The organism is Micromonospora sp. NBC_00330 (genome assembly GCF_036136635.1).
Taxonomy (GTDB): domain Bacteria; phylum Actinomycetota; class Actinomycetes; order Mycobacteriales; family Micromonosporaceae; genus Micromonospora; species Micromonospora salmantinae.
The window spans coordinates 4,060,664-4,983,409 of the sequence record NZ_CP108012.1 but is presented as its reverse complement, the minus strand read 5'-3'; the positions used below and the strand labels follow the sequence as shown (position 1 = coordinate 4,983,409).

833 protein-coding genes, 14 tRNA genes, 1 other RNA gene, 3 pseudogenes and 2 riboswitches (1 of these 853 running past the window's edge) are annotated in these 922,746 nt (G+C 71.5%); of the genes and pseudogenes, 513 read left to right on the top strand and 338 right to left on the bottom strand.

Annotated elements, in window-relative coordinates; translation table 11 throughout:
• The 12 genes from OG598_RS22470 to OG598_RS22415 all read left to right on the top strand — a co-directional run.
• Positions 1-6 carry the final stretch of a Ppx/GppA phosphatase family protein gene (locus OG598_RS22470; protein WP_328655406.1) on the top strand. 924 nt of this gene lie to the left of the window's left edge, so 6 of the gene's 930 nt are visible here — the last part of the coding sequence; its start codon lies beyond the left edge, outside the window; its stop codon occupies positions 4-6.
• A gap of 177 nt (positions 7-183) precedes the next feature.
• Positions 184-516 (top strand): PadR family transcriptional regulator, encoded by a 333-nt coding sequence (locus OG598_RS22465; RefSeq protein WP_074316865.1) that lies wholly within the window; start codon positions 184-186, stop codon positions 514-516.
• Positions 513-1,556 carry an HAAS signaling domain-containing protein gene (locus tag OG598_RS22460; RefSeq protein ID WP_328650947.1) on the top strand — a complete coding sequence of 348 codons (1,044 nt, stop codon included), beginning with the start codon at positions 513-515 and terminating at the stop codon, positions 1,554-1,556. Before OG598_RS22465 ends, OG598_RS22460 begins: the two co-directional genes overlap by 4 nt.
• A 130-nt stretch (positions 1,557-1,686) precedes the next feature.
• Complete coding sequence (locus OG598_RS22455; protein WP_328650946.1) at positions 1,687-2,280, top strand: LppU/SCO3897 family protein; 594 nt, start codon at positions 1,687-1,689, stop codon at positions 2,278-2,280.
• Between the two features lie 199 nt (positions 2,281-2,479).
• Complete coding sequence (locus OG598_RS22450) at positions 2,480-3,166, top strand: dienelactone hydrolase family protein (RefSeq protein ID WP_328650945.1); 687 nt, start codon at positions 2,480-2,482, stop codon at positions 3,164-3,166.
• Positions 3,167-3,185: 19 nt separating this feature from the next.
• Positions 3,186-3,899: a uracil-DNA glycosylase gene (locus OG598_RS22445; RefSeq protein ID WP_328650944.1), complete on the top strand. Its 714-nt coding sequence runs from the start codon at positions 3,186-3,188 to the stop codon at positions 3,897-3,899.
• A gap of 22 nt (positions 3,900-3,921) precedes the next feature.
• A complete protein-coding gene (locus OG598_RS22440; RefSeq protein ID WP_328650943.1) occupies positions 3,922-4,707 on the top strand; it encodes a DUF4129 domain-containing protein in 786 nt (261 codons plus the stop codon).
• A complete protein-coding gene (locus OG598_RS22435; protein ID WP_328650942.1) occupies positions 4,704-5,288 on the top strand; it encodes a hypothetical protein in 585 nt (194 codons plus the stop codon). Before OG598_RS22440 ends, OG598_RS22435 begins: the two co-directional genes overlap by 4 nt.
• Entirely contained in the window at positions 5,288-6,295 is a 1,008-nt protein-coding gene (locus OG598_RS22430; RefSeq protein WP_091394243.1) for an AAA family ATPase, read from the top strand. The genes OG598_RS22435 and OG598_RS22430 overlap by 1 nt, the downstream gene beginning before the upstream one ends.
• Positions 6,295-7,737, top strand: coding sequence for a DUF58 domain-containing protein (locus OG598_RS22425; protein WP_328650941.1), 1,443 nt, complete (start codon positions 6,295-6,297; stop codon positions 7,735-7,737). The genes OG598_RS22430 and OG598_RS22425 overlap by 1 nt, the downstream gene beginning before the upstream one ends.
• Positions 7,738-7,789: 52 nt before the next feature.
• Positions 7,790-8,350: a hypothetical protein gene (locus OG598_RS22420; protein WP_328650940.1), complete on the top strand. Its 561-nt coding sequence runs from the start codon at positions 7,790-7,792 to the stop codon at positions 8,348-8,350.
• Positions 8,351-8,452: 102 nt separating this feature from the next.
• Entirely contained in the window at positions 8,453-9,784 is a 1,332-nt protein-coding gene (locus OG598_RS22415) for an NAD(P)/FAD-dependent oxidoreductase (protein WP_328650939.1), read from the top strand.
• A gap of 110 nt (positions 9,785-9,894) precedes the next feature.
• Here OG598_RS22415 and OG598_RS22410 read toward each other — a convergent pair whose 3' ends face one another.
• Complete coding sequence (locus tag OG598_RS22410) at positions 9,895-11,757, bottom strand: hypothetical protein (protein WP_328650938.1); 1,863 nt, start codon at positions 11,755-11,757, stop codon at positions 9,895-9,897.
• A gap of 101 nt (positions 11,758-11,858) precedes the next feature.
• Between OG598_RS22410 and OG598_RS22405 the strand changes: the two genes are divergently transcribed.
• The 4 genes from OG598_RS22405 (at position 11,859) to OG598_RS22390 (ending at position 14,123) form a co-directional block, all read left to right on the top strand.
• Positions 11,859-11,939 (top strand) — tRNA-Leu (locus tag OG598_RS22405).
• A gap of 106 nt (positions 11,940-12,045) precedes the next feature.
• Complete coding sequence (locus OG598_RS22400; RefSeq protein WP_328650937.1) at positions 12,046-12,861, top strand: Bax inhibitor-1/YccA family protein; 816 nt, start codon at positions 12,046-12,048, stop codon at positions 12,859-12,861.
• 136 nt (positions 12,862-12,997) lie between these two features.
• Positions 12,998-13,756, top strand: coding sequence for a Bax inhibitor-1/YccA family protein (locus tag OG598_RS22395; RefSeq protein ID WP_328650936.1), 759 nt, complete (start codon positions 12,998-13,000; stop codon positions 13,754-13,756).
• A 46-nt stretch (positions 13,757-13,802) separates the two neighbouring features.
• Positions 13,803-14,123 (top strand): hypothetical protein, encoded by a 321-nt coding sequence (locus OG598_RS22390; protein ID WP_328650935.1) that lies wholly within the window; start codon positions 13,803-13,805, stop codon positions 14,121-14,123.
• 12 nt (positions 14,124-14,135) lie between these two features.
• On the opposite strand, the gene OG598_RS22385 is transcribed toward OG598_RS22390, so the two are convergent.
• The 3 genes and pseudogenes from OG598_RS22385 to OG598_RS22375 form a co-directional block, all read right to left on the bottom strand.
• Positions 14,136-15,398 carry an acetyl-CoA C-acetyltransferase gene (locus OG598_RS22385; RefSeq protein WP_328650934.1) on the bottom strand — a complete coding sequence of 421 codons (1,263 nt, stop codon included), beginning with the start codon at positions 15,396-15,398 and terminating at the stop codon, positions 14,136-14,138.
• A gap of 78 nt (positions 15,399-15,476) precedes the next feature.
• Entirely contained in the window at positions 15,477-16,289 is an 813-nt protein-coding gene (locus OG598_RS22380; protein ID WP_328650933.1) for an SGNH/GDSL hydrolase family protein, read from the bottom strand.
• Positions 16,275-17,338: pseudogene (locus OG598_RS22375) on the bottom strand (SGNH/GDSL hydrolase family protein); the annotation flags it as partial. The pseudogene OG598_RS22375 and the gene OG598_RS22380, both read right to left, overlap by 15 nt.
• Positions 17,339-17,489: 151 nt before the next feature.
• Here OG598_RS22375 and OG598_RS22370 point away from each other — a divergent pair.
• Together OG598_RS22370 and OG598_RS22365 are read left to right on the top strand one after the other, a co-directional pair.
• A complete protein-coding gene (locus OG598_RS22370; protein ID WP_112582466.1) occupies positions 17,490-17,846 on the top strand; it encodes a YkvA family protein in 357 nt (118 codons plus the stop codon).
• A 73-nt stretch (positions 17,847-17,919) separates the two neighbouring features.
• The gene (locus OG598_RS22365) at positions 17,920-19,290 is read left to right on the top strand and encodes a cystathionine beta-synthase (protein ID WP_328650931.1); all 1,371 of its coding nucleotides are present in this window, start codon (positions 17,920-17,922) and stop codon (positions 19,288-19,290) included.
• Between the two features lie 165 nt (positions 19,291-19,455).
• Here the strand turns inward: OG598_RS22365 and OG598_RS22360 are convergent, their stop codons facing one another.
• From OG598_RS22360 to OG598_RS22345, 4 genes are all read right to left on the bottom strand, one after another.
• On the bottom strand, positions 19,456-19,965 hold the full coding sequence (locus OG598_RS22360; protein ID WP_328650930.1) for a GNAT family N-acetyltransferase: 510 nt from the start codon (positions 19,963-19,965) through the stop codon (positions 19,456-19,458).
• Positions 19,962-20,891, bottom strand: a complete 930-nt coding sequence (locus OG598_RS22355; RefSeq protein ID WP_328650929.1) for a ribonuclease Z — start codon at positions 20,889-20,891, stop codon at positions 19,962-19,964. The genes OG598_RS22360 and OG598_RS22355 overlap by 4 nt, the downstream gene beginning before the upstream one ends.
• A 366-nt stretch (positions 20,892-21,257) precedes the next feature.
• On the bottom strand, positions 21,258-21,920 hold the full coding sequence (gene msrA / locus OG598_RS22350; RefSeq protein WP_328650928.1) for a peptide-methionine (S)-S-oxide reductase MsrA: 663 nt from the start codon (positions 21,918-21,920) through the stop codon (positions 21,258-21,260).
• A 76-nt stretch (positions 21,921-21,996) separates the two neighbouring features.
• On the bottom strand, positions 21,997-22,419 hold the full coding sequence (locus tag OG598_RS22345; protein WP_328650927.1) for an HIT family protein: 423 nt from the start codon (positions 22,417-22,419) through the stop codon (positions 21,997-21,999).
• A gap of 141 nt (positions 22,420-22,560) precedes the next feature.
• Between OG598_RS22345 and OG598_RS22340 the strand changes: the two genes are divergently transcribed.
• The 4 genes from OG598_RS22340 to ilvA all read left to right on the top strand — a co-directional run bounded on the left by OG598_RS22340 (position 22,561) and on the right by ilvA (position 27,568).
• Positions 22,561-23,604: a hypothetical protein gene (locus OG598_RS22340; protein ID WP_328650926.1), complete on the top strand. Its 1,044-nt coding sequence runs from the start codon at positions 22,561-22,563 to the stop codon at positions 23,602-23,604.
• Positions 23,605-23,704: 100 nt separating this feature from the next.
• Positions 23,705-24,847 carry a cystathionine gamma-synthase gene (locus tag OG598_RS22335; protein WP_328650925.1) on the top strand — a complete coding sequence of 381 codons (1,143 nt, stop codon included), beginning with the start codon at positions 23,705-23,707 and terminating at the stop codon, positions 24,845-24,847.
• 13 nt (positions 24,848-24,860) lie between these two features.
• Positions 24,861-26,270 (top strand): amidase, encoded by a 1,410-nt coding sequence (locus tag OG598_RS22330; protein ID WP_328650924.1) that lies wholly within the window; start codon positions 24,861-24,863, stop codon positions 26,268-26,270.
• Between the two features lie 77 nt (positions 26,271-26,347).
• Positions 26,348-27,568: a threonine ammonia-lyase gene (gene ilvA, locus OG598_RS22325; protein WP_328650923.1), complete on the top strand. Its 1,221-nt coding sequence runs from the start codon at positions 26,348-26,350 to the stop codon at positions 27,566-27,568.
• Positions 27,569-27,664: 96 nt separating this feature from the next.
• Here the strand turns inward: ilvA and greA are convergent, their stop codons facing one another.
• Both greA and OG598_RS22315 read right to left on the bottom strand, forming a co-directional pair.
• The gene (gene greA, locus OG598_RS22320; RefSeq protein WP_328650922.1) at positions 27,665-28,162 is read right to left on the bottom strand and encodes a transcription elongation factor GreA; all 498 of its coding nucleotides are present in this window, start codon (positions 28,160-28,162) and stop codon (positions 27,665-27,667) included.
• A 156-nt stretch (positions 28,163-28,318) separates the two neighbouring features.
• Complete coding sequence (locus OG598_RS22315; protein WP_238683186.1) at positions 28,319-28,759, bottom strand: DUF4307 domain-containing protein; 441 nt, start codon at positions 28,757-28,759, stop codon at positions 28,319-28,321.
• A gap of 203 nt (positions 28,760-28,962) precedes the next feature.
• Between OG598_RS22315 and mca the strand changes: the two genes are divergently transcribed.
• The 6 genes from mca to purE all read left to right on the top strand — a co-directional run bounded on the left by mca (position 28,963) and on the right by purE (position 36,805).
• Positions 28,963-29,844, top strand: coding sequence for a mycothiol conjugate amidase Mca (gene mca / locus OG598_RS22310; RefSeq protein WP_124854725.1), 882 nt, complete (start codon positions 28,963-28,965; stop codon positions 29,842-29,844).
• A 48-nt stretch (positions 29,845-29,892) separates the two neighbouring features.
• Positions 29,893-30,186: a hypothetical protein gene (locus tag OG598_RS22305; protein ID WP_328650921.1), complete on the top strand. Its 294-nt coding sequence runs from the start codon at positions 29,893-29,895 to the stop codon at positions 30,184-30,186.
• Positions 30,187-30,365: 179 nt separating this feature from the next.
• On the top strand, positions 30,366-32,897 hold the full coding sequence (locus OG598_RS22300; RefSeq protein WP_328650920.1) for a putative bifunctional diguanylate cyclase/phosphodiesterase: 2,532 nt from the start codon (positions 30,366-30,368) through the stop codon (positions 32,895-32,897).
• 52 nt (positions 32,898-32,949) lie between these two features.
• Entirely contained in the window at positions 32,950-34,986 is a 2,037-nt protein-coding gene (locus tag OG598_RS22295; RefSeq protein WP_328650919.1) for a thioredoxin domain-containing protein, read from the top strand.
• Positions 34,987-35,105: 119 nt separating this feature from the next.
• Complete coding sequence (locus tag OG598_RS22290; RefSeq protein WP_328650918.1) at positions 35,106-36,281, top strand: 5-(carboxyamino)imidazole ribonucleotide synthase; 1,176 nt, start codon at positions 35,106-35,108, stop codon at positions 36,279-36,281.
• A 32-nt stretch (positions 36,282-36,313) separates the two neighbouring features.
• Positions 36,314-36,805, top strand: a complete 492-nt coding sequence (gene purE / locus OG598_RS22285) for a 5-(carboxyamino)imidazole ribonucleotide mutase (protein WP_328650917.1) — start codon at positions 36,314-36,316, stop codon at positions 36,803-36,805.
• 218 nt (positions 36,806-37,023) lie between these two features.
• On the opposite strand, the gene OG598_RS22280 is transcribed toward purE, so the two are convergent.
• Positions 37,024-41,919: an SCO7613 C-terminal domain-containing membrane protein gene (locus tag OG598_RS22280; RefSeq protein ID WP_328650916.1), complete on the bottom strand. Its 4,896-nt coding sequence runs from the start codon at positions 41,917-41,919 to the stop codon at positions 37,024-37,026.
• Positions 41,920-42,070: 151 nt separating this feature from the next.
• Positions 42,071-43,498 (bottom strand): UDP-glucose dehydrogenase family protein, encoded by a 1,428-nt coding sequence (locus OG598_RS22275; RefSeq protein ID WP_328650915.1) that lies wholly within the window; start codon positions 43,496-43,498, stop codon positions 42,071-42,073.
• Between the two features lie 250 nt (positions 43,499-43,748).
• Here OG598_RS22275 and OG598_RS22270 point away from each other — a divergent pair, with 250 nt between their 5' ends.
• Positions 43,749-44,915 (top strand): acyl-CoA dehydrogenase family protein, encoded by a 1,167-nt coding sequence (locus OG598_RS22270; RefSeq protein WP_328650914.1) that lies wholly within the window; start codon positions 43,749-43,751, stop codon positions 44,913-44,915.
• A gap of 288 nt (positions 44,916-45,203) precedes the next feature.
• Positions 45,204-46,193: an Acg family FMN-binding oxidoreductase gene (locus OG598_RS22265; protein ID WP_328655405.1), complete on the top strand. Its 990-nt coding sequence runs from the start codon at positions 45,204-45,206 to the stop codon at positions 46,191-46,193.
• Between the two features lie 227 nt (positions 46,194-46,420).
• Here the strand turns inward: OG598_RS22265 and OG598_RS22260 are convergent, their stop codons facing one another.
• Both OG598_RS22260 and OG598_RS22255 read right to left on the bottom strand, forming a co-directional pair.
• Positions 46,421-46,996, bottom strand: coding sequence for a hypothetical protein (locus OG598_RS22260; RefSeq protein WP_328650913.1), 576 nt, complete (start codon positions 46,994-46,996; stop codon positions 46,421-46,423).
• A 175-nt stretch (positions 46,997-47,171) separates the two neighbouring features.
• Complete coding sequence (locus OG598_RS22255) at positions 47,172-48,137, bottom strand: Acg family FMN-binding oxidoreductase (protein ID WP_442931345.1); 966 nt, start codon at positions 48,135-48,137, stop codon at positions 47,172-47,174.
• Positions 48,138-48,346: 209 nt separating this feature from the next.
• Here OG598_RS22255 and OG598_RS22250 point away from each other — a divergent pair, with 209 nt between their 5' ends.
• On the top strand, positions 48,347-48,985 hold the full coding sequence (locus OG598_RS22250; protein WP_328650912.1) for a response regulator transcription factor: 639 nt from the start codon (positions 48,347-48,349) through the stop codon (positions 48,983-48,985).
• Positions 48,986-48,988: 3 nt separating this feature from the next.
• On the opposite strand, the gene OG598_RS22245 is transcribed toward OG598_RS22250, so the two are convergent.
• The 6 genes from OG598_RS22245 to OG598_RS22220 all read right to left on the bottom strand — a co-directional run bounded on the left by OG598_RS22245 (position 48,989) and on the right by OG598_RS22220 (position 55,039).
• On the bottom strand, positions 48,989-50,617 hold the full coding sequence (locus OG598_RS22245) for a GAF domain-containing sensor histidine kinase (protein ID WP_328655403.1): 1,629 nt from the start codon (positions 50,615-50,617) through the stop codon (positions 48,989-48,991).
• Positions 50,618-50,856: 239 nt separating this feature from the next.
• A complete protein-coding gene (locus OG598_RS22240; RefSeq protein WP_328650911.1) occupies positions 50,857-51,471 on the bottom strand; it encodes a hypothetical protein in 615 nt (204 codons plus the stop codon).
• A complete protein-coding gene (locus OG598_RS22235) occupies positions 51,468-52,856 on the bottom strand; it encodes a hypothetical protein (protein WP_328650910.1) in 1,389 nt (462 codons plus the stop codon). The genes OG598_RS22240 and OG598_RS22235 overlap by 4 nt, the downstream gene beginning before the upstream one ends.
• A complete protein-coding gene (locus tag OG598_RS22230; RefSeq protein WP_328655402.1) occupies positions 52,853-53,653 on the bottom strand; it encodes an ABC transporter ATP-binding protein in 801 nt (266 codons plus the stop codon). Before OG598_RS22230 ends, OG598_RS22235 begins: the two co-directional genes overlap by 4 nt.
• 34 nt (positions 53,654-53,687) lie before the next feature.
• Complete coding sequence (locus tag OG598_RS22225) at positions 53,688-54,491, bottom strand: zf-HC2 domain-containing protein (protein ID WP_328650909.1); 804 nt, start codon at positions 54,489-54,491, stop codon at positions 53,688-53,690.
• A complete protein-coding gene (locus OG598_RS22220) occupies positions 54,488-55,039 on the bottom strand; it encodes an RNA polymerase sigma factor (RefSeq protein ID WP_328650908.1) in 552 nt (183 codons plus the stop codon). Before OG598_RS22220 ends, OG598_RS22225 begins: the two co-directional genes overlap by 4 nt.
• 308 nt (positions 55,040-55,347) lie before the next feature.
• Between OG598_RS22220 and OG598_RS22215 the strand changes: the two genes are divergently transcribed.
• A complete protein-coding gene (locus tag OG598_RS22215) occupies positions 55,348-56,640 on the top strand; it encodes a multidrug effflux MFS transporter (protein ID WP_328650907.1) in 1,293 nt (430 codons plus the stop codon).
• Between the two features lie 49 nt (positions 56,641-56,689).
• Here the strand turns inward: OG598_RS22215 and OG598_RS22210 are convergent, their stop codons facing one another.
• Complete coding sequence (locus tag OG598_RS22210; protein ID WP_328650906.1) at positions 56,690-57,361, bottom strand: hypothetical protein; 672 nt, start codon at positions 57,359-57,361, stop codon at positions 56,690-56,692.
• A gap of 23 nt (positions 57,362-57,384) precedes the next feature.
• Between OG598_RS22210 and OG598_RS22205 the strand changes: the two genes are divergently transcribed.
• Both OG598_RS22205 and OG598_RS22200 read left to right on the top strand, forming a co-directional pair.
• Positions 57,385-57,903: an acyl-CoA thioesterase gene (locus tag OG598_RS22205; protein WP_091394150.1), complete on the top strand. Its 519-nt coding sequence runs from the start codon at positions 57,385-57,387 to the stop codon at positions 57,901-57,903.
• 143 nt (positions 57,904-58,046) lie between these two features.
• Positions 58,047-60,056, top strand: a complete 2,010-nt coding sequence (locus OG598_RS22200; protein WP_328650905.1) for an acetoacetate--CoA ligase — start codon at positions 58,047-58,049, stop codon at positions 60,054-60,056.
• A 79-nt stretch (positions 60,057-60,135) separates the two neighbouring features.
• Here the strand turns inward: OG598_RS22200 and OG598_RS22195 are convergent, their stop codons facing one another.
• On the bottom strand, positions 60,136-60,825 hold the full coding sequence (locus tag OG598_RS22195) for a TIGR03089 family protein (protein WP_328650904.1): 690 nt from the start codon (positions 60,823-60,825) through the stop codon (positions 60,136-60,138).
• Positions 60,826-60,978: 153 nt separating this feature from the next.
• Here OG598_RS22195 and OG598_RS22190 point away from each other — a divergent pair, with 153 nt between their 5' ends.
• Both OG598_RS22190 and OG598_RS22185 read left to right on the top strand, forming a co-directional pair.
• Positions 60,979-62,124, top strand: coding sequence for a glycosyltransferase family 4 protein (locus OG598_RS22190; RefSeq protein ID WP_328650903.1), 1,146 nt, complete (start codon positions 60,979-60,981; stop codon positions 62,122-62,124).
• A 63-nt stretch (positions 62,125-62,187) separates the two neighbouring features.
• Positions 62,188-63,279, top strand: a complete 1,092-nt coding sequence (locus OG598_RS22185) for a mannose-1-phosphate guanylyltransferase (protein WP_328650902.1) — start codon at positions 62,188-62,190, stop codon at positions 63,277-63,279.
• Here the strand turns inward: OG598_RS22185 and OG598_RS22180 are convergent.
• Positions 63,248-63,865 (bottom strand): NUDIX hydrolase, encoded by a 618-nt coding sequence (locus OG598_RS22180; RefSeq protein WP_328650901.1) that lies wholly within the window; start codon positions 63,863-63,865, stop codon positions 63,248-63,250. The genes OG598_RS22185 and OG598_RS22180 overlap by 32 nt on opposite strands.
• A 39-nt stretch (positions 63,866-63,904) precedes the next feature.
• Here OG598_RS22180 and OG598_RS22175 point away from each other — a divergent pair, with 39 nt between their 5' ends.
• Both OG598_RS22175 and OG598_RS22170 read left to right on the top strand, forming a co-directional pair.
• Complete coding sequence (locus OG598_RS22175) at positions 63,905-64,951, top strand: hypothetical protein (protein ID WP_328650900.1); 1,047 nt, start codon at positions 63,905-63,907, stop codon at positions 64,949-64,951.
• A gap of 278 nt (positions 64,952-65,229) precedes the next feature.
• On the top strand, positions 65,230-66,222 hold the full coding sequence (locus OG598_RS22170; RefSeq protein WP_328650899.1) for an ArsR/SmtB family transcription factor: 993 nt from the start codon (positions 65,230-65,232) through the stop codon (positions 66,220-66,222).
• A 30-nt stretch (positions 66,223-66,252) separates the two neighbouring features.
• Here OG598_RS22170 and OG598_RS22165 read toward each other — a convergent pair whose 3' ends face one another.
• Together OG598_RS22165 and cofD are read right to left on the bottom strand one after the other, a co-directional pair.
• The gene (locus OG598_RS22165) at positions 66,253-67,338 is read right to left on the bottom strand and encodes a coenzyme F420-0:L-glutamate ligase (RefSeq protein WP_328650898.1); all 1,086 of its coding nucleotides are present in this window, start codon (positions 67,336-67,338) and stop codon (positions 66,253-66,255) included.
• Positions 67,335-68,282, bottom strand: coding sequence for a 2-phospho-L-lactate transferase (gene cofD, locus OG598_RS22160; protein WP_328650897.1), 948 nt, complete (start codon positions 68,280-68,282; stop codon positions 67,335-67,337). Before cofD ends, OG598_RS22165 begins: the two co-directional genes overlap by 4 nt.
• Positions 68,283-68,380: 98 nt before the next feature.
• Between cofD and OG598_RS22155 the strand changes: the two genes are divergently transcribed.
• From OG598_RS22155 to OG598_RS22130, 6 genes are all read left to right on the top strand, one after another.
• Positions 68,381-69,379 carry a hypothetical protein gene (locus tag OG598_RS22155; protein ID WP_328650896.1) on the top strand — a complete coding sequence of 333 codons (999 nt, stop codon included), beginning with the start codon at positions 68,381-68,383 and terminating at the stop codon, positions 69,377-69,379.
• 255 nt (positions 69,380-69,634) lie between these two features.
• Entirely contained in the window at positions 69,635-72,178 is a 2,544-nt protein-coding gene (locus tag OG598_RS22150) for a bifunctional FO biosynthesis protein CofGH (protein WP_328650895.1), read from the top strand.
• Between the two features lie 162 nt (positions 72,179-72,340).
• On the top strand, positions 72,341-72,619 hold the full coding sequence (locus OG598_RS22145; RefSeq protein ID WP_328650894.1) for a hypothetical protein: 279 nt from the start codon (positions 72,341-72,343) through the stop codon (positions 72,617-72,619).
• A gap of 51 nt (positions 72,620-72,670) precedes the next feature.
• Entirely contained in the window at positions 72,671-74,065 is a 1,395-nt protein-coding gene (locus OG598_RS22140) for a DUF4331 domain-containing protein (protein WP_328650893.1), read from the top strand.
• A gap of 15 nt (positions 74,066-74,080) precedes the next feature.
• Positions 74,081-74,410 (top strand): phospholipase, encoded by a 330-nt coding sequence (locus OG598_RS22135; protein WP_328650892.1) that lies wholly within the window; start codon positions 74,081-74,083, stop codon positions 74,408-74,410.
• A 458-nt stretch (positions 74,411-74,868) separates the two neighbouring features.
• Positions 74,869-75,126 carry a WhiB family transcriptional regulator gene (locus OG598_RS22130; protein ID WP_007455784.1) on the top strand — a complete coding sequence of 86 codons (258 nt, stop codon included), beginning with the start codon at positions 74,869-74,871 and terminating at the stop codon, positions 75,124-75,126.
• Positions 75,127-75,243: 117 nt separating this feature from the next.
• Here the strand turns inward: OG598_RS22130 and OG598_RS22125 are convergent, their stop codons facing one another.
• A complete protein-coding gene (locus OG598_RS22125; protein WP_074316962.1) occupies positions 75,244-75,693 on the bottom strand; it encodes a metallopeptidase family protein in 450 nt (149 codons plus the stop codon).
• Between the two features lie 153 nt (positions 75,694-75,846).
• Between OG598_RS22125 and OG598_RS22120 the strand changes: the two genes are divergently transcribed.
• Positions 75,847-76,215 (top strand): DUF3499 domain-containing protein, encoded by a 369-nt coding sequence (locus OG598_RS22120; protein WP_091394110.1) that lies wholly within the window; start codon positions 75,847-75,849, stop codon positions 76,213-76,215.
• A 138-nt stretch (positions 76,216-76,353) separates the two neighbouring features.
• Here OG598_RS22120 and OG598_RS22115 read toward each other — a convergent pair whose 3' ends face one another.
• The gene (locus tag OG598_RS22115; RefSeq protein ID WP_112601888.1) at positions 76,354-77,700 is read right to left on the bottom strand and encodes an aspartate aminotransferase family protein; all 1,347 of its coding nucleotides are present in this window, start codon (positions 77,698-77,700) and stop codon (positions 76,354-76,356) included.
• A gap of 712 nt (positions 77,701-78,412) precedes the next feature.
• Here OG598_RS22115 and OG598_RS22110 point away from each other — a divergent pair.
• Positions 78,413-78,532 carry a DUF397 domain-containing protein gene (locus OG598_RS22110; RefSeq protein WP_328650891.1) on the top strand — a complete coding sequence of 40 codons (120 nt, stop codon included), beginning with the start codon at positions 78,413-78,415 and terminating at the stop codon, positions 78,530-78,532.
• A gap of 84 nt (positions 78,533-78,616) precedes the next feature.
• Here the strand turns inward: OG598_RS22110 and OG598_RS22105 are convergent, their stop codons facing one another.
• Positions 78,617-79,129 (bottom strand): Lrp/AsnC family transcriptional regulator, encoded by a 513-nt coding sequence (locus tag OG598_RS22105; protein ID WP_091394101.1) that lies wholly within the window; start codon positions 79,127-79,129, stop codon positions 78,617-78,619.
• Between the two features lie 214 nt (positions 79,130-79,343).
• Between OG598_RS22105 and OG598_RS22100 the strand changes: the two genes are divergently transcribed.
• The 14 genes from OG598_RS22100 (at position 79,344) to OG598_RS22035 (ending at position 94,019) form a co-directional block, all read left to right on the top strand.
• Complete coding sequence (locus tag OG598_RS22100) at positions 79,344-80,528, top strand: polyamine ABC transporter substrate-binding protein (RefSeq protein ID WP_328650890.1); 1,185 nt, start codon at positions 79,344-79,346, stop codon at positions 80,526-80,528.
• A 5-nt stretch (positions 80,529-80,533) separates the two neighbouring features.
• Positions 80,534-81,685 (top strand): ABC transporter ATP-binding protein, encoded by a 1,152-nt coding sequence (locus OG598_RS22095; RefSeq protein ID WP_328655401.1) that lies wholly within the window; start codon positions 80,534-80,536, stop codon positions 81,683-81,685.
• On the top strand, positions 81,682-82,590 hold the full coding sequence (locus OG598_RS22090; protein ID WP_328650889.1) for an ABC transporter permease: 909 nt from the start codon (positions 81,682-81,684) through the stop codon (positions 82,588-82,590). Before OG598_RS22095 ends, OG598_RS22090 begins: the two co-directional genes overlap by 4 nt.
• 55 nt (positions 82,591-82,645) lie before the next feature.
• Positions 82,646-83,482, top strand: coding sequence for an ABC transporter permease (locus OG598_RS22085; protein ID WP_186718014.1), 837 nt, complete (start codon positions 82,646-82,648; stop codon positions 83,480-83,482).
• A gap of 37 nt (positions 83,483-83,519) precedes the next feature.
• Positions 83,520-84,986, top strand: a complete 1,467-nt coding sequence (locus OG598_RS22080; RefSeq protein WP_328650888.1) for an NAD(P)/FAD-dependent oxidoreductase — start codon at positions 83,520-83,522, stop codon at positions 84,984-84,986.
• Positions 84,986-86,167: a saccharopine dehydrogenase family protein gene (locus OG598_RS22075; protein ID WP_328650887.1), complete on the top strand. Its 1,182-nt coding sequence runs from the start codon at positions 84,986-84,988 to the stop codon at positions 86,165-86,167. Before OG598_RS22080 ends, OG598_RS22075 begins: the two co-directional genes overlap by 1 nt.
• A 271-nt stretch (positions 86,168-86,438) precedes the next feature.
• On the top strand, positions 86,439-87,194 hold the full coding sequence (locus OG598_RS22070; protein WP_328655400.1) for a G5 domain-containing protein: 756 nt from the start codon (positions 86,439-86,441) through the stop codon (positions 87,192-87,194).
• 279 nt (positions 87,195-87,473) lie between these two features.
• Positions 87,474-88,319 (top strand): DUF559 domain-containing protein, encoded by an 846-nt coding sequence (locus OG598_RS22065; protein WP_328650886.1) that lies wholly within the window; start codon positions 87,474-87,476, stop codon positions 88,317-88,319.
• 362 nt (positions 88,320-88,681) lie between these two features.
• Entirely contained in the window at positions 88,682-89,347 is a 666-nt protein-coding gene (locus OG598_RS22060) for a response regulator transcription factor (protein ID WP_091394074.1), read from the top strand.
• Positions 89,344-90,408 (top strand): sensor histidine kinase, encoded by a 1,065-nt coding sequence (locus OG598_RS22055; RefSeq protein ID WP_328650885.1) that lies wholly within the window; start codon positions 89,344-89,346, stop codon positions 90,406-90,408. The genes OG598_RS22060 and OG598_RS22055 overlap by 4 nt, the downstream gene beginning before the upstream one ends.
• A 73-nt stretch (positions 90,409-90,481) precedes the next feature.
• Entirely contained in the window at positions 90,482-91,492 is a 1,011-nt protein-coding gene (locus OG598_RS22050; protein WP_328650884.1) for a threonine ammonia-lyase, read from the top strand.
• Positions 91,489-92,613, top strand: a complete 1,125-nt coding sequence (locus OG598_RS22045) for a D-alanine--D-alanine ligase family protein (protein ID WP_328650883.1) — start codon at positions 91,489-91,491, stop codon at positions 92,611-92,613. The genes OG598_RS22050 and OG598_RS22045 overlap by 4 nt, the downstream gene beginning before the upstream one ends.
• The gene (locus OG598_RS22040; RefSeq protein WP_328650882.1) at positions 92,610-93,287 is read left to right on the top strand and encodes a M15 family metallopeptidase; all 678 of its coding nucleotides are present in this window, start codon (positions 92,610-92,612) and stop codon (positions 93,285-93,287) included. The genes OG598_RS22045 and OG598_RS22040 overlap by 4 nt, the downstream gene beginning before the upstream one ends.
• 57 nt (positions 93,288-93,344) lie before the next feature.
• Positions 93,345-94,019, top strand: a complete 675-nt coding sequence (locus OG598_RS22035) for a hypothetical protein (RefSeq protein ID WP_328650881.1) — start codon at positions 93,345-93,347, stop codon at positions 94,017-94,019.
• A 56-nt stretch (positions 94,020-94,075) separates the two neighbouring features.
• Here the strand turns inward: OG598_RS22035 and gabT are convergent, their stop codons facing one another.
• Both gabT and OG598_RS22025 read right to left on the bottom strand, forming a co-directional pair.
• Positions 94,076-95,347 (bottom strand): 4-aminobutyrate--2-oxoglutarate transaminase, encoded by a 1,272-nt coding sequence (gene gabT, locus OG598_RS22030; RefSeq protein WP_328650880.1) that lies wholly within the window; start codon positions 95,345-95,347, stop codon positions 94,076-94,078.
• Between the two features lie 3 nt (positions 95,348-95,350).
• The gene (locus tag OG598_RS22025; protein WP_328650879.1) at positions 95,351-96,787 is read right to left on the bottom strand and encodes a gamma-aminobutyraldehyde dehydrogenase; all 1,437 of its coding nucleotides are present in this window, start codon (positions 96,785-96,787) and stop codon (positions 95,351-95,353) included.
• Positions 96,788-96,929: 142 nt separating this feature from the next.
• Here OG598_RS22025 and OG598_RS22020 point away from each other — a divergent pair, with 142 nt between their 5' ends.
• Positions 96,930-98,369, top strand: coding sequence for an aldehyde dehydrogenase family protein (locus OG598_RS22020; RefSeq protein WP_328650878.1), 1,440 nt, complete (start codon positions 96,930-96,932; stop codon positions 98,367-98,369).
• A gap of 18 nt (positions 98,370-98,387) precedes the next feature.
• Here the strand turns inward: OG598_RS22020 and OG598_RS22015 are convergent, their stop codons facing one another.
• Entirely contained in the window at positions 98,388-99,629 is a 1,242-nt protein-coding gene (locus OG598_RS22015) for an SUKH-3 domain-containing protein (RefSeq protein ID WP_328650877.1), read from the bottom strand.
• A gap of 78 nt (positions 99,630-99,707) precedes the next feature.
• Between OG598_RS22015 and OG598_RS22010 the strand changes: the two genes are divergently transcribed.
• The 14 genes from OG598_RS22010 to ahcY all read left to right on the top strand — a co-directional run bounded on the left by OG598_RS22010 (position 99,708) and on the right by ahcY (position 115,261).
• Entirely contained in the window at positions 99,708-100,130 is a 423-nt protein-coding gene (locus OG598_RS22010; RefSeq protein ID WP_328650876.1) for a YbaB/EbfC family nucleoid-associated protein, read from the top strand.
• Entirely contained in the window at positions 100,127-100,459 is a 333-nt protein-coding gene (locus OG598_RS22005) for a hypothetical protein (protein WP_328650875.1), read from the top strand. Before OG598_RS22010 ends, OG598_RS22005 begins: the two co-directional genes overlap by 4 nt.
• Positions 100,460-100,474: 15 nt before the next feature.
• On the top strand, positions 100,475-104,890 hold the full coding sequence (locus OG598_RS22000; protein WP_328650874.1) for a toxin glutamine deamidase domain-containing protein: 4,416 nt from the start codon (positions 100,475-100,477) through the stop codon (positions 104,888-104,890).
• Positions 104,890-105,330 (top strand): hypothetical protein, encoded by a 441-nt coding sequence (locus OG598_RS21995; protein ID WP_328650873.1) that lies wholly within the window; start codon positions 104,890-104,892, stop codon positions 105,328-105,330. Before OG598_RS22000 ends, OG598_RS21995 begins: the two co-directional genes overlap by 1 nt.
• Before the next feature lie 37 nt (positions 105,331-105,367).
• Entirely contained in the window at positions 105,368-106,027 is a 660-nt protein-coding gene (locus tag OG598_RS21990) for a tetratricopeptide repeat protein (protein WP_328650872.1), read from the top strand.
• 56 nt (positions 106,028-106,083) lie between these two features.
• On the top strand, positions 106,084-106,332 hold the full coding sequence (locus OG598_RS21985) for a hypothetical protein (protein ID WP_328650871.1): 249 nt from the start codon (positions 106,084-106,086) through the stop codon (positions 106,330-106,332).
• A 161-nt stretch (positions 106,333-106,493) separates the two neighbouring features.
• Positions 106,494-107,135, top strand: a complete 642-nt coding sequence (locus OG598_RS21980; protein ID WP_328655399.1) for an endonuclease V — start codon at positions 106,494-106,496, stop codon at positions 107,133-107,135.
• A gap of 151 nt (positions 107,136-107,286) precedes the next feature.
• Positions 107,287-108,345, top strand: coding sequence for a hypothetical protein (locus OG598_RS21975; protein WP_328650870.1), 1,059 nt, complete (start codon positions 107,287-107,289; stop codon positions 108,343-108,345).
• A 69-nt stretch (positions 108,346-108,414) separates the two neighbouring features.
• Positions 108,415-109,800, top strand: a complete 1,386-nt coding sequence (locus OG598_RS21970; protein ID WP_266303618.1) for a phosphomannomutase/phosphoglucomutase — start codon at positions 108,415-108,417, stop codon at positions 109,798-109,800.
• Positions 109,801-109,861: 61 nt separating this feature from the next.
• On the top strand, positions 109,862-110,047 hold the full coding sequence (locus tag OG598_RS21965; protein WP_091394023.1) for a Trm112 family protein: 186 nt from the start codon (positions 109,862-109,864) through the stop codon (positions 110,045-110,047).
• Entirely contained in the window at positions 110,044-111,240 is a 1,197-nt protein-coding gene (locus OG598_RS21960) for an SIS domain-containing protein (protein ID WP_091394020.1), read from the top strand. Before OG598_RS21965 ends, OG598_RS21960 begins: the two co-directional genes overlap by 4 nt.
• A 67-nt stretch (positions 111,241-111,307) precedes the next feature.
• Positions 111,308-112,315: a cation diffusion facilitator family transporter gene (locus OG598_RS21955; RefSeq protein ID WP_328650869.1), complete on the top strand. Its 1,008-nt coding sequence runs from the start codon at positions 111,308-111,310 to the stop codon at positions 112,313-112,315.
• A gap of 3 nt (positions 112,316-112,318) precedes the next feature.
• Positions 112,319-113,482 (top strand): mannose-6-phosphate isomerase, class I, encoded by a 1,164-nt coding sequence (gene manA, locus OG598_RS21950; protein WP_328650868.1) that lies wholly within the window; start codon positions 112,319-112,321, stop codon positions 113,480-113,482.
• A gap of 279 nt (positions 113,483-113,761) precedes the next feature.
• A complete protein-coding gene (ahcY, locus tag OG598_RS21945) occupies positions 113,762-115,261 on the top strand; it encodes an adenosylhomocysteinase (protein WP_328650867.1) in 1,500 nt (499 codons plus the stop codon).
• A 94-nt stretch (positions 115,262-115,355) separates the two neighbouring features.
• Here ahcY and OG598_RS21940 read toward each other — a convergent pair whose 3' ends face one another.
• On the bottom strand, positions 115,356-115,514 hold the full coding sequence (locus OG598_RS21940) for a hypothetical protein (RefSeq protein WP_328650866.1): 159 nt from the start codon (positions 115,512-115,514) through the stop codon (positions 115,356-115,358).
• A gap of 172 nt (positions 115,515-115,686) precedes the next feature.
• Here OG598_RS21940 and efeU point away from each other — a divergent pair, with 172 nt between their 5' ends.
• From efeU to hpf, 8 genes are all read left to right on the top strand, one after another.
• Positions 115,687-116,592, top strand: coding sequence for an iron uptake transporter permease EfeU (gene efeU, locus OG598_RS21935; RefSeq protein WP_328650865.1), 906 nt, complete (start codon positions 115,687-115,689; stop codon positions 116,590-116,592).
• 22 nt (positions 116,593-116,614) lie between these two features.
• Positions 116,615-117,748 carry an iron uptake system protein EfeO gene (efeO, locus tag OG598_RS21930; RefSeq protein ID WP_328650864.1) on the top strand — a complete coding sequence of 378 codons (1,134 nt, stop codon included), beginning with the start codon at positions 116,615-116,617 and terminating at the stop codon, positions 117,746-117,748.
• A 25-nt stretch (positions 117,749-117,773) separates the two neighbouring features.
• The gene (gene efeB, locus OG598_RS21925) at positions 117,774-119,051 is read left to right on the top strand and encodes an iron uptake transporter deferrochelatase/peroxidase subunit (protein ID WP_328650863.1); all 1,278 of its coding nucleotides are present in this window, start codon (positions 117,774-117,776) and stop codon (positions 119,049-119,051) included.
• A gap of 224 nt (positions 119,052-119,275) precedes the next feature.
• On the top strand, positions 119,276-119,965 hold the full coding sequence (gene mtrA / locus OG598_RS21920; protein WP_030331519.1) for an MtrAB system response regulator MtrA: 690 nt from the start codon (positions 119,276-119,278) through the stop codon (positions 119,963-119,965).
• A gap of 12 nt (positions 119,966-119,977) precedes the next feature.
• Complete coding sequence (gene mtrB, locus OG598_RS21915; RefSeq protein ID WP_328650862.1) at positions 119,978-121,735, top strand: MtrAB system histidine kinase MtrB; 1,758 nt, start codon at positions 119,978-119,980, stop codon at positions 121,733-121,735.
• A gap of 32 nt (positions 121,736-121,767) precedes the next feature.
• Complete coding sequence (locus OG598_RS21910) at positions 121,768-123,543, top strand: LpqB family beta-propeller domain-containing protein (protein WP_442931527.1); 1,776 nt, start codon at positions 121,768-121,770, stop codon at positions 123,541-123,543.
• 4 nt (positions 123,544-123,547) lie between these two features.
• Complete coding sequence (locus tag OG598_RS21905; protein ID WP_328650860.1) at positions 123,548-124,255, top strand: ComF family protein; 708 nt, start codon at positions 123,548-123,550, stop codon at positions 124,253-124,255.
• Between the two features lie 244 nt (positions 124,256-124,499).
• On the top strand, positions 124,500-125,141 hold the full coding sequence (gene hpf, locus OG598_RS21900; RefSeq protein ID WP_328650859.1) for a ribosome hibernation-promoting factor, HPF/YfiA family: 642 nt from the start codon (positions 124,500-124,502) through the stop codon (positions 125,139-125,141).
• Positions 125,142-125,201: 60 nt separating this feature from the next.
• Here the strand turns inward: hpf and OG598_RS21895 are convergent, their stop codons facing one another.
• Entirely contained in the window at positions 125,202-126,314 is a 1,113-nt protein-coding gene (locus OG598_RS21895; protein WP_328650858.1) for a GNAT family N-acetyltransferase, read from the bottom strand.
• The gene (locus OG598_RS21890; protein ID WP_328650857.1) at positions 126,311-127,462 is read right to left on the bottom strand and encodes a GNAT family N-acetyltransferase; all 1,152 of its coding nucleotides are present in this window, start codon (positions 127,460-127,462) and stop codon (positions 126,311-126,313) included. Before OG598_RS21890 ends, OG598_RS21895 begins: the two co-directional genes overlap by 4 nt.
• Positions 127,463-127,630: 168 nt before the next feature.
• Here OG598_RS21890 and secA point away from each other — a divergent pair, with 168 nt between their 5' ends.
• Complete coding sequence (gene secA, locus OG598_RS21885) at positions 127,631-130,558, top strand: preprotein translocase subunit SecA (protein ID WP_328650856.1); 2,928 nt, start codon at positions 127,631-127,633, stop codon at positions 130,556-130,558.
• A gap of 152 nt (positions 130,559-130,710) precedes the next feature.
• Here secA and OG598_RS21880 read toward each other — a convergent pair whose 3' ends face one another.
• Both OG598_RS21880 and OG598_RS21875 read right to left on the bottom strand, forming a co-directional pair.
• A complete protein-coding gene (locus tag OG598_RS21880) occupies positions 130,711-131,307 on the bottom strand; it encodes an Rv3235 family protein (RefSeq protein ID WP_328650855.1) in 597 nt (198 codons plus the stop codon).
• A gap of 397 nt (positions 131,308-131,704) precedes the next feature.
• Positions 131,705-131,932, bottom strand: a complete 228-nt coding sequence (locus tag OG598_RS21875) for a helix-turn-helix domain-containing protein (RefSeq protein WP_030490852.1) — start codon at positions 131,930-131,932, stop codon at positions 131,705-131,707.
• A gap of 215 nt (positions 131,933-132,147) precedes the next feature.
• On the opposite strand from OG598_RS21875, the gene OG598_RS21870 reads away from it, so the two are divergent.
• Positions 132,148-132,657: a DUF6912 family protein gene (locus OG598_RS21870; protein ID WP_328650854.1), complete on the top strand. Its 510-nt coding sequence runs from the start codon at positions 132,148-132,150 to the stop codon at positions 132,655-132,657.
• A gap of 142 nt (positions 132,658-132,799) precedes the next feature.
• Here OG598_RS21870 and OG598_RS21865 read toward each other — a convergent pair whose 3' ends face one another.
• Complete coding sequence (locus tag OG598_RS21865) at positions 132,800-133,933, bottom strand: hypothetical protein (RefSeq protein ID WP_328650853.1); 1,134 nt, start codon at positions 133,931-133,933, stop codon at positions 132,800-132,802.
• A 291-nt stretch (positions 133,934-134,224) separates the two neighbouring features.
• On the opposite strand from OG598_RS21865, the gene pruA reads away from it, so the two are divergent.
• From pruA to OG598_RS21815, 10 genes are all read left to right on the top strand, one after another.
• Complete coding sequence (gene pruA, locus OG598_RS21860) at positions 134,225-135,853, top strand: L-glutamate gamma-semialdehyde dehydrogenase (RefSeq protein ID WP_328650852.1); 1,629 nt, start codon at positions 134,225-134,227, stop codon at positions 135,851-135,853.
• A 177-nt stretch (positions 135,854-136,030) separates the two neighbouring features.
• Positions 136,031-136,546: a PadR family transcriptional regulator gene (locus OG598_RS21855; protein WP_091393967.1), complete on the top strand. Its 516-nt coding sequence runs from the start codon at positions 136,031-136,033 to the stop codon at positions 136,544-136,546.
• Positions 136,547-136,610: 64 nt separating this feature from the next.
• Entirely contained in the window at positions 136,611-137,732 is a 1,122-nt protein-coding gene (gene prfB / locus OG598_RS21850) for a peptide chain release factor 2 (RefSeq protein WP_328650851.1), read from the top strand.
• A gap of 118 nt (positions 137,733-137,850) precedes the next feature.
• On the top strand, positions 137,851-138,531 hold the full coding sequence (gene ftsE, locus OG598_RS21845; RefSeq protein WP_030331491.1) for a cell division ATP-binding protein FtsE: 681 nt from the start codon (positions 137,851-137,853) through the stop codon (positions 138,529-138,531).
• Between the two features lie 67 nt (positions 138,532-138,598).
• The gene (ftsX, locus tag OG598_RS21840; RefSeq protein ID WP_112582377.1) at positions 138,599-139,474 is read left to right on the top strand and encodes a permease-like cell division protein FtsX; all 876 of its coding nucleotides are present in this window, start codon (positions 138,599-138,601) and stop codon (positions 139,472-139,474) included.
• A gap of 149 nt (positions 139,475-139,623) precedes the next feature.
• Positions 139,624-140,103 carry an SsrA-binding protein SmpB gene (smpB, locus tag OG598_RS21835; protein WP_124854050.1) on the top strand — a complete coding sequence of 160 codons (480 nt, stop codon included), beginning with the start codon at positions 139,624-139,626 and terminating at the stop codon, positions 140,101-140,103.
• A 104-nt stretch (positions 140,104-140,207) separates the two neighbouring features.
• Positions 140,208-140,583, top strand: a transfer-messenger RNA (tmRNA) gene (gene ssrA, locus OG598_RS21830).
• Positions 140,584-140,652: 69 nt separating this feature from the next.
• Complete coding sequence (locus OG598_RS21825; RefSeq protein ID WP_328650850.1) at positions 140,653-141,330, top strand: hypothetical protein; 678 nt, start codon at positions 140,653-140,655, stop codon at positions 141,328-141,330.
• 172 nt (positions 141,331-141,502) lie between these two features.
• Positions 141,503-142,012 carry a hypothetical protein gene (locus OG598_RS21820; protein WP_328650849.1) on the top strand — a complete coding sequence of 170 codons (510 nt, stop codon included), beginning with the start codon at positions 141,503-141,505 and terminating at the stop codon, positions 142,010-142,012.
• 45 nt (positions 142,013-142,057) lie between these two features.
• Positions 142,058-143,011 (top strand): hypothetical protein, encoded by a 954-nt coding sequence (locus tag OG598_RS21815; RefSeq protein ID WP_328650848.1) that lies wholly within the window; start codon positions 142,058-142,060, stop codon positions 143,009-143,011.
• A 6-nt stretch (positions 143,012-143,017) separates the two neighbouring features.
• On the opposite strand, the gene mdlC is transcribed toward OG598_RS21815, so the two are convergent.
• Entirely contained in the window at positions 143,018-144,613 is a 1,596-nt protein-coding gene (gene mdlC / locus OG598_RS21810; protein WP_328650847.1) for a benzoylformate decarboxylase, read from the bottom strand.
• Positions 144,614-144,934: 321 nt separating this feature from the next.
• Between mdlC and OG598_RS21805 the strand changes: the two genes are divergently transcribed.
• From OG598_RS21805 to OG598_RS21795, 3 genes are all read left to right on the top strand, one after another.
• Positions 144,935-145,525 carry a YqgE/AlgH family protein gene (locus OG598_RS21805; RefSeq protein WP_112582369.1) on the top strand — a complete coding sequence of 197 codons (591 nt, stop codon included), beginning with the start codon at positions 144,935-144,937 and terminating at the stop codon, positions 145,523-145,525.
• Positions 145,526-145,613: 88 nt separating this feature from the next.
• Positions 145,614-145,686: transfer RNA gene (locus OG598_RS21800), tRNA-Ala, on the top strand.
• Complete coding sequence (locus OG598_RS21795) at positions 145,653-146,114, top strand: SdpI family protein (RefSeq protein ID WP_328650846.1); 462 nt, start codon at positions 145,653-145,655, stop codon at positions 146,112-146,114. The genes OG598_RS21800 and OG598_RS21795 overlap by 34 nt, the downstream gene beginning before the upstream one ends.
• A gap of 50 nt (positions 146,115-146,164) precedes the next feature.
• Here OG598_RS21795 and OG598_RS21790 read toward each other — a convergent pair whose 3' ends face one another.
• Together OG598_RS21790 and OG598_RS21785 are read right to left on the bottom strand one after the other, a co-directional pair.
• The gene (locus OG598_RS21790; protein WP_328650845.1) at positions 146,165-146,425 is read right to left on the bottom strand and encodes a YciI family protein; all 261 of its coding nucleotides are present in this window, start codon (positions 146,423-146,425) and stop codon (positions 146,165-146,167) included.
• A gap of 130 nt (positions 146,426-146,555) precedes the next feature.
• Complete coding sequence (locus OG598_RS21785) at positions 146,556-146,678, bottom strand: 50S ribosomal protein L36 (protein ID WP_030490864.1); 123 nt, start codon at positions 146,676-146,678, stop codon at positions 146,556-146,558.
• Between the two features lie 124 nt (positions 146,679-146,802).
• Here OG598_RS21785 and OG598_RS21780 point away from each other — a divergent pair, with 124 nt between their 5' ends.
• Positions 146,803-147,741, top strand: coding sequence for a lytic polysaccharide monooxygenase auxiliary activity family 9 protein (locus tag OG598_RS21780; protein ID WP_328650844.1), 939 nt, complete (start codon positions 146,803-146,805; stop codon positions 147,739-147,741).
• A 27-nt stretch (positions 147,742-147,768) separates the two neighbouring features.
• Here the strand turns inward: OG598_RS21780 and mgrA are convergent, their stop codons facing one another.
• Positions 147,769-148,764, bottom strand: coding sequence for an L-glyceraldehyde 3-phosphate reductase (mgrA, locus tag OG598_RS21775; RefSeq protein ID WP_328650843.1), 996 nt, complete (start codon positions 148,762-148,764; stop codon positions 147,769-147,771).
• Positions 148,765-148,834: 70 nt separating this feature from the next.
• Between mgrA and OG598_RS21770 the strand changes: the two genes are divergently transcribed.
• From OG598_RS21770 to OG598_RS21735, 8 genes are all read left to right on the top strand, one after another.
• Positions 148,835-149,815, top strand: coding sequence for an aldo/keto reductase (locus tag OG598_RS21770; RefSeq protein ID WP_328650842.1), 981 nt, complete (start codon positions 148,835-148,837; stop codon positions 149,813-149,815).
• On the top strand, positions 149,812-150,318 hold the full coding sequence (locus OG598_RS21765; RefSeq protein WP_238683507.1) for a hemerythrin domain-containing protein: 507 nt from the start codon (positions 149,812-149,814) through the stop codon (positions 150,316-150,318). Before OG598_RS21770 ends, OG598_RS21765 begins: the two co-directional genes overlap by 4 nt.
• 55 nt (positions 150,319-150,373) lie before the next feature.
• Positions 150,374-151,618 carry a sensor histidine kinase gene (locus OG598_RS21760; protein ID WP_328650841.1) on the top strand — a complete coding sequence of 415 codons (1,245 nt, stop codon included), beginning with the start codon at positions 150,374-150,376 and terminating at the stop codon, positions 151,616-151,618.
• Entirely contained in the window at positions 151,615-152,265 is a 651-nt protein-coding gene (locus OG598_RS21755) for a response regulator transcription factor (protein ID WP_328650840.1), read from the top strand. The genes OG598_RS21760 and OG598_RS21755 overlap by 4 nt, the downstream gene beginning before the upstream one ends.
• Before the next feature lie 76 nt (positions 152,266-152,341).
• Positions 152,342-153,418: a hypothetical protein gene (locus OG598_RS21750; RefSeq protein ID WP_328650839.1), complete on the top strand. Its 1,077-nt coding sequence runs from the start codon at positions 152,342-152,344 to the stop codon at positions 153,416-153,418.
• A 57-nt stretch (positions 153,419-153,475) separates the two neighbouring features.
• Positions 153,476-154,936, top strand: a complete 1,461-nt coding sequence (locus tag OG598_RS21745; protein WP_328650838.1) for a sigma 54-interacting transcriptional regulator — start codon at positions 153,476-153,478, stop codon at positions 154,934-154,936.
• Positions 154,937-154,938: 2 nt separating this feature from the next.
• The gene (locus OG598_RS21740; RefSeq protein ID WP_328650837.1) at positions 154,939-156,891 is read left to right on the top strand and encodes a vWA domain-containing protein; all 1,953 of its coding nucleotides are present in this window, start codon (positions 154,939-154,941) and stop codon (positions 156,889-156,891) included.
• A 28-nt stretch (positions 156,892-156,919) separates the two neighbouring features.
• On the top strand, positions 156,920-157,384 hold the full coding sequence (locus tag OG598_RS21735) for a hypothetical protein (RefSeq protein ID WP_328650836.1): 465 nt from the start codon (positions 156,920-156,922) through the stop codon (positions 157,382-157,384).
• 227 nt (positions 157,385-157,611) lie between these two features.
• On the opposite strand, the gene OG598_RS21730 is transcribed toward OG598_RS21735, so the two are convergent.
• Entirely contained in the window at positions 157,612-158,601 is a 990-nt protein-coding gene (locus tag OG598_RS21730) for a GlxA family transcriptional regulator (RefSeq protein WP_442931344.1), read from the bottom strand.
• 19 nt (positions 158,602-158,620) lie between these two features.
• On the opposite strand from OG598_RS21730, the gene OG598_RS21725 reads away from it, so the two are divergent.
• Complete coding sequence (locus OG598_RS21725) at positions 158,621-159,976, top strand: MFS transporter (RefSeq protein WP_442931526.1); 1,356 nt, start codon at positions 158,621-158,623, stop codon at positions 159,974-159,976.
• Positions 159,977-159,995: 19 nt separating this feature from the next.
• Here OG598_RS21725 and OG598_RS21720 read toward each other — a convergent pair whose 3' ends face one another.
• Positions 159,996-160,709, bottom strand: coding sequence for an RICIN domain-containing protein (locus OG598_RS21720; RefSeq protein WP_328650833.1), 714 nt, complete (start codon positions 160,707-160,709; stop codon positions 159,996-159,998).
• Positions 160,710-160,772: 63 nt separating this feature from the next.
• A complete protein-coding gene (locus OG598_RS21715) occupies positions 160,773-161,243 on the bottom strand; it encodes an aminoacyl-tRNA deacylase (protein WP_328650832.1) in 471 nt (156 codons plus the stop codon).
• Positions 161,244-161,336: 93 nt separating this feature from the next.
• Here OG598_RS21715 and OG598_RS21710 point away from each other — a divergent pair, with 93 nt between their 5' ends.
• The 8 genes from OG598_RS21710 to OG598_RS21675 all read left to right on the top strand — a co-directional run bounded on the left by OG598_RS21710 (position 161,337) and on the right by OG598_RS21675 (position 170,209).
• Positions 161,337-162,734 carry an FAD-binding oxidoreductase gene (locus tag OG598_RS21710; RefSeq protein ID WP_328650831.1) on the top strand — a complete coding sequence of 466 codons (1,398 nt, stop codon included), beginning with the start codon at positions 161,337-161,339 and terminating at the stop codon, positions 162,732-162,734.
• A complete protein-coding gene (locus OG598_RS21705) occupies positions 162,731-164,074 on the top strand; it encodes a class I SAM-dependent methyltransferase (RefSeq protein ID WP_328650830.1) in 1,344 nt (447 codons plus the stop codon). Before OG598_RS21710 ends, OG598_RS21705 begins: the two co-directional genes overlap by 4 nt.
• 101 nt (positions 164,075-164,175) lie before the next feature.
• Positions 164,176-164,733, top strand: a complete 558-nt coding sequence (locus tag OG598_RS21700) for a winged helix-turn-helix domain-containing protein (protein WP_030490876.1) — start codon at positions 164,176-164,178, stop codon at positions 164,731-164,733.
• Positions 164,726-165,595, top strand: coding sequence for an SRPBCC family protein (locus OG598_RS21695; protein WP_328650829.1), 870 nt, complete (start codon positions 164,726-164,728; stop codon positions 165,593-165,595). Before OG598_RS21700 ends, OG598_RS21695 begins: the two co-directional genes overlap by 8 nt.
• A 173-nt stretch (positions 165,596-165,768) precedes the next feature.
• Positions 165,769-166,002, top strand: coding sequence for a zinc-ribbon domain-containing protein (locus tag OG598_RS21690; protein ID WP_328650828.1), 234 nt, complete (start codon positions 165,769-165,771; stop codon positions 166,000-166,002).
• A gap of 315 nt (positions 166,003-166,317) precedes the next feature.
• Positions 166,318-168,573, top strand: coding sequence for a putative bifunctional diguanylate cyclase/phosphodiesterase (locus OG598_RS21685; protein ID WP_328650827.1), 2,256 nt, complete (start codon positions 166,318-166,320; stop codon positions 168,571-168,573).
• Positions 168,574-168,623: 50 nt separating this feature from the next.
• Positions 168,624-169,382 carry a MerR family transcriptional regulator gene (locus OG598_RS21680; RefSeq protein ID WP_328650826.1) on the top strand — a complete coding sequence of 253 codons (759 nt, stop codon included), beginning with the start codon at positions 168,624-168,626 and terminating at the stop codon, positions 169,380-169,382.
• Between the two features lie 53 nt (positions 169,383-169,435).
• Positions 169,436-170,209 carry a hypothetical protein gene (locus OG598_RS21675; RefSeq protein WP_328650825.1) on the top strand — a complete coding sequence of 258 codons (774 nt, stop codon included), beginning with the start codon at positions 169,436-169,438 and terminating at the stop codon, positions 170,207-170,209.
• A 7-nt stretch (positions 170,210-170,216) separates the two neighbouring features.
• Here the strand turns inward: OG598_RS21675 and OG598_RS21670 are convergent, their stop codons facing one another.
• Positions 170,217-171,533: a serine hydrolase gene (locus tag OG598_RS21670; RefSeq protein ID WP_328650824.1), complete on the bottom strand. Its 1,317-nt coding sequence runs from the start codon at positions 171,531-171,533 to the stop codon at positions 170,217-170,219.
• A 156-nt stretch (positions 171,534-171,689) separates the two neighbouring features.
• On the opposite strand from OG598_RS21670, the gene OG598_RS21665 reads away from it, so the two are divergent.
• Positions 171,690-171,974, top strand: a complete 285-nt coding sequence (locus tag OG598_RS21665; protein WP_328650823.1) for a putative quinol monooxygenase — start codon at positions 171,690-171,692, stop codon at positions 171,972-171,974.
• A gap of 49 nt (positions 171,975-172,023) precedes the next feature.
• On the opposite strand, the gene OG598_RS21660 is transcribed toward OG598_RS21665, so the two are convergent.
• Positions 172,024-173,565 (bottom strand): gluconokinase, encoded by a 1,542-nt coding sequence (locus OG598_RS21660; RefSeq protein ID WP_328650822.1) that lies wholly within the window; start codon positions 173,563-173,565, stop codon positions 172,024-172,026.
• A gap of 170 nt (positions 173,566-173,735) precedes the next feature.
• On the opposite strand from OG598_RS21660, the gene OG598_RS21655 reads away from it, so the two are divergent.
• From OG598_RS21655 to OG598_RS21635, 5 genes are all read left to right on the top strand, one after another.
• Positions 173,736-174,887 carry a hypothetical protein gene (locus tag OG598_RS21655; RefSeq protein ID WP_328650821.1) on the top strand — a complete coding sequence of 384 codons (1,152 nt, stop codon included), beginning with the start codon at positions 173,736-173,738 and terminating at the stop codon, positions 174,885-174,887.
• Positions 174,888-174,932: 45 nt separating this feature from the next.
• A complete protein-coding gene (locus tag OG598_RS21650) occupies positions 174,933-175,466 on the top strand; it encodes a WapI family immunity protein (protein WP_328650820.1) in 534 nt (177 codons plus the stop codon).
• 59 nt (positions 175,467-175,525) lie between these two features.
• Complete coding sequence (locus OG598_RS21645; RefSeq protein WP_328650819.1) at positions 175,526-176,800, top strand: RNA polymerase sigma factor; 1,275 nt, start codon at positions 175,526-175,528, stop codon at positions 176,798-176,800.
• A gap of 115 nt (positions 176,801-176,915) precedes the next feature.
• A complete protein-coding gene (locus OG598_RS21640; RefSeq protein ID WP_328650818.1) occupies positions 176,916-177,587 on the top strand; it encodes a DUF998 domain-containing protein in 672 nt (223 codons plus the stop codon).
• Positions 177,588-177,619: 32 nt separating this feature from the next.
• The gene (locus OG598_RS21635; RefSeq protein WP_328650817.1) at positions 177,620-178,000 is read left to right on the top strand and encodes a YciI family protein; all 381 of its coding nucleotides are present in this window, start codon (positions 177,620-177,622) and stop codon (positions 177,998-178,000) included.
• A 60-nt stretch (positions 178,001-178,060) separates the two neighbouring features.
• Here the strand turns inward: OG598_RS21635 and OG598_RS21630 are convergent, their stop codons facing one another.
• Positions 178,061-178,768: a hypothetical protein gene (locus OG598_RS21630; protein WP_328650816.1), complete on the bottom strand. Its 708-nt coding sequence runs from the start codon at positions 178,766-178,768 to the stop codon at positions 178,061-178,063.
• Between the two features lie 147 nt (positions 178,769-178,915).
• Here OG598_RS21630 and OG598_RS21625 point away from each other — a divergent pair, with 147 nt between their 5' ends.
• A complete protein-coding gene (locus tag OG598_RS21625) occupies positions 178,916-180,130 on the top strand; it encodes a hypothetical protein (RefSeq protein ID WP_328650815.1) in 1,215 nt (404 codons plus the stop codon).
• 24 nt (positions 180,131-180,154) lie between these two features.
• On the opposite strand, the gene OG598_RS21620 is transcribed toward OG598_RS21625, so the two are convergent.
• Positions 180,155-180,583, bottom strand: a complete 429-nt coding sequence (locus OG598_RS21620) for a VOC family protein (protein WP_328650814.1) — start codon at positions 180,581-180,583, stop codon at positions 180,155-180,157.
• 71 nt (positions 180,584-180,654) lie between these two features.
• Here OG598_RS21620 and OG598_RS21615 point away from each other — a divergent pair, with 71 nt between their 5' ends.
• Entirely contained in the window at positions 180,655-180,954 is a 300-nt protein-coding gene (locus OG598_RS21615; RefSeq protein ID WP_328650813.1) for a helix-turn-helix domain-containing protein, read from the top strand.
• Positions 180,955-181,267: 313 nt separating this feature from the next.
• Positions 181,268-182,857 carry a hypothetical protein gene (locus tag OG598_RS21610; RefSeq protein WP_328650812.1) on the top strand — a complete coding sequence of 530 codons (1,590 nt, stop codon included), beginning with the start codon at positions 181,268-181,270 and terminating at the stop codon, positions 182,855-182,857.
• Between the two features lie 145 nt (positions 182,858-183,002).
• Here OG598_RS21610 and OG598_RS21605 read toward each other — a convergent pair whose 3' ends face one another.
• Positions 183,003-183,401 carry a hypothetical protein gene (locus tag OG598_RS21605; RefSeq protein WP_328650811.1) on the bottom strand — a complete coding sequence of 133 codons (399 nt, stop codon included), beginning with the start codon at positions 183,399-183,401 and terminating at the stop codon, positions 183,003-183,005.
• Between the two features lie 161 nt (positions 183,402-183,562).
• Positions 183,563-186,646: a DUF3427 domain-containing protein gene (locus tag OG598_RS21600; RefSeq protein WP_328650810.1), complete on the bottom strand. Its 3,084-nt coding sequence runs from the start codon at positions 186,644-186,646 to the stop codon at positions 183,563-183,565.
• Between the two features lie 326 nt (positions 186,647-186,972).
• On the opposite strand from OG598_RS21600, the gene OG598_RS33575 reads away from it, so the two are divergent.
• On the top strand, positions 186,973-187,377 hold the full coding sequence (locus OG598_RS33575) for a cell division protein SepF (RefSeq protein ID WP_442931525.1): 405 nt from the start codon (positions 186,973-186,975) through the stop codon (positions 187,375-187,377).
• A 29-nt stretch (positions 187,378-187,406) separates the two neighbouring features.
• Complete coding sequence (locus tag OG598_RS21595) at positions 187,407-188,300, top strand: SLATT domain-containing protein (RefSeq protein WP_328650809.1); 894 nt, start codon at positions 187,407-187,409, stop codon at positions 188,298-188,300.
• 84 nt (positions 188,301-188,384) lie between these two features.
• Here OG598_RS21595 and OG598_RS21590 read toward each other — a convergent pair whose 3' ends face one another.
• The 3 genes from OG598_RS21590 to OG598_RS21580 all read right to left on the bottom strand — a co-directional run bounded on the left by OG598_RS21590 (position 188,385) and on the right by OG598_RS21580 (position 191,075).
• Positions 188,385-188,921 (bottom strand): GNAT family N-acetyltransferase, encoded by a 537-nt coding sequence (locus OG598_RS21590; RefSeq protein ID WP_328650808.1) that lies wholly within the window; start codon positions 188,919-188,921, stop codon positions 188,385-188,387.
• Positions 188,918-190,435, bottom strand: a complete 1,518-nt coding sequence (locus OG598_RS21585) for a hypothetical protein (protein WP_328650807.1) — start codon at positions 190,433-190,435, stop codon at positions 188,918-188,920. Before OG598_RS21585 ends, OG598_RS21590 begins: the two co-directional genes overlap by 4 nt.
• Before the next feature lie 121 nt (positions 190,436-190,556).
• On the bottom strand, positions 190,557-191,075 hold the full coding sequence (locus tag OG598_RS21580; protein WP_328650806.1) for a flavoprotein: 519 nt from the start codon (positions 191,073-191,075) through the stop codon (positions 190,557-190,559).
• A gap of 220 nt (positions 191,076-191,295) precedes the next feature.
• Between OG598_RS21580 and OG598_RS21575 the strand changes: the two genes are divergently transcribed.
• Complete coding sequence (locus OG598_RS21575; RefSeq protein ID WP_328650805.1) at positions 191,296-192,258, top strand: FAD-binding oxidoreductase; 963 nt, start codon at positions 191,296-191,298, stop codon at positions 192,256-192,258.
• 209 nt (positions 192,259-192,467) lie between these two features.
• On the opposite strand, the gene OG598_RS21570 is transcribed toward OG598_RS21575, so the two are convergent.
• On the bottom strand, positions 192,468-193,943 hold the full coding sequence (locus OG598_RS21570; protein ID WP_328650804.1) for a hypothetical protein: 1,476 nt from the start codon (positions 193,941-193,943) through the stop codon (positions 192,468-192,470).
• Positions 193,944-194,019: 76 nt separating this feature from the next.
• Positions 194,020-194,904: a fibronectin type III domain-containing protein gene (locus OG598_RS21565; RefSeq protein ID WP_328650803.1), complete on the bottom strand. Its 885-nt coding sequence runs from the start codon at positions 194,902-194,904 to the stop codon at positions 194,020-194,022.
• Between the two features lie 206 nt (positions 194,905-195,110).
• Here OG598_RS21565 and OG598_RS21560 point away from each other — a divergent pair, with 206 nt between their 5' ends.
• Positions 195,111-196,016, top strand: a complete 906-nt coding sequence (locus tag OG598_RS21560) for a hypothetical protein (RefSeq protein ID WP_328650802.1) — start codon at positions 195,111-195,113, stop codon at positions 196,014-196,016.
• Positions 196,017-196,081: 65 nt separating this feature from the next.
• Here OG598_RS21560 and OG598_RS21555 read toward each other — a convergent pair whose 3' ends face one another.
• Positions 196,082-196,303 (bottom strand): hypothetical protein, encoded by a 222-nt coding sequence (locus tag OG598_RS21555; RefSeq protein ID WP_285793279.1) that lies wholly within the window; start codon positions 196,301-196,303, stop codon positions 196,082-196,084.
• Positions 196,304-196,379: 76 nt separating this feature from the next.
• Positions 196,380-197,213 (bottom strand): hypothetical protein, encoded by an 834-nt coding sequence (locus OG598_RS21550; RefSeq protein WP_328650801.1) that lies wholly within the window; start codon positions 197,211-197,213, stop codon positions 196,380-196,382.
• Positions 197,214-197,393: 180 nt separating this feature from the next.
• On the opposite strand from OG598_RS21550, the gene OG598_RS21545 reads away from it, so the two are divergent.
• Positions 197,394-198,029, top strand: coding sequence for an 8-oxoguanine DNA glycosylase OGG fold protein (locus tag OG598_RS21545; RefSeq protein ID WP_328650800.1), 636 nt, complete (start codon positions 197,394-197,396; stop codon positions 198,027-198,029).
• Between the two features lie 5 nt (positions 198,030-198,034).
• Here OG598_RS21545 and OG598_RS21540 read toward each other — a convergent pair whose 3' ends face one another.
• Both OG598_RS21540 and OG598_RS21535 read right to left on the bottom strand, forming a co-directional pair.
• Positions 198,035-198,403, bottom strand: coding sequence for a DUF4180 domain-containing protein (locus OG598_RS21540; protein ID WP_328650799.1), 369 nt, complete (start codon positions 198,401-198,403; stop codon positions 198,035-198,037).
• Complete coding sequence (locus tag OG598_RS21535) at positions 198,396-198,848, bottom strand: helix-turn-helix domain-containing protein (RefSeq protein WP_328650798.1); 453 nt, start codon at positions 198,846-198,848, stop codon at positions 198,396-198,398. The genes OG598_RS21540 and OG598_RS21535 overlap by 8 nt, the downstream gene beginning before the upstream one ends.
• 168 nt (positions 198,849-199,016) lie before the next feature.
• On the opposite strand from OG598_RS21535, the gene OG598_RS21530 reads away from it, so the two are divergent.
• Positions 199,017-202,292, top strand: a complete 3,276-nt coding sequence (locus OG598_RS21530; protein WP_328650797.1) for an ATP-binding protein — start codon at positions 199,017-199,019, stop codon at positions 202,290-202,292.
• 118 nt (positions 202,293-202,410) lie between these two features.
• Here the strand turns inward: OG598_RS21530 and OG598_RS21525 are convergent, their stop codons facing one another.
• The 3 genes from OG598_RS21525 to OG598_RS21515 are packed head-to-tail and all read right to left on the bottom strand — an operon-like array spanning position 202,411 to position 204,860.
• Positions 202,411-203,268 carry an ABC transporter permease gene (locus OG598_RS21525; protein ID WP_328650796.1) on the bottom strand — a complete coding sequence of 286 codons (858 nt, stop codon included), beginning with the start codon at positions 203,266-203,268 and terminating at the stop codon, positions 202,411-202,413.
• Positions 203,265-204,278, bottom strand: a complete 1,014-nt coding sequence (locus tag OG598_RS21520) for an ATP-binding cassette domain-containing protein (RefSeq protein ID WP_328650795.1) — start codon at positions 204,276-204,278, stop codon at positions 203,265-203,267. The genes OG598_RS21525 and OG598_RS21520 overlap by 4 nt, the downstream gene beginning before the upstream one ends.
• Before the next feature lie 27 nt (positions 204,279-204,305).
• On the bottom strand, positions 204,306-204,860 hold the full coding sequence (locus OG598_RS21515) for an NADPH-dependent FMN reductase (protein ID WP_328650794.1): 555 nt from the start codon (positions 204,858-204,860) through the stop codon (positions 204,306-204,308).
• A gap of 130 nt (positions 204,861-204,990) precedes the next feature.
• Here OG598_RS21515 and OG598_RS21510 point away from each other — a divergent pair, with 130 nt between their 5' ends.
• Complete coding sequence (locus OG598_RS21510) at positions 204,991-205,506, top strand: GNAT family N-acetyltransferase (protein ID WP_328650793.1); 516 nt, start codon at positions 204,991-204,993, stop codon at positions 205,504-205,506.
• A 25-nt stretch (positions 205,507-205,531) separates the two neighbouring features.
• On the opposite strand, the gene OG598_RS21505 is transcribed toward OG598_RS21510, so the two are convergent.
• Positions 205,532-206,518 (bottom strand): aldo/keto reductase, encoded by a 987-nt coding sequence (locus OG598_RS21505; RefSeq protein ID WP_328650792.1) that lies wholly within the window; start codon positions 206,516-206,518, stop codon positions 205,532-205,534.
• Between the two features lie 81 nt (positions 206,519-206,599).
• Entirely contained in the window at positions 206,600-207,352 is a 753-nt protein-coding gene (locus tag OG598_RS21500; protein WP_328650791.1) for an SDR family oxidoreductase, read from the bottom strand.
• A 102-nt stretch (positions 207,353-207,454) separates the two neighbouring features.
• Between OG598_RS21500 and OG598_RS21495 the strand changes: the two genes are divergently transcribed.
• A complete protein-coding gene (locus tag OG598_RS21495; protein ID WP_328650790.1) occupies positions 207,455-208,297 on the top strand; it encodes a helix-turn-helix transcriptional regulator in 843 nt (280 codons plus the stop codon).
• A 91-nt stretch (positions 208,298-208,388) separates the two neighbouring features.
• Here the strand turns inward: OG598_RS21495 and OG598_RS21490 are convergent, their stop codons facing one another.
• Positions 208,389-209,240, bottom strand: a complete 852-nt coding sequence (locus tag OG598_RS21490) for an aldo/keto reductase (protein WP_328650789.1) — start codon at positions 209,238-209,240, stop codon at positions 208,389-208,391.
• 97 nt (positions 209,241-209,337) lie between these two features.
• Positions 209,338-210,303: a LysR family transcriptional regulator gene (locus OG598_RS21485; protein WP_328650788.1), complete on the bottom strand. Its 966-nt coding sequence runs from the start codon at positions 210,301-210,303 to the stop codon at positions 209,338-209,340.
• A gap of 52 nt (positions 210,304-210,355) precedes the next feature.
• Between OG598_RS21485 and OG598_RS21480 the strand changes: the two genes are divergently transcribed.
• Positions 210,356-211,279, top strand: a complete 924-nt coding sequence (locus OG598_RS21480; RefSeq protein ID WP_328650787.1) for a serine hydrolase — start codon at positions 210,356-210,358, stop codon at positions 211,277-211,279.
• A 154-nt stretch (positions 211,280-211,433) separates the two neighbouring features.
• Positions 211,434-212,426: an MBL fold metallo-hydrolase gene (locus OG598_RS21475; RefSeq protein ID WP_328650786.1), complete on the top strand. Its 993-nt coding sequence runs from the start codon at positions 211,434-211,436 to the stop codon at positions 212,424-212,426.
• Positions 212,427-212,468: 42 nt separating this feature from the next.
• Here OG598_RS21475 and OG598_RS21470 read toward each other — a convergent pair whose 3' ends face one another.
• From OG598_RS21470 to OG598_RS21460, 3 genes are read right to left on the bottom strand one after another with little or no spacing between them, the layout of a single operon-like run.
• Positions 212,469-213,008: a DUF1697 domain-containing protein gene (locus OG598_RS21470; RefSeq protein ID WP_328650785.1), complete on the bottom strand. Its 540-nt coding sequence runs from the start codon at positions 213,006-213,008 to the stop codon at positions 212,469-212,471.
• A 29-nt stretch (positions 213,009-213,037) separates the two neighbouring features.
• Positions 213,038-213,706 carry a response regulator transcription factor gene (locus OG598_RS21465; RefSeq protein WP_328650784.1) on the bottom strand — a complete coding sequence of 223 codons (669 nt, stop codon included), beginning with the start codon at positions 213,704-213,706 and terminating at the stop codon, positions 213,038-213,040.
• Positions 213,703-214,860 carry a sensor histidine kinase gene (locus tag OG598_RS21460; protein ID WP_328650783.1) on the bottom strand — a complete coding sequence of 386 codons (1,158 nt, stop codon included), beginning with the start codon at positions 214,858-214,860 and terminating at the stop codon, positions 213,703-213,705. Before OG598_RS21460 ends, OG598_RS21465 begins: the two co-directional genes overlap by 4 nt.
• Positions 214,861-215,029: 169 nt before the next feature.
• Here OG598_RS21460 and OG598_RS21455 point away from each other — a divergent pair, with 169 nt between their 5' ends.
• Genes OG598_RS21455 through OG598_RS21445 form a run of 3 tightly spaced genes read left to right on the top strand, consistent with a single transcriptional unit; the run spans position 215,030 to position 219,273 of the window.
• The gene (locus OG598_RS21455; RefSeq protein ID WP_328650782.1) at positions 215,030-215,779 is read left to right on the top strand and encodes an ABC transporter ATP-binding protein; all 750 of its coding nucleotides are present in this window, start codon (positions 215,030-215,032) and stop codon (positions 215,777-215,779) included.
• Entirely contained in the window at positions 215,773-218,196 is a 2,424-nt protein-coding gene (locus OG598_RS21450; protein WP_328650781.1) for an ABC transporter permease, read from the top strand. Before OG598_RS21455 ends, OG598_RS21450 begins: the two co-directional genes overlap by 7 nt.
• A gap of 42 nt (positions 218,197-218,238) precedes the next feature.
• A complete protein-coding gene (locus tag OG598_RS21445) occupies positions 218,239-219,273 on the top strand; it encodes a hypothetical protein (RefSeq protein ID WP_328650780.1) in 1,035 nt (344 codons plus the stop codon).
• A 1-nt stretch (position 219,274) separates the two neighbouring features.
• On the opposite strand, the gene OG598_RS21440 is transcribed toward OG598_RS21445, so the two are convergent.
• Genes OG598_RS21440 through OG598_RS21425 form a run of 4 tightly spaced genes read right to left on the bottom strand, consistent with a single transcriptional unit; the run spans position 219,275 to position 222,313 of the window.
• On the bottom strand, positions 219,275-219,838 hold the full coding sequence (locus OG598_RS21440) for an SOUL family heme-binding protein (RefSeq protein WP_328650779.1): 564 nt from the start codon (positions 219,836-219,838) through the stop codon (positions 219,275-219,277).
• 32 nt (positions 219,839-219,870) lie between these two features.
• Complete coding sequence (locus tag OG598_RS21435; protein ID WP_328650778.1) at positions 219,871-220,620, bottom strand: YqeB family protein; 750 nt, start codon at positions 220,618-220,620, stop codon at positions 219,871-219,873.
• A gap of 2 nt (positions 220,621-220,622) precedes the next feature.
• Positions 220,623-221,420: an ABC transporter permease gene (locus OG598_RS21430; protein ID WP_328650777.1), complete on the bottom strand. Its 798-nt coding sequence runs from the start codon at positions 221,418-221,420 to the stop codon at positions 220,623-220,625.
• Complete coding sequence (locus OG598_RS21425; RefSeq protein ID WP_328650776.1) at positions 221,417-222,313, bottom strand: ABC transporter ATP-binding protein; 897 nt, start codon at positions 222,311-222,313, stop codon at positions 221,417-221,419. Before OG598_RS21425 ends, OG598_RS21430 begins: the two co-directional genes overlap by 4 nt.
• A gap of 132 nt (positions 222,314-222,445) precedes the next feature.
• On the opposite strand from OG598_RS21425, the gene OG598_RS21420 reads away from it, so the two are divergent.
• The 4 genes from OG598_RS21420 to OG598_RS21405 all read left to right on the top strand — a co-directional run bounded on the left by OG598_RS21420 (position 222,446) and on the right by OG598_RS21405 (position 226,438).
• Entirely contained in the window at positions 222,446-223,699 is a 1,254-nt protein-coding gene (locus OG598_RS21420; protein WP_328650775.1) for a sensor histidine kinase, read from the top strand.
• Positions 223,678-224,418 (top strand): response regulator transcription factor, encoded by a 741-nt coding sequence (locus tag OG598_RS21415; protein WP_328655398.1) that lies wholly within the window; start codon positions 223,678-223,680, stop codon positions 224,416-224,418. The genes OG598_RS21420 and OG598_RS21415 overlap by 22 nt, the downstream gene beginning before the upstream one ends.
• A 219-nt stretch (positions 224,419-224,637) precedes the next feature.
• Positions 224,638-225,939, top strand: coding sequence for an ATP-binding protein (locus OG598_RS21410; RefSeq protein WP_328650774.1), 1,302 nt, complete (start codon positions 224,638-224,640; stop codon positions 225,937-225,939).
• 145 nt (positions 225,940-226,084) lie between these two features.
• A complete protein-coding gene (locus tag OG598_RS21405; protein ID WP_328650773.1) occupies positions 226,085-226,438 on the top strand; it encodes a hypothetical protein in 354 nt (117 codons plus the stop codon).
• A gap of 102 nt (positions 226,439-226,540) precedes the next feature.
• Here OG598_RS21405 and OG598_RS21400 read toward each other — a convergent pair whose 3' ends face one another.
• Positions 226,541-227,320, bottom strand: a complete 780-nt coding sequence (locus OG598_RS21400; protein ID WP_328650772.1) for a D-Ala-D-Ala carboxypeptidase family metallohydrolase — start codon at positions 227,318-227,320, stop codon at positions 226,541-226,543.
• A gap of 305 nt (positions 227,321-227,625) precedes the next feature.
• On the opposite strand from OG598_RS21400, the gene OG598_RS21395 reads away from it, so the two are divergent.
• From OG598_RS21395 to OG598_RS21385, 3 genes are all read left to right on the top strand, one after another.
• Entirely contained in the window at positions 227,626-228,264 is a 639-nt protein-coding gene (locus tag OG598_RS21395) for a DUF6642 family protein (RefSeq protein WP_328650771.1), read from the top strand.
• Between the two features lie 42 nt (positions 228,265-228,306).
• Complete coding sequence (locus OG598_RS21390) at positions 228,307-228,771, top strand: PPOX class F420-dependent oxidoreductase (RefSeq protein ID WP_328650770.1); 465 nt, start codon at positions 228,307-228,309, stop codon at positions 228,769-228,771.
• Positions 228,772-228,852: 81 nt separating this feature from the next.
• Entirely contained in the window at positions 228,853-229,908 is a 1,056-nt protein-coding gene (locus OG598_RS21385; RefSeq protein ID WP_328650769.1) for a hypothetical protein, read from the top strand.
• Between the two features lie 47 nt (positions 229,909-229,955).
• Here OG598_RS21385 and OG598_RS21380 read toward each other — a convergent pair whose 3' ends face one another.
• Positions 229,956-231,188 (bottom strand): serine hydrolase domain-containing protein, encoded by a 1,233-nt coding sequence (locus OG598_RS21380; RefSeq protein WP_328650768.1) that lies wholly within the window; start codon positions 231,186-231,188, stop codon positions 229,956-229,958.
• A 96-nt stretch (positions 231,189-231,284) separates the two neighbouring features.
• On the opposite strand from OG598_RS21380, the gene OG598_RS21375 reads away from it, so the two are divergent.
• The 3 genes from OG598_RS21375 to OG598_RS21365 all read left to right on the top strand — a co-directional run bounded on the left by OG598_RS21375 (position 231,285) and on the right by OG598_RS21365 (position 233,456).
• A complete protein-coding gene (locus tag OG598_RS21375) occupies positions 231,285-231,878 on the top strand; it encodes a pentapeptide repeat-containing protein (RefSeq protein WP_112582257.1) in 594 nt (197 codons plus the stop codon).
• 282 nt (positions 231,879-232,160) lie between these two features.
• On the top strand, positions 232,161-233,009 hold the full coding sequence (locus tag OG598_RS21370; protein WP_328650767.1) for a hypothetical protein: 849 nt from the start codon (positions 232,161-232,163) through the stop codon (positions 233,007-233,009).
• Between the two features lie 117 nt (positions 233,010-233,126).
• The gene (locus OG598_RS21365; RefSeq protein WP_328650766.1) at positions 233,127-233,456 is read left to right on the top strand and encodes a hypothetical protein; all 330 of its coding nucleotides are present in this window, start codon (positions 233,127-233,129) and stop codon (positions 233,454-233,456) included.
• A gap of 45 nt (positions 233,457-233,501) precedes the next feature.
• Here the strand turns inward: OG598_RS21365 and dacB are convergent, their stop codons facing one another.
• Complete coding sequence (gene dacB, locus OG598_RS21360) at positions 233,502-235,085, bottom strand: D-alanyl-D-alanine carboxypeptidase/D-alanyl-D-alanine endopeptidase (protein WP_328650765.1); 1,584 nt, start codon at positions 235,083-235,085, stop codon at positions 233,502-233,504.
• Positions 235,086-235,151: 66 nt separating this feature from the next.
• A complete protein-coding gene (locus OG598_RS21355) occupies positions 235,152-235,868 on the bottom strand; it encodes an MIP/aquaporin family protein (RefSeq protein WP_328650764.1) in 717 nt (238 codons plus the stop codon).
• 109 nt (positions 235,869-235,977) lie between these two features.
• Between OG598_RS21355 and OG598_RS21350 the strand changes: the two genes are divergently transcribed.
• Both OG598_RS21350 and OG598_RS21345 read left to right on the top strand, forming a co-directional pair.
• Positions 235,978-237,051, top strand: coding sequence for an NAD(P)-binding domain-containing protein (locus tag OG598_RS21350; protein WP_328650763.1), 1,074 nt, complete (start codon positions 235,978-235,980; stop codon positions 237,049-237,051).
• 192 nt (positions 237,052-237,243) lie between these two features.
• Entirely contained in the window at positions 237,244-237,525 is a 282-nt protein-coding gene (locus OG598_RS21345; protein ID WP_091393621.1) for an adhesin, read from the top strand.
• 8 nt (positions 237,526-237,533) lie between these two features.
• On the opposite strand, the gene OG598_RS21340 is transcribed toward OG598_RS21345, so the two are convergent.
• Entirely contained in the window at positions 237,534-238,628 is a 1,095-nt protein-coding gene (locus tag OG598_RS21340; protein ID WP_328650762.1) for a beta family protein, read from the bottom strand.
• 91 nt (positions 238,629-238,719) lie between these two features.
• On the opposite strand from OG598_RS21340, the gene OG598_RS21335 reads away from it, so the two are divergent.
• The 4 genes from OG598_RS21335 (at position 238,720) to OG598_RS21320 (ending at position 243,702) form a co-directional block, all read left to right on the top strand.
• Positions 238,720-239,598 carry a sulfotransferase domain-containing protein gene (locus OG598_RS21335; RefSeq protein ID WP_328650761.1) on the top strand — a complete coding sequence of 293 codons (879 nt, stop codon included), beginning with the start codon at positions 238,720-238,722 and terminating at the stop codon, positions 239,596-239,598.
• A gap of 243 nt (positions 239,599-239,841) precedes the next feature.
• Positions 239,842-240,234: a cupin domain-containing protein gene (locus OG598_RS21330; protein ID WP_091397116.1), complete on the top strand. Its 393-nt coding sequence runs from the start codon at positions 239,842-239,844 to the stop codon at positions 240,232-240,234.
• Between the two features lie 42 nt (positions 240,235-240,276).
• The gene (locus OG598_RS21325) at positions 240,277-242,076 is read left to right on the top strand and encodes a glycoside hydrolase family 15 protein (RefSeq protein ID WP_328650760.1); all 1,800 of its coding nucleotides are present in this window, start codon (positions 240,277-240,279) and stop codon (positions 242,074-242,076) included.
• 267 nt (positions 242,077-242,343) lie between these two features.
• On the top strand, positions 242,344-243,702 hold the full coding sequence (locus OG598_RS21320) for a pectate lyase (RefSeq protein ID WP_328655397.1): 1,359 nt from the start codon (positions 242,344-242,346) through the stop codon (positions 243,700-243,702).
• Positions 243,703-243,753: 51 nt separating this feature from the next.
• Here the strand turns inward: OG598_RS21320 and OG598_RS21315 are convergent, their stop codons facing one another.
• On the bottom strand, positions 243,754-244,944 hold the full coding sequence (locus OG598_RS21315) for a threonine synthase (protein ID WP_328650759.1): 1,191 nt from the start codon (positions 244,942-244,944) through the stop codon (positions 243,754-243,756).
• Between the two features lie 14 nt (positions 244,945-244,958).
• The gene (locus OG598_RS21310; protein ID WP_328650758.1) at positions 244,959-246,008 is read right to left on the bottom strand and encodes a DNA polymerase ligase N-terminal domain-containing protein; all 1,050 of its coding nucleotides are present in this window, start codon (positions 246,006-246,008) and stop codon (positions 244,959-244,961) included.
• A 94-nt stretch (positions 246,009-246,102) separates the two neighbouring features.
• Here OG598_RS21310 and OG598_RS21305 point away from each other — a divergent pair, with 94 nt between their 5' ends.
• From OG598_RS21305 to OG598_RS21295, 3 genes are all read left to right on the top strand, one after another.
• Entirely contained in the window at positions 246,103-246,891 is a 789-nt protein-coding gene (locus OG598_RS21305) for an aldo/keto reductase (protein ID WP_203120964.1), read from the top strand.
• Between the two features lie 125 nt (positions 246,892-247,016).
• Positions 247,017-247,169 carry a hypothetical protein gene (locus OG598_RS21300; protein WP_238666485.1) on the top strand — a complete coding sequence of 51 codons (153 nt, stop codon included), beginning with the start codon at positions 247,017-247,019 and terminating at the stop codon, positions 247,167-247,169.
• Positions 247,169-248,134, top strand: a complete 966-nt coding sequence (locus tag OG598_RS21295) for a golvesin C-terminal-like domain-containing protein (protein WP_328650757.1) — start codon at positions 247,169-247,171, stop codon at positions 248,132-248,134. The genes OG598_RS21300 and OG598_RS21295 overlap by 1 nt, the downstream gene beginning before the upstream one ends.
• Positions 248,135-248,296: 162 nt before the next feature.
• Here the strand turns inward: OG598_RS21295 and OG598_RS21290 are convergent, their stop codons facing one another.
• Complete coding sequence (locus OG598_RS21290) at positions 248,297-249,418, bottom strand: GH12 family glycosyl hydrolase domain-containing protein (RefSeq protein ID WP_328650756.1); 1,122 nt, start codon at positions 249,416-249,418, stop codon at positions 248,297-248,299.
• A 300-nt stretch (positions 249,419-249,718) separates the two neighbouring features.
• Here OG598_RS21290 and OG598_RS21285 point away from each other — a divergent pair, with 300 nt between their 5' ends.
• A complete protein-coding gene (locus tag OG598_RS21285) occupies positions 249,719-250,825 on the top strand; it encodes an FAD-dependent monooxygenase (protein ID WP_328650755.1) in 1,107 nt (368 codons plus the stop codon).
• A gap of 130 nt (positions 250,826-250,955) precedes the next feature.
• Positions 250,956-252,716 carry an aa3-type cytochrome oxidase subunit I gene (gene ctaD, locus OG598_RS21280; RefSeq protein ID WP_210780947.1) on the top strand — a complete coding sequence of 587 codons (1,761 nt, stop codon included), beginning with the start codon at positions 250,956-250,958 and terminating at the stop codon, positions 252,714-252,716.
• Positions 252,717-253,186: 470 nt separating this feature from the next.
• Here ctaD and OG598_RS21275 read toward each other — a convergent pair whose 3' ends face one another.
• Genes OG598_RS21275 through OG598_RS21260 form a run of 4 tightly spaced genes read right to left on the bottom strand, consistent with a single transcriptional unit; the run spans position 253,187 to position 259,089 of the window.
• Positions 253,187-254,437, bottom strand: coding sequence for an MFS transporter (locus OG598_RS21275; protein ID WP_328650754.1), 1,251 nt, complete (start codon positions 254,435-254,437; stop codon positions 253,187-253,189).
• A gap of 40 nt (positions 254,438-254,477) precedes the next feature.
• Complete coding sequence (locus tag OG598_RS21270; protein WP_328650753.1) at positions 254,478-255,059, bottom strand: isochorismatase family protein; 582 nt, start codon at positions 255,057-255,059, stop codon at positions 254,478-254,480.
• Positions 255,060-255,107: 48 nt separating this feature from the next.
• Complete coding sequence (locus OG598_RS21265) at positions 255,108-256,394, bottom strand: nicotinate phosphoribosyltransferase (RefSeq protein WP_328650752.1); 1,287 nt, start codon at positions 256,392-256,394, stop codon at positions 255,108-255,110.
• 16 nt (positions 256,395-256,410) lie between these two features.
• Positions 256,411-259,089 carry a LuxR C-terminal-related transcriptional regulator gene (locus OG598_RS21260; RefSeq protein WP_328650751.1) on the bottom strand — a complete coding sequence of 893 codons (2,679 nt, stop codon included), beginning with the start codon at positions 259,087-259,089 and terminating at the stop codon, positions 256,411-256,413.
• 193 nt (positions 259,090-259,282) lie between these two features.
• On the opposite strand from OG598_RS21260, the gene OG598_RS21255 reads away from it, so the two are divergent.
• From OG598_RS21255 to rdgB, 11 genes are all read left to right on the top strand, one after another.
• Entirely contained in the window at positions 259,283-260,833 is a 1,551-nt protein-coding gene (locus OG598_RS21255) for a hypothetical protein (RefSeq protein WP_328650750.1), read from the top strand.
• Positions 260,834-260,981: 148 nt separating this feature from the next.
• Positions 260,982-261,272, top strand: coding sequence for an ATP-dependent Clp protease adapter ClpS (gene clpS / locus OG598_RS21250; RefSeq protein ID WP_088946433.1), 291 nt, complete (start codon positions 260,982-260,984; stop codon positions 261,270-261,272).
• Positions 261,269-261,769, top strand: a complete 501-nt coding sequence (locus tag OG598_RS21245; protein ID WP_328650749.1) for a DUF2017 domain-containing protein — start codon at positions 261,269-261,271, stop codon at positions 261,767-261,769. Before clpS ends, OG598_RS21245 begins: the two co-directional genes overlap by 4 nt.
• Before the next feature lie 52 nt (positions 261,770-261,821).
• Positions 261,822-262,310, top strand: a complete 489-nt coding sequence (locus tag OG598_RS21240) for a Mov34/MPN/PAD-1 family protein (RefSeq protein ID WP_030487200.1) — start codon at positions 261,822-261,824, stop codon at positions 262,308-262,310.
• 66 nt (positions 262,311-262,376) lie between these two features.
• Positions 262,377-262,748, top strand: coding sequence for a MoaD/ThiS family protein (locus OG598_RS21235; protein ID WP_328650748.1), 372 nt, complete (start codon positions 262,377-262,379; stop codon positions 262,746-262,748).
• A gap of 11 nt (positions 262,749-262,759) precedes the next feature.
• A complete protein-coding gene (locus OG598_RS21230; protein WP_328650747.1) occupies positions 262,760-263,725 on the top strand; it encodes a PLP-dependent cysteine synthase family protein in 966 nt (321 codons plus the stop codon).
• A gap of 223 nt (positions 263,726-263,948) precedes the next feature.
• Complete coding sequence (locus OG598_RS21225; RefSeq protein WP_030331266.1) at positions 263,949-264,692, top strand: MBL fold metallo-hydrolase; 744 nt, start codon at positions 263,949-263,951, stop codon at positions 264,690-264,692.
• A 110-nt stretch (positions 264,693-264,802) separates the two neighbouring features.
• A complete protein-coding gene (locus OG598_RS21220) occupies positions 264,803-265,945 on the top strand; it encodes a glycosyltransferase family 4 protein (protein ID WP_328650746.1) in 1,143 nt (380 codons plus the stop codon).
• Entirely contained in the window at positions 265,942-267,111 is a 1,170-nt protein-coding gene (locus OG598_RS21215) for a glycosyltransferase (protein ID WP_328650745.1), read from the top strand. Before OG598_RS21220 ends, OG598_RS21215 begins: the two co-directional genes overlap by 4 nt.
• Positions 267,112-267,120: 9 nt before the next feature.
• Entirely contained in the window at positions 267,121-267,846 is a 726-nt protein-coding gene (gene rph, locus OG598_RS21210) for a ribonuclease PH (RefSeq protein ID WP_328650744.1), read from the top strand.
• Positions 267,843-268,457, top strand: coding sequence for an RdgB/HAM1 family non-canonical purine NTP pyrophosphatase (gene rdgB, locus OG598_RS21205; protein ID WP_328650743.1), 615 nt, complete (start codon positions 267,843-267,845; stop codon positions 268,455-268,457). The genes rph and rdgB overlap by 4 nt, the downstream gene beginning before the upstream one ends.
• A 62-nt stretch (positions 268,458-268,519) precedes the next feature.
• Here the strand turns inward: rdgB and hutH are convergent, their stop codons facing one another.
• The 6 genes from hutH to OG598_RS21175 all read right to left on the bottom strand — a co-directional run bounded on the left by hutH (position 268,520) and on the right by OG598_RS21175 (position 276,619).
• Positions 268,520-270,058 carry a histidine ammonia-lyase gene (gene hutH / locus OG598_RS21200; protein ID WP_328650742.1) on the bottom strand — a complete coding sequence of 513 codons (1,539 nt, stop codon included), beginning with the start codon at positions 270,056-270,058 and terminating at the stop codon, positions 268,520-268,522.
• A complete protein-coding gene (gene hutI / locus OG598_RS21195) occupies positions 270,055-271,242 on the bottom strand; it encodes an imidazolonepropionase (RefSeq protein ID WP_328650741.1) in 1,188 nt (395 codons plus the stop codon). Before hutI ends, hutH begins: the two co-directional genes overlap by 4 nt.
• The gene (locus tag OG598_RS21190; protein WP_328650740.1) at positions 271,239-272,600 is read right to left on the bottom strand and encodes a formimidoylglutamate deiminase; all 1,362 of its coding nucleotides are present in this window, start codon (positions 272,598-272,600) and stop codon (positions 271,239-271,241) included. The genes hutI and OG598_RS21190 overlap by 4 nt, the downstream gene beginning before the upstream one ends.
• A gap of 292 nt (positions 272,601-272,892) precedes the next feature.
• Entirely contained in the window at positions 272,893-274,095 is a 1,203-nt protein-coding gene (locus tag OG598_RS21185) for an allantoate amidohydrolase (RefSeq protein ID WP_328650739.1), read from the bottom strand.
• Positions 274,092-275,750, bottom strand: coding sequence for a urocanate hydratase (gene hutU, locus OG598_RS21180; RefSeq protein WP_328650738.1), 1,659 nt, complete (start codon positions 275,748-275,750; stop codon positions 274,092-274,094). The genes OG598_RS21185 and hutU overlap by 4 nt, the downstream gene beginning before the upstream one ends.
• Before the next feature lie 17 nt (positions 275,751-275,767).
• A complete protein-coding gene (locus OG598_RS21175) occupies positions 275,768-276,619 on the bottom strand; it encodes a MurR/RpiR family transcriptional regulator (protein ID WP_112582219.1) in 852 nt (283 codons plus the stop codon).
• A gap of 132 nt (positions 276,620-276,751) precedes the next feature.
• Here OG598_RS21175 and OG598_RS21170 point away from each other — a divergent pair, with 132 nt between their 5' ends.
• Positions 276,752-278,356: a DUF6541 family protein gene (locus tag OG598_RS21170; RefSeq protein ID WP_328650737.1), complete on the top strand. Its 1,605-nt coding sequence runs from the start codon at positions 276,752-276,754 to the stop codon at positions 278,354-278,356.
• Positions 278,357-278,497: 141 nt separating this feature from the next.
• Positions 278,498-280,417: a trypsin-like peptidase domain-containing protein gene (locus OG598_RS21165; protein WP_328650736.1), complete on the top strand. Its 1,920-nt coding sequence runs from the start codon at positions 278,498-278,500 to the stop codon at positions 280,415-280,417.
• Here OG598_RS21165 and OG598_RS21160 read toward each other — a convergent pair.
• Positions 280,414-281,442, bottom strand: a complete 1,029-nt coding sequence (locus OG598_RS21160) for an acyltransferase family protein (RefSeq protein WP_328650735.1) — start codon at positions 281,440-281,442, stop codon at positions 280,414-280,416. The two genes, OG598_RS21165 and OG598_RS21160, sit on opposite strands and share 4 nt — an antisense overlap.
• A 141-nt stretch (positions 281,443-281,583) precedes the next feature.
• On the opposite strand from OG598_RS21160, the gene OG598_RS21155 reads away from it, so the two are divergent.
• The gene (locus OG598_RS21155) at positions 281,584-283,761 is read left to right on the top strand and encodes a sialate O-acetylesterase (protein WP_328650734.1); all 2,178 of its coding nucleotides are present in this window, start codon (positions 281,584-281,586) and stop codon (positions 283,759-283,761) included.
• A 66-nt stretch (positions 283,762-283,827) separates the two neighbouring features.
• Here the strand turns inward: OG598_RS21155 and OG598_RS21150 are convergent, their stop codons facing one another.
• The 6 genes from OG598_RS21150 to OG598_RS21125 all read right to left on the bottom strand — a co-directional run bounded on the left by OG598_RS21150 (position 283,828) and on the right by OG598_RS21125 (position 291,583).
• Entirely contained in the window at positions 283,828-285,171 is a 1,344-nt protein-coding gene (locus tag OG598_RS21150) for an O-antigen ligase family protein (RefSeq protein ID WP_328650733.1), read from the bottom strand.
• A gap of 1 nt (position 285,172) precedes the next feature.
• A complete protein-coding gene (locus OG598_RS21145; RefSeq protein WP_328650732.1) occupies positions 285,173-286,504 on the bottom strand; it encodes a lipopolysaccharide biosynthesis protein in 1,332 nt (443 codons plus the stop codon).
• 26 nt (positions 286,505-286,530) lie between these two features.
• Positions 286,531-287,598, bottom strand: coding sequence for a glycosyltransferase (locus OG598_RS21140; protein WP_328650731.1), 1,068 nt, complete (start codon positions 287,596-287,598; stop codon positions 286,531-286,533).
• Positions 287,598-288,563, bottom strand: coding sequence for a glycosyltransferase family 2 protein (locus OG598_RS21135; RefSeq protein ID WP_328650730.1), 966 nt, complete (start codon positions 288,561-288,563; stop codon positions 287,598-287,600). The genes OG598_RS21140 and OG598_RS21135 overlap by 1 nt, the downstream gene beginning before the upstream one ends.
• A 90-nt stretch (positions 288,564-288,653) precedes the next feature.
• Positions 288,654-290,267: a sugar transferase gene (locus OG598_RS21130; protein WP_328650729.1), complete on the bottom strand. Its 1,614-nt coding sequence runs from the start codon at positions 290,265-290,267 to the stop codon at positions 288,654-288,656.
• Between the two features lie 104 nt (positions 290,268-290,371).
• A complete protein-coding gene (locus OG598_RS21125; RefSeq protein WP_442931341.1) occupies positions 290,372-291,583 on the bottom strand; it encodes an LCP family protein in 1,212 nt (403 codons plus the stop codon).
• Positions 291,584-291,684: 101 nt separating this feature from the next.
• Here OG598_RS21125 and OG598_RS21120 point away from each other — a divergent pair, with 101 nt between their 5' ends.
• From OG598_RS21120 to OG598_RS21110, 3 genes are all read left to right on the top strand, one after another.
• Positions 291,685-292,518 carry an O-methyltransferase gene (locus OG598_RS21120; RefSeq protein WP_145786967.1) on the top strand — a complete coding sequence of 278 codons (834 nt, stop codon included), beginning with the start codon at positions 291,685-291,687 and terminating at the stop codon, positions 292,516-292,518.
• A 4-nt stretch (positions 292,519-292,522) separates the two neighbouring features.
• Positions 292,523-293,341 carry an MOSC domain-containing protein gene (locus OG598_RS21115; protein WP_328650728.1) on the top strand — a complete coding sequence of 273 codons (819 nt, stop codon included), beginning with the start codon at positions 292,523-292,525 and terminating at the stop codon, positions 293,339-293,341.
• A gap of 111 nt (positions 293,342-293,452) precedes the next feature.
• Positions 293,453-294,442 carry an expansin EXLX1 family cellulose-binding protein gene (locus tag OG598_RS21110; protein ID WP_328650727.1) on the top strand — a complete coding sequence of 330 codons (990 nt, stop codon included), beginning with the start codon at positions 293,453-293,455 and terminating at the stop codon, positions 294,440-294,442.
• A 4-nt stretch (positions 294,443-294,446) separates the two neighbouring features.
• On the opposite strand, the gene OG598_RS21105 is transcribed toward OG598_RS21110, so the two are convergent.
• The 4 genes from OG598_RS21105 to bcp all read right to left on the bottom strand — a co-directional run bounded on the left by OG598_RS21105 (position 294,447) and on the right by bcp (position 296,251).
• Positions 294,447-294,974 carry a GNAT family N-acetyltransferase gene (locus OG598_RS21105; RefSeq protein WP_328650726.1) on the bottom strand — a complete coding sequence of 176 codons (528 nt, stop codon included), beginning with the start codon at positions 294,972-294,974 and terminating at the stop codon, positions 294,447-294,449.
• 109 nt (positions 294,975-295,083) lie between these two features.
• A tRNA-Leu gene (locus OG598_RS21100) sits at positions 295,084-295,157 on the bottom strand.
• Positions 295,148-295,744, bottom strand: coding sequence for an HNH endonuclease signature motif containing protein (locus tag OG598_RS21095; protein WP_328650725.1), 597 nt, complete (start codon positions 295,742-295,744; stop codon positions 295,148-295,150). Before OG598_RS21095 ends, OG598_RS21100 begins: the two co-directional genes overlap by 10 nt.
• Before the next feature lie 30 nt (positions 295,745-295,774).
• Entirely contained in the window at positions 295,775-296,251 is a 477-nt protein-coding gene (gene bcp / locus OG598_RS21090) for a thioredoxin-dependent thiol peroxidase (RefSeq protein ID WP_091393498.1), read from the bottom strand.
• Between the two features lie 289 nt (positions 296,252-296,540).
• Here bcp and OG598_RS21085 point away from each other — a divergent pair, with 289 nt between their 5' ends.
• From OG598_RS21085 to OG598_RS21070, 4 genes are read left to right on the top strand one after another with little or no spacing between them, the layout of a single operon-like run.
• On the top strand, positions 296,541-297,257 hold the full coding sequence (locus OG598_RS21085; RefSeq protein WP_328650724.1) for an energy-coupling factor ABC transporter permease: 717 nt from the start codon (positions 296,541-296,543) through the stop codon (positions 297,255-297,257).
• Entirely contained in the window at positions 297,254-297,679 is a 426-nt protein-coding gene (locus OG598_RS21080) for a PDGLE domain-containing protein (RefSeq protein WP_328650723.1), read from the top strand. The genes OG598_RS21085 and OG598_RS21080 overlap by 4 nt, the downstream gene beginning before the upstream one ends.
• 14 nt (positions 297,680-297,693) lie before the next feature.
• Positions 297,694-298,464, top strand: a complete 771-nt coding sequence (cbiQ, locus tag OG598_RS21075) for a cobalt ECF transporter T component CbiQ (protein WP_328650722.1) — start codon at positions 297,694-297,696, stop codon at positions 298,462-298,464.
• A complete protein-coding gene (locus tag OG598_RS21070) occupies positions 298,461-299,219 on the top strand; it encodes an energy-coupling factor ABC transporter ATP-binding protein (protein ID WP_328650721.1) in 759 nt (252 codons plus the stop codon). Before cbiQ ends, OG598_RS21070 begins: the two co-directional genes overlap by 4 nt.
• Positions 299,220-299,413: 194 nt before the next feature.
• Here OG598_RS21070 and OG598_RS21065 read toward each other — a convergent pair whose 3' ends face one another.
• Genes OG598_RS21065 through OG598_RS21050 form a run of 4 tightly spaced genes read right to left on the bottom strand, consistent with a single transcriptional unit; the run spans position 299,414 to position 302,355 of the window.
• Positions 299,414-300,502, bottom strand: a complete 1,089-nt coding sequence (locus OG598_RS21065; protein ID WP_328650720.1) for a hypothetical protein — start codon at positions 300,500-300,502, stop codon at positions 299,414-299,416.
• Positions 300,499-301,215, bottom strand: a complete 717-nt coding sequence (locus OG598_RS21060) for a DsbA family protein (protein ID WP_328650719.1) — start codon at positions 301,213-301,215, stop codon at positions 300,499-300,501. Before OG598_RS21060 ends, OG598_RS21065 begins: the two co-directional genes overlap by 4 nt.
• The gene (locus OG598_RS21055) at positions 301,208-301,732 is read right to left on the bottom strand and encodes a MauE/DoxX family redox-associated membrane protein (protein WP_328650718.1); all 525 of its coding nucleotides are present in this window, start codon (positions 301,730-301,732) and stop codon (positions 301,208-301,210) included. The genes OG598_RS21060 and OG598_RS21055 overlap by 8 nt, the downstream gene beginning before the upstream one ends.
• A gap of 32 nt (positions 301,733-301,764) precedes the next feature.
• Entirely contained in the window at positions 301,765-302,355 is a 591-nt protein-coding gene (locus OG598_RS21050; RefSeq protein ID WP_328650717.1) for a sigma-70 family RNA polymerase sigma factor, read from the bottom strand.
• Between the two features lie 172 nt (positions 302,356-302,527).
• Here OG598_RS21050 and OG598_RS21045 point away from each other — a divergent pair, with 172 nt between their 5' ends.
• The 3 genes from OG598_RS21045 to OG598_RS33570 all read left to right on the top strand — a co-directional run bounded on the left by OG598_RS21045 (position 302,528) and on the right by OG598_RS33570 (position 306,116).
• Positions 302,528-304,195, top strand: a complete 1,668-nt coding sequence (locus OG598_RS21045) for a copper resistance CopC/CopD family protein (protein ID WP_328655395.1) — start codon at positions 302,528-302,530, stop codon at positions 304,193-304,195.
• Between the two features lie 17 nt (positions 304,196-304,212).
• Complete coding sequence (locus OG598_RS21040) at positions 304,213-304,947, top strand: YcnI family copper-binding membrane protein (protein ID WP_328650716.1); 735 nt, start codon at positions 304,213-304,215, stop codon at positions 304,945-304,947.
• Positions 304,948-305,096: 149 nt separating this feature from the next.
• Positions 305,097-306,116, top strand: a complete 1,020-nt coding sequence (locus OG598_RS33570) for a hypothetical protein (protein ID WP_442931337.1) — start codon at positions 305,097-305,099, stop codon at positions 306,114-306,116.
• Between the two features lie 119 nt (positions 306,117-306,235).
• On the opposite strand, the gene OG598_RS21030 is transcribed toward OG598_RS33570, so the two are convergent.
• Positions 306,236-307,519, bottom strand: coding sequence for a glycosyltransferase 87 family protein (locus OG598_RS21030; RefSeq protein ID WP_328650715.1), 1,284 nt, complete (start codon positions 307,517-307,519; stop codon positions 306,236-306,238).
• Between the two features lie 72 nt (positions 307,520-307,591).
• Here OG598_RS21030 and orn point away from each other — a divergent pair, with 72 nt between their 5' ends.
• On the top strand, positions 307,592-308,182 hold the full coding sequence (gene orn, locus OG598_RS21025; protein WP_091393455.1) for an oligoribonuclease: 591 nt from the start codon (positions 307,592-307,594) through the stop codon (positions 308,180-308,182).
• A gap of 112 nt (positions 308,183-308,294) precedes the next feature.
• Positions 308,295-308,367 (top strand) — tRNA-His (locus tag OG598_RS21020).
• Positions 308,368-308,480: 113 nt separating this feature from the next.
• On the opposite strand, the gene OG598_RS21015 is transcribed toward OG598_RS21020, so the two are convergent.
• Together OG598_RS21015 and OG598_RS21010 are read right to left on the bottom strand one after the other, a co-directional pair.
• Positions 308,481-309,776: a L,D-transpeptidase gene (locus tag OG598_RS21015; RefSeq protein ID WP_328650714.1), complete on the bottom strand. Its 1,296-nt coding sequence runs from the start codon at positions 309,774-309,776 to the stop codon at positions 308,481-308,483.
• 249 nt (positions 309,777-310,025) lie between these two features.
• On the bottom strand, positions 310,026-311,288 hold the full coding sequence (locus tag OG598_RS21010) for a L,D-transpeptidase (RefSeq protein WP_328650713.1): 1,263 nt from the start codon (positions 311,286-311,288) through the stop codon (positions 310,026-310,028).
• A 187-nt stretch (positions 311,289-311,475) separates the two neighbouring features.
• On the opposite strand from OG598_RS21010, the gene OG598_RS21005 reads away from it, so the two are divergent.
• A tRNA-Lys gene (locus OG598_RS21005) sits at positions 311,476-311,551 on the top strand.
• Between the two features lie 105 nt (positions 311,552-311,656).
• Here OG598_RS21005 and OG598_RS21000 read toward each other — a convergent pair.
• Entirely contained in the window at positions 311,657-313,321 is a 1,665-nt protein-coding gene (locus tag OG598_RS21000; protein WP_328655394.1) for a Na+/H+ antiporter, read from the bottom strand.
• 346 nt (positions 313,322-313,667) lie between these two features.
• Here OG598_RS21000 and OG598_RS20995 point away from each other — a divergent pair.
• Positions 313,668-313,743 (top strand) — tRNA-Lys (locus OG598_RS20995).
• A gap of 147 nt (positions 313,744-313,890) precedes the next feature.
• Here the strand turns inward: OG598_RS20995 and OG598_RS20990 are convergent.
• The gene (locus tag OG598_RS20990; RefSeq protein ID WP_328650712.1) at positions 313,891-314,412 is read right to left on the bottom strand and encodes a topology modulation protein; all 522 of its coding nucleotides are present in this window, start codon (positions 314,410-314,412) and stop codon (positions 313,891-313,893) included.
• A gap of 231 nt (positions 314,413-314,643) precedes the next feature.
• On the opposite strand from OG598_RS20990, the gene OG598_RS20985 reads away from it, so the two are divergent.
• From OG598_RS20985 to OG598_RS20955, 7 genes are all read left to right on the top strand, one after another.
• Positions 314,644-315,999 (top strand): hypothetical protein, encoded by a 1,356-nt coding sequence (locus tag OG598_RS20985; protein WP_328650711.1) that lies wholly within the window; start codon positions 314,644-314,646, stop codon positions 315,997-315,999.
• Positions 316,000-316,006: 7 nt separating this feature from the next.
• Positions 316,007-316,891 carry a phosphotransferase gene (locus OG598_RS20980; RefSeq protein WP_328650710.1) on the top strand — a complete coding sequence of 295 codons (885 nt, stop codon included), beginning with the start codon at positions 316,007-316,009 and terminating at the stop codon, positions 316,889-316,891.
• Between the two features lie 447 nt (positions 316,892-317,338).
• Positions 317,339-317,503 (top strand): multiple cyclophane-containing RiPP AmcA, encoded by a 165-nt coding sequence (amcA, locus tag OG598_RS20975; protein ID WP_328650709.1) that lies wholly within the window; start codon positions 317,339-317,341, stop codon positions 317,501-317,503.
• Positions 317,500-317,835 carry a hypothetical protein gene (locus OG598_RS20970; protein ID WP_442931336.1) on the top strand — a complete coding sequence of 112 codons (336 nt, stop codon included), beginning with the start codon at positions 317,500-317,502 and terminating at the stop codon, positions 317,833-317,835. The genes amcA (OG598_RS20975) and OG598_RS20970 overlap by 4 nt, the downstream gene beginning before the upstream one ends.
• Positions 317,832-318,974 carry a cyclophane-forming radical SAM peptide maturase AmcB gene (gene amcB, locus OG598_RS20965; protein WP_328650707.1) on the top strand — a complete coding sequence of 381 codons (1,143 nt, stop codon included), beginning with the start codon at positions 317,832-317,834 and terminating at the stop codon, positions 318,972-318,974. Before OG598_RS20970 ends, amcB begins: the two co-directional genes overlap by 4 nt.
• Complete coding sequence (gene amcA, locus OG598_RS20960) at positions 318,971-319,153, top strand: multiple cyclophane-containing RiPP AmcA (RefSeq protein WP_322442471.1); 183 nt, start codon at positions 318,971-318,973, stop codon at positions 319,151-319,153. Before amcB ends, amcA (OG598_RS20960) begins: the two co-directional genes overlap by 4 nt.
• A 72-nt stretch (positions 319,154-319,225) precedes the next feature.
• Positions 319,226-319,912 (top strand): pentapeptide repeat-containing protein, encoded by a 687-nt coding sequence (locus OG598_RS20955; protein WP_328655393.1) that lies wholly within the window; start codon positions 319,226-319,228, stop codon positions 319,910-319,912.
• A 24-nt stretch (positions 319,913-319,936) separates the two neighbouring features.
• Here the strand turns inward: OG598_RS20955 and OG598_RS20950 are convergent, their stop codons facing one another.
• Both OG598_RS20950 and OG598_RS20945 read right to left on the bottom strand, forming a co-directional pair.
• The gene (locus tag OG598_RS20950) at positions 319,937-323,095 is read right to left on the bottom strand and encodes an AAA domain-containing protein (RefSeq protein ID WP_328650706.1); all 3,159 of its coding nucleotides are present in this window, start codon (positions 323,093-323,095) and stop codon (positions 319,937-319,939) included.
• Between the two features lie 242 nt (positions 323,096-323,337).
• The gene (locus OG598_RS20945) at positions 323,338-325,293 is read right to left on the bottom strand and encodes a DEAD/DEAH box helicase (protein ID WP_328655392.1); all 1,956 of its coding nucleotides are present in this window, start codon (positions 325,291-325,293) and stop codon (positions 323,338-323,340) included.
• Positions 325,294-326,031: 738 nt separating this feature from the next.
• Here OG598_RS20945 and OG598_RS20940 point away from each other — a divergent pair.
• A complete protein-coding gene (locus OG598_RS20940) occupies positions 326,032-326,658 on the top strand; it encodes a hypothetical protein (RefSeq protein WP_328650705.1) in 627 nt (208 codons plus the stop codon).
• A gap of 731 nt (positions 326,659-327,389) precedes the next feature.
• Positions 327,390-328,079 (top strand): hypothetical protein, encoded by a 690-nt coding sequence (locus tag OG598_RS20935; RefSeq protein WP_328650704.1) that lies wholly within the window; start codon positions 327,390-327,392, stop codon positions 328,077-328,079.
• A gap of 367 nt (positions 328,080-328,446) precedes the next feature.
• Here OG598_RS20935 and OG598_RS20930 read toward each other — a convergent pair whose 3' ends face one another.
• The 4 genes from OG598_RS20930 to OG598_RS20915 all read right to left on the bottom strand — a co-directional run bounded on the left by OG598_RS20930 (position 328,447) and on the right by OG598_RS20915 (position 330,917).
• A complete protein-coding gene (locus OG598_RS20930) occupies positions 328,447-329,697 on the bottom strand; it encodes an MFS transporter (protein WP_328650703.1) in 1,251 nt (416 codons plus the stop codon).
• Between the two features lie 65 nt (positions 329,698-329,762).
• The gene (locus OG598_RS20925; RefSeq protein WP_328650702.1) at positions 329,763-330,107 is read right to left on the bottom strand and encodes a YnfA family protein; all 345 of its coding nucleotides are present in this window, start codon (positions 330,105-330,107) and stop codon (positions 329,763-329,765) included.
• Between the two features lie 34 nt (positions 330,108-330,141).
• Positions 330,142-330,591 (bottom strand): MerR family transcriptional regulator, encoded by a 450-nt coding sequence (locus OG598_RS20920; RefSeq protein WP_328650701.1) that lies wholly within the window; start codon positions 330,589-330,591, stop codon positions 330,142-330,144.
• On the bottom strand, positions 330,588-330,917 hold the full coding sequence (locus OG598_RS20915; RefSeq protein WP_328650700.1) for a hypothetical protein: 330 nt from the start codon (positions 330,915-330,917) through the stop codon (positions 330,588-330,590). The genes OG598_RS20920 and OG598_RS20915 overlap by 4 nt, the downstream gene beginning before the upstream one ends.
• 95 nt (positions 330,918-331,012) lie before the next feature.
• On the opposite strand from OG598_RS20915, the gene OG598_RS20910 reads away from it, so the two are divergent.
• Positions 331,013-332,305 (top strand): MFS transporter, encoded by a 1,293-nt coding sequence (locus OG598_RS20910; RefSeq protein ID WP_328650699.1) that lies wholly within the window; start codon positions 331,013-331,015, stop codon positions 332,303-332,305.
• An 82-nt stretch (positions 332,306-332,387) separates the two neighbouring features.
• Here the strand turns inward: OG598_RS20910 and OG598_RS20905 are convergent, their stop codons facing one another.
• From OG598_RS20905 to OG598_RS20890, 4 genes are all read right to left on the bottom strand, one after another.
• Positions 332,388-333,098, bottom strand: coding sequence for a cation transporter (locus OG598_RS20905; protein WP_328650698.1), 711 nt, complete (start codon positions 333,096-333,098; stop codon positions 332,388-332,390).
• Positions 333,089-333,418 (bottom strand): ArsR/SmtB family transcription factor, encoded by a 330-nt coding sequence (locus tag OG598_RS20900; RefSeq protein ID WP_328650697.1) that lies wholly within the window; start codon positions 333,416-333,418, stop codon positions 333,089-333,091. The genes OG598_RS20905 and OG598_RS20900 overlap by 10 nt, the downstream gene beginning before the upstream one ends.
• A gap of 170 nt (positions 333,419-333,588) precedes the next feature.
• Positions 333,589-336,711 carry a hypothetical protein gene (locus OG598_RS20895; RefSeq protein WP_328650696.1) on the bottom strand — a complete coding sequence of 1,041 codons (3,123 nt, stop codon included), beginning with the start codon at positions 336,709-336,711 and terminating at the stop codon, positions 333,589-333,591.
• Between the two features lie 54 nt (positions 336,712-336,765).
• Positions 336,766-337,401 (bottom strand): acyl-CoA-like ligand-binding transcription factor, encoded by a 636-nt coding sequence (locus OG598_RS20890; RefSeq protein ID WP_328650695.1) that lies wholly within the window; start codon positions 337,399-337,401, stop codon positions 336,766-336,768.
• Between the two features lie 95 nt (positions 337,402-337,496).
• On the opposite strand from OG598_RS20890, the gene OG598_RS20885 reads away from it, so the two are divergent.
• Entirely contained in the window at positions 337,497-338,435 is a 939-nt protein-coding gene (locus OG598_RS20885) for an oxidoreductase (protein ID WP_328650694.1), read from the top strand.
• A 76-nt stretch (positions 338,436-338,511) separates the two neighbouring features.
• The gene (locus OG598_RS20880; protein WP_328650693.1) at positions 338,512-338,862 is read left to right on the top strand and encodes a DoxX family protein; all 351 of its coding nucleotides are present in this window, start codon (positions 338,512-338,514) and stop codon (positions 338,860-338,862) included.
• 77 nt (positions 338,863-338,939) lie between these two features.
• Here OG598_RS20880 and OG598_RS20875 read toward each other — a convergent pair whose 3' ends face one another.
• Positions 338,940-339,770, bottom strand: coding sequence for an AfsR/SARP family transcriptional regulator (locus OG598_RS20875; RefSeq protein WP_328650692.1), 831 nt, complete (start codon positions 339,768-339,770; stop codon positions 338,940-338,942).
• Positions 339,771-339,917: 147 nt separating this feature from the next.
• Here OG598_RS20875 and OG598_RS20870 point away from each other — a divergent pair, with 147 nt between their 5' ends.
• Positions 339,918-340,289 (top strand): hypothetical protein, encoded by a 372-nt coding sequence (locus OG598_RS20870; RefSeq protein WP_328650691.1) that lies wholly within the window; start codon positions 339,918-339,920, stop codon positions 340,287-340,289.
• A gap of 97 nt (positions 340,290-340,386) precedes the next feature.
• Here the strand turns inward: OG598_RS20870 and OG598_RS20865 are convergent, their stop codons facing one another.
• Together OG598_RS20865 and OG598_RS20860 are read right to left on the bottom strand one after the other, a co-directional pair.
• On the bottom strand, positions 340,387-344,406 hold the full coding sequence (locus tag OG598_RS20865; RefSeq protein WP_328650690.1) for an SGNH/GDSL hydrolase family protein: 4,020 nt from the start codon (positions 344,404-344,406) through the stop codon (positions 340,387-340,389).
• A 124-nt stretch (positions 344,407-344,530) separates the two neighbouring features.
• Complete coding sequence (locus OG598_RS20860) at positions 344,531-347,776, bottom strand: AfsR/SARP family transcriptional regulator (RefSeq protein ID WP_328650689.1); 3,246 nt, start codon at positions 347,774-347,776, stop codon at positions 344,531-344,533.
• 248 nt (positions 347,777-348,024) lie between these two features.
• Between OG598_RS20860 and OG598_RS20855 the strand changes: the two genes are divergently transcribed.
• Together OG598_RS20855 and OG598_RS20850 are read left to right on the top strand one after the other, a co-directional pair.
• Positions 348,025-349,074, top strand: coding sequence for a glycoside hydrolase family 3 protein (locus tag OG598_RS20855; protein ID WP_328650688.1), 1,050 nt, complete (start codon positions 348,025-348,027; stop codon positions 349,072-349,074).
• A 6-nt stretch (positions 349,075-349,080) separates the two neighbouring features.
• Positions 349,081-351,009: a glycoside hydrolase family 3 protein gene (locus OG598_RS20850; RefSeq protein ID WP_328650687.1), complete on the top strand. Its 1,929-nt coding sequence runs from the start codon at positions 349,081-349,083 to the stop codon at positions 351,007-351,009.
• 51 nt (positions 351,010-351,060) lie between these two features.
• Here OG598_RS20850 and OG598_RS20845 read toward each other — a convergent pair whose 3' ends face one another.
• The 3 genes from OG598_RS20845 to OG598_RS20830 are packed head-to-tail and all read right to left on the bottom strand — an operon-like array spanning position 351,061 to position 354,574.
• Positions 351,061-353,157 (bottom strand): CotH kinase family protein, encoded by a 2,097-nt coding sequence (locus OG598_RS20845; protein ID WP_442931524.1) that lies wholly within the window; start codon positions 353,155-353,157, stop codon positions 351,061-351,063.
• Positions 353,154-353,975: a polyphosphate polymerase domain-containing protein gene (locus tag OG598_RS20835; RefSeq protein WP_328650686.1), complete on the bottom strand. Its 822-nt coding sequence runs from the start codon at positions 353,973-353,975 to the stop codon at positions 353,154-353,156. The genes OG598_RS20845 and OG598_RS20835 overlap by 4 nt, the downstream gene beginning before the upstream one ends.
• Entirely contained in the window at positions 353,972-354,574 is a 603-nt protein-coding gene (locus tag OG598_RS20830) for a DUF4956 domain-containing protein (RefSeq protein WP_328650685.1), read from the bottom strand. The genes OG598_RS20835 and OG598_RS20830 overlap by 4 nt, the downstream gene beginning before the upstream one ends.
• Positions 354,575-355,072: 498 nt before the next feature.
• Here OG598_RS20830 and OG598_RS33565 point away from each other — a divergent pair.
• Together OG598_RS33565 and OG598_RS20825 are read left to right on the top strand one after the other, a co-directional pair.
• Positions 355,073-355,438, top strand: a pseudogene (locus OG598_RS33565) (histone H1-like repetitive region-containing protein); the annotation flags it as partial.
• Between the two features lie 325 nt (positions 355,439-355,763).
• Positions 355,764-358,439 (top strand): ricin-type beta-trefoil lectin domain protein, encoded by a 2,676-nt coding sequence (locus OG598_RS20825; protein WP_442931523.1) that lies wholly within the window; start codon positions 355,764-355,766, stop codon positions 358,437-358,439.
• 43 nt (positions 358,440-358,482) lie between these two features.
• Here the strand turns inward: OG598_RS20825 and OG598_RS20820 are convergent, their stop codons facing one another.
• Positions 358,483-359,673 (bottom strand): DUF1996 domain-containing protein, encoded by a 1,191-nt coding sequence (locus tag OG598_RS20820; RefSeq protein ID WP_328650683.1) that lies wholly within the window; start codon positions 359,671-359,673, stop codon positions 358,483-358,485.
• Positions 359,674-359,849: 176 nt separating this feature from the next.
• Between OG598_RS20820 and OG598_RS20815 the strand changes: the two genes are divergently transcribed.
• Both OG598_RS20815 and OG598_RS20810 read left to right on the top strand, forming a co-directional pair.
• Complete coding sequence (locus tag OG598_RS20815; RefSeq protein ID WP_196921397.1) at positions 359,850-360,146, top strand: DUF6582 domain-containing protein; 297 nt, start codon at positions 359,850-359,852, stop codon at positions 360,144-360,146.
• A 64-nt stretch (positions 360,147-360,210) separates the two neighbouring features.
• Entirely contained in the window at positions 360,211-361,425 is a 1,215-nt protein-coding gene (locus OG598_RS20810; RefSeq protein WP_328650682.1) for an FUSC family protein, read from the top strand.
• Between the two features lie 67 nt (positions 361,426-361,492).
• On the opposite strand, the gene OG598_RS20805 is transcribed toward OG598_RS20810, so the two are convergent.
• On the bottom strand, positions 361,493-361,918 hold the full coding sequence (locus OG598_RS20805) for a VOC family protein (protein WP_328650681.1): 426 nt from the start codon (positions 361,916-361,918) through the stop codon (positions 361,493-361,495).
• Between the two features lie 166 nt (positions 361,919-362,084).
• Here OG598_RS20805 and OG598_RS20800 point away from each other — a divergent pair, with 166 nt between their 5' ends.
• The gene (locus OG598_RS20800; protein WP_328655390.1) at positions 362,085-363,914 is read left to right on the top strand and encodes a glycoside hydrolase family 15 protein; all 1,830 of its coding nucleotides are present in this window, start codon (positions 362,085-362,087) and stop codon (positions 363,912-363,914) included.
• Positions 363,915-363,923: 9 nt separating this feature from the next.
• Here the strand turns inward: OG598_RS20800 and OG598_RS20795 are convergent, their stop codons facing one another.
• Positions 363,924-364,739, bottom strand: coding sequence for a DUF72 domain-containing protein (locus OG598_RS20795; protein ID WP_328655389.1), 816 nt, complete (start codon positions 364,737-364,739; stop codon positions 363,924-363,926).
• Between the two features lie 124 nt (positions 364,740-364,863).
• Here OG598_RS20795 and OG598_RS20790 point away from each other — a divergent pair, with 124 nt between their 5' ends.
• Both OG598_RS20790 and OG598_RS20785 read left to right on the top strand, forming a co-directional pair.
• Positions 364,864-365,874 carry a glycosyltransferase gene (locus OG598_RS20790; protein WP_328650680.1) on the top strand — a complete coding sequence of 337 codons (1,011 nt, stop codon included), beginning with the start codon at positions 364,864-364,866 and terminating at the stop codon, positions 365,872-365,874.
• A 61-nt stretch (positions 365,875-365,935) separates the two neighbouring features.
• Entirely contained in the window at positions 365,936-366,664 is a 729-nt protein-coding gene (locus OG598_RS20785; protein ID WP_328650679.1) for a Clp protease N-terminal domain-containing protein, read from the top strand.
• Between the two features lie 10 nt (positions 366,665-366,674).
• On the opposite strand, the gene OG598_RS20780 is transcribed toward OG598_RS20785, so the two are convergent.
• Together OG598_RS20780 and OG598_RS20775 are read right to left on the bottom strand one after the other, a co-directional pair.
• Complete coding sequence (locus OG598_RS20780) at positions 366,675-367,193, bottom strand: hypothetical protein (protein ID WP_203122260.1); 519 nt, start codon at positions 367,191-367,193, stop codon at positions 366,675-366,677.
• Between the two features lie 148 nt (positions 367,194-367,341).
• Complete coding sequence (locus tag OG598_RS20775; protein WP_328650678.1) at positions 367,342-367,536, bottom strand: DNA repair protein; 195 nt, start codon at positions 367,534-367,536, stop codon at positions 367,342-367,344.
• A 169-nt stretch (positions 367,537-367,705) separates the two neighbouring features.
• Between OG598_RS20775 and OG598_RS20770 the strand changes: the two genes are divergently transcribed.
• Positions 367,706-368,368 carry a GNAT family N-acetyltransferase gene (locus tag OG598_RS20770; RefSeq protein WP_328650677.1) on the top strand — a complete coding sequence of 221 codons (663 nt, stop codon included), beginning with the start codon at positions 367,706-367,708 and terminating at the stop codon, positions 368,366-368,368.
• A gap of 221 nt (positions 368,369-368,589) precedes the next feature.
• Here the strand turns inward: OG598_RS20770 and OG598_RS20765 are convergent, their stop codons facing one another.
• The 4 genes from OG598_RS20765 to OG598_RS20750 form a co-directional block, all read right to left on the bottom strand.
• Positions 368,590-369,288 carry a TetR/AcrR family transcriptional regulator gene (locus OG598_RS20765; protein ID WP_112582130.1) on the bottom strand — a complete coding sequence of 233 codons (699 nt, stop codon included), beginning with the start codon at positions 369,286-369,288 and terminating at the stop codon, positions 368,590-368,592.
• The gene (locus tag OG598_RS20760; protein ID WP_328650676.1) at positions 369,251-369,745 is read right to left on the bottom strand and encodes a thiol-disulfide oxidoreductase DCC family protein; all 495 of its coding nucleotides are present in this window, start codon (positions 369,743-369,745) and stop codon (positions 369,251-369,253) included. Before OG598_RS20760 ends, OG598_RS20765 begins: the two co-directional genes overlap by 38 nt.
• The gene (locus OG598_RS20755) at positions 369,742-370,311 is read right to left on the bottom strand and encodes a hypothetical protein (protein ID WP_328650675.1); all 570 of its coding nucleotides are present in this window, start codon (positions 370,309-370,311) and stop codon (positions 369,742-369,744) included. Before OG598_RS20755 ends, OG598_RS20760 begins: the two co-directional genes overlap by 4 nt.
• A 135-nt stretch (positions 370,312-370,446) precedes the next feature.
• On the bottom strand, positions 370,447-371,901 hold the full coding sequence (locus OG598_RS20750) for a glycoside hydrolase family 3 N-terminal domain-containing protein (RefSeq protein WP_328650674.1): 1,455 nt from the start codon (positions 371,899-371,901) through the stop codon (positions 370,447-370,449).
• Between the two features lie 168 nt (positions 371,902-372,069).
• Between OG598_RS20750 and OG598_RS20745 the strand changes: the two genes are divergently transcribed.
• Positions 372,070-373,245 (top strand): ROK family transcriptional regulator, encoded by a 1,176-nt coding sequence (locus OG598_RS20745; RefSeq protein WP_238670961.1) that lies wholly within the window; start codon positions 372,070-372,072, stop codon positions 373,243-373,245.
• 127 nt (positions 373,246-373,372) lie between these two features.
• Here the strand turns inward: OG598_RS20745 and OG598_RS20740 are convergent, their stop codons facing one another.
• Both OG598_RS20740 and OG598_RS20735 read right to left on the bottom strand, forming a co-directional pair.
• Positions 373,373-374,383, bottom strand: coding sequence for an ABC transporter permease subunit (locus OG598_RS20740; protein WP_328650673.1), 1,011 nt, complete (start codon positions 374,381-374,383; stop codon positions 373,373-373,375).
• The gene (locus OG598_RS20735; RefSeq protein WP_328650672.1) at positions 374,380-375,378 is read right to left on the bottom strand and encodes an ABC transporter ATP-binding protein; all 999 of its coding nucleotides are present in this window, start codon (positions 375,376-375,378) and stop codon (positions 374,380-374,382) included. The genes OG598_RS20740 and OG598_RS20735 overlap by 4 nt, the downstream gene beginning before the upstream one ends.
• A gap of 131 nt (positions 375,379-375,509) precedes the next feature.
• On the opposite strand from OG598_RS20735, the gene OG598_RS20730 reads away from it, so the two are divergent.
• Positions 375,510-376,352: an ABC transporter ATP-binding protein gene (locus OG598_RS20730; protein WP_091397101.1), complete on the top strand. Its 843-nt coding sequence runs from the start codon at positions 375,510-375,512 to the stop codon at positions 376,350-376,352.
• A gap of 23 nt (positions 376,353-376,375) precedes the next feature.
• Positions 376,376-377,272 (top strand): ribokinase, encoded by an 897-nt coding sequence (locus tag OG598_RS20725; protein WP_328650671.1) that lies wholly within the window; start codon positions 376,376-376,378, stop codon positions 377,270-377,272.
• Positions 377,273-377,317: 45 nt separating this feature from the next.
• Here OG598_RS20725 and OG598_RS20720 read toward each other — a convergent pair whose 3' ends face one another.
• The 4 genes from OG598_RS20720 to OG598_RS20705 form a co-directional block, all read right to left on the bottom strand.
• Positions 377,318-378,046 (bottom strand): hypothetical protein, encoded by a 729-nt coding sequence (locus tag OG598_RS20720; RefSeq protein WP_328650670.1) that lies wholly within the window; start codon positions 378,044-378,046, stop codon positions 377,318-377,320.
• A 47-nt stretch (positions 378,047-378,093) separates the two neighbouring features.
• Positions 378,094-378,483: a hypothetical protein gene (locus tag OG598_RS20715; protein WP_328650669.1), complete on the bottom strand. Its 390-nt coding sequence runs from the start codon at positions 378,481-378,483 to the stop codon at positions 378,094-378,096.
• Positions 378,480-378,962, bottom strand: coding sequence for a DUF6232 family protein (locus OG598_RS20710; protein ID WP_091393319.1), 483 nt, complete (start codon positions 378,960-378,962; stop codon positions 378,480-378,482). Before OG598_RS20710 ends, OG598_RS20715 begins: the two co-directional genes overlap by 4 nt.
• A 387-nt stretch (positions 378,963-379,349) precedes the next feature.
• The gene (locus tag OG598_RS20705) at positions 379,350-379,829 is read right to left on the bottom strand and encodes a DUF6232 family protein (RefSeq protein WP_328650668.1); all 480 of its coding nucleotides are present in this window, start codon (positions 379,827-379,829) and stop codon (positions 379,350-379,352) included.
• Between the two features lie 98 nt (positions 379,830-379,927).
• On the opposite strand from OG598_RS20705, the gene OG598_RS20700 reads away from it, so the two are divergent.
• Entirely contained in the window at positions 379,928-380,701 is a 774-nt protein-coding gene (locus tag OG598_RS20700; RefSeq protein WP_210781058.1) for an enoyl-CoA hydratase/isomerase family protein, read from the top strand.
• Between the two features lie 122 nt (positions 380,702-380,823).
• Positions 380,824-382,446 carry an acetolactate synthase gene (locus OG598_RS20695; RefSeq protein ID WP_328650667.1) on the top strand — a complete coding sequence of 541 codons (1,623 nt, stop codon included), beginning with the start codon at positions 380,824-380,826 and terminating at the stop codon, positions 382,444-382,446.
• Positions 382,447-382,497: 51 nt separating this feature from the next.
• On the opposite strand, the gene OG598_RS20690 is transcribed toward OG598_RS20695, so the two are convergent.
• The 3 genes from OG598_RS20690 to OG598_RS20680 are packed head-to-tail and all read right to left on the bottom strand — an operon-like array spanning position 382,498 to position 383,636.
• Positions 382,498-382,914 (bottom strand): PLD nuclease N-terminal domain-containing protein, encoded by a 417-nt coding sequence (locus OG598_RS20690; RefSeq protein ID WP_328650666.1) that lies wholly within the window; start codon positions 382,912-382,914, stop codon positions 382,498-382,500.
• Between the two features lie 27 nt (positions 382,915-382,941).
• On the bottom strand, positions 382,942-383,247 hold the full coding sequence (locus OG598_RS20685; RefSeq protein ID WP_328650665.1) for a DUF202 domain-containing protein: 306 nt from the start codon (positions 383,245-383,247) through the stop codon (positions 382,942-382,944).
• Entirely contained in the window at positions 383,244-383,636 is a 393-nt protein-coding gene (locus OG598_RS20680; RefSeq protein ID WP_328650664.1) for a YidH family protein, read from the bottom strand. The genes OG598_RS20685 and OG598_RS20680 overlap by 4 nt, the downstream gene beginning before the upstream one ends.
• 42 nt (positions 383,637-383,678) lie before the next feature.
• Between OG598_RS20680 and OG598_RS20675 the strand changes: the two genes are divergently transcribed.
• The 4 genes from OG598_RS20675 to OG598_RS20660 all read left to right on the top strand — a co-directional run bounded on the left by OG598_RS20675 (position 383,679) and on the right by OG598_RS20660 (position 386,828).
• Positions 383,679-384,476 (top strand): GNAT family N-acetyltransferase, encoded by a 798-nt coding sequence (locus tag OG598_RS20675; protein ID WP_328650663.1) that lies wholly within the window; start codon positions 383,679-383,681, stop codon positions 384,474-384,476.
• The gene (locus OG598_RS20670) at positions 384,473-384,886 is read left to right on the top strand and encodes a hypothetical protein (RefSeq protein WP_328650662.1); all 414 of its coding nucleotides are present in this window, start codon (positions 384,473-384,475) and stop codon (positions 384,884-384,886) included. Before OG598_RS20675 ends, OG598_RS20670 begins: the two co-directional genes overlap by 4 nt.
• A 187-nt stretch (positions 384,887-385,073) precedes the next feature.
• Positions 385,074-385,853 carry an electron transfer flavoprotein subunit beta/FixA family protein gene (locus OG598_RS20665; protein WP_328650661.1) on the top strand — a complete coding sequence of 260 codons (780 nt, stop codon included), beginning with the start codon at positions 385,074-385,076 and terminating at the stop codon, positions 385,851-385,853.
• A 15-nt stretch (positions 385,854-385,868) separates the two neighbouring features.
• Positions 385,869-386,828 (top strand): electron transfer flavoprotein subunit alpha/FixB family protein, encoded by a 960-nt coding sequence (locus OG598_RS20660; protein ID WP_091393283.1) that lies wholly within the window; start codon positions 385,869-385,871, stop codon positions 386,826-386,828.
• A 93-nt stretch (positions 386,829-386,921) separates the two neighbouring features.
• Here OG598_RS20660 and OG598_RS20655 read toward each other — a convergent pair whose 3' ends face one another.
• Together OG598_RS20655 and OG598_RS20650 are read right to left on the bottom strand one after the other, a co-directional pair.
• Positions 386,922-387,758 (bottom strand): anti-sigma factor, encoded by an 837-nt coding sequence (locus tag OG598_RS20655; RefSeq protein ID WP_328650660.1) that lies wholly within the window; start codon positions 387,756-387,758, stop codon positions 386,922-386,924.
• Entirely contained in the window at positions 387,712-388,314 is a 603-nt protein-coding gene (locus OG598_RS20650; protein WP_328650659.1) for an RNA polymerase sigma factor, read from the bottom strand. Before OG598_RS20650 ends, OG598_RS20655 begins: the two co-directional genes overlap by 47 nt.
• 230 nt (positions 388,315-388,544) lie before the next feature.
• On the opposite strand from OG598_RS20650, the gene OG598_RS20645 reads away from it, so the two are divergent.
• The 7 genes from OG598_RS20645 (at position 388,545) to OG598_RS20615 (ending at position 395,062) form a co-directional block, all read left to right on the top strand.
• Positions 388,545-389,375, top strand: coding sequence for a DUF4397 domain-containing protein (locus OG598_RS20645; protein WP_328650658.1), 831 nt, complete (start codon positions 388,545-388,547; stop codon positions 389,373-389,375).
• Positions 389,372-390,025, top strand: coding sequence for a class F sortase (locus OG598_RS20640; protein ID WP_328650657.1), 654 nt, complete (start codon positions 389,372-389,374; stop codon positions 390,023-390,025). The genes OG598_RS20645 and OG598_RS20640 overlap by 4 nt, the downstream gene beginning before the upstream one ends.
• A gap of 105 nt (positions 390,026-390,130) precedes the next feature.
• Positions 390,131-391,306: a cysteine desulfurase family protein gene (locus tag OG598_RS20635; protein WP_328650656.1), complete on the top strand. Its 1,176-nt coding sequence runs from the start codon at positions 390,131-390,133 to the stop codon at positions 391,304-391,306.
• Positions 391,307-391,503: 197 nt separating this feature from the next.
• Positions 391,504-392,577, top strand: coding sequence for a tRNA 2-thiouridine(34) synthase MnmA (gene mnmA, locus OG598_RS20630; protein WP_328650655.1), 1,074 nt, complete (start codon positions 391,504-391,506; stop codon positions 392,575-392,577).
• A 37-nt stretch (positions 392,578-392,614) separates the two neighbouring features.
• The gene (locus OG598_RS20625; RefSeq protein ID WP_328650654.1) at positions 392,615-393,619 is read left to right on the top strand and encodes a methionine synthase; all 1,005 of its coding nucleotides are present in this window, start codon (positions 392,615-392,617) and stop codon (positions 393,617-393,619) included.
• A 36-nt stretch (positions 393,620-393,655) separates the two neighbouring features.
• The gene (locus tag OG598_RS20620) at positions 393,656-394,021 is read left to right on the top strand and encodes a VOC family protein (RefSeq protein ID WP_181539234.1); all 366 of its coding nucleotides are present in this window, start codon (positions 393,656-393,658) and stop codon (positions 394,019-394,021) included.
• Between the two features lie 30 nt (positions 394,022-394,051).
• Complete coding sequence (locus OG598_RS20615) at positions 394,052-395,062, top strand: ADP-ribosylglycohydrolase family protein (protein WP_328650653.1); 1,011 nt, start codon at positions 394,052-394,054, stop codon at positions 395,060-395,062.
• A 230-nt stretch (positions 395,063-395,292) separates the two neighbouring features.
• Here OG598_RS20615 and OG598_RS20610 read toward each other — a convergent pair whose 3' ends face one another.
• Positions 395,293-395,829: a type II toxin-antitoxin system PemK/MazF family toxin gene (locus OG598_RS20610; protein ID WP_328650652.1), complete on the bottom strand. Its 537-nt coding sequence runs from the start codon at positions 395,827-395,829 to the stop codon at positions 395,293-395,295.
• 65 nt (positions 395,830-395,894) lie between these two features.
• Between OG598_RS20610 and OG598_RS20605 the strand changes: the two genes are divergently transcribed.
• From OG598_RS20605 to gatA, 5 genes are all read left to right on the top strand, one after another.
• Complete coding sequence (locus OG598_RS20605; protein ID WP_328650651.1) at positions 395,895-396,107, top strand: hypothetical protein; 213 nt, start codon at positions 395,895-395,897, stop codon at positions 396,105-396,107.
• A 181-nt stretch (positions 396,108-396,288) separates the two neighbouring features.
• A complete protein-coding gene (gene ligA, locus OG598_RS20600) occupies positions 396,289-398,424 on the top strand; it encodes an NAD-dependent DNA ligase LigA (RefSeq protein ID WP_328650650.1) in 2,136 nt (711 codons plus the stop codon).
• Positions 398,425-398,581: 157 nt separating this feature from the next.
• On the top strand, positions 398,582-401,266 hold the full coding sequence (locus tag OG598_RS20595; protein ID WP_328650649.1) for an EAL domain-containing protein: 2,685 nt from the start codon (positions 398,582-398,584) through the stop codon (positions 401,264-401,266).
• Positions 401,267-401,411: 145 nt separating this feature from the next.
• On the top strand, positions 401,412-401,717 hold the full coding sequence (gene gatC / locus OG598_RS20590; protein ID WP_091393256.1) for an Asp-tRNA(Asn)/Glu-tRNA(Gln) amidotransferase subunit GatC: 306 nt from the start codon (positions 401,412-401,414) through the stop codon (positions 401,715-401,717).
• Complete coding sequence (gene gatA / locus OG598_RS20585; protein ID WP_328650648.1) at positions 401,714-403,207, top strand: Asp-tRNA(Asn)/Glu-tRNA(Gln) amidotransferase subunit GatA; 1,494 nt, start codon at positions 401,714-401,716, stop codon at positions 403,205-403,207. Before gatC ends, gatA begins: the two co-directional genes overlap by 4 nt.
• Positions 403,208-403,283: 76 nt before the next feature.
• On the opposite strand, the gene OG598_RS20580 is transcribed toward gatA, so the two are convergent.
• On the bottom strand, positions 403,284-403,928 hold the full coding sequence (locus OG598_RS20580) for a hypothetical protein (protein WP_328650647.1): 645 nt from the start codon (positions 403,926-403,928) through the stop codon (positions 403,284-403,286).
• Positions 403,925-404,125, bottom strand: coding sequence for a hypothetical protein (locus OG598_RS20575; RefSeq protein WP_328650646.1), 201 nt, complete (start codon positions 404,123-404,125; stop codon positions 403,925-403,927). Before OG598_RS20575 ends, OG598_RS20580 begins: the two co-directional genes overlap by 4 nt.
• 213 nt (positions 404,126-404,338) lie before the next feature.
• On the opposite strand from OG598_RS20575, the gene gatB reads away from it, so the two are divergent.
• Positions 404,339-405,838, top strand: coding sequence for an Asp-tRNA(Asn)/Glu-tRNA(Gln) amidotransferase subunit GatB (gene gatB / locus OG598_RS20570; RefSeq protein WP_328650645.1), 1,500 nt, complete (start codon positions 404,339-404,341; stop codon positions 405,836-405,838).
• A 124-nt stretch (positions 405,839-405,962) separates the two neighbouring features.
• Positions 405,963-408,320, top strand: a complete 2,358-nt coding sequence (locus OG598_RS20565; protein WP_328650644.1) for a transketolase-like TK C-terminal-containing protein — start codon at positions 405,963-405,965, stop codon at positions 408,318-408,320.
• A 44-nt stretch (positions 408,321-408,364) separates the two neighbouring features.
• Here the strand turns inward: OG598_RS20565 and OG598_RS20560 are convergent, their stop codons facing one another.
• The 3 genes from OG598_RS20560 to OG598_RS20550 all read right to left on the bottom strand — a co-directional run bounded on the left by OG598_RS20560 (position 408,365) and on the right by OG598_RS20550 (position 413,112).
• Entirely contained in the window at positions 408,365-409,969 is a 1,605-nt protein-coding gene (locus OG598_RS20560) for a metallophosphoesterase (protein WP_328650643.1), read from the bottom strand.
• 60 nt (positions 409,970-410,029) lie between these two features.
• Positions 410,030-411,202: a PQQ-dependent sugar dehydrogenase gene (locus tag OG598_RS20555; protein WP_328650642.1), complete on the bottom strand. Its 1,173-nt coding sequence runs from the start codon at positions 411,200-411,202 to the stop codon at positions 410,030-410,032.
• 92 nt (positions 411,203-411,294) lie between these two features.
• Complete coding sequence (locus OG598_RS20550) at positions 411,295-413,112, bottom strand: GAF domain-containing SpoIIE family protein phosphatase (protein ID WP_328650641.1); 1,818 nt, start codon at positions 413,110-413,112, stop codon at positions 411,295-411,297.
• A 186-nt stretch (positions 413,113-413,298) separates the two neighbouring features.
• On the opposite strand from OG598_RS20550, the gene OG598_RS20545 reads away from it, so the two are divergent.
• Positions 413,299-414,225, top strand: a complete 927-nt coding sequence (locus tag OG598_RS20545; protein WP_328650640.1) for a 2-hydroxyacid dehydrogenase — start codon at positions 413,299-413,301, stop codon at positions 414,223-414,225.
• Here OG598_RS20545 and OG598_RS20540 read toward each other — a convergent pair.
• Positions 414,219-414,611 carry a PH domain-containing protein gene (locus tag OG598_RS20540; RefSeq protein ID WP_328650639.1) on the bottom strand — a complete coding sequence of 131 codons (393 nt, stop codon included), beginning with the start codon at positions 414,609-414,611 and terminating at the stop codon, positions 414,219-414,221. The two genes, OG598_RS20545 and OG598_RS20540, sit on opposite strands and share 7 nt — an antisense overlap.
• 217 nt (positions 414,612-414,828) lie before the next feature.
• Here OG598_RS20540 and OG598_RS20535 point away from each other — a divergent pair, with 217 nt between their 5' ends.
• Positions 414,829-417,201 carry a GGDEF domain-containing phosphodiesterase gene (locus OG598_RS20535; protein ID WP_328650638.1) on the top strand — a complete coding sequence of 791 codons (2,373 nt, stop codon included), beginning with the start codon at positions 414,829-414,831 and terminating at the stop codon, positions 417,199-417,201.
• Positions 417,202-417,207: 6 nt separating this feature from the next.
• On the opposite strand, the gene OG598_RS20530 is transcribed toward OG598_RS20535, so the two are convergent.
• The gene (locus OG598_RS20530; protein WP_328650637.1) at positions 417,208-418,227 is read right to left on the bottom strand and encodes a LacI family DNA-binding transcriptional regulator; all 1,020 of its coding nucleotides are present in this window, start codon (positions 418,225-418,227) and stop codon (positions 417,208-417,210) included.
• A gap of 90 nt (positions 418,228-418,317) precedes the next feature.
• Here OG598_RS20530 and OG598_RS20525 point away from each other — a divergent pair, with 90 nt between their 5' ends.
• The gene (locus tag OG598_RS20525; protein WP_328650636.1) at positions 418,318-420,792 is read left to right on the top strand and encodes a glycoside hydrolase family 2 protein; all 2,475 of its coding nucleotides are present in this window, start codon (positions 418,318-418,320) and stop codon (positions 420,790-420,792) included.
• Between the two features lie 158 nt (positions 420,793-420,950).
• Here the strand turns inward: OG598_RS20525 and OG598_RS20520 are convergent, their stop codons facing one another.
• Genes OG598_RS20520 through OG598_RS20495 form a run of 6 tightly spaced genes read right to left on the bottom strand, consistent with a single transcriptional unit; the run spans position 420,951 to position 425,950 of the window.
• Positions 420,951-421,694: a copper homeostasis protein CutC gene (locus OG598_RS20520; RefSeq protein ID WP_196921448.1), complete on the bottom strand. Its 744-nt coding sequence runs from the start codon at positions 421,692-421,694 to the stop codon at positions 420,951-420,953.
• Positions 421,691-422,710 (bottom strand): asparaginase, encoded by a 1,020-nt coding sequence (locus OG598_RS20515; protein ID WP_328650635.1) that lies wholly within the window; start codon positions 422,708-422,710, stop codon positions 421,691-421,693. Before OG598_RS20515 ends, OG598_RS20520 begins: the two co-directional genes overlap by 4 nt.
• Positions 422,707-423,576, bottom strand: coding sequence for an amino acid ABC transporter permease (locus tag OG598_RS20510; protein ID WP_328650634.1), 870 nt, complete (start codon positions 423,574-423,576; stop codon positions 422,707-422,709). Before OG598_RS20510 ends, OG598_RS20515 begins: the two co-directional genes overlap by 4 nt.
• Positions 423,573-424,217 (bottom strand): amino acid ABC transporter permease, encoded by a 645-nt coding sequence (locus tag OG598_RS20505; protein WP_112582064.1) that lies wholly within the window; start codon positions 424,215-424,217, stop codon positions 423,573-423,575. The genes OG598_RS20510 and OG598_RS20505 overlap by 4 nt, the downstream gene beginning before the upstream one ends.
• A 16-nt stretch (positions 424,218-424,233) precedes the next feature.
• Positions 424,234-425,202 carry a glutamate ABC transporter substrate-binding protein gene (locus OG598_RS20500; protein ID WP_328650633.1) on the bottom strand — a complete coding sequence of 323 codons (969 nt, stop codon included), beginning with the start codon at positions 425,200-425,202 and terminating at the stop codon, positions 424,234-424,236.
• A gap of 19 nt (positions 425,203-425,221) precedes the next feature.
• On the bottom strand, positions 425,222-425,950 hold the full coding sequence (locus OG598_RS20495) for an amino acid ABC transporter ATP-binding protein (RefSeq protein ID WP_210817559.1): 729 nt from the start codon (positions 425,948-425,950) through the stop codon (positions 425,222-425,224).
• Positions 425,951-426,113: 163 nt separating this feature from the next.
• On the opposite strand from OG598_RS20495, the gene OG598_RS20490 reads away from it, so the two are divergent.
• From OG598_RS20490 to OG598_RS20460, 7 genes are all read left to right on the top strand, one after another.
• Positions 426,114-427,286, top strand: coding sequence for an ROK family transcriptional regulator (locus tag OG598_RS20490; protein WP_328650632.1), 1,173 nt, complete (start codon positions 426,114-426,116; stop codon positions 427,284-427,286).
• Between the two features lie 176 nt (positions 427,287-427,462).
• The gene (locus tag OG598_RS20485; protein WP_328650631.1) at positions 427,463-428,290 is read left to right on the top strand and encodes a DUF3152 domain-containing protein; all 828 of its coding nucleotides are present in this window, start codon (positions 427,463-427,465) and stop codon (positions 428,288-428,290) included.
• A 232-nt stretch (positions 428,291-428,522) separates the two neighbouring features.
• Positions 428,523-428,906: a nucleotide pyrophosphohydrolase gene (locus OG598_RS20480; protein WP_328650630.1), complete on the top strand. Its 384-nt coding sequence runs from the start codon at positions 428,523-428,525 to the stop codon at positions 428,904-428,906.
• A gap of 182 nt (positions 428,907-429,088) precedes the next feature.
• The gene (locus OG598_RS20475) at positions 429,089-430,927 is read left to right on the top strand and encodes a DUF2075 domain-containing protein (RefSeq protein ID WP_328650629.1); all 1,839 of its coding nucleotides are present in this window, start codon (positions 429,089-429,091) and stop codon (positions 430,925-430,927) included.
• A gap of 110 nt (positions 430,928-431,037) precedes the next feature.
• Complete coding sequence (locus tag OG598_RS20470; RefSeq protein ID WP_328650628.1) at positions 431,038-432,918, top strand: DUF2075 domain-containing protein; 1,881 nt, start codon at positions 431,038-431,040, stop codon at positions 432,916-432,918.
• 673 nt (positions 432,919-433,591) lie between these two features.
• Positions 433,592-433,894, top strand: coding sequence for a DUF7008 domain-containing protein (locus OG598_RS20465; protein ID WP_328650627.1), 303 nt, complete (start codon positions 433,592-433,594; stop codon positions 433,892-433,894).
• A gap of 74 nt (positions 433,895-433,968) precedes the next feature.
• Positions 433,969-435,486 (top strand): HNH endonuclease, encoded by a 1,518-nt coding sequence (locus OG598_RS20460; RefSeq protein ID WP_328650626.1) that lies wholly within the window; start codon positions 433,969-433,971, stop codon positions 435,484-435,486.
• A 45-nt stretch (positions 435,487-435,531) separates the two neighbouring features.
• Here the strand turns inward: OG598_RS20460 and OG598_RS20455 are convergent, their stop codons facing one another.
• From OG598_RS20455 to OG598_RS20440, 4 genes are all read right to left on the bottom strand, one after another.
• The gene (locus tag OG598_RS20455) at positions 435,532-435,795 is read right to left on the bottom strand and encodes a hypothetical protein (protein WP_328650625.1); all 264 of its coding nucleotides are present in this window, start codon (positions 435,793-435,795) and stop codon (positions 435,532-435,534) included.
• On the bottom strand, positions 435,762-436,319 hold the full coding sequence (locus OG598_RS20450) for a hypothetical protein (protein WP_328650624.1): 558 nt from the start codon (positions 436,317-436,319) through the stop codon (positions 435,762-435,764). Before OG598_RS20450 ends, OG598_RS20455 begins: the two co-directional genes overlap by 34 nt.
• Before the next feature lie 107 nt (positions 436,320-436,426).
• Positions 436,427-436,621 carry a DUF397 domain-containing protein gene (locus OG598_RS20445; protein ID WP_328650623.1) on the bottom strand — a complete coding sequence of 65 codons (195 nt, stop codon included), beginning with the start codon at positions 436,619-436,621 and terminating at the stop codon, positions 436,427-436,429.
• On the bottom strand, positions 436,614-437,495 hold the full coding sequence (locus OG598_RS20440; protein WP_328650622.1) for a helix-turn-helix domain-containing protein: 882 nt from the start codon (positions 437,493-437,495) through the stop codon (positions 436,614-436,616). Before OG598_RS20440 ends, OG598_RS20445 begins: the two co-directional genes overlap by 8 nt.
• Positions 437,496-437,699: 204 nt before the next feature.
• Between OG598_RS20440 and OG598_RS20435 the strand changes: the two genes are divergently transcribed.
• The 3 genes from OG598_RS20435 to OG598_RS20425 are packed head-to-tail and all read left to right on the top strand — an operon-like array spanning position 437,700 to position 440,256.
• Positions 437,700-437,993, top strand: a complete 294-nt coding sequence (locus OG598_RS20435; protein WP_328650621.1) for a DivIVA domain-containing protein — start codon at positions 437,700-437,702, stop codon at positions 437,991-437,993.
• Positions 437,990-438,241, top strand: a complete 252-nt coding sequence (locus tag OG598_RS20430; protein WP_327649380.1) for a hypothetical protein — start codon at positions 437,990-437,992, stop codon at positions 438,239-438,241. The genes OG598_RS20435 and OG598_RS20430 overlap by 4 nt, the downstream gene beginning before the upstream one ends.
• A complete protein-coding gene (locus OG598_RS20425; protein WP_328650620.1) occupies positions 438,238-440,256 on the top strand; it encodes a hypothetical protein in 2,019 nt (672 codons plus the stop codon). Before OG598_RS20430 ends, OG598_RS20425 begins: the two co-directional genes overlap by 4 nt.
• Before the next feature lie 96 nt (positions 440,257-440,352).
• Here OG598_RS20425 and OG598_RS20420 read toward each other — a convergent pair whose 3' ends face one another.
• Complete coding sequence (locus tag OG598_RS20420; RefSeq protein WP_328655388.1) at positions 440,353-441,186, bottom strand: hypothetical protein; 834 nt, start codon at positions 441,184-441,186, stop codon at positions 440,353-440,355.
• A 198-nt stretch (positions 441,187-441,384) separates the two neighbouring features.
• Positions 441,385-443,232 carry a dihydroxy-acid dehydratase gene (gene ilvD, locus OG598_RS20415; RefSeq protein ID WP_328650619.1) on the bottom strand — a complete coding sequence of 616 codons (1,848 nt, stop codon included), beginning with the start codon at positions 443,230-443,232 and terminating at the stop codon, positions 441,385-441,387.
• Between the two features lie 129 nt (positions 443,233-443,361).
• On the opposite strand from ilvD, the gene OG598_RS20410 reads away from it, so the two are divergent.
• From OG598_RS20410 to serA, 5 genes are all read left to right on the top strand, one after another.
• Positions 443,362-445,716: a putative bifunctional diguanylate cyclase/phosphodiesterase gene (locus tag OG598_RS20410; RefSeq protein WP_442931522.1), complete on the top strand. Its 2,355-nt coding sequence runs from the start codon at positions 443,362-443,364 to the stop codon at positions 445,714-445,716.
• Between the two features lie 188 nt (positions 445,717-445,904).
• A complete protein-coding gene (locus OG598_RS20405) occupies positions 445,905-447,785 on the top strand; it encodes an acetolactate synthase large subunit (protein WP_328650617.1) in 1,881 nt (626 codons plus the stop codon).
• Positions 447,785-448,300 carry an acetolactate synthase small subunit gene (gene ilvN / locus OG598_RS20400; protein ID WP_088946549.1) on the top strand — a complete coding sequence of 172 codons (516 nt, stop codon included), beginning with the start codon at positions 447,785-447,787 and terminating at the stop codon, positions 448,298-448,300. Before OG598_RS20405 ends, ilvN begins: the two co-directional genes overlap by 1 nt.
• Before the next feature lie 95 nt (positions 448,301-448,395).
• Positions 448,396-449,409 (top strand): ketol-acid reductoisomerase, encoded by a 1,014-nt coding sequence (gene ilvC, locus OG598_RS20395; RefSeq protein WP_112625850.1) that lies wholly within the window; start codon positions 448,396-448,398, stop codon positions 449,407-449,409.
• Positions 449,410-449,800: 391 nt separating this feature from the next.
• Complete coding sequence (gene serA, locus OG598_RS20390; RefSeq protein WP_328650616.1) at positions 449,801-451,399, top strand: phosphoglycerate dehydrogenase; 1,599 nt, start codon at positions 449,801-449,803, stop codon at positions 451,397-451,399.
• A gap of 75 nt (positions 451,400-451,474) precedes the next feature.
• On the opposite strand, the gene OG598_RS20385 is transcribed toward serA, so the two are convergent.
• Together OG598_RS20385 and OG598_RS20380 are read right to left on the bottom strand one after the other, a co-directional pair.
• Positions 451,475-451,831 carry a hypothetical protein gene (locus OG598_RS20385; protein WP_091393184.1) on the bottom strand — a complete coding sequence of 119 codons (357 nt, stop codon included), beginning with the start codon at positions 451,829-451,831 and terminating at the stop codon, positions 451,475-451,477.
• Positions 451,832-452,139: 308 nt separating this feature from the next.
• Positions 452,140-452,982 carry an FAD:protein FMN transferase gene (locus tag OG598_RS20380; RefSeq protein WP_328650615.1) on the bottom strand — a complete coding sequence of 281 codons (843 nt, stop codon included), beginning with the start codon at positions 452,980-452,982 and terminating at the stop codon, positions 452,140-452,142.
• A 228-nt stretch (positions 452,983-453,210) separates the two neighbouring features.
• Here OG598_RS20380 and OG598_RS20375 point away from each other — a divergent pair, with 228 nt between their 5' ends.
• Together OG598_RS20375 and OG598_RS20370 are read left to right on the top strand one after the other, a co-directional pair.
• Positions 453,211-454,242 (top strand): 3-isopropylmalate dehydrogenase, encoded by a 1,032-nt coding sequence (locus tag OG598_RS20375; RefSeq protein WP_328650614.1) that lies wholly within the window; start codon positions 453,211-453,213, stop codon positions 454,240-454,242.
• 155 nt (positions 454,243-454,397) lie between these two features.
• Positions 454,398-455,495, top strand: coding sequence for a branched-chain amino acid aminotransferase (locus OG598_RS20370; protein WP_328650613.1), 1,098 nt, complete (start codon positions 454,398-454,400; stop codon positions 455,493-455,495).
• Positions 455,496-455,548: 53 nt separating this feature from the next.
• Here OG598_RS20370 and OG598_RS20365 read toward each other — a convergent pair whose 3' ends face one another.
• The 4 genes from OG598_RS20365 to OG598_RS20350 all read right to left on the bottom strand — a co-directional run bounded on the left by OG598_RS20365 (position 455,549) and on the right by OG598_RS20350 (position 457,644).
• Positions 455,549-456,355 carry a tyrosine-protein phosphatase gene (locus tag OG598_RS20365; RefSeq protein WP_328655387.1) on the bottom strand — a complete coding sequence of 269 codons (807 nt, stop codon included), beginning with the start codon at positions 456,353-456,355 and terminating at the stop codon, positions 455,549-455,551.
• A 19-nt stretch (positions 456,356-456,374) separates the two neighbouring features.
• Positions 456,375-456,833 (bottom strand): PRC-barrel domain containing protein, encoded by a 459-nt coding sequence (locus OG598_RS20360; protein ID WP_328650612.1) that lies wholly within the window; start codon positions 456,831-456,833, stop codon positions 456,375-456,377.
• A gap of 83 nt (positions 456,834-456,916) precedes the next feature.
• Entirely contained in the window at positions 456,917-457,447 is a 531-nt protein-coding gene (locus OG598_RS20355; protein ID WP_328650611.1) for a carboxymuconolactone decarboxylase family protein, read from the bottom strand.
• A gap of 2 nt (positions 457,448-457,449) precedes the next feature.
• Positions 457,450-457,644, bottom strand: coding sequence for a hypothetical protein (locus tag OG598_RS20350; protein ID WP_328650610.1), 195 nt, complete (start codon positions 457,642-457,644; stop codon positions 457,450-457,452).
• Between the two features lie 317 nt (positions 457,645-457,961).
• On the opposite strand from OG598_RS20350, the gene cimA reads away from it, so the two are divergent.
• Positions 457,962-459,545 (top strand): citramalate synthase, encoded by a 1,584-nt coding sequence (gene cimA / locus OG598_RS20345; protein WP_328650609.1) that lies wholly within the window; start codon positions 457,962-457,964, stop codon positions 459,543-459,545.
• Positions 459,546-459,688: 143 nt separating this feature from the next.
• Here the strand turns inward: cimA and OG598_RS20340 are convergent, their stop codons facing one another.
• Positions 459,689-460,672: an endonuclease/exonuclease/phosphatase family protein gene (locus OG598_RS20340; RefSeq protein ID WP_442931521.1), complete on the bottom strand. Its 984-nt coding sequence runs from the start codon at positions 460,670-460,672 to the stop codon at positions 459,689-459,691.
• 341 nt (positions 460,673-461,013) lie between these two features.
• Here OG598_RS20340 and OG598_RS20335 point away from each other — a divergent pair, with 341 nt between their 5' ends.
• From OG598_RS20335 to arfB, 7 genes are all read left to right on the top strand, one after another.
• The gene (locus OG598_RS20335) at positions 461,014-461,520 is read left to right on the top strand and encodes a hypothetical protein (protein ID WP_328650608.1); all 507 of its coding nucleotides are present in this window, start codon (positions 461,014-461,016) and stop codon (positions 461,518-461,520) included.
• Positions 461,521-461,926: 406 nt separating this feature from the next.
• Entirely contained in the window at positions 461,927-462,976 is a 1,050-nt protein-coding gene (locus OG598_RS20330) for an AAA family ATPase (RefSeq protein ID WP_328650607.1), read from the top strand.
• Positions 462,973-463,986, top strand: coding sequence for a DUF58 domain-containing protein (locus OG598_RS20325; protein WP_328650606.1), 1,014 nt, complete (start codon positions 462,973-462,975; stop codon positions 463,984-463,986). Before OG598_RS20330 ends, OG598_RS20325 begins: the two co-directional genes overlap by 4 nt.
• Positions 463,983-464,942: a VWA domain-containing protein gene (locus OG598_RS20320; protein WP_328650605.1), complete on the top strand. Its 960-nt coding sequence runs from the start codon at positions 463,983-463,985 to the stop codon at positions 464,940-464,942. The genes OG598_RS20325 and OG598_RS20320 overlap by 4 nt, the downstream gene beginning before the upstream one ends.
• A 38-nt stretch (positions 464,943-464,980) precedes the next feature.
• Positions 464,981-465,835: a S1C family serine protease gene (locus OG598_RS20315; RefSeq protein WP_328650604.1), complete on the top strand. Its 855-nt coding sequence runs from the start codon at positions 464,981-464,983 to the stop codon at positions 465,833-465,835.
• Between the two features lie 98 nt (positions 465,836-465,933).
• Positions 465,934-466,230: a hypothetical protein gene (locus OG598_RS20310; RefSeq protein ID WP_238659950.1), complete on the top strand. Its 297-nt coding sequence runs from the start codon at positions 465,934-465,936 to the stop codon at positions 466,228-466,230.
• Positions 466,231-466,264: 34 nt separating this feature from the next.
• Positions 466,265-466,690, top strand: coding sequence for an alternative ribosome rescue aminoacyl-tRNA hydrolase ArfB (gene arfB, locus OG598_RS20305; RefSeq protein ID WP_210786405.1), 426 nt, complete (start codon positions 466,265-466,267; stop codon positions 466,688-466,690).
• Positions 466,691-466,770: 80 nt separating this feature from the next.
• On the opposite strand, the gene OG598_RS20300 is transcribed toward arfB, so the two are convergent.
• Positions 466,771-467,637: a 3-methyladenine DNA glycosylase gene (locus OG598_RS20300; protein WP_328650603.1), complete on the bottom strand. Its 867-nt coding sequence runs from the start codon at positions 467,635-467,637 to the stop codon at positions 466,771-466,773.
• A gap of 34 nt (positions 467,638-467,671) precedes the next feature.
• A complete protein-coding gene (locus tag OG598_RS20295) occupies positions 467,672-469,135 on the bottom strand; it encodes a hypothetical protein (protein ID WP_328650602.1) in 1,464 nt (487 codons plus the stop codon).
• Between the two features lie 174 nt (positions 469,136-469,309).
• Between OG598_RS20295 and OG598_RS20290 the strand changes: the two genes are divergently transcribed.
• From OG598_RS20290 to OG598_RS20275, 4 genes are all read left to right on the top strand, one after another.
• On the top strand, positions 469,310-470,113 hold the full coding sequence (locus OG598_RS20290) for a fumarylacetoacetate hydrolase family protein (RefSeq protein WP_328650601.1): 804 nt from the start codon (positions 469,310-469,312) through the stop codon (positions 470,111-470,113).
• 108 nt (positions 470,114-470,221) lie between these two features.
• Positions 470,222-470,293: transfer RNA gene (locus OG598_RS20285), tRNA-Gln, on the top strand.
• A 134-nt stretch (positions 470,294-470,427) separates the two neighbouring features.
• Positions 470,428-470,500 (top strand) — tRNA-Glu (locus tag OG598_RS20280).
• Between the two features lie 174 nt (positions 470,501-470,674).
• Positions 470,675-470,747: transfer RNA gene (locus OG598_RS20275), tRNA-Glu, on the top strand.
• A 186-nt stretch (positions 470,748-470,933) separates the two neighbouring features.
• On the opposite strand, the gene OG598_RS20270 is transcribed toward OG598_RS20275, so the two are convergent.
• Positions 470,934-471,620 (bottom strand): IclR family transcriptional regulator, encoded by a 687-nt coding sequence (locus OG598_RS20270; RefSeq protein ID WP_007456408.1) that lies wholly within the window; start codon positions 471,618-471,620, stop codon positions 470,934-470,936.
• A gap of 49 nt (positions 471,621-471,669) precedes the next feature.
• On the opposite strand from OG598_RS20270, the gene leuC reads away from it, so the two are divergent.
• From leuC to OG598_RS20250, 4 genes are all read left to right on the top strand, one after another.
• Positions 471,670-473,115: a 3-isopropylmalate dehydratase large subunit gene (gene leuC, locus OG598_RS20265; RefSeq protein WP_328650600.1), complete on the top strand. Its 1,446-nt coding sequence runs from the start codon at positions 471,670-471,672 to the stop codon at positions 473,113-473,115.
• A gap of 14 nt (positions 473,116-473,129) precedes the next feature.
• On the top strand, positions 473,130-473,717 hold the full coding sequence (leuD, locus tag OG598_RS20260; protein ID WP_145786804.1) for a 3-isopropylmalate dehydratase small subunit: 588 nt from the start codon (positions 473,130-473,132) through the stop codon (positions 473,715-473,717).
• Positions 473,718-473,889: 172 nt separating this feature from the next.
• Positions 473,890-474,573 carry an HU family DNA-binding protein gene (locus OG598_RS20255; protein ID WP_328650599.1) on the top strand — a complete coding sequence of 228 codons (684 nt, stop codon included), beginning with the start codon at positions 473,890-473,892 and terminating at the stop codon, positions 474,571-474,573.
• Positions 474,574-474,735: 162 nt separating this feature from the next.
• Positions 474,736-476,748 (top strand): endonuclease/exonuclease/phosphatase family protein, encoded by a 2,013-nt coding sequence (locus tag OG598_RS20250; protein ID WP_328650598.1) that lies wholly within the window; start codon positions 474,736-474,738, stop codon positions 476,746-476,748.
• 28 nt (positions 476,749-476,776) lie between these two features.
• Here OG598_RS20250 and OG598_RS20245 read toward each other — a convergent pair whose 3' ends face one another.
• From OG598_RS20245 to cofC, 5 genes are all read right to left on the bottom strand, one after another.
• Positions 476,777-477,655: an NUDIX hydrolase gene (locus OG598_RS20245; RefSeq protein ID WP_328650597.1), complete on the bottom strand. Its 879-nt coding sequence runs from the start codon at positions 477,653-477,655 to the stop codon at positions 476,777-476,779.
• Positions 477,643-479,163: a CYTH and CHAD domain-containing protein gene (locus OG598_RS20240; protein ID WP_328650596.1), complete on the bottom strand. Its 1,521-nt coding sequence runs from the start codon at positions 479,161-479,163 to the stop codon at positions 477,643-477,645. Before OG598_RS20240 ends, OG598_RS20245 begins: the two co-directional genes overlap by 13 nt.
• A gap of 24 nt (positions 479,164-479,187) precedes the next feature.
• Positions 479,188-481,314 (bottom strand): RNA degradosome polyphosphate kinase, encoded by a 2,127-nt coding sequence (locus OG598_RS20235; protein ID WP_442931520.1) that lies wholly within the window; start codon positions 481,312-481,314, stop codon positions 479,188-479,190.
• A 291-nt stretch (positions 481,315-481,605) separates the two neighbouring features.
• Positions 481,606-481,803 carry a cold-shock protein gene (locus OG598_RS20230; RefSeq protein WP_030335323.1) on the bottom strand — a complete coding sequence of 66 codons (198 nt, stop codon included), beginning with the start codon at positions 481,801-481,803 and terminating at the stop codon, positions 481,606-481,608.
• Positions 481,804-481,861: 58 nt separating this feature from the next.
• Positions 481,862-482,509: a 2-phospho-L-lactate guanylyltransferase gene (gene cofC, locus OG598_RS20225; protein ID WP_328650595.1), complete on the bottom strand. Its 648-nt coding sequence runs from the start codon at positions 482,507-482,509 to the stop codon at positions 481,862-481,864.
• Between the two features lie 128 nt (positions 482,510-482,637).
• Here cofC and OG598_RS20220 point away from each other — a divergent pair, with 128 nt between their 5' ends.
• The 5 genes from OG598_RS20220 to OG598_RS20200 all read left to right on the top strand — a co-directional run bounded on the left by OG598_RS20220 (position 482,638) and on the right by OG598_RS20200 (position 487,624).
• The gene (locus OG598_RS20220; protein WP_328650594.1) at positions 482,638-483,375 is read left to right on the top strand and encodes a lysophospholipid acyltransferase family protein; all 738 of its coding nucleotides are present in this window, start codon (positions 482,638-482,640) and stop codon (positions 483,373-483,375) included.
• Positions 483,376-483,451: 76 nt separating this feature from the next.
• Entirely contained in the window at positions 483,452-484,459 is a 1,008-nt protein-coding gene (locus OG598_RS20215; RefSeq protein ID WP_328650593.1) for an NAD(P)H-dependent glycerol-3-phosphate dehydrogenase, read from the top strand.
• An 8-nt stretch (positions 484,460-484,467) separates the two neighbouring features.
• On the top strand, positions 484,468-485,586 hold the full coding sequence (locus tag OG598_RS20210; protein WP_328650592.1) for a cystathionine gamma-lyase: 1,119 nt from the start codon (positions 484,468-484,470) through the stop codon (positions 485,584-485,586).
• An 8-nt stretch (positions 485,587-485,594) separates the two neighbouring features.
• Positions 485,595-486,380, top strand: a complete 786-nt coding sequence (locus OG598_RS20205; RefSeq protein ID WP_328650591.1) for a putative protein N(5)-glutamine methyltransferase — start codon at positions 485,595-485,597, stop codon at positions 486,378-486,380.
• A gap of 194 nt (positions 486,381-486,574) precedes the next feature.
• The gene (locus tag OG598_RS20200) at positions 486,575-487,624 is read left to right on the top strand and encodes an ROK family protein (RefSeq protein ID WP_328650590.1); all 1,050 of its coding nucleotides are present in this window, start codon (positions 486,575-486,577) and stop codon (positions 487,622-487,624) included.
• A 41-nt stretch (positions 487,625-487,665) separates the two neighbouring features.
• Here the strand turns inward: OG598_RS20200 and OG598_RS20195 are convergent, their stop codons facing one another.
• Entirely contained in the window at positions 487,666-487,866 is a 201-nt protein-coding gene (locus tag OG598_RS20195) for a DUF397 domain-containing protein (protein ID WP_112582016.1), read from the bottom strand.
• A 5-nt stretch (positions 487,867-487,871) separates the two neighbouring features.
• Positions 487,872-488,717, bottom strand: coding sequence for a helix-turn-helix domain-containing protein (locus OG598_RS20190; RefSeq protein WP_328650589.1), 846 nt, complete (start codon positions 488,715-488,717; stop codon positions 487,872-487,874).
• A gap of 279 nt (positions 488,718-488,996) precedes the next feature.
• Here OG598_RS20190 and OG598_RS20185 point away from each other — a divergent pair, with 279 nt between their 5' ends.
• Both OG598_RS20185 and OG598_RS20180 read left to right on the top strand, forming a co-directional pair.
• Positions 488,997-489,215, top strand: a complete 219-nt coding sequence (locus OG598_RS20185; RefSeq protein WP_238657534.1) for a hypothetical protein — start codon at positions 488,997-488,999, stop codon at positions 489,213-489,215.
• A gap of 194 nt (positions 489,216-489,409) precedes the next feature.
• On the top strand, positions 489,410-490,510 hold the full coding sequence (locus tag OG598_RS20180; protein ID WP_328650588.1) for a D-alanine--D-alanine ligase family protein: 1,101 nt from the start codon (positions 489,410-489,412) through the stop codon (positions 490,508-490,510).
• Between the two features lie 55 nt (positions 490,511-490,565).
• Here the strand turns inward: OG598_RS20180 and OG598_RS20175 are convergent, their stop codons facing one another.
• Positions 490,566-491,249 (bottom strand): DUF3515 family protein, encoded by a 684-nt coding sequence (locus OG598_RS20175; protein WP_328650587.1) that lies wholly within the window; start codon positions 491,247-491,249, stop codon positions 490,566-490,568.
• Positions 491,250-491,258: 9 nt separating this feature from the next.
• Positions 491,259-491,492, bottom strand: coding sequence for an Lrp/AsnC ligand binding domain-containing protein (locus OG598_RS20170; protein ID WP_030487446.1), 234 nt, complete (start codon positions 491,490-491,492; stop codon positions 491,259-491,261).
• Positions 491,493-491,588: 96 nt separating this feature from the next.
• Here OG598_RS20170 and OG598_RS20165 point away from each other — a divergent pair, with 96 nt between their 5' ends.
• A complete protein-coding gene (locus OG598_RS20165) occupies positions 491,589-492,578 on the top strand; it encodes a thiamine-phosphate kinase (protein WP_328650586.1) in 990 nt (329 codons plus the stop codon).
• Complete coding sequence (locus tag OG598_RS20160) at positions 492,575-493,069, top strand: GNAT family N-acetyltransferase (protein WP_442931329.1); 495 nt, start codon at positions 492,575-492,577, stop codon at positions 493,067-493,069. Before OG598_RS20165 ends, OG598_RS20160 begins: the two co-directional genes overlap by 4 nt.
• A gap of 147 nt (positions 493,070-493,216) precedes the next feature.
• Here the strand turns inward: OG598_RS20160 and rpmB are convergent, their stop codons facing one another.
• A complete protein-coding gene (rpmB, locus tag OG598_RS20155) occupies positions 493,217-493,408 on the bottom strand; it encodes a 50S ribosomal protein L28 (RefSeq protein WP_011905179.1) in 192 nt (63 codons plus the stop codon).
• Positions 493,409-493,695: 287 nt separating this feature from the next.
• Here rpmB and OG598_RS20150 point away from each other — a divergent pair, with 287 nt between their 5' ends.
• Both OG598_RS20150 and recG read left to right on the top strand, forming a co-directional pair.
• Positions 493,696-495,309 (top strand): DAK2 domain-containing protein, encoded by a 1,614-nt coding sequence (locus OG598_RS20150; RefSeq protein ID WP_328650584.1) that lies wholly within the window; start codon positions 493,696-493,698, stop codon positions 495,307-495,309.
• Entirely contained in the window at positions 495,306-497,504 is a 2,199-nt protein-coding gene (gene recG, locus OG598_RS20145) for an ATP-dependent DNA helicase RecG (RefSeq protein ID WP_328650583.1), read from the top strand. The genes OG598_RS20150 and recG overlap by 4 nt, the downstream gene beginning before the upstream one ends.
• 186 nt (positions 497,505-497,690) lie before the next feature.
• On the opposite strand, the gene OG598_RS20140 is transcribed toward recG, so the two are convergent.
• Positions 497,691-498,653, bottom strand: coding sequence for an LPXTG cell wall anchor domain-containing protein (locus tag OG598_RS20140; RefSeq protein WP_328650582.1), 963 nt, complete (start codon positions 498,651-498,653; stop codon positions 497,691-497,693).
• 398 nt (positions 498,654-499,051) lie between these two features.
• Here OG598_RS20140 and rsmD point away from each other — a divergent pair, with 398 nt between their 5' ends.
• From rsmD to OG598_RS20095, 9 genes and pseudogenes are all read left to right on the top strand, one after another.
• On the top strand, positions 499,052-499,615 hold the full coding sequence (gene rsmD / locus OG598_RS20135) for a 16S rRNA (guanine(966)-N(2))-methyltransferase RsmD (RefSeq protein WP_328650581.1): 564 nt from the start codon (positions 499,052-499,054) through the stop codon (positions 499,613-499,615).
• Positions 499,612-500,094, top strand: coding sequence for a pantetheine-phosphate adenylyltransferase (gene coaD, locus OG598_RS20130; RefSeq protein WP_030335289.1), 483 nt, complete (start codon positions 499,612-499,614; stop codon positions 500,092-500,094). The genes rsmD and coaD overlap by 4 nt, the downstream gene beginning before the upstream one ends.
• Positions 500,095-500,345: 251 nt before the next feature.
• Positions 500,346-500,843, top strand: coding sequence for a hypothetical protein (locus OG598_RS20125; protein WP_030335287.1), 498 nt, complete (start codon positions 500,346-500,348; stop codon positions 500,841-500,843).
• 109 nt (positions 500,844-500,952) lie between these two features.
• Complete coding sequence (locus OG598_RS20120; RefSeq protein WP_238684615.1) at positions 500,953-501,516, top strand: YceD family protein; 564 nt, start codon at positions 500,953-500,955, stop codon at positions 501,514-501,516.
• Between the two features lie 5 nt (positions 501,517-501,521).
• Positions 501,522-501,695, top strand: a complete 174-nt coding sequence (gene rpmF / locus OG598_RS20115) for a 50S ribosomal protein L32 (RefSeq protein WP_030335284.1) — start codon at positions 501,522-501,524, stop codon at positions 501,693-501,695.
• Positions 501,696-501,809: 114 nt separating this feature from the next.
• Positions 501,810-502,793, top strand: coding sequence for a phosphate acyltransferase (locus tag OG598_RS20110; RefSeq protein ID WP_112678695.1), 984 nt, complete (start codon positions 501,810-501,812; stop codon positions 502,791-502,793).
• Positions 502,790-503,506 (top strand): annotated as a pseudogene (gene rnc, locus OG598_RS20105) (ribonuclease III); the annotation flags it as partial. The gene OG598_RS20110 and the pseudogene rnc, both read left to right, overlap by 4 nt.
• A 226-nt stretch (positions 503,507-503,732) precedes the next feature.
• Entirely contained in the window at positions 503,733-504,590 is an 858-nt protein-coding gene (mutM, locus tag OG598_RS20100; protein ID WP_112582008.1) for a bifunctional DNA-formamidopyrimidine glycosylase/DNA-(apurinic or apyrimidinic site) lyase, read from the top strand.
• 220 nt (positions 504,591-504,810) lie between these two features.
• Complete coding sequence (locus OG598_RS20095) at positions 504,811-507,030, top strand: MMPL family transporter (RefSeq protein ID WP_328650580.1); 2,220 nt, start codon at positions 504,811-504,813, stop codon at positions 507,028-507,030.
• Between the two features lie 185 nt (positions 507,031-507,215).
• Here OG598_RS20095 and OG598_RS20090 read toward each other — a convergent pair whose 3' ends face one another.
• Positions 507,216-508,058, bottom strand: a complete 843-nt coding sequence (locus OG598_RS20090) for an endo alpha-1,4 polygalactosaminidase (RefSeq protein WP_328650579.1) — start codon at positions 508,056-508,058, stop codon at positions 507,216-507,218.
• A gap of 116 nt (positions 508,059-508,174) precedes the next feature.
• A complete protein-coding gene (locus OG598_RS20085) occupies positions 508,175-509,332 on the bottom strand; it encodes a CAP domain-containing protein (protein ID WP_328650578.1) in 1,158 nt (385 codons plus the stop codon).
• A 372-nt stretch (positions 509,333-509,704) separates the two neighbouring features.
• On the opposite strand from OG598_RS20085, the gene OG598_RS20080 reads away from it, so the two are divergent.
• The 3 genes from OG598_RS20080 to OG598_RS20070 all read left to right on the top strand — a co-directional run bounded on the left by OG598_RS20080 (position 509,705) and on the right by OG598_RS20070 (position 514,482).
• A complete protein-coding gene (locus OG598_RS20080) occupies positions 509,705-509,899 on the top strand; it encodes a hypothetical protein (protein WP_030487463.1) in 195 nt (64 codons plus the stop codon).
• A 348-nt stretch (positions 509,900-510,247) separates the two neighbouring features.
• Complete coding sequence (smc, locus tag OG598_RS20075) at positions 510,248-513,862, top strand: chromosome segregation protein SMC (RefSeq protein ID WP_328650577.1); 3,615 nt, start codon at positions 510,248-510,250, stop codon at positions 513,860-513,862.
• On the top strand, positions 513,862-514,482 hold the full coding sequence (locus OG598_RS20070; protein WP_112736212.1) for an HAD family hydrolase: 621 nt from the start codon (positions 513,862-513,864) through the stop codon (positions 514,480-514,482). Before smc ends, OG598_RS20070 begins: the two co-directional genes overlap by 1 nt.
• 7 nt (positions 514,483-514,489) lie before the next feature.
• Here the strand turns inward: OG598_RS20070 and OG598_RS20065 are convergent, their stop codons facing one another.
• The 5 genes from OG598_RS20065 to OG598_RS20045 all read right to left on the bottom strand — a co-directional run bounded on the left by OG598_RS20065 (position 514,490) and on the right by OG598_RS20045 (position 519,503).
• Positions 514,490-515,011: a DinB family protein gene (locus tag OG598_RS20065; protein WP_328650576.1), complete on the bottom strand. Its 522-nt coding sequence runs from the start codon at positions 515,009-515,011 to the stop codon at positions 514,490-514,492.
• A 44-nt stretch (positions 515,012-515,055) separates the two neighbouring features.
• Positions 515,056-515,550: a universal stress protein gene (locus OG598_RS20060; RefSeq protein WP_442931328.1), complete on the bottom strand. Its 495-nt coding sequence runs from the start codon at positions 515,548-515,550 to the stop codon at positions 515,056-515,058.
• Positions 515,551-515,559: 9 nt separating this feature from the next.
• Positions 515,560-517,179, bottom strand: coding sequence for an MDR family MFS transporter (locus OG598_RS20055; RefSeq protein WP_328650575.1), 1,620 nt, complete (start codon positions 517,177-517,179; stop codon positions 515,560-515,562).
• 145 nt (positions 517,180-517,324) lie between these two features.
• Positions 517,325-517,765 carry a MarR family winged helix-turn-helix transcriptional regulator gene (locus tag OG598_RS20050; RefSeq protein ID WP_238681244.1) on the bottom strand — a complete coding sequence of 147 codons (441 nt, stop codon included), beginning with the start codon at positions 517,763-517,765 and terminating at the stop codon, positions 517,325-517,327.
• 10 nt (positions 517,766-517,775) lie between these two features.
• Positions 517,776-519,503, bottom strand: a complete 1,728-nt coding sequence (locus OG598_RS20045) for an alkaline phosphatase D family protein (protein ID WP_328650574.1) — start codon at positions 519,501-519,503, stop codon at positions 517,776-517,778.
• Between the two features lie 128 nt (positions 519,504-519,631).
• Between OG598_RS20045 and ftsY the strand changes: the two genes are divergently transcribed.
• From ftsY to OG598_RS20000, 9 genes are all read left to right on the top strand, one after another.
• Positions 519,632-520,813: a signal recognition particle-docking protein FtsY gene (gene ftsY / locus OG598_RS20040; protein ID WP_112603473.1), complete on the top strand. Its 1,182-nt coding sequence runs from the start codon at positions 519,632-519,634 to the stop codon at positions 520,811-520,813.
• Positions 520,814-520,819: 6 nt separating this feature from the next.
• Complete coding sequence (locus OG598_RS20035; protein WP_181539524.1) at positions 520,820-521,683, top strand: phosphotransferase; 864 nt, start codon at positions 520,820-520,822, stop codon at positions 521,681-521,683.
• Positions 521,684-521,958: 275 nt separating this feature from the next.
• Positions 521,959-523,371, top strand: coding sequence for an ammonium transporter (locus OG598_RS20030; protein WP_328650573.1), 1,413 nt, complete (start codon positions 521,959-521,961; stop codon positions 523,369-523,371).
• Positions 523,372-523,396: 25 nt separating this feature from the next.
• Positions 523,397-523,735 carry a P-II family nitrogen regulator gene (locus OG598_RS20025; RefSeq protein WP_172862163.1) on the top strand — a complete coding sequence of 113 codons (339 nt, stop codon included), beginning with the start codon at positions 523,397-523,399 and terminating at the stop codon, positions 523,733-523,735.
• 16 nt (positions 523,736-523,751) lie between these two features.
• Positions 523,752-526,082 (top strand): [protein-PII] uridylyltransferase, encoded by a 2,331-nt coding sequence (locus tag OG598_RS20020; RefSeq protein WP_328650572.1) that lies wholly within the window; start codon positions 523,752-523,754, stop codon positions 526,080-526,082.
• Positions 526,083-526,340: 258 nt separating this feature from the next.
• The gene (locus OG598_RS20015; RefSeq protein ID WP_328650571.1) at positions 526,341-527,504 is read left to right on the top strand and encodes a sensor histidine kinase; all 1,164 of its coding nucleotides are present in this window, start codon (positions 526,341-526,343) and stop codon (positions 527,502-527,504) included.
• The gene (locus OG598_RS20010) at positions 527,501-528,157 is read left to right on the top strand and encodes a response regulator transcription factor (RefSeq protein WP_112623831.1); all 657 of its coding nucleotides are present in this window, start codon (positions 527,501-527,503) and stop codon (positions 528,155-528,157) included. Before OG598_RS20015 ends, OG598_RS20010 begins: the two co-directional genes overlap by 4 nt.
• A 114-nt stretch (positions 528,158-528,271) precedes the next feature.
• The gene (gene ffh / locus OG598_RS20005; RefSeq protein WP_328650570.1) at positions 528,272-529,831 is read left to right on the top strand and encodes a signal recognition particle protein; all 1,560 of its coding nucleotides are present in this window, start codon (positions 528,272-528,274) and stop codon (positions 529,829-529,831) included.
• A 65-nt stretch (positions 529,832-529,896) separates the two neighbouring features.
• Complete coding sequence (locus tag OG598_RS20000; RefSeq protein ID WP_328650569.1) at positions 529,897-530,976, top strand: amidohydrolase family protein; 1,080 nt, start codon at positions 529,897-529,899, stop codon at positions 530,974-530,976.
• 316 nt (positions 530,977-531,292) lie between these two features.
• Here OG598_RS20000 and OG598_RS19995 read toward each other — a convergent pair whose 3' ends face one another.
• Positions 531,293-531,889, bottom strand: coding sequence for a TetR family transcriptional regulator (locus tag OG598_RS19995; protein ID WP_328650568.1), 597 nt, complete (start codon positions 531,887-531,889; stop codon positions 531,293-531,295).
• Between the two features lie 228 nt (positions 531,890-532,117).
• Between OG598_RS19995 and proS the strand changes: the two genes are divergently transcribed.
• From proS to OG598_RS19935, 12 genes are all read left to right on the top strand, one after another.
• Positions 532,118-533,524 (top strand): proline--tRNA ligase, encoded by a 1,407-nt coding sequence (proS, locus tag OG598_RS19990; protein ID WP_328650567.1) that lies wholly within the window; start codon positions 532,118-532,120, stop codon positions 533,522-533,524.
• A 49-nt stretch (positions 533,525-533,573) separates the two neighbouring features.
• Positions 533,574-534,194 carry a DUF402 domain-containing protein gene (locus OG598_RS19985; protein WP_328650566.1) on the top strand — a complete coding sequence of 207 codons (621 nt, stop codon included), beginning with the start codon at positions 533,574-533,576 and terminating at the stop codon, positions 534,192-534,194.
• A gap of 229 nt (positions 534,195-534,423) precedes the next feature.
• Positions 534,424-534,924, top strand: a complete 501-nt coding sequence (gene rpsP / locus OG598_RS19980; protein ID WP_091400275.1) for a 30S ribosomal protein S16 — start codon at positions 534,424-534,426, stop codon at positions 534,922-534,924.
• Positions 534,899-535,159: an RNA-binding protein gene (locus tag OG598_RS19975; RefSeq protein ID WP_186718042.1), complete on the top strand. Its 261-nt coding sequence runs from the start codon at positions 534,899-534,901 to the stop codon at positions 535,157-535,159. The genes rpsP and OG598_RS19975 overlap by 26 nt, the downstream gene beginning before the upstream one ends.
• Positions 535,159-535,740, top strand: a complete 582-nt coding sequence (rimM, locus tag OG598_RS19970) for a ribosome maturation factor RimM (protein ID WP_328650565.1) — start codon at positions 535,159-535,161, stop codon at positions 535,738-535,740. The genes OG598_RS19975 and rimM overlap by 1 nt, the downstream gene beginning before the upstream one ends.
• 11 nt (positions 535,741-535,751) lie before the next feature.
• Entirely contained in the window at positions 535,752-536,525 is a 774-nt protein-coding gene (trmD, locus tag OG598_RS19965; RefSeq protein WP_124817732.1) for a tRNA (guanosine(37)-N1)-methyltransferase TrmD, read from the top strand.
• Between the two features lie 144 nt (positions 536,526-536,669).
• The gene (rplS, locus tag OG598_RS19960; protein WP_007456548.1) at positions 536,670-537,026 is read left to right on the top strand and encodes a 50S ribosomal protein L19; all 357 of its coding nucleotides are present in this window, start codon (positions 536,670-536,672) and stop codon (positions 537,024-537,026) included.
• Between the two features lie 183 nt (positions 537,027-537,209).
• Complete coding sequence (gene lepB / locus OG598_RS19955) at positions 537,210-538,079, top strand: signal peptidase I (protein WP_328650564.1); 870 nt, start codon at positions 537,210-537,212, stop codon at positions 538,077-538,079.
• A 10-nt stretch (positions 538,080-538,089) separates the two neighbouring features.
• Positions 538,090-538,725, top strand: coding sequence for a signal peptidase I (lepB, locus tag OG598_RS19950; RefSeq protein WP_210784367.1), 636 nt, complete (start codon positions 538,090-538,092; stop codon positions 538,723-538,725).
• Between the two features lie 47 nt (positions 538,726-538,772).
• The gene (locus OG598_RS19945) at positions 538,773-539,258 is read left to right on the top strand and encodes an NUDIX hydrolase (protein WP_328650563.1); all 486 of its coding nucleotides are present in this window, start codon (positions 538,773-538,775) and stop codon (positions 539,256-539,258) included.
• On the top strand, positions 539,252-540,064 hold the full coding sequence (locus OG598_RS19940; protein WP_328650562.1) for a ribonuclease HII: 813 nt from the start codon (positions 539,252-539,254) through the stop codon (positions 540,062-540,064). Before OG598_RS19945 ends, OG598_RS19940 begins: the two co-directional genes overlap by 7 nt.
• A complete protein-coding gene (locus OG598_RS19935) occupies positions 540,061-540,384 on the top strand; it encodes a DUF2469 domain-containing protein (RefSeq protein WP_007075222.1) in 324 nt (107 codons plus the stop codon). The genes OG598_RS19940 and OG598_RS19935 overlap by 4 nt, the downstream gene beginning before the upstream one ends.
• Positions 540,385-540,446: 62 nt before the next feature.
• Here OG598_RS19935 and OG598_RS19930 read toward each other — a convergent pair whose 3' ends face one another.
• Positions 540,447-541,589 carry a sulfite oxidase gene (locus OG598_RS19930; protein WP_328650561.1) on the bottom strand — a complete coding sequence of 381 codons (1,143 nt, stop codon included), beginning with the start codon at positions 541,587-541,589 and terminating at the stop codon, positions 540,447-540,449.
• A 145-nt stretch (positions 541,590-541,734) separates the two neighbouring features.
• On the opposite strand from OG598_RS19930, the gene OG598_RS19925 reads away from it, so the two are divergent.
• Complete coding sequence (locus OG598_RS19925; RefSeq protein ID WP_328650560.1) at positions 541,735-542,181, top strand: DUF4240 domain-containing protein; 447 nt, start codon at positions 541,735-541,737, stop codon at positions 542,179-542,181.
• Between the two features lie 141 nt (positions 542,182-542,322).
• Positions 542,323-543,045 (top strand): murein hydrolase activator EnvC family protein, encoded by a 723-nt coding sequence (locus tag OG598_RS19920; protein ID WP_328650559.1) that lies wholly within the window; start codon positions 542,323-542,325, stop codon positions 543,043-543,045.
• Here OG598_RS19920 and OG598_RS19915 read toward each other — a convergent pair.
• The 5 genes from OG598_RS19915 to OG598_RS19895 all read right to left on the bottom strand — a co-directional run bounded on the left by OG598_RS19915 (position 542,966) and on the right by OG598_RS19895 (position 548,770).
• Positions 542,966-544,147, bottom strand: a complete 1,182-nt coding sequence (locus tag OG598_RS19915; protein ID WP_328650558.1) for an aminotransferase class V-fold PLP-dependent enzyme — start codon at positions 544,145-544,147, stop codon at positions 542,966-542,968. The genes OG598_RS19920 and OG598_RS19915 overlap by 80 nt on opposite strands.
• A gap of 106 nt (positions 544,148-544,253) precedes the next feature.
• Positions 544,254-545,306: a tyrosine recombinase XerC gene (locus tag OG598_RS19910; RefSeq protein ID WP_328650557.1), complete on the bottom strand. Its 1,053-nt coding sequence runs from the start codon at positions 545,304-545,306 to the stop codon at positions 544,254-544,256.
• Positions 545,307-545,645: 339 nt separating this feature from the next.
• Complete coding sequence (gene dprA / locus OG598_RS19905) at positions 545,646-546,863, bottom strand: DNA-processing protein DprA (RefSeq protein ID WP_328650556.1); 1,218 nt, start codon at positions 546,861-546,863, stop codon at positions 545,646-545,648.
• A complete protein-coding gene (locus tag OG598_RS19900; RefSeq protein WP_328650555.1) occupies positions 546,860-548,380 on the bottom strand; it encodes a YifB family Mg chelatase-like AAA ATPase in 1,521 nt (506 codons plus the stop codon). The genes dprA and OG598_RS19900 overlap by 4 nt, the downstream gene beginning before the upstream one ends.
• A 30-nt stretch (positions 548,381-548,410) precedes the next feature.
• Positions 548,411-548,770, bottom strand: a complete 360-nt coding sequence (locus OG598_RS19895; RefSeq protein WP_328650554.1) for a YraN family protein — start codon at positions 548,768-548,770, stop codon at positions 548,411-548,413.
• Between the two features lie 203 nt (positions 548,771-548,973).
• On the opposite strand from OG598_RS19895, the gene OG598_RS19890 reads away from it, so the two are divergent.
• The 5 genes from OG598_RS19890 (at position 548,974) to frr (ending at position 553,864) form a co-directional block, all read left to right on the top strand.
• Positions 548,974-549,984, top strand: coding sequence for a hypothetical protein (locus OG598_RS19890; protein WP_442931327.1), 1,011 nt, complete (start codon positions 548,974-548,976; stop codon positions 549,982-549,984).
• Between the two features lie 417 nt (positions 549,985-550,401).
• Positions 550,402-551,331 (top strand): 30S ribosomal protein S2, encoded by a 930-nt coding sequence (rpsB, locus tag OG598_RS19885; protein ID WP_238645818.1) that lies wholly within the window; start codon positions 550,402-550,404, stop codon positions 551,329-551,331.
• Positions 551,332-551,465: 134 nt separating this feature from the next.
• Complete coding sequence (gene tsf / locus OG598_RS19880) at positions 551,466-552,293, top strand: translation elongation factor Ts (RefSeq protein ID WP_091400300.1); 828 nt, start codon at positions 551,466-551,468, stop codon at positions 552,291-552,293.
• Positions 552,294-552,454: 161 nt separating this feature from the next.
• Positions 552,455-553,222, top strand: coding sequence for a UMP kinase (gene pyrH, locus OG598_RS19875; protein WP_030487501.1), 768 nt, complete (start codon positions 552,455-552,457; stop codon positions 553,220-553,222).
• 84 nt (positions 553,223-553,306) lie between these two features.
• Positions 553,307-553,864, top strand: a complete 558-nt coding sequence (gene frr / locus OG598_RS19870) for a ribosome recycling factor (RefSeq protein ID WP_088946658.1) — start codon at positions 553,307-553,309, stop codon at positions 553,862-553,864.
• A gap of 52 nt (positions 553,865-553,916) precedes the next feature.
• On the opposite strand, the gene OG598_RS19865 is transcribed toward frr, so the two are convergent.
• Entirely contained in the window at positions 553,917-554,360 is a 444-nt protein-coding gene (locus OG598_RS19865; protein WP_328650553.1) for a hypothetical protein, read from the bottom strand.
• 381 nt (positions 554,361-554,741) lie between these two features.
• On the opposite strand from OG598_RS19865, the gene OG598_RS19860 reads away from it, so the two are divergent.
• From OG598_RS19860 to OG598_RS19850, 3 genes are all read left to right on the top strand, one after another.
• A complete protein-coding gene (locus OG598_RS19860) occupies positions 554,742-556,130 on the top strand; it encodes a phosphatidate cytidylyltransferase (RefSeq protein ID WP_328650552.1) in 1,389 nt (462 codons plus the stop codon).
• 104 nt (positions 556,131-556,234) lie between these two features.
• Positions 556,235-557,392 (top strand): 23S rRNA (adenine(2503)-C(2))-methyltransferase RlmN, encoded by a 1,158-nt coding sequence (gene rlmN / locus OG598_RS19855; RefSeq protein WP_328650551.1) that lies wholly within the window; start codon positions 556,235-556,237, stop codon positions 557,390-557,392.
• Positions 557,393-557,423: 31 nt separating this feature from the next.
• Positions 557,424-558,584, top strand: coding sequence for a DivIVA domain-containing protein (locus tag OG598_RS19850; protein ID WP_328650550.1), 1,161 nt, complete (start codon positions 557,424-557,426; stop codon positions 558,582-558,584).
• 87 nt (positions 558,585-558,671) lie between these two features.
• Here OG598_RS19850 and OG598_RS19845 read toward each other — a convergent pair whose 3' ends face one another.
• Complete coding sequence (locus OG598_RS19845) at positions 558,672-558,893, bottom strand: DUF2631 domain-containing protein (RefSeq protein ID WP_091400308.1); 222 nt, start codon at positions 558,891-558,893, stop codon at positions 558,672-558,674.
• Positions 558,894-559,091: 198 nt separating this feature from the next.
• Here OG598_RS19845 and OG598_RS19840 point away from each other — a divergent pair, with 198 nt between their 5' ends.
• Complete coding sequence (locus OG598_RS19840) at positions 559,092-560,672, top strand: Rieske 2Fe-2S domain-containing protein (protein WP_328650549.1); 1,581 nt, start codon at positions 559,092-559,094, stop codon at positions 560,670-560,672.
• Positions 560,673-560,858: 186 nt separating this feature from the next.
• Entirely contained in the window at positions 560,859-561,503 is a 645-nt protein-coding gene (locus OG598_RS19835) for a TMEM175 family protein (RefSeq protein ID WP_328655384.1), read from the top strand.
• Here the strand turns inward: OG598_RS19835 and OG598_RS19830 are convergent.
• From OG598_RS19830 to OG598_RS19820, 3 genes are all read right to left on the bottom strand, one after another.
• Positions 561,492-563,087 (bottom strand): phytoene desaturase family protein, encoded by a 1,596-nt coding sequence (locus tag OG598_RS19830; protein WP_328650548.1) that lies wholly within the window; start codon positions 563,085-563,087, stop codon positions 561,492-561,494. The genes OG598_RS19835 and OG598_RS19830 overlap by 12 nt on opposite strands.
• A 162-nt stretch (positions 563,088-563,249) precedes the next feature.
• Positions 563,250-565,139, bottom strand: coding sequence for a HAMP domain-containing sensor histidine kinase (locus OG598_RS19825; RefSeq protein ID WP_328650547.1), 1,890 nt, complete (start codon positions 565,137-565,139; stop codon positions 563,250-563,252).
• Positions 565,129-565,824, bottom strand: coding sequence for a response regulator transcription factor (locus OG598_RS19820; RefSeq protein WP_328650546.1), 696 nt, complete (start codon positions 565,822-565,824; stop codon positions 565,129-565,131). The genes OG598_RS19825 and OG598_RS19820 overlap by 11 nt, the downstream gene beginning before the upstream one ends.
• 113 nt (positions 565,825-565,937) lie before the next feature.
• On the opposite strand from OG598_RS19820, the gene OG598_RS19815 reads away from it, so the two are divergent.
• From OG598_RS19815 to OG598_RS19800, 4 genes are all read left to right on the top strand, one after another.
• A complete protein-coding gene (locus OG598_RS19815; protein ID WP_328650545.1) occupies positions 565,938-566,552 on the top strand; it encodes a hypothetical protein in 615 nt (204 codons plus the stop codon).
• Positions 566,539-567,672 carry an efflux RND transporter periplasmic adaptor subunit gene (locus tag OG598_RS19810; protein ID WP_328650544.1) on the top strand — a complete coding sequence of 378 codons (1,134 nt, stop codon included), beginning with the start codon at positions 566,539-566,541 and terminating at the stop codon, positions 567,670-567,672. The genes OG598_RS19815 and OG598_RS19810 overlap by 14 nt, the downstream gene beginning before the upstream one ends.
• Complete coding sequence (locus OG598_RS19805) at positions 567,672-568,361, top strand: ABC transporter ATP-binding protein (RefSeq protein ID WP_328655383.1); 690 nt, start codon at positions 567,672-567,674, stop codon at positions 568,359-568,361. The genes OG598_RS19810 and OG598_RS19805 overlap by 1 nt, the downstream gene beginning before the upstream one ends.
• Before the next feature lie 65 nt (positions 568,362-568,426).
• Positions 568,427-569,548, top strand: a complete 1,122-nt coding sequence (locus OG598_RS19800; protein WP_328655382.1) for an ABC transporter permease — start codon at positions 568,427-568,429, stop codon at positions 569,546-569,548.
• A 97-nt stretch (positions 569,549-569,645) separates the two neighbouring features.
• Here the strand turns inward: OG598_RS19800 and OG598_RS19795 are convergent, their stop codons facing one another.
• Positions 569,646-570,518, bottom strand: coding sequence for a YhjD/YihY/BrkB family envelope integrity protein (locus OG598_RS19795; RefSeq protein WP_328650543.1), 873 nt, complete (start codon positions 570,516-570,518; stop codon positions 569,646-569,648).
• Positions 570,519-570,569: 51 nt separating this feature from the next.
• On the opposite strand from OG598_RS19795, the gene OG598_RS19790 reads away from it, so the two are divergent.
• From OG598_RS19790 to ispG, 8 genes are all read left to right on the top strand, one after another.
• Entirely contained in the window at positions 570,570-571,121 is a 552-nt protein-coding gene (locus OG598_RS19790) for a GNAT family N-acetyltransferase (RefSeq protein WP_328650542.1), read from the top strand.
• A gap of 450 nt (positions 571,122-571,571) precedes the next feature.
• On the top strand, positions 571,572-575,573 hold the full coding sequence (locus tag OG598_RS19785; protein ID WP_328650541.1) for a CARDB domain-containing protein: 4,002 nt from the start codon (positions 571,572-571,574) through the stop codon (positions 575,571-575,573).
• Between the two features lie 56 nt (positions 575,574-575,629).
• On the top strand, positions 575,630-575,794 hold the full coding sequence (locus OG598_RS19780; RefSeq protein ID WP_328655511.1) for a hypothetical protein: 165 nt from the start codon (positions 575,630-575,632) through the stop codon (positions 575,792-575,794).
• Between the two features lie 85 nt (positions 575,795-575,879).
• Positions 575,880-577,868 (top strand): hypothetical protein, encoded by a 1,989-nt coding sequence (locus OG598_RS19775; protein ID WP_328650540.1) that lies wholly within the window; start codon positions 575,880-575,882, stop codon positions 577,866-577,868.
• A gap of 360 nt (positions 577,869-578,228) precedes the next feature.
• Complete coding sequence (locus OG598_RS19770; protein ID WP_328650539.1) at positions 578,229-578,876, top strand: Uma2 family endonuclease; 648 nt, start codon at positions 578,229-578,231, stop codon at positions 578,874-578,876.
• 43 nt (positions 578,877-578,919) lie between these two features.
• Positions 578,920-580,131, top strand: a complete 1,212-nt coding sequence (dxr, locus tag OG598_RS19765) for a 1-deoxy-D-xylulose-5-phosphate reductoisomerase (RefSeq protein WP_328650538.1) — start codon at positions 578,920-578,922, stop codon at positions 580,129-580,131.
• Positions 580,131-581,381, top strand: a complete 1,251-nt coding sequence (locus OG598_RS19760) for a M50 family metallopeptidase (RefSeq protein ID WP_328650537.1) — start codon at positions 580,131-580,133, stop codon at positions 581,379-581,381. The genes dxr and OG598_RS19760 overlap by 1 nt, the downstream gene beginning before the upstream one ends.
• A gap of 9 nt (positions 581,382-581,390) precedes the next feature.
• Entirely contained in the window at positions 581,391-582,563 is a 1,173-nt protein-coding gene (gene ispG / locus OG598_RS19755) for a flavodoxin-dependent (E)-4-hydroxy-3-methylbut-2-enyl-diphosphate synthase (RefSeq protein ID WP_210787026.1), read from the top strand.
• Positions 582,564-582,751: 188 nt separating this feature from the next.
• On the opposite strand, the gene OG598_RS19750 is transcribed toward ispG, so the two are convergent.
• Positions 582,752-583,345: a PadR family transcriptional regulator gene (locus tag OG598_RS19750; RefSeq protein WP_327032438.1), complete on the bottom strand. Its 594-nt coding sequence runs from the start codon at positions 583,343-583,345 to the stop codon at positions 582,752-582,754.
• Between the two features lie 112 nt (positions 583,346-583,457).
• On the opposite strand from OG598_RS19750, the gene OG598_RS19745 reads away from it, so the two are divergent.
• On the top strand, positions 583,458-584,798 hold the full coding sequence (locus OG598_RS19745) for an MFS transporter (RefSeq protein WP_328650536.1): 1,341 nt from the start codon (positions 583,458-583,460) through the stop codon (positions 584,796-584,798).
• Positions 584,728-585,567, top strand: a complete 840-nt coding sequence (locus OG598_RS19740) for a GNAT family N-acetyltransferase (RefSeq protein WP_328650535.1) — start codon at positions 584,728-584,730, stop codon at positions 585,565-585,567. Before OG598_RS19745 ends, OG598_RS19740 begins: the two co-directional genes overlap by 71 nt.
• 483 nt (positions 585,568-586,050) lie before the next feature.
• On the opposite strand, the gene OG598_RS19735 is transcribed toward OG598_RS19740, so the two are convergent.
• Positions 586,051-586,611 (bottom strand): hypothetical protein, encoded by a 561-nt coding sequence (locus OG598_RS19735; RefSeq protein WP_328650534.1) that lies wholly within the window; start codon positions 586,609-586,611, stop codon positions 586,051-586,053.
• A gap of 1,310 nt (positions 586,612-587,921) precedes the next feature.
• Between OG598_RS19735 and OG598_RS19730 the strand changes: the two genes are divergently transcribed.
• Entirely contained in the window at positions 587,922-591,515 is a 3,594-nt protein-coding gene (locus tag OG598_RS19730) for an ABC transporter ATP-binding protein (protein WP_328650533.1), read from the top strand.
• Positions 591,516-591,563: 48 nt separating this feature from the next.
• Here OG598_RS19730 and OG598_RS19725 read toward each other — a convergent pair whose 3' ends face one another.
• The 4 genes from OG598_RS19725 to OG598_RS19710 form a co-directional block, all read right to left on the bottom strand.
• A complete protein-coding gene (locus OG598_RS19725) occupies positions 591,564-592,631 on the bottom strand; it encodes an NADH:flavin oxidoreductase/NADH oxidase (RefSeq protein ID WP_328650532.1) in 1,068 nt (355 codons plus the stop codon).
• A gap of 69 nt (positions 592,632-592,700) precedes the next feature.
• The gene (locus OG598_RS19720) at positions 592,701-593,993 is read right to left on the bottom strand and encodes a dicarboxylate/amino acid:cation symporter (protein WP_328655381.1); all 1,293 of its coding nucleotides are present in this window, start codon (positions 593,991-593,993) and stop codon (positions 592,701-592,703) included.
• A gap of 168 nt (positions 593,994-594,161) precedes the next feature.
• Complete coding sequence (locus tag OG598_RS19715; protein WP_328650531.1) at positions 594,162-594,845, bottom strand: DUF998 domain-containing protein; 684 nt, start codon at positions 594,843-594,845, stop codon at positions 594,162-594,164.
• A complete protein-coding gene (locus OG598_RS19710) occupies positions 594,838-595,803 on the bottom strand; it encodes a glutathione S-transferase family protein (protein ID WP_328650530.1) in 966 nt (321 codons plus the stop codon). Before OG598_RS19710 ends, OG598_RS19715 begins: the two co-directional genes overlap by 8 nt.
• A gap of 106 nt (positions 595,804-595,909) precedes the next feature.
• On the opposite strand from OG598_RS19710, the gene pcaF reads away from it, so the two are divergent.
• The 11 genes from pcaF to OG598_RS19655 all read left to right on the top strand — a co-directional run bounded on the left by pcaF (position 595,910) and on the right by OG598_RS19655 (position 611,608).
• Entirely contained in the window at positions 595,910-597,115 is a 1,206-nt protein-coding gene (pcaF, locus tag OG598_RS19705) for a 3-oxoadipyl-CoA thiolase (RefSeq protein ID WP_328650529.1), read from the top strand.
• A 110-nt stretch (positions 597,116-597,225) separates the two neighbouring features.
• Positions 597,226-598,038 (top strand): SAM-dependent methyltransferase, encoded by an 813-nt coding sequence (locus OG598_RS19700; RefSeq protein WP_328650528.1) that lies wholly within the window; start codon positions 597,226-597,228, stop codon positions 598,036-598,038.
• Positions 598,039-598,042: 4 nt separating this feature from the next.
• Complete coding sequence (locus OG598_RS19695; protein ID WP_328650527.1) at positions 598,043-600,232, top strand: putative bifunctional diguanylate cyclase/phosphodiesterase; 2,190 nt, start codon at positions 598,043-598,045, stop codon at positions 600,230-600,232.
• A gap of 90 nt (positions 600,233-600,322) precedes the next feature.
• Positions 600,323-600,823, top strand: coding sequence for a DUF456 domain-containing protein (locus OG598_RS19690; RefSeq protein ID WP_328650526.1), 501 nt, complete (start codon positions 600,323-600,325; stop codon positions 600,821-600,823).
• A gap of 353 nt (positions 600,824-601,176) precedes the next feature.
• Positions 601,177-602,763 carry an amino acid permease gene (locus OG598_RS19685; RefSeq protein ID WP_328650525.1) on the top strand — a complete coding sequence of 529 codons (1,587 nt, stop codon included), beginning with the start codon at positions 601,177-601,179 and terminating at the stop codon, positions 602,761-602,763.
• A gap of 126 nt (positions 602,764-602,889) precedes the next feature.
• A complete protein-coding gene (locus OG598_RS19680; protein ID WP_328650524.1) occupies positions 602,890-604,254 on the top strand; it encodes a glutamine synthetase family protein in 1,365 nt (454 codons plus the stop codon).
• Positions 604,255-604,287: 33 nt separating this feature from the next.
• Entirely contained in the window at positions 604,288-605,634 is a 1,347-nt protein-coding gene (locus OG598_RS19675; RefSeq protein ID WP_442931517.1) for an aldehyde dehydrogenase family protein, read from the top strand.
• Positions 605,635-605,639: 5 nt separating this feature from the next.
• Entirely contained in the window at positions 605,640-606,407 is a 768-nt protein-coding gene (locus OG598_RS19670; protein WP_030489498.1) for a 3-oxoacyl-ACP reductase, read from the top strand.
• A gap of 53 nt (positions 606,408-606,460) precedes the next feature.
• On the top strand, positions 606,461-607,156 hold the full coding sequence (locus tag OG598_RS19665) for a gamma-glutamyl-gamma-aminobutyrate hydrolase family protein (RefSeq protein ID WP_328650522.1): 696 nt from the start codon (positions 606,461-606,463) through the stop codon (positions 607,154-607,156).
• 47 nt (positions 607,157-607,203) lie between these two features.
• Positions 607,204-607,755, top strand: a complete 552-nt coding sequence (locus OG598_RS19660; RefSeq protein ID WP_328650521.1) for a pyridoxamine 5'-phosphate oxidase family protein — start codon at positions 607,204-607,206, stop codon at positions 607,753-607,755.
• A 193-nt stretch (positions 607,756-607,948) separates the two neighbouring features.
• Positions 607,949-611,608 carry a SpoIIE family protein phosphatase gene (locus OG598_RS19655; protein WP_328650520.1) on the top strand — a complete coding sequence of 1,220 codons (3,660 nt, stop codon included), beginning with the start codon at positions 607,949-607,951 and terminating at the stop codon, positions 611,606-611,608.
• A gap of 26 nt (positions 611,609-611,634) precedes the next feature.
• Here OG598_RS19655 and OG598_RS19650 read toward each other — a convergent pair whose 3' ends face one another.
• Entirely contained in the window at positions 611,635-611,949 is a 315-nt protein-coding gene (locus OG598_RS19650; RefSeq protein WP_328650519.1) for an STAS domain-containing protein, read from the bottom strand.
• Between the two features lie 95 nt (positions 611,950-612,044).
• Between OG598_RS19650 and map the strand changes: the two genes are divergently transcribed.
• Together map and OG598_RS19640 are read left to right on the top strand one after the other, a co-directional pair.
• A complete protein-coding gene (map, locus tag OG598_RS19645; protein WP_328650518.1) occupies positions 612,045-612,902 on the top strand; it encodes a type I methionyl aminopeptidase in 858 nt (285 codons plus the stop codon).
• 55 nt (positions 612,903-612,957) lie between these two features.
• Positions 612,958-613,671, top strand: a complete 714-nt coding sequence (locus OG598_RS19640; RefSeq protein WP_328650517.1) for a VIT1/CCC1 transporter family protein — start codon at positions 612,958-612,960, stop codon at positions 613,669-613,671.
• 6 nt (positions 613,672-613,677) lie between these two features.
• Here the strand turns inward: OG598_RS19640 and OG598_RS19635 are convergent, their stop codons facing one another.
• The 7 genes from OG598_RS19635 to OG598_RS19605 all read right to left on the bottom strand — a co-directional run bounded on the left by OG598_RS19635 (position 613,678) and on the right by OG598_RS19605 (position 620,180).
• Positions 613,678-614,406, bottom strand: a complete 729-nt coding sequence (locus OG598_RS19635) for a nucleotidyltransferase domain-containing protein (RefSeq protein WP_328650516.1) — start codon at positions 614,404-614,406, stop codon at positions 613,678-613,680.
• A 151-nt stretch (positions 614,407-614,557) separates the two neighbouring features.
• Positions 614,558-615,058: a nitroreductase family deazaflavin-dependent oxidoreductase gene (locus tag OG598_RS19630; protein ID WP_328650515.1), complete on the bottom strand. Its 501-nt coding sequence runs from the start codon at positions 615,056-615,058 to the stop codon at positions 614,558-614,560.
• 74 nt (positions 615,059-615,132) lie between these two features.
• Positions 615,133-617,910 (bottom strand): FtsX-like permease family protein, encoded by a 2,778-nt coding sequence (locus OG598_RS19625; RefSeq protein WP_328650514.1) that lies wholly within the window; start codon positions 617,908-617,910, stop codon positions 615,133-615,135.
• On the bottom strand, positions 617,907-618,665 hold the full coding sequence (locus OG598_RS19620; protein ID WP_328650513.1) for an ABC transporter ATP-binding protein: 759 nt from the start codon (positions 618,663-618,665) through the stop codon (positions 617,907-617,909). The genes OG598_RS19625 and OG598_RS19620 overlap by 4 nt, the downstream gene beginning before the upstream one ends.
• Complete coding sequence (locus tag OG598_RS19615) at positions 618,638-619,240, bottom strand: PadR family transcriptional regulator (protein WP_328650512.1); 603 nt, start codon at positions 619,238-619,240, stop codon at positions 618,638-618,640. Before OG598_RS19615 ends, OG598_RS19620 begins: the two co-directional genes overlap by 28 nt.
• Before the next feature lie 53 nt (positions 619,241-619,293).
• Positions 619,294-619,731 carry a ferritin-like domain-containing protein gene (locus tag OG598_RS19610; protein WP_328650511.1) on the bottom strand — a complete coding sequence of 146 codons (438 nt, stop codon included), beginning with the start codon at positions 619,729-619,731 and terminating at the stop codon, positions 619,294-619,296.
• A complete protein-coding gene (locus tag OG598_RS19605) occupies positions 619,728-620,180 on the bottom strand; it encodes a hypothetical protein (RefSeq protein ID WP_328655380.1) in 453 nt (150 codons plus the stop codon). The genes OG598_RS19610 and OG598_RS19605 overlap by 4 nt, the downstream gene beginning before the upstream one ends.
• Positions 620,181-620,410: 230 nt before the next feature.
• On the opposite strand from OG598_RS19605, the gene rimP reads away from it, so the two are divergent.
• The 9 genes from rimP (at position 620,411) to OG598_RS19560 (ending at position 628,383) form a co-directional block, all read left to right on the top strand.
• Entirely contained in the window at positions 620,411-621,100 is a 690-nt protein-coding gene (rimP, locus tag OG598_RS19600; RefSeq protein WP_328650510.1) for a ribosome maturation factor RimP, read from the top strand.
• Positions 621,097-622,140, top strand: coding sequence for a transcription termination factor NusA (nusA, locus tag OG598_RS19595; RefSeq protein WP_238671748.1), 1,044 nt, complete (start codon positions 621,097-621,099; stop codon positions 622,138-622,140). Before rimP ends, nusA begins: the two co-directional genes overlap by 4 nt.
• A 16-nt stretch (positions 622,141-622,156) precedes the next feature.
• Positions 622,157-622,489 carry a YlxR family protein gene (locus OG598_RS19590; protein WP_328650509.1) on the top strand — a complete coding sequence of 111 codons (333 nt, stop codon included), beginning with the start codon at positions 622,157-622,159 and terminating at the stop codon, positions 622,487-622,489.
• 93 nt (positions 622,490-622,582) lie between these two features.
• Positions 622,583-625,603 (top strand): translation initiation factor IF-2, encoded by a 3,021-nt coding sequence (gene infB, locus OG598_RS19585; RefSeq protein ID WP_328650508.1) that lies wholly within the window; start codon positions 622,583-622,585, stop codon positions 625,601-625,603.
• 90 nt (positions 625,604-625,693) lie between these two features.
• A complete protein-coding gene (locus OG598_RS19580; RefSeq protein WP_091400377.1) occupies positions 625,694-625,990 on the top strand; it encodes a DUF503 domain-containing protein in 297 nt (98 codons plus the stop codon).
• 126 nt (positions 625,991-626,116) lie between these two features.
• Positions 626,117-626,617, top strand: a complete 501-nt coding sequence (gene rbfA, locus OG598_RS19575; protein ID WP_112624086.1) for a 30S ribosome-binding factor RbfA — start codon at positions 626,117-626,119, stop codon at positions 626,615-626,617.
• Positions 626,614-627,663 carry a DHH family phosphoesterase gene (locus OG598_RS19570; RefSeq protein ID WP_328650507.1) on the top strand — a complete coding sequence of 350 codons (1,050 nt, stop codon included), beginning with the start codon at positions 626,614-626,616 and terminating at the stop codon, positions 627,661-627,663. The genes rbfA and OG598_RS19570 overlap by 4 nt, the downstream gene beginning before the upstream one ends.
• A 103-nt stretch (positions 627,664-627,766) precedes the next feature.
• The gene (locus OG598_RS19565) at positions 627,767-628,174 is read left to right on the top strand and encodes a hypothetical protein (protein WP_091400383.1); all 408 of its coding nucleotides are present in this window, start codon (positions 627,767-627,769) and stop codon (positions 628,172-628,174) included.
• A complete protein-coding gene (locus tag OG598_RS19560) occupies positions 628,174-628,383 on the top strand; it encodes a DUF6186 family protein (protein ID WP_238686867.1) in 210 nt (69 codons plus the stop codon). Before OG598_RS19565 ends, OG598_RS19560 begins: the two co-directional genes overlap by 1 nt.
• A gap of 445 nt (positions 628,384-628,828) precedes the next feature.
• Here OG598_RS19560 and OG598_RS19555 read toward each other — a convergent pair whose 3' ends face one another.
• Positions 628,829-629,662: a hypothetical protein gene (locus OG598_RS19555; RefSeq protein WP_328650506.1), complete on the bottom strand. Its 834-nt coding sequence runs from the start codon at positions 629,660-629,662 to the stop codon at positions 628,829-628,831.
• Between the two features lie 203 nt (positions 629,663-629,865).
• On the opposite strand from OG598_RS19555, the gene OG598_RS19550 reads away from it, so the two are divergent.
• Positions 629,866-631,188 (top strand): MATE family efflux transporter, encoded by a 1,323-nt coding sequence (locus tag OG598_RS19550; RefSeq protein ID WP_328650505.1) that lies wholly within the window; start codon positions 629,866-629,868, stop codon positions 631,186-631,188.
• Between the two features lie 21 nt (positions 631,189-631,209).
• Here OG598_RS19550 and OG598_RS19545 read toward each other — a convergent pair whose 3' ends face one another.
• The gene (locus OG598_RS19545; RefSeq protein ID WP_328650504.1) at positions 631,210-632,205 is read right to left on the bottom strand and encodes a hypothetical protein; all 996 of its coding nucleotides are present in this window, start codon (positions 632,203-632,205) and stop codon (positions 631,210-631,212) included.
• Between the two features lie 10 nt (positions 632,206-632,215).
• Positions 632,216-632,518: a hypothetical protein gene (locus OG598_RS19540; protein WP_328650503.1), complete on the bottom strand. Its 303-nt coding sequence runs from the start codon at positions 632,516-632,518 to the stop codon at positions 632,216-632,218.
• A 191-nt stretch (positions 632,519-632,709) separates the two neighbouring features.
• On the opposite strand from OG598_RS19540, the gene truB reads away from it, so the two are divergent.
• The 7 genes from truB (at position 632,710) to OG598_RS19505 (ending at position 640,609) form a co-directional block, all read left to right on the top strand.
• The gene (gene truB / locus OG598_RS19535) at positions 632,710-633,594 is read left to right on the top strand and encodes a tRNA pseudouridine(55) synthase TruB (RefSeq protein ID WP_328650502.1); all 885 of its coding nucleotides are present in this window, start codon (positions 632,710-632,712) and stop codon (positions 633,592-633,594) included.
• Positions 633,595-633,670: 76 nt separating this feature from the next.
• Complete coding sequence (locus OG598_RS19530; RefSeq protein WP_196921595.1) at positions 633,671-634,600, top strand: bifunctional riboflavin kinase/FAD synthetase; 930 nt, start codon at positions 633,671-633,673, stop codon at positions 634,598-634,600.
• A gap of 199 nt (positions 634,601-634,799) precedes the next feature.
• Positions 634,800-635,069 (top strand): 30S ribosomal protein S15, encoded by a 270-nt coding sequence (rpsO, locus tag OG598_RS19525; protein WP_030337594.1) that lies wholly within the window; start codon positions 634,800-634,802, stop codon positions 635,067-635,069.
• Positions 635,070-635,296: 227 nt separating this feature from the next.
• Positions 635,297-637,687 (top strand): polyribonucleotide nucleotidyltransferase, encoded by a 2,391-nt coding sequence (locus OG598_RS19520; protein ID WP_328650501.1) that lies wholly within the window; start codon positions 635,297-635,299, stop codon positions 637,685-637,687.
• Between the two features lie 47 nt (positions 637,688-637,734).
• On the top strand, positions 637,735-639,132 hold the full coding sequence (locus OG598_RS19515; protein ID WP_328650500.1) for a M16 family metallopeptidase: 1,398 nt from the start codon (positions 637,735-637,737) through the stop codon (positions 639,130-639,132).
• A 119-nt stretch (positions 639,133-639,251) separates the two neighbouring features.
• Entirely contained in the window at positions 639,252-640,019 is a 768-nt protein-coding gene (gene dapB, locus OG598_RS19510) for a 4-hydroxy-tetrahydrodipicolinate reductase (RefSeq protein ID WP_328650499.1), read from the top strand.
• Positions 640,020-640,138: 119 nt separating this feature from the next.
• Positions 640,139-640,609, top strand: coding sequence for a GNAT family N-acetyltransferase (locus OG598_RS19505; RefSeq protein WP_328650498.1), 471 nt, complete (start codon positions 640,139-640,141; stop codon positions 640,607-640,609).
• A gap of 210 nt (positions 640,610-640,819) precedes the next feature.
• Here the strand turns inward: OG598_RS19505 and OG598_RS19500 are convergent, their stop codons facing one another.
• Positions 640,820-642,928 (bottom strand): glycogen debranching N-terminal domain-containing protein, encoded by a 2,109-nt coding sequence (locus tag OG598_RS19500; protein WP_328650497.1) that lies wholly within the window; start codon positions 642,926-642,928, stop codon positions 640,820-640,822.
• A 145-nt stretch (positions 642,929-643,073) separates the two neighbouring features.
• Here OG598_RS19500 and OG598_RS19495 point away from each other — a divergent pair, with 145 nt between their 5' ends.
• From OG598_RS19495 to OG598_RS19480, 4 genes are all read left to right on the top strand, one after another.
• Positions 643,074-644,063, top strand: coding sequence for a LacI family DNA-binding transcriptional regulator (locus tag OG598_RS19495; protein ID WP_328650496.1), 990 nt, complete (start codon positions 643,074-643,076; stop codon positions 644,061-644,063).
• A 24-nt stretch (positions 644,064-644,087) separates the two neighbouring features.
• The gene (locus tag OG598_RS19490; RefSeq protein ID WP_328650495.1) at positions 644,088-645,338 is read left to right on the top strand and encodes a sugar ABC transporter substrate-binding protein; all 1,251 of its coding nucleotides are present in this window, start codon (positions 644,088-644,090) and stop codon (positions 645,336-645,338) included.
• 72 nt (positions 645,339-645,410) lie between these two features.
• The gene (locus OG598_RS19485) at positions 645,411-646,532 is read left to right on the top strand and encodes a carbohydrate ABC transporter permease (protein ID WP_328650494.1); all 1,122 of its coding nucleotides are present in this window, start codon (positions 645,411-645,413) and stop codon (positions 646,530-646,532) included.
• A 1-nt stretch (position 646,533) separates the two neighbouring features.
• Positions 646,534-647,421 (top strand): carbohydrate ABC transporter permease, encoded by an 888-nt coding sequence (locus OG598_RS19480; RefSeq protein ID WP_328650493.1) that lies wholly within the window; start codon positions 646,534-646,536, stop codon positions 647,419-647,421.
• A 53-nt stretch (positions 647,422-647,474) separates the two neighbouring features.
• On the opposite strand, the gene OG598_RS19475 is transcribed toward OG598_RS19480, so the two are convergent.
• From OG598_RS19475 to OG598_RS19465, 3 genes are all read right to left on the bottom strand, one after another.
• Positions 647,475-649,049 carry an MFS transporter gene (locus OG598_RS19475; RefSeq protein WP_328650492.1) on the bottom strand — a complete coding sequence of 525 codons (1,575 nt, stop codon included), beginning with the start codon at positions 649,047-649,049 and terminating at the stop codon, positions 647,475-647,477.
• Between the two features lie 74 nt (positions 649,050-649,123).
• Positions 649,124-650,095, bottom strand: coding sequence for a sigma-70 family RNA polymerase sigma factor (locus OG598_RS19470; RefSeq protein ID WP_328650491.1), 972 nt, complete (start codon positions 650,093-650,095; stop codon positions 649,124-649,126).
• Positions 650,096-650,189: 94 nt separating this feature from the next.
• Positions 650,190-650,786 carry a GNAT family N-acetyltransferase gene (locus OG598_RS19465; protein WP_328650490.1) on the bottom strand — a complete coding sequence of 199 codons (597 nt, stop codon included), beginning with the start codon at positions 650,784-650,786 and terminating at the stop codon, positions 650,190-650,192.
• Positions 650,787-650,821: 35 nt separating this feature from the next.
• Here OG598_RS19465 and OG598_RS19460 point away from each other — a divergent pair, with 35 nt between their 5' ends.
• Positions 650,822-652,096 carry a glycosyltransferase 87 family protein gene (locus OG598_RS19460; protein ID WP_328650489.1) on the top strand — a complete coding sequence of 425 codons (1,275 nt, stop codon included), beginning with the start codon at positions 650,822-650,824 and terminating at the stop codon, positions 652,094-652,096.
• Here OG598_RS19460 and OG598_RS19455 read toward each other — a convergent pair.
• Positions 651,995-652,546 (bottom strand): GNAT family N-acetyltransferase, encoded by a 552-nt coding sequence (locus OG598_RS19455; protein ID WP_328650488.1) that lies wholly within the window; start codon positions 652,544-652,546, stop codon positions 651,995-651,997. The two genes, OG598_RS19460 and OG598_RS19455, sit on opposite strands and share 102 nt — an antisense overlap.
• Before the next feature lie 79 nt (positions 652,547-652,625).
• Here OG598_RS19455 and OG598_RS19450 point away from each other — a divergent pair, with 79 nt between their 5' ends.
• The 5 genes from OG598_RS19450 (at position 652,626) to OG598_RS19430 (ending at position 659,115) form a co-directional block, all read left to right on the top strand.
• A complete protein-coding gene (locus OG598_RS19450; RefSeq protein WP_328650487.1) occupies positions 652,626-653,855 on the top strand; it encodes a winged helix-turn-helix domain-containing protein in 1,230 nt (409 codons plus the stop codon).
• Positions 653,856-653,859: 4 nt separating this feature from the next.
• The gene (locus tag OG598_RS19445; protein ID WP_328650486.1) at positions 653,860-654,558 is read left to right on the top strand and encodes a DUF2752 domain-containing protein; all 699 of its coding nucleotides are present in this window, start codon (positions 653,860-653,862) and stop codon (positions 654,556-654,558) included.
• Positions 654,559-655,659: 1,101 nt separating this feature from the next.
• Positions 655,660-656,400, top strand: a complete 741-nt coding sequence (gene thyX, locus OG598_RS19440) for an FAD-dependent thymidylate synthase (RefSeq protein WP_328655379.1) — start codon at positions 655,660-655,662, stop codon at positions 656,398-656,400.
• A gap of 47 nt (positions 656,401-656,447) precedes the next feature.
• Entirely contained in the window at positions 656,448-657,374 is a 927-nt protein-coding gene (gene dapA, locus OG598_RS19435) for a 4-hydroxy-tetrahydrodipicolinate synthase (protein ID WP_328650485.1), read from the top strand.
• Between the two features lie 52 nt (positions 657,375-657,426).
• Positions 657,427-659,115, top strand: a complete 1,689-nt coding sequence (locus OG598_RS19430; protein ID WP_091400429.1) for a ribonuclease J — start codon at positions 657,427-657,429, stop codon at positions 659,113-659,115.
• Positions 659,116-659,194: 79 nt separating this feature from the next.
• Here OG598_RS19430 and OG598_RS19425 read toward each other — a convergent pair whose 3' ends face one another.
• The 3 genes from OG598_RS19425 to OG598_RS19415 form a co-directional block, all read right to left on the bottom strand.
• Complete coding sequence (locus OG598_RS19425) at positions 659,195-660,247, bottom strand: LPXTG cell wall anchor domain-containing protein (RefSeq protein WP_328650484.1); 1,053 nt, start codon at positions 660,245-660,247, stop codon at positions 659,195-659,197.
• 124 nt (positions 660,248-660,371) lie between these two features.
• A complete protein-coding gene (locus OG598_RS19420) occupies positions 660,372-661,919 on the bottom strand; it encodes a YbjN domain-containing protein (protein WP_328655378.1) in 1,548 nt (515 codons plus the stop codon).
• Between the two features lie 86 nt (positions 661,920-662,005).
• Positions 662,006-662,485 (bottom strand): YbjN domain-containing protein, encoded by a 480-nt coding sequence (locus OG598_RS19415; protein ID WP_328650483.1) that lies wholly within the window; start codon positions 662,483-662,485, stop codon positions 662,006-662,008.
• Between the two features lie 113 nt (positions 662,486-662,598).
• On the opposite strand from OG598_RS19415, the gene OG598_RS19410 reads away from it, so the two are divergent.
• Positions 662,599-665,058 carry an FtsK/SpoIIIE family DNA translocase gene (locus OG598_RS19410; protein WP_328650482.1) on the top strand — a complete coding sequence of 820 codons (2,460 nt, stop codon included), beginning with the start codon at positions 662,599-662,601 and terminating at the stop codon, positions 665,056-665,058.
• A 66-nt stretch (positions 665,059-665,124) separates the two neighbouring features.
• Here OG598_RS19410 and OG598_RS19405 read toward each other — a convergent pair whose 3' ends face one another.
• The gene (locus OG598_RS19405) at positions 665,125-665,370 is read right to left on the bottom strand and encodes a hypothetical protein (RefSeq protein ID WP_238659633.1); all 246 of its coding nucleotides are present in this window, start codon (positions 665,368-665,370) and stop codon (positions 665,125-665,127) included.
• 82 nt (positions 665,371-665,452) lie between these two features.
• Positions 665,453-665,767, bottom strand: coding sequence for a quaternary ammonium compound efflux SMR transporter SugE (gene sugE / locus OG598_RS19400; RefSeq protein WP_112586602.1), 315 nt, complete (start codon positions 665,765-665,767; stop codon positions 665,453-665,455).
• 60 nt (positions 665,768-665,827) lie between these two features.
• Positions 665,828-665,898: riboswitch (guanidine-III (ykkC-III) riboswitch) on the bottom strand.
• A 92-nt stretch (positions 665,899-665,990) separates the two neighbouring features.
• Here sugE and OG598_RS19395 point away from each other — a divergent pair.
• The 7 genes from OG598_RS19395 (at position 665,991) to pspM (ending at position 672,512) form a co-directional block, all read left to right on the top strand.
• Positions 665,991-666,914 (top strand): ornithine cyclodeaminase family protein, encoded by a 924-nt coding sequence (locus OG598_RS19395; RefSeq protein WP_328650481.1) that lies wholly within the window; start codon positions 665,991-665,993, stop codon positions 666,912-666,914.
• 79 nt (positions 666,915-666,993) lie between these two features.
• Positions 666,994-668,502 carry a 30S ribosomal protein S12 methylthiotransferase RimO gene (gene rimO / locus OG598_RS19390; protein ID WP_328650480.1) on the top strand — a complete coding sequence of 503 codons (1,509 nt, stop codon included), beginning with the start codon at positions 666,994-666,996 and terminating at the stop codon, positions 668,500-668,502.
• 77 nt (positions 668,503-668,579) lie between these two features.
• On the top strand, positions 668,580-669,170 hold the full coding sequence (gene pgsA / locus OG598_RS19385) for a CDP-diacylglycerol--glycerol-3-phosphate 3-phosphatidyltransferase (RefSeq protein ID WP_328650479.1): 591 nt from the start codon (positions 668,580-668,582) through the stop codon (positions 669,168-669,170).
• Positions 669,171-669,406: 236 nt separating this feature from the next.
• The gene (locus OG598_RS19380; protein ID WP_328655377.1) at positions 669,407-669,916 is read left to right on the top strand and encodes a CinA family protein; all 510 of its coding nucleotides are present in this window, start codon (positions 669,407-669,409) and stop codon (positions 669,914-669,916) included.
• A gap of 281 nt (positions 669,917-670,197) precedes the next feature.
• Positions 670,198-670,632, top strand: a complete 435-nt coding sequence (locus OG598_RS19375; RefSeq protein ID WP_328650478.1) for a helix-turn-helix domain-containing protein — start codon at positions 670,198-670,200, stop codon at positions 670,630-670,632.
• A gap of 199 nt (positions 670,633-670,831) precedes the next feature.
• Positions 670,832-671,704, top strand: a complete 873-nt coding sequence (locus OG598_RS19370; RefSeq protein ID WP_328650477.1) for a PspA/IM30 family protein — start codon at positions 670,832-670,834, stop codon at positions 671,702-671,704.
• 22 nt (positions 671,705-671,726) lie between these two features.
• The gene (gene pspM, locus OG598_RS19365; RefSeq protein ID WP_328650476.1) at positions 671,727-672,512 is read left to right on the top strand and encodes a phage shock envelope stress response protein PspM; all 786 of its coding nucleotides are present in this window, start codon (positions 671,727-671,729) and stop codon (positions 672,510-672,512) included.
• 67 nt (positions 672,513-672,579) lie between these two features.
• Here pspM and OG598_RS19360 read toward each other — a convergent pair whose 3' ends face one another.
• Entirely contained in the window at positions 672,580-676,191 is a 3,612-nt protein-coding gene (locus OG598_RS19360; protein WP_328650475.1) for a hypothetical protein, read from the bottom strand.
• Positions 676,192-676,355: 164 nt separating this feature from the next.
• Entirely contained in the window at positions 676,356-677,165 is an 810-nt protein-coding gene (locus OG598_RS19355) for a DNA-formamidopyrimidine glycosylase family protein (protein WP_328650474.1), read from the bottom strand.
• Between the two features lie 109 nt (positions 677,166-677,274).
• On the opposite strand from OG598_RS19355, the gene OG598_RS19350 reads away from it, so the two are divergent.
• Positions 677,275-678,537: a hypothetical protein gene (locus tag OG598_RS19350; RefSeq protein ID WP_328650473.1), complete on the top strand. Its 1,263-nt coding sequence runs from the start codon at positions 677,275-677,277 to the stop codon at positions 678,535-678,537.
• Positions 678,538-678,570: 33 nt separating this feature from the next.
• Here OG598_RS19350 and OG598_RS19345 read toward each other — a convergent pair whose 3' ends face one another.
• The gene (locus OG598_RS19345; protein ID WP_238671784.1) at positions 678,571-678,813 is read right to left on the bottom strand and encodes a CPCC family cysteine-rich protein; all 243 of its coding nucleotides are present in this window, start codon (positions 678,811-678,813) and stop codon (positions 678,571-678,573) included.
• Positions 678,814-678,838: 25 nt separating this feature from the next.
• Entirely contained in the window at positions 678,839-679,429 is a 591-nt protein-coding gene (locus OG598_RS19340; protein WP_328650472.1) for an SAM hydrolase/SAM-dependent halogenase family protein, read from the bottom strand.
• 101 nt (positions 679,430-679,530) lie between these two features.
• Between OG598_RS19340 and OG598_RS19335 the strand changes: the two genes are divergently transcribed.
• Positions 679,531-680,088: a hypothetical protein gene (locus OG598_RS19335; protein ID WP_328650471.1), complete on the top strand. Its 558-nt coding sequence runs from the start codon at positions 679,531-679,533 to the stop codon at positions 680,086-680,088.
• Between the two features lie 113 nt (positions 680,089-680,201).
• Here OG598_RS19335 and OG598_RS19330 read toward each other — a convergent pair whose 3' ends face one another.
• The gene (locus tag OG598_RS19330; protein WP_328650470.1) at positions 680,202-684,872 is read right to left on the bottom strand and encodes an Lhr family helicase; all 4,671 of its coding nucleotides are present in this window, start codon (positions 684,870-684,872) and stop codon (positions 680,202-680,204) included.
• Positions 684,873-685,050: 178 nt separating this feature from the next.
• Between OG598_RS19330 and OG598_RS19325 the strand changes: the two genes are divergently transcribed.
• The 10 genes from OG598_RS19325 (at position 685,051) to OG598_RS19280 (ending at position 695,397) form a co-directional block, all read left to right on the top strand.
• A complete protein-coding gene (locus OG598_RS19325) occupies positions 685,051-685,437 on the top strand; it encodes a hypothetical protein (RefSeq protein WP_328650469.1) in 387 nt (128 codons plus the stop codon).
• Between the two features lie 131 nt (positions 685,438-685,568).
• Positions 685,569-688,403 carry a Na+/H+ antiporter subunit A gene (locus tag OG598_RS19320; RefSeq protein WP_328650468.1) on the top strand — a complete coding sequence of 945 codons (2,835 nt, stop codon included), beginning with the start codon at positions 685,569-685,571 and terminating at the stop codon, positions 688,401-688,403.
• Positions 688,404-688,458: 55 nt separating this feature from the next.
• Positions 688,459-688,938 (top strand): Na(+)/H(+) antiporter subunit C, encoded by a 480-nt coding sequence (locus OG598_RS19315; RefSeq protein WP_328650467.1) that lies wholly within the window; start codon positions 688,459-688,461, stop codon positions 688,936-688,938.
• A complete protein-coding gene (locus tag OG598_RS19310; protein WP_328650466.1) occupies positions 688,935-690,443 on the top strand; it encodes a Na+/H+ antiporter subunit D in 1,509 nt (502 codons plus the stop codon). Before OG598_RS19315 ends, OG598_RS19310 begins: the two co-directional genes overlap by 4 nt.
• A complete protein-coding gene (locus OG598_RS19305; RefSeq protein WP_328650465.1) occupies positions 690,440-691,051 on the top strand; it encodes a Na+/H+ antiporter subunit E in 612 nt (203 codons plus the stop codon). Before OG598_RS19310 ends, OG598_RS19305 begins: the two co-directional genes overlap by 4 nt.
• Positions 691,048-691,311 (top strand): monovalent cation/H+ antiporter complex subunit F, encoded by a 264-nt coding sequence (locus tag OG598_RS19300; RefSeq protein ID WP_030489433.1) that lies wholly within the window; start codon positions 691,048-691,050, stop codon positions 691,309-691,311. Before OG598_RS19305 ends, OG598_RS19300 begins: the two co-directional genes overlap by 4 nt.
• Positions 691,311-691,688, top strand: a complete 378-nt coding sequence (gene mnhG, locus OG598_RS19295) for a monovalent cation/H(+) antiporter subunit G (protein ID WP_328655376.1) — start codon at positions 691,311-691,313, stop codon at positions 691,686-691,688. Before OG598_RS19300 ends, mnhG begins: the two co-directional genes overlap by 1 nt.
• A 209-nt stretch (positions 691,689-691,897) precedes the next feature.
• Positions 691,898-693,253 carry a hemolysin family protein gene (locus OG598_RS19290; RefSeq protein ID WP_328650464.1) on the top strand — a complete coding sequence of 452 codons (1,356 nt, stop codon included), beginning with the start codon at positions 691,898-691,900 and terminating at the stop codon, positions 693,251-693,253.
• Positions 693,250-694,314 (top strand): hemolysin family protein, encoded by a 1,065-nt coding sequence (locus tag OG598_RS19285; RefSeq protein WP_328650463.1) that lies wholly within the window; start codon positions 693,250-693,252, stop codon positions 694,312-694,314. The genes OG598_RS19290 and OG598_RS19285 overlap by 4 nt, the downstream gene beginning before the upstream one ends.
• A gap of 153 nt (positions 694,315-694,467) precedes the next feature.
• Positions 694,468-695,397, top strand: a complete 930-nt coding sequence (locus OG598_RS19280; RefSeq protein WP_328650462.1) for a sporulation protein — start codon at positions 694,468-694,470, stop codon at positions 695,395-695,397.
• A 105-nt stretch (positions 695,398-695,502) separates the two neighbouring features.
• Here OG598_RS19280 and leuE read toward each other — a convergent pair whose 3' ends face one another.
• Together leuE and OG598_RS19270 are read right to left on the bottom strand one after the other, a co-directional pair.
• Positions 695,503-696,174 carry a leucine efflux protein LeuE gene (gene leuE / locus OG598_RS19275; protein WP_328650461.1) on the bottom strand — a complete coding sequence of 224 codons (672 nt, stop codon included), beginning with the start codon at positions 696,172-696,174 and terminating at the stop codon, positions 695,503-695,505.
• Positions 696,174-697,418 (bottom strand): bifunctional pyridoxamine 5'-phosphate oxidase family protein/GNAT family N-acetyltransferase, encoded by a 1,245-nt coding sequence (locus OG598_RS19270; protein WP_328650460.1) that lies wholly within the window; start codon positions 697,416-697,418, stop codon positions 696,174-696,176. The genes leuE and OG598_RS19270 overlap by 1 nt, the downstream gene beginning before the upstream one ends.
• Positions 697,419-697,454: 36 nt before the next feature.
• Here OG598_RS19270 and OG598_RS19265 point away from each other — a divergent pair, with 36 nt between their 5' ends.
• The 4 genes from OG598_RS19265 (at position 697,455) to OG598_RS19250 (ending at position 702,342) form a co-directional block, all read left to right on the top strand.
• Positions 697,455-698,795: an aminotransferase class I/II-fold pyridoxal phosphate-dependent enzyme gene (locus tag OG598_RS19265; RefSeq protein ID WP_328650459.1), complete on the top strand. Its 1,341-nt coding sequence runs from the start codon at positions 697,455-697,457 to the stop codon at positions 698,793-698,795.
• Between the two features lie 327 nt (positions 698,796-699,122).
• Positions 699,123-699,818, top strand: a complete 696-nt coding sequence (locus tag OG598_RS19260) for a UdgX family uracil-DNA binding protein (protein WP_328650458.1) — start codon at positions 699,123-699,125, stop codon at positions 699,816-699,818.
• A gap of 208 nt (positions 699,819-700,026) precedes the next feature.
• A complete protein-coding gene (locus OG598_RS19255; protein ID WP_328650457.1) occupies positions 700,027-701,631 on the top strand; it encodes a flavin monoamine oxidase family protein in 1,605 nt (534 codons plus the stop codon).
• Between the two features lie 111 nt (positions 701,632-701,742).
• Positions 701,743-702,342, top strand: a complete 600-nt coding sequence (locus OG598_RS19250; protein ID WP_328650456.1) for a hypothetical protein — start codon at positions 701,743-701,745, stop codon at positions 702,340-702,342.
• A gap of 6 nt (positions 702,343-702,348) precedes the next feature.
• Here the strand turns inward: OG598_RS19250 and OG598_RS19245 are convergent, their stop codons facing one another.
• On the bottom strand, positions 702,349-702,702 hold the full coding sequence (locus OG598_RS19245; RefSeq protein WP_328650455.1) for a nuclear transport factor 2 family protein: 354 nt from the start codon (positions 702,700-702,702) through the stop codon (positions 702,349-702,351).
• A 154-nt stretch (positions 702,703-702,856) separates the two neighbouring features.
• Here OG598_RS19245 and OG598_RS19240 point away from each other — a divergent pair, with 154 nt between their 5' ends.
• From OG598_RS19240 to OG598_RS19205, 8 genes are all read left to right on the top strand, one after another.
• On the top strand, positions 702,857-704,248 hold the full coding sequence (locus OG598_RS19240) for an MFS transporter (RefSeq protein WP_328650454.1): 1,392 nt from the start codon (positions 702,857-702,859) through the stop codon (positions 704,246-704,248).
• 5 nt (positions 704,249-704,253) lie between these two features.
• Positions 704,254-704,454 carry a DUF3046 domain-containing protein gene (locus OG598_RS19235; RefSeq protein ID WP_030489422.1) on the top strand — a complete coding sequence of 67 codons (201 nt, stop codon included), beginning with the start codon at positions 704,254-704,256 and terminating at the stop codon, positions 704,452-704,454.
• Between the two features lie 184 nt (positions 704,455-704,638).
• Positions 704,639-705,685 (top strand): recombinase RecA, encoded by a 1,047-nt coding sequence (recA, locus tag OG598_RS19230; protein WP_053656326.1) that lies wholly within the window; start codon positions 704,639-704,641, stop codon positions 705,683-705,685.
• A 14-nt stretch (positions 705,686-705,699) separates the two neighbouring features.
• The gene (locus OG598_RS19225; protein ID WP_210786003.1) at positions 705,700-706,398 is read left to right on the top strand and encodes a regulatory protein RecX; all 699 of its coding nucleotides are present in this window, start codon (positions 705,700-705,702) and stop codon (positions 706,396-706,398) included.
• A gap of 37 nt (positions 706,399-706,435) precedes the next feature.
• Positions 706,436-707,140 carry a 3-keto-5-aminohexanoate cleavage protein gene (locus OG598_RS19220; protein WP_328650453.1) on the top strand — a complete coding sequence of 235 codons (705 nt, stop codon included), beginning with the start codon at positions 706,436-706,438 and terminating at the stop codon, positions 707,138-707,140.
• Positions 707,141-707,695: 555 nt separating this feature from the next.
• Positions 707,696-709,462, top strand: coding sequence for a ribonuclease Y (rny, locus tag OG598_RS19215; RefSeq protein ID WP_266303357.1), 1,767 nt, complete (start codon positions 707,696-707,698; stop codon positions 709,460-709,462).
• Between the two features lie 757 nt (positions 709,463-710,219).
• A complete protein-coding gene (locus OG598_RS19210) occupies positions 710,220-712,502 on the top strand; it encodes a glycoside hydrolase domain-containing protein (RefSeq protein ID WP_328650452.1) in 2,283 nt (760 codons plus the stop codon).
• A gap of 114 nt (positions 712,503-712,616) precedes the next feature.
• Positions 712,617-712,991 carry a hypothetical protein gene (locus tag OG598_RS19205; RefSeq protein ID WP_328650451.1) on the top strand — a complete coding sequence of 125 codons (375 nt, stop codon included), beginning with the start codon at positions 712,617-712,619 and terminating at the stop codon, positions 712,989-712,991.
• 100 nt (positions 712,992-713,091) lie between these two features.
• Here the strand turns inward: OG598_RS19205 and OG598_RS19200 are convergent, their stop codons facing one another.
• From OG598_RS19200 to OG598_RS19160, 9 genes are all read right to left on the bottom strand, one after another.
• The gene (locus OG598_RS19200; RefSeq protein WP_328650450.1) at positions 713,092-714,330 is read right to left on the bottom strand and encodes an ABC transporter permease; all 1,239 of its coding nucleotides are present in this window, start codon (positions 714,328-714,330) and stop codon (positions 713,092-713,094) included.
• The gene (locus OG598_RS19195; RefSeq protein ID WP_328650449.1) at positions 714,327-714,941 is read right to left on the bottom strand and encodes an ABC transporter ATP-binding protein; all 615 of its coding nucleotides are present in this window, start codon (positions 714,939-714,941) and stop codon (positions 714,327-714,329) included. The genes OG598_RS19200 and OG598_RS19195 overlap by 4 nt, the downstream gene beginning before the upstream one ends.
• Positions 714,942-714,992: 51 nt before the next feature.
• On the bottom strand, positions 714,993-716,150 hold the full coding sequence (locus tag OG598_RS19190) for a hypothetical protein (protein ID WP_328650448.1): 1,158 nt from the start codon (positions 716,148-716,150) through the stop codon (positions 714,993-714,995).
• The gene (locus OG598_RS19185) at positions 716,147-717,052 is read right to left on the bottom strand and encodes a hypothetical protein (RefSeq protein ID WP_328650447.1); all 906 of its coding nucleotides are present in this window, start codon (positions 717,050-717,052) and stop codon (positions 716,147-716,149) included. The genes OG598_RS19190 and OG598_RS19185 overlap by 4 nt, the downstream gene beginning before the upstream one ends.
• A 96-nt stretch (positions 717,053-717,148) precedes the next feature.
• The gene (locus OG598_RS19180; RefSeq protein WP_328650446.1) at positions 717,149-717,550 is read right to left on the bottom strand and encodes a hypothetical protein; all 402 of its coding nucleotides are present in this window, start codon (positions 717,548-717,550) and stop codon (positions 717,149-717,151) included.
• Positions 717,551-718,017: 467 nt separating this feature from the next.
• Complete coding sequence (locus OG598_RS19175) at positions 718,018-718,986, bottom strand: amino acid ABC transporter permease (protein ID WP_328650445.1); 969 nt, start codon at positions 718,984-718,986, stop codon at positions 718,018-718,020.
• Positions 718,983-719,690, bottom strand: a complete 708-nt coding sequence (locus OG598_RS19170) for an amino acid ABC transporter permease (RefSeq protein WP_328650444.1) — start codon at positions 719,688-719,690, stop codon at positions 718,983-718,985. The genes OG598_RS19175 and OG598_RS19170 overlap by 4 nt, the downstream gene beginning before the upstream one ends.
• 41 nt (positions 719,691-719,731) lie before the next feature.
• A complete protein-coding gene (locus OG598_RS19165; RefSeq protein WP_328650443.1) occupies positions 719,732-720,610 on the bottom strand; it encodes a glutamate ABC transporter substrate-binding protein in 879 nt (292 codons plus the stop codon).
• A gap of 56 nt (positions 720,611-720,666) precedes the next feature.
• Entirely contained in the window at positions 720,667-721,422 is a 756-nt protein-coding gene (locus OG598_RS19160) for an amino acid ABC transporter ATP-binding protein (protein WP_088946762.1), read from the bottom strand.
• 195 nt (positions 721,423-721,617) lie between these two features.
• Between OG598_RS19160 and selD the strand changes: the two genes are divergently transcribed.
• Together selD and OG598_RS19150 are read left to right on the top strand one after the other, a co-directional pair.
• Entirely contained in the window at positions 721,618-722,607 is a 990-nt protein-coding gene (selD, locus tag OG598_RS19155; RefSeq protein WP_328650442.1) for a selenide, water dikinase SelD, read from the top strand.
• A 229-nt stretch (positions 722,608-722,836) separates the two neighbouring features.
• Positions 722,837-723,316, top strand: coding sequence for a hypothetical protein (locus tag OG598_RS19150; RefSeq protein WP_091400520.1), 480 nt, complete (start codon positions 722,837-722,839; stop codon positions 723,314-723,316).
• Positions 723,317-723,365: 49 nt separating this feature from the next.
• On the opposite strand, the gene OG598_RS19145 is transcribed toward OG598_RS19150, so the two are convergent.
• Positions 723,366-723,614 carry a DUF2277 family protein gene (locus tag OG598_RS19145; protein ID WP_328650441.1) on the bottom strand — a complete coding sequence of 83 codons (249 nt, stop codon included), beginning with the start codon at positions 723,612-723,614 and terminating at the stop codon, positions 723,366-723,368.
• Between the two features lie 163 nt (positions 723,615-723,777).
• Between OG598_RS19145 and OG598_RS19140 the strand changes: the two genes are divergently transcribed.
• The 6 genes from OG598_RS19140 (at position 723,778) to fxsT (ending at position 732,960) form a co-directional block, all read left to right on the top strand.
• The gene (locus OG598_RS19140) at positions 723,778-723,966 is read left to right on the top strand and encodes a hypothetical protein (protein ID WP_328650440.1); all 189 of its coding nucleotides are present in this window, start codon (positions 723,778-723,780) and stop codon (positions 723,964-723,966) included.
• 63 nt (positions 723,967-724,029) lie between these two features.
• Positions 724,030-726,306, top strand: coding sequence for an FxsB family cyclophane-forming radical SAM/SPASM peptide maturase (locus OG598_RS19135; protein WP_328650439.1), 2,277 nt, complete (start codon positions 724,030-724,032; stop codon positions 726,304-726,306).
• Positions 726,290-727,114, top strand: a complete 825-nt coding sequence (locus OG598_RS19130; RefSeq protein ID WP_328650438.1) for an aminoglycoside N(3)-acetyltransferase — start codon at positions 726,290-726,292, stop codon at positions 727,112-727,114. Before OG598_RS19135 ends, OG598_RS19130 begins: the two co-directional genes overlap by 17 nt.
• A 61-nt stretch (positions 727,115-727,175) precedes the next feature.
• Positions 727,176-727,826, top strand: coding sequence for a TIR-like protein FxsC (locus OG598_RS19125; protein ID WP_328650437.1), 651 nt, complete (start codon positions 727,176-727,178; stop codon positions 727,824-727,826).
• Complete coding sequence (locus OG598_RS19120; RefSeq protein WP_328650436.1) at positions 727,823-729,094, top strand: TIR-like protein FxsC; 1,272 nt, start codon at positions 727,823-727,825, stop codon at positions 729,092-729,094. Before OG598_RS19125 ends, OG598_RS19120 begins: the two co-directional genes overlap by 4 nt.
• Positions 729,091-732,960 (top strand): FxSxx-COOH system tetratricopeptide repeat protein, encoded by a 3,870-nt coding sequence (fxsT, locus tag OG598_RS19115; protein WP_328650435.1) that lies wholly within the window; start codon positions 729,091-729,093, stop codon positions 732,958-732,960. Before OG598_RS19120 ends, fxsT begins: the two co-directional genes overlap by 4 nt.
• Before the next feature lie 63 nt (positions 732,961-733,023).
• Here fxsT and OG598_RS19110 read toward each other — a convergent pair whose 3' ends face one another.
• Positions 733,024-733,926 carry an alpha/beta fold hydrolase gene (locus OG598_RS19110; protein WP_328650434.1) on the bottom strand — a complete coding sequence of 301 codons (903 nt, stop codon included), beginning with the start codon at positions 733,924-733,926 and terminating at the stop codon, positions 733,024-733,026.
• Between the two features lie 238 nt (positions 733,927-734,164).
• Between OG598_RS19110 and miaB the strand changes: the two genes are divergently transcribed.
• Positions 734,165-735,658, top strand: a complete 1,494-nt coding sequence (gene miaB / locus OG598_RS19105; protein ID WP_328650433.1) for a tRNA (N6-isopentenyl adenosine(37)-C2)-methylthiotransferase MiaB — start codon at positions 734,165-734,167, stop codon at positions 735,656-735,658.
• A 48-nt stretch (positions 735,659-735,706) separates the two neighbouring features.
• On the opposite strand, the gene OG598_RS19100 is transcribed toward miaB, so the two are convergent.
• The 3 genes from OG598_RS19100 to OG598_RS19090 form a co-directional block, all read right to left on the bottom strand.
• Positions 735,707-737,056 carry a pectate lyase family protein gene (locus OG598_RS19100; protein WP_328650432.1) on the bottom strand — a complete coding sequence of 450 codons (1,350 nt, stop codon included), beginning with the start codon at positions 737,054-737,056 and terminating at the stop codon, positions 735,707-735,709.
• A 259-nt stretch (positions 737,057-737,315) separates the two neighbouring features.
• A complete protein-coding gene (locus tag OG598_RS19095; RefSeq protein WP_328650431.1) occupies positions 737,316-738,902 on the bottom strand; it encodes a cellulase family glycosylhydrolase in 1,587 nt (528 codons plus the stop codon).
• A 448-nt stretch (positions 738,903-739,350) separates the two neighbouring features.
• Positions 739,351-740,559: a DUF349 domain-containing protein gene (locus tag OG598_RS19090; RefSeq protein ID WP_328650430.1), complete on the bottom strand. Its 1,209-nt coding sequence runs from the start codon at positions 740,557-740,559 to the stop codon at positions 739,351-739,353.
• 150 nt (positions 740,560-740,709) lie between these two features.
• Here OG598_RS19090 and OG598_RS19085 point away from each other — a divergent pair, with 150 nt between their 5' ends.
• The 3 genes from OG598_RS19085 to dapF are packed head-to-tail and all read left to right on the top strand — an operon-like array spanning position 740,710 to position 743,238.
• Positions 740,710-741,477 (top strand): hypothetical protein, encoded by a 768-nt coding sequence (locus OG598_RS19085; protein WP_328650429.1) that lies wholly within the window; start codon positions 740,710-740,712, stop codon positions 741,475-741,477.
• A complete protein-coding gene (gene miaA / locus OG598_RS19080) occupies positions 741,462-742,385 on the top strand; it encodes a tRNA (adenosine(37)-N6)-dimethylallyltransferase MiaA (RefSeq protein WP_442931516.1) in 924 nt (307 codons plus the stop codon). The genes OG598_RS19085 and miaA overlap by 16 nt, the downstream gene beginning before the upstream one ends.
• Before the next feature lie 7 nt (positions 742,386-742,392).
• Complete coding sequence (gene dapF, locus OG598_RS19075; RefSeq protein ID WP_328650428.1) at positions 742,393-743,238, top strand: diaminopimelate epimerase; 846 nt, start codon at positions 742,393-742,395, stop codon at positions 743,236-743,238.
• A 138-nt stretch (positions 743,239-743,376) separates the two neighbouring features.
• Here dapF and OG598_RS19070 read toward each other — a convergent pair whose 3' ends face one another.
• Complete coding sequence (locus tag OG598_RS19070; protein WP_328650427.1) at positions 743,377-744,843, bottom strand: NAD-dependent malic enzyme; 1,467 nt, start codon at positions 744,841-744,843, stop codon at positions 743,377-743,379.
• 183 nt (positions 744,844-745,026) lie between these two features.
• Between OG598_RS19070 and hflX the strand changes: the two genes are divergently transcribed.
• On the top strand, positions 745,027-746,481 hold the full coding sequence (gene hflX / locus OG598_RS19065) for a GTPase HflX (protein WP_328650426.1): 1,455 nt from the start codon (positions 745,027-745,029) through the stop codon (positions 746,479-746,481).
• 50 nt (positions 746,482-746,531) lie between these two features.
• Positions 746,532-748,319 (top strand): hypothetical protein, encoded by a 1,788-nt coding sequence (locus OG598_RS19060; RefSeq protein WP_328650425.1) that lies wholly within the window; start codon positions 746,532-746,534, stop codon positions 748,317-748,319.
• 92 nt (positions 748,320-748,411) lie between these two features.
• Here OG598_RS19060 and lexA read toward each other — a convergent pair whose 3' ends face one another.
• Entirely contained in the window at positions 748,412-749,197 is a 786-nt protein-coding gene (lexA, locus tag OG598_RS19055) for a transcriptional repressor LexA (RefSeq protein WP_030489395.1), read from the bottom strand.
• A gap of 539 nt (positions 749,198-749,736) precedes the next feature.
• Between lexA and nrdR the strand changes: the two genes are divergently transcribed.
• Together nrdR and OG598_RS19045 are read left to right on the top strand one after the other, a co-directional pair.
• Positions 749,737-750,237: a transcriptional regulator NrdR gene (nrdR, locus tag OG598_RS19050; protein ID WP_091400542.1), complete on the top strand. Its 501-nt coding sequence runs from the start codon at positions 749,737-749,739 to the stop codon at positions 750,235-750,237.
• 67 nt (positions 750,238-750,304) lie between these two features.
• Complete coding sequence (locus OG598_RS19045; RefSeq protein ID WP_442931322.1) at positions 750,305-753,178, top strand: vitamin B12-dependent ribonucleotide reductase; 2,874 nt, start codon at positions 750,305-750,307, stop codon at positions 753,176-753,178.
• A 260-nt stretch (positions 753,179-753,438) separates the two neighbouring features.
• Here the strand turns inward: OG598_RS19045 and OG598_RS19040 are convergent, their stop codons facing one another.
• Positions 753,439-754,338, bottom strand: a complete 900-nt coding sequence (locus OG598_RS19040) for a bifunctional 5,10-methylenetetrahydrofolate dehydrogenase/5,10-methenyltetrahydrofolate cyclohydrolase (protein WP_328650423.1) — start codon at positions 754,336-754,338, stop codon at positions 753,439-753,441.
• 13 nt (positions 754,339-754,351) lie between these two features.
• A riboswitch (ZMP/ZTP riboswitch) is annotated at positions 754,352-754,433 on the bottom strand.
• Between the two features lie 117 nt (positions 754,434-754,550).
• Between OG598_RS19040 and OG598_RS19035 the strand changes: the two genes are divergently transcribed.
• Both OG598_RS19035 and OG598_RS19030 read left to right on the top strand, forming a co-directional pair.
• Entirely contained in the window at positions 754,551-755,120 is a 570-nt protein-coding gene (locus OG598_RS19035) for an RNA polymerase sigma factor (RefSeq protein WP_328650422.1), read from the top strand.
• A 10-nt stretch (positions 755,121-755,130) separates the two neighbouring features.
• The gene (locus OG598_RS19030) at positions 755,131-756,105 is read left to right on the top strand and encodes a CU044_5270 family protein (RefSeq protein WP_328650421.1); all 975 of its coding nucleotides are present in this window, start codon (positions 755,131-755,133) and stop codon (positions 756,103-756,105) included.
• A 34-nt stretch (positions 756,106-756,139) separates the two neighbouring features.
• Here the strand turns inward: OG598_RS19030 and OG598_RS19025 are convergent, their stop codons facing one another.
• Positions 756,140-757,252 (bottom strand): FAD-dependent monooxygenase, encoded by a 1,113-nt coding sequence (locus OG598_RS19025; protein WP_328650420.1) that lies wholly within the window; start codon positions 757,250-757,252, stop codon positions 756,140-756,142.
• A gap of 143 nt (positions 757,253-757,395) precedes the next feature.
• Between OG598_RS19025 and OG598_RS19020 the strand changes: the two genes are divergently transcribed.
• Positions 757,396-758,331, top strand: a complete 936-nt coding sequence (locus OG598_RS19020; RefSeq protein WP_328650419.1) for a DUF2332 domain-containing protein — start codon at positions 757,396-757,398, stop codon at positions 758,329-758,331.
• A gap of 44 nt (positions 758,332-758,375) precedes the next feature.
• Here OG598_RS19020 and OG598_RS19015 read toward each other — a convergent pair whose 3' ends face one another.
• The 3 genes from OG598_RS19015 to OG598_RS19005 are packed head-to-tail and all read right to left on the bottom strand — an operon-like array spanning position 758,376 to position 760,775.
• Positions 758,376-759,317, bottom strand: coding sequence for a MerR family transcriptional regulator (locus tag OG598_RS19015; RefSeq protein WP_328650418.1), 942 nt, complete (start codon positions 759,315-759,317; stop codon positions 758,376-758,378).
• Positions 759,318-759,350: 33 nt separating this feature from the next.
• The gene (locus tag OG598_RS19010) at positions 759,351-760,208 is read right to left on the bottom strand and encodes an alpha/beta fold hydrolase (RefSeq protein ID WP_328650417.1); all 858 of its coding nucleotides are present in this window, start codon (positions 760,206-760,208) and stop codon (positions 759,351-759,353) included.
• Between the two features lie 3 nt (positions 760,209-760,211).
• Positions 760,212-760,775, bottom strand: a complete 564-nt coding sequence (locus OG598_RS19005) for a dihydrofolate reductase family protein (protein ID WP_328650416.1) — start codon at positions 760,773-760,775, stop codon at positions 760,212-760,214.
• A gap of 150 nt (positions 760,776-760,925) precedes the next feature.
• Here OG598_RS19005 and OG598_RS19000 point away from each other — a divergent pair, with 150 nt between their 5' ends.
• On the top strand, positions 760,926-761,186 hold the full coding sequence (locus tag OG598_RS19000) for a DUF5522 domain-containing protein (protein ID WP_328650415.1): 261 nt from the start codon (positions 760,926-760,928) through the stop codon (positions 761,184-761,186).
• Positions 761,187-761,279: 93 nt separating this feature from the next.
• Positions 761,280-761,828 (top strand): hypothetical protein, encoded by a 549-nt coding sequence (locus OG598_RS18995; protein WP_328650414.1) that lies wholly within the window; start codon positions 761,280-761,282, stop codon positions 761,826-761,828.
• Positions 761,829-761,872: 44 nt separating this feature from the next.
• Here the strand turns inward: OG598_RS18995 and OG598_RS18990 are convergent, their stop codons facing one another.
• Positions 761,873-762,562, bottom strand: a complete 690-nt coding sequence (locus OG598_RS18990) for a metal-dependent transcriptional regulator (RefSeq protein WP_328650413.1) — start codon at positions 762,560-762,562, stop codon at positions 761,873-761,875.
• 100 nt (positions 762,563-762,662) lie between these two features.
• Here OG598_RS18990 and OG598_RS18985 point away from each other — a divergent pair, with 100 nt between their 5' ends.
• The 3 genes from OG598_RS18985 to OG598_RS18975 are packed head-to-tail and all read left to right on the top strand — an operon-like array spanning position 762,663 to position 767,332.
• Complete coding sequence (locus OG598_RS18985; RefSeq protein ID WP_328650412.1) at positions 762,663-763,523, top strand: sulfurtransferase; 861 nt, start codon at positions 762,663-762,665, stop codon at positions 763,521-763,523.
• A 48-nt stretch (positions 763,524-763,571) separates the two neighbouring features.
• Positions 763,572-764,753 carry an acetoin utilization protein AcuC gene (locus tag OG598_RS18980; RefSeq protein WP_328650411.1) on the top strand — a complete coding sequence of 394 codons (1,182 nt, stop codon included), beginning with the start codon at positions 763,572-763,574 and terminating at the stop codon, positions 764,751-764,753.
• Between the two features lie 23 nt (positions 764,754-764,776).
• Positions 764,777-767,332, top strand: a complete 2,556-nt coding sequence (locus OG598_RS18975; protein WP_328650410.1) for a bifunctional acetate--CoA ligase family protein/GNAT family N-acetyltransferase — start codon at positions 764,777-764,779, stop codon at positions 767,330-767,332.
• A gap of 10 nt (positions 767,333-767,342) precedes the next feature.
• Here the strand turns inward: OG598_RS18975 and OG598_RS18970 are convergent, their stop codons facing one another.
• From OG598_RS18970 to sigB, 4 genes are all read right to left on the bottom strand, one after another.
• Positions 767,343-767,750, bottom strand: coding sequence for a VOC family protein (locus tag OG598_RS18970; RefSeq protein WP_328650409.1), 408 nt, complete (start codon positions 767,748-767,750; stop codon positions 767,343-767,345).
• Complete coding sequence (locus tag OG598_RS18965; protein WP_328650408.1) at positions 767,747-768,253, bottom strand: SRPBCC family protein; 507 nt, start codon at positions 768,251-768,253, stop codon at positions 767,747-767,749. The genes OG598_RS18970 and OG598_RS18965 overlap by 4 nt, the downstream gene beginning before the upstream one ends.
• On the bottom strand, positions 768,250-768,627 hold the full coding sequence (locus OG598_RS18960) for an ArsR/SmtB family transcription factor (RefSeq protein ID WP_328650407.1): 378 nt from the start codon (positions 768,625-768,627) through the stop codon (positions 768,250-768,252). Before OG598_RS18960 ends, OG598_RS18965 begins: the two co-directional genes overlap by 4 nt.
• 124 nt (positions 768,628-768,751) lie before the next feature.
• Positions 768,752-769,768 (bottom strand): RNA polymerase sigma factor SigB, encoded by a 1,017-nt coding sequence (gene sigB, locus OG598_RS18955; RefSeq protein WP_442931321.1) that lies wholly within the window; start codon positions 769,766-769,768, stop codon positions 768,752-768,754.
• A gap of 233 nt (positions 769,769-770,001) precedes the next feature.
• Between sigB and OG598_RS18950 the strand changes: the two genes are divergently transcribed.
• Positions 770,002-770,790 carry a sporulation protein gene (locus OG598_RS18950; RefSeq protein WP_328655374.1) on the top strand — a complete coding sequence of 263 codons (789 nt, stop codon included), beginning with the start codon at positions 770,002-770,004 and terminating at the stop codon, positions 770,788-770,790.
• 95 nt (positions 770,791-770,885) lie between these two features.
• Here OG598_RS18950 and dtd read toward each other — a convergent pair whose 3' ends face one another.
• Together dtd and OG598_RS18940 are read right to left on the bottom strand one after the other, a co-directional pair.
• A complete protein-coding gene (gene dtd, locus OG598_RS18945) occupies positions 770,886-771,308 on the bottom strand; it encodes a D-aminoacyl-tRNA deacylase (RefSeq protein ID WP_328650405.1) in 423 nt (140 codons plus the stop codon).
• Complete coding sequence (locus OG598_RS18940) at positions 771,308-772,792, bottom strand: DUF7782 domain-containing protein (RefSeq protein WP_328650404.1); 1,485 nt, start codon at positions 772,790-772,792, stop codon at positions 771,308-771,310. The genes dtd and OG598_RS18940 overlap by 1 nt, the downstream gene beginning before the upstream one ends.
• 95 nt (positions 772,793-772,887) lie before the next feature.
• Here OG598_RS18940 and OG598_RS18935 point away from each other — a divergent pair, with 95 nt between their 5' ends.
• Positions 772,888-773,478, top strand: coding sequence for an HhH-GPD-type base excision DNA repair protein (locus OG598_RS18935; protein WP_328650403.1), 591 nt, complete (start codon positions 772,888-772,890; stop codon positions 773,476-773,478).
• 9 nt (positions 773,479-773,487) lie between these two features.
• On the opposite strand, the gene OG598_RS18930 is transcribed toward OG598_RS18935, so the two are convergent.
• Together OG598_RS18930 and OG598_RS18925 are read right to left on the bottom strand one after the other, a co-directional pair.
• Positions 773,488-773,799 carry a hypothetical protein gene (locus tag OG598_RS18930; RefSeq protein ID WP_124858894.1) on the bottom strand — a complete coding sequence of 104 codons (312 nt, stop codon included), beginning with the start codon at positions 773,797-773,799 and terminating at the stop codon, positions 773,488-773,490.
• A 17-nt stretch (positions 773,800-773,816) separates the two neighbouring features.
• A complete protein-coding gene (locus OG598_RS18925) occupies positions 773,817-774,101 on the bottom strand; it encodes a hypothetical protein (protein ID WP_030489374.1) in 285 nt (94 codons plus the stop codon).
• 104 nt (positions 774,102-774,205) lie between these two features.
• Between OG598_RS18925 and OG598_RS18920 the strand changes: the two genes are divergently transcribed.
• Positions 774,206-774,565 carry a DUF3099 domain-containing protein gene (locus OG598_RS18920; protein ID WP_181518647.1) on the top strand — a complete coding sequence of 120 codons (360 nt, stop codon included), beginning with the start codon at positions 774,206-774,208 and terminating at the stop codon, positions 774,563-774,565.
• A gap of 65 nt (positions 774,566-774,630) precedes the next feature.
• Here OG598_RS18920 and OG598_RS18915 read toward each other — a convergent pair whose 3' ends face one another.
• Entirely contained in the window at positions 774,631-775,530 is a 900-nt protein-coding gene (locus OG598_RS18915) for a carbohydrate kinase family protein (protein ID WP_328650402.1), read from the bottom strand.
• Complete coding sequence (locus OG598_RS18910; RefSeq protein WP_328650401.1) at positions 775,527-776,462, bottom strand: pseudouridine-5'-phosphate glycosidase; 936 nt, start codon at positions 776,460-776,462, stop codon at positions 775,527-775,529. The genes OG598_RS18915 and OG598_RS18910 overlap by 4 nt, the downstream gene beginning before the upstream one ends.
• Before the next feature lie 88 nt (positions 776,463-776,550).
• On the opposite strand from OG598_RS18910, the gene OG598_RS18905 reads away from it, so the two are divergent.
• The 3 genes from OG598_RS18905 to OG598_RS18895 all read left to right on the top strand — a co-directional run bounded on the left by OG598_RS18905 (position 776,551) and on the right by OG598_RS18895 (position 779,396).
• On the top strand, positions 776,551-776,769 hold the full coding sequence (locus OG598_RS18905; protein WP_007456912.1) for a DUF3039 domain-containing protein: 219 nt from the start codon (positions 776,551-776,553) through the stop codon (positions 776,767-776,769).
• A 40-nt stretch (positions 776,770-776,809) separates the two neighbouring features.
• On the top strand, positions 776,810-777,472 hold the full coding sequence (locus OG598_RS18900) for a trimeric intracellular cation channel family protein (protein ID WP_328650400.1): 663 nt from the start codon (positions 776,810-776,812) through the stop codon (positions 777,470-777,472).
• Between the two features lie 190 nt (positions 777,473-777,662).
• The gene (locus tag OG598_RS18895) at positions 777,663-779,396 is read left to right on the top strand and encodes a DEAD/DEAH box helicase (protein ID WP_328650399.1); all 1,734 of its coding nucleotides are present in this window, start codon (positions 777,663-777,665) and stop codon (positions 779,394-779,396) included.
• A 573-nt stretch (positions 779,397-779,969) separates the two neighbouring features.
• Here OG598_RS18895 and OG598_RS18890 read toward each other — a convergent pair.
• Together OG598_RS18890 and OG598_RS18885 are read right to left on the bottom strand one after the other, a co-directional pair.
• On the bottom strand, positions 779,970-780,203 hold the full coding sequence (locus tag OG598_RS18890; RefSeq protein WP_091402071.1) for a DUF7455 domain-containing protein: 234 nt from the start codon (positions 780,201-780,203) through the stop codon (positions 779,970-779,972).
• 245 nt (positions 780,204-780,448) lie between these two features.
• Complete coding sequence (locus OG598_RS18885; RefSeq protein ID WP_328650398.1) at positions 780,449-782,044, bottom strand: RNA polymerase sigma factor; 1,596 nt, start codon at positions 782,042-782,044, stop codon at positions 780,449-780,451.
• Positions 782,045-782,710: 666 nt separating this feature from the next.
• Here OG598_RS18885 and OG598_RS18880 point away from each other — a divergent pair.
• The gene (locus OG598_RS18880) at positions 782,711-783,529 is read left to right on the top strand and encodes an inositol monophosphatase family protein (RefSeq protein ID WP_328650397.1); all 819 of its coding nucleotides are present in this window, start codon (positions 782,711-782,713) and stop codon (positions 783,527-783,529) included.
• 129 nt (positions 783,530-783,658) lie between these two features.
• Here OG598_RS18880 and OG598_RS18875 read toward each other — a convergent pair whose 3' ends face one another.
• A complete protein-coding gene (locus tag OG598_RS18875; protein WP_328655373.1) occupies positions 783,659-784,171 on the bottom strand; it encodes a LytR C-terminal domain-containing protein in 513 nt (170 codons plus the stop codon).
• 432 nt (positions 784,172-784,603) lie between these two features.
• Here OG598_RS18875 and OG598_RS18870 point away from each other — a divergent pair, with 432 nt between their 5' ends.
• Both OG598_RS18870 and OG598_RS18865 read left to right on the top strand, forming a co-directional pair.
• On the top strand, positions 784,604-784,900 hold the full coding sequence (locus OG598_RS18870) for a DUF4193 domain-containing protein (protein ID WP_007075406.1): 297 nt from the start codon (positions 784,604-784,606) through the stop codon (positions 784,898-784,900).
• Between the two features lie 119 nt (positions 784,901-785,019).
• Positions 785,020-785,871: a hypothetical protein gene (locus OG598_RS18865; protein WP_328650396.1), complete on the top strand. Its 852-nt coding sequence runs from the start codon at positions 785,020-785,022 to the stop codon at positions 785,869-785,871.
• A 116-nt stretch (positions 785,872-785,987) separates the two neighbouring features.
• Here OG598_RS18865 and OG598_RS18860 read toward each other — a convergent pair whose 3' ends face one another.
• Positions 785,988-786,521 carry a DUF3093 domain-containing protein gene (locus tag OG598_RS18860; RefSeq protein ID WP_442931320.1) on the bottom strand — a complete coding sequence of 178 codons (534 nt, stop codon included), beginning with the start codon at positions 786,519-786,521 and terminating at the stop codon, positions 785,988-785,990.
• An 84-nt stretch (positions 786,522-786,605) separates the two neighbouring features.
• Here OG598_RS18860 and dut point away from each other — a divergent pair, with 84 nt between their 5' ends.
• From dut to OG598_RS18840, 4 genes are all read left to right on the top strand, one after another.
• Positions 786,606-787,142, top strand: coding sequence for a dUTP diphosphatase (gene dut, locus OG598_RS18855; protein ID WP_328650395.1), 537 nt, complete (start codon positions 786,606-786,608; stop codon positions 787,140-787,142).
• A gap of 25 nt (positions 787,143-787,167) precedes the next feature.
• Complete coding sequence (locus OG598_RS18850; protein ID WP_328650394.1) at positions 787,168-787,830, top strand: DUF3710 domain-containing protein; 663 nt, start codon at positions 787,168-787,170, stop codon at positions 787,828-787,830.
• 114 nt (positions 787,831-787,944) lie between these two features.
• Positions 787,945-788,325 carry an OB-fold nucleic acid binding domain-containing protein gene (locus OG598_RS18845; RefSeq protein WP_124816055.1) on the top strand — a complete coding sequence of 127 codons (381 nt, stop codon included), beginning with the start codon at positions 787,945-787,947 and terminating at the stop codon, positions 788,323-788,325.
• Between the two features lie 25 nt (positions 788,326-788,350).
• Positions 788,351-789,034 (top strand): DUF3159 domain-containing protein, encoded by a 684-nt coding sequence (locus OG598_RS18840; RefSeq protein WP_328650393.1) that lies wholly within the window; start codon positions 788,351-788,353, stop codon positions 789,032-789,034.
• Positions 789,035-789,076: 42 nt separating this feature from the next.
• Here OG598_RS18840 and OG598_RS18835 read toward each other — a convergent pair whose 3' ends face one another.
• The gene (locus tag OG598_RS18835; protein WP_328650392.1) at positions 789,077-789,766 is read right to left on the bottom strand and encodes a potassium channel family protein; all 690 of its coding nucleotides are present in this window, start codon (positions 789,764-789,766) and stop codon (positions 789,077-789,079) included.
• A 3-nt stretch (positions 789,767-789,769) separates the two neighbouring features.
• A complete protein-coding gene (locus tag OG598_RS18830) occupies positions 789,770-790,435 on the bottom strand; it encodes a potassium channel family protein (protein WP_328650391.1) in 666 nt (221 codons plus the stop codon).
• A 163-nt stretch (positions 790,436-790,598) separates the two neighbouring features.
• Here OG598_RS18830 and OG598_RS18825 point away from each other — a divergent pair, with 163 nt between their 5' ends.
• From OG598_RS18825 to dxs, 3 genes are all read left to right on the top strand, one after another.
• Positions 790,599-792,683 (top strand): APC family permease, encoded by a 2,085-nt coding sequence (locus OG598_RS18825; RefSeq protein WP_328650390.1) that lies wholly within the window; start codon positions 790,599-790,601, stop codon positions 792,681-792,683.
• Between the two features lie 73 nt (positions 792,684-792,756).
• Entirely contained in the window at positions 792,757-793,977 is a 1,221-nt protein-coding gene (locus OG598_RS18820) for a class I SAM-dependent RNA methyltransferase (RefSeq protein WP_328655371.1), read from the top strand.
• A gap of 115 nt (positions 793,978-794,092) precedes the next feature.
• On the top strand, positions 794,093-796,039 hold the full coding sequence (gene dxs, locus OG598_RS18815; RefSeq protein ID WP_328650389.1) for a 1-deoxy-D-xylulose-5-phosphate synthase: 1,947 nt from the start codon (positions 794,093-794,095) through the stop codon (positions 796,037-796,039).
• Between the two features lie 284 nt (positions 796,040-796,323).
• Here dxs and OG598_RS18810 read toward each other — a convergent pair whose 3' ends face one another.
• On the bottom strand, positions 796,324-797,517 hold the full coding sequence (locus tag OG598_RS18810; protein WP_442931319.1) for a hypothetical protein: 1,194 nt from the start codon (positions 797,515-797,517) through the stop codon (positions 796,324-796,326).
• Positions 797,518-797,912: 395 nt separating this feature from the next.
• On the opposite strand from OG598_RS18810, the gene OG598_RS18805 reads away from it, so the two are divergent.
• Entirely contained in the window at positions 797,913-799,676 is a 1,764-nt protein-coding gene (locus OG598_RS18805) for a hypothetical protein (RefSeq protein WP_328655369.1), read from the top strand.
• Positions 799,676-801,472 carry a hypothetical protein gene (locus OG598_RS18800; RefSeq protein WP_328650388.1) on the top strand — a complete coding sequence of 599 codons (1,797 nt, stop codon included), beginning with the start codon at positions 799,676-799,678 and terminating at the stop codon, positions 801,470-801,472. The genes OG598_RS18805 and OG598_RS18800 overlap by 1 nt, the downstream gene beginning before the upstream one ends.
• Here the strand turns inward: OG598_RS18800 and OG598_RS18795 are convergent, their stop codons facing one another.
• On the bottom strand, positions 801,473-803,344 hold the full coding sequence (locus OG598_RS18795; RefSeq protein WP_442931514.1) for a hypothetical protein: 1,872 nt from the start codon (positions 803,342-803,344) through the stop codon (positions 801,473-801,475).
• Positions 803,345-803,486: 142 nt separating this feature from the next.
• Here OG598_RS18795 and OG598_RS18790 point away from each other — a divergent pair, with 142 nt between their 5' ends.
• Both OG598_RS18790 and OG598_RS18785 read left to right on the top strand, forming a co-directional pair.
• Positions 803,487-804,767 carry an outer membrane protein assembly factor BamB family protein gene (locus OG598_RS18790; protein WP_328650386.1) on the top strand — a complete coding sequence of 427 codons (1,281 nt, stop codon included), beginning with the start codon at positions 803,487-803,489 and terminating at the stop codon, positions 804,765-804,767.
• Positions 804,764-806,047 (top strand): outer membrane protein assembly factor BamB family protein, encoded by a 1,284-nt coding sequence (locus tag OG598_RS18785; RefSeq protein ID WP_328650385.1) that lies wholly within the window; start codon positions 804,764-804,766, stop codon positions 806,045-806,047. Before OG598_RS18790 ends, OG598_RS18785 begins: the two co-directional genes overlap by 4 nt.
• Here OG598_RS18785 and OG598_RS18780 read toward each other — a convergent pair whose 3' ends face one another.
• Positions 806,048-807,199 carry a peptidase C39 family protein gene (locus OG598_RS18780; protein WP_328650384.1) on the bottom strand — a complete coding sequence of 384 codons (1,152 nt, stop codon included), beginning with the start codon at positions 807,197-807,199 and terminating at the stop codon, positions 806,048-806,050.
• A 142-nt stretch (positions 807,200-807,341) separates the two neighbouring features.
• Between OG598_RS18780 and OG598_RS18775 the strand changes: the two genes are divergently transcribed.
• The 4 genes from OG598_RS18775 (at position 807,342) to OG598_RS18760 (ending at position 810,166) form a co-directional block, all read left to right on the top strand.
• Complete coding sequence (locus OG598_RS18775) at positions 807,342-808,010, top strand: response regulator transcription factor (protein ID WP_210785180.1); 669 nt, start codon at positions 807,342-807,344, stop codon at positions 808,008-808,010.
• Entirely contained in the window at positions 808,007-809,182 is a 1,176-nt protein-coding gene (locus OG598_RS18770) for a sensor histidine kinase (protein ID WP_328650383.1), read from the top strand. The genes OG598_RS18775 and OG598_RS18770 overlap by 4 nt, the downstream gene beginning before the upstream one ends.
• Positions 809,183-809,345: 163 nt before the next feature.
• Entirely contained in the window at positions 809,346-809,750 is a 405-nt protein-coding gene (locus tag OG598_RS18765) for a VOC family protein (RefSeq protein WP_328650382.1), read from the top strand.
• Complete coding sequence (locus OG598_RS18760; RefSeq protein WP_328650381.1) at positions 809,747-810,166, top strand: VOC family protein; 420 nt, start codon at positions 809,747-809,749, stop codon at positions 810,164-810,166. The genes OG598_RS18765 and OG598_RS18760 overlap by 4 nt, the downstream gene beginning before the upstream one ends.
• 123 nt (positions 810,167-810,289) lie before the next feature.
• Here the strand turns inward: OG598_RS18760 and OG598_RS18755 are convergent, their stop codons facing one another.
• From OG598_RS18755 to OG598_RS18720, 8 genes are all read right to left on the bottom strand, one after another.
• Positions 810,290-810,916, bottom strand: a complete 627-nt coding sequence (locus OG598_RS18755) for a dihydrofolate reductase family protein (protein WP_328650380.1) — start codon at positions 810,914-810,916, stop codon at positions 810,290-810,292.
• Entirely contained in the window at positions 810,913-811,389 is a 477-nt protein-coding gene (locus OG598_RS18750) for an SRPBCC domain-containing protein (protein WP_238683340.1), read from the bottom strand. The genes OG598_RS18755 and OG598_RS18750 overlap by 4 nt, the downstream gene beginning before the upstream one ends.
• Positions 811,386-811,724, bottom strand: a complete 339-nt coding sequence (locus OG598_RS18745; RefSeq protein WP_328650379.1) for an ArsR/SmtB family transcription factor — start codon at positions 811,722-811,724, stop codon at positions 811,386-811,388. Before OG598_RS18745 ends, OG598_RS18750 begins: the two co-directional genes overlap by 4 nt.
• 160 nt (positions 811,725-811,884) lie before the next feature.
• The gene (locus OG598_RS18740; protein ID WP_328650378.1) at positions 811,885-812,742 is read right to left on the bottom strand and encodes a hypothetical protein; all 858 of its coding nucleotides are present in this window, start codon (positions 812,740-812,742) and stop codon (positions 811,885-811,887) included.
• A gap of 171 nt (positions 812,743-812,913) precedes the next feature.
• Complete coding sequence (locus tag OG598_RS18735; protein ID WP_328650377.1) at positions 812,914-814,974, bottom strand: 3-hydroxyacyl-CoA dehydrogenase NAD-binding domain-containing protein; 2,061 nt, start codon at positions 814,972-814,974, stop codon at positions 812,914-812,916.
• Positions 814,971-816,167 (bottom strand): thiolase family protein, encoded by a 1,197-nt coding sequence (locus OG598_RS18730; RefSeq protein WP_328650376.1) that lies wholly within the window; start codon positions 816,165-816,167, stop codon positions 814,971-814,973. Before OG598_RS18730 ends, OG598_RS18735 begins: the two co-directional genes overlap by 4 nt.
• Before the next feature lie 234 nt (positions 816,168-816,401).
• Positions 816,402-817,733 carry a ribonuclease D gene (locus OG598_RS18725; protein WP_328650375.1) on the bottom strand — a complete coding sequence of 444 codons (1,332 nt, stop codon included), beginning with the start codon at positions 817,731-817,733 and terminating at the stop codon, positions 816,402-816,404.
• A gap of 95 nt (positions 817,734-817,828) precedes the next feature.
• Positions 817,829-818,401 (bottom strand): DUF3000 domain-containing protein, encoded by a 573-nt coding sequence (locus OG598_RS18720; protein WP_196927813.1) that lies wholly within the window; start codon positions 818,399-818,401, stop codon positions 817,829-817,831.
• 137 nt (positions 818,402-818,538) lie between these two features.
• Here OG598_RS18720 and hemE point away from each other — a divergent pair, with 137 nt between their 5' ends.
• The 3 genes from hemE to hemQ are packed head-to-tail and all read left to right on the top strand — an operon-like array spanning position 818,539 to position 821,749.
• Complete coding sequence (gene hemE, locus OG598_RS18715) at positions 818,539-819,636, top strand: uroporphyrinogen decarboxylase (protein ID WP_328650374.1); 1,098 nt, start codon at positions 818,539-818,541, stop codon at positions 819,634-819,636.
• Positions 819,637-819,641: 5 nt separating this feature from the next.
• Positions 819,642-821,051 (top strand): protoporphyrinogen oxidase, encoded by a 1,410-nt coding sequence (gene hemG / locus OG598_RS18710; protein ID WP_328650373.1) that lies wholly within the window; start codon positions 819,642-819,644, stop codon positions 821,049-821,051.
• Positions 821,048-821,749, top strand: coding sequence for a hydrogen peroxide-dependent heme synthase (gene hemQ, locus OG598_RS18705; protein WP_328650372.1), 702 nt, complete (start codon positions 821,048-821,050; stop codon positions 821,747-821,749). Before hemG ends, hemQ begins: the two co-directional genes overlap by 4 nt.
• A gap of 51 nt (positions 821,750-821,800) precedes the next feature.
• Here hemQ and OG598_RS18700 read toward each other — a convergent pair whose 3' ends face one another.
• From OG598_RS18700 to OG598_RS18690, 3 genes are all read right to left on the bottom strand, one after another.
• Positions 821,801-822,883 carry a lytic polysaccharide monooxygenase auxiliary activity family 9 protein gene (locus OG598_RS18700; protein WP_442931318.1) on the bottom strand — a complete coding sequence of 361 codons (1,083 nt, stop codon included), beginning with the start codon at positions 822,881-822,883 and terminating at the stop codon, positions 821,801-821,803.
• A gap of 118 nt (positions 822,884-823,001) precedes the next feature.
• Complete coding sequence (locus tag OG598_RS18695) at positions 823,002-823,457, bottom strand: GNAT family N-acetyltransferase (protein ID WP_328650371.1); 456 nt, start codon at positions 823,455-823,457, stop codon at positions 823,002-823,004.
• A gap of 74 nt (positions 823,458-823,531) precedes the next feature.
• A complete protein-coding gene (locus OG598_RS18690) occupies positions 823,532-823,792 on the bottom strand; it encodes a Prokaryotic metallothionein (protein WP_124815255.1) in 261 nt (86 codons plus the stop codon).
• 156 nt (positions 823,793-823,948) lie between these two features.
• Here OG598_RS18690 and OG598_RS18685 point away from each other — a divergent pair, with 156 nt between their 5' ends.
• From OG598_RS18685 to OG598_RS18675, 3 genes are all read left to right on the top strand, one after another.
• Positions 823,949-824,224: an isoamylase early set domain-containing protein gene (locus tag OG598_RS18685; RefSeq protein WP_328650370.1), complete on the top strand. Its 276-nt coding sequence runs from the start codon at positions 823,949-823,951 to the stop codon at positions 824,222-824,224.
• 108 nt (positions 824,225-824,332) lie between these two features.
• On the top strand, positions 824,333-825,073 hold the full coding sequence (locus tag OG598_RS18680) for a lytic polysaccharide monooxygenase (RefSeq protein WP_328650369.1): 741 nt from the start codon (positions 824,333-824,335) through the stop codon (positions 825,071-825,073).
• 237 nt (positions 825,074-825,310) lie between these two features.
• Complete coding sequence (locus tag OG598_RS18675; RefSeq protein ID WP_328650368.1) at positions 825,311-825,751, top strand: DUF305 domain-containing protein; 441 nt, start codon at positions 825,311-825,313, stop codon at positions 825,749-825,751.
• A gap of 34 nt (positions 825,752-825,785) precedes the next feature.
• Here OG598_RS18675 and msrB read toward each other — a convergent pair whose 3' ends face one another.
• A complete protein-coding gene (gene msrB / locus OG598_RS18670) occupies positions 825,786-826,190 on the bottom strand; it encodes a peptide-methionine (R)-S-oxide reductase MsrB (RefSeq protein WP_091400676.1) in 405 nt (134 codons plus the stop codon).
• Positions 826,191-826,237: 47 nt separating this feature from the next.
• On the opposite strand from msrB, the gene ligD reads away from it, so the two are divergent.
• Positions 826,238-827,275, top strand: coding sequence for a non-homologous end-joining DNA ligase (gene ligD, locus OG598_RS18665; protein WP_328650367.1), 1,038 nt, complete (start codon positions 826,238-826,240; stop codon positions 827,273-827,275).
• Positions 827,276-827,303: 28 nt separating this feature from the next.
• Here ligD and OG598_RS18660 read toward each other — a convergent pair whose 3' ends face one another.
• From OG598_RS18660 to OG598_RS18650, 3 genes are all read right to left on the bottom strand, one after another.
• Positions 827,304-827,759: a MarR family winged helix-turn-helix transcriptional regulator gene (locus OG598_RS18660; RefSeq protein ID WP_328650366.1), complete on the bottom strand. Its 456-nt coding sequence runs from the start codon at positions 827,757-827,759 to the stop codon at positions 827,304-827,306.
• Positions 827,756-828,604, bottom strand: a complete 849-nt coding sequence (locus OG598_RS18655; protein WP_328650365.1) for an MBL fold metallo-hydrolase — start codon at positions 828,602-828,604, stop codon at positions 827,756-827,758. Before OG598_RS18655 ends, OG598_RS18660 begins: the two co-directional genes overlap by 4 nt.
• Before the next feature lie 108 nt (positions 828,605-828,712).
• Entirely contained in the window at positions 828,713-830,110 is a 1,398-nt protein-coding gene (locus tag OG598_RS18650; protein WP_328650364.1) for a hypothetical protein, read from the bottom strand.
• A gap of 124 nt (positions 830,111-830,234) precedes the next feature.
• On the opposite strand from OG598_RS18650, the gene OG598_RS18645 reads away from it, so the two are divergent.
• From OG598_RS18645 to OG598_RS18610, 8 genes are all read left to right on the top strand, one after another.
• Complete coding sequence (locus tag OG598_RS18645; RefSeq protein ID WP_328650363.1) at positions 830,235-830,849, top strand: YdeI/OmpD-associated family protein; 615 nt, start codon at positions 830,235-830,237, stop codon at positions 830,847-830,849.
• 106 nt (positions 830,850-830,955) lie between these two features.
• The gene (locus OG598_RS18640) at positions 830,956-831,390 is read left to right on the top strand and encodes a DUF2975 domain-containing protein (RefSeq protein ID WP_328650362.1); all 435 of its coding nucleotides are present in this window, start codon (positions 830,956-830,958) and stop codon (positions 831,388-831,390) included.
• Complete coding sequence (locus tag OG598_RS18635) at positions 831,390-831,605, top strand: helix-turn-helix domain-containing protein (protein WP_030336216.1); 216 nt, start codon at positions 831,390-831,392, stop codon at positions 831,603-831,605. Before OG598_RS18640 ends, OG598_RS18635 begins: the two co-directional genes overlap by 1 nt.
• Positions 831,602-831,766, top strand: coding sequence for a hypothetical protein (locus OG598_RS18630; RefSeq protein ID WP_328650361.1), 165 nt, complete (start codon positions 831,602-831,604; stop codon positions 831,764-831,766). Before OG598_RS18635 ends, OG598_RS18630 begins: the two co-directional genes overlap by 4 nt.
• Before the next feature lie 130 nt (positions 831,767-831,896).
• A complete protein-coding gene (locus OG598_RS18625) occupies positions 831,897-835,082 on the top strand; it encodes an ABC transporter permease (RefSeq protein ID WP_328650360.1) in 3,186 nt (1,061 codons plus the stop codon).
• Complete coding sequence (locus tag OG598_RS18620; RefSeq protein WP_328650359.1) at positions 835,079-837,787, top strand: FtsX-like permease family protein; 2,709 nt, start codon at positions 835,079-835,081, stop codon at positions 837,785-837,787. The genes OG598_RS18625 and OG598_RS18620 overlap by 4 nt, the downstream gene beginning before the upstream one ends.
• Before the next feature lies 1 nt (position 837,788).
• The gene (locus tag OG598_RS18615) at positions 837,789-838,784 is read left to right on the top strand and encodes an ABC transporter ATP-binding protein (protein ID WP_328650358.1); all 996 of its coding nucleotides are present in this window, start codon (positions 837,789-837,791) and stop codon (positions 838,782-838,784) included.
• 11 nt (positions 838,785-838,795) lie between these two features.
• Positions 838,796-839,521, top strand: coding sequence for an ABC transporter ATP-binding protein (locus OG598_RS18610; RefSeq protein ID WP_328655367.1), 726 nt, complete (start codon positions 838,796-838,798; stop codon positions 839,519-839,521).
• Positions 839,522-839,748: 227 nt separating this feature from the next.
• On the opposite strand, the gene OG598_RS18605 is transcribed toward OG598_RS18610, so the two are convergent.
• Entirely contained in the window at positions 839,749-840,201 is a 453-nt protein-coding gene (locus OG598_RS18605; RefSeq protein ID WP_328650357.1) for a GNAT family N-acetyltransferase, read from the bottom strand.
• A 74-nt stretch (positions 840,202-840,275) separates the two neighbouring features.
• Here OG598_RS18605 and OG598_RS18600 point away from each other — a divergent pair, with 74 nt between their 5' ends.
• The gene (locus OG598_RS18600) at positions 840,276-840,788 is read left to right on the top strand and encodes an ion channel (protein WP_328650356.1); all 513 of its coding nucleotides are present in this window, start codon (positions 840,276-840,278) and stop codon (positions 840,786-840,788) included.
• On the opposite strand, the gene OG598_RS18595 is transcribed toward OG598_RS18600, so the two are convergent.
• Positions 840,715-842,286: an alpha/beta hydrolase gene (locus tag OG598_RS18595; protein ID WP_328655366.1), complete on the bottom strand. Its 1,572-nt coding sequence runs from the start codon at positions 842,284-842,286 to the stop codon at positions 840,715-840,717. The two genes, OG598_RS18600 and OG598_RS18595, sit on opposite strands and share 74 nt — an antisense overlap.
• A gap of 58 nt (positions 842,287-842,344) precedes the next feature.
• A complete protein-coding gene (locus OG598_RS18590) occupies positions 842,345-843,460 on the bottom strand; it encodes an ATP-dependent DNA ligase (protein WP_328650355.1) in 1,116 nt (371 codons plus the stop codon).
• Positions 843,461-843,595: 135 nt separating this feature from the next.
• On the opposite strand from OG598_RS18590, the gene OG598_RS18585 reads away from it, so the two are divergent.
• The gene (locus OG598_RS18585) at positions 843,596-843,808 is read left to right on the top strand and encodes a hypothetical protein (RefSeq protein ID WP_328650354.1); all 213 of its coding nucleotides are present in this window, start codon (positions 843,596-843,598) and stop codon (positions 843,806-843,808) included.
• A gap of 170 nt (positions 843,809-843,978) precedes the next feature.
• Positions 843,979-844,401, top strand: a complete 423-nt coding sequence (locus OG598_RS18580) for an SRPBCC family protein (RefSeq protein WP_328650353.1) — start codon at positions 843,979-843,981, stop codon at positions 844,399-844,401.
• On the opposite strand, the gene OG598_RS18575 is transcribed toward OG598_RS18580, so the two are convergent.
• On the bottom strand, positions 844,376-844,870 hold the full coding sequence (locus OG598_RS18575) for a GNAT family N-acetyltransferase (RefSeq protein ID WP_328650352.1): 495 nt from the start codon (positions 844,868-844,870) through the stop codon (positions 844,376-844,378). The genes OG598_RS18580 and OG598_RS18575 overlap by 26 nt on opposite strands.
• 97 nt (positions 844,871-844,967) lie before the next feature.
• Here OG598_RS18575 and OG598_RS18570 point away from each other — a divergent pair, with 97 nt between their 5' ends.
• Positions 844,968-845,471, top strand: coding sequence for a DUF1990 family protein (locus tag OG598_RS18570; protein WP_328650351.1), 504 nt, complete (start codon positions 844,968-844,970; stop codon positions 845,469-845,471).
• Between the two features lie 44 nt (positions 845,472-845,515).
• On the opposite strand, the gene OG598_RS18565 is transcribed toward OG598_RS18570, so the two are convergent.
• The 10 genes from OG598_RS18565 to OG598_RS18520 all read right to left on the bottom strand — a co-directional run bounded on the left by OG598_RS18565 (position 845,516) and on the right by OG598_RS18520 (position 857,264).
• Positions 845,516-846,436, bottom strand: a complete 921-nt coding sequence (locus OG598_RS18565) for a DNA-3-methyladenine glycosylase family protein (RefSeq protein WP_328650350.1) — start codon at positions 846,434-846,436, stop codon at positions 845,516-845,518.
• Positions 846,437-846,575: 139 nt separating this feature from the next.
• Positions 846,576-847,223 (bottom strand): hypothetical protein, encoded by a 648-nt coding sequence (locus tag OG598_RS18560; RefSeq protein WP_238678867.1) that lies wholly within the window; start codon positions 847,221-847,223, stop codon positions 846,576-846,578.
• Between the two features lie 203 nt (positions 847,224-847,426).
• Positions 847,427-848,209: an anti-sigma factor family protein gene (locus OG598_RS18555; protein WP_328650349.1), complete on the bottom strand. Its 783-nt coding sequence runs from the start codon at positions 848,207-848,209 to the stop codon at positions 847,427-847,429.
• Complete coding sequence (locus tag OG598_RS18550) at positions 848,206-848,898, bottom strand: sigma-70 family RNA polymerase sigma factor (protein WP_091400696.1); 693 nt, start codon at positions 848,896-848,898, stop codon at positions 848,206-848,208. The genes OG598_RS18555 and OG598_RS18550 overlap by 4 nt, the downstream gene beginning before the upstream one ends.
• A 125-nt stretch (positions 848,899-849,023) precedes the next feature.
• On the bottom strand, positions 849,024-849,881 hold the full coding sequence (locus OG598_RS18545; protein ID WP_328650348.1) for a spermidine synthase: 858 nt from the start codon (positions 849,879-849,881) through the stop codon (positions 849,024-849,026).
• Between the two features lie 18 nt (positions 849,882-849,899).
• Positions 849,900-850,865, bottom strand: a complete 966-nt coding sequence (locus OG598_RS18540) for a hypothetical protein (RefSeq protein WP_328650347.1) — start codon at positions 850,863-850,865, stop codon at positions 849,900-849,902.
• 55 nt (positions 850,866-850,920) lie between these two features.
• Positions 850,921-853,395 carry an SMC family ATPase gene (locus tag OG598_RS18535; RefSeq protein ID WP_328650346.1) on the bottom strand — a complete coding sequence of 825 codons (2,475 nt, stop codon included), beginning with the start codon at positions 853,393-853,395 and terminating at the stop codon, positions 850,921-850,923.
• Entirely contained in the window at positions 853,395-854,543 is a 1,149-nt protein-coding gene (locus tag OG598_RS18530) for an exonuclease SbcCD subunit D (RefSeq protein ID WP_328650345.1), read from the bottom strand. The genes OG598_RS18535 and OG598_RS18530 overlap by 1 nt, the downstream gene beginning before the upstream one ends.
• Positions 854,544-854,617: 74 nt before the next feature.
• Positions 854,618-856,369 carry an ATP-binding protein gene (locus tag OG598_RS18525; RefSeq protein WP_112584990.1) on the bottom strand — a complete coding sequence of 584 codons (1,752 nt, stop codon included), beginning with the start codon at positions 856,367-856,369 and terminating at the stop codon, positions 854,618-854,620.
• A gap of 148 nt (positions 856,370-856,517) precedes the next feature.
• Positions 856,518-857,264 (bottom strand): pyrimidine reductase family protein, encoded by a 747-nt coding sequence (locus OG598_RS18520; protein WP_328650344.1) that lies wholly within the window; start codon positions 857,262-857,264, stop codon positions 856,518-856,520.
• A gap of 150 nt (positions 857,265-857,414) precedes the next feature.
• Here OG598_RS18520 and OG598_RS18515 point away from each other — a divergent pair, with 150 nt between their 5' ends.
• The 6 genes from OG598_RS18515 (at position 857,415) to OG598_RS18490 (ending at position 864,090) form a co-directional block, all read left to right on the top strand.
• The gene (locus OG598_RS18515) at positions 857,415-857,978 is read left to right on the top strand and encodes a plasmid pRiA4b ORF-3 family protein (protein WP_328650343.1); all 564 of its coding nucleotides are present in this window, start codon (positions 857,415-857,417) and stop codon (positions 857,976-857,978) included.
• A gap of 341 nt (positions 857,979-858,319) precedes the next feature.
• Entirely contained in the window at positions 858,320-859,609 is a 1,290-nt protein-coding gene (locus OG598_RS18510; RefSeq protein WP_328650342.1) for an ABC transporter substrate-binding protein, read from the top strand.
• A 109-nt stretch (positions 859,610-859,718) separates the two neighbouring features.
• Positions 859,719-860,690: a carbohydrate ABC transporter permease gene (locus OG598_RS18505; RefSeq protein ID WP_328650341.1), complete on the top strand. Its 972-nt coding sequence runs from the start codon at positions 859,719-859,721 to the stop codon at positions 860,688-860,690.
• A gap of 10 nt (positions 860,691-860,700) precedes the next feature.
• The gene (locus OG598_RS18500; RefSeq protein WP_328650340.1) at positions 860,701-861,543 is read left to right on the top strand and encodes a carbohydrate ABC transporter permease; all 843 of its coding nucleotides are present in this window, start codon (positions 860,701-860,703) and stop codon (positions 861,541-861,543) included.
• Complete coding sequence (locus OG598_RS18495) at positions 861,540-862,961, top strand: GH1 family beta-glucosidase (protein WP_328650339.1); 1,422 nt, start codon at positions 861,540-861,542, stop codon at positions 862,959-862,961. Before OG598_RS18500 ends, OG598_RS18495 begins: the two co-directional genes overlap by 4 nt.
• Before the next feature lie 82 nt (positions 862,962-863,043).
• Positions 863,044-864,090, top strand: coding sequence for a LacI family DNA-binding transcriptional regulator (locus OG598_RS18490; RefSeq protein WP_328650338.1), 1,047 nt, complete (start codon positions 863,044-863,046; stop codon positions 864,088-864,090).
• Positions 864,091-864,321: 231 nt separating this feature from the next.
• Here the strand turns inward: OG598_RS18490 and OG598_RS18485 are convergent, their stop codons facing one another.
• Together OG598_RS18485 and OG598_RS18480 are read right to left on the bottom strand one after the other, a co-directional pair.
• Positions 864,322-865,536, bottom strand: coding sequence for an acyl-CoA dehydrogenase family protein (locus OG598_RS18485; RefSeq protein WP_328650337.1), 1,215 nt, complete (start codon positions 865,534-865,536; stop codon positions 864,322-864,324).
• On the bottom strand, positions 865,536-866,615 hold the full coding sequence (locus OG598_RS18480; RefSeq protein WP_328650336.1) for a phosphotransferase family protein: 1,080 nt from the start codon (positions 866,613-866,615) through the stop codon (positions 865,536-865,538). Before OG598_RS18480 ends, OG598_RS18485 begins: the two co-directional genes overlap by 1 nt.
• Before the next feature lie 150 nt (positions 866,616-866,765).
• Here OG598_RS18480 and OG598_RS18475 point away from each other — a divergent pair, with 150 nt between their 5' ends.
• Positions 866,766-867,467: an amino acid-binding protein gene (locus tag OG598_RS18475; protein ID WP_328650335.1), complete on the top strand. Its 702-nt coding sequence runs from the start codon at positions 866,766-866,768 to the stop codon at positions 867,465-867,467.
• A gap of 89 nt (positions 867,468-867,556) precedes the next feature.
• Positions 867,557-868,633, top strand: coding sequence for a GNAT family N-acetyltransferase (locus OG598_RS18470; RefSeq protein ID WP_328650334.1), 1,077 nt, complete (start codon positions 867,557-867,559; stop codon positions 868,631-868,633).
• Positions 868,634-868,696: 63 nt separating this feature from the next.
• On the opposite strand, the gene OG598_RS18465 is transcribed toward OG598_RS18470, so the two are convergent.
• Positions 868,697-870,262 carry an aldehyde dehydrogenase family protein gene (locus OG598_RS18465; RefSeq protein WP_328650333.1) on the bottom strand — a complete coding sequence of 522 codons (1,566 nt, stop codon included), beginning with the start codon at positions 870,260-870,262 and terminating at the stop codon, positions 868,697-868,699.
• A 433-nt stretch (positions 870,263-870,695) separates the two neighbouring features.
• Here OG598_RS18465 and OG598_RS18460 point away from each other — a divergent pair, with 433 nt between their 5' ends.
• The 6 genes from OG598_RS18460 to OG598_RS18435 all read left to right on the top strand — a co-directional run bounded on the left by OG598_RS18460 (position 870,696) and on the right by OG598_RS18435 (position 882,489).
• Positions 870,696-873,599 carry a glycoside hydrolase family 9 protein gene (locus OG598_RS18460; protein WP_328650332.1) on the top strand — a complete coding sequence of 968 codons (2,904 nt, stop codon included), beginning with the start codon at positions 870,696-870,698 and terminating at the stop codon, positions 873,597-873,599.
• A 620-nt stretch (positions 873,600-874,219) separates the two neighbouring features.
• Entirely contained in the window at positions 874,220-880,630 is a 6,411-nt protein-coding gene (locus OG598_RS18455) for an RHS repeat-associated core domain-containing protein (RefSeq protein ID WP_328650331.1), read from the top strand.
• Between the two features lie 30 nt (positions 880,631-880,660).
• Positions 880,661-880,939 (top strand): hypothetical protein, encoded by a 279-nt coding sequence (locus OG598_RS18450; RefSeq protein WP_328650330.1) that lies wholly within the window; start codon positions 880,661-880,663, stop codon positions 880,937-880,939.
• An 87-nt stretch (positions 880,940-881,026) separates the two neighbouring features.
• Positions 881,027-881,431, top strand: coding sequence for a barstar family protein (locus tag OG598_RS18445; protein ID WP_328650329.1), 405 nt, complete (start codon positions 881,027-881,029; stop codon positions 881,429-881,431).
• Between the two features lie 398 nt (positions 881,432-881,829).
• Positions 881,830-882,150: an Imm32 family immunity protein gene (locus tag OG598_RS18440; protein WP_328650328.1), complete on the top strand. Its 321-nt coding sequence runs from the start codon at positions 881,830-881,832 to the stop codon at positions 882,148-882,150.
• A gap of 63 nt (positions 882,151-882,213) precedes the next feature.
• Positions 882,214-882,489 (top strand): hypothetical protein, encoded by a 276-nt coding sequence (locus tag OG598_RS18435; protein ID WP_328650327.1) that lies wholly within the window; start codon positions 882,214-882,216, stop codon positions 882,487-882,489.
• A gap of 153 nt (positions 882,490-882,642) precedes the next feature.
• Here OG598_RS18435 and OG598_RS18430 read toward each other — a convergent pair whose 3' ends face one another.
• Positions 882,643-883,131, bottom strand: coding sequence for an SGNH hydrolase domain-containing protein (locus OG598_RS18430; RefSeq protein WP_328650326.1), 489 nt, complete (start codon positions 883,129-883,131; stop codon positions 882,643-882,645).
• 71 nt (positions 883,132-883,202) lie between these two features.
• Here OG598_RS18430 and OG598_RS18425 point away from each other — a divergent pair, with 71 nt between their 5' ends.
• A complete protein-coding gene (locus OG598_RS18425) occupies positions 883,203-883,727 on the top strand; it encodes a DUF488 domain-containing protein (protein WP_328650325.1) in 525 nt (174 codons plus the stop codon).
• 1 nt (position 883,728) lies between these two features.
• Here the strand turns inward: OG598_RS18425 and OG598_RS18420 are convergent, their stop codons facing one another.
• From OG598_RS18420 to bioB, 3 genes are read right to left on the bottom strand one after another with little or no spacing between them, the layout of a single operon-like run.
• A complete protein-coding gene (locus OG598_RS18420; protein WP_091400729.1) occupies positions 883,729-884,235 on the bottom strand; it encodes a GNAT family N-acetyltransferase in 507 nt (168 codons plus the stop codon).
• Positions 884,236-884,239: 4 nt separating this feature from the next.
• Complete coding sequence (gene bsaP, locus OG598_RS18415) at positions 884,240-884,428, bottom strand: biotin synthase auxiliary protein BsaP (protein WP_328650324.1); 189 nt, start codon at positions 884,426-884,428, stop codon at positions 884,240-884,242.
• A 5-nt stretch (positions 884,429-884,433) separates the two neighbouring features.
• The gene (gene bioB / locus OG598_RS18410) at positions 884,434-885,429 is read right to left on the bottom strand and encodes a biotin synthase BioB (protein ID WP_328650323.1); all 996 of its coding nucleotides are present in this window, start codon (positions 885,427-885,429) and stop codon (positions 884,434-884,436) included.
• Between the two features lie 156 nt (positions 885,430-885,585).
• On the opposite strand from bioB, the gene OG598_RS18405 reads away from it, so the two are divergent.
• From OG598_RS18405 to OG598_RS18390, 4 genes are read left to right on the top strand one after another with little or no spacing between them, the layout of a single operon-like run.
• Positions 885,586-886,722, top strand: coding sequence for an 8-amino-7-oxononanoate synthase (locus tag OG598_RS18405; RefSeq protein WP_328650322.1), 1,137 nt, complete (start codon positions 885,586-885,588; stop codon positions 886,720-886,722).
• Complete coding sequence (gene bioD, locus OG598_RS18400) at positions 886,719-887,444, top strand: dethiobiotin synthase (RefSeq protein ID WP_091400737.1); 726 nt, start codon at positions 886,719-886,721, stop codon at positions 887,442-887,444. Before OG598_RS18405 ends, bioD begins: the two co-directional genes overlap by 4 nt.
• A gap of 54 nt (positions 887,445-887,498) precedes the next feature.
• Positions 887,499-889,070 (top strand): sensor histidine kinase, encoded by a 1,572-nt coding sequence (locus tag OG598_RS18395; RefSeq protein WP_328650321.1) that lies wholly within the window; start codon positions 887,499-887,501, stop codon positions 889,068-889,070.
• Positions 889,070-889,747, top strand: a complete 678-nt coding sequence (locus OG598_RS18390) for a response regulator transcription factor (RefSeq protein ID WP_112585029.1) — start codon at positions 889,070-889,072, stop codon at positions 889,745-889,747. Before OG598_RS18395 ends, OG598_RS18390 begins: the two co-directional genes overlap by 1 nt.
• 36 nt (positions 889,748-889,783) lie before the next feature.
• Here OG598_RS18390 and OG598_RS18385 read toward each other — a convergent pair whose 3' ends face one another.
• The 5 genes from OG598_RS18385 to OG598_RS18365 form a co-directional block, all read right to left on the bottom strand.
• The gene (locus OG598_RS18385; protein WP_328650320.1) at positions 889,784-890,605 is read right to left on the bottom strand and encodes an ABC transporter permease subunit; all 822 of its coding nucleotides are present in this window, start codon (positions 890,603-890,605) and stop codon (positions 889,784-889,786) included.
• Positions 890,602-891,534 (bottom strand): ABC transporter ATP-binding protein, encoded by a 933-nt coding sequence (locus tag OG598_RS18380; protein WP_328650319.1) that lies wholly within the window; start codon positions 891,532-891,534, stop codon positions 890,602-890,604. The genes OG598_RS18385 and OG598_RS18380 overlap by 4 nt, the downstream gene beginning before the upstream one ends.
• 89 nt (positions 891,535-891,623) lie before the next feature.
• Positions 891,624-892,472, bottom strand: a complete 849-nt coding sequence (locus OG598_RS18375) for a polysaccharide deacetylase family protein (RefSeq protein WP_328650318.1) — start codon at positions 892,470-892,472, stop codon at positions 891,624-891,626.
• 35 nt (positions 892,473-892,507) lie between these two features.
• Positions 892,508-893,686 (bottom strand): cytochrome P450, encoded by a 1,179-nt coding sequence (locus OG598_RS18370; RefSeq protein WP_328650317.1) that lies wholly within the window; start codon positions 893,684-893,686, stop codon positions 892,508-892,510.
• A 9-nt stretch (positions 893,687-893,695) separates the two neighbouring features.
• Complete coding sequence (locus OG598_RS18365) at positions 893,696-894,364, bottom strand: class I SAM-dependent methyltransferase (RefSeq protein WP_328650316.1); 669 nt, start codon at positions 894,362-894,364, stop codon at positions 893,696-893,698.
• A 150-nt stretch (positions 894,365-894,514) separates the two neighbouring features.
• Here OG598_RS18365 and OG598_RS18360 point away from each other — a divergent pair, with 150 nt between their 5' ends.
• The gene (locus OG598_RS18360) at positions 894,515-895,408 is read left to right on the top strand and encodes a hypothetical protein (RefSeq protein ID WP_328650315.1); all 894 of its coding nucleotides are present in this window, start codon (positions 894,515-894,517) and stop codon (positions 895,406-895,408) included.
• A gap of 106 nt (positions 895,409-895,514) precedes the next feature.
• Here the strand turns inward: OG598_RS18360 and OG598_RS18355 are convergent, their stop codons facing one another.
• From OG598_RS18355 to OG598_RS18345, 3 genes are all read right to left on the bottom strand, one after another.
• On the bottom strand, positions 895,515-898,445 hold the full coding sequence (locus OG598_RS18355; protein ID WP_328650314.1) for a M36 family metallopeptidase: 2,931 nt from the start codon (positions 898,443-898,445) through the stop codon (positions 895,515-895,517).
• Positions 898,446-898,586: 141 nt separating this feature from the next.
• Positions 898,587-899,168, bottom strand: coding sequence for a TIGR03086 family metal-binding protein (locus OG598_RS18350; RefSeq protein WP_328650313.1), 582 nt, complete (start codon positions 899,166-899,168; stop codon positions 898,587-898,589).
• An 85-nt stretch (positions 899,169-899,253) separates the two neighbouring features.
• Complete coding sequence (locus tag OG598_RS18345; RefSeq protein WP_210783237.1) at positions 899,254-899,856, bottom strand: TetR/AcrR family transcriptional regulator; 603 nt, start codon at positions 899,854-899,856, stop codon at positions 899,254-899,256.
• Between the two features lie 387 nt (positions 899,857-900,243).
• Between OG598_RS18345 and OG598_RS18340 the strand changes: the two genes are divergently transcribed.
• The 3 genes from OG598_RS18340 (at position 900,244) to OG598_RS18330 (ending at position 900,509) form a co-directional block, all read left to right on the top strand.
• A tRNA-Gly gene (locus tag OG598_RS18340) sits at positions 900,244-900,316 on the top strand.
• Positions 900,317-900,350: 34 nt separating this feature from the next.
• Positions 900,351-900,421: transfer RNA gene (locus OG598_RS18335), tRNA-Cys, on the top strand.
• A gap of 13 nt (positions 900,422-900,434) precedes the next feature.
• Positions 900,435-900,509: transfer RNA gene (locus OG598_RS18330), tRNA-Val, on the top strand.
• Between the two features lie 63 nt (positions 900,510-900,572).
• Here the strand turns inward: OG598_RS18330 and OG598_RS18325 are convergent.
• Both OG598_RS18325 and OG598_RS18320 read right to left on the bottom strand, forming a co-directional pair.
• Complete coding sequence (locus OG598_RS18325; RefSeq protein ID WP_442931513.1) at positions 900,573-901,034, bottom strand: winged helix-turn-helix domain-containing protein; 462 nt, start codon at positions 901,032-901,034, stop codon at positions 900,573-900,575.
• Between the two features lie 177 nt (positions 901,035-901,211).
• Positions 901,212-901,946 carry a GNAT family N-acetyltransferase gene (locus OG598_RS18320; protein ID WP_328650312.1) on the bottom strand — a complete coding sequence of 245 codons (735 nt, stop codon included), beginning with the start codon at positions 901,944-901,946 and terminating at the stop codon, positions 901,212-901,214.
• A gap of 118 nt (positions 901,947-902,064) precedes the next feature.
• Here OG598_RS18320 and OG598_RS18315 point away from each other — a divergent pair, with 118 nt between their 5' ends.
• Positions 902,065-902,646, top strand: a complete 582-nt coding sequence (locus OG598_RS18315; RefSeq protein ID WP_328650311.1) for a TetR/AcrR family transcriptional regulator — start codon at positions 902,065-902,067, stop codon at positions 902,644-902,646.
• A gap of 165 nt (positions 902,647-902,811) precedes the next feature.
• On the opposite strand, the gene OG598_RS18310 is transcribed toward OG598_RS18315, so the two are convergent.
• Entirely contained in the window at positions 902,812-903,054 is a 243-nt protein-coding gene (locus OG598_RS18310; RefSeq protein WP_091400768.1) for a DUF6458 family protein, read from the bottom strand.
• A gap of 148 nt (positions 903,055-903,202) precedes the next feature.
• On the opposite strand from OG598_RS18310, the gene OG598_RS18305 reads away from it, so the two are divergent.
• Together OG598_RS18305 and OG598_RS18300 are read left to right on the top strand one after the other, a co-directional pair.
• A tRNA-Gly gene (locus tag OG598_RS18305) sits at positions 903,203-903,275 on the top strand.
• A 26-nt stretch (positions 903,276-903,301) separates the two neighbouring features.
• A tRNA-Val gene (locus OG598_RS18300) sits at positions 903,302-903,376 on the top strand.
• Between the two features lie 81 nt (positions 903,377-903,457).
• On the opposite strand, the gene OG598_RS18295 is transcribed toward OG598_RS18300, so the two are convergent.
• The 4 genes from OG598_RS18295 to OG598_RS18280 are packed head-to-tail and all read right to left on the bottom strand — an operon-like array spanning position 903,458 to position 911,037.
• Complete coding sequence (locus OG598_RS18295) at positions 903,458-906,217, bottom strand: FtsX-like permease family protein (protein WP_328650310.1); 2,760 nt, start codon at positions 906,215-906,217, stop codon at positions 903,458-903,460.
• Positions 906,214-909,378, bottom strand: a complete 3,165-nt coding sequence (locus OG598_RS18290) for a permease (protein WP_328650309.1) — start codon at positions 909,376-909,378, stop codon at positions 906,214-906,216. The genes OG598_RS18295 and OG598_RS18290 overlap by 4 nt, the downstream gene beginning before the upstream one ends.
• 7 nt (positions 909,379-909,385) lie before the next feature.
• Positions 909,386-910,108 (bottom strand): ABC transporter ATP-binding protein, encoded by a 723-nt coding sequence (locus tag OG598_RS18285; protein ID WP_328650308.1) that lies wholly within the window; start codon positions 910,106-910,108, stop codon positions 909,386-909,388.
• Complete coding sequence (locus OG598_RS18280) at positions 910,105-911,037, bottom strand: ABC transporter ATP-binding protein (protein ID WP_328650307.1); 933 nt, start codon at positions 911,035-911,037, stop codon at positions 910,105-910,107. Before OG598_RS18280 ends, OG598_RS18285 begins: the two co-directional genes overlap by 4 nt.
• Positions 911,038-911,222: 185 nt before the next feature.
• Between OG598_RS18280 and OG598_RS18275 the strand changes: the two genes are divergently transcribed.
• Entirely contained in the window at positions 911,223-912,215 is a 993-nt protein-coding gene (locus tag OG598_RS18275) for an NAD-dependent epimerase/dehydratase family protein (protein ID WP_328650306.1), read from the top strand.
• Between the two features lie 35 nt (positions 912,216-912,250).
• On the opposite strand, the gene OG598_RS18270 is transcribed toward OG598_RS18275, so the two are convergent.
• The 3 genes from OG598_RS18270 to OG598_RS18260 form a co-directional block, all read right to left on the bottom strand.
• Positions 912,251-913,144, bottom strand: a complete 894-nt coding sequence (locus OG598_RS18270; protein ID WP_442931314.1) for a universal stress protein — start codon at positions 913,142-913,144, stop codon at positions 912,251-912,253.
• Positions 913,105-915,498 carry a phosphoketolase family protein gene (locus OG598_RS18265; RefSeq protein WP_328655364.1) on the bottom strand — a complete coding sequence of 798 codons (2,394 nt, stop codon included), beginning with the start codon at positions 915,496-915,498 and terminating at the stop codon, positions 913,105-913,107. Before OG598_RS18265 ends, OG598_RS18270 begins: the two co-directional genes overlap by 40 nt.
• A gap of 67 nt (positions 915,499-915,565) precedes the next feature.
• Positions 915,566-916,426, bottom strand: a complete 861-nt coding sequence (locus OG598_RS18260; protein ID WP_328650304.1) for a universal stress protein — start codon at positions 916,424-916,426, stop codon at positions 915,566-915,568.
• A 152-nt stretch (positions 916,427-916,578) separates the two neighbouring features.
• On the opposite strand from OG598_RS18260, the gene OG598_RS18255 reads away from it, so the two are divergent.
• The 7 genes from OG598_RS18255 to OG598_RS18225 all read left to right on the top strand — a co-directional run bounded on the left by OG598_RS18255 (position 916,579) and on the right by OG598_RS18225 (position 922,671).
• Positions 916,579-916,815, top strand: coding sequence for an HTH domain-containing protein (locus OG598_RS18255; protein WP_030336062.1), 237 nt, complete (start codon positions 916,579-916,581; stop codon positions 916,813-916,815).
• Positions 916,815-917,393, top strand: a complete 579-nt coding sequence (locus OG598_RS18250; protein WP_328650303.1) for a Clp protease N-terminal domain-containing protein — start codon at positions 916,815-916,817, stop codon at positions 917,391-917,393. The genes OG598_RS18255 and OG598_RS18250 overlap by 1 nt, the downstream gene beginning before the upstream one ends.
• Before the next feature lie 93 nt (positions 917,394-917,486).
• Complete coding sequence (locus OG598_RS18245; RefSeq protein WP_328650302.1) at positions 917,487-918,491, top strand: diacylglycerol/lipid kinase family protein; 1,005 nt, start codon at positions 917,487-917,489, stop codon at positions 918,489-918,491.
• Positions 918,484-919,485, top strand: coding sequence for a YihY/virulence factor BrkB family protein (locus tag OG598_RS18240; RefSeq protein WP_328650301.1), 1,002 nt, complete (start codon positions 918,484-918,486; stop codon positions 919,483-919,485). Before OG598_RS18245 ends, OG598_RS18240 begins: the two co-directional genes overlap by 8 nt.
• A 70-nt stretch (positions 919,486-919,555) precedes the next feature.
• A complete protein-coding gene (locus tag OG598_RS18235) occupies positions 919,556-921,046 on the top strand; it encodes a phosphatase PAP2 family protein (protein WP_328650300.1) in 1,491 nt (496 codons plus the stop codon).
• A gap of 11 nt (positions 921,047-921,057) precedes the next feature.
• Positions 921,058-921,867 carry an endonuclease/exonuclease/phosphatase family protein gene (locus tag OG598_RS18230; protein ID WP_328650299.1) on the top strand — a complete coding sequence of 270 codons (810 nt, stop codon included), beginning with the start codon at positions 921,058-921,060 and terminating at the stop codon, positions 921,865-921,867.
• Between the two features lie 66 nt (positions 921,868-921,933).
• A complete protein-coding gene (locus tag OG598_RS18225) occupies positions 921,934-922,671 on the top strand; it encodes a hypothetical protein (RefSeq protein WP_328650298.1) in 738 nt (245 codons plus the stop codon).
• The last annotated feature ends 75 nt before the right edge of the window (positions 922,672-922,746 follow it).

Below are 922,746 nucleotides of genomic sequence, written 5' to 3'. Positions count from 1 at the left end.
CAGTAAGCCACAGCGCGCCAGCGAGCTTGATCAACTCGCCTTCATTGACGTCGCGGTGTCCGGGCAGCGTGGATGCCCCGACTTCCTGAAAACCGAGTCGATCGCCATGCCGAGCGCCGTGTGCCGTGCGTGTCGCGGCGAATCCGTTGACGCTACTTCGCATTACGCAGTAGTGTGCAGTGCGTGGACACCACACAGTTGTTGAAGGGCGTGCTTGATCTGGCCGTCCTGGCCGTGCTCCGAGAGGAGGACGGTTACGGTTACGACATCCTGCGCCGGCTGCGCGAGGCCGGCCTGGAGGAGGTCGGTGACGCCTCGGTCTACGGGACGCTGCGCCGCCTCTTCGCCGCCGGCCTGCTCACCACCTACGTCGTGCCGAGCGAATCCGGGCCGCACCGCAAGTACTACTCACTCAACGCCGCGGGGCGTGACCAACTGACCCGCTCCGGCAAGCTCTGGCGCTCGTTCGCCACCACAATGGACAGTCTGCTCGACGATCGGGGGATGGCGGCATGACCGTCGCGGAGCAGGAGATCACCGACTATGTGGCGCGGGTCCGGGCCGCTCTGGCCGACCTGCCGCCCGGGCAGCGCGACGAGCTGACCGAGGATCTCGCCGACCATCTCACCGAGGTCGCCGCCGAGGCCGAGGGCACCCTGGTCGAGCGGTTGGGCGAGCCCGAGACCTACGCCGCCGAGCTGCGCGCCGCAGCGGGCGCCGCGCCGGGCAGCGGGCGCAACCTCGACCAGCGGGTGGCGAGCGCGATGGCCCGGGTGCGCGGCCGGCTGCGCACCCTGGACACCCGTCTCGGCCCACCCCTGGGGTACGAGACGGCCAGCGATTTCCTCCGACTGCTGCGCCCGGCCTGGTGGGTGCTGCGCGGTTATCTGGCGGCGATGCTGGTCACGGTGATCACCACCGGGGGCGAGTTCGGGCTACTGCCGAGGTTCGGCGGTGAGCTGCTCGCCGGGCTGATCATGCTGATCGGCTTCGTGCTCGGCTCCATCTGGATCGGTCGCCGTTCGGCCCAGTTGACCCGCTGGCCGCGCTCTGTGGTGCAGGTCGCCAGCGTGGTGCTTGTGGTCTTCGCGTTCGCCGCGCTGATCCAGGCCGAGGACCGGATGCGCTACGGCGACTACGGCTACGACCAGACCGCTGTCGACAGCCAGTACGACCGGGTCCGGGACGTCTTCGTCTACGACAGCGAGGGTCGCCTGGTGGAGAACGCCCGGCTCTTCGACCAGAACGGCAACCCGATCCGGCTCGGCTACCCGGACTGCTTGGACGGGGCCTATGAAAAGCAGGTGCTTCAGGCGTACCCGTACTGCCCGGAGCAGGCGCCCTTCGTGCCGCGCGCACCGGGCGCGCCCCTCCCGCCCGCGTCACCGACCAGTACGTCGGACCCGACCAGCACGCCGGACCCGACCAGTACACCCGATCCGAGCGGCACACCGGATCCGAGCGGCACACCCGGGGAGACCGGGACCCCGCTGCCGACCGGTACGGCCACCGGCCTGCCGCCGAGCGGAACGCCAACCCCCACCCCGACGCGCTGAACCACGGTGTGAACTGGATCATGCTGATGAAGCTGGGAAATAGCTGAACGGACGAGGCGAGCGGGACGGCACCGGAAATCAATGATCGTTACGGTGTCGTCTGCTCATCAACCCCTCGGAAGGAACCACCGTGCCAGAGCAGGTCGCACCGCCCCCCGCGCCCGACGCCGCAACCCCTGAGCCGGCCGTCGAGACGCCGCAAGCGGCCGCGCCGCAGCAGGCCAAGCCGGAGTCGGCCGTCGAGACGCCGCAGCAGCAGCCGGCCGAGTCGGAGCCGGCCGCCGAGCAGCAGCCGGCCACCGAGACGCCGCCGGCGACCGAGCCGAAGGCGGAGAAGTCCGGTGCGAAGAAGGCCATCGGCATCGTCGGTGCGATCCTCGCCGTCGTCGTCATCGCCGGCCTGAAGTTCGGCGTCGCCTCGGCGATCGGCAACTACTTCAACAAGGACGAGACGGCAGCCGCCAAGACCGGCGACTGCATCGCCGAGCTGCCCGAGGTCACCGGCACCGAGCAGGAGGAGGTCGACGGCGCCAAGGTCGTCGAGTGCACCTCCACCGACGCGGCGTACAACGTGGTCGGTCGGGTGGACGGCCAGAGCGAGGCGCAGGCCAAGGCCGACACCACCTGCACCCAGTTCTTCAAGGAGGGCCAGGAGGGGTACATCTTCTCCAGCATCGAGCCGGGCAAGACGGGCTACGTGCTCTGCCTGACCAAGAAGGTCTGACCACAGCGGCAGCTCGGCATCGACGGCGGCGGGAACAGACCCCGCCGCCGTCGGCGTACCCGGAGTCACCGGGGGGCGAACAGGAGGTGAATGCCACTGTTCCGGCGTCTTCCCGACGGCCGCGTGGCGTGGCAGGCTACCGGCACGTAGGACCACTGGGCGACCAGCCAACGATGACTGACCGCTAGGAGGACGGCCCATGGGCGAAATGGTGAGCTACCGCAGCAACGGGGGCACGAGCGAGGGGTATCTCGCGATACCCGCCAGCGGCACGGCCAGCCCCGCCGTCATCGTCATCCAGGAATGGTGGGGCCTGGTCCCGCACATCCGGTCGGTGGCGGACCGGTTCGCCGAGGCCGGTTTCGTCGCCCTCGCCCCGGACTTCTACCACGGTGAGACGACCAGCGAGCCGGACGAGGCGCAGCGGCTCCTGCTGGCGATGCGGATGGACGAGGCGGCGAAGGACATCGCCGGAGCGGCCGACTATCTCGCCGGGCGGCCCGAGGTCACCGGTAAGGTCGGTGCCGTGGGCTTCTGCGCCGGTGGCAGCCTGGCCCTCTGGTCGGCCACCATCTCCGAGCGGATCGTCGCGACCGCCGGCTTCTATCCCGTGCTGCCCTGGGAGTCGATGCGCCCCGACTGGGCCGACTACGCCGGCAAGGCAGCGGTCATCCACTGCTCCGAAGAGGACGGCACCTCGGCCACCGACGGCGTACAGACCGCCCGGCGGGCCATCGAGGAGGCCGGCGGCGACTGCCACCTCTACGACTACCCGGGCACCTCGCACGCCTTCTTCAACGACGACCGGCCGGAGGCGTTCGACCAGCGCGCCGCCGCCAGCGCCTGGGCCCGCACCCTGGAACTCTTCCGGGCCAAGCTTGGCTGAGACTCGTACCCCCGCACAGGTGGTCGCCCGCGCAGCGCGGGCGACCGACCTGCCCGACCTCGACGCGGCGGTGAGCGACTGTTTCGCCTGCCCGCGGCTGGTCCAGTGGCGGGAGGAGGTCGCCCGCACCCGCCGGGCCGCCTTCCGCGACCAGGAGTACTGGGGTCGGCCGGTGCCGGGCCTCGGCACCGGTGACGCCCGGATCGCGATCCTCGGGCTGGCGCCCGCCGCGCACGGCGGCAACCGCACCGGCCGGATCTTCACCGGTGACCGGTCGGGTGACGTGCTGTTCGCCGCGCTGCACCGGGCCGGGCTGGCCAACCAGCCGACCAGCGTCGCCGCCGACGACGGGCTCACGGTGCGCGACCTGCGGATCTTCTCGGCCGTCCGGTGTGCGCCTCCGGACAACAAGCCGACCCCGGTGGAACGGGACACCTGCGCACCCTGGCTGCACCGCGAGGTCACGCTGATCCGGCCCACGCTGCGGGTCGTGGTCGCGCTGGGCGCGTTCGCCTGGGCCGCGTGGTGGCCGGTGCTCCGCGCGGTGTACGGGCAGCCCCCGCCCAGCCCGCGACCGGCGTTCGGGCATGGGGCACACTGGTCCGGCACGAACGCCCCGGACCTGCTCGGCTGTTACCACGTCAGTCAGCAGAACACCTTCACCGGGCGGTTGACACCAGGGATGTTGGACGACGTCTTCGGCCAGGCTAAACAGCTGGCCGGAGTGGACTGAGACGACGCGTGGGGTGGTGGCGATGACAGACGGAACACGCCCGCCCACACCGGCACCGTCCGCCGATCCCGGTGTGCTGCGGCCGGTGCTCGGCCTGCTCCGCCGGTGGTGGCCGGTCGGCGCGGTCGCCGCCCTGCTCGCCGGTGCCGCGCTGGCGTCCGCTCACTCGTCGATCGGGGCCAGTCGCATCCCGCCGGCAGCGGACAACGTGCCCTGGGTTCCCGAGTACCCGACAGTTGAGCCATCGCCGTCCATCCCGATCGAGCCCCGCGACACCGGCGAGGCCACCCAGGCGCACATCCCGCAGTGGGTCGGCACCGTGGCGGTGGTCCTGCTCGGGCTGGCCATCCTCGCCGCGCTCGGTTACCTCGGCTGGGTCCTGATCCGGGGCGCGCTGCGCCGCACCACCCGGGCACTACCCGCGCAGCGGGCCCGCCGTACCGCCGAGGGCACCGCCCGCGAGGTGGTCGCCGCCCTCGACGCCGGCCTGGTGGAGCTCGACGACCGGGACACCGACCCCCGGGTGGCGGTGATCGCCTGCTGGGTGCGCCTGGAGGAGACCGCCGCCGCAGCCGGTGTGCCGAGGCTCGCCGGAGACACCCCCACCGACCTGGTCAGCCGACTGTTGCAGGGTGACCCGGCGGCGGGCGTGCCGGCCATCGCCAGCACCGACGTGCTGGCCGAGTTCGCGCACGTCTACCGGGAGGCCCGGTACGCCACCCACCCGGTCGGCGAACGCACCCGGGACCAGGCCCGCGCCGCGCTCGGCCGGCTGCGCGGAGAGCTCACCGCGGTGGTGACCTCATGAGCAGCACCAGCATCGACGATCTGCTCGCGTTCGAGGAGGAGGCCGCGCCGGCCGGTCCGCGGGCGCGCCCGTCGCGATGGCGTCCGGTGCTGCGCTCACTCGCGTGGGCCGCCGCGTTGGTAGCGGTCCTGCTGGTCGGCCTCCGCGCGGTGGGCCTCCAGGTCTCGCTGCCCGTACTGATCGCCGGGGTGCTCGCCGTGCTGGCGGTCCGCCGGGTCACCGCCATGCTGGCGCCGCCACCCCCGCCGCCGCCGGCTCGCCAGGCCGGCGCGGGCGAAGAGGACGGCAGCTACAACTGGGGCGCCCGGGACGCGCTGAGTGGCGCGATCAACCAGTGGGAACGGCCCCTGGACTGGTCCTCGAACCGAACCGAACGCTTCACCGAGGTGGTCCTGCCCCGGATCGGTGAACTGGCCGACGAGCGGATGCGGCTGAAACACGGTGTCACCCGTGAGTCGGATCCCGCCCGCGCTCGCGCCCTGCTGGGTGACCGCCTGTGGACGTTCCTGGAGACCCCGCCTCGCCGCACCCCGTCGCCGCGCGACCTCGCGGCGATCGTCGCCGAACTGGAGAGCATCTGATGAACGACGTGGACCGGAGCATTGCCCCCGCCGAGGTCGGGCACCTGGCTCGGGCGGTCCTGGACGCGGTCGGCACCGTCGTGGTCGGCAAACGGGACGCGTTGGAGCTGGTCCTCGCCGGCATCCTCGCGGGCGGGCACGTGCTCCTGGAGGACCTGCCGGGGCTCGGTAAGACACTCACCGCCCGTTCGTTCGCCCAGGCCCTCGGGTTGGACTTCCGTCGGTTGCAGTTCACTCCCGACCTGCTTCCCGCCGACGTCACCGGCTCCTTCCTGTACGACCAGCGCAACGGCGACTTCACCTTCCGGGCCGGCCCGGTCTTCACCAACCTGCTCCTCGCCGACGAGATCAACCGGACGCCGCCGAAGACCCAGTCCGCGCTGCTGGAGGCGATGCAGGAGAAGCAGGTGTCGGTCGAGGGTGTGACCTACAAGCTCGACGAGCCGTTCCACGTGCTGGCTACCGCGAACCCCATCGAGTACGAGGGCACCTACCCGCTGCCGGAGGCGCAGCTGGACCGGTTCCTGCTGCGGGTCTCGTTCGGTTACCCGCAGCACGAAGAGGAGTGGGAGGTGCTGCGCCGTCGGATGAGCCGTCGCCGGGAGGAGGCGGACATCAAGGCGGTGGTCGACGCGGCGACGCTGCGTGCCATGCAGGCCGCCCTGGAGGACGTGGTGGTGGAGGACTCCATCGGCCGATACATCGTGTCGCTCACCGCGGCCACCCGGGAGCACCCGTCGGTGCTGGTCGGCGCCTCACCTCGCGGTTCGCTGGCGCTGCTGCTGCTGGCCCGGGTCCGCGCGGTGTTCGGCGGACGGGACTACGTGGTGCCGGAGGACGTCAAGTCGGTGGCGGCGCCCGCCCTGGCCCACCGGATCACCCTGCGTCCGGAGATGTGGTTGCGCCGGGTCGACCCGGCGTTCGTGGTGGGCGAGGTGCTGGAGGCGACTCCCGCCCCGGCCAGTGGCGCGCTGCCCAGCTACGCCGCCGGCGGGCCCCGGCACTGATGACCGGACCGACAGTGCCGACGGCCACCGAAGCGGAACCGGCTGCCGGCTGGGCACCCACCCCGGCGCTCGGCCGCGCGGTGCTGCTCGCCGGCCTGCTGCTGGTGGCCGGGGTGCTGCTGGGTCGGGTGGACCTCATCGTGCTCGCCGCCCCGTTCGCGTTGGGCACCGCGTACGCGTTGCGTCGACGGCCCACGGCGCTGCCACAGGTGTGGATCACCCGGGGTGACGGTGGGCCGCTGGTCGAGGGCGGTGACGTGGCGGCGGCGGTGAGCGTCGGCAACCCGGACACTGTCGACTACGACCTGGTGGTGATGCGTACCCGCGTGTCGCCGTGGCTGCGGATCGACCGGGCCGGCTTCACCGGTGACGGGGCCGTCGACGGCGGGGAGCCGAGCGCCACAACGGAAACCGCTGCGACGGCGCAGGACAACGGCCGGCGTCGTTCCGTGGCGGACCGGCCGTTCGTGACGTCGGTGCCGATCGGCGCCGCGGTGGACCTGGAGCTGGCCGGCAAGGCCCTGCGCTGGGGCCGGCACCCGGTCGGCCCCGCCGGTGCCCGGGTCGCCACGGCCGGGGGTCTGCTGGTCTCCCGGGCGGTGATCATCGAGCCGGAGCGGGTGCGGGTGTACCCCCGCACCGAGCCGTTCGAGGCGGTCGAGGCGATGCCCCGCGCCGCCGGCCTGGTCGGGGCGCACCACTCTCGCCGACCCGGAGAGGGCGGCGAGCTTGCCGGCGTACGCGTCTTCGCACCCGGGGACCGGCTGCGCCGGATCGACTGGCGGGTTTCGTTGCGGGCCCGGCAGCTGCACGTGGCCGCCACACTTTCCGACCGGGACGCGGAGGTGGTGGTGCTGCTCGACGTGCTCGCCGAGGCGGGCCGCTCCGGTGGGGTGGCCGGAGCAGCCTCGGTGCTCGACACCACGGTCCGGGCCACCGCCGCGATCGCCGAGCACTACCTGCACCGCGGTGACCGTGTCTCGCTGCTGGAGTACGGGCCGGCCGCCCGCCGGCTCCGACCGGCCGCCGGGCGGCGGCAGTACCTGACCGTCCTGGAGTGGTTGCTCGACGTCCGGGTCCACGCGTCCGCGCACGAACCGTACGACCAGGTCTTCGGCCCGCAGTTGCTCTCCTCGGACGCGTTGGTGGTGGTGCTCACCCCGCTGCTGGACGAACGGTCGGCGCAGATGCTCGCCCGGTTGGCCCGTGGTGGGCGGTTCGTGGTGGCGGTCGACACGCTGCCGACCGACCTGACGTCGCCGAAGGACCGGGGTTGGGCCGAGGTGGCGTACCGGCTGTGGCGCCTGGATCGGGAGATCATGATCGGGCAGCTCCGGGAGCACGGCGTACCGGTGGTGCGCTGGGCCGGTGCCGGCAGCCTGGACCAGGTGTTGCGGGACGTGGCGCGGTTGGCCACGGCCCCAAGGGTGGGTGGCCGGTGAGCGCGAGGAGTGAGCTTGCGAGCCCCGCTGTCGCGAACGGGAGGCGGACGCGGTGAACGCTCTGGTGGAGCGGGTTCGGGCGGCGCAGTACGCGGTCGCTCGCGTCAGCCTGGCCCCGCTGCTGGTCCGGGCCGGGATCTTCGTCATCGTGTTTGCCGGGTTCGTCCTGGCGTTTCCCGCGGAGGTGCTTTCCGGTCGGCCGATCTTCTTCCTGGCGGTGGCCGCCCTGTTGCCCGCGTTCGGGCCGCGCAAGGTCTGGACGACCTTCACGGCGTTGGTCACTGTCGGCGGCTGGCTGCTCGCCACCGACGGGTACGGCCGTCCGGTAGCCCTCTGGCGGCTGCTCGCCGTCGCTGCCCTGCTCTACCTGGGTCACACCCTCTGCGCGCTGGCCGCGCTGTTGCCCTATGACGCGATGGTGGACCCCGAGTTGATCACCCGGTGGTTGGTGCGGTCGGCCGCCGTGCTGTTGGGTTCCGCGGTGCTCGGCGTGCTGTTGTTGCAGGCGACGGGGACGGGTGGGGGCGCCGGCCACCAGTGGGTGACGGTGCTGGGGCTGCTGCTGGCGGTGGGGTTGGCAGTGTTGCTGGGCTGGCTTCTGCGGCGTCGGTGACCACTGCGACCTGAGGGTTACGCAGGTCACATGGGTTGTGCTCCGTCACAGATGGGGGGCGCGAGCGGGATTACCTGAGCCGGCCGGGGAAAGATAGACAACGTGAATCCGAAGCGGATCCTTGTGGTTGGTGCCGGGCACGTCGGTCTGTACGCGGCCCTGCGCCTGTCGAAGAAGCTCAGCTCCCGTGAGGCTGAGGTCATGGTGGTTGACCCCCAACCCCACATGACCTATCAGCCGTTCCTGCCGGAGGCGGCGGCGGGCAACATCTCCCCGCGGCACTCCGTGGTGCCGCTGCGGCGGGAGTTGCGCAAGTGCAAGATGGTGGCCGGCACGGTCACGCGGATCGAGCACGACCGCAAGGTGGCCACCGTGCAGCCGATCAGCGGCCCGGCCCGGGAGATCACCTACGACCACGTGATCGTGGCTCCGGGTTCGGTCTCCCGCACCCTGCCGATCCCCGGCCTGCACGAGCAGGGCATCGGGTTCAAGACCATTGGCGAGGCGATCTACCTGCGCAACCACGTGCTGGATCGGCTCGACGTGGCGGCCGCCACGCCGGATCCGGACGTCCGCCGTTCGGCGCTGACCTTCACCTTCGTCGGCGGTGGGTACGCCGGCATCGAGGCGCTCGCCGAGATGGAGGACATGGCTCGCGACGCCCTGCGGTACTACCCGGAGCTCAAGCAGGACGAGGTCCGTTGGGTGCTGGTCGAGGCCACCCAGCGGGTGTTGCCCGAGGTCGACCGGGACATGGGCGCCTACACCGTCCAGCAGTTGATGAAGCGCAACATGGACATCCGGCTGGACACCCGCCTCGAGTCCTGCGTCGACGGGGTGGTCAAGCTTTCCGACGGTGACAGCTTCCGCTCCGACACGATCGTCTGGACCGCCGGTGTGAAGCCGTCGCCGATGCTGGACTCGACCGACTTCCCGCGCGACGACCGTCGACGGATCACCTGCCTGCCCACGCTCCAGGTGGTCGACGGTGACCAGGTGCTCGAGGGTGCCTGGAGCGCCGGGGACTGCGCCGCCGTGCCGGACCTGACCAAGGAGCCGGGCAACTTCTGCTCGCCGAGCGCCCAGCACGCGGTGCGCCAGGCCGCCCGGATGGCCGACAACATCACGGCCGTGATCCGGGGCCGCGAGCCGGTCAACTACAAGCACAAGCACGTCGGCAGCGTCGCGAGCCTCGGCCTGCACAAGGGCGTCGCCCAAGTGTACGGGATCAAGATGACCGGTTGGCCGGCCTGGGTGATGCACCGGACGTACCACATGAGCCGGATCCCGTCGTTCAACCGGAAGGTCCGCGTGGTGGTGGACTGGTCGTTGGCGTTCTTCCTCAAGCGCGAGGTGGTCGCCCTGGGCCAGCTGCACGACCCGCGCGAGGAGTTCGTCGAGGCCTCCCAGCCGGTCGGCGCGCCCCGCGTCTGACAACAGACCGACGCTGACCCCGTCGATCTTGCACTTCCGGATGCCGTAATGCGCCTTCTGGCGCGTCTTGTCCGGGCAGAAAGTGCAAGATCGGCGGGGTTTCTGTCTGTCTAGACCCGCCACGTCCACGCGTCGGCGATGCGGGTGGGTGGGCCGTAGAGCTGCTCCAGGGTGGCGCGCAGGCTTTCCGCGTGGGGGGCGTCGTCGGTGAGCGCCACGCAGGAGGCGCCCCAGAAGTCGGCGTCGCGGGCCGCCTGTCGGCGCTGCTCGTCGCCGATGGCCGGTTGGTCGCCGCGGCGGGCGACATCCGCCAGCAGCGCGGAGGTGGGCTGCTTGAAGGTGCCCATCGCCGCGGTGCCACCCCTCCCGTACGGGCCGATGAAGAAGCCTTCCGGCAGCCCGAAACCGGCGTCGGCGGCGGTCGCCCAGCGCATCGGCCAGGGCTCCTTCGGGGTAGGCAGTGGCACCGGAACCAGCACACCGCCCGGCGGTACGCACTGCCGCCAGTGGCCGCCGGTGATGAATTCCGGCACGGCGGGTCGTCCGGCGGTCGGCAGGGGGGTCGGGAAGATCGGTAGCAGCGCCACTCCGACGGCCAGGGGCACCAGCCGCCGTGCCCGACCGGAGCTGCGCAGGGCCCTGTCGACAGCGAGCACCAGCAGTGTCGCGACGATCGGCAGCAACGCCAGCGCGAACCGCATCGGCAACGCCCCGTCCACCACCGGCAGCCCTCCGATCACCGCGTACGGGCCGGGGATCGCCGTCCTGGTGCCGCCGAGCACCACCTCCGGGCCGAGCGAGAGCGCCCCCATCACCAGGCCAGCCGCGACGCAGGCGAAGACCACCCGGCGTCGCCCGGCCCAGATCGCGCAGACCGCGGCGACCAGCAGCAGTGGCCAGCCGAGGAACGTGTTGTACTCGGCGGGGCCGGTGGTCAACCGGGCGGATGCGTCGCTGCCGGCCACCGACAGTGGGGAGAGCGTCCACCAACTGCTCAGGTCGGCAGAGAAGTAGGCCGGGGTGAACATCCCGTCGGCGACTCCCTGAGGCCCGGCGAACTGGAACCACAGCGGATAGCCGAGCACCAGCAGGGCGAGCCCGGCGGCGATCGCCAACCCGCCGGCGAACCCGGGGAGCGCCCGGCGGGCCAGGTCCCGGTCCGCCACGGCGTAGCTGATCGCCATCACCAGCAGCGTGATCGCGGCGAGGAAGAGCACCTCCTCGCCGATGAAGACCTGCGCGCTGACCGCGCCGGCAAGCCCCGCCGCGGAGGTGAACAGCCGACGACGGTCCGGCCCGGTGGTTCGGGTACGGCCGGCCTCGTCGGGGGTGGTGGCAGGCCCCGGGTCGGCCGCACGCAGCAGTCGGACCACCAGCCAGACGATCACCGGCACCAGCCACTGGGCGGTCATGTGCAGGTGGCTGTTGCTCTGCGACACCATGCCGGGCCCGAATCCGCACAGCCCGCCCCCGAGTGCGGCGGCCACCCGGCGGACGCGCAGCGTCCGGTGGAACAGCAGGTACCAGGCGAGTGCGGTGCCGGCGAGGTTGCCGGCGGCGAGCAGCGCGAAGGTGACCGGTGCGCCCAGCAGCAGGGTGACCGGCGCGAAGAGGACGCCGAGGGCGATCACAGTGGTGTTGGTCATCAGGTTCACGCCGTCGGGGGCGTTGAGCCGGTCGGTGAGCAGGTCGAAGTCGCCGAGCAGCGCGCGGGCGTCCACCGCCAGGAACCACTCGTAGAGGGTCTGGTCCTCCGGGTTGAGCGCCAGGATGCGGCTGCCCGGGTCGGGCCACAGCCCGTGGGTGAGCCAGCCGGCCAGCACCGCGAAGATCAGAGCGGCCAGCAGGTCCGCCCGGTGGCGGCGGACGGCAGCCAGCAGCCGGGTGGCCCGGGGTCGGCGGTTGACCTGATCGGCGAGGCGGAATGCCTGCTCAGGGGCGGCGTCGGGGGCCGTGGGGGCTGCGCTGCTCACGGCATCGACCCTAATGTGGCCGGACCGGCGGGGTACGCCGGGTCGCCGCAGACCGGCTACGGTGACATTGCACCAGGCGTGTCGGCGCGCCGGTGCCACTCGCCCGGGTGGTGGAAAGGCAGACACGGCCGCCTTAAAAGCGGCTGCCGAAAGGCGTGCGGGTTCGACCCCCGCCCCGGGCACCGGTCGACTCACACATTCTCATTCGTGATCTCCAGGACTTGGCTGTGCCGTCTACTCTTGGAGGGCACGTTCACGTGCAAACGACCCCCTGAGGGAGGCCAGACAGTGAAGACCTCGAACCCGGTGCTCGCCCGGCTCGGCCAGGCGGCCGAGCGGGAGCGCTCCGCCGGGTACGCCCCGGCCGGGCCGTACGGACAGCCCGGCATTCCCCAGCAGTACCCGTCCCAGGCCGGTTACCCGGCCGCGCCGCCGACCGTGGCGCCGATGACCGTCGACGACGTGGTCGTCAAGACGGTCGCTCTCCTCGGCATCCTCGGCATCACCGCCGCGGCCGCCTGGGTGCTCGTGCCCGACGCGCTGGTCGGTACCGCCTGGATCGGCGCGGCGGTGGTCGGCCTGGTCCTCGGCTTGATCATTTCGTTCTCCCGGATGGCCAACCCGGCGCTCGTGATCGCGTACGCGGTCGTCGAGGGTGTCTTCGTCGGCATGGTCAGCAAGGCGTTCGAGACGCGTTACGACGGCATCGTGCTCCAGGCCGCCGTGGCCAGCTTCGGCATCTTCTTCCTGATGGCGATGCTCTACAAGGCGAAGGTCATCCGGGCCACCCCGGCCTTCGTCAAGGGCATGATCGCCGTGATGGTCGGCCTCTTCGCGGTCATGATGATCAACCTGGTGCTGGCGCTGTTCGGCGTCAACACCGGGCTGCGCGACGGGAGCAAGCTGGCCATCGGCTTCAGCCTCGTTTGCATCGTGGTCGCCTCGCTGAGCTTCGTGCTCAGCTTCAAGGAGATCGAGGACGGCGTCCGGATGGGCCTGCCGCAGCGCTACTCCTGGGTGGCCGCGTTCGGCATCCTGGTCAGCCTGGTCTGGCTCTACATCGAGATCCTGCGCCTGCTGAGCTACTTCCAGGGCGACGACTGACCTCGTCCGCACTGTCGACCGGCGCCCGTCCCCACTCCGGTGGGGGCGGGCGCCGTCGTCCGCGCCGTTTGCCCGCCGCCGCCGGTCCGCCCGGGGCAGAGTGACTTCGGGGGGTACGCGGGCGAAGGAGGCGGCGGTGCGCAGCAACAACCCGGTGCTCAACCGGCTGGACGAAACCGGCCGGGTGGAGGCCCGGGTGCTCGGCGCCCGCGACGTCGAGCCGATGACAGTCGACGACGTGGTGGTCCGTACCGTCGGGTTGCTGCTGGTGACCGGCGCGGCCGCGGCGGTGTCCTGGGCGGTGATCCCCGACGCGGTGTGGCTGGGCGCCGCGCTGGCCGGCAGCGCGCTCGCCTCGATCGCGCTGGTCCTGGTCATCTCGTTGCGAGCGATCACCAACCCGGTGCCGATCGTCGGCTACGCCATCCTCCAGGGCCTGCTGCTGGGGGTGGCGAGCCGCACCTTCGAGCAGGTCTACCCGGGCATCGTGGTGCAGGCGGTGGCCGGCACCTTCGGCGTCTTCCTCGGCATGGCGGCGCTGTACCGGGCCCGGGTGATCCGGGCGACGCCCCGCCTGGCCCGCCTGGTGATCGGCACCCTGCTCGGCATCGCCGTGCTCAGCGTGGTCAACCTGGTGTCGTACCTGATCACCGGGCGGCCGGGCCTGGCGGTCTACAGCGTCAGCGGGGAGGTCGGCTGGCTGCCGTACGCCTTCTCGGTGGTGGCCATCATCGCCGGGGCGTTCAGCTTCATCCTCGACTTCGATCTCGTCGAGCGCTCGGTGCGGGACGGCCGAGCCCGTCGGTACGCGTGGCTGAGCGCGTTCGGCCTGCTCACCGGGTTGGTCTTCCTCTACTGGCAGTTGCTGCGGCTGCTCAGTTACCTGCGCCGCTGACCGGCCCGACCAGGCGCGATCGGTGTCGGCCGTAGACTCGGCGGCGATGAGCGCAGCGGAGTTGGACAAGGCCGTGCAGTTGCTGGTCCGTCAGATCGCGCACTGGCAGCAGCCCAGGTGGGCGGCGGTCGCGACCACCGGCAACGTGTCCCGCGCCGACCTGGTGCACCGCCTGGTGCAGGAGGTCGCCAACCTGGCCGCCGACGCCGAGGGGGAGCCCCGTCGGGTGGTGCCCCGGCTCGACAACGACCTGGCCCTACCCGATCAGTTGCGGGTGGTCACGGCGGACCTGCTGGCCGCCGACCCGGGGGCCGAGGCGCTGGCCCGGGCCGCCGCCGAGGTGACGGCGACCCGCAGCGCGCTCTGAGGGCGGCTCGGCTCAGTTGAGCCGTTCCAGCACCATGGCCATGCCCTGGCCACCGCCCACGCACATGGTCTCCAGACCGATGGTCTTGTCGTGCCACTCCAGCGCGTTGAGCAGGGTGCCGGTGATCCGCGCGCCGGTCATGCCGAACGGGTGGCCGACCGCGATGGCCCCGCCCATCACGTTCAGCTTCTCCTCCGGGATGCCCAGCTCGCGGTAGGAGGGAATGACCTGCGCGGCGAACGCCTCGTTGATCTCGACGAGGTCGACGTCGTCGATGGTCATGCCGGCTCGGCGCAGCGCCTGCCGGGACGCCTCGACCGGCCCGAGACCCATGATCTCCGGCGACAGGGCTGTCACACCGGTCGAGACGATCCGGGCCAGCGGGGTGAGCCCGAGTTCCTCTGCCCGCTGGGCGCTCATCACCACCACGGCGGCGGCGCCGTCGTTGAGTGGGCAGCAGTTGCCGGCGGTGATTCGACCGTCCGGGCGGAACACCGGCTTCAGGCCGGAGACCGCGTCGAGGGTGACACCGGCCCGGGGCCCGTCGTCGGTGCTCACCACGGTGCCGTTCGGCGTGGTGACCGGGGTGATCTCCCGGGCCCAGAAACCGTCGGCGATGGCCTTCTCGGCGAGGTTCTGGCTGCGTACGCCGAACTCGTCCATGTCGGCGCGGGTGACGTCGTGAACCTGGGCCAGGTTCTCGGCGGTCTGCCCCATGGTCAGGTAGATGTCGGGCAGCTCGCCGGCCTCACGCGGGTCGGTCCACACCTCGGCGTCGCCCTGCGCGCGGCGCTTCGAGCGCTCACCGGCCGGCCCGAAGCGGGGGTTCTCCCAGCCGCCGCCGACCAGGGCCTGCGCCTCTGGCGGCAGCCCGTCGGAGCTGCCCCGGGCGTAGCGGGAAACCATCTCCACGCCGGCCGAGACGAACACGTCGCCCTCGCCGGCCCGGATCGCGTGCATCGCCATCCGGGTGGTCTGCAACGAGGAGGCGCAGTAGCGGGTCAGCGTGGCGCCGGGGACAGTGTCCAGACCGAGGAGGGTGGACACCACCCGGGCCATGTTGAAGCCCTGCTCGCCGCCGGGCAGGCCGCACCCGAGGTAGAGGTCGTCGATAGTGGTCGGATCGAGCGCGGGGACCTTGTCCAGTGCGGCCTGGACGATGGTCGCGGCGAGGTCGTCGGAGCGGACGTCGCGCAGGGACCCCTTGTGCGCCCGGCCGATGGGGGAGCGGGCGGTGGCGACGATGACGGCGTCGCGGGACGACTCAATCGGCATGGACCAACGTTAACCCGCCGGTAACATGGCGCGGAAGAAGCCGGCGCGGCGGGAAATGTCACCCTGGCCGGGGACGATCTAGCGCCGGGTCGTGGCCGCCGCCGCAGCGACGATGGCGGGCAGCAGCGCGTGCGCCCACACCCGGTAGCCGTCGGCGGAGGGGTGGAAGCCGTCCTGGCAGAGCGTCCCGGCGTCGGCCCGGAACACCGGCCCGGTCTCGGTGGCCAGGTCGACCACCGAGCCGCCCGCCTCCAGCACGGCAGCGGTCTGCGCGCGGGCCACCCGACGCCCGGACCAGCCGACCACCTGGCGCAGTGGAGGCGCGATGGCACGCACCGCCCCGAGGTCGGGGCAGGTGCCCACCACCACCTCGACACGCGCCTCACGCAGGCGGTGCACCGCCGCGCCGAGATAGGCCGCCGCGTCGGAGGGCCGACGCAGCCCGGTGGCGTCGTTCGCGCCGATCAGGATCAACGCCACGTCGGGCCGCTCACCGAGCAGGGCCCGGGCCACCTGGGTGGCGAGGTCCGTCGAGCGGGACCCGGAGACGCCGACGCTGGACAGGTGCACCCGGCGCCCGGTCGGGCCCTCGGCGAGCAGGTTGGCCAACTGCCCGCCGATGGTGTCCTCCAGACGGTCGACACCGACGCCCAGCGCCGACGAGTCGCCCAGCAACACCAGTCGCAGCGGGGAAGCGCCCGCCCGGCCGATCGTCGCGCGCAGGGCGAGGCCGAGCTCCGGTTCGGCGTAGCGTCGGTGCCGGGCGATGAACGCCTCACCTGCGAGGACGGCGGCGCCCCCGACGGTGCCGGCGAACAGCGAGATCGCCGCCGCCCGACCCAGTCGGCCGGCGAGGCCGGAGGTCACGCTCCGCGCGCTGCGCTCGTTCATGCCAGTCCCTCCACTGTCGAGGTGTCCGAGGCGGACCCGTGCTGCGGCACCGCGCCGACACCGAAGAACGCCCGTCGGCGCAGCTGCGCCCACCGGCCGGCCGGCCCTCGGTCGCGGCCCCGCACCTGGACGCCGCTGACCTCCGTGCCGGCGTGTCGAGCCGCCTCCTGCGCGGCCTCCGGCAGCGACCGTACGCCGTCGCGGCGCGTCGGTGTAGCCCGTCGTTCCGGGGTCGCGCCGAGGGCGGAGAGCATCGTCGGCAGGAGCGCGGCGGCGGCCATCGCGTACCCCTCGGCGGAGGGATGGAACCGGTCCCAGGCGAACATCCGGGTCGGCTCGGCCGCGAACCGGGGGCCGAGCAGGTCACCGAGGGAGACCGTCCACCCGCCCGCCTCGACCACGGCCACCGTCTGTGCGGCGGCGAGCTGGCGGCTCCAGCGGTGCGCCAGCCAGCGCAGAGGCGGCTGGATCGGACGGATCGCGCCCAGGTCGGGGCAGGTGCCGACGACCACCTCGCACCCCGCGTCGCGCAGGGTGTGCACCGCCTCGACCAGGTAGCGCACCGCCAGGCCGCGCGGGGTGCGGTTGGTGATGTCGTTGCCGCCGATGAGGATCACCGCGATGTCGGGTCGGCACTCCAGCGCCGCCTCCACCTGGTGGCGCAGCGCCGCCGAGATGGCGCCGACCACCGCGAAGCGGTGCAACTGCACCGGCCGGTGCAGTCGGCGGGACAGGCCGGTGGCGAGCAGCGCACCGGGCGTCTCCCGACGGCGGTGCACCCCGTAGCCGGCAGCCGACGAGTCACCGAGCACGACCATGGTGAGCGCCGGACCGGGGAACTTCGCGCCGTACATCCCGTCGCAGCGGGGCGGCGGCGCCTCGGCCATCGGGATGGTCCGTCGAGCCTGGCGGGCCTGGCCGACCAGCACCCCGCCGGTGGCCACCGCGGCCGCCGCTGTGGCGCCGGTGCCGATGGCAGCCACGAGGGCGAAGCGCCGGGCCTGCCGCCAGCGCTCACCACCGGGTACGACGGAATGTGCCACCCCCATACCGCGACATTATCGCGCTGGCCCGACACACCGCTGTCGTCGTGACGGCACCCGGGTGCCTGGAAACCGACGCGACGGGGTACTGAGGTTCCAGAGGCCGGCCGGACTTGCGCCGACCCGCCACGCTGATCCGGCGGAGAGGAGCGCGACGATGGGTAAGACACTGAAGCGCAGCGCGGCGTTTACGGCCCTGGCGCGGGCCCTGGCGGCCGGGGCGCGCAACGGGCCGTCGATCGGCACGCGGTTGGCCGCGCTGCCCCGGATGATCAGGGCTACCACCAAGGGGGAGTACGACGGCGGCCTTCGGCTGGCCCTGATGACCGCGGCGACGGCGTACATCGTCTCGCCGATCGACCTGCTCCCGGAGATCCCGCTGGCGATCTTCGGGCTGGCCGACGACGCGGTCATGGTCACCTGGTTGGCGGGCAGCGTGCTCGCCGAGACCGACCGGTTCCTGGAGTGGGAGGCCCGCCGCAGCTCGGTCATCCCCGGGGGGCTGGTGCCCTGACGGCACGTACGCTGGGCGGTGAGCAAACGTCTTCCCGGCCGCCCACCGCCGGCGCCGCAACGAAGGGCACACCGTGCAGTACTACGACAACGTCGTCGACATGATCGGAAACACCCCGCTGGTGCGTCTGCGTAACGTCACCGAGGGCATCCAGGCCACAGTCCTGGCCAAGGTGGAGTACGTCAACCCGGGCGGCTCGGTGAAGGACCGGATCGCGCTGCGGATGGTGGAGGACGCCGAGGCCGCCGGCCTGCTCAAGCCCGGCGGCACCATCGTCGAGCCGACCAGCGGCAACACCGGCGTCGGGTTGGCCCTGGTGGCCCAGCTCAAGGGCTACAAGTGCGTCTTCGTCTGCCCCGACAAGGTCAGCCAGGACAAGCAGGACGTGCTCCGGGCGTACGGCGCCGAGGTGGTGGTCTGCCCGACCGCCGTCGCGCCGGAGGACCCGCGCTCGTACTACAACGTCTCCGACCGGCTGACCCGGGAGATCCCCGGCGCCTGGAAGCCCAACCAGTACAGCAACCCGGCCAACCCGCGCTCGCACTACGAGACGACAGGCCCGGAGCTGTGGAAGCAGACCGACGGCGGGCTCACCCACTTCGTGACCGGCGTCGGCACCGGCGGCACCATCTCCGGCATCGGCCGGTACCTCAAGGAGGCGTCCGAGGGGCGGGTGCGCGTCGTCGGGGCCGACCCGGAGGGCTCGGTCTACTCCGGCGGCACCGGCCGCCCGTACCTGGTGGAGGGCGTCGGCGAGGACTTCTGGCCGGAGACGTACGACAGGAGTGTCGCCGACGAGATCGTGGAGGTCTCCGACAAGGCGTCCTTCGAGATGACCCGGCGACTGGCCCGCGAGGAGGGGCTGCTGGTCGGCGGTTCCTGCGGCATGGCGGTGGTCGCCGCCCTGGAGGTCGCCCGCCGGGCCGGCCCGGACGACGTGGTGGTGGTGCTGCTGCCCGACGGCGGCCGTGGCTACCTCTCCAAGATCTTCAACGACTCGTGGATGGCCCGGTACGGCTTCCTCGACAACTCCGGCGCGGAGCCGACGGTGGCCGACGCGCTGGCCAGCAAGCCGGGAGGGCTGCCCGAGCTGGTGCACGTGCACCCGACCGAGACCGTCCGCGACGCGATCGACTACATGCGCGAGTACGGCGTCTCGCAGCTACCGGTTCTGAAGGCCGAGCCGCCGGTGGTGACCGGTGAGGTCGCCGGCTCGATCGCCGAGCGGGACCTGCTCGACGCGCTGTTCACCGGCCAGGCCCACCTGCACGACACGATCGAGCGGCACATGGGCGACCCGCTGCCGATGATCGGTGGTGGTCAGCCGGTGAGCGAGGCGGTGGGCATGCTGGAGAAGTCCGACGCCGCCCTGGTGCTTGTCGACGGCAAGCCCAAGGGCGTCCTGACCCGCCAGGACCTCCTGTCCCACCTGGGCGCCCACTAGTACCCCCACCCGCCCCGCCCCTTCCGGCCCCGCCCCTGACCGCGTCGATCATGGAGTTGTGGTGGTGCGCAAAGCAGGCACCCGTGCCCAAAGCGCCCACCAAAGGTCCTTGATCGACCGGGTCAGGGGCGGGACGGGACGGTCCGCGGGGCTGGGGTGGGGCGCTTAGAGGGGGCGGGTGTAGCGGAGTTGTCGGGTCGGGGCCGACCCGATTGCCTCGTCTCGTTCGTCGCCGGTGGGGGTCCAGCCGCCGCGCTCGTAGAACGAGCGGGCGTGGGCGTTGTCCCGCAGCACCCAGAGCACGGCACGCCGCCAGCCCTGCGCCCGCATGGCGTCCAGCGCGTCCACCATCAGGGCGCGGCCCACGCCGCGGCCCTGCTCGGCCGGGTCGAGGTGGATCGCGTTGAGCAGCCCGGTGGCCGGGTCGTCCTCGTCGTCCGGGCCCAGGTGGCTGAACCCGACCAACGCCCCGGCCCGCTCGGCCACTGTCATCCGGTGGGTTTCCCGCTCCCAGATCCACCGCTCGACCCAGTACCGCCCCATCGCCTCCGGTGTCGGGTCGGCCAGCGCCTCGGCCGGCAGGAAGGCGGAGTACGCGGCGACCCGGGAGCGCTGGTGCAGGGCACCCACCGCCATCAGGTCGCCTTCGGTCGCGGGGCGGAGCGTGACGGTCATCCGGCCGAATCTACCCGGCGGGGCGGAAGCTGCACCGTGGTCAGATCCTCGGCGATGATCAGATCACCGTCGAAGTGCGCCCGCGCCTCGTCGTGGAACCGGCGCGGGTCGGGGTAGCGCTGGGAGAAGTGGGTCAGCACGAGTCGGCGTACCCCGGACTCGGTCGCCACCCGGGCGGCCTGCGCCGCGGTCAGGTGGCCGACCTCGGCGGCGAGAGCGGCCTCCGACTCCAGGAACGTCGACTCGATGACCAGCAGGTCGGCGTGCTCGGCGAGTGCGTACACCCCGTCGCAGAGGCCGGTGTCCATCACGAACGCGAACCGCTGCCCCGGCCGGGGCACGCTCACCTCGGCCCGGGTGACGCGGCGTCCGTCGAGATCCAGGTGCCCGACGCGGATCAGCTCGCCGACAGCCGGCCCGGCGATGCCGTACGCGGCCAGCTTCTCCGGCAGCATCCGGTGCCCGTCCGGCTCGACCAGCCGGTAGCCGTACGTCTCGATGGGGTGCCGGAGCCGGCGTGCCTCCAGCGTGCCGCAGCGCAGGTCGATCCGCTGCCCGTCGGCCTCGATGGGCTCGACCCGCAGCTCGGCGGTCTCGTAGAACGAGGTGGCGTACCGCAGCCGGGCGAAGTATTCGGCGCCGCCGGCGGGAAAGTGCACGGCGACCGGGTGGGCCACCCGGTCCAGGGAGAGTCGCTGGATGGTGCCGGGCAGGCCCAGGCAGTGGTCGCCGTGGAAGTGGGTGACGCAGATGCGGGTCAGGTCGGTGGCGGTGACAGTGGTGTGCAGGAGCTGACGCTGGCTGCCCTCACCCGGGTCGAAGAGGATCACCTCGTCGTCCCAGCGCAACACGTACCCGTTGTGGTTGCGCTGACGGGTCGGCGCCTGGCTGGCCGTCCCCAGCACCACCAGCTCGCGCATGGACATCGCCACTCCCGCGGATATGGAGCGACCCCCGGGGCGCTCCGCGCATGTGCGCGGGCCGGCTGGACTTGGCCGGCACCCCGGGGGTCGGGTGGCTGTCGTGGATTCGCCGCACCGCTGCCACACGGTCTCGACGATGGTGCTGCTGCCCGCCTTACGGCGAGCCGTTCACTGTCGAGGACAGCGGCTAGCTGACAGCCACCTCACGAGTCCGATTGCTATACAAGTCTGGACCACCTCCTTTCACGTGTACGGCCACGTTATCGAGTTCTCGTCGGGCTCGGCAACGGATTTCGATCACAGGGTCAGATGGGAATGCCCGGCCACCTCCTGGGCGGCCGGGCATCACACGTGTGCGGGTGGCGGTGGTCAGCCGCCGACTCGGGCGACTCCGACCGGGCAGCTCAGCCCGTTCGGGCCGTGGTTGCAGTACCCGTTCGGGTTCTTCGTCGGCGCGAGGTACTGCTGGTGGTAGTCCTCGGCGAAGTAGTAGCTGCCGAGCGGGGCGATCTCGGTGGTGATCTCACCCTTGCCGGCCCGCGTCACGATCGGCTGGAACGCGTCCCTGGACGACTCCGCGATGGTCCGCTGCTCGTCGGTGGTCGTGTAGATCGCCGAGCGGTACTGGGTGCCCACGTCGTTGCCCTGGCGCATGCCCTGGGTCGGGTCGTGGTTCTCCCAGAAGACCTTCAGCAGATCCTCGTAGTTGATCTTGCTGGGGTCGTACACCACCTGGACGACCTCGGCGTGCCCGGTCCGGCCGGAGCACGTCTCCTCGTACGTCGGGTTCTTGGTGATGCCACCCGCGTAGCCGGCGGAGGTGGTGTAGACGCCGGGCAGCGTCCAGAACAGCCGCTCGGCACCCCAGAAACAGCCCATGCCGAAGACCGCGACCTGGAGGCCCTCAGGGAACGGACCCTTCAACGGGGTGCCCAGCACCTCGTGGCGGTCGGCGACCGGCATGGCGATCGGACGGCCCGGCAGGGCCTGGTCGGGCGAGACCATCTCGGCCTTCATACGGCGCAGAAACACGGTGGGGATCTCCTCTCGTACCACTCCCAGCGTGTAACACCGGAGGGTCAACCTTCCTTACCCGCGTGAGGGTCGGTCAGGCCCCGCCGGGCAGCGCCGTCGCGATCCGGTCCGCGTACGTCTGGGCCTCGGTGTCGTCGTCGTACCGCGTGCGCGGCCAGAAGAAGCCGCGCAACCCGTCGCCCTTGGTGCGGGGGACCACGTGGGTGTGCAGGTGGGGCACCGATTGGGACACCTTGTTGTTCATGGCCACGAACGTCCCACCGGCACCCAGAGCGGTCTCCACCGCCACCGCCAGCCGCTGAACCATGGCGAAGTAGTCGGGCAGCAGGTCGACCGGCAACTCCGCCAGGGTCACCAGGTGCGCCCGGGGCACCACCAGGACATGCCCCTTGAACACCGGCCGGGTGTCCAGGAACGCCACCCCGTCCGGGGTGTCGGCCACCCGGAACGCCGGCACCTCGCCCGTCACGATCCCGCAGAACACGCAACCGCTCATCGGGCCAGGCTATGCCGGCGGCCTCCCGGGTGACGGCGCCCCCTACACGCGAACCGACTGTGGTAATCATCTACGTGAATGGATGAACACGGGGTGATCCCGGCCATCGGCGTGCGCGTCGATGCTCCGAAAGGACAAAGCTTGCAGATCAGAAGAGGCTTCACCCTGGCGCTGGCGGCGCTGACCGCCGGGCTGCTCACCGGCGCGGCCCCGGGCCACGCCCAGGCGGCCGCCGCGCCGACCGCCACCCCACTGCCGCTGAGCACTGTGGCCGACGTGGTGTCGGCCGGTGACCGGGTCTTCGTCAGCGGTGGCAGCTCCGCAACCGATGTCGTGGTGACCAGCGCGACCGGCACTGTGATCGGCACGCTGTCGGGCCTGCCCGGCCCCACCGACCTGCTGCTCAGCGCCGACCGGCGGACCCTCTACGTGGCGCTGTCCAACGCCATCGCCGCCTTCGACACCGGCTCGCTGATCGAGTCGGCCCGGTACGACACCGGCGCGGGCGAGTGCCCGTCGTCGCTGGCGTTGACCGGCCGGTATCTGTGGTTCGGCTACGGCTGTGGCCAGGGGGACGGCAACATCGGTCGGATCGACCTGGGACGCCAGCCGGCCCGGGTGGACACGGGGGTGGCCGTCGGCCAGTACTTCTACGGCTCTCCGCTACTCGCTGCCGCCAGCCAGAACCGCTCGGTGCTGCTGGTCGGGCAGCCGTGGTTGAGCCCCGCGTCGGTGTACGCGTACGACATCGGTGCCGGGGGCGCACTGAGCGCACCCAGGACCAACGCCTTCAGCGCGGTCGGCAGCAACCTCCGTGACGTCGCCCTCGACCCGACCGGCACCACCCTCTACACGGCCGCGGGTTCACCGCCCCTGGTGCAGGCGTTCCCGTTCGCCGAGATCGCCACGCCCAGCGCGACGTACGCCACCGGCCCGTACCCGCGCGCCGTCGAGCTGTCGCGTACCGGCACCATGATCGCCGCCGGCGCCCACGCCTACTACGCCCCGGACGTCTTCGTCTTCGCCCTGGACGGCACCGAACTGGCCCGCTACGAGCTGGGTGACGAGCTCCCCGCCGGAGGGTTGGCCTGGTCGCCGAACGGCGCCCGGGTCTACGCGGTCAGCTGGGACTGGACCGGAGCCCGTCCGGCGATGCTGCACGTGCTGCCGGTCCCGGCCGGCTGACGGGATCGCCCTGGTGCGGGGCCGGGCCACCCGGCCCGGCTCCGCCCGGGAGCACGGGTTCCGTTCCAGTCTGCGGGACGGGGGCACTAGCCTCACCAGAATGAGTCACGGCTTCGAGACGCTCGCCATCCACGCCGGTCAGGACCCCGAGGCCCGCACCGGCGCGGTGATCCCACCGATCTACCAGACCAGCACGTACGCCCAGGACGCCGTCGGCGCGCCCCGTCTCGGCTACGAGTACAGCCGCTCCGGCAACCCGACCCGCGACGCGCTTCAGGAGTGCCTGGCGGCGCTGGAGGGCGGGCCGGTGGGGCTCGCCTTCGCCAGCGGCCTTGCCGCGGAGGACACCCTGCTGCGGGCCGTGTGCCAGCCCGGCGACCACGTGGTGATCCCGGACGACGCGTACGGCGGCACGTACCGGCTCTTCGCCCGGGTCGCGCAGCGCTGGGGCCTGGAGTTCAGCCCGGCCAAGGTCTCCGACCCGGACGCGGTCCGGGCGGCCGTGCGGCCCGGCCGGACGAAGATCGTCTGGGTGGAGACGCCGACCAACCCGCTGCTCGGCATCGCCGACATCTCCGCCCTGGCCGCCGTGGCACATGACGCGGGCGCCCTGCTGGTGGTGGACAACACCTTCGCCTCGCCGTACCTCCAGCAGCCGATCGCCTTCGGCGCGGACGTGGTGGTGCACTCCACCACCAAGTACGTCGGCGGGCACTCCGACGTGGTCGGTGGCGCCCTCGTCGTCGCCGACGCCGGGCTCGGCGAGGAGTTGCGCTACCACCAGAACGCGATGGGCGCGATCAACGGCCCGTTCGACGCCTGGCTCACCCTGCGGGGCATCAAGACCCTCGGGGTACGCATGGACCGGCACTGCGACAACGCCGAGCGGCTCGCCGCGTACCTCGACGGTCACGCCAAGGTCGCCCAGGTGCTCTATCCGGGGCTGCCCTCGCACCCCGGTCACGAGGTGGCCGCCAAGCAGATGCGCCGGTTCGGTGGCATGATCTCGTTCCGCGCCGCCGGTGGTGAGGACCACGCCGTGGACATCTGCAACCGGGCCAAGCTCTTCGTGCTCGCCGAGTCGTTGGGTGGTGTGGAATCCCTGATCGAGCACCCGGGTCGGATGACACACGCAAGTGCTGCCGGCTCGCCGCTTGAAGTTCCCGGCGATCTCGTGCGACTGTCTGTCGGCATCGAGACGGTCGACGACCTACTCGCCGATCTGGAGCAGGCGCTGGGCTGACCGCTGGGGGAGGATGGCCGTGCAGGACATCATGGCGACCTGGGTCGGAGCGACCGCCAAGCAGATCGCCCGGGGCGTACGCCGAGGTGACGTCTCGGCGACCCAGGTCGTCGCCGACCACCTCGAGTACATCTCCCGAGCCGACCGTGAGCTGGCCGCGTTCCGCGCCGTTCGCGGCGGTGAGGCGATCACCGAGGCGGAGAAGGTCGACGAGCAGGAGGACCTGGCCAACCTGCCGCTGGCCGGGGTTCCGGTGGCGGTCAAGGAGAACACCCCGGTCGCCGGCCTGCCCACCTGGAACGGGTCGGCTGCCGCCCGCACCGACGTGGCGGAGGCCGACCACGAGGTGGTGCGTCGGCTGCGCGGCGCCGGCGCGGTGATCGTCGGCGTGACCCGGATGCCCGAACTGGGGCTGTGGGCGCTGACCGACGACGACAGCGCGGTGACCCGTAACCCGTGGGACAGCACGCGTACCCCCGGTGGGTCTTCCGGTGGTGCCGCCGCCGCGGTCGCCGCCGGGCTGGTGCCGATCGCGCACGCCAACGACGGTCTCGGCTCGATCCGGATTCCCGCGGCCTGCTGCGGACTCGTCGGGCTCAAGCCCGGTCGGGGCGTGGTCCCGTGCCAGCTCGGGGCGGACGACTGGTTCGGCCTCACCGAGCACGGCATGTTGACCAGCACTGTCGCCGACGCGGCGGTCGGCTTCTCGGTGCTCGCCGGCCGGCGTCCCGAGAAGCTGGTCCCCCCGCAGCGGCTGCGGGTGGGCGTCTCGTTGCGCTCGCCGGTGCGCGGTGTCGCACCGGACGCGCCCAACCGGGACGCTGTCGCCGCCGCCGGTCGGCTCCTCGCCGCCGCCGGGCACGACACGGTGCCGGCCGATCCGGTCTATCCGACCGCCCTCGGCCTGCAGGGCATCGCCACCTGGTTCGCCGCAGCCGCCACCGACGTCCGGGCCTCCGGTCTGGACCGGCGTGGGCTGCAACGGCGTACCCGGCGACACGTCGCGCTGGGCGAGTGGGCGCAGCGTCGCGGCTACGTGCGGGAGGCGGACCGGGCCGCCTGGCGGCAACGGTCTGTCGACTTCTTCACCGACCACTCGGTCGACCTGCTGCTCACCCCGGCACTGGCCAGCGCGCCACCGGAGGCGGCCCGCTGGTCGGAGCGGTCCTGGCGGGCGAACATGACAGCCAACATCCGGTACGCCCCATACGCCGCACCCTGGAACATTGCCGGCCTGCCGGCGGTCGTCGTACCGGTCGGACGCCGCCCGGACGGCCTGCCGGTCGCCGTGCAGCTGGTCGGTCCGCCCGGCTCGGAGCTGCTGCTGCTCGGTGTGGCCGGTCAGTTCGAGATGGCCGCCCCGTGGACGCGTCACGCCCCCGGCTACCCCCGGGTCGGCACGGAGTCGCCGGCGACCGCCTGAGGTCCGACGGTGTGCGCGCTGTCGGGCACTCCGGTGTCGCCGCCGAGGGCTCCGGAGTCGGGTGGCACGATCGGGGCATGACGGAACTGGTCGGTCTCGACGACGTGCGGGCCGCACGGGAGTTGCTCGCTGGCGTCATCCGCACCACCCCACTGGAGCCCTCCCGGCCGCTCAGCGCGGCACTGGGCGGGCCGACGTGGCTCAAGTGCGAGAACGTGCAGCGCGCCGGCTCGTACAAGGTGCGGGGCGCGTACGTGCGGATCTCCCGGTTGTCGGCGGCGGAGCGGGAGCGCGGCGTGGTCGCGGCGAGCGCGGGCAACCACGCGCAGGGCGTGGCTCTCGCCGCCGGCCTGGTCGGCACGCACGCCACGGTCTTCATGCCGGTCAACGCGCCGCTGCCGAAGGTGGCCGCCACCAAGGGGTACGGCGCGCAGGTCGAGTTGGCCGGGAACACCGTCGACGAGTCGCTGGTCGCGGCGCACACGTACGCCGAGCGCACCGGCGCGGTGCTGATCCACCCGTTCGACCATCCCGATGTGATCGCCGGGCAGGGCACCGTGGCGCTGGAGATCCTCGAACAGTGCCCGGACGTCAAGACGATCATCACCGGGGTGGGTGGCGGCGGTCTGATCTCGGGCATGGCGGTGGCCGCGAAGGCGTTGCGCCCGGACGTCCGGATCATCGGCGTGCAGGCGGCCGGGGCGGCGGCGTTCCCGCCCTCGCTGGTGGCCGGGGAACCGGTCCGGTTGCCCATCTTCTCCACCATCGCCGACGGCATCGCGGTCGGCCGGCCGGGCGAGATCACCTTCAACCACGTACGCAAGCTTGTCGACGAGATCGTCACGGTCTCCGAGGAGGACATCTCCCGGGCCCTGCTGATGCTGCTGGAGCGGGGCAAGCAGGTGGTCGAGCCGGCCGGGGCGGTCGGTGTGGCCGCGCTGCTGGCCGGCGTGGTCGAGGTGGAGACCCCGGTGGTGGCGGTGCTCTCCGGCGGCAACATCGACCCGTTGCTGATGCTGCGGGTGATCGAGCACGGGTTGGCGGCGGCGGGTCGCTACCTGCGGGTGACCGTCCGCTGTTCGGACCGGCCGGGGCAGCTCGCGTCGCTGCTCACCCAGATCGCCGAGCACCGGGCCAACGTGGTGGACGTGGAGCACCAGCGGGCCAACCCGCACCTCGGCCTCGGCGAGGTGGAGGTGGCGTTGTCGGTGGAGACCCGGGGCGTCGAGCACTCGGACACCCTGATCAGCGCCCTACGGGCCAGCGGCTACCAGGTGGTCTTCGCGGCCGAGGCGTGACACCAGTGGGTGCCACGCCTCGGATGCGCGGTGTTTCGACAGGTGGTGCCGGTGTCGGTCGAGCCGGCCGGCAGCGGGTGGCGCGACCGGCGACTGTCAGCCGGAGAACGGCTCGAAGCTGACCACTGTCACCTTGATGTCGGCGCCGCTGGGCGCCGTGTAGGTGCAGGTCTGCCCGGCTCGACCGCCGAGGATCGCCTTGCCCAGCGCGGACTCGGGGCTGTAGACGGTCAGGTCGGTAGTGGCCGCGATCTCCCGGGAACCGAGCAGGAAGGTCTCGGTGTCGTTGGCGTCGTCGTCGAAGTAGATCGTCACCACCATGCCCGGCGACACCGCGTCGGCGGTGGGGGCCTCGCCGACCTTCGCGGTGCGCAGCAGCTCCTGCAGGTAGCGGATGCGACCCTCGGCCTTGCCCTGCTCCTCGCGGGCGGCGTGGTAGCCGCCGTTCTCCCGCAGGTCGCCCTCCTCGCGCCGAGCGTTGATCTCGGCTGCGATCGCCGGACGGTTGGCGATGTGCTCGTCGAGCTCGGCCTGGAGGCGGTCGTACGCGTCCTGCGACAGCCAGGTGGCGGGCGCCTCGTTGCCAGTGGACACAGGCGTTCTCCTCAGTTGTGCGTGGCTGGCTGACAGGTGAACTACCAAGTTACCAGTGCGGTACGACACAGCGTGTCGGCCATCACCGCCGGTGTCCGGATCCCACACCGCCCGTAGGCGCCCCGTCGGCCCCGCTTTCGGTGCTGTTCGAGCAGCTCAGGACGGTGCTCGGCAGCGCAGTACCTCACCGATGAACGGCCGCGCGGTGGTGGCCAGGCGGTGTTGGGTCGTGACGTGCCGATCCCCGGGATCGGCGGTCACCGTGACCTGTTCGCGGCCGACCTCGGCGCCGGCGCGGTCCCGGGCGCGCAGCACGCAGACCGCTGATCCACCGGGCGGAACGGTCACCCGAAAGTCGACAAGCACCTGCTTGTCCGTGATGTCGGTGTACGTGATCACCTGGGCGTCGTAGACCGGGTCGCCGTACTGGCGGTAGAGCCGGACCGAGATCACGGTCAGCGTCGCGACGAGGGCCAACAGTGCCAGCGCGGCAAGCAGCGTACGGCGGCGCTTTCCGCCCGGTGCCCGACGGCGGCCGTAGCGCCCGGCCGGAAATACCGGAGCGCCTGGTGAAATTGTGGCGTGCGTCTCGGTCACCGGCGGGTATCTCCTGGCGTTGTTGTCGGCGGCATCGGCAAGAATGACAGAGCCCCATCCTCCCACCCGGTCCAGCGGCAGGAATGGCAGGTCATGCCCGGCGCTGGCGGCCGGTGACAGGGTGCGGTGAGGAAAGATCCCGGCAGGTCAGCCGGTCGAGCCCGGTCGGGTCCACCGTCCGGCACAGACGAGGAGCGCCGAAGTTGGCAGAGCAACTGCGTCTCATGGCCGTGCACGCGCACCCGGACGACGAGTCGAGCAAGGGCGCGGCGACGACGGCGAAATATGTCGCCCAGGGGGTGGACGTCCTGGTCGTGACGTGCACCGGTGGCGAGCGCGGGAGCGTGCTCAACCCCAAGCTCGACCGACCCGATGTGTGGGCCAACATCGGTGAGATCCGGCGTGCCGAGATGGACGCCGCGCGGGCGATCCTCGGCGTAGACCAGGCCTGGCTGGGCTTCGTCGACTCGGGCCTGCCCGAGGGCGATCCGCTGCCGCCGCTGCCCGAGGGCTGTTTCGCCCTCCAGGACGTCGAGGTCGCCGCGGGCCCGCTGGTGCGGCTGATGCGTGAGTTCCGTCCGCACGTGGTGACCACGTACGACGAGGAGGGTGGCTACCCGCACCCGGACCACATCATGTGCCACAAGGTGAGCGTGGCCGCGTTCGAGGCCGCCGGTGACCCGGAGCGCTACCCGGAGCTGGGCGCGCCCTGGCAGCCGCTGAAGCTCTACTACGACATCGGCTTCTCCAAGGGCAAGATCATGGCCCTGCACGAGGGCATGCTGGCCGCCGGTCTGGAGTCGCCCTACGAGGAGTGGCTCAAGCGGTGGGAGGACCGCCCCGACAAGGGCCCGCGGATCACCACCCGGGTCGAATGCGCCGAATACTTCCCGGTCCGTGATGACGCGCTGCGCGCCCACGCCACCCAGGTCGACCCGGACGGCTTCTGGTTCCACGTGCCGATGGAGCTTCAGAAGCGGGCCTGGCCGACCGAGGATTACGAGCTGGCCCGCTCGATGGTCGACAGCCCGCTGCCCGAGTCCGATCTCTTCGCGGGAGTGCGGGAGACGGCGCACGCGCGCTGATTCCCGGCGGGGCTACCCTGGTTACCAACCGCACATCGGAGGAACGCCATGCTGACCACTGCCCAGGTGCTCGCGGAGAACAACTTCGGGGACACCCGCACGGGTGGTCTGGCCGGGCCGATGGGCCTCTTCCTCATCCTGCTGCTGGCCACCGCGACCATCCTGCTGATCCGCAACATGAACGCTCGGCTGCGCCGTCTGCCGGACCGGTTCCCTCAGCAGTCCGGGCCGACCGACCCGACCAGGGCCGATGCGGCAGTCGTCGATCCGACAGACGGGACCGGCGGGCGTGATTCATCCACGCCCGCTCCCAACGGGCACCAGCAGCACCTGAACGGGTAGTCCGCGCGTGAATCACGCCGAACCGGGTGGTCGCCCCCTGTTGCGGCCACCCGGTTTGGCTTAGCCTTCCGCCGGGGGGACCAAAAGTCTCCGAGCCGTGTGCGGGAGGGGGCGCCGATGACCAGCACAGCACCGGCCGCCCACCGCGACGTCGGTCGGTCGGCTGACGGGGGAGGTCGATGACCTCCGGTCCGGCCGACGACCCGTTCGATCGGCTCGGGGTGCGTGGCACACCGGGCCGGCTGCTCGTGCTCACCGCCGCCGTCACGCTGACCGCCCTGGCCGCCGCCGCTGTCGGGTTGACCCTCCCGGTCCGGCTGCCGGCCGACGACCCCCTCGGCGGTCCGGCCCGCTTCGGCATCGCCGTCGCCGTCCTGGCCCTCGCCCAGCTCGCCCGGCTGCGATTCCGCTCGGCCGCGGGCATGGTCAGCATCACCTGGGGCGAGGCGGCCCTGATCGTCTGCCTCTACCTGACTCCGGCCGGCTGGCTCCCGTCCGCCACGCTGCTCGGCACCGGGCTGGCCTGGACGTTGCTGTCACTGCACAACGACCGCCGTCCGGCCCTGGAGATCCTCCGGATCGCCGCGTCGCTGGCCGCCGCGTCGGCACTGGCCGTCTCCGTGACCACCGCGCTCGGGCGGCCCCTGCTCTCGCCACCCACCCCCATCCTGGCGCTGGCCGTGATCGCCGGTTCGGTGACGTACCTCCTGGTGACCGCCTGGCTCGGCGGCGTGACGCTGGGCCTGCGGCACGGGCTGCCGATCGGGCCGCCGCTGCTCGCCGCGCTGCGCGGCAAGCTGCTGATGTTCGTCGGCAACGTGGCGGTCGGCCTCGTGGTGGTCGCCCTGCTGGAACTCGACCCACGCTGGTTGCTGTTGCTGCCGCCGCTGCTGTGGCTGTTGCAGCAGACCTACCGTTACCGGCTGCGCTCCGATCAGGAGCGCCGCACCTGGCGTGCCTTCGCCGAGGCCACCGCGGCCCTCAACCAGCTCGACGAGCGGGGCGTGGCCAGCGCGGCGGTCACCGGGGCGCTGACGCTGTTCAACGCCGAGCTGGTGGACGTCGACGTGGCCCGGGCCGACGGGCGGTGGCACCGCTACCGAGGCGACGCCGGCGGTCAGCTGGTCGACCGGGAGACCGGCCCACCGGACCAGTCGGAGCCGGACGAGCACGAGCTGAGCCGGGCGCTGTCGGTCGGCGCCACGCCGGTCGGTCGACTGCGGGTGCGGTTCCCCCGCTCGGCCCCGCCCACGGCCCGGGAACGTGACGCGGTGGCCGCGTTCGGCGACGCCCTCGCCGCCGCGCTGCACGACGCCGCGACCCACCACGAGCTGCGGCTGGTGACCGCCCGTTCGTCGTACGAGGCGGTGCACGACCCGCTGACCGGGCTCGCCAATCGGGCGGCGATGCTGAGCAAGGGCGACCAGTCGCTGCGACAGCTCAGCCACGACCACCCGGTGGCGTTGCTTCTGCTGGACATCAACCAGTTCAAGGAAGTCAACGACACCCTCGGCCACGCGGCCGGTGACCAGCTGCTGCGACTGACCGCGAACCGACTCAACGCGCTGGTCCGCGCCGGTGACCTGCTCGGTCGACTGGGCGGCGACGAGTTCGCCCTGCTGCTCACGGCGGTGCCGGTGCTCGGCGACCGGGCCGCCCCGATGGCCCACGCGTTGCGCCAGGCCCGCGAGATCGCCGAACGGCTGGCCGCACCGACCGAGGTGGCCGGCGTACGGATGTCCATCGAGGTCTCGGTCGGGGTGGTGGTGGCCGCCGCGGGCACCGCGGACCTGACCGAGCTGCTGCGTCGGGCCGACATCGCGATGTACCAGGCCAAGGAGGGCGGCGGCAACGTCGCCGCGTACGACGGCGCACGCGACGCGGCCAGCACCGACCAGCTCGCCCTGCTGGCCGAGCTGCGTGAGGCGTTGAAGGTCGACGATCAGCTGGTGCTGGCGTTGCAGCCGGCGGTGGACCTGGCCACGGGTGCGCCCACCGGGGTGGAGGCGCTGATCCGTTGGCAGCACCCCCGGCGTGGGTGGCTGAACCCGGCCGACTTCATCCGACCTGTGGAAAACAGCGAGCAGCTCGGCGCCTTCACCCGCTACGTGCTGAACAAGGCGCTCAGCGTGGCCGCCAGTTGGGCCCGGGAGGGGTTGGACGTCCCGATCTCGGTCAACCTCTCGGCGCGCAGCCTGCTCGACCCCCGGTTGCCGGCGGAGATCGCCGAGGCGTTGCGCCGCCACCAGGTGCCGCCGCGCCGGCTCGTTCTGGAGATCACCGAGACGGTGGTGATGAGCGAGCTGGAGGTCATCGACGAGGTGCTGGCGACGCTCCGGTCGATGGGCGTGCAACTCGCTGTCGACGACTTCGGCACCGGCTTCTCGTCGCTGACCTTCCTCACCCGGATCGCTGTGGACGAGTTGAAGGTGGACCGTTCCTTCGTCATCCGGATGGCCGACTCGCCGGAGGCCGCCGCGATCGTCCGGACGACGGTCGGCCTCGCTCACGAGTTGGGGCTGCGGGTGGTCGCCGAAGGGGTGGAGACCGCCGAGCAGCGAATGGCCCTGGCCGAGTTGGGTTGCACGTCCGCGCAGGGCTACCACTTCTTCAAGCCGATGCCGGCCGACAAGATCGGCGCGGTGCTGGGGTCGCTGCGCGACTCGGCGGAGTCGAACGTGTTCCGGCTCCGCGCCGACGGCGCGTCCTGACCGTCCGGGTGGAGCCCGCGCGGTCCGCGCCAGGGCTGGCTATGGTCGTCAGGTGAACCGACTCGTCGACGCCACCAGCCCGTACCTGCTTCAGCACGCCGACAACCCGGTCGACTGGTGGCCGTGGTCGGACGAGGCGTTCGCCGAGGCGAAGCGGCGGGACGTTCCGGTGCTCATCTCGGTGGGCTACGCGGCCTGCCACTGGTGCCATGTCATGGCGCACGAGTCGTTCGAGAACGAGCAGGTCGGCGCCCTGATGAACGACAACTTCGTGTCGATCAAGGTGGATCGTGAGGAACGTCCGGACGTGGACGCGATCTACATGACCGCCACCCAGGCGATGACCGGCCAGGGCGGTTGGCCGATGACCGTCTTCGCCACCCCGGACGGCACCCCGTTCTTCTGCGGCACCTACTTCCCGCGACCCAACTTCGTCCAGTTGCTCCAGTCGGTCGCCACCGCCTGGCGGGAGCAGCGCGAGGCGGTGCTGGGCCAGGGCGCCGCAGTGGTCGAGGCGATCGGCGGCGCGCAGGCCGTGGGCGGCCCCACCGCGCCGTTGGACGCCCCGCTGCTCGACGCGGCGGCCGCGAAGCTGGCCGGCGAGTACGACGCCACCAACGGCGGTTTCGGTGGCGCCCCGAAGTTTCCGCCGCACATGAACCTGCTCTTCCTGCTGCGCCACCACCAGCGCACCGGTGACCCGGGCAGCCTGGAGATCACCCGGCACACGGCCGAGGCGATGGCCCGGGGCGGCATCTACGACCAGCTCGCGGGCGGCTTCGCCCGCTATTCGGTGGACGCGCACTGGACGGTGCCGCACTTCGAGAAGATGCTCTACGACAACGCGCTGCTGCTGCGGGTCTACACCCAGCTGTGGCGACTCACCGGTGACCCGCTGGCCCGCCGGGTGGCCCGGGACACCGCCCGGTTCCTCGCCGACGAGCTGCACCGGCCGGGGCAGGGGTTCGCGTCCGCGTTGGACGCCGACACCGAGGGCGTCGAGGGGCTCACCTACGCCTGGACGCCCGCCCAACTCGTGGAGGCGTTGGGCGAGGAGGACGGCCGGTTCGCCGCCGACCTGTTCACCGTCACGGAAGAAGGCACCTTTGAACACGGCATGAGCGTGCTCAAGCTGGCCAGGGACGTGGACGATGCCGCGCCCGAGGTGCGTGCCCGCTGGCAGCAGGTGGTCGGGCGGCTGCTCGCCGCCCGGGACACCCGCCCCCAGCCGGCCCTCGACGACAAGGTGGTGGCCGCCTGGAACGGTCTGGCGATCACCGCCATTGCCGAGTTCCAGCAGGTCGCCGCCGTGTACGCGTCCCCGAAGGACGAGGACGCCAATCTGATGGACGGCGTCACCATCGTCGCCGACGGGGCGATGCGCCAGGCCGCCGAGCACCTGGCCACCGTGCACCTGGTGGACGGCCGGCTGCGTCGGGTCTCCCGGGACGGCAAGGTCGGCGAGCCGGCCGGTGTCCTGGAGGACTACGGCTGTGTGGCCGAGGCCTTCTGCGCGATGCACCAGCTCACCGGCGAAGGCCGCTGGCTCACACTGGCCGGCGAGTTGCTGGACACCGCCCTGGCGCACTTCGCCGCGCCCGGTGGCGCCTTCTACGACACCGCCGACGACGCGGAACGGCTGGTCGCCCGGCCGGCCGACCCGACCGACAACGCCACCCCGTCCGGCCGGTCGGCGTTGATCGCCGGGCTGGTGGCGTACTCGGCGCTGACCGGGGAGACGCGCTACCGGGAGGCCGCCGAGGCTGCCCTCGGCACTGTCGCGCCGATCGTCGGTAAGCACCCCCGGTTCACCGGGTACGCGGCCACCGTCGGCGAGGCGTTGCTGTCCGGGCCGTACGAGATCGCCGTGGTCACCGACGACCCGGCCGGCGACCCCCTGGTGGCCGCCGCCCGCCGGCACGCGCCGCCCGGAGCGGTGGTCGTCGCCGGGCGTCCGGACCAGCCGGGTGTGCCGCTGCTCGCCGACCGTCCGCTGGTCGAGGGACGCTCCGCCGCGTACGTCTGCCGGGGTTTCGTCTGCCAGCGGCCGGTCACCTCGGTCGAGGAGCTGGTAGCCGAGCTGGGCTGAGTACGGCCACGCCCGGTAGTCGCCCGCGCCGCCCACCGGGTGCTCCCGCCAGCACTTCCGAGCCGCGTCGCCAGCCCTCCCGGTGGGCCCGTCGGCGGCCCGGATAGGCTGGCCGCGCTATGGATTCCCGTACCGGTCTGCCAGTTGTCGGCATGGTGGGTGGCGGCCAGTTGGCCCGGATGACCCACCAGGCCGCGATCGCCCTCGGCCAGTCACTGCGTGTGCTCGCGACCGCCCCCGACGACGGCGCGGCGCTGGTCGCCGCCGACGTCCAGTACGGCGACCACACCGACCTGGCCGCGCTGCGCACCTTCGCCAAGGGCTGCGACGTCGTCACCTTCGACCACGAGCACGTACCTTCCGAGCACATCCGCACGCTGGCGGCCGAAGGGGTGCCCCTCTACCCGCCGGCGGACGCGTTGCTGCACGCCCAGGACAAGCAGGTCATGCGGGAACGCCTGACCCAGCTGGGTGCGCCCAACCCGGCCTGGCGGCCGGTCGGGGAGCCCGCCGACCTGGTCGGCTTCGGCGAGCAGGTCGGCTGGCCGGTGGTGCTCAAGGCGGCCCGGGGTGGGTACGACGGCCGGGGCGTCTGGATGGTCGACGACGCCGCCCAGGCCACCGAGTTGGCGACCACGCTGCTCGCCGGCGGCACCCGGCTGATCGTCGAGGAGCGGGTGCCGCTGCGGCGAGAGTTGGCAGTGCAGGTGGCCCGTTCGCCGTTCGGTCAGGTGGCCGCGTACCCGGTGGTCGAGACCGTGCAGCGCGACGGCATCAACGTGGAGGTGCTGGCCCCGGCGCCCGGCCTGGACGAGGAGCTGGCGGTCTCCGCTCAGCAGCTCGCCATCGACCTGGCCACAGCGCTCGGTGTGATCGGCCTGCTGGCGGTGGAGCTGTTCGAGGTGCGCGACGACGCCGGCCGACCCGCGATCGTGGTCAACGAACTGGCGATGCGTCCGCACAACTCCGGGCACTGGACCATCGAGGGTGCCCGGACCTCCCAGTTCGAGCAGCACCTGCGGGCCGTGCTGGACTACCCGATGGGTGACACGGCGCTGACCGCACCGGTGGTGGTGTCGGCGAACGTGCTCGGCGGTGAGCCGGGCGGGATGTCGATCGACGAGCGGTTGCACCACCTCTTCGCCGCCGAGCCGGGTGCCAAGGTGCACCTGTACGGCAAGCAGGTGCGACCTGGCCGCAAGATCGGGCACGTCACGGTGCTCGGTGACGACCTGGACGACCTGCGGGCGAGGGCCGCACGGGCCGCGCGCTGGCTGCGCGAGGGCCACGAGTGAGTCACGGTTTCGGGAACGAGGAGAGGGCCGCAGTGAGCACGGTTGGCTTGATCATGGGCAGCGACTCGGACTGGCCGACAATGCGGGCCGCGGCCGAGGTGCTGGACGACTTCGGCGTGGCGTACGAGGTCCGGGTGATCTCGGCGCACCGGACTCCGGTCGCGATGATCGAGTACGGGCGAGACGCCGCCGACCGGGGCCTCAAGGTGATCATCGCGGGGGCGGGAGGCGCCGCCGCGCTGCCCGGCATGGTGGCCTCGGTGACGCCGCTGCCGGTGATCGGTGTGCCGGTGCCGCTGAAGCACCTCGACGGCATGGACTCGCTGCTGTCCATCGTGCAGATGCCGGCCGGGATCCCGGTCGCCACAGTGTCGATCGGCAACGCCCGCAACGCCGGCCTGCTCGCCGTACGGATCCTCGGTGCCGCCGACGAGGGCCTGCGCGCCAAGATGACGACCTACCAGCAGGACCTGGAGAAGCTGGTAGCAACAAAGGAAGCCGCCCTCCAGGCAACCCTGCGCTAGCCTCCGCGAGCCCCACCCCGCCCCACCCCACCCCACCCGCGATCTTGCACTTTCGGTCGTTGCTTCGCGGCTTTTGCCCCCTATGCCGCAACAGAAAGTGCAAGATCGAGCGCGGCGACGCGGGCCAGCCCACGAACCCGGCCCACTCACCGCCCCCACTCACGCACGCCGCAGGGACCCTCCGATTAGTCTCACGCACGCCGCAGGGACCCTCCGATTTATCTCATGCCGCGCAGGGCGGTCTGGAGGCGTTCCTGGGCGCGGCGGCGGCGCTCGTTGCTCGCGCCGAGCACCAGCAGCAGGATGCCCACCGGGATTAGCGCCAGCCACGGGCCCAGGCTGAACAGGGCGTGGATCGCCGCGATCGCGGTGACCGACGCGCCGACGATCACCGGGGCCTGCTGCCGACTGGACGAGCCGAAGATCAGCACCGCGACCGCGCCGAGCAGCAGCAGCATCTGCCGCACCGTGCTCGACTCGGTGGCCAGCACGATCGCCAGCGTCGGCACGAAGGCCGCGACCAGCGCCGGCCCGTACGCCACCCAACTGCTCATGTCGGGTCGGTGGCGCAGCTCCAGGACTCCGACGAGGAGGGCCAGCACGGCGAACGGCAGCGTGTACGCCTCGGGCAACGCCACGTCGGCGACCCGCATCAGGATCCACCAGGCGGTGATCTCACACACCACCACCGCCCAGAACAGGATCCGGCGTTCCACCGGCCGGCGACCGGGTCGGGTCGCCGCCACCCCGAGGACAGCGCCCCAGGCGGCCAGCAGGGCGGCGATGTGGCGGGGCGAGTCGAAGGCGAGGGCCAACGCGATCAGCGCGGCAGCGTACCCGGTCCACTCCACTGTGGAGGCCTCCCGCTGCGCCTCCGGGCGGCGCAGCCGGGGCAGGGTCGCGGCGAGCACCTGGAGGACCGCGCCGACGGCGAGCACCCCGAACGCGGACCAGACCGCCGCCAGCCCGGCGACCAGGCCGGCGGTGAGCACGAAGAGCTGCGCCATGAGTGAGGCGAAGAGCCAGCCGAGGATGCGCGCCCGCTGGGTGGTGCCGAACAGCGCCGCCACCGCGCCCACCCCGACCGCGCTGCCGAGGGTGAACAGGGTCATCTGCCGGTCGGCGAGGCTGCCGGCGAGCCCGGCGCTGCCACCGGCCAGACCGATGGCGAACACCAGCACCCGGGCCAGCCGCAGCGAGCGGGCCCGCTCGACCAGCGCCGGCGGTGGGGTCAGTGCGAGACCGAGCATCGCGATGGTGAAGACGGAGAGCGCGGCGACGGTGCTGGCGGGCCAGCCCTGGCCCAGCGCGATGGGTGCGATCAGCAGCGTGACGGCCGCCCCGGGCAGCACCACCGGCACGGCCCGCGACCGTCGCCCGCCGCTGAACCCGGTGGCGGCCAGCGCGGCCGTCGCGGTGAGCAGCAACGCCGTCAGCACGTGGGTCGGGTTGACCACGTCCGGTGGTGGGGTGAGCAGCTCCGGGGGCGGGCCCTGCCAGATTCGGGTCAGTGTGCGGTGCGGCTCGACCAGGGCGGTGACCAGCGCGGGTGCGATCGAGGCGAGTGCCAGGGCGGTCGGCAGCGCCGCCGCGGCCAACGCACCCGCTGCCGGGTTGACCCGCCACCGCCGTCGCTCCGGGTCGTCCGGCAGCCGCCGTAGGGCGCCGTCGAGTCGTACCGCCCAGCGCCGGACCGGCTGGGCCGCGCCGGTGGGAGGCACGGTGGCCGCGCGGATCAGCTCGGCCAGTACGCCGAGCAGGGCGGCGGCGGCCGCGTAGACACCGGCGGCGAGGCCGGTGGGGATGGCGGCGAGGGCGCTGATGGTGGCCCCGCCGACCACCGCCACGCTGACCCAGGGCAGATATTGCGGCACCAGCCGACGGACCGCGGCCACGGCGGCCAGGCCGAGACTGGTCGCGGCCAGCGCGGCGGTCAGCACCACCTGCGCCGAGTGTTCGAACTCGGCGGACAGTGCCGCCACCGCACCGGGGAGGGCCAGCAGGGCGGCACCGATCGCCGCGCCGCCGATCTGCGCCAGGTGCGGCGGCATGCCCTCGGTTTCGATGTCGGCGACCTGTGGGCCGGCGAGGACGCGGGCCAGCGTGGCCACCACCACGCCGATCAGCGCGATGCTGCCCAGCGCCAGGGCCGTGGTCCACGGGCGGACCAGTCCGGCTCCGGCGGCGTGCAGCGCGACGACCCCGGCCACTGTGGCCCGGGACAGCCCGGCGCGCGCCTCCTCAGTGGCCACCGCGGCCATGCCGAACACGGTGGCGACCATTCCGCCGACGAGGACCGGCGACCACCAGGCCAGGTCGAATGCGGCCGGCGCGCCGATGGTCGCGAGCACCACCGCCACGCCGGACACGTCCCAGCGCCACGGCGGCGGGAGCAGGATGCCGGCGGCGAGGGCCAGCAGCGCCAGCGCGACCGGCGCCTGCCAGGTGGAACCGCCGACGGGGGCGGCCGGCCAGTCGCTCAGGTCGCCCCTCCAGATCGGGCCGGGGGTGGCCAGCACACCGACCCCGCCGCGCACCGCCGACCAGCCGGCAAGGACGCCGATCAGGGCACCGCCGACGGTGAGGCCGAGGATCGGACCGCGTCGCCACTCCTCCGGCATGCTGCGGGCGCCCACGGCGACCACCAGGAGCAGGGCGGCGGCCACCGCCAGTTGCCCACCCGGGGCGAGCACCGCACCGATCCGTACCAGCGTGGCGATCAGGGCTGTGGTGACCGCCGCGGCGGCCAGGTCCGAGCCGTCGAGGGTGAGGTCGGCTCGACGGCCGGCGTCGATGGAGGGGGCCAGGAAGAGCAGCACCGCCGCGACCAGCAGCAGTGCGCCCACCCAGGCGTCGGCGACTGTCGCGCCGGGTGCCCCGAACGCGGCGGCGGTGACCATCAGCGCGCCCAGCCCGGTGCCGACCGACAGCGGCGCGGGGATGTGGCGCTGGGAGACCTGCACGACGGCGGCGTAGCCCAGGGTCACGCAGACCGCCAGGAAGCTGGCCGCCAGGATCGGGACGGTCACCTCGCGCAGGCTCGCCGGGGTGGGGGTCGGATCGCTCGGCATGGTCGCGGCCACGAACGCCGCCACCGCCCCGGGCAACGCGAACGCGGCGCCACCGGCGGCCCAGGCGGTGACCGTGTCGGAGGCGGCCGAGGCGATCCGGATCCGGGGCGCCAGCGTGACCAGCGTGCCGGCCACGAACAGGGTGATCAGGACCGCGGCGGTGAGGGTGGGGCTGACCAGGCCGGCACCCGCGCCGAACAGGCCGACCACGGCCGCCCCGATGGCATGCGCCACCGCGGCCCGGTCGGTGCGGGCGGACAGCCCGATGACCCCGATGCCGATCGCGGTGATCACCATTGGCCAGGGTGCCGTCGCCCAGCCGAGACCGAACGACGCCGGGACGGCCAGCGCGGTCAGCGCCGCGCCGGCGACGGCGAACTCCCGGCGGATCTCGGTGGGCAGGGCCAGCACCGCCGCGATGGTGAGCAGGAACGCCGCACCCGCGAGCTGCCAGGTGGTCGGCCCGACCGCGGCGGCCAGCTCGTCCTGGTACCGGCTGAGGTCGGGGTTCCAGGCGGGCAGTGCGGCCCGGACCGGTGCCACCCCGGCGCGTAGCGCGCCGCCGGCGACCACCAGACCGCTGACGGTCAGCGCCACCGCGGAGGCCAACTGTGGGCCACGTCGGGCCGCCTCCGGGACAGCGCGCACCGCCAGCCCGGTCACCGTGATGACCGCCGCGATCAGCAGCAGCGACCGGCCGGGGAGTGCCACCGAGGCGATTCGGCTGAGCGAGCCGATCACCGCCAGGGTGACGATGCCGGCCGCGACGTCCGGCAGCGGCGGGCGACGCAGCACCAGCGCGCCGGCCAGCCCGATCACGGCGGCCAGCAGCAGCACCACCCCGGCGCCGGTCGCGGTCGGCACGGTCTGTGCCCGCAGCAGGGCGGTGACCGCGTACGCCAGCGAGACGGCGACCGCCAGGGCGTGCAGCAACCAGGTCAGTTCACGCAGGCCGGGCACCGGCCGGGCCGGCCGCGGGTCGGTGGTGCCGCCGCTGGCGTCGATCAGCTCGGCGGCCTCCTCCGGGTCGCCCTCCGGCCGGCTCTCGGCGTCGCGTTGGCGGGGCGCGGACGGCGTGCCCGGCGACGGCAGGTCCTGCCGGACGGGCCGTTCGACTGTCACGCCGGAGCGGGCCAGGCCGAGGTTGACGAGGGCGACCACTGCCAGCACCAGGGCCCAGCCGCCCGGGCCGGTGATCTGGTCGTACGCCAGCAGGGGCAGCACCGGTTGGGCGGCGAGCACTGTGGCGAAGCGGGGCGCGCGCAGACCGGTCCAACCGGCGTACCCGAAGGCGACGGCTGCGGTGACCGCGAAGATCACCCCGGCGAAGACGGTGCCGGAGCCGCCGCCGACGCCGATCCGGTCCACCGCCCAGAGGGCGTTGCCGGCGAGCGGCACCAGCAGCAGGCCGACCGCGGCGATGGTCTCGGCGGTCGAGGTGAGGCCGCGCCGGGCCAGTGCCGGTGGGGCGAGCAGCATCAGTGCGGTGGCCAGGAGCAGGATGCCGAGCCGGGCCAGCGCGTCCATCGAGCTGGTGGCCACCGCGGCGAAGACCACAGCGGCCACGCCGAGCAGCAGCGCGCCCAGCCCGAGCGGGATGTTCTGCACCTCGCGCGAGGACGCCTCCGGCGGGTGCTCCGGGTCGTCCACGTCCAGCCAGGCGGCCCGGGGCGGGGGCGGCGGCGGATCCTCCGGGGCGGGCGGAGTGCCCTGGCGGGGCACCCGGGGTGGCGGTCCCATGGTGGCCGTCGGTGGCCGCCGCCCGGGGCGGCGGCGCAGCACCCGGCGCGGCCGGGTGGCCTGCTTGATCCGTTCCTCGCCGGCGTGGGCGAGGATGTCCCGCTGGAAGAGCGCGGCCTGCATCTTGGCGGCAATCTGCCGCTGCTCGCGGGCGATGGCGGCGTCGCGCGCCTTCATCTCCGCTATCGAACGCTCAATGTCGGCCAGGTGCTCGACCCACTGTGGTTGATCTGCCCCACAGTGCGGGCATCGGACGGCCGGCTTGATCTCCCGGCCGCACGAGGAGCATTGAAAGGTCGCCACGACACCCCTCCACCCGCACTGTGGACTCCCACTGTCGCAGCATGCCCAATGCTGGCGCGGATTTCGACTCTTGTCGGCGGGTCCGGGGCAAACAACGACACCGGCCGGCCACCGAGATGCTCGATGGCCGGCCGGTGGTGCGTCGATCGGATCAGGGGCGACCCATGCCCCGGTACTCCCAGCCCGCCTGGGCCCACAGTGCCGAGTCGAGGCAGTTGCGGCCGTCGACGACCTTGCGACCCTTGACCAGGTCGCCGAGAACGACCGGGTCGGCGTTGCGGAAGTCGGCCCACTCGGTGAGGACGCAGACCAGGTCGGCGTCGCTGACCGCCTCGTTGATGCTGCTCTCGTAGGTCAACTCGGGGACCGCGCGGCGGGCGTTCTCGGTGCCCTGCGGGTCGTACACGTGCACGTCGGCGCCGGCCTTGTGCAGCAGCGCGGCGACGGCGAGCGCCGGGGCGTCGCGGACGTCGTCGGTGTTGGGCTTGAAGGTGGCGCCGAGCACGGCGATCCGGGTGCCGGAGAAGTCCGGGCCGGCCGGGCCGGAGCGGCGGCCGAGCAGGTCCGCGGCGAGCTGGAGCACCCGGGTACGCCGGCGCAGGTTGATCAGGTCGACCTCGTGGAGGAAACGCAGCGCCTCGCCGGCGCCCAGCTCCTGGGCGCGGGCCTGGAAGGCCCGGATGTCCTTGGGCAGGCAGGCGCCTCCGAAGCCGAGGCCGGCCTGGAGGAACCGGTTGCCGATCCGCGGGTCGTAGCCGATCGCGCGGGCCAACTGGGTGACGTCGCCACCGGAGGCCTCGCAGACCTCGGCCATCGCGTTGATGAAGGAGATCTTGGTGGCCAGGAAGGCGTTCGCGGCGACCTTGACCAGCTCGGCGGTGGAGAAGTCGGTGACCACCAGGGGCACCTCGCGGTCCTCCGTGGCGGCCAGGTCGAACACGCCCTTGTGCGCGGCGTAGAGCATGCCGTTGGCCCACTCGCTCTTGACGCCGACCACGATCCGGTTGGGCCGCAGGACGTCGTCGACGGCGAAGCCCTCCTGGAGGAACTCGGGGCTCCACGCGACCTCGACGTCCAGGTTGTTCGGGGTGTGCTTGCCGACGAGCTGCTCGACCCACTCGGCGGTGCCGACCGGCACGGTGGACTTGCCGACGATCAACGCCTTGCGGGTCAGGTGCTGCGCGAGGCTGGTGACCGACGCCTCGACGTACGACAGGTCGGCGCCCATGCCGTCGGCCCGCTGGGGGGTGCCGACGCAGATGAAGTGCACGTCACCGAAGTCGGCGGTCTCGGCGATGTCGGTGCTGAACCGGAGGCGGCCGGCGGCGAGGTTGCGCCGGAGCAGCTCGTCCAGGCCGGGCTCGTGGATCGGCACCTGACCGGCGTTCAGCATCGCGATCTTGTCGGCGTCGACGTCGAACCCGAGAACCTCGTAGCCCAGTTCGGCGTAGCAGATGGCGTACGTCGCACCGAGGTAACCAGTCCCAAGGAACGTCACCCGCGGCCGGGGTGCGCCCGAGGGCGGGGTCACCGCGGCGATGGCGGGGGTCGGCTGGATGGTGGGGTAGGGGATCGTCACGCCTGTCTTCTCCGCTCGCGCTGGCGTCGCGTCGCCGCGTCGCATTCTGCTGCGGCGCCTGGGCGGGGCACCGGAGGGTGGCTCACTGTCTCAATCTCCATCATCGCTGAGCGCGTTAGGTGCACCGTCCTGCCCATACCTACGCGCCGGTAACATCACCTGAACTGCAGTCGCTAGTCTTCAGTCTGCGCGGTCGGCGGTCAGGAGTCGTCACAGACTGCGCATGATAGTGGTGAAGGGGAGGGCCGAGATGGCCGCAGGGGAGTCGTTCGACGTCTACCGGTTGCCCGAGGAGCACCAGGCGATCCGGGAAGCCGTGCGAGAGGTCTGCGCCGCGAAGGTGGCTCCGCACGCCGCGGAGGCCGACGAGATGGGGGAGTTCCCCAAGGCGTCCTACGACGCGCTGCGAGCGGCCGACTTCCACGCCCCGCACATTCCCGAGGAGTACGGCGGCGCGGGCGCGGACGCGCTGGCCACCGCCATCGTCATCGAGGAGGTGGCACGCGCCTGCGCGTCCTCCTCGCTGATCCCGGCGGTGAACAAACTCGGCACCATGCCGCTGTTGTTGTCCGGTTCCGCCGATCTCAAGACTCGTTACCTGACGCCGGTCGCGGCCGGTGACGCGATGTTCTCGTACTGCCTCTCCGAGCCAGAGGCGGGCAGCGACGCGGCGTCCATGACCACCAGGGCGGTACGTGACGGGGATCACTGGGTGCTCAACGGTGTGAAGCGCTGGATCACCAACGCCGGGGTGTCCGAGTTCTACACCGTCTTCGCCGTCACCGACCCGTCCGCCCGGTCCCGGGGCATCTCGGCCTTCGTGGTCGAGAAGTCCGATGCCGGGGTGAGCTTCGGCGCGCCGGAGAAGAAGCTCGGCATCAAGGGCTCGCCCACCCGCGAGGTCTACCTCGACAACGTGCGGATCCCGGCCGACCGGATGATCGGCGCGGAGGGCACCGGCTTCGCGACCGCGATGAAGACCCTGGACCACACCCGGGTCACCATCGCCGCGCAGGCCGTCGGGATCGCGCAGGGCGCGCTCGACTACGCGAAGGGGTACGTGGCCGAGCGTCGCCAGTTCGGCAAGGCGGTCGCCGAGTTCCAGGGGATCCAGTTCATGCTGGCCGACATGGGCATGAAGCTCGAGGCGGCCCGGCAGCTCACGTACGCGGCTGCCGGAAAGTCGGAGCGTGGCGACGCCGATCTCACCTACTTCGGCGCGGCGGCGAAGTGCTTCGCCTCCGACGCCGCCATGGAGATCACCACCGACGCTGTGCAGTTGCTCGGTGGCTACGGCTACACGCGGGACTACCCGGTCGAGCGGATGATGCGGGACGCCAAGATCACTCAGATCTACGAGGGCACCAACCAGGTCCAGCGGATCGTCATGGCTCGGCAACTGCTGGCCGACGTCTAGGTTCCGATCCTTCCGAGCGGCCGGCGCGGCGCGGCGGTCGTACCACGGTCAGGGCGTCCCGGGTCAGCCGGGACGCCCTCCCTGGCCTCCCCGACGACCGGTCGGTGTGCGGTGAAGGGACCTATGGCACTGGTACGTGGGCCTACGGTCCCTGTCCCCGGCATGGTCGGATGGCGTTGGGTTGGCGTGACGCGGGGAGTCACGATGACGACCAGACCGATCATCGTCGGCTACGACGGGTTCCGGGGTGCCCGCACCGCACGCAGGTTGACCCAGAGGATGAGAACGATGAATCAGGACACCGGTAGGCGACAGAGTGCGACCGCCCTCGCGAGTGCCGCAGCGGCCGCCGGGTACGCACCCTCGGTGCACAACACCCAGCCGTGGCGGTGGCGGATCGTCGCCAACGGGCTCGAACTGTTCGCTGAACGCAGCAGGCAACTGAACGCGACCGATGCCCCGGGGCAGCTCCTACTGGTCAGCTGCGGAGCCGCGTTGGACCATGCCCGGGTCGCCCTCGCTGCGGAGGGCTGGACCGCCGAGGTCGAGCGGCTACCCGACGGCACGCAGCCTGATCTTCTGGCCCGGCTGAGGCTGACCGGCAGGACGCCGGTTACAGCCGAGGCAGTTCGCCTGGCGCAGACGATGCGGTTCCGGCACACCGACCGCCGACCCGTCAGCGATGAGCCACTGCCGGCGGACGCGCTGCGAGCCATCAAGGACGCGGTGTCGCCCGAAGCGCGAATCCACACCCTGTCGTCGGACCAGATCCTCGAACTGGCAGCTGCGGCTTCCAGGGCCGCCGCCGTCGAGGCCGCCGAACCCGAGATCCGGGAAGAAATCGAGTATTGGACCGGACGGGCCCGACCTGCGGGTACCGGCTTGCCGGCCGACGTGCTTCCCGAGCGGGAGCAGCAGACCACAGTCCCCGGACGCGACTTCGGTAGAGCGGGAACGCTGCCGATCGGCCCAGGACATGATCGAGTGGCCGTCTACGCCGTGCTGTACGGCGACGAGGACGATCCGTGCGACTGGCTACGCGCTGGCGAGGCACTGTCGGCCGGCTGGCTACGGGCCACCGAACTCGGCGTGTCCGTCGTACCCCTCAGCGGTGTCATCGAGGTGGCGAGCACGCGACAGACTCTGCGGGCTCTGTTGGCCGGTCTCGGCCACCCGTACCTGGTGCTTCGGCTCGGGATCGCCGACTCGGAACACGCCGGCCCGCCATACACCCCACGGTTGCCGGTCGCACAGATCGTTGACACGTCCGGCGCGTGAGTCCCGCCCAGGCTGTGATTTGGAGTAGACGCCTCCGGTCGGCACTCACCTGGACCAGCTCCCGTCCTCCAACCCTTCCGGAGCGCGCCGGCCGGCCCGCCCGGTGACAATGGGTCGGCCTGACAACGTCAGGGGTTTCAGGAAGCGCTCGGCCACCCGGATCCGCCCGCTGCGACCTGACGAGGGCCGGCTCCGCCAAGGCGGAGCCGGCCCTCGTGCACGGCGACCTACGTGAGCCAGGGCAGCTTCTTGACCAGGGGAGTGGTGGCCCACCAGCCGCCGAGGCCGAGGGTCGTGCCAGCTCCAGCGGCGGCGATTCCGATGAGCAGCACAGCCAGGATGAGATGGTCGTCGATGACGGGATTCGTCGTGGGGGGCAGGACGACGGTGTACATCATGGTGAGCATCAGCGCCCCGGCGCCAGCGGCGATCCGCATCCCGATTCCCAGCAGCAGGGCGACGCCGACGGCGGCCAGACCAACCATGAACGCCGTGTCGGCGAACGCGGTACCGGCCAGGTTGTGGTAAGCGCCAGCGAAAGGCCCTTCCGCTCCGGCGAGGAACCCCTTCGTGGGGTGGCCGCCGTCGATCCAGCCCTTACCGGCCGGGGTTGCGTAGCCCAGGCCGAACAGCTTGTCCACGAACGCCCAGAGGAAGATGAATCCCATCCCGATCCGGGCGGCGAACCAGGCGTACCTGGCCACTGCCCGGGCGGTGGCGCCGCCACCGGTGGTCCGTGCCGCCTCCGTCCCCGACGCGATGTGGGGGGTCCTGTCGTGACGCGGGGGGACGATGGTGGTCATTGCATCCTCCAGGTTCGCCGCCAGCTCGGTCGTCCGGCGCTCAACTACAGTTCACGGCATTCCGGGTGGTGCCAGTAGGACCACTGGGCATCGATGCCGCAGGACCAAATCCCTTGCTCGCCGGGACCTCGGTCCCGCTCGGAGGAGAAGGCACTCGTGCCGGCGCGGCCCACGGTCAGGCGAACTCGATCATCTCGTCGACGTCCCGGCGCGGGGACGGCCTACCTGACTGTCCGTAGCCGATCCGCATGACCATCTGAGGCGTGCCGTACTTGCCGAGCGCCAGTCGCAGTTGCTCGCGGGCCCGGGGGACCTCGATGGGTTGGGACAGCATCGAGACGGCGAGGCGGCTGTCGGTGGCGGTGAGGAGCACTCGTTGCAGTGCCTGGCCAGCGGCGATCTGGTCGGTGGCGCTGTCGCCGTACGAACCGAGCACAGCGACGAGTGGTTCGGGTTCGAAGTTCCGGCCGGGCGCGCGAGCGCGTACCCCGAAAGCCCGTTGGGGAAGCAGGTCCTGTGGTTCCGGGACCGGGCCGCCCGCCTCGATCGGGACACCGTCACCGGCGGGTGATTCCCGGACCCACCGCGTCAGCTCAGCCTGGTAGTCGGAGTCGCGTTCCAGAAACCGGTTGGCGCTGTGAGCGATTTCGGCGACCGCCTGGACCGCGCCAGCTCCGATGACCATCTCCAGCCATGCGCCCTCGGCGCGGGCGGCCTCGATCAGACGCCACCGGGCGTCCGCCGGGACCGGGTTGGGCGAGAACGGCCTGCGGTTGCTGTGCCGTCGGAAGATGGCGGCGTACAGGTCCCGCTCGGCGGGTGTGGCGGGCCGTGGGCGGCCGGGGACCAGCCGGGCCATGGCATCCAGGTCATGTGGGCACGGGCGGAGGTGGACGTCCGGCGGTGTGCCGGTGACCGCAAGCGCCAGGCGTAGGTTGAACACGGCGGCACCACAACCGAGCCGTGCCGCCCAGCGGGTGGGGTCGCTGGCCGGCAGTAGCCGGTCCGGATCGATCCGCACCTCGATCCCACCGGCGGAGAGCCGGAACCGCCAGGGCTGGCTGTTGTGCAGTGACGGTGCGCGAATTGCCGCGGACACCGCAGGACGCAGCTCGGCAGGGGTGAACGCGGTGCTGATCATGGTGACACATCCTCGGAGTCGCGGAGTCGCGGAGTCGCAGGTCAGCCAGGTCAGGTTCTGGTCTGAGCCCTGCCCCCACGATCGCCTCGGCCCAGGCCGGGCCGGCAGGGCCGGACGTCCCAAGGGGCCGGGCCCCAGTCCCTGTACGTCCGTGCGCAACGGGACCTTCGGCCCTGTGTCCGCCGGAGCGGCACCGGTAGAAAAGGGAGATGATCCGTGTCTTCCTCCTCGACGACCACGAGGTCGTACGCCGTGGTCTGGCCGACCTGCTCCACTCCGCCGGCGACATCGAAGTGGTGGGTGAGTCGGGGTCGGCACGGGAAGCCACCGCGCGCATCCCCGCCCTGAGGCCGGACGTGGCTATCCTCGACGCCCGGTTGCCCGACGGCAGTGGCATCGACGTGTGTCGAGACGTTCGGACTGTGGACTCGTCGATCCGAGGTTTGATTCTCACCTCCTACGAGGACGACGAGGCGCTGTTCGCGGCGATCATGGCGGGTGCCGACGGATATGTGCTCAAGCAGATCCGCGGCACCGACCTCGTCGACGGGGTCCGCCGGGTGGCCGCGGGCCAGTCGTTGCTCGACCCGGCCGTGACCCAGCGGGTGTTGGAGCGCATCCGCAACGGCGTCGAGCAGCCGCGCGAGCTGGAGATGTTGACCGAGCAGGAGCGCCGGATCCTGGGGTACGTAGCCGAAGGGCTGACCAACCGCGAGATTGCCGGAAAGATGTTCCTCGCCGAGAAGACCGTCAAGAACTACGTGTCGAGCCTGCTGGCAAAGCTGGGGCTGGAACGGCGTACTCAGGCTGCGGTGTTGGCCACCCGGCTGCTCCGTCAGCACCCGTGAACCTCACTCGCCCAGCGGAACGCTCCAGCACAGGCGCGTGCCGCGCGGTTGGGCTGGTTGCACCGCGAAATCACCACCCAGGCCCAGGGCGCGCTCGCGCAGGTTGACCAGGCCGCTGCGGGCAGCGTCGGGGCTCGTGCCCACCCCGTCGTCGTCGACCGTGAGGGTGAGCCGTGGCCCGTCGACCTGGACCAGCACCCTGACCTGGCTGGCGCGCGCGTGCCGGATCGTGTTCGACAGCGCTTCCCGCAGCACCGCGAGGAGGTCGGGACGTACGGCGTCCGGCACCGCGCTGTCGATCGGCCCGGACATCTCCAGCGCCGGCCGGAACCTGAGCGACCTGGCGGCGTCGTCAACCGCATCGCGGATCTCGGTCCGCAGGACGGCACTCATGGGAGTCCGTAGTTCGAAGATGGCCCGCCGGATGTCCCGGATCGTGGAGTCGAGCTCGTCGACTGCCGCGTTGACCCGTTGGCCGACCTCGGGCCGGGCGATCAGCGGTGCGGTGCTCTGTAACTGCAACCCGGTGGCGAACAGTCGCTGGATCACCACATCGTGCAGGTCACGGGCGATCCGCTCACGGTCCTCGAGGACGACGAGGAGTTCCCGCTCCTCCTGCGCACGGGCGCGCTCCATCGCCAGCGCCGCCTGCGCGGCAAAGCTGGCCAGCAGTGGCACGTCGTCGTCACTCTGCCGCACCCGACCGGCCGGGTATGCCACGACCAACACGCCGTACAGGGTCTCGCCCGCCGACAGCGGGGACACCACCGCCGGCCCTTCGGTGACCGGAGCGGGCCAGGGCGCAGCCTTGGCCAGGCTCTCGATGGCTGTGTGTCGTCGGCCCGTCACCGAAGCGGCGAAGGTGGTCTCGGCGGCCGGCAGGACCGCACCAACCAGCGGGGGAGCGGTTCCCTCGGTCGAGTCGACGACCTCGATGGTGAACTGTCCAGCCTCCTCGTCGTAGAGCAGGACCAGAACCAGTTCGGCATCTGCGACCTCGCGAGCGTGGCGGGCGACGAGGCCCAGCGCGTCCGTGCGGCGGACCTCACCCAGCAACACGGTCGTGATCTCGGCGGTGGCCGCCAACCACCGCTCGCGACGGTGGGCGACGGCGTACAGCCGAGCGTTCTCGATCGCGACGCCGGCAGCGGCAGCCAACGCGACGGCGATCTCTTCGTCATCCTCGGTGAACTCGACCGCGCCCCGCTTCTCCGCCAGGTAGAGGTTGCCGAAGACCTGATCCCGGATGCGGATCGGAACGCCGAGGAAGCTGTGCATCGGGGGATGATTCGCCGGAAAACCGTAGGACTGTGGATGCTTGGTAATGTCCGGCATTCGTACCGGACGGGGGTCGGCGATCAGCAGGCCCAGCACACCCCGGCCATGCGGTAGGTCGCCAATCCGGGCATGTGACTCGGCGTCGATACCGTGCGTGATGAACTCCGTCAGAAGCCGGTCCGGGCCGATCACACCCAGCGCGCCGTAGCGGGCGCCGAGCAGCTCACACGCGGCTTCGACGATGCGTCGCAACGTGCTGCGCAGATCGAGATCGGAGCCGATCGCCACCACCGCGTCGAGCAGAGCACGTAGTCGCTCACGACTGGTGACCACCTCACCGACCCGATCGAGCATCTCCTGCAGCAACTCGTCCAGACGCACCCGGGACAGCGGGCTCAGCCCCAACAGAGGGACGTCCCGCTGGTCGTCGTCGGACCTGCGGTGCCCGTCATCAGCAAAGTGCGACGCATCCATTCCCTGATGCTACGAGCAGCCAACGGAATCGATGTGCCGCGCCATCCGGGATTCCCGTCTCCTCGCCGGCCGGCCCAAGCGGTCGATGGTCCGCGCTCTGCCGACCACCGACGGATCCGTCACCGGTCGGGGGCCGTCTCGCTCACCGGTCGCACGGGGCAACCGCGCAGCGCGTACGCCAGGAGACCGGTCACGGCCAGGACCATGGCGCAGACGGTGGCGGCGGTGGTCCCGGCGGGTTGGATCAACCAGCCGGCGAGCTGCATCTTCAGATCCTGGCTGGGCCCCATCATCGGCAGCACCGCGATGAGGGTCCAGGTCAGCGGGGCGGTCCAGGCCACTGCGGCACCCAGCACCGTGGCGCCGAGCGCGGTGAGGCCGAGCAGCCCCGCGGTGTTGCGCAGCATGAGGGCGAACGGTTCGTAGCGCGTGTCGGTGATCATGCTGAGGGACAGCAGCGCGGTAATCGCGGTGGCGGCGAGCAGCAGGTGCCCGGCGCGGCGTACCGGCCAGTTGACGGCCATGGTGTGGTCGAGGGCACCGTCGGCGCCGCTGAGGGTGGTGCCGACCGCGACCACCGCCAGCATGATGGCGAGGCTGGCCGTCCGGGCGCTGATGGTCGTCGAGTCGGTGTAGGCCAGCGACAGCGCCCAGGTCAGCGCGATCAACGAGGTCGCTGTGGTCAGGGCGACGGGCACCCGGCGGGAGCGCAGGTGCAGCCGGAGCCACCTCACTGCTGATCCCCCGGCAGGATCGCCACCAGCTCGTCGTCCCGGCAGGCCAGTACGCCCTCGCGTACCGCTGCCATCCGACGTCGTTGCTCGGCCTCCGGCAGGCTCACCAGCGCCTGGTACGCGCTGTTCAGCAGCGCCATCTCCTCGGGTGCCCATCCGGTCTGCGGGGCCGGTGGTCGACCGGTCAGCCAGGCGGCGGCGACCATCCGGGCCCGGTACACGTCGCCACGAACCGACTGGTCGCCGCACTCCTGCTGCCAGGCGGCCTCCAGCAGCGACGGCAGGAAGTAGTCGCCGGACAGGTCGGCGCGGCCGACCCGGTTGATGGTGGGGGTGTCGAAGACGATCGTGTCGGCGGAGTGCCGGGCCGGCGCGGTGTCCGGGTCCAGCCGCGCCCAGTAGGTGACCTGTTGGGTCTCCACCGCCCGGACCGGTGCGTCGGGCAGCTTCGCCGCCATCATGTCGAGCGCCTGGCGGGCGGGGCCGACGACGGCGGGCAGCAGCCCGGCGTGTGCCCGCGTTACGCAGACCTGCGGGCCGTCGTTGTCGCAGACCAGCTCGATGGCGACCGGGTCGACGACCGCCGCCCCGCGGGCGCCGCCGACGGGCAGGAGCGGTAGGGCGACCGCGACGCCGAGCAGCGCCGGGAGCACGGCGAACGCGATCGCGCGACGACGGACCGCGCCGAGCAGCAGCAGGCCGGTCGCGGCGAGGGACACCAGCCACAGCGCCTGGAGCAGGCTGACCCGCGTGGCGATCGTCTGGAAGTCGTCCAGGCCGGTGATCGCCGGCACGAGCAGCACCGCCGCCGGTTCCGGGCGGAACTGCGTGACGTCCGTGCTCATGGCGGGCGACATGGCCAGTTCCGGCACCAACCCCACCAGGACGAACCCGACCACGGCGAGGACCGGCGCGGTGATCACCCGGGGCACGGCCCGGCCGGCGGCCATGCCCAGCCACCCCGCGGCGATCAGCGCCGGAACGCCGACCGCGAGGACGACGATCGTCGCGCTCGGGAAGTAGTTCGACGTCGGCACCACCCATCCGGCGGCGACGAGAAACACCAGGAGGTACGCGGTCACCACCGAGACCGCGAGAGCGCCGGCGGTCGGGACGACGCGCTGCCACCGGGGCCGGACCGTGCTGGCGAACAACTCGTTGACCCGGTGGCGGGCGTCGCGCCGGCCCATCCACGCCCCACCGGCCAGCGCGAGCGGCAGCAGCACCATCAGCAGCGACCGGGCCATCACCGCCAGCTGCATCCACCGCCCCGCGAAGAACTGGGTGGACGACAGCAGCAATGCCGCGCCGCTCACCAGTATCAACAGGGCGGTGCCCAGCGCCGCCGAGCGGCGCAGTTCGATGCGGAGAATGCGTCCCGTCATGCCGACACCCGCCCCCGGTAGGCGCGCAGCACCGACGAGTAGCCACGTTCGGTGGCGCTGTCACCGGCGTCGCCGGCCGCACCCTGTTCGATCAGCTGCCCGGTGGTGCCCTGCCACACCAACCGGCCCTCACTGATCAGCACCACGTCGGAGCAGGCCACCGCGACGTCCTCGACCAGGTGGGTGGAGACGAGTACGCAACTGTCCAGGCCGATCTCCCGCAGCAGCTCGCGGAAGTCGAGGCGCTGTTCCGGGTCCAGGCCGACAGTCGGCTCGTCGAGCAGCAGCACCGCCGGGTCGTTGACGATCGCCTGGGCGATGCCGGCGCGGCGCAGCATCCCGCCGGACAGCGTCTTCATCCGGGAGTCGGCGCGGTCCGCCAGACCCACCCGTTCGACGGCCCGCTGCACCGCGCCAGGGATGACCGCCTTCGGCATCTCCTTGAGCCAGGCGATGTACTCGACGAACTCCCGGACCGTGAAGCGCGGGTAGAAGCCGAAGTGCTGCGGCAGGTAGCCCAGGCCACGGCGTACCTGGCGGAGGTCGGCGTTACCGGTGACCTCGCCGCCGAGCACCGTCAGCCGCCCACCGGCCGGCTTCACCACTGTGGCCAGGGCTCGCATCAACGTCGTCTTTCCGGCACCGTTCGGGCCGAGCAGCCCGTGCACACCGGTGCCCAACCTCAGGTCGAGCTCGTTGACCGCGAGGTGTCGGCCGGCCCGGACCTGCAACTTCTCGGCGTGCACCGCCCACGCGTAGGTGGGCGGGGCGGTCTCGGCCACGCTGACCGTACGCATCATGATCTCTCCATTCGGCAGTGGCTCGATGTCGTCATCGGTGCAGAGGGTTCTGGTGCGGTTCGTGCGGCCGTCGCCACGCTCGAACGAGGACGACGGCCGTCGACGCCACAGTGGCGAGCGCCCACCCCGGCAGGCTGCGGCCGGTGAGGATCGTCGGAAGGTGCCCGTCGGCGAGGCTCGGCCCGACCACACCGGCGGACCAGGCGACGGTCAACGCGAGTGCGGCGCGGTCGACCCCCACCACGGTGCCCAGCGCCAACGCGCCGGCGGTGAACCCCAGGGCGGGCAGCAACCAGAGGCCGGGGGAGTGCCCGGTGACGAGGCCCGCCACCGCCAGCACCGGTATGACCGCCGACAGCACCCCCAACGTGCGGCGCATCAGCAGCGGCAGGCCGGTGCGGGGCATGGTGGCAGTCAGTTCCCAGGCCGGGTCGAGGCGCCGGCTCCAGACCGCGGCGACCGGCAGCAGCGGCGCCACCGGCGCGATCAGCAGCACCAGCGACGGCAGACTGTTGAACGTCCACTCGAACAGGGCCGCGGCCAGCATCAACCCGGTGGCGGTGGCCAGCCAGGGCAGCACCCGGGCGGCGACCCCGGTACGCAGCAGCCGGCGGCGGCGTACCGGAGGCGGGCCGGTGGCGATTCCGGTGGCGATCCCGTCGGCCACCCGGTCCAGCAGGTCCCGGGTGCCCGGGTCGACGGCGTCCGTGAGCACCGCTCGGCAGCCGGCGCAGGTCTCCAGGTGCGCCTCGACCGCCCAGATGGTCGTGTCGTCGACGCCGGCAGCACCGGAGGCGTACTGGGAGATGACTGTGGGCGTCGGGTGAGTGGTCATGACAGCGCCTCCCGGAGGGCGATTCGGGCCCGCCGGGCCCTTGTCTTCACGGTCCCCTCCGGCATGCCGAGCAGCAGAGCGGTCTCCCGCGCGGTCAACCCGTCGAGGACCATCGAACGCAGCACCTGACGGAGTTCCGGCGGTAGCTCGTGCAGGGCACGCTCCAGGTTGGCGTCCATCCCGCCGGCCAGCGCCTCGTCCTCGGCCGCCGGTGCCACTGCCTCGAAGGTCTGCACCGACGGGACCCGTTCCCGTCGGGCGCGGTGGCGGAACGCGTCGATCAGCCGGTGCGCGGCGATCGTCCACAACCAGCCCACCGCGCTGCCGGAGGTGGAGGACTGCGCCTGGCTGCCGGCCGACCGCCAGACCGCCAGGTACGTCTCCTGCAACACCTCGGCCACCACGTCCTCGTCGGCGCAGCGCCGGCGCAGTCGCGCTGTCAACCACGGGGCGGTGCGCCGGTACAGCGCGTCGAACGCGCGCCGGTCGCCCCGGGCGACGCGGCGAAGAAGTTCGCCCTCGTCGAGCCCGTCCAGACTTCGTTTCACACCAGGCAAGACGACGCGTACCCCGGCCCCGGTTCTGATTCTGCTGTGACCCCTGTCACATTGGACCCGGCGGGCGTGGCGGGGGTGACTCCCCACACACCGGGAACGTCAACCGTCGCCGCGGTGTTGCCGAGCGAGAGGATCACCCTCGGATCATCGCTCCATCCGGCCGCCCCCGCCACGACCCCTGCCTCGTCACGTCCACGCTGCCCACCGTCGGGCATCCCACACCGTGCCGCCACGTCCACGCGGTCCCGGTGACGCCCCGCGCCGCCGCTCGTGACGACGCGCCCCGCAGAGAGATCGAGATGATGAAGCAGTTGGTGGAGAAGACCGGACGCGATTCCGCCGTCGCGCAAGAAGTGCTGCCCGGCGACCTGATGACCAACCGTCAGCGGGCGCAACTCGTCCTCGTGCTGGGCGCGTTGATCGCGATCGGGCCGTTGACCATCGACATGTACCTGCCCGCGCTACCCGCCATCACGGCGGGCCTGGAGACCACCGAGACCGCCGTGCAGTTGACGCTGACCGGCACGCTGGTCGGCCTCGCGCTGGGCCAGTTGCTGATCGGGCCGCTCTCCGACGTGGTCGGGCGGCGGGTGCCGCTGCTGGCCGGGCTGGCCGCGCACATCGTGGCCTCCGTGCTGTGCGTCTTCGCACCCAACATCGCGGTGCTCGGTGGGCTGCGCGTACTCCAGGGTCTCGGTGTCGCCGCCGCCACAGTGGTCGCGACGGCAGTGGTCCGCGACCTGTTCAGCGGCGCCTCGTTCGCCCGGATCTTCTCCCGGCTGATGCTCGTCATGGGCCTGGCGCCCATCCTCGCGCCGACCTTGGGCAGCGGCCTGCTGAGCTGGACCGACTGGCGGGGCGTCTTCGCGGCGCTGGCGGTGCTGGGCGCGCTGCTGATCGTCGTGGCCGCTCTCCGGCTGCCGGAGACCCTTCCGGTGGCGCGTCGGCGGCACGGCGGGGTGCGCGCCACCCTGCGCGACTACCGGGGCTTGGTCCACGACCGGGCGTTCGTCGGCCTGGTGCTGGTCGCCGGGCTGGCGATGGCGGCCCTGTTCGCGTACGTCTCGGGTTCGTCGTTCGTGCTCCAGCAGGAGTACGGCCTCGACGAGCAGCAGTTCGGCATCGCCTTCGGGGCCGGCGCGGTGGGCCTCATCGGGGCCACCCAGTTCAACGTTCGGCTGCTGCGCCGCTACACCCCGCAGCAGATCCTGGTCAGCGCCCTGATCGCCGGAACGGCGGCCGGCCTGCTGCTGGTCATGTTCGCGGCGACCGGCATCGGTGGCCTGGGCGCCCTGCTCGCGTCACTGTGGCTGGTCCTGGCCGCCGCCGGCCTGGCCCTGCCGAACGCGCCGGCGCTGGCCATGAGCCGGCACAGCGAGGCCGCTGGCACCGCCGCGGCGCTGCTCGGCGCGGTGCAGTTCGGCATCGGCGCGGTGTCGGCGCCACTGGCCGGTCTGTTCGGCACCGGGAGCGTACCGATGGCGATCGTCATCGCGGGCGGCATGGCCGCCGCGCTGATCGTCATGCTCCTCGTGGTGCCCCGCGCCAGCCTCGGCACCGTCGACAGGGATCTGGCGGTCGCGCTTCACTAGGCCGGAAGAGACGAAAGGGGCGGGCCGGTTCACCGGCCCGCCCCGATGATCAGCGGATCTCGGTGGTGTCCTCGGGGCGCGGTTGGCCGCGCGGTGGGGCGGACCAGGGTGATTCGCCACCCACCCGGCGGGGCAGCGGGTCGGTCGGTGTCGAGTCCGCCGGGTAACCCAGAGTGAGGGGCGCGGTGTCGCGCTCCGCAGGTGCGGGGGCCGGCCAGTCGGTCAACGTGAAGTCGTCGCTGCGGGGGCCGCCGTCCGACGCGGGGGTGGGCGTTACGGCCGGTTCGGTCGCCGGGCTCGGCCACTGCCGCCAACGCTGCTGGCTGAAGGTCGCCATCAGCAGCAGCAGGCCGAGCAGGAAGAGCGTGCCGTTCTCCACTGGCAGTCGCAGCGGCAGAGGATCGCCGAACACCTTCCACTCGTGCGGGATCGCGTTCCGCACCGAGAAGGGCGCCACGAACATCCCGACGTACGGGGTGACCAGCAGCGCACCGGCCACCAACGGGCCCAGCGGCGAGAAGCGCAGCGTGCCGAGCAGGCCCAGCAGGACACCGCCGACACCGAGGTACACGGCCGGCTCGATCAGGTTGGCGGTGTTGAACGTGCCGATCTCCACCCAGCGGTCGACCGTCCGGCTCGACCCGTCCTGCCCCAGTGTGACCAGCACCCAGGTGATGGGCGCCACCACCAGCCCGGCGAGGAAGCTCCAGAGATGTCGCATCCGCGCACCGTACCGTTTTCGACATGACTGAGCACCTCTCCGCCGCTCCAACCGGCAAGCCGACGTCGTACTCACGCGTCACTCTCAGCAAGATCATGACCGCGGTGGACGTCAACCTCTACGGCACCGTGCACGGCGGGGTTCTGATGAAGTTCGTCGACGACGTGGCCGGGGCCGCTGCCGCCCGACACAGCGGAGGGACCGCGGTGACCGCGGCGATCGACGAGATCGTCTTCTCGGAGGCGGTCCGGGTCGGTGACCTGGTGCACGCGCACGCCCAGGTGAACTGGACCGGCCAGACCTCCATGGAGGTGGGCGTGCGGGTGGTCGCCGAACGGTGGGACTCGGCCGAGGACGCGCCGGTCCGGGTGGCCACCGCGTACCTGGTGTTCGTCGGCGTGGACGTGGGTGGGGCGCCGCGCGCGGTCCGCCCGGTGCTGCCGGAGACGGCGGAGGACGAGCGCCGGTACAAGGAGGCGGAGATCCGCCGCGCGCACCGCCTCGCCCGCCGCCGTGCCATCCAGGCTCACCGCGCCGGCTGACCCACATGAGGTGGCGGGTTGGAGTGTGGGACGGGCACGCGTCGGTCGGCCTACCCGGTGCGCAGAATGGCGCTTCGAGGTAGGGCAAGATGGCGCCACGGCCCAGTCACAGTGTCGTGTCGGGCCAGGGGGAGGGTGGAGCAGTGGGTGACATGCTGTGGGCGCCGCCGGCGGACGTACGTGAGCGGTCCCGGATCGGTGCCTACCTGCGCTGGCTGCGGGAGCACCGCGGGTTGGACTTCGCCGACTACGACGCGCTGTGGCGCTGGTCCACCACCGATCTGGACGGGTTCTGGCGCTCGATCTGGGACCACTTCGAGGTGATCGCGCACACCCCGCCGACCGCCACGCTGGCCGAGCGGGGCATGCCCGGCGCCCGTTGGTTCCCCGACGCCACGCTCAACTACGCGGAGAACGTGCTGCGGATGCCGGGGCGGGCCGACGACGACCCGGTGGTGATCTCCCACGGGCAGACCCGTCCGCCGGTCACGTTGACAGCCGCTGAGCTGCGCGAGCAGGTCCGCCGGGTGTCGGCCGGGCTGCGTCGGCTCGGCGTCACCGCCGGTGACCGGGTGGCGGCGTACGCCCCGAACATCGCCGAGACGTACGTCCTGCTGCTGGCCACCGCCAGCCTGGGCGCGATCTTCTCGTCCTGCGCGCCCGAGTTCGGCACCCGTAGCGTCACCGACCGTTGGCAGCAGATCGAACCGACGGTGCTGGTCGCCGTGGACGGCTACCGGTACGGCGACAAGCCGGTGGACCGGCGTGCCGAGGTCGCCGCGATCCGGGCCGCCCTGCCGTCGCTGCGCCACACCGTCAGCATCGGCTACCTCGACCCGACGGGCCCCGCGCCCGAGGGCGCGCTGGGCTGGGCCGAGCTGGCCGCGCCCACCGACGAGCCGTTGACGTTCACGCCGGTGCCGTTCGACCACCCGCTCTACGTGCTGTACTCGTCGGGCACCACCGGGCTGCCGAAGCCGATCGTGCACGGCCACGGCGGCATCCTGCTGGAGCACCTGAAGATGCTCGCCCTGCACCACGATCTGGGCCCGGCCGACCGGTTCTTCTGGTTCACCACCACCGGCTGGATGATGTGGAACTTCCTGGTCTCCGGCCCGGCGGTGGGGGCGGCCATCGTGCTCTTCGACGGCAACCCGGGGGTCCGGGCGGAGCCGGGCCGGCCGGCCGAGCCCGACCTTGGCGGGCTGTGGCGGCTGGCTGCGGAGACCGGGACGACGTACTTCGGCACCTCCGCGCCGTACCTGCTGGCCTGCCGTAAGGCCGGGTTGGTCCCCCGCGAGGTCGCCGATCTGTCGGCGCTGCGCGGCGTAGGTTCCACAGGTGCGCCGCTGCCCGCCGAGGGCTTCCGCTGGGTGTACGAGACCGTCGGCGACCACGTCCAGCTCCAGTCGCTCTCCGGTGGCACCGACGTGTGCACAGGTTTCGTCGGCGGGGTGCCGCTGCTGCCGGTGTACGCCGGTGAGATCGCCTGCCGGGCGTTGGGCGCCAAGGTGGAGGCCCGTTCCGCCGACGGCACGCCGGTCATCGGCGAGCTCGGCGAGCTGGTGATCACCGAACCGATGCCGAGCATGCCGGTGGGCTTCTGGAACGACCCCGACGGCACCCGTTACTCGGAGGCGTACTTCGGCGTCTACCCGGGCGTCTGGCGGCACGGTGACTGGATCACCATCAACGAGCGGGGTGGCTGCGTGATCACCGGCCGCTCCGACGCCACCCTCAACCGTGGTGGCGTGCGACTCGGCACCGCCGAGTTCTACTCGGTCGTGGAAGGGCTCGACGAGGTGATCGACTCGGTCGTCGTGCACCTGGAGGACGACGAGGGCGGCGCCGGTGAGCTGCTGCTCTTCGTGGTGTTGGCCGAGAGTCTGGAGTTGGACGACCCGATGCGCGCGAAGATCTGCCGTGAACTGCGCACGGCGCTCTCACCTCGGCACGTGCCCGACGAGATCCACCAGGTGCGTTCGGTGCCCCGCACCCTCTCGGCGAAGAAGCTGGAGGTGCCGGTCAAGAAGATCCTTACCGGCACCCCGGTGGACCAGGCGGCGGCCAAGGGTGCCCTGGTGAACCCCGAATCCCTCACCGCCTTCGCCGCCCTGGCCCAACGCCGAGCCACCGACAGCACCCCCGCCTGACAGTCCCCCCGGCCGTCAGGCCCCGGCCCCCGCCCCCGGCTCGACCGACCCCAAGGCCAACCGGGGCGCGGCGGGCGGGTCACGGGAGGGTGTGGGTGACCTTTTCGGTGGCTTGGCGGCTGGTCAGGCGGGCGGGGTCCTGGTTGGCGCAGAGGACGACTGTGGCGGCCCGGGTCAGCGGGGCCAGCAGCCAGTCGACCGGGTCGGGGTAGCGGGTGGCGTCGACCAGGACCCGCGCGCCGGGCTCGATGCCCAATTCGGTGGCGCGGGCCTCGGCACGACTCAGCAGGTGCGCGTCGGTGGGCCCACTGCCGGATTGCGGCGTGAAGTGGTCACCGTGTCCGCGTACCTCGACGACGTAGTCGGCGAACCCGGGCGGCACCTGCCGAAGCGGGGCGGCGAGCGTGGCCAACCCGAGGGCGTACCGCTCGTCGGCGGACCAGGACTGCGCCTCGTCGAACTGGTCGGCGGCGGCGAAGAGCACCCCCACGTCGCCCGGCGTGTCGACGACGCTCAGCTTGGCCGACCAGCAGGCCAGCAGCACCGCCGCGGTCTGCCAGTGTGGCGGCAGCAGCACGCCGGCCGGGGTGCCCGGCGCGAGGCCGACCTCGTCGACGAGGAGGTTGGCGGTCTTCGCCACCCAGTTCGCCAATGTGACGCCGGAGAGTTCGGTGCGGTCGCCGGTGGCGTCGTCGTACCAGGTCAGCAGCGGTCGGGTCGGGTCGGTCGCGATCGCGTCGGCGAACACCCGGGCAATGTTGTCGGCCATCGGCGCGAACGATACGCCAGTGCGGGCCGTACTCGATGACGATGACAAGTCGGCGTACCGTCGGGTCGCAGTCAGCGTCGGCCCCGCGCCCCGGCGTAGGCTTTACCCCCGGAGTGTTGTTCCCCACAGGCCCGCCATACAAGGAGTCGCCCCGTGACCGCCGGTCGCCCGCCCCGCGTGCTCATCGACGCCACGAGTGTCCCCACCGACCGTGGTGGTGTCGGTCGATACGTCGACGGTCTGCTCGGTGCCCTCGGCAAGGTGTGCGGGTCGGGGGTGGAGCTGGCGGTGGTCAGTCTCCGCACCGATCTGGAGCGGTACACCCGCATGCTGCCGGGCGCGGAGATCATCCCGGCCCCGGCCGCCGTGGCACACCGTCCGGCCCGGCTCGCCTGGGAGCAGACCGGCCTGCCGCTGCTCGCCCAGCAGGTGGGCGCAGAGGTGCTGCACTCGCCCTTCTACACCTGCCCGCTGCGGGCCGGGTGTCCGGTCACGGTCACCGTGCACGATGCGACGTTCTTCACCGAGCCGGAGCATTACGACAAGTCGCGCCGCACGTTCTTCCGCAGCGCCATCAAGACCTCGTTGCGCCGCGCCAACCGGGTGATCGTGCCCAGCAAGGCCACCCGGGACGAGCTGATCCGGCTGCTCGACGCCGACCCGACGCGGATCGACGTGGCGTACCACGGCGTCGACCAGGCTGCCTTCCACGCTCCCACCGAGGAGGAGAAGGCTCGGGTACGTGCGCGTCTGGGGCTGGGCAACAGCAGCTACGTCGCCTTCCTCGGCGCCAAGGAGCCTCGGAAGAACGTGCCCAACCTGATCCGTGGGTGGGCGCGGGCGGTGGCTGACCGGGTCGACCCGCCGGCCCTGGTGATCGCCGGTGGGCAGGGGCACGACGAAGACATCGACCGGGCGGTCGCCGAGGTGCCCTCGCACCTGCGTCTGCTGCGCCCCGGCTACCTGCGCTACGCCGACCTGCCGGGTTTCCTCGGCGGAGCCCTGGTCGCCGCGTACCCGTCCTACGGCGAGGGGTTCGGGCTGCCGATCCTGGAGGCGATGGCGTGCGCCGCCCCGGTGCTGACCACACCCCGGCTCTCGCTGCCCGAGGTGGGCGGCGACGCGGTCGCGTACACCTCGGAGGACCCGGAGCAGATCGGCATCGACCTGGCCGCCCTGCTCGACGACGAGCAGCGGCGGTTGTCGCTGGCGAAGGCGGGGTTCGACCGGGCCAAGGAGTTCACCTGGGAGTCCAGCGCCGAGGTGCACATCGCGGCGTGGAGTCGCGCCCGTTCCTGATCCTTCGCGCCGCTGCGGGTGACCCGTGCCACTTTGGGCAGGTACGTCGGGCATGATGTGCGGATGCTCTATGCGGTCATTCCGGCAGGTGGCAGTGGCACGAGGTTGTGGCCGTTGTCCCGCGCCGGCCATCCCAAGTTCCTCCACCCGCTGACCGGCACCAGCGCCTCGCTACTCCAGGCGACAGTCGAACGGCTCGCGCCGCTGACCACACCGGATCGGACCCTTGTGGTCACCGGTGCGGCGCACGTCGCGGCGGTGGCACGGCAGCTGACAGTGCTGCCGGAGGAGAACATCCTGGTCGAGCCCTCCCCCCGGGATTCCTGCGCGGCGATCGCGTTGGCCGCCGCGGTGATCGCGACGCGTGACCCGAACGCGGTGATGGGCAGCTTCGCGGCCGACCACCTCATCCGCGACCCGGACAGCTGGGTCTGCACGGTCCAGGAGGCGGTCCGCGGGGCCGAGCAGGGCATGCTGATGACCGTCGGTATCACTCCGACCCGTGCGGAGACCGGCTACGGCTACCTGGAGACCGGCGATCCGACCGAGGGTGTGCCGTGGCGGCCGGTGGCCGAGTTCAAGGAGAAGCCCGCCGCCGAGGTCGCCGAGGCGTACGTCCGTTCGGGCCGGCACCTGTGGAACGCCAGCATGTTCGTGTGGCGGGTGGACGTCTTCCTCGCCGAGCTGGCCCGCCAGCAGCCGGCGCTGCACGCCGGCGTCGCCGCGATCGCCGCCGCCTGGGGCACCCCGGAGCAGGACGACGTCCTGGGCGCGATCTGGCCGACCCTGCCGAAGATCTCCGTCGACTACGCGGTGATGGAGGGCGCGGCCACTGCGGGTCGAGTCGCGACGGTGCCGGGTGACTTCGGTTGGAACGACGTCGGTGACTTCCACACCCTGGGCGACGTGCTGCCGGCCGACGACTCGGGCAACGTGGTGCTCGGCACGGAGGCCAAGCCGGGTGTGCTGCTGCGCGACAGCAGCAACCTCGTGGTCGTCCCGCAGTCGGGTCGGTTGGTGGCAGTGCTCGGTCTGCGCGACCTGATCGTGGTGGACACCCCGGACGCGGTGCTGGTCTGCCCGCGCGACCGGGCGCAGGACGTCAAATCCCTGGTCGACGAGCTCAAGGAGCGAGGCGAAGAGGGCTACGTCTGAGGGCGGCGAGGCCCGGTGCGATCAGTTGGACGGTCCCGCCGGCCAGCGGCTCGGGCAGCTGGTCCGGTGGGAACCAGCCCAGCTCCTCGGCCTCGTCGCTGACCTGCTCCACAGCCGAGGGCGGGGCGATCACCGCGAATCGGACGTCGTAGTGCGCCGAGCCGCCCTGACACTGCACCTGGTGCACGTCCACGTCGATCGGCACCGGGTCGATGCGCAGGCCGGCGATCCCCGACTCCTCGGTGGCCTCGCGGAGCGCGGCGGCGACCAGGGTCCGGTCGACCGGCTCGCAGTGCCCGCCGAGCTGCACCCAACGCCCGAACTTGACGTGCAGGCAGAGCAGCACCCGGGAGCCGGTGGAGTCCAACACCAACGCGCTGGCGGTGACGTGCCCGGGCCGGTGCTGCCGGCTCATCGCGACCGGGCCGGCGGCGAGCAGCGCGAGGGTCCGGTCCCGCGCGCTGGCCGCGTCCGGGCTGGTGGGCTGCCAGCCTTCCAGCAACGCGGTGGCGTCGGCGTGCAGCGCCTTGTACGCCTCGGGGTCGGTCGTCTGGGCGGTCGGGCCGGTAATCACGGTGTCGGGCACCCCGCCACTGTACGAGCGCGTGCTCCGTACGCTGGCTCGGTGACAATGCGACTCGTCGAATTCGTGGTGGCCGGCAACGAGGCCAGCGATCTGCTGCCGGTGCGGTCGGCGGCGCTGCTGCACGCGTACGCCGCCCGGCGGGGCTTCTGGACGGTCCTGGACGAGGGGCCGGTGGAGCGCTGCCTCGCGCTGCTGCTGGAGCGCGACGACGGGGAGTGGACGGCAGTGCACGTGCGGGCGGATGCCGGTGCGGAGAACGGGCGGACCGAGGACGGTGAGGCGCTCGCCCACCACGACGGCTGGGTGTACGTCTTCGGCTCCCACTTCGGCTCGAAGGCCGGCCCGCTGCGACCTCGGCGCGCCTTCGTGGCCCGGTTCCGCGAGGACGACGCGGCGGCCGGGCCGGTGCCCGTGCACGTGGTGCGCAACTCGTTTCGACTGCACCGGGCGGTGAACGACGCTCTCGCCGCAGCCCCGCTGACCCTCCTGCCGGCGGGGGAGCGGGTGCGGGAGCGGTTCATCGTGGAGACGCTAGCGCGGGGGACCGTCCGGGAGAAGAGCTGGGTGAGCCGGTTGGCCCCGGGCGACCTGCCGTTGAACGTGGAGGCCGCGGCGTTCACCCCGGCCGGGACGGTGCTGCTTGGGCTGCGTTTTCCGGTCACCGACGCCGGTGAGCCGATCCTGGTCGAGGTGGCCGGTGTGCCGGGCATGTTCACGGCCGAGCGGACATGGCCGCGGGCGTTGGGCGCGTACGTGCTGACGGCTGTCACTCCACCGGGGCAGCTGACCGGCTTCCGCGCGATCACCCCGACGGTGGACGGTGGGTACGCGGCCGTGATCGGCTCGATCGACGCGTTGGGCAAGGGGTCGGTCCTGCTCGACGACCATCCGGGTGGGGGTGCTGTCACCTCCCGGCACGTCCGCTTTCGGCTCACCGGTGGCGAGGCGGGCGACGGGCGGCGGCTCGTCGGGGAGCAGGTGGCGGACCTGGCCCCGTTTCACCACGTCGAGGGAGTGGCGGAGCTGGACGGGGTGTCGTTCTACGTCACGGACGAGGACCATCGGGTCGCGCTCTGGGTCGGCTGAGCCGGCGCGGGGGTGGGATGACCGGACGGCACCTCTGCGGAGCAAGGGCCGCAGACCCTCGTGGTGCCGTCCGATCACCGGGGCCTCCCCGGTCCCGGTGCCCCGGCAGCACGGGCGTCGAGGACGCGCGGCGCCGTGTTCGGGCATGGGAAGCATGCCCAACCGGCCCCGGAGGCGTCGAGGTTTTTCAGTCCAGGCTTAAAGATGGAGATTACTGCCGGCCAGGTAGAGTCGAACGGTCATCCGGCATCCCCCTGTCGGCGACACAGGAGCGCTCCATGCTGAAGATCCACTTTTCTGGGGAGGACATCCTCCGAACCCGGGTGGCGCCGGCGGCGGACCCGGTCTGGGAGCTGGTCCTCAGCCTGCACGTGCTGCGCGGCCGCACCCGCGATCCGCTGACCGCCAACTGGCGGCGCAGCGTGGCCCGGGATCTGCGCCAGGACTCCGCCTCCGAGCAGCTCCGCCTGCTCTTCGCGTTGAACCCGCCGCGTGGCTACTTCCCCGACTTCCTCACCCCGTACGCCAGCGTCGAGGGCTTCGAGGCCGGGCTGGACGCGCTGCGCCGTACCCCCACCGAGTTGCTGCACCGGGACCTGAGCGTGCTGGCCGCCGAGAATCAGCTTCCCTCCTCGGCGGCCGCGCTCGCTCGCGGTGAGGTGTCGGCACTGCACCACCTGGCCGAGTCGATGGAGCAGTACCGGTCGTTGGCGATCGGCCCGTACTGGAGCCGGATCCAGGCCGCGGTTGCGGCGGACCGCACGCGGCGGGCGCGGGCGCTGCTCGACGGCGGCGTCGAGGGCCTGCTCACCAGCCTCCGGCCGGCGATGCGCTGGGAGAGCGGGGTGCTGGAGGTCCGCAGCTACCCGCACAGCCGGGAGCTGCACCTGGACGGCCGTGGGCTGCTGCTGGTGCCGTCGTTCTTCTGCGCGGCCACCCCTGTCGCACTGCTCGACCCAGCGCTGCCACCGGTGCTGGTCTACCCGGTGGACCGGCTGGGCGCGCTGGTCCCCGCCGACGCCGGTGCCGCGTCCGGTGCTGCCCGCGAATCACTCGCCGCGCTGCTGGGCCGCACCAGGGCGGCGGTGTTGCAGGCCAGCGACGAGGGCTGCACCACAGGGGAAGTCGCCCGCCAGCTCAGCATCTCACCGGCGGCGGCGAGCCAGCACGCCACGGTGCTGCGCAACGCTGGTCTGCTGGTCAGCCACCGCGAACGCAACAGCGTGCTGCACACGTTGACCCCGCTGGGCCGGGCCATGCTGGACGCGTGACCCGGCCGTTCACACCGGCCGAGAGCGGTTCTACAGGGCGAGCGCGGCGCTCGCCGGGCTGCCGGGCGGTGGCGGCAACAGTGTCGACCCGACGCCCTGGGCGGCCAGGGCGACGCGCAGCCGGTGCAGGTCGGCGCCGAAACGGACCAGACCGAACGGCTCGACGGGCGTCGGTGCCGAGCCGAGCAGCAGGTCGGCGCCGTCCGGCCACCCGGGCATCTCGGCGACCAGACCGGCGCGTACCTCGGCCTCGTCGACCAGCGTGAAGACCGTGCCGGGGGCGACCAGCCCGGCGACCTCGTCGATCGCCCGTCGCACCGCGGTCAGGTCGGCCGGCGTCGGGCCGGGACCGTCGGTCAGGGTTGCGGCGTCGGAGAGCCCGGCGGCGCGTGCCTCGGCGGTACCGAGCGAGAACAGGTCCTGTGTCGCGTCGCGGATCAGCGCCCGCGCGCCACCGGCGTCGTCCGGGCTGGTGGCCGGCAGGTAGCCCCGCACCACAGCGACGGGCACCTGATCGCACTTGCCCTTGATCAGTTCGCCGGCACCCGCCAGCTCGTCCACAACTGCCATCTGGGTCAACTGCAACTCGTTGCCGTACGGGTCGACCTCGCCCCGGTGGTCGCGGATGGCCGGCATTCCGGCCACCCCGAGCGCCACGTCGGTGAGCCCGTTGCGCCAGGGCCGACCCATCGTGTCGCTGATGATCACGGCCAGGTCCAGGTCGTAGCGCTCCCGCAGGGTGTCCCGCAGAGCCCGCGCCGAGGCGTCCGGGTCGACCGGCAGCAGCACCAGTTGGGTCTTGTCCACGTTCGACGCGTCGATCCCCGCCGAGGCCATGACGAAACCGTGGTGGGTCTGCACGATCCGGGTCGCCCCCCGGCTGGCGACCACCCGGGCGGTCTCACCGGCCAGGACCTCGTCCCGGGCGGCCAGCCGTTCCGGCCCGTCCGCCGGCACGTTGACGAGCCGCCCCTCCGCCTTGGAAACGATCTTGCTGGTCACCACCAGCACGTCGCCGTTGCGCAGCCACGGCGCGGCGGTCGCGATCACCGCGGCCAGGTCGTCACCCTCGGTCACGTGGCCGATGCCGAGCACCGGCAGAATCTCCAACCTCACGTCAACTCCACCGCGGCGCGGACCATGGCCGCCGTCGCCGCCTCGTCGGTCATCCGCAGCGGCACCGCGCGGACCGTCACCTCGGGCACCACAGTGCCCGCGTCCTCCTCGGCCACCAGCCAACCGTCGAGCAGGCCGCCGCTCGCCCGGCCGCCGTAGAGCCGACCCACCCCCGCCGCGCTGCACTCCGTACCGAGCACGGCCAGGCAGCGGTCGGCCATGCCCCGGACCGGCGCGCCACCGATGATCGGGGAGACACCCACCACCGGCGCCGGGCCGTCCGCCACCGCCGCACGCAGCCCCGGTACGGCCAGCACCGGCGCGACGCTCACCACCGGATTGCTCGGCGCGATCAGCACCAGGTCGGCCGAGGCGATCGCGTCCAGCACCCCCGGGGCCGGCTTCGCCGTCTCCGCGCCGACGAACACGAAACGGTGCGTGGGGATGTCGGCCCGGTACCGCACCCACCACTCCTGGAAGTGGATCGCCCGCTGACCCTGGTCGTCCTCCACCACGGCATGGGTCTCCAGGCGGTCGTCAGTCGCCGGTAACAGGCGTACGCCCGGCTCCCAGCGGCTGGACAGCGCCTCGGTGACCGCGCTCAACGGGTAACCGCCGTTGAGCATGGTGCTGCGGACCAGGTGGGTGGCGATGTCCTTGTCGCCGAGGCCGAACCAGGTCGGCTCCGCCCCGTACGCGGCCAACTCCTGTTTGACAGTCCAGCTCTCGCCGACCCGACCCCAGCCCCGTTCCGGGTCGGCGCCCCCGCCGAGGGTGTACATGACGCTGTCCAAGTCTGGGCAGATCTTCAACCCGTGCAACCACAGGTCGTCGCCGACGTTGACAACGGCGGTCACCTCCGCGCCGACGTCACGGGCGTACGCCCGGACCCCGAGCAGGAACCGGGCGCCGCCGATGCCGCCGGCCAGAACCACGATGCGCATGTCGACCATCCTCGCGCACGTGACGCCTCCGATCCCTGGGTGGCCCGGGAGACTAGGCTCACGTGCACCCTGTCCGTTGATGCCCCGAGGGGGAGCTCGTGACCAGCCCCGCCGAGCCCGCGTCCGCCGACGCGACGCAGGCCCGCCAGCTGACCAAGCCACTACGGGAGCTCGCCGCGCTCGCGCTGCTTGGCGCCAACGCCGTGTTCCTCTTCGTGGGCCTGCTCCGGCTCATCGCCCCGAACGACTACAGCTCCTTCACCGACCGCGCGGGTAGCGCCTTCTACGCGTTCATCGGCGTGGAGGCGGTAGGCCTCCCACTGCTGGCGGTGCTGCTGGCCACGCACATCTCGCCGGTGTTGGCGAAGGCGAAGCTGATCACGCAGGCAGCTGTCGTCGAGTACGCGGTCAGCGCCCTGTTCGGCACGCTGACCATGCTGATCTGGACGGTGGGCCGGCTGGCCGAGGCCGAGGTGCTCGACGCGCTGCTCGGTGTGCTCACCCGGTTCGCCTGGATGGTGATCTTCGCGATCGCCGCCTGGGTGGTCTACACGATCTGGCGCGCCCACTACTACGTGCCGCGAGCCAAGCCGCAGCCGGGCGTATACGGCCAGCCCCAGCCGGGCTGGCCGCAGCAGCAGGGCGGTTGGCCGGCTCCGGGTCAGCCCGGCGGCCAGCCGCAGGGCGGATGGCCCGCTCCCGGCCAGCCTGGTGGTTACCCGCAGGCCGGTCAGCCGGGTGGTTACCCGCAGGCCGGGCAGTACGGCCAGCAGTCGCCGCCGTTCCAGCCCCCGCAGTCGGCCCCGCCGTTCCCGCAGTCCGCGCCGCCGCACCCGCAGTCGGCCCCGCCGTTCCCGCAGTCCACGCCGCCGTTCCAGGCGCCGCAGTCCGCGCCGCCGGCGAACCCCGCCTCCCAGTCGACGCAGCCGTCCCCGGCCGCGCCGCCGCCGTTTGGGCAGCCGCCGTCGGCCGACCCCACTCAGGCGATCCCGCGCCAGTCCGCCGACCCGACCGAGGTCATTTCCCACCCGGCCGACCCGGACGCCGACCGCACCCAGCACATCAAGCCCAACGACCACCCCGACCAGCCCCGCTGAGTCCGCCCCGATCAGCAGCCCAACCATGCGTCTGCTGGCTCCTGCCCGCGTCGGCGACGCGGGCAGGAGCCGACGCAGGGTAGATCTTGGACACTTTCCGTTCCGCGCTGACGGAAAGTGTCCAAGATTGCCAGCTTCGGGGTGTGAACGGCCTGAGTTCGTCGTGTGAGGCGCTGCCGTGATCGCTGAGTGCCGTTTCCCACGGTGCGGGCCGGGACTGGTTGGGTCGCGTCGGGCTGCGCATAGGGTGAGTGGATGGTTGATCGCACCCACTCCGGCCCGACCGATGCGAGCGTGCGGCGAGCCCTGGGCCGGGCCGCGAACGGGCGGGCGCTCGATGTCGACGAGGCGACCGCGCTGTTGTCCGCTCGCGGCGACGCGCTCGACGAGCTGCTCCGGCTCGCCGGGGGAATCCGCGACGCCGGGCTGCGCGACGCCGGGCGGCCGGGTGTGGTCACGTACTCCAAGAAGGTCTTCATTCCGCTGACCCGGCTCTGCCGGGACCGCTGCCACTACTGCACCTTCGCGACAGTGCCGCACCGGCTGCCGGCGCCGTTCCTGGACCGCGACGAGGTCCTCGCGATCGCTCGGGCCGGTGCCGCGCAGGGCTGCAAGGAGGCACTGTTCACCCTGGGCGACCGGCCGGAGGAACGCTGGCCGGCGGCCCGGACCTGGTTGGACGAACGCGGTTACGACTCGACCCTTGACTACCTGCGCGCCTGTGCGGTGGCGGTGCTGGAGGAAACCGGCCTGCTGCCGCACCTCAACCCCGGGGTGCTGTCCTGGTCGGAGCTGCAACGGCTCAAGCCGGTAGCGCCGAGCATGGGCATGATGCTGGAGACGACAGCTACCCGGCTCTGGTCCGAGCCGGGTGGCCCGCACTTCGGCTCACCGGACAAGGAGCCGGCGGTCCGGTTGCGGGTGCTCGAGGACGCGGGCCGGGTCGGGGTGCCGTTCACCACCGGCATCCTGATCGGCATCGGGGAGACCCCGGCGGAACGGGTGGACGCGCTCTTCGCGATCCGCCGCGCCCACCGGGAGTACGGGCACCTCCAGGAAGTGATCGTGCAGAACTTCCGCGCCAAGCCGGACACGGCGATGCGCGGCATGCCCGACGCGGAGCTGCACGACCTGGCCGCCACTGTGGCGGTGGCCCGGCTGCTGCTCGGCCCGAAGGCCCGGATCCAGGCCCCGCCGAACCTCATCGCCGGCGAGTACGACCTGCTGCTGCGCGCCGGCATCGACGACTGGGGTGGCGTCTCCCCGCTCACCCCCGACCACGTCAACCCGGAGCGCCCCTGGCCGCAGATCGACGAGTTGGCCCGGCACACCGAGCTGGCCGGGTTCACGCTGCGGGAGCGGTTGACGATCTACCCCGAGTACGTGCGCGCTGGTGACCCGTGGCTCGACCCACGGTTGCTGCCGCACGTCGGCGCCCTGGCCGATCCGTCGACGGGCATGGCGGTCGAGTCGGCGATGCCGCAGGGACGACCGTGGCAGGAGCCGGAGGAGGTGTTCGGCGGGCGGGTCGACCTGCACGCCACCATCGACACCACCGGCCGCACCGACGACCGGCGCGGCGACTTCGACAGCGTCTACGGCGACTGGTCCGAGGTCGCTGGCAAGGTCACCCCGGAGGCGACAGCCCGCCGGACGGGCGTACCCGTGGCACCGGCCGGGATTGGCGCGGACCGTGACCTGGCGGCCGGGCTGCGGCTCGCCGCCGACGACCCGGCGGCGCTGCTCGATCCCGCGCACACCGATGCCGCGCTGGCGCTGTTCGGCGCGGACGGGCCGGCGCTCGACGAGCTGTGCCGCCTCGCCGACGACGTGCGCCGTGCGGCGGTCGGCGACGACGTCACCTACGTGGTCAACCGCAACATCAACTTCAGCAACGTCTGCTACGTGGGCTGCCGATTCTGCGCGTTCGCGCAGCGTGAGCGGGACGCCGACGCGTACCGGCTCTCCGTCGAGCAGGTCGCGGACCGAGCCGAGCAGGCGTGGGCCCTCGGCGCCAGCGAGGTGTGCCTCCAGGGCGGCATCGACCCGAAGATGCCGGTCACCGGGTACGCCGACATCGTGCGCGCGATCAAGGCTCGGGTGCCCGAGATGCACGTGCACGCGTTCTCGCCCATGGAGATCGTCACCGCCGCAGCGAAGGCCGGAGTGCCGGTCCGTGAGTGGCTGCTCCAGCTCCGCGAGGCCGGGCTGGACACCATTCCGGGCACCGCCGCGGAGATCCTCGACGACGACGTGCGCTGGGTGCTGACCAAGGGCAAGCTCCCGGCCGCCGCCTGGGTCGAGGTGGTCAGCACCGCCCACGAGCTGGGCATCCGGTCCAGCTCCACGATGATGTACGGCCACGTCGACCACCCCGGGCAGTGGCTGGCGCACTTCCGGGTGCTGGCCGGGGTGCAGGACCGCACCGGCGGGTTCACCGAGTTCGTGGCGCTGCCGTTCGTGCACACGAATGCTCCGATCTATCTGGCGGGTATCGCCCGACCCGGCCCGACCTGGCGGGAGAACCGGGTGGTGCACGCCATGTCCCGGCTGCTGCTGCATGGCCGGATCGACAACATTCAGTGCTCCTGGGTGAAGCTGGGTGACGAGGGCACCGTCGCGATGCTCCAGGGCGGCTGCAACGACCTCGGCGGCACCCTGATGGAGGAGACCATCTCCCGAATGGCCGGCTCCGACAACGGTTCGGCGCGTACCGAGGAGCAGTTGCGGGCCATCGCGAAGGCCGCCGGTCGTCCGGCGCGCAAGCGGTCGACTGCGTACGGTCACGCCCGGCCCTGACGTCGAACCTTTCTCCGCCACCGGCCGTACCACGCGATGCCGGTGGCGGTCGCGGCGAGGACCGCCGCCGGTGTCCCCTCAGGGGCCCGGCGGCGTCGCGAGACGGCACCGGACCCGTCCGTCTCCGCGGGCGCGCTCGCGCCACCGCCGGAAAGGTTGCCCATGACCAGTGATCAGCGGAAGCGGCAGTGGCCGCGACTGACCCGCCGGCAGACGTTGACCGCCGCGGCCAGCGCCACCCTCGGCGCCGCCGCGCTCACAGTGCCGGGCCTGTCGGCCGCGCAGAACGCCCCCGGCGCGGCCGGACGAGCCGACGAACCGATCATCGTGCACCTGCGTGACGCCGCCTCCGGAACGATGGACGTCTTCGTCGGTGAGACGCGCATCGAGGTACGCGACCGCGGCCTGGCGGACCGGCTGCGGCGCGCCGCCCGGCGCTGACCCGTCCCTCCGTCCCGCCATCCTGTCCCCGCCCAGTGAGGTTGGTCCGTCATGTCTTCCCACCGCGAGGCCCCGGAGATAGCCAAGGATCCGGTCGCCGACAGCTCCGACCTGTACGCGTTCGTCAGCCCCGACAAACGCGACACGGTCACGTTGATCGCCAACTACGTGCCGTTGCAGCTCCCCTCCGGGGGCCCGAACTTCTTCGAGTTCGGTGACGACGTGCGGTACGAGATCCATATCGACAACGACGGCGACGGTCGTCCGGATGTCACCTACCGGTTCGAATTCACCACCGAGATCACCAACCCGAACAGTTTTCTCTACAACACCGGTCCGATCGATTCGCTGGACAGCAAGAACTGGAACCGGCGGCAGTTCTACAGCCTGACCCGGGTGGCCGACGGCCGCGAGCACCGGCTGGCGCACAAGCTGCAGTGCCCGCCGTGCAACGTCGGCCCGCTGTCCACCCCGAAGTACGCCGACCTGGTGCGGCAGGCCACCTACTCGCTCTCCACAGGAGAGCGGGTCTTCGCCGGGCAGCGCGCCGACGGGTTCTTCGTCGACCTCGGGGCGATCTTCGACCTCGGCACGCTGCGGCCGTTCCAGCAACTGCACGTCGCCGGGAAGAAGATCTTCAAGGCCGAGGGGGAGCCGGTCAACGCCACCGACCGGATGAACGTGCACAGCATCGCGGTGCAGGTGCCGCTGGAGCGGGTACGTCGGCGCGCCAACCGGTACGGTGCCGCCGATCGGGCGTCGGTGATCGGGGTGTGGACGTCGGCGTCACGTCGGCAGGTGCGGGTGCTCGGCGACCGGGGTGGGGCGGACACCAGCACCGGCCCGTTCACCCAGGTCTCGCGGCTGGGCAATCCACTGTTCAACGAGGTCATCGTGCCGATGTCCAAGAAGGACCTGTGGAACTCGCTGCCGCCGACGGAGGACAAGCGGTTCGCCCAGTTCGTCGAGCAACCGGAGCTGGCCGCGTTGCTGCCGGCGCTCTACCCGGACGTCTTCCCCAACCTGGACAAGCTCACCAAGGCGAAGAAGGCCCGAGCCGACCTGGTGGCGATCCTGCTCACCGGCGTGCCGGCCGGGCTGATCGACGGCTTCACCAACACCACCGGTGAGGTGCAGGCCGACATGCTGCGACTGAACACCGCGATCCCGCCGACCAGACGTCCGGACCGGTTCGGGGTGCTCGGTGGCGACCTGGCCGGGTTCCCGAACGGGCGGCGGGTCGGCGACGACGTGGTCAGCATCGCGTTGCGCGCCATCGCCGGGGTCACCGTCCCGCTGGTGGACAAGACGTTCCAACCGGACGCCGCGGCCGCCGCTGTCACCCCGGGGCTGAGCGCCGCCGACGTGACAGCGCCGTTCCTCGGAAACTTCCCCTACCTGGGTACGCCCTACGACGGGTTCAACAACCCGCCGGCGGCGACCTGATCGGGGGGCGAGCGGATGCACGAGCACGCGTACGGGCCGTCGGAGACCGGGACAGTCGTCCTCGATCTGGGCGGCGACACCGGTGCCCTGATCGTCTACACGGGTCCGGATCTGCACGGCCGGGAGATCGAGATCAGTCGCGACGACGACCGGCGGGTCCACTCGGCGGTGCGTGAGCGTCGGGTGCGGGACGGCTCGTTCCACAGTGCGGTCTATCCCGATCTGCCGAGCGGAATTTATACCGTCTGGTGGGACGACCGTACGCCCGCCGGCACGATTTCTGTCCATGGTGGAGCGATAGCCGAGTTTGCCTGGCCCAGCAGCGGTTTCGGGGCCGCCGGCTGACCTCGACGCATCGGTTTTACCACCGCGCCCCGTCCACAATGTGGACGGGGCGCGAGTGCTGTCCGCAGCTCGACGGGCAGTCTGCGCCGCACCGCGTTAACCTGTCCCCCACCAAGATCAGCTTAGGGGTGGAGGTCTCTGGTGCCGTCCGTTCGACGACTGGTCGGAGAAGCGCCACGGCAGAAAAGTCGGGCAACTCGCCGGAGAGGGCGTTACTCGGCCGGGGTCTGAATCGATAGGGCAGGTTGCGAGGCTGGACGGCCCGAGTGGCCGCCCGGGGGTGTCGGGAGGGCGACTCCATTATCAAGTTTGGCTTGACGGCGCACGCATTACACGCGTGTAATTTGAATGGGGTTGTTCGCACGGAACGCAACAAAACGGGACCGGACGGACAAGCACGCCTTTCGCGTGGGGGGTTGCAGCGGCGATGACGCCGGTGCGCGACAAGGAGGCATTTGATGGACGGCCAGCTTGAGGTGGCCGACCTGCTCGGAAACGCGCCGGAGTGGCAGGAGCGGGCGTTGTGCTCGCAGACCGACCCCGAGGCGTTCTTTCCCGAGAAGGGCGGCTCGACCCGCGAGGCGAAGCGAATCTGCTCGCGTTGCGAGGTCAAGACCGAGTGCCTCGAATACGCACTGGGTCACGACGAGCGGTTCGGCATCTGGGGTGGGCTCTCCGAGCGGGAGCGGCGCAAGTTGAAGCGGCGGGCCGCCTGAGCGGTGCGAGGCCGAGGCAGTGGCCGCCTGGGCGGTGCAGGTCTGGGCGGGGGGCCGCCTGAGCGGTGTGAGGTCGAGGCGGTGGGGGCCGCCCGACTCTCCGCTCGGGGGGTTGGCTCAGGCGAGCTCGTCCGGGTCTACCCCGAGAAGATTCGCCACCTGTTCGATGATCACGTCATGGACGAGATCGGCGAGGTCCTCACGGTCCATCGCCCGGAACTCCAGGGGCCGCCGGTACAGCACGATCCGCGGCGGCACCTCCTGCCGGCCCGGGCGGCCGGGCAGCAGCCGGGCCAACGGGACCTCGCCGTCCTCCAGCACGTCCGAGTCGTAGACGTTCAGGTCCGGCGGAACGTCCTCGACCGCGAACTCGACCCCGGCCAGCTCCTTGGCGAACCGACGCTCCAGCGTCTCGACGGTGTCCAGGACCAGGTCGTCGAAGACCTCGGCCTTGGTCCGCGCCAGCGGCACGGTGGCCGGAACGAGCCGCCCCCGCAGGCCGCGCCCGTGCCGGTCACGATGCGCACGCCGGCCGGAGCCGGGGCGGCGGTGTTCCGGGCTCGTCATGAGGCAAAGGGTAGCGCCCGCGTCGGGCTGGTCAGCGGCAGCGCCGCTCCCGTGGCGCGGCGCGCCCAGAACGGTCGACTGTGATCACCATGACGGGCGTGTCGCAACGCGAAGCGATGCGCCGGACCCGGTAATGGAGATACCCTGCCGCACGTGAGGTCACCACGGCGCTGCTCCCGTAACGGCTGCCCCCGGCAAGCGGTCGCCACATTGACCTATGTCTACAACGAGTCGACAGCGGTGGTGGGGCCGCTGGCGGCGTTCGCCGAGCCGCACACGTACGACCTGTGTGAGCCGCACGCCCGCAGCCTGACCGCGCCGCGGGGCTGGGACGTCGTCCGACACGAGGGCGAGTTCGAGCCGCCGCCGCCCACCACTGACGACCTGGTCGCGCTGGCCGAAGCGGTCCGCGAAGCCGCCCGCCCGGCCCCCCGCCCCCCGGAGCCGGACCAGAACCGTCCCGAGAACCCGCACCAAACCGGCCGCCGAGGCCACCTCCGAGTAATCCCCCCCAACCACTAACCCCGCTCCCGCCTCGGCCCCCGGCCCCCGGCCCTCCCGGCCCGGCCCCCTTCGCGGGGTTGATCAAGAGGTTTCGGTCATCAGCCGGCGCGTTTTTGACGCAAACCTCTTGATCAACAGCGGTGGGGTGGGTGGGGGTTAGAGCTTGGTCCAGGCTTCGGTTAGGACTGTGCGGAGGATCTGCTCGATCTCGTCGAAGTGCTGCTGCTCGGCGATCAGGGGTGGGGCCAGCTGGATGACCGGGTCGCCCCGGTCGTCGGCCCGGCAGTAGAGGCCCGCCTGGAACAGGGCGGTCGAGAGGAAGCCGCGCAGAAGGCGCTCCGACTCGGCCTCGGTGAAGGTCTCCCGGGTGGTCTTGTCCTTGACCAGTTCAATGCCGTAGAAGTAGCCGTCGCCGCGGACGTCGCCGACGATCGGTAGGTCGTACAGCTTCTCCAGGGTGGCCCGAAAGGCGTCCTCGTTGGCGCGTACGTGCCCGACCAGGTCCTCGCGGGCGAACACCTCCAGGTTGGCCAGGGCCACCGCGCAGGAGACCGGGTGGCCACCGAAGGTCACGCCGTGGGCGAACATGCCGGTCTCGGTGAGGAACGGTTCCATCAGCCGGTCGCTGGCGATCATCGCGCCGAGCGGGGCGTAGCCGGAGGTGATGCCCTTGGCAGTGGTGATGATGTCCGGCTGGTAGCCGTAGCGCACCGCGCCGAAGTACTCGCCCAGCCGCCCCCACGAGCAGATCACCTCGTCCGAGACGAGCAGCACGTCGTACGCGTCGCAGATCTCCCGTACCCGCTCGAAGTAGCCGGGCGGTGGTGGGAAGCACCCGCCGGAGTTCTGGACCGGCTCGAGGAAGACCGCGGCGACCGTGTCCGGTCCCTCCCGCTCGATGGCCCGACCGATCTCGTCGGCGGCCCAGCGGCCGAACGCCTCGGGATCGTCGCCGTGCTCGGGCGCCCGGTAGAAGTTCGTGTTCGGCACCTTGATCGCGCCCGGTACCAGTGGCTCGAAGTCGCTCTTGATGCCGGGCAGGCCGGTGATCGACAGGGCGCCCATTGAGGTGCCGTGGTAGGCGATGTACCGGCTGATCACCTTGTACTTGTTGGGCTTTCCGGTGCGCTTGAAGTACGCGCGGGCCAGCTTCCACGCCGCCTCGACGGCCTCGGAGCCGCCGGTGGTGAAGAAGATCCGGTTGAGGTCGCCGGGGGTGAGGGCGGCGATCCGCTCGGCAAGCTCGATGGCCTTCGGGTGCGCGTAGGACCAGAGCGGGAAGTAGGCCAGCTCGCCGGCCTGCTTGGCGGCGGCCTCGGCCAGTTCGGTGCGGCCGTGGCCGGCGTTGACAACGAAGAGCCCGGCGAGCCCGTCCAGGTAGCGGCGACCCTGCGCGTCCCACACGTACGCTCCCTCGCCGCGCACGATGGTCGGCACCTCACCGGCGGAGTAGCTCGCCATCCGGGTGAAGTGCATCCAGAGGTGGTCGGTGGCGTTGGCCATGTCAGCCCCATCGGTCGTCGGGCCGGTCAAAGGGGTGAGGCCGGCCGCTCTGCCAACGGTTATCGCACAGTCTCAACCTCCGAAGCAAGTGTTATCGGCGGTATCACGGTCGGTTGGCGACGGATTTAGCGCAGAGGTGTCACGGAGGCAACGGAATCCGCACCGCTGTTGGCCCGGTTGATCGGCGGTCGGCAGGAGTCGAAGGTGTGCTGGTGGCTGCCTTTGGAGCTGAATCGTTTGCGACATCACGGCCGCCGGTCGGGATGGCAGGAGCAGGCCGAGCGTCCGTCGGACGCGGCTTCGGCTGCCCGGGTCGCGCCTGCCAACCGCCGAATCGTTTGCGACATCAGCTCCAAAGGGCCCGTCCGGTGGTAGCGCCTCCATCGGCCGCCGGCTCGATCCACTCCGGTTCGCTGAAATCGCGGTGTCCGGACGCGGTTGATACCGCGACTTTGGTGAAGTCGAGTGGATCAAGCGCGGGGGCGGGACGCGGGGGATAGGGAGCCGGGGGCCGCAGGCCGGGGCCGGGGACCGGGGCCGGGGACCGGGAGGGCGGGCCGGGGACCGGGAGGGCGGGCTGGGGACCGGGAGGGCGGGCTGGGGACCGGGAGGGCGGGCTGGGGACCGGGAGGGCGGGCTGGGGACCGGGAGGGCGGGCTGGGGACCGGGAGGGCGGGCCGGGGGGCGGGAGGGCGGGCCGGGGACCGGCCGGGTGCTGGTGCGCGACAGCAGGGACCGCGACGGCGGCACGCTGACCTTCGCGCCGACCGTCTGGACGTCGTTCGTCGAAGCGGTCCCTGCTGCCGACTCGGTCCGCACCACGCGCCGCTGATCCACTCGGGATCACGGAAGTCGGGGCATCAGGGCGGCCCGGACACCCCGACTTCCGGAAAGCCGAGTGGATCAAGAGCGGGCGTCAGGCCGTACCCCAGGTGTAGGTCTGCTTGCGCAGCTTGAGATAGACGAACGCCTCGGTGGAGAGCACCCCGGGCACCGCGCGTAGCCGTTGCAGGATCTCCAGCAGGTGGTCGTCGTTGCGGCAGACCACCTCGGTGAGCAGGTCGAACGACCCGGCGGTGATCACCACGTAGTCGACCTCGTCCAACTCGGCCAGCCGGTCGGCGACCGCTTCCAGGTCGCCGTCGGTACGGAGGCCGATCATCGCCTGCCGGTTGAAGCCGAGCTGGAGCGGATCGGTCACCGCCACGATCTGCATCACGCCGGAGTCGAGCAGCCGCTGCACCCGCTGCCGGACCGCCGCCTCGGACAGCCCCACCGCCTTGCCGATCGTCGCGTACGGGCGACGGCCGTCCTCCTGGAGTTGCTCGATGATCTGCTTGGCCACGTCATCCAGCAGAGCGTGATTGGCACCGTCACGGACAGCGACGCGTCGACCGCCATTGCTGTTCTCGTGCTGCCGGTTTGTCATTGCCCGCTCCCCATGTCCCGAATCGTGATGTCGCGCGTGTATCCCCGCGTAGTCTGGCGTATTTCGTCGTGCATCGCTATTCCCGCAACGGAATCCCTTGTAAGGGAGGTCACCTCATGTCAGGATCAGTCGTCCATGGCACTTGACCCTCCCGACATTCCCGCCGGCGCGCCTCCCCGTCCCGCCCGCCGACGATGACCCCCTAGGAGTCGTCATGCGTACTCCCCTCCGGCCCCTCTCCCGGCGTGGACTGCTCACCGGCACTCTCGGTTCGGCCGCCCTGCTCACCATGGGTGGCAGCCTCGCGGGCTGCGGCACCAAGGGCGCGCAACAGACCGAAGCTGGCTGCGTCAGCGAGGACCTCTCCGGCACCGAGAAGAAACTCGCCTTCGCGAACTGGCCGCAGTACATGGACGTGGACGACAAAGACGAGTCCAAGCGGCCGAGCCTCGACGAGTTCATCACGAAGACCGGCATTCAGGTGACCTACACCGAGGACATCAACGACAACAACGAGTTCTTCGGCAAGGTGCAGAACCAGCTCGCCGCCTGCCAGAGCACCGACCGGGACATCATCGTGCTGACCGACTGGATGGCGGCCCGGATGATCCGGCTCGGCTGGATCCAGAAGCTGGACCCGGCGAAGATCCCGAACGTGCAGGCCAACCTGCTTCCGTCGCTGCTCAACCGCCCCTTCGACGCCGAGAACCGGATCTCCATTCCATGGCAGTCCGGCCTCGCCGGCCTTGCCTACAACGGCAACGTCACAAAGGAACTGCGGACTGTCGACGAACTGCTCACCCGCCCCGACCTCAAGGGCAAGGTGACAGCGCTCAGCGAGATGCGCGACACCATGGGTCTGCTGCTCGGCTCGAACGGGCACGACCCGGCGAACTTCACCGCCGCCCAGTTCGACGACGCCCTCAACAAGCTCAAGAAGGCAGTCGACTCCGGGCAGATCCGCAAGTTCACCGGCAACGACTACGCGCCCGACCTGGCCAAGGGCGACATCGCCGCGTGCATCGGCTGGTCCGGTGACGTCATCCAACTGTCCGGTGAGGACGAGAAGGTGCGGTTCGTGGCGCCGGAATCCGGCGTGATGCTCTACAGCGACAACATGATGGTCCCCAACAAGGCCACTCACAGGGGCAACGCCGAAGCGCTGATCAACTACTACTACGAGCCGGCGGTCGCGGCGAAGCTCGCCGCCTACGTCAACTACATCTGCCCGGTCACTGGCGCTCAGGCCGAGATGGAGAAGATCGACCCCGAGCTGGCCGCCAACCCGCTGATCTTCCCCGACGACGCGCTGCTGTCGAAGTCCAAGGTGTTCATGGCCCTGGACGAGAAGCAGGAGAAGGAGTACGAGGGCAAGTTCCAACAGGTCATCGGGGCGTGACGAGGATGGCGCGCGAGACACCCGCCGGCGACCTGCGCCTGGCCAACCTCACCAAGCGGTTCGGCGTCTTCACGGCTGTCGACGACCTGAGCCTGACCATCGAGCAGGGCTCGTTCTTCGCCCTGCTCGGCGCGTCCGGCTGCGGCAAGACCACCACGTTGCGGATGATCGCCGGCCTGGAGGAGCCGACCAGCGGCCAGGTGCTGCTCGGTGACCGGGACATCGCCCGGCTGCGGCCGTACAAGCGGCCGGTCAACACCGTCTTCCAGAGCTACGCGCTCTTCCCGCACCTCACCATCTTCGAGAACGTCGCCTTCGGGCTGCGCCGACGCGGCATCCGCTCGGTCGACGACGAGGTCACCCGGATGCTGTCGCTGGTGCAACTCGACGGGTACGGCAACCGCCGCCCCGCCCAGCTCTCCGGCGGCCAGCAGCAGCGGGTCGCGCTGGCCCGCGCCCTGATCAACCGGCCGCAGGTGCTGCTGCTCGACGAACCGCTGGGCGCACTCGACCTCAAGCTGCGCCGACAGATGCAGATCGAGCTGAAGCGCATCCAGACCGAGGTCGGCATCACCTTCGTGCACGTCACCCACGACCAGGAGGAGGCCATGACCATGGCCGACACCGTCGCGGTGATGAACGCCGGCCGGATCGAGCAGTTGGGCGCGCCGGCCGACCTCTACGAGTTTCCCGCCACCGCCTTCGTGGCGAACTTCCTCGGCCAGTCCAACCTGCTCGCCGGCGAGGCCACCGGCGCCGGTGGCGGCGACGTCGCGGTGACGGCGCACGGCACGCGCTTCTCGGTGCCCGCCGGCCGGTCGCGGGCCGACCACGGCCCGGTCCACCTGGGGGTACGCCCCGAGAAGCTGATTCTGGTCGGCTCCGCCGACCAGGTGCCCGCCGGGCATCAGCACGTCACCGGAGTCGTCACCGACGCCTCCTACGTGGGAGTCAGCACGCAGTACCTGCTGCGCACCGGCTGGGGCACCGAGTTGTCGGTCTTCGCCGCAAACAGCGGGACGTCGACGCCGGTGGCGGTCGGCAGCGAGGCCGTCGCGTACTGGGATCCGCAGCACGCGTTCCTGCTGCCCCGTGACGCCGCCGACGCCGATCGGACGTCGCCGGTGCTGGACGAGCCGGTGGGTGCGTCGTCGTGACCCTGCTGGCCCCCACCAGGGCGGGGCACCCGCCACCCGCGCCACCGGCCGCCAGGTCCGGGCGACGCCGACTCCTGCCGTACCTCCTGTTGTTGCCCGGTGCGGCCTGGCTGCTCGTCTTCTTCGGTGTGCCGCTGGCGCAGTTGGCGGCGGCCAGCCTGTACGACCCCAGCGGCTCGCTCTCCACCGGGTACGCGATGACCTGGGCGGTTGGCAACTACCCGGACGTGCTGCAGGCGTACTGGCCGCAGTTCCTGCGTTCGTTCGGCTACGCCGGGTTGGCCCTGGTGTTGGCGTTGCTGCTGGGCTACCCACTGGCGTACGCCATCGCGCAGAAGGCCGGCCGCTGGAAGAACCTGCTGCTGGTGTGCGTCGTCGCGCCGATGTTCACCAGCTTCCTGGTTCGCACGCTGGCCTGGAAGACGATCCTCTCGGACAACGGCGCGCTCGTCGGCCTGCTGCGCGACGTGCACCTGCTCGCCCCGGACGGTCGACTGCTGGCCACCCCGTTCGCTGTGGTGCTCGGCCTGACGTACAACTTCCTGCCGTTCCTGGTGCTGCCGCTGTACGCGAGCCTGGAGCGGCTGGACCCCCGGTTGCTGGAGGCGGCCACCGACCTGTACGCGAGCCCGGTGCAGGCGTTCCGTCGGGTGACGCTGCCGCTGTCCATGCCCGGTCTGGTCGCCGGCACGCTGCTGTTCTTCATCCCGGCCAGCGGCGACTACATCAACGCCGAGCTGCTCGGCACCCCGAACGAATACATGATCGGCAACGTCATCGACTCGGCGTTCCTGGTCCGACTGGACTACCCGCAGGGCGCCGCGCTGTCGTTCCTGCTGATGGCGGCGATCCTCGCGGTGGTCTTCGGCTACCTCCGTCGAGCCGGCACGGAGGAGGTCCTGTGAGCGCGAGGAGCGCAGCGCAGCGGAGCCCCGCAGTCGCGAACGAGAGGCGGCTCTGATGAGGGTTTCCCGTTGGCTCGCGGACCGCTGGGTGATGATCGTGGCGTTGCTGGTGCTCGGCTACCTGGCGCTGCCGATCCTGGTGGTGGCCGCGTTGTCGTTCAACAGGCCGTCGAGCCGGCTGTCGTACGACTTCAACGAGTTCACGCTGGACAACTGGCGGCAGCCGTGCGCCACCTCGGACATGTGCGACGCGGTGGTCCGCAGCGTGCAGATCGGCTTCCTCGCCACTGTGGTCGCCACGGTGCTCGGGACCCTGATGGCGTTCGCGCTGGTCCGACACCGCTTCCGTGGCCGATCCGGGATCAACGTGCTGATCTTCCTGCCGATGGCCACCCCGGAGCTGGTGATGGGCACGTCGTTGCTGGCCCTGTTCGTGTCGGCGGGCGTACCGCAGGGTTTCTGGACCATCGTGATCGCGCACGTGATGTTCTGCGTGTCGTTCGTGGTGGTCACAGTGAAGGCGCGGCTTGCCGGGATGGACCGGCGGCTGGAGGAGGCCGCCATGGACCTCTACGCCAACGAGTGGCAGACCTTCCGGCGGATCACCCTGCCGCTGGTGCTGCCCGGCATCGTGGCCGCCGCGTTGCTGGCCTTCTCGCTGAGCTTCGACGACTTCATCATCACGAACTTCAACGCCGGCACCACAGTCACGTTCCCGATGTACGTCTGGGGCGCTGCCCAGCGTGGCATCCCACCCCAGGTCAACGTGATCGGTACCGCGATGTTCGCTGTCGCGCTGCTGCTCGTCGGGCTCAGTTCGCTGCGCGGTCGACGGGCCCGCCGCGCCAACCTGCTGGCCGGGCCGTCAGGTCACCTGCGTCGGTCGTCATGACCCTCCCGGATGCGGGTCTTCCGACCGGTGTGGCGTCATGACGCTCCCGCATACCGGCCGGGCGTTGGCCGACGCGGCACCCGTGCCGTACTGGCTCGATCGCCCGGACCGCCCCGACCCGCTACCGCCACTGAGCGGCCGGCACTCCGCGGACCTGCTGGTGATCGGCGGCGGTTACGGCGGACTGTGGGCCGCGCTGTTGGCGAAGCAGGCGGACCCGGACCGGGACGTGCTGCTCGTCGACGCCGGGACCTGCGGTTGGGCGGCGTCCGGGCGCAACGGCGGGTTCTGCGCCGCCTCGCTCACCCACGGCCTCGCCAACGGCGTCGACCGGTTTCCCGACGAGGTCGGCGAGCTGGAACGCCTCGGCCGGGACAACCTGGACGCCATCGCCGCCACCGTTGCGACGTTCGACATCGACTGCGACTTCGAGCGCACCGGTGAGCTGGCCGTCGCCGTCGAGCCGTACCAACTCGACGGGCTGGCCGCCGACGCGGACCTGGCCCGCCGGTACGGCCACCGGGTGCGGCTGCTCGACCGGGACGAGGTGCGCGCCGAGGTGCACTCACCGACGTACCTGGGTGGGATGTTCGACGCCGACCGGGTGGCCATGGTGGACCCCGCGAAGCTGGCCTGGGGTCTGCGCCGCGCCTGTCTCGACCTCGGAGTACGCGTACACGAGCACACCCGGGTCACCGGACTGCGTGCCGACGACGCCGCTGTGCACGCCAGCACCCTGGGCACCGATCCCACCGCCCAGCCGGCCGACGCTGACCGGGCCGGCACCCGGGCCGCCGGCCTGCCCGGCTCGATCCGGGCGCGCCGGGTCGTGCTGGCCACCAACGCGTTCCCGCCGCTGCTACGCCGGCTGCGGGCGTACCTGGTGCCGGTCTACGACCACGTGCTGATGACCGAACCGCTCACCCCGGCCCAGCGAGACGCCATCGGTTGGCGCCACCGGCAGGGGCTCGCCGACACCGCCAACCAGTTCCACTACTACCGGATCACCACCGACGGGCGGATCCTCTTCGGCGGCTACGACGCCGTCTACCACTACGGCAACCGGGTCGCGCCCGAGCTGGAGCAACGCCCGGCCACCTTCACCACCCTCGCCCGCCACTTCTTCACCACGTTCCCGCAGCTCGCCGACGTGCGGTTCAGCCACCGCTGGGGCGGGGTCATCGACACCTGCACCCGGTTCTGCCCGTTCTTCGGCACCGCCTACGGCGGTCGGCTGGCGTACGCGGCCGGCTACACCGGCCTCGGCGTCGGGGCCACCCGCTTCGGGGCCCGGGTGCTGCTCGACCTGCTCGACGGCGGGAACACCCCGCTGACCCGACTCGACCTGGTTCGCCGCAAGCCACTGCCGTTCCCGCCGGAACCCGTCCGCGCGGTCGGCATCAATCTCACCCGCTGGTCACTGGCCCGCGCCGACGCGCGTGAGGGCCGGCGCGACCTCTGGCTCCGTACTCTCGATCGTTTCGGTTTGGGGTTTGATTCCTGATGCGTGTCCTCCTCGTCGGCGCCGGTGGCGTCGGCTCCGCCGCCGTAGCCATCGCCGCCCGACGGAACTTCTTCGAGACCATGGTTGTCGCCGACCACGACCCCGTTCGAGCCCAGCGGGCGGTCGCCGGGCACGGTGACCGTTTCGTCGCCGCCCAGGTGGACGCCTCCTCGGCCGACGAGGTCACCGCACTGTGCCGGGAGCACCGGATCACGCACGTGCTGAACGCCGTCGACCCGCGGTTCGTCATGCCGATCTTCGACGGCGCGTTCGCTGCTGGCGCGGACTACCTGGACCTGGCGATGTCGCTGTCGCACGTCGAGACCGGCGTGAAGCTCGGCGACGAACAGTTCGCGCTGGCCGACACCTGGTCGGCGGCCGGTCGGCTGGCGCTGTGCGGCATCGGGGTCGAGCCGGGCCTCTCCGACGTGTTCGCCCGTTACGCCGCCGACGAACTGTTCAGTGAGATCGACGAGATCGGTGTCCGGGACGGGGCGAACCTCACAGTCGACGGGTACGACTTCGCGCCCTCGTTCTCCATCTGGACCACCATCGAGGAGTGCCTCAACCCGCCGGTCATCTGGGAGAGGGACCGGGGCTGGTTCACCACCGAACCGTTCTCCGAGCCGGAGGTCTTCCACTTTCCGGAGGGGATCGGGCCGGTCGAGTGCGTCAACGTCGAGCACGAGGAGGTGCTGCTCATCCCGCGCTGGGTCAAGGCCCGGCGGGTCACCTTCAAGTACGGCCTCGGCGACGAGTTCATCGAGGTGCTCAAGACGCTGCACAAGCTCGGCCTGGACGCTGTCTCCCCGGTGCGGGTACGCGGCGTCGACGTCTCCCCGCGCGACGTGGTGGCCGCGAGCCTGCCCGACCCGGCCACGCTCGGTGCCCGGATGCGCGGCAAGACCTGCGCCGGCACCTGGGTACGCGGCCTCGGCCCGGACGGGCAACCCCGCGAGGTCTACCTGTACCACGTGGTCGACAACGAGTGGTCGATGCGGGAGTACGGGCACCAGGCGGTGGTCTGGCAGACCGCCGTCAACCCGGTCGTCGCGTTGGAGTTGCTCGCCAGCGGTGCGTGGACCGGCGTCGGGGTGCTCGGGCCGGAAGCGCTGCCCCCGATGCCCTTTCTCGACCTGCTGAACGCCTACGGGTCACCGTGGGCGATGGAGGAACGGTGAGCCGGCCCCGCTGACGGCATCGCGACAGTTTCGTCGTCGCCGTCGGGCCTCCGATCCTCTGTCGACCCGGTGCGTGGTGATCTGCGGCATTTGTTGGTGCTGACACCCGCACGATCGGCCCTGCCCTGCCGACCTGGAGGTTTGCCGCACCTGCCGACTCGTCGCCAGCGAGCGCGCCCACCGATCTTTCCCACGAAGCGAAAGGCGCAGGTGACGAACGCGACGGGGGATATTGCAGGCTGTGTTTGCGACGACACTCATCGCCGTGACGATGCAACCACCACAGAACCCGGGGCCGCCGTACCCGCCGTCGTTCGGCCAGACGCCCCGACCGAACTGGTTCCGCCGGGCCACTCCCGCCAGCAGGGTCGCCGTGATCCTCGGCTCGGTGACGCTGTCGCTCCTGCTGCTCTGCTGCGCCGGCACCGCAATCGTCGGCGCGTTCACCGGCGAACCGGAATCGACAAAGACCGGCACCGCCGCCGAGCAGCCGCAGCAGCCGATCCTGGCCGCACCCGGCGAGCCGGCTCAGGAGGAGTCGCCGATCGACGCGCCGCCCTCCACCGTGCCCTCGTCCGCGCCTTTGTCGGTCGCACCCAGCCCGGCGGCCGCGCCGGTGGTCCAGGTGACGACAGTGACGGAGCAGGCCACCATCCGGTACGGCCAGCGGACCGTCAAGGACTCGTCACTGGCCGAGGGCAAGCGGGTCGTCCGGACCAAGGGCGTGAACGGCGCCCGGACCCTGACCTACGAGGTGACCACCACCGACGGTGTGCGGACGGCCAAGAAGCTGGTCACATCCGCGGTGACGAAGCAGCCGGTCACCCAGGTCGTGGCCGTCGGCACCAAGAAGCCGCAGTCGTCGAAGTGCGACCCGAACTACAGCGGCTGCGTCCCGATCGCCAGCGACGTCGACTGCGCGGGTGGCAGTGGCAACGGCCCCGCCTACGTCAGCGGGCCGATCAGGGTGATCGGCAACGACATCTACGACCTGGACCGAGACGGCGACGGCATAGCCTGCGACTAACCCCCTACGCTCCCACCCCGCTCCCACCCCCTCCCGCCCCGCTCCCACCCCCTCCCACCCCCGCGATCTTGCACTTTCTGTGCTCACTTTTCGTCTCTTAACGGGCATATCGGCAACAGAAAGTGCAAGATCGCGGGGGTGGGGATGCCGGGTGGGATTTCGGGGTGGCGGCGCTAGCACGGGACGGGGTGGGGTTGGGGTTTTCCACAGGGGGGACGGTTTTCCACAGGTAGTCATTGCGGGGCGTCGCTGGGGTTCTGGATTGGTCAGCCTGCCGTCATGGCTATTCACTTGTGGCGTACTGACGTGCTGATGCGGGAGCTCACCGTTGGACGGATCCGTACCCGGCTCGACCGTGCGGAATTGCAGCGTGTGCGCAGAGGGGTCTACGCCGACCAGCCCTGCAGCGATGATGACGAACTGTGTGCCCTGATGCTCCGGCTACCCGATGGAGCGATGTTGGCGAGGCAGAGCGCCGCTCGCCGACACGGCTTCGGGATACTGCGCGACGATCTGATCCACATCCAGCTGCCCGCCGAGGTGCCGAAGCCGCGTCTGCCCGGGGTGGTCATCCACCGGACGGTTCTACCCGCTCGGCCCGTCCTCGTCGGAGGTCTGCCCTGCGTACCGGCGGCTCGCTGTGCGGTCGACCTGGCTCGCGCCGTTCGGCGGCTCGACGCGCTCCCGGTGCTCGACGCCGCGCTCCGATCGGGCTTGGTCACCCAGGACGACCTGCTGGCCGAGGTTGCGGCACACAACGCGTTGCGTGGTGTCCGTCAGGCTCGGCAACTCATACCGCTGGCGGACCGTAGGGCAGAGTGCCGACAGGAAAGCCAGTTGCGCCTGATCCTGATCGACGGAGGGCTGCCCCCGCCGGAGCCACAACTATGGGTGGCCGACCGCCATGGCATCCCTCTGTACCGGCTCGACCTGGGCTACCGCGAACGGCGAATCGGCATCGAGTACGACGGACGGTCGCACCTGGACCGTGACCGGCTCAGGCACGACCGGGAACGGGTCAACTGGCTGGACGCGGAGGGATGGCGAATGCGCTATTTCACCGACCGTGACCTCTATCGCCGCCCCCAACACATCAAAGCCAACATCCGAGCCGCCCTCTCCTGACCCCATACCCCCTCCACCTCCGTCGATCTTGCACTTTCTGTCCCGACAGATAACGCCTTAGGGACATTCGGGCAACACAAAGTGCAAGATCGGCGGGGCGGGGCGGGGCGGGGCGGGGTGGGGTGGGGCGGGGCGGGGCTGAGGGCTCGTGACGTAGCTCACTTCTGCACGTCAACTGCCGGGGCCTTCGGGGACGGACTACCCAGATGACGTGACACGGGCACGAAGCCGACCGGGACTGGCTTGCGGTGGTTTGCCCGCTGGACACCCGCGTGGAGGATGGCTGCGACGGGTGCTTACAGAACCCTTAACCCGGGCCTGCGACGGTATGCGGGCAAGCCGAACTGGGGGAGCGGAAAAACGTGCGGGTGCTGGTGGCGGACGACGAGCGGTTGTTGGCGGACACGGTGGCCGAAGGGCTGCGCCGCCTCTCGATGGCCGTCGACGTCTGCTACGACGGTGACGGTGCGCTGGAACGGGTCGGGGTGAACCGGTACGACGTCGCGGTGTTGGACCGGGACATGCCCGGGCACACCGGCGACGAGGTGTGCCGCAGCATCGCCGACTCACAGGTCGGCACCCGGGTGCTGCTGCTCACCGCGGCGGCCGGCATCCGGGACCGGGTCGAGGGCCTCGGCCTCGGCGCGGACGACTACCTGACCAAGCCGTTCGCCTTCGCCGAGCTGGTGGCCCGAGTGCAGGCCCTCGGGCGACGGTCCACGCCGGCGCTGCCACCGGTGCTCGCCCAGGACGGCCTGGCCCTGGACGTGGGCCGGCACCTGGCCACCCGGGACGGCCGCCCCCTCGCGTTGAGCCCCAAGGAGTTCGCGGTGCTGCACGTGCTGCTGCGCGCGGACGGCCAGGTGGTCAGCGCCGAGGAGTTGCTGGAGCAGGCCTGGGACGAGTTCGCCGACCCGTTCACCAACGCCGTACGGGTCACGGTGATGACCCTGCGCAAGAAGCTCGGCGATCCCGCCATCATCCACACCGTTCCGAAGGCCGGCTACCGCATCGGCGGCACGGCGTGAGCTGGACGCCTCGACGTCGGGTGCTGCTGGTGGGGCTGCTGGCGCTGCTGGCCGGCCCGATACTGCCGGCGATGGGCAAGTGGCTGTCGGGGATGACCTGGACCTGGGGGCAGCAGTTCTGTGACGTGCCCATGCCCGGGTTGTCGACGGTGTGCCGCACCATACGGCCGGGGGCGTTCATGCTGCCCCTGGTGGCCGTCCTGCTCGTGACAGTGGCCGTCCTGGTGGGGCTCTGGTTCGCCGCGGTGTGGTGCCTGCGCCCGGTCGCTGACCTGGCCGGGCCGATCGGGCACCTCGGCCCGCAGAACCTCGGTCACCGGATCCGGCCCCGAGGCAGCGACGAGTTGGCCCGGCTGTCCCGGGCGATCGACGAGATGATGGAACGCGTCTCCGCCGGGTACGAGGGGCAGCGGCGGTTCGCCGCGAACGCCTCGCACGAGCTGCGTACGCCCCTCGCCGTGCAGCGGACGCTCATCGAGGTCGGCATGGCCAGGGCGCTCACCGGCGAGCAGTTGGAGCTGCTGACCAGTCAGCTGCTGGAGACCAACGAGCGCAACGAGCGACTGATCGAGGGCCTGCTCGCGCTCAGCGAGAGCGACCAGGGCCTCCGTTCGCGGATACCGCAGCGGTTGGACGCGATCGTCGAGGCGGTGCTGGCCGGTTACCTGGACCGGGCCCGGGAGGCCGGGGTCACAGTGGAGACCCATCTCGAACCCCGGGTCGTCGTCGGCGAGCGGGTGTTGCTGGAACGCCTGGTCACCAACCTGGTGGAGAACGGGATCAAGTACAACCGGCCGGGGGGCTCACTGACCGTCGTGGTGAGCGGCGTGCCCGCGCTGTCAGTTGTCAACACCGGCCAGCCCGTGCCGGCCGAGGCGGTGGCCGGTCTGTTCGAGCCGTTCCGCCGACTCGCCCGGGACCGGACCTCGCAGGGCGGCGGGGCCGGCCTGGGCCTTGCCATCGCCCGCTCGATCACCCAGGCCCACGACGGCATTATCGCGGCCCGGCCCGCCGAGTACGGCGGCCTGCGGGTCGACGTCCAGCTACCCGCCTTGAACTGACACTTCCACCCACCTGCACCGGGGTCCACGTACCGCTGGACCCCGCCTGTGGTGTGCCCGAAAAGGAGACACGATGACACGCACCGTTGGCCAGGTCCGGGCCGATGTCGAGGAGGCCAGCCGTTGGCTTGCCGGCCGCGTGGTCCGTACCCCGGTGCTGCGTTCCCCGGTGATCGACGAGCTTGCCGGGGCGCGGGTCCTGCTCAAGGCGGAGAACCTCCAGCACGGCGGCTCGTACAAGATGCGGGGCGCGCTGCGCGCGGTCGGCCGCCTCGCGGTGGCCGGCCACACCGGGGTGATCGCGCAGAGCACCGGCAACCACGCGGTGGCGGTGGCGTTGGCGGCCCGGCAGCACGGGCTCGCGGCGACAGTGGTGCTGCCTGTCGACGCGGCCTCGACGAAGGTCGACCGGGCGCGCGCGGCGGGAGCGCGGGTGGTCTTCGCCGGCACCGGCGTCGAGGAGCGGGTGGCGGTGGCCAACGGGCTCAGCGACGAGAGCGGTCACCCCGTCGTCGACGCGTACGACCATCCGGACGTGATCGCCGGGCAGGGCACCGCGAGCCTGGAGCTGATCGAGGACGCCGAGCGCGCGGGGACGCCGTTGGACGTGCTGGTCGTACCGGTGGGTGGTGGTGGCGGGGTGGCCGGCGCGTGCCTGGCCGCCGCCGGCTCGGGCATCGAGGTGTACGGCGTGGAGCCGGTGGGCTGCGACTCGCTCGCCCGCAGCCTGGCGGCAGGTGTACGCGTGCCGGTCGCGCCGGCGCCCACCATCGCGGACGGGCTGCGGCCTTCCTGCGTGGGGGAGCTGCCGTTCGCCATCGTGCGGGACACGCTGCGGGGGGTCGTCCGGGTCGACGACGACGAGATCGCCGCGGCGTTCCGGTTGATCCTGACGGAGCTCAAGGTGCTCGCCGAGCCGTCCGGGGCGGCGGGCCTGGCCGGCGCCTTCCGGCTTCCGCCGGACCGGGACCGGCAGCGGACGGTCGGCGTGGTGCTGACCGGCGGGAACGTGGAGGAGGCGCTGGTGGCCCGGTTGATGGCTTCGCGATCCGCCGACCTGGCTGAGGAAGGGGCGGCGGCGTGAGCGCGCCAGTTCGGATCGGAATCCTGTTCGGTGGACCGTCGGCGGAGCACGAGGTCTCCTGTGCCTCCGCGCTCGGGGTGGCCCGGGCGCTCGCCGGTGGCGGCTACCGCACTGTCGCCATCGGCGTCACCCGCAGCGGCGGGTTCCGGCTGATGCCCGACGCGCTGCTGGCCGAGTTGCGCGACCGGCCGGCCGGCGAGCGGGCCATCGACGACCGGTTGGTGGTGACCGGGCCGGCCGTCGAGTTGCGGGCCGGTCCGCGTCCGGGTGTCGTGCAGGTGTCCGCCGGCAACGCCCCCGGCGCGGTGCACGCCGAACTGGACGTGATCTTCCCGGTGCTGCACGGCCCGTACGGCGAGGACGGTGTGGTGCAGGGGCTGCTGGAGTCACTGAACGTGCCGTACGTCGGGTGCGGCATCCTCGCCTCGGCGGTCGGCATGAACAAGGTGGCGATGAAGCGGGCGCTGCGCGCCGAAGGCATACCCGTCACCCCGTACGTGTCGTTCGACGCGCACACCTACCGGGAGGTCGACGACCCGGAGAAGTTGGTGACCGGGCTGAGCCGGCCACTCTTCGTCAAGCCGGCCAGCATGGGTTCGTCGATCGGCATCTCCCGCGTCGGCGAGGGTGACGACCTGGCCGCCGCCGTGGAGGAGGCGCTTCGCCACGACCAACTCGTCATGGTCGAGCAGGGGGTCGCCGGCCGGGAGCTGGAGTGCGCGGTGCTCGGTGGCTGGCGTCCCGAGGCGTCGGCGGTGGGCGAGGTGCAGGTCAGCGGCGGCTGGTTCGACTACCAGCAGAAGTACTTCGGCGACGCCGACCCGATGATCGTCCCCGCCGTGCTGCCGGACGAGGTGACAGCGCGGGTCCGCGAGCTGTCGCTGCGTGCGTTCGCCGCGATCGGCGGTTGGGGTCTCGCCCGGGTCGACTTCTTCTACGACGCCGGTGAGCTCTACGTCAACGAGCTGAACACGATGCCCGGCTTCACCGCGCACTCGATGTACCCGAAGGTGTGGGCCGCCGTCGGCGTCAGTTACCGGGAGGTGGTGGACCGACTCGTCGAGTTGGCCCGGCTCCGGCACGCGGAACGGTCCGCGAGCACGGCGGGGAGCATTCGATGATCCTGCTCTCCGACCCCCGGGTGGCGGCGGTGCCCAGCGCCGACGACGGCGAGGAGTTCCTGGACCTGCGTGAACTGCCGGAGTTGCGGCTCGACGGCCGGGCGGCCGACCCGGCCGGGGCGTACGCCCGGTTGCGCGCCGGTGTCGTGGACCGCCTGCTGGCCGCGCAGCGTGCCCTGCCCGGTGGGCTGCGGCTGCTGGTGGTCGAGGGTTACCGGCCGTACCAGGCGCAACTGGCCATCTTCACCGGCTACCGCGACGAGCTGCGCCGACGGCACCCAGACTGGTCGCCGCAGCGGCTGCACCGGGAGACCACGAAGTTCGTCTCACCGGTCGAGGTGGCCCCGCACAGCACGGGCGGCGCTGTGGACCTGACGCTCTGCACCGACGACGGTGTGGAGCTGGACCTGGGCACTGCCATCGACGCCACCCCGGAGGACAGCGCCGACGCCTGCTTCACCGACGCGCCGGCGATCGGCGGCGCCGCCCGTCGACACCGGCAGATCATGGTGGACGCCCTCGGCGGGGCGGGGATGGTCAACTACCCGACCGAGTGGTGGCACTGGTCGTATGGCGACCGTTACTGGGCGCTGATCACCGGGGCCCCGCGCACCCGGTACGGGCCGGTGGACCTGGCCGTCGCACGATCGATACCCGTGCCGGCTGAACGGTAGGACGCTCCGGTCCGTACCGGTGAGTGAAGGACACCACCGAGGACGGGAGTGACGGCGATGAGGGTGCAGCGCAGGCACGTGCTGGCAGCGAGCGTGGCGGTGCTCGCCGCGGTGGGCGTGTCGGTGGGGACCAGCTTCGGGTTCGCCGACACGGCCCCGGCACGGTCGTCGGTCTGCTCCGGCTCGGTCACCTTCTCCGCCGAGGGCGGGGCGCCGGCGGCGACCAGCGACCGGTTCCCGGTGGGTACCCGGCTGCGGGTGACCAACCTGGACAACAACCGGGCGGCCACTGTGACGGTGACGGGCCCGTCGGGCAGTTGTGTGCTGCTCAACGCGGCGGCCATGGAGCTCGTCCGCGAGCCGGGGAAGAACGTGATCCGCCGCAATGTGGTGGAACGCGTCGACGGCGCGGCCCCGCCCGCCGGCGCTCCGGCTCCCGGCACCGTCCGCCCCGGCGCCGCGTCTCCCGGCGCGCCCGGCCCGGCGCCCCGGTCGGCGTGCTCCGGGGCGATCACCTTCTTCGAGGAGGCGGCCGGACCGGCGGCGACCAGTGGGCAGTTCCCGGTGGGCACCCGGCTGCGGGTGACCAACCTGGACAACAACAAGGCGACCACTGTGACGGTGACCGGCCCGTCGGGGAGCTGCGTTCTGCTCAACTCCGCCGCCATGGAGCAGATCCGCGAGCCGGGCAAGAACCTGGTGCGTCGCAACACTGTCGAGGTGCTCCGCTGACCTCGGCGGAGGGGCCCGTGCACCGGGCCCCTCCGCCGCTCAGCCTGCTCCGCCGCTCACCCAAAGGCGGCGTCGAGGAGGTCGGCACCGCGACCGAGGTGCCCGTCGGAGATCACCAGCGGGGGCAGGAAGCGCAGCACGTTGCCGTACGTGCCGCAGGTCAGCGTGAGCAGGCCGGCGGCGTGACAGGCCGCCGAGATCGCCGCCGTGGCGACCGGGTCGGGGGTGAGGGTGCCCGGCAGCACCAGCTCCACGGCGAGCATCGCGCCCCGGCCGCGTACCTCGGCGACCCGGGGATCCCGCTCGGCGATGGCCCGTAGCCGGGGTTCCAGCACCGACTCGATCCGTCGGGCAGCGCCGGCCAGGTCCAGCTCGTGCATGGTCTCGATGGTGGCCAGCGCGGCGGCGCAGGCGATCGGGTTGCCGCCGTACGTGCCGCCGAGCCCACCGACGTGCACCGCGTCCATCAGCTCGGCCCGACCGGTCACCGCCGCCAGCGGCAGGCCACCGGCGATGCCCTTGGCGAGTGTCACCAGGTCGGGTTCGACGCCCTCGTGCTGACAGGCGAACCAGTCACCGGTACGGCAGAAACCGGTCTGGATCTCGTCGGCGACGAAGACCACCCCGGCCGCCGTCGCCCAGGCCCGCAGCGCGGGCAGGAAACCCGGCGCGGGTACGACGAAGCCGCCCTCGCCCTGGATCGGCTCGATGAGCAGCGCGGCGACGTTCTCGGCGCCGACCTGCTTCTCGATCATCTCGATCGACCGAGCCGCCGCCTCCGCGCCGGAGAGCCCGCCATCGCGCAGCGGGTACGACATCGGCACCCGGTAGATCTCCCCGGCGAACGGCCCGAACCGGTGCTTGTACGGCATGTTCTTCGCGGTCAACGCCATGGTCAGGTTGGTCCGGCCGTGGTACGCGTGGTCGAACACCACGACCGCCGGCCGCCCGGTGGCGTGCCGGGCGACCTTGACGGCGTTCTCCACCGCCTCCGCGCCGGAGTTGAACAACGCCGAGCGTTTCGCGTACCCGCCGGGCGTCACCGCGTTGAGCTGCTCGCACACCGCCACGTACGACTCGTACGGCGCGACCATGAAGCAGGTGTGGGTGAACCGCTCCACCTGCGCCCGGACCGCCTCGACAACCCTCGGAGCGGAGTTGCCCACGCTGGTCACGGCGATGCCGGCGGCGAAGTCGATCCACTCCCGGCCGTCCACGTCGGTGATCGTCCCGCCGGACGCCCGGTCCACGTAGGACGGGATCACACTGCCGACCCCCCGGGCCACGGCATCGCCACGCCGCTTGTGCAGCTCCTCGCTCGACGGCACGGCTCAGCTCCCCAGGTTGTGCATGACGTGCTTGATCCGGGTGTAGTCCTCCAGGCTGTAGACCGAGAGGTCCTTGCCGTGCCCGGAGTGCTTGAAGCCACCGTGCGGCATCTCGGAGACGAACGGGATGTGCGTGTTGACCCAGACGCAGCCGAAGTCCAGTCGACGGGTCATCCGCATGGCCCGGCCGTGGTCCCGCGTCCAGACCGACGCGGACAGGCCGTAGTCGACGCCGTTGGCCCAGTGCACCGCCTCGTCCTCGTCGGAGAAGCGCTGCACGGTGATGACCGGCCCGAACACCTCGTCCTGGATGATCTCGTCGGCCTGACGCAGCCCGGAGACCACTGTCGGCGCGTAGAAGTAGCCGCGTTCGCCGTGGCGGGACCCGCCGGTCTGGATCGCCGCGTGGTCCGGGAGGCGGTCCACGAAACCGCTGACCCGGGTGAGCTGGTTGGCGTTGTTCAGGGGACCGTAGAGCACGTCGGCGTCGTCCGGGGCGCCGGTCTTCGTGTTGCGGGCCTGCTCGGCGAGCGCCGCCACGAAGTCGTCGTGGACGCCGGGGCCGGCCAGCACCCGGGTGGCCGCGGTGCAGTCCTGCCCGGCGTTGAAGTAGCCGCCCAGCGCGATGGCCTCGGCGGCCGCCGCCACGTCCGCGTCGTCGAAGATCACCACCGGGGCCTTGCCGCCCAACTCCAGGTGGGTGCGCTTCAGGTCCGGGGCCGCCGCAGCGGCTACCTCCATGCCCGCGCGGGTCGAGCCGGTGATCGACACCAGCTGCGGGGTCGGGTGCGACACGAGGGTACGACCGGTGTCCCGGTCGCCGCAGACCACGTTGAACACCCCCGGTGGGAAGAACTCGGCGGCGATCTCGGCGAGCAGCAGCGTCGACACCGGTGTGGTGTCCGACGGCTTGAGCACCACGGTGTTGCCGGCGGCGAGCGCGGGCGCGATCTTCCAGACCGCCATCATCAGCGGGTAGTTCCAGGGGGTGACCTGCGCGCAGACGCCGATCGGCTCACGCCGCACGTAGGAGGTGTGCCCGGCCAGGTACTCCCCGGCGGACCGCCCCTCCAACATTCGGGCGGCGCCGGCGAAGAACCGGAACTGGTCCACCGCCGGGGGAAGCTCCTCCTCGGCGGTGAGCTGGCGGGGCTTACCGGTGTTGCGGACCTCGGCGTCGACCAGCTCGGCGGCGCGCGCCTCCACGGCGTCGGCGAGCTTGAGCAGCGCGCGCTGCCGCTCGGCCGGGGTGACCTCCCGCCAGCTCTCGAACGCGGTGGCGGCGGCGCTCATCGCCGCGTCCACGTCGGCGGCGCCGGAGACCGGGGCCTGGGCGAACACCTCACCCGTGCAGGGGTCGACCAGGTCGGCGTAGCCGCCATCGGACGGGTCGACGTAGGAGCCGTTGACGAAGTTGCGCAGCTGCTGCTGGTCACTCATGAGGGATCACTCCGAGGGGGCCGGGGGCGCGGTTCTGCGGCGGTTATCGCAATCTCTCTGCCATCTTCGCTACTGAATTCGCGGCAGACAAGGGTTATCGCGACTGTTTCCGTCGGCTGGTCGCTCGGCTACTCTGCTCGGCGTGGAGCCCGCAGCCTTCTTCGTCGCCTCCCGCCCCGCCACCGGCGAGGGTGAGTTGACAGTCCACCACCCGTACGACGGCCGCCCGGTGGGGCGTACGACAGTCGCCACGCCCGACCAGGTCGATGCCGCCGTCGCCGCGGCGGCCGGGGTGGCCGCGCAGGCCGCGGCCCTGCCCGCGCACGCCCGCGCGGCGGCCCTCGACCACGTGTCCCGGCGGATCGCCGAGCGCGCGGGCGAGATCGCCGCCCTGATCACCGCGGAGAACGGCAAGCCGCTCAAGTGGGCCCGCGCCGAGGTCGGGCGTGCGGTGTCGACCTTCCGCTGGGCCGCCGAGGAGGCCCGCCGCTTCTCCGGCGAGTTGCAACGACTCGACACCGACCCGGCCGCCGGCGGGCGGATCGCCCTGGTCCGCAGGGTGCCGCGCGGGCCGGTGCTGGGCATCACGCCGTTCAACTTCCCGCTCAACCTCGTCGCCCACAAGGTGGCGCCGGCCATCGCCGTCGGCGCGCCGATCATCGTCAAGCCCGCGCCCGCGACGCCCCTGACCGCGCTGCTGCTCGGCGAGTTGCTGGCCGAGACCGACCTCCCGGCCGGGATGTTCTCGGTGCTGCCGCTGCCCAACGACCGCGCCGCCGAACTGGTCACCGACCCCCGGCTACCTGTGGTGTCGTTCACCGGCTCCGGGCCGGTCGGCGCGGCCATCCGCCGCGCCGCGCCGGGAAAGCACGTGACGCTGGAGTTGGGCGGCAACGCCGCCGCGGTGCTCTGTGCGGACTGGACCGCCGACGAGGACCTGGACTTCGCCGCGCAGCGCATGGCGACGTTCGCCAACTACCAGGCCGGCCAGTCGTGCATCGCCGTCCAGCGGGTGTACGTGCACCACGCCCTGCACGCCGACTTCCTGCCCCGGCTGGTGGCGGCGGTGCGAGGGCTGCGGACCGGAGACCCCGCGTCCGAGCTGACCGACGTCGGGCCGATGGTGTCCGAGGGCGCGGCCCGCCGGGTCGAGACGTGGGTGGCCGAGGCCGTCGCCGCCGGCGGCACCGTCGAGGTGGGCGGCCTCCGCGACGGCGCGACCTACCCCCCGACCGTGCTCACCGGCGTGCCGGCGAACGCCAAGGTCGTGGCCGAGGAGGTGTTCGGGCCGGTGCTGGTGGTCACCCCGGTTGCCGACGACCAGGCCGCGTTCACGGCGGTCAACGACTCGGCGTACGGCTTGCAGGCCGGCGTCTTCACGCGACGCCTGGACGTGGCCTTCGCCGCCGCCCGCGCTCTGGAGGTGGGCGGGGTGATCATCGGTGACGTGCCGTCGTACCGTGCCGACCAGATGCCCTACGGCGGCGTGAAGGGCAGCGGCGTCGGCCGGGAAGGGCTGCGCAGCGCAATGGACGACTACACCGAGCCCCGGGTCATGGTGCTGACCGGCCTCGCACTCTAGGCCGGCAACACCGGCGGGCTAGTCGCCCTGCCAGGTGCCGTCGTCGCGGACCCGGGCGGGGGCGCGGCCGAGCAGCAGGGTGGTCAGCGCGGCGTCGACGGTGTCGCCGAGGAACCACTCGCCGGCCTGGTCGAGCGCGAAGACCCGGCCGCGCTCGTCCACCGCCAGGATGCTGTCCTGCTGCTCGGTGCCGATCGGAAAGAGGCGTACGCCGAGCACCGCGCCGAAGTCCGCGAGGGTGTCGGCGGTGTGCGCGATGGTGTGCGGGCGGATGTCGAAACGGGAGATCCACACCTGCTCGCCCCTGCCGCGCCGCGCACCGACCAGGCTGGGGAACGCGGTGAGCGCCTCCACGGCGGCGGGAAAGACCTCGTGCCGATGGTTGCGCCCCGGCACCGCCGTGACGTCCCGTACGGCGGCGGCGGCCATGATCTGATCCCCGATGTGTGGCCGCCAACCGGCCGCGACCAGCGCGTTCGCGACCTCCGGCGGGAACCGCCCAGGATCGGGGTCGGGTGCCTCCGGCGCGTTCCAGGTTTCGGTGTAGGCGCGAGCCGACTCCGGTAGGACGTTCGCCCGTACCAGGAAGGAGATGCACGAGTCGCAGGGCCGTTCGGCGGGCCCACCAGCGGGATCGCCCGGCTCACGGACCCGGAAGATCTCGAAGCGGGCGCCCTCCAGCAGCGCCGCCGCCTCGGCCCGCCCCATCGGCGCGATGCCCTCGGCGGCGCGGCGGTGGTCGTACTCGTGCAGGACGTCGGAGACCACGATCAGCTCGGCGTGCGCCTCCGCGCCACGAACCAACTCACCGGGGGGCAACTGGTCGAGATAGTCGCGGACCAGCGGGTGATGGTTGAGTGGCACGTCGGCCTTCGTGCCCTGGGCCGTCCAGATCCGTCCGTCGATGGTCAGGTGCGCGGCGGTGTTCGGGGTGGCACCCCGGTGGATTTCCCGGAGCAGCAGGCTCGACGGGTCGAGAGTGCGGGGAGCCGTCGGCCCGACGGGCTGGCTACGCCGGTACAGCTCCGCCACCACGGTGCTCGGCACCCGGGGCCAGGTGGTGACAGTGCCGGTCTGCTTGTCGATGACTGTCGTCGGCAGGTCACCCGGCACCGTGCGCACCTCGGTGGGCACGACGGACGTGATGACCCACCCCAGGTCGAACTCGTCGACCATCGCGGTGCACTCGTGGCCGAGACGCTGCGAGTCACGGCGGGCCCAGGTGGCCGCGAGCTGCTCGGCCTGTTGACGGTCGATCACGCATTGAAACTACCGGACTACACGGATCGATGGCGGCCGGTATTGTTTCGCTCTACCGACGGTGACGGGAGGGCGGCGATGGACGAGCAGGCGGACCGGGGCGTCAATCGCGAGCTACGGGCCCGATTCGACGACGTCTATGGGCAGTACCAGCAGCTCAGATCCGGTTTGGACACGCTCCAGACGCGACTCGCCGCGCTGCGGGTGACCCGCCGATCGGCCGACGGGCAGGTGACGGCGACAGTGGGCGCGCAGGGCCAGTTGATCGAGGTCGAGCTGACGCCGGCCATCTACCGGGACCGCGACGCTGACGGGCTCGGCCGAAAGGTCACCGAAACGATCCGGGCCGCCGCGACCGCCGCCGCCGACGTCACCCGCGACCTCGTCGCCGAGAGCATGCCGGCCGGCTCCGGTGCGACGGACTTCCTCAAGACCGGCGACTACGCCACTTTGCTCGGTCGGGCCGACGCCGTACTCGGCAACAATGAGGCGAAGCCATGACCGACGGGCAGCTCTGGCTTGATCCGTCCCGGGCCCGCCGGGGTGGCGCCGACCTGGCGCTCGCCGGCGAGGCGGTGACGGCCCGTCGTGCGGCGGAGGGGGGCGCGATCGAGGCCACCAGCGGTGCCCGACCCTGGGGTCGCGACGACATCGGCGCCGCCTTCGAGCGCAACTACCGCGGGTTCGAGCAGACAGTGCTGCGGGCCTGGGCCGGCGTCGGGCACCGGCTCACCGAGCTGGGCAGCGACGTGGTCGAGGCGGTCGACGCGAGCGTGCAGACCGACGGGGCCAACGCCGCCCGGGTCGGTCGGGCCGCCGACCGGCGCTGACGGCCGACGATCCCGATGAGCGTGCTGCCGAGCCCCATCCCGCACCCCCTGGACTACGCGCCGTGGGACGTGCCCGGCTGGATCTACGAGGCCCTCGACTGGGTGGTCGGTGTGCAATGGCCGGAGGGCAACGAGCGGGCCGTCTGGGACGTCGCCGACCAGTGGTACGCGGTCGCCTCCGTGCTCGCCGGGCCGCACGCCGACGCCGCCGCGGCCGCCGTCGAGGTGCACAACGGGTACGGCGGCGTCGGGGCCGTCGACGCGGCGTTCGAGGCGGCCTGGCGGGGGATCGCCGAGGGCGCCGACGCCCCGCTGCCCGTGCTGCTCGCGGTCACGGCCGACCTGGGCCGACTGGTCGAGGAATGCGGTTGCGACATCGAGGGCGCCAAGCTCGAAGTCTGGATCGAGCTGGGCATCCTGGTCATCGAGCTGCTCACAGTGGCGGTGGCGGCGGTGTTGACCGCCGGTGCGGCAACCCCGGCCGCCGGTGCGGCGATCACCGCGACGCGACTGCTGGTCCAACAGATCTTCAAGCGGCTGATGGGCCAACTGGCCAGCAAGTCCCTCAAGCACGGGCTCAAGGAGGCCGGCGAGCGGGCCGCCAAGGAGGTCGCCCGAGGTGGCGCACGCGGGCTCGCCAAGCGGGCCGCCCGTGGAGGGCTGGAGGAGGCCGCCGAGGAGGCCGGGGTCACCCTGGCCACCCAGGCGTACCAGAACTCCACCGGGCGGGCACACGGCCTGGACGTGACCGATCTCGGCGCCTCGGCGGTTGGCGGGCTGGCCGGCGGGGCGGTGGCGCCGCTGGCCGGCCTGGGCCGGCACGCGACCGGGCGAGCGGCGAAAGTCGGGGAGCACCTGGGGCGGGAGATGACCGGCGAGGTGCTCGCCGACAGCGCGGCGAGCCTGGCCACCGGTCAGGGCCTGACCTCGATGGAGGACGCGGCGCGCGCCGCCGCGTCCGGCGCCACCGGTTCGGCGACCGGGCAGACCGACCACGCGCTACGCGCCCGGCTCGACGCGCAGGCCAACGCCCTCGCCGGAGCATCGTTCACGGGCCCCTCCCTCCCGACTGTGCTGCCTGTCGCAGGGGATGTGGCCTCTGCGGCATCGGTGGCCTCGGCCTCGGCCGCGGTGGAGGCTCCTTCTGCGGGGGCTGCCGGTGGTGTGGCTTCGGCTGGTCTGGTGACGACTGCGAGCATTCCGGCGCAGGCGACGGAGGGTGTTGCTACCACGCCGCCGAACCAGTTGGCTGCGACGACATCACCGGTTGTCGACCAGTCCCGGGGAGCAGGGCTGGCGTCCCCGGTCGCGCCCGACGCGCACACGTCGTCACCGATGCCGGTCGCTGCGGTGTCCGACGTGGACGTGGTGGACCGTTCGGTAGGCGCCCCCGAGGCGGGTGGGTCGTTCGGCGACAGAGCGGCCGTCCCGCACCCGGTCACGGCCGACCCCGTGCTCTCCGCGGTGACCACCAACCAGGCCACGTCGGCGGTGGGCGCCGGTCCGGTCGCGTCGGAGTGGGGTGCCGATCCGGTCGCGTCGGCATCGGCTGCCGATCCGGCCACCTCGGCGGTGGCTGATCCGAGTCGGTCTGCGGTGGGTGCTGATCCGAGGCTTTCGTCGGCGTCCGCGCCCGTTGTCGGTCCCCTCGAGACGAGCAGCGGGCCGGCCGCCACCGGTGTGCCTCCAACCCACCCCGGCAGCTCGCCGCATTCCACCACCGCCGGACCGACCGCCTGGTCTCCGGCGACCGGCCCCTCCGCACCGACGATCACCCCCGGCCCGGCGGCACCGGTCACCTTTGGCGTCCCGACCACCACCAACGGGCCGCTGCCGGTCGCCTCCACCCCACCGGCGGTGGGTCGGTTCGCCGTGCCGTCGCGTGTCCCGACCCGGGAGACGCCCGCATCCGTGCGAGCGCCCGACCATCCGGCCCGGGGAAGGGCGTCGGTCCCCGTCGACGTCGCCGCGTTCGGTGCCCCGTCGGTGCGTGAGCCCGAGACCAACGACGCGTACGCGGCGCAGTGGGCCGCAGCGGCGGAAGCCGCGGAGCGGCGGCGCTACCAGGACCACTACGAGTCGCTGCGGATCGGGTTCGAAAACAACCGCCGGCAGGCCGAAGCCGCCCGACTGCGCACCCGTGCCGTGGAGCACGATCGCCGAGCCGTCGAGTACGCCACCTACGCCCGACAACTGCACCAGGCCGGCAACCGGCAGTGGGCCGACGGCTGGCAGCGCGCCGCGAACGAGGAAGCTCGCGCGTACTCCGAATGGCGTGACCTGGCAGACGCGGTGCTGGCCGGCACCACGGCCCCGCCGGTAGTGGACATCAGCGCCACCTTCGAGCACGCCAACCGCGACGTGGGCGCCCTCGCGCTCGGCGCTGTGGAGACTGCCGGCCCGTCCATGCTCAGCGGCGACGACGATCCGCCGCCGATCGACGACTCCCGGCCGTACGGGCAGCCCGGAGGACTCCGGCCACCGCTCGCCCTGCACCAGGTCGACGTCGAACGGCAGATGCCCCGCGGCCCGGACGGCACCGTCACCCGCACCGCCGACCCCCGACACGGCGGCTGGTTCCGGCTGCTCAACGACGGCGGTCCCGCGGCCGACGCCACCCGGGGCATCAACTGCCTGGACTGCACACTGTCGCTGTTCGAGACGTGGGTGCACGGGCGACCCCGCGTGTCGGCGCCACGAACCTTCGACGGCTACCTAGACGGTGACATCCGGCGCCCCATCCGTGGCGAGGCAGGCGGCCCCGGTCGGGTGGAGGACGTGACCGGCGGGCGCTTCCAGAAACTCCTCGCCCCGGCGTCCGGTCAACACACGGACGCTGCGCAGGCGCGGCAGGCCGCCGACCGGGGCTACCGCAACCTGCACGACCAACTGCTGCTGGGCGGCCACGGCAGCTACTCGTTCCTGGTCACCGAGTGGGCGCACGGCGGTTCGCACGCCTGGGTGGCGCTCAACCAGAACGGCACTGTGCTCTACGTGGACCCGCAGAACGGCGTGGTCCGGGACCGGCCGCTCTACCCCGACGTGGTCGGCATCGACGCGCTGGTGCTGAGCGGAGACGGCCGACCGATGCCGCTCGGCGGACTGCCCCGGGGCCGGTTCAGCGAACGTCCCGACCTGCCGGACCACCCGCCGACGCACGACGACGGCGGCCACGGCGACCCGTACGTCAACCGGATGTACCTGCTCCTCGATGGCCCGGGCTCGGCCCCGTGGTCGCCCGACGCCAACGCTCCAGCGAGCACCGATCTCGACCAGCCCACACCGGGTGGCGGTCCTGTCCGCGCCGTTCTGCCTGCAAACAGCATGGACGCCGTCTTCGCGGCGGGAGTGACTCCGGTCGAGTTCGCGACGACGGTCGACCCGCCCACCCTTCGTCGGCTGGTGCCGGACCTCGACGAAGCGTCGGCACGGGATCTCGTGCGACTGTTCGCCGACGACCGGGTCCGGGACATGCTCGACAGCGCCCGGCGAGAGCCGCCCCCGCACGAGCCGGACCTGGCCGAGCGGCTGGTGCGGCAGTTGGTGCAGCATCCGGCCCTGGCGCGGATGATCCAGTCCACGCCTGAACTCGCGAAGTCGCTGACGGCCCGCCCGCTTACCTTGCTTCACCTGGCCACCCATCAACAGGCCATCGACGTCCTCGCCGAGGTGCTGGACGACGTCGCCCAGCAGGAGGCGACGCGACAGGATTCGGACCGCCGGCAGGTGCCCGAACCAGAGCCGACACCCCTCACCGGCGAGCAGTTGACGATCAGCGCAGGTATTCAGGTGCGCCGAGGGCCGGTGGCGCAGGCAGGGTTCGACGAGGCTCGACGCGACGACGCTGGCTACCGGAAGCGCTACCTCGACGGTCTCTACTCGGCGGCGATAGAGGCGCAGGCCGATCTGAATCAGCTGGCAGTGTCCCTAGCCCATGTCGGTGACCTCCGCGTCGGTGAGCCCGGCTGGCGTCCTCAGCCCAAGGATCGTCGTCGAGCTGAGGACAAGGTGGCCAAACACCAGGGCGACGCGTCCAAGCTGCTCGACCTGGCCGCCGCGAAGGTCGAGTTCCGCAACCTCGATGACCTCTACGCCGCCCTTGAGCGGATACGCGACCACCCCGGGGTCGTGATCGTGAGTTGCCAGGACCGGTTCGTGTCTCCCGAGGACAGCGGTTACCGCGACGTTCAACTCGTACTGCGGACCCGGAACGGGCACCTTGCGGAGTTTCGCCTGCACCTGGCCGCGCTCGACGAAATCGCGGTCTGGGAACATGCGCTGTATGAGGTCCGCCGCGATGTGGACGCTTTGGCCCGGATCGAGGGGCGAACCTTGACGAGGCGCGAGGGAGCGATCGCAGACGGGATCCTTCGTCGCGAACAACAGCTGTTTTGGCAGGCGCTGCAGTCGACTTACGAGGGGAACGCTTGATGGCCCAAATGCCAGGTCTGGTGCTCCCGTCCTACTACCTGTACTACCAATCGCCGGTGAAAATTGTGGAAACGCCCGACGGCGGCGCCAGGGTTTGGCGTGTTGCGATCGACACCGGTGCGTGGCAGGAGAAGAACGACCTGTTTAGCGAGATCGTCTTTGACATCGGGGGCGATGTATTCCGGCGTACCGCAGAGGACTTCGTGCAGGAGGTGGAGGCGTTTCGGGCTCACTATCTCAAGGGTGAAGGGCCGATCTTCGCGCTCTACGAGACGGTGCGTTCGATCGAGCTTCTGGCGGACGCCGAAGCGCGTCACGAGACGCCGAAGGAGCAGGCGCTCATTCGCGGGATCCGGCAGCGGACGTTTCTCATGTTCGAGGAGCAGCTTCGTGCGGCCGGTGATCCTGGCGCGGACCCCGACATAGCGAGAGCGAAGTAGGCATGCGTCGCGGATGGACAGGCGGAGGGGTTGGTAGATGACGACCGAAGGGTTGGACGCTCGGCTGGTACGGGCGCAGGTGCGGTACGAGCAGGCGGTCTTCGGTGGCGACGCGAAGTCGTTGGACGAGGCCGAGCGGGATCTCACCGCGTTGGACGCTGATGTGGCGTTGGCTCGGGGGCGGCTCCTGCACGCCCGTTTCCTGGACACCGGGTTGGAGGACGCCGAGGAGCTTCCGCTGTTCGAGCGGGCGGCCGGGCTGTACCAGGAATTGGGCGACGCCCGTGGTGAGGGCGAGTCGCTTTTCTGGGTGGGCACTGTCCATCAGGTGATTCGGCAGGACCAGGCCGCCGCCGATCCGGCCTTCGCCAGGGCCCGCGAGTTGGCCACCGCCGCGGGGGATGAGCTGACGCTGTCGTACGTGTTGCGGCACCTCTGTTTCGGTGAGCAGGCCGCCGGCCGTGTCGACGGGGCGCGGGAGCTGCTGACCGAGTCGACTCGGTTACGCCGGAAGTTGTCCTTCACCGCCGGTGTCGCGGCGAATCTGATCGGTCTGGCGGATCTGGCCGCGAGCGATGGTGATCGGGATGCTGCGCGTGAGTTGCTCGACGAGGCGGCGGGGCTGGCGGCCGACAGCGGCGCGCACGGGGTTGGTCGGTGGGTCGAGGAGGCCCGCGAGGAGTTGGGGCTGGCCTGAGCGTGGAAGCGATCGGTGGGGGGCGGAGCCCTGGCGGGGCCGAATAAGATCGACGCATGGCGAGATCCGGTACGCAGAGCGTCAGATCCACCGTCTGGGCCTGGCCGGTCGGCATCCTGATCGGTCTGGCGATCGGCATTCCCGTGTTCGGTGCGAAGGGTGGCGTCGCCTTCGGTGTCGCCCTCGGCATTGCCTTCGCGCTCGGCCTGGGTGCGATCAGGGGCCGGGCCGACGGTGACCCCGCTCCGGGTGGCCCGGACGGTAGGGCCGCCGGGGATGGCGCCGACGCCTCGGGCCGAGGGTGATCGACTCCGGTTCCTTGAAGTCGGGGCATCCGGGGCCGTGGGACAGCCCGACTTCCGTGAAGCCGAGTGGATCATGGCGCGCGCCCGGCGCGCCCGGCGCGCCGGGCCCGCCGGACGCGCCGGCCACGGGGACGACCGGGCCGGGCAGTGTTGCCGAGGCGGTGGCCGTACAGGAGGAGTTGCGGCCGCTGGTGGACCTGGTCGGGCCGGGGCCGAGCGCGCCCGCGACGGTGGCCGGCCTGGACGTCGCGTACGCCGAGGGTGGTGACCTGCTGGCGGCGGCCGTGACGGTCCTGGACGCCCGGACCCTGGCGGTGGTGGATTCCGCTGTCGCTGTGGGGCGACCCGCGTTCGACTATGTGCCGGGGTTGTTCGCCTTCCGTGAGTTGCCCGCGTTGCTCGCTGCGCTCGACCGGCTGACCACCGTTCCGGACCTGCTGGTCTGTGACGGGCACGGGCTGGCCCATCCGCGTCGGTTCGGGCTGGCGTGTCATGTGGGGGTGGTCACCGGGTTGCCCGCGATCGGGGTGGGGAAGACGCCGCTGGTCGGGGTGTGGGATCCGCCGGCCGCCGGGCGGGGTTGCTGGTCGTCGTTGCGCGACGGTGGTGAGGTCGTCGGTCGGGTGCTGCGGACCCGCGACGGGGTGAAGCCGGTCTTCGTCAGCGTCGGCCATCGGATGAGCCTGGAGAACGCGACGGCGCAGGTGCTCGCGTTGACTCCGCGCTACCGGCTGCCGGAGACCACCCGCACCGCCGACCGGCTGTGCCGCGACGCCCTCGCCGAGGCAGAGCGGGCCCGCTGATTGGCTGGTCAGTCCGGCTACCAGGAGGTCGACGGAAGGCGCCGTAAACCGTAACGCCGCACACATGCGGGGCGCTCTATGACCGGTGGGGTAGGTGGGCCGGTAGTAGCCTGACCCGCGGACCCCACCCGGGGAGAACGGCGAGGTAATCATGACAGTGCGTCGACGCGTGGCACGGCTCGCGGCGGTCTGCGGTCTTGCGGGCGGCCTGGTGATGCTCGGTGCGTCACCGGCGCTGGCCGATCAGGACTCGGTCCGGGTGGGCGCGGCCAGCAGCTTCGCCGCCGGTGGTTCCGCGCAGGGGGTGAACGTCGCGGTGCGCAAGCGCACCGACGGGTGCGTCCTGCTGCGTACCGCGTTGGGCTTCAGCCTGGTGGGTCTTCAGCCGAACCAGGTGGCGGTCGAGGTCAACGCGGGCGGGCGCTGGTTCCCGGTGGCCGTCAGCGGCGGCGCCGGCACCGTGTCGACCGCGCAGACGTCACCGTTGAAGCCGACGCTGTGCAAGGGCAAGGGCATCACGGTGCGCTACCGGGTGGCGTTCGCGGCGGGTTCGCCGGGCGGCCGTCTCGTGGTCACGGGCGCGGGCATCAGCGCCGCCGGCCAGACGCTGGGTCACGCCACCGACGCGGCGCGGCTGACCGGAGGGCGGGTCACTCCGTCGCCGACCCCGTCGCGGTCGAAGACGCCGTCGCCTACTCCGACCCCGACCGAGGTCGCGACGGTCGACGAGGCGGTGAACCCGGCGGCGCAGGGCGGCGTCTCCGCGGCGCCGAACACCACGGCGACCGCCGCCGAGTCGTCCGGAGGAGGTTCACCGGTGATGTACTTCGGCATTGTGCTGGTGGCGGTCGGACTGCTGCTCATCGTGCTGCTGTTCCGTCGCTCGCGGCAGGACCGGAAGCCGTCCGACGACGTGCCCGGCACCCCGCCGGGCAACCCCGGCGGCACCACCTACCGCGCCGGGGGTGGGTCGCCGTCCGCGCCCGGTCGCCCCGGTCAGGTGTACGGCCAGCAGCCGCCGGCCGCTTGGGGTGGTGCGGTGCCGTCACCGCGTCCCGCCACCGGCGGGGTTTACGGTGCCCGGCCGGACACCCCCGCCCCGGAGGCCACCCAGCCGATGCCGGGTCGGCCCGACGGTCGCCCGAAGCCCGGTGACCCGCCCACCGACGGTGACGGCCACACCGTGTTCATTCCCCGCCTCCCCGGCTGAGCGGAGTACGGCCTGGCCCTCCGTTAGGCTCAGGATCGGTGTCTAACCTGCGGCCAAGGAGTGGAACACGTGTCTGATCTGTCCCAGATCGTGAAGGCGTACGACGTCCGCGGGACGGTGCCGGACCAGTGGGACGAACGGGCCGCCGAGGCACTGGGCGCCGCCTTCACCCAACTGCTCAACTCCACCGACGAGCCGGGTGACGCCGTCGTCGTCGGGTACGACATGCGGGCCACCTCGCCCGGTTTGGCCGCCGCGTTCGCCGCCGGCGTACGCGCCGAGGGCCGCTCGGTGATCGAGATCGGCCTCGCCTCCACCGACCTGCTCTACTACGCGTCCGGTTCGCTCGACCTGCCCGGCGCGATGTTCACCGCCAGCCACAACCCCGCGCAGTACAACGGCATCAAGATGTGCCGCTCCGGTGCGCGCCCGATCGGCCAGGAGAGCGGCCTGGCCGAGATCCGGGAGCGGGCCCAGGCCCTCCTGGACTCGGGCGACGCTCGTCCCGCCGGTGCGCCCACCCGGCCCGCCGAGCGGCGCGACCTGCTCCCCGACTACGCCGGCTACCTGCGCAAGCTGGTGGACCTCTCGGGCATCCGGCCGTTGAAGGTGGTCGTCGACGCCGGCAACGGCATGGGTGGCTTCACCGTTCCGACAGTGCTGGGCGACGCGGCCCTGTCGCCGCTGCCGCTGGAGATCGTGCCGCTCTACTTCGAGCTGGACGGCAGCTTCCCCAACCACGAGGCCAACCCACTCGACCCGGCGAACCTGGTCGACCTCCAGCGCGCGGTGGTCGAGCACGGGGCCGACATCGGGTTGGCCTTCGACGGTGACGCCGACCGGTGCTTCGTGGTGGACGAGCGCGGCGAGCCGGTCTCACCGTCGGCGATCACCGCCCTCGTGGCCGCCCGAGAGTTGGCCAAGCACCCGGGTTCCACGGTGATCCACGGCCTGATCACCTCCAGCGCCGTCGCGGAGATCATCCGGGAGCACGGTGGACAGCCGGTCGTGGCCCGGGTCGGGCACTCCTTCATCAAGGCGGAGATGGCCCGCACCAACGCCGTCTTCGGCGGCGAGCACTCCGCGCACTACTACTTCCGGGACTTCTGGTTCGCCGACACCGGGATGCTCGCGGCGATGCACACGTTGGCCGCGCTGGGCGAGCAGTCGCTGCCGCTGTCCGTGTTGGCCGGCGAGTACGAGCGCTACATCGCCTCCGGTGAGATCAACTCGACGGTGGTCGACCAGGCGGCGGCGGTGGCCGAGGTGCGCGCCGCGTACCCCGACGCGGTGGCCGACGAGATGGACGGGCTCACCCTGCGTTTCCCCGATGGCGCCTGGTTCAACCTGCGCGCCTCCAACACCGAGCCGCTGCTGCGACTCAACGTCGAGGCGCCCACCCGGGATCGGATGGTCTCGCTCCGGGACGACGTGCTCGACCGCGTTCGCCGATAAGATCGCCTGCGCCGGTCGGCACCGCCGTCGGTCAAGCCGTACACGTGGAAGGAGCCGCGCCATGGCCCTGGATCCGCAGTTGCTCGAGATCCTTGCCTGTCCGGACACGCACCACGCCCCGCTCACCTATGACGCCGAGGCGCAGACGTTGACCTGTACGGAGTGCGGCCGGATCTTCGAGGTCCGCGACGACGTGCCGGTGCTGCTGCTCGACGAGGCGCGCGGCGGCCCCGGGCAGTCCTCATGATCGACGGTACGGCCGGGGTCAGCGGACGCCGTGACGCCGACGAGGCCCTGCTCGACAACCCGCAGGCATTGGCCGAGGCCGACCCGGGCGGCATGCTCCGGCACACGGCGTCGGCCGGTGCGCAGGTTCGCGAGAGCGCCGCGCTGGCAGCCGAGGCGAACCTCGCGGTGCTCGCCGACGACGGGCGGCCCCGAGCCGTCGTGATCGCCGGCATCGGCACCGCCGGGCGTACCGGGGACGTGCTGGCCACTGTCGCCGGGCCACGCTGCCCGGTCCCGATCATCGGGCACCGTTCCGCCGGCGTACCCGGTTGGGTGGGCGCGGCCGACGTCGTCATCGCGGTGAGCGCGTCCGGACGTAGCCCGGAGGCGCTCGGCGCCGCCGAGGCGGCCCACCGCCGTGGTGCCCGACTCGTCGCCGTGGGTGCCCCGGACTCGCAGTTGCAGTCGATCGCCGAGCAGGCCCGGGCGCCGTTCATCCCGGTGCCCCGGCGTGCCCCGGCCCGGGCCAGCCTCTGGGCGCTCACAGTGCCGGTCCTGCTCGCCGCCCGTTCCCTGGGGCTCGTGAAGGTCAACGAGGCGGACCTGGCGGAGACCGCGGCCCGGCTCGACGCGGACGCCGACCGCTGCCGCTCCGCCGCCGAGTCCTTCGTCAACCCGGCGAAGTCACTGGCGCTGGGCCTGGCCGGCTCGATCCCCATCGTCTGGGGTTCGTCCCCGCTGGCCACGGTGGCGGCCCGCCGGTTCGGCGACACCCTGTCGGCAAACGCCCGCTACCCGGTGGTCACCGGGGCGCTGGGTGAGGCCGGGCGGGGTCGGGTCGGGCTGCTCGACGGCGTCTTCGGTGGCCTGGCCGAGGGGGAGCGGGACATCTTCGCCGACCCGGCCGAGGACGACGGCGAGGGCACCCGGCTGCGGCTGGTGCTGCTGCGCGACGGCGGGCTCAACGCCGAGGACGACACCGACGAGCCGCTCGCCGTCGAGGAGCGCCGTGCGGACGCGGTGCAGACCCTCGCGGAGCGCCGTGGCGTGCGATGCGACGTGGTGACCGCCGAGGGCGGCTCCGCCCTGGAGCGGCTGGCGTCGCTGATCGCCGTCCCGGATTTCGCCTCGATCTACCTTGCTCTGGCACACGGGCTGGACCCGATGGCCGTTCCGGCCATCACCGAGATGAAGGAGCTGTCGAACCAGTGAACGAACGTAGGGGGCGGCGCGTCATGCGCGGACCGGGCGGCTTCGTGCGGCGAAGCGGAGCGGTGGCATGAGCGCCAACGGTGGGACGAAGGCGATTGTCGCCGCCCTGCTGGCCAACATCGGCATCGCCGTCACCAAGTTCATCGCGTTCCTGCTCTCCGGCTCGTCGTCGATGCTGGCCGAGGCGGTCCACTCGGTCGCCGACTCCGGTAACCAGGGCCTCCTGCTGCTCGGTGGTAAGCGGGCGAAGCGCGCGGCCACCCCGGAACACCCGTTCGGGTACGGCCGGGAGCGCTACATCTACGCGTTCATCGTGTCCATCGTGCTGTTCAGCATCGGTGGCCTGTTCGCGCTGTACGAGGCGTACCACAAGTGGCATCACAAGGGCGGCATCGAGTCCTGGCACTGGCTGCCGGTGGTTGTGCTGGTGTCGGCGATCGTCATGGAGTCGTTCTCGTTCCGGACCGCCATCAAGGAGTCCAACCACGTCCGGGGCAACCAGTCGTGGGTACGTTTCATCCGCCGGGCCAAGGCGCCGGAGCTGCCGGTGGTGCTCCTGGAGGACTTCGGCGCGCTGGTCGGTCTGGTGTTCGCCCTGTTCGGCGTCACCATGACGCTGATCACGGGCAACGGCGAGTGGGACGCCGCCGGCACCGCGATGATCGGCATCCTGCTGGTCGTCATCGCCGTCGTGTTGGCCATCGAGACGAAGAGCCTGCTGCTCGGTGAGGGCGCCGAGGCGTCCGAGCTGGCAGCCATCGAGCGGGCCGTCACCGACGGCCCCGAGGTGGAGCGGATCATCCACATGAAGACGCTCTACCTGGGCCCGGAAGAGCTGATGGTGGCCGCCAAGATCGCCGTTCCGGAGTGGGAGAGCGCCCACGACCTGGCCCGTGGCATCAACGCCGTCGAGGCGCGGATCCGCGCCGCGGTGCCGATCGCCCGGGTGATCTATCTGGAGCCGGACGTCTACAGCGCCGCCGCCGCCGCGGCCGGCACCGGTGCCGCGGCCGACACCGCGGTGCCGCAGCCGCAGGACACGTCGGGCGAGGCGGCCGGGCGGCCCGGGGGCTGACGGGTGGAGCCACTGTACGGGCCGATCCGGGACTACGCCTGGGGCTCGCGCTCGGCAATCGCCCTCCTTCAGGGGCGATCGGTGCCGAGCGCGGGCCCGGAGGCGGAGCTGTGGTTGGGGGCCCACCCGGGCGCTCCGGCCCAGGTGGATCGCGCCGGTCTGCGGGTGAGCCTCTGCGACCTGGTGCGCGACGAACCAGGGCAGTGGCTCGGCCAGCGGGTGTCCGAGCGGTTCGGCAGCCGGCTGCCGTTCCTGCTCAAGGTGCTCGCGGCCGATGCTCCGCTGAGCCTGCAGGCCCACCCGGACGCCGAGCAGGCGCAGGCCGGCTACGCGGCGGAGGCGGGGCGCCCCGAGGGGCAGCGCAACTACTCCGATCCGCACCACAAGCCGGAGTTGCTCGTCGCGCTCACCCCGTTCGAGGCGCTGTGCGGTTTCCGGGATCCGGCGGAGTCGGCCGAGGCGCTCGCCGCGTTCGGCGTACCGGCGTTGGCGCCTGTGGTCGCCGCGTTGCGGGCCGGGCCGGCGGGGTTGCGGACGGCGGTGCGGACGCTGCTGGGCTGGCCGGTCGCCAGGCGTCACGACCTGCTGGCGGCTGTGGTGGCAGCGCCGGCCGACGGCCCGGACGCGGAGCTGACCCGCCGGCTGGCCACGGCGTACCCGGGGGATCCGGGTGCGCTGGTCGCGCTGCTGTTGCACCACCTGCGGCTGGAGGCGGGGGAGGCGATCTGGATGCCCGCCGGCAATCTGCACGCCTACCTGAGCGGCTGCGGCGTGGAGATCATGGCGGCCAGCGACAACGTGCTACGCGGCGGCCTGACCCCGAAGCGGGTGGACGTCGACGAGTTGTTGCGGGTGCTGCGCTTCGAGGTGCTCGACGATCCGGTGCGGGCCGCGCAGCCGGTCGGCCCGGGCGTGGACTGTTGGCCCGTGCCGGTGGACGATTTCGCGCTGCACCGGGTGCAGGTCGACGCGGCGGTGCCCTCGGTGACGCTGCCGCTGCCCGGCCCCCGGGTGGTGCTCTGCGCCGGCGGTTCGATCACCGTGGACGACGGTGCCGGTGCGCTGACGCTGGCCTCCGGCGAGGCGGCGATCGGTACGGCGCTGGAAGCGCCGCTGCGGATCGACGGCGCCGGTGTGGCGTACGTGGCGACACCCGGGCTGCGCTGACCTCGGTTCGGGCGAAAGACACGAGTCCGACTTTCCCGGAATAGCTTGACGTCACCCTGCCTGAGTGTGACTCTATGAGTACGCAGCGTTATCGCGACGACGGTCCGAGAACGTGCGGGGGAACCAAACCGGGGGGATGCACGGGGCGGGCGGGACGTGGGCGGGAAGGTCCGTCCATCACCGGCCGCCCCGTGCGCTGTCCGCGGACCGTGCCTGATGCCCGTCGCCGACGCGCGTAAGGTGGAGGGTCGGCGCAGACATCGTTCGACAGGAGCTTTCATGACCAGCACCCTCCCGGCGTCCGCCAGCGGCACGCCGTCCGAGGCCCGGCCGAGCACGCTCGCCGACGGCGACTTCAAGGTGGCGGATCTGTCGCTCGCCGAGTTCGGGCGTAAAGAGATCCAGCTCGCCGAGCACGAGATGCCCGGCCTGATGGCGATCCGTCGCGAGTTCGCCGAGGCGCAGCCGCTCGCCGGCGCGCGGATCACCGGCTCCCTGCACATGACCATCCAGACCGCCGTCCTGATCGAGACGTTGGTCGCGCTCGGCGCGCAGGTGCGCTGGGCGTCCTGCAACATCTTCTCCACCCAGGACCACGCCGCCGCGGCGATCGTCGTCGGCCCGGACGGCACCCCCGAGGCTCCGGCCGGGGTCCCGGTGTACGCCTGGAAGGGCGAGACCCTGCCGGAGTACTGGTGGTGCACCGAGCAGGTGCTCGCCTGGCCGGACGGGCAGGGCCCCAACATGATCCTCGACGACGGCGGTGACGCCACACTGCTCGTACACAAGGGCACCGAGTTCGAGCGGGCCGGGGCGGTCCCGCCGGTAGAGTCCGCCGACTCGGAGGAGTACGCGGTCATCCTCGAGCTGCTGCACCGCTCGCTCGGCGAGGACGGCCAGCGTTGGACCCGGATCTCCGCCGGCATCAAGGGCGTGACCGAGGAGACCACCACCGGCGTGCACCGGCTCTACGAGATGCACCGGGCCGGCACCCTGCTCTTCCCGGCCATCAACGTCAACGACTCGGTGACCAAGAGCAAGTTCGACAACAAGTACGGCTGCCGGCACTCGCTCATCGACGGCATCAACCGCGCCACCGACGTGCTGATCGGCGGCAAGATGGCTGTCGTCATGGGCTACGGCGACGTGGGCAAGGGCTGCGCCGAGTCGCTGCGCGGCCAGGGCGCCCGGGTCGTGGTGACCGAGGTGGACCCGATCTGCGCGTTGCAGGCCGCGATGGACGGCTACCAGGTCGCCACCCTGGACGACGTTGTCGAGCAGGCCGACATCTTCATCACCGCCACCGGCTGCTTCGACGTCATCACCAACGAGCACATGGCCCGGATGAAGCACCAGGCCATCGTCGGCAACATCGGCCACTTCGACAACGAGATCGACATGGCCGGGCTGGCCAAGCGGTCCGACGTCGAGCGGATCAACATCAAGCCGCAGGTCGACCTGTGGCGCTTCGCCGACGGGCACGCCATCATCGTGCTCTCCGAGGGCCGCCTGCTGAACCTGGGCAACGCGACCGGGCACCCGAGCTTCGTCATGTCGAACTCGTTCGCCAACCAGACGATCGCCCAGATCGAGCTCTTCACCAAGACCGAGGAGTACCCGATCGGCGTCTACGTGCTGCCCAAGCACCTGGACGAGAAGGTGGCCCGGCTGCACCTCGGCGCGCTCGGCGCGAAGCTGAGCACGCTGACCAAGGAGCAGGCCGCCTACCTCGGCGTCTCCACTGAGGGTCCGTTCAAGCCGGATCACTACCGCTACTGATCGACACTTCCGGACCGGGTCGGCTGTTCGCAGCCGGCCCGGTTCGTCGTCTCCGCCGCCGGCTGGGCGGGCTCAGCGACTCTCCGCCGCCGGTTCAGCCCGAACGGGGGCCGCGCCGGGTGGGCCGGAACCACGTCCAGACGCACCAGATCAGCCAGCCGACCGACACGACGGTGGCCAGCGCCCGCAGGCGTAGCGCGCTGAGCAGCAGCACCACGGCCAGCACCGCCAACCACGGCAGGAATCCCCTCACGGCGGGGATCCTTCCACAGCCGACCGGCGACACGTCGGCTGCCGGGCGGCCGCCGGTCCTCGTCCCGGGCCTAGTGAGCTTGTCGTGAACGACTTGACGAGGGCCCTGAGCAGGGAGGAAGGTATGCCTGCCCTAAGTCAGCCAAGGCGTGCCTAACCTACTCGGAGCCCGGATGTTCGCCACCTACCTGATCGGTCTGCGGGAAGGGCTGGAAGCCACACTGGTGGTCAGCATCCTTGTCGCCTTCCTGGTGAAGTCGCAGCGCCGGGATCGGCTGCCGCAGGTCTGGGCGGGCGTCGGCCTGGCCGTGGCGCTCTCGGTGCTCTTCGGCTGGCTGATCGAGTACACGTCGACCTCGCTGCTGGCCAGCTACGACGACCGGGAGTTGTTCGAGGCGATCACCTCGATCGCCGCAGTGGTCTTCGTCACCTGGATGATCTTCTGGATGCGCCGGGCCGCCCGGACCATCGCCGGCGAGCTGCGGGGCAAGCTCACCGAGGCGCTGGCCGTCGGGTCCCTCGCCGTCGCCGGCATGGCCTTCCTCGCGGTGATCCGCGAGGGCCTGGAGACCGCGCTGATCTTCTACTCGGCCGCCCAGGGCGCGGCCGGCGACAGCGGCCCGCTGCTCGCGTTGATCGGTGGCATCGTCACCGCCGTGGTCCTCGGCGTGCTGCTCTACGCCAGCGCCCTGCGAATCAACCTCAGCAAATTCTTCACCTGGACCGGCGCGCTGCTGATCCTTGTCGCCGCCGGCATCCTCAAGTACGGCGTGCACGACTTCCAGGAGGCCGGCGTCCTGCCCGGTCTGAACGACCTGGCGTTCGACATCACCAGCGCGCTCGACCCGAGCACCTGGTACGCAGCCCTGCTCGCCGGCATGTTCAACGTGACTCCCGCGCCCACGGTGCTGGAGACGATCGCCTGGGTCGCGTACGCCGTACCGGTGCTCCTGCTCTTCCTGCGACCGGCCCGGCGCAAGCCGGCACCCACCGCGACCACCACCACCGTCACCGAGCGCGGGGCCGACACCGGCACCGAGGCCGAGGTCGAGGCGGCGTCCTCGCCGCAGCGTGCCTGACCAACGAGGAGAGACAGCCCAGATGCGTACCACCCAGTTCTTCGCGCTGGCCGCAGCCGGCGTGCTGGCGACGGCCGGTCTGGCCGCCTGCTCCGACTCCGACAAGGGTGACCCGGCCGCGTCCGGCGGACCGATCGTGGTCAAGGCCAGCGACACCGCCTGTGAGGTCGGCTCGACCGACCTGGGCGCCGGCACCGCCACCTTCAAGATCACCAATTCGGGCGCGAAGGTGACCGAGTTCTACGTGTACGCCGACGGCGACCGGGTGATGGGCGAGGTGGAGAACATCGCCCCCGGGCTGAGCCGCGAGCTGCACGTGGAGTTGCCGGCCGGCACGTACCAGACGGCCTGCAAGCCGGGGATGAGTGGCAAGGGCATCCGGGGCGCGCTCAAGGTCAGCGGGTCGGCGCAGCCGCTCACCGCGGACGCCGCGCTGGGTGACGCCACCGACAACTACCAGCGCTACGTCAAGAGCCAGACCGCCGCGCTGTTGGACAAGACCGAGGAGTTCGTCGGCGCGGTCAAGGCCGGCGATGTGGCGAAGTCGAAGGCGCTCTACCCGGTCGCCCGCACCTACTGGGAGCGGATCGAGCCGGTCGCCGAGATCTTCGGCGACCTCGACCCCAAGATCGACGGCCGCGAGGAGGTCATCGAGGAGGGGATGGAGTTCACCGGCTTCCACCGGATCGAGAAGGACCTCTGGCAGTCCGGCGACATCAGCAAGGACGGCCCGATCGCCGACCGCCTGCTGGTCGACGTCAAGGAGATCGTGGCCAAGGCGAACGCCGAGAAGCTCTCCCCGCTCCAGCTCGCCAACGGTGCCAAGGAACTGCTCGACGAGGTGGCCAGCGGCAAGATCACCGGCGAGGAGGACCGCTACTCGCACACCGACCTGTGGGACTTCGCCGCCAACCTCGAAGGTTCCAAGGCCGCCGTGTCCGCCCTGCGTCCCGCGTTGCAGCAGCGCTCGCCGGAGCTGGTCACCCAGCTGGACACCGAGTTCACCAACGTCGAAGGGCTGCTCGGCAAGCACCGCGACGGCGACGGGTGGAAGCTGCACACCGCGCTGAGCAAGGCCGAGCTCAAGGAGCTCTCCGACGGCATCAACGCGCTCGCCGAGCCGATCAGCAAGGTCGCCGCGGCCGTCGCGAAGTGACCACCTGGCAGAAAGAGTCGAGTCGATGAGCGGGAGCAGGTTCACCCGGCGCCGGGCGATCACCCTGGCCGGCGCCGGGGTGGCGGGGGTCGCCGGAGTGGCGGCCGGCGCGGGGGCGCTGCTTAACGGCTCCCATGGCCCGGCCGCGGCGAGCGACCATCCGGCCGGGGCGGTGCCGTTCCACGGAGAGCACCAGGCCGGCATCGTCACCCCGGCGCAGGACCGCCTGCACTTCGTGGCCTTCGACGTGATCACCAAGGACCGGGCCCGACTCGTCGAACTGCTTGAGGAGTGGACGGCCGCCGCAGCCCGGATGACCGCGGGACGCGACGCCGGGGTGCTGGGTGCGGTCGGCGGGATGCCGGAGGCCCCACCGGACGACACCGGCGAAGCGCTCGGCCTGCCTCCCTCGCAGCTCACCCTCACCATCGGGTTCGGGCCGACGCTGTTCCGCGACGCCGACGGGCGGGACCGCTTCGGTCTCGCCGACCGTCGGCCCGCCGCCCTCGCCGAGCTGCCGAAGTTCCCCGGTGACGCGTTGCAGCCGCAGCTCTCCGGCGGCGACCTCTGCGTCCAGGCCTGCGCCAACGACCCGCAGGTGGCGGTGCACGCGATCCGCAACCTGGCTCGGCTCGGCATGGGCGTGGTGAGCGTCCGCTGGTCGCAGCTCGGCTTCGGCCGCACCTCGTCGACCTCCCGGGAGCAGGCCACCGCGCGCAACCTCTTCGGGTTCAAGGACGGCACTGCCAACCTCAAGGCCGAGGACACCGAGCTGCTGCGCGACCAGTTGTGGGTGCAGCCGGGCGACGGGCCGGACTGGATGGCCGGAGGCTCGTACCTGGTGACCCGCAAGATCCGGATGCTCGTGGAGACCTGGGACCGGACCTCCCTCGCCGAGCAGGAGGAGATCGTCGGCCGGACCAAGGGCAGCGGCGCGCCGCTGGGTCGCAGCGACGAGTTCGACGAGCCCGACTTCGCCGCGCGTGGCGCGGACGGGAAGCCGGTGATCGCCGAGCACGCCCATGTCACGCTGGCCCACCCGAGTCGCAACGGCGGCGCCCAGCTGCTGCGCCGGGGTTACAACTTCGTCGACGGCTCGGACGGCCTCGGCCGACTCGACGCGGGCCTCTTCTTCATCGCCTACCAGCGCGATCCACGCCGTCAGTTCGTGCCGATCCAGACCCAGTTGGCGCGGCACGACGTGATGAACGAGTATCTGCGACACGTCTCCAGCGGGGTGTTCGCCTGCCCTCCCGGGGTACGCGACGGCGGGGATCACTGGGGGCGTGGGCTGTTCGGCTGATCGTCGTCCGGATGGCGACAACCGGATCGGCCCAGCCTGCGGTGGCGCCGGGCGGCGCCGAAGGGGGATCATGGTGGGAGCCTGGCGACGGCCCGTTCGCGCGCCGGGCACCGCAGCCGTGGCGCCGCCGCCGCGGACCGCGATAACCGGTTTGACGGCGGCGCGAAGCGTTTACCGGCGGACGCCGGTCCCACCGAACTGAATGAGGATGCAATATTAATCCCATGAGAGCCCGCGTACTGGTGGTCGACGATGACCCCGCGCTCGCCGAGATGCTCGGCATCGTGCTGCGCAGTGAGGGTTTCCTGCCCTCTTTTGTGGCGGACGGCGAGCGGGCGTTGGCCGCCTTTCGCGACAGCCGTCCCGATATCGTGCTGCTTGACCTGATGCTTCCCGGTATGAGCGGTATCGACGTGGCCCGGTCGATCCGGGCGGAGTCCGGCGTGCCCATCGTCATGCTGACCGCAAAGAGCGACACCGTGGACGTCGTGCTCGGCCTGGAGTCCGGCGCCGACGACTACGTGGTCAAGCCGTTCAAGCCCAAGGAGCTGGTGGCCCGGATGCGGGCCCGACTGCGCCGAGGCGAGGACGTGGCCCCGGAGATGCTCACCATCGGGCCGCCGGACAACCAGATCACCATCGACGTGCCCGCGCACACGGTGAGCCGCAACGACGAGGAGGTGAAGCTGACGCCGCTGGAGTTCGACCTGCTGGTCGCGCTCGCCCGCAAGCCACGTCAGGTCTTCACCCGCGAGGTGCTGCTCGAACAGGTCTGGGGCTACCGGCACGCGGCCGACACCCGTCTGGTCAACGTGCACGTCCAGCGGTTGCGGGCCAAGATCGAGCCGGACCCGGAGCGACCGGAAATCATCCTCACCGTGCGGGGCGTGGGCTACAAGGCAGGGACCGGATAGCCTGGTCGCACTGTGTCGACCTCGCCGCCCCCACCCTCCCCGAGTACGGCTGCCCGCCGGCCCAGCGCCGGCGGGGAGCTCTGGCGTGCGGTGACCGGTCGGGTCGCCCGTGCGGTGGGTCGGGCACACCAGACCTGGCGCCGCTCGCTCCAGGTGCGGGTCGTGACCATCACGCTGGTCGCGTCCAGCCTGCTGGTCGGCGGGTTCGCGTTCCTGATCGCTGACAAGATCACCACCATCCTGCTCGACAGCGCTCGCAGCGACGTCCGGCAGCGGGTGACCAGCGGCGCCAGCTACGCGGCCAAGCAGGTCTCCTTCTACGGGCAGCCGCAGGAGGCGCAGCTCCAGGAGACCATCGACGGCACTGTCAACTACCTGGCCGGCGGCGACCCCCAGCAGACCAGCGGGGTGGTGGTGGCGATCACCGCCGACGACTATCCCAACGACATCCAGACGCGCACCTCCCCGTCGGCGAACGTGCAGTCACTGATCAGCCCCGAGCTGCGGGCCGCGATCGCCGACGGCAAGGTGGCCAGTCAGATCCGCACCGGGCGACTCACCGGCGAGACCACCAAATACCTGGTCTACGGCTCGCCGGTGCCCACCCGCTTCGGCCAGATCGAGCTCTACTACCTGGTCCCGCTGGGCCGGCAGGACGTCACCGCCGCCGACGCCCGCGCCACGGTGGTGGCCACCGGGGTCGCGCTGGTGATCCTGCTCGGGTTGCTCGCGGCGCTGGTCACCCGACTGGTGGTCAACCCGGTCCGGGTCGCCGCACGAACCGCCCAGCGGCTCTCCGCGGGCCTGCTCGACCAGCGGATGGTGGTCAACGGCGAGGACGACCTGGCCCTGCTCGCCGCGTCGTTCAACCAGATGGCCACCAACCTGCAACGGCAGATCCTGCGCCTGGAAGAGATGTCCCGGTTGCAGCGCCGCTTCACCTCGGACGTCTCCCACGAGCTGCGTACCCCGCTGACCACGGTCCGGATGGCCGCCGACCTGATCTTCGCCGAGCGCGACGAGTTCGACCCGGCGGTCGCCCGCAGCGCGGAGCTGCTCCAGGCCGAGTTGGATCGATTCGAGGAGCTGCTCACCGACCTGCTGGAGATCAGTCGGTTCGACGCTGGCTTCGCCATGCTGGATTCCGAGCCGACCGACCTGGTGCCGGTGGTGCACCGGGTGGTCGACCGGCTGGCTGGCCTGGCCGAGCGGGTGGGCGTACCGATCGAACTCGACCTGCCCGGCACGCCGGTGATCGCCGAGGTCGACCCGCGCCGGGTCGAACGGGTGTTGCGCAACCTGGTCGGCAACGCCGTCGAGCACGGTGAGGCCCGCCCGGTGCTGATCACCCTCGGCATCGACGAGACCGCCGTGGCGATCACCGTCCGCGACCACGGTGTGGGGCTGAAGGTGGGCGAGGAGAAGCTGGTGTTCAACCGGTTCTGGCGGGCGGACCCGTCCCGGGCCCGGCAGACCGGGGGCACCGGGCTGGGCCTGTCGATCAGCCTGGAGGACGCACGGCTGCACGGCGGCTGGCTGGAGGCGTGGGGTGCTCCCGGGCAGGGCGCGCAGTTCCGGCTCACCCTGCCGGCCCGTGCGGGCGATCGGCTGACCACCTCGCCGCTGCGGCTGGTGCCGGCCGACGCCGCCCTGCCGTTCGGCGGCCCCCGCGACGGTGGACCACTGGCCATCGGTCCGGGCACCGGCGGGGCACTGGCGATCGGCCCGGCTCCGGCCGGGGACGGGCAGCGGACGGAGGTGCGCTCGTGAGACGGCCGACTCTGCTCGGGACCCTCGGCGTGATGGTGCTGCTGGGTGCCGGCTGCGGCATTCCGGCGGCATCCGACGTGCGGGTGGACGGCAAGGGCGGCGCCGCCACCGAGGCCGGTGTGATCAGTCGGGGCAGTGAGCCACCGACGCGGACGGCCAGCGGCAGCGTCAACGAGACGTTCGTCCGCAACTTCCTGTCCGCCGCCGCCGGTGAACCGGATCGGGCGTACGAGCGGGTCAAGGCGTTCATCGCCCCGGAGGACAAGACCCGCCTACAGGACAAGAAGGGCAGCGAGGTCGCGCTGAACGTGGTCCGGCTGCGCGAGGCGGTCTACACCCTCAACAGCGACTCGACCACGACCGTGAAGATCACCGTGCAGCAGATCGGGGTGCTGCGGACCAACGGCACCCTGGCGCCGCCGGTGGCGACCGAGACGGAGTACGAGTTCGGCCTGCGCAGCGCGTCCTTCAACGGCGGCGTCAACGATGACCGGGCCGGCCTCTACGTCATCAACCCGCCCAACGTGCTGCTGCTCAGCGACACCGCCCTTCGCGAGTATTACCAGGACGAGACGATCTACTTCTGGAGTTCGGACCGCAGCCGCCTGGTGCCCGACCAGCGCTACCGGCCACAGGCGGTGCCGGTCGAGCGGCAGGTCAACGAAGTGGTGAAGTGGCTGGTCGGCGGCCCCTCCGACTGGTTGCGCCCGGGAGTCGTCGGGCTGCCGGACCGCACCGAGCTGATCAACAACGCCACCGGCGGCAACGGTCGGTGGGAGGTCAACCTGGACATGTCCGGTGACGACCAGAGCGGGATCGATCAGTTGATCACGCAGATCGCCTGGTCGTTGGGCGACCTCACCGGTCAGTTGGAGTTGAAGATCCGCAACAACGCGCAGCCAGTTGTGGACCTGGGCGAGCGCCGAGACTCCCGGGTGCTCTACCCGTACGCCGCCAGCCCGCAGCGGTTCGGCGTGTACGACGGCACGATCCACCCACTCGACTTCGACGGCGAGCCCAGCGGCACTGTGCCGTTGACACCCGAGGCCAACCGTAACGTCGTCTCCGCCAGCCTCGGGCTGGCCAAGGACCGCCGGATCCTCGCCGCGATGGTGGTCGCCGGCGGCAAGAACCGGTACCGACTCGCCGTGGGCACGGGCGCCGACCCGGTCTCCGTGGTCAGCCGCAGCGCCACCGAATACTCCTCGATCGGTCGACCGGTCTGGCTGCGTACCGTCGACAACCGCCCCAGCCGCGGCCTGGTGGTGGCCGACGGGCAGCTCTACCGGTTCGACGAGGCGGCCCGGATGTATCCGGTGCCGCTCAACCTGCCCTCCGCCGCGGTCACCGCGGTGGCCGCCGCGTTGGACGGCCAGCGGGTGGCGTTGATCGCCGGCGGCCGTCTCTACGTCGCCGCTGTCAACCTCGACGGCGGCGGGGCCTCCATCGGCCCGCCCCGAGAGTTGGTCACCTCGCTGACCAACCCGACGGCTGTCGACTGGGGCAGGGAGGACCAGCTGGTGGTGGCAGGGTCGCTCGGCCAGCCGGCGATCTACGAGATCAGCGTCGACGGCGCCCTGGAGACGCCGCTGCGGACCGACCTCGGCGCCAAGGTCACCCACCTGACCGCGTACCCGACCAACCGCAGTGTGCGGGCGACGACCGGGGCGTACATGTACGAGGCGAACGGGGTGGCCTACCGCAGCAGCCCGTTCGAACGGATCGAGCCCGGCCGGGTACGCGACATCGCCCCGGTGCCGACCGGTGTCCGGCCGAGCAACCCGTCGGCGCCGTTCTTCCTCTACTGACACGGTGAGCGGGCTCTGGGCGGACCTCGCCGACCTGGTGCTGCCCGCCGACTGCGCCGGTTGTCGCGAGCGCCGACCCGGCCTGCGGCACGGGGTCTGCCCAGCCTGTGTCGTGGCGCTGGGCGCATTGCGGCCACTGGCGGTCCGCCCCACCCCCGCACCGCCTGGCCTGCCGTCCTGCGTCGCCCTCGGCCCGTACGCGGGTCCGCTGCGCGAGGCCCTGCTGGCCTACAAGGAACACGGCCGACACGGGCTTGCCCGCCCGCTCGGCGCCCTGCTCGCCGAGGTCGTCGCGGCGGCGGTCGGTGGGGCGCGTCCGCTGGCGTTGGTTCCGGTCCCGGACACCGCGGCGGCGGCCCGGTCCCGCTACGGGGACCACCTCGACCGGCTGGCCCGGCACTGCGCGGCCCGGCTCAACCGGAGCGGTTGGTCGGTGCGGGTGCACCGTCCGCTGCGGGCGTCGCCGCGGCCCGACTCGGTCACCCTGGACAGCGCCGGGCGCGCGGCGGCGGCCGAGGCGACCTTCCAGCCCCGCTCGACGGGGCCGGTCCGGGGTCGTGCCGAGGGCGCGGCGCCGGTCGTGGTGTTGCTCGACGACATCGTCACCACCGGCGTGACCCTCGCCGCCGCAAGCCGGGTGCTGACCGCGACAGGATGGGCACCGAGTGTCGCGGCGGTGCTCGCGGCGACCGAGAAAAGACACCAGTCGTAACCGATAGTGTTTCCGTTTCACCCGTTGGTGTATGAGCTGCGAAAAATCCTGGGCTGTCTCGGCAACATGGGGTGACTGCCGGGCAAACAGGAGTTAGCGTTTCGCTGTCGGGGGTAGGAGGTCGTTCCACCACCCTCGGCGGTGAGAGGAGGCGTAGCCGTACCAACCGGTCGACGCCAGCGGGTCTCCCCACGGCGCGCGGCCGGGTAACCGGATCGAAGACCGTCCGAACAAGGGAGGTCACGTGGACATCGTGGTCAAGGGCCGAAACGTCGAAGTGCCGGACCATTACCGGGTACACGTAGCCGAGAAACTCGCGAAGATCGAACGCTACGACCACAAACTTATTCGCGTTGATGTCGAGCTGTTTCACGAGCGCAATCCGCGCCAAGCCGACCACTGCCAGCGGGTAGAGATCACCTGCGTTTCCCGAGGCCCGGTGATTCGGGCCGAAGCCTGCACCAATGACTTCTACAGCGCGCTCGACGCGGCCATCGCGAAGCTCGACACCCGGCTGCGCCGTGCGGCCGACCGCCGCCGCGTACACCGGGGCCGGCACGCGCCGATCTCCGTCGCCGAGGCCACAGCGGGCCTGCCGGTCGCGGACCTGGTGCCCAGCGCACTGAGCGCGCCGAGCGATGGCGCCCGCGCCGGCACCGCTGTCGCGGAGCGGGTCGAAGAGGAGCAGGACGACCAGCCGTGGCACATCGCCCGGGAGAAGGTCCACCCGGCCGAGCCGATGACCATCGACGACGCGTTGTTCGAGATGGAGCTGGTCGGCCACGACTTCTACCTTTTCCAGGACAAGGAGTCCGGCCGCCCCAGCGTCGTCTACCGGCGCCACGCGTACGACTACGGCATCATCTCCCTCGCCACTGACAGGTAGCCGATCCGCGTCGATCATGGAGTTGCGGTGGGAGAACACCCACCGCAACTCCATGATCCGTCAGCGGACGTCGGCGGGGAGCAGCGCGAAGGTCAGGTCGTCCAGGCGGGCGCCGGCCAGCCCGGGCAGCCGGCCGCGCTGAAGGGCCTCGCGCCGAAAACCGACCCGCTCCAGCACCCGGTGCGACGCGGTGTTGTCCGGCACCGTGCCGGCCGACAGCCGGGCGACACCGGCCGCGCCGAACGCCCACTCCGCGAGCAGCCGGACCGCCCGCGTCGCGTACCCCCGGCCGCGCCACTCCGGCAGCAACGCGTAGCCCACCGACGCCTCGCCGGCGGCCACATCGGTGTACGACAAGCCGCAACTGCCCACCGGCTCGCCGCTGGCCACGTCAGTGATCAGCAGCCGGGCGATCTCGCCGGTGAGCCAGCCGCTCTGCGCGAGACGACAACGCCGCTCCATCGCCTCGCGCGTCGGCGGCACCGGCGGCGCCTGGTTCGCCACCACCTCGGGTCGGCTGTGCAGCCGGTACATCAGCGCCGCGTCGTCCGGCCCGAGTGGGCGCAGCGCCACCACCTCGTCGGTGAGCACCCCGCCGGGCAGGTCGGGCAGCACCCGGGCGGCCGGGCCGGGCGGATCACCCGCGACGCGTACCCAGGCCAGCAGGTCGTGCCGGCCCGCGTCCCGGGACGCACCGGCCGACCGGCGCAGACCCTCGTAGCGGAAGCCGGCGGCCAGCGCGACCCGCTGGCTCGGACCGTTCTCCGGTTCGGTGAGCAGCTCCAGTCGGGCCGCCCCGGCGGAGAACGCGTGCTCGCTCAGCGCGCGGGTCGCCGCGGCGGCCAGCCCGCGACCGCGCGCCGCCGGTCGCATCCAGTAGCCGATCTCCAGCTGGCCCCGGGCGGGCACCGGGTTGTTCAATCCCACCGCGCCGAGCAGCCGATCGGTAGCGGGGTCCGCGACGGCGTACGCGGTGCCGCCGCCGGTCCAGGCCGCCGGGGCGCCGACGTCGATCCACCAGCGGGCGTCGGTAGCGGTGTACGGCGTCGGCAGGTTCGACAGGAACCGTTGAGTGAGCGGGTCCGCGCAGCCGTCGACCACGTCGGCGCCGTCCTCCGCGCGAAACGGGCGCAGCCGCACCCCGGGTGCCTCGACGATCGGCAGCAGATTCATCCCAGATCCTTCGCGAGAAGCGCCCCGACCCACACGTCCACCCTCTCGCCCCGGTGCTGCACGCCGCCCCGGGCAATCCCCTCGATCAGGAAGCCCGCCTTCTCGGCCGCCCGGCGGGAGGCGGTGTTGCCCACATTCGCCTTCCACTCGATCCGCGCCAGTCCCAACGTGCTGAAGCCCCAGGCGCTGACCGCTACCAGCGCGGCGGGCAGGTAGCCCCGGCCCCGGGCCGCCGGCGCGGTCATGAAGCCGACGTCGGCCACCAGCGGGTCGGCGGGGGAGAGCCGCAGGTCGAGCGTGCCCGCGTACCGATCGTCGGAGTCGGCGATCACGAAGCAGGCGGCGTCCCCCCGAGCCCAGGCGTCCCGGCCGTACGCCAGGTAGCCCTGCGCGTCGGCGCGCTCGTACGGGTCCGGCACTGTCGTCCAGCGGATGCTCTCCGGGTCCCGGCAGGTCTGCACCACGGCGTCCAGGTCCTTCTCCTCCATGGGCCGCAGCCGCAGCTCGCCGGCCCCGGTCTCGGCGAACAGAACGGGCTGCGGGCGGCCGAAGACGGCAGCCCGCCGGGCGGCGAGGGTGCCCGGTCCGGCCGGACCGGTCGAGCCGGCGGCCGGTACCTCGCCGGGCAGCAACGAGCCGATCCAGCCGTCCGCGCTGCCGGACAGCGCCGGGTTGGCCAGTCGTAACCTGCCGTCGATCCGGAAACCGGCCCGGAGGGCCACCAGCCGGGAGGCGTGGTTGCCCACCTCGGCCTGCCAGATGAGCCGACGAAGCCCGAGGGTGTCGAAGGACCAGCGGGCCACCGCCCGGGTGGCCCGGACCATCACGCCCCGACCACGCGCCCAGGGCGCCGACCAGTAGCCGATCTCACCGGTGCCGTCCTTGTCGATCGAGATGAGCCCGCTGGAACCCAGCAGCTCCCCGGTGTCCGGGTCACAGACCGCGAACGGTGCCCCGGTGCCCTCGGCCCAGGCCTTCCGGCTCATCTCGGTGACAAATCCGTGGGCGTGTTCCGGCCGGTACGGGCGCGGTACGGTGGTCCAACGCTGAATGTCCGGGTCCTGGCAGGCTCGGTGCACGGCCTCGGCGTCCGCCTCCCGCCAGGGCCGCAGCAGCACGCCGTCCTCGATGATCTCCACGGGCTCCACTCGTGCATCCTGCCGTAGCGTTCGCCGACGGCGTAACCGGATAACGTTTGGAGCGTGTGCTGGACGCGAGTTATGTCGGGTTCGGCGGGGTCGAGCACCGCCACCAGTGACCATCGGGCCGATGGAGCGCCTACGATGGTTCGAGACTGTCTAGGGGAGCGTTGATCCGTGTCGATTCTGGAAAAGGTCCTTAACGCGGGCGAGGGCCGCATGGTGCGACGGCTCAAGGCCATCGCCGCCGCCGTCAGCTCAATCGAGGACGACTACGTCAACCTCACCGACGAGGAACTGGCCGGCATGACCGAACAGTTCCGGGAGCGGCTCGACGAGGGTGAGACTCTCGACGACCTGCTGCCGGAGGCGTTCGCGGTGGCCCGCGAGGCGGCCGCCAGGGTGCTCGGCCAGCGCCCGTACGACGTCCAGGTGATGGGCGGCGCGGCGCTGCACTTCGGCAACATCGCCGAGATGAAGACCGGTGAGGGCAAGACGCTGACCTCGGTCATGGCCGTCTACCTCAACGCGCTCTCCGGCAAGGGCGTTCACGTGATCACGGTGAACGACTACCTCGCCCAGCGTGACGCGGCGTGGATGGGCCGGGTGCACGAGTTCCTCGGGCTGACCGTCGGCGTGGTGCTGCCCAACCGGCCGGCCACCGAGCACAAGGCCGCCTACGAGTGCGACATCACCTACGGCACCAACAACGAGTTCGGCTTCGACTACCTGCGCGACAACATGGCCTGGTCGAAGGAAGAGCTGGTTCAGCGCGGGCACAACTTCGCGGTGGTCGACGAGGTCGACTCCATCCTGATCGACGAGGCCCGCACCCCGCTGATCATCTCCGGCCCGGCCGAGCACTCCGCCCGCTGGTACGGCGAGTTCGCCGGCGTGGTGGCCCGGCTCCAGCCCGGCACCGACGGTGAGGGCGACTACGAGGTCGACCACTCCAAGCGCACCATCGCGGTGACCGAGCGGGGTGTCGCCAAGGTCGAGGACCGGCTCGGCATCGACAACCTGTACGAGTCGGTGAACACCCCGCTGGTCGGCTACCTCAACAACGCCATCAAGGCCAAGGAGCTCTACAAGCGCGACAAGGACTACATCGTCAGCGACGGTGAGGTCCTGATCGTCGACGAGTTCACCGGTCGCATCCTGCACGGCCGTCGCTACAACGAGGGGATGCACCAGGCGATCGAGGCCAAGGAGGGGGTGGAGATCAAGCAGGAGAACCAGACCCTGGCCACGATCACCCTCCAGAACTACTTCCGCCTCTACGAGAAGCTGTCCGGGATGACCGGTACGGCGCAGACCGAGGCGAGCGAGTTCAACAAGGTCTACAAGGTCGGCGTCGTGACCATCCCGACCCACCGCCCGATGGTTCGCGAGGACCGGCCGGACGTCATCTACAAGACGGAAAAGGCCAAGTTCAACGCCGTCATCGAGGACATCGCCGAGCGGCACCAGATGGGTCAGCCGGTGCTGGTGGGCACCGTCTCGGTGGAAAACTCCGAGATCCTCTCCCAGTTGCTGCGCCGCCGTGGCATCCCGCACAACGTGCTGAACGCCAAGTTCCACGCCCGGGAGGCCGAGATCGTCGCCCAGGCCGGGCGTAAGGGCGCGGTCACCGTGGCGACCAACATGGCCGGCCGCGGCACCGACATCCTGCTCGGCGGCAACGCCGAGTTCCTCGCCGCGAACGAGCTGCGCCAGCGCGGCCTCGACCCGCTGGAGAACGAGGAAGAGTACGCCAAGGCGATGGAGGAGGTCCTTCCCACCTGGAAGCAGGCCTGCGACGCCGAGGCGGATGAGGTCTCGGCCGCCGGCGGCCTCTACGTGCTGGGCACCGAGCGGCACGAGTCCCGGCGGATCGACAACCAGCTGCGTGGTCGCGCCGGCCGGCAGGGCGACCCGGGCGAGTCCCGTTTCTACCTGTCCCTTCAGGACGAGCTGATGCGGCGCTTCCGGGCTGGAGCGGTCGAGGCGGTGATGGAGCGCTTCAACATCCCGGAGGACGTGCCCATCGAGTCGAAGATGGTCACCCGGCAGATCAAGAGCGCCCAGGCCCAGATCGAAGGCCAGAACGCCGAGATCCGCAAGAACGTGCTCAAGTACGACGAGGTGCTCAACAAGCAGCGCCAGGTCGTCTACGCCGAGCGGCTCCGGGTGCTCAACGGTGAAGACCTCTCCGACCAGGTCCGCAACATGATCGACGACACCGTCGAGGCGTACGTGCGGGGCGCCACCTCCGACGGCTACGGCGAAGACTGGGACCTCGAGCAGCTCTGGTCCAGCCTCAAGCAGCTCTACCCGGTCGGCGTGACGATCGAGGAGTTGGAAGAGGAGGCCGGTGGCTCCCGGGCCGGCATGGACGCCGACTTCCTGGTCGCCCGCCTCAAGGAGGACGCCAACGCCGCGTACGACAGGCGTGAGGAGCAGCTCGGCACCGAGGGGGTGCGCCAGCTCGAGCGGATGGTGCTGCTCCAGGTCATCGACCGCAAGTGGCGCGAGCACCTCTACGAGATGGACTACCTCCAGGAGGGCATCAACCTCCGGGCGTACGCCCAGCGCGACCCGGTGGTGGAATACCAGCGCGAGGGCTTCGACATGTTCGCCACCATGATGGACGGCATCAAGGAGGAGACCGTCGGTTTCCTCTACAACGTCGACGTCCAGGTGACCGAACCGGAGCCGGAGGAGGGGGCCGACGAGGTCACCCTGCTCGACAAGCCGGTCGAGATCCGGGCCAAGGGCCTCAACCAGGCACCGCGGCGGCAGGGCCTGCAATACTCCGCCCCCACCATCGACGGTGAGGCCAGCCCGGGCGCGGTCGCCGTGGAGCAGGCCGAGCAGCAGGCCCCGGCGCTCGGTGTAGGCCGACCGGCTCCGGGTGCTCCGGCGGCACCGGGGCAGAGCGCGCCGTCCGCCCCGCAGCGGCCGGCATCCGGGCTGCGTGGCCCGGCAGTCCCGTCGGCCGCCGCCCGTCGGCCGGCACCGAACCAGGCGGAGGCGAGCAACGGCCCGTCCCGCAACGCGCCGTGCCCGTGTGGCTCGGGCCGCAAGTACAAGCGCTGCCACGGTGCCCCCAACGGCGGCAACTGACAAACAGCAGCAGCACAGACAGCGTCTGACCGACGGGTCCCGGCCGACCAGGCCGGGGCCCGTCGGTGTCTCTTGAGCCCGGTGTCTCTTGAGCCCGGTGTCTCTTGAGCTCGGTGTCTCTTGAGCCTCGCCGGCGATCGGGGCAGGTGGGGTCAGAGCACGTGCAGGGCAACGCAGAGCCAGCGGCCCCGGCGATGTTCGAGGCGCAGGGCCATCGCCCAACTTCGGCCGCCCGTGCCGGTGAGGACGGCTGCCGCCTCCACCGTGGCCTCCCGGGGCTCACAGACCCGCAGGCGTAGCAGCCGGACCAGTGCCCGGCCGCTGCGGCGGCGGGTTGTCCCGGCCCGGCCGGAAGCGCGGGCGAGTTCGGTCAGCAGGTCGCCCGCTCGGGCCGGGTCGAGCAGCGCGCGCACCTGGGCCGGCGAGCGGTAGCCGTTGACCACCTCCAGGCAGGTGCCGACGAAGCGGTGCGCGGCTCGGGTGGTTTCCGGTGCGGTCGACGGCGGCAACGACGCAACCGGGTGGGTGGTGGTGGATCTGCTGGGCACCGGGCGCAGGGCTGCTCGCCGCTCCGGCGGCCGGACCGGGCTGGGCCGGGTGGAGGCGAACAGGTCGAGGGCGAGTTGGCCGTCGGTCGGCGCCGGCCAGTACGACCCGTCGGCCTCGTCGAGGTACGGCGGGTCGAAGGGCGGGACGGGGCGCAGTCGCACTGTTGGTCGGGAAGGACCGGGTCGCGCTCCGCTCATCATGGCCCCCTTGATCTTGCGTTTGCCTTCGTTTGCCTCCGACAAGTTCAATTCTGGGCGTCGGAACGGCCTCGGTCAATGGCTTCGCAGCAGCTTCCGTCCGTCGCGCGGCATGATCCACTCGGGTTCCTTGATATCGGGGGGTCTCTGCGGCCCCAACACCCCGACTTCCGCAAAGCCGAGTGGATCATGCCCCGGGACGGACGGACGGACGGGCGGACGCGCCAGGTCAGGCGGTCCAGGCAGTCAGGCGGCCCAGGCAGTCAGGCGGGCCGGGGCAGGCCGGGCGGGGCAGGCCAGGTCGGGCGGGCCGGGGCGCGCCGGGCGGGGCAGGGCAGGCCGGGCGGGCGGGGCAGCCCGGGCAGGGCAGGGCAGGCCGGCCGGGCCGGGCCGGGCTTTGCTACTCGGGGTCGCGGTCGACGAGCGGGTTGCTCTGCACCCAGTCTGCCGTCTCGTCATATTTGCGCGCTATGTACTCCTCCAGCCGGGCGCGCTCGACGCGCCACTGGCCGCGTCCGCCGATCTTGATCGCCGGCAGTTCGCCGCTGCGCACCATGTGGTAGACCTGCGAGTCCGACACGTTGAGCTCGGCGGCCACGTCGGAGAGCAGCAGGAACCTCGGCTCCACAGAAACTCCCGGGGTTGATGTCGTTTGGCTCAGTTTGCCACCGACAGCCCTCGCCGCCCAGCACCGGACCGGGTCGGGGCGGGGTCGACCACGCGGGACACACCGGCTGGGAGCTTCCTCCGGGCGGAGGCGGGGTGTATGACGGTCACGGCGTGCGGCATGATCTGCGCCCGTGCCGGCGGCCGCCGGTGGAGGACGACGCGGGGAGACGACAGGTGACCGACGAGCTTGTCCGGGTGTACGTGCCGGCGACCGTACCGATGCTGGCCCGGCTGCGTGCGGAGGGGCTGGCCGCCGACCAGGCGCACGCCGTGACCCCGGCGCTGCGCGAGTGGTACGCCGAGGGTGACGAGGAGGAGTTGGAGTACGTCGCCTTCACCCGGGCTGCCCAGGACGCCCTGCACCTGCTCCGGGCCGACCCGACCGCTCCCCGCCGTCGCGTCGTCGTCTCGGTCGACCTGCCGTCGGCAGCGATCGGGCGTGGCGACGGTGAGTTGGGCTCCAGCACTGTGTCGTTGGCCGACGCCGTGCCGGTGGGCGCCGTCGCGGCCATCCACGTGGACGGCACGGACGCGGCCGAGGAGGTCGGCGCGGCGGCCGACGTGGTGACCGAGGCGGCGGCTGGTGACCCGGACGCCCAGTTCACAGTCGACGGCGCCGAGGACCACGAGCTGGAGTGGTACGACGTGACGGAGCTGGATCAGCTGCTAGGCGCGACCGACTGAGCCGGACGCCACCCCCGGCAGCAGCCGGAGGCGAACACCGGCCCCAAGCGCCGAACACCGGGCCCAAACGCCGAACACCGGCTCCAAGCGCCGAACACCGGGCCCGGCCGCCTGAGCCGAACGCTGGCGCCCCGGTGAGGCGTCAGCGAGCCGGATCGGCCTTCGCCGGGTCCGCGTCGGCCGCTTCGGTTGTGTCGCCGTCGACCGTCTCGGCCGGGTCGGTGTCGAACGCCTTGGCGTAGCCCGGCTTGTCGTCCGCCGGGTCGACCTGGTCCGCGACGGGGTTCGGGACGTGGGCGGGTTCGTCGTCGTCGATGTGGGCCGGGCTGAGCGTGCGGCCGAACGCGATGAGCGCGGTCAGGGCCCCCACGAAGAGGACCCAGATGCCGTTGTCCACCCGCGAGGTGCCCAGCGAGGTCTGCGCTACCGCGTCCGCCTCGCTGAGCGCGCTGGCAAGGTCGAGCAGCGACCGGCCGCCAACCCTGATGATCACTTCGGCGAGCAGCAGGAGGAGCCCCGGCCCGGCGCCGGCGAGCAGGTACGCCGGCCAGCGCAGCGCCGGGGCCTCCGGGTCGCGGCGGACGGCTCGACGCCGTGCCCAGGTCAGGTAGCCGAAGGCCAGTAGCCCGGCGAGCAGCCCGGCGACGAGCGATTCGGTACGGGACACCCACTTGGCTGCGTTGATCAAAGATTCCTGGCTGTCGCCGGAGCCGAAGAGGTCGAACAGCGGGTCCCGGGCGCGGCTGAACGCGACCACGAAGATCAGCGTGCCCAGCGCGGCGGTGACCACAGCGCCGATCGCCGGGGCGGTCCGCGCGCCGGCCAGCGCGCCCCCGATGATCGCCGCGGCAGCCGTGGTGCCGGCGATCACGTTGGTGGTGGACGTGTCGAAGTAGGTGAGGTTGATGGCCACCGCGGCAGCGAGCCCGACAAGCATTCCGCCGCCGATCGCCCCGGCGAAGCGCAGGGTGGCCCAGTCGCCGTACCTGCGGGCCAGCAGGTTGCCACCGGCCAGCGCAACGGCAGCGCCGGCCACCAGCGCGGCCGAGATCACGCCGGGCAGGGCGAACGCGGAGAGGCTGATCGCGGTGACCCCGGCCGCCGCAGAGGTGATGGCCTCCCGGGTGGACCAGAGCATGGCGGCCAACCAACCGAGCGCCAGCAGCGCGAGCACTGCGGCGCCGGGGGCGGGCAGCGGCCGACTGCCGGCGCTGGCCGCGTCGACCACCGGCTCGTCCGACTCGGCGGCCGGGACGCGGCCGGGCTGCTTGGTCATCGTCTCCCCTTCGAGGCGGCAGGTCACCGACCATTCAGGGTACGCGGGCCCGCTGGGCTGCCTGTCGCCCCGGGACAGCGGGACGGATCGAGACCGGTCGGTAAGGACAGGAGGGGTGGGGCGGTCCTTGGCGCAGGGCGGTGGCGGAGGTGGGTCGTGCGGCCCGTCATGGGAGAATCAGGGGAGGTCCCGCCGCTGCTCGGCCTCCCGTGCGGCGTCCGGTGTCCGGCCATCCGGTCGGTGCCCGCGGGTCCGGTTTCGCCACTGCTGTCGAGATCGCCAGGAGCCTTGATGGATGCCGTGTTCTCCGTTCCCGAGCCGCGCAACGAGCCGGTTCGCAACTACGAGCCGGGCAGCCCCGACCGGGACCGGCTCCAGCGGCGGCTGACCGAGCTCGCCGCCGAGCGCATCGACCTGCCGATGGCCATCGGCGGTGAGCAGCGGATGGCCGGCGGTGACCCGATCAACGTGGTGCAGCCGCACAAGCACGCCCACGTGCTGGGGGTGACCGCGCACGCCACCCACGACGACGCGCGCGCCGCGACCAAGGCGGCCAAGGACGCCGCGCCGATGTGGCGGGCGCTGCCCTTCGAGGAGCGCGCCGCGATCTTCCTGCGCGCCGCCGAGCTGCTCGCCGGTCCCTGGCGGGACACGCTCAACGCCGCCACCATGCTCGGCCAGTCGAAGACCGCGATCCAGGCGGAGATCGACGCAGCGTGCGAGTTCATCGACTTCCTGCGGTTCAACGTGCACTTCGCGCGTCGCCTGCTCGAGGAGCAGCCGGCGTCCTCGCCCGGCGTCTGGAACCGCTTCGACCACCGCCCGCTGGAGGGCTTCGTCTACGCGGTCACCCCGTTCAACTTCACCGCCATCGCCGGCAACCTGCCGTCGGCGCCGGCCCTGCTGGGCAACACAGTGGTCTGGAAGCCGGGCCCGACCCAGCAGTTCGCCGCGCACTTCACCATGCGGCTGTTCGAGGCGGCCGGCCTGCCGCCCGGCGTGATCAACATGGTCACCGGCCGGGGCGAGGAGGTCTCGGACGTCGTGCTCGCCGACCCGGATCTGGCCGGCATCCACTTCACCGGTTCGACGAAGGTCTTCCAGCAGTTGTGGCGGACCGTGGGCGACAACATCTCCCGTTACCGGGGCTACCCGCGCCTGGTCGGCGAGACCGGCGGCAAGGACTTCGTCGTCGCGCACACCAGCGCCGACGTGGACGCGCTGCACACCGCGCTGATCCGTGGCGCGTACGAGTACCAGGGCCAGAAGTGCTCGGCGGCCTCGCGGGCGTACGTGCCGCGCTCGATCTGGGAGGGTGGGCTGCGGGACCGGCTGGCTGCCACCGCAGACTCGCTGTCCTACGGTGACGTGGCCGACTTCGGCAACTTCGGCGGCGCGGTGATCGACGACAAGGCGTTCGCCCGGCACACCGCCGCGCTGGAGCTGATCGCCGGTGACGACAGTTGCCGGGTGCTGGCCGGTGGCACCGCCGACGACTCGGTCGGCTACTTCGTGCGACCGACGCTCTTCGAGTGCGGCGACGCCGCCCACGAGACCTTCACCACCGAGTACTTCGGGCCGATCCTGGGCGTGCACGTGTTCGACGACGCCCGCTTCGACGAGGTCGTCGCGCAGGCGGAGTCGATCGCCCCGTACGCGCTGACCGGCTCGGTGTTCGCCACCGACCGTCGGGTCGTCGAGTCGGTCGGCGAGCGCATGCGGTACGCGGCCGGCAACTTCTACATCAACGACAAGCCGACCGGCGCCGTGGTCGGGCAGCAGCCCTTCGGTGGCGCCCGCGCCAGCGGCACCAACGACAAGGCCGGCTCCTGGCTGAACCTGGTCCGCTGGGTCTCCCCGCGGACGATCAAGGAGACCTTCGTGCCGCCGACCGACCACACGTACCCGCACATGGGCTGACCGGCGACGACCCGCCGGCGGCGCGCGTGGGCGCCGCCGGCGGACGCCCGGAATGTGACAATCCATCGATAGTCCTCAACGGACAGTCTGCCGCCGACAGTGCACTTAGGAAGTCCTGTCGGGTGGCAAACCGGCAAATCCTGGACGCCGGGTGCGCAAAGTGGCAGCGTAGTGGCCATGGCGGATTCCGGAGTCAACCCTACGGCGGCGGCCCTGCTCGGCCTCCTCCACGAGGGCCCGATGACAGGCGGTCAGTTGATGGCCGCCGCTGAGCGCCGTCTGGCGCCGTACTGGTCGATGACCCGCAGTCAGGTGTACCGCGAGTTGCCGGTGCTGGCTGAGCGGGGTTTCGTGCGGCTCGGCAAGCCGGGCCCGCGGATGAGCCAGCCCTATGCACTCACCGCCAGCGGAAAACGGACGTTTTCCCGCTGGCTCGCGGAGAACCCGGGTCGGGACACCATCCGCAACCCGATAGCGCTCCGGATGGCCTTCGGCAACCTGCACTCCGCCAGCCAGCTCAAGGGCCTGTACGCCTCGGCAAACGAATACCACACCGAGGCCCTCGCCCAGGTCCGGGAGCAGGTGAAGAACGCCAAACGGGACGGCGAGACGTACGACGCCAGCGCGCTGGAGTTCGCCGTGGCCTACCACCGGGCGGCCCTGTCGTGGTTGAAGTCCGCCCCCGTCGGGTGACGGTCAGCAGGTTCGCGCATAGGGAACGAGCTGCTCCGCTCCCGGCACAGTACGCTTGTCTGTCGTGACCGCTGCCGATTACGCCGAACAGCTCAAGGAACTCGACGCGACCCTGCGAAACATCGAGGCCGTCCTCAACCTCGACCGGCTCCACGAGGACAAGGCCCGCCTGGAGCAGGAGGCCTCCGCCCCCGACCTGTGGGACGACCAGGCCAAGGCTCAGCAGGTGACCTCGCAGCTGTCGTACGTCAACGGCGAGATCAGCAAGTTGGGCAGCCTGCGGTCCGGGCTCGACGACGCCCAGGTGCTGCTGGAGCTGGCCGAGGCCGAGGCCGACCCGGGTGTGCTGACCGAGGTCGAGTCGGAGATCACCGGGCTGACCAAGGCCATCCAGGAGATGGAGGTCCGCACCCTGCTCTCCGGCGAGTACGACTCCCGGGAGGCGCTGGTCGCCATCCGGGCCGGCGCGGGTGGCGTGGACGCCGCGGACTTCGCCGAGATGCTGCTGCGGATGTACCTGCGGTGGGCCGAGCGGCACGGCTACCCGACCGAGGTCTACGAGACCTCGTACGCCGAGGAGGCGGGCCTGAAGTCGGCCACCTTCGCGGTCAAGGTGCCGTACGCGTACGGCACGCTCAGCGTCGAGTCGGGCACGCACCGCCTGGTCCGGATCAGCCCGTTCGACAACCAGGGTCGTCGGCAGACCAGCTTCGCGGGCGTCGAGGTTCTGCCGGTCACCGAGCAGACCGACCACATCGACATCCCGGAGAACGAGGTTCGGGTCGACGTCTACCGCTCCTCCGGGCCGGGTGGGCAGAGCGTCAACACCACCGACTCGGCGGTGCGCCTGACGCACATCCCGACCGGCATCGTGGTGACCTGCCAGAACGAGAAGTCCCAGTTGCAGAACAAGGCCTCCGCGCTGCGGGTGCTCCAGGCCCGACTGCTGGAGCGCAAGCGCCAGGAGGAGGAAGAGAAGATGGCCGGCCTCAAGAGCGGCGGCACGAGCTCGTGGGGCGACCAGATGCGCTCCTACGTCCTGCACCCGTATCAGATGGTGAAGGATCTCCGAACCGAGCAGGAGACCGGCAATCCGAGCGCGGTCTTCGACGGCGAGTTGGACGGTTTCATCGAGGCGGGCATCCGCTGGCGTAAGCAGCGGCAGATCGCCGGCGACGGTGCGTGACGGCGCGCGGGCGGAGCGCGTCGTCGATCTCCAGGTAGAAGCCTGATTCGACGACTCGTGCCGGATCGGCGGGGCGTGGGGCTTGGCTCAGTTGTTACACCGCGTAGACTCACCACCCGTGATTCAGCTTGAGCAAGTGACGAAGACGTACCCGAAGGCGTCCCGGCCTTCGCTCGACAACGTGTCCGTCTCGATCGAGAAGGGCGAGTTCGTCTTCTTCATCGGTCCATCCGGCTCCGGCAAGTCCACGATCATCAAAATGCTGCTGCACGAGGTGGCCCCCAACAAGGGGCGCGTCGTCGTCAACGGCAAGGACGTCACGTCGATGCGTTCCTGGAAGCGACCCCACTTCCGGCGCTCGATCGGCTGCGTCTTCCAGGACTTCCGGCTGCTGCCCAACCGCACCGCGTACGAGAACGTGGCGTTCGCCCTCGAGGTGATCGGCAAGACGAAGGCGGTTGCCCGCCGGGTCGTGCCGGAGGTGCTGGAGCTGGTCGGGCTCGGTGGCAAGGAGCACCGCTACCCGCACGAGCTCTCCGGTGGTGAGCAGCAGCGGGTCGCCGTCGCCCGGGCGTTCGTGAACCGTCCGCTGATCCTGCTGGCGGACGAGCCCACCGGAAACCTGGACCCGGACACCTCGATTGAGATCATGCGCCTGCTGGACCGGATCAACCGCACCGGCACGACCGTCGTGATGGTCACCCACGACTCCAACATCGTGAACCAGATGCGCCGCCGCGTCGTTGAGATTGAGAGCGGTCGCATCGTGCGTGACCAGGCCCGCGGCGTCTACGGGTGAGCCGGCGCTCCACCCCTGCGCAGCCTGACGACGAACACCTCATGCCGGAGACCCGGAGGAAATCCCGATGCGCGTGAAATACGTCCTGTCCGAGGTACTGGTCGGACTGTGGCGCAACGTGACCATGTCCATCGCGATGATCATCACGATGGCGGTCTCGCTGACCATGCTCGGCGCCAGCGGTCTCATGTACCGCCAGGTCGACGACATGAAGGACCTCTACTACAAGAACATCCAGGTCTCGATCTTCATGGAGCAGGAGGTGAGCGAGCAGCAGCGCACCGACCTGCAGACCAAGCTCGACGGCGACCCCCTGGTCAAGGAGGTCATCTACGTCGACAAGGCCCAGGCGTACGAGCGCTTCAAGTCGATGTACCAGGACGCGCCGGACCTGGTCAACGCCGTCAAGCCGGACCAGCTGCCCGAGTCGTTCCGGCTCACACTGAACAACCCGGAGCAGTACAAGAACGTCTACGACCAGTACAAGGACACCGAGGGTGTCGAGGAGATCGTCGACCAGAGTCGACTGCTCGACAAGATCTTCAACATCCTCACCGCGATCCAGAACATCGCGCTGGCCGCCGCCATCGTGATGGCTGTCGCCGCCCTGCTGCTGGTCGCGAACACCATTCAGGTGGCCGCGTACAGCAAGCGGCGTGAAGTTGCGGTCATGAAGCTGGTCGGCGCGTCCAACTGGTTCATCCAGGCGCCGTTCGTGCTGGAGGCCGTGGTGGCCGGCCTGATCGGTTCACTGCTCGGTCTGGTGGCCCTGGTCGCGGCGAAGTATCTGCTCTTCGACGGGTCGTTGAGCGCGTTGCAGGGTCTGCTCTCGCCGATCACCTGGGGCGACATCCTGTTCATCTTCCCGTTGATGGCCGGCGTCGGTGGTCTGGTCAGCGCGGGCACCGCCTGGATCACCCTGCGCTTCTACCTGCGGGTCTAGGCACCGTACGGGTCGTCCCGTCGTCTCCCGAGGACCCTCCCGCAGCCGGAAATAAACGGCGCGGGAGGGTCCTTGTGATTCGGGTAGCATGATCGGTTGTCCGGCCGGGGTGAGCCCGGCCGCAGACGCCAGGAGAGGGGGTGGCACCGATGCCACGGGAAAAGGGGCGCAAGGTGGTCGCCTCCAACAAGAAGGCGCGTCACGACTACGCCATCTTCGACACGTACGAGGCGGGCATGGCGCTGACCGGCACCGAGGTCAAGTCGCTGCGGGCCGGGCGAGCGTCACTTGTCGACGCGTTCGCGCAGGAACGTGACGGCGAGTTGTTCCTGCACGCGATGCACATCCCGGAGTACACCCAGGGCACCTGGACCAACCATGAGCCCCGGCGTACCCGCAAGCTGCTGCTCAACCGGGGCGAGATCGACAAGCTCCTCGGCAGGACCCGCGAGGGCGGTTTCACCATCGTCCCGTTGCAGGTCTACTTCTCGGACGGCTGGGCCAAGGTCGAGATCGCCCTGGCCAAGGGCAAGAAGTCGTACGACAAGCGTCAGGACCTCGCCAAGCGGGACGCGGACCGGGAGATCGCCCGGGTGTCCGGTCGACGAGGCAAGGGCATGGACGACTAGTTCATCCTGTTTGTCCGGGTCGGCGTGCTGGCCCGGGGCTCGGGATGAAAGCTGTTGCGGCAGGCGTTAGTCTTGTCAGTGCCGCCACATCGGTGGCCTGTCGAGGGGGTGACTGGTTTCGACTTCGTACGCAGCGACAGGGGAAGCGAGCCGAGGAAGCCGACGTCGTCTCGAGAATCGGTCGTCGGAAACTTATAAGCGCCAAGCAAAATCGCGCTGACTTCGCTCTCGCCGCCTGAGGCGAGTAGCTAAGTCTGTCGGCCTGGGAACGCCTTCGTCCCAGTAGCCGGCATCAGCTAGGAGGCTGGCCAATCGGACCCGGTCGCGGGGTCCGTGCGGCGAGATTAATCAGCGACTGGGCCCGTCACACCAACTTGCTCGCGTGAGCGGTGGGGCCGAGTAGAGGCACAGCGAGCTGCGCTCGGAGAAGCCCTGACAAACCGGCGAAGGACCCGGGTTCGATTCCCGGCACCTCCACCACCTCGAACGAAGCGCCCCGGCCCACCAGCCGGGGCGCTTCGTTGTTCGCGGGGTCTTACGCTGCCTCCTGTGACCAACCAGGAGCTGCGCCTGTCGGTCGGCGCGTCGCCCGGCCAGCGCGTCGTGGCGGTGGTGTTCGGCGTCCTGCTCACGACAGTCGGCGCGGCGTTCGTGGCGCTGCCCCTCGTCGCCGACGGGCTGCTGCGCCGGCTGACCGGCCCGGGTGACGCGTTCGCCTCCTATGAGGAGGCTCGCGACCTGCCACCGGGGCTGCTGCCGCCCGGGCTACGCGACTCCGCCGACCCGCACCAGCCCGGTCCCAGCCCGTTCATCGGCCTGTGTGGCCTGTCCTTCGTCCTGCTCGGCCTCTACCTGGTGCTGCGGGTGCTCCGCACGGCCGCCTGGCTGGACGGCAGCCGGGCGCGGGTACGCGGCGCGCTGCGCACCCGCACCGTCGACCTCGCCACCGCCCGGATCGAGTCCGGCGCGGTGTCGTACCGCGAGGCGGACGACGACGGTGCGGCCGGCGGACCGCAGGTGCGGGCCATCCTCGTGACCGACCCGGGGAGTGCCCGGGGGGTCACCATCCCATTGCGCGGCATGGGGCTGCCCGTCCTGCCGCCGTCCGAGCTGCGCGCGCTGGCCGAGGCGATCACGACGGGTCGACCGGGCGACGAGCGGGCCGGCGACGCGCGCGCCGTGGCCGACCACCTGCGCCGGCTGGCGGAGCGCCCGTCGACCGACTGAGGCGGTCGTACGTCCCAGGAGGCCCGTGCAGCGCCGGGGGCCACACCAGCGTGGCTGGTGGGGTCATTGTGTTCAACGGGGCAGATGAGACGGCTCAGGGCCCTGGACAGGGCAGGCCGGGCAGCCTCACCATCGCGGTATGGGGTAGCAGCGCCGCCGCGGGAGGTGCCAAATGGTCACCGGTCCGGTCCAGCAGCCGTCAGTCGTCGCCCGACCGCGCGTCGCGCATCCGGCGGGGCTCCCCGCCGATCCACATTCCAGCGGTCTACCCGGCGCGCCGCGCCCGGCCGGCCTCGCCGGTGACGTGCACGCCCTCGGCCGGGCCGTCGCCGTCGCCAGCACCGAGCCGCGCTGGCGCGAAGAGGTTCTCCTTCGGCTGTGGCCGGTGCGGCAGGGCTTCGCCGAGCACGTCCGGGTCACCGAAGGCCCCACCGGCCTCTACCGGGAGTTGCTCACCCAGTCGCCGCGGCTGGACCACGGGGTGCGGCTGCTGACCCGGGAGCACGTGGCGATCGTCGCCGCGATCCTGGCGGTCCAGCAGATCGCCGAGCGGCCCGGGACGCGCCCCGATGAGCTGCGACACCGGGCCGGGCACCTGCTGCGGAGGCTGGCCCGGCATCGGCGGCGCGGCGCCGACCTGCTCTGGGAGGCGTACCAGACGGATCTGGGCGGCGAGACCTGACCTGGGGTCGGGAACCGGCCGGTCGGCGGAGGCGTCGAACCGTAGATGAATCGGCCTGCCCTGTTGCTCGTACTCCCGTTGCTGCTCTTGACGGGCTGTGCCGCTACCGACGCCGGTCCGGCCGGCGGCCCGCCCAGCCCGACGCACGGGGCGAAGGCGTTCGACCAGCGGGCCGCTCAGGTCGCCGAGGCGTGGCGGCCCGGCCCCGACTGGCGCACGGGCTACGTGCCGTTGGAGGGGCCGACAGTGCTCACCGGTGACCCGGGCTTCACCCCCGAGACCGAGGCGGCCTTCCGGGCCGGGTGGTATCGCGCGCAGGTCGGAATACCGCCCACCCGGGTCGGTGGCGAGATCCAGTTCCCGGACGGACGGTTGAGGCTGCCGTTGGTCAGCGCCGCCGAGGCGTACCGGCAGCTCGACCAGGGTGACCCACTGCCCTGCCCGGGGCGGCCGAAGCGGCCCGGTCGGCCCACCCCCGGCGGCCCCACTGTCGAACCGGGGCCCGACGGGTGGACCACGAGCAGCACGCAGACCGCCTGTCTCCCGCTCACCGTCACCGCTGTCACGTTCGGCGCCGTGCCGGTGCGCACGAGCCGAGGCGTGGCACAGGTCCCGGCCTGGCTGTTCACCGTCAAGGAGCTGGCCACCCCGGTGGTCCGGCTCGCCGTCGCGCCGACGGCAGTCACCCCCGTCTCCGAACCGACCACGCCGGCCCGGCCACTGCCGGACGGGTTGGTGGCGGCCCAGAACCTGGCCGCCGTCGACGACGCACGGCTGACCGTGCGCCTTGGCGTCGGCGCGTGCGACACCGGGATCACGCCGTTGGTGTGGGAACGGCCGGACGTCGTGGTGGTCGGTGGCGGCGTCACCCGGGCCACCGGCGAATGTATCGATCTGCTGAAACTGGAGCCGGTCACCGTGACCCTCGCGGCGCCGCTGGGCAGCCGGCCGGTGCTGGACGTCTTCACCGGCGCCCCGCTGGCGATCGCACCGCGCTGACTGGGCTCAGAGAATGCTGGGCACGTCGGTGCTGATCGGCACCGGCAACACAGTGGGCCGGTCGGCGCGCAGCCCGGCGGAGAGCGCCGCGCCGAGCTGGTCGGGGGTCTCCACCACCTGCGTGGCACAGCCGTAGCCGGCCGCGATCGCGATGACGTCCAACCCCGGCAGGTCCAGGCCGGGCACCCCGGGCGTGTGCTTCAGCTCGGCGAACGCCTTGAGGATCGCGTACTGCTGGTTGACCGGGACGACGACCACCACCGGCAGTGCCAGGCGCGCGGCCGTCCAGAGTGCCTGCACCGAATAGTGGAAGGAGCCGTCGCCGATCACCGCCACCACCGGGCGACCGCGCCCGGTGTCCCGCTCGGCCAGTGCGATGCCGATCGCCGCCGGCAGGCCGTAGCCGAGGCCGCCGCTGGCCATCGTGAAGTACGACGCCGGGCGGGTGATCTTCAGCTGACGACGTAGCGCGGACAGATTGGATGGTGACTCCTGGACCAGCACGCCGTCGGCCGGCCAGTGTGCGGCCAGCGCGGCGAACAGGGCGTCGGCGCTCAGCGGGGTGCCGACCTCCGGCGGTGGTGGTGCTTCCCGTCGTGTGGGTGCCGGCCGGTCGCTCGGCGGCACCCCTTCGACCAGCGCGGCCAGGGCCAGCCCCGGGTCGCTGAGCAGGCTGTCGCCGACCGGGGCTCGCGCGGCCTCGTCGGGGTCGTCGGTGATGTGCAGCAGTCGGGCGCCGTCGGGCAGGTGCCCGCCCGGCACGTACGGGTAGTAGCGGAACACCGGAGCGCCGACGACCAGCACCGTGTCGTGCCCACGCAGCGCCTCGGCGAGCGGACCGATCGCGTACGGCAGCACGCCGCGGAAGTGCGGGTGGTCCTCGGGGAACACCGCCCGCTCGGTGGCGGGGGCCGACCAGACCGGCGCGGCGAGCCGCTCCGCCAGCGCGACAGCGGTCGCCCAGCTCGCGGAGCGGTCCACCCCCGGCCCGTACACGAGCACCGGGTTGCGGCTGCCGGCCAGCACCCGGACGAACTCCTCCATCCGCTGGGGGTCCGGCGCGAACCGGGTGGCCACCGTTCGCGGCGCGGGCGGCGGGTCGGCTGGCTGGGCCCAGTCGTCCATCGGCAGGGAGAGGAAGACCGGCCCGGCCGGTGGCTGCACCGCCGTCGCGTACGCCCGCAGCATCGCCGCGGGGATGTCCTGCGCCCGGGCCGGCTCGTAGGCCCACTTCACGTAGGGCTGCGGAAGCTCGGTGGGTCGGCGGCTGGCCAGTCGGGGTTCCAGGAGCAGCATCTCCCGGGTCTGCTGGCCGGCGGTGACGATCAGCGGGGTCTTGTTGTGCCAGGCGGTGACCAGGTTGCCCATGCCGTTGCCGGTGCCCGGTGCGGTGTGCAGGTTGACGTGGGCGGGCACTCCGCTGGCCTGGGCGTAGCCGTCGGCCATCGCGACGGCCGTCGCCTCGTGCAGCGCGTGGACGTAGTGGAAGTCGGCGGGGAAGTCCTGGAGGAACGGCTCCTCGGTGGAGCCGGGGTTGCCGAAGACGGTGGTCATACCGAGGGTGCGGAGCACGTCGTACGTCGCGTCCCGGACAGTTGCCATCGCACCCGCCTCCGTGTCGCGGGCAGGGGCAACCGCGGTCGCCCTCCCGATCAGCCGAATCTATCGGGATGTGACGGACCTTTCGGGCGTTTCTCGGCCGTCGGTGGTCCCGATCGGTCGATCACCGGGAGGTCCGCCGTCGGGTGCCTCGGCCCTTCGTCTTAACTGTCCGATCACCCGCCGGTCAGACCTTAGCCAGCACCCAGCACGCAGGCTATGGTGCCAGGCATGGCGTTGACAGGGCGGCTGAACCCGATGCGGCGGGCGGATCCGGTCGATGACCGGCCCCCGGCGCGGGCTCACGGTTGACGGGTGTGTGGCATGCAGGGAGAGGGCCAGGCGATCGGCGGACGAGCGATGGAGTCGATGACCGGACGGCTGCTGGTCGCGACTCCGGCGCTCAAGGACCCGAACTTCGACCGTACTGTCGTGCTGCTGGTCGCCCACGAGCCGGGCGGCGCGCTCGGCGTGGTGCTGAACCGGGCCACCGAGGTGCCGGTGGCCGAGGTGCTCGGTGACTGGAGCGACCTGGCCCGCCACCCGGCGGTGCTCTTCGAGGGTGGCCCGGTGCAGCCCGACTCGGCCATCTGCCTCGCCCGGATGCGGCACCCGATGCGCCGGGTGAAGGGCTTCCACCAGGTTTCCGGGGCGGTCGGCACTATCGACCTCTCGGTCGACCCGGAGCGCCTGCGGGAGAGCATCGGCGGCATCCGGGTCTTCGCCGGCTACTCCGGCTGGGGCAGCGGCCAGTTGGAGCAGGAGATCGCCGACGGGTCCTGGTTCGTGCTGGACGGGCTTCCCGGGGACGCCTTCGTCGACCGGCCCGACGACCTGTGGCCGATGGTGCTGCGCCGGCAGGGCGGGATGATGGCCGCCGTCGCGCACTTCCCGCCGGACGTGGCGCTCAACTGACCCGGTCCGGCGGGGGACCCCGCGAGATGACCATGCGAGCCGGTCTGTGTATAGTTTCCCAGTGCCCGGGCGACCGGGACGACAGCAAGGGGCCGTGGCGCAGCTGGTAGCGCACCACACTGGCAGTGTGGGGGTCAGGGGTTCGAGTCCCCTCGGCTCCACCCTTGAGAAACGCCCTGGTCGGGATAATCCGACCAGGGCGTTTTGCTGCGTCAGGAGGTGGCCTTTGCTGGCCGGAGCGTTCATCTCGGTGGTCTACGCATTCCTCGGATGGCTCGTCGCATTCACCGCCAGAGCGTCAGTGCGGCCGTCGGTCGACAGGTACCGCAGCCCCGGGGTGCGGACCACCGCGACCATGAGATCGACCGAGCACTGGTACGCGGCACACCGCCGGGTCGAGCGCCCCTTCCATCGGACCGGGATGCTGTTGGCGGTCGTGTCCCCGCTGCCGGTCATCCTCGGCGCCGCCTTCGGTGATCCGCCGGTGATCGCGGCGGTCCTGGTGCTCGCCGTGCTGGTCGTGCCCTACCTGCTCTACCTTGGCCATGTCGGCAACCGTGCCGCGCTCGCGGTGGACGACGAGTCGTGAGTCGGCCGGCCACCCGGACAGTGGCAGCCAGGGCATCGTCGAAGCCGCGGCTACCGAACGATCGGTGACCACTCCCGCTGGCTGACGATCGTGACCCCGGGGGTCCGGTAGTAGGGGTCCTCGGCGACGACAGCGGCGAACGCTGCGGCGTCCGGGACGTCGAAGATCAGCAGTGCTCCGGAGTCGTCGGCGAACGGCCCGGCCATGACCAGCCGGCCCTCCTGGTGCAGGGCCTGGAGACGCTCCCGGTGCGCCGGTCGGGCGGCGAGCCGGTCGGGTGCGTCGCCGAAGGACAGCTCCAAGATGAACACCGGCTCCTCCTCGTCGGGGCGATCTTCCGAATCACAGTAGTCGATCCGGCGAACCGCCTCAGCACGCAAAACGCCCCGACCGGAGGACCCGGTCAGGGCGTTGGCGACTAGATGTCCGGTAAGGGCTGAATCAGCCCTGGCGGCTCTTCCACTGCGGGTTGGCGCGATTCACCACGACCACCCGGCCGCGACGGCGGACCACCACCGAACCCGGCTTCTGCTTCAGTGCACGCAACGAGCTACGTACCTTCATGTCTGCCTCCTCGGTGCAAGCGGTTCCGAGTATCGAAACGCCACACCCACCCGCAGGATTCCCGGCCGGTCAGCGTCGAACCTTTGCCGTCTCCCGGCCGTACCAGTGGGCGGAGGTCATCCTCATGCCCGTACGCCGGCTCCTCGCCACGGTGCTGGTCGCTGCCGCGACAGTGCCCCTGGCCGCCACGCCCGCCGCCGCCCACGGTGCCCCGACCGACCCGATCAGTCGCGCGGCGGCCTGTGGCCCCGAGGGCCGGTACGCGGCCACCAGTGCCTGCCGGGCGGCGGTCAAGGCCGGCGCGGCGGTCCGCGAATGGGACAACGTGCGCGTTTCCACTGTCAACGGGCGAGATCGGGAACGGATCCCGGACGGTGAGCTGTGCAGCGGCGGACTGTCCGCGTACCGGGGACTGGACCTGGCCCGCACCGACTGGCCCAGCACCACTGTCACCACCGGCGCGAGGTTCACCTTCCGCTACCGGACCACCATCGAGCACCGGGGCACCTTCCGGCTCTACGTCACCACGCCCGACTACGACCCCCGCAAGAAGCTGACCTGGGCGGATCTGGAGTCGCGCCCGTTTCTGACGCTGACCGACCCGCCGGTGCGGGCCGGGGCGTACCAGTTGGCGGGCCGGCTGCCGGCGGGCCGCAGCGGCCGACATTTGATCTACACGATCTGGCAGAACTCCAACACGCCGGACACCTACTACTCCTGCTCGGACGTGGTGTTCCGTGGCGCCACGGCCACCGGTGCCACTGCCACCGCCACCCCGACGAAGGCCGCCGCGACGAAGAGCGCGGCGGCTGCTCCGCGTACCGCAGCGAGTGGGCCGGCCGCCACCGAGACGGCGGTGGCGGCGGCGGCCGACCCGGGCGTGCCGGTGGCGTCGGTGACCAACCTCGGCGGCCGGTGGCCGGTGCTGGCCGGTGCCGCCGCCGTGCTGGTCCTGGCGCTGCTGCTGATCGGTGCCGGACGGCGACGTCGCAGCGCCGCCGCACCGGTGGGTCGGCAGTGCGAGGTGCGCAACCACCGGGCCGGGCGGCGCCGGATCTGGTGATCCGACCCGCCCGGGACCCGACGGCGTTCAGCCCAGGTGGCGCTCGATCTCGGCCAACTCGTCGGCAGTGAACTCGAGGTTGTCCAGCGCGGCGATGTTCGTCTCCAACTGCTCGACGCTGCTCGCCCCGATGATCAGGCTGGTCATCCGCGGGTCACGCAGCGCCCAGGCCAACGCGAGCTGGGCGAGGGACTGCCCGCGCTGCTCGGCGACCGCGCCGAGCCCACGGATGGTGGCCATCTTCTCCTCGCTGAGGTCGCTCTCGTTGAGGAAGACGCTGGTGCGAACCCGCGAGTCGGCCGGGATGCCGCCCAGGTAACGGTCGGTCAGCAGGCCCTGGGCCAGCGGGCTGTACGCGATGCAGCCCGCACCGACCTGCTCCAGCGTGTCGAGCAGGCCGTCGGACTCGGTCCAGCGGTTGAGCATCGAGTACGACGGCTGGTTGATCAGCAGCGGCGTGCCCAGCTCGCGCAGGATCGCGGCTGCCCGCGTGGTCTGCTCCGAGTTGTAGTTCGAGATGCCGACGTAGAGCGCCTTGCCGGAGCGGACGATGGCGTCGAGCGCCCCCATCGTCTCCTCCAGTGGGGTGTCCGGGTCGAACCGGTGCGAGTAGAAGATGTCGACGTAGTCCAGCCCCATCCGGCCCAGCGACTGGTCCAGCGACGAGATCAGGTTCTTGCGCGAGCCCCACTCGCCGTACGGGCCGGGCCACATCAGGTACCCGGCCTTGCTGGAGATGACCAACTCGTCCCGGTACGGCTTCAGGTCGGTGGCGAGCATCCGGCCGAAGTTCTCCTCCGCCGAACCGGGCGGCGGGCCGTAGTTGTTGGCCAGGTCGAAGTGGGTGACACCCAGGTCGAAGGCGCGGCGCACGATGTCGCGCTGCCGTTCGAACGGGCGGTCCGGACCGAAGTTGTGCCACAGCCCGAGCGAGACGGCAGGCAGCCGCAGGCCACTGCGTCCGCTGCGCCGGTAGGTCATGGTGTCGTAGCGGTCATCCGCAGCGAGGTAAGTCACGATCATGAGCCTAGCTCCGGCCCACCGTGGCGCGGATCGGGCGTGGAAACCGGGACATCGGGGTAGTTTCGACGCCATGCGTTTCATTGCGCTCGACACTCCGAAACCGCTGTCCAAGATCGGGTTGGGCACCTGGCAGTTCGGCTCCCGGGAATGGGGGTACGGCCCGGACTTCGAGCGGCAGGCGGCGCAGATCGTCCGGCGGGCCGTCGAGCTGGGCGTGACGGTCTTCGACAGCGCGGAGATCTACGGCTTCGGGCGCAGCGAACGCATCCTCGGCGCGGCCCTCGGCGACGACCGGCCGAAGGTGGTGGTCGCCAGCAAGATCCTGCCGGTGCTGCCGGTGGCCGCCGTGGTGCAGCAACGAGCGGTCGCCTCGGCGGCCCGGCTCGGCGTCACCAGCATCGACCTCTACCAGGTGCACCAGCCCAACCCGTTGGTATCCGACCACACCACGATGCGCGGCATGCGGACCCTCCAGGACGTCGGGTTGGTCGGCGAGGTGGGCGTGAGCAACTACGGGCTGCGCCGCTGGCAGGTCGCCGAAGCGGCACTCGGCCGGCGGGTGCTCAGCAACCAGGTCCGCTACAGCATGCTGGACCGCGCACCCGAGCAGGACCTGCTGCCGTACGCGCGGCAGGCCGGCCGGGTGGTCATCGCGTACAGCCCGCTGGCGCAGGGGTTCCTCTCCGGCCGCTACGACGCCAAGAACCCGCCGACCGGCGCGGTCCGGCGCGCCAACCCGTACTTCCTGCCGGAGAACCTGGAGCGCGGCGCCGCCCTGATCGACACGGTGCGCCAGGTCGCCGACGCCCACGACGCCACCCCCAGCCAGATCGCGCTGGCCTACCTGCTGCGCCACCCGAACGTGCTCGCCATCCCCGGGGCGTCCGGGGTCGAGCAGATGGAACGCAACGCCGCCGCCGCCGACATCGACCTCGCCGACGACGAGTACACGGCGCTGGCCGAGGCAGCGAAACGCTTCCGCCCGATCACCGGACTCGCCGCGATGCCGGCGATGCTGCGTGCCAGGTTCGGCACACCAACCGGAAAGTGAGCACAGTGGACGACATCACCGCGCTGATCCTGGACGACCACGCCGCCTTCCGGCGTGGCTTCGCCCGCCTCGACGACGCCCGAGACGAGCAGGAAATGCTCGCCATCTGGGACGCCCTCGCCCTGCACCTGGACATCCACGCCGAGGCGGAGGAGGCGATCCTCTACCCGCACCTGGTCAAGCACGGCGACGACGGCGAGGACGAGACCGCCGACGCGATCGGCGACCACAACAAGATCCGCGACGCCATCGCCGAGGCGAAACTGCACCCGGTCGGCTCGGATCAGTGGTGGGAGGCGGTCGGCAACGCCCGCCGGGAGAACAGCGAACACCTCGCCGAAGAGGAGGACGAGGCGCTGCCCGACTTCCGCCGGCATGCCAGCACCGAACTCCGCGCCGAGCTGGGCCAACGCTGGCTCACCTTCTACGGCGAGCACAAGAACGGCCGCAACCTCCCGTTCCGCGACAAGGACCCGCAGCAGTACGTCGCCGACCACCGCTGAGATCTCCCCGGTGCGGGGGATTCGCCGCAACCGATTCCGGTCGCAGAATGACGGGATGACCCTCCGAGCGGCGCTGGCCCCGCTTGTCGCCGGCAGCACGTGGCGACGCGGCGTGTTCCTGCTGCTCGGCGGAGTGTTGGCGCTGCCGTACGGGCTGCTCGCGGTGACCTTCGCCCAACTGCTCGGTGACTCGGAGATCCCCCGCCCGCTGGTCTACGTCCTGCTGCTCATCGCCGTGCTGATCGCTGTCGTCCCGCTGCTGCTGGACGGCAGCCGAGCCTTGGAGATCGCCGCAGTCCGGGCGCTGCTCGGTGTCGACCTGCCCGAACCCGCGCCCGGGCACCACGGCGACCGGGAGACCCGGCTGCGCAGCGCGCTCTGGATAGCCACCCACCTCATCGTCGGCGCCGTGGTGATGATCGCGCTGTTCAGCGCCCTGCCGATGGCGCTGGCGTTCATCGCCCAACAGTTCGGCATCGGCACCGAGCTGACCAGCAGGGAACAGTTCGGGCCACTGGACGGGCAGGACAGCGGCTGGCTGACAGTGGCCGGGGTGCTCCTGCTGGTCGGCCTCGGCTACGCCGTAGCCGGGCTCGGCGCGCTCGCCGGATCCATGGCACCGGTGCTGCTCGGCCCGGCTCAGGCGGAGCGGATCGCCGCCCTCGAAGCACGGGCCGCCCGGCTCGCCGAACGCAACCGGCTGGCCCGGGAGCTGCACGACTCGGTCGGTCACGCGCTGACAGTGGCCACCCTCCAGGCCGGGGCGGCCCGCGAGGTCCTCGACACCGACCCCGAGTTCGTCCGGCGAGCGCTCACCGCCATCGAGGACGTCGGACGGACCGCGATGGACGACCTCGACCACGTGCTCGGGCTGCTCCGGGAGAACGGACGCGACAGGCCCGTGGTGGCGCCGCAGCGTACCCTCGCCGACCTGGACCGGTTGGTCACCGACGCCCGCGCGGCCGGCCTGGCCGTGCACGCGCAACGCGCCGGCGACCCGGCCCGGGTGCCCGCTGTGGTCTCCCGGGAGGGCTACCGCATCGTCCAGGAAGGACTGACCAATGCGGCCCGGCACGGCCACGGGCCGGTGACGGTACGCCTGGACCTGCACGGCGACGCACTGGAGCTGGAGCTGGTCAACGCGGTGCGCCACCCCGGCCGAGGCCCGCGCGGGCGGGGCGGTCGAGGCCTGGACGGCATGCGGGAGCGGGTGCTGCTGCTCGGCGGCCGGCTCACAGTGGGCCCCGACGGTGACCGGTGGCTGATCCGGGCCCGCCTGCCGTACGAGGAGACGACATGACCACCGGAGTGCTGATCGTCGACGACGACGAGCTGATCCGGGTGGGGCTGCGAGCCATCATCGACGCCCAACCGGACCTGCACGTGCTCGCCGAGGCCGCGGACGGCGCCGAGGTGCCGCCGCTGGTCGCCCGGCACCGGCCCGACGTGGTGCTGATGGACGTGCGGATGCCCGGCATCGACGGCATCCAGGCCACCCGACACCTGCTGGCCACCTCCGCCGACCCGCCCCGGGTGCTGGTGGTCACCACGTTCGCCAACGACGAGTACGTCTACGAGGCGCTGCGCGCCGGCGCCTCGGGGTTCCTGCTCAAACGGGCCCGGCCCGCCGAGGTGGTGGAGGCGGTGAGGGTGGTCGCGGCCGGCGAGTCACTGCTCTTCCCGGCCGCGATCCGCCAACTGGTCGGCGCGTACGGGCCAGCGGGCGGCGACCGGTTGAGCGGCGCCCGGCTCACCGAACGGGAGGCCGAGGTGCTGCGGTTGATGACCACCGGCCGGTCCAACCCGGAGATCGCCGCGCACCTGGTGGTGGGGGTGGAGACGGTCAAGACGCACGTCGGCAACGTGCTGGCCAAGCTGGGCGTCCGCGACCGTACGCAGGCGGTCATCGCCGCCTACGAGTCCGGCTTCGTCACCCCGTCGGGCTGATCGGTCCCTCCACCGGGGGAGCGGGTTCACCGCTCGCCGGGAGGGAATCCGGTGGCTGTCCGTCGAGGCTGAGAGCATGACAACGATCACTGCCTCCCCGTCCCGTACCGACTCCCGCTGGCCGGACCGGCTGGCCCCACTGGCCGCCGGTTGGCTTGGCCTGTGGGGCGTGCTCGCCCTGATCGGCACGCTCACCGGCGCCGGCTACCCGTTCGGCCCGAACGACGCCAACGGCGGCGACGTCAGCCTGCTGCGCCTGGTGCCGGTGGAGGTGGCCACCCCGCTCTTCGCCGGCGTACTGCTCACCGCAGCGGTGGCCGCCCTGGCCATGAGCCGCCCGGCGGCGCGCCCACCCGGCCCGCTGCGGGCGCTGCTCGCCGGCTACGGCTGGGCGGTCGCGTTCGTGCTCGTGCTGGTCGTGCCGGACGTCCGGGTGCTGATCGTCCTCGGCTACCTGCCGATACTGATCGTCGGGGCGCCGTTCGGGTGGCCGCCGGTCGACTACGCCGACATCTTCAACTGGGCGCTGTTCGGCCGGTTCGCCGCGCTGGCCGGCGGGCTGTTGCTGGCCGGTGCGGTGCTCGCCTGGCAGCGCCGCACCGCCGCCGCGTGCGCGGGCTGCGGCCGCAACCACACCGACCGAGGGTGGATCACCCCGGCCGCCGCCACCCGCTGGGGCCGGTGGGCCGTGGGCATCGCCGCGGCCATCCCCTTCACGTACGCGCTGACCCGGTTCGCCTGGGCGGCCGGCATCCCGCTCGGCATCTCCCGCGAGTTCCTGACCGAGATGCAGGACACCGGGCTGGTCTGGGCCGGGTTCGGATTGGCCGCGTTCGCCACCGTCGGCGCGATCCTCACCCTCGGCCTGGTGCAACGCTGGGGCGAGCGGTTCCCGCGCTGGATGGGCGGCCTCGCCGGTCGGCGGGTGCCGGTGACGTTGGCAGTGGTGCCGGCCACCCTGGTCGCCATCTCGGTTACCGCGGCCTCGCTGGGGCTGCTCAGCAACCCGAAGTTCTGGGAACTCACCGGCGGGCTCAGCATCACCGGGGCGCCGATGCTGCTCTGGCCGGTGTGGGGCGTGGCGCTCGGCGCGGCCACCTACGCGTACCACCTGCGCCGCCGCGGCATTTGCCGGCGTTGCGACCGGGGCTGACTGTGGTAGCCGGGGTGCCCCCCGATGCCCGGGGCACCCTCGCGAATGTGAGCTAGCGTGGGTCGGGTGACTGCGCCTACCCCGGTAATCCCGGTTCCACCGGCCGACCTGCCCGGCACGCTCGGCGCGCTACGGGCGGCCGGTCACCAGTACCGCACCGTCAAGCAGGAACTCCGCGACAACCTCCTCGCCCGGATGCGTTCCGGCGAGACCCGATTCCCCGGCATCGTCGGCTACGACGACACGGTGCTGCCCGAGGTCGAGCGGGCAGTGCTCGCCGGGCACGACATGGTGCTGCTCGGCGAGCGTGGCCAGGGCAAGACCCGGCTGATCCGCTCACTGGGCGCGTTGCTCGACGAGTGGACCCCCGTTCTGCCCGGCTCGGTGCTCAACGAGCACCCGATGCACCCGCTCACCCCGGCGTCCCGCGCCCAGGTCGCCGAGGCGGGCGACGACCTGCCGATCGGTTGGCTGCACCGCTCGATGCGGTACGGCGAGAAGTTGGCCACCCCGGACACCAGTGTCGGGGACCTGATCGGCGACGTCGACCCGATCCGCATCGCCCAGGGTCGTACCCTCGGCGACCCGGAGACCATTCACTTCGGGTTGGTGCCGCGCACCAACCGGGGCATCTTCGCCGTCAACGAGCTGCCCGACCTGGCCGAGCGCATCCAGGTGGCGCTGCTCAACGTGCTGGAGGAGCGGGACATCCAGGTTCGCGGCTACCAGCTGCGCCTGCCACTGGACCTGCTCCTGGTGGCCAGCGCCAACCCGGAGGACTACACCAACCGGGGCCGGATCATCACTCCCCTCAAGGACCGGTTCGGCGCGGAGATCCGCACCCACTACCCGGTCGACCTGGAGCTGGAGCTGGCGCTGATCCGCCAGGAGGCCGACCTGGTCGCCGAGGTGCCGGAGCACGTGCTGGAGGTGCTGGCCCGTTTCGCCCGCGCCGTCCGGGAGTCGCCGTCGGTGGACCCGCGCTCCGGTGTCTCCGCCCGATTCGCCATCGCCGCCGCCGAGACGGTCGCCGGTGCCGCGCTGCGGCGCGCCGGCCTGCTCGCCGCCTCCGACACCCCGGACGGACGCCCCGAGGCCGCCGTTGCCCGCGTCGGTGACGCGGTGTCGGTGACCAGCACGCTGCGTGGCAAGGTCGAGTTCGAGAGCGGCGAGGAGGGCCGGGAGACCGAGATCCTCGCGCACCTGCTGCGGACCGCGACGGCCGAGACGTTCCGGGCCCACCTGGCCGGGCTGGACCTGTCCGGGTTCACCGCACTGGTCGAGGACGGCGCCGCGATCGAGACGGGCGAGTTGGTCAGCGCCGCCGAGCTGCTGCGCCAGGTCGGCACCGTACCCGGGTTGGCGAAGGTCCTGGACCGGCTCGACCTGGGCGACGCGCCCACCTCGGAGGAGGCTGCTGCCGCCGTCGAGTTCGTGTTGGAAGGGCTGCACCTGACCCGCCGGCTCGGCAAGGACGTCACCGACTCGGGGCGCACCGTCTACGGCGGCCGGGGCTGACTGTGGCCGGCAACCGGTTCCGTTACGGGCAGTGGAACGGCGGGCCCGACCCGCTCGCACCCCCGTACGACGTGCGCGAGGCGGTGGACGCGGTCGGTGCCGAGGTGCTGGCCGGCGGCAGCCTGCGGGAGGCGCTGCGTGACCTGCTGCGCCGTGGCCCGCAGGGACGGGGTGGCCTGGACGACCTGGCCGCCCGGGCTCGGCGGCTGCGCCGGGAGGCGCTGCGCAGGGGCGACCTGGACGGGGCGGTGACTCGGGCCCAGGCCCTGCTCGACCAGGCCCTCGCCGCCGAGCGGGACGAGCTGCGGGGTCGCGACGACGACGCCGCGCGGTTCGCCGAGGCGGTGCTGGACAATCTGCCGCGCTCGACGGCGCGGGCGGTGGAGGAGTTGTCCGGCTACCAGTGGGCCAGCGACGACGCTCGCCGCTCGTACCAGCAGATCCTCGACCAACTCCGCGACGACGTGCTCGGCCAGCGCTTCGCGGGGCTGCGCGACGCGGTGCGCGCCTCCGCCGACCCGGGCGCCCAGCAGCGGCTCGGCGAGATGATGGGCGACCTGAACGACCTGCTCGCCCGGCACGGTCGCGCGGAGGACACCACCGACGCGTTCGCCGAGTTCATGCGCCGACATGGCGACTTCTTTCCGGAGAAGCCGGAGAACGTCGACGAGTTGATCGACGTACTGGCCCGCCGGGCGGCGGCCGGGGAGCGGCTGATGAACTCGCTCTCCGAGCGGCAGCGCGCCGAGCTGGCTGGCCTCATGCAGCAGTCGCTCGGCGACCGCCTCGCGGGGGAGTTGTCGGCGCTCGACGCGAATCTGCGCGCGCTGCGACCCGACCTGCGCTGGGGGCGGGGTGAGCGGGTCCGCGGCGACCAGCCGTTGGACTACGCCGACGCGGCCGGCGCGCTGGGTGAGATCGGCGACCTGGACGACCTGCTGGACCAGCTCGACCAGGAACACCCGGGGGCGACCCTCGACGACGTGGACGTCGACGCGGTGGCGCGCACGCTGGGCCGGGACGCGGCCGACGACGTTCGCCGGCTGCGCGACCTGGAGCGGGAGCTGCGCCGCCAGGGTTGGCTCAGTCGGGACGCGGAGGGGCTCACACTGAGCCCGAAGGCGCTGCGCCGGCTCGGCGGGACTGCGCTTCGGCAGGTCTTCGCGGAGCTGACCGCCGGGCCGCGCGGCCAACACGACCTCCGCTCGGCCGGTGCGGCGGGCGAGGTCAGCGGCGCGTCCAGGCCCTGGCAGTACGGCGATGAGCAACCGTTGGACGTGGTCCGCACGTTGACGCGGGCGGTCAGTCGGGCCGGGCCGACGGTCCCGGTGCAGCTCTCGGTGGACGACTTCGAGGTGGTGGAAACCGAGAGGCGGGCCTCGGCCGCTGTGGTGCTCTGCGTCGACCTGTCGTACTCGATGATCTCTCAGGGTCGTTGGGGGCCGATGAAGCAGACGGCGCTGGCGCTGGCACACCTGATGGAGACGCGCTTCCCGCAGGACGCCCTGCAGATCGTGGGCTTCGGCCGGGAGGCGATGACGCTCACCCAGCAGGAGTTGGCGGCCGTGGAGCCGGACATGGAGCAGGGCACCAACCTCCAGCACGCGCTGCGGTTGGCGGGCCGGCACCTGCGGCGGCACCCGGACGCCGAGCCGATCGTCCTGGTGGTCACCGACGGCGAGCCGACCGCTCACCTGGACCCGGACGACGGGGAGGCGCTGTTCCACTGGCCGCCGCTGCCGGAGACGATCGAGGCGACGGTCCGCGAGGTCGATCGGCTGAGCCGCTACGGTGCCACGCTCAACCTGTTCATGCTCGGCGACGACCCGGGCCTGCGGCGCTTCGTCGACGCGGTGGCCCGCCGCAGCCGGGGCCGCATGTTCACCCCGGACACCGACGACCTGGGCGAGTACGTGGTCAGCGACTACCTCCGCTCCCGCCAATCCCGCCGCTAACTCCCGTTGGGACAGGTTGACTGGGGGGATGGAGAGCGGGGGAATGCGGCGGGCCTACGGCGCCCTGTTCGCGGAGGTCGACGCAGGCGGGTTCGGTCCGGCTCCGGAGGGGCAGCTCAGTGCCGAGCAGATCGTCGCGCATCTGGTCGCCAACGACGAGCTGATGATCCAGGCCACCGAGGCGTTGCTGGCCGGGTCGCCGTTCGCCTACTACGAGTTGGCGGAGGACATGCACCGCCCGCAGCTCGACGCGCTCGCCGCCGAGCAGGGTGGTCTGCGTGGCCTCACCGCGTTGCTGCACGGCACCAGCGACCGGCTGTGCGGGCTGGTCGACCAGCTCGGCCTGGCAGCGGACACCCCGGTCGAGACGCACCTACGCGAGGGCTTCGACCTCGTCGTCGACGAGCCGCTGCCCTGGTCGCGCACCCTGGACCTGCACACCCGGGTGCACCTGCCCAAGCACCAGGCTCAACTGCACGTCCTTCGGTCCTGAGCGACGCCGATCGGCCGGTCGGCGTCGCAGGTCTTGCCCAATTGAGCGTGATGTCTGTGGGTCATCACGATGACCCACAGACATCACGCTCGCACCAGTGCTGCCCACCCCGCCCCAAGCCCTCCGCCGATCTTGCACTTTCTGTCCCGACAAAAGTCGCATAAGAGGGCAAATCAACAACAGTAAATGCAAGATCGCGGGGCCGGGAGGCGCCGGGGCGGGGCGGGTCAGGTTTTGGCTAGGGCTGGGCGGGGGTGGAAGGTGCGGCGGTAGGTCGAGGGGGTCACGCCGATGCGTTGGTGGAGTTGCTGGCGGAGGGCGGCGGTGGTGCCGAAACCGCAGCGGTGGGCGATCTGATCGACGGTGAGGTCGGTCGTCTCCAGCAGCAGTCTCGCGTGGTCGGTGCGCTGTTGCAGCAGCCACTGCGCCGGACTCAGGCCGGTCTCCGACCGGAAGCGTCGGGTGAAGGTGCGCACGCTCATCCGCGCCTGCTCGGCCAGGTCGCGCAGCGCGATCGGCTCGTGCAGCCGCTGCCGCGCCCACTCCCGGGCTCCCGCCGTGCTGGTGTCGGCCGCCTTCGGCACCGGCTGCTCGATGTACTGTGCCTGACCGCCGTCGCGCCATGGTGGCATCACGCAGCGGCGGGCCGCCCGGTTGGCCACCTCGCTGCCGTGGTCGAGGCGGATGACGTGCAGGCAGAGGTCGATGCCGGCGGCGACTCCGGCCGAGGTGAGCACCCGGTCGTCGGCGATGAAGAGCACGTCCGGATCGAGGTCCACCCGGGCGTGCAGGCGGCGGAACCGCTCGGCGTACGCCCAGTGGGTGGTCGCCCGCCGCCCGTCGAGGAGCCCGGCGGCGGCGAGCACGAACGCTCCGGTGCAGATCGACATGATCCGGGCACCCCGCTCGTACGCCGCGCGCAGCGCCTCGGTCACCTCCGGCTCGATGACGCCCGCTGTCAACGCGGTGCCGTCGTGGATGCCCGGGACGATCACCGTTTCCGCTGTGTCGAGCAGCTCCAGACCGTGGTCGGGGACCACCTGGAAGCCGGCGGTGCTGCGCACCGGCCGCCCGCCGGGCGTGCACACCCGCACGTCGTAGAACGGTGTCCCGTCGGCGGCCCGGGCCGTGCTGAAGACCTGGGACGGGGTGCCGAGGTCCAGGCCAACCACCTGGTGCAGGGCGAGTACGGCGATCCGGTGCGGGCCAGCGCTCATGGCCCGATTATTGCGCATGATGGCTTTCCGGCCACTCGTCGAGGTGAGTGGCCCGGCTCAGACTTGTCAGGTGACCAAGAACCGCCGTCTGCATCCCGCCTGGCTGGTCGCCGCCGTCGCCTTCGTGGCGCTGGTCGGCGCGGCCGGCTTCCGCGCCACCCCGTCGGTGCTGCTGCACCCGCTGCACGAGGAGTTCGGTTGGCCCCTGGCCACGATCTCCGCGGCCGTATCGGTCAACCTGCTGCTCTACGGGCTCACCGCGCCGTTCGCGGCAGCCCTGATGGACCGGTTCGGCATCCGCCGGGTGGTCTCGGTGGCACTGCTGTTGGTCGCCGCGGGCAGCGGGTTGACGGTCTTCATGACCGCCAGCTGGCAGCTCCTGCTCTGCTGGGGTGTGCTGGTGGGGCTGGGCACCGGCTCGATGGCGCTGGCGTTCGTGGCCACCGTCACCGGCCGTTGGTTCGTGCACCGACGGGGCCTGGTCACCGGAGTGCTGACCGCCGGCGGGGCGGCCGGGCAACTGGTGTTCCTGCCACTGATCGCCATCCTGGTACGCGACCACGGCTGGCGTAGCGCCGCACTCGTGGTGGCCGTGGCGGCGCTGGCGGTCGTACCCCTGGTGGTGTGGCTGCTGCGCGAGCACCCGGCGGATCTCGGCCTGCCCGCCTACGGGGCGACCGAGGTCGTCGCGGCGCCGCAGCCGACCGGCGGCGCGGCGACCCGGGCGCTCGGCGCGCTGGCCACCGCGGCCCGGACCCGACCGTTCTGGCTGCTGGCCGGGGGCTTCGCGATCTGCGGGGCGACCACCAACGGCCTGGTCGGTACGCATTTCGTGCCGGCCGCGCACGACCACGGCATGGCCCAGACCACGGCGGCCGGGTTGCTCGCCCTGGTGGGGCTCTTCGACATCGTCGGCACCATCGCCTCCGGCTGGCTCACCGACCGGGTGGACAGCCGGTTGCTGCTCGGCATGTACTACGCGCTGCGCGGGTTGTCCCTGCTGGTGCTGCCGAGCCTCTTCTCCGGCACCGCCGAGCCGAGCATGCTGGTGTTCATCGTCTTCTACGGCCTGGACTGGGTGGCCACCGTGCCGCCGACGGTGGCGCTGTGCCGGGAGTACTTCGGTGGCGCCGGAGCTGTGGTGTTCGGCTGGGTGTTCGCCGCGCACCAGCTCGGCGCGGCGATCGCCGCGACCGGCGCGGGCCTGGTCCGGGACCGGCTGGGCGACTACGCGATGGCCTGGTACGTGGCGGGCGCGTTGTCGATCGGCGCCGCCGGGCTGTCGTTGCTGCTGCGCCGCCGACCGGGCCGAGCGGTGCCGGATGCCGTGCTGGTCGCCGCTACCGCGCCCAGGGCGTGGAGCTTCCGGGGCTGAACCGCGACGCGTCGGCCGCTCAGCCCAGTGTCCACTGTTGGGCCGGCCGCCCGTCGCACTGTCGCTGCCGGATGTCGTCGCCGGCCTCGACGGCGTCGTCGTCGGCCTGGGCGCACTTGTCGCTGTGCACGGCGACGAGCAGCACGGCGCTGGTGCCGGTCCCACCGAACCGCCACTGCTGGTTGGCCCCACCGTGGCAGGGGAACTGGAGCAACCGCGCGCCGTCGTCCCCACTGCCACCCTCGACGTCGAGGCACTGCCCGTACGCGGCGTTGGTCAACGTCAGCACGCCCGCGCCGGCCGGGCTGACCACCCACTGTTGCTCCGGGGTGCCGGTGCACACTGCCAACTCGGCCTGGGCCTCCTTGCCGTCACCGTCGAGCCCCAGGCAGAGGCCCGAGGCGGCGCGCAGCACCCGAGGCCCGGTGGGCGGGGCGGCCGGCGTGCTGGCCGACGGGGTCGGTGACGGCTCGGCCGGTGCGGTAGGGCTCGGCTCGCCGGCCGGTTCACTGGGCTGCGCCGCGGTGGACGGCGTACCGACCGACGCCGGCACGGACGGCTCGTCGTCACCGTCGAGCAGCCCGGTGGCGAAGACGACCCCCAGGAGTACGCCGACAGCCCCGACCGCCGCCGCGACCCGCAGCAACGGGTCGGCCAGCGGCCCGGAGCGCGGTGCCCGGTGACCGCCGTAGACGGTGCCGGCGGGGTCGGGACGTTCCTCGGGCGCGGACATACGCGCCATCCTCACCCACGACGTCGCGCCGGAGCCAGCCCGGTGGTGCGGGGGCGGCGACGCTCAGCGGGTGGGCTGCGGGTCGGTGACGTCGGCCACTGTGGCCCCGAGGGCGGCGATCGCGGCGTCGGCGTCGATCGCGATGGCGAGACCGCGCTCGCCGGCGCCCAGGGTGATCTCCCGGCCGCGCAGTCGCTCGTCGGCGACCACCGGCCAGGCAGTGCTCGCGCCGAACGGGGTGATGGTGCCGCGTTCGTAACCGGTGGCGGCCAGGGCGCCCGCCGCGTCCGGCATGGAGAGCCGGTGCACCCCGAGCAGGGCGCGCAGCTTGGGCCAGGAGATGACCCGGTCGCCGGGGGTGAGCACGAACAGGTGATCGTCTTCACCACGCCGGACCACTATCGTCTTGACCACGTCGGGGACGGCCACGCCCCGGGCGGCGGCGGCCTCCGCGAGACTGCCCACCGCACCGTGGCTGACCAGCCGATACGGCAGTTGGGCGGCGTCCAGGGCGGTGATCGCTGGCGATGGCATGCCCGCCACGGTAGCCGCCGGGCCTGCCACCGGACGGGAAACTGCCACCGCCGACATCCCACGGTTTCCAAACGGCGCGCGTAAGGTGATCACATGCGCGCTGAGCGTGTGGATCAACCGATTGACCATGATCAAGCGGTGGACACGCTGCGGCGGTCGTACGCCGCGGTGCCCACGGGCGAGCCTGTCCGGCTGGCCAAACGCACCTCCAACCTGTTCCGTCCCCGGTCCGCTCCCCGGACTCCGGGGCTCGACGTGAGTGGCCTGAACGGTGTGCTGTCGGTCGACCCGGCCGGCCGTACCGCCGACGTGCAGGGCATGTGCACCTACGAGGACCTGGTCGACGCGACGCTGCCGCACGGCCTGATGCCGCTTGTGGTGCCACAGTTGCGCACCATCACGCTGGGCGGCGCGGTGACCGGCCTCGGGATCGAGTCGACCTCGTTCCGCAACGGCCTGCCGCACGAGTCCGTCCAGGAGTTGGACGTGCTCACCGGCTCAGGCGAGATCATCACCGCCCGACCGGACGGCGAGCACGCCGACCTGTTCACCGCGTTCCCCAACTCGCTGGGCAGCCTCGGGTACGCCACCCGGCTGCGCATCGAGCTGCAACCGGTCGGCCGGTATGTGGCGTTGCGCAACGTCAGGTTCACCCAACTGGAGGCGCTGACCGACGCGATAGCGGAGGTGACCGCCACCCGGTCCTGGGCGGGTGTTCCGGTGGACGCGATGGACGGGGTGATGTTCAGCCCCGGCGAGGCGTACCTGATCTTCGCCACGTTCACCGACGGGGCCGACCCGCCCAGCGACTACACCGGTCAGGCGATCTACTACCGGTCGCTGCGCCAGCGCACCCGCGACGTGCTCACCGCGTACGACTATCTGTGGCGCTGGGACACCGACTGGTTCTGGTGCTCGTCGGCGTTCGGCGCGCAGCACCCGGTCGTGCGCAGGCTCTGGCCGGCGCGTTACCGGCGCAGCGACTTCTACCACCGACTGGTCCGGCTGGAGCACCGTCACCAGGTGGCGGCCCGGATCGACCGGCTGCGCGGGCAACCGGCCCGGGAGCGGGTCGTGCAGGACGTGGAGATCCCGCTGGACCGTACCGCCGACTTCCTGCGCTGGTTCGCCGGCGCGGTGGGGATGAACCCGGTGTGGCTGTGTCCGTTGCGACTGCGTGAGCCGGCGGGGCCCGGCTCGGCGCGGTCCTGGCCGTTATATCCGCTGCGGCCCGGGCAGGACTACGTCAACATCGGGTTCTGGGGGAGCGTGCCGATCGCGCCCGGCGCCGCCGACGGCGACGTCAACCGCACGATCGAACGCAGGGTGTCGGAGTCGGGCGGGCACAAGTCGCTCTATTCCGACGCGTACTACGACCGGGACGCCTTCGATCGCCTCTACGGCGGCGACACGTGGCGCGCGGTGAAAGACCGCTACGACCCGGACCACCGGCTGACGGGACTGTACGAAAAGGCGGTAGCACGAGCATGAGCCTGACCGACAGAGATCAGGGGGCGGCGAGCGTCCCCGCCACCCCGCCGGCGGGGGGCCGGCACACGGGTCCGACCGTCGCGGATGTCATCCGCGCGGTCACCATGGGGCCGTTGCCGGTGCGGATCACCGGGTACGACGGCAGCGCCGTCGGCCCGTCCGACGCCGGCATCACCCTGGCGATCCATTCCGAGCGTGGGCTGTCGTACCTGCTCACCGCGCCCGGTGACCTGGGCATGGCCCGGGCGTACGTCAGTGGTGACCTGGCGTTGCAGGGCGTGCACCCGGGTGACCCGTACGAGGCGTTGCGGGTACTCAAGGACGAGCTGCGGTTACGCCCACCGTCGCTGGCCGAGGGGCTGGCGCTGGTCCGTGGGCTGGGCTGGGAGCGGCTGATGCCGCCGCCGGCACCGCCGCAGGAGGCGCAGCCCCGCTGGAAGCGGGTGATGAACGGGCTGCGGCACTCGCGGGTGCGTGACAGCACTGCCATCTCGCACCACTACGACGTCTCCAACGCCTTCTACGAGAAGGTGCTCGGCCCGTCGATGACGTACACCTGCGCGGTTTTCCGGTCTCCGGACGACACGCTGGAGCAGGCCCAGGCGGCGAAGTACGACCTGGTCGCCGGCAAGCTGGCCCTGAAGAAGGGGATGCGGCTGCTGGATGTCGGGTGCGGCTGGGGTGGCATGGTGCGCCACGCCGCCCGCGAGTACGGCGTCAAGGCACTCGGGGTGACCCTGTCGAAGGCGCAGGCGCAGTGGGCGCAGGCCGCCATCGAGCGGGAGGGGTTGGCCGAGTTGGCGGAGGTGCGATACCTCGACTACCGGGACGCGCCGGCCGAGCAGTTCGACGCCATCTCCTCGATCGGGTTGACCGAGCACATCGGGGTGCGCAACTACCCGGCCTACTTCGGGTCGCTGCGCAGCCGGCTGCGGCAGGGCGGGCGGCTGCTCAACCACTGCATCACCCGCGCGGACAACCGGGCGCCGCACCGCTCGGGCGCGTTCATCGACCGGTACGTCTTCCCGGACGGTGAGCTGGCCGGTCCGGGCCGGTTGATCAGCGAGGTGCACGACGCCGGGTTCGAGGTGCACCACGAGGAGAACCTGCGCCAGCACTACGCGCTGACGCTGGCCGCCTGGTGCCGCAACCTGGTCGAGCACTGGGATTTCTGTGTCTCGGAGGTGGGCGCGGGCACCGCCCGGGTGTGGGGGCTCTACATGGCCGGGTCGCGGATGGCGTTCGAACGCAACGGCATCCAGCTGCACCAGGTGTTGGCCACCCACAACGGCCCGAACGGCGTGAGCGGGTATCCGCTTCGGCCGGACTGGTTGCCCTGATCACCTGCTGAGCGCCGCCTGAAGCCGCGCCGGAAAAAGTCGGCGCGGCTTCTCGCGAAGCGATTGACAAAGAAGTTTTGTACGTACAAACTGATTTTGCCATGAGAGATGTCCTGTACCTGGAGCAGATCGAGCAGGCCGAAGTCCTGCTCAAGCCGCAGCGCGTCGAGGTTCTGCGGCAACTGGCCGAGCCGCGCACCTGCACCGAGGTCGCGGCCCGACTCGACCAGACGCCACAGCGCGTCTACTACCACGTCAAGCAGCTCGTCGCGGCTGGCCTCGTCGAGCTGGTGAACGAACGCAAGGTCCGCGGCATCACCGAAGGCATCTACCAGGCCGCCGCCCGCTCCTACTGGCTCTCCCCGCGGCTCGTCGGCCGGATCGGCCTGCGCCGGGCCCGCGACGAGCTGAGCCTGGGTTACCTGCTCGACCTGATGGAGGAGGTCCAGGCCGACATCGCCGGCCTGGACCGGGCGGCGCCCGAGCTGCCCTCGATCGGCGTCTCCGGCGAGATCCGGGTGCCGGCCGAGCAACGCCAGCAGTTCCTGCACGACCTGCAAACCGCGCTTCAAGACCTGTTCACCCGCTACGGCGGCAGCGAAGGAGATGCCTTCAAGCTGGCCGTCGCCTGCTATCCGAAAGGGAACGACAATGAGTGAGCCGATGAAGGTCCAGGCCCGTCTCTCCGCGCCCGTCGGGCGCGTCCGCCAGGCCCTGACCGACCCGGCCGAGCTGCGTCTCTGGCTGGCCGAGCACGCCGAGGTCGAGCTGCCGCAGCGGTACGAGTTCTGGGGTCGCTACACGCCCGAAGGCGACGCCCCGCACCAGCGGCTGCTGCACGCCGACGACGACACGCTGCGCTTCGGCTGGCTGCTCGACGGCGTGGAGACCACCACCGAACTCCAGTTGACCGCCGAGGGCACCGACAGCACCGTGCTGACGCTGATCCAGAGCCACTTCGACTTCGCCGAGGCGATGAGCGGCTCCACCATCCGGGGCGTGCTCCAGACGTTCTGGGCGCTATCCATCGCCAACCTGGCCGCCCACGTGGAGGGCAAGCCACTGCTGCCCCGCACCGACTTCACCTCCGCCGACCTGCGGGGCGAGCTGGTCATCGCCGCCCCCGCCGACAAGGTGTGGGAGTCGCTGACCGACTCCGAGCAGGCCAGCGCCTGGTTCGGCTACCCGATCGGCATCGAGCCCTGGGTCGGCGGCCGGTACGCCATGGGCGGCTTCGAGACCGGTTACGCGGCCAAGGTCGTCGACCTGGAGCCCGGCCGCCGGATGTCCGTCGACTGGGGGCCGACCGGCGTGACGAGCTGGGAGCTGGCCGAGTCCGGTGGCCGCACCACGCTGACCTTCGTGCAGAGCGGCTTCGACGAGGCCAACCCGCCGTACGGGGCCTGGAGCGGGTCGGTTGCCGGGCTGTTCGAGCTGCGCCGCTTCCACGAGGTGCCGAACTGGCAGCCGATCTGGATCTCCGAGGAGATCCCCGGCCTGGAGCCCGCGCCGGCCAACTGAGTGTTTCGCCTCGATCGTGCTCGCCTTGATCGTGCTCGATCAGGGATGTAGTGGCCTCGTTCGCCCAGAAGGCCACTACATCCTGGATCGAGCACGATCTTGCGTGTGCGGGTCCGGGGAATCCGCTGGCGGGATCTGGTGACTTTTCGCTGTCGAGTGGGTACTGGCGGGCGATGTTCTTCATCTTTGGTCTGCGTACCAAGGTCGACCGGTCCGGTGTCGTGCAGCAGGTCTGCCGGCACTGCGGCAATCAGGCCGCGCAGGTGATCACTCGCCGCTCGACGAAATTCACTCTCTTCTTCATTCCCCTCATTCCGATCCGCACCCGGTACGCGCAGCAGTGCACGTTCTGCGGGGCGGAGTACGAGATCTCCAAGTCCGAGGCCGAGCGCCTCCCGGTCGGCTGATCCGACGATGGAACGCTTCCTCTGCTGGCTGATCGGCCGACCGACGTCCTCGGCCGACGTGCCCGTGCACACCGTTGCCCGCCCGCCCTGCACCCCTGGCCGGCGCAGACGCCGCCGCGCACGCCGTCCGTTGGCCGGCACCGCGCTGCCCCGTTCACCCTGGAACCGATCTGCGGGCCGCTGACCAGAGGCCGGAGCCGCAGCGGGGTGCACGTTCGGCTCTGGCGGCGTTTCTGAGCGCTGGTTAGGCTTTCGGGGTTTGCCGTGGACCGGCGCCGCCGAGGGTGCACGCACGACGAAAGAGCCGGAGCGACCGTGTCCCGACAGGACGGAAAGCAGGCTGCGGGGACGCTCAGCCCCGCCGGCGCGATCGTCGCGGCTGCGGTCATCCTGCTGGAGGCGGGCTGGCTGATCGCCGCGTTGCCCGGCGCCGCGCTGGTCAGCGACATCGGCGCGATGCTGGTCGCCGGTTGGGCGACGCTCGCGTGTGTCGGGGTGGCCCGTCGACATCCGGCGCCGCTGCGCCGGTTCTGGACGCTGCTCGCCCTCACCATGGCCCTCGCCGCGATCGGCCGGGCGATCTGGACGGTGCAGCGGCTCGTCGGCGGCGACCTGCCGCACACGCCGGTGGTCGGGGTGGTCTTCACCGCCGGCATCCTCACCGGCACTGCCGCGCTGCTCAGCTCGCCGTCGGCACCGAGGACCGCTGTCGGGCGGGCCCGTACGTTGCTGGACGGGGTGATCGTCGCCCTGGCCCTGGTGCCGATCGGTTGGGTGCTGGTCTTCCGGGGGGTCGCCGCCGCCGAGCTGGCCGACCCGGCGCGCACGCTGGGCCTGCTCTTCCCGATGTTCGACCTGATGCAGCTCACCATCCTGGTCGCGGTCTCCGGGCCGGCCCGGCCGTTGTGGCGGCCGATGACCGTCCTGGCGGCGAGCCTCACCCTGCGGGTCGTCGCCGATGTCGTCTACGTGTCGCTGGTCGCCCGCGCCGACTACACCGCCGGCCATCCGATCGACCTGTGCTGGCCGTTGAGCTACCTGCTGATCGGCCTGGCCACCCGGAACCCGCCGCCACCGGACTGTGACGGCACCGACGACACCGCCGAGTCGCCGCTGCCGCCCTGGTGGCGGGTGGCGTTGCCGTACCTGCCGGTGGGTGGGGCGATCATCGCGGTGGTGCTGGCCCGTCGGCCCACCGGGCAGACCCCGCAGCTGGTGTTCGTGACCATGATGGTGTTGCTGGCCGCCCTCGCCGTTCGGCAGGGGCTGGCGGCCAACGAGAACCTCCGGTTGGTGGCCCGGCTGCGCCGGCTCGCGTACGGCGACCAGCTCACCGGGCTGCCCAACCGGCTGTTGTTCAACCGGCGGCTGCGCCTGGCCCTGCGTGACGGGCGGCCGGTGGCGGTGCTGCTGCTCGACCTGGACGGGTTCAAGCAGGTGAACGACCGGTTCGGGCATGCCACCGGTGACACCCTGCTGACCGGGCTCGCGGCCCGGATGCACACTGCCGTGAACGGCGAAGGCACCATCGCCCGGCTCGGCGGTGACGAGTTCGCCGTGCTGGTCGACGGCGACCGGCCGGTGTCACCCGAACGGCTCGCCGAGCGGCTGCTGGACGCGTTGCGGCCCTCCGACGGCGAGGAGGACGTCGGGGTGCACCCGTCGGCGAGCATCGGTATCGCCGAGTACGGCCCGCAGCACACCTCCCACAGCGACCTGCTGCGTGACGCCGACATCGCCATGTACGCGGCCAAGGCGGCCGGGAAGTCCGCGTACCGCACGTGCACGGCGGCGTTGCGCGAGTCGGCCGTCTCCCGCGCCGAGTTGATCGCCGATCTGCGCCGCGCTGTCGACGAGGACCAGCTGCACCTGGAGTTCCAACCCATCGTCGACCTGACCACCGGCGCGGTGCGCAGCGCGGAGGCGCTGGTGCGCTGGCGGCACCCCCGGCTGGGGATGTTGCCGCCGGCGAAGTTCCTGCCGCTGGCCGAGGAGACCGGGCTGATCCTGCCGATCGACCGCTGGGTGATCCACGAGGCGTGCCGGGCCGCCGCGACCTGGCGGGGCCGGGCGCCGGAGGCGACAGTCGCTGTGAACATCGCCGCCGCGCACCTGCGTCGGCCGGACCTGATCGCCACTGTCACAGCGGCGACCAGCGCCGCCGGGTTGGCACCACGGGCGTTGACACTGGAGTTGACCGAGTCGGCGCTGATCGAGGGCACCGAGGCGGTGCTGGAGCGGCTGCACCAACTCCGGGAGTTGGGCATCCGGATCGCCATCGACGACTTCGGCACCGGCTACTCGTCGCTGAGCTACCTGCACCGCATCCCGGCCACCGAGCTGAAGATCGACAGGTCGTTCGTGGCCCGGCTGGGCACCGACGACCGGGCGTACGCCACCGTGGAGATGGTCACTCGCCTGGCCGGCGCGTTCGACCTGGCGGTGGTCGCCGAGGGGGTGGAGACCGAGCGTCAGCACGAGGCGGTCACCAAGATTGGTTGCCCACGCGGCCAGGGCTATCTGTACGGGCGGCCGGACGCCCCCGCGATGGTGGGCCAGAATCGGGGTTGACTCTCACGTAACGGCAGGCAGGAGCCTGGTTCCCGGAAGGGAGGGGAACCATGGCGTACACGGTGGGTCAGGTCGCGAAGGTGGCCGGCGTGACGGTGCGGACGCTGCACCACTACGACGAGATCGGGTTGCTCTCGCCCAGCGGGCGCACCTCGGCCGGTTACCGCCGCTACGACGACGCGGACCTGCAACGGCTGCAACTCGTCCTGTACTACCGGGAGCTTGGTTTCCCGCTTGAGGAGATCACCGCGATCATCGACGACCCGGCGGCCGATCCGGCCGCGCACCTGCGCCGGCAGCACGAACTGCTGACGGTACGGCTCAAGCGGTTGCAGGAGATGGTCACGGCGATCGAGTTCGCGATGGAGGCGAGCAAGATGAACATCCAACTCACGCCGGAGGAACGGTTCGAGGTCTTCGGCGACGCCGACCCGGAGCAGCACGAGGCCGAGGCGGAGCGGCGCTGGGGTGACACCGACGCGTACCGGGAGTCGAACCGCCGGGCCTCCCGCTACGACAAGGGAGACTGGCTGCGGATCAAGGCGGAGAACGAGGACTGGGGTCGGCGGATCGTCGCGCTGATGGCCTCGGGCGCCCCGGCGGACGGCCCGGAGGCGATGGACCTGGCCGAGGAGCACCGGCAGCTCATCGGCCGCTGGTTCTACGAGTGCTCGTACGAGATGCAGACCGGGTTGGCCGACATGTACCTGGCCGACGAGCGGTTCACGGCGTACTACGAGAACATCGCCCCGGGGCTGGCGACGTATCTGCACGAGGCGATCCACGCCAACGCCATCAGCCGGGCGTGACGGGGTGCGGTCCGGCTAGTCTGGCCGGACCGCACCGCCCGGGGGAGATGACAGTGCAGAAACCGAAGCTGATCGCCGCTGTCGCCGTGCTCGTGGTGGTGGTCGGCGCCGGGGCGTGGGCGCTGGTCGCCGCCGGCGACGACGACCCGGACGCGGGTCGCCCGGCGGCGTCGGCGGGCCCGGCCGACCCGGTCGGGGTGCTGAAGGCCGCCGCCGCGAAGGCCGACGAGCAGCCGTACAAGCTGACGGTCGGCACCGGCGGCGCGGACGGCGACGCCACTGTGCTGCTCTGGGACCCGAAGGCGAAGCGTGGTCTGGAGACCACCTCGCTGAAGGTGCCCTCCGGTGTGGTGAAGATCGAGCGGCTGACCACCGGGCCGGACGTGTACGTGCGGGTCACCGCACCCGACCGCCGCGTCCCGGTCTGGGACGGCAAGACCTGGTGGCACGTCGGCGCCCCGGGTGACCCGGCGGCCAAGCAGGGCCTGGACAACACCCGGCTGGCCAGCACGCTGGGCGCGCCGGCGGGGGTCCGGTTGACCGCCGAGCGGGAGTACGCAGGCACGCTGGACCTGCGCCAGAGCGCCGCGGTGCTGGGCAGCGGCGTCGGCAACGTGCTCGGCGACCGGGCGGCGGCGGTGCCGTTCACCGCTGCCGTGGACGAGCAGGGCCGGCTGGTCCGCTACCGCATCGAGTTGGCCAGCGAGCAGTCGCAGACCGCCCAGCTCGACCTGACGTACTCGGATTTCGGGCTGCCGGTGTCGGCGGACCCGCCGGCGGCCGACCTGGTGGGGGAGGACCCGCCGGCGAACATTCCCGGCGCCTGAGGTCGGGTCACTCCTCGACCGCCCCGTCGACCGGGGTGACCAGGAAGTCGTAGACGGTGCGGGCCATCCGCCGGACCGTCTCGTCGCCGGTGGCCATGGGCCCGGCGGTGAGGAAGGCGACGGCGGTCTCGGTGCCGGGGATCAGGTAGTAGCCGACGTCGTGCGAGGCGTCCGGCAGGTCACCGGTCTTGTGGGCCACCGGCACGCCGGGCGGCAACGCCGCCGGGATCTTCGTGTTCAGCGTCTGTTCCCGCATGAACCCGATCATCAGGTCGCGGGAGGCGGGGGTGAGGATCTCGCCGTCCCAGACCGCGCCGAGCAGTGACACCACGTCGTCCGGGCTGGTGTAGTTCTCCTCGCCGCGTTGCGCCGCCGCGCTGTCGAGCATCCGGCGGGCCAGGATGGTGGAGCGTTGGTTCATCGAGTCGATCAGGGCGTTGACCGGGGCGAATCCACCCAGGTAGGTGATCAGCACGTTCGCGGCCACGTTGTCGCTGTACTTGATCAGGTACTGGGCGAGCCGGCGCAGCGTGACCACCTGCGGGAACGTCTCGAACTGGAGCTGGCCGGTGCCGCCAACCACGTCCTGGGGGGTGACCAGCACCCCGTCGTCGAGGAAGACCTGTCCACAGTCGACCCGACGCAGCAACTCGACGAGGATCCACAGCTTGATGACGCTGGCCGCCTTGGGGCGCAGCGATCCGTTGACGGCGATCTGCTGGTCGCCGTAGCGGCTGGACAGGTCGCGGACGGTGACCCCGGCCGGGTTGAGGCTCGCGTCGGCGACCACCCGGGCGAGCTGCCCGCTGAGCGGGAACAGCCGGGCCCCGGCGACCGGGTCGGTGGGCGGCTGCGGGCTGGTGACCACCACGCCGGTCAGCGTCGTCGGCGGGCGGTGCCGCTGGATCACCTCCAGCGTGCCCTCGCTGCGCCCGACCAGCGGCACCCGGTAGCGGTAGGCAGTCCCTCCGACCACTACCGCGCCGCTGGCCACCCCGGCGGCGACCCGCATGGTCGGGTCGGCGACCCGACCGGTGTCGCCGTCGCAGGCGCGGTAGCGCACCGTGCGCCCGAGCGAGTCCACAGCGAACACCCCACCGGGAAACGACAGCCAGGACACCTCGCTGGTCGGCGGGCGCTCCGGCGTCGGGTCCACCCCGGGCTCGTGGCTCTCCGCGACGGGCGGGCGGCCCGGGCCGTCCGCGGTGGCCGGCCCGGTCGTCGCGAGCACCGCGAGCGCGACCGCCGCCGTCAGCACCTTCAGGGGTACGCGGGCAGAGTTCCCCAGCAGGGAAGATGAGCGCCTCTTGTCGCTTTTTCTCACGTTTGCACCATATGAAGCGCTGGGGGCCGGTGAGGCCGGCGTTACCGGTGTCACCCGTCTGGGCGGGGGTGTCCTGACGAGCGTGATGACCCAGAGACATCACGATGACTCACAGGCATCATGCTCATCAGTAACCCCGACTCCCGGAGGTCCACGATGTTGATCATCTCAGGCAGCTTGCGTGTCGAACCGGCCACCCGCGACGCCTACCTGTCCGACTGCCGCCCGATCATCGCGCAGGCGCGCGCCACCGCCGGCTGCCTCGACTTCCTGCTGGCGGCCGACCCGATGGAGCCCGACCGGATCCACGTCTATGAACGCTGGGAATCCGCCGAGCAACTGGCCGCGTTCCGTGGCTCCGGACCCGACGACGTGCAGGGAGCGGCCATCCTCGACGCCGACGTGCAGCGCTACCTGATCGCCGGCGTAGAAGCGCCCTGACCCGCCGCGAGCCGGCAGCGCTCACGGACCCGACGCGAGCCGGCAGCGGTCATGCCGGTGGTTGGGGGCCGGTGGGCAGGCCGGGTGCCATCCGGCGGATCGAGGCGAAGGTGGGCGTGAGGGCCTCGTACAGCTCGGCGAAGAGCGGCAGCAGCGCCGCGTAGGTGGCGGCGGCGGCCGGGTCGGGGCGGATCGTCTCCTCGATCCGCACCAGGTCGGCGGCGACGTCGATGCTGGGGATCAGCCCGAGCGCCTCCATGCCGAGCAGCGCCGCCCCGAAGCTCGACCCCTCGTGCGCGGACGGGAAACTCACCGGCAGGCCGAGGGCATCGGCAAGCATCTGCCGCCACAGGCCGCTGCGGGCGAAGCCGCCACCGGCCCGGACCTCCCGGACCTCGTTGCCGGCCGCACGCACCGAGCTGAGCACCAGCGCGAGCTGCTGACAGACGCCCTCCAACGCGGCCCGCACCAGATGCTCGCGGCGGTGTGCGTGGGTCAACCCCACGTACGCGCCGCGCGGCAGGGCGCTCCAGTGTGGTGCCCGTTCGCTGTGCAGGTACGGCAGCATGATGAGCCCGCCCGAACCGACAGGCGCGCGGGCCGCCAGGGCGACCAGGTCCTCCTCGGAGTGCTCGCCCAGGTCCGGGGCGAGCGCCGCGCCGGCCCACTTGAGCACGATGCCGCCGTTGTTGATCGCGCCACCGACCGCCCAGCGATGCTCGGTCAGCGCGTAGCAGAACACCCCGCCGAGCGGGTCCACGCCGGGCCGTTCGACCATCACCCGCATCGCGCCGCTGGTACCGATCGAGCAGGCCACCATGCCGGGGTGCACAGCGCCCAGGCCCAGGTTCGCCAGCGGTCCGTCGCCCGCGCCGACCACCACCGGGGTGCGCTCCGGCAGGCCGGTCTGGGCGGCGGCCTGCGGGGTCAGGTTGGGCAGCACCGCGGTGGTGGCGACGAGCTGCGGGAGCTGTTCCTCGGTGATGCCGGCGATGGTCAGCGCCTCGCGGTCCCACTTCAGCTCGTGGATGTCGAGCAGGCCGGTGGCCGAGGCGATCGAGTGGTCGGTGACCAGCACGCCGCAGAGCCGCAGCAGCACCCAGTCCTTGATGCCCACCCAGTGCGCCACCCGCTCGAAGAGCTTCGGCTCCTGCTCGGCGAACCAGAGCAACTTGGGTAGCGGCGACATCGGATGCATCGGCGTGCCGGTGCGCCGGTGCAGGGCCAGCCCCGACGGCACCGCCCGCAACCGCTCGGCCTGCCGGGTGGACCGCGAGTCGGCCCAGGTCACCGACGGGGTGAGCGGATTGCCGTCCCGATCCAACCCGATCAGGCTGTGCATCGCGGAGCCGAACGACAGCCCGGCCACCGGCTGGACCAGCTCGGCCACGACCATGCTGATCGACTTGAGCACCGCTTCGAGGATGAGCTGTGGGTCCTGCTCGGCGTAGCCGGGTTGCGGGTTGTTCAGCGGGTAGCCGACGAGGTGACTGCCGAGCTGCCGCCCGCCGGTGTCGTACGCGACGGCCTTCGTGCTGGTGGTGCCGATGTCGACCCCGATCACGACCCCGGGCAGCGTGACTGCCGGCACGACCGCCACCCCCTCAGGAAACGTGAATCGACGCAAGAGTATCGCCCTATCGTGTGGGTTGCTCCGCCGATCGGCTAGTTCGCCCGTTTCGGCGTGTCCGGGCGCCGCGCCGGACCTGTTAAACCTCGTGACACCCCCAGATTGGTGGCCAGCGCGGCGAAGGAGTCGGCGTGGCGAAGACTGAATCGACGGGTTCCACATGGCGGTACCGGTGGGCGCACCGGCAGAACGTGCGGCGGGTCAGCACGTACCGCGGCGCCGAGGCGGCGTGGCGGCGACGCGACGACGAGTTACGGCGGCTGCGCGCCCTGGCCGCCGACTTCCAGGGCTCGGCAGCCGCCGGCGCCGGGCTGCCGTTGGAGTTGGCCGCCGACGAGGTGGTCCTCTGGGCGCTACCCGCCGCGCAACTGGTCGAGGTACGGCACACCACGGTGCTGCCCGCGCCCGACCTCACCGTCGCCCCGCGAACCGGGGCGCTGCGCCCGCGCCGCCCGGACGGCGTACGCGTCACCGACGCCGGCATGGCCGTGATCACCAGCCGCCGACTCGTGCTGCTCGGCGGGCGGGGCCGGCGCGACTGGGCGTACGGCCGGATAACCGGCCTGGCCCACGACCCGGCGGCCCCGGTCACAGTGATCCAGGTGCTGGATCGGCGGCGTACCTCCGGGTTGTTGCTGCCCACCGACGCCGCGCCGGACTTCCGGTTCAAGCTCACGCTGGCCTTCGCCGACGCGATCGAACAGCGCGCCGCGGTGATCGCCCAACTCGACGAGCTGATCGCCGAGCACGCCCAGCTCAAGCCGTTCCGGCCGGCAGTGAACACCCCGGCGCAGGCCCGGTTCTCCGCGCGGGTACCGGGTGGCCGCAGGACCCTCGCGGTGGCGGCGGCCATCGCGCTGCTGGTGCCGGCGGCGCTGATCGAGTCGGACCCGTCCGACCCGACCGGTGGCGCGGAGGTCGCCGCTGCCGCGACCCCGGCCCTCACCACCAGCGCGGCGCCGGCGCTGATCCGCCCGGCCGGCCCGGCGCTCGCGCTGAAGACCCCGCCGCCGAAGCAGACGACGTCACCACGCCCGTCGCCCAGCGCGACCCAGGGCCCGCTCTGCGGGGCACCGGAGAACCCGCTGGGGTACGGCTTCTGTGGCGGCACGCGGATCCGCAAGCCGGCCGCCGAGGTGTGCGACTGGTTCGACTGCGTACCGCAGTTCTGGGCCGGGCGCGGTTACCTCGTGCAGTGCCGCGACGGTTCGGTCAGCCTGGCCGGCGGCGGGTCCAAGGCCTGCGCCAATCACGAGGGTGTGCGGCGGACCATCACGAAGTGACCGATTCGGTGCCTGAAGTCCGCTTCGCTCGGCCAGAATGATCGAGTGGAGATCCGGTCTGACGATGGCGCTCGGGTGCGGGTACGCCCCGTCGGCTACCAGCCCGGCATCGACCCGCCCGACGACCCCGCCGGTGCGACGCCCGGCTGGCACGACTGGCTGCTCATCGAGGTGGACGCCCGCACCGCCGACGGCCAGACCTGGTCGCACCACTACCCGAGCCTCATGGTCGAGGAGGCCCGCGCGCTCGGCGGCTGGCTGCACGGGCAGGCCACCGCCGCCCTCGGGCTGAGCGCGCCACCGGCGATGGTCAGCTTCACCGAACCCAACCTGGCCCTGCGCAGCCGGGTGCTGCGCCGCCGCCGGCTGGAGCTGATCGTGGAGTTCTCCGCCGAGTCGCTGCCACCGTGGATGCGCCGCCCGTCGACAGCGATCTACCCGCTGATCCTCACCGTCTCCGCGGACGCCCTCGCCACCGCCGCCGAGCACTGGGCCGAGCACTGCGAGGCGTACCCGCCGCGTACCCAGTCGCGGTTTCCGACCCACGGCCCGCAGCCGTACCGGCGGCAGGCCGGCTGACCAGTCCAGCCGGTGCGGTCCTTGTGGAGCCCGCGCCGGCCCTGCTCTGATGTGCGGTCATGGGGGTCGAGCAGGTACACCGCACGGTGGAGGCGGTGTGGCGCATCGAGTCCGGACGTGTCGTCGCCGCCCTGGCCGGGCTGGTACGCGATGTCGGCTGGGCCGAGGAGTTGGCCCAGGACGCCCTGGTCGCCGCCCTCGAGCAATGGCCGCGGGACGGCGTACCGGTCAATCCCGGCGCGTGGTTGACCACGGTCGGCAAGCGGCGGGCGGTCGACGCGCTGCGCCGGCGCAGGCTGCTGGAGCGCACTGTCGAGGAACTCGGTCAGGATCTCGACGACGACCGGTTCACCCCGGACTTCGACGCGGCCTTCGAGGAGAGAATCGACGACGACCTGCTGCGGTTGGTCTTCACCGCCTGCCACCCGGTGCTCTCACCGCAGGCGCGCGCGGCGCTGACCCTGCGCGTGCTGGGCGGACTGAAGACCGAGGAGATCGCACGGGCGTTCCTGGTGGCGGAGACCACCGTGGCGCAGCGGATCACCAGGGCCAAGAAGGCCCTCGCCGACGCGAAGGTGCCGTTCAGCGTGCCCGGTGTGGTCGAGCGCGGCGAACGCCTCGCATCAGTGCTGGAGGTCATTTACCTGATCTTCAACGAGGGCTACTCCGCGACTGCCGGCGACGACTGGATGCGTCCGGCGCTCTGCGCGGAAGCACTGCGGCTGGCCCGCCTCGTGCAGGAGTTGATGCCCGAGGAACCTGAGGTGCACGGGCTGGCCGCGCTGCTGGAGATTCAGGCATCGCGTACCGCTGCCCGCGTCGACGCCGACGGCGAACCGGTCCTTCTTCTGGAGCAGGACCGGGGGCGCTGGGACCTGCTGCTGATCCGCCGTGGCCTCGCCGCCCTGGACCGGGCCCGGGCGGCGAACGGCCCACCCGGCCCGTACACCCTCCAGGCGGAGATCGCGGCATGTCACGCTCGGGCGCGTACCCCGCAGGAGACGGACTGGGCACGGATCGCGGCCGGCTACGCGGAGCTGGCCCGGGTCGTGCCGTCGCCGGTCGTGAAGCTGAACCGAGCCGTCGCGGTCTCGTTTGCGCACGGACCGGCCGCCGGTCTGGAACTGGCCCGGGCGCTGGCCAAGGAACCCGCGCTGGCCGGCTACCACCTGCTGCCGAGCGTGCTCGGTGACCTGCTGGCCAAGCTGGGCCGCCACGACGAGGCGCGCGCCGAGTTCGAGCGGGCCGCCGAGCTGACCGGCAACGAACGCGAGCGCGCGTTGTTGCTCGCCCGCGCCGCCGACTGCGCCCGGGGTATCGCACCAACCCGCTGAAAAATCTCCCGCCGTCATGTCGTATCCCGCGACGGCCGCTCGACGCGTCAGTGCAGGCCGGCTCGCACCGGCACGCGGGGACCGGGGAACGGCCGGCAGAGACGAGGAGATCGACATGACGACAACGAACGCGATGAGGGCAGGGTCCCCAGTGGCGAGCGCCGACTCCCGGCGTACGACGACCAGGGTGCTGCTGGCCGGCGGAGTCATCGCCGGCCCGCTCTTCGTGCTGGCGGCCGCCGCTCAGGTGCTCACCCGCGACGGGTTCGACCTGAGCCGGCAGCCGCTCAGTCTGCTGGCCCTGGGTGATCTGGGCTGGATCCAGATCGCCAACTTCGTGCTGACCGGGCTGCTCGCCCTGGCCGGCGCGGTCGGGCTGCGCCGGGCGCTGCGCGGCGAGCCGGGCGGGACGTGGGGTCCGGCGTTGATCGCCGTGCACGGCCTCGGCCTGATCATCGGTGGGGTGCTGGTCTCCGACCCCAGCATGGGCTGGCCAGCCGGTGCGCCAGAGGGCACGCCCGACACAGTGAGCTGGCACGCCGTCGGCCACGGCATAGGCGCTGCACTCGCTTTCGGCTCGCTGCCCATCGCCTGCCTGGTCTTCGCCCGCGCCGGGTGGCGGGCCGGGCAGCGCGGTTGGGCGGCATTCTCCGTCGGCAGCGCGCTGGCTGTCGTCGCGATCCTGGCCTGGCCCGACCAGGACACCCTCAGCGTGCGGATGGCACTCGCCTGCGTCGTCGTCTTCGCCTGGCTGACCGCGCTCTGCGGCCGGCAACTCGCCAACTGACCACTGCTAGTCGACAACGGAAGGACCGACCGATGCGCTACATGATGATGCACAAGCTCGACGAGACACTGCCGGAGGCTTTCAACCCGGGCCCGGAGTTCGTCGCCCGGATGGAGGCCTTCATGAAGGAGGTCGCGCAGTCCGGGATCCTGGTCGCGGCCGAAGGGCTCTGCCCGACCGCCACCGAAGCCACCCGGATCACCGTGAGCGGCGGTAAGACCACAGTCACCGACGGGCCGTTCACCGAGACCAAGGAGCTGATCGCCGGGTTCGCGCTGGTGGACGTCCGCTCCCACGAGGAGGCCCTGGAGTGGGGCCGACGGTTCGCCGACGTCTTCGCCGAGACGATCGGTGAGGTGGAGGTCGACATCCGTCGGGTCTACGAGGCGCCTGAGCCCGGCCAAACGGCCTGACCCGACCCTCTGCGCGCCGCCGTCCGGGCCGCCCGGACGGCGGCGCCAACCAGCACCGGGCTACGCGCTGCCGAGCGACGCCTTGGCGGCGTCGATGGCGTCGAGCAACTCCTCGTTGTGTTCGAAGCCGTCCTCGACGACGGCCATGTCCACCCCGCATTCGCGCTGCCGTGCCCGCAGCAGGGTCTCCTCCACCGGGGCGATCGGGAAGGCCAGCGGATCCAGGCCGGGTACGCGATTTACGCTGTCCGCGTCCTCGATCTGGAGCCACTTGTTGTACTCGCCCTCGTAGACGATCACACCGGCGGCGATGCCCTGGGTCCACTGGTCGAGGAGCGTGGCCAGGCTGGTGGTGGCACGCACCGAGTCCCACGCGTCGGGCGAGATCTCGTAGCGCCAGATCTCACCCTCGTGCTCACCCGCCAGGACGAACGTGAAGATGGCGTACTCGAAATGGAAGAGCGGCAGTTGGTGCCGCCAGGGAAACGGCGTGCCGATCGACAGCCCCAGATTGTCCAGCGCGTCCGGGCCTTCCGGCCAGGACATCAGCCATCCGCCGTTGGGCAGCAACCGCCGCTCGGGCCAGCGCTGCGACTGCAACCAGGTCAGCTGCTCCGCGATGTGATCCACGCCGAAGATCCGGCGGACCACGTCCGGCGCCTGCCCGGTCGGCGACTCGTCCTGGTCGGGCCAGTCGAGGCCGGCGGCCGTCGCCGCGAGACGATAGTCGCGTACCGCGTCGCGCAGCACGCGCATGTCATCAAGCATCAGGAAGCTCCTCGGCCGCCGGGGTCCTGGGCAGGCTAGCGTCGCCGCATCGACTCTGGTGTCCGTCAATACTCTCCTTTCGGGCGCAACGGGATACATCGATCCCGGTTGCGTTGCCTGTCACGTACGTGAGCGGTTGTACCGCGTGTGACCGTGACCTCTGTGGCCTGCGCCCCCTGGCGGATCGCCTGGGCCGAGCGCGAGAACGAGCGCCGGCAGCGCGCGTACCGCGACGCCACCGACGCCTGGCGGCACCGCGACGACCACCTGGCCCGGCTCCGCATCGAAGCCGCCAGCTTCCTCGGGTGTACGCAGCCCCGCACCGGCCTGCCGGTGGAGCTCGACGACGACGAACTCGTCTTCCGCGTCCTCCCCGTCGCCCAGCTCGTCGAGGCCGAGGCGCGGCACATTCCCGGGCTGCCTACCCCGGGCGGCTCCTGTTCCTTCGCTGAGACTTCTTCCGAGGCGCTGCCGGCGGGCCTGCGTGTCGTCGACACCGGCATGGCCGTGGTGACCAGCCGACGGGTCGCCTTTGGTGGCCGGGAGCACCGCCGCGAGTGGCGGTACGCGGACCTGGTCGGACCCGCCCACCACCCCGACGTGCCGGTCACCCTGCTGCCCGACCGCTGTCGACTCCAGGGGCTGCTGGTCCCGGCGAATGCCTCGGTGAACTTCCGCTTCTATCTCACCCTCGCGGCTGCCGACGATCGCGCTGCGGTCGTCGCACAGGTTGACGAGCTGCTGGCCGCGCACCGAGCCGCCCGGCCCACGCCCCTTCTGTTGGTGGACCCCGACGACGCACCGCTGACGGCGGTACGCCCCGACCGGCGGGCGCTCGGCGCTGCTGCCGTCGCGGCAGTGGTGTTCGTGACGCTCGGCCCGGGTGCTCTGGGGCCTGGCGCGTGGGGCCCTCGCGGGCCGGTGCCCTCGGCGGAGGTCGTCGCCTTGGACGTGCCCCCGGCCGGGGCGGCCCTCGTTCCGATCGGTCCCGTCGGGCCGGTCGCGCCCAGGTCGCGGGTCGGTTCGGCCGACAGTGCCGTATGGAGCCCGCCGAGTGTTCCGACTACGCGACCGTCGGCAGCCTCCACAGTGGCGGAAGCGGCTGTCGCGGTGGCCCTGCCGCCGGCTTCGCCGCCAGCCGTCGTCCCGATCCCGTCGGCCAGTTCGGTGCCGACGCCCGGTCCGGTCCCCACTCCGGACCCGTCCGCGTCACCCATCCCGACGCCGCCCGTCGCGTCGGCCTCGCCGACCCCGACTGTTACGGCGACGCCTTCGCCGGATCCGGGACTGCTGGCGATCTGCCTGGACCCTCTTCAACTGCCGTTGCTGGACCCGCTGCTCTGCCCGTCGCCGGCGCCCTAAACTGCGCCTTCTTCCCTGCGCGGCTCAGTTCGTGGCGCTGAAATCGGGGACGGTGAGGGTGCCGTCCTCCGCGAGGGTGAAGCCCGGGTTCCAGGCGATCTCCCAGAGGTGACCGTCCGGATCGGCGAAGTAGCCGGCGTAGCCGCCATAGAAGGTCTCCCGGGCCGGCTTGGTCACCGTGGCACCGGCCTTGGTCGCCGTGGCGATCACCTCGTCGACGTCGGCTCGGGAGCGGACGTTCTGGGCGAGGGTCATCGCGCCGGTGCCCGGCCCTTTGATGCCCGCGTCGTCGGCTAGCTTGTCGCGGCCCCAAAGGACGAGGGCCAGGCCGCCGGCCTGGAAGAAGACCGTCTCCTCAACCTCCTGGCCCTGCCAGCCGAGCTGCTCGTAGAACGCCTTCGCGCGGGCCACGTCCGCGACTCCCAGGGTGATCAGGCTGATCCGCTGCTCCATGGTCTTCAACCTAACGCTAGGAGCGCGTTCGCACTCCTCGTCCCATAGCATCGACGCTATGAGGTGGAGCGATGAGTGATCGCCTGGGCTGGAACGACCTGCGTGAGCGCCGGATGGCGGAGCCAGGGGCAGCCGAGACCTACGAGGCCACTCGGATCGCCTTCGAGCTTGGTCAAGAGGTGCGCCACCTGCGCGAAGGGCATGGCTGGACTCAGAGCCAGTTGGCGCGCGCTGCGGGGATGACTCAGTCCGCGGTGGCTCGCTTCGAGGCAGGCGGAACGGTGCCGACCCTGCCAGTGTTGGGGCGACTAGCTCGCGCCCTAGACAGGAGGCTAGACGTAAGTTTCTCGCCGAACATGGACGTGGCTTGACTCCAGGTGAGGCTCACCACACGCATGATCCGGACATTCGTTGCGAGATGCAGGCAATAGTTCGAGGTGTCTGCTGCTTCAAGCCAGTGCCCGCCAGCGATCAGTCGCTAGCTTGACAGGAAGCAGAGCAAAGAAAAAGAGGGGCAGTAGCCTTGCGGCGGGTGCCCCCCTGTGTCTGCCGGTAATCATACAGCATCTCTGCTGGTGCATGGCGGAACGTCGTCAGGAGCGCCTTGTCAACTAGCCTACGCACGTGGCCACCCCCACTGCGCCGGCATCCTCCGTGACCTACGACCGCAATGCCATCGCCCGCATGATCGACTTCTTCACCATTGATGGCACCCCCTGGCCTCGAAGGCTGTGGGATGTTGGCTCGCTATTGGGGCTGGAGGAGCTGTGGGAGGCTGGTTCGTGGGCAGCGCAGAAAGTACTCACGACTGCCGCTTGTGACTGGCAGCGTAACGAGCTGCGTACGATCGTTGGCCCTGATGTCGGACTTGGGCAGAGGGAGCTGCGCAGAGAGTTGACGACTTTGCTCGCCGCGCCACTGCCCGATCCAAGCCCAGCCCGACGGCGGCTCAAGGAGCTCATCGAACATGCTCGTTCGGGCTATGTGGACCGATGGGCGGAGGCTGTCGATACAACCCCCGCTGAACGGCCTAAGCCCGAGAGGCTTGCCCGGACGATCGCCTCGCACCTCTTGGATCTTGGTTACGACGCCAACCACCTTGCGGCCTGGGCCAACGAGCTCAACGCGCGTCAGGCAACCGCGCTCGAGGTCGTGCAATCCGCTGCTTCATTGGCCAAAGCGTCTGAACAATCGTTCGATGTGCTTGTGGTTCTACTTGCTGTGCCGGAACGACCCCTTGCCGAGCAGCAGCCGAACTGGACCGCCAAAGGCAAAGTCATCGAATGGCTGAAAGAGCATCGTTTCAGTGTTCAGGGCCTCCGGGTAGGCGGCGGCTTCCGCTACCAAGTCAGAGCCTTGGATGCGTATGGTGCGGCCAACCAGGCCCGTGAGATGGTCGAGCGGATGATAGCGCGCTCGTCATTCCAGCGGAGCAACCGCGGCGGCATCGTCGCTGCGCCAAATATATGGGTCGGCGGTCATCCTCAGCCGATTCCACTGCTCCCCCCAGCCCGGGGAGCCAACATCCTCGCATTGGTTCACGAGGGGCACCTCTATCGAGTCGATGGAGAGCGCAGGTTGATTGATGACGCGTTGGAGTTGGCCGCGCCGCTTAACCAGGGCGCTCTCGGTCCTGCGGTCGCTGGCGGCTGGGCGGCCGTGGAATCGTTGTTGACCCACCCTGACGATCCCCAGGAAGAAGAGCGCTCCGGCAAGGCCGTCGCCGCCGATCGTCTCGCTGCGATCATTGCCTGCTCCTGGCCGAGGGCCGAACTGACAGCGTTGGCACATCGTCATAACCCGTCCGAGCCCGATGAGCTCAGTGCAGCTTTGGACGGTTGTGCTACGAACATTGAGCGCGCGCGGACAGTGGCGGTAGGGCTCAAGTCCGGATCCCTGCGCCCCTGCCCGTCCGGACGCAAGCTGCAACGGCACAGTGACATGGCAGCAATCGACCGGATGGCTCGCCTCGTTGTCGACCCACGTCGGGAGCTGAACGAGGCGGTCAAAACGTTTAGGGTCGCGTTACGGAGGTTGTACCGGACCCGGAACATCGTTCTACATGGGGGTTCAACCAAAGGCGTGGCCTTGCAAGCCACGTTACGCATCGGCGCCCCCCTGGTCGGTGCCGGTCTGGACAGGTTGGCCCACGCTGCGCTCACCGAGGGAATTCGCCCGCTCGACTTGGCTGCCCGTGCAGAGCTTGCTTTGAAGTTGGTTGATGGGGAGACTGCACTGTCTGTCGTTGAGTTGCTCGAACCAAGGCATGGGTAGCGTTCAAGAATAGGAAGAGGGGCAGCGACCGGACTTGCCGGTGGGTGCCCCTCTAATCCCTGGTGAAGCTAATCTGGCAGGCTCAACGGTGGGTTAATTCTTGTCTGCAGGCCCCACTATCGACGGTGGCGATGATCTTTGATCGTCAGTCCGCGGTGTTCGTTGGGCGGATAGATTGGAGCCAAACGCGAGGACCGCCGTTGTCGAGCTGCCAGAAACTCCAACCGTTGCGGTTGTCGTTCACACTTGGGTTGAGGTGGCGGACGACCGCGCGCGCCGCGCCTGTGGGAGTCTTGAAGGACTCGCCCTTGAGTGGCCCATCGGTGATTTCTACCCGGGCCGGGGCGAAGTAGAGGCCGCGCGTTCGGTGCCCCTCGTAATCAGCGTAGATCGGTACGCCGTCGGTAGCCCGGGTCGGCTCCTCACTGCCGAGCGGACTGTCGGCGACCAACCGTCGCACGATCTCGCCCTCCGTGACGTGCGCCATTCGTGCCGCGAACGCCACGAATCGTTTGGTGCTGTCGTCCACTTCGATCGTTGCCATCCTTGATCCTCCTTGCGAAGACAGTAGCGCAGGAAGAAGAGATAATCAAGAAATTCAAGCAAGATCAGCTTTGCTCGCAGTTGGGGTTGCGTTCGAATGCAGGCTCGGTCCGATGGCTGGACGTCAGGTTGCGTCCTATGCGGATGTCCTAAGATGTCAAACTAGGCGGCGATCGTTCGGGCGGTGGCGTACACGTCGGCGGGTAGGGCGTGGTGGAGCTGCCACAGGACGCGCATGGGTCGGTCACCCGTGTGCGACTTGTAGGTCATGGTGCCGGCGTAGAGGTACGGCGGCGCTCCCAGGTCGCGGTCGGCGATGCGGGTTTCCCGAACGAAGAGGTGCACGGTCGAGCCGCCCGACGTGTAGCGCTGCCCGGTCGCCGACGCCGCCGAAGTCGTGCTCTGCGACTCCCACTGGAACAGGGTGTCGGTGATGGCGCGGTCGGCGTACATGGTGGTGGGGGAGTAGTGGGCCTCCGACTTGACCAGGGTGACGAAGAACAGGTCGGCTTGGGCGTCGGGCAGCCACTTCACCCCCTCGCGTAGCGATCCCGGGTTGGTCATCCCGAAGGCTGCGCATGCCTCGTTGCGGCTGTACCGGGCGTGCACCCGCAGCGGCACCACTCCCGGGGCGGCGGTCGGCGTCACCCGGTGGATGCGGTCCCGCAGCACCTCGGCGACCTGCCGCAGCTCGGCGCAGCGAGCCGGTTCCTTCCACAGCCGTGCCAGCCGTTCGTCGCGCGTCGCGAGGGGTGCGCTCGGCCCCCAGAGGCTGAAGTGCAGCATGTCCAGCAGTCGGCTGCTGCCCGCGTACACCTGCTGACCTGGCGCGGGCGGTCCGGCCGCGACCCTCGTCAGCAGCTCTAGTCGGTCGACGTCGTCGGTGTGCAGCATGCGACCGATTGCCCGGCCCAAGTCGCGGTCATCGGGACCGGGGGCGGACGTCTCGATGCCGGCGAGCCGCCGCAGCCCGGTCCAGCCGCCGAAGCTGGCCGATCGGTACACGTCCTCGATCTCCAGGCCGGTCTCGCGGAGGAACGTTGCCAGGCTGACGTCGCCGAGTTGCCGCAGCTCGGAAACGAGGCCAGCCTTCGAGGTGGGCAGCGCCGACCGCAGGTTGGCGAGAACTACCTCCTTTGCCACCCGGTCCAGCTCGACATGGCAGCCGCTGGGCAGGCTCGGAAAGTCGTCGCGGACCGCTTCGGTGATCGCCCGCCGGCTCACCCCGGTCAGGGCACGCCACCGCAGGTCGAACCGGAAGTTGGCGTGCTGCCCACCGATGAAATCGAGCACCGTGAGGCAGGGCTTGTCGTCGTCGAGGCGCAGACCACGGCCGAGCTGTTGCAGGAATATCGTGGCGCTCTCCGTGGGCCGCAGCATCAGAATCGTGTCGACCATCGGCAGGTCGACGCCCTCGTTGAACAGGTCCACTGTGAAGAGCACCCGCAGCTTGTCGGCTTTGAAGTCCCGCAACAGCCCCGCCCGATCAGTGCCGGCCTTCGAGGTCACCGCCGCCGCCTCGACACCGTGCTTCCTGAACCAGGCGGCCATGAACTCGGCGTGCCCGATACTCACGCAGAACCCGAGCGCCCGCATCCGCCCGACGTCCACCTTCTCGCGGACCGCCCGCAACACCGTCCGCGCCCGAGCATCGTTGCCGGTGTAAATGGTGCTGAGCTGGGTCGGGTCGTAGCCCTGGCCGCGCTTCCAGGTGACGTGCGACAGGTCCACGTCGTCGTGCAGCCCGAAATACTGGAACGGCGCCAGCAACTGCCGCTCCAACGCGTCCCACAGGTGCAGCTCAACGGCCGCGCGCCCGTCGAACCACCGGCGCACGTCGCCGCCGTCGGCCCGGTCGGGGGTCGCGGTGAGGCCCAGGAGTACGCGGGGACGCAGTCGCTCCAACAGCCGCGTGTACGTCGGGGCCTCGGCATGGTGGAACTCGTCGACGATCACCATGTCGTACGCCTCGGGGTCGACCTCCCGGCGGTGCAGCGACTGGATGGAGGCGAAAACATGCTTCCAACCATTCGGCTTCTCGCCCGCGACCAGCGTCTCGCCGAAGCTGCCGTCGCCCATCACCTGCCGGAACGTCGACAGGCTCTGCCGCAGGATCTGCTCCTGGTGAGCGACGAAGAGCAGCGAGTCGGCTCGTTTCGCCTTGTGCAGCCGGCGGTAGTCAAGGGCGGCCACCACCGTCTTGCCGGTCCCGGTGGCCATCACCACCAGGTTGCGCCACCGCCCGTGCACCAACCGCTCGGCGTCCAGGTCGGCCAGGATCTCGGCCTGATAGGGGTACGGGCGCACGTCCAGGTTCGAGATCGCGGTCGGCGCATCGTCGCGGCGCTCCCCGCTCAACGCGTGCCGCAGCCGTTCGGTATCCCTGGTCGCGTCGTACGTCTCGAACGCCGGATCGTTCCAGTAGTCCTCGAACGTCGCCGTGAACGTGTCGATGACGTGCGGCTGCTCCATGTTCGAGATGCGGACGTTCCACTCCACGCCGTCCACCAGCGCGGTCTTCGACAGGTTCGACGAACCGACGTACGCGGTGGTGGTGCCGTTGGCTCGGCGGAACAGCCACGCCTTGGCGTGCAGGCGGGTGGTCCGCGTTTCGTACGACACCTTGATCTCGGCGCCCAGTTCGGCGAGCCGGTCTAGCGCTCGCTGATCGGTCGCGCCGAGGTACGTGGTGGTGATGACGCGGACCTTGCCGCCTCGGGCAATCAGCTCGCGGATGGCTGGCTCGACGACGCGCAGGCCGTACCACTTGATGAACGCGCACAGCAGATCCACTTGGTCGGCGGAGGCCATCTCGTGGTTGACCTCGTGGCCGATGCGGGGTTGGTTACGGCCGTTGACCAGTAGCGCGCCGGTGGAGAGGGGAGTGGTGGGGCGTTGCGGGAAGGTGGGCTCCGCGGGTGGGGTCGGTGGGGCGGCGATGGCGTGAAGCAGGTGCTTGGCGTCGGTTACCTGGTCCTGTTCGGTCGCTGCCTTGGGGCTCAGGGTGGCAATGGCTTCGGCGATCTGGTTCGCCATTGCGATCTGGTGGTGGAGCTTGTCGTCGCCGCCGGGGACGGAGTGGAGGGCTCGGGCGGCCAGGGTGGCGATGTGCCGGGCGAGGGTGTGGTGCGCGTCGGCCGGATCGAGTTTGTGGTGTTGGATCAGGGCGGCATCGACGTGCTGGAGGCGATCGGCAAGCTCACGGGTGACCAGATGCTCGTAGATTCCTCGTCCAAGGTCAACCATTGGAGCAAGCTATCCGATTTGCGGCGATAGTGCAGCCCCGGCGCGCATTGGTTGCACTGAAAGGCTCAAACGTCATGTCTGATACGGAACTCGCGGGTCTGACCCGAGCAGGCGGCCGCTTTCTTCTGTCGGGAGGCCGACACCCCTGGACAGAGTGGATCAACGACTCATAAGATGCATCTCTTACTACTTCGCTGACGTGTAGATTTAGTCGACATGAACGACGCCGTGTGAGGGGTCTCAGCTCGGTGAATGACAACCTCTTGCTACTGGCTGCCGTGGCGCTGTGTCTAATTATTTTGGTATGCCTGACGGCTCTTCCTCGCATGTTTGCTGCTGCTTTTTCAGGTCGCACAAGGTTGGCCAGGAGTTTTCCAGCCGGGTACGATGCGGAAAATTCCTTGCCGATGTCCAGGCAAGTAGACGTTGCTCTAGAGAGCCTAGCAAAAATGTACCCTTATAGGGTTTCGCAAGGTGATGCGTCTGTGATGGACATGACGGAGCCCGTCAGGTGTAGGCCGCAGTTTCACAGTGAGGCCATAATCCAGATTTCGGCACACTACCGAAGAGGTAGAACGGTTTCGCTTGACTGTGGCGGACTGCCTCGAGGGGAAATAATCAGGGTTGCTGATTTCTGTAGTGGTCTGTCGGCTTCCTCGGGTGGTTGGGTTCTCCGAGTGGCGGATCTTGTCTTACTCCTAACGCCTGGCACTGGTGATCGTCGGTCCTGAAGGGATCGCGGAATCGGGGAGATGTAACGATGGTGGGGCACGAAGATAGTGACCGTTCAGCCGAGGAGTGGGCGGACGGCGACGCAGCGCAATACAGGGGCAACGATCGACTGTTGCTGCTGACTCACCAGGTCCGTGAAACCGAGCATCGCCTTGCTGTTGCAAGGAGTCGGAAGTGGTGGTCAAACATCTCCATGCTCTTGGGTCCACTCCTCGGGGTTGTCCTATACATGCTCTATTGGATTCCGGGGATACCGGAGGTTGTACTTAGGGCCGTGTATCTCCCGGCTATCCCGGTTGCCATTGCTTTCTGTATCGCATCATACTATCTCAAGACCCATGCTGGTTATCCGGAGAAGTTGCCCGATGGGCAGATCGAATACCTCAATGAGGGTGATCTGGAACTTAAACTAGCTAGGCAGAGAGATAACCGCAAGCATTTCCTAGCACGCGTCGATACTGATACTAAGGTGCGGCGCATCGCGTATAAAGAAGATGCTTTTTTTGATATCGACCGCCTCCGACTCGAAAGTAAAGGCTATAGGCGATTTAACAATACCCTGCAGGGCGTGTTGATTATTGGTTCCATAGCTGCTACTGGAGCGGCCGGACTGGTTGCAGAGTTCAAATTCCTCCGGTGGGTCACCCTCGGTCTCACTCTAGCTGTAGGTATTTCAAGCGGCTTTATGGGCTACTATAAATATAAAGAGCGGAGCTTTTACCTGCAGCAGACCGCAGACGCTATCGAAAATGAATGGGAAGCTGTCGAAGTTGGTGTCGGACGCTACAAGCGGTTCGGAGAGGATCAGGAAGGGGAAGCACTGGCTGAGTTTGTAGAGGAGGTACACCGCCTGAAGTCCGAACAGAAGAAGCGTCAGCAGAACCTGGAGCAGCCTCCGGAAGCGCGGAATCCCAACGAATGACCTGCTGGGACGGCCTACCAGGCTACCCTCAGGAAATGTAACCGTAGCCGCGGGACGTCGGGGTGGTCGTACTCGTCATTTCTGCTAGATGGCGCGAATCAGCACATTGAAGACTGGCGCATTTTCCCAGGCCGGCTGCAGCTTGGTGACGTTGCCCCAGCCCCAGGAGCGATACGCCATTTGGGCGGCAACATTGTCTGGTCGGACCAGCAGCGTTGCCCGCGTCTCAATTCGATTCTGGATCAGTGCGTCATGCAGCGCCTTCGCGATGCCCTGACGTCGCCAGGCGGGGTGTACCAGCAGCTCGCTGAGCGCGAAGGTGCGTTTGCCGTTCTCCTCGGTGAACCCCGGCGGCACGGGCTCGTGGATCCCGTCCCACCATCGCGTCTGCGGGGGGAGTGGAAACCCGTAGATGTAGCCGACCGAGGCCCCGTTGACCGTTGCGGTGGCCAGCTCCCACCCGGCTCGCTGCATGTGGAGGTCGAGCTGACGCCGGTAGCGGTCCTCGCTGTAGAACTCGCCGCCACCCGCGTAGACCTCCAGGTAGAGGCCGACGAGCTGATCGAGGATCTCCTTAGCCTCGTCGGCGCTGTGATGACGAAGTTGCAGACCCTCGATCACAGGCTCACCGCCTGGTCGTAGGCGTCGACGAACTGGCGGGTTGCCGTGGTCGCCTGTCGTGGCGCTGCCAGACTTCCGCGCACCTGCGCGAAATGCTGGCTTACTCGCTTCGAGTTGATCTGGTTCACGGCTGCCAGGACATCCAGAGCGATACGTGCCGCCTCGTTGACGTCGCCCTGCCGGTATGCCGCCTCCGAGAGCCGCACTGTGTAGTAGACCTGGTTCCGCCGATGGCTAGGCGAGGGATTGGCAGTGATTGAGCGCAATGACTGAACAGCGCGCTCAGGTCTGTCGAGGGCAAGGTAGGAGAGCCCTTCGATCCCGTTCAACTCTTGGGCGTTCACGAAGTGCACGAAACCTTGGTCATCCTCATGAGAGCCGCGGTCCAACTCCCGGCGGGCCTTGGTCATCTCCCGACTGAATCCACTGGCATCCCTGAGCACAGCGTAAGCGTGCGCCCTGCGCAGGTGCAGCAACGTGGTGAGTCGAGGTGTGGCCCAACCGGCGGAGACCCGTAGAGCAGCTTCGGCGCAGTGCAGCGCCTCGCCAGGTTGGCTCTCGCGGATCAGTAGGGACAGGTGCGTCAGGGCACGGACTTCCACTCGTGGGTCATCCGCGATTCGGGCACGGGCTATCGCCTCATTGAGGTACGGCCTCGCCTCGGGCCGTCGTTCGGCGTCGATGGCGAGCCAGGCCGCCTCGATGGAGAGATCGGCCAATGCGCTTTGGAGGGCGTCGCCGACCTCTCTGCTGTAGCTGGCCCGCGCCGCCCAAGAGGACAGCTTGGTGTGCACTTGGATGGCGACGTCGCAGAGCAGGTCTGCGCCTGCTACCGCGTCTGCCCGCCGGAGGTCGTCAACCAGGGCGCTGGCAAGCTGCACCTGCTCCATGCCGATTGTCCTGGGCATCTCGGCCGGCCCCGCGAGCAGGTACGTGTGACCACTCGCAGCCAGTCCCGTGAGCGCAGCCAGTACGTTGAATCGTCGGCGGTCCGTAGCGCCACCCCCTTGGCTTGATGCCTCCTCCACGCTAACGGCCACGGCTCCCCGCTCGCCTTGCTCAGTGGGCTGATCGTCGCCATCTGCGGGATCGGTGCCGTCTGCGATGAGGCTCGTATCGGTCCAGCAAGGTTGATCAGGGAGGCGGAACCACAGGTCTTCTGCTGGCACCCGCAGCAGCTGTGCCCAGTGCGTCAGCCGGTCCAGGTGCACGAGCGGCGGGCCGTTCTCCACCCGGCTGAGCTGCGCCTGCGTGATGCTCAACCACCCCGCCACCACGGATTGCGGCAAGGCGACCCGCCCGTGATACGGGTGGCACCGGTACGCCCGGATCACCCGTCCCAGATGCCGCTCGGCGAGGGCCTGTCGCACCGGCTCGTGGTCCCAGAAGCTCGCCGGCACCTTCGGCGGCGTGCTCAACCGGTCCCGCTCGGCGGCCTGGCACGGCGTACACCGTCCGCTGTCGTTGTCCCGGGCCAGCCGTCCGCCGCACCGAGGGCAGTTCGCGTGGGTCACCGGCGGCTCCGTCCGTCTCGCCTCATCGAACCTATCCATTGAACACGCTGCGTGGAGCGCTGGTATACGCGCGACGCATATCGTCAATGGACCGCCGGACAAGCGAACGGACTACAACTACTCAGGACGGGCGCGCCGCCCGCAGCGCCTTGACGACCAAGCTCCAACGCCCCGGCCCGTTCACCGACTCCAGCGGTTTCCCGTCCGCCACGACCACGCCAGCAGCGCGCAGCACCTCCAGGTGAGCGGCAAAAGCCGGGTGCGCCGCCAGCTCTGCCTTGGTGTGCGGAAACGCGATGATCGGCAGCCCCGCCCCCAGCGACTCGTTGAGGACGCCGAGCGCCAGCGTGTCGTTGATGCCCAGCGCCCACTTCGTCACCGTGTTGAACGTGACCGGCGCGGCCACCACCACATCGGCCGGCGGGTGCGGCTCCGGGTCGCCGGGCATCCGCCACTCCACGCGTACGAGATAGCCGGTCTTGTCTTGCAACGCCGCCCGGTCGAGCCACGTCGCGGCGGTCGGGCTGACGATCATGCACACCCGCCATCCGTCGGCGATCAGGAGGTCGACCAGCTCGTCGATGTGTTCCGCCGGACCCGCGGCGCAGACGACCAGATACAGCACCGGACGTTCCGTCATGCCCGCAGTCTGCCCGATTCGACAGTAGCGACGTCGCGGGCATACCGATCACGTATGCCGTCAACGATCACCATGACATGCCGTTGTGCCTGGTCAGCCGCGACAGTCGACGCATGGCCCGGGGCGGGTGCCTTGTCCCGGAGTTGCGCCGGCCCTCAACGGCGCAGCTCCTCCCCGCCCGCCCCGGTGCCAGCCCATGACTCAACGACTTGGAGCCGGCATGCCCACCGTGAACGACGACCACCCGGCTCGGGTGGGCCTGGCCGCCGCCTGGGAGTCGGTCGTCGACGTGCGGGCCGCCGGAGACTTCTGGTGCACCCTCGAAGACCGCCGCCCCGGGCTGCTCCCACACCGCGACGCGCCGCTGTTCTTCACCGCGCTGGGCCGCCTCCTGGTCGGCGGCGACGACCCGGCGAACCGGGCGGCGCTGCTCCGGGTGCTCGGCCACGCGTACCGTCACTTCGACCTCCTCCCGCACACCACCACCATCGGCGACGCGCTGCTCGCCACCGTCGCCCGCCACGCGCGCCCACTGTGGACGCCGCACCTCGCCATCGCCGCCGAGCGCGCCCTGTACCGCGCCACGCACGCCATCCGTCGCGCCGCCGTGCGGGCCGGCGACGGCCGAGCCTGGTGGCACGTCGAGGTGATCGGCCACGATCGGCCGTCGCCCGACATCGCCATCCTGACGGTACGTCCCTGGCGACGGCTGCCCTTCCAACCAGGTCAGGCCGTGCCGGTCTGCACGCCGCGCCTGCCTGGGCACTGGCGCTGGCTCTCACCGGCCAACGCCCCACGCGCGGACGGCACCGTCGAGCTGCACGTCCGCGCCGTACCCGCCGGCGCCGTCTCCCACCGCCTGGTCCACGAGGTACGCCCCGGCGAGCCGCTCTGGCTCGGCCCGCCCGTCGACACCGGGCTGCGCCTCGAACCGTCGAGCACCAACGATCTGCTGCTCGTCGCCGGCGGCACCGGCGTGGCACCGCTGCGCGCCCTGGTCGAACAGGTCGCCGCCGCACGCGACGGTCGGCGGGTGACGCTGATCGTCGGCGCGCACACCTTCACCGACCTGTACGACGCGATCGCCCTGGACAAGCTGCAATGCGCCCACGACTGGCTGACCATCGTGCCGGCCCTCTCCGACGACCCCTGCGCCGAGCCGGCCGAGCAGGGCGACGCCTGACCATCGCCCTCGACCATCACCAGCCCGGCCAGGACATCTACCTTTGCGGCCCACCCGCGATGCTGGCCGACGCGCGGCCACGGTTGTGCGCACTCGGCATCCCCGCCGCCCGCATCCACCTGCACGAAGGCTTCACTTGCTGACGGCTTGCCTGCCGGATGAACTCTGATCGGCCCGCGTACGCGCCGATCATGATCCTCGACGATCGGTTACCAGTTGGAACTGAGCTGCTTGACGGCCTGGCGGAAACGCCGCGGCGGCAGGACGGCCCGGAGCTTGTCGGCAGCGTCAGCGAAGTCCGAGATCGTGGTGACGCAGCCGTGGCCGAGGTGGGCGAGCCGGATGACGCCAAACCGCTCGACCACGAGTGCCTGGGACAGCGGGACGGTGTGCACGTTCCCGTCACCATCCACCGTAGAGATCGCGTCGATGCCGATGACCAGCCTGCCCTTGTTGTGGAACCGCTTGGAGAACGGCGGCCTGACGACCTCACCTGCTGGCACGAAGCGGGTGGTCGGGCAGGAATCCTCGGTGGCGCGAGGAAGGTTGGGTTTCGACCCGTACGGTACGACGATCATGGCGCTTGAGAGCCAGCCCGACACGATGTCCCGTGTCGCGTCCGGAGTAAGCCCAGTCAGCTCGCTGAGTGATTCCGAGCCGTGGATCTCAGCCGTGCCGAGCAGCTCCTGGTGGGCCAAGGGTTGAAGCTCGCTGATCGACTGCATCCATTCGATGTCGCCCTCCATGGTCATGCGCTGCGTTGGCACCCGGTCGGCGATCTCCACTTGATCGATCCCATCGGCGGCAAGCCGTTGCAGCTCGGCCCAGAGGAGCTCCGCCGCGACGGTGGCGTCGAAATTCTTGCCCTTCCTGCCGAAGTCTGGTGTGACCCTCAACCCGAGCTCGTGCCGCGTCCTGTCGACGACCTCGCACATGAATTCCGCACCGGTGGCCACCCCGGCCTCGTCTACTGCCTCAGCGACTCGCGACCGCAGCGCCCACATCAGAACGACAGCTTCCGCGCTGGGTTCGACACCGACCGTCAGCGCGACGCCGCGGACCTCGTCGGCGTACCAGATCGGGCCCATTTGGTTGTTGACGAGTGGCGTGCTGCGGGTGACTCGCGGGCCGGCGGGCAATGGCAGTCGCATCGCCTGAGGCGGTTCGCCCGTCAGGGTGAGAACCGCGTTGCCGCTGGTGAAGAACCTTTCGACATACCGTCGGATCTCGTCCGCTGTGAAGAGCTTGTAGTCCACTGCGGGCCAGCGCGACAGGCCGTATCCGCTCGGCCCGAAACGCCGCGACAGCAGCGCTCCCCACGGGTCGCGCAGACCTTCTTCGATGTTCGAGACGTACCGGCTGTCCGCATTGAGGTCCGCGACCGCGTCGGACAGATCCTCGGGCGGAAGATTGCTGATGGCCGAGCAGATGGTGGCGAGATGCTCCGCTACCTGATCCGGTGGGCCGCCTGCGAGGAATGACGTGTCATTCATCCAGATGTTGTCCTCGTACCGCTCCGCGACGTGATCCTCCGTCCAGTCCACCAGGTGTTGGACGAGATGAGTCAGGCCGATGGAGTCGATCTCTTCGTCGCGGGCGCCGCACCCAAACGTCAGCGACGCGGCCAGGGTGCCAGGCATATTGCGTTGGATGACAGTAACTTCGTCTATCTCCTCGCGCCGCATGAGCGGATCGTAAGGCGACAGGTCAAGCCAGGGGCCGAGGCGTTCGACAGTCGGATGAGGCGGTGCCGTTGGTACGTCAACTGATGGTGTCGCCGAACTCGCGTACCCCGTCGACGTCAAGCGTGATCCGGTCGTTTGAGGTCCACTGGCCGGTGGCGGCGAGCCAGCTCGGGTCGTCGCGTTCGTCGATGTTGCTCCAGCTGTGCCGGTGGTGCCGTAGCTGGATCGGCCCGGTCGACTGGCCCGGCGTGAGCGTGCCGTCGGTGAAGGTCAGCTCCACCCAGCCGGGGACGGGCGTTCCCGGGATCGGGTAACCCGGCGGCGCTGGCGTCGTCATCCCGGCCGGCGGCCCGCCCGGCGGGATGAAGAACTGGACGGTCTGCCGGATCCGGTCGCAACCCAGCGCGGCCCAGTCGCAGTTCGGCACCAGCGAGGTGTTGGCGCCCTCGAAGCGCAGGTGGTAGCGCACCCGCACCGTGCTCAGGTCGAGTGGCGCGGTGCCGGTGTTTGTCACCTTCAGGAGGTGCTGGATCTGGTTGTTCGTGGGGGACCAGTCCAGGTTGAGGTAGCTGACCGTCGCGCGGCCGGCCGCAGTGCGCACTGTGGTGGTGGGCGAGGTGTCGGAGTAGCCGCCGAGCGCACGGGCGGCAATCGCGATCCGGTACGTCGTGCCGGGTGCGAGGTCGGTCAAAGTGATCGTGGTGTCGGTCGTGGAGCCGAGGAAGCGGTACGTGTTCGGGCCCAGCGGCACCTGCACCTCGTAGTTGATGGGCTGCTCCGCGCCGGGCTCGACCCAGGTGGAGGGCGCCCAGCTGAGGGTGAGCTGATGTGGTTCGTTGGCCACCACAGTGGGGGTGCCCGGGGTGCTGATCGCCGGCCCGTCGGCGCGGGCGGCGTTGACGGCGAGCAGGCTCGCCAGCGCGGCGAGGGCGACGGCGGCGGCGACACGGCGAGCAGGCATAGGCGAATGGTATGCACCGGCATCGATGCCTGTGCATCGTCCGTCAGTCCAGAGACGCCGAACGCGGATCCAGTCCGTTACGTGACGTAGTCGGATTCGAGATAATGCCTGGTCACGTGGCTACATAGCGTGAACCCGTCATCACGAACGGCCTCGACGTCGGCGTCGCACCTGCCGCCCCGTCCGGCCCCAGACGGGAGAAACACATGCGTGCTCAGAACAAAACCCGGCGGTACGGCGCCCGAGCGTCAGTACTCGTGCTCGGTCTTGTCGTAACCGGAGCGGTGCTCGTCCCGGCGAGCCCGGCGTCCGCCGCGGTCCCCGGTCTGGTGCGGGTCGCCGCGACCAGCGTCACCAACTCGGCCGACTTCCGCAGCGTCACGGCGACGTGCCCGGTCGGGAAGGTGCTCACCGGCACCGGCTACGAACTCAACGGCATCACCGGCGAAGGCGTCGTCGACGACCTGCGTCCCAACGGTGGCGTCGCCACGGTACCGACAGCCGTCACCGTCGGCGCCTACGAGACCGAGGCGTTCGCGGGGAACTGGTCGGTGACGGCGTACGCGATCTGCGCCAACCCGGTGCCCGGCCTGGTCCGGGTGGCCACAACCAGCGTCACCAACTCGGCCGACTTCCGCAGCGTCACGGCGACGTGCCCGGTCGGGAAGGTGCTCACCGGCACCGGCTACGAACTCAACGGCATCACCGGCGAAGGCGTCGTCGACGACCTGCGTCCCAACGGTGGCGTCGCCACGGCACCGACCGCTGTCACCGTCGGCGCGTACGAGTCGGACGCCACGGCCCTGAACTGGTCCGCCACCGCGTACGCGATCTGCGCCAACCCCCTCGCGGGCCTGGTGCGCACCTCGGCCGTGGGGGCCAGCAACTCCCTCGACTTCCGTAGCGTCACGGCGACGTGCCCGGTCGGGAAGGTGCTGACCGGCGCCGGCTACGAGCTGATCGGGGTGACCGGCGAGGGCGTCGTGGACGACTTCCGCCCCAACGGCGGCCCCGCGACCGCCCCGACGTCCGCGGCGTCCGGCGCGTACGAGGAGGACGCGTTCGCCGGGAACTGGTCGGACACGGCGTACGCCATCTGCGCCACGCCGTAGAAACCGCTCAGCCGGTGCAGCATTCCCGCGAACGTGCGAGCCGCTGCACCGGCTGAGTGCTCGGCTCAGGAGCCGCCCTGGCGCTGGATCCGTCCGTCGCCCGAGACCTTGGCCCGGCCCAGGTCGCGTTCGGTGCCGGCCGGGCCGGTCGCGGTACGGCGGTGCCGTTGGTCGGGCGAGTGCTCCACGGTCGAGCCCTGGCGGCCCGGAGCGCCGCTGCCCGAATGCCGCCGGCCTCGTGCCGACTCGCCGCCGTTGTCGTGTTTGTTCTGCTTGTGGCTACCCATGGATCGCGCGTACCCGGTCACTGTGCGGCTAGTCCTGAGCCCTCGTCAGCTCCGGTGCCCGGGGGAGCGAGCAGAGTCACGGATTCCAGTAGACGAGGACGGTGGCCTGGTCGAAGCGTCGTTCCTTCAGGTCGGCCCGCTGGATCACCCAGTGGATGCTCGCGCCGCCTTGTCTGCCGCCGTGGAACTCGGCCAGCAGCACCCAGTCACCATGGTCCGACTCGTCGTGGCCGGACCGGCCCGAGGGGTTGGCGCCCAACCACGCGGGATTGAAACCGTTGCAGTCAGTGCCGTAGCCGCCCAACAGCAGCGGCGTCGTCCAGCCTCCATAGGAGAACGGGCCGCCCGGCACCTTGTCCAGGACGTCCTGCCACACCTTGGTCAGCTCTTCGAACGGGGGATCTCCCGGCAGCGGCGGAGACCACGGGGGCCCCGGGATCGTCTTGACGTAGGGCAGAGAGATGTCGACGGTGAGGTGCAGATCGCCCTGCGGGATCTCCGCGTAGACCTCGGCGAACTCCTCGTCGTCCGCAGGGAAGCCCGGCGGATACTGCTCCCGCTCCTCGACGGCGACGCCCGCCGGCACGTACATCACCTGGCCGTAACCGTGCTCTTCGGGCCAGCCGAACAGCAGCAGTTGGCCGTCGGCCGGTAGCGGAAGGTCGGTCACGTCTGCCGGAAGGGCAGCGCAGTCGATGGTGGCGATCAAGGGGAACGTCGGGTCCTTGGCGTCGGCCGGAAGCATCACGGGCCCACGGATGGCGCCCACTACCGGCCCGTCACCCCCCTGTGTCAGAAGCGCAGACGGGCGGGCGAGTTCCAGCCAGCGCTCCACGTCGGCAGCGGCGATGCCGCGGCGCAGCGCCTCGGCGCGGACCTGATCGAGGATCTTCATGTTTCGGGGAAGCACGGGAGCACCGTAGGTCAACAGTGCGACGTTCACGACCCCGCCGGATGCTGACCGTCCGAAAGGCAGACGGCCCCTGCTGTCGATACCGCGATTTGCTGTCGGCGGGCGGCAGGCAGAAGCGTTCGACCATAGCGTCCGAACCACGGAGTTCCGCGAGCGCGCGATCTGTGGGAGGCGACCATGCAGACGACCGAAGGTGTGGTGTTACCGGGCGAGCGGGCCCCGGTCACAGTGAACGTCGACCGTTGGCGGGCGGGGCTGCCGCCCGACGCGTGGCCCGAGGGCCTGCCGGCGAGCGGTGAGCTCTGGCGGCGCGACGTCTTCGCGGTGGCCGACGCGTACCGGGCGGGGTCCGCGAGCCCACGGCACCTACTGACGGCAGTGCTGGCCTGGGCCTACGGCCCCATCGGGTACGGCCCGTGGCGCGCCGCCAGGTCGCTCGACGCCGATCCGTTCGGCACACGCCTGGCGTACGCGCTGGAAGAGGTGTCCGCGCCCGCGCCCGACGAGGCCGCGCTGCGTACGGCGTACCGCCGCTTCCGCGACCCCGATCACGCTCGCCTGCCCTGGTTGGGGCCGGGCCTGTTCACGAAGGTCCTCTACTTCGTCGGCTACCGGCGCGGGGTGGGCGGCGTGCAGCCTTTGATCCTCGACCGTGTGGTGGCCGGCCTGCTCCCCGCCGAGGCGGGTGTCGGCCGGCGCAACGGCTGGTCGTCCGAGGAGTGGCTGGCCTACCTGCGGTGGGCCGCCGAGCAGGCTCGGGCCAGGGGAGTGGAGCCCGACGCGGTGGAGATGGCGGTAGTGCCGGACCGGTGAGGTGGCTATCGGGCGGCGCGGAGGCGGGCGTCGAGCGCGTCGAGGTCGGGGACGAACCAGATCTGCCCGCCCTGGTTCGACTCGTGCACCAGGGCGCGCAACGCAGAACTTTCCGCGAGCTGCGCCGAGATGTCGCCGACGACGGCCAGCCGCACCCGGTAGTTGACGAACTTCTGCATCACGTCGCCGGCGAAGCGGGTGCCCAGCGAGAAGAAGCGCTCGTCGAGCCGGTTGGCCGGGACGGCGACCACCTGCGCGCCGAGGAACGCCGCCCCGATCAGGTCCAGCGCGTCCTGCTCGGTGGCCACCGGCGGCCCCGCCGGGTCGCAGACCAGCACCGGCACTCCGGCGCGTTCCTGGATCTCGTCAGACATCGTGGACCTCCCGGTCGAGCAGGCCGTTGTCGGCGTTGAGCACGGCGTCGAGCAGGTGCAGCAACTCGGCGGTGGCGGCCGGGTCACCCAGGATGACGATCTTCAGGCGGTGGCGTTGCTCGTCGTACACGGTCTGCACCCGCAACGGGTTGGCCTGGTCGTGGCCAGTGTTGGCGCTGGTGAGCACGAGCGTGCCGAGCCGGTCGGCGGCGGCCCTGTCGACACCGTCGACCTGGACGATGCTCGACACCTCCGCCTGCCTGGCGACGCTGGGCGCGGTCGGGGCCTGGCCGGTCAGCGCGTCGAGATCACTGGCGGCGATCCGGTACTGCTTACCGATCCGCACCGCGCGCAGCCGGCCCGAGCGGATGTAGCCGCGCACCGTGCGCACATGCAGGTTGAGCCGGTCGGCCACCTGCTCAACCGAGTACATTTCTTCCGTCATCGCTCCCTACGCTATCCCAATAGGGAAGCATAGGGAGCGATGGGTCCGACTCGTTGACGACATCAGCTCCAAAGGCTCCGAACTCACCTGGGTCGGCGAGGCCCCGCGAGGCGTTCCGCCGACTAACTCGCCCGCGCTGTCGGACCGGTCCAGTACCGTCTGGAAACCATGGACGCGCTCGGCGACGCCATCATCGGGCGGGATCACCCCGCGGGTCTGCTGCGCGCCGAGTTGGACCGCGCCACCACCAGCCACGGCGGTCTCGCCCTGGTCACCGGCGAGCCGGGCATCGGCAAGACGACCCTTGTCACGTCGGCGGCCCGGGAGGCCCGGCAGCGAGGCGCGCTGGTGCTCGGCGCCGCCTGCTGGGATTCCGACAGCGCCCCCGGCTACTGGCCGTGGGTGCAGGTGCTGCGTTCCCTGCGGCGCTCCGCCGACGACTGGGCGGTGGCGCGCCAGTCCGCTGAACCGGCCCTCGCGGCCCTGCTCGGCCAGTCCGGCGCCGGCGGCGAGCAGGCCGGTCGCCTCGTCAGTTGGGCCGGCGTCGACAGCGGCCCGGACGCCGCCGACCAGGAGGCGTTCGCGCTGTACGACGCGGTGACCGCCGCCCTTGTCGCCGTCTCCCAGCACCGGCCGGTAGTGGTAGTCCTCGACGACCTGCACTGGGCCGACCCGGCCTCGCTGCGGTTGCTGAGCTTCGCCGCCCAGCACACCTGGTTCGAGCGGCTCCTGCTGATCGGCACCTACCGTGACGCCGAGGTCGAGTCGGGCGAGCATCCGCTGCGCCCGCTGCTGATGCCGCTGGTCGCGAAGGCCACCACGATCACCCTCACCGGCTTCACCCGCGACGAGGTGGCCGCACTGATGACCCGGACCGCCGGCCGGGAGCCAGAGGCCAGCCTTGTCGACGAGGTGCACCGGCGCACCGGCGGCAACCCGTTCTTCGTCGAGCAGACCGCACGGCTGTGGCACGCCGACGACGCGGTCGGCACTATCGCACCCGGCGTACGGGAGGCGGTGCGCCGCCGCCTGGCCCAACTGCCCGCCGCCGTGGTGGAGGCGTTGACAGTCGCCGCCGTACTGGGTCGCGAGTTCCACCGTCAGGTCCTCGCGGCCTGCGCGGCCGCACCGGCGGCACAGGTCGACCGGCTGCTCGACCGGGCGGTGACCGCCCGACTGGTGGTCGCCCGGGGCGGTGGCCGCTTCGCCTTCGCCCACGACCTGGTCCGCGAAACCCTCTACGACGGGCTGACCGACGACGACCGGCGGGCGCGGCACGGCGCTGTCGTCCGGGCGGTCGACGACCTGCGGGAGCTCACCGACCGGCTGATCCCGGCCGACCTCGCCCGCCATGCCTACCTGGCCGGCCCCGCGCTCGACCGGGCCCGGGTGGCCACGCTGCTGGTCGCCGCCGGGCGGGACGCGTTCGCCCGGCTGGCCGGCGACGAGGCGGCGGTGCACTTCCGCCGAGCCCTCGAGGTCGTCGAAGATCCGGCACAGCGAGTGCGGATCCTCGTCGAGTTCGCCGAGTCGCACTATCACCACGCCCGCCGGGAAGAGGTCACGCGACTACTGGCCGAGGCCGCCACGCTGGCCCGTTCACTCGACGAACCGGTGCTGCTGGCCCGGGTCGCGCTGACAGTGAACCGCTCCCGCCAGGTCGATACCGCCCAGTCGATCGAGGCGGCGGAGCTGGTGCGCGAGGCGTACCGCCGGTTGATCGGCGACCCGGACGCCACAGCGACTGTCGGCGCCCTGGTCGCGGACCTGATCACCGCGAGCGAGACGATCGCCCGTCGAGGGCAGGACGACGAGGCGCTCACCTTCAGCCTCTGGGCCCGCCACGACACGACCTGGGGTCTCGGCACCGCCGCGACCCGAGCCGCGCTCACCGCCGAGATCCGGGACGTGGCCCGGCGGACGGGCGACCGGGAGACCGAGCTGTGGGCCACCTCGCTGCGCTGGGTGGCGCTGCTGGAGCTTGGCGACCCTCGCTTCGCCGAGGAGCTCACCACCTTCGTCGACGCCGAACGGCAGGGTGACTTCGCCCGGCACCGGATGGCCGCGGCCATCGACAGCGGGATCATCGCGGCGTTCCAGGGTGACTTCGCCACTGCCGACGAACGGTTCGCCATCCTCACCGACCAGACCGACCCGGGTCACACCGAGTTCGGGTTCATGGGCCACCACCTGCGCTGGTCCCGACTGCTGCTCCAGGGCCGGGTCGCCGAGGCCGCCGCGCTGGTGGACGGGCTGGCCCCGATCGACTACCCCTACCGGGAGCTGCTGCGGGCGATCACCGCGGCCGAGCGGGGCGACGGCGAGACGGCGATCCGGCTGACCGCCGGCATCGAGGCCGCCGCCATCCGGTACCCGCGCCCGGTGTCACCGCTCTGGCTACGGTTACGCGCGCAGGCCGCCGCCGCGTCCGCCGACCCGAAGCGCTGCGACACCGCGCGAGCCGCGCTGGCCCCGCACCGTGGAGAGTGGACGGTAGGACTCTTCGGCTGCGACATCAGTGGCCCCGTCGACCACTGGCTGGCGCTGATCGACGCCGCCCAGGAACGCTGGGACGACGCCATCGCCGGCTTCACCGCCGCTCGGGACTCCGCCGACCGGCTGGGCTCCCGGCCCTGGTCGCTGCTCGCCCGCACCGGCCTCGTCAACGCCCTCGCCGGCCGAGGTCACCCGGGCGACACAGCGACGTCGACCGTGTTGCGCGCCGCCGCCGTCCAGGAGGCGACAGTCCTCGGCATGACGCAGGTGCTCCACCGGCTCGCCGCCCCGACGGCCCCCGACGCCGACCTTCCCGACCAGGCCGTCGGGTCGGCCCGGGCTGCCGGGTCGGGCCAGGTTGTCGCGCCCGGCCAGGCCGTGCCGGTCGCGGCTGCGATCGAGGGGTACGAGTTTCGGCGCGACGGGCCGGTCTGGCAGCTCGCGTACGAGGGTGTCGTCGTGCACCTGCCCGACGCCAAGGGCCTGCACGACCTGCACCTGCTGCTCAGTCGCCCGGGCAGCGACGTACCGGCTGTCGAACTGCTCGACCCGGCGGCCGGGCCGGAGTTGATCGCCGCCCGCCGGATGGGCGCCGACCCGGTCCTCGACGACGAGGCGAAGGCCCGCTACCGGCGGCACCTGGCCCGCCTCGACGAGGAGATCGACCGGGCCGCCGCCCGCGACGACGACCAGAAGGTGGCCAAACTGGATGCCGAACGGAGTGCGCTGCTCGACGAGCTGCGTGCCGCAGCAGGACTGGCTGGCCGGAGCCGCCGCCTGGGCGACGAGGCCGAGCGGGCCCGCAAGACGGTGACCGCGCGAATCCGCGACACGCTCCGCAAGCTCGACGACCGCCACCCGCCACTGGCGAGCCACCTGCGCGACGCCGTCTCCACCGGCACCACCTGCCGCTACCTGCCCCCCGGGCCGCTGCCCTGGCGGCTCTAACCCCACCCCAGCCGTCCGCGATCTTGCACTTTCGGTCGCCGGTTCAGGTGGATTTACCACCCTTGCCGGGACAGTAAGTGCAAGATCGCGGGAGCGGGAGCGGGAGCGGGAGCGGGGGTTAGCGACGGTTGTACTTGTACATCGTCAGGGTGCCGAAGACCAGGACGAAGCCGGCGCTCCACAGCAGCAGCCACATCGTTGCCGACGGGTCCGAGTCGCCGCTCATCGCTCCGCGGATCGCGGCCACCAGCTGAGTCACCGGGTTGACCTTCACGAACGCCTGGAGCCAACCGGGCATGGTGCTCGGCTCGACGAAGACGTTGCTCAGGAACGTCAGCGGGAACAGCACCATCATGCTGACTCCCATCACCGACTTCTCGCTGCGCAGGATCAGCCCGAAGAACGTCCACACCCAGGAGAACGCGAACGAGAAGACCACCAGCAGCCCGATCCCGACGACAACCCCGGCCACCCCGCCTTCGGGGCGGAACCCGAGCACCAGCCCGAGACCCAGGATCACCACGGCGGCGAGGATGTAGCGCAGCACGTCGCCGAAGATCATGCCGACCAGGGCGGCCGGACGCCAGACGGGCAGCGTCCGGAACCGGTCGAAGATGCCCTTCTCGATGTCGGTGTTGAGGCCGACGCCGGTGTACATGGTGATCATGACAACGCTGGTCACCATGATGCCGGGCAGGAAGAACTGGAGGTATTCGCGCGGGCTGCCGGCGAGGGCGCCACCGAACAGGTACGTGAACATCAGCACCATGATGATCGGGAACGCGGTCACGTCGAAGAGCTGTTCCGGCACGTGCTTGATCTTCAGCATGGCCCGCCAGCCGAAGGTGAGCGACGCGCCCAGCGCGCTCGGCCGGGGCGGTCGGGCACCGGGCGCGAGCACTGTCGCCAGCGCCTCGGCGGACGGGACGTAGACGGTCGGCGCCCGTTCGGTTGTGGTGGTCGTGGTGTCGCTCATCGGGCTGCCTCCAGCTCGTCGTCGCGCTCGTCGGTCGGCACGGCGGGGTGGTCGGTCAGGGCCAGGAAGACCTCGTCCAGGCTCGGCTGGCCGAGGGAGAAGTTGTCGACCACGATGCCGGCGCGGGCCAGGTCGCCGAGCGCACGGGAGGCCTGGGCGCTGGCGTCGAGATCGGTGCCGGCCTCGCCGACGCGGGCGGTCAACGCCACCGGATCGGCGGCGAGCTGCACCGGCACGTCGAGCGCCTCCCGGAGCACCCGCTCCGCCTCGGGGCGCTGAGCGGGGTCACGCAGTCGCAGGTGGACGGTGCCGGAGCCGATCGACGACTTCAACTCACCAGGGGTGCCCTCCGCGATCACCCGGCCGTGGTCGACGACAGCGATCCGCCCCGCGAGCTGGTCGGCCTCGTCGAGGTACTGGGTGGTCAGCAGCACCGTCGTGCCGTGCGACACCACCGCCCGCACGATCTCCCACACCTGGTTGCGGCTGCGCGGGTCGAGGCCGGTCGTCGGCTCGTCGAGGAAGAGCAGATCCGGGGTGTTCAGGATGCTGGCGGCGATGTCGATGCGTCGCCGCATCCCACCCGAGTACTTCTTCACCTGGCGGTCGCTCGCCTCGGTCAGACCGAACGCGGCCAGCAGGGCCGCGGCGCGCTCGCGGGCGGCCGGCTTGCGCAGGCCGAGCAGGCGGGCGAGGAGCACCAGGTTCTCCGTGCCGGTCAGGTCCTCGTCGACGGAGGCGTACTGGCCGGTGAGGCTGACCCGGGACCGGACCTTGTCGGCCTCGGTGACCACGTCGTGCCCGAAGACCCGGGCCGAGCCGCCGTCGGGTCGCAGCAACGTGGCGAGCACCCGGACCGCTGTGGTCTTGCCCGCGCCGTTCGGGCCGAGCAGACCGTAAACGGTGCCGGCGGGCACCTGGAGGTCGATGCCGGCCAGCGCCCGGGTGTCCCCGAACGAGCGGGTGAGCCCCTCGGCCTCGATGGCCAGACCGGTGGTGCGTCTACTCATGATCCTTACCTTTCGCGTTGGACGTGTTCAGGAGACGTAGGGTCGAGCCGCCCGGCCGTCGCGCAGTGCCAGACCCCACCAGCGCAGCTGGTCGAGCAGGACGCCGACGTCGCGTTGCCGCTCGTCGGTGCACTGGGCGGTCGGCTCGCCGGCGAGCAGGTCGATCCCGACGACGTCGCGCACCGTCATCGCGTGCAGTGCGGTGAAGACGGTACGTAGCTGGTCGACCGCGTGCAGGCCGGTGGAACGACAGCCGTACGACACGAAGCCGACCGCTTTGGCCTGCCACTCGTCGTACGCGTAGTCGATGGCTTGTTTCAAGGGTGCCGGGAAGCTGTGGTTGTACTCGGGGGTGACCACGACGAACGCGTCCGCCCGGCCCACCTCGCGGACGAACGCCCGGATGGACGCTGTCGGCTCGGCGGGGTAGGTGGCCGGGAAGTCGTACTCGGTCAGGTCAACGACAGTCACCGCCAGGTCGTCGTGCCGCGCGGCCTGCTCGACGAACCAGGCCGCCAGCCGGTCGCCGACCCGTCCCTCCCGGGTGCTGCCGACGATCACGGCGATCCGCAACGGTGCCATGGCCCACCCCCCTTCCACACTGAAGGCGCGAGGTGACGACACGCGCCCGCTAGATCCGATCTAGCGGGCGCGGTTCGGGGCGAAATGTCGGTGGGATCGGCTTGACTGGGGGTCGACGAACGGGGGCGAAATGGCACAGGTACGCATCGAGCCGTGGCACGAGGACGACCTCGACCTGCTGCGGCAGCTCAACTCACCGGACACCCGCAAGCACACCGGCGGCCCGGAGACCGACGAGCAGGTGCTCGCCCGACACGACCGGTACGTGCACTTCTCGGGCACCGAGCAGGGCTGCATGTTCACGCTGGTGCTGGGTGACGGGGTGCGGGCGGGCAGCGTCGGCTACTGGGCCCGCGAGTGGCGTGACCAGCCGGTGTACGAGCTGGGCTGGGCGGTGCTGCCCGCGTACCGGGGGCAGGGGCTGGCGACCGCGGCGGTGCGCGCGGTGGTGGACGTGGCCCGCGCCCGACGGGACCGGCACTACGCCCACGCCTACCCCTCGGTCGACAATCCCGCCTCGAACGCTGTGTGCCGCAAGGCAGGCTTCACGCTGCTCGGCGAGACCGGTTTCGAATACCCGCCGGGGCAGATGATGCGTGCCAACGACTGGCAACTGGACCTGACCGCCCCACCGACGGTGAGCTGAGGTCGGCGGGGCGGCCGGTGACAGGTCACCAGGTGGTGTCGAGGCGGTGCCGTTGCTCGGCGGTCAGCTCCAGGTCGACGGCTGCCAGGCTCTCCTCCAGTTGTGCCACCGACGAGGCGCCCACCAGCGGGATGGACGGCAGCTCACCGCCCAGCAACCAGGCGAGCACCACCTGGTTGACAGTGGCGCCGCTCTGCCCGGCCACCTCCCGCAGCGCGGCCAGTCGCCGTGGCGCGCTCGGCAGGTCGTACGCCGAGCTGAGCGGCTTGTCCGCCCGGGTGAACGCCCCCTTGAGCAGCGGCGAGTACGCCACCAGGGTCAGCTCGGGCTCGGCCCGCAGGTAGCTGAGCAGGTCACCGCTGACGCCGCCCGGCTCGCCGTCCGGGTCCAGTTCGCTGACCAGGTCGGTGCGGTTCGGCAGGTAACTGCGGTGGTACTGGAGCACCTCGTACCCCGGCAGGCCGGCGGCGGCGGCCAACGCGCGGGCCCGCTCCACCCGCCAGGCCCGGTGGTTGCTGGCGCCCAGCAGACCCACAGTGCCCTCGGCGACCAGCTCGGCGAAGCCCTCCACGGTTTCCTGGAGCGGCACGGTCCGGTCCTCGATGTGCGCGTAGAGCAGGTCCAGCCGCTCCACCCCGAGCCGCTCCCGGCTGCGCTCCGCGGATTCGCGGATCACCTTGGCGGAGAGGCCCTCGGCGTTGTCCAGGTAGCTGGTCCCCGGGGCCAGCGGCCGGGCGCCCAGCTTGGTGGCGATGACGATGTCGGCGCCGACGCCCCGGCTGCGCCGCCACCGGCCGAGCAGTTCCTCGCTCTGCCCGCCCTGGCCGCCGTCCACCCAGAACGCGTAGTTGTCCGACGTGTCGATGAACGTGCCGCCGGCTTCGACGTACCGGTCGAGGATCGCGTACGAGGTGGCCTCGTCGGTGGCGCTGCCGAAGAGCATCGCGCCGAGGCTGAGCACGCTGACCTCGCGCCGGGTCGCCGGGTCGGCGCCGATCGTGCGGTACCGCATGGGGATCTCCTCTCGTGCGCCCTACCGGTGGGCGCACGACTCACAGTGCCGGCTGGAGCGCACTCCAGGTCAAGCGCTCGGTCACCAGGGCAGCACGCCGTACCCGCCGCCGGCGTCCATCTGGTAGCCCCAGAGCAGCCCGCTCGGCCCGTCGGCCGGCAGGGTGGCCAGGTGCACGCTCACCTCGGCGCCCTGCTCGGCCGTGCGGAAGCCGCTGTTGGCGTTCAGGTCGGTGGCGCAGTAGCCCGGGTTGGCCGCGTTCACAGTGATCGGGGTGTCCCGCAGTTCCTTGGCGTACATCGCGGTGAGCATGTTCAGCGCCGCCTTCGACGACGGGTACGGCACGGAGGTCAGCTCGAACAGTGCGCCGTTCGGGTCGGTCATCACCGCTATCGAGCCGACCTCGCTCGACACGTTGACGATTCGGGCGGCTGGTGCGCGGCGTAGCAGCGGCAGCAGCGCATTGGTCACCGCCACCACCCCGAAGACGTTCGTCTCGTACAGCCGGCGCAGCGTCGCCACTTCCGTCTCGCTCGGTAGTCCCCGTGCGCCGTCGGCGAGGATGATGCCGGCGTTGTTGACCAGCACGTCCAGCCGGCCGTACTCCGCCTCCACCCGCTTCGCGGCGGCCGTCACCGACTCGGCATCGGTGACATCGAGCGGCAGGAACACCGCGTCCGCGCCGCCGTCGCGCAGCTCCCGTTCGGCTGCCCGACCCCGCTCGGCGTCCCGCGCCCCCACCAGCACTGTCATCCCGAGGGCGCCGAGCTGCCGGGCGGTGGCGAAGCCGATTCCCTTGTTGGCCCCGGTGATCAGGGCGATCGTGTTCGTCATGCCGTCGAGCCTCGCCGGGCTGGCCGCGCCCGGGGAGAGACGGGCCGAGGCTGGGACCGGCGGTACCACCCTCGCCGGCCCGGCCCGGGGCATGCTGGGGGCATGACGAGCAGTGGGCTGCGGCGTGACGAACTGGCGGCGTTCCTGCGTACCCGCCGTGCCCGGCTGCGCCCCGCCGAGGTTGGGCTCCCGGAGGGCGAACGCCGGCGCACCCCGGGGCTGCGCCGACAGGAGGTGGCCCAGCTCGCCGGGATGTCGATCGACTACTACATCCGGCTGGAGCAGGGCCGGGGGCCGCACCCGTCGCGGCAGGTGCTCGCCGCGATGGCCCGGGCGCTACTGCTCAGTCGGGACGAGCGCGAGTATCTGTTCCGGATCGCCGGGGAGAATCCGCTGCCGGCCGGCGGGCCGAGCCGGGAGGTGACACCCGGGCTGCGGCACCTGATGGACGCGATGACCGAGACTCCGGCGTACCTCGTCGACGCCGCGTACCAGGTGCTGGCCTGGAATCGCATGGCCACGTACTTCCTGGGCGACCTCGCGGCCGTGCCGGACGCGGAGCGCAACATGATCCGCTGGACGTTCCGGCAGCCGGTCACCGAGGGCCACTGGACCGACGCCGACGCCCGCCGCTTCGTGCACAGCACGGTGGCGGACCTGCGGGCCGCCTACGGCCGCTACCCGGCCGACCCGGCGATCCGCGAGCTGGTCACCGAGCTGCTCGGCACCTCGCCCCGGTTCGCCCAGCTCTGGGCCGAGCACGAGGTGGAGGAGCGCCGTCCCGTGATCAAGCGGGTGCCGCATCCCCGCCTGGGGTCGTTGGAGTTCGAGTGCCGCGTGTTGCTGGTGCCGGAGACCGAGCAGCGGCTGATCGTCTACGTCCCCGAGCCCGACTCGCCGACCCAGGCGGTGTTCCGCCGGATCGCCGAGCGCGTCGGCTCCTGACGCCGAAGAGCGCTATACCGCAGAGGCATATTTATGACTCTGAGGTATAGCGCTCACCGGGACATCACCGCCGACGGGTCGGCGGCTCAGGTCAGTTGGGCAGGTAGGCGAAGGTGTCCGGGTTCGGGCCCTGCCGGCCGGCCTCACCCTTGTTCAGCGCGGTGATCCGCTCCATCGCCGCGTCGTCCAACTCGAAGTCGAAGATCCGGGTGTTCTCCTCGATCCGCTTCGGGGTGGTCGACTTCGGGAAGATGATGTCGCCGCGCTGCACGTGCCAGCGGAGCACCACCTGCGCCGGGGTCCGGTCGAGCTGCCCGGCGATGTCGACGACCGTCGGGTCGTCGAGCACCTTGCCCTGCGCGATCGGCGACCACGCCTCGGTGAGGATGTTGTGCTCACGGCCGTAGGCGCGGACCTCGTCGTTGCCGAAGTACGGGTGCGCCTCGATCTGGTTGACCACCGGCACGACGCTCGCCTCGGCGGCCAGCCGCTCCAGGTGCGACACCTGGAAGTTGGACACGCCGATCGAGCGGGCCCGGCCGTCGCGCTGGAACTCCTCCAGCACCTTCCAGGTCGAGACGTAGTCGCCGTCGTACAGGGTCGGCAGCGGCCAGTGGATCAGGAACAGGTCGATGTAGTCCATCTTCAGCGCCGCCAGCGTCGAGTCGAACGCCCGGCGGGCGTCGTCGAGGCGGTGGAAGCCGTTGTTCAGCTTGCTGGTCACGTAGACCGAACCCCGGTCGAGGCCGGACACGCGTACCGCCTCGCCGACCTCGGCCTCGTTGCCGTACATCTCAGCGGTGTCGATGTGCCGGTAGCCCACCTCCAGTGCGGTGGTCACCGCCGCGACGGTGTCCTTCGGCTCGATCTGGAACACCCCGAAGCCGAGCTGCGGAATGGTGTTGCCGTCGTTCAGGCTGATGTCGGGAATCGTGATTGCCACTGCGGCTCCTTCGCGTCTTCGTTTCCTGTCATCCATACCCGGGTGGGTGGACGATCCACCGCCCAATCGGGGGTGACGAACGCAACGGCCGGTCGGTTCACCCGGTCGTGTCGAACAGCACCGGCCACGGCCGTGCCGCCGGCACCGACGTCGCGGCCGGCGCGGGAGCTGTGGGCTCGGCGTCGGCCAGCACCTCCGCGGCGAGTTGGCCGAACATCGCCGCCGCCGGGTGCGCCGACCGGTCCGGCCAGGCCGCCGAGGTGCGCTTGGCCAGCGGCGCGTCCGTGATCGGCCGCCACGCCATCCGTGGTTCCCGGCGGGCCACCGCCGCCGGTTCCACGGCCACCCCGCCGCCGGCCAGCACCAGCCCGCACAGGAACTCCGGGTTGCGGGCCGGACGCACCCGGGCCGGGTGCCACCCGTGCTGCCGGCACACCGCCAGCAGGTGGTCGTGCCAGCCGGGGGCGGTGGCGCGGGGAGCGGCCACCAGGTCCAGACCGGCCAGCGACGCGAGCGTCACCTCGCGGTCGCGGGCCAGCGGCGAGGTGCGCGGCAGCAGCACCCCCAGGGGTACGTCGACCGGGGCGCCGAAGCGCAGCCCGTCCGCCGCCACCGGGTGATGCACGAGCCCCACGTCCAGGGTCCGCTCGGTGAGCATCCGCACCTGCTCGGCAGTGGTCAGCTCGTGCAGCTCCACGTCCAGGCCGGGTGCCCGGGTGGTGAGCCCGTCCAGCAGCGAGCGCAGCGTCACGGCGGGCGTCTCCGGTGGCACCCCGGCCCGGAGTACGCCCAGCTCACCGGCGCGGATCTGCCCCATCAGGCTGCGGAGTCGACCCTCGCCGGCGAGCAGCTCCTCCGCCTCGCCCAGCAGCAGCTCACCGGCGGTGGTGAGGCGTACCTGGCGGCGTGACCTGTCGAACAGCTCGACAGTCAGCTCCCGTTCCAGCCGCTGGATCGACTGGCTCAGCGGCGGCTGGGCCATCCCGAGCAGCTCCGCGGCCCGCCCGAAGTGCAGTTCGTGTGCGACCACCACGAAGTGCCGCAGGTGCCGGAGCAGATCCACGGCCCGGACCCTACGCCAGCGTGGCCACTGCGGCGCTGGATACCGTGCTGGCGTGGACGTGGAGGAACGCATCGAGGCCATCTTCGCCGCCGTCGGGGTGACGGCCAGCCTGCACGTCGCGGATTTGGACGCCGTCGACCTGAGCGCCGTCGACTGTGGCGGCCCGGCCGGCGGCGGCCGCGAGGTCGGGGTGCGGGCCGACGAGCAGGTGGTGATCGCCTCGATCTTCAAGGTCCTGCTGGTGTTGGAGTTCGCCCGGCAGGTCGAGGCCGGTCAGTTGGACCCGACCGAGCGGGTACTGGTCACCGCCGCCGACCGGCTCGGTGGGTGGGGTCTGGCCGGCTGCGACGACGACGCCGAGGTGTCGCTGCGCGACCTCGCGTACTTCGCCATGTCGGTCACCGACAACACGGCCGCCGACCTGCTGCTGCGCCGGGTCGGCCCGGACCTGCTGCCGATGCTCGCCGTCGAGCTGGGGCTGACCCGTACCCGCGTCCTCGGCGGCCCTCGGGAACTGGTCGAGATGATGCTCGCCGACGTGGGCGCCCGGACCGAGGCGGAGTTCGCCCGGATCTTCCCCACGCTGCCGGCGGACCGGGTCCGGGCGATGCGGGTCTTCGACCCCGCGCACACCACGTCCAGCACCGCCCGGGAGATCACCCGACTGCTCACGCTGATCTGGCGGGACGAGGCCGGGCCGGCGGCGGCCTGCGCGATGGTCCGCACCTGGATGGCCCGGCAGATCTTCTGGACCCGGCTGGCCGCCGGTTTCCCGCCCGGCGTCCGGGTCTCCGGAAAGACCGGCACCCTGCCCGGGTTCCACCTGGAGGCCGGGGTCGCCGAATACCCCGACGGCGGCCGGTACGCGATCGCCGTCTTCGCCCGCGCCGAACAGTTGACGCCGCGCCGCATCGACGTGGACCTGGCGATGGGGGAGGCCGCCCGGACGGCCGTCGAGGCGCTGCGCGGCGACTGATTTCGCGACCCTCCGAGCGCCGCCGCACCCCCGCTGAGCAGTACCGATATCCGCTGGCGTATCGAAACCGACGGCCCTTGATCTTGGACCGTGGCCCGGTGCCGCTGGTTGGCTCGTGGTCGACACGTCACCCGACCACGGGGAGTAGATCCGCATGCCCAGTCTCGACCGCCGACGCTTCCTGCGCGACGCCGCCGCCACCACCGCCCTGGTCTCCGCCGGTGGCCTCGCCGCCGGCGTCACCACCCCGGCCCAGGCGGCACCCTCGACCGCCGCAACCCCGACTGCCGCGCCCACGCCGACCGCTCGCCGCAAGGGCGCTGTCAGCTTCCGCTGGTGGGGTACGGCCGGCTGGCGCGTCGACATCGGCGACCGCACCGTTCTCGTCGACCCGTTCCTCAGCCGGATCGACACCGGGCTGTTCACCGGGCCGTTCAAGACCGATACCGCGTTGACGGTGCGCACCGACGTGATCGACCCGCGGGTCGACCGGGCCACGACGGTGCTGGTCACGCACACCCACTGGGACCACTTCATGGACGTGCCGTACATCGCCAAGCGCACCGGCGCGCGGGTGTTGGGCACGCTGACCGCGTACCACCTGGGGTTGGCCTACGGGGTGCCGTCGACGCAGCTCAGCACCGTGAAGGGTGGGGAGGTGCTGGACTTCGGGGACCACAGCGTCGAGGTGGTCGGCTCGCTGCACAGCCGCAACCCGTCGTACTCGGTGGCCTTTCCCGGGGTGCGGGTGAGCCCGCCGCCGCAGCCGGCCACCATCGCCGACCTGCCGGAGGGCGACACGCTGGGCTACCTGCTGCGGGTCGACGGCGGGCCGTCGGTCTACTTCACCGGGGCCAGCGACGTCGCCGAGCGGAACCTCACCGGCCTCGCGCCCGACGTGGCGATGGTGGCCATGCAGAACGCCACCACCACCGGCGACTACCTGCCCCGGCTGCTGGCCGGCCTCGACTACCCGAAGGTCGTGGTGCCGGTGCACTACGACAACTTCGAGACGGCGTTGCAGAACCCGCCGCCGGTCGCCCCGACCGACCGCACCCGCCTGAACGAGATGATCGCGGCGGTCCGGCGGATCTCGCCGCGCAGCCGGGTGCTGGTGCCCGAGTACGAGACCGCGTACCACTTCTGAGCAGCGTCGGTGGGGGTCGCCGAGCCGCGACCCCCACCCCGGTCAGGAGGCGGTCATCTCCGCCAGGGCCCGCACCGACTTCCAGTTGCGGGAGGTGGCCACCACGCCGAGCTTCTTCTCCAGGTACGCGTTGGTGAACTTCGACCGCCCGTAACCGCCGTCGACGTAGTGCAGGAACACCTCCCGGCCGGTCACCGTGAACGACACGTTCTCGCCACCAGGCGCGGTCAGGGAATCCACAGTGGACTTCTTCGGTGCGGTGGCGAGGAAGGCCACCAGCAGCCGCGTCGGGTCGTCCTCCCGGTCGGCGTACGGGTTGCCGCCGGCGATCGCCGCCAACTCCCGGCCGCTGCGCACCAGCACCGGCACTGTCAACGCCAGCTCGTCGGTGAGCGCCCGCGTGATGCCGGCGGCCAGCTTCTCCGCGTCGCGCACCGTGCTGCCGAAGGCCACGTTGCCGCTCTGCAGGTACGTCTTGACGTCCTCGTGCCCGAGGTCGGTGACGATTCGGCGCAGGTCGGCCATCGCCAGGCGGGTGGTGCCGACGTTTACCCCACGCAGCAGGGCGACGTACCGGGTCATGGCTCCTCCTCGGGTGCGGACCGACCGGCTCAGCGTAGGCCGCCCGGCCCCACGAGGCCCGTCTCGTACGCGACGATGACCAGTTGCGCCCGGTCGCGTACCGCCAGCTTGGTCAGCAGCCGCCCGACGTGCGTCTTGACGGTGGCCTGGCTGAGGTTGAGGTGCGCGGCCAACTCCGCGTTGGACAGGCCCCGGGCGATCAGCGCGAGGACCTCCCGTTCCCGCTCGGTCACCCCGTCGAGCTGCCGGGGCAGCCGCCGGGTCGGTTCCGGCTGTCGGGCGAACTCGTCGATCAGCCGGCGGGTCACCGTCGGCGCGAGCAGCCCCTCCCCGGCGGCGACCACCCGGATTCCGGTCAGCAGGTCCGCCGGTGGGGTGTCCTTGAGCAGGAACCCGCTGGCTCCGGCGCGCAGCGCCCCGTAGACGTACTCGTCGAGGTCGAACGTGGTCAGGATGATGACCCGGGTGTCGGCCGTCGCCGGGTCGGCGCAGATCCGCCGGGTCGCCTCGATGCCGTCCATCTCCGGCATCCGGACGTCCATCAGCACCACATCGGGCCGGTGCTGCCCGGTCAACGCGACAGCCTCCACGCCGGTGCCCGCCTCACCGACAGTGGTGCAGTCCGGGCTGAGATCGACCAGCAGCCGGAAACTGCCGCGCAGCAACGCCTGGTCGTCGGCGATCAGCACGCGGATCACGCGGCCACCCGGTAGGGCAGGCTGGCCGTCACCGCGAAGCCACCGTCGGAGCGGGGGCCGGCCCGGAACTCCCCGCCGTGCAACGCCACCCGTTCGCGCATGCCGATCAACCCGTGCCCCTCCCCGCCGAGCAGGACCGGCCGCCGGCCGTCGTCGGTCACCTCCACCCGCACCTCGTCGGGCAGGACTGTCACAGTGGCCCGGCAGGCAGCCGGTGCCGCGTGCTTCACCACGTTCGTCACCGCCTCCTGCACGATCCGGTACACAGCGAGGCCCACCGACTCCGGCACCGCGCCGGCCGGCTCGTCCCGCCGCACGTCGAGCTGCACGTCGACGCCGCCGATCGCCGCCTGCCGAGCGAGGAGGGGCAACTCGTCCAGCCCCGGCGTCGGCGCGTACGGGCTGTCCTCGCGCAGCACGCCGAGCACCCGACGTACGTCGGTCAGCGCGGTGCGGCCGGTCTCCTCGATGACCCGGAGCGCGGCACCCGCCTCGCGGGGGTCGGCCTCGGCGACGTGATTGGCGACGGCCGCCTTCACCACGATGAGACTGAGCGTGTGCGCGACCACGTCGTGCAGCTCGCGCGCCACCCGCAACCGCTCCTCGGTGGCAGCCTGACGGACAAGCTGATCACTCTGCCGGGTGGCGAGGGCGCGTCGCTCCCGGATCTGCCAACCGATCACCCAGGCCGGCGCGACCATGACGGCGGCGTAGGCGACAGCGCCGCTGCGCGACCAGAGGTCGCCCGCGGTCAGCACCAGGCCGACGCTCACCAGCGCCAGACAACCGGCGGCGCAGAGCATCGACCGGCGGGTGGGCGTCGCCACGGCCACCGTGTAGAAGGACAGGCCGATGGCGAACGCCGGAGCCGCGGCCGCGAAGTTGGGTATCACCCCGGTGATCAGGGTGACTGTGGTGATCGAGCTGATCACGACGGCCACCGCCATCGGCCACCGTCGCCGGACGGCCAACGGCAGCCCGAGGGCCATCCCGGCCAGCACCGACACCCAGAGGGGTTCGCGTACGCCGCCGTGCAGCGGCGACTCCAGCGCCGCGTACGGGCAGAGCAGTCCACCGACGGCCACCGCCAGCAGGGCGTCCACGGTGTACAGGTCCACCGTCCGCATCCGTCGGGTCAGCAGGTGAGCGGTCACCCGTCGAACGGTAACGGCCGGCCGGGTCGGCCGCGTCAGCCTGCGGGTGGTCATCCCACAGGACGACGCACCGGCGTGTGCGGGCTTCGGACTCCACCCGTGGGAGGGCCGCGAAGTGCCCGCCCCGGCCCGACGCGCCGCACCCGCCGCGTTCGGCACGGTAACGGTCATGACCACAGACACGGTGACCCTGACGGGGCTGCGCGCGGTGTACGGCACCGGAACCCGGCGGGTGACGGCGCTCGACGGCGTGACCACAAGCTTCGCGAGCGGCACGTTCACGGCGGTGATGGGCCCCTCCGGCTCGGGGAAGTCCACGCTGCTGCACTGCGCGGCGGGCTTGGACCGCCCGACCGAGGGGACCGTCACGATCGACGGCACCAGCCTCAACGACCTCGGTGAGGACGAGCTGACCCGGCTGCGGCGGGACCGGATCGGCTTCGTCTTCCAGGCGTTCAACCTCGTGTCCACGCTGACCGCCGCGCAGAACGTCGAGTTGCCGTCGCGCCTGGCCCGCCGCCGCCCGCCGGCCGGGGATGTCACCGCCGCCCTCGACGCCGTCGGCCTCGCCGACCGGGCCGCGCACCGGCCGAGTGAGCTGTCCGGCGGGGAGCAGCAGCGCGTCGCCGTGGCCCGAGCGTTGATCACCCGTCCGGCGGTGGTCTTCGCCGACGAACCCACCGGGGCGTTGGACAGCGCCTCCTCCCGGCAGGTGCTCCGGCTGCTGCGGGCGCTCGTCGACGACCACGGGCAGACCGTCGTGATGGTGACCCACGATCCCGCCGCCGCCGCGTACGCCGATCGGGTCCTCCTGCTGGCCGACGGCCGCGTCGTCGACGAGCTGACCGGCCCGATCACCGCCGCTGCCGTCGCCGCCCGGATCGCCGAGCGGGAGACCGTCTCGGAGTCGTCGTGCTGAGCGTCCGGCGGGCGGCCAGCGCGTTCGTGGCCGTCGCCATCGGGGTCACGCTGGTCGCGGCGGCAACCCTGCTGCTCGCTTCCGGCCGCCCGCAGGTGCCGGACCGGCTGGCGCGGGCGGCGGTAGTGGTGCAGAGCCCCGAGGCGGGTGCGTCCGCTGAGGAGTTCGTGCCGACCCGGCCCTGGTCCGCCAGCGCGGCGGCGGAGTTGGTAGGCAGGCTGGCCGGTCTGCCGGACGTGGTGGCGGCGGTGCCGGACCGCACCTTCTACGCGCAGCCGCTCGTCGAGGGGCGTCCCTCGGCCGCCGACACCCGGCGGGAGGACGCCTACCAGGGGCACGGCTGGTCCAGCGCCCAGCTGGGTGGGCTGCGGCTCACCGCTGGCGAGCCACCCCGCCGGCCCGGCGAGGTGGTCGTCGACAGCGCGCTCGGACTGCGCGCCGGCGCACCGGTCACAGTGCTGACCGCTGTGGGCCCGGAGTCGTACACGGTCACCGGTCTGGTCGACGGACCCGGCGTCCATGTCGCGGACGCTGTCGCCGCCGCGCTCGCGCCCGGTGTGCGGGCCATCGGGCTGGTGCTCGCCCCGGACGCCGATCCCGAGCGGGTCGCCACGGCGGCTCGCGGAGTCGTGGGCGACGACGGACGGGTGCTCACCGGTGCCGCCCGTGGTGAGCTGGAGCCGCGCGGCGACGCCCGTACCCGGTGGATCGGCATGCAGGTGCTCACCGCCACGGCAGCCCTCGCCGGTTTCGTCACCGTGTTCGTGGTCGCCTCCACCTTCGCGTTCACCATCGCGCAGCGCCGCCGTGAGCTGGGCCTGCTGCGCGCCGTCGGCGCCACCGGACGCCAGGTCCGCCGCATGGTCTACGCCGAGGCGCTCGCCGTCGGCGTCTCGGCGGGACTCGTCGGCCTGCTGGTGGGCGCGGCGCTCGCCCCGTTGCTGGGTCGGCTGCTGGTCGACGTCGGCTACGAACCGTCGACCTTCCGGGTCCGCTACGAACTCTGGCCGGTAGCGGTCTCGCTCGCCGCCGGGCCGGTGATCGCGTTGCTGGCCGTCTGGTCGGCGTCCCGCCGAGCGGCGCGGGTCCGCCCGTTGGAGGCGCTACGCGATGCGGCAGTGGAACAGCGACCGATCGGCCGGCTGCGTGCCGTCACCGGGGCGCTGCTCCTCACGGCGGGGGCCGCTCTCAGTGTGGGCACGGCGACCGCCGACGAGGCGCGGGTGGGGGCGCAGTACGCGCTCTACGCGGTGATGGCGCTGGTGGCCGGCACCACGGTGCTCGCCCCGGTGGTGGTCGGGCCGCTGGTGTGGCTGCTGCGTTCTCCGGTGCGTCGGCCCGGTGGCGCGATCGGGATGCTGGTCCGGGGCGGGGCGTTGACAGCGACCCGGCGGACCGCCGCCATCGCCGCGCCGGTGCTGCTCACTGTCGCGTTCGCGGTGCTGGTGTCCGGGATGGTGCGCACCAGCACCGCCGCGTACGCGGCGGGTCGGGCGGACAACGTGAACGCCGGCTGGATCGTGGTGCCGGACCGCGCGCCCGGCCTGTCCGACCGGGCCGTCGCCGCGACCGGTGGCACCGCGCTCCTGCCGACCACCGTCTACCGCACCGACCCCGGAACGTCGCCACCGGACCGTCCGATGACAGCGCTCGGCGTGGATCCGGAGGGCTTCGCCGCCGCGAACCGGGTGCTCACCGTCGTCGCCGGTTCGCTGAACGACCTGAGGGGTGACGACACTGTGGTGGTCACCGCCTCGGCGAACCGGCTGCCGTCCGAGCCGTACCCGGTGGTGTTCGCCGACGGGACGACTGTGTCGTTGCGCGTCGTCGCCGTGGTCGACGACACCTCGATCCCCGGCGACCTGCTCGTGCCCCGGGCCGTGGTGCGGGCGCACGACCCGTCGGCGCTGACGTCCACCGTGTACGTCCGGGACCGCATCGATCCACCGGTCGGCGCGCGGATCCTCGACGTCCCGGGCTGGGCGGCCGAGGCGGACGCCGCCGAGGACCGCCTCGTCTGGCTCTTCACGGTGCTGCTGATCGGGGTGTCCGCCGGCTACGGGGCCATCGCGGTGGCCAACACGCTGCTGCTGGCCGCCGCCGGCCGCGCCGCGGACCTGCGGCTGATCCGGATGGCCGGCGCGACCCGACGGCAGGTCATCTGGCTGGTCACGGCGGAGTCCGCCCTGGTGGTCCTGATCGGCGCGCTGCTGGGTGGGGCTGTCGCGTTCGTCGGTCTGCTCAGCATCAGCGCCGGCCTCGCCGAGCAGGTCGGTGCCCCCGTCGACCTGGTGATGCCGTGGTCGGTGGTCGCCGGGGTGGTGGGCCTGTGCCTGCTGCTCGCTGTGCTGTCCAGTGTGTTACCGACGTGGCGGCTGCTGCGCCACAGTCCCGCCCGGTCACCGGTCGGCGGATGACCGCGCCCCCCGCACTGGCGGTTGGGCCGCTACCGTCCACTGATGCGATTCGCGCGCCCGGTCGGGCTGCTCCTCTCCGCCGCCGCCGTCGCGCTCTGGGCGTACGGCATGACCACGTGGCAACCGCTGACCGAGCCGCTCGGCCCGTGGTCGGAGCGCCTGCCGGGCAACAACACCTACTGGGCGCGCGACCTGCGGTTCATGGCGATCATGGCGGTGCCGCTCGGGCTGGTGCTGGCCGGGCGGGGGCAGATGCGGTGGAGCGGTCCGGCGGTGGTGCTGGGCGGCTGCTGGATCGCCGCTGACGTGGCTGTCGACCGGGCCGACCCGATCGGCGTCGACGCGACGGTGCTGCTCGCCGTCGCCGGCTACGCCGCGCTCGGCGTGGTCGTGGCGCTTCTGCTCTGGTGGGAGCGCCGCACGCCGCCAGCGCGGGAGCCTGGCACGCCGCAGACGCGGGAGCGTGGCACGGCTCCGGCCACCGACCGGCGGGTGCTGACCGGGGCGGCCTGCGTGGCCGGGGTCCTGACGCTGGTGGCGGCCGCGATGGAGTCACCGACCGACCGGGAGCCGGAGCTGAACCAGGGCGCCCTGGCCACCGCGGCGCTGCTGGTGGTGCTGGCCGTCGGTGCCGCGCTGGCGGCGGCTCCGGCGCGGACCCGGATTCGCGTCGGGTTGGCGGGCGGCCTCACAGTGGTGGCCCTGCTCGGCGTCGGGCTGGTCCGTGCCACAGCGCCCGGCGAACGACTCCTGCCGGAGGTCGCTCTCGGGGCGGTGCTGCTCACCGGGGTCACAGTGCTGGCCTGGGACTGGCCGGGTGGTCGGCCGATCTGGTGGCACCACGGCCTGGCCGCGCTCATCGCGCTGGTCGGCCCGTTGGTGTTCCTGGTGGCCACGGCCATCCCCATGATGATCATGATGCCGATCGGCGCGACGTTCACAGCGCTGGCCGGCAACAGCCCGATCCACGCCGCCGACTCCGATCTGCTGGTCTCCCTGGCCGGGCTGCTCTCCGGACTCGGAATGGCCGTGCTGCTGGCGCGACCTAGCGTCGAGGACCGTCGGCAGCTCCGCTAGCTCACTCGACGACCGGCAGCACCACCTCGTTACGGCGCAGGAACCACGGCTTCCACGGCGGGTCGAAGCGCGCGTACCGGATGGCCCCGGTCGGTTGCAGCCCGGCCGCGGTCACCGACCGGCCGAGCATCGTGCCCCGCTGGCTGAACGCCTGCTCCGTCCACCGCCCGGAGAACCGCATCGCCGCCGCCAGCCGCGCCGGCACCGCGCGGATCCGCACCCGGGCGTCCACTGGCTCGGGCAGGGTGGCGGTGGTGAAGCTGGCCGGCATGACGAACTGGATCAGGTACGCGCCCGGCCACTCACCCTCGATCTGCACCACCGGCACGGTCATGGCGATCTTCTCCGAGCCGCCGGCCGCCGCCATCGCCGGCGCGGCGGAGCCGATCGGGTGCCGGGCCCGATTGGCGCCACCGATGTACGCGGCCAGCGGCCGGAACGCCTCGATCGGCGCCCGGGTGAAGGACGCCTGGATCTGCATCTCGGCCACCAGGTGGGCGGGGTACCGACGCAGCTCGAAGCCGGGGTGTCGGGACACCACCCGGTACGGCTGCTGTTCGGTCATCGCGCGGCTCCCAGGGTCTGCTGGGACAGACGCTACCGCCCGTCCGGCTCCCGCTCGGCCGAAGTCGGCCGCTCCGGCCCTGGGGCGATGGCCCGGGTGGTCAACCGCCAGTACTGCCGCTTGCCCTCGTCGCGCAGCACCACCCCGATCTGGCCCAGCTCGCGGCGCAACTCCCGGGCGTCGTCGCGGCGGTCCCGCTCGACGGCCCGTTCCCGGGCACGCAGCAGCGCGTCCGCGCCGGCCGGCAACCCGGGCAGGTCCGGAACCCACAGCCGGTACGCCGACCGGTGCGGGTCGTCGTCCGCCCAACCCCAGCCGTGCTCCCGGAACGCCGCCGCCAGCTGGGCGGCCGGCAGGTCAGTCGACTCCCGGACCAGTTCCGCGCCGTCGGCGTCCAGCAGCACCAGGTGCTTGTCGGCGAGGAAGACCACCCGGGTGTCGACCCGGGCGATGGTCCGGTTCTCATCGGAGCGGCGTAGCTGGACCTGCGCCCCGTCGACGGTGACGATCAGCCGTTCGGCGGTGCCGATCCCGGCGATGACCAGGCCGGCCAGGACGCCCACCCCGATGGTGCCGGCGGTGGCCTGCGGCTCGGGCAACCGGTCCAACCACTCGATCAGGTCGCTGAACGGCACCCAGGGCAGACGGGCGAGCCAGCCCGTCGCCGCCGCGAGGAGCCATCCGGCGCCCGCGCCGAGCAGCGGGAAGCCACCCCACATGACCGCCAGCTCCAGCGGGCCGCCGCTGACCACGGTGCGTGGACGGTAGCTGGCCATGTCCATGGTCAGGACACCTCGCGGCGCAGCGTCCGGAACAGGCCGGCGGCCAGCGGGAGGACCATCCAGACCAGCAGGGACACCACTACCCGCCCCCACTGCTCGCCGGTGACGGCGTCGCTGCTGAACAACGGTTCCATGGTCTTGCTGGTGTCCAACCATTCGGACGGACCGCGCAGCGGCTTGACCATCTCGCCGAGCACCCCCCACAGGGTGGGCAGCAGCAGGTAGCCGACGATCGCCAGCGGCGGGTTGAGCAGCAGCAGACCGAAGGCGGCGCCCATCAACACGCTGGTGACCTGGAGGATCCCCGCGTTCAGCAGCAGCGACCAGTCGAACTGCCAGGTGCCCGCCCCGCCGATGGCGGACGCCACCAGCGTGCCGACTGCGGCGACGGCGAGACTGGCCAGCACCGAGGCGAGCGCGGTCAGCGACACGGCGATCAGCTTCGCGGCGACCACCCGCTCGCGGCGGGGCACCAGGGCGTACGTGGTGAGGGCGGTGCGTTGCGACCACTCACTGGTGATCGACAGGATGCCCAGCACCGGCAGTAGCACCGACACCGGCAGCAGCGAGGGGACGAAGAAGTTGGGGAAGGTCTGGTCGGCGTCCCCGGCGTAGATCAGTTGCAGGGTGACGATCGCGGCGGTGACCAGAGCGATGGTGATCAGGAGCCAGCGGCCGGCCCGGGTGTCGACGAGCTTGCGCATCTCCACGGCGCTGAGACGGAGCAGCGACGGTCGGCGTACCGGGGTGTGGTGCCGGGGCGCGACGGCGCCGGCGGCGGGCGCGGTGGTGGTGGTCATCGGACGGCCTCCTTGGTCGATTCGCCGGCGGTCAGGGTGAGGAAGAGCTGTTCGAGGCCACCGCCGCTGGCGGGGCGCAGCTCGGCCAGCGCGACGCCGGCATCGGCGGCGGCCTGGCCGACCGCCTCGGCGTCGGCCTGCACGAGCAGCCCTTCCGAGCTGTCGGCGGCGCTCAGGTTGGCCACCTCCAGCGCCCGGCGCAGCGCCGCACCGTCGCGGGCCCGGACCACGGTGCCGCCACCGGCCAGCAACTCGTTCTTGTCGCCCTGGGCCACGATCCGGCCGCCCCCGATAACCACCAGCCGGTCCGCGACCGCCTCCACCTCGCGCAGCAGGTGGGAGGAGAGCAGCACGGTGCCGCCCCGGTCGGCGAAGTCGCGCAGCAGGCCGCGCATCCAGAAGATCCCCTCCGGGTCCAGGCCGTTGGCCGGCTCGTCGAGGATCAACACCCGGGGGTCGCCGAGCAGCGCGTGCGCCAGCCCGAGCCGTTGGCGCATGCCCAACGAGTACGCCCGTACCCGACGCTTCGCGGCCACCGCGTTCAACCCGACCAGGTCGAGCTTCGCGGCGACCTCGCGCCGGTCCAGACCCATGGTGTACGCGGACAGCGTCAACGCCTCGCGGCCGGTGCGCCCGGCGTGCTGTGCGGAGGCGTCCAGCAGCACCCCGACCTCCCGCCCCGGGTTGGGCAGCTCCTGGTACGGGTGCCCGGCGACGGTGGCGCGGCCGGCGGTCGGCGCGGTCAGCCCGCAGATCATGCGCATGGTGGTCGACTTGCCGGCGCCGTTGGGGCCGAGGAAGCCGGTCACGGTGCCCGGCTCGCACTGGAACGACACGTCGTCCACGGCCGGGTGCGGCCCGTATCGCTTGGTGAGGTTCTCCACGGTGATCATGCGGTTGAGCCTGCCCGCGCCGCCCGGCCATCCGCTGCGGCCACCGGTCGGTGCCGTGTCGACCTTGGTCGACGTTCGGGTCTCGACTTTGGTAGCTGGTCGTGGTGCCCGTCGGCTGCCTAGCATGGGGCCGTGACCAGCCTCGCCGTCCCCGAGCACCCCTGGCTGCTGCCAGGGGAGCTGGTGGTGCCGGCTGACCGTGGGCGTACGCGTCCGCGCCGCACCACCCGCGACTGGATCGTGGACAGCGTCGCGTTCCTGATCTCCCTGCTCTGGGTGCTCTTCGCCACAGCCGACGCCCTGTCGCCCGACCCGGCGATGACCACCGCGCTCCCGCACGACTGGATGGCCGGCGCCGACGCCCTGATCGGGCTGGTCTGCTGCGGGCTGCTCTGGTTGCGCCGCCGATGGCCGCTCGGGCTGATAGTGGCCACGACACCGCTGACCATGTTCTCGATGGCCGCCGCCATCCCGCTGCTGATCTTCTACTTCACAGTGGTGGTGCATCGACGGACAGCGGTCGCGATCGCGGTCACCGGTGCCGGCCTTCTCACGAACCTGGTCTTCAGTTGGCTGCGTCCGGATCCGCACATGTCGTACTGGGAGACCACGTCCTGGGGTGTGGTGCTCAGCTTCGCGGTGCTGGCCTGGGGGATGTTCGTCCGGGCCCGCCGGCAGTTGATCGTGTCGTTGCGGGAGCGGGCGGAGCGGGCCGAGGCGGAGCAGCAACTACGGGTCACCCAGGCCCGCCACCTCGAACGCACCCGGATCGCCCGGGAGATGCACGACGTGCTGGCCCACCGGATCTCGCTGCTCAGCCTGCACGCGGGTGCGCTGGAGTTCCGCCCGGACGCGCCGGCCGACGAGGTGGCCCGGGCCGCCGGGGTGATCCGGGGCAGCGCGCACGCCGCCCTTCAGGACCTGCGGGAGGTGATCGGGGTGCTCCGGGCCGAGGACGACGGTGCCGGCGACGCCCCGGAGCCGCCGCAGCCCACCCTCGCCGACCTGCCGGCCCTGATCGCCGAGTCGCGGTCGGCCGGGGTGCGGGTGAACGTCAGCGACAGCGTCGCCAGCCCGGGTGAGGTGCCGGCGGCGCTGGGCCGGGCCGCGTACCGGATCGTGCAGGAGGGGCTGACCAACGCCCGCAAGCACGCTGCCGGCGCTGCCGTCACGGTGGACGTGGCCGGCGGGCCGGGCGCCGGGCTGACAGTGGCGATCGGCAACCGGTGGCCGGTCGGGGCACCGGCCGGCGGCACGCTGCCCGGTGCTGGCACCGGCCTGGTCGGCATCAGCGAGCGGGTGACACTGGCCGGCGGGCGGCTCGCCTACGGTCGGGACGACAGCGGTGACTTCCGGCTGGCCGCCTGGCTGCCGTGGCCGGCGTGACCAGCCCCGCCGGAGCACCGGACGCGACCAGCCCTGCCGGCGCGGCCGCCCCGCCGGTACGCGTGCTGATCGTGGACGACGACGCGTTGGTCCGGGCCGGGCTCTCGATGATCCTCGGAGGTCTGCCGGACCTGGCAGTGGTCGGCGAGGCGGCCGACGGTGGTGAGGTGCCGGCGGCCGTCGCCGCGTACGCCCCGGACGTGGTGCTGATGGACATCCGGATGCCCCGGGTCGACGGGCTGACCGCCACCGAGGCGCTGCGTGCCCAACCGCACCCGCCGGAAGTGTTGGTGCTGACCACCTTCGACGCCGACGAACAGGTGCTGCGGGCGCTCCGCGCCGGGGCGGCCGGTTTTCTGCTCAAGGACACCCCACCGGCGGAGATCGTGCGCGCCGTACGCCGGGTCGCGGCCGGCGAGGCGACGCTCTCGCCGACGGTGACCCGGACGTTGATCGCCCACGTGACCGCCGCGGCCCCCGGCCCGGTCGGCCCGGACCCGCGCCGCGAACGGGCGCTGCGACAGCTCACCGGGCTCAGCGAGCGGGAGCGGCAGGTGGCTGTCGCGCTGGGGCGGGGCCACACCAACGCGGAGATCGCGGGGGAGTTGTTCATGAGCGTGGCGACGGTGAAGGCGTACGTCTCCCGGCTGCTGACCCGACTGGAGTTGAACAACCGGGTCCAGGTGGCGTTGCTCGTGCACGACGCCGGCCTCGTCTGACCAGCGGTCTCGCCGGGCCAATGATTGAGCACACCAACACGGACGAGGTTACACTCGTTTTTGGTTGTTCCATCGTTGGTTGTGTCGGGAGTGATCGTGGAAGGCTTCGTCGGACGGGACCGTGAGCTCCAGCTCCTGGGCGGCATCCTTTCGCGGGTGCAACGGGGTGGCCGTGCTGGTCGGCCTGGCCGGGCCCTTCTCATGCGAGGTCGCCGACGGGTGGGCAAGTCCCGACTGGTCGAGGAGTTCGTGGAGCGGGCCGAGGTGCCGCATCTCTTCTTCACGGCCTCCGCGCAGCCGACCGTCGCAGCCGAGCTTGCCCTCTTCGTGGAGGAGGCCGCCGCCTCGACGCTGCCGGGTGCCCAGATCCTCCGGGAGCAGCAACCACAGACCTGGGACGCCGCGCTGACCCTGCTCGCCGCCGCGCTGCCGTCCGACCGGCCGAGCGTCGTCGTCCTGGACGAGATGCCGTACCTCGTCGCGGGCGACCCGGGCTTCGAGGGAACGCTGCAGAAGGTCTTCGATCGCGAGTTGTCCCGGCGACCGGTCCTCCTGATCTGCGTCGGATCGGACCTGGCGATGATGGAAGCCCTCAACGACTACGGCCGGCCGTTCCACCAGCGAGCCACGGAGATGGTCGTTCCGCCGCTGAGCCCGGCCGACGTCAGCGAGATGCTCGGCCTGTCCGCCGCCGACGCGTTCGACGCCTACCTGGTGTCCGGCGGTCTGCCGCTGATCCTCGACGAGTGGCCGACCGGCGCATCCGTCCACGAGTACCTGACCGACGCGGTACGGGATCCGACCTCTGCCCTGCTGGTGAGCGGCGAGCGGGCACTGGCGGCGGAGTTCCCGCCCCAGTCCCAGGCGGGTCTGGTGCTACGGGCCATCGGTTCCGGTGAACGGACCTTCTCGCTGATCTCCCGCGCGGCCGGGGACCTTCCGCAGGCGTCCCTGAACCGCGCCCTGCGCCTGCTGACCCAGAAGCGGGCCGTGGAGGTCGCCGTTCCGCTGTCGACCAAGCCGTCGCGGGAGACCCGGTACGCGGTGGCCGATCCGTACCTGCGCTTCTGGTTGTCGTTCCTGGGGCCGCACCTCTCCGAGATCGAGCGGGGGCGTGGCGACCTGACCCTGGACCGGATCGACCGGTCGTGGACGTCCTGGCGGGGGCGGGCCATCGAGCCTGTCGTCCGGGAGGCGCTGCGCCGGCTGTCCGGTGACCATCTGCCGGCGGAGGCGGCGACGATCGGCGGCTACTGGACCCGGACCAACGACCCGGAGATCGACATAGTCGGCGCCGACCGTGCGCCCGTCGCTCAGAGGATCAGCTTCGTCGGATCGGTCAAGTGGCAGGAGAGCCGACCCTTTGACGCGCATGACCTGGGCCGGCTGCTCCTGCACCGGTCCCAGCTTCCCGGCGCCGACGAGTCGGTGCCGGTCGTTGCCGTGTCGCGCAGCGGCAGTGCCGTCGACGGCATCCGGGTGCTGTCGGCGGAGGATCTGCTTACCGCGTACCGGAATTGAACTTTCGTCCGGTGTCCGCCGTACCCATGGCCGAGGATGTCGGTGCGGTAGGTCCGCCGTACCGCTGCCGAACTGCGGGAGGCCTGCCGTGCGAGTTGGTGAGCAGTCGACGGATCCCATCGATCAGGTACTGGGTGAGGTGCCAATGCCGGCACCCCTGACCCCGGAGGATGTCCGGCTCGCGGTCCGGGCGGTGGTCGTGCACACCGCCGAGGAGTGGCCCACCGGGCCGCTGTGCCGCAACGACGGCGCCTCCTACCCGTGCCGGCTGCACCGCTGGGGGCGACGGGTGTTGGAGGCACACGGGCTCAACGAGCGGCAGATCGAGGCGTTGATCCGGCACGGTAATCCGTTCGTGCACGTGCCGTTCCCGTTCACGGCGACCGGGCCGTCGCGGCAACAGGCCGCGCGGGTGGTCCCCCAGGGGATACGGCACACCGCTGCTGGCCGGCCGGTGACTCCCCCCGTCACCGCGCCGCGCTGGCCCCGGGCGAGCTGAGCGCGCTACCCCTCCGCCCATCCGACCCGGGGCGACACGACGTCGGCCCGGCGCGAGGATTCCCCCTCCGCGTCGGGCCGACGTCGCTTCGAGCGCGTGGGCTCAGTTGCCGACCCCGCAGTCCGGGGCGGCCCAGCTCGTCGTGTTCGAGCTGTTGTCGCTGTTGTTCTCCCGACGCGAGTCGACGTGCACGTGGTCGTCGTGGTCGGGGTAGCCCGGCCCGTAGATCCCACTGAAGCCGTTGTTACGGGCGCCGCGGGCGACCTGGCACAGCGAGGACGTTCGTGAGGTCACGTCGGCCGCGTTGCCGTACAGGTGTTGACTGTCGGACGCGCCGCCGACCTGGTTGTTGCAGGCGCGACTGCGGAAACCGCTCGACACGTTGAGCGGCTTGTCACCGAGGCTCTTGCGCAGCGCCTCCAGCTTCCACATGGTGCGCAGCGCGTTCTGCTTGGTCTGGTTCGCCGACAGCGGGCCGCCGCTCCACCCGCTTCCGCCGCACCCGTTGTCCAACTCGCCGTAGGTGAAGTGCGCGGGAGTGCAGTCGTTGTCCTGGAGTTGGTACAGCTTGGCGAACGTCTGCGGGCCGGCGATGCCGTCGGCGCGCAGCCCGTACGCCTGCTGGAACCGCTTGACCGCGGCGGCGGTCTTCGGCCCGTAGCGGCCGTCGTTCTCCACGATGTCCCGGTAGCCGGCCCACCCGGCGACCCGGATCTGCAACTGGCGGACGTCGTCGCCGGAGCGCCCCTGGCTCAGGGTGCGGTTCCAGGTGTAACAGCCGTCCGCGTACGCCGCCGGTGCGGCGATCACCGTGGCGATTGCGGCCCCGGGCAGTGCCAGGGCGAATGCGACGGCGACCCGCTTCAAGGTGTTTACGCGCACAGAAGTCCTCCCGATAGGAGAGCGAATGGGGTGGCTCCAGGACATCGACCGAGAAGTCCCGTGATTTCCACCCTCGCACTGATCAGTGCCGTTGGAGGTGGTTAACGAGAATCGTGCTCACAATCCGCTGTCCCTGGGGATTGGCTGGGAATTCGACTGATTTGCGAAACAGCCATTTCCGGCCGATCGGTCCTCCTGCGGTCAAGGGCACCGAACGTCGCAATCTGCCACACGCAGGGTGATGTTCCCGGGGGGATGGCGGCCGGTACCGTCAGCTCCGGGACGGCGGACTGGCGGAGGTGCGCGTGGCACGCGGTGGCGTCTTCTGTGTCGAGGGTCAGTGGCACCGTGACCTCAACGAGCGGGGCTCGGTGCTGCCCACGCTGGAGCTGCTGGAGCGGCTGGGCAAGATCCGCTTCATCCACAAGGACGCGGCCACCCGCGACGAGTTGTTCTACTTCCTGGACCGTTGGCTGCTCAAGCAGTACGCCGACCACCGGGTCGGCTTCTTCGCCATGCACGGCGAGCCGAGCCGGCTCTGCCTCACCGACTGGCAGTCGGTCGAGTTGAACGAGGTGGCCGAGCTGATGGCCGGCCGCGCGGAGGGGCGGCGGCTCTATTTCGGCAGCTGCTCGGTGCTGCGCGCCTCGGACGCGGTGCTGCGCGAGTTCCTGGAGGTCACCGGAGCCGCTCTGATCTGCGGTTTCACCCGGGAAGTCGACTGGGTCGAATCGGCGGCCTTCGAAACCGTGCTCCTCGACGTGCTCGCCAACGGCCAGCGACACAACGCCGCCGAGCTGCGGATGGGCTCCGCACACTGGGCGCCGCTCGCCTCGTACCTCGGCTTTCGGGTGATCTACGCCAACGGTCGGGCCTGGCGTCCGTCCGGCCGTCCCCGGGTGCCCACCCAGGCGGTGCGCCGCGCCGCGGCCCGACCCCGCTGACCCGCCGCCGCCGCTGCGCCCGCACCCTGGTAGGAACGGGGAATGGCACGCAGCATCGCAAGGAACACCCGGGTCGACCGGGACGGCCTGCTCGACTTCCTCCGGCCGCGACACCGCGTCGTGCTGATGACCACCCGGGCCGACGGGCGACCGCAGTCCTCCCCGGTCTCCGCCGGGGTCGACGGGCAGGGGCGGCTGGTCGTCTCCACCTACCCGGAGCGGGCCAAGGTGAACAACCTCCGCCGCGACCCCAGGGTCTCGGCCTGCGTGCTCAGCGACGACTGGAACGGCCCCTGGGTGCAGATCGACGGCACCGCCGAGGTGCTCGACCTGCCCGACGCACTGGAGCCGCTGGTCGAATACTTCCGCAGCATCTCCGGTGAGCACCCGGACTGGGACGACTACCGGGCGGCGATGGTGCGTCAGGGCAAGTCGCTGATCCGGGTGACCATCGACGCCTGGGGTCCGATCGCCACCGGTGGCTTCCCGGCCCGCCTCGCCGACTGACCGTTCGTTCGGTGGATCAACAGGCTGGCGTTCATCGAATACGGTGAGCCAGGCAAGATCCACTGACGCGAACGGGGACCCATGAACGACCTTTCTGCTCCTCGCCGGCTGCTCGCCTGGGCGGTGCCCGCCACCCTGGCGCTCGCCGTCGTCGCCCCGGCCCTGCCGGCCCAGGCCGCTCCGGCCAACACCCCGACCTCGGCCGTCGTCGGCCCGGTCGACAAGGACCTCAACGGCGACGGCGTACCGGACCTGGTGGTCGTCGGCGGCACCGCCGGGCTCGACTCGGGGGTCTGGGCGGCACGGGGTCGGGTCGACGCGACCACCGGCGTGGGCACCGGCCGGGTGAAGGTCCCGGCGGTGAACATCGGCGTGCACGGCAACGGGGTCACCGGCAATGCCTCGCCGACCGACTTCGACGGCGCCCAGGTGATCACCGGCCGCTTCTTCGGCACCGCGAACCAGGACTTCCTGGCCTACTACCCGGACGGCGTCAGCGCCGGCAACGGCAGCTTCATCGCGGGCGCTGGCGACGGCACGATGGTCAAGCCCTACGGCGGCAGCGCACAGGCCACCCTGAGCTCCGACCTGCTTGTCGACGAATACGGCAACGTTCCGATTCAGCTCGTCAACGGGTACACGGCCGACGGCGCCGACACCGGCATCGCGGACCTGATGGGCATCGTCGGCGACTCGACGAACGGCTACCGCCTCACCTACTACCCGAACATCGGGGCGCCCAGCCTCTACTTCCCTCGTCTGCCGCTGAGCAACGCCACCCCGACCGGCGGCAGTGACTGGCAGAACTGGACCCTGGCCAGCACCGAGCTGGCCTCGGGCACCGCGCTGGTGCTGCGGAACGCCACCACCGGTGACCTCTACCTCTGGCGGGGCGTCACCATGACCGACAACGGCGACGGGACCGGCACGCTCTCCTACACGCAGTACCGGCTCGCCTCCGGCTGGAACACCGGTGTCGCGATCAGCGGCCTCACCGCCGCCGACCTGAACGCCGACGGCGTGGCCGACCTGTGGGCGGTGTTCCCGGACGGCACCGTGCGGGCGTACCTGATCTCGAACCTCTCCGCCACCAAGCCGGCGAAGATCCGGGCGATCCAGGCGCAGCAGCTCCGCTGACCTGAGGCGTGGGGCCCGTCAGCCGCGGGCGACGGGCCCCACGCCGCTCAGTCGATCAGGGCGGCGTAGACGAGCTGGCGCAGCTGGGAGCGGAGCGGGTAGGTGCTCGACGGCATCAGCTGCGTGAACAGCAGCGCGGTGATCTCCTCGGCCGGGTCGACCCAGAACGCGGTGCTGGCCACCCCGCCCCAGTAGTACTCGCCGACGCTGCTGGGCAGCCGGCTGGGGATCGGGTCGTCGACCACAGCGAAGCCGAGGCCGAAGCCGATCCCGTCCAGGCTGGTCTCGGCGAAGCCGCCGGTGGACAGGGTGCCCAGGTCCTGACCGCCGGGCAGGTGGTTGCGGGTCATGAGCCGCACCGTGCGCGGTCCGAGTAGCCGGACGCCGTCCAGCTCGCCGCCGCGCAACAGCAACTGCGTGAACCGGTGGTAGTCGGCGGCGCTGGAGATCAGGCCGCCACCGCCGGAGAGCAGCGCCGGCTTGCTGAACGCGAGCGACCCCAGGCTGTCGTAGCGGACGGCCCGGCCGCTGCGCGGTTCCGGTACGTAGAGCGCGGCCAGCCGGTCGGCCTCGTCGCCCTCCACCCACCAGCGCGTGTCGGTCATGCCCAGTGGGCCGAAGATCCGGTCGGCGAAGAACGCGTCGAGGCTCTGCCCGGAGATCACCTCGACGAGTCGGCCCAGCACGTCGGTGGCGACGGAGTAGCCCCACGCCGAGCCGGGTTGGAACAGCAGCGGCAACTCGCCGAAGGCCGCGCAGGCGCCGGCCAGGTCGACGTCCGCCGGCGGGTACAGGTCGTAGCCGGCGGCACGGTAGAGCCCGTCGACCACCGAGGTCTGTATGAAGCCGTACGTCAGGCCGGCCGTGTGGGTGAGCAGGTGCCAGACCCGGATCGGCTCGACCGCCGGCACCGTGTACGGCTTGAGCGCCGACCCCTTGGAGTAGACCCGCAGGTCGGCGAACTCGGGCAGCCAGCGGCCGATCTCGTCGGTCAGCTCGAACCGGCCCTCCTCCCACAGCATCATCGCCGCGACCGAGGTGACCGGCTTGGTCATCGAGTAGATCCGCCACAGGGTGTCGGCCTCGACCGGTGCGCCCGACTCCCGGTCGCGTAGCCCGTACGTCGAGGAGTGCGCCACCTCGCCGCGACGGGTGACCACCACCTGCCAGCCGGCCAGCCGGCCGTCGTCGACGTACCGGCCGAAGTGCTCGTCGATCCGCGCCAGCCGCGCCCTGTCGAAACCGATCTGATCCGGGTCCTTGCTCCGAGCCACACTCACGCCGCCGAACCTACTCGCCGGTACACCGACACCGTAAGGGGGTCGGCGCCGGCCCGCCGGCCGCCGGCTGTCGGCGGCGCCCATTAGCCTGGCCGGATGCCGGAGTTGACCGAGGACGTGACCTTTCGCAACGAGGACTGGTACGGCGAGGAGCTGACCGACCGGCACTTCGTGGGTTGTGAGTTCTTCGGGGTGGACCTGACCGAGGCGGTGAGCAGAGGCGCGGTCTTCACCGGGTGCACGTTCGGCAACGTGGCGTTCAACGCCTCCCGACATGTCGACTCCGCCTTCACCCGTTGCGTCTTTCGGCGGTGCAACTTCTTCGAGGCCGAGTTCACCGGCTGCAAGCTGGTCGGCAGCACCTTCAGCGAGTGCGATCTGCGTCCGTTGACTGTGGACGGCGGTGACTGGTCCTTCGTCGCGTTGCCCGGTGCCGACCTGCGTGGCGTCCGGCTGACCGGGGTGCGCATGCGCGAGGTGGACCTCACCAGGGCCAACCTCACCGGTGCTACGGTCACCGGTGTCGATCTTTCCGGGGCGCAGCTGACAAACGTCCGGCTCGGCGGCGCCGACCTGCGGGGCAGCGATCTCACAGCGCTGGACCCGACGGTCGTCGAACGGGCCGGTGCCGTGATCGACGTCGAGCAGGCAGTGGTCGTCGCGCAACTGCTCGGCTTCCGGATCGGCTGACCCGAAAAGCGCTGGTGGTCTGCCCAAGTGCCCGTCCGGGCGGCCGGGTTGTCCGACAGCGTCCCATTGTGGGCTGGACACGTCCGGCAGTCCGGATCTAGCGTGTCGTCCACGCCCGGGTAAACGTGAAACTGCGCACAGTGGATGGTGTGGTCCTCGGCGGTCCAAAACGGCCGGGCGGCGGAGTTGGAGGGGTCGGTGGCGGACGAAGACCGCACGCGGGCTGGTTCGAGGGCTGGCGACGCGCCGCCGAAGCACCGTCCGCGTGCCATTACCGCCGGGGTGACCCGCAGCGTGTTGCGCCGCGCCCGACAGCGGCGGCGCTGGGCGGTGGAGGGGGCCGCCGTACTCGTCTGCCTGGTGGTGTTGGTCTCGTACCTCGCCACCCGGTCCGGTCCGGCGCCGGACGCCGACCAGGCGGGTCCGGGCGGCGTGCCCGCCCGTCCCCCCGGTTTCCCGGCCGCCGACGCGCGCACCGGCGAGGCCGGGCCGGCGACGCCCGGCCTGCGTCCGCGCCAGCGCCCACCCTCGCCGGACCCGACGCCGTCGGCCAGCGCGCCCGCCCCGCCTCCGCCGAAGCCCGGTTCGCCGGCGCTGACGGTGAGCCGGGGCGAGATGCCCGCCATCGTCGACCTCACCGCCGTGGGTGCCCGGGACTGGGTGCACTGGGGGGAGCGCGGCGGCAGGTCGATGAACCGCAAGCGTTCCGGCTCCGGCGAGATCATCGACGGGGGTGGCCCAGGCCGGCGCGTCGGTTGGGACGGCAACCAGGAGTACGTGCGCTGGGCCGACGGCACGCCGGAGCGGTCGACGCACGGCAGCTCCAACGGCGTCTACACCTGCGGTGCCGGGAACGGGTTCAGCCTCGCCGTCGCCGGCAGTGGCGAGCCGCGCACGGTCCAGCTCTACGGTGGCATCTGGATGGCTCGGGGGCGACTGGAAGCGCGGCTGTCCACCGGCGGGCCCGCCAGCACCGCCCGACTGGAGGACCCGTACACCAGTCAGAGCGCCCAGTTCACCATCCGCTTCACAGTGCCCAAGGGCGCCCGGCTGCTGCTGAACTGGACGGTCGAGAAGGTCTTCACACCGCACTGCGGCAACGTCGGTCTCCAGGCCGTGGCGGTGCGTTGACTGACTGACTGATCGCTGTGCGTTCGGACAGCGGGACAGTTTGTCCGTCGCGCGCTGTCGAATGCGCCGTAACTTTCTGCTGTCCCCATCCGACCATCCAGTGTGGAGGCAGCGGAGATGAGTAGCAGCACCGCCCCCCGCGTCCGTCGTGCCGCTTCGTCCGGCATCGGTGAAGCGTCCGGGGAGGTTCTTCGCGACATCCCCCTGCCGCCGTACGTGACGGGCGAGGACACCCAGTTCGCCGTACGGGCGGTGGTGGTGCACGCCCCCCGACGGTGGTCCGGGGGCGTGGTCTGCCGTAACGATGCCAGCCCGCACCCGTGTCGCCTGCACCGCTGGGGCACCCGGGTGCTGGCGCTGCGCGGGTTGCGGGCCGCTGAGATCGCCGCGCTCATCGAACGTGGTGACCCGACGGCGGTGGTCCCCCCACCGGACCGTCCGGCCTGAGCGCTCGCTGGGCCGGGAGGCGCGTTCGCGCCTCCCGGCCGTCGCTCAGCAGGTGATCGGCTTGACCCAGGAGCACTCGACGCCCTCCGGGGTGCGCGGCGTCTCCGGCACCGCCGGCGGGGCCACCCGTGCCGTCGACGCACCACCCTCCCGGAAGCCGGCCAGCGCCACGGCGATCTGGTCCTCGAGCGACTTCACCGACGCCGTGAGGTAGTTGTTCAGCAGGATGGAGAACGCCAGCAGTCGACCATCGGCGCTGGTGACGTAGCCGGAGAGCCCGGAGACACCGGTCAGGCTGCCGGTCTTGGCGTGCACGTTGCCCGCGGCCGGCGTGCCGGCCATCCGGCTGCGCAGGGTGCCGCCCACGAACCGCTCGGGCTGACCGGCGATCGGCAGCGCCGCGTACCAGGTCGCGAACCACGGTTCGGCGCGGACGGCGCTCAGCAGGTCGACGAATTCCGCCGCCGGGATCAGGTTGCGCCGGGACAGCCCTGAGCCGTCACGCTGGCGCAGTCTCCCGGTGTCCATTCCGGTGTCGGCGACGTACTCGCTGATCGCTGTGAGACCGGCCGTCCAGGTGCCCGAGCCGGAGAGCACCCGGCCGATCTCCTTGGTCAACACCTCGGCGTGCCCGTTGTTGGACAGCTTCAAGAACGGCGTCATCAGCTCGCCCAGGCTCATCGAGTCGTGGCGCGCCACCGGGTCGGCCGTCTCCGGGGTGGGTTGGCCGAGCACGGTCCGGCCGAGCACCCGGACGCCGTGTCGGTGCAGCGCCGCCCGGAACACGTCGGCCGCGTAGCCGGTGGGTTCCCAGACGGTGACCCAGTCGCTGGCGGGCTCGTCGCCGACGGCGATCTGACCGGTCACCACGACCGTGTTGTCGCCGTGCTCGCGCTCGATCGAGATCGAGGTCTCGCCGTCGCTGACCGTCTGGGCGCGGTTGTCGACGCGGACGTGCCCGGTGGCAGGCGTGGTGGTGACCACCGGCGGTGCGCCGGCCCGGTCGGCCGGTGCGGCGTGCACGATCACGGTGCCCGCGTCGTAGTCGGTGTCCGGGGCGACTGTCAGCGCGGAGACCTGTGCGGCGTAGTAGTAGGGCTCGTCGTCCCAGGTCCAGTCGGGGCCGAGTCGGGTGCTGTCGTAGCGGGTGTCATCGGCGACCAGGTTTCCGGTGACCACCCGCACGCCGTCGGCGGCGACCTGTGCGGCGAGCGCGTCGTAGTCGGCGGCGAGCATTGTCGGATCGCCCCCGCCGCGCAGGTAGAGGTTGCCCGAGAGCAGGCCCGCACGGCGCTTGCCGCTGGCCCGTACGTCGGTGCTGAAGCGGTGGCCCGGGCCGAGCAGCTCAAGGGCGGCCGTCGAGGTCAGCAGCTTGGTGTTGGACGCCGGGACCAGCCGCCGGTCACCGTTGCGGTCGTAGAGCGTCTGTCCCGTGCTGGTGTCGACCACGACCACCGACGCCTGCGCGCCGCCCAACCGGGTGTCGGCGAGGATCGTGTCGATGGTGGCACGCAGGTGGGTCGTCGCGGGGGTGGGCGACTCGGCCGTGGCACCGGGCGCGGCTGCGGTGGCCGCTGTGGCGACCAGCGCGAGCAGTGCGAGGGCCCGGGGAAAGTGACGGCGATGCATCCGCTGATGCTGTCACGGAGATATTCGCCGGAGAAGGCCCTCAGGCGAAAGATATTGCCGTCTGGGCTACTTCGGCCCACCGACCGTCTTCTCGTGGCCACCCCAGTAGTGCCGCTGCGCCCCCATCACCAGGGGTGCGACCAGCGCGGCGAGCGCCCCACCGAGCAGCGGGAAGACGATGAACACCCAGAGCTGCCGCAGCGCCACGCCGCCCTCGAAGACCGCCGGACCGAACGCGCGGGCCGGATTGACCGCCGCGCCGGTCAGCGTCACGCCCACCAGTTGGGTCACGGCCAGGGCCAACCCGATGGCCAGCCCGGCGGTGCCCGGATTTTCGCTCCGACTCGTCACCACCAGCACGACCAGCACGAAGAGGAAGGTCAGCACGACTTCCAGTACGGCCGCGCCGCCCCGGTTGATGTGCGCGCCGTAACCGTTGGTGCCCAGGGCCCCGGTCTGGTCCGCGACGTCACCCCATCGGGTGAGCGCCCAGAGCACGAAGCCCGCGACGGTCGCGCCGACGAACTGCGCGATCCAGTACGCCACCGCCCCGAGCACCGAGATCTTGCCGGAGAGCAGCACACCGAGCGTCACCGCCGGGTTGACGTGGCTACCGGAGAGTGGGCCGATCGTGTAGACGAGGGCCACCATCACGAACCCGAAGGCCAGCGCCACCACCACCACGCCGCCCTGGACCCGTGCGGCGATCGCGCTGCCCACCCCGAAGAACACCAGCAGCAAGGTGCCGAGGAACTCTGCCGCGTACCGACGGAAGTCGCTCATTCACTCAGCGTAAGTGCAGGTCAGGTGGCCGAAGCCGGAATGGCCGTCTGTGATCGGCGCGACGGTCGAGGACGGGCACAGCGGTGACGTCCGGCGCGTTGTAGCCCACGTGGACACCCACTCCGCGGACGTCGTGGTGATCGGCGCCGGGCAGGCCGGCCTGAGCGCCGGCTATCACCTGCACCGCACCGGCTTCGCGCCCGGCAGCGGCTTCGTCATCCTCGACGCCGACAGCGGGCCCGGCGGCGCCTGGCAGCACCGCTGGCCGACGCTGGTCTTCGACCGCGTGCACGGCTTCCATGACCTGCCCGGGCTGCCGCTCCCACCCACCGAGCCGCATCGCCCGGCCTCCGAGCAGGTCAGCGCCTACTTCACCGCGTACGAGAGGGCCTTCGACCTGCCGGTGCGGCGGCCGGTGCGGGTCCGGGGGGTGCACTCCCGCCCGGATGGACGACTGGACGTGCACACCGACCGGGGCACCTGGACCGCCCGCGCCCTGATCAACGCCACCGGTACCTGGACCCGACCCTTCTGGCCGCACTACCCGGGCCGGTCGACGTTCCGGGGACGCCAGTTGCACACCGCCGACTACCGAGGACCGGCCGAGTTCGCCGGACTGCGCGTGGTGGTGGTCGGCGGCGGCACCTCGGCCGTCCAACTACTCGGCGAGGTCTCCACCGTCGCGGCGGCCACCACCTGGATGACCCGCCGGCCGCCGACGTTCAACGACGAGGAGTTCGGCCCGGAACTGGGTCGCGCCGCCGTGGCTCGGGTGGACCAGGCGGTCCGCTCCGGCCGTCCGCCGGGCAGTGTGGTGGGCGTGACCGGGCTTCCGGTCACCCCGGAGGTACGCCGACTGCGCGAGCGCGGCGTCCTCGACCGGCTACCCATGTTCGACCGGATCACGCCCGACGGGGTGGCCTGGACGGACGGACGGTTCGTGCCGGCGGACGTGATCCTCTGGTGCACCGGCTTCCGGGCGGCCATCGACCATCTCGCCCCGCTGGGGCTGCGCGCGCCGGGTGGCGGTATCACGATGGACGGCACCCGGGTGGTCGCCGACGCGCGGGTTCACCTGGTCGGGTACGGCCCCTCGGCCAGCACGATCGGCGCCAACCGGGCCGGCCGCGCGGCGGTCAACGAGATTCGCGCCTGGCTGGCGCCGGCCGCCGCTCTCCACTGACCTGGCTCTATTTGACGGATGGTCGGCCAGCGGGCACGGTGGGAGTGACGGGGCCGTCAGCTGCCCCGATTCGATGCGACGGCGATGACCGTTCGCCCCTCTGTCGCCTCCCACGTGTGCTCGTACGCGGGCCGACTGTCCGGTCCGCGCGGTATCCGACCGCGAGCCGACAACTCACGAGGAGTTCCATAAATGCTCACCATGACCGATAACGCCGTGCTCGTCATCCGTGACCTCGCCAACCAACAGGACGTCGCCCAGGACGGCGGTGTGCGTATCGCCGCCGACACCGAGGCGGGCTCGCTCACCGTCGAGCTGGTGCCCGAACCGGTGCAGGGCGATCGGGTGGTCGACAACCAGGGCGCCCGGATCTTCCTGGACGAGGACGCCGCCGAGCTGCTCGGCGACGCGTCGGTGGACGCCACCGTCGACGACGAGGGCATCATCCAGTTCGGCTTCACCGAGAAGCAGTAGACCCGGCCTCAGCGCAGCGATCGTCCCCGCTGCGGTGGACCCTGCCCGGGGTGCCACCGCGGCGCGCCGTCGCCGGCCGGGTGCAGCGGCGCGCCCTCGCCGGCCGGGTGCAACAGCGTGCCGAGCACGTGGGCCAGGTGGTGCGAGGTGCTCCACGCCGCCCAGTTGGCGGTCGAGCCGGCCCCGGCACCCCGGCGGGCCCGGCGCAGCAGCTCATGGTCACCCCAGGAGAAGGCCGCCCCACTGGTCGGCCAGTGTGGTGCCGACACCAGCGTGCGACACAGGTCGGCGAACCGGTCGTCGCCCCGGCCGCCGCGTCGCGCCCAGCGGTAGACCCACCAGCTGCCGTCGTCGGTGTAGCGCACTGTCGGCAACCGGTCGCCACTGTCACCGGTGCCCGGCCCGGCCGGGTGGACGCCGTAGTCGCCGTAGTCGACACCGGCGTCGGCCAGTCGTCGCCACAGTTGCCAGTCCCAACGGTCGAGCTGGACCGGCTCGTCGGTGGGCAACCGGGACAGCGTCGGCGGCATGCCGCCCGCAGCCACCGTCACCGACCGCCAGGCGTGTCGGCGCGCCCAGTCCAGCAGGTGGCGTACCCGGGGCTCGGCGGTCCGCACGTCCGCCGGGCAGCAGACGTCCCCCGCGTCCACCAGCAGGTCGCACTCCTCCGGGGCGAGGTCGGTGAACCGCCAGATCCGTTCCACGGCTGTGGTGCTCGCGTCCGGCCCGGCCCGGTCCCGGCCGGCCCGCAGCCGGACGAGCGCGCGCCGGCCGTACGCCCGCGCCGCCGCGCCGTGCGCGACCAGCCGGTGGTCGCTCTCGGAGAGCCCGATCACCGGCACCACCGGTACGCCCCAACGGGTCAGCTCCGCCTCGGGGATGTCGGGCAGTGCGCTGACGTCGATGGCGGGCAGCAGCCCGGATGGCAACCGGCGAATGGCGTCCATCGTGGACCGACCGATTGCGCCGATCTCCAGGATCGGGGCGACGAGTGCGGCGTACGCGGGATCGAGGTGGCTCAGGGCCTCAAGCTCGCCTCGTCGGCTGGCGAGGATGGGGCGGTAGACCGGTGCCGCCGCCCGGCCCCCGTGGGCGGGCACCATACTTCAATCTAGCCAGGCATATGCACATGCCCCAGGAATGTAAGCCGGAATTCGGCTGCTCGACTGTCGGTTCGGCGACTACGATCCACCGATGCTTACGCCGATTCACCGTTACCAATCCGACGAAGAGGACAGCGCGCGGTGGATTGGTTTCCCGTTCCGTAACGGCGACATCGTGATCAGCACCCGGTCCAAGAGCGGCACCACCTGGATGCAGATGATCTGTGCGCTCCTGGTGCTTCGTACCCCGGAGCTGCCGGTGCCGCTGACAGTGCTGTCGCCGTGGCTGGACTGGTTGGGCGAGCCGCAGGCAACTGTGTACGACCGGCTGGCCGCCCAACCACACCGGCGGTTCATCAAGACGCACACCCCGCTGGACGGGGTGCCGCTCGACCCTCGGGCGCACTACGTGGTGGTGGCCCGGCACCCGCTGGACATGGCGGTCTCCCTCTACCACCAGAGCGCCAACCTGGACCGGGCGCGCATCGCCGAGCTGACCGGCCAACCCACCCCGGCCGGGCCACCCCGGGAGCGGCCTGGAGTGCGGGAGTGGTTGCTGAGCTGGGTCGACCGGGAGGTGGACCCCCACGCCGAGCTGGATTCGCTGCCGGGTGTGCTGATGCACCTCGGTGACGCGTGGGCCCGCCGGCACGAGCCGAACGTCGAGCTTGTGCACTACGACGACCTGTTGGCCGATCTGGGCGGTGAGATGCGCCGGCTGGCCGACCTGTGGAAACTCCCGAGCCCGGGGCCGGAGTTGGTCGAGGCGGCCACCTTCGGTCGCATGCGGGAGCGCGCCGACCGGCTCGCACCGGACACGCTCGGCGTGCTGCGTGACCGGCAGGCGTTCTTTCGCCGGGGAGGCTCAGGCCAGGGACGCGACCTGCTGGACGAGGCCGGTCTGGCCCGCTATCAGCAACGGGTCGCGGCGCTGGCCCCACCCGACCTGCTCACCTGGCTGCACCGCTAGGCCCACAGGCCCACAGGAGCGCGCGGCGCCGCTCCGCGATCGGAACGTCGCCGCGCTCTGGCCGTCTCCCACCACCGCAGCCGTTCGGCGGTACGCCGGCGGGGACCTGGCTCGACCGGCCGTTTGCGCCGGTCAGGGTTGTCGATCCCCGGTCCGCGTGGATCCAAACCCCCCGGCCGTGGGGAATTCCACCATTCGCCAGTCCCGGCGTGGCGCGCCTCCGGACGGGGTATGAGCGTGGACATGGAGCATTTCACTATCGCGACTGTCGCCGAGAAGAGCCCGGATTTCCGGCGCGTGCTGTGGACTGGTGAGCACACCCAGCTGGTCATCATGACCATCCCCGCCGATGGGGAGATCGGCGAGGAGGTGCACGAGGACATCGACCAGATCCTCACCTTCGTGAGCGGCGTCGGCGAGGCGCGGGTCGCCGGCGCGAAGCGGAAGGTCGTCGCGGGCGACCTGGTAGTGGTGCCGGCGGGCACCAAGCACAACTTCGTCAACACCGGCCCCAACCCGCTTGTGCTGTACACGGTCTACGGGCCGCCGGAGCACGCCGACAAGGCCGTGCACAAGACCAAGGAAGAGGCCGACGCGGCCGAGGCGGCGGGCGAGGACGAGCCGCCGACCGAGTGATCCGTCCGGCCTGATCCTTGCCGATGCGGGTACCCCCGGCGGGTGGAGCAGCAGCCGGAGATCTCCGACTACGGGTTTCTCTCGGACTCTCGTTCGGGTGCCCTGGTCGGCAAGGACGGCTCGATCGACTGGTGGTGCCCGCACCGGTTCGACGGGGCGTCCGTGTTCGCGCGGTTGCTCGACCCGCGAGCCGGCCACTTCCGGCTCGCGCCGGTCGGGGTCGGCGGCCCGGGTCACCGGGTGGAGCGCGCGTACCTGCCGGACACGTTGGTGCTGCGGACGGTGCACCACACCCCGCACGGCAGCGTGGCGGTCACCGACGCGCTGGCCGCCGAGGTCGGCGCCCGCGCCCACGAGCTGGGCAAGAACTCACCCGCAGTGCTGATCCGGGTGGTGGAGGGGCTCTCCGGGCGGGTACGGATGGCGTTGGACTTCGCGCCCCGCCCGGAGTACGGCCTGCTCACGCCGTACCTGCACGAGCAGCCGGACGGCGGGGTGCTGGCCGGCGCCGGCCCGGTGGTGCTGATGTTGCGCGCCGGGGGTCTGCACCTGCGGGCGGGCACCGACCGGGTGACCCACGAGTTCGAGGTCTCCGCCGGTCAGGTGATCGGGATGGACCTCGCGTTCGGCGAGGCGTACGGCAACCCGCCGGCCCGGGTGGACCCGCTGACCACCCTCGCCGAGACGACGGAGGCGTGGCAGGCGTTCCGGGAGACGCACGGGTACTCCGGCCGCTACCCCGAACTCGTCAAACACAGCTCGACGGTCCTGACCGGCCTCACGTACGCCCGCAGTGGCGCTGTCGCCGCCGCGCTGACCTCCTCGTTGCCGGAGCAGATCGGCGGCGAGCGGAACTACGACTACCGCTACTCCTGGTTGCGGGACTTCTCGTTGACCATGCGGGCTCTCTGGGTGGCGGCCTGCCCCGACGAGACGTCCCGGCTGTTCGCCTGGGCGACCCGCTCGATCGGCCGGTTCGGCGACGAGCCCGTGCCGGTGCTCTTCGGGCTGGAGGGGGAGCGCGACCTCTCCGAGCACCACTGCAACCACCTGCGCGGCTACCGCGACAGTCGACCCGTGCGGGTCGGCAACGACGCCTGGCGGCAGCGGCAGCTCGACGTGCCGGGTGAGGTGATGTCGGCGGTGTGGCGGCTGCGCGACTACCTGGGCGCTCGGTTCGAGGACGAGCTGCGGGAGATGGTGCTCGGGCTGACCGAGCAGGTGGCCGCGACGTGGCACCTGCCGGACCGGGGGATCTGGGAGACCCGCGACGAGGAGCGCCACTACGTCTCGTCCAAGGTGTCCTGCTGGTTGACGATGGACCGGGCGGTGGGGCTCGCCGACCGGCTCGGTGACCGGGCCGACCCCCGTCGTTGGGCGCGGGTACGCGACGAGATCCGCGACACCGTGCTGCGCGAGGGGTGGAACGAACGGATCGGGGCGTTCACCGGCGCGTTCGGATCGGCGGAGCTGGACGCCTCGGTGCTCGCCCTGCCGGTCACGCACTTCCTGCCGGCCACCGACCCGCGGATGCGCTCGACGATCGCGATGGTCGAGCGCGAGTTGGGCACCGAGGACGGCCTGCTGCGGCGCTGGACGACCGACCCGGCCGGATTCCTGCTGTGCTCGTTCTGGCTGGTGGAGTGCCTGGTGATGACGGGTGAGCCGCAGCGCGCAGAGGCGCTCTTCGAGCGGGTCGTCGGGTACGCCAACGACGTGGGGCTGTTCAGCGAGCAGATCGACCTCACCACCGGCGCGCAGCTCGGCAACACCCCGCAGGCGCTCTCGCACATCGGGCTGATCAACGCGGCCTGGCGGATCACCGAGCCGGAGAGCTACTGATCGGTCGGCGTTTCCGTCAGGGCCGGAATCCTGCAACAGACCTGCAAGCGCCAGGCATTGACGCTGATGGTTGGACAGTCCTAGCCTCGAAGGAGTGGGAAAGCCCTTTCCCAGGGCTTTGATCCCGCTTCACCCCGCCTCGGATCCGGGCGTCCGACGGGGGGCGCACACCGATCCCGTTCAGCGCAGCACGCCGTGCCGACACGTCTCGGTACGGCCGCCGAGGGATCACCACCACATGCGTCAAGGAGGACACCTGTGCACAAAATGCGAATCTCCGGCCGCCGACCACTCCTGCTGGCGGTGGGCGCCGGGGTGACCGCGGCGGCCCTCGCCGCCGGCATGACCTCGGCCTTCGCGGCCACCGTCTTCAGCGACGACTTCAGCGACGGCGACACCTCCGGCTGGTCCAAGTCCGGCGGCACCTGGACCGTCGACGGCTCCGGCGTGCTCAACCAGTCCAACGCCGGCAGCGAGGCGGCCCGCCAGTTCGCCGGCCAGACCAGCTGGACCAACTACTCAGTGCAGGCCCGGGTCAGGCCGACGAGCTTCGGCTCGTCCAGCGCCCTGGTCGGGCTGGCCGCCCGATCCACCAGCAGCACCAAGATGTACCGGCTGGCCCTGCTCGGCTCCGGCCGGGCCGAGCTCCAGGCGGTCAATGGCAGCTCCGTCACGGCGATCGGTTCCGCCGCGCTGGGCGTCGGCACCGGCACCTGGTACACACTGCGCATCGAGACCAGCGGCAGCACCATCCGCGGCTTCGTCAACGGCACCCAGATCGCGTCCGGCAGCAACAGCCTGGCCGGTGCGGGCCGGATCGGCCTGGTCACCGCGTACGCCAGCGGCGGCTTCGACGACGTGTCTGTCGACTCGTCCGGCGGCGGCACCCCGACCACTCCGCCACCGACGACCACTCCGCCACCCACCACTGCGCCGCCGACCACCACACCCCCGCCGGCTGGCTGGCCGACACCCACCGGCAGCCAGAAGGTGGACGCCACGATCCCCGTCTCCGGCTCGTTCGACGGTGGGCTCAAGCGCTACTACGGCATCGGTGACGGCGGGCAGAGCGAGAGCCAGGACCCGATGTTCGAGCTGGCCGCGGGCGCCACCCTGCGCAACGTGATCATCGGTGCTCCGGCCGGCGACGGCGTGCACTGCGAGGGCAACTGCACCCTGATCAACGTCTGGTGGGAGGACGTCGGCGAGGACGCGGCGACCTTCCGCGGCGGCACCACGTACACAGTCGACGGCGGCGGGGCCCGCTCCGCCAGCGACAAGGTCTTCCAGCACAACGGCTCGGGCACCGTCTACATCAAGAACTTCCGGGTGGAGAACGCCGGCAAGCTCTACCGCGCCTGCGGCAACTGCTCCACGTCGTACCAGCGACACGTGGTGATCGACAACGTGATCGTCCGGAACACCGACGCGATCGCCGGCATCAACACCAACTGGGGCGACACCGCCCGGTTCAGCCGGATCACCATCGTCGGCGACCCGAACCGGGAGACCTCGATCTGCGTGAAGTACAAGGGCGTGCCGAAGGGCAGCGAGCCGACCGAGATCGGCGAGGGCGCCGACGGCGTCAACTGCCTCTACTCGCCCTCGGACATCACCTACCAGTAGACCGGCACGACGGCGCCCCGCGTACCGCCCGGTCCGCGGGGCGCCGTCACCTCACCTGATCAGGGGTACGCCGGAAACGTCGACAGTGTCCGGATACTTCAGCCCGGCACCGGTGTTGAGCACCACCACCCGTTCGCCGGCCCGGATCCACCCGCCCGCGCGCAGTTGCCGGGCCGCCGTGAGGCAGGCCGCCCCCTCCGGGCAGAGCAGCAGCCCCTCCCGGGCGGCGAAGTCCCGCAGATCGGCCAGGATGTCCGCGTCGTCGACGGCGACCGCCGTGCCGGAGGACTCCCGCAGCGCCGCCAGGATCAGCTCGTCGCCCAGCGGGGCCGGCACAGTGATGCCGAACGCCACGGTGTGCGCGTCCGCCCACGGCTGCGCCCGATCCTCGCCGGCGGCGAAGGCCCGCACGATCGGCGCGCAGCCGGTGGACTGCACCGCGACCAGCCGGGGCAGCTTGTCGCCGATCCAGCCCAGCTCGCGCAGCTCGTGCAGCGCCTTGTGGATGCCGATCAGGCCGACCCCGCCACCGGTCGGATAGATGATCACGTCCGGCGTCTGCCAGCCGAGCTGCTCGACGATCTCGTACCCCATCGTCTTCTTGCCCTCCAGCCGGTAGGGCTCGCGCAGCGTGCCGGCGTCGAAGATCGCCCCGTTCGACTCAGCGATCAACTCGGCCACCCGCCGACCGGCGTCGCCGATCAGCCCGTCGATCAGGCGCAGGTCGGCACCGGCGGCAACGCACTCGCGCCGGCAGATGCTCGGCGCCTCCAGCGGCATGACGATTGTCGCGCCCATGCCGGCCCGCGCGGCGTACGTGGCCCAGGCCGACCCCGCGTTGCCGTTGGTGGGCATCGCGATCCGCTCGACGCCCAGCTCGCGGGCCCGGCTCACCCCGACCGCCGCGCCCCGGGCCTTGAACGAGCCGGTCGGGATCAGCCCCTCGTCCTTGACCATCAGGTCCGCGATGCCGATCTCGGTGCCGTACGCCGGAGCCCGCAACAGCGGCGTCCAGCCCTCACCCAGCGTGGTGACGTGCCGAGGGTCGGCGACCGGCAGCAATTCCCGGTAGCGCCACAGGTCGGCCGGGCGCAGCGGAAAGCGTTCCGGGGTGACCACCTTCGCCACGGCCGGCAGGTCGTAGCGGGCCAGCAGCGGCGACCCGCACTCGCAGAGATTCTGTAACCGGTCGGCGGCGTACTCCTTGCCGCAGCGCGGGCAGTCCAGGTGAGTCAGGTACACGTCGCTCCTCGCCGTCACACCGCGTCGATGCTCAGCCAGTGCCGGCTGCGCCGCCCCGGCTGGTAGACCGAGTCCAGTCGCTTGGCGACCACGCCCGGCAGGCCCTGTTCCCGCCCGGCACGCAGGGCCTCGTCGCCCGCGCCCGGGAACCACGGCGGAGTCTGCCAGTGCGTACCGGACAAGACCAGCCCATCGAGCAGCTCCCGGCGTTGCGCGTACGGCACGTCGACGCTGCTCACGCCCTCCAGCCAGAGCAGGTCGACGATCAGATACTGGGCGCCGGCGGGAACCCGGCTGCCGGTGGCCGGCCGGACCGGGCGGACCCGCCCGGCACCGTCGATGCGGACCAGCACACCGTCGAGCACCGCCTCGGTGGGCGCGAGCGCCTCGGCCATCGCGCGCAGCCACGGATACCCGCCGGTGATCTCCTCGTCGGTCTCGGAGAGCAGCCGCAGTCGCCCGCCGGAGACGTACGCCATCGCCCGGACGCCGTCCCAGCGCAGCTCGTACCCCCAGGCGGCGCGGTCGCGGGGGAGCCCGGCGGCGGGAGTGGTGTGCATCGGTCGGACCAGATCCGGCATCGGCGTCCAGCCCGGTGGCGCGGGGTCGGTGCGGCGGACCATCCAGTCCCGTCCTCCAGTGGCGAAGAGGACGTAGCGGCCGGCGGTCCGCTCACCGGAGAGCGTCACGATCACCTCGTCGTCGCGCCACTTCTCGCAGCGGTAGGTGCCCCGGTCGTGGATCAGCATCCGGCCGCCGCCGTACTCACCGGCGGGGATCTCACCGGCGAAGTCGAGGTACTCCATCGGGTGGTCCTCGGTGTGCACGGCGAGGTGGTTGCGACCCGGATCGCGGGGCAGGCCGCGTGGCACCGCCCAGGACGCGAGCACGCCCTCGTGTTCCAGGCGCAGGTCCCAGTGCAGGCTGCGGGCGTGGTGCTGCTGGATGACGAAGCGGGCGGCGTCGGCGTCGGGGCCGGGCGACGTCGGGCTCGCCGACGGCACCGGCTCGGGTGTACGGGCCGCGTCCCGCCGTCGCCGGTACTCGTCCAGCCGGTCGGTCACACATTCATTCTCCGGCAATCCGGACCGGTGCGCTGGAGGCCGGAGTGTCCGGTTCACTCGGCGGCCGCGGGCGCGGCGGGGTAGAACGGACCTCATGGACCTCACCGACCAGCCCACCGCACTGCTCCCCGGTGACGTGCGGATGCCCCTGCTCGGCTTCGGCACCTGGCAGGCCACCGGCCAGGCCGGTTACGACGCCGTGCTGGCCGCGCTCGACACCGGCTACCGGCACCTCGACACCGCCACCGTGTACGGCAACGAGCGGGAGGTCGGCCGGGCGGTACGGGAGAGCGGGCTGCGTCGGGAGGACCTCTTCATCACCACCAAGCTCCCGCCGGACCGGGTGGGCCGGGAGCGCGCGACGCTGGAGGCCAGCCTGGAGGCGCTCGGCGTCGAGCACGTGGATCTCTGGTTGATCCACTGGCCGCCGTCGTCACCGGGGGACAGCATCCCGCTCTGGCGCGAGCTGCTCGCCGCCCGCGACGAGAACCTGGCCCGGGCGGTCGGGGTGAGCAACTACAGCACCGCGGAGATCGACGAGCTGATCCAGTCCACCGAGGAGAACCCGGCGGTCAACCAGATCCGGTGGAGCCCGTCGCTGTACGACCGGCAGCGGCACGCCGAGCACCGGGACCGGGGCGTGGTGCTGGAGGGGTACAGCCCGTTCAAGACCAGCGACCTCAGCGATCCGGTGCTGACCAGGATCGCCGGCGCCCACGGCGTGTCCCCGGCGCAGGTGGTGCTGCGGTGGCACATCGACCACGAGATCGTGGTGATCCCGAAGTCGGTGACACCGGAGCGGATCACCGCCAACTTCGACGTCTTCCACTTCTCGCTCACCGCCGAGGAGATGCGCGACATCGACGCGCTCGGCGAGGTCTGAATCGGCGAATTCCTTCATGGCATGACCCGGCAATGAAGGGTATCGACATCGACGTACGTGACGGTATAGCGTCCCGTCATCACGTTCGTCGATCCGTTCGTACCCGCCGTCGCTGGAGGATCGCCATGGCCCGAACCCCGTCCATCCGTCTGCCCCGCCGTGGGGTGCTCGGCATCCCCGCCCTGGTGGTCGCCGCGCTGACCGTCGTCACCCGACCCGCCGCCGCGAGTGCCGCGCCGAAGGCCGAGTGCCTCGCCGACCTGCTTCAGGACGCCTGATGGCGACGATCCCCTGGCTGGTGGACGTGCTGCGCGCCGCCGGGGTCCAGGTAGTGGTCGAGGGGGACTGGCTCAACCGGATGCGGCCCGGCTCGTTCGACCCGATCGGGGTGCTCTGGCACCACACGGCCTCGACCTCCAGCGCCAGCAACCCGCACCCGGCGCTCGGCATCTGCATCAACGGCCGGTCCGACCTGCCGGGCCCGCTGTGCCAGGCGCTCGTCGACTACAACGGCGTCTTCCACGTCATCTCCGCCGGACGGTGCAACCACGCCGGGGTCAGCGGCGGCAGCGGGCCGATCCCGGCCGGGGACGGCAACACCCTGATGATCGGGTGGGAGATCGACTACAACGGCGTCAACCAGGAGATGACCGCCGCGCAGTACAACGCGTCGCTCGCCGCCACGGCCGCCGTGCTCACCCGGCTCGGCCGGGACAGCAGCCACGCCCGAGGCCACCGGGAGACCAGCACCAGCGGCAAGATCGACCCGTCCTTCATCGACCTGAACGTCATGCGGGCCGACGTGGCGGCGAGGATGGCCGGCGGCGGAACGGCCTGGTCCTCCACGGTGGACAACACCACCAGTGGTCGGTTCACCGCCAGCGCCAACTGGGGCGTGTCGTCGTACTCCAGTCAGCGCTACGGCGCCGACTACCGCTACGCGGACCCGGTCGCCGCCAGCGACGTCGCGTGGTACAGGTTCAACGTCCCGGCCACCGCCAACTACCGGGTCGAGGCATGGTGGCCCGCGAACTCCGGCTACAACAGCGCCGCCCCGTACATCGTCGCCACCAGCGCCGGTAACCAGACCGTCCGGGTCGACCAACGGGCCACCGGCGGGCAGTGGCGGGTCCTCGGCACGTTCACGCTCCCGGCCGGTGACGCCAACCGGGTGGGCGTGAGCCGGTGGAGCAACACCGCCGGCCTGGTCATCGCCGACGCCGTACGCCTCACCCGCGTCTGACCCCGTCCACGTCCGCCCCGGACTGACGCGTCCGCCCCGGCTTGATCGACTCGACTTCCCGGAAGTCGGGGTGTCCCACGTGCGAGGATGCCCCGACTTCAAGGAACCCGAGTGGATCTCCTGAGTGGGGGCGCGGCCGCTTGGTCGCGCCCCCACGACAGTTCAGGTGCGGGAGCAGGTTGCCCCGTTGAGCGAGAAGCTGGTCGGCGACGAGTACGAGCCGCTCAACGTCCCCTGGTAGCCGAAACTGGCAGTGCCGCCGGGTGCGACCGACCCGTTGTGGCCGGTGTTGCGGGCGGTCACCGCCGACCCGCTCTGGCTCACAGTGGCGTTCCAGGCGTTGGTGACCTGCTGCCCGCCGGGCAAGCTGTAGGTGAGCGTCCAACCGTTGATCGCGCTGGATCCGGTGTTGGTGATCTGCACGTCGGCCGTGAAGCCGTTGTTCCACGAGTTCGCCGTGTACTTCACCGCGCAGCTCGCGCCGCCGCTCGGCGGCGGGGTCGTCGGGTTGGTCGGCGGCTGGCCGCCACCGTTGACGTTTGCCGAGAACGAGGTCACCGCGAGGCCGACGCCGCCCTGCCACGGCTCGAAGCCGGCCTGGATGCTGGTCAGGTACCAGGAGCTGGTGATCGCGCCCCGGTTGCGGGTGTCGTTGATGAAGTCCAGCACGCTGAAGTTCAGGCTGGAGACCGCCGACGACGCGACGTAGGAGATGACGTTGTTGGAGCCGTTGCTGCCCCGCCAGACCTCCCAGGTGCGGCCGGCCAGGTTCGTGGTGCCGACGACCGAGCCGATGGGCTGGATCGGACCCTGCCGGTTGAGCCAGATCATGATCTCCATCTGGTTCACCCCGTCCCGCTTCGGCGACGGGTCCAGCCAGATGTCGTACGACGCGTTGTAGGTGGCGCCGCTGACGTAGCGGTAGGAGATGCTGCTGGTGGCGCTGCTGATCTGGCTCACCTGGATCGGCAGGTTCGTGCCGGGGGAGCAGTTGGTGTAGTGACAACCGAAGAACACCGAGGGGTACGCCGTGGGCGCCCCGTTCGTGGGGCTGCTGCCGTTCAGGGTGGTGATCTCGAAGCCGTTGTTTGTGGCGTTGATGCACTGCTGGGCGGTGGTGCCCCAGCGGTTGTTCTGCACCACGTAGCGGCCCCCGATGACTGTCGAGCCGTACTGTTCGCAGATCTGGGTGTCGGCGGAGGCGCTGCCGCCGAGGGCTACTGCCACCAGCGAACTGGCGACCAGCAACCCGGCGGCGGCCAGGGCCCGAAGTTGACGTTTCATGACGCTCCTTGACTCGGCGCGTGCCGGGCGCCGGATGTGGTGGGGCAGTGCGGGAGCGCTCCCACGCTCAACGACACATTTACATGTCTGAAACTGGTGCGCAACCGTCCGGGTCGAACTGGTGAATTGTGAGGATTGCCATCTCCCGCCGGGACGGCTGGCCGCGGACGGCCAGCCAAGCGGCGCGGGTCACCGACGAGCGGCGGGGTGCGGGCCGATTGGGCCTGGTGTGCGCCGATCGCTCCGAGTAGCGTGTTGCCTCCAACGCGTGCCGCTCCCCCTCCGGAGGCGTACACCACCATGGGTGGCTCCCCCCTGCGCGTCCTCGTCGTCGGCGCGGGCATCGCCGGCCTGGCCGTGGCCCGGGCGCTGCGCCTGGCTGGCTTCCGGCCCGACGTCACCGACAAGCTGCCGCCGGGGGAGTCCACCGAGACCGGTCTCTACCTGCCCGGCAACGCCGCCCGCGCGCTACACCGGCTCGACCTGCACGACCCGGTCCGGCCGATCGGGCAGGTGATCCGCCGGCAGCGGTTCTTCGACGCCGCGGGCGCGCAACTCTGCGAGGTCGACCTCGACGCACTCTGGGCCGGCGTCGGCGAATGCCGGGCGCTGCCCCGGGCCGACCTGCACCGGGTGCTGCTCAGCGGTGCCGGCGGCGCCGTCCGACACGGCGCCGAGGTCCGCACCCTGGACCTTCTCCCGGGCGCGGTCGGCGTCACCTTCACCGACGGCACCACCACCGAGTACGACCTGGTCATCGGCGCCGACGGGCCACGCTCCTCGGTCCGCGCGCTGGCCGCGCTCGGTGGGCCGCCCCGCCCGGTCGGGCAGGTGGTCTACCGGGCCGTCCTGCGCGACGGCCCACCGGTCACCGAGTGGACCGCACTGCTCGGCCAGCGCTCCGGGTTCCTGATGGTGCCGATCGGTGCCGGGCGGCTGCACCTCTACGCCGACGAGGCCGGCACCGAGGAACCCGCCGACCCGCTGGCCCGGCTGCGGGACCTCTTCGCCGACTACCGCGGCCCGGTACCCGAGGTGCTGGCGGCCCTCGACGACGTGCACGTCGGGATCACCGACGAGGTGGAGTTGGGCCGCTGGTACCGGGGGCGTGTCCTGCTGGTCGGCGACGCCGCGCACGCCACCGCGCCGACGCTGTCGCAGGGTGCGGCCATGGCCCTGGAGGACGCCGTGGTGCTGGCCGAGTCGCTGCGCGCCGCCAACAGCGTGGAGGCGGCGCTCGTGGCGTACGAAAGTCGTCGCCGTCCGCGTACCCGATGGGTGCGGGACCGGACCCGGGACCGCAACCGCACCAGGGACGTGCCGCCGGCGCTGCGTGACCCTCTGCTGCGCGGACGCGGCGGCCGGATCTTCGGGGAGCACTACCGGCTCCTGCTCGGCCCGCTGTAGGCCCGTAGTAGATCGTGTCACGCCACCCCACGCGGCGCTGCGACCTGCCGGGGACTATCCTCCTTGCGGATGACGGCCCGCCGATAACCAGCGTGTGCCGAGCGGGACAACCGAGAACCGGAGGCCACTCGTGACCACCGTCGCACCCAAGCCGGTCGTGACCCGGCCCTGGCCGGTCCGGGAGCCGGTCAAGGGGTCGGCCATCGCGCGGCTGCTGCGAACCACGGACGCGAAGCAAATCGGGATCATGTACATGATCACCGCGTTCGTGTTCTTCATGATCGGTGGCCTGATGGCTCTGGTCATGCGTGCTGAGCTGGCCCGACCCGGGCTGCAGTTCCTGTCGCCGGAGCAGTACAACCAGCTCTTCACGATGCACGGCACGATCATGTTGCTGTTCTTCGCGACGCCGATCGTGTTCGCGTTCGCGAACTACATCGTGCCGATCCAGATCGGCGCGCCCGACGTTTCCTTCCCCCGGCTGAACAGCTTCGCCTACTGGCTGTACCTGTTCGGCGGGACGATGGCGACCGCCGGATTCATCACCCCGGGTGGCGCCGCTGACTTCGGCTGGTTCGCGTACGCGCCGCTGAGCAGCGTCGAGCACTCGCCGGGCGTCGGCGCCAACATGTGGATCATGGGTCTGGCCATCTCCGGCCTGGGCACCATCCTCGGCGCCGTGAACATGATCACCACAGTGCTGACCCTGCGCGCGCCCGGCATGACCATGTTCCGGATGCCGATCTTCACGTGGAACATCCTGGTCACCAGCCTCCTGGTGATCCTGGTCTTCCCGCTGCTGGCCGCCGCGCTCTTCGCGCTCGCCGCGGACCGCATCCTCGGCGCGCACGTGTACGACCCGGCAACCGGTGGGCCGATGCTCTGGCAGCACCTGTTCTGGTTCTTCGGGCACCCCGAGGTCTACATCGTGGCGTTGCCGTTCTTCGGCATCATCAGCGAGGTCATCCCGGTCTTCTCCCGCAAGCCGATCTTCGGCTACAAGGGTCTGGTCGCCGCGACCGTCGCGATCGCCGCGCTCTCCATGAGCGTCTGGGCGCACCACATGTTCGCCACCGGCCAGGTGCTGCTGCCGTTCTTCAGCTTCCTGAGCTACCTGATCGCCGTGCCGACCGGTATGAAGTTCTTCAACTGGATCGGCACCATGTGGCGGGGCCAGATCAGCTTCGAGACGCCAATGCTCTGGGCGGTCGGCTTCCTGGTCACCTTCCTCTTCGGTGGTCTCACCGGTGTGCTGCTGGCCAGCCCGCCGATCGACTTCCACGTGTCGGACTCGTACTTCGTGGTGGCGCACTTCCACTACGTGCTCTTCGGCACCATCGTGTTCGCGGTCTTCGCGGGCATCTACTTCTGGTTCCCGAAGATGTTCGGCCGGATGCTCGACGAGCGCCTGGGCAAGGTGCACTTCTGGCTCACCATGATCGGCTTCCACACCACGTTCCTGGTGCAGCACTGGCTCGGCAACGAGGGCATGCCCCGTCGGTACGCTGACTACCTGCCCAGCGACGGCTTCACCACGCTGAACACGATCTCCACGATCGGCGCGTTCATCACCGGTATCTCCACGCTGCCGTTCATCTACAACTGCTGGAAGTCGTACAAGACCGGCCCGGTGGTCGAGGTGAACGACCCCTGGGGTCACGGCAACTCGCTGGAGTGGGCGACCAGCAGCCCGCCGCCGCTGCGCAACTTCGACCGGATGCCGCGGATCCGCTCCGAGCGGCCGGCGTTCGACGCGAAGTTCCCGGAGTTGGCGGCCGGTGGCCAGAGCCTGGCCGGCCCGCCGGAGGGTGGCGCCAAGCCGCTCACCAGCGAGTCGGACGGCGGCGCCAGCTACCGCGAGGACACCGCGAGCGACGTCGACCGGCACTGACGCTCAAGCTCGGCAGTACGACGGGCGCCGCACCCCGGGACACCGGGAGCGGCGCCCGTCGCCATGTCCAGCCAACGTCACTCAGGCGCCTCGCGCCCGCGCCTCGCGCGGCCTGTCCGCCCGTCCGCCCGTTCCTGGCCGCTCCACCGTCCCCTTCACCGGCGCGTCGCCTGTGTCTGTCTAGCCGGGATCGGCTGGCCGGTCTAGCCGGGCTCAGTTCGGCCGTTCTAGCCGGTCTGGCTCCGAGGGGGCTATGTGCCTGAAGAGCCTGATGTCTGTGAGTCATCAAGATGACTGACAGACATCAGGCTCTTCAGCATGCATGGAGGGCCGGCTGCCCGGCGGACTGCTGCGTGTTCCACCCGCCTATCCCGGCCTACCTGGTCCACGGCCTACCTGGTCCACGGTCGGCCCGGCCCCACCGCCGGCCGGTGGGCATCAAACCGCCGTCGGTGGCGTGGGCGCAGCCGTCAGCGGGCGGCGGCGGTGAGGTCGGCCTCGGCGGGCGTCGGGGTGGCCGCTTCGGCGTTGCGGCGGCGGCGGCGCAGCTCGATCGGGAGGACCACCACTGTGACCAGCGCGCCGAGCGCACCGGTCACCACGAAGCCCCAGAGTGGCGCGCTGGCGTCGATAACCGCGCCGGCGAGCGGTGCGCCGACCGCGATGCCGACGGTGACGGCGGAGCCGTGCAGCCCCATCGCCTCACCGCGTACCTCGGCCGGAACCAGGCGGCTCACGGCGTCCGAGCCGGCCGCGATGGTCGGCGCGCAGAGCGCGCCGGCGGGGATCAGCGCCAGGCACAGCAGCCACCAGTGCGCACCGCCCAGCCCCACCGGAATGGTGCACAGGGCCAGCGCGGCGGTCAGCACCAGCGGGGAGAACGAGCGGTGCACGGCCCCGTAGGCGAAACCGCCGGCCAGCGAGGCGACCGCCCAGATGGCCAGGACCGCGCCGGTCCAGCCGACCTCGCCGCTGGCCCGCAGGACGGCGACCACCGCCACGTCGGTGCCCCCGAGCACCAGGGTCGCCGCGGCGCTGAGCGCCAGGACGGCGAGCAGCCGGGGGGTCAGCCACTCCCGGCGCGGCACCCGGCGTTGTGGGCCGGTGGGCTCGGTGGCCTCCCGGATCGGTGGGTTGACCACCCACAGGGCGATCCCGGCGGCGACGATGCCGCCACCGACCAGGTACATGGTGGTCTGCGCGGAGATCGCGGTGACCAGGGCCACCGCCAACGCCGGGCCGATCATGAAGGACAGCTCCACCGACATCGAGTCCAGTGCGTAGGCCTGGCGGCGTTGGTCCTCGGGGACCAGCGCGGCGATCGACTGACGGACCACGGAGAAGATGGGCAGGGCCAGGGAGCCGGCCACGAACGCGGCCGGCAGGAGCACTGGGTACGCCAGCGTCGGCGCGGTGGACCAGAAGATCGCCTCGGCGATGGCGGTGAGCACCAGGACCGGGCGCAGTCCACGCCGGTCCACGAGGCGGCCGAGTAGCGGCCCGCCGATCGCCGCGCCCACTGTGACCGCCGCACCCACCAGGCCGGCCGCCCCGTAGCCCCGATCAAGATCGAGCACCACGTGGAAGGTCAGCGTCACCCCGGTCGCGGTGAGCGGGATGCGGGCGAGGACGGCAACCAGTAGCAGCGACCGCAGACCGGGCAGGGCGAGCGCCCGCCGGTAAGGCTTCATGTTCACGTGGGTCCGTACCTCCGGCGACATCTTCGACCGGCGGCGGCCCCTTGGCCAACCAATTAGCGCCTCATGCGGCCCTGATCACAGGCTGGCCGTGCATGATCACCCCGGCACCCTCCAACGCGCGCAGGGCCACGTCGGTGGTCGCCGGGGCGACGGCGGCGGTCAACTCCAGCAGCACCGTGGTGGCGAAACCCTCCCGGGCGGCGTCCAGCGCGGTCGCCCGGACGCAGTGGTCAGTGGCGATGCCGACCACGTCGACCCGGTCCACGTCGCGCCGACGCAGCCAGTCGGCCAGGCACTCACCGTCGTCGGCATGCCCCTCGAAACCGGAGTACGCCGCGGCGTGCTCGCCCTTGTGGAAGATCGCCTCGACCCGGGCGGTGTCCAGCTCCGAGTGGAACTCCGAACCGGTGGTGCCGACCACGCAGTGCCGGGGCCAGGACTCCACGAAGTCCGGCGGATCGCCGAAGTGGGCACCCGGGTCGACGTGGTAGTCCTTGGTGGCGACCACGTGCGTCCACCGGTCCGGCTCGGCGGCGAGTAACCGGGAGATGCCGGCGGCCACCCCTGCGCCGCCGGCGACGGCCAGCGAGCCGCCCTCGCAGAAGTCGTTCTGCACGTCCACGATGATCAGCGCGTTGGCCATCGGGGGGTTTCCTCTCTCCGCACTGTCGGTCGGTCGCTCGGGAATGACTCAGCCAGCGGGTACGACGGTGACCGGCACGGCCGGATCGCCGGCCGAGAGCTTCAGTCCCTCCCACGGGATGGAGATCAGGCACTCCCGCAGGTGCTCCCGTGACTCGTCGAGGGTGGGCAGCGGCACCGACTCACCGGCGACCACGTACGACTGCTGGAGCAGGCGGTCGTTGGGCTGCCGGTCGGGAACGCCCTGCGGGACGATGACCTCCTCGGTGGCGGTGCCGGTCGGCTTGTGCCGGCGGACCGCCACCTTTCGGCCGCCGATGGTGGCCTTGTGCTCGGAGCGCTTCACGACCGGACGTCCCTCGACCTCGACCAGCTTGTAGACCAGCCCGGCGGTCGGCGCCCCGGAGCCGGTGACCACGGCAGTGCCGGCGCCGTACATGTCCACCGGTTCGGCGGCCAGCGAGGCGATCGCGTACTCGTCCAGATCACCGGAGACGATGATCTTGGTCTCGGTGGCGCCCAGCGAGTCGAGCAACTCCCGGGACTGCTGAGCGATCACCGCGAGGTCGCCGGAGTCGATCCGTACCGCCCGCAGGTCCGGCCCGGCCACCGCGATGGCGTTGCGGATGCCCTGGCTGATGTCGTACGTGTCGACCAGCAGGGTGGTGTCCTTGCCCAGCGTGGCGACCTGCGAGGCGAACGCAGCCCGCTCGTCGTCGTGCAGCAGGGTGAACGCGTGCGCCGCGGTGCCCGCCGTCGGGATGCCGTAGCGCGCGCCCGCGGCGAGGTTGGACGTGAACCGGAACCCGGCCAGGTACGCGGCCCGCGCCGCGGCCACCGCCGCCTCCTCGTGTGCCCGACGTGACCCCATCTCGATCAGCGTCCGGCCCCGCGCCGCTGTCACCATCCGGGCCGCCGCGGCGGCCACCGCACAGTCGTGGTTGAGCACTGACAGCGCCACCGTCTCCAGCACCACACATTCGGCGAAGCCGCCGGAGACGGTGAGGATCGGTGAACCGGGGAAGAACAGCTCGCCCTCGGCGTACCCGTCGATGTCGCCGGTGAAGCGGTAGTCGGTGAGCCACGCCGCCGCCGTCTCGTCGACCACACCGGTCCGCAGCAGGAACTCGACCTCGGCGGGGTCGAACCGGAAGTCGCGGATCAGCTCGATCAGCCGGGCCGTCCCGGCGACCACGCCGTACCGGCGGCCGCTGGGCAGCCGGCGGCTGAACACCTCGAAGACACACCGGCGGTCGGCGGTGCCGTCCTTCAGTGCCGCGCTGACCATGGTCAGCTCGTAGTGGTCGGTCAGGAGCGCGGGGCGGTGGATGCTCACCGCCCCACCCTAAGGTTCAGCTCGGGTCGCCGCCGTCGTGGCCCGGGATCGAGCGCAACGCCGCCCACAGCTCGGCCCGGCCGGTGACGCCGAGCTTGGCGTAGATCCGCTGGAGGTGGTTCTCCACAGTGCGCGCCGAGAGGTAGAGCCGTTCGGCGATGGCCCGGCTGGGAGCGCCGTGCGCGGCGAGGCGCGCCACCTGCCACTCCCGCTCGGTGAGCACTGGCGCACCGGCCTGGAGCGCCGGCGTCCGGATCAGGTCACAGCGCCCGAGCAACCCGGCGAGGCGCTCCCGTGCGTCGTTGGCGGCAGCCGAGTGCTGCCGGCGCAGCCGCTGGACGGCCTGGGAGGTGGCCTCGGCGGCGTACACGGTCAACTCCAGCGCGGCATAGTCGTCGGCGACCGCGAGCAGGTCGGTGGGAGAGTCGGTCACCGCGGCGCGGGCGTGCCGGGCCAGCAGCGGCGGAAGCACCCCGTCGACCCGCTCGGAGAGCTCGGCGAGGCGTTGCGCGACGGTGCGCCGACCACCGTCGGAGCAGGTGGGGCCGACCGCCATGCCCGCCTGGTCGAGTCGGACGAGGTCGTGCAGGACGTGCACCTCGTGCCCGGCGAAGCCGTCCGAGCGCAGCCGATCCACCAGGTCACCGAGGTGTTTGACAGCGCCCGGCAGGTCGCCCGAGGCGGCGAGCGACGCGCCCCGGGCCTGCTCCAGCCACGGGTAGAGCACCGCCATGCCCGGTGCGTGGGTGCGGTCGGCTTCGGCCATCGCCGCAACCGCCTGCGCGGCGTCACCGCGCAGCGCCGCCGCCTGGGCGCGTTCGGCCTGGGCCAGACCGGCGTAGACCCGACTCGTGGCCAGCACCGCGCAGGCACCCAGGGAGGTCCGCATCGCCGCGTCGCTCTGCCCGCGCAGCCGGGCCGCGTACGCCTGAAGGATGGCCAGGTAGCCCGTGCCGAGGCGGAAGTCGCCGGCTCCGGCGAGGTCGGCGAACTCGTCGGCCACTATCGCGTCGATCCCGGCCAGGTCCCCGGTGAGCATGAGCCGGGTGCCTCGGGCCAACTCCAGGGCCAACTGGAGGTACGGCATGTCGGTGCGCCAGCTCGCCGCGGCCGAGTGCACCTGGGCGATCGCCGTACCGCTGCGGGTCAGCTCGCCCTGCGCGGCCTGGACGTACGCGATTGTGGAACGGGCCAGCTCGCGGGCGGCGACGCCGGCCGCCGGCCGGTCCAGTACTCGTCGGCTGAGCTGCACCGCGGTGGCCGTGTCCAGTCGGTGCAGGCGCATGATCGCCTCGAAGGCGTGCACCCGGGACCGGTCGGCGGAGTCGCTGAGCTGCTCGACCCGGCTCGCGATCTCCTCCACCGTGGACTCCTGGCTCAGCCCCCAGTAGCTGACCATGCCGCGTACGGTCAGCCAGCGGCAGAGCCGCCGTTCGTCGCCGGGCTCGGGGGTGACCGCGTCGAGGACGTCGATCGCCTCGTCGGGGCGGTCGGCGAACATCAGGATGGTGGCTAGCAGCTCAGCCGCGTCGTAGCCGCCGTCGGCGTGCAGCGCGGCCCTTGCCAGGCGGGTCGCCAGCGGCACGTCGTAGCGGGTGAACGCCTGTACCGCGGCGTCCAGCAGCAGAGCCGGGTCCTGTGCGGTGCCCGAGTCGAGTCGCCAGACGGCCACCCGCAACAGGTCGTCGCGTCGGCGTTTGCCGACCTGCTCGAGCAGCTCGGCGAGGTGTGCCTGAAGTCGGCGGGTGCGGCTGACCGGGCAGCGACGGCGCATCACCTCGCCGTAGAGCGGGTGTGCCAGCCGGACGTTGGTGCGCCGGTCGTGCTGAATGACGGTGATCAGCCCGCGTTCCTCGGCGGTCTCCACGTCCGACTGCTCGGCGGCCTGCCTCAGGAGGTGCAGGCCCAGTGGTTCGCCGAACGCGACCAGCTCGACGACCGCGCGGACGCCGTCGGTGAGCTTGCCGACCCGGGTGTCGATGAGGTCGGTCAGGCTGGGCGCGAGTTCCAGTCGCCCGGTCCACTTCCAGATCCCGTACGTGCGCTTCAACTCGGCGCTGCCGTTGGCGGCGTGCACCAGCTCGCGCAGCAGCAGCGGGTTGCCGGCCGACAGCTGGCCGAGCCGGTCGGCGGAGCCGGCGTCGACCGGGCCGCCCAGGATCGCCGCCAGCAGGTCGGTGGTCTCCTCCCGCGGCATCGGGGTCAGCTCGACGTGCTCGACCAGGTCGTCGGTCCAAAGTGCGCGGATCGGCAGTGGGATCTGCTCGCCGTCGCGCAGGGTGCCGAGCACTGTGGCGTTCTCGGCGCGGGCGACCAGATGCACGAGTGCGGCCGAGGGGGGATCGAGCAGGTGGGCATCGTCGATGGCGAGCACGATCCGCCGGCCGGCCGCCTGCTGTTGCAGCACGTTGAGCGCCCAGCGCAGGATGCCGGCGGGGGAGAGGCCCTGGGGCTGCTCGGCGGGGAGGACCTGGACCAGCCCACCGAACGGCAGCGCCGCTGTGGTGGCGCTGGCGGCGATGGACCAGATCGCGAACCGGTCGGTGGGCAACGCGCCCACGCCCTCGCGCAGCAGGCGACTCTTGCCGATGCCAGCGCTGCCGCTGAAGAAGAGCCCGCGGCCGGCCTCACCGGTCACCGCCTCCAGCAGGCGGTTGAGCTCACCCGTGCGGCCGACGAACTCCCATCGACTCATTCGCGCAGCATATCGACCGGAATCCGTCCGCGCCCGCACCGTCACCGTGCGAAGTTGAGTAATCGCACAATTACCGGTGAGTATTCGAGGTGTTCCGCCCGGTCGCCAGCCCGGCCGTAGTCTTCCGACATCCGGGTTGAGTACCGGAATTTTCGCGACCGGACCCACGGTCACCTGCAACGGGAGGCACCTGATGAAGCAGGGCCCTCTCCCCTCGGTCGATTCGCCGGACGACATGACCGGCCCAGCGGACCTACCCACCTGCGGCCCTCTTCCCACCCGGGTCGGCGTGTCCGGCGCAGCTCCGGACGAGCCGCTCGGTGTGGTCGCCGTCGGCCCGGCCGGTGCCGAGCGACGTGCCGTGCTCGCCACCCTGCTCGGGCTCGACCCGGTCATGCTCACAGTGCCGGCGGGCAGTTGGTTGGTGGTGCGCGACGCCAAGGTGCCCACCCGGGCGGCGTTCGTGCCCGGTTACCGCCAGCCGCACTCGTACGGCGCGGACCGGGACGCCGCCGGTCCGGCGTTGGCCCGCCCGCCCCGGCGTGTCGAGCTGAGCGTGCCCCAGCCGCTGCTGCGGCACTTCACCCTGGTCGACGTCCCGGACACCGCCACCCTCGGCGTGTCCGGCACCCGGGTGCTGCTCGAAGCGGCGGGTCGAGCCGGCGCGCTGCTCTTCGTGATCGCCGCCGACCAGGCCTTCACCGCCGCCGAGTTGAACCTGCTCGCCGAAGTCGCCCCGACCTCGGTGGAGGTCGTCTTCGCGGTCACCCCCGGCGCGGCGGGGTGGGCTCCGCTTGCCGACGGCATGGCGACTACGGAGGGCGCGGGGGCGTCCGTCCCGCCGGTCGTGGGCGCGGAGACCGAGGTGGATGCGGTCGCGGTGACGGTGGAGGCACATCGGGCGGCGCTCCTGGCCGCGGTGCCGGCGCTGGCCGGCGCGCGGTGGTTCCCGGTCGACGGCGCCGACACCGCCGCCGACCTGCGGCGGGCGCTGGTGAGTTGGGCGTCACGTGAGGGGTTGCAGCGGGCGAGCGTCGAGCCGCCGGTCCTGCCGGGCCAGCAGGGCCGCGTCGCCGTGGCCGCCGATCCGGGTGACTGGTCCGAGCGGCTCGACCGCCACGCCCGCTCGTGTGCTCAGCGGATCCGCCAACACCTCGCCCTGGAGTTGGCGAACATCCACCTTCGGGCCGTCCAGGAGATCGTGTTCGGCGTCGGCTGTGCCGGCCTACCGGATCTCCTCGACCGGGAGTTGGCGGCGTTGTCGCTGTTGGCCAGCGCGCAGTGCGACCAGGCGGTGCGCGGGATCGTGACCGACGTCGCGTCCCGGGTGCTCGGCGCGCCGCCGTCCGAGGGCGTGCGACGTCGGATCGCCACCGCCGTGCAGTACGGCCTCGCCGATCACCGGCCCGGCCACGAACTGGACAAGGTGCTGCTGGTCACCAGCACTGCCGGCGTGGCCGAGTTGACCGGCCTGGAGGCGATCGACGCCGCCGCCAGCTATCCGGCGGCGTCCCGGGACGAGGTGCTCCCGCCGGTCGCGGTGGCGCTCTCCGGCGGGTGCTGGCAGCAGTGGCGTACGCCCGGCAAGGACGACCACAGCGCGGCGCGGGCCTGGTCCCAACGGGCGGTGCGCGAGGTCGAGTTGGGGTTGTCGCGGGAGATCTCCCGACGGTTCGAGGTGATCCGCCTCTCGCTGGGCGTGGTGCTCTCCGATGCAGTCGATCACGGCATTCTGCTCGCCTGACGGCGCGCCCACCGGTTGGTTCGGGTCCGTGCCGGACCCCACCTCCGATGGCGTCCGTGGCGGGTCGGGAGGGCCCGGGGTGGGTGATCCACGCCGGGCCGGCGTTCCGGTTCCTCGGTTCCGGGAAACCGGTGGCACGATGGGGGGCATGGCGGCTCCGCAGGTTGCACCGGTCGAGACGCCGGACACTGACGAGGTGCCGGCGTCCGACCGGCAGTGGGTGACGATCGTGTGGGACGACCCGGTCAATCTGATGACGTACGTGACCTGGGTCTTCCAGAAGCTTTTCGGCTACAGCCGGGAGAGGGCCGAACAGCTGATGCTGGACGTGCACCACAAGGGCCGTGCCGTGGTTTCCACCGGCGCCCGCGAACGGATGGAGCACGACGCGTCGCAGCTGCACGCGTACGGGCTGTGGGCGACGGTGGACAGATCATGAGCATGTTCCATCGCCAGGCCGGTCACTACGTCGCCGTCTTCGCCGTCGACGAGGTGCGGGTGCTGCGCAAGGTCGCCTCCGAGGTGGTGGGTCTGCTCACCGACGGCTTCGACCACACCGACCCGGTGGTCGGTCGGCTCTTTCCGGCGGTCTACCCGAAGGACGCTCCGGGCACCGCCGAGTTTCGCCGCTACACCGAGGGCGACCTGAAGACCGCGAAGATCGATCAGGCGGGGGCGATCCTGGCCGCGTTGCCGGACGACGCCGGTGGCGAGGTGCGGCTCGACGCCGAGGCCGCCGAAGCGTGGTTGCGGGCACTGAACGACGCCCGGCTCGCGATGGGCGTCCGCCTGGAGATCAAGGACGGCACGGATCTGGGCGAGGAGTTGGACGACGCGGTCGCTGAGGACCCGGGTTCCAGCCGGGTGTTCCAGCTTTCGGTCTACGCCTATCTCGGGTACCTACAGGAGTCGCTGCTCAACGCCTTGATCGACTAGGGGTGACCGGCACCACTTCGGCCCGTGCCCGGCAGGCGTTAGGCTGGTGCACGTGCTGAGCATCGACCGGTCGATCATCGACGCGATCGTCGCCCACGCGCGCCGGGATCACCCTGACGAGGCGTGCGGCGTGGTCGCCGGTCCCGTCGGCAGCGACACCCCGACCCGGCACATCCCGATGGACAATGCCGCGCGGTCGATGACCTTCTACGAGTTCGACTCGATGGAGCACCTGCGCGTGTGGCGGGAGATGGACGACCGGGACGAGGAGCCCGTCGTCATCTACCACTCGCACACCGCGACCGAGGCGTATCCGTCGCGGACGGATGTCTCCTTCGCCGGTGAGCCGGGGGCCCACTACCTGCTCGTCTCGACCCGTGAGCCCGACTCGGAGGAGATCCGGTCGTTCCGGATCGTCGACGGCGTGGTCACCGAGGAGCCGGTCCGTGTCGTGGAGGCCGGTGTCGACCCGCACGCCGTCCAGTCCTACATGTTCGGGCAGAGCCCGGCGACGGTCGATTACGAGTGTTCCGGCCGCTGACCTGTCAGCGCCGCAGCCCGTCTCGTCCCGTCACCGTAGGCACACCCGATCGAGGAGTTCCACATCATGGCCATTGAAGTTCGCATCCCCACCATCCTGCGCAGCTACACCGGCGGCGCCAAGGTCGTCGACGGCACCGGCGACACGCTTGCCGATCTGCTCACCGACCTGGATTCCCGGCACGGCGGTCTGCGCGGCCGGCTGATCACCGACGCGGGCACGCTGCACCGCTTCGTCAACGTCTACGTGAACGACGAGGACGTCCGCTTCCTCGGCGCGCTCGACGCGAAGCTCTCCGACGGCGACAGCGTCACCATCCTGCCGGCGGTGGCCGGCGGCGCGTTCGGCTTCGCGGCGGCAGCGGCGATCAGCTCGCACAGCATCAGCTCGCAGAGTGTCGCCGCCGCGGTGGCCCGCGACGCCGTCGCGGCTCGCTGAGGTCGGCCGCCATGGCGCGGTACGACAGCCTGCTCGACGCCTGCGGGGGTACGCCGCTGGTCGGCCTGCCCCGACTCTCCCCGACGGTGCCCGACGGGGCCCCTCCGGTGCGGCTCTGGGCCAAGCTGGAGGACCGTAACCCCACCGGCAGCATCAAGGACCGCGCGGCGCTGTTCATGGTCCGGGCGGCGGAGGAGGCTGGCCGGCTCCGCACGGGTGACACCATCCTCGAGCCGACGAGTGGCAACACCGGCATCTCGTTGGCCATGGTGGCCAAGCTGCGCGGCTACCGGCTGGTCTGTGTGATGCCGGAGAACGTCTCCACCGAGCGGGTGCAACTGCTCCGGATGTACGGTGCCGAAATCATCTTCTCGCCGGCGGCGGGTGGTTCCAACCAGGCGGTCGCCACGGCGAAGCAGATCGCCGTCGAGCACCCCGACTGGGTGATGCTCTACCAGTACGGCAACGAGGCCAACGCGCGGGCACACTACGAGACGACCGGGCCGGAGCTGCTGCACGACCTGCCCAGCATCACGGACTTCGTGGCCGGGCTGGGCACCACCGGCACCCTGATGGGCACCGGGCGTTACCTGCGGGAAAAGGTCGAGGGCATTCAGATCGTGGCCGCCGAGCCGCGCTACGGCGAGTTGGTCTACGGCCTGCGCAACATCGACGAGGGGTACGTTCCGGAGCTCTACGACGCCTCGGTGCTCTCCCGGCGGTTCTCGGTCGGCACCCGGGACGCGGTGCTGCGTACCCGCCAGCTCGTGGAGGTGGAGGGCATCTTCGCCGGGTTCTCCACCGGTGCGATCCTGCACGCCGCGCTGGCGGTGGCGCACGAGGCGGTGCGCGACGGCCGGCGGGCCGATGTGGCCTTCGTGGTGTGTGACGGCGGGTGGAAGTACCTGTCCACCGGCGCGTACGGCGGCACACTCGCCGATGCCGAGGACGCCCTGGAGGGGCAGCTCTGGGCCTGACCGGTCTGGTCTGCCGACTACGGGCCGTCGACATTCGTCGACGGCCCGTACGCATCCCGACGTACCGCGAGCGGGTGTCACGTTCGTGACAACTTCCGTTGGATGATTCTTGCTGCCGGGTGCGCCAGCGTAGGCTGCGCAGCGTGGCGTACGCGTCGGTAGAGATCATGGCCGGGACCAGCGCCGGCGCGGGTGCTACTGATAGTGACAGCGAGACCACTCGATGCGACTGACCGTTCTGGGAAGCGCCGGCAGTTTCCCTGGCCCCGAGTCGCCCTGCTCGGCCTACCTCGTCGAGGCTGACGGCTTCCGGCTCCTCGTCGACTTCGGCTCGGGGTCGCTGTCCAGCCTCCAGCGGTACGCGGGCTTGCACGCCCCGGACGCCATCCTGCTGACCCACCTGCACTGCGACCACATGTTCGACGCCGTGCTGTACGTGGTGGTGCGCCGGTACGCCCCGGACGGCCCCTACCCGGCGCTGCCGGTGTACGCGCCCGCCGGCGCGCCGGACCGGCTCAGCGCCGCCTACGGCGACGACGGTTCGGTGGAGGACGTCTACCAGTTCTACGCGCTCCAGCCGGGCACCTTCCCGATCGGCCCGTTCGCCGTCACCGTCGACCGGGTCAACCACCCGGTCGAGACGTACGGTGTGCGGCTGGAGCACGACGGCCGTTCGCTGTGCTACTCGTCGGACACCGCGCCCTGTGAGGCGCTGCTGCGGTTGGCCCAGAACGCCGACGTGTTCCTCTGCGAGGCCAGTTACCTCGACGGCATGGACAATCCGCCGGATCTGCACCTGACCGGTCGGGAGGCCGGCGAGGCGGCGACCAAGGCCGCTGTGGGTCGGCTGCTGCTCACCCACCTGGTGCCCGCCTGGGGCAGCGAGGCGCACACATTGGAGTCGGCCGCTTCCGCGTACACCGGGCCGCTCGAGGTGGTCCGGCCCGGCGCCAGCTACGACGTCTGACGCACCGAGTCCCGGTTCGCGAGGCCGGGCCGCGGTGTTGTGCCGTACTGTTCGCCGGCCGGTCAGCGGACGGTCGTCTGGCGCACCCGTGGCACCCGCACGGTGTGGGCATGCGGATCGCCATCGTGACCGAGTCGTTCCCACCGGATGTGAACGGCGTCGCGCACTCAGTGGTGCGGACGGCGGAGCACCTGCTCCACCGGGGCCATGAGCCGGTGGTCATCGCGCCCGCCCCGCCCGGTGGCCGGCAGGGTGTCGACCGGCTGCCGTACCCGGTGGTGCGCATTCCGAGCCTGCCGCTGCCCCGCTACCAGGGCTTCCGGCTGGGCGTACCGACAAACGCCCGACTGACCGGAGCGCTGCTCTCGGCCGAGCCGGACGTGGTGCACCTGGCCAGCCCGTTCGTCCTGGGCGCCCGGGCGGCCATGCTGGCCAGCCGGAACCGGCTGCCCACGGTGGCCGTCTACCAGACCGATGTGGCGGCGTACGCCCGGGCGTACCGGGTGAGTTGGGGTGAGGCGGCGGCCTGGCGGCGGATCCGCGAAATCCACAATTCGGCGCAGCGCACCCTCGCCCCCTCCACCCGGGCCGCCGCTGACCTGATCGCGAACGGTGTGCAGCGGATCTGGCTGTGGCGGCGCGGTGTGGACGCCGTTCGCTTCGACCCGGCCAAGCGGTGCGCCGCGCTGCGGGACCGGCTGGCGCCCGGCGGTGAGCTGCTGGTCGGCTACGTCGGGCGGCTCGCCCCGGAGAAGCGGGTCGAGTTGCTGGCGGCGACGTCCCGACTGCCCGGGGTGCGGGTGGTGGTGGCCGGCGACGGCCCTACCCGCCGGCAGTTGGCCCGCGAGCTTCCCGGGGTGACCTTCCTGGGCGTGCAGCAGGGCGAGGACCTCGCGCGGCTCTACGCCAGCCTCGACCTGTTCGTGCACACCGGACCGCACGAGACCTTCGGCCAGACCATCCAGGAGGCGCTGGCCTCCGGGGTGCCGGTCGTGGCACCGGCCAGCGGTGGCCCGGTCGACCTGGTCGACGAGGGCGTGACCGGGCTGCTGGTGCCACCGAACGACGGCGACGCGCTCGCCGCGGCGGTGGCCGAGCTGACCGGTGACGACGACCGGCGGCGGGCCTACGGGCTGGCCGCCCGCGTCGCTGTCAGTCGCCGTAGCTGGGCGGCGGTCGGCGACGAGCTGATCGGGCACTACCACGCGGTACGCGCCGTCGCCGCCACCGTCGGCCTGCCGGCCGCCTCGTGACCGGGGCCACCGGTGGGCTGCGGATCGTGCGGCTCGCCAACTTCGTCACGGAACGCTCCGGCGGCCTGCGTACCGCGCTGCGGCACCTCGGTGCCGGCTACCGAACGGCCGGCCACGATCCGGTGCTGGTGATACCCGGTCAGCGGGCCGCCGACGAGACGTACCCGTGGGGGCGGGTGATCACAGTGCCCGGGCCGCGGCTGCCGGGCAGCGGTGGCTACCGGCTGCTGACCGGCCGACGCCGGTTGGCCCAGCTCCTCGACGACCTGACACCGGACCGGTTGGAGGTCTCCGACCGGTCGACACTGCGGTGGACGGGCCGGTGGGCGCGGTCGCGCGGGGTGCCGTCGGTGATGGTGTCGCACGAGTCGCTGACCGGGCTGCTCGGCCAGTGGGGTGTGCCAGACACGCTGCGCCGGCCCATTGCCGACCGGCTCAACCAGGCGACGGCTCGGGCGTACGACCGGATCGTCTGCACCACCCGATGGGCTGCCGAGGAGTTCGACCGGATCGGCGTCGACAACCTGGACCTGGTGCCGCTCGGGGTGGACCTGGACACCTTCTCCCCGTCCCGGGCCGACCCGCTGGTGCGCGAGCGGTACGGCGACTCCAACGAGGTGCTGTTGGTGCACTGCGCCCGGCTGTCAGCGGAGAAGCGGCCGGAGTTGGCCGTGCAGGCCCTCGCCGAGCTGCGCCGCGAGGGCGTACCGGCGGTGCTGGTGATGGTCGGCGACGGCCCGTTGCGCGGCGCGCTGGCCCGCCGGGCGGCAGGACTGCCGGTGACGTTCACCGGCTTCCTGCCGGACCGCAGCGCGGTGGCCGCTTTGCTGGCCAGCGCCGACGTGGTGCTGGCGCCCGGCCCGGTGGAGACCTTCGGCCTCGCCGGCCTGGAGGCGCTGGCCTGTGGCACCCCGGTGGTGGTCAACGCGGCCAGCGCGCTGCCCGAGGTGGTCGGCGAGGCGGGGCTGGCCGCGTACGGCTCCGGGGCGTCGATGGCGGCGGCGGTGACCCGCCTGGCGGCCCGGCCGGAGGCGCAGCGGCGGCGGGCCGCCCGGGCGCGGGCCGAGAAGTTCGGCTGGCCGGCCGCGGTCGCCGGGTTCCTCGGTGTGCACGGCGCGGACGTTCCTCGGGGCACCGCGAGCGAGGTGGATCGCCGCACCGCATAGGGTGCAGGCATGGTGCGACCTGACGGGCGAGGGCCCTCTCAACTTCGACCGGTGACCCTGACCCGTGGCTGGAGCACCCATCCGGAGGGCTCGGTGCTCGTCGAGTTCGGCGGCACCCGGGTGCTCTGCACGGCGAGCGTCACCGAGGGGGTGCCCCGCTGGCGCAAGGGCTCCGGGCTCGGTTGGGTGACCGCCGAGTACGCGATGCTGCCCCGGGCCACCAACACCCGCTCCGACCGGGAGAGCGTCAAGGGTCGGGTCGGTGGCCGTACCCACGAGATCTCCCGGCTGATCGGCCGTAGTCTGCGGGCCAGCATCGACCTCAAGGCGCTCGGCGAGAACTCGATAGTGCTCGACTGCGACGTGCTCCAGGCCGACGGCGGCACCCGCACGGCAGCGATCACCGGCGCGTACGTCGCCTTGCACGACGCGGTGGGCTGGCTCGCCGCCCGCAAGGCGTTGGCCGGCAAGCCGGAGAAGGTGATGCACCGCTCGGTGGCCGCGGTCAGCGTGGGGATCATCGCCGGGGAGGCCCGGCTCGACCTCTGCTACGAGGAGGACGTCGCCGCCGAGGTGGACATGAACGTGGTCTGCACCGGTGCGGGCGACTTCGTCGAGGTGCAGGGCACCGGCGAGGCGGGCGTGTTCGCCCGCGACCAGCTCGACGCCCTGCTCGACCTGGCCGTCGCCGGCTGCGCCGAGTTGGCCGAAGCCCAGCGGAAGGCACTCGCATGAACAAGGTCCTGCTCGCCACCCGTAACCGCAAGAAGCTGGTCGAGCTACAGCGGATCCTGGACGGCGCGCTCGGCGCGCACCGGATCGCCCTGCTCGGGCTGGACGACGTCGAGCAGTACGCGGAGCTGCCGGAGACCGGCCTGACCTTCGGCGAGAACGCGCTGATCAAGGCGCGGGAGGGCTGCCGGCAGAGCGGGCTGCCGACCATCGCCGACGACTCCGGGCTCGCTGTCGACGCGCTCAACGGCATGCCCGGGGTGTTCAGCGCCCGCTGGTCCGGCCAGCACGGCGACGACCGGGCCAACCTTCAGCTGGTGCTGGACCAGATCGCCGACGTCCCGGACGAGCAGCGGGCCGCCTCGTTCGTCTGCACCGTGGCGTTGGTGCTGCCCGGCGGCAAGGAACACCTCGTCGACGGCCGGCAGTCCGGGCGGGTGCTGCGTGCGCCGCGCGGTGACGGCGGGTTCGGCTACGACCCGATCTTCCTGGGCGACGGACAGGACCGGACCAACGCGGAGCTGACCCCGGCGGAGAAGGACGCCATCAGTCACCGGGGCAAGGCGCTGCGCGAGCTGGCCAAACTGATCGCCAAGGTGCTGCCGCCCGCCTGACGGGCACCAGGTGCTGCCGCCCGCCGCCTGACCCGCGGCGGACGACAGCGACCCGCCGGAGATCAGCCCAGCGGGCCGACCTCCCGTTCGATGGCGGCGCGCAACTCCGGCCCGGCGACGACGGCGCGGGCCGCCTCCATCACCGGGGCGAGGAACACGTCCGGGCCGGGCTCGCCGGCTGCCGCACCGAGCGCGGCGACGGCCGCCCGGCCGGCCGGCGACGGCTCCAGCGGGGCGCGCAACTGGAGGCCGCGCACGCCGGCCAGCAGCTCCACCGCGAGCAGGCTGGTCAGGTTGTCCAGGACAGTACGCAGCTTCTTGGCCGCCGCCCAGCCCATCGAGACGTGATCCTCCTGCATTCCGCTGGTGGGCAGCGAATCCACCGAGGCGGGGGCGGCCAGTCGACGGTTCTCGGCGACGATCCCGGCCGCCGTGTACTGGGCGATCATCAGCCCGGAGTTGACCCCGGCGTCGGGGGAGAGGAACGCCGGCAGCTCCCGGGAGCGGGTGACGTCGAGCAGCCGGTCGACCCGCCGCTCGGCGATCGCGCCCACCTCGGCGGCGGCGATGGCGAGGAAGTCCGCGGCGAAGCCGAGCGGTGCGCCGTGGAAGTTACCCGTCGACTCGACCCGGCCGTCCGGCAGCACCACCGGGTTGTCCACCACTGACACCAGTTCCCGGCCGGCGACGGTGCGGACGAAGTCCAGTGTGTCGCGGGCCGCGCCGGCCACCTGCGGCGCGCAGCGCATCGAGTACGCGTCCTGCACGGCGTGCGCCAGGTCGTCGCGGTGCGAGTCCATCACCCGGGAGTCCTGCAACAGGCGGTGGATGTTCGCCGCCGACGCCGCCTGACCGGGGTGTGGCCGGATCGCGTGCAGCTCGGGCAGGAACGGCCGCTCCGAGCCGAGCATCGCCTCGATGGCCAGCGCTGCCGTCACGTCGGCCATGGCGAACAGGTGCGCCGCGTCGTGGATGGCCAGCAGCAGCATGCCGAGCATGCCGTCGGTGCCGTTGATCAGCGCCAGCCCCTCCTTGGCGGCCAGCTCGATCGGCTTGAGCCCGGCGGCGGTCAACGCGTCGGCCGCGTCCTGCCGCTCACCGGCCGGGCCGAGCACCCAGCCCTCGCCGAGCAGCACCAGCGCGCAGTGCGCCAGCGGCGCCAGGTCACCGGAGGCGCCCAGCGAGCCGTGCTCCGGCACCCAGGGGGTGATGTCGTGGTTGAGCAGGTCGACAAGGGCCTCCGCGACCAGCGGCCGGACCCCGGATCGGCCCAGGGCGAGGGACCGGACCCGCAGCAGCATCATGGCCCGGACCACCTCGCGCGGCATCGGGGCACCCACCCCGGCGGCGTGCGAGCGGATCAGCGCGTGTTGCAGCTCGGCCCGCCGCTCCGGGGCGATGAAGGTGTTCGCCAACGCGCCGAACCCGGTGGAGACCCCGTAGACGGGACGGCCCGACGACTCGATGCCGTCCACGATGGCCCGGCTGGTCGCCATCGCGTCGACGGTGGCCGGGGCGAGGACGACGGTGGCGGTGCCGCGGGCCACCGCGAACACGTCGTCGGAGGAGATCCCGGTGGGCTGAATGGTCACGTGCGTCATTGCGGAACTCCGTTGCGTATTACCTGGCGGATCAGGGGGACACCGGGCCGGTAGGCCAGGTGCAGGTGTGACGGCGCGTCGAGGACGACGAGGTCGGCCCGCGCGCCGGGGGTGAGGACACCGATGTCGTCGCGGCGCAGCGCCCGCGCGCCGCCGGCGGTGGCGGCCCAGACCGCCTCCGCCGGGGTCATCCGCATCTCGCGGACCGCGAGGGCCACGCAGAACGGCATCGACGACGTGTACGACGAGCCGGGGTTGCAGTCCGTCGCCAGCGCCACAGTGACACCGGCGTCGAGCAGCCGGCGGGCGTCCGGGTAGGGCGAGCGGGTGGAGAACTCCGCGCCGGGCAGCAGTGTCGCCACGGTGCGGGTGCCCGACCCGTCGCTGTGGGCCGTGTCGGCCAGCGCGGCCACGTCGGCGTCGCTCAGGTGGGTGCAGTGGTCGACGCTGGCCGCGTCCAGCTCCACGCCCAACTGCACCCCGGGGCCGGGGCCGAGCTGGTTGGCGTGCAGCCGTACGCCCAGCCCGGCGGCCTGACCGCAGGCCAGGATGGCGCGGGCGTGGTCCACGTCGAAGGCGCCCCGCTCGCAGAACACGTCGATCCACTTCGCGTACGGGGCGGCGGCGGCCAGCATCGGCCCGCAGACCAACCCCACGTAGTCGTCGGGGCGGTCGGCGTACTCGGCGGGCACCACGTGCGCGCCCAGGAAGGTGGTCTCGGTGCTGGTCTCGGCGGCGATCCGCAGCGAGCGGGCCTCGTCGGCGACGGTCAGGCCGTACCCACTCTTGATCTCCATGGTCGTGGTGCCCTGGCGCAGAGCCTCCCCGCGCAGCCGGCGCACCGTGGCCCGAAGCTCCTCGTCGGTGGCGGCTCGAGTGGCACCGACAGTGGTCCGGATGCCGCCGCCGGTGTAGGGCTGACCTGCCATCCGGGCGGCGAACTCGGCGGCCCGATCCCCGGCGAAGACCAGGTGGGCGTGGCTGTCCACGAAGCCGGGCAGCACGGCGGCCCCACCGGCGTCGACGTGATGGTCGGCGGCCGGCGCGTACGCGGACGGCCCGACCCAGACCACCCGGCCCTCCTCGACCAGCACCGCGGCGTTGCGGCGGATGCCGAGCGGGCCCTCGCCGGCGCCGTTGGTGACCAGCTCCCCGATGTTGTCGACCAGCAGGCTGCCGCTCATGCGGGTGTCACCGCCTCGATCGCGGACGACAGTTCGGCCGGCACGTCCACTGTCAGGTGTCGGCCCTCGGCCACCACCACCCGGCCGTCCACCACCACCTGCTCGACGTCGGTCGCGCCGGCGGCGAAGAACGCGCCCACCGGCGGCACCCCGGCGGTGCGGGCGCTGTCCAGGCGTACCGTCACCAGGTCGGCGCGGGCGCCCACAGCGATCCTCCCGGCGTCGGCCCAGCCCAGCGCGGCGTGCCCGGCGACGCTGGCCGCGTTCAGCAGGTCCAGCGGCGCGAAGTGACCGCGCCGGCGGGTGCGCAGCCGCTCGTCCAGCTCGACCGCCCGAGCCTCCTCGAACAGGTCGATCACGGCGTGGCTGTCGCTGCCGAGGCTCAACCGGATGCCTGCGTCGGCCATCAGCCGGGCCGGGCCGATGCCGTCGGCGAGGTCCCGCTCTGTGGTCGGGCAGAGGCACACGCCGGTCCGGCTGTCGGCGAGCAGGGACAGGTCCGCGCTGGTGGGGTGGGTGGCGTGGACGGCGGTGGTGTGCGGCCCGAGCACGCCGTGCTCGGCGAGCAGCGCGGTGGGCGAGCGCCCGTGCACGGCCCGGCACTCGTCGTTCTCGGCGGGCTGCTCGGAGAGGTGCACGTGCAGCGGCGCCTGCCGCTCCCGGGCCCAGTCAGCGACAGTATGCAACTGATCGGCCGGGACGGCCCGCACCGAGTGCACCGCCGCGCCGACCCGGACGTGCGGGTCCGTCGGTGGGAACGCCGAAGCCCGCTCGGCCCAGTGGCCCGCGTCACCGTCGCCGAAGCGGCGTTGCGGCCCGGCGAGGGGTCGACCGTCCACGCTGGAGGTCAGGTAGCAGGTGTCCAGCAGTGTGAGCCGGATCCCGGCGTGCGCGGCGGCCTCCACCAGCGCCGAGCCCATCGCGTTCGGGTCGTCGTAGGCGCCGCCGTCCGGTCGGTGGTGCAGGTAGTGGAACTCGCCCACGCAGGTGATCCCGGCGAGCGCCATCTCGGCGTAGACGGCCCGGGCCAGCGCGAGGTAGGTGTCCGGGTCCAGCCGGTCCGCGACGGCGTACATCTGGTCCCGCCAGGTCCAGAAGTCACCCCGCCCACCGTGGGTACGCCCGCGCAGCGCCCGATGGAAGGCGTGCGAGTGCGCGTTCGCGAGGCCGGGCACTGTGAGGCCGGGCAGCGGCGCCGCGTCGGCGTACACCTCGACCCCCGCCGGTGGCCGGCTGTCGGGGGTCAGCGGCGTCACCGCTGTGATCCGGCCGTCCTCGACCTCGATGAGCACGTCGGGCGTGGGCTCGGCGTGCTCGGGCAGCCAGGCGTATTCAGCGAGCCAGCGGGCGGTGGTCATACTCCTCGCCTCCTTTGGAGCTGAATCGTCTGCGACATCAGCGGCCGGGGTGACATCAGCCGCCGGGGTGCCACCGGCGGCCGGGGTGACGCCGACAGGTGGGGTGACGCCGACAGGTGGGGTGACGCCGACAGTTGGGGTGACGCCGACAGGTGGGGCTCTTTGGCTGATTCGTTTACGACATCAGCTCCAAAGGACGACAACAGGAGATGCGGCACCTCGCCACGCCGGAGACTCCGCACCCACCGACGCCGCAGCTCCGTGCCGTCCGAGGGGCGGCTCGCCACGTCGGTCACCGGCATGTCAGCTCCTCCAGCACCCGGGCCAGCGCCCGTACCCCGGCCGCGCAGTCGTCGTCGGTGGCGGCCTCGGCGGGGGAGTGCGAGACGCCGGTCGGGTTGCGCACGAAGAGCATCGCGGTGGGCAGGTGAGCGGCGAACACCCCGGCGTCGTGCCCCGCGCCGGTGGGCAGCACCGGTGCGTCGAGCAGTGTGGCCAGGCGGTTGGCCAGCCCGCCGTCGAAGGCGACCACCGGGGTGGCCGACTCCTCGGTGACGGTCACCGTCGTACCGTCGCGGCGGGCCCGCTCGGCGAGCTTGCCGCGTACCGCGTCGACCAGCCCGGTCAGCGTCTCCGGGTCGGCCGCCCGGGCGTCCAGCCAGCCGGTCACCTTCGACGGGATCGCGTTCGTGGCGTTGGGTTCGACGGCGACCCGGCCCACTGTGGCGTGCGCGCCGCGCAGCCGGGCCTCCTTGTTGGCCGCCAGCACCGTGAACGCGTAGGTCAGCATCGGGTCGCGGCGGTCGGCCATCCGGGTGGTGCCCGCGTGGTTGCCCTCGCCGACGACGTCGAAGCGCCACCGGCCGTGCGGCCAGATCGCGCTGGCCACCGCGACCGGCGCGTCCGTGTCGACGAGCGCGCGGCCCTGCTCGACGTGCAACTCGACGAAGGCGCCGAACCGGCCCAGCACCTCCGGGCGGGCGCCCGCGGGCCGGTCACCGAGCGCCTCGGCGAAGCTCACCCCGGCCGCGTCGCGCAGGCCGGCCGCGCGTTCGGCCGACAGCGCCCCGGTGAGCAGCCGCGACCCCAGACACGGTACGCCGAAGCGTGCCCCCTCCTCCTCGACGAAGGCACCCAGCACCAGCGGCCGGCCGGGGGTGACGCCCGCGGCACGCAGCTCGTCCACTGCGAGGAACGCGCTCACGATGCCGAGCGGCCCGTCGTACGCCCCGCCGTGCGGCACCGAGTCGAAGTGGCTGCCGGTGAGCACCGCGTCGGACGCTTCCGGGTCACCCCAGTGGGCGAAGAGGTTGCCGTTGCCGTCCTCGGTGACCGGCATGGCGCGGCGCTCGGCCTGCGCCCGGAACCAGGCGCGCAGCTCCCGCTCCGGCTCGGTCAACGCGTACCGCAGATAGCCGCCGCTGTCGGCGTCCCGCCCGACCGGCGCGATCTCGTCCCACAGCGCCCGGAACCGGGCGGAAAGGTCGTCGCTCACGCGGTGCCACCCTCCGTCATGGGGACCCGGACCCCGGTGCGGTCGGCGACCTCGCGGGCGCTCTCGTAGCCGGCGTCGACGTGCCGGATGACGCCCATCGCCGGGTCGTTGGTGAGCACCCGCTCGATCTTCTGGCCGGCGAGGGCGGTGCCGTCGGCCACGCACACCTGCCCGGCGTGGATCGACCGGCCGATGCCCACCCCGCCGCCGTGGTGAATGGACACCCAGGAAGCCCCGCTGGCCGTGTTGACCAGGGCGTTGAGCAGCGGCCAGTCGGCGATGGCGTCGGAGCCGTCGGCCATCCCCTCGGTCTCCCGGTACGGGCTCGCGACGCTGCCGGTGTCCAGGTGGTCACGGCCGATCACCACCGGGGCGGAGAGTTCGCCGGAGGCGACCATGTCGTTGAACCGCACACCAGCCTTGTCCCGTTCGCCCTGACCGAGCCAGCAGATCCGCGCCGGCAGGCCCTGGAAGGCGACCCGCTCACCGGCCAGCTTGATCCAACGGGCCAGCGACTCGTTCTCCGGGAACAGGTCGAGGATGGCCCGGTCGGTGGCCGCGATGTCGGCCGGGTCGCCGGAGAGCGCCGCCCACCGGAACGGACCCCTGCCCTCGCAGAACAACGGCCGGATGTACGCGGGCACGAAGCCCGGGAAGTCGAAGGCACGCTGGTAGCCGCCGAGCTGCGCCTCACCCCGGATCGAGTTGCCGTAGTCGAACACCTCGGCGCCGGCGTCGAGGAAGCCGACCATCGCCTCGACGTGCGTCGCCATCGACGCGCGGGCCCGGTCGGTGAACTCGGCCGGCTTCGCCGCGGCGTACTCCCGGGCCTCGGCCAGCTCCACCCCCACCGGCAGGTACGCCAGTGGGTCGTGCGCGCTGGTCTGGTCGGTCACGATGTCGATCTCGACGCCCCGGTTCAGTAACTCCGGGAAGACCTCGGCGGCGTTGCCGACCACGCCCACGCTCAACGCCCGGCGCTCCCGCTTCGCGGCGCGGACCCGAGCGATCGCGTCGTCCAGGGAGTCGGCGACCTCATCCAGGTAGCGGTCGTGCACGCGACGGTCGAGCCGGGTGCGGTCCACGTCCACGATCAGGCAGACGCCGCCGTTCATGGTGACCGCGAGCGGCTGCGCGCCGCCCATTCCGCCGCAGCCTGCGGTCAGCGTCAGCGTGCCGGCGAGGGTGCTCTCGAACCTCTTGGCGGCCACCGCCGCGAACGTCTCGTAGGTGCCCTGGAGGATGCCCTGGGTGCCGATGTAGATCCACGAACCGGCCGTCATCTGCCCGTACATGGTCAGGCCGAGCTGTTCGAGGCGGCGGAACTCCGGCCAGGTCGCCCAGTCGCCGACCAGGTTCGAGTTGGCCAGCAGCACCCGGGGAGCCCACTCGTGGGTGCGCATGACCCCGACCGGGCGGCCCGACTGCACCAGCATCGTCTCGTCCTCGCGCAGGTCGGTCAGCGTGCGGACCAACGCGTGGTACGACGGCCAGTCCCGCGCCGCCTTGCCGGTGCCGCCGTAGACCACCAGGTCGTCGGGGCGTTCGGCCACCTCGGGGTCGAGGTTGTTCATCAACATCCGCAGGGCGCCCTCCTGCTGCCACCCGCGGGTGGTGAGCTGGCTGCCCCGTGCGGCACGAATGGGTCGGGTCATCTCTGGTTCTCCTCCGGTCAACCGAGGAACAACTGTCGGCGGGCCGCGGAGGCTTCGAACGCCTCCAGTCGGCGCTGGGTGTCGGCCGGCGTGGCGTCGCAGATCGCCTGCAACAGCACCATGGCCAGGGTCATCGGGGCGGTGTGCAGGTCGAAGACGAGCTGCGCGCCGACCGCTGCGGCGAGCACCACGTCGGCGTGCTCGGTGGCCGGGCTGACCGGGGAGTCGGTGATCGCCACCACTGTCAACCCGGCGTGGCGGGCGTCGCGCAGCGCGTCAAGGGTTTCCCGGGGGTAGCGGGGCAGCACGAAGGCCAGGACGGCGGACGCCCCGGCCTCGGCCGCCTGCTCCAGGCGGTCGGTGAGCAGGCTGCCGCCGTCGTCGAGGACCCGTACGTCCGGGTGCACCTTCGCCGCGAAGTAGGCGAAGTACGCGGCCAGCGGCGCGGCGGCGCGCAGGCCGAGCACCGGCAGTGGGCGACTCTCGGCGAGCAGGCGCCCGGTCTCGGCGATCCGGTCCCGGTCGGCGAGCTGACCGGCCAGTCGGTCCAGGTTGCCCATCTCCGCGCGTACCGCCTGCTGGAGTTCGTTGCCGGCGTCCGTCGACCCGCCCGGAGTCGAGCCGGTGAGGTCCCGCAGCCGGCGGCGCAGCGCCGGGTAGCCGTCGTGGCCGAGCGCGACGGCGAACCGGGTGACCGACGGCTGACTCACGCCGGCCAGCTCGGCGACCTCGGCGGCGGACAGGTACGCCACGCCGGGGGCATGCTGCACCAGACAGTGCGCGATTCGGCGCTGGGTGGGGGTGAGTCGCACCCCTTGGAACAGGTCGAGCACCCGGTCAGCGGGTGCCGCGACAGCTCCTTCATTCATGAGCTGACTCTATGCATAGAAACTTTCATAGACAACCACCTCGGGTCACCCCTGCCCCCCGTTCAGCCGTCGCGACTCGTAACATGCGGGCGTCCAGCGCGAGCAGGATCGCGCCAGCGAGTAAGGAGCGTCGTGGTCGTAGTCGAGGACGCCCCGCCCGTCCGCGCCACCCCGCCGGCGCCCGCCCGCCGCGTCCGGGCGACGGTCGGTGAGGCGGCGCCGATCATCGCTCTGATCGGGGCCTTCCTCGTCGTCAACGACATCCGGTCATGGCTGACAGCCCAGTACTGGGGTGACGAGGCGTGGGTCGCGCTCTCGGTCCGCTTCCCCCTCGCCGACCTGCCGGTGACGACCTCGTCGAGCCCGATCGGTTGGAGTTTCCTGCTCCGGCTGGTCCCGGACATCGACCACCTCCGGGTCGTACCCCTGGGTTTCCAACTGCTGACCGTTGTCGCGGCCTACCTCCTGGGCCGCTCGTTGGCGTCCGAGCGCGCTCGGGGCATCCTCGTCGGCGTCGTCGCCGGGCTCACCGTCCTGCTCCTGCCGGTCCAGCAGACCCGCCACGACCTGAAGCAGTACACGGCGGACGCCGCCGTGGCGGTCTGCCTGCTCGCCCTGGCCACCTGGACGGAACGCTCCTGGTCTCGGCGGCGACTCGCGGTGATGGTGGCCGCGGTGGGCCTGGGCATGCTGCTGAGTCACACCACCGCCATCGTCGCGGTCTGCGTCCTCGGCGGGCTGCTGCTCTCCGTCGCCGTGCGCCGGGAGTGGGCGAGGACGGTCGAGGCGACCGTCGCCGGCCTGGTCGCCGGCGCGCTCGTCGCCGCCGTCTACTTCGGAGTGTCCGCCCGGGGCAACAACGATGCCATGCGGGACTACTGGGACACCTTCCTGCCGAGCGTCTCCGAACTGCCCGCGCACCTCGTGCGGCAGATCAAGGCACTGTCGCCGATGCTCGGCGCACCCGTGCCGATCCTCGCCGTCCTCCTCGTGCTCGGCGTCGTCACGCTGTTCCGACGCGGACACGCCGCCCCGGCAATCGCCGTCCTCCTGCTGCCGGTGGCGGCCATCGGGCTGGGCGTCGCGGGGATCTACCCCCTGCTCGACCCGCGCACGTCCCACTTCCTGATCGTGGTGGCGGGCCTGGTGGTCGGCATCGGCATCGTCGGTCTGGCCGACCTGACCGTCGTCCTGGTCCGCCGCGGGCTACCCCGGACACCACAGGGCATGGTGGCCGCCGTGACCTGCGCCGTCCTGCTCGCCAGCTTCGCCGCCGTCAACCACCGCTGGTACCGCCTGGACGGCGACGAACCCGGGGTCTGGCGGGCACACCAGGCCATCACCGACATCGGATCGTCGACCCGGTACGTCGCGGCGCACAAGGGGCCACACGACCTCGTCGTGGTCAGCGGGCCAGCCTGGTTCGGGTTCACGCTCTACTCCGACCAGGACCCGCTGACGCTGGTCGCGCCGGTCACCGGCACCGTCGGTTGGACAGTCACCATGCCCACCCGCGCCGACGTGATCCTCCCGAAAGCCGCCGACGCGCCGTCCATCAAGGACGCCCTCGACGAGATTCTGGCCCGGGCCGCGAAACAGCCGCCCGGCACCCGGGTCTGGCTGGTCCGCGCGTACACCCACCCGAGTGAGCCGGTGTGGCAGGCGGCGCTCGCCGACTATCGCGTGCAACGCGTCACGTCCGGACCGGAGCCAGTGGTCGTGATCAGCAAGAGGTGACGGCGGTAACGAGCTGACGGGTGACCGCCGGGCGACTGACTGTGGCACCGGTCGGTACCATGCGCCTGGCGGTCGAGCGGAGGAGTTGGCATGCAGCCGGAAGGCCCCTACAGGTTCACCCACTTGCTGGGCGGTTCACCAGTGGGCAAGGCCTGGGCCGCCATCGACGAGCAGGGCCGGTTCGTGAGCGTGGCCGTCCTGGACGCGACGGTTGCCGCCGCCCCCGGTTGGCGGGAGGCGTTCGCCGAGGTCGCGAACGCGCTCGCCCAATCGCCCGACGGACCCCCGATCACGTACGCCGACTTCTCGGCAGCCGCGCCCTGGGTGGCGTACGCCGCCGAGGCCGGCCCCGCCCCGGAGAAGCTGTTCCGCGCGCTCGGCGTGGAGTACCAACCGGTGCCCGCCGCACCCCGACCCGTCTCCGCCCCTCCCCAGCCGGTGTCCGGCGTGCCGCAACCCGTCTCCGGCGTGCCGCAACCCGTCTCCGGCGTGCCGCAACCCGTGTCGGGCGCGCCGCAGCCGGTCGTCGACATGCCGCATGCCCCCTGGGCGGTGCAGTCGGCCGCGATCCCGAACCAGCCGCCAGCTCATCCCGTCTCGGCCGCGCCGGCGTCGAGCGCACCCGCCTCGCCCGCCGGGCCGGCCGGCCACGACATCGCCCCGACGCCGGCCACCGTGTCGGGCCCACCGGCCGACGTGCCCCCCTTCGACCCGTACGCCGCCCCCGTACGACGGATCAAGCCCTCGGCGCCGCCCAAGCGGCGTACCGGCCTCTGGGCCGGTGTGGCCGCGCTGGCCCTGGTGGCCGTGGTCGGTGGCGGCGCGGGCATTTACGCCCTCGGCTCGGATGAGCCCGGCGAGCCGGAGACCCCGCCGACCGCCACCTCCAGCGGCTTTCCGGCCGCGACCCCGCTCGCCCCCGGCCTCAAGCCCTGGGCGCAGGCCGCCCTGCGCAGCCCCGAGGAGCGGGCACTGGCCGTGGCCGGGCCGTCCATGGTCTTCGTGGAGGTCATGTTCACCGGGTACGTCCGCAACAAGGCCGATGGCGCCCTGCTGAACAAGGCGCCGGTGACCTTCAGCCGACGCTGTAGCGGTGTTGTCGTCCAACACGAAGGGCACGTCCTCACCAACAGCCAATGCGTGCAGCCCACCCCGGACGTCCTGGTCGGTAGCGCCCTGAACGCCGTGGCCAATCGGCTCGTCGCCGAGGGCACCCTGCAAGCCAAGGACACCAGCACCTACACCCGCAGCCGGCTGAACACCTCGATCCTCACCGGCGCGAATGCCGCCGATCAGCCGGAGTCCCGGCTCTACGGGCAGCTCAACATCGCCAAGGGCGAGGTGACGGACAGCCCGGCGATTCCCGGCACCGTCGTCCGGGCCCTCCCGATCGAGGCGGGGAACGTCGCCCTGGTCAAGCTGGAGCAGAAGAACCTGCCCACGGCGGAGCTGAACACGTCGGCCAGCATCAGCACGGAGACGTCCCTGCTCGTCCTCGGCTACGGCACCACCGACACCAGTTTCCGCGCCGCCACCTACACGGTGCTGTCCAAGTCGGTGACCGTGACCGGGGTCGACACCTCGACACCACTGAACCCGTACCGGATCAACGAGGATCTCGGGCTCTATTCGCGGGGCGGGATCGCCATCGACCCGAGCGGCCGGGTCGTCGGGATGCTCGACAACGACGTGCTGCGGCCCGACAAGGCGAACCGCCTCGTCGTGCCGGTCTCCACCATGACCGCCCTCCTTCAGGCCGGCGGCGTCACCAACGCGCTCGGCAAGGCCGACAACCAGTACCGCAGCGGCCTCGACGCGTACTTCGCCGGTGACGAGTCGACAGCCATCGCCCGGTTCGACGAGGCCGCGCGGAACTCCCCGACCAACCTGCTGGCCCAGTCGTATCGACAGGCGGCCGTCGACAGCCGCGGGTCCGGCGACGATTCAGGCGGGTCGAGCTGGGCCGTGCCGGTGATCGCCGCGGCCGGAGGCGCGCTCGCCGTCGCCATCGTGGTGGCGGTGACGATGCTCCTGGCGCGGCGGCGCAACAGCCGTTTCTAGTGCGTCTGCGCGGCGCCCGGCCGGGGCACCGCCGTGCTGGCGGCTCGCGCGGGACCGCCGATCCGGGTGCCGGTCAACCACGGGCCCAGCGGCGTGCTGATGACGATCCAGGCGAACACCCACGGGACCACGAGAGCGGCGACCAGGTCGACCACCCGGCCGGCCCTCGGCGTTTGAAGGACCCACAGAATGCCCGCGTGACTGAGCACGACGGCGATGCCGCAGCCGGCCAGTCGACCGATCACCCGCGACGCCCGTACGCCGATGCGCAGGTCGAGCTCCTCGGCGAGCCGGATGAGGCCGACGCTGATCAGGATCGCGGTCAGCACCCCCAGCACCGGGGAGCCGAAGTCGCCGGCCTTGAGGTCCAGGTCCCGGTTGAGGCCGAGGAGCACGAACCCCACGCCGATCGAGAGTGACGCCGCACCGGCACGAGCCGGGAGGCGTGGCCGCATCCGGCGCAGCAGCCGCCCGGCGAGCACGAAGACCAGGCACGCCGGGACCAGGAAGAGCCCGAGTGGGCCGGCCGTGACGACGCCGGGCGCGAGGTACGCGGTGACCAGGCCGACCACAGCGACCGCCCAGGCGACAGCGGCGGGGAACCGCTCCAACCACCGGAACGCGACCGCCGCGATGAAGAGCACCGAGACGAACCAGAAGGCAGAGAACGGTCGTACGGCGGCCGTGCCGCCGTAGAGCGCGTCACCGAAAGTCCCCGGCGCGACCTGGCCCGTCGCGGCGTCCGCGGCGAGCAGTGCCGCGACCAGGATGAGGAACCACACCACGTAGGGCACGCCCAGGCTCGTCCACCGCTTGCGCAGCTCCCCACCGAGCGGTCGACCGGGCGACCAGAAGTAGCCGGTCAGGACGAAGAACACGGGAACATGCCAGGTGTAGATGGACGCCCGGGTCACCGTGTCGCTCCAGACGTGGCCCACGACCACCGCGGCGATTCCGACGATCCGGAGGAGGTCGACACCGGCGGAGCGGTTACCCGCCACCGGTGTCGTGCTCGTTGCGGCCATGGCGGGCATCATTTCAGACAGCGGGACCGACCTACGCCCCGGATCGGCACCGGTTCGGCCGGAGGTCGTGCCGGCGTCGACGGGTACGACGCATCGCCTAATCTGGGCACGACACGCTGCCCACACTGTGGAGGTTCCCGGGTGTCTCGTCCCCACCCTCCGTGGGCCCGCCTCCAGTCGGTGCCCCGACCGGCCTGGATCGGCTTCGGGGTGGTCGTCCTGCTCCTGGCGGCCGTCCCCGTGTTCGGCTGGTCGCCGTCGAAGTCCGGTGCGCCGGACGCGGCCTGGTCGGCAGCCGACGCGGACACCCCGCCCCCCACCGCGCCCATAGACGGCACCGCCTGCGCCGCGAACGCGCACGGTATGGCCGGCTTCACCCCCGTCAGCGCCCTCGACCTGCCCGAGCGGAACGACCCCAAGCGGCCCATGGCCCTCTCGTTCGACCGGGCCGGCGCCGTTGCCGGCGGGTTCGACCGGATCGGCTACTGCCTGGAGTTGACCGGTCCGACCGGTACGCAGTGGGTGTGGACCGCCATGTCGCCGTTCACCGCCGATGCTCGGCGCCTCGGCCTGCCGACCCGGGCCGGTCAGATCGTCCGGCAGCGGATCGCCGATCTGGAGGTCGCCACCAACGCGCCGGGCCTGGCCACCGGCACCGGTCTCACCGGCTATCTGGAGATGTGGCCGAACAAGTACGGGCCAGCCAGCTCCGGCCAGATCCCCGGTGCCGCGACCGACCGGTACGACGCCGACGACGACGTGTACTCCCCGATCGGGTACGGCTCCTTCCAGGTGCACGCGGTCGCGGCCACCCGCCCGGCGCCGGCGGCCCCGCAGACGGTTCTCGCTGTCAACGGCTTCACCTCGGACGACCAGCCGCTGTCGGTGGGCATCGGGACCGCCCCCGCCGGTCAGCCCGACTGGACGGCCGCCGGTAACGCCGGCACGTACACCCAACGTCGCCTGACCGTCTACGCCCGCGCGTCGGTGCTCACCGTCAGCCAGCACCCTCGGGATCGGCAGTTGTACCCCCGGGACGCGGCCGGCGGCGCTGTCGTGCCGGTGGCCGGCAAGGCGACCGACCCGCGGGTCCGCGCCGTACGCCTCAAGGTCGTCAGCGGGGCTGACGGCTGGGACGAGACGGTGCCCGTCGGGGCCGGCGGTGAGTTCGCGTTCCGGCAGCGGATCAGCGCAGCGCTTCGGGAGTACCGATTCGAGTTGCACGTGCTCGGCGATGGCGTCGCCCGGCGGGCCGCCCTGTGGGAGGGCGTGGTGTCCGGCGACGTGTACGTCATCCAGGGCCAGTCCAACGCGGTGGCGGCCAGTCACCTGGGCTCGTCGATCGGCGAGGAGTCCCCGTACGTCCGCAGTTTCGGCTCGACGACCGGTGACCGGGTCCTCTCCGGCGCGGACCGTACCTGGAACTACGCCGTCTCGGGTACGGTCCGGCAGCCCGGCTCGGTCGGCCAGTGGGGGATTCGCGCGGCCCACCGACTCATGGACACCTACCAGGTGCCGGTAGCTGTGATCAACGGCGCGGAAAGCAGCAAGGTCGTGTCGTTCTTCCAACGCAACGACCGCAGTCCCGGCGACCTGCGCACCAACTACGGCCGCCTGCGGCAGAGACTCACCGCCGCCAACGTCATCGGCGAGGTCCGGGCGGTGTTCTGGTACCAGGGCGAGGCCGACAACAACGACGCCGCCGGGCACGTCGCCGGGTTCACCGCGCTGTTGACCGACTGGCGTCGGGAGGTGGGCTTCCGGGTCGACGGTGGCACCCGGTACTACGTCGTCCAGGTCGGCAGCTCACCGTGCGGAAACACCGCCGGCGGCCCGCTGCGGGAGGCCCAGCGACGGATGGCCGACACCCTGAAGGTGACCGTGCTGTCGACAACGGCCCTGTCGGGCCGGGAGGGTTGCCACTTCGCCTGGGAACGGGGCTACCGCGAGTTGGGCGACCAGGCGTTCGCCGTGGTGGCCCGGGACATCCACCGCGGCCCCGGCGAGGGCGTGGCGGCCCCGAACCCCCGGTCGGCGGCCTTCACCGATGCCCGGCGTACCGAGGTGATCGTCCTGCTCCGCAACCCGGACCCGCTGACCGTGCAGGTCGGCGCGGGCACCGACTTCACCATCGACGGCAGCACCGCCACCGTCACCGGCGTCGAATACCGCGAGGGAGGGCGGCTCGTGCTGAGCCTGTCCGGTCCGGCCGACGGCGCAACCCGGCTGAGTTACCGGGGCGATGCCGGGCCCTGGTGTGTGAACGCCACCGGGGCCGGTCTGCTGGCCTTCCAGGGGCTTCCGATAGCCGGCGGGTAGTGGTCCGGCCCAGCAACCGCCCGGTCGGGCGCCGGGGCCGCAGTGCCTGGTTTGCGCTTCGCGGATTCAGTTGAAGGCGGCTGCCCGGCTGTCCTGCCGGCCGATGAGTCGCCGGAGCCCGGCCAGGGGCGCCGGTCGGTCCACCAGGTCCACCGGCCCCGGTGCCGGAGTGCGCGCGGGCGGCGCGGACACCGACGCGGTGAGGGTCAGCAGCACGACGATCCAGGTCAGCCCGTCCACCGACAGTGGGTTCCAGACGACCTCGGTGAACGAGTAGACGATGAGAAGCACGAGCGGCGCCTTGGCGGTGAACGCCTGCCCGTCCTCGACGCTCCGGTGCATCAGGGTGGCCATCCAGAGGCCGAACAGGGTCAGTGCGACCAGCCCGCCGGAGAAGACGACCAGGACGTACCCGGAGTGGAAGAAGTGGGTGGGTGCCGCTCCGATGTCCTGAAGGTGGAACCACTTCGAGACGCCGACGCCGACGGCCTCCCGACCGCTGAGGTAATCGCGGGCGGCGACCCAGATGTTGCCCCGGTTGCTCAGCGTGGTCTTCGACGCGCTCCAGGTCAGGTACGTGGCAGCTGTCAGTGCGCCGATGACGAGCGCGACGCAGATCGCGAAGGGGATCCGCAGGCTCGGTCGCAGACGCTGTACGAGCAGTGCGGCCAGCACCCAGGCGCAGACCGCCCCGACGGCCAGGTAGCTGGTGCGGGAGCCGGTGGCGACGATCACCAGCAGGCAGAACGCCGTCGTCACCACCAGCTCGAGGCGGCGCATCGCGCAGAACGCGGCAACCAGCGTGAAGGAGGCGAGCATCGCCACGTAGTTCTCGGAGTTGTAGAAGCTCTTGAACAGTGCCCCGGCCATCGAGCACTTTTCCAGCTTCCCGCCGGTACAGATCCGCCACGACTGCTCGTACACGGCGGTCGGGATGGTCAGCAGCGCCAGGACCGCCAGCCCGGTGTAGGCCATCGCCCGGACGCTCACCACGGTGCGGGCAGCCATCAACCAGATGGCGAGCAGCAGGAGCGCGGCCGCCCCGTACGCCGGTAGCCGCGAACCGTAGAACCCGCTCCCGGTGAGGGCGTCGACACCGGCGGACCAGACCAGCAGCGCCCCGGCCATCGCGATCGAGATCCGCAGCCACACGTCGGAAGGTCCGCGCAGCACCGCTCGGCCGGAGAACACCAGCCAGGCCAGTAGAGCGACAAGCAGCACGCCGATGAGCACCGAGCTGTGGCTGCCGACGAGCGCGGGCGCCGCGTTGGTGAGCACGGCGAATCCGACCAGAGCGGCCGCGCTCGCACGGTCGCCGAAGGCAGCGGCGACGTTCCGCCGGATCCGGACCAACCACAGGGCTACCGCGATGCCACCGACGGTCAGTAGGACACCGAAGATGGTGGTCACGTCAGACCCTTTCTCGGTCAGCTGCCGATGCCGCCTTAGCTTCGGCGTCGCGGGGCGGATCGCGTCGCAGGGCAGCGACGAGGCACCCCCACAGCAGGACGGCGAGCAGAGCGTCGCACACCAGACTCGACACCACAGCACCCTGCCACCCGTACGCCGGGATCAGCCAGACGTTCAGGCCGGCGTTCACCACTCCGACGGCAATCTGGGCCACCGTCCGGCGTCCCTGCATCCGGGCACCGGACAGGGTATCGGCGGCGAGGTAGTGGATCGCCTTCAGCACCAGCAGCGCGCTCAGGCCCTGCAGGGCAAGGGTGGCGGCCTCGTACTCGGGACCGAAGACCACCGGCATCATCCAGGCGAACGCGACGAGAAGGAGGGTCGCCGGCACACTGAACGCCAGGTAGCGCGGAAGCAGCTTGCGAGTGAGCCGCAGTGCGGCCCGAGGGCCGTTACGCCCGGCCTCGAAGAAATTCGGGTACGCGACAGCCGCCATCGACCGGGCGGGCGTGTACGCGAAGTCGACGACGCGGTACGCGGCGGCGTAGATGGCCGCGCTCTCCGTGGTCCCCAGCTTGGAGAGCATCACCTTGTCGAGGTCGTTGTACACGGTCTGGGCGGACAGGCCGACGGCGAACAGCATGCCGGTCCGCGCCTGCGCCAACGAGCCCCGGACTTCCAGCGGAGTTCGACCTGACCCGCGTAGGCCACCCAGAACCACTGCCACGCACACCACAGTCGACAGCAGCACCGAGGTGACGGCCCAGGCGTGCAGGGTGACCGGCCCGGCCGCCGCGGCCAGCACGATGACCCCGACCAACCGGGAGACCTGTAGCAACGCGGGGATGACGGAGGCGAGCAGGATCCGGCCCCGGGCCTGGACCGAGGCGGCCACCGCCTCGATGAGGCGCCAGGCCACCAGGTCGGCGAAGGCCAGACAGAACAGGTCGATCAGGCTCGCCTGGGCGCCCCAGATCAGCGCGCCCGCCGCAGCGACCAGCACAGTCGCACCAGCCCCGAACACCACCGACAGCAGCAGCCCTCGGGCCAGGTGACGGGCCCACTCGGCAGGCGCGTCGGCGTGGCTCTGGAAGATCAGGCTCGGTGCACCGGCCGACGCGAAGGGCGAGATGACCGCCACCAGGGCCGTGATGCCGACGAAGAGGCCGTACGTGTCAATGGGCATCTCCCGCGCCAGCAGCACGAAGAGTGCTCCCTGGGCGAGAGTCCGCAGCAGGGTTCCCACGAAGAATCTGCCGGACTTGCGCAGGAAGGCGTCACCCCGGCGAGGCGCCCGGTGACGCGGTGATGCGCTGCGGTCCGGCTCGCCCACGAGGTCGACTGCTCCTTGGGCGAGGGTCATCGTCGTACCGCCTCCACCCACTGTCGGCTGATCCCGGCCGGATCGAAGGCGACCGAGCGGGCGTGCCAGGCCTTCTCGAACTCGACGGGCCCGGGCCGGCCGACACCCGTCAGGCGCCTGATCGCCTCGGCGAGGGCGGTGGACGTCGGTGCCGTCGTCAGCATGCCGGGCACCAGGTCCGGCACCATCTCGTCGACGGCCGACACGGGCATCGCGGCGACGGGCAGCCCCACTTCGGCTGCCTCCACGAGGCTGAATCCGAAGGTCTCCGCCAGTGACGGGTGAACGAGCAGGTCGGCGTCGGCCAGCAGCCCGCGGACGTCGGGGATCCGGCCGAGGAAGGTCACCCGATCCGCCAGGCCGCGCTCGCGTGCCCGGGTCTCCAGCAGAGTTCGCTCCTCGCCGTCTCCGGCAAGCGTCAGGTGGTAGGCGGTGGGCAGTTCCGCGAGCGCGTCGATCGCGCACAGGTGGTTCTTCAGGGGGCGGAGTGCGCCTGTGGTGACCAGCCGGATCCGCGCCGGGTCGGCGATTGGCCGGGGCGGGACGAACGGCGCGGTCGGCACCGGGTTGGGGATCGTGACGACGCGCGAGGAGGAGTGGAGATTGCGGACCGTCCGGGCCACGCCGTCGGACACGGCCACGACGAGCCGTGGCCGGAGGGCACCGAACCCGGACGCGCGGGCGAGCATCCGCACCCGACGGTCGGCCCGCATCCGCTCGGGCAGCAGCGAGTGCTCCCAGGCGATGAAGGTGCGAGATGAGCCAGCCAGAGCCGCACCGACGGGCACGCTGCCCCACAATCCGCTGGCGACGACCTCCACGTCCGGGGGCAGGCTCCGCAGCCGGCGGCGCAGCGGGGGTACGGCTTCCACCAGCCGGGTGAGCCGAGACCCGAGGTCCAGGGTGTCGACACGGAGGTCGTCGAGCCCGTGCGGAACCCCCCGGGACAGCACGGTCGCGGACACCTCCACGCCGTGACGTGCGAGCCCGCGCATCACCAGGACCGCGGCTCGCTCCATGCCGTAGTACGGCTCGAGCTGCGGCAGTACGAAGTGCAGACGCATCAATGTGGCCGTTCGGTCTCAAGCGGTCGAGTGGGGCTGCTGGGGGCCTTCGACTTGCGCATGGCGACCCGTTCCAGGGTCGACCGGGGTACGAGCCCGAGCGCCGCCAGCACCGCGTTCCGGGCGGACGGAGGCGAGTTGCGGCGGATCGCCCGCACCATCTCCCGTACGCCCTCCCGGTCTCGGGCCTGGAGAGCGTAGCGGAGGGTCTGGGCCGCGATGAAGTCCGAGAAGGTTCCCGGCGCCCACACTCCCTCCCAGCGCTGGGCCCAGTGCCACGAGGTACGCCAGTCGGCGCCGGCCGAGATCGACCCGGGGCTGCCCACCGTGTAGACGGCCGTCGCCTCCTCCACCTGGACGATCTTCACCCGGGGCAGCCGGGCGACCCGGACCAGCCAGTCCCAGTCCTGGTGTCGGGGGAGCGTCTCGTCCCAGCGGCACTCGGTCGCCAACTCGTACGTGGTCAGGAGCGTCGACGTGGGCAGCGACTGCCGGCCGATGCCGAGGTGACGGCGGCGGAACAGGTAGTCCTCCGGCAGCATGCCGTCGGGGATCACCTCGGCCGGTGCCGGTGCCGGCAGCGGCTCGGCGCCGTCCTTGCGTTGCAGGATCCGAGACGACACGACGGGGCGGAACCCGGCCGCCGCGACCCGCTCGAGCGCGGGCACCTGTGCCGCCAACTTGGTCGGCAGCCAGGTGTCGTCGTCGTCGAGGAACGCGACGTGGCTGCCCGGGATGGCGTGGGTGACGCCGAGGTTGCGGGCGTACGACCCGCGTCGGCCGCCGCCGGTGCAGACCACCCGGTCGATGTGCTGCCCCAGGTCGCGCACCGTCTGCGGCACCTCCGGGGTGTCACAGACGACCACGATGTGTACGGAGGCGCCCTGCTGGGATCGGGCGGAGAGCACCGCGTCGGCGACGCTGGGGCGGCCCGTGGTGGGGATCACGACGGATACGTTCGGCATTGCGTTCTCCATGCGTTGGGGGTACGACCGGCACACCGCCGCCGGGTACGGCCGTGGCCGTACCCGGCGGTGTGCCGGTGCGTGGGCGGATCAGCGGCCGCCGGCGCGGAACACCTCGGTCACCGTACGGAGCACCACCTTGACGTCGAGCCAGAGGGACCAGTTCTCGATGTAGAAGTTGTCGAAGCGGGCCCGGTCGGAGATCGGGGTGTCGCCGCGCAACCCGCTGACCTGCGCCAGGCCGGTGAGCCCGACCGGGACGCGGTGGCGCATCGCGTACTGGGGGTATTCGGCCGAGAACTTCTCGACGAAGTAGGGGCGCTCGGGTCGGGGGCCGACCACGCTCATGTCGCCGCGGAGGATGTTCCAGAGCTGCGGGAGCTCGTCGAGGGAGGTCCTGCGCATGATCCGACCGATCGGCCCCACCCGCCGGTCGTTGGCGATGGACCAGTTGGTCTGCGACTCGTGCTCGTCGACGGGGCGCATGGACCGGAACTTGATGATGTTGAAAGGTCGGCCGTGCCGACCGATGCGTTCCTGGTAGAAGAAGATGCCGGGACCGCCGTCGATGAGCGTGGCCACCGCGCAGACGAGGAGCACCGGGCTCAGCAGGAGCAGCGCCACCGAGGCGAACGCGATGTCCGATGCCCGCTTGAGCGCGGACTGCGGGCCGGAGAGGGTGATGTCGCCGATGCTGACGACCGGGACCGCGCCGATGTGGTCGCCGTGCGAACGGGACCCCCAGAGAGGGGTGGCCGCCCACAGGTCGCACTCGGCCGTCCGTGGCCGGGCCAGGATCTCCATGAGTGAGGTCTCGGAGCAGCTTGCGTCCGCGACGATCACCACGTCGCACTCGCGCAGCCGGACGAGGCTGTCGAGGTCGTCGAGGGACCCGATCAGCGGCAGCGCCGACGGGCCGTCCGGGGTGTCGACGCAACCCACGAAGCGCAGGCCGTACTGGGGGTAGCGGCGTAGGAGCCGGGCGAGTTCCACGGCGGTGGGGCCACTGCCGACGATGATGGTGTTGTGCTCGACCCACCGGCGCTTGCGGGCGACGATGGCGAATTCGCGGGTGACGGCCCGCCCGAGGATGACCAGCCCCGCCGACGCGGCGACACCGCGGGTGAAGCTGAAGACGTACTCGGCGGATTCGTGACGCATCGCCGCGACGATGGCGACAGCGGACGCCGCGGCCAGCAGACGCCCGCAGAGGCTCGGCACCTCGTCGAGGAAGCTCACGTGCCGTCGCGCGCGGTAGAGGCCGCCGCTGGCGAAGACGATCACGGTCAGGACCGTCATGGCCAGGGTGCCGCGCCAGTACTGCTGAGTGATGAGCAGCGGCGTCAGCAGTGCCAGGACGTCGACCGGCGCGGTCATCATCCAGGCCCGCAGCCACCTGGTCCGGGTCGAGGCGCGCGAACCGGCGTACGGCAGGACGGCTGTCGTGTCCAGGCCGGCGCGAGGCTGGTGCTCTTCAGGGGCAGGCGCAGGCGCAGGCGCGGGTGCCTGCGCGGGCGGGGCCGAGCGCCGGTCGGCGGGCGACGGGAAGGCCGGGGTCTGGTAGCCGGCAGGCTGGTAGCCGGGGAACTGGTAGGCGGGAGGGCGACTCCCGCCGCGGCTCCCCTCGTCGTCCCCCTCACCGTCGCCCTGGGCATCGGTGGCGTTGCCGCCGCGGTCATCGGCCGGTACCGGACGATGCCACATAGCGGGCTGATTGGACATTGTGGACCTCCCCGTGAGGGCCGGCTGACCTGCCGGTCCGAAACTCGAGACAAGGCGGCGGCCGGCAACAGCCACCGGCCTGGGTGTTACTTGGCGCCGGCGAGAATCTCGTCGACGGAGTCCCGGCGCACGGCATCGTAGAAGGCCTTTGCCTTCTCGGTGTTCGCGAAGACGACGCTCTCGCTGCCCACTCGGCCGGTGCCCTTCGTCGGGCTGGTCACGAAGGTGAGGTTACGGCCGCGGAGGTTCCGCAGGTCTGTCGCCATGCTGACGAGCGACATCTTCTCGTCCACCGCCACGGCGCTCGAGGTCGCCTTGACGAAGGAGTTGAGCCGCCCGGGATTGGTGACGATGCCGCCGGACACGGCCTTGTCGAGGATGGCCTTGATGACCTGCTGCTGGTGACGGATGCGGGCGAAGTCGCCGTCGGCGAACTGTTTGCGCTGGCGGGAGTAGTCCAGAGCCGTCTCACCGTCCATCCGCTGCACCCCCTGCTCGAACTTGCGGAACGGCGGGTGGATCGACGTGAACGACTTCTCCGCGTTGATGTCGACGCCGTCCAGGGCGTCGATGATTTCCTTGAAGCCGGCGAAGTCGACAATCATGACGTGGTCGATTCGCACCGTGGTGAACGATTCGACTGTTTGCACCATCAGCGGAATGCCACCCCAGGCGTACGCTGCGTTGATCTTCGCATCGCGGCCGCCGTGCCCCCCGCTCTTGGCCTTCGGCACGTTCACCCAGGTGTCCCGAGGGATCGAGACGAGTTGCGCGCTGGACCGGTCCTTGGGGATGTGCGCGACGATGATGGTGTCCGTGCGCGAGCCGCCCGTGCTCTCCGGGTCGCGGGAATCGCTTCCCAGGATCAGGATGTTCATCGCGCCGTTGGCCACCGCCTGCGGGCGCCCCTCCTCGGGAACGTCGGCGAAGGCGTCCACCCGGTCGATGTCCTTCTCGACCGAGCGGAGATAGAGGGCGCCGCCGATCATGCTGCCGCCGCCCAGGATCGCTGCGACTACCAGACAGATGACGAGGACGCGACGCCAGCGAGGGCCACGACGTCGCCGCTTGCCCCCGGCCGGGACATCCTCGTGCGGATCGACTGCGTGTGGGTCGACGAACTCGGTGTCGGCATCGGTGTACCGCTGAGCACCAGACATGCCGGCGATGCTACTGATTGCACGCGCCTGCCGTGCGCCCTCGTCCTTTCGGGTATCGCATGCCTGCCGACCGGTGCGGCGAACCCGGCCCTGCGTTCGGACGGACTGCCGGTAACGCCGGCCCGGGAGCGCTTTCAAGGCCCTATTCTGCTGCCCCGGCGGGAGAGCGGAAACAACGTGGCCATCGGCTTTCGCGAGGACCCTCCCGCCACCGCCCGAACCCTGCTACAACGGCACCCGTGGATCGAATCAAGCTCCGACGGGCCGTCGCGCGTACCCCACTCGCCCCGATTGCCGCCTTTCCCAAGAGGCTTCGCACTATCGCGCGGCACGACGCGAAGGTGCTGCGCCGCTCGGCGCGCTGGCTGCTGACCTCCCGCGAGCACCACAACTACACGTACGACCTCACCTCGTTGAGCCGCAACCACCTCGCCTGGTTCGTCAGCGTGGTCTGCGACATCCCGGTCAAGCAGGTACGGGCGTACCTCGGCGAGATCGAGTCGGACGACGGCCTGCGGCAGCACCTCCTGGCGGCGATCGCCGCCTCCGACCGGCGCGGCCTCGCCGACAAGGAGATCCGCTACGCCCGGCGGATCGGCTGGTACGCCATCGTCCGTGCCACCCGCCCCACCCACGTCGTCGAGACCGGTGTCGACAAGGGACTCGGCAGCGTCGTCCTGGCGTCCGCCCTGCTGCGCAACGCGCAGGAGGGGCACCCGGGCCGGGTCACCTCACTGGACATCAACCCCGAAGCCGGCTACCTCGCCCGGGTCGCGCCCTGGTCGGAGGTCGTCGACCTGGTGATCGGCGACTCGATCGCCTCGATCGGCGCGCTGGACCGCCCGGTCGACCTGTTCCTGCACGACAGCGACCACAGCCGCGCCCACGAGAAGCGTGAGTTCGACGCCGTGGAGCCCAAGCTCGCCCCCGGCGCGATCCTGCTCACCGACAACGTCACCAGCACCAACGTGCTCGCCGAGCACGCCGAACGCACCGGCCGGCGGTTCCTCGCCTACCGGGAGAGCCCGGCCAACCACTGGTACCCGGGCGACGGGATCGGCGTGGCATGGTAGCCGGGTGCGGCTGACCTCGATTCACACGTACCCCATCAAGGGTTGTCACCGGCTCGACCACGACGACGCGTTCGTGCACCAGTGGGGCCTGGCCGGCGACCGGCGCTGGATGGTCGTGGACGCCGACGGGGTCGGCGTCACCCAGCGGGACACGACCCGGCTGGTCAATTTGCGCGCCTTCGTGCGCCCCGGCGGTCTGTCGCTGCGCGCCGACGGGCAACCCGACCTGGACGTGCCCGAGCCGGCCGGCGGCGAACCGGTAGCGGTCCGTACCTTCCGCAGCCGCACCTTCCCGGTCCCCGCGCTGCCGGCCGGGCAACCGGCCGACGACTGGCTCGGCGCCCTGCTCGGCCGACCGGTCCGACTGGTCTGGCTGGCCCGGCCGACCCGCCACCTGGCCGCCGGGACCCGCGAACACGACACCGGTGACCAGGTCAGTTTCGCCGACGCCTACCCGGTGCTGCTGGCGAACACCACCTCCCTCAACGCCCTCAACGACTGGCTGGCCGAGGCGGGGGAGGAACCGGTGCCGATGACCCGCTTCCGACCCAACCTGGTCGTCGACGGTGCGCCGGCCTGGGCCGAGGACGACTGGGTGGGCCGGCGGCTGCGCATCGGCGACCGGATGTTCCAGGCCGCCGGGCCGTGCGACCGCTGCGTGGTGACCACCACCGACCAGGAGACCGGGGTACGCACCAAGGAACCGCTGCGCACCCTCGGGCGGCACCGCAACGTCAAGCAGAAACTCCTCTTCGGACTGAACCTGGTGCCGATCGACAGCGGACCCCTGGCGGTGCACGCCCCGGTCGTCGTCGCGCCCTGACCGGCCCGCCGATCAGCAATCGGCACCCCACGGTCACCGTCCGTCGATGCTGTCTTAGCTTTGGCTTAGCCCGCTTGTCGGTACCCGACCCGGTCCGGCAGCATCGCCGTCGTGACGGACGGAAGCGCTGTCGACATCAACATCGACCTGGACCATCCTCCAGAGGACCGGCCCGCGCCGTCGTCCGGCGCGAAGCCCTGGCTGGTCGCCACCGGCGTCACCGTCCTCGCTGCGACGCTCGGACTCACCCTCACCCTGCACTCCGGCTCCACCCCGGCCTGCGCCGCCGCCCGGACGCTGGCCGCCGCGCCGCCCACCGGCAACGCCACGCACACCGGCAAGGCCACCTTCTACGACTCCAAGGGCGCCGGCGGCAACTGCTCGAACCCGGCTGCCCCGGCCAACCGGCTCTACGTCGCGCTCGGTCCGACGGAATACTCCGCCGGTGCCGCCTGCGGCGGATTCCTCGACGTCGTCGGCCCCAAGGGCACCGTCCGGGTGCTCATCATGGACCAGTGCCCGGAGTGCGAGCCCGGCCACCTCGACCTGTCCCGCGAGGCGTTCGCCCGGATCGCCGACCCCGTCCAGGGCCTCGTTCCGGTCACCTACCGCGCGGTGGTCAACCCGCCGCTGCCCGGACCACTCACCTTCCGGATCAAGGAGGGCGCGTCGCAGTGGTGGTTCGCCGTCCGCGTCGGCAACCACGGCAACCCGCTGCGGTCCGTCGAGGTCCGACAGCGCGACAGCGACCCCTGGCAGTCGGCCGCCCGGCAGGACTACAACTACTGGCTGATCGCCTCCGGCGCCGGGCCGGGCCCGTTCACCGTCCGGGTCGCCGACGTGTACGGCAACCGGGTCACCGTCGGCGGCATCCGGATGGCGCCGGGCCAGGTACAGAACAGCACGGTCCGGATGTACGGACCCGGTGCCGGGGCCGCCACACGTCGTCCGTCCGCGTCGCCCCGACCGCCGAGCAGTCGACCCGCCGTCACGCCGACGCCGACCCGTCGCTCGGTCGAGGTGGCGAGGACGAGCGCTCCGGCCACCGACGCGCCGACCACCAGCTCGGCCCGGGCCAACGCCCGGTGGTGCGAGGGCTGACCGCTCAGTCGGCCGCCGTCAGGTCGAGCCACATCAGAATCTCGTCCCGGTCGTCATCGGGGGCCACCCGCAACGCGCCCGGCAGTCGGCCGATCTCCCGGTACCCGAGGCGGCCGTAGAACTTGTCCAACCCCAGCCCGTCGCGCACCGTGACGTGCAGCGCCTCGTGGCCCAACGCCCTGCCCAGCCGGGCGGCCTCCACCATCAGCGCCGAGCCGTAGCCGGCACCCTGGGTGTCCGGGTGGACCATCACCCGCTTCAGCACACACCAGTGCGCCGTGAGCGGAAAACGGTTGTCACTGAAGATCAGCATTGCCGCCAGCCGGTCCCCGGAGTAGCCGACCAGCAGCCGATCCGGTCCGTCGGCGATGCCGGCGAAGGTCGGATCGGCGGTGACGTGCACGTCGCTGGCGGTGACCGGTGGCACGAAACCGACAGCGCCGCCGGCGTTGCTGACGTCCACCCAGAGGTCGACGATCTCGGCACGCAGCTGCGGGGTCAGGTCAGGATCGAGGACGAAACGCAGACTCACGCTCGCCATCCTGACCCAACGACCAGGCCCACGACCCGCGACAGTGACGCGCCCGACAACCGATCCTGGCTCCGACCGAGCCAGGACCCGTTGCGACTCAATGGCGATGTGGGGCCGACGGGATTCGAACCCGCACTGGTGCGGACCTAAACCGCATGCCTCCTGCCGTTGGGCTACGGCCCCTTGAAGCTGTACTCCACCAGCGTCCACGGCCACTCCAGCCGACGCGGCAGTCGCCTGCCTATCGGGAAGCCGGTCGGAGTAACCGCATCAGGATCGTAGACCACCTCGGGCTCCACGAGTGCAGGCCGTCGCTGACCAGCGTATGTAGAGGTCTGGCTGTGGCAATTGGGGCAGAGCAGACGAAGGTTACGCGGCCGGTTGTCGAGAAAATCGCCATTGATGTGGTCCACGTGCAGCGTCAATCTGGCACCTTGCCACGTTGACCCAATGCCGCACACCTCGCACGTCTCGGGAAGACCGATTGTCGCCAAGGCGCGTTTGAGGCGGATCCCTGGGATTCGACGGGAACCGGCCGGCAGCACTACCAGCAACTCCGTGGGGGACATGCGCCGCCAACGCACGCCTCGATTGTGTGCCTGACCGGTGAAGTGCGACGTGTCGATGCCGAACTTCTTGAGCTGTCGGCTGATGTGCGCGTGTGAGCCACCGCTGACGCGTACGCCGAGCAACCGCATCACCTCGGTGATGTTGCGGGCGACGGCGGCAGCGGCGGCCAGCGCTTCGGGCGTGTACTTGTATCGAACCACTGACGGACCGTAGCGATCCGGTACGACAGATCAGTCCAGGCCGAGGTCGCGGCGGAGTTTGGCGACGTGCCCGGTGGCCTTGACGTTGTAGAGCGCCCGCTCGACCTTGCCGTCGGCGTCGATCACGAACGTCGAGCGGATCACGCCGGTGACGGTCTTGCCGTAGAGCTGCTTCTCGCCGTACGCGCCGTAGGCGGTCAGCACTGACTTGTCCGGGTCCGACACCAGCGGGAAGGTGATGGCGTCGCGCTCGCGGAACTTCGCCAGCTTCTCCGGCTTGTCCGGGGAGATGCCGACGACTTCGTAGCCGGCGGCCTGGAGCGAGGCGAGCGAGTCGCGGAAGTCGCAGGCCTGCTTGGTGCAGCCGGGGGTCATCGCGGCCGGGTAGGCGTACAGGACGACCTTGCGACCTCGCAGGTCGGCGAGGGAGAGCTGGTCGCCGGTGTCGGTGGCGAGGGTGAACTCGGGCGCGGGGTCACCGGGGGAGAGGCGGTCGGGCGAGGTCATGGCCTCGACCCTACCGCCGTGCCGGCGAGCGCCGCCGACGGCGCGACGGGTCGGCGTGTGGGGGTACGGCGCGTCAAAGTCAACTCGTGGTTCTGCAAACCGGGGCCTCCCCGAGCCGCGGACAACCCGGTATCAAGGACGCCACCTCGATCACCAGAAAAGGGCCGGCGGGGCCTGACCTGGAGTGATCAAGCCCATGCGTTGTTGCCAGAGTCTGGCAACAACGATGCTTGGGAAATAGGCTGACCCACGCCGGCCCGGTCGGGCCCGCTGACGCGTGGGAGGTCGCGTGGAGACACTGGCGATGCACATCTCGAACGGGATCATCGACGGTCCCGTGGCAGCGATCTTCGCTGCGCTCGCTCTTGCCGCGCTCACCGCCTGCGTTCTGCGCGGCCGGCGCGACCTGGACGACCGGCTGGCCCCGATGGCCGGCCTGGTGGCGGCGTTCATCTTCGCCGTCCAGATGCTCAACTTCCCCATCTTCACGGCCGGTGTCAGTGGCCACCTGCTCGGTGGCGCGCTCGCCGCCATGCTGGTCGGCCCGTGGGTCGGCGCGCTCTGCGTGGCGGTGGTGCTTGTCGTACAGGCACTGATCTTCGGCGACGGCGGCGTGGCGATGCTCGGCCTCAACATCACGAACATGGCGTTGCTCGGCACCGCCGCGGCGTACGCGCTGATCGCGCTGCTGTTGCGGGTGCTGCCCCGCACGCGGGCCGGTCTGGCCGTGACCGCGTTCGTCGCCGCGACCATCAGCGTGGTGGTGGCGTCGCAGGGCTTCGTCCTGGAGTACTGGCTGGGTGGCACCACCGACCTGGGCAACAACCTGGGTGGCCTGGCCGGCACGATGGCCGGTGTCCACCTGCTGATCGGCATCGGCGAGGGCCTGATCACCGCGACCACGGTGCTCACCGTCGCGAAGGTACGCCCCGACCTGGTGTACGCGCTGCGTTCCCTGCGCGCGCCCGCCGCCCCCGCCGTCCCGGTCGCCGGAGGTGTCCGATGAAGAACCGTTCCTGGGCCTTCCTGGCCGGTGGCCTGCTGGTCGCCCTGCTGCTCGCCGGCGTGGTGAGCAACTACGCCTCCTCCCACCCGGATGGGCTGGACTCGTCCCTGCTCAAGGGCTGCACCGTCGACGCCGACGACAACATCGTCGCTGGGAGCTGCCCGGCCCAGCAGGCCCGTGACCACGAGTTGGCCGACAGCCCGCTCGCCGACTACGGCGTACGCGGTGTGCGGAACAGCTTCGTCTCCACCGGCCTCTCCGGGGTGCTCGGCGTGCTGGTCACCTTCGCGATCGGGGCCGGCGGGTTCTGGCTGCTGCGCCGTCGAGGTGGCACGCCGACCGACGCTGACGCGGCGACGCCCACCGAGGGCGACCCGGCGACGTCCGGCGACGTCCGGCGCCGCGCCGACGCGGCCAGCTGAGCAGGGGTACGCGAATGGGGGCCGGTCACGGGCACGTGCTGTACCGCGAGTCGGACTCGCCGGTGCACCGGCTCCCGCCCGAGGTCAAGATCGTGGCGATGGTGGTCTTCACCCTCGCCGTGGTGGCCACTCCACGCGAGGCGTTCTGGGCCTTCGGCGCGTACGCCGTGCTGGTGGCGGCGGTGGCGGCGCTGGCCCGGGTGGGCCCACGGTGGTTGCTCGGCCGAGCGTTGATCGAGCTGCCGTTCGTGCTGTTCGCCGTCGCCCTGCCGTTCCTGGGCAGCGGCGACCGGGTCGAGGTGCTGGGCCTGCGGCTGTCCGAGGACGGGCTGCACGGCGCGTGGAACATCCTGGCCAAGGGCACCCTGGGGGTGCTCGCCTCGCTGCTGCTCGCCGCGACCACCACGACCCGGGACCTGATCGTGGGGCTGGACCGGCTGCACTGCCCGCAGGTGCTCACCCAGATCGCCACGTTCATGCTGCGCTACCTCGACGTGCTGGTCGGCGAGGCGCGGCGGATGCGGGTGGCCCGGATCTCCCGGGGCGACGACCCGCGCTTCCTGTGGCAGCTGCGCGGCTTCGCCGCCGGCATCGGGGCGTTGTTCCTGCGCGCCTTCGAGCGTGGCGAGCGGGTCTATCTGGCGATGCTGTCCCGGGGCTACACCGGGCGGATGCCCGCCGTGTGGCAGGGCGAGGGTGCGGCGAGCGCCGGTCAGTGGCTGGTCGCCGCGACAGTGCCGGTGTTGGCGGCCTCCATCGCCGCCACCGCCGTCGTGCTGTCATGATCGGTGTCGTGCAGACCGCTGTCTCGCTGGACGTTCGGGGTGTTCGTTACGCGTACCCGGACGGGCACGTCGCCCTTCAGGGGGTCGACCTGAGCGTGCCGCGTGGCGACCGGGTGGCGCTGCTCGGGCCCAACGGCGCCGGCAAGACCACGCTGGTGCTGCACCTCAACGGCATCCTCACCCCGACCGAGGGCAGCGTGAGCGTCGGCGGGCTGACTGTCACGCCGGATCGGGCCACCCTGGCCGAGGTACGTCGCCGGGTGGGCATCGTCTTCCAGGACCCGGACGACCAGTTGTTCCTGCCCACTGTGGCGGAGGACGTGGCGTTCGGGCCGGCGAACCTGGGTCTGCGTGGGGCCGAGTTGGCCGCCCGGGTGGACGAGGCGCTCGCCGCTGTGGGGATGAGTGAGCATCGGGAACGGGCCCCGCAGCACCTGTCGTTCGGGCAGCGCCGCCGGGTGGCGGTGGCCACGGTGCTCGCCATGCACCCGGAGATCCTGGTGCTCGACGAGCCGTCGTCGAACCTGGACCCGGCGGCCCGTCGGGAGCTGGCCGAGATCCTGCGCGGCCTGCCGGTGACCCTGCTGATGGTCACTCACGACCTGCCGTACGCGGCGGAGCTGTGCGAGCGCTCGGTGATCCTGGACGACGGCCGGATCGTCGCCGACGCCCCCACCACCACACTGCTCAACGACGCCCCCCTGCTGGCAAGACACCGCCTGGAACTGCCCCGAGGCTTCACCCCGCAGCCCTAGCCCCACCCCCACCCCCACCCCCGCCCGCCCGCCCGCCGCGATCTTGCACTTTCTGTGCCCGCATTTGCTTTGAAAAGCCGCATATCCCCAACACAGACTGCAAGATCGGCGCGCGTGGGGCGGCGCGGCGCGGCGTGGCGCGGGGTGGCGCGGGGTGGCGCGGGGCGGCGCGGCGCGGGGCGCGGGCTGTGGGGTCAGGGGGTTGGGGTTGGGACGGGTGCTGCTGTGGTGCGGGAGGTGGCGTGTAGGCGCAGGATGCCGAAAGCCGTCGCGCCGGCACCGGTGATCAGGAAGAGCGCCACCATCACCCGGGCGGCAGCGGGTGACCAGGGCACCGGCGCGATGGCGCGGGCGAACACGGCGGCGTTCGACGCTCCGGCGAAGAGCGCCAGGCAGGCTCCGGCCAGCGCGACCACGAAGTCGGCGGCCGGCCGGCGGGTCAGCGCGTACCAACCGGCGGCGATCGCGCCGAGGCCGGTGAGCAGGGACCAGATCTGCCCGGAGAGCAGCCCGACCAGCACCCCGCCCACGCCCTGGGCGCCCGCGTCCAACTCCCGTCCCACCGGGTAGCCGACGGCCAGCACGCCGCCGACGATCAGCAGCACGCCGAGCGCGGACAGCGCGCGGGCGCCGGCCGGGGCGGTGGCGGCGAACAGGCCGAGCGCGCCCACCGCGAGCAGCCCCACGATGGTCGCGGCCCACCAGGTGTACGCGTCCGGCGGCGGCACCCAGTCCAGCGTGCCGCCGATCACCACCGGGTCGGTGCCGTCGCGCAGTGGGATGGTCCAGTCCCGGACCCGGTGCTCGCGGTCGGGTGCGGCGCGTACCGCGGCCGGTGGCCCCGGCTCCTGCCACAGCGCGCGTTGGTCGTGCCAGCGTGCGGTGGTGCCGTCGTCGATCCGTTGCCAGGACGGTGCGGCGGCGGGGTCGGCCTCGGCCGGGAGCGCGGTGTTCCCGTCGATGGTGCGGTTCAGGTACGTGGCGGGGGAGTGGCTGTTCTCGAAGACCCCGTCCGGTCCGACGCGCAGGTACGGCTCGCCGGAGTAGCCGATGACCTCGATGGCGCGGCCGGTGCGGTTGGTCAGCTCCAGTCGGGCGCCCGCCTCGATGACGCGTACCTCGAGCCCTGGCCGCGCCGGTGCCACCCCGGTGGTCCGGGTGCGGTAGTCGGTGCCGTCCGGTGCGTCCGCGCCGTGTGCGGCGGCGGGCGCCGCGCTGATCACTGTCACCAGGCCGGCTGCGGCGGCGACCAGGCCGGCACGGCCCAGCAGGGTGCGGATCACTTGCCGGCCGCCGCCACGGCTGCGGTGAGAGCGTCAGGGGTGGGGTTCTCGAGGGGCTGACCGTTGATCTTGACGGTCGGCGTGCCGGTGACGTTGCTCTGGCTGGCGTCCTCGGTGACGTGCTCGGTCCAGGTCCGGTACGTCTTGTCCTTCACGCAGCCGCCGAAGGAGCCGCGGTCGAGGCCCACGCTGGTGCCGATGTCGATGAGCTTGTCGTCGGTGAGCCCGGCGCTGCCCTCGGGCGGCTGCTGGGCGAAGAGCGCCTTGGCGTACTCGTGGTACTTGCCGCCCGCCGCCGCGCAGCCGGAGGCGGCCGAGGAACGGGTGGAGTACTGGGTGGTGGAGAAGCGGTTGAGGAACGCGACCGGGTGGTAGACCACCTTCGCCTTGTTCTCGGCCACCAACTGTTCGAGCGTCGACCCGCTGGTCTGCTCGAACTGCTTGCAGGCCGGGCAGAGGAAGTCCTCGTAGACGTCGACGGTGACCGGCCCGCCGCCGGTGACGATGCCGGTGCCGGCCGCGTTGGCGCCGGGCGGGGTGGTGAAGCTGTCGGAGCGCTGGCTGGACCAGACGGCCCAGCCGATGCCGCCGGCGATGACCAGGACGAGGACCGCGGCGACGGAGACCCAGATCGTGCGGCGGCGGCGCCGCTCGCGGGCCAACTGCTCGCGGACCACCCGGGCGGCGTCCCGCTGCCCCTTGCGACTACTCATCCTCGTCCTCCACAACGGGTTCGCCGGACAACCACCCGTCCACCGATACCGGCGTACGCGGCCAGATCAGCAGAAACCCGGCCAGAACCAAGAATCCCAGGTCCCGGAGGATCTCCGGGAGGTAACTGGGTGCCTGCCCCGCGGCCAACTGCCCGCCGCTGCCGAAGCAGCCGCAGTCGATGGCCAGCCCACGCGCCCAGGCCGAGGCGATCCCCACGATGAAGACCACCAGCAGTGCGGCGGACACCCCGGCGACGAGCCGGGTGGCCAGCCCGAGCAGCAGCAGCACGCCCAACGCCAGCTCGACGAAGGGGAGGGCCGCGCCGATCACTGTCGCCACGTCGTACGGCATCACCTGGTACGCGTTGACCGCCCGCCCGGAGGCGGCGAGGTCACTGACCTTCGACGCGCCGGCTACCAGCCAGACGGCGGCGAGGCCGAGTCGGGCCGCGATGCCGAGCCACGGGCGGACCAGTGGCCAACGGCCGCCGCGGGTGGAAGGTGCTGTCACGCTCATTTGTCGTCCCGTCCGCGCCGGAAGTTCCGCGTTCAGCCGGTCAGGGCGTCGCCGACCGCCTCGACCAGGTCGTCCCGGGCCCGGGCGACCCGGGACCGGATGGTGCCCACCGGCACCCCTTCGACGGCGGCGGCCTCGGCGTACGACAGGCCGAGCAGTTGGGTGAGCACGAACGCGGAGCGCCGCTCGGGGCCGAGGCGACGAACGAGGTCGGCGGCGCCGAACTGGCCGGCCGGGTCCGGGTGCGGTCGGTCGGTGTATGCGTTCGCCGCCAGGCGCTCGTCGAGCCGCCGCCGCCTGATGACGGTGCGCAGGTGGTCGGCGCAGGCCCGCCGGGCGATGCCGAGCAGCCAGGTGCGGGCGCTGGAGCGACCCTCGAAGGCGGGGAGTGCCCGGAACGCCCGCAGGTAGGTTTCCTGGGCCAGGTCGTCGGCGCTGTCCGGGTCGACCAGGGCGGCGGCGAACCGCCAGACCTCGGCCTGGGTCAGCCGGACGAACGCGGCCTGGGCGGTGGGGTCACCGTCGCGGGCGGTCAGCGCCCACTCGGTTGCCGGGTCCCGGGCGACCTCGTCGACCGGCTCCGCCGGACGGGCGGCACCGGAGTCACGCGGGACAGGGATCACGACACATCAGGTTACGCGGCAGTCGGCGGCGCGTCAGGGTCGTTGGGCCCTCGGATGGTCTGCGCCACGTCGGGAACTTTTCCCCGACCCCGGCCGACTACCAGTTCATGACGTGCGACCACAGAAGCGACCACCCCCCTCGGGTCGCCGAATGGGACACCCATCGGCGACCATGGCCGGCATGACTGTCGCCCCCCACCGCTGGGTCGCCAGGCTGGCCGCAGCCGCCGGCCTCCTGGTCACCGTCGTCGCCTTGTTGCTCGCGCCAGCCACTCCCGCCAGCGCCCACGCGGTGCTGCAGAGCAGCAGCCCGGCCGCCGCCTCCATCGTGCCGAGCGGGCCGTCCGAGGTGGTCCTCACGTTCAGCGAGTCGGTCCGCAAGGTGCCCGGCAAGATCCGGGTCATCGCTCCGGACGGTTCCCGGGCCGACCGGGGTGAACCGTCGTTCAGCGGCGGTGTGGTGACCATTCCGGTGGACCCGGCCGGTGCCCGCGGCACCTACCTGGTCAGCTTCCGGGTGATCTCCGCCGACAGTCATCCGGTCTCCGGGGCGTACACCTACTCGGTCGGCGCACCCTCGACCCCACCCGTCGACTCCGGCACCGACAGCCGCGCCAACCCGGTGGTGGGGACGGCGGTGAAGGTGGCCCGCTTCCTCGGCTACGCCGGCCTGGTGCTGCTGGTGGGGCCGGCGCTGGTGCTCGCCGCGCTCTGGCCACGGCGGCTCTCCCGGCGGGGGCCGACCCGGCTGGCCTGGACCGGCCTCGGTCTGGTGGCCGTCGCCACCCTCGCCGACCTGTGGTTGCAGGTGCCCTACACGGCCGGTGGTGGTCTCTTCGACGTCACCGGCGAGGGGTTCGGCAGTGTGTTCGGCAGCGCCTTCGGCGCCGCCCACCTGGTCCGACTCGGCCTGCTGGCGGCGTCCGTCTTCCTGCTCCGCCCGCTGCTGGCCCGGCCCGTCGGCCGCGCGGACGCGATCATCCTGGCTGTGCTCGGCGGCGCCGCCCTGCTGACCTGGCCGTTGGCCGGGCACCCGGCGGCCTCCCCGGCGCCGGCGGTCTCCGTGGTGGTCGACGCGGTCCACCTGGGCAGCATGGCGGTCTGGCTGGGTGGTCTGCTCATGCTCGCGGTCTTCCTGCTGCGCCAGGCCGACGAGCGGGAGTTGGGCGCGATCCTGCCGATCTGGTCGCGCTGGGCGGCGCTCGCCGTCTCGGCGCTGCTGCTGGCCGGCACCGTCCAGGCGCTGATCGAGGTGGCCACCCCGCAGGCGCTGTTCGACACCACGTACGGGCGCTTGCTGCTCGCCAAGATCGGGTTGTTCGCGCTGGTCATCGCCGTTGCCGCGTACTCCCGGAAGTTGGTGCGCAGCCGCGTCGCCGCGCAACGCCCGGCACCGGTGCGCCGGGCGGTCCTGGTGGAGCTGGCCGTCACGGTGGTGGTGCTGGCCGTGTCCGCCACGCTCGTGCAGACCACGCCCGCGCGCACCGCCGCGGCCGGCCCGTCCGCCGGGGCCGAGGCCGGCCTCTTCAGCACCAGGCTCTCCAGCCCGCTGCTGACCGTCGAGGTCGAGGTGAGCCCGGGCGAGCGGGGCAACAACTCGGTGCACCTGTACGCGTACGACAAGGCCAACCAGCCACTGCTGGTCGCGGAGTGGAAGGCGACAGTCGCGTTGCCCTCGGCCGGGATCGAGCCGATCGAGGTGCCGTTGCTCCGCTTGACCGACAGTCACGCCTACGGCGACATCAGCCTGCCGACCGCCGGCGAGTGGCAACTGAAGATCACCGCCCGAACGACCGACATCGACCAGGCCACGGTGACCGCCACCGTGCCCATCCGTTAGAGAGGTTCGCGAAACCCATGACCCGATTCCGGCGTACCGCAACCGCCGCTGCCGCCCTGGCGTTCACCGCCGCCGCCACCGCTGTGCTCGGCTTCGCCGGACCGGCGTCCGCGCACGTCACTGTGAACCCGAAGGAGGCGACCCAGGGTGGCTACGCCCGGGTGGCGTTCCGGGTGCCCAACGAGAGCGACACCGCGTCGACCACCAAGCTGGAGGTGGTACTGCCGGAGAACGCCCCGGTCGGCTCGGTGTCGACGATGCCGGTGCCCGGCTGGACGGTCACCACGGAGAAGCGCAAGGTGGACCCGCCGATCGAGGTGCACGGCAGTCAGCTCACCGAAGCGGTCTCCAAGATCACCTGGACGGCCTCCGGCGACGCGGGGGTGAAGCCGGGTCAGTTCCAGGAGTTCCCTGTCTCGCTGGGGCCGCTGCCGCAGGTCGACTCGATGGTCTTCAAGACCCTTCAGACCTACTCGGACGGCAACATCTCGCGGTGGATCGACGACCCGGCGCCGGGTGCCGAGGAGCCGGAACACCCGGCCCCGGTGCTCACCCTGGCCGCCGCCGCGGCGCCGTCGGGTTCGGCCTCGCCGGCCGCAGCCGTCGCCTCGCCCGACGACGATGACGACGACGACGGCAACGGGCTGGCGGTCGGCCTCGGTGTGGCCGGTCTCGTCGCCGGTCTGGCCGGTCTGGTGCTGGGCGGGCTCGCGTTCACGCGTACCCGCCGGGAGCCGGTCGCCAAGGCCTGACCCTGTTCCACCCGCTGGCCCGCCGGATCTTCCGGCGGGCCGGCGCGCTTTCCGGAGTCGATGCCGACCGTGCCGTGGATATCCCCTGATCAGGCGGTGTACGTCGGTAAGGTCGGCCGGGTATTTGGCTACGGAGGGGGACGGCGCGGATGCGGTTCGTGCGGGTGATCGCCGGAGTGCTGCTGTTGGTAGTGGGAATTCCGGCGCTGTTCGCCGGTGGCGGGCTGTGGCTGGTGACTCGACACGCCGACCCCGGCGGGTCCTTCGCCGCCCGTTTCGAAACGGTCCGCACGCCCGGTCACGCGATCGTCGTCACCGACCTCGACCGGTTGCTGCGGCAGGAGGCGCCCTTCGCGCGTACCGCGCAGACCCGGCTGCGCCTGGACGCCCGCACCACGGGCGGACCGGCCTTCGTCGGACTGGCGCCCACCGCCGAGGTGCGTGGCTGGCTGGAGGCGGTGCCGCACGCCACTGTCCGTCGGGTGGCGCTGGCCCGGGGTCCGCTACCGGTCCGGCTCGATCCGGCCGGACCGGCCGCCGACACCCCGGGCGTCGCCACGGTCGACGGGCCGGTCACGCCGCTGGGCCGGCCCTTCTGGGTACGCGAGGGGATCGGCTCGCTGGAGTGGAGCGCGGACGACCTCGCCGGCGAACCCATGAGCCTGGTGGTGATGCGCCCCGACGGCGAGGGCGACCTGGCCCTGGACCTGCGCGCGGAGTTGCGGGCCGGGTGGACCGGCCCGGCCACCTGGGGTCTGCTGACCGTCGGCGTGCTGCTGGTGGTGTGCGCGGCGCTGCTCCTGCTGCGGCCGCTACGGCCACGCGAGGTGATCTTCGTGGTCGAGCCGGATCAGGTGCCGGTGCTCGCCGGCCGGCTCGGGGTCACCTCGCTGAGTGGCCTGGGCCCCCGCCAACCCGATCCGACCCCGCCGTTGCCGGCACGACAGCTCACCCCGGTCGGCTCCGGAGCCCCGGAACCCGCCCGGTCGGCGATCGGCGCGGCCCGCGCGGCCACCCTCGCCGACCTGGACGAACCGGTCCGGCTGCCCCGCCCACCGGAGGTGACGCTGAGTCTCGCCTGGCCGCCGGCCGACGTGGACGAGCCCACGGCCCGGCCGGTGGCGGCCGCACCGGGCGACGATCCGGCCCGTGGCGGCCCCGTCGGGTGACGGCCCACCGGTGGTGGTGGGTAAGACGGCGAGTGGCCCTCCGCGCTGCCGACGCGGAGGGCCACCCTCACCGGGGGATCGGTGCTACCCGAGCGACGCTTGAGGTAGATGAGGACAGATTAGCGCCGAACGTGGCTACTCGGGAGGTCTGTCCAATTGGTGCGATTTTCCGCACCGAGCCCGGAGCGCACCGGCAACGCCACCAGCAGCAGCAGGCTGAGCAGCACGTAGGTGTTCTGCACGACGAAGTCCACCGGGTCGTGAGTGCGGACCGGTCCCGCGCCCCAGGCCTGGAACGTCACCACGCCGTAGATGGTCACGGCGGTGATGCCCAACGCGAGCCCGGCCAGCCACCGACGCCGGCGTGCCTCCTCCGGACGGTCCGCGCTCAACGCCGCGTCGGCGAGCACCACCACCGCCGGCACGAACCAGTAGATGTGGTGGGTCCAGGTGATCGGGCTCGCCAGGGAACCGACCAACCCGGTCAACGTCAGGCCGGTCAACGCGTCACCGGCCCGCGCCGCGCGGGCGGCCCGCCACAGCCCGTAACCGGCGACCGCGGCGACCAGCAGCAGCCAGAGCAGCCGGTCCGGCTTCTCCGGCTCGGTGAACCGGCTGAGCAGGCCGAACAGCGACTGGTTGCCGACGATGTCGGTGCGACCCACCCGCTCGGTGGTCCACAGCTCGTGCGTCCAGAACCGCCACGAGTCACGAGGGGCGATCGCCGCCGCGAGCAGGGTCGCCGCCGCCGCTGTCGCGCTCGCCACCGCCGCGGCCCGCCACCGTCGGGTGGCCAGCAGGTAGACGATGAAGATGCCGGGAAAGAGCTTGAGCGCCGTCGCCAGCCCCACGCCCACCCCGGCCCAGCGTCTCGCCTGCGGTACCGCGAACAGCAGATCGGCCAGGATCAGCACGACCAGCAGCATGTTGATCTGGCCGAAGGTGATCGTCTCGCGGATGCTCTCCACCGCCAGCACCAGCAGTACGGCGGCGATCAGGGTGAACGTTCGGGGCAGATCGTGGCGGGCGATCACCGGCGTCACCAACCACCGGGTGGTCAGCACCACGGCCAGCACCGTGAGCGCCGTGAAGATCGCCACGGTGGCGCCCAGCCGCAACAGACCGAACGGCCACAGCAGCAGCGCGCTGAATGGTGGGTAGGTGAAGTACAACTCGCCCTGCACCCGGTCGGGCTGGACGTAGTCGTAGAGCGGGTGGCCGACGCGCCACCAGTCCATCGCGGACATGTAGATCTTGAGATCGAAGAAGTTGTGCACGAGGCCGGGCAGGTACAGCGCTGGCAGCACAGCGCCGAGGGCCACCACCGCGACCAGACGACGGACCGTACGGCCGCCGGGATCGTCTTCGGTGACGGCGGGCGGTGCGACGGGTTCTGCTGGCACCCCGAAACCCTAGCGGTCCGGTCCGCCGAGAGCGCGCAGCCGCGGGGCGTGGGCTGCGCGTAGGCTGTCCCGGTGGCTGATCTCCTCGTCTGGATCGACTGTGAGATGACTGGGTTGGACCTCGGCAGGGACAAACTGATCGAGGTTGCGGCACTGGTCACCGATCCCGACCTCAACGTGCTGGGTGACGGTGTCGACGTGGTGATCCACGCCGACGAGGCGGCACTGGAGGGGATGCCGGAGATCGTGCAGACCATGCACGCCAAGTCCGGTCTCACCGAGGAGGTCCGTCGTTCGGCGGTCACCCTCGCCGAGGCCGAGGACCTGGTCCTGGACTACGTCCGCACCTTCGTCAAGGATCCGCGTACGGCTCCGCTCTGCGGCAACTCGATCGCCACCGACCGGGGCTTCATCGCCCGGGACATGCCCCGCCTCGACGCCCACCTGCACTACCGGATGATCGACGTGTCGTCGATCAAGGAACTCTGCCGCCGCTGGTACCCCCGGGTGTACTTCGGCCAGCCGCAGAAGGGTCTCGCGCATCGGGCGCTGGCCGACATCCGGGAGAGCATCCGGGAGTTGGAGTACTACCGGCGCACCGTCTTCGTTCCGCTGCCCGGCCCGGATGTCGAGACCGCCAAGGCCATCGCCGCCGAACTCTGACCGCGCCGGCTCGTGGCGGGGGGCAGGGAACCCGCTGGACGAGGTGCGTCGCGGTGTGGCTATTATTGGTCCGCACCCCGCCCGGAGCGATCGACCGGGCGACGGCGGCATGGTGGCTGTAGCTCAGTTGGCAGAGCACCGGGTTGTGGTCCCGGTTGTCGTGGGTTCAATTCCCATCAGTCACCCAGCTGGTTTCACTGCTCAGGCCCCCTCCTCGGAGGGGGCCTGAGTCGTTGTGGGGGCGAGACGGGGGACCACGCGAAAGCCCCCTCCGAAGAGGGGGCTTTCGTCGGCTGGTTCAGGCGGTCGGCGTGGGGGACGGGGTGCCCGCCCCGTCCGGGGTCGGGGTGGTGGCGGCGTCCGGGTCGGCCGGAGGCTCGTACGGAAGGGCGCTGCCCTTGACGTACTCGTCCCAGCTCATGTTCCAGTCGGTCCAGCCGTTGCCGTTCTGGAGCTTGCGCTCGGTGCCCTTGACCGTGATCGGGTCGCCGATCTGGGTGTTCTTGAAGAGCCAGTCGCCGTTGGCCATCGACACGTTCACGCAGCCGTGCGACACGTTAGTGGTGCCCTGCTGCCCCTCGGACCAGGGTGCCGCGTGGATGAACTCGCCGCCCCAGGTGAGGCGCTGCGCGAAGTCAATCTTGGTGCGGTAGCCCTCCTCCGGGCCCAGCTCCTCGAACGTGTCGAAGACCGTCTTGCGCAGCTTCTCGATGACGACCATGGTGCCGCTGGACGACGGGGTGCTCTTCTTGCCCAGGCTCACCGGGATGGTCTTGATCACAGAGCCGTTGCGGGTCACCGTCATCCGCTTGGTCTTGTTGTCCACAGTCATGACCACCGCCGCGCCGATCTTGACGTCCACCGAGAGGTCGGCGCGGCCGTACCAACCCGCACCCATCGGCAGGCCACCGGCCTGCACCCGGTAGGAGACCTTGCTGTTGGGCTTCCAGAACTCCTTCGGCCGGTACCGGATCTCGGTGGGGCTGACCCAGTGCCAGATCCCCTCCTGCGCCGGAGTCGAGGTGACGCTCATCCGGCGCTGCACGTCGTCGCGGTAGTCCTCCGGGACGGCCCGGCTGAACTTCACGATCAGCGGCATGCCCACCCCGACCACCTGGTTGTCACCGAGGAAGCTGCTCACCCGTATCTGGTTGCCGGGCTTGGCCATCGTGGTGAAGGTGCTCGTCGCGGTGGCCGGGAGTCCGTCGTCGCCCTTGGCGGTCACGGTGGCCGTGTAGCTCGTGCCGTAGGCCAGCGCGCCGGTCGGCAGCCACGACTTGCCGTCCTTGGCGAGCGCGCCCTCGACCGCCTTGCCGGCGGCGTCCTTCAGCTCGACAGCGGTCTCCACGGCGTCCTTCGTGGTGAAGGCGATGCCGGTGGACGCGGGCACGTCCTTGGCGTCGGCCGCCGGCTCGCTGATCGTCGCGGCGGCCTTCGGTGCCGGGTTCTCACCGCCGCCGTGCCACGAGGACGGCTTGCCGCCGTTGCCGTCGGTGCAGGCCGAGGTGAAGGCCAGCGCCACGGCGAGAAGCCCCGCCGCGAACACGCGGCGTCGCCCAGCGGGCCTGATCAGCTGGTCCTGGCTAGCTCGCATGAATTCCCTCACAGTTGTGGTCGCTGCCCCATCGTCTCTTATTGACGCGCCAGAGCCGGCCCCGGTTGCCGAGGGTGAACCGAAACACGCCATCAATAGTGCCCGAATCCTGCTACTATCCGGCGTTTCGTGAGCCTGGTTCGTCTCCGTACCGGGAGCGCGGGGGTCGCCGCGCAGTCATCGAGCGGCGGGAGTGCAAGGGTACGCCGGCCCGGCCAACGGCCGAGCCGGCGCAACGAGGCCGACGGCTCAGACCGCCGGGCCGGCCCCACCACTGGGCACCGGCAACGCGCTGCCCTTGATGAACTCCGACCAGCTCACGCTCCACGCCGTCCAACCGTTACCGGCGGCGATCCTGCGCTCGGTGCCCTTGATCGTGATCGGGTCACCGATCCGGGTCTTGCCGAACAACCATTTGGCGTTCGCCATCGACACGTTCACGCAGCCGTGCGAGACGTTCTGCCGCCCCTGCACGTGCTCCGACCACGGCGCGGCGTGGATGTACTCGCCACCCCAGGTGAGCCGCTGGGCGAACTGGATGTCGGTCACGTAGCGGTTGGCCGGATCCGGGTCGTCGCGGGTGTCGAAGACAGTGGCTTCCTTCTTCTCCATCACCACCATCGTGCCGCTCGACGACGGTGTGCTCTTCTTGCCCAGGCTCACCGGAATCGTGCGCACCGGCGCGCCGTTCTCGTACACCGTCATCTTCTTGTTGGCGTTGTCGACCTTCATCTCGAACGACCGGCCGATCTTGGCGGTGGCCTTGCGGTCGATGTCGCCGTACTTGCCGTTGCTCAGCGGCACCCCCGCCAGCGCGATCCGCACGGTGATGGTGGTGCCCGGCTTCCAGTACTCCGGGGCCCGGTAGTAGGCCTGCGTGCCGTTGCTGACCCAGTGCCACGCGCCCGGCTGCGGCGGGTCGGTCTGGACGAACATCCGCTTCTGCACCGCCGCCCGGTCCTTCTTCGGGATGCCCGGGTGGAACTCGGTGACCACCGGCATGGCCACCCCGTAACTCTTGTCGTCGAAGAGGTACAGGCCCGAACCGATCGTCGACTTCGGCTTGGCCATCGTGGTGAAGCTGCTGGTGCCCTGACTGCTCGTGCCGTCCGACGCGCTCGCCGTCACAGTGGCCGTGTAGCGGGTGCCCCACTTCAGCGGAGCGGACGGCACCCAGGCCGAGCCATCGGTACGCAGCTTGCCCTCGATCGAGCCGCCGCCGTCCGCCGTCAGGGTGACAGCGGACACCTTCCCGCCGTCCGGGAGCTTCGCGCTGATCTCCGTGCTCACCGGCCGGTTCTTCGTGCCGTTCGCCGGGCTCAACGTGAGCGCCGGCCCACTCGGTGTGCTCGGTGTCGAAGGTGCGGCTGAGCCAGGGGTGGCGCTCACGTCCGAGGACGCCCCGCCAACGAATTCCGGCTTCTTCTCGCCGCCGCCGCATCCGGTCAGTGCCAGCGACGCCGCAAGAGTCAGGGCGCCCACCACCGCCCCGGCTCGCGTGAACCGTGCCATGCCCACCTCTGTTCTCGCGTACCTGGCGGACATCGTGCCGCATCAGCGCCGCAACTCACGCCCCGATCTTGGCGGCGGTGGCCGGTTTGGGGCTTTTTGCCGGCAAAGCTCGACCGAAGGGGGGACCCGGGGAACCAAATTGGAGCCCGTGTTGGAGGGGTGCTAATGTTCTCTCCGTTGCCGATGAGCGCCGCTAGCTCAACTGGCAGAGCAGCGGACTCTTAATCCGCGGGTTCGGGGTTCGAGTCCCTGGCGGCGCACCAACGATCAAGGTCCTGATCTAGTGGTTCACACTGGGTCGGGGCCTTTTTCGCGTACGCCGATGCGACGAGGTCCGACGCCTGTGGCTGGACCGCGTCGCGGGCAGGTCAGCTGGACGACCGCCTCGGGAGTAGCAGCTCCTCATGATCGAGTTCACGTTCCAGAACGCGGAGCTCCTCGTCCGGCAGTCGGCCGGAGTCGCGCCAGCGCACGAGTTCCTCGCGCTGCGCGTCGATGGCTGTCCGCCGGATCCGAAGCGCCGCCTCATACGCCGGTGAGGTGGGCAGCTCGGATGAGCCGCTCTGCTCCAGAAGGTCCAGCCGCCCGCGGTAGCGCGCCAGCCGGGCCAGCAGCTGCGTACGGGTGGTGTTGACGGCCACCGCGCTGTCCGGCTCCACCGCGGCAACCTCGTCGAGGCGGGCCAGGGCGGCCTCGACCGCAGCCGAGCGGGCCTCGTTGCGTACGCGGGCCTGGTCGGCGGCGTTGGCGCGCAGGCCCAGCATCCGCACGAGCGGCGCGAACGTCAGGCCCTGCCCGACGAGTGTCACCAGAACGACCACGAAGGTGCAGAACAGCAGGAGGTCACGGTCGGGGAAGGGCGCGCCGCTGTTTGTGGTCAGCGGCAGGGTGAAGATCGCGGCCAGGCTGATCACCCCGCGTGTGCCGGACCAGCTCAGTGCCACCACCTCACGGGAGGTGAGTCGGCGGGCGTTGCGGTCAGCGCGCTCGATCTGCCGGGCGCTCCCGGGTTCGTCGGGGTCGTCCTGCTCGGAAATGCCGCCCAGCCGGGTGTGCAGCGACCGGGGGAGGGACTGGGTCATCACCAGCCACGCGGGGCGCAGCAGGAGCACCACGCCGACCGACACCGCGACGGCGATGACGATTGTCGACGTGTCGTACTGACGCAGGCCCTTGACGACCTCGGGAAGCTGCTGGCCGATGAGCAGGAAGACGAAGCCTTCGAGGAGGAAGTCGACCAGCCGCCACACCGCGCTGGTCTGCAGCCGGGCGGCGCCCGAGGTGAGCTGAGGCGTCTTATGGCCAACGATCAGCCCGGCGATCACCACGGCGAGCACCCCGGAGACGTGCAGTTCCTCGCCCAACAGGTAGGCCACGAACGGTGTCGCGAGCGAGATGGCGTTCGACAACAGTGGGTCCGCGGTGAACGGTCGGGCCAGACGTACCAGCCAGGCCACTGCCGCTCCCACGGCGACCCCGCCGACCGCCGCCAGCACGAACTGACCAACCGCGGACGGGAACGAGAACTCACCACCCACAGCGGCGGCCACCGCGACGCTGAGCATCGTCAGCGCGGTGGCGTCGTTGAGCAGCCCTTCGCCCTGAATGATCGTGACCATCTTCGGTGGCAGGTTCACTCGGCGGCCCACCGCCAGGGCGGCCACCGGGTCGGGCGGCGCGATGGCGGCGCCGACCGCGATCCCGGCAGCGAGCGTCGCCCCGGCGACGAACAAATGGAACCCGATGCCGACCAGCACCCCGGTGAGGAGCACCAGCAGCACGGACAGGCTGACCACGATGCGGAGGTTCCGGCGGATGTCCAACAGCGAGGAGTCCAGTGCGGCGCTGTAGAGCAACGGTGGCAGCACGATCATGAGCACAAGGTCGGGATCCAGGCCGACGTTGGGGCCGGGGAGCAGCGCGTACGCGATGCCGATGAGCGGCAGAAGCGCCGCGGCCGGCAGACCGGTGCGGGCCGCCACCCACCGTACGACGACGATGACCGCGACAGCGGCGAGCACGAACAACAACATCGAATGGGTGCTCACCTGGCTACTTCCCCCTGGAGCGGCGCGAGGGTCTTCGGATCCACTGCGGGCTCGCGGCCGAGCCGACCGTTCGGCGCTGTTGGCGCCGGTCAGCGCGGCAGCCAGCAGTAACGAGCGTACCCGCTTGATCAACCGGACCTGGCCGACCGCAGCTTCATGGCGACGGCGTCGGTGCTGCCGCCACCGCCGGCCTCACCACTGTGGAACCCGGTTCGACCGCCACTGTGAGCCTGCACGACCCGAGACACGTCCGACCCGGTGACGCTCCGCTCGGTGGCCGCCTTGGGGAGCCGTCCGGCCTGCTGCTAACGTCTCGTCCCGTTGTCAGCGAGCGCCGCTAGCTCAACTGGCAGAGCAGCGGACTCTTAATCCGCGGGTTCGGGGTTCGAGTCCCTGGCGGCGCACCAACGAGATAGGCCCTGACCTGGTGGTTCACACTGGGTGGGGCCTTTTCGTGTCTGAGGGCGATGGCTGGTCGTTCGGTGGGTGCTCGGGAGCCGTTGGACCCGGCCGTCGTCCTGTTGGATGCCTGGCTGTCGTTATGGACCCATGGGTCAGATGTCCGGCTGTCGTTCCCGCCGTACGCGGTCGAGGAACCTGTCGGCCTGGCGTCGGCTGGTGAGAGTGATCAGCTGGACGTGTGGCCCGTGATCACGGAGCAGGCTGCGGACGCGAGGCCGCATGGTGTGCCGGTAGCTGCCGATGTAGCGGACGAAGTTCCAGGTGATCCGGTCGTAGACGCCGTCGGCCTGGTGCTGGCCGCCGCGGTATCGCCACCGTCGTTGGACGATGCCCCACAGGCATGCGGCGGCGGGTAGGTCGAGGAAGATCACGGTGTCGGCGGCGGCGAGCCGGATGGGCAGGCTGCTGGCGTAGTTGCCCTCGATGATCCACCGCTCGCCGCTGACGAGCTTCTCCTGTTGAGCGGCGAACTCATCCCTGGGGAGCGGCCTCCAGCGCTCGTCGTAGTAGATCGCGTCGAGGTGGACCAGCGGTACGTCGAGGATCCGAGCGAGATTCCTGGCAACGGTGGATTTGCCGCTGCCGCCGCAGCCGATGATGGCGATCCGATCCACGTCTTCCACGGTAGGGCTGAGGAGGCGCACTCCGGCGGAAGGAGGGTTAGCAGCGCTCGTATCCTGCGCTTCATCCCACGGGGACATGGTGAGGGCCCATCGTGGTGTTCCGGATGCTGCCGCATGGGTCAACTCTGAGGTGAGCGCCAACGACTCGACGTGTCGCTGACTTGATGTGACGGCCCGCATGCGCTGTGCTTGTAACTGGTCGTCGTTCGATCGGGGTGATTCGTGGCTGCACAGGTGGATCCTGAGTGGTGGAGTTCGGGGCTTTGGAACGGTCTACCGATCAGTGAGTTTCTGCGGCGGCGCGACATCACCGCGGTCTTCCACTTCCTTCACGCCAGGGGCGTGTCATACGGCCGGATTGCGGCTCTTGTTGGCATCTCGCCCAACCGCGCTGCTGAAATCGCCAAAGGCGTCCGCCAGGTCACGGCCTACGAGGTTTTGGAACGGATCGCAGCCGGTCTGGACATTCCGCGTCCGGCTATGGGACTCGGGCGCGACGAGGACATCGTTGTGCCTCGCGACCCCGACCGCCTGGCTGTGAAGGGTGGAGCGGACCGATCGCCGGCCGGTGCCGCCGCCCGCATCGAGGTCAGCAATCTGGCCAGGCTCCGACTGGGACTGGACGAGGCTCTGGCAGCGGCGAGTGCCGCTCCTCGGCAGCTTGAGCTGATTGAACAAGCTGCGGGCGAGCATATGAGGGTCTACCCCTCAGCCTCGCCGCAGATCATGCTTGCGCTACTGGCTGCCGATTGCCGAGAGGTCCAGGCGCTGTCGCTTCGGCGGCAGCCGGCGGCAGTCCAGTCCCGGCTGTCCGGGGTGGCGGCGTTGCTGGCGACGATGTGCGCTGATGCGTTGATGAGGCTCGGAGACGTGTCCGAGGCTCGACGGTGGTATGGCACGGCGATCCACGCGGCGGACGACAGCGGGGAAGCTCGTTTCAGGGTGCTCGTGCGGGCCCAAGCGGCGATGCTGCCGTACTACTTCGGGGATCCAACCCAAACCGTTGCCCTGGCAGATGCGGCTCTGGCGGTGACGTCGAACGCATCGTCGCCAGGTGCCCTGGCAGCGGCGGGCCGGGCGCGTGCTCTGGCCCGGATCGGCGCCATCGAGCAGGCGCGGTCGGCCATCGATCAGGCACGGCGGCTGTTCGATCAGGCTGGCGACGAGGACACCGACGTGGCGTTCAGGTTTCCGGCGAAGCGGCTGCTGTTCTACCTCTCCGGGGCATACACCTGGCTCGGTGACACGGTGGAGGCGTACCGGGTCCAGGACGAGGCATTGCGGCTCTACGGCGCGGCTCCGGCCGTACCGATCGACGCGGCGCTCATCGCTCTGGACCGGTCGATGTGCCTCGCGCAGGACCGGCGGTCGACCGAAGCGGCCCTAACCGTGCGTGATGCCGTCGCGGACCTGCCCGAGACGCAGCGTACGGAGATCATCCTGACCAGGGCCACCGACGTGGCCATGGCGATCCCCGAGAAGAACGGGCGCGGCGAGGTCGCCAGCTTGACGGATTACCTACGGGCGTGCCGCGAGCGCGCCCGTAGTCTTGGGACCACAGCCGCACTCGGTCCCTAGGAGCCCCATGTTCGTCGAGGCGCGCACCCGGCCGGTGCTCGTCGAGGTGTGTCGTCTCCTCGGCTATTCCGACTTGGACGTGGTCCTGCTGCGGCACCACACCAACGCCGTCTACGCAGTCGGGGACGTGGTCGTCAAGATCGCCCCCGGCGATCATGACCTGGAACGGGTGCACGGGATGGTGGCCGTGGTCGACTGGCTGGTGGCCCGAGGTTTCCCCACGGTGGGCCTTCATCCGGGCGTCGCCCAGCCGATGCGGGTGGGCGGGTACGCCGTTACGGTCTGGCAGCGTCTGGACCCGGCACACGACGACCCCATCACCGTCTCCGAGCTCGGAAGCCTTCTCCGGGACCTGCACGCCTTGCCCGCTCCGCCGGTGCCGCTGCCTGCACTGCGACCGATCCACGGCATCGAGCGGGCCGTCACCCGCTCGGAGATCCTCAACGGCAAGGAACAGGATCTGTTGATGGGCAGGCTCGAGGCGCTGGCCGCCGGCTGGGAGGCGATGCGGTTTTCCCGCGGCACGAGTCTGATTCAGTCAGATCCGCAGGTCCGCAACGCGCTCCGGCGCTTCGACGGCACGCCCGTGCTGGCCGACTGGGACGGCGCCGCCCTCGGGCCCCGGGAGTGGGACATCGCCACGGTCGCTGTCCACTGCCGTCGGTTCGACCCGCCCGGTCCCGATGCCTTCGCCGGCTTCACCGCCGCCTACGGCTGGGATGCCACATCCTGGCCGAGATTCGAAGAACTGTGCCAGCTCCGTGAGCTGCAGATGATCGCCACCAACGCTCGCAAGTCCCGGCCCGGGACCGAGGCCGCCGACGAGGTGCACCACCGCATCGCGGGCCTCGTCGACGACGCGTCGGAACTCCGCCGCTGGCACATCCTCTGAGCCGAGTCTTGTAGGGCGGGCACCGTGTGGCCTATCTCCATTGGCTCAGGCGAGAAACGGTGAGGCCCACCGTGGCCCACCACGCTGGGTCTGTCTCCGGCCAGTGCCGCCAGCGATCGTGGACGTCAGGAACACGTCGGCGGAGCGGTCCAGGACCATCCTGACCCCCATGGCGCGCCGACGGGCCAGCGGCAATGTCACGCCAGGGAGACCCAGATGGACGTGCCACTTGGCGACAGGTCGGAACGCGACCCGACGCACCGGCAAGTGCTCGCGCCGGGCACTCCGTCGATCGCACGGGTGACTTCCCGTTCGCGTACCGCCAGCAGGGCTGCGTGGGCGGGTGACCGGCGGTCTGCTCCCAGCCGCTGGCCGACGGCGGTGGGCTTGCCGGTATGCCGGCAAGCCCACCGCACGCACGCGTCCACGCAGACCGGGAGCTGACTTATGACGGTGTACGTGTCGCGGTACGCGGCGACCGGCGAGCTGACGACAGACCGCGCAGCGGCGGTTGCGGTGTCGGCGCGGCGGGGCTCGACCGATCCGCCACTGCTGACGCACGTCTGGCGGATCGTGTTCGAGCGGCAGGCGCGAAAAAGCGATCGCCGATGAGCGGGGGCGGAGTGTCTGCCGCTCAGACGGACCCGGAGCTGCAGTCGGAGCATCTGCCGCTGCGTCCGCTCTGGCTTTGCCGGGCCTGCGGGCAGCCCTGGCCCTGTGGACGGGCCAAGCTCGCCCTGTTGACCAGCTACCAGGGCAGCCGGCTCAACCTGCTGCTCTACCTGTCCGGCTGCCTGCAGGAGGCCATCGACGACCTGCACCGACTCAACCCGAGCACCACCGGCGACGTCAGGAACCTGTTCGACCGCTTCCTCGGCTGGCCGGCTCGGCACCGTAGCCGTCGCCCGCCCATCGCCGGACCGGAGACACCGGAGGAGACATGACCGTCCGGGACATCGGGATCATCGCCACGACAGGGCAGCCGGCCATCGCCGGGACCTTCCATACCCTGGTCCTGCAGCCCACCAGCTTCTGCAACCTGGACTGCAGCTACTGCTACCTGCCCGACCGGCGCTCGCGCCAGCTCATGTCCGTCTCCGTTGCGACCGCCTGCGCCCGTTCAATCGAGCAGCAGGACAGCGCCCATCCGGTAAGCGTCGTGTGGCACGGCGGCGAGCCCACAACGACGCCGATTGACGTCTTCCAGGCACTGCTCGCTCCCTTCGAGGCTCTGCGGCGGGCTGGGCGGGTGCGCCACGAGGTCCAGACCAACGCGACGCTAATGAACGAGCGGTGGTGCGATCTGTTCGCCGCCTACGACTTCGAGATCGGCGTCAGCATCGACGGGCCCGGCATGCTCAACAGGAACCGGCTTGACCGAGCCGGGAACGCGACGACGGCCCGCACGATCCGCGGCATACGAGTCCTGGCCGAGGCCAGCCTGCCGTACTCGGTGATCTGCGTCGTCACACCCGAAACCATCGAACATGCCCACGACCTCGTCGAGTTCTTCACCGCCCTGCCCGGGTGCGAGTCGGTGGGCTTCAACATTGAGGAACAGGAAGGCGCCGCCCGCACGCCGGTGTCGGAGGAAGCCGCGTACCGGTTCTGGAGTCGACTCGTCCGGCACCGACTTGCCGGTAGTCCGCTGCGGATCCGCGACCTGGATCGCTTGGCCGACTACCTGGGTGCCACCCGCGCCGGCCTCACCGACCACGGCCCGTACGAACCAATCCCCACAGTCGCCCACGCCGGCCAGGTGGTTCTGCTGTCACCGGAACTGCTGGGTATCAAGAGCCCGCGGTACGGCGACTTCATCGCGGGCAACGTGCTCGGTGAAGCGATCGGCGACATGGTGGCCCGTGCCGGTGAGTTGCGATACGTCGCTGAGTTCGTGACGGCGCTCAACGACTGTGCGGACCGCTGCGCGTTCTACGACTTCTGTCGGGGCGGTCAGGCCGGCAACCGCTACTTCGAACACGGCAACTTCACCGCCCGGGAGACCGGTTACTGCCGCACGACTCGGCAAGCTCTGATCCGCGCCGCCGCGGATCACCTCACCCCTCAAGGAGGACCGTCATGACCAACGCCCTCGCTGCGCTTCTCGACGCACCGCCGGACCGCCTCGCCCTCCTCGGCGTCGACCCGCAGCGCGCGGTAGCGTCGATCGACGCGGCGAAGTTCGACAACCGACCCGCCTGGGACAACAAGGGAAAGTTCGACAGCCGCCCCGGCTGGGACAACTGGAACAAGAAAAAGTAGCCCGCCGACCGGCGGCTCGAGTCGACGCGCGGGGTGGCGTGCCCACCCCGCGTCCGAACAGGTTGGAAAGACATGCGTACGACCACCGTGGGCGACGTGACGATCCTCCTGCCCGACCTCGACCCGGAAGACCTCGACCAAGTCAGCGACCTACCCGACGACGACCTTCACGACGGCCTCGTGCAGGACGCTTCCTGGGGAGGTCGACAGATCGCCGACTGGAGCATCCGAGGCTGCCGGATCACCGGAGCGGATCTCGGTGAGATCGCCTGGGAGGGTGGTGCCCTTTACGGCTGCGAGATCGTCCAGACGGACCTGTCCGGAGCGGCCCTCACCGGCGTCAGCATCGAGCGGTGCTCGGTCACCGGCTCCCGCCTCACTGGAACCCGACTCATCGACGTGCGGCTCAAAGACGTTTTGTTCGACAACTGCCGGTTCGACTACGCCACCCTGAACCGCGTCAACGCCGCCGGTTCGGTGGCCTTCATCAACTGCACCCTCGTCCACGGCACATGGTCATCCTGCCGGCTTTCCGGCATTGTGTTGCGGTCGTGCGACCTCGGCGACCTGGAACTCGACTCGTGCCGTCTCGATGGCGCCGATCTGCGGGGCAGCCGGTTGCACGCCTTCACGGCGCCGCTGGACAATTTGCAGGGCGTCGCCCTCAGTGAGGATCAGCTTCCCGAACTGACGCGGATGACCGTCAACGCCCTGAGCATCGACGTTCGCGCGGACGGGGCGAGCGGCTACGACCGATGACGCCGCCACCCGCCGCGGCGTTGCTTAGCGGTCCGCCGCGTCGCCGATTTGTCCGGCCGGCTCGGTGGTCCAGCCACAGGTGGATGACCGTGTGGTGGCGTGGTTGAGGATGCGTGCATAGCAGCGCCATCGCCAGCCCTTGGCGGTACGGTGCAACGCGATCGTCGCACTGCCGCACGCCCCACACGTCGGGGGTTGCTGCGCGAACTGCGTCGCGTTCTCGTGCTCAAGTATTTTGCGAGCGAAATGAGCGCCTTCCATCACGAGCATGACTTCTCGGCTTTGGTGTTGGGAGAGGACGTTGAGGCTTCCGAGAAGTACGAGCCGCTCGTCGATGACGACGATTTTCTGGTGCATCTTGTACATCTCAACGATGGTGGGCCCTGCTGCTCTCAGCGTCTTCAGGTTCTGCTGTGAGTTGTCGGTGCCCTGCAGGTGGTCTCTGGCGTCACGGACAAAGACGACGACTTTGACGCCTCGTCCAACCGCTTCACCAAGCACCGGCGCCACCGATTTCGTTCGGTTCGCGGTCCAGGTCGCCCACATCCAGATGGAGTGTCGTGCGGACTCGAGGTGCTCGGCGAAGGTTTTATAGAACGTCTTCTCGTCTTGGATTTCGGCGACGCGTACATGTTGGGCCAGGATGTCGGCTAGGTCGCTGCTGAATTCTCCCAGCAGCGGCCGGTCGGGCTCAGGAACGGACGGCGCGGTGATCAGCTGCTCCGCACGCACGGTGCGGATTTTTTTGCCGAGTAGCGGTGCGATACATGCCAGTACGGTGTCTGGAGGAGCTTGCTCGATGCGCTGCCGGCTGCCAATGAGATAGAGACGGTCCTTGGTGCGGGTGACGGCGACGTTGAACAACTTGAGACCCTCACGGGCGAAGCTGCCACGAGAAGGGCTTGCCTGGGCGATCCATCGGGACTTGGCGTTGTCCTCGACGAGGTCGAGAACCACCACATCGAACTCTCGGCCCTGGAAGCGGTGGGCGGTGCCGACCTCGGTGGGATGGGCCCCGGTCTCCTCCCAGTCCCGCAACGCCTCGAGGGTGGCGTCAGCTTGCGTGTTGTACGGCGTGATGACGCCGATTGTCTCTCCACGCGAGCGGTGGTACTGGGCCAAGGCCCGGCTGATGAGCGCACCAGCAGGCCACCAGCCCTTGGTAGGGCCGGATCCTCGTACAGCGCCGAGGTCGCCCAGTCGGTCGGTGTCGATGAGGACGATCTCCGGGTCGTCGGCGCCGCGGACGCGGGTGTTGGGCGCAGCGCGTAGCAGGCCGTCATAGGCGACAGCGTTGGCCACGTGCATGACGTCGTGTCCGAAGCGGTGCTGCTCATCGAGCACAGTGCAACCGGGGTTCGCGGTCGCGTCAGCGGCGACGGTAATGCCGCAGAGACCGAAAACGTCGTCGCACAGCCACTGCTGCACGTCGGCGCGCTTGCTCTTGGTGATGGGCTTTGGTAGGACGGGGCCGAGTTGCATGAAGTCCCCGAGGAGCACAGCGGTGGTGGCCGCGCGGGACACTGCCAGCAGTGTTTCGGGGATGGTGGCAGCGCCGACTTCGTCGACGAGCACGACGTCGTAAGGACCGTCGAGGAGGACCTTGGCGGTACGCAGCCGTGCGAGGGTGGTGGCGATGACGCGGGCTTGGCGGATGAGGGTGCTTTCCGCGTCGCGGCGGAGGCGGTCGTAGTCGTCGTGGGCTTTGGCGTGCTCCTTTTCAAGGCGAGATCTGGTGGGAGCCTCGGCAGCAGCGCGGCGGCGCAATGACTGCATACGCTCGTGCTGGGCCGGCAGTTGGTGACGGTCAGCCCGCTCGACCAGGGTTCGCTGCGCTGGCGTGGCGCGCGGGGCCGCCTCGGCCGCCAGTAGTCGCTGCTGAGCCGCGTCGTGCTCGTTTACTGCCGCGGACAGGTCAACGGCCGCCGAGTGGTGGATGCGTTGTGCCTCGGTCAGAGCGCTGTCACGGACGGCGATCTGTTCCCGGCTGAACCGCACCTTGGCTGTAAGTGCCGCCACCTGAGGCTCCCTGGAGCGGTGGAACCGGGCGAGAAGGGCCTGGTCCTGTTGCACCTGCGCGCCGAGCGTTCCTATCGTTTCCCGCTGCTCCTGCAGGAGATTGCGGAGGCGATTTAGCTGACGCCGGTTGCGGGCCCGAGCCCATGGTCCGCCGTCCTGGGCCGAGGCAAGGTCCGACTCGGTTCGATCGCATTCGGCTCGCGCGGCGAGCAGCCGCACGGCAATTCGGTCAGCCTCCTGCTGGGCGAGCGTGGCCTCTCGCCTGATGCCGTTGAGGGCGTCCAGTGCGGTTCGCGAATCCGATGCCTCCACTACTGCGGCACGAGCTTTCTGCAACGCGGCATCGGCCTGTGCCAAGGCACGACGGCATGCGGTGATTTGATCGCTGGCATTCGCCAGCTGTTGCGCGAACCGGGGTATATCCCGATCCCGGCTAACCGCGGCACGAGCCCGTTCATGCTCACTGGGGTTGAAGTCTGCGACCAGCTTTTCGATGGTGTGAAGATCGTTCGCTATCTGCTTGAGTGCCAGGAGCCGGTTCTGCAGGGTCGACCGGCGCTGCTCGGCCTTGGCCAGCGTTGCCTTGACGAGGTGGGTGAGCGACACGTCGGGGTCGGTGGCGATCTCCCGTAGATGGGGTGGTCCGACGCGGATCAGATCCCCCGGGCGGTGCCGACGGTGTCGCATCACACCGGCGAGGGCGTTGTCGACCGCGATGTTGGTGGCCGACACCAGCAGGACCCGTTTGCCATCGGCGATCAGGGCGCTAATCGCATCGCTGAGCACCCGTGTTTTCCCGGTGCCCGGCGGTCCCCAGACCAATCGCACCCCCGGACGTAGGCAGGACGTGTACGCCTCACATTGCGCCGGCGTGAATCCCGCGACACGGTTCAGCATTTGGGGCGCGGGGGAGAGGCGTCCTGCGGCGAGGTCTGCGGCCAAGCCCACTGGTTCTACGGTGGCGAGGACCTCGCGGAGCCGATCCAATAGGTAGGCCGGGGGCTGACGCTGCTGCCAAAGGTAGGCGTCGCCGAGGTCCACGAACTCCGCGACCCGAACCCGCAGTTGCTGCCCCTCTTGCATCACCTCAAGCGGCCGATATTCACCCTCGGCTCCCCTTGGTGGGGCCGTACCGGCCACGCGCAGCGTGTCGATCTGGTCCACGTCGGCACGCGCTCTGCGTAGGTCAACGCTGCACCAGCCCGCCTCTGCCATGGGATGAGCCCGTCCCACCCGCCACCACGTCGCCGCGTTCGTACCGCCTACCGTCGACCGCCAGACGTCGACCACGGAACAGACTTCCTCGCGCCACCCCAACACCAATCACCTCGGATCGCTCGCTGGCCTGGCGCACGGTGTGTACACCGTCAGGACTGGGAGGTATGAGCTCTAGCAACGCCGCGCCCTCAGGACGCCCGCCGCTTGTCGAAGCCAAGCCGCTGACGCTCGACCATGACGATCCGCCGATCAAGCGGGATCGCCTCATCGGCAAGGAGGTCGTGGTCGACGTAGCTGCCGTCAGTCGCCAACGGATCGGCCATCTTCGCGACACTGTCGTGGGCGTATGCGCGAATCAGGGCGCTCTTGCGTTCGAGCATCTCCAACAGCCGCTGATCCACGGTATTTCTGGCCAGTAGGCGGTGAACCCGTACACCGCGGGTCTGACCCATCCGGTAGCACCGCCGGATGGCCTGCTCCTCGTGTGCTGGGGTGAGCTGCGGCTCGGTGAGCACGACCACCGACGCCGCCGGAAGGTTCAGGCCCACCCCGCCAACGCCGATCTGGCTGACCAAGACGGCGTGGCCGTCCGTGCCGCTGAAGTCGTCCACGACCTGTTGCCGAGCAGCGACAGGGACGGCCCCGGAGAGCAGGAATGTCGGCGTTCCTTCCTGCAGGCTCACGCGCACGCGGTCCAGGACCTCCAGAAAATAGGAGAAGACCACGACCTTCCAACCGTTGTCCGCGGCCTCTTGGACGACCTCGCGCAGGCGCTCCACCTTTGCCGGCATCGTTGATCCGTCAGCGACAACGGCGGCACGGCGCATGTGGGCGAACTGCCGGGCCTCGACCGCCCGCCGATAGGCGCGCGTTTCCGCCTGGCCCATCTCGACCCAGTCTGTGACCTCGATCAGGTCCGGAAGTTCGGCGAGGACGTCTTTTTGATTGCGGCGGAGGTACACGGTGGCGACCTTGCGGCGGAAGCTGGCGGCACCGGCCAACCCGTCCGTGACGCTGATCGTCGCTGCCACCGCAGGGTTCAGGTAGCGGATCAAGTTTCGGAACTCCTCGACCCGGTTCAGCATTGGCGTACCGGTCAGGAAGAGGGCTCGGGGTGCCTGGGCGAGATAAGCGGCGACGGCCTGGGACCGTTGAGCTGCCGGGTTCTTGATCAGTTGCGCCTCGTCCACGATGACGACTCCGGGGCGGATATCTTGAGGTAGGGACAGCCGGCTCAGCGTTTCGAAGGTTGTGACGGCCACGCCGCCGTCAGCGTGCCATTGGCGGATCGCTTCGTCGCGCTGCGGCCCGTGTAGCCGGTGGGCGGAAAGCGTGCTGTGGGATGCAATCTCATTGAGCCAGTTCACGATGACGCTGGCCGGGCAGACGACGAGGAAGTGACGCCCTCCGGCGGCAGCGAGGTGGGCGCAGACCGCAATGGCCTCGATCGTCTTACCCAACCCCATCTCGTCACCAAGGATGCAACGACGTTGCAGGAGCGCGTACCGGACTCCGAAAGCCTGATAGCCGCGCAACGTGACCCGTAACCTCCCCAGGTCCAGCCCGATCTGCCCGGCCTGGTTCTGAAGAGCCTGCGGCAAGTGTCCATGCGCTGCGGCGCCGTCTGTCGTGCTACCGCTGACTCGCTCCAGCAGCGTGTTGTAGACCGCGGCGTGGCGTGCAAAGTCGGCCCACAGAGCATCCCGGCCAACAGTTAGTGCCTGGCTGTTTGATTGGTCCCACTGGGCAAGAAGCGTTGCCGCTGCGTCTGCTTGGCGGCTGCTCAACAGCCGCTCCACCTCCGCGACCGCTGACTTCGTAGCGGCCTTGGTGGCTGCCCGAGCGAACCACAGTCGCCCTACGCGGGTTGCTCGTTTCGCCCTACGCAGAGCGTCGGCCAGGTCGTCGGCAAGCGGGCCCAGGCGGGCGGTGCCGTCGGCGTGCAACTCGGTGACTATACGAAGCACCCACAGGGCCCGCAGCAGCGGTTCCAGGGCCGGGTCTTTGCGGTCGGCGTCTAAGCGCACCGAGGCGCCTTGCTCGACAAGGCGTTGAAGCGCATGCGCCGCATCGGCTATGGCCGCCGCGCTGCGGCTTCCTACCCCTGGAAGTCGTACGAGGTCACCGGGCGATGCGCCCAGCACGTCCAAGACTGTGCGGTAACCCTGTTGCTCAAGGCTCGGTGGGATTCGCAGACCCGACCGTACGGATCGGAGTTCCTGAACAGGCGTGCCCCGCAGCCCTTCGACCACGGCAACATGGTGTGCTTGGCGATACAGCTCTGCCGCCTCAAGCTCCGCGGTTGTTCGAGCTGACTCGAACGCGGTGAGCTGCTCCTGCAGTAGGTGCCCACGCCACCACACGTCTCGCGCAGCTAGTCGATTGAAGGATGCCTCTGTCGTGCCCCGGGGCTCTGATCGTGCCGCCCCCCGTTGACCCAAACCTTTGCTCCTTCCGGCAGCCGCAGCATCCACCCTCCGTTAGGCCAGCATGTGAAGGCAACGAGAGCGCGGTGTCGGATGGCTGATAGACAGGCATGACCTTGATCTTGTCCGTGCTGCCTGTAACCGGCTCTGGCACACATGTGATGAGTCGTGCTCGCCGAGGGTCCGGGTTAGATGCCCAGGGTGGAGATTTCGTGCAGATTCTCCTCAATCCCGATGCGGCACCCGAGTTGCTCCCGGACAGCATCCGAATCGGCGCCGAAATGACTGCGGCGCGCGCACTGCGAGCGCCGCGCAACTTGCTGGAAGGGTCATTTTCCCGACACAACATTAACGTCGCCGTCCACTACGTTCACCTAGCTACTTGGCCGCCTATGGCCTGACCTGTAATGCCTGGCCGGCATAGGCCAGAGCCTCACCACGAGACGGGAATCGACGGTGATGATCAGACATAGGAACGGCGGCCTCACCGCGCTGGCCGCCGCGCTCGGCTTGGTCGCCGTGGCGGGCTGCGGCTCGACCAGCGATCCGCAAGGATCCGGTCCTTCGACCACGCCCTCGGCCACCACCTCGCCCAGCCCATTGCCCTCGCCGGCCGTTTCGTTGTCGCCTACGCCCGCCACGAGCATCAGCCCGCCAGCGCCTGCCGAGCCGAGGCTTGGCCAAAAACAGGCGACGGACCTGGGCGACGTGACGGTCTACAGCGTCAAGTTCCCCGTGCAAGCGCAAGACGACGTCGCCACCAGGATCCGAACGAAGGGCACGCAGTTCGCGGTTGCTGACATCAAGGCGTGCTCGAACGGCACCACGGACAGTGATGGCTACGGGTTCAGCATCAGCGACTTCCAACTCGTAGACACGGAGTCACGGACCTACACGTTCTGGAACGTCCAGTTGGGCGCGCGCTCACCCAACCTCACTGACAGCCTCAGCTCAGTCGCCACTCCGCGCGCCGGTGCTTGCAAGCGGGGTTGGTTGACCTTCGAGCTGCCGCCGAAGACGCGAATCGTGTCTGTGGAGTTCGCACCGTCCGGCGGCCTGCCCCTTAGCTGGAAGGTTCGTTAGGGCGGTGTATAGGTTCTACCCGCGGGTCGAACGCCAGGGGTTGCACGCCCCTCCGGCTTTCGAGACCGACTGGCCCCCACGGACGCGGCCCGCTTACCGCAGGCTACTTAGGCATTGGCATTGCCTCAAGGTCTGGACCCGGCGTATCGGGGTGGGGCCGCATCAACGCGGCACCACCCCGATACGTGGACTGCTACGAGCTGTTTCCGATTGTCCTGATTACCCAGGACGCGACGGCGTGTAGCACGCCGCTGGCTACGCCGCGGATGGCAGCGGCGGCCAGCGTCACCCCTTCCGCGCGGGTTAGCCGGCTCCGCCCTTGCGGTTTGCCTGGCTCATGCGGGTCGGGGGCATCCTGCACTGTGGACCGGTGATGACGCTGATCAACCACGAAGTGGACCCCTTCAAGGCCTGCCGGATCGGTATCGGTCCGGCGAGTTCCATGGTCGTTTCTGAATACGTGCAGGTCAAAGTGCTCATCGCGAGGCTGTTGCGGGGATACCACAAGGCTCAGTGCGGTGTAACTACCACTCTCCTACCCGGAAAACTTCGAGCTTGGTACGGTCCTAGTTGGGGTTCGTGGCGGAAAGATATAAGGAAGAACGTCGTGAACCCCCGATACCCCTCATACCCCCGTATGCCTGGTTCCCCCGCAGCAAAGGTGTGGAGATTTGTCGAGCCCCGCAGCCGCTCCACCCATTTCGGACACTCTCGCCCGATTGCGCCGTTTAGTGGAGAAGTCGAAGAGGCGGACTGGCATACAGATTCCCCCTGAGTTCGTACGCGCCGACGGTGAGGCTGATCCACCTTTGGCGCAAATGATCCGTGGAGGCCGTGGTGGAGAGGTGCGGCTTAAGCTCTACCTCTCCCTGACGCTCCTTGCGGTGCAGCGGCCCTACGACATCAGGTCGAAGCCCGGCCGTGCATGGGCGGAGCTGTTGGATCTGCCTGACCCAGGCGTCAACGGGGCTCGCCGTATCGCTGATGCGCTGAGCTGGCTTAGCGACGCCAGGCTGCTCAAGCTGGACAGGCGTCCAGGCCTTCCGTCGGATATCACGCTGCTCAATCCATCTGGCGACGGTCGGAAGTACGCATGGAATAGCGGCCGGTACATCAGCCTCCCCCTTGACGTTTGGACACAGGGCTGGATCCTGTCGCTGTCCGGCACCGCGGTTGCCCTGCTGTTGGTTCTGCTAGAGATGCAGGGGGGCAAGGCGATCCACGATCCGCCCTGGTTGACCGGTGTACAGCGAAAGCGGTATGGGCTCTCGGACGACACGTGGACCAGGGCAGCCAAGGAGTTGGAGAGCCGTCAACTGCTGACAGTCCGCCGAATCCCGCAGGGAAAGGAGTTTGACTATCGCCGCCTGCGGAACACGTACTGGGTAAACCTTCCCCACCTGGCTTCGCCTGCCCCGTAGTGGTGCCCCGGGCGCAGGCGCTGCCTGAGTGCGGTGGCCGTGATGACCGCTTCCCGGCCCGACTGCAAGGTCAGGCCGGCCAGTTGGATGGGTCCGCTAGGCCGCCGCTGCTTGTCGTTCTCCTGCTTTCGGCACAAGCCTGAGTCCGACGTCTCTGCCCGACCCCATAGCTACCGGCCTGTCAAATGGGGGACCGGACGTTCCGAGACGGTTCAGCATGGGGCGCCACTACGCGACATGCCATTGACTATTTTGCCTGCTCAGGCGGCACGGCCTGATACCGAAAGTCACCGTCTGGCATCGGCAGAGCAGCGGACTCTTAACCCGCGGGTTCGGGTTCGAGTCCCTGGCGGCGCACCAGCAGTATTCAGGGGGCATGGCCAACCGGCGATGCCCCCTGAATTGCGTTGTTCGGCGGGGCGACGCCGATCACGAGCGGACCACGACGTCCCAGCGCCCACACGATGAGCGCGAAGCAGCAGAGCGCTGTTCCCGCGATGGTGACCGCTGTCCAGCCGCCTGCGGACCAGAGCGCGGTCGCGGCGGCGGAGCCGATGGCGGCGCCGACGAAGTTGCCGGCTGCCAGCGCGGTGTTGAGCCGGCTCCGGGCCTCGTGAGAGAGGGCGAACAGCCGCGCCCGGTTGAGCAGGGCCTGCGTCTGGAGGGCGACGTCGAGCATGACGATCACGATGATGACGAGGGCGACGGACCGTACGGCGAACGCCGCGACGACGAATGCGGTGAGGGCCAGTACCCAGGCGGCGCCGGTGGCTGGAAGAGACCAACCGCGATCGTGCAGCCGTCCGCCGCGTAGGCCGGAGAGGACGCCAGCGAGGCCGGCCAACCCGAACAACCCGATCACCGCCACCGGGTACCGGAACGGCGGGCCGCTGAGGAGGAACGTCAGCGCCGTCCAGAACAGCGAGAACGCGGCGAACCCGGTGCCGGCCAGGACCAGCGTCCATCGGACCGCCCGCTCGCGTACGACCACCGCGCCGACCGAGGCGATGAGCTGCGCGTAGGGCATGCGTGTCCGCGGTGCCAGCGGTGGAATGGTGCGGTAGAGCACGATCGCGAGCACGACGGCGAGGACCGCGGCGAGGGCGAAGATCGTCCGCCACCCGGCGGCGTCGGCGACGAGGCCGCTGATCGTGCGGGAGGCCAGGATGCCGGTGAGGGTCCCGGATCCGACGACGCCGACGATCCGACCGCGCTGGGCGTCGCCGGCGAGGTCTCCGGCGAGCGGGGTGAGGATCTGCCCGGAAATCGTCGTCACGCCGAGCACGCCGAGTGCGAGGAGGAGCGCGCCGATCGACGGCGCCAGCGCGCACAGCAGCAGTGCGGCGGCCGAGGTCAGCAGCATGATCGGGACGAACCGGCGGCGGTCCAGGACGTCACCGAGCGGTACGAGCAGCAGCACGCCGACGGCGTACCCGAGCTGCGTCGCGGTGACCAGCCAGCCGGCCGTCGCGGTCGTGACGCGTAGATCGCCGGCGATGAAGCCGAGCAGTGGCTGGGCCCAGTACAGGTTGCCGACGGCCACTCCCGCCGCCAACGCGAAGAGGAACGTCAGCCGGCGGCTCATCCCTGGCGGCGGTGCCATGCGGGGTGCTGCCACCCCTGCCACGCTACGGCGCGGGGCCAAGCGTGCGCCTCGACGAGGGCCTGAGCGTGCAGGATCGGTCAGGAACCGCCCGCCGAACGCGGCGCGTACATGATCAGGGCGACGCCGACCAGGCAGATGCCGGCGCCGATGACGTCCCACCGGTCGGGTCGGAACTTGTCGACGATCACGCCCCAGGCGAGGGATCCGGCGACGAACACGCCGCCGTAGGCGGCGAGGATGCGCCCGAAGTTCGGGTCGGGTTGGAAGGTGGCGACGAATCCGTACGCGCCGAGGGCGATGACTCCGGCGGCGATCCACCACAGGCCACGGTGCTCGCGCCAGCCCTGCCAGATCAGCCACGCCCCGCCGATTTCGAACAGGGCGGCGACGATGAACAGCAGGATCGAGCGGACGACGGTCATCCGTGGACCGTACCGAGGTGCCCGCGGACCCCGATCATGCCGGTGACCCGGTCGAACAGGCACGTCCTGGAGCGATGGTGGTGAAGGGGATGGGACAGCAGGGCTGGTCGGCGCATTCGACGAGGTCGTCGCAGCCGGCCTTCACTGCGGCGCGCAGTGTGCCGGCGACGACCTGGAAATCAGCGATCTTCGCCTCGACCTCGGCGAGCTTCGCTTGGGCGCGGACGCGCAGGCCGGCGTCGGTGTGGCGACCGTGACGATGCCGGCCCGCGTCGAGCAGCTCGGCGACCTCGTCGAGGGTGAACCCGAGCCGCTGCGCCGCTTTGATCACCCTCAGCACGGTGACCGTTTCGGTTGGGTAGAGGCGGTGCCCGCCCAGGCTTCGGTCTGGTTCGGCGAGCAGTCCGCGGCGTTCGTAGTAGCGCAGCGTCTGCGGGTTCACCCCGGCTGCGGCGGCGACCTGGCCGCTGCGCAATCCGCTCACGCGGTCATCCCGGCGGCGGCTCGCAGCGCGAGCGCGTCGACGACATCGACGTGCGCGGCCGGCACCCGCACGTCGAGGCGCAGTGTGCCGGTGTCGGCGGCGAGCGTGAACGAGAAGAACGAGCAGCAGGAGCTTTCCCGGCCGATCAGGTCCCGGGCGGTCGCCTCGGCGGTCGGGTCGAGACGCCACAGCAGTTCGGTGGGGGACAGCCGCTGCTGCGCCAGCAGGGCGGTGGCGAACAGGTCGTCGAATTCGGCCAGCCGCAGCGGCCGTTGCCCGCTCGGCAGGGTGCACGACTCGGGCACCCACGTCTGGTCATCGCTCATACCGGCGACGGTAAGCCCGTACCTGAGTACCGGATGCAAGCCCAACGGTCACGGTGTTGCCCGCTTGGAATGGGGGAGTGCGGATAATCTCCGGCATGTCTGCTGGAGCGAATCGTGTCGACGATGCCGCTGACGCGGGGCGAGTGACCCTCGCAGCCGCTCGGACCCCGACGGCGGCGAGCACTCGTCAAGCCTGGCGGGTGGTCGTCGGATTCGGTGTGGTGAGCCTGGCCGCGGACATGGTGTACGAGGGTGCCCGTTCCATCTATGGGCCGCTGCTGGCGTCGCTGGGTGCGTCGGCTGTCGTCGTCGGCCTGATCACCGGCGCCGGGGAGGCGGCGGCGTTGCTGCTGCGTCTGGTGTCCGGTCCGATGGCGGACCGGACCCGCCGGTACTGGACGTTGACGATCGTGGGGTACGGGCTCACCGCGGTTTGCGTACCGCTACTTGCGGTGACCCCGATGGTGGGCGGCGCCGGCCTGGCGGTGGCCGCGGTGCTGATCCTCGCCGAGCGGCTCGGTAAGGCCATCCGCAGCCCGGCCAAGTCGGCGCTGCTCGCCGACGCCGCGAGCGGGGTCGGGATGGGCCGGGGGCTGGGTGTGCACAAAGCCCTCGACCAGATTGGCGCGTTCGCCGGTCCGCTGCTGGTCGCCGCGGTCGTCGCGGTGACCGCCGGGGCGCTGTGGCCGGGGCTGGCGGTGTTGACAGTGCCGGCAGTGGTGGCGATGGTCCTGCTGACCACACTTCGGGCGCGGGCCCGCACCTCTTCGGCGGAGCGCGACACCAGCACAAGGTCAGGGGTCGCGGCGGAGACCGGTCGGGCACCCCTACCGGCCAGGTTCCACTGGTTCGCAGCGGCGATGGCGGTGTGCACAGCGGGTCTGGTGACCTTCGGGCTGATCGGCTTTCATCTGGTGCGCGCGGGCGTGGTCGCGACCGCCGCGGTGCCACTGATGTACGCGGCGGCGATGGCCGCCGGTGCGCTCGCCGCACTGCTGACCGGTGTGCTCTACGACAGGGTCGGCCCGTGGGTTCTGGTGGCGTTACCGGCCATGATTGCCGTCGTGCCGCCACTGGCGTTTGGTGGCGGCCTGCCGGCGGCGGTGTTCGGGGTGGTGATCTGGGGCGCTGCCGTGGGGCTGCAGGACTCCACTGTCAAAGCCATGGTCGCCGATCTCGTGCCACGGGAGCGGCGGGCCACCGCGTACGGCATCTTCGCCGCTGTGCAGGGCGCGGGAGCCCTGGCCGGCGGTGCCGCGGCGGGGCTGCTCTACGACCGCTCGGTGCCAAGCCTGATCATCGCCGTGGTCCTTGCCCAGGCGGTCGCACTGCTCATGCTCCTCGGCGTACTGGCACGAACCTTCCAGCACCGACGCGACCCTGCCTGAGTCCCGCCGGGCCTGATGTCGCTGGCCGCGCAGCAGCGACAGTTCGGCGAGTTGTCTGCTGCTGACCGGCCAGGTACGCCGGTCAGCAGCACCCGTCGTTGCATCCGTTGGCGTCGCCGCCTGCGGCGGGGGAGCGCAGAGCGGAGCCGGGGGCGCAGCACGTGTCGCCGCGCCAGGCTTCGCGGCCTTCCTTCACCGCGACCGCAGCGATGACCAACGCGGCGGCGGGGTCGGCCCACCACCAGCCGAACAGCGAGTTGACCGCCAACCCGACCAGCAGCACCGCTGAGAGGTACGTGCACAGCAGGGTCTGCTTGGAGTCCGCGACGGCCGACGCTGACCCGAGTTCGCGTCCCGCGCGGCGTTGCGCTGCCGACAGGACCGGCATCACCGCCAGGGACACCGCGGCCAGGGCCAGGCCGATCGTGGAGTGCTCCGCCCGGTCCGCGCCGGCGAGCGCGCGCACCGACTCGACGGACACGTAGGCGGCGAGGGCGAAGAACGACAGCGCGATGACTCGCAGCGCGGCGCGTTCCCGGCGTTCGTGGTCGGGGCCGGAGAACTGCCAGGCGACGGCGGCGGCGGAGGCCACCTCGATGACGGAGTCGAGCCCGAACCCGATCAGCGCGGTCGAGGAGGCCATCCTTCCGGCGCTGATGGCGATGACCGCCTCGATCACGTTGTAGGTGATCGTCGCGGCGACGAACAGGCGTATCCGCCGGATCAGGATCGAGCGGCGGGCCGGTGACGAGCTGAGCGACATGAGCGGCAGTGGCGCGTTCATCAGCAGCATCCGTCGGATTCGGCGGCGGGGCAGGCGGCTGGATCGACGGCCAGGACCAGGCCGAGCAGGTCCCCGAGGGCGTGCGCGAGGCGCGCGTCGGCGAGTTCGTAGCGGCTGCGGCGGCCTTCGGGCACGGCGACGACGAGGCCGCAGCCGCGCAGGCACGCCAGGTGGTTGGAGAGGTTCTGCCGGCTGGTACCGAGCAGGTCGGCGAGGTCCGATGGATAGCTGGGCCCGTCGCGTAGCGCGAGCAGGAGCCGGGCGCGGACCGGGTCGGACAGGGCGTGACCGAAGCGGGCCAGAACCTGGCCGTGCGTGAGCATCTCCATCATTCGACAGTACATCGCGCGATGAATAAACTTAACACTGAACTGTTTCTTGGTGGGTCTCGACGAAGTCCGATCGATTGGAGCACCCCGTCCGCCGCCGAGGCATGGAACGCCACTGAACCTGACACAGGGTGTTGCCGGCGCCCGTGGACGCCGGCAACGCCCCTGGGTCAGTTGGCGTGGGTCAGGCGTGTGGCGATGCGCAGGCCCATAAGCGTGTCGTTCATCCACGGCACCCGCTCGCGGTGCAGACCGGCGGTCATCTGGTCCGCCCACACCTCGTACCGCTGCATGAGCGTGTTGGCGCGGGACCGCGCGCTGGTGATGAGACAGTCGCCCAGTGGGTCACCGGGCAGGTTGGACGAGTCGACAGCGGGCTCGCAGGGCACCTTGAGGCTGAGCTGGTCGCGTAGCGGGCGGCTGGGGTCGGGCGAGCATGGCGTGGGCCCGCAGAGGGCGTAGTTTCCGCTCGCCTTGGCATAGGCATTACCGATCTTGGCGTCCGTCGGCATGTTCACCGGGATCTGGTACTGCCCGAACAGGTTCGCGGACAACACGTCGTCCGAGTCGAGGGCGTTGGGCAGACCCAACCGGGTGTACGCCTGGAGCAGTCGCGCCGCCGTGTTCACCTTCTTCAGGGCGGTGGGCACCGGCCCGCTGACCTGGGTGCTCTGGTCCCGTACCCGGTCGTACATGGATTTCTGCCGGGCCTGGAGGAAACCGCGCAGGGTCGGCGTCAGCGTGGTGTCCAGCGCCGTGTTGTTCACGATTGTCGCGCCGCTCGCGAAGGCGTACCGGCCGGACGGCCACTTCGGGGTCAGGGCCTGCTCGGGCGTGGTCTCGCTGTCACAGTTGAAGAACTCGCAGTCGACCTGGTAGACCTGCTCGTCCGGCCAGGTGTAGTCGGCGGTGCGTGCGTTCTGCCAGGCCGTGTTCGAGTTCAGCCGGAATCGGCTGTGGATCTGCAACCGCAGCTTGCCGTAGTGGCGGATCACCCCGGTGCCGTAACCCGTCGTACGCGTGTAGACCCAGCTCGGCGTGTAGCAGTAGCCGACCTCGGGCAACTCCCGTACACCCGCCGGCGGCTCGTCGTGGCGCGGTGTGTACGCGTACTGAAGTGCCCGCACCATGTTCGACATCAGTTCGTAGCGAACGTTGCTGGGCCGGTCGATCTGCCTGCTGCTCTCGCAGGAGGCCACCGTCGCCTCGTCGGCCTTCGCCGGTGCCGGGGCGAGCGGCTTGTCGGTGTCCCAGAACAGGTCGTAGTTCTTGGGCGTCTTCACCTGCACGCCGTTGGCGTCCGGCTCGTAGCGGACCTGGACCTCGTCGGTCCGGAAGGCGGCCAGCGCTGTCGACAGCTCGTTGGTGGCGGCGACGTACTCGTTGACCAGCCCGGTGATCAGGCCGTTGGCGTTGCCGTTGACGGGTCGGCCGAAGCTGGCCGCGAGGTCGGCGATGCGGGTGCCCTCCGCCTCGATCTGCGCGGCGCGGCCGGCGCTGACCTGGGCGGCGTACGTCGGATTCTGCAGCATCAACATGGCGTACGACTGGGCGCCGAGGTTCCACACCGTCGGGTTGCCGACCGGCGTCGACGGTTCGACCATCGAGGGGTCACGTCCGTTGGCGACCCGAGCCAGGTAGTTGATCGACCGGGCCTCGCCGAAGCTGTTCAGCACTGTGGTCGGGTCGACGGCCGGGTTGTCGGCGTCGGTAGTGGGCACCACGAAGGCGGCGCCGCTGGCCAACTGTGTCGAGGTCAGGTGGAACTCGTTCTCCGGGCCGACGAACTCGCCGTACGTCGGGATGGGTTGACCGAAGTTCTCCAGGTAGCCGATGTACTTGTTGATGTCGGCGCGGGCGTCGTGCAGTGTGGCGTCGCCGATCGCGGCCAGCACTGTGGCGGCGATGTCCTCCAGGCGCAGACCGAGCTGGGCGACCTGCTGCTGGACGAGGGTGATCTGGGCGGTGTTGCCGGCGATCGCGGCGTTCAACTTGTCGAACTGGGCCATCATGTTCGCGTACACAGTGTTGATCTGGGCCTCGACCCGCGCGAAGCTGGCCCGCATCTCGTCGCCGAGGGCCCGCACCTCGTCGCGCAACGCTTTCACCTGGGCCAGGATCTGCGCGTCCAGCGACGGTCCGCTGCTGCCGAAGAGCCCGACGATCGACATCACGGCACCGAAGACGTTGCCGGTCATCGCCAACGTCGCGGTGCTGAAGATCGAGCCAGCGAGGCCGCGGCCGGTGATCGCCGCCGCGTACTTGGAGATCGCGCTGATCGTGGTGAGGACCGCCTCGCCGATCACCTTGGACTTCTTGCCGGCGGCGGGGTCGGCGAACCCGATGATGGTGGAGACCATGCCCACCCCGGCCTTGATGTCGGAGATCGTCTGCTGCCGAGCCTTGTCCCGGTCCTCGGCGGCCTTCTTGGCCGCCGCGGTGCACGCGGCGCTCGGCGGCCCTTCCGGCGGACACTTGCTGTTGTTTCCGCCGATCTCGAGACGGATCTCCAGGCTCAGGCCGAGCAGCTCCGCGTGCAGGGAGGCGAGCTGCTGCTTGGCCGCCGCGACGTACGCCGCCGAGTCGTCCCGCAGCGCCAGGATCGCGTCGAGGTCGACATGCGAAAGTCCGGGATCCTGCTGGAGCTCCTCGTAGGTGCTGGTGATGTCCAGACCGACCGGCTCACCGAGGACGGCGTTCCAGGCGGTGGCGACGGACGCGCTGGCGGCCCCCGCCTGTCGGGTCGCGGACCACACCGCGGCGAGGGCGTCATCGCGGCCGCGCAGCCACTGGGCGGTCCGCAGCGCGCCGGAGGCGAGTTCCTCGCGGGTGTCCCACGGTTCGACCGTCTTGCCGATCACGGCCCCGACCAGGCCGGTGATCTCCGGCGAGGTCCGGGTGTCGCCGCCGGGAGCGCCGAGCAGGATGTCGACGGACTTGAGCAGCAGGTCCTGTTCGGGCAGCAGGAGATCGAACTCGGTCAGCGAGCTGTCGAGCAGCTGCTGTCGTGCGGTGAGCTGGATCTGTGCTTGTTTGTCGGTGGCGTTCGGGTGCAGCCGGTGCCACTGGACGAACTCGGCCGACAGCACGACGGTGGTGATCCGAGCGGCGCCCTGGAGATGGATCTCGGCGACCTGGCCGAAGGCCCGGTCGGTGAGCGCTGCCTGAGGGATGGGGACGGGGACGGGATCGGCCGACGCGGGCTCACCGAGGAGCACGCTTGCCGCGGTGACCGTGATCATCGCCAGCACGGCAGTCCCGCGCCTGGTGCGCGTGGAACGTTCGAATGTCATGCCGCGAACGTATTGAGCGGCCTGAAAGGGCGCTGAAACCGCGCTGACTCGCGCTCAGCCGGCGGCGGGTGACGCGGCGGGCGCGTCGAGGGCCGGCGCCACGACGGCGAACGCCTGGTCCATCAGCTCGGCCAGGTGCTGCTCGTCGTCGCCCGGCTGCCACCGTTGGAGCACCGTGTCGAGTGCCAGCAGTGCCATCCCGGCGGCCATCCGTGGGTAGGGGTCGGTGTGCGGGTCGAGGCGACGACGGTCGGCCAACTCGGCGGCCAGCTCGGCGCGCCACTCGATCTGACGTTCCAGCCAGCGGGCGTGCAGCGCGGGGGTGTCCAGGATCAGACGGACGACGACCCGGGCCCGCTCGGAGTGCTCGGGCTGGTCGTTGCAGGCGGCGAGCGGCACCCAGAGAGCGTGGCGCAGCGCGACCGACGGTGGCTCGGCGGATGGCCGGGCGGCGAGTTCGGTGATGATGTCCGCGCTGGTGTCGGCCAGGAACCGGACGACAACGTCCTCCTTGGACGCGAAGTAGCGGAAGAAGGTCCTTCGCGACATGCCGGCCGCCGCCACTATGTCGTCGACGGTCACCACGTCGAAACCCTTTGTGGCGAGCAGCATCAGGGCGGCGTCACGCAGCTCGTCGGCAACGAGCTGGCGTTTGCGTTCGGCCAGGCTGTTGTCCGCACGAGACCTCATCCGTCGATGCTACGTCATCTGGTGCCACATCATGCCCTTGTTGGCATCACGCGCACTGCTTGACACTGAGTGCCACCGATAGCACAGTGGGCCACATGACTGTCGATGGCTGGTCCACTGAACAGATCCCCGACCTGAGCGGCCGTACCTTCGTCGTCACCGGCGCCACGGCGGGCCTCGGCCTGGTCACCACCCGGGCGCTCGCCGCTCGCGGCGCGCGCGTCGTGCTGGCCGTCCGCGACGAGGAGAGAGGTCGCCGGGTGGCGGGCGACATCGCCGCGGCCCGACCCGGCGTCGACCTGGAAGTCCGGCGCATCGACCTCGCCGACCTCGACTCGGTGCGGACCTTCGCCGACGGGATGCACGCCGACCATCGTCGGGTGGACGTGCTGATCAACAACGCGGGGGTGATGGCCCTGCCGCGTGCCCTCAGCCCACAGGGGCACGAGATGCAGTTCGCCACGAACCACCTCGGGCACTTCGCTCTCACCGGGCTCCTGCTCGACCTCCTGCTGGCCGGCCGGGATCCACGGGTGGTCACTGTCACCTCGGTCAACCACCGGCAGGCGAAGGTGCGCTTCGCCGACCCGACGGGCGAGCGGGGCTACTCCCCGATGGGCTTCTACAACACGTCCAAGCTGGCCAACGCCATCTTCGGCTACGAGCTGCACCGGCGGCTCAGCGCCGTGGCGAGCCCGCTGGGCAGCTTCCTCGCCCACCCCGGCTACACCGCGACGAATTTGCAGACCAGCGCCACCACGCCGATCTGGCGGCTGCTGCTGGGCCGGATCGGCAACCCACTCCTCGCCCAGCCGGTCGACCGCGGCGTCTGGCCGCAGCTTTTCGCCGCCACCGACCCCGGCGCGCGGCCGGGCCAACTCGTCGCCCCGGGTGGGCCGGGCGAACTGCGCGGCCACCCCGCGCCGGCGAAGCTCTCCACCGCCGCGACCGACCCCGAGCACGGCCGCCGTCTGTGGGAACTGTCCGAACAGGCCACCGGCGTACGGTTCGGCTCGCTGCGACAAACGAGCTGATCGCGGCACACCCAGCAGCCGTCACGTTCCGCCGCGCTAGATCGTCCAGGGGGCGAGCACACACAACGGAGGAAAAATGTTCGCTGCCTACGTCACTGTCACCATTCTCGCGTCACTCTTCACAGGCATCGCCGCCGTCACCTACCTGATCGGCCACGACTATCCGAAGGCCCAGGCGGACATGAAGCGCGTGCCACGCTCGTGGGTGGCGCGGCTGGGCATGGCGCTGGCGGCAGGCTCGTTGGGGTTGCTGGCCGGCTTCGTCGTACCGCTGCTGGGCACCCTCGCCGCTGCCGGACTGGTGCTGTATTTCATCGGCGCGTTCATCGCGCACCTGCGCGTCGGCTCGCGCCAACTGGTGGGCCCGGCCGTCTTCTTCGTCACTGTGGTGGCCGCACTGGTGGTGAATCTGACCTACCACTGGTGATTGGCCGGGCCGTTGCCGGGAGCAGCGGTGCGGCGACGATGCCACCCTGATGTTCCCGCTGCCCACGCTGGATCTCGTCAACGCCCTTCGGGACGAAGAGGAGATGCCCGCAGATGAGGCCCACCGTCGCGCGCCGGTCGCCACGCGCCCACCGGCTGCAAGCGGGCCTCGTCCTCGGTGAGGATCGCCTGGCGGAGGTCCCGCAGCCATCGGCTGGGCTCCAGGCCGAGCTCCGCGCGCAGCGACGTTCGCAGCCGGTCGAAGGACGCCAACGCGTCGCCGACCCGCCCGCTGCCGTAGAGGGCGACCATGAGGGCCGCCTGGAGGCGGTCCCGGCCGGGGTGCGTCCGGGCCAGGGCGGTGAGCTCCGGTACGGCAGTGGCGTGCCGGCCCAGGCTCAGCTCGGCTTCGAGCCGATCCTCGATCACCTGGAGCCGCGACTCCTCCAGGCTCATGGCCTCGGGCTCCAGCACCCCGTCGGCGAGACCGGCGATGGCGGGTCCGCGCCACAGGTCCTCGGCCCGCCGGAAGGCCTCCACGGCCTGCGGAGCGTGACCGTCGGCCAGCGCGAGTCGCGCCCGACGGGCCTCATCGTCGAACCGGTTCCGGTCGAGGGCGCCGGGGTCCACCGTCAGCCGGTAGCCCCCCGGTCGGCGGATCAGCGAGTCCTCGGGAAGTCCGCCGGCGATGAGCTGCCGACGCAGCGCGGCGGCACAGTTGCGGATCTGGCTCGGTGCGGTCACCGGCGGTCGCAGCGGCCACAGGCAGTCGACAAGTTTGTCCGCCGTGACCACCCGACCCGCCCGCAACAGCAGCACGGCCAGGATCCGCTGCTGCCGGCGACCGCCGAGCGGCAGGGGTGTTCCCTCGACTGTCGCTTCGAGCGGGCCGAGGATCCGGAACTCCATGCGATGACCTCCATGCCGACCGCACCCGTGTACGGCCTGGTCATCAGCGTGCCCAGCGTGGGTTGGCGTTTCCTTGGCAGCGCCGGGCGTGGTGGCAACCACAGGTGTCCCCGACAGCACGGGGTCGAACACCCATCAGGAGGCACTGTGAGAATCACCAGACGGGTCCGAAAGAACCTGGCCGCCGCGGCGGTCGCGGGAGCGGCGGCATCGCTGCTGGTCGCGGCCCCGGCGCTGGCCACCAGCGACTACTGCTCGGTGAGCGGGCTGTCGACCGGCTGCAAGACGTACTACATCCCGTCCAGCTACATCGGTCACTTCATCGACTACCGGGTCTGTGGTGGCACGATCGGCGCCAGTTTCCGGGTCCGTGACTACCAGAACGGCGTGATCGTCAAGAGCGGGAACATCGGTCCGGCGAACTGCACCTCGGGCCGCGTTCCCGGCCTCTACTCCAGCTACCGGCTGGAGCTGCACGCGACAGCCCTGGGTTCCGACGGCTCGATCGACAACGAGTAGCACGACGCCTCGGTCCGGAGCGGGTCGCAGTACGCGGCCGTTCCGGACCGAGGCGTGTGTGGTGCCCCGATCGGGGCACCACACCCCCCGAGTGGTGCTACCAGGTGTAACCGATCGGCAGGAGACGGTTGGACAGCGCCCGCCCGTACGCGGCGTTGCCGGCGACGTTGGGGTGCCCGGAGTGCGGGCTGTTCCTCGACGTGGGTGGCTCACCGTCCTCGTCGTCGGCGCCCTGCTGGGTGTAGTACTCGCCGGGCACCCACAGCGAGTTGAAGTAGCCCTCGCTCAGCAGCGGCCCGCCGAGTTCGTGGTCGGCGTAGTCACCCCGGACGTCCACGTAGTTGGTCTTCACGGCCAGGTCGAACATCGAGCCGATGGTGATCACGAACTTGCCGGTCATCTCGTTCAGGAAGGCCACCTCGTCCGCGCTGAACCCGACGCCCCCGATGTCCGGCAGCGGCCGGTACTGCGGCACCTGGTACTGGCTGCCGCTGGTGAAGACCTGCGGGTAGCCGACGAGCATGATCATGGCGTTGGCCGCTTTGGAGCGGATTTCGCGGATCACCCGCTCGGTGTCCAGCTTCACCGGCCCGTTGATCCGGTCGGTGATCATGTCGCGCAGCGGCTTGGGATCACCCTGCCGCACGAACCCGGGCGAGGCGCAGTTGAGGCCCGTCGCGCAGGCGATCAGCGCATCGGTCCACTTCAGGTCGTTGCCGCCGATGGTCAGCACGACGAGTGTGGTGTTCTCGTCGAGCCAACCCTGGTCGAGCTGGGTCAGCTCGCCGAACTGCCCCCGGATCGTCCCGCCGGACGCCGGTGGTGACGCGCTTCCGTTCTGACTGAGCATCAGGTTGGCGGTCACCGCGCCGCTGCACGCGGCGAAGTGGAAGTCCAGGTTCGGGTCGTTGCCGTCACTGAGTTCGCCGATGGTCCGGTTGTTGGGCGTACCCGGGATCCTGGTCTGCCGGGACCACGCCTTGCTGCTGCGGTGACAGGCGTTGCGCAGTGCCGAGTCGTTGCCGTACTGGTCGCTGACCCGGCTGTAGTAACCCGCGCCCTCACCGGAGCTGAACGAGTCACCCAGACCCACGACGAAGTGGCTCGGCTTGGCGCTGAGCGGCTGTACGGCGATGGCGTCGAAGGCCACGTCCGAGCTGTAGTTGCCGTCCCGGGTGATGTTCGTCAGCTCCACCTTCGGCGTGCCGGAGCCGCGGAAGTCGAACACGCCGAGGGGGACCCAGGTGTTCGCCTCCAACCGGGTGGGCAGGACCCGGTGTTTGGTCGCGATGCCCGGCGCGGTGATCGCGTAGTCGGCCTGCCGGGTCCACGCGGCGGCATCCGGTATGTGGACGAAGACCCGGGTCCACGCGCCGGTCGGGTTGATGGTCCAGGTGCCGGTGACCTTCAGCGGGTCGTTCGTCACCCCGTCGCCAGGGTCGTTGCGCTGCATGGTGTGGGCGAACCAGACATGTCCGCCGAACCCGTGCGAGCTCTGGTGGAAGTCGACCTTCGACGGGTGGATGGTCGCGCCGTTCGGGCCGCCCATCGCGCCGAAGGTCAACCCGAACGTGCCACCCTTGGCGTACGTCGGCCGGCAACCCTCCGGACCGGTGGCCGACAACACGTCGATGTCGTCGATGATCCGGGTGCCGGCCGGCAGCCCCTGGACAGCGCAGGAGCCGTCGCCGTTGCGGGGCGCCGGATAGACGTTGTACGCAGTTGGCTCGGGCGCGCTGGCGAAGTAGCGAAGATTCTCCTTGCCGCACTTGGCAGCGCAGTCGACCCAGGTCACCGGCCCGTTCCACCAGCACTTCAGGTCGTCGCGCTGGCACGCGCCGGCCTTCGTCGACGGGTACTGCGCCGGCACGTGCGGCGGCCTGGACTGGTCGCACTGGTTCACCGCGTACTGGCAGAACGTGTAGAGACCGCTGTGCCCCGGCTGCGCCTCCAGCTTGCCCCGGTCGTCAGCCGTCACGTACGTCGTTCCCCAGTACTTGTCCTGGTAGTCGTAGCGCCGCAGCGAGGTGTACGCGAAACCGGTCACCCGCTCCGGGTACGACCAGTGGTTCGGGTGCTTGGCGTTGTCGTAGCCGACCTCGTCGTAGACCGGCGGGTTGCCGTACGGCTCGCTGCTCGGCTGGGTGAGGAACATCGCCCGGTCCGCCGGATAGTCGGTGTTGGCGATGTTGTTGCTCCAGCCAACGCCCCAGGGCTGCGAGCCGCTGGGGAAGTAGAAGCCGGTGTTGTACGCCCACAGGGCGAACCACCAGTTCTCGATGTACTGCGGGTCGCCGTTGTTCGCGATCAGCCCGTAGTTGCGGGTGGTGTTCCACTTGGTCTGCAGAATGCGCAGGGAAGCTGCCACGTTGACCGTGTAGTCGAGCGCCACCGCCTTCTGCCGCTCGTACGTCCACTGCAGGCCGTCGACGGTCGTGTTCGTGTCGACCTTGCGCATGCCGGTGGTCACCTGCCCGACGCCGTACCCGCAGTCGGTCCTGTCCCAGTTGATCTGCCGCGCGGTCAGCCGGTCACCGGACGAGATCCCGTAGAAGCCCATGCTGGTCAGCGGATTTCCCCCAGACCCGTCGACGATGTGCCAACTGGCCTGCCACATGTTCGACTCCTGAGCCAGGATGCCGAGCAGCACCTGCGCGGGCACGCTGCCACCGCCGGCCAGTGGCATCGGCGGGAACATCGTCCCCTGCGGCGTGTACGCCAGCATGCCGTTGTTCTTCCAGTTGGCCGGCCGCTCGAAGGTCAGGGCGCTCTTCACGGCCCGGTCCGCCGCCCACTCGACCTGCTCGGCGGAGGGCTGATAGACCTGCATGGAGCTGTCGTTGCGCGGAATGGCGCAGGACCGGTCCGGATCGTAGGGCACCCGCGCGTTGTCCACCGGCGGGTCGGCCGCCGTCGAGGTGGCGCCCACTGGCGCGTCGATCGCCGCCGCGTCGCCAGGGACCGTCGAGAACCGCAGGGCCTTCGCGGAGCCGGTCAGCCGGGTCGCGATGGTGACCCGCTGCGCGCGGGAGCCGACCGGCGCGTCGCCGGCCCGACCGGCCGCCTCCCGACCGGTCGTGGCGCTGGTGACGACGAGCGCGCCGGTGGTGGAGACGTCACTGTCCGGTGGGGCGTCCACCGCCCGCCAACCGGACGGCAGCCCCGTACGCGACCGACTCCCCGCCCGGGTGCCGACGACGTACACAGTGCCGCCGGCACCCGGACGCAACCGTTCGGTGCCGACCTCGGCGGTGCGAACGGCGTTGACCCGACCTCCGGCGAAGCGGTTGAGCACGACGCGGTCGCCCCGGCGTACCTGGAAGGCCAGACCGTTGGTGCCGTCGGCCAGGAGCCGGTGCGGTGGGGCCTCGGCGTGGGCCAGCTCGCGTACGCGACCGTCGCGGTCCAACCGGACCACGGCCCGGCCCATCGCCCCGGCGAGCCCGTCCCGGTACGGCAGCAGCGACGTCACCTGGCCCGGCGTGCGGATGGCCGAGACCCGCACCCCGCGAACGGTGTCGACGGTGGCCGCCCAGGTCTCGAACGTCCCGTCGCGGCGGGTGTCCCGGCGGGAGAGCGCGGCCGTCTCGCCGGCACCGCAACCGGGGTTGTGGTAGGCCAACGACACCCGGTCGGGCAGTTTGTGTACGGCCCCGGATCGGAGGTCCACGACTGCCGCGAACGCGCCACCGGAGAGCAGCTCGTCCCGGTTGGCGAACTCCCTCGGCGCGTACACGACGAGCGCGCGGCGACCGGACCCGGTGACGCAGAACTGTCCGATCCACTGGTCGGTGGGGAACCCGGGTTCGAGGAGCGTCGCTGCGGTGCGCCAACGGTAGCCGTCGGAAGCGTCGGCGACCAGGACGTGCAGCCCGGACCCGTCGCTGGAGGTCGTGACGGCCCGGTCGCTGGAGCGGCGCCAGTTTCGGCCGATGTCCCGCGTCGGGTCGGCGAGCCGGTCCGGAGGGTCGTCGCGGGTGCCCGGCGGACGGTCCGGCTCGGCCGGGCGAACCGACGGCGCTCTGGACTCCTGCGGTGCGGCGTGAGCGGTGCCCGGACCGGGCAGCAGCGTTACCGCGACGGCCATGGCGGCCGCCGCGCTGAGGATGCGTCTCATCTGGACCTTCCTGAAGCGGAGACTGGTGGGGGCAGCGTCCGCCGGCGGCTCATCGCCGCCGCATCGGCCGGGCATCCCCCGCACCGCCGCAGCGCGCGAGCTGTGATCCTTGCGGTACGGCCGGCTACCCGGCCGAGGCGCCGACCGCCCGACCGTCAGGTCGCTCCAGCAGGGCACGGACGGCGCTCGCCTCGACCGAGCCGAGCGCGTCGAGGATGTCGAGCGCCTCCTGCCAGGCCCGGGAGGAGCCCTCCAGGTGGCCCACCGTGACCAGCGCTCGGGCGCGTACCAGGGGCGCCCCGATCACTCCTGCCCGGTGGGCCGCCTCCCCGGCGTACCGTGCCGCCTCCACGTGGTCGCCGCGCCGCCGCGCGATCTCGGCCAGCGCCGCCAAAGCGTCGATCTCGATGACAGTGGCGCCGGCCTGGCGGGCCAGTGTCACCGCCCGCTCCAGGGAGGCGCCGGCCAGCAGCGGTGTCCGCTCCGCGACGCCTGCGGCGAGACCGACCAGGGCCTCCGCCTCCGTTGCCGGCAGTCGCGCTGACCTGGCCCATTCGGCGGCGCGGGTGTGTGTGGCTGCCGCACGGGCGGGATCGCCTGTCAACTGGAGCAGCGACCCCTCGGCGATGTCGATCGACGCCTTGCAGAGGTGGTCGTCGGCCCGGTCGGCGAGGCTCCGGGCGGCGGCGAGCGCCGACTTGGCCTCCGCCACCTCGCCGCGCAGGGTGTGGATCTGGCCGATACCGGCCAGCGCATTCGCCTCGATCGACGCCATGTCGACCTCGCGGGCCGTCCGTACCGCCGCCCGGAGCTCGGCCAGGGCAGCCGGGTACTCGCCGCGATTGATGCGCAGGAGGCCGAGGTTGTTCAGGATGACCGCCTCGTTGGGCCGTGCGCCGTCCTCTCGGTGGATGGCGATGGCCGCTGTGAGTCGGTCGACAGCCAGCCGCAGGCGACCCGACATCGCGTAGATCGTGCCCAGGTTGCTCGACATCACAGCGATGCCGTAGCGGTGTTGGATCCGTTCGTTGGACCGCAGCGCGTGCTCGAAACACGCAGCCGCTGTCGTCAGTTGCCCGAGGTCGCCGAAGACCGCCCCGAGTGATCCGGCCGCCGCGGCCTGCCCCTGCACGTGCCCGGCCTTACGGAACAGCTGACCCGCCCGCCGCTGGTGGGCGATGGCGACCAGGTGGTTGCCGGTCAGGTGGTACACGTTGCCCAGACTCAGGTGCGCGGACGCCCGCAGCGCGAGGTGTGTCCTGCCGCCCGAGGCGTGCAGCGCGGCCTGGGCCACCAGCAGCCAGTTCAGTGAGTTGCGGGTGACCCAGAAGTAGGTGCGGAGCTGGTCGGCGAGCATGGCGGCGGCGGCCCTCGACGGGCCGTCGACGCTCGCCCTGATCAGCGCCACCATGTTCGACTCCTCGGCCTCGAGCCAGGCCAGTGCCGCGGCGCGGTCGGGGAAGCCGGCGGACGCCGCCGACAGACCCGCCGGAAGCTCGAGCCGGATCCGCCCCGGCGCCAGCAGGTCACCGGCCGCTTGCGCGCGGACGAGATACCACGCGAACAAGCGGGAGAGCACGCCGTACGCCTCCGGCCGGCCGGGTTGCCGCGCGCTGTGCTGGCCGGCGTAGAGCCGGAGCAGATCGTGCAGGACGACGCGGTCGTCGTCGCGCTCCAGCAGGTGGGCCGAGGCGAGCCGCGCCAGCGTGCGGTGGGCCGAGTCAGCGGTCGTCTGTGCGAGGTGGGCGACCGCGTCGACCGGCAGCGCCAGGCCGGGCACGGTGCCGAGGAGGCGGAACATGCGCTGGGCATCGCCCGAGAGTCGGGTGTAGGAGAGGTCGAACGCCGTCTGCACGGCGAAACTGGGATCGTCGTCGATCGCCAGGGCGGCGATGGTGCGTTGTCTCAGCTGCCGCACGTACGCCGACACCGCGAGGCCCGGTTCGTCGCGCAGGAGCGCAGCCGCGATGCGGATCGCGAGGGGGAGCCGGCCACAGACGTGGGCGAGCTCCTGGATCGCGTCGCGTTCGGCGGCTCGCGGGTCGTCGCCGAGCAGGACGGTGAGCAGTTCGATCGCGTCCGACTCCGGCAGAAGCCCGATGGTCAGGCGGTGTGCGTCCTCCTGCGCCACGAGCCCGGTCAGGCGGTCGCGGCTGGTGACCAGCACCAGGCTGTGCGCCGAGCCGGGCAGCAACGGCCGGACCTGCTCGGCGTCGAGGGCGTTGTCCAGCACGATCAGCAGGCGGCGGTCGGCGACGACGGTGCGGTACAGCGCAGCTGCCTCCGCCGGCTCGACCGGGACGCGGGCCGCCGAGACGCCCAGGCCGCGCAGTAGGGCACCGAGCGCCTCCGCCGACCGCAGGGGGCGACCGGCGGAGTAGCCCCGAAGGTTGAGGAAGAGCTGCCCGTCCGGAAAGCGTCCCCGGACACTGTGTGCCCATCGGACGGCGGTCGCCGTCTTACCGACCCCCGCCGTGCCGACGACCGCCGACAACACCAGAACCTGTGGCCCCGCCGCACTGGCGAACAACTCGTCGAGCTGACGCGACTCGGCGCCACGGCCGACGAAGTGACCTGGTGGCAGCGGAAGCTGTGCCGGCCCGCTGGTCGGGGTCGTCAACCCGGCGCCCTCGGGCGCCGGGGTGTGTAGCAGGGCGCGGTACGTCGCCTGGATCTGCTCGCCGGGAGCGACACCGAGGTCGGCGGCGAGCCGGTCGGCGAGTGCGGTGTACGCCGCGATGGCCTCGTTGCGCCGACCCAACCCGCCCAGGGCCGACATCAGCAACTCGACCGGGCGCTCCCGGGTCGGATCCTCGCTGATCAGCTCGTGGAGCGCGGCCAGCATCTCCCGGTGTTGCCCGGCCACGAGACGCGCGTCGAGCAACGCCTCCCGCGCGTTCAGCCGTGCCTCGTCCAGATCGGGGAAGAGCCGGGCGCGCTGGACGTCGTCGAAGACATCAGCCAGGGCGGCGCCGCGCCACAGGCCGAGGGCGGTGCTGAGCAGCGCGATGCGCCGGCCCGGGTCGGTGACACCTCTGCTCTCGGTGACCAGGGCGATGAAGCGGTGCACGTCGACGTGCTCCGCCGCGATCTCCAACGCGTAGCTGTTGGGCCGGGCGAGCAGTGCGGGCTCCACCGATCGGCCCAGTTCCAACGTGGACCGCAGGTGCGAGACCATGGCCTGCAACCCGGCCCGCGCCTGTGCCGGTGGCTGGCTCTCCCACAGCAGGTCGATGAGTCGCTCGGCGGAGTGGAACTGGCCCGGTCGCATCGCGAGGATGGCGAGCAGCCGTCGCTCCTGGCGACGACGGATGGGCACGACGCGCCCGTCGAGGAGAGCCTCGACCGGGCCGAGCAAGCGCACCTGCACGGCCGCAGGCTAACAAGGCGCACCGACACGTCGGAGCAATGAACGTCTATCTGGGACACCTGGTTGCCCATCCATTGGCGCACATCTATAGTTGCGCGGATCACAACAATCATGGCCGTGGTGATGCGGCCGGGTCGTCGAAGCGCTTCGACGATTCGTCGTTCAGGCCCGTCAGCCGGGTGTCGAGCCTGGTCACGCCGGCCTCGGCGCCCCGCTGGGCGTCTGTCGTACGACATGAGGAGAACCGCATGCGGAAGTGGCGCCTTCGGCGCGGAATCACCGCGCTCGCGCTTGCCCTGCTAGCCCTACCGGCCGTTCCCGGCACCGCACTCGCCGAACCCACCTACCCGTTCCGAGATCCCCACCTGCCCGTGAACGCCCGGATCGACGACCTGCTCGGCCGGCTCACCCAGGACGAGAAGATCTCCTGGCTGCACCAGTACCAGCCGGCCATTCCCCGGCTGGGCATCGGCCTGTTCAAGACCGGCACCGAGGCGCTGCACGGGGTGGCCTGGTCCACCGACATCGACAACAACGGCGCGGTGGTCAAGGCTCGCGGCACCACCTTCCCGCAGCCGGTGGGCATGGCGAGCACCTGGAACACCGACCTGATCCGGCAGGTCGGTTCGGCAGTCGGCGACGAGGCGCGCGGCTACCACGCGCAGAACCCACGGGTGTGGGGGCTCAACCTCTGGGCGCCGGTGGTGAACCTGCTACGCGACCCCCGGTGGGGCCGCAACGAGGAGGGCTACTCCGAGGACCCGCTGCTCACCGCCGAGATCTCCACCGCGTACGGGTCGGGAATGACCGGCGGTGACCCGAACCACCTGAAGAGCGCACCGACCCTCAAGCACTACCTGGCCTACAACAACGAGGTCCGACGCGACGTGACCTCCTCGAACGTGCCACCTCGGGTGCTCAACGAGTACGACCGTGCCGCCTTCGAACCGGCCATCGCCGCCGACGCGGCGACCGGGATGATGGCCGCGTACAACCTGGTCAACGGCCGTCCGGCCACCGTCGACCCGGACCTGGCCACGGTAGTACGCGACTGGACCGACCAGCCGCTGATGAACGTCACCGACGCCTGGGCGCCGAACAACCTCGTCGGCTCGCAGGGGTACTACCCGACCCAGGCCGAGGGGAACGCCGCGATCATCAAGGCCGGCCTCAACAGCTTCATCACCGACGACACCAACGCGCAGCCCACCATCACCGCCATCAAGCAGGCCCTCGCCTTCGGCCTGCTCAGCGAGGCGGACATCGACGCCCGGATCCGCGAGATCCTGAGCGTCTGATTCCGGTTGGGTGAGTTCGACCCGGGCGGCGGCCGGTACGGCGGCATCACCCCGGACGTCATCAACAGCCCCGAACACCAGCGACTGGCCCGGCAGGCCGCCGGCGAGGCGATGGTGCTGCTGAAGAACGAACGGCAGGCGCTGCCGTTGGACCCGGCCCGGACCCGCAAGGTGGCGGTGCTCGGCCCGCTGGCCGACACCCTCTACTCGGACTGGTACGGCGGCGACCTGCCGTACCAGGTGACGGCGCTCGGCGGCATCCGCGAACGGCTGGGCAGCTCGGCCAGTGTGAGCGGGCTCGACGGGGCGGACCGGATCGCCCTGAAGGACGTGTCGACCGGCCGGTACGTCTCGGCCACCGGCACCACCGACGCCGACCCGGTCCTCGGGACCGGCGCCACCCCGGCGCTCGTCGCCCAGTTCGACATGGTCGACTGGGGGCAGGATGTGGTGACGCTGCGCAACGCCGCCAACGGCCGCTACCTCGGCTACAACTGGGGGCCGTTCCTCACCCGCGACGAACAGCCGAACGGCTGGTACGTCCAGCAGCAGCTCAAGCTGGAGCCACAGGCCGACGGGACAGTGGTGCTGCGCTACGTCGGCTACGAGACCACTGAGAGCTGGTTCGGCGCCGACACGTACGTGACCATCGGTGACGACGGCGCCCTCAAGCTCGGCGCATCGACCCCGGCCGCCGCTACCCACTTCAGCCGCGAGCTGATCAGCAGCGGAATCGACAGGGCCGTGGCGGCGGCCAAGGCGGCCGACACCGCCGTGCTGGTGGTCGGCAGCAACCCGTTCATCAACGGCCGCGAGGCGCACGACCGGACCTCCACCGCGCTGAGCGCCGGCCAGGAGGCCCTGGTCAAGGCAGTGGCCAGGGCCAACCCGCGGACCGTGCTCGTGCTCCAGACCAGCTACCCGGTCACCATCCGATGGGAGCAGGAGCACGTACCGGCGATCGTCTGGACCACCCACGCGGGCGCGGAGACCGGTCACGCCGTCGCCGACGTCCTCTTCGGCGACCGCAACCCGTCCGGCCGGCTCACCCAGACCTGGTACCGCTCGGACTCCCAACTGCCACCGGACCTGTTGGAGTACGACATCATCTCGTCCGGGCAGACCTACCTGTACAGCCGCGCGAAGCCGCTCTACCCGTTCGGCCACGGACTGTCGTACACCCGCTTCCGGTACGGCCAGCTGCGCGCCGGGGCGCAGTCGGTAGCGGCCGACGGCACCATCACGGCCAGCGTGGACGTGACGAACGTCGGCAGCCGGACCGGGACCGAGGTCGTCCAGCTCTACACCCACCAGCGCACCTCGCGCGACACCACCCCGATCCGCCAGCTCAAGGCGTTCCAGCAGGTGAAACTCGCGCCCGGGCAGACCCGTACGGTGACCCTGCGCCTGCCCGCCGCCGACCTGGCGCACTGGGACGTCACCCGCAGCAGGTGGGTGGTCGAGTCGTCAGTCCACGACCTGCTGGTCGGGGCGTCCGTCGAGGACATCCGGGCCCGCGCCGCGGTCCGGGTCAGTGGTGAGACCATCCCGGCCCGCGACCTGTCCCGGACCACCAGGGCGGAGAACTTCGACAGGTACGCGGGCGTCCGGCTCGTCGACGAGACGAAGCCCAGCGGTACGGCGGTCGGTGCCACCGCCGCCGGTCAGTGGATCTCCTTCGACGGTTCCGCGCTGCGGGCCGGCGCGCGCAGCTTCACCGCGACTGTCGCCAAGGCCGGTGCGGGTGCCGGCACGATCCAGATCCGGATGGGGTCGCCCACCGGCCGGCTGCTCGGCACTGCCACAGTGCCCAGCACCGGCGACGACTACCGGTACGTCAGCACCAGCACCGAGTTGGCCCGGGCCGTCGGCACCCACGACGTGTACCTGGTGTTCGACTCCACGCTGCGGCTGGCGGAATTCTCCGTCAGGTGACCGGAGCCCGGGCCGGGTCGATCGTCGACCCGGCCCGGGCCCATCGGCTGGTCAGCTCGCCGTGCAGGTCAGCGTCGGTGTGCTGGGCGTGCCGGTGGACGATCCGAGGAACCCGAACGCGGTGCTGGCACCGGCGCCGAGTGCCCCGTTGTAGGCGACGTTGCGGGCGGTGACCGTCGAGCCCTGGCTCGTGACTGTCGCGTTCCAGGCCTGGGCGACGCTCTGGCCACCGGCGAAGGCCCACGTCACGGTCCAGTTGCTGATCGCCGAGGTTCCCGCGGTGACCCGTACCTCGCCCTGGAAGCCGCCGGTCCACTGGCTGGTCACCGCGTACGTCGCGGTGCAGCCGGCCGACGGCGGCGGGGTGGTGGGCGGTGGCGTGGTGGGCGGTGGCGTGGTGGGGGGTGGGGTGGTGACGGAACCACCCCAGCCGGCGGTGGAGTCCAGCCAGGCGGCGCGTCGCAGCATCCAGTCGCGCATGACCTGGACCTGCCCCTGCCAGGTGGGCGAGGTCGGGGTGCGGAAGAAGCTGACCGTCGGTGCCGTCAGGTTGGGCCAGCGTTGGAAGTTGCGCTGGGCCGCGTTGGTCAGCGGGGCCGCGAGAGCGTTGACCCGGGTCTGGAGCGCGGCGTCGGAGAGCAGGCCCCGTCGCAGCGTCTGCCAGCGCGACCGGGCCTGGTTGACGAACGCGGGGTCGCGCAGCAACTGGGCGAACCAGTCGTTTGCCGACGGCTGCCGGGTCTGCTGGTGCTGCCAGCCCGACACCTGGTCGTTGGCGAAGAATCCACCGACGCCGAAGCTGAGGTCGAAGTCCCACAGCGGCCCCGCGAAGATCTTGCTGTCCCGGTCCTTGTAGAAGTGTGAGCTGCGGACGTAGGCGTCCATCTCCCGGCTCAGCTCGTTCACGATCAGGAGGTTGATGAAGGAGTCGACGTCGATGTACTTGCGATACCCGGTGGTCGGGTCGGCGAAGGTCGACGAGTGCAGCACATCGTTGAACTCCTGGAGGTGACCGCGCAGCCAGTCCCGTTGCTGCGGTTGCAGGGGCGACGGGTCGGCGACCTCAAGGTAGTTCCAGCAGGTGGCCGCCGGCCCGGTGCACGGCAACGTCGGCCCCTCGGCCGCCATCCACTCGAACTTCCAGATGTACCCGCCCTGGATCTTCGGCAGTGTCACGTCGTCGGAGTCCAACTGCTTGAGGTCGAGGCGGTCCTTGGAGTTCTTGATCGTCTCCATGAACATGTAGACGCCCATGTAGTCGTTGGCACCCACCGGTGCGGCGTCCGTGTTGAGGTAGAACTCGGCGAACGCGTAGCGCGGGGCGGGCAGCCCCATCTCGCGCCCCAGGTCGTAGACGAGCGCCTCACGGATCAGCGCCTTGTCGGGGAACGGGCCGCGCAACACCCAGTCGGAGTCGGCGGGCATGCCCAGCACCGGGTGGTCGGCGTCGTCGTTCTCGTTGTCCCAGAACTCGACGCGGAACGGCGTCTTCTCGAACGTCGCCGACGAGTTGCCGCGCAACCTGAATCCTGCCCGGGTGCTGAGCGTCGGGGCGGCCCCCAACGATGTGGTGCCGCCGCCCGTCGGTTCGAAGATCATGGTGGTGGCGTCGATGTACTCGCGGTCGGGCCGGCCCGCACCGTACGAGTCGATCAGCACCACCGGCAGGTCGTGGGCGGTGGTGACGTTCTGAGCGGCGTACATGGCGGTCCCGGGCGCGCCCGTCGGTGTCTGGCCGAGGAACGCCTGTGCCCGCAACTGGGTGGTGCGGGTGAAGCGCAGCGCCGAGCCCGAATAGAGCGACGACTGGGCGGTGGGCGGCTGCCCGTTTGTGGTGTAGCGGATCTGGGCGCCGCTGATCGTACTGCTCAGCGTCACCGCCACCTCGCCCTGGAAGGTGCCGCTGGGCACCGAGAAGGTGATGTCGCCGACCAGGTCGTCTGCCGCGGCCGGTGCGGCGGCGGCATCGGCGGCCGGGGCGCCGGCGAGGAATTCGGTGACCGGTTGGGCGGCCTGGGCAGCAGCGACGGGTTCGGCGCCGGCCGGTGGCGAAGACACCACGAGGAGGCCTGCGACGAACACGGCGGTGGCGGCGATCCCGGCGGCACGAAGGGCCGCCACCGGAAGACCGATGTTGCGGGTGGTCATGCGCACGATGCCTCCTGTTCTGATCGGGTGGGGACTGTCAACTCCAGGACCGCCGAGGACGGGTCGGCGCGGAAATGGCGGCGTAGCGTCCGTCGCCACGGCACGTCGGGAAGGTCCAGGCGGAGAGCAGCGAGACCGGTGGCGTACTTCGAGATGCGTACGGGCCGGGTCCCGCGCTGCCACAGCACGCGGTCGACCAGCGAAGGGGCCGAGCTGGTCTTGGTCTCGACCACGGCGATGCCGGGCAGTCGCAGGGTTTGGTCGCCGTCCTGCCAGGTGAGATCGGTGTCGATGGTGACCCGGCTCGCGGTTGCGGGCAGCAGCAGAGTGGAGCGACGGTAGCTGGTGACCAGCACCGGCTCGAGCGGGCTGCCGGTGAGATTGGACAGGATCGACTCCCGGTCCAGAACCTCGTCGACGAACCCGCGCCCGGACCGGACGGTGCGGCGGTCGTCGGCGAGATACGGCAGTCGGTGTTTGGTGACCCGTCCGCGTGCTCCGCTGATCTTCACTTCCAGCCAGCACTGGGCCGAGTCGAGGTAGGTCCGGGTCCGTACCTTGAAGCGTCTGCGCCGCCGGTACGCGGCGCAGTGGTAGCTGGCCAGGCAGGGCGTGTCGAAGTACACCGACTCGTACCGGAAGCTGCGCTCACCATCGATGTCCAGCACCCGGGCGTACGGGGTGAGCTGGTCCAGCAGGTGCGGCAACTCGTCCACCGTGATGATGTACTTGCGGTCCACCCTGCACTGGAGCGCCGCCCGGTCGATCATCTCGGCGAGTGCGATCGACGCCAGCGTCGCCAGCGGTGGCGCGCTCATCGGAGCGCCCCGGCCCGTAGCGACTTGCTGGTGCCGGCCGCCGCGCTGCGCCGGGCGACCGAGTAGCGGACGTCGACCACCGTGGTCTCGTTGACCATGTCGAGCCGCTGGACGATGGCGTTGTGCACACGGGCGTTGAGCAGTTGCTCCAGCTGGGCTACGAGAGCGACGTGATCGGTGACGGCGGAGTCGAGCACCATGATCTGGTGCCGGTAGTGCCGGAGCAGCCGTCGGTGATCGCCGACGAACATCACCGCGACGATGAGTGCCATCAGGCCTCCGCTGAGCCAGACCGAGGTGGTGCTGAGCGCGCCGAGAATGCCCAGTGCGAGAGCGGAGAAGTAGTACGCGACCTCGTGCTGGTCGAGCTCCGTCGACCGGAGTCGGATGATGGAGAGCACTCCGAACAGCGCCAGCCCCAGCCCGAGCCCGGCACCGACGTCGCTGGCGCTCAGCGCGCTCGCCACCGCGAGGACGCCGACGTTGACGCCCAGGTAGGCGACGACCAGGTCGCGCCGGCGGTGCCGGGGGAAGTAGAGCCCGAAGACGAGCAGCGCCACCGCGCAGATGTCGATCGCGAACAGGACGAGCTGCGACATCGCTGAGGATCCTCCTGGTTCACGCCGGAGTGGGCCGACGCCAGGCCGCCGTCGCTGCGTGGCGACCCGCGGAAGGTGGCCGGACCTCCGGGCTACTTTTCGGTAAACTTTCGGTATTTCGTTGGTGACTGTAAGCAGAACATCAATGGAAGTCAATGTGTGATCCGTGTGTACATGCAGGTCTCGGGGCCGGCTGGCGAGGGTGTGGGGCACCTGACGTGGGCATGACCGGGACGCCCCCTCGGCTCGTGTATCCGCCGAAACTTTCGGAGTCTTTCGGGCCTCGAATCGTCTCGACTGGCCGGGTCCTGGTCGTCGGTTGATCGTCCGTCCCGCCCCGAGGGTCGCTGAGCCTTCTCGTGACCCGCCTGGATGGGTGGGCTCAGCAACTGCGGCGCCTATGGAGCTGATGCCGCAAACGAATCAGGCAAGGTGGCCGGCTGTCGGTGATGTCGTAGGCGATTCAGCTCCAAAGGAAGGTCGGACCACCGGGGCTCCCTGGCCCGGCGCCCCCTGGCCCGGCGCCCCCTGGCCCGGCGCCCCCTGGCCCGGCGCCCCCTGGCCCGGCGCCCCCTGGCCCGGCGCCCCCTGGCCCGGCGCCCCCTGGCCCGGCGCCCCCTGGCCCGGCGCCCCCTGGCCCGGCGCCCCCTGGCCCGGCGCCCCCTGGCCCGGCGCCCCCTGGCCCGGCGCCCCCTGGCCCGGCGCCCCCTGGCCCGGCGCCCCCTGGCCCGGCGCCCCCTGGCCCGGCGCCCCCTGGCCCGGCGCCCCCTGGCCCGGCGCCCCCTGGCCCGGCGCCCCCTGGCCCGGCGCCCCCTGGCCCGGCGCCCCCTGGCCCGGCGCCCCCTGGCCCGGCGCCCCCTGGCCCGGCGCCCCCTGGGGCGCGTCGTCGCTGCGGATTCGTCGGACGTCGTAAGCAGGGGTGCGTGGCCGGCATGGTTGATCTGCCCGATCCGAGGGCATTTCGGCATAGACGCCCTCCAATTGCCAGTTGCATTGGTCAGACGTGTGACCTACGCTCCCAGTAAGAATTTCGGGGCGGTTAACAAAGAGTGCGGTCGGGGCGACGGAAGTCCCCACCGGCCCTTAGTGGCGTCGCTGTTCCGTACTCGTCGCTCGATACGCACTTTGGGCACCACATCGACGACCAGTGAGAGGAACAGACGTGAAGTCAGCCATATTCACCGCTCGAATGTCAGTGCTGGCGGTGGCGGCGCTTGTCGCCGCCACGCTGCCGGCAGTGCTGACAAACCAACTACCGGCCTCGGCCGCAGTCCAGGCGACCTACTATGTCGCCCCGGACGGGAACGACGCCAACCCGGGGACGATTCAATCGCCGTTCAAGACGGTTGAACGCGCGCGGGACGTGGTGCGCACGATAAATTCGACAATGAGCGGTGACATCAACGTGTATCTCCGCGGCGGGAGATACCCGGTCACCAGCACCGTCGAGTTCGGTGCCAGCGACTCCGGAAACAACGGGTTCCGGGTCGCCTACGCCGCCTATCCCGGCGAGACGCCGGTCCTCGACGGCGGCGTCCCGGTGACCGGATGGTCCCAGCACAGCGGCAACATCTGGAAGGCGCCACTGGACCGCGCCAACAAGCTGCGGGCGCTCTACGTCAATGACAAGCGTGCTTTCATGGCGTCGAAGACGATCAGCTCGGCGGGCTGCTACGGGACGTACAACATCACTGCCAACCAGGCCGCGTGGGCTTGGGAGTCGGGGTCGCAGTGTGACGGCGCAAAATACAGCCTGAACGATTTCCCTGCCGTCGCCCGCAACCAGGACGACATCGAGATCGAGACCGGAACGACCTGGACCACTGCCATCGTGGGCGTCCGCCAGGTGACCACGAGTTCCGACGGCGCCAACCGGGTGGCCCTCTTCCAGCAACCCGGTGCGGCCATCGCCCAGGGTTCGTTCAACGGCAACGCCCAGGTGGGTGGCACGCACAAGCTCATGAACGCCTACGAGTTCCTGGACGCCCCCGGTGAGTTCTACTTCGACAAGGGCAGCCGGACGCTCTACTACTACAAGGCCAGCGCCGAGAACATGTCGACAGCGACGGTCTACGCGCCGAACAACGTCTCCACGGTGCTGCGGGTCGCCGGCACCTCGACCAGCAGCCACGCGCGCAACATCACGTTCTCCGGCCTGACGGTGCAGCACTCCGACTGGAACCTGGTCAACGTCGCAGGCTCGGTCCTCAAGCAGGCGCAGCAGGGCAATCTGAGCGCGAACGTGTACGCCAAGGGCAACTTCCACGTCTACCACTACCGCAACGTCGACGTGGTTCCCGGCATCGTCCAGGTGCAGAACGCCGACGGGATCCTCCTGCAACGCAACCGGATCCAACACACCGGTGCCGACGGGATCAGCATGGTCAACGACGTGCAGGGCACACAGTTGATCGGCAACCACACCAACGACATCGCCGGGTCCGCGATCCTCGTGGGTCATCCGCAGCACGTCTACATCGGGGACGGCACGTCGACCAACCGCGAGAAGTACTCCGCGTCGGTCGAGGGGCTACCGAAGAACATCGACATCAAGAACAACTATCTCTACGACAGCGCGGTCCTTTTCAACGGGCACAGCCCCATCTCCGCGTACTTCGTCGACACCCTCACCATCCAGCGCAACCGGATCGAGAAGACCCCGTGGTCGGGCATCACGCTCGGCTGGGGCTGGTGGAACTTCGACGGATCGTCGGGCTCGATCGTGCCGAACCGACCGACCACCACGGCGAGAAACAACACCATCAGCTACAACCACATCATCGACACGGTGCAGCGCCTCAGCGACACGGCTCCCATCTACACGCTCGGGAGCCAGCCCGGGACCACTATTACCAACAACTACCTCCAGGGCGTTCCCTCGGGCCACAAGTACGGACTGCACCCGGACGAGGGATCGGCGTTCATCACGTTCCGCGACAACGTCCTGAGTATCGACAAGAACGTCACCTGGATGATCAACTCGGACGACTTCGGGCGGAAGCACGATCTGAGCATCACGCAGATCTACGGCCCGATCAACAAGGTCTCGAACAAGAATCTGCCGAACAGCACGGTCGCCGACATCCTCGTCTCCTCCGACTACGTCTGGCCGGCGGCGGCGTACGGCATCGCCGCGAATTCCGGCCTTGAGGACGCGTACCGGGACATCATTCCGGCGAGCAATTTCTCCGCGCCGAACTATGTGCTGCCGGCCAGCACCTTCGTCACCAGTGCCACCGCGTCGATCCCGATCCGGAGCATCGGCGACGCCACCAAGTCGGTCTGGTTGGCTCCGTCCGGCACTACCACCTTCACCGCCGGGGCGACGATGACCAGGGCCGCCGGCACCGCCACGTCCATCGCCGTGCCTGCCACCCAGGGCGAGTACCGGCTCTACGTCGTCGACGCACAGGGCAACCGGTCGGCCGAGTCGACGTCGATCGTCCGGCAGCAGCAGGGCGGTGGCAGCGGTACGGGGAGCGGGCAACTCGTGGGTGGCCAGTCCGGCCGCTGTGTCGAGGTGCCCAACTCCTCGACCACCAACGGCACCCAGACCCAACTCTGGGACTGCTCCACGGCCACCAACCAGCGGTGGACCCACACCGCCGGCAAGCAGTTGACCGTGTACGGCAACAAGTGCCTGGACGCCTCCGGGGCGGGCACCGCCAACGGCACCGCGGTCATCATCTGGGACTGCCACGGCGGGCTCAACCAGCAGTGGAACGTCAACAGCAACGGCAGCGTGACGAACGCCCAGTCGGGGCTCTGCCTCGACGCCAACGGCGCCGCCACGGCCAACGGCACCAAGCTCATCCTCTGGTCCTGCAACGGCGGCACGAACCAGCGGTGGACGCTGCGTAGCTGACCGACCGGACCCCGGGGCCAGGCCGACACGGGCCTGGCCCCGGCTATTTCTGGTAGCCGTAGTTGTCGCAGGTCCGGCGTCCCTGCACGCAGTTCCTGGTGCGCTTGTTCATGGTGTCGACGTCCCACATCACGAACGCGTCGCCGTGCATGGACGAGGCGCTCTTGCCCTCCTTGTCGGAGGACAGGTAGTAGCCGTCCGGGGTGCCCTTGGCCGGGTACCGGATGTCGAAGGTGATCGCCGGGATCCGGACCGGGTGGCTGGTCGGGCAGGAGTTGCCGCTGCCGTACGCCACATGGTCCTTGTGGTTGGGGCTGTCCAGGTGCTTGCCGTCCCAGCAGTCGGGGAACTGCATCATGAAGTGCAGCGTCGCGTCGCCCCCGCAGATGGGCCAGTTGCCGTTGGTGCTGCGGGCGATGCCGTCGAGGTCACCGGGGCCGTAGAAGGCGCAGTAGAACTGGCCGGTCGCGCCGCGCGGGGTCGGCTTCTTCTTCTTGGCGTCGCCGGAGATCATGCGCAGGCCGTTGGGCATCGGCATCTGGCCTGTCGAGTTCTTGGCGAGCGAGCGGTAGTAGACCCGGAACCCGGTGGTCTCGACAGGCTTTCCCGTCGCGTTGTCGTAGAGCGTGGGCACCCAGTAGGCGGAGTGGTCCTGGACGGGCTTGCAGGAGGTGGCAGTGAACTTCGTCAGGTCGCCGGCGGCGGTGTTCGCGTCGACGGCCTTGTTGCCGACGAACGAGTGCATGTGTGACGCGCCCGGTAGGCCGGGGGCGACGATCGGGTCGTCCGGTAGCCGGTGGCTGTACTGGCAGTCCGCCCGGAACTCCGGGAGGTTGCCCACCCCGGACGGGACGGGGTCGATCGTCAACGCCCGGTACGCGTCGGCCTGCGCCTTCCAGGTCGCCCGGTCGACCGGAATCCAGCCGGTTGCCGGGGCCTTCGGCGCGGCAGCGGTCGACGGTGTCGCGCCGGTCGACGGGGTCGTGGCGGCCGACGGCGTCGCGGAGGTCGACACCGCCACGCCGGGCGACACCGGCTGCCCGGCCGGTGGTGACGGGTATTCGAGGGCGTTGGCCGCGTTCGACTTCTCGGGCTGCGCCCTGCCGTTGCCCAGGTACACGCCTCCCGCCGCGAGGACGAGTACGGCCGCCGCGCCGACTGCCACGCCAAGCCTGTTGCGGCCGAGCCAGCCCGGAACGCGATGACGGGGCGGCGGCGGGCTTTCGTACGACACGGGTCACTCCCCACGAGTGGACGCCAGGATGACCCGACCGGCCACGGCGGCCGAATGGTAGGCGCTCGGGGCCCGCGCTCGGAAGGTCTTTAAACCTTCCTTAAAGTACGCGGGCCGTGTCCGGCAAATGTCGGCTCCGGAGGTGCTGCCGGACAGTGCACGGGTAATGCTGGGCGATGACATCAACCTGGAAGCCCCACGAGAAGCACGGCGGCCTGTCGGACAAGGACAAGCGCGAGCTGCCGGAGACCGTCTTCGCGTTCCCCGGCAAACGCAAGGAACCGATGACCGATGCGAGCCACGTCCGCAATGCCATCGCCCGGTTCGATCAGGTGCAGGGCGTCACCGACAAGGACCGCGACCTGGCCTTCCAGAACATCCTCGCCGCCGCCAAGCACTACGGTGTCGACGTCGCCGAGACGAACTGGCGCCAACTCGGCAAACTCCCGCACACGCCGAACCCCGCCCACTGACGGGACACCCGCGCGATTCGGCTCGCTCGCCGGATAGGTTCGCCTCCGCCGGGTAAGCGGCGCGGTGCCCGCCACGCAGGAGCCGGCAGCTGACAACGACCCGCCCCCGCACGGGGTGTCCCGGGTCGACCGAACCTGGGCCGGCTTGCGCGAGCGGATGCGGCACGGGTTGCGCACCCGCGCCTGGCGATTCCGCCTCTACGGGCTGCTCGCCGTGCAGGCCGGCGTCGCGGCGACGATCGCCTGGTTCGTGGGTTACCAGTTCCTGGACAATCCCGCCCCGGTGCTCGCGCCCACCACAGCGGTCGGCATCGTGGCCGCCGCGATGGGCTCACGCCTACGGCGCACCATCGAACTGCTGGTCGGAGTCGTCCTCGGGCTCGCCGTCGGTGACGCGCTCATGCCGCTGTTCGGCATCGGGCCCTGGCAGACCGGCGTGGTCGTCGTACTGGCGATCATCGTCGCCATCCTCCTCAAGGGCGGTGGCTCCCTGCTCACCCAGGCCGGTGGCACAGCGGTGCTCATCGCCACCCTGGAACCGCCAGTGCGTGATTTGTCCGTTCCTCGCTTCGTCGATGCCGCGGTCGGCGGACTGGTCGGGTTGGCGGTCGGTCTGCTGGTGGTGCCCATCCACCCGCAGCGGACCGTGCGGCGTCTGGCCGAACCCGTCCTCGACCCGGCCATCACCGCCCTGCACGACCTGGCCGGGGCGTTGCGCCTTCGGGATCTTGACGGCGCACAGCGGAGCCTGGATGCGTTACGCGGCCTCGGCTCCCGGCTGACCGCGCTGGACGATGGGCTCGGCGCCGCACAGGAGGTGGTACGACTGGCGCCACTGCGCTGGCGGGAACGCCCATCCCTGGCCTTCTACACCGATGCCGTCAGACATATGGAACGCACCCTGTACAGCTTGCGCGCGATCGCGAGGAGGCTCACCAGGGCCCTGCGGGACGGCGAACCGGTGCCGGAGGAGTTGCCCGCGGCCATCGACCTGCTGGCCGACAGCGTGCAGACGCTGCGCTGCGCGATCCGCGCGCGGGCCGAGCCGCAACGGGCGCGCCAGCAGATCCTGGCCGCCGTCGAGTTGGTCGGAAAGGCGCAGGGACCCCCCGCGTCGGATCCCACCCGCCCGCACACCCACCGGCTGGGCTACTCGGGCATGATCGCCGCGGGTGACTTCCGCACGTCGGCACACGACCTGCTCATGGCCAGCGGGCTGGAGGCCGACGAAGCGGCAGCGTTGGTGCGGCGGACGGCGGACCGCGACGAGTGGGACTGAACCGCCCCGGCACCTCCGCCGCTGTCGCCGAGCCGCCTGCCCGTCCGGGACGTCGAGAGCGCCTTCGTCAGGTCGCCTTCAGCGAGGCGAGGACGTCGAGGTAGTGCGGGTTCTTCATGACCCCCAGCACGTTGCCGAACGGGTCGACCACCGCCGCGGTGATGAACCCCTCGTCCCCGTGCGGAGTGATGGGCTGGTACTCGGTGGCTCCCAACGCCAGCAGCCGCTCGACTGTCGCATCGAGGTCGTCGACGCACCAGTGCATGACCACGCCGCCGGGCCCGGTCGTCGCGCCGGCCGGTGCGTACCTGCTGTCGATGATGCCCAGCTCGGCCTGGTAGTCCCCGATGCGGAACTCGGTGTAGGCCGGGCGTCCGTCGGGGCCGGGGCGCATGAAGTACGCCTCGATGCCAAGAAAGTCCGCGTACCAGGCGGTGGCCGCTTCCACGTCGTCCGCCCAGATGTTCAGGGTGGCGAATCCTCGCAGGCTCATCAGGTGTCCTCTCGTCGATGTCGTCGGTGTTGACGCTATCGACGATCGCGGAAGGTTTGCTTCCGCAATGACCGGCGGGTCACGACCGGGTCGAGTCGCGGGCCGCATTTTTCCCCTGTACCCGGGTAGTCGCCGCCATTGGCCGGTACGGATGGCGGGGGACAGCGTGGACAGCTACCCGGCAGTCGAGGACCACGGTCTGATCGGTGATCTCCAGACCGCGGCACTGATCAGCACGGACGGTACGGTCGACTGGTTCTGTGCGCCCCGCTTCGACTCGCCGAGCGTCTTCGGCGCGCTGCTGGACCGCCGCAACGGCGGCCACTTCCAGCTCTCGCCCGACGGCGTCGACTACACGAGCAAACAGCTCTACCTGCCCGGTACTCCGATCCTGATCACGCGCTTCCACAGCGCCGACGGTGTCGGTGAGCTGTTGGACTTCATGCCGGTCACCGGTGCGGAGGCCACCGACCGGCACCGGTTGATCCGGCTGGTTCGGATGGTCCGAGGGAGCATGCGGTTCCGCTTCCACTGCCACCCCCGGTTCAACTACGGGCGCGATGCGTACGAGCTGGAGGTGCACCCCGAGGGCGACGTCTTCCGGAGCCCGACGATGACCTTCACCCTGGCAGCCTTCAAGAACTCGCTCCGCGAGTTCGACACGAGGGACATCAAACGGGACACCGACGGCGTGTCCGCGTCGTTCACCCTGCACGCCGGCGACATCGGCGGGGTGACCCTGGAGACGGCCTGCCCGCACGCGCCCCGAGCACTCACCACCGACGAGGCGTGCGATCTGCTCGCCGAGACCCGCGACTACTGGCGGCGGTGGGTGGGCGGTTCCCGGTACAAGGGCCGCTGGAGGGAGGTGGTCGAGCGGTCGGCGATGACCCTCAAGCTGATGACGTACGCACCGACCGGCGCCCTGGTCGCCGCGCCCACCGCCGGGCTGCCCGAGCAGATCGGCGGGCAGCGGAACTGGGACTACCGCTACACCTGGATCCGGGACGCGTCCTTCTCCGTGCACGCGCTGCTGCGCCTGGGCTTCACCGACGAGGCCGAGAAGTATCTGCTCTGGCTCGACGCGCGCATCCGTGAGGCACGGGACGGCAACCTTCCCCTGCAGATCATGTACCGCATCGACGGCTCACCGGACCTCCGCGAGGAGGTGCTGGGTCACCTGGAGGGATACCGCGGCTCCGCGCCGGTGCGGATCGGCAACGGCGCCGCGGGCCAACTCCAACTCGACATCTATGGCGAGGCGCTCGTCTCGTTGGAGCTCGCCGACCGCAACGGGCTGATCGCGCCGTACGAGGGGTGGCGCAAGACGGCCGGGCTCATGGACTGGCTCTGTGCGCACTGGGACCAGCCCGAGGACGGCATCTGGGAGACCCGTTCCGGCCGGCAGGACTTCACCTACGGTCGGGTGTTGTCCTGGGTCGCGCTGGACCGGGCCATCCGCATCGCGCGACGCCGGGGCCGACCCGGCGACATCGCTCGCTGGTCCGCTGAACGTGACGCCATCTACGAGCAGGTGATGACCCGTGGGTTCAACCAGGAACGTCGCGCGTTCGTGCAGCACTACGGGTCCGACATCCTGGACGCGTCGCTGCTGGCGATGCCGGGGCTGAACTTCATCTCGCCGACCGACCCGATGTGGGAGTCGACGCTGCGGGCGATGGACACCGGCCTGGTCTCCGACAGCCTGGTCTACCGCTACGACCCGAAGGCCTCGCCGGACGGTCTCGCCGGCACCGAGGGCACCTTCAACATGTGCACCTTCTGGTACGTGCAGGCGCTCGCCCTGGCCGGTCGGATCGACGACGCCCGGTTGACCTTCGAGAAGATGCTCACCTACAGCAACCCGCTCGGCCTCTACTCCGAGGAGATCGCACCGACCGGTGAGCAGATCGGCAACTTCCCGCAGGCGTTCAGCCACCTCTCGCTGATCAGCACGGCGGCCCACCTCGACGACCTGCTCGACAAGCAGGGTTGACCGGTCGGGTCAGAACAGCGTCAGCGGCTCGACCGGGATCGGCTCGGGCAACGCGTCGAGCCCGGGTACGCGTGCTCGTACCTCGTCGTGGAACCGGCGGGCGAGCGCCGGCGCGTCGGCGTTGTCCGGGGTGTGGATGAACATCGTCGGCGAGCGCCCCTCGCGGAGCCAGGTGACTGTCACGTCGATCCAGCGCTGCCACCCCTCGACGGTGCGCGTCGGGTCGTCGCGACCGAGGTAACGGACGATCGGCCGGTCGGTCAGCGCGAGGGACCGGAGTGGCACGCGGGGCTTCTTGGTCCAGGCGTCCCGCTCCGCGTCGCTGGTCGGTGGGCTGGCGAAGAAGGCTGTCGTGTCGAAGGGGATCCACTCGGCGCCTGCGGCGGCGAGGGTCGCCCCGAGCAGTCGGGTCGCGTGGGCGTCGGTGAAGAACGCGGGATGGCGGACCTCCACCGCGTACCGGTGGGACCGCGGAAGCTGTTCCAGGAAACGGCCCAGGGCCGGGACGTCGGCGGGCGCGAACGAGCCGGGCAGTTGGATCCAGAGCGCGTGGGCGCGCGGGCCGAGCGGTTCGATGGCGTCCAGAAAGGCGTGCAGCGGTTCGTCGACGTTGGTGAGCCGGCGTTCGTGCGTGATGACCTTGGGAAGTTTGAGGACGAACCGGAAGTCGGGACCCGTCTGGGCGGCCCACGAGGCCACGGTGTCCCGGGCCGGGGTCGCGTAGAACGTGGTGTTGCCCTCCACGGCGTCGCACCAACTGGCGTAGTGCCGCAGGCGCTCGGTGGGCGGCAGCCGGTGGCCCGGCCACGACCGGTGACTCCACATCGCGCACCCCACGTGCAGACGCATGACCGCCCTTCCCGCCGGTGACCGCGCTCGACCGGAGCCCACCGTATACGGGCCGGCGGACCCGGCCGGGCCCACGGTGCGGCAGGTAGGGTCCGACGCCATGCGTGTGCTGTTCGCCAGTCTTGCGTCCGTCGGTCACACCTACCCGCTGGTCCCGCTGGCGATCGCCGCCCGAGAGGCCGGGCACGAGGTCCACTTCGCCGCCGGTCCAGAGGTGCACCCGCCGCTCGCCGCGCACGGCCTGCGGCCGTTCCGGCCCGGCGACGCCTTCTACGAGGTGTACGCCGAGGATCTCGCACCGGAGCTGGTGCGGCTGCGGCCCGACCTGGTGGTGCACGAGTGGGGGCTACCGGGGGCGGCCGTGGCGGCTCACCGGGCCGGCATCCCTGGCCTGTGGCACGGGTTCGGCCGGATGTTTCCCGAGGGCATCGGCCTGGAGCTGCCGACCGGGAACGCCGAGGTCGTCGGCCGGCCGCACCTGGACATCTGGCCGCCCTCGCTCCAGGACGAGAACTTCCTCGCCACGGAACGTCGGATCGAGCTGCGACCGGTCGCCTTCTCCACACCGGCCCCGCTGCCCGAACGGGTGAGCCGTCGCACGTCCCGGCCGTTGATCTATCTGACCCTCGGCACCGCGTTCGGCACGCCGGAGCTGCTGCGCACCGCCATCGCCGGCCTGGCGGCGCTGGACGCCGACGTGGTGGTCGGGGCGGGCCGGGTACCGCTGGAACAACTGGGGGAGATCCCTGACCGCGTCAGCGTGCACCAGTGGGTGTCGCAGGCGGAGTTGCTGCCGCTCGTCGACCTGGTGGTGCACCACGGAGGTAGCGGTACCACCCTCGGCGCGCTGGCGGCCGGCGTACCGCAGTTGCTGCTGCCGCAGGGCGCCGACCAGTTCGCCAACGCCGACACTCTCGCCGCCGCCGGCGTCGCAGTGCGGCTCCTCCCCGGCGAGGTGGACGCGGTTGCCGTCGCCGAGCTGGCGCACCGCCTGCTGCCGGGGCGGGGCCAGGTCGCGCAGCGCGACGCGGCCCGCCTGATCGCCGAGGAGATCGCCGGCATGCCCTCGCCGACGGCCGTCGCTCGACTCCTGCCGGAGTACGCCGCCTGATTGGACGCGACATCGTCAACTCAGGGTTGACGACACGAGTGCGTCAACCTATGGTTGACGCATGACAGATCCTCTCCAGATGGGTAACACCGTCAAGCTCGACGACCTGATCCAGGCGATCAAGACGGCGCACACCGACGCGCTCGACCAACTCACCGACGCGGTCATCGCCGCCGATCACCTCGGCGAGGTCGCCGACCATCTGATCGGGCACTTCGTCGACCAGGCCCGGCGCTCCGGCGCCTCCTGGACCGACATCGGCCGCAGCATGGGGGTCACCAAGCAGGCCGCCCAGAAGCGCTTCGTGCCGAAGGCGACCGACGCGGCCGCGCTCGACCCCAACGCCGGCTTCGGCCGGTTCACCCCGCGCGCCCGCAACGTGGTGATGGCCTCGCAGGAGGAGGCCCGGGCCAGCGGCAACGCCGAGATCGGCCCCGAGCACCTGGTGCTGGGTCTGCTGGCCGAGCCGGAAGGGCTGGCCGCCAGGGTGATGGCTGGTCGCGGCGCCACCCCCGAGGTGGTACGGGAGGCGGTCGCTGCCGTCCTCCCGCCACGGGCCGAGCAGGTTCCGGACCTCATCCCGTACGACACGCGCGGCAAGAAGGCGCTGGAGCTGACCTTCCGGGAGGCGCTGCGCCTCGGGCACAACTACATCGGCACCGAGCACATGCTGCTCGCCCTGCTGGAGCAGGAGGACGGGGCCGGCGTGCTCACCAACCTCGGCCTGGACAAGGCGACGGTCGAGGCCGACCTGGCCGCCGCCCTCGCCGCCGCCGTCGGAAAGAAGTGAGAACCGGAGGTCAGGACGCCTCAGGGAAGCCGTAACGCAGGGCGTGCTCCGGATCGGCAGGGTCGATCTGGCGTACGCCCGCGTCGGCGAGGCGCTTGTTGACCTCGTCGAGTTGCTCGCGCACCAGGCGGGCCTCCTCCTCGGTGACCCGACCCCGGTGTGGCTTGCCGGCGTGCTCCAGCGTGCCGTAGTCGATCTTCTCGGTGGTCTTGCGGGCCTTGGGCGGGCGGACCCGCTCGGCCGTCTTCAACAGCTGCGCCATCGGCACGTCGGTGGCCATCGCGTCGAACTCGCTGGCGGTGAGCACCACCCGGCGGGGCTCGCCGCCACCGTGCCGGTCGTGGATCTCCACCACCGCCACGTCCAGCGCGGCGTCGTCGATGTTCTCCACCTCGCCCGGGGTGGCGTCCAACTGCACGGGCCCGGCGACCAGGTCCGGGTGCTCCAGCACGACGACGCGGACCACCTCGTCGTCCTGCTGCAGAACCGTGCCGGTGAAGTCGGAGACGTGGATCGTCTTCTTGCCCATGCGCGGAGCTTCTCCTGTCGTAGGCCGGGATGGCGGACCACAAGAAATTACCCGACAGGTGTGCGAAAGCCGCCGCTGGACCTCTCCGGTGTGTCGCCCCGGGCGAACGTCACAGGCTGCCCGTCGGTGCCACCCACTCGGTGGTGCGTCAGTGGTTGTTCAGGCGGTGCCTACTGGAGCTGCCGACGGACAGTTTGTTCAGGCCGGCCCACGACAGGGCGCCGCCGCCGATCGTCCGAGGGTTCCGGTAGCGCGGCTGGGGCGGATTGCCTCCGACGGCCTCCGCCGCCTGCCAGAGTCGCTCGGGGTCCTGCTGGTAGTGGTCGCTCGGCTGAATCGGCATGCGTTCACCGTCCCAAACAAAGGTGTCCAGATATGGAAATACATATGACGGTCGATCCGCCCGCCCGGTTCCCGCACCCCTTTCCCGCTCGGCCCTGACGTATCCTGCGCCCGACCCTGCCGTCCGGCGTACGGTGATCGACGACGGGTCGGGTGACGGGGAGGTGCGCATGCTCGACCGGCGACTTCACCTGCACCTGGCCACCTGGCTCGGCCAGTGGCCGGCCGGGCCGGGGTTGCACGTGGTCGCCTCGCAGCGGCGGGCCGAACCGGCCTGGGACGGCCGGCTACGCCCCGCGCTGGCCGTGGACACCGGGCAGAGCGCAGTGCTTTCCGTGGCGCCGGATCGTGTGGCGGAGATCCGTGCGTTGGTTCGCCGTACGCCGGCTCGCTTGCTCGCCGCGTTGCCGGAGGCCGTCGGTCGGCCCGAATTCTGCGTACACGACGGCCCCTTCCGGTGGAGCCTGAAGCCCGCTCCGCTGCCCGACGTGGGGGAGTGGACCGAACCGACCGCCACCGGGCTGCCGCCGTGGCTGCGACTCTTCGACCGGCCGGTGCTGGTGGTCCGTGACCCGGACGGCGCCTATCTGGCCGGTGCCGGGATCAAGCGGCACGACGCGTACGGGCACGAGCTGGCCGTCGGCACCGTGCCTGCCGCCCAGGGGCGCGGCCTCGCCCGTCGGCTGGTGGCCCAGGCGGCGCGGCGGGTGCTCGACGAGGGGGCCGTCCCCACCTACCTGCACGAGCGGGACAACCACGCCTCGGCGCGGGTCGCCGAAGCGGCCGGCTTTCCGGACCGGGGCTGGCGCGCGTACGGGGTCTATCCGCGCTGAGCGGGCAATGGGCGCGGACCGTGGATCCCGGGCCGGATCCACGGTCCGCAACCTCCCCCCAGGTCCCCGGTTCCGGGTGTAGCGGCACCGCCAGCGGCGTGCCGCCACGTGTCGATCACGCTACGTATCGAACAGGCTCGGGGCAAGGTTGAAGCTGTCGGTTCGGAGTGTCGAAAAGTGGACTTGACCTGCTGCTTCGCCGGCCGAAGGAGGTCGGCCGATCAGTGACGGAGCGTGCGAATCAGGTCGAGCACCTGTCGGGTCACCGGCCGCAGGACCCGGAGCCGGGACAGCGCCACGAGCCGGTCGATCAGTGGCACGGCCCCGTCGATGAGCTGGCGGGTCTTGGTCTGGCCCGGCGATCTGTCGTGCACCCAGTAGAGGATGACGCCCATGTACGCGAGCCAGAGCAGCTCGGGCAGTTGTGGACGCAGCTCCGCGTCGACCTTGGCCGTCGAGCCGGTCAACACCTCGCCGAACAGGTCGATGGCCGCCTGTCGGGGGCCGGAGGACTCCGCGGAGAAGGGGCTCAGCGGGGAGGTGGGCTCCGCCGCCGTCTTGAAGAAGGTCGCCGCGAATCCGTGTGAGGGGGTCAACACGTCGATCCCCGCGTGCAGCACTCCGGCGAGCCGAGGGCCGAACGCCTCCTCCCGATCGAGCACGGGCTGCGCGGCGGCCCGGTGCTCGACCTGGGACTGGGCATAGAACTCCTGAATCAGGTGGTCCTTCGAACCGAAGTAGTAGTAGGCGTTGCCGACCGCCACGCCGGCCTCCTGCGCGATCGCCCGCATGGTGGTCTGGGCGTATCCGCGTTCGCGGAACAGCCGCATCGCGGTGTCCCGGATCAGCTGCCGGGTCTGCTCGCCTCGGGCGGTGGCTGGGTCACCCGCAGTGGTCGTCTGCGCAGGCTGCTCGGTCATCGGGGTCACCGTATCCCGCCGGTTCGTCGGTCGGCTCGGCCCACGGGTCGCGGATCCGCTCGCGGATCGCCGAGGCGGCGGCCACCGTCTGCCGGGCCAGGGGCAGCAGGTGCGGCCGGGCCAGCCGCTCGGCAGTGGACCGATGGTCGGTCAGCGCCCAGAGGCAGGCGAACCAGGCGCCGTCGCCCGCGTACACCTCGCCGGTGTCGGCGATCACTGTGAGGTCGCGCAGCGTCGCGTCGTGGTCCAGGCCGGGGAAGCGCCGCCGGGCCTCGGCGGACCCGGCCGGCACGAACTCCAGGGGTACGAGCTGGGCGCGGGACGACAACCAGCGGCGGGCGGCGCGGCAGAGCGGGCAGGCCGCGTCGAACAGGACGGTGAACCCCCGGATCCCACCGCCGGAGTGCGCGGTGGGATCCGGGAGCCGACCGACGCCGTCGGTCGGGGGCACCGTCATCGGGTTGGTGGGTTGTTCGTCGGGCCGACGCCCGGCTGCGGGCCAGCCGGGTGGGGTCCGGCCGGGTGGGGTCCGGCCGGGTGTGCGCCGGTCGGCTGCGGTCCGCCCGGGTACGCGCCGACCAACTGCGATCCGGGAGGGGCGGACGGCATGGGGAGTCGGCCGATCGGGGCGATCGGGGGGTGGGTGGCGAGCTGGCGGAGTCGGTTTCGGCGGTAGCGGCCGAGCGCGAAGACGTTGAAGAAGTGCAGTGCGCCGAGCACCAGCAGCACCAAGCCGATCTTGAGAGACAGCTCCTCCATTGCCTGGCTGGTCGAATCGACCGGGTCGGAGTGCTTCATCGCCACAGTGACGTAGCCGAGGTTGAGCAAATAGAAGCCGACCACCAGGAGGCTGTTGACCGCTTGGGCGAGTCGCTTCTCGGCGAACACCTCCTCCAGGAAGACCAGCCCGTTGCGGGACAGCGCTCGAGCCACCCAGATGGTCAGGCCGACGCTGACCGCGAGGTAGATCACGTACATCCAGACCTTGATGTCCATGTGGACGCCCTTCTTGAACGCGTTCAACTACCGATGTCATCAGAGTAGGACCGATGTTGAACATGTTCAAGAAGTGGTGACCAGTGACTGTGGACACTCTGGTGGGCGATGGAGGCGCGACATCCGGCCGAGCGTTTCAGCCCGGCCGGGAAACGCCGTGGGTCAGCCGGCCAGGCCGAGCACCTCGGCCGCCGCGCGACCGTTGGCGTGGCTCGCGCCGTACGTGGTGACGAAGGCGCGCACGCCCGCGGGCCGCCACTGTGCCGGCCAGCCCATCTCCACCACTGTCACAGGGTGCTGGGCCGCCAGGTCGGCGATCAGCTCCGGGCCGCCGGGCAGCCGGTGCAGGTGTCGCCCGACCAGCACGATGGGACGGTCGCCGGCCAGTCCGCGCAGCGTGGCCGGGTCGGTCTCGGCGGCGATCACCCGGATCTCCGGCGCCCCGTGCAGGTGCGGACCGAGGCCCCACGGCACCCGACCCTCGGCGATCGTCGACTCGGTGTGTAGCTGCACCACCAGTGGCTGGTCCAGGCCGGTGAGCACACCGTCCACCCGGACCGCTCGACGCGCTGCCGCGTACCCCAGCTCGGGGTCGCCGGTGGCCGGCGACCCGCTGGCGGCCCGGGTCCAGGCGGCGAGACCGGCGGCGCGGCCGGCCGCCTCCTCGACCCGCGCCCTCGCCAGCCGGCCGTCGGCGAGCGCGTCGACGATCTCGGCGGCCACCCGCTCGACCAGTTCGGCGTCGACCTTCGCGCCGATGCAGAGCAGGTCTGCACCCGCGCCCAGGGCCCGGACCGCAGCAGGCCCGACCCCGCCGGCGGCCACCGCGGCACCCTTCATCTCCAGCGCGTCGGTGATGACGGTGCCGGTGAAGCCGTACTCGGTGCGCAGCAGGTCGACCAGGACGGCCCGGCTGAAGGTGGCCGGGTCGGCGCCGGTGAGCGCCGGCACCCGGATGTGCGCGGTCATCACGGCGCGCGCCCCGGCGGCGACGATGGCCGCGAACGGCGGTAGATCCCGCTGGCGGAGCAGGCCCAGCGGAGCGTCCACAGTGGGCAGCTCGTGGTGGGAGTCGGTGACGGTGGCGCCGTGCCCCGGGAAGTGCTTGGCGCAGGCGGCCACGCCGGCGGCCTGCAACCCGGCCACTGCGGCGGCCGAGTGGGCGGCCACCCGCACCGGATCCGCGCCGAAGGACCGAGTGCCGATCACCGGATTGTCGTCGGCGGTGTTGACGTCGACGGTGGGAGCGAGGTTGACGGTGATGCCGAGCGCGGCCAGTTCGGCGCCGATCGACTGGTAGACCCGTCGGGTGAGGGCCACGTCGCCGATCGCGCCCAGGGCGGCGTTGCCGGGGTACGGGCTGCCAGTGGCGTGCGCCAGCCGGGTCACGTCGCCGCCCTCCTCGTCGATCGCGATCAGCGCGTCCGGCCGACCGGCGCGCAGCGCGGCGGTGCTCGCCGCCACCTGCGCGGGGTCGTGCACGTTGGTGCCGAACAGGGTGTGCCCGGCCAGCCCGTCGGCCAGCAGGTCGACCGCCCAGTCCGGCGGGACCGGTCCCGGGTACGCGGCCAGCAGCGTGCCCAGCGCGAGCCGGCGCAGTCCTGGATCCAACCCCACGTGCTTCCCCCTTCGGTGCCCCCGCGAGTACGAAACGTCGTACCGGTGGTGGTCTTGGCCCTGCCGACTCGGCGGAGCGTCCCACCGTCGAGTGGCCGTTACGCTACGGCTACCCGTTCGCAGGTCGGTTTACAGTTAGCAAAGTTTACTAAAACTAGAGGACGTGTCATGAGTGCGACCCGGCTGCCCGGCACCCCCCGTCTGTTGCGGGCGCTCAACGACCGTGCCGCGCTGGAGCTGCTCCTCGAACGCGGCCCGCTGACCCGGGCTCGACTCGGCGAGCTGACCGGGCTGTCGAAGGTCACCGCCTCGCAACTGGTCGAGCGGCTGGAGGAGCGCGGCCTCGTCGCGCGGGTCGGCGAGCAGGCCGGCGGGCGAGGGCCGAACGCCCAGCTCTACGCCGTCCGCCCAGGCAGCGCGCACGTGGTCGGCGTGGACGTCGGGCCGGACCGGGTGGTGGCCGCGTGCGCCGACATCACCGGAGCTGTCATCGGTCGGGTGGAGCAGTCGACCCGGGACACCGACGACCCGGTGGGCGTGGTGCACAACGCCGTCGTGCAGGCGGCGAGCAGCGCCCAGGCGCAGCTCAGCAGCGTACGACGGATCGTGCTCGGCACCCCGGGCCTGGTCGACCCCGGCACCGGCGACATCACCTTCGCCTTCAACCTGCCGCGCTGGCACAGCGGTCTGCTCGCCGCGTTGCGGGACGACCTGCACACGCCTGTGGTCTTCGAGAACGACGTCAACCTGGCCGCGGTGGCCGAGGCGCAGTCCGGCGCAGCGCAGGGGCTGTCGGACTTCGTGCTGGTCTGGGTGGGTGCCGGCGTCGGCCTGGCGATCATGCTGGGCGGGCGGTTGCACCACGGCAGCAGCGGCGCCGCCGGCGAGATCGGCTACCTGCCGGTGCCCGGCGCGCCCATCCCACGTGACGTGTCCCGCCGCGCCAAGCCGGCCTTCCAGCAGTTGATCGGCGCGGACTCGGTGCGCGCGGTGGCCCGCGAGCACGGCTACCCGGACGCCGACGCCGCCGAGGCGGTCCGCGCGGCCGTCGCGGCCGGCGCCGACGGCGGCCCGATGCTCGACGAACTGGCCCGTCGGCTCGCGCTCGGCGTGGCCAGCACCTGCGTGGTGCTGGACCCACCGCTGGTCGTGCTCGCCGGCGAGGTCGGCCAGGCCGGTGGCGCGGCGCTCGCCGACCGGGTGCAGCAGGAGGTCGCGGCGATCACCCTGGTCCAGCCGCGAGTGGTGCCGACCGGGCTGACCGAGGAGCCGATCCTGCACGGCGCGCTGCGCACGGCACTGGACGCGGTGCGCGACGAGGTGTTCGGCTCCACCGTCGGCTGAGCCCGCTGCGGCGGTCATGTGAAGGAATATTTCACCGCGCTCCCACAGCTTGCAAGCTCTTGCCGCCTGCTGGTCGGACCCGGCCCACCGGGCCGCCCATCGGAGGACGGGCAGCCCGGTGAAAGCCTCAGATCAGGTCACGGCGACGGAACACGGCGAACGCCGCCGCGGTCAGCCCGCCGGCGAGCACGAGCAGCACCAGCAGCGACGACCCCCAGCTGATCGTGTAGAACGAATCGCAGTTGAGGCCGGTGCTGCCCGTGCAGAGCCGTTCGTCGTAGAACCGCGCACCGCCGTTGAGCCACGCCCCGATGTGGCTGGAGAGCATGAACAGGTCCGACTTCCGCGCGTCGACGATCTCCAGGACCAGCCGGGCGCCCAACTCCCAGACCACCGCGTACGCGGCGAACGCGCCGAGCGCCGCCGACGTGTGCCGACCCAGCGTGGCGATCGCGAAGCCCAACGCGGAGGCCAGCAGCACCAGCACCAGGCCACGGCCGTGCACAGCGCCGAGCGAACTCCAGAAGTCGCCGTCCAGCCGGCCCGGCAGCCCGGCGGTCTGCCCGATCACCCAGAACGTGGCGAGGTAGGCCACCGACGCCAGCACGGCCAGGGCCAACACCGTACCGAGCAGGGTGCCCAACTTGGCCGCGAGCACCGTCACCCGGCGCGGTCGCCAGAGCAGCAGGTTCACCACCCCGCCCGAGGTCAGATCCGCGCCGATGTAGGAGGCGCCGACCAGGAACCCGAACAGCACCAGGAACGCGATGAGGAAGTACAGCAGTGGCTGTGCCTGCTCGGCGAAGCTGAACACACCCGGCAGGAAGTCGGCGGGGATCGGCAGCCGGTCCTGCCGGATCGGGTCGATCTCCGAGCAGTCGCTGGGGAAGTACCTGTCCGTGTCGGCCGGCAAGGTGCCGTTCTGGCGGGCCAGGCACTCCTGGTGGCTGGCCTCCATGTCGCGCCGCGCCTCGGCGGCCTGCGCCCGCGCCGAGTTCAGCTCACTCACGCTGGGCTTGTGGGAACCGGCCAGCGTGGTCGCCGCCGTGACGGCGAACGCCAACACCAACAGGACGAGCATGAGCTGCACGAAGCGACGCGCGGACAGTCGCTCCAACTCGGCACGCACCAGGTTCACGCGTCCACTCCCCGATCGAGGTCGATCACAGCTTCGCCCTGCGGCAGCGACGGGTCGCCGCCCTGCCGGGGCACCGACGGATGCTCGTACGCGCCGGTCAGCTCCAGGAAGACGCTCTCCAGATCCGGCCGCAGTGGCGTCAGCTCGCCCACCCACAGACCCTGCTCACCGAGCGCCCGGCTGATCGCCGTCGGGTCGCTCACCCCGCTCACCACCAACGCCCCGCCGTCCACCACCGCCGTCAGCTCGGCCGCGTGCAGCAGCTCGACGGCCCGCTCCGGCTCGGCCACCCGGACCAGGAACTCGTGCCGGTCGTGGCCCGCCAGCACCTCGTCCACCCGACCGGTCGCGACCCGCCGCCCCCGAGAGATGATCGTGACGTGGTCGCAGATCAGCTGAATCTCGCCCAGAATGTGACTGGACACCAGCACTGTCACCCCGTTGGCCGCCAGCGACCGCATCAGGTCCCGCATCTCCCGGATGCCCGCCGGGTCCAGCCCGTTCGCCGGCTCGTCGAGGATGAGCAGACGCGGGTCCTTCAACAGCGCGGACGCCACCGCCAGACGCTGCTTCATGCCCAGCGAGTAGCCCTTCACCCGCTCATCGCCCCGGTCGTTCAGGCCCACCAGATCCAGCACCTCGTCCACCCGCGAGACCGGCACACCACCGGCGCGGGCCAACAACCGCAGCGTCCGGTAGCCGGTGAAGTTGCCGAAGAACTGCGGGCTCTCCACGATGGCGCCGACCTGACCCGCAACCCGGGGCAGCAACTCCGGCGACGGTTCGCCGAGCACCGTCATCCGGCCGCTGTCGGCGCGTACCAGCCCGAGCAGGGCCCGCAGGGTGGTGGTCTTGCCCGAGCCGTTGGGGCCCAGGAAGCCGTGGACCTGGCCCGCCTCGACCAGCAGGTCGAACCCGTCCACCGCCACCCGTCGGCCGCTGCGCAGGCTGCGGAAGGTCTTGCGCAGACCCTCGATCTCGATGACCGCGCTCATCTGCGCGGCTCCGTACGTCGGCGGGGCATGGGCCGTCCTTCGGGCTTGGTGATCAATGACACGGCGCTTCACCCTATGGCTGAGGTGCCGCCCATGGGGGGCACCCCGGCGCTGCGTGGTTGGATGGTGTCGTGACTGGTGACCTGATCCCCGGCGCTGCCGGCGCCGCGCCTGCCGCCGCTTTCGTGGACCCGGATCTGGTGGTCAGCCTCGACGGCGTCGGCGTACGCCGCTCTGGCACCGCCCTCCTGCAGGACCTGACCTGGCGCGTCGAACTGGACGAGCGGTGGGTGGTGCTCGGCTCCAACGGCGCCGGCAAAACCACACTGCTCAACCTCGCCGCCGGTCGGCTGCACCCCACCACTGGTGTCGCGCACGTGCTCGGCGAGCGGATCGGCCGCACCGACGTCAACGAGCTGCGTACCCGGATCGGCCTCACCACCGCCGCGATCGCCGAGCGGCTGCCCGCCGACGAGCGGGTCAGCGACGTGGTGGTGACCGCCGCCTGGTCGGTGGTCGGCCGCTGGCGGGAGAACTACGACCGTGGCGACGAGGCGCGGGCGCGGGCGCTGCTGAGTCAGCTCGGCGTCGGTGGCCTCGCCGAACGCCGCTACGGCACCCTCTCCGAGGGTGAACGCAAGCGGGTGCAGATCGCCCGTGCCCTGATGACCGACCCGGAGCTGCTGCTGCTCGACGAGCCCGCCGCCGGGCTCGACCTGGGTGGTCGGGAAGACCTGGTCGCCCGACTGGCCGAGCTGGCGTACGACCCGGACGCCCCGGCGATGGTGCTCGTCACCCACCACGTCGAGGAGATCCCGCCCGGGTTCACCCACGCGATGCTGCTGCGCGAGGGTGGGGTGGTCGCCCAGGGCCTGCTCGCCGAGACGCTGACCGGTGACAACCTCTCCAAGACCTTCGGGCTGCCGCTCGTGGTCGAGCGGTCGGGCGACCGCTTCACGGCTCGCGCCGCCTGAGCGTCGGACAGACGGAGACGGCCGTGCCGCAGACCCGGGTTGCCGTGGTGGGAAGCGCCAACATGGATCTGGTCGCGATGGCGCCCGCGCTGCCTCGACAGGGCGAGACCATCCTCGGCACCGACTTCGTGATGGTGCCCGGGGGCAAGGGCGCCAACCAGGCCGTGGCCGCGGTCCGGGCCGGCGCCTCCTGCGCCTTCCTCGGCGCGATCGGCTCGGATGCCTTCGGCGTCACGCTCAAGGCCCGCATCACTGCGGCCGGCGTGGACACCAGTCAGCTTCGCGTGGTCTACGGCGCCTCCGGAGTGGCGCTGGTGATGGTCAACGCCCAGGGGGAGAACGCCATAGTGGTCACCCCCGGCGCGAACGACGCCCTGGTCGGCCTCACCGACGAGGAGCTGACCACTGTGCGCGCGGCGGACGTCCTCGTCGCCCAACTGGAGATCCCGGTGCAGACAGTGACCGCCGCCGCTGTGGCCGCCCGCGAGGCCGGCACCAGGGTCATCCTGAACGCCGCCCCGGCGCGGGACCTCCCACCCGAGCTGCTCGCCGCCGTGGACCTGCTGGTCGCCAACGAGGGCGAGGCGCAGGCGCTCGCCGGCCGGGGTCGGGAGGAGCCGCGCGCGCTGCTCGACCTGACCCCCCGGGCCGTGCTCACTCTCGGCGGTGAGGGTGCCTGGTACGTCGACCGGGACGGCACCGAGGTGCACGTGCCGGCGGTACCTGTCGACGTGGTCGACTCCACCGCCGCCGGTGACGCTTTCACCGCCGCGCTGGCCGTCGGCTGGGGCGAAGGACGCGACCTGGTCGACGCGGTGCGCTGGGCGTCGGCGGCCGGCGCTGCCTGCGTCCGCAAGCTCGGCGCCTCGGTGGCGCTACCGCGCCGCGCCGAGATCGACGAGCTGTACGTACCGGCCTGACCGCAGCCGCCGCACACCGGTCGACTCGCCCGTGCGGGCCGGTCGTCAGCCGACGGGCTCGTCGGTGAGCTTCTCGCCGCGTCGGCGCAGCATGCCCAAACCTGGGATGCCGGCCACGGCGAGCTTGAGGTCGCGGGTCACGTCGAGCAGGTCGTGCAGGTCCGGCCCGACCCGGTCCAGCGTGGCCAGAATCGGCAGGATGTCCGCCGTCAGGTGTTCCTTGAGCTTCGGCAACTCGTCGATCAGGTGGATCGCCGCGCTGATCTCCTCGTGACTGAGCTCCTCGACGAACCGCCCGGCCATCGGCGCGGCCCGGCGCAGCGCCGGCTCGTACGCGGCCAGCAGCTCGGCCGCCGTGGCGGCGGCCTCCGTCGCGGTGCCCACGGTGGCGGCGGCGCGGTTAGCGACACGGTCGGCCTCGGCGACCACAGTGCTCGCGGCCCGGGACACCCGTTCCGCCTCGGCGACCACCACGGCGGCGGCGGTGGCCACCTCGGTCGCCGTGTCGATGGCGGTGGTCGCGGCGGCGCTGATGACGGCCACCTCGCGGACCGCCGCCTCGGCGTCGGTGAGCACCTGGTCGGTCCGGTCCAGTGTCGTCTCGATCCGGTCGACCACGCCGTTGATCCGGGCCAGCAGCGCCTCCACCCCGTCCAGCACCGCGAACGCGCGGGCGGGCACGGCGGCCATCGAGGTGGCCGAGCCGAGCGCCTGGTCGAGAGCGGAGCGGGTCAGGCCGACCACGGCGGCCGGGGTGGGGAGGGGAATCGCCATGGGATCAAGTGTGCGTCGGCCGTGCCACAACCGCCCGACGGAGCCGGTCAGCGGGGTCGTCGACCGGCGGTGTCGGCGCGGGCCACCCGCAGCGCCCACCAGATCAGCGGTGCCTGCAACGGCACCCGGCCGTACGCGATGGCCCGCTTCGTCGGGCGTCGGTGCCGCCAGTCCACTGCCATCTTCACGTTCGCCGGCAGGACGGCGACGAAGAGCGCGGCGGCGGCCCGACCGCCGGCCCGCCGGGTGCCGGGGTTCGCGACCGCCGCCGCCACCGCAAGTTCGGCCACCCCGCTGGCGTACGTCCAGAACCGGGCCGGGCCGGGCAACGCGCGCGGCACGATCGGGTCGTAGACGCCGGGGCGTACCAGATGGGTGACGCCGGCCGCCGCGAGCAGGCCGGCCAGGGCGACGGCCTCGCCGCGGCGGTTGGTCATCGATGGTCCCCCTGCTGTTCGACGGCGCGCTGCACGGCCCGGTAGATCTGCCCGAACCGTAGCGCGTCCGGGGTGCGCACCAGCAGGTCCTCCCGACCGTGGTGCTGCACCCACAACTCGTGCACATGGTTGCCGCGCTCGTAGGAGCGGTCCAGCCAACCCAACGGGATTTCCAGGAACGGCATCAACGCCAGCGCACCCACCGCGCAGGCGGCGAGGATGATCAGCGCCAACTGCCAGTTGCCCCGGTCCTGCGCGGACCAGGCCAGTGACAGCACGCAGACCACTGCGACCAGCGGCGGCAGCGAGAGCAGCAGGACCAGGACACCGCGCCCCAGCACACGGCCGCGGACGGCGAGGGTCTTCTGCCCCCGGTCGTGCCAGACGAACGTCACGTCGGACAGGGCGATCACGTGACCGCCCGCCCGGATCGACTCGGAGGTCACCTGCACCGCGTCGTCCCGGTAATAGAGGGTCATCACTAAGCCTAACCACCGCCAGGCAACCCTCGCCTCGCTCGGACCTTGGCACGTGGCTTCTTTCGCAGAGGATCGGCCAGTCTGCGCAGAGGATTCGACGGAGGCCGTCCGGCGGGGTAGAGGTGATGTTGCAGTGGTCCTTTGGAGCTGAATCGTCTGCGACATCACGCGCCGCCTTGCGGCCTTGAGGCACAGAGGCACAGAGCACAGCGGCGCCGCAAGGCCAGTGGTCCGATTCGTTTGTGATATCAGCTCCATAGGCACTACAGGAAGGCTGCGCCCGCTGCGCCCCGCCTGGCTCGGCGAGCGCGGTCGCTGCGCAGGTCCCACCGGTGACGGCCGGCCCCGGTCAGTCGGGAGTCGGGAGGTGACGCGGAACCAGGCTGGCTAGCGGCGCGTGACGGGGTGGGCCGGCTGGCTGTGCTCGACCGCGCGCTGCACCGCCCGGTAGATCTGCCCGAAGCGCAGCGCGTCTCCGGTGCGCAGCAGACGCACCGGCTGACCCCGCCAACGGGCCCAGATCTCCAGTTGGCGGCTGCCCCGGGCGTACGAGCGGTCCAGGTGTTCGAAGAGGAAGTCGGCGACCGGCCCGACGGCCAACCCGACCAGCACCGACGCGCCGACGATCGCGATGGTCACTGTGGGTGAGCGGTGCAGCCAGACGGCCACGCCGATGCCGAGCACCGCCGCGACCAGCGGGCCGGCGAGCGCGGCGCCGATCGCACCCCGTCCCACCAGCACGCGCCAGGAACGGGTGCCCCGGCGGTGCCAGATCATGGTGATGTCGGCCAGCTTGTAGCTGCGACCGTCGACACTGACGGTGGTGGAGGTGACCTGTACCGACCTGTCGTCGTAATACGTGATCATGGCTGGACTCCCGCCCACGGGGCTGACACCACACTACTTACCCAAACGAGCCGGGTCGTAAGGTTGGCACGCGACTTCGACGAGGAAGTGAGGGCAGCGTGGGCGAGTTCGTTCGGCTGGAGACCACTGACGGCATCGGCACGATCCGGCTGGAGCGGCCGCCGATGAACGCGCTCAACACCCAGGTGCAGGAGGAGTTGCGCGCCGCCGCCACGGCGGCCACCGCCGATCCCGAGGTCCGCGCCGTCATCGTGTACGGCGGGGAGAAGGTCTTCGCCGCCGGCGCCGACATCAAGCAGATGGCCGATATGTCCTACGTGGACATGGCCGACCGGGCGGCGAACCTGTCCAGCGCGCTCGGCGCGATCGCCCGGATCCCCAAGCCGGTGGTCGCCGCGATCACCGGGTACGCCCTCGGTGGCGGCTGTGAGCTGGCGTTGGCCTGTGACTGGCGGGTCGTCGCCGAGGACGCCAAGCTCGGCCAGCCGGAGATCAAGCTGGGCATCATCCCGGGCGCGGGCGGCACCCAGCGGCTGGCCCGCCTGGTCGGCCCGGCCCGCGCCAAGGACCTGATCATGTCGGGGCGGATGGTGGACGCGCAGGAGGCGCTGCGCATCGGCCTGGCCGACCGGGTCGCCCCGGCCGCCGAGGTGTACGACACGGCCGTCGCGCTGATCACTCCGTACCTGACCGGCCCGGTGCAGGCGCTGCGCGCGGCGAAGCTGGCGGTCGACGGCGGCCTGGACATGGATTTGAACTCGGGCCTGGCCTGGGAGAGTCAGCTCTTCGCGGCGCTGTTCGCCACCGACGACCGGCGCGAGGGCATGGCGGCCTTCGTCGAGAAGCGCAAGCCGGGCTTCACCGGCCGCTGATCCGTCGCTTCCCGCCCCGACGGCCCCCTGACCTCGGCGACGTCCACTGGCCGGGGCCACGGTCGCACTGCCAAGTGACTGGCCGGTAACCTGTGATCCCGGCCACGGACGATGGGAGCGACATGACGGAGCGGATCGAGGGTCACGGCGGCGAGTTGGCGCTCGCGGCACTACGCGCGCACGGCGTACGGGAGATGTTCACGCTGTCCGGCGGGCACGTCTTCCCGCTCTACGACGCCGCGTACAAGACCGACTTCCCGATCTACGACGTCCGGCACGAGCAGTCCGCGGTCTTCGCCGCCGAGGCGGTGGCCAAGCTCCAGCGCCGCCCCGGCCTCGCCGTGCTCACCGCCGGGCCCGGTGTCACCAACGGCATCTCCGGCATGACCAGCGCGTTCTTCAACGCCTCGCCGGTGCTGGTGCTCGGCGGGCGCGCGCCCGCGTTCCGCTGGGGCTCGGGCAGCCTCCAGGAGATGGACCACCTGCCGCTGGTCGCACCGGTCACCAAGCACGCCGAGACGGTGTTCAGCACCGACGACATCCCGCGTGCGGTGGGTGCGGCGCTCAACGCCGCGCTCACCCCGCACCGCGGCCCGGCCTTCCTCGACTTTCCGCTGGAGACGGTCTTCTCGGTCGCCGAGGCCGAGCTGCCGACCGTGACCGGTGTCGACCCGATCGCCCCGGACCCGGAGGAGGTCGGCCGCGCGGCGATGCTCATCGCCGGGGCGCAGCGGCCGGTCATCATCGCCGGCTCCGACGTCTACGCGGGCGACGCTGTCGCCGCGCTGCGCGAGGCGGCAGAGGCGTTGCAGGTGCCGGTCTTCACCAACGGCATGGGTCGCGGCTCGCTCCCGCCGGAGCACCCGCTGGCGTTCGCCAAGGCCCGCCGGGCCGCGCTCTCCGGCGCCGACGTGGTCGTGGTGGTGGGCACCCCGCTGGACTTCCGGCTCAGCTTCGGTGACTTCGGTGACGCCAAGGTGGTGCACATCGTCGACGCCCCCAGCCAGCGGGCGACGCACGTGCAGCCGGCCGCCGCCCCCGCCGGTGACCTGCGCCTGATCCTGTCCGCGCTGGCCGATCACTCCGGTGACCGGGCCGACCACTCCGACTGGATCGCCGACCTGCGTGTCGCCGAGGACGCGGCGAAGGCTCGGGACGCCGCCGAGATGGCCGCCGAGACCGACCCGATCCGCCCGGCCCGGATCTACGGCGAGCTGCGTCGGGCGCTCGCCCCGGACGCGATCACCATCGGCGACGGCGGCGACTTCGTGTCGTACGCCGGGCGGTACCTGGAGCCGGCCCAGCCCGGCACGTGGCTGGACCCGGGCCCGTACGGCTGCCTGGGCACCGGCATGGGGTACGCGATGGGCGCCCGGGTCAGTCACCCGGACCGGCAGATCTGCGTGCTGATGGGCGACGGCGCTGCCGGCTTCTCGCTGATGGATGTCGAGTCGCTGGTCCGCCAGAAGCTGCCGGTGGTGATCGTCGTCGGCAACAACGGCATCTGGGGGCTGGAGAAGCACCCGATGCGAGCCATGTACGGCTACGACGTGGCCGCCGATCTCCAGCCGGAGCTGCGGTACGACACGGTGGTCAGCGCGCTCGGTGGGGCGGGGGAGACGGTCGCCAAGGCGGCCGATCTGGGCCCGGCGCTCCAGCGGGCGTTTGACTCCGGAGTTCCGTACCTGGTGAACGTGCTCACCGACCCGACCGACGCGTACCCCCGGTCGTCGAACCTGGCCTGAGTCGCACCCGCCGCCGCCGTCGTCATTCCTGCGCCGGCGGTGGCGGCGCGCTCACACCTCCGGTCGATCACCCTCGCGCGGCGGCTCACCGTCGCGGCGGCGCAGGTCGTCCTCGCGTCGCCGTAGGTCTTCCTCCCAGCGCTGGAAAAGCTCCTGGTCCTGCTGCTGGGCGCGTTCCTCGACGGAGCGCAGGAACTCCGGGTCGTCGTCGGGGGCCACCGGCCGAGGGCGCTGCCGCTCGCCGCCGCCGGTGCCGCCCGGCCAGCCCTTGTGGGCGCCGGCGCTGGGCTCCCGGCCGACGATGAACCAGGCGATCGAGCCGACCAGCGGGAAGAACAAGATGATCAGCACCCAGGCGATCCGGGGGAGGGCACGGATCTTGCCCTCCTCGGCGGAGAGGCAGCTGATCAGCGCGCAGACGGCGAGGACAATCTGCACCAGGAAGAGGAGTACGCCAAGCCGGGCCATGCACCCATGATGACGCACCGGCGCGCGTCACCACAGTCCGCGCAGCACCAGCAGCACTCCCAGTAACGCCAACACCACGGTGCCCGCCGTGACCAGGGGCAGTGTCCGGCCGCCGGTGCGGGCCGGCCCGGTGCCGGTGCCCCGTGGCCAGCAGAACATCAGCAGGGCCCCCCACACCAGAACGACGCCGCCGGCGATCAGCGCACCGATCGGGTCGCCGGTCGACGCCAGCCGGACGGCGAGCACGCTCACCACTGTCACAGTGAGCAGGGTGCGCCGCCAGGCCAGCCGGGTCCGCTCCGGTTGCAGCCCCGGGTCGCGTCCGGTGCTCACCGCCCGCCGACCGCCCGCATCAGGACGGCGACCACCAGCAGCAACGCGCCGACGCCGACGGCGAGCGCCAGGACGGCGGGGAACCGGGACGCGGGTAGCTCCTGACCGAGCCGGATGGCCCGCTCGGTACGCGCCCAGTGGTCCACCGCGCGGATCGCGACCGCCGCGCCGAGCAGCAGCAGCGCCACAGCGATCACCTCGCGCAGGTGGCCCATCGGCAGGGGTGGCAGGAACTGCGCGGCGGCCAACCCGCCCCCGACCAGCGCCAACCCGGTGCGCAGCCAGGCGAGGAAGGTGCGTTCGTTGGCCAGGGAGAAGCGGTAGTCCGGCGTTTCACCGACCGAGCCCAGCTCCGCCGGGTCGAACCACCGCCTGATCGCCTCCCACACAGTGGGAGATTATCCGCTTCCCATCCCGCTTAGCCTGGGCCGGTGACTGATCTCGACGTACAGACGCTGCGGACCGCCTACGACAACCAACTCCGCCCGGAGATCCCCGACCCGGTTCCGGCCGGGGTGACGGTGGAGCGGGACGGGCCGCTGGTCCGGATCTCCGGGCTCGATTCCGGTGGGTTCATCACGTACCGCGACCTGGGCGGGTTGACCGGCGACGCGCTGGACGAGCTGATCGCCCGGCAGGTGCGGTTGTGCAGTGAGCGGGGCGAGTCGGCGGAGTGGAAGCTCAACGAGCACGACGAACCGGCGGACCTGGCGGACCGCCTGCGCGCGGCCGGCTTCGTGCCGGAGGACCGGGAGACCGTCGTGGTCGGCCCGGTCGCGCCGCTGGCCGCCGCGCTGCCGGTCGTCCCCGAGGGGGTACGCCTGCGTGAGGTGACGTCCCGGGAGGACCTGGAGCGGATCGCCGCCATGGAGGAGGAGGTCTGGCAGGAGGACCGCTCGCACCTGGTGTGGGGCCTGGCGAAGGAGATCGACGCCGACCCGAACTCGATCACCGTCGTGGTGGCCGAGGCGGACGGGACTGTGGTGAGTGCCGGCTGGGTGCGGTTCCCGGCGAACACCGGCTTCGCCACCATGTGGGGCGGCTCGACCCTGCCGCAGTGGCGGCGCAGGGGCATCTACCGGGCGTTGGTCAACTACCGGGCGCGGCTGGCCGAGCAGCGGGGCCGGACGCTCATGCAGGTCGACTGCTCCGAGGACAGCCGGCCGATCCTCCAGCGGCTCGGCCTCGTCGCGGTCACCACCACCACCCCGTACGTCTACACTCCGTGATCATGGAGCAGCGGTTGACGGACGAGGAGCGGCTGACCCTCAAGACCGGTGCCTTCGGCGCCGTCTTCCTGGTCTCCAACGCCGACCCCGGTGTCCTGGGAGTGATCCGGGAGAGCATCGCCGCGTCCGGCGCGCTGGCCGACGCCAGTGGCACTGTCAAGGAGGCGCTGACCACCGGCCCGCTGCCGCGACTTCCCCGGGACTCGCAGCTGGAGATCGAGTCGGTGGTGCTGCCGGCGCTGGGGCGGGCGGTGCGGATCCTGCGCGAGAAGTCCCCACGGGACGTGGACGCGTACCGCGAACTGGTGTTGGCCGCAGCGGACCAGGTGGCCCGCGCGCACGACGGGGTGGCGCCCGCCGAGGCGGCGGCCATCGACCAGATCCGGGTCGCGTTGGCCGAGCCGGCCTGACCGGCCGCGCGTCGGTGAGCTGTGTCACTCTGAGTGCTGCGGGAGCGCAACCTACTGGCAGGTAACATTGCGCCGTGGGCAACTGCACAACCGCCCTCGGTTGACCTGGCGTCGACCGACGCGCGACGCTGCGCCCCAGACCGGGCGAGCGAATCGCAACACCACACAGGAGGGTCGTCGAAGCGCGATGAACATCGTCGTACTCGTCAAGCAGGTGCCTGATTCGGGCGCGGACCGCAACCTGCGCAATGACGACAACACCGTCGACCGCGGTTCGGCGAACAACGTGATCAACGAGATGGACGAGTACGCCATCGAGGAGGCGCTGAAGATCAAGGAGGCGCACGGCGGCGAGGTCACCATCCTGACCATGGGTCCGGACCGGGCGACCGAGTCGATCCGCAAGGCGCTCTCCATGGGCCCGGACAAGGCAGTGCACGTGCTGGACGACGCCCTGCGCGGCTCGTGCGCCGTCGCCACCTCGAAGGTGCTCGCCGCCGCGCTCGGTCAGCTCAATGCCGACCTGGTCATCTGCGGTGCCGAGTCCACCGACGGCCGGGTCCAGGTCATGCCGCACATGATCGCCGAGCGGCTGGGCGTCGCGGCGCTCACCGGCGCCCGCAAGCTCACCGTCGACGGCGCGACGCTGACCGTCGAGCGGCAGACCGAGGAGGGCTACGAGGTGGTCACCGCCGCCACCCCGGCCGTCGTCTCCGTCTGGGACACCATCAACGAGCCGCGCTACCCCTCCTTCAAGGGCATCATGGCCGCCAAGAAGAAGCCGGTGCAGACGCTCTCGCTGGCCGACCTCGGGGTCGCTGCCGACGAGGTGGGCTTCGACGGTGCCACCAGCGCCGTCGTCGAGCACACCAAGCGCCCCCCGCGCTCCGGCGGCGCCAAGATCACTGATGAGGGCGAGGGCGGCGTCAAGCTGGTCGAGTTCCTCGCCACCGAGAAGTTCGTGTGAGAGGGGGGTTCTGACATGTCCGAGGTTCTCGTCGTCGTCGAAGCCACGAAGGAATTCGGCGTCAAGAAGGTCACCCTGGAAATGCTCACCCTCGCGCGTGAGCTGGGCACCCCGAGCGCTGTGGTGCTCGGCGGCGCCGGCGCCGCCGAGGCGCTGAGCGGCAAGCTGGGCGAGTACGGCGCGGAGAAGATCTACGCCGCCGAGGGTGACGAGATCGACGGCTACCTGGTGGCCCCCAAGGCGACAGTGCTGGCCGAGTTGGTCAAGCGGGTGCAGCCGGCCGCCGTGCTGCTGGCGTCGGCCCAGGAGGGCAAGGAGATCGCCGCCCGGCTCGCCGTCAAGCTCGACAACGGCATCCTGACCGACGTGGTCGGCCTGGACGCCGACGGCACCGCGACCCAGGTCGCCTTCGCCGGCTCCACCATCGTCAAGTCCAAGGTCACCAAGGGCCTGCCGTTGGTCACCGTCCGGCCCAACTCGGTCACCCCCGCCCCGGCGGCGGCCACCCCGGCGATCGAGCAGCTCAGCGTGTCGGTCACCGACACCGACAAGCTGGCCACTGTCGTCGAGCGGGTCGCCGAGCAGAAGGGCTCCCGCCCCGAGCTGACCGAGGCCGGTGTGGTCGTCTCCGGCGGTCGGGGTGTCGGCAACGCCGACAACTTCAAGCTGGTGGAGGAGCTGGCCGACCTGCTCGGCGGCGCCGTCGGCGCGTCCCGCGCGGCAGTCGACTCCGGCTTCTACCCGCACCAGTTCCAGGTGGGCCAGACCGGTAAGACGGTCTCCCCGCAGCTCTACGTCGCCCTCGGCATCTCCGGTGCCATCCAGCACCGGGCCGGCATGCAGACCTCGAAGACCATCGTCGCTGTCAACAAGGACGGCGAGGCGCCGATCTTCGAGCTGGCCGACTTCGGGGTGGTGGGCGACCTGTTCAAGATCGTCCCGCAGGCCGCCGAGGAGATCCGCAAGCGCAAGTAGGCAACAGATACGTCAGTGGCCGCCCGTGCGAACGGGCGGCCACTGCCGTATGGGAGCTGATCGGCGAGCCGGGGAGCTGAGCCGGCCCGCCGATCAGCCCGTCAGGGAGCCCCTCAGCAGGCTGTCACCGGAGTGGCGGGTGTTGTTGTCGTACTGCTCGGCGGAGACGTCGACCACCGAGTAGGTCTTGAGGTCGACATTCGGGGGCAGGGGTAGCAGCGCGTCCGAGCCGCCACCCAGGGTGCCGACCGAGAACATCTCCATCGTCGTCGGATTGATGAGCCAGACCTCGTAGTACCCCGCGACGCTCGGGAGATTCGCCACATGCAGATGTAGTTGGCCGTCCTGGAAAACCCGGGCGTCACCCTTGGCGGTCGGCGGGGTCGCCCCGTACGCCGCCAGCGGCGCGCTCGCCACCACCACCGGCGGCGGGGTGGGCGTCGGATCGTCCGGTCGGAGCACCGAGACGGTGCCCACGACGCCGACCGCCGCCGCGGCGGCCGCGGTCACCGCTGTGGCCACCCAGCCGGACCAGCGGCGACCCCGACGGGATCGCCGCGCCGGGTCCAGTCGGGTCACCGTCGACTCGGCCGCCGCGCCGAAGGTCTGCTCGGCCGCCGTCGTGGTGTCTGCCTGCTCGGCCGCCGTCGTGTCGGCCTGCTCGGGCACCCGGTGTCGACGGGTCTCGGTCAGCAACGGCCCGGCCTCCGCGGCCCTGACCTGGGCTTCGATGCCCTGCCAGATGTGCTCCGGCGGGTCGGGCAGGTCGGCCAGGCCCTGCGTCTCGGTGCCGAGCCCCGCCACCTGTTGAAGGCTCGCGACCTCCGCCCGGCAGAGCGCGCAGGTGCCGAGGTGGGTGCTCTCCCCGTCGTCCGCCTCGCTCTCACCGAGTGCCAGGAATACCAGCCGGTCGTGGTCCAGGTGCTGCACCGTCCACCTCCCATCTGCGTTTCAAGCTCGCCATGCCGCGTCGGATGTGACTCTTCACGGTGCCCAACGGCACGCCGGTCACAGTGGCTATCTGCTGGTGTGTCAGGTCGTCGTAGAAGGCCAGCTCCAGCATCCGTCGCTGGTCGTCCGGGAGACGAGCCAGCTCGTCGGCGATCACCAGCCGGTCCACCACGCGGTCCGGGTCCGGTTGGGTCTGCGCCGGCTCGGGAAGCTGTCGGACCGTCTCCACCACCCGGGTCTCCCGGGCCGAGGCGCGCATCCGGTCGATCACCTTCCGCCGGCCGATGCCGAGCAACCAACCGATCAGCGACCCCTTGGCCGGGTCGAACGTGTCGCGACCCAGCCAGGCGGCGACGAACGTCGCCTGGGTGACGTCCTCGGCGTCGCTGCGGTTCGCCAGCATGGACGTGGCCAGGTGGAGCACGGCACGACCGTAGCGGTCGTACGCCTCGCGGAGCGCCACGTCGTCGCCGTCGCGGAACCTGCGGTCGAGGTCGTCCACCGGAGGGTCCGGTTCCTGTCGCAGCGCCGTCATCGGGCGGCTCGCCTTCGATGGGGCATGCCCGACTGTAGCTGCCACAGCCCTCGCCCCACTTCCCCGGTCGATGTCATCTCACCAGCTCTTCGTCTCCCGACCCCGTTCCGGATGCGGTCGGGGCCGGAAAAGAAAAGTGCTTCCCGGGCGCATCCGGCCGTCCGGCAGCCGGCGTAACCCGTTCTGCAAGCCAGGCCTGACGAATCAGCACCAAATATCAGGAGGCAGACATGCAGCTCTCGTACTTCCGTCGGGTCGCCGCGGGCGGCGCGGTCGCCGCGCTGGCCTTCGCCGGCGTCGGCGCGTTCACCGCCGGCCCCGCGTACGCCGCCACGTCGAAGGTCTCCGTCGTGCACGGCATCCCGGACACCCCTGTCGACGTCTACGTCAACGGCAAGAAGACGCTGGACAACTTCAAGCCCGGTGACATCGCCGGCCCGCTGAACCTGGAGGAGGGCGACTACGACATCGCGCTCACCAAGCCGGGCGAGCCGATCGGCAGCGCGATCCTCAAGGTGGACAACGCCGCGGTGCCGGGCGGTGCGAACATCAGCATCGCGGCCCACCTCGACGCCGCCGGCCAGCCGAAGATCACCCCGTTCGTGAACGACGTCTCGAAGGTCGACGCCGGCAAGGCGCGGCTGATCGTCCGGCACACCGCCGCTGCCCCGGCGGTCGACGTGCGCGCCGGTGGCACCCCGGTCTTCGAGGACCTCACCAACCCGAACGAGGCCAAGGGCGACGTCGACGCGGGCGAGGTGGAGGCCGACGTCGTGCTGGCCGGCACCGACACCGTGGCCATCGGCCCGGCGGACCTCAACCTCAAGGAGGGCACCGCCACGATCGTCTACGCGATCGGCTCCGCCGAGGGCAAGACCCTCGACGTGGTGGCCCAGACCATCACCGGCCTGCACTCCGCCCCGGGCGGCGTGCCCAGCGGTGACGGCGGCCAGGCCGGCACGGGCGTGGACACCTGGTGGTACGTGCTCACCGGTGCCGGCGTACTCCTGCTGCTTGGTGGTGGGGTGCGGATGGCGACCGCGCGGACCGGCCGCAAGTGACGGTGCGCAATCGCGGCGCGCTGGCGGCCCTGGCCGCCGGCGTTGCCGCGCTCACCGCCGCCGCTCTGGTGGCATGCGCCAACCAGCCGGCCGGGACGGTGGGGGCCGAGGAGGCGAGCACGCTGGCCAGCCCCGCACCGACCGCCGCCGGTGCCCCGTCGGTGCCGGTGACAGCGGGTGAACTGCCCGCCGGTCTGAAGATCATCCCGCCGGTACGGCTGCTGATCCCGGAGATCGGCGTCACCGCCACCGTCAACGCGGTCGGCATCAACGAGCGGACAAACGAGTTCGAGGTGCCGCCGAGCGTCGACCAGATCGGCTGGTACCGCTACGGCCCCGGCCTGGAGACGGAGGTCGGCTCGGTGGTCATCGCCGGTCACGTGGACAGCGCCAAGCAGGGCAAGGGGGCCTTCTTCCGGCTGCGGGAGCTGGACCAGGGCGACACGTTGACAGCTACCGGCAGCGACGGCGAGGCGCGGCGCTACCGGGTCGTCGCCCGGGAGGAGTACGCCAAGACCAAGATCCCGCTGGACCGGTACTTCGCCCGCGACGGCAAGCCGCGGCTGACCCTGATCACCTGTGGTGGGCCGTTCGACGCCAAGGCGCGCAAGTACCGCGACAACATCGTCGTCACCGCGGTGCCCGCCTGACCGGGTCCGCGCGCATCGAGCCGGGGTGGAGTTCCACCCCGGCCCGAAGCGCTGCGTCCCCTCCGGCATCCGGTCCCCAAGGTGTCGGCCGTACGCTGAACGGCGATGGCTTACCTGGATCACGCGGCGACCACTCCAATGCTCGATGAGGCACTGGAGGCGTACGTCGCTACCGCCCGCGAGGTCGGCAACGCGTCCTCCCTGCACGCGGCGGGCCGCCGTGCCCGCCGCAGGGTCGAAGAGTCACGCGAGCAGGTGGCCGCGGTGTTGGGCGCCCGGCCCTCTGAGGTGATCTTCACCGGTGGTGGCACGGAGAGCGACAACCTCGCGGTCAAGGGCATCTTCTGGGCCCGCCGAGCAGCCCGGCCCGACCGCCGCCGGGTGGTCTCCAGCGCCGTCGAGCACCACGCGGTGCTGGACGCTGTCGACTGGCTGGCCCAGCATGAGGGCGCCGAGGTCGGCTGGCTGCCGGTGGACGCCGTCGGTCGGCTCGACCCGCAGACCCTGCGCGCCGAGTTGGCCGCGCACGCCGACCAGGTGGCAGTGGTCACCGCGATGTGGGCGAACAACGAGGTGGGCACCGTCCAGCCGGTGGCCGAGCTGGCCGCCGTCGCCGCCGAACACGGGGTGCCCTTCCACACCGACGCCATCCAGGCGGTCGGTCAGGTGCCCGTCGACTTCGGCGCCAGCGGGGTCGCCGCGCTGACCGTCACCGGGCACAAGTTGGGCGGCCCGACCGGGGTGGGCGCGCTGCTGCTCGCCCGGGACGTGCCGGCCACGCCGCTGCTGCACGGCGGCGGCCAGGAACGCGACATCCGCTCCGGCACCCTGGACACCGCCGGCATCGTCGCCTTCGCGGTCGCCGTGGAGTCGGCGGTGAAGGGTCAGCAGGAGTACGCGGCCCGGGTGGCCGCACTCCGCGACGACCTGATCGAGCGGGTCCGGCAGGCGGTGCCCGAGGTGATCTACAACGGTGACCCGACCGACCGGCTGCCCGGCAACGCGCACTTCTCCTTCCCCGGCTGCGAGGGCGACGCGCTGCTGCTCCTGCTCGACGCGCAGGGGATCGCCTGCTCGACCGGCTCCGCCTGCTCGGCCGGCGTGGCGCAGCCCTCGCACGTGCTGCTCGCCATGGGCGCCGACGACGACCGCGCCCGCTCCTCGCTGCGCTTCACACTGGGCCACACCAGCACCCAGGCCGACATCGACGCCCTCATCGCGGCACTCCCGGCAGCGGTCGACCGAGCCCGCCGAGCCGCCGCCCTCCGCACCCCCCGCTAGCCCGGGTCCAACCCCGCCCCGCCCCTCTCCACGGTCGATCATCGAGTTGTGGTGCCGGGAAAATGGTGACTGTTGGCTTTTGTCACCCACCACAACTCCTTGATCGACGGGGGCTGAGGTGGAAGAGGTCACTGCGCCGCCAGCGCAGCCGGCGCGGGGTGGGTGGGTAGGCTGGCGGTGGGGAAGGGAGTTCGCTGGTGAGGGTTCTGGCGGCGATGTCGGGTGGGGTTGACTCGGCCGTGGCGGCTGCGCGGGCGGTGGCGGCCGGGCACGATGTGACCGGCGTACACCTGGCGCTGGCCCGCAACCCACAGACCTATCGGACCGGCGCGCGTGGCTGCTGCACGCTGGAGGATTCCCGGGACGCCCGGCGGGCGGCCGACGTGATCGGCATCCCGTTCTACGTGTGGGACATGGCCGACCGCTTCCACGAGGACGTGGTCGACGACTTCGTCGCCGAGTACGCCGCCGGCCGTACGCCGAACCCCTGCCTGCGCTGCAACGAGAAGATCAAGTTCGCGGCGGTGCTGGACCGGGCGGTGGCCCTGGGCTTCGACGCGGTGGTGACCGGGCACCACGCCCGCCTCGGCGCGGACGGACTGCTGCGGCGCAGTGTCGACCTGGCCAAGGACCAGTCGTACGTGCTCGCCGTGCTCACCCGTGAGCAGCTCGACCGGTCGATCTTCCCGCTCGGCGACTCGACAAAGGCGCAGGTCCGCGCCGAGGCCGCCGAGCGTGGCCTGGCCGTGGCCGACAAGCCGGACTCGCACGACATCTGCTTCATCGCCGACGGGGACACCCGCGGCTTCCTCGCCGGCCGGCTCGGTGAGGCGCCCGGCGAGGTGGTGGACGCCTCCACCGGCGCGGTCGTCGGCAGCCACAGCGGCGCGTACGCGTACACGGTGGGGCAGCGTCGCGGGCTGCACCTGGACCGGCCCGCCCCGGACGGCCGGCCACGCTACGTGCTCTCGATCACGCCGACGACCAACACGGTGACCGTGGGCCCGGCGGAGGCCCTGGACGTGTCCGACGTGCACGCCGTACGTCCGGTCTGGACCGGCGGCCCCCGTCCGGACGCCCCGGTCGAGTGCGAGGTGCAGTTGCGCGCGCACGGCGACGTGGTGCCGGCGACCGTCGCCCTCGACGGTGACCGGCTGCACGCCGAGCTGCGCCGACCGGTACGCGGCGTCGCCGCCGGTCAGGCCGTGGTGGCGTACCGACCGGACCCGGCCGGCGACGTGGTCCTCGGCTCCGCGACCATCACCGGCTGACCGCACGGCCTGGGAGTTCGCGGGATAGCCTTCGCCCGTGACAGATCAGGCGTGGCCCTGGCCGGCCGGCGCGGCAACCGGAATTGGGTCGCTGCCCGGCACCGACATCGGCGAGGCTCAGCGGGTGGTCCTCGGTGAGCTTCCCGAGCTGCCCCACCTGCCCGAGTTGCCGGCCCGTGGCCCCGGAGCGGACATGATCGGCCGGTCCGCCGGGCTGCTCGTCGAGCTGCCCGTCGAGGTGTACGCGGGGCGGTGGCGGGTCGCCCCACGTCCGGGCCGCGACCTGCGCCGGGCCCGTGACCTGATGGAACGCGACCTGGACCAGCTCGCCGAGCAGGCCGAGGGGTACGCCGGGCCGATCAAGGTGCAGGCCGCCGGCCCGCTCACGCTGGCCGCCTCCCTGGAGTTACCGATCGGTGGCCGAATGCTGCGCGACCCCGGCGCGGTCCGCGACCTGACCGGCTCCCTCGCCGAAGGGCTGCGCGCGCACGTCGCGGCGGTCGCCCGCCGGCTGCCCCAGGCATCGGTGCTGCTGCAACTGGACGAGCCGTCACTGCCGACAGTGCTGGCCGGGCGGGTGCCTACCGAGAGCGGTCTGGGCGCGTACCGGGCGGTCGACTCGGTGGACGCCGCCGCCCTGCTGCGCACCGTCGTCGAGGCGGTCGGCGTGCCGACGCTGGTGCACTGCTGCGCCCCGGACGTGCCGCTGGAGCTGATCCGTTCCACCGGCGCCGTCGCTGTCGCCCTCGACCTGGACCTGGTCACCAAGCTCGACCCGCTGGGCGAGGCGATCGACGCCGGCCTCGGGTTGCTGGCCGGGGCCGCACCGACCCGGCCGCCGTCGGCCGGTGGCGCGCCGACCTCCGCGCAGATCGCCGATCGGGTACGCCAGGTCTGGGACCGCCTCGGCTTCCCCCGTCGCCAACTCGCCGAGCAGGTGGTGGTCACCCCGGCCTGCGGCCTCGCCGGCGCCACCCCCGAGTACGCGCGAGCGGTCCTCGCCGCCTGCCGGGACGCCGGCCGACGCCTCGCCGAGGACTGAGGTTTCCTGTCGTACCTGGTGGGCAGGATGACGGTCATGATTGGACAGCTGCGTTCAGTGGTGATCGACTGCCCGGATCCGCGGGCGTTGGCGGCGTTCTACGCCGAGCTGCTCGGCGTGCCGCTCGCCGAGGGCGACTCCGACGACGACTGGGTGGTGCTGGGCGGCCCACCCGGTCACCAGCCGCGCCTCGCTTTCCAACAGGCGCTCAACCTGCGCCCACCGGCCTGGCCGGATCCTGAGCGCCCACAACAGTTCCACCTCGACGTGACGGTGGACGACATCGAGGCCGCCGAGAAGGCGGCGCTCGCGCTGGGTGCTCGGCGGCTGCCAGGTGAGGGCGAGGGCTTCCGGGTCTACGCCGATCCGGCCGGCCACCCGTTCTGCCTCTGCTGGGACTGACCCTGCCGTGGGTTGCGGCGGCCGGGCATCATGGCCGCCGTGATCCACACCTCTGCGCTTCGCGCCTCCGGTTCGCTCTTCGGCCTCGCCTACGGTGACGCGCTGGGCAAGCCGACCGAGTTCCTGACCGTCGCCGAGATCGAGCGCCGGTACGGCCCGACCGGCCCGCGTGAGCTGTCCGGCGAGCCGGCACTGGTCACCGACGACACCCAGATGGCGCTGGCGGTGGGTTGGGCGCTGCACGAGGCGCCGTCGTTCACGCCGGAGGCGGTGGAGCCACTGCTGCGTCAACGCTTCCTGGCCTGGGCGGTCAGCCCGGACAACAACCGTGCCCCGGGCATGACCTGCCTGCGCGCCTGCGCGGAGCTGAGCCGTGGGGTGCCCTGGCAGGAGGCGACGGTGGTCGGCTCGAAGGGCTGCGGGGCGAACATGCGGGTCACCCCGGTCGGGTTGCTCGACGTGGACCTCGACACGCTCGCCGGGTTGGCCCAGTTGCAGGCCGGGCTGACCCACGGCCACCCGACCGGGCTGGCCGCCAGCGAACTCACCGCGTACGCGGTCTTCGTGCTGCGCGCGGGCGTACCGCTGCCCGACCTCCCCGCAGTGCTCACCGAGCGGGCATTGTCCCAGCGTCTGGTCTACTCCGAGCAGTGGCTGGGCGACCTCTGGCAGCGCGCCGGTTCCAGTTCTCCGCAGGAGTTCATCGCCCAGGGCTGGGACGAGTGCCTGGCGGTGCTGGGCCGACTGACCAACACCCTGGCGCAGCCAGACGACGGTGGTGACCCGTGTCAGGCCACCGGGGAGGGCTGGGTGGCCGAGGAGGCGCTGGCCACCGCGCTGCTCTGCGCCGTACGGCACGCCGACGACCCGGTCGCGGCGCTGGCCCGGGGCGCGACCACCGCCGGCGACTCCGACTCGATCGCCGCCCTGGCCGGCGCGTTCGTGGGCGCGGCCGTCGGCATGACCGCCTGGCCCCGCGACTGGGCCGACCGCATCGAGTACGCGGACCAGTTGGCCACCCTCGGCGCGGCCTGGGACTGACCGGGCGGCCGGGTCGGCCCGGCCTGCCTCGGCCCGGTCGGGTCCGCCTCGGCTCAGCCGGCCCCGACCGGCGCGACCGAGCAGTCATGATCAACTCGGGTTTCTGCAAACCGGGGTATCCGGGAGTTCAGGACACCGCGACTTTCAGGAACCCGAGTCGACCATGAGCAGAGCCAGGCCGTGAGGATGTGAAGGGGCGGGCGGCCACGAGGTGCGGCCGCGAGGGGTGGTCAGGAGGTGGGGAGGTGGCGCAGGCTGCGGACCTTTCGCCACAGGTCGGCGTCGCAGCGGCCGGCGTGGTCGGCGAAGGCGGCCGAGCTGAGTCGGATCGGCTCGGTGAGGCTGAGGTAACTGTCGTGCTCCGCGCCCGGGTCCCAGTCCCGAGTGGGAATCCGAACGTGGTCGTCCCGGTCGCTCTTGTCCTGGCTGGTGATCTTCAGGACGTCGGCGCCCCGGGAGTCGGCGCGCAGCACCAGGCACGGGCGCACCTTCGACCCGCTGCCGTCGGCGTACGGCACGTCGGCCCACCAGATCTCGCCGGGCGCGGGGGCGTCGCCGTGCCGTTCGGTGTCGCGCGATCGGGGTTTGGTGGACGGCCGTTCGGCGCCACGGGGCCGCGGCGGGGTGGAACGACGGCCACCGGTGCCGCCCCGACCCGGTCGGGTGCCCGCCCGCCGGTTGGCCACCCGGTGCCGCCAACTGTTCCACGCCCAGCCGGCGGCCACGGCCAGCAGGATCGCCACCGCCCAGAGCAGTGCCTCGGGCATCCGTACCTCCGTGTCGCGGCGACCCGCCGGTCGCACCGTCCGGCGATCCTTGCACGCCGCCGCCGGTGCCGCTCGCCAACCACACCGCCGCCGCGGTCCGTGCCGCTCGCCAACCACGCCGCCGCCCCACACCGCCGCCGCGGTCCGTGCCGCTCGCCAACCACGCCGCCGCCCCACACCGCCGCCGCCCCACGGCCGCGCTGCACCACCGCCCCACCGCCGCGCCGCACGCGCACCTCGACGCCGCCATGCCCGGTGGCACTCGGCCGTCACCTTGATCACGTGATGGTGGGTAGCTGGATCGGCCCGTCGACGGCTCCTGTGCATCACGTGATCACCGGATCCGGCTGAGGGCGGGGTCGCATCGGGCGCGGGCGGGCGGCGGATTGTCCCACCGGCCCGATACGGTGCCGGAGTAGCGTGATCAGGGAGGTCGCAGGCGTGTCCGAAGGTGGCGGTGTGTCCGAGGAGCAGATCGGTCAGCAGGTCAGCCCGGCGCAGGAGGCGGCGGCCGGGGCTGAGCCGACGCCGCAGGCCCGGGAACGGCATGCCGCGCTCAGCCAGGAGTTGACCGAGCACCAGTACCGCTACTACGTGCTGGACGCGCCGACCATCCCCGACGCCGATTTCGACAGGCAGTTGCGCGAGCTGGAGGCACTGGAGGAGGAGTTTCCGGCGCTGCGGACGCCGGACTCGCCGACCCAGCGGGTGGGTGGCACGTTCTCCACCGACTTCACACCGGTCACCCATGCCGAACGGATGCTCTCGCTCGACAACGCCTTCGCCGACGAGGAGTTGGCGGCCTGGGCCGAGCGGGTCGAACGGGACGCGGGCGGCCCGGTGCCCTACCTGTGCGAGCTGAAGGTCGACGGGCTGGCGATCAACCTGACCTACGAGAACGGCCGGCTGGTCCGGGCCGCGACCCGAGGCGACGGGCGTACCGGTGAGGACGTCACGGCGAACGTGCGCAGCATTCGGGACGTGCCCGGCCAGCTCGTCCCGTCCGCCGAATTCCCTAACGTTCCCGAGTTGGTGGAGGTCCGGGGCGAGATCTACTTCCCGATCGCCGCGTTCGCCGATCTCAACGCGGGTCTGGTGGAGCAGGGCAAGGCACCCTTCGCCAACCCCCGCAACGCTGCCGCCGGCAGCCTGCGACAGAAGGATCCACGGGTCACCGCCACCCGGCCGCTGCGCCTGGTGGTGCACGGCATCGGCGCCCGACGTGGGTTCCAGCCCACGGCGCAGTCCGAGTCGTACGCGGCACTGAAGTCGTGGGGGTTGCCGACCAGCGACCGGTGGCGGGTCGTCCCGGACCTGGCCGGCGTGGCGGAGTTCATCGCCTACTACGCCGAGCACCGGCACGACGTCGAGCACGAGATCGACGGCGTGGTGGTCAAGGTCGACCCGGTCTCCATCCAGGGCCGGCTCGGGTCGACCAGTCGTGCCCCCCGCTGGGCGATCGCCTTCAAGTACCCGCCGGAGGAGGTCACCACCAAGCTGCTCGACATCGACGTCAACGTGGGGCGCACCGGCCGGGTCACCCCGTTCGCCGTGCTCGAGCCGGTGCGCGTGGCCGGTTCCACAGTTGCGCTCGCGACCCTGCACAACGCCCGTGAGGTGGAGCGCAAGGGGGTGCTGATCGGCGACACGGTGGTGCTGCGCAAGGCCGGCGACGTGATCCCCGAGGTGCTCGGCCCGGTCGTCGATCTGCGGCCCGCCGATGCCCGCCCGTTCGTCATGCCGACCAGTTGCCCGGCCTGCGGCACCCCGCTCGCGCCGTCGAAGGAGGGCGACGTGGACATCCGTTGCCCCAACACCCGCAGTTGCCCGGCCCAGTTGCGGGAGCGGGTGTTCCACCTCGCCGGCCGGGGTGGCTTCGACATCGAGGTGCTCGGCTACAAGGGCGCTGCCGCCCTGCTCGACGCGGAGATCATCAGCGACGAGGGCGACCTCTTCCAGCTCGACGCCGAGCAACTGTCCCGGTCGCCGTTCTTCGTCAACAAGGACGGCAGCCTGGGCAGCAACGCCACCAAGTTGCTGGACAATCTCGCGGTTGCCCGGGAACGGGACCTGTGGCGGGTGCTGGTGGCGCTCTCCATCCGGCACGTCGGCCCGACCGCGGCCCAGGCGCTCGCCCGGCACTTCCGCTCGATGGACGCCATCGACGCGGCCACCGAGGAGGAGCTGTCCTCCGTCGACGGGGTCGGGCCGACCATCGCTGCCAGCATCCGCGAGTGGTTCGCTGTGGACTGGCACCGTGAGGTGGTCCGCAAGTGGGCCGAGGCCGGCGTACGGATGGCCGAGGAGGCGGTCGACGAGGGGCCGCGCCCGCTGGAGGGGTTGACAATGGTGGTGACCGGCACCCTCGCCGGCTATTCGCGTGACCAGGCTGCCGAGGCCGTGCAGAGCCGGGGCGGCAAGGTCAGCGGGTCGGTCTCCAAGAAGACGAGCTTCGTGGTGGTGGGGGACAACCCCGGGTCGAAGGCCGACAAGGCCGCCAGTCTCAAGGTGCCGGTGCTCGACGAGGACGGGTTCCGGCTCCTGCTGGAAGCCGGCCCGGACGCGGCCCGGGAGGTCGCTCAGCCGGGCGGCTGACCCCGCCGGCGGGCGGGCACGGCGACTGGCCGCGTATACCAACTTAATTACGACTACGACCGATTCGTGACTGTCATACCGGGAAACTGGGGGCCGAGGGCGTTTCATTGGGTCACGGCGCGCGCACCGGCACGCCGATGGTCGGTCGGGAGGTGTGGTGGAGGTCGCCGATCCACGCAACTCGCTTCCTGCGGGGCGGGTCGCACCGTTCGCCGCCTTCGTCGCCGGCATCCTGGCGGTCGCCGCGCTGACGGCCGCCGTTCCACTCGCGAGGCTCCCCGACGAGTTGTCCCAGTTGCCGGTGGCGTTCTGGACGATGGCCGCGCTCGCCGTGGTCTGCGACGCGCGCCCGTTCGTGCCACCGGGGCGCCGGCAGACGTCGGCGGTGTTCCCGTCCACCTGCTTCACCTTCGCGATCCTGCTCGGCTGGGGTCTCGGCCCGGCAGTGGTGGTGCAGGCGGTGGGTGTCGTCGTCTCGGGTTGGCGGATGCGGCACGCCGCGTGGCGCACGGCGTTCAACGTCGGCCAGTACGCGTGTGCCCTCGCCGCCGCGTACGGCGTGATCCAGCTCGGCTCGGGCACCATCTTCTCCGGTGGGCGGTTGCACTGGACCGACGTGGCCGCCGTCGGCGGTGCCGCGCTGGCCTGGTTCGTCGTCAACTACGGGTTGGTCAGCTGGGCGGTGCGGCTGCGGTTCGGGGACCGCTGGTGGCCCACCGTCCGACAGGGCCTCGGCTTCGAGTTGCTCTCCACCGGCTCGCTGCTGCTGCTCGCCCCGGTGCTGGTCGCGGCGGCGCGGGTCAGCGCCGCGCTGATCCCGCTGGTGCTGGTGCCGCTCTTCGCCGTCTACCGGATGGCGCGGTTGACGAACGAACAGCAGCACCTTGCCGCCGCCGACCCGCTGACCGGGCTGCCCAACCGCAAGGCCCTGCTGGCCGAGGTGGCCGAGCAGGTGCACCTGCATGCCGAGCGGACCGCCCGCGGTGAACCCGACGGGCAGCTCGCGCTCCTGCTGATCGACCTGGACCGTTTCAAGAACGTCAACGACGCCCTCGGGCACGCCGTGGGCGACCGGCTGCTGGTCGAGGTCAGCGCCCGGCTCACCGACATGCAGCCCCGGCCGCAGATGATCGCCCGGCTGGGCGGTGACGAGTTCGCCATCGTGATGACCGGGCTGACCGACGTCGGTCAGGCGCGCGAGTTGGCCGACCGGGTGGTCGAGGCGCTGGCCGAGCCGGTGCCGCTCGACGGGCTGCCGTTGGACGTGGGCGGGTCGATCGGGATCGCCCTCTTCCCGGAGCACGGCGAGGACTTCGCCACCCTGATGCGCCACGCCGACGTCGCGATGTACGACGCCAAACACCGCAACGACACGGTGGCCGTGTACGCCCCGGAGTCCGACCACAACTCCGCCGAGCGACTCGGCCTCCTCGCCGACCTGCGCCGCGTACTGGAGGCCAGCCCTTCGCCCGAGGAGCCGTTCGACGCCGACGCCGAGTCGGCAGTTCAGGGCCAGGTCGAGGGCCAGGGCGAGGGTGCGGAGCCGGACGGGAACGGCCGGCACGGCGTGCCGAGCGACGCCGAGCGGACTGCCGACGTACCCCTCGTCGCGTCGGCGGAGGTGCGCGGCGGTGACGGTGCGGCGCTGCCCACCGGCGCCCCGGCCGGGGGCGCGCTGCCCACCGCGGCGTCGGACCGGTCCGCGCCAGCGGCGGACCCGGCGTCGGCGGTCGCCGCAGCACGGCCGGGAGCTGCCCGGTGGTGGGCACGCCGTCGGCGCACCGACGCCGAGCTGGTGCACTCCGATGAGCTGATCAACCGGATCGCCACCGGCGCCGACCCGATCCGGGGCCGCAACGCCCGTGCCACTGTCGCCGGCACCCGTTCCGGCCCGGCCCGGGAGCGGCGCGCCGGGGGCGGGATCGGTCGGCGGTCCCCGAACGGGAGCGCGGTGGGCAAGGGGCGCAACGGGGCTCGGCGCGACGTCGGGCCGGGTACGCCCGGGCAGCCACTCGAATCGACCGGTTGGGCACACGCGGACGACGAGCCGGCCGACGACGCCGGGGAAATCACCATGTACTACCAGCCGCAGATCGCCATCGCGACCGGCGAGGTGGTCGGCGTCGAGGCCCTGCTGCGGTGGCGGCACCCCCGCCGAGGGATGGTCGACCCGGAGGAACTCATCCGGGTCGCCGAGCAGAGCGCCGTGATGCGACTGCTCACCCGTCGTGTCGTCGACGACGTGGTGGAGCAGCTCGCCAAGTGGTCGGCGGCCGGCATCGGCCTGCGCGCGGCGCTGAACGTGAGCGTGCGCGACCTGCACACCGGCGAGATCGCCGACCAGATCGCCGACCGGCTGGCCCGCCACGGGGTGCCGGCCGAGCGGCTTCAGGTCGAGATCACCGAGGGCGCGTTGATGGCCGACCCGCGTCGGGTGCTGGCCACCATTTCCCGGCTGCACCGGATCGGGGTGGCCATCGCGCTGGACGACTTCGGCACCGGCTACTCCTCGCTCCAGCACCTGCGCCGCCTGCCGCTGTCCGAGGTGAAGGTGGACCGGTCGTTCGTCCTCGGCATGGCCGACGACGCCGACGACGCGGCGATCGTCCGGTCGATGATCGAGCTGGCCGGCGCGCTGGGGCTGCGGGTGGTGGCCGAGGGTGTCGAGGACGAGCGGACCTGGCGGATGTTGCACGCCGCCGGCTGCGACGCCGCTCAGGGGTGGTTCTACGCCCGGCCGATGCCGGCCGAGGAGTTGGTCACCTGGCTGGCCCGGTACCGGCCGGTGCGTCCGACCGGCGGGCTCCCGCAGCCGGATGTCGCTCGCCGCCCCACCCGCTGACCCGGCACGAGGGTCGCCGGAGGGGGAGTCGGGGACGCGGCACCGGAGCGGAACAATAGACTCGCTCCGGTCACCGCGTGTCACGCTCCACCTGTCGCGCGGCCGGCACACCGCCCGACCAGCAGGAATTCAGAAGGGGGCACGGATGGCCGCCATCTCCCGCGAGGAGGTCGCGCACCTGGCGCGCCTGTCGCGGCTCGCCGTCACCGAGGAGGAGCTGGACACGTTCGCCGGCCAGCTCGACGTGATCCTCCAGGCGGTCGCCCAGGTCGGCGAGGTCGCCGCCGCGGACATCCCGCCGACCTCGCACTCGGTGCCGCTGACCAACATCTTCCGCGAGGACGTCGTCACGCCGTGCCTGACCCCGGAGGAAGCGCTGTCGGGCGCGCCCGACGCCGAGGACCAGCGGTTCCGCGTGCCGCGGATCCTGACCGAGGATGTGGCCTCATGAGCGAACTGACCGGCAAGAGCGATCTGACCAGAATGACCGCGACGGAGATCGCGAGCCTGGTCGCCGGGGGCGAGACCTCGGCCGTCGAGGTGACCCAGGCGCACCTGGACCGGATCGCCGCTGTCGACGACCGGGTGCACGCCTTCCTGCACGTCGACACCGAGGGCGCGCTCGCCGCGGCCCGCGCGGTGGACGAGCGCCGGGCCGCCGGCGAGGAGCTGGGCCCGCTCGCGGGTGTGCCGGTCGCGGTCAAGGACGTGCTCGCCACCCGGGGTGTACCGACCACCTTGGGGTCGAAGATCCTGGAGGGCTGGCGCCCGCCGTACGACGCGACGATCGTGCAGCGGCTGCGGGAGGCCGGCACGGTGATGCTCGGCAAGACCAACATGGACGAGTTCGCGATGGGCTCCTCCACCGAATACTCGGCGTACGGCCCGACGCACAACCCGTGGGACCTGAGCCGGATCCCCGGTGGTTCGGGTGGTGGCAGCGCCGCCGCGCTGGCCGCGTACGAGGCGCCGCTGGCGATCGGCTCGGACACCGGCGGCTCGATCCGTCAGCCCGGCGCGGTCACCGGCACCGTGGGCGCCAAGCCCACCTACGGCGGCACCTCCCGTTACGGGCTGGTGGCCTTCTCCTCGTCGCTCGACACCCCCGGCCCGTGTGCCCGTACGGTGCTCGACGCGGCTCTGCTGCACCAGGTGATCGGTGGGCACGACCCGCGCGACTCCACCTCGATCCCGCAGCCGGTGCCGGACGTGGTGGCGGCGGCGAAGCTCGGCGCGACCGGTGACCTGACCGGTGTGCGGCTCGGCATCGTGAGCGAGTTCGTGGGCGAGGGCGCGGAGCCGGGCGTGATGGCGGCGTTCCGTGAGTCGGTGGACGCGCTGACCAAGATGGGCGCCGAGGTCGTCGAGGTGTCCTGCCCGACGTTCGCGTACGCCCTGCCGGCGTACTACCTGATCGCCCCGAGCGAGTGTTCCTCCAACCTGGCCCGGTTCGACGGTGTCCGGTTCGGCCTGCGGGTCGGCGACGACGGCAACCGGTCGCTGGAGGAGGTCATGTCGCTGACCCGGGAGGCCGGCTTCGGCCCGGAGGTCAAGCGCCGCATCATGATCGGCACGTACGCATTGTCGTCGGGTTACTACGACGCGTACTACGGGCAGGCGCAGAAGGTCCGGACGCTCATCACCCGGGACTTCACCGCCGCGTTCGAGCGGGTCGACGCGCTGATCTCGCCGACCACCCCGTCGGTGGCGTTCCCGATGGGCGCGCGGACCGCCGACCCGTACCAGATGTACCTGGCCGACCTGTACACGATTCCGACGAACCTGTACGGCGGGCCGGGCATCTCGGTGCCCTGTGGGCTCTCCGAGGGGCTGCCGGTCGGCCTTCAGGTGATGGCCCCGACGATGGCCGACGACCGGATGTACCGGGTCGCCGCCGCGTTGGAGTCCGCAGTCGGCACGTTCACCCCGCCGGCGCTGTAGAACGAAATTCACCGCATCGGCGCCGAGGGACCTGTCCCTCGGCGCCGATGGCGCGTCTGGGCGGGTTGGGCGTCGATCAGGGCTGGGTGGGCGGCCCGGCGAGGTAGCGGCGGGCCTCCCGCAGGTCACGCCAGCGCATCCATCCCTGGGTCGCCCAGAGGGCACCGAGCGCCACCGCGATCACCCGGGTCGAGAGGTGAGGTGCGCCGACGACCAGCAGTGCTTCGAGCAGCACGCCGACACCGAGGATCCAGAGCACCCAGCGCCCACCCGTGCGGCGTTCTGCCTCCCGGCGGGCGAGGGCGTCGACGCGCGGGTCGTCGGCGTGGCCGGCGCGGAGGGCCTGGCGAACCGCCGGATCGGCGGTCCGGCCGGCCCGGGGGCCGGGCAGCCGGTGCCCGGCCAGCAGCGCCACCGCCGCGCCGACCGCCGCGAAGAAGAGTGAGAGCGTGAAGATCGTGAGTACGCCGCGCGGCGAGGTCTCCCGCCCGTCCAGGACGAACAGCGCCACCGTCAGCGTCGGGAGCCCCACCACCAGCCCTGCGGCGACCAGTGCCGCGCTCCGCCACGAGCGGCGGCCGACCGACTGTCGCAGTGAGGTCGGCCGACGTCCACCGGCGGGTGGGATCGAGGCCGAAGTGGGGTGCCGAGCTGGCGGGTCGGCCGGCGGACCGATGACCCGGTCGGTCTGACCCGGCGGCTCAGCCGCCGACGGGGTCACGATCCCTCCCGGTCTCGCTGGCGTGACGCCGTCCACCGTCCCGTCCCCCACGCGGTGGCCAGCCCGATCAGGCCCGGAATGATGAGCAGGACCACCAGTAGCTGAAGGTCCTCCGGTTGCCGCTCGCCGCCGGCGGCAGACCAGCCGATGAGGGTGAGCACGGCCGCCACCACCCACGCGACCAGCACGACCAGCACGACCTGCTTCGTGTTGTACCGTCGTCCCGGCCTGTCCGGTCCGACGGATCGATCATTCCCCGTATTCGTCATGGTCGACGGGTACCCGAGTGACGTTGCGAACACACCTGGCTCGCGGAGGTTGCCGGTGGGTCGGGAAACCCGGCCGAGGATTGATCGGGCAACCCCATTAGGCTGGACAGGTTCTGTCCCGGATCGCGCCTGGAGCGTCTCATGACCACGACACTGCCCGCGTACGACGAGGTCGTTGCGCGCTTCGAACCGGTGATCGGCCTGGAGACCCACGTCGAGCTGGGCACGAACACCAAGATGTTCTGCGGTTGCCCGACCGACTTCGGCGGCGAGCCGAACACCCGGGTCTGCCCGGTGTGCCTGGGTCTGCCCGGTTCGCTGCCGGTGGCCAACAAGGCGGCTATCGAGGCGATCATCCGGATCGGCCTGGCGTTGAACTGCTCGATCGCCGAGTGGTGCCGGTTCGCCCGGAAGAACTACTTCTACCCGGACATGCCGAAGAACTTCCAGATCAGCCAGTACGACGAGCCGATCTGCGTCGACGGTTACCTGGACGTCGAGGTCAACGGCGAGACGGTACGGATCGAGATCGAGCGGGTGCACCTCGAGGAGGACACCGGCAAGACGCTGCACGTCGGCGGTGCCACCGGCCGCATCCACGGCGCGACGGAGTCGCTCGTCGACTACAACCGGGCCGGCATCCCGCTGGTCGAGATCGTGACCAAGCCGATCACGGGCACCGGTGCGCTCGCGCCCGACGTGGCAAAGGCGTACGTCGCCGAGCTGCGCGACGTGATCCGCACCCTCGGCGTCTCCGACGTGCGGATGGAGGAGGGTTCGCTGCGCTGCGACGTGAACACCTCGCTCAACCTGCCGGGCGCGGAGTGGGGCACCCGTACCGAGACCAAGAACGTCAACTCGCTGCGGTCGGTGGAGCGGGCGGTCCGCTCGGAGATGCTGCGGCAGGCGTCGGTGCTGGACGCGGGCGGCCGGATCACCCAGGAGACGCGCCACTTCCACGAGGACACCGGTGACACCACCCCGGGTCGCTCGAAGGAGACGGCCACCGACTACCGGTACTTCCCCGAGCCGGATCTGGTGCCGATCGCCCCGGACCCGGCCTGGGTCGCCGAGCTGAAGGCCGCCCTGCCGGAGCTGCCCCGGGTGCACCGGCGTCGGCTCCAGGAGCAGTGGGGCCTCTCCGACCTGGACATGCAGTCGGTGCTGAACGCTGGCGCGGTCGAGCTGATCGAGGCCACAGTGGCCGCCGGCACCACCCCGGCCGCGGCCCGCAAGTGGTGGCTGGGTGAGCTGTCCCGCCGGGCCAACGAGAGCGGCGTGGAGCTGGCCGAGATCGGTGCCACCCCCGCCCAGGTCGCCGAGCTTCAGGGGCTGGTCGACGCCGGCAAGCTCAACGACAAGATGGCCCGCACGGTGCTGGAGGGCGTGGTCGACGGTGAGGGCTCGCCCACCGAGATCATGACCAGCCGGGGCCTGGAGGTCGTGTCGGACACCGGCGCGCTCACCGCCGCCGTGGACGAGGCGATCGCCGCGAACCCCGGCATCGCCGACAAGATCCGCAGCGGCAAGGTCGCTGCGGTCGGCGCGCTGGTCGGCGCGGTCATGAAGACCACCCGTGGGCAGGCCGACGCGAAGACCCTGCGTGAGCTGATCCTGGAGCGCCTCGGCGTCCAGGGCTGAGAGACCCACCCGAAGAAGGCCGCCGCCGCGACCCGGCGGCGGCCTTCCGCAACCCCCTGTCGACTTTGCGGCCACCCCGCACCCCTCGCGAGGGCGTCAACGGCGACGCCTGGATGGAGCCACCGTGACCGAGCACGACCTCGATGTCCTCGACGAGATCCAGCGGCGGGTGCTCTGGCTCGCGACCCGGATCGTGGACGCCGCCAACCATGACCGGGCCACCGGCGACGGTGTGAAGGTCGGCGGCCACCAGGCGTCCAGCGCCTCCCTGGTCACGGCGATGACAGCGCTCTGGTTCGCGCACCTGGACGCCGAGGACCGGGTCGCCGTGAAGCCGCACGCGTCCCCGGTGTTCCACGCCATCCAGTACCTGCTCGGCAACCTGGACCGCTCCTACCTGCCCCGGCTGCGGGCCCGTGGCGGCCTCCAGTCGTACCCGTCGCGCACCAAGGACCCGGACGCTGTGGACTTCTCCACCGGTTCGGTCGGCCTGGGCGCGGCGGCGCCGCTCTTCGCCGCCGCCACCCGGCGGTACGTCGACGCGCACTTCGGGGCCCGCCCGCACTCCCGCTTCGTGGCGTTGATCGGCGACGCCGAGCTGGACGAGGGCAACATCTGGGAGGCGGTGGCCGATCCGGCGACCACCGGGCTGGGCAACGTCATGTGGCTCGTCGACTTCAATCGCCAGTCGCTGGACCGGGTGGTCCCCGGCATCCGGATCAACCAGTGGCGGGGCCAGTTCGAGGCGGCCGGCTGGCACGTCGTGGAGGTCAAGTACGGCCGCCGGCTCGCCGAGGCGTACGCCCGGCCGGGCGGCGAGGCGCTGCGCGACTGGATCGACGCGATGCCCAACGAGCAGTACCAGTCGCTGTTCGGGTTGGCCGGGCCGGTGCTGCGCAAACAGTTCCTGGACGGCGCTCCGGCCGGCATCGCCGAGCTGATCGCCGACGTCTCCGACGAGGAGCTGGGCCCGCTCGTCACCGACCTGGGCGGGCACGACCTTCAGGCGATGCTTGACGCGTACGCCCAGTGCGACGCGGTCACCGACCGGCCGAGCGTCGTCTTCGCGTACACCGTCAAGGGTTGGGGGTTGCCCATCGCCGGCAATCCGCGCAACCATTCCGCGCTGCTCAGCTCGGAGCAGGTGGACACGCTGCGCGCCGCGCAGGGGTTGACCGTCGAGACCGAGTGGGACCGCCTCGACCCGGCGTCACCCGCCGGGATCCAGGCCGGCGCCCGCCGGGAGGCGCTGTCCCGCGCGCCGCGCGAGCGTGCGCTGGGGGTCACCGTCCCGGAAAGCACCGGAGTACGCGCCAACAAGCCGATCTCCACGCAGGAGGTCTTCGGTCGGGTGCTGGTGGACCTGGCGCGGGACCGGGAGGTGGGCCGTTACCTGGTCACCACCGCCCCGGACGTGGCCACCTCCACCAACCTGGCCGGGTTCATCAACAAGACCGGGGTGTTCGCCCCCACCGAGCAGCGTTCCTGGACCGAGGACCGGATGCTGCGCTGGACGGAGAGCCCCGCTGGGCAGCACATCGAGCTGGGCATCTCGGAGATGAACCTGTTCCTGCTGCTCGGCCAGCTCGGGCTGTCCTGGGACCTGTCCGGGCAGCCGCTGCTGCCGGTGGGCACCGTCTACGACCCGTTCGTGCTGCGCGGCCTCGACGCGTTCCTGTACGGCACGTACTCCGGCTCCCGGTTCGTGGTGGCCGGCACCCCGTCCGGGATCACCCTCGCCCCGGAGGGCGGCGCCCACCAGTCCACGATCACCGCCTCGGTCGGCCTGGAGCTGCCCGGGGTGACCTTCATCGAGCCGGCGTACGCGGCCACCCTCGACTGGCTGCTCTGCGACGCGCTCGGTCAGATCGCCGGTGGGTCGGCCCCGGCCGCGACCGCCGCACCCGCCGAGGACGGCGCGTACTACTTCCGGTTGAGCACCCGACCGCTGGACCAGGCGCCGTTCGAGGCGGCCCGGGCCCGGCTCGGCGACGCGGTGCTGCGCCGGCAGGTAGTCGCCGGGGCGTACCGCCTGGTCGACGCGCACCAGGCGTACCCGCACCTCGTCGACGCCCCGGTGGTGCAGCTGGCCGCCTCCGGCGCGGTGCTGCCCGAGGTGCTGGCCGCCGCGGCGGAGTTGGCCGACGAGGGCATCGCCGCGCACGTGGTGGACGTGACCTCGCTGGACCGGCTCTACCGGGCCTGGCAGCGCACCCTTCGCCAGGGCGTACGGACGGCCACCGTGCCCAGCGTGCCGGGCGCGCTGCGGTCCGCGTTCGCGGACCGGGTGCCGGTGGTGAGCGTGCACGACGCCGCGTCGCACGCGATGGCCTGGCTCGGTTCGGCGGTCGGCGCACCGGCGGTGCCGCTCGGCGTGGACGAGTTCGGCCAGTCCGGCAGCGTCGCCGAGCTGTACGAGCTGCACGACCTGCTGCCCGGCAGCATCGTCAACGCCGCACTGGCCGCCATCGCACTGCGCTGACCCGTCGGCCGCCCGCCGGTCCGCCGGCGGGCGTCGACGTCGGCTCAGCCGGTCGGGGTGGGCGTCGGTGTGGCGGGGACACCGCCGCTCGGCGTGGGTGTGGGCGTGGCGGGGACACCGGCGGCAGGGTTCTCCACCAGGCGCCGTTCCAGGTTGACCTGGGCCTGCCCGGTGCCGCCGACGGTGATGGTGTCGTACGCCTGGAGCAGTTTCTGCTGGTCGAAGTAGAGCACGCTCATCGACAGCGGGGTGGGCTTCTCGCCCTCCAGGCCGCGCAGCCCGGCGCCGCCGGTGGAGCCCTCCACCATCAGCGTGGTGCGCTGCTGCCCGGGCGTCTCCGGCAGCTCGGAGACCTGCCGGGAGTGGGTGTGCCCGGCCAGCACCAGCGGGCAGGTGCCGGCGAGCGGCCCGGCCGACGCCGGGTCGTGCACGAGCGCGATGTTCACCGGTCGCGGTGAGCTGCGGACCGTCGCGGCGAGCTGGTTGCCGACACCGATCACCTGGTCGGCCACCTGCTGGGTCAACCCGCTGCCGGCCGGGGAGGTGTTCTTGTCCGGTGTGAAACGCGGGTCGCCGATGCCGGCGATGGTCAACCCGGCGACCGTAGTGGTCGTGTTGTTCAACACGATCGCGTTCGGCTGACGGGCCACCGCGGCGGCGGTCTTGCCGGAGTCGTGGTTGCCCCGGATGAAGACGTACGGCTTCTTCAACAGGCCGATCGAAGCGACGAAGGAGGCTTCCGGTTCGCTGCCCCAGTCGGTGATGTCCCCGGTGTCGATCACCACGTCGATGCCGAACTGCTCCACGACCGTCCGGATCAGCTGCCAGCCGGTCGGGTTGAGGTGCATGTCGGAGACGTGCAGCACCCGGGTGGTGCCCGGGGTCGGCTCCAACAGCGGAAGCGCCGAGACCGTGGTGTAGAGCTGGCTGACGTTGCCGACCAGGCGCTGCAACTGCTCGGCGTACTTGGTGTAGTCGTTGGCGATCCGGCGGGCGTCACCGACGATGGCCGGCGCGTTGACCAGCAGCCCCTCGTAGCGCGGTTCCTCGATTGCCTGCGGACGAAGGGTCGCCGCCGCCGTGCCGAGGCTGCCGGCGGTGACCAGCAGCGCCAACCCACCCGCCCAGGCGGTGCGCCGGACGTCGCGGAAGATCAGCCCGGCCAGGATCAACGTGACGAGCACCGACGCGCCGAGGGTACGCAGGCCGAGGCGCATCACACCGGAGCGGACGTCCTCCACGGCGCTCTGGCTGGCCCGGCTGATGCTGGCCGGGTCGTCGATCAACGCCTCGGTGCGCCCCTGGTCGAGGGCGCCCAGCCGGACGGTGAGATGGGTCGGCCCGTCGTGGCTGTCGAGCAGCAGCGCGCCGAGCGGCGGGATGTCGACGGTGGTGCCGCCGTCCCGGGCGGGGGAGATGCTGAGATTGGCCCGGAACGGGCCGATGTCCGTGCTCACCTGGCCACCGGCCAGCACCCCGAGCACCGCCCCGGCCAGGGCCACGGCGAGGACGGCGACGATCAGCCCGAGGCGGCGCAGCGGGCCGGCCGCGCCGACCCACCAACCCGTCGGGCGCGGCCGATCGGCACCGGTCACCGGGTCGTCCCGGTCATCGGCGTCGTCGTGCCGCTCGTCGCGTTGCCCGTCCATGCTGAAAGTCTGACCTGCCCGTCGGAAGATCTTGGCAAACCTGAACGGATGGTGACGCAATCAGCTGCGTCCGCCGTCACCACCCGCGAAGACCACCCGCAGGAGCCGGTCGTCGTCGCCCGCCGGGTCGCCCCGGCCGTCGTGGTTGGAGGTGCTCACCCAGAGCGACCCGTCCGGTGCCGCGGCGACCGCACGCAGCCGACCGTAGCGGTTGGTGAGCAGCTCACTGGGCTGACCGAGCAGGGTGCCGGTGTCGGTCAACTCCATCACCCAGAGGCGCTTGCCGCGCAGACAACCGGTGACCAGCAGCCGGTCCGTGGCGGCCAGACCGGAGCAGGACGCGTCCGACGTCGCCCACTGCGCGATCGGGTCGGTGAACCGCCTGTCGCCGGCCTGACCCTCGACCTCCGGCCACCCGTAGTTGCCGCCCTTGGTGATCTGGTTGATCTCGTCCCAGGTGTTCTGGCCGAACTCGACGGCGTACATCCGCTTCGCGGCGTCCCAGGCGAGACCCTGGACGTTGCGGTGCCCCATCGACCACACCGGGGAGTTGGGGTACGGGTTGCCGGCGGCGGGCTTGCCGTCCGGGGTGATCCGGAGGATCTTGCCGCCGAGGCTCTTCACGTCCTGCGAGAGGGGGCGCTGACCGGCGTCACCGGTGCTGACGTAGAGCTGCTTGTCCGGGCCGAAGCCCAGCCCACCACCGTTGTGCACATTGGCCTTGGGGATGCCGGTGAGGATCGGGGTGGGCTGCCCGCCGAGTTGCAGCCGGGCGACCCGGTTGTCCCGCTCGGCCGTGTAGTAGACGAACACCGTCCGGTCCCGGGCGTAGTCGGGGGAGACGGCGATGCCGAGCAGGCCACCCTCGCCCGCCGCCGCCACGTCGGTGATCGTCTGCACCGGGCGGACCCGCAGCCCGTCCGGCCCGGACTCCGGCCCGACCTGGAGGATCCGGCCGTTGTCCCGTTCGGTGACCAGCGCGCCGCCGTCCGGCAGGAAGGCTATCGCCCACGGCACCCGCAGACCCTTGGCGAGCACTGTGGCCACCGCCTGCTGGCCGGCGCCGCCAGGGCTCGCCGACGCGGACGGGGTCGGCAGGTTGGGCGGTTCGCCGGCCGGGTCGGGCTCCGGCTCACCGAAGCTGCAACCGGCGGTGAACAGCAGCGCCGCGCAGGACGCCGCGAGGGCCACCCGGAGGCGGTGGATGCGAGGGTACGGGGGACGGGCGTTCACCCGGCCCAGGGTAGCCCGCCGCGCGACCCGGCCGGGCCCGTCGAGATGCAACGGGTGCCGATGGACCCGCCCGATGATCCCCGGTGGACCACTCACCGAGCCCGTACGGCCAGCAGCGCGGTGTCGTCCTCACGGTGCCGGATCGAGGCGACGAGCAGATCGCACAGGTCGTCGAGGGGCAGCGTGTCGGTGCCGGACAGTCGGCCCGCCAACTCGGCCAGCCCCTCGTCGATCGAGCGGTCCCGTCGTTCGATCAGCCCGTCGGTGTAGAGCAGCAGGGTGTCGCCGGTGGCCAGGCTGGTCGAGTGGCTGCTCCGCGGCGACGGACGGGCCAGGCCGAGCAGCGGCTCCGGTATGCCTTGGAGGACCTCGACCGCCCCGCCGACGCGGACCACCAGGGCCGGCGGGTGCCCGGCGTTGGACCAGGTCATCTCGTGCACACCGGCGCGCTGCGGACAGATCCGGACCAGTGTCGCGGTGGCGGCGATCGGCAGCCGCAGGCCACGGATGGCGCCATCCAGGTTGCTCATCAGTGACCCGACCGCGTCCGGCCGGCCGAAGGCGTTGCCCCGCACCAAATTGCGTAGCTGGCCCATTGTCGCCGCCGCCTCGATGTCGTGCCCGGCGACGTCCCCGATCGCCGCGATCACGTCGCCGTCGGGCTGCGCGAAGGCGTCGTACCAGTCACCGCCCACCTCGACCCGGTCGGCCGCCGGCTGGTAGCGGGCCGCCAGCTCCAGCTCCGCCACCACCGGCAGTCGGGGCAGCATGCTGTGTTGCAGGACCTCGGCGACGTGCCGTTGCTCCCCGTACATGGAGCTGTTGCCGACGGCCTGGCCGGCCCGGCGGCCGATGTCGACAGCGGTGAGCAGGTCCCGGTCGTCGAACTGCTGACGTTGGCCGCCGTTGACGAGGGTGATCGCCCCCAGCACCGTGCCGCCGACGCCCCGCACCGGCACGCTCAGGTAGGAGGCGATGCCCAGCCGACTGGCGATGGAGGCCATCTCCGGGTTCGTGGTGCCCCTCGTGACGTCGGCCAGGGACGCCACGCTGCCGAGCCGGGGTTGGCCGGTCCGGAGCACCGCCCGGATGCTCGACTCTGAGCTCAGCCCGGTGCGCAGCAGATCGCCGAAGCGGTCGACGTCCGCAGCGCGGGCCGGGTCGCGGTGCACCGAGACCACCTCGCGGGGCAGGCCGGTCGGCCCGATCAGGGTAAGCAGGCACCAGTCGGCGAGCAGCGGCACCATGGTGGCGGCGAGCCGGCGCAGCGCGGTGCCCACGTCCAGGGTGCCGGCGAGGGTCTCACTCACCCCGGCCACAAGTTCCAGCCGCTCGTGCGCCTGCACCACCCGCCGTCGGGCCTCCTGCGCGCCGTCGAGCGCGATCCGCAGCCGCAGCTCCGACGAGCAGGCGGCGGCCAGGTCGGCCAGGGTCCGCAGCTGCGCGGCAGTCCAGGCGCGGGGCTTGCTGTCGATGGCGCAGAGCGAGCCGAGCACCCGGCCGGAGAGGTCGGTCAGCGGCATCCCGGCGTACGCGACCACGCCGAGGTCGTCGATGGCCAGGTTGTCCCGGACGCGGGGGTAGAGCCGGGCGTCCGGCAGCACCATCGGCACCTCGATGTCCACCACGTGCTGACAGAACGAGTGGCTCAGCGGGGTCTGCCGGCGCTCCGACCAGGGTTCCGGCAACCCGACCGCGCCGGGGAAGAACTGCCGGTCGGCGGAGACCAGGGAGACCAACGCGACCGGCACGTCCAGCAGGTCACTGACCAGCCGCGCGAACCGGTCGAACGCCTCGTCCGGGGCGGCGTCGAGCCCGGTGTCGGCGAGCGCGCGCAGCCGCTCCGGGTCGCCGAGCACCGAGGGTGGCGCGATCGAACGCCGGGCGGGGCCGGGGGAGCCGTCGGTCATCGAGCACCTGTCTGCCGGGGCGGAGGCCGACCGGCCCTCCGACCCTTCGTTATACCTCGTTCGGGTCGGAGTCGAACATCGGTGTGCTGAGTCTCGCCCGCCCCGACCCCGCGCGCCATCCCCCGGGACGCCGGTTCGCCGCCGTGCCTCCACCAGCCGCAGCGTCGGGGACTATCGTCGGCGGACGTGAAGGTATGGATTCCGCACCAGGCCGGCCTGAACCTCCTGGGCGAGCTGCCCGCGGACGTGACGGTGGAGGTCTTCGAGCAGACCGATCGGATGCCGTCCGAGGCGGCCGACGTCCGCTTCTGGGTGCCACCGTTCCTGGGTGGCTCGGACGCGACGGCGGTGCTGCGGGAGCTGCCGGACCTGGCGGTGGTGCAGTTGCTCTCCGCCGGGGCGGACGCCTGGGCCGGCCGGACGCCGCCGGCTGTCACGCTCTGCGATGCCCGGGGCGTGCACGACCCTTCCACCGCCGAGTGGGTCGTCACCGCGATCCTCACCCAGCTGCGGGCGTTCCCGGCGTTCGTCCGCGCGCAGGCCGAGCGGCGCTGGACGTTCGCGGAGAACACCCCGACCGACGAGCTGACCGGCAAGCGGGTGCTCATCATCGGCGCCGGCTCGATCGGCGCCGCGGTGCGCGACCGGCTCACCCCGTTCGACGTGAGCTTCACACTGGTCGCCAGGACGGCCCGCCCGGAGCAGGGAGTGCACGCCGTCGAGGAGCTGCCCCGACTGCTGCCCGACGCGGACGTCGTGGTGGTGCTGGTGCCGCTCACCGACCAGACCCGCGGCCTGATCGACAAGGCGTTCCTGGCCGCGATGCCGGACGGGTCGCTGCTGGTCAACGCCGCCCGGGGCCCGGTGGCGCACACCGAGGCGCTCGTCGCCGAGCTGGGCACCGGTCGGATCATGGCGGCGTTGGACGTCACCGACCCGGAGCCGCTGCCCGCCGACTCGCCGCTCTGGGTCATGCCGAACGTGCTGCTCACCCCGCACGTGGGTGGGTCGGTGCGCGGGTTGTTGCCACGGGCCTACCGACTGGTGGGCGACCAGGTACGCCGCTTCGCCGCCGGGCAACCGCTGATCAACAGGGTGGTCGACGGCTACTGACCGGGAGTCTCCGCCGGAGCGTCCGGCAGCGGCTGGCCGGTCGCCGCGACCAGTCGGGGCAGATCCGCCCCACGGACGGCCGGCAGGGTGACCTGGCGGCCGTCGTCGAGCCGGGCCACCGCGCGCCCGCGCTGGTCGGTGGTCAGCTCGAGGACCTGGTCCCAGTCGATCCGACGGTGCCCGACCAGCGCCCTGATGCGCAGCTCCCGCGCGTCGGCGTCGGTGCCGGCCCGCCAGGCCCACACCGCGACGGCGAGCGGGACGAGCAGCACCGGCAGCAGGTAGTCCCGGGCGTTGGCCAGCGGCAGGGCGCCGACGAAGGCGATGATCGCGGCCACCAGGATGGCTTGGTTGTACCGGAAGCGGACCGTGTCGGGCTTACTCACCCTCCGATGATCCCACTTCGGGATGTTTCGGCTCGCGGCGGGCGGTGCCGGCAGCGTGCGGTACGCCGTACAGTGACACAGGTCGTTGTCTCCCCTGAGTGACCGGCAAGTAACCAATTCGGCCGTCCATCGTTGCCAATCGTGGGTAGCGGACTCGCAACGTCCGATGTCCCGCACCGCCGCACCGCCCCCGTGCCCCCTCACGAAGGCGACCGCCGTGCTCCTCGCGTACCCGTTCCGCGTTCTCGTCCCCCGCCGTGCGGCGCCGGAGGCCGCCACGTCCGTGGCGGTGGCGCTGCTCCTCCTCGCCGGTTCCGTCGACCTGGTTCCACCCTCGGTGGTGATCGCGTTGGCCGCCGGTGCCGGCGCCACGCTCGCCGGGCTGCGACTGTCCCGGCTGGCCTCCCGACGCGGCACCGATCCGACGCCGCGTGCGGCGGGGGTGCTCCTCGACGCGGCGGTGGTGGCGGCCGGTCTCACCGCTGTCGTGTTGCCAGTGGCCGGCATCGGGCACACCCTCGCCGTGCTGATCGGTTCGCTGGTCGTGGCGGCCCTCTCGACGGCCGGTCTGTACCGGCTCCCCGGCCGGTCCCGGGCGGCGGCCTCGGTCCGGTTGCGGTGGCTGGTCGAGTCGACCGGCCCGGCCGTCGGTCTGGCCCTCGCCGGCTGGTTGCTGCTGCCCCCCGTCGGCCTGCCGGCCCCGGTTCGGCTGGTCGCCGCGTTGACGCTCGGCGGGTTGGGCGTGGCCGCGTTGAACGCGTTCGCGGGGCCACGGCGGCGCTCGGGCACGGCGGTCTGCCGGGGCGGCGTTTTGCTCACGGTGGGCGGGCTGGTGCTGCTGGCCGCATTGCCGTCCGCGCCGGCCGGCCGGGTGGCCCTGCTGGCCGTACCCCCGTTGGTGTTCGGGATGTTGCTCGTCGCGGTTGGCGCGGCGGATGCGGCGGACGACGCGGAGTCGGTGGAGCCGGTCGCCGCGGCCTGGCCCCGGTCGGTGCTTCCCGCGGCGGTGCTGCTGCTGGCATCGGGTCTGCACCTGGGCGCCGGCCGCGCACCGGACCGGACGAGCGTGCTGTTGGCCCTGGCGGCGGTGCCGCCCCTGGTGCTGCGCGAGCTGCTGCGCGCCGGTGACGCGTCCACGTCCGTTCGGCGGGCCGCTCATCGGCGACCGGCCGGCCGTTCGCTGCGGCACCGCCGTGCGGCCCCCGGACGCTGGCCGGGCACGCCGGAGCAGCCGCCCGAGCGAGCCCTCGGCGTCCCGGAGGGTGCGGCGACCGCTACGGGTGCCGGCTCGACCTGGTCGCCTGATCACAGTTCCGCGTGGTCGGGGCTCGACCGGCGACCCGCGGCGGCGAGCGGCACCCCCGGCGACCGGGCCGCCCTGCTGGACGCCCTGGCCGCGATCGGCGACGTCCCGGCGCCGGCCGGCGCGCTGCTGCTGGTGGACCTGCACGGCACCGAGGGTTTCGGCCCGACGGCCCGGGAGGACGTGCTGGCCGAGGCGGTGCACAGGGCCCGCGCCGTCATCGCCCCCGACGATCTGGTCACCGGGTGCACGGGTACCGGCTTCGCGGTGGTCACCGCCGCCGGCCCGGTGCTGGCGTACGCGCTGGGCACCCGACTGTTGAGCGCGCTCGGCCCGCCCTACCGGCTGGCCGGCGCGATGCTGCGCGTGCAGACGAGCATCGGGTTGGCCGAGGTGAGCGGCGCCGGGCCGGCGGACGTGCTCCGGCAGGCCGAGCTGGCCCGACGACGGGCCGTGCAGTTGGGCCGGGACCGGGTGGAGTGGTACGACGCGTTCCTGGAGGAACAGCTGGTGCGCCGGCTCGACCTGGAGCGCGAGCTGCCCGGTGCGGTGGCGCGCGGCGAGCTGGACCTCGTCTACCAGCCGGTGGTCGACCTGGCAGACGGGCAGCCGGTCGGTGCCGAGGCGCTGCTGCGGTGGCGCAGCCCGGTGCTCGGCACTGTGCTCCCGGCCGAGTTGCTGCCGGTCGCCGAGGACCTGGACCTGGTCGGCGAGTTGGAGTGGTGGGTGCTGGACCGGGCCTGCCGGCAGTTGTCCAACTGGTCGGTGGGCGTCCGGGAGCTGTGGATGGCGGTCAACGTCACGACCCGGGAGCTGACCACCCCCGACTTCGTCCAGCGGCTCGCGGCAGTGCTGGCCGCGTACGGGGTGCCGCCGGAGCGACTGGTGGTGGAGGTGAGCGAGCCGAGGGTCGCCGGCGATCTGTCGACAGTGGTGGCTCGGCTGGCCGGGCTGCGGTCGTTGGGCGTACGCACCGCGTTGGACGACTTCCGGGCCGAGCATGCCTCGCTGGCCCAGCTTCGCCGCCTGCCGATCGACCTGCTCAAGGTGGGCCCGGAGTTGGTGGGCGCCCGGCCGGACGGGCAACCGCCGCTGATCGACGTGGTGGTCAACGTGGGCGAGCGGTTGGGCGTCGAGATCGTCGCCGAGGAGTTGGAGTCGTCGACCCAGGTCGAGGGGGCGCGCCGGGGTGGTTGCCGGTACGGGCAGGGGTTCGCGTTGGCCCGGCCGGCGACGGCCGAGCGGGTCGAGGCGTACTTCGAGGAGTTTCCCTCAGCGTCTCGCTGAACCGGTTCATCTCCCCCGGGGCGGTGCGGTGCTGCCGCGCGGCGTGAGGTGGGGTGTCTCGTCCTGTACCCGCCCCGCCGGTTGCCCGGCGACGACGGCGAGCAGTTGCCGGGCGGCGTGCGCGCCGTACGCCGGGATGTCCCGGCCCAGCGCGGTCAGCGGCGGGTGGACCAGCCGGCACAGCGGCGAGTCGTCCCAGGCCACGATGGACAGATCGCCGGGCACTGTCAGGCCCATCTCCTGGGCGACGGAGAGCCCGGCGATGGCCATCACGTCGTTGTCGTAGATGACAGCTGTGGGCCGGCTGGCCGAACTGAGCAACCGGCGGGTGGCCCGGCCGCCCTCCTCGCCGGTGTAGTCGGACCAGACGGTGGCCGCGTCGACCAGGCCGAGCCGCTGGCAGACCGCAGAGAAGGCGTCGGTGCGGATCTCGGTGTGCCGCAGGTCGGGCAGGCCGGCGACCCGGGCGATCCGCCGGTGCCCGAGCGCGACCAGGTACTCCACCGTCTCGGTCAGCGCGGCGGCGTCGTCGGACCAGAGACTCGCCAGCTCACCGGTGCCGCCGGGGCCGCCGATCACCACCGCCGGCAGTTGCAGCTGTTCGAGTGCGGGGATGCGACGGTCGTCGGTACGCAGGTCGCAGACGAGCACCCCGTCCACCCGTCGTTCGCCCCACCAACGCCGGTAGACAGCGATCTCGGCGTCCGGGTCGGCCACCACCTGGAGGGTCAGCGCGTACGAACGGGCGGAGAGTTCGGCCTCGACGCCACTGATCAGCGCCATGAAGAACGGCTCGACGCCGAGGGTCCGCGCCGGTCGGCACAGGGCCAGGCCGATCGCCCCGGCGGTGGCGGCCGAGAGGGCGCGGGCGGCGCTGCTGCGGCTGAAACCGATCTCCGTGGCGATGGCGAGGATTCGCTGCCGGGTGGCCTCGGAGACGCCGGGCTGCCCGTTCAGCGCGTACGACACGGCGCCCTTTGACACCCCGGCGCGTTGGGCGACGTCGGCGATGGTCGGCCGCTTCACCGGCGTGCTCCTTCGCTCTCTGGCCGTTGACAGCCCGGATTCCGGACCGTACGGTTTCTCAGCTTATCCGGTTCAGTACGGCATCTTTCGATGCGGGAAGGTGCGGGTGAAATCGTGAGCCGACAGGCACTCTACGACGGTTGGACAGTGCGAGCGGTCCCCGGAGCGCAGGTGCCCGAGGAGGTCGCCGGTCGGTCCGTGCCGGCGACAGTGCCAGGCTGCGTGCACACCGATCTGCTCGACGCCGGGCTGATCGGAGACCCGTACCTCGACGACAACGAGCGGGCGGTGGCCTGGATCGGGCGCACCGACTGGCTTTATCAGACCACGTTCGTCCACCGGTCGGGCGACGACGAGCGCGTCGACCTGGTCTGCGCCGGCCTGGACACCGTCGCCACGCTCACAGTCAACGGCGTGGAGGTCGGCCGCACCGCGAACATGCACCGCGGCTACCGGTTCGACGTCCGACCGCTGCTGCGCGACGGGAACAACGACCTGGTCGTCACGTTCGAGTCCGCGTACCGCTACGCCGAGGCACAGCAGGAACGGCTCGGCGACCGGCCGAACGCCTACCCGGAGCCGTTCCACTTCATCCGCAAGATGGCCTGCAACTTCGGCTGGGACTGGGGGCCGACACTGGTCACCGCCGGCATCTGGCAGGAGATCGGCCTGCACGCCTGGTCGACCGCTCGACTGGCCACCGTCCGTCCACTGGTCACCATGGACGGTCGCGACGGCCGGGTCGAGGTGCACGTCGAGGTCGAGCGGGTAGCGGACGTCCCGCTGACCGTCCGCGCCGCCGTGGCCGGCGTCCGCGCCGAGGTGGTCGTCCCGGCCGGGCAGCGCACTGCCGTGCTGACCCTCACCGTCCGCGAGCCCGCGCTGTGGTGGCCCCGAGGGTACGGCGAGCAGGCCCGCCACCCGATCGAGGTGACACTGCACGCACCGGACGGCGACGCCCTGGACAACTGGTCGCACCGGATCGGCTTCCGCTCCGTACGGCTGGACACCACACCCGACGAGCACGGCACCCCGTTCGCGTTGTCGGTCAACGAGGTCCCGGTCTTCGTCCGCGGGGTCAACTGGATCCCTGACGACGCGTTCCCCACCCGGATCACCCGGGAGCGACTGGCCGAGCGGTTCGACCAGGCGGTCGCTGCCAACGTCAACCTGCTGCGGGTCTGGGGCGGAGGCCGGTACGAGTCGGCGGATTTCTACGATCTCGCCGACGAGCGCGGGCTCCTCGTCCAGCAGGACTTCCTCTTCGCCTGCGCCGCGTACCCGGAGGAGGAGCCGTTCGGCAGCGAGGTGGCCGCCGAGGCCGCCGAGCAGGTGACCCGACTCGCGCCGTACCCGTCTCTGGTGCTCTGGACCGGCAACAACGAGAACATCTGGGGCTGGCACGACTGGGACTGGCAGCAGGCCCTCGCCGGGCGCACCTGGGGGCGCGGCTACTACCTAGACGTGCTGCCCCGGATCGTCGGCGAGCTGGACCCGACCCGCCCGTACTGGCCGGGCAGCCCCTGGTCGGGCACCGAGGCGATCCACCCCAACGACCCGGCGCACGGCACCACCCACATCTGGGACGTGTGGAACACCGACGACTACACCAAATACCGGGAGTACGTCCCGCGCTTCGTTGCCGAGTTCGGCTACCAGGCGCCACCGGCGTACGCGACGCTGCGCCGGGCGTTGAGCGACGAACCCCTGGCGCACGACTCACCGGGCATGGCGCACCACCAGAAGGCGGCCGGCGGTGACGCCAAGCTCCAGCGGGGCCTCGACGCGCACCTGCCCGCCCCGGCAGACTTCGACGACTGGCACTACCTGACGCAGCTCAACCAGGCCCGGGCGATCCAGCTCGGGGTGGAGCACTTCCGCTCCCACCGGGACGTCTGCGCGGGCACCATCGTCTGGCAGCTCAACGACTGCTGGCCGGTAACCTCCTGGTCGGCTGTCGACGGCGACGGCCGCCGCAAACCCCTGTGGTACGCGTTGCGCCACGCGTACGCCGACCGGCTGCTCACAGTGCAACCGCGCGACGGCGGCCTGGCCCTGGTCGCTGTCAACGAGACCGCCGAGGCGTGGGCCGTACCGGCCGCGGTCACCCGGTTCACGCTCACCGGGGAGCCGAGGGCGAAGACCTCGGTCGACCTCGACGTCCCGGCGTACTCCTCGGTGGTGCTGGCGCTGCCGGCGGACCTGGCGCGGCCGGAGGATGCCCGGCGCGAGTTGCTGGTCGCGGAGGCCGACGGCACCGCGGAGCGCGCCCTGTGGTTCTTCGCCGAGGACCGGGAGGTGGACTGGCCGGCGGCGGCCTGGGACGCGACTGTCGAGCCGGTCGACGGTGGGCAGCGGGTGCGGGTCACGGCCCGCACGGCGCTGCGCGATCTGACGCTCTTCCCGGACCGCCTCGACGGCTCCGCCACCGTGGACACGGCCCTGGTCACGCTGCTGCCCGGCGAGTCGACGACGTTCACGCTGCGGTCTTCTGGTCCGCTGGACACCGCTGCGCTGACCGCTCGGCCGGTGCTGCGCTGCGTCAACGACATTCAGCGAAGCTAGGCCGCTACCGGACGCCGCGTCCGACCGCTGACACTGTCGAGAGGGTGATGCCCCACAGTCATCACGATGACTGTGGGGCATCACCCTCAATGCCATCCAAGCGGCGCGCTGCCCGGGAGCTACTCCTCTGGCTGGCTGCCGACCTCAGGGCTTCCGGGTCAGGCGCGGGCGGCGGCGAGCACCTGGCCGACCAGGGCGCCCGAGGTGCCCGAACGCTCGTACTCGGGCCGGTTCAGGCTGCCACCCATCAGCGGCGCGGGGTTGCGGTGCACGGCAGGGCTGTCCGAGCTGACCAGGGCCGCGAAGTGGTACTCGTCGGCGCCGGTCGCCTCGACGATCCGGGCGATGTTGCGCGGGGTGATGCCACCGCCCGGCATGATGACGATCCGGCCGGCGGCTCGGCGCACCAGGTCGGCGATGAGCGGAGCTCCCTCCAGCACGCTGACCTCCTGACCCGAGGTGAGCACCCGGTGCACGCCCAGCTCGATCAGCTGCTCCAGCGCCGCGTGCGGGTCGCGGGTCATGTCGAACGCCCGGTGGAAGGTGATGCTGGCGTCGCCCGCGGCGGCGATCAGCCGGCGGGTGGTCGGCACGTCGACGTCACCCTCGGCGGTCAACGCGCCGATCACGATGCCGTGCGCGCCGGCCGCCACCGCGGCCCGGACGTCCCGCTCCATGGCCTCGATCTCGAACGGCGAGTAGATGAAGTCGCCGGCCCGGGGACGGACGATCACGTGTACCCGGATCCGGCTGACCGCGCGCAGAGTCGTCTCGATGGTGCCCAGGCTGGGGGTCAGCCCGCCGTCGAAGAGCGCGGAGCACAACTCCACCCGGTCGGCGCCGGCCTCCTCGGCGGCGACCGCTCCCTCGACGCTGTCGATGCAGATCTCGAATGTGTTCATGATTCTTCCTTTTCCGTGCGAGGCGATGCCGCTTCGGTCCGAGACGATGCTGTGGTCCAGTCGATGACGGCCGTGACGGCACCAACGGGTACGCCGCCGCCGAGCACCGGCACCTGGCGCAGCGCGTCGGCCCCACCCACCGGTACGCCCACGGCGTCGAGGGCGGCGAGGGCGATGGCGGTGGTGGCTCGGGGCGAACCGTCGATCGCCTTCACCGCCACCGCGTGACCGTCCGGTGCGGCCACCGCGAGAACGCCTTCGGCCCCGCCCTTGGCGAGGAAGCCGGGCAGCGCCCGCATCAGGTCGGTGTTCGGGTGCCTGTTCCAGCCGCCGACGTACTCCGGGTGCTGGCGCATGGCCTGCGCGACCAGCGCCTCGTCGCTGCCGGCGGGCGCGGTGACCAACGCCTGGAAGGTGCGGGCCAGGCCGGTCAGCGACAGGCCGAACAGCGGTGCACCGCAGCCGTCGACAGCGTGGTGCGCGATCGGCGTGCCGGCCAGCCGGGCGACGGCGGCGGCGGTTTCCCGCTGGAGCGGGTGGTCGGGGTCGAGGTAGTCGTGGGTGCTCCAGGACCGGGCGACGCAGGCGACCAGCATCGCGGCGTGCTTGCCGGAGCAGTTCATCCGGATCCGGTCGCGCTGTCCGTCGGCGCGGATCAGCCGGTCCCGGGTCGGTTCGTCCTCCGGCCAGTCCTCCGGGCAGCCGAGCGCGTTCTCGGTCAGGCCGGCCCCGGCCAGCATCGCCCGCACCACCTCGACGTGCCGATCGTCGCCGGTGTGGCTGCCGGCGGCGAGGGCCAGCGCCGGGCCGGTCAGCTCGTCGCCCGCCGCGATCCGGCAGGCCAGTGCCTGCACCGGCTTGAGGGTGGAGCGGGGCAGCACCGGCTCGTCGGGTACGCCGGCCGCGAGGGCGACGGTCCCGTCCGGGGCGAGCACCACGACACTGCCGTAGTGCCGGCTCTCCACGAAGCCGTTGCGCACGACCCGGGCCAGCTCGGCGTAGCGGAAGATGGTCACCGGGGGGTGTTCCCTTCGAGAAGTGGCGGGGGCAGTTCGGCGGTCCGCCGTCCGCGCCGTCCGCCGAAGCGGCCGTTGCGGGCCTGGAGGACGCGGGCGAACTTCGACAGCGACGCGTTGACCACCAGGTAGATCAGCGCCACCACCAGGAACGTCTGGATCAACAGATGGGTGTACGAGGAGAGCACCTGCCCGCTGTAGAGCAGCTCGGTGTAGCTGACCACGAAGCCGAGCGAGGTGTCCTTGAGCAGCCCGACCAGTTGGCTGACCAGGGACGGGGCGAGTTGCAGCAGCGCCTGCGGCAGGACCACCAGCGCCATCACCTGCCCGCGGCGCAGCCCGACCGCGAGCCCGGCCTCGGTCTGCCCACGGTCCAGCGCCAGGATGCCGGACCGGAAGATCTCCGCGAACGCCGCCGAGTTGGAGACCACCAGCGGCACCACGAGCTTCCAGAACAGCGGGAAGTTCAGCCCGTACTGCGGCAGCGCGAACAGCGTCACGTAGATCAGCAGCAGGGTGGGTACGGTCCGGAAGATCTCCACGTACGCGCCGGCAAGCCAGCGCAGCGGTCGGTGCGTCGACAGCCGGCCGAGCGCCAGGAGCAGCCCGAGCGCGGCGCTGAGCACTGCGGTCGCGGCGGCGGCGCGCAGCGTGGCCCAGAGGCCGTTGAGCAGGTACCGCCAGATGGGCCAGGTGGTGAACGGCTCCCACCGGGCGGCGGCCAACTCGCCGTGGCTGGCGAACTGGTGGACGGCCGCGACCACTGCGCCGGCCAGGAGGACGGCGCCCAGCACTGTGGCGATCCGGATTCGCCGTTGGGCGCGCGGACCGGGCTCGTCGAAGAGGATCTGTTGCGTTTTGTTCATCGGACGATCGCCAGCCTTCGTTCGAGCAGGCCGGTGACCTGACCGATGATCAGCGCCAGCAGCATGTAGGCGAGGCCCGCGCCGGTGAAGACGGCGATCGGTTGAGCCTCGACCAGGTTCACGGTGTTGGCCGCCTGGGTCAGCTCGACCACGCCGACGGCGGCGGCCAGCGACGTGTTCATCAGCAGCGCGATGCAGATGTTGCCGATCGGCTGGATCACCGCCCGGAGTCCCTGCGGCAGGATCACGTGCCGCAGGGACTGGCCGAAGGTGAGCCCGATGGCTCGGGCTGCCTCAGCCTGGCCCACACCGACAGTGTTGATCCCGGCGCGGATCGCCTCGGCCAGGTACGCCCCCTCGTACACCGCGATGACTATCGCGGCGGAGGTGAACAGCGGGAACGTGATGCCGATGGTCGGCAGCGCGAACACGAAGAGCACCAGTAGCGCCAGCAGCGGCAGGTTCTGGAACACCTCCACGTACGCGGTGCCGATGGCGCGTAGCAGCGGGACGGGGGCGATGCGCAGGGTGGCCACGACGATGCCCAGCAGCATCGCGCCGACGGTGGTCACGACTGTCAGTTCGACAGTCGTGACCAGGCCGTGGCCAAGCTCGCTCAGGTGGGCGGTGAGGGCTTCCATCGGTACGAGAGGTTGCTCAGGAGCCGTCGGCGGAACCGAGGGCGGGCGGGGTGGGCGCCCCACCCTCCACCACCGAGCCGAGGGTGCCTTCCCAGACCTTCGCCCACGTGCCGTCGGCCTGGATCTTCTTCAGCCAGTTGTTGACGAACTCCTTGAACTGCACGTCCTCCTTGTTGAGGCCGATGCCGTAGGCCTCGGTGGTGAACGGCTCGCCCACCACCTTCATCCCCGGGTTCGCCTTGGCGCCCGAGGCGAGCAGCGTGAAGTCCTGCACGTACGCGTCGCCGCGCTTCTGGAGCAGCGCCTGCAACGCCTGCGGGTCGGTGCCGAACGCGATCTGCTTCGAGCCGGGCGCGGCGGAGGGCAGCGCGGTGACGGCGGGGGTGTTCGCCCCGACGATCACGGTCTTGCCGGCGAGGTCCTTGACGCTCTTGATCGAGGTGTCGTCCTTGCGGACCCCGACGGCGAGGCCGGAGGTGAGGTACGGCCCGGCGAAGGCGACCTGGGTGGCCCGCTGCGGGGTGATCGTGTACGTCTGGAAGACCGCGTCCACCGACTTGGCCTGGAGCATGGCCTCCCGGGTCTGGGTGCCGATGGTCGTCGTCTTCACCTCGGGCTTGCCGATGATGTACTTCGCCAGCAACTTCGCCATGTCGGCGTCGAAGCCCTCGATGGTGCCGCTGACCGGGTTCTGCTGGGCGAGCAGCGGAGCGTCCAGGGATCCGCCGATGTTCAGGTAGCCGCGCTTGCGGATCGCCTCCATCGTCGAACCGGCCGGGATGTCCGCGTCGGTGGCCACCGGGGCGGCGTCGTACACCGACTGGGCGACCACGCCGTCGCCGCCCAGGCCGGGGTTGCCGGGCAGCGTCGGAGCGCTGCCGCCGCCGTCGCCGCCGCAGCCGGCGGCGGCGAGGGCCACCGCCACAGCGGTGGCGGTGAGGGCGAGCGACCGCCGCCCGGTGAAGCTCATCTTGAGGATTGACATGACACCCTCCCGTTGGGGGCTAGTGCTGGAGGATCTTGGATAGGAAGTCGCGGGCCCGCTCGGTGCGCGGAGCTGCGAAGAAGTCGTCGGGAGCGCCGGATTCGACGATCCGGCCGTCGTCCATGAAGACCACCCGGTCGGCGGCGCGACGGGCGAAGCCCATCTCGTGGGTCACCACGATCATGGTCATCCCCTCGGCGGCCAGGGAGACCATCACGTCGAGCACCTCGTTGACCATTTCCGGGTCGAGGGCCGAGGTCGGCTCGTCGAAGAGCAGCACCTTCGGTTGCATCGCCAGGGCCCGGGCGATCGCGGCCCGCTGCTGCTGTCCGCCGGAGAGTTGGGCCGGGTGGTGGTTCGCCTTGTCGGCGATACCGACGCGCTCCAGCAGGGTCATCGCCTGCTGCCGCGCCTCGGGTCGAGCGATTCGGCGGACCCGGGTGGGGCCGAGGGTGATGTTGTCCAGCACCGTCTTGTGGCCGAAGAGGTTGAAGGACTGGAAGACCATGCCGACGTCGGCGCGCAGCCGGGCCAGTGCGCGGCCCTCGGCGGGCAGCGGCTCGCCGTCGATCTCGATGCTGCCCTTCCCGGCGGTCTCCAGCCGGTTGAGGCAGCGGCACAGTGTCGACTTGCCGGAGCCGGACGGCCCCACCACGACGACCACCTCGCCGGCGGCCACCGTGAGGTCGATGTCCTTGAGCACGTGCAGCGGACCGAACCACTTGTTCAGGCCGCGTACCGACACCATCGGTCGGTCCGCACCCGTCGTCTCCGGTGCCACCAGACGGCCTCACTTCCTTCGACTACAAAACTAAGTCAGCTTCATATCGAACCAACAGCGCCATCTAAAGGTAGCCAGCAAACTAAGTCAACCGGTTGCTTGAACAAACTCCGGGTGCTAAGAAGCTGACGTGACGATTGACGACGCGCCACGCGATGCCCTCCGGGGCGGCCCCCGGGAGCTACTGCGCTGGGTGGCCACCGGTGCGGCCGTCAGTCGGGCCGACCTGTCCCGCCTCTCCGGCCTGTCCCCGTCGACGGTCTCCCAGCGGGTCGAGGCGTTGATCAGCCAGGGGCTGCTGGAGGAGGCCGGCGCTGGGCGGTCCCGGGGTGGGCGACGGCCCCGCCAGCTGGCCGTGCCCACCGGCGGCGCCGTGGTCGGCGCCATCGACCTCGGCGCGCATCACGCCCGCGTCGGTGCACTGGATCTCTCCGGGCGGGTGGTCCAGGCCCGCACCCTGCCGGTCCGCATCGAGGACGGCCCGGAGGCGGTGCTCGGCGCGCTACTCGCCGAGGTCGCCACGCTGGTGGGCAGCGATCCGGCGGCCGGGGGCTCCTCGGTAGGTGCGCTCCGCGGCGTCGGCATCGGGATCCCCGGTCCGGTGCAGCACTCCACCGGGCGGATCGTCAGCCCGTCGCGGATGCCCGGCTGGAACGGCTTCGACGTCGCCGCGTTCTGCGCCGGCCGCGTCGACGTGCCGGTCATCGTGGACAACGACGCCAACCTGATGGCGCTCGGCGCGCACCGCACCGCGCATTCCGAGTTGGACCACGCCGTCTACATCAAGGCCGGCACCGGAATCGGCTCCGGTGTGATCTCCAGTGGACGGTTGCACCGGGGCGCGCAGGGATCGGCCGGGGACATCAGCCACTGCCGGGTGGTGGCCGATCCCGCGCCACCGTGCACCTGTGGCAACGCCGGTTGCCTGGAGGCGGTGGCCAGCGGCGCCGCACTGGTCACCGCGCTCCGGGAGCAGGGTGTGCCGGTCTCCGACCTCACCGGTGTGATCCGCCTGATCGACGACGGTGACCGGCAGGCAACCGCCCTCGCCCGGCAGGCCGGTCGCGCCGTCGGCGAGATCCTCGCCGTGGTGGTCAACTTCTTCAACCCGCAGGTGGTGGCCATCGGTGGTCGGCTCGCCGACTGCGAGCCGCTGCTGGCCAGCATGCGGGCCACCCTCTACGAGCGGTGCCTCCCGCTGGCCACCCAGACCCTGCTCATCGAACGGGTCGCCGCCGGCCAGGACGTCGGCATCACCGGTGCCGCCCACCTGGTGATCGACCACGTCGTCGCGGCCGCCTGACCTCGCTCAAACCGACGGCAGTGGTCGCCCAGGGTGACCTGTCGCTGTATTGCGTGCCAGATTCATGCGCTTTTGCCCGTGCGCCTGCACTGATCATCCTGACAGTTTCCTTACAGGCAGTCACGTAGCCTTCCGGTGTTCCTCACTCACCCGTGACTGCTCCTGGAGGTTTCGACGTGCGGATCAACGGACCGCTGCTCCTGCCGATCTCGTTGGCAGCGGTGCTGGCAACCGCCGCCTGCGGCCTGTCGGCACCGGCGTCCGGGCAGGCCGAAGTCCCACGCCCCGGCCCGAGTACGCAGAGCTCGGCTCCGAGCGCCGACGACACGCCAACCTCCAGCCCGACTCCGAAGATCCCTACCGACGCGCAGATCCCCACCAGGGCCGCCGGCACCTTCACCACCGCCACCGGCAAGGGTCGCGTGATCGGCAAGGGCAAGAAGCGGGTGCGCTACAGCGTCTCCGTGGAGAAGGGCATCGCCTGGGGTGACATCCCCGCCTGGAAGCCGGACCGGTTCGCCGCGAGCATCGAGCAGGTGTTGGCCGCACCGAACGGGTGGTCCACGTCCGCACAGCACCCGGTCACCAACGACGCGGTGAACCTGACCCGGGCGTCGTGGTCCTTCCAACGGGTCGGCACCTCGACTGTCGACGTCGACGTGCGGCTCGCGACACCGAGGACAGTGGACCGACTCTGCGGCGCGAGCGGCGTCGACACCGAGGGCGTCTACTCATGCAAGTACGGCAAGACCATCATGATCAACTTGCGGCGTTGGCTTCAGGGTTCACCGGGATACCCGGTCAGCATCGACGAGTACCACGCCGGCGTGATAAATCACGAGTTCGGTCACTTCCTCGGCTTCGCCCACATGAAGTGCGGCGGGCGCGGCAAGCCGGCCCCGGTCATGATGACCCAGACCATGGGCCTGGGCGGGTGCGTGCCAAACGTCAGCCCGTTCGTCGGCAACGGCCAGTTCGTCAGCGGACCGTGGGCGCGGTCCTGACCCGCCGCTCCGCACCGGCCTCGACCGCCGACCCGCACGCCACCCGGCGTGATCAACACGAGATCGCTGACAACGCGGCATCCGAGTTGGCTCGACACCCGATATCACTGATCTCGTGTCGATCAAGGGGGCGAGTGTCGACGTGCCTGCAGGCCCTACTCGTCAATTGGCCCCGCTCGGCCTGGGCGACAATGATGACCAGTTCGATCCCGGCGAGGTGAGGATCTGAGGTATGGGCAGCCCTTCGGAAGTGGAATCCGCCGCGGATGGTGTCGGCCGGCTCACCGATCAACTTCGGCGTTTCGCCGAGGAGCGCGAGTGGCAGCAGTTCCACACGCCGAAGAACCTGGCAATGGCGCTGTCCGGTGAGGTCGGCGAACTGCTGGCAGAGCTGCAGTGGCTCACGCCCGAGCAGGCTGGCCAGGTGATGGCGGACCCGCAGGCGGGTGCACGGGTACGCGCCGAGGTCGGCGACGTCATGATCTATCTGGTCCGGCTCGCCGACGTCCTCGACATCGACCTGGTCGAGGCAGCGATAGACAAACTTGCGGATTCAGCCCGGCGCTACCCCGTGGAAAGCGCCAAGGGCTCCGCAGCGAAGGCGCCACGGTCATAGCCGTTGGTTGATCTTCTAGTTACAGTCGTGGCAGTAAGGCGGTCCGACGGGCTTCCGGTGCACGGATATGCCCCCCATCCGCACGATCTCTTCGTGCTGCCCGGGGGCACCTGTCGATGTCGGCGTACCGTACGTCCGCTGCTGGTCTGTTGCGTCTCGCTACCGATGGCACCCTGGTGGAGGTGCTGACCGAAAGGGCTCGCCACAGCGGTCATGGGGTGAGCCCCGCCGAGAAGCGGTCCTGGGCGCGTAGCCTTCCGGTGCTCGCGCAGGATCTCGCCGACGCGGGCCTGACCGAGGTCGAGGTGCTGGTCGAGTACCAGCTTCCGTTGACCAGCCGGCGCGTCGACGCCGTGCTGGCCGGTGTTGATCCACTTACCGGAGATGACTCCTACCTCGTCGTCGAACTCAAACAGTGGACCTACGCCACGGCCTTCGAGGACTCCGACACCCTCGTCGCCGTCGAGCAGGTCCGTGGGCCACGCCTGCATCCCGGGGTGCAGGTGCAGGACTACTGCCGCTATCTCAGCGACTTCCTGGGCGTGCTCGGCCGCGACCAGAAGCTGTTACGGGGCGCCGCCTACCTGCACAACGCGGTGGACCGTGACGTTGTCGACCTGCTCGACCGGCCGGCCACGGAGCAGAGCCGGATCTTCACCGGGCAGCGTCGGGGGCAGTGGCTCGATCACCTGCGCAGCCGATTCGCACCCGCTTCGGGAGCAGGCCCGGCGGACAGGTTCCTGACCAGCACCGTGCGCCCCAGCCGGCATCTGCTGGCGTACGCCGCCGCCGAGCTGAAGGAACGCTCGCACTTCATCCTGCTTGACGAGCAACATGTGGCGTACGAGTTGGTCATGCACGCGGTCGAGCGGGCTCGGACGGCGAACCACAAACGCGCGTTGGTGGTGGCTGGTGGGCCGGGCAGCGGCAAGAGTGTCATCGCCCTCGCGGTCCTCGGGGAGTTGGCCCGGCGGAACCGGTCGGTGCTGCACGCCACCGGTTCGCGCTCCTTCACCCAGACATTGCGTCGCTACGCCGGGCGGGGATCGACTCGGCTGCAGAGCCTCTTCAAGTACTTCAACAGCTTCATGGACGCCGAGCCGAACGACATCGAGGTGCTGATCTGCGACGAGGCGCACCGGGTACGGGAGACGTCGGTCAACCGCTACACACCCAAGGCGCGCCGGGATGTGGCCCGCCCGCAGTTGGACGAACTCATTTCGCTTGCCCGGGTGCCGGTCTTCCTGCTCGACGAGCATCAGGTGGTGAAGCCGGGTGAGCTGGGCAGCGTCGAGGTCATCTCCGCCTTCGCGGAGAAGCTCGGCGTGGAGGTCGAGGTGGTCTCTCTGCACGACCAGTTCCGCTGCGGCGGCAGCGAGGCGTACGAGGAATGGGTTCTTGACCTGCTCGGCCTCGACGGCGGCGAGCCGTCCGTTTGGACCGGCGACGGCCGGTTCGACGTGCGGGTCGCCGAGTCGCCGGAGGAGATGGAGGCGTACCTGGCCGAGCGGCAGGGACTCAGCGGCACGGCCAGGATGTCGGCCGGCTACTGCTGGCCGTGGAGCGATCCGAGACCCGACGGCACGTTGGTGCCGGACGTCACGATCGGCGACTGGGCGCGACCGTGGAACGTCCGGAGCGAACGCAGTGTCGGCGAGGCGCCGGGGAGTGCGTTCTGGGCCACCGACCCGAACGGCTTCGGCCAGGTTGGCTGCGTCTACACCGCCCAGGGCTTCGAGTACGACTGGTCGGGGGTCATCATCGGCCCGGACCTGGTGGCGAGGGACGGCCGGTTGGTGACCCGCCGCGAGGAGTCGAAGGACTCGTCGATCCGCAGCCGCAAGTCCGTCGGCGACGGGGAGGTTGACCGTTTGATCCGCAACACCTACAAGGTGTTGCTGACCCGGGGCATGCGCGGCACGGTGCTGTACGCGACCGACCCGGAGACGCGGGAGTACCTGCGCGATCTGGTGCGGGTCCGCCGGGCACCGGAGATCAGGTTCGAGGTCGAAGCCGGGTAGCGGCAGCCACACAGTGTCGATACTGTGACCGTCAGTTCAGCGGATCGACGGGCTTCCGGCGAAGGACACGCCCCCACCGCACGAGATCTTCGTGCCTCGGGGGCCTGTGAATGCTGGCGTTCCAGACCACACCAGCTCAGATCGTCGCGCTGCATGACGACAAACGACTGGACGACGAGTTGGCGGCCTACCTCACCGCCTCCGGATACAAGGTGAACGAGCCCGAGCGGCGCTCCTGGCGAAACAGCCTGCCAGCCTTTGCCCGGCACCTGTGTGCGCTGGGATACGGCGATCTCGACGCGCTCGTGGAGTACCAACTTCCTCGCAGTAGCCGGCGGATCGACGTCATCCTCGCCGGAGCCGAACCCTTGACGATGCGGGCGACGTACCTCGTGGTGGAACTGAAGCAGTGGAGCGAGGCTTCGCGGTACGACGACGACGGGAGCGTTCTGCGCGTCAATCACCTTGAACAACCGCAACTGCATCCCGCCCTGCAGGTGCAGGCGTACTGCGCGTACCTCGTTGACTATGTCGAGAAGGTAAGGGAGTGGCCAAACGCCGTGCACGGCATGGCCTACCTGCACAACGCCAAGCGCGACCACATCCCAGCCTTGGAACGTGAGCGCAGCTACCAGAGCATGGTGTGGACCCCGGACAAGGCTGAGCAGTTCCCTCTCTATCTCGAGCGTAAGTTTCATCGAGTGCGGCACCCGCAGGCTGCGTACCGGCTACTGACCAGCCCAATTCGGCAGAGCAGGCAACTGCTGTCCCTCGCGGCGGATGAGGTGACCAACCGGGCGCTTTTCCCCCTGCTGGACGAGCAGCGCGCGGCATACGAGCTGGTGCTGCGGGGGGTGCGTTGGGCGGAGGATGGGCGCGGCAAGCGAGTCGTAATCATTTCGGGAGGACCGGGCAGCGGCAAGAGCGCGATCGGGCTCAACCTGCTTGCCGAACTGGCCCGGGAGGAACGGCAGATTGCTCACGCCACCGGTTCGCGGGCATTCACCCGGACCCTCCAGCAGTACGCGCGGCGTCAACCCGCGGACCCTGCGCAGCGGACCAGACCGTTGTTCAGCTACTTCATGGACTTCATGGATGCCACTCCCGACAAGCTCGACGTGCTCATCTGCGACGAGGCGCACCGGATTCGTGCACGGTCGACCAAGGGGTCGCGGCAGGGCGGCAAGCCCCAGGTGCAGGAGCTGATCGAGGCCGCCAAGGTGCCGGTCTTCCTGCTCGATGACAACCAGGTCGTACGCCCAGACGAGGTGGGCAGCGTAGACACGATCACGGAGGTGGCAGGTCAGCTGGATCTGGAGGTCGACCGGATCGAGCTAGGCGCACAGTTCCGCTGCGGCGGTAGCCCACGCTACGAACGGTGGGTGCTGCACCTGCTGGGATTGGCCCGCGCGGCTCCGTATCGCTGGAAGGGCGACGAACGATTCCGGCTCGCCCTGGTGGATTCTCCCGAGGAGATGGAGACGATCCTGCGGGGATGCCAGGATCGAGGGGAGACAGCGAGGATCTCGGCGGGGTTCTGCTGGCCGTGGACACATCGGGCGCAGAACGGTCGGCTCATGCCCGACGTCCGCATCGAGTCCTGGGCAAGGCCGTGGAACGCGTACGACGACTATCCGCCCAAAGGAATTCCGACCAGCGCCTACTGGGCCACAGATCCGCGCGGGTTCGGGCAAATAGGCTGCATCTACACCGCCCAGGGGTTCGAGTACGACTGGTCCGGGGTGATCATCGGCAAGGACCTCGTCGTGCGCGACGGCCGATTGGTCTCCGATCCGAGAAAGTCGTGCGACCCGGCGATCGTGAATCGCGAGGGCAGGGTCATCGCCAGGAACGCGGACCGGCTCATCCGAAATACGTACAAGGTCCTACTCACCAGAGGGCTTCGAGGCACGCTTCTGTTCGCGGATGATCCGGAGACGCAGGCCTTCCTGTCGCAGCTTATCCGGCACCGCACAGGCCCGGTCGACTGATTGCGCCGGGCGTAAGGCGGATCGATGCGGTCAGAGCCGACGGCCCAACGGGTTCTCATACCGGCACCCCGGCCATCCCCAGCGAGCGCTCGGAGACCGGTTCGATGCCCGCCCGTTCGGGCGCTGCCGATGGTGAGCTTGACGAGCACTGAACGTCGGTGTCGGCGCCCGGACTCTGTCGGGCTCCTGAGCCGTGCTGCCCGCGCCAGGGTTTGCAGGTCGACTGCCGGTATGGACGTCAAAGGATCGGATGGGCCGGAAAGCCGTCCTGTCTAACCGCTGAATGGAGGCTGCGCGTTGTCCGAAGGGGACGGTAGCGTCCCCGAGACCATAAACAGGGTATTCGTGGGGAGTGGTTGTGATGACTGCGCGGGCGCGCACGGTGCCGTATGCGTGAGGATTCGCCGCGCTGGGAGCAGATCGATTCGAGCGCGTTCCCAAACGAGCAGGATGGTCTACGCGAGCTGGCGTCGTACCCGCTCATCCTGGCAAACCGCAAGGCCAAGCGGCTGCGTAGCGTGCTGCAGCAGTACGCCCCGCACGGTGCGCGGATCCCGTACGTCAATGCCGCGGTGTTCCTGCACGCGCGGAACATGCGCTCCGAGCTGGATGACATCGGCCGCCAGCACGTCTACGGGCTAGACGGAAAATCAAGCTGGTCGCCGACGAGCATGTGCCCTACCTGCCGGTTCACCGGTACAAGCAGTCCGGGCTGCGTAAGCGGGCGCAGTGGGAGCGCACCTGGACGCGGCAGCGCTTGGAGGACGCAGGCGAGGACGTGCAGGTCGCGGTGCCGCCGAAGTGCGCTTCGGCGGACTTCGTGAAGGCGTCGTACTGGCGGGCGCGGGGCAATCTCGACGTGTCGAAGGAGCGCTTCATCTCGTACCCGAAGGCGGGCCGCGATGGGGTCAGTGACCTGGTCGATACGGAGCTGTCGCAGTTAGGAGTGGATCGCTCAAGTCTCGTTCTGGCTTGAGGATCAGCCTGGATCAAGACTGTCATGCTGTCGCGCCCGGCGATGCTGGCAGACGAAACTCTTCACCTGGGAGTGTGAATTACGTGAAGAACGTCAGCGGCGTACCCCAACTGGTCCTGCAGCCGCGAGGTAGCGCCAAGGACCGTGGGCCGCAGAACTACAAGGACTCGGTCGAGCAGGGGATCCGCCTGCGGGACGTTGCGGCGGAGCTTGGTCCCGACCTGGCGGCACTCACCGCGCTCTACCCGGACGGGGTTGCTCGCCTCTGGGGGTCGACGCCGACGAACCAGGTGAACAACTACAAGGCGCGAGCACTGCGCGACCGGCGGGTCGGCGATGACGTGCTCTTCTACGCGGAGACGGCGTTCTATGCGCGTGCCCGGATCCTGCACCTTCTGCACAACCCTGCTGCGGCCAAGCGGATATGGGGGGCAGACGATGACGGACAGACCTGGGAGTACATGATGGCGCTCGGCGACGTCGAGCGCCTTGAGCGGCCAGTCCCGGCCGCCCCGATTCTGCGCCGTCTCGGGCTGGGCGTCCCGCTGCGGAGCCTCACCCTGCTCAGTGCCGCTGAGTACGCCACGATCCAGCCGCTGCTGGCCGCCGCAGGGGTCACGACCCGCCGACCCGCCGTCATCGCTCCTCCCAAGATGAGCCGCAAGCGGCTGTTCAAGGCGCTGCAGCGAGTCGTCGATGCCTGTCACGGGCACGACGCCGACCCGTCCGCAAGTCTCCTTCCTCTGACCGTGCTCTGGAACATCGGGCAGATCGCCTCCGCTGACGGTCACTCTGCAGAGCCACAGCACCTCAGGTCCGACCTTGAGTCGATCCTCCAGCGGTACGGCGCGACGGACAGCCGACCGGGCGATGCGGAGATGTCCGGACGGCTGCGCGATAGCGGGCTGTTGGAGATCGTCAGCAGCAGCGAACTTTGGGAAGTCGACCGTTCCGGCTTCCACGGGGGGCAGGGCTCCGATCCCCGTGCCGTGGAAGCGAATGCCCCGTTGATGGGTTTCTCCTCGGCAGTGGCGGCTCTGCTCCGTGATCCGGAGACTCGGGGCCGCGCGGTGGCCGTACTGTCACCTGCGCTGCCGGTCGACATCGACCCGGCAGCGTTCCTGGCAGAGGTGGGTCTTGCCGGCTACGACTCCGCATCGGGGGTGCTGGACGGGGAGAAGGCTGCCGGATCCGAGGCCGGTGATCAGGGTCCGGCAAGGCGGAAGGCGGCGCGGATCGAGCGCATCGTCCGTAGTTCGGCTGTCGCCGAAAAGGTCAAGCGACTCCATGGGCACCGCTGCCAGGTCTGCGATACCCGGCTGGCGACTCGGTATGGCTTCTACAGCGAGGCGGCCCACATCAAGGGGCTGGGTCGGCCTCATGAGGGTTCGGACCAGATCGACAACGTGCTTTGCCTATGCCCGAACCACCACGTCCAGTTCGACACCTTCGCCATCTTCATCGACAGCAACCTAGTCGTACGATGGACCGTTAGTGGCGAGAAGATCGGCAAGCTACGGCTGCACCCGAAGCATCCAATCGGACCGGAAAATCTTCAACATCATCGGTGGTTCTGCGGAAGGGCGGACTAGCGCTCAACGAAGCGCAGCGATGGCTTGCCCGACTGTTGTCCGTGCTCAGCCGAGGACGCTGATGTAGCGGCGTGCCGCTTCCGAACTGCCCTGCACGAGGGCCATGGCTTCGGCCAGGCGCTGCTTGCTCTGTTCACCGCGAGCGATGGCCTCGGCGATCGTCGGATGCCCGGTGCCGGCTGAGATGGCGCGTAGCCGGGTCAGCATCTGTTCGGTGTTCTCAGCGGCGGCCCGGATCTGGCTGATCGTGGTGTTGCCCTGCTCGGCGGCCTGCATCAGTGCAGCCTTGACTTCCTCGATGCTGGCCATGCCAATCTCCGTCTGCCGATCGCGCGAACAAGTTCACGTTTGCGTGGTCGGACGGACACTATCGGAGATGGAAGTGGCACGCAGTCCCGCTGGCTACAGGTATTCGGCGGCCGTTCGTTCCACGTCGGCGATGAACTCTTCAAGCTGCGTCTCGGTGAGATCGCGGTCCTGAACAGCTTGCCGAGGAACACGATCTGCATCTGGAGGGCGGTCTCAGGGCTGAGATCGTCGATCAGTCCGACCTCACCGAGGGCCGCGCGGACCAGGCCTTCCATCTCCAGGGTGGGCAGCGACTCCGCGCCCGGAAACTGGGTGCGCATCTCGGCGACGAAGCGGGCGACGTCGGTGGGGGAGTGGGTGGTGCCGAAGCGGTCGTTGACCGCGATGGCGAACGCGGCGCCGATTACCTGGTTCCCGCCGCGCCATCCGGAGGCCTCCAACCCGTCGAGGAGTTGGTCCACGGCGCCCCAGTCACGCCGCGCCATCGCGCGAATCAGGTCGCTGAACTCGGTCCGTACGCTCACGATCTCGTGATCCCTCTGATCCCTACGGAGCGACTGCTCGCCGCCAGCGAGCGCGGCTCCGCACCGGGTGGGTGTCCCAGGAGGCCCCCGAAACACCCACCGACCCCTCAGCGGGAGATGCGGGTCGAGCGCACGAAGCTTGCCCAGGCGGTAGGGGAAAAGGTGATGGCCGGGCCGTGCGGGTCTTTGCTGTCGCGCACGGCGACGATGCCGGGCAAATTGTCGGCAACCTCGACACAGTCGCCACCGTTGCTGCCGCTACGGGTGCTCTTACGCCATCGGGCGTCGGTCAGATCAGCCATGGTGTACCTCCCCGATGATTTTGTTGATCAGGTGCCTCGATTGTCCTTCATCGAGGGCAAGCTGATCCAGGCTGGCCCAGACCGTCTCGTAGGCAGCGAACTCTTCCGGACGGTCGAGGTAGAGCGCTCCGGTCCACGACTCGCTGTAGATGATCGGGGGTTCTGGTGTTGCCCGGTTGCCCAGCGGAAACTCCAGCATGACGAAGGTGCCGGCCTCGACTCCGCGATGAAGGCCGACCGCCAGCGGCAAAACTCGGATGGTCACGGATTCCCGCGCGCCGACTTGAAGCAGGTGATGTAGTTGCTCAGCCATCGTGCTCCGGTCGCCCACGATACGGAGCAGTGCGCCCTCGGAGATCACGACGTCAAGCTTGGGTGCTGCCGGTAGGCGACGTGCCAGCAGTGACTGTCGCTGAAGCCGCACCTGAACCAGTCGTTCGCGTTCGTCGTCGTCAACCTCCGATCGGTGTTGGTAGACGGCGAGCGCATAGCCTCGGGTCTGTAACAAGCCGGGAATTAACGATTCGTCGTAGCGGCGGATCCGGCTTGCGGCGGATTCGAGGCCCACGTACAGCTCGAACCATTCCGGGACGGCGTCGCCGTACGCGTGCCACCAGCCCTTCGCTTTCGTCTCGCCGGCCAGGGAGGTCAGCGCCCGGGTCAGCTCGCCCGTCGCTCCGTAAAGCTCGCACATCGCTCGGACGTCGACGCCGCGTACCGAGCCGAGCCCGCTCTCGATCCGCCACACCTTCTGGCGGCTGCACTCCAGCGCTTCGGCGACCGCGTCGAGGGTCGCTCCCGCCTCGGTGCGCAGGTCACGCAGCGCCCTGCCGAGCTGGCGTCGGGGCACCGTCGAGCCCATGTCATCGGCCACCCGGCTCTCCTTTCTGTTGAGTTTTGCAACATCCCGACAGCCGTTCTGCAACACGGGAATGTTGCGCACAAATAGCGGAACAGTGTGAGTCGACATTCATTGCGATGGTGCTTCCGACCTTACAAGATTGGTCCGACATCAGCGATGGACGCGCAATTACCGCGCCGGTGATCGATCAAATATGAGGAAGGGTGGTGCTGCTTCGTGCGCGCGTTTCTCCGTCATCTCCGGGCCGAGCCACCCCGGCCGGCGTCCTATCGAGCGGCCAACTACGTACCTCTGAAGCCCTGGCAGGTCCGCGGGCACCGGTTCACCCGCCGTGGCCGGCGTGGTGTGGACGCCGTGGAGGTCGCCGAGTTCCTCGACCGGGTCGCCCACGATCTCGCCGAGGTGTACGCGGCGCTGGGCAGCAGCCGGCGGGAGACCGAGCGGATCAAGGACGCGCTGAAGTGCTGGCAGTCACGGCGGGCCCGCGAGGACCTGGCGGCCCGCCGATGAGCGCCCGCTGGGTGGCGCACCTGCCGTTCACTGCCGCCGACCTGCCGGCCGCCCAACAGTTCGCCGGTACCCTGGCCCGCTCCCTGACCTTCCTCACCGAAGTGGACGCCGGTGAGACCACCGTGTCCGCCGAGGACGCGCAGGGCGTACGCCATCGGGTGTTCTGCGACCTGCCGCTCGACGGCGGTCGGCGGTGCGTGCGGCGGGTGGAACACGACGGTGACTGCGCGGCCCGGCGGTGTCGGTGACCGCCGCGCCCGTCGTCGTCTGCCCGGACTGCGACGGGATGACCTTCACGCTGGAGCCGTGCCGGTGCACCACCTACGGCGACCGGTTCCTCGCCGACGCCGACGTGCTCGGGCCGCGCCGGGAGGCGTACCGGAGCTGCGAGCAGTGTCGCGGCGCGGGCAGCGTCGCGTACCCCTGTTATCGCTGCGGGCGGCGCGGCCGGCGGCGGGCGCAGCTCGTGGTCACCGTCGCCAACCTGGACACCGGCGCTGTCGCGTCCCACCAGGTCGTGCCCGGCGGCCTCGACCCCCACCGGGACCCGGCGGGCCACTGGGTGGTCGACCTTGCTTCCCGGGTACGCGAACTCGCCGCCACCGTCGGCGCGGTCCTGGACGAGGCCGACGCGCCTTCGCTGTGGCTGGACCGGCAGTGGCGCCCCGACCTGCCCGCAGCGCTGCGGCACGAGCTGGAGGCCCACGCCATCCTGCGGGCCGATCACGCCCCCTGGCGGCTGGTGCTGGGCCGATCCACCGCACCGGCGACCGTCGACCCGGCCGCACGGCTGGCCCGACTGTGCGCGCTGGCCGACCTGCTGCTGCTCGACCTGATCGTCGAGGCCCGTCGGCAGGATGCGGGGTTTTGCTGGGCCATCCGGTACGAGGTGCCCGGCTCCCCGGTGCCGCTCGGGTCGCCCGGCTGGTGCCGGGACCTGCCGGAGGTGTTGGCCTGCACCGACGTGGCCAAGGCGCTCAACGGCCTTGCCGAGCGTGGCCTAGCCGCTCCCGCCCGGCTGCTGCGCCCCGACTCGCCGCGCCCACCCGCCGCTCCGGCCGTGGACGTCGACCAACTCGAACGCCGCGTGCTCGCTGACTGCGTCGACGCGGCCCACGGCGACGAGTTGCCCGGCGCGCAGGCCCTGTGGCGCAACGGCCGCTGGTGGCACACGACTCTGCGCGCTGGCGAGCCGGTGGAGACCCTCGCGGAGCAGCCCACCGGCCAGGTCGTCCGCCGTGTGCGAGTGCCGGTGAGCCGTGGCTACGAACCACCCGACCCGCCCTGGCTGGGTGAACCCGTCGACTCGCGGCCCTGCCCGGACTGCCGACCACACAGCCGGCTACGCGCCTGCGACTGCCGGCTCGGCGGCCGCGCGGCCGACCCCGACTGCCCGCACTGCTGCGGCGCCGGCCTGCGCCCCTCCGCGCTGCACTGCTTCACCTGCGGCGACACCCAGCGCCTGCACCAGACCGTGCTGGTCACACTCACCGACCTGCGGCACCGGGTGGTGCACCTGGCCTGGCAGGCCGGTACGCCCGAAGTCGCTCCGCTCGTCGCCACCCAACCGGGCGGCAAGCCCGTCGTCCAGCTTCCGACCCGTTACCGGCTCGGCTCCTGGGCAGCCGTGCTCGGCGCGCGGCCCGACGACCTGGCCGACGCCGACGGCGGGCAGCAGATCAGCAAAGACCTCCGCGACGCTTACGTCACCCTGCCCTGGGCCGGGGCCGACCCGGTCGGGGAGCACGTCCGCAGCACAGGCCGGGGTACGCCGGCCGGCCGTCTGATCGTGGTGGCGACGTCTCCCGACGCGCCGCCGCTGGCCGAGTTGCTGCGGCTCGCCCTCGGCCTTGACCTGGCCCTCGTGGTGGCCGTGTGCGACCTGCGGCACAACGCCGCAGACCCACTGCTGGCCGACGGGTTGCGCTGGTCGGTCGAGGTGAAGCCGCTTGATGCACCCGTCCGCCCCGACGACTTCCCCTACCGGCCGAGTCTGGCCGCCGCGCTCGCGTGGTGCGTCGAGTGCCTGACCGACACCGTCGCCGGGGCCGCCCCAACCGACCCGACGGTGCCCATTCCGGTGCCCTGCTCCGGGCCGCGTGCCGTCGCCGATCCCGAGCCGGAACTGCTACGCCTGGCGGCCCAGCACGCCGGGCAGGTGGTCACCGTTCGCTTCACCCGCGCCGGCTGCACCGTCCACCGACACGACGACGACGGCGTAAGCCTCCTCGCCGAGGCCCTCGACCTGCGCGACCTCGGCTGACCGGAGTTGGCTGTCAACCGGGCGCGACGAGCGGACGGACACGGCACTGCCCGGCGGGCACGTCGCCGCGCCGGCCGGGCAGCCTTGCTGTCCTGATCAGTTGCTGGCGGTCAGGCCCTGCAGACCCTTGAGCATCTCGGCGAAGTCGGCGGTCTCCGCCGGCGGCGGCGTCTCGATGGTCACCGCCTTGTCGTAGTCGGTGTAATCGATCACCATGTCGCCCATCTTGCCCATGTACAGGCCGGCCCGACGCGGACGGTACTGCTCGTCGACCCACAGGTCGATCTTCAGCTCCTTGACGCCCTGCGTGGCCAGCGCCTGCTCGGTGGCGTCCCGGCGCATGGCGTCGATCTGCTTGAGATAGGTCGCCACCGGAGTGGTGACGGTGTAGTGGACCGTCGGTACTCCATTCACCGTCTCCTGGCCGACTACCGTCGTGCCCTCAAGGGCGAGCAGCGTCTTGACCTGCTTGACCGGGTCGGCGTTCTCGAACTGCTCGCTGAAGCCCGTGCCTGCCATCTCGCTCAGGCCGGTCAGGTCCATCTTCATCCAGCGCTTCCCGCCCGTACTCGCGCGGTTTTCCGCTGGAATCTCGGTGAAGATCACGGCACCGATCATCCGGACGGTCGTGGTGGTCTTGCTGTTGGTCATCTTCATCTCGGCCTTGAGCGGGTCACCCAGGTCCAGGAGACCCTGCACCGAGATCTTCTCGCCGGCCATCGTGCCCGTCATCGTCACGGTCACCGAGTCGGTCTTGTCGGTGGCCTCGGCCGCCTTCAGCAGCGACCCCTTGAGGTCACTTGCCAGCAGCTCCAGGACACTGGGCTGCTTCGGCGCCTCGGACACGCCGGACGTCACGCCGCAGGCGGAGACAGCGATCGCGGTGAGCGCCGAAACCGCCACCAGAGCGGGCCTTTTCCAAAATGACACGTACACGCCTTCCCCCGTAAGAATCTGGGGCGATCCCCAGTAGACCGACGACACGGTAGCCCAGGTGATCGATTCGGGGGCACCGCGTTTTCGCCGATCCGCCCCTGATCGAGACGCGATCGTTGATGTCGGGGTATCCGGGCCGACGGGATACCCCGACATCACGGATGTCGCGGCGGTGCGGGCTCGACGGGGTGGTTACTCCGGGACGCGGCGGTAGGCGCCGTCGCTGGCCGAGGTGGCCATCGAGGCGTACGCGCGCAGCGCCGCCGACACCGGCCGCTGCCGATCGGTCGGGGTGTACGGCTTGTCGCGCTTCTCCTCGGCCACCCGGCGAGCCTCCAGTTCCTCGGCGGGCACGTTCAGCTCGATCGACCGGCCCGGGATGTCGATGACGACCTCGTCGCCGTCGCGGACCAGGGCGATCAGCCCGCCGGAGGCCGCCTCGGGGGAGACGTGCCCGATGGAGAGACCGGAGGTGCCGCCGGAGAAACGGCCGTCGGTGAGCAGCGCACAGGAGCGGCCCAGCCCGCGTCCCTTGAGGAACGAGGTGGGGTAGAGCATCTCCTGCATGCCGGGGCCGCCCTTGGGCCCCTCGTACCGGATCACCACGACGTCCCCGGCGACCACCTGCTTGGCGAGGATCGCTGTCACCGCGTCGTCCTGCGACTCGTAGACCTTCGCCGGGCCACGGAAGGTCAGGCAGTCGTCGGGCACGCCGGCGGTCTTCACCACGCTGCCCTCGGGTGCCAGGTTGCCGTGCAGGATGGCCAGCCCGCCGTCGGCGGAGTAGGCGTGCTCGCGGTCCCGGATGCAGCCGCCGGCCGCGTCGGTGTCCAGCGACGACCACCGGTTGGTGGTGGAGAACGGTTCGACGGTACGCACACCGCCAGGAGCGGCGTGGAACAGCTCGACAGCCGTCGGGGTGGGGGAGCCACCGCGCACGTCCCAGTCGGTCAGCCACTGCGCGAGCGAAGGGGAGTGCACGGCCCACACGTCCCGGTTGAGCTGCCCGGCCCGGTCCAGTTCGCCGAGGATCGCCGGGATGCCGCCGGCCCGGTGCACGTCCTCCATGTGGTAGTTCGGCGAGTTCGGCGCGACCTTGGCCAGGCACGGCACGCGCCGGGAGATCGCGTCGATGTCGGTGACGCCGAAGTCCATCTCCGCCTCGCGGGCGGCGGCCAGCAGGTGCAGCACCGTGTTCGTGGAGCCGCCCATCGCCACGTCCAGGGCGACGGCGTTCTCGAAGGCGGCCTTGGAGGCGACAGTACGCGGCAGCACCGAGTCGTCGTCGCCGTCGTACCACCGCTTGGAGATCTCCACGACGGTCCGGCCGGCCTCGACGAAGAGCGACCGGCGGGCGGCGTGGGTGGCCAGCGTCGAACCGTTGCCGGGCAGCGCGAGCCCGATCGCCTCGGTGAGGCAGTTCATCGAGTTGGCGGTGAACATGCCGGAGCAGGAGCCGCAGGTCGGGCAGGCGGAGCGTTCGATCTCGCCGAGCTGCTCGTCGGTGACCGCCTCGTTCGAGGAGGCGATCATCGCGTCGATCAGGTCGATCTTGCTGTGCACGACGCCCTCGATCGCCATCGTCTTGCCGGCCTCCATCGGGCCGCCGGAGACGAAGACGGTCGGGATGTTGAGCCGCAACGCGGCCAGCAGCATCCCGGGGGTGATCTTGTCGCAGTTGGAGATGCAGACCAGGGCGTCCGCGCAGTGCGCGTTGACCATGTATTCGACCGCGTCGGCGATCAGCTCGCGGCTGGGCAGCGAGTAGAGCATGCCGCCGTGGCCCATCGCGATGCCGTCGTCGACAGCGATGGTGTTGAACTCCCGGCCCACCCCACCGGCCTCGGCGATCGCGTCGGCGACCAGGCCACCCATGTCCTTGAGGTGTACGTGACCAGGCACGAACTGGGTGAAACTGTTGGCGATGGCGACGATCGGCTTGCCGAAATCGTCGTCGGTCATCCCGGTGGCCCGCCAGAGGGCCCGGGCGCCGGCCATCGTCCGACCGTGTGTGGAGGTCCTCGACCGCAGCTCAGGCATGCATACCAGCATGACACCGTCGGCACGCGGGCCCACCCCGGTATCTGCCGTGTCCCAACAGATGCACACTCAGCCCCCCATGACGTGCGCCCATCCGGCACTCTTGGAGGCGTGCATTTTCCACCGGGCATGGTCGCTGTCGCGGCGCTCAGCGGGCTCGTCGCCGCGGTGGCCACCGTGCTGCTGACCGTCGTCGCCCGGCGGCGAACGGTGCCGCGTCGACCGGCACACGTGCTGCTCGCGGCGGCCGCCGGTGTTGCAGTGCTCAGCCTCCTGGCCGGGGTGGTCGCCGCGCTCAGCGCGAACGACCACTGGGCCCACGAGCAGGGGCAGCGCACCGGTTGGGCGACAGTCGTGGCGATCGGCACGGCGGTGAGCGGGCTGGCCTTCGCCGCTGGTCTGCTCCGGCTGCCCGGGGTTGCCGCCACCGCTGCCGGAACGGCCCGGCTCGCCCTGGACGGGTTGGTCATGGCGGCGGCGCTGTGGTTCGTCGGTTGGGTGCTCTTCTCCGAGCCCACCCGGTTGCTCGGTGCCGCCACCCCGATGGCCTGCCCGGCGATCCTGCTGGCCACCGTGAGCGCCGCGCTCGGTGCCGGGCTCGTCGTGATCGTCGTCTTCCGGGCCGCCACGCCACGTCGACGGCTTGCCGCGCTGGGCGCCGGCATCAGCGCGGTGACCTGCGGCGGGCTGGGTCTCAGCGCCGGGCTCTGCCAGGCCGGGCCGACAATGGCGCTGACCGGAGCGGCGGTGCTCGCCGCCGGTCTGCTGATCGTCGCGCTCGCCGTGTACCGGGCCGACCGGCCGGGGCAGATCGACCTGGACCTGGTCGGCAGCGACGGCGAGTACGCGATCGCCCCGATGCTGGCGATGGCCGCCTCGGCGATGTACCACCTCGCCCAGGACGGCCGGTTCACCGCGGCGGGCATCGTGGCCGGCAGCGTGGAGGGCTTCGCCCTGGTGGCACGGCAGTACCTCACCCTTCGCGACGTCCGGGGGTACGCGAGCCGCCTGGCCGAGCGGGAGGCGCACTTCCGTGAGCTGGCGCACACCGATCCGCTGACGTCGTTGGCCAACCGGCGTGGGCTGCTCCGGGCGCTGCACCGCAACGCCGCCGACCACAACCCGTGTGTGCTGCTCGGCCTGGACCTGGACGGCTTCAAGAACGTCAACGACATGCGGGGCCACGACGTGGGCGACGCCGTGCTGGCCGAGGTGGGCCGGCGGCTGCGCGGCAACCTGCGCCCCGGCGACGTGGCCGCCCGGCTGGGTGGCGACGAGTTCGCCGTACTCATGCAGGGCCGGCCGGTCGAGGCGGACCGGGTCGCCGAACGACTCCTCGGGGTGCTCAACCGCCCCTACGACCAGCCGGAGGGGCCGGTCTTCCTGTCGGTGAGCATCGGGGTGGCCGACTGGGCCGACGAGCCGGACGTGGAGCTGCTGCTGCGCCACGCCGACCTGGCGTTGCGCTACGCCAAGCAGCGTGGCAAGAACCGGATCGAGCGGTACGACGCCGCGTACGACAAACTGCTGCGCCGCCGTACGACTGTGGAGCACGAGCTGCGCGGGGCCATCGACCGCGACGAGCTGCGGTTGGCGTTCCAGCCGGTGGCGTCGCTGCCGTCGGTGCGGCCGGTCGGCGCCGAGGCGCTGCTCCGCTGGCACCATCCTGAGCTGGGCAACGTGCGTCCGGACGAGTTCATCCCGCTCGCCGAGGAGTGCGGCATGATCGCTCCGCTCGGTGCCTGGGTGCTGCATCAGGCCTGCTACCAGCTCTCCCGGTGGCTGGCGGACGGGCACGACGTCTGGGTGTCGGTGAACGTCTCCCCGCGCGAGCTGCACGCCCCGGAGTACGTGGTCCAGGTCGCCGAGGCGCTGCGCGCCCACCACGTGCCGCCGCAGAGGCTGGTGCTGGAGGTCACCGAGCACGCGGTCGCCACCGACCTGGACGAGCTGATCCGGCGGCTCACCGCGCTGCGGTTGACCGGTGTCCGGATCGCGCTGGACGACTTCGGGGCCGGGTACTCGTCGCTGGGGCAGCTGCGCCGGTTGCCGATCGACATCCTCAAGATCGACCACAGCCTGGTCGCCGAGCACGAGCCGGTCCGCCCGGTCGGCCAGGACGGCCCGGCGTTCGCCCCGATGGTCGACATCGTCATGCGCCTGGGCCACCAGTTGGGCCTGGAGGTGATCGCCGAGGGGGTGACCACACCGACCGAGTTGGCAGCGGTGGTGGCCGCCGGTTGCCGCTTCGGCCAGGGCGCGCTCTTCGGCTGGGGGGTGCCGGCCGAGCACCTGGAGGCGATGCTGGAGGCAGCCACGTCCCCGGGTGCACGTCCCGCTCCGGTGCCCGCGCCACGCCGCGCTACGGGCGGGTCCGGGCAGCTCACCCCGCCTGCCGATGGCGCGTCACCGGCCGACGCGCCGACCTCCGTTAACCAACATGTGGGATCAGTTGACTCATCGCGTGAGATGCGTCAGGCTTAGCCGCATGTCGTCGTACCGGTCGCTGCGAGTACTTACCTGAGCGCACTCTCCCCCATCGAGAGTGCGCTGGCCCCGTGCATCTGCACGAGGGCCGTTTTTATTGCCATCGGAACCTGGCGAGGCGGGCCCCGCCCGCGTCGCATCGCTTGACTAGCCACCAGCCACTCCAGCCGAAGGCCAGAACCGCCATGACGAGACCCACGCCCGAGACCCTCGCCCACACCGCCCGCCGGGCCCGCGCGGCCGCCGACCCGACCGTCGACGTCGACCAGGCCGCCACGCGCACGGCCACCCCGGCCGCCCCGGCGGTACGGCCCGCCGCCGCGACCCCGATCTCCGGGGCCGCCTCGCTCGTGCGGTCCCTCGAGGCGCTCGAGGTCGACGTCGTCTTCGGCATTCCGGGCGGCGCGATCCTGCCGGCGTACGACCCGCTCTACGACTCGACGGTCCGGCACATCCTGGTGCGGCACGAGCAGGGCGCGGGGCACGCGGCGACCGGCTACGCGCAGGCCACCGGCAAGGTCGGCGTCTGCATCGCCACCTCCGGCCCGGGCGCGACGAACCTGGTCACCCCGATCGCGGACGCGTACATGGACTCGGTGGCGATGGTGGCGATCACCGGGCAGGTGGCCAGCCCGTTGATCGGCACCGACGGCTTCCAGGAAGCGGACATCCAGGGCATCACCCTGCCGATCACCAAGCACAACTTCCTCGTGCAGAACGCCGAGGAGATCCCCCGGGTGCTGGCCGAGGCGTTCCACCTGGCCAGCAGCGGGCGGCCCGGCCCGGTGCTGGTCGACATCCCCAAGGACGTGCTCCAGGCCCCGACCACCTTCTCCTGGCCGCCCACCCTGGACCTGCCCGGCTACCGGCCCACCCTGCACCCGCACGGCAAGCAGATCCGGGAGGCGGCGCGGCTGATGGCCGCAGCCCGACGGCCGGTGCTCTACGTCGGCGGCGGGGTGCTCAAGGCCGGTGCCACCGACGGGCTGCGCAGGCTGGCCGAGCTGACCGGCATCCCGGTCGTCACCACGCTGATGGCGCTCGGCGCGTTCCCCGACTCGCACCAGCAGCATTTGGGGATGCCCGGCATGCACGGCACCGTCGCCGCGGTCTACGGCCTGCAGAAGGCGGATCTGATCGTCGCGCTCGGCGCACGCTTCGACGACCGGGTCACCGGCAAACTGGACTCGTTCGCCCCGGACGCGGCAGTGGTGCACGCGGACATCGACCCCGCCGAGATCGGCAAGAACCGGCACGTGGACGTCCCGATCGTCGGCGACGCCAAGCACGTCATCGACGAGCTGATCGCCGCGGTCACCGCCGAGCGGTCGGCGGGGCGCACCGCCGACCTCGGTGACTGGTGGACCCAGCTCGACGACCTGCGCAACCGTTACCCGCTGGGCTACGACGAGCCGGTCGACGGGACGCTGTCCCCGCAGTACGTGATCAAGCGGCTGGGCGAGATCGTCGGCCCGGACGCGATCTTCGTGGCCGGGGTGGGCCAGCACCAGATGTGGGCGTCGCAGTTCATCTCCTACGAGAAGCCGTACACCTGGTTGAATTCCGGCGGCCTCGGCACGATGGGCTACGCGGTGCCGGCGGCGATGGGCGCCAAGGTCGGCAAGCCGGACACCGTGGTCTGGGCTGTGGACGGGGACGGCTGCTTCCAGATGACCAACCAGGAGTTGGCCACCTGCGCGTTGGAGGGTATCCCGGTCAAGATCGCCGTCATCAACAACGGCAATCTCGGCATGGTCCGGCAGTGGCAGACGCTCTTCTACAACGAGCGCTACTCCAACACCGAGCTCGGCACCCACAAGCACCGCATCCCCGACTTCGTCAAGCTCGCCGAGGCCCTGGGCTGCGTCGGGCTGCGGTGCGAGAGCGCCGATGACGTGGACAAGACCATCGCCGCCGCCATGGAGATCAACGACGCGCCCGTGGTGATCGACTTCGTGGTCGGCAAGGACGCGATGGTCTGGCCGATGGTCGCCGCCGGCACCAGCAACGACGAGATCATGTTCGCCCGTGGCGTCCGCCCGGCCTTCGACGAGGATGACATTTAATGACGATGCACACTTTGTCCGTGCTCGTGGAGAACAAGCCGGGCGTGCTCGCCCGGGTGTCCGGCCTGTTCTCCCGGCGCGGGTTCAACATCGACAGCCTCGCCGTCGGCGAGACCGAGAACCCGGACGTCTCCCGGATCACCATCGTGGTCAACGCGGAGTCGTCCCCGCTGGAGCAGGTCACCAAGCAGCTGAACAAGCTGGTCAACGTGCTCAAGATCGTTGAGCTGGATCCCCAGGTGTCGGTCGCCCGGGAGTTGCTGCTGGTGAAGGTTCGCGCCGACCGGTCCGCCCGGTCGCAGGTGCTGGAGACCGTCAACCTGTTCCGCGCCCGGGTGGTCGACGTCGCACCGGACACGCTGACCATCGAGGCCACCGGCACCCCGGACAAGCTCGACGCGCTGCTGCGCGACCTCGAGGCCTTCGGCATCAAGGAAATGGTCCAGTCCGGGCTGGTGGCCATCGGGCGCGGCTCGCGTTCGATCACCGCCGGCCCCGCGCTGCGGGCCGCCTGACCCGCCGCCGGTCGGCCCTCGGCCGGCCGTCCGGCGAATTCATCCGCACAGACCACGACGGGCCGCCCCGGCCGTCGTACGAAAGGGAAGTTCTCATGAGCGTTGAGGTGTACTACGACGACGATGCCGACCTCGGCCTGATCCAGGCCAAGAAGGTCGCGGTGATCGGTTACGGCAGCCAGGGCCACGCCCACGCGCTGTCGCTGCGTGACTCCGGCGTCGACGTGGTGATCGGTCTGCCGGAGGGCTCGAAGAGCCGTCCCAAGGCTGAGGAGCAGGGCCTGCGGGTGGTCACGCCCGCACAGGCCGCCGCCGAGGCCGATGTGATCATGGTGCTCGCACCGGACACCGCCCAGCGTGGGATCTACGCGGAGTCGATCGCCCCGCACCTCGCCCCGGGTAAGGCGATCTTCTTCGGCCACGGCTTCAACATCCGGTACGGCCTGATCAAGCCGCCGGCCGAGGTGGACGTGGCGATGGTCGCGCCCAAGGGCCCCGGTCACCTGGTCCGCCGCCAGTACAGCGACGGCAAGGGCGTGCCCTGTCTCGTCGCAGTCGAGCAGGACGCCAGCGGCAACGCGCTCGCGCTCGCCCTCGCGTACGCCAAGGGGATCGGCGGCACCCGGGCCGGCGCGATCAAGACCACCTTCACCGAGGAGACCGAGACCGACCTCTTCGGCGAGCAGGCGGTGCTCTGCGGTGGCGCCTCGGCCCTGGTGCAGACCGGTTTCGAGGTGCTCACCGAGGCGGGCTACGCCCCGGAGGTCGCCTACTTCGAGTGCCTGCACGAGCTGAAGCTGATCGTCGACCTCATGTACGAGGGCGGCATCGCGAAGATGCGCTACAGCATCTCCGACACCGCCGAGTACGGCGACCTCTCCCGTGGCTCGCGCATCATCGACTCCCGGGTCAAGGACGAGATGCGCAAGATCCTGGGTGAGATCCAGTCCGGCGAGTTCGCCCGCGAGTGGGTCGCCGAGGACGAGGCCGGCCGGCCCAACTTCACCAAGTGGCAGGCCGAGGGTGCGGCGCACCCGATCGAGGAGACCGGCAAGAAGCTGCGCGGCATGATGAGCTGGGTCGACCGCCCGATCACCGAGACCGCCTGACCCGTCCGAACGACGATCTACCGACAGCCCCTGGGCCGGCGCTCTCCCCAGCGCCGCCCCGGGGCTGCCCGGCATGCTGCCGCCCGTCGATACGTCGGGCGGCAGTGCTCGTGCGCCACGACTCTCCTGCAGTGGCCGGGTGACCGACGTCGCCGGTGCTCGGCGCGGCGGGAGCAACCGTGTCGGTGCGGTGAACGGCCGATGTCCGTCGCCCGACCGGGCGTGTGAGGGCACTCACCCCGAAGACCGGAACACGCCGACCAGCGAGGCCCCTACGATCGCCTGTAGGTGCAGCAGCCGGCACCTGACGGCCACGGCACGGATCAGCGCAGGGCGCAGTGCGGCGCCCCGCCGCCCGGGCCGATCGCAAACACGACCTCTACGAGGACCGATGAATCCTGTCGTACTGATCGCCGAAGAACTCGCCCCCGCCGCCATCGAGGTGCTCGCCCACGACTTCGACGTCCGTCACGTCGACGGCACCGACCGTCCGGCCCTGCTCTCGGCGCTCTCCGAGGCCAACGCCGTCATCGTGCGCAGCGCGACCCAGATCGACGCCGAGGCGATTGCCGCCGCGCCGCGACTGAAGGTGGTCGCCCGGGCGGGCATCGGACTGGACAACGTCGAGGTGCCGGCCGCCACCGCGCGGGGCGTCATGGTCGTCAACGCGCCCACCTCCAACATCGTCTCCGCCGCCGAGCAGGCCGTCGCGCTGCTGCTGGCCGTCGCCCGCAACACCGCGAGCGCCAGCTCCGCGCTCAAGGCGGGGGAGTGGAAGCGGTCGAAGTACACAGGCGTCGAGGTGCAGGGCAAGACGGTCGGCGTGGTCGGTCTCGGTCGTATCGGGGTGCTCTTCGCGTCCCGCATCGCCGCGTTCGGCACCCGGCTGATCGCGTACGACCCGTACATCCAGCCGGCCCGTGCGGCGCAGCTCGGCGTCCGCCTGGTCGGCCTGGAGGAGCTGCTGCGGGAGAGCGACTTCATCTCCATCCACCTGCCGAAGACGCCGGAGACGGTGGGCCTGATCGGTGAGAAGGAACTGGCGCTCGTCAAGCCCGGCGTTCGCATCATCAACGCCGCCCGTGGCGGGCTGGTCGACGAGCAGGCGCTCGCGGACGCGATCGCCGAGGGTCGGGTAGCCGGCGCCGGTGTCGACGTGTACAGCAAGGAGCCGTGCACCTCGTCGCCGCTGTTCGCCTTCGACAACGTGGTGGCCACCCCGCACCTGGGCGCCTCCACCCACGAGGCGCAGGACAAGGCCGGTCTCGCCGTGGCCAAGAGCGTCAAGCTGGCGTTGCAGGGCGAGTTCGTTCCGGACGCGGTGAACGTGCAGGCCGGCGGTGTGGTCGCCGAGGACGTTCGGCCGCTGCTGCCGCTGGCGGAGAAGCTCGGTCGGGCGTTCACAGCGGTCGCCGGTGGGGTCGCCGCCAGCGTCACTGTCGAGGTCCGCGGTGAGATCGTCAGCCACGACGTGTCGGTGCTCAAGCTCGCCGCCACCAAGGGCCTGTTCAGCTCCGTGGTCGAGGAGCAGGTCACCTACGTCAACGCCCCGCACCTGGCCGCCGAGCGTGGCGTCGAGGTCACCCTGGCCTCGCTGGCCGAGACGGCCGAGCAGCCGACCCTGGTCACGGTGCGCGGCGCGCTGCCGGACGGCCGGACGGTCAGTGTCTCCGGCACTGTCACCCACTCCGGCGCTCGGGACGTGCTGAAGCTGACCGAGGTGGACGGCTTCGACGTGGAGATCGGCGCGGAGGGCATCCTGCTCTTCCTGCGCTACGCCGACCGGCCCGGTGTGGTCGGCACTGTCGGTACCCTGCTCGGCGAGTCGGGCATCAACATCGCCGCCATGCAGGTGGCTCGTCGGGAGGCGGGCGGTGAGACGCTGATGACGCTCACCGTCGACCAGGCGCTCGGCGCCGACCTGCTCACCTCGGCGGCCGAGTCGATCGGCGCCACGGCGGCCAGCGCCGCGGACCTGCGCGACGAGTAGTAGACGACAAACACCGTGGGGGGCCTGGCGATTCGCCGGGCCCCTCGTCATTTCCCGTCCGTGCCGCCGGTCAGGTCAGCCGGGCAGCCGCGCCGGCGGCGGGTAGACCGAGCCGTCCTGCGGGTCGAAGAGCATCAGCCCGTGCTCGCCGGCCAGCCGCTCGATGTCCAGTAGCACCTGGTCCGCGCAGGTCGGGTGCAGGTTCAGCTCGACGTGGTCGTGGGCCGCGTGCAGCGGCGCCACCGCCCACGGGCTGTTCGGGCCGGGGTGACGGTCCGGATAGGAGGCGGTGATCGCCCGGTAGAAGCTGACCACCCGCGGATCGGGGTAGCGGTCCACGTGCCGTCCCTGCCGGCAACCGTTGACCGCTGTCCGCACGTCCTCGGGCGTCGCCCCGTCCTCCAGGGCCCACACGCTCAGATCGAAACTCACGGCGGATAGCGTGCCATCCGCCGTTCACCATGTCGAAACTGCCTCGCCGCCGCTCACTACCGGCTACCGCGGTCTCCGGTCACGACGGTCCGGTGTGGAGACTCTTGCGTCGAGTTGCGTCGATTCGCTAGCGTACGCACTGCGGTCACTGGCCGAGTTCGAGGCGCCGGCCCGTCTTCGGGTGGCGCGGTCGACGTCCGGCCCGACCGGTCCGCACCCCTCGGTTGTGCGAGCCACGCGCACTCGTCGCTGACCGGCCCTCACGGTCGTTGCCGAGACCGTGGGGGCCGATCGCGTGCCCGACCGGCTCAGCGACGGTGTGCGAAGAGCGCGCGATAGTCGGAGTTGCCCCGGAACCACGCCAGGCCGGTGGGGCCGGCGGCGTACAGCGCCGTGGCGTAGGCGTCGGCGATCGCCAGGTCGGGGCCCACCACTGTGGCGGCGACGAGGTGATTCGCCGGCTCGCCGGTGTGCGGGTCCACCACGTGCCCCTGCCGCCCGGTCACCCCGGAGGTGCCGATGGCGCCGGCGGTCATCTCCAGCACCAGCGGCGCGCGCTCGGGCGCGGTCGGGTGGTGCACAGCGACCCGCCAGGGTCCGCCGTGCGGGGCGCGGCCCCGGACGACGAGGTCGGCGCCGGCGAGTACGGCATAGTCGTGGATGCCCGCGGCGCGCAGCCGCTCGGCGGCGCGTTCCACAGCCCAACCGCCGAGCAGGCCGCCCGGGTCGAAGCCGCCGGGCACCGCCCAGGCGTCGAACCACCCGTCGGTGGCCGCGCGCATCGCGGCGCAGCGGTCCACCAGATCGGCGAGCGGCGGGTACGACTCCGGGCTGATCTCGCCGCGACGCAGCCGGGAGACCAGGCTCTCCGGTCGGTTGGGGCCGTAGGTGAGGTCGATGGCGCGCAGCTCGGCGACACTGTCCCGCAGCGCCTCGCCCACGCCCCGGCGGCCGAGCCACTCGGGTGCGTTGAGCAGCAGTGTGTACTCGGCGGTCGCGGTGCGTACGGTGTGCTGCACAGCGATCCGGCCCTCAGTGGCCGCGGCCGGGTCGATCCGGTGCCGGCGGCTGCCGAGTCGGAGGTCCGGCCGGCGGTTGCGGAACGCGGACGGGTCCGGCCAGCGGGTCCGTGGCTGCTCGTCGATGCGCATCGCATCTGCCCCCTCGCACATGGCGCCGCGTCATCGCGACCCCGTTGGTCAGCGGGCCCCCGCGACCCACTGAGCACTACCGTAGGCAGCGGAGATGACCGCCCCATGAGTCCCAGCTGAGAGGGTGCTGTGCATTCCCGCATCCCAAATCGTGGACGCTGCGTACCGGGAGGCGGGACGGCGACGTACCGTTGCCCGAACGGAACCGTTGAGCAGAGGAGTGCGGTCGTGGCGCGGATCGCGGTGGTGGCCGGAGACGGCATCGGGCCCGAGGTGGTCGCGCAGGCCCGCAAGGTCCTCGACGCGGTGCTGCCCGACGTGCAGGCCACCGAGTACGACCTCGGCGCCGCCCGCTGGCACCGTACCGGAGAGGTGTTGCCCGACTCGGTCCTGACCGAGCTGGCCGGGCACGACGCGATCCTGCTCGGCGCGGTCGGTGACCCGACGGTCCCGCCGGGCGTGCTGGAGCGCGGGCTGCTGCTCAAGCTCCGCTTCGCCTTCGACCAGTACGTCAACCTGCGCCCGTCCCGGCTCTGGCCCGGGGTCGCCGGCCCGCTGGGCAACGTGAAGCCGGGCGAGGTCGACCTCGTGGTGGTGCGCGAGGGCACCGAGGGGCTCTACGCCGGCGCCGGTGGTTCCCTGCACCGGGACACCCCGGCCGAGGTCGCCACCGAGGAGAGCCTGAACACCCGGCACGGCGTGGAGCGGGTGATCCGCGACGCGTTCGCCCGTGCCGGCCGCCGGGAGCGGCGCAAGGTCACCCTCGTGCACAAGACCAACGTGCTCACCCACGCCGGGTCGCTCTGGGCGCGTACGTTCGACGCGGTCGCCGCCGAGCACCCGGACATCGAAACCGAGTACCAGCACGTCGACGCGGCGGCCATGTTCCTGGTCACCCAGCCGCAGCGCTACGACGTGGTGGTCACCGACAACCTGTTCGGCGACATCCTCACGGACATCGCCGCTGCCGTCACCGGTGGCATCGGGCTGGCCGCCAGCGGCTGCATCAACCCCGAGGGGGCGTACCCCTCGATGTTCGAGCCGGTGCACGGCTCGGCGCCGGACATCGCCGGGCAGGGCATCGCCGACCCGGTCGCCGCGGTGCTCTCCGCCGCGTTGCTGCTGGAGCAGCTCGGGCACGGCGAGTCGGCCGCCCGGGTCAACGCGGCGGTCGCCGCCGAGCTGGCCAGCCGCGTGCCGGGTGTGACGCTGCGTACCGAAGAGGTCGGCGACCGGCTCGCCGCCCACGCCGTAGCCTGATCACCCCGGCCCGTGTGGCGACCGGCCTCGGGGCCGGTCTGCCACGGGCAGCCCGACCGGCGCTACCCGCTTAACGACCGTTCGGGGTAAGTTTCTGGCACAGCCATGTCGGTGTGCGGTCCCGCATGCCGTTGTTCCGCAGGGAGGTCAGCGCGATGAGCGGTGGTGACAAGCTCGACTTCGAGATCCGTCCGAATCTCGCGCCGGTATCCGCCGCCGATCGGGCCGCACTGCTGACCAACCCCGGGTTCGGCAGGGTCTTCACCGACCACATGGTCACCGTCCGCTACGCCGACGGCAAGGGCTGGTACGACGCCCGGGTGGAAGCCCGTGCCCCGATCCCGATGGACCCGGCCAGCGCGGTGCTGCACTACGCGCAGGAGATCTTCGAAGGGCTCAAGGCGTACCGCACTTCCGACGGTGGCGTGACGATGTTCCGGCCGGACGCCAACGCGGCCCGCTTCGCCACCTCCGCGCAGCGGATGGCGATGCCGGTGCTGCCGCCGGAGGTGTTCGTCGACTCGCTGCACAAGCTCATCGAGATCGACCGGGAGTGGATCCCCACCGGCGAGGACGGCAGCCTCTACCTGCGGCCGTTCATGTTCGCCAGCGAGGTCTTCCTCGGCGTCCGCCCGGCCAACGAGTACCTCTACATGGTGATCGCCTCACCGGTAGGGGCGTACTTCACCGGTGGCGTCAAGCCGGTCACCGTCTGGGTCTCTCCGGACTACACCCGGGCCGCCCCCGGTGGCACCGGCGCGGCCAAGTGCGGCGGCAACTACGCCGCGTCGCTCGCGGCCCAGGCGGAGGCCATCGAGGCCGGCTGCGACCAGGTCGTCTTCCTGGACGCGGTGGAGCGCCGGTTCGTCGACGAACTGGGCGGCATGAACGTCTTCTTCGTCTACGACGACGGCACCGTGGTCACCCCACCGTTGACCGGCACGATCCTGCCGGGCATCACCCGCGACGCCGTCCTCGCGCTCGCCGGCGCGGCCGGGCACCAGGTCGAGGAGCGGCCGGTCAGCTTCGCCGACTGGCAGGCCGACGCCGCCAGCGGACGCCTGAAGGAGGTGTTCGCCTGCGGCACCGCCGCGGTGGTCACCCCGATCGGTGGGGTCCGCTTCCCGGACGGCGAGTTCCTGATCGGCGGTGGCGAGCCCGGTCGGGTCACCATGGCCCTGCGTCAGCAGCTGGTCGACATCCAGCGGGGCAAGGCGGCCGACCCGCACGGCTGGGTGCAGCGGGTCTTCTGATCTCTCTGTCGCTGCGCCGGCCCGTCCACCCGGACGGGCCGGCGCAGTCGGCTCTACACGTCGGTGGGCTGCGCCTGGGTGGGCTCGTCGAGCAGGTGGTCGCGGAGCGCGGCGAGCTGCTCGTCGGTCACCCCGGCGTGGCGCAGGTACGCCTCGACCGAGCCGTGCCCCGCGCGCAGCTCGTCCAGGAAGATCTGCATCGCCTCGGCGGGTGAGCTCAGGAACGGCGCCGGCACGTCCACGCCGCCCGGCGTGACGGAGGCCAGCCAGGCGCTGTACCGGGCCGACGCCACACTGCTCAACGCGTAGTCCGCTGTGATGTCCGCGTCGTCGACGCCGAGCACGGCGAGGGTCAGCGCGCACACGATGCCGGTGCGGTCCTTGCCGGCGACGCAGTGCACCACCACCGGGGCGTTGGCGGAGTCGGCGATCAGACCGACCGCCTCGGCCACCCCGGCGGTGCCGGTCTGGGCCAGGTCGGCGTACCGGTCCGCGAGGTAGCGGGCCAGGCTGGCACCCTCCTCGTGCGGCGTACCCGCCCAGTCGGCGTGCTCCGGGTGGATGTTCCGGTAGGTCAACCCCTGGTACTCCGGCACCCGGCCGTCGCGCTCCACCTCGGTGGGGCGGCGCAGGTCGATGACGGTGCGGATCCCGATCGCGGCGAACGCGTCCCCGTCCTGCTCGGTGAGGCGGTGCAGCGAGTCGGAGCGGTAGAGCCGGCCTCGGCGTACGGATCGGTCGTCGTGGCCGAGGTAGCCACCGACGTCGCGGAAGTTGAAGGTGGCGGGGAGCGGAATCTGTCGGCTGTCGTCGATGGCGTCCACGTTCACACGGTAACGGCCGGTGGGGCAGCGCCCCACCGGCCGTCGGGCCGAACAGTCACCGTGCGGTGCCGGGCGGGAGCGCGCCGTACGTCTCGTCGTAGTAGCCACCCAGCTGATCCCGGTAGCTCGGGTCGCTGTGGCTGGTCTCGTCGTACTCCGGGGCGGCCTTGATCTGGTCCCGGGTCCGGTCGACGGAGACGGTGCGCTGGTCGTGGTCGACCTGGTTGACGGTGCCGGCCGGCAACATCACCTTCTTGCCGAAGATCCAGTGCCCGGTGTCCACGACCAGGTAGCTGCCGCCCACCTCGTGACTGGCGCTGTCGATCTTGCCGATACCACCGTCGGTGGCCTCGACCTTGTAGCCGACCAGGTCGACGTCGGCCACGCCGGCCTGGTCCCGGTAGCGCCAGGGGTCGAACGTGCCGGCCGGCGCGCCGCCGGGCACCGTGCCCTGGTCGCCGCCGCGCAGCGGGTCCGGCCCGGCGTGGGTGGCGTGCGGATCGATCCTGTCCATGCCGTTCACTCCTGACTGTCACCGATCAACTCGTGTCTCCGCAGGAGCTACCCGGCCGTCGGGGGCCGGAAACGGCGACGGGCTCAGGCCAGTGCGGCCTCGGCGTCCAGGGTGACCGCTGCTGCATGCACAACGGCGGAGATCCGCAGGGCCTCGTGCAACTGCTCCCGGGTGAAGCCGCTGCCGCGCAGCTTCTTCTCGTGCAACTCCAGGCACACCCCACAGCCGGCGATGGCCGACACGGCGAAACACCAGAGCTCGAAGTCGCCCTTGTCCACCCCCGGCCTCGCGATGATCTGCATCCGCAGTCGGGCCGGCATCGAGGCGTACTGCTCGTCGCCGATCAGGTGCTTGGCCCGGTAGTAGACGTTGTTCATCGCCATGATCGCCGCAGCGCCCTTGGCCGCCTCGACACCTTCCGGCCCGAGGTGCCCGAGCGCCTCGGCCGCGATCTCCCGCAGCACCACCGGGTTGCGAGCGGTCACCGCGCAGGCCAGCGCGGTGCCCCAGGTCTGCGCCGGGGTCAACGCCGAGGAACCGATCGTGGAGCCCAGGTTGAGCCTGATGTCCTTGGCGTACTCCGGCAGGGCTGCCGCGATCGCGTCCAGGCCCACTGTCAGACTCCGGAGGCGGAGGTCTCGTCGGCGATCTCCGTCGGGCTGATGGAGGTGAATCCCATCGGCCCGACGAAGACCACACACCACGTGCCCTCGTGGGACGTGTGGCTGATCGTCCTGGACGCGTTGGTGGCGCCCAGCGATACGCAGGCGGCGAGTCCGTGCTCAGGTAAGCGGTCACTGACGGTGAGCACAGGTCCTCCTTGCAGACGGCACGGTGGCCATCATCGAAATCCGCTCCAGATGCTTCCGCATGGCTGTTCCCGGCGATGAGTGGCCTGGTGGCTTGTGAAGCCGATCACGAGCGGCAGTTCGGGGCGAGCGAACCCTCCGTCACCATCCCGCTATGTGGATTGTCCCTCCCATATTCGGGGGAGGGGTGGCAGAGTGACCATCGTGACCAGCACCGCCCTGATTATTGCGACCTAGCGCGCCGGCCCTCCCCTCTGCCGAGCGCGCAGACCTCCCGCATCCGCGGGAGGTCTTTTTGTTGCTCCGAGAAAGGATCCTGATGACGTTCCAGGTCTTCGACACCACGTTGCGCGACGGCGCTCAGCGCGAGGGGCTCACCTACTCGGTGGTCGACAAGCTGGCAGTGGCCCGGCTGCTCGACGAGTTCGGCGTCGGCTTCATCGAGGGCGGCTGGCCGGGCGCGGTGCCCAAGGACACCGAGTTCTTCCGCCGCGCCCGCACCGAGCTGGACCTGCGGCACGCCGTACTCGTCGCGTTCGGCGCCACCCGCAAGGCCGGTGTCGCGGTCGCGGACGACCCCCAGGTGCGCGCCCTGCTGGACGCGCAGACCCCGGCCGTGGCCCTGGTAGCCAAGGCCGACACCCGGCACGTCGAGCGCGCGCTGCGCACCACCGGCGCGGAGAACCTCGCGATGATCCACGACACCGTCAACCACCTCGTCCGCGAGGGTCGACGGGTCTTCGTCGACGGGGAACACTTCTTCGACGGCTACCGGCACGACCCCGCGTACGGCGCGGCAGTGGTGCAGACCGCGCTCGCCGCCGGCGCCGAGCGGATGGTGCTCTGCGACACCAACGGCGGCATGCTCCCGTCCCAGGTGAGCGCCGTGATCCACGACCTGACGAACAGGCTGGGGATCGACGCCGGGCTGCTCGGTATGCACGCCCAGAACGACACCGCCTGCGCGGTGGCCAACACGATCGCCGCCGTGGAGGCGGGCGTCCGCCACGTGCAGGGCACCGCCAACGGGTACGGCGAACGCCCGGGCAACGCCGACATCTTCGCTGTCGTCGCCAACCTCCAACTCAAGCTCGGCATGCCCGTCCTACCGGAGGGCTGCCTGGCGCAGATGGTGCGGGTCTCGCACGCCATCGCCGAGATCGCCAACATCGCCCCCGACACCCACCAGGCGTACGCCGGGGCCGCCGCCTTCGCCCACAAGGCGGGGTTGCACGCGAGCGCGATCAAGGTCGACCCGTTGCTCTACAACCACGTGGACCCGTCGGTGGTGGGCAACGACATGCGGATCCTGATCACCGAGATGGCCGGTCGGGCCAGCGTCGAGCTCAAGAGCCGCGAGCTCGGCCTGGACCTGGCCGGCAGCCCGGACGCCCTGACCCGGGTCACCAAGCGGGTCAAGGAGCTGGAGGCGGGTGGCTGGTCCTTCGAGGCGGCCGATGCCTCCTTCGAGCTGCTGGTCCGCTCCGAGCTGCCGGAGGGTAGCCCGGCCCGACCGTTCACCCTGGAGTCGTACCGGGTGTTGGTCGAGCACCGGGAGGACGGCGCTGTGGTCTCCGAGGCGACCGTCAAGATCCGGGTTCGTGGTGAGCGGGTGATCGCCACTGCCGAGGGCAACGGTCCGGTCAACGCCCTCGACGAGGCGCTGCGGGTGGGGCTGGCGCGGCACTATCCGCAGCTGCGCGACTTCGAGTTGGCCGACTACAAGGTGCGAATCCTGGAGGGCAGCCACGGCACCGGCGCGGTCACCCGGGTCCTGCTGGAAACCTCCGACGGCGGCGGCCGGGACTGGACCACTGTCGGCGTTCACCCCAACGTGGTCGAGGCCAGCTGGCACGCCCTGGTGGACGCCCTCACCTACGGCCTGGCCCCCGCCTCCGTCTGACCCGCTGCCTCCCCACCCCACCCCACCTCACACTCTCGCGATCTTGCACTTCGTGTCGACGGTCTGCGGCTTTTTGTCGCTGATGCCGGGACAGTAAGTGCAAGATCGACGAGGTGGGGTGGGTGGGTGGGATGGGTGATGGGTCAGGGAAGGGGGAGGGTGAGGGTGGCTTGGACGGGGCGGTGGTCGCTGCCGGGCAGGGTGAACACCTGCACCGAGCGGACCGCTATCCGACGGTCCACCAGGACGTGGTCGATGGTGACGGGTGGGATGAGGTCGCCGTCGTACGGACCCCAGGTGCCGGTCAGGCCCTCTCCGGTGGCGTCGGCGGCGTCGACGTAACCGCTGCGCAGCAGGGCCCGTAGTGGACTGTGGTCGAGGGTCGCGTTGAAGTCTCCGGCGAGGATTCGCAGGCCACCGTCCGGGGTGGCCGGTGGTTGCGCGGTCAGGTCGGCACGCCAGGCACCCACCTGGTCCAGCGCGTACGGTGCCGAGGGGTGGGCCGACTCGACGCGGACCGGGGGCCCGCCGGGGACGGACACCGTCGCGTACGCCTGGCTGAAGCCCCAACCGTCGAGGTTGCGTCGGACGCCGCCGTCGGTGATCGGCCACCGCGAGTAGAGCCCGGAGCCGGGGGTGCCGATCTCCGGGTTGAGCTGCCGGTGCGGCAGCAGCGTGGCCAGGCCGAGCTGATCCAGGGCGACCTGCGCGTCCGGGGTGAACTCCTGCACGGTGAGCACGTCCACCTGGTGTCGCCGGACCAGCTCCACCAGTGTCCGCGCGTCGCCGGCGCCGGCGAGCAGATTGGCGGTGAGCAGCCGCACGGTCGGCCCGGTCGCCGCCGGCTGCGGGTTGGCCAGCGCCCGAGGTGCGACGGTGCCGAGCAACGCCACCGCTGCCAGGGCCGCGAGCGCCGCCGGCCACCAGCGCCGCAGGGCGAGCGCGAGGGTCAGGACCAGCACGCTGACGCCCGCGACGTACGGCGTGAAGGCGAGCGCCTGCACCAGCGGCCCCCGGTCCAGGCCGAGCAGTCGGGCCGCCGCCCAGAGGGCGGTGGGTACGACGGCAAGCCAGCAGAGCACGGTGCCGAGCCGAGCGTTTCGGTGCGCGGGCGGAGCGTCGACGATCACGACGATGATCGTAGTCGGGCCCGACGAACCCATTTCATGAATAGTGATGCGCTCACATTTCACAATTATCTGACGGTTGGTTGACACCCCGGAAAAGCGAGATCAACTATTGACTGACGGCTTTTTACGGTGCTACGTTCCATCTGGCTTAAACGACGCAACTCTGAGTAGTAACCGCAGCTCAGAGGGGATAAAGATTGTTGGAAAATCAATCTCTTCGGGTGTGAGCGAGGCAGCTTTCCCCCGCCCAACTGTCGTCGAACGCCTATTTATGGGCAGTCATCCGTCCCGCCCCGCGGGTCGGCCGAATTCGCACGGTCACACAAGGGGGACCTGTCATGAGCACATCCTTCCGACGTAAGGTGGCGGCGGTCACGTTCGCTGTCCTGGGGCTCAGTCTCGCCGGCGGGGGCATCGCTATCGCCCAGCCGTCCGCGAAGGCGCCGCAGGAAACGGTCCAGCCGGCACGCGGCACGACCTCCCAGCCGCCGGTCAGCGCCGAGTCGGCGCGTATCGCGAAAGCCGCGCTGAAGGCGGGCGCGGCCACCCCACTGGTGGCCACCAACGTCTTCACCGTCGTCAACTCCAACGGCACCAAGGCACGCGGCGGCGGCACAGTGGTCAAGTACGGCGTCGGGGAGTACGAGGTGATCTTCGGTCACACCGTCTCGGCCGGTGCCTTCCTGGCCACCCTCTCCCTGTCCGGCTCCTGCTGCATTCCGCCGGGTGGCGAGGTCTCGGTCGCCCCGCGGCTGCTGACACCCAACGCGGTCTGGGTGCAGACCCGCAACTCCGCCGGGACGCCGGCCAACCTGGGCTTCACCCTGCTCACCCACACACCCTGACCGAACCGACACCCGGCCCCCGTCGCCTCCGGCGCGGGGGCCGGACCCTGTCCGCCCGGCGCGCCGGCCCTCCGGCCGCTACCTCAGCCGACCTGGCCGGATGATTCACTCGGCTTTCGGTAAGTCGGGGTGTCCCGAGGACGCGGACACCCCGACTTCGGTAAACCCGAGTGGATCAGCGCGGTCGACGGGAGCCGCCTCTGCGAGGCACCCACGAGGGCCATAGTCGACCGGTTCGTACCCGGTTGGCCACCCGATGGCCGGTCACCTGCCGGTTGGGCGCTCCTCGGCAGTCTCGCGACGGTCGTCACCCTTCCGCGCGGCTCATCCCCATTCCGGCCACTCCGGGCCGGTCCCTGCCGCACAATCCGACGTTTGCCGAGCGTGTGCCAGGGAAGCAAGCACCGTGACGGACATCTCGGACACCCTGGCCAGCATGCCCAGCCCGGTCGATCCGGAGCCGACCGGCATCGAGCTGGAACAGACCCTCTTCGAGGTCAAACGCGTGATCGTCGGGCAGGATCGCCTCGTCGAACGCCTGCTCACCGCCCTGGTCGCCAACGGACACTGCCTCCTGGAGGGGGTACCCGGCGTGGCCAAGACACTGGCCGCGCAGACCCTCGCGACAGTGGTCGGCGGCACCTTCTCCCGGATCCAGTTCACCCCGGACCTGGTGCCCTCCGACATCGTCGGCACCCGGATCTACCGGGCGTCCAAGGAGACCTTCGACATCGAGCTGGGCCCGATCATGGCCAACCTGGTGCTGGCCGACGAGATCAACCGGGCCCCGGCGAAGGTCCAGTCGGCGCTGCTGGAGGCGATGGCCGAACGGCAGGTCTCGATCGGCGGGCGCAGTTGGCCGGTCCCGGAGCCGTTCCTGGTGCTGGCCACCCAGAACCCGATCGAGTCCGAGGGGGTCTACCAGCTCCCGGAGGCGCAGCGTGACCGGTTCCTGATGAAGGTGGTGGTCGACTACCCCAGCGACGCCGACGAGCTGGCCATCCTCTACCGGATGAGCACCGACCGGCCGACCCCGCGCCAGGTGCTCGACGCGCAACGGCTGCGGGACCTTCAGCTCCACGCCGAGCGGGTCTTCGTCCACCACGCGTTGGCCGAGTACGTGGTGCGGCTGATCCTCGCCACCCGCGACCCGGGCCGGTTCGGGCTGCCGGAGATCGCCCCGCTGTTGGCGTACGGGGCCAGCCCCCGGGCCACCCTGGGCCTGGTCGCCGCCGCACGGGCACAGGCCCTGCTGCGGGGGCGGGAGTACGTGCTGCCCGAGGACATCCGCGAGCTTGCCGTCGACGTTCTCGCCCACCGGCTGGTGCTCTCCTTCGACGCGGTGGCCGACGGGGTGTCGGCCGAGAGCGTGGTGCGACGGCTCGTCGAGGCGGTGCCACCGCCCCGGCTGGCGACCGGACACCCGCAGCAGACACCGGATCTGGCGGCGGCATGAGACGCGCCGCCGTCGCGCCCGCCGACCCGGGCCTGGCCGAGCTGGCCCCGGACCAGCGCCTGCGCCGCCTGGAGCTGACCGTCACGCGCCGACTGAACGGCCTGCTGCACGGCCAGTACCGTGGTCTGCTGCCCGGTCCCGGCAGCGAACCGTCCGGCAGTCGCGAGTACCGGCCGGGCGAGGACGAGGTCCGCCGGATGGACTGGGCAGTGACCGCCCGGACCGCAGTGCCGCACGTCCGGCAGGTCGACGCCGACCGGGAACTGACCACCTGGCTGCTCGTCGACGGCACCGCCAGCATGGAGTTCGGCACCGCCGAGCTGGACAAACGGGAACTGGCGGTGGCCGCCGTCGCGGCGGTCGGCTTCCTGACCGCGGGCGTCGGCAACCGCCTCGGCGCCCAGGTGCTGCGCGCCGACGGGGTACGCCGCTTTCCGGCCCGCAGCGGGCGTACCCATCTGCTCTCCCTGCTCCGGACGCTGCTCGCCGCCCCCCGGGCCACCGCGCCCACCGACCGGCCGGGGCGTGGGCCGGCGACCCGACCGCCCGATCTGGCCGACGGCCTCGACGCGCTGCACCGCATCGCCAACCGGCGTGGGCTGGTCGTGGTGGTCTCCGACTTCCTCGACGGCCTGCCCGACGATCCCGGCCAGACAGCGCCCTGGGAGCGGACCCTGCGCCGGCTGGCCGTCCGGCACCAGGTGCTGGCGATCGAGGTGACCGACCCGCGTGAGCTGGAACTACCGGACGTCGGCCTGATCACGCTCGTCGACCCGGAGACCGGTCGGCACCGCGAGGTGTGCACATCGGACCGAGGGCTGCGCGAGCGGTACGCCGAGGCCGCCGCCGCCCAGCGCGAACAGGTCCACCAGGCGCTGCGCCGCAGCGGGGCCACCCATCTGCCGCTGCGCACCGACGGCGACTGGAGCGCGGACATCGTCCGGCACGTGCACGCCCAGCGTCGGCTGGCCGCCGCGCCGGTCGGCCGCCCCCGGGGAGGTGCCGCGTGATCTGGCAGTCGCCGCTGCGGCTCTGGCTGCTGCTCGGCGTGCTCGCCCTGGTCGTCGCGTACCTGGTGCTGCAGCGGCGACGCAGCCGGTACGCGGTCCGCTTCACCAACCTGCGGCTGCTGGACCGGGTGGCGCCGGAGCGGCCCGCCTGGCGCCGACACGTACCGGCCGGGCTCTTCCTGGCCATGCTGGCGCTGCTCGTGGTCGGCTTCGCCCGACCGAGCGCCGAGGTCCGGGTGCCCCGGGAACGGGCCACTGTGATGGTGGCGGTGGACGTCTCCACGTCGATGCTCGCCACCGACGTCGAACCGGACCGGTTGGGCGCGGCGAAGGAGGCCGCCCGGCGCTTCGTCGAGGGGCTGCCCGACGAGTTCAACGTGGGTCTCGTCGCGTTCGCCGGCAGCGCCGCCGTGCTGGTGCCCCCGGGCACCGACCGGGACGCCCTCGACGAGGGGATCGACCGGCTCGCCGAGGGCATCACCGGTGTCCAGGGCACCGCGATCGGCGAGGCCATCAACACCTCGCTCGGCGCGGTCAAGAGCCTGGACAGCGAGGCCGCGAAGGAGACACCACCCGCCCGGGTCATCCTGCTCTCCGACGGCGCCAACACGTCCGGGATGGACCCCATGGAAGCGGCCGCGGAAGCGGTGAAGGCGGAGGTGCCGGTGCACTCGATCTCGTTCGGCACCCCGTCCGGGTTCGTCGACCGAGGTGGACGGCCCATCCAGGTGCCGGTGGACGGGCAGACCCTCAAGGCGGTCGCCGAGGAGACCGGCGGCATGTTCCACGAGGCCAGCACCACCGACGAGCTGCGGGCCGTCTACGACGACATCGGCAGTTCGGTCGGCTACCGCACCGAGCGGCAGGACATCTCGGCCCGTTTCATCGGCCTCGGACTGGTGTTCGCGATGGGCGCCGCCGCCGGCTCGATGCGCTGGTTCTCCCGGCTGCCCTGACCGCCGCGCACAACCGACGTCGACAGTGAGGAGTACGCATGGCAGTGCAGACCGGACTGGGCGAACCGCGCGGTCCCTGGTTCATCTCACCGGAACTCGACCCGGACGGGCGCGGGTGGTGGGACGCGCCCGAGCGCGACCCGGGAGGGCGACGGCCTGGGCGGCTGCTCGCCGTGTTGGGAGTGGTGGCGGTCTCGGCCGTCTCCGGTGCTCTCGCCGGCGGCGTGGTGGCCAGCCGGGACGGGGTCGGGGGCCCGGCTGCGGCGTCCGCCGCCCCGGTGCCGGCCGAGCTGGTCACCGCGGCCGAGCGGACCGTACCCGGGGTGGTGTCGGTGCTGGCCGGCGGCGCGACCAGCGGGTCCGCGACCGGCTCCGGCTTCGCGGTGGACGACCAGCAGCACCTGATCACCAACGACCACATCCTGGCCAAGGGGGGTGGCGGGCCGGTGACCGTGGAGCTGCCCGACGGCCGCCGGTTCGCCGCCGAGGTGGTCGGACGGGAGCCGCGCAGCGACCTGGCGGTGCTGAAGGTGCCGGCATCTGCCGGTCTCACCCCGCTGCCCCTGGCCAAGCCGGGCGCGACCCGGGTCGGTGAGCCGGTGCTCGCGGTGGGTTCGCCGCTCGGTCTGGCCGGAACCGTCACCGCGGGCATCGTCAGCGCGCTCGACCGGCCGGTGCGGCTCGGCAACAACCGGCACACAGCGGTGCAGACCGATGCGTCCATCAACCCCGGCAACTCCGGTGGGCCACTGGTCAACGCGCGCGGGGAGGTGGTCGGGGTGAACACCGCCATCGCCACCATCGACGGAAACGGCTCGATCGGCATCGGGTTCGCCATCCCGATCGACCAGGTGCAGCAGACCGCCGACACGATCATCGGCAAGGGCGGCTGAGCTGCCCGAAAGCCCTGACGGGGGCCACCACTGTCAGATATCCGGCCGGACGGCATCGGACCATGGAAATATTACGCTGGGTATGGATACTGGCGGAGGTGGAGCGTCCTCTTCTCACGGTCCTCCTGCTGGTGGGCCTGGTCATCGGATGTGCAGTGGGGTCGGCGTACGCCCGGGCACGACGCGGGTGGAACGACTACCAGACCGTCAAGAAATCGGTGCCGGGCGCCCGCCGGGGCGCCTGGTCGCTGATCCGCGGCGTCGCCGTGAAGGCCGCGGTGATCGGGGTCCTTCTCTTCGGCGCTGTGGCGTACGCGGCCGTCGGCTCCGACGAGGAGACCGCCGGGCCGGCGCCCAGCCAGTCCCCGACGCAGAGTGAGCCTCCGCACCGATGACCCCCGGCGGCTCGTCGCGGGTTAGCCTCGGGGCGTGGACGACGGACTGCGGGTGACCGACCGGTGGGTCGTCCCCGCCGGGGAGCTACGGGAGCGCTTCTCCCGCTCGTCGGGGCCGGGCGGGCAGGGTGTGAATACCGCTGACTCCCGGGTCGAGCTGAGCTACGACGTGGCCAACTCGCCGGCCGTGCCCGAGTGGCTGCGGCCGCGGGCGCTGGCCCGGCTGGCCAACCGCCTCGTCGACGGGGTGCTGACGATCGCCGCCAGCGAGCACCGGGCCCAGTTGGCCAACCGGGAGGCGGCCCGGGCCCGGATGACCGCCCTCCTGCGGGAGGCCGCCGCGCCGCCACCGCCGACCCGCCGAGCGACTCGCCCGTCCCGTGGGGCCAAGGAACGCCGGCTGGCCGAGAAGAAACGCCAGTCCCAGCGCAAGCGGGACCGCCGCGCCGACGACGACTGATCCGAACAGCGACCAGACCGGGACGGCGTCTAGACCGGGACGGCGTCTAGACCGAGACGGCGACCAGCCTGGGACGGCGTCTAGGCCGGGACGGCGGCGAGCAGCCGGTCGCGCAGCACGGCGGCCCGCTCGGCGAACCCGCGCTGCGCCGCCGCGTACTCCGCCCGGCCGTCCGGAGTCTCCACGCGCACCGGCGGGTAGCCGAGCGCCGCCAGGTCGTACGGGCTGGCCCGCATGTCCAGCGTGCGAATGTCCCGGGCCAGGTCGAACGCGTCGGCCACCAGCTCCGAGGGAACCAACGGCGACAACTTGTACGCCCACTTGTACAGATCCATGTTGGCGTGCAGGCAGCCCGGCTGCTCGTGCGCGTGCTGCGTCTCCCGGGTGGGGGTGAGCAGGTTCAACGGGCGGGCCGGCGGGGTGAAGAACCGGAACGCGTCGAAGTGGCTGCACCGTACGCCCCGCTCCTCGACGACCTCGGCGGTGCGTTCCGCGCTGAGCCGCAGCGGCCAGGCGTTGTGCCGCAGCTCCTCCCGGGTCTGCCGGTAGACCATCGCCCACTCGTGCATCCCGAAGCAGCCGAAGTGCGCCGGACGTTCACGCGTCGCCTCCAGCAGGGAGCGGATCCAGGCGATCGACTCGCCGCGCCGGGCGCGTACCCCAGCGGTGTCGAGGGTGACCCCGGCGGTGCCGGCGCGGTAGTCGCGGCCGAACTCGGCCGGATCGGCGTCCCGCAGCTCGACCCCGGGCCCCGGATGCCAGCGCCGTAGCTGGGCCGGGCGGTGCGAGTAGTAGGTGAACAGGAAGTCGGCCACCGGATGCCGTTCACCGCGTCGTCGCCGGGCCAGGTGCGGGGTCAGCCAGACGTCCACCCGCTCCTCGTGGGCCCGTCGGCGGGCCTGCCACCGCGTCGCGTCGAGCACGGCAGGGGCGAGGGCGGCGGTCACGCACCCCAGGGTACGACCGCCGCCCGCACACCGGTCAGGGCATCTGCACCCGGACGCCGGCGGAGAACACCCCGCTGCGCAGCTCCAGCTGCTGGGGCGGGTCCCGCCCGTCGACGGTGAAGACCAGCGGGAGCACCATCCGGGTGCCCGCCGCCATCGGGTCGGCGAAGACGTCCCGACCCAGGTTCGCCGTCCGGGTGGCCGACTCGTCGGTGCTCACCCAGCGGCCGCCGGGCAGATACGCCCGTTGCAGCTCGCTGTGCCACGGCTGGTGGTCGCCCGTGACGTTGCGCACACCCACTGTTGCCTCGCAGCGTCGCCCGTTGGGCGGTGCGGCACCGCCGCCGTCGGCCTTCCCGGCGGTGCCGGGCGCGCCGCAGGTCATCCGGTACACGGTGAACTCGAACGCCGACTCGCGCAGCGGCACGCCCAGCGACCCGTTGACCCCGTTGCCCACCCACGCGCCGCTGGTGGGCTGCTTCTGTGTGTCGATCGCCGAGACCTGCCGGGTCGCCGTCCAACCCGCGGTGCCGACCACGCCGGCCAGCACCACGACGGCGGCGCCCACCAACATCCAGACCGGAGGGGTACGCCGACGCCGCACCGGACTCGGGGCCGCCGGGCGGGGATAGACAGTCCCGCGGCCACCCTCGGCGCCGCCGCCGGTGGACAGCGCGGCAGCCGTCACCCGGCGCCCGCGCCGACGTCGCCACACCCACACCAGGGCGGCGCTGATCAACAGCAGGACCGCCAGGCCGGCGAGCAGCACCGGATAGCGGCGCCACGGCGGCGCCTCGCTCACCTCGGCCGCCGGTGCCGCTGCCGCCTGCCAGGTGGCCGTGGCGCAGTCGTACGGCCGGCTGCCGTCACTGGTGAACGCGCAGGTAGGCGCGGTCAGTGGCCGGCCCGGCGCGGTCGCCGCGAGCGCGGTGCCCAGGGTGGTGGTGCTGTGCGCGGGCAGCCGCAACCGCCAGGTCACCTCGGTGGCCGATCCACCGGCCGGGGTGGACCGGCCACCACCGCTGATGGCGGTGGTCGACGAGCCGGGCGGCAGTTCCTGACGCACAGTGGTCTCCAGCGGCGAGTTGCTCACGTTGCGCACCTGGATCCGGTACCTCGGTGCCGGGCTGCTGTCCGTCGCGACCGCCACCGTGACCTGTTGCGGGGGCGCCGACGCCGGTGCCCGGGTCGGTGGTGCCATCGCCGGTGGCGCCGAGGGCGGGGTGGGCTCGGTCACCCGTGCGACCATCGCCACCGGCGGCCGGGTTCCCGCTGGTTCCGGTGTGGCGGCCGGTGGTGATGGCGCGGCCGCCGTTGGTTGTGGCGTGGCGGCCGGTGGTCGTGGCGCGGCCGCCGTTGGTTGTGGCGTGGCGGCCGGTGGTCGTGGCGCGGCCGCCGCCTCCGGGGCCGCCGTCGGCAGGGCCGGCACGGCGGCGAGGATGCCGAGGCAGTGCACGAACACTGCGAGGGCTCTGTGGTGTCGTGTCGATGCAGGCATACGAACGAACCTCCGGAGCCGACGCTAGGGGCGAGCCGCCTCCGTGGGGGTACGAAGTCGAGAAACCCGCCCCGGTCACCTCCAGCTCCGATAGGGTGCCGCGCGCTGACGGGTTGAGCACACCCGACGGCCCGTCCTGGCCGGTTGCGGCGTCGGCGGCGCTAGATTGGCCGGGTGCGTATCGCTCGTTTCGCCCATGCCAAGGGAATGTCGTTCGGTGCCGTCGAAGGCGAAGCGGAGGCCGGGCCGCAGGCCCTGACCATCGCCGAGATCGAGGGCCACCCGTTCGGCAATCTCTCCTTCAGTGGGGCCCGCTGGGCCCTTTCCGACGTCCGGCTGCTCTCGCCGATCCTGCCCAGCAAGGTCGTCTGTGTCGGCCGCAACTACGCCGACCACGCCGCCGAGCTCGGCAACGAGGTGCCCAAGGAGCCGCTGCTCTTCCTCAAGCCGTCCACCTCGGTGATCGGCCCCCGGGACGCCATCCGACTGCCGATCTTCTCCAAGCAGGTCGAGCACGAGGCGGAGCTGGCGGTCGTGATCGGGGCGCCGGGTGCGCGCCGCGCCGACCGCGCCGCCGCCGAGCGCGCCATCTTCGGCTACACCTGCGCCAACGATGTCACCGCTCGGGACCTCCAGCGTTCGGACGGGCAGTGGACCCGGGCCAAGGGCTTCGACTCGTTCTGCCCGATCGGCCCGTGGATCACCACCGGGCTGGACGTCTCCGACCTGGAGATCCGGTGTGAGGTGGGTCGCAACCCGGAGGAGATGGAGGTACGCCAACTCGGCCGGACGAAGGACATGGTCTTCGACGTGGCGGGCCTGGTGTCGTACATCTCGCACGTGATGACTCTGCTGCCCGGCGACGTCGTTCTCACCGGCACTCCGGCCGGGGTTAGCCCGCTTGTCGAGGGGGATACGGTCACCGTGCGGATCGACGGCATCGGCGAGCTCACCAACCCGGTGGTGCCCGTCGCCTGATCCGTCTGATGCCCCTGTTTCCGCAGCTCACGGGTGGTTCGGGGGGATCGGATTTGGCCTGTCGGCACCGGGAGGGTAAAGTTCACTCCCGGCGCCGCAAGGGGCCAATGGGGTATGGGGTAATTGGCAGCCCGACTGATTCTGGTTCAGTTAGTCTAGGTTCGAGTCCTGGTACCCCAGCGCTGCTGGAATTCGCGAGAATTTCCAGACGCTGGATTCTGACGGAGTTCGACTCCGCCCCTTCGGGGGCGGAGGGTGGTCTTCGGTAGAGTGCAGCTCCTCCACCGGTAAGGTGGGGGAGCAAAAGTTGTTCTGGCCCCGTCGTCTAGCGGCCCAGGACGCCGCCCTCTCAAGGCGGTAGCGCCGGTTCGAATCCGGTCGGGGCTACAGCGTGCACAGCCCGTCTCACCTCGTGAGGCGGGCTGTTTCGTGTCCCCCGCCGGGCCCGTTCCGGCCCCCCGTCGAGGCCTCGGGTGACGGTGCACCCCGCGCTCGTGCCCGGGTACGGTGCCGCTAGACTACATTCGCACCGCCCGCGAGGGTGGTGAACGGAAAAGTTCTGGCCCCGTCGTCTAGCGGCCCAGGACGCCGCCCTCTCAAGGCGGTAGCGCCGGTTCGAATCCGGTCGGGGCTACAACCAAAGGCTCATCTCGCCCAGCGAGATGAGCCTTTCTCGTTCCCCCACCACCCCACCGCTGCCCACCCTCCCCTCGCCTTGGTGATCAAGAGCTTTGCGTCACCGCCTGCGCGTGTCGTGACGCAAAGCTCTTGATCACCGGGAGCGGTCGGGGCGGGGGCAGGGGCAGGGGAGGGCGCGGGGTTAGAGGCCGGACAGGCGTTGGCCGGCTCTTACTACGGCCATGGCGTGGCGTTCGCCGGGGCGGCGGCCCAGGCGCTCGATCGGGCCGGAGATGCTGACCGAGGCGATGACCCGGCCGGTGCGGTCGCGGATCGGGGCGGAGACGCTCGCCACACCGGCCTCCCGCTCGGCGACGCTCTGCGCCCAGCCGCGACGGCGTACCTCGGCGAGGGTGCGGCCGGTGAACTTGCTGCGCGGCAGCAGCGGCATCACCGCCTCCGGCGGCTCCCAGGCGAGCAGGATCTGGGCCGCGGAGCCGGCGGTCATCGGCAGCACCGAGCCGACCGGAACGGTGTCCCGTAGACCGCTGGCGCGTTCCGCCGCCGCCACGCAGATCCGCTCGTCGGCGCGGCGCAGATAGAGCTGCGCGCTCTCGCCGGTGGCGTCGCGCAGCGCGGCCAGCAACGGCTCGGCTGCGGTCAGCAGAACGTCCGGTGCCGCGTTGGCGAGCTCGCCCAGGCGGGGGCCGGGCCGCCATCTGCCCTGGGTGTCACGCACCAGCATTCGGTGGATCTCCAGGGCCTGGGCCAGGCGATGTGCTGTGGCCCGGGGCAGCTTGGTGCGTTCGACGAGTTCGGCCAGGCTGGCGCCGTCCACGCAGGCGGCCAGGATGACCACCGCCTTGTCGAGAACGCCGACACCGCTCATACTGTGTCCCACAAGCCGAAACTTACCTCCCAGAATTTAGGATGTCCAGATGGTGGGAGTCACTCCTGAGCCGAGGACCCTGGCCGAGAAGGTCTGGGACGCGCACGTCGTACGGTCCGCCGCTGGTGAGCCGGACCTGCTCTTCATCGACCTGCACCTGCTGCACGAGGTGACCAGCCCGCAGGCCTTCGACGGGCTGCGGCTCGCCGGGCGCCGGGTGCGTCGTACCGACCTGACCCTCGCGACCGAGGACCACAACACCCCGACCGGGTACGCCGACCCGGCGTTCCGCCTCCGCCGTGGTGACCTGCTCACCATCGCGGACCCCACGTCGCGTACGCAGATCGAGACGTTGCGCCGCAACTGCGCCGAGTTCGGGGTGCGACTGCACCCGCTCGGCGACGACAACCAGGGCATCGTGCACGTGATCGGCCCGCAGCTCGGTCTCACCCAGCCGGGCCTGACGATCGTCTGTGGCGACTCGCACACCGCCACCCACGGCGCCTTCGGCGCGCTCGCCTTCGGCATCGGCACCAGCGAGGTGGAGCACGTGCTGGCCACCCAGACGCTGCCGCAGAGCCGGCCGAAGACGATGGCCGTGAACGTCACCGGCCGGCTCGCGCCCGGCGTGACCGCCAAGGACCTGGTGCTCGCGCTGATCACGCAGGTCGGCACCGGTGGAGGTCGGGGGCACATCGTCGAGTACCGCGGCGAGGCGATCCGCTCCCTCTCCATGGAGGGGCGGATGACCATCGCCAACATGTCCATCGAGTGGGGCGCCAAGGCCGGCATGATCGCGCCGGACGAGACCACCTTCGCCTACCTCAAGGGGCGGCCGAACGCGCCGCAGGGCGCGGACTGGGACGCGGCGGTGGCGTGGTGGCGGACGCTGCCCACCGACGAGGGCGCGCGCTTCGACGCCGAGGTGACCCTGGACGCCAGCCGAATCACCCCGTTCGTCACCTGGGGCACCAACCCCGGGCAGGGTGCGCCGCTGAGCGCCCCGGTGCCGGACCCTGAGGACTTCACCACCGACTCGGAGCGCACCGCCGCCCGCCGGGCCCTGGAGTACATGGACCTGCGCCCCGGCACCCCGCTGCGGGAGCTGCCCATCGACGTGGTCTTCGTGGGGTCCTGCACCAACGGCCGACTGGAGGACCTACGGGCCGCCGCCGACGTGCTGCGTGGCCACCGGGTCGCCGACGGCGTCCGGATGCTCGTGGTGCCCGGCTCCGCCGCGGTGCGCGAGGCCGCCGAGGCCGAGGGTCTGGACAAGGTCTTCGCCGACGCCGGGGCCGAGTGGCGGTTCGCCGGCTGCTCCATGTGTCTGGGGATGAACCCCGACACGCTGAAGCCGGGCGAGCGCTCCGCCTCCACCTCGAACCGCAACTTCGAGGGCCGTCAGGGCCGGGGCGGGCGTACCCACCTGGTCTCCCCGCCGGTGGCCGCCGCCACCGCAGTGGTCGGCCGGCTGGCCGCCCCCGCCGACCTGTAGAAGGGACCGACGAGATGGACAAGTTCACCACCCACACCGGCACCGCCGTGCCGCTGCGCCGGTCCAACGTGGACACCGATCAGATCATCCCCGCCGTGTACCTCAAGCGGGTGACCCGGACGGGCTTCGCCGACGGGCTGTTCAGCGCCTGGCGGGAAGATCCGGCATTCGTGCTCAACGATGAAAACTATTCTGGGGCGTCGATCCTCATCGCCGGCCCGGAGTTCGGCACCGGCTCCTCCCGGGAGCACGCCGTCTGGGCGCTGCGGGACTGGGGCTTCCGTGCCGTGGTGGCCCCGCGCTTCGGTGACATCTTCCGTGGCAACGCCCTCAAGGAAGGTCTGTTGCCGGTCGAGTTGGAATTGAAAGCCGTCGAAGAGTTGTGGGACCTGATCGAGGCGGATCCCACCACTGCGGTGACCGTCGACCTGACCGCCCGCCAGCTCCGGGCGGGGGACGCTAGCTGGTCGTTCCCACTGGACGACTTCAGCCGTTGGCGCCTCCTGGAAGGCCTCGACGACATTGGACTCACCCTCCGCCACGCCGCCGACATCGACTCCTACGAGGCGCGCCGACTGCCGTTCCTGCCCTCCGTCGCATAGCCGTTAGGCCGCTCGCACAGCGGATTTCACCCCCATCGGGCCATCCGGTGGGGGTGAATCCGTTACGACACAAGGGCTTTTTTCTACCGAATGTTTGTGTCCCGACAGCACAGGGCATACCGTGCGCGCAGAATGGCTCGCAACGAGTCAGTTGCACAATCGGGAGGAAGTCGTGAACAAGGCCGAGCTCATCGAGGCGCTCGCCGTTCGCCTGGGGGACCGGAAGATGGCGACGGCCGCGCTCGACGCGGTCCTCACCGAGGTCCAGGCGGCGGTCACCAAGGGCGAGAAGGTGGCGATCACCGGATTCGGAGCATTCGAAAAGCGTGTGCGTGGCGCGCGAACAGCGCGCAACCCGCGTACCGGCGAGGCGGTGAAGGTCAAGAAGACGTCAGTCCCGACCTTCCGCCCCGGCGCCGGGTTCAAGGAGATGGTGGCCAGCGGCAAGGTGCCGAAGGCCACGGTGGCGACGAAGAAGACCGCCACCAGCACCGCCACGGCCAAGGCGGCGGGCACTAAGGCGACCGGCACCAAGGCGGCCACCGCCAAGGCGGCGGGCACCAAGGCGACCACGGCGAAGGCGGCCAGCAAGAAGACCGCCCCGGCCAAGGCGAGCAAGACCGCCACGGCGACCAAGACGGCCGCCAGCAAGAAGACCGCCCCGGCCAAGGCGAGCAAGACCACCACGGCGACCAAGACGGCCGCCAGCAAGAAGACCACCGCGGCGAAGAAGACCACCGCCGCGACCCGGTCGACCGCGGCGAAGAAGACCACCGCGGCGGCGAGCAAGAGCACGGCGGCCAAGAAGGCGCCGGCGAAGAAGGCTCCGGCCAAGAAAGCGGCCAGCAAGCGCTGACCGACAGGTACCGCGAGGGCGTCCACCAGTGGGTGGGCGCCCTTTCGGCGTACCGGGACGGCTTTTCGGCGTACGGGGACCGTTGACCGTGTTGGCGCGCTCGCGCAGAATCGCCGTGCCGGCCACCCCTGGGCCGGCCCGTCGACGGGAAATGGGGCGCCGGTGCGCTACCGCCAGCTCACCACCGGCACGCTCGCGCTGGGCGTGCTCCTCCTCATCGACGTGCTGCGGGTCTGGCTGCCCGGCATCATCACCATCTTCGGTCAGGCGGCGTCCACCCCGGCCGAGCTGATGGGGGCGTTCGCCCTCGGCTGGTTCGTGCTCGCGATGGGCGCGCCCGCCGTGGTCCGCCGAGTCGGAGCCCGCCCGGTCACTGTCGTCGCCGCCGTCGCGCTCGCCGCCGCCCGGCTGGCGCTCACCGCCGCTCCCGGCGGACGTACGCAGCTCTGGTTGGCCACCGCCGGGTTGCTCGCCGGGCTGGTCTGGCTGGTCGGCGTCGCCGCCGACACCGACCGCCCGGTCCCGGGACTGGCGTTGGGGTTCGCTGTCAACGCGGCAGTGCACGCGGTGCTGGACACCGTCGACCTGGTCTGGCGGGGTGACTGGGTGGGCTGGCTGCTCAGCGCCGTCGCGGTGGCGGTGTTCCTGGCCGGCACGGCCCAACCCGGCCGGCGCGGCGGCGCAGATGACGCCCTCGCTGGCCCCGCTGACGCCCCTGACGGCCCCGCTGACGCCTCTGCCGGCCCTGGTGGTGGCCGAGCCTGGCTGCTGGCCGGGCCGGCGCTGCTGCTGGCCGGAATGGTGGCGCTCTCCCCGGCGCTGGCCCGGACCGGGATGTCGTACCTGGTCGCCGGGGACGGGGTGGCTCGTTCGCCGCTGTTCGGCCTGGCGCCGGTGCCGGTGGCGGTCGCCGGGTTCCTGTGCGCCGCGTTGACCCGGCCGCCCCGTGGGTGGGGCCGGGCGTACGGCCCGGTGGCGCTGCTCGGCGGCGCTGTGCTGTTCGCCCTCGACCGGGGCGACCTGCTCCTGCCGGCCGTCCTCCTCGCCGCTGTCGGCCTCGGCGCCTGCCTCGCACTGACCGACGACGCCAGCCAGCCTGCCAGCGACACTGCGAGCGGCGGCACCGCGAGCGGCGGCACCGCGAGCGGCGGCACCGCGAGCGGCGGCACCGCGAGCGCCGGCACCAGCGCCTCCCGGCGGGGGTACGCGGTCGCCGCCGGGATGCTCGTCTTCGCGCTCGGGGCGGTCGGCTACTACTCGGCCTACGACCTCGGCTACCCCAACGCGGCGGTGCCGGTGGTGGTGGCCGTGCTGATCGCCGCCGTGGCGTTCACCGCCCGCCCCGTCGTCCACCGGCTACCCGGGCCGTTTCCGCCGCTCCGGGCCGCCGCCACGGTCACCGCGCTGGCCCTGCTGGCACCGGTGCTCGCCGACGAGGTGCCGGTGGCCAGCAACCGGGACGGCCCACCGGAACGGTTGACGGTGGTGGCGTACAACATCCGGATGGGGTTCGGGCTGGACGGCCGGTTCGACCTGACCGGCCTCGCCCAGGTAGTCGACAGGCAACGGCCCGACGTGGTGCTGCTCAGCGAGGTGGACCGGGCGTGGCTGCTCAACGGCGGGCACGACACCCTGGACCTGCTGTCAGACCGGCTCGCCATGCCGTACGTCTTCGGGCCGGCCGCCGACCCGGTCTGGGGCGACGCGGTGCTCAGCCGTTGGCCGGTGCGCGATCCGCGGACCCTGCCGCTGGCCGCCGTCGGCGCGCCCACCGGGGCGCAGGCCCTCGCCGTCACGCTGGACCTCGGCGACGGTGTCCGTACCGCAGTGGTCAGCACCCACCTGCAACCGCCGCCCGGCACGGGCCCGGTGGTCCAGGCCCGCGCGGTCGCCGACTTCGCCACCCGGTACGCGGCCGGTCGGCCGTTGGTGGTGGCGGGTGACCTGAACACCGAGCCGGGCGACGAGGCGTTCGCGGAGTTCACCAGGGCCGGCCTGGTCGACGCGTTGGCCGCCGCCCGACCACTGGCGACCAGCCCGGCGGACGACCCGCGCCAGCAGATCGACCACATCTTCGTCTCGCCCGGCCTGACCCCCGGCGACCCGGTCGCGCCGCGCAGCACCGCCAGCGACCACCTGCCGGTCGCGGTGACGGTGACCCTGCCACCCCGCTGACCAAGCCGGTCCGGTGCGATCGGGGGCCCTACAGGCGATCGGCGGCGAGCAGCCGGTCGGCGGCGAAGGCGAGCAGCCAGCCGCCGCCCTTCGGGGTGGTGAAGTCCTCATCGGTGCGGCCGGTCAGCCGCTCCAGGGCGCCCGGCAGGACCTTGCCCTGGCTGCACACCGCCGACTGCCCACCGGCGTCGGCCAGCTCCAGCAGTCGGGCGGCGGTGGCCAGGATCCGCTCGTCGCTCTGCTGGCCGGGTTGTGGCTCGTCCAGGTCTCCGCAGACCTCGATCGGCAGGTCGAGCAACGCGGCGGCCGGATCGAGTGTCTGCACGCACCGTCGCGGCGACGCCGACACCAGTCGGGCCGGTCGGATCAGGGCGATCAGCCCGGCCAGCGTGCTCGCCTGGGCCCACCCCTCGGCGTCCAGGGGCCGCCCGACGTCCGGGCCGGACCAGGTGGCCCGCTTACCGGCGTGCGCGTGCCGGACCAGCGCGACGGTCGCCGTGACCGACGGCAGTGCGGCGAACGCCGCCAACACCTCGGCGTCGTGCGGATAGCTGACCAACCGGATCGCGTCGTCCACAGCGAGCCAGCGGATGTCGTCCACCTCGGTGTCCGGTTGGAAACCGCCGCTGGCCACCGCGAGCATCGACCAGTAGTCGACCAGCTTGGGTTGCCCCTCGCTGCGGTACCGCACCGACGGCAGCCGCACCTGCGGCACGCCCCGCACGTCGGCCTCCTCGGCCACCTCACGGACCGCCGCGGCCAACGCGTGCTCGCCCGGCTCCAGCTTGCCCTTCGGCAGCGTCCAGTCGCCGTAGCGGGGGCGGTGCACCACGCAGACGCGTACGCCGTCGTCGGTCGGCCGCCAGGCCACCCCGCCAGCCGCCCGAATGCCCGTCACGGCAGCCAACTGGTGCGCCGTCGCCGGGTGGCCCGGTGCCAGGCAGCCGGGAGGAGACCCCGCATCCGGCGTACCGACAGGCGTTCCCGCTCGGCCAGCCGCCCGGCGGTGACCGCCAGCTCGTGGTCGTCCGGTCGCTCGGTGGCGATCTCCAACCAGGTGTCCGCCGCCACCGCCGCGTCCTGGTGCTCGCCGAGCACGTCCTGCACCTGGGCGAGTGCGCGGGACAGCCGCCGTGCGCCCTTGCCGACCGTCGGGGCCACCGCGTTGACCGCGTACCGGGTCTGCTTGGCCTCCTTGCGGACGGCGTGCCAGTGGTCGTCCGGCGACTGTGGGTCGAGCCCGCCGACGCCGTCGGGCCCGGACAACCGCCGCCAGGGGCGGGCCACCAACGCGGGTAGCGCCTGCTCGGCGGGCGCTGCCGCCCGGCGGGTGAACCGGGGCGCGCTGGCGGCCAGCACCAGGGAGTCCACCAGGGCCAGGTAGCGCGCGGAGCGCAGCATCTCGTCGATGGCGGTGAGCGCCTGCCGCTGCCGTTCGGCGAGCACCTGGTCGAGCCGGTCCACAGCGCCCTGGTCGAGCGGGCTCAGCGGATCGGCGTCGGCGGTACGGCGCAGCCGCGCGCGCAGCACCTCGGCGTCACGGGCCGCGCCGAGCACGTCGGCCAACCAGCGCAGTTCGGTGCGCAGTGGGCGGGACCAGGTCTTTCGCAGCAACGGTTTGAAGGTGCGCAGATCACTGCGCAGGCGTCGGCAGGCCACCCGCATCTGATGCACTGCGGTGTCGCCACCGGCGGCCGGGGCGCGCAACCGGACCAGCGGGTCGTGCGCCAACAGCCGGCGGATCTCCTTGCGTAGCGCCTCGGTCACCACGTCACCGGCGCTCGGCTCGGCGGTCAGCCCGGCCGGCGCGACCAGGTCCGGATCGGCCTGCGCCGTCGCGCCCAGCGCCCGTACGTGCTTCGGCGTGAACGACCCGCCCTGGGCGCCAGCCTCGCGCAGCACCCCGCCGACCCGGTCGAGCAGCTTCCGGTCGCCGGCCTTCAGCTCCACCTCCACCTCGCGGAACGTGTCGGTGGTACCGCCGGAGTCGTCGAGCACTGTCACCCGGTCGTCCACCACCTCGGCGAGCACGGTGCCGGCCCGGTCACACACCTCGTACGCGTGCCGCACCGTCCGCACCACCGTCACCGGGGCCAGCGGCGCCCCCCGATGCAGGACGGTGACCAACTCCACCAGCTCGGAAGGCGGCTGCCCCTTCGGCCCGGGACGGGAGATTTCGTGCCGGACGCCCGGCGTCCCGGTCGGAAGTTTCACCGTCCAGGGCAGCTCGTCACCCCGGCGGTGGCGCAGCGAGGCACCGGCCCGGGCCAGCCGCAGGTCGACGGTGTCGAGGTAGCGGGCGACCAGCGTCACCGGTGGCAGAGCCCGGACCCGACCGCCGGCCGGGGCCGTGCCGGTCAGGTCCGGCAGCACGTAGGCGTCGTCCACCTCGTACTTCTGCTCCTCCTCGACCATCAGCTCAGCCTATGCGCTGCGCGGTCAGCTGGCCGTGCCACCGACGCGGCGCAGCAGCAGTTCCTGCAGATGGGCCCGGGCGGCGTCGTCACCGCCGGTACGCCGGGTCCAGGTCCCGTCGCCGGCCAGCTCGAACGCGTCCACTTCGGGGCTCATCGCGGCCGTGAGCACATGGTCCAACTCGGCGCGGGCGATCGGGTCACTCACCCGCACCAGCGCCTCCACCCGCCGGTCCAGGTTGCGGTGCATGAGGTCGGCCGAGCCCATCCAGAACTCGGCCTCACCGTTGTTGCCGAACCGGAAGACCCGGGAGTGTTCCAGGAACCGGCCGAGGATCGAGCGGACCCGGATGTTCTCCGACAACCCCGGCACCCCCGGGCGCAGCGTGCACATGCCCCGGATGAGCAGGTCGACGTGGACGCCGGCCTGGGACGCGCGGTACAGCGCGTCGGTCACCCCCTCGTCGACCAGGGAGTTGACCTTGAACTGGACCAGGCCGGGCATGCCCAGGCGGACGTGCGAGATTTCCCGCTCGATCCGCTCGATGAGGCCGCTGCGGATGCCCTGCGGGGCGACCAGCAACCGCCGGTACGCGGTCTGCCGGCTGTACCCGGTGAGCACGTTGAACAGGTCGGTGAGGTCGGCGCCGATCTCCGGGTCGGCGGTGAGCATGCCGAAGTCCTCGTACAGTCGGGCCGTCTTCGGGTGGTAGTTGCCGGTGCCGATGTGGCAGTAGCGACGGATCTGGTTGCCCTCCTGCCGGACCACCAGGGCGGTCTTGCAGTGCGTTTTCAAGCCGACCAGGCCGTACACCACGTGGCAGCCGGCGCGTTCCAGCGTGCGGGCCCAGCCGATGTTGGCCACCTCGTCGAAGCGGGCCTTCACCTCCACCAGCACCACCACCTGCTTGCCGGCGGCGGCCGCGTCGACGAGCGCGTCGACGATCGGGGAGTCGCCGCTGGTCCGGTAGAGGGTCTGTTTGATGGCCAGCACGTTCGGGTCGGCGGCGGCCTGCTCGATGAAGCGCTGCACGCTGGTGGCGAACGAGTGGTACGGGTGGTGCACCAGGATGTCCCCGTCGCGCAGTGTGGAGAAGACGCTGCGCGGCACCTCACCCTCGGCGAGCCGGGGATGGGTGGCCGGCACGAACGGCGGGTCCTTCAGGTCCGGCCGGTCCGCCTCGCCGTAGACCTGCCACAGCGCGGACAGGTCCAGCAGGCCGGGCACCCGCAGCACGTCCTGGTCGTCCATGTCCAGCTCGCGGACGAGCAGCTCCAACATGTGGTCGGAGATGGACGCGGCGACCTCCAGGCGGACCGGGGGACCGAACCGCCGACGGGCCAGCTCCCGCTCAAGGGCCTGGAGCAGATCCTCGTCGCGGTCCTCGTCGACCTCCACCTCGGCGTTGCGGGTGACCCGGAACAGGTGGCACTCGACCACCTGCATGCCGCTGAACAGCTGCCCCAGGTGCACCGAGATCAGGTCCTCCACCGGCAACATCCGGACGCCCGGCTGGTCCCGGTCCACCCGGACGAAGCGGGGGACGTTGTTGGGCACCTTCACCCGGGCGAACAGCTCCGAACCGCCGTCCGGGTCACGAACCGCCACCGCCAGGTTCAGCGACCGCCCCGAGATGTACGGGAACGGGTGCGCCGGGTCCACAGCGAGCGGGGTCAGCACCGGAAAGATGTGCTCCCGGAAGTAGGTGCGCAGCCGCTCCCGCTCGCCGTCACCCAGCTCGCCCCAGCGCAGTATGCGGATGCGTTCGTCGGCCAGCTTGGGCAGCACGTCGTCGACGAAGCAGGCGGCATGCCGGGCGCCCAGCGCGGCGGTCCGCTCGGCGATCAGCTCCAACTGCGTACGCAGGGGCAGCCGGTCCCCGCCGCGCACCGGCAGGCCGGCGGAGAGCCGCCGCTTCAGCCCGGCGATGCGCACCATGTAGAACTCGTCGAGATTGCTGGCGAAGATGGCCAGGAACTTGGCCCGCTCCAGCAGCGGGGTGCGCTGGTCCTCGGCCAGGGTGAGCACCCGGGCGTTGAAGTCGAGCCAGGACAGCTCCCGGTTGAGGAACCGGTCCTCGGGAAGCGGCGGGGCCGCCGAGGGCTCGTCGTCGTCCTGCGGTGCGGCACCGGTCGGCAGGTCGTCGGGCAGGACCTGGTGGACGTCACCGGCGGTCGGGCCGTCCGCTTCGATGCTCGGGGCGGGGTCGATGACCTCGTCCAGCCCGGAGGAGGCGGCACCGGGATCGTCGGCGAGCGTGTCGGCGCGGGCGGCACCGGCACGTTCGGCGCGGGACGGGCGGAAGCGCCCATCGGTGCCGCGGGTACGGGATCCGTTGCGGAGGTCGGTGGCGGGCGGGTGGGCCGGTTGCTCGCGAGGGGTGCTCACCCGCTCATAATCACCCGATTACGGTAAACGCAAAATGAACTTGGGCTCGCCAGGTCAGATCATCGTCGGCAATGTCACCCGGACAACCTCGCCGTCGGGATCGGTGTCGATGCGAACCCGCTGCCCGAGCCGGAGGAGCCGCAGCCCGGAGGCGTCGAAGGCCCGGGCGGGAAAGCGCATCTCGGTGCCGTCGTCGAGCAGCAGGACACCGCTGCGCGTCGCCGCGTCGTAGCTGGCCACCGTGCCCTGCATGCTGGCACCGTACACCCGGAGGTTCACCCGGTGGCGCGGGCTCAGCCCACCGGGCGGCTCAGCCTGCGGTGCGGGCGGGGCGACCGGCGGTCACCAGTGCGGCAGTGCGCGGCCCCAGCCCGAGCGCGGCGGCGGCGGTCAGGTCCGCGGCGGTGTCCACGTCCCGGCGCAGGCTGGGCCAGTCGCCGTCGAGCGGCAGCGCCCCGCTCGCCGCGTGCGCGACCGCCGAGCCCACCCCGAAACGCGGATCCAGCGGCACGCCCGGCCCGGCGGTGAGCAGCACAGTGCCCGTGCCGGGCGCGTCCGGCAGGAACCGGCGTACCCCCTGTCGACCGTTCTGCGCCGCGAGCAGCGCGCCGGCCAACTCGGCCGGGCGCAGCGCCGGCACATCCGCGGTGATCCCGGCCACCCACCCGGCGGCGGCAGTGGCCGCTCCGTGCCGGAACGCGGCGTTCAGACCGGCGTCCGGCTCGTCCGGCAGCACCCGCGCGCCGGCGGCCCGCGCCGCCGCCGCCACCCGGGCGTCGTCGGTCACCACCAGGGCCTCGGCGACCGCCGGGCAGGCCAGCACCGCGCGGAGCGTGTCGGCCGCCAGGGCCAGCGCCAACTCCTCATGGGGTACGCCGGGCAGCGCGCCCCGCAGCCGGCTCTTCGCCACGGCCAGCCGCTTCACCGGCACCACCACGGCCCACCTCGGCTGAGTCACGTCCGCAATCCTGCCAGCCGGACGGCGGGCCCCTCGCTGGCCGTACCGGGGGCGAGCAGGCATGATTTCCGCTGCGGGCGTCGCGGGCGGGATTTCGCGACGGGGTCGGGGCGCGAAGAGGAGGCACAGTGGCACGGCGGAGGCTGGGGTTCTGGCAACGGTTCGCCGTGTGGCTGGTGAAGCCGGTGATGACCGTCTGGACCCGGCGTACCTGGCGTGGTCAGGAGCATCTCCTCGGCGACGGCGGCATGATCATCGTGGCGAACCACATCTCCCACGCCGACCCGCTGGTGTCCGCGCACTTCATCTACGACGCCGGGCGCTGGCCGCAGTACCTGGGCAAGGCCAGCGTGTTCCGGGTGCCGGTGGTCGGCTGGATCCTGCACCGGTGCCGGCAGATCCCGGTCGAGCGGGGCAGCGCCGACGCCGTCCGCTCGCTGGACGCACTGGTCGCCGCGCTCGACGAGGGCGGCGCGGTCGTGATCTACCCTGAGGGCACCACCACGCGACAGCCGGAGCTCTGGCCGATGAAGGCCAAGACCGGTGCGGCCCGGCTGGCCCTGGCCACCGGCGCCCCGGTCGTACCGGTGGTGATGTGGGGGCCGGAACGGATCTTCGACCCGCGGACGACCCGTGTCAGCCTGCGCCCCCGGATCCCGGTGACCGTTGCCGCCGGGGAGCCGATCGACCTGAGCCGGTGGGCGGACGCCCAGCCGACCCGGGCCACCCTCGAGGAGATGACGGACACCATCATGTTGCGGCTGCGGGACATGCTCGCCGAGATCCGTGGCGGTACCCCGCCGCCACTGTGGGAGCGACCGGCCCGGTCCTCCGTCGGCCGCGAGCAGCGGGACGAAGCGGCATGAGCGAGCGAAGCGAGCGAATCGTCTGGCTCAGTAGCGGTGTCGCTCAGGCCGCCGCGAAGCGAAGCGGAGCGGTGGCATGAACGGTCACGTCGCGGTGCTCGGTGCCGGTTCCTGGGGCACCGCGTTCGCCAAGATCCTCGCGGACGCGGGGCGGGACGTGACGGTGTGGGCCCGCCGGGCGCCGGTCGCCGAGAGCATCCGGACCGAGCGCCGCAATCCCGAGTACCTGCCCGACCTGCTGCTCCCGGCCCGCGTCACCGCCACCGCCGACGCCGCCGAGGCGATCACCGGCGCCGAGGTGGTGGTGCTGGCAGTGCCGTCGCAGACCCTGCGCGGCAACCTCGCCGAATGGGCCGGGCACCTGCACCCGGATTCCACACTGGTGTCGCTGATGAAGGGCATCGAGCTGGGCACCACCAAGCGGATGAGCGAGGTCATCGTGGAGACCGCCGGGGTCGCCGCGGACCGGGTGGTCGTCGTGTCCGGCCCGAACCTGGCCCCGGAGATCGCCGCCGAGCAGCCCGCCGCGACAGTGGTCGCCGGGACGAACAGCGCCCGCGCCACGCTCGTCCAGTCGTCGATCCGGACGCCGTACCTGCGCCCCTACACCAACGACGACGTGATCGGCTGTGAGCTGGGCGGGGCGGTCAAGAACGTGATCGCCCTGTCGTACGGCATCGCCACCGCCATGGGTTTCGGCGACAACACCCGGGCCATGCTGATGACCCGTGGGCTGGCCGAGACGGCCCGACTGGGCGTGGCGCTCGGCGCGGACCCGATCACCTTCGCCGGCCTCGCCGGCATGGGCGACCTGGTGGCGTCCTGCTCGTCCCCGCTGGCCCGCAACCGCACCTTCGGGGAGCATCTGGGCCGGGGCGAGACGCTGGAGCAGGCCCAGACCGCCACCCGGCAGACCGCCGAGGGCGTGAAGAGCTGCCTGGCGATCCGCGACCTGGCCCGGGCGCACGGCGTGGAGATGCCGATCACCGAGCACGTCGAGCGGATCTGCCACGAGGGGATGGACCCGCGCCTCGCCGTGGAGACCCTGATGAGCCGCACCGCCAAACCCGAGTCGTACGAGTGAGGAACCCGATGAGCGAGTGGGGGGACGGCACCCGCTGCGTACGTGCTGGCCTGCCCGAGCCGGCGCCGGGGGACCCGTTCCTACCCGGGCCGGTCTTCGCCGCGCCGTACCACCTCGACCCGTTTGCGGGTCAGGGCACGTCACCGAACGGCTACGGTCGCCCCGACAACCCGACCCGCCGGCTGCTGGAGGCGGCGGTGGGCGAGCTGGAGGGCGGTGACTGTCGGGTCTTCGCGACCGGTCAGGCGGCCATCACCGGGCTGCTGCTCACAGTGCTGCGGCCGGGGGACACAGTGGTGCTCCCCAGCGACGGATACTTCCCGGTCCGGGCGTTCGCCACCGATGTGCTGGAGGCGATCGGCGTCCGGGTGCTGTTCGCGCCGACCGTCGGGCCGTACCCGTCGTTCGAGGGCGTCCGGCTGGTGCTGGTGGAGACGCCCGCCAACCCGGGCCTCGACGTGGTCGACGTGGCGGCCCTGGCCGAGCGGGCGCACGCCGCCGGCGCGCTGCTCGCGGTGGACAACACCACCGCCACCCCGCTCGGACAGCGTCCGCTGGATCTCGGTGCCGACCTGGTGGTCGCCTCCGGGACGAAGGCGCTCACCGGTCACTCCGACCTGCTGCTGGGCTACCTGGCCAGCCGGTCCACCGAGCTGATCGACGCGGTGACGACCTGGCGTACCACCACCGGGGCGGTTCCGGGCGCGTTCGACGCCTGGCTGGCCCATCGGTCACTTGCCACTCTCGACCTGCGGCTCGCGCGGCAGAGCGCGAACGCCGCAGCGGTCGTCGACCTGCTCGCCGGCCGGTCGGACGTGACCGGCCTGCGGTGGCCGGGGCGGCCGGACGACCCGGCGTACCCGGTGGCCTCGGCGCAGATGCGCCGGATACCGGGGGTGCTCTCGTTCGACCTGGGCGACGCCGACCGGGTGGGCCGATTCGTCGAGGCCGCCCGGCTGGTGGCGGCGGCGACCTCCTTCGGTGGCCTGCACACCACGGCGGACCGGCGGGCGCAGTGGGGCGACGACACCGCTCCCGGCTTCGTCCGGCTCTCCTGCGGCGCGGAGGACACCGCGGACCTGGTGGCCGACATCGCCGCCGCGTTGGATGTGGCGGGATCGGTCTGACGTCTCCCATGGCGCTCCCTTCCCCCACCGACCGGGCCGCCCTGGTGGGCCGGTTGCGGGCCGCCGGTTGCGTCTACGCCGAGGACGAGGCCGAGCTGCTGCTGGCCGCCGCGCGCAGCCCTGAGGCGTTGGCCGACCTGACCGACCGTCGGGTGGCGGGCGTTCCGTTGGAGTACCTGCTCGGCTGGGCGGAGTTCTGCGGCCTGCGGATAGCCGTCGACGAGGGCGTCTTCGTGCCCCGGGCCCGGACCGCCCTGCTGGTCGAGGTGGCGGCCGAACTGACCGGCGCTGCACCGGCCGTGGTCGACCTGTGCTGCGGCTCCGGGGCCACCACCGTCGCGCTGGCGCACCGGCTCGCACCGCGCTGGCTGGCCGCCGCCGACATCGATCCGGCGGCTGTGGCGTGTGCGCGCCGCAACGTCGTCGGTTTGGACGCCGAGGTGTACGAGGGCGACCTCTTCGCGCCGCTGCCCCGGCAGTGGCGGGGTCGGCTGGACCTGGTGGTCGCCAACGCCCCGTACGTGCCGACCGACGCGGTCGCGCTGATGCCGCCGGAGGCGCGGCTGCACGAGGCCCCGGTGGCGCTCGACGGCGGCCCGGACGGGCTCTCCGTGTTGCGCCGGGTCGGTGCCGACGCCGCCGGGTGGCTGACCCCCGGCGGCCACCTGGTGGTCGAAGCCGGCACCACCCAGGTCGACACACTCTGCGCCGCGTTCGAGGAAGCCGGCCTGGTGCCCACGGTGCACCACAACGAAGACCTGGACGCCACCGCGATAGCCGCCCGCCGCCCCTGACCCGGGTCGATCATGGAGTTGTGGTGCCCGATAAACGCCATGACGGGTGTTCCATCCCCCACCACAACTCCTTGATCGACGGTGGTGAGGCCGGTGCACGCCCGGCTGAGGCTGCTCGGGCCGCCCGGGCATGGCGGGGGAGAGGGGTTGGCACTAGCCTCGGCTCACACTCATGACGGCGGGAGGCGGTTTCGGTGGGCAGCGCAGGGGTGCCGGTGGTCGTCGGGCTGGACAACGGCGGCACCAGCAACAACGCCACAGTGCTGACGGTGGACGGCCGATTCCTGGTGGACGGGCTGTTGGAGATCCCCAGCGAGGTGCGGGCCGGGCCGGAGGCGGCGATCGAGGCGTTGGCCCAGGCGCTGGACGGCGCACTGGCGCAGACCGGCGTGCCGCGCGACCTGGTCCAGGCGGTCGGGCTGGACACTCCCGGCCCGGCCAGCGCCGAAGGCGTCATCTCGTCACGGGGCTCCACCAACTTCTCCCAGCCGGCCTGGCGTGGCTTCGACGTGCGAGGGGCGCTGGAGCGACGGCTCGGGCTGCCGGTGATCTATCACAACGACGGCAACGCGGCCGCGCTCTACGCCCACCACGTCTACTTCGGCGCCGACGCGATGAACCGCTCGTCGGTGTCCGCGATCGTCGGCACCGGCCTTGGCGGCGGTGTTGTCGAGAGCGGTCGGGTGATCGCCGGTGCGGCCGGGATGGCGGGGGAGTTGGGCCACGTGCACATCCCGCTGAGCGGGCTGCTCGGCCCGGGTCAGCCGGAGCCCACCTGCGCCTGTGGCTTCACCGGAGATGTCGAGAGCGTCGCCTCGCTGACCGGCATCGAACGCAATCTGCTGCCGTACTGGCTGACCCGGTACCCCGACCACCCGCTCGCGGCCGAGTCGGTGGCCCGGGCGGCGAAGCTGGTCCGGGGGTACGGCGAGCGCGAGGACGCCCTCGCGCGGGATCTCTTCACCCAGCAGGCGATGGCGCTGGGGCGGTTGTTCACCGTCGCCGCGAACTTCACCGACCCGCACGCGTACTTCGTCGGTGGCGGAGTGGTGGAGGCGGCACCGGAGTTCCGCGACTGGTTCCTGGCGACGGTCCGCGAGCACACGGTGCTCCGCGAGGAGCAGGCGGCGGTGGCCAGCTTCGCCCTGGTGCCGGATCGGGACATGGCCGGTGCCCGAGGCGTCGCGATCGCCGCGCTGGAGGCGTTACGCGCCGTTCCGGAGCCCCGCCCGCTGGTTGCCTGAGCCGGCGCGGGCCTCGGCCCGCACCGGCTCGGCACCTCTGGTCAGCGCTGGGGTGGCGCCTGGGCGAAGGCGGCCCACGCCGCCGTTGGGAACAGCAGGGCCGGGCCGGCCGGGTCCTTGGAGTCGCGCACGGCGACGAGCCGCGGGATCGCGGCCACCTCCACGCAGGCGCCTTCGTCGCCGCTGCGGCTGCTCTTGCGCCAGCGCGCCGCGGCCAAGGCCGCTGTGATCATCGGGGTCATCGGTCCTACCGTCCCTTCAGGACTGACAGGAGCATCTCGCGGCTGTCCGCCGGGCTGAGCGCCACGCTTCGGAGATGCTCCATGATCTTGGTGCAGGTACGCGTCTCGCCGGCGCGGTCGAGGATCATCTGACCCGCAACGGTCTCCACCGACGCGATGATCGGGTCCTCCGGGTCGGCGAACTCGAGGATGTGCAGGGAACCCCGGGTGCCCCGGTGGTAGCCGGCGGAGAGCGGGATCACCTGGACGCTGATGTTCGGCAGCTCGGCCATCTTGACCAGGTGCCGTAGTTGCCCGTTCATCACCGACTGGTCACCGACCGGCCGTAGCAGCGCGCCCTCGTCGATGATCGCGTCGAGGATGGGCGGCTGGTCGGCGGTGAGCCGCTGTTGTCGGTCGAGCCGGATCTTGACCCGCTGCTCCACCAGGTCGTCGCCGAGGGTGTGCGGCCCGCCGCGCATCACGCCACGGACGTAGTCAGCGGTCTGCAACAGGCCGGGCACCACCGAGGGCTCGAAGTTGGCGATCGCTGTCGCCTCGGCCTCCAGCGCGATGAAGTCGATGGTGCGCGGATCCAGCAGGTAGGAGTACGACACCCACCAGCCGGGCTTGCGGGCGTCCTTGGCGAGCTGCACCGCCGCGGCCACCTCCTCGGCACTCACCCCGTACGACGTGAGCAGGGCGCGCACGGTGGCCGGGCTGATCAGGGTCTGGGCGTTCTCGTAGCGGGAGAGGGTGCTGCGGGTGCTGTTGATCTCATCCGCCGCGGTCTCCAGCGTCAGCCCGGCGGCTTCCCGGTGGTGGCGCAGGGCGATGCCGAGCCGGCGGGCACGGGCGGTCTTCGGAGCCATGCATCGATGGTCGCATACATTTGCGGGAACGTCTGCATGAGAGAACGTCGATGGGAGTTGCATTCACGCCTATACACGTGTCAATCTGTAATCGCGTCCTCACCGCCGGTTGTCGTGGCGACGGTGGTGGTGAGCGACCGGAGGGGATGGGGCGCGCGGCGATCGGGTTTCTCCCCCGTACCCGATCGTCGCGTGCCGCCCCTCCACCCCCGGCCTGCCGGAAGGAGACGACGTGCGAACCCGCCCGGAGCCCCCCGCCGTACCCTCGGGCGGAGTGCGATGACGCGCTTCCTCGTGGTGCTCACCGACGTGCGCCCCGTCGAGGGCGTCCACCGCAACGAGCGGGTCGCGCCGGAACGGCGCCGGCAGGTCGTCGGCGCCAGCAGCCGGGAGGCCGCCGACCGCATCGCCGGAGCGTTCATGGCGCTGGGCATGGTGCGGGCCGGCCGGCAGCGGGTGAAGGTGATCGCGGTCGGCCGCCGGCACTCCCGGGACTGAGTAGCCCAGGTCAGCGGCTTGCGGCACCGCTACCGTCCGATTACGCACCGTATATCCTTTCCTGACTGTTTGCCGTGTCGTGCCGTGGCTCGCCGGGTATCGCCTCGCCCCGCGGCCACGCACAGTAAGGTCAACCGGGTGAGCGCCACCGGCGAGCACGACCAGCCGCAGTCGCGTACGAAGAGGTGACCGGAGTGACCACCCCAGGCAAGACCCGCGTGGCGATCGTCTTCGGCGGCCGCAGCCCGGAGCACGGCATCTCCTGCGTCAGCGCCGGCAGCGTGTTCGGCGCACTCGACCCGGACGAGTTCGAGGTGGTGCCGGTGGGCATCACCCGGGCCGGCCAGTGGGTGCTGACCAACGGAGACCCCGCCCAGCTCGCGATCAACGCCCGTCAGCTGCCGGAGATCACCGCCGACTCGGGTGACGACATCGTGCTGCGCGCCGACCCCACCGGCAACGGACTGATGGTGCTCGACCCGACCGAGGGCCCCCGGGCGCTGGCCGACGTGGACGTGGTCTTCCCGGTGCTGCACGGCACCTACGGTGAGGACGGCACCATCCAGGGAATGCTGGAGATGGCCGGCATCCCCTACGTCGGGGCGAACGTGTTCGCCTCCGCGGCCGCCATGGACAAGGAGTTCACCAAGAAGCTCTGTGCCGTCGAGGGCATCCCGGTCGGCACGTACGCCGTGCTGCGCAACGGCATGACGCTCAGCGAGCAGGACAAGGAGCGGCTCGGCCTGCCGGTCTTCGTCAAGCCGTCCCGGGCCGGGTCGTCGTTCGGCGTCAGCAAGGTCACCGACTGGGCCGAGCTGGACGCGGCGGTCGCCGCCGCCCGGCAGTTCGACCCGAAGGTCATCATCGAGGCCGCGATCGTCGGCCGCGAGATCGAGTGCGGTGTGCTGGAGGGCGAGGCGGGCGGCACGCCCGAGGCGTCAGTGCTGGCCGAGGTGCGGGTCGTCGCCGACCACGACTTCTACGACTTCGAGGCGAAGTACCTCGACGACTCCTGCGAGTACGACATCCCGGCCAACCTGCCGGAGAAGGTGACCCGCCAGGTGCAGGAGTACGCGATCCGCGCGTTCACCGCACTGGACTGCGCCGGCCTGGCCCGGGCCGACTTCTTCGTCACTCCCGAGCTGGACGTCTACCTCAACGAGATCAACACGATGCCCGGCTTCACCCCGACGTCGATGTTCCCGCGGATGTGGGCGGCCTCCGGCCTGGAGTACCCGAAGCTGGTCAACCGGCTGATCCGTACCGCCCAGCGGCGCGGCGTCGGCCTGCACTGAACCGTCCGAACCCCGCCCGCGCCGGTCAGCCGGCGCGGGCGGAGTCGGTTCGAGTTCAGCGCTGGCAGCCGGACGGGATCGCCCCGCCGGAGGGCACGCTCGCCACGATCGTGCTGGAGATCGTCGGCAACCACTGCAACGGCTGCTCGTACGAGCGCGGGACGCGCACGGTGATCAGCGTCTCCCGGTCGACGGTGGAGAGGACCGCCGCGTCGGCCTGCTCGGCCAGGTGCCAGCAGACCCGGTTGACCGTCCAGACCTCGTCGGTGCTGGGGAAGGCCGGCTCGGTGCCACCACAGGCCACCGTGAGCGCGGGGTCGCCGTAGGCGGCGTTCTGCTCCGGGCCGGCGGTGACCGGCCGCTGGGCCAGGTCGCGGATGCTCGCCGGAAGCTGGGAGAGCAGGGCCCGACAGACAGTGGCCGGCCGGGCGGCCAGCGCCGGGGCGGCCATCTCCACCGGGGTGGTGGACTGCACCCGGGCGGTCGTCGCGGAGGGCGTCGGCGCGGCGGCCGGCGCGTCCGGGCTGAGCTTGCTGAAGGCCAGCACGGCCACCAGCAGCGTGATCGGCAGCGCGATCAACGTGGCCAGCAGGGCCGCGCCACGCATGGTCCGATCGCGGCCGGCCGGCGCGGCGGCGGCCGGATCGGTCGACTCACGGTTACCGTCAGCCGGCTCGGACGTCCCGCCGGCCGCGTCGCGCACCCCGTCGTCGTCCAGAGCCGAGGAGGAGGTCGTCATCTCGTCCACTTACAGCCGCACCACCGAACACGTGAGGGTGCGAGTGATGCCGGGCACCATCTGCACCTTGCTGACGATGAGTTTGCCGAGCTCATCGACGGTGTTCGCCTCGGTGAGGACGACCACGTCGTACGGCCCGGTGACGGCGTCGACGCGTACCACGCCGGGGATGTCCGCGATGAGACCCGCCACGTCACGTGCGCGGCCGACCTCGGTCTGGATGAGGATGTACGCCTGTACCACGACTCGACCTCCGTCCGTCGCCGCCCGGGAGCGGCCCGAAGGGTGAAAGTACCTTACGGACCAGGTCTGATCCCTATCGGTGGTCAAGGAGCAGCGGTGAGCGAGCACGGCGGAGCCGGGCAGCACGGGCGGAACGCCCGCGGTGGCGTCGGCGTGTCCGGGATCGGGGAGTTCGGGCTGATCGGGAAGATCACTGCCCGGCTGTCGTACGGGCCGACGACACTGCTCGGCCCCGGCGACGACGCGGCGGTGGTGGCCGCGCCCGACGGTCGGGTGGCGGCCTCCACCGACGTGCTTGTCGACGGGCGGCACTTCCGACGGGACTGGTCATCGGCCCGCGACGTCGGGCATCGGGCGGCAGCGGCCAACCTGGCGGACATCGCGGCGATGGGTGCCACGCCGACCGCCCTGCTGGTTGCGCTCTGCATGCCGGCGGACCTGGACACCGCCTGGGCGGAGGAGTTGGCCGACGGGCTCTCCGCGGAGGCGGCGACGGTCGGCGCGAGCGTGGTCGGCGGGGACATGTCGGCCAGTCCCACCCTGACCGTCGCGGTCACCGCGCTGGGCGACCTGGCGGGCCGTCCGCCAGTGCTGCGCTCGGGCGCCCGACCGGGGGACGTGCTCGCTCTGGCCGGGCGCACCGGGTTCGCGGCAGCCGGGCTGACCGTGCTGACCCGGGGCTTCCGTACCCCTCGGCTGTTGGTTGAGGCGTACCGGCGCCCGCAGGTGCCCTACCAGGCCGGCCCGCAGGCCGCCCAGCTCGGCGCCACCTCCATGATCGACGTGTCGGACGGGCTCCTCGCCGACCTCGGGCACGTCTCGGCGGCCAGCGGGGTGGCGATCGACGTACGCCGCGACGGGTTCGAGGTGCCCCGGCAGATGGCCGACGCGGCGCAGGCACTCGGCGTCGACCCGTACACCTGGATCCTCGCCGGTGGCGACGATCACGCGCTGGCCGCGACCTTCCCCCCGGCGGTGGTGCTGCCGCCGGGCTGGCGACCGATCGGTCTGGTCACCGACGGTGCCGGCGTGACTGTCGACGGCGTCGCCTACGACGGCCCGGCCGGCTGGGACCACTTCCGATGAGGCCCGCGCCCGGCCGTACCCTGGATACCGTGAGTGAGATCGAGATTCGGGTGGTGCGGTTCGACGCACCGGTGGCGCAGGACCTGATCCACGCCGCACTGGCCGACCTCGGTGCCCGCTACGGCGGCACCGGCGACGACACCCCCGTGGACGCGGCCGAGTTCGAGCCGCCCGACGGCGCGTTCCTGGTGGCCTACCTGGCCGGCGAGCCGGTCGGCTGCGGTGGCTGGCGCAGCCACGGGGCGGACACCGCGGAGCTGAAGCGGATGTACACGGCCCCGGCGGCACGGGGGCGGGGGGTGGCCCGCGCGGTGCTGGCGGCCGTCGAGCGCTCCGCCCGTGAGCACTGCCGCAAGCGGGTGGTCCTGGAGTGCGGCGACAAGCAGCCCGAGGCGATCGCCATGTACGGCTCCGCCGGGTACGAGCGGATCCCCAACTTCGGCTTCTACAAGGACGCGGAGGGCTGCGTCTCCTTCGGCCGCACCCTCTGACCTGCGCGCCGGGCCCGCCGGGTCCGGCCTGGCCGATGTGCCGGGCCCCGGCGGGCCGGTGTGCGGCGTCTGCCCGGGAACACGACAGAGCCGGCGGACCCTCGGGGTCCGCCGGCTGAGCCGAACGAAAAGGTGGGTGCTACCGCGTCAGGCGCGGGTGACCTTGCCGGCCTTGATGCACGAGGTGCAGACCTTCAACTTCTTGGTGTTGCCGCCACCGGCCGGGGTACGCACCGACTGGATGTTCGGGTTCCAGCGGCGGTTGGTCCGCCGGTGCGAGTGGGACACGTTGTGGCCGAAGCCCGGTCCCTTGCCACAGACGTCGCACACGCTAGCCACGGGATACTCCTGGGATTGATACGTTCATGAGGTCGCCGGCAGGTGCTGCCCGGGCAACCTGGTCAGGTTACCCGATGACTCGCCGACCCGGCCAACCGGCCCGGTCCGGCGCTCGCCCGTGCCCCGGCTCATGCCTGGTCGTGGGCCCGTCCGCCCAACGGTGGGCCGGCCCGGCGGCAAGGGTACCGGAGACGCTCGCCCGCGCCGCGGCCAGCGCCGGCCCGGGCCGGCGGGGACACGCCGGACGAGTCCGACGGGCGTCGGTGCGCGCCAGTAGGCTTCTGCCCGTGCTGGACACCCTCGACGCCGCCGCGGTCCGCCGCTGGTGCGCGAGCGGGCTGGCCGCACTGAAGCGCCACCAGGGCGAGATAGACCAGCTCAACGTCTACCCGGTGCCCGACGGCGACACCGGCACCAACCTGGTGCTCACCCTCACCTCGGCGCAGCAGGCCCTCGCCATGGATCTGGACACTCTCCCCGACAGCGGGCCGACTGCCCACGGGCACGCGCTGCGGCTGATGGCCCAGGGCGCGCTGCTCGGCGCGCGGGGCAACTCCGGGGTGATCCTCTCGCAGATCCTGCGTGGCTTCGCCGACCAGGTCGCCGGGGTGCCGGCGGTGCGTGGCCGGGAGTTGGCCGCCGCGCTGCGCTCCGGCACCACCGCCGCGTACACAGCGGTGTCCCAGCCGGTCGAGGGCACAGTGCTCACAGTGGTCGCGGCGGCCGCCGCCGCAGCCGAGGGCGCGGCCAGCGACGACCTGCCGACGGTGGCCGGCGTCGCCGCCCGGGCGGCGGCCGAGGCGCTCGCCCGCACCCCGGAACAGCTACCGGCGCTGGCCCGCGCGGGCGTGGTCGACGCCGGTGGCCGAGGGCTCTGCGTGCTGCTCGACGCCCTGGTCGAGGTGCTGACCGGGGAGCGCACGGCCCGGCCCGCGCCGACGCCGCGCTCCGCCCGCCCGGCGGCCACCGTCGCCCGCGAGACCGGTTCGGATGAATACGCGTACGAGGTGCAGTTCCTGCTCGACGCCCCGGCCGAGGCGGTCGCCGGGTTGCGGCGGGCGCTCGACGTCCTGGGCGATTCGCTGGTCGTCGTCGGCGACGGGCGTGAGCCGGAAGGCACCTGGAACGTGCACGTGCACGTCAACGACGTGGGCGCGGCGGTCGAGGCCGGTGTCGCCGCCGGCCGCCCGTACCGCATCTCGGTGACCCGTTTCGCCGACCAGTCGGAGTCGCCCTCCGGCCCGGTGGTGGCCGGCCGGGCCGCGGTGGTGGTGGCCACCGGCGGCGGCATCGCCGACCTTTTCGCCGCGGAGGGCGCCACGGTCGTGCCGGGCAACCCGTCCACGGGCGAGCTGCTGGACGCCGTCCGCAGCACCGGCGCGGCCCGGGTGGTGGTGCTGCCCAACGACGCCAACACCGAGGCGGTGGCGAGCGCGGCCGCCCGCGAGGCCCATCGGTACGGCATCAAGGTGAGCGTGGTGCCGACCCGCTCGCCGGTGCAGGCCCTCGCAGCCCTCGCGGTCCGCGACGGTGACCGCCGTTTCGAGGACGACGTCATCGCGATGGCCGAGGCGGCTGGTGCCTGCCGGTACGCCGAGGTCTGCCATGCCAGCCGGGAGGCGCTGACAGTGGCCGGCCCGTGCCGTCCCGGTGACGTGCTGGCGCTGGTGGAGGGGGAGGTGCACCTGATCGGCACCGACCTCACCGACACCTGCGCGGCAGTGGTCGACCGGATGCTCGGTGGTGGCGGCGAAATGGTCACCCTGCTGGCCGGGGTGGACGCCCCGGCCGGGCTCACCGACGCCGTCCGCGCGCACGTCGCGCGGCGCTGGCCGTTCGTCGAGGTGCACGCGTACCCGGGCGGCCAGCCGTTTTATCCGCTCCTGGTAGGGATCGAATGAGCGAACCAGCCACTGTGGACACTCCGCTGAAGAAGCTGGTCGGGGACAAGACAGCCAAGGCGTTGGCCTCGCACCTCGACCTGCACACAGCGGGTGACCTGGTCTACCACTTTCCGCGTCGCTACGACGAGCGTGGCGAACACACCGACATCCGCTCACTGGACGTCGGTGAGCAGGTCACCGTGTTGGCCCAGGTGCAGCGCACTGCGGTGCGCCCGATGCGTCAGCGGCGGGGCAACCTGCTGGAGGTGACCGTCGGCGACGGCTCCGGCGGGGTGCTGACGTTGACCTTCTTCGGCAACCAGGCGTGGCGCGAGCGCGAGCTGCGCCCGGGCCGGTGGGGTCTGTTCGCCGGCAAGGTCACCGAGTTCCGGGGCAAACGGCAGCTCAACGGCCCGGAGTACGTCCTGCTCGGCGAGGGTGGCGAGGGCGAGGCGGCGGTCAGCGACGACATCGAGGAGTTCGCCGGTGCGCTGATCCCGGTCTACCCGGCCGCCGCGGCCGTGCCGACCTGGGTGATCGCGCGCTGCGTGCGCGTCGTACTGGACACCTTCACCCCGCCGGACGATCCACTGCCGAGCGCCGTGCGGGCCAGCCGCAAGCTGGTCGGGCTGGGCGCGGCGCTGACCGAGATCCACCGGCCGTCCAGCAAGGAGGCGCTGCACCAGGCGCGGCGGCGCCTCAAGTGGGACGAGGCCTTCGCCGTCCAGGTGACCCTGGTGCAGCGCAAGCACCGGGCAGCCGACTGGCCGGCCCGCCCCCGGCCGGCGCGCCCGGGCGGGCTGTTGGAGGCCTTCGACGCCCGACTTCCGTACGAGCTGACGGCCGGTCAGCGGGAGGTGGGTGTGGAGGTCGCGGCGGACCTGGCCACCCCGCACCCCATGCACCGTCTCTTGCAGGGCGAGGTGGGCTCGGGCAAGACGGTGGTGGCGCTGCGGGCGATGCTCCAGGTGGTCGACGCGGGCGGGCAGGCCGCGCTGCTGGCGCCCACCGAGGTGCTGGCCGCCCAGCACCACCGCGGCATGCTCGACCTGCTCGGGCCGCTCGGGCGGGCCGGTGAGCTGGGCTCCGCCGAGCACGCCACCCGGGTCGAGCTGGTCACCGGCTCGCTGGGCGCGGCGGCCCGCCGCCGGGCGCTCGGCGAGGTGGCCAGCGGCGCCGCCGGCATCGTGCTCGGCACCCACGCCCTGCTGTACGAGGGGGTCGACTTCGCCGACCTCGGCCTGGTGGTGGTCGACGAGCAGCACCGCTTCGGCGTGGAGCAGCGCGACGCCCTGCGGGCCAAGGCCGATCAGCCGCCGCACGTGCTGGTGATGACGGCCACCCCGATCCCGCGCACGGTGGCGATGACCGTCTACGGCGACCTGGAGGTCTCCACGCTCTCCCAGTTGCCCCGGGGGCGGTCGCCGATCGCCTCGCACGTGGTGCCGGCCGCCGAGAAGCCGGCCTATCTGGACCGGGCCTGGCGTCGGCTGCGCGAGGAGGTGACCGCCGGCCACCAGGCGTACGTGGTGTGCCCGCGGATCGGTGACGGGCCGACCAGCGACGAGGAACCGCCACCCGAGGACGACAACGGGCGGCGGCCGCCGCTGGCGGTGACCGAGGTGGCTCCGCTGCTGGCCGATGGGCCGCTGCACGGCCTGCGGATCGGGGTGCTGCACGGTCGCCTGCCGGCCGACGAGAAGGACGCGGTGATGCGTTCCTTCGCGGCCGGTGACCTGGACGTGCTGGTGGCGACGACGGTGATCGAGGTCGGCGTGGACGTGCCGAACGCCACAGTGATGATCGTGCTGGACGCCGACCGGTTCGGCGTCTCCCAGCTGCACCAGTTGCGGGGCCGGGTCGGCCGGGGCGCCGCCGCCGGGCTGTGCCTGCTGGTCAGCGAGGCGGCCGAGGGTTCGTCGGCGCGGGAACGGTTGGACGCGGTGGCGTCCACGAGCGACGGTTTCAAGCTCGCCGAACTGGATCTGGAGCAACGCCGCGAGGGCGACGTGCTGGGTGCCACCCAGTCCGGGCACCGCTCGCACCTGCGGTTGCTGTCCCTGCGACGCGACGCGGACCTGATCCGCGACGCCCGCGCCGAGGCGATCACCCTGATCGAGGACGACCCGGAGCTGGCCCGCAGCCCGGCACTGGCCGCCTCGGTGGCCGCACTGGTGGACGAGGACCGCGCGGAGTACCTGGAAAAGGGCTGACCACGTAGGCCGTCACGCCTCGCTCGCCTAGCCCGGTGATCCACTCGGCTTTCTGGAAACCGGGGTATCCCGCCGACGCGGATACCCCGGTTTCAAGGATGTCGAGTCGATCACGCAGGCCATCACATGGTTGAGGGCGCGCCGACCGGGTGGTCGACGCGCCCTCAACTGTCAGAGCCTGTTGGTTCAGGCGGTGAAGCGAACCCGACGACGACGGGCCACCACGAACAGGGCGGCACCGGCGGCCAGCAGCACCACGGCGCCGGCGATGATGCCGCCGGTGGCAGCACCGGTCAGCGGCAGAGCCGGCTCGTCCTTACCGCCGCCCTGACCCGGGGCGCACTCGGCCGGCTGCTCCCAGGCGATCGGCGCGGTGTCGTCGAGGCCCTCGGCGGCCGGCGTGACGACCAGACCCTCGAACGCGTCGAAGGAGACGGAACCGGTGTCGCCCGGCTTCACGACCAGCGTCTTCACCTCGCCCTTGTTCGGGGTCAGGGTGAGCGTGACGGTCTCACCGTCGGCGGGGTTCTCGATCGTGAAGGTGAGCTTGTCGCAGGTCGACTCGACCGAGCCCACCGGCTCCGCCGGAGCCGGGGTAGCAGTCGGGGTCGGGCTCTGCGTCGGAGACTGGCTCGGCGACGGAGAGACGACAGTGGGGGTCGGGGTGGGGGTCGCCGTCGGAGTGGCGGTCGGCGTCGGGCTGCTCGGCGAGGGCGTGGCCTCTGCCGCGCAGGTGCCCTTCGCCTCGGCGGCCACGGTCCGCTCCTCGGTCACGATCCGTTCGGGGCGCACCCACCGCGCCTCGACGGTCAGCTCGATCGTCGGCCGCTTCTGGTCGAAGCGGTGGGCCTGGGTGCCGGTGAGGAAACCCTGGCCCTTCGCCGGGAGAGTGGCGTCCTTCGCCAGGCCGCCGGTGAAGTCGCCCGGGACGGTCGACTTCAGCGTGGTGATGGTCGCGTCGATGTTCTCGCTGTTGCCGACCGTCCAGGTCACCTTGACCTGGCCGTCGGAGGTCAGGCAGTAGGTGCCGGAGGGCTCGGGGTGGTGGGCACTCGCGGGGCTCGCGAGGACGCCGACGCCGGCGAGGCCGATCAACGCGCCAGCGGCGATGGCCGCGACGCGCCGGAACGGAGACTTGGGAGGGTTCACGCCTGCTCCTGGTGAGGGGGTACGGATCGCGTGGCGGGAGGCCGGGAGACATCGTGACCGGGGGGTCACCTGCTCACCGGGGCGTCGCGCGACGCGGTGGTGTTCCCGCAGCGAAAGCGGGGACAGGGGGAGACTGTACTGATGGGTGGTTAATGAGGGGAGTTCAGATCATTGCCATCCGGCAATGTAGTCGATTCGTGATCTTTGATATACCGAAGGTGTCGGTCCGGTCACTGGGGACGGTCCCGGCCGCCGTGGCTCCACGGTGGATGCCGCGCCGTCGGGGCTGCTCAGGTGCTCCGCGTCGTCGCCGGCCCGGCCAACTCCTCGGATCCGCGCCGTGCTGACCGGGTCCGCGCCGCATCGCGTAGCGTCGCGGGCATGAGCAGGAGGAAACGGTGACCCGGATCGTGGCCGGGACGCTCGGTGGCCGGCGGATCGCCGCGCCGCCCGGCGCCGGCACCCGACCCACCTCGGACCGGGTACGGGAGGCGCTGTTCAGTGCCGTCCAGGCCGAGGTCGATCTCGACGGCGCCCGCTTCGCCGACCTGTACGCCGGCTCCGGCGCGGTCGGCCTGGAGGCGCTCTCCCGGGGTGCCCGGCACGTGTTACTTGTCGAGTCCGACCCGCGGGCGGCTCGGGTGATCCGGGAGAACGTGGCGGCCCTCCGTGCCGGTCCGGCGGCCCGTCTGGTCACCGGCAAGGTGGCGACGGTGCTGGCCGCCGGCCCGGACGGTGAGCCGTACGACGTTGTCTTCGCCGACCCGCCGTACGCGGTGCCGGACGAGGAGATCACCGCGCTGTTGGCCGCGCTGGTCGGCGGCGGCTGGCTGGCGCCCGACGCGTTGGTGGTGGTGGAGCGGTCCCGCCGCACCAGGGAGTTCGACTGGGTGGAAGGGATCACCGCCGAGCGCAGTCGCCGTTACGGCGAGACCACCCTTTGGTACGGTCGCCGATCATGAGACGTGCGGTGTGCCCCGGTTCGTTCGACCCGGTCACCAACGGACACCTCGACATCATCGGGAGGGCCAGTCGGCTCTTCGATGAGGTGATCGTCGGTGTGCTGGTGAATCAGTCGAAGAGTGGCCTGTTCACCGTCGAGGAGCGCATCGAGATGCTCCGCGAGGTGACCTCGTCGTACGGCAACGTGCGGGTCGAGTCGTTCCGGGGGCTGCTGGTGGACTTCTGCCGGGCCCAGCAGGCCAGTGTGCTGATCAAGGGTCTGCGGGCGGTCAGCGACTTCGACTACGAGTTGCAGATGGCCCAGATGAACATCGGTCTGGCCGGCGTCGAGACGCTCTTCATGCCGACCAACCCGCTCTACTCGTTCCTCTCGTCGAGCCTGGTCAAGGACGTGGCCAAGTGGGGTGGCGACATCTCCGCCCACGTCCCCGACCCGGTCCGCGAAGCCCTCCAGGCCCGTCTGGGCCCCCGCCGCTGAGCGGACCCTGACTTTCCTTCACCCTCGCGATCGTGCACTTACGGTGCCCGCATCGCCCCTTTCGGCGTGGTTTGACGCAACCGAAGGTGCACGATCGGCGCCATGCGAGCCGGGGGTGACTATGTCGCGACTCGCCGGGTTGGGGTGAGTGGGGCGACGGTGGGGCCGGCACGACATGATTGGTGGCGCGGGGAACGGCCGTAGCCCGCATCATGGAGGTCGGCCGACGAACGACAGGAGTGAGGTAGCCGGTGGACCCGCTCGATCGCATCGACGAACTGATCGCCATCCTGGAGCAGGCCCGCTCCGTCCCGATGTCGCGCAACAACTGCATGGTCGACCGGGGTGAGATGATTGCTGCCCTCGATGAGATGCGTGCCGATCTCCCCGCCGACCTGCGTCGCGCCGCCGCGCTCCTGGAGGAGCGCGACAAGATCATGGAAGCCGGCAAGCGCGAGGCGGACCGGATCATCAGCGAGGGTGAGGCAGAACACGCCCGCCTGGTCTCGGTGAACGAGATCACCGTGTCGGCCGAGCACGAGGGCGCCCGGATCATCGGCGAGGCCCGCGCCGAGGCGCAGCGCCTGCGTGAGGAGGTCGACGACTACGTCGACACCGCGCTGGCCAACTTCGAGCAGTTCCTCACCCGGGCGCTGGCCTCGATAGAGCGCGGCCGGGACAAGATGCACGCGCTGCGAGAGATCGGCACCTTCGCTGGGGATGAGGCGGAACGCCCGCTACCCTTCTGAGCGGCACCTCACCAGCCGACTTCTCAGGCGGGCGTCGCCCCCGGTTCGACGGTCCGGCGGTCGTCCAGGTAACCTTTTTTGTCGGCCTCTCACCGGCCGGAGTCTAACTATGCCCAAGCACTCGCCATCGACACTCAACCCCAGGGCGCCGCTGGTCCTCGACACGAGGGACCTGCCGCGTCGCCCTGGCGCGTTGCGTGAGGTCCAGCGGGTCGTGCCGGCACCGGCGGACCTCGGTGTGGAGTTGATCGGCGTGCCGGAGGGCGCTGACCTCGACCTCGATCTGAGGTTGCAGTCGGTATCCGAGGGCGTGCTCGTCTCCGGGACCATCACCGGTCCCGTCCGGGGCGAGTGCGGCCGTTGCCTGCGCGAGATCAACGACTCGATGGGCGTGACGATCCAGGAGCTGTACGCGTACGAGGACAGCACCACGGACGCCACGACCGACGAGGACGAGGTGGGCCGGATGCAGGGCGATCTGATCGACCTGGAGCCGGCGCTGCGGGACGCGTTGGTGCTCACGCTGCCGACCAACCCGCTCTGCCGGGAGGACTGCCCAGGACTGTGCCCCGAATGCGGGGCGCACTGGGACGATCTGCCGGCCGACCACAGTCACCAGCAGATCGACCCGCGTTGGGCGGGCCTGTCGCAACTGACCGTTACAGAGGAGTAAGAACCGTGGCCGTCCCGAAGCGCAAGATGTCGCGCAGCAACACCCGGTCCCGCCGGGCGAACTGGAAGGCGACAGTGGTCGCGACCGTTGCGTGCCCGCAGTGCAAGTCCCCGAAGCTGCCGCACGCCGCCTGCTCCGTCTGCGGCACCTACAACGGCCGCCAGGTTCTCGAGGTCTGACCTGGACGCCGAGTGACGCCCCCGACCCCAGGTCGGGCGGCGCGCGCATCCTGGCATTCGCCCGGTGCCCCGGCTCCCTCCGACGCCGGCCGGCCCAATCCGGCCGGCGTTCCGGTGGAGCCGGGCGCCGCGCGGATCGCCGTTGACCTCCTCGGCGGGGACGACGCTCCCGCCGTCGTGGTTGACGGCGCTCTGCGGGCCATGCGCGCCGACCCTGACCTGCATCTGCTTCTCGTCGGTCCGACCGAGGTCGCCGACGAGCTGATTGCTGCCCTCGATCCGGCGCAACGCGCCCGGATCACTGTGCGGCCCGTCCGCGATGTCGTCGGCATGGCCGACCATCCCAGCGCCGCCCGCTCCGAGAGCACCGTCCGGGCCGCGGTCACCGCCGTCCGGGACGGGACCGCCGACGCCCTGGTCTCCGCCGGCGCCACCGGCGCCACCGTCACCGCGGCCGTACTCGGCCTCGGCCGTTCGCCGGAGATCCGCCAACCCGCGCTGGCCGCCACCCTGCCCGCCGTGGCGGGGCCGGTGGTGTTGCTCGACGTCGGCGGCTCTCTGGAACCCCGCCCGGCCACCCTCGCCCGCCACGCCGTGCTCGGCGCCGCGTACGCGGCGGTGGCCCACTCGATCGCCGCGCCCCGGGTCGGGCTGCTCTCGGTCGGCACCGAGGCCGGCAAGGGCGACCGGGTCCGCCGCGCCACCGACCCCCTGCTCGCCGTCGAACCGCTGCCCGGCGGGGCGCGCTACGTCGGCCTGGTCGAGGGGTACGACGTGGCCCTCGGCGCGCGCGCCGATGTGGTCGTCACCGACGGCTTCACCGGTAACGTGCTGCTCAAGGCAATTGAGGGCGCGTACGCGATGGCCGGCGGCCCACCTGCCCAGGGCGGCGCGCCCCGCGCGGCGGCCCTGCTGGGCGTCGCGGGGACGGTGGTCGTCTGTCACGGGTCCGCCCGCGCCGACGACGTCGCCTCCGGCATAGCTCTCGCCGCCCACCTGTGGCGGCGGCGCGCCACCGATCTGGTTTCCGCGTTGCTCGACCGCGACGCCGCGACGGGTCGCACCGACCGCTCCACCGACACCGAGGTACGCACATGAGCAACGACAAGCGGCGGCGGGCGTCCGTCGGTCATCTGGAAGCCGCCTTCGGAGTGAGCCTGGAACCCGAGCTTCTCCAGCGCGCGTTGACCCACCGGTCGTACGCGTACGAGAACGGCGGTCTGCCGACCAACGAGCGGCTGGAGTTCCTCGGCGACTCGGTGCTCGGCGTGGTGATCACCACGGCGCTGTTCCACAACCACCCGGATCTGCCCGAGGGGCAGTTGGCCAAGCTGCGGGCCAGCGTGGTCAACATGCGGGCGCTCGCCGACGTGGCCCGCGGTCTGGGCCCGGACGGGCTCGGCGCGTACCTGCTGCTCGGCAAGGGTGAGGAGACGACCGGTGGCCGGGACAAGGCGAGCATCCTCGCCGACACTCTGGAGGCGCTGCTCGGCGCGATCTACCTCCAGTACGGCCTGGACACCACGGGGATCGTCATCCACCGGCTCTTCGACCCGCTGATGGCAGAGTCGGCCGGTCGCGGGGCCGCACTGGACTGGAAGACCAGCCTCCAGGAGTTGACGGCGGCGCTCGGTCTCGGCGTTCCGGAGTACCGGATCGAGGGCACCGGCCCGGATCACCTCAAGACGTTCACCGCTTGGGTGGTGGTGGCCGGCAACCGGTACGGCGGCGCCGAGGGGCGCAGCAAGAAGGAGGCCGAGCAGCGGGCCGCCGAGGCCGCCTGGCGGACGCTCGCCGAGCAGAACGGTCAGAACGGCGACGACGGCAAGGATGGTCGGACCGACGACAACAGCCGGGATGGTCGGGCCGGCGACGATCGTCAGGGCCAGCCGATCGGTCGGGACGACTCGGTCGACCGGGACGAGCCGTTCGGGCCGCTGGAGCGCGCCGAGCGGGCGGCCCAGGCCGAGCAGGCCGACCACCTGGCGCAGGCGCTGCCGGCCGGGGGCGCGGACGGTCACGAGACGGGTCGGTCGCGTGCCTGAGTTGCCCGAGGTGGAGACCGTCCGGCAGGGGGTGGCCCAGTGGGTCGTCGGCCGTCGGATCGCCTCGGTCGAGGTTCGTCATCCGCGTGCGGTCCGCCGGCACGCTCCCGGCGACGTGCACTTCGCCGACGTGCTCGCCGGCCGGACGGTGCTGGACGCCCGCCGTCGCGGCAAGTACCTGTGGCTGCCACTGGACAGCGGTGACGCGATCGTCGGGCACCTCGGCATGTCGGGTCAGCTGCTGCTCCAGCCGCCCGGCACGACGGACGAGACCCACCTTCGGGTCCGGTTCCGGTTCAGCGACGACGGCCCGGAGCTGCGCTTCGTCGACCAGCGCACGTTCGGCGGGCTCTCGGTGAGCGAGGGTGGCGCCGAGTTGCCCGACGAGATCGCGCACATCGCCCGCGACCCGATGGACCCGGAGTTCTCCGACGAGGCGTTCGTCGCGGCGCTGCGCCGCCGGCACACCGAGGTGAAGCGGGCGCTGCTCGACCAGACCCTGATCTCCGGAGTGGGCAACATCTACGCCGACGAGGCGCTCTGGCGCGCCAAGCTGCACGGCGGCCGACCCACCGACGCGTTGACCGGCCCGGCCGCGCAGCGCCTGCTCGGCCACGTCCGCGACGTGCTGGCCGAGGCGATCAGCGAGGGCGGCACCAGCTTCGACGCCCTCTACGTGAACGTCAACGGCGAGAGTGGCTACTTCGACCGGGCGCTCAACGCCTACGGCCGCGAGGGTGAGCCGTGCCGTCGGTGTGGCGCACCGATCCGCCGCGAGGCGTTCATGAACCGGTCCTCGTACAGCTGCCCGCACTGTCAGCCACGGCCCCGGGGTTCCCTTCGGGGATGACCCGGAGCCGGCTCGGGGCGACGCCGGCGGGTCGCGGCCTGTCGCTCCGGGATGGACCCCGGTGTACGCCCGGATCGGGATTCGGCCCCTGGCGAACGCACCCCCGCGCCCGATCCGGTGGTTCCAGGGTGGGCCCGGGTCGATCCCCGATGTGACCGCCTCGTCACGCACCTAACGTCAGCACCGTTGACAGGGGGTTGACGTGACAGGGGGACCCGAGATGGGGAGAAGACCGGTGACGGTGCGGCTGGCGCGGTGGAGCGCCGAGCACCCGTGGCGGGCGATCGCACTGTGGGCCGTGTTCGTGGCGGTGTGCTTCGTGGGCGGCAGCGCCGCCGGACTCAACGAGGCCACCAGCGGTGACCAGGCGATCGGCGAGGCGGGGCGGGCCAGCCTGATCGTGGACGCCGGTGACTTCGACGACCCGGCCGTGGACAACGTCCTCATCACCTCCCGGGGTGGCGCGTTGGACCCGGCGGCGGCGAAGTCGGCGGCCGACGACGCGGCGGCCCGGCTGCGTACGGTCGCCGGGGTGGCCGGGGTGGGCCAGCCGGTCACCGCGCGGGACGGCTCGGCGCTGCTGCTGCCGATCACCATGTCGGGTGACCCGGAGACCGCCTCGGATCGGGTGCAGCCGTTGCGCGACGCCACCGCGACGGTGCAGGCCGCGCATCCCGGGCTGCGCGTCGAGCAGGTCGGCGGACCGTCGATCGGCCAGGCCCTCGACGACACCCTGGGTAAGGACTTCAAGCGCGCCGAGCTGCTCAGTCTGCCGGTCACCCTGGCGATCCTGATCATCGCGTTCGGCGCGCTGATCGCGGCGAGCGTGCCGGTGCTGCTGGCACTCTCCTCGGTGGCCGCCGCGATGGGTCTGTCCACCCTCGCCTCGCACCTGGTGCCGGCCACCGACACCACGGCACCGGTGATCCTGCTGATCGGCATGGCGGTCGGCGTCGACTACTCGCTGTTCTACATCCGTCGGGAGCGGGAGGAACGCGCCAAGGGTCGGTCCGGTCTGGACGCGGTGGAGATCGCCGCGGAGACCTCCGGGCACGCCGTGGTGGTCTCCGGCTTCGCGGTGATCATCTCGATGGCCGGGCTGCTGCTCGCCGGCGACGTCGTCTTCTCGTCCCTCGCCATCGGCTCGATCCTCGTGGTGGCCGTCGCGGTGACCGGTTCACTGACCGTCCTGCCCGCCCTGCTGGCCCGGCTCGGCCGTTGGGTGGACCGGCCCCGGGTGCCGCTGCTCTGGCGACTGACCGCGCCGCGTACCGGCCGGCACGGCGAGCCCCGCACGCCCCGGCTGTGGCCGGCGGTGCTCCGGCCCGCGCTGCGCGCGCCGGTGGCGACGCTTGTCATCTCGGTCGGGCTGCTGCTCGCGCTGGCCGCGCCGGCGCTCGGCATGAAGCTGAAGTTCCCCGGCATGGAGGACCTGCCCCGCACGACTCCGGCGATGCAGGCGTACGACCGGCTCACCGCCGCCTTCCCGAGCGCCGGCACCAATCACGTGGTGGCCGTCCGGGCGCCCGCCGACCAGGCCGACCGGGTGCGCGCCGCACTCACCGGCCTGTCCACCCGGGCGGCCGGCGATCCGCTGTTCGCCCCGGCCGAGGCGGACGGCCCGAAGATCGAGGTGTCGGCCGACCGGCGGGTCTCGGTGCTGGACGTCCCCACCCCGTACGCCAGTCGGGACGACCGGTCGGTGCAGTCGTTGGAGAAGCTGCGCGGGGACCTGGTCCCGGCCGAACTGCGGGGCATTCCCGGCATCGAGTACGCGGTGGGCGGGAGTGTCGCCGACAGCGAGGACTACGCCCAGCACGTCCGGGACAAGTTGCCGCTGGTCATGGGCTTCGTGCTGGTGCTGACCTTCCTGGTCATGACGTTCACCTTCCGGTCGGTGGTGATCGCGGCAAGCTCGATCGCGCTGAACCTGCTCTCCGCCGGCGCCGCGTACGGCCTCCTGGTGCTGATCTTCCAGGGCGAGTGGGCGCAGGGGCTGCTCGGCTTCACGTCGATGGGCGCGATCGTGTCCTGGCTGCCGCTGTTCCTGTTCGTGGTGCTCTTCGGCCTCTCGATGGACTACCACGTCTTCGTGGTCAGTCGGATCCGCGAGGGCGTCCGGTCCGGCCTGCCCAACCGCGACGCCGTGTCGTACGGGATCACGTCGTCGGCCGGGGTGGTGACCAGCGCGGCCATCGTGATGGTCGGGGTCTTCTCGATCTTCGCCACGCTGAGCACTATCGACATGAAGCAGCTCGGCATCGGTCTGGCGGCGGCGATCCTGCTGGACGCCACCATCATCAGGGGAGTGGTGCTGCCGGCGTTGATGACCATGCTCGGCGACGCCAACTGGTGGGCCCCGCGCTTCCTGCGCCCCCGCCCGGCGCCCGCGCCCACCGACCCGCCCGCCCCCGCCCCAGAGTTGGTCCCGGTCCCCTAACCACCGCCCCAGCCCAGCCCTGCCCCGCCCAGCCCTGCCCTGCCCCGCCCTCCTACCCCGCCGATCTTGCAGTTTCTGTCGCGACGAAGCGGGTCCAAACCGGCAAACTGGCAACCGAAAGTGCAAGATCGCGGGGGCGGGGGCGGGGGCGGGGGCGGGGGCGGGGCGAGGGCTGGCTCAGTGGGTCAGGGGAGTGGGCAGGGTTCGCGGGAGGCGTCCAGCGTGCGGTCCTTCCGGATCGACGCGAAGCCGTAGCCGACGGTGGTGACACAGAAGTCGTCGGTCGAGCCGGTGTACTCGACGTGGAAGACCGGCTTGCCGGCGTCGCTGAACGGCAGCAGTTTGGCGCACTGGGCGAGCCGGACGCACTCCTCGTTGACCGCGAAGTCGAAGTCCGGGGCCAGCGCGGCGAGCTGTGGCACGTCGTTGACCAGCCCGGGGGAGAGGCTCAGCGAGCGGGCCAGCTCGGCCAGCCGGCGGTTGAACAGCAGTTGGTCGTCGAAGTCGAGCGTAAAGCCGGTGCGCGCCGCGTACCCGTCGGCGTCGAAGAGCGCGACCGCGCCGAAGCCCTTGCCCCGGCAGAGCCGCAACCGGTCGGCCAGCACCGGTCGGAGCGCGTCCCAACTCCGGACGTCCAGCCACCGGCTGTCGGGTCGACGCCCGGCCGCGCCGCGGACGACCTCCGGGAACCGGCTGGCGTCCGGGTCGTCGGACCGGACCGATCCCACGTTCACCTGGCAGATCAACCGGCGGTCCCGGGAGCGCAGTTCGGCGGTCTGTGCGGCGGTGGTGGCCACCGCGTCGAGGAGGAAGACGTGGGCGTCCACCGCCGGGTCGAGCGGGCCGCTGAGCTGCCACTGCCACTGCCAGTGCCGGGCCTGCGACGCCGGCCACGCGGTGGGCGCGCCGGGCGGGGTCAGCGCGGGCCGGCACCCGTACGCCGGCGCCAGGAGCACGAGGGCGACGCTTGCGGACAGGACGCGGCGCAGTGGGCGTACGGCGACGTGTCGCCGCGGCCGGATCCGCATCGGCAGCTCCCGGGTCCCGGGCGGCCGGTCGCCGCCCGCACCGGTACGCGGCCCCCATGCTCCGGCCCGACGTACCTCACCGGGTCAACGAGCACGGGGGCGGGAACGACGCGCGGTCAGCGCGGTGCCGCGAAGACCTGCGTCCAGTACGGCCCGTTGCTGTTGGCGATGCCGACGCCGATCTCGGTGAACGCGCAGTTCAGGATGTTGGCCCGGTGGCCGGAGCTGTTCATCCAGGCGTCCATCACAGCGGCGGGGGTCTTCTGGTTCCAGGCCACGTTCTCGCCGTACGTGCGCCAGGTGTAGCCGACCCGGTCCAGCCGGGTGCCGGCGTTGCTGCCGTCGCTGCCGGTGTGCGACATGTTCTGGTTGTCGGCCTGGTCCTGACTGTGCCGCTGGGCGGCCGTCATCAGCTTGTCGTCGATGCTCAGCGCCTTGCAGCCGGCCTTGGCCCGCTCGGCGTTGACCAGGTCCACCACCTCGCGGGCCTGAGCGTTGACGGAGCCGCTGGAGCCGCTGGTGCCGTTGGAGCTGCCGGTGTTGCTCGGCGCGGTGCTGCGCTCGACGCTGCGGCGCGACGCGGCGGTGGTCCGCGACGACGCCGGCGTGGGCTTGACGACCTTGCTGGGCGACGGGCTCGGAGACGCCGGGGTGGGGATCGTCGACGGGGAGGGTGCGGCGAGGGTGTCCAGCGCCGGCTCTCCGGTCGGCGCGGCCGATGTGGCGAAGGAGTCGTCGACGGCCGTCGGTTGGGCGGCCCCGTCGTCACCGCCGGGCAGCGTGAGTGCGCCGACGCCGAAGCTCACCACGAGGGTGGCGGCCGCGGCCGCGCCCCCGATCATCAGCGGCCGGCGCCAGCGGCGTGGGGAGCGGTGCCGTCCCTCGCCGGGTCGGCCGGTCTCGGCGGCGCCGTGCAAGCCGTCGGTGGCCTGCGGGTAGGTGTCGGTGTGCCAACCGCCGGGCGCCTCGGCGCGCCAGCCGTCGGTGGTGTCCGGGGCCGGGCGGCTGTCGCCCCAGGCGTCGGTCTCGCCCTCCGGCTGGTAGGCCCCCCAGGCAGCGGTGTGGGCGTCGGCAGCCTCGGCGGGGATCTCCGGTTGCCGGCCGTCGGCGGGCTGCTCCCGGTGCCACTCGTCACCTGGCTGACCGGGCTCGTCGCCGAAGAGGTAGGCCGAGCGGGGCTCCGGGCGGTCGTGCAGCCAGGCCGGCTCGTCGGTCGGTCCCTCGGCGCGCCGGGGGGCGCCGTTCGGGTCCATCGGATCGGTCCAGCCGTACACGCCTATGCCTCCAGGGGTCGGTTGCGGGCCGGGGTGACGCTACGGCGCGCCTACGACCTGCGGCAACGTGGCTAAGAAAGAGTTAAGGGGAAGTCGGACGCCAAGGTGCGGACTTCCGCAGATCCGGGCGTACAGTAAAGGCGTCCGGACAGAGAGTGTCCGTGCCTTGCGGCAGCCCCCCGACAAGTGGACAGGTCGACGTAGAGATGATCTACGGCCTGCGAGAACTTGACGAAGGAGGGGTTTGCGGCTCAATATATAGGTGTCGCCAGTCGCGCCCGGTCATGCCCAGATACAGCCTGGAATGACAGCCGCGTATGAATTGGGCGCGCGTTGGCCGGCCTTTCCGGCAGCGCATATCAAGGAGTCAGCATGGCGAAGGCCCTCTACGGCCACGTAGGTGCAGCGCCCGACCGGCGTCTGCTCGACGAGGTCACCCGACTGCGTTCCAGGGTTCAGGCACTGGAGTTCGAGATCACGCGTCTGCGTGCCGACAATGATCGGCTCGCGGCGGCTGCGGCGGAGGCGGACGATCTGCTCCGTCTGGCCGAGCCGGCGCTGACCTGATCTTCAGGTCGTAAAAACTGAATCGCACCATCGCAAAAATGCGCGCCGACACCTCTGTGCCGGCGCGCAACACTGTCCGGGGCCTTTTCGACGCCGACGATTCGTGATCTTGCGGCTGATCGTGTGGGAAGCGCGCCGCGCAGTTACCGAAAAGCGCGCCGGCGGATAAGCCGATCATGAAAGGCGCTTGTCTTTCTCGCGGTCTTCCGAACAACAGCGCGCCCACTGTCGAGGCGACGCGGGGCGGGTCGCGTGCCGGGCCGCTCCCACCGGCGGGTTAGTCTGCGAGTTCACCCAGGTCCCCACAGCCGGCGACGGTACGGCGGCCACCGGACGAGGATCGAGTAGGTGTATCTCAAGAGCCTGACGGTGAAGGGGTTCAAGTCCTTCGCCTCCGCGACGACGTTGAAGCTGGAGCCCGGGATCACCTGTGTGGTGGGCCCGAACGGCTCGGGCAAGTCCAACGTCGTCGACGCCATCGCCTGGGTCCTCGGCGAGCAGGGCGCCAAGGCCCTCCGTGGCGGCAAGATGGAGGACGTCATCTTCGCCGGCACCGCCGGCCGGGCGCCGCTGGGTCGCGCCGAGGTCACCCTCACCATCGACAACACCGACGGCGCACTGCCGATCGAGTACACCGAGGTCTCCATCACCCGCCGGATGTTCCGCTCCGGCGAGAGCGAGTACGAGATCAACGGCAACTCGTGCCGGTTGCTCGACATCCAGGAGCTGCTCTCCGACTCCGGCATCGGCCGGGAGATGCACATCATCGTCGGGCAGGGCCGCCTCGACGGGATGCTGCACGCCAAGCCGGAGGACCGTCGGGCGTTCATCGAGGAGGCGGCCGGCGTCCTCAAGCACCGCAAGCGCAAGGAAAAGGCGCTCCGCAAGCTCGACGCGATGCAGGTGAATCTCAATCGCTTGACCGACCTGACGGCCGAGCTGCGTCGTCAGCTCAAGCCGTTGGGCCGGCAGGCCGAGGTGGCCCGGCGAGCCGCCGCCATCCAGGCCAACCTGCGCGACGCCCGGTTGCGGCTGCTCGCCGACGACCTGGCCACCCTGCGGAACACCCTCGACCGGGAGATCGCCGACGAGACCGCGCTGCGTGAGCGGCGCGAGCAGATCGAGGGTGAGCACACCGAGGTGCAGGGCCGGCTCGGCGAGTTGGAGGCCGCCCTCGCCCAGGACGCGCCGCTGCTCGCCGCCGCCCAGGACACCTGGTACAAGCTCTCCGCCCTCCAGGAGCGCTTCCGTTCGATCGAGCAGTTGGCCCGGGAGCGGCTGCGGCACCTCAGCGCCACCGGCGACGACGAGCGGCCCGGCCGCGACCCGGACCAGCTGGAGGCCGAGGCGGAACGCGTCCGCGAGCAGGAGGAGGAGCTGCGCGGCGCGCTCACCGACGACCAGATCCGACTGGCCGAGGCGGTCGAGCACCGCCAGGAGTTGGAGCGGCAGTTGGCCGCAGCCGAGCGCGAGCTGGTCGCCGCGGCCAAGGCCATCGCCGATCGGCGCGAGGGGATGGCCCGGCTCACCGGCCAGGTCAACTCCGCCCGGGCCCGGACCACCAGCGCCGGCGAGGAGATCGAACGCCTCGCCATCGCGCACGCCGACGCGCTGGGCCGTGCCGAGCAGGCGCAGGCCGACCTGGACGCGGTCGTCGCCCAGTCCACCGAGGCCGACCGGGACAACGCGGACCTGGACGCCCGGCACGCCGAGGCGGTCGCCGTGCAGGAACGGGCCCAGGCCACCGTCCGGTCGCTGTCCGACGCCGAGCGGGCGGCGGAGAAGGACGCCGCCACCTGGAAGGCCCGCGAGGAGGCGCTCGCCCTGGGGCTGCGGCGCAAGGACGGCGCGGGGGCGCTGCTCGCCCGCGCCGGAGACGTGCCCGGTCTGCTCGGCAGCCTCGCCGGGTTGCTCACCGTCGCGCCCGGTCACGAGGCCGCGCTGGCCGCCGCGCTCGGCGGCCTCGCCGACGCTGTCGCCGTCAGCGGGGTGGACGAGGCAGTCGAGGCGATGCGGCTGTTGAAGATCTCCGACGCCGGTCGGGCCGGCCTGCTGGTCGGCAGCCCGGCCGGTCCCGGCATGACCGGCTCCGCCGACGCGCTGCGCCCGAAGCTGCCGGACGACGCCCGGTGGGCACCCGACCTGGTGGAGTGCAGCGCCGAGCTTCGTCCGGCGGTGCACCGGGCCCTGCGGGACGTGGCGCTCGTCGACGATCTCGCCGCCGCCGCCGAGCTGGTCGCCAGCAACCCCGAGCTGCGGGCGGTCACCCCGGACGGCGACGTCGTCGGGGCGTACGCGGCGGCGGGCGGGTCGGCCAAGGCCCCCAGCTACATCGAGGTGCAGGCCGCCGTCGAGGAGGCCCGCGCCAACCGTGTCACCGCCGAACGCGCTGGCCTGGAGCTGCGTGACCAGTTGGTCGAGGCGCGTGCGGAGGTGGCGGCCGCCAAGGAGGCCGTGCAGCACGCCGCCGCCGAGAAGCGCGAGGCGGAGAGCCACCGCAACGCCGCCGCTCGCCGGCTGGCCGAGCTGGGCGCGGCGGCCCGTTCCGCGAAGGCCGAGACCGACCGGCTCGGCGACTCCCGCTCCCGCGCGGAGGCGGCCCGGCAACGGGACCTCACCGCGCTCGCCGAGTTGGAGGAGCGGCTGCGGCTGGCCGAGGAGACCCCTGTCGACGCCGAGCCCTCCGCCGAGGAACGGGATCAACTGGCGGCCATGGTGCCGCAGGCCCGGCAGAACGAGATGGAGGTCCGGCTCGCCGTGCGTACCGCCGAGGAGCGGGTCTCCTCGATCGCCGGCCGGGCCGACTCGCTCACACGGCAGGCGACCGCGGAGCGGGCCGCCCGGGAACGCGCGGCGGCCCGGCGGGCCGCTCGCGCTCGCGGCGCGGGCATCGCCCGGTCCGTCGCCGGAGGCGCTCGGGAGGCGCTGACCCGGCTGACCACCTCGATCGCGAGGGCGGAGGAGCACCGTGACGCGGTCGCCCTGGAACGCGCCGCGCGGGAGGCGGAGCTTCAGGAGGTACGCGGTGCCGCCAAGCGGCTCGGCGCGGAGTTGGAGCGGCTGACCAGCCAGGTGCACCGCGACGAGGTGGCCCGGGCGGAGCAGCGGTTGCGCATCGAGCAGCTGGAGGCGAAGGCCGCCGAGGACTTCGGGCTGGACGTGGAGACGCTGGTCGCCGAGTACGGTCCGACTCAGCCCGTTCCGCCGACCCAGGTTGATGTGGCGGCGGCCGAACGTGACGGTCTGCCGGTGCCCGAGCCGGTGCGCTACGAGCGGCCGGTGCAGGAGAAGCGGGCCGCGAAGGCGGAACGCGAACTCGCCCTGCTCGGCAAGGTCAACCCACTCGCGCTGGAGGAGTTCGCTGCGCTGGAGGAGCGTTTCAAGTTCCTCTCCGAGCAGTTGGAGGACCTCAAGGCCACCCGTCGGGACCTGCTCACAGTGGTCAAGGACGTGGACGAGCGGATCCTGGAGGTCTTCGCCAGTGCCTTCGAGGACACCGCCCGCGAGTTCGAGCAGGTGTTCACGGTGCTCTTCCCCGGTGGCGAGGGGCGGCTGATCCTCACCGAGCCGGATGACCTGCTCACCACCGGCGTCGAGGTGGAGGCCCGCCCGCCGGGCAAGAAGATCAAGCGGCTGTCGCTGCTCTCCGGTGGCGAGCGGTCGCTGACCGCTGTGGCCATGTTGGTGGCGATCTTCCGCGCCCGGCCCAGCCCGTTCTACATCATGGACGAGGTGGAGGCGGCCCTGGACGACGTCAACCTGGGCCGGCTGATCCTGTTGCTGGCACAGTTGCGCGAGAAGAGTCAGCTGATCGTCATCACGCACCAGAAGCGGACGATGGAGATCGCCGACGCGCTCTATGGCGTGACCATGCGCAGTGGGGTCACCCAGGTGATCAGCCAACGGCTCAACCGGGCCGACGAGGACGACCAGCGGCACGGCCGCGGCGAGGAGAACGGGTAGTGGCTCGGGAACGCGCGACGGCGCTCCTGCTGGACTTCGACGGCGTACTGCGCCGGTGGGACCCGGCGGTGGCCGCCGTCGTCGAGCGGGAGTACGGCCTCTCCGAGGGGGTGCTCGGTGAGATCGCCATGCAGTGGGGGCGGCTCCAGCCGGTGCTCACCGGCCAGGTCAACCACGCCGAGTGGATGACCAGCGTGGCGGACGCCCTGGCCGAATCGGTGGGCAGCCCGGAACGGGCCCGCGCCGCTGTGGAGCAGTGGCAGAGCTACCGGGGAGAGGTCGACCAGGAGGTGCTGGCGTTCGTTCGGGAGGCCCGGGCGGCGGGCATCCGGGTCGGGCTGGGCACCAACGCCACCGACCTGCTCGACGCCGACCTGGCCGCCCTCGGCCTGGTCGGCGAGCTGGACGTGGTGGTCAACTCCTCGGTGATCGGCGTGCACAAGCCGGCCCCGGAATACTTCAAGGCCGCCTGCGTGGCCCTGGCCACCCCGCCGGCCCGGGTCCTCTGCGTCGACGACGAGGACTGGGCCGTGCGGGGTGCCCGGTCGGCAGGGCTGTCGGCGCACCGCTGGGGCGGCCACGCCGACCTGCGTTACCTGCGGGCGGCCCTGGACTACTGAGCGTTTGTCACTCGCCGGTGACGCCGTCGATGCGTTCCCGGATCAGGTCGGCGTGGCCGTTGTGCCGGGCGTACTCCTCGATCATGTGCACGTACACCCAGCGCAGGTTGAAGGTGCGCTTCTTCGCGCCGACCTCGGTGAACGTCTCGTCGAGCGAATGGCCGGCGGCAGCCTCGCGGGCCAGCGCCACCTCGCGGTGGAAGATGGCGAAGTCGGCGACGGCGTCGGCGGCGCTGACGTCGTGGTCGGCGTCCGGGTTCTCCGGGGTGAAGTACGGGTAGTCGACAGGCTCACCGGCGAAGTTCTCCCGGAACCACCAGGCCTCCACCTCGGCCAGGTGGCGGACCAGGCCGAGCAGGGTCAGCCCGGACGGTTCCACGCTCGGCGTCCGCAACTGCTCCTCGGTCAGGCCGGCGCACTTGAGCAGCAGCGTCTGTCGGTGGTAGTCGAGCCAGCCGTCGAGCATGGTGCGCTCGTCGCCGACGTACGGTTCGGGGGTCCGGGTGATCTCCGGCGCGATCCAGGTCATGCCGCGCATCCTGCCTGGCACCTCGGACATGCCGCGACGGGTTATCAGGGCACCACGACGACCGGCCAGCGGCCGGCGCGGACCAGCCGGGTGGCGACCGAGCCGACCAGCCGGTGTCCTGCCTGCTCGGAGGCGCCGACCACCACCATGTCGGCCTGGAACTCGTCGGCCGCCGCGCACAGCTCGCCGTACGCGTCGCCGCGCCGCACCAGCAGGGTCATCGGAATGCCCCACTGCTCGGCCCCACGCCGGCACTCCCGGCGCAGCTCGTCGGTCAACTCGTCGTGGGTGCGCTGGACCGCGCCGGCGTCCATGCCGGGCACCAGGGCGGTCAGTCCGCTCGGTGAGCTGACGAAGACCACCACCAGCGCGGCGCCCTGCCGGCGGGCCAGACCGGCTGCGTAGGCACCGGCCCGCTCGGAGGTGCGGGTGCCGTCGACGCCCACCATGATCACCCGAGGACCGTCCGTACCGCGCTCGAAGGGCAGCGGTCGGGTCCGTGGGCCGTACTCCTCGCGGTCCGGTGCTCCCACGCCCATGGCTCTACCTCACCTCTGCTCGCCGGTACGGATCACGGGTGCGCCAGCGCCGGCGGCGACTGTCGATTCCCGCTCGACCTGGTCGGAAACCGGGTCGCCGTTGTGCTGGCGCAGCGGCACCTCCTTGATGAAGGCCACAGCGATCAGCGCGATCAGCGCGAACGGGGCGGCGGCCAGGAAGATGTCACCGGCGCCGTGGCCGTACGCGCTCTCCACCACCGCCCGCAGTGGGCCGGGCAGGGTGTGCACGTCGGGCAGGGCGCCGCCGCTGCCGGAGCTGGAGGCGGGGATGCCGAGTTGGGCCAGGCCGTCGGCGGTGTAGTCCTTGACCTTGTGGGCGAGCACCGCGCCGAGGGCGGATACGCCGATCGCGCCACCCAGGCTGCGGAAGAACGCCACCACCGAGCTGGCCGCGCCGAGTTCGTGCGGGCCGACGGTGTTCTGCACGGCGAGGACCAGGTTCTGCATGGTCATGCCCAGGCCGACGCCGATCAGCAGCATGTAGACGCTGAGCAGTGTGAAGCTGGTGTCGGCGCGCAGGGTGCCCATCAGCGCGAAGCCGATGGTGAGCAGCGCCGACCCGATCACCAGGTACCGCTTCCAGCGGCCGGTCTTGCTGATGACCCGCCCGATGACGGTGGAGGCGACCAGCAGGCCGAGGATCATCGGCAGGGTCATCAGACCTGACATGGTCGGGCTCTGACCGCGGCTGATCTGGAAGTACTGGCCCAGGAAGATCGACGCGCCGAACATGCCCACGCCGACCGCGATGCTGGCGACGACGGCGAGGGTGATGGTGCGGTTGCGGAACAGCCGCGGCGGGATCATCGGCTCGGCGGCCCGGGTCTCGACCCGGATGGCCAGCGCGCCGAGGACCAGCGCGCCGACGACCATGACGGCGGTCTCCCAGGAGGCCCAGGCGAACTGGTCGCCGGCGAGCGAGACCCAGATCAGCAGCACCGAGACGGCCGCGGTGATCAGGGTGGCGCCCCACCAGTCGATCTCGGCCTTCCGCTTGACCACGGGCAGGTGCAGGGTCTTCTGGAGCACGATCAGCGCGAGGATGGCGAACGGCACGCCGACGTAGAAGCACCAGCGCCAGCCGAGCCAGGAGGTGTCCACGATCACGCCGCCGATCAGCGGGCCGCCGATGGTGCCGACGGCCATCACGGCGCCGAGGTAGCCGCTGTAGCGGCCGCGTTCGCGGGGCGCGATCATCGTGGCCATGATCACCTGGGCCAGCGCGGTGAGGCCGCCGGCGCCGACGCCCTGGAGCACCCGGCAGGCGATCAGCTCACCGGTGCCCTGGGCGAGGCCGGCCAGCACCGAGCCCAGCACGTAGATCCCCAGGGCGAGCTGGACCAGTGTCTTCTTGCTGGTCAGGTCGGCCATCTTGCCCCAGATGGGGGTGGTCGCTGTGGTCGCGAGCAGGGCCGAGGTCACCACCCAGGTGTACGCGGACTGGCCGCCGTGCAGTTCGGTGATGATCCGCGGCAGCGCGTTCGAGATGACCGTGGAGGAGAGGATCGCGACGAACAGACCCAGCAGCAGGCCGGAGAGTGCTTCCAGGATCTGCCGGTGGGTCATTGTCACGGCGGTCGCCTGGGGAGGCGCTGTCGCCTGGCTCATCGTTTGTTGCCTCCGAGCGGAGTCGAGGTGGAACGGCGGGGCTGGTACGCACGGGCCGCCTGGGAGTTGCCTGAGGCAACGGTATGCCTTGGTTGCCTGAAGCAACAACTTGTCGGATCGACGCTCTATTCCCCCGCGTTGGGAGCTACTGCCAGGAGTCGTTGAACCGGCCGAGCAGCCGGGCGAACTCCTCGACGTCCCGCTCCGGCCAGCCGTCCAGCGCGCGCAGGAACTCGCCCAGCCGGGCCGCGCGGGCCACGTCGAACCGGCGCTGCCCCTCGTCGGTGAGGCTGATCTGCGCGGCCCGCCGGTCACTCGGATCGGGGTCGCGGTGCACCAGACCGAGGACTTCCAGGGCGTTTATCTGCCGGCTCAGCGTCCCCTTGCCCACGCCCAGCCGCGCCGCCAACTCGGTCAACCGGATCGACCCGCTACGACGCAACCAGAGCAGCAACCCGTAGGTGTTCGGCTCCAGGTTCGGGTGCACCTCCCGGGCGATCTCCCAGGAGACCGCCCGGCCACGGCGCAGCAGAGCGGTCAACTCGTGCTCAACCGCCCGGATCGGCTCCGGCAGGTGCTCGTCCACGGCGTAGAGACTACGGCGCGGCCGGCTCACCGTCGCCGGAGAGTCGACGCCGCATCACCGGGCGTAGGTGCCCGTCCTTGGTGGTGCCCTCGATGACCACGTCGGCCCCGCGCCCGTGATGGGTCAGGGTGGCGACAGCGTTACCGAAGTACGGGCCGGCCAACTTGCGCCAGCGCACCCCCGGTCGACGTACGCCCGCCGAACGGGCCAGCGCCCGCGTGGCACCGGCCGGACCGGGCGACCAGCCCAGCCGCATCAGCGGACGGATGCCCGCCGGCACCTGGTTGTGGATCGGCGAACAGGTGAGCTGGTGCACCGGGGTGACCACCGCCGGGTCCGCGAACCGGGCCCGCGCCACGTACGAGTGGTGCACGTCACCGGAGAGCACGCTGATCGACGCCGGTGGGGCGTACGCCGGGCCGGCCCCGACCCGCGCGCCGGACTGCCGCGGCGTGCCGGTGCCGATGCGGGCGAACGTCTCCGCGAGCGCCTCGAAGGACCGCCGGAACGCCGCCCAGTGCTCCAGGTCCAGGGCACGGCGCAGCTTCTCCGCCCCGCGCGCCACCCACGGTCGGCGTGAGTCCGCCAGTTTCTCGTTCCACGCCTCGATGTGGTGGATGCCCTGCGGCAGCAGCCAGGGCAGCGAGGCGCCCACCACCAGGTGGTCGTAGACCCCGTGCGCCTGGTCGAGGAACCAGGCCCACTCGCCGGGCGGCAACATCGCCCGGCTGTTGGGCTCGAGCACGCGGCTGCACCGGTTGTCCAGCATGACCAGCCGCGTCCGGCCCAGGTCCAGTGCGTAGCTCCACTGATACTGCACCGCGCGCCAGCGCTCGGTGTCGTGCGCCAGGTCGGACTCCTGGTCGACCCGGTGGCCGAACTCGCGCAGGACGCTGGTGGCGTCCTCGGCTGCGGCGACCTTCGCGAAGACCGGATCGGCGGCGATCTCGTCGGGGGAGAGGTTGCCCAGGTGCTGGTAGACCCAGTAGGAGGCGAGCCCACTGCCGATCCGCTCCTGCCACCACGGCTGCTCGCGCACCTCGGCTCGCCACGCCGCCGAGGTGTTCCAGTCGTCGATGATCTCGTGATCGTCGAAGATCATCACGCTGGGCACCGTAGAGAGCAGCCAGCGGATCTCCGGATCACGCCAGGACTCCAGGTAGAGCTTGGTGTACTCGTCGAAGCTCACCACCTGGTCGGCCGGAGCGCCCTTCGGCCGCCGCCGCCGTCGACGCAGCAGCCGACGCACGGTCGGCGAGGTGACGTCGGCGTAGACCTGGTCACCGAGCAGAACCAGCAGGTCGGGCAGCGGGGTCGACTCCGGGTCGGCCATCAACCGCCGGGCGTACGCGTCCAACGCGTCCGGTGGCAGCTTGCGGGTGGTGGCGTGCTGGGTGGTCTCGCGGCACGACCCGAAGATCAGATTGACCGGCTGGTCCCGATCGTCGGCGGCCCGGGTGCGGATCACGCTCGGCGGGAACCCGCTGCTCGGCACCGGCCAGACGATCTCGTCGTCGACCAGCACCTCGTAGGTGGTCTCGCTGTCCGGGGCGAGGCCCTCCACCACCACGAGGGCGTAGTGGTGGTCGTACGCCGAGAAGGTGGGCGCGGTGCCGGTGGCGCCGCTGGCGGTGCGGACGGTGACCACGGCGGGCGCCGCCGTCTCCACCCAGATCGTCGCCCGGGTGTCCACCACTCGCCGCAGAAGTGGGCCGATGAGGAGGTGTGCGGCGGGCATGCGGCCGAGCCTACCGCCGGTCCCCGGCACCGGCCGGGCCCGGTGGCTGAGACTCCGAGCACCGCTTCGGGCGCGGCTCGGGGTGCGGTGGCTGGGACGCCGCCGCCGGCATCTGACAGGATTCCGGCATGGCCGAATATCTCGTCCTCGCTCTGGTCCTGCTCGGTGTGCTGATCGCCGGCACGGTCGGGCTGGTCGTGCCGCGATTGCGGCGGCGGCCCGAGCCCCCGCTGCCACGCACCGAGGTCGACACCAGGGCCGAGGAGGATCTCGCCGGCCCGCCGGTCGAGGCACCGGAGTCCGATCTGTCCACCGGCGTCCTGGTCGAGCCGCCGCCGGTGCTCGAACCGCAGGTCGAGGTGCCCGAGCCGACCGCCGGGCGGCTGGTCCGGCTCCGCTCGCGGCTGTCCCGCTCACAGAACGTGTTCGGCAAGAGCCTGCTCGGCCTGCTCGCTCGTGACCACCTCGACGAGGACGTCTGGGAGGAGATCGAGGACAGCCTGATCACCGCCGACGTCGGCGTCGACGCCACCCGCGACATCGTCGACCGGCTCCGCGAGCGCACCCGGGTGCTCGGCACCCGCTCTGCCTCCGAGCTGCGGGCGCTGCTCGCCGCCGAGCTGGTCAACGCGCTCGACCCGAGCCTGGACCGCTCGTTGCGGACCGCCCCCAAGGACGGCGTGCCGGCGGTGGTCCTGGTCGTCGGCGTCAACGGCGCCGGCAAGACCACCACCTGCGGCAAGATCGCCCGGGTGCTGGTGGCCGACGGTCGCAGCGTGCTGCTCGGCGCGGCGGACACCTTCCGGGCCGCCGCCGCCGACCAGCTGGAGACCTGGGGCTCGCGCGTCGGAGCGGAGACCGTGCGGGGCCCTGAGGCCGCCGACCCGGCCAGCGTCGCGTTCGACGCCGTCAAGCGCGGCATCGACACCGGCGTGGACACCGTGCTCATCGACACTGCCGGCCGCCTGCAGAACAAGGTCGGCCTGATGGACGAGCTGGGCAAGGTCAAGCGCGTGGTGGAGAAGCAGGGCCCGATCGACGAGACACTGCTCATCCTGGACGCCACCACCGGGCAGAACGGCCTGGAGCAGGCCCGGGTCTTCACCGAGGTGGTCAACGTGACCGGGGTGGTGCTGACCAAGCTCGACGGCACCGCCAAGGGCGGCATCGTGATCGCCGTGCAGCGCAAGCTCGGCATCCCCGTGAAGCTGGTCGGCCTCGGCGAAGGCAAGGACGACCTGGCCCCGTTCGACCCGGCGCAGTTCGTCGACGCGTTGCTGGGGACCGAGGCCACCGGCCGGGACGCGTAGTCTCGGGTGACCACTGACGATCGCGCGTACGCGGGCTGGCGTGACCCTGGCCATCCTTCGCAGCGCCTCGGGAGACCGTACGTGACTTCGCAGGAGATCCCGCTGCACGGCGGCAACGTGAGCACCGTCGTCCGCGTGGGTGACACGGTCCGACGCAACGCCGGGCCGTGGACCCCGTCCGTGCACGCGCTGCTGCGCCACCTGGAGTACGTGGGGTTCACCGGCGCCCCCCGGGCGCTCGGGATGGACGAGCGCAACCGTGAGGTGTTGTCGTACCTGGAGGGGGAGTGCGGAGAATATCCGCTCGCCCCGCACTGGGTGACCGACGAGGCCCTGGTCACCGTCGCCACCATGCTGCGCATGTTCCACGACGCGCAGTACGGCTTCACCCCTCCGCAGGCGGCGGTCTGGCGCTCGTTCGGGCCCCCACCACCGGACACCGAGGTGATCTGCCACCACGACGCCGCGCCGCACAACGTGATCTGGCGTCCGGACGGCACCCTCGGGCTGATCGACTTCGACCTCGCCTCGCCCGGAGCGCGGATCTACGACGTGGCGTACGCGGCCTGGACCTGGGTGCCGATCTTCGCGGACCGTGACTCGATCACGCTGGGCTGGAAGCACCCGGACCGCCCGCGCCGCCTCCGGCTCTTCGCCGACGCGTACGGGCTGATCCCCCGGGACCGGCACCGGCTGATCCGGACCATCCGTAAACGGATCGTGGACCACGTCGAGGGGATTCGGCGGATGGCCGCCGCCGGTGAGCCGGCGTTCGTCCGGATCGTGCACAAGGGCCACCTGCGTCGACCGATGCGCGATCTGCGGCTGCTCGACTACGAGCGGCACGCCCTGGAGAACGCCCTCCGCTGAGCGCGGGTCGGGCGATGCTCGGCCGGGGGTGTCAGGCGCACCGGTCGATGCCGTTGACCGGTCAGCCATCGACGATCGCCGTCCGGTCGATCCACAGTCGTCCATGCTGATGACTGTGCGGAGTTCGTGACACGTCCGAAACAACCCGTCACGAAACGGAAACCCGCACGGGACCCAAAGTGAAACAGCCGGCCGCGAAGCTTCCGCGCAACCGGCCTACGGGCGACGCTGCCCCGGAAAGCCGCGAAGGAGGACTTCACCTTTAGGAGGCCAGCGTGCCTGAAGCACCGACGATCGACGGCGCCAATACCACGTGGCTGCTGGTTTCGACCGCGCTCGTGCTGCTCATGACCCCCGGACTGGCGCTGTTCTACGGCGGCCTCAACCGGGCCAAGGGCGTACTCAACATGATGATGATGAGCTTCTCGGCTATCGGGCTCATCTCTATTCTGTGGTGGTTCTACGGATTCAGCGTCGCCTTCGGGACCGACGTGAACGGCTTCTGGGGCGACCCGGGCGCGTACCTCGGCACCAAGACGTTCCTCGCCGAAACCGACCTGTGGGGCGCCACGGCGGAGAACCCCAGCGGCATCGGCGTCCCGCTCTACGTGTTCATGGCCTTCCAGATGGTCTTCGCGGTGATCACCGTCGCGCTGATCAGCGGTGCCATCGCCGACCGGGCCAAGTTCGCCGGCTGGCTGCTGTTCGCCTTCGGCTGGGCCACCCTGGTCTACTTCCCGGTCGCCCACTGGGTGTGGGGCGGCGGCATCATCGGCGGCGACATCCACGCACTGGACTTCGCCGGTGGCACCGCGGTGCACATCAACGCCGGTGCGGCGGCCCTGGCCGTGGTCCTGGTCCTCGGAAAGCGGCTCGGTTGGCCGCGTGAGGGCATGAAGCCGCACAACATCCCGCTTGTCGCCCTCGGTGCTGGTCTGCTGTGGTTCGGCTGGTTCGGGTTCAACGCCGGCTCGGAGCTGACAGTCGACTCGGTCGCCGGCCTCGCCTTCATCAACACCCAGCTCGCCACGGCGGCGGCGGTGCTCGGCTGGATCGCTGTCGAGTGGGTCAAGGACCGTAAGCCGACAATGGTCGGTGCCTCGTCCGGCGCAGTCGCCGGTCTGGTCGCCATCACCCCGGCCTGCGGCTTCATCGCACCGTGGGCGTCCGTCCTGCTCGGCATCGTCGCCGGTGTCGTGTGCGCGCTCGCCGTCAGCCTCAAGTACAAGCTCGGCTACGACGACTCGCTCGACGTGGTCGGCGTGCACTTCGTCGGTGGTTGGATCGGCTCGCTCTGGCTCGGTCTCTTCGCCACCAACTCGGTGAACGCCGCGATCACCGACGTGGTGGGGGCCTCCGACGGCCTCTTCTACGGCGGCGGCGCGACCCAGCTCGGGCGGCAGGCCCTCGCCGGCCTGATCGTCACCGTCTGGTCGTTCGGCATCGCCTGGGTGCTCGCCTTCGTCATCGAGAAGACGATCGGCTTCCGGGTGAAGGCCGAGGCGGAGGTCGAGGGCATCGACATCGCCGAGCACGCCGAGAGCAGCTACGACCTGTCCCCGGCCGGCGGCGGCACGGGCGGCGCGTTCGCGATGGCCGGCATCGGCACCCCCGGTGGTGGCGCGACGAGCGGTGCCAAGTCGGAGGCGGAGCCCGCCGAGCCGGTCAGCGAAAAGGTCGCCGGTTAACGTTCCTGGGATGGAGGGGTTGGACATGAAGCTGGTGACCGCAGTCATCAAGCCGTACCAACTGGACGCGGTGAAGGAGGCCCTGCACGCCCTCGGGGTGGCCGGGCTGACCGTCAGCGAGGTTCAGGGGTACGGGCGGCAGAAGGGGCACACCGAGGTCTACCGGGGTGCCGAGTACACGGTCGAGTTCCTGCCCAAGATCCGGGTCGAGGTGCTCACCGACGAGATCGACGTCGACAAGGTGGTGGACGCCATCGTCGGAGCGGCCCGCACGGGCAAGATCGGTGACGGCAAGGTCTGGGTCACCGGTGTCGAAGAGGTCGTCCGGGTACGTACCGGCGAACGCGGCCTCGACGCACTCTGACGCGGCCACTACCGACATGACCTCGTTGATCAAGAAGAACGCGTCAGGACCCGCCGATGACGGCGACGCGAACCTCTTGATCAACGAGGTCGTCGGTGTTCCCGGGGGGATCGGGGAGGCGGCCCGGCGGGGGCGGGCCGCGGCCTACGACTCGTTCCTGCGGGGGTTGCTGCCGGCGCGGGACGGGGTGGCACTGCTTGCCGTCGGGGGCCTGGGTCGGCGGCAGTGTGCTCCGTACAGCGACCTCGACCTCGTGCTGCTGCACGCCGGGGTGCCCGGCACCGACGAGTTGGCCGCCTCGGTCTGGTACCCGATCTGGGACGCGGGCCTGCGGCTCGACCATTCCGTACGCACCGTCGCCGAGGCGCTCTCGGTGGCCCAGGACGACGTCAAGGTCGCCCTCGGGCTGCTCGACGCCCGGTTGATCGTGGGGGACCAGGCGCTGGCCGACGCGCTGATCCGCACCGCCGCCGATCACTGGCGGCGTACCGCCGTCCGGCACCTGCCCGGCCTGCGGGAGGTCACCGAAGCCCGTTGGCAGGCCCACGGTGAGCTGGCGTTCCTGCTGGAGGGCGACCTCAAGGAGGCCGCCGGTGGTCTGCGTGACGTGGGGCTGCTGCGGGCGATCTCCGCCGCCGGCATCACCGACGCGCTGCGCCCCGCCGTACGCGCCGCCCACCTGCGCCTGTTGGACACCCGCGACGCGCTGCACCAGCAGGTCGGCAGACGGGTCGACCGGCTGGTCGCCCAGGAACGCGACGGAGTGGCAAACCTGCTCGGCCTGCGACAACTCCAGCCCGGCGCGTCTGACGCCGCACGGCGACCTGGAGCCGTCGTGGAAGACGGCGACGCGTTGCTGCGTCGGGTCGCCGGTGACGCCCGCACGGTCAGCCACGCCCTGGACGACGCCTTCCGGGCCGCCGACCGGCTGCGCTCCGGCCGCTCCCGGGGCGGCAACGGCCGCTCGGCCCGCCGTCCGGTCGCCCGCGACGTGGTCGAACACGACGGCGAGTTGGTGCTCGCCCGCACGGCGATCGGGGCACGCCCCGACCCGAGCCTCTCGCTGCGGGTGGCCGCCGCGTCGGCCACGACCCGAATCCCCATCGCGCGGGCCACCTGCGAGTGGCTGGCGGCATACTGCCCGCCCCTGCCGGCCCCCTGGCCGGCCGAGGCCCGGGCCGCGCTGATCACCCTGCTCGGCGCCGGTGCCGGCCTGGTGCCCGCCTGGGAGACCTGCGACCGGTACGGGCTGGTCGACGGCTGGCTGCCCGAGTGGACCCGGCTGCGCAGCCTGCCCCAGCACAACCCGGTGCACCGCTTCACCCTCGACCGGCACCTCGTGCAGACCGCGCACGAGGCCAGCCGGCACGCCCGCGAGGTGGAGCGCCCCGACCTGCTGCTCCTCGGCGCTCTCCTGCACGACATCGGCAAGGGCCTCCCCGGTGACCACAGCACCGTCGGTGTGCCGGTTGCCCAGGCGGTGGCCACCAGGGTCGGTCTGCCCACCGCAGAGGTCGAGCTGATCGGCAAGCTGGTCCGGTTGCACCTGCTGCTGCCCGACGTTGCCACCCGCCGGGACCTGAGCGATCCGGTGACCATCGCCTCGGTGGCCGAGGCGGTCGGCGACACCGGCACCCTCGACGTGCTGCACGCGTTGGTCCGCGCCGACGCGGCGGCGACCGGGCCGGCGGCCTGGTCCGACTGGAAGGGCCGACTCGTCGCCGAGCTGGTCGCCCGGGTTCGCACCGCGCTGGACACCGGCGTACTCCCCGAGCCACCCGCACCGGACCCGGAGCTGCTGGCCGGGCCGCTGCCGGTCGTCCACCTGACCGGCGACCGGGTGTCGGTCGCGGCGGCCGACCGACGGGGTCTGCTCGCCACGGTGGCCGGCTGCCTGGCGCTGCACCGACTGGAGGTGATCTCCGCGGACGCCTCCGCCGTCGACGGTCGGGCCCTGGTCGAGTGCCGGGTACAACCCCGCTACGGCCTTCCGCCGGACCCGGTCCCCCTCCGCGCCGACCTGCGCCGGGCGGTCGCCGGCGACGTGTCGGTCACCCAACGGCTGCGCGGCCGCGCGCTCGCCAGCCGAGGCGGTGGCGCGGCACCACGAGTGGTCTGGCACCGCGAGGCGGCCACCGACGCCGTACTGCTGGAACTGCGCGCCGCCGACGCCGCCGGGCTGCTCTACCGGGTCGCCTGCGCGCTCGACGAGGCCGGTGCCCTGGTTCGCGCGGCCCGCATCTCCACCCTCGGCGCCGACGTGGTCGACGCCTTCTACCTGGTGGGCGGTTGGCCGGACGACGCCACCCGGGCCCGCCTGGAGGCCGCAGTCCTGGCCGCCGTCTAACCGCCCCGCCGTCCCGCCCTCCCGCGCCGTCCCCTCTCGCGCCGATCTTGCACTTTGTGTCCCCGCGTACCGCACAAAAGCCGCATAGTTGCGACACAAAGTGCAAGATCGCGAGGGCGAGGGCGAGGGCGAGGGCGAGGGCGAGGGCGAGGGCGAGGGCGAGGGCGAGGGTGGGGGTGGGGGTACGTCTGGGGGCGTAGGGGCGGCGCCGCTCGTGGACGGACGTCCAGCGGTACCTGCGCGGGCAGAATGACGGCCATGCGACGAGGCGGGCAGTGGCGGTGGCCGGAGGTGGCGGCGGATGCCGCGCTGGCCCTGGTCCTGCTCGGGTTCGGGCTGCTCGCCACCGGTCTGGCCGGGGACAACCAGCCGGGGTCGAGGCCGGTGGACGCCGCCAGTCGAGTGCTGATCGCCGTCGCGGCGCTCGCCCTGCTGGTCCGGCGGCGTGCTCCGGTCGCCGTCCTCGCCGTGGTCACAGTGGCCACCTCGACGTACCTGCTGATCGGCTACCCGTACGGGCCGATTCTGGTCACGTTCCTGGTCGCGGTGTACACAGTGGCCGTGTGGCTGCCGGTGCGACCGGCGGCGCTCGCCACCGGTGGCGCGTTCGTTCTGTTGTTGGCGCACGTCTTCTTCGGGCGAGGGCCCGCGCCGGGTTGGACGGGAGTGCTGCCCGCGTCGGCCTGGGTGGTCGTACCGTTCGCGGTGGGGGTGGTGGTGCGGGTGAGCCGTGAGGCGACCGCGCGTACCCGTGCCGAAGAGGCCCGCAGCCGAGTTGAGCAGGCGCGACGGCGGGCCGACGAGGAGCGGCTGCGCATCGCGCAGGAGGTGCACGACGTGGTGGGGCACGGGCTGGCAGCGATCAGCATGCAGGCCGAGATCGCCCTGCACCTGCTGCCGAAGCGGCCGGAGCAGGCGGAGGTGGCCCTGACCGCGATCAGCCGGACGAGCCGCGAGGCGCTGGACGAGCTGCGGGTCACCCTGGGCGCGGTGCGGCGGGGCGCCGAGCGTGAGCCGGTGCCCGGCCTGGCCCGGCTTCCCGCGCTGCGCGACCGGCTCGCCGGGGCGGGGCTCGCCGTCGACGTGCGCGTGGTCGGGGACCCCCGGGAGGTGCCGGCAGCTGTCGACCTGGCCGCGTACCGGGTGGTGCAGGAGGCGTTGACGAACGTGCTGCGTCACGCGGGGGTGGCGAGCGCGGAGGTGACTGTGGGCTACCGCGCAGACGAGGTGACAGTCGAGGTCACCGACCGAGGGGTGGGTGCCGACCGCGCCGGGACGGCTGCGGCCGACGACGAGGGTGGCCACGGGCTGGCCGGGATGCGCGAGCGGGTCGCGGCGCTGGGTGGGCGGTTGACCACCGGGCCGCGCGTCGGGGGCGGGTTCCGGGTGTACGCCGGGCTGCCCGTGGAGCCGACGACGTGATCCGGGTGCTGATCGCCGACGACCAGGACCTGGTCCGGCTCGGGCTGCGCGCGCTGGTGGAGAGCGAGGACGACCTGGCGCTGGCCGGTGAGGCGTCCGACGGGCTGCGGGCTGTCGAGTTGGCCCGTCGGGAACGGCCGGACGTGGTGCTGATGGACATCCGGATGCCCGGCATCGACGGCATCGAGGCGACCCGCCGTATCGTCGCCGACCCCGATCTGACCGGCACGCGGGTGGTGGTGCTCACCACCTTCGAGCTGGACGAGTACGTCTTCGACGCGCTGCGGCACGGTGCGAGCGGGTTCCTCACCAAGGACACCAGACCGGCTGAGCTGCTGCGCGCGATCCGGCTCGTCGCCGAGGGGGAGGCGCTGCTGTCGCCGTCGGTGACCCGTCGGGTGGTGCGGGAGTTCGCCACCCGGCCGTCCCGGGTGCTTCGTCCGCACCCCCGGCTGGAGGCGCTGACCGATCGGGAGCGTCAGGTCGTCGGCCTGGTCGGTGAGGGCCTGAACAACGAGGAGATCGCCGCACAGTTGGTGGTGAGCCCGGCGACCGCGCGGACCCACGTCAGCCGGGCGATGGGCAAGCTGGGAGCCCGGGATCGGGCCCAGCTCGTCGTGTTCGCGTACCAGTCGGGGTTGGTGTCGGGGTGAGGCCCGGGCCGGGCGACAGCGGCCCTACGGCCGGGCGGTTACCCTAGCGGTGGCCGGACTCCGCAGTGCCGGCCGCGTTGTGCCCGCCGGAACACTGACAAACGGGATGTTCGCGTGTTTGACACCTTGAGTGACCGCCTGTCCGGGATCTTCACCAAGCTCCGCGGCAAGGGGCGGCTCACCGACGCCGACATCGACGCCACCGCGCGCGAGATCCGCCTCGCGCTGCTGGAGGCGGACGTCGCGCTGCCGGTGGTCAAGGGCTTCATCGCGGCCGTCAAGGAGCGGGCGCGCAGCTCCGAGGTCTCCCAGGCGCTGAACCCGGCCCAGCAGATCATCAAGATCGTCAACGAAGAGCTGATCACCGTGCTCGGCGGCGAGGGGCGACGGCTCCAGTTCGCCAAGCAGCCGCCGACGGTGATCATGCTGGCCGGCCTCCAGGGTTCCGGTAAGACGACCCTCGCCGGCAAGCTGGCCCGCTGGCTCAAGGGCCAGGGGCACCAGCCGCTGCTCGTCGCCGCCGACCTCCAGCGCCCCAACGCCGTCGGGCAGCTCCAGGTGCTCGGTGGCCGGGCCGGTGTCGAGGTGTACGCCCCGGAGCCCGGCAACGGCACCGGTGACCCGGTGCAGGTGGCCCGCGCGTCGATCGAGCACGCGAAGCGCGCCGCACGCGACATCGTCATCGTCGACACCGCCGGCCGGCTCGGCATCGACGCCGAGATGATGCAGCAGGCCGCCGACATTCGCGACGCGGTCTCGCCGGACGAGGTCATCTTCGTCATCGACGCGATGGTCGGTCAGGACGCCGTCCGCACCGCCGAGGCGTTCCGCGACGGCGTCGGCATCACCGGTGTGGTGCTCTCCAAGCTCGACGGCGACGCCCGTGGTGGTGCCGCGCTGTCGGTCCGCGAGGTCACCGGGCAGCCGATCCTGTTCGCCTCCACCGGTGAGAAGCTGGAGGACTTCGACGTCTTCCACCCCGACCGGATGGCCAGCCGGATCCTCGGCATGGGCGACGTCCTCACTCTGATCGAGCAGGCCGAGCAGGCCTTCGACTCCGATCAGAAGGAGAAGATGACCGCCAAGCTGATGGGCGGTGAGCAGTTCACCCTGGACGACTTCCTCGACCAGCTCATCGCGGTGCGGCGGATGGGCCCGATCGCCAACGTGCTGGCCATGATGCCCGGCATGGGGCAGATGAAGGATCAGCTCGCCGATCTGGACGACAGCCACTTCGACCGGGTCACCGCGATCATCCGGTCGATGACCCCGGGCGAGCGGACCAACCCGAAGATCATCAATGGTTCCCGCCGGGCGCGCATCGCCAACGGCTCCGGGGTCACCGTGATGGACGTCAACCAGCTGCTCAACCGCTTCGCCGACGCGCAGAAGATGATGAAGCAGATGGGCGGCATGATGGGCCTGCCCGGCGGTGGCCGCCGCAAGGCGACCAAGTCGCCGAAGAACAAGCGCAAGGGCACCAAGGGTGGCGGTCGTCCGCGTACCGGCGCCGGCGCCGGGATGCCCGCGGGCTTCCCGGGTGGCATGCCGCAGCTCCCGCCGGGGATGGACCCGAACGACCTCGCTGGCGGCCAGGGCCTGCCGCCCGGTTTCAAGCTCCCGAAGATCGACTTCAACAAGCTCGGTAAGGGCGGCGACAACCGCCCTCGCTGACCTCCGTGCCGGTCGGGGGCGGCCTGCTCGCTCCCGACGGGGAGTGATCGGGTAGGACTGTGCCCATGGCTCTTCATGTGCGCGGCGTGCTGCTTCCCGACGACGAGGTACGGGATCTCTGGCTGGTCGGCGACCGGGTGACCTTCACCCCGGTGCCCGGTGCGGAGACCGTCGTCGACGGCGGTTTCGTGCTGCCGGGGCTGGTCGACGCGCACTGCCACATCGGCATCGCCCGAGGTGGCGCCCCGATCACCTCGCTCGACCAGGCCCGCGCGTTGGCCCACGTCGACCGGGACGCCGGGGTGCTGGCGATCCGGGACGCCGGCTCGCCGTACCCGTACCCCGAACTCGACGACGAGCCGGGCCTGCCGCGACTGGCCCGCGCGGGCCAGCATGTCGCCCCGCCGAAGCGCTACCTGCGCGACATCGGCGTGGAGGTCGACGCGACCGAGGTGGCCGCCACGGTCGCCGCACAGGCGCGGGCCGGCAACGGCTGGGTCAAGCTGGTCGGCGACTGGATCGACCGGGGCGTCGGTGACCTGGCGCCGGCCTGGGACGCGGACACCCTCACCGCCGCCGTGCGGGCGGCGCACGACGCCGGGGTACGCGCCGCGGTGCACACGTTCTCCGAGTCGGCCGTCGAGATCATGGTGCGGGCCGGGGTGGACTCGGTGGAGCACGGCACCGGGCTCAGCCTCGACCTGATCGACGAGATGGCCCGCCAGGGCACCGCCCTGGTCCCCACAATGATCAACATCGCCACCTTCGGGGGCATCGCCGAGCAGGCGCGGGGCAAGTTTCCCGGGTACGCCGACCACATGCTCGCGCTGCGCGACGGCTTTCCCGAGGTGGTGCGTGCCGCGTACGAGGCCGGGGTGCCCATCTACGTGGGCACCGACGCCGGTGGCGGCATCGACCACGGGCTGGCCGCCGAGGAGATGCTGCTGCTGCACGAACGGGTCGGCATGGCGCCCATCGACGTACTCGCCGCCGCCTCCTGGGGCGCCCGCTCATGGCTCGGCTTCGCCGGCCTGGTCGAAGGCGGCCTCGCCGACCTGACCGTCTACCCCGAAGACCCCCGTAGCGACCTGCGCGTCGTCCGTGCCCCGTCCCGCACGATCCTCCGCGGCCGCGTCATCCGCTGACCCCCACGAGCGCGGCCCCGCGCCGTGGCGCCGGTCGGGCGGGTCGGACTGGCCGTGTCGCGCCGTGCCGATCCGCGCAGCGCAGCGCAGCGCAAGATCGCGCTCGAACCAGGATGTAGTGGCCTCGGTGTTCGAAGATGCCACTACATCCAGGATCGAGCGCGATCTTCGTGCGCGGCGAGGTCGCCGACGAAGATCCGCGCAACATCGGGGATGCTGCTGCCTCCCGCGCGTCCGAGGCAGCAACAACCGGGAAGTTGCTCGGATCTTGGCGCGGGCGCGGGCGCGGGCGCGGGCGCGGGTGCCGGGCGCGGGGTCAGGGGACTGGGCGGGCGGCGGCGCTGAAGAGGCGTACGGCAAGGTCGGTGAGGGCCGTGGCGGTCTGCTCGATCGGTTCACGGGGGAGCACGATGTGGCTGACCACCAGGCGGACGACGGTGTCGGCGGCGAAGGTCAGCGCGGCCTGGTCCGCCCCGGGCAGGTGGTCGCCGGCCCAGTCGATCAGCGCGCCGGACGCCTCGGTGAGCACCACCTCGGCCCGGGTGGTGAGGTACGGCAGTAGCTCGTCCGAGCCGCCCCGGGCGCTGGTCAGGATCGCCTTGATCAGCGGGTTTTCCGCCGCTGTGGTGAGGGTGTGCGCGATGGCCGCGTACGCGCCGGCCCGTACGTCGGTGCCGTGGGCGAGCAGAGCGGCCCGGACGGCGCCGACGAACCGGTCCACCTCGGCGCGGGCGAGTGCCTCGGCCAGCCCTGCCTTGCTGCCGAACTCGTTGTAGACGGTCTGTCGGCTCACCCCGGCGGCGTTCGCGACGGCACCCATCCGGACGCCGTCCCATCCGGTCGCGACGGTCAGCGCGCGGGCGGCGTCGACGATGCCGGTCCGTACCGGGGTGGGGCCCCTCTGCTCAATCATGGTGGTCGAAGTGTAGGCCGGCGTGGCGGCCGGATCGGTCGGCGATCGGGCTGGTCGGCTGCCGATGACGGGCCACCCGGTTCGCGGCCAGGTGTGCCGGATCGGGGGCCTCGGGCTCGGGGTGGGAGCCGCTCCGGCGTACGGATCGAGGAGGGTCCTGACGGCGGATGCCACCGATGCCGCGCCCGAGCGCACCGCCCCGACGAACGGCGCATAGGATGTGCGGTCATGGCACGCGTGCTCACTCCCCGTGCGGAGGATTTCCCCCGCTGGTACCAGGACCTGATCGCCAAGGCGAAGCTGGCCGACAACGGCCCGGTTCGCGGCACCATGGTCATCCGACCGGCCGCCTACGCGATCTGGGAGCGTATGCAGGCTGAGATGGACGCTCGGATCAAGGCGGCGGGTGCGGAGAACGCGTACTTCCCGCTGTTCATCCCGGAGAGCTACCTCAAGCGCGAGGCGCAGCACGTCGAGGGCTTCTCGCCGGAGCTGGCGGTCGTCACTCACGGTGGTGGCAAGCCCTTGGCCGAGCCGGTGGTGGTGCGTCCGACCAGCGAGACGGTCATCGGCGAGTTCATGGCCAAGTGGATCGACTCGTACCGGGACCTGCCGCTGCTGCTCAACCAGTGGGCGAACGTGGTCCGGTGGGAGCTCCGTCCGCGGATCTTCCTGCGTACCAGCGAGTTCCTCTGGCAGGAGGGGCACACCGCGCACGCCACCCGTGAGGACGCCCGGGCGTACGCGCGGCGGATCCTGCACGAGGCGTACGAGGACCTGATGGTCAACGTGATCGCCATTCCGGTGGTGGTCGGCCTGAAGACGACGCGCGAGCGCTTCGCCGGGGCGACGGCCACGTACACCTGCGAAGGCATGATGGGCGACGGCAAGGCGTTGCAGCTGGGCACCAGCCACGAGCTGGGCCAGAACTTCGCCAAGGCGTTCGACATCAGCTACTCCTCCAAGGAGGGCGGCCGGGAGCACGCCTGGACCACCTCCTGGGGCACGTCCACCCGGATGCTCGGTGGCCTGATCATGGCGCACGGCGACGACAACGGCCTGCGCGTGCCGCCGAGGCTCGCGCCGATCCAGGCGTACGTCATGATCGTCAAGGACGGTGACGGCGTCGGCGAGGCGGCGGCCAAGCTGCGCGACGGCCTGCGCGACGCCGGTGTCCGGGTCGCGCTCGACGACCGGACCGACACCCCGTTCGGCCGCCGGGCCGTCGACGCCGAACTGCGCGGCTATCCGGTACGCGTCGAGGTCGGCCCCCGTGACCTGGCCGTGGGCAACGCGACTGTGGTGCGTCGGACCGACGGCTCGAAGACCCCGACTCCGGTGGCGGACGTGGTCACCGCGGTGCTGGCCGCCCTGGAGACCGACCAGCAGGTGCTGCACGACCAGGCGCTGGCCAACCGCGAGTCGCGGACGGTGGAGGTGGCCACGCTGGCCGAGGCGATCGAGGCCGCCGCGACCGGCTGGGCGCGGGTGCCGTGGTCGGCGGTGGGCGTGGCCGGTGAGGCGGAGGCGAACGGTCAGGGCGTCACCGTGCGCTGCCTGTTGCGCGCCGACGGTTCGGTACCGGACTCGGAGGACGAGCCGGATCTGGTCGCCATCCTCGCCCGCGCCTACTGAGGTGCGGCCGGGCAACCCTGTCGACCGGTTCGAGCCGGGTCGGCTGATCATGCATCGGAACGTGCGGCACGGCCGGATCGGGTGGGTCCGGCCGGCCCGCGTGGTCAGCGACGACGATCGAGGGTTGCTGGTCTGGATCGCCCGGGACTCGCCGGTGGCCCACGAGGTGACCGAGGCCGGGCTGGGCATGCGGGCGATGCCGTTCGCCGAGTGGATCTCGTCGACGTACCGGTTGGCGGAGGGGCTCTGGAACGGGCCGCCGCTGTTGAAGTTCCTGCCCACGGGGGCGGCGCACTCCGTCTGGTGGTTCCGGGACGCCGAGGGCCGGTTCGCCCACTGGTACGTCAACCTGGAGGAGCCCGGTGTCCGCTGGGACGACGGCCCGGTGGCCGGCGTCGACGTGGTGGACCAGGACCTGGACGTGGTGGTGTGGCCGGACCACAGCTGGGAGTGGAAGGACGAGGGCGAGTTCGTCGAGCGGCTCGCCTTCGGCGCCGACTACTGGGTGACCGACGAGAAGGCGGTCCGCGCCGAGGGGGAGCGGGTGATCGCGCTCGCCGAGGCCGGCGAGTTCCCGTTCGACGGCACCTGGTGTGACTTCGCACCCCCACCGGAGTGGGGCATACCAGACAAAATGCCACAGGGATGGGATCGTCCGCCGGTGCGCTGAGCGGCATTCCAGGTCACCGACAACGCGGTGTACGGGTCCGATGCGGGAGATCGGCAGCGGATCTGGCAGAATAGGTCGCTGGTATCCGGCGCGCGTCCGGCGCCCTCTAACCCGGGCACGTCGCCAGTCCACCGAGTAGTCTCCGGCCCAACCCCACGGGTCCGGTCGGCGCTCACCCATGCACACCGCCCGCCTGGGCCGGTGAGATCGCAACAGGAGCGAAACAACTGTGGCCGTAAAGATCCGGCTCCTGCGGATGGGCAAGATCCGCAACCCGCAGTACCGCATCGTCATCGCCGACTCCCGCACCAAGCGCGACGGTCGGGCGATCGAGTTCGTCGGGATTTACCAGCCCAAGGAAGACCCCTCGATCATCGAGGTCAAGTCGGAGCGGGTCCAGTACTGGCTGTCCGTCGGCGCTCAGCCGAGCGAGGCGGTGCAGCGGCTGCTGGAGCTGACCGGTGACTGGCAGAAGTACAAGGGCCTGCCGGCCCCGCCGCCGCTCCTGGTCGCCCCCGAGCGGGCCGACCGCAAGGCGACGTACGAGGCTGAGGCGAAGGCCGCCGCCGGGCTCGCCCCGGAGACCCCGGCCAAGCCGGCCAAGAAGGCCGCCAAGGCTGCCGAGGCCCCGAAGACCGAGGCTCCGGCTGAGGCTCCGGCCGCCGAGGCCCCGAAGACCGAGGCTCCGGCCGAGGCGCCGGCCGCTGCCGACGCCGGTGAGCAGGCCTGACATGCCACTGCGTCCGGCGTTGGAGCACCTGGTCAAGGGCATCGTCGACCACCCGGACGACGTCCGGGTGCGGCTTGTCGATTCCCGTCGGGGCAAGCGGCTCGAAGTCCGCGTGCACCCCGAGGACCTCGGCACTGTGATCGGGCGGTCCGGCCGGACCGCCAAGGCGCTGCGCCAGGTGATCGGCTCCATCGGCGGGCGCGGGGTTCGCGTCGACATCGTCGACTCGTACTGATGCAGCTCGTCGTCGGCAGGATCGGCAAGCCGCACGGTGTCCGCGGTGAGGTCACCGTGGAAGTGCGGACCGACGAGCCCGAGGCACGGTTCGCCCCCGGTACGGTGCTGCGCACCGAGCCGGGGGCGACACCCCCGCTCGCGCGCAACAGTGAGCCGGGGGCGACGCCCTCGGACGAGCCCGGGGTGCCGTTCCGGGTTCCCGCAGAGCTGACCATCGAGGAATCCCGCTTCCACCAGGGTCGGGTGTTGATCGCGTTCGAGGGCATCCCGGACCGCAACACCGCCGAGGCGCTGCGCGGGACGCTGCTCGTGGTGGACAGCGCCGAGGTGACCCCACCGGACGACCCGGAGGAGTTCCACGACCACCAGCTGGTCGGGCTGGCCGTGGTGACCCCGGCCGGCGAACGCCTGGGCGAGGTAGCCCGCATCGACCACGCGCCCTCGTCCGACCTGCTGGTGCTGCGGCGCCCCGAGGGGCGTACCGCGTTGATCCCGTTCGTCCGGGCGATCGTTCCGGAGGTCGACCTGGCCGGCGGACGCGTGATCGTCGACCCGCCAGCCGGACTGCTCGACCTTTAGGACCAGCCCGCATGCGCGTCGACGTCGTGTCGATCTTTCCGGAGTACTTCGCCCCGCTGGACCTGTCGCTGATCGGACGGGCGCGGGCCAACGGCGTACTCCAGCTCGCCGTGCACGACCTGCGGACCTGGACCCACGACGTGCACCGCACCGTCGACGACACCCCCTACGGTGGCGGGCCGGGAATGGTGATGCGTCCCGAGCCGTGGGGTGAGGCACTGGACGCCCTCGCGCCGGTCGACGCCCCGCCGCCAAGGCTGCTGGTGCCGTCGCCGGCCGGTGCCCCCTTCACCCAGGCCATGGCGTACGAGTTGGCGGCCGAGTCGCATCTGCTCTTCGCCTGCGGCCGTTACGAGGGGATCGACCAGCGGGTCCTGGCGCACGCCGCCACCCGGATGCCGGTCACCGAGGTGTCGCTCGGTGACTACGTGCTCTTCGGCGGCGAGGTCGCGGTCCTGGTGATGCTGGAGGCGGTCACCCGGCTGTTGCCGGGGGTGCTGGGCAACGCGGGCTCGTTGGACGAGGAGTCGCACGCGCACGGGCTGCTGGAGGCGCCGATCTACACCAAGCCGCCGAGTTGGCGTGGGCACGACGTGCCGGAGGTGCTCCGCTCCGGTGACCACGGCAAGATCGCCCGCTGGCGGCGCGAGGAGGGTCTGCTGCGCACTGCCGCCCGCCGGCCGGACCTGCTGGCCGCGCTGCCGGCCGATCGGCTCGACAAACGGGACATCGCGGCCCTGGACCAGGCCGGATTTCAACCTCCACCGGGGGATGTGGCAAAGTAGGGGGGTTGCCGCATCCGTCCGCGCCCGCGGTCGGCTGCGAGGATCCCCGACCGGGGGTCGGTCCGCCGATCACCACCCGGGAATCAGAATCACCCACCCGCGCACCGAGTGACGGTGCGCCGTGAGCCTTACGAGGACGCAGCGATGAACATCCTGGACGCCCTTGACGCCCAGTCGAAGCGGACCGACCTTCCCGACTTCCGGGCCGGTGACACCGTCAAGGTGCACGCCCGCGTCGTCGAGGGCAACCGGTCCCGTGTCCAGATCTTCCAGGGCGTCGTGATCCGCCGCCAGGGTGACGGTCTGCGCGAGACCTTCTCGGTCCGCAAGGTCAGCTTCGGCGTCGGCGTCGAGCGGACCTACCCGCTCAACGGCCCGGGCATCGACCGGATCGAGATCGTGACCCGCGGTGACGTGCGTCGCGCCAAGCTCTACTACCTGCGCGAGCTGCGCGGCAAGAAGGCCAAGATCAAGGAGAAGCGGGAGAAGCAGCCCAGCTGACTTCCCGCTCGCCACGCCGCCCGAGCTGCGCGTATGCCGTACCGACCAGAGCGCACTACCCTGGTCGATACGGGCGCAGCGAGGCGGCGGTCCCGCCCAGTCGGCGGGTAGTTGTCCACTACCGCCCGTGGAGCCTCGACGAGGCTCCCGGGCGGTGGTGTTTTCTGCGGACCGGGGAGTGGCGTGGTGCAGACGCTTGACGAGGACGGCACCGTCGATCCGTGGCGCCGACGGGCTCGCCGCGCCCGCCGGCAGATGCCTCTCTGGCAGGAGTTGCCGCTGCTGCTGGTGGTCGCGTTCTGCCTCGCGGTGCTGATCCGCACCTTCCTGCTCCAGGCGTTCTTCATCCCGTCCGGCTCGATGGAGGACACCCTCCTCGTCGGTGACCGGGTGCTGGTCAACAAGGTCGTCTACGACGTTCGTGACCCGCTGCGCGGCGAGGTGGTGGTCTTCCGGGGCACCGACCGCTGGGCGCCAGTGGTCGACGAGCAGCCGAAGCCCGGCGTCGGCGGCCGGCTCGCCCGCACCGTCGGCGACCTGGTCGGGGTGAGCCGCCCCGGCGAGAAGGACTTCATCAAGCGGGTGATCGGCCTTCCCGGTGACCGGGTCAAGTGCTGCGACAGTCAGGGTCGGGTGACAGTCAACGGCACCCCGCTCAACGAGTCGTACGTCCTGCGGGACAGCCCACTGGACCTGCCACCCAACCCGACGGAGTGTCGCTCCCGGCGCTTCGACGAGATCGTCGTGCCACCCGGTCAGATCTTCGTGATGGGTGACCACCGCGAGGTCTCCCAGGACGCGCGTTGCCAGGGGCCGGTGCCGATCGACAACGTGGTCGGCCGGGCCTTCATGGTGGTCTGGCCGTCGTCGCGGTGGAACCCGCTGTCGGTGCCGTCGACCTTCGAGGACGTCTCCGGCCCGGCCACGGCGTCGCCCGCTGCGCCTCCGGCGCGACCGACCCCGCAGGGCGGTGTGCTGCTGCTACTTCCGTTGGCAGTCGCACTACGTGGTTCCCGCGCGTTCCGGACGGTGCCGTCCAGCCGGGCAACGTAGGCTCCTTGGCGTGATTGACGAGCAGACCGACAAGCCGCGCAGCTCCTTCTGGAAGGAGCTGCCGATCCTGCTGGGTGTGGCGATCCTGGTCGCGGTGCTGGTCCGCGCCTTCGTGCTGCAGACCTTCTTCATCCCCTCCCCGTCCATGGAAAACACTCTCAAGATCGATGACCGGGTGCTGGTCAACAAGCTGGTCTACGACTTCCGGTCACCGCACCGCGGCGAGGTGATCGTGTTCAAGGCTCCGACCGCGTGGAGCGGTAACCCCGACGGTGAGGACTTCATCAAGCGGGTGATCGGCATCCCCGGCGACCACGTGGTCTGCTGCGACCCCGAGGAACGGCTGATGATCAACGGCAAGTCCTTGGACGAGCCGTACATCTTCTCCATGGACGGGATTCGCGACAAGGCCGCCGACCAGGAGTTCGACATCACCGTGCCGGAGGGCCGGCTGTGGGTGATGGGCGACCACCGGTCGGCCTCCGGCGACTCACTGGAGCACTGGCAGCAGTCCCAGCAGAACATCACCGAGGCCACCATCCCCGAGGACGACGTGGTCGGGCGGGCGTTCACCGTCTTCTGGCCGGTCAACCGGGCCACGTGGCTGACGGTGCCGGACGGGTTCGACGGCATTCCCAAGCCGTAGGCCGACGGGGCGTGGGCGATCCGTCCTCGGTCTGGCAGGCTGGTGCGGTGACCGTCTACACCCCTCGACGCGCGGCCCGCGTGCTGCTCGTCGACGCGGCCGGCCGGGTCCTGCTGTTCGAGGGCTTCGACCCGGCCCGACCCGGGCACCGATACTGGTTCACTCCCGGCGGCGGGCTCGATCCGTCGGAGTCCCCGGCGGCGGGCGCGGCCCGGGAGTTGGCCGAGGAGACCGGCCTGCGGCTCGACCCGGCCCAGTTGGGCGAGCCGGTCTGGTCTGACGCGACCGAATTCTCCTTCGACGGCATCTGGTACCGCCAGGAGCAGGATTTCTTCCTCTTCCGGGTGGACTCCTGGCGGGTGGACACCACGGGCTTCAACGACATCGAGCGGCGCAGCATCGCCGACCACCGCTGGTGGGTTCCGGACGAGCTGGCGGCCAGCGGTGACCGGTTCTACCCGCCCGAACTGCCCGACCTGCTGACCCGACTGGGGCAGTCGACCGCCGCCGGCCCGGGCGAGGCGTCGTGCTGACCCCGCCGCGCACAGTGGTGCGCCGCGAGGCCGGCTTGTACGCCCTGGAGCGGGCGTTGCAGCGGCGTGGCTTCCGGCACGTCGCCGGCGCCGACGAGGCGGGCCGGGGAGCGTGTGCCGGTCCGCTGGTCGCCGCCGCGGCGGTGCTGCCCGAGGGGCGACGCGGCGAGATCGAGGGGCTGGCCGACTCGAAGCTGCTCACCCCGGCCAGCCGGGAACGGGTGTACGCGGAGGTCGTGGACCGCGCGCTCGCGTACGCCGTGGTGGTCATCCCGGCCGAGGAGGTCGACGCCCGGGGTCTGCACGTGTGCAACCTGGCCGCGATGCGCCGGGCGCTCGCCTCGCTCACCACCCGCCCGGAGTACGTGCTGACCGACGGGTTCGGCGTGGACGGCCTGGGTGTGCCCGGGTTGGCGGTGTGGAAGGGCGACCGGGTGGCCGCGTGTGTGGCGGCTGCCAGTGTGCTGGCCAAGGTCACCCGGGACCGGCTCATGGTGGAGTTGGACGGGGCGTTCCCGGCGTACGGCTTCGCCGAGCACAAGGGCTACATCACCCCGGAGCACTCGGCGGCGCTGCGGGAGCACGGGCCGTGCCGGGAGCACCGGTTCTCGTACGTCAATGTCGCCGCGGTCTCCGGCCGCGACGGCCGGCCGCCGCGCGCTCGACGGCCCGGCGGCCACGGCCCGGATGAGCCGATGGAGCGCTCGTGGGCGTCAGGGGGTACCGTCGGCGTGGCGTTGGGCGAGCAGCCTCGGCCTCCGACGCCGGTGGGGGAAGATGTGGCCATGGAAGGCGGAGTGCGATGAGCGCGGAAGATCTCGAGAAGTACGAGACCGAGATGGAGCTGCAGCTCTACCGGGAGTACCGCGACATTGTCCGCCAATTCTCCTACGTGGTGGAGACGGAGCGCCGGTTCTACCTGGCCAACCAGGTCGACCTGCACGTGCGTAACTCCGACGGCGAGGTCTACTTCGAGGTCGAGATGCACGACGCCTGGGTGTGGGACATGTACCGTCCTGCCCGCTTCGTGAAGAACGTCCGGGTGATGACCTTCAAGGACGTCAACGTCGAGGAGCTGGAGAAGCCCGACATCTCACTGCCCGCCGACTCCGGCTTCGGCGGCTGAGCGCACCCGAGCCGCCGGGCCGTGCCACGGGCCCCCACCCGTGGCGTGACACCAGCCACCGATCACTCGGTCGGCACCGCGACCTCGACCCGCTGCACCATGTTGTTGGCGAAGCCGCCACGGTTCCACTGTTGCTCGACCGGCTGGGTCCGCCCGGACGCGTCGGTCGCCCGTGCGCCGAGCACGTACCGGCCGGGGGTGGCGACCCACTCGTGCCGCCAGCGCCGCCAGGCGAAGTCCCCCGCGTCCGCCGGGTCCAGCTCGGCCGGCGCCCAGCTCTGCCCGCCGTCGGTGGTCACCTCCACGGCGACCACCGGGGCGTGCCCCGACCAGGCCCGACCATCCAGCGTGCACGGGCCCTGTCGCAGCACTCGACGGCGGGACATGAAGTCGGGGAAGCCGGGCGGGCGGACCAGCGCCCGCGGCTCGATCCGGGTGACCGGCACGCCAGGGTCGTCAGCGTCGCGGCGTACCCGGTAGGCCACCGCATTCTGGTACCCCTCGAACGGCTCGGTCCGCAGCTCGATCGAGTGGACCCACTTCACGTGCGCCATGCCGTACCAACCCGGCACGATCAGCCGCAGCGGCGCACCGTGCTGCGGCAGCAGCGGAGCGCCGTTCATCTCGTACGCCAGCAGCACCTCCTCGCGCAGCGCGTCGGCGACCGGGAGCGCCCGCTGGTAGTCCTGCTCGATCCCGCGCTCCACACCGTGATCGGCGCCGGTGAAGACCACGTCCACCGCGTCCGGGTCGACGCCCGCCTCCCGCAGCAGCGGGGCGAGGGGGGTGCCGGTCCACTCGGCGTTGCCGACCGCCTCGACCAGCCAGGGCTGGCTGACCGGCCGGGGGTGCAGGAGGGCTCGTCCGTTGCCGGCGCACTCCAGGGTCACCTGCCGGGTGACGCGGGGCCGTTGGCGCAGGTCGGCGAGGGTTAGCGCCAACGGACGGTCCACCGCGCCGCCGATGGTCACCGTGTGCGTCGCCGGGTCGAGCTCCGGGATGTCGTAGTGGATCAGCAGGTAGTGCAGCCCGGCCGGGGTGACGTCGTAGCGCAGCGCCTCCAACGGGATGCCGTGGTTGCGGGCCGCGAGCTGCAACTCCTCGGCGCTGATCGTCTCGTCCGACTCCGCGAGCCGGGACGGGCCGCTCACATCGGCAACTGTGGGCCCGGTGGGGGACGACGTCCGGTCATCGAGAGTGGTCATGCGGCCTCCCCTGCACAGACGGCGGCACCCGCCGTACGCGGCCCAGCCTAGGCCCTCCGTGGCGGTCCGAAAACGGCACCGGAGGTACGGCGGCCCGGGGTCAGTGGCTGACACCGGTTCGTCCAAGTGATCATTGAGGGTTGTGATGATTGTGAATGAGGAATTCTGGCGGCTCGTCGCGGTGCTGGGCGGTCGGCCCGAGGCGCAGGACGACGGGCCGTACGAGCGGTTGACAGCGATGCTGGCAGAAGGGCCGGTGGAGCGGATCGTCGGCTTCGCCGAGACGCTCGCGTTCACGCTCCACCAACTGGACCGTCGGGTGCTCGCCCAGGCTGTCCTTCCCGGCGCCGACCGACTGTCCGATGACGGCTTCCTGTACGCCCGTTGCGCGGTGGTGGTGGCCGGGCCGGCGGCGTTCGCTGCCGTGCTGGCCGATCCGGCGGCGTTCGCGCGCTTCACCATCGACGAGGCCGCCCACGCGGAATCGATCCTCGACGTCCCGTCCGACGCCTACGAGAAGGCGACCGGGAAGGAGTGGGAGCACGTCGAGGAGCACGACTACGAGACCGGGTCCAACGAACAGTGGTGGTGACCTGGTCTGTCAGGCGTCGGCCCGGCGCCCGGGCATAGCAGATCATCGAGGGCGTCGGGTGGTCGTCCACAGCACCTCCGGTTGTCCACAGCCCTATCGACGGGGGCGGCGGACGACCCCGCGTGGCCGGAGGCTGTCGTCATGCGACCGCCATCAGTCCGTTCGATTCGCCGCACGCTGCTGCTCTGCGCCGCGCTCCCGCTCGCACTGACCGTCCAGCTCTGCGGGCTGGCGGTGCTGATAGCGGCGGTGCCCGGCCAACCACCGACCCCGACCGTGCCGGTCGCGGCCCTGGGGGAGCCGGTCGCGGCCCTGACCGTGCCGGTCGTCGACCCGGCGCCCGCCGGGCGGTTCCGCTGGCCGGTCGACGGGCCACCCCGTCCGGTGCGCCGGTTCGACAGGCCGCCGCGACCGTGGCTGCCCGGCCATCGCGGCGTCGACCTGGCCTCCCCGGCCGGAGTGGTGATCCGCAGCGCCGGGCCGGGCACAGTGCTCTTCGCCGGCCTGGTGGCCGGTCGACCGGTGGTCACCGTGGGGCACGCCGACGGGCTGCGGACCACCCACGAACCGGTCCAACCCGCCGTACGCCCCGGCCAGCCGGTCACCGCCGGCGCGCCGCTGGGCGAGCTGCTGCCCGGGCACCCGGGGTGCCCGGCCGAGGCGTGCCTGCACTGGGGCCTGCGCCGGGGCGAGGAGTATCTCGACCCGCTGGCCCTGCTCGGCCTCGGCCCGGTGCGCCTGCTCCCGGTCGGTCCGGTCCCGGTGTCCGCTCCCGGCCGGCCGGTCAGCGCTGGGCGAGCAGCGCCGGCAGCCGCGCGGCCAGCCGTTCGTACTCGTCGGCGGCGTTGTAGACCTGGCCGGTGAGCCGCAGCCACCCCCGGCCGCTCCAACTCATCACCGCCACCTCCGCGGCGAGCCGCTCACCGATCCGCGCCTGCAACGCCCGCGCCGCGTCGATCGTCGTGCCCGTGCCAGCCGGCAGCGGGATGAGGCGCAGCGCCACCCCCGGCCCGCCGGGGTCGGGCAGATCGGCGGGGACCACCCCCAGAGCGTCCCCCACCACCCGCTGGCCGTACGCGGCGAGCGCCGCGTTGTGCGCCCGCACCCGGTCGACGCCGAGACTGCGCATCGTGAACAGGCCCGCCGGGGCGGCCAGCCAGGGCGTGTAGTCGAGCGTCGCCTGCCACTCGAGCCGGGCCGGGAAACCCGACTCCTGCTCCCAGGACACCACCAGCGGCTCGATCCGGTCCCGCCACTGCGGTGCCACCGCCAGCAGGGCGGTCCCGCGCGGGGCGTACGCCCACTTGTGCAGGTTGCCCACCCAGAAGTCCGCGCCGATGCTGGCCACCGGGGTGGGCAGCATGCCCGGGGCGTGCGCGGCGTCCACCAGGACCGGCACGCCGTGTTCGCGGGCCACCCCGGCGACGGCGGCGGTCGGGAAGAGCTTGGCGGTGGCCGAGGTGAGCTGGTCGACGACGAGCAGCCGGGTCCGCCCGGGGCGCAGGCCGGCGCGGACGCTCTGCACGATCTGCTCGTCGGTGGCGGCCAGGGGGATCGGCAGGACCCGGCTGACCGCGCCGGTGCGGCGGCACTCGCGCTGGATGGCCAGGCTCACCGCCCCGTACCCGTGGTCGGTGCTCAGCACCTCGTCGCCGGCCTTGAGGCCCACCGACTGGAGCACCACGGCGACGCCGGTGGTGGTGTTGCCCACCAGGGCGCTGCCGTCCGGGTCGGCGCCCAGGAACCCGGCGAGGTGCCGGCGGGTGTGCGCGATCCGGTCGACCAGCCCCTGGGTGAAGAAGCGCAGCGGGTTGGCCTCCATCTCGTCGCGCAGCCGCTGCTGGGCGCGCTGCACGCCGATCGGCACCGCGCCGAACGAGCCATGGTTGAGGTGGCTGACCGCCGGGTCCAGGGAGAAGAGCAGGCGGGCGCCCGGGATCGGCTCAGGAGGATTCGGGACGCTCACTTGATGATCGTAACCGCCATGCGTGCCCGCCCTCCGGCCCTTGATCAGGCGTGCGTGCGCGCCTTGCGGCCCTTGATCAGGCGCGGGTGCGCCTCGCGGTCCTTGATCAGGCGCGCGGGTGCGCCTGCCGGTAGGCGGCGCGCAGCCGCTCGACCGAGACGTGGGTGTAGATCTGTGTGCTCGCCAGCGACGAGTGGCCGAGCAGCTCCTGCACGGCGCGTAGGTCCGCGCCACCCTCCAGGAGGTGGGTGGCCGCGGAGTGGCGCAGATCGTGCGGGCTGGTCCGGGGCAGTCCGGCGGTCTCGGCGTACGCACCGACGATCTGACGCGCGGTCGTCGGGTTGAGCCGACCACCCCGGGCACCCAGCAGCAGCGCGTCGCCGGAGCGGGTGCCCACCATCGCCGGGCGGCCCCGGCGCAGCCAGTCGTCAAGCGCCCGCTGGGCGGGCACCCCGTACGGCACCGAGCGCTCCCGCCCGCCCTTGCCGAACACCCGGATCACCCGCCGGCCGTGGTCGACATCCCCGACGTCCAACCCGCACGCCTCGCTGACCCGTACGCCGGTGGCGTAGAGCAGCTCCAGCAGCACCCGGTCCCGTAGCGGCACCGCCTCGGCGGCTTCGCTCGGGCCCGACGCCGGCCCGGCCGCTGTGTCCGTGGGCTCTGCGTCGGCGCCGGCTTGGTTGGTGAGCGTGGGGTCCGTGCGCGCCGGGTTGGTGGGCGGTGCCTGCCGGGACGGCGCCTCGACCAGAGCGGCGGCCTGGTCGGCGCGCAGCACGCTGGGCAGTTCCCGGTGCGCGCGGGGGCTGGCCAGCGCGGCGCCCACGTCGGCGGGAAGCAGCCCGGCCCGGTGTGCCCAGGCGCTGAATGCCCGCGCCGACGCGGCCCGCCGGGCCAACGATGTGCGGGCCGCACCCGTTGTGCGCTGCCGCGCCAGCCAACTGCGCAGCACCGACAGGTCCAGCTCGGCGAGGTCGACGCAGCCCATCCGGACGGCGTGGTCGAGCAGCGAGACCAGATCGGTGACGTACGCGCGGACGGTGTGCGCCGACCGGTTACGGACCCGGGACAGGTGCTCGGCGAAGTCGTCGACAGCGTCGCGCAACGCCGGCGGAAGTGCCTGGTGCATGGCCCGGGTGCCCCGGTCCGGTCGGCTCATCGTGGCCGCGCCGACGTGCCGGCCGGTTCCTCGGCCCCGGCACCCTCACTGACGGCTGACACGGCACCAGCCTACGGCCGGTGCGCCTCGGCCACCGGACACGACGGTGCCGGTGTCCACCCCCGACTACCGGCGGTTGTTCCTCTTGATCAGGAACATGACCAGGCCGACAACGAGCACGGCGGTCACGACGAGACAGCAGAGCACGCTGATGTGCCACGGCTTGATTGCACCCATGACCGGGCACGGTACCGGCAGTATCGGCTGCCCCGGATCCCGACCGCGAGGGGATACGGGTGTCCGGACGACCACCCGGCCGGGCGGTGGTGAGGCATCCGCTCAGGCAACAGGTCGACCGGACGTCCCCGCCGTCGCACGCTTTTGTTTGGTGGGTGGGGCGAGGGCGTAGCCGTCGTCGCGACGGACCACCATGGACAGCTCCTCCAGCAGCGACAGCTTGCGCAACGCGGTCCGTACGTCGACGCCGGCGCGCGCGGAGAGCCGGTCCACGCCCATCGCGCCTCGGCGGGGCAGCGCCTCCAGCAGCGACCGCGCATCGTCGTCCAGCGCGTCGGTGGCCCGCTGCGGTCCGCGCGCCGGCGGGGCCAGGTCCGCGCCGATCCGACCCACCTCCTCGAGTACGTGCGCCACACCGGTGACCAGCCGGGCCTTGTCGGGGAACTCGCGCAGGAACTCGTGGGCGCCGACGGACATCGCCGAGGTCACCGGCCCCGGCACCACCATGGCCACCCGATTGGCGTGGATGGCCCGCCGCGCGGTCTGCGTCGCGCCACTGCGCGCCGACGCCTCCACCACTACGGTGCCCCGGGTGCCTGCGGCGATCACCCGGTTGCGGATCAGGAACCGGGGCCGCAGCGGCTCGGCACCGGGCGGCCACTCGCTGACCAGCAGCCCCGTCTCGGCGATCCGGTCGAAGAGCGCGGCGTTGCCCATCGGGTAGGGGCGGTCGAGCCCGCAGGCGAGCACCGCGACGGTCAGACCGCCAGCGGTGAGTGCGCCCCGGTGGGCGGCGGCGTCGATGCCGAACGCGCCACCGGACACGACCGTCCAGTCCCGCTCCGCCAAGCCGTACCCCAGTTCGGTCGCGACGTGCTGCCCATAGCCGGTGGCCGCCCGCGCGCCGACCACTGCCACCGAACGATCCAGCGCCTCGCCGAGCGGCCAGCTCCCGCGTACCCAGAAGCAGAGCGGCGGTGCGGTCTCACCGTCCACCCGGCGGCTGACGTCCGGCAGCCGCAACGCGGCCAGGCTGGCGACCTGGGCCGGCCACTCCTCGTCGTCCGGCGTGACCAGCCGGGCGCCCAGTCGGTCCGCCCGCTCCAGGGCCTCCGCGGCCACCGCTCGCACGTCGCCGGCCGCCGAGCGTGCGGCGACAGTGGTGTGCAGCCAGCCGGCCGGGCTGCCGCCGTCGAGCAGCAGCTCCAGGGTCTCCACCGGGCCGTGCCGTTCGACCAGGTGATGCACCGCGCGCGTGCCCGGCTCCGCCAACCAGGTCAGGGCGACCCGGGCCAGCCTTCGTTCCTCCTCGGCGCTCACGTCGCCTCCCCCGTCCGTAGTTGAAGCGCTTCCCGGACGTCGTCCTGGTCAGGTCGGTCGCGACCGTCCAGATCGGCGATGGTCCAGGCCATCCGGATCACCCGGTCGAAGCCGCGTGCCGACAGCGAGCCGGAGTCGAGCCGGCCGCGCAGCTCCACGGTGACCCGGGCCGGCAGCCGCCACGGCGGTCGGCGCAGGTGCGGCCCTTCCACCTCGGCGTTGAGCCGTCGGCCGAGGCCGGCCCAGCGGGCGGCCGCCGCCTGCCGGGCCGCCGCCACCCGGGCGGCGACCGTCGCCGAGGGCTCGACATCGCCGTCGGTCGCCATCAGCTCGGCCGCCCGCACCGGCATCAGCCGCACCTGGACGTCGATCCGGTCGAGCAGCGGCCCGGAGAGCCTTCCCAGGTAGCGGCGGCGAACCAGCGGCGAGCACTCGCAGTGCGCGTCGCCGGCCGGTTTCGCGCACGGACACGGGTTGGCCGCCAACACCAACTGGGTGCGGGCCGGATACACGGTGCCGCCCCCGCTGCGGCTCAGCTGGATGCGGCCGTGCTCCAGCGGCTGGCGCAGCGCCTCCAGCGCACCCTTGCTGAATTCGGGAGCCTCATCCAGAAAGAGAACCCCGCGATGCGCCAGCGACACCGCGCCGGGTCGGGCCAGCCCCGAGCCGCCCCCGACCAGCGACGGCACTGTCGCGGTGTGGTGCGGCGCCTGGAACGGTGGGCGACGCAGCAGCCGGCCACCCGGCGGCAGCAGCCCGGCGACCGAGTGCAGCGCGGTGACCTCCAGCGCCGCGTCGTCGTCCAGCTCGGGCAGGATCGACGGCAGTCGTTCGGCGAGCATCGTCTTTCCGGCGCCCGGTGGGCCGAGCAGTGCCACGTGGTGCCCGCCGGCCGCGGCGACCTCCAGGGCGCGCCGACCCATCTGCTGCCCGGCGACGTCGGCGAGATCCGGCCCACCCACCAGCGGCTCCGGGATGTCCGCCGGTGGTTCGATCAGCGGGGTCCCGTCCCGAACGAAGGCGACGAGCCGGTGCAGGGTGTCCACCGCTCGCACCCGTACCCCGGGGATGACGGCGGCCTCGGCGGCGTTGCCGACCGGGACGATCACCCGCGCGACGCCGGCCTGGGCTGCGGCGGCGACCATCGGGAGCACGCCGCGCACCGGCCGGACCGTCCCGTCGAGCCCCAACTCGCCGAGGACCACCACCCCCTCCAGCGGGAGCAACGGCAGCTCACCCGAACCGCCCAGCAGCGCTGCGGCGATGGCCAGATCGAAGGCCGACCCGAACTTCGGCAGCGTGGCGGGCAGCAGGTTGAGGGTGATGCGCCGGTTGGGCCAGCGCTGGCCGGAGTTGACCACGGCGGCGCGGACCCGGTCGCGGGCCTCGTGCAGGGCGGTGTCCGGCAGACCGGAGATCACCACCGCCGGCAGTCCGGCGGCCAGGTCGGCCTCCACCTCGACGAGGTGGCCGGTCACCCCGACCAGCCCCACGCAGAGCACCTTCGCGTAACTCACGGCGCGTCACCGATCCTCCGGGTACGCATGTCAGAACGCGCCCTTGAGGTGGTCGACCTGCGCCGGACCCGCGTCGGGCAGCCGCACCGACAGCACGTCGAAGCGCACCTCCTCGGCGGTCGTACCGGTCTCGGTCAGCCACCGCGCGGCGAGCCCTCGCAGCCGGCGGGCCTTGGCCGGCACGACCGCCTCGGCCGGGGTGCCGAAGCGCTCACCCCGTCGGGTCTTCACCTCGCAGAAGGCGAGCACAGGCCCGTCCCACGCGATGATGTCGATCTCCCCGGCCGGGCAGCGCCAGTTTCGGGCGATCGGGCGCAGCCCCGCCTCGGTCAGGTGCCGGGCCGCGCATTGTTCGCCGTACGCGCCAACCGCCTGGTTCCGCTTCGTCATGGCCGGCACGCTGCCCGCCGGAGGGTGATCGCCGCGACCCGGCGGGGGCCCACCTGTGGACAACGGGGGTGCTGTGGACAGTCGCATGATCATGCCCGCGCTGTGCTAGGGCGTGACTCGTGTCCGCGCTGCCCGGACGATCGGCGGCCCGGTCGGCCGGGCTGAAATGGCGCGGGCGTGGCCGGTCGCATACGGTGCCTGACGTGGACGGACGACGGAGTTTTCCGGAAGATCAGGAGTCGCGCTGGTACCCCGACGAGCGGGGTCGCGGTTACGGCGAGTCGGAGTGGCGCGGCGCGGGCGAACCGCGGTACCGGGACAGCGAGATCCCCGAGCAGCGTGGTGCGGAAGACGGCCGTTCCGTCGAGGACACCGGAGTCGGCCGCCGCCGCGAGCCGGACTCGGGACGCTTCGGCGCCGTCGACGCGAGCCGCTTCGGTACGCCCGAGTCGGACTCGGGTCGCTTCGGCACCGTGAGCGATCAGACCGGTCGGTTCGGGGCGAGCGAGGCTGATTCGGGGCGTTTCGGCGCGGTCGACCCGTTGGGCGGCGCGCGGCCGGAGGCGGACGGTTACCGGGCCACCCGATTGCGACGGGCGGACCGGGACCCCTCGGAGACCTCCGGTGAGCTGCCCGGACGCCGCGCCGCCCGCGAGACGGCCACGGCGGGATCTCCGGTGACCAGCGCCCCGCCGGAGACGTCCCGCGACGGCACGTCGGCAGCGCCGGCCGGCGTGCTCGCCGACCAGGCTCGTCCCGCTCCGCTCGGCGGGTACCCGATCATCGAGCCGACCCGGGGTGGCGGCGAGACGCCGCACCCGCTGGAGATGCCGACCGGTCCGATGCCCGGGATCGGCCCGCGACCCGACCTGCCCGCAGGTGAGCCGCCGGTGTATCCGCCGGCCCCCGACGGCGTCTATCGGACCCGTCGACCGGTGCTGGCCGTACTCTTCGCGCTGCTGGTGTTGGTCTTCGAGGTTCCCGCGCTGCGGGTGCTGCTGGCGGGCGTGACCGGCGACCCGGTGGACGCCGGGAACGTGGTGGCGGGTATCGCCCTGGTCGCCGGTCTGCCGATCTTCGCGACCGGGCTGTACGGGCTACGAACCGGAGGTCTGGCGCTCGCCGACAACGGTCGGGGCTGGCTGCGCCCACCGACGGCCTACCTGACCGTCGGCCTGGTGCTCTTCCTGGCCGCCGCGCTCGCCGCCGGCTGACCCGGCCCGCCCGCCGCCGGCCTGACCCGCCGCCACCGGCCGGGTGCACGCTGACGGTTCGGACAAAAACCAGGAAATAGTGGCCTCCGGCGACGCGGAGGCCACTATTTCCCCGAACCAGCGCGATCTTCCTCAGCAACGCGCGCGATCAAGCAGGCGCGCGGCCGGGCAGGCGAGCAGGCAGAGCAGCACCTCACCCGCACCCCGGGGCGGCTGAACGGGCGAAGGGCGTACACTGGCCAACTGGCGACCGCCTCGTGCGGTCGACCTCGCGCGCCCTCTTCACGAATCGTCGTGGAGCGACGGCCTCCCTGGTCCCGATCTTGATCGGGTCCACCATGGGTCGGCGACCAGGCGCCAGGACGCCCGGCCACCGGCCGGGCGTGACAACCAGGGACCTTGAGGAGTACCCCAACCATGGCCGTCGTGACCATGCGTCAGCTGCTGGAGAGCGGTGTCCACTTCGGGCACCAGACCCGGCGCTGGAACCCGAAGATGAAGCGCTTCATCATGACCGAGCGCAACGGCATCTACATCATCGACCTGCGCCAGACCCTCGAGTACATCGAGAAGGCGTACGAGTTCGTGCGTGGGACCGTCGCCGAGGGTGGCAGCATCCTGTTCGTCGGCACCAAGAAGCAGGCCCAGGAGGCGATTGCCGAGCAGGCGACCCGGGTCGGCCAGCCGTACGTCAACCACCGCTGGCTCGGTGGCATGCTGACCAACTTCCAGACCGTTTACAAGCGGCTCCAGCGGATGAAGGAGCTGGAGGGCCTGGGTGACCTCAGCGGCACCGCCGCCGGTTACACCAAGAAGGAGACCCTGCAGCTCTCCCGCGAGAAGATCAAGCTGACCCGCACCCTCGGTGGCCTGCGGGACATGCAGAAGCTTCCCGCCGCGGTCTGGATCGTCGACACCAAGAAGGAGCACATCGCCGTCGACGAGGCCCGCAAGCTGGGCATCCCGGTGATCGCGGTGCTGGACACCAACTGTGACCCGGACGAGGTCGACTTCCCGATCCCGGGTAACGACGACGCGATCCGCTCGGCGGAGCTGCTGACCAAGGTCGTCGCCGCCGCCGTCGCGGATGGTCTGATCGCGCGTTCCGGCCGTCGCCGGGGCAACGACGAGAAGCCCGAGGGTGTCGCGAGCGACGAGCCGCTGACCGAGTGGGAGCGCGAGCTGCTCGAGCCGAAGAAGGCCGACGAGTCGGCTGCCCCGGCCGCTCCGGCCGCCGCTGCCGCCCCGGCCGAGCAGCCCGCCGCTGCCGCCGCCGAGCAGCCCGCCACCCCGGAGCAGCCGGCGCAGGCCGCCACCGAGCAGCCGGCGGCCGCCACCGCGGAGTGATCGCACCGTCGCTGCCCCGCCGTCCGTTTTCGCGAACGGCGGGCAGCGACGGTACGCCGGGCACGATCCGCCCGGATCCGGGTAACCGGCACCTCTGACCATCCACACGCCGTCTCAACACCGAAGAGAGAGCCATGTCCCAAATCACCGCCGCGGACGTCAAGAAGCTCCGCGACCTCACCGGCGCCGGCATGATGGACAGCAAGAAGGCGCTGACCGAGGCCGAGGGCGACTTCGACAAGGCCGTCGAGATCCTGCGCGTCAAGGGCGCCAAGGATGTCGGCAAGCGGGCCGGCCGTACGGCCGCGAACGGCCTGGTCGCCCACTCCGGCAAGGCGCTGCTCGAGCTCAACTGCGAGACCGACTTCGTCGCCAAGACCGAGTCGTTCATCGCGCTGGGCCAGCAGCTTGTCGAGCACGGTGAGCGCGCCGGCGTGAACTCCGCCGAGGAGCTGCTCGCCTCCGAGCTCGACGGCAAGGTCATCGCGGACCTGATCCAGGAGCAGTCCGCCAAGATCGGCGAGAAGCTGGTGCTCAACCGGTTCGCCCGGGTCGAGGGCACCACCGCCGTCTACCTGCACCGCAAGGCCCAGGACCTGCCGCCGGCCGTTGGCGTGCTGGTGTCGTACACCGGCAAGACCGACGAGGCCGGCGACGCCGACGCCCGTGGTGTGGCCATGCAGATCGCCGCGATGCGGCCGAAGTACCTCACCCGGGACGAGGTTCCGGCTGAGGTCGTCGAGTCCGAGCGGCGCATCGCCGAGCAGACCGCCCGCGAGGAGAACAAGCCCGAGGCGGCTCTGCCGAAGATCATTGAGGGTCGGGTCAACTCCTTCTTCAAGGACTTCGTCCTGATCGAGCAGTCGTCCGTCTCTGACAACAAGAAGTCGGTGAAGCAGCTGCTGGCCGAGGCCGGCATCGAGGTCACCCGCTTCGTGCGGTTCGAGGTCGGCCAGGCCTGAGCCGCCACCGGACGCCGCTGGCGCCCGTGGGCAGGAGACATAAACGAGGAGGCCGCCGGTGTACGTGACAGGCACCGCGGCCTCCTCGTCACATAGGGTCGGCAGCGGCAGGTTCGCGGTACGCGCCGCACGGGGCGTGCGCGTGGGGAAGGGCGGGGCGGATGACGCAGGTTGTGAGTGACCGGACGCTGGAGCTGGACGATCCGACGGCACCGCCGCCGGGGCGTGCCCGCCGGGTGGTGCTGAAGCTCTCCGGTGAGGTCTTCGGTGGCGGCGCGATCGGCGTCGACCCGGACGTCGTCCAGGCCATCGCCCGGCAGATCGCCACAGTGGTCCGCCGCGGCGTGCAGGTCTCCGTGGTGGTCGGCGGAGGCAACTTCTTCCGCGGCGCGGAGCTGCAGAAGCGTGGGATGGACCGGGCCCGCGCCGACTACATGGGCATGCTCGGCACGGTGATGAACTGCCTCGCGCTCCAGGACTTCCTGGAGAAGGAGGGCATCGAGACCCGGGTGCAGAGCGCCATCACGATGGCCCAGGTCGCCGAGCCGTACATCCCGCTGCGGGCCATCCGGCACCTGGAGAAGGGCCGCGTCGTCATCTTCGGCGCCGGCGCCGGAATGCCGTACTTCTCCACGGACACGGTGGCCGCCCAGCGGGCGCTGGAGATCCGGGCCGACGTGGTGCTGATGAGCAAGAACGGCGTGGACGGCGTCTACACCGCCGACCCGCGGATCGACCCCACCGCCAGCAAGCTCGACTCGATCACCTTCTCCGAGGCGCTGCGCCGCAACCTGCGGGTGGCCGACGCGGCGGCGTTCAGCCTCTGCATGGAGAACGGCCTGCCGATGCTGGTCTTTGGCGCGCAGGGTGACGACACCATCATCCGCGCGGTGGGTGGCGACAAGATCGGCACCCTGATCACCGCCTGAGTCCCGCCGACCGGCGACGACGACAGCGGGTCTGACGACTTTCAGCAGAGCCCACCACGAGCACAGAAGGAGGCGAGGAGACCGGTGATCGACGACACCCTCCTCGAGGCCGAGGAGAAGATGGAGCGTGCGGTTGAGCACGCCAAGGAGGAGTTCGGCGCCATCCGTACCGGTCGCGCCAACGCCGCCATGTTCTCCAAGGTCATCATCGACTACTACGGCACGCCCACGCCGCTGACGCAGATGGCGTCCATCGCGGTTCCCGAGCCGCGGATGGCCATCATCAAGCCGTACGACAACTCGCAGATCAACGCCATGGAAAAGGCGATCCGCGACTCGGACCTCGGGGTGAACCCGAACAACGAGGGCAACCAGCTGCGCATCCTGCTCCCGCAGATGACCGAGGAACGCCGCCGCGACATGATCAAGGTGGCTCGGCACAAGGGCGAGGAGGCCAAGGTGGCGATCCGCAACGTCCGCCGCCGTGGCAAGGAAGAGCTGGACCGGATCGTCAAGGACGGCGAGGCCGGCGAGGACGACGGTCGCCGCGCCGAGAAGGAACTCGACGACCTGACCCAGCGGTACGTGGCCAGCATCGACGACCTGGTGAAGCACAAGGAAACCGAGCTGCTCGAGGTGTGACCCATGCTCCGAGGCCCGTTCCCGACGTCGGGAACGGGCCTCGTTCCATAGGTCAGCAGGGGATCCAGACGGTCCTGGTGCTCTCGGCGAACGGCTCGCCGGTGTTCCAGTCGCGCAGCGAGAAGTGGGCGGTGGCCCGGCCGGGGTGCAGCGCCGGAGCGATCCGGGCGAACGCCATCCCGAGTTCGGCGGTGCCGCCGTCGCAGAGGATCTCGCCGGCGCCGTGGCCCCCGGTGGCCCAGAGGGTCGGCAGGCCGTCCTGCACCAGCGAGGCCGACATGAGGACGATGCCGGCCGGGCAGTTCCGGGCGGCGGCGGTGACCCTCGCTGCCGGGTACGTCACCCCCGGTTCGCCGATGGGCGGCTCGAACGGGTACAGCTCGCTGGTGTGGCGGTCGATGGTGATCCTGGTCCGTGCCGTGGTGGCGGCGGCCGGTGAACCTGCTCCCAGGACCATGGCGGTCACCGTCAACACCGCGAGACCGAACTTGTACATGTGAGTGCCCTTCCCCGTTGCGGAGCGCGGGCTGGCGCCGGCGCGGCACCAGCGGACCACGCCGGGCGGGTTGGCTCAGTACTCGATCGCGCACCGGACGAGTCGGATCGACGGCTGCGGATCGCCTGCGGTCTGCCGTACCGGATGGGTGTGCGTCGCTGGCCGACGGGCCGGCGGCGCCGGGTGGCGTCCGTGTGCGTGCCTCGTCCGCCGTGCCGATCCGGCGTGTGCAGTAGGCTCGGCAGGATTCCCGGCCACCGGGTGGTGAACACCGGGGATCGACCGACCGTCGGGGCGGTCAATCGGAGGAACATCGCACGTGTAGGGGATGCTTGTGGTCTTGCGTCATGTGGTGGTTCTCGTGCCGCTTCGCGGTGCGTGATGTCCCACCCCGACCCCTACGGCAGCGAGCCTCGTGGCTGGGACCGGCCGGAGCGCCCGGTGGCGCTGCCCTGGCCGGACCAGGAGCTGGAGGCCGGCCAGTGGAGCCGCCGTCCGGCCGCCGGCCCTGAGCTGTACGCCGACCCGCACGCCCGGCCGTACGCCGACCCGCACGCCGCGGACCCGTACGACGAGCGTGGCCGCCCGGTCCGCCCGGACGACCGTTTCGACGACCGGGACCGGCGCGATCGTTTCGACGACCGGGACCGGCACGTTGACGACCGCAACCAGCCCGACCGGTACGACGACCGGGGTCGCGGCGACCGCTACCCGGACCGACCTCCCGCGGCCGAGGGGCCGCCCCGGTACGACGGCCCGGACCGTGGGCGCGTCGACGAGCCGAGCCGTCTCGACGGCCCTCCCGGCCGCTTGGACGACCCCGGGTACCCGACCGAGCAGCTCACGCCCGTCCGGGCGGAGGTGGTGCCGGACGAGGCTCCGACGACCGGTCGACGGTCGAAGGGGCGACGGCGGGCCAGCCTCGACCGACCGGCCACCCAGCAGGTGGGCACCGGGCGGGCCGGGCGCAACCTTCCCGCGGCGATCGGGGTCGGCCTCGGCCTCGGCGCGTTGATCGTGGTGCCGCTGGTCTTCTATCCGTTGGCCTTCCTGCCGGTGATCGCCGCCGCGGTCGCCATCGGCATGTGGGAGATGGCCCGCGCGGTACGACGCAGCGGTGCGCACCCGCCGCTGGTGCCACTGATCGCCGGTGGCGTGTTGACAGTGGGTCTGGCCTGGTACGCCGGCCCGGACGCGCTCAGCCTGGGGCTGCTGGTCACCGTGCTGGGCACCATGATCTGGCGGTTGGGTGACGGGCCGGCCGGGTTCCAGCGGGATCTCACCGCGGCCACCCTGATCGCCGTCTACGTGCCGTTCCTCGCCGGTTTCGCGGCGTTGCTGGCGGCGGCCCCCGGCGACGGCCACCTGCGCATCCTGGCCACGCTGATCGGGGTGGTCCTCTCCGACACCGGTGGGTACGCGGCCGGGGTCTCCTTCGGCCGTCACCCGATGGCCCCGTCGATCAGCCCGAAGAAGTCCTGGGAGGGCTTCGCCGGCTCGGTCACCGCGGCGGCCCTGGGCAGCGCGGTGCTGCTGTGGCTGATGTTCGAGGTGGCTCCCTGGTGGGGCGCGCTGTTCGGGGTGGCCGTCTCCTGCGCGGCGGTCCTCGGCGACCTGGCCGAGTCGATGATCAAGCGGGATCTCGGCGTGAAGGACATGAGCAACCTGCTGCCCGGCCACGGCGGTCTGATGGACCGGCTGGACTCGATCCTGTTCGCGGTGCCGACGGCCTACCTGCTGCTGGCGGTCTTCGTGCCGGTGGTGAACTGAGGTATGAATCACGGCGACCTGGTCATCCGGCTCCGGCGGTCGCGGCCCGTTCGACACCTCCGGACCAGCAGCCGCCGCCGACGGCGTGACACACTGGACCAGCCATGACGAGCCTGCCCTTGATCCCCGCCATCTCGGTCGCCCCCGCCGCGCGCCGGGCCTCCATGCCCCCTCAGCACCTCGCTGACCTGGACCTTGCCGGCCGCCAGGCGTTGGTCACCGGGCTGGGTGAGCCGGCCTTCCGCGCCAAGCAGGTCTCCAACCACTACTTCGGGCGGTTGGTCCGCGACCCGCAGGCGATGACCGATCTGCCCGCCGCGACCCGGGAGCGGCTGGCCGACCAGTTGCTGCCGACGCTGCTCAACCCGGTGCGCGAGCTGGCCTGCGATGACGGCGCGACCCGCAAGGCGCTCTGGCGGCTGCACGACGGTGCGCTGGTGGAGAGCGTGCTGATGGGTTACCCGGACCGGGTGACCGTCTGCATCTCCAGCCAGGCGGGTTGCGGCATGGCCTGTCCGTTCTGCGCGACCGGGCAGGCCGGGCTGACCCGCAACCTGTCGACGGCGGAGATCGTCGACCAGGCGGTGTACATGGCCGGGGTGGCGGCCTCCGGCGTGGTGGCCGGTTCTCCGCCGAGGTTGTCGCGTGTCGTCTTCATGGGCATGGGCGAGCCGCTGGCCAACTACAACCGGGTGATCGGGGCGATCCGTCGCCTGGTCAGCCCGGCCCCGGAGGGGCTCGGGCTGTCCCAGCGGCACATCACCGTTTCCACGGTCGGCCTGGTTCCGGCCATCCACCGACTGGCCAGCGAAGACCTCTCAGTGACCCTTGCGTTGTCGTTGCACGCGCCCGATGATGATCTGCGCGACGAACTCGTGCCGGTAAACCAGCGCTGGAAGGTAGCCGAGGTGCTGGACGCAGCGTGGGACTACGCCGCCCGGACGGGCCGCCGCGTGTCGATCGAGTACGCGATGATCAAGGACGTGAACGACCAGCCGTGGCGAGCCGACCTGCTCGGGCGGCTGTTGGCCGGCAAATTGGCCCACGTGAACCTCATTCCGCTCAATCCGACGCCGGGCAGCCGCTGGGACGCGAGCCCGAAGCCGGTCGAGCGGGAGTTCGTCCGGCGGTTGCGCGACGCCGGGGTGTCCACCACAGTTCGGGACACCCGAGGTCGCGAGATCGACGGCGCGTGTGGCCAGCTTGCCGCCGCCGAAGACAACGACACCAACACCGACCGCGCCGGAGAGGCACCGGCGTGACCGGGCGTGGCGAACGAGACCAGGAGACATAGTGGCGAGTCAGGGTCAGCGTTTCCGGCGCAAGGCGCTCCGCCGGGGATACAAGGTCGACGAGGTGGATGCCTTCCTCGACCGGGTCGAGGCGACGCTCGACGGCCGACAGGTCGGTGCCCCGGTGGCCTCCCAGGAGGTTCATGACGTCGTCTTCCGGGTCCGCTTCAACGGTTACGACGAGTGGCAGGTCGACCTGCACCTGGACCGGGTCGAGCGGCAGCTGGCCGAGCTGGAGGAGCGCAACAGCGCCGGGCGCGGTGGCGACCCCCGGATGGGTGACCGGATGGGCCCACCGGACCGGATGGGTCCGCCGATGCGTGACGACCGGGGCATGGTCCCGCAGCCGATGCCGCCCCGGCCGATGCCCGCGCAGGCCGGCCCGCCCTACGGCCGCTACGACGAGCCGACCGGTGCCTTCGCCGGTGGATACGAGGCCCCCCGCGGCGGTGGTTACGACGCGCCACGTGGCCCGGCCGGCCCCCCGATGGGTCCCGGCGGCCCGATGGGCCCCGGCCCGATGGGTGGCCACGGCATGCCGCAGCGCGGCCTGCCCGCCGGTCCCAGCGGGTACGGCCCCCCGGACGACCAGCGCTCACCCGGCGGCTACGGCCCGGATGATCAGCGCGGCGGGTACGGCCCCGACGACCAGCGCGCGCCCGGCGGTTATCCGCCGCCGCCGGAGGAGCCGCGCTTCGACGGCTTCGAGGCCGGGCGGCACGGTCGCGCCGACATGACGGCCGAGATCCGGATGCCGGAGCGGGATCTGCGCGACATGCGCCGTGGTCCGGCCGGTCCGCCTCCGCCCCAGCAGGGAATGGGTGGTCCGCCGATGGCGGGTCCACCGATGGCCGGGCCGCCCGCGGTGGCCGGCCCGCCGATGGGTGGTCCGCCGATGGCCGGTCCGCCCGGCAGCGACCTGTACCGGGTCGACCAGATCCGCCGTAGCTTCCAGGTGCGCCGGTTCGGCAGCGGGTACGACCCCGACCAGGTGGACCGGTTCTTCGACACCCTGCTCGGCGGCATGCAGCGCCGCAACCCGATGCCGGTCGACCCGAAGGACCTGGACACGCTCCGGTTCGGCCTGGTGCCGGGTGGCTACTTCGAGGCCGAGGTCGATGCCGCGCTCAAGGACGTGCAGGACATTCTCTTCGGGCGCTGACCCCGACGCGACACGGACGAGGGCCCGTCCCCCGGGTGGGGGCGGGCCCTCGGCGTACGTCGGCCGGTCGTCCGGCGGTGGGTCGGGTCAGGAGCGCAGACCGCTGCGCCGCAACACGACGTCGCCGATCACGATGATCAGCAGCAGCGCGGCCAGGCCGATCAGCCAGATGTCCTCGACCCTGCCCTCGTGGTTGCCGCAGATCATCGCCAGCAGCGCCAGTGCGGACAGCACGGCGCCGATCTGCCCGGCCTTGCGGTGCCCGGGCTTGTGCTGGTCTGGCGACGTTACCGGCTCGCTTCCTGCCACTGTCGGTCCTTCCCTCGCGATCGGATCTTTGGTTAGTCTGGCACGCCTCGTACGCGGTGCGGTGGGGTGGGGGTTTCCTGGCCATCGGCCCTGCCCCACCTGGGCTGGACGGCACTACCGGCGTCGCGGGGCGGCGGTCAGACTCGCTCCGGTAGCGTTTGGCGTACACCTGATTGTCTGTTTGAGGGGGACTGTGCGGTGCGAGTGACCGGAACCGGGCACGCCAGCATGCGGATCGACACGGCCGCGGGCAGCATCCTGTGCGACCCGTGGGTCAACCCGGCCTACTTCGCGTCGTGGTTTCCTTTTCCGGACAATTCACTGCTGGACTGGGAGAGCCTGGGTCAGGTCGACTACCTGTACGTCTCCCACCTGCACCGGGACCACTTCGACGCGAAACACCTGCGCGACTTCATCTCCAAGGACGCCACGGTCCTGCTCCCCGAGTTCCCCACCTCGGAGATGGAGGACGAGTTCCGGGCGTTGGGCTTCACCAAGTTCCTGAAGGCGCCCAATGAGCAGGTGGTGGAGCTGCCCGGCGGCCTGAAGATCATGATTCAGGCGTTGACCAGCCCGACCGACGGGCCGATCGGCGACTCGTCGCTCTGGGTCGAGTACGAGGGTGTGCGGCTGCTCAACCAGAACGACGCCCGCCCCACCGACCTGAGCGTCTTCGCCGAGCTGGGGCACGTGCACGCGCACCTGCTCCAGTTCTCCGGCGCGATCTGGTACCCCATGGTCTACGAGTTGCCACAGGCGGCGAAGACCGCGTTCGGCAAGCAGAAGCGTGACCGGCAGTTCGACCGGACCTGGCGGTACATCGACGACCTGAAGGCGTCGCACGTCTTCCCGATCGCCGGCCCGCCGTGCTTCCTCGACGACGCCCTGTGGCAGTTCAACGACATCCACGGCGACGAGGGCAACATCTTCCCCGACCAGTCCGTCTTCCTGTCGGAGTACGCCAAGGTCGGCGGCACCAACGGGATCGTGTTGCTGCCGGGCAGCGTCGCCGAGGTCACCACCGAGGGCGCGAGCACCACCCACCCGGTGCCGGTGCAGGAGTTCTTCGCGAACAAGGTCGCGCACCTGGAGGAGATGCGGGAGCGCAAGCGCCCGATCATCGAGGCGGAGAAGGCGTCCTGGCGGCACCCCGAGGTGGACGTCCTGGGGGAGATGAAGCGTCGGATCGAGCCGCTGCTCGACGAGTCGATCTACCTGGCCAAGGGGGTCGGCGGCCCGGTCCGTTTCGACCTGGTGGGGTACGACGGCGAGAGCGTCGAGTCGATCGTGGTGGACTTCCCCGGCAAGGAGGTCCGGCCGTACGCGGACGAGAAGGTGCGCTACCGGTTCCGGACCGAGCGGTCGCTGATCGAGCACCTGCTCTTCATCGACGAGGTGGACTGGGTCAACTCGCTCTTCCTGTCCTGCCGGTTCTCGGCGGCCCGGATCGGCCAGTACAACGAGTTCGTCTACGCGTTCTTCAAGTGCCTCTCGGAGGAGCGGCTCCAGTACGCCGAGGGCTGGTACGACGAGCACGAACGCAGCACCGACGCCGAGGACATCACGTTGGGCGACTGGGTGGTGCAGCGGCGGTGCCCGCACCTGAAGGCGGACCTGACCCGCTTCGGCATCGTCGACGGTGACCAGCTCACCTGCCAGTTGCACGGCTGGAAGTTCGACCTACCCAGCGGCCGCTGCCTCACCAGCGTCGGCCACAAGGTGCGAGCCCACCGGGTGGACGCGGAAACCCCCGCCCCCGCCGGCGAGGCCGTGATCTGATCCCGCGTGGTGGGGCGCGCGACGTCGGGCCCGGCCGCACCGGTTCCGCGTTCACGCCGCCCCCGTGTACGCCACGATGCAGTGGTGTGGTGAGAGCCGCAGACCGGCAGCAACCGGGCATGGGGGCGGGTAGTGGCGGGGGCGGACGCGCGGGAGAGCGAGTACCGGTACGGGCGCGGCCGCGAGATGGCCCGGGACGCTACCCGGGTGGAGACGTTCAGCGACGGCGTCTTCGGGGTCGTGCTGACGGTGATGGCGGTCGAGCTGCTCCAGACCGGCCCGGCCAGGGAGAGCGGGCGAGAGCTTCCGGACGCCCTGGCCCACGCCTGGCCGTCCTACCTGGCTTACGTGATCACTTTCGCAATCGCCGGGCAGGTGTGGCTGGCCCACCACAACCTGTGGCGGTATGTGGCCCGGGTCGACCAGATGCTTCTGGTCTTCAACCTGCTCGTGTTGCTCTTCATCGCCACGATCCCGTTCACCGCCGACCTGCTGTCGGACAATCTGCGCGGCAACCCGACCGAGCAGCGGCTGACCGCCGCTCTCTACGTCGGCACCGTGCTTGGTGAGGCGATCTTCGTCAATTTGAGCTGGTGGTGGGCTCGTCGGCGCGGCCTGCTCCACCCCGATCTGGATCCCCGGCTGGCCCGGGCCATCGCCAGGCGGATACTGCTGAAGCCGCTGTTCTACCTGATCGCCTTCGCCATCGTCTTCGTCGACCCCATCCTCAGCCTGTGCGCGTACCTCCTGCTGGTCGGCTTCTACCTGATCGGGGGTGTGGGTGACCTCCGGCCGGCCGGCCGGCCGAGACAGGGCCGGTCAGCGGCCTAGATCGGTGAGGATGCGGCGGGCGGCGTTGTGGCCGGCCGCGCCGATGACGCTGCCGGCCGGGTGGCAGCCGGCGCTGCCGGCGTACACACCGTCGACACCGGTGGCGTAGGGCATCCGGTCGGTGAACGAGACGGTGTTGTCGACGTGGTGGATGTGCCCGCCGGTGATGCCGAAGTGCTCCTCGATGCCCGGCGGCGGCAGCGGCACCGCGTCGGCGATCAGGTCGGCGGTGCCGGGGGCGTACTGCTCGACGATCGCGAGCAGCCGGTCGACGTAGCCGGGCAGCTCCGCCTCCCAGGTGGTGCCGGCCAACTCGTAGGGGACGGACTGGACGAAGAGCGCCGACGAGTGGTGCCCGGCGGCGTCGGAGAGCGACGGGTCGACTGTGGTGTGCAGGTACCACTCGATGGTGGGCTCCGCCGGCAGCAGCCCGGCCTGCACGTCCGCCCACATGGCGCGCAGCGCGGTCATCGGCGACGCCTCCGCCCCGCCGACCAGCGACGCCGACCCGGGCAGCAGGTGGATGGTCGAGCCGAACGGGCTCGGCGTGCCGTCCGGAAGGCAGGAGAAGCGCGGCAGCCCGGTGAGCGCCAGGTTGAGCTTGAGGGTGGTGCCGGGCCGGCGGACCGCCGCCATCCGTTCGCCGAGCCGCACCGGGAGCGCGCCGTCGGGCAACAGGTCCATCAACCGGTACGGGTCACACGCGCCGAGGACCACAGGGGCGGCGACCTCCCGACCGTCGGCCAGCACCACTCCGCTCGCCGCGCCGCCGTCCAGTGTCACAGCGTGCACCGGCGTACCGGTCAGGATCGTCGCTCCGGCGGCGCGCGCGGCCTCGGCGAAGGTCCGGGACACGGTGCCCATCCCACCCTCGGCGATCATCCAGGTGCCGCCGGAGCCGGGCAGTCGGCACATGTTGTGCACCAGGAAGTTGTGGCCGGTGCCGGGGTCGTCCGGGCCGGCGTTGAGCCCGGACAGGCCGTCGGTGACCGCATACATGCTGACCAGCAGCTCGGAGCGGAACTCGAACCGGGCCAGGTAGTCGGCGACCGAGCCCTGCACGAGGTCGACGAAGACCTGGCGCAGGGAGGGGCGGACGTGCCGCTCGGCGGTCTCCTGGACGCTCAGCGGCTCGGCCAGCCAGGCCGGGGCGAGGTCTTCCCGCAGCGCGGCCAGCTCGGCCTGCATGGCGTCGTCGGCGGCCACGTCGGCGGGGGAGAAGAACTCGGCGAGCTGCGCCCGGGTGGCGGCGGTGTCACTGCCGAAGAGCAGGTACGGCGAGCCGAGGCCGCCCGGGGTGGGCAGGAAGTAGTGCGGGTCGCGGCGCAGCACCGGGATCCGTACGTCGAGCGTGGCGAGCAGTTCCGGGGGCATCAGCCCGAGCAGGTACGACCCGGTGGAGTGGCGCAGCCCCGGCACCTTCGGGAACGGGTTCTCGGTGCGGGTCGCGCCGCCGATGACGTCGGCGGCCTCCAGCACGAGGACGTCCAGGCCGGCGCGGGCCAGCAGGACCGCGGAGACCAGACCGTTGTGCCCGGCACCGACGATCACGACGTCGGCGCGGGCCGGAATCTCACTGCTCATGCCGCGGCAGCCTAGTCCGCCCCACCAGCCCAGGTAACCCCTTTCCGCTGCCCACCAACCCTGCCCCACCCAGCCTGCCCCCACCCCCCGCCCCCACCCCCGCCCCCGGTGATCAAGAGGTTTGCGTCATCCGGCGGCCCGCTGGTGACGCAAACCTCTTGATCAACGGAGTGGGGCGGTGGTGGGAGTTGGGGCGGTGGTGGGGGTGAGGGCTGGGGGTGGGGGTAGGTGGAGGGTGAAGGTGGAGCCTTGAGTGGGGGTGCTGGTGGCGCTGACCGTGCCGCCGTGGGCCTCGGTGAGCTTGCGCACGATGGCGAGGCCCAGGCCGCTGCCGCCGGTCTGCCGGCTCCGGGACTTCTCGGCCCGCCAGAAGCGGTCGAAGACCCGGGGCAGGTCCTCGGCGCTGATACCGCTGCCGGTGTCGGTCACCGAGACGATGACCCCGGCGTCGGTCGCGCTGGCGCTGATCGTCACGCGCCCGCCCGACGGGGTGTGCCGTACCGCGTTGGCGACCAGGTTGCCGACGGCCTGGCGGAGTCGCACCGGGTCGGCGTCCACCTGCGGGTCGGCGTCGGTGCCTACCGTGATGGTGACGCCGACCCGGTCGGCCTGGGCCCGGTGCGCTTCCGCGACCTGGGCGAGCAGGTCGGTGAGGTAGACCTGTTCACGGTGCAGCCGCAGCGCGCCCGCGTCGGCCTCGGCCAGATCCTGCAGGTCGGTGATCACGTGCTGGAGCAGTGTCGCCTCCTCCAGCAGTGAGGAGAGCAGCCGGCGGTCGGGGGCCGCGACGCCGTCCTCGACCGCTTCGAGCCAACCCCGGATGTTGCTCACCGGCGTACGCATCTCGTGGGCGATGTCGCTGACCATGGCCCGGCGTAGCTGCTCCAGCCGTTCCCGCCGTTCGGCCATGTCGTTGAAGGCCTCGGCCAGCCGGGCGATCTCGTCGCGGCCGGTCACCCGGACCCGGGCGGCGCCGTCCCCGTCGCGCATCCGCTGGGCGGCCCCGGTCAGCGCGTGCAGCGGACGGGTCAGCCGGATGCCGGCGAGGACTGTGAAGCCGATCGTCACCAGCAGGACGAGTCCGGCGACCGCAACGATGCGGGTCTGGTTGGCGGGGGACAGGTCGAAGGTGGTCGAGGGGCGACCGCCCGGGTCGGTGACGAAGAGGGTCGCCGCCGGGGCGACGTACGGGAGGAGTTGTTCGCGCCGACTGGTGCCGACGCAGGCGCTGACGGCACGGTTGTGCTCCTGGTCGACGCCGGCCGCGCTGCGGGAGTCGGGTGCGCTGGCCGCCGGCTGCCTCGTCCAGGTCCAGTTCAGGTCCACCTGCACGCCGGGCAGGCGCCGCCGTGCCAGGCAGGTGTTCACCAGGGCGTTGAGCTGGGCGAGCGCCTTGCCCTCGGTGGGCGTACGGGTCGCGAGGTTCTCTCTCAACTGGCCGCAGACGGCACTGTCGGCGAGGTCGGTGCCCGGGGTGTCGATCCGTGGGCGGCCGGTGGGGCCGTCCACGACGGTGGCGTCGATCTGCGCCCGCAGCCGCAGACACTGGACCGCCTCGGCCGCCCTGTCGCGCAGCGCGGCGCGCTCCTCGGGCGGGAGCAGGTACGGCCCTGTGGTGCGCGGGTCGATCCGGCTGGTGCCGCCGTCACCGCTGCCCGGCAGTGTGGTGCCGGGCATCAGGGCGGTGTCGACGGCGAGCGCGTCGACTGTCGCTGACGACGTCGTCGGCAACGGGCCCGCGCCGGGGGCCGAGTCCGCGATCGGCGCACCGGTCTCGGTGGTCAGGGCGATCCGCCGGCCGACGTCCTGGGCGAGCGGCCGAAGGGCCGCGTCGACCCCGTCCCAGGTCGGGTGGGTCGCCGCGTACGCGAGCACCGTGTCGTAGATGCGCGCGTCGTCGGCGAGCGCCTGCCCCTGCTCCTGGCGGATCGCCCCGGTGGTGGTGCGGACGGCCAGCCACGCGGTCGCCGCGATCGAGCCGATGGCGATGAGGACGGCCAGCGCCAGCAGTCGGAGCAGCAGGCTGCGGCGCAGCGGGACCTCATCCGACACGGGGTGACTCTTCGACCAACTTGTATCCGACGCCGTACACGGTCACCAACCGGGCCGGCTTGCGCGGGTTCGGCTCGATCTTCCGGCGGAGGTTCATCACGTGCACGTCGACGGTCCGGTTGGTGATGTACCTGTCGAACCCGTGCAGGTAGCCCAGGAGCTGATCCCGGGTGAACGCCCGGGCGGGCTGGGCGGCCATCGCCTGGAGCAGCTGGAACTCGCCAGGTGTGCAGTCGACGAGACGTCCGTCGCTGCGTACCTCGTGGCGCACCGGGTCGACGTGCACCGCGCCGACCCGCAGCACCGGGTCCGCCGGCGTCCGTTGGCCCCGGCGCAGCAGGCTGCGGGCCCGGGCGACCAGTTCGCGCGGGCTGTACGGCTTCGTCATGTAGTCGTCGGCGCCCAGGTCGAGGCCGAGCAGCAGGTCGTCCTCGGTCGACCGGGCGGTCAGCATGAGCACCGGCAGGTCGGACTCCCGGCGCAGGATGCGACAGACGTCCAGGCCGTCGACCTTCGGCATCATCACGTCGAGGATCAGCAGCGCCGGGGGACGCCGACGGATCTGCTCCAGGGCGGCCCGCCCATCGGCCACCACGACCACCTCGTGCCCCTCGCGTTCCAGATACCGGCGCGCCAGCTCCGCCTGCTTCTGGTCGTCCTCGGCTACCAGCACGTACGCGCACACGGCAGCGACTGTACGTGGCCCCGACCGGTTCCAGCACGGGCGCTGAGCTGGGGCTATCGGATGACGACCGGTTCCTTACAGGTCTCTGACACGAGGGCGTGAAGCTGCACGCCATGACCAACTCAACCCATCGGGTCGCCGCCGGGCTCGCCGCGGTCACACTGCTCGCCGTCGCCCTCACCGGCTGCGGCGGCGGTGCGTCCAGCGCCGACAAGGACGCCGCCAGCGGTGACGTCGCGTCGCTCGTCACCCCGTCCGCCCCGCCGAGCGCCACCCCCGCCGGTGGTACCGCCAACGGTCGGCCGCAGCTTCGCCTGGACATGACCGACGAGGAGGAGGAGCGGCTCTGGGGGACGTACAACATCTGCCTGCATGACAACGGCGTGAAGCTGAACGACGGCCGGTCACAACCCGGCCCGGTGGGGGACGGTACCGGCCTGTCCCTCGACCAGAGCGGCGAGCCGAAGGCGGCGTACGTGGCGTGCGCGGACAAGCTGCCGCTCCAGCCGCCGGAGCTGGACCCGGAGAAGAACCCGAACTACGTGAGCCAGTGGAACGACTACGTCCAGTGTCTGCGTGGACGCGGAATGAAGATCCACTCACTGCCGGACGGCTCCGGCTGGACCTACGACGACGGGGTAGCCGACCCGACCGGCGGCCTTGAGGGTCCCGCCCTGGCCACCGTCGAGAGGGAATGCACGATGGAGATCTTCGGTGCCAAGAAGTAACCCGACCGACGATCCTGGTCGGCGGACGACCCGGCGTACCGCGATCGTGGTGGCGGTGGTGACCCTGGCGGTCGCCGTCGGTGCCGGCGTCGGGGCGCTGGCGCTGCGGCGGCACCCCGGCCGTGACGTCGCGAGCGCCCCGCCGCCGGTCACCACGACGACTGTGACCCGGGCCGACCTGTCGGACAGCCGCTCGCTGAACGGCACGCTCGGCTTCGGCCCGGAGCGGTTGGTGAAGGGCGCCGGGGAGGGCCTCGTCACCCGGCTGCCGAAGGTGGGCGACACGGTGGCCCGGGGCAAGCCGCTCTACTGGGTGAACGACCGACCCGTGCCGGTGTTGTTCGGCGGGACGCCGCTCTTCCGCACCCTCGACAAGCCAGGTCTGGTGGGCAGCGACGTACGGATCGTGTCGGACAACCTCAAGGCGCTCGGCTACCACACCGGTTCGCAGCCGTCCCGGGGCACCGACGGCACGAAGATCGGCACGGGTCAGGCACTGCTCACCGGAAGCCTCGTCGGCGCGATCAAGAAGTGGCAGCAGGCGCTCGGCCTGGACCCCACTGGCACGATCGGGGTCGGGCAGGTCGCCGTGCTGACCGGGCCGGCCCGGGTCAGCGCGGTGAAGGCGCTGCCCGGTGACCCGGTCGCCGGTGAGCTGCTGGCCGTCACCGAGAAGGTCAAGCTGGTCACCGTGCCGGTCGGGGCCACCGAGGTCGGCACCATCACGGTGGGCGCCGCAGTGGTCGTCGCCCTGCCGGACAGCTCCGAGATCCCGGCCACTGTCGCCTCGATCTCGCAGACGGTGCGCGGCGGTGGGTCGGACGGCGGCACCGGGCAGGGCAGCCCGCCGACGGTGGACGTCCTCGTCGCACCGGCCCGGGCCGCGGACGTGGCCAAGCTGGACGCGGCCACGGTGCAGGTTCGCTTCACCACAGCCGTCCACAAGGGCGTGCTCGCGGTGCCGGTCGGCGCGCTGGTGGCGCTCCGCGAGGGCGGGCATGCGCTGCAACTGCCCGACGGTGAGCTGGTGGCCGTCGAGACCGGGATGTTCGCCCGGGGCCTGGTCGAGATCAGCGGCACCGGTGTGACCGAGGGCCTCGACGTGGTGACGGCATCGTGATCGCCGAAGCGGTGCTGAACGTCGAGGGGGTCAGCAGGACGTACCCCGGCGGGGTGAGGGCACTGGACGACGTCTCACTGACAGTGCGCGCGGGCGAGATGCTCGCCATCGTCGGGCCGTCCGGATCCGGCAAGTCCACGCTGCTGAACATCATGGGCACCCTCGACCTGCCGACCAGCGGCCGGGTACGCGTCGCCGGGCAGGAGGTCACCGCGCTGTCCGACCGTCGGCTCTCCGCGCTGCGGGGCCGCTGGCTCGGTTTCGTCTTCCAGCAGTTCCACCTCACCGACGGACTGGACGCCGCCGAGAACGTCGCCACCGGCCTGCTCTACGCCGGGGTGCCCCGCCGTCGCCGTCGCCGCACCGCTATCGAGGCGCTGGCCCGGGTCGGCCTGGCCCACCGTGTCGACCACCTGCCGCAGCAGCTCTCCGGCGGGGAGCGGCAGCGGGTGGCGATAGCTCGGGCGCTCGTCAACGAGCCCGCGCTGGTGCTGGCCGACGAGCCGACCGGCGCCCTCGACACTGTCAACGGGGAGGCGGTTCTTGCCCTGCTCACAGACCTCAACGCGGAGGGCACCACCATCGCCGTGATCACCCACGACCGCGATCTCGCCGCCCGTACGCCTCGACAGGTGGAGATCCGCGACGGCCGGATCGTCGCCGACACCGTCACCGGGAGCGGGGCGTGAGCGCGACCCGGCTCGCCCCGACCGACGTACTCCGGCTCGGTCTGCTCGGCCTGACCACCCGCCGGATGCGGGCCGTCCTCTCCGCCCTGGGCATCTCCATCGGCATCGCCACGTTGGTCGTCGTGGTGGGCATCCCCGCGTCCAGCCAGCGCGACCTGATGGACCAGCTCTCCGCCCTCGGCACCAACCTGCTGCGGGCCGAGCCCGTGCCTGATCAGAACCCGCCGGTCCTCCTGCCCGAGGACGCCGCCGCCATGGCGTCGCGGATCGGACCGGTCCACACGGCGAGCGCTGTCGCGAACACCCACACCGCTGTACGCCGCAACGACCTGCTGGACCGGTACGACACGTCCGGGCTCACGGTGCTCGCGTCCCGGCCGGACCTGTTGGGGACTGTCAACGGTCGAATCCGCAGCGGGCGGGCCCTCGACGCCGGCTCGGCCCGGCTTCCGACCGCCGTCCTCGGCTACGTCGCGGCGAGCCGGCTCGGCTTCGCCACTGTGGACCCCCGGCAACCACCCCAGGTGTTCGTCGGCGAGCGCTGGTTCACTGTGATCGGCATCCTGGACCCTTTGCCGCTCTCCCCGGATCTGGACCGCTCGGTGCTGGTCGGGTGGGACGCCGCCAAGGCCATGCTCGGCTTCGACGGTCACCCCACTGTCGTCTACCTGCGGGCCAGGGAGGACGCGTTGGAGGACGTCCGTGCCGTGCTGCCGGCCACCCTCAACCCGCAGTTGCCCGGGCTGGTCCAGGTCAGCCGCCCCTCCGATGCGCTCGCCGCGAAACGGGCCACCGAGGACAGCTTCTCCGCGCTGTTCCTCGGGTTGGCGGCGGTCGCCCTGCTGGTCGGTGGGATCGGCGTGGCCAACACGATGGTCATCTCGGTGCTGGAGCGCCGTCGGGAGATCGGCCTGCGCCGGGCGCTCGGCGCGAACCGTGGCCAGATCCGGGTGCAGTTCCTCACCGAGTCGGTGCTGCTCAGCGTGCTCGGCGGTGCCGCCGGGGCCGCGCTGGGGGTGCTAGCCACTGTCAGCTACGCCAGCTACCAGGGCTGGCCGCCCACGATCCCACCGACCGCGGTGGCAGGCGGGATAGCCGGCGCCCTCCTGGTAGGGGTGATCGCCGGCGTCTACCCGTCAAGCCGAGCCGCCCGCCTAACCCCCACCGAAGCCCTCTCCACCCCCTGACCCCGCCCCCGCCTCGCCCTGCCCCCTGCCCCCTCGTCTCCCGGTGATCAAGAGGTTTGCGTCATGGAATGGCCTCCCGGTGACGCAAACCTCTTGATCAACCCGGCGGGGTGGGGGTGGGGTCGGGGGTGGGGGTTTGGGTTTGGGGGCGGTTGGTGCGCCAGTTCGAGAGGGCCAGGGTGGCGGAGTAGCCGGCCAGGACGATCACGTGGAACAGGTAGAGCCAGAGGAGGACGGCCACTCCGGCGCCGATGTCGTCGAAGCCGCCGAAGGGCACTCCCAGGTCCAGCGGGAGCGAGGCGAAGAGCACGAAGCCGTGCAGGAATCCGGAGAGGTTCGCCGCGGTGAACGACCCGATCCCGAGGGTGGAGAGCCAGTCCGGTGAGGCCGGCCCGACGACCCGGAACACCCACACCAGCACCGGCGTGAGCACCAGCCAGACCGCCAGGAACGACAGCACCACGCCGAGCACACCGAGCCAACCGCCCTGGCGTACGAGGCGGGTGGTGAGCGGGAGCGCCAGCAGGATCGACAGCAGCAGCGCGGGGGCCGGCGCGAGCAGTGGCAGCAGCAGGAGCCGGCCCCGCCAGCCGACCAGGTGCTCGTCGGAGCGGGGCGCGGCCACCGAGACGAACGCCCGGCGCAGGCCCTCGCCGTACAGCGAGGCCGGCAGCAGGGAGGCCAGCGCCAGCAACGGGGTCAACCCCACCCCGGCGTCGACCAGCGCCTCCACCGCCCGGGGCGCGCCGATCGCGGTGGGCAGGGCCTCCACGGCGTACGAGGTGAGCCGGCGTACCCGGTCGGCCCCGGCCACCAGTGCGGTGAGCCAGATCGCCAGCAGGGCGACCGGCACGACGGCGATCGCCCCGTAGAAGGTGATCGCGGCGGCGTGCAGTGACAGGTCCCGTCCGCGCACCGGACGGAACGCGGCACTGGTGATCCGTTTCGCGCGCTGCCATCCGTTGCCCATCGGGTCCTCCTTCCCTGTCGTCGGGGCCGTCACTCCTTAAGATCGCCGGTCATGACTGTTCTCACCACCGAACGCCTGATCCTGCGCGACTGGACAGACGATCCGGCCGATCTGGCCCGGATCTACGACATCTACTCGCGTCCCGAGGTCAGCCGATATCTGGGCGTGGCGTCGGGTCTGCCGATGACCGACCCGGCCCAGGCCGTCGAGCGGCTGGGGGTCTGGCAGGAGCGGCACGCCGCCGATGGCGGCCGGTACGGCACCTGGGCGATCGAGGTACGCGAGACGGGTCAGGTGGTGGGCACCCTGTTGCTCAAGCCGCTGCCGGGGCGCGACGAGTCGCGCCGGACCGACGACATCGAGGTGGGCTGGCACCTGCACCCGGACGCGTGGGGTCGTGGCTACGCCACCGAGGCGGCGCGCGCGGCGGTAGCCCGGGAGTTCACCGCCGGCACCCGGGAGATCTACGCGGTGGTGTCGCCGAGCAACGAGCCGTCGATGGCTGTCGCTCGGAGGCTGGGCATGACCCATGTTGGTCAGCGCACCGACTGGTACGGCGGGGAGCTGCTGGAGACCTTCGTGTTGACGGCGCCAGATGGCTGATCGTTCCCGTACGACCTGACGCAAGATCCGCGCAACTTCGGGGAAGGTGTGGCCTCCAGTAGTCGGGAGGCGGCACCTTCCCCGAATTCGTGGGCAGGTCGACGCGGGTGGCGGCGGTCAGGACAGACAAGTCCGTCAATAGTCACGGTGGTCGAAGTGTTGACGCTCCCGTAGCACGTCAGTAACCTTTGGGCCAAAGTAACGCAAGATTTCGACAAAGACGTGCACGGTTCTGTGCATGCTCTCGGAAGATTCAACGGGTCTCCTGGGGAGGCCCGTTGATGGTCGTACCCATCTGGTGTTTCCAGGACGAGCGGCGCCCCCGCGCCGCCCGTACCACCCCGTCTCTCTCGACACCGGCCCTCTCGCGTCGGCCGGCGCTGCACCGCCGCACCCCCACCCCCGTGGTCCAGCCACCGCGGCAACCGTCCCCCGACGACAAGGACAGTGATGAGACGAACGAATCTGTTCAGGATGGTGGCGGCCACGGCCGCCGCCGCGCTGATCGCGACGGCCGGGGCGACCGCCCTCGCGAACCCGGCCGCCGCCGCCGCCCGCCCGGCCGGCCCGGCCGCCGCCGCCGCCCGCCCGGCCGGCCCGGCGGCCGCACCGAGCACCGGCTTCGCCCCGGCTGCCACCAACCTCGCCCAGGGCCGTCCCACCCAGGAGAGCGGCCACGCCGACGTCTACGACTCGTCGAAGGTCGTCGACGGCAACGCGGGCAGCTACTGGGAGAGCGTCAACAACGCCTTCCCGCAGTGGGTGCAGGTCGATCTTGGCTCATCGCAGAGCGTCAACCAGGTCGTGCTGAAGCTGCCGACCTCCGGTTGGGGGACCCGCACGCAGACGCTGAGCGTGCGGGGCAGCACCAACGGTTCGTCCTTCACCGACCTGGTCGGGTCGCAGACGTACACCTTCAACCCGGCGAGCGGCAGCGCTGCCACCATCAACTTCAGCTCGACCTCCGCCCGCTACGTCCGGATCACCATCACCGCCAACAGCGGCTGGCCGGCCGGGCAGCTCTCCGAGCTGGAGGTGTACGGCAGCGGCGGCACCACCCCCGACACCACCGCCCCGAGCGTGCCGGGCAACCTCTCGTACACCCAGTCGGGCACCACCATCAGCCTCAACTGGGTGGCGTCGACGGACAACGCGGGCGGCAGCGGCATCGCCGGCTACGACGTCTACCGCAACGGCGCGTTCCTCCAGTCCATCGGCAACGTGACCACCTTCAACGACACCCAGCCGGCCACGGCGACCGTGTCGTACCACGTCCGGGCCCGCGACGCCGCCGGCAACCTCTCCGGCAACAGCAACACGGTGACCCGTACCGGCAGCGGTGACACCACAGCGCCGAGCGTCCCGGGGACGCTGTCGCACAGCACGTCGGGCAGCACGATCACGCTCAACTGGGGGGCCTCCACCGACTCCGGCGGCAGTGGGCTCGCCGGCTACAACGTCTACCGGGGCGGCAGCCTGATCGCCACGCTGGGCACCGTCCTCACCTACCAGGACACCCAACCGGCGACGGCGACCGTGTCGTACCACGTCCGGGCCCGCGACGGCGCCGGCAACCTCTCCGGCAACAGCAACACCGTCACCCGCACCGGCAGCAACCCGCCGGCCTGCACCAACGTGGCGCAGGGCAAGAGCATGACGGCGAGCGGCTCCACCTTCAGCTTCACCCCGGACAAGGCGAACGACGGGCAGCTCACCACCTACTGGGAGGGTGCGGCGAGCTACCCGCAGAACCTGACAGTGGCGCTGAATGCCAACCACTCCATCTCCGGCGTCACTGTGAAGCTCAACCCGGACCCGGCCTGGGGCACCCGTACCCAGACCATCCAGGTCCTCGGTCGCGACCAGGCGTCGTCCTCGTACACCAGTCTGGTGTCGGCGGCGGCCTACCAGTTCGCCCAGGGCACCAACCTGGTGACCATCCCGGTCAGCGCGACCACCGCGGACGTGCAGTTGCGGTTCACCGGCAACACCGGTGCCCCGTCCGGCCAGGTGGCCGAGCTCGAGGTGTGCGGCACCCCGGCGCCCAACCCGGACCTGGTCGTCAGCTCGGTGACCTGGTCGCCCACGTCGCCCAGCGAGGTCTCCCCGGTCACCCTCTCGGCAGTGGTGCAGAACATCGGGTCGGCCGCCGCCGGGGCGACCACTGTGAACTTCAGCCTGGCCGGCGCGGTCGTCGGCAGCGCCTCGGTGGGCACGCTCGCCGCGGGCGCCTCGACCACCGTGTCGTTCAACGCCGGTACGCGGCCGATGGGCAGCTACGCCGTCTCGGCGGTGGTCGACCCGGCGAACACGATCGTCGAGCAGAACAACGGCAACAACAGCTTCACGGCCGCGTCGCCGCTGGTGGTGGCGCAGGCACCCGGGCCTGACCTCCAGGTGCTCAGCATCGCCTCGAACCCGCCGAACCCGGCCGTCGGGGCGTCCGTCACCTTCACCGTGACGGTTCGCAACCGGGGCACCACCGCGACCGGCGCGACCACAGTCACCCGGCTGGTGGCGGGCAGCACCACGCTCAACACCAACACCGCCTCGATCGCCGCCGGCGCGACGGTCACAGTGGCCGTCAGCGGTAGCTGGACCGCCACCAGTGGCGGCGCCACCATCACCGCCACCGCCGACGCCACGAACGTGGTCGCCGAGACCAACGAGACAAACAACGCGTTCAGCCAGTCGATAGTGGTCGGTCGCGGGGCCGCCGTCCCGTACGTCTCCTACGAGGCGGAGGCCGGCCGTTACCAGGGCACGCTGCTGGAGGCCGACCCGCTGCGTACCTTCGGGCACACCAACTTCGCCAGCGAGTCCTCGGGTCGCAAGTCGGTACGACTCGCCAGCACCGGCCAGTTCGTCGAGTTCACCTCGGCCAACCAGGCCAACTCCATAGTGGTGCGAAATTCCATCCCGGACGCGCCCGGTGGCGGCGGCATCGAGGCGACCATCAGCCTCTACGTCAACGACGTCTTCTCCCGGAAGCTGACGTTGTCGTCGAAGCACAGTTGGCTCTACGGCAACACCGACGGGCCGGAGGCGCTGACCAACACGCCGCAGGCCGACGCCCGACGGCTCTTCGACGAGTCGAACGCGCTGTTGGCGCAGTCGTACCCGGCCGGCACCCGGTTCAAGTTGCAGCGCGACTCAGGTGACACCGCCTCCTTCTACGTCATCGACATGATCGATCTGGAGCAGGTGGCGCCGGCGGCGAGCCAGCCGGCCGGTTGCACCTCGATCACCTCGTACGGTGCCGTCGCGAACGACGGGATCGACGACACCGCCGCCATCCAGCGTGCGGTGACCGACGACCAGAACGGTGTCATCAGCTGCGTCTGGATCCCCGCCGGGCAGTGGCGGCAGGAGCAGAAGATCCTGACCGACGACCCGCTGAACCGGGGCACGCACAACCAGGTCGGCATCAGCAACGTCACGATCCGGGGTGCCGGCATGTGGCACTCGCAGCTCTACACGCTGACGGAGCCGCAGAACGTGGTGGGCGGCATCAACCACCCGCACGAGGGCAACTTCGGCTTCGACATCGACAAGAACACCCAGATCTCCGACATCGCCATCTTCGGCTCGGGCCGGATCCGGGGCGGTGACGGCAACGCCGAGGGCGGCGTCGGTCTGAACGGTCGCTTCGGCACCGGCACGAAGATCAGCAACGTCTGGATCGAGCACGCCAACGTGGGCGTCTGGGTGGGCCGCGACTACGACAACATCCCCGACCTGTGGGGGCCGGCCGACGGGCTGGACTTCAGCGGCATGCGGATCCGCAACACGTACGCCGACGGCATCAACTTCAGCAACGGCACGCGTAACTCGCGGGTGTTCAACTCGTCCTTCCGGACCACCGGTGACGACGCGCTCGCCGTCTGGGCCAACCCGTACGTCAAGGACCGCAACGTCGACATCGCCCACGACAACCACTTCGTCAACAACACCATCCAGCTGCCCTGGCGGGCCAATGGCATCGCCATCTACGGCGGCTACGACAACTCGATCGAGAACAACCTGATCTACGACACCGCCAACTACCCGGGCATCATGCTGGCGACCGACCACGACCCGCTGCCGTTCTCCGGCACGACGCTGATCGCCAACAACGGGCTCTACCGCACCGGCGGCGCCTTCTGGAACGAGGACCAGGAGTTCGGTGCCATCACCCTCTTCCCGGCCACCAGGGACATCGTCGGAGTCACCATCCGCGACACCGACATCATCGATTCCACGTACGACGGCATCCAGTTCAAGAACGGTGGCGGCAACATGCCGAACGTCGCCATCACCAACGTGCGGATCGACAGGTCCGTCAACGGTGCCGGCATCCTCGCGATGAGCGGTGCGCGCGGCAACGCCAACCTCACCAACGTGACGATCACCAACTCGGCCGACGGCAACATCGTCATCCAGCCGGGCTCGCAGTTCGTCATCACTCCCTGATCGACACGGTTTGAGTGCAGTCGGGGTGTCCGGATGTCGCGGACACCCCGACTTCCATGTTGGGCACTGCGGCGCAGGGTCCGTCGTGGGCGTCGGGCCGGCCGGCACCGGCCGACGCCGTCGAGCCGGGCGTCACAAAACACTCGGGTACGCAGATGCTGCGCGTCTTCCTCGCTGAGCGTGGTCTCGGCGAAGTCGATGACGGCGAGGTGACCGAGTGAGTCGCGCAGCGCAACAGCCAGGGCCCCTCCAAGATCTGTCGCAGGTCCGGGTTAGCCTCCCCGCGATTTCTGCGGAGGGTGCGAAGTGGACCGGTTCGGACGCATGGTGGCCGCGTTACGCAGTGGACAGACGGCCCGTGCCGATCAGCTACGGGCCGAGGCGCCCGGCGCGCTGCTGCCTCGATGGACTGCCGGCGAACCGTTAAGCCCGGCGCTGCGGCAGGTGCATCAACTCGGGTGCTTGGTCAAGGCGGTTCGCGTGGACGACACGTACGCCTGGGCGATGGCGGACAGCAGCATCTACCGGATGCCCCTTGCCGGCGGCGAGGCGCAACGGCTGCGCCTGGAGGGCAGGCGCGAGTCCTTCTACTGGGAAGCCGTGTTCGACGGTGCGACAGTCGTCGCCGTCGAGGACGAGCGGCTGCTCGTGTGGGACCTCGTGACGGGGAGGCTGCTACTGGCGACCGATCCGGATGACATTCCCCTCCGCGCGGGGCCCCTGCGGAGCCTCGGGGTCGGTGCCGGAGTGGCGGTCACCGGCACCGAGGGCGGATATCTACTGAAGTGGGATCTGGCCGACGGTCGGCTGCTGGGCAGGACCGCCGCCCACAGCGGTGATGTCAACCGCGTGGCGATCAGCACCGACAGCGCTCCGATCGTGTTGAGCCTCGGCGGCGAGGACAGGTTCACGGTGACGCTGTGTTTCCATGACCTCGACGGGTTGCGTCGCACCGGCGAGGTGGCGGTGCCCGAGCCGGCGGGTTGCGGCGGTTGGACGGTGCTGGACGGTCAGCGGCGGGCGGTGACAGTCGCCGAAGACGGCCTGCTGACCGTCTGGGATCCCGTCGCGGCGGCACCGGTGGCACAGTTTCCCACCGCGGCACGCATACGTGAGGCGCTGGTCTTCATCGCTGACGGGGCCTGTGTGGTGCTCGACGAGGACTCGGCGCTGCGCATCATGGACCTTCGGGACGGCGCGGTGCGCGGGACGATCCGGACTGACTTCACCCAGCGCGTCGGCATGGTCGCCGTGCACGGCACGTTCGCCTTCGCGGCACAGGGCGGCAGCACCGAGGGGCGGACCAACCTCCTTGAGTTGACCGATCCCCTCGCGCAGGACGACAAGGACCGGCCGTACTTCCGAGACGCTGTCCCTGCCACGATCGACGGGCGGCCCGCGATCATCGCGGTGGAAGAGGGCGGCTCGTTCGAGGTCATCGACGCGGCCGATGGGCGGAGGTTCGGCGAGCCGGCCGGCGAACGGAGAATCACACTCCGGACCGCAGTCTGGTACCCGAGACCAGGAGTTGTCACCGTAGGCGAGCGGGACCTCCTTGTCGTCATGTCGGAGTGTGGCCCGACAACCGTCGACCCGGACACTGGCGATACCCACACCGCGCCCGAGTCGTCTCTCAGCCCAGCAGGACCGAGTTTGATCGCTACCCGCAACGGCCTCATAACGGCGACAAACGACAAAGGTGTACTCGCTGTCTGGGACGCGGCCACCCTGACGCTGCGCGCTTCGCTCCAACTGGCCGAGGCATACGGGACGATCTCGCTTGCGCTCGCTGACCTGCAAGGCCGTACCGTCGTACTGGCCGGCACCGCAGGCGGCGGGATTCGTTGGTTCGACAGCGCCGACCTGACCGAGATCACCCCCCCAGGCCGATTCGCCGAGCGCCCCAACCGCACCGCCGTCAGGGGTCGGGACTGGCCCGGCCCGGAAGCCGTCACGGCATTGGACGTGTCCGGCTCCGTCGTGCTCCTGGCCGTGGACGACACCGTCACCTGCGCCGACATCGCCACCGGGGAGCCGTCCGGACCGGCCCTGACCCATCCGAAGGAGGTCTTGGCGATACGGCCAACGGTCCTCGACGGTGTTCCGGTGGTCGCCACCAGTTGCGCCGACCGGACTCTTCGGGTCTGGGAGATTGGGACAGGCCACACGATCTGGTCCGTCACCCTGCCCCAACAGGTCAGCCGGATCGTCTCGGTCGCTGCCGACCAGATCATCGTCCTCACCGAGGGTCATCTGGTCGCGGTCGGCCCAGGTCCCATGATCGTGTCTACCTGAGAATATCTCCCTGACTGGCGGTGCGCCGTGCCGCGACTGCGCTGTCGCCCGCAGATCTTGGACAGTTTCCGTTACGCCGTAACGGAAACTGTCCAAGATCTGCATGATCCGCTCGTGCATCTTGGTGCCGGGGCGGGGCATCCCGCTGTTCTCCCCGGTCGGACCGTCCCGGACGTGTGGGCCGCAACTTTGGCCGCCAACCACGGCGAAGGGGTCGTGCCGTGCTGGCCCACGGATCAGGAACAGTGCGGCTGACCGTCAGCCACTTGGGTGTCGGACTGGGTGTGCGATGACGCACAACCGGGGCGGCGATGGCTAGGCTGAGCTGAGCAGGATGGTCCGCTGAGGGGGTGAGCCCGGATGGCCCAGGCAGCGCTCGAGCCGGAGCCGGCGCCGCAGCCCACCGAGCCGTCGTTCGACGTGCTGCGGTGGCACGACGAGCCCTGGACTGCGCAGCTCGCCCTCGACCTGTTGCCGGAGACCAACGGCCCCAAGGTTGAGGTCCTGAGCGGAAGCGTGATCGTGACACCACATGCCGGGTACGACCATCAGGACGCGGAGCTGGATCTCGCCTATCTCCTCAAGCAGGCGGCCCGTCGCGCGAAGCTGTGGCTCTATCTCGAGACGAACATCGTCTCGGGCGAGGATCTCTTCATTCCGGACATCGTCATTCTCGACGCGCCCGGCGGCGGTCGCACGACGATGGACATCGGGCACGCCGTGCTCCTCGGGGAGATCGTCTCCCCCGGAAACCGACGCAAGGACATCATCGACCGCCCGCGTGAGTACGCCGCCGCACGCGTGCCCTTCTTCCTCCGGGTCGACCTGCGCAATCGGGTGCCCACCATCGCGTTGTACGAGCTGACCGAGGGGGAGTACCGGCCGGTGGCTGCCGCTGCGGCCGGGACGCGCTTCGTCATGCGGGAGCCGTTCGAGTTCTCCATCGATCCGGCCGACCTGCTGGGCGAAGAGGCGCTGCCCGAAGCGTCGCCGGAGGGCGACGGCTGAGGCTCCCAGCGGGCGTGCAGCGGGGGTGGGGAAGAATGGCCGGGTGACTACCCCCCGCGACCTTGTTCTGCTCGGGTCCACCGGCTCGATCGGCACCCAGGCCATCGACATCGTCCGGCGCAACCCGGACCGGTTCCGGGTGGTCGCCGTGGGCGCTGGCGGCGGCAACGTCGAGCTGCTCGCCGCGCAGGCCCTCGAACTGGGCGTCGAAGCGGTCGGGGTGGCGAAGGCGTCCGCCGCGCAGGACCTGCAACTCGCGTTCTACGCCGAGGCGAGCCGGCGCGGGTGGGCCACCGGCGACTTCAAGCTTCCCAAGATCGTGGCCGGCCCGGACGCCATGACCGAGCTGGCGCAGTGGCAGTGCGACATCGTGCTCAACGGGGTGGTCGGCTCGCTGGGCCTCGCTCCTACGCTGGCCGCGCTGCGCGGTGGTCGTACTCTCGCGTTGGCCAACAAGGAGTCGCTCGTTGCCGGCGGCCCGTTGGTCAAGGCCGCTGTGACGCGGCCGGGGCAGATCGTCCCGGTCGACTCGGAGCACTCGGCGCTGGCCCAGTGTCTACGCTCCGGTTCGCGCGGCGAGGTGCGTCGGCTGATCGTCACGGCCAGCGGCGGCCCGTTCCGGGGTCGACGGCGCGACGAGTTGACGCAGGTCACACCCGAGCAGGCGCTCGCACACCCGACCTGGAACATGGGGCCGGTCGTCACGATCAACTCAGCCACCATGGTCAACAAGGCGCTTGAGGTGATCGAGGCGCACGAGCTGTTCGACGTGCCCTACGCCGACATCACAGTGATGGTGCACCCGCAGTCGGTGATCCACTCGATGGTCGAGTTCGTCGACGGGTCGACGATCGCCCAGGCCAGCCCACCGGACATGCGGCTGCCGATCGCGCTCGGCATCGGCTGGCCCGACCGGGTGCCCGAGGCGGCCACCGCCGTCGACTGGACGGCCTCGCACACCTGGGAGTTCGCGCCGCTCGACGACGAGGCGTTCCCGGCCGTCGCCCTGGCCAAGGCCGCCGGGGAAACCGGGCGCTGCCGGCCGGCGATCTACAACGCGGCGAACGAGGAGTGCGTGGCCGCGTTCGCGGCGGGCCGGCTGCCGTTCCTCGGCATCGTCGACACCCTCGAACGCGTGTTGGAGGAGGCTCCGGACTTCGACGAACCAGGTACCGTCGAGGACGTGCTCGCGGCCGAGTCGTGGGCACGCGCGCACGCGCAGGAGATCATCGCGGGTTCGGTGGAAGGAGCTTGATGTCGTACCTGCTCGGGGTGGTCCTCTTCGCCCTGGCCATTCTCATCTCGGTGAGCCTGCACGAGGCGGGTCACCTGCTGACCGCCAAGGCGTTCGGGATGAAGGTCACGAAGTACTTCGTCGGTTTCGGCCCCACCGTCTGGTCGTTCAAGCGCGGCGAAACCGAGTACGGCCTCAAGGGCATCCCTCTCGGCGGCTTCTGCAAGATCGTCGGGATGACGCCGCAGGACGACGACGTCGAGCCGGGCGACGAATCGCGCGTGATGTGGCGCTACCCGGTCTGGAAGCGGACGATCGTGATGGCCGCCGGGTCCATCACGCACTTCGCGCTCGCCCTGGTCACCATCTGGATCCTCGCCGTCTCCGCCGGCCTGCCCAACCCCGACTTCCCGACCACCGACGCGCAGGCCCGCCAGGAGCCCGCCGTCATCCAGCTCAGTGAGTGCGTGGTTCCGGAGAACGCGGTGCGGGCGTGCACCCCCGCCGACGCGGCCAGCCCGGCCGCCCAGGCGCAACTGCGCAACGGGGACCGGATCACCTCGGTCAACGGCACCCCGATCAACTCCTACGGCGACCTGCTCACCACCCTGCGCGGGCTCAAGCCGGGCGACACCGCGCAGATCGCGTACGTCCGCGACGGGCAGCCGGGCACCACCAGCACTGTGCTCGCGCAGACCCAGCGTCCGCCGCTGAACGACCCCAAGGGCGCCGCCGCACCGGTGGCCGCGCTCGGCGTCGGGCTCGTCCCCAGCACCCCGACCCGCGTGACGTACGGCCCGGTCGGCGCCTTCGGCGCCACCGCCGACTTCACCGGAGACCTGGCCGTCGGCACCGCCCAGGCGCTCCAGCGCCTCCCGCAGAAGGTCCCCGCCCTGTGGACCGCCCTCACCGGCGGCGAGCGGGACGTCGACACCCCCATCAGCGTGGTCGGCGCCAGCCGACTCGGCGGCGAGGCGGTGGAGAACAACGCCTGGCTGGTCTTCTTCATGCTCTTCGTGTCGCTGAACTTCTTCATCGGCGTGTTCAACCTGCTGCCGCTGCTACCGGTGGACGGCGGCCACATCGCCATCGCCTGGTTCGAACGGGCCCGCTCCTGGGTCTACGCCCGGATCGGCCGGGCCGACCCCGGCCGGGTGGACTACCTCAAACTGATGCCCTTCACGTACGTGGTGATCCTGATCGGTGGCGCGTTCACGCTGCTGACCATCGCCGCGGACGTCGTCAACCCCATCACGCTCTTCTCAAGGTGAGTGCCTGAAGTGACAGCTATCAGTCTCGGTATGCCCGCCGTGCCGCCCCCGCCGCTCGCTCCCCGTCGGGCCAGCCGCCAGATCATGGTCGGTTCGGTTCCGGTCGGTGGTGGTGCGCCGGTGTCCGTGCAGTCGATGACCACGACCCTCACCTCCGACATCAACGCGACCCTTCAGCAGATCGCCGAGTTGACCGCGTCCGGCTGCCAGATCGTCCGGGTGGCCGTGCCCTCGCAGGACGACGTCGAGGCGCTGCCCGCGATCGCCAAGAAGTCCCAGATCCCGGTGATCGCCGACATCCACTTCCAGCCCAAGTACGTCTTCGCCGCGATCGACGCCGGCTGCGCGGCGGTGCGGGTCAACCCGGGCAACATCCGGCAGTTCGACGACAAGGTCAAGGAGATCGCTCGCGCCGCCGGGGCGGCGGGGACGCCGATCCGGATCGGCGTCAACGCCGGGTCGCTGGACAAGCGCCTGCTGAGCAAGTACGGCAAGGCCACCGCCGAAGCGCTTGTCGAGTCGGCGCTGTGGGAGTGCTCGCTGTTCGAGGAGCACGGCTTCCGCGACATCAAGATCTCGGTCAAGCACAACGACCCGGTCGTGATGATCCGGGCGTACCGGCAGCTCGCCGAGCAGTGCGACTACCCGCTGCACCTCGGCGTCACCGAGGCCGGGCCGGCGTTCCAGGGCACCATCAAGTCGGCGGTCGCCTTCGGCGCGCTGCTGGCCGAGGGGATCGGCGACACGATCCGGGTGTCGCTGTCCGCCCCGCCGGTGGAGGAGATCAAGGTCGGCAACCAGATCCTGGAGTCCCTCGGTCTGCGTGAGCGGGGCCTGGAGATCGTTTCGTGCCCGTCCTGCGGGCGGGCCCAGGTGGACGTCTACAAGCTCGCCGAGGAGGTCACCGCCGGCCTGGAAGGGCTGCCGGTGCCGCTGCGGGTCGCCGTCATGGGCTGCGTGGTGAACGGCCCGGGCGAGGCCCGGGAAGCCGACCTCGGCGTGGCCTCCGGCAACGGCAAGGGCCAGATCTTCGTCAAGGGGCAGGTCGTCAAGACGGTGCCCGAGGCCCAGATCGTGGAGACCCTGATCGAAGAGGCGCTGCGGATCGCCGACGAGATGGGCGCCGAGCTTCCCGAGGAGCTGCGCGGGCTGGTCACCGGCCCGACCGTCACCGTGCACTGATCTTCCATTCGGACACAGCGGCCGTTCCCCGTGCGGGGAACGGCCGCTGTGCGTTCGTGCTGATCGTGAGCTTGTGCGCTTGTGCGCTTGTGCGCTTGTGCGCTTGTGCGCTGTGGTGCCGTGCCGTGCCGTGTGTCCTGCCGTGCCTCGCCTTGGCGTGGTGCGGCCTGGCGTGGTGCGACCTGGCGTCACTCGGATTCGGCGAGGATCGCGTACAGCTTGCGCCGGGTCTCGTCGAGCACCTGGGCGGCCCGCTCACGCTGGTCGTCGGTGCCGTTCATCATCACCTGACGCAGAGCGTTCATCGCCTGTGCGCCGGAGTCGCGGATGTCGTGCCAGCTACTCACCGTGCCCTGGGCGACGTCCGCCCACGGCGGGGTCTGCGCGGCCTCGGTGGCCTCCGCCTGACCGGCCTCGGTGACAGTGAACCGCTTCCGCCCACCACCGGACTCCTCGGTGCTGGCGACGATCACGCCCTCGTCCTCCAGGAGTTGGAGGGTGGGGTAGATCGAGCCCGGGCTCGGCCGCCACGCGCCGCCGGTGCGGGAGTCGATCTCCTGGATCATCTCGTAGCCGTGCATCGGCCGCTCGGTGAGCAGGGCCAACACGGAGGCTCGGACGTTGGGGCGTCGGCCCCGACCCCGTCCACGACCCCGGCCGCCCCAGGGGCCGCCGTGTCCGTGCTCGTGGCCATGACCGTGCGGACCGGGCGGGACCGGCGGGAAGCCGAACCCCCGCATCCGGGCCTCGTGCATCGGGTGGTGCTGTCGGTGGAACCTCATCGGGTTCTTCCTTCCGTAGGACTATCGCTGATGCATCAACGATATATCGGCAATGCATCGTCGACAACCCTCATTTACCAAACCGTACGTACGTCTTGTTAGGGTGTCCGTCATGCACCTGCTTCCCCCGCCGGGTCCGGCCCGGGTCCTCACCCTCGGCACTCTGGTCAAGACCGTCGGACGGGGCCTCTGGCTCGTCGCCAGCGCGCTCTTCCTCACCCGGTCGGTCGGCCTGTCGGCCACCGAGGTGGGCATCGGGCTGACCATCTCGGCCCTGGTCGGTGTGTTGACCAGCGCCCCGAGCGGCTACCTGGCCGACCGCGTCGGCCCACGCGGTGTGCAGGTCGGCGCGCTGTTCGTCGCCGGCACCCTGACCGTCGGCCTGATCACCGTCCGGTCGTTCCCCACGTTCGTGCTGGTGGGAGCGGCCACCGCGCTCGCCGACGCGGTCGAGCGAGGTGCCCGCGGCGCGCTGATCGCCGGAGCGATCCCCGCCGACCTGCGGGTCCACACCCGCGCCTACCTGCGAGCCACCACCAACGTCGGTATCTCCGTCGGCGCCGTCCTCGGCGGCTTCGCCATCGCCGCCGACACCCGAACCGGATACGTCGCGCTGATCCTGGCCTCGGCGGCGACATCACTGGCCGCGGCGGTGGTCTTCCTTCGACTGCCCGCCGTCGCCCCGGTCGCCGCCCCGACGCACGGCCCTCGGCTGGTCGCCCTACGGGAACGCCCGTTCGTCGCCTTCACAGTGGTCGACGGGCTGATGTCGATGCACTTCAGCCTGCTCACCATCGCCCTGCCGCTGTGGATCGCCGGCCACACCCGGGCCCCCGCCTGGATGATCTCCGCGTTGACGCTGGTCAACACCGTGCTGGTGGTGCTCCTTCAGGTACGCGCCGCGGCTACCGCCGCCACAGTGCCCGGAGCCGCCCGTGCCGCCCGCCGAGCGGGCGTGGCCATCGCCCTGGCCTGCGTACTCTTCGCCGCCAGCGGCGCGCTGCCCACCGCCGGCGCGGTGGGCCTGCTCGGCCTCGGCGCGCTCGCGCACGTCACAGGGGAGCTGTGGCACTCCGCCGCAGGCTGGGGGATCTCCTTCGGGCTGGCACCAGCGGACGCCCAGGGGCAGTACCAGGGGACGTACGGCATGGGCTACGAACTGGGCAAGATGCTCGCACCGGTCGTGGTGACCACCCTCGCGCTCGGCTGGGGCGTACCTGGCTGGCTCGTGCTCGCCGCCCTGTTTCTCCTGCTCGGAGCCCTGGTGCCCCCGGTCGTCCGCTGGGCCGAGCGGACCCGGCCGAACAGCGCACCCGCAGAACCGGTGCCGGCCTCGCCACTCGACCGGCGGAGCGGGGGGTCGATCTGGCAGGCTGATAGTCGTGCTGACGGTGCCGGTACGCCAACTGGGGGAATCGGAGCGCCGCGCGGTCGAGCGACTGCTCGACCATGACCCGTTCGCGGGCGCGCAGGTCGCCGAGCGGATCGCCGCGCGCGGACTCTCGTGGTGGCGCGCCGAGGGCAGAATCCTGGGGTACGGGGCTCGCCGCAACCTCGAGTCACTCTGCTGGCTCGGCGGCAACCTGACCCCGGTGCTTGCCAGTGACGCCGCGGTCGCTGCCTTCGCCGACCTGCTCGCGGGCGAGGAGCGGCTCTGCTCCTCCATCGTCGGCCGCGCCGATGCCGTCCTCGGGCTGTGGAACCGCCTCTCCGACACATGGGGGCCAGCGCGAGACGTTCGGCCCAATCAACCACTGCTGGTCACCGACACGCTGCCACCCGTACCGGCCGATCCGGAGGTACGCCAGGTTCGCTCGGGCGAGGTCGACCGGCTCTTCCCGGCGGCGGTCGCCATGTACACCGAAGAGGTCGGCGTCTCCCCGCTCGCCGAGGACGGCGGACGCAGCTACCGCCGGCGCGTCAACGACCTGGTCCGGACCGGTCGCGCGTACGCCCGCGTCATCGACGGCAAGGTCGTGTTCAAGGCCGAACTGGCCGTGGTGACCAAGCGGACGGCGCAGATCCAGGGCGTCTGGGTGGCACCGGAGTGGCGAGGCCGGGGGATCGCCACCGCAGCCATGGCAGCCGTGGTCCGCGATGCGCTGCTGCGGGTCGCCCCCACCGTCAGCCTGTACGTCAACGACTTCAACCTCCCGGCACGCCGCGTCTACGAGCGCTGTGGCTTCCAGCCGATCGGCACCCTGGCGACCGTCCTCTTCTGACCGCTGCGAGGTGGGTGCGGGCGCCCTATCCGTGCAGATCTTGGACAGTTTCCGTTCGCGCGGAACGGAAACTGTCCAAGATCTGCTGGCAGCCACCGACCGGACCGCGTCATCCGGATCCGGCGGGCACCGGACATCGCCGCATCCACTTCCGGCAGGCACCCGGCATCGCAACGGTGCGCGACCACTTCCGGCGGGCAATGGCATCGCCGCATCCGCGTCCGGCCGGCACCCGGCATCGCCGCATCCCCTTCCCGCGGGCGCCGGCGTCGTGGCGGTTTGCGACCACCGACCGTGCGCCTGCCGGACACGGAAACGGAAGTGCCGCTGGCCGGCACCCCGGGTTGCGGGTGCCGGCCAGCGGTCGGTGTCGTGCGGTGGTGTCGCCGTGCGGTGGTGTTGCCGTGCGGTGGTGTTGCCGTGCGGTGGTGCTGCGTGCTTGTTTGCGATGGTGCTGTGGTGCTGTGGTTCAAGCGTGCGGGGTCAGCTGTTCCAGTGCTGGGCGACGAGGTCAGCGGCCTGCTGCTCCCACTGGGCGTAGGCGTCCGGGTAGGCCGACACCTGCACCGTCTGCGCGGCGTCGGTCAGCGCCATGTCCTGCCACCCGTCGACCTGCTTCAGACCCTTGAGGAACGCGGTGGTGGAGTAGGCGGGGTCGGTGATCTGCTCCGGCGTACCCCAACCCGAGCTCGGGCGCTGCTGGAACAGGCCCAGCGAGTCGTGGTCGTTCATGTCGCCCAGGTGACCCAGGTTCTCCAGCTTCGACTCCTGCAGGCTCGTCGCGATCGAGATGACCGCGGCCCGCTCGGGCAGGCCGGCCTTCTTCGTGGCGGCGATGATCGCCTTCACGTTGGCGCTCTGCTCGTCGTTGAGGCTGATCCGGGACTGGTCGCCCTGCGGCTTCGGCGCGTTGGTCTGCACGGCCACCGCAACGGGCTTGGCATCCACCGGGTTGGCGTGGGCGGCGATCGGACCGGCGAAGACACCACCGGCGAACGCGAGACCAGCAACAGACAGAACGCTCTTACGGAGAATGGTGTTCATGGGGGTAGCTCCTTCGGGGGTAGAACACCCACACACACCGATAGGGGGAACGGCGGTGATGGGTGTGAGCACCTCGTCCGGCGCTGCACAAACAAAGGGGGAAAGTCTGAGGGGGTGACGCCCGTGGGGCGTCGGGGGTCGGCGACCTGCCGAGCGGGGGGCTCGTGGCGCCGGGTCCCTGTGTAACGACCGGCGGGCCGGGGTCATTCCGGGGTCGGCCCATCTGCCGGCACCCGCATCGTGGCGGTACCAGGTGGTCGTTCGTGGCGACTGTAACGACCGGGGGGCCGAGGTCATTCCGGGGTCAGCCCATCCATCGGCACCCGCATCGTGGCGGCACCTGCGGTCGTTCGTGGGGACTGCAACGACCGGGTGGAGGCTGGCATTCCAGCCTGCGCGACCAGCCCTCAAGCGTCCGGGCGGCGGGTCGGTGGTACTGCGATCGTCAGGGTATGTAACGACCCCGCCCCGGCCATGATTCCGGCCCACGGGTGTGCCCGGTCACCACCCACCAACACCCACCGACGGACAAACCACCCACGCCCGCCGGAGCCACGGCGCCGAACCGGCCCTCACCCGCGTGATCCACTCGGGTTCACGGAAGTCGGGGCATCCCGGACTCCCGGACCCCCCGACATCAAGGAACCCGAGTCGATCAAGAAGCCTCTGATGGCGTCTCGATTGGCTGAATCGCCGTAGATCGGGCAAAACGCCTCGCGTGCTGGCGTCGCTGGAGTTCTGCCGGCGCCTGACCCGGGCCTGCCGGCGCGCTGACCCGCGCTGTCGGCCCTGACTTGCCCACCGCGCCGGGCTTCGACCCGGCCTGTCGGCTTAGACCGGGCCTGTCGGCTTCGGTTCGGCTGTGTCGGCTTCGGCCCGGCGTGCCAGCTTCGGTGTGCCGGCTTCGGCCCGGGTGTCGGCTTCGGCCCGGGTGTCGGCTTCGGCCCGGGTGTCGGCTTCGGCCCGAGCGGGCCGGCTTCGGCCCGGGCCTGTCGGCCTTGGAGTCCGGCCTGCCGGCCCGGACCTGCCCGCCGCGCCGACTCTGACCCCGGGACCGTCGGCTCTGGTCCGCCCACTGGGCCCGTGCGTTGCCGGCTGCTGACGGCGCTGACCCGGAAACCGTCGGTTCGGTGCGCCCTGTCTGGTTCAGGAGACGGGCGGCGTGGCCCTGGCTGCGGCATCGAGCGGATCCGCTGCCGCCGCTGGCGGAACTGACGGAAGTCCAGCTCAGGGGCGGGAAAATCGGTTGAGATGACGGGGTGGTGCCGGCAGGCTGAGGTCTCCGCCACCCACGTCCCGGAGGACTTTCCATGCGCCTGCTCCGTGATCTGTGGGGTACGTCGACCCGTCGTGTGACGATCGTGGCCGTCCTGATCGTGCTGGGTGCCGCTGGGCAGGCGGGCGCGTCGGCCCTGGCCGGCGCGGTGCTGGTGCATCGTTCGGCTGGTTTCTTCGCCGTGCTGGCCGCGGCCTTGGTCGCTGTGGTCCTCAGCGACCTCGCGGTGAGTCTGCTGATGGCCGGCCTGACCGCCGACTGGTCCGCCGACGTGCGTCGCCGGCTCTGCCGCGTCGCTCTCGGGCAGGACCTGCCCACCCTGGAGACCACTCCAGTGGGCGAGTTGCTGGACCGGATCGACGGGGACGTCTATCAGGTGGCGTCGGCAATTCGTAACCAGGGCACCCGGCTCGCTCAGGGCCTCTGCGTCGGTCTGTTGTCGATGGTCGTGGCGCTGTTCGTGTGGTGGCCGGCGGGGATCGCGATGCTGCTGCTCACTGTGGTGCTCGCGGTCGGCCTGCGCCGGCCCACGGCGCGGATCGGCCCGGCCCGGATGGCCGAGGAGGAGGCGTGGTCCGACCTGGCCGCCGTGATGGAGGAGGCGGTGCACGGCCAGGACGACGTACGCACCAGTCTGGCGCGGCCGTACGTGCTGCGGTTGTACGCCCGGCGGGCCTCTGCCGTGCTGTCCCGTGGCCTGGTGGTCTGGGTGCTGTCCGCCCGGGTGGCGACGGTGGCCACCGCGACGATCCGGGCGGGCATCGGCGCGGTGGTGCTCGGCGGTGCCTGGGCGTTGGCCACCGGCAGGATCGACGCCGCCCGGCTCACCGCCATCTGGCTGCTCGCCCTGGCCTTCGGGGCGACAGCGGAACACGTCAGCCGGATGGTGCCGGAGATCCAGGAGGCGCTTGGCGCGTGGGCGCGGGTTCAGTTGCTCTACAAGGCCCGGCAGGAGCCGGTCGGCGGGGCCAGCCCGAGCGAGGGTGACCTGCGCATTCGGGATCTGACATTCGGGTACGGGGAGAGTGACCGGGGGGCCGCGCTGCGCGGGCTCAGCCTCACCTTCGCGCGCGGTCGCTCGTACGCGCTGATCGGGCGGACCGGTTCGGGCAAGTCGACGTTGGCGAAGGTGCTCACCCGGGCGGTCGACGTGCCGCCGGGCACTGTCTTCCTCGGCGGCACCGACCTGTGCGACCTTGACGTCGAGCAGCTGCGCCGCTGGGTGGCGTTGGTGCCGCAGCGCACCGAGATCCTGGCCGGCACGCTCGCCGAGAACGTGGCGCTCTTCGACCCGGAGTTGCTCGACGCGGCGGCTCGGGCCCTTGATGAGCTGGGCCTGGCCGGCTGGATCGCCGAGCTGCCGGACGGGTTGACGACCCGGCTGGGGGAGGGCGGGCACGTGCTCTCCGCCGGTCAGGAGCAGTTGGTGGCGTTCGCCCGGATCCTGGTCCGGGAGCCGCACGTGGTGATCCTCGACGAGGCCACCGCGCGGCTGGATCCGGTCACCGAGGCGCGGGTGCAGCGGGCCACCGAACGACTGCTGCGCGACCGGATCGGCATCGTCATCGCGCACCGACTCTCCTCGGTGCGCCGCTGTGACGAGGTGGTCGTCCTGGCCGACGGCGCGGTGGTCGAGGCCGGTCCGCTGGAGACGTCGACACGCTTCGCCGAACTCCTGGCGACCAGCCACGCCGCCGCGTACGCCACTGTGGCGCCGGCCGGTCGCACCGGCGTCGGCACCGACCTTCTGGTCGGCCCCGGCCCGGACGCGTGGCCGAGCGAGCCGGCACCCGCACGGGGCGAGCCGGTCGCGCTGAACGAGCACGCCGCCGCGTGGCCGAGCGAGCCGGCACCGACGCGGGCCGAGCCGAATGGGCAGGCCACGCGGGAGACACCGCCCGACAGCGCGGTCGGGCCGACCCGGGCCGATCCGCCGCCGCTGCCGCCGGTGCCGCCGGCCCGGACACTGCGGGAGATCTTCCGACTCTGCACCAACGATCCCCGGTACGGTGCGGCCGCGATCGTGCTGTTCCTCGGGCTCAGCCTGCTCGGGCTGGACGGCCCGGTGCTGCCCTGGCTCTGGGCGGACCTGGTCGACGGGACGGGCAACCCGTACCTGCCGGCGATGGGGATCGTCGCCGGGTTGCTGATCACACTGCCGCTGCCGTTCTACACCCACGTCTGGTTCCCGCAGTGGTGGGTGCGGCAGATGCTGCGGATCGGCCTTCGTCTGGTGCACGGCCAGACCGGGCCGCGCCGGGTCAGCTCACACACCCCCGCCGAGGTGGTGGCGCAGGGTGGGGACACCGAGCGGGTGGTCCAGCTCGCCGACAACGTGTTGGACCAGACCGTCGCGCTGGTGCTCGTGGTCGCCATGACGGCGGTCACCGGCAGCGTCGTACCCGGGCTGTTCTTCCTCGGCACGATGGTCGTCTCCGGGCTGGCCGCCACGTTGTTCGGGCCGAAGCTGGAGCGCGCGGCCCGGGCGACGGTGGCGGCGCGGGCCTCCTTCGCCACGGCGCTGGTCTCCGCGCTGTCCGCGGCGCGGACGGTGAAGCTCGCCGGCGCGACCACTGCTGTGCTGCGCCACCTGGCGAGCTTGGACGTGCTGCGCAGCGACCGGCAGCGGCGGGAGATCTCGGTGCAGGTGTGGGCGCGCTCCACCCCGTCGATGGCCAGTGGGCTGTTGCCGATCGGCGCCTGGGCGCTCTACCTGAACGGATCGCTCTCCGCCGGGGCGGTGCTGGTGGCCGTCTCCACCCTGGGCGCGGCCCGCTGGTTCGCCTGGACGACGGCGTCGTTGATCTCGCAGCTTCCCTCGGCGCGGGTCTGGACCCGGCGCACGGCGGCGATGACCGGGGTGAGCGCGTACTCCGCCGGGGTGCCGGAGGTCGACCTGACCGCCGGGACGGCGCCCGCGCCGACCATGCCGCCCCGGCATCCGCTGCGACGGCTGGAGCTGCGCGGCTTCGGGGTGGTGCACTCCGACGGCACGGTGGCCGTGCGGGACGTGGACCTGACCGTGCAGCGGGGGCAGTTGGTGCTGGTCGTCGGGCCGGTGGGGTCGGGGAAGTCCTCGTTGCTGCGCGGGCTGGCCGGGATCGTGCACCACACCGGCGAGCTGGCCTGGAACGGTGATCCGGTCACCGAGCCGGAGCTGTTCCTGCGTCCCAACCAGGTCGGCTACGTCGGTCAGTTGCCCCGGGTGCTCTCCGGCACGGTGGCCGACAACATCGCCCTCGGGCACCAGGTGGACGCGGCGGGGGCGGTCAGCACCGCCCAGCTCGACCATGACCTGGCCGCCGCCGGTGGTGGGTTGGGCCTGCTCATCGGGCACAAGGGCACCCGGCTCTCCGGCGGGCAGTTGCAGCGGTTGGCGCTGGCCCGGGCGCTGGCCCCGCGTACCGAACTGCTGGTCGCCGACGACGTGTCGTCGGCGTTGGACGTCACCACCGAACTGGCGTTGTGGCAGGCGTTGCGCGGCCACGGGGTGACAGTTGTGGGCTCGACCGCGAAACGCGCCGCGTTGGTCCGAGCCGACCACGTGGTGGTCCTGATCGGCGGCACGGTGGCCGCCCAGGGCACCTGGCAGGACCTGGAGGGCGACTGGTCGCACCTGGCCGGCTGACCCACGGTCGGGCGGCCGCTCACGCGGCGACCGCCCGACCGGTCGGGGTCAGGAGGCGCGGGCGTACTGGGCGGGCCCGGAGTACGCGACGCCGAGCTTCGCGGCGGCCCGGCGCGGCCAGTACGGGTCGCGCAGCAACTCCCGACCCAGCAGCACCAGGTCGGCCTCGCCGCCGGCGACGATCTGCTCGGCGTGCTCGGGCTCCACGATGAGGCCCACCGCGCCGGTCGGCACGCCGGCCTCGCGGCGGATCCGGGCGGCCAGCGGCACCTGGTAACCCGGGCCGAGCGCGATGCGCTGCTCGGTGCTCACCCCACCGGAGGACGCGTCGACAAGGTCGACGCCGACGCCGGCCAGCTCACCGGCGAGCACCACGCTGTCCTCGATCGTCCAGCCGCCCTCGACCCAGTCGGTGGCGGAGATCCGGGTCAGCACCGGCACGTCCTCGCCGACCGCGGCGCGTACCGCGCGGGCCACCTCCAGGGTGAGCCGCATCCGGGCCGCCCGGTCGCCGCCGTACGCGTCGGTGCGGTGGTTGGTCAGCGGCGAGAGGAACTCGTTGAGCAGGTAGCCGTGGGCGGCGTGGATCTCGACGGCGGCGAAGCCGGCGTCCAGGGCGCGGACGGCTCCGGCCGCGAACGCCTCGACCACACCGGCGATGCCGGCCTCGTCGAGGCTGGTCGGCGTCCGGTAGCCGGCGGTGAACGGCTCCGAGCCGGGGGCGACCGGCGTCCAGCCGCCCTCGGTGTCCGGCACGCCACCGCGCTCCGGCGCCCACGGCCGGTAGGTGGAGGCCTTGAAGCCGGCGTGCGCGAGCTGCACTGCCGGCACCGCGCCGTGGGCGGCGACGAACGCGGTCACCGGTCGCCAGGCGTCGACGTGCGCACCGGACCAGAGGCCGGTGTCCTGCGGGCTGATCCGGCCCTCGGGGAGTACGGCGGTCGCCTCGGTCAGCACCAGGCCGGCACCGCCGACCGCGCGGCTGCCGAGGTGGATCAGGTGCCAGTCGGTGGGCAGGCCGTCGGGGCCGGCGGAGTACTGGCACATCGGCGCCATGGCGATCCGGTTGGGCAGTGTGACCCCGCGCAGGGCCAGGGGGGTGAACAGGGAACTCATGGGGTCATCCTCTCCGACACGGCGACGGGCCCCCGGGGAGAGGGGCCCGTCGCCGTACTGGTGAATCGGTCAGGCAGGAACGGGGGTGAGCTCGGGCCGGGTGTCGGCGACCGGCTCCGGGTCGGTCAGGTCACGCCGGCCGGCGGACTCGTACGCGGCCCGGTCGAGGGTGCCCTCACGGGCGGCGACCACTGTCGGCACCAGCGCCTGCCCCGCGACGTTGGTGGCGGTGCGGATCATGTCCAGGATCGGGTCGATGGCCAGCAGCAGGCCGGCGCCGGCCAGCGGCAGACCCAGCGTGCTGAGGGTCAGGGTGAGCATCACGATCGCGCCGGTCAGGCCGGCGGTGGCCGCCGAGCCGACCACCGAGACGAAGGCGATCAGCAGGTAGTCGCCGATGCCGAGGTGGACGCCGAACACCTGGGCCACGAAGATCGCGGCGAGGGCCGGGTAGATGGCGGCGCAACCGTCCATCTTCGTGGTGGCGCCGAAGGGCACCGCGAACGAGGCGTACTCGCGGGGCACGCCGAGTCGCTCGACGGAGCGCTGGGTCACCGGCATGGTGCCGACCGAGGAGCGGGACACGAAGCCCAGCTCGATCGCCGGCCAGGCGCCGGCGAAGAACCGCAGCGGGTTGAGGCGGCCGGCCAGGATCAGCACCAGCGGGTAGACCACGAACAGCACGATGGCGCAGCCGACGTAGACGGCTGTGGTGAACTTCGCGAGGGGGGCCAGCAGGTCCCAGCCGTACGAGGCGACGGCGTTGCCGATCAGGCCGAGGGTGCCGATCGGGGCGAGTCGGATGACCCACCAGAGCGCCTTCTGGACGATCTCCAGCAGGGAGCGGTTCAGCGCCACGAACGGTTCGGCGGCGTCGCCGACCAGCAGGGCCGCGGCACCGATGACGACGGCGAGGAAGACGATCTGGAGGACGTTGCCCTCGACGAACGCGCCGACCGGGTTGGTGGGCACGATGCCGGTGAGGAAGTCGGTCCACGAGCCGGTGTTCTTCGGCGGCGCCGCGCCACCCAGGTCGAGGGTCACGCCCTTGCCCGGGTTGGTGAGCAGGCCGAGGCCGATGCCGATGCTCACCGCGATCAGCGCGGTGATGCCGAACCACAGCAGGGTCTTGACGGCGAGCCGGGCGGCGTTGGCGACGCCACGCAGGCTGACCACGCTGACCACGATGGCGGTGAAGACCAGCGGCGGCACGGCCAACTTGAGAAGTTGGACGAAGAGGCTACCGACGGTGTGCAGGGTGCTGGTCAGCCAGCTCAGGTCGTTGCTGCGGGCAATGAAGCCCAGTGCGACGCCGAGCACGAGGCCGAGCAGGATCTGCACGGAGAAGGGAATTTTGCGCAGGCTGAAGGGCATGGGGATGTATCCAATTGTCCGGTCCGATCGGGGCAGGCGTAGGAACGCGGCTAGCCCGGACAGATGCCACTGGCCTGCAGTCGGAGATCGACATACAGGCGGACAGTGAGGCCCCAGACATTGGTCATCGCTAGCCGACGATACGCCGATTCCCGCTCATCCGAAGGACCGGACGGCGTGAGGCTCCTTACATAGGGCCAGCGCGGTGGCGGTGCCCAGGCCCCACAGCACCGCGAGGGCGAGGATCAGCCGTTCCAGCACCCCCACCACCGGGCCTCGACCGATCACGAGCATCGCCAGCCCCACGGTGGCACAGAGCGGCAGTGCCAGCACGGCGGCCATGCCAGCCAGCCGACGCACCGTCCGGCCGGCCGGCCCGGAGACGGCCAGCGTGATCATGGCGAAGACCACGGCAGCGGTCGCCGCGATACTCGCGCCGCCGTGCACCAGGTCCGCCGCCGTCGCGCGCTCGAACGGCGGCAACGGGCAGCCGCCGGAGCAGGTCACCGCCCCGGACACGGCGGTGAACACGGCCCCGGTGGCGAGCAGCGCCGGGGCCGCCGCCCACACCCCGGGGGGCAGCGCCGCGCCGATCAGCAGCAACGCGCCGGCAAGGGCCAGGATCCCTATCCGGTACGTCGCGGCGTGGGCGCTGCCGGCGATGCCCGCCTCGCTGACGTACCCGGTGAGCCCTGGACCGGGACCGGCGACCACGGCGAGCGTCACCGCCACCGCGCCGGCCAGGGTGCAGCCGGCCGCCGCCGACCCGGCGACCCGGCGCGCGACCTCGCCGCGGGCCCTCGGCACGGTCGGGGCGGCCGGCCGACCCGGCTCAGCCACGCCCGTGCGGCGTGCTCCAGCCGGACTCGTCCGGCCCGACCGGCACGATGCCGCTGGGATTGATCTCCCGGTGCGTGCCGTAGTAGTGCCGCTTGATGTGGTCGAAGTCCACCGTCTCGCCGAAACCCGGCGTCTGGAACAGGTCCCTGGCGTACGCCCAGAGCACCGGCATCTCGGTCAGCTTGTTGCGGTTGCACTTGAAGTGCCCGTGGTACGCGGCGTCGAAGCGGACCAGCGTGGTGAACAGCCGCACGTCCGCCTCGGTGATCGCGTCGCCCATCAGGTAACGCTGCCCGGACAGCCGCTCGGAGAGCGCGTCCAGCCGGGCGAAGAGCGCCCGGAACGCCTCGTCGTACGCCTGCTGGGAGGTGGCGAACCCGCACCGGTAGACGCCGTTGTTCACGTCGGTGTGGATCTCGGCCATCAGCGCGTCCATCTCCGGGCGCAGCGCCTCCGGGTAGAGGTCCGGCGCCCCCGCACGGTGCAGCGACCGCCACTCGGTGGAGAAGTCCAGGGTGAGCTGCGGATAGTCGTTGGTGATCACCCGACCGGTCAGGGTGTCGACCAGCGCCGGCACCGTCACCCGGCCGGTGTAGTCCGGGTCGGTGGCCAGGTACGCCTCGGAGAGGAAGCTCACGCCGAGCACCGGGTCGAAGCCGTCCGGGTCGAGGGCGAACGCCCAGCCCCGCTCGTCCCGGATCGGGTCGACGGTGCCCAGCGAGATCGCGTCGTCCAGCCCGAGCAGGCCACGCACGATCCTCGCCCGGTGCGCCCACGGGCAGGCCCGGCACCAGATCAGCCGGTAACGGCCGGCCTCCAGCGGCCAGCGGTCCTGCTCGTCCGGGCCGCCGCCGGGCGGCGAGGTGGAGTCGGCGGTGACCCGACCGGTGAACCGGTTCGGCTGGCGGACGAACGCGCCGCCGCCGCTGGTCTCTGCGCTGAACTGGGCCCGGGCCATGCCGTCAACCTATCCGCTGCCGGCGCGGATATCCTGGCGGCCGGCAGCCCTCGTGACCCGGTGGGCGTGCCCCACCCCCGCCGTCTGCACCCCCTAAGGACTCGCGATGACCGTGGCATACCTGGTGGCCGGTGTCCGCACCCCGATCGGCCGGTACGCGGGCGCGCTGGCCGGCGTCCGCCCCGACGACCTGGCCGCGCACGTGATCCGGGAACTGGTCGCCCGCCACCCGTCGGTGGACTGGGCGCGAGTCGACGACGTCGTGCTCGGCTGCGCCAACCAGGCCGGCGAGGACAACCGCAACGTGGCCCGGATGGCGGCGCTGCTGGCCGGCCTGCCCGAGGAGGTGCCGGGCAGCACCGTCAACCGGCTCTGCGGCTCGGGCCTGGACGCGCTCGCCACCGCCGCCCGGTCCATCGTCGCCGGGGACGCGGAATTGGTGATCGCCGGCGGGGTGGAGAGCATGAGCCGGGCGCCGTTCGTCATGCCGAAGGCGACGTCGGCGTACTCCCGCTCGGCCGAGGTGTACGACACCACACTGGGCTGGCGGTTGGTGAACCCGTTGATGCGTGACGGGTGGGGGGTCGACTCGATGCCGGAGACGGCGGAGAACGTGGCCGCCGAGTACGGCGTGAGCCGGGCCGAGCAGGACGCCTTCGCGTACCGGTCGCAGCAGCGTGCGGCCAAGGCGCAGGCCGACGGCCGGTTCGCCGAGGAGATCGTGGCGGTGTCGGTGCCGGCCGGTCGGCGGGAGACCCGGCTGGTCGAGGTCGACGAGCACCCCCGGGAAACCTCGCTTGCGAAGTTGGCCGCGCTTCCCACCCCGTTCCGCGACGGCGGCACGGTGACCGCGGGGAACTCCTCGGGCGTCAATGACGGCGCCGTCGCGTTGCTGGTGGCCAGCGAGGCGGCGGTCGCCCGGTACGGCCTGACCCCGCTGGCCCGGATCGTCGGCGCGGCGGCGGCCGGTGTGCCGCCCCGGATCATGGGGATCGGCCCGGTGCCGGCCACCCGCAAGCTGCTCGACCGCGTCGGCGTCGAGGTGGGCGCCGTGGACGTGGTGGAGTTGAACGAGGCGTTCGCCGCGCAGTCCGTGGCGGTGTTGCGTGAGCTGGGGCTGCCCGTGGACGCCGAGCACGTCAACCCGAACGGTGGGGCCATCGCGCTGGGGCACCCGCTCGGTGCCAGCGGCGCACGGTTGGCGCTGACCGCCGCCCTGGAGCTGCGCCGTCGCGGCGGACGCCGGGCTCTGGCCACCATGTGCATCGGCGTTGGTCAAGGCATCTCGCTGTTGTTGGAGTCAGCCCCCTAGAGTGGTCCACACCACACGACCCGCGGGTCGACCGGTGCCCACGCGTGCCCGCTGCGCGCCCCGACGCCGGTGCCGTCCCGCGCCGCGGCGATGAACTGGGGAGCACGCTGATGCCGGACGGACTGCCGACCGAGATCGATCTGACCAGGCCGAGCGCGGCCCGGGTTTACGACTACTTTCTGGGTGGGGCACACAACTTCGAGATCGACAGGCAGTTGGCGGAGCAGATCGCCAGCATGACCCCGAATCTCGCCGCCACCATGCGCTCCGGTCGGGAGTTCCTGCGCCGGGCCGTCCGGGTGCTGCTCGACGCCGGCATCGACCAGTTCCTCGACATCGGCTCCGGAATTCCCACCGTGGGCAACGTGCACGAGGTGGCGCAGGGGGTGAACCCCAAGGCCCGCGTGGTGTACGTCGACATCGACCCGGTGGCTGTCGCGCACAGCCGGGAGTTGCTGGCTGGCAACGAGCTGACCGGTGTCATCCACGCCGACCTGCGGGAGCCGGAGCGTATCCTCGCCGAGACCCGACAGCTCGGGCTGATCGACTTCAGTCGTCCGATGGGCATCCTGCTGGCCGGGGTGGTGCACTTCATCCCGGACGCCGACGGACCGGAGGCCATCCTGGCCACCCTGCGGGCCGCGGCGGCGCCGGGCAGCTTCCTGGTCGTCTCCCACTCCACCTTCGAGGACCAGCCGCAGGAGATGCTGGACGCCCAGCGCCTCTCCGCCCGCACCGCCACCGAGATCACCCTGCGCTCCCGCGCTCAGGTCACCGGCTTCTTCGGCGACTGGACCGTCCTGGAACCGGGCGTGGTGCACATGCCGCTCTGGCGCCCGGACTCACCGTCCGACGTGGACGAGCACCCGGAGCGGTTCGGCGCCTTCGGGGGCGTCGCCCGGTACGACCAGCCCGCCGGCTGATCTCGTGGCCGCCGTCCCGGACCCCGCGGGGGTCGATGCCGGCCGGGACCCCACCGGGGTCGTCGCCGGTCGGGCGGACGCCCAGGGGTACGCCGCCGACTGGGCCCGCGCAGTGCGCCGGCTCGGTTTCGTGCCGCTCAGCGTGGCCGAGACCGAGCGGCTGTTGCTGGCGCACACGATCCGGCTGGCCCAGGCGGTACGGGCGGAGCCGTTCAGCGCCCACCCGGCCGCGGAGGTCGGGCGGGCCCTGGTGGAGGCGCACCTCACCGAGCCGCAGGCCCTGGAGTGGACGCTGCACGCGCTCGGCGCGACCTTCGGGCGTCGGGTGCTGTGCGACGGTGAACGGCCGGCCGACCTCGCCGACCGGATCGCGGCGGTGCAGGGCGGGCTGGCCGCCGGGTTCGCCCGTGCGCTGCGCGACCGCACCTTCAGCCAGCAGGAGCGGATCGCCCGGTCGGCCTGGCAGGCGCGCGACGAAGTCGAGCAGGCGCTACGCGAGAGCGAGGCACGGTTCCGGGCGGTGTTCACCGGCGCCGCGATCGGGATCGGGATCGCCGGCGTGGACGGTCGGATCATCGACGTCAACCAGGCGTTCGCCGACATGCTCGGCTACTCGATCGAGGAGTTGCGCGAGATCAACGTGGCGGCGCTGTTCCACGCCGAGGACGCCGCCGGGATGTGGGAGCTCTACCAGGAGCTGATCGAGGGGAAGCACGACGCCGCCCGGGTGGAGAAGCGCTACTACCGCAAGGACGGCACAGTGGTCTGGACGGATCTCGCCGTCTCGCTGATCCGACACGATGGCCGGCCGCGATTCACCGTCGCGATGATCGAGGACATCACCGAGCGGTACGAACTCCAGCAGCGGCTGCGCTTCCAGGCGCTGCACGACCCGCTGACCGGGCTGCCCAACCGGACGCTGTTCTTCGAGACGTTGGGACGGGTGCTCGACACCGCGGACGCCGGGCAGCGCGTCGGGGTGTGCTTCCTCGACCTGGACGGCTTCAAGGCGATCAACGACAGTCTCGGCCACGACCTCGGTGACCGGCTGCTCGTGATGATCGGCCGGCGGCTGGCCGCGTGCGTGGCCGACCACGGCCACCTGGTCGCCCGGATGGGGGGCGACGAGTTCGTGATCCTCGTCGACGGAGGGGACGACACCGACGACCCGGTCGCCGTCGCGGAGGCCGCGCTGGCAGCCGTCGCGGCCCCGGTCCACGTCGGTGAGCACCAGTTGGCCGTCTCGGCCAGTGTGGGCATCGTGCAGTGCCCGGCCTCGGAGACCACCGCGTCCGAGCTGATGAAGGCCGCGGACACCACGCTCTACTGGGCCAAGGCGGCGGGCCGGGGCCGGTGGGCGGTCTACGACCCCGAGCGCGGTGCCCGGGACATTGCCCGCGCGGCGCTGGTCGCCGGGCTGCCCGCCGCACTGGAGCGGGGCGAGTTCGTGCTGCACTACCAACCGATCGTGTCGCTGCTGGAGGGCACCATGCTCGCGGTGGAGGCGCTGGTTCGTTGGGAGCATCCGGAGTTGGGCCTGATCGGGCCGGACCGGTTCATCGGCCTGGCCGAGGAGACCGGCCTGATCGTCCGGCTCGGCGAGTGGGTGCTGCGGCAGGCCTGCGCGGACGCCGAACGGTGGTGGCGGGAGTTCCCCGACGCCCGGCTGGTGGTCAGCGTCAACCTGGCCGCCCGGCAGGCCGACGAACCGGCCATCGTGGACACCGTCGCCGACGCGTTGCAGACCAGCGGACTGCCCGCGGAGCTGCTCCAACTGGAGCTGACCGAGAGCGCCGTGATGGGCAGTGCCGGTGAGCCCCTGCGCAGCCTGCACCGGCTCGCCGCGCTCGGCGTCCGGCTGGCCGTGGACGACTTCGGCACCGGGTACTCCAACCTGGCGTACCTGCGCCGGTTGCCGATCCACTGCCTGAAGCTCGCCGGTCCGTTCGTCGAGGGCATCCGCGCGGACGGGACCGACGTGGCGGCCGACCACCGCGACGAACGGATCGTCGACGCGTTGGTCCGGTTGGCGCACGCCCTGGAGTTGTGGGTAACGGCGGAGGCGGTGGAGACGGGCGTGCAGGCGGAACGGCTGCGGGCGCTGCGCTGCGACACCGGGCAGGGCCGATACTTCGGTGCGCCCGCCCCGGCCGACGTGATCACCGCCCGGCTGGGCGGCGGAGCGTCGACGTGAGCGAGCGCAGCGAGCGAACCGGCTGGCCCAGCGGCACGGAGCGAAGTGGGGACCGAAGCGGTCCGAAGGGTGGCGACGGAGGGTGACGGCGTGGACCTGACGGACTCGCAGACGGCGGTGACGGTGGTGGCCGGGTTGGCCATCCTGGCCGGGTTGGCCGGCGTGGTGGTGCCCGGTCTGCCGGCGCTGCCGCTGTGCTGGGGTGGCGTGCTGCTCTGGGCGGTCTTCGGCGGCGCCGGCCTGGGTGGCTGGGCGGTGTTCGCCGCCGCCACACTGGTGGCCGGGGGTGGCGCCGTCATCAAGTACGCGTGGCCGGGCCGGAACCTGAAGCGCACCGGTGTGCCGACGTCCACGCTGCTCGCCGGTGCTGTGCTCGGCATCATCGGGTTCTTCGTGGTGCCGGTCGTCGGCCTGGTGCTGGGCTTCGTCGCCGGGGTGTGGGCCGCCGAACGGCTCCGGCTGGGCAGTAACCAGCTAGCGTGGCCCTCCACCGTGCAGGCCCTGAAGGCCGCCGGCCTGTCGATGCTGGTCGAGTTCCTGGCCGGCCTCCTGGTCGCGGCCCTCTGGGTAGCCGGCCTCCTCCTGACCTGACCCACCCCCCTTCCCACGTTGATCAAGAGCTTTCGGTCAGGCACTGCCGGAAATCCGACGCAAACCTCTTGATCACGAGGGGGAATGGGGCGCGGGGCACTTTTCGGGTACGGCGGAGTGGCCGTACGTGAGAGAGAGGCGTGCCCCGCGCCACCGGGTCGGGCGGTCCGAGCGCCCGGGGTGGGCCCTTGTCGGGCCTGGTCACCGGTCCAGGATGCCGGCCGGGGCGGCCGGTCGGCAACGCAATTAGCCCGACGGCGGTGAGATTCCCACCGACTACGTATTGACCGCCTTGATCGGCCGGGTCGACACTTTGCCCACTCGCACGCGGAACCACCTCAGGGAGGTGTGCAGTGGCCACGACGCCCGTGCCGACCGCCGAGCAACCGATGGACGACGACGCCCGGCGGCTCGCCGAACTCGGCTACAAACAGGAGCTGCGCCGTAAGTGGAGCGGCTTCTCCAACTTCGCCATCTCCTTCTCGATCATCTCGATCCTGGCCGGCTGTTTCACCACCTTCGGTCAGGCGTGGAACAACGGCGGGCCGGTCGCCATCTCCTGGGGCTGGCCGCTGATCTCGCTGTTCATCCTGATCATCGGCTTCTGCATGGCGGAGCTGGTGTCGGCGTACCCGACAGCGGGTGGGATCTACTGGTGGGCGGCCACCATGGGCCGTCCGGTGCACGGCTGGTTCACCGGCTGGTTGAACCTGATCGGTCTGGTGGCGGTCACCGCCTCGGTGGACTACGGCTGTGCGACGTTCCTCAACCTCACCCTGTCGGCGCTGTTCGACGGTTGGGCCGGGACGCTGCGTCAGGCGTTCGTCCTCTTCGTGATCATCCTGGTGCTGCACGGGCTGATCAACATCTTCGGGCACCGGATCATCGACGTACTCCAGAACGTCTCGGTCTGGTGGCACGTGGCCGGCGCGGCCGTCGTGGTCGCCATCCTGGTCTTCGTGCCCGACAACCACCAGAGCTTCCAGTTCGTGTTCACCGAGCGGTTCAACAACTCGGGCTTCGGCGACGGGGACATCGGCGGGCTGACGTTCTGGTTCTACGTGCTGCCGCTGGGCTTCCTGCTGACCCAGTACACGATCACCGGCTTCGACGCCTGCGCGCACGTCTCCGAGGAGACCCGGGGCGCCTCACAGGCCGCGGCCCGCGGGCTCTGGCAGTCGATCTTCTATTCGGCGGTCGGCGGCTGGATCCTGCTGCTGGCGTTTCTCTTCGCTGCCACCGACGTCGAGGCGGTCAACGCCGCGGGCGGCTTCTCCGGCGCCATCTTCGAGTCCGCGCTGACCCCGGTCTTCTTCAAGATCGTCATCATCATCTCGACCATCGGCCAGTTCTTCTGCGGCATGAGCTGCGTGACCTCGATGAGCCGGATGGCGTACGCGTTCAGCCGGGACCGCGCCGTACCCGGATGGCGGCTGTGGTCGACCGTCGACCGCAACGGCACCCCGGTCAACGCGATCATCGGCGCCACACTGGCCGGCCTGGTGCTGACCCTGCCGGCGCTGTACGAGAGCTCCGCCGGTATCCCGATCGCCTTCTACGCGGTCGTCTCCGTCGCGGTGCTCGGGCTCTACCTGTCGTTCCTCATCCCGATCGCGCTCCGACTGCGGATGGGCGACAGGTTCGTCCCCGGGCCGTGGACGCTGGGCCGCAAGTACAAGCTGTTCGGCTGGATCGCGGTGATCGAGATCGCGATCATCGCCGTCTACTTCGTGCTGCCGATCGTGCCCGCCGGTGTGCCCGGCAACGACGGGTTCACCTGGTCGGCGGTGAACTACGCGCCGCTCGCCGTCGGCGGGGTGCTGCTGGTGGTCGCCGTCTGGTGGTACGCCTCCGCCCGCAAGTGGTTCACCGGCCCGGTTCGTACCGTCGAGGAACCGGCGGTGGCGCCCGACCCGGCGCCGGCCGACGGTCCGGTCTGATCGGCGCCCGGCGGGACGGACGGTGCTGCCGTCCCGCCGGCCGACGGTCGGGTTTGCCGCACGTGCCGCCGGGGGCATTGACGGTGATCCGGTTTGCCAGTAGACCTTGGTGATGGAGGCCCGCGAATGAGGAAAGCTCCGCTCACGCTGGAACAACTGCGGGTCGCCGTTGCCGAGGGCGAGATCGACACAGTGGTGCTGGCCCTCGTCGACATGCAGGGCCGGTTGCAGGGCAAGCGGTTCCACGCGCCCTTCTTCCTCGACCAGGTGGTGACCAACGGCAGCGAGGGCTGCAACTACCTGCTCGCCGTGGACGTCGACATGAACACCGTCGACGGGTACGCGATGTCGAGCTGGGAACGCGGCTACGGCGACTTCGCGATGGTGCCGGACTTCGCCACCTTGCGCCGGGTGCCCTGGCAGCCCGGCTCCGCCCTGCTGCTGGCCGACCTGACCTGGCTCGACGGCTCGGGTGACGTGGTCGCCTCGCCCCGGCAGATCCTGCGCCGGCAGCTCGACCGGCTGGCCGAGCACGGGCTGACCGCGTACGCCGGCACCGAGTTGGAGTTCGTGCTGTTCCGCGACTCGTACGAGGACGCCTGGCAGCGTGGCTACCGCGACCTCACCCCGGCCAACCAGTACAACGTCGACTACTCGCTGCTCGGCACCGCCCGGGTGGAGCCGCTGCTGCGCCGCATCCGCGTCGAGATGGCCGGCGCCGGGCTCACCCCGGAGAGCGCCAAGGGCGAGTGCAACCTCGGGCAACACGAGATCGCCTTCCGGTACGACGAGGCGGTGGCCTGCGCCGACCACCACGTGATCTACAAGAACGGCGCCAAGGAGATCGCCGCCCAGGAGGGAATGGCGATCACCTTCATGGCCAAGCCGAACGAGCGGGAGGGCAACTCCTGCCACATCCACTTCTCGCTCCGGGACTCCTCCGGCTCGTCGGCGATGCTCGGCGACGGACCGGCGCACCTGTCGCAGACCGGGCAGCGGGTGCTCGCCGGGCTGCTGGCCACCATGCGGGAGTTCAGCCTGCTCTTCGCCCCGAACATCAACTCCTACAAGCGCTACCAGCCAGGATCGTTCGCCCCGACCGCGCTGCGCTGGGGTGTCGACAACCGCACCTGCGCGCTGCGGGTGGTCGGGCACGGGCAGGGCATGCGCGTGGAGAACCGGGTGCCCGGCGCCGACGTCAACCCGTACCTGGCGATCGCCGGGCTGGTCGCCGGGGCGCTGCACGGCATCGAGGGCGAGTTGGAGTTGGGTGCGGAGTGCACCGGCAACGCGTACGACGACCCGGAGGCCGAGCGGGTTCCCGGCACCCTGCGCGACGCCCTTGCCCTCTGGGAAGACTCCACAGTGGCCCGGGAGGCGTTCGGCCCCGAGGTGGTGGCCCACTACGCCAACCAGGCGAAGGTCGAGCTGGCCGCCTTCGACGCCGCGGTGACGGACTGGGAGCTGACCCGTGGCTTCGAACGCCTCTGACCACGTGAGGATGGGGGTGGCGGTGTGACGGTTCTGGTGGACCCCGCTAGCGGGGTGGGGTTTCGGGAGGTTGCGGCGGCCTCGGTGGACGAGGTTGACGCGGCGATCTCGCGGGCGGCTGCCGCGTTCGAGACCTGGCGTCAGGTGGGGGCGGGGGACCGGGCGCGGTTGCTGCGGCGGTTCGCCGCCGTCGTCGACGCGCATCTGGACGAGTTGGCGGTGCTGGAGGTGCGCAACTCCGGGCACACCGTCGGCAACGCCCGGTGGGAGGCGGGCAACGTCCGTGACGTCCTGGACTACTACGCCGGCGCGCCCGAGCGGTTGACCGGGCGGCAGATCCCGGTGCCCGGCGGGTTGGACGTCACCTTCCACGAGCCACTCGGTGTGGTCGGCGTGATCGTGCCCTGGAACTTCCCGATGCCGATCGCCGCCTGGGGGTTCGTCCCGGCGCTCGCCGCCGGCAACACGGTGGTGCTCAAGCCCGCCGAACTGACCCCGCTCACCGCGCTGCGCCTGGCCGAGTTGGCCCGCGAGGCCGGCCTGCCCGACGGCGTCTTCACAGTCGTCCCGGGCGAGGGCTCGGTGGTGGGGGAGCGGTTCGTCACCCACCCCGCGGTCCGCAAGATCTGCTTCACCGGCTCCACCGAGGTCGGTACCCGGATCATGGCCGGCTGCGCCGCCCAGGTGAAGCGACTCACCCTGGAGTTGGGCGGCAAGAGCGCGAACATCGTGTTCGCCGACGCCGACCTGGAGCGCGCCGCCGCGACCGCGCCGGGCGCGGTCTTCGACAACGCCGGCCAGGACTGCTGCGCACGGTCGCGGATCCTCGTCCAGCGTTCGGTGTACGACCGGTTCCTGGAACTGCTCGAACCGGCGGTACGTGCGGTGCGCGTCGAGGACCCGTCCCGCGACACCGCCGAGATGGGTCCGCTGATCTCCGCCGCCCAACGGGACCGGGTAGCCGGTTACCTCGCCGGGGCGACCGTCGCCTTCACCGGCTCCTGCCCCGACGGCCCCGGGTTCTGGCACGCGCCCACAGTGCTGCTGGCCGACTCTCCGGCCGACCGGCACTGGCGGGAGGAGATCTTCGGCCCGGTGGTCTCGGTGCTGCCGTTCGACGACGAGGCGGACGCGGTCCGGCTCGCCAACGACACCGAGTACGGCCTCTCCGGCTCGATCTGGACCCGGGACATCGGTCGGGCCCTGCGGCTGGCCCGCGCCGTCGACTCGGGCAACCTCAGCGTCAACTCGCACTCCTCGGTGCGTTACTGGACCCCGTTCGGCGGGATGAAGCGCTCCGGGCTCGGCCGTGAGCTGGGCCCGGACGCGCTGCACTCCTTCACGGACGTCAAGAACGTGTTCATCGCGACGGAGGAGTGACGCCAGTGCAGGGTCGGTTGCAGGACCGGGTGGCAGTGGTCACCGGAGCGGGCAGTGGCATCGGGTTGGCCACCGTGCGGCGGTTCGCCGCCGAGGGGGCCCGGGTGGTCTGCGTGGACATCGACGCGGCTGCCGGCACCAAGGCCGCCGAGGAGTGCGGCGGCGAGTTCGTGGCCACCGACGTGGCCGACGAGTCGGCGGTACGTGACCTGTTCGACGGGGTTGCCGATCGGCACGGCCGGGTGGACATCGCGTTCAACAACGCCGGCATCTCACCGCCCGACGACGACTCCATCCTGGACACCGGCCTGGACGCGTGGGAACGGGTGCTGCGGGTCAACACCACGAGCGTCTACCTGTGCTGCAAGTACGCCATTCCGCACATGCGGCGGCAGGGCAAGGGCTCGATCATCAACACGGCCTCGTTCGTGGCGTTGATGGGTGCGGCCACGTCGCAGATCGCGTACACCGCGAGCAAGGGCGGGGTGCTGGCGATGACCCGGGAGTTGGGTGTGCAGTTCGCCCGCGAGGGCATCCGGGTCAACGCCCTCTGTCCCGGCCCGGTGGCCACCCCGTTGCTGCTGGAACTCTTCGCCGCCGACCCGGAGCGGGCCGCCCGTCGGCTGGTGCACGTGCCGATGGGACGCTTCGGGCAACCGGAGGAGATCGCCGCCGCGGTGGCGTTCCTGGCCAGCGACGACGCCTCGTTCATGACTGCCGCGCAGTTCGTGGTCGACGGCGGCATCACGGGCGCCTACGTCACCCCTCTGTGAGCGCGAGGAGTGAGCCGGGTTTGCGAGCCCCACAGTCGCGAATCGTGCCAGCTATGAGAAGGCCGCTGATCGGGGTCAGCGCGTACGTCGAACCCGCCGACTGGGCGGTCTGGCGCGGTGTGCGAGCGGTGCTGGTGCCGGAGGCGTACTCGCGGGCGGTGGCGGCCGCGGGTGGCCGGGCGGTGGTACTGCCGCCGGACGACGTGGACGCGGACGTGGTGGCCGTCCTCGACGGGTTGCTGTTGGCCGGTGGCGCGGACGTCGGCCCGGGGCGGTACGGCCAGCCGCCCGACCCCCGTACCGAGGACCGGCCGGACCGGGACGCCGGCGAGTTGACGCTGTTGGCCGCCGCGCTCGCCGCCGAGGTGCCGGTGCTGGGCGTGTGTCGGGGGATGCAGTTGCTGGCTGTCGCGTACGGCGGCACGTTGCACCAGCACCTGCCCGACGTGGTGGGTCACGAGGCGCACCGCCCTGCGCCCGGGGTGTACGGCGCGCACGCGGTGCGGTTCGCGCCGGGGAGCCTGGCCGCATCGGTGCTGGCCGGGGTCGACCAGGTCAACTCGTACCACCATCAGGCGGTCTCCGATCCGGGTCGGCTCACGGTGACCGGTTGGGCGGGCGACGGCGTGGTCGAGGCGGTGGAGGACCCGGCCCTGCCGTTCGTGCTCGGAGTGCAGTGGCATCCGGAGAACGAATTGGACCCCGCCCCGATCACGGCGTTGGTGAGGGCCGCCGGCCAGCGGGTGTGACCGGGATCGCCCCCGTCCGTCGATGGCACCGGTGGGAGGATCGGCGCATGGGCAAGGTGTATCCGGAGATCGATGCTCGACTGCGTGACTTCATCGTGGCTCAGCCGCTCTTCTTCGTGGCGACCGCCCCGTCCGGGGTCGAGGGGCACGTCAACGTGTCACCGAAGGGCATGCGGGGCACGTTCGTGATCCTCGGCCCGCACCGGGTGGCCTACCTCGACTATCACGGCAGTGGGGCGGAGACCCTCGCCCACCTGCGGGACAACGGCCGGATCACGCTGATGTTCTGTGCCTTCGACGGCCCGCCGAAGATCGTCCGCTTGCATGGTCGGGGCAGCAGCGTCGCGGTCACCGAGGACGCCTTCGCCGATCGGCTCGCCGAGTTTTCCGCACCGCCGGACGTGCACGCCGTCCGTGCGGTCATCACCGTCGAGGTGGAGCGGGTCAGTGACTCCTGTGGATACGCGGTGCCACTGATGGACTTCCGGGCCGAGCGTGATCTGTTACTCACCTCACACTCCCGCCGCAGCGCCGATGATCTGGTCGTCTACCGGGCCACCAAGAACGCGGCAAGCATCGACGGGCTGCCGGTCTTCTGACTCCTCAGAGCGCTCCGGCCACCGCAGGTGGACGCCGCCGTCCACCCGCACTGTCCGGTGCCCGACGCCCCAGGCGTACGTAACCAGCGTCCATCGCTCGTGATGCGTTACGTTGCTGGTCCGCTTGGGTACAAGTCGGAGCACGGCGGGTGAAGATCAACGGTCGAGGGGTACGGCCGGAGCGGGAGGCTGCATGAGCTCGGCCCAGGGGGGCGCGGACATCGGGCATCCCGCCCTGTCCGGTCGCGAGACCCCGCCGATGCTGGCGGCCGCGTTCGCTGCCGGCGGCGAGATGGGCGAGCGGCTGGCTTCCTTCGACTGGTCCTCCGGCCCGCTGGGTGAGCCCGGCCAGTGGCCCCCGGCGCTCTCCAACGCGGTCGGCATGATGCTCGCCTCCAGCGCGCCGATCGTCATGTTCTGGGGCGACGAGCAGTTGGCCTTCTACAACGACGCCTACCGGCCGACCATCGGCGGCAAACACCCGGACGTGATCGGCCAACCGGCCCGCGTGAACTGGGCGGAGACCTGGGCGGTGCTCGGCCCGCTGCTCGACAGCGTCCGGCGCACCGGCCGCTCCTACCGGGGCGAGGACCATCCCTTTCTGCTGGACCGTTACGGCTTCGTCGAGCAGACCTACTTCAACGTCTCGTACGACCCGATCCGGGGGGACGACGGCGCGGTCAGTGGCGTCTACTGCATCGTCAGCGAGACCACCGGGCGGGTGCTCGGCGAGCGTCGGTTGCGGGCGCTGTCCGAGCTGGGTGCCGAGCTGAGCGACATCGGCAGCGCCACGGAACTGGGTCGGACCGCCGCCGGGGTGCTCGGCCGGCACCGGGCCGACGTGCCGTTCGCCCTGATCTATCTGGCCGACGACAACGACCAGCTCACCCTGGCCGGCTGCACCGGCACCACCCCGCCCGCCGTCGACGTCACAGCGCAGTTGTTGGCCCGGCTGCCCGCCGATGACGCGCCCGCCACCATCGAGGTGGCCGCTCTGCTCGACGCGTCGCCTGTCGACGCCGCCGACCAGGCCCTCGTGCTGCCGCTCACGGCGACCAACCAGACGGTCGGCGCGCTTGTCGTCGGCGTGGCCCGTCAGCTGCCGCTCAGCGACGACTACCGCGACTTCCTCGGCCTGGTCGCCGCCCAGATCTCCCGGGCGGTCGGCACCCAGCGGGCGTACGAGCAGGAACGGGCCCGCGCCGCCGAGTTGGCCGCGCTGGACCGGGCGAAGACCAACTTCTTCGCCAACGTCAGCCACGAGTTCCGCACCCCGCTGACCCTGGTGCTCGGCCCGCTGGAGGACATGCTGGCCGACCCGGAGCTGCCCGCCACCGAAACCGACCGGCTCACCATGATGCACCGCAACGCGCTGCGCCTGCTCAAGCTGGTCAACACCGTGTTGGACTTCTCCCGACTGGAGTCCGGTCGGCTCGCCGCCCGCTACCAGCCCACCGACCTCGCCGGTTACACCGCCCGGCTGGCCAGCACCTTCCGCTCGGCCACCGACCGGGCCGGCTTGCGACTGGTGGTGGACTGTCCGCCGCTGCCGACGCCGGTCTTCGTCGACCGCGACATGTGGGAGAAGATCGTCCTCAATCTGGTGTCGAACGCGGTCAAGTTCACCTTCGACGGCGAGATCCGGGTGCGGATCCGGGCCGTCGAGGGCGCGGCCCTGCTGGAGGTGACGGACAGTGGCGTCGGCATCGTGCCGGACGAGCTGCCGCACGTCTTCGAACGGTTCCACCGGGTCCCCGGGGTGCGGGCACGCACCCACGAAGGCACCGGCATCGGCCTCGCGCTGGTCCGGGAACTGGTCGAGATGCACGGCGGTGAGGTCGGGTTGACCAGCACTGTCGACGTCGGCAGCACCTTCACGGTGACCGTCCCGTTCGGCTCGGCGCACCTGCCTGCGGACCGGGTGGCGGCGTTCGACCCACTGCCCGTGGGCGAGCCCGAGCAGGCCCGGCTCTTCGTGGCGGAGACCGCGCTGTGGGCCGGTGTCGCGTCGACACCCGAGCTCGACCGGCAGCCGGCGAAGGGCACCTCGGCTGGCCGGATCCTGGTCGTCGACGACAACGCCGACCTGCAGGAACACGTCAGTCGGCTGCTCTCCCCGACCTGGGACGTGGTCACCGCCAACGACGGGCTCGATGCCCTGCCACTGGCCCGCGAGGGCGGGTTCGACCTGGTGCTCACCGACGTGATGATGCCCCGGCTGGACGGGTTCGGGCTGGTGAGCGCGCTGCGCTCGGACCCGCGTACCCGGCATGTGCCGATCGTGCTGCTCTCCGCCCGTGCCGGCTCCGCGGAGGCCGTCGCCGGTCTCGCCGTCGGCGCCGACGACTACCTCACCAAGCCGTTCTCCGCGCAGGAGCTGATCGCCCGGGTCCGGGCCAACGTCGAGCTGGGCCAGCTGCGCGGGCAGATCATCCGCCGGCTCCGGGCGCTGGCCGACGCGGCGGTGGCGGTGAACACCGCCCGATCCACCGCCGACGTGCTCCAGGTCGCCGCCCGGCACGCGTTGAGCCTCGCCGAGGCCGCTCGGGTGGTGGTCACCGCGGCCGAGTCGCGCTTCGAGGCGGACGGCGGCGGCACCACCGCCGCCGACCCGTCCTTCGTGGCCGAGCTGACCGGCACCGCCGGCAAGCAGCTCGGTGAGTTGCAGGTCTGGCGGGCCGATGGCGATGAGGCGCAGGCCGACGACGCCGCGTTGACCCAACTGGCCCGGCTCGTCGGGGTGCGACTGGAGAACGCCCAGCTCTACGAAGCCGAACACCGCATCGCCACCACCCTTCAGCACAGCCTGCTGCCCCGGTCGCTGCCCCAACTGCCCGGCGCGGTGGTGGCCAGTCGTTACCTGCCCGGCAGCGCCGACGTCGAGGTCGGCGGCGACTGGTACGACGCGATCGCGCTGAACGGCGACGAACTGGTGCTGGTCATCGGCGACGTGGTCGGCAAGGGCGTCCGGGCCGCCGCGGCGATGGGGCAGCTGCGCAACGCGCTGCGGGCGTACGTGCTGGAGGGCTTCGATCCGGGCGAGTCGCTGACCCGGCTCAACCGGCTGGTCGGCTCCACCGAGGGCCGCTCCTTCGCGACAGTGGTCTGCCTGCTGTTCAACCCCCGCACCGGTCGACTGCGGTACGCGAGCGCCGGTCACCCGTCCCCACTGTTGATCACCGGAGGCGACGTGGCGTTCCTGCACGACCGGGCGCTCGGTCCACCGGTCGGCGCCCTCCCCAACGCGACGTACGAGTCGGCCGAGGGCGAGTTGCCGGCCGGCACTCGGCTGCTGCTCTACACCGACGGGCTGATCGAGGACCGTCAGCTCGGCATCGATGCCTCACTGGCCCAGCTGCGCATCGACGCGGCCACCCCGAGTGAGCACGTGGTGGACCTGATCGACGCCGTCGTGGAGCGGGTCACCGGACGGCCGCGCCGCGACGACGTGGCGGTTCTCGCCCTGGAGGCGGCGGAGCTGAACCGCTTCGCGCTGCGGCTACCGGCGGACCCGACCCGGCTCAGCGTGCTCCGAAAGCGACTGGAGGACTTCCTGGTCGCGCACTCCGTCGGCGAGACCGACCTGTTCGACCTGACCGTCGCCGTCTCCGAGGCCGCCGCCAACGCCATCGAGCACCCGGTCCACCCCGCCGAGGCCATGATCAGTGTGGAGGTGGCCATCGAGGATCGGACGGTGACGGCCACCGTGCGCGACAGCGGACAGTGGCGGGAGTCGACCGGCTCCGGCTTCCGGGGCCGCGGCCTGGACCTGATCAGAGCGCTGGGCGACCTGTCGGTACGGCGTACCGCTGAGGGCACCGAGGTGACGCTGCGCCGGCGGTTGCAGGACTGACCGCGCGCCCGGCGGCGGCCGGGCGCCTAGGCCGGGTCGAGCCAGCCCTGCTCGCCGAGGCCGGAGATCTCCAGCACCCGACGGACCTGCCGGGACGGGCGGACGGTGAGTCGCCCCGGGAACTCCTGGGCGAGCCGGACCAGGGCGTGGATGGCTGCCGAGTCGAAGAAGGTGACAGCGCTCAGGTCGAGAGTGATCTTCCCGGCGGGCTCGCGCCGCGCCGTCTGGAGCATCGTGTCCGCGGTCGCCATGTCGACCTCGCCGGCCACCACGACGTGGAGGTGGTCACCGTCGATCTCGGCGCTGGCGGAGAAGACGGGCGGTGCTCCCCCTTGATCCACGCTGACACCATGGCACAGCCACCTTGGCAGGGCAACAACCTCCACCGGGTGGCCGTGGCGCGGGTCACCAGCGGCCCCGGCGATAGGCTTGCGGCATGACCGTCCGTCCGCCGCTGACACCAGGCACGCTCTCCCCGATGCGACCGGTGCCATCCCAGATCGCCCGACCGGAGTACGTGGGCAAGGCGCGTCCGCGGGAGTGGCGTGGCTCGCACGTGCAGACGCCGGAGACCATCGCCAAGATGCGGATCGCCAGCCGGCTCGCCGCCCAGGCGACCCAGCTCGCCGGCGAGCACTGCAAGCCGGGCGTGACCACCGACGAGATCGACAAGGTGGTGCACGAGTTCCTCTGCGACCACGGCGCGTACCCGTCGACGCTGGGCTACAAGGGCTTCCCGAAGTCCTGCTGCACCAGCCTCAACGAGGTCATCTGCCATGGCATCCCGGACACCACGGTCCTGACCGACGGCGACATCATCAACGTCGACGTGACCGCGTACATCGGTGGGGTGCACGGCGACACCGACGCCACCTTCTGCGTCGGCGAGGTCAGCGAGGAGGCCCGGCTGCTGGTCGAGCGGACCCACGAGGCGATGATGCGCGGCATCCGCGCCGTCGCCCCGGGACGCCAGATCAACGTGGTGGGCCGCGTCATCGAGTCGTACGCCAAGCGGTTCGGCTACGGCGTGGTCCGCGACTTCACCGGCCACGGCATCGGCGAGGCCTTCCACAGCGGCCTCTACGTGCCGCACTACGACAGCCCGCGCCCCACTGACATCATGGAGCCCGGCATGACGTTCACCATCGAGCCGATGATCACCCTCGGCACCTACCAGTACGACATGTGGGACGACGGGTGGACGGTGGTCACCAAGGACCGGAAGTGGACGGCGCAGTTCGAGCACACCATCGTGGTGACCGACGACGGCCACGAGATCCTGACCCTTCCGTGAGCGCGAGGAACGCAGCGAAGCGGAGTCCCGCAGTCGCGAACGAAGGGCAGGCGCCGTGACCGACACCCCAGCGGCGCTGCGCGAGGCGCACCACGCGGACGTCTCCGGCGGCTGGCTGCGTCCGGCCGTCTTCGGCGCAATGGACGGCCTGGTCACCAACATCGCCCTGATCGCCGGCGTCGGCGGCGGCGGGGTGTCGCCCCGCAGCATCGTGCTCACCGGCAGCGCCGGCCTCGTCGCCGGTGCCATCTCCATGGGCCTCGGCGAGTACACCAGCGTGCGCTCCGCCAACGAGCAGGTCGCCGCCGAGGTGGCCAAGGAGCGACGGGAACTGGAACGGCACCCCGAGGCGGAGGCCCGGGAGCTGGCCGACGCGTGGGTGGCCCGGGGCCTGCCCCGGGACCTCGCCACCCAGGTCGCCGAGGCGGTGCGGCGCGACCCGGAGGAGGCGCTGCGGGTGCACGTCCGCGAGGAGCTGGGCGTCGACCCCGACGACCAGCCCAGCCCGTGGGCCGCGGCGATCTCGTCGTTCCTGTTCTTCTCGATCGGCGCGCTGGTCCCGCTGCTGCCGTACCTGCTCGGCGCCACCGAACTGTGGCTGGCGCTCGCCGTCGGCGGGCTCGGGCTGTTCGCCGCCGGTGCCGTGGTGGCCAGGTTCACCCGCCGTCCCTGGTGGACCAGCGGGCTGCGCCAGCTGCTGCTGGGCGCCGCGGCGGCCGGCGCCACCTACCTGATCGGCTCGCTGATCGGCGTACCGGGCGGGCTGTGACGCGCCTCAGGTGCTGAGCAGCTCGTCGATCGTGCCGTCGACCGCACGGCCACGGGCGGCCAACTCCTCTGCCTGCCGGGCCAGCACCACACCCACCTCGGTCATGTCCGCCCCGGCCAACCCGGTGCGCCGCACCGCGTCCCCCGGGTCACGGAAGTAGGTGCGACTCAGCAGACCGGTGACGGTGGCCGCCGCCAGCCGGGCCTCACCGAGCATCAGCAGAGCCTGATCGGTCTCGTACCACTCGGCCAGCCGGGCCGCCCGGGAGTGCGCCGCGCTGCCCCTGTACCACGCCTGGCGGGCCGCGGTGCTGAACTCCGCCGGCCGGGCCCGAGCCAGCCGGCCGAGGTGCTCGTCGCGCAGCGTCCGCAACCAGCCCGTCGGATCGTGCAACGCCTGCGTGGTGACGTACCGGTCGGCGGTCAGCGGCCAGAGCGGGGAGAGCACCCGGGCCTGGGCCAGGTAGTCCTCGGCGGCGGCCACCGTCAGATCGACGAGCACCCCGTCCACCCGCCGGGTCGCCGGCGGCGGGCCCGTCCCGGGTCGGTAGGTGACCACCAGCATCCCCGCCTCGCGGTCCCCGCCGCCGTCGTCGTCCCCGTGCGCCAGAGGCCCGTGCACAGCGATCGCGAGCGCATCGGCCGGGAACCGCCGTCGGACCGCCTCGGCGACCCGCTCCGCGACCGTCCACCGTCGATCGTCGAGGCCCCGGTCGACGCCGGCCAGCTCACTCACCGGACCAGCTCTGTTCGCGGCTGCGGGGCTCGCAACCCCGGCTCACTCCTCGCGCTCACGGGGCCGCCTCTGTTCGCGGCTGCGGGGCTCGCAACCCCGGCTCACTCCTCGCGCTCACGGGACCACCTCGCCTTGGCTTCCGAGCGTCAGCCTAGCCAGCCGACGGGGGAGCTTCGGGCGCGCCGCGCCCGGTCGGGGCCAGCCGGAAGATGTGGATCTCCCGGCCACCGGCCCGCTGCACGTACGTGTGGTACGCGGGCCACGCGGTGACCAGCAGCTGCCACAACCTGTCCCGTTCGGCGCCGGAGGCCCGCTCGGCCCGCACCGCGAACCGCCGGCCCTTCACGTCCACCTCGGCGGCGGGATCGGCGAGCAGGTTCATCGCCCAGCCGGGGTGGTGGGTCTGCCCCCAGTTGGAGCCGATCACCACGTACGCGTCGCCGTCGGGCACGTAGAGCAGCGGATTGCTGCGGGGCTTTCCGGAGCGGCGGCCCGTTGTGGTGATCAGCAGGGAGGGGAGCAGGCCGAGCGCGACCACCCGGCCGCGGGTGAGTCGACCAACCATCCGATCGGCCGGAACCAGCAGGCGCGCGGTGGCGCCGAACCAGCGATGATGACCGACTCGACGGACGACGTTCCTGAGCACTGACACGCGGGTCAGTCTGCCGGCTGCCCGGCCCCGGCGGCACCCCCGCCCGGTCCCGTTTCCCTCGCCCGGCGGACCGGTCAGTCCAGCCGCCGTTCGATCGGCAGTCGGGCCCTGGTGAACAGGCCCGCCCCGAGCATCGCGACCACCGGTACCAGCACCAGGACCCCGAGCACGGGCCACGGCACCAGGAAGGGGTACGGATCTGACACCGGCCAGTCACTGGCGTACTGCCGGTTCACCGAGACCAGCACGATCGCGGCGGTGCCGAGGCCGGCCACGATGCCGAGCACCGAACCGAGACCGGCGATGACCCCGGCCTGGCAGATCGCCAGCAGCCGGCGTACCGCTGGGGCCGCGCCGACGGCCGCGAGGGTGGTCAGCTCGGCGCGTCCCTCGGCGGCGGCGAGCGCCGTGGCGATCCCGGCCGCCCCCACGGTGATCAGCCCGGCCGCCGCCGCGAGCAGCAGGAGCAACGGTGAGACGTCGCGTGGGGCGCCGCCGTTCTCCACGCTCAGCGCGAGCGTCCCGAATGGCCGCAGGGCGGCGGCGAACCGTGCCTGTTGCTCCTCGTCCGGCGGGGTCGTGGTGCCGATCACCCAGCCGGTCTGCGACCAGCTCAGGCCGAGTTGCTGGGCGGCGGCGGCGGACAGCAGCAGACGGGGCTGGCCGGTCGCCCGGGGCAGCGCGTACCCCGGAAGGTCGTGGACGGTGACCGGCCGGTCCGGCCCGGCCTCCACCTCGCTGACCCGGACGGTCACCAGGCCGTCGTGCAGGTAGCGCGGGTCGGTCACCACCACGCCACCGGCGCGCAGCACGGTCGTGGCGGCTGCCGTCGTCGCCGGGTCCACGCCGGTGAGCAGGGGGAGCGCGGTCCCGTCGTCGACTCCGGGCTTCACGTAGCCGCCGAAGAAGTCCGCCTCGCGGAACTGGCAGCGGGGATCGGCGCGGGCCTGCTGGCGTTGCGCCGGGGGGAGTTGAACGCCGGGCTGCCAGGGGCAGGCCCGGGTCAGCGGGAGCACTGGCGCGATGTCGCAGTAGCCGGTGCGCCCCGCCCCGCAGCTCGGTGTCTGCACCGGGACCACCGCGCCGGCCCCGAGCTGATTTCGGGCCGCGGCGGTGATCTGGGCCAGCGTGGGCTGCCCGGCCGATCCGACCGGATTGACCATCACGTGGCCGGTCGGCAGCGCCGGCCGGTAGGCGCGCGCGTCGCGGGCGCCGTCGCTGGCCAGGTATCCGCCGAGGGCGACGCTGCTGGCGACGGCGGCCATCACGGCGCAGATGGCCGGTGCCGCGGCGGCCCGGTTGCGGCTGGCATCGCGCAGCGCGATCCGTGGTGCCAGCGGCAACACCCGGCCGAGGCGGGCGAGCAACCCGAGCAGCGTGGGCGTGCAGCAGACCAGGCCCAACTCGCCGAGGATCAGCCCGGTGAGAACCACAGCGGGGGAGGTCCGGGTGGCACCGAACGCCGCCAGCCCCGCCCCGCCGACCACCAGTGCCAGTCCGAGAGCCAACCACCGGCCTGGGGATTTCGCCGGGGTGCGTCGTCCGGCGAGCCCGGCGCTGACGTCCTGCCGGGCGGCGGTCCAGGCCGGTGCCAGCGCGGCGAGCACCCCGGCCAGCACCGCGACGCCACCGAGCAGGACCAGCGCGCTCGGCCAGCAGCGGTAGCCGCCGAAACGGGCGCTGAAGACGTACTGCTCCATCAGCGGGCGACCGGCGAACGCCGCGCCGACGCCCACCAGCAGGCCGGCGGCGGCCCCCAGCACACCCAGCACCACACCGTCGGCCAACACGACCCGGCGAAGCTGGGCGGCGTCCCCGCCCGCCACCGCGACCAGCGCCAGATCCCGTCGACGGCGACGGACGCCGACGGCGAAGGCCGGCCCGACCAGCAGGACGACCTCCAGCAGCCCGAGGCCGGCGATCAGGACGCCGGTGCTCAGGTCGTTCGGGTTGTCCCCCATGATCGACCCGAGCCAGGTCCGGTCCGCTCCGGTCGCCGAGTCGATCCGGTGCCGCGCGGTGACCACCACCCCGCTGTCGTTGAGCCGGGACACCAGTGCCGCGTCGACGGTGCCCGGCACGTCCGCCAGCCAGACTCCGTCCGGCTCCGGACCGGTCGACGGCACGGCCCCCGGGTGCAGCGCCACCACCGGTCCGAGGTCGTCGGGAAACTCGACCACCCCCACCACCGTGTACGCCCTGCTGCCGTCGGCGGCGGCCACGGCGTGGCCGAGGCGCAGGTCCAGGCGACGCAGCGCCCTCGGACTGACAGCGACCTCACCGGGTTGCTGCGGCGCCCGGCCGGCGCGGAACCGCACCAGTCCGCGGGCCAGCGGATCGGTGAGGTCCAGCACCCGACCGTTCACCACCTCGTCGCGGTGCGGGCCGCGCAGGGTCAGCGGGATGTTTGGACGCACCTCGGTGACCCGGCTGCCCGGCCCGAGCAGCGCGGTCAGCCGGGCCGCTGTGACCTTCGCGGGAAGCTCGCTGTCGCGGGTGTACCAGCCCTCGCCCCACTCGTCCTGCTCCACCGGGGTGTCGGCGATCCACTGCAACTGCGCGTCGGCCACGCCGAGCCTGCGGTCGACGCGTTCCTGTGGGGTCAGCTCGGCCATGTCGTAGCTCGCCGCCAGGAAGGCCAGCGCCGCCACCGGCATGGCGATCATCGCGAGCACCAGGGCGGTCCGCCGCCGGGACCGGCGTGACTCCCGCCGGGCGATCCGCAGCGCCGCCCGCCAGGAGCCGGTCAGCTCGGCGAACCGCCGCCGGCCGACCGGGGCGGGCGACGCGACCGGCTTCGGCATCGCGGTGTCGGCCCGACCGAGGGCCCGCGTCGGACGGCGAACGGTCACCGGTCGCTGCCGGACAGCAGCTGCTCGACGCTGCCCAGCGGTGCCGTCGTGTCGACCAGCACGCCGTCGCGGAGGAACACCACCCGGTCGGCCCAGCCGGCGTGCCGCGCCTCGTGGGTGACCAGCACTCCGGCCGCGCCCGCGTCGATCCGGCGGCGCAGCAGGTGCAGCACCGCCTCACCGGTCTGGGAGTCCAACGCCCCGGTGGGCTCGTCGGCGAGGACCAGCCGGCGTTCGCCCACCAGCGCGCGGGCGATCGCCACCCGCTGCTGCTGCCCGCCGGAGAGTTGGTCCGGGAAACGGTCACCCAACGCGGGCAGGCCCACCTCGGTGAGCGCGGCCATGGCCAGTTGGCGGGCCCGACGTCCGCTGGCCCCGTCGAGTTCCAACGGGAGCGCCACGTTCTCCAGTGCGCTCAGGCTGCCCAGCAGGTTGAGCTGCTGGAAGATGTAGCCGATCCGACGGCGGCGTAGCTGGGCCAACCCGCGGCGGTCCAGGGCCCCCAGGGGTTGCCCCTCGACCCGGACCTCGCCGCCCGTCGGACGGTCCAACCCGCCGGCGAGAGCCAGCAGTGTCGATTTGCCGGAGCCGGACGGCCCCATCACGGCGACCAGCTCGCCGGGCCGGACGACCAGGCTGACGCCGCGCAGCGCGTGCACCGCCGCCGGCCCGGCGCCGTGGGTGCGGTGGACGGCGCGTAGCTCCAGCACCGCGTCGTCCGATCCGCTCACCGTCTTGCCTCCTCGCCGGCCCATCGAGCCGCGTCCCGAGCGTCGGCGTCATCGGGTCGGGGAGCGGGAGGCGCCGGGCCGCTGGGTTGGTGCCGCACCAGACTGGTCTCGCAGTGGTCCAGCCAGCGCACCTCGGCCTCGGCCTGGAACACCATCGAGTCCAGCACGAGACGCCAGGGAAGGTCCTCCGGCCGGTTGCTGCCGTACTTCAACCGGGTCAACTCCTGAAGGGCCCGCATCGTCGCGCTGCGTTGGGACTGCACCACCGACCGCACGTCGACCCCGGGGGTGGTCAGCGCCAGCGCCAGCTTGATCGCCAGCTCGTCGCGGGGGCGGTCGGTACGGCTGATCGGGGTGGCGAACCACAGCGCCAGGTCCGCCCGGCCGGCGTCGGTGATCTCGTACGGGCGCTGCCCGGCCTCGCTCTCCGGCAGCGGGCGCACCAGACCGTCCCGTTCCAGCCGGGACAACGTGGTGTAGACCTGCCCGATGTTCAGTGGCCAGGTCGAGCCGGTCGACTCCTCGAACGCGGCGCGCAGCTGGTAGCCGTACATCTGGCCGCGTTCGAGCAGGGCGAGCAACCCGTGACGGATGGACATGGCAACGGAGTATGCATACCTGGTATGCGTACCGCAACCGGAGTGGAGTCGGCTCAGGTCGGTCGACCGGGAAACGGGACAGTCAGCGGGGTCGACCCGGCAGTCTTCCGCCACCGGGTGGCCCGTACGGCGTACTCGACCAGGGCGGCCAGGGCCTGGTCCCGGTCGGCGCCGGTGGTGGACGCCAGGGCGGCCCGCCAGTGCGCGGCCGTGCGCTCCTCCACCTCGGCGGCGAGCCGCAGGGCGCTGGCCCGGTCGGTGACCGGGAACGGCAGGGCGTACCCGGCCCGGTCCGGCGGGACGACGCCGCCGGCCGTGGTGAGCTGCACCACCAGCGCGTCGCGCCGGCGTCGATGTGCGGCCTCCGCCTGGCGTGCCGCGTCCCGCGCCGCTCCGCTGAGCCGGACACCGATCCGTCCGTAGGCGTAGATGGCCGCGTACTCGGCGGACAGGGCGGAGGCGAGTGCCTCCCCGGCGGACGGCTGCCTCACTTCAGTGCCTCCTGGTGAGTTGCCCGGGCGGCGACTATCGACCCGAGCAGTGCCGCCCGCTCCGCGGGCGCTGCGGCGCAGGCGGCGGTGGCGGACTGCTGGGCGGTCTTCTCCAGCGCCCGCAGGGCGGCGCGCGCGCCGTTCGGATCGGCTGCCGGGGCGGTGGTCGGGGCCGCGGAGGCCGCCGACGGCAGTGTCACGCCGATCACCCGGGCCAGCTCGGTGGCGTGCGCGGTGTGCGTCTCGGCGATCGGGTTGAGCCGGTCGGCGAGCTCGGGATGGGCGGTCGCGCTCGCCCGGTACGCGGCGGCCAGCGCGAGTGACTCGTCCACCATCGGCCGCAGCGGGTCGGGCGGTGGGTCCGGCTGGTCGTCGCGGTCGAAAAGATCACAGCCGGTCAGCGGCGTCACGGCGCCGCCGAGCACCAGCAGCGCCCCGGCACTCAGCAGCTTTCGCCGGGAATGTCCGGATGCTTGGTCGCGCTGTGTCGTTCTGCCGATCCCCACCGGCCAAGTCAACACCATCCGTGCCGGTCCGGGGGTCACCGGCGTCGGTGCGCCGCCCGGTCCGCCGCCGGGCAGGCGCGTTACGCTCTGCGCAACCACCGGCGTGTCCACTCCGGTGGCGTGCCGGCATGGCGGGACTACCAGTCCCCGTCGACCAGGGAGAGGGTGCGGAGATGACGCAGCGTGGCCGTGCCACCAGGCCGACGGGTCGACCCCGCGGTGCTGCGGGCCCCCGCGGCGGTGACCTCGCCGCCCGGCGGGACCGACTGCGGGCCGTGATCGAGCCGGTGGTCAACGACGCCGGCTACGACCTGGAGGACCTGTCGGTTTCCCGGGCCGGCCGCCGGCACGTGGTGCGGGTGATGGTGGACACCGACGGCGGGATCGACCTGGACGCCGTCGCGGTCGTCTCCCGCGCGGTCTCGGCCGCGCTGGACGCCGCGGAGGAGACCGGCGGCGACATCCTCGCCGGCGAGTACCAGCTGGAAGTCAGCTCGCCCGGCGTCGACCGGCCACTCACCCTGCCCCGCCACTGGCGGCGCAACGTGGGCCGACTGGTCAAGGTCACCGCCCGGGGCGCGGCCGCGTTGCCCGGCCAGCGGGGCGAGCAGCCCGCCGGTGACCGTCAGCTGACCGGCCGGGTGGTCGCGGCCGACGACGAGGGCGTGCACCTGGAGACCGACGACGGCCGCGCCGCCTGGGCGTACGCCCAGCTGGGCCCCGGCCGCGTGCAGGTCGAGTTCACCCGGCTCGCCGAGCTCGGTGAGCCGGACGACGAGTTCGACGACGCGGACGATTCCGACGAGATCGACGATTCAGACGACATCGACGACGAAGATGATGTGGAGGACGAGGAGAGGTGAACATCGACCTCGCGGCGCTGCGCGCACTCGAGCGCGAGCGGGAGATCCCGTTCGACACGATTCTCGCGGCGATCGAGACCGCGTTGCTGACCGCCTACCGGCACACCGACGGGGCCGAACCCCACGCCCGGGTGGAGATCGACCGCAGGTCGGGCGCCGCCCTGGTGTACGCGCAGGAGATGGATGCCGACGGCAGCCTGGTGCGGGAGTGGGACGACACCCCGCACGACTTCGGCCGGATCGCCGCCATGACCGCCAAGCAGGTGATCCTCCAGCGGTTGCGGGAGGCCACCGACGAGGTGCACTTCGGTGAGTACGTCGGCCGCGAGGGTGACCTTGTCACCGGCGTGGTGCAGGCGCACGAGACGCGTACCGAGAAGGGCATCGTCAGCGTCGACCTGGGCAAGCTGGAAGGCGTGCTGCCGCAGTCCGAGCAGGTGCCCGGCGAGCGGTACGCGCACGGCGAGCGGGTCCGCTGCGTCGTGGTGCACGTGGCCAAGGGCATGCGCGGGCCGCAGATCACCCTGTCCCGGTCGCACCCGGCTCTGGTCAAGAAGCTCTTCGCGCTGGAGGTGCCGGAGATCGCCGACGGCACCGTCGAGATCGGCGCGATCGCCCGTGAGGCGGGTCATCGCACGAAGATCGCCGTCCGCTCCACCACCCCCGGTGTGAACGCGAAGGGCGCCTGCATCGGCCCGATGGGTCAGCGGGTGCGTGCCGTGATGAGCGAGCTGCACGGTGAGAAGATCGACATCATCGACTGGTCGGACGACCCGGGCACCTTCGTCGGCAACGCGTTGTCGCCGGCCAAGGCGCTGCGGGTCGAGGTGGTCGACCTGGCCAACCGGGCCGCCCGGGTGACAGTTCCCGACTTCCAGCTCTCGCTCGCCATCGGTCGGGAGGGGCAGAATGCCCGACTCGCGGCCCGATTGACCGGTTGGCGGATCGACATTCGGTCCGATGCGGAGCAGACCGCGCCGGCAGCGCGTGGGGTAACTGATCACGTGCGGGAGCCGGGCGGAGCGATCTCGGGAAGCTAGGGGTAGACTTCCTCCAGTGGTACGACGCACTCAACCGGAGCGCACCTGTGTGGGTTGCCGGAAACGTGCGCCGGCCAGCGAATTGCTGCGAATCGTCGCGGTCAGGGACGAGGCTGGTCACAGCCTCCGGCCTGATCCGCGCCGCAGGCTGCCGGGTCGGGGAGCGAACATGCACCCGGATCCGGCCTGCTTCGCGCTGGCGGTGCGGCGCCGCGCCTTCGGGCGTGCGCTGCGCAGCACCGAGGTCCTCGACCACGGTGCGCTGGCGGAGCACGTCGATGCGCCAACCACTACGTCCGGTCAGCCCGACCGGGCGAGGGTCGCTAGCAGGGTAGGACGACCGACATGAGCACACGATGAAGTCCCTGAAATGACCAGGCTTCAAGTGCACGAGTGAGGTCGCTGCGGGTGCTGCCCGCACGACCTCGGAGTGAGGAGTGCAGTGGCAGGCAAGGCCCGCGTACACGAGCTTGCAAAAGAGCTCGGGGTCGAGAGTAAGACCGTTCTCGCCAAGCTGAAGGAAATGGGCGAGTTCGTGAAGTCCGCGTCCAGCACCGTCGAGGCGCCCGTCGCCCGACGGCTGCGCAACGCATTCGTCGCGTCCGCCGGAGCCCCGGCTCCGGCCGCCCCGTCGGCGCCCGCGTCGATGCCGGCTTCAACCCCGACCCCGACGCCATCCCCGACCCCGGGCGCGCCCCGGGTCTCGGCCAAGCCGATGCCGCCTCGGCGGCCGGCCGCGCCGGCACCCGGTCCGAAGCCCAAGGGTCCGGTTCCCGGTGCGCCGCAGACGGCGACCCCGGTCGCCAAGCCGGCGAGTGCCCACGACATCGAGGTGGCGGCCGCGGAGGCGCGTGCCGCCGCGCTGAAGGCTGAGCAGGAGGCCGCGGTCAAGGCCGCGCAGGCCGCCCGCCAGCAGCAGCGGGACAACCCCGTTCGCCGGGAGCCTCCGGCAGACGGTGGCAACCGCCCCGGCCCTCGGCCGGGTCCCGCGGCGATGCCGCCCCGTCCCGGTTCGCCGGCAGCTCGTCCGAGCACGCCGGCTCCCGGTCCGGGTGCCCGGCCGGGCGGTCGTCCGCCGGCGCGCGGTGCCGGTAACAACCCGTTCGGCATCCAGGGTGGCCAGCAGCAGCGGCCCCCGGCCGCCGGTGCGGGTGGCCCTCGGCCCAACAGCCCGGCGGGCATGCCGCCGCGGCCGAGCCCGAACTCCATGCCGCCGCGGCCCAGCCCGGCGTCCATGCCGAGTCAGCGTCCGGCTGCCGGTCGCCCCGGTCCCGGTGGCGCTGGTCGCCCCGGTGGCGGTGGCGCTGGTCGCCCCGGTGGCGGTGGCGGCGGTTTCCGCGGCGGTCCCGGCGGTGGCGCCGGTGGCGGTGGCGGTTACCGAGGCGGCCCTGGTGGCGGCGCGGGTGCCGGCGGTGGCGGTGGCTACCGCGGCGGTCCCGGCGGCGGTGCTGGTGCTCCCGGCGGCGGTTTCCGTCCGGGTGGTCCGGCCGGTGGCGGCGGTCGTCCGGGTGCGGGCGGTCGTGGCCGTGGCGGCGGCGCCGCGGGTGCCTTCGGGCGTCCGGGTGGTCGGCCGACGCGCGGTCGCAAGTCCAAGAAGCAGCGCAGACAGGAGTTCGACAACCTGTCGGCTCCGACCATGAGCTCGGGTGCTCCCCGGGGTCAGGGTCAGATCGTCAGGCTCTCCCGTGGCGCCTCGCTGTCCGACTTCGCGGACAAGATCAACGCCAACCCGGGTTCGCTGGTCCAGGAGATGTTCAACCTGGGCGAGATGGTCACCGCGACCCAGTCCTGTTCTGACGACACCCTGCACCTGCTGGGTGAGCACCTGGGCTTCGACATCCAGATCGTCAGCCCGGAGGACGAGGACCGCGAGCTGCTCGCGCAGTTCAACATCGACCTCGACGCGGAGGTGGCCGAGGAGCGTCTGGTCAGCCGTGCGCCGGTGGTGACCGTCATGGGTCACGTCGACCACGGTAAGACCAAGCTGCTCGACGCCATCCGTAAGGCGAACGTCGTGGCCGGTGAGGCGGGTGGCATCACCCAGCACATCGGCGCCTACCAGGTCCACGTCCCGCACGAGGGCGAGGACCGGGCGGTCACCTTCATCGACACCCCGGGTCACGAGGCGTTCACCGCCATGCGTGCTCGTGGTGCCCAGGTCACGGACATCGTGATCCTGGTCGTCGCGGCCGACGACGGTGTGATGCCGCAGACGATCGAGGCGTTGAACCACGCCAAGGCGGCCGACGTGCCGATCGTGGTCGCGGTCAACAAGGTCGACAAGCCGGACGCCAACCCGGACAAGGTCCGCCAGCAGCTGACCGAGTACGGCCTGGTCGCCGAGGAGTACGGCGGCGAGACCATGTTCGTCAACGTGGCAGCCAAGCCGGGCATCGGCATCGAGGAACTGCTCGAGGCCGTCCTGCTGACCGCCGACGCGTCGCTGGAGCTGACCGCTCCGATCGACGGGCCGGCTCAGGGTGTGGCCATCGAGGCGCACCTGGACAAGGGTCGCGGTGCGGTGGCGACGGTGCTGGTGCAGAAGGGCACCCTGCGGGCGGGCGACTCGATCGTCGCCGGTGGGGCGCACGGCCGGGTCCGGGCGATGCTCGACGAGAACGGCAACCAGCTCACCGAGGCTGGGCCGGCGCGTCCGGTAATGGTTCTGGGTCTGACCGCGCCGCCCGGCGCGGGAGACACGTTCCTCGCAGCGGCGGACGACCGCACGGTGCGGCAGATCGCCGAGCAGCGGCAGGCACGGCGGCGGGCGGCGTCCTTCGCCAACTCCCGTGGTCGGGCCACCCTCGAGACGCTCATGGAGCAGCTCAAGGAGGGCGAGAAGACCTCGCTCAACCTCATCCTCAAGGGCGATGTCTCCGGTTCGGTGGAGGCACTCGAGGACGCGCTGTTCAACCTCGACATTCCCGAGGAGGTCCAGCTCAAGGTCCTCGACCGGGGCGTCGGCGCGATCACCGAGAGCAACGTCATGCTCGCGAGCGCCTCGTCCGAGCCGGTCACGATCATCGGCTTCAACGTGCGGGCCTCGAACAAGGTCCGTGAGATGGCCGACCGCGAGGGCGTGGAGATCCGGTACTACACCGTCATCTACCAGGCCATCGAGGAGATCGAGGCAGCGCTCAAGGGCCTGCTCAAGCCGGAGTACGAGGAGGCCGAGCTGGGCAGCGCGGAGATCCGCGATGTCTTCCGCTCGTCCAAGATCGGCAACATCTCCGGTTGCATCGTCCGGTCGGGCATCATCCGACGCAACGCGAAGGCTCGCCTGCTTCGGGACGGGGCGGTCGTGGCGGACAACCTCACGATCACCTCGCTCAAGCGGTTCAAGGACGACGCCACCGAGGTCCGCGAGGGCTTCGAGTGCGGTCTGACCCTGGGTGGTTACAACAACGTCCAGGTCGGCGACGTCATCGAGACCTTCGAGATGCGGGAGAAGGTTCGCGCCTGATCCGGCAGTGACACGCTGATCAAGGGGTTTACGCCACTCGGCGTAAACCCCTTGATCATGCGGGGCGGGTTGGCGGTATCGTCCGGGGCGATGTTCACCGGAACCGCGGTCTTCGACCTGCTGCTGCCGGGCGACTCCCGGTCGCTCAAAGCCAAGAGATCATATGTACGGCCGATCGTGGCGGCGCTGCGCCGCTTCGAGGTGTCGGCCGCTGAGGTGGGTGCGCTCGACCTGCATGGTCGAGCGCAGCTGGCGGTGGCCGTGGTGGCCGCCGAGACGGCGCACGTCCGCGAGGTGCTCGACTCCTGTGAGCGCCTGGTGGCCAATCGCCCCGAGGTCGAGTTGCTGTCCGTTCGACGCCGGCTCTACGGCGTGGACGACGACTGACAGTGGTGCCGGCTGTGCCGGGCGACCGGAGCGGCCCCGAAGGTAATGTTCGAGATGTTGGCCGGTCGGCCGGCGGCCTCCGGGCCGCCGGGTCGACCGGAAGCAGGACGCCGTGGAGGTGGCGAGATGTCTGATCCGGCCAAGGTACGCCGGCACGCGGAACGGGTGCGTGAGCTGGTCGCGTCGGTGGTGCGGAGCCAGATCAAGGACCCGCGGCTCGGGATGATCACCATCACCGATGCCCGGATTACCGCTGACCTGCGCGACGCGACGGTCTTCTACACGGTGCTCGGTGACTCGGTGGCCCAGGCGGACACCGCGGCGGCGCTGGAGAGCGCCAAGGGGCTGCTGCGCAGCACTGTCGGCAAGGCCCTCGGGCTGCGCCACTCGCCGACCCTCACGTTCGTCCTCGACGACGTGCAGGACCAGGTCAAGCACATCGACGACCTGCTCGCCGCAGCCCGCAACGCCGATGCCGAGGTGCAGCGGCTCGCCGCCCAGGCGAAGTACGCGGGCGAGGCCCAGCCGTACCGGGTGGACGACGAGACCGACGAGGCGGACGAGACGGACGAGGCCGACGAGGCCACCGACGTCAAGGAGACCCCGCGGGGTGGGGAAACGCGGTGACCAGCACCGCCAGCGCCCCGTACGCCGGGGCAGCCGGGCTCGGCCCCGCCGAGGCGGACTGGGCCGCGGCCGAGGCGTTGGTGCGGGCTCTCCCGCCGACCGCCCGGGTGCTGCTGATCTGCCACGTCAATCCGGACGGCGACGCGCTGGGCAGCATGCTCGGCTTCGGTCTGGGCCTGCGGCAGTTCGGCGTACGCGACGTGCAGGCGACCTTTCCCGGGCCGCCGGAGCTGCCGGAGCCGTTCCGGGGGCTGCCTGGGCTGGACCTGCTCGTCCCGGCGGACGCCGCCGACCCGGCACCCGATCTGGTGATCTGCTTCGACGCGGCGAGCGAGTCGCGTCTCGGCGAGTTGGCCGGGCGGTTGTCGTCGGCGGGTGCGGCGCTGGTGCTCGACCACCACGCCTCCAACCCCGGTTTCGGCACTGTCAACCTGGTCGACCCGGGTGCGGCGGCGACGTCGGTAGTGGCCGAGCAACTGCTGGCCCGGCTCGGGGTGGTGGTGGATCCGGCCATCGCCGAGTGCCTCTACGTGGCGCTGACCACTGACACCGGCTCGTTTCGGTTCGAGGCGACCACTCCGGCGGTGCATCAGATGGCCGCTCGATTGTTGGCGACCGGCATCTCGCCGGGTGACATCTCCCGGCGGGTCTTCGACACCCGGCCCTTCGGCGCGGTCCGCCTCTTCGGTGAGGTGCTCGGCCGGGCTCGACTGGAGCCGGCCGCCGCCGGAGGTCGGGGCCTGGTCTGGACCTTCGCCACCCTCGATGACCTGGCCCGGCACGACCAGCGGCCGTACGTGCTGGAGGCGCTGATCGACTCCGTGCGCTGCACGGCCGAGGCGGATGTGAGCTGTGTGGTGAAGCAGACCAGGCCCGCCGAGTGGGCGGTGTCGATGCGCAGCAAGGGCGCGGTGGACGTCAGTCGGGTCGCGGTGGCGCTGGGCGGTGGTGGGCACACGTTCGCGGCCGGGTTCACCGGTCGGGGCACCGTCGAGCAGGTGGTCGAGTCGATTCGCGGTCAGCTGGACGCGGCGCTGATCGGCTGACGTCGGCCTTCGGCCGTCATCGATCCGTCGGCCCGGAAGATCAGGGTCAGCTCCGGGGAGTGTTGGTCTTCCCGCGTTCCGTGATACCGGGAAGAATTGCGGGATGGAGCAGCCGCACGACCTCACCGTGGAGGCCCCCCGCGCCTGGGACCGGCCCGCCGTCTCCGTTCCCGTCCTCGTCTGCCTGTCGCTCGTCGGTGGCCGGTTCGCGTCCTTCTCCACCGAGGCGAATCTGTTCACCCTCGGGACGGGCGGGGTGCTGATCTGGCTCGGTCTGAGCAACCGGGTGTCCCGTCGGCCGGCGCCGCGCCGGCTGGGCCCGGGGGCGGCCTGGTGGGCGGTGCCGGTGGTGGTCTTCGGGGTCTTCGAGGGCGTGACCTTCGTGCTGGCTGCCGGCGATGACTTCCCCACCTTCTCCCGGTTGGCCGATCCTCTCCTGGAGGATCAGCTGACCCGTTCGGCGGTCTGGTTCGCCTGGTTGGCGGCCTTCTGGGGGCTGGTGCGGCGATGATGCGCGCGCTCGCGATCGGCGGCTTCCTCGCCGCGCTGGTCCTCTTCGCGGTGGTCGAGTGGATGGCTCGGCGGGAGGGGTCGCGGATCCCCACCCTGGGCGAGGTCTGTGCCTATGTGATGCGCTACGAGGTCGGTCCGGTGCCGGTGGGCCGGATCGGTCTGTTCGGGTTCTGGTGGTGGCTGGGCTGGCACTTCCTGGCTCGCTGAGCCGGGTTGCCGACCGTCCAAATGGCGGGAACCGTAAGCAGTATGTGGACCTGAACGATAACTTGGGAGAAGGCCGGTGCCGCCTGGCGGTGCAGGTCATGGGCGGTGGTGCCACACCCCGTGCCGCCTCCCTCCAGGGTCGGATCGACCCGGGCTCACGCTGCCCAGTCGGCTGCTCCGGTAACCCCGGACCGCCGTGGGGCGCTCAGCAGGACCGCCCGTGAGGGCCGCCGCGTGTCGGCGGCTCACGCCCTGGGAAGAGGAGCGCCACCATGCCGAACAAGCCCAAGCCCGAGACCACCACCGACGACGCCCGCGAGCAGGCCCGCCGCGCGCTGCAGACGTCGATGGACACCCGTCAGTGAGTCGTCTCGGCCGGTGGTGACGCCGCCGACGCGCCGCGCCGACGGCGTCACCGTCCGGCCGCCAGTGGGGGTCGAGCCGTTCAGGACAGGAACGTGTCCAGGGCCGCCTCGATGGTGCCGGAGTCCGGCGTCGCGTACGCCCTCATGGTGGTCTTGTCGTACGAGATGAAACTCGGGCACCTGTTGGTCGGGGCGGTCACTGTGCCGCCATCGCCGATCTTCCCGGCGGTCTTGGCCGCGTAGAAGGTCAGGGTGTAGCGCGACGAGACGTAGTCGATGGTGACCTGCTTCTCCGCCTTGTCCTTGTACTGACACTTCTTCGGGACGCCCTGGCTGCCCTCGTCGAACTTCAGGCAGCCGACCACCGACACCTTCTGGTAGTCCGCGCCCTTGGCGTAGTAGGACTTGTCCGAAGGGACGTACGTCGACGACCAGGACGTCGGCCGGTCGGGGTTGTTCGAGAACGTGTAGGCCTTGGCGCCGGCCGGGCCGCTGTAGGGCGCCGCGTTCAGGATCGGGCTGCCTTCGCAGACGTTCGCCATGTCGCTGGAGTAACGAGCGGTCATCGCGTTGTTGTTCGGTGGATCCGCCTGCCCCGGCGTGGGGACGGTCCCCGTGCCCGGCGTGCTGCCGGTGCCCGGCGTGGGGGTGGAGGCCGTGCCGCGTGCGGGCTCGTCGTCGTCGTAGGCGAGCAGGATGCCGATTCCCGCGCCGCAGATGGCGAGTATGACGACCACCGCGCCGGCGACCAGCCCGATGATCAGGCCCTTGTTCGACTTGGCCGGCGGCGGTGGTGTGCCGTAGTACGGCTGGGGTGGTGGCTGTCCGTACGGCGGATAGCCGCCCTGCTGTGGGGCCGGCGGGCCGCTCCAGGGGGTGACGTTCGGGTCGGGCGGAGGGTAACTGTCGCTCACTGTGATTAGGCCTATCGCTGTCGTGGTGCCCCCGCGTGGGAGCCTCGGACAGGGTAGTGAGCGCCGCAAACCGGGATGCCGGCGACAGGTGGCGCATCAGGGCCTCGATCCTCGGTGACGTCCGCCGAGCCGGTCGAGAGGTCGGCCCGTAAGTTACCGGCGGCCTTGTGCTCCTTACCACAGCCATGCCAGGATCGGCGGCGATGAACCATGCCGCCACCGCCCACCGACCCGCCTCGCCTCGGCGGATCGCCGCGCTCGCCCTGCCTGCCCTCGTGGTGCTCGCCGCCGAACCGCTCTACGTGCTGGTCGACACCGCAGTGGTCGGTCACCTCGGCCGGGTGCCGCTCGCCGCGCTCGCCGTCGGCGGCACGGTCATGACGCTCACCGCCTGGGTGGGCACCGTTGTCGCCTACGGCACCACCGGCCGCGCGGCCCGCCGCTTCGGCGCTGGTGACCGGGCCGCCGCGGTCGCCGAGGGCGTCCAGTCGTCCTGGTTGGCGTTCGGTGTCGGTCTGCTGATCGCGATCGGCATGCAGGTCGGCGGCGGCGCGCTAGCGCGTACCCTCGCCGGTGGTGGTGGCGAGGTCGCCGACGCCGCCGCCCAGTGGTTGCGGATCGCGGCCCTCGGCGCTCCCGGCCTGCTCCTCGCCGCCGCCGGCAACGGCTGGCTGCGCGGCGTGCAGGACACTCGCCGCCCCCTGTACTTCGTGCTCGGCCCCAACCTGCTCTCCGCGCTGCTCTGCCCGCTGCTGGTCTACCCCGGCGGGCTGGGGCTGGTCGGCTCGGCAGTGGCGAACGTCGTCGCGCAGACGCTCTGCGGGGTGCTCTTCGCCGCCGCCCTGGTCGGCGAGCGGGTGTCGCTGCGACCCCAACCCCGCGTGATCCGCCAACAACTGGTGCTCAGCCGGGACCTGCTGATCCGTGGGCTGGCGTTCCAGGCCAGCTTCCTGTCCGCGACCGCCGTCGCCGCCCGCTTCGGCGCCGCAGCGGTCGGCGCCCACCAGATCGCCCTGCAACTCTGGTTCTTCACCGCGCTGGTGCTCGACGCCCTCGCCATCGCCGCGCAGTCCCTGGTCGGCGCCGCGCTCGGCGCCGGCGACGACGCGGGCGCGCGGGCGCTCGCCCGCCGGGTCGGGCTGCTCGGCGGCGTCTGCGGCGTGGGCTTCGCGCTGCTCGTCGCCGCCGGCGCGGGCGTGGTGCCGTCGTGGTTCAGCTCCGACGCGGGGGTACGCGAGCAGGCCATGGTGGCCTGGCCGTGGTTCGTCGTCATGCTGCCGCTGGCCGGGGTGGTGTTCGCCCTCGACGGTGTGCTGATCGGCGCCGGCGACGTGCGTTACCTGCGCAACCTCACCATCGTGGCGGCGCTCGGCGGATTCCTGCCGGCCATCTGGCTGGCGTACGCGTTCAACCTCGGGCTGGGCGGCATCTGGGCCGGGCTCACTCTGTTCGTGGTGATCCGGCTGGTCGCCCTGCTGCTGCGACTGCGCAACGGCAGGTGGGCGGTGACCGGCGCGGTCCGCTGACCGGGTCGCCGGGGCGGCCGGTCAGCAGCGCGTGGTGGTCGGCGCGGGCGCGTCGAGGTCGAAGATGGTGCCCGGGTCGCCGGCGGGTATCCGGTTCCCGTGCAGGTCGGCCACCCAGAACTGCTCCTGCACCCAGCCCTCACGGAGTTGGGCGCAGTCCGCGTTCCAGGTCACGGCCTCCGCCGAGGTGACCCAGAGGCCCCGGGCGGACGCCGGCACGTCGTCCGGGTGCGGCACCTGCCACACCACCTGGTCGCGCAGCGCCACCACCGTCGCGCCGGCGGGCGCCCGCAGGTCCACGTCGAACGGGTACGCCCAGACGAACTCCGTGGAGACCTCCAGCACTCGGATGCCGTCCTGCCTGGTGGCCCGGTAACTGACCCGGCCGTCGGCGCGGACGCCGAACTCCCACTCCGACGGCGACGCCATCCTCGTGGCGTACCGCAGGAAGCTGCCGTTGGTGAAGTCTCCCCGGAGTTGTTCGCGAGCCTCCGGGGCGAGCAGCGCGAGGAACGGCTCCGGATCCCCGGAGAACATCGAGATGTCGACCCGGCTCTCGATCAGTGCCTTGCGCACCGACTCCAGCGCGGTCCGTACCTGGGCCGCTGTGAACGGCCCGGTGCTCTTGGCCGCCGGCATCCGCACGGCCTCCTCGGCAGGCGCGAAGGAGGCCGCCGGCGACCCGGCGAACAGGTCCCGTGGTTCGCCGACCCTGCTCACCGGCGGGGTGAGGCTCGGTGTGGGGCTCGCCGAGGCGGACGTGCGGACACCATCGGCGACCCGACCGAACAACACCACCCCGCCGACGACCATCAGCAGTGCCATCACCAGCCCGAGGCCGAGCAGCAGGGCCCCGTTGTGCCGGGCCGAGAAGAATCGGACCCGGTCCCACCCGGTGGGCTGGTGCTCGGTCTGCGATGACCGTAGCCAATCCGGTAGCTGCACCGGGTTGACCTGCGCTACCGCGGCGGGCGGCGGTGGCGGGTCGATCGGCTCCCTCGGCGGGGTGTTCTCCATGGTTCCTCCGTCAGTATCCGCCGCTGGTGGCCAGCGCGAGCAGATAGTAGGCGCCGGTCACCAGGGCGGCCCCGAGGGCGGCGGCCACGACGAACGAGAGCACGGCGACGATGTGCGGGTGCGACTCGCTCCATCTGGTCCGGCCGCGCCAGTGCCACATCGTCCGGCGGGCGGCCCGGAGCGCCGGCCAGCCCTCGATCAGGTCGTCGACGTAGCGCGCCGGGGTCCGCCGCGTCGGCGTCGGATCCCGCATCCAGTCCGGAAGGTCGACCCGCGCGCGGTGCTCGTGGCCCGGTGGTCGGTCGGTGGTCATCGGCAGTCCTGATCTCACGGTGATGGCAACGGGCGGGTGATCTTCGCATCCGGGAAGGTCGGCCGGCTGTCCTCGCCGGACAAAACGCCCCGTCCCGACGCACCCGGCTCAGCCCTCGGTGCGGAGGCTGGGGTCACGCCGGGCGTGCCCACGCACTGCGGAGTACGTGCCATCTGGCAGGCTTGGCCGACGTGAGCACCGATGGTCTGATCGTGGTCGACAAGCCCGGCGGCATGACGTCGCACGACGTGGTGGCGCGCATCCGCCGACTGGCGAAGACCCGACGGGTCGGGCACGGCGGCACCCTCGACCCGATGGCGACCGGCGTCCTGGTGATCGGTGTCGGCCGGGCCACCCGGCTGCTGACCTACGTGATCGGCGCGGGCAAGAGCTACACCGGCACCATCCGGCTCGGCCAGACCACGGTCACCGACGACGCCGAGGGCAACGTGACCGCCACCGTGCCGGCCGGGCAGGTCACCGACGACGCGATCCGGTCGGCGCTGGCCGGGCTCAGCGGCGAGGTCGACCAGGTGCCGAGCGCCGTCAGCGCCATCAAGATCGATGGGCAGCGGGCGTACAAGCGGGTCCGCGACGGGGAGAGCGTCGAGCTGCCGGCGCGGCGGGTCACCATCTCCCGGTTGGAGGTGCTGGCGATCCGTCGCACCGACCCGGACGTGGTGGACGTGGACGTGGACGTGACCTGCTCCTCCGGCACGTACATCAGGGCCATCGCCCGGGACGCCGGCCTGGCACTCGGTGTCGGCGGGCACCTCACGGCGCTGCGGCGTACCGCTGTGGGCGGCTTCACCCTCGCCGAGGCGGCGACGCTCGACGAGTTGGAGCAGCGCGCCCCGGACGTCGTGAACCTGCCGCTGGACGCGGCGGCCGACCGGTTCTTCGCGCGTCGGGAGGCCACGCCGGACGAGGCCAGGGTGCTCGCCCACGGTGGGCCACTGGACCCGGCCGGCCTCACCGGGCCGTACGCCGTCTTCGGGCCGGCCGGCGGCCTGATCGCTATCGTCAGCGAGCGGGACGGGCGGGCCCGCGCGGAGATCGTGCTCGCACCGGCCTGACAGCGCAGCGCAGGTCCGTCGGCCCGCAGCCGGCGGTGTCGACCCGCCGGCCGGCGGGACAGCAGAGAGGAACGGCATGCAGCGGTGGCGGGGCTACGACGCGGCGCCCGGCGGGTGGGGACGCTCGGTGGTCACCATCGGCGTCTTCGACGGCGTGCACAAGGGGCACCAGGCGACGATCGGGCACGCCGTGGCCCGGGCCCGCGAGTTGGGCGTGCAGTCGGTGGTGGTCACCTTCGACCCGCACCCGGCCGAGGTGGTCCGCCCCGGTTCCCACCCGGCGGTGCTCACCGAGCCGGCCCGTAAGGCCGAGCTGATCGAGGCGCTCGGCGTGGACGTGCTCTGCGTGGTGCCGTTCACCCCGGAGTTCTCCCGGGTGCCGGCCGAGCAGTTCGTGCACGACGTCCTGGTCGAGCACCTGCACGCCGCGTTGGTGGTGGTCGGCGGCAACTTCCGCTTCGGGCACCGGGCCGCCGGCGACGTGGCGTTGCTGGAACGGCTCGGTCAGACGTTCGGCTTCGGCGTGGAGGGCGCCCCGCTGGTCGCCGAGGCCGGCACCGTCTTCTCCTCCACGTACATCCGGTCCTGCGTCGACGCGGGTGACGTGGGCGCGGCGGCCGCCGCGCTGGGCCGCCCACACCGGGTGGAAGGCGTCGTGGTCCGTGGCGACCAGCGGGGCCGGGAACTGGGCTTCCCCACCGCCAACCTGCTCTGCCACCGGTACGCGGCGGTGCCCGCCGACGGCGTGTACGCGGCCCGGCTGATCCGCCGCGGTCAGCACGAGCCGCTGCTGGCGGCGGTGTCGGTGGGCACCAACCCGACCTTCTCCGGCCGGGAGCGGCGGGTCGAGGCGTACGCGCTGGACTTCTCCGGCGACCTGTACGGCGAGCGGCTGGCCCTGGACTTCGTGGCGCACCTGCGTGGTCAGATCCGGTACGACTCGATCGAGCCGTTGATCGCCCAGATGAATCAGGACGTCGAGCGCACCCGGCGCGTACTGGCCTGATCGTGCGGGGGTGCCGGGCCGCCACCGAGGCCCTTCGCCGGGTGTTACCGGCGAGTGCTGGTAGTCTTGCCGGGACGTCGGGTGACCGGCGTGGGGCCTCGCGTGCCTGCTCGACGCCGCGGGTGCGAGGTACCGGTCCGTTCCCGGTCCATCGGGACGACGGACACCCACTTGATCAACCCATCGAAACAGGGAGAACATGGCGCTCGATCAGGAAGCCAAGGCCAGCATCCGCGCGGAGTACGCGACCGCCGAGGGCGACACCGGTTCGCCGGAGGTCCAGGTAGCGGTCCTCACCAAGCGGATCGCCGAGCTGACCGAGCACCTGAAGGTGCACAAGCACGACCACCACAGCCGCCGTGGGCTGCTGCTGCTGGTCGGCCGGCGCCGTCGGTTGCTCAACTACGTCCAGAAGAAGGACATTGCCCGCTACCGGTCGCTCATCGAGCGGCTCGGTCTGCGCCGGTGACGTGACGGGGGAGTGGCCGGACGGCCGCTCCCCCGTACCGCGTCCCACCTGAGGAAACACGGGCCGCGCGACCACCCGAGAGGGAGCCGGTCAGCGTACCGGTCTCCGGTAGTGGCCCCCGGGAACCCCGGCATCATGCCGGCCACCCGGGCGCTTCGATCGAAGACCGGCCGGCTGAGCAGCTCCCCGATGTCGTGGGCCCACGACGCGAAGGAGCACGACAGCACATGACCGAGACCAAACTCGGCACCGAATCCCGCACCGCCGTGATCGACAACGGGTCCTTCGGCACCCGTGAGATCACCTTCTCCACCGGTCGGCTGGCTCGCCAGGCCGCCGGTTCCGTCATCGCCCAGCTGGGCGAGACGGTCGTTCTCTCCGCCACGACCGCCGGTAAGCACCCGAAGGAGCAGTTCGACTTCTTCCCGCTGACCGTCGACGTCGAGGAGCGGATGTACGCCGCGGGCCGCATCCCCGGTTCGTTCTTCCGCCGTGAGGGTCGGCCCAGCGAGGACGCGATCCTCACCTGCCGGCTGATCGACCGGCCGCTGCGCCCGTCCTTCGTCAAGGGCCTGCGCAACGAGGTCCAGGTCGTCGAGACCATCCTCGCGCTCGACCCGCAGCACCCGTACGACGTCGTGGCGATCAACGCCGCCTCGATGTCGACCAAGCTCTCGGGCCTGCCGTTCTCCGGTCCGATCGGGGCGACCCGCGTCGCCCACATCGACGGCCAGTGGGTTGCCTTCCCGACCCTGGAGGAGCTGGCTCGCGCCACCTTCGACATGGTCGTGGCCGGCCGCACGCTCGAGGACGGCGACGTCGCGATCATGATGGTCGAGGCCGAGGCCACCCCGAACGCCGTCGCCCTCATCTCGGCCGGTGCCACCGCCCCGACCGAGGAGGTCGTCGCCAGCGGCCTGGAGGCCGCGAAGCCGGCGATCCGTGAGCTGTGCCGCGCGCAGAGCGAGCTGGCCGAGGTCGCCGCCAAGCCGGTCACCGAGTTCCCGGTCTTCCTGGACTACCAGGACGACGTGTACGACGCCGTCTCCGAGCTGGCCCGCGCCGAGGTTGCCGAGGCGATCACCATCGCCGGCAAGGCCGACCGCGAGGAGGCCCTGGACCGGGTCAAGGCCCGGGTCGCCGAGGAGCTGGGTGCTCGGTTCGAGGGTCGGGAGAAGGAGCTCAGCGCTGCCTTCCGGTCGCTGACCAAGTCCGAGGTGCGCAACCGCGTGCTGCGCGAGCAGGTCCGCATGGACGGGCGTGGCCCGCGCGACATCCGGGCGCTGACCGCCGAGGTCGGCGTGCTGCCCCGGGTGCACGGTTCGGCGCTGTTCGAGCGGGGCGAGACCCAGATCCTGGGCGTCACCACGCTGAACATGCTCCGCATGGAGCAGATGGTGGACACGCTGTCCCCCGAGAACCGCAAGCGCTACATGCACAACTACAACTTCCCGCCGTACTCGACCGGTGAGACCGGCCGGGTCGGCTCGCCGAAGCGTCGCGAGATCGGCCACGGCGCCCTCGCCGAGCGCGCGCTGATCCCGGTGCTGCCGTCGCGCGAGGAGTTCCCGTACGCCATCCGGCAGGTGTCGGAGGCGCTCGGCTCCAACGGCTCCACCTCGATGGGTTCGGTCTGCGCGTCGACGCTGGGCCTGCTCTCCGCGGGTGTCCCGCTGAAGGCACCGGTCGCCGGCATCGCGATGGGGCTCATCTCCGACGAGGTGGACGGCAAGACCCAGTACGTGACGCTGACCGACATCCTCGGTGCCGAGGACGCGTTCGGTGACATGGACTTCAAGGTCGCCGGCACGCCGGAGTTCGTCACCGCGCTCCAGCTCGACACCAAGCTCAACGGCATCCCGTCGGACGTGCTGGCCGCCGCGTTGCAGCAGGCGAACGAGGCCCGGCAGGTCATCCTCGGGGTCATGAAGGCGGCGATCGAGGCTCCGGCCGAGATGTCCGACTACGCGCCGCGGGTCACCACCGTCAAGATTCCGGTGGACAAGATCGGCATGGTGATCGGCCCGAAGGGGCAGACCATCAACGCGATCCAGGACGAGACCGGCGCCGAGATCTCCATCGAGGACGACGGCACGATCTACGTCGGCGCCACCAACGGCCCGTCGGCCCAGGCGGCCGTCGACCGGATCAACGGCATCGCCAACCCGACGCTGCCGAAGCAGGGCGAGCGGTTCCTCGGCACTGTGGTCAAGACCGCCGCGTTCGGCGCGTTCGTGTCGCTCCTGCCGGGCCGTGACGGCCTGCTGCACATCTCCAAGGTGGGCGACGGCAAGCGGGTCGAGCGCGTTGAGGACTTCCTCAACGTCGGTGACCGGGTCGAGGTCGAGATCGCGGACATCGACGCCCGCGGCAAGATCTACCTCGACAAGGTCCGCCCGGAGGGCACCGAGGCTCCGGCCGCCGGTGAGGCCGCCGCTGGCGACCGGCCGGCTGGTCGGGACCGGGGCGACCGGGCTCCGCGTGACCGCGGCGACCGTGAGCGTGGCGGCGACCGTGGCGGTCGTGGCCCGGAGCGCGGCGGCGAGGGCGGCAACGGCGGCGGCGGCGAGGGTGGCGAGGGCGGCGAGCGTCCGCGCCGTCGGACCCGGCACAGCTGACCGTCGTACTACGCATCACCCACCCCTCGTCGAACCGGGAGCAAGTCGTGAGTCGGGCCATCAGCGCGCCGTTTCCACCGGATCGACGGGGGGTGGCCCCGTCTCGGGACACCGGGGCGGGCCGCTCCGGCGGCACCGCCCGCGCGGTGACCCGGACGCTCAGCGACGACCCGCTGGGCGGCACGGTACGACGTACCGTGCTGCCCAGCGGCCTGCGCGTCCTCACCGAGGCGATTCCGGCGATGCGCAGCGTCTCGTTCGGTATCTGGGTGGCGGTCGGCTCGCGTGACGAGACCGGCCCGCAGGCCGGTGCCGCGCACTTCCTCGAGCATCTGCTCTTCAAGGGCACCCACAAGCGCACCGCACTGGAGATCTCCTCGCAGATCGAGGCGGTGGGTGGCGAGACCAACGCCTTCACCACGAAGGAATACACCTGCTACTACGCCCGCGTGCTGGACGAGGACCTGCCGCTGGCGATCGACGTGATGTGCGACCTGGTCGCCGACTCGCTGTTGGAGCCGGCCGACGTCGAGACCGAGCGTGGCGTGATCCTGGAGGAGATCGCCATGCACGACGACGAGCCGGGTGACGAGGTGCACGACCTCTTCGTCGAGGCCGTCTACGGCGATCACCCGCTGGGCCGGCTGATCTCCGGCACCGCGGAGACCGTCACCCCGATGACCCGGCGGCAGATCCAGAGCTTCTACCGGGGTCGCTACACCGCGCCGCAGATCGTCATCGCCGCCGCCGGCAACCTCGACCACGCCGCGGTGGTCAAGCTGGTCCGTCAGGCCGTGCGCGGCACCCCGCTGGACAGCGACCCGGCCAGCCCGGCGCCGCACCGCGCGGCGACCCCGGCGGTACGCACCAAGCCGGCGACCACGGTGGTGGAGCCGAAGGAGACCGAGCAGGCACACGTCATCCTCGGCTGCCCCGGCATCGACCGGCTCGACGATCGGCGGTTCGCCCTCGGGGTGCTCAACAACGTGCTCGGCGGTGGCATGTCCAGCCGCCTGTTCCAGGAGATCCGCGAGCAGCGCGGCCTCGCGTACTCGGTCTACTCCTACGCCAGCCAGTACGCCGACACCGGCCTGTTCGCCGTCTACGCCGGCTGCGCGCCGGGCAAGGTGGACGAGGTGCTGGCCCTGACCCGCGCCGAGCTGGCCCGGGTGGCCGCCGACGGGTTGACCGAGGCCGAGGTGGCCCGGGGCAAGGGGATGAGCAAGGGCTCGTTCGTGCTCGGCCTGGAGGACACCGGTTCCCGGATGAGCCGGCTGGCCAAGGGTGAGCTGCTCTACGGCGACCTGATGCCTGTCGACGAGCTGCTCCGCCGGGTCGACGAGGTCACCGTGGAGGACGTGAACGTCCTCGCCGCCGAGCTGCTCAGCCGACCGATGTCGCTGGCCGTGGTGGGCCCGTTCGGCGCCGGCGACTTCGCGGTCTGAGGACTGCCGCCCGACCCGGTCGAGGTGCCCGGCCGAGGTGCCCGATCGGGCGTCCCGGCCGGTGGAGCACAGCGGATCCGGCCGGAAGGGCCCGTCCCGATTGGGATAGGTTGTGCCCCGTGACTGACGAGCAGGGAAGGACCCCGGCCCAGCAGCTGCGGGTCGGCGTGTTTGGTGCGCGCGGCCGGATGGGCATCGAGGTCTGCAAGGCGGTCGACGCCGCCGCCGATCTCGCCCTGACCGCGGCGATCGACCAGGGCGACGACCGCTCCTCCGTCTCCACCGCCGAGGTGGTCGTCGACTTCACCACGCCCGACGTCGTCATGGACAACCTCCAGTGGAGCATCGAGCAGGGCATCAGCGCGGTGGTCGGCACCACCGGCTTCACCGAGCAGCGGCTGGAGCAGGTGCGCGGCTGGCTGGCCGACAAGCCCGAGGTGGGCGTGGTCATCGCCCCGAACTTCGGTATCGGCGCGGTGCTGATGATGCAGTTCGCCGCGCGGGCCGCCCGACACTTCGAGTCCGTCGAGATCATCGAGCAGCACCACCCGCGCAAGCTGGACGCTCCGAGCGGCACCGCCACCCACACCGCCCGGCAGATCGCCCGGGCCCGCGCGGAGGCCGGGCTGGGGCCGGTCCCGGACGCCACCAAGGACGAGGTGCCGGGTGCGCGCGGCGCCGAGATCGACGGGGTACGCGTCCACGCGGTGCGCGCCACCGGCCTGGTCGCCCACCAGGAGGTGCTGTTCGGCGGCACCGGCGAGACGCTGACCATCCGGCACGACTCGTACGACCGGGTGTCGTTCATGCCGGGTGTGCTGCTGGCCGTCCGCGCGGTGCGCAACCGCCCCGGCCTCACCGTCGGCCTGGACGCCCTGCTCGACTGACCGGCCCGTCCCTCCGCCCGCTAACGTGGCCCAGATCGCCTAGATCTTGGACAGTTTCCGTTCCGCGCTGACGGAAAGTGTCCAAGATCTGCGGGCGCGGGCCGGGTAGCATCCGCCGGATGATCAATGCAGGACACCTGGACCGGCTCGGGAGGCGGGTCACCCTCCGGCCGGTCGACGACGACAACTGGCGGGCGGTGGCCGACGTCGCCCCGCGCGACGACCAGCGACGGTTCGTGGCCGCGCTGGGCGCGCGTTATCTGCTGCTCAGCATGCGCTCCGAGGTGTGGAACTCGCTCGCGGTGTACGCCGACGAGACCGTCGTCGGCCACGTCATGTGGGGCGTGGACGACGACGGTTCGCACTGGATCGGCGGGATGCTGATCGACGCCGCCGAGCAGGCCCAGGGCGTCGGCCGGGCCACCGTGCAGACGCTGGCCCCCTGGCTGGCGGCCCAGGCCGGCAACCCCCCGGTCCGCCTGTCGTACCACCCCGACAACACCCCGGCCGCAGCCCTCTACACCTCCCTGGGCTTCCACCCCACGGGTGCCATGGACGACGACGAACTGATCGCCGAACGAACCCCCTGACCCCCGCGATCTTGCAGTTTCTGTTGCGACATAAAGAACATTCAACCCATCTCGACAACCGAAACTGCAAGATCGCCGGCGAGTCCGGCCCAGCCTGGGTCGATCATGGAGTTGTGGTGCCTCGCATAAGGGGCACATATGGAGCTGTTGCCCACCACAACTCCATGATCGACGGCGCGGGGCGGCGCGGGGCGGGTCCCGGGTTGGGGACTAGTGGGGGAGAGGGGTTGTGGGGCGGCGTTGGGTGGGGAGGGTTGGGGTTGCGGTCAGGGGGGTGGGGAGGCCGGTGACTGTGGCTTCGCCGGTGCTGTCGACAGTGACGTGCACCGGGGTGCCGGCCACGCGGAGGCCGTCGACCGCTACGGCGCCGAACTTCGCTCCCGCCAGAGGCGCCAGCCGGACCGTGCCGCCCGGCACGTCCGGGTAGAGCCCCGTGGCGGCCTGGAGCAGCAGCACCGCGCCCGTCGCGGCCCACGCCTGCGGTCGGCATGCGGCCGGGTACGGTACCGGACGGCTCACCAGTGCCCGGTCGTCGCCGCCGTACAGCTCCGGCATCCGGTAGTCGAACGTCTCGGCCGCGCTGAGCAGCCCGTCGGCCAGACCGAGCGCGGCGTCGCGGTGCCCGGCGCGGGCCAGCCCACCGAGCACGATCGCGGTGTCGTGGGTCCAGATCGAGCCACAGTGGTACGACAACGGGCTGAACCCGGCGTCGTCGCTGGACATGGTGCGTAGCCCGAATCCGGCGGCCATCGTGTCGGTGGTGAGCAGGTGCGCGACCTGGGCCTCCTCGTCGCGGTCGAGCAGGCCGGTGCCGAGCAGGTGGCCGATGTTGCTGGTCAGCGAGTCGACTGGGCGCTTGTCGCGGTCGAGGGCCAGCGCTGGTTGCGGCCCGTGGCGACCGTCGACCCAGAAGCTCTTGCGGAACCGGCCGACCAGCGCGGCGGCGTGCTCGCGCCAGCGGTCGGCGTCCGGTCGACCGAAGGCGTCCAGCAGGGCTGCGCCGTTCACGGCGGCCTCGTGCGCGTACCCCTGCACCTCGGCCAGCACGATCGGCGCGGTGGCGAGGGTGCCGTCGTGGAAGCGGACGGCGTCGCCGGAGTCCTTCCAGCCCTGGTTGGACAGGCCGTGTCCGGTGGTGTCGACGTACTCGACCAGGCCGTCGCCGTCCGGGTCGGCGTGCTCGCCGAGCCAGCGCAGCGCCGCCTCCAGGTGCGGCAGCAGGGGCTCGACCTGCTCGGCGGGCATTCCCCAACGCCACGCGTCGTGCAGCAGGTTGACCCAGAGCATCGTGGCGTCGACGGTGCCGTAGTACGCCGGCGGGAGGCGTAGGCCGTTGTCGGGCAGGGCGAACGCGTGGCGGCGCAGCTCGTGCAGGATCTTGCCGGGGGCCTCGCCGGTCGTCGGGTCGATCCGCGTGCCCTGCCGGCGGGCGAGCACGCGCAGGGTGCCGGCGGCCAGGTCGGTGCCGAGCGGCAGCATCATCCGGGCGGCCCAGAGGCTGTCCCGGCCGAACAGGGTGAGGAACCAGGGCACCCCGGCGCCGAGGAACACGTCGCCGGGTGCGCCGGTCTCGGCCAGTCGGAGGCCGCGCAGGTCGTCCAGGCTGCGGTCGAGCAGCCGGACGAGGCGTCGGTCGTCGGCGGTCACCTCGGGTCGGGACCACTCGGGCTCGCCGGCCGGGCCGACGACGACGGCGCGCGGGTCGTCGACTGTCAACTGCCAGCGCAGCACCGTCTCGCCGCCGGGGGGCAGGTCGACCGGCCAGACCAGCCGGGGTGCGGTGGCCCGCTCACCGTCGACCAGCACGTCGGCGCCCGGCGCGGTGACGGTGACGGTGATCCCGGTGCCCGACCAGGTGAGCGTGCCGGGATGACCGGTAGTGGCCGTCAGCGCGTCGGTGGCGCCACCGGACTTGACGACCTCGATGGGTGCCAGGTCGCAGCCGAGGTCGACGGTGACGGTGGCCCGTACGCCGACAGTGGCGGTGGAGACGATCCGCAGCTCTTCGGTGAGTCCGTTGCGGGTGGCCCGCCGGAGCCGGTCGACGCGGACGGTGGGGTCGGGCGTGGGGTCACCGAGCCAGCGGGCGAGGCTCACGAAGTGGGCGCCGTGCGGGCCGTCGTCGCCGCGGGTCAACCCTTCCAGCTCCCGCTCGTCGACCCGCAGCTCGGCGCGGGAGAGCACCCGGGCGTCGGCGTGGAAGACGCCCTGGACGCCGGTTGGGCGGATCTGCCCGGTCGCGTCCCCCAGCGCGCTGGTCGGGGCGAAGACCACCCCGACCAACTCGTGCAGGAGGGGTTGCAGCTGGCGTTCGATCACGGTGTGGCTCCAGATCCTCGGGGTGCGCGGCGGTCATCTTGACAACGCGCCGCTGGCGGTGCAAAGTGCGAAACATTCCAGAAACTTGAACGATCCAATCCTGCCTTATCCAAATTGGATCGTTCAAGACGGCGAGAGGGATTAAGTGGCCGAAAAGGTGACCATCGCGACGGTGGCCCGGCACGCCCGAGTCAGCCGGCAGACGGTGTCCAACGTGCTCAACAGCCCGCACATCGTGCGGCAGGAGACCCGTCAGCGGGTCGAGGACGCGATCAACGCGCTCGGCTACCGGGCCAACCAGGCCGCCCGACAGATGCGCACCGGCCGGTCCCGCCTCATCGCCGCCCGGATCGACCCGACCCGCGACGGCATCAACGGCTCCGTGCTCGACCGCTTCCTGCACGGCCTCACCGAGACCGCCGACGCCGCCGGCTACCGGGTGCTGCTCTACACCGCCACCGACGACGACCGGGAGATCGCCACCTACGGCGACCTGCTCGGCACCTACGAGTTGGACGCGTTCGTGCTGGTGGGCACCAAGTACGGCGACCCGCGTACCGAATGGCTCGCCGACCGGGACGTGCCGTTCGTGACCTTCGGTCGCCCATGGGACGCGCTCGACGCGCACCCCTGGGTGGACGTGGACGGCGCCGCCGGCACCGCCCAGGCCACCCGGCGTCTGCTCGACGCCGGCCACCGGCGGATCGCCTTTCTCGGCTGGCCGGTCGGCTCCGGCGTCGGCGACGACAGACGGGCCGGCTGGCGCGACGCGCTGCGTGCGGCCGGCGTCGACCCGACCGGGCTGCACCGGGAGACCGAGGACGGCATCGCCGAGGGCGAACGCCTGATGCACGACCTGCTCGACACAGTGGCACCGAGCGCCGTGGTCTGCGCCAGCGACTCACTCGCCCTCGGCGCCCTCCAGGCGATTCGCGGCGTCGACCCGCCCGTCTCGGTGATCGGCTTCGACGACACGCCGGTGGCCGCCGCGGTCGGGCTGACCAGCGTCAGCCAACCGCTCGGCGAGGCCGCCGCCCGCTGCGTGGACCTGCTCACCGGGGTCCTCGACGGCGACCACGAGACCCCCACCCCCGTGCTGCTCCAGCCCTCGTTGGCACTGCGGCACACCGCGTAGTCCCACCCCCCACCAGGAGAAACCATGGCACCCCGAACAATCACCCGGGCAGCGGTGGCCGGCCTCGCCGCCGTCGCCCTCCTCGGCTCCGCCGCCTGCGGCAGCGGCTTCGACGACTCCTCCGGCGACACCGCCCAGTCCAGCGGCCCGGCCAGCCTGCAGATCCTGATCGGCTCGTCCGGCGAGGCCGAGACCAAGGCCGTGCAGGACGCCGCCGCGAAGTGGGCCAGCAGCTCCGGCAACACCGCGACCGTCACCCCGGCTCAGGACCTCACCCAGCAGCTCGGTCAGGCGCTCGCGGGCGGCACCCCGCCGGACGTCTTCTACGTGGACGCGGCCCAGTTCGCCGACTACGCCAGCGTCGGCGCCCTCGAGCCGTACGGCGACAAGGTCAGCAACTCGGCCGACTTCTACGAGAGCCTGCGCACCACCTTCACGTACGACGGCAAGCTCTACTGCGCGCCCAAGGACTTCTCGACCCTGGCCCTCCAGATCAACACCGACCTGTGGAGCAAGGCCGGGCTGACCGACGCCGACGTGCCGACGACCTGGGAGCAGCTCACCGCCGCCGCCCAGAAGATCAAGGCCAAGGGGCAGGTCCCGCTGGCCCTCGGTGACACCCGGGACCGGATCGGCGCCTTCATGGTGCAGAACGGCGGCTGGCTGGTGAGCAAGGACGGCAAGCAGCCCACGGCAGACACCCCGGAGAACCTCGCCGCCCTCCAGTACGTCAAGACCATGCTCGGCACCGGCCTGGCCAAGTACCCGAAGCAGCTCGACGCCGGCTGGTCCGGTGAGGCGTTCGGCAAGGGCAAGGCCGTGATGACCATCGAGGGCAACTGGATCAAGGGTGCCCTCCAGAACGACTTCCCGAACGTGAAGTACAAGGTCGTGGCGCTGCCGGCCGGCCCCAAGGGACAGGGCACGCTCTCCTTCACCCAGTGCTGGGGCATCGCCGCGAAGAGCAAGTACAAGGATCAGGCGATCAAGTTCGTCGAGGCGATGACCAGCGGCGAGCAGCAGATGACCTTCGCGAAGGCGTTCGGTGTCATGCCGTCCCGCCAGTCGGCGCGCGACCAGTACACCGCAGCGTTCCCGGCGGACAAGGTGTTCATCGACGGCGCCGCGTACGCCCAGGGCCCGGTGAACGCCCCGAAGATGGACAGCGTCCTCAAGGACCTCGACACCGGTCTGCAGGGGCTGGCCAACGGCGACCCGAAGACCGTGCTGCAGAACTTCGACAAGAACGCCAAGGCGGCGCTCGGCGGCAGCTGAGGTGACGGCGGGGGCCCCGACGAGCAACGGGGCCCCCGCCGCACGTCGGCCGGAGAGAGGAAGGGAGGGAAGATGGCAACCGAGACACTGACCGCCGTGGCGACCGCGGGCGGGGCCGGCCCCCGCCGACGCAGGGGCGGCATCCGGAGCAACGAGAACCTCGCCGGCTGGCTCTTCGTCGCGCCGGTGATCGTCATTCTGGGGCTGTTCCTGCTGCTGCCCATCCTGATGGCGCTGTGGGTCAGCCTGACCGACTGGAACGGCCAGGGCAGCCCGTTCACCGGCGACGTCCCGTTCGTCGGCGCGCACAACTACACCCAGTTGTTCACCGAGGACGGGCTGGCCCGCCGCGACTTCATGACCAGCATCCGCAACAACATCTACTACGTGGCGATCGTGGTGCCGGCGCAGACAGTGCTCGCGCTCGGGCTGGCGTTGGTCGTCAACAACCGGATGCTCAAGGGCAAGAGCTTCTTCCGCAGCGCCTTCTACTTCCCCTCGGTGACCAGCTCGGTCGCGATCAGCGTGGTGTTCCTGTTCCTCTTCGCCAACTCCGGCGCGGTGAACGCGCTGCTCGGTTTCCTCGGGATCGACGGCCCGGAGTGGTTCGCCGACTCCCGGGGCGTGCTGCACCTGCTGTTCGGCGCGGTCGGCGTCGACTCGCCACCGGCGGCACTGGTCGACGGCGGCCCGTTCGGGCTGACCTGGTGGGACTGGCTGGCCGGTCCGAGCGTGGCGATGATCTCCATCATCACGTTGGTGGTCTGGACCACCTCCGGCACCTTCATGCTGATGTTCCTGGCCGGGCTGCAGAACGTGCCGGTCACCCTGGACGAGGCGAGCACCCTCGACGGCGCGTCCCGGTGGCAGCGCTTCCGGTACGTCACACTGCCGATGATCAGGCCCACCACCTTCCTGGTGCTCACCCTCGGCATGATCGGCTCCTGGCAGGTCTTCGACCAGGTGTACGTGATGAGCCAGGGCGACCCGGCCAAGACAACGCTCACCCCGGCGTACCTGTCGTACCGGACCGCCTTCCGGGACTTCGACTACGGCTCCGGCGCGGCGATCTCCTTCGTCCTGTTCCTGATCATCATCGTGCTCACACTGATCCAGCGCCGGGCGCTGGCCGAGCGGGACACCGACCGGCCGCGCCGCGGCCCGTGGCGTCGGCGCGTACCGGGAAGGTCCTGAGATGGCCGTGCTCACCGACCGCCCGGCGGCGGCGCCCGCGCGGCGTCAGCAGCGCGCGGCCCGCACCCTGGCCACCCGCTTCCTGGGGTACGCCACGCTGGTCTTCTTCGGGCTGGTGTTCCTCTACCCGTTCGTCATCCAGATCGGCAACGCGCTCAAGACCGAGCCCGACGCGGCGGCGAACCCGCTGTCACCGTTTCCGGACCCGCTCACGCTGGCCGGCTTCGAACGCGTCTTCGCCGGCACCAACTTCCCGCTGTGGCTGGGCAACTCACTACTGGTGACGGTGCTGGTCACCATCGGCCGGGTCTTCTTCGACTCGCTCGCCGGGTACGCGCTGGCCCGGCTGCGGTTCGCCGGCCGCGGCGGCCTGTTCGCCGCCGTCATCGCGGTGATGGCGGTGCCCGGAGTGGTGCTGCTGATCCCGAAGTTCCTGGTGCTCAACCAGCTCGGCCTCTACAACAGCTACGCCGGGCTGGTGGTGCCGCTGCTGGCCGACGCGGCCGGCGTGTTCATCATGAAGCAGTTCTTCGAGTCGATCCCGGTGAGTGTCGAGGAGGCCGCCCGAATAGACGGGGCGAGCATCTTCCGTACCTTCTGGTCGGTGGTGCTGCCCATGGCGAAACCGGCGCTGATCACCCTCACCATCCTGTCGTTCCAGGGCTCCTGGAACGAGTTCCCGCACAGCCTGGTGTCGGTGCAGGACCCGGACCTGTTCACCCTGCCGCGCGGGTTGGCCGACCTGGTCAGCGGCTCGCTCGGCAAGGGCACCCAGTACCCGCTCAAGCTCGGCGCCGCACTGCTGGCCACCATCCCGGTAGCGATCATCTTCGTGGTGTTCCAGCGGTACTTCGTCCGCGACGCCAACGACGGCTCGGACAAGGGCTGACCGACCCGGTGTGGCGGTGCCGATAATCGGAACCGCCACACCGGCTCCGCGCATCAGTGTGGGGTGGCGGTCGACGCGGGCTCCTCGGGCTGGGCCGGCTCGGCACCGACCGGCGCGTAGGACGGCACCGACCGGAACGCCAACGCGGCGACCACTGCCAGCCCGAGCAGCACGACGGCACCGGCGGTGGCCGCCACGACCAGCCCGCTCGTGTACGCCGCCCGGGCCGCCTCGACCAGCGGACCGCCCACCCCGCCCGGCAGCTCACCGGCCACCGTCACCGCCCCGGCCAACCCGTCGCGGGCACGGGCCGCCGCCTCGGCGGGCAGACCCGCGGGCAGCGCCGGGCCCAGCTCGGCACGGTAGACGGCGGCGCCCACGCTGCCCAGGACCGCCACACCCAGGGCGATGCCCAACTCGCCGCTGGTCTCCGAGAGCGACGCTGCCGAGCCGGCCCGTTCCGGCGGCGCCGACCCGACGATCAGGTCGGTGACCAGGGCCGACGGCAACGCGATCCCGGCGGAGGTGACGACGAAGGCGACCAGGACGACAAACAGGGCGTGGTCGCCGTCCGCGCCGGTGAGGAGCAGGAAACCCGCCGCCGTGATCAGTTGCCCGACGGCCATCACGTGCCCCGGCCGGAACCGACGGGCCAGCAACGGAGCCACAGTGGTCGCGCCGATCATCGCCACCGCCTGCGGCACCAGCAGCAGCCCGGCGCGCAGCGGGGTCAGCCCTTCGACCAGTTGCAGCCACTGGCTGACCAGCAGGAAGGTGCCGCCCATCAACAGACCGTTGAGCAGGAACACCAGCAGTGCGGCAGTGAACGTGCGGTTGCCGAAGAGGCCCACGTCCAGCAGCGGATGAGGAAGCCGGCGCTGCCGCCGCACGAAGACCACCCCCACCAGCAGGCCGGTCACGATCGCCAGCACGGCCAGCGGGCGCCAACCGTGCCGGGCCAGCTCCTTGATGCCGTAGACCGCCGGCAGGATGGTGGCGAGCGACAACGCGACGCTGACCAGGTCCAGTCGGCCGGGGCGCGGGTCGCGGAACTCCGGAAGCAGCAGCGGCGCGACCACCAGCAACACCGCCATCACCGGCACACCCAGCAGGAACGCCGAGCCCCACCAGAAATTCTCCAGCAGCACCCCGCCGATCACCGGCCCGACCGCCATCCCGCCCATGAAGCAGCTCATCCAGACCCCGACCGCTACCGCGCGCTGCGCCGGGATCTGGAACATGTTGCTGATCAGGGCCAGCGTGGAAGGCATCAGCGTGGCCCCGGCGACACCGAGCAGTGCCCGCGCGGCGATCAGCAGCGGCGGGTTCGGTGCGTAGGCGGCCACCACCGAGACCACGGCAAAGGCACCGGCCCCGATCAACAACAGGCGTCGACGACCCACCCGATCGCCCAGTGTGCCCATCGTGACCAGGAAACCGGCCACCAGGAAACCGTACGCATCGGTGATCCACAACTGCTGGGTGCTGTCGGCGCCGAGGTCCGCGCTGAGGCTCGGCAGGGCCAGATAGAGCACGCTCAGGTCGAGTGCCAGCAGCAGAGTGGGCAGGGCCAACACGGCCAGCCCAATCCACTCCCGACGCCCGGCTGCGGGGTGTGCTGTCCGCATCGTTCTCACCCTCCTGGTGACGGTCAGTGTCGGAGGGTGGACGACGGTCCGGCCCCGAACTCATCGGTGCACCGTCAGGCGATTTTGTCGGGCAGGCCGAAGCGGGCGAAGAGCGCCGGCTCCAGGAAGTGGGTGAGCCGGGTGATCCGGCCGTCGGCGACGTCGATGAGCTGGATGGAGAACGCTCGGCGCCCCCCAGCCTGGTCAGGACGGTACTGCGCCAGCGCCGGAGCGCCATTGGCCGACACCGGCAGGAGCCGGGAACCTTGGCAGCCGGACGCCGGCCAGGAAACCATCCACCGGCCGATGTCGGCCGCCCCCGACAACCACATCCGGTACGGAGGCATGCTGTGCACCGCGTCCTCGCGCAGCAGACCCACGAGAGCGTCGATGTCGTAGCGCTCGAACACCCGCACGTAGCGGTCCAGCAGGTCGCGATGCTCCTCGTCCAGGGCCGGGCCCGGCGTCGCGCCGGCCCGCTCGGCCAGCGTGGCCCGGGCACGTTGCAGCGCACTGTTGACGGCGGGCACGCTGGTCTCGAGCAGACCGGCGACCTCGTCGGCATGCCAGCGCAACACGTCCCGCAGGATCAGTACCGCGCGCTGCCGGGGAGGCAGGTGCTGGAGCGCGGCGACGAACGCCAACCGGACCGAATCCCGCAGCACGGCCAGCTCTGCCGGATCCGCAGTGGGCAACACCGCCGCATCCGCCGCCGGCCCCACCCAACCCGTCTCCGGGTCACCAAGGCTCGGGGCCACCGGCGGCGACGGGTCACCGAAATCCGTCGGCATGGCCCGCCGCCGGTGACCCCTCAGCAGATCCAGGCAGACGTTGGTGGCGATCCGGTAGAGCCAGGTGCGCGTGCTGGAGCGGCCGTCGAAACCGTCCCACCCGCGCCAGGCCCGCAGCAGAGTCTCCTGCACCGCGTCCTCGGCGTCGAACAGCGAGCCGAGCATCCGGTAGCAGTAGCCGGTCAGCTCGACCCGGAACCCCTCCAGGTGACCCTCGGCGGTCGGCGCCGACAGCGGCGCGGTGGCTGAGCTCATGGGCCGACCGTAGGCGACAGGTCGGACATCGGCACCCACTCCGGCCGGGGCACGCCGACCCGTGCCGGTATCCGGGCCGGGGCGTCAGCGCGGGTCAGCCAACGGGCTCGTCGTCGACAGGCACCTTCTCGGTCGGCACGCCCACGTGCAGACGCACCTGAGGCACCAGCATGTCGTCGACGTCCAGCGCCCGGGCCGCGCCGTCGGGCTCCCACCCGGTGCTGGTCAGGAACTTTCGGGTCGCCTCGTCACCGTCGAACGCCCAGGCCACCGCCCGACTCATCCCGTCCTCCCGCCACAGGTCGACGGTGGCCGCGAGCAGTCGACTGCCGTGCCCCCGACGGCCCCACCGCGGCTCCACCAGCAGGTCGGTCACCGCCGCCACGTCCGGGCCGAGCGCGTCGGCCGGCTCACCCGGGGCCAACGCCTCGGCGTCGGCCGGGCCGGAGGCGGCGAACCCCACCAGATACGATTGCTCGGCCTGTTCGACGGCGACAAGCACCCGGTGCGCGCCCGAGGGCGGCTCCAGCACCGCGGCGCTCCACCGCCGGGCGAGGAACGCCTCGTCCAGGTTGTCGAGCACATGCCGAGGCAGGATCCGGCGGTACGCGACCCGCCAGGTCGCGAGCTGGATGCGTGCGATCTCGCCGGCGTCCTCGGGACGCGCCGGGCGGACGTACCCGAGAGCCATGGGACGGAAGCCTACGCAGGGCGAGGGAGACGACGGTGGCGCAGGGTGCCAACAGGACGACCGCGCAGGTCGTCGGGGTGGTGGTGCTCGCCGCGGCGGTCACCGGGTTCCTCGCCGTCGCCGCCGTCCGGCACGGGTTCTTCGACCTGAAGGTCTACTACGGCGCGTTGACCTGGTGGGTGCACGACGGCGGGGAGATCTACGACTACCTCAAGCCGGGCACCCAGTACGGCTTCACCTACCCGCCGTTCGCGGCGCTCGTCATGCTGCCGATGGCGTATCTGCCGTGGACGGCCGCGATCGTGGTGAGCGTGCTCGCCAGCGTGGCCACCACCACGGTGCTGATCTGGTGGCTGGTCGACCCGATCGCGCGCCGCGCCGGCTGGACCAGGTGGTTCGCCCTCGCCGTGGCGCTCTGCCTGGCCGCCGCGTTCGAACCGATGCGGGAGACGGTCAACTTCGGCCAGGTCAACACGCTGCTGCTCTTCCTGGTGGCGGTGGACCTGCTGCGGCTGCTGCCGGCCGGCAACCGGTGGACCGGGGTGGGCATCGGCCTCGCCACCGCGATCAAACTGACCCCTGGCGTGTTCATCGTCTACCTGCTGGTGACCGGGCGGTGGCGGGCGGCGCTCACCGCCAGCGGCACGGCCGCCGGGGTGTCGCTGCTGGCCGCCGCGCTCTTCCCGGACGCGTCCCGGGAGTTCTGGACCGAGGCGCTGTGGAACACCGGGCGGGTGGGCGAGCTGGCCTTCGTCTCCAACCAGTCGTTGCGCGGGGTGGTCGCCCGGCTCGACCCGGAGCACCCGAGCACCCTGCTGTGGCTGCTGCTGGTGCTGGGCACCCTGGCGCTCTGGGCCTGGCGGTCCCGGGCCGCCGTCGCGGCCGGCGACGAGGCGACCGGCCTGGCGCTGACCGGCGCGGTGATGTGCCTGGTCAGCCCGGTCACCTGGGTGCACCACCTGGTCTGGCTGCTGCCCGCGTTGATCCTGCTGGTCGACAACGCGATGGCCGCGCCGGCCGGCCGCCGACGGCAGGTCCTGCTGGTCGCCGCGACCATCGGGTACGCGCTGCTGATCAGCCGGACCGTCTGGCTCTGGGAGAAGGACTTCACCGGCGTCGACGGCTTCCTGGGCAGCAACGCCTACATGTGGGTCAGTCTGGCGCTGCTGGCCTTCCTGCCGATCCGCCGGTGGCTGACCCCGAACGGGTCAGCGGTCGAGGCGTCCGGCGTACCGCAGCTCGACCAGCCCGACCGGCGGGCCCCCACCGGCCAGCGGCACCTGGTAGGTCGACTCCTCACCGTCCGGTGACAGGCCGGCGCGCTCGCAGAACCGCCGGGCCCGCCGGTTGTCCGCCAGCACCCACGCCCGGTAGCCGGCCCAGCCCCGCTCGGTGAGCCCGCTCCGGGCGGCGTCCAGCAACGCCGCGGCGGTCCCGTCACCCCAGTGGGCCGGCTCCACGTAGAGCGCCACCACCTCGCCGACCGTCGGGTCCAGGTCGTCCCGGTCCTGGTTGCGGCGGTACGGCCCGAAGGTCGTGAAGCCCACGACCAACCCGTCCACCTCGCCGAGCACCGTGGTGAACGGATGTTCCGGATCGGCGGTGCCGACGTCGCGACGACGCTGCGCCCAGGCCACCACGTTGAGCCGCCCGAGCACCTCGTCGGGCATGAAACCGGCGTAGCCCGCCTGCCAGCCGTGCACGTGCACCCGGGCGATCGCCTCGGCGTCGTCCGGCTCCTCCCGACGGATGGTGAGCATTGCACCGTTCTATGCCTCGTTGGTCGTCACGTCCAGCTTCCCGCACCGGCGTCGTACCGATGAATTAAGGTCGCCGACGATGACCGCACCGGAATCACTCTCGCTCGCCCAGGCCCGCCGCGTGGCGCTCGCCGCCCAGGGCTTCGCCGACCCGGCGCCGACGGGCGTGCCCACCCGCCGGCACCTGCGTCGCGTGCTGGGCCGGGTCGGGCTCATCCAGATGGACTCGGTCAACGTGCTGCAACGCGCGCACTACCTGCCGCTCTACAGCCGGCTCGGGCCCTACCCGACCACGTTGCTCGACCAGGCCGCCTACCGGCGCCCCCGTGAGCTGTTCGAATACTGGGGCCATGAGGCGTCGCTGGTCCCGGTGGAGCTGCACCCGGTGCTGCGCTGGCGGATGGCCCGAGCGCACAGCGAATCCTGGGGCGGCATGCGGCGGATCGCCCAGGAGCAGCCGGAGCTGGTCGCCTGGGTCCGGGACGAGGTGGCCGCCCGGGGGCCGCTGACCGCCGCCGAGATCGAGCACGACGCCCCCCGCGAGACCGGCAACTGGGGATGGAACTGGTCGGCGGTCAAGCGGGCGTTGGAGTTCCTGTTCTGGGCCGGGGAGGTGGTCGCCGCCGAGCGCAGCACCTCCTTCGCCCGCCGCTACGACCTGCCCGAGCGGGTGCTGCCCGCGGCGGTGCTGGCCGCGCCCACCCCGACCGACGCCGAGGCGTACCGGACGCTGGTCGCCCTCGCCGCGCGGTCCCTCGGGGTCGCCGCCGAGCCGGAGCTGCGCGACTACTTCCGGTTGCCGCTGGCCGGCGCCCGGCAGGCCGTCGCGGAGCTGGCCGAGGCCGGTGAGCTGGTGCCGGTCACAGTGGCGGGCTGGCGACAGCCGGCCTGGCTGCACACGTCCGCCCGGCTGCCCCGCTGGGTGCGGGGCAACACACTGGTCAGCCCCTTCGATCCGCTGATCTGGGAACGTGCCCGCACCGAGCGGCTGTTCGACTTCAGCTACCGGATCGAGATCTACGTTCCGGCGCCACAGCGGGTCTACGGCTACTACGTGTTGCCGTTTCTGCAGGGCGACCGGTTCACCGCCCGGGTCGATCTGAAGGCCGATCGGAAGGCCGGGGTGCTGCTGGTGCCGGCCGCCTGGCTCGAACCCGGCGCCGACCCGGGGGAGACCGCCGTCGCGCTCGCCGCCGAGCTGTACCGCCTCGCCGGCTGGCTCGGCCTGGACGCGGTGGCCCCGCCGGCAGCCGGTGATCTGGCCGGTCCGCTCACCGCCGCGTTGGCCGGCGTGTCCGGTGTACCGTGAGCGCGTGACGAGCGCTCCCGGACCGGTCGACCAGCCGCACCCCGCCCCCGGCGCGGTCCACACGGCGCCGGCCGACGGTGGGGCGGGTCCCGGCGGCTTCGGTCCCGGTGGCACGGGTCCCGGCGGCTTCGGCCCCGGTGGCGCGGGTCCCGGCGGCTTCGGTCCCGGCGGCGCGGGTCCCGGCGGCTTCGGTCCCGGCGGCGCGGGTCCGGAGGGTTGGCCGATGACCCCGCCGGGTGGCTACCCGGCGCCTGAGCCGGACCGGCTCACCCGGTTCGTGTTGCGGCTCTACGAACGTTCCCCGCGCTGGGCGGTGCCGCTGGCCGCTGTCGGCTGCGTCGCCATCGGCATGAGCTACGCGCTGCTCAGCAACCCGACCTACGCCGACCCGGACGCCGCGCCCACCTGCCTGCTCAAGTTGACCACCGGGCTGGACTGCCCGGGATGTGGTGGCACCCGCGCGCTCTGGTACGTGTTGCACGGCGACCTGCCGGCCGCCGCCCGGCACCACTTCCTGTTCGTCTTCGCGCTGCCGTTCCTCGCGTACCTCTTCGTGGCCTGGGCGGGAAACCAGGCGTTCGGTTGGCGACTGCCCGAGCTGCGGATCAGCTCGAAGGTCATCGGCGGCTTCCTGGCCGCGTGGCTGGCCTTCTCGGTGCTCCGCAACCTGCCCTGGGCGCCGTTCACCTCGCTCTACGTCTGACCGCGCCGCCGCCGCCGTCCGACCCGCCGGTGCCCGCTGCGCCGCTGCCGGACCTGCCGCCGCCCGACACGCCAGTACCCGACCTGCCGCCGCCCGACGCACCGCTGTCTGGCGCCGGACGCGCCGCTGTCTGTCGCCGGACGCGCCGGTGGCCGAGACCGCGACCGCGGACCTCGGCCGGGGGCGCTATTCGGGCGTCCTTTGGACCTGATTCGTTTACGACATCACGGGCCCTCCGGCGCCTATTACCCATGATCGACTCGGCTCTCAGGAAGCCGGGCCATCCACCCGACGCGGATACCCCGACTTTCAGGAACCCGAGTCGATCACCCAGTGAGCAGCCGCACACCCCGCGTCCGCGCCACGGCGGCAGACGCACCTCGCCCCAAGATCGCGCTCGATCCTGGATGTAGTGGGGTCGGGCGCGACGGATGCCACTACATCCATGATGTTGCGCGATCTTGCGAGCGGAAGCGGCTGCCGAGCGGCTCGGGCCCAGGTCGCTCGGCTCGTTCGGGTCGCCCAGGCGCCTGAACGGTGCTCGGGCCTCGGTCGCAGGCTCGGGCGGCCCACCCGCCGGGGCTGATGTCGCAAACGATTCAGCTCCAAAGGACGCCGATGCACCTGTCCGCCCCGGCGTCGACGACGATGCCTGGCCCCTGGCCCCTGGCCCCTGGCCCCTGGCCCTTGGACCTCGGCCCTGGCCCTTGGACCTCGGCCCTGGCCCTTGGACCTCGGCCCTGGCCCTTGGACCTCGGCCCTGGCCCTTGGACCTCGGCCCTGGCCCTTGGACCTCGGCCCTGGCCCTTGGACCTCGGCCCTGGCCCTTGGACCTCGGCCCTGGCCCTTGGACCTCGGCCCTGGCCCTTGGACCTCGGCCCTGGCCCTTGGACCTCGGCCCTGGCCCTTGGACCTCGGCCCTGGCCCTGGACCTCGGCCCTGGCCCTGGACCTCGGCCCCGGTCCCTGGACCTCGGCGTCGGCCCTCGGCCGACGCCCGGCGGCGTCGGCGGGGCCGGTGCCTGAGTGATCGACATTGCACGGGGCGCGCCTGAGTTGGGTCGGGCGGCACCCCACCACTAAAGTCCCAGGAATGCCGGACATGGTGCAGCCCCAGGTCAAGTTGATCGCGTGGACCCAATTCGCGGCCCCGGACGACGTGCCGTGGTCGACCGACGCGGAGGGCGGCCAGGCGCTCGCCGAGTTCGCCGGTCGGGCCTGCTACCAGTCGTGGAAGAAGCCGAACCCGGCGACCGCCACCAACGCCGGCTACCTGGCGCACATCCTCGATGTCGGGCACCTGAGTGTGCTGGAGCACGGGTCGGTCACCTTCTACTTCACCGGGGTGTCCCGCTCCTTCACCCACGAGCTGATCCGGCACCGGCACTTCTCGTACTCCCAGCTGTCGCAGCGCTACGTCCCGGAGCGGGACGCGGCAATGGTCGAGCCGGCCGTCATCGCCGACGACCCGGAGCTGCACAAGAAGTTCGTGGAGGCCGCCGAGGCGAGCGTTCGGGCGTACACCGAGTTGCTGGAGGGCCTCGAGCAGCGCTTCTCCGACGAGCCCAACCCGACGCTGCGTCGCAAGCAGGCCCGGCAGGCGGCCCGCGCGGTGCTGCCCAACGCCACCGAGACCCGGATCGTGGTCTCCGGCAACTACCGGGCCTGGCGGCACTTCGTCGCGATGCGGGCCACCGAGCACGCCGACGTGGAGATCCGTGAGCTGGCCGTGGAGTGCCTGCGCCAGCTCCAGGGGGTCGCCCCGAACGTGTTCGCCGACTTCGTGATCACCACGCTGCCGGACGGCACCGAAGTGGCGGCCAGCCCGCACGAGGCGTCCTGAGCCCTTCCCCGGCGGGCCTCGGCTGGTCGTCCGCTAGGTTGGAGGGTATGACGCACGACCACCTCGACGCTGCGGCCCGACCGGCGTCCCGCCCCTTCGGCCGGCTGCTCACAGCCATGGTGAGCCCGTTCACCTCCGACGGTTCCCTCGATCTCGACGGCGCCGCCCGGCTGGCGAGCCACCTGGTCGACGAGCAGGGCAACGACGCGCTGGTGGTCAACGGCACCACCGGCGAGTCGCCGACCACCACCGAAGCGGAGAAGGAACACCTGATCCGGGCCGTGGTGGAGGCCGTCGGTGACCGCGCCAAGGTGGTCGCGGGCGTCGGCACCAACGACACCCGGCACACCATCGAGCTGGCCGCCGCCGCCGAGAAGGCTGGTGCGCACGGCCTGCTGGTGGTCACCCCGTACTACAACAAGCCGCCGCAGAGCGGGTTGCTGCGACACTTCACCGCGGTGGCCGACGCCACCGGCCTGCCGGTGATGCTGTACGACATTCCGCACCGCTCCGGCGTGCCGATCGACACCGAGACGTTGGTCCGGCTCGCCGAACACGGCCGGATCGTCGCGGTCAAGGACGCCAAGGGCGACCTGACCGCCACCAGCTGGGTCACCAGCCGGACCACCCTCGCCTTCTACAGCGGTGAGGATGCACTCACCCTGCCGGCGCTGGCCGTCGGATGCGTGGGCCTGGTCGGCACCTCGACGCACTTCACCGGGGCGCTGGCCGCACAGATGATCGAGGCGTACGACGCGGGGGACATGCCGACCGCGCTGGCCCTGCACCGGCGGCTGCTGCCGCTGTTCACCGGCATCTTCCGCACCCAGGGCACCATCCTGGTGAAGGCGGGCCTGGCGTCGCTGGGCCTGCCGGCCGGCCCGGTGCGACCCCCGCTCGTGGACGCCACCGACGACGAGATCGCCCAGCTGCGCGCGGACTTCGCGGCAGCGGGCCTGGAGCTGCCCGAATGAACGAACGACACGATGGACGTCGAGTAACGGCGTCGCAGAATGAGGTGGACGCGTGACCGAGGCGCACATCGAGGCGGAGCTACCCCCGCCGCTGCCGGAAGGCGGCCTGCGGATCATCCCGCTCGGCGGGCTCGGTGCCATCGGTCGGAACATGACCGTCTTCGAGTACGACGGCAAGTTGCTGATCGTCGACTGCGGGGTGTTGTTCCCCGACGTCGAGCAGCCGGGTGTGGATCTGATCCTGCCCGACTTCGGTCCGATCCTGGACCGGCTGGCCGACGTCCAGGCGATCGTGCTGACGCACGGTCACGAGGACCACATCGGCGCGGTGCCGTACCTGCTCGCCCACAAGCCCGACATCCCGCTGGTCGGCTCACAATTCACCCTCGCCCTGGTCGAGGCGAAGTTGGCCGAGCGGCGGATCCAGCCGTACACGCTGACCGTGCGGGAGGGCGGCCGCGAGCGGCTCGGCCCGTTCGAGTGTGAGTTCTTCGCTGTCAATCACTCGATCCCGGACGCCCTCGCGGTGGCCATCCGCACCCCCGCCGGCCTGGTGCTGCACACCGGCGACTTCAAGATGGACCAGCTGCCGCTGGACGGCCGGATCACCGACCTGGCCGGTTTCGCCCGGCTCGGCGCCGAAGGCGTCGACCTGCTGCTGTCCGACTCCACCAACGCGGAGATCCCCGGTTTCGTCACCCCGGAGCGGGAGATCGGCCCGGTGCTCGACTCGATCTTCGCGAAGGCCAAGGGTCGGATCATCGTGGCCTCGTTCGCCTCGCACGTGCACCGTGTGCAGCAGGTCTTCGACTCCGCCGCCGAGCACGGCCGCAAGGTCGCGCTGATCGGCCGGTCCATGGTCCGCAACATGGGCATCGCCCGGGACCTCGGCCTGCTCAACATCCCGGCCGGCCTGGTCATCAGCATCGACGAGGCGACCACGCTGCCGCCAGATGAGATCGTGCTGATGTCCACCGGTTCCCAGGGTGAGCCGATGAGCGCCCTGGGCCGGATGGCCAGCGGCGACCACCGGCACATCACCATCGCCCCCGGTGACACGGTCGTGCTGGCCTCCTCACTGGTGCCGGGCAACGAGACCTCGGTCTACCGGGTGATCAACCGGCTCGCGCGGGCCGGCGCGGTGGTAGTGCACAAGGACGTGGCCAAGGTGCACGTCTCCGGGCACGCCCCCGCCGGGGAACTGCTCTACCTGCTCAACGTGGTCCGGCCCAGCAACCTGATGCCCGTGCACGGCGAGTGGCGTCACCTGCGTGCCCACGCCCGGCTCGGCATCGAGTCCGGGGTCGCCGCCGATCGGGTGGTGCTCTGCGAGGACGGCGACGTGGTCGACCTGGTCGAGGGCCGCGCCAGCGTGGTGGGGCACGTGAAGAGCCGGTACGTCTACGTGGACGGCCTCGCCGTCGGTGACGTCAGCGAGTCGCTGCTCACCGAACGGCGGATCCTCGGTGACGGCGGCTTCATCGCCACCACGGTGGTCGTCGACTCGGTCACCGGCAAGGTGGTCGCCGGCCCGACGCTCTCCGCGAAGGGCTTCTCCGAGGACCCGGAGGCGTTCAACCCGGTGGTGCCGCTGGTCACCGAGGCGCTCAACCGGGCCGCGGCGGACGGCATCACCGACCCGCACCAGCTTCAGCAGATCGTCCGGCGGACAGTGGGGCGGTGGGTCAACGACAAGTACCGTCGTCGGCCGATGATCGTGCCCACCGTCGTCGAGGTCTGACCGCACGCGTCACGATGCCCGCCCGCACCTCGTGTGCGGGTGGGCATCGCCGTTTCACGATCAGGCTCGCCGTTCCGGGTCAGTCTCGCTGGAGCCGGCGTCGCAGGAGCAGCAGTCCGCCGCCGATGGTCAGCAGTGACACGCCGATCAGGCCGTACGCGACGGTGGTCGTGCCGGTGCGCGGCAGTTCCGTTGCCTCCGGTGCGGGCGTGGCCGGCAGCGTGGTCGCTGGCGTGGTCGGGTCGGCCGGTGGCGCGGTGGTGGCCCCGCCGCCGCCGGATCCGCCGCCGGTCAGGCGGAGCGTCACCGAGGTGTCCTGGTTGGTGTACCGGTTGGTGGGCGCGAGCCAGAGCCGAACGCTCTTCGTGCCGCCAGTGGTCGCCACCCGTACGTCGAAACTGTCAGTGGCGCCGTCCGCCAGGCGGCGCTCGCGCAGGATTTCGCAGCCCACACCGTTCATCCGGCCGCTGTCGGAGCACCCCGGTGCGGTCACCCGCACCCCGTCCGGGGTGGCGACGTTCAACGAGTACCCGCCGATGTCGAACGTGCCGGTGTTCATGACCAGGACCCGGATGGTCGCGACACCGTCGACGACCGGGCCGGCGGCGGCCCGTAGCCGCAGTGTGGTGGGATCCGGCCAGTTGATCCGGAAGTCGGTGGGTCGGTCGGCGCGGCCGGTGGCGTCCTGACCGGCAACGGAACCCCACTCGGTCACCCCGAAAACCGGCTGCGCAGCCGACGAGGTCACCGTCAGGCGGTACGTCCGATCGCCTCCGGCGGACAGTTCCGCGCCGCCGCAGACCCAGGTCCTCGTCGCACCGCCGCCGGCCCGGCAGCCGCCGCCCGCGGTCAGGTCGGCGCCCTGTGGCAGGCGGAGCACGAAGAAGCCCTTCGCCGCTGCCCCACCCTGGTTGACGACCTTGACCTCCAGCGGACCCGACGGGTGCCACGGGTCGCCGCTGAGAAAGGCGATGTCGGCCCGGGCCTGGATCGTCGGCGCGGCGCTCCCGGCCGTCGCGCTGGGCGAGACGGTCGGCTTTGCCGGGGCGGCACCGGCAACGGTCGGGGCGGCGAGGGCGGACAGGGCGAGCACGGCGGCACCGAGAATGCCGGACCGGAGCGGGCGGTTCATGACGACTCCCGAGGGGTTGCGGTGGGGCTGACGGCGGTATCACCTCGGTGCCGTACTCCCGGTTGCGACCTGTCGGATGTCATGCAGTCGCGCGGCAACCGCAACCCTTTGCGCCCCTGGCGGATCAGGGCAGCGCGGCGACGGCTTCGGCGTACGCGATGCCGGTGGCGATGGCGGCGTCCATGAGGACCCGTAGCTGCGCCGGGGCGACCCCGTGCGCCAGGTCGGTGGCCACGTCGCCGGCCAGCACCAACTCGTCGCCGAGGTCGTGCGCGTACGCCTTGGGCAGGAGCCGGTCGTGGTTCCACGCGTTGCAGAAGGCGTACGCCTCGGCGCGGCGGGCGGCCGGCAGTCGGCGATTGGCCATGGCGCGGGCGTGCAGCACCTCGCCGCGCTCACCGGCCCGCCGGAACTGGATCACCGCCCCCTCCCAGTGACCGACCACTGTCTCGCCCTCGTCCACCAGGTACCGGTCGCCGCGCCCGTCCAGAATCCCGGTGATCATGCCGAGGGAGAGCGCCGACAACTCACGTTCGCCCAGCTCGGCCTCGGGCTCGTCGGGCTCGTCAGGTTCGTCGTCGGTGGGCAGCGGAACCGGCGCCGCGAGCGGGCGCTCGGCCAGCCAGGCGGCCATCCGTCCGGAGTGGTGCCCGGTGCCGTTGCGCGCGTCGAAGCTGCCGGCCAACTCGTTGGCCACCCCGAGCAGCAGCGCCCCGAGCGTGGCGACGTCCAACTCGGTGGCCGTCCGCTCGCCGTACGCCGGCCGGGGCATCGTCCGCCCGCCCAGCCCTGCGTCGGCGGCCAGCCCGCAGACCAGTGCCCCGGCGGCGGCGAACTCCATGGCGGCGAGATCGTCGGTCGGCCGGTCCAACCGGGGCAGCTGCTCGGCCAGAATGGCCAGCCCGCGCTCCAGGTGCCCGCCCAGCGCGCAGAACCGTAGGTGCGCGGCGAGGTGCGGGAACGCCGCGCGCTCCCGCCGGTGCCGGCGGTACGCCCGCACGTGCGCCGTCGCCGCCCGTGTCGGCTCGCCGGTGCGCAGTGCCGGCAGCAGACCGGCGACCAGGTCCCGCTCGGGCTGGTCGGTGCAGGACTGCGGGTCGCCGTCGGTTTCCCCGAGCTCGCTGACCGCGGCATGCCACTCGCCCCAGCCGGCCAGCAGCTCGGCACGTCGGGCCGAGGCGCAGCCCGGGCAGCCGCCGGCCGGGCCCGGCCGTTTTCCGGACCATCGCTCGTACCAGTGCCGGGCGGTGGGCTCGTCGCCGAGATGATCGGCGATCCGGCAGTGCAGCTCCGCGACGGTCGGTGTGTCCGGACCGTCCGCGCCGACGCGGTGCGCCAGGTCGTGCAGCAGGGAACGGGTCTGGTCCAGCCCGACCCGGGGGGTGCCGAGCAGCGCCTCCACCGCGTACCGCTGGTAGCGCAGCAGCAGCCCGGTCTCCGTCTCGGTGAGCAGGTCGGGCCGGTGGTCGGCGGCGGCCCGGCAGCGCCGGACCGGCTCGACCAGACGCCACCGCTCCCCGTGCAGCAGGTACGCCTCGATCAGCGCGAACCGCGCGTCCATCCCGGACCGGACGTCGCCGGCCGCGTCGGCGCGCTCGGCGAGCCGCTCCAGGGCCACCTGCCGGGCCGGGCCGTCGGGGAGGTCCCGGGCCTCGGCGAGCGCGGTCTCCAGCGCCGGTACGCGGCCCCGCGCGAGGCGGTCGCCGGCGCCGGTGGGTGGCGTGCCGGTGCGGCTGCGGGTGAACTCGTCCCGGCCGGTCACGACGGCACCGCGCCGGGCAGTCGACGGACCGCAACGGCCAGCTGGCAGCCGGTGGAGATGCCACAGTCGAGCAGTTGGTCGAGCTGGTGTGGTGTCACGCCGCGTTCCAGGTCGGTGATCACCTCGCCGTACACCCGGGCCCGACCGTCGTCGGCGACGTGGACGAACGCCTTGGGCCAGAGCCGGTCGTGGTTCCAGGAGTTGCAGAACGCGTACAGGTCGGGCACCCGTTCGATGCCGAAGGTCGGATCGACCATGGTGCGGATCTGGAGCAGCTCCCCGTCCCCGCCGACTCGCAGGAACCAGATCAGGTTGTCGTCGAAGGAGCCCACCAGCTCGCCGTCGGGGGTCGGGCCGACGGACCTGCCACGGGCAGCGAGGACCGCGGCGACCAGTTCGCCGGTCAGCGGACGCAGCGCGCCAGGGTGCCCGGTCAGCGGATCGTCCGGATCGCCTTCGATTTCCGGCGACGCCATGGGGCATCCCTTCTGAGGCGGATATCACGACCGGCGGTGGGGTTCGTGTTACGACGCGCGGACACGACCCCGAAAAGCGGGGATCTGCCCGGCCCCACCGTTACCGTGACTCTATGGCGGGCCGTACCTCTCAGGCGAGCCGGCGGCGCGGCGCGTCGCCGCGCGGTGGCACCAACAGTCGTGCCCGTCAACCGGCGAAGAAGACCACCCGGGCGCCGGTCCGACGTCGCACCACGCCGTCCCGGCCCGGCCCGGCGGTCTACGTAGGCCGTGCGGTCGGTGCACTGTGGATGGGGCTGGCGCACGGGATGGGCTGGGCGGTGCGCGCCGCTGGCCGGCAGGCCGCGTCGGCCCGCGACCTCGACCCGGAGCACCGCCGCGACGGTGCCGGGCTGCTCATGTTCGGGCTCGCCCTGCTCAGCGCCGTGGCGCTCTGGCTGTCCGGAGCGGGGCCGGTGGGGGCGCGACTGGCCGACACGATCCGGCTGTTCCTGGGCGCGATCTCGGTTGTCGTACCGGTGCTGCTGATGATCGGGGCGTGGCGGCTGATGCGTCAGCCGGCCGATCCGGAGCACCGGGGCCGTGGGTTGATCGGCTGGGGTTCGCTGCTGGTGTCGACCGCCGCACTGCTCCAGATCGGTCAGGACCCGGCCGACCCGCTGGCGCGTGACTTCGCCGGCGGTCTGGTCGGCGCGGGCGTCGGTGGGCTGCTGGAGCGGGCGGTCACCGCCTGGGTGGCGGTGCCGCTGCTCATCCTGCTGCTGCTCTTCGGACTGCTCGTGGTGACCGCGACGCCGATCAACAAGATCCCGGAGCGGCTGGGCCTGCTCGCCGGTGGGCTGGTCGGCGCACCGGAGACGGACGAGGAGGCGGACGAGGTGGCCGCCAAGCCGACGCGCAAGCGACCGGCGAAGCGGATGCCCGCACCACTGGACCCGGACGACTTCGAGGACCTGGACGGCGCGGACCTCCAGGAGACCATGGTGCTGCCGCGCAAGTCTCCGGCGAAGGTGCCGGCGAGCCGCAAGCCGTCGGTCGAGCCGCCGGAGCACTCGCCCGCCCCGACCCGGGCCGAGCAGCTCGCGTTGACCGGGCTGTCCGGGGACTACACCCTGCCGCCGGCCAACATGCTCAGCGCCGGGGCCGCCGCGAAGACCCGCAGCAAGGCCAACGACGAGGTGATCGCCGCGCTGACCGGCGTGTTCGACCAGTTCGATGTGGACGCCGCCGTCACCGGCTTCACCCGGGGCCCGACCGTCACCCGCTACGAGGTGGAGCTGGGGCACGGCGTCAAGGTCGAGCGGATCACCCAGCTGTCCCGCAACATCGCGTACGCGGTGAAGTCACCTGACGTACGGATCCTCAGTCCGATCCCGGGCAAGAGCGCCGTCGGCGTGGAGATCCCGAACGCCGATCCGGAGAACGTGGCCCTCGGCGACGTGCTGCGCTCGCGCGCGGCGACCAGCGATCACCACCCGATGGTCGTGGCGCTCGGCAAGGACATCGAGGGCGGCTACGTGGTGGCCAACCTCGCCAAGATGCCGCACATCCTGATCGCCGGTGCCACCGGCGCGGGCAAGTCGAGCTGCCTCAACACCCTGCTGGTGTCCATCCTCACCCGGGCCACCCCGGACGAGGTGCGGCTGCTGCTGATCGACCCGAAGCGGGTCGAGATGACCGGCTACGAGGGCATTCCGCACCTGGTCACCCCGATCGTGACAAACGCGAAGAAGGCTGCCGACTCGCTGGACTGGGTGGTCCGCGAGATGGACATGCGCTATGACGACCTCGCCGCCAACGGGGTCCGGCACATCGACGACTTCAACCGCAAGGTCCGCAACGGCGAGATCAAGGCCCCGCCGGGCAGCGAGCGCGAGATGCGTCCGTACCCGTACCTGTTGGTGATCGTGGACGAGCTGGCCGACCTGATGATGGTCGCGCCGCGCGACGTGGAGGACTCGGTCGTCCGGATCACCCAGTTGGCCCGGGCCGCCGGAATCCACCTGGTGCTGGCGACCCAGCGCCCCTCGGTCGACGTGGTGACCGGTCTGATCAAGGCCAACGTGCCGTCCCGGCTGGCGTTCGCCACCTCGTCGCTAGCGGATTCCCGCGTCATCCTCGACCAACCGGGCGCGGAGAAGCTGCTCGGCCGTGGTGACGGGCTCTTCCTGCCGATGGGCGCCTCCAAGCCGGTCCGGATCCAGGGCGCCTGGGTCACCGAGCGCGAGATCGCCGACGTGGTGAAGTTCTGCAAGGACCAGCGTGAGCCGGAGTTCCGCAAGGACGTGCTGGCCCCGGCTCAGGAGAACAAGAAGAAGATCGACGAGGACATCGGCGACGACCTGGACCTGTTGGTGCAGGCGGTGGAGCTGGTGGTCACCTCGCAGTTCGGCTCGACCTCGATGCTGCAACGCAAGCTGCGGGTCGGTTTCGCGAAGGCGGGCCGCCTGATGGACCTGATGGAGACCCGGGGAGTGGTCGGGCCGTCCGAGGGGTCGAAGGCGCGCGACGTGCTGGTCAAGCCGGACGAGCTGGACGAGGTCCTGAGCGGCCTGCGCGGCGACGTGGACTGACCGACGGTCGACCCCGGACGCACGACGGGCCCGCCGGAATCCGGCGGGCCCGTGATGGGGGAGTGGTCAGTTGTTGATCAGCGCGCCGATGATCACCAGGCTGATGATCGCGGCGACGACGCTGGCCGCGGCGGCGTACCAACCCAGCGGCTTGTCACCGAGCACCGCCCCGACGACGCCCGCGATGACGCCGAGCACGCCGAAGATGATCGGGTTGAGCAGCAGGGCCAGGACCGCGAAGACGAAGCCCACGATGGTGAGGATGCGGGCGGCGTTGCTGCGGGGGCGGGCGGTGCTCGGCATGTCGGCCATGTCTTCCTCCGGGTGAGAGCCTGTCGTGACGGATCGATCACTACCCACTGTGGGCGCTGGTCACGCCTGCCGACGGCGCGCCTCAGTGGAAGATCTTGAGACCGATCACGCCGGCGACCACCAGCAGGAGGCAGAGGATCCGGGGCAGGCTCGCCGACTCGCCGAGCGCCAGCATCCCGACCAGCGCGGTGCCGACCGCGCCGATGCCGACCCAGACCGCGTAGCCGGTGCCGACGGGGATGTCCCGGAGCGCGTACGACAGCCCGGCCATGCTCAGCAGAAGGGTCACCACGAACACCACGGACGGCACCAGCCGGCTGAAACCGGCGCTACGGTCCAGGGCGATCGCCCAGGCCGTCTCCAACAGCCCCGAGATCACCAGTACGAGCCAGGCCATCGTTCACCTCACCGGAAGTGCCCGGGCTGTCGCGCCGGGACGAGTCGAGTCTGCACGTCACGCGGGGCGTCTTGGCCTGACCGGGTACGCCCACCACTCGTCCGGAGCGGCCACGAGCATCCGGCCGCCGGAGCCGACGCTAGCACCGACCCCGGTGGCGGGGCGGTGACCACCACCACGGTCCGTTGACCTCTACCTGACTTCAACGTGCAGTATCGCCACCATGACCATGCTCTACGCCGACCCCGAGGTCGCCGCCGTGCTGGACGCCGCCACCACTGTCGACGCCATGCGCGCCGCCCTCCTGGCCGCGTACGAGGGACGGCTGGTCGCCCCGCCCCGGGCCGCCGCACCGCTGAGCGGCGGGCGGATGGTGCTCACCGCCGGGCACCTGGTCGGCGAGTGGTACGGCTTCCGCTCGTACGACACCTTCGGTCACCCGCAGGGCGAGCAGTTGGTGGTGCTGCACGACGCCCGCACCGGGGCGATCCGGGCCGTCGCGGTCGGCGAGGAGTTGGGCTCCCGTCGTACCGGAGGGTTGGGGGGCCTCGCTGTCGACGCGCTGGCGCGTCCCGACGCCACCACCCTCGGGGTGATCGGCTCCGGCCGACAGGCCTGGACCCAGGTCTGGGCCACCGCCGCGGTCCGCCCGTTGCGCGAGGTGGTGGTGCACAGCCGCTCCGCCGCCCGCCGGGAGGCCTTCGCCGCCCGGGTCCGTGCCGAACTGGGCGTGCCGGCCCGTGCGGTGGCCGACCCGGGCTCGGCCGTCGCCGGGCGGGACCTGGTGGTGTTGGCGACCACCAGCCCGACACCGGTGCTCTGCGCCGCCGACCTCAGCCCCGGCACACATGTCAACGCTGTCGGTTTCAAGCAGCGCGACCGCAGCGAGTTCGGCACCGACCTGCTGGACGCCGCCGACCTGCTGGTCACCGATTCGCCGGCCCAGGCGGCGGACTACCAGCCGCCGATGCTCGCGGCCACACCCCCGTACGCCGGGCGGCTGCGCGACCTGGGCGGCATCCTGGCCGGCGCGGTTCCCGGCCGGACCACCGCGGACCAGATCTCCGTCTTCTGCTCCACCGGCCTGGCCGGCACCGAGGTGTTCCTGCTCGACGCGCTCACCCGGGTCGGCGCCGAGGCGCGCTGACGGAATGACGTTCGCCTCCGTGTCGACCGTCTCCGCAGCCCGCGTGCGCGGGCTTACCCGACCGGCCCGGTACCCTCGGATGGTGTCTGCCACCTCTCCTTCTCCCGCTGACCACGCCGAGGGCCGTCGCGTCGCCCTGCTGACCCTGGGCTGTGCCCGCAACGAGGTCGACTCGGAGGAGCTGGCCGCCCGCCTGCACGCCGACGGCTGGCAGGTGACCACCGACGGCGAGGGCGCCGACGTGGTGGTCGTCAACACCTGCGGTTTCGTGGAGAAGGCCAAGCAGGACTCGATCCAGACCCTGCTCGCCGCCGCCGGAACGGGCGCCAAGGTGGTCGCCGCGGGCTGCATGGCCGAGCGGTACGGCCGGGAGTTGGCCGACAGCCTGCCCGAGGCCCAGGCGGTGCTGAGCTTCGACGACTACCCCGACATCGCCGCCCGACTGAACGCCGTCGTCGCCGGCGAGCAGATCACCGCGCACACCCCACGGGACCGGCGCGAGCTGCTGCCGCTGACCCCGGTGCAGCGCCGCGACAGCGGTGTGTCGCTTCCCGGCCACGGCACCGTGACCCGCACCGTCGTCGACACCGACGAGCACACCCCGGCGCATCTGCGCCAGGTGCTGCGTCGGCGGCTCGACACCGGCCCGGTGGCCTCGCTGAAGCTGGCCAGCGGCTGCGACCGCCGCTGCGCGTTCTGTGCCATCCCGGCCTTCCGGGGGGCCTTCGTCTCGCGTACCCCGGACGAGCTGCTCGCCGAGGCGGAGTGGCTGGCCAAGACCGGCGTACGGGAGCTGGTGCTGGTCAGCGAGAACTCCACCTCGTACGGCAAGGACCTGGGTGACCCGCGCGCCCTGGAGAAGCTGCTGCCGCAGCTCGCCGCGGTGAGCGGCATCGTCCGGGTGCGGGCCAGCTACCTTCAGCCGGCCGAGACCCGGCCCGGGCTGGTCGAGGCGATCGCCACCACCCCGGGCGTGGCACCGTACTTCGACCTGTCGTTCCAGCACTCCAGCGAGCCGGTGCTGCGTCGGATGCGGCGTTTCGGCTCCACCGACCGGTTCCTGGAGCTGCTGGCGAGTGCCCGCGCCCTGGCCCCGGACGCGGGCGCCCGGAGCAACTTCATCGTCGGTTTCCCCGGCGAGACCCGCGCCGACGTCGACGAGCTGGTCCGGTTCCTGACCGAGGCCCGGCTCGACGCGATCGGCATGTTCGACTACAGCGACGAGGACGGCACCGAGGCCGCCGGCCTGCCCGGCAAGGTTTCCGCCGCGACGATCAAGCGGCGCTACGACCGGCTCAGCGCCCTCGCCGACGAGCTCTGCTCGCAGCGGGCCGAAGACCGGCTCGGCTCGACAGTCGAGGTGCTTGTCGACTCGACCGAGGACGGCGTGGTGGAGGGCCGGGCGGCCCACCAGGCGCCGGAGGTGGACGGTTCCACCACCCTGGTCGCCCCGGCCGAGGGTGGCGTCGACCTGGCCGCGCTGCGCCCGGGCGATCTGGTACGCGCAACGGTGACCGGCACCGAAGGGGTGGACCTGCTCGCTGTGCCGGATGAGATGATCTCGGCGGCGCCCGGCGCGGCACGGTGACGGCGGGCCCGAGCGGAGCGGGGGACCCAGGTGGTGCGGTGCCGGGAACGCCACGGCGGCCCGAGCGGAGTGCGGCGGTGACCGGGGCGACGGAGTCGACGCCGGGCCGGGTGGTGGCCGTGGTGCCCGTCGTCAACGCGGCCAACGCGTTGACCGCCCTGCGGCTGGTGCTGGTGCCGGTCTTCGCCGCCTCGGTGATCATGTCGGGGATGACCCACTCCGGTTGGCGGATGGCGGCCTGCCTGATCTTCGCGGTGGCCTCGGCGACCGACCTGGTGGACGGCTGGATCGCCCGCCGTTTCGGGCTGGTCACCTCGGTGGGCAAGGTGGCCGACCCGATCGCCGACAAGGCGCTGACCGGCGCGGCGCTGGTGCTGCTCTCCTGGTACGACCAACTGCCCTGGTGGGTGACCGCGCTGATCCTCGTCCGCGAGCTGGGCATCACCGGGCTGCGGTTCTGGGTGATCCGGCACGGCGTCATCGCCGCCAGCCGAGGTGGCAAGGTCAAGACCGCGCTCCAGATCCTCGCCATCGCCTGGTACCTCTGGCCGATGCCGGCCGCGCTCGCCACCGTCGGCCCCTGGATCATGGCCGCCGCCGTCCTGGTCACTGTCGCCACCGGCTTCGACTACATAGCCCAAGCCCTCCGCCTCCGCCGCCCTCGCTAACCCACCCCCACGGGTCCCTGGGCCCCGTCCTGTTGATCATGGAGTTGTCGCCGGTCGGGACGGCGTGTCGTGACGCCAACTCCATGATCGCCGCGGTTGGGTCGGACGCGATCGGGTCGGAGTTGGGGTAGTGGGGTTGGGGAGTGGTGGGTGGGGGATTGGTGGGTGGGGAAGAACTGGTTCGTGCGACGGAGGCTGGGGTGTCGGTGAACGGTGGCGGGGCGAGTGGTGCCGGGGTGAATGGCGCTGAGGTGGACGGTGCCGAGGTGGGCAGTGCGGCGGCGGCGGTCGTGCACCGGCTGGCCGAACGGCACGAAACCCTGGCCACTGTCGAATCGCTCACCGGTGGGTCGCTCGCCGCTTCGATAGTGAACATCGCCGGGGTCAGCGGGGTCTACCGGGGTGGTCTTGTGGTCTACGCCACCGAGCTGAAGGCGACCCTGGCTGGCGTACCGGACGACCTGCTGTCCGAGCGAGGGCCGGTGGACCCGGAGGTGGCGGCGGCGCTCGCCGAGGGCGGCCGGCAGCGGTGCGGCGCGGACTGGGGGCTGGCCACCACGGGGGTCGCCGGCCCGGAGCCACAGGACGGGAAACCCGTCGGCCTGGTCTACGTCGCGGTCGCCGGCCCGAACGGCAGTGAGGTTCGCCAGCTCGACCTGGGCAGCGGGCGGGACCATGTCCGAGCGGAGGCGGTGGTCGAGGCGCTGCGGCTGCTCGCCGAGCGGCTGGTCGCCGCGACACCGTGAACACCAAGGTCAGAACCACGCAGGCCGGCACCACGCAAGCGGCCGGGCACGGCGGTCGGGACCCGAGGCCGGAACCGCGGCCGGGGCCGCCCGGGACGGGGCGGACACGGGCGGTGGCGCGCGCGGGAAGCCCGTCCCGACGAACCGACGGGCGGGGCGGGATGTCGCCCGGGCCCGCAACGGGTACGGTTGCGGGAAGGCTCCGACGTTCGGGGTCGGCGCGGTCCGCCGCGGCCGGCCGCCCAGCGGCGGGCGCGAGGTATCCCTCAGGGGGAGGTGCGATGATCCTGCTACGCCGGGTGATCGGTGACGCACTGCGAGCGCGTCGGCAGGGCCAGCAGCGCACGCTGCGTGAGGTCTCCACCGCCGCCAACGTCAGCCTCGGCTACCTCTCCGAGATTGAGCGCGGGCACAAGGAACCGTCGAGCGAGCTGCTCGCCGCGATCTGCGACGCCCTCGGTGCCCGCCTCTCCGAGCTGCTGCGTGAGGTGAGCGACACCGTGGCGCTCGCCGAGCAGATGCCCGGGGTGCTCGTCTCGATGCAGGACGAGCCGGCCGACGCCGCAGCCAAGAACACCAATCGGGGTGTCCGTCAGGTCACCTCCGACGGCAAGGTCGCTGTCTCGGTCCGCCAGGACTCGCCGCTCAAGGCCACCCTGCGCAGCACCCGGGTCCGCCCGACCGAGCGCGACCGGGACGTGGTCTGCGCGGCCTGAGCCGCCGATCCAGTTGACCATGGGCGGGCTGGCCCCGGCCGCGTAGGGTTGCTCGCAGGAGCCGCCGGTGCTGTCGACCGCCCGGTACGGATGCCTCATTGGCGTTCGGCTGGGACGATGGAGACCGGCCGGTCACGGTCGGTCGGTCAAAGCCGGCCCGGCCGTGGTGGAGCGACGCTACTGAGGGGATACCACGGAGATGGCGAACCCGTTCGTCAAGGGTTGGAACTACCTGATGGCGCTCTTCGGTGCGAAGATCGACGAGCACGCCGATCCCAAGGTGCAGATCCAGCAGGCCATCGAGGATGCCCAGCGGCAGCACCAGGCGCTTGTTCAGCAGGCTGCCGCGGTGATCGGCAACCAGCGTCAGCTGGAGATGAAGCTGTCTCGGCAGATGACCGAGGTCGAGCGGTTGCAGGGCAACGCCCGGCAGGCCCTGGTGCTCTCCGACCAGGCCCGCGCCAAGGGCGACGAGGCCGAGGCGGTGCGGTTCGAGCAGTCCGCGCAGACACTGGCCAGCCAGCTCGTCTCCGCCGAGCAGGCCACCGAGGACCTGAAGACCCTGCACGACCAGGCGCTGGGCGCCGCCGCCCAGGCCCGCCGAGCGGTAGAGAACAACTCGATGATCCTCCAGCAGAAGCTCGCCGAGCGCACCAAGCTGCTCAGCCAGCTGGAGCAGGCCAAGATGCAGGAGACGGTGGCCCGCTCGCTGGAGTCGATGTCGTCGCTGACCGCGCCCACGAACACCCCGTCGCTGGACGAGGTGCGCGACCGCATCGAGCGGCGGTACGCCAACGCGATGGGTCGCGCCGAACTGGCCGGCAACTCCGTCGAGGGCCGTGTGTTGGAAATTCAGAAGGCCACCATCGACTCGGCCGGCTCCGCCCGGCTGGAGCAGATCCGGTCCAGCATGGCCGGGGAGCAGCTCGGCGGCGCGGCCCAGCGACCGGCCGTGCCGCAGGCCGAGAAGACCGGCCCGGCCAACGACCCGACGGCCGCCGCCCGGCTGGACGAGCTGCGCGCCAGCATGGCTCGCGAGCGGGGCACCGGCGACCCGACCGCCGCCGGCTGAACGACCGGATCGAGGGGGCGCTGTGGCAGACGAGCGGACACGGTACTTCCGGAGGCTGGGTCGGCTTCGCCGGTCGGCCCGACGGTGGAGCGTGCTGGCCGGTGGGCTCGGCGGCGCGGCGGTGGTGCTGACTCCGTACGCCGGCCTCGGTCTGCCCGACGCGGCCTGGGCCGGCGCCGCGGGCAGCGCGGTGGCGCTCGCCGCCTGGCGCTGGATCGACGTGCGCGCCCTGGCCGCCCAGCCGGCGCCCCCCGCGCTCGACCCGGCCGAGGCGGCGGCCCGGTCGCGGGCCCGATTGATCGCCGCCGTCGAGCGGCTGCCGGTCGGCCCGGGCGTGCTGGCCGAGGTGCGCCGGGTCCGCTCCCGGATCGCGCTGCGCGGCACCAGCGCCGGAGAGCAGTGGGCCCGACTGGACCGGGCGGCACTCACCCTGGCCGGGATGGCCCCCCGGCTCACCGGGCTGGCCGAGCCGGCGGTGCAGGAGGCCGCCGCCGCCGACCGGTCGCTGCGCGACCTGGCCGCGCGGGTGGCCAGCGTCGAACGAGCGCTGCGGCTGGCCCCGGCCGACGCCCGGCCCCCGCTGGCCGAGGCGCACGCCGCGCTGACCGCTCAACTGGAGGGCGGGGTGGCGGCGTACGAACGGCTGGTGGTCGCCGCCGCCGGCTACCTGGCCGAGGACTCCCGACCGGAGACCGCCCACCCGGCCGCCGACCGGCTCACCGAGGCGACCGACCTGCTGCACGGGGTCGCCGGAGCGCTTGCCGAGCTGCGGGCCGTCGGCACCCCGCTGCGCGCGCCGACGCGCTGACGGCGCACGCCGCGAGAGACCGCGCCGACGGCGCACGCGCCGCGACGGCGCGTGGACCCCGGGCCGGTCACTGTGGTGTCGTCACCAGGACCGGGCCGGTGTACGGCGAGGTGCCCACGACGTTGAACGACCGGATCCGGTAGTGGTAGGTCACGCCCCGGGCCAAGCCCGTGTTGGTGAAGCCGCGGCCGGTGACAGTGAAGGTGGCCGTCTCCTGCTCGAAGGCCGGGTCGAGTGCCCGCTGCACGATGAACCCGGACCCCGGACCGCCGGGTGTGCTCGCCTCCCAGGCCAGGATCACCGTCGCGGTGTCCGGCCCCGGTGCGTTGGCGGTGGCGCTCACCCCGCTGGGGGTTCCCGGCGCGGGTGGCGAGGTCACGGTGGCGACCGTCGACCACGCCGAGGCGGAGCCCAGGTAGGTGGTCCGCACCCGGTAGTAGTACGTGGTGTCCGGTGCCACTGCCGCGTCCAGATGGTTGTCGCCGACCCCGATCGCCGTGGTGCCCGGGCCGCTGGTGAACGTCGGGTTGGTGGCCCGCTGCACGTCGATGCCGGTGGCGAACGAACGGTTCGTCCAGCGCAGCGCCACGCGCAGCGGCGCGGCCGGTGGGAGCGTCGCGACCAGACCGCTCGGTGCGGCCAGGTGCACCGAGGCGGGTACCCCGTTCGACCAGGACGAGTAGCTGACCGCGTTCTCCGCCCGGATCCGGTAGTGGTAGGTCACCCCCGGGGTGACTGTCGCGTCGATGTAGCGGGAGGCGGCGGCCGCGACGGTGATCGTGGTGACCTCGCCGCCGAATGTCGCGTCGGTGGAGCGTTGCAGCAGGTGGCTGGTGGCGGGCGGCCGTCCGCCGTTGCTGGTCCAGGCCAGCGCGATCGCGGGTAGCGCAGTGGCCGAGCCGGGCACCGGTGTGGCGGTCAGCCCGGTCGGCGCCTTCGGCGCCACCCGCAGCACCAGCGGTCGGCTCATCCCGCCGTCGCGGTGGCCGGCGAGCTGACTGTGCCAGCGGTACTCCCAGCCCAGGTTGACCAGTTGGTTGACCACGGTGGCCGGTCGCCCGTCGATCGGGCTGACCGGCGTCCACCCGGTCCGCGCTCCGGCCGGGCGACAGGGGTCGAGCAGCCGGACGCTGTCCCCCAGCTTGAACGGCAGCGCCGGCGCGACCGGACGCAGCGCCACGACCACGTCCTCCCGGGGGTTGACCCGGATGATCCCCTTCCAGCCCAGCTCCGTGCCGTGCGGGAGTCGCAGCGTGCCGTCCCAGCCAACCCGGTTGATCACCTGCACGTCGCAGCCGGCGACGTGCAACGGCTCGGTCTGTCGGACGTCGCCGCTGATCCGCCAGAGCTGCGTGCCGTCGGTGGGGGAGCCCACCGGCACGGCGGGGTCGGTGGCGAAGAGCACCTCGGTGACCGGGTCGGTCGCACCGAGCGGCAGCGTCGTCGGGTTGAGCGGCCCGGCGTGTGGGTGCCCAACGCCGAGCCGGCCCGCCGACCGGCCGTGGTCCGGCTCGAAGATCTGCTGTGCGGCCTTCACCGCGATCGGCAGTGTCACCGGGCCAGTGCCGGCCGTCGGCGTGAACGTCACAGTGGTGGCGTGCACCGGCACCGTCGTCTGCGCCGGGGTCCGGGTGCCGAACGCCGGGTCGTACGCGGGCTGCGGGACGATCGGCGGGCGCTGGCTGGCCGCGTACGCCAGGGGCAGCCGCTCGCGCAGCCGGCCCAGGTCGTACGGCGACTCGGGCGTCCCGGTGACCCGGAACTGGAGCACGGTGCGGGTGTTCGGGCCGTACCCCGGTTCGGTAGGGGGCGGGCCGCCCTCGGCGTTGCGGTCCGGGGCGTCGGTGTGCTGGTCGTAGCGACTGTCGAACCCGGGCAGCGGGGCCGGTGCGTCGTTGTACAGGATCAGCGTGCTGCCCGGCGGCACGGAGGAGAAGTCGACGAGCACGTCGGCCCGTTCGCCCGGGGCGAGCAGCACAGTGTGTCCGTCGACGTTCAGCACTGTCGGGTCGAGCCGGTCGTAGCGGTAGCCGACCGGTTGGTTCGGCAGCACCACCGGCGCCGGCAGGAGGCCGGCCTCGTTGCCGATCTGGACGAACTCCGGGCCGGCGGCGCGCGGGTCCGGCACACCGCCGTCGCGTCCGTCGGTCGGCCACCCCGCCGGACGGTCCGCCGCCCGCGCGGCGGGCACCATCGGCACCTCACCGGCGTCGGGGTCGGCGAGCGCACCGTCGGCCGTCCACATCGCCGCGTCGGAGCAGGCGCGGTAGAGCTGGAGGTTGAGGCTGCGGTCCAGGCAGGCGTTGAGGATTCGGAACCGGTACGCGCGCGGCCGCACCTCCAGGTACGGGTAGGCGACGCCGTTGACGAGCGGGGTGTCGCCGTACGCCTCGGGAACGGTCGACGGGTGCGGTACGCCGGGGCTCAGCGGCGGCTCGTCCGGCGCGCCGACCGGGTCGTGGTACGGGTTCGGCACCCAGCCGTCGGCGCGGGTGTCGTCCGGGGCGGAGCTGCGGGACCAGGGTCCGTAGTCCCACCGGCCGGTGGGGTTGCGTCCGCCGGAGGAGTACGGGTTCTGCCGGGGTTGGTAGACGTGCGGGTGCCAGAGGCTGCCGCGGGCGCCCCAGCGTTCCCGGTCCCAGGTCGGGTCCTCGGCGGCGAGTTGGGTGTCGTCCGGAACGAACGTCTTGTCCTCGATCACCAACGGCACCTGGTCGGCTGGCAGCACCCCGTCGGCGACGAGCTGGTCCTCGGCCGGGTCGGTGAGCAGGTAGAGCGCGAGCTGTCCGCCGTAGACGGTGAGCCGGGCCAGGCCGAGGGTGTTGTCGTGGAACCACAGCAGCCGGCCGCTCTGCTCGTTCGGGAAGTAGAGCGTGGTGGCGCCGGCACCGGGCGCCGGCATGTCCGGCACGTGGGCCAGGCCGGGCCCGGTCGGGTACGGGGTGATCTCTCCGGCCGGGGTGATCCACTGCCCCGGGTTGCCCGCGCTGGTCCAGCCGGTCTGCGCCCCGGCCAGGTGCAGCACGGCCCGGTTCTGCGGGTACGGCGCCGGTCCGTCCAGTGGGCCCAGGCCGGCCCCCTCGATGGTGTCGTCGACAGGCAGGAACAGCTCGCCGGACCGACCGGTGGGGAGCTGGTTGATGAACTTCACCCGGACCGGTCGACCCCGACGGGCGTGGATCATCGGCCCGAGGTGCCACTGACGCTCCGGAGGCACCACAGTGTTGTGTCCGGCCGGGTCGGTGCCCAGGTTGAGTTGCCGGTAGCCGCGCAGCCGGGTGACCGGAAGGTCCCGGTGCAGCCGCTGGGCGTACTCCTGTAGGCCGATCTCGTAGTAGTCGCAGCCCGGATAGCTGATGGTGTCCGGCACCGCCACCGGCAGGTGGCTGCCGAGGTCGCCGTTGCCCGGTTGGCCGGGGAGGGGTAGTGGGTCGACGAACTTGCGCAGCCCGGTCCCGGCCACCACCTGCCCGTCGGGGTCCCGGGTCGGGCGGGGGCTGTGGGCGAAGTTCGGCACCGGGCCGAAGTAGCGGGGCACGACGGCCGGGTCCAGGCTCGACGTGACGACGGCCTCCTCGGCGGCACGCGGGGCCGGCACGGAGGCCTCCCGGCCGTCGGCGTCGGTGTCGCTGGTGGTCCGCTCGAAGAAGGTGGAGCGGAGTCTGCGGAACATCGCCATGACTCTCCCCGGTTCGGGGCGCGAGGTCCGCCACCCCGGCGTGGGGACCTCGGCACTCTGCTGACGGTCGGTGAGCGCTCAACCGCAGCATGCGACTCCGACGGCCGGTTAGGAATTACCCAATCGTCCGTTTCTGCCATGGATCCCGTCTGGCGAGAGCCTGGTCAGCCGGATGACGACGGACCCGGGCGCTCGGGCTGGCAGACCGGGCACCAGTAGGTGACCCGTTCGTCCAGCTCCTCCTTGCGGATCGCGGTGCCGCAGCGGCGGCAGGGCTGGGCGCGGCGGCCGTACACGTAGCTGGTCTGCCCCCGGTGCAGTGAGCCGGTGCTGCTCTGCGTCCACCGGCCCCGGTTGGCGGCGAGCAGCCGCTGTGCGAGGGCCACCAGGCCCGGCAGGTCGGGCACTCCGCCGACCGGGGTCCACGGTGACACGCCCCGCAGGAACAGCACCTCGCACTTGTAGAGGTTGCCCACGCCGGCCAGGTTGCGCTGGTCGAGCAGCGCCTCGCCGATGGTCTGCTCCGGGTGCTCGGCGAGCCGACGGACCGCCTCGGCCGGGTCCCAGTCGGAGCCCAGCAGGTCGGGGCCGAGGTGGCCGACCAGTTGGTCCTCCTCGGCGGTCGGCAGCAGGGTCAGGTCGTGCAGGTGGTAGCCGACCGCGACGGCGCCGGGGCTGCGCAGCACCACCCGGATCAGGTGCGCGGGCCGGCCGCTCCAACGTTCCCCCGGGGCGTACGCCCGCCAGGCGCCGTCCATCCGCAGGTGGGAGTGCAGGGTCCAGCGCTCCTCGGTGGGGGCGTTGAGCCGTAGCAGGAGGTGCTTGCCCCGGCTGGCCGACTCGCGGACGGTCCAGTCGGTGAGGTCCGTGGTCGCCAGTTGCGGCACCCGGAAGTCACTGCCGGTGATCCGTGCGCCGGCCAGCGCGCGGTGCAGCACGCGCGCGGTGTTCCAGACGGTGTCGCCTTCGGGCACCCTGCCATCCTCCCTCTTTCGAGCAAGATTCGCATGTGTCGCTATTTGTACTCAGGTTCCTCATGATCTCCTGACATGCGAAGGTCAGGGGGTTCTGAGGAGAATGCCCATGACGCGACACCATTGTCGTATCCCATCCGTCGCCCTCATCGCCACCCTCGCCCTCCTTCTCACCGCGGCGCTGCTACCCGCCACCGGCCCTGCCCCGGCCGCAACCAGCGGCGCTCCGATCACCCTCGTCGCCGCCGCACCCGGCGGCGAACTGTGGAACGCCGACCTCACCACCGTCGACCGCGACGATGTCAACGTCCGGCGTACCGCCGCCGGCCTCCGTCTGCGGGAGGCCCGGTCCAACGGGCGCGGCGCCCGCAGCCCGCACAGCGCGGTCGCCGAGGGGATGCTGCTGACCGCTCCTCGCACCCTCGCCCGGCCGGCCACCCGGGTCCGTGCCGAGATCAACGCCGCGGTTCCGGCCGGGGCGACAGTGGAGGCGCAGGTCCGCGGCTGGCGGGCCGCCGGCTGGACGGAGTGGCGGGCGGCCACCACCGGCGCGGTCTTCGACCGGCCGGTCACCCGGGTGCAGACCCGGGTGGTGCTCACCGCCCCCGATGGCGGCGCCACGGCGACGGTACGGGGCGTGCGGCTCACCGCCGACGCGAACGCCGCCGTCTCCGCCGCCACGCCCGGCCGCACCTACCGGGTGTACGCCACCCGCATCGGGCTGGTCGGTGAGCTGACCGCCAACGGCCGTACCGTGCAACCCCGGGACCACTTCGCGGCGCTGCCGTCGCGGCGAGGGCTCTCCCCGCTCAACACCGGCGACTACACGGTGCGGGTCTGCACCACCAACGGCTCCCGCTGCGAGTACGCCCCGGTCTGGGACGTCGGGCCGTGGAACACCCGCGACGACTACTGGAACCCTTCGTCGGTCCGGGAGAACTGGAAGAACCTGCCGCAGGGCCGGCCCGAGGCGCAGGCCGCGTACCAGTCCGGCTACAACGGCGGACGGGACCAGTTCGGGCGGACCGTGCTCAACCCGGCCGGCATCGACCTGGCCGACGGCACGTTCTGGGACGGGTTGCGGCTCACCACCAACGCCTGGGTGGACGTCGCCTACCTGTGGACCGGAGGCGGGCCGCGCGGCGTGGTCGGTGACGGGCCGCTCAACATCCGCACCGGGGCCAGCACGTCGTACGCGACACGTGGCCTCGCCGCCCGGCTGGCCCACGTGCCGATCCAGTGCTACGTCACCGGTCAGTCGGTCGCCGGCCCCTACCGGACCACCACCCGCTGGAACCGTCTGGCCAGTGGCCAGTACGTCAGCCACGCGTACATCTCCGGCGTGTACGGCGGAAGCGTGCCGGTCTGCTGAGCCAGGCTCACCCCGTCGGGTGCCCCGACAACGTCAGGGGCGCTCGTCGGGGCGAGCCGTGCGCACCATGTCCTGGTAGCGCGGGTGGCTGGCACCGTAGACGGCGTAGTTGAGGCGGGCGTGCGTGAGGCTCAGGTCGCCGTTGGGGCCACCCCGGACAGCGTCGGCGTCGGCGTCGGTCTGGCCGTCGTCGGTCCAGAAACAGACGGGGCAGGTCCCCCCGCCGGTTCGGGATGCACAGCAGGGACAGCCCACAGGAACCACATGCTCACCCACCGGAGAAGCATTCCACAGTCGAACATCAGCCCGATACCCGCAGGAGGTCCCCCGGGGAGGCCGCGAGGCGGTCCGCGGCCCGCCCGCCGTTGACAGCGACGGCGACCAGACCGGCCGAATCGACGTACGCCACCAGGCCACCGGCCGGGGCGTCGCCGAAGGTCCGCCCGTGCACCGCCACGAGGGCCGGCCCCGGCCCCGGCGGGCCCACCCGGAGCGTGGCCGGCAGCGGATCGAGCAACTCGGCCGGCGCGGCCAGTTGGACGTTGCCGAAGTGGTCCACTGTCAGCACCTCGGCGGTGAAGCCCTCGGCGTCCCGGGTCACCGTCGGCGTCGGAAGTCGCACCAGCCCGCCCGGAGTGGCCAGCGCGACTCCCCGTCGGGCGGTGCCCACGCCCGGGTCGACCACCGCCACGTGCACTCCCACCGGCAGGTACGGCACGGTCTGCGCCAGCACGGCGGCACCGCGCCGGACATCAGCCGGCGGCACCAGATGGGTCACGTCGATCACCCGGGCGGCCGGCGCGATCCGGGCGACGACACCGTGGCAGGCGGCCACGAAGCCGTCGGTGAGGCCGTAGTCGGTGGTCAGCGAGATCCAGGGCACTGCGGACATGCCCGCAGGCTAGTAGAACAGCGGTGTGCTGGCGGATACGGGACAGCGCACTGGCCGACCGGCCCCTCCCGCCGCCGGAGGACGTTGGGCAGACTGCCCTGGTGACAACTCGGAACCTCCCCGCAGTCGGAATCCTGCTGGTCGCCGTCGCCCTCAGCGCCGGTTGTGGCAGTGACGACGACGGCAGCCCGACCGCGACCCCGTCCGTCTCGTCCGAGGCGGCCCCGACCGGTCTGCCGACGCCCCAAGCCGCACCCGGCGCCGACGGCGCGACCCCGCCCTCCGCCGCCGCACAGGGCACGACGCAGCGGCGGCCGGCCAGCCCGCCGCCTGTGGTGCTGCCCAAGCGCCCGGCCAGTGCGCCCGGCGCGAAGCAGGTCGTCGACGCTTTCCGGGCCGCCGGCCTGAAGGTGCCGCGCCCGAAGGACCGCTCGGTCGACTGTGGGCCGGACGGCCTCGGCCTGGGCTGTTCCGAGCTGATGGCCACCGACGCCGTCACCGTCTACGTCTTCCCGGACGAGACCAGCGCCAGCGACATCGCGGAGACCTGGGGTGGCCAGTCGTACCGGCGTGGCGCTGTGGTGCTGAACTACCTGGAGGCGAAGACCCCGGCCGCCGACCGGCCCCGCTACGAGAAGGTCCTCAACGGCCTGCGCTGACGTGCCGGCGTGGCCCAAGCATGTCGTTCTCTTGACTGTGATGTCTGTGAGTCATCGTGATGACTCACAGACATCAGGCTCTCTGCCGGATTGCCCTCGGCGGGGCCCTGGCGTCAGCCGCGCAGGCGCAGGCCGCGGGGGGTGGCCCGGAAGCCGGCGGCGGTCAACGCGTCCCGCAGCGGCGACGAGTGCACCGCCTCGCCGTCGGCCCGCTCCACCGACATCGCGCCCAACGCCCCGGAGTGGACGGCGTCGGCGAGCGCCTTGCCGGCCGCGGCGAGCGTGTCGGTGTCGTCGGTGAAGGAGAGCAGCGTTCGGCCGCCGCGTTCGACGTAGAGGACGAGGTCACCGCCGACCTGCACCACCAGGGCGCCCGCCTTGCGACCGGCCCGGTGCCCGGTCGCCGGGGTGGCGCCGTCGCCGGAGTCGATCACCCGTTCCGGCCAGGGCAGCGCCGCACCGTACGGGTTGGCCGGGTCGGTCGCGGCGAGCACCGTGGCCACCGCGCCCCGACCCCGGGCGCCGTCGGTCGGCTCGGCCAGCGCGCGCAGCCGGTCCACCGCACCGGGTACGGCGAACTGCGCCGCCCCGAGCCCTTCGACGAAGTAACCCCGGCGGGCCGCGCCGCGCTCCTCCAACGCCGACAGCACCGGGTAGACCGCCGAGAATCCGCCGACCACCTGCTCGGCCATCACCGCGCCCCGGGTGACCACCCCGTGCCGCTCCAGCAGCAGGTCGGCGAGCGCGGCGGCGCGCCGGGTCGGGTCGAGGTCCCGCTCCGGGAGACGCGACCAGCGGCCGGCGACGGTCGGCGGGCCACCCCGGGTCGGCAGCGCCACCCGACCGGGCCGCCGGTAACGGGTGCGGGGCGCGGACGGCCGGGAGCGGTGCGCGCCGCCGGCGCCGAGCACCGCGCGCAGCGGGGCGAGGGTGTCGTTGCTGAGGTGGCCGGCCCAGACCAGGTCCCAGATCGCCCCGGTCAACGCGGCGTCGTCGGTCGAGCCGACCCGGTCGGCCAGCGGGCGGAAGAACAGCGCCTGCCCGTCGCCGAGCGCGTCGAGCACCGCGTCGTGCAGCGGGGTACGGGTCAACGCCTCGTCGGGCGGCGGGAGCAGCAGCGGCGCGGCGTCCGCGTACGCCAGGGTGACCCAGCCGTCGCCCCCGGAGATCGCGCCCGACCCCGCCCAGAGCACCTCCCCGCTGGCGCACAGTTCGTCGAGCTGGGCGGGGGAGTAGTCCGCGACCCGGGCGGGCAGCACCAACCGCTCCAGAGCGGACGCCGGCACCGCCGCGCCCTGCAACTGCTCCACAGTGGCGGCGAGCGCCTCCACACCTCGGGCGGACGAGCCGACCTGCTGCCAGCGCGGCAGGAACGTCGCCAGCGCCCGGGGCGGCACCGGCTCGATCTCCCGGCGCAGCGCGGCGAGCGAGCGGCGGCGCAGCATCCGCAGCACCTCGGCGTCGCACCACTGGGCGCCGGCCGAGTCCGGTGTGAACTCCCCGGAAACCACCCGCCCGGTGGCGCCGAGCCGACGCAGCGCCTGCTCGACGACGAACACGCCCAACCCGAAGCGGGCCGCGCAACTGGCCGCGGCGAACGGCCCGTGGGTGCGGGCGTAGCGGGCCACCAGGTCACCGAGCGGGTCGGCCACCGGGGCGAGGTACGCCTCGGCCACCCCCATCGGCAGCGCCACGCCGAGGGCGTCGCGCAGGCGGGCGGCGTCCTCGACGCCCACCCAGCGCTGCTCGCCAGCGATCCGGACCCGCAGCACCCGGCGGGTGGCCTCCAGCTCGCTGAGCCACGTCTCCGGCACACCCCGCTCGGCCAGCTCGGCGTCGCTCAGGTCACCGAGCACCCGCAGCAGCTCGACGACGTCCTCGGCGTCGCGGGGGCGGCGCTGCTCGGTCAGCCACCGCAGCTGCCGATCGGTCTCGGTGAGCACCGCCGGGTCGAGCAACTCCCGCAGGTCGACCCGGCCGAGCAGCTCGCCGAGGAGCGTGGAGTCGAGGGCCAGTGCGGCGGCGCGGCGCTCGGCCAGCGGGGCGTCGCCCTCGTAGAGGAACGCGCCGACGTAGCCGAAGAGCAGCGACCGCGCGAACGGCGACGGCGCGCTGGTCTCCACCTCGACCAGCCGCACCTTGCGGGTGGCCAGGTCGCGCATCAGCCCGGCCAGCGCCGGCTGGTCGAAAACGTCCTGGAGGCACTCCCGGGCAGCTTCCAGGGTGACCGGGAAGTCCGCGTACTCGCGGGCGACGTCGAGCAGTTGCGCGGCGCGTTGCCGTTGCTGCCAGAGCGGTTGACGGCGGCGCGGATCGCGGCGCGGCAGCAGCAGGGAGCGGGCGGCGCACTCCCGGAAACGGGCGGCGAAGAGGGCGGAGGTGCCGACCGACTCCTCCACGAGCTGGGTGATCTCGTCGGGCTCGAAGACCACCACGTCGGCGCCGGGAGGCTCGTCGGCGGTGTCCGGAAGTCGCACCACGATGCCGTCGTCGGAGGGCATGACCTGGGCGTCGACCCCGTACCGCTCGGCCAGCCGGCGGCCCACCGCGAGCGCCCAGGGTCCGTTGACCCGGGCACCGAGCACGCTGTGCACGGCCAGCCGCCAGTCACCCAGCTCGTCGCGGAACCGCTCGACCACCACCGTGCGGTCGTCGGGCAGCGAGCGGGTGGCCTCCCGCTGCTCGCGCAGGTAGGCCATCAGGTTGCCGGCGGCCCAGTCGTCCAGCCCGCCGTCGCGCAGCGCGGCCAGGGCCGCCTCGTCGGTCTGGCGCAGCAGGGTGCGTACCCGGGCGCCGATGGCCCGGCCCAGCTCCACCGGCCGACCCAACTGGTCGCCCTTCCAGAACGGCATGCGCGCGGCCTGCCCCGGGGCGGGCGAGACCAGCACCCGGTCCGGAGTGATCTCCTCGATGCGCCAGGAGGACGAGCCGAGCAGGAAGACGTCGCCGACCCGGGACTCGTAGACCATCTCCTCGTCCAGCTCGCCGACCCGGGCGGCACGCTCGGCGCCGGCCAGGAACACCCCGAACAGGCCCCGGTCGGGGATCGTTCCGCCGCTGGTCACCGCGAGGCGTTGCGCTCCCTGGCGGCCGGTGAGCAGGTCGGTGGCCCGGTCCCAGATCAGTCGGGGGCGCAGCTCGGCGAAGGCGGTGGACGGGTAGCGGCCGGAGAGCATGTCGAGCACGGCGTGCAGCGCCGAGTCGGGCAGCTCGGCGAAGGGCGCGGCCCGGCGGACCAGCACGGCCAGGTCGCCGAGCGGCCACGGCTCCAGCGCCACCATCGCGACGATCTGCTGGGCCAGCACGTCCAGTGGGTTGCGCGGGTAGTGCAGCTCCTCGATGGCACCGGCGGTCATCCGCTCGGCGACCACCGCGCAGGAGAGCAGGTCACCGCGGTGCTTGGGGAAGACCACTCCCCGCGAGACCGCGCCCACCTGGTGGCCGGCCCGGCCGACGCGTTGCAGGCCGGCGGCCACGCTGGGCGGCGCCTCGATCTGCACCACCAGGTCGACAGCGCCCATGTCGATGCCGAGCTCCAGGCTGGAGGTGGCCACCACCGCCGGGAGCTGACCGGACTTGAGCGCCTCCTCGATGTGCTTGCGCTCCTCCCGGGAGACGCTGCCGTGGTGGGCGCGAGCGATCACGGGCGCCGCGCCGGTGGCCGCGCCGGACTGGGCCATCACCTCGGCCGGCGGCCGGTTGCGCAGCGGACCGGCGGGGCCACCCCAGCGCTGCGCGCCGGACGCCGGGTCACCGTCGCCCGCCGGGTCGTCGCCGGCCGGCAACCCCTCCGGTACGCCGATCGCGCCCTCGCCCGACGCGGATGCGGCCACCGCCTCGGCGGCCAGCTCGTTGAGCCGGGCACAGAGGCGCTCGGCACTGCGCCGGGAGTTGGTGAAGACGATTGTCGAGCGGTGCTGCCCGATGAGGGTGAAGACCCGCTCCTCCACGGCCGGCCAGATCGACGCCCGACGTGGCCCGGGGCCGCCGAGATCGTCCTCCGGTGGCTGCTCCTGCTCGTCCAGGCGGGTCATGTCCTCCACCGGGACCTGCACGCTGACCTCGATGGTCTTCGGAGTGGCCGGCTGCACCACGTCGACCGGGCGGGCGCCGCCGAGGAACTGCGCGCAGGCGTCGATCGGCCGGACGGTGGCCGAGAGGCCGATGCGCTGCGCCGGGGCGGGCAGCAGCTCGTCGAGGCGTTCGAGGGAGAGGGCCAGGTGGGCGCCGCGTTTGCTGCCGGCCACCGCGTGCACCTCGTCGACGATCACCGTCTGGACGCCGCGCAGCGAGTCGCGAGCCGCGGACGTGAGCAGCAGGAACAGCGACTCGGGCGTGGTGATGAGGATGTCGGGTGGGGTGCGGGCGAAGGCTCGTCGCTCGTCGGCGGGCGTGTCGCCGGTGCGCATGCCGACGGTGATGTCGGGCGGTGCGACGCCCAGCCGGGTGGCCGCCTGCCGGATGCCGGCCAGCGGGGCGCGCAGGTTGCGCTCCACGTCCACGGCGAGGGCCTTGAGCGGGCTGACGTAGAGCACGCGGCACCGCTGGCGGGCCTCGGCCGGTGCTGGCTCGCGGGCGAGTCGGTCCAGCGACCAGAGGAAGGCCGCGAGCGTCTTGCCCGAGCCGGTGGGCGCCACCACGAGCGCGTTGCGGCCGGCGGCGACCGACCGCCAGGCGCCGGTCTGCGCGGCGGTCGGGGCGGCGAAGGCGTTGTCGAACCAGGCGCGGGTGGCCGGGCCGAACCCGGCGAGCACCGCGCCGGCGTCTGCGTCTGCCCCGGTCACCGGTCCATCGTGCCCCGCCGGTCCGACATCCACGAACGACCTCACGACGGAATGAGCCAGCTAAAGGCAAAAAGCGTGGAACGTGCGCTTAATACGTTAAGTCTCACTTAACTGCTTGCTTCTAAGGAGCAACATAAAGTAACTTCACTCACAACGCGAACCGGGGTGAGGGGATTTGATGGCCGGCGAGCAGCGCACCGTCGAACCGGGCACCGACGTGCTGATTCGCAAGGTCGACAGCCACCTCGCCGCGCTCCGCGCCGGCCTGCACGGCCCCGAGCTCGAGCTCGCCGAACGCCTCGCCCACTGCCTGCGCGAGATGGTTCTCTGCACCGCCCAGGCCAGTGCCGCCGACCGGGGTCAGGTCCGCGTCGCCGTGCACTACTTCGTGCTCCGTCGCGAGAGCCGTGGCCGCCTGCTGTCGGTGCGGTCGCTGACCGCCGCCGCGCGGGTGGTCGACCGGGTCGCCCGCCAACTCGGCCGCCTCGACCTGCTGACCGAGCTACGCCGCGACCACCCAACCCCCGACGACGCGCAACCCCTCAACAACGCCCTGCTGCGCTAACAAGGCCCAGCCCCGCTGGGGTTGGGCGGGCGAATTCTGGCAAAACCGCCCGGCGGGGGAGGAACTGGCGTCTGATCGCTGCTAGGCGCCACCGCTGCCACGGGCGTCGGCCATGTCGATCGGGAGCGCAGGTGCTGGTACTGCTCATCCTCCACCTCGTGGCGGCCCTCGCCGCGCCCCTGTTCGTCCACTGGTGGGGTCCGCGCGCCTGCTACCCGCTGGCGCTCGCGCCGGCCGCCGCGTTCTGTTGGGCGGTGGCGCGCACCCCGGCCGTCGCCGACGGTGGGGCGGTGGTCGAGACGTACCCGTGGATCCGGCAGTTGGGCCTCGACCTCGCGTTCCGGCTCACCACCCTGTCCTGGCTGATGACGCTGCTGATCGGCGGCGTCGGCGCGCTGGTGCTGGTCTACAGCGCCCGCTACTTCGGCGCCGGTTCCGTCGGGCTGGCGCAGTTCGCCGCGGTCCTTGTCGCGTTCGCGGGCGCGATGCTCGTCCTGGTCTTCGCCGACGACCTGCTGCTGCTCTACGTCGGCTGGGAGCTGACCACGATCTTCTCGTACCTGCTGATCGGGCACAGCACCGAACGGCGGTCCAGCCGCTGGGCGGCGGCGCAGGCGTTGACAGTCACCACGCTGGGCGGCCTCGCCATGCTTGTCGGCTTCATCATGCTGGGCGAGCACGCCGGCACCTACCGCTGGTCGGAGATCAGCGCGCAGCCGCTGCCCGGCGGCGGATACCTGGTGGGCGCCGTGCTGCTGATCCTGGCCGGCGCGCTGTCCAAGTCGGCGGTGCTGCCGTTCAGCTCGTGGCTCCCGGTGGCGATGGCGGCGCCCACGCCGGTCAGCGCCTACCTGCACGCCGCCGCCATGGTCAAGGCCGGCGTCTACCTGGTCGGGCTGCTCGCCCCGGTGCTCGCCACGGTCGGCCCGTGGCGGCCGGTGGTGCAGGTCGCCGGCGTGGCGACCATGCTGCTCGGCGGGTGGGCAGCGCTGCGCCAGACCGACCTCAAGCTGCTGCTGGCGTACGGGACGGTCAGTCAGCTCGGCCTGCTGGTGGCGGTGACCGGCTCGGGCACCCCGGACGCCGCGCTGGCCGGCACCGCGATGCTGCTGGCGCACGCCCTGTTCAAGGCGGCGCTGTTCCTGGTCGTCGGCATCATCGACCACGGTGCCGGCACCCGTGACCTGCGCGAGCTGTCCGGGCTGCGGCACTGGTCCCGGCCGCTGTTCGTGATCGCCGTGCTGGCCGCGGCGTCGATGGCCGGTGTGCCGCCGCTGGTCGGCTTCGTGGCCAAGGAGGCGGTGTTCGGGGCGTTCACCGACCAGCCCGTGCTCCTCACCGGACTGGTCACCGGGACGGTTCTCACCGTCGCGTACAGCGCCCGCTTCCTCTGGGGCGCGTTCGCCGACCGGCCGGGTGTGGCGCCGGTCCCGCCGGGGCCGATCGCCGCGTCGCTGCTGGTCCCGCCCGCGGTGCTCGCCGGTGTCGGTCTGCTCGCCGGTCCGGCCGCGAGCGTGCTGGACGACCTGCTGCGCCCGTACGCCGATCTGCTCGGTGGGGTCGACGCGCACCTGGCGCTCTGGGCCGGGCCGACCCCGGCGCTCGGCCTGTCCGTGCTGGCGCTCGTCGGCGGCGGCCTGCTCTTCGCCGTGCGTGGGCCGCTCGCCCCGGTGCTGGCCCGGTTCCGGTCACCGGTGGGTGGAAACCAGGGGTACGAGTGGGTCATCGGCCGGTTCGACCGGCTGGCCATCGATGTCACCGGCGCGACCCAGCGTGGCTCACTGCCGCAGTATCTGGGCATCATCCTGGTGACCCTGGTGCTGGTGCCGGGTGCGGCGATGCTCTCCGCCAGTCCCTGGCGGGCGCGGATTCCGCTCTGGGACAGCGCGCTGCAACCGGTGGTCGTCCTGGTGATCACGGTGGCGGCGGTGCTGGCGGTCGGTGCCCGTCGCCGGTTGACCGCGATGCTGCTGGTGGGCATGACCGGCTACGGCACGGCGATGTTGTTCGTGCTGCACGGAGCGCCCGACCTGGCGCTGACCCAGTTTCTGGTGGAGACGTCGACGATCGCGGTCTTCGTGCTGGTCCTGCGTCGCTTGCCGGAGCGGTTCTCGGCCCGCCCGTTGCGCCGTACCCGTTGGGCCCGTCGGGTGATCGGGGTGGCGGCGGGGGTGGTGGCCGCCGGGTTGGCCCTCACCGCCGTCGGCGCCCGCCGGGCACCCGACATCTCCGCCGCCTTCCCCGACCTGGCGGTGGCGCACGGGTACGGCCGCAACGTGGTCAACGTGACACTTGTCGACATCCGGGCCTGGGACACGATGGGCGAGCTGGCGGTGCTGGTGGTGGCCGCGACCGGGGTGGCCAGCCTGATCTTCGAGCGCTCCCGCACCGGGCCTCGGCCACGCCGGCCCGATTCCGAGCAGGGGGTGGGTGGACGCGACCGGCCGGTCTGGCTGCGCGGAGGCCCCACCCTCTACGAGGAGCGCCGCTCGCTCGTGTTGGAGGTGGTCATCCGGCTGATCTTCCACACCGTGGTGCTGTTCTCGCTGTTCCTGCTCTTCTCCGGGCACAACGCGCCGGGTGGCGGGTTCGCCGGCGGGCTGGTCGCGGGTCTCGCCCTGGTGGTGCGTTACCTGGCCGGCGGCCGGTACGAGCTGACCGAGGCGGCCCCGATCGGCGCCGGCGCGATTCTCGGCGCCGGGCTGGCCATGGCGGTGGGCAGTGGCGTGGTGGCGTTGCTGGTCGGCGGGTCGGTGTTGGAGAGCGCGAAGGTCGACCGGTCCCTGCCACTGGTCGGCGACGCCCATCTGGTCACGTCGCTCTTCTTCGACATCGGCGTGTACCTGGTCGTGATCGGGTTGGTGCTGGACATCCTGCGCAGCCTCGGTGCCGAGGTGGACCGGCACATCGAGGCCACCGGGACGGCCACCGGCGGGTTGGCCGTCGACAAGGGGGACCGGGCGTGAGCGCGAGGAGTGAGCCGGGTTTGCGAGCCCCGCAGTCGCGAACAGAGGTAGCACTGTGACGCGGAGCGGTGCGGGGCCGACGTTGGTGCTGGTGCTGGCCGTCGCGGTGCTGGTCGGGTGCGGGGTGATCCTGCTGTTGGAGCGCAGCCTGACCCGGATCCTGCTGGGCGTGGTCATGCTCGGCAACGGGGTGAACCTGTTGATCCTGTTGGGCGGGCGGTCCGGCGGGGCGCCGATCGTCGGCACGGGCCCGGTGGAGCGGATGAGTGACCCGCTGCCGCAGGCGATGGTGTTGACCTCCATCGTGATCACCTTCGGGTTCACCGCGTTCCTGCTCGCGGTGGCGTACCGCAGTTGGTATCTCTCCGGCGACGACGAGGTGCCCGACGACCTGGAGGACCGGCAGATCATCCGCCGGGCCGGGCGCAACGAGGTGGGTGCGGCCGATCGTGGTGGGGAGGGCCCGAACGGTGACCCGGAACAGGTCGATCCCGAGCCGGCCCGCCGCCGGTTACGACGCGGGGACGAGTCGTGACGCATGCCCTGGTGCCGCTGCCGGTGGTGGTGCCGCTGCTCGGTGCGGCGCTGACCCTGCTGTTGGCCGGGAAGCCCCGAATCCAGCGCGCGATCAGCGTGCTGTGTCTGAGCGGCACGCTCACGGTGGCGGTGCTGCTGCTGGTGCAGGCGTACCGGCACGGGCCGGTGGTGGTGGCGGTTGGGGGGTGGCCGGCGCCGGTCGGCATCGTCCTGGTGGCCGATCAACTGGCCGCGCTGATGCTCGTGGTCTCCTCGGCGGTGACCCTCTGCGTGCTGCTGTACTCGATCGGCCAGGGTCGCAGCGACACCAGCGAAAGCTCGCCGGTGTCGATCTTCCACCCGACGTACCTGGTGCTCACCGCCGGCGTCACCAACGCGTTCCTGGCGGGTGACCTGTTCAACCTCTTCGTCGGGTTCGAGATCCTGCTGGCCGCCAGTTTCGTGCTGATCACCCTGGGGGGCACCGAGACCCGGATCCGGACCGGGTCGACGTACGTGGTGGTCAGCATCCTCTCCTCGATGATCTTCTTGACCTCGGTGGGTCTGGTGTACGCGGCCACCGGCACGCTCAACCTCGCCCAGCTCGCCCAGCGCCTCGACGACCTGCCCGACGGTGTCCGGCTGGCCCTGGAGCTGATGTTGCTGCTGGCCTTCGCGATCAAGGCGGCGGTCTTTCCCCTGTCGGCGTGGCTGCCGGACAGCTATCCCACCGCGCCGGCCCCGGTCACCGCCGTCTTCGCGGGTCTGCTCACCAAGGTGGGCGTCTACGCGATCATCCGCACCGAGACGTTGCTGTTCCCCGGTGGGCGTGCCCACATCCTGCTCATGGTCGTCGCCGGGCTGACCATGGTGATCGGCATCCTCGGTGCGGTGGCCCAGTCCGACCTGAAGCGACTCTTCTCGTTCACACTGGTCAGTCACATCGGCTACATGATCTTCGGGGTGGCGTTGAGCACCGTCGCCGGCCTCTCCGGCGCGATCTTCTACGTGGTGCACCACATCACCATCCAGACCACTCTGTTCCTCGTCGCCGGGCTGGTCGAGGAGCGCGCCGGCAGCACCGACCTGCGTCGTATCGGCGGGCTGGCCCGGGTGGCGCCGCTGCTGGGTGTCCTCTTCTTCATCCCGGCCATGAATCTCGCCGGAGTGCCACCGTTCTCCGGTTTCCTCGGCAAACTCGGCCTGCTCCAGGCGGGGGTGGCGGCCGGCGGGCCGCTGCCCGGGGTGCTGGTCGCGGCCGGCACGCTGACCAGCCTGCTCACCCTGTACGTCGCGTCCCGGGTGTGGAACATCGCCTTCTGGCGCGCGCCCCGGCTGGCCACCAGCGAGCCGGTCGTCCAGTTGCCGAGGCTGATGGTGGGCGCCACGGTGGCCCTGGTCGCCATCGGGCTGGCGTTGACGGTGCTGGCCGGTCCGCTCTTCGACGTCACCGCCGACGCGGCCGAGGACCTGCGGCTGCGGACCCCGTACGTCCGTGCCGTGCTGCCGGGCGGTGTGCCGTGACCGGCTCCCCGGAGCCGGCTCCCGACACCACCGGGACCGGGGTCGTGGGGCGGGGCCGGCTCGGGCGCTGGCGGGACCAGGCGGTGGCGCTCGGGTGGCTGGTGGTGGTCTGGACCCTGCTCTGGGGCGACATCAACTGGGCCAACCTGGTCGGCGGCCTGCTGGTGGGTGCGGCAGTGCTGGTGTTCTACCCGCTGCCGGCGGTCAGCTTCGGTGGTCGGTTGCGACCGTGGGCGCTGCTGGTGTTCGCGGGCCGGTTCGCCGTCGAGTTGGTCAGCGCGAGCCTGCACGTCGCCCGGATCGCCGTGCAGCCCGGCTACCGACCGCGCGGGGCGATCATCGCGGTGCGGTTGCGGGTGTCCACCGACCTGAACCTGGCGCTCACCGCCGAGGCGGTCTCGTTGGTGCCGGGCACGCTGATCCTCGAGGTGGACCGGGACTCCGGAACGCTCTACCTGCACGTCCTGGACACCCACGGCCCCGGCGACCTTGACGCGGCCCGGGCCCGCACGCTCGCCGTCGAGCGGCGAATCGTCCGCGCGGTCGGCTCCACCACCGAACTGCGCCGACTCGACGTCACCTCACCCGAGAAGGGAACCCGCCCGTGACCACCTTCCTGGCCGTCGTCCTCACCGCACTGCTGTCGGTCACCGCGCTCCTCGCGCTGGCCCGCCTCTACCGTGGCCCGTCGCTGGTGGACCGGGTGATCGCCGCGGACATGCTGCTCGCCACGATGGTCGGCGCGGTGGGCGCCGAGGCGGCGGTCAACCGGCACGCCACCACGCTGCCAGTGCTGGTGGTGCTCTCCCTGCTCGGCTTCGTGGGCTCGGTGTCGCTGGTCCGCTTCGCCGTCCGGGAGCAGCAGTGATCGCGACGATCGCGGACTGGCTCGGCGCCGGGTGTCTGGTGGCCGGCGCGCTGCTCGCCCTGGCCGCCGGGATCGGCGTACTGCGTTTCCCGGACGCGCTGTCCCGGATGCACGCGGCCACCAAGCCGCAGGTGCTGGGGGTGCTCCTGCTGCTGCTGGGCATCGCGTTGCGGCTGCGGTCCCCGGCGGACCTGGGCATGATCCTGCTGGTGGCGGTCTTCCAGTTGGCGACCGCGCCGGTGGCCGCGCAGATGATCGGGCGGGCCGCGTACCGGTCGGGGCGGCTCGACCGGAGCCTGCTCGACGCCGACGAGCTGGCCGACCGCGGACCAGGCGGCGGGCCGGCGGGGCCGGCGGGGCCGGCGGGGACGGCGTGACGACCGCCAGGCGGCGGGGCCGGCGTGACCACCGACGGCGCTCGCTGAACCGGACGTTCCGCTCCTTCGGCCCACCCCCAGCGGAGTCCCAGCCAGCGCCGATAAAATGACGGCATGATCGACTCTTCTGCCCAGGAGGGCAGCAGTAGCCAGCCGGGTCGTGCCCGGCATATCCCCGTACCGACGACCCCGGGAGCCCTGAGCGACCCGTGTTGATCGTCGTTGGTCTCCTTCTGATAATTCTTCTCACTGCCGCCACCGGCTACTTCGTGGCGCAGGAGTTCGGCTATGTCGCCGTGGACCGGGGCAAGCTGCGCCAGCTTGCCGATGACGGCGATCAGGCCGCCGCCCGGGCCCTGACCGTCACCAGCCGGCTCTCCTTCATGCTCTCCGGTGCCCAACTCGGCATCACCGTCACCGCGCTGCTGGTCGGCTACGTCGCCGAGCCGTACCTGGGCGGTGGTCTCGCCGACCTGCTCGGCCTGGCCGGCGTCAGCGAGGCGGTCAGCCTGCCGCTGTCGGTGGCGTTGGCCCTGGTCATCGCCACCATCGTGCAGATGGTCCTCGGTGAGCTGGCCCCGAAGAACCTGGCCATCGCCCGGGCCGAGCAACTGGCCCGGGCGCTGAGCCGCTCCACCCTGATCTACCTCGCCGTCGCCGGGCCGCTGATCCGGCTCTTCGACCGGGCCTCGGTCCGGCTGCTGCGCCGCATCGGCATCGAGCCGATCGAGGAGCTGCCCAGCGGCGCCACCCCGGCGGACCTCGAACAGATCATCGCCGAGTCCCGCGAGGAGGGCAGCCTCGACGCCGAGATGTCCACGCTGCTCGACCGAGGTCTGGACTTCCGCGAACTGACCGCCGGTGAGGCCATGGTGCCGCGCGTCGACGTGCACACCGTCCGGGCGCACGAACCGGTGAGCCGGGTGGTCGAGCTGCTGGACACCGGCCACTCCCGCTTCCCCGTACGCGGTGCGGAGGGCGTCGACGACCTGCTCGGCATCGTCGGCATCGCCGACGTGCTCGGCGTACCCCCGGGGGAGCGGGCCACCACCCCGGTGAGCGCGGTGGCGGGGCCGCCGCTGCTCGTACCGGAGACGTTGCCCCTGCCCACGGTGCTCGACCGCCTGCGGTCCGGGCACCGGCAGATGGCGTGCGTGGTCGACGAGTACGGCGGCTTCGCCGGCGTCATCACCCTGGAGGACATCGCCGAGGAACTGGTCGGCCCGATCCGCGACGAGGACGACCCACCGGAGCGGGCACCGGCCCGGCAGGACGACGGGTCCTGGGTGGTGCCGGCCCGCTGGCGGATCGACGAGGTCGCCGACAGCACCGGCATCGCCCTGCCCGAGGCCCCCGAGTACGACACCCTGTCCGGGTTGGTGATGCGGGAACTGGGCCGGGTGCCCGAGGTCGGTGACCGATTGGAGATCAGCCTGCAACCCGAGGGGGCGGACGGCGAGGACAACGAGACGGAGCCTCGGGCGCTGGTCGAGGTGCTGGCCGTGGACCGGCACGTGGCCGACTCGGTGCGGTTGCAGCTGACCAAACCCGAGGTGACCGCATGAGCCCCGGGATCGCGCTGTTCAGTTCGGTGATCCTGCTGGCGCTGAACGGGTTCTTCGTGGCCGCCGAGTTCGCCCTGGTGGCCAGCAAGCGCTACCGCCTGGAGCAGGCGGCGGCGAACGGTGGCCGGGCGGCCCGGGCCGCGCTGGATGGCGTCCGCGAGCTGTCGCTGATGCTGGCCGGCGCGCAGCTCGGCATCACGCTGTGCACCCTGGGCCTCGGCGCGCTGGCCGAGCCGGCGATCGAGCACCTGCTCAGCCCTCTGCTGCACGCGGTGGGCATACCGGACGCGGCCAGTCACCTGATCGCTCTGGTCTTCGCCCTCGGGGTGGTGACCTTCCTGCACCTGGTGGTGGGGGAGATGGCACCGAAGTCGTGGGCGATCACCGACGCGGAGCGCTCGGCGACGCTGCTCGCGTTGCCGTTCCGCGCCTTCGCCCGGGTCTCCCGGCCGGTGCTCTCCGCGCTGAACGCCTTGGCCAACGCGATCCTGCGGCTGGTCGGCGTCAACCAGCAGGATCAGCTCGCCCAGGTGCACGGCCCGGACGAGCTGCGGATCCTGCTGGAGCAGTCCCGAGAGCACGGGCTGCTCGGTGCCGAGCAGCACCAACTGCTGACCAGCATGCTGGAGTTGCAGGGCACGTCGGTGGCGCAGGTGATGGAACCGTTCGCCACCATGGTCACCGTCCGCCGGGACGACCCGGCCGAGCGGATCGAGGAGGTCAGCCGGGACAGCGGCCGATCCCGGCTCGCGGTACTCGACGAGGCGGGCGACGTGTGCGGGCTCGTGCACGTCCGGGAGGCGGTACGGGTGGTCACCACCGGCCGGATCGCCAGCGCCGGGGAGCTGATGACCCCCGCGTTCACCCTGCCCGCGACGTCCTCGGTCACCGAGGCGGTGGCGGCGATGCGGGCCCGGCAGTCACAGCTCGCGCTGGTCCGCAACGGCGGTGGCCCGGCCCGGCCGATCGGCTTCGTGGCCCTGGAGGACCTCCTGGAGGAGGTCATCGGGGAGTTCGACGACGAGACCGACACGGTTCCGCGCGGGCGTCGGTTGCGCTGACCTGTCGACCCGGCCGCACTGACGACGTGCGGCCGGGTCAACGCTCGGCATGGCAGCCTCCGCTCGGCACGCGCGGGCGGGCTTGAGCCGACCCCGACCGGGTAGGCGCGCCTGGTGGGGCCGGCGGGGCCCCGTCCCGGGAGGGGGCGCGCGGTGCGGTTGACGGGAGTGTCCCCGGAGTCCGGTGGCACCGGGCTGTCCGTGCAGACCACGCTGCCCAACCCGAGTACCCGCCCGGGCCTGCGCCTGCCTGGGCGGGTGACAGTCGCGGCCGGCCCGGAGGACGTGCTGGTGCGGCACATCCGGCTCGGCCTCGTCACCACCGTCGAGCCGGACGACCCGAACGCGGCCCGACGTCTCGTGCAGTTCCATCACCTGCCGATCGCCGGCCGGTTCGTCGTACCGGCCGGTCGACGGCGGGCGGTCGACTTCGCGTTCCCGCTGCCGTGGGAGACCCCGGTGACCACCTTCGGTGGGGTGCCGCTGCTGAGCCTGCGGATGGGCCTGCGGACCGAGGTGTCGCTCGACCCCGACCTGGACCAGGGGGCAATGGTGCCGGTCTTCGTGCATCCGATCCCCACCCAGCAGCACGTGCTGGCGGCGCTGGACACGCTCGGCTTCATGATCCGCCAGTCCGGGTTGGTGGAGGGCGGGTTGCCGGGGGTGGAGCACACGCTGCCGTTGCACCAGCGCTGGGGTTACTGGGTGGGGCCGCTCTACGCCGGCCCGATCACCGAGCTGGAGGTGATCTTCGTGACCAACTCGGCGGGCCTGGAGGCGATCCTCTGGATGGATCGCCGGCTGGCGCTGGCCGGAATCACCCACCAGAGCATCAGCCGGTTCCGGATCTGGCACGAGGACGCCGACCGGCGGGACTGGGTCGCCACTGTGGACGGCTGGATCCGCCAGGCGATCAACCGGCACGCCGCCGCGGCCGCGCACGCCGACTGGTCCGCGCAGATCGCCGGGTCGGCCCACGTCAGCCGCCATCCCGACGAGCCGATCCAATCGGGCTACGGCTTGGGCGGCACTGCCGGCGGCGCCGGCGTAGGAGGCGGCGGCTCCGGCGGCGACGGCACCTGACCCGCCCTCTCATCCCCGCGATCTTGCACTTTCTGCGGCGACAAAACGGCTCAGAGTGCGCGTTTCGACCACCGAAAGTGCAAGATCGCGGCGGGCGGGGGCGGGTTAGCCGGCGCTGGCGGTGGCCAGCTTGAGGCTGAAGGCCAGGAAGAGGGCGGCCACGGCGGTGGTGCCACCGGCCGCCAGGCGACGGCGTTGGCGGAACTGGGCGGCCAGGAAGGTGCCCGCGAAGATCAACGCGGTCAGGTAGAGCGCGCTGGTCACCTGCGCGATCAGCCCGAGCAGCAGGAACGACAGCGCCGGCCAGGCGTAACCGGGGTCGACGAACTGGATGAAGAACGAGATGAAGAACAGGATCGCCTTCGGGTTCAGCAGGCTGATCACCAGCGCCTTGCGGAACGGGCTGCGCATCGCTGCCGGCTCCGCGGCGTCGATGAGCCGCGGCGTGTTCGGGTCGTTGCGGTCGCGCCAGCGCCGCACGGCGCCGAGCAGCATGGTCACCCCGACATAGCCGAGGTACGCGGCACCGGCGTACTTGATCACCATGAACAGCGGCGGGTACGCCTTGAGCAGCGACGCCACCCCGGCGGCGGAGAGGAACATCAGCACCCCGTCGCCGACGAACACGCCACCGGCGGCCCGGTAGCCGACCGCGACGCCTCGTTTGGCCGCGGTGGAGAGCACGAAGAGTGAGTTCGGCCCGGGCAGCAGGATGATGGCCACGGTGCCCAGCACGTACGTCCAGATGTCGGTGATCCCCAGCACGCCCGCCATCATCACGCCACCGGTGCCGTCCGCAGAAGTCTTTCTCGCAGCCTGGCCTGTGCGTTCGGCCACTCGTCGACGGTCATCGCGTACTGCACGGTGTCCCGCCAGGAGCCGTCCGGGCGTTGCCGGTGCATCCGCAGGACCCCCTCCCGGGTCGCGCCGAGCCGTTCGATGGCCGCCTGGGAGCGAACGTTGCGGATGTCGGTGTGCCAGGCGACCCGTACCGCGCCCAGGTCGTCGAAGGCCCGACTGAGCAGCAGCAGCTTCGCCTCGGTGTTGATCCCGGTACGCCACCAGGGCCGGCCGAGGAAGGTGTGCCCGATCGCCACCGCCCGCCGTTCCGGGTCGATGTCGTAGTAGGAGGTGCTGCCCACCACCGCCCCGGTCGTCGCGCACCGCTGCACCCAGGCCACCCGCTCGCCCCGGTGCTGGGCGGCCAGTGCGGTGCCGATCACCTCGGCGGTTTCGGTGGGGGCGGTGGGCGGCGCGACGCTGAGGTGCCGCCACACCTCCGGGTCCGCGGTGGCGGCGTGCAACTCGTCGGCGTGCGCCAGCTCCAGCGGCTCCAGCCGAACGTGCTCGCCGTGCAGCGGCACCGGGTCGTGCCAGGGCGTGCGGGGCGTCCGCAGGTACGCCGGCAGCGGCGCGGTGACCCCGGCGTCCGGCTCGGGTGCCCCGGCGGTCAGTCGCAGCGGCAGCACGCCGGCCCAGTGCGGCAGGTCAAGGTCGGCCTCGTCCTCGCGGACCCCGCCGGCGCGGGCCCGGACGGACACCTCGCGCAGTGGCAGCGCCAGTACGGCGGTCTCGGCCAGCTCGCGACGGCTGGGTGGACGGGTGGCGGTGCTGCGCCCCGCGCCGACCTTCTCGACCAGCGCGGTGAGCATGGCGAGCTTCTCCCGCTCGTCGGTGACCAGCCGGGCGGAGCCGTGGGCGACGACCGAGCGGTAGTTGGCGCTGTGGTGGAACTGGGAGCGCGCGTAGACCAGCCCGTCGAGCACCGTCACCGCGACGCAGACCGGCAACCCGTCGTCGCATCGAGCGGCGAGCAGCGGCCGACTGCCGGTGGAGCCGTGCAGGTAGAGCGTGTCGCCGATGCGGACGTGCAGGGTGGGCAGCACCCGTGGCTGGCCGTCGACGACGAAGCTGAGTGCGCAGTCGTACGCCTCGTCGAGCACGGCGTGGGCGGCGGCCTGGTCGTAGCTCATCTTGTCGCGGGAGCGGTGGGGTGTGGTCCGGGCGGTGGGTGGATACATGCGCACGCCCCTTTGTTCTAGTACAATCTCTTATTTGTGTCAGCACACTATCAGCTCACCGGTACGACAGCCGTCGAGATTTCGGCCAGCATCGAGTCGGGCATCCGTACCGGCGCCCTGTCGCCGGGGGCCGCCCTGCCGCCCGTCCGGGCGCTCGCCGCCGAGTTGGGGGTCAGCCCCGCCACCGTCGCCCGCGCCTACCAGGAGCTACGCCAGCGTGGCCTGCTCGCCACCGCCGGTCGGCACGGCACCCGGGTACGCCCCCGCCCACCGGTGGCCGCCCGCCGCTCCGCGCTGCGCCCCCCACCGTTGCCCGGTGCCCGGGACCTGTCCCGGGGTGAACCCGATCCCCGTCTGCTGCCCCCGCTGGGCCCGCACCTGGCGGCGCTCGCCACCGAGAACGGCCCGTCGGTCGGCTACTCCGATGCCGGAGTGCTGCCCGAACTGGCCGACGTGGCCCGCGCCCGGCTGCGCGCCGACGGCGTACCGGCCGGGGACTTGACGCTCACCGGCGGCGCGCTGGACGGCATCGAGCGGTTGCTCGGCGCCCACCTGCGCCCCGGCGACGCGGTGGCCGTCGAGGACCCGGGCTGGGCCAACCTGCTCGACCTCGTCGCCGCGCTGGGTCTGCGCCCGATCGGCGTACCTGTGGACGACGAGGGGCCGTTGGTCGCCGGGGTGGCCGCAGCGCTCGCCGCCGGAGCGCGGGCGCTGATCGTGACCAGCCGGGCGCAGAATCCGACCGGTGCCGCCGTCTCCGCGGCCCGCGCCGAGGAGCTGCGGACGCTGCTCGCCGGCCGACGGGACCTGCTGCTGATCGAGGACGACCACGCGGCCGAACTGGCCCGCGTACCCCTGCACCCGCTCGCTGGCGCGACGGCGAGTTGGGCCTTCGTCCGCTCGGTGAGCAAGCCCTTCGGCCCGGACCTGCGGATGGCGGTGCTGGTCGGCGACGAGACGACGGTGGCCCGGGTGAGCGGCCGTACCCGGGTCGGCGCCGGCTGGGTCTCCACGGTGCTGCAACGCCTGGTGCTCGCCCTGTGGCGGGACCCGGCGGTCACCGAGCTGGTGCAGCGGGCGGCGCAGAGCTACGAGCAGCGCCGCGAAGGGCTGCTCGCCGCGCTGGCCGCGCACGGTCTGAGCGCACACGGTCGCAGCGGCATCAACGTCTGGTTGCCGGTCGCGGACGAGACCAGCACGGTGACCGCGCTCCGCGACGCCGGCTGGGCGGTGGCCCCCGGCGCGCTCTACCGGATCGCCGCTCCGCCCGCCCTGCGCATCACCGTCAGCTCCCTGGACACCGCCGACCTGGTCCCGCTGGCCGCCGCCCTGGCCCAAGCCGAAAACCCACCCCCCTCCCAGGGTTTCCCCACCTGACCCCCAACCCCGGCGCCCGCGATCTTGCAGTTTGCGTAGGTGAAATGTCAGACCTGTGCACGTTGGTCGGGGCAGAAAGTAGGACATCGCGGGGATTCGGGACGGCCGGGACGGGTATGCGGGCGCCTGGAGGTGGGGGACATGGCTTCTGGTGGGGCTCGTAAGGGGATCTGGATCGCGGTGGCGGTGGCGATCATCATCATCGTCATCGTGCTGATCGCGATCGCGTCCGGCGGCGATGGGGGCGGCAACGGGTACTGACCCTGAGCGGCCGGGGCACCGGGGCGTATCCGGCGGCGAGCATCGAACGGGTATATAACAGTCGGCATGGCCGAGAGTGCTCCGGGTGCCCAGCGGTTCATCCCGCCCGACGCCGACACCATCGACGACCTACGCACCGCCGCCGGCGGCTGCCGGGGCTGCGAGCTGTACCGGGACGCCTCGCAGACGGTCTTTGGTCGGGGCGACGAGAGCGCCCGCGTGGTGCTCGTCGGCGAGCAGCCCGGCGACATGGAGGACCAGAAGGGGTTGCCCTTCGTCGGTCCGGCCGGACGCCTGCTGCGCCGCGCGGTCGACGACGCCGGGCTGGACCCGGGTCACCTCTACCTGACGAATGCCGTAAAGCACTTCCGCTTTGAGTTGCGCGGCAAGCGGCGGATCCACCAGACCCCGGACCAGGCGCACATCACCGCCTGCCGCCCCTGGCTGGTCGCCGAGTTCGCCCGGCTGCGCCCGGAGATCGTGGTGGTGCTCGGCGCGACCGCCGCCAAGGCCCTGCTCGGCCCGTCCTTCCGGGTCACCCGACAGCGGGGTGAGCTGCTGCCCTGGCCGGAGTCGGCCCAACACCCCGCGGACTTCGAGCAGGTGCCGGTGGACAACGCCGGAAAGCGGGCCGACGTGCCGCAGGCTCGGCTGCTGGCCACCATCCACCCGTCCGCCGTCCTGCGGGCCGACGACCAGGACAAGGCGTACGAGGGCCTGGTCGCCGACCTGACCGTCGTGACCCGCGCCCTGCCCGGCTGACCGGCGACCGCAAGCCGCCCTGCCCGGAGCCCGCCGAGACGCCACCGCCCCGGCCCGAGCCGCGAAACGCAGCCGCCCCGTCCCGGGTTGGCGGAAACTGCCGCCCGGGTCGGGCCGCGAGGCGATACCCGCCGGAAACGGCGATGCGTGAACGGCGTAACAGATCCTCTGCAGACTCATGCGAGTCGATCTTGTAGGGGAGGCCGTTATGAGCGATCAGACGCAGTCGATGGTCAGCCGGCGTGGGTTCCTGCGTACCGTCGGAATCAGCGGTGGCGCCGGAGCGATGCTTGCCACGATGGGCGCCATGGGGCTGGCCCCCAGCGCGGCGGCGTCGGTCACCCCAGCCTTCCGGCCGCCGGAGCGGTCCGACTTCACTCTCACCGGACGGTCGGGCGCCAGCGTGGTCGTGCTCGGCGGCGGCATCGCCGGGCTCACCACTGCGTACGAGTTGGGCAAGGCGGGCTACCACTGCACGATCCTGGAGGCGCGGCACCGCGTCGGTGGGCGGAACCTGACCATTCGGGGCGGCGACGTCGAGACCGACCTCGACGGACGCACCCAGCGGTCCAACTTCTCCGACGGGGTCTACTTCAACGCCGGGCCGGGCCGCATCGCACAGTGGATGGTCACGATGGACTACTGCCGGGAGTTGGGCGTACCCATCGAGGTCTTCACCAATCAGAACGCCGACGCCTGGATCTACAACGAGTCCGCCGGGATGACCGAGCCGGTCCGGTACCGCACCGCCAAGGCCGACGTGTACGGCTACGTCTCGGAACTGCTCGCCAAGGCCACCGACCAGGGCGCGCTGGACGCCCGGCTCACCACCGAGGACCGTGACCGGCTGCTGTCGTTCCTGCAGAGCTTCGGCGCGATCGGCGGACGGACCAGCGACTGGGCCTACACCGGGACGAACCGTCGCGGCTACCTCGCCTATCCGGGGGCGGGCAACGACGTGGGGAGCCCGCTCGGTACGCCACCGGCACTCTCCGACGTGTTCGCCAGCAACATCGGCCGGTACTTCTCCTTCGAGTTCGGCTACGACCAGGCCATGCTGATGTTCCAGCCGGTCGGCGGGATGGACCAGATCCCCCGAGCCCTGGCCCGCGCGGTTGGCCCGCACCGGATCCGACTCAACGCCGAGGTCACCGGGGTGACCGACCGGGGCAGTCAGGTCGAGGTGACCTACCGGCAGGGCGGCCGGCAGTCGCAGATCACCGCCGACTACTGCGTGGCGGCGCTACCGCCGCACCTGATGGCCCGCGTACCGCACAATCTCGGCACGGCGGTGACCGCGGCCCTGGCCGACTTCCCGGTCACGGCCTCCGGAAAGATCGGCCTGGAATACCGCAGCCGCTGGTGGGAGACCGATCAGCGGATCTACGGCGGCATCACCGAGACCGACCTGGACCTGTCGCACATCTGGTATCCGTCCTACGGCTTCCACGGGAAGCGCGGCCTGGTCGTCGGCTACTACAACACCGGGGCGAACGCCAGGGCGTACAGCGGACTCACGCCGGAGCAGCGCAGCGAGCGCGCGATCAGCCAGGGTGTGAAGATCCACGGTGACAAGTACCGCAGTGAGCTGGTCACCTCGTACTCCCACGCCTGGGACCGGACCCGCTACATCGAGGGCGCCTGGACGTCACCCCGGTACGGCACAGCCGGCTACAACCTGCTGCTCCAGCCGGCCGGGCGGGTCTACTTCGCCGGGGACTGGCTCAGCCACGAGGTGGCCTGGCAGCACGGCGCGTTCGTGGCGGCGCGTTCGGCGGTCTCCGCGCTGCACCAGCGGGTGATGGCGAGCTGACCGACCCAGCCGTGCGCCGTCCAGATCTTGGACAGTTTCCGTCAGCGCGGAACGGAAACTGTCCAAGATTGACTGAGCGTCGCGGATCGCGTGGGTGGGTAACGGGGGTCGATGGATGTCGACAACGTGGAGCGCCGGGCGGGTGCGCCCGCTGCGGCCGCCGGGCGTCGCGGGAGATGGAAGCGGTTCTTCGAGCGGGCGCCCGGCTTGCAGCTCATGGCCGTCTACTGGGTGCCGACGACAGTGCTCATCGGGCTGCCGGTGCGCTGGCTCTTCGACCGCCAGGAATCACTTGACGAGGCCGTGCTGGGTGCCGCGCTGAATGCCGTCTGGATCGGTCCCGCGGTCTACCTGAGCCGGCGGATGGCGGGCGAGCAGGCCGCCCGGCGCGATCCCGAGGGGTACGCACTGCGCGAGGCGGTGCGTACCGCCACCGTGCCCGAGGACGGCGTGGCGCGGGCCGAGCTGCCCGGCTATCTCGCCGGACAGCGGCGGGCCACCTGGGCGGCGCTGCTGGCCATTCTGGGCATCTGCCTCGGGCTGGTCCTGCTCGCTCTGTTCGCCGCCGACAACGAGGGCTTCGCGGTGATCTTCGGCGTGGTCGCCGCCGTCAGTGTGGCCGTCGCCGCACGCACCCTGACCCGGATCCGTCGGCTGACGTCCCTGCTGGCCGCGCCCAACCCACCGGAAGCGCCGGGATCGCGTGGGTAGGGCGGCTCAGTCGCCTGCCGTGATCTTGCTGAACACGTCCTTGGCGGCGATCAGACCATCCTCGACCAGATAGAGATCCACTCCGCGCAGCACCGTCCCGTCCTCCGCCGGCGGCCAGCTCCACTCGCACAGGACCCGGTCGCCGGCCGACCGGACCGCTGCGAGGGTCGGCCCAGGGCCGAGCTGGTCGGCGAAGGCGCGGCACACCGCGTCCCGACCCCGCAGGGTCACCGCCGGCCCGTCCCAGGCGCTCGGACCGTAGGTCACGTCCTCGGCGAGGCAGGCCGACACCGCGGCCAGGTCGCCCCGGTGCCACGCCGCGTTGAACCGCTCGACCACCAACACCCCGGCATCGCTCACCCGGGCACCATAGGCGTGGGCCGCGTCGGGAGCGACCCCGTTCCGGCGCGACGGGGCGTGCGCGGCCGGACCGGGTTCGGCTGTCGGCAAAACCCACTGCCGCTGGTCGGTGCGTGTGCGCGAGGATGAGTCACCCCTTCCGACAGGAGCGCCGATGGCGACCGACCTGACCGCGCCGCGTACCGCCGCCCGACCCGACGTCGCGTCGATCCAGCGGCGTACCCTGCGGCTGCTCTTCACCACCCAGATCATCGGCGGGATCGGCGTGACCATCGGCATCGCCGTGGGCGCGCTGCTCGCGGCACGGATCGCCGGGACCGCGGTGGCCGGTGTCGCGCAGAGCGCCGGGGTGGTCGGTGCCGCGCTGCTCGCCGTCCCGGTCACCCGGATCATGGCGCGGCACGGCCGCCGGCCGGGTCTGGTGCTGGCGTACGCGGTCGGCGCCGTCGGCGGCCTGCTGGTGGTGCTGGCCGCGGCCACCCGCTGGGTGCCGCTGCTCTTCCTCGGCATGCTGCTCTTCGGCGGGGGCACCGCCGCGAACCTCCAGGCCCGTTACACGGCCGTGGACCTCGCCGAGCCGGCCCGTCGCGGGCGGCAGCTCTCCCTGATCGTCTGGGCCACCACCATCGGTGCGGTGGCCGCGCCGAACTTCGCCGCGCTGGCCGACCGGGTCACCACCGGCTGGGGGTTGCCCCCGCTGGCCGGCCCGTTCGCGTTCAGCGCGGCGGCGTTCGTGCTGGCTGCCGTCGTACTCCTCGGGTTGCTCCGGCCCGACCCGCTGCTCACCGCGCGGCGGCTCGCGGCGGCCGACGCGCCGGCCGCCGATCTGCCGCCGGCCGCCGACGCGACGGCGACCGCCGTGGCGGCCGAGGCACCGGCGGCAGGTGGCGGCGCGACGCCGGCCGCCGCGCCGGTCACGGTGCGCGCGCCGCGCGGCGCCGGGATGCGTGCGGCCTGGTCGGTGGTACGCGGACAGCCCGCCGCCCGACTCGGCATCGCCGCCGTGGCGGTGGGTCACCTGGTGATGGTGGCGGTGATGGCGATGACTCCGGTCCGGCTCGGTGAGTCGCACGCCGACGCCGACGTGTTGCGGCTGGTCGGCATCGTGCTGAGCCTGCACATCGCCGGCATGTACGCGTTCTCCCCGGTGGTCGGTTGGCTCACCGACCGGCTCGGTCGACGGGCGGTGATCCTCGGCGGGGTCGGGCTGCTGCTGGCCGCCTGCGCGGTCGCCGGCACCGCCGGGCACCACACGCCTCGGCTCTCGGTCGGTCTGGTCCTGCTCGGGTTGGGCTGGTCGGGGACGATGGTGGCCGGCTCGACCCTGCTGTCCGAGTCGGTGGCGGCCGAGGTGCGGCCGAGCGTCCAAGGGCTGTCCGACCTGATCATGGGGCTGGCCGGGGCCGGGGCCGCCGTGGTCAGCGGGTTTGTCATGCAGTTCGCCGGATATCCCGTGCTCACCCTGCTCGCGGCGGTCGCGGCGGCGCCCCTGGTGGCGCTAGCGTTGCGGCCGGTGCCGACCGGGGCACCGGACGAGGAGGGCTGATCACTGTGCGGCTGACCGACTTCTGGACGCGGCTGGACGAGGCGTTCGGGCCCGGCTACGCGGCCAGCATCGCCCGCGATCAGGTGCTGTCCCAGCTCGGCGGGCGGACCATCGAGCAGGCCCTGGCATCGGGGGAGCAGACGCACGTGGTGTGGCGGGCGGTTTGTGCCGCGTACCCCGATCGAGTGCCCGCCCGACTACGCTGAGCAGCCTTTTTGCCGGCTCCGCGTGTCGCTTGTCCAGTCGTACACCTGTTCGGCTATTGTCCACAGCGGGGTGCTCGTCCACAGCTCGCGGCCCGTCGGCTGGTTTTCTGTCGGACCTAGCGCCTAGCGTGTCCGCGTGACGCGAAGCTCAGCAAAGACGCCGGCGAAGGCAGGGGTGGCAACCATGGCAGCAGGGCCTGACCGGGAGAAGGCACTCGACCTTGCTCTCGCTCAGATTGACAAGCAATTCGGCAAGGGCTCGGTGATGCGGCTGGGTGACCGGCCGGTCGTCCAGACCGCAATCATTCCGACCGGCTCCATCGCGCTCGACGTGGCCCTCGGCATTGGCGGCCTGCCCCGTGGCCGGGTGGTCGAGATCTACGGCCCCGAGTCCAGCGGTAAGACCACTGTGGCACTGCACTCGGTGGCCAGTGCCCAGCGACTCGGCGGCATCGCCGCCTTCATCGACGCCGAGCACGCGCTCGACCCGGAGTACGCGAAGGCCCTCGGGGTCGACACCGACGCGATGCTGGTCTCCCAGCCGGACACCGGCGAGCAGGCGCTGGAGATCGCGGACATGCTGATCCGCTCCGGCGCGATCGACATCATCGTGATCGACTCGGTGGCGGCGCTGGTGCCGCGCGCCGAGATCGAGGGTGAGATGGGCGACAGCCACGTGGGCCTCCAGGCCCGGCTGATGAGCCAGGCGCTTCGGAAGATCACCGGTGTGCTCAGCAACACCGGCACCACGGCGATCTTCATCAACCAGCTGCGGGAAAAGATCGGCGTCATGTTCGGCAGCCCGGAGACCACCACCGGTGGTCGGGCGCTGAAGTTCTACGCCTCGGTCCGGCTCGACGTGCGACGCATCGAGAGCCTCAAGGACGGCACCGACGTGGTCGGTAACCGCACCCGGGTCAAGGTCGTGAAGAACAAGGTCGCCGCGCCGTTCAAGCAGGCCGAGTTCGACATCATGTACGGCAAGGGCATCTCGCGTGAGGGCTCTCTGATCGACGTCGGCGTGGAGCAGGCGATCATCCGCAAGTCCGGAGCGTGGTACACGTACGACGGCGACCAGCTCGGCCAGGGCAAGGAGAAGGCCCGGGAGTTCCTGAAGGAAAACCCAGACGTGGCCGCCGAGATCGAGAAGAAGATCCTGGAGAAGCTCGGCGTCGGGGTCGGCGCGGGTGACGCCGCCGGTGGCCCGGAGCTGCCGCCGGTCGACTTCTGACCGGTCGCTGACCCATGGCAGGACGACGCGCTCGTACGGGGCGGGGCTGGGATGCCAGTCCGCCTCGTACGGGCGACGCCACCGATGCGCCCCGCCCTCGGCGAGGCCGCCGGGGTCGGTCCGAGGAGGCCGACGCCGTCGAGTCTCCGGCCCCTCCGCGCGACGAGTCGGAGGTGGCCCGCGAGATCTGTCTGCGCCAGCTTGCCGTCCGGCCTCGCACCCGGGCCGAGCTGGCCGGGGCGTTGGCCAAGCGGGGCATCTCCGAGGAGGTCTCGGCCGAGGTGCTCGACCGGTATGACGAGGTCGGCATCATCGACGACGCCGCGTTCGCCAGGGCCTGGGTGTCCAGCCGGCACGCCGGGCGCGGCCTCGCTCGCCGGGCGCTCGCCAACGAGCTGCGCCGCAAGGGTGTGGACGGCGAGGTGGCCACCGAGGCGCTGGGTGAGCTGGACGAGGAGACCGAGGCGGACACCGCCCGTGGCCTGGTGGAGCGCAAGCTGCGCACTGCCCGAGGCGAGCCGGACGCGGTCTTTCGCCGGCTGGTGGGCATGTTGGCCCGCAAGGGCTACCCGCCTGGTGTGGCCATCCGGGCGGTGAAGGACGCGCTCGCCGCGCAGAGCGCCGAGGCGGCCGAGTTCGCCGAGCAGATCGACGCCGACGCGCTCGCCGACGCCGAGGGCGAGTTGGAGCGCGACAACCGTCTGGTCGAGTGAGCGGTCCGCTGCGACTCCCGATGGAGGTGCGGGCCCGATGTTGAAGGCATGTCTGAACGGTGGGCACGGCCGGAAGGCCCATCCGGCCGTGCCGCTCACGGCGGCGGAGTTGGCCGCCGATGCGGCCCGCTGCGCGACGCTCGGCGTCGCGGCGGTGCACGTCCATCCCCGCAACGAGGCCGGCGCCGAGTCGCTGCGGCCGGCGGTGATCGCCGACGCGCTGACCGCGATCCGTGCCGCTCGGCCGGGGCTGCCGGTCGGGGTGAGCACCGGCACCTGGATCTCGCCGGACCCGGCTGCCCGCGTGGCCGCCGTCCGGGCCTGGCCGGTGCTGCCCGACTTCGCCTCGGTCAACGCGCACGAGCCCGGTGCCGAGGCGGTCGCGGCTGCCCTGCACGAGCGCGGTGTGCTCGTCGAGGCAGGGCTGTGGACGCTCGACGCGGTCGCTGCGTACCGGCGGTGGCGGGTGCCGGCCGGGCGGGTTCTGGTCGAGTGCATGGCCGAGGACGTGGCGGTCGCGTTGGCCGACGCCTCCCGGATTCTCGCCGCGCTGCCGGCGGGCGCGCCGTCGGTGCTGCTGCACGGCGAGGGTCCGGCGACCTGGCCGGTCCTCGCCGAGGCGGTACGCCGGGGTCTGGACACCCGAATCGGGCTCGAGGACACAGTGTGCCTGCCGGACGGCTCACCCGCCGCGGACAACGCGGCGTTGGTCGTGGCAGCGGTGGCGGCCGGCGCCAGCTGACGTCTGGGTTAGACGGATCGGTCACACCTCGCTCGTCGTCGGCCCCGTCCGACAACCCCCTGGACGGCGCTGAGCAGGCCCGACACGTCCAGGCGGCAGCACGCCTCGCGGAGTTTGTCCCCTCCTGTCCGGCGTGATATCAGCACTCGGTGACGGTTCAACTTCTCTCCGTTCGGGGGGTTTGATCATGAGTCCTTGACCAGAGCACCCCCGGCGACCTAGCCTCGCCATACAGGCTCACATTGCCCGACCAGCGCAGGCTAAGCGCACAACATAGATCGCGTAACAGAACAGCATCACTTTGGCCGACTCCGCGGCCTTTGGCGGCAGTTCCGGACAGGCCGGTCCAGAACTCTGCGACAACTGCACCCGGTCGCCGACGCTGCCCACGGGCACCGCCGGCGGAGAAAGCTACCCACGGCCAGCCGCTCCGGTCGGGCGTCCACAGCCGCAGGAGTGTGCCCCCGGCACGGTCGCTGCGGTCTCGACGTTAGGGGAGGCGGCCATGGCGGGGCGGCGGCACAGGTTCATCGGTAGACCCGACGGGGTCCCGGCATGAACGCGTTCGACGTCGTGCTCCTCGCGGCCGTCCTCGTCCTCGCGGTGGTGGTGATCGGGGCCGTGCTGGTCGGCATCCGGACCATGCGCCGGATGGGCGCCGCACCGGCTCCGGAGGATCCCGCCTTCATCGCCGAGAAGGACCGCCAGGAGCAGTCCCTCGCTGCCCTGCGGACCGCGGCCGACGAGGCGAACAGCACGATCGACGTGGCGAAGTCAGCGGCCGCAGCGGCCCGTACCGAGGCGGCGGCGGCGAAGGCCGAGGCGAAGGCGGCCCGCGCGGAGGCGCGGCGGGTCCTCGACGACGCCCGGGCCGAGGCGGACACCGTTCTGGAGCGCGCTCACAAGCAGGCCGAGGCGGACGCCGAGCAGCTGCGGACGGCAGCCCGGCGCAGCGGCGAGCGGGAGGTCGCGGTGCTCGCCGCCACCACCCGGGAGCAGGCCGCCGAGGTGGAACGTCGGGCAGCTCGGATGGACGAGCGGGAGCGGATGCACACCGAGGAGGTGGAGCGGTTCGCCGAGCGGGAGCGGCAGCTCACCGCCGCGAAGGCTGCCCTCGCCGCCCGGGAGGCCGCGCTCGCCCAGCGCGAGGCCGAGCTGACCGAGTCGGAGGAGCTGCGCCGCCGGGAGCTGGAGCGGATCGCCGGGCTCACCGCCGACTCCGCGCGACTGGAGTTGGTCGACGCCATCGAGACGTCTGCCAAGCGGGAAGCGGCGCTGCTCGTGCGGGACATCGAGTCCGACGCGCGTAACACGGCCGAGCAGCGCGCCCGACACATCGTGGTGGACGCGATCCAGCGGGTCGCCAGCGAGCAGACCGCGGAGAGCGTGGTCAGCGTCCTGCACCTCCCCGGTGACGAGATGAAGGGGCGGATCATCGGCCGGGAGGGGCGCAACATCCGCGCCTTCGAGTCGGTGACCGGCGTCAACCTGATCATCGACGACACCCCCGAGGCGGTGTTGCTCTCCTGCTTCGACCCGGTCCGTCGCGAGGTGGGCCGGGTGACCCTGGAGAAGCTGGTCCTGGACGGGCGCATCCACCCGCACCGGATCGAGGAGGTCTACGACCTGGCCCGGCAGGAGGTGGAGCAGCTCTGCCTCCGCGCCGCCGAGGACGCCCTGGTCGAGGTCGGCATCACCGAGATCCACCCGGAGCTGGTGACGCTGCTCGGCCGGCTGCGCTACCGCACCTCATACGGGCAGAACGTGCTCAAGCACCTGGTCGAGACCGCCCACATCGCCGGCATCATGGCCGCCGAGCTGCGGTTGGACGTGCCGATCATCAAGCGGTCGGCGTTCCTGCACGACATCGGCAAGGCGCTCACCCACGAGGTGGAGGGCAGCCACGCCATCATCGGCGCGGACCTGGCCCGCAAGTACGGCGAGCACGAGGACGTGGTGCACGCCATCGAGGCGCACCACAACGAGGTGCCCCCGCAGACCATCGAGGCCGTGCTCACCCAGGCTTCCGACGCCTGCTCGGGTGGTCGGCCGGGCGCGCGCCGGGAGAGCCTGGAGGCGTACGTCAAGCGGCTGGAGCGGATCGAGGAGATCGCGGCCGGCAAGCTCGGTGTGGACAAGGTCTTCGCCATGCAGGCCGGCCGGGAGATCCGGGTGATGGTCAAGCCGGACGACGTGGACGACATCGGGGCGGCAGTGCTGGCCCGCGACGTGGCCAAGCAGATCGAGGAGGAGCTGACCTACCCGGGTCAGATCCGTGTCACGGTGGTCCGCGAGTCCCGGGTCACCGAGATCGCCCGCTGACCTGACGCACCTGCCCCGCCCCTGGGCGGCGGGGTGGGACTGACGCTCCGGCGCTGCTCTACCTTCGGTGGGGTAGCGACCGGAGCGTTTCTGCGCGGCGGGCAAGCAATCACCCGGCCGGGCCGCTGGAATCAAGACTCTTTCGGAGACTGACGTCAATGCCGCAAACCGGTTGCATTGGTACGCGCTGTCTGTTTTTCAGGCTTGCGTCGACAGCAAACATAAGTAAAGATCTCTTCATGGGGATGGTTGGCCGTCAACTTCGCGGACTGACTTCGAAGTCGACCACGTGTGGTTTTTTCGCTCAACCGAATAAACGACGCCCGTTGATTGGCATCCCTGTGTCATGAGGCCGTTCGGCAACGCGCACAACGGGCTCAGTGCCGCGCGAGGTCTACCGGAGGCCCGACTCAACCATTAGAAAGAAGCGCGCCACCGAACTATCGAATTCGATACTTCGTTGGCGCGTACAACTCTTCTTTCAGGCAGGTTCTCGGTCTCCACAATTGGGTCCGGGCGTATCATCTAGATACTCGGGGGCAAGCTGATGGTGCACATTCCCAGACGAAATCTACTCAAGCTCATCGGTGTCGCCGGTGCGAGTGCCGGCGCGGCCGCTGTGGTGGGAAGCCCGGCGGCGGCCGCGCCTGCGGAACCCTCGGGTGGCCCCCGCGCGGTCCCGCCGGTCAAGCCCTTGACGGACTCCGCGGCGGTCCAGCCGAAGGCCGCTCCCGCCCTGGCCCAGCAGCAGGGTGACATGCGCGTACTGCAGTTCAATGTGCGCGCCCCGGGCCTGCTCGCCGCCTCCGTCGACGAGTGGGTGCTACGAGCCCAGCAGTGGGTGAACGGGACCTACGGCAATCGGGCCGGTTACGTGCGAGCGCCGGAGGACGGCCGGACGGGTTGGCCGACGATGTACGCGCTGACGCGTGCGCTGCAGCTCGAGCTCGGCATCACCGCGACGTCGGACACCTTCGGCCCGACCACCCTCTCCACCCTGGCCAGCAAGTACGGGTTGGTGAGCGCCACCGCGCCCGCCAACATCATCAAAATCATCCAGAGTGGGCTGTACTGCAAGGGTTACTACGGCGAGGACATCAGCGGCGTGTGGGGCGCCGTCACCACCAACTCGATCGCCCAACTGCGCACCAACATGGGGTTCACCGAGGTCAGCAACCTCGTTAGCCCCAAGGTGTTCAAGGCGTTGCTGACGATGGACGCCTACGTCGTCGTGGAGAACGGCTCCACCGAGGTGCGCAACGTCCAGCAGTGGATGAACCGGAAGTACGTCAACGAGTCCTGGTTCTACATCATCCCGGCGGACGGACATCCCTCCCGAGACGTCGCGAAGGCGCTCATCTACGCGCTGCAGATCGAGCTGAACATCGCTTCACCGAACGGCGTCTTCGGGCCGAACACGCAGGCCGGCCTCAGGGCGCGCGGCAGCATCTCGGTCAACCAGTCGGACAGCGGCTCAAGCTCGTTCATCCGACTGTTCCAGGCCGGTATGATCTTCAACCGGTACACGGTGTCCTTCGACGGAGCCTTCGGCAGTCAGACCAGCAGTCTGGTGAGCCAGTTCCAGAACTTCTCCGCGCTCCCGGTCACCGGCAAGGGTGACTACCAGACGTGGTGTTCGCTGCTGGTCAGCACCGGAGATACCAGTCGGGTCGGCGGCGCCGTGGACTGCGTCACGACGATCACGCCGGCTCGGGCGCAGACGCTGTACAACGCCGGTTACCGGGTGGTCGGCCGCTATCTGACCAACGTGCCGAACACCAGCCTGGACAAGAAGATCAAGCCGGGTGAGATCGCCGACATCTTCGCGGGGAAGCTGCGAATCTTCCCCATCTACCAGACCTGGGGCGGCGAGGTCTCCTACTTCAGTGAGCAGCAGGGCGCCCGGGATGCCAGTCTCAGTGTGCAGGCGGCGGCCGGTTACGGCTTCGACCGGGACACCATCATTTACCACGCCGTCGACTTCGATGCGCTCAACAGCGACATCACCAGCAACGTCATCCCGCACTTCCGCGCCATCCAGCGGACCATGGACCAGCTGCACAACCCGTACCGCATCGGAGTCTATGGTGCCCGGAACGTGTGTAGCCGTCTGGCTGACGCGGGCCTGACCGAGTCGAGCTTCGTCGCCGACCTGTCGACCGGATTCAGCGGAAACCTCGGTTTCCCGCTGCCAAGGGACTGGGCGTTCGACCAGATCTCCACCGTCACCATCGGCTCCGGTGACGGGCGCATCGAGATCGACAACAACATCTTCTCGGGCCGGGACTATGGTCAGGGCAAGGTTCGGGACGTCGGGCCGAAGCCCGATGTGCGGTTCGACATGGCGCTGCGCAACGATCTGGTCGCCGCCATGGAGACGTACTGCAACTCGTTGGACACGGCGACCACCCTGCTCATACATGACATCGACGAGGCTGTCGACAAGGTGCTCGCCTACGACGAGCTCATCACCAACCTGTCCAATTCGTTCAACGTGCGTAAGGCGCTGTTCCAGTCCAACCCCTTCTGGGAATACTGGAAGATGACCTATGAGGACACGATCGTGTCCGATACAGCCGTTCGGCTCTGGTACAACTACCTGACGCAGGAAGAGGCGTGGCGCCGTAGTGGCATGATCGGCCAACCCCCGACCCCCATGCCGGAAAACCCCGACTGCAGCACCGGGGTCAGCCAGATTTTTGCCTGGGCGTCGATGCGCGCAAAGAACTGGGCGCGCAACAACGGCCTGCATCGAGGTGCCCCAATGGATCCAGGCAACTGGCACGAGATGTGGGCCGAGTGGCAACGACTCAACGAGGACGACAACTACAACATCAGTACGGTCCCACTCATGCTCTTCGAAGGTGGCGCCCGGCGCGCTGGTATCACCGGGCAACGGCTGACCTACACCGATGGAGAGATGCAGAGTATGCTCGCGTCCTACCAGGGCGACGGTGACCTTTCGATCACCTACGGCAAAGAGCTCATCGGCGTCTACCGGGTCTTCGAGCGGTTCAACGCCACCGTGCGGCAACGCTGACCGAGCAGTCCCATCGACCGATGAAGGCTCGACCGGTTCCTGGTCAGCTGGCTGTCCGCCTCCTGACCAGGAACCGGCCCTCATGGATGACCTTGTCGAAATGCGAGGCAGTCAATGACCGTGCCGGCGACCGCGAACCGCACGCGCCTCCTTCGGATCGTGCTGGTCTGGCTGGCCGGCAACCTGGTCATCGGCCTGTGCGCGATCGTGCCGATCGCAGCCCTCGATACCCTCACCTACTACCTTCGCGCGATCAATGGCCAAGACGTCGTCGCGCCGTACGGCCGTGACGGCGCCCGCTTCGCCGTCGTCGAGATCGCCGTCACGGGCGTGGTGCTGCTGGTCGCCGCGGTGCTCTTCAATCGTCGGCAGTGGCGCCGGTTCCGGGCCGTGCGCCTCGTGGCGTTCCTGCCTCTACTGGCGGCGACCCTCGTAGCACTGGCCCTGCCGTTCCTCTGGTTCTGGTTCGGCACCGACCGCAGCTTCTGAAGCAGGCGAGGGCTCAGGGACCAGAAGAGCCGGTGTGCCCGGCTCCGGTAGTCAGCGCGTCTTACGTGGACAGGTCAGCTCGGCGGTTGGACGCGGGAGGTCATCGCTGCAGTGCCTGCACGGGAGGTACGCGGGCCGCTCGGGCTGCCGGAACGAGCCCGGCCAGCAGGCCGGCGACCGTGCTGATCGCACAGGCGACCAGGGCGGACCGGATCTCGATGACCGGCGCCCATCCGTTGACGATCGACACGACGGAGGTGGCCAGCACGCCGAGCAGAGCGCCGATCGCTCCGCCCAACCCGCCCAGCACAGCGGTCTCCAAGACCAGTTGGCCGAAGATGTGGCGTCGCCGGGCGCCAACCGCTCGGCGGAGGCCGATTTCACCGGTGCGCGCGGCGATGCCGGCCGTTGCGGCGTTACCGATCGAAACGGTGCCCATCAGTAGGGCGACGCCGCTGATCAGGAGGGTGGACCTGGTGGTGCTGCCCTCGATCTCCCGGCGGAGAGTACGGGGATCTGGCGGTGCCACGGCCCGTAGCTCGGCCGGGGCCTCGGGTCGCAGTGCGAGGGGCGCTTGACGTCCGATGAGCTGAGCAGCACCAGGAGAGGTCTCCACCAGCACGTCTCTGGTCGCCGGTTGACCTCCGGTCGCCTCGTCCAGGCGGCTGGCCACGGAGAAGGGCACGATGGCGGCTGCCATCGCCTCGGGCCGCCGGATGACGTCGTGGAAGATGCCGATCACCGTGTAGGGCTGATCCGCCACGAAGATCGCGACACCGGTGCGGTGGATCCCGAGCTGACGTGCCACCGCATCGGAGAGCATGATCACCGGCGTGGCGTCGCGCTCGTGGAAGTCGTCAAAGCTGCGCCCGACGGTCAGTTGGGGCGCCATCACCCGCAGTGCCGCCGGATCCGCTCCGATCAGGGGTACGCCGGTCGGGGCGGCCAAGGAGTCGATCGTCCGGCGCATCGGTTGCTCGCCGAGACTGACGCGGCGTCCGGCCGCCACCACACCGTTCAGCCGGGTGAGTCGGCCGAGGGCCGCATCACCGAACCAGGCTTTGATCAGCTCCGGGTCCTCCGGCTGTACCAGCACCTCGGTAGCCCGACGTGCGTCAAAGGCGGCAGAAACCTGTTGGTTGAGGGTGGAACCGAGACCGAGGCTCGCCACGAAGGCCGCCGCACCGAGAATTGTGCCGATCACGGTGACGAGTGAGCGGCCCGGATGACCGAGTACGGAGAGGGCGGCCTCCCAGAGCAGGTCACGGACGGGCATCCGGGACCGTTGGATCCCCAGTTCTTCGATGTCCTGGTGCACGCGACGGAGACTCTTCCTCACGTCTCCTCCACGAGGCCGTCGGTCACACGGAGTCGGCGACGGGCCTCGGTGGCGACCTCCGCGTCGTGGGTGACCACGATCAGGGTCAACCCTTCCTGGTTGAGCTGACGCAACACGGTGAGCACGACAGCGGTGTTGGCGGTGTCCAGGTTGCCCGTCGGCTCGTCACAGAAGAGAACCCGCGGCCGTGCCGCCACCGCGCGGGCGATGGCCACCCGTTGCTTCTCGCCGCCGGAGAGCTGTCGGGGGTCGGCTTTCATGCGGTGGACCAGGCCCATGCGCTCCAACGCCTCGGTCGCCATCAGCCGACGCTGTCGGCGCCCCTGCGGCCCGTAGAGCATCCCGAGCTCGACGTTCTCCAGAGCGGTGCGTCCCGGTAGCAGGTGAAATGCTTGGAAGACGAAACCGAAGAGCTGGCCCCGGATCGCGCCGCGGGTGCTGGGCCCGCAGTCGGCTGTCTCCACGGCACCCACCCGATACGAACCGGTGGTGGGTACGTCGAGCAGGCCAAGGAGGTTCAGCAGGGTTGACTTGCCCGACCCGGACGGGCCCGTTATCGACACGTAGTCGCCGGTCTCCACCTGAAGGTTGGTGGCGCGTAACGCGTGCACGGGTTGGCCATCCTGATATGTGCGCGATACGTCCCGCAGGCTCAGCACGGATCAGCCGCCCTCGGTCTGCTCGCCGACCATGACGCTGACGCCGGCGGCCACCGATGGGGGAGCGGGTTCCCGCAGTTCGACCCACCCGCCGGCGGTCTGTCCGGTGGTCACGGTGATATCCGTCGTGTCGTTGGCATCGGTCACCACAGTGACGAAGGTGGAGCCGTCCGGGCGGGAGTAGATGGCCGTGACCGGTACCGCGAGCACCTCCGCTGCGGCTGAGGTCCGCACGTCCAGCCGTACCGAACGGTTCGCGTCCACCGTCAGCGCCGCCTCGGTGAACCGAAAGCGCACCTCGATGCCGGTCTGGCCGTCCGGCCCGGTGACGGCCTCCGTACCGACCGTTTCGACGGCCGCCTTCGTCCGGGCGTCGGCGAGGTCGTCGGTGACGTCGGTCTGTTGGTCGGGCCGCAGCAGGGCAGCCTGTTCCACGGCTGCGGTCGCCACGATGGTGGGGGCCTGACCGTCGAGCTCCAGTAACGGTGCTTTCGGGTCGACCAGTGTCTGCCCGACACGGGCGTGCACGGTGCTGAGGCGGCGACCGGCGCGGTCGATCAGCAGGACGTCGGACTGCGGCAGTAGGGCCGCACTTCCCGTGGCCGCCCCGCCGACCTGGTAGCCACGATCGCGATAGAACCTGGTCAACTGTCGTCGGGTCGTGCTGTCGAGCACACCGGAGGTCGGCACGGAGTAGCCGATCCGTCGCATCGCCCGCTGTACCTCGGTCACGTCCGGACCCCGCGCACCGGCCGTCAGGTCGCGATAGAGGGGAAACGGCAGAGCCAGGGCGAACATCGGCTGCCCGGACCGTTCGACCAACACCCGGCCCTCCACGGCCCGGTCGCCCTTGCGTGCCAGCACCTTGGTCACCACGCTGCTCGGGCCGAGAGATGCGGCCGGAGCGAAGACCCGCACGCTCGGGCCCGGTTGTAGACGCCCCCGGAGCACCACCGGCTCGACGAGTTTGCGGCGCTCCACCAACGCGGTCACCGGCGACGGCGCAGGCGGTGCCGCGTCGGCGGCCAGTTGGTCCGGTGACCGGAGGGTGGGGCCGATCAGGACCGCGCCGACCGTCACCAGCAGGACGGCGGTCAGGAAGAGCGCGACGAGCAGAACGGAGCGCCGCCGTCGATCGACGAGGGTCTTGCCGGGTGTCACGGTGCACCAATCAGTTGGGCGGCCTGCTTCGCGATCCGAGTGACCTGCGGATTGAGCTCCAGGAACGAGGACTCGTACTTGGAGACGAGTTCCCGTTGGACCTGCACCGCCACGTCGAGCTGCTGTTTGTCGATGCCGGTGTCGCGGCGGCACTCGAACCAGGCGAGCGCGAGTGTGCTCTCAGCCGGGCCGGCCTGGTACTGGGTCGCGGGCACCGCTGGCCCTACTTCGACCGTCCCCGGCACCTGTTTGGGCTTCCACTGGTCGAGGCCCTGGGCGGCATCCACACCGACCGGCACGCCGAAGAGCGCCGGGGTCGGCGTACGGAGGAACTCCTGCTCGTTCTGCGGCCGGTGGCCCTTGCCGGCCAGACATGACAGCAAGGTGCGCCAGGCCGTCGCGCCCATCCGTTCATTGACCGTTCCGGACAGCGGCTGGCTCAGTTTGTTGCCGAGATCGAAGTAGCCGTAATACACCTTCTTGGCGTCGTCCGACAGCTCCTGCCAGGCGCTGTCGGTGCACTCGTCATACGCCTTGTCGTAACTCGGGTCGAAGCTGAGAACGGTGGGCGGGGCGGATAGCGAGTCCCGACCGAAACCTACGCGCTTCGCTTCTTCCGCGGAGGTGGGACCGAAGGTGCGTGCGGTGATGACAAGGTGCCGGAAGGGGTTTCGAGGCTGCCCGAGCATAATATTGAGATTCTGTGGGTAGCCGGCCTTCGCCAGACACTTGTTGCGAACCTTCAACTGGGCGTAGTCAATCTGGCCGAGCTCCTCGCCGAGGAACAGCGAGAATGGTTGGTCAGACTTCGCCGCCGCCAGGTCCGCAGGTGGATCCGCCGCCGATTCGCTGCAGGCCGCGACGGGCAACAGCAAGGCCGTCAGGGCGGCCAACCACGCCACTCGCACGCGTCTACGACTATTCATTCCTTCTCCTCACGATGACCGCTTCCTGGTGCGTGGCGGGCACAATCTCGAGGGTGTGCCCGCCACTGATGCTCAGGCGCAGCGCTTGTGGGAGTTGTTGCGTGGGCTGATGCCGGCCCGGAAGTCCCGCGGGAACGTGGTGTACGCCGTGCCGTAGTTGGCGAAGTCGTAGAGCGTGACCGCGCAGCTGGTGTCGCGGTTCCACAGGCCCTCGGCGCCGTTGGCGATGACGAAGGCCGGGTACAGGTCCGGGATGTTCGACCAGTAGTCGTCGCCGTGGTTGGAGTCGTTGTACCAGAAGTGACGCTGGTACGAACTGGTCGAGAAGTTGTCGTTGATCCACTGGAAGCAGATCTCGCCCCTGTTGCAGGCGGCCTTCGAGTCACCCCGGTCGACGGCCTGGGCAGGCGTGGCACCGACCGCCATAGCGGCAGCGCCGGCCATGGCCGCGGCGATTACGTGTCGTACGCGCATGCTTCTCCTCGCTGGCAGGGAGGAGCCTCTACGGCATAATGGTAGGAACGGCTGAACCCACCAACATCCGTTAGAGCCCCCGTTTGGCCAAGCCCTCGGAAATGCGCGCGGTACGCCACAACAAATGAGAATGGGCGGCGGCGCGCATCGTCCGGTGGCTCGGAAATGCCACAGCGGAGCGCCAAGCAGCCTGGAAACGGCAGCAAGAGTTGCTGCCGCTAAAGCGAGGATCCCCGTGTGGTCCAGAGTGGGATGTGAGGCCCCCTCCAGGACGTAAATATCATCGCCGATGTTTTACCGCATTGCAAGGGCGGTGCCAGTCATCGCAGAGCCCTCCCGGTACTGTCCCTTGTCGCCCGGCTCGCGACGGTTTCGGGCACGGAATAGCAATATCGGGGCATCCCAGACGAAGGGATGCCCCGATATCACGGGAGTTGAGTCGATCAGGCGCCAGGCGCGAACTGGCGTCAGTTGCCGCCCCCGCCCTCGGCCTGGGAGATCAGGGCCGCCGCCGGCGGGTTCTGTGCCGGGGTGTTGGCGGTCTTGCGGCCGCGGGCGAGCCGCCGTTGGACGTACTGGGCGAGCTTCGACAGCGAGTAGTTCACCACGATGAAGAGCACGGCGATCACGACGTAGACCTGGATCGGGTTGCTCAGCACGCCGATGAGCTGCTTGCCGATGTTCAGGGTCTCCTCGTAGCTGATGATGAATCCCAGCGAGGTGTCCTTGAGCACCACGACCAGCTGGCTGATCAGTGCCGGCAGCATGACCCGGAAGGCCTGTGGCAGCAGGATCATCCGGGTGGTCTGTGCGGGCGAGAGCCCGATGGCGGCGGCGGCCTCCGCCTGGCCGCCGGGCAGTCCCTCCATGCCGGAGCGGAGGATCTCGCCGATCACCACCGAGTTGTAGATGGTGAGGCCGATGACCAGGTACCAGAAGTTGTCGAAGTAGAAGCCGAACTCGGGGAAACCGCGAGCCACGAAGAAGATGGTGAGCACGACGGGCAGGCCGCGGAACACCTCGACGCAGACCCGGGTGACAGCCGACAGCACCCTGCTCAGCCCGCGCAGCAGGTACGCCACCGGCGTCGCCACGCCGGTGAAGCGCCGTCGGATCAGGCTCTTGAGCTGGATCCGCAGCACGGCGAGCAGCGTTCCGACCACCAGCGAAGCCACGATGGCCAGGGCCGCCGCGAGCAGGGTGTTCTTGAAACCGAGGCCGATCCGCTCCCACACCTGGGAGAAGTTCTCGTTGGAGGGGTCGATCAGCGGGCCCCACAGCTCCATCGAGAGCTGGCCATTCTCGTCCAGGGGCCGGTAGATCAGGAAGTACGCGCCGACGAGCAGGATCACGCCGGCGACGAGGCTGCTGATCAGGGTGATCCGCCGCTGTCGGGGGCCAGGGACGTCGTAGAGGACGCTGGTCTGCTGACTCATCGGGCCACCGCCTGTCGCTTCTCGATCCGGTCCAGCAGGGCGCCGAGCGGCACCGTCATGATCAGGTAGCCGATCGAGATGCCGATGGCGACCGGGACGAAGGCGTAGCCCTCGGCCCCGGTGAGCTGATCGGCCGTGGCCGACAGGTCACCGGCAACCCCGAAGAAGCCGGCCAGCGCCGAATTCTTGATCATCGCGATGATCACCGAACCGAGCGGGACGATCGAGGCCTTCCAGGACTGTGGCAGCACCACGTAGCGCAGGTTCTGCCCGAAGGTCAGGCCCAGTGACCGCGCCGCCTCCGCCTGACCGGCGGGCACCGCGTTCACCCCGGACCGCAGCGCCTCGCAGACGAACGCCGCGGTGTAGAGCACCAGGGCGATCAGCGCGAACCGGAAGTACGGCAGGTCGGTGCCGAGCCGGGTGAACAGCGAGTCGAGCACCGGGATGCGGAGGAAGTCCGCGTTGGAGCCGAGCGCGGGCAGGCCGAACGCGGCGAAGAACATCACCACTGTCAGCGGCATGTTGCGGAAGACGTTCACGTAGCCGGTGCCGAGCGCGCGGAGCGGAGGCACCGGTGAGATGCGCAGCACCGCCACGATGGCGCCCAGGACGAGGGCACCGATCGCGGCGAGGACGCAGATCTGGAGGGTGAGCCAGAAACCACCCGCAAAGACGTCGAACTTGTCGATGAGCACGTTCACGGGTCGGTGTTCCTCCCCACCCTCCAGATCGAAGGATCAGATCAGTAGCGGTTGATGGTGGGCGCCGAGCCCAGTTCCGCGCCGAACTTGCCGGCGGTGCCGTCCCAGGCCTTCTTCCAGCTGCCGTCGGCGACCGCCTTGTCGAGCGTGTCGTTGATGAAGCTGCGGAAGTCCGCGTCCTCCTTCTTCACCCCGATGCCGTACGGCTCCTTGGTGAAGTTGCTGCCGGCCAGCTTGAAGGACGCCTCGTCCTTGGCGATGTAGCCGAGCAGGATCACGTTGTCAGTGGTGACAGCGTCGACCTGGCCGCTCTTGAGGGCGTCCCGGCACTTGTCGTACGTGTCGAAGGGCACCAGCTGGGTGGCGACGTCCTTGACGTACTTCTTGATCTCCTCGAACGGCGTCGAGCCGGTGACCGAGCAGACCTTCTTGGTGCCGTCCTTGAACGAGTCCGGACCGGTGATGGTGGTGTCGTCCTTCTTGACCATGATGTTCTGGCCGGCCTCGTAGTACGGGCCTGCGAAGGCGATCCGCTCCTTGCGCTTGTCGTTGATCGTGTAGGTAGCGGCGACGAGGTCGACGGTGCCGTTCACGATCACGTCCTCGCGGACCTTCGAGGGGGCCTCGACCCACTCGATCTTGTCCTCGGGGATGCCGAGCTCCTTGACGATGATCTTGGCGATCTCGACGTCGAAGCCCTCCGGCTTGCCGGAGAGGCCCTTCAGGCCGAAGCCGGGCTGGTCGAACTTGGTGCCGACCTTGATCTTCTGGGCCTTGTTCAGCTTCTCCATGGTGGAGCCGGCGGTGAAGGACTTGCTGCCAGCGCCGGTGCCCTCCCCGCCGTCGTCGCCACCGCAGGCGGTGAGGCCGAGCGCCAGAGCGGCGACCGCGGCGACTGCCGCAACGCGCTTGATACGCATACTCTTCTCCTTCTTCAACGGAGCCCACCGAGTACGGCGCGCTCCACTACGGACGCCTAGTGCGTGAGGATCTTGGAGAGGAAGTCTCGGGCCCGCTCGCTGCGCGGGTTCGCGAAGAACTCCGCCGGTGGGGCGTCCTCGACCAGTTGCCCGTCGGCCATGAAGATGACCCGGTTCGCTGCGTGCCGGGCGAAGCCCATCTCGTGGGTCACCACGACCATCGTCATGCCGTCGCTGGCCAGCGAGGTCATCACGTCGAGCACCTCGCCGACCATCTCCGGGTCCAGGGCGCTGGTCGGCTCGTCGAAGAGCATCGCCTTGGGCTGCATGGCCAGCGCCCGGGCGATGGCCGCCCGCTGCTGCTGGCCGCCGGAGAGTTGGGCCGGGAACTTGTCCGCCTGGTTGGCGATGCCGACCCGGTCCAGCAGGGCCAGGCCGCGCTCGCGGGCGGCGGTCGGCTTCTCCTTGCGGACCTTGATCGGGCCGAGGGTGACGTTCTCCAGGATGGTCTTGTGCGCGAAGAGGTTGAACGACTGGAAGACCATGCCCACCTCGCTGCGCAGCTTCGCGAGGGGCTTGCCCTCGGCCGGCAGCGGCTGACCGTCAAAGGTGATGGTGCCCGAGTTGATCGGCTCCAGTCGGTTGATCGTGCGGCACAGCGTCGACTTGCCGGAGCCGGACGGGCCGATCACCACGACCACCTCGCCCCGACCCACCGACAGTGAGACGTCGTCCAGCACGTGCAGCGGCCCGAACCACTTGTTGACCGCGTCCAGCACGATGAGCGGTTCGCCCGTCGTCACGTCGTCCACCGTCCCCTGTCGTCTCCCGGATCGGGGTCGGTTGACCCCCGGTGCGGCCACTGTAGGCGGCCTGATGTGGCAGAACGCAACCCAGCGGGTCACGGAGCGGTAACACCGGTCACGATCGTTCTCGGGCGTCCGATTTTGGTCACCGGATGGGTGGTCGCGGTGGCGATCGTGGCGCCTTGTCGAGATCATGGGTGGATGACCGAACCCGTACGGTTGACCAAGTACGCCCGCGGCGGTGGCTGCGCCTGCAAGATCCCGCCGGGCGAGCTGGAGATCATGGTGGCCGGTCTCGGCCCGGCGACCGGCACCGCCGAGCTGCTGGTCGGGTTGGACCACGGCGACGACGCGGCGGTGGTGCGCCTGGATGAGCACACCGGCCTGGTCAGCACCGCCGACTTCTTCACGCCGGTGGTCGACGACGCGTACGACTGGGGTCGAATCGCCGCTGCCAACGCGCTCTCCGACGTGTACGCGATGGGCGGCACCCCGCTGGTGGCGCTCAACCTGCTCTGCTGGCCGCGCGACGTGCTGCCGCTGGAGTTGGCCCGTGAGGTGCTGCGCGGCGGCCAGGACGTGGCGCGGGAGGCCGGCTGTCACCTGGCCGGCGGGCACAGCGTGGACGACGACGGCCCGAAGTACGGTCTCGCTGTCACCGGCACGGTCCGACCGGAGGAGCTGATCACCCTCGACGCCGGGCGGGCCGGGGTGCCGTTGTCGCTGACCAAGCCGCTCGGGGTGGGTGTGCTGAACACCCGGCACAAGGCGACCGGGGAGACCTTCCCGGAGGCGGTGGCCACGATGAGCGCGCTCAATCGGGAGGCAGCCCGCGCGGCTGTCGCCGCCGGCATCCGGTGTGGCACCGACGTGACCGGGTTCGGGCTGCTCGGGCACGCCTCGAAGCTGGCCCGGGCCAGCCAGGTCACGGTGGCCATCGACACCGCCCGGGTGCCCTATCTGGCCGGCGCGCGGGAGGCGCTGCGCGACGGGTTCGTCAGCGGCGGCAGCCGGCGCAACCTGGAGTGGGTGACCCCGTGGACCGACTTCGGCGCGGCGGACGAGGCGGAGCGGCTGCTGCTGGCCGACGCGCAGACCTCCGGTGGCCTGCTGGTCGCCGGCGAGGTGCCCGGCGCTCCGGTGGTGGGCGAGCTGCTGCCTCGTGGCGAGCACCGGGTCGTTCTGCGCTGACCGGGGCGGTCGACCTGCGGCAGGACACGCGGCGGCGGTGGTGCGGATGGCGCACCATACCCGATAAACTGTCACCTTCCCGCTACTCCGAGCAATGGCGCTCAGGGAAATTTTGCCCGGAATGGTCACAGACCGGTAACTTGCCCCCGGCTGGGGTCAAATGCCCCCCACCATCGTGTGTAAGGCCCGATCCGGAGGCCGGTGGGGACGAACGCAGCGAGGAGGCGGAATGACCGAGCTGTGGAACTGGAGAATCGACGGGGCTCAACCCGTGGAGGTCTACCCGGCGCTGGCGGAGGCGCTTGGTCGGGTGGTGATGCCGCTGGCGGTGGCCGACCCGGCGCGGCTGCCGGCGTACGCGGTGGTGTGTGACGTCTGGCAGGCGCCGGGCGAATTCGCGACGGTGGTGGACTGCTACGGAGTGCCCGAGCAGCTCTCCGAGCACGCGAGCATCGCCGCACTGGCCCGATTGCTGGGCCGCAACTGCCTGTTGCGCGACGACACGCTCGACGCGGGCCGGCACCTGCTCGTCGCTCCGGACGGCACTGTCCGTCCGGTGCACTTCGACGTGCGGGACACCGAGGACGGCGAGGTGCTCAGCAGGCTGCGGCTCTGCTCGCTGGGTGACCCGGGTTGTCGGGGCTGGTCGCAGTGCCACCGCTCGCGCTGGGCGCCCGACACTGTCGCACCGGCGCTCGCCGCGGCCTGACCCTCTCCCAGGGTCAGGCCCGGCCGGGTGCCGTGCCGGTCAGCGGTGATCAGCTGGCGGCGGTGGCCGACCGGTCGGTGGTGCCCGATCCGGCGCCCCGCACCACCAGTTGCTCGAGCAGGGTGCGGGTCGCCTCGGCCACGGCGGCCACCGCGGCGTCGAACGCGGCGGCGTTGTGCGCGGCGGGAGCCCGGAAGCCAGAGATCTTCCGGACGTACTGCAACGCTGCCGCCTCGACGTCCGCGTCGGTCACCTGCGGGGTGAACGGCTCACGCAGCGTCTTGATGCTCCGGCACATGTCAGCTCCTCCTCCGTCCACCGCCGTTTGCCACTCGCCGTGCCGGCGGTGGTACCGACGGTGACACTGGGTCGATATTTGTCTATCCTGGTCACGGACCAGAGCCGTTCGCGCCACAGCCGCCGCTCGCGCTCCCAGCGCCCCGGGCCCCCGGAGACTCATTGTGGACCATGCCCCCACCCGCCCATCCCGTCCCGAGCTGGACGATCTCACCCGTAGCCTGCACGTTCCGCTGGAACGGATCGCCGTCGAGCACGCCGATCTGATCGAGGCGGTGCGCAGCCGCGTCGTCAGGGACGACTCCGCGCCGTCCGGCATCGTGGCCGTCGCCGCCTTCAACTCGTCCATCTGAGTGATGGTCTGCCGGTGCGGTCTGCCCGGAGTTGGCGGATCCTGCCGGCGGATCAGCCAGTTCGTGCTGAAGGTGCACAGCCGGTGCGACCTCAGTTGCGACCACTGCTACGTCTACCAGCACGCCGACCAGACCTGGCGTGGCCGTCCGGCGCGGATGCCGCAGGCCACCGTCCAGGCCGCCGCACGGCGTATCGCCGAGCACGCCCGCGAGCACGAGTTGCCTGTCGTGCACGTGGTGCTGCACGGAGGTGAGCCGTTGCTGCTGGGGGCCGCCGGCTTACGCGACGTGTTGGCCGAGCTGCGCACGGCGATCACCCCCTGGGCGCGGCTCGACCTGCGCATGCAGACCAACGGCGTGTTGCTCGACGAGGAGCTGTGCCGGCTGTTCGTCGAGTACGACGTGCGGATCGGGGTCTCCTTCGACGGCGACCGTGCCGCCAACGACCGCCACCGGGTCTTCGCCCACGGCGGCAGCAGCCACGACCTCGTTCGGCGGGCGCTGGCCCTGCTCCGACGGCCGGAGCACCGCGCCAGCTACGCCGGCATCCTCTGCACGATCGACGTCCGCAACGATCCCGACCGGGTGTACGAGGCGCTGCTGGCCGAGAGCCCGCCCCGGGTCGACCTGCTGCTGCCCCACGCCACCTGGGACGATCCGCCGGAGCGCCCCGGCCCCGCGCCCACCCCGTACGCGGACTGGCTGGGGCGGGTTCACCGGCGGTGGGTGGACGACGGGCGGCCGGTGTCGGTCCGGATGTTCGAGGCGCTGCGCCCGGGCGGCGGCGGCACCGAGGCGTTCGGCCTCGCACCAGCCGATGTGCTGGTCGTCGAGGCGGACGGGAGTTGGGAGCAGGTCGACTCGTTGAAGACCGCGTACCACGGCGCGGCCGGCACTGGTTTCGACGTGTTCGACCACTCCGTGGACGAGGTCACGCGGCACCCCGGGGTCGCCGTCCGGCAGGACGGCGTGGCCGGGCTCTGCGCGACCTGTCGGGCCTGCCCGGTGGTCGACAGGTGCGGCGGCGGCCTGTACGCCCACCGTTGGCGTACCGGCTCCGGCTTCGACAACCCCTCGGTGTACTGCGCCGACCTGCTCCGCCTGGTCGACACAGTGGACGCCTACCCGCCGCCCACCCCGCCCGCGTCGGGCGAACTGTCGACCACCTCGCCCGTCGACGAGTTGCTGGACGACCTGGCGACCGGGCACGGGTCGGCGTCGACGCTCGCGCTGCTCGCCGCCACCCAGCTCTCCATCACCCGGGCGCTGCTGGCGGCCTGCCGGGACGGATCCGGCGCCACGCCCGCCTGGGAACTGCTCGTCCATCTCGACCAGGCGGCGCCGGAGGCGGTCCGAGCGGTCCTGGCGCACCCCTTCGTCCGGCCCTGGCTGGTGCATCGCCTCCACTCGTCGGCCCCGCCCGGCCTCGGTGCGGCAGTCGACCCACTGCCGGCCCTGGCCATCGCCGCGGCGTTGCGGGCCGGCGTCCCGGCCGCGTTGCACGTCCCGGTGCGGGCCGACACGATCACGTTTCCCGCGCTCGGCAGCCTGGTGCTGCCCGGCCTGGGGGAGAGCGCCGAGGTGACAGTCCGACCCGGCGAGTTCCAGGTCCGGGGTGGGTCGATCGAGCAGACGGTGCTCCTCGATCCGATGGCGCCGTCGTCGACCGGATGGTTTCCGACCCGCGACGTGTCGGTGCCCGGCGGCCGGTTGCTCCTTGAGGACGGCGACCCGTACCGCGACTGTTACGGCCAGCCGGTCGAGTCCCGCCTGGACGGTCCGGCGGCGCGGGCGTTGGGCCGTACCCTGGCGGAGGCCTGGCGGGTCGTGCACCGGGACGTGCCGGCGCACGCGGCGGCGCTCGACGGCGGCCTGCGTGCCGTCGTTCCATTGGCGCCCGACCCGGCGCGACCCCTGCGAAGCGCCACCGCCCGGCACGCGTTCGGCGCGGTCGCCGTCACCCCCCATCCCGATCCGGAGACGATGGCGGTGCTGCTCGTGCACGAGTGGCAGCACGCGAAGCTGGGTGCGGTTCTCGACCTGGACGACCTGGTCGAACCCGGCCACGGCGCCCAGATCCGGGTGCCCTGGCGCCCCGACCCGCGGCCACCGGAGGGCGTCCTCCAGGGCGTCTACGCCCACCTCGCCATCACCCAGGTCTGGCAGTCCCGGGCGGCCACCGACCAGGGCGACGCGTCGGCGAACGCGGCCCAGTTCCTGGCGTGGACCCGGGACGGTGCCGACGCGCTGTTGGCCAGCCGGTCGCTCACCGCGGCGGGCGAGCGGTTCGTCGGCCAGCTCCGCCACGTTCTGGAGGAAACCCGTGCCAGGTCCGGATGAGTGTCAGCCGTCCACACTGGGTCGCCTCCGCCTCGCCGACGACCTGCGAGCCGTGGGCGTCCGCCCGGGTGCGTGCCTGCTGGTGCACTGTGCCCTCCGCCGGCTGGGCCCACTGAAGCACGGCCCCGCGACCCTCGCCGGTGCCCTGCGCGACGTCCTCGGCCCGGCTGGCACGCTCCTGGTGCCCACCCAGACCGACGGCAACTCGACCACCTCCCGGGCCCACCTGACGGCAATCGCCGGCATGGGCCGTGAGCAGCGCGAGCGGTACGAGGCGGCGCTGCCGGGCTGGGACCGCCGGACCACCCCGTCGCAGCGGATGGGGGCACTTGCCGAGTACGTCCGGTGTGCCCCCGGTGCCGTGCGCAGCGACCATCCACAGACCTCGTTCGCCGCGCTCGGCCCGCAGGCCCGGCGGCTCACCGACGACCATGACCTCACCTGCCACCTGGGAGAACGCTCACCAATGGGCGAGCTGTACGCGGCGGACGGGCAGATCCTGCTGCTCGGTCTCGGCTACGAGGCGTGCACCGCCCTGCACCTGGCCGAGTACCGGCTGCCGGTGCCGCCGCCCGAGCGCGACTACCAGTGCTTCCGGCGTGTCGACGGGCGGCGGGTCCGCCTCGACTTTCGGGCTCTCGACCTGGACGACCGGGACTTCCCGGCGGTGGGTGCCGCGCTCGACGAGACGCCGTTGGTGCGGCACGGTCGGGTGGGGCGGGCCGACGCCCGCCTGCTGCCGGCGCGAGCCACTGTCGACTTCGCGACTGTCTGGCTCGCCACCAACCGGTTGGCAGCGCAACGTTGACGCCGGGACTACGCTGATGATCCGGCCGCCTGGGGAGGGCGGAGAGGCAGCGGTGGGCACAGTGGACGCACCCTTCAGCGCACGCGCCCCACTCTTCTTCATCAGCTGTTCACGAGCGTCGGTCGGCAGCGCCACCGGCGAACCCGCCGATTACGTCTCCCGTTTCTTCGAAGACCTCTCCGTCCACGTCAGCGAACTGGCCGGCCCGGTGACCGGGGTCAACGCCGGCTTCCTGGACACCTCCACGGCTGACGAGGAACGCTGGAGCCCAGAGCTGCTCCAAGCCGCCGGCACCTGCCAGGTCTTCGTTCCGCTGGTGTCCAGTGCGCTGCTCGGCAGTGCCTGGTGTGGCCGGGAGTGGGACGCGTTCTCCCGCCGACGAATCACCCCGCGGCACAGCTCGGCCTCGGTCCACGAGACGGCGATCGTGCCCGTCACCTGGTCGCCGACGAACGGCACGGCACTGCCTCGGGTGCTCCGCGACGTTCAGCGCTTCTCCGTGACCGCGATGCCGGATCCTGATCTCGCGGTGCACTACCAGCGGGACGGGGTCTATGGCTTGCTGGCCATGCAGTGGGAGAACGCGTACCGGGCGGTCGTCTGGCGGCTCGCGCAGCGGATCGTGGCCATCCACCGCTCGTACCTGGTCGAACCCTGGGTGCCGGAGAGCGTGGACGAGCTGTGCAACAGGTTCGCCGAGGAGCAGGAGTGAGCCCGCCGACGGACCGGCGTCGACCGGGAGCGCGCGGGACGTACTTTTTCCTGAGCTACGCCCACTCGGCGCCGCCGTCGGGCGCCGGCGCCGGCGCCGACGTCTGGATCGGCCAGTTCTTCGCCGATTTGACCGACGAGGTGCGGCGCCAGGCGCGACCGGTCGCCGGGATGCGCATCGGCTTCTTCGACCAGCACATCCCGTTGGGCGCCGACTGGAAGGCGGCCCTCGCCGAGGCGCTCGGTGACGCCGAGGTCTTCGTCCCTCTCTACTCACCCGGCTATTTCAGTCGCCCCTGGGCTCTGGGGGAGCAGGAGTCCTTCCGCGCCCGGCTGGCCGCCGCCGGGCCGGCCCGGGTCACCGCCGGCCACCTCACTCCGGTGCTGTGGATCCCGTTCCCGCCGTGGGAGGCCCATCCGGAGTTGGATGGAGCCCTGGACCTGGGCCGGGACATCCCGGAATACGCTGCCGACGGCCTGCGCGCGTTCTGCATGCTGGCCTCCTACCGGGCCCAGTACGAGCTGATGCTGAGCCGCCTGGCGAGCCGGATCGTGCACGCCGCCGAGCGGCGTCCGTTGGGCCCGTCCAGGGCGCCCGGCCTGGACGAGGTGGTCGGTCCGGCGCCGATCGACCCGGACTTCGTCGTCGCCGTCCTGGCCCCGACCCGGGACCGGCTGCCGACCGATCGCGACCCCGCCGGCTACGCCGCCAGCGGCCGGCTCTGGCGACCGTACGGGAGTCGCCAGCAACTGCCCGCCGCCGAGTACGCGGCCAGCACCGCCGAGCGGCTCGGGCTGTCGGCCCGTACCGAGGACTTCGCGCAGGCGTCCGCGCTGCTCGGCCGGCGGCCGGCCGTGCTGCTTGTCGACCCGTGGATCGCGGCGGCGCCGGACGCGGCCGGCGTCCTCGCCCGGATGCTGCACGGCCTGCGGGAGTGGGTCGTTCCGCTGGTGGTCACCGACGACGACGACAGCCAGGACGCCACCCGCTGGGCCACCGAGGTGACTCAGCTGCTGCACGACGCCGGCCTGCCCCAGGTGAAGCGGGCGTGCAACATGCCGGAGTTCGTCGACCTGATGCCCGCGCTGGTCACCGAGGCGCGCCGGCAGTTCCTCAAGTACGGCCCGGTCGTCCCCTTCGAACCATCGCCGGAGCCGGTGCCGAGCCTGCGTGACGGCCTGCCCGCCGCCGGCTCGACCGTTTCCACCGACCCCGCGTCCCCGCCTGCCGGTCCGGCCACACGGCGTCCCCACGGAGAAGACCGATGAACAACGATCGCGAAGGCCAGGTCGTCACCTTCTACTCGTTCAAGGGTGGAACGGGACGGACGACGGCGCTGGCCAACGTCGCGTGGATCCTCGCTGCCAACGGCAAGCGAGTGCTGGTCGCGGACTGGGATCTCGAGTCACCCGGCCTGCACCGCTTCTTCCACCCGTTTCTCGACGCCGAGGCGATCCAGGGCACCAGCGGCGTGATCGACATGATCCGCGACTACGAGTGGGAGACCACCCGGGTCGACGACCGACCGGACCGCTGGATGGAGCAGTACGCCCAGGTCGGGCGGCACGCGTTCTCGCTGCGCTGGAACTTCCCCGACGGCGGTGGTCTCGACTTCCTCTCCGCCGGCCGGCAGAACAGCGACTACGCCGTCTCGGTGAGCGGGCTGGACTGGGACAACTTCTACAACCGGCTGGGCGGCGCGCAGTTCTTCGAGGCGGTGCGGGCGGACATGAAGCGCCGGTACGACTTCACCCTGATCGACAGCCGGACGGGGTTGAGCGACGTCGCCGACATCTGCACCCTGCACCTGCCGGACACCCTGGTCGACTGCTTCACCCTCAGCGACCAGGGCATCGACGGCGCGGCCCGGGTGGCGCACTCGGTGCGGGACCGGTACCGGCGGCGCGACATCCGGGTGCTGCCGGTGCCGATGCGGGTCGACCAGGCCGAGCAGGAGCGGGCCGAGGCGGGCCGTCTGCTGGCCATGCGCCGGTTCGCCGGGTTGCCGGCCGGCATGACCGAGGCGGAACGGCGGCGTTACTGGGCCGTGGTGGAGGTCCCGTACCGGCCGTTCTACGCGTACGAGGAGACCCTCGCGACGTTCGGCGACCCGCCGGGCTCTCCGACGTCGCTGCTGGCCGCGTTCGAGACGTTGACCGGGATCCTCACCGACGGTGCGGTGACCGCGCTGCCGGTGATGGACGAGTCGGTGCGGGAGCGGGGCAAGGCCCGGTTCCGCCGACGCACCGAGGCGATCGACGACCAGATCGTGCTCCGGTATGCGCCGGAGGACGCCATCTGGGCCGAGTGGCTGGAGCGGGTGCTCAATTCGGCCGGGCTGCGGGTGGTGGAGCCCACGACGGCCGTCGGGTCCGCCGGCACGCCCGCCCCGCGCACGCTGACAGTGGTCTCCCCGGCCTACGTGGCGACGCCGTCCGGTGGTCTGCCCGACCGGGACACGAGCACCGGCTCCACGGCCCTGGCCGTGTACGTCGCCGACCTGCGCCCGTTGGCGGAGTTCCCCTCGCAGAGTTCCACCAACCTGGTCAACGTGAGCGCCGCGACCGCCGTGGAGCGGGTGCTGCGGTTGGTCGGTCGACCGGTGCCGTCGTCGGCGGACGGTCCGGCGGGCGGGGCCACCCGCTATCCCGGCACCGAGCCGCTGATTGTCAACGCCCCCAACCGGAACGCCCGGTTCACCGGCCGCGAGGACGACCTGGCGCAGCTTCGCGCGCAGTTGCAGAGCGGGGGCAGCGCTGTGGTGCTGCCGGTCGCCCTCCAGGGCATGGGCGGCGTCGGTAAGACGCAGGTGGCTTTGGAATACGTGCACCGGTTCAAGGCCGCGTACGACGTGGTCTGGTGGATCGTGGCGGACCCGCCGCAGTTCGTCGACACGGCCCTCGCCGACCTCGCCGGTCGCCTCGGCATCCCCGTCGGGCCGACCCTGCCCGACACGGTCCGGTCGGTGCTCCAGGTGCTCGGCCGTGGTGAGCCGTACGAGCGGTGGCTCGTCGTCCTGGACAACGCCGAAGAACTCGACCAGATCGAGCCCTTCCTGCCGCAGGGCCCCGGCCACGTCCTGCTGACCTCCCGCAACCGCGCCTGGGGTGATCGGGCGAACCCGATCCAGGTGGACGTCTTCAACCGCACCGAGAGTGTCGCGCACCTCGCCCAGCGGGTGCCCACCATCAGCGGGGAGGAGGCCGACCGGGTGGCCGAGGCGCTCGGTGACCTGCCGATCGCGGTGGCCGCGGCGGGCGCCTGGCTCGCCGACACCGGCACGTCGGTCGCCGACTACCTGCGGCAGATCGAGCGGCACGGCCCCAGCGCGCTCTCCGTGGAGGCGACCTGGGACCTGTCGCTCAACCGGCTCCTCGAACAGGCGCCCGCCGCGTACCGGCTGTTGCAGCTCTGCTCGGTGCTGGCCCCGGAGATCGCCCTCGAACTCGTCTACAGCGACGAGATGGCGGCGGCCCTCGTGCCGTTCGACCCGTCCGTTTCGGAGCGGCTGGTGCGCGGCGCCCTGGTCCAGCAGATCAACCGCCTGGCGCTGCTCAAACTCGACGTCCAGGGCGGTCGGATCGAGGTGCACCGGCTGTTGCAGGCGGTGGTCCGGGACCGGATGACCGACGACGAGATCACCGCCGCCCGACACCAGGTGCACCTGGTGCTGGCCGCGTCCCGGCCACGAGGCGACGTGGACGACCCGACCACCTGGGCCCGGCTGCGCATGCTCTGGCCGCACCTGGAGGTCTCCGAGGCGTTGACCTGCCCGGACGAGTCGGTGTGTCAGCTGCTGATCGACCGGGTCCGTTACCTGTGGCAGCGCGGCGGTCTGGACCAGGCCGACGTGTTCAGCCAGGAGGTGGACGACACCTGGAGCGCCCGGCTCGGGGACACGCGCGACGAGGTCGAGGCGTCGGCGCTGGGCCGCCAACTGCTGCACCTGCGGTTCAACCGGGCGAACATCCTGCGCTGCCGGGGCCGGTTCGACGAGGCGCGGGACCTGGACGAGGCGGTGCTGGCCGAGCAACGCCGGCTGCTGGGCCCGCTGCACCCGCACAGTCTGATGACCGCCGGCAGCCTCGGCGGTGACCTGCGGGCGCTCGGCCGCTACGCCGAGGCCCTGGAACGGGACCGGTCCACCTACGCCTCCTGGCTCCAGGTGTTCGGCGAGGACCACCCCCGGACGTTGAGCGCTGCCAACAACCTCGCCGTCTCGTACCGGCTGGTCGGCGACTACCGGTCGGCCCGTCGCTGGGACGACGAGGTGCACCAGCGGCGGCGACTGGTGCTCGGCCCCACGCACCCCTACACCCTCGTCTCCGCCGTGCGGCTGGGCAGCGACCTGCGGGAAGCTGGCGAGTACGACAGGTCGGCAACGCTGCTGCGCACCGTGTACGAGACGTACTGCGAGGTGCTCGGGCCGGGCGACGGCCAGAGTCTCGCCGCCCAGGTCAACCTGGCGGTGTCCCTGCGCAGCTCCGGTCGGGGCCGCGAGGCCGCTCCGATGTTCGAGACGGCCTACCGTGAGCTCGACGAACGCTTCGGTCCGGACAACCCGGAAACGGTGGCGTGTCGTTCCAGCCGTGCCGCGAACCTGTTGGCCGTCGGCGACGCGGCTCGGGCGTTGACCGAGATGACCGCGGTGCGGCAGGCGTACGAGGAACTGCTCCGGCTCGGCCCGGTGCACCCGCACACCCTGGCCACGTTGAGCAACATCTCGGCAGCGGAGCGCGCCCTCGGCCGCAGGTCGGACGCCCTCGCGTCGGCAGCCTGGGCGGTCGGCGAGTTGCGCAAGGTGCTCGGGCCGGACCACCCGCACACCCTCGCGGCGGAGGTCAACCAGGCGGTGTGCCTCGCCGAGGAGGGTGACTGGGAGTCGGCACGGGACCGGCTGCGGGAGACCGCCCGCCGGCTGACCGGGGTGATCGGTGCGGACCACCCCGACACGCTGCGCTGCCTCGGTAACCTCGCCCTGGTGTCGCGGCGGGCCGGCGGCGATGCTCCCGCCGAGGACGTCGGGGCCGTGGCGGAGCGACTGGCCGAGGTGATCGGCCCGGAGCATCCGACCGTGCAGACGCTGCGCGAACGGCGCTTCGTGGTTCGGGTGATCGACCCACACACCATCTAGGCGGGGCATTCGGCGGGCGGCCGGCCGTCCGGGCCGACCCGCCGGTCCGGACGGGCCGGGCGCTCAGAGCTGCGGGCTGGTGGCGAGAGCCGACGTGGCCAGCCAGTTCAGGGTCTGCGGCAGGATCTCCACAGCCCCGAAGTGCGCGGCGCCGGGCTGCACCTGCACCTCGGCGCGCGCAATCCGCGAGGCGAGCCAGTGTGAGTGCTCCACCGGGGAGAAGCGGTCCTGTTCGCCGTGCCAGAGCCGGACCTCCACGCGGATGGCGCCCAGGTCGAACCCCCAGCCGCGCCGGATCGCCAGCACGTCGTCGATCCAACCCTCGGGGCCGTGTCGTAGCGCCTCGGAGTACATGTCGGTCAGCAGTCGGCGGATCGCGCTGTCGTCGACGACCCGGATGTCCTCGTCGGGCAGTTGGGGGCGGAGAAATTCCAACAGCGTCATCGGGTCCCGGCGGGCCTCGTCCGCGCGAACCTTCAGGTTGAGCGTGAGGGCGGCCAGGTCGTCGGCCTGCCCGTAGTCCTCCACGTTCGATTCCGCCATCCCGGCGTACCAGTCCAGGTCGAGTGCGCCGACCGGGGCGAGCCCCACCAGTACGGCGGCCCGGGTGACCCGGTCCGGCAGGAGCGCGGCGCAGGCCAGGGCGTGCGGCCCACCACCGGAGCGGCCCACCACCGCGAACCGCTCGATGCCAAGGTCGTCGGCGATCGCCGCCACGTCGGCCGCCGCGTCGGCCACCCGCCGATCCTCGTGCCGGTCGGAGTCGCCGTACCCGGGCCGGTCATAGCAGATGAGTCGCACGCCGAGCTGGTAGAGAACGATGCCGCGGGGTCGGGGCCCGCTGCGGCTGCCCGGGGTGCCGTGCAGCAGGAAGACCGGGAAACCGTCTGCTGCGCCGGAGGTCTCCACCGCGAGGCGACGCCCGTCCGGGGTGGCGACGGCGCGCTGTGCAGCGTGTCGCAGCACGGTTGGCCTCCCGCGGGTCGTTCTGCGCTGCCCGGCTGAGCGGAGCCGGGCAGTGGCGGCCCTGAGTGCGGAGACCCCGAATCGCCCAGAAAAACGTTCTGTGCCGCAGCGTACTGCCCGCCGTAAACCCTCACCACGGGTCGTCGGGTCGACGCCGCAGGACGGGACAATGCCGGTCGGACGTCCCCCCGGGCCGGGCCGCTACCCTGGTAGCCCGAGGGGAAGGGGCACCAACAGGGTGGCTAGGACCTACAACGTCGTCACGTACGGCTGCCAGATGAACGTGCACGACTCCGAACGCATCTCCGGCCTGCTCGAGCAGGCGGGATACGAGCGTGCACCCGCCGGCGACGACACCCCGGACATCGTGGTCTTCAACACCTGCGCGGTGCGGGAAAACGCCGACAACCGGCTCTACGGCAACCTCGGTCGTCTGCGCCCGGTGAAGGACAAGCACCCCGGGATGCAGATCGCTGTCGGCGGCTGCCTCGCCCAGAAGGATCGGGGCGACATCGTCCGCAAGGCCCCCTGGGTGGACGTGGTCTTCGGCACCCACAACATCGGCGCGCTGCCGGTGCTGCTGGAGCGGGCCCGGCACAACGCCGCCGCCGAGGTGGAGATCCTGGAGTCCCTCGACGTCTTCCCGTCCACGCTGCCCACCCGCCGCGAGTCCACGTACGCCGGCTGGGTGTCGATCTCGGTGGGGTGCAACAACACCTGCACGTTCTGCATCGTGCCGGCGCTGCGCGGCAAGGAGAAGGACCGGCGCCCCGGCGACATCCTCTCCGAGGTGCGCGCCCTGGTCGACGAGGGTGTGCTGGAGGTGACCCTGCTCGGGCAGAACGTCAACTCGTACGGCGTGGAGTTCGGCGACCGGTACGCGTTCGGCAAGCTGCTACGGGCCTGCGGCGACATCGACGGGTTGGAGCGCGTCCGGTTCACCAGCCCGCACCCGAAGGACTTCACCGACGACGTGATCGCCGCGATGGCCGAGACGCCCAACGTTTGCCACTCGCTGCACATGCCGTTGCAGTCCGGCTCCGACGACGTGCTCCGGGCGATGCGCCGGTCCTACCGATCCGAGCGCTACCTGGGGATCATCGAGAAGGTCCGCGCGGCGATGCCGGACGCGGCGATCACCACCGACATCATCGTCGGCTTCCCCGGTGAGACCGAGGCCGACTTCCAGCGCACCCTGGACGTGGTCCGGGAGGCCCGGTTCTCCTCGGCCTTCACCTTCCAGTACTCGAAGCGGCCCGGCACGCCTGCCGCGACGATGGACGATCAGCTGCCCAAGCAGGTCGTGCAGGAGCGCTACGAGCGGTTGATCGAATGCGTCGAGGAGATCACCTGGGCGGAGAACAAGCGCCTCGTCGGTGAGACCGTCGAGGTGCTTGTCGCTGTCGGTGAGGGCCGCAAGGACGAGCGGACCGGCCGGATGTCCGGTCGGGCCCGTGACGGTCGACTTGTGCACTTCGCGACCGAGACCGCCGACGGGGAGTCCCTCGCCGGTCAGATCCGGCCGGGCGACATCGTGCACACCACTGTCACGTACGCCGCGCCGCACCACCTGAACGCCGACGGACCGCCGGTGGCGCACCGTCGCACCCGGGCCGGTGACGCGGCCGAGGCGGGTCGCTCCCCGCGTACCCCTGGGGTGTTGCTCGGTCTGCCGACGATCGGCGCACCGCCGGTCGTGGCCGCTCCCGCCGCTGGCTGCGCCACCCACTGACCGCACGGAAGGGCCCCCGGACGAGGGGCCCTTCCGCGAAAGGCTGAGTCAGACGGTGATCCGGCCGGCGCCGGCGCCCGCCGTCACGATGGACTTGACGGTGCTCGCGGTGTCCAGCTGGTAGGAGTACGGGATGCTGGCCACGCTGCCGCCGGTCTGGCCGGTGGGCGAGTTGACGAAGTGGTTGTTGCGGGCGACCAGGCTGCCGGGCCCCGAGTCCCCCTCGCCCAGGTGGTACGGGTCGTCGACGTTCTCGAAGTAGTTGCCCTCGACGAGCACGCCGGCGTTCTCGGTGGACGCCACGCCGTAGCCGCCGTTGGCCCGGTAGTAGTTGTTGTACACGTGCACCGGGTTGCCGAAGCGCACCCGGGGGTTGCGCTGGTTGCTGCCGTCGAACCAGTTGTGGTGGTAGCTGACCCGCAGGTGACCGACGTCCTGGCTGGCGTTGTCGTCGCTGTGACCGAGCAGCATGGTCTTGTCGTGGCTGAAGACCCGGTTCCACGAGACGGTCACGAAGTCCGAGCCGCGCTTGATGTCGACGGCGCCGTCGTACCCGTTGCTGAAGCTGTTGTGGTCGATCCAGATGTTGGTGGCCGACTCCTGCACGTTGATCGCGTCGTCGTTCCAGCTACGGAAGGTCAGGTTGCGGATGATCACGTTGCGGTCACCGCTGACGTTGAACCCGCAGCCGGCGATGGTCGCGCCGTAGTTGCCGAGGATGGTCTTGTTGGACCGGACCCGCAGCATGCCCGAGCAGGAGATCGTTCCGGACACCCGGATCACCGCGGCGCCTGTCGCGTTCAGCGCGCTGGTCAACGCCGAGGCGGTGGTGACGGTGGTGGTGGCGGCGTTGCCGCCACCGGTGGTGCCGCCGTTCTGGGTGGCCCAGCCGACCAGTGTCGACGGAGGCTGGGTGCTGGGCGGGGGAGTGCTGGACGGTGGCGGGTCGGTCGGCGGCGGGGTGGTCGGTGTGGTGCTGCCGGTGCAGGCGACGTTGTTCAGGCTGAAGCTGCTCGGAGTCGGGTTGCAGGAGCTGTTCCAACTCGCGTTGAAGCCGAACGTGGCGCTGGCGTTGGTCGCCAGGTTGCCGTTGTAGTCGACGTTTGTCGCGGAGACCTGGCTGCCGCTCTGCGAGGCGGTGGCGCCCCACGCCTGGCTGACCTGCTGGCCGGCCCCGTACGACCAGCGCAGCGTCCACCCGGAGACCGGGTCGCCGAGGTTGGTGACTGTGACGTTGCCGGTGAATCCGCCCGGCCACTGGCTGGCGACCGAGTAGGCCACCTGGCAGCCGGCGGCCGCCTGGGCGGACACGGAGGTCAACAGCCCGGCGGTGACCAGTGTGGCGGTGGCTGCGGCCGTGGTGGCGATCAGCGTCATTCGACGCCGTCCTGTGCGCATGCTGCTTCCTTTCGGTGAGGCGGACGGAGGTGTCGCGACGCCCATGCCCGTGGGCGGCGAATCTCGGCCGGGACCAGTGGTCCTCGGGCCCGCCGGTGCAGGTTCGTGAAGGAAAGCGGCTCCCGCGCTCGCGCCCACCAACGAAGAGGCAAGCGCTTTCCCGATAAGAACATAGAAGAACCTGAATGTAAATGGCCGGGACGGCCGATGCGCTGCGCACCGGCCGTCCCGGCGGCAGCGCGTCGGCCGTCCCGGTGGATCAGCAGCCGGTGCCGCCGAGTTTCACAGTGCCCGGCGCGCTGGCCGTGCCGTTGGCGGTGAAGCCCACGGTGACCGACCCGCCCGCAGGCAGGGACGGAGCGTGGCTCGGCGCCGCCGCGGTGACCGTCGTACCGGACTGCGTGACTGTGGCGTTCCAGCCACTGCCCAACGTCACCCCGGACGGCCAACTCCAGGTGACCGACCACGGGTTCACCGCGCCCGAGCCGGTGTTCTTCACTGTCAACTCGCCCTGGAAGCCGCCCTGCCAGGCGTTGACCTGCCGGTAGGTGGCAGTGCAGGCGCCGGTCGGCGGGTCCGTCGGCGGGTCCGTCGGACCACCGGTCGGCCCGCCGCCACCGGACGGCGCGATCAGGTACGGCTGGAGAATCGCCTGCTTGGCGGTGTTGACGTTGGTCCAGTCGTCGAGAGCGATTCCGCCGGTGTCACCCGAGTTGGGGTTCCACGACCAGTAGGTGAAGGACATCCCGGTCACCCCGGTCCCGGTGTACGCCATCAGCTTCTCCAGCCACACCTTGTCCTTCGGGTCGACGAGGGTGCTGCCGAACTCGCCCATCATGATCGGGGCGATGTTCTGCTTGTAGAGGTAACCGAAGTACTTGTCCCAGATGGCCGGCATGTTCGCCGGGTAGTCCGGGGCGTCGAACCAGGTCTGCCGGTACACCGAGGTGGCGTACTCGTGCGGCGAGTAGACCAACCGGTTCGCCACACTCAGCCGGACCGGGAACTGACCCGCCTTCGACAGGTTGCCGCCCCACCAACCGCAGTCCTCGTCGTTGCTGGTGTCGCCGTCCCAGACGTTGGAGAGGCCACCACTCGGGCAGCTCACCCCTTCCACGAAGATCAACCAGTTGGGCTGGACACCGAGGATCGCGTTTCCGGCCCGCTCGGCGGCGAGCCGCCAGTCCCGGGTGGTGTCGCCACAGCCCCAGCACGCGCCGGTGGCCGCCGGGTTGGTGCCCTCCGCGTGCGGCTCGTTGTGCAGGTCAGCGCCGATCACCGTCGGGTTGCCCGCGTACCGCTGGGCGAGCATCTTCCAGTCGTTGATCCAGGTCGCCTCGGAAACCGTCGACGTGTACCAGAGCGGCGACTGCCCGGCCGCCGTCGGCCGGTGCCGGTCCAGGATGATCCGCATGCCCTTGCTGCCGGCGTAGTTGATCACCTTGTCCAGGATCTGCAACGGCGACAGCCCGATCAGGTCCGGGTTGACGAAGTCGTTGATCCCACTGGCGGTCGCGCCCGGCTTCAGCGCGTCGTTCGAGTACGGCACCCGCAACGTGTTGTAACCCAGCCGGGCCATCGTGTCGAGCTGTCCCCGCCACGGGTTGTTCGACCACAGCCCGTGGAAGGTCTTGTTGTCGGTCTCCATGCCGAACCAGTTGATGCCGGTCAACCGGACCGTCGCACCGGTGCTGTCCACGATCTGGTTGCCACTGGTATGCAGGTAACCCGTACCGGTGCCGGCGGCGACGGCCGGGCTGGTGCTGACGGCGGCGGCGAGGAACACGCCAGCCGCGACGGTGACGAGCGCGGTGAACGCGCCGCCGAGAGCTTTCGGACGGAACAATTCGAGCTCCACTTCGGAGGCCGGCGCCGTCCAGAAACGACGCCGGCGGGCGGCCGTCCGCACGTCACGGTCCCCCAGGGGTACGCGGACAGCACGCAACGGCCCATGTCACGCGGACGTGGTCACTCGCGGAAGCTCACCGGCGACCCTCGACGGCGGATGTTCCGCCTTCGTCGCCCTCGCGCCGGTGGCCCTACCTGGCTCCGTCGCTCATTCTGATCAGCTCACGTCAATGCGTCAACCTGCCCGCCCACACCGCCAGTGCTTGCGCCCCTGCATCGCGTGCCCCCTGCATGATCGCGCTCCACCATGGAGGTAGTGGTCTCCCGCCGCTAGGTGGCCACTACATCCTGGATCGAGCATGACCTGGACGGGCGCGGGCGCCTGAGGCCGGATACGCGGGAGCCCCCGGTCCCGCTGGGGACCGGGGGCTCCGGACGTCGTCAGCTCAGCCGGCCTGCTCGGCGAGTTGGAGGAACTGCCGCTTGGAGGCGAGGGCCTGCTCAGCCTCCTTGATCCGGCGTGCGTCCCCGGCGCTCTGCGCCCGGGCCAGCCGGTCCTCGGCCTCCGCCACCTGCGTCCGCATCTGGGCGAGCAGCGGGTTGTCCTCCTTGGTGGTGCGGCGCCACGCCGATTCCATCACGTCACGGACCTTGTCGTCGATGACGCGCAGTCGGCGCTCCAGCCCGGCGGCTGCCTCGCGGGGCACCCGGCCGGCCTCGTGCCACTGGGCCTGGATCTCCCGCAGCTTGGCCTGGGCGCCCTTGGGGTCGGCGTCGATGTCCAACGCCTCGGCCTCGGCGAGCAGGGCCTGCTTGCGCTCCAGGTTGCCGCGCTGCTCGTTGTCCCGTGCGGAGAAGACCTCGCTGCGCCGGCTGAAGAAGGCGTCCTGCGCGCCCCGGAACCGTTCCCAGAGCTTCTGCTCGGCCTCCTTGGAGGCGCGCGGAGCGGCCTTCCACTGGGTCATCAGGTCCTTGAGCTGGTTCGCGGTGGCGGCCCAGTCGGTGGAGTCCGAAAGCTTCTCCGCTTCGGCGACCAACTCTTCCTTGGCGGTCTGGGCCTGCTTGCGCTGCGAGTCCAGGGAGGCGAAGTGGGCGCCGCGGCGGCGGGTGAAGCCGTCCCGGGCGGCGGCGAACCGCTTCCACAGCTCACCGTCGGCCTTCTTGTCGACCCCGCGGATGGTCTTCCACTCGTCGAGGATCTCCTTGAGCCGGTCCCCGGCGGTCTTCCACCCGGTGGATTCGGCGGCCAGCTTCTCGGCCTCCTCGACCAGCGCGGTCTTGCGGGCCAGGGCTTCGCCGCGAGCGGCGTCCCGGGCGGCGCGCGCTTCGCCGGCCTTCTCCTCGGCGAGGGTCGCCAGCTTGTCCAGGCGGGTGGCCAGCGCGTCGATGTCGCCGACCACGTTGGCCTCGGGCAGCGTGGCACGGATCCGCCGGATCGTGCTCAACGAGTGCCCGGCGTCCGCCGCACCCGACTTGAGTCGCGCCTCGGTCAGGTCCACCTCGGTCACCAGGTCGGCGAAGCGACGGGCGAAGTGTGCCAGGCCCTCCTCCGGTGCTCCCGCCTGCCAGGATCCGACCACCCGCTCTCCCTCGGTGGTCTTGACGTACACGGTGCCGTCCGCGTCCACCCGTCCGAAGGCAGTCCAGTCGCTCATGTGCCCATCCTCGTTCTCCCGGCGTCGAGGGATCGATCCCCCGTCGCCGCCACGGCGCAGCCAAGTTGCTTCCGGCATTGTCACAGGTCCGACCCGGTCCGCGTCGAGCGCCTATCGCCGACCGTGACCATACGGTGTCCTAGGGGCCGAATGACCGGATCGGCGCGGAGACGCACCGGGGATTCCCGCTACGGTGGACGGGTGCCACTGGTCGCCGCCGCCGTCTGCCCGCATCCGCCCCTGCTCGTGCCCGAGGTGGCCGGCTCCGCGGCCCCGGAGTTGGACGATCTGCGGGCGGCGTGTGACACCGCCGTACGCCGGCTGTTGGCCGCCGATCCGGACATTGTGGTGCTGGTGGGCACCGGCCCGGTGACCGGCCCGATCCGCGTCCCGGCGACCGGTTCTCTCCAGCCCTGGGGTGTAGACCTGTACGTGCCGTTGGTGCCGGGTCAACCGGACCGGGGTGCGGTGCTGCCGTTGAGCCTGACCGTCGGCGCGTGGTTGCTGGCCCGTCACGACACCCGACCGCCGGTGACGGCCGTGCAGGTGGCCGCCGACGCCGGCCCGGCCGAGCTGGCCGCGCTCGCCGACGAGGTCGGCGCCGCCGGCGACCGGGTGGCGTCGCTGGTGCTCGGGGACGGGTCGGCCTGCCGGGGAGAGAAGGCACCCGGGTACGACGACGCGCGCGCCCTCCCGTACGACCAGAGGGTTGCCGCGGCGCTGGCCGACGCGGACCTGGACGCCCTGCTCGACCTCGACCCGGTGCTGTCGACGGAGCTGAAGGCCGCCGGTCGCGCCCCCTGGCAGGTGCTCGCCGGCGCGGCCCGCGCGGCCGGTGGTGGGTGGCGCGGCGATTTGCTGCACGACTCCGCCCCCTACGGGGTGGCCTACTTCGTGGCGTCCTGGGAGCGGGTGTGACAGGCCCGGTCGTCGCCGTGGTCGGCCCGACCGCGGCCGGCAAGTCCGCGCTGAGCATCGCTCTGGCGCACGCCCTGGACGGCGAGGTGGTCAATGCCGACTCGATGCAGCTCTACCGGGGCATGGACATCGGCACCGCGAAGCTGACCCTCGCCGAGCGGGACGGGGTGCCGCACCACCTGCTGGACATCTGGGAGGTCACCGAGCCGGCGAGCGTCGCGGAGTACCAGCGACTGGCCCGCGCGGCGGTGGACGACATCCTGTCCCGGGGGCGGGTGCCGCTGCTGGTCGGTGGCTCCGGGCTGTACGTGCGGGCGGTGCTGGAGCGTTTCGAGTTCCCCGGTACGGACGCGGCGCTGCGGGAGCGGCTGGAACGGGAGTTGGCCGAGGTCGGCCCGGCCCCGCTGTACGCACGGCTGCGCGCCGCCGACCCGGTCGCCGCCGAGAGCATCCTGCCCGGCAACGGCCGGCGGATTGTGCGGGCCCTGGAGGTGATCGAGCTCACCGGCGCGCCGTTCGCCGCCTCGCTGCCGCAGCCCACGCCGTTCTACCCGTCGGTGCAGCTCGGCGTCGACCTGGACACCGGCCTGCTGGACGAGCGGATCGCGCTGCGGGTCGACCGGATGTGGGCCGACGGCCTGGTGCCGGAGACCCGTGAGCTGGTCGGGCGCGGGCTGCCCGAGGGGCGGACGGCGAGTCGGGCGCTCGGCTACCAGCAGGTGCTGCGCCTGCTCGCCGGTGAGCTGACCGAGGCGCAGGCGCACGACGAGACGGTCCGGGCGACCCGGCGTTTCGTCCGCCGGCAGCGGTCCTGGTTCCGGCGCGACCCGCGGATCCACTGGCTGGATTCGACGACCCCGGACCTGATCGGGGCCGCCCTGCGTCTGGTGCCGGCGGCTGCGCGATGATGGGGCTGTGGAGTTCACAAAGGGCCACGGCACCGGCAACGACTTCGTCCTCCTTCCCGACCCGGACGGTCAGCTCGACCTGACTCCGGAGCTGGTCGCGGCGCTCTGCGACAGGCGTCGGGGCATCGGCGCGGACGGCGTGCTGCGGGTGGTCCGCGCCGCCAAGCATCCGGACGGCGCGGCTTTGGCCGGCGAGGCCGAGTGGTTCATGGACTACTGGAACGCCGACGGCTCGTTCGCCGAGATGTGCGGCAACGGCGCCCGGGTCTTCGTGCGCTACCTGCTCGACACCGGGTTGGCCACGCCCGCCGGCGCGGCGCTGCCGGTGGCCACCCGGGCGGGCGTCGTGCGCGCGCTGGTCGAGGGCGACGTCGTGTCCGTCGAGATGCGCCGACCCCAGGTGTACGACAGCTCCGCCGCCACCCTCGGCGGGTTGACAGTGACCGGTGCGGTGGTGGACGTCGGCAACCCGCACCTGGTCTGCGTGCTGCCGGCCGGCGTGGAGCTGTCGGCGCTGGACCTGACCGTCGCGCCCGGGTTCGACCCGGCGGTCTTCCCGAGCGGGGTGAACGTCGAGTTCATCGTGGCGGGCGACCCGGTCGACGGCACCGACGAGCACAGCCTGATGCGGGTGTACGAGCGCGGCAGCGCCGAGACCCTGTCCTGCGGCACCGGTGCCTGCGCGGTGGGTGCCGTGGCGCTGCGCGACGCCGGCCGGAACACCGGCGTGGTAGCCGTGGACGTGCCCGGCGGCCGCCTGACGGTGACGGTCACCGCCGACTCCTGCTGGCTCTCCGGCCCGGCCGTCCTGGTGGCCACCGGCGAGCTGAACCCAACAGTGCTCCGCCCCTGACGCGGCCCCCACCCCCTCACCCGTGTTGATCAAGAGGTTTGCGTCAGGTGTCGCCTGGTTCCTGACGCAAACCTCTTGATCAACGGCGTGGGCGGTGGGCGGTGGCCGGTGGGCGGTGGGCGGTGGGTCGTTTGCGCTTTACGGGGTTGCGCTGGCGCTCGCGGCGATCTCGGGGAGGTCGGCGGGGCCGGGGTCGGCGGCCGGGAGCGGGCTCGGGTTGTGCGCGGCGGCGCGCACGGCGGCGGCGACCGCCGGGGCGACCCGGGGGTCGAAGACGCTCGGCACGATCACCGTCGGGTTGATCTTCTCTTCGCCGACCACGTCCGCGATGGCCCGGGCGGCCGCGATGGCCATCTCCTCGGTGAACTCCTCGGCGTGCGCGTCAAGCATCCCGCGGAACACCCCGGGGAACGCGAGCACGTTGTTGATCTGGTTCGGCTGGTCCGAACGGCCGGTCGCGACCACTGCGGCGTGCTTGCGCGCCTCCCGCGGGTCGACCTCCGGGTCCGGGTTCGCCAGCGCGAAGACGATCGAGTCCTTCGCCATCTGCGCGATGTCGTCGCCGGTGAGCAGGTTCGGCGCGCTGACCCCGATGAACACGTCGGCGCCGCGGATCGCGCCGGGCAGGTCGCCGGAGTAGTTCTCCTTGTTGGTGTTCTCCGCCAGCCACTGCCACGCCGAGTTGAGCCCGGTCAGCCCGCGGTGCAGGGCGCCCTCCCGGTCGCACGCGATGATGTCGCCGACGCCCTGGCGCAGCAGCAGCTTCATGATCGCGGTGCCGGCCGCGCCGGCGCCGGAGACGACCACCCGGACGTCCTCGAGCCGCTTGCCCACCACCCGCAGCGCGTTCGTCAGCGCGGCCAGCACGCAAATCGCGGTGCCGTGCTGATCGTCGTGAAAGACCGGGATGTCCAGCGCCTCGCGCAGCCGGGCCTCGATCTCGAAGCAGCGTGGCGCGGCGATGTCCTCCAGGTTGATGCCGCCGTAGGCCGGCGCGATCGCCTTGACGATCTGCACGATCTCGTCGGTGTCCTGGGTGTCCAGCACCACCGGCCAGGCGTCCACCCCGCCGAAGCGCTTGAACAGCGCGGCCTTGCCCTCCATCACCGGCAGCGACGCGGCCGGGCCGAGGTTGCCCAGGCCGAGCACCGCCGAGCCGTCGCTGACCACGGCGACGGTGTTGCGCTTGATGGTCAGTCGCCGGGCGTCGGCCGGGTTCTCGGCGATCGCCATGCAGACCCGGGCCACCCCCGGGGTGTACGCGCGGGACAGCTCGTCGCGGTTGCGCAGCGCGACCTTCGAGGTCACCTCGATCTTGCCGCCCAGGTGCAGCAGGAACGTCCGGTCCGACACCTTGCGCACGTCCACGCCGTCCAGCGCGGTCAGCGCGTCGACCACCTGGTCGGCGTGACCGGCGTCGGCGGTGTCGCAGGTCAGGTCGACGATCACGTGGGTCGGGTCCGAGTCCACCACGTCCAGCGCCGTGACGATCGCCCCGGCCTCGCCGACGGAGGTGGTGAGCCGGCCGATCGAGGAGGCGTCCGCGGTCACGGCGATCCGGATGGTGATCGAAAATCCGGCGCTGGGCAGTCGGGTGATGGCCACGGGATCCCTCCGTAACGGCTGTGCGGCCGTTCGGCCGCCGCCCGCATTTCTACCGGGTTGTCGCGGCCGACCAGCATTCGCCCCCACTTTTGGCGACCTTCACCATGGGCATATAGCAGGTGCGTTCGGCGTTGTGTCATGTCAGGATTACGTTCTACTTATCAAAACGGACAGGAGAACCGCTTGCGAGACCAGGAGAGCTTTGTCCCCGTCGAGGACGAGCTCGACGACGTCACCACCGGCGAGATGGAGCTGTCGGAGCGGCAGTCCCTCCGACGCGTCCCGGGCCTTTCAACCGAGCTCACCGACGTCACCGAGGTGGAATACCGCCAGCTGCGGCTGGAGCGGGTCGTCCTGGTGGGCGTCTGGACCGAAGGCACCGTCACCGACGCGGAAAACTCGCTGACCGAGCTCGCCGCGCTGGCCGAAACCGCCGGTTCGCAGGTGCTCGAAGGGCTCATCCAGCGTCGTACCCGACCCGACCCGGCCACGTACATCGGCCGCGGCAAGGTCGAAGATCTTGGCGCGGTGGTGCTCTCCACCGGCGCCGACACGGTCATCTGTGACGGTGAGCTGTCCCCGTCGCAGTTGCGCAACCTGGAGCAGCGCACCAAGGTCAAGGTCGTCGACCGCACCGCGCTGATCCTCGACATCTTCGCCCAGCACGCCAAGAGCAAGGAAGGTAAGGCGCAGGTCGAGCTGGCCCAGCTCCAATACCTGCTGCCCCGACTGCGCGGTTGGGGTGAGACGCTCTCCCGGCAGACCGGTGGTTCCGGCCGGGGCGGCGGCGCCGGCGGCGGTGTGGGTGTCCGTGGTCCCGGTGAGACCAAGCTGGAGACCGACCGGCGGCGCATCCGTCACCGCATCTCCCGGCTGCGTCGCGAGATCAAGAGCATGAAGACGGTACGCGTGACCAAGCGCTCCCGCCGTTCCCGCAACGCCGTTCCCGCGGTCGCCATCGCCGGCTACACCAACGCCGGCAAGTCCAGCCTGCTCAACCGCCTTACCGGCGCGGGCGTGCTGGTGGAGAACGCGCTGTTCGCCACGCTGGACCCGACGACCCGCAAGGCCACCGCCTCGGACGGGCGGCTCTACACCCTCTCCGACACCGTCGGCTTCGTCCGACACCTTCCGCACCAGATCGTCGAGGCGTTCCGCTCGACGCTGGAGGAGGTCGCGGAGGCGGATCTGGTGGTGCACGTCGTGGACGGCACCCACCCGGATCCGGAGGAGCAGGTCCGGGCGGTCCACGCGGTGCTCGCCGAGGTCAGCGCGGACCGGCTCCCCGAGCTGTTGGTGGTCAACAAGACCGACGCCGCCGACGAGGACACTCTGCTGCGGCTCAAGCGGCTCTGGCCGGACGCGATCTTCGTGTCCGCGCACACTGGGCGCGGCATGGACGAGCTGCGCGCGGCGATCGAGGAGCGGCTTCCGAGTCCGGCCGTGGAGGTCCGGGTCGTGCTGCCGTACGACCGGGGCGACCTGGTGGCTCGGGCACACCGCACGGGCGAGGTGCTCAGTACGTCGCACCTGCCGGAGGGCACTCTGCTGCACGTCCGCGTCGGCGCGGAGCTGGCGGCGGAGCTGACGGCCTTCGACGTGGAGCGGCAGGAGCAGGCGGCCGGCAGCCGGTCCTGAGCGGCCACGGCGTCATCCACCGGAAACGCGCGGCATGCGACACTGGCCGAATGCGCCGCGTTGTTTCCTCGGTCACGGTTGCCCTCGGCCTGCTCGGGGCAACCGTGGCGCTCGCCGGAGTCGCCGCAGCGGCTCCCGCCCCTGGGGCGTCCGGGCCGCCCGCCGCGAACCCTGGCCAGAAGCGATGCACGATCACCGACGAGCGCCTACGGGAGCTGTCCGGGCTGGTCGCCACCAAGAGTGGCTACATCGTCATCAACGACGGCACCGAGGTCCCGGAGCGCAAGCGGGTCTTCTTCCTCGACAGCAAGTGCAAGATCTCGAAGGAGCCGGTCCGCTACTCGGGGCAGGGTCCGTTCGACACCGAGGATCTCGCCCTGTCCAAGGACGGCAAGACCCTCTGGATCGCCGACACCGGTGACAACCCCGACTCGAAGGAGCGCCGCAGCCGCGTCGCGCTCTGGTCGATGCCGGTCACGGGCGCCAAGGCGCCGACGCTGCACCGGCTCTCCTACCCCGGAGCCAAACCGCACGACGCTGAGGCGTTGCTCATCGGCGACGACGGAAAACCGCTGATCATCACCAAGGTGACCAGCGGCAAGGCCGAGATCTACACGCCGTCGGCGGCCCTCAAGAGCGGCGACACCGACCCGGTGCCGATGCGTAAGGCCGGCGAGCTGACGCTGCCGAAGACCCAGACGGAGAACACCCTCAACACGTTCGGCCGGATCGCCATCACCGGCGCATCCCGGGCACCGGACGGCTCCCGGGTGGTTCTGCGCACGTACGCGGACGCCTTCGAGTTCGACGTGACCGGTGGCGACATCGTGGGCGCGCTCACCAGCGGCAAGCCGCGGGTGACGCCGCTGGCCGACCCGTTCGGCGAGGCCATCAGCTACACCTCGGACGGAAAGTCGTTCCTCACCGTCTCCGACGCGGGCCGGTTCACCGAAGACGAGCCCCTCGACATCCTCGGCTACACCCCGTCCACGTCGACCGCCGTGCCGCTGAGTGCCGAGGACGGCGCCAAGCCGGCCGCCTCGAAGTCCTGGACCGACGGGCTGAGCCTCGACGACATCACGTACCTGGTCGGGGCGGTCGGGCTGATCGGCCTGCTGTTGGTCGCCGCCGGAATCTTCGGCATCGTTCGCGCCCGCCGTCGGCCGCCGACCGCTGACGAGTCCGACCCGTCTGATCCGGACGGTGAGCCGTTCGGCCCGCGCGCGGGCCGAGCCGTCGACGGGTTCCCGGCCGACGACGACCGCAGGGGTGGTGTCTACGGGGGCGGCGCGCCGGCCGGCGGCGCGGTCTACGGCGGTGGTGCGGGTCGCGGCGGTCCGGCCCCGGCGGGTGGTGCGGGTCGTGGTGGCCCGGCCCCGGCGGGCGGTGCCGTGTACGGCGGCGGTGGCGGCCGGCCGCCTGCGGGTGACGGTGGCTACGGTGCGCCGCGACCGGACGGCGGCGGCGCTGGCGTTTACGGCGGCGCTGGTCGTCCTCCGGCTGGCGGCGGCGGTCGTCCTCCGGCCAGTGGCGGTGGTCGTCCTCCGGCTGGCGGCGGCGGTCGTCCCCCGGCCAGTGGCGCTGGTCGTCCCCCGGCCACTGGCGCTGGCCGTCCGCAGGGTGGCGGTCGTCCGCAAGGCGGCGGTGGCCGTCCCGGCGGTGGCGTGTACGGCGGCGACGGCGGTCAGCCCGGTCGCGCGGAGCCGCCCCGGCGCGGCGGGCAGGAGCCTGACTACCGGGGCCAGCGGCCCGGCCGGCGACGTGACGACGACGCGCCCATCGACCCGTACGGGCAGTATCCCGGGGGCGGTCGCGGTCCCCGAGGCGACCGTTACTGATCGAGGCGACCGTTACTGATCGAACGCTGAGGCGCTCATTCGCCCTGACGAGCGGTGCGGGTGAGTGCCGTCGGCACCCACCCTCCGATCGGTCAGATCCGGCGTAGCACCGCCACGACCCGGCCCATGATGGTGGCGTCATCGCCGGGGATCGGGTCGAAGGCCGGGTTCTGCGGCATCAGCCAGACGTGCCCGTCGCGCCGCCGGTAGGTCTTCACTGTCGCCTCGCCGTCGAGCATGGCGGCCACGATCTCGCCGGAGTCGGCGGTCGGCTGCTGCCGGACGACCACCCAGTCGCCGTCGCAGATCGCCGCGTCGAGCATCGAGTCGCCCTTGACCTGGAGCATGAAGACCTCGCCCTCACCCACCAGCTCGCGGGGGAGCGGGAAGATGTCCTCCACTGCCTGCTCGGCGAGGATCGGACCACCGGCGGCGATCCGACCGAGCATCGGCACGTACGCCGGGGTGGGCCGCTGTGCCCTCGACAGCTCGTCGTCGATCGCCTCGCTGGGGGCGCGGACGTCCACAGCGCGCGGCCGGTTCGGGTCGCGGCGCAGGAAGCCCTTCTTTTCCAGCTCCTTGAGCTGGTAGGCGACGCTGGACGGCGACACCAGGCCGACCGCCTCGCCGATCTCGCGGACGCTCGGCGGGTAGCCGTGGCGTTCCACCCAGTTGCGGATGAACTCCAGGATGCGCCGCTGGCGGGCGGTCAGGTCGACCGTCGCCGGGTCGGGGAAGGCGCTGACCACCGGGGTGACCGGGCGCACGGCGGGCTGACCCGTCCGGCTGCGCGCGGCGCTGCGGCGTCGGGTGGCCGGCGGGCCCGCCTCGGTGATCTGCTGCGGGCTCTTCGGCCGGCTGGCCCGGTCCTCGGTCACGTCCGTCCTCCCTGGTCGGCGCTGGGTGCCTCGTCGGCTCGTGGTGCGTGCGGTGGTGCCACGTTGTTCATGACCGTATAGGTGAGATCAGTCATTTTCAAACATCTGTACGACCTCTCACCGGCGTGTCGGGGTGAAAAAGCGCTCCGGTCGTACGGATGTTCTGATAAATGGTACGTCAGGTAGCACTGGTGTTCGATCCTGGACCATTTTCCGGCCGTGTTCGACCGGCTGGCCGATAACCCGGACGGCGTCGTGACGTTGGGTCTTCGGGCGTTGTGCGGTGCGTGGATGACCGGATGGTCCGTGACGCGCCGGACACGCCGGCCAACTTGACCCGGCTTCCCCAGCGACATACGGTCGACCCCTAGATGTAGTAGTGACACGGGCGTAAGTTGCCTACAGGTTGGGTCTGACTACCGACCGCACTCCCGTAACGTCGATCACGGCGGGCGTCATCCGACGATGGCACCGTCGTGGTGAGTCGTGCCCGGGGGTGTCCGGTGTGCTCGCAGTTGATCATTATTAGGAGGTGGGCGATGCGGTGTCCGTACTGCCGGCACGCTGACTCCCGCGTGGTCGACTCGCGGGAGGCCGACGACGGCCAGCTCATCCGACGGCGGCGGTCCTGCCCGGAGTGCGGCAAGCGGTTCACCACCGTCGAGGAGGCGGTCCTCGCGGTCGTCAAGCGCAGCGGGGTGACCGAGCCGTTCAGCCGCACGAAGATCATCGGCGGGGTGCGTAAGGCGTGCCAGGGCCGGCCGGTGGACGACGACTCACTCGCGCTGCTCGCGCAGCGGGTGGAGGAGACGGTCCGGGCCAAGGGGGCCGCCGAGATCCCCAGCCACGACGTGGGCCTGGCGATCCTGGGTCCGCTACGCGACCTGGACGAGATCGCCTACCTGCGGTTCGCCAGCGTCTATCGCTCGTTCGACTCGCTCGCCGACTTCGAGCGCGAGATCGAGACGTTGCGGGCCGCGGCGCGAGCCCGGGAGCAGGGCCGGGCCGATGCGGTTGAGGCCGCCGGCCGTACCAGCTGAGTCTTCACGGTTTTTCAAGAGATTGGGACGCGCGGTGGGTGACCGCGCAGACGAGGGGGGCGACGGCGTGACAACTAGCCGTTCACGAAGCAAGGCAGGCGCGGGGCTGAAGATCGAACGGGTGTGGACGACCGAGGGGGTCCACCCGTACGACGAGGTCTCCTGGGAGCGCCGTGACGTCGTGATGACGAACTGGCGGGACGGCTCGATCAACTTCGAGCAGCGTGGGGTGGAGTTCCCGGAGTCGTGGAGCGTCAACGCGGCAAACATCGTGACCACCAAGTACTTCCGGGGAGCGGTGGGGACCCCGGAGCGCGAGTGGTCGCTCAAGCAGCTGATCGACCGGGTGGTCACCACCTACCGCACCGCGGGTGAGGAGTACGGCTACTTCGCCAGCCCGGCCGACGCCGAGGTGTTCGCGCACGAGCTGACCTGGATGCTGCTGAACCAGGTGTTCAGCTTCAACTCGCCGGTCTGGTTCAACGTCGGCACGCCGTCGCCGCAGCAGGTCAGCGCCTGCTTCATCCTGGCCGTCGACGACTCGATGGACTCGATCCTCGACTGGTACAAGGAGGAGGGGCTGATCTTCAAGGGCGGCTCCGGCTCCGGAGTCAACCTGTCGCGCATCCGCTCGTCCCGTGAGCTGCTGTCCTCCGGCGGCACCGCCTCCGGTCCGGTCAGCTTCATGCGCGGCGCGGACGCCTCGGCCGGCACCATCAAGTCCGGCGGCGCGACCCGCCGGGCGGCCAAGATGGTCATCATCGACGTGGACCACCCGGACATCGAGGAGTTCGTGGTCACGAAGGCGCGCGAGGAGGACAAGATCCGCGCGCTGCGTGACGCCGGGTTCGACATGGACCTCGGCGGCTCCGACATCGTCAGCGTGCAGTACCAGAACGCCAACAACTCGGTCCGCGTCTCCGACGAGTTCATGTCGGCGGTCGAGAACGGTAAGGGCTTCGACCTGCGCGGCCGGCTGGACGGCTCGGTGATCGACACCGTCGACGCCAAGAAGTTGTTCCGCACCATCTCCCAGGCCGCCTGGGAGTGCGCCGACCCGGGCCTGCAGTACGACGACACGATCAACGACTGGCACACCTGCCCGGAGACCGGGCGGATCACCGCGTCGAACCCGTGCTCGGAGTACCTGCACCTGGACAACTCCTCGTGCAACCTGGCCTCGCTCAACCTGATGAAGTTCCTCCGCGCCGACGGTGGCTTCGAGGTGGAGAAGTTCGTCAAGTCCGTCGAGTTCGTCATCACCGCCATGGACATCTCGATCTGCTTCGCGGACTTCCCGACCGAGAAGATCGGTGAGACGTCCCGCGCGTACCGGCAGCTCGGCATCGGCTACGCCAACCTGGGCGCCCTGCTGATGGCGACCGGCCTGCCGTACGACTCGGACCAGGGCCGCTCGGTCGCCGCGTCGATCACGTCCCTGATGACCGGCACCGCCTACCGCCGTTCGGCCGAGCTGGCCGGCGTCGTCGGCCCGTACGACGGCTACGCCCGCAACGCCGAGCCGCACAAGCGGGTCATGCGCAAGCACGCAGCGGCCAACGACGAGATCAAGCCGACCAGCCCGGTGGCCACCGCGATCGTCCGCGAGGCGACCAAGCAGTGGACCCAGGGCAACAAGATCGGCGACAAGTTCGGTTGGCGCAACGCGCAGGCGAGCGTCCTCGCCCCGACCGGCACCATCGGCTTCATGATGGACTGCGACACGACCGGCGTGGAGCCGGACCTGGCGCTGGTCAAGTTCAAGAAGCTGGTCGGCGGCGGCTCGATGCAGATCGTCAACCAGACGGTTCCGCGCGCCCTGCGCAGCCTCGGCTACCCCGAGGAGCAGGTCGAGGCGATTGTCGAGCACATCGCCGACCACGGTCACGTGGTGGACGCCCCCGGCCTCAAGCCGGAGCACTACCCGGTCTTCGACTGCGCCATGGGGGAGCGGACGATCGCCCCGATGGGTCACGTGCGGATGATGGCGGCCATCCAGCCGTTCGTCTCCGGCGCCATCTCCAAGACGGTCAATATGCCGGAGGCGGCCACCGTCGAGGACGTCGAGAAGATCTACTTCGAGGGCTGGAAGCTCGGCCTCAAGGCGCTGGCGATCTACCGGGACAACTGCAAGGTCGGCCAGCCGCTCTCGGTGGCCAAGTCCAACAAGGCCACCGAGCCGGCCGCCGTCGAGACCGCACCGGCCGCGCCGGCCGCGGTCGAGAAGGTCATCGAGTACCGGCCGGTGCGTAAGCGCCTGCCGAAGAAGCGCCCGTCCGAGACGGTCAGCTTCTCCGTCGGTGGCGCCGAGGGCTACCTGACCGCGTCGTCCTACCCGGACGACGGCCTCGGCGAGGTCTTCCTGAAGATGTCCAAGCAGGGCTCGACCCTGGCCGGCGTGATGGACGCCTTCTCGGTGGCCATCAGCATCGGCCTCCAGTACGGCGTGCCGCTGGAGACGTTCGTCAGCAAGTTCACCAACATGCGCTTCGAGCCGGCCGGCATGACCGACGACCCGGACGTGCGGATGGCGGCCTCGGTGATGGACTACATCTTCCGTCGCCTGGCGCTGGACTTCCTGCCCTACGAGCGTCGCGCCGAGCTGGGCATCTTCACCGCGTCGGAGCGGGCCGCGCAGCTGCGGGCCGAGGCCGACGCGGAGGCCGCCGGCGTCACCGGCGCCGAGCTCACCGCGATGGCGTCGTCCGCGCCGGTGGAAACCCCGGCCAAGCCGGAGGCTGTCGCCCAGCCGGCCCAGGAGATGGCCGACGTGGCCGCCGCCAAGCCGGCCCCGAGCGTGGGTTCCAGCACCGAACTGCTGGAGGCCGTGATCGGCAAGGCCGCCGACGCGCCGCTCTGCTTCACCTGCGGTACGAAGATGCGGCCCGCCGGTAGCTGCTACGTCTGCGAGGGCTGCGGCTCCACCAGCGGCTGCAGCTGACGTACGCGAAACGCGGCGCTGCCCCGGTCTCCCTCGTCGGAGGCCGGGGCAGCGCCGTTTCCGGGTCCCCTGGAGGCTCGCGCGGGAGGGCATGTTGTCGTTGGCAGTGATGCCTGTGAGTCATCATGATGATTCACAGGCATCACGCTCGTCAGGGTGTTGCGCGGTGGGCTGCCAGCCGAGGATCAGCGGTCTTCGTCGTCCCGATCAGGCCGCCCATCGGCTTGACTACTCAGCATCAAGTGATCTTGGCGACTGGGCTACTGGCTTGCTCGCTCGGCGGCGCGCACGGCGTTGCGGAACAGCATCGCGACGGTGGTCGGACCGACCCCGCCGACCCGGGGCGTGATCGCGCCGGCGACCTCGGCGCACGCTTCGTCCACGTCCGGCAGGAGACGCCGGCCTTCGTAGCGGACGCCGGCGCCGATGACGACCGCGCCGGGCTTGACGTGCTCAGGCTGCACGATCCCGGGTACGCCGGCGGCGGCGACGAGGATGTCGGCGCGGCGGGTGTAGCGGGCCCAGTCGGGCACGCCGGTGTGGACGACTGTGACGGCGGCGTTGGCGGTCGGGCGCTTCTGGGCGAGCAGCATGGCCAGGGGGCGGCCCAGGGTGGCGCCGCGACCGAGGATGACGACCTCCCGACCGGCGACGGGGATCTCGTAATACGCCAGGAGGGCTTCGATGCCGGCGGGGGTGCACGGCAGCGGGCCGGGCAGGCCGACGGCGAGACGCCCCATGTTCAGTGGGTGCATGCCGTCGACGTCCTTGTCCGGGTCGATGGTCTGCAACGCCGCGTCGTAGTCCAGATTCCCCGGCACGGGGTATTGCACGAGCAGCCCGTGTACGGCCGGATCGCTGTTGAAGCGGGCAATGGCCTGGTGCAGCTCGGCCTGGGTGGCGGTGGCCGGCAGGTGCACGTGCGGGGAGGCGAACCCGAGCGCGGCGGCCTGACGCTGCTTGATGGCGATGTAGCCGGCGCTGGCGTCGTCGTCGCCGACGAGGATGGTGGCGAGGCTCGGTGTGATGCCGCGGTTGCGGAGGCGGGCGGCTGCGGCGGCGGTCTCGGCCAGGACGGCTTCGGCGACGGGTGCACCCGGCAGGAGCCGGGCCAGGCCGGACGGGGTGTGCTGTTGTGCGGATTCGCTGGTCGTGGTCATGACGGTTCCTCGACGCAGGCGCCCAGGCGGTCGACGCCCGCGAGAGGCTCCCCGATGGTTGCACCATCCCCGTGCCGCCAGTCGCCGGTGCTTCGATAATGCCGCATCACCGGGGCGGTTGCCCAACTGGACCAATTGGCGAACCGTGCGCGGTAACACTCGTGCTCCGCCTTACGAAGAAGGGGTGTGAAGGCTACGAGGGAGGACGGCCTGTGAATGAGCCGAGCCGAGCCGATGATGACATTTCCGGCATCGGAGCCGATCCGGTGGCCTTCGAGGTCTTCTACCGGCGGCACCTGGAGGCGGTGGGTCGGTTCGTGGCACGACGGGTGGACGACCCACACCTCGCCGCCGACCTGACCGCCGACGTGTTCCTGGCGGTGATCGAGTCGGCGGCCGGCTACCGGCCGGAGCGGGGTAGCCAGATCGGCTGGCTGTACGGGGTGGCCCGCAACGTCATCGGCGACGAGCGGCGTCGAGCGGCCCAACGGCTGCGGGTGACCGGCCGGCTGGCCGGACGACGGGACCTCGGCCCCGATGACATCGCCCGCATCGAGGAGCGGATCGACGCCGAGTCGGCGGCCCGACGCACCCATCGGGCGCTGAGCGAGCTGCCCGAGGGCACCCGGACGCTCGTCGAACTCGTCGCCGTGGACGGCCTCACCGTCGCCGAGGCGGCGACAGTGCTCGGAATGTCACCGGTTGCCGCTCGGGTCCGCCTTCATCGCGCCCGCCGCGTCGTCCGCGCCGTGCTCGCCCGCCCGGTCACCACCCTTGCCTGAGGAGACGGAGATGACGATGAACGAGATCGAACGGTCGCCGCAGGGTTTCGAGGAGCAGCTCCTCAGGGATCTGACCGCACACGTCACCCAACGGGCCGAGACGGCGTCGGCGGCTCGTCCCGCCGGACGACGTACCCGGTTCCTGCGCGGTTGGCGCCTCGTCGGAGCGTTCGGGCTGGCAGTGACGCTGACCGCCGGTGCGTTGGTGGTCCAGACGATCAGGGTGGGCGACCAGCAGCCGCCGACTGCCAGCGCGTCGGAGATCTTCCATCTGGCGGCCGACGCGGCCCGGCAGCAGCCGGAGCTCACCGCCCGACCCGACCAGTACGTCTTCACGGAAAACCTGGTGACGATCCGGGACCTGCCGGACAGCGGCCGTTACCAGACCACACGGAACCAACTGTGGCAGTCGGCCGGCGGGGTCGCGTACACGCAGGGACGCTACCGACCGGAGAGCGATCCGAACGGGTGGAGCGAGTTGAAGGTGCTCCGGATGGGCGATGCCGCCGATCCCACGAAGGAACTCGACGCGTTCCAACCGCCCGCGTACCACGGCGACCTGCCCTCCGATCCGGACGAGCTGCTGCGATACCTCCGGGAGAACCCGGTCGACCTGTTTCTTCCCGAAGGGGCCGACGAGGACGCCGTCTATGGAGACGAGAGCATGGTGTACACCACCGCGCGATCGATGGTCCGCGGCGAATACGTGCCGCCCCGCGCGCTGGCGGCGCTGTTCGAACTGTTGGCACGGGAGCCCGGAGCGGTCGTCATATCGGGCGACGTGGTGGACGCCGCCGGTCGGCATGGGGTGGCGATCCGGACGCCCGGTGTGATCGGTGGCAACGTGGACCTGCTCTTCGACCGTGACACCCATGTCTTCCTCGGCACCCGCGGGACGGTGGTGCGCAACGGCAAGGAGTCCCTGTACGACAACATCGCGCAACTCCGCATCGCAATCGTCGACCGGCCGGGCCAGCTGCCGTGAGTGGCGATGCGCTCGCCTCGGCTGCCTCCGGCCGTCAGGGCTGGGCGAACAGCGGGCCGTAGTTCGAGCGGAACATCTGCTCGCCGAGGCGGCGCATCACCAGGTCGCGCAGCGCGGGCGGAAGCCCGGTGGCCTTGTCGCGGCGATGGGTCTGGCTGAGCACCCAGTCGGTACGCGGGCGGCGCCGCGCCTCGTACCCGCGCAGGGCCTCGGCAACGGACCTGGCGGTGGCCAACGACGAGGCGAGCACGACGGCGTCCTCCAGGGCCATCGCCGCGCCCTGGGCCATGTTCGGCGAGGTGGCGTGGGCGGCGTCGCCGATCAGCAGCACCGGCCCCCGGGACCAGGAGTCGAGCACGACCTCCTGGTTCGGCCCGGCGTGCAGGGTGCTGTCGTCGTAGTCGAGGGCCTTGAGCATGGTGGTCACCGGCTCGGTGAACGTCGCGGCCAGCTCGTCGCGCCAGCCGGGCCGATCGGCCACCGGGCCGTCGTTGTAGTAGCAGTACGTCTGCTCGGCGCTGATCGGGATGGTCAGGAACTGCCTGCCGCGCCCCAACTGCACCGACCAGACCGGCTCGTCGTCGACGCGGGGAGCGACCCACCGGTACGCGTACTGGCCGAGGTCGCGGGCCGCCTGGCCGTCGAAGGCGAGCCGGCGGACCGTTGAGTTCACCCCGTCCGCGCCGAGCACCAGGTCGTACCGTTCGGTGGCACCGTCGTCGAACTCGACGGCGACCTGGTCGCCCTCCGCGAGGAGCGCGACCGGTTGGCGGCCCCAGCGGATCGGGGCGTCGCCGACGCCGTCGAGCAGCGCCCGGTGCAGGTGCGCCCGGGGCAGCGACACGCACGGCCCGACGCCCCGCCACAGCGCGGCCACGTCGATGTCGAAGAGGCGACGCCCGCGCTGGTTGGCGCTGCGCTGCCGGGTGATCTCGACGGAGACGTCGGCGACCTGCTCCCGCAGACCGAGTACGTCGAGCATCCTTGTCGCGTTGCCGGTGAGGTAGATGCCGGTGCCGGAGTCGGTCGGCCCGGATGCCCGCTCGACCACGTCGACGGTGGCACCCCACTCGCGCAGCGCGGCCACCGTCGCCAGTCCGGCGACACCTCCGCCGACGATCAGTACCCGGACACCGTCACCCCGCACGACACGTTCCTCCCCGTTGCTTCTGTGCGACCCCGCTGAGCTGCTGCTCAACGGTCCAGCCGCCGCAGCACTCTACGAGGCGGGTGAGCCAACGCACGGGAACGGGGGCTGAATTACCGAGGAATGGGCTGCGACGATGAGGCATGACGACAGCTGAGACGTACGCCGAGTTCGGCAGCCGCGAGGCCCGCGGGGTGTCGCCCACGTACGAGCGCCTGTCGCAGGCCGTGGCCCGCGACGACGAGCTGCTCACCCTGCTGGACGGGCTTGCGCCGGCCAAGCGGCAGCCGAATCTGCTGTTCGGCGTCGTCCGCTGGCTCGGTGGCCCGGTCGACGACCCAACCGCGTTCCACGACTACGTGCTGACGCACTGGCCGGCCATCGAGACGCAGATGCTCACCCGGGCGACCCAGACGAACGAGGCGGGCCGGTGCGCCGTCCTGCTGCCGGTGCTCGCCGCGTTGCCGCAGCCCCTCGCCCTGCTGGAGGTCGGTGCGTCGGCCGGGCTCTGCCTCTACCCCGACCGGTACGCGTACCGCTACGGCGATCATCAGGTCGGTTCCGGTGAGCTGGTCCTCGACTGCGCGGCCGACGGGTTGGTGCCGCCGGCAGGCGTACCCCAGGTGGTGTGGCGGGCCGGCCTGGACCTCAACCCGCTCGACGTGACCGACAGCGACGACGTGTCCTGGTTGGACGCGTTGATCTGGCCGGAGCACGCCCACCGGTGGGCCCGGCTGCGCGCCGCGGCGGCGGTCGCCGCGGCCGACCCGCCGCTGTTGGTCCGCGGCGACCTGGTGGACGACCTGCCGGCGCTGGCCGCGCGGGCGCCGTCCGATGCGACGCTGGTGGTCTTCCACACGTCGGTGCTCTATCAGGTGCCGTCCCCGCGCCGGGACGCGTTCGTCCGGTTGGTCCGCGAGCTGCCGGGGCACTGGGTGGCGAACGAGGGGCCGGAGGTGCTCCGGTACGACGGGCTGCCCGACCCGCCGAGCGACGCCCTGCACAACGTCCTCGCGCTCGACGGAAAGCCGTTGGCCTGGGCCAGGGGCCACGGCCAGGCGCTGACCTGGTTCGGCTGACGCCGCCAAGCCGACCCGGCCGCCAAGCCCTAGGCCCGGTCAGCTCAACGAACCGACTCGGGCATCCGGTGGCGCAGGGCACGGATGAACCAGTCCACGGCCGGTGCCGTCGCATCGCCTGTCGACCAGCCGTTGAGCACCGCCAACAGGTCGAGGTAGCGGTCCCGACGGGGGTCGTTGGCCGGCACCAGCCGATCGAGCAACCGCCGACGCAGGTCGGCCTCGTCGGAGTGACGGTGCAGGCTCGCGTACCGGTTGGTGACGGCTGCGACCACCGGGTCGGCGTCCGGGCTGGTCGGGTCGAGACCGGCCGCGAGGGCGGGGGCCACCGCGTCGCGGACCACAGCGACGGCGTCCGGGCGGGGCAGCCCCGGGACGTCGTGGTCGGCGGCGTGCTGCCGCGCCAGCCGCCGCATCCGGGCCCGGAAATCCGGGTCCCGGCACAACTCGGCCAGCTCCAGCCACGCCTCGACCTGCGTGGCGCTGGGGTCGTCGGGAAGCTCCGGTGTCAACGAGACGATCACACCCGGGTACGCGGGTTGGTCGCCGAGGCCGGCGAAGACACCGTCCAGGAAGTCCGCCACCAACTGCCCGCGTTCGCGGGCGGTGAGCTGGGCCAGTCGGCGCAGCTCGTCCACCTCGGTCGGGCCCGACCCGCGCCTCGCCGCGACGGTGAGCACCGCCTGACGCAGCCGTAGCACCCGGATCTGCACGGCCAACGCCTCGGCGTGCGCGGCGGCCACCTCGTGCAGGGGCACCTCCTGGTCCACCACGCGCCGGATGGTGGCCAGGTCCAGGCCAAGTTCACGCAGCGTCCGGACCAGCTCCAACCGGGCCACCGCCGCCGGGCCGTACCGCCGGTAGCCGGCCGGGCTCCGGTCCGTCGGCGGCACGACCCCGCTGTCGGCGTAGTACCGGATGGTCTTGACGCTCAGGCCGGTGCGTCGGGCCAGGTCGCCGATCGTGTGAAACGTCTGCCCGCTCATGCCCCCACCCTCGCGTCTCCCCCCGGTGGAGACTCAAGCACCATCCGGATCGGCGAGGAACGCCGCGACCGTCGCGGTGAACGCCTCGGCGTCGTCGAGCCATGGGTAGTGCCCGGCGCCCGGCTGGACGACCAGCTCGGCGCGGGGGATCAGCTCGGCGAACTGGGCCACCAGGCCCGGCGGTGCGGCCAGGTCGACAGCGCCGCCGAGCAGCAGCACCGGGCCTCGATGTGCGGCGAGCGCCGCGCGGGTGGCCGGCGGGTCGAAGGCGCCCTCGGAGCTGAAGATCCGCGCCAGCTCCTCGTTGTGCTGGCCCGACTCGGCGGCCTGGTGGACCTGCGCGGCAGTGTCCCACCGGCCGTACAAAAATGGTGCGATCTCCTGCTTGGAGCCTGGCCCGGCCCGACCCGAGAGGATGGAATCCATCGCCGCGGCTGCCGCCGGGAACCACGGCTCGCCGGCCCGGGCCTGGGTGACCTCCCGGCGTTGCGCGGCCGTCGTCGCCAGCCCGACCGCTCGAATGCTCGGGGTGACCAGCGCGAGTCGGCCCACCCGATCGGGGTGCCGGGTCAGGTACCGCAGAGCCAGGTTGGCGCCGGCGGAGTGCCCGAGCAGATCCAGCCGGTCGAGGCCCAGGTGGCCGCGCAGCGCCTCCACGTCGTCGACCATGCGGTCGCAGCGGCACGTCGAGACGTCCGTCGGCGTCGCCGAGCGGCCGGTGCCCCGCGGATCGAGGATGATCAGCGTCCGGTGCGCGCCCAGACCGCCGAGGTCACCGAGGTACGCGGAGTCGCGCATCGGCCCGCCCGGCAGGCAGACCAGCGGATCCCCAACCCCGACCGTCCGGTACGCGAGGGTGGTCCCGTCGATGGCGGCGAAGGTGGTGACCATCGGTCAGCGGACCCGCTGGTGACGGAGCAGGACCACCCCGTTGCCGAAGACCCGGCTCTCCACCAGCCGCAGACCCGTCGGAGTCTCGGCCTCCGGGAACAGTCGGCGGCCCCGACCGACAAGCACCGGGTGGACGTAGATCCGGTACTCGTCGATCAGGTCGTGCCGGGCGAACGTCGCGGCCAGGTCGGCCCCACCGAGCGCCAGGTCGCCGCCCGGTTCGGCGGTGAGCTTGCGGACCTGCTCGACGTCGACCTCTCGCACGACAGTGGCGTTCCAGTCGGCGTGGTCGAGGGTGCGCGAGTAGACGATCTTCGGCATGTCCCGCCAGATCCGGGCGAACTCGCGCTCCGGGCCGCTGGCGGTCGGGTCCTGATCGGCGGTCGGCCAGTAGGCGGCCATCAGCTCGTGGCTGACCCGGCCGCTGAGGAACCCGCCCATCGGGGCGATCACGTCGTTGAAGTGCTGGTGCAACTCCTCGTCGACCTGGTGCCAGCCGATGTCGCCACCCGGGCCCTCGAAGAACCCGTCCAACGACAGACTCATCTGCACAACGATCTTCCGCATCGTTTCCCCTCCGTACGCGTCGACGGGCGTCGAACCCGATCGTCGTCGGACCGTACGACGAAACCACCGCTCGCCGCGACGACGCCGGGGGGGCATGTCGCGAACCCAGGCAGCGGGAGGCCGACCACGAACCGTCCCTAGACTGCTGCGGTGACCGGAGAGCGACTACCCCTGGCCGACCGGCCGCTCACCGAGCCGCACCCGTCCCGGCTCCCGCCCGAACACCCCGACCGGGCCCGGATCCTCGCCGCGCACGCGGCCGCGTTGGCCGCCGGTGAGGCCGGTTACCTGGACCCGGCGAGCGGGCTGTTCGTGCTCAGCGCCGGTTTCCTGGCCCGCCGTGGCACGTGCTGCGGGCGCGGCTGCCGGCACTGTCCGTACGTGGATGATCCACCCTCGGAACAGGCGTAGAACGAGGACTTCCGCGCGACACCGACACCCCGTACGGTGTCCGACGGACAACTGGCGGGCACCTTCCGCCGTCGGTCGGCGAGAGGGTGGAACGTGCGCGGGCGGATCGTGGTCGCCGGGCTGGCCGGGCTGCTGGTGAGTGGCTGCGCCGACGAGGCGGAACCGGTGGCGGTGCCGCCGCCGGTGCCGATAGCGGTCGACGTGGCGGCCGCCTCCTCGGGTGGCGCCTGCCGTCTGCTGGACTTCACTGTGATCGAGCAGGTGGTGAAGGTCCGCTTCGACGTGGCGGCGGCCAGCGAACAGGGCGACACCCACACCTGTGTGGTCCGGGCCGCGGGTGCCACCCTGCCGGAGTTGACGCTCAGCGTGACCGAGACCACGATCGACAAGGCCAGCTTCGGCGCGGACGTGGTGCCGGACAAGGCGGCGAAGGTCACCGGGCTGGGTCAGCAGGCGTACAAGCGGACCACCGCTGCGGCGAGCGGGCGCGGGCCGGTCGCCGAGGTGGGCTGGCTGGCCGGCGACGGACGGCTGGCGACGGTGAGCTGGACCACGGCCCGTGGCAGTGAGCGCTCGGCGGTGGAGAAGCTGACCGGTGACCTGACCGCGTTGGCGAAAAAGGTGGACACCCGGGCGTTGTGACGCCCGGGTGCCCGGTTGCTCAGCCCGTTGCTCAGCCCGTTTGCTCAGTTGGCGGCGACGAAGACCCGGGAGGCGACCTCGCGGGGCAGCCGCACCCGGTCACCGGAGCGGTCGATCGACACCCCGTCGCGCTCCTGGGCCACTGTCACAGTGGCGCCCGGGTCGACACCGGCGGCGTGCAGTTGGCGCAGCACGTCGGCGTCCTTCTGCACGCTCTCGCAGATCCGGCGTACCACTACCGACCCGGAGAGGCCGGGGAAGGCCAGGTTGCGCTCGCCCTCGGCGGCATCGGTGGTCTCCGCCGCCGGCGAACCCAGCTCCTGAAGCCCGGGGATCGGGTTGCCGTACGGGGAACGGGTCGGCCGGTTGAGCAGGTCGTAGACCCGCTTCTCCACGGCGTCGCTCATCACGTGCTCCCAGCGGCAGGCCTCCTCGTGGGCCTCCTCGTAGGGCATCCCGATGACGTTGACCAGCAGCAGCTCGGCGAGGCGGTGCTTGCGCATCACGGACACGGCGCTGCCGCGACCCAGTGCGGTGAGCGTCAGGTGCCGGTCTCCCTCGACGGTGAGCAGGCCGTCGCGCTCCATCCGGGCGACGGTCTGGCTCACTGTGGGGCCACTCTGCTGCAGCCTTTCGGCGATCCGGGCACGCAGCGGTGGCACCCCCTCTTCTTCCAACTCGAGGATGGTGCGCAGGTACATTTCGGTCGTGTCGACCAGGTCGTGAGACTTCATAAGGTCAGCGGCCCTCCGGTGCACGATGTTACCTCGGTGAACGACTGGCGACCGCCGCCGAACCGCGTGCCGTCTAGGCGAATGGTGTTGGATGGTCGCCATGTCCGGTACCCAGGAGCCGTTGGTCGAGGTCGATCGGCTCGTCGCCGAGCTCGACCAGGTCGATCCGCCCACCCTGCTCGACGTCCGCTGGCGGCTCGTCGGCCCGCCGGGGCGCGACGACTACCTCGCCGGCCACCTGCCCGGGGCGGTCTTCGTCGACCTGGACACCGCGCTCTGTGGGCCGCCGGGCGTCGGCGGCCGGCACCCGTTGCCCGACCCGACCGCGTTGCAGGCTGCGCTGCGGGCCGCCGGCGTCCGCGCCGGTCACCCCGTGGTGGTGTACGACGGCGGCGACGGCATGGCCGCCTCGCGTGCCTGGTGGACGCTTCGCTGGGCGGGTCACGGGCCGGTGCGCCTGCTGCACGGCGGCTACCCGGCCTGGGTCGCCGCCGGCCGGCCCGTCTCCACCGACGCGCCCGCCCCAACCCCCGGTGACGTCGTGGTGCGCCCCGGTGATCTCCCGGTGCTCGACGCCGGGCAGGCCGCCGCGCTGGCCGCCGGGGACGACGCCGTGCTGCTCGACGTACGGGCGGCGCCCCGCTACCGGGGCGAGGTCGAGCCGATCGACAGGGTCGCCGGGCACGTGCCGGGAGCGGCGAACCTGCCCGCCGGGGAGTACGTCGCGCCGGACGGCCGTTTCCTGGCCGCCGACGTGTTGAGCGAGCGGTTCGCCGCCGCCGGGGTGACCGAGGGGCGTGCCGTCGGGGCGTACTGCGGCTCGGGAGTGACCGCCGCCCAGGCGGTGCTCGCGCTGCACCTGGCCGGCCGCACGGACGCCGCGCTCTACGTCGGATCGTGGAGCAACTGGGTGGCGGACCCGGCCCGACCGGTCGCCTCCGGGTCGACACCCGGCCGCTGACCAGCGCGTGCGGTGGGCCGCCGCCGATCCTCGTGCGACGATGGGCTCATGTCCGACGACACTGTGGTGGTGTGGGACGAGTCGCTGCTCGCCTACGACATGGGTGACCATCCACTCGACCCGGTCCGGGTGGAGCTGACCATCGCGCTCGCCCGCGAGCTGGGCATCCTGAATCGGCCAGGGGTGCGGATGGTCAAGCCGGAGCCCGCCGACGATGCCCTGCTCACCCGGGTGCACGAGCCGGCCTACCTCGCAGCGGTGCGGAACGCGCCGCGCGACCCGCTCTTCGCCGGGTACGGGCTGGGCACCTCCGACAACCCGGTCTTCGAGGGTATGCACGAGTCCAGCGCACTGATCGCCGGCGCGACGGTCGCCGCGGCCGAGGCGGTCTGGCGCGGCGACGCCCGGCGGGCGGTGAACGTGGCCGGTGGGCTGCACCACGCGATGGCCGCCCGAGCCTCCGGCTTCTGCGTCTACAACGACCCCGCGGTGGCGATCGCCCGCCTGCTCGACCTGGGCGCCGAGCGGGTCGCGTACGTGGACGTCGACGTGCACCACGGCGACGGGGTGCAGGACATCTTCTGGAACGACCCGCGGGTGCTGACGGTCAGCCTGCACGAGACCCCGCTGGCGCTCTTTCCGGGCACGGGCTTCCCGGACGAGACGGGTGGGCCGGGTGCGCAGGGCAGCGCTGTCAACATGCCGTTGCCGCCCGGTGTCGACGACAGCGGCTGGCAGCGCGCGTTCCACGCGATCGTGCCGTCGGTGCTGCGCGCGTTCCGGCCGCAGGTGCTGGTCAGTCAGTGCGGCGCCGACGGGCACCGGCTTGATCCGCTGGCCGACCTGAACCTGACGGTGGACGGGCAGCGGGCCACCTACCTGGCGATGCGGGCGCTCGCCGACGAGTTGTGCGAAGGCCGGTGGGTGGCGACCGGCGGCGGCGGGTACGCGCTCGTCGAGGTGGTGCCCCGGGCCTGGAGTCACCTGCTGGCAGTGGCCACCGGTGACCCGATCGACCCGGCCACGCTCACCCCACCCGCGTGGCGGGACCTGGTCGCCTCCCGCCGTCTGGGCCGGGAGATACCGCTGCGGATGACCGACGACGCCGACCCGTCGTACGAGCCGTGGCAGCCGACCGGCGAGCCGAACGCTGTGGACCGGGCTATCGCGGCCACCCGCAAGACGGTCTTTCCGCTGCTCGGGCTCGACCCGCACGATCCACGGGACTGAGCCGGGCCGGGGGAGGCGTTCCGGTGACGACGGTGGACCAGCCGGTCGACGTGCTGCTCAGCGATGGCAGCACCGTCCAGTTGCGACAGATCGACCCGGCCGACGCGCCGGGCATCGTGGCGATGCACGGCCGGTTTTCCGAGCGTACCCGCTACCTGCGCTACTTCTCGCCGTACCCGCGCATCCCGGAGCGGGATCTGATCCGTTTCGTCACGGTGGACCACCACGACCGGGAGGCCTTCGTGGTGCTGGCCGCCGACCAGATCGTCGCGGTCGGCCGGTACGAGCGGCTCGGCCCGCAGGCCCCCGAGGCGGAGGTGGCCTTCGTGGTGGAGGACGCCTACCAGGGGCGGGGCATCGGCTCGGTGCTGATGGAGCACCTGGCCGACGCGGCCCGCCGCAACGACATCATGAGCTTCGTCGCCGAGGTGCTGCCGGCCAACGGGACGATGCTGCGGGTCTTCGCCGACTTCGGCTACCAGGTCCAGCGCGAGTACGCCGACGGCGTGGTCCACCTGAACTTCCCGATCGCGCCCACCGAGGCCAGCCTGGAGGTGCAGCGCGGCCGAGAGCACCGCACCGAGGCCCGCTCGATCGCCCGGCTGCTCGCCCCGCGCGGCATCGTCGTCTACGGTGCCAGCGCCACCGGCCAGGGCGTCGGCGCGGCGGTGCTCGGGCACCTGCGCGACGGCGGGTTCACCGGTGCGGTGGTGCCGGTGCATCCGAGCGCGTCGACGGTGGCGGGCCTTCCCGCGTACCCGTCGGCGGTTGATGCCGGAGCGCCGGTGGACCTGGCGGTGGTGGCGGTCCCGCCGGAGGCGGCGACCGCCGTGGTCGCCGACGCCGCCGCCGCGGGGGTGCACGGCCTGGTGGTCATCTCGGCCGGCTTCGCCGAGGCCGGCGGCGAGGGCGCGGCCACGCAACGGGCGCTGGTCCGCGCGGCGCACGCGGCCGGGATGCGGGTCGTCGGCCCGAACTGCCTCGGCGTGGCCAACACCGACCCGACGATACGCCTCAACGCCACCCTCGCCCCGGCGTTGCCGCCGGCCGGCCGGGTCGGCATCTTCAGTCAGTCCGGTGCGTTCGGGGTGGCGTTGCTCGCCGAGGCGGACCGGCGGGGCCTCGGGCTGTCCAGCTTCGTCTCGGCCGGCAACCGGGCCGACGTCTCCGGCAACGACCTCCTGCAGTACTGGCAGGACGACAGCGGCACCGACGTGATCATGCTCTACCTGGAGACCTTCGGGAACCCGCGCAAGTTCGCCCGGCTGGCCCGGCGGATCGGCCGCGCCAAACCGGTAGTCGCGCTCGCCTCGCCGGCCCGCCCGCCCGGGGTCGGTGACGCCGCCGGGCCGGACGAGGTGGCGGTGGCGGCGCTCTTCGCCCAGTCCGGGGTGATTCGGGTGGACACCGTGCCGGAGCTGCTCGACGTGGGTGTGCTGCTGGCCAACCAGCCGTTGCCGGCCGGCGGCCGGGTCGGTGTGGTCGGCAACTCCTCGGCCCTCACCGGGCTCGCCGCGACCGCCTGCGTCGGGCACGGCCTGAGCGTGGCCGACGGTTATCCCCGCGACGTCGGGCCGAGCGCCGGTGCCGCCGAGTTCGCCACCGCGCTCGCCGAGACGGCCGCCGACGAACGGGTGGACGCCCTGGTGGTGGTGTTCGCCCCGCCGCTACCCGGCCAGCTGACCGCTGTGGACGCCGACGTGACCGCCGCGCTGCCGGCCGCCCTCGCGTTGGGTAAGCCGACAGTGGCGACGTTCCTCGTCGGGCGGCTGCCGCCGGGGGTGCCGGCGTACGGCGGCGTGGAGGAGGCGGTCCGCGCGCTCGCCCGCGCGCACCGGTACGCCGAGTGGCTTCGCCGCCCGCCCGGGGTGGCGCCGGAGCTGCCCGACATCGATCGCGCTGCCGCGCAGGCCGCGCTCCGGGCCGACTCCACCGACCCGGGTGCGCTGCTGGCCGCGTACGGCATCGACGTGGTGGCCTCGGTGTCCGTCGACTCGGTCGACGCTGCTGTCGACGCGGCGGCGCGGCTGGGTTTCCCGGTGGCGCTCAAGGCGGCCGCCCCCGGGCTGCGGCACCGCCTCGACCTCGGCGCGGTCCGGCTGGACCTGCCCGACGAGCCGACCCTCCGCCGGGCGTACGCCGACCTGGCGGCGACCTTCGGCGCGGACGCGCTGGTCCAGCCGATGGTCCCGCCCGGCGTGGCCTGTGTGGTGGAGGTGGTGGAAGACCCCGCGTTCGGGCCGGTGGTCGGCTTCGGCCTGGGTGGGGTCGCCACCGAGCTGCTCGGTGATCGGGCCTGGCGGGCGGTGCCGCTGACCGACCGGGACGCGGCCGAGCTTGTCGACGAGCCTCGGGCGGCGCCGCTGTTGCGCGGGCACCGGGGGGCCGCGCCGGTCGACCGGGCGGCCCTGGCCGATCTGCTGCTTCGGGTGGGTCAGCTCGCCGACGAACAGCCCCGGGTGCGCTCGCTGACCCTCAACCCGGTGCTCGCCCGCCCGGACGGCATCTCGATCCTGCACGCGCAGGTAGGGGTGGGTGGCGTGGTCGCCCGCCCGGACACCGGCCCCCGCCGCCTGTGAGCGTGCCCGCTCAGGCGCGGCTGGAGATCTGCTGGACGCCCCAGGTGTTGCCGTCCGGGTCGGCGAAGAAGACGAAGCCGACGTTGTCCAGCGGATCCGGCACCGGCCGGGGGTTCTGGCCCACCACCTGGATCTCGCTGACCTCCACACCCCGCCCGACCAGTTCCTCGTGGGCCCGCTTCAGGTCGGGCACCACCAGTTGCAGGCCCTTGAGTGAGCCGGGCGGCATCTCCGGGACGACGCCTTTACCGATCACGATCGAGCAGCCCGAGCCGGGCGGCGTCAGCTGGACGATGCGTGCGTCGTCATTGATCACCGTGTCGTGGTCCACAGTGAAGCCGAGTTGGTCGGCGTAGAACTTCTTCGCCCGGTCCAGGTCGGAGACCGGCACGATCACCACTTCCAGCGTCCAGTTCATTGTTGCTCTCCTCGTATCGTCGTTGTCGAACGCAGCAGGTCGGCGAGCCGCGTGTAGCTCTGCCCGACCCCCCGGGTCATCGGGTAGCGCAGCACGGTGTCCCGCCCCTTCGCGGTGGCGTAGCGCAGCGTGGTGGTGACCGTCGTCCGACCGGCCAGTTCGGTGAACTCGTGGCTGACCAGCGTCTCGCCCGGGTAGGACTGGTCGTCGAACAGCTCGGTGCAGACCAGCCGGTGCGGTGGCTCGATCTGCCGGTAGACCCCAGCCTGGACCATCTGCGCGCCCTCCGGGCCCTGCGACACGAACCGCCACCGCCCGCCGACCCGCAGGTCGACGTCGCACTCCACCAGCTTCCAGCCGCGCGCGCCGTACCACCGGACCAGCAGCTCGGGTCGGGTGAAGGCGACGAACACCAGGCGCGCCGGTGCCTCGAACAGCCGGCTCAGCACGATCTCCCGATCACCCCGGGTGTGGACGACGAGCGGGTCGTCGACGCTGCTCACCCGCGCGACCCGTCAGGTCGGGAGCGTCGACGGGCGGAGTCGGTCTCGTCGACGGCCTGGAGTTCGTCGATTAGCGCGTCGAGGCGCTGGTAGCTCTCCGCCCAGTAGTCGCGGTAGTCGGCGAGCCAGGCTGTCGCCTCCCGCAGCGGTCGGGCCTCCAGGCGGCAGGGTCGGCGCTGGGCGTCCCGCCCTCGGCTGACGAGGCCGGCGCGTTCCAGCACCTTGAGGTGCTTGGAGATGGCCGGCTGGCTCATCGCGAAGGGTGCTGCCAGCTCTGTCACTGTCGCCTCCCCGGCCGCGAGCCGGGCGAGGATGGCCCGCCGGGTCGGGTCGGCCAGCGCCGCGAAGGTCGCGTCCAGCAATTCGGTGCCCACCACGTATAACCTCCTGGTTCTATAACCACATGGTTTCTACCGTGGATGGTGCCACCGGTCAAGCACCCCGACAGCACGGAAGGCCCCGGCGAACCGCCGGGGCCTTCCGTGGGAACCGGGTGCGTCAGCAGGCGTACGCCTCCAGGCGCTGGGCCCGCTCCGGGGCGCGCAGCTTCAGCAGCGTCACCTTCTCGATCTGCCGGATCCGCTCCCGGGACAGGCCGAACTCCCGGCCGACCTCGTCCAGGGTGCGCTGGCGGCCGTCGTCCAGGCCGAACCGGAGGCGGATGACCGCCTGCTCCCGCTGGGACAGGGTGGAGAGCACGATGCTGACCTCGTTGCGCAGCTCGCCCTGGGCGGCGGCGTCGGCCGGCTCGGTGCGCGGGTCCACCGAGGCCACGAAGTCGCCGAGCGCGCTCTCACCGTCGTCGCCGACGGCCTGGTCCAGGCTGACCGGTTCCCGGTCGTAGGAGATCAGCTCGATGACCTGGATCTCAGGGATCTCCAGTGCGCGGGCCACCTCGGCGACCGTCGGTTCGCGGCCCAACGTCACCGCCAGTTCGCGGCGGGCCCGGACCATCCGGTTGACCTGCTCGACCATGTGCACGGGGATGCGGATGGTGCGGGCCTGGTCGGCCATGGCGCGGGTGATGGCCTGTCGGATCCACCAGGTGGCGTACGTGGAGAACTTGTAGCCCTTGGCGTAGTCGAACTTCTCCACGGCCCGGATCAGACCGAGGTTGCCCTCCTGGATCAGGTCGAGAAACGCCATGCCACGGCCGGTGTAGCGCTTGGCGATGCTGACCACCAGCCGCAGGTTCGCCTCCAACAGGTGGTCCTTGGCCGCCCGACCCTCGGCGACGATCAGCTCCAGGTCGGCTCGCAGCTCCGCGGAGACCGGGGTGCAGGTGGCCAGCTTCTCGTCGGCGAACAGGCCGGCCTCGATGCGCCGGGCCAGGTCGACCTCCTGCGCGGCGGTCAGCAGCTTCGTCCGGCCGATTCCGTTGAGGTAGGCCCGGACCAGGTCGGTGGAGATGCCGCGCTCGTCGGTGGCGTCCAGGTCGACGAGGGCCTCGGAGGCCCCGTCGGTGTCGGTCGTGGTGGCCGGGCGCGTCCGGTGTTCCGTCATCTGCAGAACCATCTCTGTCTCTCCCCGTTTCCACGTCGGTGCCGTGTTCCCGGCCCAGTGGTGCCGGTGTGAACAACAGCTTGGCGGGCGGGGCGTAAAACGGGAGTGAGGCGATCGGGCACCCGACAGGAATTGCGTCGGATCGCTGGTGCGGTGTGTCGTCGGAGTGTGTGGTTGCCCGCCCCGGCTACGTTGCGGACGGCCGGCCACCTCAGGTCGGCCGGAAACGACAGTTGGAGGACGGTGTGGTCTTCAAGCGGCTCATGAAGGCGATGGGCGTCGGTGGTCCGTCGGTGGAGACGGTGCTGGCCAACGCGAACTGCCGCCCGGGCGGCCCGCTGGAGGGCCGGATCCAGGTGCTGGGCGGCGACCACCAGGTCGACATCGACCACGTCGCCCTCGGCCTGGTCACCAGGGTCGAGGTGGAGAGCGGCGACAACGACCACGACACCACCCAGGAGTTCCACCGCCAGCAGATCACCGGCCCGTTCCGGCTGGAGCCGGGGCAGCGCTACGACCTTCCGTTCCGCTTCGACGTGCCGTGGGAGACACCGGTCACCGAGCTGTACGGGCAGCACCTGCACGGGATGACGATGGGCCTGCGTACCGAGCTGGAGGTCGCCCGCGCTGTCGACAAGGGTGACCTGGACGCCGTGTCGGTGCACCCGCTGCCGGCGCAGGAGCGACTGCTGGACGCGCTGCTGCGGCTGGGCTTCCGGTTCGCACGCGCCGATGTGGAGCGTGGTCACATCTACGGCGTACGCCAGACGCTGCCGTTCTACCAGGAGATCGAGTTCAGCCCGGCGCCGCAGTACGCCCGCTCGATCAACCAGTTGGAGGTCACCTTCATCGCCGACGCGCAGCAGATGCAGGTGGTGCTGGAGGTCGACAAGCGCGGCGGCGTCTTCACCGAGGGTCGGGACGCCTTCGGTCGGTTCACTGTCGACCACGCCACCGCCGGCCGCACCGACTGGAGCGCCGAACTCGACAACTGGCTCCGCCAGTCCCTGACCCGCCGAGGCCTCTTCTCCTAACCCCATCCCCACCCACCAGCCCACCCCGGTGATCAAGAGATTTGCGTCAGGATCCGGGCTCGAGATGACGCAAACCTCTTGATCACCGCTGCTGGTTAGAGGTCCAGGAGGAGGGTTTGGGGGCCTATGTTGATGCTTTCCACAAGCATGTGGGTGCGGAAGCGGCCGGTCTCCACCTTCGCTCCTCGTTCGCGTAGGGCGTCGACCACCGCTGTCACCAGTGGCTCGGCGACCTCGGCGGGGGCGGCGGCGGTCCAGCTCGGTCGGCGGCCCTTGCGGACGTCGCCGTAGAGGGTGAACTGGCTGACCACCAGGATCGGCGCGCCGGTGTCGGCGGCGGACCGCTCACCGTCCAGGATGCGTACCTCGTGCACCTTGCGGGCCATCGTCCGAGCGGTCTCCGCGGTGTCGGTGTGGGTCACGCCGAGCAGCACCAGCAGGCCGTTCTCGATGGCGCCGACCACCTCGCCGTCCACCGTCACGCTGGCCCGCCCGACGGTCTGCACCACCGCCCGCATCAGGCGTTCACCGGCTCGATGAAGCCGCGCTCCACCAGGTGCGCCACGATGGGGCCGGCGGCCTCGGCCATCTCGTCGGGCTCGACGTCGTGCGCGGCGGCGAGCAGGGCGAGCTGGTCACGCAGCGGCAGCCGGCCGTCGGCGCCACCGACCAGCGCCAGCACCAGCGGGTCGATCTCCTCGGTCCAGCGCAGGCCGTGCGGCATCGCGAGGACCTGCCGGTCCACCCCCCAGCCCTCGTCGCCCATTGTGGCCTCCTGTCGCAGCTGGAGGCCCTCGGCTGCCCGGTAGCGCTCGGCGAGCAACGCCTCGGTGTCGCGTACCCGGAGAAAGTCCTGGCGGTCGAACCAGGCGGCGACCTGGTCGCCCAGCGGTGGCTGCACCCGCTGGCGCAGATCCTCCACCCGGACCACCGGGTCGGCGTGCCCGCCCCGACGTAGTGACACGATGCCGAAGCCGATGCCCTCCACCTTGTGCGCGTCGAACCAGTCCAGCCAGGCGGCCATCCGCTGCGGGTCGGCGGTCTCGCCGACGTCGGTGAGCCACAGGTCGACGTACGCCATCGGGTCGGCCACCTCGCGCTGGATCACCCAGGCGTCCAGGCCGGTCCCGGCGAACCAGCCGGCCACCCGCTCGTCCCACTCCTCGCCTGCGACGTGCACCCAGTTCGCCAGGTACTGCATGGTGCCGCCCTCGGTGAGCAGGCCCGGGGCGGCGGCGGCCAGTTCGGCGCCGATCGCGTCACCGACCCGGCCGGAGTCGCGGTACACGTGCGTGGTCGTGCCCGGGCCGACCACGAACGGTGGGTTGCTCACCACCAGGTCGAAACGCCGACCGGCCACCGGGGCGACCAGGTCGCCGCGGAGCAGTTCCCAGTCCTGACCGTTGAGGGCCGCGGTGGTCGCGGCGAAGCGCAACGCCCGCTCGGAGAGGTCGGTGGCGGTCACCGACCTGGCGTGGGTGCCCAGGTGCAGGGCCTGGATGCCGGAGCCGGTGCCCAGGTCCAGTGCGGTGTCGACCGGCCGGCGCATTGTCGCGCCGATCAGGGTGTGGGTCGCCCCGCCGACGCCGAGGACGTGCTCGGCGTGCAACGGACGACCCGGGCGGGCGCTGCCCGGCACGTCGGCGAGCACCCACCAGTCCTCGCCGTACGGCTCCAGGTCGATGCCGGCACGCAGGCCGTCGCCGTACCGCTCGACCAGCCCGCCACCGAGGGCCTCGGCCAGGCTCAGCGGCGCCAGCGCGGCGGCCACCGCCGCCTCCGACTCGGTCTGGGCGCAGATGAACAGCCGGATCAGGGTGCCGAGCGGGTCGCCGTCCTCGGTGGCGCGCAACGCGGCCCGGTAGTCGTTGCGGGCGACCGCCGCGGTCGCCTGGGCGCCCAACCGCTCGGCGATGCCGTGGCTGGTGAATCCGGTCCGGGTCAGTGCGCTGCGCAGCGCGTCGACGCCGGCGGGGGAGAGCAGCATGTCGTGTTCGTCCACCCCGACATCCTGCCTCCCGTCGCGTCTCGGATCAGCGTCACCCGCCGGTAGGTGTCGGAGCGTCGGTGTCCGCCCGGCTCGGTACGCCAGGCAGGATGGTCGACATGACGCTCGTTCTGCCCATCGACCCGGAGGCCAACCGCCTGCTGGAGCGCAGCCCGCTGGCCCTGCTGGTCGGCATGGTTCTTGATCAACAAGTGCCGATGGAGAAGGCGTTCTCGTCGCCGTACGTGCTGGCGCAGCGGCTCGGCCACGAGCTGGACGCGGCGGAGCTGGCCGGGTACGACCCGCAGGCCCTGGTCGCGCTCTTCGCCCAGCCGCCCGCTCTGCACCGGTTCCCGAAGGCCATGGCGGCCCGGGTGCAGGAGGTCTGCCAGGTGCTGGTGGAGCGGTACGACGGGGACGCGGCGCTGCTCTGGGCCGAGGTCGCCGACGGGCCGGAGCTGCTGCGCCGGGTCTCCGCGCTGCCCGGCTTCGGCAAGCAGAAGGCACAGATCTTCGTGGCCCTGCTCGGCAAGCGGTTCGGGGTGACCCCGCAGGACTGGCGGACGGCAGCCGGAGACTACGGCGACCCGGGCGCGTACCGGTCGGTGGCCGACGTCACCGACGCCGATTCGCTGCGCCGGGTGCGGGAGTTCAAGCAGCAGATGAAGGCGGCGGCCAAGGCGAAGACGACCGGCGGCTGAGCCGTCTGCTCAGGCGGCGGTGGGGTGCGCCAGCGAGGCCAGCGCGCGCCGGACGTCGGCCAGCGAGACGGTCGCCGAGTCGTCCAGGTCGGCCAGGCCGGCCTCGATCCACTGGCGCATGAGCGTGGTGACCCCGATGCCCCGGGCGTCGGCGGCAGCGCGAACCCGCTCGTAGGTGTCCAGTGGCAGCCGCACCGAGCGGCTCACCATCGGCACGTCGCTGTCGGGGGTGGGCAGCTCCGCCGCCGGGCTCTCGTCGATCAGCTCGGCGATCCGCTCGCCGCCGCCGTGGAACTGCTTGGTCGCGTCGTTACGGTGCATCGTCACGGCCTCCTCATCTACCGAGATCTCCGCACGGCCTCGTCGTAGCGCTTGGACTCGACGTCGCTCAACTCGCGGGCGGAGAGAATGTCCCAGTCGTTGTCGGTGCCATCGGCCTCGGCGAGCAGCACCGCCAGCCTGCGGCCCCGACGGGCGGCGGCGTAGACCACCATCACGTCGTCACCCAGATGACGGATGACCCGTCGGGCGCTGTGCAGCGCCTCCCAGACTTCCCCAGGTGTGACGTCGTAGACCCTCAGGTTGGCCAACGCCTCGTCGGTGAAGCTGAACCTGCTGCCCACATCGCGGAGCGTACCACGGGTGTAACACGCGACGGGATGAGTCGAAGTTCGCTGATCACGGACCTGCGGTGACAGGATGAGGCGTAACCCCCTCGAGGAGGTCCATGGTGAAGCGTCAGGCGTACCAGCCGATTCTGATCACCGACGCCTCGCGCAGCCAGGGTGATCAGCTCAACAGCCGTCAGCGCCGCTATGTCCTGATGATGGGCATCCGGGTGGCCTGCATCATCGTCGGCGCGATCCTGGTCGGTGCGAACGCCCCACTGCTCTGGCTCTGGCTGCCGTTGTGCGCCCTCGGCATGGTGCTCATCCCCTGGCTGGCCGTGCTGCTGGCCAACGATCGGCCGCCGAAGGAAGAGCACCGGCTGGCCAACCGGTTCCACCGCCGGCACACGGACGACACCCCGCCGATGAGCCTCACCGCGGAGGAGCGCCCACACAAGGTCATCGACGTCGAACCCTGACCCGCGAACGGGCCAGGGTTCGATAGGTCACTGCCGCGCCGTGCCCGGCGGCCGTGTAACTGCCGCTACGCCTGTGGCCGAGCCCCGGCGGTGGAGACGGCCAGCGCGCCCAGGTCGGTGGCGCGGCTCAGTGCCGCGGTCGGGGTGGCACCGGCGAGCCACGCGGTGAGCAGACCGGCCGCGAAGGCGTCGCCCGCGCCCGTGACGTCCACCACCGCCACCCGGTTGGCCGGAGCCACGCAGACCGGCGCGGTGCGGTCCACCCAGACCGCGCCGGCCGCGCCGCGCTTCACCACCACCCGCCGAGCCGTCGCCGAGAGCACCCGCCCCTGCGCCGCCGGGTCCAGCCCGCCGGCCAGCACCGTGGCCTCGTCCGCGTTGACCAGGAGCAGGTCGATGTCGCGTACCCAACTCAGGAACGCCGCCGCGCCGACCCGCCGCAACGGCGCCGCGGAGGCCGCGTCGACGCTGATGGTGAGCCCGCGCTCGCGGGCGGCGGCCAACGCCCGCAGCCCCGCGCCGCGCGACTCCGCGTCCAACAGGGTGTACGCGGACAGGTGCAGATGCCCAGCGCCGGGCGCCGCCGCGAGGGCCTGCTCGACGTGCGCGGCGCTCAGCCGCAGGTTCGCGCCCCGCTGGCTGACCATGGTGCGCTCGTCGTCGGCGGCCAACACGATGACAGTGCCGGTCGGTGCGCCCTCGACCCGCTCGATGGCGCAGTCGACGCCCGCCCGTTCCAGCTCGGCCACCCGGTCCCGCCCGGCGTCGTCGTCACCGACGGCCCCGACGAGCGTGACGTCCACCCGCTGCGCGGCGACCCAGGCGGCGGTGTTGGCCGCCTGACCGCCGCCGCCGAGACTGATCGCGGCCCCGGTGTCCGAGCCGGCCGCGAGCGGCCCGGACAACACGGCCACCACGTCGGTGATCACGTCCCCGACGACGACCATCCGGGCCGGTCGGGTCATGCCGGGACGGCGGTGCCGCGGGCCACCGAGGCGACAGCGATCCGCGCGGCCAGGTCGGCGTTGCGCAGGATGATCCGCACGTTCACCGCCAGGCTCGCGCCCTCGGTGGCCGAGTGGAAGTGCGCGAGCAGGTACGGCGTGACGGCCTTTCCGGTGATCCCGTCCCGCTCCAGCAGGGCCAGGCCCTCGGTGAGGGTCCGGTCGTGCAGCTCCGGGTCGAGCTGCTCGTCGACCGGCAGTGGGTTGGCGATGAGCATCCCGCCGGTGTGCACGGCGTGCTCGTCCCGGGCGGCGAGCACGGCGGCGACCTGCTCCGGGGAGTCCACCGACCAGTCCAGGTCGAAGCCGGCGTCGGTGAGGTAGAAGCCGGGGAACCGGCGGGTGCGGTAGCCGACCACGGCGACCCCGAGGGTCTCCAGGCGCTCCAGCGTCGCGCCGACGTCGAGGATCGACTTGACCCCGGCGCAGACCACAGCGATCGGGGTCTGGGCCAGGGTGACCAGGTCGGCCGACTCGTCGAAGGTGTGCGCGGCCTCCCGGTGCACCCCACCCAGCCCGCCGGTGGCGAACACGCCGATGCCGGCGGCGGCGGCCACCGCGCTGGTCGCGGCCACGGTGGTCGCCCCGTCCGCGCCGGTCGCGGCGGCGACCGCGAGGTCGCGGACCGAGAGCTTGGTCACGCCGTCGACAGTGGCCAGCCGGGTCAGCTGGGCGTCGTCCAGGCCGACCACCAGCTCGCCGCCGATCATGCCGATCGTCGCCGGAACGGCCCCGGCGTCCCGAACCGTCCGCTCGATCTCCCTGGCCACGCGCAGGTTCTCCGGTCGGGGCAGCCCGTGCGAGACGATGGTGCTCTCCAGGGCGACGACGGGCCGGCCGTCGCGCAGGGCTTCGGCCACCTCGGTGCCGTAGCTGATGTGAAAGTCAGTCACACGGGCACCGTACGGGGTGGGGCCTCGGCCGGCCTCAAGTGGACCCGGCCATGATGACCTGCCAAACTTGTCGGTCGGAGGTGCAGACGTGAGCACAGAGGTTCTCGAGCGTCCGGAGCTGAAGGACGCAGATACCGGTCCCGAGATGTTCCACTACGTCCGCAAGGAGAAGATCGCCGAGAGCGCCGTCATGGGCACTTTCGTCGTCGCTCTCTGCGGCGAGACCTTCCCGGTCACCAAGGCGGCCAAGCCGGGTTCGCCGGTCTGCCCCAAGTGCAAGGAGATCTACGACTCGTACCGTGAGTGAACCTCGGCCGGTGCTCCGGCCGGCGACGTAGCCTGCGGCGGTGACCACCTCCACCGCCCTGCTCCTCGCCGACCTGACCGGGGTGGCGGTGTTCGCCGCGTCCGGAGCCTCGGCGGCGGTGGCCAAGCGGCTGGACCTGTTCGGCGTCGCGTTCGTCGGCTTCGTGGCCGCCCTCGGCGGTGGGATCTTCCGGGACCTGGTCATCGACGAGGTGCCGCCGCTGGCGTTCGCCGACTGGCGGTACGTGGCCACTGCCGCGATCACCGCGCTCGCCGTCTTCTGGCTGCACCCCCAACTGGCCCGACTGCGCACCACAGTGCTGGTGCTGGACGCGGCCGGCCTGGCGCTGTTCACCGTCACCGGCACGCTCAAGGCGCTCGACGCCCGGGTGCCGGCCGTCGGGGCCTGCCTGATCGGCATGCTCACCGCGATCGGCGGCGGGCTCGGCCGCGACCTGCTCACCGCCGAGATCCCGGTCGTGCTGCGCCGGGAGATCTACGCGCTGGCCGCGCTGGCCGGTTCGGTCCTGGTGGTTCTGCTGTACGTCACCGGGCAGACCGGGCCCGCGCCGCTCACCGCCGCCGCCGTCCTGGTCTTCGGGCTACGCCTGATCGCGCTGCGTCGACGCTGGTCCGCGCCGGTGGCCGCGCTGCGCCCACCGCGCGCCGACGGGGCGGATCCACGCACCGACCGGGAGTGGTGAGACGGTCGGGGCGCTGTTCGATCGGGTGCGGGATTGTGACCAGCGTGGCGTCGCCTGGGCCCGACGGCCCGTGCTGGTTATGCTGAGTCGGCCTTCGCGGCAGCTTCTGCGCGGAGGCGTTTTCATGGGCGGCGGATCCTCGTGGCCCTCGCCCGGGGTCCGCCATCGTGCGGTCGGAGAGGAGCTTCGCGTGGCAGCCCGGACGCCGGTGCTCGAGACGTTCCCAGCGCTACGCGCCTGGCAGCGCAAGGCGCTGGTGGAGTACCTGCGTCGCCGTAGCGAGGACTTCACGGCGGTCGCCACGCCCGGCGCCGGCAAGACCACCTTCGCCCTGCGGATCGCGGCCGAGCTGCTCGGTGACGGCACCGTGGAGGCCGTCACAGTGGTCGCCCCGACCGAGCACCTGAAGAACCAGTGGTCCGACGCCGCGGCCCGGGTGGGCATCCAACTCGACGCCGCCTTCCGCAACGCCGACCTGCACTCGGCGGCCGACTTCCACGGCGCGGTGGTCACCTACGCGCAGGTGGGGATGGCCCCGCAGGTGCACCGGCGACGCACCATGACCCGACGCACCCTGGTCATCCTCGACGAGATCCACCACGCCGGCGACTCCCGCTCCTGGGGCGACGGGGTGAAGAACGCCTTCGAACCCGCCGTACGCCGGCTGATGCTCACCGGTACGCCGTTCCGCTCCGACGACAACCCGATCCCGTTCGTCAGCTACGAGCGGGGCGGGGACGGGCTGCTGCGCTCCCGCGCCGACTCGGTGTACGGCTACTCCGACGCGCTGCGCGACGGCGTGGTCCGGCCGGTGCTCTTCCTGGCGTACTCCGGGGAGACCCGCTGGCGTACCAACGCGGGGGAGGAGCTGGCGGCCCGCCTCGGCGAGCCGATGACCCAGGACCTGGTGGCCCAGGCGTGGCGTACCGCCCTGGACCCGGCCGGCGACTGGATGCCACAGGTGCTGCGGGCCGCCGACGCCCGACTCACAGTGCTGCGCAACGCGGGCATGGCCGACGCCGGTGGTCTGATCATCGCCACCGACCAGCAGACCGCCCGCTCGTACGCCAAGCTGATCGAGCAGGTGACCGGCGAGAAGGCCGCCGTGGTGCTCTCCGACGACCAGGGCGCGTCCGCCCGGATCGCGACGTTCGCGGCGTCCGAGCAGCGGTGGTTGGTAGCGGTGCGGATGGTGTCCGAGGGGGTCGACATCCCGCGACTGGCGGTTGGGGTCTACGCCACCAGCGCCAGCACGCCGCTCTACTTCGCCCAGGCGATCGGCCGGTTCGTGCGGGCCCGCCGGCCCGGGGAGACCGCGTCGGTGTTCCTGCCCAGCGTGCCGCACCTGCTCGGGTTGGCCAGCGAGATGGAGACCGAGCGCGACCACGTACTCGGTAAACCCAAGGAAGCCGACGGTTTCGACGACGACCTGTTGGAACGCGCGCAGCGCGACGACCAGGCCAGCGGGGAGCTGGAGAAGCGGTTCGCGGCGCTCTCGGCCACCGCCGAGCTGGACCAGGTGATCTTCGACGGCGCGTCGTTCGGCACCGCGGCCCAGGCCGGCACCCCCGAGGAAGAGGAATACCTCGGCCTGCCCGGTCTGCTCACCGCCGACCAGGTTTCGCTGCTGCTGACCAAACGGCAGGCCGCACAGCTCGCCGCCCAACGCCGTCGTACGGCCGACGGGGCCGCTCAGCCGGCCGCTGCGGCCACGGTAGCGCCCCCCGCACCCATGAGCGCCGCTCAGCGTCGCGTGGCGCTCCGGCGCCAACTGAACGCTCTGGTGGCCGCCCGACACCACCGCACCGGTCAGCCGCACGGCAAGATCCATGCCGAGCTGCGCCGGCTCTGCGGCGGCCCGCCGAGCGCCCAGGCCACCATCGAGCAGCTCGAGGAACGCATCGCCACCGTGCAGACCCTCTAGACCGACCCTCTAGACCGGCCCTCTAGACCGGCCCTCTAGACCGGTCCGGCCGTGGCGGGCTGCGCCGTGTCGCGTGATCCACTCGGTTTCCTTGAAGACGCGGTGTTCGAGCGAGGTGGAAGGCGCGACTTCCATGAACCCGAGTGGATCAATGGGGGTCTGGGCGGTACTGCGACTTGCCGCCCGGAACGGCTATGGCTGCCCCTGTGCGGGGCGTCCCGACGTCAAGATCGCGCACCATCCTGGTTCTAGTGGTGTCGGTGCGTCGGTGAGGCCACCACATCCTGGTTCGAGCGTGACCTTGGGGTCGGTGGCGCCCAGACCTCGCTCCCGGCCCGTCGGGGGCGGTGTCCGTCTTCAAGATCCGCGCTGGATCGGGGATGTTGCTGTCTCCCGCGTGTCGGAGGCAGCAACATCGGGGAAGTTGCGCAGATCTTGGCGCGGGGCGCGGGGCGCGGGGCGCGGGGCGCGGGGCGCGGGGCGCGGGGCGCGGGGCGCCTGGGTGTTCAGACAGAAAGAGCTGACCGGAGGCACCCTCGGGGTGCCTCCGGTCAGCTATGTCGGTTTGCGGATTTAGTTCGCCATCAGATCGGCGCCACGCCAGCTGAAATCGGGCTCCGTTGCGAACCGCTCGGTGATCTTCACGAGATCCTCCGCGTACTTGTTCGCGTGGTGCCCGCAGAACACCAGCTCGCTCCCACCCGCCAGAGTGATCCGGAGCTTCCCGGCAGCATTGCAGCGGTCGCACCGTTCATCGGCGGCTGGGGGAGCCGCCGTCACGGGCGGCGGCGTGAGGGTCGGGGTCATCGCCTTCCTCCTCTGGTCGTCACCGATGAACAATCTCTTCGGTCGTTGCTCACCTATCGTGCAACACCCTTACTAGGCACTGCCTTCCCTGTGTGCCCGCGGGGGACCGAGGTCACACCTGGAAGGGACAGTGTGCCGTGCACCAAGGGTGCCACGTCAACGATCACATTCGTGCATCCGGACGATCACCATCTGGTGTTGCACACCAGGTGGTCAAAACGACACGTTCGGTTGACGAAACCCGCTCAGTCCAGGTAATCCCGGAGGACCTGCGACCGGGACGGGTGACGCAGCTTGGACATCGTCTTGGACTCGATCTGCCGGATCCGCTCCCGGGTCACCCCGTAGACCTGGCCGATCTCGTCGAGCGTCCGCGGCTGGCCGTCGGTCAGGCCGAAGCGCAGACGTACCACACCCGCCTCACGCTCGGAGAGCGTCTGCAGCACCTGCTGGAGCTGGTCCTGCAGGAGCGAGAACGAGACCGCGTCGACCGCGACCACGGCCTCGGAATCCTCGATGAAGTCGCCGAGCTGGCTGTCGCCCTCGTCGCCGATGGTCTGGTCCAGTGAGATGGGCTCCCGAGCGTACTGCTGGATCTCCAGCACCTTCTCGGGTGTGATGTCCATCTCCTTGGCCAGCTCCTCCGGAGTGGGCTCGCGGCCCAAGTCCTGGAGCAGCTCACGCTGTATGCGGCCGAGCTTGTTGATGACCTCGACCATGTGCACCGGGATGCGGATGGTGCGGGCCTGGTCGGCCATGGCGCGGGTGATGGCCTGTCGGATCCACCAGGTGGCGTACGTGGAGAACTTGTAGCCCTTGGTGTAGTCGAACTTCTCCACGGCCCGGATCAGACCGAGGTTGCCCTCCTGGATCAGGTCGAGGAAGGCCATGCCGCGGCCGGTGTAGCGCTTGGCCAGCGACACCACCAGTCGGAGGTTCGCCTCCAGGAGGTGGTTCTTGGCCCGCTCGCCGTCGCGGGAGATCCAGCCCAGGTCACGGACCATGTCCCGGACGAGCTTCTCCTCGCCCTCGTCGGCAGCCCGCAGCCGCTCGGCGGCGTAGAGCCCGGCCTCGATCCGCTTGGCCAGCTCCACCTCCTGCTCGGCGTTGAGCAGCGGAACCTTGCCGATCTGCTTCAGGTACGCCCGGACGGAGTCGGCGGAGGCGGTCAGCTCGGCGTCGCGTCGCGCCTGCTTGAGGGCCTCGGACTCCTCGTCGTCCCACTCGAAGTCGTTGTCGGTCGCCGAGGCGGCGGCGTCGGTCTCGGCTGCCTGGGCCAGCTCGGCCGGCTCCTCGACCACCACGTCCTCGATCGCGGCGGCCAGCTCCTCCGGGTCGATCTCGCCCTCGGCGCCCGCCTTGCCGCCAGCCTTGGTCGGCTTGGCCCCGGCAGCCGCGGCCACCGTCGCCTTGGTGGCTCGGGTCGACTTGGTCGCCTTCGCCGGCGTCGCCGTGGCGGCCTCGGCGCCGGTCACCTTGCGGGCGGCCACCTTGCGCGGGGCCGACGTCGCCGGGGCGTCGTCGCCGGCGGGCGCCTGCTTCGGGGCCGGCGCGGCGGCCTTCTTGGTGGTCTTGGCGGTGGTGGCCCGGGACGCTGGCGTGGTCGAGCGGGCCGCGGCGACGCGGCGGCGGGTGCTCGCCGAGCCGTCCACGACGACGGTCACTCCCGCCTCGGAGAGCGCCCGCAGGATCTTCTTGGCCTGGGCCGGAGTCACCTCGGCGGACTCGACGGTGCGCGCGAGCTGAGCCGACGTGAGCTGACCACCGGCGCTCTGCGCGTGGGCGATCAGGGTGTCGGTGAGCGAGCGAACGTCGGCGCCGGGCTGGCGGGGTTCTGTCACGAATGACCTTCCGGAGGCGAAGAGCGGGCACGGCGGGTTCGTCCAGCGCAGCGAGGGTTACCGTGCCGGGCGATGTGGTTGAGGGACCCTCGTGTCACGGTCCGGCCGGTGGTCGGCGGTCCGTGCCGCGTGGGCAGGGGTGAATTGTAACGCCGTCTGCGGCGATCATCCTGCTCCGCACCGCGTACCGCCGGTGGGGACCGTCGGTGGGGCGGAGATATGGGCTTCGCGGTAATGATAGCCGCGCGACCGGCAAAGGGCTTCCGTCGTCGAGCCCGGTGGCGCGCAGAACGTGTCCGAACTGCCGTTTGAGCAGGCAGTACCAGGTCGACGTGGCGATTGCGAGGGTGCGCGTGTGGGTCACCGAGGTCGCTGTCGGTCCGGCCGGTGGCGTCCCCACCAGGTCGCGGTTGGGCAACGGTTGTGAGCCGAGCACGGACGGGGCGGTAAGCATTTAAGCGACATTACCAACTTAAAGGGGCATATTGGCGGAGGTCGGCCGCTCAAGCCGCGAGGCGGTGCGGGGTACGCCCACCTCGCAGCGGATCCGGGCGCCAAAGATCCTGGTCTGGTGCCGTCGTACGGCGTCGGGAACGATGATCTTCGGAAGCCGGGTCGGTAGTTTCACCCACCCACATGCACCCGGAGCGCGGAAAGAGGCGAATCATGACCAACTCGGCCACGACACCGTCGGAGCTGCTGACCATCGCGGTGGAGGTGGCTCGGGACGCGGCGGACACCGCGTACCGGATGCGTGCCGAGGGGGTCGTCGTTGCCGCCACCAAGAGCACCGTCACCGACGTGGTCACCGCCGCCGACCGGGCGGTCGAGCGGCAGATCCTCGACGCGTTGGCCGCGCTGCGCCCGGACGACTCGGTGCTGGGCGAGGAGTACGGCGAGGGAGCCCCCGGCGCGACGCGCAGCGGTGTGCGCTGGATCGTCGACCCGATCGACGGCACTGTGAACTACCTGTACGGACTGCCGTACTCCGCGGTCTCGCTGGCCGCCGAGGTCGACGGGGTGGTGGTTGCGGGAGTGGTGCGCAACGTGAGCACCGGCGAGGAATGGACCGCCACGGCCGGCGGTGGGGCCTGGCGCGACGGTGTCCGGCTGCGTTGCTCCGACGAGGTCGATCTGGGGCAGGCGCTGGTCGGCACCGGCTTCGGCTACGACGCCGGCCGTCGGGCGCACCAGGCGCAGGTGGTGGCCGGTCTGATCGCACACGTACGCGACATCCGCCGGCTCGGCGCCGCGGCGCTGGACCTCTGCCTGGTCGCCGAGGGGCGGCTCGACGCGTACTTCGAGAAGGGTCTTGCGGCCTGGGACCTGGCGGCCGGCGGGCTGGTGGCCGCCGAGGCGGGGGTTCGGGTCGCCGGCCTGGCCGGTCGGCCGCCAGGGCCGGACCTGGTGGTCGCGGCCCCGCCCGCGCTCTTCGCGCCGCTGCACGACCGGTTGGCCGCGCTGGACGCCGCCGGCGGTCCCTGACCGACGGACCAGGTCGGCCGGCTCCGGCCTTCTGAGCGGTCGGCTCCCGGCTTTGAGTGGCCGGCTCTGGCCGGCGGGCCAGGTCGGTGCCGGTCGTCGACCTGGCGCTGCGGTGGGGCGGTTACGCGGTCACTTGGCGGGTGGGGACGGGCAGGAGCCCTTGGGCGCCTCCGGCGGACCCGAGTCGCCGAGCGACTGGTTGACCTCGGTCGTGGTGGCGAGCTGCTGGAAGTTGTTGCCCAGCACCACGTCCACGGTGTCGTCGGTGCGCTTCGGGTCGTAGCCCGGGGTGGCGTTGTTGAGGAAGTACGCCTGGAGCAGGTGCGCGGACCCGACGCCCTTCGGGCCGTACCGCAGCACCGCGACGCTGTTGACCCTCTTCTCGTTCCCGGTCTTCTTGACCTGGAACTGCCGGTTGCTGAACTCGTCGGCGACGGTGTGGGCGAGTCCGGGCTGATCCGTGGCGTTGAAGACGTTGATCTTGACGTCCTTGCGCTCGCGCAGGGTCAGATCCGCCAACGGCCAGCCCTCGGGGCAACCCGCCGCGGTGCCCACGTTGCCCTGGCTGTCGCGGACCACGGCCACGACGACGAAGACCAGGGCGATGATCGCCAGCAGGCCGACGACGACGAGTGCTCGCACGCGCGCAAAACTCATCAGGGCACTCCCCGGACCTCAGTGGGTGGTGGCGGCCGGGAACGATCGCTCAGGCCGCCGGCCGTCGAATACGCCGCTGAGGTTAACGGTTGTCCGGCCGTCGCGTGGAAACAGCCCGACATGCCGGCGCGCCGACCGCGAACCGGGTACTACTACCCCTATCTTCGTGTCGCCTGAATCACATTGGGAACAACTTCGCGTGCGGGGGCGTACATCTCAGCCGCAAGGGCGGTATACATGCCTCGCCCAAGGGGGGGTAAGGTTCCGCGCTCGCAGGGGAGTCGCCCCGGCGAGCTCGACCCGTTCGGTCCTCGGGTCGGGTGCCCGACACAAGTGGTGGCCGGCCAGCGGAACCGAAACAGCGTCGTCCGGCGTTACAACCGGAAGCGACAACATCGATATGGGAGAGTGAAACCGATGGCCACCGACTACGACGCCCCGCGTCGCGACGAGGTCGACCTCGGCGAGGACAGCCTGGAAGAGCTCAAGGCACGGCGCGTCGACTCACAGTCGGGCGCGGTGGACGTCGACGAGGCCGAGGTGGCCGAGAGCTTTGAGCTGCCCGGTGCCGATCTGGCCGACGAGGAGCTCACGGTCAAGGTGCTTCCGATGCAGCAGGACGAGTTCCGGTGCGCCCGCTGCTTCCTGGTCCACCACCGTAGCCAGCTGGCAGTCGAGCGTAACGGCGAGCTGATCTGCCGCGAGTGCGTCTGACAACCACAACAGCACCGGCGGCGGCCTCCTGAACGGGGTCGCCGCTGCCGGTGTAGGCATGCGGCACCGGTGGGTACCTGCTTGACTCGTAGCGGGTAGCCACAGCACCGGGAGGTCCGATGAGCGATCGAGGCGGCACCACCGATGGCGGCACGGACGACCTCGGTGCCACCCGTGGCACGGACGACCTCGGTGCCACCCGTGGCACGGACGACCTCGGTGCCACCGTCGCGGCGTTGACCGCGGACGACATCGCGCCGGCCCGACGCCGCCAACTGCTGACCCGGATGGTCGGGCAGGCCCGTGCGCGGGGCATCTCCGACCTGTTCAAGCCGCGCGCCGCCGTGCGGTGGATGGTCGACACCGTCACCGAGATCGCCCCGCACGTGCCCGTACGGGACCTGGACACGCTGCGCCAGCACTTCCCCGGCCTGGACGACGTCGCCCTGGCCGACCGGCTCATCCGCAACGCGTCGCGGACCACCGCCGCGATCGGCGCGGCCGGTGGGGGTGTCGCCGCCGTCGAGTGGACGGTGGCCCCGACCCTGCTCTCCGCGCCGGTGCTGCTCGCCGCCGAGACCGTGGCCGTGGTGGCGGTGGAGCTGAAACTCGTCGGCGAGCTGCACGAGATCCACGGCGTGGCACTGCCGGCGGCCGGCAGCCAACGGGCGGTCGCGCTGGTGCACTCCTGGGCCACTCAACGTGGCGTCAACCCGATGGTGCCCGGCGTGGGAGTGGGAGCGGTGCTCGGCACCGCCGCCCGCAAGGAGTTGCGGGACATGCTGCTGCGGCGTTTCGGTCGCAACCTCACCACGCTCGGGCCGTTCCTGACCGGAGCGGCGGTGGCCAGCTTCCTCAACCGCCGGGCCACCCAGCAGATGGCCGACCAACTCCAGGTCGACCTGCGTCGGCGGGGCATCGCCCGGCCCGCGCCACCGGCGGCCCTCCCGGGCCCGCCTACCGGCACCTGAGCGGGCCGTCGCCGTCGGACCGGCTCCTTGTAGCGGGGCCCATGCCGTCGCGGACCGGCTCCTGAAGCGGGCCGATGCCGTCGGAGCGGCTCCCGAGCCAGGCCTTCGGCGTCGGGTCAGCCCGGCTCGCCCGCCGTCGGGTGGGTGGCCGCCAGGGCGTCCCGCGCGGTCAGCACCGCCTCGGCCAGCTCGACCGGGTGGCGGGTGCTCACCACCCAGAACGGGGTCGGATCCGCAGGATCGTCGAGGATCACCTGCACGGCGCCGCCGATCCACGGTCGCTGCACCACGAAGGCGAGCGGGTCCGCGCCGACACCGAGCACCTCACGTCGGCCGGCCACGTCCAGCGGCACCACGTCGGCCACGAAACGGACCGGCAGGCGGGCGTCGTCCACCCTCAGCTCGGCGTCGGCCACCCCGACCCGGATCCGGCCCAGCCACCACAGCCCGACCGCGGTGAGCGGCACCAGCACGGCGAACGGCAGCCAGGTGCGGACACCGGAGGCGCCCATCCAGATCTCGACGGCCAGCAACGCGGCGGCCACCAGCCCGGCCAGCCACAGCCACCAGGGCAGATCCAGCCGCTCGGTGTACGCCGAGCGGGCGGCGACCGGCGGCTGATCGGCGGACGGGGAGGGCGACATGCTCACTCCTGCGAGGGTACGGCGCACGGCGGCTCGACGAACCGGCAGGATGGCAGGGTCACCCCGCGAACCGGACGGAAGAGGGGACCCGTGACCGACGTCGTACCCGTGCCCGTACAGCTGCTCGACCCGGAGCTGCCGTTGCCCACGTACGCCCATCCCGGCGACGCCGGGGCCGACCTGGTGGCGGCCGCGGACGTCGAGCTGCCACCCGGCGGCCGTGCCCTGGTGCCCACCGGCGTGGCCGTCGCGCTGCCGGAGGGGTACGTGGGACTGGTCCATCCCCGCTCCGGTCTGGCGGCCAGGCTCGGCGTGACGGTGCTCAACGCGCCCGGTACGGTCGACGCCGGCTACCGGGGTGAGATCCTGGTCAACCTGATCAATCATGATCGGGATGTGCCGGCGAGGATCTCCCGCGGCGACCGGATCGCGCAGCTCGTGGTCCAGCAGGTCGCGCGGGCACGGTTCGAGCCGGTGGTCGAGCTGCCCGCGTCCCGGCGCGGGACCGGTGGGCACGGGTCCACCGGTGGGCACGCCGGGCTGGTGCCGTCGCCGACGGGCCAGGACCGGGTCGAGCGGCGGCCGAGCGAGCCGGGCCGCGGGCAGACGGAAGAGGTGGCAGGGTGAGTGTGAACAGCGGAGGGCAGGCGCAGTGATCTTCTCCCGAAAGCGGGCCGATGCGGAGCGGCAGACCCGTGACGAGCGGGCTACCCAGGTCCCGGACCAGGGCGATGCGACGCCGACGTTGGAGCGCGGCCCGTACGACATCTCCGAGAGCTACGACGACGTGCAGCGACTCGACCTGGGCAGCCTGCACATCCCGGCGATCGCCGACGTCGAGGTGCGGGTGCAGGCCGACCCGCAGGGTGTGGTCCAGCAGGTGGTGCTGGTGCACGGTGACAACGCGCTCCAGTTGGGCGTCTTCGCCGCCCCCCGGTCCGAGGGGATCTGGGACGAGGTGCGCGAGGAGATCCGGCAGTCGCTGCTCCGCGACGGCGCGAGCGCGCAGGAGGTCGCCGGCGAGTACGGCCCGGAGCTGCACGCCCAGGTGAACACCCCGGACGGCGCGACGAACCTGCGGTTCGTCGGAATCGACGGGCCGCGTTGGATGGTCCGGGGCGTGTTCCAGGGCCCGGTGGCCACCGACCCGGCAATGGCCGGGCCGCTCGTCGAGTGCCTGGACGGCCTGGTGGTCGACCGTGGGCAGGAGGCGAAGCCGGTTCGCGAGCCGCTGCCACTGCGGCTGCCCCGGGAGATCGCCGACCAGGCCGAGGCCGAGGCGGGCGACGCCGCCGCCGAGCCGCGTCAGGTCTGACCGGCGCGCACCGGCCCGCCGGAACCAGCCCCGTCGGCGTACGCTGGCGGCACGGTTCCGGCGCCGCCGGGGCCGGCCGGGGACGGCGAGCGTGGAGAGGGTGACGCGGAGGTCATGACGACCGACGAGGGCAGGGTGTCGCTGCGGCGCATCCTGCAGAGGTTCACCGCCAGCGAGGCCGAGATCGACGCGCAGGAGCTGCGTCGGGAGAGCGCCGAGTGCGGCGGGATCCCCGCCCAGCAGTGCTCCCGGGGTCAGCTGGTCTCGGTCGCCGGTCGGCTGCGCACAGTGGTCTACACGCCGCGCACCAATCTGCCCACCCTCGAGGCCGACCTGTACGACGGCAGCGACGTGGTGACCCTGGTCTGGCTGGGTCGACGGCACATCGCCGGGATCGAGCCGGGCCGGCATCTGACCGCCCGTGGCCGGGTGGCGGTGCGGGACGACCGCAAGGTCATCTACAACCCCTACTACGAGCTGGACTCGCCCAAGTGACGGCACTGCGGACGGAAGGCCGGCGATGACGACGGGACAGGACCGGGCGGCACAGCCGGATACCGACCCTCAGGACGAGGAGCCGCTGCCGACGATCGCCGAGCAGATGGCCGACCAGCTCGGCGGCTGGCGCGGGCTGGTCGAGTCCAGCATCCCGGTCGTGGTGTTCGTCGTCGCCAACGTCATCGGCGAGCTGCGGCCGGCGGTGATCGCGTCGATCGCGGTCGCCGTGCTGATCGCAGGGCTGCGGCTGGCCCAGCGTCGGCCGATCCGGCACGCCGTCAACGGGCTCTTCGGCGTCGGCGTCGGCGCGGCCATCGCGTGGCGCACCGGCGACGAGCGTGACTTCTACCTTCCCGGCATCCTCTACGGCATCGGCTACGGCATCGCCCTGCTGATCTCGGCCGCGATCCGGCAGCCGCTGGTGGGCTGGATCTGGTCGGTGTTGGTGGCCAAGGGCCGTTCGGAGTGGCGGTCCGACCCGAAGCTGGTGCGCACCTTCACCCAACTGACAGTGCTCTGGGGCGTGGTCTGGCTGGCCAAGGTGGGCGTGCAGGCCGGGCTCTACCTGGCCCACCAGGACACCGCCCTGGGCGTGGCCCGGCTGGCGCTGGGCTACCCGCCGTACGCGCTGCTGTTGCTGATCACGGTCTGGACGGTGCGCCGGGTCACCCGGGAGTCGCCGCCGGCCCCGCTGCCCAGCGCCTGAGGGAGGCCGGGCCGACCCGATCGCTCAGCGCGCCCGTCGGGGTCAGCGTGAGCTGCGGGTCCGTTCGACGCTGTCCGGCCCGAGGATCACCGCGCGGACCTCGTCCTCCACCTCGGCGGTGCAGACGAAGATCAGCTCGTCGCCGGCCTCGATCGGGTCGTCCGGGCTGGGCACCAGGACCCGTTTGCCGCGCAGGATCGCCACCAGGGCGGAGTCGCGGGGCAGCGGCACGGCGTGGATCGGTTGACCGACGTAGGGGGCGGTCGGCGGCAGGGTGATCTCGACGAGGTTCGCCTCGCCCTGTCGGAAGGTCATCAGCCGGACCAGGTCGCCGACGGTGACCGCCTCCTCGACGAGCGCGGCCATCACCCGCGGCTTGCTCACCGCGACGTCCACGCCCCACTGCTCGGTGAACAGCCACTCGTTCTCGGCCCGGTTGACCCGGGCGACCACCCGGGGCACCGCGAACTCGGTCTTGGCCAGCAGCGACAGCACCAGGTTGGTCTTGTCGTCGCCGGTCGCCGCTACCACCACGTCGCACCCGGCGATGTTGGCCTCCTCAAGGCTGGCCACCTCGCACGCGTCGGCCAGCACCCAGTCGGCAGCCGGCACCCGGTCCGGACGCAGCATCTTGGGCTGGCGTTCGATGAGCATCACCTGGTGGCCGTTGTCGATCAGCTCCTGGGCGATCGAGCGGCCCACGTTGCCCGCGCCCGCGATGGCGACCCGCATGGCTCAGTGCCCTCCTTCCGGCGGCGTCGCCGCCACCGACGTGACAGTCGCCACGATGTCATCGCTGACCAGCATGAACACCTGGTCGCCCTCCTGCACGACGGTGGAGCCGGTGGGCAGCGTGCCGATGCCGAAGCGGATCAGGTAGGCCACCCGCGCCCCGGACGCCTCCTCCAGCGCCCGCACCGACCTACCGATCCAGTCCTTGTGTACGGGCACCTCGACGATCGACACCGTGCTCGTCGGGTCGCGGAAGATCTCCACGTTGCCCTCCGGCACCAGGTGCCGCAGCATCCGGTCCGCAGTCCAGCGCACGGTGGCCACTGTGGGGATGCCCAGCCGCTCGTAGACCTGCGCCCGGCGCTGGTCGTAGATGCGGGCGGCGACCCGGGACACGCCGAACGTCTCGCGGGCCAGCCGGGCCGAGATGATGTTGGAGTTGTCGCCGCTCGACACCGCCGCGAAGGCGTCCGCGCGCTCGATGCCGGCCTGCCGGAGCACCTCGCCGTCGAAACCGGCCCCGGTCACCGTGATCCCGGCGAAGTCGGGGCCGAGCCGGCGGAAGGCGTCGGCGTCCTGGTCGATCACCGCCACCGAGTGCCCTCGGGACTCCAGGCTGTGGGCGAGGGTCGACCCGACCCGACCACATCCCATGATCACGACGTGCACGCTGTCCCTCCCAAGGTGCGTCCCGCTCCCGCTGCCGGTGGCCTTCGAGTGCGAGCCTGCCACGTCCCGGTCACGAGCGGGGACCGACCGTACCCCGCCGTCGTGAGCAGCGGTGATCGCCCACCCCCGCGCCCCCGCCGAGGTGGTCGTACTCTTGGCGTTCGTGGCCAGTCCCACCTCGCTGCTGAAGCGGCTTCTTCTCGGTCGACCGTTCCGGTCCGACCGGCTTCAGCACACCCTCCTGCCGAAGCGCATCGCGCTGCCCGTGTTCGCTTCCGACGCGCTGTCCAGCGTCGCGTATGCGCCCGACGAGATCCTGCTGACCCTCTCCATCGCCGGTGCGTCCGCGTACTTCTTCTCGCCGTGGATCGCGCTGGCCGTGGTCGTGGTCATGCTCACCGTGGTGGCGAGCTACCGGCAGAACGTGCACGCCTACCCGTCCGGTGGTGGCGACTACGAGGTGGCCACCGTCAACCTGGGGCCGAAGTTCGGCGTCGGGGTGGCCAGCGCGTTGCTTGTCGACTACGTGCTCACGGTGGCGGTGTCGGTCTCCTCCGGGGTCGCCAACCTGGGCTCCGTGGTGCCGTTCGTGGCCACCCACAAGGTCCTGATCGCGGTGAGCGCGGTGGTCCTGCTCACCGCCGTCAACCTGCGTGGGCTGCGCGAGTCGGGCACGGCGTTCGCCATCCCCACCTACGGCTTCGTGATCGTGATGCTCGGCATGCTGCTCACCGGGCTGTTCCGGGTCTTCGTGCTGGGCGACGAGCTGCGCGCGCCGAGCGCCGACCTGGTGATCCAGGCCGAGCACAGCGTGACCGGTTTCGCGCTCGTCTTCCTGCTGCTGCGAACGTTCAGCTCGGGTGCCGCCGCGCTCACCGGCGTGGAGGCCATCTCCAACGGGGTGCCGGCGTTCAAGGCGCCGAAGAGCCGCAACGCCGCCACCACCCTGCTGCTGCTCGGCACCATCTCGGTGAGCATGCTGGTCGGGATCATCTGGCTGGCCCGGCTCACCCACCTCCAGTTCGTCGAGGATCCGAACCTCCAGATCGTCTCCGGCCCCGAGGGGTACGTGCAGAAGACCGTCACCACCCAGCTCGGCGAGACGGTCTTCGGTTCCGGGTCGATCCTGCTCTACGTGCTGGCCGGGGTGACCGCCCTGATCCTCTTCCTGGCCGCGAACACCGCGTTCAACGGTTTCCCGGTGCTCGGCTCCATCCTGGCCCAGGACCGCTACCTGCCCCGCCAGTTCCACACCCGGGGCGACCGGCTGGCCTTCTCCAACGGCATCACCTTCCTCGCCCTCTTCGCGATCGTGCTGATCGTCGGCTTCCAGGCCGAGGTGACGAAGCTGATCCAGCTCTACATCGTCGGGGTCTTCGTCTCGTTCACCGTCTCCCAGGTCGGCATGATCCGGCACTGGAACCGGCACCTGCGCACCGAGCGGGACCCGGAGGCCCGTCGCCGGATGCACCGCTCCCGGGCGATCAACACGTTCGGCGCGGGCCTGACCGGTGCGGTGCTGGTGATCGTCCTGATCACCAAGTTCCTGCTCGGCGCCTGGATCGCCATCGCCGCGATGGCGGTGATCTACGTGCTGATGCTCGCCATCCGCCGGCACTACGACCGGATCGCCGTCGAGCTGACCCCGCCGGACGAGGGCCGAGCCGTGCTGCCCGCCCGCAACCACGCGATCGTGCTGGTCAGCAAGGTGCACCAGCCGACGCTGCGGGCCATCGCCTACGCCCGCGCCACCCGGCCGGACACGCTCACCGCGGTGACGGTGAACGTCGACGAGAAGGACACCCGGGACCTGCAAGCCGACTGGGAGCGCCGGGAGATGGCCATCCCGCTCACCGTGATCGACTCGCCGTACCGGGAGATCACCCGCCCGATCCTCGACTTCGTCGCCTCCACCCGCCGCAAGTCGCCCCGGGACGTGGTCACCGTGTTCATCCCGGAGTACGTGGTCGGCCGTTGGTGGGAGAACCTGCTGCACAACCAGAGCGCCCTGCGCCTCAAGGGCCGGCTGCTCTTCGAACCGGGGGTGATGGTGGTCAGCGTGCCGTGGCAGCTCGCGTCGACAGCGAGCAAGAACCTGGACCGGCTGGACGCCACGCTGTCCCGGACACCGGCGCGTGGTCCACGGGGCGCAGTGCCACCGCTGGTCGCCGCGCCGCCGGTGGCCGCCGCACCGCCCGCCGAGGGCGGGCCCGAGAACAGCGGAACGATGGGGAACACTCGTGACTGAGCCGGGCGGTCAGCGGACCGCGACACCCAGGACGCCGTCGGCGTCGTCCGCCTCGTCGACGTTCGAGCGGGGCCTGGCCGAGACGGACCGGGTCGAGCTGACAGTCGACGCGGTCGCCCCCGGCGGGCACTGTGTCGCCCGGGTGGACGGGCAGGTGGTCTTCGTCCGGCACGCGCTGCCCGGTGAACGGGTCGTCGCCGAGGTGACCGAGGTGCACCGGGGGTTCGTCCGGGCCGACGCGGTGACAGTGCTGGAGCCCTCCCCGGACCGGGTCGAGCCGCCCTGCCCGTACGCGAAGCCGGGTGCCTGCGGGGGGTGCGACCTCCAGCACGTCGCACCGGCCGCGCAGCTGGCCTGGAAGACCGCCGTCATCCGCGAGCAGCTGGTGCGCCTCGGTGGGCTGACCGACGTCGAGCTGGACCGGCTCGGCGTCCGGGTCGAGGCGTTGCCCGGTGGGCTGCTCGGCTGGCGCTCCCGGGTCCGTTACGCGGTCGACGCCGCCGATCGGGCCGGCCTGCTCAAGCACCGCTCGCACGAGGTGGTGCCGATCGACCGCTGCCGGATCGCCCACCCGGCCATCCAGCAGTTGCCGGTGCTCACCCCCACCGGTGCGCGCTGGCCGGCCGCCGAGGCGGTGGAGACCGTCGCCAGCACCGGCGGGGACGTGACCGTCACGGAGATCCGCGACGGGGTGCCCGCCCCGGTCAGTGGCCCGACCGAGGTCCGCGAGGTCGCCGCCGGACGGGACTGGACGCTGCCCGCGTCCGCGTTCTGGCAGGTGCACCCGGCCGCCGCAGACGCCCTCTCCACGGCCGTGCTGGAATTGCTGGACCCGCAGCCGGGCGAGGTCGCCTGGGACCTCTACGGCGGCGCTGGGCTGTTCGCCGCCGGGCTGGCCGCACGGGTCGGCGCGACCGGCCGGGTGACTGTGGTCGAAGCGGCGGCGCAGGGTGTCGCCGCCGCCCGGGAGAACCTCGCCGACCTGCCCAGCGTCGAGGTGGTGTCGGCCCGGGTGGAGACCGCGCTGGCCCGCCGACGAATCACCGGCCCGGTCGACGTGGTGGTGCTCGACCCGCCGCGCTCCGGGGCCGGCGCCCCGGTGGTCCGCGCGCTGGCCGCCGCCGGCCCGCGGGCGGTCGCGTACGTGGCCTGTGACCCGGCCGCCTTCGCCCGGGACGTGCGTACCTTCGCCGACCTCGGTTGGCGGCTGGCGGCGCTGCGGGGCTTCGACCTCTTCCCGATGACGCAGCACGTCGAGCAGGTCGGGCTGCTGCTTCCCCCGGACGCGCGGTAGAACGCCCCGCGTCGGCGCCTGACCGGGTGCTCAGCCGCCCACTCCCCGCCCGGCCCGGGTGGGTGGGGCTCGGGCCGGGCTGCGGAGTACCGGGGGGCCGATAGACTCTCCGGTCATGAGTGTTGAAGAGGACACGGCCAACCACGGCCGGCTGCTGGGGACGGTTCGCGGTCCGCAGGACGTCAAGCGGATGTCCGGCGAGGAACTGGACGTCCTCGCCGCCGAGATCCGGGACTTCCTGATCACCAAGGTCTCCCGTACCGGCGGGCACGTCGGGCCCAACCTCGGTGTGGTCGAGCTGACGCTCGCCATGCATCGCGTCTTCGACTCCCCCCGGGACCGGCTCCTGTTCGACACCGGCCACCAGGCGTACGTACACAAGATCCTTACCGGGCGTCAGGCCGGCTTCGACAAGCTCCGCCAGCGCGGTGGCCTCTCCGGCTACCCCAGCCAGGCGGAGAGCGAGCACGACCTCATCGAGAACTCGCACGCTTCCACAGCTTTGTCCTACGCCGACGGCCTCGCCAAGGCGTACGCCCTGCGGGGCGAGGCACGCAGCGTCGTGGCAGTGGTCGGCGACGGCGCGCTGACCGGCGGCATGTGCTGGGAGGCGCTGAACAACATCGCCACCGCCGGCAACTCCCTCGTGATCGTGGTCAACGACAACGGCCGGTCCTACTCGCCGACCATCGGCGGGCTGGCCGACCACCTCTCCTCGCTGCGGCTCAACCCCGGCTACGAGAAGGTCCTCGACACCGTCAAGGACGCCCTCGGCTCCACGCCGCTGGTCGGCAAGCCGATGTACGAGGTGCTGCACGCGGTCAAGAAGGGCATCAAGGACGCTGTCGCCCCCCAGGCCATGTTCGAGGACCTGGGCATCAAGTACGTGGGCCCGGTGGACGGGCACGACGTGACGGCTGTCGAGGCGGCGCTGCGCGCGGCCAAGAACTTCGGCGGCCCGGTCATCGTGCACGCGGTCACCCGCAAGGGCTACGGCTACCGTCCCGCCGAGGAGGACGAGGCCGACTGCCTGCACGGCCCCGGCAGCGCCTTCGACGTGGAGACCGGCGCTCTGCTGGCCGCCCCGTCGGTGAAGTGGACGCACGTCTTCGCCGACGAGCTGCTGGCCATCGCCGACGAGCGCCCGGACGTGGTGGGCATCACCGCCGCCATGGCCGAGCCGACCGGCATCGCCAAGCTGGCCCGCAAGTACCCCGAGCGGGTGTACGACGTGGGCATCGCCGAGCAGCACGCGGCCACCTCGGCGGCCGGGCTGGCGCTGGGTGGCCTGCACCCGGTGGTCGCGGTCTACGCCACCTTCCTCAACCGCGCCTTCGACCAGGTCCTGCTGGACGTGGCGATGCACAAGCTGCCGGTGACCTTCGTGCTGGACCGGGCGGGCATCACCGGCCCGGACGGGCCCAGCCACTACGGCATCTGGGACATGTCGGTCTTCGGGGTGGTGCCGGGGCTGCGGATCGCCGCTCCCCGCGACGCCGCCACCCTGCGCGAGGAGCTGCGCGAGGCGCTGGCCGTCGACAACGGCCCGACAGTGGTGCGGTTCCCGACCGGTGCCGTCGCCGCGGACCTGCCGGCGCTGCGCCGGGTCGGCACTGTCGACGTGCTGGCCGAGTCCGCCCGTACCGACGTGCTGCTCGTCGCCGTCGGCTCGTTCGGCCAGCTGGGCATGGAGGTGGCCGCCCGGGTCGCCGAGCAGGGCTACGGGGTCACCGTCGTCGACCCCCGCTGGGTGCGTCCGGTCCCGGCGGAGCTGGTCGACCTGGCCGCCCGCCACCGGCTCGTGGTCAGCGTCGAGGACGGCGTCCGGGTCGGCGGGGTGGGCGACGCGCTCGCCCAGGCGATGCGCGACGCCGACGTCCGGGTGCCGCTCAAGGACCTGGGTGTGCCGGCCGACTGGCACCCGCACGGCACCCGCGCGCAGATCCTCGCCGACCTGGGTCTGACCGCCCAGGACGTGGCCCGCAACGTCACCGGTTGGATCTCCGGCCTGGATGCCACCCCGGACCGCCTCACCCCCAGCGACGCGGCCGCACAGAACTGACGAGAACGAACAACGGCGGGCGTCCCCAGGGACGCCCGCCGTCGTGTGTCCCGCCCACCCTCTCTGGTCGATCAAGGACTTATGGTGGGCGGTGATTGGTGGTTCGCGCCTTTTGCGGGGCACCACAACTGCATGATCGACCGGGTCAAGGTGCGGCGCGGCAATGTGCCGCCGCGTTCCGCCGCGTTTCCCCGTCGATCTTGCACTTTCGGTTGGCGTAACGCGCCTTGAGTCCCGATTTGTCGGCGCAGAAAGTGCAAGATCGCGGGGTGGGTGGGTGGGGGCTAGCGGGGGGAGATTGAGCGGTAGTGGGTTTTGTCGGTGTTGGCGAGGCTGTAGGTCTGGGAGCGGGACGGGGTGGGGATGACCGCCAGGCCGGGGCGCTCGACCAGCAGGGGAGTGCCCGGCGGGACGGACAGGGAGCTGTCCCGGGTGGCCCGCCAGCTCAGCACCACCAGCGGCTGACCGGGCACCGGCAGTTGGTACGCCTGCAACGGGGTGGCCCGGTCGGCGGGTGAGACGACGGGCGCGCTCCCGTCGGCCGGTCGATAGATCACCGCCGTCATCGCGCCGGCGTCGGTGTCCCAGCTGAGCTGCTGCAACTCGGCCGGCTCGCCGCCGCCGAGGGCGACTTCGCCGAGCGAGCGCACTGTGAGCTTCGCCATCGGCCAGGACGTCGGCACCGAGCGTGGGGCGTCCCGGTCCCCGATCCGGCGCGGGATGCTGCCGAAGGGGCCCCGATCGCCGGACAGCACACAGGTGTCCAGGCCGGTGAGCGCCCGCCGGCCCGTGCCGGACTCGTCGCGGACCAACGGATAGCGCGGGTCGACGGTGCCGGTGCCCAGGTCGAGCAGCCGGTCGGCGGCCCGCCCACGGGGGAGTGACTCGGTGGTCCGCAGGGTCGCGGTCACGCCGACGGCCGTGCAGGACGGCACGTCGACCGGTGCGCTGAGACCGTCCGCGATGGTCAACGTCCGGTCCTTCGGCCCGAGGAGGCTCTGCACCCGGGCCGAGACCAGGTAACGCCGGCCGCCGGCCGTCTGCACCGGCAGCACGTCGGAGTAGACGAGGTAACCCGGATCGGTGTACTCGGTGGCGCGGGTCACCGCGTACCGGTCGCCCTCGCGAGTCAGTTGCAGCAGCCAGGACGCGCTTTCGCCGGGCACGTCGGCGGCCACCAGCGCCACCGGGGCGCCGTCGACCCGACCCGAGAAGAGGATGCCCGACGAGGGCAGGTGCGCGCGGTCGTCGGCCGGCGATCGCCAGCCGCGGACCGCCGCGGTTACCGCCGCCGTCGCCGTGGCGTCCCCGGAGAGGTCGCCGCGGGGCGGCCACACGGCGAGGGTGCCGTCCAGGCTGTCGTACCCGACCCGGAGGTCCTGCGGCTTCCGCTCGGCTACCGGACCGCAGGCCGTGCCGGCCAGCAGCGCGCTCAGCAGGACGGGAAGCGCCCTGCCGTACCGACGGCCTGGAGTCACCTGGCCCGCCCCCGATCGCCTCACCGTCGCTGTCGGAAAGCGCCATAGTACGAGATGTCCGATGCGGCGCCTCAGTTGGCCGGCATCCGAACCACCACAGTGGACAGCACCGGGGGTTTAGGACGTTTTGGTTGCTCCGGTAGACTCCGCCGACTGTGACGCCTGCCGAGTCCCGCGCCCTGCCCGCGCCGCACCCGGAGGCGGCAGCCGACTCCGCCGAACTGGTGAGCTACCGCACGCCGGCCGGCCTCTTCGCCGGCCCGCCCGCGCTGGCTGCCCCCACCACAGCGCCGGCCGAGCCCGAAGCGCCGGCCGCCCCCACAGCGCCGGCCGCCCCCGAAGCGCCGACCGAGCCCCAAACGCCGACCGAGCCCGGAGCAGCGGCCGAGAGCGCGGTGCCGACGCGGGCGCGGTGGCGCCGGTGGACTCGGCGTCGGCAGCACCTGGCGGTGGGCGGGCTGTTCCTGCTCGCCGCGCTCTGGGTGACCAGCCGGATCTGGCTGGACCCGTCCGGTCGGGTGGCCTCGCTCTACACCGGTGACCCGGCGCAGGTGCAGTTCTTCCTCGCCCACTCGGTACGCGTGGTGCTGCACGGCGAGTACCCGTTCTACACCGAGCAGATCAACTACCCCGACGGCGTCAACCTGATGGCCAACACGGCCGTGTTGGCGCTGGGCATCCCGATGGTCCCGGTGACGCTGCTCTTCGGGCCGGCGGTCTCCTTCGTGGTGCTGGTCACGCTCGGTCTCGCCGGCACCGCCATGGCCTGGTACCTGATGCTCTCCCGCCACCTGGTGCGTACCCCGCTCGCGGCGGCGGTCGGCGGCTGGTTCTGCGGTTTCTCGCCCGCGATGCTCTCGCACGCCAGCTGGCACCCGAACATCATCAGTCAGTTCCTGCTGCCGTTCATCGTGTGGCGGGTGCTGGTGCTCACCCGCTCCGGAAGACCGGTTCGGGACGGGGCCCTGCTCGCCATGATGGTCACCGCGCAGGCGTTCATCAACGAGGAGATCCTGCTCTTCACGGCGTTGGCCTGCGGCGTCTTCCTGCTGGCGGTGCTGGCCCAGGAGCCGGCCCGCTGGCGGGCGGCCTGGCGGCCCCTGGGCGTCGGCGTGGTGACCTGCGCGCTGCTGGCGGGGGCGCTGCTGGCGTACCCGCTCTACGTGCAGTTCGCCGGGCCGATGGCCTACCACGGGCTCAGCGACGCGGTGAAGGACTACGGCAACGACATCGCCGCCTTCTTCGCCCCCGGCTCACCCACCCTCGGCGGCAACCAGCGAGCCAACATCAACCTGGCGCCGAACTACTCCGAGGAGAACGCCTTCTTCGGCTGGAGCCTGTCCATGCTGGCGATCGGCATCGTGGTCTGGCTCCGCCGGGAGTTGATCGTTCGGGCGCTCGCGGTGACCGGCGTGTTCTTCGCCGTGCTCTCCCTCGGCGAGAGGGTCTCCTGGTGGGACCGCGAGCTGATCACCGGGCCGTGGCAGTGGTTGGTCCACCTGCCGCTGCTGGACGCGGTGGTGCCGACCCGGTTCGGGCTCATCACCAGCGTGGTGATCGGCCTGCTGCTGGCGCTCGCCGTCGAGCGGGCCTGGGCGCTACGACCGGCCGACCGCCGTACCGTCCACGTGCTCACCGCCGCGGGCCTGGCCTTCGCGCTGCTGCCGATCGCACCGATGCCGCTGCGGATGGTCTCCCGGCCGCCGGTGCCGGACTTCATCACGGCGGACCGGTGGCGGGCGTACGTCGGGCCGGACCAGACGCTGGTGCCGATCCCGGTGCCCAGCATGGGAAACACGCACGGCATGCGCTGGGCGGCGGCCACCAACCTCGACTTCAAGATCCCCGGTGGTTACTTCCTCGCGCCCCGCAACGGCAACACCGGTGACGCGGGCCGGTTCGGCGGTCGTCCCAGCGGGGTGGGTCAGATGTTGGAGGAGGTGGCGACCACCGGCCGTACGCCCAAGCTTGACGACCGGCAGCGTCGGCGCTTCGCCGACGAGCTGCGGCACTGGCGGGCGGCGATCCTGGTGCTGCCGGTGCGGCAGCAGAACGCCGAGCCACTGCGACGTACGGTCGAGGAGCTGGTCGGCCCGGGCCGCCAGGAGTTGGACGTCTGGGTCTGGGACGTGCGGACGCTCAGCGACCGTTCGGTCTGATGACCACCGGGACGACGTCCCCGAACATTTCGCCCCCGGCGACGGTCGGCGCGTTCCGTCCGGCCTGGCTGCGGGACGCGCTGGTGGTGGCCGGCTATCTGGGCCTCGCCGTGCTGGTGACCAGCGGGCAGTGGGGCCGCCCGTGGCGGCTGTTCCACCAGGCGGGTGACCAGATCCTCTTCGAGTGGATGCTGGCCCACGCGGCGCATGCAGTGGTCGAGGGGGAGAACCCGCTCTTCAGCACCGGGTTGAACGCGCCCGACGGGGTCAACCTGATGGCGAACACCTCGGTGCTCGGCCTGGGTGTCCCGCTCACCCCGGTCACCCTGCTCTTCGGCTCGCAGGTGGCGTTCTGCGTGGCGGTCGTCTGTTGCCTCGCCGGGACAGCCGTCGCCTGGTACGTGCTGCTGCGCCGCCGGCTGGTCGGCACCCGGGCCCCGGCTGCGGTGGGTGGGCTGATCTGTGGCTTCGCCCCGGGCATGATCGCTCAGGCCGGCGCCCACCTGCACATCGCCGCCCAGTTCCTGGTGCCCGCGATCCTTGCCCTGGTGTTCCGGCCCGCCTCGCAGACGACGCGACACGGCGTGTGGCGGCCGGGCGTCGGCCTGGGGCTGCTGCTCGTCTGGCAGGTCTTCATCGGCGAGGAGGTGCTGGTCTTCCTGGTGCTCGCGGCCGGCGTCTTCGCGCTGGGTTACGCGCTCGCCGACCGGGTGACCGTACGGCGGCTGGCACCGGCCCTGTTCGGTCGACTCGCCGTGGCGGCCGGCGTGGGGGCGGTGCCGCTGGCGTACCCGTTGTGGTTCCAGTTCCACGGCCCGCAGCACTACTCCGGGATGGCGTTCGCCACGCAGGGCTTCCAACTGGACGTCGCCTCGTTCACCGCGTCGGCCCGGCAGACCGTGCTGGGTGACGACTGGCTGCCGGGGCTGCTCTCGCCGAATCCGACCGAGGAGAACTCGTTCTTCGGTCCGGGCCTGCTGGTGCTGGCCGTGGTGATCGTGATCTGGCAGTGGCGACGACCGCTGGTCCGGGCACTGGCCGCCTGCGGCGTGGTCTTCGCCCTGCTCTCGCTCGGCGACGAGTTGCGGGTGGACGGTGAGGGCACCGGCATTCCGGGGCCGTACCGGCTGGTCGGCGGGCTGCCGTTGCTCGATCTCGCGGTGCCGGCCCGGTTCGCGCTGGTCTGCGTACCGGTGCTGGGTGTGCTGGTGGCGCTGTCAGTGGACCGGGTGCGGGCCGCGCGCGGGCCGAACGTGGCGCCGGGCCTGCCGGTGCGGCTGCTGTGGGCCGGCGCGGTCGCCGCCGCGTTGTTGCCCCTGTTTCCGACTCCGATCCGCGTGGTGCCGGTCGCGCCGGTGCCGGCGTTTCTCGCCGCCGGTGGCTGGCGTCCGCTGGTGCCGCCCGGTCGGACGGTTGTCGCGGTGCCCCCGGTCACCGGTGCCGGGCGCAGCCCGGTGATGCTCTGGTCCGCCCGTACCGGCCTGGGGTTCGCCGCGCCCGGCGGTTACTTCATCGGCCCCAGCGGCCCGGACGACCCGGCGGCCCGCTGGGGCGCGCCGGACCGGCCTACGTCGGTGCTGCTGCGGCAGGTGGTCGAGACCGGCGCGGTGCCGGTGCTCACCGACGCCGACCGCCGCCAGGCCGTCGAGGACCTGCGGCACTGGCGTGCCGCGGTGGTCGTACTCGGGCAGGTGGAGCACGGTGACCCGGTCCGCCGAACCGTCGACGACCTGCTCGGCCCGGGCCGACCGGTCGACGGCGGATGGTTGTGGGACGTCCGGGACCGGGTCGGGTGACTAACCCACCAGGGCGCGCACGTCCCAGACCCAGACGTCGTCGACCCGCTGCGGTGGCCCGATCAGGGCGGTGACCAGCTCACGGAGCACCGCCTCGCGGGGGTGCGCCCCGAGCACCACCACCGACGCCCGCCAGAACCGCAGGTCCTCGACGGCCTGCCGGCGGTTCTCGTCGGTCAGCGCCGGAACCGTGCCGCTGTCCATCGTGGAGTAGATGAGGGAGCTGGTCGGTCGGTTCGGTGCACCGAAGACCCCCTCACCCAGCTCGTTCGGGCCGATGAAGTAACCGCCCGGAACGGGGAACTCCTGCCCGGTCAGCGCACTCCACCGCAGCGTCGGCAGACCGTGCACGTTGCTCGGGATCGGCACCGGCACCAGGGTTCGACCCGCCGGCACGTACGGCCGCCAGCCGCCAGCGGTGATGAAGTGCGGCGGTGGGTCGATCTGCTGGGCGGGCAGCGGGCGGGGAAAGAGCGGCAGCACGGCGAGGGCGACCGCCGCGTACCCCACCGGGCGTAGCCACCGACGGCGCGTGGCGGCCGGCGCGGCCGGCTCGTCGTCGGACGTCGCCGGGGTCGCGTCGGCCACCCGCTGGGCCGGCACACGTGGCCGGTCGGCCACCGGGCGCCCCTGGCGGTGCGCGGCGTCCCAGGTCAACGCGAGCAGTACGCCCACCGCAGCGGCGACCACCAGTGTCAACCGGGTCGGCATCATCATCTCGACCAGCGGCAGGTCGTCCGACACGTACGACCACGGGCCGCGCACACCGGTCTCCACACCGTTGAAGCGCACGAACGGCCCGATCGCGGCGACGCTGAACACCACGATGAGCACCGCGGCGATCCGGGCGGCCAGCGAGCGGCGTACGAGCAGCACCAGAGCCACCACCGAGAGCAGCACCAGCGGCCAACCGAACCAGGTGTTCTGCTCGGTCAGACCGATCGTCTTCTCCACGGCCGGGTCACCGGCCCAGGTGTCCCGGGCGAAGGTGACGAAGGCGACCAGGTCCTCGCCCCAGTTGTGGAACACGCCGCCCTGCAGACCCCGGTAGGACTGCGGGCCGTTGAACTGGAACCAAATCGGGTACGCGGTGAGCACCAGGGCCAGCCCGCCGGCGACGCCGAGCCCGGCCAGGAACGTGCCGGCCGCGGCCCGGGTGGCCCGCGGCCGCTGCACGGCGTACGCCAGCACGATGACCAGGCAGGCCAGCGCGGTGAGCAGCAGCATCTCCTCGTTGATGAAGATCTGGTACGCCACCAGCGCGCCGAGCACGAGGCCGTTGCGTCGCCACCGGCCCGGCTCACCCAGGGTCAGCACCCGCACCACGATCAGCGGGAGCAGGAAGTTGGAGACGAAGTTCGGTTGGCCGTTGGCGTGGTGGATGATCCCCGGCGCGAAGCCGAGGAACGCGCCACCGACGAACGCCGCCGCCCGGGAGCGCACCAGGTGGCGGGAGAGCATCCAGTAGCCGGTGCCGGCGGTGGCCGCCAGCGCCGCGCCCAGGTAGAGCGCGTACATCACCTGAGGGCCGAGCAGCATGGTCAGCGGGGCCAGCGGCAGGGTCACCCCGAGCAGCGAGGTGTTGGCCATCATGTTCACCCCGTCCGGGGCGTTCTGACGGGCCGTGAACAGCGGGTTCTCCAGGTGCCGCACCGAGTACTCGCCGTGCGCGAACAGCCACTCGAACCAACTGTGATCGGTGGGCAGGTGCGAGGAGACCCGGCCGTTGACGTCACCCCAGTAGTTGAGGCAGACGAAGACGCCCAGCAGCACATAGGCTCCGAGGGCCAACAGGTCGGCTCGGGCCGGACGGCGTCGAGGCCGCCGTGTCGACTCGGCCTCGACCGGGTCGGCATCGGTCACGGGATTCAGCGAAGGGTCTACCACCGGCACAGCCACGACGCGCCATCGTACAGGCGGGGTTCCGTCACTTTTGCCGGGCCGGTGCGCTGACGGTCGGTTTGCCGGACGGTGACCCGTCGGCCAGCCCTACCTGGTGACGGAAGGACGGTCGTTGTCGATCATCGAGCTGGGCGAGATTCGCGACGAGCCCGCGTCGGCACCTCCGGTTCACCGCCCGCGCGCCGTCGGTCGCCCGCTGCGCAGCGCGACTGTGCTGTTTCTCAGCCTGATGGTGCTGACCGGCGCCGTGCCGCCGACGCAGCGAACGGTGAGCGTGGTGCCGGCATCGCGGATGGCCACCGCGTACCTGGCCGGGGACGGCGTCTTCGTCGTCGATCCGCCGACACCCGACGGGGACCGGTACCTGACCGCGTACGCCCAGCCGGCACCGACCGGCGCCGGGGTGCGGCGGCGGTGGCAGACGCCCCTGGCCCGCACCGGTAACTACCTCGACGTCCGGGTCGAACGGGGCCTGGTGCTGGCGTTGGCGGTCAACGCCCCCAACCGGCTGTTCCAGACCACCGCCTTCGACACCGCGACGGGCCGGCAACGCTGGCAGCATCCCGGTGGTACCCAACCGACGCCCGGCGGTGGCCTGCTGGTGACCAACGGCCGCGAGGACGGGTCGGGCACGATGAGCGGGGTTGAGCCCGACACCGGCCTGGTGCTCTGGTCGGTGCCGATCCCGCCGGCCGCCAGCCCCACCTACCACCTCAATCCCGAGGGGCAGGTCGACCGGTTCGTGCTCCTGCAACCGACCGGCGAGGTGCAGGTGCACGACGCCGGCACCGGCCAGCTGCTGCGCAGCATCGACACGCTGCCCGGTGACCGGTCGGCGTACCAGCGGGTGCAGATCGTCGACGACCTGCTGCTGCTCGTCCCGCCGGGCAGCACCCGGCTGGTGAGCTTCGGGCTGGCCGAGTTGCAGCCACTGTGGACGGCGGAGGTGACGCTGGTGTCGCATGTGCTCGAATGCGGCGGTCTGCTCTGCGCGGTACCGCAGATCGGCGGCCTCCAGGTGCTCGACCCGGCCACCGGTTCGGTGCGGTGGTCCGAACCGGGCCAGGACGTCCTGGCCGACGTCCGGTACGGTCGGCTACTGATGACCAGGCCCGGCCAGGGGTACACGGTGCGGGACGCGGCCACCGGGCAGGTACGGACCGAACTGGGCGCGTGGAGTCTGATGCCGGTGCTGGGGCCGGACGACCCGCTGGTCGGTGTGCGGCGGGGTGACGACGGTCGGATGGTCGTCGCCGAACTGGACCTGGTGGCCGGCCGAACGCGGATCGTCGACGTGCTGCCGGGCATCGCCGGCAGTTGCCAGGCGTCCCTGCCGGTCCTGCTCTGCCAGCGCCTCGACGGCACGACAGCTCTGTGGAGGTTGACGCGGTGACCGGCTCGGTGATCGACCTCGGCGACCTGCGGGACGACAGGGGCCCGGAGTCGACGCCCCGCCCACCTCGCGCTCATGGTCGCCCGCTGCGCTGCGCGCTGGTCGTGGTGCTCGCGCTGGTCACGCTCGCCGCCTCCGCCGTCGTACCGCCCCGGCCGGCCCCGTTGACGCTGCCGGGCCGGCCCGGGTCCGATGTCATGATCGATGGTGACCTCCTCCTGGTCATGGAGCCGGCTGGCACCGGAACGCGGCAGGCGCGGCTGGCCGCGTATCGGCTGCCCGGCGGCGAGCCGGTCTGGCAGGCGCCGCTGTCGGCGGAGGCCCGGTACTGGGGGCTGACTCCGCTGGCCGGGACGCTGCTCGCCACCGGGTACGAGATCGGCCCGGAGGGCCGGGACACACTCACCGTCGCACTGGACCGGGCGACCGGGGCGTACCGGTGGCAGCAGCCGGGCATCGCCTCCAAGCTGACCGACGGCAACCTGCTGCTGCGCGGCGGCGGCGAGACCTACCCGACCAGTCTGCGCGCCGTGGATCCGTGCTGCGGCACCGTGCGTTGGCAGCTCTCCGGAATCAGGGCCGACGTGCAGGTGCGCGGCACCGGCCTCGGGGTGGACCGGGTGGTGCTCAACCAGGTGGACGGGCCGGTCGAGGTACGCGACGCGATCACCGGCACGGTGCTGGCGCGCGCCGACCTGCGCCCACCGGACGGCGGTCCGATCGGACTGGACCTGACGAAGGACCTGGTGTTGGCCATCGACAGAGGCTCGGGCACTGTCACCGCGTACGGGCTGGACCAGCTTGTGCCCCGCTGGACCCGCGCCAGGCTGCACGTCGACTTCGCGTTGGACTGTGGCCCCGTCCTGTGTGTGCGCACCGGCAACAACGAACTGCAGGCGCTCGACCCGGCAACCGGGGAGGTGCGCTGGCGCAGCAGCCAGTGGGGGTGGGCCTGGGCTGCCGACGGCCGGCTGATGGCCAACATCAGCGGTATCGGTCCGTCGGAGCAGTACGTCGTCCTCGATGCGCTGACCGGCCGGCAACTGGCCGACCTGGGCCAATGGGAGCTGTACCAACTCGGTGTCGGCGGCCGGTTGGTCGGCATACGTCGGCCTCCCGACGGTGGGGTGCTCGTCGGCGAGTTGGACATCGCCGCCGGAGAGGTGCGCATCGTGGACGTGCTGCCCGATGCCACCGGGGAGTGTCAGGCGATCACCGGCTACCTGGTGTGCACCGCCACCGCGGCCGGCTCGTACCAGCTCTGGAAACTGACCGACTGATCACCAGTTCGCCTGGGTGGGCGGCGGGGGGAGTGGCACCGACGCCTGTCGCAGCACGTACGCCACCCCACCGCTGCCGCGTTGCCAGACCGCCTCGAACCCCTGTCGGGGCACCGTGCGACGGACGGCGTCGTCGTCCGGGGCGTACGGGTCGTTGAGCACCGGGTCGCCGTCGGCGGTGAAGCCGACCAGCACCATCAGGTGCCCTCCGGTGTCGTACCCGAGCCCCGGCACCTCGTCGGCCCGGAACGCGGCGGAGACGATCAGGGGGATGCCGGCGGCGACGAACGCCTCCGCCTCGACCAGCGACCGCAGCCGGGTGACGAACGCGTCCACCCCGTGCAGACCGGCGTACGCGGTGTTGAACGGCCAGTTCCCGGCCCCGGCGTACGCGTGGTCGTAGCAGTGCCGGGCGGCGTGTACCACCACCGGACGCGGACCGGACGGCTCCACCCAGGCGTAGTGGTCCGGCGTCGGCTCGGCGCCCCAGTAGGCGAGCACCATCGAGGTGCAGGTGGGGCTGCACCAGGAGTCCCCGCCGCCGCCCCACTGCGGGTACTGGCCGGCGTGCAGCCGCTGCGAGTAGCGGGGCACGTCCAGCACCCTGCCCCAGGCAGCGGACGAGACGGGTTCCCCCGCGTACCAGTGCTGCGCCGTCGTGGGGCCGGTGGCGACCGCGCCGATGCTGCGCAGCACCGGGCCGGTCGGGCTGCCGGCGGGCCGGCGCAACGTCACCCGCGCCTGCCAACCGGTGACCGTCGCTCCGGTGACGATCAGGGTGTCGGTGTCGACCCGGGCGGCACCGTCGCGCTGTCCGGGCAGCGAGGTGCGTCGTACCGTGTGGTCGCCGTCGGCCCAGCGGGCCAGCCGGTACCAGTCGGTGCTGGGCGCGTCCTCGTGCCAGCCGCGCAGGTCGACCTCGATCCAGCAGCCGTCCGGGGTGTCGGCCGTCCAGGACGGCACCACCTCGGCGACGGCGAAGCCGACAGGCACCGGCGGCGTCGTCCAGGTGCCCCGTTCGTCGCCGCCGTCGAGGGCGAGCCCTCGACCGTTGGCGAGCAGGCCGTCGCCGCTGCCGCTGGTCGTGTCGGCCGGCAGGTGGAAACCCCGGTAGGCGATGTCTCGCCGGGTGGGTGGTGCCGCAGTGGTCATGCCAGGTCCGTCCGTCGCTCGATACCGCCGGCCAGCATCGCGTACGCCGCGGTGGCCCGCAACGCCGGCCGGCGCGGACGGCGAGGGACGATGGTTGCCGGCCGGCACTAGGTTGTCGGTGGTCAGCAGCGAGGAGGCCGGGATGCGGGTACTGGTGGTCGAGGACGAGCGCAACCTCGCCGACGCGATCGCACGGGGGTTGCGCAAGCGGGGGATGGCGGTCGACGTGGCGTACGACGGCGACGCCGGCCACGAGGCGGCGTTCATCACCCGGTACGACGTGGTGGTGCTCGACCGCGACCTGCCGGGTGTGCACGGTGACCAGATCTGCGCCGACCTGGCGGCCTCCGGCGCGTTGACCCGGGTGCTGATGCTCACCGCCAGCGGCACGGTGGCCGACCGGGTGGAGGGGTTGCAGCTCGGCGCGGACGACTACCTGCCCAAACCGTTCGCCTTCGACGAGCTGGTCGCCCGGGTGCAGGCGCTGGGCCGGCGGGCCACCCCGGCCGCGCCGCCGGTGCTCGAACTGGCCGACCTGGTGCTCGACCCGGCCCGCCGGGTCGCCACCCGCGCCGGGGTGCCGGTGGACCTCACCAACAAGGAGTTCGGGGTGCTCTGCGAACTGCTCAAGGCACGCGGCGCGGTGGTCTCCAGTGAGGAGCTGCTGGAACGGGTCTGGGACGCGAACACCGACCCGTTCACCACAATCGTCCGGGTCACGGTGATGACGCTGCGCAAGAAGCTCGGTGACCCGCCGTTGATCGAGACGGTGGTCGGGGCGGGCTACCGCACCGCCGAGGTGAGCGCATGAGCCGCCGGTTGCGACCCACCCTGCGGCTGCGGCTGACGCTGCTCAACGGGGTATTGCTGATCGGGGCCGGAGCGATCCTCGTGTTGCTGGCCTGGCTGCTGGTCCGCGACGCGTTGCGACCCACCGACGAGTTGGTGCCCGGCACTATCGTGCTGCTCTCCGACGGCCGGCAGATGGACGCCGCCCAGTGGCAGCGGCAGTTGGTCGATGCCGCCTCCGGGGAGCTGCTGGCGAAGGGGCTGGTCGCGCTGTTGGCGATCAGCGTGGTCGGGGTGGCCGGCGCGTACGCGGTGGCCGGTCGGGCGCTGCGCCCACTGCACCAGGTCACGGCGACCGCCCAGCGGCTCGGTGAGGCGACCCTGGACCAGCGGATCGGCTACTCGGGCGCCGACGACGAGGTGGCCGAGCTGGCCAAGACGTTCGACGCCATGCTGGACCGGATCGCGTCCGCCTTCGAGGCACAGAAGCGTTTCGTGGCGAACGCCTCGCACGAGCTGCGTACCCCGCTCGCCGTGATGCGCACGGAGATCGAGGTGACGCTCAGCGACGACGACGCGGACACCGCCGAGTACCGACGGATGGCGACAGTGGTCCGCGACGCCTCCGAGCGGGCAAACGGCCTGGTGGACGCGCTGCTGGTACTGGCGCGCAGCGAGGCGCAGGCCGGGCGGCAGCTGGGCCGGCGCACCGAGTGTGACCTCGCCGCGGGCACCGCCAACGCGCTGTCGGCGATGCGCCGCGAGGTGGAACGGATCGGCCTGCGGGTGCAGACGTCACTGGAGTCCGCGCCGGTCGTCGGTGACCCTGGGCTGCTCGACCGGCTGGCCGGAAACCTGATCGAGAATGCGGTCCGCTACAACCACCTGCACGGTCGGCTGTGGGTGCGTACCGGCACTGACGGTGACCGGTCCTGGCTGGTGGTGGGGAACACCGGTTTCGAGGTGGACCAGGCCGACGTGCCGGGGCTGTTCGAGCCGTTCCGCCGTGGTGGCCGGGAACGCACCGGGGCCCGTGGCTCCGGTCTGGGGCTGTCCATCGTCCGGGCGGTCTGCACCGCGCACGGCGGCACCGTACGGGTGGTCGCGCAGCCCGGCGGTGGCCTGGAGGTCACTGTCACCCTGCCGTCGTCGGACGCCCGGGCCGTGCCCGGAACGGTGTCCGCCGCCGGCTGATCGGGGTTGCGCGCCCCGCTCGGCCGATGGCAAGATCGCCGGGTCAGCTCGTTGAGCGAAGGGGGGTGCGTCGATGTCCATCAGTCAAGGCTCCGCACCCCGGGTCCTCGCAGGCTGACCCCGGGCGGCGGAGCGTCCCCATCCGAAGATGGAGTGACCAGCCGTGTATCCACGGATCCGCAACATCAGTTTCGACTGCCACGACACGTACACCCTGGCCGGCTTTTGGTCGGCGGTGCTCGGCTACGCCCGGCTCCCGGAGGACGTTCCGGGTGACCCGGAAGCTGCAGTGCTGCCGCCGGACGGTGCCACGCCGAACATGTTCTTCCAAGCGGTGCCCGAGGACAAGGTGACAAAGAACCGGGTCCACATCTGCCTGGAACCGGTCGACCGGACCCGCGACGAGGAAGTCGAGCGGGTGCTCGGCCTCGGGGCCACCATGGTCACCGACCGGCGGCGCGCCGACGGGACGGGCTGGGCGGTGCTCGCCGACCCGGAGGGGAACGAGTTCTGCGTGGTCCGCAGCGCCGGGGAGCGGGTCGACACCACTGAGGAGGACCAAGCATGAGTTCGACGATCCACAACATCAGCATCGACTGTTCCGACACGTACGCACTCGCCGGCTTCTGGGCGCAGGTCTTCGACTGCCCACGGCACCCCGACGACTTCCCCGGCGACCCGGAGGCGATGCTCCTGCCGCCGGGTGGCCCGGAGGTGCTGTTCATCGCGGTGCCCGAGGGCAAAACGGTGAAGAACCGGCTGCACCTGGACCTGCAACCCGCCGACCGGACCCGGGCCGAGGAGGTCGAGCGACTGCTCGGCATCGGCGCGACGCTCGTCGCCGACCACGTCGGCCCGACCGGCGGTGGTTGGGTGCTGCTCGCCGACCCGGAGGGCAACGAGTTCTGCGTGCTCGGCAACGCGGCCGAGCGGGCGGCGGCGGCAGCGGCGCGGGCTGCGGCAGCGGTTTCCGAACCGGCCTGACCGTCGACGTACGGCACCGGGCGCCGGCCACCTTCGCGTGGCCGGTGCCCGGTTCCACGCTGTCGGGGCGGAACCTGGCCGCGAGATTCAGTCCGTGGCCGGGTCGTGCCGTGGCGCGGGTGACTAGACGAAGGCTGTCGCGCCCTCGTACTCCGCCACTGGGGCGGCGCCGACATGCTCGTACTCGAGCAGAAGCAGGCCCTTCGCCGTCGCTTCGTGATGAACCAGTCGGAGGCCGACGGACGCGCTCGGCTGGTCGAGCAGCCGCCGCCCGGAACCGGCCACAGTGGGGGCCACGACGAGTCGGAGTGTGTCGACGAGGCCAGCCGACAACAGAGCCTTGCCAAGTCGTGCGCTGCCGTGAATCTGGAGCTCCCGTCCTGGCTGCGCCTTGAGCTCCCCGACGGTGTGGATCGGGTCGCCGTGGAGCACCGTCGTCGGGTGCCAACTACCCTCCGCCAGGGTGTTGGTCACGACGTACTTTGGTAGTGAGTTCATCCGTTCGGTGAACGGATCGTTCGGGTCGGTGATCTGCGGCCAGTCGCGAGCGAACGCCTCGTAGGTCCGCCGTCCGAGCAGCAGACCGTCGGCGAGACCCAACCAGTCAGAGGTGCGGCGGACGAAGACCTCGTCCAGGTAGGGCACGAGCCAGCCGCCCACCCTGAAGTCGCCACTCGTGTCCTCGGTCGGCGAGCCGGGCCCCTGGCTGACGCCGTCGAGAGTGACGAACTCGGTAAGGACGATCTTCACAGCGCCCCCTGGCTCTCGGCGAGCCCGGCGAGTTGTTCGGTGACCGAGCCCCAACCGTCCGCGAAGCCGATCTTCTCGTGAAGGTCACGAGCGGCGGGATCACCGTGGCGGACGATGATCCGGTAGTCCGTGCCGTCCGGATGGTCCTTCATGGTGATCTCCGCGGTCATCGGAACCGGGGTGGGGTTCGCGGGCCGCCAGGAGCTGTCGATCACGTTGGTGAACACGATCCGTTCGAGGTCGTCGACGACGAGGAAGCACGCGTCGAGGTGCGGGACGAACTCCACCCCGTCGTCGCTCAGCCGGGTCACGAGTGCGCCACCGGGCCGGACGTCCAGGCGATCGACGCGGCACAGGGCCGGCGCCGGTATCCACCACTTCTCGAAGCGGGACGGGTCGGTCCAGGCGCTCCATACGGCGGCGCGAGGGGCGCGGATGACCCGCGCCATTGTCAGGTCCAGGTCGGGATTCATTGCTGGTTCTCCTGCTGATCGGTGACGAGGCGTTCCAGGCGATCCGTGCGCTCTTCCCAGATCCGGCGCTGCTCCGCGAGCCAGTCGTCGACGACGGCGAGGCGCTCGCGGTTGAGCACGCAGGTGCGCACCCGGCCGGACTTGGTCGTGTGGATCAGTCCGTTCGACTCGAGCGTCTGTACGTGCTTCATGAACGAGGGAAGGGTCATCGGACATTCGCGGGCGAGGTCGCCGACGCTCGTCGGACCGTGGCCGAGGCGTCGGATGACCCAGCGCCGGGTCGGGTCAGCGAGGGCGACGAACACGCCGTCGAGCTGCGCCGAATACTGTGCCATGAGGCTAAGTGTTCCCCGGCGGTGACACTTAGCGCAAGGGCAAAGTATTGGCGGGCCTCAGGGGGGTGGCTGCCGTAACGACGGCGGCCGGTCGACGCGCTTCAGAAAGCAGCAGGGCCCCGGCCACCCGAGGGTGGCCGGGGCCCCGGTCTCGTACGGATCAGGACTGCTGCTCGACCTGGCCCCGGATCGTGGTGAACTCGGCCTTCGCCTGGTCGGCGGACTTGAAGTACATCACCACCATGCCCAGGCTGCCCCGGTCGGCCCAGACGCAGATGCCCAGCGGCACAGTCTCGGCCTTGCCGTCGCCGCAGCGCGCCTCGCCGCCGAGCGGGCCGGCGTCGACCGCCGTCATCTTGTCCACCGTCAGCTGCTTGGACAGGCCGTCCACATAGGAGTCGAGCTCCTTCTTCGGGTCCGACAGCAGCCCGGACACGCCCGTGATCATGACGAGGTCCTGCTTGGTCGGGTCACCGTAGAAGGCGGCGACGGTGCTCGTCTCGTTCCCCGCCGCCGTCTTCATCCCGCTGACCGCCTGGTCGGCGGCCGACTGGAGCTCCGGGGTGGTGAGCTTCGGCCGGCCGGCAAGGGTGGCCGGCGCGACGACCCGGGTCTTGCTGGCGTCCACCACGGCGCCCACGTCGTCCTTGACGACGAGCCAGGTGATCGCCGCGCCGCCGACGCAGAGCACCAGCACCACTGCCAGCACGATCAGCACGATCTTGCCGACGTTCGACTTCTTCGCCGGGGGAGGGCCGCCGGCCAGGTTCGGGTCACCGTACGGCTGACCCGGCTGCGCGGACGGGAAACCAGGCTGCGCGGACGGGAAACCAGGCTGCGCGGACGGGAAACCAGGCTGCGCGGGCGGGAAGCCCGACGGCGCGGGTGGGAAACCACCGGGCTGCTGCGGCTGTCCCTGCTGCGGCGGCGGCCAGCCGCCAGGCTGCTGGCCCGGCTGCTGCGACGGGTCGGGGGAATCGTGCGGCGGGCCGTAGGGATTGGCCGGCGGCTGGGACATCAGTCAGCTCCAAGATGGGGGTGCAAAACGCGTGATCCTAACCCGGCGCGGCGTCCGCCGTCGTCCCCGCGGAAACCCGCACCACGCGGTCGTCTGATCACAAACGGTCGCGGTGGCCGGCCCGTCCACCAGGGACGGTCCGACCACCGCGACTGCGGTGCTGCGATCTCGTCAGGCCGGCAGGCTCGCCGCGCCCGGCGGCAGGAACCGCTGGCCGGTGACCTGCTCGGAGGTGCCGGTCCGGTCCAGGTACGGCGTGACGCCGCCCAGGTGGAACGGCCAGCCGGCGCCCAGGATCATGCACAGGTCGATGTCCTGCGCCTCGGCGACCACACCCTCGTCCAGCATCAGCCGGATCTCCTGCGCGAGCGCGTCGAGGGCGTTCTGGCGTACCTGCTCGGCGGTCAGCGGCTGGTCACCTACCACGAGCAGCTTGGCGACCTCTTCGTTGATCTGGTCGTCGACCACGAGCGGCTGGCCCGAGTCGGCGATCCGCTTGAGGTTCTCGCTGACCCCGAACCGGTCCGGGTACGCGGCGTGCAGGGTGCCGCCCACGTGGTACGCGACGGCCGGCCCGACCAGCTGGAGCAGGGCGAGCGGACGCATCGGCAGGCCCAGTGGGTCCAGTGCGCTGTTCGCCACGTCCAGCGGGGTGCCGGCGTCGACGGCGGCGAAGACGGTGCCCAGGAAGCGGGTGAGCAGCCGGTTCACCACGAACGCCGGAGCGTCCTTGACCAGCACGCTCGACTTCTTGAGCTGCTTGCCCACGGCGAACGCGGTGGCCAGGGTGACGTCGTCGGTGCGCTCGCCCCGGACGATCTCCAACAGCGGCAGCACCGCCACCGGGTTGAAGAAGTGGAAGCCGACCACCCGCTCCGGGTGCTCCAACTCGGCGGCCATCTCGGTGATCGACAGCGAGCTGGTGTTCGTGGCGAGCACCGCAGCCGGAGAGACGATCTTCTCCAACTCGGCCCAGACCTGCTTCTTGACGCCCAGGTCCTCGAAGACCGCCTCGATGACGAAGTCCGCGTCGGCGAAGGCGCTCTTGTCGACAGTGCCGCTGACCAGGCCGTACAGCTTGGCGGCGGTGCCCTTGTCCATCCGGCCCTTGGTGACGGCCTTCTCGATCTGGGTGTGCACGTAGCCGACGCCCTTGTCCACCCGGGACTGGTCGAGGTCGGTCATCACCACAGGCACCTGGAGGCGTCGGGCGAACAGCAGCGCCAGTTGGCTGGCCATCAGACCCGCGCCGACGATGCCAACCTTGGTGATCGTGCGAGCCAGGCCCTTGTCCGGTGCGCCGGCAGGTCGCTTGGCCCGCCGCTGCACCAGGTCGAACGCGTACAGACCGCTGCGCAGCTCCTCGGAGAAGACCAGGTCCGCGAGGGCCTCGTCCTCGGCGGCGGTGCCGGCGGCGAAGTCGCCGTCCTTCGCCGTCTCCAGCAGATCGAGCGCCTTGTACGCGGCCGGGACCGCGCCGTGCAGCCGCTGGTTCAGCGTCTCCCGGGCGAAGTAGAGCACGCCCGCCCACATGTCCTTGTCGACCTCGGGCCGGGTCACTGTGACCTGACCCCGGACCACGCCGGCGGCCCACTCCAGGGACCGCTCGAGGAAGTCCGCCGGCTCCAACAGGATGTCCGCGATGCCCAGCTCGGCCGCCTGCTTGGGCTTGAGCATCTTGTTCTGCATCAGCGGGTTCTGGATGATCACCTGCGTCGCGGCGGGGATGCCGATCAGGTTCGGCAGCAGCTGGGTGCCGCCCCAGCCGGGCACCAGCCCGAGGGAGACCTCGGGCAGCGCGAGGGCCGCCGCGCCGCCGGAGAGCGTCCGGTAGTGGCAGTGCAGCGCCAGCTCCAGGCCACCGCCCATCGCCGCGCCGTTGACGAACGCGAAGGTGGGGACGCTGCTGTCCTTGAGCCGGGCGAAGACCCGGTGGCCGAGCCGGCCGATCTCCAGCGCCTGCGCGCGGTCGGCGAGCTGCGGCAGGCCCACGATGTCCGCGCCCACACAGAAGATGTACGGCTTGCCGGTGACCGCGATGAACGCCGGGTCGGCGGCGAGCGCGGCGGTGATCGCCTCGTCCAGGCTGGCCAGGCCACCCGGGCCGAAGGTGTTCGGCTTGGTGTGGTCGAAGCCGTTGTCCAGCGTGATCAGGGCGGCGGGCCGGTCCAGCCCCGGCACGTTCACCTGGCGCAGCAGCGCCCGGGTGACGACCTCGTTCGGTGCCTTCACTTGTTGCCACCCTCCCAGTGCGGGTTCTCCCAGATGACAGTGCCGCCCATGCCGATGCCGATGCACATCGCCGTGAGGCCGTACCGGACCTCGGGGTGCTCGGCGAACTGGCGAGCCAACTGCGTCATCAGCCGTACGCCGGAGGAGGCCAGCGGGTGACCGATGGCGATCGCGCCGCCCCACGGGTTGACCCGCGCGTCGTCGTCGGCGATGCCGAAGTGGTCGAGGAAGGCGAGCACCTGCACGGCGAACGCCTCGTTCAGCTCGAACAGGCCGATGTCGTCGATGCTGAGCCCGGCGAGGCGCAGCGCCTTCTCCGTCGACGGGATCGGGCCGACGCCCATCACCTCCGGCTCGACTCCGACGAAGCCGAACGACACCAGCCGCATGGCGACCGGCAGGCCCAGCTCGCGGGCGGTGGCCTCGTCGGCCAGCAGACTCGCGGTGGCGCCGTCGTTCAGGCCGGCCGCGTTGCCCGCGGTGACCTTGCCGTGCGGGCGGAACGGGGTCTTCAGGGAGGCCAGCTTCTCCAGCGAGGTGTCTCGCGGGGCCTCGTCCACAGTGGCCAGACCCCAACCGCCCTCCGCGTCGCGGATCGACATCGGCACCAGGTCGTCCTGGAGCTTGCCGTTGGCGTACGCCTTGGCGGTCTTCTGCTGCGAGGCGAGCGCGAACGCGTCGGTGCGCGCCTTGGTGATGTGCGGGACCAGGTCGTGCAGGTTCTCCGCGGTGGAGCCCATCACCAGCGCGGACGGGTCGACCAGCTTCTCCGCGATGATGCGCGGGTTGGGGTCGACGCCCTCACCCATCGGGTGGCGGCCCATGTGCTCGACGCCACCGGCGATGGCGATGTCGTACGCGCCCATGGCGATGCCGCTGGCCACCGTGGTGACCGCGGTCATCGCTCCCGCGCACATCCGGTCGATGGCGAAGCCGGGAACGGTCTTGGGCAGCCCGGCCAGCAGGGCGGCGGTGCGGCCGATGGTGAGGCCCTGGTCGCCGATCTGGGTGGTGGCCGCGATGGCGACCTCCTCGACCCGCTCCGGGGGGAGCTGCGGGTTGCGACGCAGCAGTTCCCGGATGCAGCGGATCACCAGATCGTCGGCGCGGGTGTTGGCGTACATGCCACCCGCCTTGCCGAACGGGGTACGGACGCCGTCGACGAAGACGACGTCGCGAACTTCACGGGGCACTTGAGCCTCCTATTCGACCGTGATTCGGCCTTCGCGCCGGGCGGCACGCCGGACCGGAACAAGGGTCGCCGACACGGGCACGTTTCCCTCGGATGCTACTCGCCAGTAACCAACCGCGTCCCCACCCCCGCCTGTGGCCCACCCCACACCCGACTCCGGTCGATCATGAAGTTGTTGCCGAGACACGTCGGCGCGTGTGGCATCAACTTCATGATCGACGGCGGGAGGGGTGGATCAGGAGAGGGTGGGGGCTTTCGGGGTCAGGGCTTCGGTCAGGTCGGGGGTGAGGAGGGCGATCTGCCACTCGCGGGCGTTGAGGCCGCGCAGGGTCTCCGCCACCGACGCCTCGGTGATCTCCTCGGGCGGGGTCCACGCCAGCCGGCGGACCGAATCTGGAGTGATCAGGTTTTCCGGCGGAAGGGTGTGCTCGCCGGCGATGCGGATCACGACCTCCCGGCAGCGGGCCAACCGACCGGCCGCCACCGGGTCCCGCTCGGCCCACCGGTGCGGCGGGGGCGGGCCCTCCACGGCCGGCGAGACCGGCAGGGAATCCTCCGGTAGCTGCCGGGCGTCGTCGAGCGCGGCGAGCCAGGTGCGGGCCAACCGACGGACCGACCGACCACCGAAACCGGGCAGGGTCAGCAGGGTCTTCTCGTCCTTCGGGTCCAGCTCGGCCGCGGCGATGATCGCCGAGTCGGGCAGCACCCGACCGGGAGCGGCGTCCCGCCGGGCCGCGATCTGGTCCCGGGCGTACCACATCGAGCGGACCCGGGCCTGGGCCCGCCCCCCCCGCAGCCGGTGGATGCCCGAGGTGCGCCGCCACGGCTCCGCCCGAACCCGGGGCGGGCGTGCCCCGGTGCGGACCAGCGCGGCGAACTCCTCCGCGGCCCAGGCCGACTTGCCCTGCCGGGTCAACTCGGCGTCCAGCGCGTCGCGCAGGTCGGTGAGCAGCTCCACGTCGAGGGCGGCGTACGTCAACCACGACTCGGGTAGCGGTCGGCTCGACCAGTCGGCCGCCGAGTGGTGCTTCTCCAGGGTGAACCCGAGCAACTGCTCGGTGAGCGCGGCCAGCCCGACGCGTTCGAAACCGGCCAGCCGAGCCGCCAGCTCGGTGTCGAACAGTCGGCGTGGACGCAACCCCACCTCGGCCAGGCAGGGCAGATCCTGGCTGGCCGCGTGGAGGACCCACTCGGCCTCACCGATCACCGCGTCCAGCGCGCTGAGGTCGGGCAGGGGCAGCGGGTCGATCAGCGCCGTGCCCGCACCGGCCCGGCGCAGTTGCACCAGGTAGGCGCGCTGGCTGTAGCGGTAGCCGGAAGCCCGTTCGGCGTCCAGGGCGACCGGGCCGGTGCCCGCCGCGAAGCGGGCCACGACCTCGGCAAGCTCGGCCGGGGCGGCCACCGGATCGGGGGTGCCGTCACGCGGGGCGATCAGCGGAACGGGCCCACCGTCGGCCGGGTCGGCCCCCTCGCCCGCCGGCTGCGGCTGGGCCGACGGCGGGTGCTGGGGTGCGTTTCCCGGAAGTTCTTCGGTGGGCCGACGGCGCAGGGGTGGTTCGTCGGTCACCTGCCAACCCTAGTGCGCGCGGAGATCCGGCGGGTGCAGCCGGTCCGGCGTGTGTCGATCAGGTGTCCGCAAAGTGTCCTACCGAGGGCCGAACGTCAGGCTGCGCCGGCCGGGCGGCGGTCGGCGAGGGCGGTGACGCCGGGTGGGGGGAGACCGGCGGTGGAGGCGAGCAACGCGCACCAGCCGAGCAGGTGTGGGGTCAGGTCGTCGTCGATCGGCGTCCAGGACGCGCGGATCTCGATGTCACCGATGGTCGGTGGCCCGGCGAGATCGCCGAACCGGGTCGACATGGTCTGCGTCACCGTTCCGCCGATCGCCCGGTGGCCGGCGTCCTGGGCGTCCAACGCGTCGGTCAGCCACGTCCAGCCGACACCGGGCAGCAGCGGGTCGGCGGCCAGGTCGACCTCCAGCTCGGCGGTCACGTAGGTGACCAGTCGCAGGGTGCCCTGCCACGCCTCGTGCCCGACCGGGTTGTGCAGCAGGATCAGCCGGCCGGTCGCCACCTCGTCGTCGTCGCGCAGCACTGTCGCGGCGAGCGCGAACGCGTACGGGGCCAGCCGCTGGGGTGCGCCGACCTCCTCCAGGGTGATCTCCGGCCGGGGGGCGGCCGACCGCAGCCCGGCGACCGCGCGGGCGAACGTCTCCGGGAGCGCGATCGGGGGGGCCATGTCGGCAGCCTATGCCGCCATCCGTTGCCCGCTTCGACGGCGCGCCGACGCTCATGAAGGGCGCCGGGCGTAAGGAACGGTGCCCTTCCTCTCACCCCCACCCGATTGGGGGTGGGGGGCGTGGCACGATTGCGGCGATGACCACGGACACCACGGGCACTGTCGCCCGAGACGGAGATTCCCGCCCCGGCGGACCGGCCGACTCGCCCTTCATCAGGGCCTGCCGACGTCGGCCCGTCCCGCACACCCCGGTCTGGTTCATGCGCCAGGCCGGCCGCTCCCTCCCCGAGTACCGGGAGATCCGGGCGAGCGTGCCGATGCTGGAGTCCTGCCGGCGCCCGGATCTGGTCACCGAGATCACCCTCCAGCCGGTGCGCCGACACGGCGTGGACGCGGCGATCCTGTTCAGCGACATCGTGGTGCCCGTCGCCGCAGCCGGGATCGATCTGGACATCGTGCCGGGCACCGGCCCGGTGGTCGCCGAGCCGATCCGCACGGCCGCCGACGTGGAGCGGATCCGTCTGATCACCCGCGACGACGTCTCGTACGTGGACGAGGCCGTCCGGCAGTTGGTGGTCGAGCTTGGCGACACCCCGCTGATCGGTTTCGCCGGCGCGCCGTTCACGCTGGCCAGCTACCTGGTCGAGGGTGGGCCGTCGCGCACCCACGCGAAGACCAAGGCCCTGATGTACGGCGACCCGGAGCTGTGGCACGCGCTCTGCGCCCGGCTGGCCGAGGTGACGTCGGCCTTCCTGCGGGTGCAGATCGAGGCCGGCGTCTCCGCCGTGCAGCTGTTCGACTCGTGGGCCGGCGCGCTCTCCGAGGCCGACTATCGCCGTTTCGTGTTGCCGCACTCGACCACGGTGCTGAGCGGGCTGGTGGACGCCGGGGTGCCCCGGATCCACTTCGGGGTGGGCACCGCCGAGCTGCTCGGCGCGATGGGCGAGGCCGGGGCCGACGTGGTCGGCGTCGACTGGCGTACGCCGCTGGACGTGGCCACCGGGCGGATCGGCGCGGACAAGGCGGTGCAGGGCAACCTGGACCCGTGCGTGCTGCTCGCGCCGTGGCCGGTCGTGGAGGCCGAGGTGCGCCGCATCCTGGAGCAGGGCCGGGCGGCACCCGGGCACGTGTTCAACCTCGGCCACGGGGTGCTGCCGGAGACCGACCCGGAGGTGCTGACCCGGGTGGTCGCGCTGGTGCACGAGCTGTCCAGCCGCCGAGCCGACCAGGGCTGACCGGAATGCGGCGGCCCTGGCGGGTGGCGGTGGTCGGCGGCGGGATCGCCGGCCTGGCCGCCGCGGTCCGCCTGCGCGACCGCGCGCCGGCCGGCACCGAGATCACCGTGTACGAGCAGTCCGGCGTGCTGGGCGGGAAGCTGCGCACCGGGGAGCTGGCTGGTCAGCCGGTGGAGTTCGGCGCGGAGTCGTTCCTGATGCGCGACCCGACCGGCGCCGAGAGCGCGGCGGTGGCGTTGGCCCGCCGGCTCGGGCTGGCCGAGAAGATCGTGCACCCCACCGTGGGGCAGGCCGCGCTGGTCATCGACGGAGGGCTGCGCCCCGTCCCGGGCGGCACCCTGGTGGGCGTACCCGGGGATCTGGAGCGGGTGGCCACTGTCGCCCGCCCGGCCGCGGACGCCGACATCGACGGCGGTCGGCCGCTGGTCGGGCCGGACGCGGACGTCTCGGTGGGCGCGTTGGTCCGGTCCCGTTTCGGCGACGAGGTGGTCGAGCGGCTGGTCGACCCGATGCTGGGTGGCGTGTACGCGGGCCGCGCCGACGATCTTTCCCTGGTCACGACGATGCCGGCGCTGGCCCGCGCGGCCCGGGTGGAGCACACCCTGGTCGGCGCGGTCCGGGCCGCGCAGGCCGCCGCGCCGCGTGCGCCCGGCGCCCCGGTCTTCGGCACCCTCGCCGGTGGGCTGAGCACCCTGGTCGAGGCCGCCGTGACGGCCAGCGGCGCGACGGTACGTCGGGACGCCGCAGTGCGCGAGTTGACGGCGACCGACGCGGGTTGGCGGCTCACCGTAGGCCCGACCCGCGACCCCGAACTGGTCGACGTGGACGCCGTGGTGCTGGCGGTGCCGGCGCGACCGGCGGCGCGGCTGCTCGCCGGACCCGCGCCGGCGGTGGCGGCGGGCGTCGGCGCGCTGGACTACGCGAGCGTCGCGCTGGTCACCATGGCCCTGCCGCAGCCGCGACTGCCCGAGCTGTCCGGCTTCCTGGTGCCGAGCACCGAGGGCCTGCTGATCAAGGCGGCGACCTTCTTCACCACCAAGTGGGGGCATCTGCGCCGGCCGGACGGGTTGGCAGTGGTGCGTGCCTCGGTGGGCCGGTACGGCGAGGAGGCGCACCTTCAGCGCCCCGACGCGGACCTGGCGGCCACCGTGCACCGGGAGTTGTCGGCGGTGCTCGGCACCTCGTTGCCCGCCCCGGTCGACGGGCACGTGCAGCGGTGGGGCGGTGCGCTGCCGCAGTACGCGCCGGGGCACGCAGACCGGCTCGGCGCCGCGCGGACGGCGCTGCGGGCCGCTCACCCCACACTGGTCCTCGCCGGCGCCGGCTACGACGGCGTCGGCATCCCGGTCTGCGTCCGCTCCGGCGAGACGGCGGCCGAAGAGATCATCACAGCACTGGGAGGATCGGCGAGATGACCGAGCAGACCAACGCGGCCCGGTTGCGGGAGCTGAACGACAGCATCCGCTACACCATGTGGTCGGTGTTCCGGGCCAGCTCCCCGCTGCCGTCGCTGCGGGACAACGTCACCGGCGAGGTGGTGTCCCTCTTCGAGGAGCTGGCCGGCAAGGACGTCGTGGTCCGGGGCGTGTACGACGTCTCCGGGCTGCGCGCCGACGCGGACGTGATGATCTGGTGGCACTCCGCGTCCCCCGACGCGCTCCAGGACGCCTACCTGCGGTTCCGCCGCACCACGCTGGGTCGGGCGCTGACCCCGGTGTGGTCGCAGATGGCGCTGCACCGGCCGGCGGAGTTCAACAAGAGCCACATCCCGGCGTTCCTGGCCGGTGAGGAGGCTCGCCCCTACATCTGTGTGTACCCGTTCGTCCGCTCCTACGAGTGGTACCTGCTGCCCGACGCCGAGCGGCGCGAGATGCTGGCCGAGCACGGCAAGATGGCCCGCGGCTACCCGGACGTGCGGGCCAACACTGTCGCCTCGTTCGCGCTCGGCGACTACGAGTGGATGCTCGCCTTCGAGGCCGACGAACTGCACCGGATCGTCGACCTGATGCGGGACCTGCGCGCCTCCGGTGCCCGCCGGCACGTCCGCGAAGAGGTCCCGTTCTACACCGGCCGCCGCCGCTCGGTGGCCGAGATCGTCAACTGCCTGGTCTGACACCCGCCGGCCGGCGCCGCACCCCCGCCCGGGTGCGGCGCCGGACGGGGGTCAACTGGTCGTCGTACAGGAGACCAGCGGAACCGGGTTGCTGCCGTTCCACGAGCCGAGGAATCCGAACGTGGTGCTCGCGCCTGCAGCGAGGGCGCCGTTGTTGTTGGTGTTACGTGCGGTGACCAGCGTGCCGTTGGTGCTGACCGTCGCGTTCCACGACGAGGTGACCTGCTGGCCGTTGCCGTAGTTCCAGCTCACCGACCAGCCCTTGGTCGGTGAACCACCGGCGGTCACCTTCACGTCGGCCTGGAAGCCGCCGGACCACTGACCGGTCACCTGGTAGGTAGCCGTGCAGGCACCGGCCGGCGGCGGGGTGGTGGGCGGGGGCGTGGTGGGCGGCGGGGTCGTCGGCGGGGGATCGGTGGGCGGGGTGGTCGATCCGCCGCCGAAGTCGACGTCGCTGCACAGGTAGTACGACTGGTCCAGGTGGCTGGCCTGCCAGACGGTGTAGACGATGTGCCGTCCGGTGCGGCCCGGCGCGCTCACCGGGATCTGGATCGAGACACCACTGGGGTCCGGGCTCCACTGGGAGGCGGGCGTGTTGCCGATCTGGCCGGCCAACTCCAGGTTGCCCCAGCCGAGTGGTTGGCTGGCCGCGTTGAAGCCCTGCTTGGTCACGTACACCCGGATGTAGTCGGCGCCGTGACGGGCCTGGTCGACGAAGCGGAGCCGGAAGTTGTTCGACACCGCTGTGGTCTTCCAGGCGCCGATGGTGTCCAGCGCGTTGTAGCGCGGGCTCTGGGTGCGTCCGCCGCTGCAGAGTTGGCCGTCGGGGACGGCGGCCTGATGGTTGCCCCCCACACCCTCGCGGTACAGGCCGTTCCAGTTCCACATGGCGGCGGGGTCGGCCTGCCAGGCCTGCCAGCACATCGGGTCCTCGGTGGCCATCCGCGGGTTCTGGAAGTCGCTGCCCCAGCGTTGCCAGCAGCCGTAGTTACGTGAGGCCGGGTCGACGACCGAACCGTGCGCCGAGGCGGGTTCGGCCCGCATGGTGGTCACTGCGGTCGTCAAGAGGAGCGTGGTGGTCGCCACGATGGCGAACAGCCAGAGCACGCGTCGTGATCGGGCGAGAGTGGACATGGAGCCCCCGGGGGGATGAGGTCGGACGTCGACACCCGGATCGTCGGGAGTTGCCCACTCCCGTGCCTGATCGCTGGCTCCCGCGATGGCTCTACCCGGCACCATGCCAGCCCGATCGTCAGCCGTCAATGGCTTCGCGTCGCATCGGCGTGTGCGGGATGCCGTCCTCGACGTACTCGGGGCCGCTGACCGTGAAGCCGTGCCGGGTGTAGAACGCGACCAGGTGCGACTGGGCGTCCAGCACGCACTGCCGGTTGCCCACCACCTCCAGCGCCGCCGTCATCAGCCGGCCGGCGTGTCCGCCGCCGCGCGCCGCCGGGGCCACCACGACCCGACCGATCCGGGCGACACCGTCCGGGTCGGCCAGAATCCGCAGGTACGCCAGCGGCGCGCCGCCGTCGGTCAGCCAGACGTGCCGGGTGCCCGGTTCGACGTCCCGCCCGTCCAGCTCCGGATACGGGCAGTTCTGCTCCACCACGAACACGTCGATGCGCAGCTTGAGCAGGTCGTGGAGGGTGCGGGCGTTCAGGTCGGCGAAGGAGGCCGTCCGTAGCTCGGTGGTCTGCTGGGGCATCCACCGATGGTAGGTCGGGCGGGTTCACCGGGGTTCCGCCCGGTCGGTACGAGGTAGGTGGCGGGCGGGCGCGGTCAGGCCGGGCGGGCGCCGACGGCGTCGCGGATCTCGGCGCCCACCGCGCCCTCGACGGCGCGGGCGCAGTGCGCGCAGCAGAAGAAGCGGCCGTTGACCTCGACGCCGTGCCCGACGATCTTGACCTGGCAGTGCTCGCAGATCGGTGCCATGCGGTGGATCGCGCACTCGAACGAGTCGAAGGTGTGCACGTCGCCGCTGACGGTGTGCACCTCGAACGCCATCCAGTAGTCGTTGCCGCAGACCTCGCAGGTTGCCACCGAAAACCTCCGTTATGTGGACAAGTAACTACAGAATCCCTCAGGTGGCCCCGACGTGGGGGCGGAACGCCGACGCCTGACCACGGCTGCGGCGTGTCGGCGTCGGCGTGTTGCCCGTTGTGCCGGGTGAACCGCCGCAACCTCCGGAGGATCACCGTGATCAAGCGCAACAGACTCTTCGGCAACCAGACCCGGGTCACCTTCTGTCTGCCCCGCGACGTCCCGCCCGGCCCGGTGAGCGTCGTCGGCTCCTTCAACGGCTGGCAGCCGGGTCGACACGAGTTGGTGGCCCGCCGCGACGGCACCAGGACGGTGACGGTGAAACTGTCGCCGGGGGAGTACCGGTTCCGTTACCTCGGTACCGGCGGCGTCTGGCTGGACGACGAGTCGGCCGACCAGGTCGACGACCGGGGCAGCCTGCTCCGGCTCTGAGAAGAAAACTGCCGCCATCGATGGATTTATCGATGAGAGTCTTTACTGTTAACAATGTTTAAATTACCTTGAGGGCACCTCACCGGACCTGGAGAAGGAGCTGCCCCCATGCGTCGAAGAATCACAGTCCCGCTGGTGGCGGCGGGCGCCGTCGCCGCCACCCTCACCGTCGCCGCCCCCGCGCAGGCTCACGGCTACGTCTCCGCCCCACCGAGCCGGCAGGCGCTCTGCGCGCAGGGCCGGGTGCCGGACTGCGGGCAGATCAAGTACGAGCCGCAGAGCGTCGAGGGCCCCAAGGGCCTGCGCAGCTGCAACGCCGGAATCGCCCAGTTCGCCGTCCTCAACGACGACAGTCGGGGCTGGCCGGCCACCTCGGTGGGCAGCTCGCTGACCTTCACCTGGGTGAACACCGCGCGGCACGCCACCAGCAACTGGGAGTACTGGATCGGCAACACCCGGGTCGGCGTGGTCAACGGCAACAACCAGCAGCCGGGCGCCACCGTCTCGCACAACGTCAACCTCGGCGGCTTCTCGGGCCGGCAGAAGATCCTCGCGGTGTGGAACATCTCCGACACGGCGAACGCCTTCTACTCCTGCATCGACGTGCAGATCGGCGGCGGCGGGTCGAACCCGACGCCCACCCCCACCACCTCACCCACCCCACGGCCCACCCCGACCGCCACGCCGACCACTCCGCCCGCGCCGGGCGGCAGTTGGACGACGGGCCGGGCGTACCAGGTCGGCGACCAGGTCACCTACGGCGGAGCGACGTACCGCTGCCGGCAGGCGCACACCGCGATCCCGGGCTGGGAGCCGCCGAACGTACCGGCGCTCTGGCTCCAGGTCTGACCGCACGGGTGCGGCCCCTGGTCGCACCCGTGTCGCCGCTCTCGCGTGAACGGAGCAACCGGCATGCCCCGCCGTACCCCGCTGGCGTCCCTCGTTGCGGCTCTGCTGCTCACCGGAGCCTGCGCCGGAGCGCCCACGTCTAGCCCGTCGGCCCTGCCGCAGCCGGCCCCCGTGTCCCCGGCCGGCTCGGCGGCGGCCGGGTCCGCGGGCGCCGGATCCGCGATCGAGGCGGACGCGATGAGCGGGATCGACGTGGTGTTCCTGAGCACCATGGTCGGGCACAGCGAACGCACCCTGCAGATCGTCCGGCTGGCCCGGGACCGGGTGCGCGACGACGCGCTGCGCACCCTGGCCGCCGCCGTCGAGGCGACCGAGGCCGACGAACTGGCCGCCATGCGCGGCTGGTTGCCCACGACCGGGCCGGGTGCCAGCGCGGCCGCACACCACCACGACGGGCACGGCGACGACGCCGCGCTCGACCGGCTGCGGACCGCGCCGGACGCGGACGTCGACCGAGTGCTGCGCGACGTGCTCGCCGACCACCAGCGATCGGCCGCCGACCTGGCTCGATCCCACGTCGGCGTCGGCCGCAACGAACGGGTCCGCGACCTCGCCCGGCGGATCGAACAGTCCCGGACCGCCGAGGTCGAGCTGCTCAGGGGTACGGGTACGCCCTGAGCACCGTCACGCGGTCACGCCCCGAGTGCCCGGGTCAGCGGGGTTCCAGCTTGATGGAGACCGAGTTGACGCAGTGCCGGGTGTCCTTCGGGGTGAAGCCCTCGCCGTGGAAGACGTGCCCGAGGTGACTGTCGCAGCGGGCGCAGCGGATCTCCGTACGGGCCATGCCGAGGGTGCGGTCCTCGATTTCCTTGACCCGGCCCGGGATGGCGTCGTCGAAACTCGGCCAGCCGCAGTGCGAGTCGAACTTCGTGTCGCTGGAGAACAGCTCCAGCCCGCAGGCGCGACAGTGGTAGACCCCCTGGGTCTTCGTGTCCACGTACTCACCCGTCCACGGGCGTTCGGTGCCGGCCTCCCGGAGAACGTGGAACTCCTCGGGGGTCAGTCGGACCCGCCACTCTTCGTCGGTACGGGGCAGCTCGTTGTCGTCAAGACTCACCCGTCAACGGTACGTCGAACGTCGGGGGCGTGGCATAAGGTCGCGGGATGGGTGGCACCAAGGCTGCGGCCGCAGAGGTCGAGGTGGCCGGGCACACCGTCCGGCTGAGCAGTCCGGATCGGGTGATCTTCCCGCAGCGGGGGTTCACCAAGGCGGACGTCTTCCACTACTACCTCGCGGTCGGCGACGGGATCATGCGCGCCCTGCGGGACCGGCCGACCACCCTGCAACGCTTCCCCGAGGGCGTCGAGGGCGAGGCGTTCTTCCAGAAGCGGGTGCCCACCCGGGGGGTGCCGCCCTGGGTGACGACGGCGCAGATCACCTTCCCGAGCGGTCGGAACGCGGCGGAGCTCTGCCCGGCCGATCTGGCGCACGTCGCCTGGGCGGCGCAGATGGGCACCATCGTCTTCCACCCGTGGCCCGTGCGGGCCGCCGACGTCGACCGCCCCGACGAACTGCGCATCGACCTGGACCCGCAGCCCGGCACCGACTTCGCCGACGCGGCGCGGGCCGCCGGCGAGGTCCGCGCGCTCCTCGACGAGTTGGGCGCGACCGGCTGGCCGAAGACCTCCGGCGGCCGGGGCGTGCACGTCTACCTGCGCATCCAACCCCGCTGGACGTTCACCGAGGTGCGCCGGGCCACCATCGCGCTGGCCCGGGAGGTGGAGCGCCGCAACCCCGACCTGGTCACCACCGCCTGGTGGAAGGAGGAGCGCGGCACCCGGGTCTTCGTCGACTTCAACCAGATGGCGCGCGACCGCACGATCGCCTGCGCGTACTCGCTGCGGGCCAACGCGCGGGCCACCGTCTCGACCCCGGTCACCTGGGACGAGCTGCCCGACGTCGACCCGGACGACTTCGACCTGCGCACCGTGCCGGCCCGGCTCGCCGAACGAGGCGATCCGCACGCCGGCATCGACGACGCACCGTGGGACATCACCCCGCTGCTGGAGTGGGCCGACCGGGACGCCGCCGCCGGCCAGGGCGACCTGCCGTACCCGCCGGACCACCCGAAGATGCCCGGTGAACCCAAGCGGGTGCAGCCGAGCCGCGCCAAGCGCACCCCTGGCGACGAGTCCGCCTGAGCGCCGAGCTATTTGTGCTCGCCGAGCATCACAGGCAGGACCCCGGGTCCACGGCCGTGCCGATGATCGCGAACAGCATTCGGCGGAACGTGTCGACCTCGACCTGGCTGAAACCGGCCATCGCGTTCCGCTCCGCCTCCTCGCTGGCGTGGGCGACCCGCGCCCGTACCTCCTCGCCGGTGGTCGTGATCGTCGGAATGCGAAGCCGGCGGTCGCGGGGGTCGGCGTGGCGTACGACGAGATTCTTCTGTTCGAGTCGATCGAGTTGGGTCATCAGGGTGGTCTTGTCGAGCCCGAGGGTCCTGGCCAGCTCGACCTGGGTCAGCCCGGGTGTCTTGTCGAGCGCGCTCAACACGATGTAGTCCCGCAGGTGCAGGCCGTGCCTCTCGGCCTGTTCGCCGGTCACCACGTGCATTCGTTGGGCGGCGCGATGTAACAGCCAGGTGATCTCGGAGTCGAGCGACGGCGCGGGTCCAGCGGTCATCGCGCCGCACCCGGCAGCAGCGGGATTCCCTCGTAGGCGCGCCGGTCGTGGGCGGGGACGACCTGCATCAGTTCGGTCAGCGCGGCCGATCGCAGGATGCCCTGTCGCACCTGTTCGGCGTCGCTGTCGGCGAGGGCCCGTAGCAGCCAGGGGCGTTCCACCCGCCGGTGGATGCCGTCCAGTTGCCAGGTCAGGTCGCCGATGAACGCGTAGCGCTGCCCGGACGGAAGGGTCACGAACGCGACCAGGGAACCCGTCGTGTGGCCGCCGGCCAACGCCAGCACCAGGGACCCGTCGCCGTGGACGTCGAAGCTCGCGGAGAAGCCGAGGTACGCGGGGCCGTCGAAGGAGTATTCGCGGATCTCGTGGCCGGGCGAGACGGCGCGGAAGACCTTTCCGTCGCCGTCGCTGGCGGCGTACTCGAGCTCGCCCCGGTTCATCCAGATGGGGAGGTCGAGCGAGTCCAGGCCGCTCGCGTGGTCCCAGTGCGTGTGGGTCAGGAACACCCCGCGGAGCCTGGTGCGGTCGTAGTCGCTGTCGTCGAGCTGCTCGCGCACGGTCCGGGTGCTCTGAAAGGGGGCGCGGGCGAAGCGCGGCTGCATGGCGACGTGCGCGGCGACGTCGGCCCCGAAGCCGGCATCGATGAGGAAGTCGCCTTTCGGGTGCCGCACGAGGATGGCGGTGGCGGCGAACTGCCGCTTGTCACGGAACGAGCCACCGCGAAGGGCAAATGCCGCTCGTGTCTCGTAGGTGCCGGTGGGGAGTTGATAGATCGCCATGTCGGGTGGCGGTGTCGCCTCGGGAAGGGCAGCCGTCCACGGCTCGGGGGCAGGAAGGGTTCTCACCGCTCGATCGTACGACGTCAGATCGTCTGACACCAGACGAGCTTGCTTTGCGGAGGCTGTCGTACACGTGTTCTAAAGCCTGCCTGTGATCGATGGACGTAGCCAGTTCTAGTCCTCGTCTGACCGTTGGTCGGGCGACCACCGCCCCAGGAGCACTGCCGGCCTGCCATCGACCGCTCCATCGGCGAGCGTCGCGGCGTCGACGAGGACATTCCGCATGACCGGCACCGGCAGGTGTCTGTTGGCGGCGGCTGCTCCGGCCGTTTCCGGATCGTCGAACAAGTCGAGCACGCGACTCGGCGACAGTCGGGGGTCACCGGCCGTCGAGTTCCGCACCTCCGGACGCGGGTCGTGGCTGAGCCGCTCGATGAGCTGCGGTGCTGCCTCGGGATCGCGGACCACCAGGGCTCGGGCCCATGGGTCCGGCGACTCTGCCAACTGGGCCAGTCCGATCCGTTGGAAGCTGGGGTGGTCGAGCAGGCGGCCTCGGGTCGCCGTCGTAGCCTCCAGGTAGGTGTTGAGCACCGCCTCGTGGGTGACGCCCGAGTGGCGTTCGCACAGCAGGAGCCGCACGGCGAAGTCGTCGTCATTCTCCAGCGCGGCGATGTGGTCGGGGGTGAGGTGGGGGTTGCAGGCGACGCTGCGACGGAGCCCGATGTGCGCCGAGCGCACGCAGCGGCTCTGGATCTCCGGGTCGCGGGTCTTGGTCGCCCAGGCGGCCGGTTCGATCCGGTCGTCACGTCCGACGTGGTAGCCGATTGCCGCGCGTTGCTCCTCGGTGAGCTCGGGGCGCATCGACACGGCGAGCCGGACAGTGGGTGACGGGTCCACCGCCAGCCGGGCGACGAGGTCCGCACGCAGGTCGGGATCGGCTGCGGCGGTGCGTCGCACCCATTCGTTGTCGTCGCCGGCCCGCGCTTCGAACTCCCGACGATCCGACGGTGGTTCGTCGGCCGGCGCCGTTCGTGCTTCGCCCGGCCACAGCCGGGCACGCAGTTCCTGCGGCACCCACGGAGAGTCGGCCATGGCCAGGCCCAGCCGTGGATGCCGTTCGAGAAGCCGCTCGTACGCCCAGACAGGTAGCGCCGCCGGTAGCGTCCACGTCGACGCGAGAAGCGAGATCGGTCCCTCGGCGAGCGCCCACAGCACGGACCGTTCCGGGTCCTCAACCAGCGTGGCCCGCTGTTCGGGTGTGACATGCACCGCTTGCGCCAGGATCTTGCGCACCCTGTGGTCGGGGTGGTCGACCAGCGCCTCGAACTGCTCGTCGGTCCATTCCAGACGGAACATCAGGGCGGTCTCCACCTCCCGCAGGTGCTCCTCGACGAGCTGCCGCAACAGGTCGGCGGGGATGGCGGGGTTGCGGGCGAGGCCGCGTAGCCGAGCCCGTGCCGGGTTGTTGTTGTGGTGGGCGAGGAACGCGTCGTTGACGTACAGCGGGACCTCCAGGGTTAGGCCATCAAGGACCTGCGAGAAGCCACCGTAGAAGGAGAACGCGCAGCTCAACAGGGCCGCCCGGCCGAGTGCTCTCGGTCGCTGCCGGCGTTAGGCTCGGTTTGGCCAGCTCAACGAGCCGGACGGGCCGACCGGCGGAGCCTCGGGCGTCTGACCCAGCGGTTAGCCTGCCGTCATGGCGAGCACCGAGCTAGATGAGTTGATCGTCGCGGACGCCGACGCCCTGCGCGCGTGGTTGTCGGCCAACCACGCCACGTCGCCCGGTGTCTGGCTCGCCCTGACCAGGAAGGGCGGCACTGTCACGACGCTGACCTGGCAGCAGGCGGTCGACGAGGGCCTGTGCGTCGGCTGGATCGACGGGCAGGCGCGCAAGCGGGATGACGAGTCGTCCTGGATCCGGTTCACCCCGCGTCGGCCCCGCAGTTCCTGGTCTCAGCGCAACGTCGGGCACGTGGCCCGGCTGGAGGAGCAGGGGCGGATGTTGCCGGCGGGCCGTGCCGCTGTGGACGCCGCGAAGGCGGACGGGCGGTGGGCGGCCGCCTACGCCCCGCCGTCGGAGGCGGAGGTGCCGGCCGACCTGCTCGCCGCCGTCGCCGCCGAGCCCGCCGCCCAGGCCATGCTCGACGTGCTCACCAAGGCCAACCGGTTCGCTCTCATCCATCGCCTCAATGCCGTGAAGCGGGCGGAGACCCGCGAGCGCAAGATCGGCGAATTCGTCGCCATGCTGGCCCGTCACGAGACGTTCTATCCCCAGAAAGCGCGGCCGGCGCCGGGGCCGACGTCGTCGTGAGCGGGAGTCATCGTCCCGGCAACCGATTGACTTTCGATAGGTAACGAGCGAAACTCGATGCATGGTTACGGAGCATCGAGCGGTAGCCGCTCTCAGAGTTTTCCTCGTGGTGCTGTTCGGGGTCCTGGTCCTGTTTCAGACCTTCTCCCTACCCGGACAGTTCGCCCACATGGCCGCGGAATCACCGCAGGACGCCTACCTCCGGTGGCCGGCCACTGTCGTGGCTGTGTTCTGGGTGCTGTGCGTCCAGGTCGTCATCGTCGCGACCTGGAAGTTGCTCAGCCTGGTCAAGAGCGACCGCATCTTCACCGAAGCGTCCCTGAAGTGGGTGGACGCGATCGTGTGGGCCGTCGCCGCCGCGTGGGTGGTGCTCGTGGGTGTCTTCCTCTACGTGGGGTTCAACGCGGACGACCCGGGGCTGCCGCTGCTGCTGTTCCTGCTGACGGTGGGCGTCAGCGTGCTGGGGCTCCTCATGGTGGTGATGCGGGCGCTGTTGCGGCAGGCCACCACCCTGCGCACCGATATGGAAGCGGTGATCTGATGCCCATCGTCGTCCGCATCGACGTGGAGTTGGCAAAGCGCAAGATGAGCGTCGGCGAGTTCGCCGAGCGCGTCGGGCTCACCCCCGCCAACGTGGCGGTGCTGAAGAACGGCCGCGCCAAGGCGGTCCGCTTCAGCACCCTCGAAGCGATGTGCCGAGTGCTCGACTGCCAACCCGGAGACCTGCTGGAGTGGGTCGAGGAGGAAACCCCATGAAGTACGTCCTGACCGTCGCCGCCGTACTCGTGGTCGCCCTCGGCGTCGCCGGAATCGTGCACGGGGAGGCCGACGACTCGCCGGGCCTTCAACTCCTGGGCGTCGTGCTCGTGCTCGGTGCGTTGGTGTTCGGCATCCGCAACCTCCGAGGCGGCAGTTAGCCGCCCGGGCGCGCTGGTCGGCCTGAGCTGACCCCTCCCGTAATAACGATCATGTAACGGGCGCGAACCTTTCCCGGTAGGTGGCCTGTCTTGATGGTCGTCGGCCCGCCAGGGCCAGGGGAGGCGTCGGATGAAGCTGGTGTGGAGGCGGGCCCGCGAGGCGCGCGGGTTGCTGGTCGCTGCGGTGATCGCTGCTCTCGTCGCCGTCGCGTTGGTCACCGGGTTGTCCGACTACAACCGCCGGGCGGTGGACGCCGGGCAGCGGGCACTGGTCGCCGCCTCGCCCGCCGAGGAGCGCGGCCTTCTGGTCAGTGGCTCGGGTGGGCGGGACGCGGCCGAGTTCGCAACCCGGGACAAGGCGGTCCGAGCCGAGTTCGCCAAGGGCCTCGGCGGCGTCCCGGTCAGTGTCACCGCCGCCCGTTACGGCACCGGCCGGGAACTGACCGGCGACCTCGGGCAGATCCCGCGTACGGCCGACGAACCGGTCTTCGCGAACCTGGCCACTCTCGCCGACCTCGCCACCCACGCGGAGCTGACCAGCGGAGCCTGGCCCAGCCCCGGAGCGAACCCCGTCCAGGTGAGCCTGCCCGAGCGGGCCGCCGGCGCCCTCGGCCTGACCGTCGGCGAACGCGTCCCGGTGCGCGACCGGGCCACCGAACGACGCGGGGAACTGGTGCTCGCCGGCACCTGGCGGCCCCGCGACCCGGCGGACGCGTACTGGCTGCTGGCCCCCGGCGTGGGGGCGGGCAGCGCCGGTTCCGGCACCTCGTACGGGCCGTTCACGCTCGACCCGGCCGACTTCGCGGCCACCTTCGCGGGCTCGGTGTCGGCGTCCTGGCTGGCCCAACCGGACCTCGGCACCGTCGACACCGCCGACCTGCCCGCCGTTCGGAAAGCCCTCACCGAGGCGGTCACTGCCGTGCCCGAGGCCGCCCAACTGGGCAGTTCCGGGCAGACGGTCACCAAGATGCCGCAGTTGCTGGACCGGATCGGCCGCGCCGACCTGGTGGGTCGCTCGTCGCTGGCCACCCCGCTGCTGCTCATCCTGGTGCTCGCCGGGTACGCGCTGGTGCTGGTCGCCGCGCTGCTGCACGAGGACCGCCGCCCACAGACCGCGCTGCTGCGCGCCCGCGGCGCCGCCCGTCGGCAGTTGGCCGGCCTGGCCGCCCGTGAGGCGACCCTGGTGGTCGCCCCGGCCGCCGTGCTCGGTCCACTGATCGCCGGTGAGGCGTTGCGGTACATCCGACCCGGCGGGTCGGGTGACCTTTACACCGCCGGCGGCAACACCACACTGGTCTGGGCGGCGGCAGCGGCCACCGCGGCCGGGTGCCTGGTCGCCATGGTCCTTCCGACGCTGCGCGGCGCGGGGACGTACGTCGCCGACATGGCGGCCCGGTCCCGGCCGAACCGGGCCGCGAGCGTCCAACGCGCCAGCGTCGACCTGGTGCTCGTGGCGCTCGCCGTGCTCGCCTGGGTGCAGCTACGCCGGTACGCCTCCCCGCTGGCCGGCTCGGGTGGCCAGCTCGGGCTCGACCCGCTGCTGGTCGCCGCCCCGACGCTCGGCGTGCTGGCCGGCGCCGTGCTGGCGTTGCGGGTGCTCCCGCCGCTCACCCGGTTCGCGGAGCGGTTCGTCGACCGACGTCCCTGGACCGCCACCATGTTCGGGATGTGGCAGGCCGGCCGGCGTCCCCACGCCGGCCCCGTGCTGCTGCTCGCCCTCGCCGTCGGCGGCAGCACCCTGGCCTGGTCGCTGATCAGCACCGGCGAGCGGTCCCAGGTCGAGCAGGCCGGCCACACGGTCGGCGCCGACCTCCGGGTGACCGAACGGACCGGGGCCGCCCCAACTACCCGGGCCAGTGAACTCGCCGCGCTACCGACCGTGGACCGGGTGCTGCCGGCGTGGCGGGACGAGATCCGGGTCGGGCGGGAGAACCTGGCGGCGACCGTGATCGGTGTCGACCCGGCCAGCGCCCCGGGCGTCGTCCGGCTCGCCGACCGCCTGGGCGACGGATCGGCGTCGGAGCAGTACCGGCGCATGATCGACGCGCGGGGAGAGCCAGCCGGCGTCGAACTGCCCGCCGGGGCGCGTGAGATCACCGGCACGATTCGTACCCCGGTGAGCAACGCTGCCCGGTCGCTGAAGGTCGCGGTGACGCTGCTGGTCACCACCCCCGACGGGCTCGCCCTGCGGCTGCCGGCGGCCAACGCCGACGGCGACGGCCGGGCCACCCCGTTCACCGCGCGACTGCCCGACCTGGGCGGGGCGCGGCTGCGGCTGGCCGGCTTCGAGGCCGACGGTGGGTTGGCCGCTGGCAACTCCTACGAGCTCCAGGTGGACGGGCTGACGGTGGTCACTGCCGACGGCACGAAGCAACCGATCGAACTGGGCGGCGACTGGGCAGTGACCGCCCTCGGGCAGGACCCCACGTCGGTACGGACCACCGGCGCCGGGTTCGCCGCGGCCCGCGCGGTCGAGGTGATTCCCGGCGGGCAGTTCGCGTACCAGCCGCCCACCCGGTTCGCTGTCGTGGCGGGCGGAGACAACAAGCCCGTACCGGTGTTGATGACCCCCGGTGTCATCAACGCGCTGAGCCTGCGCGTCGGTGACACCGTCGACCTGACCCTCTCCGGGGCGACGCTGCCGGTGCGCCTGGTCGGCGAGCTGGACGCCGTGCCGTCCACCACCGGCGAGGGCGTCCTGCTGGACCTGCCGGCCGCGGTCGACGCGATGATCCGGCGCAGCGGCGCGGTGCGACCCGTACCGGAATGGTGGGTCGGCGCCGCCGACGCGAATGCCGCCGCCCAGGCGGTCAGCGCACTCCCGGGCGTCACGGTGCTCAACCGGGAGGCGGCCATCGAGGCGGCCGCCGACGACCCGTACTGGCGGGGCTCGCGTACCGGCATGCTCACCGCCGCGCTCGGCGCGGTGCTGCTCGCCCTCGTCGGCCTGATGGTGGACGTGTGGGCCACCGCCCGGCGTCGGCTCGGCGAGTTCGCGGTCCTGCACACCCTCGGCGCCACGCCCCGGCTGATGGCCCGGGCGCTGCTCGCCGAACAGACGTTCCTCGCCGGCATCGGCGTGGGCGTCGGGCTGTTACTCGGCACCGCGGTCGGCGCGACGATGGCCCCGCTGGTCATCCTCACCCCGGCCGCCGGCCGGCCGACACCCCCGGCGGCGTTCGTGCTGCCCTGGGTGCCGATCGGTCTGACCGCGGTCGGTCTGCTGCTGGCGGCGCTCGCCTTCAGCGCGTTCATCGCCACCGGCATCCGTCAGCGGGTGGCGGCGGTGCAGCTGCGAATCGGGGGAGAACGATGAGCGTCGGGGCGGCCGTCCGGCGGGTCCGGGCGTACGGGGGGCAGTTCCTGCTGCTGGCGGTGCTGACCCTGGTGGTCACGCTGCTGATCAGTGGAGTGCCCCGGCTGGTCAACCGGCTCGCCGAACAGGGGCTGCGAGCACAACTCAACAGCGAGCCGGCCGCCCGCCGGGACATCTCGTACAGCACCAGCGTCGAGCCCGCGACGTCGCGGCGGACGGCGATGGGCGACGCCGCCGAACGGTTCGACGCCCTGGCCGCAGAGATGCCGCCGCCGGTGCGTTCGGCTGTGACCGAGCGCTGGTACAGCGTCGAGACCGCAGAGGCCCGCGTGGTCGGACCGGACCTGGCGGCACGCAACCTGCTGGTCGACATGGGCCTCCGGGCCATGCCCGACATACAGGGCGCGAGCGCCCTCGTCGAGGGGGCGTGGCCGAGCGAGACCTACGTTCCCGACCGGCCGATCGAGGTGGCGCTCGACGTCGACGTGGCCCGCAAGCTCAACCTGCGCGCCGGCAGCCAACTGCGCATCGGCAGCACCGATGACAAGGGCAGACTCATCAACGGTGTCCCGCTGGTGGTGACCGGGCTGTTCCGCCCCGTCGACCGCGCCAACGGCATCTGGGACGGGCTCCCACAGCTGCTGCGGATCGTCGAACCGCAGGGTGATGGCCAGCCGTTCGTCATCGTCGGCGTCGTCGCGCAGTCGCCCCTCAACAAGCGGGCCGCGGAGGGCTGGCCGATCCAGTCCAACTGGCGGTACCGACTGGGCGTCGACCGGATCGACGCACGCGAGCTGGACCAGCTGATCGACGGCCTTCAGATGATGCAGCGCAACCGGCCGACCGGGATCACCCTGACCCAGGGCGCCGACGTTCCGTTGCGCGCGTTCGCCGCCCAGATCGACGCCGTCCGGACGCTGCTCGCGGTGATCGCGGCTGGCGTCCTGGCCACCCTGGCGGGGCTCATCGTGCTCGCTGCCAGTCTCGCCGTCAGACGACGTCGCTCGGAGTACGCGCTGCTGCGCGCCCGTGGCGGCGGGGCAACCGCCGGCGCCCGACGTAGCCTCGCCGAGTCGGTGCTGGTGGTGCCGGTCGCCGCCGTGCTGGGCTGGTGGCTGGGCACCCTGTTCCCCGGTGCCCCGGATCCGACCACGCCGTACGTCATCGGCGTGACCGTGCTGGTCACGCTGGCACTGCCGTTGGCGACACTTGCCGTACCGGCCGGCGGAGCGGGGCGCCGGGACCTGATCCGGGTGCGCCCGTCGGCCCGTCGGCTCACCGTCGAGGTGTCCCTGCTGCTCCTGGCCGGGCTCGCGGCGGTGCTGCTGCGTCGGCGCGGCCTGACCCTCGGCGAGGTGGACCCGCTGCTCGTGTCGGTGCCGGTGCTCCTCGCGGTCGCGGCGGCGGTGCTGGCGCTGCGCGCGTACCCCTGGCCGTTGTTGTTGGTCAGCCGGCTGGCCGCGCGGACCCGGGGCAGCGTGGCGTTCCTCGGCACGGCCCGCGCCGGCCGCTCGGCGGTCGCCGCCCCGCTGGTCGTGGTGGTCCTGGCGATCGGCACCGCGGCGTTCTGCGCGGTAGTGGCCGCCGGCGTCGACGCGAGCAGGGAACGAGCCGCCGCGCAGATAGTGCCCGCCGACGCGGTGATCCGTGGGGAGCGCTTCGCACCCGACACGATCGACGAGCTGGGCCGCCTGCCGGGGGTCCGGGCCGTCACCCGGGTGCTGTACGAGGACGATGAGCGGTTGGCGTCCGACGAGGTCGGCACCGACGCCTTCATCGGTCAGACGGACGTGCTGCTGGTCGACGGCTCGGGGTTGGACAAGGTGGCCCGCGACTCCCAGGTGGATCTGTCGATTCCGGCCGCGCTGCGCACCGCCGGGCCCGGCCCGGGGCCGCTGCCGGCGATCGTCTCACCGGCGGTCGCCGCCGACCTGGCCAAGGCGGGGCTGGACGACTCCGCCTTCATCTCGGTGCAGGGCCAGCGGTACGAGTTCCGGGTGGCCGGCACGGCTGACGGTTTCCCGATGCTGGCGACGAACGCCAGCCGGTTCGTGATCCTGCCCTGGCAGGCCCTGCCGACGCGTACCACCACACCCGTGCCGACCAGCCTGCTGATCGCCGGGGACTCGCTGGACGCCGAGGCGCTGCGCGTCGCCGGCGACCAGGGGCAGGAGCGCTACCAGCGGGACGGCACGGTCACCGGTCGGGAACGGATGATCGGAGTCACCGTCGACACCCGGGCGGACGTCCGTCGGGATCTCGGCGAGGGCGGGGCGAACGGGGTGCTGGCCTTCGGGTTCGTGGCCGGCGCCGCCGGCGGCACGGTGCTCGGGCTGCTGGCCATCGCGTTCACCGTGTTGGCCGGCGCGCGCGCCCGGGGTCAGGTGCTGTCCCGGCTGCGCACCCTCGGCCTGTCCCGCCGGCAGTGGCGAGGGCTGCTGCTTGTCGAGTTGACCCCGCTGGTCGCGGTGTCGGTGCTGACCGGCGCGCTGGTCGGCGCGGTGCTGCCCCTGTTGCTCAATCCGGTGCTCGGCCTGTCCGCGTTCACCAGTGGTGTGCCGGTCCGGGTGGCTTTCGAGCCCAGCCTGGTCGCCGCGGTGCTCGCGCTCGGGGCGGTCGCCCTCGGCTTCGCGGTCGCCGTCGAGGCCCTGAACAACCGCCGGTTGCGCCTCGGAGAGGTGCTTCGGCTCGGAGAGGAGAGCTGAGATGACCGCTACCGCCCAGACTCCACTGGTGCCTGACCTGGCCGCCCTGCAACAGCGGGCCGCGCTTCGCGCCGCCGAGCGGGCCGGCGGGCAGGACCGCCTACGCGGGCACATCGTCTGCGACGGCCTGGTGCGCATCTTCAAGACCGAGGGGGTGGAGGTGGTCGCCCTGCAAGGGCTCGACCTGGTCATCGACCGGGGTGAGCTGGTGGCGATCGTCGGTGCCTCCGGTTCGGGCAAGTCGACACTGCTCAACATCCTCTCCGGCCTGGACACCCCGACCGCCGGCATCGCCAGGGTGGCCGACTACGACCTGCTCTCGCTCTCCGCCAAGCGACGGCTGAGCTACCGCCGGCAGCTGGTCGGTTTCGTCTGGCAGCAGACCGGCCGCAACCTGCTGCCGTACCTCAACGCGCTGGAGAACGTCGAGCTGCCGATGCAGTTGGCCGGCAAGCGAAGCGGCAGGGCCCGCCGGGAGCGGGCCCGGGAACTGCTCGACCTGGTCGGCGTGGGCTACTGCGCCGATCGGCGCCCCGGGCAGCTCAGCGGCGGCGAACAGCAGCGGGTCGCGGTGGCGGTGGCGGTGGCCAACGACCCGGAGGTGCTCTTCGCCGACGAGCCGACCGGTGAGCTGGACGAGGCGACCGGCGCGGAGGTCTTCGCGGCGTTGCGCACCATCAACGCGGAACTGGGCGTGACCATCGTGGTCGTCACCCACGACCACGCCGTGGCCACGCAGGTCCGCCGGACCGTCGCGATCCGCGACGGCCGGACCGCCTCCGAGGTACGCCGGACCGCGCGGATCGACGCGGACGGCAACACCGAGCTGGTCAGCGAGGAGTACGCGGTGCTGGACCGCAACGGTCGGATGCAGCTGCCCGCCGCGTTCGTCGACGCGCTCTCGTTGAAGGAGCGGGTCCGGCTCGACCTGGAGCCGGACCATGTGCAGGTACGGCCCGGCAACCGGGCCTCGGACGAGCGGGGGGCGCGGGCATGAGCCGGCAGGACATGGTGGTGACCGGCGCGACCGGCTTCGGTGGTGCGCCCGCGGCGCACCCCGGCGAGGTGGTCCGGGTCAGTGGGGTCAGCCGGACCTTCGGCCGTGGTGAGCACGCCGTGCACGCGGTGCGGGACGTGTCGTTCACTGCCGACCGGGGCGAGCTGGTCGCCATCCGAGGTCGGTCCGGGGCCGGTAAGACCACACTGCTGAACCTGATCGGCGGGTTGGATCGGCCGGACAGCGGTCAGGTGGTGGTGGCCGGGCACGAGGTGACCTCGGCCGGGGAGGCGGAGCTGCTGCGGCTGCGCCGGGGCACCGTCGGGTTCGTGTTCCAGACCTTCGGGCTGGTGCCGATCCTCTCCGCCGCCGAGAACGTCGGCGTGCCGTTGCGGCTGGCGCAGGTGCCGGCCGCCCAGCGGGAGGAGCGCGTGGCGGTGCTGCTGGAACTGGTCGGCCTGGGCGGGCACGCCGCGCAGCGCCCGTACGAACTCTCCGGTGGCCAGCAGCAGCGGGTCGCGGTGGCCCGTGCGTTGGCCAACGAGCCGGACCTGCTCATCGCCGACGAGCCCACCGGTCAGCTCGACTCCGAGACCGGCCGGTCCATCATGGACCTGCTGCGTGCGGTGGTGCACGCCCGCGGCATGACGGCCCTGGTGGCCACGCACGACCCGGCCCTGATCGACCTCGCCGACCGGGTACTCGTCCTGCGCGACGGCCGTCTGGTCGACGGCTGACCCGGCCGGGGGCGGGCTGTCGAGGTTGCCCCGCGATGGCCGGAGCGCCTACAACTGTGACGTCGGGCGCCGGCTCCCTTCGGACGCTGGGCGGCCGATGGCGGTCCGCGCTCGCTTTGGAGCTGATGTCGTAAACGAATCGCCGGACGGGTGACTCGTCTGCGACATCAGCTCCACAGCGTCCGTCCAGCAGTAGCGGAGGCCGCCCGAGACGTCAGCGCCGCTGGTCAGAGCGCGAGCTTCATGCCCTCGTGGCTGGCCACGAAGCCGAGGCCCAGGTAGAAGCGGTGCGCGTCCGCGCGGGTCTTGTCCGTGGTGAGCTGCACCAGCGCGCAGCCACGCTCGCGAGCCTGGCCGATGGCCCAGGTCATCAGCTCCCGGCCCAGCCCCTGGCCACGCCGGTCGGAGCGGACCCGGACCGACTCGATCAGGGACCGTTCGCTGCCGTGCCGACCCAGACCCGGGATGTAGGTGATCTGCAGGCAGCCGACCATCTCGCCATCCTGCTCGGCCACGACGAGCTGGTTGCGGGGATCGGCGCTGATGTCCGCGAACGCCTTCTCGTACGCCTCGTCGACCTCGGTGAAGTCGCGGGCCTTACCCAGCACGTCGTCGGCCAGCAGGGCGATGACGGCGGGCAGGTCCGCCCGGACCGCCTCCCGGTAGGTCACGTCGCTCATGCCGGTGATCCTGGCACAGCGAAACCTGCGGATGGGTCTGTGCCGGTTGCGGGCAACGGGCAGCATGGGGCGGCATGGAGCTAGTGCTGTTGCCGTTCCGCTGGATATACCGGGCGTTGGTGTGGTTCGCCAACTCGCCCCGCACGCTGATCACCTCGTACCTGCTGATGATCGTGGTGGCCGGGGTCATCTACGGGGAGGTCGAGGAGCGCAGCCCGGCCGATGCCGTCTGGTGGGCCGTGGTGACCGCCTCCACCGTCGGATACGGCGACATCTCGCCGACCACCTGGGCGGGCCGCACACTGGCCGCGCTGCTCATCTCGACAATGGTGCTGCTGGTCATCCCGCTGATCACCGCGCACTTCGCGAGCCGGCTCATCGTCGACGACAACGCCTTCGAGCATGAGGAGCAGGAACAGCTCAAGGCCGACGTGCGCCGGATGCGGGCGCTGCTGGAGGAGTTGGCCGCACGTCAGGGGATCGATCTGCCACCGCTGCCGCCGACCCAGCCCGTCAGCGGGGCGGGCAGCGCTGCCCCTCCGGTGGCACGGTCAGGTCGATCAGGTAGGCGTCGACAGCGTTGGTGATGCAGGACGTCTGCGGGTAGGCGGTGTGCCCCTCGCCCTCCCAGGTCAGCACCCGACCGACACCCAGCATCGACGCGAGCCGCGGCGTCTGCTCGTACGGCGTCGCCGGGTCGCCTGTGGTGCCGACCACCACGATCGGCGGCGCGCCGTTCGCCTTCCCGGTCGGGTACGGGTCACGCCCGCCCGGCCACTCGACGCAGCTCAGCATGCCGACCGCCAACGCCGGCCCGAACAGTGGGTATTTTCCGCGCCACTCGGACTGCAACCGCCGGATCTGCTCCCGGCTCGGCTTCTCCGTCTCGTCGGCGCAGTTGATGGCCAGGTTGGCGTCGAACAGGTTCGAGTAGTGCCCGTCGTCCTCCCGGCCGGCGTACGCGTCGGCGAGCCGGAACACGTCCTTCGGGTCGCCTTCGGCCAGCTTGTCGATCGCCTGGGCCAGCTCCTGCCAGCCGGATTCGGTGTAGAGGGAGGAGATGACGGCGTAGAACACCCAGCCGGCGGTGGCCTCCCGCCCGTCGGCGCCGCGTACCGGGGAGACCTTGGCCTTGTCGATGGCCGAGGTGACAGCGGCGCGGGCGTCCGGGGCGATCGGGCAGCGGCCGGCGTTCGCCGCGCACCAGCGGGTGAAGTTGGTGAAGGCCCGTTCGAAGCCGCGGGCCTGGCTCTCCGAGCCCTCGACCAGCCGCTGCTGCGGGTCGACAGCGCCGTCGAGCACCAGCGCCCGCACCCGCTGCGGGTAGAGCTGGGCGTACGTGGCGCCGAGCAGAGTGCCGTACGAGTAGCCCAGGTAGGTCAGCTTGTCGTCGCCCACGGCGGCGCGAACCGCGTCCATGTCGCGGGCGGCCTGCTCGGTGCCGTACAGCGGCAACTGGTCGCCGTAGCGGTCGCCGCAGCCGCGCCCGATCCGCTGGCTCAGGCCGACGAAGCCGTCGAATGCCGACTGGCTCGCCGGATCCGGGTCGAAACCGAAGCTGGCGTCCAGGTCGGCGTCGGAGATGCACTTCACCGGGCTGGACCGGGAGACCCCACGCGGGTCGAAGCCGACGATGTCGAAGCGCTCGGTGATCGAGGCGGGCAGCCCGCCGAACTGGGGGCCGAAGGAGAGGTAGACGGCGGTGTCGACACCGGAACCACCCGGGCCGCCCGGGTTGATCACCAACGAGCCCACCCGGTCGCGCTGCTTGGTGGACCGGGCGCGCAGCAGGGCGATCTCGAAGGTCTGCCCGGCGCCCGGGCCGGCGCTCGCCCCGCCGCCGGTGCCCCAGTCACGGGGCACCGCGATCCGGGTGCACTCGTAGCGCATGTTCGGTGCGCTCCGCCCGACCAACTCGTCGGGCACCTCCGGGCAGGGCCGCCAGTTCGGTGCGCTGCCGGTCGGGGCGGCCGCGCCCTCCACCTCGGTGCGCGGCGCGAACGCCGGCAGCGTGCAACCGGCGGTGAGCAGCGCGGCGACGACGAAGGCGGCCAGAGTGCGACGGACCCGGCGGCTGGACGCCATCCGAGGCTGGTCGGCGGTGCGGGTCACGTGGTCCTCCGGAATCGGGTCGACGGCCAGGCTACGCCGAGCCGGTGGCGGCTCGGTCCACGGTGGCCGTCGGGTCGCCGCGCAGCACCTGGTCCACGTCGAAGCGGATCGGCCGGTCGAGCTGGTCGTAGCGGCAGGATCGGGGGTCGCGGTCCGGACGCCACCGAACGAACTGCGCGGTGTGCCGGAACCGTTCGCCCTCCATGGCGTCGTAGCCCACCTCGACCACCAACTCGGGGCGCACCGGCTCCCACTCCAGGTTCTTCGTGCCGGTCCACCGGCTGACCCCACCCGGGATGCGTTGGCCACGCTCGTGGTCGCCGTGCACCCACGGGTGCTCGCCGCCGGTGTCCCGATAGGGCGCCAGCTCGTCGAGCAACTCGGCGCGGCGGGCCATGCTGAACGACGCGCTCACGCCCACGTGGTGCAGGACCCCGGCGCCGTCGTAGAGGCCGAGCAGCAGCGAGCCCACCACCGGGCCGGACTTGTGCCAGCGGAAGCCGGCCACCACCGCGTCAGCGGTGCGGGCATGCTTGACCTTGAACATCAGTCGCTTGCCCGGCTCGTACGGCAGGTCGGCCGGCTTGACGATCAAACCGTCCAGCCCGGCGCCCTCGAAGACGTCGAACCAGCGCCGCGCGGTGTCCGGGTCGGTGGTGACCTGGGTGACGTGCACCGGCGGGCGCACCCCGGCCAGCGCCTCGACCAGCCGCTCCCGGCGGCGCGGGTAGGGCTGGTCGAGCAGTGCCTCGTCACCGATCGCCAGCAGGTCGAACGCGACGAAGTCGGCCGGGGTGGTCTCGGCCAGCATCTTCACCCGGGACGCGGCCGGGTGGACGCGCTGGGCCAGCAGCTCGAAATCCAGCCGGGGCTGGCCGCTCGGCCCGTCGCGCCGAATCACGATCAACTCCCCGTCGACAGCGCAGCGCTCCGGCAGTTGCCGGCGGGCCTGCTCGACCACCTCGGGAAAGTAGCGGGTCATCGACTTGCCGCCCCGGCTGGCCAACTCGACCTCGTCGCCGTCGCGGAACACGATGCACCGGAACCCGTCCCACTTGGGCTCGTAGGTCACCCCGGGCGTGGTGGGCAGCTTGGGAACGCTCTTGGCCAGCATCGGCTCGACCGGCGGGTTGATCGGCAGGTCCACGCCGACCAGTCAATCAGACGGTGCCGACAGTCGTGAGGCAGATCACCGTGGATGGCCGGGCGGCGTGTCCGCCTACGCGCCGCTCGTCCCCACCGGGCGAATCGAATAACCCCAGGTCAGAGCTACTTTCGCGAGGTGTCCGAGTGGGTCTGTGACTGCTGCGGGCGGTGGCGGGTGAGCGTCGAGCTGATCCGGGGCCGCTACCGCTTCCGGCTGACCCGCCGCTACCCGGAGCAGTTCGGCGGCGGCCGGAACGTCCTCGGCGAGGTCGGCTCGGTGCCCGAGCTGGAGGAGCTGTTGCGTCGGCGTACCCCGCTCACCCTGGCCGACCTGCGCGAGGCCGCCTGATCCGCGCGGTCGGCGTGATGCGGTGTGCCCCCGGGAACTTCCGGTTGCCAGGCCCGATCTGCCTCCACTGAGGAGGGTCGGACGGGATCCAGCTCCGGTGTCACAATGCTCCCGGCGGCCTCGTCTGCACCCGTGGCGGTGCCGAGCGGCGTCGCCGGGGAGGGGACGCCATGCGGTTCGAGGCCGATACCGAGATCGCCGCGGATGCCGAGCAGGTCTGGGCGGTGCTGGTCGACGTGCCCCGCTGGCCCGAGTGGACGGACTCGGTGACCCGGGCCGAGCGGGGGGAGCCGGGGCCGCTGACCGTTGGCGCTACCGCACGACTGACCCAGCCGAAGCTGCGGCCGGCGGTCTGGCGGGTCACCGAGCTGACCGAAGGGCGGGAGTTCGTCTGGGTCTCCGACGCGCCCGGTGTGCGGACCACGGGGGAGCACCGGCTGCTGCCGCTGCCCGACGGGCGTACCCGCGTCGAGCTGGTCATCAACCAGTCCGGCCCGCTGGCCGGCCTGATCGGCCGGCTGTACGGCGGGCTGTCCCGCCGCTACGTGCGGATGGAGGCCGACGGGCTCAGGCGTCGCTGCGAGCGGGGCTGACGGCCGGCTTCTCCAGGATGGCCAACGAGATGCCGTGCGGAGACGGGCGGTGCGAGACGATCCGGTAGCCGTGCCGCTGGTACAACCGCAGGTTGCGCACGCTGTCCGCGCCGGTGAACAGGGTGAAGCGGGCCGCCCGGCCGGCGCAGGCCCGCTCGACGGCGGTGAGCAGTTGCGCCCCGACACCCCGCCCCTGCTGATCCGGGGCGACCGAGAGGCGGCCGACGTGCGCGGTGTCCCCGTCCAGGTGGGCGCGCACCGAACCGACCAGCCGATGCCCCAACCGGGCGGCGAGCACGATGCTCGGGCCGGTCAGCACCGTCACGACCTCGTCCAACGTCTCGGTCAGCGGAGGCAGGAACGGATCGGTGTAGTGCTGCGCCTCGCTCAGGTACGCGGCGCGCTGCACGGTGAGGATCTCGCCGGCGTCCACGACACCGGCCGGAGCGATGCTCGCCTCTGCGTTCATCGGGGCAGCACACCACAGCCGCCGTCGCCATCGACGGGCGGCCCGACCGCACCCGCCGTACCCTGACCCGTGTCCGGTCGAGGTCCAGGGGGCAACGGTGGCCGAACTGACGTACCCGGAGGTGGGGTCGACCCGGCACGGGCGGCTGCCCGGCGGGTACCACCACCTGCGCCACCGGTATCCGTTGCCCGCAGGCTGCTTCGAGACCGCCGCCGACGCGGTGCTGAGCTGGCGGCTGCACCGCGCCGCCGGCGTCCGGATCCGCACCGACGCGCCGCGGGCCACCCCCGGTGTGCTGGTGACCTCCGGCCTCGGCGTCGGTCCGGCCCGCGTCTGGGGGCCGTGCCAGGTGGTCTGGAGCGCGGACTCGCCCACGCTCGCCGGTTTCGGCTACGGCACCCTGCCCGGGCACCCGGAGCGGGGTGAGGAGGCGTTCGAGGTCGTCCGCGACGACGCCGGCGCGGTCTGGTTCGAGGTACGCGCCTTCAGCCGTCCGGACCGCTGGTTCACCCGCGCCGGAGGCCCGGCGGTCCGGGCCGTGCAGCACGCGTACGCCTGGTGGCTCGGCCGTACCCTGCGTCGGCTCTGCGCGGATCGCTGAACACCCTGGCGGCGAAGCGACTCAGAACCGGGCGCCGAAGCGATTCAGAACCGGGCGAACGAGCGGATCGGGGCGCGCGGGCCGTACTTCGGTGCCCGGATGCCGGCCGCCTCCAGCAGCAGACACACCCGGCCCCGGTGACCCCGGAACGGCTCCAGCAGGGCCATCATCCGGGCGTCGTCGCCCCTCGGTTCCTCGGCGAGCGCCCAGGCCACAGTGTTCGGGATGTGGTAGTCGCCGACGCTGACCGCGTCCGGGTCGCCGTACGCGATCCGGACCACCTCCGCGGCCGTCCACGGCCCGATGCCGGGGATCGCTGTCAGCCGGCGGGTGGCGTCGGCGGCGTCGGTGCTGCGCTCCAGGCGGTCGGCGAACGCGGCGGCGCGACGGAGCGTGTCGGCTCGACGCTGCTCCACCCCGAACGGGTGGAACACCCAGTACGGGGCGGCGGCCACGGTGGCCGCCTCGGGCGGCAGGAGCAGCGGCTGCAACGGGCCGGGAGCCGGCTCCCGGAAGTGCCGCACCATCGCCGCGTACGCCCGGTAGGCCTCCTTGCCGGTGACCTTCTGCTCGAAGACCGCGCGCAGCAGTCGGGGGAAGACCTCCCCGGTGGCGGGCATCCGGAGGCCCCGGTGCTCCCGGGCCAGCCGGGCGACCAGCGGGTGCGCCGCGGCCAGTTCGGTGAAGCCGGTCAGGTCGTCGCGCAGCCCGGCGATCGCGTCGGCGCGGGCAAGGACGTGCTCGGCGCCGGGCCCGTACCCCTCCGCGAGCAAGTCGCCGCCGGCCGGTCGCAGCGCGAGCGTCGCCGGACCGTCCGGGGTGCGGGTGGCCCACCAGAAGGTGCCGGCCGCCACCCGGGCGCACGGGTCGTACGGGCTGAAGGTGAGCGCGCGGACCGAGGCGGTCAGCCGGTAGCCGACCGGTGGGTGCAGCACCCTGGTCGCGGCGGGTTCGGTAGCGGTCACCCCGCCACTCTGCCAGGTCACGGCGGGGGCTGACGACCGCCGTACCGGTCCGGCCGGGGAACCCACCCCGGACACGACGGTGGCCGGTCGCGCCCTCCCCGGCGACGACCGACCACCGTGCAATCGTGGGCGACCAGGCTCAGTACGAGTAGCCCGAGCCGCCTGCGTCGTTCGAGCCGCTGTCCGCAGGCGGTGCGACCGCCTTCGGCGTGCCCTTGGGCAGGCAGCTCAGGTTCTTCTTGCCGTCCGGCTGGACCACGAACCAGGTGCCACCGACAGCCTGGCCCTTCCACTGGCCGGGCTTCTTGTCACCGATGTAGCGGTAGACCGGCCAGCCGGCGATGGTGAGCTGACGGGTGCCGTCCTGCCGGGTCACGCTGCCGACCTTGTCGTCAGAGACGCCGGTGAGCTCCGGGTTACCGTCGGTCAGTGCCGGGGGCCACACCTCGGCGCACTTGTCGACGCAGTTCGACGACGGCGGGTCGGCGGTGTCCTTGTCGAAGCGGTACAGGATCCAGCCGTCCTGGTCGGTGACCACCTTGCCCATCCGGGCGACACTCTTACCGACCAACTTCTCGGTCAGGTCGACGTCCGCGGGCGGGGCGTCGGCGGCGGGCGCCTCCGGGGAAGCCGAAGCCTCAGGTTCAACCGTCGCGGTGGGCTCGGCCGCGGCGACGGCGACCGGCTCGGCCGCGCTCGAGTTCGCCCCGTCGTAACCCGCGGGAGCGCAGGCCGTTAGTGCGACCATCGCGCTCGCGACGATGACGGTCCGCTTCATCTGTGCCACGTGCCCTCCTCATTCTTGACAGTTCACCCATAGGTACGGCGGGCAGGCTGTCAAGGTTGAAGTAGTAACAGTGGTCAATTTCACGTAAATTGATTGAACCGTTTCCGGCCGCCGTGCGTACGCCCCCGCAAGGGACCCTTCGTCCAACGACAGATCGGCGCCGGTCATTGTGACAATGACCGGCGCCGACGCGGTAGGCGCGCTTACATGGGTACGGTGACCAGCGGACTCGCCACGCCGTTGGCATCCACCGACTGCACCTGGAGCTGCTTGATGTCCTTCGGCAGAGCCGACGTCGAGGCACTCAGTTCGAGACCCTGCGGCCGGGTGTTGGTGCCATAGCCGCCCTCCGGCACCGACCAGGTCGAGATGACCTCGGTGGTGGCGTTCTTGCGTACCACCACCAGTCGGCAGATGCGTGGGCCGGGCAGCTTTCGCAGGCTGAAATTGATCCGGGTGCCGTAGTCCTTGGTCACCAGGAACATGGTGGTCTGCACACCGGTGGTCGGGTCGGTCGCCTCGACCTGGTCGCCCTCCACCTCGGTGCCGCCCACACCCGGGCCGCTCGGCGCGGCCGTCGGCACGCTCGTCGGCGGATCGTTGGGCGCGCTCGGCGTCGACTCGGCGAGCACCCCCGGCGGCTGCTCGTTGCCGGTCACGCTGACGAAGCCGTACCCGCTCAGACCGCCGAAGACCACCACCGCGGCGGCCGTCGCGAGCAGGTGACGAAACCGGGTACGCCGCCGGTCGGCCCGGACCGCGCCGAGCGTCCGGTCCAGCAGGGCCGGGTCGGTCGCCGTCTGCTCCAGCGCCATCATCGTCTCGCCGTCGATGTCGGAGAGCAGCCCGACCACCGGCACCATCGTCTCCAACTCGGCCGCGCACGCCCAGCAGGTGGCGAGATGCTCCTCGAACCGCTCAGTGTCCTGCTCGTCGAGCACACCGAGCGCGTACGCCGCGACGTCCATGTGGTCCGGCCGGCTCATTCTGTCACCCCCCGCTCCTGCAGAGCCGTGCGCAGCGCGCGCAGCGCGTAGTAGACCCTCGACTTGGCGGTGCCGAGCGGCAGGCCCAACTCCTCGGCGGCCTCCGGCACCGTCCGCCCCCGGAAGTACGTCGAGATCAGAATCTCCCGGTGCGACTGACTGAGCGTACGCAGCGCGTCCGCCACCGTCATGGTCCGCAACACCCGGTCGGTGCTGTCCGCCTCGGCGAACGCGGTGAGGTCGCGGTCGTACGTCTCCGGCGGCCGGGCCTCCTGGCTGCGGTGCTCGTCGATGGCGATGCGGCGGGCCACGGTGACCAACCACGGCCGCAGCGAACCCTGCCCCTGGGTGCCCAGGCGGTGCGCGTTGCGCCAGGCCCGCAGCAGCGTCTCCTGGACGATGTCCTCGGCGCGCTGCCGGTCCCCCCCGGTGAGGCGCATGACGAACATCAGCAACGGGCCGGCGTGCTCGGCATAGAGCTGACGGATCAACTGGTCGGAGTGGCTGGCCTCGGTCGTCGTCGCCTGATGGCGCCCGGGCGCCGGTCGCGGCGTCACCGGACCATTCTGGCGAGGCGTCGCCCGCGCGTCGACCCCTCGGGCAGACGAGGTTGACCGTGACGAGGGTCGCGCCGACAACCAGTCAGCGCGTACCGCGTCGCCATGCCAACCGGCCGCCACCGCGTGCATGCAGACCTCCGGGATGTCCGTGACCAACGCCGGCCCACGAGGTGGGCCGCCCGGTGGTACGCAGCGCCGGCCCCAGCGGATCAACAAACGACCAAAAAATTTCCCCGCCGCTGTCGAGTGGACGGTCAGCGGCGTACCGAGAACAGCCCCGGCGGTGGCGGATCGGAGCCGGTCGCGTCGGCGTCCCGCACCACCTGCGCGCCACCGACGAAGCGGTCCAGGTCGTCGCCGGCCACCACCCGGCCGGGGAACCAGTCGCCGGCAGCGCGTCTGGTCAGCTCCGGCACCGGCGGTGTGGACCGCCCGGCGACCAGCACCAGATTGCCGTACCGGCGTCCACGCAGCACCGCCGCGTCCCCGACCAGACAGGCATGCGGCAGCACCGAACGGACAGTGGCGACCTGCCCACGGGCGTGCCGCAGCGGCGGACCGTCGGCCAGGTTCGCCAGATACCAACCGGCGGGGCGAAGCACCCGGGCCACCTCGGCCGCGTACTCCACCGACGTGAGGTGGGCCGGCGTACGCGCACCGGCGAACACGTCGGCCACCACCACGTCGTAGCTGGCCTCCCGGGTGGACGCCAGCACCGCCCGGGCGTCCTCCACCCGGACCCGCAACCGGGCGTCGGACGGCCACGGCAACGCCCGACGGACCAGCTCCACCAGCGCACCATCCACCTCGGACACCCGCTGGGTGGAACCGGGTCGGGTGGCGGAGACGTACCGGGGCAGGGTCAGCGCGCCGCCACCCAGATGCAGCACCCGCAGCGGCGCACCGGCCGGTGCGATCAGATCCACTGCGGCGGCCAACCGCCGCACGTACTCGAACTCGAGGTGGGTGGGGTCGGTCAGGTCGACGTGCGACTGCGGCGCGCCGTCCAGCAGCAGCGTCCACGAACCGGCCCGGTCCGGAGCCGGGACGAGCTCCGCCAGCCCGGTGTCCACCTGCTCGACCACCCGGTCGTTCGCCCGTTTACGCCCCACCGGAACCAGTATCCGCGCTCATCGGGCGGCGCGGGCCGCTGCGGTCAACGCACGGTGCAGCAGCCGGGAGTCGCCGAGCAGGGCCCGCAACCGGCGCTCCAGGCCCGCGATCGGGATCAGGTTCTGCGGGGCCCGCGGATCCTTGTACGGGGTGGAAGCGAAGCGCGGCAGGGTCACCAGCGACAGGTCGGCCAACTCGATCGCCGCCTCGACGGGCAGGTCGGCGGAGCACTCCACCCGGACGATGCCCGCCCATGGGGCGCCGATCGCCACCGGCAACCGCAAATACCACGACCACCCACCCCAGGCGGTGCCGAGCCGGAACACCGGGGATCGCTCACCCGACGCCATGCCCGTCACCACAGCGGTCAGCCGGGCATCCAGGTACTGACTGTGCTGCGTCTTGATGTAGCCCAGGGTGCGCGGCAACTGCCGCCGACTGCGCAGCGGGCCGTCCACCACCAACAGGTCACCGTCGACCCGGGCGGCGTCGGACACCGCCACCTCCAACGCGGTGAGCGGGCCCTGCACGGCGGCCGGCAACTTCGCCAGCTCGCCGGTGCCACCCACCCGGTGCACCGGGTAACGGATCGCGCCCGCCACCACGTCCTGCGCCGACGGGCTCGCGGTGAACAGGCCCCGACCGACCCGGGTGCCCGCCAACTGCGCCGCACCCCGCCCCAGGTCACACCGGACGACCCCGGCCGCGTACGAGGCGGCCAACCCGGGGAACGACAGGCCGTCGGTCTCCGCCGTCCAGATGCTCGCGTCGATGCGGCGAACCCCGTCGACCAGCAACACCACGTCCGGTGCCCGCACCCCGGGGCGTACCCCGATCGCCCGCCAGTCCACGGCGGGCAACTCCACGTCCGCGTCGACCTGCGCGCTGCTCGGCGCGGCCGGCCCGGCGGCGGACGCCTCGAACGACGCCCCGTACGCCGGATCCCACGAATCCACGAAGAACGCGGGGTCGCCCGCGCTCACCGGGCTGGTCCTTCGTTCGCGCCTGCGGGGCTCCGCTGCGCCGCACTCCTCGCGCTCACCGGCCCGTCCGCTCCACGCGCGCGGACCGGGCATCCTTGCGCACCTCGAAGCGCACCGGGATCCGCTCGGCCAACGCCGGCACGTGGGTGACCACGCCGACCATCCGATCGCCCCGGGCCGCCAGGTTCTCCAGAGTTGCCGCAACCGTGTCCAGGGTGGCGGCGTCGAGCGTGCCGAAACCCTCGTCCAGGACGATCGACTCCAGGCTCGCCGCCGTGGTGGACATCCCGGCCAACTGCTCCGAGAGCGCCAACGCCAGCGCCAGCGACGCCTGGAACGTCTCACCGCCGGAGAGGGTGCGCACTCCGCGACGCAGCCCCGCGTCGTGGTGGTCGACCACCACGAACTCGCCCTTGTCGTGCACCAGCTCGTACTGCCCGGAGGACAACTCGCGCAGGATCCCCGACGCGCCGTCGACCAGCAGATCCAACGCCTCGGCCAGCAACCACCGCTCGAAGTTGTTGGCCCGCAGGTGCCCGGCCAGCGCGCGCGCCACCTGCGTCTCACGCTCGTGCCCCGCCCGCTGCTCGCGCAACGTCCCGGCCTGCTCGCGACGCTCGTGCAGCCGCCGCCGGTCGGCGTCGGCCCGCTCCACCGCCACCGTCGCCGCGTGCACCGGGTCGTCCCCGACCGGCACGTCGGCCGCGGCGAAGATGCCCGCGATGGCCCGCTGCACCCCGTCGGCCACCGACTCGGCCTCCGCCACGGCGGCGGCCCGACCGGCCCGCTCGGCGCGGCGGCGGTCCGCCTCGGTCGTCGCCCACTCGGTCAGCGCCGCCCACGCGGCAGCCACGTCGTCCCGATCGGTCGCCGGCGGGCCGAACCGGGCCAACCCGTCACGGGCCGTGTCAAAGGCCCGCCACGCCGCCCGCAGCCGCTCCTCGGCGGCGTCCACCCCGGCCCGGGCCTGCCGAGCGGTCTCGCGGCCGGCCCGGACCGCTGTCGCCGCCTCCTCCAGCGCGCGCCGCAACCGGGCGTGCTCGGCCAACTCCCGACGCAGCACGGCCGGCTCGGCCGCGCCGGAGAGCTGCCCGTCCAGCTCGGCCAGCCGGGCCTCCATCTGCTCCTGCCGGGCTCGCGCCTGCACCAGCAGCCGCTCCAGCTCCCGCGCCGCAGTGTCCCGCTCCTGCACCGTCGCCTGGGCGGCCTTGGTCGCGGCCCGCGCGGCCTTGCCCGCCGCCGTCGCGGCGGCCACCGCCGAATCGGCCGGCACCGCCGGCACCACGGCCACCCGCTGTTCGCACACCGGGCACGGCGCACCGGCATGCAGGTGCACCCGCAGGCTCACCGCCAGGTCGGTGGCCTTGGCCTCCTCGTGCGCCCGGAAGGCCGCCTCCAGCTCGGCGTCGGCCCGCTCGGCGACCACCCGTGCGGCGGCCAACGCCGCCACCGCGGCGGCGTGCTCGTCATTCGCCGCGCGCACCGTCGCCCGGACCGTGTCGGCCTCGCCGGCCAGCCGCTCCCGATCGTCGTACGCCCGCAGCTGCAGTCGCAGCGCGCTCTCGTCACCGGCGGCGGCCAGCTCGCCGCGCAGCTTGTCCTCCCGCTCCTCGGCCAGCGACACCCCGGTCGCCGCCGCCTCGGCGTCGGCCCGCGCCGCGGCGACCGCCCGAGCGACAGCGGTCACCCCGGCCGGCGCGCGCACCCCGGTCAGCACCGTCAGCTCGTCGTCCAGCGCGGTCAGCGCCGCCGCGGCCTCCCGTGCGGTGACCCGGGCCGCCGCCAGCTCCGGTACCGCCTCGGCCACCGCGGCGCCCAGCTCGGCCATCCGCTCCACCCGGGCGTCGGCCTCGGCCAACGCCTCGTCGTCCACGCCGGTCAACCCGGCGAGCACCTGGTCGACCGCCTCCAGCCGGGCCTCCGCCTGCGCGGCGCGCGCCGTCGCCTTCTTCTGCACGTCCTCGTAGACGCCGAGGCCCAGCAGATTGACCAGGATCTGTTGCCGAGTCGCAGGCTTGGCGTGCAGGAAGTCGGCGAACTGCCCCTGTGGCAGCACCACACAGCTGGTGAACTGCTCGTACGGCAGCCCGACCGCCTCCAGCACCGCCTGCTCCATCTCGGCGGGGGTGCCGGCCACCACCTCGCCGAGGTCGTCCGGACTCAGACCGGTGTCCAGTTTGGTCACGTCGAAGCCGGCCGGCATCAGCTGCAACCCGGCGTTCGCGGTCTTCACGTTGCCCCGACCGTCCCGGCGGACCACCCGGGTCGCCACGTACCGGGCGCCGCCGGACTCGAAGACCAACCGCACCCGCGCCTCGGTCGCCGACGGCGCGAGCGCGTTCGCCAACCCTCGGGCGCCACCCCAGCGGGGCACCATGCCGTAGAGGGCGAAGCAGATCGCGTCCAGCACCGTCGACTTGCCCGAACCGGTCGGGCCGATCAGCGCGAAGAAGTCGGCGTCGGTGAAGTCGACTGTGGTCTCGTCCCGGAAGACCGTGAAACCGGCCATGTCCAACCGCATCGGACGCATCAGTGATCGACCTCCTCGAAAAGCTCGTCGAAGAGCTCCCGGACACCCTCGTCGGCGTGGCCCCGGCTGTCCAGGTAGTCGGCGAACAACTCCCGGGGCGAACGCCCCGACCGCTGGGCGATGCGCGCGCCGCTGCCCTGCGCGGCCAACAGCTCCGGGTCGATCCGGATCTCCAGGGCCCGGGGGAGCAGCTCCTGGACCTCCTCGCGCAGGCCGGCGCGGGGTTGCTCCCGCACGTACACCCGCAGCCACGCGTCCGGTGCCTCGATCTCGGCGAGCTGGGCCAGGGTGCCCCGCACCGTCCGCAGCGCGCTCGCCGCCGTCACCGGCACCTCCCGCACCCGGGCGGCGGTGCTGGCCGTCACCTCGACCATCGTCACCGAGGGGATGTTCTCCTGCTCACCGAAGTCCACAGCGAGCGGACTGCCGCTGTACCGCACCGGGCAGGGGCCCGCCACCCGCTGCGCCCGGTGCAGGTGACCCAGCGCCACGTAGTGCGCGGTGGCCGGGAAGACGGTGGCCGGAACGGCGTAGCCCAACACGGTGTGCGCGTCACGCTCGCCACCACCGGTGGCCGCGCCGGTCACCGTCAGATGCGCGGTGACCAGGTGCACCCGGTCCGGTTCGGTGAAACCCTCGGTGAGTCGCCCCAGCACCCGGCCCAGGTGGTCGGCGTACGTCTGGTTGGTCTCCGCGGCGGTCAGCTCGTACATCTCCAACGCGCGCACCGCGTACCGCTGGGACAGGAACGGCAACGCGGCCAGTCGCCACCGCTCGCCACCGGCGGTGGTGCCGTCGATGACGTGCTCGTCCGGGTTTTCCCGCACCCCGCCGCGCAGCGTGATGCCGGCGGCATCGGCCCACGGGCGCAGCGCGTCCAGCGCCGGGCCGTTGTCGTGGTTGCCGCCGATCGCCACCACGTCCGCGCCGGTCCGCCGCAGCGCCGTCAACGCCCTGGTGACCAGGCGCGTCGCCTCCGAGCTGGGCGCGGCGGTGTCGTAGAGGTCACCCGCGACGATCACCAGATCCGGCTGCTCGGCACGGGCGATCTCGATCACCCCGGCCAGCACGGCCTTGTGCTCGTCGGCCCGGGACTGCCCCTTGAGCACCTTTCCCACGTGCCAGTCGGACGTGTGCAGGATCTTCATGGCTGAGCTGGCCTTCCGTTCGCGACTGCGGGGCTCGCAAGCTCACTCCTCGCGCTCACCTGTGCCGGCCCTCCCTAGAACGGGATGTCGTCGTCGGTGCCGCCGCCGGAGCCCACCACGGCGAACGGGTCGGCGGACTGGGTGATCGAGCGCAGCGTCTCCGAAGGTGCCCGGCCCGCCTCGGAGACCCGGGTGGCCCAGGCCGGGAACGGGAACTCCAGGCAGAGCGGCACCGGGATGTCCGGCTGGTTGACGAACATGGTGCCCGGCTTGGCCAGCAACGCCCGCTGGCGCTGCGCGGGCGGCAGGAAGCCGTACTCCGGGCGGGACGCCTCGGCCGGGTCGAGCCGGCCGACCACCCGGATCGCCGAGTTGGTGACGATCCGCCGCTCCACCTCGCTCGCCGTCTGCTGGGCGCCGATCAGGATCACCCCGAGCGAGCGGCCCCGCTCGGCGATGTCCAGCAGGACCTCCTTGATCGGCGAGGAGCCCTCCCGGGGGGCGTACTTGTTGAGCTCGTCGAGGACGACGAAGAGCAGCGGCTTGGCGGTGCCGGACTTCTCCTTGCGCTCGAACTCGCTCTTGAGCGTCACACCGACCACGAACCGCTGCGCGCGGTCGGGAAGGTTGTGCAGGTCGACCACGGTGACCTGGGCCGACTCGCTCGTGTTGATCGAGTGGGGGCGGCGGGTGGCGAGGTCGCCACGGATCAGCCGGGCCAGGTCCTTCTTACTGCCGATCAACCGCCTGGCGAACGCGTTGACGGTGCCCAGCCCCACCGCGCTGCCCGCCCAGTCGGAGCGGGTCTCGTCGTCGTTGAGCTGATCGACGATGTGGTCGACCAGATCGCCGTAGGAGCCGAGCCGGACCCCGTCGATGCTCACCCCGCCGTCGGCGGGCTGGGCGTAGCGGGCCAGGTGCGCGGCCACCGAGTGAACCACCATCGTGTACTGCTGGCGCTCGTCGTCGGCGTCGGCGAAGACGTACGGCAGCAGGCGGTCGGTGCAGAACTCGCTCAGCGTCCAGTAGAAGGCGTCGACACCGGTGAGCCGGCTGCTCACATCCGGCGTGCCGGCCGAGTCGCCGACCCGGGGTGGCGCGTACACCCGCACGTCGGGGAAGGCGCCGGCGCTCAACCCGAGCTTCGCGTACGCCGCGCGGGTGGGATCGTCGAGGCGGGTGTTGGGGTGGTCCAGGAAGAGCAGGTCCTCACCCTTGACGTTGAAGATCAGCGCCTTGGCGTTGACCGCGTCACCGCCCAGCACACCGGAACGGAAGACCGAGTAGAGCAGGAAGGTGGCGAAGCTGGTCTTGGTGGCCACCCCGGAGATGCCGGAGATGGAGACGTGCGCGCCCCTGCTGCCGTCGAGGAAGTCGGCGTTGAGGTAGACCGGGACCCCGTCCCGACCCATCCCCATCGGGATGCGCCGCTCCATCCGGTCGAAGTGCAGCGCGCGGGCCCGGGCATCGCCCTCGGCCCGGAACACCACAGCGCCCGGGGTCGGCGGCACGTACAGCTCGGGATCGACCCGGGTGGTGGTGACCTCGGCCGCCTCCTGCACCTGCGCGGGCAGCGTGCCGTCGGCGATGGCGAACACGTCGGAGTCGAACTGGGCGCCCTCGTGCCGAGCACGGACCTGGGTGACAACCCCGGCGATCGTCACCGGCTCCCGGTCCGGCAGCTCCCGTCGCGTGACCACGACGTCGTCGAGCTGGAGGTAACTGCCGGGCGCCACGGCCGTCCAGAACTGCAACGGGGTGGCGTCGGCGGTGCCCAGCACCCGCCCGACAGCCTCGCCCGGGCTGTCGAGGTCGGCGTCGGTCATCGGGCGACTCGGGTCGGTCGGGCATCACGGTCGGCGCGCATGCCCTGCATCCTGCCCGAGGAGTACGACAGGTCGCCACGCGACGCGGCGGACGACACCATGCGCCGTCACACTCACGACGGTGGGTGTGCGACCGGGCGACGGCGGGTCACCGGCGGGCGTGGCGGAGCAGGAGGACGCCGTCCTCGGCGGCGAGCACGTGGCGCAGTGGCAGGTGCCGGGGCGGTGCGGCGTCGCCGGCGGTGATTCGGCCGGGGCCGGGCCCGGCCAGCAGCGGCGAGACGGTGAGGCACAGCTCGTCCACCAGGTCGGCGGCGGTGAGCGCGCCGAACAGGTGCGGGCCGCCCTCGCAGAGCAGTTGGGTGAGCCCGCGGCGGTGCAGCTCGGCGAGACCGGCGGCCAGGTCGACCTGCTCGGCGCCGCAGCGCAGCACGTCGGCGACGTCGGTCAGCCCGGCCGGCGGGTCGGCGTCGGCGTGGGTGAGCACCAGCGGGCGGGTCGGCGCGTCGGCGAAGGCGGCCTGTGCCGGATCCAGGTCGAGCGAACCGGAGACGACCACCAGCGTCGGGTACTCGGCCAGCCCGTTGGCACGGCGCCAGGCGCGGCGGCGCTCGTTGGGCCGGACCGCCCGGTACCCCTCGTGGCGGAGTGTCCCGGCGGCCACTACCAGTGCGTCGCAGACCATCCGCAGCAGGCCGAACACCCGCTTGTCCGGCTCGCCGGAGAGCCCGGCGGAGTAGCCGTCCACGGTGACCGCGCCGTCCAGGCTGGCCACGAAGTTCACCCGCAGTCGGGGCTCGTCGGCGCGGCCGTAGAGGGCGGTCAGCGCGGCGTCGTCGAGCGGCTGCGTCGACGGCTCGGGCCAGAGCCGTCGGATCGGAATTCCGACGGTCATTCGCCGGCCGGACCGGTGACCGGAGGGGTGGGTTCGGCGGTACGGTGCTGGCAGTCGCACCAGTTCCGGCCCGGGCAGTCGTCGTGTCGCCGGGCCCGGCACGCTCGGCAGATCATGCTCGCAGCCTAAGCCGCGGGAGGACAGGACAGCATGTCGCGTCAGATCTTCCAGCTGAAGATGTCCCTCGGCGGCACCCGCCCGTCGGTGTGGCGCCGGGTGCTCGTGCCGGCCGGCTACACGCTGGACCGGCTGCACCGGGTGGTGCAGCACGCGATGGGTTGGCGGGACTGCCACCTGCATTCGTTCGAGATCGACGCGGTGCAGTACGGCGAGCCGGACCCGGACGGGGAGTTGGCGTTGCACGACGAGCTGGACGTGCGGCTCGACGCGGTGCTCGGCAAGGGCAGCCGGTTCTCCTACACGTACGACTTCGGGGACTGGTGGGAGCACGACCTGGTCGTGGAGGACGCGTTGACCGCCGACCCCGACGAGCGGTACCCGGTCTGCCTGGCCGGCGAGCGGGCCTGCCCGCCGGAGGGTGTCGGCGGGCCGTTGGGCTACCAGGCGCTCCTGGAGGCCCTGGACGACGAGAGCGCCGCGGCCGACCTCGTCAGTTCCCGCCACGCGATGCTGCGCGACTGGGCGGGTCCGACCTTCGACCCGTCCCGTTTCGACCCCACCCACGCAACCACGCTCCTCCGCCACTTCTGCTGACCCACCCCCACCCACCACCCCCACCCCGCCCCGGGCCCGCCGGCCCCGCCGGCCTGCCGTGTTGATCAAGAGGTTTGCGTCGGCAGGGCGCCGTTTCCTGACCGAAACCTCTTGATCACCGAGGTGGGGCGGGGGGTGCGGTTGGGGTCGGTGCGGTGGGAGTGATCAGCGGTAACGATCTGGGAACGCTCCCAACGTCCTATTGACACTCCCGTTACCCGCCGGCAATCTCATGGGAGCGCTCCCGGAGGTGGTGTGTGTCACTCACGGACCCCGGCCCGGCGCGATGAGCACCCCCCACCACACACATCAGCCTCACCACCGGAAAGAGGGGTCAGCGAATGAGTGTCACCACGCGGCGTACCCGCCTGGCGGCCGCTGCCCTGGCCGCGATCACCGCGGTCAGCGGTCTCGCAGCCTGCGGCAACGACGACGACAAGCCGGCAGCGGGCGAGAAGCCTGCCAAGTTGGTCGTCGACACCTTCGGCGAGATGGGCTACGACGAGCTCGTCAAGCAGTACGAGAAGGACACCGGCATCAAGGTCGAGCTGCGCAAGACCGCGCAGCTCGCCGAGTACCGGCCGAAGCTGGTCCGCTACCTGGCCACCGGCAAGGGCGCGGCGGACGTCACCGCCCTGGAAGAGGGCATCCTCAACGAGTTCAAGCCCAACGCGCGCAACTGGGCCGACCTCGCGCCGCTGACCTCGGACCACTCCAAGGAGTACCTGCCCTGGAAGTGGGAGCTGGGCAAGGCGCAGGACGGTCGGCTGATCGGCCTCCCGACCGACGTCGGCAGCCTCGCCGTCTGCTACCGCAAGGACCTGTTCCAGGCTGCCGGTCTGCCCACCGAGCGCGACCAGGTGTCGGCGCTCTGGCCGGACTGGAAGGGCTTCCACGACGCCGGTCTGAAGTACAAGCAGGGCAGCGGCGGCAAGGCGTTCATCGACTCGATCACCGCCGTCTCCAACGGCGTGATGTTCCAGGGCAACGGTGACCTGTTCTACGACAAGGAAGACAACATCATCGCGGACACCAGCCCCGCGGTGAAGAACGCCTGGGACACCGCCACGTCGATGGCTGACATCTCCGCCAAGGCGCAGACCTGGTCGCCGGAGTGGTCGGGTGGCTTCAAGCAGGGCACCTTCGCGGCGACCTTCTGCCCGTCCTGGATGCTCGGCATCGTGTCGGACAACTCCGGTCCGGCCAACAAGGGCAAGTGGGATGTCGCGTCCGTGCCGGGCGGCGGCGGTAACTGGGGCGGCTCGTGGCTCGCGGTTCCGGCGCAGAGCAAGTACCCGAAGGAGGCGGCGAAGCTCGCCGAGTACCTGACCAACGCGAAGAGCCAGGTCGAGGCCTTCAAGCTCAAGGGCCCGCTGCCCACCAACCTGGAGGCGCTGAAGAACGACGCGTTCACCAGCTACACCAACGAGTACTTCAGCAACGCGCCGACCGGCAAGATCTTCGGGGAGAGCGTCGCCAAGATCCAGCCGACCTACCTGGGCCCGAAGCACCAGGCGGTCAAGGAGAACGCGCTCGAGCCGGCCCTGCGGGCGTTCGAGAGCGGGCAGGCCGACAAGGCGAAGGCCTGGGAGCAGTTCACGAAGGATGCCAAGACTCAGGGTGCCTTCTGAGTGATTCCCTGCCGGTGGCGTTCGGGGCTTCCCGGACGCCACCGGCCGGTCCCCTCCGCGTAGCGCCCTGCGCGAGGGCCCCCGGGCCTCGCCGGAAAAGGAAATTCGCATGAGCCTGTCGGCTACGACGGCACCGCCGTCGCCAGCAGCACCGCCTTCTCCCGACCTCCCTTCCCGGCAGCGCCGGGGAAGGTTACTCAACCGCCTCGACGTCAAGTACTCGCCGTACCTCTACATCGCACCGTTCTTCCTGATCTTCGGCGCGTTCGGGCTGTATCCGATGGTGCGTACCGCCTGGATGTCGCTGCACGACTGGGACATGATCGGCGAGCACTCGTTCATCGGCTTCGACAACTACACCCGGCTGTTCTCGGACGAGTACTTCTGGAACGCGCTGGTCAACACGTTCGGCATCTTCGCCCTGTCGACCATCCCGCAGCTGTTGCTCGCCCTCTTCCTGGCGAACCTGCTCAACCGGACCTTCCTGCGCGCCAAGACCTTCTTCCGGATGGCCATCTTCATGCCGAACGTGGTGTCGGTGGCCGCGGTCGCGATCGTCTTCGGGATGTTGTTCCAGCGGGAGTTCGGCCTGTTCAACTGGCTGCTCAGTTTCGTCGGTGTCGACCCTGTCGACTGGGACGGGCAGCGGTGGAGTTCCTGGTTCGCCATCTCGTCGATGGTCAACTGGCGGTGGACCGGGTACAACACCCTGATCCTGCTCGCCGGCATGCAGGCGATCCCGAAGGACCTCTACGAGGCCGCGGAGATCGACGGCGCGAGCCCGTGGCGGCAGTTCTGGCAGATCACCCTGCCCATGCTCAAGCCCACCTTCATCTTCGTGGTCATCCTGTCCACGATCGGCGGCATGCAGCTCTTCACCGAGCCGCTGCTCTTCGCCAACGGCAACATCCTCGGCGGCAGCCAGCGGGAGTTCCAGACGCTGGCCATGTACATGTACGAGATGGGCATCCAGAACCTGAACACCGCCGGCTACGGAGCCGCGGTCGCCTGGGCCATCTTCATGATCATCGTCGTGGTGTCGCTGATCAACTTCCTACTCGTCCGCCGCTCGGCGAAGTGAGGAGAGATCAATGATCTCGGCTTCCCAGCGCCTGTGGCGCACCAGCCCGCTGACCTACCTGGCGCTCGTCCTGGCGGCGCTGCTCTCGATCTACCCGTTCTACTACATGCTGGTGATCGGCAGTCGCAGCCTGGACTCCATCAACGACGTGCCTCCACCGCTGACCCCCGGCGGAGCGTTCGGTGACAACTTCGGGCGGGTGCTCGACAACGACGCCGCCAACTTCCTCACCGGCATGATGAACTCGATCATCGTCTCCTCGGTGGTCACCCTGTCGGTGGTGCTCACCGGTTCGCTGGCCGGGTTCGCCTTCGCCAAGCTGAAGTTCCGGGGCAGTAACGCCTTCCTGCTGGCGATCATCGTCACCATGATGATCCCGACCCAGATGGGGCTCATCCCGCTCTGGGGCATGATGCAGGACCTCGGGTGGTACGACACCCTCTACGCGGTCACCGTGCCGTTCCTGGTCAGCGCCTTCGGCGTGTTCATGATGCGGCAGTACGCCAGCCAGGCCATCTCCGACGAGCTGATCGAGGCCGGCCGCGTCGACGGGGCGAGCACGTTCCGGATCTACTGGAGCATCGTGCTGCCCGCGCTACGTCCCGCCGCCGGCGTGCTCGGTCTGCTGACCTTCATGGAGACCTGGAACTCGTTCATCTGGCCGTACGCCATCCTCACCCCGGAGAACCCGACCCTGCAGGTCTCGCTCTCCTTCCTGTCGTACGCCTACTACACCGACTACTCCCAGGTGTTCGCCGCCACGGCGATCGGCACCATCCCCCTGGTAATCGTCTTTCTCGTGTTCGGCCGCCAGATCATCGGCGGGATCATGGAAGGTGCCGTCAAGTCGTGAGCAACCCCGCCAGCCCACCCGCCGTCGACGTCCTCGACGAGCGCCCCGGGCTGACCTTTCCACCCGGATTCCTCTGGGGGGCCGCGACGGCGGCGTACCAGATCGAGGGGGCGGCGGCCGTGGACGGCCGCGCCCCGTCGATCTGGGACACCTTCAGCCACACCGAGGGTCGGGTCGTCGCCGGGCACACCGGGGACGTCGCGTGCGACCACTACCACCGCCTCGGCGACGACGTCGCTCTGATGGCCGAGCTGGGCCTGAAGTCGTACCGTTTCTCGGTCTCCTGGTCCCGGGTGCAGCCCACCGGCACCGGCGCGGCCAACCCGGGCGGCCTGGACTTCTACCGGCGACTCGTGGACGAGCTGCTGGCCAACGGCATCGAGCCGTGGCTCACCCTTTACCACTGGGACCTGCCGCAGCCGTTGGAAGACGCCGGCGGCTGGCCGGCCCGGGACACCGCTGCCCGCTTCGCCGACTACACGACGCTGGTGGCCGACGCGCTCGGTGACCGGGTGCGTTACTGGACCACGCTGAACGAGCCGTGGTGCTCGGCGTTCCTCGGCTACGGCTCCGGCGTGCACGCCCCCGGCCGCACCGACGGAGCGGACGCGGTGCGTGCCGGACACCACCTGATGCTCGGCCACGGTCTGGCCGTGCAGGCACTGCGGGCCGTCCGGCCGGCCGCCGAGGTGGGCGTGACCGTCAACCTCTACCCGGTCGACCCGGCCAGCGACAGTCCCGCCGACCGGGATGCCGCCCGGCGGATCGACGGCTTGGCCAACCGCTTCTTCCTGGATCCGCTGCTGCGCGGGTCGTACCCGGAGGACCTGGTGGCCGACCTCGGCACGGTGACCGACTTCGCGCACGTGCGCGACGGCGACCTGGCGACCATCTCCACGCCGCTGGACCTGGTCGGGGTCAACTACTACAGCCGGCACGTGGTCGCCGCGCCGGTCGAGGGCGTGGAGGCCGACCCGGCCCCCTCGTGCTGGCCGGGCAGCGAGGACGTCCGGTTCGTCACCCGTGGCGTTCCGGTCACCGACATGGGCTGGGAGATTGACGCCCCGGGTCTGACCGAGACGCTGCGCCGGGTGAACGGCTACACCGACCTGCCCCTGTACGTCACCGAAAACGGCTCCGCGTTCGTCGACTCGGTGGTCGACGGGCAGGTCGACGATGTCGATCGGCTGGCCTACTTCGACGCCCACCTGCGCGCCGCCCACGAGGCGATCGACGCCGGAGTGCCTCTGCGGGGATACTTTGCCTGGTCGCTGATGGATAATTTCGAATGGGCCTGGGGTTACACCAAGCGGTTCGGCATGATCCACGTCGACTACGACAGCCAGGTCCGCACCCCCAAGTCCAGCGCCAAGTGGTACGCCTCGGTGATCCGGCGCAACGGTCTGGCCGCACAATAGGCTCGGGCCAGCCATCAGGACGGCCCCGGCGTCCACCTCTCGCAGGTGGCGCCGGGTCCGCCCGCCGTCGGAGGAGCAGACGATGACAACGCAGCGCACCCGGTCGCTCGGGCGCCCGACCCTCGACGCGGTCGCGGCGCGTGCCGGCGTCGGTCGGGGCACGGTCTCCCGCGTGGTCAACGGCTCGCCCCAGGTCAGCCCGGAGGCCCGGGCCGCTGTCCAGCAGGCCATCGCCGAGCTGGGGTACGTGCCGAACCGGGCCGCACGTGCGCTCGTCACCCAGCGGACCGACTCCGTCGCGCTGGTGGTGTCCGAATCCGGCGAGCGGGTCTTCACCGAGCCGTTCTTCGCCAGCATCGTGCGGGGGATCAGCTCCGGGCTGCTGGAGACGCCGATGCAGCTCTGGCTGGCCATGGCACAGTCGCCGGTGGAGCGGGAACGGGTCGAGCACCACCTCACCAACCAGCACGTCGACGGCGTACTCCTGCTGTCGTTGCACGACTCCGACCCGCTGCCGACGCTGCTGGAGGAGCGCGGCCTGCCGGCCGTGCTCGGCGGTCGGCCCGCCCGGATGCTGCAACCCGGCGCCCAACCGGCCTGGTTCGTCGACGTGGACAACGTTGGCGGGGCCCGGCAGGCGGTGGAGTACCTGGCGAGACTGGGCCGCCGACGCGTCGCCACCATCGCCGGTCCGCAGGACATGGGCGCCGGGCTGGCCCGCTTGGCCGGCTACACCGATGCCGTCAAGGCCACCGGTGCCAGCGTCAACCCCGACCTGATCGCGTACGGCGACTTCAGCGAGGGCAGTGGCGCGGCGGGAATGCGCCGGCTGTTGGAGGTCTGCCCGGACCTGGACGCGGTCTTCGTCGCGTCCGACCTCATGGCGTTCGGCGCGCTGCGTACCCTGCGCGAGGCCGGCCGGCGCGTCCCCGAGGACGTCGCGGTGATCGGCTTCGACGACGCGACCATCGCCCGACAGGCGGAACCGCCGCTGACCACTGTCTTCCAGCCGGTGGAGGAGATGGGCCGGCAGATGGCCCGCCTGCTGGTGGCCCGGATCCGTGGCGAGGAGCTACCCGCCTCCCACATCCTCCTGGACACCCAACTGGTCCACCGAGCCTCCGCCTAACCCTCCGCCCCACCTCGGGAGCCCCGCGCGGCGCGTCCCCGCGCTTCGCGGTCGATCATGGAGTTGGCCTGGACATTTCCGGCATCTCGCCGCGCCAACCTCATGATCAACGAGGTTGGCGCGGCGAGATGGTGCGGGCCTGCGGGCCGGGCGTGCGGGGTTTGCGAGGTGGCTGCGGGGGCCCGCCCGGTGCGGGCGCGTCGGTGAGTGGGCCGGGTTGTTGCCGGGCGCCTAGGCGGGCGCCCAGCGGCGGAGTTCGCGCTTGGCCAGGGAATTGCGGTGCACCTCGTCGGGACCGTCGGCGAGGCGCAGGGTGCGGGTTTGCGCCCAGAGGGCGGCCAGTGGCGTGTCCTGGCTGACACCGGCGCCGCCGTACGCCTGGATGGCCTTGTCGATCACCCACTCCGCCATCGCCGGCGTGCCGATCTTGATGGCCTGGATCTCGGTGTGCGCGCCCTTGTTGCCGACGGTGTCCATCAGCCAGGCCGTCTTGAGCACCAGCAGCCGGGCCTGCTCGATCCGGACCCGGGACTCGGCGATCCACTCCCGGACCACGCCCTGCTCGGCCAGCGGTCGGCCGAACGCGATCCGTTCGTTGGCGCGGCGGCAGAGCAGCTCCAATGCCCGCTCAGCCATTCCGATCAATCGCATGCAGTGGTGGATCCGGCCCGGCCCCAGCCGGGCCTGGGCGATGGCGAAGCCGGTGCCCTCGGCGCCGATCAGATTCTCCGCGGGCACCCGGACGTCGGTGAAGTCGATCTCGGCGTGCCCGCCGTGCGAACCGTCGGTGTAGCCGAAGACGGTCATGCCCCGGCGCACCGTCACCCCGGGGGTGTCCCGGGGGACCAGCACCATGCTCTGCTGGCGGTGCCGGTCGGCGGAGGGATCGGTCTTGCCCATCACGATGAAGATCTCGCAGCGCGGGTCCATGGCCCCGGACGACCACCACTTCCGTCCGTTGATCACGTACTCGTCGCCGTCACGGGTGATCCGGGTGGCGATGTTCGTGGCGTCGGAGGACGCCACGTCGGGCTCGGTCATGCAGAACGCCGAGCGGATCTCACCCTCCAACAGCGGCATCAGCCAGCGTTTCTGCTGCGCCTCCGACCCGAACTCGGTGAGCAACTCCATGTTGCCGGTGTCCGGTGCCGCGCAGTTGACCGCCTCCGGCGCGAGGTGCGGGCTGCGCCCGGTCAGCTCGGCCAGGGGGGCGTACTGGAGGTTGGTCAGGCCGGCGCCGTAGCGCGGGTCGGGCAGGAAGAGGTTCCACAGGCCGCGCTTGCGGGCCTCCGCCTTCAGTTCGGCCAACACCGGGGTACGCGACCACGGGTCCCCGGTGGCCACCTGCTCGGCGTGCACGGCCTCGGCCGGGTAGACGTGCTCGGTCAGGAACCGGGTCAGCTCGGCGCGCAGTTCCTCGGTCCGGCTGTCGTATGAGAAGTCCATCACCGCTCCCTGGCGGCGGTCAGCCCGTGCGCGACCAGCGGTGCCACCATCTCGCCGATCCGGTCGAAGCCCTCGCCGAGCGTCTGCCCGAGCGTGTGGCGGTAGTGGATGCCCTCGCAGATGACCGCGAGCTTGAAACAGCCCAGCGCCACGTGCCAGTGCAGCGGCCCGACGTCGACATCGCTGCGGCCGGCGTACCTGTCGATCAGCTCGCTGCCGGTGGGGAAGCCGGCGCGCGGGCCGAGCCCGTCGGCGACGGGGTTGCCCGCGGCGGTGTCGCTGCCACCGAGCACGTCCCAGTACGTCAGCAGCAGCCCCAGGTCGGCGAGGGGGTCGCCGAGGGTGGCCATCTCCCAGTCGAGCACCGCGTGCACGGCGACCGGGTCGGCCGAGGCGAGGAGGTTGTCCAGCCGGTAGTCGCCGTGCACGATCCGGCCGGCGTTCGCGCCCTCCGGGGCGGTCGCCGCGAGCAGGTCACGCAGCTCGTCGATGCCGGGCAGCGGCCGGCTGCGGGAGCGGTCGAGCTGCCCGGACCAGCGGCGGACCTGCCGGGCGAGGTAGCCCTCGGGGCGGCCGAAGTCAGCCAACCCGACGCTGGACGGGTCGACGCTGTGCAGTGCGGCGAGCGTGTCCATCATCGCCATGGCGAGGGCGCGGCGGCGCTCGTCGCCCAGCGGGTCGGTCTGCGCACGGGTGCGGAACACCTCGCCGGGCATCCGCTCCATGAGGTAGAACGGCGCGCCGATCACCTCGGGGTCGGTGCAGAGCAGCAGCGCGCCCGGGACCGGCACATCGGTCGGCGCCAGCGCCGAGATGACCCGGAACTCGCGCGCCATGTCGTGCGCGGTCGCCAGCACGTGCCCCAGCGGGGGACGGCGCAGCACGACCTCGCGGTCGCCGAGGCGCAGCAGGTAGGTGAGGTTGGACTTGCCGCCCGCGATCAGCTGGGCACGCATCGGCCCGACGGCCAGCTCGGGTCGGTGCGTTGCCAGATGGTCGGCGAGACGGTCCAGGGCCAGCCCCACCGGGGAGACGGGAACGGCCCCCGGCCGTGACGCGTCGACGGCCGGATCGCTCATCCGACTAGTTGATGGCAGCCCGCTCACGTTGTCAAGGTCAGAATTTCCGCTCGGGACATGCCCCTGCAACAGGGACGAAATGGTCAACTACCAGGCTGGGGTCAGCCTGCCGGCCGCTCTTTTGCCGGCCCGCCGAGCGGAGGGACAGACATGTTGCTGCGAGTTCGGGTCACCCTGCCGGACCGTCCGGGCACCCTCGGTCAGGTTGCCCGCACCTTGGGCGTCTCCGGGGCGGACATCGTCCAGGTGGTGGTCCTCGAACGGCTCGGCGGGCGCGCGGTGGACGACTTCACTGTCGTCTGGCCGGGCGCGGCGCGAGTGGAGCGGCTGCTGGCCGGCCTCGCGGCGATACCGGGGGTGCGGGTGGACGGTGTGTGGCGGGCGATCGGCGCGCCCACCACCACCGGCCAGGACGCGGAGCTGTTGGCCCAGGTCGCGGCCAACCCGGCCGACGGGTTGGCCACCATGGTCGACGCGGTGCCGGGGCTGCTGGCCGCCGACTGGGCCGTGGCCGCCGTGGTGCCGGTCGACTGGGCCTCACGGAGCGGGGGCGGCGGGGCGACAGTGGGGCACGCGAGCTGGCGTGCTCCCGTACCCCCGCGGTTGCCGGAGGTGACCCCGCTGCGCGGCCGGTCGATGACCACGCCCGACGGCACTCACCACGCGATCGCGCCGTTCGGCCGGGCGGGCCTGGTGCTGGTGGTGGCCCGTGAGCGCAGCGAGACCCTCTCCGCCGCGGCGTTCCACAGCACCGAGGTGGATCGGCTCACCCAGCTCGTCCGTGCCTGCGCGGTGATCCTCGGTGACCGACTCGATCTCGTCGGCGCGCCGCCGGTGGTCGCCGGCCCCTGAGCGGCCCGAGGAGTTCCCGGGCCGACACCGCCGGGCAACCGGGCGGCAACAGGCGGGGGTGAGGCTCTTACCGGGGAAGGGAGCCAACCATGACGTTGTGGCGGATCCGAGCGACAGTGGACGACCGACCGGGTTACCTGTCGGTGCTCACGGCGAGCCTCGCGCTGCGTGGGGTCAACATCCTCACCGTGCAGGTGCAGCCCACCGAGCAGGGCGCGGTGGACGATTTCCTGGTCGACGCGCCGGACGCGCTCGACGAGGCCGAGCTGATCGCCGCCGTCGAGCGTGGTCGGGGCCGGGACTGCTGGGTGGCGCGCAGCGAGGCGCGTGGTCTGGCCGACCAGCCCACCCGGGTGCTCGGGCTGGCCACCCGGTTGGTGCGTGACCCGGACGCGACGGGCGAGGCGTTGCGGACCCTGCTCGCCGCCGACGTCGTCAGTTGGCGACCAGCGTCGGTCGGCGGCGAACGGGGGATCTCCGGGGCGGCCATGCTGTTGGCCGATCCGGCGGGCGGTTCGTTCGCGCTGCGCCGGGCCGCGCCCGACTTCACACCGGCGGAGTACGCGCGGGCGCAGGCCCTTGTCGAGCTGGCCGCGACCGTGGCGCGCCGGGCCGCCGAACAGGTCACAGTGGTGCTGCCCGACGGCGCGGAGGTGGCCGTCCGGCCGGCCGGCGCTCACGATCTGTCCGGCGTGGTGGAGCTGCACGAGGCCTGCTCACCGCGCAGTCGGCAGCGGCGTTACCTGGGCGGGGTGGCGCTGCCGCAGCCGGCCCGCCTGCGTCGACTGCTGGAGCCGAGCCGGGGGCTGACGCTGATCGCCAGCACCACCGGCTCCGACGGCACTGCCGAGTCGGTGGTCGCCATGGCGAACCTGCTCGGCGAGGGCGACGAGGCCGAGGTGGCGCTGCTGGTGCGGGACGACTGGCAGCGGCGTGGGCTCGGCTCGGCGTTGCTGCGCCGGGTGGTCCAGCACGCCGACCGGTCCGGTTACGCGGCGCTGGTGCTGCACGTGCAGGCCACAAACGACCCGATGCTGCGTACGCTGCACCGGCTGGGCCGGCCCGCTGTGGTGGAGCGCGACGGCGGGCTGCTCACCCTCACCGTCCCGCTCGCTGTCGTCGCCAGGGCGGACCGGAAGGGCGCGTTCTCCACACCGGGCGTCTAGGGCCCGACGAGGGCCCCTTGTGCGCGGCGAGCGTCCACAAGGGGGCCTCTCCCGTTGCGGTGCTCAGGTGGTGGGGTAGCTGTTGTAGTCGGGGAAGTTGCCGTAGAGCCGGCTGTTCCCGCCGACGGTGACTGCCTGCACCAGCAGGTCGCCGCCGACGAACGCGCCCTTCCAGGAGGCGCCCCGGCCGCCGAACGGTTCGTCCCGGTCACCGCGTGAGCGCGGTTTGTTGATGCCCACCTTGAACGCCTGGAGGTCCACGGCGAGCTTGCCGGCCTCGTCGGTGTCGTCGCAGGCCAGCGAGGCCACCAGCGCACCGTTGGAGGCGTTCATGGCGGCCAGCAGCTCGTCGGTCGTGTCCACCACGACGATCGTGTCGACCGGCCCGAACGGCTCGGCGTGCATCAGTCGGGACCGTCCGGGCGGGGCGAGCAGCACCGACGGCGCCACGTACGCCGAGGTGTCCTGCCCGGGCAGGAACGGCGCGCCGGTGAGCTTTCCCCGGTGCAGTGGGATCGCGCCGCCGCGGACCGCCTCGTCGACGGTGCGGCGTAGCTCGTCGGCCTTGGTGGCGCTGATCAGCGGCCCGAAGTCCAGCTCGGGCAGCGGGTCACCGGCGGCCCAGTCGTCGCCGACGGCGAGCGGGTGACCGAAGCGGACCGAGCGGACGACCGGCAGGTACATGTCGAGGAACTCGTCGACCAGGTCGCGCTGCACCACGAACCGGGGGTACGCGGTGCAGCGCTGCTTGCCGTACTCGAAGCCCTTCCTGAGGTGCGTGGCGAGCAGGTCCCACTGGGAGAAGTTCCAGATGCCCCAGGCGTTGAGACCCTCCTGCTCGATGAAGTGCCGCTTGTCGCTGTCGAGCAACGCGGCGGCCACCTTGCCGCCGTTGGATCGACCGCCGACGAATGCCACCGCGCCGATCTCGGGCGCCCGGACCAGCACCTCGGACAGCTCCCCGCCGCTGCCGGAGACGAGCGTGGCGGGCAGCCCGGCCCGGCGCATCAGCGCGTGCGCGACGGTCAGGCACACCGCGCCGCCCTGGGAAGGGGTCTTGGCGATGACCGCGTTGCCGGCCAGGAGCTGCACCAGTTCGGCGTGCACCAGGACGCTCATCGGGTAGTTCCACGACGCGATGTTGCTGACCGGGCCGGGCAGCGGCTCGCGGCCGTCGGCGAGCATCCGGTCGATCTCGCCGGCGTACCAGCGGACGCCGTCGAGCGCCCGGTCCACGTCGGCGCAGGCCAGCCGCCACGGCTTGCCGATCTCCCACACCAGCAGCAGGGCGAGCAGGTCGCGGTGGGCGGTGAGCGAGTCCACTGCCTCGGCGACCCGGGCCTTGCGGTCGGCCAGCGGGGTCTGGGCCCAGGTCCGGTGCGCGTCGGCGGCGTGGGCGACCGCGGCGCGCGCGGTGGTCGCGTCGACCCGGGGCAGGTTGATGAGGACGGTGTTGTCCACCGGGGTGCGGACCGGGGCGGGCTGGCCGACCGCCCGCCATTCGCCCTCGACCAGATTGTGCAGTGTGGTGACGCCGTCGACCTCGGCGCCGAACGCCTCCGGGGTGGCGGCCACCGCGCGGGCCAGGATGTCGGTCCAGGCGGTGTCGTCGGCGAGTCGTAGTGCCATCGCTTCTCCTCAGGGTTGACCAGGGAGCGGCGGCGTCGACGGCACCGCTGGTGAGCGGTACTGTCTCGCGCTTCGTAGTGGGTCAGCAACAGTACGTTTGTCTGGCTGGCCGTCGAAGCGCTCGAGCCGCGCGAAAATCTTCGCGGAGGCTCTAGCTGTGAGCTGCGCAAACGTCAGAAGTGAATCGACGTACGTCGATGGTGTGAGATGGTCCGCAATGGTTACCCGCGAGTACGGGAGCGGCGTTGCACGTATCGGCCCTGGTCGGCAGGCTTCCCAACCAGCGACCCGCCCATTACATTGTCGGTTATCCATGGGAGCGCTTCCATGACCCGTGGTCACACCGCCACCCCGCTGTCGCCGGTGGCCGTGCCGCCCGTACGCCGTCCCGCGTCGGTGCGACCGCCGGCGGCGCCTCCGACAGGAGTCCGCCATGCGCCACCTGACCCGGCCGTTCAGCGGCCAGCCCGGCCGGTCGCCGGCCGCCGACCAGCCCTGGCCGCGGCGGCTGCTGGCCCTCGGCGTCGCGCTGCTCACCGGCGCGTCCCTCGCGGCGACCGCGCCACCGTCCGGGCCCGCCGCCGCCGCGCCGGCGGCGACCTACAACTACGCCGAGGCGTTGCAGAAGTCGCTGCTCTTCTACGAGGCGCAGCAGTCCGGCCGCAAGCCCGACTGGAACCGGGTCTCCTGGCGTGGCGACAGCGCGCTCACCGACGGCGCCAGCGCGGGCGTGGACCTCACCGGCGGCTGGTACGACGCCGGCGACCACGTCAAGTTCGGTTTCCCGATGGCGTTCAGCGCCACGATGCTCGCCTGGGGCGCTGTCGAGTACCGCAGCGGCTACACCTCCTCCGGGCAACTGCCGCACCTGCTCAACAACCTGCGCTTCGTCAACGACTACTTCATCAAGGCGCACCCTTCGGCCAACGTCCTCTACGGACAGGTCGGCAAGGGCGACGACGACCACAAGTGGTGGGGTCCCGCCGAGGTGATGCCGATGGCGCGGCCCGCGTACAAGATCGATGCGAGCTGTGGCGGCGCGGACCTGGCAGGGGAGACGGCGGCCGCGATGGCCGCCTCCTCGATGGTGTTCCGGCCCACCGACGCGGCCTACGCGGACAAGCTGCTCGGGCACGCCCGGCAGCTCTACACCTTCGCCGACACGGTGCGGAAGGCCTACCACGAGTGCATCACCGACGCCACGAGCTTCTACCGCTCGTGGAGCGGCTGGCAGGACGAGCTGGTCTGGGCCGCGATCTGGCTGCACCGGGCCACCGGCGAGGCCAGCTACCTGACCAAGGCCGAGAGTGAGTACGACAAACTCGGCACGGAGAACCAGTCCACCACCCGCTCCTACAAGTGGACCATCGCCTGGGACAACAAGCAGTTCGGCGCGTACGTGCTGCTGGCCAACCTGACCGGCAAGCAGAAGTACGTCGACGACGCCAACCGGTGGTTGGACTACTGGACCGTCGGGGTGAACGGTCAGCGGGTTCCGTACTCGCCGGGCGGGATGGCGGTGCTCGACTCCTGGGGCGCGCTGCGCTACGCCGCGAACACCTCCTTCGCCGCGCTGGTCTACAGCGACAAGACCACCGACACCACCCGCAAGGCCCGCTACCACGACTTCGCCGTCCGGCAGATCAACTACGCGCTCGGCGACAACCCGCGCAACTCCAGCTACGTCATCGGGTTCGGCGCCAACTCCCCGAAGAACCCGCACCACCGCACCGCGCACGGCTCCTGGTGGGACAGCCAGACCGTGCCGGTGGAGACGCGGCACACCCTCTACGGGGCGTTGGTCGGCGGCCCGTCCTCGGCCAACGACGCGTACAGCGACAGCCGCTCGGACTACGTGATGAACGAGGTGGCCACCGACTACAACGCCGGCTTCACGTCCGCGCTGGTTCGGCTGACTTCCGAGTACGGCGGCACGCCACTGGCCAACTTCCCGGTCGCCGAGACGCCGGACATCGACGAGCTGACAGTGGAGACCACTGTGACGCAGGCCGAACCTCGGGCCACCGGGCTCAAGGTGATGGTCTACAACAAGTCCGCGTTCCCGGCCCGCGCGCTGACCGACGGCCGGTTCCGGTACTACTTCCGGCCCGACGGCACCGGCCCGGTGCAGGTCACCGCCGGCTACACCCAGGGATGCCCGTCCCCGACCACTGCCAAGCAGTTCAGCGGCGACATCTGGTACGTCGAGGTGGACTGCGCCGGGCACACCATCGCCCCGGCCGGTCAGTCGCAGCACCGGATGGAGGTCCAGTTCAAGATCGGCGTGCCGGAGGGCGGCACCTGGGACCCGACAAACGACCCGTCGTACCAGGCCACCGCCGGGCCCAACCGCAAGGTGCCGCTCTACTCCGGCGCCACCCGCGTCTGGGGCGAGGAGCCGGGCCCGGTCGTACCGGACACCACAAAGCCGACAGTCCCCGGCACCCCGGTGGCGTCCAACCTCGGCCCCCGCACCGTCACCCTGACCTGGGCGCCGTCCACTGACAGCGGCGGCAGTGGCCTGGCCGGCTACGACGTCCGCGAAATCCTGGTCGGCGGCGACACGGTGGTGAACCGGCCTGTCACCGGCACCACGCTGACCATCTCGACGCTGCTGCCGGCGCAGACGTACCAGTTCAGCGTCGTGGCCCGTGACGGCGCCGGCAACACGTCGGCCGCCTCACCGGTGCTCAGCGTGACCACGCCACCGGCCGGCACCGCCGACACCACAGCGCCGAGCACCCCCGGCACGCCGGTAGCCTCGGCCGTCACCGCCACCGGGCTCACACTGGCCTGGACCCCGTCGACCGACAACGTGGGCGTCACCGGCTACCGGGTCTACCGCGAGGCCGGCGCCACCGACGTGCTGGTGGGCTCGCCGACCGGCACCACCCAGGCGGTGTCCGGGTTGACCGCCTCGACGGCGTACCAGTTCTACGTGGTGGCAGTGGACGCGGCGGGCAACACCTCCGCGGCGTCCACGCCGGTCGCGGTGACCACCGCGGCCCCGCCGGTCGGGGGTACCTGCTCCGTCGGGTACGCCACCACCGACTGGGGCGGCGGCTTCACCGCCAACGTGTCGATCACCAACACCGGCACCACAGCGATCAACGGTTGGACCCTGCGGTTCAGCTTCCCCGGCGGGCAGAGCGTCGGTCAGGGCTGGTCGGCGACGATCAGCCAGAGCGGCGCGGCGGTCACCGCCACGAACCTGTCCTACAACGGCACGATCGCGGCGGGCGCGTCGGTGAGCTTCGGCTTCAACGGCACGTACAGCGGCGCCAACCCGAAACCGACAGCCTTCACCGTCAACAACACCCAGTGCACCATCGCCTGAGCCTCATCCGAGGCCGTCGCGGCCGGTCACCGTCACCCGGTGGCCGGCCGCGGCGCGTGCGGTGTCGAACCAGCCGATCGCGCCCCGCATTCACCTGTCGAGGGTCTTGTGGCGCGGTTCAAGTGATCTCTATAATTCTGCCTAAATTCGGTGATCATCGATGCCACGGGGGGCAAACGATGGCTGCACGACATCAAGATGACGGATGCGAGATCAGGCGTCCGCATCGTCTCGAGGCGGTTTCCGAACTGCGCGTTCACCGCCGAATAGCGCTTCCGGGGCTCCATTAGCGACCTGCCCGCCACGGTCTTCCGACGGGCCCGCTGCGGCAGCCCGGCGCGACCGCCTGCGGGCCATAGCACCCTCAGGTCGACCCTCCCTGCTCCGACCGCTCGCCGATCCTGACCCGATCTTCCGGGTTCGGCCCGGCCTTCCCTGCCTGCCCGTCGACGTCACGTTTCCAGACCACCGGAGCGGACGGCGACACCTGTCCGACGCGTGTCGCAACCAAGGCCCTGGCCGATGTGACGCGCCGGAAGTTGTCCGACCCAATGTCACGTCGATCGACGGCAGCGGAGCGACCGCACAGCGGTGGTCACGCATGCCGGTGGGGAGCACACATGGACACCGCCCGCCTACCCTCGCCGATACCCCGGCGTCGCAATCGGACACGACTGCTGATCGCCGCCGCCAGCGCGACCCTCATGATCACGTCTCTGGTCGGCGTGCCGCCGCCCGCAGCGGCGGCGGCGCAGTACAAGCCACCGACGCCGCAGAAGGTGCCCACCGTGCCGGTGTCGCCGGTCGTCGCGGGCACGTCCGGGATGCGGGCGGTAATGCCGGACGCCACCCGCAAGCCGGCCCCGGTGTGGCCCGCCGCAGGAGCCGCGGAGGTGGCCGTGACAGCGGGGAGGAGCGCGCCGGCCGCGGCGGGCGCGCTCCCGGTGCGGGTGGCGCCGGCGGCGTCGGGTGCGGTGTCCGCGGCCGGGGAGCGGCTCGCTCCCGCTGCCGCTCCCTCCCGGGTACGGGTGGAGGTGCTGGATCGGGCGGCCACCGAGAAGGCGCGCGTCCGGGGAGTCCTGCTCCGGGTGGGTCGGGCCGACAACGTCGCGGACGCGGCCAGTGTGCGGATGACGGTGGACTATGCGGGGTTCGCGACCGCGTACGGCGCCGACTGGTCGTCGCGGCTGCGCCTGATGTCCCTTCCGGCCTGCGCGCTCACCGAGCCGGCGGCGAAGGAATGCGCGGGTACGCCACTACCGTCGACGAACGATCTCACGTCGCGCAGTGTGTCCGCGGCCGTGCCGGTCTCGACGAGCACCGCGCTGGTGGCGTTGACGGCGGGCGACTCCGGCTCGACCGGTGACTACAAGGCCACCTCACTGCAGCCGTCGTCCACATGGACCGCCGGCGGGAACTCCGGCTCGTTCAACTGGTCGTACCCGATGCGGGTTCCGCCCTCGCTCGGCGGGCCGGCGCCGACTCTGTCGCTGGCCTACTCCTCGCAGTCGGTGGACGGTCGCCAGGCGGCGAGCAACAACCAGCCCTCCTGGGCCGGCGAGGGTTTCGAGGCGAACCCGGGTGGGTTCATCGAGCGGCGTTACCTCGGCTGCGGCCAGGACATGGACGGCTCGGCGAACAACACCAAGAAGACCAGTGACCTGTGCTGGGAGACGAGCAACGCCACCCTGTCGCTGGCCGGCCACTCCGGTGAGCTGATCTACAACTCGACCGAGGATCGTTGGCACCTGCGCTCCGACGACGGGTCGCGGATCGAGCGCAAGACCGGCGCCAGCAACGGTGACAACGACGGCGAGTACTGGGTGGTCACCACCACCGACGGCACGCAGTACTGGTTCGGGGTCAACCGGCTGCCCGGCTGGGCCTCCGGCAACGCCGTCACCAACTCGACACTGAACGCCCCGGTGTTCGGCAACGACCCGGGCGAGCCCTGCCACGCCACCGCGTTCATCGACTCCGACTGCACCCAGGCGTGGCGGTGGAACCTCGACTACGTGGTCGACGTGCACGGCAACTCCGCCTCGTACTGGTACACCAAGGAGACCAACAAGTACGGCCGCAACCTCACCGCCACCGACGCCGCCTTGTACGACCGCGCCGGCTACCTGGACCACATCTCGTACGGCACGCGCCGCGACGGTGGTGTCGAGTCGGTGCTGAGCACCCCCGCGCCCGCCCAGGTGGTCTTCGGAGTCGCGGACCGGTGCCTGTCGAGTTGCACCACCCACGACGCGGCGCACTGGCCGGACACCCCCTGGGATCAGGAGTGCACCGGGTCCAACTGTGGCACCGTCTTCTCACCGACTTTCTGGACCACCAAGCGGCTGTCGACAGTGACGACCCAGGTCCGCTCCGGCGGCTCGTACTCCGACGTGGAGCGCTGGACCCTCACCCACACGTTCCCCGATCCGGGTGACGGCACCCGCGCCGGGCTGTGGCTGTCGAAGATCTCCCACGCCGGCCTGGTGGGAACGACCACCACCGTTCCGGACATCGAGTTCACCGGTGTGCAGTTGGCCAACCGGGTGGACACCATCGACTTCGCGGCGGCCATGAACTGGTGGCGGATCGCCAAGATCCAGACCGAGACGGGCGGCACCATCTCCGTCACGTACTCCGACCCCGACTGCGTGGCCGGTCAGACACCGACTCCGCAGACGAACACCAGGCGCTGCTACCCGTCGGTGTGGACCCCGGAGGGCTACGCCAACCCGGTGACCGACTGGTTCCACAAGTACGTCGTCACCACCGTCTACGAGCAGGACAACACGGGTGGGGCCCCGCCGCAGGGCAGCCCCCGGGTAGTGCACAAATACAACTACCTCGACGGCGCGGCGTGGCACTACAGCGACGACGACGGCTTGATCGAGAAGAGGTACAAGACCTGGTCGAGCTTCCGCGGCTACGGCCGTGTCGGGGTGACCACCGGTGACGCGGGGGAGCAGACCTACTCCGAGACCCGGTACTTCCGGGGCATGGACGGCGACCGGGCCGCACCGTCGGGCGGCACCAAGGCTGTCACCGTCGACGGGTTCGCCGACGCCGACTGGTTCGCCGGCATGACCCGCGAGGTCAAGACGTTCAACGGCCCCGGTGGACCGGTGGTGTCCCGCGAGACCAACGACCCGTGGGGCTCGGCGGCAACCGCCAGCCGCACCTTCAACGGTGACACCGTCACCGCCCGGTTCACCCGGACTGCCACGACCCGCAAATACACCACCCTGGACGCCGGCCGCGGCGAGCGGGCCACCCGAACGACCACCACCTACGACTCGCTCGGCATGGCCACCCAGGTCGACGACTTCGGCCAGGACGGGGTGGCCGGCGACGAGCAGTGCAAGAAGACCGACTACACCCCGCGCAACGACACCCTCTGGTTGATGGACAAGTCGCACCGCACCCAGACGTACGCGGTGCAGTGCTCCGCCACCACCGGCACCCTGACCGACGCGGACGTCATCAGCGAGGAGCGGACCAGCTTCGACGGCCAGGCCTTCGAGACCGCGCCCACCCGCGGCCTCGGCACGAAGACCGAGAAGATGACGGCCTGGAACGCGGGCGCACCGACCTTCGCCACCGTCTCGCAGGGCACCTACGACGCGTACGGGCGGGTCACCGCCGCCTGGGACGCGCTGAACGCCAAGACCACCACGGCATACACCCCGGCCACGGGTGGGCCGGTGACCGCCACCACTGTCACCAACCCGCTGCAGCACGTGGCCACGACGACGGTGAACCCGGCGTGGGGCAACAACTCCGCGATCGTCGACCCCAACAACAAGCGGACCGACCTGGCCTACGACGGCCTCGGCCGGCTGACCTCGGTGTGGCTGCCCGGCCGGGACAAGGCGACCAAATCCGCCAGCGCCAGCTTCAGCTATCTGATCCGCAACAACGCCGCCACTGTGGTCTCCTCTTCGCGGCTGAACCCGGCTGACGCCTACAACACGACGTACGCCCTCTATGACGGGCTGCTGCGGCTCCGGCAGACCCAGTCGCCTTCCCCCTCGGGCGGTCGGCTGCTCACTGACACCTTCTACGACTCCGCTGGACGGGAGACGAAGACGTTCGGGAGCTACCACACCACTGGCGCGGCGGGCACCAGCCTGGTCACGGCCACCGAGCGCGCACTCGTGCCGACCCAGACCCGCACCGTCTTCGACGGCGCCGGACGTCCGACTGCCTCCATCTTCCAGCCCTATGACGTAGAGCGCTGGCGCACGTCCGTCTACTACGCCGGCGACCGCGCCGACATGACTCCGCCCGCCGGCGGGACCGCCACCTCCACGATCATCGACGCCCGGGACCGGACCGTCTCGGTGCGCCAGTACCACGGTGCGAGCCCGACCCCGGGCACGGCCGGCTCCTGGGACACGGCGTCCTACGGATACGACCGCAAGGGACAGCTCGCCGGCGTCACGGACGCCATGGGCAACAAGTGGCTATACGAGTACGACCTGCAGGGTCGCCGGATCAAGCAGACCGACCCGGACACCGGTACCACCACTCTCGGCTACGACGCCGGGGACCGGCTCACCTCCTCCATCGACGCCAGGGGCAAGAAGCTGGCGTACCTATACGACACGCTGGGCCGCAAGCGGGCGGTGTACGACAACGCCGTCGGCGGCACCATGCGGGCGCAGTGGGTATACGACACCCTCGCCAAGGGGCGACTGTCGCAGTCGACCCGGTTCGTCGGCGGCGCCGCCTATCAGACCAAGATCGAGGGCTACACCGACCAGTACCAGCCGACCGGCAGCCAGGTAGTGATCCCGGACCCGGAAACCAACCTGGCCGGCACCTACAACTTCCTCCACACGTACAACGTCGACGGCAGCCTGGCCTCGACCAGCCTGCCCTCGACCGGTGGTGACCTGCCGGCCGAGACCCTCTCCTACAGCTACAACGTGCTCGGTCAGCCGACCACCATGAAATCGCTGTACGGCACGACGAACCTGTCCTACGTGGCCGGAACGACCTACAACGCACTCGGCCAACTCGAAAAGCTCACGCTCGACACCGACGACACCGCGGGCAGTCGGGTGTGGCAGGCGTTCACCCACGAACTGGAGACCGGGCGACTGACCGGGGTGCGGGTGGACCGGGACACCGTCACCCCCAACACGCTTACCGACATCCGCTACACCTACGACAAGGCCGGCAATATCACCAAGTCGGTGGACGTCGCACCGGACCCGGTCGATGACACCCAGTGCTTCACGTACGACTACCTGCGCCGGTTGACCGACGCCTGGACGCCGAGCAACGGCGACTGTGCCTCCGCGCCCTCGACTGCCGCGCTCGGCGGTCCGGCGCCCTACTGGCACTCGTGGTCGTTCGACCTGGTGGGCAATCGCAAGACGCAGGTCGTGCATGCGGGGGCCGGTAACACCACCACGTCCTACGCGTACCCGGCGGCAACGGCGGCACAGCCGCACGCGCTCTCGAACACCACCACCGGCACGCTGGTGCAGAACTACAAGTACGACGAGTCCGGCAACACGACCTGCCGGCCGGCCGGGGCGACCACGAACACCTGCCCGACCGGCACTGGCTCCCAGGTGCTCACCTGGGATCCGGAGGGGCATCTGGAGACCAGCACCGACTCGACCGGCACCACGACCTACATCTACGACGCGGACGGCAACCGGTTGGTCCGCCGCGACGCCGCCGGCAAAACCCTCTACCTGCCGGGTCAAGAGCTGCGCTACACCAACAGCACCGCGACCACGGCCTGCACCCGCTACTACACGTACGGCGGCTCACTGGTCGCCTCTCGAACCAGCGCGGGCCTGACGTGGCTAGCCTCTGATCACCAGGGCACGGCCAACGTTTCGGTCAGCGCCACCGCCGCGCAGACCGCGACGATCCGTCGGCAGAACCCGTACGGCAACCCGCGGGGCGGTAGCCCGACCTGGGCCAACGACAAGGGCTTCGTCGGCGGTACCAAGGACAACACCGGGCTGACCCACCTCGGTGCTCGTGAGTACGACCCGGTCACCGGCCGGTTCGTCTCGGTCGACCCGGTCTTCGACCAGAGACACCCGCAGTCCTGGACCGGCTACAGCTACAGCAGCGGCACCCCAGTCACTCTGAGTGACCCGAGCGGGCTGGCGGAATGCGCCGGTGCCTACACCTGCTCAGGCGGCGGCGGGGAGCAAGGCGGCACCCCACCGCCCGACGATTGCTACAACTACACCGGGATCGCCCAGCGGCACTGTGAGGAAAACGGTGGCGGCGGGCAGAGCACCAGCGCCGGGCAGGCCACCGGCAGTTCGGGATCCGGGAACAACCCGACTGCTAATGTGCCGAACATCCCGACCGAGAAGCAGCGGAACCTAAACAAATACATCCGGATGGTCATCAACGATAACCCGGACACGTGGAACATTCCCGGCTCGAACGCCTATAGAGCGATCATGGTCCGCATCAAGAACGCTCTGTACGGGTCACCCAGTTTTAAAGACTACTGGGAGGCGTTGGACCAGATGGTTGTCTCCACCGTCGTGGTCGTTGTCGGCGCAGTTCTCTGCGCCGAGACGGCTGGCGCGGGCTGCATGGTCGCCGTCGGGGCGATGGCCGGTATCGCGGGCCAGTGCGTGGATGACTGCGAGGATACCCAGGCTGTGGCCTTGGCGGCAGTTTTCAGTGCCGCCACAGGGGCCAAGATTCCGGCCACGCGCATTCCGTGGTCGAATGGCAGTGTCAGTAGTGCTGCCAGGTCCATTGCCGGCGGCAGTACAAGCATCACTGTTCGATCCCGCGCCGAGGCCGAAGAGTTGCTGCTAGGAGTGTATTTGGGCCACGGGTACCGAAACGCTAGCGGCTTCGACGGGGTTGGCACAAAGCAGTACTTTGGGTCGAAGGTGGGTACTTACCACTGGGATGACGTGCTAGGTGCGGACGGCCGAGTGGTCGGGCACGGGCCAGGCAACGCCGACGGGGCGCTGCCGCATCTGCAGGTCCATACTTTTGAGGGTCCGATCGTCCGGATCTTTTGGGGGGGATGAGTGAGGGCTCAAGCTAAGAACCGCCTAGTCATGACAAAGGCGCATGTCTCGGCTCCAAGATTGAGCGGCAACGATGGTAGCTATTCGTGGGTCTGGGTGCTGCCTCTTCCGGATGGCAGGTTCAGAGTCGCAGCGATCGAGGTGCCAAAACATTTTGTCGACGATGACGATTGCTTTTTCGAGGAAGATATGAAAACGCCTTACCTGAGGATCGTCGAGGAAGTTGGGGAAGTGGACGCAGCCGTGCTTGAAGCTGGAGCGGATCCAGAGCAGCTGGATGCGCCCTGGAATAACAACTTTCCGTTATAGGGTTTACCAGCTGGCGACATCCGGCTGGTCCGCTGGCAGAACCCGTAGGGCAACCTCCGTGGCGGTAGCCCGTGACCAGGTGATGGTGTGAAGCTTTCTCCAGGTCTGATCGCCGTGGCGGCCTCAGAGATCGAGGCCGCCACGGCGTCCGCCCGCATGCGGGGCATCCGGGTGTATTCATTTTCGACCGGGGTGGGTGGCGGGCGGGACGCCTTCTTCGACGCCGTCCGTGCGACGCTGCCGCTCGACCCTCCTCTAATCAGTAACCACAGCTGGGACGCGCTGTCGGATTCGGTGTTCGGCGGTCTGTACGCACTCGGTGCCGGACGGGTCCTGCTGATATGGGCGGACGCGGCGGAGATGGCGGCTGCGGATCCAAGCGAGGCCTCCATCGCGATGGAGGTACTAGCTGACGTCGCTGCCACACTGGCTGAGCCCCAGCACACGCAGGATCGGCCAACTTCGGTGACAGTGCTTACCGTCATCAACTGAGCGTGTGAACCCGTCCAAGTGCAGTGGCCGTGGCGGCCTCGGAGATCGAGGCCGCCACGGCGCCTGTCCGCCGGCACGGAACGCGGATGCACGCCGTCCATGTCCTTGGTGGAGGATGGCGCGCTGCGGGAAGCCAGCACGAGGCCCTGTCCCTGGAAGATGAGATCGCGGCCGCGTCGAGACCGTGACAGCGGATCACGGGATCGGCGCAGGTTTGAGCGCCACGGCGGCCTCCGGGCGGCGGTATATGCAGGCGCGTGACCAGAGCTGGGACGCTTTTCGCGGACCCAGGGTGCGGCCGTGTCGCTGACGACGTCCGTCCTTGGGCCTGCCTGAGTTAGTCGTGTAGGTCGTCGGCCAGGTCCAGAACACTTACGCTATCTATCCTAGGAGCCGGGATGGCACACCCCGTAGAGGCTGGCGGGTCCGTTGGTCGACCTACAACACCGATCACCGTCGATGCGATTCCCTATGATCCCGCATACGGTGTTGCGACGTGGTGGGACGACGAGACCGTTCTTCGGGCAGAGGTGCGGGACGCCCCGGAGCGGACGGTCGTGATCTCCGGGAATCCCGCGGGTTTGCGCTCTCTTGCCAGACACCTGCTGACGCTGGTGCAGGATGAGGTGCCCGACGGTCGGCACTTCGATTTCGATTCGTATTGTGGATGGCTGGAAGAAGGTTCGACAGCCCTCAGGATTGAAGTTGAGAAGAAGTAAATTCGCTGCCCTCCCCGCCATGGGACTGCTGCTTCAGCGGCATTCGCCTATTCAGGTGAGGGTATGAATTTCAGGTCAGGTGTGGTGGCCGTGGCGGCCTCGGAGATCGAGGCCGCCACGGCGTCCGCCCGCACGCGGAGCATCCGGGTGTATTCGTTGTCGACCGGAGCAGGTGGCGGACGGGACGCCTTCTTCGACGCCGTCCGGGGGACACTGCCGCTCGACCCGCCCCTGGCGAGCAACTACAGCTGGGACGCGCTGGCCGACTCCATATTCGGCGGCCTGGTGATTGCCGGCGTCGACCGGGTTTGGTGGTGTGGACCGATGCGGCCGAGATGATCGCCGTTGCTCCCGAGGATGCTGACACCGCGGTCAGTGTGTTGGCGCAGACCGCTGTCGAGCTGGCCGAGCCGAGGTACACCAACGGTCGACCCGCCTCGCTGACGATGCTCATCGTCACGTCCGCCGCGACGAGATCTTGGACAGTTTCCGTTACGCCGTAACGGAAACTGTCCAAGATCTGCGGCAATGCCTCCCTCCCGGCAGGTGCTGTGGCACGAGTTGACGCAACCGGTCGTGCAGCCAAGGGGCGAGGCTGCGGGCGTACGTGGCGGTCAGGTGATGCGCGTCCCGGTAGACGAGCAGCCCGCCGATCACCGCGGGGCACGGTTCGGTGGGGCAGATGGCGTTGTTGAGGTCGGCCAGGCGTACGCCGGGCATCGCGGCCGCGGCGCGCTCCTGCGGTATGCCCCAGGTGAGCGCGCACTGCCGGGGCTGCGCGCGGGCGGTGAGCCGTTCGCGATTTGCCGAGACGCACTCGGTGATGTCCACAGCGAACGACGGGGTGTCCCGGATGACGACCAGCGGCAGCCCGGCCCTGGTCATCTCCGACCAGGTCTCCGACAGCGCGGCCGTCTGCGCGTCCGTCGTCGCCGGGCCCGGTGGTGGCGGACTGCCGTCCACCAGCGGAATCTGGGTCACGCTGACCGCAACGCCCGGCCCCCGGCGAACCCGGGTGGATAGGTCGGCGGGATTCCGGGCAAGCCACGATCGTGCGGGAGTTGCTGACCGTCGGGCACGGCGCTGCCGATCGGGGCCGGCTGGGAGAGTTGCTGACCGGGGCCGGGATCGCCCAGGTGGTGGACGTGCGGCGATACCCAGCCAGCCGCACCAACCCGGACGTTCGCCGCGAGGAACTCGAACGGTGGCTGCCCGAGTGGGGCATCGACTACCGCTGGGAGCCACGGCTCGGCGGACGACGGCACGTCCCCGCCGGGGAGCCGGAGCCGGACACCTGGTGGACGGTCGCGGCATTCCGGGCGTACGCCGCCCACACCCGGACGGCCGAGTTCGACGACGCGCTCGCCGAGGTGCTCGCCGGGGCGCGTCGGACCACCGCGATCATGTGCAGCGAGAGCGTGTGGTGGCGCTGCCACCGGCGGTTGATCGCCGATGTCGCGACGCTGGGCAGCGGAGTCCCAGTGGCGCACCTGATGCCGGACGGCCGCCTCAACCCGCACCGGCCGGCCGAGGGCGCCCGCCGACTGCCCGACGGCCACCTGCTGTGGGACGGCTGAGTCACTCCACCAGGTCGTCGGCGAGCAGGTCCATCAACAGGCCGTCGTGCCAACGGCCGTCCGCGCCCCGCTCGTAGCGGCGCAGCACCCCGACCGGGCGAAAACCAACCTTCGCGTACGCGCGGATGGCGGCGCTGTTCGCCGCGGCCGGGTCGATGGTGAAGCGGTGGTGGCCGTACTCGTCGATCAGGTGTCGGGCCAGGGTGCGGATGGCGTCACCGCCGAGGCCGGCGCCGCGCTCCGCCGGGTCGAGGAAGACGTCCAGGCTGGCGTGCCGGTAGTCGGGGTCCGCCTCGGCGTACCACTGGATCGCGCCGATCACCCGACCGTCGTGCTCGATCGCGTACACGTGCAGGTCGTCGTCGGCGAGGTCGGCGCGCACGGAGTCGGCCAGGTCGTCGCCGCCCCGCCACCACCGGCGTACCTCAGGGTCGGCCCGGATCGCGGCGAGGGCCGGCACGTCCGCGACCGTCGCCGGTCGTAGTGTCACCGCTCGCCCTCGCAGCACCGGCTCAGCCCCGGATCTCGCCGTGCTCGACGCAGACCGCCGACCAGCCCACCGGCAGCACCTGCACCTTCATCCGGCGACGGCAGCGGGGGCAGAACCGGGGCGGCTCCAACTGGCGGGCCGACGCGCAGGCCGGGTGGGCGGCCGTCGTCGACTCACCGCACCGGTCGCACCACAGGTCCGTCGTCGTCATTGTCGTCACAGCGTGGCAGAGAGCGCCTTGACCGGCATCTTCAGCTCGTCCAGCAGCTCCAGGTCGGCCGTCGCCGGTCGACCCAGCGTGGTCAGGTAGTTGCCGACGATCACCGCGTTGATGCCGCCGAGCAGACCGTCACGAGTGCCGAGGTCGCCGAGGGTGATCTCGCGACCGCCGGCGTACCGCAGGATGGTGCGCGGCATGGCCAGCCGGAAGGCGGCGATGGCCCGCAGCGCGTCCTTGCCCTCCACCACCGGACGGTCACCCAGCGGGGTGCCGGGGCGTGGGTTGAGGAAGTTGAGCGGCACCTCGTGCGGGTTCAGCTCGGCGAGCTGCGCGGCGAACTCGGCCCGCTGCTCGACGGTCTCACCGAGGCCGAGGATGCCGCCGCAGCACACCTCCATGCCGGAGTCGCGCACCATCCGCAGCGTCTCCCAGCGCTCCTCCCACGAGTGCGTGGTGACCACGTTGGGGAAGTACGACTTGCAGGTTTCCAGATTGTGGTTGTAGCGGTGCACGCCCATGTCGACCAGGTCGTCGACCTGCTCCTTGGTGAGCATGCCCAGCGACGCGGCGACCTGGATGTCGACAGCTGCCTTGATGGCGGCGACGCCCTCGCGCATCTGCTTCATCAGCCGGGGGTCCGGACCGCGGACCGCGGCCACGATGCAGAACTCGGTCGCCCCGGTCGCGGCGGTCTGCTTCGCCGCCTCGACCAGCGACGGGATGTCCAGCCAGACCGAGCGCACCGGCGAGGTGAACAGGCCCGACTGCGAGCAGAAGTGGCAGTCTTCCGGGCAGCCGCCGGTCTTGAGCGAGACGATCCCCTCGACCTCGACCTCCGGGCCGCACCAGCGCATCCGCACGTCGTGAGCGAGCTGGAGGGCGGCGGGCAGGTGCTCGTCGGGCAGGTTCAGCACGGCGAGGATGCCGGCCTGATCGAGGCCGACACCGTCACCCAGGACCTGGGTCCGGGCCTGGTCGAGGATCTCTGGCATGGCTCGTACCCTACAAGGCTCTCCGATCAGCCGGAATGACCTGGCGGCCCGGTCGGCACCTCGCACCGAGTGGAATCGTCGGGCCGGTGGCGGCGGGTGGTAATTTCGCCCGGCGGGTGTCGGGCTGACCGGCACGCACAGCGGGGGAGGGTGACGGTGGCGGACTGGCTGGCGGCGCTCGACCGCCGCGCGGAGCTGCGGGCGAAGGCCGGGCTCACCAGGCGACTGCATCCGCGTCCGGCCGACGATCAGATGACCGATCTGGCCGGCAACGACTACCTCGGCCTGGCCACCCATCCGGACGTCATCGCCGCGGCCACGGCTGCCCTGTCGGCGTACGGGCTGGGGGCTACCGGGTCGCGACTGGTCCGTGGCTCCACCGACGCGCACCGGGCGCTGGAGGAGGACCTGGCCCGCTGGCTGGGCACCGACGGTGCCCTGGTCTTCTCCTCCGGCTACCTGGCCAACCTCGGCGCGCTGCGGGCGCTCGTCCAACCTCGGACGCTGCTCGTCTCCGACGCGCACAACCACGCGTCGCTGATCGACGGCTGCCGCATCTCCGGTGCGGAGACGGTGGTCACCCCGCACGCCGACGTCGACGCGGTAGCCGCCGCGCTCGCGGCCGCTCCCGGCCGCCCGGCGGTGGTGGTGACCGAGTCGGTCTTCTCGGTCGACGGTGATCTCGCCCCGCTGGCTCGGCTGCACGCAGTGGCCCGCCGTCACGGCGCGCTGCTGCTGGTCGACGACGCGCACGCGCTGGGCCTGACCGGCCCGGCCGGCGCGGGCGCGGTGGCGGCCACCGGGCTGGCCGGCGAGCCGGACGTGGTGGTCACCGCCACCCTGTCCAAGGCACTCGGTGGCGCGGGTGGCGTTGTCGCCGGCCCGGCCGAGTTCGTCAGGCATCTGGTCGAGACCGGGCGCACGTTCATCTTCGACACGGCACTGCCGCCGGCGGTCGCCGCCGGTGTGCACGCCGCGCTGCGGCTCGCCCGGGCCGGCGACGACCTGCGCGCCGAACTCTCCGACCGGGTGGGACTGGCGGTCGGTCGACTGCGGGCGGCCGGGCTGACCGTCTCCGCCCCGGACGCGGCGGTGATCTCGGTGACCGCCCCGGGGCCGGAGGCGGCGACCGCCTGGGCCGCGGACTGCCGGGACCGGGGCGTCGCGGTGGGCTGTTTCCGGCCACCATCCACCCCGGACAGCCGCTCCCGCCTGCGCCTCACTGTGAGCGCGGGGGTGCCCCGGACGGCGTTCGAACGGGCGCTGGACGTCATCGTGGACTCTGCGCCATGACCGGGTGGGCGGGGTCGGTGCTGGTCACCGGGACGGACACCGAGGTCGGCAAGACTGTGGTGACCGCGGCGATCGCGGCCGCCGCGCAGGCCGCCGGGCTGCGGGTGGCGGTGGTCAAACCGGGCCAGACCGGTACGGCCGGCGGTGAACCCGGCGACGTGGACGCTGTCAACCGGCTGGCTGCGCCGCTGACCGGTCGGACCCTGGCCAGTTACCCGGACCCGCTCGCCCCGTTGGCCGCCGCGCGGGTCGCCGACCTGCCGCCGCTGGAGTTGTACGCGGCGGTGGACGCCGTCCGCGCGGAGGCCGACAAGCACGACCTCGTGTTGATCGAGGGCGCGGGCGGGTTGCTGGTGCCGATGGGGCTGCGGCCGTCGGGGGAGCCGTGGACGATGGCCGACCTGGCGGTGTCGCTCGGCGCGCCAGCGGTGGTGGTCGCTCGCGCCGGGTTGGGCACGCTCAACCACACGGCGTTGACTCTGGAGGCGTTGGACCGTAGGGCGGTGCCGGCCGGTGTGGTGATCGGCGCCTGGCCGGCCCGGCCGGAGCTGGTGCACTGGACGAACCTCACCGATCTGGTGCCGAATCTGCTCGGCGCGTTGCCGGACGGCGCGGGCGCGATGGACCCGGGCGTGTTCCGGCGGTCCGCGCCGGGCTGGCTCACCCCGGCCCTGCACGGTGTGCTCGACGACTGGCGGGTCTGGGCCGAGGAGAGCGGCTGAACACCTGACTTTCGTCGGTGTCCGCGCAGGTCGGGCGTGGGTAGCCTGACCGCCGTGCGGATCCTCGACTCCCCGCCGTCGGCGTGGCTGTACCGGCGGCGTCGCCTGTTGCTGGACGTGCTGCTCTTTGCGGTGGTGGCCGCCCCGGTCGGCTACGCCGAGGTCAGCCCGCCCTATTCGCGGTACACGTTGCCGTTGTTGGTCGGGAAGCTGCTGCTGCTCGGTGTGGCGGTGGTGGCGAGTCGACGTCAGCCGTTGGTCGCCCTGGTGCTCGCGGTGCTCGGGTCGTTGGTCGATGGCAACTTCGTGTTCGCCATTCCGGTCTTCAGCTATCTCGCCGGGCGGCGCAGCGTCACAGTGGGACCGGCGATCATGGTCTTCGTGCTGATCACGGTCGGTGGCACGGCGCTCAACCTGGGGCTGCTGGGCGCCGGCGCGGCCACCTGGTTCCTGCTCGCCTCGGTGCTGCTCTTCGCCGCCGTGTTCCCCTGGTTGGTCGGCCGGTACCGCCGCCAACAGCAGGAGTTGACCGACGCCGGTCGCCGGCACGTCGACGCGCTGACCCGCGAGCAACGTGGTGCCGCCGAGCGGATTCGACTGCGTGAGCGGGCCCGGATCGCCGGGGAGATGCACGACTCGCTCGGTCACGACCTCAGCCTGATCGCGTTGCGCGCCGCCGCCCTGGAGGTCGCCGCCGACCTGGACGACAGGCACCGGGCCGCGGCGGGGGAGTTGCGGGCCAGCGTCTCCGCCGCCACCGAGCGACTGCACGAGATCATCGGGGTGCTCCGCGAGGAGGCTGGCGCGTCGCTGCGTCCGAGCGGGGAGACCGTGGCCGACCTGGTCGACGGTGCCCGGGAGGCCGGCATGGCGGTACGGCTGGACGCCGCCCCGGCGGTGGCGGACCTACCGGCGATGACCGGTCACGCGGCGCACCGGATCGTCCGGGAGGCGCTGACCAACGCGGCCCGGTACGCGCCGGGCGCCCCGGTCGGCGTGCGCCTCACCCGCGACGGTGACCGGGTCGAGGTGACGGTCGTCAACGACGCTCCGCCGGCCGGGCCGCTGCCCGCCCCGCCGTCGCAGGGCAGTGGGCTGCTGGCCCTCGCCGAGCGGGTCCGCCTCGCCGGTGGGACGCTCGACGCCGGCCACCGGGTCGACGGCGGGTTCGCGGTACGGGCGGTGTTGCCGGCCACCACGGCGCCGCCGGAGGCGATCGGCTCGGCGGCCGAGGTCGGGCCGACGTCATGGTCCGACGAGCGACAGGGTCCGGCGGAGCGGCCGATGGACGCCGAACGGCGGCTGCACGATGCCCGCCGGCGGGTTCGGCGCAGCCTGCTGGTGGCGCTCGTCGCACCTGTCGGTTTCGCCCTGGTGCTCTCGTTCGTCTACTACCCGGTGGCGACCGCCGGGACGGTGCTGGACCGGGCCGCCTTCGACCAGATGCGCGTCGGCGCGGCCCGGTCGGAACTGGTCGGGCTGCCCCGGCGGAAGTTGGAGCGCCCGACACCGGTCGACCGGGCCGACTGCGAGTACTACACCGACGGCAACTTTCCCCTCGCGGCGCCGACCTGGCGACTCTGTTTCACCGACGGCCGGCTGGTCAGCAAGGAGTGGATCGCGTAGTGGACACCGACACGACGGGGGCACCGCCCATCCGGGTGGTGCTGGCCGACGACGAGGCGATGATCCGGGCCGGTGTCCGGGCCATCCTCGCCAGCGATCCCGGCATCGAGGTGGTCGCCGAGGCCGGCGACGGGCACGCGGCGGTGGAGCTGGTCCGGGCCCACCGACCCCGGGTCGCGCTGCTGGACATCCGGATGCCGCGGCTGGACGGGTTGGCCGCCGCCGCCGAGATCCGTCGGGTCGTGCCGGACACCGCGACGATCATGCTGACCACGTTCGGCGAGGACGACCACGTGGCCCGGGCGCTCGGGCACGGTGCCAGCGGGTTCCTGCTCAAGGCCGGCGACCCGCGTGAGCTGATCGCCGGTGTGCACGCGGTCGCCGACGGTGGGGCGTACCTGTCGCCGAGGGTGGCCCGCCGGGTGATCGAGTTGGGGGCCGACCGGCTGGCCCGCCGACCCGCCGCCCGGGAGCGTGCGGCCGGGCTGACCGAGCGGGAACGGGAGGTGCTGGCCCTGGTCGGGGCGGGCCTTTCCAACGCCGAGATCGCCCGCCGGCTGCACCTCGTGGAGGGCACCGTGAAGAGTTACCTGACCAGCATCTTCACCCGGCTGGACGTGCGCAACCGGGTGCAGGCGGCGATCCTGGCGTACGAGGCGGGGTTGGTCGACGGCTGAGCGGGGGCTCCCGGGCCCCCGCTCAGCCGACCTGCCTTACGCGTCGCGGCGGCGCAGTGCGGCCCGGCCCAGCAGCAGTGCGGCGGCGGCCCACCCGGCGAGCAGGAGCAACCCGACCGCTGGCGGGTACGGCTCGGTGTCACCGGCCAGGAAGTGCCCGCCGGCCACGCCGGGGAACACGTCGGCGATCCGGTTCAGCGCGTCGATGTCCGGCTCCTGGAGCGACAGCGGCACGATCATCAGGGTGGCGAGGAGCACGGTGAGGGTGAGCACCGCGCTGCGCAGCGCGGCGCCGAGGCCCAGGGCGAGCACACCGACAAGCGCCAGGTAGGTCGCCACCGCCACGATGTCGCCGATCGTGTCGGCGGCCGGGGCGCTGCCCCACTCGCCGAGCACCGGCCGGGCCACCAGGGCGCCGACGCCGCCGAGCAGCAGACCGAGCGCGAAGGTGACCGCACCGGCGACCGCGGCCTTGGCCAGCAGCACCCGACCGCGCGACGGGGTGCACTGCAACGTCGTGCGGATGGTGCCACTGGTGAACTCGGCGGTGATCGCGAGCAGGCCCAGCGCCAACACCACGTACTGGGTCAGCTCGACCGAGTCGATCAGCACGCTGCCGACGGTGACGATCCCCCGGTCGTCGGTCGGGTCGTCGTTGGTGTTGTCGTTGGCGACGTAGATGGCCAGTTGGCCGGCGCTCGCGAACATCACCAGCAGCCCGGCCAGTGCCGTCCACCAGGTACTCCGCACCGAGGAGAGTTTGGTCCACTCGGCTGCCGCCGCCCCCCGGAAGGTGGCCGGCGCACCGGCGGCCGGCGTGCTGGCGGGGCGGGTGCCCGCGTCGGTCTGCGTGCTCATCGTTGCCCACCTCCGGTCGGACCACCGGCGTACTCGACGCTGTCGGCGGTGAGTTCCATGAACGCCTGCTCCAGCGACGCGGCGTGCGCGCTCAGCTCGTGCAGTCGTACCCCCAGTTCGTGGGCCAGGTCGCCGACCTGGTCGGCGGTGGCGCCGGTGACGGTCAGCTCGTTGCGGTCGGCCGCCTCGACGCTCGCCCCGGCGGCCGTGAGGCGCGCGGCGAGCGCGGCCAGCCCGTCCGGGTGCGGGCTGCGGACCCGGACCGCTACCGTGCTGCGGGCGATCACCTCGCCGATCGGCGAGTCGGCGAGCAGGCGTCCCCGGCCGATCACCACGAGCTGGTCGGCGGTGAGCTGCATCTCGCTCATCAGATGGCTGGAGACGAAGACCGTCCGCCCCTCGTCGGCCAGTGAGCGCGTCAGCTGCCGCACCCAGCGCACCCCGTCCGGGTCGAGGCCGTTCACCGGCTCGTCGAACATCAGCACCGGCGGGTCGCCGAGCAGCGCCCCGGCGATGCCGAGCCGTTGGCCCATGCCGAGGGAGAGGGCCCGGCCGGGCTTGCCTGCGGCCTTCCCGTCCAGCCCGACGGTGTCCAGCACCTCGTCGACCCGGCGGGTCGGGATGCCGTTGCTGTGCGCCATGGCCCGCAGGTGCGCCCGGCCGGACCGGGCCGGGTGGATGGCCCGGGCGTCGAGCAGCGCGCCCACCTCGTGCAGCGGCCGACGCAGCTCCCGGTACGCGCGCCCGCCCACCAGGGCCTGCCCGGCGGTGGGACGGTCCAGCCCGAGGATCATCCGCATGGTGGTGGACTTGCCGGCGCCGTTCGGGCCGAGAAAGCCGGTGACCCGGCCGGGCGCGATGTCGACTGTCAACGCGTCGACAGCGACTGTCGACCCGAACCGTTTCGTCAACCCACGTAATGTGATCATGCGCTGACGCTAGGCGAGCGGCCTGCCACCCCGCCGCGCCCGAACGGCACCATCCACCCCTGACTTTCGTCAGGTCGGCGACGGGACGATCACCGTACGTACTGCTCCAACAGTGCCGGGGTGAGCCCGGCCCGGTGGATCGCCTTCAACGCCGCGAGCAGGTCGTCCATCAGCGCCGGTCGGAAGTGCATCAGCAGCACGTCGCCGGGTTGGACCACCCTCTCCGGGGTCTGGTAGCGCACCTTCCCCTCGTGGACGGTCTCGGTCCAGTGGAAGACCGCCTTCGCGCCGCAGTCGTGCGCGGCCTTCAGCGTGGTGCTGTCATGCTCGCCGAACGGTGGCCGGAACAGGGTGGGCCGCTTGCCGAACAGCTCCTCCAGCTTGTCGGAGGCGCCGCAGATCTCCTGCTTCTGGTAGTCGTACGACCGGCCGGCCAGCGAATTGTGGTTGATGGTGTGGTTCTCCACGACCCCGCCCACCGCCTCGATCTGCCGGAAGTAGTCGGTGTGCTCCGCCGCCGCCGGCGAGTTGAGGAACATCGTCACCGGGATACGCGCCTCCCAGATGAAGTCGATCACTCCCGGCGGGCGGGCCAACCCACCGTCGTCGATGGTGATGAAGGCGACCTTCTGGTCGGTCGGCAGGCGATGCCAGAACGCCGCCGAACCGGTGGTGGGCAGCGTCACCGGTTGCGGCTGCGGTGCCTCGGGAAACGTCGGCACCTGGGACACGTACCAGGCCAGGCTCTTGAACGCGGGTTTCGCTGTCGGCGACGGCGAGGCCGAGGGGGTCGGCGTCGAGGCGGACGGAGTCGGCTGAGCCGCGGTGACCTGCCGGGCGTGCGCCGGGTGGCTGGGACCGACTGTGCAGGCAGTCAACGCCAGCAGGGCCAGAAGCGTTACGACGGCAGGGATCCGACGGGTGGGGATGGCTGACACGCCCGGAAACATACCGAGCGGATGTCAGGATCCGGTCAGCCCGGTGACCCCGGGGAGCGGCGGACCACGAACGCGTCCGGCATCCGGAAGGTGAGATTGTCCGGGCACCAGGGCGGACGGAGCACCGTCACCCCGTCCAGCAGCGGCGTCGCCTCGGCCACCACCACTGCCGCCTCCATCCGGGCCAGCACGTCCCCGACGCAGCGGTGCGCGCCCACCCCGAACGCCAGGTGTCGGCGTGATCCACGCTGGCCCGGACGGAACTCGTCGGGCGACTCCACGACCGCCGGGTCCCGACCGGCGCGGCCCAGCCACAGCACGAGGCTGCTGCCCGCCGGCACCCGCGTGCCGCCCAGCGTGCTCTCCGTCGTCGCCACCCGCCGCCAGGTGACGATCGGTGGTTCCAGCCGCAACCCCTCCTCCACCACGTCGGCCACCGCGACCTCCCCGCTGCGCAGGCCGGCCCGGACGACTGGCTCGTTGGCCAGCCGGTGCAGTAGCAGGGTGAGGAACTGCGAGGTGGTCTCCTGCCCGGCGACCAACAGGAAGAAGAGCGCGCCGACCACCACGTCCGGCGGGTGCCCGGCCGCGCGCAGCTCGGCGGCCAGACCGCCACCGACGGCCGCGAAGTCACGCAGTACCCGGTGGAACCGGCCCACCTCGGCGGCGAGCGCCACCTGCCGGTCGGCGTCCAGTGGTGCCCAGAACAACTCCAGCGCGGCGCGGGCGAACTCCTTGACCGCGCCGACCGGCGCGTCCGGCAACTCGACAAGCCGGGCCAGCACCAGCAGCGGCAGGTCGGCGGCCAGGTCCGCGTACAGGTCGACCGGTTCGCCGGCGTCGAGCGCGGCGCCGATCCGGGCGACCCGGTCCCGGACCAGCGCGGTGAGCCACTGCCGCTGCGCGGCCACCCGGGCGGGGTGCAACGCCTCCGCGACGATCGTCCGGATCTGCGGATGGCTGACGCCCGAGTTGTTCGCCAGGGTCGGCGGCAACCGGAACCGGTGCCCGGCGAGCACCCGCAGCGCGGTCACCGGCATCGGCGTCACCGCGTCCAGCGCGTTGTCCGGCCGGTACGTGACCGGGTCGGCGAGGACCTGGCGGACCAGCGCGTGCCGGGTCACGACCAGGTGGGTGCCGCCGACGTGGTCCGGCACCCGGGCCACGTCCGGCCATGCGGGGTCGGTCACCTGCGCCCAGCTGCGGAACAGCACCCGGACACGCTAGCCGGAGGCCCCCGGCAGCCCGGCCCGCAGCCGCCAGACGGTGGTGTGCTTCACCCGCACACTCTCCAGCGCCTCCGGCACCGGCACGTCGTACCCGGCCACCTCGTCGAAACGGTCCCGGGGCAGGAACGCCCGGCCGGGGTCACCGACCAGCGCCGGCGCGCCGGCCCGGGCGGCGCGCAGCAGGAACCGCAGCACCCGGCGGGCCATCGCCTCGCTGTAGAAGACGTCCCCGGCGAGCACCACCTCGGCGTCCCCGGCGTCGCCGTCGAGGATGTCGCCGAACTCGGCGTCGACGCGTACCCCGTTGGCCTCGGCGTTGAGGGCGACCGCCGCCACCGCCAGCTCGTCCACCTCGACGGCCCGCACGGACGCCGCGCCGGCGCGGGCGGCGGCGATGGCCACCAGGCCGGAGCCGGAGGCGAGGTCGAGCACCCGGCGGCCGGCGACCAGCTCCGGATGGTCGGTGACGTGGCGGGCGAGGGCCTGCCCGCCGGCCCAGGCGAACGCCCAGAACGGCGGCGGCCGGTCGCTGGAGAACTCGCCCTCGGTCAGCTCCCACAGGCCGATCGGCTCGTCCGCCTGGTGCAGCAGCACCTCGGGAACGAAGGGGACCGGGGCCAGCCGGGCGTGCAGCCGGACGAACGTGCTGGAGAGCTCGGACACCGCGTGATTCTCCCAGCGGCCCGACTCCCGGCGTGTCGCGGGGGAGCGGTGACCGGTTCACCACGGTCGGTGAAAAGGCGCCCCGTCCTTGCCGTCCGGTGCGAACACACCCGTCTGGTCGGCGCGGTGCCCCGCTTCTAGCGTTGCGGGGTGGAGGCAACCGAACGGAGGACGGCGGTGGTGACGGTGTGGCGGTATGCGCTGAGGGCAGGGGTGGTGCTGGCCTGTCTGAGCGGGGTGGAGCTGGCGGTGGCCGCCCCGGCACAGGCGGCCTTCACCACCGAGATGAGCGGCCTGCCGGGACGGTTCACCGCCGGTGAACAGGTGCGGACGATCTCCGCTGTGGTCTCCCAGACGGATCGGCGCGCCAGGTGCGCGAAGGTGCGCTGGTCGATGGTGCTCACCGTGCAGGGCGGCCTCCGGCTCGACCAGGTGAAGATGGACCGGGTGGAGGAGAACGGCGACTTTCCGCTGGAGATCCGTACCGAGGGTGACGTGGCCCGGTTGACCGACCGGCAGCTCGACCCGGGCACGCTCTGCCCGGGCCGCACCGTCACGGCCCGCTACCGGGTGGCCTTCGCCGAGGACGTCACCCAGGGGCGGGTCACCCTCGCGGCCGAGGCGTACGACGCCAACCTGCGCCTGCTGGCCCGGCAGACCGCCACCCGTTCGGTGGTGGGAGTGGGCGGCGCCCCGACCAGTACGCCGAAGCCGACGGCGACCCCGCCGGAGCCCACCGAATCCGCTAGCGCGCCGGCCGAGGGCGAGAGCACGGCGACGGAGGAGCCGGCCGTGGAGTACCCGGGCGAGGCCGCGCCACCGGCGGCCAACCGTCCGGTCTCGCAGTCCGGCGCGTTCGGCGTGGTGCAGGTCGCCTTCCTGCTCGGCGGGCTGCTGCTCTTCCTCGGGGTGGGGCTGTTGCTGCGACTGCGGCACCTGACCCGGGCCGCGGCCGGGGACACCGACGAGGGCGACGGTCCCCCGGTGGACCGGCGCTGGGAGCGCCCGGCGGTAGCCGACCCCTGGCGTCGGGCGCACCGCTGATCGAGGGCCCGTGCTGGGAACGGTCCGGCGGTAGCCGACCCCTGGCGGCGGGCGCACCGCTGATCGAGGGCGGTGGGGCCGGCGGACATCCGCCGGCCCCACCGTGTCACTTCGAGAACGCCTGGAACTCGGCGATCCTGACCTGACTCCGGGCCGGGCTGGCGGTCGCGCAGTCCGTCGTCGTGGCCGGGTCGTCGTCCTGCTCGCCCGCGTAGCTCGGGCCGCCGGTGCACTGGCTCGCCAGCACCTCGAGGCGCAGGTGGGTGGCGAGGGTGGTGGGTACCGCGAACGTCCGGAGGTTGATGTCGCGGCTGTACGCCCGGTACGCCCCGCCGGGGAACGCGTCCCCCGCGCTTGTGTAGATGCGCTGCCAACGCGTCGGATCCGCGCAGTCGGTGGTCGTCGCGTTGCAGGCGGACACCGCGAACGAGCGCAGGGCACTGAGCGCGTTCTGGGCGCCGGTGTCGGCGTCGCCGGTGATCGCCGGGCGCAGCATCGCGCTGACGTTCACCCGCTTGACCGTCTGCGGGGCGTCGCCCGGCAGCGCCACGGTGAGCTGCCGGCCGGCGACCCCGTCCAGGGACGCCCAGTTCGTCGCCTCGGTGTCGTCGAGGACCCGGTCCAGGTTGACCCCGTCGCCGGTGACTGTGGCACCGGATGCGGTGGAGGCGAGGTTGCGGCTCATCCGCAGGTCGACGTACCCGTCCTGACCGGACTTGGCAACCGCGCTGAGCCGCTGGTGCCCGAACCCGGGGGCCACGGCGAGCAGGTCGTACGTGCCGGCCACCATCTCCAGGGTGTCCGGGATCGGCGTCGCCGGGTCGGTGTCGGCCACCGGCACGGCCCGCGCCTCGTACGCCCCCACGTACACCCGGATCGGCGCTTCGGCGCTGTCCCCGCGCGGACGCAGGGTGAGCGTCGCGTTGCCACCGCGCGGCGAGGCGAAACTCGGCGTCGGGTCGGTGTCGCCGGCACCGTTGGTGGCGGCGTCCCGGCCCATTCCGGAGCGGGCGAACTCGGCCCAGATCAGGTCCTGGTTCGCGCCGCCGAAGCGGAGCAGGTCGGCGGTGAGCATGTTGTCGCGCATGTCGAGCATGCTGACCTGGCTGGCGGCCTGGAGCAGGAACGAGTCGAAGACCAGCTGTGACCAGCGCCGGTTGCCCGGGCACTGATCTGCCGCGACCTTGCCCAGCGCGCAGTCGAGCTGCCGCTGCGGGGTGCCGAGGCCGTACCGCTTCACCAGGGCCGAGCGGACCCGGAAGTTGGTGGCGCCCCAGATCTCCCCGTCGGCGTGCACCGCCGGCCCGGCGGTGTTGTATCCGATGTCGGAGTAGTTGAGCGGGCTGCGGCTCAGGTCGTAGTTGCGAATGCCGCTGACCAGGTTGCCGGTGACGTAGCCGCCGGTGATGAAGGGAGTCTCGCCGGGCGCGCGCAGCCCGTGCTGGAAGAGGTACTCGGCGGCGAGCAGGTCACCCCAGGACTCACCCATCGACCCGCCCTGGTGGCCGCTGATGCCGCTGTCCGGGCCGGCGATCATCCGGTTGGTGATCGCGTGGGTGTACTCGTGACCGATCACCGTCATGTCGTAGTCGCCGTCCACGCACGGCGGGTACGGCCCGCCGGCCTGCGGCTGCCAGAGGTACATGTTGGTGGTCGGCGGCAGCCCGTCGCGCGGGGTGCCCTGGTTGGCGTTGTTCCGGTTGCCGGTCAGCGCGCCCTGCTGGGCGCGGCCCTGCTCGGCGTCACCGCCCAGACCGGACGGGGTGAGGTTGACCGCCTGGAGGTTCCACGCCGACTCGGTGAAGCCCAACTGGTACGACCAGTCGTGCATCCGGTTGTGCATGGCGAAGAGGTTGGCGATCGACGCGTCCGCGTCGTTGCGCTGTGCGGAGGTGAACACCCCCGGGTTGCACTTCGCCTGGTGCCACTGGTCGGTGAACTGGTACTCGTAGCGGCGTTCCGGGCTGGTGGGGGCCGGCACGACCGGGGTGTTCGCACCCCAGGACAGCACCGTGTTGGCCGAGTTGCCGCGCGAGGTGAAGGTCGGCGTGCCGGTGGCAGCGTCGATGTCCCACGGTTGGCCGGTGGCCGGGTCGCGGAAGGCGGCCTGGCAGCCGGGGGCCGGGTCGCCGCACCAGCGCACCCGGGGGTCCTGCCCGGGGCCGAGGTCGCGGGGCGGGGTGGCCGGGAAGACCGCCCAGCTCGGGTTGTCGGAGTCGAAGTCGACGAGGTCCTCGCGGACCAGCACCTGCCCCGTGCTGCCGTCCACGTAGCTGGTGAACGCGGCCGGGTGCTCGGTGTCCGCGCCGATCATGGTCACCTCGTAGGCGGCCCGTGGCCCGTCCAGCGGGGTGGGCACTGCCACCGACCGGATGGTGTGGCTGGCCACCGCTTCGGCGGTCAGCTTGGCGTCGGCGAGCGCGGCGGCGTACGCCTGCTCGGCGGTGCGGGTGGCCGGCGCCGGCGTGCCGGTGTTGCGGGCCAACGAGGAGCTGACCGAGAGCACCGTGCCGTCGGCGACCGCGAGGGTGACGAGGCCGTCCGGCCCGGCGGGCAGGTCGCCGAAGCGTTGCCGGAGGGTGACCACTGTGCCGCTGCCGATCGGTCGGACCAGCACCCGTTCCATGCTGGCCACCGTGGCGGCGTCCATGCCGAACAGGTCGTGGTTGGCGGCCAGGTAGGCGCGGGCGGCGGCCTCCGGGTCGGCGGGCAGCCCGCTGGCCAGCGGCGTGCGGCCGGGGCCGAGCGCCTGCGGGGTGCCGAGCCGGTTCCACCGGACGTCGGGGTCGACGGCGCGGGCCAGGCCGCGTTGGCGGGCGTCGGGTGCCGCCGTACCGGTGCGGTTGTCGGCGTCGGCGGGCGCGTGTCCCTCGGCGAACGGCCCGGACCGGCGCTCGGCGGACGCCGCGCCGCCGGTGGGGGCCGCGGTGCTCACGCCGGTGGGGAGCAGCGCGGCGACCGTCGCCGTCGTCGCCAGGATGGCGATGAGCCGGCGTCGACGCCGGCTCATCGGGGGTGACCACTCCGGTTGTGGCACGGGACCTCCTCGTGGGAGCGGGATGGCCGGCGAGTCGCCGGCCACAGATGCGCGGTGACGCATGCGCATCTGTGGATATCAGTCTCCCGAGGTCACGGCAAGGTCCCGAGCCGCTATCGCACCAACAGATCGAGATTTGGCTCAGGCGTTCGGCGCCCAGTCGGGGTCGCGGCCGAACGCGGCCAGCAGGTGGTCCTGCTCGTCGGCGTCGTCGGGCACCTGTACGCCGGTGTGGACCAGCTTGTTGCGCCGGTAGGCGTCGATCTGGCCGGCGAACCACTGGGCGGCGGCGTGCACCGCGTCCGGGTCGAGCCGGGGCTGTGCGCCGATCGCCACCGCCACGTCCCAGCCGTGCACGAGGTGCTCGGCGAGGAGTTGCTGGAGGTACTCGGTGGCCGGGGTGTCGCCGCCGGAGAGATGCACTGTGCGATCGATGGTGCCGGGGTGGGTGGCGGCGACCTCGGCCTGCGCGGCGGCCTCCCGAGCCGTCGAGATCGGGTCGGCGCCGAGTTGGTCACCGTCGAGCCGGTCGCCGACCTCGTCGATGGTCCGGCCGGCAAGCAGCGGAACGCTCCACCGGTCCTCGGTCACCACGTGATTGACGAGCGTGCGGACGTCCCAGTCCGAGCAGGGTGTCGGGTCGGACCACTGGCCAGGCTCGATCTGATCCACCCGGTCGATGAATTCGGCCAGGCTCCGGCGGTACGCCTCCAGGAGGTCCATGCTGCCGATTGTTCCGGTCGACGGGGCGGACTGAGCCCGTTTTGCCCGGCCCGGCCCGGTGCGGGGCCGGTGCTGGCTACCCAGCTCAGTCCAGGTCGGCCGGGTCCAGGCCGAGCTCTCGGGAGGTGACCAGCCGGACCCACTCGCCGAACTGGCGGCGGGAGATCACCCGGTCGTGCACGGCGAGTTGGACGGCGAGGCCGTCCATCACCGCGCTGATCCGCCAGGCGGCACCGTCGGGGTCGGCGCACTGGAAGGTGCCGTCGGCCACCCCGGCGGTGATCACCGCGGCCAGGTCCTGTCGCCAGCGCAGGTCGAGCCGCCGGGAGACCTTCTCCAACTCGGGGGTACGCAGCGACTCGGACCAGCCGTCGATCCACATGGACCAGGAGGTCGCCCGCCCGGCCGGTGTGTAGAGCTTGAGGATCCGGCGGAGCTTGGTCAGCGGTGTGGCCGAGGAGCGGGTCACCGCGTCCAGGCGGGCCAGATCCTGCTCGACCGCGTACGCGAAGGCCTGTGCGAGCAGCCGCTCCTTGGTGGCGAAGTGGTAGAAGACCAACGCCTGACTCACGCCCGCGGCATTCGCCACGTCCGCCGTCCGGGTGTTGGCAAGACCGCGCTCCACGATCACGTCGCAGGCGGTGCGCAGCAGGGCATCCAGGCGGATCTCGGCCGCACGTCTCGTCACGACCGTTACCGTAGCCCATCCGACTGAACACGAACAGTTACCACCACGCGCCGATCCACGCGGTGACAGTCGGAAGCCGGACACTTCTTTCGGGTGTCGTCGGTCGTTCCACGGAGAGTGTTCATCGAGGTCCGCTGCCCGGTGTCGGGTCGCTGGGACGTCGATGGTCGGGCATGCGACGCGATGATGACGATCATTGCCGAGGAATGTCGGAGTGTGACGGTCCGTGCCGGATCCAGGCACCAGGTCAGCCACCTAGGAAGCCGGCCGGAAGTGACTCCGCTCCAGCCCCGACCACCCGGGACGCGCCGAGGCGACCCCGAGTTGGCAGTCAAACACCCACTCGGCTAAAGTTCTCATCCGTCACCCGGGAACGTCCGGGGGCGTGCGGACGTAGCGCAGCTGGTAGCGCATCACCTTGCCAAGGTGAGGGTCGCGGGTTCGAATCCCGTCGTCCGCTCGGAGCTGCCGCCACGTATGACGGGGGCAACCTCGGTGGGGTGGCCGAGAGGCGAGGCAACGGCCTGCAAAGCCGTGTACGCGGGTTCAAATCCCGTCCCCACCTCGGCAACAAGCACGGGCGATTGGCGCAGTGGGAGCGCGCTTCCTTGACACGGAAGAGGTCACTGGTTCAAACCCAGTATCGCCCACCAGAGGAGAACGGCTCGTCACCGGAAGACCCGGTGACGGGCCGTTTCGCTTGTGGCGCCACGGCATCAGTCGACGCTGAGCCGGTAGCCGATGCCTCGCACTGTGTGCACGCGCAGGGCGTCGTCGACGGCGTGCAGTTTGCGACGTAATCGCTTCACGGCTGAGTGCAGGACCGACGTGTCGCCGAGGAACGCGCAGCCCCAGACCGATTCGAAGAGCCGCTGGTACGTCCAGACTCCGACCGGTGCGGTAGCGAGTTGGGTGAGCAGGTTGCGCTCGAGTCGGGTGAGGGCAAGCGGTTCTCCGCGCCACGTCACCCGATGCTCGAGCGGGTCGATGGTGAGGTCTCCGAGGTTGATCCGGCCGGCCCCGGCTGGAGCGGCTGCGGCTAGGGCCGGAGCGGGGGCGGACGCGGTGGTGGGGAGCCGGGCCGGCCCGCTGATGACCGGCCCGCCGATCATTGCCTGCAACTCCGCGAGGTCGGTGCAGATGACCAGGGTGCCGAGTCCGTCCAGCCGCCGCACCATCCGCTCGCGCACCGACACGTCGGCGGTCACGCAGAACACGAGGGACACATCGTCGATCACTGTCGTACCTCCCCAGGCGCCAGTAAAAGACAACGCTGTCTGAACCCCGTAGTCAATGGTTTCCGGCGGGCGGCCACCCGGTGATCCACGGGGTCTCACCGGGTCGGGCGCTCGCTTTCAGAAGGTCAACAGGCGGAACTCGCCCACCGGCCGGAAGCCGAGGCCGCGGTAGACCGACTCACCGACGGCCGACGAGGTGAGGGCGGCGATGCGGGCACCCCGCTCGCCAGCCAGATCGAGGGCGGCCCTGGTCATGGCCGCGCCGATGCCCCTGCGGCGCTGCTCCGGCTGGGTGCCGACGAAGTAGAGGGTGACCAGACCGTGGCTGATCCAGGCGACGGCCGTCGCGACGATCCGGCCGTCATCGAGGCGACCGGCAAGTCGGAGCACTGTGCCGTCGCCGGTGAACGCCTTCTCCCGTTCGATCGTCGCCGCCACACCGTCCGCCGGGATTCCGGACACCCGGGCATAGGCCGGGACGAACGCGGCGAGATCGGCGGTCTCGGCGATCTGCACGCCGGCTGGAGTCGGCACCTCGGCCACCGCCCCGATCTCCACGGTCATGATCGGCATGCGGGCGACCTGCACCGCGCCGAGGGAGACCAGGCCGTCCGCGGTGCCGGCGTCGCTGTCCGGGCCGACCCACCAGATCCGGGGTACGCCGTGCAGGCGCTTCCGGGCCTCGCCGAGCGCGTCCTGCGGTGTGCGCCCGACCATCCGCAGCACGCCGTTGAGGGGTGCGTGCGGCACCTCACTGCGGTAGGTCGGGAGGTCCGGCCCCCCGGCGACACCGATGTTCCAACCGAGCAGGTACGCCCGGTGCGCGGCCAGCACCGCGTCGAGAGGCTCCATGATCTGGATCGTAACGCGGGGGTCGGCACAGCTCTCGGCCAGCGGAAACGGCTCGGTTCGGCGGCTGTGACCGGCGGTACTTTGTCGATCGTTCCAGATACAGGGTAGCGTTCGAGTCATGGCCCGCACCCGTGAGTTCGACCTCGACGCCGCGGTCGACGCTGCCATGGACGTGTTCCGGAGCAAGGGCTACGAGGGCACCTCCATGCGGGACCTCTCCGAGGCGACCGGCCTGGGCAGCGGCTCGATCTACGCGGCGTTCGGCAGCAAGGACGGCCTCTACCTGGCGGTGCTCGACCTGTACCGGCAGCGCTACGCCACACCGATGGTCGATCTGCTGCGCTCGGGCAACGACGCGCGGGCGGTCATCCGTGAGGTGTTCATCGGCACTGTGGACGACATCACCGGCGACGGCCGGCACCTCTCCTGCCTCATCGTCGGGGCGTCGATGGAACGGGCGCACCAGGATGTGCGGGTCGCCGAGCGGCTTCGCTCGACCACCCAGTCCCTGGAGTTGGCGCTCTACGACCTGCTCGCCGAGGCGCAGTTGCGGGGTCAGATCAAAACCGACCGCAGCGCCACCGACCTGGCCGGCTTCCTGGTGACCAGCCTCCAGGGCCTGCGGGTGATGGGTGCCATCAACCCGGACCGGGCGGCGCTGACGCGCTACGCCGAGGTCGCGCTCACCTGCCTGGACTAGCGTGTCCCGCGTGTCGGACGTTGGCAGTTCAGCCACTCGACACGCCGCGCGTGGCCCTTCTGCAGTGCCACCGATCGCGTTTGCGGAGGGGCCGGCCGCCTTTGGCGAGGCGGCCGGCCCGGAACAAGTTGGTCTGGCGGCTACGCCAGCGGTGGAGTTGGCCGGTCACAGCGGCGGCGCGATGTCCCGCCGCTCCTCGACCTGGCGGTACTCCACCGGCTGCTCGGTGGTGGTGACGACCTGGCGGCGGCGACCCCAGATCAGCGTGGTCATGATCAGGCCGAGCACGCCGGCGCCCATCAGGATCCAACCGACCACGTCGAGGTTGATGCCGCCGACGCTCGCGTCCAGTGCGAAGGTGAGGATCGCGCCGAGCGCGATCAGGAAGATGCTGGTGCCGATACCCACGACAGCCTCCTTAAGGGGGTGTGGTGCGCTGTCGAGCCCTTCAGTACCCCGGTCGGGACCAGCGCAACCGCGACCCGCCAGGGTGCCGTTTCCAAGCGATCTTGGCATCGGGTAGAGTTCACCTGTCGCCGGCGCTTGCCGGGGACGTGCGGACGTAGCGCAGCTGGTAGCGCATCACCTTGCCAAGGTGAGGGTCGCGGGTTCGAATCCCGTCGTCCGCTCGCGATGCGCCCCACGGGGCCGCCACGGGCGATTGGCGCAGTGGGAGCGCGCTTCCTTGACACGGAAGAGGTCACTGGTTCAAACCCAGTATCGCCCACCATCCCTGCGGATCAGATGACCCGTTACCGGATATCCGGTAACGGGTCTCGTCGTTTCTGCTTCCGCACGGGGAGACCCTCGGTCACTCGCCGGCGCGGAGCACCTCGCTCAGCCGGTCCCGTCGCCGCAGCGCCGACTCGACAGGTACGACAGTGGCGGCCGTCGCCAGCAGCGCCACGCTCACCAGGCCCAGCAGCCACCACGGCAGGACCGCCGCCGGGTCGGCGGCCTGGCCGGTGAGCAGCCGCAGGTCGAGCGGGCCGAGCGTCAGGCGTGCGAGCAGGGCCCCGAGTAGCGGGCCGTACACCGCGGTGACCACTACCGGCGGCAGCAGCTCTCCGGCGGCGACCCAGCGGGCGTCGCGCGGCCGCAGGCCGAGGGTCCGCAGCCGGGTCAGGGTCTGCCACCGCTCCGACGCACCGGCGGCGGCGGCGAGCGCGAGGCCGAGCAACCCCAGGGCCAGCAGCACCCCTGCGGCCGTCCACGCCAGCCGTACCAGCCCTGCCGTGAGCGGCGCCACCCGCTGCGCCCGCAGGACGTCCGCACGCAGCACGACGTCGGAGGCGACTCCGGTGTTCGACACGGCCCGCCCCGCGCCGGGGCCGGTCACCCAGACGGTATTCGGAACGGCGGGCAGCCCGGCGTCGGCGAGGGTCGCGGCGTCCACGATGACGACGTCGTTGACGCCGCCGACTGAGGGAGCGGTACCGACGGCGGCGAGTCGGATCGCCGGGGCGCCGTCCCGGGGTAGCTGCAGCCGCATGCCGGTGCGCAGATGGCCGTCACTTGAGCGGACCAACGCTGGGATCTCCCCGAGGCCAGGACCGGGTGCCGTGAGCCGGGCCAACGCCGGCGCGTCGGGCAGCGGAGTGGTGGCCAGCAGGCGCCGGAACGCTGCGGTGTCCACGATGACCAGGCGTGGGGTGAGCAGTGTCGACTCGGTGAAGACGCGTGCCGAGTCGGTCACCTGCGCGACGACTACCTGCTCTACCCCCGGTGCATCGGCGATGCGCTCGGCGAGTGCGGGCGTGGCGGCCTCGGCGTCGGCGCCGACGTCGAGGCGGGCGTCGGCGCCGACGGTGCTCCACGCGCCGTCGGTCAGGCCCCGGGTGACGGTGGCGCCGAGGATGAGCGCGAACGACGCGAGCGCCGTGGTGCTGACCAGAACCAGCAGCGGCAGCGCACGCCCGGCCGTCGTGGCCGCCTGGGCGGCACTGAACACGGCCAGCGGGCGGCGTGAGCGCAGGGCCTGTCGGAGCGCGAACCACGCCCCGAGGGGCAGTAGCCGGAGCAGGACGAGCGCGCCGACGAGCGCGCCCAGAGCGAGGGCACTGATCGGCAGGATGAGGTCGCCGGTCAGCTCACCGGTGTCATCGTCGGAGGCGGCGGGCAGGAGCCCGCGCTGGTGCAGTGTGACGAAGGCGGCGACCGCGGCGATCAGGACGGCGGCCTCCACTGCGGCGCGGCGCAACTGACCGGTGGCGCGGATCCAGCGCCGAGCGGCCGGGTTGGCGGGTTGGCGCCGGTCCCGGCTGGCGCGGGCGGCGGCGAGGGTGCCGAACGCCGGCCCGGCGAGAGCGCCGGCCAGGACCACGGGAACGGCCCAGGTCCAGGAGACGCCCGGAGCGGCAACGCGCGCGAGCGCGAGCCCGACGGCGGCGGCCGACACTGACACCACGATGGACTCGATGATCAGTTCCGCACCGAGGTCGGGTAGCGCCGCCCCACGCTGCCGGGCGGCGCTCAGCACCGGGGTACGGCGGCGGACCAGCAGGTCGGCGGCGAGCAGCAGGACCAGCACCGTGGCGGTCAACACCCCGGCGAGCAGGACGGCGGCCTGTGTGGAAGCGGCGTTGTTCCGGGCGCGGGCGTCGCGCAGGACGGTGTCGAGTTGCGATTCCCACTTCAGTGATTGCTCGCGGTCGCTCGACGAGCCGGAGGTTGCCTTGAGCTTGACCACCTGGCTGGCGAGCGCCGCGGTGGCGTCCCTGGTGAGCGCGTCGGGAACGGGTGCGAAGTGGACAGCGCGCCGTAGTTGGTCCTCGTCGACGGCGAGTCGGGCGTCCGGTAACGACTCGCGCGACAGCAGGCCGCCGAACCGGGTGGTCCCCACGCCGTCGGCGCCGGGCACGGGGCGCAGGAGCGCCGGGGCGAGCCGCCAGGCCGGGTCGGCGCTGTCTGCGGGTCGGTAGATCCCGCTGATCCGTACGTCAGTGTCGCGACCCCGGCCGTCGCTGACCGGGATCCGATCGCCGGGGCCGAGGTCGAGTGCGGCGGCGTCCACCTCGGAGAGGCCGACCTGCACCGGCCAGGGCGGTCCGTCGTAGGGGACCTCGACGTACTCGTCGGAGACGGCGGGGCCGGGCGGGCTGCCGGCGACCCAGGTCACGTCCGGGCCGCCGAGGTCACCGGCCAGGTAGGTGAACTGGAAGGTGCGCGGCGCGCTGCCGTCGGTGATGGTGAGGACCGGGCCGTTGACAGCGGCGAGGGGTGGGAGCAGCGCGGCGTCCAGATCGGGCCCGAGCGCCGATGTCGCCCGGGCGCGGAAGTTGTCGAGGTCCTCGGCGAGCCTGGGCATCCGGACCCTCCCGCCTGTCGGCCCGTCGTCGCGTTCCCAGTTGGCGCGTACGAGGACGTTCGAGTCGTTGCCGGCTCGGCGGACCGTGTCCTGGACGGCCTTGTCGGCGGCGGCGCGGAGCAGCACCGGCGCGGCCCCGGCGAGCAGCGCGACGGCCGCGATGACGGCGGCGGTGAGCAGCAGCGGTCCGGCGTCGGCACGGCCGCGGCCGCGGATGCTGGGCCAGTGCAGCGCCGGCCGCCGGCGGGTCAGCCACCGCTTCACGGGGCCACCCGCAGGTGCGCGGCGTCGGCCCGGCGGACCTGGACGGTGACCACGACGGCGACCGCCAGCATGCATCCGGCCAGCAGTACGGCGAGCAGTGCGGCCTCGGCTGGCCACGGCCAGTGTGCCTCGGTGGTCGGGACGGGCGCGGCGCCGGTTTCGGAGCGCACGAGCAGGGGAGCGGCGACGCGGGTGGCGAGCGCGCCGACGACGGCGCCCGCCGCGAGCAGGGGCAGCAGGATGCCGGCGTGCTGGCCGAGCAGCACGGCCCGGATGCCGCGCCGGGACATCCCCAGGCCGCGCAGCCGCGTCACCTCGACGGCGCGGGCCTGGAGGTCACAGGTGACGTGCAGGACGACGCCGGCCAACAGCAGCAGGGCCGCAGCCGGGACGATGAGGCGGAGCGCGGCCGGCAGCCCGGCGAGCAGCGGGCCGCCGGTGAGGCGGGCGGTCTCCGCCTCGCGGGTCACGACGGTGCCCAGGTGCAGGGCGGTGGCCCGCTCGGCGGCGCCGGGGCCGGCCGGGTGGCCGACCCACCAGGCGTCGACCGGGAACGTCAGGTCGCCGGTGACGGCACGTGCGCGCGACAGCGTGTCCAGGTCGGCCAGGACGGCGACCGCGCCGGGGGCGGACGGTACGGTCGGCACGACCTCGGCGACGACGACCTGGACGGGCGTGATGCCGACAGTGACGCTGAGCTTGCTGCCGTTCTCGGCGCCGACCTCGCTGGCGAAGCGGGCGGAGACGGCGACGGGCACTGGGCCGGGGTCCGGGAAGGCGGTGGCGACGAGGGTCCGGGCGGCGTCCTCGGCGCCGCCGAGGTCGACGGTCGCGGCCATCCGCAGCGTGGTTCCCGTCGGGGTGGCGGACACCGTGACGGTCGGGTCGCTCAACCTGCTCGGGACGGGCGGCGCGGACGTGGCGGTCCAATCCGATCCGTCGGTGGGTGTTTCCGCCGACCCGGCGGGCGGAACGGTGAGTGTGACGGCTACGGCGACGGGTCCGCCGACCGCGTCGGCGGTGACCGGCAGGGCGACCGCGACGAGGCGCAGCCCGTCAGCCGTCGCGCAGGCGGGCAGCCGGAACTCCTGGCCGTCGAGCGGTACGGCGGGACCGGTGCAGGACGTGCGGAGGCCGGTGGCGTCCTGCAGCATCAGCCGGGGCGTCACGGCGATCGGGGTGTCGCCGGCGGCGGTCCCGCTCAGGACGAGCGGGGCGCCAGCCGGAACGGCCAGGCCGTTGACCCGGGTGTGTGGCGCCAGCGAGGCACCCACGTCCGCCCATCCGCTGTCGTTGTCCAGCCGCCCGCGCAGCAGCGCGTCGGCGCGGGTGGTGTCGACGGCGATCAGGCGCGGCGCGTCGCCGGCGCCGCCGAGCCACTGACCGACGGCGGTGCCTCGGTCGAGGACCGGACTCACGGCCCCTGCGGTGGCCGCGCCGACGATCGCGCCGTCTCCGGCCACCGGCGCCGTGCTGAGGGTGAGTGCCAGGTCGGTGCCGACGGCGAGCGCGGCCTGGTCGCGCTGCGACTGGTGCCACGTGTCGTCGAAGGCGAGGCCGAAGGTTCCGGCCGCGCAGGCCAGCCCGACGAGCAGGCCGGCGGCGACTGCTTGTGGCCGGCGGGCGGCCTCGGAGACCGCCAGCGGAAGCGCCAGCCCGCGGGAGCGGTACGCCAACCGGTCGACGCCACGAAGGGCGGGCAGCACCACCCGGAGAGCCAGGGCGGCGCCCGCGGTGAGTAGCAGCGCCGGTGCGAGCACCCGGACCGCGTCGGCGCGTGGGCTGGCGGCGGTGGGCTGCGCGTACAGCTGCCACCATCCGGCGGCGGCGAATATCGCGAGCATCAGGTCGGCGCCGGATCGGGCCAGCAGTTCGCGGCGGGTGCGCTGGTCGCCGGCTGCCGGGACGGGCCGGATCGCCAGGACGATGAGCACGGCGGCGAGCACGAGCGCGCCGCCGGCGACCGCGAGGACCTGGGCACCGGCGATGGCCGGCCGGACGGTCAGGCCGGCGGCGTCCAGTGGCGGCAGGTGGGTCAGGCCGGCGTGCAGGGCCGACGAGGCCGGTATCGCGATCGCGGCGGCGACGGCGGCGACGAGCCCGGCCTCGAGTGTCGCGGTGGCGGCGAGTTGTCGACGGCTGGTGCCCAGGGCGGTCCGCAGGGAGGTCTCGTCGGCGCGTATGCCAGTGGTCAGCCGGCCGGCGAGGACGAGTGCCGTCGCGGCCAGGACACCGCCGAGGGCGGCGATGGCGAGCACGACGGCGGCGGTGACGTGCCGTTGGTCGTCGGCGGCCCGCAGGGTTAGTGGAAGTTCGGAGGCGACTCGTGCGAGCTGGACGCGGTCGCCGAGGGTGCCCGCCAGCCGACCGTCGGCACTGCCGACGGCCGCCGCTACGGTCTCCAGGTCGTGGCGGTTGCTGTGGGACAGGTCCGGATGGGCGGTGACCTCCAGCCGGTCGACTGTGGCACCGGTGGTGACCAGGTCGGCGAGGTCGACGAGGAACGGGCCGTAGGCGTTGACCGGCTGCTGGAAGCGGCCGTCCCGGTAGCCGGTGGCGGAGCCGGCCGCGGCCAGCGGGTCACGGTCCCAGCCGCGCCCCGGCAGCGGGCGCACCACACCGACGACGACCACGTCGATGGCCGGGACGGGCGCGTGGGCCAGCTCGGCGCCGAGGCGTACCCGGCGGCCGGGGGTGAGGCCGAGCAGTTGTGCGGTGGACTCCAGCAGCACCGCGTCACCGGGTTGCTGTGGCCAGCGTCCGGTGACCAGTTCGGCTCGGGTCGGCAGGTCGTCCAGCCCTGACAGGTACGCCTGGGCTCCGACGGTGGTGCCCGTGGCGAGGGCGGGTGGCAGCGCTCGCAGCACCGTCGACGCCCGCGCGGTTGTCGTCACCGGGAACGGTGCCAGCGTGGAGGCCACCACGGTGCGGGTGTCGGCGGCGACGGACCGCGAGTCCCGGCCCTCGACGGTGCCGGTGTAGACGGTCACGTCGACGGCGGCGGGTGCGGCGCGGGCCATGGCGACCTCCAGCGCCCGCTCGGCGGTGCGGGTGACCAGCAGGGTGCAGGTCCCCAGCAGTGTCGCGCCGATCGTGACGACGCCGAGGAGGGCTGCCAGCAACGGCCACTGCGCGCGGGCGCGCCGCCTGACCAGCCTCATCGTCGCGTCACCCGGCGTCCGGCACTGGCGCGTACGGCGGCCCGGCCGCCTGTTCGTCGAGGTGCCCGTCGTGGATGCGGATCACCCGGTCGGCCAGGGCCATCATCACCGCGTCGTGAGTCGACACCAGTACGGTGACGCCCTCGGATTCCACTATCCCGCGCAGTAGGGCCATCACCGACAGGCCCGTCTCGGCGTCCAGTTGCCCGGTGGGCTCGTCGGCGAGCAGAAGCTGGGGCGAGGCGGCCAGCGCGCGGGCGATCGCCACCCGCTGCTGCTGGCCGCCGGACAGCTCGGCCGGCCGCTGCCGGGCGTGGTCGGCCAGGCCGATCAGCTCCAGCAGCAACTCGACCCGCCGCTCGCGCTCGGTCGGGGCGACGCGGGCCATCCGCAGCGGGGCCGCGACGTTCTCCGCCGCCGACAGCACCGGGATCAACCCGAAACTCTGGAAGACGTACGACACCTTCTCGCGCCGCAGCCGGGACAGGCCGTCCTCGTCGAGCGCTGTGACGTCGGTGCCATCGACGTGCACGGTGCCGGCGTCCGGGCGGTCCAGGCCGCCGATGACGTTGAGCAGGGTGGTCTTGCCCGAGCCGGACCGGCCGACGAGCGCCACCATCGACCCGGCGGCCACGTCGAACGACACGCCGTTCAGGGCGTGTACGACTGTCGGCCCGGTGCGGAAGCGCCGCTGTACCCCGCGCACGCTCAGCAGCGGCTCGCTGCTCATTCGCCGCTTCCCGAGTCGGGGTGGATCGTGATGTGGTCGGGTTCCAGGGCCAGCCGGACCCGTCGGGTCAGCGCCAGCGCCTGGCGGAACTCGCGGGGCACCTGGACCCGTCCGGCCCGGTCCATCACGGCGTACTCCTCGGCGATCATGTGCGTGTCGCCCTCCGCGTCCGTGGTGGTGCGGCGCAGCACCTCGCTGCTGGTGCGCCCGTCCCGGATCGCGACGGTCCGTTCGACCTGGCCGCTGACCTCCGGATCATGGGTCACCACGACGACTGTGACGCCGTAGCGCCGGTTGACGTCCCGCAGCACGCCGAAGACCTCCGCGGACGTGGCGGCGTCCAGCTCGCCGGTCGGCTCGTCGGCGAGCAGGACCCGCGGCTGGTTGGCCAGCGCCACCGCGATCGCGACCCGCATCTGCTGCCCTCCGGAGAGTTGCCCGGGGCGGCGATCGGCGCAGTCGGCGACACCGAGGCTGTCCAGCAGCTCGGCCGCGCGCTCCCGGCGTTCCTGCTTCCCGGTACGGGCAGCCGTCATCGGCAGGTCCACCATCTCCCGTGCGGTCAGGTAAGGGATCAGGTTGCTCGCCGTCTGCTGCCGTACGAACCCGACGGTGTGCCGCCGGTAGTCCACCCGGTCCGCGCGGGACATCGCCAGCAGATTCCACCGGTCGACCCGGACCCGTCCGGCGGTGGGGGCGTCGATGCCGGCCAGGATGGAGAGCAGTGTCGACTTGCCGGACCCGGAGGCACCGACGACGGCGACCAGCTCACCGCTCTCCACGGCCAGGTCGAGTCCCTGAAGTGCCTGCACCTCGATCGAACCGGTCTGGTAGATCCGCACCAGGTTCTCGCAGACGATGAGCGCGTCCCGGCCGAACTCGGGTGCCCGCGCGGATGGCTGCGGCAGGGACAGCGGTGTGCTGGACATTCCCTGCTCCGTCCGGGTTGTGCTGACGCGAATTGAAGCAGTTTCGCAATCGGCACCTCCGTTGACCATCCCCGGGGCGGCTTTTCCGCATTCTGGACGGCACCGCCTCGGGTTCTGCCACGGGCAGATCCGCTGCCGGCGAACAGGGGTGCCCTTCGCCGGCCGGCGCCGGCACCCTGGAGCGCATGAGACTGCTGGTGCTGGGCGGTACGGGCTTCGTGGGCGGGGCCACCGTCGCCGAGGCGGTGCGCCGCGGCTGGTCGGTGACGGTGTTCAACCGGGGGATGCACGGCACGGTGCCGTCCGGCGTACACCGGTTGCGGGGTGACCGGACCGCTGCGGACGGCCTGGCGGCGCTGGCCGGCGGCGAGTGGGACGTCGCTGTGGACACCTGGGACGGTGCGCCTCGGGCCGCAGGCGACGCCGCCCGCGCCCTGGTCGACGCGGTCGGCCACTACGTGTACGTGTCCAGCGGCTCGGTCTACACCGACCACGCCGCAGCCGGGTTGCATGAGGACTCCCCGGTGGTGGACGCCGACCCGGGCTCCGTCGACGGCGACTACCCGCAGCTCAAGGCCGGTGCCGAGCGCGCCGTGCGGGAGGTGTTCGATCGGCGTGCGCTGGTCGCCCGGGCCGGCCTGATCCTGGGCCCGGGCGAGGACATCGGCCGGTTGCCCTGGTGGCTACGGCGCATCGAGCGGGGCGGCGACGTGCTCGCCCCCGCGCCGGCCGACCTGCCGGTGCAGTACGTCGACGTCCGAGACCTGGCGGGGTGGGTGCTCGACGCGGGCGCCCGGCGGGTGGGCGGCACGTTCAACACGGTCGGCCCTCCGGCCCAGACCACGATGGGCGAGCTGCTCGACGCGTGCGTGGCCGCCACCGGCGCGGACGCCCGGCTGCGCTGGACCGATCCGGCGTCGATCCTCGCCGCCGGGGTGCAGCCGTGGAGCGACCTGCCGATCTGGCTGCCGCGCGGCCACCCGTACCGGGGGTTGCTGGAGCAGGACGTGACCCGGGCACTGGCCGCCGGGTTGACCTGCCGCCCGGTGACCGAAACCGTCGAGGACACCTGGCGCTGGCTGCGCGAGGTCGGTGCGGTTCCGCCGCGCGCCGGACGACCGCAGCGCAGCTCGATCGGGCTGGACCCGACAGTGGAGGCCGCCGTGCTCGCCGCCTGACCGACGCCGCCGTCGGCCGAAGCGGCACGTCGTGATCAACGTTCGCGGACCACGGCGACCGGGCAGTTGGCGTGTTGGATGAGCTGTTGGCTGACCGAGCCGAGCAACATGCCGGCCAGCCCGCCCCGGCCCCGGCTGCCGACCACTACCAGCCGCGCGTCCCGACTCGCCTCGATCAGCATCGCCGACGGGCTTGTCGACTCCAGGTCGACGGTCACCGCCAGCTCGGGGAACGTTCGCCGCCACGGCTCCAGCGCCTGTTCGACGGCGGCCCGCTCGTCGGGCACCCCGGCGGCCCCGCCGGGGCCCGGTGTCCAGGCGTGCAGGACGCGCAGCGGAAGTTGCCGCTGCGCCGCCCGTTCGGCAGCGAAGCCGAGCGCCACCAGTGACGGTTCCGAGCCGTCCACCCCGACCGCGATGGGACCGCTCGACGTGCCGGCGCCGTCCCGGACCACCACGACCGGGCAGTGGGCGTGCGCGGCGACCGAGACCGCCGTCGACCCGGCCAGCAGGCCGCCGAAGCCGCCGTGACCCCGGCTGCCCAGCACCAGCATCCCGGCCTCCGCCGAGCGTTCCTGCAACACCAGCGCGGGCGGCCCGTCGTACACCTCGCCGGTGATCCGCAGCCCGGGGTTCGCCGCGGTGGCGTCCGCAGCGGCGCTGCGGACCAGGTCCTCGACCTGCCGGCGGGCGGTGTCGTCCGGCCACACGCCGGGGGCCACGCCCGGGCCGACCCAACTGGCCACTGTCAGCCATTCGAAGACGTACGCCAGCCGCACCGGCTGGCCGCTGTGCCGCGCCTCCTCCACTGCCCAGTTCAGGGCCACCGAGGCGTCGGTGGAGCCGTCGTAGCCGACAAGGATCTCCGCGTCGCGCACGTCGTCCTCCTTCAGGGGGCGGTCGGGTCGGTTTCGCGGACCCAGCGCCATTCGGCGACCTGGGGGTCGTCCTCGCCGTACTCGCGGGTGTAGTCGCGGGCCGCCTGTCGGGCGTCGACCATCCGTTGGCGCAGGTGCGCGGCGCTGGCGGCCAGCCCGGGCACCCGGTCGATGACGTCGATGACCAGGTGGAAGCGGTCCAGGTCGTTGAGCATCACCATGTCGAACGGAGTGGTGGTGGTGCCCTCCTCCTTGTAACCGCGCACGTGCAGGTTCTCGTGGTTGGTGCGGCGGTAGGTGAGTCGGTGGATCAGCCACGGATAACCGTGGTACGCGAAGATGATCGGCCGGTCCTGGGTGAAGATGGTGTCGAACTCGTTGTCGGTCAGGCCGTGTGGGTGCTCGGTGTCCGGCTGGAGTCGCATCAGGTCGACCACGTTGACCAGGCGTACCTTCAACGCCGGCAGGTTCTGGCGCAGCAGCTCGACGGCGGCCAACGTCTCCAGTGTGGGGACGTCTCCGCAGCAGGCGAGCACCACGTCCGGTTCGGTGCCGCCGTCGTTGCTGGCCCATTCCCAGATGCCCAGGCCACGGCGGGTGTGCTGGATCGCCTCGGTCATCGTCAGCCAGTTCGGTGCGGCCTGCTTACCGGCCACCACCACGTTGATGTAGTGCCGGCTGCGCAGGCAGTGGTCCATCGTGGCGAGCAGCGTGTTGGCGTCCGGCGGCAGATAGACCCGCACCACCTCGGCCTTCTTGTTGACGACGTGGTCGATGAAGCCCGGGTCCTGGTGGGAGAAGCCGTTGTGGTCCTGCCGCCAGACGTGGCTGGAGAGCAGGTAGTTCAGCGAGGCGATCGGTTGTCGCCAGGGGATGGCCCGCGTCACCTTCAGCCACTTGGCGTGCTGGTTGAGCATCGAGTCGACGATGTGGATGAACGCCTCGTAGCTGGTGAACACGCCGTGCCGGCCGGTCAGCAGGTAGCCCTCCAGCCAGCCCTGGCACAGGTGCTCGGAGAGCACCTCCATGACCCGCCCGTCGGGGGAGAGGTGGTCGTCGCCGGGCACTGTGGCGGCCACCCAGGCCCGGTCGGTCACCTCGAACGCCGCACCCAGTCGGTTGGACGCGACCTCGTCCGGGCCGAACAGCCGGAACGTCTCCGGGTTGGCGCTGATGACGTCGCGGATCCAGGGGCCGAGCACCCCTGTCGCGCCGGCGATCGGCGTACCCGGTTCGGGAACCTCCACGCCGTAGTCGCGGAAGTCCGGCAGGGTCAGGTCGCGCAGCACCACTCCGCCGTTGGTGACCGGGTTGGCGCTCATCCGCCGGTCACCGCGCGGCGGCAGCGTCAGCAGCTCCTCCACCGGCGCGCCGGTCGCGTCGAACAGCTCCTCCGGCCGGTAGCTGCGCAGCCAGCGCTCCAGCTCGGCCCGGTGCGCCGGGTTGTCGCGTACGCCCGACAGGGGCACCTGGTGGGCGCGGTAGGTGCCCTCCACCTGGGTGCCGTCGACCTCACGCGGGCCGGTCCAGCCCTTCGGCGTCCGCAGAATGATCATCGGCCAGCGGGGGCGTTCGACGACGCCTCCGGAGCGGGCCCGCCGCTGGATCTCGGCGATCTCGCCCAGCACGCGGTCCAGCGTCGCGGCGAGGGTCCGGTGCACCCGGTCGGGCTCGTCACCGGCCACCACGTACGGCTGGTAGCCGGATCCGCGCATGAGGTCGAGCAGGTCGGTCTCGGGGATCCGGGACAGCACTGTCGGGTTGGCGATCTTGTAGCCGTTGAGGTGCAGGATGGGCAGCACCGCGCCGTCGCGCGCCGGGTTGAGGAACACGTCGGAGAGCCAACTGCCGGCCAGTGGCCCGGTCTCCGCCTCGCCGTCGCCGATCACGCAGGCCACCAGCAGGTCCGGGTGGTCGAACGCGGCGCCGTAGGCGTGGCTCAACGCGTACCCGAGCTCGCCGCCCTCGTGGATCGAACCCGGCACGTCCGCCGCGACATGGCTGGGGATGCCGCCTGGGAAGGAGAACTGGCGGAAGAGCCGGGACATCCCGGCCTCGTCGCGGGCCACGTCGTGGTAGCGCTCCGACCAGGTGCCCTCCAGCCAGGTGTTTGCCACGATGGCCGGCCCGCCGTGACCGGGGCCGGTGACCAGCATGGCGTCGAGGTCGCGCGCCACGATCACCCGGTTGAGGTGGGCGTAGATCAGGTTGAGGCCGGGGCTGGTGCCCCAGTGCCCGAGCAGGCGGGGTTTGATGTCGTCGGGGGTCAGCGGCTCGCGCAGCAGCGGATTGTCGAGCAGGTAGATCTGGCCGACGGTGAGGTAGTTCGCGGCGCGCCAGTAGGCGTCCAACCGGCGCAGCTCGTCGTCGGTGAGGGCGCGGTGCACGTCGAGAGCGGTCTCCATCATGCTGCCTCTCGCGGGTAGGAGTGGGGCGTCCGGCGTCCAGCCTGGCCGCTGCGCACGCCCCGGGTCAGGGCCGTTGGTCCCGCTCCGGGCGGGCGCCGGGCCCGGTCAGCGGCGCCTCGGCCAGGCCGCGGACGACGACCACCGGGGCCGGGGAGTGGTAGAGCAGGGACTGGGCGACAGCGCCCAGCATGGCCCGCCCCGGTTCGTCGCCGCGGGCGGCGACCAGCGCCACCTGCGCGCTGCGGGAGGTGTCGATCAGCACCTCGGCGGGGTCGCCGCGTACCACGCGACACTCGGTCGGCACCGTGTTGTCGCGGCCGGTGTGCCGGGCCAGTGCCTCGGTGAGCTGCTCGGCGACCGCGTCGGTGTCCTCGTCGTACTCGACCACCCGCAGCGCCAGCAGTCGGGCGCCCCGGCGGGCCGCGCACTGCACGGCCCACTGGAGGGCGAGGTGTGAGCTGGGGGAGCCGTCCACGCCCACCAGCACCGGGCCCTGCGGCGGCGGCTCACGCCGGACCACCAACAGGGGGCAGCCGGCGCGTGCGGCCAACTGCACGGCTGTGGTCTCGGCCGGAACGCACTGGCCGCTGCCGGCCATGCCGCTGTCGCCGACGGCCAGCAGGAAGGTGCCCTCCGAGCGGCGGATGAGGGTGGGCAGCATGGCGCTCTCGACGATCTCCCCGCGGACGGTCAGCCCTGGCTCGGTCTGGTGGGCGAGTTGGGCGGCCCGGGTGATCAGGTCTTCGGCCTGGTCGCGGGGTGCGGCGACGGTGTCCGCGGCGAAGGCCGCGCGCCAGTCGAAGGTGTGCAGCAGGTGCAGTGGCCGGCCGTGTCCGGCGGCCTCCTGCGCGGCCTGTTCGACGACCGGAAGGTCGAGTTCCGACCCGAGGCCGACCAGCACCGCTGCGTCGGCGGGTACGGCCATCCGATATCACCTCCCGGGCGTCGCGCCCGGCACGACCAAGCTGTCCCTGACCGAGGGTAGTCGGATGAGTACGGTGGCGGGTCCGATCCGCTGTGGCCGCCGATCGTCAACCAGGGTTGACACGGCAGGGGCTGTCAACGTATGTTGACGGCATGAGTCAGGCGACAGAACTCGCGGCGGCAGCCGGCAGCACCGACCCCCGGGTCGGGCTGCGCGCCGTCCGCGCGCTACGCCGGCTCCTCGAGCGGCTCGAGGTGGTCCAGGTCGACAACGCCCGACGACAGGGCTGGTCCTGGCAGGAGATCGCCGACACGCTCGAGGTCAGCCGGCAGGCAGTGCACAAGAAGCACGCCGGGCGACCGGCGGTCAACTCATCCTGGGAGGCGTGATGTTCGAACGATTCACCGACCGGGCACGCGACGTGGTGCGACGGGCGCTGGAGGAGGCGCGGGTCGAGGGCCAACGCCCGGTCGGCACCGAGCACCTGCTGCTCGCCCTGCTCGCCGACGACGCCGGGCTGGCCAGCCGGGTGCTCGCCGACGCCGGCGTACGCGCCGACGACCTGCGCGAACGCGTCCGCCGGCACACCGCCAGCGGTGGCGTCGGTCTGGGCGACGCGGACGCGGCGGCGCTACGGGAGATCGGCATCGACCTGGCCGCGATCGTGGCCCGCATCGAGCAGTCCTTCGGCCCGGACGCGCTACGGGAGGCGGTGCCGGCGCCGCGCCGCCGCTGGGGGCGTAAGCGGTACCTCGGCGGCCCGTTCTCGTCCCGCTCGAAGAAGGCGCTGGAGCTGTCCCTGCGGGAGGCCATTCGGCTGCGCCACCGCCACATCGGCACCGAACACATCCTGCTCGGGGTGCTCCGGGAGGGCAACGGGCTGGGCGCGTTGGTGCTCACCGAGTCCGGGGTCGACCTCGACGATCTGCGCCGGCGGGTGGAGCTCGCACTGCGGGCGGCGGCCTGACGGGTGGGGCCGGGTTGAAACCTGTCTGTGGCACTTCCGACGCGCGCCGGTCACCGGGTCGCTGAAGCCGTCCGGGTGCTGCACACTGGCGCCGTGGATGCTGGACAGGACAGGCGGCCCTCGGGCGGCGACGGCGGGTTGCGCTCCGCGGTGGTGGTCAATCCGGTCAAGGTCGACGATCTCGACGAGTTGCGCCGTACCGTCGACGACGCCCTGACCGCGGCCGGCTGGCCCGCGCCGCAGTGGTACGAGACGACAGTCGACGACCCGGGTCGCGGCCAGACCGAGCAGGCCGTCAAGGCCGGCGTCGACCTGGTCTTCGCCTGCGGGGGCGACGGCACAGTGATGTCCTGCGTCAGCGGGTTGGTCGGCACGGACGTGGCACTCGCCGTGCTGCCGCAGGGCACCGGCAACCTGCTCGCCGCCAACCTGGGGCTCTCCACCGACCTGGCCGCCGGGTTGCAGGTCGCCGTCGAACGCGGCCGGCGGCTGCTCGACGTCGGCGCTGTCGAGGACAAGTACTTCACAGTGATGGCCGGCATGGGCTTCGACGCCCAGATGCTCGAAGCCACCAACGAGACCACCAAGGCCCGCATCGGCTGGCCGGCGTACGTGATGGGTGCCGCCCGCCACCTACGGGACCGGCCGATGCGGGTGAAGATCCGCATCGACGACCGGCCTCCGTTGCGCCGCCGGGCCCGTTCGGTCCTGATCGCCAACGTCGGCCGACTGCAGGGCGGCGTGACCCTGCTGACCGAGGCCGAGCCGGACGACGGCTGGCTCGACGTCGCCGTGCTCACCCCGCGCAACCTGCGACACTGGCTCGCCCTCGGCTGGGCGGTGATCCGCCGCAGCGGCCAGGTGCCGCAGCTCGAGATCTTCCGGGGCCGGCGGGTGGTGGTCACCAGCAACCGGGCGCAACCTCGGGAGTTGGACGGCGACCTGATCTCCCCGGGTCGGCAGTTGCGGGCGGAGGTCCGACCGCAGGCGCTCTGGCTCTGCGTCCCCCAGCCCGAGGACGCCCCCGACCTGGCCGTCGACGCGCAAGGTGCCGGGGAGCGGGGCGAGCAGCTGATCGAGGAAGCCCGCAGTGAGTAGTACCCGCATCGTGCCGGAGACCCGGCTGATGGCCGACGAGGAGCTGTCCGCCGACGACGCCTGGCACACACTGCGCGGGCAGGGCGGCTGGCACCTGCTGCGGGACGCGTTCATCCGGTTCCGCTACGGCGACGGGTTCAGCCACTCCCGGGCCTTCGCGCTGCAACTCTGCCTCGCCGTGGTGCCGTTCCTGATCGCCCTCACCGGCCTGATCAGCGAGCTGGGCGTCGAGGAGGGCGGCCAGGTGGTCGCCGACACCGTCCTGGCGCTCACCCCCGGCCAGAGCGCGCAGATGGTCGGCGAGCTGCTCGGCGAGGGCGAACGCGTCGAGGACGCCGGGGAGTTGGCGCTCACCCTCGGTCTGCTCACCGGCCTCTTCGCGCTCACCACCACGATGGCTCAGATCGAGCGGGGCGCCAACCGCATCTACGGCGTCGAGCGGGACCGCCCGGCGCTGCGCAAGTACCTGCGGGCCGCCGTGCTGGCCGTCACCGCCGGTCTGCCCGCGCTCGCCGGCTTCCTGATCCTGGTCGGCGGCGGCGCGATCGGCGACTCGGTCCGCGAACACTACGAGTGGGGTGCGGTCGCCAACGGCATCTGGGACGTGATCCGCTTCCCGCTGAGTCTCGGGCTGACAGTCGTCGCCGTGGCCGTGCTGTTCCGGCACGCGCCGCGCCGCAACCAGCCCGGCCTGTCCTGGCTGTTGTTCGGCGCCGGCATCGCCACGGCGCTGTGGTGGCTGGCCAGCCTGCTGCTCGCCGCGTACGTGCGGTTCAGTGACGGTTTCGGGCAGACCTACGGCGCCCTGACCGGCATGATGGCGCTGCTGCTCTGGGCCAACCTGACCGGGATGGCGCTCTTCGGCGGGCTGTCCTTCGCCGCCCAACTGGAGGCGCTGCGCATCGGTGCGCGGGAGCCCGCCCAACCGGATCTGTGGGAGCCCGACCCGGACCGCGCCGAGCTGTACGACACCGGGGACATGTCGGCGCTCTAGCGGCACCGGCGTGTACGACGGACGCGGATCGGGTAAAGCGCCTCGCCAGAGGCGACAAGGGAGGTGCGGGGTGACCGCGGTCAAAGAGGTGGCGCAGCGTCCGATCGGTCATTTCGCCGAACGGAGCATTGCCGGTCTGGTGGCCGTCACCGGTGCCGGGGTGGCCTTCGGGCTGCTGTTGTTGCTCGTCCGGGTGCAGTGGAGCCCGTTGCAGGATGTCGACCACGGGCTCGCCGAGTGGTTCAACGGGCTCGTCGCCCCGCACCACGCGCTGGTCACAGTGCTCCAGGCGGTGACGGACCTGGGCGGCCGGCCGATCCTCATCTGGCTGGTCACCATCGCCGTGGTCGGGCTGCTGATCCGGCGGCAGCCCCGACTCGCCGTCTACCTGATCATCACGGGGGTCGGTGGCCTGATCCTCGACCCGTCACTGAAGACGCTCGTCGGCCGGCTCCGCCCGGTAGTGGACGTGCCGATCGCCAGCGCGCCCGGCAACAGCTTCCCGAGCGGGCACGCGCTCGGCTCGTTCGTCGCGTACGGAGCGCTGCTGCTGGTGTTCCTGCCGGCGATGGCGCCCCGCTGGCGCAAGCCGGCCATCGTCGGCGTCGGTGTGCTGGTGGCACTGGTCGGGCTGACCCGGATCGCGCTGGGCGTGCACTTCGTCTCCGACGTGCTGGCGGCCTGGCTGCTCGGGGCCGCCTGGCTGGGCGTCACCGCGTACGCCTTCCGACTGTGGCGGCGGGAGCGGGGGCGGCCGGTCCCGCCGCTGACCGAGGGCCTGGAGCCGGAGGCGGGGCACGACATCGCCCCCGCCCCGGCCGAGGAACACGTGCTCGCTCATCCCCGCTCGGCGGTGGCCGAGCTGCTGGTCGGCTGGGTGATCGTGTTCGGGGCGCTGTACGGCTTCGGCACGTACGTCAGCTACCACGCCAAGGGCACCTTCTTCGACACCCTCGACACCCAGGTGCCGCAGTGGTTCGCCGAGCGGCACACCGAGGTGCTGACCGACGTCAGCTGGTGGTGGAGCAAGTTCGGTGACACCCATGCCATCCTGCTGATCTCGCTGGTGTTCTGCCCGCTGGTGCTGGCGGTGTGGCGGCGCTGGCGCCCGGTGCTCTTCGTGGCGCTGGCGATGGTGGGGGAGTTGACCCTCTTCCTCGCGTCGGCCCGCGCGATCGACCGGCCGCGTCCGCCGGTGGAGAACCTGGACGGGCAGATGCCCACCTCGTCGTTCCCGTCCGGGCACATCGCGGCGACGATCTGCGTCTGGCTGGCGATCACCCTCGTCGTGTTCCCGCGTACCGACCGGTGGTGGCGTTGGATCTTCGTGGCGCTGGCGGTGCTCATGCCGGTCGGGGTGGCCACCTCCCGGATGTACCGGGGGATGCACCACCCGACCGACTTCATGGGCGCGATCCTGCTCTCCGCGCTCTGGATCGGCTTGCTCTACCTGGTGATCCGCCCCAACGAGGACCTGAAGGAAGGCAACCGACCGGCCATCGAGTCGGAGGACGTGGACACCCTCGACGACGAGCTGGCGCGGGCCGGCCGAGCCGACTAGGCGCCGCCGTCGTGCTGCGGGTGATGACCTGGAACATCCGCACCGGCGGCCGGGATCGCGGCGGCCTCGACCGGCTGGATCAGGTGGTCCAGGTCGTCGACGAGCAGGCACCGGACGTGCTGGCCCTGCAGGAGTTGCGCGGCTTCGACCGGGACGGGCTGATGGCCGGCGTGGCGGGCCAGGTGGGGATGATTCCCCACCTGGCCCGGTCCTGCTTCGGACAGCCGGTGGCGGTGCTGGTCCGGCCGCCGTACCGGGTCGTCGACGCGGGGTCGGTGCGTCGTCCGTTCCACCACGCCGCCGCCCGCGTCGTGGTGGCCACATCGGCCGGCCCGTTCACGGTGCTGGGCACCCACCTCTACCCGTACTCCGGGGGTCGGCGGCGGATGGAGGTCGACTGGTTGGTCGCCGCGATGCGCCGCGACCGGGGGAAGCTGACGTTGGTCACCGGTGACCTCAACTCGCTCGACCCGACCGTCGACCACACGGCCCGGCTGGCCGGCATGCCCACCCTCTACCGGCGGCGGCACCTGCGTCGCTCCGGTGGCGCCGTGGACACCCGCGCTGTCGCCCGGCTGCTCGCGGCCGGCCTCGTCGACCTCTGGCCGTCGGGCAACGTCGACGCACCGGAGGCCGCAGGCCACACCGTGCCGACCCGGCTCGGCGGGGCCGAGTTCGCCGGGATGCGGCTTGACTACCTGCTCGGCAGCCCGGCGGTGGCGCAGCGCACGCACGACTGTCGGGTGATCCGCGACGGCGTAGCGGCCACCGCCTCCGACCACTATCCGCTGCTCGCCACGCTGGAGTTGTCTCCCGGCTGACGCCACCCGCCGGTTCGCGCTGCCGGCGCCACCCAGGGCGTGGCGCGGGCCGATTACCGTGCCACAGTGACCGACCACCGCACCCTCCGCTCGCCGCTGCCCGGTCCGCCCACCGATCACCGGGCCGCGCCGACGAGGGCACGACCGGCTGGCGGCCCGCCGGCCTCGGACACGGCGCAGCCGGCCGCCGTCGCGCCTCCGCTCGTCGCGGCCGTCGCGCGTGGTGTGGCGCTGGTCGTCGTGCTGCCGGTACGCCTGCTCTGGGAGCTGGTCGTGGCTGCCGGCCGACTGCTGCACCGGTACCTGCTCCGCCCGGCCGGCCGGTTCCTGCGTCGCTGGCTGTTGGCCCCGCTGGCCTGGCTGCTGCACCGGCTGGTCTGGCTTCCGCTGGTCTGGTGCGTCCGGCATCTGCTGTGGCTTCCACTGGTGTGGGTAGTGCGCACGGTGATCTGGCCCGCGCTGGTCTGGTTGACCCGTCATGGGCTGCGTCCGACCCTCGTGGTCCTGGGGCGCGTGCTGGTCTGGCTGGCCACGTACCTGCTCCTGTGGCCGCTGTACTGGTTGGGCGCTGTGCTCACGCCCGTCGGTCGGCTGGTGGTCGCCGCGGTGGTCGGTGCGTGGCGGACGGCCGGTCGGGTGCTGCGACTGCTCCACCGACTGCTGCTGCGCCCGCTCGGGCGAGGCTTGCGCTGGCTGTGGCGGCACACCGTCGCGCCCGCGGCCCGCTGGGCCCGCGGTTCGGTGCTCGACCCGGCCCGGCTGGCCGTCCGGGAGGTGCTCAACGCCCTGGGCCTGCGCCGTTGACGGGTGCGGGCTCAGAGCACCAGATTCAGCAGGACGGTCAGCACCACCGAGGCCACGATCGAGAAGAGGATCATC

What these genes read in the sequence shown, in the direction of transcription:
- OG598_RS22460 (WP_328650947.1), top strand. Translation starts at nt 513, where the DNA reads ATGACCGTCGCGGAGCAGGAGATCACCGACTATGTGGCGCGGGTCCGG.
- OG598_RS22450 (WP_328650945.1), top strand. Translation starts at nt 2,480, where the DNA reads ATGGGCGAAATGGTGAGCTACCGCAGCAACGGGGGCACGAGCGAGGGG.
- OG598_RS22440 (WP_328650943.1), top strand. Translation starts at nt 3,922, where the DNA reads ATGACAGACGGAACACGCCCGCCCACACCGGCACCGTCCGCCGATCCC.
- OG598_RS22435 (WP_328650942.1), top strand. Translation starts at nt 4,704, where the DNA reads ATGAGCAGCACCAGCATCGACGATCTGCTCGCGTTCGAGGAGGAGGCC.
- OG598_RS22430 (WP_091394243.1), top strand. Translation starts at nt 5,288, where the DNA reads ATGAACGACGTGGACCGGAGCATTGCCCCCGCCGAGGTCGGGCACCTG.
- OG598_RS22425 (WP_328650941.1), top strand. Translation starts at nt 6,295, where the DNA reads ATGACCGGACCGACAGTGCCGACGGCCACCGAAGCGGAACCGGCTGCC.
- OG598_RS22390 (WP_328650935.1), top strand. Translation starts at nt 13,803, where the DNA reads ATGAGCGCAGCGGAGTTGGACAAGGCCGTGCAGTTGCTGGTCCGTCAG.
- OG598_RS22385 (WP_328650934.1), bottom strand. Translation starts at nt 15,398, where the DNA reads ATGCCGATTGAGTCGTCCCGCGACGCCGTCATCGTCGCCACCGCCCGC.
- OG598_RS22380 (WP_328650933.1), bottom strand. Translation starts at nt 16,289, where the DNA reads ATGAACGAGCGCAGCGCGCGGAGCGTGACCTCCGGCCTCGCCGGCCGA.
- OG598_RS22370 (WP_112582466.1), top strand. Translation starts at nt 17,490, where the DNA reads ATGGGTAAGACACTGAAGCGCAGCGCGGCGTTTACGGCCCTGGCGCGG.
- OG598_RS22360 (WP_328650930.1), bottom strand. Translation starts at nt 19,965, where the DNA reads ATGACCGTCACGCTCCGCCCCGCGACCGAAGGCGACCTGATGGCGGTG.
- OG598_RS22355 (WP_328650929.1), bottom strand. Translation starts at nt 20,891, where the DNA reads ATGTCCATGCGCGAGCTGGTGGTGCTGGGGACGGCCAGCCAGGCGCCG.
- OG598_RS22345 (WP_328650927.1), bottom strand. Translation starts at nt 22,419, where the DNA reads ATGAGCGGTTGCGTGTTCTGCGGGATCGTGACGGGCGAGGTGCCGGCG.
- OG598_RS22335 (WP_328650925.1), top strand. Translation starts at nt 23,705, where the DNA reads ATGAGTCACGGCTTCGAGACGCTCGCCATCCACGCCGGTCAGGACCCC.
- OG598_RS22330 (WP_328650924.1), top strand. Translation starts at nt 24,861, where the DNA reads ATGGCCGTGCAGGACATCATGGCGACCTGGGTCGGAGCGACCGCCAAG.
- ilvA (WP_328650923.1), top strand. Translation starts at nt 26,348, where the DNA reads ATGACGGAACTGGTCGGTCTCGACGACGTGCGGGCCGCACGGGAGTTG.
- OG598_RS22305 (WP_328650921.1), top strand. Translation starts at nt 29,893, where the DNA reads ATGCTGACCACTGCCCAGGTGCTCGCGGAGAACAACTTCGGGGACACC.
- OG598_RS22300 (WP_328650920.1), top strand. Translation starts at nt 30,366, where the DNA reads ATGACCTCCGGTCCGGCCGACGACCCGTTCGATCGGCTCGGGGTGCGT.
- OG598_RS22290 (WP_328650918.1), top strand. Translation starts at nt 35,106, where the DNA reads ATGGATTCCCGTACCGGTCTGCCAGTTGTCGGCATGGTGGGTGGCGGC.
- OG598_RS22270 (WP_328650914.1), top strand. Translation starts at nt 43,749, where the DNA reads ATGGCCGCAGGGGAGTCGTTCGACGTCTACCGGTTGCCCGAGGAGCAC.
- OG598_RS22265 (WP_328655405.1), top strand. Translation starts at nt 45,204, where the DNA reads ATGAATCAGGACACCGGTAGGCGACAGAGTGCGACCGCCCTCGCGAGT.
- OG598_RS22260 (WP_328650913.1), bottom strand. Translation starts at nt 46,996, where the DNA reads ATGACCACCATCGTCCCCCCGCGTCACGACAGGACCCCCCACATCGCG.
- OG598_RS22255 (WP_442931345.1), bottom strand. Translation starts at nt 48,137, where the DNA reads ATGATCAGCACCGCGTTCACCCCTGCCGAGCTGCGTCCTGCGGTGTCC.
- OG598_RS22250 (WP_328650912.1), top strand. Translation starts at nt 48,347, where the DNA reads ATGATCCGTGTCTTCCTCCTCGACGACCACGAGGTCGTACGCCGTGGT.
- OG598_RS22245 (WP_328655403.1), bottom strand. Translation starts at nt 50,617, where the DNA reads ATGCTCGATCGGGTCGGTGAGGTGGTCACCAGTCGTGAGCGACTACGT.
- OG598_RS22235 (WP_328650910.1), bottom strand. Translation starts at nt 52,856, where the DNA reads ATGACGGGACGCATTCTCCGCATCGAACTGCGCCGCTCGGCGGCGCTG.
- OG598_RS22230 (WP_328655402.1), bottom strand. Translation starts at nt 53,653, where the DNA reads ATGCGTACGGTCAGCGTGGCCGAGACCGCCCCGCCCACCTACGCGTGG.
- OG598_RS22225 (WP_328650909.1), bottom strand. Translation starts at nt 54,491, where the DNA reads ATGACCACTCACCCGACGCCCACAGTCATCTCCCAGTACGCCTCCGGT.
- OG598_RS22215 (WP_328650907.1), top strand. Translation starts at nt 55,348, where the DNA reads ATGATGAAGCAGTTGGTGGAGAAGACCGGACGCGATTCCGCCGTCGCG.
- OG598_RS22210 (WP_328650906.1), bottom strand. Translation starts at nt 57,361, where the DNA reads ATGCGACATCTCTGGAGCTTCCTCGCCGGGCTGGTGGTGGCGCCCATC.
- OG598_RS22205 (WP_091394150.1), top strand. Translation starts at nt 57,385, where the DNA reads ATGACTGAGCACCTCTCCGCCGCTCCAACCGGCAAGCCGACGTCGTAC.
- OG598_RS22195 (WP_328650904.1), bottom strand. Translation starts at nt 60,825, where the DNA reads ATGGCCGACAACATTGCCCGGGTGTTCGCCGACGCGATCGCGACCGAC.
- OG598_RS22185 (WP_328650902.1), top strand. Translation starts at nt 62,188, where the DNA reads ATGCTCTATGCGGTCATTCCGGCAGGTGGCAGTGGCACGAGGTTGTGG.
- OG598_RS22170 (WP_328650899.1), top strand. Translation starts at nt 65,230, where the DNA reads ATGCTGAAGATCCACTTTTCTGGGGAGGACATCCTCCGAACCCGGGTG.
- cofD (WP_328650897.1), bottom strand. Translation starts at nt 68,282, where the DNA reads ATGCGCATCGTGGTTCTGGCCGGCGGCATCGGCGGCGCCCGGTTCCTG.
- OG598_RS22150 (WP_328650895.1), top strand. Translation starts at nt 69,635, where the DNA reads ATGGTTGATCGCACCCACTCCGGCCCGACCGATGCGAGCGTGCGGCGA.
- OG598_RS22145 (WP_328650894.1), top strand. Translation starts at nt 72,341, where the DNA reads ATGACCAGTGATCAGCGGAAGCGGCAGTGGCCGCGACTGACCCGCCGG.
- OG598_RS22140 (WP_328650893.1), top strand. Translation starts at nt 72,671, where the DNA reads ATGTCTTCCCACCGCGAGGCCCCGGAGATAGCCAAGGATCCGGTCGCC.
- OG598_RS22135 (WP_328650892.1), top strand. Translation starts at nt 74,081, where the DNA reads ATGCACGAGCACGCGTACGGGCCGTCGGAGACCGGGACAGTCGTCCTC.
- OG598_RS22130 (WP_007455784.1), top strand. Translation starts at nt 74,869, where the DNA reads ATGGACGGCCAGCTTGAGGTGGCCGACCTGCTCGGAAACGCGCCGGAG.
- OG598_RS22125 (WP_074316962.1), bottom strand. Translation starts at nt 75,693, where the DNA reads ATGACGAGCCCGGAACACCGCCGCCCCGGCTCCGGCCGGCGTGCGCAT.
- OG598_RS22115 (WP_112601888.1), bottom strand. Translation starts at nt 77,700, where the DNA reads ATGGCCAACGCCACCGACCACCTCTGGATGCACTTCACCCGGATGGCG.
- OG598_RS22105 (WP_091394101.1), bottom strand. Translation starts at nt 79,129, where the DNA reads ATGACAAACCGGCAGCACGAGAACAGCAATGGCGGTCGACGCGTCGCT.
- OG598_RS22100 (WP_328650890.1), top strand. Translation starts at nt 79,344, where the DNA reads ATGCGTACTCCCCTCCGGCCCCTCTCCCGGCGTGGACTGCTCACCGGC.
- OG598_RS22095 (WP_328655401.1), top strand. Translation starts at nt 80,534, where the DNA reads ATGGCGCGCGAGACACCCGCCGGCGACCTGCGCCTGGCCAACCTCACC.
- OG598_RS22085 (WP_186718014.1), top strand. Translation starts at nt 82,646, where the DNA reads ATGAGGGTTTCCCGTTGGCTCGCGGACCGCTGGGTGATGATCGTGGCG.
- OG598_RS22080 (WP_328650888.1), top strand. Translation starts at nt 83,520, where the DNA reads ATGACGCTCCCGCATACCGGCCGGGCGTTGGCCGACGCGGCACCCGTG.
- OG598_RS22075 (WP_328650887.1), top strand. Translation starts at nt 84,986, where the DNA reads ATGCGTGTCCTCCTCGTCGGCGCCGGTGGCGTCGGCTCCGCCGCCGTA.
- OG598_RS22070 (WP_328655400.1), top strand. Translation starts at nt 86,439, where the DNA reads ATGCAACCACCACAGAACCCGGGGCCGCCGTACCCGCCGTCGTTCGGC.
- OG598_RS22065 (WP_328650886.1), top strand. Translation starts at nt 87,474, where the DNA reads ATGGCTATTCACTTGTGGCGTACTGACGTGCTGATGCGGGAGCTCACC.
- OG598_RS22050 (WP_328650884.1), top strand. Translation starts at nt 90,482, where the DNA reads ATGACACGCACCGTTGGCCAGGTCCGGGCCGATGTCGAGGAGGCCAGC.
- OG598_RS22040 (WP_328650882.1), top strand. Translation starts at nt 92,610, where the DNA reads ATGATCCTGCTCTCCGACCCCCGGGTGGCGGCGGTGCCCAGCGCCGAC.
- OG598_RS22035 (WP_328650881.1), top strand. Translation starts at nt 93,345, where the DNA reads ATGAGGGTGCAGCGCAGGCACGTGCTGGCAGCGAGCGTGGCGGTGCTC.
- OG598_RS22025 (WP_328650879.1), bottom strand. Translation starts at nt 96,787, where the DNA reads ATGAGTGACCAGCAGCAGCTGCGCAACTTCGTCAACGGCTCCTACGTC.
- OG598_RS22010 (WP_328650876.1), top strand. Translation starts at nt 99,708, where the DNA reads ATGGACGAGCAGGCGGACCGGGGCGTCAATCGCGAGCTACGGGCCCGA.
- OG598_RS22005 (WP_328650875.1), top strand. Translation starts at nt 100,127, where the DNA reads ATGACCGACGGGCAGCTCTGGCTTGATCCGTCCCGGGCCCGCCGGGGT.
- OG598_RS22000 (WP_328650874.1), top strand. Translation starts at nt 100,475, where the DNA reads ATGAGCGTGCTGCCGAGCCCCATCCCGCACCCCCTGGACTACGCGCCG.
- OG598_RS21995 (WP_328650873.1), top strand. Translation starts at nt 104,890, where the DNA reads ATGGCCCAAATGCCAGGTCTGGTGCTCCCGTCCTACTACCTGTACTAC.
- OG598_RS21990 (WP_328650872.1), top strand. Translation starts at nt 105,368, where the DNA reads ATGACGACCGAAGGGTTGGACGCTCGGCTGGTACGGGCGCAGGTGCGG.
- OG598_RS21985 (WP_328650871.1), top strand. Translation starts at nt 106,084, where the DNA reads ATGGCGAGATCCGGTACGCAGAGCGTCAGATCCACCGTCTGGGCCTGG.
- OG598_RS21975 (WP_328650870.1), top strand. Translation starts at nt 107,287, where the DNA reads ATGACAGTGCGTCGACGCGTGGCACGGCTCGCGGCGGTCTGCGGTCTT.
- OG598_RS21965 (WP_091394023.1), top strand. Translation starts at nt 109,862, where the DNA reads ATGGCCCTGGATCCGCAGTTGCTCGAGATCCTTGCCTGTCCGGACACG.
- OG598_RS21960 (WP_091394020.1), top strand. Translation starts at nt 110,044, where the DNA reads ATGATCGACGGTACGGCCGGGGTCAGCGGACGCCGTGACGCCGACGAG.
- OG598_RS21955 (WP_328650869.1), top strand. Translation starts at nt 111,308, where the DNA reads ATGAGCGCCAACGGTGGGACGAAGGCGATTGTCGCCGCCCTGCTGGCC.
- ahcY (WP_328650867.1), top strand. Translation starts at nt 113,762, where the DNA reads ATGACCAGCACCCTCCCGGCGTCCGCCAGCGGCACGCCGTCCGAGGCC.
- efeU (WP_328650865.1), top strand. Translation starts at nt 115,687, where the DNA reads ATGTTCGCCACCTACCTGATCGGTCTGCGGGAAGGGCTGGAAGCCACA.
- efeO (WP_328650864.1), top strand. Translation starts at nt 116,615, where the DNA reads ATGCGTACCACCCAGTTCTTCGCGCTGGCCGCAGCCGGCGTGCTGGCG.
- efeB (WP_328650863.1), top strand. Translation starts at nt 117,774, where the DNA reads ATGAGCGGGAGCAGGTTCACCCGGCGCCGGGCGATCACCCTGGCCGGC.
- mtrA (WP_030331519.1), top strand. Translation starts at nt 119,276, where the DNA reads ATGAGAGCCCGCGTACTGGTGGTCGACGATGACCCCGCGCTCGCCGAG.
- OG598_RS21910 (WP_442931527.1), top strand. Translation starts at nt 121,768, where the DNA reads ATGGTGCTGCTGGGTGCCGGCTGCGGCATTCCGGCGGCATCCGACGTG.
- OG598_RS21895 (WP_328650858.1), bottom strand. Translation starts at nt 126,314, where the DNA reads ATGAATCTGCTGCCGATCGTCGAGGCACCCGGGGTGCGGCTGCGCCCG.
- OG598_RS21880 (WP_328650855.1), bottom strand. Translation starts at nt 131,307, where the DNA reads ATGATGAGCGGAGCGCGACCCGGTCCTTCCCGACCAACAGTGCGACTG.
- OG598_RS21865 (WP_328650853.1), bottom strand. Translation starts at nt 133,933, where the DNA reads ATGACCAAGCAGCCCGGCCGCGTCCCGGCCGCCGAGTCGGACGAGCCG.
- pruA (WP_328650852.1), top strand. Translation starts at nt 134,225, where the DNA reads ATGGATGCCGTGTTCTCCGTTCCCGAGCCGCGCAACGAGCCGGTTCGC.
- OG598_RS21855 (WP_091393967.1), top strand. Translation starts at nt 136,031, where the DNA reads ATGGCGGATTCCGGAGTCAACCCTACGGCGGCGGCCCTGCTCGGCCTC.
- ftsX (WP_112582377.1), top strand. Translation starts at nt 138,599, where the DNA reads ATGCGCGTGAAATACGTCCTGTCCGAGGTACTGGTCGGACTGTGGCGC.
- smpB (WP_124854050.1), top strand. Translation starts at nt 139,624, where the DNA reads ATGCCACGGGAAAAGGGGCGCAAGGTGGTCGCCTCCAACAAGAAGGCG.
- OG598_RS21820 (WP_328650849.1), top strand. Translation starts at nt 141,503, where the DNA reads ATGGTCACCGGTCCGGTCCAGCAGCCGTCAGTCGTCGCCCGACCGCGC.
- OG598_RS21815 (WP_328650848.1), top strand. Translation starts at nt 142,058, where the DNA reads ATGAATCGGCCTGCCCTGTTGCTCGTACTCCCGTTGCTGCTCTTGACG.
- mdlC (WP_328650847.1), bottom strand. Translation starts at nt 144,613, where the DNA reads ATGGCAACTGTCCGGGACGCGACGTACGACGTGCTCCGCACCCTCGGT.
- OG598_RS21805 (WP_112582369.1), top strand. Translation starts at nt 144,935, where the DNA reads ATGCAGGGAGAGGGCCAGGCGATCGGCGGACGAGCGATGGAGTCGATG.
- OG598_RS21785 (WP_030490864.1), bottom strand. Translation starts at nt 146,678, where the DNA reads ATGAAGGTACGTAGCTCGTTGCGTGCACTGAAGCAGAAGCCGGGTTCG.
- OG598_RS21780 (WP_328650844.1), top strand. Translation starts at nt 146,803, where the DNA reads ATGCCCGTACGCCGGCTCCTCGCCACGGTGCTGGTCGCTGCCGCGACA.
- mgrA (WP_328650843.1), bottom strand. Translation starts at nt 148,764, where the DNA reads ATGATCGTGACTTACCTCGCTGCGGATGACCGCTACGACACCATGACC.
- OG598_RS21770 (WP_328650842.1), top strand. Translation starts at nt 148,835, where the DNA reads ATGCGTTTCATTGCGCTCGACACTCCGAAACCGCTGTCCAAGATCGGG.
- OG598_RS21760 (WP_328650841.1), top strand. Translation starts at nt 150,374, where the DNA reads ATGACCCTCCGAGCGGCGCTGGCCCCGCTTGTCGCCGGCAGCACGTGG.
- OG598_RS21755 (WP_328650840.1), top strand. Translation starts at nt 151,615, where the DNA reads ATGACCACCGGAGTGCTGATCGTCGACGACGACGAGCTGATCCGGGTG.
- OG598_RS21750 (WP_328650839.1), top strand. Translation starts at nt 152,342, where the DNA reads ATGACAACGATCACTGCCTCCCCGTCCCGTACCGACTCCCGCTGGCCG.
- OG598_RS21735 (WP_328650836.1), top strand. Translation starts at nt 156,920, where the DNA reads ATGGAGAGCGGGGGAATGCGGCGGGCCTACGGCGCCCTGTTCGCGGAG.
- OG598_RS21730 (WP_442931344.1), bottom strand. Translation starts at nt 158,601, where the DNA reads ATGAGCGCTGGCCCGCACCGGATCGCCGTACTCGCCCTGCACCAGGTG.
- OG598_RS21725 (WP_442931526.1), top strand. Translation starts at nt 158,621, where the DNA reads ATGGCTTTCCGGCCACTCGTCGAGGTGAGTGGCCCGGCTCAGACTTGT.
- OG598_RS21720 (WP_328650833.1), bottom strand. Translation starts at nt 160,709, where the DNA reads ATGTCCGCGCCCGAGGAACGTCCCGACCCCGCCGGCACCGTCTACGGC.
- OG598_RS21715 (WP_328650832.1), bottom strand. Translation starts at nt 161,243, where the DNA reads ATGCCATCGCCAGCGATCACCGCCCTGGACGCCGCCCAACTGCCGTAT.
- OG598_RS21710 (WP_328650831.1), top strand. Translation starts at nt 161,337, where the DNA reads ATGCGCGCTGAGCGTGTGGATCAACCGATTGACCATGATCAAGCGGTG.
- OG598_RS21705 (WP_328650830.1), top strand. Translation starts at nt 162,731, where the DNA reads ATGAGCCTGACCGACAGAGATCAGGGGGCGGCGAGCGTCCCCGCCACC.
- OG598_RS21700 (WP_030490876.1), top strand. Translation starts at nt 164,176, where the DNA reads ATGAGAGATGTCCTGTACCTGGAGCAGATCGAGCAGGCCGAAGTCCTG.
- OG598_RS21695 (WP_328650829.1), top strand. Translation starts at nt 164,726, where the DNA reads ATGAGTGAGCCGATGAAGGTCCAGGCCCGTCTCTCCGCGCCCGTCGGG.
- OG598_RS21690 (WP_328650828.1), top strand. Translation starts at nt 165,769, where the DNA reads ATGTTCTTCATCTTTGGTCTGCGTACCAAGGTCGACCGGTCCGGTGTC.
- OG598_RS21680 (WP_328650826.1), top strand. Translation starts at nt 168,624, where the DNA reads ATGGCGTACACGGTGGGTCAGGTCGCGAAGGTGGCCGGCGTGACGGTG.
- OG598_RS21665 (WP_328650823.1), top strand. Translation starts at nt 171,690, where the DNA reads ATGTTGATCATCTCAGGCAGCTTGCGTGTCGAACCGGCCACCCGCGAC.
- OG598_RS21645 (WP_328650819.1), top strand. Translation starts at nt 175,526, where the DNA reads ATGGGGGTCGAGCAGGTACACCGCACGGTGGAGGCGGTGTGGCGCATC.
- OG598_RS21640 (WP_328650818.1), top strand. Translation starts at nt 176,916, where the DNA reads ATGACGACAACGAACGCGATGAGGGCAGGGTCCCCAGTGGCGAGCGCC.
- OG598_RS21635 (WP_328650817.1), top strand. Translation starts at nt 177,620, where the DNA reads ATGCGCTACATGATGATGCACAAGCTCGACGAGACACTGCCGGAGGCT.
- OG598_RS21630 (WP_328650816.1), bottom strand. Translation starts at nt 178,768, where the DNA reads ATGCTTGATGACATGCGCGTGCTGCGCGACGCGGTACGCGACTATCGT.
- OG598_RS21620 (WP_328650814.1), bottom strand. Translation starts at nt 180,583, where the DNA reads ATGGAGCAGCGGATCAGCCTGATCACCCTGGGAGTCGCGGACGTGGCC.
- OG598_RS21615 (WP_328650813.1), top strand. Translation starts at nt 180,655, where the DNA reads ATGAGTGATCGCCTGGGCTGGAACGACCTGCGTGAGCGCCGGATGGCG.
- OG598_RS21610 (WP_328650812.1), top strand. Translation starts at nt 181,268, where the DNA reads ATGATCGACTTCTTCACCATTGATGGCACCCCCTGGCCTCGAAGGCTG.
- OG598_RS21605 (WP_328650811.1), bottom strand. Translation starts at nt 183,401, where the DNA reads ATGGCAACGATCGAAGTGGACGACAGCACCAAACGATTCGTGGCGTTC.
- OG598_RS21600 (WP_328650810.1), bottom strand. Translation starts at nt 186,646, where the DNA reads ATGGTTGACCTTGGACGAGGAATCTACGAGCATCTGGTCACCCGTGAG.
- OG598_RS33575 (WP_442931525.1), top strand. Translation starts at nt 186,973, where the DNA reads ATGTTTGCTGCTGCTTTTTCAGGTCGCACAAGGTTGGCCAGGAGTTTT.
- OG598_RS21595 (WP_328650809.1), top strand. Translation starts at nt 187,407, where the DNA reads ATGGTGGGGCACGAAGATAGTGACCGTTCAGCCGAGGAGTGGGCGGAC.
- OG598_RS21580 (WP_328650806.1), bottom strand. Translation starts at nt 191,075, where the DNA reads ATGACGGAACGTCCGGTGCTGTATCTGGTCGTCTGCGCCGCGGGTCCG.
- OG598_RS21575 (WP_328650805.1), top strand. Translation starts at nt 191,296, where the DNA reads ATGCCCACCGTGAACGACGACCACCCGGCTCGGGTGGGCCTGGCCGCC.
- OG598_RS21570 (WP_328650804.1), bottom strand. Translation starts at nt 193,943, where the DNA reads ATGCGGCGCGAGGAGATAGACGAAGTTACTGTCATCCAACGCAATATG.
- OG598_RS21565 (WP_328650803.1), bottom strand. Translation starts at nt 194,904, where the DNA reads ATGCCTGCTCGCCGTGTCGCCGCCGCCGTCGCCCTCGCCGCGCTGGCG.
- OG598_RS21560 (WP_328650802.1), top strand. Translation starts at nt 195,111, where the DNA reads ATGCGTGCTCAGAACAAAACCCGGCGGTACGGCGCCCGAGCGTCAGTA.
- OG598_RS21555 (WP_285793279.1), bottom strand. Translation starts at nt 196,303, where the DNA reads ATGGGTAGCCACAAGCAGAACAAACACGACAACGGCGGCGAGTCGGCA.
- OG598_RS21545 (WP_328650800.1), top strand. Translation starts at nt 197,394, where the DNA reads ATGCAGACGACCGAAGGTGTGGTGTTACCGGGCGAGCGGGCCCCGGTC.
- OG598_RS21540 (WP_328650799.1), bottom strand. Translation starts at nt 198,403, where the DNA reads ATGTCTGACGAGATCCAGGAACGCGCCGGAGTGCCGGTGCTGGTCTGC.
- OG598_RS21535 (WP_328650798.1), bottom strand. Translation starts at nt 198,848, where the DNA reads ATGACGGAAGAAATGTACTCGGTTGAGCAGGTGGCCGACCGGCTCAAC.
- OG598_RS21530 (WP_328650797.1), top strand. Translation starts at nt 199,017, where the DNA reads ATGGACGCGCTCGGCGACGCCATCATCGGGCGGGATCACCCCGCGGGT.
- OG598_RS21525 (WP_328650796.1), bottom strand. Translation starts at nt 203,268, where the DNA reads ATGAGCGACACCACGACCACCACAACCGAACGGGCGCCGACCGTCTAC.
- OG598_RS21520 (WP_328650795.1), bottom strand. Translation starts at nt 204,278, where the DNA reads ATGAGTAGACGCACCACCGGTCTGGCCATCGAGGCCGAGGGGCTCACC.
- OG598_RS21515 (WP_328650794.1), bottom strand. Translation starts at nt 204,860, where the DNA reads ATGGCACCGTTGCGGATCGCCGTGATCGTCGGCAGCACCCGGGAGGGA.
- OG598_RS21510 (WP_328650793.1), top strand. Translation starts at nt 204,991, where the DNA reads ATGGCACAGGTACGCATCGAGCCGTGGCACGAGGACGACCTCGACCTG.
- OG598_RS21505 (WP_328650792.1), bottom strand. Translation starts at nt 206,518, where the DNA reads ATGCGGTACCGCACGATCGGCGCCGACCCGGCGACCCGGCGCGAGGTC.
- OG598_RS21500 (WP_328650791.1), bottom strand. Translation starts at nt 207,352, where the DNA reads ATGACGAACACGATCGCCCTGATCACCGGGGCCAACAAGGGAATCGGC.
- OG598_RS21495 (WP_328650790.1), top strand. Translation starts at nt 207,455, where the DNA reads ATGACGAGCAGTGGGCTGCGGCGTGACGAACTGGCGGCGTTCCTGCGT.
- OG598_RS21475 (WP_328650786.1), top strand. Translation starts at nt 211,434, where the DNA reads ATGCCCAGTCTCGACCGCCGACGCTTCCTGCGCGACGCCGCCGCCACC.
- OG598_RS21470 (WP_328650785.1), bottom strand. Translation starts at nt 213,008, where the DNA reads ATGACCCGGTACGTCGCCCTGCTGCGTGGGGTAAACGTCGGCACCACC.
- OG598_RS21455 (WP_328650782.1), top strand. Translation starts at nt 215,030, where the DNA reads ATGACCACAGACACGGTGACCCTGACGGGGCTGCGCGCGGTGTACGGC.
- OG598_RS21445 (WP_328650780.1), top strand. Translation starts at nt 218,239, where the DNA reads ATGCGATTCGCGCGCCCGGTCGGGCTGCTCCTCTCCGCCGCCGCCGTC.
- OG598_RS21440 (WP_328650779.1), bottom strand. Translation starts at nt 219,838, where the DNA reads ATGACCGAACAGCAGCCGTACCGGGTGGTGTCCCGACACCCCGGCTTC.
- OG598_RS21435 (WP_328650778.1), bottom strand. Translation starts at nt 220,620, where the DNA reads ATGGACATGGCCAGCTACCGTCCACGCACCGTGGTCAGCGGCGGCCCG.
- OG598_RS21430 (WP_328650777.1), bottom strand. Translation starts at nt 221,420, where the DNA reads ATGACCACCACCACCGCGCCCGCCGCCGGCGCCGTCGCGCCCCGGCAC.
- OG598_RS21425 (WP_328650776.1), bottom strand. Translation starts at nt 222,313, where the DNA reads ATGATCACCGTGGAGAACCTCACCAAGCGATACGGGCCGCACCCGGCC.
- OG598_RS21405 (WP_328650773.1), top strand. Translation starts at nt 226,085, where the DNA reads ATGCCGGCACCCCTGACCCCGGAGGATGTCCGGCTCGCGGTCCGGGCG.
- OG598_RS21390 (WP_328650770.1), top strand. Translation starts at nt 228,307, where the DNA reads ATGGCACGCAGCATCGCAAGGAACACCCGGGTCGACCGGGACGGCCTG.
- OG598_RS21385 (WP_328650769.1), top strand. Translation starts at nt 228,853, where the DNA reads ATGAACGACCTTTCTGCTCCTCGCCGGCTGCTCGCCTGGGCGGTGCCC.
- OG598_RS21375 (WP_112582257.1), top strand. Translation starts at nt 231,285, where the DNA reads ATGCCGGAGTTGACCGAGGACGTGACCTTTCGCAACGAGGACTGGTAC.
- OG598_RS21365 (WP_328650766.1), top strand. Translation starts at nt 233,127, where the DNA reads ATGAGTAGCAGCACCGCCCCCCGCGTCCGTCGTGCCGCTTCGTCCGGC.
- dacB (WP_328650765.1), bottom strand. Translation starts at nt 235,085, where the DNA reads ATGCATCGCCGTCACTTTCCCCGGGCCCTCGCACTGCTCGCGCTGGTC.
- OG598_RS21355 (WP_328650764.1), bottom strand. Translation starts at nt 235,868, where the DNA reads ATGAGCGACTTCCGTCGGTACGCGGCAGAGTTCCTCGGCACCTTGCTG.
- OG598_RS21345 (WP_091393621.1), top strand. Translation starts at nt 237,244, where the DNA reads ATGCTCACCATGACCGATAACGCCGTGCTCGTCATCCGTGACCTCGCC.
- OG598_RS21340 (WP_328650762.1), bottom strand. Translation starts at nt 238,628, where the DNA reads ATGGTGCCCGCCCACGGGGGCCGGGCGGCGGCACCGGTCTACCGCCCC.
- OG598_RS21335 (WP_328650761.1), top strand. Translation starts at nt 238,720, where the DNA reads ATGCTTACGCCGATTCACCGTTACCAATCCGACGAAGAGGACAGCGCG.
- OG598_RS21330 (WP_091397116.1), top strand. Translation starts at nt 239,842, where the DNA reads ATGGAGCATTTCACTATCGCGACTGTCGCCGAGAAGAGCCCGGATTTC.
- OG598_RS21320 (WP_328655397.1), top strand. Translation starts at nt 242,344, where the DNA reads ATGCGAATCTCCGGCCGCCGACCACTCCTGCTGGCGGTGGGCGCCGGG.
- OG598_RS21305 (WP_203120964.1), top strand. Translation starts at nt 246,103, where the DNA reads ATGGACCTCACCGACCAGCCCACCGCACTGCTCCCCGGTGACGTGCGG.
- OG598_RS21300 (WP_238666485.1), top strand. Translation starts at nt 247,017, where the DNA reads ATGGCCCGAACCCCGTCCATCCGTCTGCCCCGCCGTGGGGTGCTCGGC.
- OG598_RS21295 (WP_328650757.1), top strand. Translation starts at nt 247,169, where the DNA reads ATGGCGACGATCCCCTGGCTGGTGGACGTGCTGCGCGCCGCCGGGGTC.
- OG598_RS21290 (WP_328650756.1), bottom strand. Translation starts at nt 249,418, where the DNA reads ATGAAACGTCAACTTCGGGCCCTGGCCGCCGCCGGGTTGCTGGTCGCC.
- OG598_RS21285 (WP_328650755.1), top strand. Translation starts at nt 249,719, where the DNA reads ATGGGTGGCTCCCCCCTGCGCGTCCTCGTCGTCGGCGCGGGCATCGCC.
- OG598_RS21275 (WP_328650754.1), bottom strand. Translation starts at nt 254,437, where the DNA reads ATGTCGCCGGAGGTACGGACCCACGTGAACATGAAGCCTTACCGGCGG.
- OG598_RS21270 (WP_328650753.1), bottom strand. Translation starts at nt 255,059, where the DNA reads ATGGCCAACGCGCTGATCATCGTGGACGTGCAGAACGACTTCTGCGAG.
- OG598_RS21260 (WP_328650751.1), bottom strand. Translation starts at nt 259,089, where the DNA reads ATGAGTCGATGGGAGTTCGTCGGCCGCACGGGTGAGCTCAACCGCCTG.
- OG598_RS21255 (WP_328650750.1), top strand. Translation starts at nt 259,283, where the DNA reads ATGAAGCAGGGCCCTCTCCCCTCGGTCGATTCGCCGGACGACATGACC.
- clpS (WP_088946433.1), top strand. Translation starts at nt 260,982, where the DNA reads ATGGCGGCTCCGCAGGTTGCACCGGTCGAGACGCCGGACACTGACGAG.
- OG598_RS21245 (WP_328650749.1), top strand. Translation starts at nt 261,269, where the DNA reads ATGAGCATGTTCCATCGCCAGGCCGGTCACTACGTCGCCGTCTTCGCC.
- OG598_RS21235 (WP_328650748.1), top strand. Translation starts at nt 262,377, where the DNA reads ATGGCCATTGAAGTTCGCATCCCCACCATCCTGCGCAGCTACACCGGC.
- OG598_RS21230 (WP_328650747.1), top strand. Translation starts at nt 262,760, where the DNA reads ATGGCGCGGTACGACAGCCTGCTCGACGCCTGCGGGGGTACGCCGCTG.
- OG598_RS21225 (WP_030331266.1), top strand. Translation starts at nt 263,949, where the DNA reads ATGCGACTGACCGTTCTGGGAAGCGCCGGCAGTTTCCCTGGCCCCGAG.
- OG598_RS21220 (WP_328650746.1), top strand. Translation starts at nt 264,803, where the DNA reads ATGCGGATCGCCATCGTGACCGAGTCGTTCCCACCGGATGTGAACGGC.
- rph (WP_328650744.1), top strand. Translation starts at nt 267,121, where the DNA reads ATGGTGCGACCTGACGGGCGAGGGCCCTCTCAACTTCGACCGGTGACC.
- rdgB (WP_328650743.1), top strand. Translation starts at nt 267,843, where the DNA reads ATGAACAAGGTCCTGCTCGCCACCCGTAACCGCAAGAAGCTGGTCGAG.
- hutH (WP_328650742.1), bottom strand. Translation starts at nt 270,058, where the DNA reads ATGACGCACGTGACCATTCAGCCCACCGGGATCTCCTCCGACGACGTG.
- hutI (WP_328650741.1), bottom strand. Translation starts at nt 271,242, where the DNA reads ATGAGCGGCAGCCTGCTGGTCGACAACATCGGGGAGCTGGTCACCAAC.
- OG598_RS21190 (WP_328650740.1), bottom strand. Translation starts at nt 272,600, where the DNA reads ATGACCACCGCCCGCTGGCTCGCTGAATACGCCTGGCTGCCCGAGCAC.
- hutU (WP_328650738.1), bottom strand. Translation starts at nt 275,750, where the DNA reads ATGACCCGACCCATTCGTGCCGCACGGGGCAGCCAGCTCACCACCCGC.
- OG598_RS21175 (WP_112582219.1), bottom strand. Translation starts at nt 276,619, where the DNA reads ATGAATGAAGGAGCTGTCGCGGCACCCGCTGACCGGGTGCTCGACCTG.
- OG598_RS21160 (WP_328650735.1), bottom strand. Translation starts at nt 281,442, where the DNA reads ATGGCCGCAACGAGCACGACACCGGTGGCGGGTAACCGCTCCGCCGGT.
- OG598_RS21140 (WP_328650731.1), bottom strand. Translation starts at nt 287,598, where the DNA reads ATGCGTCTGCACTTCGTACTGCCGCAGCTCGAGCCGTACTACGGCATG.
- OG598_RS21135 (WP_328650730.1), bottom strand. Translation starts at nt 288,563, where the DNA reads ATGCCGAACGTATCCGTCGTGATCCCCACCACGGGCCGCCCCAGCGTC.
- OG598_RS21130 (WP_328650729.1), bottom strand. Translation starts at nt 290,267, where the DNA reads ATGTGGCATCGTCCGGTACCGGCCGATGACCGCGGCGGCAACGCCACC.
- bcp (WP_091393498.1), bottom strand. Translation starts at nt 296,251, where the DNA reads ATGACCTCGCCCGACCGCCTCTCCCCCGGTGACCCCGCGCCCGAGTTC.
- OG598_RS21080 (WP_328650723.1), top strand. Translation starts at nt 297,254, where the DNA reads ATGAAGAACCGTTCCTGGGCCTTCCTGGCCGGTGGCCTGCTGGTCGCC.
- cbiQ (WP_328650722.1), top strand. Translation starts at nt 297,694, where the DNA reads ATGGGGGCCGGTCACGGGCACGTGCTGTACCGCGAGTCGGACTCGCCG.
- OG598_RS21070 (WP_328650721.1), top strand. Translation starts at nt 298,461, where the DNA reads ATGATCGGTGTCGTGCAGACCGCTGTCTCGCTGGACGTTCGGGGTGTT.
- OG598_RS21060 (WP_328650719.1), bottom strand. Translation starts at nt 301,215, where the DNA reads ATGAGTAGTCGCAAGGGGCAGCGGGACGCCGCCCGGGTGGTCCGCGAG.
- OG598_RS21055 (WP_328650718.1), bottom strand. Translation starts at nt 301,732, where the DNA reads ATGAGCGTGACAGCACCTTCCACCCGCGGCGGCCGTTGGCCACTGGTC.
- OG598_RS21045 (WP_328655395.1), top strand. Translation starts at nt 302,528, where the DNA reads ATGGCCGGCATGACTGTCGCCCCCCACCGCTGGGTCGCCAGGCTGGCC.
- OG598_RS21040 (WP_328650716.1), top strand. Translation starts at nt 304,213, where the DNA reads ATGACCCGATTCCGGCGTACCGCAACCGCCGCTGCCGCCCTGGCGTTC.
- OG598_RS33570 (WP_442931337.1), top strand. Translation starts at nt 305,097, where the DNA reads ATGCGGTTCGTGCGGGTGATCGCCGGAGTGCTGCTGTTGGTAGTGGGA.
- OG598_RS21015 (WP_328650714.1), bottom strand. Translation starts at nt 309,776, where the DNA reads ATGCGAGCTAGCCAGGACCAGCTGATCAGGCCCGCTGGGCGACGCCGC.
- OG598_RS21010 (WP_328650713.1), bottom strand. Translation starts at nt 311,288, where the DNA reads ATGGCACGGTTCACGCGAGCCGGGGCGGTGGTGGGCGCCCTGACTCTT.
- OG598_RS21000 (WP_328655394.1), bottom strand. Translation starts at nt 313,321, where the DNA reads ATGTTGTTGTTCGTGCTCGCCGCTGTCGCGGTCATCGTCGTCGTACGG.
- OG598_RS20980 (WP_328650710.1), top strand. Translation starts at nt 316,007, where the DNA reads ATGTTCGTCGAGGCGCGCACCCGGCCGGTGCTCGTCGAGGTGTGTCGT.
- amcA (WP_328650709.1), top strand. Translation starts at nt 317,339, where the DNA reads ATGACGGTGTACGTGTCGCGGTACGCGGCGACCGGCGAGCTGACGACA.
- OG598_RS20970 (WP_442931336.1), top strand. Translation starts at nt 317,500, where the DNA reads ATGAGCGGGGGCGGAGTGTCTGCCGCTCAGACGGACCCGGAGCTGCAG.
- amcB (WP_328650707.1), top strand. Translation starts at nt 317,832, where the DNA reads ATGACCGTCCGGGACATCGGGATCATCGCCACGACAGGGCAGCCGGCC.
- amcA (WP_322442471.1), top strand. Translation starts at nt 318,971, where the DNA reads ATGACCAACGCCCTCGCTGCGCTTCTCGACGCACCGCCGGACCGCCTC.
- OG598_RS20955 (WP_328655393.1), top strand. Translation starts at nt 319,226, where the DNA reads ATGCGTACGACCACCGTGGGCGACGTGACGATCCTCCTGCCCGACCTC.
- OG598_RS20925 (WP_328650702.1), bottom strand. Translation starts at nt 330,107, where the DNA reads ATGACCGTCGTCCGCTCGATCCTGCTGTTCATCGTCGCCGCCCTGTTC.
- OG598_RS20915 (WP_328650700.1), bottom strand. Translation starts at nt 330,917, where the DNA reads ATGAGCGATGACCAGACGTGGGTGCCCGAGTCGTGCACCCTGCCGAGC.
- OG598_RS20910 (WP_328650699.1), top strand. Translation starts at nt 331,013, where the DNA reads ATGTCTGCTGGAGCGAATCGTGTCGACGATGCCGCTGACGCGGGGCGA.
- OG598_RS20905 (WP_328650698.1), bottom strand. Translation starts at nt 333,098, where the DNA reads ATGCTGCTGATGAACGCGCCACTGCCGCTCATGTCGCTCAGCTCGTCA.
- OG598_RS20900 (WP_328650697.1), bottom strand. Translation starts at nt 333,418, where the DNA reads ATGGAGATGCTCACGCACGGCCAGGTTCTGGCCCGCTTCGGTCACGCC.
- OG598_RS20895 (WP_328650696.1), bottom strand. Translation starts at nt 336,711, where the DNA reads ATGACATTCGAACGTTCCACGCGCACCAGGCGCGGGACTGCCGTGCTG.
- OG598_RS20890 (WP_328650695.1), bottom strand. Translation starts at nt 337,401, where the DNA reads ATGAGGTCTCGTGCGGACAACAGCCTGGCCGAACGCAAACGCCAGCTC.
- OG598_RS20885 (WP_328650694.1), top strand. Translation starts at nt 337,497, where the DNA reads ATGACTGTCGATGGCTGGTCCACTGAACAGATCCCCGACCTGAGCGGC.
- OG598_RS20880 (WP_328650693.1), top strand. Translation starts at nt 338,512, where the DNA reads ATGTTCGCTGCCTACGTCACTGTCACCATTCTCGCGTCACTCTTCACA.
- OG598_RS20875 (WP_328650692.1), bottom strand. Translation starts at nt 339,770, where the DNA reads ATGGAGTTCCGGATCCTCGGCCCGCTCGAAGCGACAGTCGAGGGAACA.
- OG598_RS20865 (WP_328650690.1), bottom strand. Translation starts at nt 344,406, where the DNA reads ATGAGACGCATCCTCAGCGCGGCGGCCGCCATGGCCGTCGCGGTAACG.
- OG598_RS20855 (WP_328650688.1), top strand. Translation starts at nt 348,025, where the DNA reads ATGCGGAAGTGGCGCCTTCGGCGCGGAATCACCGCGCTCGCGCTTGCC.
- OG598_RS20845 (WP_442931524.1), bottom strand. Translation starts at nt 353,157, where the DNA reads ATGACCACCCGCAACATCGGTCTTCCGGTGGCGGCCCTTCGTGCCGCC.
- OG598_RS20835 (WP_328650686.1), bottom strand. Translation starts at nt 353,975, where the DNA reads ATGAGCGCGCCACCGCTGGCGACGCTGGCGTCGATCGCACTCGCCGAG.
- OG598_RS20830 (WP_328650685.1), bottom strand. Translation starts at nt 354,574, where the DNA reads ATGTCGCAGCTCGTCCTGTTCGCGATCGACATCTGCGCGGTGGCGCTG.
- OG598_RS20825 (WP_442931523.1), top strand. Translation starts at nt 355,764, where the DNA reads ATGTCAGTGCTGGCGGTGGCGGCGCTTGTCGCCGCCACGCTGCCGGCA.
- OG598_RS20815 (WP_196921397.1), top strand. Translation starts at nt 359,850, where the DNA reads ATGACATCAACCTGGAAGCCCCACGAGAAGCACGGCGGCCTGTCGGAC.
- OG598_RS20805 (WP_328650681.1), bottom strand. Translation starts at nt 361,918, where the DNA reads ATGAGCCTGCGAGGATTCGCCACCCTGAACATCTGGGCGGACGACGTG.
- OG598_RS20795 (WP_328655389.1), bottom strand. Translation starts at nt 364,739, where the DNA reads ATGTGGAGTCACCGGTCGTGGCCGGGCCACCGGCTGCCGCCCACCGAG.
- OG598_RS20790 (WP_328650680.1), top strand. Translation starts at nt 364,864, where the DNA reads ATGCGTGTGCTGTTCGCCAGTCTTGCGTCCGTCGGTCACACCTACCCG.
- OG598_RS20785 (WP_328650679.1), top strand. Translation starts at nt 365,936, where the DNA reads ATGACAGATCCTCTCCAGATGGGTAACACCGTCAAGCTCGACGACCTG.
- OG598_RS20780 (WP_203122260.1), bottom strand. Translation starts at nt 367,193, where the DNA reads ATGGGCAAGAAGACGATCCACGTCTCCGACTTCACCGGCACGGTTCTG.
- OG598_RS20775 (WP_328650678.1), bottom strand. Translation starts at nt 367,536, where the DNA reads ATGCCGATTCAGCCGAGCGACCACTACCAGCAGGACCCCGAGCGACTC.
- OG598_RS20770 (WP_328650677.1), top strand. Translation starts at nt 367,706, where the DNA reads ATGCTCGACCGGCGACTTCACCTGCACCTGGCCACCTGGCTCGGCCAG.
- OG598_RS20765 (WP_112582130.1), bottom strand. Translation starts at nt 369,288, where the DNA reads ATGACCGAGCAGCCTGCGCAGACGACCACTGCGGGTGACCCAGCCACC.
- OG598_RS20760 (WP_328650676.1), bottom strand. Translation starts at nt 369,745, where the DNA reads ATGACGGTGCCCCCGACCGACGGCGTCGGTCGGCTCCCGGATCCCACC.
- OG598_RS20745 (WP_238670961.1), top strand. Translation starts at nt 372,070, where the DNA reads ATGAGTGCGACCCGGCTGCCCGGCACCCCCCGTCTGTTGCGGGCGCTC.
- OG598_RS20735 (WP_328650672.1), bottom strand. Translation starts at nt 375,378, where the DNA reads ATGAGCGCGGTCATCGAGATCGAGGGTCTGCGCAAGACCTTCCGCAGC.
- OG598_RS20720 (WP_328650670.1), bottom strand. Translation starts at nt 378,046, where the DNA reads ATGGCGATTCCCCTCCCCACCCCGGCCGCCGTGGTCGGCCTGACCCGC.
- OG598_RS20715 (WP_328650669.1), bottom strand. Translation starts at nt 378,483, where the DNA reads ATGACCAACCGCCGCGGCGAGGCCGTCGCCCTGGCCGGCCTGCTCGCG.
- OG598_RS20710 (WP_091393319.1), bottom strand. Translation starts at nt 378,962, where the DNA reads ATGACCCTCTATTACCGGGACGACGCGGTGCAGGTGACCTCCGAGTCG.
- OG598_RS20705 (WP_328650668.1), bottom strand. Translation starts at nt 379,829, where the DNA reads ATGATCACGTATTACGACGACAGGTCGGTACAGGTCACCTCCACCACC.
- OG598_RS20695 (WP_328650667.1), top strand. Translation starts at nt 380,824, where the DNA reads ATGACGGAGCGGATCGAGGGTCACGGCGGCGAGTTGGCGCTCGCGGCA.
- OG598_RS20690 (WP_328650666.1), bottom strand. Translation starts at nt 382,914, where the DNA reads ATGGCCCGGCTTGGCGTACTCCTCTTCCTGGTGCAGATTGTCCTCGCC.
- OG598_RS20665 (WP_328650661.1), top strand. Translation starts at nt 385,074, where the DNA reads ATGAACATCGTCGTACTCGTCAAGCAGGTGCCTGATTCGGGCGCGGAC.
- OG598_RS20660 (WP_091393283.1), top strand. Translation starts at nt 385,869, where the DNA reads ATGTCCGAGGTTCTCGTCGTCGTCGAAGCCACGAAGGAATTCGGCGTC.
- OG598_RS20650 (WP_328650659.1), bottom strand. Translation starts at nt 388,314, where the DNA reads ATGACGGCGCTGCGACAGGAACCGGACCCTCCGGTGGACGACCTCGAC.
- OG598_RS20645 (WP_328650658.1), top strand. Translation starts at nt 388,545, where the DNA reads ATGCAGCTCTCGTACTTCCGTCGGGTCGCCGCGGGCGGCGCGGTCGCC.
- OG598_RS20635 (WP_328650656.1), top strand. Translation starts at nt 390,131, where the DNA reads ATGGCTTACCTGGATCACGCGGCGACCACTCCAATGCTCGATGAGGCA.
- OG598_RS20620 (WP_181539234.1), top strand. Translation starts at nt 393,656, where the DNA reads ATGATTGGACAGCTGCGTTCAGTGGTGATCGACTGCCCGGATCCGCGG.
- OG598_RS20615 (WP_328650653.1), top strand. Translation starts at nt 394,052, where the DNA reads ATGGCCGCCGTGATCCACACCTCTGCGCTTCGCGCCTCCGGTTCGCTC.
- OG598_RS20610 (WP_328650652.1), bottom strand. Translation starts at nt 395,829, where the DNA reads ATGCCCGAGGCACTGCTCTGGGCGGTGGCGATCCTGCTGGCCGTGGCC.
- gatC (WP_091393256.1), top strand. Translation starts at nt 401,412, where the DNA reads ATGGCCGCCATCTCCCGCGAGGAGGTCGCGCACCTGGCGCGCCTGTCG.
- gatA (WP_328650648.1), top strand. Translation starts at nt 401,714, where the DNA reads ATGAGCGAACTGACCGGCAAGAGCGATCTGACCAGAATGACCGCGACG.
- gatB (WP_328650645.1), top strand. Translation starts at nt 404,339, where the DNA reads ATGACCACGACACTGCCCGCGTACGACGAGGTCGTTGCGCGCTTCGAA.
- OG598_RS20560 (WP_328650643.1), bottom strand. Translation starts at nt 409,969, where the DNA reads ATGGACGGGCAACGCGACGAGCGGCACGACGACGCCGATGACCGGGAC.
- OG598_RS20550 (WP_328650641.1), bottom strand. Translation starts at nt 413,112, where the DNA reads ATGACCGACGGCTCCCCCGGCCCCGCCCGGCGTTCGATCGCGCCACCC.
- OG598_RS20525 (WP_328650636.1), top strand. Translation starts at nt 418,318, where the DNA reads ATGCGGGAAGGTGCGGGTGAAATCGTGAGCCGACAGGCACTCTACGAC.
- OG598_RS20520 (WP_196921448.1), bottom strand. Translation starts at nt 421,694, where the DNA reads ATGAACACATTCGAGATCTGCATCGACAGCGTCGAGGGAGCGGTCGCC.
- OG598_RS20510 (WP_328650634.1), bottom strand. Translation starts at nt 423,576, where the DNA reads ATGAACAAAACGCAACAGATCCTCTTCGACGAGCCCGGTCCGCGCGCC.
- OG598_RS20505 (WP_112582064.1), bottom strand. Translation starts at nt 424,217, where the DNA reads ATGGAAGCCCTCACCGCCCACCTGAGCGAGCTTGGCCACGGCCTGGTC.
- OG598_RS20500 (WP_328650633.1), bottom strand. Translation starts at nt 425,202, where the DNA reads ATGTCAATCCTCAAGATGAGCTTCACCGGGCGGCGGTCGCTCGCCCTC.
- OG598_RS20495 (WP_210817559.1), bottom strand. Translation starts at nt 425,950, where the DNA reads ATGGTGTCGGTACGCGGCCTGAACAAGTGGTTCGGTCCGCTGCACGTG.
- OG598_RS20480 (WP_328650630.1), top strand. Translation starts at nt 428,523, where the DNA reads ATGGGCAGCCCTTCGGAAGTGGAATCCGCCGCGGATGGTGTCGGCCGG.
- OG598_RS20470 (WP_328650628.1), top strand. Translation starts at nt 431,038, where the DNA reads ATGCTGGCGTTCCAGACCACACCAGCTCAGATCGTCGCGCTGCATGAC.
- OG598_RS20455 (WP_328650625.1), bottom strand. Translation starts at nt 435,795, where the DNA reads ATGGCCAGCATCGAGGAAGTCAAGGCTGCACTGATGCAGGCCGCCGAG.
- OG598_RS20445 (WP_328650623.1), bottom strand. Translation starts at nt 436,621, where the DNA reads ATGGCTGATCTGACCGACGCCCGATGGCGTAAGAGCACCCGTAGCGGC.
- OG598_RS20430 (WP_327649380.1), top strand. Translation starts at nt 437,990, where the DNA reads ATGAGCGCCCGCTGGGTGGCGCACCTGCCGTTCACTGCCGCCGACCTG.
- ilvD (WP_328650619.1), bottom strand. Translation starts at nt 443,232, where the DNA reads ATGCCTGAGCTGCGGTCGAGGACCTCCACACACGGTCGGACGATGGCC.
- OG598_RS20410 (WP_442931522.1), top strand. Translation starts at nt 443,362, where the DNA reads ATGGTCGCTGTCGCGGCGCTCAGCGGGCTCGTCGCCGCGGTGGCCACC.
- OG598_RS20405 (WP_328650617.1), top strand. Translation starts at nt 445,905, where the DNA reads ATGACGAGACCCACGCCCGAGACCCTCGCCCACACCGCCCGCCGGGCC.
- ilvN (WP_088946549.1), top strand. Translation starts at nt 447,785, where the DNA reads ATGACGATGCACACTTTGTCCGTGCTCGTGGAGAACAAGCCGGGCGTG.
- ilvC (WP_112625850.1), top strand. Translation starts at nt 448,396, where the DNA reads ATGAGCGTTGAGGTGTACTACGACGACGATGCCGACCTCGGCCTGATC.
- serA (WP_328650616.1), top strand. Translation starts at nt 449,801, where the DNA reads ATGAATCCTGTCGTACTGATCGCCGAAGAACTCGCCCCCGCCGCCATC.
- OG598_RS20380 (WP_328650615.1), bottom strand. Translation starts at nt 452,982, where the DNA reads ATGCGCATCGACGAGCAGCCACGGACCCGCTGGCCGGACCCGTCCGCG.
- OG598_RS20370 (WP_328650613.1), top strand. Translation starts at nt 454,398, where the DNA reads ATGAGCGGTGGTGACAAGCTCGACTTCGAGATCCGTCCGAATCTCGCG.
- OG598_RS20360 (WP_328650612.1), bottom strand. Translation starts at nt 456,833, where the DNA reads ATGGACAGGATCGATCCGCACGCCACCCACGCCGGGCCGGACCCGCTG.
- cimA (WP_328650609.1), top strand. Translation starts at nt 457,962, where the DNA reads ATGACGTTCCAGGTCTTCGACACCACGTTGCGCGACGGCGCTCAGCGC.
- OG598_RS20335 (WP_328650608.1), top strand. Translation starts at nt 461,014, where the DNA reads ATGAGCACATCCTTCCGACGTAAGGTGGCGGCGGTCACGTTCGCTGTC.
- OG598_RS20325 (WP_328650606.1), top strand. Translation starts at nt 462,973, where the DNA reads ATGAGACGCGCCGCCGTCGCGCCCGCCGACCCGGGCCTGGCCGAGCTG.
- OG598_RS20315 (WP_328650604.1), top strand. Translation starts at nt 464,981, where the DNA reads ATGGCAGTGCAGACCGGACTGGGCGAACCGCGCGGTCCCTGGTTCATC.
- OG598_RS20295 (WP_328650602.1), bottom strand. Translation starts at nt 469,135, where the DNA reads ATGCCTGCATCGACACGACACCACAGAGCCCTCGCAGTGTTCGTGCAC.
- OG598_RS20270 (WP_007456408.1), bottom strand. Translation starts at nt 471,620, where the DNA reads ATGAGCGGTGTCGGCGTTCTCGACAAGGCGGTGGTCATCCTGGCCGCC.
- leuC (WP_328650600.1), top strand. Translation starts at nt 471,670, where the DNA reads ATGGTGGGAGTCACTCCTGAGCCGAGGACCCTGGCCGAGAAGGTCTGG.
- leuD (WP_145786804.1), top strand. Translation starts at nt 473,130, where the DNA reads ATGGACAAGTTCACCACCCACACCGGCACCGCCGTGCCGCTGCGCCGG.
- OG598_RS20240 (WP_328650596.1), bottom strand. Translation starts at nt 479,163, where the DNA reads ATGGTCGAGGAGGAGCAGAAGTACGAGGTGGACGACGCCTACGTGCTG.
- OG598_RS20230 (WP_030335323.1), bottom strand. Translation starts at nt 481,803, where the DNA reads ATGCAGGGCACGGTGGCCAGCTACGACGCGGCGACGCGCAGCGGTGTC.
- OG598_RS20215 (WP_328650593.1), top strand. Translation starts at nt 483,452, where the DNA reads ATGAACGGTCACGTCGCGGTGCTCGGTGCCGGTTCCTGGGGCACCGCG.
- OG598_RS20210 (WP_328650592.1), top strand. Translation starts at nt 484,468, where the DNA reads ATGAGCGAGTGGGGGGACGGCACCCGCTGCGTACGTGCTGGCCTGCCC.
- OG598_RS20205 (WP_328650591.1), top strand. Translation starts at nt 485,595, where the DNA reads ATGGCGCTCCCTTCCCCCACCGACCGGGCCGCCCTGGTGGGCCGGTTG.
- OG598_RS20195 (WP_112582016.1), bottom strand. Translation starts at nt 487,866, where the DNA reads ATGACCCCGATGATCACAGCGGCCTTGGCCGCGGCGCGCTGGCGCAAG.
- OG598_RS20190 (WP_328650589.1), bottom strand. Translation starts at nt 488,717, where the DNA reads ATGGCTCCGAAGACCGCCCGTGCCCGCCGGCTCGGCATCGCCCTGCGC.
- OG598_RS20185 (WP_238657534.1), top strand. Translation starts at nt 488,997, where the DNA reads ATGACGCGCTTCCTCGTGGTGCTCACCGACGTGCGCCCCGTCGAGGGC.
- OG598_RS20175 (WP_328650587.1), bottom strand. Translation starts at nt 491,249, where the DNA reads ATGACGACCTCCTCCTCGGCTCTGGACGACGACGGGGTGCGCGACGCG.
- OG598_RS20160 (WP_442931329.1), top strand. Translation starts at nt 492,575, where the DNA reads ATGAGGCCCGCGCCCGGCCGTACCCTGGATACCGTGAGTGAGATCGAG.
- recG (WP_328650583.1), top strand. Translation starts at nt 495,306, where the DNA reads ATGAGCGAACCAGCCACTGTGGACACTCCGCTGAAGAAGCTGGTCGGG.
- coaD (WP_030335289.1), top strand. Translation starts at nt 499,612, where the DNA reads ATGAGACGTGCGGTGTGCCCCGGTTCGTTCGACCCGGTCACCAACGGA.
- OG598_RS20120 (WP_238684615.1), top strand. Translation starts at nt 500,953, where the DNA reads ATGCCCAAGCACTCGCCATCGACACTCAACCCCAGGGCGCCGCTGGTC.
- OG598_RS20095 (WP_328650580.1), top strand. Translation starts at nt 504,811, where the DNA reads ATGGGGAGAAGACCGGTGACGGTGCGGCTGGCGCGGTGGAGCGCCGAG.
- OG598_RS20090 (WP_328650579.1), bottom strand. Translation starts at nt 508,058, where the DNA reads ATGCGGATCCGGCCGCGGCGACACGTCGCCGTACGCCCACTGCGCCGC.
- OG598_RS20080 (WP_030487463.1), top strand. Translation starts at nt 509,705, where the DNA reads ATGGCGAAGGCCCTCTACGGCCACGTAGGTGCAGCGCCCGACCGGCGT.
- OG598_RS20065 (WP_328650576.1), bottom strand. Translation starts at nt 515,011, where the DNA reads ATGACCTGGATCGCGCCGGAGATCACCCGGACCCCCGAACCGTACGTC.
- OG598_RS20060 (WP_442931328.1), bottom strand. Translation starts at nt 515,550, where the DNA reads ATGGGCGTGGGAGCACCGGACCGCGAGGAGTACGGCCCACGGACCCGA.
- OG598_RS20055 (WP_328650575.1), bottom strand. Translation starts at nt 517,179, where the DNA reads ATGAGCCAGGCGACAGCGCCTCCCCAGGCGACCGCCGTGACAATGACC.
- OG598_RS20045 (WP_328650574.1), bottom strand. Translation starts at nt 519,503, where the DNA reads ATGCCCGCCGCACACCTCCTCATCGGCCCACTTCTGCGGCGAGTGGTG.
- ftsY (WP_112603473.1), top strand. Translation starts at nt 519,632, where the DNA reads ATGGCCGAATATCTCGTCCTCGCTCTGGTCCTGCTCGGTGTGCTGATC.
- OG598_RS20025 (WP_172862163.1), top strand. Translation starts at nt 523,397, where the DNA reads ATGAAGCTGGTGACCGCAGTCATCAAGCCGTACCAACTGGACGCGGTG.
- OG598_RS20020 (WP_328650572.1), top strand. Translation starts at nt 523,752, where the DNA reads ATGACCTCGTTGATCAAGAAGAACGCGTCAGGACCCGCCGATGACGGC.
- OG598_RS20015 (WP_328650571.1), top strand. Translation starts at nt 526,341, where the DNA reads ATGCGACGAGGCGGGCAGTGGCGGTGGCCGGAGGTGGCGGCGGATGCC.
- OG598_RS20000 (WP_328650569.1), top strand. Translation starts at nt 529,897, where the DNA reads ATGGCTCTTCATGTGCGCGGCGTGCTGCTTCCCGACGACGAGGTACGG.
- OG598_RS19995 (WP_328650568.1), bottom strand. Translation starts at nt 531,889, where the DNA reads ATGATTGAGCAGAGGGGCCCCACCCCGGTACGGACCGGCATCGTCGAC.
- proS (WP_328650567.1), top strand. Translation starts at nt 532,118, where the DNA reads ATGGCACGCGTGCTCACTCCCCGTGCGGAGGATTTCCCCCGCTGGTAC.
- OG598_RS19985 (WP_328650566.1), top strand. Translation starts at nt 533,574, where the DNA reads ATGCATCGGAACGTGCGGCACGGCCGGATCGGGTGGGTCCGGCCGGCC.
- rimM (WP_328650565.1), top strand. Translation starts at nt 535,159, where the DNA reads ATGCAGCTCGTCGTCGGCAGGATCGGCAAGCCGCACGGTGTCCGCGGT.
- trmD (WP_124817732.1), top strand. Translation starts at nt 535,752, where the DNA reads ATGCGCGTCGACGTCGTGTCGATCTTTCCGGAGTACTTCGCCCCGCTG.
- rplS (WP_007456548.1), top strand. Translation starts at nt 536,670, where the DNA reads ATGAACATCCTGGACGCCCTTGACGCCCAGTCGAAGCGGACCGACCTT.
- OG598_RS19935 (WP_007075222.1), top strand. Translation starts at nt 540,061, where the DNA reads ATGAGCGCGGAAGATCTCGAGAAGTACGAGACCGAGATGGAGCTGCAG.
- OG598_RS19930 (WP_328650561.1), bottom strand. Translation starts at nt 541,589, where the DNA reads ATGACCACTCTCGATGACCGGACGTCGTCCCCCACCGGGCCCACAGTT.
- OG598_RS19925 (WP_328650560.1), top strand. Translation starts at nt 541,735, where the DNA reads ATGATTGTGAATGAGGAATTCTGGCGGCTCGTCGCGGTGCTGGGCGGT.
- OG598_RS19920 (WP_328650559.1), top strand. Translation starts at nt 542,323, where the DNA reads ATGCGACCGCCATCAGTCCGTTCGATTCGCCGCACGCTGCTGCTCTGC.
- OG598_RS19910 (WP_328650557.1), bottom strand. Translation starts at nt 545,306, where the DNA reads ATGAGCCGACCGGACCGGGGCACCCGGGCCATGCACCAGGCACTTCCG.
- OG598_RS19895 (WP_328650554.1), bottom strand. Translation starts at nt 548,770, where the DNA reads ATGACGAAGCGGAACCAGGCGGTTGGCGCGTACGGCGAACAATGCGCG.
- rpsB (WP_238645818.1), top strand. Translation starts at nt 550,402, where the DNA reads ATGGCCGTCGTGACCATGCGTCAGCTGCTGGAGAGCGGTGTCCACTTC.
- tsf (WP_091400300.1), top strand. Translation starts at nt 551,466, where the DNA reads ATGTCCCAAATCACCGCCGCGGACGTCAAGAAGCTCCGCGACCTCACC.
- pyrH (WP_030487501.1), top strand. Translation starts at nt 552,455, where the DNA reads ATGACGCAGGTTGTGAGTGACCGGACGCTGGAGCTGGACGATCCGACG.
- OG598_RS19865 (WP_328650553.1), bottom strand. Translation starts at nt 554,360, where the DNA reads ATGTACAAGTTCGGTCTCGCGGTGTTGACGGTGACCGCCATGGTCCTG.
- OG598_RS19860 (WP_328650552.1), top strand. Translation starts at nt 554,742, where the DNA reads ATGTCCCACCCCGACCCCTACGGCAGCGAGCCTCGTGGCTGGGACCGG.
- rlmN (WP_328650551.1), top strand. Translation starts at nt 556,235, where the DNA reads ATGACGAGCCTGCCCTTGATCCCCGCCATCTCGGTCGCCCCCGCCGCG.
- OG598_RS19835 (WP_328655384.1), top strand. Translation starts at nt 560,859, where the DNA reads ATGGCCCGGGACGCTACCCGGGTGGAGACGTTCAGCGACGGCGTCTTC.
- OG598_RS19830 (WP_328650548.1), bottom strand. Translation starts at nt 563,087, where the DNA reads ATGAGCAGTGAGATTCCGGCCCGCGCCGACGTCGTGATCGTCGGTGCC.
- OG598_RS19815 (WP_328650545.1), top strand. Translation starts at nt 565,938, where the DNA reads ATGACCAACTCAACCCATCGGGTCGCCGCCGGGCTCGCCGCGGTCACA.
- OG598_RS19800 (WP_328655382.1), top strand. Translation starts at nt 568,427, where the DNA reads ATGCGGGCCGTCCTCTCCGCCCTGGGCATCTCCATCGGCATCGCCACG.
- OG598_RS19795 (WP_328650543.1), bottom strand. Translation starts at nt 570,518, where the DNA reads ATGGGCAACGGATGGCAGCGCGCGAAACGGATCACCAGTGCCGCGTTC.
- OG598_RS19790 (WP_328650542.1), top strand. Translation starts at nt 570,570, where the DNA reads ATGACTGTTCTCACCACCGAACGCCTGATCCTGCGCGACTGGACAGAC.
- OG598_RS19785 (WP_328650541.1), top strand. Translation starts at nt 571,572, where the DNA reads ATGAGACGAACGAATCTGTTCAGGATGGTGGCGGCCACGGCCGCCGCC.
- OG598_RS19780 (WP_328655511.1), top strand. Translation starts at nt 575,630, where the DNA reads ATGTTGGGCACTGCGGCGCAGGGTCCGTCGTGGGCGTCGGGCCGGCCG.
- OG598_RS19770 (WP_328650539.1), top strand. Translation starts at nt 578,229, where the DNA reads ATGGCCCAGGCAGCGCTCGAGCCGGAGCCGGCGCCGCAGCCCACCGAG.
- OG598_RS19760 (WP_328650537.1), top strand. Translation starts at nt 580,131, where the DNA reads ATGTCGTACCTGCTCGGGGTGGTCCTCTTCGCCCTGGCCATTCTCATC.
- OG598_RS19750 (WP_327032438.1), bottom strand. Translation starts at nt 583,345, where the DNA reads ATGAGGTTCCACCGACAGCACCACCCGATGCACGAGGCCCGGATGCGG.
- OG598_RS19745 (WP_328650536.1), top strand. Translation starts at nt 583,458, where the DNA reads ATGCACCTGCTTCCCCCGCCGGGTCCGGCCCGGGTCCTCACCCTCGGC.
- OG598_RS19735 (WP_328650534.1), bottom strand. Translation starts at nt 586,611, where the DNA reads ATGAACACCATTCTCCGTAAGAGCGTTCTGTCTGTTGCTGGTCTCGCG.
- OG598_RS19730 (WP_328650533.1), top strand. Translation starts at nt 587,922, where the DNA reads ATGCGCCTGCTCCGTGATCTGTGGGGTACGTCGACCCGTCGTGTGACG.
- OG598_RS19725 (WP_328650532.1), bottom strand. Translation starts at nt 592,631, where the DNA reads ATGAGTTCCCTGTTCACCCCCCTGGCCCTGCGCGGGGTCACACTGCCC.
- OG598_RS19710 (WP_328650530.1), bottom strand. Translation starts at nt 595,803, where the DNA reads ATGGCCCGGGCCCAGTTCAGCGCAGAGACCAGCGGCGGCGGCGCGTTC.
- pcaF (WP_328650529.1), top strand. Translation starts at nt 595,910, where the DNA reads ATGACCGTGGCATACCTGGTGGCCGGTGTCCGCACCCCGATCGGCCGG.
- OG598_RS19700 (WP_328650528.1), top strand. Translation starts at nt 597,226, where the DNA reads ATGCCGGACGGACTGCCGACCGAGATCGATCTGACCAGGCCGAGCGCG.
- OG598_RS19680 (WP_328650524.1), top strand. Translation starts at nt 602,890, where the DNA reads ATGAGGAAAGCTCCGCTCACGCTGGAACAACTGCGGGTCGCCGTTGCC.
- OG598_RS19665 (WP_328650522.1), top strand. Translation starts at nt 606,461, where the DNA reads ATGAGAAGGCCGCTGATCGGGGTCAGCGCGTACGTCGAACCCGCCGAC.
- OG598_RS19660 (WP_328650521.1), top strand. Translation starts at nt 607,204, where the DNA reads ATGGGCAAGGTGTATCCGGAGATCGATGCTCGACTGCGTGACTTCATC.
- OG598_RS19655 (WP_328650520.1), top strand. Translation starts at nt 607,949, where the DNA reads ATGAGCTCGGCCCAGGGGGGCGCGGACATCGGGCATCCCGCCCTGTCC.
- map (WP_328650518.1), top strand. Translation starts at nt 612,045, where the DNA reads ATGACCGTCCGTCCGCCGCTGACACCAGGCACGCTCTCCCCGATGCGA.
- OG598_RS19620 (WP_328650513.1), bottom strand. Translation starts at nt 618,665, where the DNA reads ATGGGCCGGCGAGGAGGCAAGACGGTGAGCGGATCGGACGACGCGGTG.
- OG598_RS19615 (WP_328650512.1), bottom strand. Translation starts at nt 619,240, where the DNA reads ATGTCCATCCGTCACGGGTTGCTCGCCCTGCTCGAACGCGGCCAGATG.
- rimP (WP_328650510.1), top strand. Translation starts at nt 620,411, where the DNA reads ATGACGCAGCGTGGCCGTGCCACCAGGCCGACGGGTCGACCCCGCGGT.
- OG598_RS19580 (WP_091400377.1), top strand. Translation starts at nt 625,694, where the DNA reads ATGTTCACCGGAACCGCGGTCTTCGACCTGCTGCTGCCGGGCGACTCC.
- rbfA (WP_112624086.1), top strand. Translation starts at nt 626,117, where the DNA reads ATGTCTGATCCGGCCAAGGTACGCCGGCACGCGGAACGGGTGCGTGAG.
- OG598_RS19565 (WP_091400383.1), top strand. Translation starts at nt 627,767, where the DNA reads ATGGAGCAGCCGCACGACCTCACCGTGGAGGCCCCCCGCGCCTGGGAC.
- OG598_RS19560 (WP_238686867.1), top strand. Translation starts at nt 628,174, where the DNA reads ATGCGCGCGCTCGCGATCGGCGGCTTCCTCGCCGCGCTGGTCCTCTTC.
- OG598_RS19550 (WP_328650505.1), top strand. Translation starts at nt 629,866, where the DNA reads ATGAACCATGCCGCCACCGCCCACCGACCCGCCTCGCCTCGGCGGATC.
- OG598_RS19545 (WP_328650504.1), bottom strand. Translation starts at nt 632,205, where the DNA reads ATGGAGAACACCCCGCCGAGGGAGCCGATCGACCCGCCACCGCCGCCC.
- OG598_RS19540 (WP_328650503.1), bottom strand. Translation starts at nt 632,518, where the DNA reads ATGACCACCGACCGACCACCGGGCCACGAGCACCGCGCGCGGGTCGAC.
- OG598_RS19530 (WP_196921595.1), top strand. Translation starts at nt 633,671, where the DNA reads ATGCAGCGGTGGCGGGGCTACGACGCGGCGCCCGGCGGGTGGGGACGC.
- rpsO (WP_030337594.1), top strand. Translation starts at nt 634,800, where the DNA reads ATGGCGCTCGATCAGGAAGCCAAGGCCAGCATCCGCGCGGAGTACGCG.
- OG598_RS19520 (WP_328650501.1), top strand. Translation starts at nt 635,297, where the DNA reads ATGACCGAGACCAAACTCGGCACCGAATCCCGCACCGCCGTGATCGAC.
- OG598_RS19505 (WP_328650498.1), top strand. Translation starts at nt 640,139, where the DNA reads ATGATCAATGCAGGACACCTGGACCGGCTCGGGAGGCGGGTCACCCTC.
- OG598_RS19490 (WP_328650495.1), top strand. Translation starts at nt 644,088, where the DNA reads ATGGCACCCCGAACAATCACCCGGGCAGCGGTGGCCGGCCTCGCCGCC.
- OG598_RS19485 (WP_328650494.1), top strand. Translation starts at nt 645,411, where the DNA reads ATGGCAACCGAGACACTGACCGCCGTGGCGACCGCGGGCGGGGCCGGC.
- OG598_RS19480 (WP_328650493.1), top strand. Translation starts at nt 646,534, where the DNA reads ATGGCCGTGCTCACCGACCGCCCGGCGGCGGCGCCCGCGCGGCGTCAG.
- OG598_RS19475 (WP_328650492.1), bottom strand. Translation starts at nt 649,049, where the DNA reads ATGCGGACAGCACACCCCGCAGCCGGGCGTCGGGAGTGGATTGGGCTG.
- OG598_RS19470 (WP_328650491.1), bottom strand. Translation starts at nt 650,095, where the DNA reads ATGAGCTCAGCCACCGCGCCGCTGTCGGCGCCGACCGCCGAGGGTCAC.
- OG598_RS19465 (WP_328650490.1), bottom strand. Translation starts at nt 650,786, where the DNA reads ATGGCTCTCGGGTACGTCCGCCCGGCGCGTCCCGAGGACGCCGGCGAG.
- OG598_RS19455 (WP_328650488.1), bottom strand. Translation starts at nt 652,546, where the DNA reads ATGCTCACCATCCGTCGGGAGGAGCCGGACGACGCCGAGGCGATCGCC.
- OG598_RS19450 (WP_328650487.1), top strand. Translation starts at nt 652,626, where the DNA reads ATGACCGCACCGGAATCACTCTCGCTCGCCCAGGCCCGCCGCGTGGCG.
- thyX (WP_328655379.1), top strand. Translation starts at nt 655,660, where the DNA reads ATGGTGCAGCCCCAGGTCAAGTTGATCGCGTGGACCCAATTCGCGGCC.
- dapA (WP_328650485.1), top strand. Translation starts at nt 656,448, where the DNA reads ATGACGCACGACCACCTCGACGCTGCGGCCCGACCGGCGTCCCGCCCC.
- OG598_RS19425 (WP_328650484.1), bottom strand. Translation starts at nt 660,247, where the DNA reads ATGAACCGCCCGCTCCGGTCCGGCATTCTCGGTGCCGCCGTGCTCGCC.
- OG598_RS19415 (WP_328650483.1), bottom strand. Translation starts at nt 662,485, where the DNA reads ATGGCGTCGCCGGAAATCGAAGGCGATCCGGACGATCCGCTGACCGGG.
- OG598_RS19410 (WP_328650482.1), top strand. Translation starts at nt 662,599, where the DNA reads ATGGCGGGCCGTACCTCTCAGGCGAGCCGGCGGCGCGGCGCGTCGCCG.
- OG598_RS19405 (WP_238659633.1), bottom strand. Translation starts at nt 665,370, where the DNA reads ATGGCCGACATGCCGAGCACCGCCCGCCCCCGCAGCAACGCCGCCCGC.
- sugE (WP_112586602.1), bottom strand. Translation starts at nt 665,767, where the DNA reads ATGGCCTGGCTCGTACTGGTGATCTCGGGGCTGTTGGAGACGGCCTGG.
- OG598_RS19395 (WP_328650481.1), top strand. Translation starts at nt 665,991, where the DNA reads ATGACCATGCTCTACGCCGACCCCGAGGTCGCCGCCGTGCTGGACGCC.
- rimO (WP_328650480.1), top strand. Translation starts at nt 666,994, where the DNA reads ATGGTGTCTGCCACCTCTCCTTCTCCCGCTGACCACGCCGAGGGCCGT.
- OG598_RS19375 (WP_328650478.1), top strand. Translation starts at nt 670,198, where the DNA reads ATGATCCTGCTACGCCGGGTGATCGGTGACGCACTGCGAGCGCGTCGG.
- OG598_RS19370 (WP_328650477.1), top strand. Translation starts at nt 670,832, where the DNA reads ATGGCGAACCCGTTCGTCAAGGGTTGGAACTACCTGATGGCGCTCTTC.
- OG598_RS19360 (WP_328650475.1), bottom strand. Translation starts at nt 676,191, where the DNA reads ATGGCGATGTTCCGCAGACTCCGCTCCACCTTCTTCGAGCGGACCACC.
- OG598_RS19350 (WP_328650473.1), top strand. Translation starts at nt 677,275, where the DNA reads ATGACGCGACACCATTGTCGTATCCCATCCGTCGCCCTCATCGCCACC.
- OG598_RS19340 (WP_328650472.1), bottom strand. Translation starts at nt 679,429, where the DNA reads ATGTCCGCAGTGCCCTGGATCTCGCTGACCACCGACTACGGCCTCACC.
- OG598_RS19325 (WP_328650469.1), top strand. Translation starts at nt 685,051, where the DNA reads ATGGCCGGCGAGCAGCGCACCGTCGAACCGGGCACCGACGTGCTGATT.
- OG598_RS19285 (WP_328650463.1), top strand. Translation starts at nt 693,250, where the DNA reads ATGAGCCCCGGGATCGCGCTGTTCAGTTCGGTGATCCTGCTGGCGCTG.
- leuE (WP_328650461.1), bottom strand. Translation starts at nt 696,174, where the DNA reads ATGATGGCGGGCGTGCTGGGGATCACCGACATCTGGACGTACGTGCTG.
- OG598_RS19270 (WP_328650460.1), bottom strand. Translation starts at nt 697,418, where the DNA reads ATGTATCCACCCACCGCCCGGACCACACCCCACCGCTCCCGCGACAAG.
- OG598_RS19260 (WP_328650458.1), top strand. Translation starts at nt 699,123, where the DNA reads ATGGCCGAGAGTGCTCCGGGTGCCCAGCGGTTCATCCCGCCCGACGCC.
- OG598_RS19255 (WP_328650457.1), top strand. Translation starts at nt 700,027, where the DNA reads ATGAGCGATCAGACGCAGTCGATGGTCAGCCGGCGTGGGTTCCTGCGT.
- OG598_RS19250 (WP_328650456.1), top strand. Translation starts at nt 701,743, where the DNA reads ATGGATGTCGACAACGTGGAGCGCCGGGCGGGTGCGCCCGCTGCGGCC.
- OG598_RS19240 (WP_328650454.1), top strand. Translation starts at nt 702,857, where the DNA reads ATGGCGACCGACCTGACCGCGCCGCGTACCGCCGCCCGACCCGACGTC.
- recA (WP_053656326.1), top strand. Translation starts at nt 704,639, where the DNA reads ATGGCAGCAGGGCCTGACCGGGAGAAGGCACTCGACCTTGCTCTCGCT.
- OG598_RS19225 (WP_210786003.1), top strand. Translation starts at nt 705,700, where the DNA reads ATGGCAGGACGACGCGCTCGTACGGGGCGGGGCTGGGATGCCAGTCCG.
- OG598_RS19220 (WP_328650453.1), top strand. Translation starts at nt 706,436, where the DNA reads ATGTTGAAGGCATGTCTGAACGGTGGGCACGGCCGGAAGGCCCATCCG.
- rny (WP_266303357.1), top strand. Translation starts at nt 707,696, where the DNA reads ATGAACGCGTTCGACGTCGTGCTCCTCGCGGCCGTCCTCGTCCTCGCG.
- OG598_RS19210 (WP_328650452.1), top strand. Translation starts at nt 710,220, where the DNA reads ATGCGCGTACTGCAGTTCAATGTGCGCGCCCCGGGCCTGCTCGCCGCC.
- OG598_RS19205 (WP_328650451.1), top strand. Translation starts at nt 712,617, where the DNA reads ATGACCGTGCCGGCGACCGCGAACCGCACGCGCCTCCTTCGGATCGTG.
- OG598_RS19180 (WP_328650446.1), bottom strand. Translation starts at nt 717,550, where the DNA reads ATGCGCGTACGACACGTAATCGCCGCGGCCATGGCCGGCGCTGCCGCT.
- OG598_RS19175 (WP_328650445.1), bottom strand. Translation starts at nt 718,986, where the DNA reads ATGAGTCAGCAGACCAGCGTCCTCTACGACGTCCCTGGCCCCCGACAG.
- OG598_RS19165 (WP_328650443.1), bottom strand. Translation starts at nt 720,610, where the DNA reads ATGCGTATCAAGCGCGTTGCGGCAGTCGCCGCGGTCGCCGCTCTGGCG.
- selD (WP_328650442.1), top strand. Translation starts at nt 721,618, where the DNA reads ATGACCGAACCCGTACGGTTGACCAAGTACGCCCGCGGCGGTGGCTGC.
- OG598_RS19150 (WP_091400520.1), top strand. Translation starts at nt 722,837, where the DNA reads ATGACCGAGCTGTGGAACTGGAGAATCGACGGGGCTCAACCCGTGGAG.
- OG598_RS19145 (WP_328650441.1), bottom strand. Translation starts at nt 723,614, where the DNA reads ATGTGCCGGAGCATCAAGACGCTGCGTGAGCCGTTCACCCCGCAGGTG.
- fxsT (WP_328650435.1), top strand. Translation starts at nt 729,091, where the DNA reads ATGAACAACGATCGCGAAGGCCAGGTCGTCACCTTCTACTCGTTCAAG.
- OG598_RS19100 (WP_328650432.1), bottom strand. Translation starts at nt 737,056, where the DNA reads ATGCGCACAGGACGGCGTCGAATGACGCTGATCGCCACCACGGCCGCA.
- OG598_RS19090 (WP_328650430.1), bottom strand. Translation starts at nt 740,559, where the DNA reads ATGAGCGACTGGACTGCCTTCGGACGGGTGGACGCGGACGGCACCGTG.
- OG598_RS19085 (WP_328650429.1), top strand. Translation starts at nt 740,710, where the DNA reads ATGACCGGATCGGCGCGGAGACGCACCGGGGATTCCCGCTACGGTGGA.
- OG598_RS19060 (WP_328650425.1), top strand. Translation starts at nt 746,532, where the DNA reads ATGCGCCGCGTTGTTTCCTCGGTCACGGTTGCCCTCGGCCTGCTCGGG.
- nrdR (WP_091400542.1), top strand. Translation starts at nt 749,737, where the DNA reads ATGCGGTGTCCGTACTGCCGGCACGCTGACTCCCGCGTGGTCGACTCG.
- OG598_RS19040 (WP_328650423.1), bottom strand. Translation starts at nt 754,338, where the DNA reads ATGACCACGACCAGCGAATCCGCACAACAGCACACCCCGTCCGGCCTG.
- OG598_RS19030 (WP_328650421.1), top strand. Translation starts at nt 755,131, where the DNA reads ATGACGATGAACGAGATCGAACGGTCGCCGCAGGGTTTCGAGGAGCAG.
- OG598_RS19020 (WP_328650419.1), top strand. Translation starts at nt 757,396, where the DNA reads ATGACGACAGCTGAGACGTACGCCGAGTTCGGCAGCCGCGAGGCCCGC.
- OG598_RS19015 (WP_328650418.1), bottom strand. Translation starts at nt 759,317, where the DNA reads ATGAGCGGGCAGACGTTTCACACGATCGGCGACCTGGCCCGACGCACC.
- OG598_RS19010 (WP_328650417.1), bottom strand. Translation starts at nt 760,208, where the DNA reads ATGGTCACCACCTTCGCCGCCATCGACGGGACCACCCTCGCGTACCGG.
- OG598_RS19005 (WP_328650416.1), bottom strand. Translation starts at nt 760,775, where the DNA reads ATGCGGAAGATCGTTGTGCAGATGAGTCTGTCGTTGGACGGGTTCTTC.
- OG598_RS18990 (WP_328650413.1), bottom strand. Translation starts at nt 762,562, where the DNA reads ATGAAGTCTCACGACCTGGTCGACACGACCGAAATGTACCTGCGCACC.
- OG598_RS18985 (WP_328650412.1), top strand. Translation starts at nt 762,663, where the DNA reads ATGTCCGGTACCCAGGAGCCGTTGGTCGAGGTCGATCGGCTCGTCGCC.
- OG598_RS18980 (WP_328650411.1), top strand. Translation starts at nt 763,572, where the DNA reads ATGTCCGACGACACTGTGGTGGTGTGGGACGAGTCGCTGCTCGCCTAC.
- OG598_RS18970 (WP_328650409.1), bottom strand. Translation starts at nt 767,750, where the DNA reads ATGAACTGGACGCTGGAAGTGGTGATCGTGCCGGTCTCCGACCTGGAC.
- sigB (WP_442931321.1), bottom strand. Translation starts at nt 769,768, where the DNA reads ATGGTTCTGCAGATGACGGAACACCGGACGCGCCCGGCCACCACGACC.
- dtd (WP_328650405.1), bottom strand. Translation starts at nt 771,308, where the DNA reads ATGCGGGCGGTGGTGCAGACCGTCGGGCGGGCCAGCGTGACGGTGGAC.
- OG598_RS18935 (WP_328650403.1), top strand. Translation starts at nt 772,888, where the DNA reads ATGGTCGACATGACGCTCGTTCTGCCCATCGACCCGGAGGCCAACCGC.
- OG598_RS18930 (WP_124858894.1), bottom strand. Translation starts at nt 773,799, where the DNA reads ATGCACCGTAACGACGCGACCAAGCAGTTCCACGGCGGCGGCGAGCGG.
- OG598_RS18920 (WP_181518647.1), top strand. Translation starts at nt 774,206, where the DNA reads ATGGTGAAGCGTCAGGCGTACCAGCCGATTCTGATCACCGACGCCTCG.
- OG598_RS18915 (WP_328650402.1), bottom strand. Translation starts at nt 775,530, where the DNA reads ATGACCCGACCGGCCCGGATGGTCGTCGTCGGGGACGTGATCACCGAC.
- OG598_RS18890 (WP_091402071.1), bottom strand. Translation starts at nt 780,203, where the DNA reads ATGACCCCGACCCTCACGCCGCCGCCCGTGACGGCGGCTCCCCCAGCC.
- OG598_RS18880 (WP_328650397.1), top strand. Translation starts at nt 782,711, where the DNA reads ATGACCAACTCGGCCACGACACCGTCGGAGCTGCTGACCATCGCGGTG.
- OG598_RS18870 (WP_007075406.1), top strand. Translation starts at nt 784,604, where the DNA reads ATGGCCACCGACTACGACGCCCCGCGTCGCGACGAGGTCGACCTCGGC.
- OG598_RS18865 (WP_328650396.1), top strand. Translation starts at nt 785,020, where the DNA reads ATGAGCGATCGAGGCGGCACCACCGATGGCGGCACGGACGACCTCGGT.
- OG598_RS18845 (WP_124816055.1), top strand. Translation starts at nt 787,945, where the DNA reads ATGACGACCGACGAGGGCAGGGTGTCGCTGCGGCGCATCCTGCAGAGG.
- OG598_RS18840 (WP_328650393.1), top strand. Translation starts at nt 788,351, where the DNA reads ATGACGACGGGACAGGACCGGGCGGCACAGCCGGATACCGACCCTCAG.
- OG598_RS18835 (WP_328650392.1), bottom strand. Translation starts at nt 789,766, where the DNA reads ATGCGGGTCGCCATCGCGGGCGCGGGCAACGTGGGCCGCTCGATCGCC.
- dxs (WP_328650389.1), top strand. Translation starts at nt 794,093, where the DNA reads ATGAGTGTTGAAGAGGACACGGCCAACCACGGCCGGCTGCTGGGGACG.
- OG598_RS18800 (WP_328650388.1), top strand. Translation starts at nt 799,676, where the DNA reads ATGACCACCGGGACGACGTCCCCGAACATTTCGCCCCCGGCGACGGTC.
- OG598_RS18780 (WP_328650384.1), bottom strand. Translation starts at nt 807,199, where the DNA reads ATGACCACTGCGGCACCACCCACCCGGCGAGACATCGCCTACCGGGGT.
- OG598_RS18775 (WP_210785180.1), top strand. Translation starts at nt 807,342, where the DNA reads ATGCGGGTACTGGTGGTCGAGGACGAGCGCAACCTCGCCGACGCGATC.
- OG598_RS18770 (WP_328650383.1), top strand. Translation starts at nt 808,007, where the DNA reads ATGAGCCGCCGGTTGCGACCCACCCTGCGGCTGCGGCTGACGCTGCTC.
- OG598_RS18760 (WP_328650381.1), top strand. Translation starts at nt 809,747, where the DNA reads ATGAGTTCGACGATCCACAACATCAGCATCGACTGTTCCGACACGTAC.
- OG598_RS18750 (WP_238683340.1), bottom strand. Translation starts at nt 811,389, where the DNA reads ATGAATCCCGACCTGGACCTGACAATGGCGCGGGTCATCCGCGCCCCT.
- OG598_RS18745 (WP_328650379.1), bottom strand. Translation starts at nt 811,724, where the DNA reads ATGGCACAGTATTCGGCGCAGCTCGACGGCGTGTTCGTCGCCCTCGCT.
- OG598_RS18740 (WP_328650378.1), bottom strand. Translation starts at nt 812,742, where the DNA reads ATGTCCCAGCCGCCGGCCAATCCCTACGGCCCGCCGCACGATTCCCCC.
- OG598_RS18720 (WP_196927813.1), bottom strand. Translation starts at nt 818,401, where the DNA reads ATGGCCCCCCCGATCGCGCTCCCGGAGACGTTCGCCCGCGCGGTCGCC.
- hemE (WP_328650374.1), top strand. Translation starts at nt 818,539, where the DNA reads ATGACCACGGACACCACGGGCACTGTCGCCCGAGACGGAGATTCCCGC.
- hemG (WP_328650373.1), top strand. Translation starts at nt 819,642, where the DNA reads ATGCGGCGGCCCTGGCGGGTGGCGGTGGTCGGCGGCGGGATCGCCGGC.
- hemQ (WP_328650372.1), top strand. Translation starts at nt 821,048, where the DNA reads ATGACCGAGCAGACCAACGCGGCCCGGTTGCGGGAGCTGAACGACAGC.
- OG598_RS18700 (WP_442931318.1), bottom strand. Translation starts at nt 822,883, where the DNA reads ATGTCCACTCTCGCCCGATCACGACGCGTGCTCTGGCTGTTCGCCATC.
- OG598_RS18695 (WP_328650371.1), bottom strand. Translation starts at nt 823,457, where the DNA reads ATGCCCCAGCAGACCACCGAGCTACGGACGGCCTCCTTCGCCGACCTG.
- OG598_RS18680 (WP_328650369.1), top strand. Translation starts at nt 824,333, where the DNA reads ATGCGTCGAAGAATCACAGTCCCGCTGGTGGCGGCGGGCGCCGTCGCC.
- OG598_RS18675 (WP_328650368.1), top strand. Translation starts at nt 825,311, where the DNA reads ATGAGCGGGATCGACGTGGTGTTCCTGAGCACCATGGTCGGGCACAGC.
- ligD (WP_328650367.1), top strand. Translation starts at nt 826,238, where the DNA reads ATGGGTGGCACCAAGGCTGCGGCCGCAGAGGTCGAGGTGGCCGGGCAC.
- OG598_RS18660 (WP_328650366.1), bottom strand. Translation starts at nt 827,759, where the DNA reads ATGACCGCTGGACCCGCGCCGTCGCTCGACTCCGAGATCACCTGGCTG.
- OG598_RS18645 (WP_328650363.1), top strand. Translation starts at nt 830,235, where the DNA reads ATGGCGAGCACCGAGCTAGATGAGTTGATCGTCGCGGACGCCGACGCC.
- OG598_RS18635 (WP_030336216.1), top strand. Translation starts at nt 831,390, where the DNA reads ATGCCCATCGTCGTCCGCATCGACGTGGAGTTGGCAAAGCGCAAGATG.
- OG598_RS18630 (WP_328650361.1), top strand. Translation starts at nt 831,602, where the DNA reads ATGAAGTACGTCCTGACCGTCGCCGCCGTACTCGTGGTCGCCCTCGGC.
- OG598_RS18625 (WP_328650360.1), top strand. Translation starts at nt 831,897, where the DNA reads ATGAAGCTGGTGTGGAGGCGGGCCCGCGAGGCGCGCGGGTTGCTGGTC.
- OG598_RS18620 (WP_328650359.1), top strand. Translation starts at nt 835,079, where the DNA reads ATGAGCGTCGGGGCGGCCGTCCGGCGGGTCCGGGCGTACGGGGGGCAG.
- OG598_RS18615 (WP_328650358.1), top strand. Translation starts at nt 837,789, where the DNA reads ATGACCGCTACCGCCCAGACTCCACTGGTGCCTGACCTGGCCGCCCTG.
- OG598_RS18610 (WP_328655367.1), top strand. Translation starts at nt 838,796, where the DNA reads ATGGTGGTGACCGGCGCGACCGGCTTCGGTGGTGCGCCCGCGGCGCAC.
- OG598_RS18605 (WP_328650357.1), bottom strand. Translation starts at nt 840,201, where the DNA reads ATGAGCGACGTGACCTACCGGGAGGCGGTCCGGGCGGACCTGCCCGCC.
- OG598_RS18600 (WP_328650356.1), top strand. Translation starts at nt 840,276, where the DNA reads ATGGAGCTAGTGCTGTTGCCGTTCCGCTGGATATACCGGGCGTTGGTG.
- OG598_RS18595 (WP_328655366.1), bottom strand. Translation starts at nt 842,286, where the DNA reads ATGGCGTCCAGCCGCCGGGTCCGTCGCACTCTGGCCGCCTTCGTCGTC.
- OG598_RS18580 (WP_328650353.1), top strand. Translation starts at nt 843,979, where the DNA reads ATGCGGTTCGAGGCCGATACCGAGATCGCCGCGGATGCCGAGCAGGTC.
- OG598_RS18575 (WP_328650352.1), bottom strand. Translation starts at nt 844,870, where the DNA reads ATGAACGCAGAGGCGAGCATCGCTCCGGCCGGTGTCGTGGACGCCGGC.
- OG598_RS18555 (WP_328650349.1), bottom strand. Translation starts at nt 848,209, where the DNA reads ATGAGCCGGCCGGACCACATGGACGTCGCGGCGTACGCGCTCGGTGTG.
- OG598_RS18550 (WP_091400696.1), bottom strand. Translation starts at nt 848,898, where the DNA reads ATGCACGCGGTGGCGGCCGGTTGGCATGGCGACGCGGTACGCGCTGAC.
- OG598_RS18535 (WP_328650346.1), bottom strand. Translation starts at nt 853,395, where the DNA reads ATGCGTCCGATGCGGTTGGACATGGCCGGTTTCACGGTCTTCCGGGAC.
- OG598_RS18530 (WP_328650345.1), bottom strand. Translation starts at nt 854,543, where the DNA reads ATGAAGATCCTGCACACGTCCGACTGGCACGTGGGAAAGGTGCTCAAG.
- OG598_RS18525 (WP_112584990.1), bottom strand. Translation starts at nt 856,369, where the DNA reads ATGACCGACGCCGACCTCGACAGCCCGGGCGAGGCTGTCGGGCGGGTG.
- OG598_RS18520 (WP_328650344.1), bottom strand. Translation starts at nt 857,264, where the DNA reads ATGACCGTCGGAATTCCGATCCGACGGCTCTGGCCCGAGCCGTCGACG.
- OG598_RS18515 (WP_328650343.1), top strand. Translation starts at nt 857,415, where the DNA reads ATGTCGCGTCAGATCTTCCAGCTGAAGATGTCCCTCGGCGGCACCCGC.
- OG598_RS18510 (WP_328650342.1), top strand. Translation starts at nt 858,320, where the DNA reads ATGAGTGTCACCACGCGGCGTACCCGCCTGGCGGCCGCTGCCCTGGCC.
- OG598_RS18505 (WP_328650341.1), top strand. Translation starts at nt 859,719, where the DNA reads ATGAGCCTGTCGGCTACGACGGCACCGCCGTCGCCAGCAGCACCGCCT.
- OG598_RS18500 (WP_328650340.1), top strand. Translation starts at nt 860,701, where the DNA reads ATGATCTCGGCTTCCCAGCGCCTGTGGCGCACCAGCCCGCTGACCTAC.
- OG598_RS18490 (WP_328650338.1), top strand. Translation starts at nt 863,044, where the DNA reads ATGACAACGCAGCGCACCCGGTCGCTCGGGCGCCCGACCCTCGACGCG.
- OG598_RS18485 (WP_328650337.1), bottom strand. Translation starts at nt 865,536, where the DNA reads ATGGACTTCTCATACGACAGCCGGACCGAGGAACTGCGCGCCGAGCTG.
- OG598_RS18480 (WP_328650336.1), bottom strand. Translation starts at nt 866,615, where the DNA reads ATGAGCGATCCGGCCGTCGACGCGTCACGGCCGGGGGCCGTTCCCGTC.
- OG598_RS18475 (WP_328650335.1), top strand. Translation starts at nt 866,766, where the DNA reads ATGTTGCTGCGAGTTCGGGTCACCCTGCCGGACCGTCCGGGCACCCTC.
- OG598_RS18470 (WP_328650334.1), top strand. Translation starts at nt 867,557, where the DNA reads ATGACGTTGTGGCGGATCCGAGCGACAGTGGACGACCGACCGGGTTAC.
- OG598_RS18465 (WP_328650333.1), bottom strand. Translation starts at nt 870,262, where the DNA reads ATGGCACTACGACTCGCCGACGACACCGCCTGGACCGACATCCTGGCC.
- OG598_RS18460 (WP_328650332.1), top strand. Translation starts at nt 870,696, where the DNA reads ATGCGCCACCTGACCCGGCCGTTCAGCGGCCAGCCCGGCCGGTCGCCG.
- OG598_RS18455 (WP_328650331.1), top strand. Translation starts at nt 874,220, where the DNA reads ATGGACACCGCCCGCCTACCCTCGCCGATACCCCGGCGTCGCAATCGG.
- OG598_RS18450 (WP_328650330.1), top strand. Translation starts at nt 880,661, where the DNA reads ATGACAAAGGCGCATGTCTCGGCTCCAAGATTGAGCGGCAACGATGGT.
- OG598_RS18440 (WP_328650328.1), top strand. Translation starts at nt 881,830, where the DNA reads ATGGCACACCCCGTAGAGGCTGGCGGGTCCGTTGGTCGACCTACAACA.
- OG598_RS18435 (WP_328650327.1), top strand. Translation starts at nt 882,214, where the DNA reads ATGAATTTCAGGTCAGGTGTGGTGGCCGTGGCGGCCTCGGAGATCGAG.
- bsaP (WP_328650324.1), bottom strand. Translation starts at nt 884,428, where the DNA reads ATGACGACGACGGACCTGTGGTGCGACCGGTGCGGTGAGTCGACGACG.
- bioB (WP_328650323.1), bottom strand. Translation starts at nt 885,429, where the DNA reads ATGCCAGAGATCCTCGACCAGGCCCGGACCCAGGTCCTGGGTGACGGT.
- bioD (WP_091400737.1), top strand. Translation starts at nt 886,719, where the DNA reads ATGACCGGGTGGGCGGGGTCGGTGCTGGTCACCGGGACGGACACCGAG.
- OG598_RS18385 (WP_328650320.1), bottom strand. Translation starts at nt 890,605, where the DNA reads ATGAGCACGCAGACCGACGCGGGCACCCGCCCCGCCAGCACGCCGGCC.
- OG598_RS18380 (WP_328650319.1), bottom strand. Translation starts at nt 891,534, where the DNA reads ATGATCACATTACGTGGGTTGACGAAACGGTTCGGGTCGACAGTCGCT.
- OG598_RS18350 (WP_328650313.1), bottom strand. Translation starts at nt 899,168, where the DNA reads ATGGACCTCCTGGAGGCGTACCGCCGGAGCCTGGCCGAATTCATCGAC.
- OG598_RS18325 (WP_442931513.1), bottom strand. Translation starts at nt 901,034, where the DNA reads ATGGTGCGGCGGCTGGACGGACTCGGCACCCTGGTCATCTGCACCGAC.
- OG598_RS18320 (WP_328650312.1), bottom strand. Translation starts at nt 901,946, where the DNA reads ATGGAGCCTCTCGACGCGGTGCTGGCCGCGCACCGGGCGTACCTGCTC.
- OG598_RS18315 (WP_328650311.1), top strand. Translation starts at nt 902,065, where the DNA reads ATGGCCCGCACCCGTGAGTTCGACCTCGACGCCGCGGTCGACGCTGCC.
- OG598_RS18290 (WP_328650309.1), bottom strand. Translation starts at nt 909,378, where the DNA reads ATGAGGCTGGTCAGGCGGCGCGCCCGCGCGCAGTGGCCGTTGCTGGCA.
- OG598_RS18285 (WP_328650308.1), bottom strand. Translation starts at nt 910,108, where the DNA reads ATGAGCAGCGAGCCGCTGCTGAGCGTGCGCGGGGTACAGCGGCGCTTC.
- OG598_RS18280 (WP_328650307.1), bottom strand. Translation starts at nt 911,037, where the DNA reads ATGTCCAGCACACCGCTGTCCCTGCCGCAGCCATCCGCGCGGGCACCC.
- OG598_RS18275 (WP_328650306.1), top strand. Translation starts at nt 911,223, where the DNA reads ATGAGACTGCTGGTGCTGGGCGGTACGGGCTTCGTGGGCGGGGCCACC.
- OG598_RS18270 (WP_442931314.1), bottom strand. Translation starts at nt 913,144, where the DNA reads ATGGCGCTGGGTCCGCGAAACCGACCCGACCGCCCCCTGAAGGAGGAC.
- OG598_RS18265 (WP_328655364.1), bottom strand. Translation starts at nt 915,498, where the DNA reads ATGGAGACCGCTCTCGACGTGCACCGCGCCCTCACCGACGACGAGCTG.
- OG598_RS18260 (WP_328650304.1), bottom strand. Translation starts at nt 916,426, where the DNA reads ATGGCCGTACCCGCCGACGCAGCGGTGCTGGTCGGCCTCGGGTCGGAA.
- OG598_RS18255 (WP_030336062.1), top strand. Translation starts at nt 916,579, where the DNA reads ATGAGTCAGGCGACAGAACTCGCGGCGGCAGCCGGCAGCACCGACCCC.
- OG598_RS18250 (WP_328650303.1), top strand. Translation starts at nt 916,815, where the DNA reads ATGTTCGAACGATTCACCGACCGGGCACGCGACGTGGTGCGACGGGCG.